At 61.9% G+C, this 922,746-nt stretch carries 773 protein-coding genes, 9 tRNA genes, 3 rRNA genes, 8 pseudogenes and 1 riboswitch (2 of these 794 cut by a window edge); of the genes and pseudogenes, 321 read left to right on the top strand and 472 right to left on the bottom strand.

Features of this window, described 5'->3' with window-relative positions; all coding sequences use genetic code 11:
* The 3 genes in view from PQQ86_RS07935 to ssuD are tightly spaced (at most 56 nt apart) and all read right to left on the bottom strand, a layout consistent with a single transcriptional unit that may run on beyond the window.
* Positions 1-504: the 5' portion of an ATP-binding cassette domain-containing protein gene (locus PQQ86_RS07935; protein WP_408265670.1), read on the bottom strand. It extends 498 nt beyond the left edge of the window; 504 of the gene's 1,002 nt are visible here — the first part of the coding sequence; its start codon is at positions 502-504; the stop codon falls past the left edge of the window.
* Positions 501-1,358 carry an aliphatic sulfonate ABC transporter permease SsuC gene (gene ssuC, locus PQQ86_RS07930; RefSeq protein ID WP_408265669.1) on the bottom strand — a complete coding sequence of 286 codons (858 nt, stop codon included), beginning with the start codon at positions 1,356-1,358 and terminating at the stop codon, positions 501-503. The genes PQQ86_RS07935 and ssuC overlap by 4 nt, the downstream gene beginning before the upstream one ends.
* A 56-nt stretch (positions 1,359-1,414) precedes the next feature.
* Positions 1,415-2,575: an FMNH2-dependent alkanesulfonate monooxygenase gene (ssuD, locus tag PQQ86_RS07925; protein WP_408265668.1), complete on the bottom strand. Its 1,161-nt coding sequence runs from the start codon at positions 2,573-2,575 to the stop codon at positions 1,415-1,417.
* 531 nt (positions 2,576-3,106) lie between these two features.
* Here ssuD and PQQ86_RS07920 point away from each other — a divergent pair.
* On the top strand, positions 3,107-3,532 hold the full coding sequence (locus PQQ86_RS07920; protein WP_097392287.1) for a hypothetical protein: 426 nt from the start codon (positions 3,107-3,109) through the stop codon (positions 3,530-3,532).
* 101 nt (positions 3,533-3,633) lie between these two features.
* On the opposite strand, the gene PQQ86_RS07915 is transcribed toward PQQ86_RS07920, so the two are convergent.
* Positions 3,634-4,770 carry an enoyl-CoA hydratase/isomerase family protein gene (locus PQQ86_RS07915; protein WP_408265667.1) on the bottom strand — a complete coding sequence of 379 codons (1,137 nt, stop codon included), beginning with the start codon at positions 4,768-4,770 and terminating at the stop codon, positions 3,634-3,636.
* A gap of 46 nt (positions 4,771-4,816) precedes the next feature.
* The gene (locus tag PQQ86_RS07910; protein WP_408265666.1) at positions 4,817-5,755 is read right to left on the bottom strand and encodes a TetR/AcrR family transcriptional regulator; all 939 of its coding nucleotides are present in this window, start codon (positions 5,753-5,755) and stop codon (positions 4,817-4,819) included.
* A 135-nt stretch (positions 5,756-5,890) separates the two neighbouring features.
* Between PQQ86_RS07910 and PQQ86_RS07905 the strand changes: the two genes are divergently transcribed.
* The gene (locus PQQ86_RS07905) at positions 5,891-6,901 is read left to right on the top strand and encodes an NAD-dependent epimerase/dehydratase family protein (RefSeq protein ID WP_408265665.1); all 1,011 of its coding nucleotides are present in this window, start codon (positions 5,891-5,893) and stop codon (positions 6,899-6,901) included.
* Between the two features lie 67 nt (positions 6,902-6,968).
* Here the strand turns inward: PQQ86_RS07905 and PQQ86_RS07900 are convergent, their stop codons facing one another.
* Positions 6,969-7,253 (bottom strand): DUF1488 family protein, encoded by a 285-nt coding sequence (locus PQQ86_RS07900; RefSeq protein WP_408265664.1) that lies wholly within the window; start codon positions 7,251-7,253, stop codon positions 6,969-6,971.
* Positions 7,254-7,520: 267 nt separating this feature from the next.
* Here PQQ86_RS07900 and PQQ86_RS07895 point away from each other — a divergent pair, with 267 nt between their 5' ends.
* Together PQQ86_RS07895 and PQQ86_RS07890 are read left to right on the top strand one after the other, a co-directional pair.
* Positions 7,521-7,712 carry a hypothetical protein gene (locus PQQ86_RS07895; protein WP_408265663.1) on the top strand — a complete coding sequence of 64 codons (192 nt, stop codon included), beginning with the start codon at positions 7,521-7,523 and terminating at the stop codon, positions 7,710-7,712.
* Between the two features lie 64 nt (positions 7,713-7,776).
* Positions 7,777-8,160 (top strand): hypothetical protein, encoded by a 384-nt coding sequence (locus PQQ86_RS07890; RefSeq protein ID WP_097393603.1) that lies wholly within the window; start codon positions 7,777-7,779, stop codon positions 8,158-8,160.
* A gap of 36 nt (positions 8,161-8,196) precedes the next feature.
* On the opposite strand, the gene PQQ86_RS07885 is transcribed toward PQQ86_RS07890, so the two are convergent.
* Both PQQ86_RS07885 and PQQ86_RS07880 read right to left on the bottom strand, forming a co-directional pair.
* Positions 8,197-8,529: a DMT family transporter gene (locus tag PQQ86_RS07885; protein WP_407673224.1), complete on the bottom strand. Its 333-nt coding sequence runs from the start codon at positions 8,527-8,529 to the stop codon at positions 8,197-8,199.
* 10 nt (positions 8,530-8,539) lie between these two features.
* Positions 8,540-9,037 (bottom strand): heme-degrading domain-containing protein, encoded by a 498-nt coding sequence (locus PQQ86_RS07880; protein WP_408265662.1) that lies wholly within the window; start codon positions 9,035-9,037, stop codon positions 8,540-8,542.
* A 259-nt stretch (positions 9,038-9,296) separates the two neighbouring features.
* Here PQQ86_RS07880 and PQQ86_RS07875 point away from each other — a divergent pair.
* The 7 genes from PQQ86_RS07875 to PQQ86_RS07845 all read left to right on the top strand — a co-directional run bounded on the left by PQQ86_RS07875 (position 9,297) and on the right by PQQ86_RS07845 (position 14,713).
* Positions 9,297-9,373, top strand: a tRNA-Met gene (locus PQQ86_RS07875).
* A gap of 312 nt (positions 9,374-9,685) precedes the next feature.
* A complete protein-coding gene (locus tag PQQ86_RS07870; RefSeq protein ID WP_408265661.1) occupies positions 9,686-10,231 on the top strand; it encodes an NUDIX hydrolase in 546 nt (181 codons plus the stop codon).
* 9 nt (positions 10,232-10,240) lie between these two features.
* Complete coding sequence (gene aat / locus PQQ86_RS07865) at positions 10,241-10,978, top strand: leucyl/phenylalanyl-tRNA--protein transferase (RefSeq protein ID WP_054034598.1); 738 nt, start codon at positions 10,241-10,243, stop codon at positions 10,976-10,978.
* A 107-nt stretch (positions 10,979-11,085) separates the two neighbouring features.
* Positions 11,086-11,907 carry an arginyltransferase gene (locus PQQ86_RS07860; RefSeq protein ID WP_408265660.1) on the top strand — a complete coding sequence of 274 codons (822 nt, stop codon included), beginning with the start codon at positions 11,086-11,088 and terminating at the stop codon, positions 11,905-11,907.
* Between the two features lie 66 nt (positions 11,908-11,973).
* Positions 11,974-13,035 carry a quinone-dependent dihydroorotate dehydrogenase gene (locus PQQ86_RS07855; protein ID WP_408265659.1) on the top strand — a complete coding sequence of 354 codons (1,062 nt, stop codon included), beginning with the start codon at positions 11,974-11,976 and terminating at the stop codon, positions 13,033-13,035.
* 117 nt (positions 13,036-13,152) lie between these two features.
* Complete coding sequence (locus PQQ86_RS07850; protein ID WP_408265658.1) at positions 13,153-13,947, top strand: cystine ABC transporter substrate-binding protein; 795 nt, start codon at positions 13,153-13,155, stop codon at positions 13,945-13,947.
* Between the two features lie 106 nt (positions 13,948-14,053).
* Positions 14,054-14,713 carry an amino acid ABC transporter permease gene (locus PQQ86_RS07845; RefSeq protein WP_408265657.1) on the top strand — a complete coding sequence of 220 codons (660 nt, stop codon included), beginning with the start codon at positions 14,054-14,056 and terminating at the stop codon, positions 14,711-14,713.
* A gap of 32 nt (positions 14,714-14,745) precedes the next feature.
* Here the strand turns inward: PQQ86_RS07845 and lepB are convergent, their stop codons facing one another.
* From lepB to PQQ86_RS07810, 7 genes are all read right to left on the bottom strand, one after another.
* On the bottom strand, positions 14,746-15,444 hold the full coding sequence (gene lepB / locus PQQ86_RS07840) for a signal peptidase I (RefSeq protein ID WP_408265656.1): 699 nt from the start codon (positions 15,442-15,444) through the stop codon (positions 14,746-14,748).
* A gap of 118 nt (positions 15,445-15,562) precedes the next feature.
* Complete coding sequence (locus tag PQQ86_RS07835; RefSeq protein ID WP_408265655.1) at positions 15,563-16,561, bottom strand: Gfo/Idh/MocA family protein; 999 nt, start codon at positions 16,559-16,561, stop codon at positions 15,563-15,565.
* Between the two features lie 141 nt (positions 16,562-16,702).
* Positions 16,703-17,419, bottom strand: coding sequence for a FadR/GntR family transcriptional regulator (locus PQQ86_RS07830; RefSeq protein ID WP_408265654.1), 717 nt, complete (start codon positions 17,417-17,419; stop codon positions 16,703-16,705).
* Positions 17,420-17,829: 410 nt separating this feature from the next.
* Complete coding sequence (locus tag PQQ86_RS07825) at positions 17,830-18,537, bottom strand: flavin reductase family protein (RefSeq protein ID WP_408265653.1); 708 nt, start codon at positions 18,535-18,537, stop codon at positions 17,830-17,832.
* Positions 18,512-20,122 (bottom strand): mannose-1-phosphate guanylyltransferase/mannose-6-phosphate isomerase, encoded by a 1,611-nt coding sequence (locus PQQ86_RS07820; protein WP_408265652.1) that lies wholly within the window; start codon positions 20,120-20,122, stop codon positions 18,512-18,514. The genes PQQ86_RS07825 and PQQ86_RS07820 overlap by 26 nt, the downstream gene beginning before the upstream one ends.
* A 90-nt stretch (positions 20,123-20,212) precedes the next feature.
* Complete coding sequence (locus PQQ86_RS07815; protein ID WP_408265651.1) at positions 20,213-21,052, bottom strand: class I SAM-dependent methyltransferase; 840 nt, start codon at positions 21,050-21,052, stop codon at positions 20,213-20,215.
* Positions 21,049-22,947: a serine aminopeptidase domain-containing protein gene (locus tag PQQ86_RS07810; RefSeq protein WP_408265650.1), complete on the bottom strand. Its 1,899-nt coding sequence runs from the start codon at positions 22,945-22,947 to the stop codon at positions 21,049-21,051. The genes PQQ86_RS07815 and PQQ86_RS07810 overlap by 4 nt, the downstream gene beginning before the upstream one ends.
* 242 nt (positions 22,948-23,189) lie before the next feature.
* Between PQQ86_RS07810 and PQQ86_RS07805 the strand changes: the two genes are divergently transcribed.
* From PQQ86_RS07805 to PQQ86_RS07790, 4 genes are all read left to right on the top strand, one after another.
* Positions 23,190-24,740, top strand: a complete 1,551-nt coding sequence (locus PQQ86_RS07805; RefSeq protein WP_408265649.1) for an MBOAT family O-acyltransferase — start codon at positions 23,190-23,192, stop codon at positions 24,738-24,740.
* A 4-nt stretch (positions 24,741-24,744) separates the two neighbouring features.
* Positions 24,745-25,680 (top strand): hypothetical protein, encoded by a 936-nt coding sequence (locus tag PQQ86_RS07800; protein ID WP_408265648.1) that lies wholly within the window; start codon positions 24,745-24,747, stop codon positions 25,678-25,680.
* A gap of 21 nt (positions 25,681-25,701) precedes the next feature.
* Complete coding sequence (locus PQQ86_RS07795; RefSeq protein WP_408265647.1) at positions 25,702-26,793, top strand: acyltransferase family protein; 1,092 nt, start codon at positions 25,702-25,704, stop codon at positions 26,791-26,793.
* A gap of 153 nt (positions 26,794-26,946) precedes the next feature.
* Positions 26,947-28,407, top strand: a complete 1,461-nt coding sequence (locus tag PQQ86_RS07790) for a flippase (RefSeq protein ID WP_408265646.1) — start codon at positions 26,947-26,949, stop codon at positions 28,405-28,407.
* Between the two features lie 67 nt (positions 28,408-28,474).
* Here PQQ86_RS07790 and PQQ86_RS07785 read toward each other — a convergent pair whose 3' ends face one another.
* The 8 genes from PQQ86_RS07785 to PQQ86_RS07750 form a co-directional block, all read right to left on the bottom strand.
* Entirely contained in the window at positions 28,475-29,632 is a 1,158-nt protein-coding gene (locus PQQ86_RS07785) for a glycosyltransferase family 4 protein (protein ID WP_408265645.1), read from the bottom strand.
* A gap of 25 nt (positions 29,633-29,657) precedes the next feature.
* Positions 29,658-30,629: a glycosyltransferase family 2 protein gene (locus PQQ86_RS07780; protein WP_408265644.1), complete on the bottom strand. Its 972-nt coding sequence runs from the start codon at positions 30,627-30,629 to the stop codon at positions 29,658-29,660.
* Positions 30,626-31,753 (bottom strand): glycosyltransferase family 4 protein, encoded by a 1,128-nt coding sequence (locus PQQ86_RS07775; RefSeq protein ID WP_408265643.1) that lies wholly within the window; start codon positions 31,751-31,753, stop codon positions 30,626-30,628. Before PQQ86_RS07775 ends, PQQ86_RS07780 begins: the two co-directional genes overlap by 4 nt.
* Positions 31,754-31,765: 12 nt before the next feature.
* Positions 31,766-34,141, bottom strand: coding sequence for an NHL repeat-containing protein (locus PQQ86_RS07770; RefSeq protein WP_408265642.1), 2,376 nt, complete (start codon positions 34,139-34,141; stop codon positions 31,766-31,768).
* A gap of 15 nt (positions 34,142-34,156) precedes the next feature.
* The gene (locus tag PQQ86_RS07765; protein ID WP_408265641.1) at positions 34,157-35,311 is read right to left on the bottom strand and encodes a glycosyltransferase family 4 protein; all 1,155 of its coding nucleotides are present in this window, start codon (positions 35,309-35,311) and stop codon (positions 34,157-34,159) included.
* Positions 35,308-36,486, bottom strand: a complete 1,179-nt coding sequence (locus PQQ86_RS07760) for a glycosyltransferase family 4 protein (RefSeq protein WP_408270166.1) — start codon at positions 36,484-36,486, stop codon at positions 35,308-35,310. The genes PQQ86_RS07765 and PQQ86_RS07760 overlap by 4 nt, the downstream gene beginning before the upstream one ends.
* 11 nt (positions 36,487-36,497) lie before the next feature.
* Entirely contained in the window at positions 36,498-38,015 is a 1,518-nt protein-coding gene (locus tag PQQ86_RS07755; RefSeq protein WP_408265640.1) for an O-antigen ligase family protein, read from the bottom strand.
* 103 nt (positions 38,016-38,118) lie between these two features.
* Positions 38,119-38,652: a GNAT family N-acetyltransferase gene (locus PQQ86_RS07750; protein WP_408265639.1), complete on the bottom strand. Its 534-nt coding sequence runs from the start codon at positions 38,650-38,652 to the stop codon at positions 38,119-38,121.
* A 407-nt stretch (positions 38,653-39,059) separates the two neighbouring features.
* Here PQQ86_RS07750 and PQQ86_RS07745 point away from each other — a divergent pair, with 407 nt between their 5' ends.
* The 10 genes from PQQ86_RS07745 (at position 39,060) to PQQ86_RS07700 (ending at position 52,779) form a co-directional block, all read left to right on the top strand.
* Positions 39,060-39,311 (top strand): acyl carrier protein, encoded by a 252-nt coding sequence (locus PQQ86_RS07745; RefSeq protein WP_097392261.1) that lies wholly within the window; start codon positions 39,060-39,062, stop codon positions 39,309-39,311.
* A complete protein-coding gene (locus tag PQQ86_RS07740; protein WP_408265638.1) occupies positions 39,308-40,606 on the top strand; it encodes an acyl-CoA dehydrogenase family protein in 1,299 nt (432 codons plus the stop codon). Before PQQ86_RS07745 ends, PQQ86_RS07740 begins: the two co-directional genes overlap by 4 nt.
* Position 40,607: 1 nt before the next feature.
* On the top strand, positions 40,608-41,672 hold the full coding sequence (locus PQQ86_RS07735; protein WP_408265637.1) for an amino acid--[acyl-carrier-protein] ligase: 1,065 nt from the start codon (positions 40,608-40,610) through the stop codon (positions 41,670-41,672).
* On the top strand, positions 41,669-42,730 hold the full coding sequence (locus tag PQQ86_RS07730) for a DUF1839 family protein (RefSeq protein WP_408265636.1): 1,062 nt from the start codon (positions 41,669-41,671) through the stop codon (positions 42,728-42,730). The genes PQQ86_RS07735 and PQQ86_RS07730 overlap by 4 nt, the downstream gene beginning before the upstream one ends.
* A 30-nt stretch (positions 42,731-42,760) precedes the next feature.
* Entirely contained in the window at positions 42,761-45,385 is a 2,625-nt protein-coding gene (locus tag PQQ86_RS07725; protein ID WP_408265635.1) for a glycosyl hydrolase 2 galactose-binding domain-containing protein, read from the top strand.
* A 630-nt stretch (positions 45,386-46,015) separates the two neighbouring features.
* Positions 46,016-46,750, top strand: coding sequence for a Crp/Fnr family transcriptional regulator (locus PQQ86_RS07720; RefSeq protein ID WP_097392256.1), 735 nt, complete (start codon positions 46,016-46,018; stop codon positions 46,748-46,750).
* A 45-nt stretch (positions 46,751-46,795) separates the two neighbouring features.
* On the top strand, positions 46,796-48,181 hold the full coding sequence (locus PQQ86_RS07715) for an undecaprenyl-phosphate glucose phosphotransferase (RefSeq protein ID WP_408265634.1): 1,386 nt from the start codon (positions 46,796-46,798) through the stop codon (positions 48,179-48,181).
* Positions 48,182-48,183: 2 nt separating this feature from the next.
* Positions 48,184-49,137: a glycosyltransferase family 2 protein gene (locus PQQ86_RS07710; protein WP_408265633.1), complete on the top strand. Its 954-nt coding sequence runs from the start codon at positions 48,184-48,186 to the stop codon at positions 49,135-49,137.
* Between the two features lie 34 nt (positions 49,138-49,171).
* Entirely contained in the window at positions 49,172-50,368 is a 1,197-nt protein-coding gene (locus PQQ86_RS07705) for a polysaccharide biosynthesis/export family protein (RefSeq protein WP_408265632.1), read from the top strand.
* A gap of 23 nt (positions 50,369-50,391) precedes the next feature.
* Positions 50,392-52,779: a polysaccharide biosynthesis tyrosine autokinase gene (locus PQQ86_RS07700; RefSeq protein WP_408265631.1), complete on the top strand. Its 2,388-nt coding sequence runs from the start codon at positions 50,392-50,394 to the stop codon at positions 52,777-52,779.
* Between the two features lie 98 nt (positions 52,780-52,877).
* On the opposite strand, the gene PQQ86_RS07695 is transcribed toward PQQ86_RS07700, so the two are convergent.
* From PQQ86_RS07695 to PQQ86_RS07685, 3 genes are all read right to left on the bottom strand, one after another.
* Complete coding sequence (locus tag PQQ86_RS07695) at positions 52,878-53,300, bottom strand: helix-turn-helix domain-containing protein (RefSeq protein WP_408265630.1); 423 nt, start codon at positions 53,298-53,300, stop codon at positions 52,878-52,880.
* A complete protein-coding gene (locus tag PQQ86_RS07690) occupies positions 53,297-53,596 on the bottom strand; it encodes a type II toxin-antitoxin system HigB family toxin (RefSeq protein ID WP_408265629.1) in 300 nt (99 codons plus the stop codon). Before PQQ86_RS07690 ends, PQQ86_RS07695 begins: the two co-directional genes overlap by 4 nt.
* 225 nt (positions 53,597-53,821) lie before the next feature.
* Complete coding sequence (locus tag PQQ86_RS07685) at positions 53,822-55,039, bottom strand: glycosyltransferase family 4 protein (RefSeq protein ID WP_408265628.1); 1,218 nt, start codon at positions 55,037-55,039, stop codon at positions 53,822-53,824.
* A gap of 175 nt (positions 55,040-55,214) precedes the next feature.
* On the opposite strand from PQQ86_RS07685, the gene PQQ86_RS07680 reads away from it, so the two are divergent.
* The gene (locus tag PQQ86_RS07680) at positions 55,215-56,498 is read left to right on the top strand and encodes a glycosyltransferase family 4 protein (RefSeq protein WP_408265627.1); all 1,284 of its coding nucleotides are present in this window, start codon (positions 55,215-55,217) and stop codon (positions 56,496-56,498) included.
* 77 nt (positions 56,499-56,575) lie between these two features.
* Here PQQ86_RS07680 and rpiA read toward each other — a convergent pair whose 3' ends face one another.
* Positions 56,576-57,271, bottom strand: a complete 696-nt coding sequence (gene rpiA / locus PQQ86_RS07675) for a ribose-5-phosphate isomerase RpiA (protein ID WP_408265626.1) — start codon at positions 57,269-57,271, stop codon at positions 56,576-56,578.
* Positions 57,272-57,564: 293 nt separating this feature from the next.
* On the opposite strand from rpiA, the gene PQQ86_RS07670 reads away from it, so the two are divergent.
* The gene (locus tag PQQ86_RS07670; RefSeq protein ID WP_408265625.1) at positions 57,565-58,803 is read left to right on the top strand and encodes a glycosyltransferase family 4 protein; all 1,239 of its coding nucleotides are present in this window, start codon (positions 57,565-57,567) and stop codon (positions 58,801-58,803) included.
* Positions 58,804-58,857: 54 nt separating this feature from the next.
* Here the strand turns inward: PQQ86_RS07670 and rlmB are convergent, their stop codons facing one another.
* Positions 58,858-59,601: a 23S rRNA (guanosine(2251)-2'-O)-methyltransferase RlmB gene (gene rlmB / locus PQQ86_RS07665; protein ID WP_408265624.1), complete on the bottom strand. Its 744-nt coding sequence runs from the start codon at positions 59,599-59,601 to the stop codon at positions 58,858-58,860.
* Between the two features lie 184 nt (positions 59,602-59,785).
* On the bottom strand, positions 59,786-62,302 hold the full coding sequence (rnr, locus tag PQQ86_RS07660; RefSeq protein WP_408265623.1) for a ribonuclease R: 2,517 nt from the start codon (positions 62,300-62,302) through the stop codon (positions 59,786-59,788).
* 304 nt (positions 62,303-62,606) lie between these two features.
* On the opposite strand from rnr, the gene PQQ86_RS07655 reads away from it, so the two are divergent.
* The 8 genes from PQQ86_RS07655 (at position 62,607) to PQQ86_RS07620 (ending at position 70,699) form a co-directional block, all read left to right on the top strand.
* Positions 62,607-62,693, top strand: a tRNA-Leu gene (locus PQQ86_RS07655).
* A 250-nt stretch (positions 62,694-62,943) separates the two neighbouring features.
* Positions 62,944-63,030 (top strand) — tRNA-Leu (locus tag PQQ86_RS07650).
* Positions 63,031-63,213: 183 nt separating this feature from the next.
* Positions 63,214-63,804, top strand: coding sequence for a tyrosine-type recombinase/integrase (locus PQQ86_RS07645; RefSeq protein ID WP_408265622.1), 591 nt, complete (start codon positions 63,214-63,216; stop codon positions 63,802-63,804).
* A complete protein-coding gene (locus PQQ86_RS07640) occupies positions 63,752-64,501 on the top strand; it encodes a tyrosine-type recombinase/integrase (RefSeq protein ID WP_408265621.1) in 750 nt (249 codons plus the stop codon). The genes PQQ86_RS07645 and PQQ86_RS07640 overlap by 53 nt, the downstream gene beginning before the upstream one ends.
* Before the next feature lie 210 nt (positions 64,502-64,711).
* Entirely contained in the window at positions 64,712-67,402 is a 2,691-nt protein-coding gene (locus PQQ86_RS07635; RefSeq protein ID WP_408265620.1) for a type VI secretion system Vgr family protein, read from the top strand.
* Positions 67,403-67,412: 10 nt separating this feature from the next.
* Positions 67,413-69,350 (top strand): esterase/lipase family protein, encoded by a 1,938-nt coding sequence (locus PQQ86_RS07630; protein ID WP_408265619.1) that lies wholly within the window; start codon positions 67,413-67,415, stop codon positions 69,348-69,350.
* A 17-nt stretch (positions 69,351-69,367) separates the two neighbouring features.
* Positions 69,368-70,402 carry a T6SS immunity protein Tli4 family protein gene (locus PQQ86_RS07625; protein WP_500862398.1) on the top strand — a complete coding sequence of 345 codons (1,035 nt, stop codon included), beginning with the start codon at positions 69,368-69,370 and terminating at the stop codon, positions 70,400-70,402.
* Between the two features lie 9 nt (positions 70,403-70,411).
* On the top strand, positions 70,412-70,699 hold the full coding sequence (locus PQQ86_RS07620) for a PAAR domain-containing protein (RefSeq protein WP_408265617.1): 288 nt from the start codon (positions 70,412-70,414) through the stop codon (positions 70,697-70,699).
* Positions 70,700-71,080: 381 nt separating this feature from the next.
* Here the strand turns inward: PQQ86_RS07620 and PQQ86_RS07615 are convergent, their stop codons facing one another.
* Positions 71,081-72,238, bottom strand: a complete 1,158-nt coding sequence (locus tag PQQ86_RS07615) for a hypothetical protein (RefSeq protein WP_408265616.1) — start codon at positions 72,236-72,238, stop codon at positions 71,081-71,083.
* Between the two features lie 603 nt (positions 72,239-72,841).
* Between PQQ86_RS07615 and PQQ86_RS07610 the strand changes: the two genes are divergently transcribed.
* Positions 72,842-74,170, top strand: coding sequence for an NAD(P)/FAD-dependent oxidoreductase (locus tag PQQ86_RS07610; protein ID WP_408265615.1), 1,329 nt, complete (start codon positions 72,842-72,844; stop codon positions 74,168-74,170).
* Between the two features lie 372 nt (positions 74,171-74,542).
* Here the strand turns inward: PQQ86_RS07610 and PQQ86_RS07605 are convergent, their stop codons facing one another.
* Positions 74,543-75,121: a GNAT family N-acetyltransferase gene (locus tag PQQ86_RS07605; RefSeq protein WP_408265614.1), complete on the bottom strand. Its 579-nt coding sequence runs from the start codon at positions 75,119-75,121 to the stop codon at positions 74,543-74,545.
* Between the two features lie 1,081 nt (positions 75,122-76,202).
* Positions 76,203-78,347, bottom strand: coding sequence for a hypothetical protein (locus PQQ86_RS07600; RefSeq protein WP_408265613.1), 2,145 nt, complete (start codon positions 78,345-78,347; stop codon positions 76,203-76,205).
* Between the two features lie 494 nt (positions 78,348-78,841).
* Between PQQ86_RS07600 and PQQ86_RS07595 the strand changes: the two genes are divergently transcribed.
* Positions 78,842-80,119: an MFS transporter gene (locus PQQ86_RS07595; RefSeq protein ID WP_408265612.1), complete on the top strand. Its 1,278-nt coding sequence runs from the start codon at positions 78,842-78,844 to the stop codon at positions 80,117-80,119.
* A 14-nt stretch (positions 80,120-80,133) separates the two neighbouring features.
* On the opposite strand, the gene PQQ86_RS07590 is transcribed toward PQQ86_RS07595, so the two are convergent.
* Positions 80,134-81,126, bottom strand: coding sequence for a LacI family DNA-binding transcriptional regulator (locus tag PQQ86_RS07590; protein WP_408265611.1), 993 nt, complete (start codon positions 81,124-81,126; stop codon positions 80,134-80,136).
* Between the two features lie 179 nt (positions 81,127-81,305).
* Between PQQ86_RS07590 and PQQ86_RS07585 the strand changes: the two genes are divergently transcribed.
* Positions 81,306-82,139: an NAD-dependent epimerase/dehydratase family protein gene (locus tag PQQ86_RS07585; RefSeq protein WP_408265610.1), complete on the top strand. Its 834-nt coding sequence runs from the start codon at positions 81,306-81,308 to the stop codon at positions 82,137-82,139.
* 85 nt (positions 82,140-82,224) lie between these two features.
* Here PQQ86_RS07585 and PQQ86_RS07580 read toward each other — a convergent pair whose 3' ends face one another.
* The 22 genes and pseudogenes from PQQ86_RS07580 to PQQ86_RS07475 all read right to left on the bottom strand — a co-directional run bounded on the left by PQQ86_RS07580 (position 82,225) and on the right by PQQ86_RS07475 (position 107,475).
* The gene (locus PQQ86_RS07580; protein ID WP_408265609.1) at positions 82,225-83,028 is read right to left on the bottom strand and encodes a class II aldolase/adducin family protein; all 804 of its coding nucleotides are present in this window, start codon (positions 83,026-83,028) and stop codon (positions 82,225-82,227) included.
* A 29-nt stretch (positions 83,029-83,057) separates the two neighbouring features.
* Positions 83,058-84,812 carry an MFS transporter gene (locus PQQ86_RS07575; RefSeq protein WP_408265608.1) on the bottom strand — a complete coding sequence of 585 codons (1,755 nt, stop codon included), beginning with the start codon at positions 84,810-84,812 and terminating at the stop codon, positions 83,058-83,060.
* An 18-nt stretch (positions 84,813-84,830) separates the two neighbouring features.
* Positions 84,831-85,862: an amidohydrolase family protein gene (locus PQQ86_RS07570; protein WP_408265607.1), complete on the bottom strand. Its 1,032-nt coding sequence runs from the start codon at positions 85,860-85,862 to the stop codon at positions 84,831-84,833.
* Positions 85,863-85,931: 69 nt separating this feature from the next.
* Positions 85,932-86,834 (bottom strand): TauD/TfdA dioxygenase family protein, encoded by a 903-nt coding sequence (locus tag PQQ86_RS07565; RefSeq protein WP_408265606.1) that lies wholly within the window; start codon positions 86,832-86,834, stop codon positions 85,932-85,934.
* A gap of 68 nt (positions 86,835-86,902) precedes the next feature.
* Positions 86,903-87,856: a cupin domain-containing protein gene (locus PQQ86_RS07560; RefSeq protein WP_408265605.1), complete on the bottom strand. Its 954-nt coding sequence runs from the start codon at positions 87,854-87,856 to the stop codon at positions 86,903-86,905.
* Between the two features lie 159 nt (positions 87,857-88,015).
* Positions 88,016-89,650 carry a class I adenylate-forming enzyme family protein gene (locus tag PQQ86_RS07555; protein ID WP_408265604.1) on the bottom strand — a complete coding sequence of 545 codons (1,635 nt, stop codon included), beginning with the start codon at positions 89,648-89,650 and terminating at the stop codon, positions 88,016-88,018.
* Between the two features lie 76 nt (positions 89,651-89,726).
* Positions 89,727-91,121, bottom strand: a complete 1,395-nt coding sequence (locus PQQ86_RS07550; protein ID WP_408199175.1) for an MFS transporter — start codon at positions 91,119-91,121, stop codon at positions 89,727-89,729.
* Positions 91,122-91,198: 77 nt separating this feature from the next.
* A complete protein-coding gene (locus PQQ86_RS07545; RefSeq protein WP_408265603.1) occupies positions 91,199-92,308 on the bottom strand; it encodes a porin in 1,110 nt (369 codons plus the stop codon).
* Between the two features lie 169 nt (positions 92,309-92,477).
* Positions 92,478-92,936: a Zn-ribbon domain-containing OB-fold protein gene (locus tag PQQ86_RS07540; protein WP_408265602.1), complete on the bottom strand. Its 459-nt coding sequence runs from the start codon at positions 92,934-92,936 to the stop codon at positions 92,478-92,480.
* A gap of 14 nt (positions 92,937-92,950) precedes the next feature.
* Positions 92,951-94,129: a thiolase family protein gene (locus PQQ86_RS07535; RefSeq protein ID WP_408265601.1), complete on the bottom strand. Its 1,179-nt coding sequence runs from the start codon at positions 94,127-94,129 to the stop codon at positions 92,951-92,953.
* Positions 94,126-95,265, bottom strand: coding sequence for a thiolase family protein (locus PQQ86_RS07530; RefSeq protein WP_408265600.1), 1,140 nt, complete (start codon positions 95,263-95,265; stop codon positions 94,126-94,128). Before PQQ86_RS07530 ends, PQQ86_RS07535 begins: the two co-directional genes overlap by 4 nt.
* A 16-nt stretch (positions 95,266-95,281) precedes the next feature.
* A complete protein-coding gene (locus PQQ86_RS07525; RefSeq protein WP_408265599.1) occupies positions 95,282-96,415 on the bottom strand; it encodes a CaiB/BaiF CoA transferase family protein in 1,134 nt (377 codons plus the stop codon).
* Between the two features lie 12 nt (positions 96,416-96,427).
* Positions 96,428-97,300 (bottom strand): cyclase family protein, encoded by an 873-nt coding sequence (locus PQQ86_RS07520; protein WP_408265598.1) that lies wholly within the window; start codon positions 97,298-97,300, stop codon positions 96,428-96,430.
* 313 nt (positions 97,301-97,613) lie between these two features.
* Complete coding sequence (locus PQQ86_RS07515; protein WP_408265597.1) at positions 97,614-98,516, bottom strand: LysR family transcriptional regulator; 903 nt, start codon at positions 98,514-98,516, stop codon at positions 97,614-97,616.
* A gap of 273 nt (positions 98,517-98,789) precedes the next feature.
* Positions 98,790-99,264: pseudogene (locus PQQ86_RS07510) on the bottom strand (transposase); the annotation flags it as partial.
* Between the two features lie 361 nt (positions 99,265-99,625).
* The gene (locus PQQ86_RS07505) at positions 99,626-100,153 is read right to left on the bottom strand and encodes a chromate transporter (RefSeq protein WP_408265596.1); all 528 of its coding nucleotides are present in this window, start codon (positions 100,151-100,153) and stop codon (positions 99,626-99,628) included.
* A 5-nt stretch (positions 100,154-100,158) separates the two neighbouring features.
* Positions 100,159-100,788 carry a chromate transporter gene (locus PQQ86_RS07500; protein WP_408265595.1) on the bottom strand — a complete coding sequence of 210 codons (630 nt, stop codon included), beginning with the start codon at positions 100,786-100,788 and terminating at the stop codon, positions 100,159-100,161.
* Between the two features lie 105 nt (positions 100,789-100,893).
* Positions 100,894-101,883 (bottom strand): ABC transporter substrate-binding protein, encoded by a 990-nt coding sequence (locus PQQ86_RS07495; protein WP_408265594.1) that lies wholly within the window; start codon positions 101,881-101,883, stop codon positions 100,894-100,896.
* 83 nt (positions 101,884-101,966) lie between these two features.
* Positions 101,967-102,671 carry a class II aldolase/adducin family protein gene (locus PQQ86_RS07490; protein WP_408265593.1) on the bottom strand — a complete coding sequence of 235 codons (705 nt, stop codon included), beginning with the start codon at positions 102,669-102,671 and terminating at the stop codon, positions 101,967-101,969.
* A 63-nt stretch (positions 102,672-102,734) separates the two neighbouring features.
* Positions 102,735-103,838, bottom strand: coding sequence for a Bug family tripartite tricarboxylate transporter substrate binding protein (locus PQQ86_RS07485; protein WP_408265592.1), 1,104 nt, complete (start codon positions 103,836-103,838; stop codon positions 102,735-102,737).
* A gap of 88 nt (positions 103,839-103,926) precedes the next feature.
* Complete coding sequence (locus PQQ86_RS07480) at positions 103,927-106,098, bottom strand: tripartite tricarboxylate transporter permease (protein ID WP_408265591.1); 2,172 nt, start codon at positions 106,096-106,098, stop codon at positions 103,927-103,929.
* A 192-nt stretch (positions 106,099-106,290) separates the two neighbouring features.
* Complete coding sequence (locus PQQ86_RS07475; RefSeq protein ID WP_408265590.1) at positions 106,291-107,475, bottom strand: Rieske 2Fe-2S domain-containing protein; 1,185 nt, start codon at positions 107,473-107,475, stop codon at positions 106,291-106,293.
* 404 nt (positions 107,476-107,879) lie between these two features.
* Between PQQ86_RS07475 and PQQ86_RS07470 the strand changes: the two genes are divergently transcribed.
* Genes PQQ86_RS07470 through PQQ86_RS07460 form a run of 3 tightly spaced genes read left to right on the top strand, consistent with a single transcriptional unit; the run spans position 107,880 to position 110,770 of the window.
* Positions 107,880-108,455, top strand: coding sequence for a MarR family winged helix-turn-helix transcriptional regulator (locus PQQ86_RS07470; protein WP_408199206.1), 576 nt, complete (start codon positions 107,880-107,882; stop codon positions 108,453-108,455).
* Positions 108,452-109,660 carry a Gfo/Idh/MocA family oxidoreductase gene (locus PQQ86_RS07465; RefSeq protein WP_408265589.1) on the top strand — a complete coding sequence of 403 codons (1,209 nt, stop codon included), beginning with the start codon at positions 108,452-108,454 and terminating at the stop codon, positions 109,658-109,660. The genes PQQ86_RS07470 and PQQ86_RS07465 overlap by 4 nt, the downstream gene beginning before the upstream one ends.
* Positions 109,661-109,714: 54 nt before the next feature.
* The gene (locus tag PQQ86_RS07460; protein ID WP_408265588.1) at positions 109,715-110,770 is read left to right on the top strand and encodes a PDR/VanB family oxidoreductase; all 1,056 of its coding nucleotides are present in this window, start codon (positions 109,715-109,717) and stop codon (positions 110,768-110,770) included.
* A gap of 79 nt (positions 110,771-110,849) precedes the next feature.
* Here the strand turns inward: PQQ86_RS07460 and PQQ86_RS07455 are convergent, their stop codons facing one another.
* Together PQQ86_RS07455 and PQQ86_RS07450 are read right to left on the bottom strand one after the other, a co-directional pair.
* Positions 110,850-111,878: a 2Fe-2S iron-sulfur cluster-binding protein gene (locus tag PQQ86_RS07455; RefSeq protein ID WP_408265587.1), complete on the bottom strand. Its 1,029-nt coding sequence runs from the start codon at positions 111,876-111,878 to the stop codon at positions 110,850-110,852.
* Positions 111,879-111,902: 24 nt separating this feature from the next.
* Positions 111,903-112,715: an IclR family transcriptional regulator gene (locus PQQ86_RS07450; protein WP_408265586.1), complete on the bottom strand. Its 813-nt coding sequence runs from the start codon at positions 112,713-112,715 to the stop codon at positions 111,903-111,905.
* Between the two features lie 146 nt (positions 112,716-112,861).
* Between PQQ86_RS07450 and PQQ86_RS07445 the strand changes: the two genes are divergently transcribed.
* The 7 genes from PQQ86_RS07445 (at position 112,862) to PQQ86_RS07415 (ending at position 118,961) form a co-directional block, all read left to right on the top strand.
* Entirely contained in the window at positions 112,862-112,984 is a 123-nt protein-coding gene (locus PQQ86_RS07445; protein WP_408265585.1) for a hypothetical protein, read from the top strand.
* A 352-nt stretch (positions 112,985-113,336) separates the two neighbouring features.
* The gene (locus PQQ86_RS07440; protein ID WP_408265584.1) at positions 113,337-114,467 is read left to right on the top strand and encodes a porin; all 1,131 of its coding nucleotides are present in this window, start codon (positions 113,337-113,339) and stop codon (positions 114,465-114,467) included.
* A gap of 11 nt (positions 114,468-114,478) precedes the next feature.
* Positions 114,479-115,534, top strand: coding sequence for an ABC transporter substrate-binding protein (locus PQQ86_RS07435; protein ID WP_408265583.1), 1,056 nt, complete (start codon positions 114,479-114,481; stop codon positions 115,532-115,534).
* Positions 115,535-115,549: 15 nt separating this feature from the next.
* A complete protein-coding gene (locus PQQ86_RS07430; protein WP_408265582.1) occupies positions 115,550-116,383 on the top strand; it encodes an ABC transporter ATP-binding protein in 834 nt (277 codons plus the stop codon).
* Positions 116,380-117,222 carry an ABC transporter permease gene (locus PQQ86_RS07425; RefSeq protein ID WP_408265581.1) on the top strand — a complete coding sequence of 281 codons (843 nt, stop codon included), beginning with the start codon at positions 116,380-116,382 and terminating at the stop codon, positions 117,220-117,222. The genes PQQ86_RS07430 and PQQ86_RS07425 overlap by 4 nt, the downstream gene beginning before the upstream one ends.
* 48 nt (positions 117,223-117,270) lie before the next feature.
* A complete protein-coding gene (locus PQQ86_RS07420; RefSeq protein WP_408265580.1) occupies positions 117,271-117,969 on the top strand; it encodes a class II aldolase/adducin family protein in 699 nt (232 codons plus the stop codon).
* Positions 117,966-118,961 carry a CobW family GTP-binding protein gene (locus PQQ86_RS07415; protein WP_408265579.1) on the top strand — a complete coding sequence of 332 codons (996 nt, stop codon included), beginning with the start codon at positions 117,966-117,968 and terminating at the stop codon, positions 118,959-118,961. Before PQQ86_RS07420 ends, PQQ86_RS07415 begins: the two co-directional genes overlap by 4 nt.
* Positions 118,962-119,028: 67 nt before the next feature.
* Here the strand turns inward: PQQ86_RS07415 and PQQ86_RS07410 are convergent, their stop codons facing one another.
* Positions 119,029-119,352 (bottom strand): non-heme iron oxygenase ferredoxin subunit, encoded by a 324-nt coding sequence (locus PQQ86_RS07410; RefSeq protein WP_408265578.1) that lies wholly within the window; start codon positions 119,350-119,352, stop codon positions 119,029-119,031.
* Between the two features lie 139 nt (positions 119,353-119,491).
* On the opposite strand from PQQ86_RS07410, the gene PQQ86_RS07405 reads away from it, so the two are divergent.
* The 4 genes from PQQ86_RS07405 to PQQ86_RS07390 all read left to right on the top strand — a co-directional run bounded on the left by PQQ86_RS07405 (position 119,492) and on the right by PQQ86_RS07390 (position 123,977).
* Positions 119,492-120,778 (top strand): aromatic ring-hydroxylating dioxygenase subunit alpha, encoded by a 1,287-nt coding sequence (locus tag PQQ86_RS07405; protein ID WP_408265577.1) that lies wholly within the window; start codon positions 119,492-119,494, stop codon positions 120,776-120,778.
* A gap of 48 nt (positions 120,779-120,826) precedes the next feature.
* Positions 120,827-121,993, top strand: coding sequence for a zinc-dependent alcohol dehydrogenase (locus tag PQQ86_RS07400; RefSeq protein WP_408265576.1), 1,167 nt, complete (start codon positions 120,827-120,829; stop codon positions 121,991-121,993).
* The gene (locus PQQ86_RS07395; RefSeq protein WP_408265575.1) at positions 121,984-122,553 is read left to right on the top strand and encodes a hypothetical protein; all 570 of its coding nucleotides are present in this window, start codon (positions 121,984-121,986) and stop codon (positions 122,551-122,553) included. Before PQQ86_RS07400 ends, PQQ86_RS07395 begins: the two co-directional genes overlap by 10 nt.
* Positions 122,554-122,681: 128 nt before the next feature.
* Positions 122,682-123,977, top strand: coding sequence for an MFS transporter (locus PQQ86_RS07390; RefSeq protein WP_408265574.1), 1,296 nt, complete (start codon positions 122,682-122,684; stop codon positions 123,975-123,977).
* A gap of 69 nt (positions 123,978-124,046) precedes the next feature.
* On the opposite strand, the gene PQQ86_RS07385 is transcribed toward PQQ86_RS07390, so the two are convergent.
* Positions 124,047-125,036: a PDR/VanB family oxidoreductase gene (locus PQQ86_RS07385; protein ID WP_408265573.1), complete on the bottom strand. Its 990-nt coding sequence runs from the start codon at positions 125,034-125,036 to the stop codon at positions 124,047-124,049.
* 43 nt (positions 125,037-125,079) lie between these two features.
* Positions 125,080-125,835, bottom strand: coding sequence for an IclR family transcriptional regulator (locus tag PQQ86_RS07380; protein WP_408199239.1), 756 nt, complete (start codon positions 125,833-125,835; stop codon positions 125,080-125,082).
* A 173-nt stretch (positions 125,836-126,008) separates the two neighbouring features.
* Between PQQ86_RS07380 and PQQ86_RS07375 the strand changes: the two genes are divergently transcribed.
* The 3 genes from PQQ86_RS07375 (at position 126,009) to PQQ86_RS07365 (ending at position 129,600) form a co-directional block, all read left to right on the top strand.
* Positions 126,009-127,355 (top strand): Rieske 2Fe-2S domain-containing protein, encoded by a 1,347-nt coding sequence (locus PQQ86_RS07375; RefSeq protein ID WP_408265572.1) that lies wholly within the window; start codon positions 126,009-126,011, stop codon positions 127,353-127,355.
* Positions 127,356-127,467: 112 nt separating this feature from the next.
* Positions 127,468-128,493, top strand: a complete 1,026-nt coding sequence (locus PQQ86_RS07370; protein ID WP_408265571.1) for an aldo/keto reductase — start codon at positions 127,468-127,470, stop codon at positions 128,491-128,493.
* Positions 128,494-128,538: 45 nt separating this feature from the next.
* Positions 128,539-129,600, top strand: coding sequence for an ABC transporter substrate-binding protein (locus PQQ86_RS07365; protein ID WP_408265570.1), 1,062 nt, complete (start codon positions 128,539-128,541; stop codon positions 129,598-129,600).
* Positions 129,601-129,687: 87 nt separating this feature from the next.
* On the opposite strand, the gene PQQ86_RS07360 is transcribed toward PQQ86_RS07365, so the two are convergent.
* The 4 genes from PQQ86_RS07360 to PQQ86_RS07345 form a co-directional block, all read right to left on the bottom strand.
* Positions 129,688-130,803, bottom strand: a complete 1,116-nt coding sequence (locus PQQ86_RS07360) for an ABC transporter ATP-binding protein (RefSeq protein WP_408265569.1) — start codon at positions 130,801-130,803, stop codon at positions 129,688-129,690.
* A gap of 49 nt (positions 130,804-130,852) precedes the next feature.
* Positions 130,853-132,592: an ABC transporter permease gene (locus PQQ86_RS07355; RefSeq protein ID WP_408265568.1), complete on the bottom strand. Its 1,740-nt coding sequence runs from the start codon at positions 132,590-132,592 to the stop codon at positions 130,853-130,855.
* Between the two features lie 197 nt (positions 132,593-132,789).
* A complete protein-coding gene (locus tag PQQ86_RS07350; RefSeq protein WP_408265567.1) occupies positions 132,790-133,230 on the bottom strand; it encodes a porin in 441 nt (146 codons plus the stop codon).
* A 246-nt stretch (positions 133,231-133,476) separates the two neighbouring features.
* On the bottom strand, positions 133,477-133,941 hold the full coding sequence (locus tag PQQ86_RS07345) for an MFS transporter (protein ID WP_408265566.1): 465 nt from the start codon (positions 133,939-133,941) through the stop codon (positions 133,477-133,479).
* Between the two features lie 140 nt (positions 133,942-134,081).
* On the opposite strand from PQQ86_RS07345, the gene PQQ86_RS39750 reads away from it, so the two are divergent.
* Positions 134,082-134,252, top strand: a complete 171-nt coding sequence (locus tag PQQ86_RS39750) for an IclR family transcriptional regulator domain-containing protein (RefSeq protein ID WP_459252428.1) — start codon at positions 134,082-134,084, stop codon at positions 134,250-134,252.
* A 393-nt stretch (positions 134,253-134,645) separates the two neighbouring features.
* Here PQQ86_RS39750 and PQQ86_RS07340 read toward each other — a convergent pair whose 3' ends face one another.
* The 5 genes from PQQ86_RS07340 to PQQ86_RS07320 form a co-directional block, all read right to left on the bottom strand.
* Positions 134,646-135,119: a phosphate-starvation-inducible PsiE family protein gene (locus PQQ86_RS07340; protein WP_459252423.1), complete on the bottom strand. Its 474-nt coding sequence runs from the start codon at positions 135,117-135,119 to the stop codon at positions 134,646-134,648.
* 247 nt (positions 135,120-135,366) lie between these two features.
* The gene (locus tag PQQ86_RS07335) at positions 135,367-135,933 is read right to left on the bottom strand and encodes an Hsp20/alpha crystallin family protein (RefSeq protein ID WP_408199253.1); all 567 of its coding nucleotides are present in this window, start codon (positions 135,931-135,933) and stop codon (positions 135,367-135,369) included.
* A 72-nt stretch (positions 135,934-136,005) separates the two neighbouring features.
* Complete coding sequence (locus PQQ86_RS07330; RefSeq protein ID WP_408265565.1) at positions 136,006-136,287, bottom strand: hypothetical protein; 282 nt, start codon at positions 136,285-136,287, stop codon at positions 136,006-136,008.
* A gap of 80 nt (positions 136,288-136,367) precedes the next feature.
* Positions 136,368-136,781 carry an Hsp20/alpha crystallin family protein gene (locus tag PQQ86_RS07325; protein WP_408265564.1) on the bottom strand — a complete coding sequence of 138 codons (414 nt, stop codon included), beginning with the start codon at positions 136,779-136,781 and terminating at the stop codon, positions 136,368-136,370.
* Between the two features lie 15 nt (positions 136,782-136,796).
* The gene (locus PQQ86_RS07320; RefSeq protein WP_408265563.1) at positions 136,797-137,237 is read right to left on the bottom strand and encodes an Hsp20/alpha crystallin family protein; all 441 of its coding nucleotides are present in this window, start codon (positions 137,235-137,237) and stop codon (positions 136,797-136,799) included.
* A gap of 260 nt (positions 137,238-137,497) precedes the next feature.
* On the opposite strand from PQQ86_RS07320, the gene PQQ86_RS07315 reads away from it, so the two are divergent.
* From PQQ86_RS07315 to PQQ86_RS07305, 3 genes and pseudogenes are all read left to right on the top strand, one after another.
* Positions 137,498-137,884, top strand: coding sequence for a hypothetical protein (locus PQQ86_RS07315; RefSeq protein ID WP_408265562.1), 387 nt, complete (start codon positions 137,498-137,500; stop codon positions 137,882-137,884).
* 577 nt (positions 137,885-138,461) lie between these two features.
* Positions 138,462-138,944, top strand: coding sequence for a peptidase associated/transthyretin-like domain-containing protein (locus PQQ86_RS07310; protein ID WP_408265561.1), 483 nt, complete (start codon positions 138,462-138,464; stop codon positions 138,942-138,944).
* A gap of 346 nt (positions 138,945-139,290) precedes the next feature.
* Positions 139,291-139,931, top strand: a pseudogene (locus PQQ86_RS07305) (DsbA family oxidoreductase).
* Between the two features lie 88 nt (positions 139,932-140,019).
* Here the strand turns inward: PQQ86_RS07305 and PQQ86_RS07300 are convergent.
* The 5 genes from PQQ86_RS07300 to PQQ86_RS07280 form a co-directional block, all read right to left on the bottom strand.
* The gene (locus PQQ86_RS07300) at positions 140,020-141,078 is read right to left on the bottom strand and encodes a porin (RefSeq protein ID WP_408265560.1); all 1,059 of its coding nucleotides are present in this window, start codon (positions 141,076-141,078) and stop codon (positions 140,020-140,022) included.
* 140 nt (positions 141,079-141,218) lie between these two features.
* The gene (locus tag PQQ86_RS07295) at positions 141,219-142,457 is read right to left on the bottom strand and encodes an MFS transporter (RefSeq protein WP_408265559.1); all 1,239 of its coding nucleotides are present in this window, start codon (positions 142,455-142,457) and stop codon (positions 141,219-141,221) included.
* Positions 142,458-142,559: 102 nt separating this feature from the next.
* Positions 142,560-143,531 (bottom strand): PDR/VanB family oxidoreductase, encoded by a 972-nt coding sequence (locus PQQ86_RS07290; RefSeq protein WP_408265558.1) that lies wholly within the window; start codon positions 143,529-143,531, stop codon positions 142,560-142,562.
* A gap of 11 nt (positions 143,532-143,542) precedes the next feature.
* Positions 143,543-144,325 (bottom strand): SDR family NAD(P)-dependent oxidoreductase, encoded by a 783-nt coding sequence (locus PQQ86_RS07285; RefSeq protein ID WP_408265557.1) that lies wholly within the window; start codon positions 144,323-144,325, stop codon positions 143,543-143,545.
* A gap of 76 nt (positions 144,326-144,401) precedes the next feature.
* Positions 144,402-145,673, bottom strand: coding sequence for a Rieske 2Fe-2S domain-containing protein (locus PQQ86_RS07280; RefSeq protein ID WP_408265556.1), 1,272 nt, complete (start codon positions 145,671-145,673; stop codon positions 144,402-144,404).
* Positions 145,674-145,824: 151 nt separating this feature from the next.
* On the opposite strand from PQQ86_RS07280, the gene PQQ86_RS07275 reads away from it, so the two are divergent.
* Positions 145,825-146,613 (top strand): IclR family transcriptional regulator, encoded by a 789-nt coding sequence (locus tag PQQ86_RS07275; protein WP_408270159.1) that lies wholly within the window; start codon positions 145,825-145,827, stop codon positions 146,611-146,613.
* A gap of 153 nt (positions 146,614-146,766) precedes the next feature.
* On the opposite strand, the pseudogene PQQ86_RS07270 reads toward PQQ86_RS07275, so the two are convergent.
* The 3 genes and pseudogenes from PQQ86_RS07270 to PQQ86_RS07260 all read right to left on the bottom strand — a co-directional run.
* Positions 146,767-147,072: pseudogene (locus tag PQQ86_RS07270) on the bottom strand (aquaporin); the annotation flags it as partial.
* A gap of 252 nt (positions 147,073-147,324) precedes the next feature.
* The gene (locus PQQ86_RS07265; RefSeq protein ID WP_408265555.1) at positions 147,325-148,656 is read right to left on the bottom strand and encodes a chloride channel protein; all 1,332 of its coding nucleotides are present in this window, start codon (positions 148,654-148,656) and stop codon (positions 147,325-147,327) included.
* 217 nt (positions 148,657-148,873) lie between these two features.
* Complete coding sequence (locus PQQ86_RS07260) at positions 148,874-149,254, bottom strand: MAPEG family protein (protein WP_408265554.1); 381 nt, start codon at positions 149,252-149,254, stop codon at positions 148,874-148,876.
* Between the two features lie 405 nt (positions 149,255-149,659).
* Here PQQ86_RS07260 and PQQ86_RS07255 point away from each other — a divergent pair, with 405 nt between their 5' ends.
* From PQQ86_RS07255 to PQQ86_RS07220, 8 genes are all read left to right on the top strand, one after another.
* Entirely contained in the window at positions 149,660-150,880 is a 1,221-nt protein-coding gene (locus PQQ86_RS07255) for an MFS transporter (RefSeq protein ID WP_408265553.1), read from the top strand.
* A 426-nt stretch (positions 150,881-151,306) separates the two neighbouring features.
* Positions 151,307-152,200 (top strand): TetR/AcrR family transcriptional regulator, encoded by an 894-nt coding sequence (locus PQQ86_RS07250; protein ID WP_408265552.1) that lies wholly within the window; start codon positions 151,307-151,309, stop codon positions 152,198-152,200.
* A 282-nt stretch (positions 152,201-152,482) separates the two neighbouring features.
* On the top strand, positions 152,483-154,981 hold the full coding sequence (locus PQQ86_RS07245) for an acyl-CoA dehydrogenase (RefSeq protein WP_408265551.1): 2,499 nt from the start codon (positions 152,483-152,485) through the stop codon (positions 154,979-154,981).
* 124 nt (positions 154,982-155,105) lie between these two features.
* A complete protein-coding gene (locus tag PQQ86_RS07240; protein WP_408265550.1) occupies positions 155,106-156,518 on the top strand; it encodes a 3-oxoacyl-ACP reductase in 1,413 nt (470 codons plus the stop codon).
* Between the two features lie 2 nt (positions 156,519-156,520).
* Positions 156,521-157,441 carry a MaoC/PaaZ C-terminal domain-containing protein gene (locus tag PQQ86_RS07235; RefSeq protein ID WP_408265549.1) on the top strand — a complete coding sequence of 307 codons (921 nt, stop codon included), beginning with the start codon at positions 156,521-156,523 and terminating at the stop codon, positions 157,439-157,441.
* A 101-nt stretch (positions 157,442-157,542) separates the two neighbouring features.
* On the top strand, positions 157,543-158,844 hold the full coding sequence (locus PQQ86_RS07230; protein ID WP_408265548.1) for an acetyl-CoA C-acetyltransferase: 1,302 nt from the start codon (positions 157,543-157,545) through the stop codon (positions 158,842-158,844).
* Positions 158,845-158,994: 150 nt separating this feature from the next.
* The gene (locus PQQ86_RS07225; RefSeq protein ID WP_408265547.1) at positions 158,995-160,800 is read left to right on the top strand and encodes an AMP-binding protein; all 1,806 of its coding nucleotides are present in this window, start codon (positions 158,995-158,997) and stop codon (positions 160,798-160,800) included.
* A 38-nt stretch (positions 160,801-160,838) separates the two neighbouring features.
* Positions 160,839-161,864 carry a DUF1571 domain-containing protein gene (locus PQQ86_RS07220; RefSeq protein ID WP_408265546.1) on the top strand — a complete coding sequence of 342 codons (1,026 nt, stop codon included), beginning with the start codon at positions 160,839-160,841 and terminating at the stop codon, positions 161,862-161,864.
* Between the two features lie 4 nt (positions 161,865-161,868).
* Here PQQ86_RS07220 and PQQ86_RS07215 read toward each other — a convergent pair whose 3' ends face one another.
* From PQQ86_RS07215 to PQQ86_RS07190, 6 genes are all read right to left on the bottom strand, one after another.
* A complete protein-coding gene (locus PQQ86_RS07215) occupies positions 161,869-162,276 on the bottom strand; it encodes a hypothetical protein (protein WP_408265545.1) in 408 nt (135 codons plus the stop codon).
* Positions 162,277-162,309: 33 nt separating this feature from the next.
* Complete coding sequence (locus tag PQQ86_RS07210) at positions 162,310-163,887, bottom strand: FAD-binding oxidoreductase (RefSeq protein ID WP_408265544.1); 1,578 nt, start codon at positions 163,885-163,887, stop codon at positions 162,310-162,312.
* 39 nt (positions 163,888-163,926) lie between these two features.
* Complete coding sequence (locus PQQ86_RS07205) at positions 163,927-164,415, bottom strand: hypothetical protein (RefSeq protein ID WP_408265543.1); 489 nt, start codon at positions 164,413-164,415, stop codon at positions 163,927-163,929.
* 247 nt (positions 164,416-164,662) lie between these two features.
* Positions 164,663-165,505, bottom strand: coding sequence for an anti-sigma factor (locus PQQ86_RS07200; protein WP_408265542.1), 843 nt, complete (start codon positions 165,503-165,505; stop codon positions 164,663-164,665).
* Positions 165,505-166,047 carry an RNA polymerase sigma factor gene (locus tag PQQ86_RS07195; protein ID WP_408265541.1) on the bottom strand — a complete coding sequence of 181 codons (543 nt, stop codon included), beginning with the start codon at positions 166,045-166,047 and terminating at the stop codon, positions 165,505-165,507. Before PQQ86_RS07195 ends, PQQ86_RS07200 begins: the two co-directional genes overlap by 1 nt.
* Before the next feature lie 15 nt (positions 166,048-166,062).
* Entirely contained in the window at positions 166,063-166,200 is a 138-nt protein-coding gene (locus tag PQQ86_RS07190; protein WP_408265540.1) for a hypothetical protein, read from the bottom strand.
* Positions 166,201-166,526: 326 nt separating this feature from the next.
* Between PQQ86_RS07190 and hfq the strand changes: the two genes are divergently transcribed.
* Entirely contained in the window at positions 166,527-167,051 is a 525-nt protein-coding gene (gene hfq, locus PQQ86_RS07185; protein ID WP_408265539.1) for an RNA chaperone Hfq, read from the top strand.
* Between the two features lie 20 nt (positions 167,052-167,071).
* Here hfq and PQQ86_RS07180 read toward each other — a convergent pair whose 3' ends face one another.
* Complete coding sequence (locus tag PQQ86_RS07180; protein WP_408265538.1) at positions 167,072-167,299, bottom strand: hypothetical protein; 228 nt, start codon at positions 167,297-167,299, stop codon at positions 167,072-167,074.
* A gap of 316 nt (positions 167,300-167,615) precedes the next feature.
* Between PQQ86_RS07180 and PQQ86_RS07175 the strand changes: the two genes are divergently transcribed.
* On the top strand, positions 167,616-167,807 hold the full coding sequence (locus PQQ86_RS07175; RefSeq protein ID WP_408265537.1) for a hypothetical protein: 192 nt from the start codon (positions 167,616-167,618) through the stop codon (positions 167,805-167,807).
* A gap of 500 nt (positions 167,808-168,307) precedes the next feature.
* Here PQQ86_RS07175 and PQQ86_RS07170 read toward each other — a convergent pair whose 3' ends face one another.
* The 14 genes from PQQ86_RS07170 to PQQ86_RS07105 all read right to left on the bottom strand — a co-directional run bounded on the left by PQQ86_RS07170 (position 168,308) and on the right by PQQ86_RS07105 (position 182,161).
* Positions 168,308-169,012 carry a DUF2968 domain-containing protein gene (locus PQQ86_RS07170; RefSeq protein ID WP_408265536.1) on the bottom strand — a complete coding sequence of 235 codons (705 nt, stop codon included), beginning with the start codon at positions 169,010-169,012 and terminating at the stop codon, positions 168,308-168,310.
* 47 nt (positions 169,013-169,059) lie between these two features.
* The gene (locus tag PQQ86_RS07165) at positions 169,060-170,451 is read right to left on the bottom strand and encodes a sigma 54-interacting transcriptional regulator (protein WP_408195847.1); all 1,392 of its coding nucleotides are present in this window, start codon (positions 170,449-170,451) and stop codon (positions 169,060-169,062) included.
* 15 nt (positions 170,452-170,466) lie between these two features.
* Positions 170,467-172,263 (bottom strand): TadG family pilus assembly protein, encoded by a 1,797-nt coding sequence (locus PQQ86_RS07160; RefSeq protein ID WP_408265535.1) that lies wholly within the window; start codon positions 172,261-172,263, stop codon positions 170,467-170,469.
* Position 172,264: 1 nt separating this feature from the next.
* Complete coding sequence (locus PQQ86_RS07155; protein WP_408265534.1) at positions 172,265-172,642, bottom strand: DUF3613 domain-containing protein; 378 nt, start codon at positions 172,640-172,642, stop codon at positions 172,265-172,267.
* A 37-nt stretch (positions 172,643-172,679) separates the two neighbouring features.
* A complete protein-coding gene (locus PQQ86_RS07150) occupies positions 172,680-173,561 on the bottom strand; it encodes a tetratricopeptide repeat protein (protein ID WP_408265533.1) in 882 nt (293 codons plus the stop codon).
* A gap of 10 nt (positions 173,562-173,571) precedes the next feature.
* Complete coding sequence (locus PQQ86_RS07145; protein ID WP_408265532.1) at positions 173,572-174,585, bottom strand: type II secretion system F family protein; 1,014 nt, start codon at positions 174,583-174,585, stop codon at positions 173,572-173,574.
* Positions 174,586-174,587: 2 nt separating this feature from the next.
* Complete coding sequence (locus PQQ86_RS07140) at positions 174,588-175,610, bottom strand: type II secretion system F family protein (protein WP_408265531.1); 1,023 nt, start codon at positions 175,608-175,610, stop codon at positions 174,588-174,590.
* Positions 175,603-176,988: a TadA family conjugal transfer-associated ATPase gene (locus PQQ86_RS07135; RefSeq protein ID WP_408265530.1), complete on the bottom strand. Its 1,386-nt coding sequence runs from the start codon at positions 176,986-176,988 to the stop codon at positions 175,603-175,605. Before PQQ86_RS07135 ends, PQQ86_RS07140 begins: the two co-directional genes overlap by 8 nt.
* Positions 176,989-176,991: 3 nt before the next feature.
* Positions 176,992-178,233, bottom strand: coding sequence for a fimbrial protein (locus tag PQQ86_RS07130; protein ID WP_408265529.1), 1,242 nt, complete (start codon positions 178,231-178,233; stop codon positions 176,992-176,994).
* Between the two features lie 132 nt (positions 178,234-178,365).
* Positions 178,366-179,763 (bottom strand): type II and III secretion system protein family protein, encoded by a 1,398-nt coding sequence (locus tag PQQ86_RS07125; protein ID WP_408265528.1) that lies wholly within the window; start codon positions 179,761-179,763, stop codon positions 178,366-178,368.
* Between the two features lie 41 nt (positions 179,764-179,804).
* Positions 179,805-180,749, bottom strand: coding sequence for a Flp pilus assembly protein CpaB (gene cpaB / locus PQQ86_RS07120; RefSeq protein WP_408265527.1), 945 nt, complete (start codon positions 180,747-180,749; stop codon positions 179,805-179,807).
* A gap of 91 nt (positions 180,750-180,840) precedes the next feature.
* Positions 180,841-181,338 carry a TadE/TadG family type IV pilus assembly protein gene (locus tag PQQ86_RS07115; RefSeq protein ID WP_408265526.1) on the bottom strand — a complete coding sequence of 166 codons (498 nt, stop codon included), beginning with the start codon at positions 181,336-181,338 and terminating at the stop codon, positions 180,841-180,843.
* Positions 181,335-181,835, bottom strand: a complete 501-nt coding sequence (locus PQQ86_RS07110; RefSeq protein ID WP_408270156.1) for an A24 family peptidase — start codon at positions 181,833-181,835, stop codon at positions 181,335-181,337. The genes PQQ86_RS07115 and PQQ86_RS07110 overlap by 4 nt, the downstream gene beginning before the upstream one ends.
* A gap of 143 nt (positions 181,836-181,978) precedes the next feature.
* On the bottom strand, positions 181,979-182,161 hold the full coding sequence (locus tag PQQ86_RS07105) for a Flp family type IVb pilin (protein ID WP_408265525.1): 183 nt from the start codon (positions 182,159-182,161) through the stop codon (positions 181,979-181,981).
* On the opposite strand from PQQ86_RS07105, the gene PQQ86_RS07100 reads away from it, so the two are divergent.
* The 5 genes from PQQ86_RS07100 (at position 182,148) to PQQ86_RS07080 (ending at position 188,644) form a co-directional block, all read left to right on the top strand.
* Positions 182,148-182,360, top strand: coding sequence for a hypothetical protein (locus PQQ86_RS07100; RefSeq protein ID WP_408265524.1), 213 nt, complete (start codon positions 182,148-182,150; stop codon positions 182,358-182,360). The two genes, PQQ86_RS07105 and PQQ86_RS07100, sit on opposite strands and share 14 nt — an antisense overlap.
* Before the next feature lie 459 nt (positions 182,361-182,819).
* Positions 182,820-184,286 (top strand): collagen-like triple helix repeat-containing protein, encoded by a 1,467-nt coding sequence (locus tag PQQ86_RS07095; RefSeq protein ID WP_408265523.1) that lies wholly within the window; start codon positions 182,820-182,822, stop codon positions 184,284-184,286.
* A gap of 167 nt (positions 184,287-184,453) precedes the next feature.
* Positions 184,454-185,875, top strand: coding sequence for a collagen-like triple helix repeat-containing protein (locus PQQ86_RS07090; RefSeq protein WP_408265522.1), 1,422 nt, complete (start codon positions 184,454-184,456; stop codon positions 185,873-185,875).
* A gap of 249 nt (positions 185,876-186,124) precedes the next feature.
* Positions 186,125-187,840, top strand: a complete 1,716-nt coding sequence (locus PQQ86_RS07085) for a ShlB/FhaC/HecB family hemolysin secretion/activation protein (protein WP_408265521.1) — start codon at positions 186,125-186,127, stop codon at positions 187,838-187,840.
* Positions 187,841-188,158: 318 nt separating this feature from the next.
* The gene (locus PQQ86_RS07080; RefSeq protein ID WP_408265520.1) at positions 188,159-188,644 is read left to right on the top strand and encodes a DUF2147 domain-containing protein; all 486 of its coding nucleotides are present in this window, start codon (positions 188,159-188,161) and stop codon (positions 188,642-188,644) included.
* A 148-nt stretch (positions 188,645-188,792) separates the two neighbouring features.
* On the opposite strand, the gene PQQ86_RS07075 is transcribed toward PQQ86_RS07080, so the two are convergent.
* The 6 genes from PQQ86_RS07075 to typA all read right to left on the bottom strand — a co-directional run bounded on the left by PQQ86_RS07075 (position 188,793) and on the right by typA (position 198,652).
* Entirely contained in the window at positions 188,793-189,242 is a 450-nt protein-coding gene (locus PQQ86_RS07075) for a transposase (RefSeq protein ID WP_408265519.1), read from the bottom strand.
* A 162-nt stretch (positions 189,243-189,404) separates the two neighbouring features.
* Positions 189,405-190,502 carry a cell division protein ZapE gene (gene zapE / locus PQQ86_RS07070; protein WP_408265518.1) on the bottom strand — a complete coding sequence of 366 codons (1,098 nt, stop codon included), beginning with the start codon at positions 190,500-190,502 and terminating at the stop codon, positions 189,405-189,407.
* Between the two features lie 90 nt (positions 190,503-190,592).
* A complete protein-coding gene (lpdA, locus tag PQQ86_RS07065; protein WP_408265517.1) occupies positions 190,593-192,023 on the bottom strand; it encodes a dihydrolipoyl dehydrogenase in 1,431 nt (476 codons plus the stop codon).
* A gap of 139 nt (positions 192,024-192,162) precedes the next feature.
* Complete coding sequence (gene odhB / locus PQQ86_RS07060; protein WP_408265516.1) at positions 192,163-193,437, bottom strand: 2-oxoglutarate dehydrogenase complex dihydrolipoyllysine-residue succinyltransferase; 1,275 nt, start codon at positions 193,435-193,437, stop codon at positions 192,163-192,165.
* Between the two features lie 152 nt (positions 193,438-193,589).
* Positions 193,590-196,451 carry a 2-oxoglutarate dehydrogenase E1 component gene (locus PQQ86_RS07055; RefSeq protein ID WP_408265515.1) on the bottom strand — a complete coding sequence of 954 codons (2,862 nt, stop codon included), beginning with the start codon at positions 196,449-196,451 and terminating at the stop codon, positions 193,590-193,592.
* A 374-nt stretch (positions 196,452-196,825) separates the two neighbouring features.
* Positions 196,826-198,652 (bottom strand): translational GTPase TypA, encoded by a 1,827-nt coding sequence (gene typA, locus PQQ86_RS07050; RefSeq protein WP_097392183.1) that lies wholly within the window; start codon positions 198,650-198,652, stop codon positions 196,826-196,828.
* Positions 198,653-198,969: 317 nt separating this feature from the next.
* Between typA and PQQ86_RS07045 the strand changes: the two genes are divergently transcribed.
* The 4 genes from PQQ86_RS07045 (at position 198,970) to PQQ86_RS07030 (ending at position 203,991) form a co-directional block, all read left to right on the top strand.
* Positions 198,970-199,485 (top strand): MarR family winged helix-turn-helix transcriptional regulator, encoded by a 516-nt coding sequence (locus tag PQQ86_RS07045; protein ID WP_093632466.1) that lies wholly within the window; start codon positions 198,970-198,972, stop codon positions 199,483-199,485.
* Between the two features lie 49 nt (positions 199,486-199,534).
* A complete protein-coding gene (locus tag PQQ86_RS07040; protein WP_408265514.1) occupies positions 199,535-201,058 on the top strand; it encodes an efflux transporter outer membrane subunit in 1,524 nt (507 codons plus the stop codon).
* Positions 201,059-201,134: 76 nt separating this feature from the next.
* Complete coding sequence (locus PQQ86_RS07035) at positions 201,135-202,397, top strand: EmrA/EmrK family multidrug efflux transporter periplasmic adaptor subunit (protein WP_408265513.1); 1,263 nt, start codon at positions 201,135-201,137, stop codon at positions 202,395-202,397.
* Positions 202,398-202,428: 31 nt separating this feature from the next.
* The gene (locus PQQ86_RS07030) at positions 202,429-203,991 is read left to right on the top strand and encodes a DHA2 family efflux MFS transporter permease subunit (protein WP_408195889.1); all 1,563 of its coding nucleotides are present in this window, start codon (positions 202,429-202,431) and stop codon (positions 203,989-203,991) included.
* A gap of 99 nt (positions 203,992-204,090) precedes the next feature.
* On the opposite strand, the gene truB is transcribed toward PQQ86_RS07030, so the two are convergent.
* The 5 genes from truB to rimP all read right to left on the bottom strand — a co-directional run bounded on the left by truB (position 204,091) and on the right by rimP (position 210,676).
* On the bottom strand, positions 204,091-205,026 hold the full coding sequence (truB, locus tag PQQ86_RS07025) for a tRNA pseudouridine(55) synthase TruB (RefSeq protein ID WP_408265512.1): 936 nt from the start codon (positions 205,024-205,026) through the stop codon (positions 204,091-204,093).
* Between the two features lie 92 nt (positions 205,027-205,118).
* Positions 205,119-205,484 (bottom strand): 30S ribosome-binding factor RbfA, encoded by a 366-nt coding sequence (rbfA, locus tag PQQ86_RS07020; RefSeq protein WP_120292913.1) that lies wholly within the window; start codon positions 205,482-205,484, stop codon positions 205,119-205,121.
* 203 nt (positions 205,485-205,687) lie between these two features.
* On the bottom strand, positions 205,688-208,651 hold the full coding sequence (gene infB, locus PQQ86_RS07015) for a translation initiation factor IF-2 (protein WP_408265511.1): 2,964 nt from the start codon (positions 208,649-208,651) through the stop codon (positions 205,688-205,690).
* Between the two features lie 94 nt (positions 208,652-208,745).
* Positions 208,746-210,221, bottom strand: coding sequence for a transcription termination factor NusA (gene nusA / locus PQQ86_RS07010; RefSeq protein WP_408265510.1), 1,476 nt, complete (start codon positions 210,219-210,221; stop codon positions 208,746-208,748).
* Entirely contained in the window at positions 210,218-210,676 is a 459-nt protein-coding gene (gene rimP, locus PQQ86_RS07005) for a ribosome maturation factor RimP (RefSeq protein ID WP_028199738.1), read from the bottom strand. The genes nusA and rimP overlap by 4 nt, the downstream gene beginning before the upstream one ends.
* Before the next feature lie 186 nt (positions 210,677-210,862).
* Here rimP and PQQ86_RS07000 point away from each other — a divergent pair, with 186 nt between their 5' ends.
* Complete coding sequence (locus PQQ86_RS07000) at positions 210,863-211,213, top strand: hypothetical protein (RefSeq protein WP_408265509.1); 351 nt, start codon at positions 210,863-210,865, stop codon at positions 211,211-211,213.
* Here the strand turns inward: PQQ86_RS07000 and rluB are convergent.
* From rluB to PQQ86_RS06980, 4 genes are all read right to left on the bottom strand, one after another.
* Positions 211,210-213,090, bottom strand: coding sequence for a 23S rRNA pseudouridine(2605) synthase RluB (gene rluB / locus PQQ86_RS06995; protein WP_408265508.1), 1,881 nt, complete (start codon positions 213,088-213,090; stop codon positions 211,210-211,212). The genes PQQ86_RS07000 and rluB overlap by 4 nt on opposite strands.
* Before the next feature lie 64 nt (positions 213,091-213,154).
* Entirely contained in the window at positions 213,155-214,303 is a 1,149-nt protein-coding gene (gene scpB, locus PQQ86_RS06990) for an SMC-Scp complex subunit ScpB (protein ID WP_408265507.1), read from the bottom strand.
* 372 nt (positions 214,304-214,675) lie between these two features.
* Positions 214,676-215,899 carry a pyridoxal phosphate-dependent aminotransferase gene (locus PQQ86_RS06985; RefSeq protein ID WP_408265506.1) on the bottom strand — a complete coding sequence of 408 codons (1,224 nt, stop codon included), beginning with the start codon at positions 215,897-215,899 and terminating at the stop codon, positions 214,676-214,678.
* A gap of 125 nt (positions 215,900-216,024) precedes the next feature.
* Positions 216,025-216,927, bottom strand: coding sequence for a LysR family transcriptional regulator (locus tag PQQ86_RS06980; RefSeq protein WP_408195902.1), 903 nt, complete (start codon positions 216,925-216,927; stop codon positions 216,025-216,027).
* A gap of 409 nt (positions 216,928-217,336) precedes the next feature.
* On the opposite strand from PQQ86_RS06980, the pseudogene PQQ86_RS06975 reads away from it, so the two are divergent.
* Both PQQ86_RS06975 and PQQ86_RS06970 read left to right on the top strand, forming a co-directional pair.
* Positions 217,337-217,732, top strand: a pseudogene (locus PQQ86_RS06975) (transposase); the annotation flags it as partial.
* A 298-nt stretch (positions 217,733-218,030) separates the two neighbouring features.
* Entirely contained in the window at positions 218,031-218,285 is a 255-nt protein-coding gene (locus PQQ86_RS06970) for a hypothetical protein (RefSeq protein ID WP_408265505.1), read from the top strand.
* A gap of 377 nt (positions 218,286-218,662) precedes the next feature.
* Here PQQ86_RS06970 and PQQ86_RS06965 read toward each other — a convergent pair whose 3' ends face one another.
* Positions 218,663-218,986 carry a hypothetical protein gene (locus PQQ86_RS06965; protein ID WP_054034659.1) on the bottom strand — a complete coding sequence of 108 codons (324 nt, stop codon included), beginning with the start codon at positions 218,984-218,986 and terminating at the stop codon, positions 218,663-218,665.
* Positions 218,987-219,252: 266 nt separating this feature from the next.
* On the opposite strand from PQQ86_RS06965, the gene PQQ86_RS06960 reads away from it, so the two are divergent.
* The 3 genes from PQQ86_RS06960 to PQQ86_RS06950 all read left to right on the top strand — a co-directional run bounded on the left by PQQ86_RS06960 (position 219,253) and on the right by PQQ86_RS06950 (position 220,925).
* A complete protein-coding gene (locus PQQ86_RS06960) occupies positions 219,253-219,972 on the top strand; it encodes a YdcF family protein (protein WP_408265504.1) in 720 nt (239 codons plus the stop codon).
* A gap of 245 nt (positions 219,973-220,217) precedes the next feature.
* Positions 220,218-220,460, top strand: a complete 243-nt coding sequence (locus PQQ86_RS06955) for a hypothetical protein (protein ID WP_408265503.1) — start codon at positions 220,218-220,220, stop codon at positions 220,458-220,460.
* 207 nt (positions 220,461-220,667) lie between these two features.
* Complete coding sequence (locus PQQ86_RS06950; protein ID WP_007182306.1) at positions 220,668-220,925, top strand: hypothetical protein; 258 nt, start codon at positions 220,668-220,670, stop codon at positions 220,923-220,925.
* Positions 220,926-221,052: 127 nt separating this feature from the next.
* On the opposite strand, the gene PQQ86_RS06945 is transcribed toward PQQ86_RS06950, so the two are convergent.
* The gene (locus tag PQQ86_RS06945; RefSeq protein ID WP_408265502.1) at positions 221,053-221,343 is read right to left on the bottom strand and encodes a putative quinol monooxygenase; all 291 of its coding nucleotides are present in this window, start codon (positions 221,341-221,343) and stop codon (positions 221,053-221,055) included.
* A gap of 563 nt (positions 221,344-221,906) precedes the next feature.
* Between PQQ86_RS06945 and PQQ86_RS06940 the strand changes: the two genes are divergently transcribed.
* Complete coding sequence (locus tag PQQ86_RS06940; protein WP_408270152.1) at positions 221,907-223,202, top strand: sensor domain-containing phosphodiesterase; 1,296 nt, start codon at positions 221,907-221,909, stop codon at positions 223,200-223,202.
* 112 nt (positions 223,203-223,314) lie between these two features.
* On the opposite strand, the gene arfB is transcribed toward PQQ86_RS06940, so the two are convergent.
* A complete protein-coding gene (gene arfB, locus PQQ86_RS06935; RefSeq protein ID WP_408265501.1) occupies positions 223,315-223,719 on the bottom strand; it encodes an alternative ribosome rescue aminoacyl-tRNA hydrolase ArfB in 405 nt (134 codons plus the stop codon).
* A gap of 150 nt (positions 223,720-223,869) precedes the next feature.
* Here arfB and PQQ86_RS06930 point away from each other — a divergent pair, with 150 nt between their 5' ends.
* Complete coding sequence (locus PQQ86_RS06930) at positions 223,870-224,511, top strand: VC0807 family protein (protein ID WP_408265500.1); 642 nt, start codon at positions 223,870-223,872, stop codon at positions 224,509-224,511.
* 220 nt (positions 224,512-224,731) lie between these two features.
* Here the strand turns inward: PQQ86_RS06930 and PQQ86_RS06925 are convergent, their stop codons facing one another.
* Genes PQQ86_RS06925 through recC form a run of 3 tightly spaced genes read right to left on the bottom strand, consistent with a single transcriptional unit; the run spans position 224,732 to position 233,978 of the window.
* Positions 224,732-226,912 carry an AAA family ATPase gene (locus tag PQQ86_RS06925; RefSeq protein ID WP_408265499.1) on the bottom strand — a complete coding sequence of 727 codons (2,181 nt, stop codon included), beginning with the start codon at positions 226,910-226,912 and terminating at the stop codon, positions 224,732-224,734.
* Complete coding sequence (recB, locus tag PQQ86_RS06920) at positions 226,909-230,601, bottom strand: exodeoxyribonuclease V subunit beta (protein ID WP_408265498.1); 3,693 nt, start codon at positions 230,599-230,601, stop codon at positions 226,909-226,911. Before recB ends, PQQ86_RS06925 begins: the two co-directional genes overlap by 4 nt.
* A complete protein-coding gene (gene recC / locus PQQ86_RS06915) occupies positions 230,598-233,978 on the bottom strand; it encodes an exodeoxyribonuclease V subunit gamma (RefSeq protein WP_408265497.1) in 3,381 nt (1,126 codons plus the stop codon). The genes recB and recC overlap by 4 nt, the downstream gene beginning before the upstream one ends.
* Before the next feature lie 236 nt (positions 233,979-234,214).
* Between recC and PQQ86_RS06910 the strand changes: the two genes are divergently transcribed.
* The gene (locus PQQ86_RS06910) at positions 234,215-236,641 is read left to right on the top strand and encodes an FUSC family protein (RefSeq protein WP_408265496.1); all 2,427 of its coding nucleotides are present in this window, start codon (positions 234,215-234,217) and stop codon (positions 236,639-236,641) included.
* A 15-nt stretch (positions 236,642-236,656) separates the two neighbouring features.
* On the opposite strand, the gene PQQ86_RS06905 is transcribed toward PQQ86_RS06910, so the two are convergent.
* Both PQQ86_RS06905 and PQQ86_RS06900 read right to left on the bottom strand, forming a co-directional pair.
* Entirely contained in the window at positions 236,657-236,875 is a 219-nt protein-coding gene (locus tag PQQ86_RS06905) for a hypothetical protein (protein ID WP_408265495.1), read from the bottom strand.
* Between the two features lie 86 nt (positions 236,876-236,961).
* Positions 236,962-237,444, bottom strand: coding sequence for an Lrp/AsnC family transcriptional regulator (locus PQQ86_RS06900; protein WP_054034665.1), 483 nt, complete (start codon positions 237,442-237,444; stop codon positions 236,962-236,964).
* A gap of 273 nt (positions 237,445-237,717) precedes the next feature.
* Here PQQ86_RS06900 and PQQ86_RS06895 point away from each other — a divergent pair, with 273 nt between their 5' ends.
* Positions 237,718-238,227, top strand: coding sequence for a cysteine dioxygenase family protein (locus PQQ86_RS06895; protein ID WP_408270149.1), 510 nt, complete (start codon positions 237,718-237,720; stop codon positions 238,225-238,227).
* A gap of 70 nt (positions 238,228-238,297) precedes the next feature.
* Here PQQ86_RS06895 and PQQ86_RS06890 read toward each other — a convergent pair whose 3' ends face one another.
* From PQQ86_RS06890 to PQQ86_RS06875, 4 genes are all read right to left on the bottom strand, one after another.
* A complete protein-coding gene (locus PQQ86_RS06890; RefSeq protein WP_408265494.1) occupies positions 238,298-240,904 on the bottom strand; it encodes a mechanosensitive ion channel family protein in 2,607 nt (868 codons plus the stop codon).
* Between the two features lie 200 nt (positions 240,905-241,104).
* The gene (locus PQQ86_RS06885) at positions 241,105-241,752 is read right to left on the bottom strand and encodes an NAD(P)-dependent oxidoreductase (RefSeq protein WP_408265493.1); all 648 of its coding nucleotides are present in this window, start codon (positions 241,750-241,752) and stop codon (positions 241,105-241,107) included.
* 168 nt (positions 241,753-241,920) lie between these two features.
* Positions 241,921-242,376, bottom strand: coding sequence for an Rrf2 family transcriptional regulator (locus tag PQQ86_RS06880; protein WP_408265492.1), 456 nt, complete (start codon positions 242,374-242,376; stop codon positions 241,921-241,923).
* Between the two features lie 99 nt (positions 242,377-242,475).
* Positions 242,476-242,949: a BCAL1086 family glycoprotein gene (locus PQQ86_RS06875; protein ID WP_179839285.1), complete on the bottom strand. Its 474-nt coding sequence runs from the start codon at positions 242,947-242,949 to the stop codon at positions 242,476-242,478.
* 279 nt (positions 242,950-243,228) lie between these two features.
* Between PQQ86_RS06875 and PQQ86_RS06870 the strand changes: the two genes are divergently transcribed.
* Together PQQ86_RS06870 and PQQ86_RS06865 are read left to right on the top strand one after the other, a co-directional pair.
* Positions 243,229-243,810, top strand: a complete 582-nt coding sequence (locus PQQ86_RS06870) for a DJ-1/PfpI family protein (RefSeq protein ID WP_154560073.1) — start codon at positions 243,229-243,231, stop codon at positions 243,808-243,810.
* A 129-nt stretch (positions 243,811-243,939) separates the two neighbouring features.
* Complete coding sequence (locus PQQ86_RS06865; RefSeq protein WP_408265491.1) at positions 243,940-244,266, top strand: hypothetical protein; 327 nt, start codon at positions 243,940-243,942, stop codon at positions 244,264-244,266.
* On the opposite strand, the gene PQQ86_RS06860 is transcribed toward PQQ86_RS06865, so the two are convergent.
* Together PQQ86_RS06860 and PQQ86_RS06855 are read right to left on the bottom strand one after the other, a co-directional pair.
* Positions 244,253-246,007 carry a sensor histidine kinase gene (locus PQQ86_RS06860; protein WP_408265490.1) on the bottom strand — a complete coding sequence of 585 codons (1,755 nt, stop codon included), beginning with the start codon at positions 246,005-246,007 and terminating at the stop codon, positions 244,253-244,255. The genes PQQ86_RS06865 and PQQ86_RS06860 overlap by 14 nt on opposite strands.
* A gap of 50 nt (positions 246,008-246,057) precedes the next feature.
* Positions 246,058-246,243, bottom strand: coding sequence for a hypothetical protein (locus PQQ86_RS06855; protein WP_408265489.1), 186 nt, complete (start codon positions 246,241-246,243; stop codon positions 246,058-246,060).
* A 173-nt stretch (positions 246,244-246,416) separates the two neighbouring features.
* Between PQQ86_RS06855 and PQQ86_RS06850 the strand changes: the two genes are divergently transcribed.
* Complete coding sequence (locus PQQ86_RS06850; protein ID WP_408265488.1) at positions 246,417-247,619, top strand: ammonium transporter; 1,203 nt, start codon at positions 246,417-246,419, stop codon at positions 247,617-247,619.
* Positions 247,620-247,651: 32 nt separating this feature from the next.
* Here PQQ86_RS06850 and PQQ86_RS06845 read toward each other — a convergent pair whose 3' ends face one another.
* Complete coding sequence (locus PQQ86_RS06845; RefSeq protein ID WP_408265487.1) at positions 247,652-247,999, bottom strand: DUF190 domain-containing protein; 348 nt, start codon at positions 247,997-247,999, stop codon at positions 247,652-247,654.
* Positions 248,000-248,151: 152 nt separating this feature from the next.
* A riboswitch (Fluoride riboswitch) is annotated at positions 248,152-248,214 on the top strand.
* Between the two features lie 80 nt (positions 248,215-248,294).
* Here PQQ86_RS06845 and crcB point away from each other — a divergent pair.
* Positions 248,295-248,675 (top strand): fluoride efflux transporter CrcB, encoded by a 381-nt coding sequence (gene crcB, locus PQQ86_RS06840; RefSeq protein WP_408265486.1) that lies wholly within the window; start codon positions 248,295-248,297, stop codon positions 248,673-248,675.
* Positions 248,676-248,738: 63 nt separating this feature from the next.
* On the opposite strand, the gene PQQ86_RS06835 is transcribed toward crcB, so the two are convergent.
* Entirely contained in the window at positions 248,739-249,158 is a 420-nt protein-coding gene (locus tag PQQ86_RS06835) for a DUF1801 domain-containing protein (protein ID WP_408265485.1), read from the bottom strand.
* A 259-nt stretch (positions 249,159-249,417) separates the two neighbouring features.
* On the opposite strand from PQQ86_RS06835, the gene PQQ86_RS06830 reads away from it, so the two are divergent.
* Complete coding sequence (locus PQQ86_RS06830; RefSeq protein WP_408265484.1) at positions 249,418-250,566, top strand: acyltransferase family protein; 1,149 nt, start codon at positions 249,418-249,420, stop codon at positions 250,564-250,566.
* Positions 250,567-250,657: 91 nt separating this feature from the next.
* Here the strand turns inward: PQQ86_RS06830 and PQQ86_RS06825 are convergent, their stop codons facing one another.
* The 6 genes from PQQ86_RS06825 to PQQ86_RS06800 all read right to left on the bottom strand — a co-directional run bounded on the left by PQQ86_RS06825 (position 250,658) and on the right by PQQ86_RS06800 (position 257,084).
* Complete coding sequence (locus PQQ86_RS06825; RefSeq protein WP_408265483.1) at positions 250,658-251,236, bottom strand: c-type cytochrome; 579 nt, start codon at positions 251,234-251,236, stop codon at positions 250,658-250,660.
* The gene (soxC, locus tag PQQ86_RS06820; RefSeq protein WP_408265482.1) at positions 251,229-252,497 is read right to left on the bottom strand and encodes a sulfite dehydrogenase; all 1,269 of its coding nucleotides are present in this window, start codon (positions 252,495-252,497) and stop codon (positions 251,229-251,231) included. Before soxC ends, PQQ86_RS06825 begins: the two co-directional genes overlap by 8 nt.
* 116 nt (positions 252,498-252,613) lie before the next feature.
* Complete coding sequence (locus PQQ86_RS06815) at positions 252,614-253,651, bottom strand: ABC transporter substrate-binding protein (protein ID WP_408265481.1); 1,038 nt, start codon at positions 253,649-253,651, stop codon at positions 252,614-252,616.
* A 41-nt stretch (positions 253,652-253,692) separates the two neighbouring features.
* Positions 253,693-254,523 carry an ABC transporter ATP-binding protein gene (locus PQQ86_RS06810; RefSeq protein WP_408265480.1) on the bottom strand — a complete coding sequence of 277 codons (831 nt, stop codon included), beginning with the start codon at positions 254,521-254,523 and terminating at the stop codon, positions 253,693-253,695.
* Positions 254,517-255,575, bottom strand: a complete 1,059-nt coding sequence (locus PQQ86_RS06805; RefSeq protein ID WP_408265479.1) for an ABC transporter permease — start codon at positions 255,573-255,575, stop codon at positions 254,517-254,519. Before PQQ86_RS06805 ends, PQQ86_RS06810 begins: the two co-directional genes overlap by 7 nt.
* Before the next feature lie 60 nt (positions 255,576-255,635).
* On the bottom strand, positions 255,636-257,084 hold the full coding sequence (locus tag PQQ86_RS06800) for a SidA/IucD/PvdA family monooxygenase (protein ID WP_408265478.1): 1,449 nt from the start codon (positions 257,082-257,084) through the stop codon (positions 255,636-255,638).
* A 309-nt stretch (positions 257,085-257,393) separates the two neighbouring features.
* Here PQQ86_RS06800 and PQQ86_RS06795 point away from each other — a divergent pair, with 309 nt between their 5' ends.
* The 5 genes from PQQ86_RS06795 (at position 257,394) to dapA (ending at position 263,932) form a co-directional block, all read left to right on the top strand.
* A complete protein-coding gene (locus tag PQQ86_RS06795) occupies positions 257,394-258,821 on the top strand; it encodes an FAD-binding oxidoreductase (RefSeq protein ID WP_408265477.1) in 1,428 nt (475 codons plus the stop codon).
* 96 nt (positions 258,822-258,917) lie between these two features.
* Positions 258,918-260,015 carry an ABC transporter substrate-binding protein gene (locus tag PQQ86_RS06790; protein WP_408265476.1) on the top strand — a complete coding sequence of 366 codons (1,098 nt, stop codon included), beginning with the start codon at positions 258,918-258,920 and terminating at the stop codon, positions 260,013-260,015.
* Between the two features lie 42 nt (positions 260,016-260,057).
* Entirely contained in the window at positions 260,058-261,161 is a 1,104-nt protein-coding gene (locus PQQ86_RS06785) for an ABC transporter ATP-binding protein (RefSeq protein WP_408265475.1), read from the top strand.
* A gap of 18 nt (positions 261,162-261,179) precedes the next feature.
* Positions 261,180-263,000, top strand: coding sequence for an ABC transporter permease subunit (locus tag PQQ86_RS06780; RefSeq protein WP_408270147.1), 1,821 nt, complete (start codon positions 261,180-261,182; stop codon positions 262,998-263,000).
* 26 nt (positions 263,001-263,026) lie between these two features.
* Positions 263,027-263,932 (top strand): 4-hydroxy-tetrahydrodipicolinate synthase, encoded by a 906-nt coding sequence (gene dapA, locus PQQ86_RS06775; protein WP_408265474.1) that lies wholly within the window; start codon positions 263,027-263,029, stop codon positions 263,930-263,932.
* A 37-nt stretch (positions 263,933-263,969) separates the two neighbouring features.
* On the opposite strand, the gene PQQ86_RS06770 is transcribed toward dapA, so the two are convergent.
* Entirely contained in the window at positions 263,970-264,803 is an 834-nt protein-coding gene (locus tag PQQ86_RS06770; RefSeq protein WP_408265473.1) for an IclR family transcriptional regulator, read from the bottom strand.
* Positions 264,804-264,916: 113 nt separating this feature from the next.
* On the opposite strand from PQQ86_RS06770, the gene PQQ86_RS06765 reads away from it, so the two are divergent.
* Positions 264,917-266,056: an alpha-hydroxy acid oxidase gene (locus tag PQQ86_RS06765; RefSeq protein WP_408265472.1), complete on the top strand. Its 1,140-nt coding sequence runs from the start codon at positions 264,917-264,919 to the stop codon at positions 266,054-266,056.
* A 32-nt stretch (positions 266,057-266,088) separates the two neighbouring features.
* On the opposite strand, the gene PQQ86_RS06760 is transcribed toward PQQ86_RS06765, so the two are convergent.
* Positions 266,089-267,588 carry an MFS transporter gene (locus tag PQQ86_RS06760; protein WP_408265471.1) on the bottom strand — a complete coding sequence of 500 codons (1,500 nt, stop codon included), beginning with the start codon at positions 267,586-267,588 and terminating at the stop codon, positions 266,089-266,091.
* 277 nt (positions 267,589-267,865) lie between these two features.
* Between PQQ86_RS06760 and PQQ86_RS06755 the strand changes: the two genes are divergently transcribed.
* The 11 genes from PQQ86_RS06755 (at position 267,866) to PQQ86_RS06705 (ending at position 279,362) form a co-directional block, all read left to right on the top strand.
* Entirely contained in the window at positions 267,866-268,933 is a 1,068-nt protein-coding gene (locus PQQ86_RS06755; RefSeq protein WP_408265470.1) for an ABC transporter substrate-binding protein, read from the top strand.
* 16 nt (positions 268,934-268,949) lie between these two features.
* Positions 268,950-269,804: an ABC transporter permease gene (locus PQQ86_RS06750; RefSeq protein WP_408265469.1), complete on the top strand. Its 855-nt coding sequence runs from the start codon at positions 268,950-268,952 to the stop codon at positions 269,802-269,804.
* Between the two features lie 48 nt (positions 269,805-269,852).
* A complete protein-coding gene (locus tag PQQ86_RS06745; RefSeq protein WP_408265468.1) occupies positions 269,853-270,737 on the top strand; it encodes an ABC transporter permease in 885 nt (294 codons plus the stop codon).
* Positions 270,738-270,808: 71 nt separating this feature from the next.
* A complete protein-coding gene (locus tag PQQ86_RS06740) occupies positions 270,809-271,675 on the top strand; it encodes an ABC transporter ATP-binding protein (RefSeq protein WP_408265467.1) in 867 nt (288 codons plus the stop codon).
* A 46-nt stretch (positions 271,676-271,721) separates the two neighbouring features.
* Positions 271,722-273,098 (top strand): LLM class flavin-dependent oxidoreductase, encoded by a 1,377-nt coding sequence (locus tag PQQ86_RS06735; protein ID WP_408265466.1) that lies wholly within the window; start codon positions 271,722-271,724, stop codon positions 273,096-273,098.
* Positions 273,099-273,129: 31 nt separating this feature from the next.
* Positions 273,130-274,077 (top strand): TauD/TfdA dioxygenase family protein, encoded by a 948-nt coding sequence (locus tag PQQ86_RS06730; RefSeq protein WP_408265465.1) that lies wholly within the window; start codon positions 273,130-273,132, stop codon positions 274,075-274,077.
* A gap of 41 nt (positions 274,078-274,118) precedes the next feature.
* Positions 274,119-275,306, top strand: a complete 1,188-nt coding sequence (locus PQQ86_RS06725; RefSeq protein ID WP_408270144.1) for an LLM class flavin-dependent oxidoreductase — start codon at positions 274,119-274,121, stop codon at positions 275,304-275,306.
* Positions 275,307-275,333: 27 nt separating this feature from the next.
* Entirely contained in the window at positions 275,334-276,392 is a 1,059-nt protein-coding gene (locus PQQ86_RS06720; protein ID WP_408265464.1) for an ABC transporter substrate-binding protein, read from the top strand.
* 41 nt (positions 276,393-276,433) lie between these two features.
* Positions 276,434-278,053, top strand: coding sequence for an ABC transporter substrate-binding protein (locus PQQ86_RS06715; RefSeq protein ID WP_408265463.1), 1,620 nt, complete (start codon positions 276,434-276,436; stop codon positions 278,051-278,053).
* Positions 278,054-278,091: 38 nt separating this feature from the next.
* Positions 278,092-279,141: an aldo/keto reductase gene (locus tag PQQ86_RS06710; RefSeq protein ID WP_408265462.1), complete on the top strand. Its 1,050-nt coding sequence runs from the start codon at positions 278,092-278,094 to the stop codon at positions 279,139-279,141.
* A 2-nt stretch (positions 279,142-279,143) separates the two neighbouring features.
* Positions 279,144-279,362, top strand: coding sequence for a hypothetical protein (locus tag PQQ86_RS06705; RefSeq protein WP_408265461.1), 219 nt, complete (start codon positions 279,144-279,146; stop codon positions 279,360-279,362).
* A gap of 153 nt (positions 279,363-279,515) precedes the next feature.
* Here the strand turns inward: PQQ86_RS06705 and PQQ86_RS06700 are convergent, their stop codons facing one another.
* The 5 genes from PQQ86_RS06700 to PQQ86_RS06680 all read right to left on the bottom strand — a co-directional run bounded on the left by PQQ86_RS06700 (position 279,516) and on the right by PQQ86_RS06680 (position 286,696).
* Positions 279,516-281,231, bottom strand: coding sequence for an ABC transporter ATP-binding protein (locus PQQ86_RS06700; RefSeq protein WP_408265460.1), 1,716 nt, complete (start codon positions 281,229-281,231; stop codon positions 279,516-279,518).
* 32 nt (positions 281,232-281,263) lie between these two features.
* Complete coding sequence (locus tag PQQ86_RS06695; RefSeq protein WP_408265459.1) at positions 281,264-282,235, bottom strand: ABC transporter permease; 972 nt, start codon at positions 282,233-282,235, stop codon at positions 281,264-281,266.
* A gap of 41 nt (positions 282,236-282,276) precedes the next feature.
* Positions 282,277-283,257 (bottom strand): ABC transporter permease, encoded by a 981-nt coding sequence (locus PQQ86_RS06690; protein WP_408270141.1) that lies wholly within the window; start codon positions 283,255-283,257, stop codon positions 282,277-282,279.
* A 13-nt stretch (positions 283,258-283,270) separates the two neighbouring features.
* Complete coding sequence (locus tag PQQ86_RS06685) at positions 283,271-284,875, bottom strand: ABC transporter substrate-binding protein (RefSeq protein WP_408265458.1); 1,605 nt, start codon at positions 284,873-284,875, stop codon at positions 283,271-283,273.
* A 186-nt stretch (positions 284,876-285,061) separates the two neighbouring features.
* Positions 285,062-286,696, bottom strand: coding sequence for an ABC transporter substrate-binding protein (locus tag PQQ86_RS06680; RefSeq protein ID WP_408265457.1), 1,635 nt, complete (start codon positions 286,694-286,696; stop codon positions 285,062-285,064).
* Between the two features lie 312 nt (positions 286,697-287,008).
* Between PQQ86_RS06680 and PQQ86_RS06675 the strand changes: the two genes are divergently transcribed.
* Positions 287,009-288,238 carry a porin gene (locus PQQ86_RS06675; protein ID WP_408265456.1) on the top strand — a complete coding sequence of 410 codons (1,230 nt, stop codon included), beginning with the start codon at positions 287,009-287,011 and terminating at the stop codon, positions 288,236-288,238.
* 105 nt (positions 288,239-288,343) lie between these two features.
* Here the strand turns inward: PQQ86_RS06675 and PQQ86_RS06670 are convergent, their stop codons facing one another.
* Positions 288,344-288,688 carry a DUF3088 domain-containing protein gene (locus PQQ86_RS06670; protein ID WP_408265455.1) on the bottom strand — a complete coding sequence of 115 codons (345 nt, stop codon included), beginning with the start codon at positions 288,686-288,688 and terminating at the stop codon, positions 288,344-288,346.
* A 54-nt stretch (positions 288,689-288,742) separates the two neighbouring features.
* Positions 288,743-289,960: an acyl-CoA dehydrogenase family protein gene (locus tag PQQ86_RS06665; protein WP_408265454.1), complete on the bottom strand. Its 1,218-nt coding sequence runs from the start codon at positions 289,958-289,960 to the stop codon at positions 288,743-288,745.
* A gap of 290 nt (positions 289,961-290,250) precedes the next feature.
* Here PQQ86_RS06665 and PQQ86_RS06660 point away from each other — a divergent pair, with 290 nt between their 5' ends.
* The 6 genes from PQQ86_RS06660 to PQQ86_RS06635 all read left to right on the top strand — a co-directional run bounded on the left by PQQ86_RS06660 (position 290,251) and on the right by PQQ86_RS06635 (position 295,823).
* On the top strand, positions 290,251-290,541 hold the full coding sequence (locus PQQ86_RS06660; RefSeq protein WP_408265453.1) for a co-chaperone GroES: 291 nt from the start codon (positions 290,251-290,253) through the stop codon (positions 290,539-290,541).
* Between the two features lie 18 nt (positions 290,542-290,559).
* Positions 290,560-292,200: a chaperonin GroEL gene (groL, locus tag PQQ86_RS06655; RefSeq protein ID WP_408265452.1), complete on the top strand. Its 1,641-nt coding sequence runs from the start codon at positions 290,560-290,562 to the stop codon at positions 292,198-292,200.
* A 370-nt stretch (positions 292,201-292,570) separates the two neighbouring features.
* The gene (locus tag PQQ86_RS06650; RefSeq protein WP_408265451.1) at positions 292,571-293,416 is read left to right on the top strand and encodes a transporter substrate-binding domain-containing protein; all 846 of its coding nucleotides are present in this window, start codon (positions 292,571-292,573) and stop codon (positions 293,414-293,416) included.
* Complete coding sequence (locus tag PQQ86_RS06645) at positions 293,413-294,174, top strand: amino acid ABC transporter permease (protein ID WP_408265450.1); 762 nt, start codon at positions 293,413-293,415, stop codon at positions 294,172-294,174. The genes PQQ86_RS06650 and PQQ86_RS06645 overlap by 4 nt, the downstream gene beginning before the upstream one ends.
* Entirely contained in the window at positions 294,164-294,970 is an 807-nt protein-coding gene (locus tag PQQ86_RS06640; protein ID WP_408265449.1) for an amino acid ABC transporter permease, read from the top strand. Before PQQ86_RS06645 ends, PQQ86_RS06640 begins: the two co-directional genes overlap by 11 nt.
* The gene (locus tag PQQ86_RS06635) at positions 294,957-295,823 is read left to right on the top strand and encodes an amino acid ABC transporter ATP-binding protein (protein WP_408265448.1); all 867 of its coding nucleotides are present in this window, start codon (positions 294,957-294,959) and stop codon (positions 295,821-295,823) included. The genes PQQ86_RS06640 and PQQ86_RS06635 overlap by 14 nt, the downstream gene beginning before the upstream one ends.
* A 118-nt stretch (positions 295,824-295,941) precedes the next feature.
* On the opposite strand, the gene PQQ86_RS06630 is transcribed toward PQQ86_RS06635, so the two are convergent.
* The 9 genes from PQQ86_RS06630 to PQQ86_RS06590 form a co-directional block, all read right to left on the bottom strand.
* Positions 295,942-297,270, bottom strand: a complete 1,329-nt coding sequence (locus PQQ86_RS06630) for an LLM class flavin-dependent oxidoreductase (protein WP_408265447.1) — start codon at positions 297,268-297,270, stop codon at positions 295,942-295,944.
* Positions 297,267-298,640: an MmgE/PrpD family protein gene (locus PQQ86_RS06625; protein ID WP_408265446.1), complete on the bottom strand. Its 1,374-nt coding sequence runs from the start codon at positions 298,638-298,640 to the stop codon at positions 297,267-297,269. The genes PQQ86_RS06630 and PQQ86_RS06625 overlap by 4 nt, the downstream gene beginning before the upstream one ends.
* Positions 298,641-298,891: 251 nt before the next feature.
* The gene (locus PQQ86_RS06620) at positions 298,892-299,731 is read right to left on the bottom strand and encodes a CmcJ/NvfI family oxidoreductase (protein WP_408265445.1); all 840 of its coding nucleotides are present in this window, start codon (positions 299,729-299,731) and stop codon (positions 298,892-298,894) included.
* Positions 299,732-299,860: 129 nt separating this feature from the next.
* Positions 299,861-301,219, bottom strand: a complete 1,359-nt coding sequence (locus PQQ86_RS06615) for an LLM class flavin-dependent oxidoreductase (RefSeq protein WP_408265444.1) — start codon at positions 301,217-301,219, stop codon at positions 299,861-299,863.
* A gap of 137 nt (positions 301,220-301,356) precedes the next feature.
* Positions 301,357-302,427, bottom strand: a complete 1,071-nt coding sequence (locus PQQ86_RS06610; protein ID WP_408265443.1) for a substrate-binding domain-containing protein — start codon at positions 302,425-302,427, stop codon at positions 301,357-301,359.
* Between the two features lie 47 nt (positions 302,428-302,474).
* Positions 302,475-303,857 (bottom strand): LLM class flavin-dependent oxidoreductase, encoded by a 1,383-nt coding sequence (locus PQQ86_RS06605; RefSeq protein ID WP_408265442.1) that lies wholly within the window; start codon positions 303,855-303,857, stop codon positions 302,475-302,477.
* Between the two features lie 31 nt (positions 303,858-303,888).
* Positions 303,889-305,127: an SfnB family sulfur acquisition oxidoreductase gene (locus PQQ86_RS06600; protein ID WP_408265441.1), complete on the bottom strand. Its 1,239-nt coding sequence runs from the start codon at positions 305,125-305,127 to the stop codon at positions 303,889-303,891.
* Positions 305,128-305,249: 122 nt separating this feature from the next.
* Positions 305,250-306,305, bottom strand: a complete 1,056-nt coding sequence (locus tag PQQ86_RS06595) for an ABC transporter permease (RefSeq protein WP_408265440.1) — start codon at positions 306,303-306,305, stop codon at positions 305,250-305,252.
* Positions 306,302-307,816: a sugar ABC transporter ATP-binding protein gene (locus tag PQQ86_RS06590; protein ID WP_408265439.1), complete on the bottom strand. Its 1,515-nt coding sequence runs from the start codon at positions 307,814-307,816 to the stop codon at positions 306,302-306,304. Before PQQ86_RS06590 ends, PQQ86_RS06595 begins: the two co-directional genes overlap by 4 nt.
* A 406-nt stretch (positions 307,817-308,222) precedes the next feature.
* Between PQQ86_RS06590 and PQQ86_RS06585 the strand changes: the two genes are divergently transcribed.
* Entirely contained in the window at positions 308,223-309,578 is a 1,356-nt protein-coding gene (locus PQQ86_RS06585; protein ID WP_408265438.1) for an LLM class flavin-dependent oxidoreductase, read from the top strand.
* Between the two features lie 5 nt (positions 309,579-309,583).
* On the opposite strand, the gene PQQ86_RS06580 is transcribed toward PQQ86_RS06585, so the two are convergent.
* Both PQQ86_RS06580 and PQQ86_RS06575 read right to left on the bottom strand, forming a co-directional pair.
* Positions 309,584-309,958, bottom strand: a complete 375-nt coding sequence (locus tag PQQ86_RS06580; RefSeq protein WP_408265437.1) for a hypothetical protein — start codon at positions 309,956-309,958, stop codon at positions 309,584-309,586.
* Between the two features lie 94 nt (positions 309,959-310,052).
* Positions 310,053-311,375 (bottom strand): LLM class flavin-dependent oxidoreductase, encoded by a 1,323-nt coding sequence (locus tag PQQ86_RS06575; protein WP_408265436.1) that lies wholly within the window; start codon positions 311,373-311,375, stop codon positions 310,053-310,055.
* Positions 311,376-311,616: 241 nt separating this feature from the next.
* On the opposite strand from PQQ86_RS06575, the gene PQQ86_RS06570 reads away from it, so the two are divergent.
* The 5 genes from PQQ86_RS06570 to PQQ86_RS06550 are packed head-to-tail and all read left to right on the top strand — an operon-like array spanning position 311,617 to position 315,690.
* On the top strand, positions 311,617-312,396 hold the full coding sequence (locus PQQ86_RS06570; RefSeq protein ID WP_408265435.1) for a GntR family transcriptional regulator: 780 nt from the start codon (positions 311,617-311,619) through the stop codon (positions 312,394-312,396).
* Positions 312,393-314,126, top strand: coding sequence for a fumarate reductase/succinate dehydrogenase flavoprotein subunit (locus PQQ86_RS06565; RefSeq protein WP_408265434.1), 1,734 nt, complete (start codon positions 312,393-312,395; stop codon positions 314,124-314,126). The genes PQQ86_RS06570 and PQQ86_RS06565 overlap by 4 nt, the downstream gene beginning before the upstream one ends.
* A 9-nt stretch (positions 314,127-314,135) precedes the next feature.
* Positions 314,136-314,381 carry a 4Fe-4S dicluster domain-containing protein gene (locus PQQ86_RS06560; RefSeq protein ID WP_408265433.1) on the top strand — a complete coding sequence of 82 codons (246 nt, stop codon included), beginning with the start codon at positions 314,136-314,138 and terminating at the stop codon, positions 314,379-314,381.
* Positions 314,382-314,410: 29 nt separating this feature from the next.
* A complete protein-coding gene (locus PQQ86_RS06555) occupies positions 314,411-315,412 on the top strand; it encodes a HEAT repeat domain-containing protein (RefSeq protein ID WP_408265432.1) in 1,002 nt (333 codons plus the stop codon).
* Positions 315,412-315,690, top strand: coding sequence for a DUF971 domain-containing protein (locus tag PQQ86_RS06550; RefSeq protein WP_408265431.1), 279 nt, complete (start codon positions 315,412-315,414; stop codon positions 315,688-315,690). Before PQQ86_RS06555 ends, PQQ86_RS06550 begins: the two co-directional genes overlap by 1 nt.
* Positions 315,691-315,739: 49 nt before the next feature.
* Here PQQ86_RS06550 and PQQ86_RS06545 read toward each other — a convergent pair whose 3' ends face one another.
* From PQQ86_RS06545 to PQQ86_RS06485, 13 genes are all read right to left on the bottom strand, one after another.
* Positions 315,740-317,800 carry a family 2A encapsulin nanocompartment cargo protein cysteine desulfurase gene (locus PQQ86_RS06545; protein WP_408265430.1) on the bottom strand — a complete coding sequence of 687 codons (2,061 nt, stop codon included), beginning with the start codon at positions 317,798-317,800 and terminating at the stop codon, positions 315,740-315,742.
* The gene (locus PQQ86_RS06540) at positions 317,775-318,707 is read right to left on the bottom strand and encodes a family 2A encapsulin nanocompartment shell protein (protein ID WP_054040017.1); all 933 of its coding nucleotides are present in this window, start codon (positions 318,705-318,707) and stop codon (positions 317,775-317,777) included. Before PQQ86_RS06540 ends, PQQ86_RS06545 begins: the two co-directional genes overlap by 26 nt.
* A 118-nt stretch (positions 318,708-318,825) precedes the next feature.
* Positions 318,826-319,101: a helix-turn-helix domain-containing protein gene (locus PQQ86_RS06535; protein WP_408265429.1), complete on the bottom strand. Its 276-nt coding sequence runs from the start codon at positions 319,099-319,101 to the stop codon at positions 318,826-318,828.
* Positions 319,098-320,078, bottom strand: a complete 981-nt coding sequence (gene epsC, locus PQQ86_RS06530) for a serine O-acetyltransferase EpsC (protein WP_408265428.1) — start codon at positions 320,076-320,078, stop codon at positions 319,098-319,100. The genes PQQ86_RS06535 and epsC overlap by 4 nt, the downstream gene beginning before the upstream one ends.
* A 42-nt stretch (positions 320,079-320,120) precedes the next feature.
* A complete protein-coding gene (locus PQQ86_RS06525; RefSeq protein WP_408265427.1) occupies positions 320,121-320,588 on the bottom strand; it encodes a rhodanese-like domain-containing protein in 468 nt (155 codons plus the stop codon).
* A 220-nt stretch (positions 320,589-320,808) separates the two neighbouring features.
* Positions 320,809-321,057 carry a hypothetical protein gene (locus PQQ86_RS06520; RefSeq protein ID WP_408265426.1) on the bottom strand — a complete coding sequence of 83 codons (249 nt, stop codon included), beginning with the start codon at positions 321,055-321,057 and terminating at the stop codon, positions 320,809-320,811.
* A 183-nt stretch (positions 321,058-321,240) separates the two neighbouring features.
* Positions 321,241-322,833, bottom strand: a complete 1,593-nt coding sequence (locus PQQ86_RS06515; RefSeq protein WP_408265425.1) for a carboxylesterase/lipase family protein — start codon at positions 322,831-322,833, stop codon at positions 321,241-321,243.
* A gap of 120 nt (positions 322,834-322,953) precedes the next feature.
* Positions 322,954-324,069: a porin gene (locus PQQ86_RS06510; protein WP_408265424.1), complete on the bottom strand. Its 1,116-nt coding sequence runs from the start codon at positions 324,067-324,069 to the stop codon at positions 322,954-322,956.
* Between the two features lie 122 nt (positions 324,070-324,191).
* Complete coding sequence (locus tag PQQ86_RS06505; protein WP_408265423.1) at positions 324,192-325,298, bottom strand: hypothetical protein; 1,107 nt, start codon at positions 325,296-325,298, stop codon at positions 324,192-324,194.
* Positions 325,285-326,601, bottom strand: a complete 1,317-nt coding sequence (locus tag PQQ86_RS06500; protein WP_408265422.1) for an MFS transporter — start codon at positions 326,599-326,601, stop codon at positions 325,285-325,287. The genes PQQ86_RS06505 and PQQ86_RS06500 overlap by 14 nt, the downstream gene beginning before the upstream one ends.
* A gap of 83 nt (positions 326,602-326,684) precedes the next feature.
* A complete protein-coding gene (locus PQQ86_RS06495; RefSeq protein WP_408265421.1) occupies positions 326,685-327,836 on the bottom strand; it encodes a DUF5624 domain-containing protein in 1,152 nt (383 codons plus the stop codon).
* Between the two features lie 17 nt (positions 327,837-327,853).
* Positions 327,854-328,732, bottom strand: a complete 879-nt coding sequence (locus PQQ86_RS06490; protein WP_408265420.1) for an amidohydrolase family protein — start codon at positions 328,730-328,732, stop codon at positions 327,854-327,856.
* Between the two features lie 22 nt (positions 328,733-328,754).
* On the bottom strand, positions 328,755-329,531 hold the full coding sequence (locus PQQ86_RS06485; RefSeq protein ID WP_093632348.1) for an HpcH/HpaI aldolase family protein: 777 nt from the start codon (positions 329,529-329,531) through the stop codon (positions 328,755-328,757).
* Between the two features lie 98 nt (positions 329,532-329,629).
* Here PQQ86_RS06485 and PQQ86_RS06480 point away from each other — a divergent pair, with 98 nt between their 5' ends.
* The 3 genes and pseudogenes from PQQ86_RS06480 (at position 329,630) to PQQ86_RS06465 (ending at position 332,725) form a co-directional block, all read left to right on the top strand.
* Positions 329,630-330,517 (top strand): LysR family transcriptional regulator, encoded by an 888-nt coding sequence (locus tag PQQ86_RS06480; protein ID WP_408265419.1) that lies wholly within the window; start codon positions 329,630-329,632, stop codon positions 330,515-330,517.
* 252 nt (positions 330,518-330,769) lie between these two features.
* Positions 330,770-331,189 (top strand): annotated as a pseudogene (locus tag PQQ86_RS06475) (GGDEF domain-containing protein); the annotation flags it as partial.
* A gap of 369 nt (positions 331,190-331,558) precedes the next feature.
* Positions 331,559-332,725 (top strand): patatin-like phospholipase family protein, encoded by a 1,167-nt coding sequence (locus PQQ86_RS06465; protein WP_408270135.1) that lies wholly within the window; start codon positions 331,559-331,561, stop codon positions 332,723-332,725.
* A 76-nt stretch (positions 332,726-332,801) separates the two neighbouring features.
* Here the strand turns inward: PQQ86_RS06465 and trpS are convergent, their stop codons facing one another.
* Together trpS and PQQ86_RS06455 are read right to left on the bottom strand one after the other, a co-directional pair.
* Entirely contained in the window at positions 332,802-333,818 is a 1,017-nt protein-coding gene (gene trpS, locus PQQ86_RS06460; RefSeq protein ID WP_408265418.1) for a tryptophan--tRNA ligase, read from the bottom strand.
* Between the two features lie 190 nt (positions 333,819-334,008).
* Complete coding sequence (locus PQQ86_RS06455; RefSeq protein WP_408265417.1) at positions 334,009-334,380, bottom strand: lysozyme inhibitor LprI family protein; 372 nt, start codon at positions 334,378-334,380, stop codon at positions 334,009-334,011.
* A gap of 236 nt (positions 334,381-334,616) precedes the next feature.
* Here PQQ86_RS06455 and PQQ86_RS06450 point away from each other — a divergent pair, with 236 nt between their 5' ends.
* Genes PQQ86_RS06450 through PQQ86_RS06440 form a run of 3 tightly spaced genes read left to right on the top strand, consistent with a single transcriptional unit; the run spans position 334,617 to position 335,493 of the window.
* Positions 334,617-334,931: a hypothetical protein gene (locus tag PQQ86_RS06450; RefSeq protein ID WP_408265416.1), complete on the top strand. Its 315-nt coding sequence runs from the start codon at positions 334,617-334,619 to the stop codon at positions 334,929-334,931.
* Positions 334,928-335,275, top strand: coding sequence for a hypothetical protein (locus PQQ86_RS06445; RefSeq protein ID WP_408265415.1), 348 nt, complete (start codon positions 334,928-334,930; stop codon positions 335,273-335,275). The genes PQQ86_RS06450 and PQQ86_RS06445 overlap by 4 nt, the downstream gene beginning before the upstream one ends.
* Entirely contained in the window at positions 335,275-335,493 is a 219-nt protein-coding gene (locus PQQ86_RS06440) for a hypothetical protein (RefSeq protein WP_408265414.1), read from the top strand. The genes PQQ86_RS06445 and PQQ86_RS06440 overlap by 1 nt, the downstream gene beginning before the upstream one ends.
* A gap of 61 nt (positions 335,494-335,554) precedes the next feature.
* Here PQQ86_RS06440 and PQQ86_RS06435 read toward each other — a convergent pair whose 3' ends face one another.
* The 3 genes from PQQ86_RS06435 to PQQ86_RS06425 all read right to left on the bottom strand — a co-directional run bounded on the left by PQQ86_RS06435 (position 335,555) and on the right by PQQ86_RS06425 (position 337,813).
* Complete coding sequence (locus tag PQQ86_RS06435) at positions 335,555-336,877, bottom strand: TIGR00366 family protein (protein ID WP_408265413.1); 1,323 nt, start codon at positions 336,875-336,877, stop codon at positions 335,555-335,557.
* A 295-nt stretch (positions 336,878-337,172) separates the two neighbouring features.
* Positions 337,173-337,316 carry a DUF2934 domain-containing protein gene (locus tag PQQ86_RS06430; RefSeq protein WP_408270132.1) on the bottom strand — a complete coding sequence of 48 codons (144 nt, stop codon included), beginning with the start codon at positions 337,314-337,316 and terminating at the stop codon, positions 337,173-337,175.
* Between the two features lie 137 nt (positions 337,317-337,453).
* Positions 337,454-337,813, bottom strand: a complete 360-nt coding sequence (locus PQQ86_RS06425; RefSeq protein ID WP_408265412.1) for a superinfection immunity protein — start codon at positions 337,811-337,813, stop codon at positions 337,454-337,456.
* A gap of 233 nt (positions 337,814-338,046) precedes the next feature.
* Here PQQ86_RS06425 and PQQ86_RS06420 point away from each other — a divergent pair, with 233 nt between their 5' ends.
* Both PQQ86_RS06420 and PQQ86_RS06415 read left to right on the top strand, forming a co-directional pair.
* Positions 338,047-338,931, top strand: a complete 885-nt coding sequence (locus PQQ86_RS06420; RefSeq protein WP_408270129.1) for an SDR family oxidoreductase — start codon at positions 338,047-338,049, stop codon at positions 338,929-338,931.
* A gap of 99 nt (positions 338,932-339,030) precedes the next feature.
* Complete coding sequence (locus PQQ86_RS06415) at positions 339,031-339,729, top strand: SDR family NAD(P)-dependent oxidoreductase (protein ID WP_408265411.1); 699 nt, start codon at positions 339,031-339,033, stop codon at positions 339,727-339,729.
* Between the two features lie 118 nt (positions 339,730-339,847).
* On the opposite strand, the gene PQQ86_RS06410 is transcribed toward PQQ86_RS06415, so the two are convergent.
* The 3 genes from PQQ86_RS06410 to PQQ86_RS06400 form a co-directional block, all read right to left on the bottom strand.
* Positions 339,848-341,260 (bottom strand): aspartate ammonia-lyase, encoded by a 1,413-nt coding sequence (locus tag PQQ86_RS06410; protein ID WP_408265410.1) that lies wholly within the window; start codon positions 341,258-341,260, stop codon positions 339,848-339,850.
* The gene (locus tag PQQ86_RS06405) at positions 341,253-342,236 is read right to left on the bottom strand and encodes a LysR family transcriptional regulator (RefSeq protein WP_408265409.1); all 984 of its coding nucleotides are present in this window, start codon (positions 342,234-342,236) and stop codon (positions 341,253-341,255) included. The genes PQQ86_RS06410 and PQQ86_RS06405 overlap by 8 nt, the downstream gene beginning before the upstream one ends.
* 66 nt (positions 342,237-342,302) lie before the next feature.
* Complete coding sequence (locus PQQ86_RS06400; protein WP_408265408.1) at positions 342,303-343,700, bottom strand: MFS transporter; 1,398 nt, start codon at positions 343,698-343,700, stop codon at positions 342,303-342,305.
* Positions 343,701-344,381: 681 nt separating this feature from the next.
* On the opposite strand from PQQ86_RS06400, the gene PQQ86_RS06395 reads away from it, so the two are divergent.
* The 4 genes from PQQ86_RS06395 (at position 344,382) to PQQ86_RS06380 (ending at position 353,461) form a co-directional block, all read left to right on the top strand.
* Entirely contained in the window at positions 344,382-345,206 is an 825-nt protein-coding gene (locus PQQ86_RS06395) for an IclR family transcriptional regulator (RefSeq protein WP_408265407.1), read from the top strand.
* A gap of 368 nt (positions 345,207-345,574) precedes the next feature.
* Entirely contained in the window at positions 345,575-347,002 is a 1,428-nt protein-coding gene (locus PQQ86_RS06390) for an MdtA/MuxA family multidrug efflux RND transporter periplasmic adaptor subunit (protein ID WP_408265406.1), read from the top strand.
* A gap of 18 nt (positions 347,003-347,020) precedes the next feature.
* Positions 347,021-350,143 carry an MdtB/MuxB family multidrug efflux RND transporter permease subunit gene (locus tag PQQ86_RS06385; RefSeq protein ID WP_408265404.1) on the top strand — a complete coding sequence of 1,041 codons (3,123 nt, stop codon included), beginning with the start codon at positions 347,021-347,023 and terminating at the stop codon, positions 350,141-350,143.
* A gap of 3 nt (positions 350,144-350,146) precedes the next feature.
* Positions 350,147-353,461 carry an efflux RND transporter permease subunit gene (locus PQQ86_RS06380; RefSeq protein ID WP_408265403.1) on the top strand — a complete coding sequence of 1,105 codons (3,315 nt, stop codon included), beginning with the start codon at positions 350,147-350,149 and terminating at the stop codon, positions 353,459-353,461.
* An 876-nt stretch (positions 353,462-354,337) separates the two neighbouring features.
* On the opposite strand, the gene PQQ86_RS06375 is transcribed toward PQQ86_RS06380, so the two are convergent.
* From PQQ86_RS06375 to PQQ86_RS06365, 3 genes are all read right to left on the bottom strand, one after another.
* Positions 354,338-354,802 carry a hypothetical protein gene (locus PQQ86_RS06375; RefSeq protein ID WP_408265402.1) on the bottom strand — a complete coding sequence of 155 codons (465 nt, stop codon included), beginning with the start codon at positions 354,800-354,802 and terminating at the stop codon, positions 354,338-354,340.
* Between the two features lie 103 nt (positions 354,803-354,905).
* On the bottom strand, positions 354,906-355,469 hold the full coding sequence (locus PQQ86_RS06370) for a peroxiredoxin (protein WP_408265401.1): 564 nt from the start codon (positions 355,467-355,469) through the stop codon (positions 354,906-354,908).
* 140 nt (positions 355,470-355,609) lie between these two features.
* Positions 355,610-356,944, bottom strand: coding sequence for an EAL and HDOD domain-containing protein (locus PQQ86_RS06365; RefSeq protein ID WP_408265400.1), 1,335 nt, complete (start codon positions 356,942-356,944; stop codon positions 355,610-355,612).
* 298 nt (positions 356,945-357,242) lie between these two features.
* Here PQQ86_RS06365 and PQQ86_RS06360 point away from each other — a divergent pair, with 298 nt between their 5' ends.
* Together PQQ86_RS06360 and PQQ86_RS06355 are read left to right on the top strand one after the other, a co-directional pair.
* Positions 357,243-359,057 carry a putative bifunctional diguanylate cyclase/phosphodiesterase gene (locus tag PQQ86_RS06360; protein WP_408265399.1) on the top strand — a complete coding sequence of 605 codons (1,815 nt, stop codon included), beginning with the start codon at positions 357,243-357,245 and terminating at the stop codon, positions 359,055-359,057.
* A gap of 91 nt (positions 359,058-359,148) precedes the next feature.
* Positions 359,149-360,606 carry an HDOD domain-containing protein gene (locus tag PQQ86_RS06355; RefSeq protein WP_408265397.1) on the top strand — a complete coding sequence of 486 codons (1,458 nt, stop codon included), beginning with the start codon at positions 359,149-359,151 and terminating at the stop codon, positions 360,604-360,606.
* 36 nt (positions 360,607-360,642) lie between these two features.
* Here the strand turns inward: PQQ86_RS06355 and PQQ86_RS06350 are convergent, their stop codons facing one another.
* From PQQ86_RS06350 to PQQ86_RS06320, 7 genes are all read right to left on the bottom strand, one after another.
* The gene (locus PQQ86_RS06350; protein WP_408265396.1) at positions 360,643-362,133 is read right to left on the bottom strand and encodes a TolC family protein; all 1,491 of its coding nucleotides are present in this window, start codon (positions 362,131-362,133) and stop codon (positions 360,643-360,645) included.
* Positions 362,123-363,577 (bottom strand): HlyD family type I secretion periplasmic adaptor subunit, encoded by a 1,455-nt coding sequence (locus tag PQQ86_RS06345; RefSeq protein ID WP_408270126.1) that lies wholly within the window; start codon positions 363,575-363,577, stop codon positions 362,123-362,125. The genes PQQ86_RS06350 and PQQ86_RS06345 overlap by 11 nt, the downstream gene beginning before the upstream one ends.
* Positions 363,574-365,751: a type I secretion system permease/ATPase gene (locus tag PQQ86_RS06340; RefSeq protein ID WP_408265395.1), complete on the bottom strand. Its 2,178-nt coding sequence runs from the start codon at positions 365,749-365,751 to the stop codon at positions 363,574-363,576. The genes PQQ86_RS06345 and PQQ86_RS06340 overlap by 4 nt, the downstream gene beginning before the upstream one ends.
* Before the next feature lie 86 nt (positions 365,752-365,837).
* Entirely contained in the window at positions 365,838-369,347 is a 3,510-nt protein-coding gene (locus tag PQQ86_RS06335; RefSeq protein WP_408265394.1) for an SPM autocatalytic domain-containing protein, read from the bottom strand.
* A gap of 311 nt (positions 369,348-369,658) precedes the next feature.
* On the bottom strand, positions 369,659-370,264 hold the full coding sequence (locus PQQ86_RS06330; RefSeq protein WP_408265393.1) for a hypothetical protein: 606 nt from the start codon (positions 370,262-370,264) through the stop codon (positions 369,659-369,661).
* 384 nt (positions 370,265-370,648) lie between these two features.
* Positions 370,649-370,837, bottom strand: coding sequence for a hypothetical protein (locus PQQ86_RS06325; protein WP_408265392.1), 189 nt, complete (start codon positions 370,835-370,837; stop codon positions 370,649-370,651).
* Between the two features lie 582 nt (positions 370,838-371,419).
* On the bottom strand, positions 371,420-372,790 hold the full coding sequence (locus PQQ86_RS06320; RefSeq protein WP_408265391.1) for an EAL and HDOD domain-containing protein: 1,371 nt from the start codon (positions 372,788-372,790) through the stop codon (positions 371,420-371,422).
* A gap of 278 nt (positions 372,791-373,068) precedes the next feature.
* On the opposite strand from PQQ86_RS06320, the gene PQQ86_RS06315 reads away from it, so the two are divergent.
* Positions 373,069-373,827, top strand: coding sequence for an acetoacetate decarboxylase (locus PQQ86_RS06315; protein ID WP_200654402.1), 759 nt, complete (start codon positions 373,069-373,071; stop codon positions 373,825-373,827).
* A 91-nt stretch (positions 373,828-373,918) separates the two neighbouring features.
* On the opposite strand, the gene PQQ86_RS06310 is transcribed toward PQQ86_RS06315, so the two are convergent.
* The 15 genes from PQQ86_RS06310 to PQQ86_RS06240 all read right to left on the bottom strand — a co-directional run bounded on the left by PQQ86_RS06310 (position 373,919) and on the right by PQQ86_RS06240 (position 391,186).
* Positions 373,919-374,713 carry an ABC transporter substrate-binding protein gene (locus tag PQQ86_RS06310; protein WP_408265390.1) on the bottom strand — a complete coding sequence of 265 codons (795 nt, stop codon included), beginning with the start codon at positions 374,711-374,713 and terminating at the stop codon, positions 373,919-373,921.
* Positions 374,714-374,983: 270 nt separating this feature from the next.
* Complete coding sequence (gene astE / locus PQQ86_RS06305; RefSeq protein ID WP_408265389.1) at positions 374,984-376,048, bottom strand: succinylglutamate desuccinylase; 1,065 nt, start codon at positions 376,046-376,048, stop codon at positions 374,984-374,986.
* Positions 376,032-377,372, bottom strand: coding sequence for an N-succinylarginine dihydrolase (gene astB, locus PQQ86_RS06300; protein WP_408265388.1), 1,341 nt, complete (start codon positions 377,370-377,372; stop codon positions 376,032-376,034). Before astB ends, astE begins: the two co-directional genes overlap by 17 nt.
* A 9-nt stretch (positions 377,373-377,381) precedes the next feature.
* Positions 377,382-378,845, bottom strand: a complete 1,464-nt coding sequence (gene astD / locus PQQ86_RS06295; RefSeq protein ID WP_408265387.1) for a succinylglutamate-semialdehyde dehydrogenase — start codon at positions 378,843-378,845, stop codon at positions 377,382-377,384.
* A 2-nt stretch (positions 378,846-378,847) separates the two neighbouring features.
* A complete protein-coding gene (gene astA, locus PQQ86_RS06290; protein WP_408265386.1) occupies positions 378,848-379,885 on the bottom strand; it encodes an arginine N-succinyltransferase in 1,038 nt (345 codons plus the stop codon).
* Positions 379,882-380,940 carry an arginine/ornithine succinyltransferase subunit alpha gene (aruF, locus tag PQQ86_RS06285; RefSeq protein WP_408270123.1) on the bottom strand — a complete coding sequence of 353 codons (1,059 nt, stop codon included), beginning with the start codon at positions 380,938-380,940 and terminating at the stop codon, positions 379,882-379,884. Before aruF ends, astA begins: the two co-directional genes overlap by 4 nt.
* A gap of 55 nt (positions 380,941-380,995) precedes the next feature.
* Positions 380,996-382,231 (bottom strand): aspartate aminotransferase family protein, encoded by a 1,236-nt coding sequence (locus tag PQQ86_RS06280; RefSeq protein WP_408265385.1) that lies wholly within the window; start codon positions 382,229-382,231, stop codon positions 380,996-380,998.
* Between the two features lie 155 nt (positions 382,232-382,386).
* On the bottom strand, positions 382,387-383,436 hold the full coding sequence (locus tag PQQ86_RS06275; RefSeq protein WP_408203498.1) for a GlxA family transcriptional regulator: 1,050 nt from the start codon (positions 383,434-383,436) through the stop codon (positions 382,387-382,389).
* Between the two features lie 37 nt (positions 383,437-383,473).
* Positions 383,474-384,265 carry an ABC transporter ATP-binding protein gene (locus tag PQQ86_RS06270; protein ID WP_408265384.1) on the bottom strand — a complete coding sequence of 264 codons (792 nt, stop codon included), beginning with the start codon at positions 384,263-384,265 and terminating at the stop codon, positions 383,474-383,476.
* A 79-nt stretch (positions 384,266-384,344) separates the two neighbouring features.
* The gene (locus tag PQQ86_RS06265; RefSeq protein WP_408265383.1) at positions 384,345-385,058 is read right to left on the bottom strand and encodes an ABC transporter permease; all 714 of its coding nucleotides are present in this window, start codon (positions 385,056-385,058) and stop codon (positions 384,345-384,347) included.
* Between the two features lie 4 nt (positions 385,059-385,062).
* Positions 385,063-385,752 carry an ABC transporter permease gene (locus PQQ86_RS06260; protein ID WP_408265382.1) on the bottom strand — a complete coding sequence of 230 codons (690 nt, stop codon included), beginning with the start codon at positions 385,750-385,752 and terminating at the stop codon, positions 385,063-385,065.
* Positions 385,753-386,942: 1,190 nt separating this feature from the next.
* Entirely contained in the window at positions 386,943-387,896 is a 954-nt protein-coding gene (locus PQQ86_RS06255) for a patatin-like phospholipase family protein (RefSeq protein ID WP_408265380.1), read from the bottom strand.
* A gap of 21 nt (positions 387,897-387,917) precedes the next feature.
* Positions 387,918-388,469, bottom strand: coding sequence for an outer membrane protein assembly factor BamE domain-containing protein (bamE, locus tag PQQ86_RS06250; protein ID WP_408265379.1), 552 nt, complete (start codon positions 388,467-388,469; stop codon positions 387,918-387,920).
* A 517-nt stretch (positions 388,470-388,986) separates the two neighbouring features.
* Complete coding sequence (locus PQQ86_RS06245) at positions 388,987-390,177, bottom strand: acyl-CoA dehydrogenase family protein (protein WP_408265378.1); 1,191 nt, start codon at positions 390,175-390,177, stop codon at positions 388,987-388,989.
* Between the two features lie 22 nt (positions 390,178-390,199).
* The gene (locus tag PQQ86_RS06240; protein WP_408265377.1) at positions 390,200-391,186 is read right to left on the bottom strand and encodes an ABC transporter substrate-binding protein; all 987 of its coding nucleotides are present in this window, start codon (positions 391,184-391,186) and stop codon (positions 390,200-390,202) included.
* 197 nt (positions 391,187-391,383) lie between these two features.
* Here PQQ86_RS06240 and PQQ86_RS06235 point away from each other — a divergent pair, with 197 nt between their 5' ends.
* Positions 391,384-392,295 (top strand): LysR family transcriptional regulator, encoded by a 912-nt coding sequence (locus PQQ86_RS06235; RefSeq protein WP_408270120.1) that lies wholly within the window; start codon positions 391,384-391,386, stop codon positions 392,293-392,295.
* Positions 392,296-392,314: 19 nt separating this feature from the next.
* Here the strand turns inward: PQQ86_RS06235 and PQQ86_RS06230 are convergent, their stop codons facing one another.
* From PQQ86_RS06230 to PQQ86_RS06205, 6 genes are all read right to left on the bottom strand, one after another.
* Positions 392,315-393,916 (bottom strand): rhodanese-related sulfurtransferase, encoded by a 1,602-nt coding sequence (locus tag PQQ86_RS06230; protein ID WP_408265376.1) that lies wholly within the window; start codon positions 393,914-393,916, stop codon positions 392,315-392,317.
* Positions 393,913-394,521 carry a cysteine dioxygenase family protein gene (locus PQQ86_RS06225; protein ID WP_408265375.1) on the bottom strand — a complete coding sequence of 203 codons (609 nt, stop codon included), beginning with the start codon at positions 394,519-394,521 and terminating at the stop codon, positions 393,913-393,915. The genes PQQ86_RS06230 and PQQ86_RS06225 overlap by 4 nt, the downstream gene beginning before the upstream one ends.
* A 33-nt stretch (positions 394,522-394,554) precedes the next feature.
* On the bottom strand, positions 394,555-395,628 hold the full coding sequence (locus tag PQQ86_RS06220; protein ID WP_408265374.1) for an ABC transporter substrate-binding protein: 1,074 nt from the start codon (positions 395,626-395,628) through the stop codon (positions 394,555-394,557).
* Positions 395,629-395,640: 12 nt separating this feature from the next.
* Positions 395,641-396,540 (bottom strand): class II aldolase/adducin family protein, encoded by a 900-nt coding sequence (locus tag PQQ86_RS06215; protein WP_408265373.1) that lies wholly within the window; start codon positions 396,538-396,540, stop codon positions 395,641-395,643.
* A gap of 11 nt (positions 396,541-396,551) precedes the next feature.
* Entirely contained in the window at positions 396,552-397,631 is a 1,080-nt protein-coding gene (locus PQQ86_RS06210) for an LLM class flavin-dependent oxidoreductase (RefSeq protein ID WP_408265372.1), read from the bottom strand.
* A gap of 368 nt (positions 397,632-397,999) precedes the next feature.
* Positions 398,000-399,549 (bottom strand): IS3 family transposase gene (locus PQQ86_RS06205; protein ID WP_408265283.1). Its coding sequence is split into 2 segments (ribosomal slippage): positions 398,000-399,075 and positions 399,075-399,549, totalling 1,551 coding nucleotides; the frame shifts between segments, so codons are not numbered across the junction.
* Between the two features lie 987 nt (positions 399,550-400,536).
* Between PQQ86_RS06205 and PQQ86_RS06200 the strand changes: the two genes are divergently transcribed.
* The gene (locus PQQ86_RS06200; RefSeq protein WP_408265371.1) at positions 400,537-401,532 is read left to right on the top strand and encodes an LLM class flavin-dependent oxidoreductase; all 996 of its coding nucleotides are present in this window, start codon (positions 400,537-400,539) and stop codon (positions 401,530-401,532) included.
* Positions 401,533-401,801: 269 nt separating this feature from the next.
* On the opposite strand, the gene PQQ86_RS06195 is transcribed toward PQQ86_RS06200, so the two are convergent.
* A complete protein-coding gene (locus PQQ86_RS06195) occupies positions 401,802-402,956 on the bottom strand; it encodes an alpha/beta fold hydrolase (protein ID WP_408265370.1) in 1,155 nt (384 codons plus the stop codon).
* A 510-nt stretch (positions 402,957-403,466) separates the two neighbouring features.
* On the opposite strand from PQQ86_RS06195, the gene glgC reads away from it, so the two are divergent.
* The 5 genes from glgC to PQQ86_RS06170 all read left to right on the top strand — a co-directional run bounded on the left by glgC (position 403,467) and on the right by PQQ86_RS06170 (position 409,573).
* A complete protein-coding gene (glgC, locus tag PQQ86_RS06190; RefSeq protein WP_408265369.1) occupies positions 403,467-404,732 on the top strand; it encodes a glucose-1-phosphate adenylyltransferase in 1,266 nt (421 codons plus the stop codon).
* 117 nt (positions 404,733-404,849) lie between these two features.
* Positions 404,850-406,310: a glycogen synthase GlgA gene (gene glgA / locus PQQ86_RS06185; RefSeq protein ID WP_408265368.1), complete on the top strand. Its 1,461-nt coding sequence runs from the start codon at positions 404,850-404,852 to the stop codon at positions 406,308-406,310.
* A gap of 203 nt (positions 406,311-406,513) precedes the next feature.
* Entirely contained in the window at positions 406,514-407,380 is an 867-nt protein-coding gene (gene pdxY, locus PQQ86_RS06180) for a pyridoxal kinase PdxY (protein WP_408265367.1), read from the top strand.
* An 88-nt stretch (positions 407,381-407,468) separates the two neighbouring features.
* The gene (locus tag PQQ86_RS06175) at positions 407,469-407,930 is read left to right on the top strand and encodes a hypothetical protein (protein WP_408265366.1); all 462 of its coding nucleotides are present in this window, start codon (positions 407,469-407,471) and stop codon (positions 407,928-407,930) included.
* A gap of 491 nt (positions 407,931-408,421) precedes the next feature.
* Entirely contained in the window at positions 408,422-409,573 is a 1,152-nt protein-coding gene (locus PQQ86_RS06170; protein WP_408265365.1) for a branched-chain amino acid ABC transporter substrate-binding protein, read from the top strand.
* Between the two features lie 96 nt (positions 409,574-409,669).
* On the opposite strand, the gene PQQ86_RS06165 is transcribed toward PQQ86_RS06170, so the two are convergent.
* Together PQQ86_RS06165 and PQQ86_RS06160 are read right to left on the bottom strand one after the other, a co-directional pair.
* On the bottom strand, positions 409,670-411,574 hold the full coding sequence (locus PQQ86_RS06165; protein ID WP_408265364.1) for a DUF3857 domain-containing transglutaminase family protein: 1,905 nt from the start codon (positions 411,572-411,574) through the stop codon (positions 409,670-409,672).
* The gene (locus PQQ86_RS06160; protein WP_408265363.1) at positions 411,571-412,470 is read right to left on the bottom strand and encodes a helix-turn-helix transcriptional regulator; all 900 of its coding nucleotides are present in this window, start codon (positions 412,468-412,470) and stop codon (positions 411,571-411,573) included. Before PQQ86_RS06160 ends, PQQ86_RS06165 begins: the two co-directional genes overlap by 4 nt.
* A 109-nt stretch (positions 412,471-412,579) precedes the next feature.
* On the opposite strand from PQQ86_RS06160, the gene PQQ86_RS06155 reads away from it, so the two are divergent.
* Entirely contained in the window at positions 412,580-413,125 is a 546-nt protein-coding gene (locus PQQ86_RS06155) for a hypothetical protein (RefSeq protein ID WP_408265362.1), read from the top strand.
* A gap of 62 nt (positions 413,126-413,187) precedes the next feature.
* On the opposite strand, the gene PQQ86_RS06150 is transcribed toward PQQ86_RS06155, so the two are convergent.
* Positions 413,188-413,853, bottom strand: coding sequence for a hypothetical protein (locus tag PQQ86_RS06150; protein WP_408270118.1), 666 nt, complete (start codon positions 413,851-413,853; stop codon positions 413,188-413,190).
* A 315-nt stretch (positions 413,854-414,168) separates the two neighbouring features.
* Between PQQ86_RS06150 and PQQ86_RS06145 the strand changes: the two genes are divergently transcribed.
* A complete protein-coding gene (locus tag PQQ86_RS06145) occupies positions 414,169-414,303 on the top strand; it encodes a hypothetical protein (RefSeq protein WP_408265361.1) in 135 nt (44 codons plus the stop codon).
* A 285-nt stretch (positions 414,304-414,588) separates the two neighbouring features.
* Here PQQ86_RS06145 and hutG read toward each other — a convergent pair whose 3' ends face one another.
* The 8 genes from hutG to PQQ86_RS06105 all read right to left on the bottom strand — a co-directional run bounded on the left by hutG (position 414,589) and on the right by PQQ86_RS06105 (position 424,041).
* Positions 414,589-415,407, bottom strand: coding sequence for an N-formylglutamate deformylase (gene hutG, locus PQQ86_RS06140; RefSeq protein ID WP_408265360.1), 819 nt, complete (start codon positions 415,405-415,407; stop codon positions 414,589-414,591).
* A gap of 95 nt (positions 415,408-415,502) precedes the next feature.
* A complete protein-coding gene (locus tag PQQ86_RS06135) occupies positions 415,503-416,888 on the bottom strand; it encodes a formimidoylglutamate deiminase (protein WP_408265359.1) in 1,386 nt (461 codons plus the stop codon).
* A gap of 10 nt (positions 416,889-416,898) precedes the next feature.
* Positions 416,899-418,122, bottom strand: coding sequence for an imidazolonepropionase (hutI, locus tag PQQ86_RS06130; RefSeq protein ID WP_408265358.1), 1,224 nt, complete (start codon positions 418,120-418,122; stop codon positions 416,899-416,901).
* A 120-nt stretch (positions 418,123-418,242) separates the two neighbouring features.
* On the bottom strand, positions 418,243-418,842 hold the full coding sequence (locus PQQ86_RS06125) for a HutD/Ves family protein (RefSeq protein ID WP_408265357.1): 600 nt from the start codon (positions 418,840-418,842) through the stop codon (positions 418,243-418,245).
* A gap of 20 nt (positions 418,843-418,862) precedes the next feature.
* Entirely contained in the window at positions 418,863-420,551 is a 1,689-nt protein-coding gene (gene hutU / locus PQQ86_RS06120; RefSeq protein ID WP_408265356.1) for a urocanate hydratase, read from the bottom strand.
* Positions 420,552-420,630: 79 nt separating this feature from the next.
* Complete coding sequence (hutC, locus tag PQQ86_RS06115; RefSeq protein ID WP_054040559.1) at positions 420,631-421,326, bottom strand: histidine utilization transcriptional repressor HutC; 696 nt, start codon at positions 421,324-421,326, stop codon at positions 420,631-420,633.
* A 37-nt stretch (positions 421,327-421,363) separates the two neighbouring features.
* Positions 421,364-422,887, bottom strand: coding sequence for a histidine ammonia-lyase (gene hutH / locus PQQ86_RS06110; protein WP_408265355.1), 1,524 nt, complete (start codon positions 422,885-422,887; stop codon positions 421,364-421,366).
* A 257-nt stretch (positions 422,888-423,144) separates the two neighbouring features.
* Complete coding sequence (locus tag PQQ86_RS06105) at positions 423,145-424,041, bottom strand: LysR substrate-binding domain-containing protein (RefSeq protein ID WP_408265354.1); 897 nt, start codon at positions 424,039-424,041, stop codon at positions 423,145-423,147.
* A gap of 115 nt (positions 424,042-424,156) precedes the next feature.
* Between PQQ86_RS06105 and PQQ86_RS06100 the strand changes: the two genes are divergently transcribed.
* Both PQQ86_RS06100 and PQQ86_RS06095 read left to right on the top strand, forming a co-directional pair.
* The gene (locus PQQ86_RS06100) at positions 424,157-425,062 is read left to right on the top strand and encodes an NAD-dependent epimerase/dehydratase family protein (protein ID WP_408265353.1); all 906 of its coding nucleotides are present in this window, start codon (positions 424,157-424,159) and stop codon (positions 425,060-425,062) included.
* A 179-nt stretch (positions 425,063-425,241) separates the two neighbouring features.
* A complete protein-coding gene (locus PQQ86_RS06095) occupies positions 425,242-425,424 on the top strand; it encodes a hypothetical protein (RefSeq protein ID WP_093646755.1) in 183 nt (60 codons plus the stop codon).
* 94 nt (positions 425,425-425,518) lie between these two features.
* On the opposite strand, the gene PQQ86_RS06090 is transcribed toward PQQ86_RS06095, so the two are convergent.
* A complete protein-coding gene (locus PQQ86_RS06090; RefSeq protein ID WP_408265352.1) occupies positions 425,519-426,886 on the bottom strand; it encodes an APC family permease in 1,368 nt (455 codons plus the stop codon).
* Between the two features lie 151 nt (positions 426,887-427,037).
* Positions 427,038-427,874 carry a carbon-nitrogen hydrolase family protein gene (locus tag PQQ86_RS06085; protein WP_408265351.1) on the bottom strand — a complete coding sequence of 279 codons (837 nt, stop codon included), beginning with the start codon at positions 427,872-427,874 and terminating at the stop codon, positions 427,038-427,040.
* Between the two features lie 302 nt (positions 427,875-428,176).
* Here PQQ86_RS06085 and PQQ86_RS06080 point away from each other — a divergent pair, with 302 nt between their 5' ends.
* Entirely contained in the window at positions 428,177-429,022 is an 846-nt protein-coding gene (locus tag PQQ86_RS06080) for a response regulator transcription factor (protein WP_408265349.1), read from the top strand.
* 28 nt (positions 429,023-429,050) lie between these two features.
* On the opposite strand, the gene PQQ86_RS06075 is transcribed toward PQQ86_RS06080, so the two are convergent.
* The 3 genes from PQQ86_RS06075 to PQQ86_RS06065 all read right to left on the bottom strand — a co-directional run bounded on the left by PQQ86_RS06075 (position 429,051) and on the right by PQQ86_RS06065 (position 431,953).
* Positions 429,051-429,782: a DUF899 domain-containing protein gene (locus PQQ86_RS06075; RefSeq protein ID WP_408265348.1), complete on the bottom strand. Its 732-nt coding sequence runs from the start codon at positions 429,780-429,782 to the stop codon at positions 429,051-429,053.
* A 114-nt stretch (positions 429,783-429,896) separates the two neighbouring features.
* On the bottom strand, positions 429,897-430,322 hold the full coding sequence (locus PQQ86_RS06070) for an ArsR/SmtB family transcription factor (protein WP_408265347.1): 426 nt from the start codon (positions 430,320-430,322) through the stop codon (positions 429,897-429,899).
* 248 nt (positions 430,323-430,570) lie between these two features.
* Entirely contained in the window at positions 430,571-431,953 is a 1,383-nt protein-coding gene (locus tag PQQ86_RS06065) for an NCS2 family permease (protein WP_408203079.1), read from the bottom strand.
* Positions 431,954-432,472: 519 nt separating this feature from the next.
* Here PQQ86_RS06065 and PQQ86_RS06060 point away from each other — a divergent pair.
* The 3 genes from PQQ86_RS06060 to PQQ86_RS06050 all read left to right on the top strand — a co-directional run bounded on the left by PQQ86_RS06060 (position 432,473) and on the right by PQQ86_RS06050 (position 436,523).
* Positions 432,473-433,441 carry a PRC-barrel domain-containing protein gene (locus tag PQQ86_RS06060; RefSeq protein WP_408270115.1) on the top strand — a complete coding sequence of 323 codons (969 nt, stop codon included), beginning with the start codon at positions 432,473-432,475 and terminating at the stop codon, positions 433,439-433,441.
* Positions 433,438-434,691 carry an MFS transporter gene (locus PQQ86_RS06055; protein WP_408265346.1) on the top strand — a complete coding sequence of 418 codons (1,254 nt, stop codon included), beginning with the start codon at positions 433,438-433,440 and terminating at the stop codon, positions 434,689-434,691. The genes PQQ86_RS06060 and PQQ86_RS06055 overlap by 4 nt, the downstream gene beginning before the upstream one ends.
* 581 nt (positions 434,692-435,272) lie before the next feature.
* Positions 435,273-436,523, top strand: a complete 1,251-nt coding sequence (locus PQQ86_RS06050) for an IS256 family transposase (RefSeq protein ID WP_408265345.1) — start codon at positions 435,273-435,275, stop codon at positions 436,521-436,523.
* A 404-nt stretch (positions 436,524-436,927) separates the two neighbouring features.
* On the opposite strand, the gene PQQ86_RS06045 is transcribed toward PQQ86_RS06050, so the two are convergent.
* Positions 436,928-438,283 carry an MFS transporter gene (locus PQQ86_RS06045; protein WP_408265344.1) on the bottom strand — a complete coding sequence of 452 codons (1,356 nt, stop codon included), beginning with the start codon at positions 438,281-438,283 and terminating at the stop codon, positions 436,928-436,930.
* 164 nt (positions 438,284-438,447) lie between these two features.
* Positions 438,448-439,620, bottom strand: a complete 1,173-nt coding sequence (locus PQQ86_RS06040) for a M20 aminoacylase family protein (RefSeq protein ID WP_266261539.1) — start codon at positions 439,618-439,620, stop codon at positions 438,448-438,450.
* A gap of 118 nt (positions 439,621-439,738) precedes the next feature.
* Here PQQ86_RS06040 and PQQ86_RS06035 point away from each other — a divergent pair, with 118 nt between their 5' ends.
* Positions 439,739-440,689 carry a LysR family transcriptional regulator gene (locus PQQ86_RS06035; RefSeq protein WP_408265343.1) on the top strand — a complete coding sequence of 317 codons (951 nt, stop codon included), beginning with the start codon at positions 439,739-439,741 and terminating at the stop codon, positions 440,687-440,689.
* Between the two features lie 108 nt (positions 440,690-440,797).
* On the top strand, positions 440,798-442,174 hold the full coding sequence (locus PQQ86_RS06030) for an ATP-grasp domain-containing protein (RefSeq protein ID WP_408265342.1): 1,377 nt from the start codon (positions 440,798-440,800) through the stop codon (positions 442,172-442,174).
* A gap of 11 nt (positions 442,175-442,185) precedes the next feature.
* On the opposite strand, the gene PQQ86_RS06025 is transcribed toward PQQ86_RS06030, so the two are convergent.
* The gene (locus PQQ86_RS06025; RefSeq protein WP_408265341.1) at positions 442,186-442,644 is read right to left on the bottom strand and encodes a hypothetical protein; all 459 of its coding nucleotides are present in this window, start codon (positions 442,642-442,644) and stop codon (positions 442,186-442,188) included.
* Positions 442,645-442,773: 129 nt separating this feature from the next.
* Positions 442,774-444,210, bottom strand: coding sequence for an aldehyde dehydrogenase family protein (locus tag PQQ86_RS06020; protein WP_408265340.1), 1,437 nt, complete (start codon positions 444,208-444,210; stop codon positions 442,774-442,776).
* 208 nt (positions 444,211-444,418) lie between these two features.
* On the opposite strand from PQQ86_RS06020, the gene PQQ86_RS06015 reads away from it, so the two are divergent.
* Complete coding sequence (locus PQQ86_RS06015) at positions 444,419-444,790, top strand: cupin domain-containing protein (protein WP_408265339.1); 372 nt, start codon at positions 444,419-444,421, stop codon at positions 444,788-444,790.
* Between the two features lie 150 nt (positions 444,791-444,940).
* Here PQQ86_RS06015 and PQQ86_RS06010 read toward each other — a convergent pair whose 3' ends face one another.
* From PQQ86_RS06010 to PQQ86_RS06000, 3 genes are all read right to left on the bottom strand, one after another.
* On the bottom strand, positions 444,941-446,332 hold the full coding sequence (locus tag PQQ86_RS06010) for an NAD(P)/FAD-dependent oxidoreductase (protein ID WP_408265338.1): 1,392 nt from the start codon (positions 446,330-446,332) through the stop codon (positions 444,941-444,943).
* A 157-nt stretch (positions 446,333-446,489) separates the two neighbouring features.
* Complete coding sequence (locus tag PQQ86_RS06005; protein ID WP_408265337.1) at positions 446,490-448,106, bottom strand: purine-cytosine permease family protein; 1,617 nt, start codon at positions 448,104-448,106, stop codon at positions 446,490-446,492.
* Between the two features lie 267 nt (positions 448,107-448,373).
* Positions 448,374-449,345 carry a LysR family transcriptional regulator gene (locus PQQ86_RS06000; protein ID WP_408265336.1) on the bottom strand — a complete coding sequence of 324 codons (972 nt, stop codon included), beginning with the start codon at positions 449,343-449,345 and terminating at the stop codon, positions 448,374-448,376.
* Between the two features lie 215 nt (positions 449,346-449,560).
* On the opposite strand from PQQ86_RS06000, the gene PQQ86_RS05995 reads away from it, so the two are divergent.
* A complete protein-coding gene (locus PQQ86_RS05995) occupies positions 449,561-450,901 on the top strand; it encodes an NAD(P)/FAD-dependent oxidoreductase (protein WP_408270112.1) in 1,341 nt (446 codons plus the stop codon).
* Positions 450,902-450,965: 64 nt separating this feature from the next.
* Here the strand turns inward: PQQ86_RS05995 and PQQ86_RS05990 are convergent, their stop codons facing one another.
* On the bottom strand, positions 450,966-451,859 hold the full coding sequence (locus PQQ86_RS05990) for a LysR family transcriptional regulator ArgP (protein WP_097391992.1): 894 nt from the start codon (positions 451,857-451,859) through the stop codon (positions 450,966-450,968).
* Between the two features lie 97 nt (positions 451,860-451,956).
* Between PQQ86_RS05990 and PQQ86_RS05985 the strand changes: the two genes are divergently transcribed.
* On the top strand, positions 451,957-452,595 hold the full coding sequence (locus tag PQQ86_RS05985) for a LysE/ArgO family amino acid transporter (RefSeq protein WP_408265335.1): 639 nt from the start codon (positions 451,957-451,959) through the stop codon (positions 452,593-452,595).
* A 15-nt stretch (positions 452,596-452,610) separates the two neighbouring features.
* On the opposite strand, the gene PQQ86_RS05980 is transcribed toward PQQ86_RS05985, so the two are convergent.
* The 5 genes from PQQ86_RS05980 to wecB form a co-directional block, all read right to left on the bottom strand.
* The gene (locus PQQ86_RS05980) at positions 452,611-453,510 is read right to left on the bottom strand and encodes an alpha-amylase family protein (RefSeq protein WP_408265334.1); all 900 of its coding nucleotides are present in this window, start codon (positions 453,508-453,510) and stop codon (positions 452,611-452,613) included.
* An 80-nt stretch (positions 453,511-453,590) separates the two neighbouring features.
* Complete coding sequence (locus tag PQQ86_RS05975; RefSeq protein WP_408265333.1) at positions 453,591-456,305, bottom strand: NfrA family protein; 2,715 nt, start codon at positions 456,303-456,305, stop codon at positions 453,591-453,593.
* Positions 456,302-458,524, bottom strand: a complete 2,223-nt coding sequence (locus tag PQQ86_RS05970) for a glycosyl transferase family protein (RefSeq protein WP_408265332.1) — start codon at positions 458,522-458,524, stop codon at positions 456,302-456,304. Before PQQ86_RS05970 ends, PQQ86_RS05975 begins: the two co-directional genes overlap by 4 nt.
* Positions 458,521-460,725, bottom strand: a complete 2,205-nt coding sequence (locus PQQ86_RS05965) for a cellulose synthase (protein ID WP_408265331.1) — start codon at positions 460,723-460,725, stop codon at positions 458,521-458,523. The genes PQQ86_RS05970 and PQQ86_RS05965 overlap by 4 nt, the downstream gene beginning before the upstream one ends.
* Positions 460,726-460,809: 84 nt before the next feature.
* Positions 460,810-462,006 (bottom strand): non-hydrolyzing UDP-N-acetylglucosamine 2-epimerase, encoded by a 1,197-nt coding sequence (wecB, locus tag PQQ86_RS05960; protein ID WP_408265330.1) that lies wholly within the window; start codon positions 462,004-462,006, stop codon positions 460,810-460,812.
* Between the two features lie 992 nt (positions 462,007-462,998).
* Between wecB and PQQ86_RS05955 the strand changes: the two genes are divergently transcribed.
* On the top strand, positions 462,999-463,160 hold the full coding sequence (locus PQQ86_RS05955; RefSeq protein WP_035551387.1) for a DUF1328 domain-containing protein: 162 nt from the start codon (positions 462,999-463,001) through the stop codon (positions 463,158-463,160).
* 130 nt (positions 463,161-463,290) lie between these two features.
* On the opposite strand, the gene PQQ86_RS05950 is transcribed toward PQQ86_RS05955, so the two are convergent.
* Complete coding sequence (locus tag PQQ86_RS05950) at positions 463,291-463,920, bottom strand: GNAT family N-acetyltransferase (RefSeq protein WP_408265329.1); 630 nt, start codon at positions 463,918-463,920, stop codon at positions 463,291-463,293.
* A gap of 138 nt (positions 463,921-464,058) precedes the next feature.
* Complete coding sequence (locus PQQ86_RS05945; RefSeq protein WP_408265328.1) at positions 464,059-464,982, bottom strand: LysR substrate-binding domain-containing protein; 924 nt, start codon at positions 464,980-464,982, stop codon at positions 464,059-464,061.
* Between the two features lie 81 nt (positions 464,983-465,063).
* On the opposite strand from PQQ86_RS05945, the gene PQQ86_RS05940 reads away from it, so the two are divergent.
* Positions 465,064-465,960, top strand: a complete 897-nt coding sequence (locus tag PQQ86_RS05940) for an EamA family transporter (RefSeq protein ID WP_408265326.1) — start codon at positions 465,064-465,066, stop codon at positions 465,958-465,960.
* 43 nt (positions 465,961-466,003) lie between these two features.
* Here the strand turns inward: PQQ86_RS05940 and rfbC are convergent, their stop codons facing one another.
* Positions 466,004-466,555 carry a dTDP-4-dehydrorhamnose 3,5-epimerase gene (rfbC, locus tag PQQ86_RS05935; RefSeq protein ID WP_408265325.1) on the bottom strand — a complete coding sequence of 184 codons (552 nt, stop codon included), beginning with the start codon at positions 466,553-466,555 and terminating at the stop codon, positions 466,004-466,006.
* Between the two features lie 163 nt (positions 466,556-466,718).
* Entirely contained in the window at positions 466,719-467,714 is a 996-nt protein-coding gene (locus PQQ86_RS05930) for a GlxA family transcriptional regulator (RefSeq protein WP_408265324.1), read from the bottom strand.
* Between the two features lie 764 nt (positions 467,715-468,478).
* Here PQQ86_RS05930 and PQQ86_RS05925 point away from each other — a divergent pair.
* The 6 genes from PQQ86_RS05925 (at position 468,479) to PQQ86_RS05900 (ending at position 477,035) form a co-directional block, all read left to right on the top strand.
* Positions 468,479-468,853: a hypothetical protein gene (locus tag PQQ86_RS05925; protein WP_408265323.1), complete on the top strand. Its 375-nt coding sequence runs from the start codon at positions 468,479-468,481 to the stop codon at positions 468,851-468,853.
* A gap of 355 nt (positions 468,854-469,208) precedes the next feature.
* Positions 469,209-470,132, top strand: coding sequence for a LysR family transcriptional regulator (locus tag PQQ86_RS05920; protein ID WP_408265322.1), 924 nt, complete (start codon positions 469,209-469,211; stop codon positions 470,130-470,132).
* A gap of 16 nt (positions 470,133-470,148) precedes the next feature.
* The gene (locus PQQ86_RS05915) at positions 470,149-470,823 is read left to right on the top strand and encodes a response regulator transcription factor (RefSeq protein WP_408265321.1); all 675 of its coding nucleotides are present in this window, start codon (positions 470,149-470,151) and stop codon (positions 470,821-470,823) included.
* A gap of 249 nt (positions 470,824-471,072) precedes the next feature.
* Entirely contained in the window at positions 471,073-474,354 is a 3,282-nt protein-coding gene (locus PQQ86_RS05910; protein WP_408265320.1) for an efflux RND transporter permease subunit, read from the top strand.
* Positions 474,344-475,558: an efflux RND transporter periplasmic adaptor subunit gene (locus PQQ86_RS05905; protein ID WP_408265319.1), complete on the top strand. Its 1,215-nt coding sequence runs from the start codon at positions 474,344-474,346 to the stop codon at positions 475,556-475,558. The genes PQQ86_RS05910 and PQQ86_RS05905 overlap by 11 nt, the downstream gene beginning before the upstream one ends.
* On the top strand, positions 475,551-477,035 hold the full coding sequence (locus tag PQQ86_RS05900; protein ID WP_408265318.1) for an efflux transporter outer membrane subunit: 1,485 nt from the start codon (positions 475,551-475,553) through the stop codon (positions 477,033-477,035). The genes PQQ86_RS05905 and PQQ86_RS05900 overlap by 8 nt, the downstream gene beginning before the upstream one ends.
* A gap of 121 nt (positions 477,036-477,156) precedes the next feature.
* On the opposite strand, the gene PQQ86_RS05895 is transcribed toward PQQ86_RS05900, so the two are convergent.
* On the bottom strand, positions 477,157-478,335 hold the full coding sequence (locus PQQ86_RS05895; protein WP_408265317.1) for a porin: 1,179 nt from the start codon (positions 478,333-478,335) through the stop codon (positions 477,157-477,159).
* Between the two features lie 326 nt (positions 478,336-478,661).
* Here PQQ86_RS05895 and PQQ86_RS05890 point away from each other — a divergent pair, with 326 nt between their 5' ends.
* Positions 478,662-478,943, top strand: a complete 282-nt coding sequence (locus PQQ86_RS05890; RefSeq protein WP_408265316.1) for a DUF4148 domain-containing protein — start codon at positions 478,662-478,664, stop codon at positions 478,941-478,943.
* Between the two features lie 263 nt (positions 478,944-479,206).
* Here the strand turns inward: PQQ86_RS05890 and PQQ86_RS05885 are convergent, their stop codons facing one another.
* The 4 genes from PQQ86_RS05885 to PQQ86_RS05870 all read right to left on the bottom strand — a co-directional run bounded on the left by PQQ86_RS05885 (position 479,207) and on the right by PQQ86_RS05870 (position 484,098).
* Positions 479,207-480,310: a porin gene (locus PQQ86_RS05885; RefSeq protein ID WP_408265315.1), complete on the bottom strand. Its 1,104-nt coding sequence runs from the start codon at positions 480,308-480,310 to the stop codon at positions 479,207-479,209.
* Positions 480,311-481,260: 950 nt separating this feature from the next.
* On the bottom strand, positions 481,261-481,974 hold the full coding sequence (locus PQQ86_RS05880) for a winged helix-turn-helix transcriptional regulator (RefSeq protein WP_408265314.1): 714 nt from the start codon (positions 481,972-481,974) through the stop codon (positions 481,261-481,263).
* Between the two features lie 35 nt (positions 481,975-482,009).
* The gene (locus PQQ86_RS05875) at positions 482,010-483,407 is read right to left on the bottom strand and encodes a sensor histidine kinase (RefSeq protein WP_408265313.1); all 1,398 of its coding nucleotides are present in this window, start codon (positions 483,405-483,407) and stop codon (positions 482,010-482,012) included.
* A 13-nt stretch (positions 483,408-483,420) separates the two neighbouring features.
* The gene (locus PQQ86_RS05870; protein WP_408265312.1) at positions 483,421-484,098 is read right to left on the bottom strand and encodes a response regulator transcription factor; all 678 of its coding nucleotides are present in this window, start codon (positions 484,096-484,098) and stop codon (positions 483,421-483,423) included.
* Between the two features lie 360 nt (positions 484,099-484,458).
* On the opposite strand from PQQ86_RS05870, the gene PQQ86_RS05865 reads away from it, so the two are divergent.
* Complete coding sequence (locus PQQ86_RS05865) at positions 484,459-484,809, top strand: DUF4148 domain-containing protein (protein ID WP_408265311.1); 351 nt, start codon at positions 484,459-484,461, stop codon at positions 484,807-484,809.
* A 57-nt stretch (positions 484,810-484,866) separates the two neighbouring features.
* On the opposite strand, the gene PQQ86_RS05860 is transcribed toward PQQ86_RS05865, so the two are convergent.
* From PQQ86_RS05860 to PQQ86_RS05760, 21 genes are all read right to left on the bottom strand, one after another.
* On the bottom strand, positions 484,867-488,067 hold the full coding sequence (locus PQQ86_RS05860) for a multidrug efflux RND transporter permease subunit (RefSeq protein WP_408265310.1): 3,201 nt from the start codon (positions 488,065-488,067) through the stop codon (positions 484,867-484,869).
* A 12-nt stretch (positions 488,068-488,079) separates the two neighbouring features.
* Positions 488,080-488,637, bottom strand: a complete 558-nt coding sequence (locus PQQ86_RS05855; protein ID WP_408265309.1) for a GNAT family N-acetyltransferase — start codon at positions 488,635-488,637, stop codon at positions 488,080-488,082.
* A 44-nt stretch (positions 488,638-488,681) separates the two neighbouring features.
* Entirely contained in the window at positions 488,682-489,203 is a 522-nt protein-coding gene (locus tag PQQ86_RS05850) for a GNAT family N-acetyltransferase (RefSeq protein ID WP_408265308.1), read from the bottom strand.
* Between the two features lie 43 nt (positions 489,204-489,246).
* Entirely contained in the window at positions 489,247-490,608 is a 1,362-nt protein-coding gene (locus PQQ86_RS05845) for a TldD/PmbA family protein (protein ID WP_408265307.1), read from the bottom strand.
* The gene (locus PQQ86_RS05840) at positions 490,608-492,044 is read right to left on the bottom strand and encodes a TldD/PmbA family protein (RefSeq protein ID WP_408265306.1); all 1,437 of its coding nucleotides are present in this window, start codon (positions 492,042-492,044) and stop codon (positions 490,608-490,610) included. The genes PQQ86_RS05845 and PQQ86_RS05840 overlap by 1 nt, the downstream gene beginning before the upstream one ends.
* The gene (locus PQQ86_RS05835) at positions 492,037-493,698 is read right to left on the bottom strand and encodes an ABC transporter ATP-binding protein (RefSeq protein ID WP_408265305.1); all 1,662 of its coding nucleotides are present in this window, start codon (positions 493,696-493,698) and stop codon (positions 492,037-492,039) included. The genes PQQ86_RS05840 and PQQ86_RS05835 overlap by 8 nt, the downstream gene beginning before the upstream one ends.
* Positions 493,695-494,810 carry an ABC transporter permease gene (locus tag PQQ86_RS05830; protein ID WP_408265304.1) on the bottom strand — a complete coding sequence of 372 codons (1,116 nt, stop codon included), beginning with the start codon at positions 494,808-494,810 and terminating at the stop codon, positions 493,695-493,697. The genes PQQ86_RS05835 and PQQ86_RS05830 overlap by 4 nt, the downstream gene beginning before the upstream one ends.
* Positions 494,764-495,816 (bottom strand): microcin C ABC transporter permease YejB, encoded by a 1,053-nt coding sequence (locus tag PQQ86_RS05825; protein WP_408265303.1) that lies wholly within the window; start codon positions 495,814-495,816, stop codon positions 494,764-494,766. The genes PQQ86_RS05830 and PQQ86_RS05825 overlap by 47 nt, the downstream gene beginning before the upstream one ends.
* 8 nt (positions 495,817-495,824) lie before the next feature.
* Positions 495,825-497,780: an extracellular solute-binding protein gene (locus tag PQQ86_RS05820; protein ID WP_408270109.1), complete on the bottom strand. Its 1,956-nt coding sequence runs from the start codon at positions 497,778-497,780 to the stop codon at positions 495,825-495,827.
* Between the two features lie 224 nt (positions 497,781-498,004).
* A complete protein-coding gene (locus PQQ86_RS05815) occupies positions 498,005-500,746 on the bottom strand; it encodes a TonB-dependent receptor (RefSeq protein WP_408265302.1) in 2,742 nt (913 codons plus the stop codon).
* 382 nt (positions 500,747-501,128) lie between these two features.
* Positions 501,129-501,704: a helix-turn-helix domain-containing protein gene (locus tag PQQ86_RS05810; protein WP_097391965.1), complete on the bottom strand. Its 576-nt coding sequence runs from the start codon at positions 501,702-501,704 to the stop codon at positions 501,129-501,131.
* A 303-nt stretch (positions 501,705-502,007) separates the two neighbouring features.
* On the bottom strand, positions 502,008-503,213 hold the full coding sequence (locus PQQ86_RS05805) for a tetratricopeptide repeat protein (protein WP_408265301.1): 1,206 nt from the start codon (positions 503,211-503,213) through the stop codon (positions 502,008-502,010).
* Positions 503,214-503,222: 9 nt separating this feature from the next.
* Positions 503,223-503,654: an ExbD/TolR family protein gene (locus PQQ86_RS05800; RefSeq protein ID WP_054043145.1), complete on the bottom strand. Its 432-nt coding sequence runs from the start codon at positions 503,652-503,654 to the stop codon at positions 503,223-503,225.
* A 106-nt stretch (positions 503,655-503,760) separates the two neighbouring features.
* Positions 503,761-504,183 (bottom strand): ExbD/TolR family protein, encoded by a 423-nt coding sequence (locus PQQ86_RS05795; protein WP_097391962.1) that lies wholly within the window; start codon positions 504,181-504,183, stop codon positions 503,761-503,763.
* Positions 504,184-504,195: 12 nt separating this feature from the next.
* Positions 504,196-505,104 (bottom strand): MotA/TolQ/ExbB proton channel family protein, encoded by a 909-nt coding sequence (locus PQQ86_RS05790; protein WP_408265300.1) that lies wholly within the window; start codon positions 505,102-505,104, stop codon positions 504,196-504,198.
* 77 nt (positions 505,105-505,181) lie between these two features.
* Positions 505,182-505,844: an energy transducer TonB gene (locus tag PQQ86_RS05785; protein WP_408270106.1), complete on the bottom strand. Its 663-nt coding sequence runs from the start codon at positions 505,842-505,844 to the stop codon at positions 505,182-505,184.
* A 1,022-nt stretch (positions 505,845-506,866) separates the two neighbouring features.
* Positions 506,867-512,752: an excinuclease ABC subunit UvrA gene (uvrA, locus tag PQQ86_RS05780; RefSeq protein ID WP_408265299.1), complete on the bottom strand. Its 5,886-nt coding sequence runs from the start codon at positions 512,750-512,752 to the stop codon at positions 506,867-506,869.
* Between the two features lie 359 nt (positions 512,753-513,111).
* Positions 513,112-514,623: a cysteate racemase gene (cuyB, locus tag PQQ86_RS05775; RefSeq protein ID WP_408265298.1), complete on the bottom strand. Its 1,512-nt coding sequence runs from the start codon at positions 514,621-514,623 to the stop codon at positions 513,112-513,114.
* A 219-nt stretch (positions 514,624-514,842) separates the two neighbouring features.
* The gene (locus PQQ86_RS05770) at positions 514,843-516,156 is read right to left on the bottom strand and encodes an MFS transporter (protein ID WP_408265297.1); all 1,314 of its coding nucleotides are present in this window, start codon (positions 516,154-516,156) and stop codon (positions 514,843-514,845) included.
* Between the two features lie 75 nt (positions 516,157-516,231).
* Entirely contained in the window at positions 516,232-517,443 is a 1,212-nt protein-coding gene (locus PQQ86_RS05765) for a CaiB/BaiF CoA transferase family protein (protein WP_408265296.1), read from the bottom strand.
* Positions 517,440-519,206, bottom strand: a complete 1,767-nt coding sequence (locus tag PQQ86_RS05760) for an acyl-CoA dehydrogenase family protein (protein WP_408265295.1) — start codon at positions 519,204-519,206, stop codon at positions 517,440-517,442. The genes PQQ86_RS05765 and PQQ86_RS05760 overlap by 4 nt, the downstream gene beginning before the upstream one ends.
* 109 nt (positions 519,207-519,315) lie before the next feature.
* Here PQQ86_RS05760 and PQQ86_RS05755 point away from each other — a divergent pair, with 109 nt between their 5' ends.
* Complete coding sequence (locus PQQ86_RS05755; protein WP_408265294.1) at positions 519,316-520,194, top strand: LysR family transcriptional regulator; 879 nt, start codon at positions 519,316-519,318, stop codon at positions 520,192-520,194.
* 889 nt (positions 520,195-521,083) lie between these two features.
* On the opposite strand, the gene PQQ86_RS05750 is transcribed toward PQQ86_RS05755, so the two are convergent.
* A complete protein-coding gene (locus PQQ86_RS05750; RefSeq protein ID WP_408265293.1) occupies positions 521,084-521,389 on the bottom strand; it encodes a single-stranded DNA-binding protein in 306 nt (101 codons plus the stop codon).
* Positions 521,390-521,539: 150 nt separating this feature from the next.
* Positions 521,540-522,448 carry a LysR family transcriptional regulator gene (locus PQQ86_RS05745; RefSeq protein ID WP_408265292.1) on the bottom strand — a complete coding sequence of 303 codons (909 nt, stop codon included), beginning with the start codon at positions 522,446-522,448 and terminating at the stop codon, positions 521,540-521,542.
* 154 nt (positions 522,449-522,602) lie between these two features.
* On the opposite strand from PQQ86_RS05745, the gene PQQ86_RS05740 reads away from it, so the two are divergent.
* From PQQ86_RS05740 to PQQ86_RS05730, 3 genes are all read left to right on the top strand, one after another.
* Positions 522,603-523,346 carry an SDR family oxidoreductase gene (locus tag PQQ86_RS05740; RefSeq protein ID WP_408265291.1) on the top strand — a complete coding sequence of 248 codons (744 nt, stop codon included), beginning with the start codon at positions 522,603-522,605 and terminating at the stop codon, positions 523,344-523,346.
* 101 nt (positions 523,347-523,447) lie between these two features.
* On the top strand, positions 523,448-524,344 hold the full coding sequence (locus tag PQQ86_RS05735; protein ID WP_408265290.1) for an SDR family oxidoreductase: 897 nt from the start codon (positions 523,448-523,450) through the stop codon (positions 524,342-524,344).
* 203 nt (positions 524,345-524,547) lie between these two features.
* The gene (locus tag PQQ86_RS05730; RefSeq protein WP_408265289.1) at positions 524,548-524,982 is read left to right on the top strand and encodes a cyclic nucleotide-binding domain-containing protein; all 435 of its coding nucleotides are present in this window, start codon (positions 524,548-524,550) and stop codon (positions 524,980-524,982) included.
* A gap of 51 nt (positions 524,983-525,033) precedes the next feature.
* Here the strand turns inward: PQQ86_RS05730 and PQQ86_RS05725 are convergent, their stop codons facing one another.
* The 3 genes from PQQ86_RS05725 to PQQ86_RS05715 form a co-directional block, all read right to left on the bottom strand.
* On the bottom strand, positions 525,034-526,059 hold the full coding sequence (locus PQQ86_RS05725) for an aldo/keto reductase (RefSeq protein ID WP_408265288.1): 1,026 nt from the start codon (positions 526,057-526,059) through the stop codon (positions 525,034-525,036).
* A 39-nt stretch (positions 526,060-526,098) separates the two neighbouring features.
* Positions 526,099-527,829 (bottom strand): tetratricopeptide repeat protein, encoded by a 1,731-nt coding sequence (locus PQQ86_RS05720; protein ID WP_408265287.1) that lies wholly within the window; start codon positions 527,827-527,829, stop codon positions 526,099-526,101.
* A 332-nt stretch (positions 527,830-528,161) separates the two neighbouring features.
* A complete protein-coding gene (locus PQQ86_RS05715) occupies positions 528,162-528,710 on the bottom strand; it encodes a DUF4142 domain-containing protein (protein ID WP_408265286.1) in 549 nt (182 codons plus the stop codon).
* 403 nt (positions 528,711-529,113) lie between these two features.
* On the opposite strand from PQQ86_RS05715, the gene PQQ86_RS05710 reads away from it, so the two are divergent.
* The 3 genes from PQQ86_RS05710 to PQQ86_RS05700 all read left to right on the top strand — a co-directional run bounded on the left by PQQ86_RS05710 (position 529,114) and on the right by PQQ86_RS05700 (position 533,571).
* Positions 529,114-530,094 carry a chemotaxis protein gene (locus PQQ86_RS05710; RefSeq protein WP_408265284.1) on the top strand — a complete coding sequence of 327 codons (981 nt, stop codon included), beginning with the start codon at positions 529,114-529,116 and terminating at the stop codon, positions 530,092-530,094.
* Positions 530,095-530,966: 872 nt separating this feature from the next.
* Positions 530,967-532,516 (top strand): IS3 family transposase gene (locus tag PQQ86_RS05705; protein WP_408265283.1). Its coding sequence is split into 2 segments (ribosomal slippage): positions 530,967-531,441 and positions 531,441-532,516, totalling 1,551 coding nucleotides; the frame shifts between segments, so codons are not numbered across the junction.
* A 275-nt stretch (positions 532,517-532,791) separates the two neighbouring features.
* Entirely contained in the window at positions 532,792-533,571 is a 780-nt protein-coding gene (locus PQQ86_RS05700) for a hypothetical protein (protein WP_408265282.1), read from the top strand.
* Positions 533,572-533,595: 24 nt separating this feature from the next.
* Here the strand turns inward: PQQ86_RS05700 and PQQ86_RS05695 are convergent, their stop codons facing one another.
* The gene (locus PQQ86_RS05695; RefSeq protein ID WP_408265281.1) at positions 533,596-534,705 is read right to left on the bottom strand and encodes an asparaginase; all 1,110 of its coding nucleotides are present in this window, start codon (positions 534,703-534,705) and stop codon (positions 533,596-533,598) included.
* Between the two features lie 148 nt (positions 534,706-534,853).
* Positions 534,854-535,774: a LysR family transcriptional regulator gene (locus PQQ86_RS05690; RefSeq protein ID WP_408265280.1), complete on the bottom strand. Its 921-nt coding sequence runs from the start codon at positions 535,772-535,774 to the stop codon at positions 534,854-534,856.
* A 124-nt stretch (positions 535,775-535,898) separates the two neighbouring features.
* Here PQQ86_RS05690 and PQQ86_RS05685 point away from each other — a divergent pair, with 124 nt between their 5' ends.
* Entirely contained in the window at positions 535,899-536,810 is a 912-nt protein-coding gene (locus PQQ86_RS05685) for a DMT family transporter (protein WP_408265279.1), read from the top strand.
* Between the two features lie 44 nt (positions 536,811-536,854).
* On the opposite strand, the gene PQQ86_RS05680 is transcribed toward PQQ86_RS05685, so the two are convergent.
* The 20 genes from PQQ86_RS05680 to acs all read right to left on the bottom strand — a co-directional run bounded on the left by PQQ86_RS05680 (position 536,855) and on the right by acs (position 565,249).
* Positions 536,855-538,102 carry a metal-dependent hydrolase family protein gene (locus tag PQQ86_RS05680; RefSeq protein ID WP_408265278.1) on the bottom strand — a complete coding sequence of 416 codons (1,248 nt, stop codon included), beginning with the start codon at positions 538,100-538,102 and terminating at the stop codon, positions 536,855-536,857.
* Between the two features lie 62 nt (positions 538,103-538,164).
* Positions 538,165-539,475, bottom strand: a complete 1,311-nt coding sequence (locus tag PQQ86_RS05675) for an MFS transporter (protein ID WP_408202493.1) — start codon at positions 539,473-539,475, stop codon at positions 538,165-538,167.
* A 204-nt stretch (positions 539,476-539,679) separates the two neighbouring features.
* Positions 539,680-540,624 (bottom strand): LysR substrate-binding domain-containing protein, encoded by a 945-nt coding sequence (locus PQQ86_RS05670; protein WP_408265277.1) that lies wholly within the window; start codon positions 540,622-540,624, stop codon positions 539,680-539,682.
* Between the two features lie 110 nt (positions 540,625-540,734).
* The gene (locus tag PQQ86_RS05665; RefSeq protein ID WP_408265276.1) at positions 540,735-541,997 is read right to left on the bottom strand and encodes an MFS transporter; all 1,263 of its coding nucleotides are present in this window, start codon (positions 541,995-541,997) and stop codon (positions 540,735-540,737) included.
* A 75-nt stretch (positions 541,998-542,072) separates the two neighbouring features.
* Entirely contained in the window at positions 542,073-542,267 is a 195-nt protein-coding gene (locus PQQ86_RS05660; RefSeq protein WP_408270376.1) for a hypothetical protein, read from the bottom strand.
* 34 nt (positions 542,268-542,301) lie between these two features.
* A complete protein-coding gene (locus PQQ86_RS05655; RefSeq protein WP_408265275.1) occupies positions 542,302-542,817 on the bottom strand; it encodes a hypothetical protein in 516 nt (171 codons plus the stop codon).
* Positions 542,814-544,028 carry a DUF6402 family protein gene (locus tag PQQ86_RS05650; RefSeq protein ID WP_408265274.1) on the bottom strand — a complete coding sequence of 405 codons (1,215 nt, stop codon included), beginning with the start codon at positions 544,026-544,028 and terminating at the stop codon, positions 542,814-542,816. The genes PQQ86_RS05655 and PQQ86_RS05650 overlap by 4 nt, the downstream gene beginning before the upstream one ends.
* 233 nt (positions 544,029-544,261) lie before the next feature.
* Positions 544,262-544,822 carry a hypothetical protein gene (locus PQQ86_RS05645; RefSeq protein WP_408265273.1) on the bottom strand — a complete coding sequence of 187 codons (561 nt, stop codon included), beginning with the start codon at positions 544,820-544,822 and terminating at the stop codon, positions 544,262-544,264.
* Between the two features lie 183 nt (positions 544,823-545,005).
* On the bottom strand, positions 545,006-546,817 hold the full coding sequence (locus PQQ86_RS05640; protein ID WP_408265272.1) for a ShlB/FhaC/HecB family hemolysin secretion/activation protein: 1,812 nt from the start codon (positions 546,815-546,817) through the stop codon (positions 545,006-545,008).
* Positions 546,817-548,856, bottom strand: coding sequence for a two-partner secretion domain-containing protein (locus PQQ86_RS05635; RefSeq protein ID WP_459252422.1), 2,040 nt, complete (start codon positions 548,854-548,856; stop codon positions 546,817-546,819). The genes PQQ86_RS05640 and PQQ86_RS05635 overlap by 1 nt, the downstream gene beginning before the upstream one ends.
* A gap of 856 nt (positions 548,857-549,712) precedes the next feature.
* Positions 549,713-550,129 carry an Imm63 family immunity protein gene (locus tag PQQ86_RS05630; protein WP_408265270.1) on the bottom strand — a complete coding sequence of 139 codons (417 nt, stop codon included), beginning with the start codon at positions 550,127-550,129 and terminating at the stop codon, positions 549,713-549,715.
* 7 nt (positions 550,130-550,136) lie between these two features.
* On the bottom strand, positions 550,137-550,436 hold the full coding sequence (locus PQQ86_RS05625) for a TNT domain-containing protein (RefSeq protein ID WP_408265269.1): 300 nt from the start codon (positions 550,434-550,436) through the stop codon (positions 550,137-550,139).
* Between the two features lie 143 nt (positions 550,437-550,579).
* Complete coding sequence (locus PQQ86_RS05620; protein WP_408265268.1) at positions 550,580-550,927, bottom strand: immunity protein Imm33 domain-containing protein; 348 nt, start codon at positions 550,925-550,927, stop codon at positions 550,580-550,582.
* Positions 550,928-551,274: 347 nt separating this feature from the next.
* A complete protein-coding gene (locus PQQ86_RS05615; protein ID WP_408265267.1) occupies positions 551,275-551,616 on the bottom strand; it encodes a DUF6966 domain-containing protein in 342 nt (113 codons plus the stop codon).
* A complete protein-coding gene (locus PQQ86_RS05610) occupies positions 551,613-552,635 on the bottom strand; it encodes a DUF637 domain-containing protein (RefSeq protein WP_408265266.1) in 1,023 nt (340 codons plus the stop codon). Before PQQ86_RS05610 ends, PQQ86_RS05615 begins: the two co-directional genes overlap by 4 nt.
* A gap of 6 nt (positions 552,636-552,641) precedes the next feature.
* Positions 552,642-559,937 (bottom strand): two-partner secretion domain-containing protein, encoded by a 7,296-nt coding sequence (locus tag PQQ86_RS05605; protein ID WP_408265265.1) that lies wholly within the window; start codon positions 559,935-559,937, stop codon positions 552,642-552,644.
* A gap of 620 nt (positions 559,938-560,557) precedes the next feature.
* A tRNA-Ser gene (locus PQQ86_RS05600) sits at positions 560,558-560,648 on the bottom strand.
* A gap of 60 nt (positions 560,649-560,708) precedes the next feature.
* The gene (locus PQQ86_RS05595) at positions 560,709-562,727 is read right to left on the bottom strand and encodes a sodium:solute symporter family protein (protein ID WP_408270100.1); all 2,019 of its coding nucleotides are present in this window, start codon (positions 562,725-562,727) and stop codon (positions 560,709-560,711) included.
* Positions 562,728-562,731: 4 nt separating this feature from the next.
* Positions 562,732-563,118: a DUF4212 domain-containing protein gene (locus PQQ86_RS05590; RefSeq protein WP_408265264.1), complete on the bottom strand. Its 387-nt coding sequence runs from the start codon at positions 563,116-563,118 to the stop codon at positions 562,732-562,734.
* Positions 563,119-563,266: 148 nt separating this feature from the next.
* Entirely contained in the window at positions 563,267-565,249 is a 1,983-nt protein-coding gene (acs, locus tag PQQ86_RS05585; protein ID WP_408265263.1) for an acetate--CoA ligase, read from the bottom strand.
* 788 nt (positions 565,250-566,037) lie between these two features.
* Between acs and PQQ86_RS05580 the strand changes: the two genes are divergently transcribed.
* From PQQ86_RS05580 to PQQ86_RS05545, 8 genes are all read left to right on the top strand, one after another.
* On the top strand, positions 566,038-566,646 hold the full coding sequence (locus PQQ86_RS05580; protein WP_408202509.1) for a TIGR00645 family protein: 609 nt from the start codon (positions 566,038-566,040) through the stop codon (positions 566,644-566,646).
* A 57-nt stretch (positions 566,647-566,703) separates the two neighbouring features.
* A complete protein-coding gene (locus tag PQQ86_RS05575; protein ID WP_097391933.1) occupies positions 566,704-568,227 on the top strand; it encodes a fumarate hydratase in 1,524 nt (507 codons plus the stop codon).
* A 189-nt stretch (positions 568,228-568,416) separates the two neighbouring features.
* Positions 568,417-568,896, top strand: coding sequence for a bacterioferritin (gene bfr / locus PQQ86_RS05570; RefSeq protein WP_408202510.1), 480 nt, complete (start codon positions 568,417-568,419; stop codon positions 568,894-568,896).
* Between the two features lie 180 nt (positions 568,897-569,076).
* Positions 569,077-569,964 (top strand): glutamate racemase, encoded by an 888-nt coding sequence (gene murI, locus PQQ86_RS05565; RefSeq protein WP_408265262.1) that lies wholly within the window; start codon positions 569,077-569,079, stop codon positions 569,962-569,964.
* A gap of 216 nt (positions 569,965-570,180) precedes the next feature.
* The gene (locus tag PQQ86_RS05560; RefSeq protein WP_408265261.1) at positions 570,181-570,417 is read left to right on the top strand and encodes a (2Fe-2S)-binding protein; all 237 of its coding nucleotides are present in this window, start codon (positions 570,181-570,183) and stop codon (positions 570,415-570,417) included.
* A gap of 287 nt (positions 570,418-570,704) precedes the next feature.
* A complete protein-coding gene (locus PQQ86_RS05555; protein ID WP_408265260.1) occupies positions 570,705-571,430 on the top strand; it encodes an energy transducer TonB in 726 nt (241 codons plus the stop codon).
* A gap of 27 nt (positions 571,431-571,457) precedes the next feature.
* A complete protein-coding gene (locus PQQ86_RS05550; protein ID WP_256456267.1) occupies positions 571,458-572,186 on the top strand; it encodes a MotA/TolQ/ExbB proton channel family protein in 729 nt (242 codons plus the stop codon).
* 16 nt (positions 572,187-572,202) lie between these two features.
* The gene (locus tag PQQ86_RS05545; RefSeq protein WP_054042130.1) at positions 572,203-572,622 is read left to right on the top strand and encodes an ExbD/TolR family protein; all 420 of its coding nucleotides are present in this window, start codon (positions 572,203-572,205) and stop codon (positions 572,620-572,622) included.
* A gap of 402 nt (positions 572,623-573,024) precedes the next feature.
* Here PQQ86_RS05545 and PQQ86_RS05540 read toward each other — a convergent pair whose 3' ends face one another.
* The gene (locus PQQ86_RS05540; RefSeq protein ID WP_408265259.1) at positions 573,025-574,014 is read right to left on the bottom strand and encodes a LysR family transcriptional regulator; all 990 of its coding nucleotides are present in this window, start codon (positions 574,012-574,014) and stop codon (positions 573,025-573,027) included.
* A gap of 123 nt (positions 574,015-574,137) precedes the next feature.
* Between PQQ86_RS05540 and PQQ86_RS05535 the strand changes: the two genes are divergently transcribed.
* From PQQ86_RS05535 to hemP, 4 genes are all read left to right on the top strand, one after another.
* Complete coding sequence (locus tag PQQ86_RS05535) at positions 574,138-575,016, top strand: pirin family protein (RefSeq protein WP_408265258.1); 879 nt, start codon at positions 574,138-574,140, stop codon at positions 575,014-575,016.
* Positions 575,017-575,209: 193 nt separating this feature from the next.
* Positions 575,210-575,608: an OsmC family protein gene (locus tag PQQ86_RS05530; protein ID WP_408265257.1), complete on the top strand. Its 399-nt coding sequence runs from the start codon at positions 575,210-575,212 to the stop codon at positions 575,606-575,608.
* 114 nt (positions 575,609-575,722) lie between these two features.
* Positions 575,723-576,205: an SRPBCC family protein gene (locus tag PQQ86_RS05525; RefSeq protein ID WP_408265256.1), complete on the top strand. Its 483-nt coding sequence runs from the start codon at positions 575,723-575,725 to the stop codon at positions 576,203-576,205.
* A 130-nt stretch (positions 576,206-576,335) separates the two neighbouring features.
* Complete coding sequence (gene hemP, locus PQQ86_RS05520) at positions 576,336-576,596, top strand: hemin uptake protein HemP (RefSeq protein WP_408265255.1); 261 nt, start codon at positions 576,336-576,338, stop codon at positions 576,594-576,596.
* A gap of 297 nt (positions 576,597-576,893) precedes the next feature.
* Here the strand turns inward: hemP and PQQ86_RS05515 are convergent, their stop codons facing one another.
* From PQQ86_RS05515 to uvrB, 5 genes are all read right to left on the bottom strand, one after another.
* Positions 576,894-578,300, bottom strand: coding sequence for a 4Fe-4S binding protein (locus PQQ86_RS05515; protein WP_408265254.1), 1,407 nt, complete (start codon positions 578,298-578,300; stop codon positions 576,894-576,896).
* Entirely contained in the window at positions 578,297-579,142 is an 846-nt protein-coding gene (locus PQQ86_RS05510; protein ID WP_408265253.1) for an FTR1 family iron permease, read from the bottom strand. The genes PQQ86_RS05515 and PQQ86_RS05510 overlap by 4 nt, the downstream gene beginning before the upstream one ends.
* An 88-nt stretch (positions 579,143-579,230) precedes the next feature.
* On the bottom strand, positions 579,231-579,563 hold the full coding sequence (locus PQQ86_RS05505) for a cupredoxin domain-containing protein (RefSeq protein WP_154565520.1): 333 nt from the start codon (positions 579,561-579,563) through the stop codon (positions 579,231-579,233).
* A 121-nt stretch (positions 579,564-579,684) separates the two neighbouring features.
* Complete coding sequence (locus PQQ86_RS05500) at positions 579,685-580,233, bottom strand: iron transporter (protein WP_054042141.1); 549 nt, start codon at positions 580,231-580,233, stop codon at positions 579,685-579,687.
* Positions 580,234-580,561: 328 nt separating this feature from the next.
* The gene (gene uvrB, locus PQQ86_RS05495) at positions 580,562-582,655 is read right to left on the bottom strand and encodes an excinuclease ABC subunit UvrB (protein ID WP_408265252.1); all 2,094 of its coding nucleotides are present in this window, start codon (positions 582,653-582,655) and stop codon (positions 580,562-580,564) included.
* Between the two features lie 406 nt (positions 582,656-583,061).
* On the opposite strand from uvrB, the gene PQQ86_RS05490 reads away from it, so the two are divergent.
* A complete protein-coding gene (locus PQQ86_RS05490) occupies positions 583,062-584,261 on the top strand; it encodes an amino acid aminotransferase (RefSeq protein ID WP_408265251.1) in 1,200 nt (399 codons plus the stop codon).
* 181 nt (positions 584,262-584,442) lie between these two features.
* On the opposite strand, the gene PQQ86_RS05485 is transcribed toward PQQ86_RS05490, so the two are convergent.
* Both PQQ86_RS05485 and PQQ86_RS05480 read right to left on the bottom strand, forming a co-directional pair.
* Positions 584,443-585,681, bottom strand: coding sequence for a DUF3734 domain-containing protein (locus PQQ86_RS05485; protein ID WP_408265250.1), 1,239 nt, complete (start codon positions 585,679-585,681; stop codon positions 584,443-584,445).
* A 10-nt stretch (positions 585,682-585,691) separates the two neighbouring features.
* Positions 585,692-586,489, bottom strand: a complete 798-nt coding sequence (locus PQQ86_RS05480) for a 3-hydroxybutyrate dehydrogenase (protein ID WP_097391917.1) — start codon at positions 586,487-586,489, stop codon at positions 585,692-585,694.
* Positions 586,490-586,711: 222 nt separating this feature from the next.
* Between PQQ86_RS05480 and PQQ86_RS05475 the strand changes: the two genes are divergently transcribed.
* Complete coding sequence (locus tag PQQ86_RS05475; protein WP_171928110.1) at positions 586,712-587,683, top strand: potassium channel beta subunit family protein; 972 nt, start codon at positions 586,712-586,714, stop codon at positions 587,681-587,683.
* Positions 587,684-587,895: 212 nt separating this feature from the next.
* Positions 587,896-588,741 carry a 23S rRNA (adenine(2030)-N(6))-methyltransferase RlmJ gene (locus PQQ86_RS05470; RefSeq protein WP_097393569.1) on the top strand — a complete coding sequence of 282 codons (846 nt, stop codon included), beginning with the start codon at positions 587,896-587,898 and terminating at the stop codon, positions 588,739-588,741.
* An 84-nt stretch (positions 588,742-588,825) separates the two neighbouring features.
* Here PQQ86_RS05470 and PQQ86_RS05465 read toward each other — a convergent pair whose 3' ends face one another.
* The 4 genes from PQQ86_RS05465 to cueR form a co-directional block, all read right to left on the bottom strand.
* Positions 588,826-589,875 (bottom strand): ABC transporter substrate-binding protein, encoded by a 1,050-nt coding sequence (locus PQQ86_RS05465; RefSeq protein WP_408265249.1) that lies wholly within the window; start codon positions 589,873-589,875, stop codon positions 588,826-588,828.
* 270 nt (positions 589,876-590,145) lie between these two features.
* Positions 590,146-590,493, bottom strand: coding sequence for a hypothetical protein (locus PQQ86_RS05460; protein ID WP_408265248.1), 348 nt, complete (start codon positions 590,491-590,493; stop codon positions 590,146-590,148).
* Positions 590,494-590,722: 229 nt separating this feature from the next.
* Entirely contained in the window at positions 590,723-590,869 is a 147-nt protein-coding gene (locus tag PQQ86_RS05455) for a DUF3563 family protein (protein ID WP_074284875.1), read from the bottom strand.
* Between the two features lie 294 nt (positions 590,870-591,163).
* The gene (gene cueR / locus PQQ86_RS05450) at positions 591,164-591,586 is read right to left on the bottom strand and encodes a Cu(I)-responsive transcriptional regulator (protein WP_054042147.1); all 423 of its coding nucleotides are present in this window, start codon (positions 591,584-591,586) and stop codon (positions 591,164-591,166) included.
* Positions 591,587-591,709: 123 nt separating this feature from the next.
* Here cueR and PQQ86_RS05445 point away from each other — a divergent pair, with 123 nt between their 5' ends.
* Both PQQ86_RS05445 and PQQ86_RS05440 read left to right on the top strand, forming a co-directional pair.
* Positions 591,710-591,928, top strand: coding sequence for a heavy-metal-associated domain-containing protein (locus tag PQQ86_RS05445; protein ID WP_200567737.1), 219 nt, complete (start codon positions 591,710-591,712; stop codon positions 591,926-591,928).
* A 13-nt stretch (positions 591,929-591,941) separates the two neighbouring features.
* Positions 591,942-592,874, top strand: a complete 933-nt coding sequence (locus PQQ86_RS05440; RefSeq protein ID WP_408265247.1) for a dTDP-4-dehydrorhamnose reductase family protein — start codon at positions 591,942-591,944, stop codon at positions 592,872-592,874.
* Here PQQ86_RS05440 and PQQ86_RS05435 read toward each other — a convergent pair.
* From PQQ86_RS05435 to PQQ86_RS05395, 9 genes are all read right to left on the bottom strand, one after another.
* On the bottom strand, positions 592,868-596,482 hold the full coding sequence (locus tag PQQ86_RS05435) for an error-prone DNA polymerase (RefSeq protein ID WP_408265246.1): 3,615 nt from the start codon (positions 596,480-596,482) through the stop codon (positions 592,868-592,870). The two genes, PQQ86_RS05440 and PQQ86_RS05435, sit on opposite strands and share 7 nt — an antisense overlap.
* Before the next feature lie 5 nt (positions 596,483-596,487).
* Positions 596,488-598,290: a Y-family DNA polymerase gene (locus tag PQQ86_RS05430; RefSeq protein WP_408265245.1), complete on the bottom strand. Its 1,803-nt coding sequence runs from the start codon at positions 598,288-598,290 to the stop codon at positions 596,488-596,490.
* Entirely contained in the window at positions 598,190-599,029 is an 840-nt protein-coding gene (imuA, locus tag PQQ86_RS05425; protein WP_408265244.1) for a translesion DNA synthesis-associated protein ImuA, read from the bottom strand. Before imuA ends, PQQ86_RS05430 begins: the two co-directional genes overlap by 101 nt.
* A gap of 472 nt (positions 599,030-599,501) precedes the next feature.
* Positions 599,502-599,614, bottom strand: a 5S ribosomal RNA gene (gene rrf, locus PQQ86_RS05420).
* Positions 599,615-599,822: 208 nt separating this feature from the next.
* A 23S ribosomal RNA gene (locus tag PQQ86_RS05415) occupies positions 599,823-602,703 on the bottom strand.
* Positions 602,704-603,045: 342 nt separating this feature from the next.
* Positions 603,046-603,121, bottom strand: a tRNA-Ala gene (locus PQQ86_RS05410).
* 78 nt (positions 603,122-603,199) lie between these two features.
* Positions 603,200-603,276 (bottom strand) — tRNA-Ile (locus tag PQQ86_RS05405).
* Between the two features lie 63 nt (positions 603,277-603,339).
* Positions 603,340-604,870, bottom strand: a 16S ribosomal RNA gene (locus tag PQQ86_RS05400).
* The 16S, 23S and 5S rRNA genes sit together here with 2 tRNA genes alongside, the layout of an rRNA operon.
* 496 nt (positions 604,871-605,366) lie before the next feature.
* The gene (locus tag PQQ86_RS05395) at positions 605,367-606,482 is read right to left on the bottom strand and encodes an AI-2E family transporter (protein ID WP_408265243.1); all 1,116 of its coding nucleotides are present in this window, start codon (positions 606,480-606,482) and stop codon (positions 605,367-605,369) included.
* Between the two features lie 271 nt (positions 606,483-606,753).
* On the opposite strand from PQQ86_RS05395, the gene PQQ86_RS05390 reads away from it, so the two are divergent.
* From PQQ86_RS05390 to PQQ86_RS05375, 4 genes are all read left to right on the top strand, one after another.
* Positions 606,754-607,968, top strand: a complete 1,215-nt coding sequence (locus PQQ86_RS05390) for a DUF2863 family protein (RefSeq protein WP_408265241.1) — start codon at positions 606,754-606,756, stop codon at positions 607,966-607,968.
* Positions 607,969-608,184: 216 nt separating this feature from the next.
* Positions 608,185-609,060 (top strand): response regulator transcription factor, encoded by an 876-nt coding sequence (locus PQQ86_RS05385; protein WP_408265240.1) that lies wholly within the window; start codon positions 608,185-608,187, stop codon positions 609,058-609,060.
* A 112-nt stretch (positions 609,061-609,172) separates the two neighbouring features.
* Entirely contained in the window at positions 609,173-609,847 is a 675-nt protein-coding gene (locus tag PQQ86_RS05380) for an energy-coupling factor ABC transporter permease (RefSeq protein ID WP_093639753.1), read from the top strand.
* A gap of 166 nt (positions 609,848-610,013) precedes the next feature.
* Complete coding sequence (locus tag PQQ86_RS05375; protein WP_408265238.1) at positions 610,014-610,691, top strand: BspC domain-containing protein; 678 nt, start codon at positions 610,014-610,016, stop codon at positions 610,689-610,691.
* Positions 610,692-610,805: 114 nt separating this feature from the next.
* Here the strand turns inward: PQQ86_RS05375 and PQQ86_RS05370 are convergent, their stop codons facing one another.
* Both PQQ86_RS05370 and yaaA read right to left on the bottom strand, forming a co-directional pair.
* Complete coding sequence (locus PQQ86_RS05370; protein ID WP_408265237.1) at positions 610,806-611,960, bottom strand: M14 family metallopeptidase; 1,155 nt, start codon at positions 611,958-611,960, stop codon at positions 610,806-610,808.
* 34 nt (positions 611,961-611,994) lie between these two features.
* Complete coding sequence (gene yaaA, locus PQQ86_RS05365; protein WP_408265236.1) at positions 611,995-612,777, bottom strand: peroxide stress protein YaaA; 783 nt, start codon at positions 612,775-612,777, stop codon at positions 611,995-611,997.
* 57 nt (positions 612,778-612,834) lie between these two features.
* On the opposite strand from yaaA, the gene PQQ86_RS05360 reads away from it, so the two are divergent.
* Both PQQ86_RS05360 and PQQ86_RS05355 read left to right on the top strand, forming a co-directional pair.
* On the top strand, positions 612,835-613,323 hold the full coding sequence (locus PQQ86_RS05360) for a putative toxin-antitoxin system toxin component, PIN family (protein ID WP_408265235.1): 489 nt from the start codon (positions 612,835-612,837) through the stop codon (positions 613,321-613,323).
* Positions 613,324-613,450: 127 nt separating this feature from the next.
* Complete coding sequence (locus PQQ86_RS05355) at positions 613,451-614,623, top strand: pyridoxal phosphate-dependent aminotransferase (protein ID WP_408265234.1); 1,173 nt, start codon at positions 613,451-613,453, stop codon at positions 614,621-614,623.
* A 109-nt stretch (positions 614,624-614,732) separates the two neighbouring features.
* On the opposite strand, the gene PQQ86_RS05350 is transcribed toward PQQ86_RS05355, so the two are convergent.
* Positions 614,733-615,380 (bottom strand): glutathione S-transferase family protein, encoded by a 648-nt coding sequence (locus PQQ86_RS05350; protein WP_408265233.1) that lies wholly within the window; start codon positions 615,378-615,380, stop codon positions 614,733-614,735.
* Between the two features lie 126 nt (positions 615,381-615,506).
* Here PQQ86_RS05350 and PQQ86_RS05345 point away from each other — a divergent pair, with 126 nt between their 5' ends.
* The 6 genes from PQQ86_RS05345 (at position 615,507) to PQQ86_RS05320 (ending at position 621,865) form a co-directional block, all read left to right on the top strand.
* The gene (locus PQQ86_RS05345) at positions 615,507-617,063 is read left to right on the top strand and encodes a 3-hydroxyacyl-CoA dehydrogenase (protein ID WP_408265232.1); all 1,557 of its coding nucleotides are present in this window, start codon (positions 615,507-615,509) and stop codon (positions 617,061-617,063) included.
* On the top strand, positions 617,060-617,848 hold the full coding sequence (locus PQQ86_RS05340; RefSeq protein ID WP_408265231.1) for an oxepin-CoA hydrolase, alternative type: 789 nt from the start codon (positions 617,060-617,062) through the stop codon (positions 617,846-617,848). Before PQQ86_RS05345 ends, PQQ86_RS05340 begins: the two co-directional genes overlap by 4 nt.
* 21 nt (positions 617,849-617,869) lie before the next feature.
* On the top strand, positions 617,870-618,586 hold the full coding sequence (locus PQQ86_RS05335) for a histidine phosphatase family protein (protein ID WP_408265230.1): 717 nt from the start codon (positions 617,870-617,872) through the stop codon (positions 618,584-618,586).
* Positions 618,587-618,606: 20 nt separating this feature from the next.
* Positions 618,607-619,713: a phosphotransferase gene (locus PQQ86_RS05330; protein ID WP_408265229.1), complete on the top strand. Its 1,107-nt coding sequence runs from the start codon at positions 618,607-618,609 to the stop codon at positions 619,711-619,713.
* A gap of 62 nt (positions 619,714-619,775) precedes the next feature.
* Positions 619,776-621,035 (top strand): acyl-CoA dehydrogenase family protein, encoded by a 1,260-nt coding sequence (locus PQQ86_RS05325; RefSeq protein ID WP_408265228.1) that lies wholly within the window; start codon positions 619,776-619,778, stop codon positions 621,033-621,035.
* A 128-nt stretch (positions 621,036-621,163) separates the two neighbouring features.
* Positions 621,164-621,865 carry a glutathione binding-like protein gene (locus PQQ86_RS05320; RefSeq protein WP_408265226.1) on the top strand — a complete coding sequence of 234 codons (702 nt, stop codon included), beginning with the start codon at positions 621,164-621,166 and terminating at the stop codon, positions 621,863-621,865.
* A gap of 147 nt (positions 621,866-622,012) precedes the next feature.
* Here the strand turns inward: PQQ86_RS05320 and PQQ86_RS05315 are convergent, their stop codons facing one another.
* The 30 genes from PQQ86_RS05315 to PQQ86_RS05170 form a co-directional block, all read right to left on the bottom strand.
* The gene (locus PQQ86_RS05315) at positions 622,013-622,492 is read right to left on the bottom strand and encodes a MaoC family dehydratase (RefSeq protein ID WP_408265225.1); all 480 of its coding nucleotides are present in this window, start codon (positions 622,490-622,492) and stop codon (positions 622,013-622,015) included.
* A complete protein-coding gene (locus tag PQQ86_RS05310) occupies positions 622,489-622,947 on the bottom strand; it encodes a MaoC family dehydratase (RefSeq protein ID WP_408265224.1) in 459 nt (152 codons plus the stop codon). Before PQQ86_RS05310 ends, PQQ86_RS05315 begins: the two co-directional genes overlap by 4 nt.
* 35 nt (positions 622,948-622,982) lie before the next feature.
* Entirely contained in the window at positions 622,983-624,110 is a 1,128-nt protein-coding gene (locus PQQ86_RS05305) for an acyl-CoA dehydrogenase family protein (protein ID WP_408265223.1), read from the bottom strand.
* Between the two features lie 10 nt (positions 624,111-624,120).
* Positions 624,121-625,317, bottom strand: coding sequence for an acyl-CoA dehydrogenase family protein (locus tag PQQ86_RS05300; RefSeq protein WP_408265222.1), 1,197 nt, complete (start codon positions 625,315-625,317; stop codon positions 624,121-624,123).
* Between the two features lie 48 nt (positions 625,318-625,365).
* The gene (locus tag PQQ86_RS05295) at positions 625,366-625,791 is read right to left on the bottom strand and encodes a DUF1178 family protein (protein ID WP_093639658.1); all 426 of its coding nucleotides are present in this window, start codon (positions 625,789-625,791) and stop codon (positions 625,366-625,368) included.
* 251 nt (positions 625,792-626,042) lie between these two features.
* Positions 626,043-626,567: a helix-turn-helix transcriptional regulator gene (locus tag PQQ86_RS05290; protein WP_408265221.1), complete on the bottom strand. Its 525-nt coding sequence runs from the start codon at positions 626,565-626,567 to the stop codon at positions 626,043-626,045.
* 50 nt (positions 626,568-626,617) lie between these two features.
* Positions 626,618-626,866, bottom strand: coding sequence for a hypothetical protein (locus PQQ86_RS05285; protein WP_408265220.1), 249 nt, complete (start codon positions 626,864-626,866; stop codon positions 626,618-626,620).
* Positions 626,867-627,211: 345 nt separating this feature from the next.
* Complete coding sequence (locus PQQ86_RS05280) at positions 627,212-627,796, bottom strand: NUDIX domain-containing protein (protein WP_408265219.1); 585 nt, start codon at positions 627,794-627,796, stop codon at positions 627,212-627,214.
* Between the two features lie 42 nt (positions 627,797-627,838).
* The gene (locus tag PQQ86_RS05275) at positions 627,839-628,135 is read right to left on the bottom strand and encodes a DUF2818 family protein (RefSeq protein ID WP_054034952.1); all 297 of its coding nucleotides are present in this window, start codon (positions 628,133-628,135) and stop codon (positions 627,839-627,841) included.
* Entirely contained in the window at positions 628,135-629,607 is a 1,473-nt protein-coding gene (gene nuoN, locus PQQ86_RS05270; protein ID WP_408265218.1) for an NADH-quinone oxidoreductase subunit NuoN, read from the bottom strand. Before nuoN ends, PQQ86_RS05275 begins: the two co-directional genes overlap by 1 nt.
* Positions 629,608-629,632: 25 nt before the next feature.
* Positions 629,633-631,123 carry an NADH-quinone oxidoreductase subunit M gene (locus PQQ86_RS05265; protein ID WP_408265217.1) on the bottom strand — a complete coding sequence of 497 codons (1,491 nt, stop codon included), beginning with the start codon at positions 631,121-631,123 and terminating at the stop codon, positions 629,633-629,635.
* 14 nt (positions 631,124-631,137) lie between these two features.
* A complete protein-coding gene (gene nuoL / locus PQQ86_RS05260; protein WP_408265216.1) occupies positions 631,138-633,210 on the bottom strand; it encodes an NADH-quinone oxidoreductase subunit L in 2,073 nt (690 codons plus the stop codon).
* Positions 633,211-633,227: 17 nt separating this feature from the next.
* Positions 633,228-633,533 carry an NADH-quinone oxidoreductase subunit NuoK gene (gene nuoK / locus PQQ86_RS05255; protein WP_013339863.1) on the bottom strand — a complete coding sequence of 102 codons (306 nt, stop codon included), beginning with the start codon at positions 633,531-633,533 and terminating at the stop codon, positions 633,228-633,230.
* A gap of 20 nt (positions 633,534-633,553) precedes the next feature.
* Entirely contained in the window at positions 633,554-634,243 is a 690-nt protein-coding gene (locus tag PQQ86_RS05250) for an NADH-quinone oxidoreductase subunit J (RefSeq protein WP_054034956.1), read from the bottom strand.
* Between the two features lie 191 nt (positions 634,244-634,434).
* The gene (gene nuoI, locus PQQ86_RS05245; RefSeq protein ID WP_054034957.1) at positions 634,435-634,923 is read right to left on the bottom strand and encodes an NADH-quinone oxidoreductase subunit NuoI; all 489 of its coding nucleotides are present in this window, start codon (positions 634,921-634,923) and stop codon (positions 634,435-634,437) included.
* A gap of 15 nt (positions 634,924-634,938) precedes the next feature.
* Positions 634,939-636,003 carry an NADH-quinone oxidoreductase subunit NuoH gene (gene nuoH / locus PQQ86_RS05240; RefSeq protein ID WP_408201175.1) on the bottom strand — a complete coding sequence of 355 codons (1,065 nt, stop codon included), beginning with the start codon at positions 636,001-636,003 and terminating at the stop codon, positions 634,939-634,941.
* Positions 636,004-638,337 carry an NADH-quinone oxidoreductase subunit NuoG gene (gene nuoG, locus PQQ86_RS05235; RefSeq protein WP_408265215.1) on the bottom strand — a complete coding sequence of 778 codons (2,334 nt, stop codon included), beginning with the start codon at positions 638,335-638,337 and terminating at the stop codon, positions 636,004-636,006.
* 110 nt (positions 638,338-638,447) lie between these two features.
* A complete protein-coding gene (gene nuoF, locus PQQ86_RS05230) occupies positions 638,448-639,776 on the bottom strand; it encodes an NADH-quinone oxidoreductase subunit NuoF (RefSeq protein ID WP_408265214.1) in 1,329 nt (442 codons plus the stop codon).
* Positions 639,773-640,258: an NADH-quinone oxidoreductase subunit NuoE gene (gene nuoE / locus PQQ86_RS05225; RefSeq protein WP_408265213.1), complete on the bottom strand. Its 486-nt coding sequence runs from the start codon at positions 640,256-640,258 to the stop codon at positions 639,773-639,775. Before nuoE ends, nuoF begins: the two co-directional genes overlap by 4 nt.
* A 131-nt stretch (positions 640,259-640,389) precedes the next feature.
* Positions 640,390-641,643 (bottom strand): NADH-quinone oxidoreductase subunit D, encoded by a 1,254-nt coding sequence (locus PQQ86_RS05220; RefSeq protein WP_097391877.1) that lies wholly within the window; start codon positions 641,641-641,643, stop codon positions 640,390-640,392.
* A 9-nt stretch (positions 641,644-641,652) separates the two neighbouring features.
* The gene (locus tag PQQ86_RS05215) at positions 641,653-642,255 is read right to left on the bottom strand and encodes an NADH-quinone oxidoreductase subunit C (protein WP_408265212.1); all 603 of its coding nucleotides are present in this window, start codon (positions 642,253-642,255) and stop codon (positions 641,653-641,655) included.
* A 21-nt stretch (positions 642,256-642,276) separates the two neighbouring features.
* Positions 642,277-642,756, bottom strand: coding sequence for a NuoB/complex I 20 kDa subunit family protein (locus tag PQQ86_RS05210; RefSeq protein ID WP_006052903.1), 480 nt, complete (start codon positions 642,754-642,756; stop codon positions 642,277-642,279).
* A 63-nt stretch (positions 642,757-642,819) separates the two neighbouring features.
* Complete coding sequence (locus PQQ86_RS05205; protein WP_007175615.1) at positions 642,820-643,179, bottom strand: NADH-quinone oxidoreductase subunit A; 360 nt, start codon at positions 643,177-643,179, stop codon at positions 642,820-642,822.
* Between the two features lie 161 nt (positions 643,180-643,340).
* Positions 643,341-643,425, bottom strand: a tRNA-Leu gene (locus tag PQQ86_RS05200).
* 113 nt (positions 643,426-643,538) lie between these two features.
* Positions 643,539-643,916: a preprotein translocase subunit SecG gene (secG, locus tag PQQ86_RS05195; RefSeq protein WP_408265211.1), complete on the bottom strand. Its 378-nt coding sequence runs from the start codon at positions 643,914-643,916 to the stop codon at positions 643,539-643,541.
* An 82-nt stretch (positions 643,917-643,998) separates the two neighbouring features.
* Complete coding sequence (gene tpiA, locus PQQ86_RS05190) at positions 643,999-644,778, bottom strand: triose-phosphate isomerase (protein ID WP_408265210.1); 780 nt, start codon at positions 644,776-644,778, stop codon at positions 643,999-644,001.
* 126 nt (positions 644,779-644,904) lie between these two features.
* Positions 644,905-645,921 carry an NAD(P)H-quinone oxidoreductase gene (locus PQQ86_RS05185; protein WP_408265209.1) on the bottom strand — a complete coding sequence of 339 codons (1,017 nt, stop codon included), beginning with the start codon at positions 645,919-645,921 and terminating at the stop codon, positions 644,905-644,907.
* 230 nt (positions 645,922-646,151) lie between these two features.
* On the bottom strand, positions 646,152-648,299 hold the full coding sequence (gene pnp, locus PQQ86_RS05180; RefSeq protein ID WP_408265208.1) for a polyribonucleotide nucleotidyltransferase: 2,148 nt from the start codon (positions 648,297-648,299) through the stop codon (positions 646,152-646,154).
* Between the two features lie 339 nt (positions 648,300-648,638).
* Positions 648,639-648,911, bottom strand: coding sequence for a 30S ribosomal protein S15 (gene rpsO, locus PQQ86_RS05175; protein ID WP_011487489.1), 273 nt, complete (start codon positions 648,909-648,911; stop codon positions 648,639-648,641).
* 182 nt (positions 648,912-649,093) lie between these two features.
* Positions 649,094-650,428, bottom strand: coding sequence for a branched-chain amino acid ABC transporter substrate-binding protein (locus PQQ86_RS05170; RefSeq protein ID WP_408265207.1), 1,335 nt, complete (start codon positions 650,426-650,428; stop codon positions 649,094-649,096).
* A gap of 184 nt (positions 650,429-650,612) precedes the next feature.
* Between PQQ86_RS05170 and PQQ86_RS05165 the strand changes: the two genes are divergently transcribed.
* The 3 genes from PQQ86_RS05165 to PQQ86_RS05155 all read left to right on the top strand — a co-directional run bounded on the left by PQQ86_RS05165 (position 650,613) and on the right by PQQ86_RS05155 (position 653,705).
* Positions 650,613-651,176, top strand: coding sequence for a hypothetical protein (locus PQQ86_RS05165; protein WP_408201197.1), 564 nt, complete (start codon positions 650,613-650,615; stop codon positions 651,174-651,176).
* Positions 651,177-651,406: 230 nt separating this feature from the next.
* Positions 651,407-652,042, top strand: a complete 636-nt coding sequence (locus PQQ86_RS05160; protein WP_408265206.1) for a carbonic anhydrase — start codon at positions 651,407-651,409, stop codon at positions 652,040-652,042.
* 82 nt (positions 652,043-652,124) lie between these two features.
* Positions 652,125-653,705, top strand: a complete 1,581-nt coding sequence (locus PQQ86_RS05155; RefSeq protein WP_408265205.1) for a SulP family inorganic anion transporter — start codon at positions 652,125-652,127, stop codon at positions 653,703-653,705.
* Positions 653,706-653,829: 124 nt separating this feature from the next.
* Here PQQ86_RS05155 and PQQ86_RS05150 read toward each other — a convergent pair whose 3' ends face one another.
* From PQQ86_RS05150 to PQQ86_RS05125, 6 genes are all read right to left on the bottom strand, one after another.
* The gene (locus PQQ86_RS05150) at positions 653,830-655,377 is read right to left on the bottom strand and encodes a 2-isopropylmalate synthase (protein ID WP_408265204.1); all 1,548 of its coding nucleotides are present in this window, start codon (positions 655,375-655,377) and stop codon (positions 653,830-653,832) included.
* Positions 655,378-655,744: 367 nt separating this feature from the next.
* Positions 655,745-656,614: a CDP-diacylglycerol--serine O-phosphatidyltransferase gene (gene pssA, locus PQQ86_RS05145; RefSeq protein WP_408265203.1), complete on the bottom strand. Its 870-nt coding sequence runs from the start codon at positions 656,612-656,614 to the stop codon at positions 655,745-655,747.
* Positions 656,615-656,638: 24 nt separating this feature from the next.
* On the bottom strand, positions 656,639-657,277 hold the full coding sequence (locus PQQ86_RS05140) for a phosphatidylserine decarboxylase (protein ID WP_054034968.1): 639 nt from the start codon (positions 657,275-657,277) through the stop codon (positions 656,639-656,641).
* A 134-nt stretch (positions 657,278-657,411) separates the two neighbouring features.
* Positions 657,412-658,428 (bottom strand): ketol-acid reductoisomerase, encoded by a 1,017-nt coding sequence (gene ilvC / locus PQQ86_RS05135; RefSeq protein WP_035551801.1) that lies wholly within the window; start codon positions 658,426-658,428, stop codon positions 657,412-657,414.
* Positions 658,429-658,559: 131 nt separating this feature from the next.
* Positions 658,560-659,051 (bottom strand): acetolactate synthase small subunit, encoded by a 492-nt coding sequence (gene ilvN / locus PQQ86_RS05130; protein ID WP_011487482.1) that lies wholly within the window; start codon positions 659,049-659,051, stop codon positions 658,560-658,562.
* Positions 659,052-659,163: 112 nt separating this feature from the next.
* The gene (locus PQQ86_RS05125) at positions 659,164-660,927 is read right to left on the bottom strand and encodes an acetolactate synthase 3 catalytic subunit (RefSeq protein ID WP_408265202.1); all 1,764 of its coding nucleotides are present in this window, start codon (positions 660,925-660,927) and stop codon (positions 659,164-659,166) included.
* A gap of 363 nt (positions 660,928-661,290) precedes the next feature.
* On the opposite strand from PQQ86_RS05125, the gene PQQ86_RS05120 reads away from it, so the two are divergent.
* The 11 genes from PQQ86_RS05120 to PQQ86_RS05070 all read left to right on the top strand — a co-directional run bounded on the left by PQQ86_RS05120 (position 661,291) and on the right by PQQ86_RS05070 (position 671,018).
* Positions 661,291-661,854 (top strand): RNA polymerase sigma factor, encoded by a 564-nt coding sequence (locus PQQ86_RS05120; protein WP_054034971.1) that lies wholly within the window; start codon positions 661,291-661,293, stop codon positions 661,852-661,854.
* On the top strand, positions 661,851-662,267 hold the full coding sequence (locus PQQ86_RS05115) for a DUF3619 family protein (RefSeq protein WP_408265201.1): 417 nt from the start codon (positions 661,851-661,853) through the stop codon (positions 662,265-662,267). Before PQQ86_RS05120 ends, PQQ86_RS05115 begins: the two co-directional genes overlap by 4 nt.
* Positions 662,268-662,283: 16 nt before the next feature.
* Positions 662,284-663,042, top strand: coding sequence for a DUF3106 domain-containing protein (locus tag PQQ86_RS05110; RefSeq protein ID WP_408270096.1), 759 nt, complete (start codon positions 662,284-662,286; stop codon positions 663,040-663,042).
* Positions 663,043-663,054: 12 nt separating this feature from the next.
* Positions 663,055-663,576: an RDD family protein gene (locus tag PQQ86_RS05105; RefSeq protein WP_408265200.1), complete on the top strand. Its 522-nt coding sequence runs from the start codon at positions 663,055-663,057 to the stop codon at positions 663,574-663,576.
* A 190-nt stretch (positions 663,577-663,766) separates the two neighbouring features.
* Positions 663,767-664,708 carry a UDP-2,3-diacylglucosamine diphosphatase gene (locus tag PQQ86_RS05100; RefSeq protein ID WP_408265199.1) on the top strand — a complete coding sequence of 314 codons (942 nt, stop codon included), beginning with the start codon at positions 663,767-663,769 and terminating at the stop codon, positions 664,706-664,708.
* 30 nt (positions 664,709-664,738) lie between these two features.
* The gene (locus tag PQQ86_RS05095) at positions 664,739-665,770 is read left to right on the top strand and encodes a glycosyltransferase family 4 protein (RefSeq protein WP_408265198.1); all 1,032 of its coding nucleotides are present in this window, start codon (positions 664,739-664,741) and stop codon (positions 665,768-665,770) included.
* 20 nt (positions 665,771-665,790) lie between these two features.
* The gene (locus tag PQQ86_RS05090; RefSeq protein WP_408265197.1) at positions 665,791-666,426 is read left to right on the top strand and encodes a diacylglycerol kinase; all 636 of its coding nucleotides are present in this window, start codon (positions 665,791-665,793) and stop codon (positions 666,424-666,426) included.
* A 232-nt stretch (positions 666,427-666,658) separates the two neighbouring features.
* Positions 666,659-667,384: a TetR/AcrR family transcriptional regulator gene (locus PQQ86_RS05085; protein WP_408265196.1), complete on the top strand. Its 726-nt coding sequence runs from the start codon at positions 666,659-666,661 to the stop codon at positions 667,382-667,384.
* 2 nt (positions 667,385-667,386) lie between these two features.
* Complete coding sequence (locus PQQ86_RS05080) at positions 667,387-667,971, top strand: LOG family protein (protein ID WP_408265195.1); 585 nt, start codon at positions 667,387-667,389, stop codon at positions 667,969-667,971.
* A gap of 95 nt (positions 667,972-668,066) precedes the next feature.
* Positions 668,067-668,813 carry an SDR family oxidoreductase gene (locus PQQ86_RS05075; protein WP_408265194.1) on the top strand — a complete coding sequence of 249 codons (747 nt, stop codon included), beginning with the start codon at positions 668,067-668,069 and terminating at the stop codon, positions 668,811-668,813.
* 252 nt (positions 668,814-669,065) lie between these two features.
* The gene (locus tag PQQ86_RS05070) at positions 669,066-671,018 is read left to right on the top strand and encodes an ArnT family glycosyltransferase (RefSeq protein ID WP_408265193.1); all 1,953 of its coding nucleotides are present in this window, start codon (positions 669,066-669,068) and stop codon (positions 671,016-671,018) included.
* Between the two features lie 46 nt (positions 671,019-671,064).
* On the opposite strand, the gene PQQ86_RS05065 is transcribed toward PQQ86_RS05070, so the two are convergent.
* The 15 genes from PQQ86_RS05065 to PQQ86_RS04995 all read right to left on the bottom strand — a co-directional run bounded on the left by PQQ86_RS05065 (position 671,065) and on the right by PQQ86_RS04995 (position 686,997).
* The gene (locus PQQ86_RS05065) at positions 671,065-671,676 is read right to left on the bottom strand and encodes a DUF924 family protein (protein ID WP_408265192.1); all 612 of its coding nucleotides are present in this window, start codon (positions 671,674-671,676) and stop codon (positions 671,065-671,067) included.
* The gene (locus PQQ86_RS05060) at positions 671,669-672,082 is read right to left on the bottom strand and encodes a group II truncated hemoglobin (protein ID WP_175052842.1); all 414 of its coding nucleotides are present in this window, start codon (positions 672,080-672,082) and stop codon (positions 671,669-671,671) included. The genes PQQ86_RS05065 and PQQ86_RS05060 overlap by 8 nt, the downstream gene beginning before the upstream one ends.
* Positions 672,083-672,110: 28 nt before the next feature.
* Complete coding sequence (locus PQQ86_RS05055) at positions 672,111-674,627, bottom strand: ABC transporter permease (protein ID WP_408270093.1); 2,517 nt, start codon at positions 674,625-674,627, stop codon at positions 672,111-672,113.
* Positions 674,628-674,683: 56 nt separating this feature from the next.
* Entirely contained in the window at positions 674,684-675,295 is a 612-nt protein-coding gene (locus PQQ86_RS05050; RefSeq protein ID WP_054034982.1) for a DUF4126 domain-containing protein, read from the bottom strand.
* A 259-nt stretch (positions 675,296-675,554) separates the two neighbouring features.
* The gene (gene sugE, locus PQQ86_RS05045) at positions 675,555-675,875 is read right to left on the bottom strand and encodes a quaternary ammonium compound efflux SMR transporter SugE (RefSeq protein WP_093639567.1); all 321 of its coding nucleotides are present in this window, start codon (positions 675,873-675,875) and stop codon (positions 675,555-675,557) included.
* Positions 675,876-676,030: 155 nt separating this feature from the next.
* Entirely contained in the window at positions 676,031-676,729 is a 699-nt protein-coding gene (kdpE, locus tag PQQ86_RS05040) for a two-component system response regulator KdpE (RefSeq protein WP_063495267.1), read from the bottom strand.
* Positions 676,722-679,556 (bottom strand): DUF4118 domain-containing protein, encoded by a 2,835-nt coding sequence (locus PQQ86_RS05035; RefSeq protein ID WP_408265191.1) that lies wholly within the window; start codon positions 679,554-679,556, stop codon positions 676,722-676,724. The genes kdpE and PQQ86_RS05035 overlap by 8 nt, the downstream gene beginning before the upstream one ends.
* Before the next feature lie 137 nt (positions 679,557-679,693).
* Positions 679,694-680,272: a potassium-transporting ATPase subunit KdpC gene (kdpC, locus tag PQQ86_RS05030; protein WP_408265190.1), complete on the bottom strand. Its 579-nt coding sequence runs from the start codon at positions 680,270-680,272 to the stop codon at positions 679,694-679,696.
* A gap of 30 nt (positions 680,273-680,302) precedes the next feature.
* Positions 680,303-682,387, bottom strand: a complete 2,085-nt coding sequence (gene kdpB, locus PQQ86_RS05025; protein WP_408265189.1) for a potassium-transporting ATPase subunit KdpB — start codon at positions 682,385-682,387, stop codon at positions 680,303-680,305.
* Positions 682,388-682,455: 68 nt separating this feature from the next.
* Positions 682,456-684,261, bottom strand: a complete 1,806-nt coding sequence (kdpA, locus tag PQQ86_RS05020) for a potassium-transporting ATPase subunit KdpA (protein ID WP_408265188.1) — start codon at positions 684,259-684,261, stop codon at positions 682,456-682,458.
* Positions 684,258-684,350: a K(+)-transporting ATPase subunit F gene (gene kdpF, locus PQQ86_RS05015; protein ID WP_007175651.1), complete on the bottom strand. Its 93-nt coding sequence runs from the start codon at positions 684,348-684,350 to the stop codon at positions 684,258-684,260. The genes kdpA and kdpF overlap by 4 nt, the downstream gene beginning before the upstream one ends.
* The gene (locus tag PQQ86_RS05010; protein ID WP_054035137.1) at positions 684,347-684,460 is read right to left on the bottom strand and encodes a hypothetical protein; all 114 of its coding nucleotides are present in this window, start codon (positions 684,458-684,460) and stop codon (positions 684,347-684,349) included. The genes kdpF and PQQ86_RS05010 overlap by 4 nt, the downstream gene beginning before the upstream one ends.
* A 260-nt stretch (positions 684,461-684,720) precedes the next feature.
* Entirely contained in the window at positions 684,721-685,695 is a 975-nt protein-coding gene (locus PQQ86_RS05005; RefSeq protein ID WP_408270091.1) for a quinone oxidoreductase family protein, read from the bottom strand.
* Positions 685,696-685,748: 53 nt separating this feature from the next.
* On the bottom strand, positions 685,749-686,138 hold the full coding sequence (locus PQQ86_RS05000; protein WP_074284944.1) for a methylglyoxal synthase: 390 nt from the start codon (positions 686,136-686,138) through the stop codon (positions 685,749-685,751).
* A 76-nt stretch (positions 686,139-686,214) separates the two neighbouring features.
* Positions 686,215-686,997, bottom strand: a complete 783-nt coding sequence (locus tag PQQ86_RS04995; protein WP_408265187.1) for an SDR family oxidoreductase — start codon at positions 686,995-686,997, stop codon at positions 686,215-686,217.
* Between the two features lie 236 nt (positions 686,998-687,233).
* On the opposite strand from PQQ86_RS04995, the gene upp reads away from it, so the two are divergent.
* From upp to PQQ86_RS04930, 13 genes are all read left to right on the top strand, one after another.
* Complete coding sequence (upp, locus tag PQQ86_RS04990) at positions 687,234-687,884, top strand: uracil phosphoribosyltransferase (protein ID WP_012432337.1); 651 nt, start codon at positions 687,234-687,236, stop codon at positions 687,882-687,884.
* A gap of 441 nt (positions 687,885-688,325) precedes the next feature.
* A complete protein-coding gene (locus PQQ86_RS04985; RefSeq protein WP_054035139.1) occupies positions 688,326-689,054 on the top strand; it encodes a YebC/PmpR family DNA-binding transcriptional regulator in 729 nt (242 codons plus the stop codon).
* 240 nt (positions 689,055-689,294) lie between these two features.
* A complete protein-coding gene (gene purD, locus PQQ86_RS04980) occupies positions 689,295-690,593 on the top strand; it encodes a phosphoribosylamine--glycine ligase (RefSeq protein WP_408265186.1) in 1,299 nt (432 codons plus the stop codon).
* Positions 690,594-690,822: 229 nt separating this feature from the next.
* The gene (gene hemF, locus PQQ86_RS04975; RefSeq protein ID WP_408265185.1) at positions 690,823-691,746 is read left to right on the top strand and encodes an oxygen-dependent coproporphyrinogen oxidase; all 924 of its coding nucleotides are present in this window, start codon (positions 690,823-690,825) and stop codon (positions 691,744-691,746) included.
* A 26-nt stretch (positions 691,747-691,772) separates the two neighbouring features.
* Positions 691,773-692,513: a nicotinate-nucleotide adenylyltransferase gene (locus PQQ86_RS04970; protein ID WP_408265184.1), complete on the top strand. Its 741-nt coding sequence runs from the start codon at positions 691,773-691,775 to the stop codon at positions 692,511-692,513.
* A 4-nt stretch (positions 692,514-692,517) separates the two neighbouring features.
* Positions 692,518-692,973 (top strand): ribosome silencing factor, encoded by a 456-nt coding sequence (rsfS, locus tag PQQ86_RS04965; RefSeq protein ID WP_408265183.1) that lies wholly within the window; start codon positions 692,518-692,520, stop codon positions 692,971-692,973.
* A 90-nt stretch (positions 692,974-693,063) separates the two neighbouring features.
* Entirely contained in the window at positions 693,064-693,534 is a 471-nt protein-coding gene (gene rlmH, locus PQQ86_RS04960; RefSeq protein ID WP_093639533.1) for a 23S rRNA (pseudouridine(1915)-N(3))-methyltransferase RlmH, read from the top strand.
* Positions 693,535-693,747: 213 nt separating this feature from the next.
* Complete coding sequence (locus PQQ86_RS04955; protein ID WP_408265182.1) at positions 693,748-694,377, top strand: Maf family protein; 630 nt, start codon at positions 693,748-693,750, stop codon at positions 694,375-694,377.
* A gap of 9 nt (positions 694,378-694,386) precedes the next feature.
* On the top strand, positions 694,387-695,856 hold the full coding sequence (gene rng, locus PQQ86_RS04950; protein WP_093639528.1) for a ribonuclease G: 1,470 nt from the start codon (positions 694,387-694,389) through the stop codon (positions 695,854-695,856).
* A gap of 266 nt (positions 695,857-696,122) precedes the next feature.
* Positions 696,123-696,824, top strand: a complete 702-nt coding sequence (locus tag PQQ86_RS04945) for a hypothetical protein (RefSeq protein WP_408265181.1) — start codon at positions 696,123-696,125, stop codon at positions 696,822-696,824.
* Positions 696,825-697,280: 456 nt separating this feature from the next.
* Complete coding sequence (locus PQQ86_RS04940) at positions 697,281-697,706, top strand: ribbon-helix-helix domain-containing protein (RefSeq protein ID WP_171925013.1); 426 nt, start codon at positions 697,281-697,283, stop codon at positions 697,704-697,706.
* A 105-nt stretch (positions 697,707-697,811) separates the two neighbouring features.
* Positions 697,812-698,927: an extracellular catalytic domain type 1 short-chain-length polyhydroxyalkanoate depolymerase gene (locus PQQ86_RS04935; protein WP_408265180.1), complete on the top strand. Its 1,116-nt coding sequence runs from the start codon at positions 697,812-697,814 to the stop codon at positions 698,925-698,927.
* Between the two features lie 179 nt (positions 698,928-699,106).
* Complete coding sequence (locus PQQ86_RS04930; protein ID WP_408265179.1) at positions 699,107-699,616, top strand: phasin family protein; 510 nt, start codon at positions 699,107-699,109, stop codon at positions 699,614-699,616.
* A gap of 163 nt (positions 699,617-699,779) precedes the next feature.
* Here PQQ86_RS04930 and PQQ86_RS04925 read toward each other — a convergent pair whose 3' ends face one another.
* Entirely contained in the window at positions 699,780-701,489 is a 1,710-nt protein-coding gene (locus tag PQQ86_RS04925; RefSeq protein ID WP_408265178.1) for a putative bifunctional diguanylate cyclase/phosphodiesterase, read from the bottom strand.
* Between the two features lie 429 nt (positions 701,490-701,918).
* Between PQQ86_RS04925 and PQQ86_RS04920 the strand changes: the two genes are divergently transcribed.
* Positions 701,919-702,839 (top strand): LysR family transcriptional regulator, encoded by a 921-nt coding sequence (locus tag PQQ86_RS04920; protein ID WP_408265177.1) that lies wholly within the window; start codon positions 701,919-701,921, stop codon positions 702,837-702,839.
* A 165-nt stretch (positions 702,840-703,004) separates the two neighbouring features.
* On the opposite strand, the gene PQQ86_RS04915 is transcribed toward PQQ86_RS04920, so the two are convergent.
* From PQQ86_RS04915 to PQQ86_RS04895, 5 genes are all read right to left on the bottom strand, one after another.
* The gene (locus PQQ86_RS04915) at positions 703,005-704,195 is read right to left on the bottom strand and encodes an NAD(P)/FAD-dependent oxidoreductase (protein WP_408265176.1); all 1,191 of its coding nucleotides are present in this window, start codon (positions 704,193-704,195) and stop codon (positions 703,005-703,007) included.
* Complete coding sequence (locus PQQ86_RS04910; protein ID WP_093639504.1) at positions 704,192-704,359, bottom strand: rubredoxin; 168 nt, start codon at positions 704,357-704,359, stop codon at positions 704,192-704,194. Before PQQ86_RS04910 ends, PQQ86_RS04915 begins: the two co-directional genes overlap by 4 nt.
* Before the next feature lie 57 nt (positions 704,360-704,416).
* Entirely contained in the window at positions 704,417-705,493 is a 1,077-nt protein-coding gene (locus tag PQQ86_RS04905; protein ID WP_408265175.1) for a Rieske 2Fe-2S domain-containing protein, read from the bottom strand.
* Between the two features lie 172 nt (positions 705,494-705,665).
* The gene (gene msrC, locus PQQ86_RS04900; protein ID WP_408265174.1) at positions 705,666-706,166 is read right to left on the bottom strand and encodes a free L-methionine (R)-S-oxide reductase MsrC; all 501 of its coding nucleotides are present in this window, start codon (positions 706,164-706,166) and stop codon (positions 705,666-705,668) included.
* Between the two features lie 177 nt (positions 706,167-706,343).
* Positions 706,344-706,766 carry a TOBE domain-containing protein gene (locus tag PQQ86_RS04895; protein WP_408265173.1) on the bottom strand — a complete coding sequence of 141 codons (423 nt, stop codon included), beginning with the start codon at positions 706,764-706,766 and terminating at the stop codon, positions 706,344-706,346.
* A 249-nt stretch (positions 706,767-707,015) separates the two neighbouring features.
* Here PQQ86_RS04895 and PQQ86_RS04890 point away from each other — a divergent pair, with 249 nt between their 5' ends.
* From PQQ86_RS04890 to PQQ86_RS04860, 7 genes are all read left to right on the top strand, one after another.
* Entirely contained in the window at positions 707,016-708,674 is a 1,659-nt protein-coding gene (locus PQQ86_RS04890; protein ID WP_408265172.1) for an SH3 domain-containing protein, read from the top strand.
* A 155-nt stretch (positions 708,675-708,829) separates the two neighbouring features.
* Positions 708,830-709,315, top strand: a complete 486-nt coding sequence (locus PQQ86_RS04885; RefSeq protein ID WP_408265171.1) for a VOC family protein — start codon at positions 708,830-708,832, stop codon at positions 709,313-709,315.
* Between the two features lie 175 nt (positions 709,316-709,490).
* The gene (locus tag PQQ86_RS04880; RefSeq protein ID WP_408265170.1) at positions 709,491-710,705 is read left to right on the top strand and encodes an MFS transporter; all 1,215 of its coding nucleotides are present in this window, start codon (positions 709,491-709,493) and stop codon (positions 710,703-710,705) included.
* Between the two features lie 519 nt (positions 710,706-711,224).
* On the top strand, positions 711,225-711,707 hold the full coding sequence (locus PQQ86_RS04875) for a Csu type fimbrial protein (protein WP_408270088.1): 483 nt from the start codon (positions 711,225-711,227) through the stop codon (positions 711,705-711,707).
* Between the two features lie 98 nt (positions 711,708-711,805).
* Entirely contained in the window at positions 711,806-712,510 is a 705-nt protein-coding gene (locus PQQ86_RS04870; RefSeq protein WP_408270086.1) for a fimbrial biogenesis chaperone, read from the top strand.
* Positions 712,511-712,625: 115 nt separating this feature from the next.
* Positions 712,626-715,028: a fimbria/pilus outer membrane usher protein gene (locus tag PQQ86_RS04865; RefSeq protein WP_408265169.1), complete on the top strand. Its 2,403-nt coding sequence runs from the start codon at positions 712,626-712,628 to the stop codon at positions 715,026-715,028.
* Positions 715,025-715,981, top strand: coding sequence for a Csu type fimbrial protein (locus PQQ86_RS04860; protein WP_408265168.1), 957 nt, complete (start codon positions 715,025-715,027; stop codon positions 715,979-715,981). The genes PQQ86_RS04865 and PQQ86_RS04860 overlap by 4 nt, the downstream gene beginning before the upstream one ends.
* A 67-nt stretch (positions 715,982-716,048) precedes the next feature.
* On the opposite strand, the gene PQQ86_RS04855 is transcribed toward PQQ86_RS04860, so the two are convergent.
* The 3 genes from PQQ86_RS04855 to PQQ86_RS04845 all read right to left on the bottom strand — a co-directional run bounded on the left by PQQ86_RS04855 (position 716,049) and on the right by PQQ86_RS04845 (position 718,284).
* On the bottom strand, positions 716,049-716,366 hold the full coding sequence (locus tag PQQ86_RS04855) for a hypothetical protein (protein WP_408265167.1): 318 nt from the start codon (positions 716,364-716,366) through the stop codon (positions 716,049-716,051).
* A gap of 91 nt (positions 716,367-716,457) precedes the next feature.
* Entirely contained in the window at positions 716,458-717,261 is an 804-nt protein-coding gene (locus PQQ86_RS04850) for a transglutaminase-like domain-containing protein (RefSeq protein WP_408265166.1), read from the bottom strand.
* 114 nt (positions 717,262-717,375) lie between these two features.
* Positions 717,376-718,284, bottom strand: coding sequence for a transglutaminase family protein (locus PQQ86_RS04845; protein WP_408265165.1), 909 nt, complete (start codon positions 718,282-718,284; stop codon positions 717,376-717,378).
* A gap of 486 nt (positions 718,285-718,770) precedes the next feature.
* Here PQQ86_RS04845 and PQQ86_RS04840 point away from each other — a divergent pair, with 486 nt between their 5' ends.
* Positions 718,771-719,490 (top strand): glycosyltransferase, encoded by a 720-nt coding sequence (locus PQQ86_RS04840; RefSeq protein WP_408265164.1) that lies wholly within the window; start codon positions 718,771-718,773, stop codon positions 719,488-719,490.
* 482 nt (positions 719,491-719,972) lie between these two features.
* Here the strand turns inward: PQQ86_RS04840 and PQQ86_RS04835 are convergent, their stop codons facing one another.
* The 5 genes from PQQ86_RS04835 to PQQ86_RS04815 all read right to left on the bottom strand — a co-directional run bounded on the left by PQQ86_RS04835 (position 719,973) and on the right by PQQ86_RS04815 (position 726,386).
* Positions 719,973-720,248 carry a hypothetical protein gene (locus tag PQQ86_RS04835; protein ID WP_266257485.1) on the bottom strand — a complete coding sequence of 92 codons (276 nt, stop codon included), beginning with the start codon at positions 720,246-720,248 and terminating at the stop codon, positions 719,973-719,975.
* Positions 720,248-722,641, bottom strand: a complete 2,394-nt coding sequence (locus tag PQQ86_RS04830) for a DUF6531 domain-containing protein (protein ID WP_408265163.1) — start codon at positions 722,639-722,641, stop codon at positions 720,248-720,250. Before PQQ86_RS04830 ends, PQQ86_RS04835 begins: the two co-directional genes overlap by 1 nt.
* A 640-nt stretch (positions 722,642-723,281) precedes the next feature.
* Complete coding sequence (locus PQQ86_RS04825) at positions 723,282-724,703, bottom strand: HdeD family acid-resistance protein (protein ID WP_408265162.1); 1,422 nt, start codon at positions 724,701-724,703, stop codon at positions 723,282-723,284.
* 167 nt (positions 724,704-724,870) lie between these two features.
* Positions 724,871-725,224, bottom strand: coding sequence for a superantigen-like protein SSL4 (locus PQQ86_RS04820; protein WP_408265161.1), 354 nt, complete (start codon positions 725,222-725,224; stop codon positions 724,871-724,873).
* Positions 725,225-725,462: 238 nt separating this feature from the next.
* Positions 725,463-726,386: a recombination-associated protein RdgC gene (locus PQQ86_RS04815; RefSeq protein ID WP_408265160.1), complete on the bottom strand. Its 924-nt coding sequence runs from the start codon at positions 726,384-726,386 to the stop codon at positions 725,463-725,465.
* 291 nt (positions 726,387-726,677) lie between these two features.
* Here PQQ86_RS04815 and PQQ86_RS04810 point away from each other — a divergent pair, with 291 nt between their 5' ends.
* Complete coding sequence (locus PQQ86_RS04810; protein ID WP_408265159.1) at positions 726,678-726,998, top strand: hypothetical protein; 321 nt, start codon at positions 726,678-726,680, stop codon at positions 726,996-726,998.
* Between the two features lie 96 nt (positions 726,999-727,094).
* Here the strand turns inward: PQQ86_RS04810 and PQQ86_RS04805 are convergent, their stop codons facing one another.
* The 3 genes from PQQ86_RS04805 to PQQ86_RS04795 all read right to left on the bottom strand — a co-directional run bounded on the left by PQQ86_RS04805 (position 727,095) and on the right by PQQ86_RS04795 (position 730,198).
* A complete protein-coding gene (locus tag PQQ86_RS04805; protein WP_408265158.1) occupies positions 727,095-727,940 on the bottom strand; it encodes a glycosyltransferase family 2 protein in 846 nt (281 codons plus the stop codon).
* Positions 727,941-728,091: 151 nt separating this feature from the next.
* Positions 728,092-729,012, bottom strand: coding sequence for a glycosyltransferase family 2 protein (locus PQQ86_RS04800; RefSeq protein ID WP_408265157.1), 921 nt, complete (start codon positions 729,010-729,012; stop codon positions 728,092-728,094).
* Between the two features lie 16 nt (positions 729,013-729,028).
* A complete protein-coding gene (locus tag PQQ86_RS04795; RefSeq protein ID WP_408270083.1) occupies positions 729,029-730,198 on the bottom strand; it encodes an O-antigen ligase family protein in 1,170 nt (389 codons plus the stop codon).
* 430 nt (positions 730,199-730,628) lie between these two features.
* Here PQQ86_RS04795 and PQQ86_RS04790 point away from each other — a divergent pair, with 430 nt between their 5' ends.
* On the top strand, positions 730,629-731,720 hold the full coding sequence (locus PQQ86_RS04790; protein ID WP_408265156.1) for a glycosyltransferase family 9 protein: 1,092 nt from the start codon (positions 730,629-730,631) through the stop codon (positions 731,718-731,720).
* 51 nt (positions 731,721-731,771) lie between these two features.
* On the opposite strand, the gene msbA is transcribed toward PQQ86_RS04790, so the two are convergent.
* A complete protein-coding gene (gene msbA, locus PQQ86_RS04785; protein ID WP_408265155.1) occupies positions 731,772-733,565 on the bottom strand; it encodes a lipid A export permease/ATP-binding protein MsbA in 1,794 nt (597 codons plus the stop codon).
* 239 nt (positions 733,566-733,804) lie between these two features.
* Between msbA and PQQ86_RS04780 the strand changes: the two genes are divergently transcribed.
* Positions 733,805-734,566 (top strand): glycosyltransferase family 2 protein, encoded by a 762-nt coding sequence (locus PQQ86_RS04780; protein WP_408265154.1) that lies wholly within the window; start codon positions 733,805-733,807, stop codon positions 734,564-734,566.
* 53 nt (positions 734,567-734,619) lie between these two features.
* Here the strand turns inward: PQQ86_RS04780 and dnaE are convergent, their stop codons facing one another.
* Positions 734,620-738,195, bottom strand: a complete 3,576-nt coding sequence (gene dnaE / locus PQQ86_RS04775) for a DNA polymerase III subunit alpha (protein ID WP_408265153.1) — start codon at positions 738,193-738,195, stop codon at positions 734,620-734,622.
* 271 nt (positions 738,196-738,466) lie between these two features.
* Between dnaE and PQQ86_RS04770 the strand changes: the two genes are divergently transcribed.
* Together PQQ86_RS04770 and gluQRS are read left to right on the top strand one after the other, a co-directional pair.
* Positions 738,467-739,330 (top strand): sulfurtransferase, encoded by an 864-nt coding sequence (locus tag PQQ86_RS04770; protein WP_408265152.1) that lies wholly within the window; start codon positions 738,467-738,469, stop codon positions 739,328-739,330.
* Between the two features lie 127 nt (positions 739,331-739,457).
* Complete coding sequence (gluQRS, locus tag PQQ86_RS04765; RefSeq protein ID WP_408265151.1) at positions 739,458-740,342, top strand: tRNA glutamyl-Q(34) synthetase GluQRS; 885 nt, start codon at positions 739,458-739,460, stop codon at positions 740,340-740,342.
* 103 nt (positions 740,343-740,445) lie between these two features.
* On the opposite strand, the gene PQQ86_RS04760 is transcribed toward gluQRS, so the two are convergent.
* The 6 genes from PQQ86_RS04760 to purT all read right to left on the bottom strand — a co-directional run bounded on the left by PQQ86_RS04760 (position 740,446) and on the right by purT (position 747,823).
* The gene (locus tag PQQ86_RS04760) at positions 740,446-741,933 is read right to left on the bottom strand and encodes a DEAD/DEAH box helicase (RefSeq protein ID WP_097393560.1); all 1,488 of its coding nucleotides are present in this window, start codon (positions 741,931-741,933) and stop codon (positions 740,446-740,448) included.
* A gap of 379 nt (positions 741,934-742,312) precedes the next feature.
* Positions 742,313-743,749, bottom strand: a complete 1,437-nt coding sequence (locus PQQ86_RS04755) for an aldehyde dehydrogenase family protein (RefSeq protein WP_408265150.1) — start codon at positions 743,747-743,749, stop codon at positions 742,313-742,315.
* 84 nt (positions 743,750-743,833) lie between these two features.
* On the bottom strand, positions 743,834-745,486 hold the full coding sequence (locus PQQ86_RS04750) for an acetolactate synthase large subunit (RefSeq protein WP_054035013.1): 1,653 nt from the start codon (positions 745,484-745,486) through the stop codon (positions 743,834-743,836).
* A 294-nt stretch (positions 745,487-745,780) separates the two neighbouring features.
* On the bottom strand, positions 745,781-746,149 hold the full coding sequence (locus PQQ86_RS04745) for an MliC family protein (protein WP_408265149.1): 369 nt from the start codon (positions 746,147-746,149) through the stop codon (positions 745,781-745,783).
* Between the two features lie 115 nt (positions 746,150-746,264).
* Positions 746,265-746,477: a DUF6726 family protein gene (locus PQQ86_RS04740; protein ID WP_408265148.1), complete on the bottom strand. Its 213-nt coding sequence runs from the start codon at positions 746,475-746,477 to the stop codon at positions 746,265-746,267.
* 131 nt (positions 746,478-746,608) lie between these two features.
* Positions 746,609-747,823 carry a formate-dependent phosphoribosylglycinamide formyltransferase gene (gene purT / locus PQQ86_RS04735; RefSeq protein WP_408265147.1) on the bottom strand — a complete coding sequence of 405 codons (1,215 nt, stop codon included), beginning with the start codon at positions 747,821-747,823 and terminating at the stop codon, positions 746,609-746,611.
* A gap of 171 nt (positions 747,824-747,994) precedes the next feature.
* Here purT and PQQ86_RS04730 point away from each other — a divergent pair, with 171 nt between their 5' ends.
* Both PQQ86_RS04730 and PQQ86_RS04725 read left to right on the top strand, forming a co-directional pair.
* Entirely contained in the window at positions 747,995-748,534 is a 540-nt protein-coding gene (locus PQQ86_RS04730) for an META domain-containing protein (protein ID WP_408265146.1), read from the top strand.
* Between the two features lie 262 nt (positions 748,535-748,796).
* Positions 748,797-752,732 carry an FtsK/SpoIIIE family DNA translocase gene (locus PQQ86_RS04725; protein ID WP_408265145.1) on the top strand — a complete coding sequence of 1,312 codons (3,936 nt, stop codon included), beginning with the start codon at positions 748,797-748,799 and terminating at the stop codon, positions 752,730-752,732.
* A gap of 106 nt (positions 752,733-752,838) precedes the next feature.
* On the opposite strand, the gene PQQ86_RS04720 is transcribed toward PQQ86_RS04725, so the two are convergent.
* A complete protein-coding gene (locus PQQ86_RS04720; RefSeq protein WP_408265144.1) occupies positions 752,839-754,134 on the bottom strand; it encodes a lactonase family protein in 1,296 nt (431 codons plus the stop codon).
* Positions 754,135-754,377: 243 nt separating this feature from the next.
* Between PQQ86_RS04720 and PQQ86_RS04715 the strand changes: the two genes are divergently transcribed.
* On the top strand, positions 754,378-754,530 hold the full coding sequence (locus PQQ86_RS04715) for a DUF3096 domain-containing protein (RefSeq protein ID WP_007175701.1): 153 nt from the start codon (positions 754,378-754,380) through the stop codon (positions 754,528-754,530).
* 257 nt (positions 754,531-754,787) lie between these two features.
* Here PQQ86_RS04715 and PQQ86_RS04710 read toward each other — a convergent pair whose 3' ends face one another.
* A complete protein-coding gene (locus PQQ86_RS04710; RefSeq protein ID WP_054035019.1) occupies positions 754,788-755,033 on the bottom strand; it encodes a hypothetical protein in 246 nt (81 codons plus the stop codon).
* A 227-nt stretch (positions 755,034-755,260) separates the two neighbouring features.
* On the opposite strand from PQQ86_RS04710, the gene PQQ86_RS04705 reads away from it, so the two are divergent.
* Positions 755,261-757,141 (top strand): glycoside hydrolase family 15 protein, encoded by a 1,881-nt coding sequence (locus tag PQQ86_RS04705; protein WP_408265143.1) that lies wholly within the window; start codon positions 755,261-755,263, stop codon positions 757,139-757,141.
* A gap of 179 nt (positions 757,142-757,320) precedes the next feature.
* Positions 757,321-758,598: a polyhydroxyalkanoate depolymerase gene (locus tag PQQ86_RS04700; protein ID WP_097391798.1), complete on the top strand. Its 1,278-nt coding sequence runs from the start codon at positions 757,321-757,323 to the stop codon at positions 758,596-758,598.
* A 96-nt stretch (positions 758,599-758,694) separates the two neighbouring features.
* On the opposite strand, the gene PQQ86_RS04695 is transcribed toward PQQ86_RS04700, so the two are convergent.
* Positions 758,695-759,327 carry a TetR/AcrR family transcriptional regulator gene (locus PQQ86_RS04695; RefSeq protein ID WP_408265142.1) on the bottom strand — a complete coding sequence of 211 codons (633 nt, stop codon included), beginning with the start codon at positions 759,325-759,327 and terminating at the stop codon, positions 758,695-758,697.
* Positions 759,328-759,712: 385 nt separating this feature from the next.
* Between PQQ86_RS04695 and rsxB the strand changes: the two genes are divergently transcribed.
* The 3 genes from rsxB (at position 759,713) to PQQ86_RS04680 (ending at position 761,859) form a co-directional block, all read left to right on the top strand.
* The gene (gene rsxB, locus PQQ86_RS04690; protein WP_408265141.1) at positions 759,713-760,561 is read left to right on the top strand and encodes an electron transport complex subunit RsxB; all 849 of its coding nucleotides are present in this window, start codon (positions 759,713-759,715) and stop codon (positions 760,559-760,561) included.
* A 20-nt stretch (positions 760,562-760,581) separates the two neighbouring features.
* Complete coding sequence (nth, locus tag PQQ86_RS04685) at positions 760,582-761,226, top strand: endonuclease III (RefSeq protein WP_408265140.1); 645 nt, start codon at positions 760,582-760,584, stop codon at positions 761,224-761,226.
* A 198-nt stretch (positions 761,227-761,424) separates the two neighbouring features.
* Positions 761,425-761,859, top strand: a complete 435-nt coding sequence (locus tag PQQ86_RS04680; RefSeq protein ID WP_054035021.1) for a DUF1841 family protein — start codon at positions 761,425-761,427, stop codon at positions 761,857-761,859.
* Positions 761,860-761,999: 140 nt separating this feature from the next.
* Here the strand turns inward: PQQ86_RS04680 and PQQ86_RS04675 are convergent, their stop codons facing one another.
* Positions 762,000-762,383: a c-type cytochrome gene (locus PQQ86_RS04675; RefSeq protein WP_408265139.1), complete on the bottom strand. Its 384-nt coding sequence runs from the start codon at positions 762,381-762,383 to the stop codon at positions 762,000-762,002.
* Between the two features lie 59 nt (positions 762,384-762,442).
* Positions 762,443-762,811 carry a c-type cytochrome gene (locus PQQ86_RS04670; protein WP_007175710.1) on the bottom strand — a complete coding sequence of 123 codons (369 nt, stop codon included), beginning with the start codon at positions 762,809-762,811 and terminating at the stop codon, positions 762,443-762,445.
* Positions 762,812-763,235: 424 nt separating this feature from the next.
* Between PQQ86_RS04670 and PQQ86_RS04665 the strand changes: the two genes are divergently transcribed.
* The 5 genes from PQQ86_RS04665 to PQQ86_RS04645 all read left to right on the top strand — a co-directional run bounded on the left by PQQ86_RS04665 (position 763,236) and on the right by PQQ86_RS04645 (position 768,485).
* The gene (locus PQQ86_RS04665) at positions 763,236-764,078 is read left to right on the top strand and encodes an AAA family ATPase (RefSeq protein WP_325046466.1); all 843 of its coding nucleotides are present in this window, start codon (positions 763,236-763,238) and stop codon (positions 764,076-764,078) included.
* 75 nt (positions 764,079-764,153) lie between these two features.
* A complete protein-coding gene (locus PQQ86_RS04660; RefSeq protein WP_054035024.1) occupies positions 764,154-765,329 on the top strand; it encodes a vWA domain-containing protein in 1,176 nt (391 codons plus the stop codon).
* 44 nt (positions 765,330-765,373) lie between these two features.
* Positions 765,374-766,594, top strand: coding sequence for a benzoate/H(+) symporter BenE family transporter (locus PQQ86_RS04655; protein ID WP_408265138.1), 1,221 nt, complete (start codon positions 765,374-765,376; stop codon positions 766,592-766,594).
* 246 nt (positions 766,595-766,840) lie between these two features.
* Complete coding sequence (gene tal, locus PQQ86_RS04650) at positions 766,841-767,794, top strand: transaldolase (protein WP_408265137.1); 954 nt, start codon at positions 766,841-766,843, stop codon at positions 767,792-767,794.
* A 271-nt stretch (positions 767,795-768,065) separates the two neighbouring features.
* Positions 768,066-768,485, top strand: a complete 420-nt coding sequence (locus tag PQQ86_RS04645) for a VOC family protein (protein ID WP_097391790.1) — start codon at positions 768,066-768,068, stop codon at positions 768,483-768,485.
* A gap of 141 nt (positions 768,486-768,626) precedes the next feature.
* Here the strand turns inward: PQQ86_RS04645 and PQQ86_RS04640 are convergent, their stop codons facing one another.
* The 6 genes from PQQ86_RS04640 to PQQ86_RS04615 form a co-directional block, all read right to left on the bottom strand.
* Positions 768,627-769,751: an FUSC family protein gene (locus PQQ86_RS04640; RefSeq protein WP_408265136.1), complete on the bottom strand. Its 1,125-nt coding sequence runs from the start codon at positions 769,749-769,751 to the stop codon at positions 768,627-768,629.
* Positions 769,752-769,875: 124 nt separating this feature from the next.
* Positions 769,876-771,426, bottom strand: a complete 1,551-nt coding sequence (gene mctP / locus PQQ86_RS04635) for a monocarboxylate uptake permease MctP (RefSeq protein WP_408265135.1) — start codon at positions 771,424-771,426, stop codon at positions 769,876-769,878.
* Positions 771,426-771,665: a DUF3311 domain-containing protein gene (locus PQQ86_RS04630; protein WP_175052778.1), complete on the bottom strand. Its 240-nt coding sequence runs from the start codon at positions 771,663-771,665 to the stop codon at positions 771,426-771,428. Before PQQ86_RS04630 ends, mctP begins: the two co-directional genes overlap by 1 nt.
* A 406-nt stretch (positions 771,666-772,071) precedes the next feature.
* Complete coding sequence (locus PQQ86_RS04625) at positions 772,072-772,995, bottom strand: class I SAM-dependent methyltransferase (protein WP_408265134.1); 924 nt, start codon at positions 772,993-772,995, stop codon at positions 772,072-772,074.
* Positions 772,992-773,465 (bottom strand): DNA-deoxyinosine glycosylase, encoded by a 474-nt coding sequence (locus PQQ86_RS04620; protein WP_408265133.1) that lies wholly within the window; start codon positions 773,463-773,465, stop codon positions 772,992-772,994. Before PQQ86_RS04620 ends, PQQ86_RS04625 begins: the two co-directional genes overlap by 4 nt.
* Positions 773,465-774,223: a chorismate--pyruvate lyase family protein gene (locus PQQ86_RS04615; RefSeq protein ID WP_408265132.1), complete on the bottom strand. Its 759-nt coding sequence runs from the start codon at positions 774,221-774,223 to the stop codon at positions 773,465-773,467. The genes PQQ86_RS04620 and PQQ86_RS04615 overlap by 1 nt, the downstream gene beginning before the upstream one ends.
* Before the next feature lie 243 nt (positions 774,224-774,466).
* Between PQQ86_RS04615 and PQQ86_RS04610 the strand changes: the two genes are divergently transcribed.
* A complete protein-coding gene (locus PQQ86_RS04610) occupies positions 774,467-774,973 on the top strand; it encodes an OmpA family protein (RefSeq protein WP_408265131.1) in 507 nt (168 codons plus the stop codon).
* A gap of 112 nt (positions 774,974-775,085) precedes the next feature.
* Here the strand turns inward: PQQ86_RS04610 and PQQ86_RS04605 are convergent, their stop codons facing one another.
* Complete coding sequence (locus PQQ86_RS04605; RefSeq protein WP_408265130.1) at positions 775,086-776,894, bottom strand: hypothetical protein; 1,809 nt, start codon at positions 776,892-776,894, stop codon at positions 775,086-775,088.
* 272 nt (positions 776,895-777,166) lie between these two features.
* Here PQQ86_RS04605 and PQQ86_RS04600 point away from each other — a divergent pair, with 272 nt between their 5' ends.
* Positions 777,167-777,436 (top strand): hypothetical protein, encoded by a 270-nt coding sequence (locus PQQ86_RS04600; protein WP_408265129.1) that lies wholly within the window; start codon positions 777,167-777,169, stop codon positions 777,434-777,436.
* Positions 777,437-777,579: 143 nt separating this feature from the next.
* Here the strand turns inward: PQQ86_RS04600 and htpG are convergent, their stop codons facing one another.
* Positions 777,580-779,478, bottom strand: a complete 1,899-nt coding sequence (htpG, locus tag PQQ86_RS04595) for a molecular chaperone HtpG (RefSeq protein ID WP_408265128.1) — start codon at positions 779,476-779,478, stop codon at positions 777,580-777,582.
* Between the two features lie 139 nt (positions 779,479-779,617).
* Complete coding sequence (locus tag PQQ86_RS04590; protein ID WP_408265127.1) at positions 779,618-781,072, bottom strand: aminotransferase-like domain-containing protein; 1,455 nt, start codon at positions 781,070-781,072, stop codon at positions 779,618-779,620.
* Between the two features lie 267 nt (positions 781,073-781,339).
* Here PQQ86_RS04590 and PQQ86_RS04585 point away from each other — a divergent pair, with 267 nt between their 5' ends.
* The 6 genes from PQQ86_RS04585 to PQQ86_RS04560 all read left to right on the top strand — a co-directional run bounded on the left by PQQ86_RS04585 (position 781,340) and on the right by PQQ86_RS04560 (position 789,183).
* Positions 781,340-782,029 carry a VOC family protein gene (locus PQQ86_RS04585; protein ID WP_408265126.1) on the top strand — a complete coding sequence of 230 codons (690 nt, stop codon included), beginning with the start codon at positions 781,340-781,342 and terminating at the stop codon, positions 782,027-782,029.
* Between the two features lie 75 nt (positions 782,030-782,104).
* A complete protein-coding gene (locus PQQ86_RS04580; protein WP_408265125.1) occupies positions 782,105-783,301 on the top strand; it encodes an aminotransferase-like domain-containing protein in 1,197 nt (398 codons plus the stop codon).
* Positions 783,302-783,364: 63 nt separating this feature from the next.
* Positions 783,365-783,829, top strand: coding sequence for a RidA family protein (locus tag PQQ86_RS04575; protein ID WP_154558985.1), 465 nt, complete (start codon positions 783,365-783,367; stop codon positions 783,827-783,829).
* A gap of 182 nt (positions 783,830-784,011) precedes the next feature.
* Positions 784,012-784,923 (top strand): PhzF family phenazine biosynthesis protein, encoded by a 912-nt coding sequence (locus tag PQQ86_RS04570; protein WP_408265124.1) that lies wholly within the window; start codon positions 784,012-784,014, stop codon positions 784,921-784,923.
* Between the two features lie 469 nt (positions 784,924-785,392).
* Positions 785,393-787,753, top strand: a complete 2,361-nt coding sequence (locus tag PQQ86_RS04565; RefSeq protein ID WP_408265123.1) for a bifunctional diguanylate cyclase/phosphodiesterase — start codon at positions 785,393-785,395, stop codon at positions 787,751-787,753.
* 221 nt (positions 787,754-787,974) lie between these two features.
* Entirely contained in the window at positions 787,975-789,183 is a 1,209-nt protein-coding gene (locus PQQ86_RS04560; protein WP_408265122.1) for a chromate transporter, read from the top strand.
* 12 nt (positions 789,184-789,195) lie between these two features.
* Here PQQ86_RS04560 and PQQ86_RS04555 read toward each other — a convergent pair whose 3' ends face one another.
* The 5 genes from PQQ86_RS04555 to PQQ86_RS04535 form a co-directional block, all read right to left on the bottom strand.
* The gene (locus PQQ86_RS04555; RefSeq protein WP_408265121.1) at positions 789,196-789,654 is read right to left on the bottom strand and encodes a CopD family protein; all 459 of its coding nucleotides are present in this window, start codon (positions 789,652-789,654) and stop codon (positions 789,196-789,198) included.
* Positions 789,655-789,960: 306 nt separating this feature from the next.
* Positions 789,961-792,285: a DNA topoisomerase IV subunit A gene (gene parC / locus PQQ86_RS04550; protein ID WP_408265120.1), complete on the bottom strand. Its 2,325-nt coding sequence runs from the start codon at positions 792,283-792,285 to the stop codon at positions 789,961-789,963.
* A 67-nt stretch (positions 792,286-792,352) separates the two neighbouring features.
* On the bottom strand, positions 792,353-794,338 hold the full coding sequence (locus tag PQQ86_RS04545) for a DNA topoisomerase IV subunit B (RefSeq protein WP_408200679.1): 1,986 nt from the start codon (positions 794,336-794,338) through the stop codon (positions 792,353-792,355).
* Positions 794,339-794,788: 450 nt separating this feature from the next.
* Positions 794,789-796,720, bottom strand: a complete 1,932-nt coding sequence (locus PQQ86_RS04540; protein ID WP_408265119.1) for an ATP-binding cassette domain-containing protein — start codon at positions 796,718-796,720, stop codon at positions 794,789-794,791.
* A gap of 237 nt (positions 796,721-796,957) precedes the next feature.
* Positions 796,958-797,359 (bottom strand): DUF4399 domain-containing protein, encoded by a 402-nt coding sequence (locus PQQ86_RS04535; protein ID WP_097391769.1) that lies wholly within the window; start codon positions 797,357-797,359, stop codon positions 796,958-796,960.
* A gap of 325 nt (positions 797,360-797,684) precedes the next feature.
* On the opposite strand from PQQ86_RS04535, the gene PQQ86_RS04530 reads away from it, so the two are divergent.
* The 3 genes from PQQ86_RS04530 to PQQ86_RS04520 all read left to right on the top strand — a co-directional run bounded on the left by PQQ86_RS04530 (position 797,685) and on the right by PQQ86_RS04520 (position 798,618).
* Positions 797,685-797,876, top strand: coding sequence for a rubredoxin (locus PQQ86_RS04530; RefSeq protein ID WP_097391768.1), 192 nt, complete (start codon positions 797,685-797,687; stop codon positions 797,874-797,876).
* A gap of 232 nt (positions 797,877-798,108) precedes the next feature.
* Positions 798,109-798,183: transfer RNA gene (locus PQQ86_RS04525), tRNA-Arg, on the top strand.
* Between the two features lie 225 nt (positions 798,184-798,408).
* Positions 798,409-798,618, top strand: coding sequence for a hypothetical protein (locus PQQ86_RS04520; protein ID WP_093643810.1), 210 nt, complete (start codon positions 798,409-798,411; stop codon positions 798,616-798,618).
* A 58-nt stretch (positions 798,619-798,676) separates the two neighbouring features.
* On the opposite strand, the gene PQQ86_RS04515 is transcribed toward PQQ86_RS04520, so the two are convergent.
* The 3 genes from PQQ86_RS04515 to PQQ86_RS04505 form a co-directional block, all read right to left on the bottom strand.
* A complete protein-coding gene (locus PQQ86_RS04515) occupies positions 798,677-799,384 on the bottom strand; it encodes a glutathione S-transferase N-terminal domain-containing protein (RefSeq protein ID WP_408265118.1) in 708 nt (235 codons plus the stop codon).
* 230 nt (positions 799,385-799,614) lie between these two features.
* A complete protein-coding gene (locus PQQ86_RS04510) occupies positions 799,615-799,836 on the bottom strand; it encodes a hypothetical protein (protein WP_408265117.1) in 222 nt (73 codons plus the stop codon).
* 224 nt (positions 799,837-800,060) lie between these two features.
* The gene (locus PQQ86_RS04505; RefSeq protein WP_035552219.1) at positions 800,061-800,252 is read right to left on the bottom strand and encodes a CsbD family protein; all 192 of its coding nucleotides are present in this window, start codon (positions 800,250-800,252) and stop codon (positions 800,061-800,063) included.
* Positions 800,253-800,429: 177 nt separating this feature from the next.
* Here PQQ86_RS04505 and PQQ86_RS04500 point away from each other — a divergent pair, with 177 nt between their 5' ends.
* Positions 800,430-800,753, top strand: coding sequence for a hypothetical protein (locus tag PQQ86_RS04500; protein ID WP_408265116.1), 324 nt, complete (start codon positions 800,430-800,432; stop codon positions 800,751-800,753).
* A 276-nt stretch (positions 800,754-801,029) separates the two neighbouring features.
* Complete coding sequence (gene dcm / locus PQQ86_RS04495) at positions 801,030-802,298, top strand: DNA (cytosine-5-)-methyltransferase (RefSeq protein ID WP_408265115.1); 1,269 nt, start codon at positions 801,030-801,032, stop codon at positions 802,296-802,298.
* A gap of 224 nt (positions 802,299-802,522) precedes the next feature.
* On the opposite strand, the pseudogene PQQ86_RS04490 reads toward dcm, so the two are convergent.
* The 4 genes and pseudogenes from PQQ86_RS04490 to PQQ86_RS04475 all read right to left on the bottom strand — a co-directional run.
* Positions 802,523-802,780, bottom strand: a pseudogene (locus tag PQQ86_RS04490) (electron transfer flavoprotein subunit beta/FixA family protein); the annotation flags it as partial.
* Positions 802,781-802,806: 26 nt separating this feature from the next.
* Entirely contained in the window at positions 802,807-804,021 is a 1,215-nt protein-coding gene (locus tag PQQ86_RS04485; RefSeq protein WP_408265114.1) for an aminotransferase-like domain-containing protein, read from the bottom strand.
* A 296-nt stretch (positions 804,022-804,317) separates the two neighbouring features.
* Positions 804,318-807,296 (bottom strand): FAD-binding and (Fe-S)-binding domain-containing protein, encoded by a 2,979-nt coding sequence (locus PQQ86_RS04480; RefSeq protein WP_408265113.1) that lies wholly within the window; start codon positions 807,294-807,296, stop codon positions 804,318-804,320.
* A 1-nt stretch (position 807,297) separates the two neighbouring features.
* Positions 807,298-808,326 (bottom strand): DUF1338 domain-containing protein, encoded by a 1,029-nt coding sequence (locus tag PQQ86_RS04475; RefSeq protein WP_408265112.1) that lies wholly within the window; start codon positions 808,324-808,326, stop codon positions 807,298-807,300.
* A gap of 154 nt (positions 808,327-808,480) precedes the next feature.
* On the opposite strand from PQQ86_RS04475, the gene PQQ86_RS04470 reads away from it, so the two are divergent.
* From PQQ86_RS04470 to PQQ86_RS04455, 4 genes are all read left to right on the top strand, one after another.
* Positions 808,481-809,386 carry a LysR substrate-binding domain-containing protein gene (locus tag PQQ86_RS04470; protein ID WP_408265111.1) on the top strand — a complete coding sequence of 302 codons (906 nt, stop codon included), beginning with the start codon at positions 808,481-808,483 and terminating at the stop codon, positions 809,384-809,386.
* A gap of 169 nt (positions 809,387-809,555) precedes the next feature.
* Positions 809,556-810,002: a very short patch repair endonuclease gene (locus PQQ86_RS04465; RefSeq protein WP_408270078.1), complete on the top strand. Its 447-nt coding sequence runs from the start codon at positions 809,556-809,558 to the stop codon at positions 810,000-810,002.
* 196 nt (positions 810,003-810,198) lie between these two features.
* Positions 810,199-810,702 (top strand): YbhB/YbcL family Raf kinase inhibitor-like protein, encoded by a 504-nt coding sequence (locus PQQ86_RS04460; protein WP_054035050.1) that lies wholly within the window; start codon positions 810,199-810,201, stop codon positions 810,700-810,702.
* A 138-nt stretch (positions 810,703-810,840) separates the two neighbouring features.
* Positions 810,841-812,295 carry an MFS transporter gene (locus PQQ86_RS04455; RefSeq protein ID WP_408265110.1) on the top strand — a complete coding sequence of 485 codons (1,455 nt, stop codon included), beginning with the start codon at positions 810,841-810,843 and terminating at the stop codon, positions 812,293-812,295.
* A gap of 181 nt (positions 812,296-812,476) precedes the next feature.
* On the opposite strand, the gene otsA is transcribed toward PQQ86_RS04455, so the two are convergent.
* The 6 genes from otsA to PQQ86_RS04425 form a co-directional block, all read right to left on the bottom strand.
* The gene (otsA, locus tag PQQ86_RS04450) at positions 812,477-813,907 is read right to left on the bottom strand and encodes an alpha,alpha-trehalose-phosphate synthase (UDP-forming) (protein ID WP_408265109.1); all 1,431 of its coding nucleotides are present in this window, start codon (positions 813,905-813,907) and stop codon (positions 812,477-812,479) included.
* A 211-nt stretch (positions 813,908-814,118) separates the two neighbouring features.
* Positions 814,119-814,328 carry a hypothetical protein gene (locus tag PQQ86_RS04445; protein WP_408265108.1) on the bottom strand — a complete coding sequence of 70 codons (210 nt, stop codon included), beginning with the start codon at positions 814,326-814,328 and terminating at the stop codon, positions 814,119-814,121.
* A gap of 168 nt (positions 814,329-814,496) precedes the next feature.
* Positions 814,497-814,706, bottom strand: a complete 210-nt coding sequence (locus PQQ86_RS04440) for a hypothetical protein (protein WP_408270074.1) — start codon at positions 814,704-814,706, stop codon at positions 814,497-814,499.
* Between the two features lie 214 nt (positions 814,707-814,920).
* The gene (locus PQQ86_RS04435; RefSeq protein WP_408265107.1) at positions 814,921-816,321 is read right to left on the bottom strand and encodes a sigma-54-dependent transcriptional regulator; all 1,401 of its coding nucleotides are present in this window, start codon (positions 816,319-816,321) and stop codon (positions 814,921-814,923) included.
* Positions 816,322-816,635: 314 nt separating this feature from the next.
* Entirely contained in the window at positions 816,636-816,917 is a 282-nt protein-coding gene (locus PQQ86_RS04430) for a hypothetical protein (protein ID WP_408265106.1), read from the bottom strand.
* Positions 816,918-816,965: 48 nt separating this feature from the next.
* Positions 816,966-817,283, bottom strand: a complete 318-nt coding sequence (locus PQQ86_RS04425; protein WP_408270071.1) for an ElaB/YgaM/YqjD family protein — start codon at positions 817,281-817,283, stop codon at positions 816,966-816,968.
* A gap of 363 nt (positions 817,284-817,646) precedes the next feature.
* On the opposite strand from PQQ86_RS04425, the gene PQQ86_RS04420 reads away from it, so the two are divergent.
* From PQQ86_RS04420 to PQQ86_RS04410, 3 genes are all read left to right on the top strand, one after another.
* Positions 817,647-818,708: a sigma-54 interaction domain-containing protein gene (locus PQQ86_RS04420; protein WP_408265105.1), complete on the top strand. Its 1,062-nt coding sequence runs from the start codon at positions 817,647-817,649 to the stop codon at positions 818,706-818,708.
* A gap of 390 nt (positions 818,709-819,098) precedes the next feature.
* Positions 819,099-819,695, top strand: a complete 597-nt coding sequence (locus tag PQQ86_RS04415; protein WP_408265104.1) for a hypothetical protein — start codon at positions 819,099-819,101, stop codon at positions 819,693-819,695.
* On the top strand, positions 819,692-820,312 hold the full coding sequence (locus PQQ86_RS04410; protein ID WP_408265103.1) for a hypothetical protein: 621 nt from the start codon (positions 819,692-819,694) through the stop codon (positions 820,310-820,312). Before PQQ86_RS04415 ends, PQQ86_RS04410 begins: the two co-directional genes overlap by 4 nt.
* A 63-nt stretch (positions 820,313-820,375) precedes the next feature.
* Here the strand turns inward: PQQ86_RS04410 and PQQ86_RS04405 are convergent, their stop codons facing one another.
* Entirely contained in the window at positions 820,376-821,722 is a 1,347-nt protein-coding gene (locus PQQ86_RS04405) for an ABC transporter ATP-binding protein (RefSeq protein WP_175052744.1), read from the bottom strand.
* A gap of 18 nt (positions 821,723-821,740) precedes the next feature.
* Positions 821,741-823,492, bottom strand: a complete 1,752-nt coding sequence (locus PQQ86_RS04400; protein ID WP_408265102.1) for an ABC transporter permease — start codon at positions 823,490-823,492, stop codon at positions 821,741-821,743.
* Between the two features lie 718 nt (positions 823,493-824,210).
* Here PQQ86_RS04400 and PQQ86_RS04395 point away from each other — a divergent pair.
* Positions 824,211-825,902, top strand: coding sequence for a sensor domain-containing diguanylate cyclase (locus PQQ86_RS04395; RefSeq protein ID WP_408265101.1), 1,692 nt, complete (start codon positions 824,211-824,213; stop codon positions 825,900-825,902).
* Positions 825,903-826,094: 192 nt separating this feature from the next.
* Positions 826,095-826,361 carry a hypothetical protein gene (locus PQQ86_RS04390; RefSeq protein ID WP_408265100.1) on the top strand — a complete coding sequence of 89 codons (267 nt, stop codon included), beginning with the start codon at positions 826,095-826,097 and terminating at the stop codon, positions 826,359-826,361.
* 96 nt (positions 826,362-826,457) lie between these two features.
* Here PQQ86_RS04390 and PQQ86_RS04385 read toward each other — a convergent pair whose 3' ends face one another.
* Positions 826,458-827,777, bottom strand: coding sequence for an ATP-binding protein (locus PQQ86_RS04385; RefSeq protein WP_408265099.1), 1,320 nt, complete (start codon positions 827,775-827,777; stop codon positions 826,458-826,460).
* Positions 827,761-828,486 (bottom strand): response regulator, encoded by a 726-nt coding sequence (locus PQQ86_RS04380; protein ID WP_408265098.1) that lies wholly within the window; start codon positions 828,484-828,486, stop codon positions 827,761-827,763. The genes PQQ86_RS04385 and PQQ86_RS04380 overlap by 17 nt, the downstream gene beginning before the upstream one ends.
* A 219-nt stretch (positions 828,487-828,705) precedes the next feature.
* Here PQQ86_RS04380 and PQQ86_RS04375 point away from each other — a divergent pair, with 219 nt between their 5' ends.
* A complete protein-coding gene (locus tag PQQ86_RS04375; protein WP_408265097.1) occupies positions 828,706-829,236 on the top strand; it encodes a Spy/CpxP family protein refolding chaperone in 531 nt (176 codons plus the stop codon).
* A 211-nt stretch (positions 829,237-829,447) separates the two neighbouring features.
* Here the strand turns inward: PQQ86_RS04375 and PQQ86_RS04370 are convergent, their stop codons facing one another.
* Entirely contained in the window at positions 829,448-830,158 is a 711-nt protein-coding gene (locus PQQ86_RS04370) for a pirin family protein (RefSeq protein ID WP_097391738.1), read from the bottom strand.
* Between the two features lie 489 nt (positions 830,159-830,647).
* Between PQQ86_RS04370 and PQQ86_RS04365 the strand changes: the two genes are divergently transcribed.
* From PQQ86_RS04365 to PQQ86_RS04345, 5 genes are all read left to right on the top strand, one after another.
* Positions 830,648-831,424 carry an ABC transporter substrate-binding protein gene (locus PQQ86_RS04365; protein WP_408265096.1) on the top strand — a complete coding sequence of 259 codons (777 nt, stop codon included), beginning with the start codon at positions 830,648-830,650 and terminating at the stop codon, positions 831,422-831,424.
* A gap of 280 nt (positions 831,425-831,704) precedes the next feature.
* Entirely contained in the window at positions 831,705-832,394 is a 690-nt protein-coding gene (locus PQQ86_RS04360; protein WP_408265095.1) for an ABC transporter permease, read from the top strand.
* Positions 832,391-833,104: an ABC transporter permease gene (locus tag PQQ86_RS04355; RefSeq protein ID WP_408265094.1), complete on the top strand. Its 714-nt coding sequence runs from the start codon at positions 832,391-832,393 to the stop codon at positions 833,102-833,104. Before PQQ86_RS04360 ends, PQQ86_RS04355 begins: the two co-directional genes overlap by 4 nt.
* 49 nt (positions 833,105-833,153) lie before the next feature.
* Positions 833,154-833,933, top strand: coding sequence for an ABC transporter ATP-binding protein (locus PQQ86_RS04350; RefSeq protein ID WP_408265093.1), 780 nt, complete (start codon positions 833,154-833,156; stop codon positions 833,931-833,933).
* Between the two features lie 591 nt (positions 833,934-834,524).
* On the top strand, positions 834,525-835,652 hold the full coding sequence (locus PQQ86_RS04345; protein ID WP_408265092.1) for a porin: 1,128 nt from the start codon (positions 834,525-834,527) through the stop codon (positions 835,650-835,652).
* A 239-nt stretch (positions 835,653-835,891) separates the two neighbouring features.
* On the opposite strand, the gene glnK is transcribed toward PQQ86_RS04345, so the two are convergent.
* The gene (gene glnK / locus PQQ86_RS04340; protein ID WP_006048444.1) at positions 835,892-836,230 is read right to left on the bottom strand and encodes a P-II family nitrogen regulator; all 339 of its coding nucleotides are present in this window, start codon (positions 836,228-836,230) and stop codon (positions 835,892-835,894) included.
* Positions 836,231-836,376: 146 nt separating this feature from the next.
* Entirely contained in the window at positions 836,377-838,077 is a 1,701-nt protein-coding gene (locus PQQ86_RS04335; RefSeq protein WP_408265091.1) for an NAD+ synthase, read from the bottom strand.
* A gap of 133 nt (positions 838,078-838,210) precedes the next feature.
* On the opposite strand from PQQ86_RS04335, the gene PQQ86_RS04330 reads away from it, so the two are divergent.
* Entirely contained in the window at positions 838,211-839,380 is a 1,170-nt protein-coding gene (locus PQQ86_RS04330; protein WP_408265090.1) for a GNAT family N-acetyltransferase, read from the top strand.
* A gap of 9 nt (positions 839,381-839,389) precedes the next feature.
* Positions 839,390-839,704, top strand: coding sequence for a GIY-YIG nuclease family protein (locus PQQ86_RS04325; protein WP_408265089.1), 315 nt, complete (start codon positions 839,390-839,392; stop codon positions 839,702-839,704).
* Here PQQ86_RS04325 and PQQ86_RS04320 read toward each other — a convergent pair.
* Positions 839,701-841,794: an FUSC family protein gene (locus PQQ86_RS04320; protein ID WP_408265088.1), complete on the bottom strand. Its 2,094-nt coding sequence runs from the start codon at positions 841,792-841,794 to the stop codon at positions 839,701-839,703. The genes PQQ86_RS04325 and PQQ86_RS04320 overlap by 4 nt on opposite strands.
* A gap of 454 nt (positions 841,795-842,248) precedes the next feature.
* Here PQQ86_RS04320 and PQQ86_RS04315 point away from each other — a divergent pair, with 454 nt between their 5' ends.
* Entirely contained in the window at positions 842,249-842,527 is a 279-nt protein-coding gene (locus tag PQQ86_RS04315; protein ID WP_408270069.1) for a hypothetical protein, read from the top strand.
* Positions 842,528-843,500: 973 nt separating this feature from the next.
* Here the strand turns inward: PQQ86_RS04315 and PQQ86_RS04310 are convergent.
* The 6 genes from PQQ86_RS04310 to PQQ86_RS04285 all read right to left on the bottom strand — a co-directional run bounded on the left by PQQ86_RS04310 (position 843,501) and on the right by PQQ86_RS04285 (position 849,847).
* Positions 843,501-844,127, bottom strand: a complete 627-nt coding sequence (locus PQQ86_RS04310) for a nucleoside/nucleotide kinase family protein (protein ID WP_408265087.1) — start codon at positions 844,125-844,127, stop codon at positions 843,501-843,503.
* Between the two features lie 136 nt (positions 844,128-844,263).
* Positions 844,264-845,139: a sugar phosphate isomerase/epimerase family protein gene (locus PQQ86_RS04305; protein ID WP_408265086.1), complete on the bottom strand. Its 876-nt coding sequence runs from the start codon at positions 845,137-845,139 to the stop codon at positions 844,264-844,266.
* Complete coding sequence (locus PQQ86_RS04300) at positions 845,136-846,167, bottom strand: ABC transporter permease (RefSeq protein ID WP_408265085.1); 1,032 nt, start codon at positions 846,165-846,167, stop codon at positions 845,136-845,138. The genes PQQ86_RS04305 and PQQ86_RS04300 overlap by 4 nt, the downstream gene beginning before the upstream one ends.
* On the bottom strand, positions 846,164-847,177 hold the full coding sequence (locus PQQ86_RS04295) for an ABC transporter permease (protein WP_408265084.1): 1,014 nt from the start codon (positions 847,175-847,177) through the stop codon (positions 846,164-846,166). Before PQQ86_RS04295 ends, PQQ86_RS04300 begins: the two co-directional genes overlap by 4 nt.
* A complete protein-coding gene (locus PQQ86_RS04290; protein WP_408270067.1) occupies positions 847,170-848,654 on the bottom strand; it encodes a sugar ABC transporter ATP-binding protein in 1,485 nt (494 codons plus the stop codon). The genes PQQ86_RS04295 and PQQ86_RS04290 overlap by 8 nt, the downstream gene beginning before the upstream one ends.
* Before the next feature lie 200 nt (positions 848,655-848,854).
* The gene (locus PQQ86_RS04285; protein WP_408265083.1) at positions 848,855-849,847 is read right to left on the bottom strand and encodes a substrate-binding domain-containing protein; all 993 of its coding nucleotides are present in this window, start codon (positions 849,845-849,847) and stop codon (positions 848,855-848,857) included.
* Positions 849,848-850,070: 223 nt separating this feature from the next.
* Here PQQ86_RS04285 and PQQ86_RS04280 point away from each other — a divergent pair, with 223 nt between their 5' ends.
* Positions 850,071-851,126: a LacI family DNA-binding transcriptional regulator gene (locus PQQ86_RS04280; protein ID WP_408265082.1), complete on the top strand. Its 1,056-nt coding sequence runs from the start codon at positions 850,071-850,073 to the stop codon at positions 851,124-851,126.
* A 326-nt stretch (positions 851,127-851,452) separates the two neighbouring features.
* Positions 851,453-852,663: pseudogene (locus PQQ86_RS04275) on the top strand (MFS transporter).
* On the opposite strand, the gene PQQ86_RS04270 reads toward PQQ86_RS04275, so the two are convergent.
* Positions 852,660-852,902, bottom strand: coding sequence for a hypothetical protein (locus PQQ86_RS04270; RefSeq protein ID WP_408265081.1), 243 nt, complete (start codon positions 852,900-852,902; stop codon positions 852,660-852,662). The pseudogene PQQ86_RS04275 and the gene PQQ86_RS04270 overlap by 4 nt on opposite strands.
* 310 nt (positions 852,903-853,212) lie before the next feature.
* Positions 853,213-853,740, bottom strand: a complete 528-nt coding sequence (gene ppa, locus PQQ86_RS04265; RefSeq protein ID WP_408265080.1) for an inorganic diphosphatase — start codon at positions 853,738-853,740, stop codon at positions 853,213-853,215.
* Between the two features lie 266 nt (positions 853,741-854,006).
* On the opposite strand from ppa, the gene PQQ86_RS04260 reads away from it, so the two are divergent.
* From PQQ86_RS04260 to PQQ86_RS04250, 3 genes are all read left to right on the top strand, one after another.
* A complete protein-coding gene (locus tag PQQ86_RS04260) occupies positions 854,007-855,446 on the top strand; it encodes an aldehyde dehydrogenase family protein (RefSeq protein WP_408265079.1) in 1,440 nt (479 codons plus the stop codon).
* A gap of 78 nt (positions 855,447-855,524) precedes the next feature.
* Entirely contained in the window at positions 855,525-856,283 is a 759-nt protein-coding gene (locus PQQ86_RS04255; protein WP_408201337.1) for an SDR family oxidoreductase, read from the top strand.
* 84 nt (positions 856,284-856,367) lie between these two features.
* A complete protein-coding gene (locus tag PQQ86_RS04250) occupies positions 856,368-857,687 on the top strand; it encodes an MFS transporter (protein ID WP_408265078.1) in 1,320 nt (439 codons plus the stop codon).
* Positions 857,688-857,864: 177 nt separating this feature from the next.
* Here PQQ86_RS04250 and PQQ86_RS04245 read toward each other — a convergent pair whose 3' ends face one another.
* From PQQ86_RS04245 to hemC, 3 genes are read right to left on the bottom strand one after another with little or no spacing between them, the layout of a single operon-like run.
* A complete protein-coding gene (locus PQQ86_RS04245) occupies positions 857,865-859,055 on the bottom strand; it encodes a heme biosynthesis protein HemY (RefSeq protein WP_408265077.1) in 1,191 nt (396 codons plus the stop codon).
* A 2-nt stretch (positions 859,056-859,057) separates the two neighbouring features.
* The gene (gene hemDX / locus PQQ86_RS04240; protein WP_408265076.1) at positions 859,058-861,079 is read right to left on the bottom strand and encodes a fused uroporphyrinogen-III synthase HemD/membrane protein HemX; all 2,022 of its coding nucleotides are present in this window, start codon (positions 861,077-861,079) and stop codon (positions 859,058-859,060) included.
* The gene (gene hemC, locus PQQ86_RS04235) at positions 861,079-862,083 is read right to left on the bottom strand and encodes a hydroxymethylbilane synthase (RefSeq protein WP_408265075.1); all 1,005 of its coding nucleotides are present in this window, start codon (positions 862,081-862,083) and stop codon (positions 861,079-861,081) included. The genes hemDX and hemC overlap by 1 nt, the downstream gene beginning before the upstream one ends.
* 406 nt (positions 862,084-862,489) lie before the next feature.
* Between hemC and ppc the strand changes: the two genes are divergently transcribed.
* Positions 862,490-865,684: a phosphoenolpyruvate carboxylase gene (gene ppc / locus PQQ86_RS04230; RefSeq protein ID WP_408265074.1), complete on the top strand. Its 3,195-nt coding sequence runs from the start codon at positions 862,490-862,492 to the stop codon at positions 865,682-865,684.
* 60 nt (positions 865,685-865,744) lie between these two features.
* Here ppc and PQQ86_RS04225 read toward each other — a convergent pair whose 3' ends face one another.
* Complete coding sequence (locus PQQ86_RS04225; protein ID WP_408265073.1) at positions 865,745-866,497, bottom strand: class I SAM-dependent methyltransferase; 753 nt, start codon at positions 866,495-866,497, stop codon at positions 865,745-865,747.
* 168 nt (positions 866,498-866,665) lie between these two features.
* On the opposite strand from PQQ86_RS04225, the gene PQQ86_RS04220 reads away from it, so the two are divergent.
* From PQQ86_RS04220 to PQQ86_RS04200, 5 genes are all read left to right on the top strand, one after another.
* Positions 866,666-867,478 carry a helix-turn-helix transcriptional regulator gene (locus tag PQQ86_RS04220; RefSeq protein WP_408265072.1) on the top strand — a complete coding sequence of 271 codons (813 nt, stop codon included), beginning with the start codon at positions 866,666-866,668 and terminating at the stop codon, positions 867,476-867,478.
* Between the two features lie 110 nt (positions 867,479-867,588).
* Entirely contained in the window at positions 867,589-868,995 is a 1,407-nt protein-coding gene (argH, locus tag PQQ86_RS04215; RefSeq protein WP_408265071.1) for an argininosuccinate lyase, read from the top strand.
* 462 nt (positions 868,996-869,457) lie between these two features.
* A complete protein-coding gene (locus PQQ86_RS04210; protein ID WP_408265070.1) occupies positions 869,458-869,907 on the top strand; it encodes an energy transducer TonB family protein in 450 nt (149 codons plus the stop codon).
* A 247-nt stretch (positions 869,908-870,154) separates the two neighbouring features.
* Positions 870,155-871,462 (top strand): MFS transporter, encoded by a 1,308-nt coding sequence (locus PQQ86_RS04205; RefSeq protein WP_408265069.1) that lies wholly within the window; start codon positions 870,155-870,157, stop codon positions 871,460-871,462.
* Positions 871,463-871,559: 97 nt separating this feature from the next.
* Positions 871,560-871,739 carry a hypothetical protein gene (locus PQQ86_RS04200; protein ID WP_074285075.1) on the top strand — a complete coding sequence of 60 codons (180 nt, stop codon included), beginning with the start codon at positions 871,560-871,562 and terminating at the stop codon, positions 871,737-871,739.
* A gap of 167 nt (positions 871,740-871,906) precedes the next feature.
* On the opposite strand, the gene PQQ86_RS04195 is transcribed toward PQQ86_RS04200, so the two are convergent.
* Positions 871,907-872,044 (bottom strand): hypothetical protein, encoded by a 138-nt coding sequence (locus tag PQQ86_RS04195; RefSeq protein ID WP_167363299.1) that lies wholly within the window; start codon positions 872,042-872,044, stop codon positions 871,907-871,909.
* Positions 872,045-872,762: 718 nt separating this feature from the next.
* On the bottom strand, positions 872,763-873,791 hold the full coding sequence (gene waaC, locus PQQ86_RS04190; protein WP_408265068.1) for a lipopolysaccharide heptosyltransferase I: 1,029 nt from the start codon (positions 873,789-873,791) through the stop codon (positions 872,763-872,765).
* Positions 873,792-874,003: 212 nt separating this feature from the next.
* Here waaC and PQQ86_RS04185 point away from each other — a divergent pair, with 212 nt between their 5' ends.
* On the top strand, positions 874,004-875,419 hold the full coding sequence (locus PQQ86_RS04185) for a chloride channel protein (RefSeq protein WP_408265067.1): 1,416 nt from the start codon (positions 874,004-874,006) through the stop codon (positions 875,417-875,419).
* A 233-nt stretch (positions 875,420-875,652) separates the two neighbouring features.
* On the opposite strand, the gene PQQ86_RS04180 is transcribed toward PQQ86_RS04185, so the two are convergent.
* From PQQ86_RS04180 to map, 6 genes are all read right to left on the bottom strand, one after another.
* Positions 875,653-875,964 (bottom strand): hypothetical protein, encoded by a 312-nt coding sequence (locus tag PQQ86_RS04180; RefSeq protein ID WP_408265066.1) that lies wholly within the window; start codon positions 875,962-875,964, stop codon positions 875,653-875,655.
* A 339-nt stretch (positions 875,965-876,303) separates the two neighbouring features.
* The gene (minE, locus tag PQQ86_RS04175) at positions 876,304-876,567 is read right to left on the bottom strand and encodes a cell division topological specificity factor MinE (RefSeq protein ID WP_054035076.1); all 264 of its coding nucleotides are present in this window, start codon (positions 876,565-876,567) and stop codon (positions 876,304-876,306) included.
* A gap of 14 nt (positions 876,568-876,581) precedes the next feature.
* On the bottom strand, positions 876,582-877,397 hold the full coding sequence (gene minD, locus PQQ86_RS04170; protein WP_054035077.1) for a septum site-determining protein MinD: 816 nt from the start codon (positions 877,395-877,397) through the stop codon (positions 876,582-876,584).
* Positions 877,398-877,501: 104 nt separating this feature from the next.
* Positions 877,502-878,335, bottom strand: a complete 834-nt coding sequence (gene minC / locus PQQ86_RS04165; protein ID WP_408265065.1) for a septum site-determining protein MinC — start codon at positions 878,333-878,335, stop codon at positions 877,502-877,504.
* 208 nt (positions 878,336-878,543) lie between these two features.
* A complete protein-coding gene (locus PQQ86_RS04160) occupies positions 878,544-879,077 on the bottom strand; it encodes a GNAT family N-acetyltransferase (RefSeq protein WP_408265064.1) in 534 nt (177 codons plus the stop codon).
* Between the two features lie 185 nt (positions 879,078-879,262).
* Entirely contained in the window at positions 879,263-880,048 is a 786-nt protein-coding gene (gene map, locus PQQ86_RS04155) for a type I methionyl aminopeptidase (RefSeq protein ID WP_408265063.1), read from the bottom strand.
* Positions 880,049-880,449: 401 nt separating this feature from the next.
* Between map and PQQ86_RS04150 the strand changes: the two genes are divergently transcribed.
* The 3 genes and pseudogenes from PQQ86_RS04150 to PQQ86_RS04140 form a co-directional block, all read left to right on the top strand.
* Positions 880,450-881,427 carry a ferritin-like domain-containing protein gene (locus PQQ86_RS04150; RefSeq protein ID WP_408265062.1) on the top strand — a complete coding sequence of 326 codons (978 nt, stop codon included), beginning with the start codon at positions 880,450-880,452 and terminating at the stop codon, positions 881,425-881,427.
* Between the two features lie 121 nt (positions 881,428-881,548).
* The gene (locus PQQ86_RS04145; RefSeq protein ID WP_408265061.1) at positions 881,549-882,874 is read left to right on the top strand and encodes an Nramp family divalent metal transporter; all 1,326 of its coding nucleotides are present in this window, start codon (positions 881,549-881,551) and stop codon (positions 882,872-882,874) included.
* Between the two features lie 79 nt (positions 882,875-882,953).
* A pseudogene (locus tag PQQ86_RS04140) lies at positions 882,954-883,739 on the top strand (alpha/beta hydrolase); the annotation flags it as partial.
* A 152-nt stretch (positions 883,740-883,891) separates the two neighbouring features.
* On the opposite strand, the gene PQQ86_RS04135 reads toward PQQ86_RS04140, so the two are convergent.
* From PQQ86_RS04135 to PQQ86_RS04115, 5 genes are all read right to left on the bottom strand, one after another.
* Positions 883,892-884,404, bottom strand: a complete 513-nt coding sequence (locus tag PQQ86_RS04135) for a chalcone isomerase family protein (RefSeq protein ID WP_408265060.1) — start codon at positions 884,402-884,404, stop codon at positions 883,892-883,894.
* Between the two features lies 1 nt (position 884,405).
* Positions 884,406-885,617 carry a class I SAM-dependent methyltransferase gene (locus PQQ86_RS04130; RefSeq protein WP_408265059.1) on the bottom strand — a complete coding sequence of 404 codons (1,212 nt, stop codon included), beginning with the start codon at positions 885,615-885,617 and terminating at the stop codon, positions 884,406-884,408.
* Between the two features lie 12 nt (positions 885,618-885,629).
* Positions 885,630-886,481 (bottom strand): DUF1365 domain-containing protein, encoded by an 852-nt coding sequence (locus PQQ86_RS04125; RefSeq protein ID WP_408265058.1) that lies wholly within the window; start codon positions 886,479-886,481, stop codon positions 885,630-885,632.
* On the bottom strand, positions 886,478-887,782 hold the full coding sequence (locus tag PQQ86_RS04120; RefSeq protein WP_408265057.1) for an NAD(P)/FAD-dependent oxidoreductase: 1,305 nt from the start codon (positions 887,780-887,782) through the stop codon (positions 886,478-886,480). The genes PQQ86_RS04125 and PQQ86_RS04120 overlap by 4 nt, the downstream gene beginning before the upstream one ends.
* A gap of 244 nt (positions 887,783-888,026) precedes the next feature.
* Positions 888,027-888,986: a transporter substrate-binding and LysM peptidoglycan-binding domain-containing protein gene (locus tag PQQ86_RS04115; RefSeq protein ID WP_408265056.1), complete on the bottom strand. Its 960-nt coding sequence runs from the start codon at positions 888,984-888,986 to the stop codon at positions 888,027-888,029.
* A 663-nt stretch (positions 888,987-889,649) separates the two neighbouring features.
* Between PQQ86_RS04115 and PQQ86_RS04110 the strand changes: the two genes are divergently transcribed.
* The 4 genes from PQQ86_RS04110 to PQQ86_RS04095 all read left to right on the top strand — a co-directional run bounded on the left by PQQ86_RS04110 (position 889,650) and on the right by PQQ86_RS04095 (position 891,773).
* Positions 889,650-890,168 (top strand): hypothetical protein, encoded by a 519-nt coding sequence (locus PQQ86_RS04110; protein WP_408265055.1) that lies wholly within the window; start codon positions 889,650-889,652, stop codon positions 890,166-890,168.
* A 348-nt stretch (positions 890,169-890,516) separates the two neighbouring features.
* Positions 890,517-890,867 (top strand): hypothetical protein, encoded by a 351-nt coding sequence (locus PQQ86_RS04105; protein ID WP_408265054.1) that lies wholly within the window; start codon positions 890,517-890,519, stop codon positions 890,865-890,867.
* A gap of 100 nt (positions 890,868-890,967) precedes the next feature.
* Complete coding sequence (locus tag PQQ86_RS04100) at positions 890,968-891,360, top strand: hypothetical protein (RefSeq protein WP_408265053.1); 393 nt, start codon at positions 890,968-890,970, stop codon at positions 891,358-891,360.
* A gap of 50 nt (positions 891,361-891,410) precedes the next feature.
* Positions 891,411-891,773, top strand: a complete 363-nt coding sequence (locus tag PQQ86_RS04095) for a hypothetical protein (protein ID WP_408265052.1) — start codon at positions 891,411-891,413, stop codon at positions 891,771-891,773.
* Positions 891,774-891,877: 104 nt separating this feature from the next.
* On the opposite strand, the gene PQQ86_RS04090 is transcribed toward PQQ86_RS04095, so the two are convergent.
* From PQQ86_RS04090 to PQQ86_RS04080, 3 genes are all read right to left on the bottom strand, one after another.
* Positions 891,878-891,967: transfer RNA gene (locus tag PQQ86_RS04090), tRNA-Ser, on the bottom strand.
* 157 nt (positions 891,968-892,124) lie between these two features.
* Positions 892,125-893,420: a serine--tRNA ligase gene (gene serS, locus PQQ86_RS04085; RefSeq protein ID WP_408265051.1), complete on the bottom strand. Its 1,296-nt coding sequence runs from the start codon at positions 893,418-893,420 to the stop codon at positions 892,125-892,127.
* Between the two features lie 136 nt (positions 893,421-893,556).
* Complete coding sequence (locus PQQ86_RS04080) at positions 893,557-894,870, bottom strand: replication-associated recombination protein A (RefSeq protein WP_408265050.1); 1,314 nt, start codon at positions 894,868-894,870, stop codon at positions 893,557-893,559.
* A 254-nt stretch (positions 894,871-895,124) separates the two neighbouring features.
* Here PQQ86_RS04080 and cytX point away from each other — a divergent pair, with 254 nt between their 5' ends.
* Positions 895,125-896,441: a putative hydroxymethylpyrimidine transporter CytX gene (gene cytX / locus PQQ86_RS04075; RefSeq protein WP_408265049.1), complete on the top strand. Its 1,317-nt coding sequence runs from the start codon at positions 895,125-895,127 to the stop codon at positions 896,439-896,441.
* Between the two features lie 81 nt (positions 896,442-896,522).
* Here cytX and speB read toward each other — a convergent pair whose 3' ends face one another.
* A complete protein-coding gene (gene speB / locus PQQ86_RS04070; protein WP_054035089.1) occupies positions 896,523-897,512 on the bottom strand; it encodes an agmatinase in 990 nt (329 codons plus the stop codon).
* A gap of 171 nt (positions 897,513-897,683) precedes the next feature.
* Here speB and PQQ86_RS04065 point away from each other — a divergent pair, with 171 nt between their 5' ends.
* On the top strand, positions 897,684-898,604 hold the full coding sequence (locus PQQ86_RS04065; protein ID WP_408265048.1) for a LysR family transcriptional regulator: 921 nt from the start codon (positions 897,684-897,686) through the stop codon (positions 898,602-898,604).
* Between the two features lie 83 nt (positions 898,605-898,687).
* On the opposite strand, the gene lolA is transcribed toward PQQ86_RS04065, so the two are convergent.
* On the bottom strand, positions 898,688-899,425 hold the full coding sequence (lolA, locus tag PQQ86_RS04060; protein ID WP_408265047.1) for an outer membrane lipoprotein chaperone LolA: 738 nt from the start codon (positions 899,423-899,425) through the stop codon (positions 898,688-898,690).
* A 214-nt stretch (positions 899,426-899,639) separates the two neighbouring features.
* Complete coding sequence (locus PQQ86_RS04055; RefSeq protein WP_408265046.1) at positions 899,640-901,955, bottom strand: DNA translocase FtsK; 2,316 nt, start codon at positions 901,953-901,955, stop codon at positions 899,640-899,642.
* A gap of 336 nt (positions 901,956-902,291) precedes the next feature.
* On the opposite strand from PQQ86_RS04055, the gene trxB reads away from it, so the two are divergent.
* From trxB to PQQ86_RS04040, 3 genes are all read left to right on the top strand, one after another.
* Entirely contained in the window at positions 902,292-903,290 is a 999-nt protein-coding gene (trxB, locus tag PQQ86_RS04050; protein ID WP_408265045.1) for a thioredoxin-disulfide reductase, read from the top strand.
* A 152-nt stretch (positions 903,291-903,442) separates the two neighbouring features.
* Complete coding sequence (locus tag PQQ86_RS04045) at positions 903,443-904,201, top strand: Smr/MutS family protein (RefSeq protein WP_408265044.1); 759 nt, start codon at positions 903,443-903,445, stop codon at positions 904,199-904,201.
* A 13-nt stretch (positions 904,202-904,214) separates the two neighbouring features.
* Complete coding sequence (locus PQQ86_RS04040) at positions 904,215-904,835, top strand: trimeric intracellular cation channel family protein (RefSeq protein ID WP_408270065.1); 621 nt, start codon at positions 904,215-904,217, stop codon at positions 904,833-904,835.
* 86 nt (positions 904,836-904,921) lie between these two features.
* Here PQQ86_RS04040 and fliD read toward each other — a convergent pair whose 3' ends face one another.
* Positions 904,922-906,430 carry a flagellar filament capping protein FliD gene (gene fliD / locus PQQ86_RS04035; RefSeq protein ID WP_408265043.1) on the bottom strand — a complete coding sequence of 503 codons (1,509 nt, stop codon included), beginning with the start codon at positions 906,428-906,430 and terminating at the stop codon, positions 904,922-904,924.
* Between the two features lie 355 nt (positions 906,431-906,785).
* On the opposite strand from fliD, the gene PQQ86_RS04030 reads away from it, so the two are divergent.
* Together PQQ86_RS04030 and PQQ86_RS04025 are read left to right on the top strand one after the other, a co-directional pair.
* Positions 906,786-907,445 (top strand): glutathione S-transferase family protein, encoded by a 660-nt coding sequence (locus tag PQQ86_RS04030; RefSeq protein WP_408265042.1) that lies wholly within the window; start codon positions 906,786-906,788, stop codon positions 907,443-907,445.
* A gap of 112 nt (positions 907,446-907,557) precedes the next feature.
* Positions 907,558-908,475, top strand: a complete 918-nt coding sequence (locus PQQ86_RS04025) for a LysR family transcriptional regulator (protein ID WP_408265041.1) — start codon at positions 907,558-907,560, stop codon at positions 908,473-908,475.
* A 138-nt stretch (positions 908,476-908,613) separates the two neighbouring features.
* On the opposite strand, the gene PQQ86_RS04020 is transcribed toward PQQ86_RS04025, so the two are convergent.
* From PQQ86_RS04020 to PQQ86_RS04005, 4 genes are all read right to left on the bottom strand, one after another.
* Entirely contained in the window at positions 908,614-909,729 is a 1,116-nt protein-coding gene (locus tag PQQ86_RS04020) for an ABC transporter ATP-binding protein (RefSeq protein ID WP_408265040.1), read from the bottom strand.
* Between the two features lie 94 nt (positions 909,730-909,823).
* Positions 909,824-910,681: a carbohydrate ABC transporter permease gene (locus PQQ86_RS04015; RefSeq protein WP_093643967.1), complete on the bottom strand. Its 858-nt coding sequence runs from the start codon at positions 910,679-910,681 to the stop codon at positions 909,824-909,826.
* Positions 910,671-911,609, bottom strand: coding sequence for a carbohydrate ABC transporter permease (locus PQQ86_RS04010; protein WP_054035097.1), 939 nt, complete (start codon positions 911,607-911,609; stop codon positions 910,671-910,673). The genes PQQ86_RS04015 and PQQ86_RS04010 overlap by 11 nt, the downstream gene beginning before the upstream one ends.
* A gap of 209 nt (positions 911,610-911,818) precedes the next feature.
* Complete coding sequence (locus PQQ86_RS04005; protein WP_408265039.1) at positions 911,819-913,066, bottom strand: ABC transporter substrate-binding protein; 1,248 nt, start codon at positions 913,064-913,066, stop codon at positions 911,819-911,821.
* Between the two features lie 533 nt (positions 913,067-913,599).
* Here PQQ86_RS04005 and zwf point away from each other — a divergent pair.
* The 4 genes from zwf (at position 913,600) to PQQ86_RS03985 (ending at position 919,725) form a co-directional block, all read left to right on the top strand.
* Positions 913,600-915,063 carry a glucose-6-phosphate dehydrogenase gene (gene zwf, locus PQQ86_RS04000; RefSeq protein WP_408265038.1) on the top strand — a complete coding sequence of 488 codons (1,464 nt, stop codon included), beginning with the start codon at positions 913,600-913,602 and terminating at the stop codon, positions 915,061-915,063.
* A gap of 196 nt (positions 915,064-915,259) precedes the next feature.
* Positions 915,260-915,967, top strand: coding sequence for a 6-phosphogluconolactonase (gene pgl / locus PQQ86_RS03995; protein WP_408265037.1), 708 nt, complete (start codon positions 915,260-915,262; stop codon positions 915,965-915,967).
* Positions 915,945-917,861, top strand: coding sequence for a bifunctional transcriptional regulator/glucokinase (locus PQQ86_RS03990; protein ID WP_097391665.1), 1,917 nt, complete (start codon positions 915,945-915,947; stop codon positions 917,859-917,861). The genes pgl and PQQ86_RS03990 overlap by 23 nt, the downstream gene beginning before the upstream one ends.
* A gap of 937 nt (positions 917,862-918,798) precedes the next feature.
* Positions 918,799-919,725, top strand: coding sequence for a bestrophin family protein (locus PQQ86_RS03985; protein WP_408265036.1), 927 nt, complete (start codon positions 918,799-918,801; stop codon positions 919,723-919,725).
* A gap of 11 nt (positions 919,726-919,736) precedes the next feature.
* Here the strand turns inward: PQQ86_RS03985 and PQQ86_RS03980 are convergent, their stop codons facing one another.
* Positions 919,737-920,480 carry a lysozyme inhibitor LprI family protein gene (locus tag PQQ86_RS03980; RefSeq protein WP_408270062.1) on the bottom strand — a complete coding sequence of 248 codons (744 nt, stop codon included), beginning with the start codon at positions 920,478-920,480 and terminating at the stop codon, positions 919,737-919,739.
* Between the two features lie 2 nt (positions 920,481-920,482).
* Positions 920,483-922,746, bottom strand: partial view of an Orn/Lys/Arg family decarboxylase gene (locus tag PQQ86_RS03975; RefSeq protein WP_408265035.1) — the 3' portion only. Its footprint extends 22 nt past the window's final position; the window shows 2,264 of its 2,286 coding nt (coding positions 23-2,286); the start codon falls outside the window, past its right edge — the gene reads right to left on this strand; the stop codon is at positions 920,483-920,485.

Below are 922,746 nucleotides of genomic sequence, written 5' to 3'. Positions count from 1 at the left end.
AGCGCTGCGGCCGAGGCCGAGCATCACGTTGTGCAACACGCTCTTCCAGGGCAGAAGTCGCGCGTCCTGGAACATGATGCGCGTGTCAAGCGGCTGGCCGTCTTCGGCGCGCTTTTCGAGCACGCCCGACGTGGCCTTCTCCAGACCCGCGACCAGGCGCAGCAAAGTCGATTTCCCGCAGCCGCTGCGGCCGACGATCGCCACGAAACTGCCGCGCTCGATCGACAAATCAAAATCGGACAGCACCGTGCGCTCGCCGTACTGCTTGCCGACGCCACGCAACTCGACCGAAAAATCGGCAGAGCCGCGTGCGTCGTTGCGCGCCGATGCACCGGCCGCCGAGGGCACGACGCCCACGAGCTGGCGATCGTGCGCCGAATCCGCACGGTCGAAGCCGGCGGCCTCGTCCGCGTCGTGATCGACAGTGCGCGGTTGCGCCAGTTCCGCTTCGAGATCGCTGCCCGCGATGCCGCCGAACGAAGCCGACAATGTCGTTGCGCTCATGTTTTCGCTCCTCGTTGATAGGCAGGATGCCAACGCAGCGATACACGCTCGAGACTCTTGGCCAGCACATCGGCAAGCTTGCCGAGCGCCGCGTACAGCAGGATGCCGACCACCACCACATCGGTTTGCAGGAATTCGCGTGCGTTCATCGTCATGTAGCCGATGCCCGACTGCGCGGAAATGGTTTCAGCAACGATCAGCGTGACCCACATCAGCCCAAACGCGAAACGCACGCCGACCAGAATCGAGGGCAACGCCCCCGGCAAAATCACATGCCGGTACAGTGCGAAACCCTTCACGCCATAACTGCGCGCCATCTCGATCAGGTTGGCATCTACCGAACGAATACCGTGAAACGTGTTCACGTAGACCGGGAAAAACACACCCAGCGCGACGAGAAACACCTTCGCCTCTTCCTCGATACCGAACCACAGGATCACTAGCGGGATCATCGCCAGCGCGGGAATGTTGCGGACCATCTGCACCGTCGAATCGAGCGCGATTTCGGCGGGTTTGAAGAGACCCGTCGCGAGGCCGAGCACCAGTCCGATGCCGCCGCCGATCGCAAAGCCCGACACCGCGCGCCACGTGCTGACCTTCACGTCCGCCCACATTTCGCCGGACTGGATCAGCGACCACGCGGCCTTCACGACCGCAAGCGGTTCGGGCAGCACACGCGTCGAGAGAATGCCGCTGCGCGCGGCGAATTCCCACGCCAGCAGAATCGCCAGCGGCACGAGCCACGGCGCCAGAGGCGCGCCGATGCGGCGCAATGCGCCGACGAGGCTCGCGCCGAAAGTCGCGCCCGAGCCTGCCTGTGTGCCGCGTTCCGCACTCACAGTGGATTGAGCCATGATGATTGTCCTCGTTGCTTATCGATGGGCGTCATTGTCGAACCGGGCGCAAGCGCTCAGCTCGAACTTGCCGCCTTCGGCAGATAGTTGTTGCCGACGATCTCGCCGAACGGCCCCGACAGCGGACCGCCCGCGACCTTGCTTTGATGGCCCGGCAGCAGCGGGAACACCAGTTCAGCGAAGCGGTACGATTCTTCGAGATGCGGATAGCCGGACAGGATGAACGTATCGATACCGAGCGCCGCGTATTCGTTCATCAGCGCCGCCACCTGCTCGGGATTGCCGACCAGCGCCGTCCCCGCACCACCGCGCACGAGACCGACACCCGCCCATAGATGCGGATACACCTCGAGTTCCGCGCGGCCGCCACGCTTGCCGCCGTGCAACGCGGCCATGCGGCGCTGACCTTCGGAATCCATCTTCGAGAACGAAGCCTGCGCACGGGAAATGGTTTCGTCGTCGAGCTTGCTGATCAGCTTGTCGGCGGCAGCCCATGCTTCTTCTTCGGTCTCGCGCACGATGACGTGAAAGCGAATGCCGAACTTGATCTTGCGGCCACGCGCTTCAGCGCGGGCGCGAATGTCGGCGATCTTCTTCGCGACGGCCGCGGGCGGCTCGCCCCACGTCAGATACGTGTCGATGTGATCGCCCGCGATGTCGTGCGCAGCCGCCGACGAACCGCCGAACCACAGCGGCGGATGCGGGTTCTGCACCGGCGGATACAACGCCTTGCCACCCTTCGAGGTCAGATGCTTGCCGTTGAAATCGATCGCGTCGTTGGTATGCGCGGCGGTCAGCAGCTTGCGCCAGATATGCAGGAATTCGTCGGTGACTTCATAGCGCGTGTCGTGATCGACGAACACGCCATCACCTTCCAGTTCAGCCGAATCGCCGCCGGTCACGACGTTGATCAGCAGACGCCCATTCGACAGACGGTCGAAGGTCGCCGCCATGCGCGCCGCCAGACCCGGCGATGAAATGCCCGGACGGATCGCCACCAGAAACTTCAGACGTTTGGTCGCGGCGATCAGGCTCGACGCGACGACCCATGCGTCTTCGCACGAACGGCCGGTCGGCAGCAGCACGCCCTCGTAGCCGAGCGTGTCGGCGGCGACGGCGATCTGCTGGAAGTAGTCGTAATCGGCTGCGCGTGCGCCTTGGGACGTACCGAGATAGCGGCTGTCGCCGTGAGTCGGAATGAACCAGAACACATTCATTTGCTGCTCCTGCTTGTTCGAAACTGGATTGAATGGAAACGGTGCGTCGAGTGAACGCGCACACGCCGGCCGCGCGCCGCTGGTCGCGCACATCCATCCGGCACACAGCCAGAGATGCAAGCGCAAAAAGGAACGGAAAACTGCGGCGAAAAGCGGACTAGTTGCGGGACTAGTTCCGACAGCGCATCCGCAAACGCGCGTGCGCCCTGGAGCGGCTGAAGATCGGCATCAGGCAGGACATCGCGACGGCTTCCCTCGACCAGACGTGCGCGTGATGCGCTCGATTAAATGGGCAACGGCGGCAATCACCGTCTGCATGGAGAAACAGTCTATGGACCGGAGCGCGGCTTTTGAACGATTTTTTTTAGCTTAGGTTTTCCACTTTCGTGATTAGCCCGACGCTAAAGCATACGGATGTTGCGCCTTACCTACGCTGGAAGCCGGGTACCCCTATATATAATGGCGCCACGTTTCCAATAATCCGGTGCAGGCCGCGTGAATCACGCCGCCTGATCTCTCGCGGTGCAATGCATGCAAAAACTCATCCTGCCGTTCGTCGCCGGTTTTCTGGCTTCCCTGTTCTTTCACGAATCGACTCTGGCGCTGCTGCACGCAGCCGGTCTGATCGACCCAACCGGTTTTTCGACCGCGCCATTTTTGCCGCTCGGGCTGCCGGAGTTTATTGCGAACGCGATCTGGAGCGCATTCTGGGCTGTGCTGATGGCGTGGCTGTTGCGCGTTGCACCGGGGCGCCGCGCGCCGTGGGTGCCCGCCTTCGTGTTCGGCGGCCTTGCGTTGACGGCGGCGAGCGTGTTTGTGGTCGATCCGTTGCGCGGCATCTGGCCGAGCGGCAACATGCTGCCGCGCCTCGCGGTGGGTTTCGCGGCGAACGCGATGTGGGGCTGGGGCGCGCTGGTGTTCATGCGCGCCTTCATGGCGAGCGAAGACGAAGACTGAGCGTCTTCCTGATGTCTGCTCCTCTGGCCGTGCCGAGGCAAAGCCCGGCGTAGCCCTGCTTTGATTGCTTTAACGTTGCTAACGTTGCGGTCCGATCCCGCTTAACCGCGCAGATCGTGCAACGGGTGTTCGTTTGCCGGCCACGGGCTTTCGAACATCTTCGCCACATCGGCGGCGCTTACGTCTTCGATGCGCGCAAAACGCCAGCACGGCGCGTTGTCCTTGTCGATGATGCGCGCGCGAATCCCTTCAATCGTGTCGCCCTGCGCGAAGCACGTGCGCGTCAGATCGAGATCGCCGCGCAGCACGTCCGCCATCGAACCCTCCGCGCGCGTCACCACTTCCAGCGACACGGCCATCGACAACGGCGAACGTTCGCGCAGCACGGCAATCGTCTGCTCAGCCCAATCGGCAAAATCGCCGCCATGCTCCCGTTCCTGCTCCAGCGACGCGAGAATCTGCGTCATGTCGGGCAACGCAAAATGCCGGTCGATCAACGCGCGTGTGCTTGCGAGCGGTGAAGCGTCGGGTTCCGGTACGACCTGATGCTTAGCGGCCTCACGCTCGATGCTCGCCACCACGTCTGCACCACGTTCGAATGGCTCGCGGCGCAATGTATCGACTAGCGCGGGCAACGCCGCGTCGTCGATATAGGCGTCGGCGAGACCTGCGTAGAGCGCGTCTGCTGCGCCGATCGTCTCGCCCGTGACCGCCAGATAGCGGCCGAGCGCGCCCGGCGTGCGCGCCAGAAACCAGCTCGCGCCGACATCAGGAAAGAGGCCAATGCGGGTCTCAGGCATCGCCATCTTCGTCGAGTTCGTCACCACCCGCAGGCCGCCGGTACGATGCGCGCCCTGCGAAATCCCCATGCCGCCCCCCATCACGACACCGTTCGTTAACGCGATATACGGCTTCGGGTAAGTGAAAATCGCGTGATTGAGCCGGTATTCTTCAGTGAAAAACGTATCGCGCGCATCATGCTCGCCGCGCTGCGCCGACTCGTACAGAAAGCGAACATCGCCGCCCGCGCAGAACGCGCGCGGATGCTGGCTGCGCACCACCACGGCAAGCACGTCGGGATTTTCACGCCACTGCTCGAGCGCCGCGTGCATCGCGCGAATCATGCTGGTCGACAGCGCGTTGAGCGCCTTCGGCCTCTCCAGTTCGATGAAGCCGATGCGGTTGGCTACGTAGGTCGCGACTTCGTCGCTGACGGCGGGCGAGGCGGAAATAGACATGGAGAGCTAAGCGCGATGGCGCGAAATGAATCGGAACTGAACGTTATCACGCACTCGCGGCTTTGGGCTTGGTGGCGGGTTTGACGCCCGTCTCAGCGGGTGATTCTGCGTGCGCTTCTGAGTGCGCTTCTGAGTGCGCTTCTGAGTACGATTCCGCCCGCGCTTCAGTGGACTTTTTCTTGCCGGCACGAGTAGATTTTGCGGCGCCTTGCGGCTGCCCGGCGGGTTGCATACCCAGCCAGGTATCAAGCGCGACGCCCACCACCGTATCCAGCGGCGCGCTCGGAAACACGGGGCATGTGAGGTTGAGCGCGACGATGCCGTGCAGGGTCGCCCAGAACGCCTCAGCCCACACAGCCACGTCCATTGATGCGGACAAGCGCCCCGCTGCTTTCAACTCTTCGAGCGCGCGGAGCATGATGTGTAACGCGGCGTCGCCGGGGTCGTCGTCCGGTTTCGCGGGCGCGAGGTTCGATTTGCCAGACGCGGTGGAAGCCACTGCGGTTGTTCCTGCTGCCGTTGCGCCAGCGGCCGCGGTTTCCACCGTTTCATTCGCGGCATCGGCGACCGCAGCCACCGCCCCATCCGCAGCCTTGCGAGACGCAGCCGCCGCACCGCCCAGCGCCGCGCCCGTATAGCTCGGGTCTTCCATGAAGATCAGCCGGTAGGTTTCCGGATACGCAACACCGAATGCCACATACGCACGCCCGAGCGCCTTCAAACGCTCAGCCGGATCGGCGATCTGCGCGAGCGGCACGAAGGTGGCCAGCAATTGCGCATAACCTTCCGCACACAGGGCCTGCGCAATTTCATCGCGGCTCGCGAAGTGAAGGTACAAGGTGGCGGGTGAATACTCGACGGCGTCGGCAATCTTGCGCATTGACAGCGCGGCGAAACCTTCGCGCATCACGATGCGCCGCGCTGCATCGAGGATGCGCTCGCGCAACGCCTGTTTCTGACGGCTTTTTCGTTCGACGATTCCCATGCCGGGCATTTTCGGCTTGACAAACTGAAAAGTCAAATTAAACTGAACACCGTTTACTGAACAGCGTTCATTAAATTCTCATCGATCAAACAAGCTCACCCAGGCGCGATACGGCGCCGCCGTCAGGAGTCGTTCATGCAAGCTACAGGGAAAGTGGGTTTATTCGGTGCCGCGGGCGCCGCCGGTCAAATCATCGGGGCGGCGCTGAGCGCGGCGGGCCGGGATTACCGGGTAGTCGGCCGTTCGCGCACGCCGCTCGAAGCGGCCTTCGGTCACGACCCGCATGCGGAAATCGTCATGTGGAATCCGGACGACCCGGCTTCGATCAGCGCCGCGGCGGCCGGTTTGCAGACGGTGATCTATCTGGTGGGTGTGCCCTACGATCAGTTCGCCTCGCATCCGCCACTCATGCAAAAAACCCTCGATGGCGTGACAGCGGCAGGCGTCGAACGCTTCATTCTGATCGGCACCGTGTATCCGTACGGCCGCGCGCGCGGCAATCCGATTAGCGAAGATCATCCGCGTGAGCCCCATACGTTCAAAGGCAAGATGCGGCTTGAGCAGGAAAAACTGGTGCTGGCGGCACACGGGCGCGCGAGCGGGTCAACCCATTTGTCGACGCTGGTGCTGCGCCTGCCGGATTTCTACGGTCACTGCATTGAACGCAGTCTGATCAACGGCATATTCGAGGGCGCGGCGCACGGCAAGCGCGCGCAGGTGATCGGGCCGGTCGATGTGCCGCACGAATTCATCTACCTGCCGGATATCGGACCGGTGGTCGAGAAACTCACACGTACGCCCGAAGCGTACGGCCGCTGGTGGCATCTGGCCGGCCCAGGCACGATCACGCAGCGCGAAGTGGCGAGACAGGCCTATGCGCTAGCGGACCGCGAGCCGAAGCTGATGGTGGCCGGCAAGACCATGCTGCGCGTGCTCGGCCTCTTCAATCCGCTGATGCGGGAGCTGGTGGAGATGAACTACCTGATGACCGAGCCGGTTGTGCTTGACGACTCGGCACTGACGCAGTTGATCGGCCCGATCGCCAAAACCTCGTACAAAGACGGTATCCGGCACGCGTTCGACGCTGCGCGCGCGGCGGCAGCGGCGAGTACGGACACGCACGGGGACGCCGCGAAAACCGCCTGATTGTGGAAGGTTTTCGCAAGCGAGCGGATGTTAAGCACGTGATTCATGCGTGTGCGAACGAACCGGATTAGCCCGCCGCGTTGCCGGGCGGAAAGTGGCCGCTCTTGAGCAACACCGGCGTGCCATTGCTGATCTGCAAATGTTCGCGCGCAACCGCCTCGATGCGCTGACGCCCGGCGTCGAACGCGCGCATCCAGCCTTCGAGATCCTCGGTGTACGCGCCGAAGTGATCTTCGAGCGCCTCGACCGAGATCGCGCACGGTACTGGTTCGCCGTCCACGAGCGCGCGAAAGACCACCGTCAGATTGGAGTCGCGGTAAGCGGGCGCGTCCGCGGGAAACCGAATTTCCATGGTCGCCTCATCAGAAGGATCCGGCAGGAAATGGACAACGGGGAGAACCGGCCGCCCCCGGATATGCCCGATATGGTACTCGCGCGACTGGACTGCGGTCCAGCCTCCGGCACCCGCCTGGTCAAGGTCGCGCACCCGATGCCTAAAGGGCTTCGCATGCAAATCGACACGCCGGATTGCACTTGTGCCGACTGCTTCTGTCGAACAGGTTCACCGGCACGATCCGTGCCGACGCAGTGACGCCATTTCGAGGTCAGCGAGCACAGTATGGGAAAATATTTTCTGCAAAGCCACGAACTGCCTGAGCCGGATGCGGCAAACACCTGGTTTGCTTACGCCGAAAGCCACGGCATCGACATTCCGAAAGCCATCAGCATCTGGGAAGACGCGGCGACCGAAAACGGCTCGGAAAGCCGCCAGTTGGTCAGCGCGGCAGGCATCACGATCGAAACGCCTTAACCTTGTGGGCACACGTCCGGTGTGCGTGGCGAGTCTCGATACCTATTTGAAAGGAAACATCACGATGCATTTCATGACGCAACTGCGCCGCTCCGGCCGCTTCCGACCCAGCAGCGCCGCGCTTGCTCTAGTCCGCAGGGCGTCCCTGTCTGCCGCGCTGCCCGCCGCCGTGTTGCTCGGCGCGGGTCTCGCCGGCTGCGCATCATCGAACACCACTTCGTTGATCAATCTGCCGAACGGTCAGACCGGCTTTGCGGTGAACTGCAGCGGCGCCGACGCCGCGTCCAGCTGGGCCTCCTGCTACGTGCAGGCCGGCAAGGCATGTGGAGCAACCGGCTACGACATCGTGTCGAAAGACAACGACGAAGGCGGCGCCGCAGGCGGCAGCGTCACGAACGTCGTCTCGGCTAACGTGAAAAACCGTTCGATGATCGTGCGCTGCAAGTAACACTCAGTGGACGCTCACTGAACACTCAATGAGCGCTCAGTGCGCCTGCATCTTCGAGAACATGTTCAGCACGGCGACCCCGGCAATGATCAGCCCGAGCCCGATGATGGCCGGCACGTCCGGCACTTGCCGGTACATCACAACCGCGACCAGCGTAATCAGCACGATGCCGGCGCCTGACCACACTGCGTAGACGATGCCCACCGGAATAGTCTTCAGCGTGAGCGACAGGCAATAGAACGCGATGCCGTAACCGATCACCACGACCGCTGCGGGCACCAGCCGCGAAAAACCTTCCGAGGCCCGCATGGCGGAGGTCGCAATGACTTCGGCAACGATCGCAATGGCGAGCAATGCATAAGGAGGCATCCGCATCGCCTCAGGCCTTTGCAAGCGCGAGCTTGCTGTAGTCGTGGCCGAGGTGCGCGCACAGCGCTTCCACCACCAGCTCATGATCCGCACGTTGCGGCAAACCGGACACCGTGATCGAGCCGATCACACCGGCGCCCGCCACCGTCAACGGAAACGCGCCGCCATGCGACGCATATTCCGTGACCGGCAAGCCGTGCTTGTCGGTGAGCGTGCTGCCCGCCTGTTGCATCTTCAAACCGATCGCATACGAACTGCGCCGGAAATGCGCGACCGTGTTGCCCTTGCGACGCGCCCAGTCGACGTTGTCCGGCGTCGCGCCCTCGAGCAAACTGAAGAAGAGCGGTTGACCGAATGTGCGCACGTCGATGGCTGCGGCAATGCCGCGTGCTTTCGCAACCTCGTGCAGATAGGCGCCAATCTGCCATGCGCGGTCGGCATCGAATTGCGGGAACACCAGCGCTTGTTCCTGAGCGGCAATCACCTGTAGATCGTGAGCGATATCCATGGAGTTCTGAACAAGGTAAGAAGTGAAGCGCAGGCCGTTGCACATGCATCCCGGCGCGCGAAGAGAACCTGGATTCTAGCGCAGCGCGCTACGCGGGCCTTCCGGCATACGACGCCGGCAATGCACGCCGCGACTTTGGAGACCGCTGCGCTTTGGCGTTCCGCTTTGAAGTTCGCCCGCAGCGGCCCGTATTGAAGCCGCTCCTTAACTAGCTATTGCGTTGGTCGCCGCTTTGTTCTATAATCTTTTCTTCGACGGACGCGGGGTGGAGCAGTCTGGCAGCTCGTCGGGCTCATAACCCGAAGGTCGTAGGTTCAAATCCTACCCCCGCAACCAAGTAGCACTAAATTGGTTCGAAGACGTCGAAAAAACTTCAAAGGCTTGCCCAACCGGCAGGCCTTTTTTGTTTTCTGCTCCCCGTTTTCCGCTTCGCGGTTGCGCACCCTCACTGCCGCTCGCACTCGTTGATCCGGACTCCAAACATATCCGCATTTTTCCTCGACGGTATTCGCAATACCGTCGCGTCGATGGGCGTCGGATCAGCGAAATTTCCCCACCTCGCATTGACTGGCGCGCACCGCCATGGCCCGCTCCCGACAAAGCTCGCCCCAGTGATAAACTCCCATCACCCTTTCTCGTCCCCTTCCTATGAAATTCTGTTCTGACTGCGGCCACGGCGTCAGCCTGAGCATTCCGCCGGGCGACAACCGCGAGCGCTTCGTATGTGGAAGTTGCGGCACGGTGCATTATCAGAATCCGCGCAACGTGGTCGGCACCGTCCCGGTCTGGGACGACAAAGTGCTGCTGTGCCGTCGCGCGATCGAACCGCGCTACGGCTACTGGACGCTGCCGGCAGGCTTCATGGAAATGGGTGAGACCACCGCCGAAGCGGCTTCGCGCGAAACGCTGGAAGAAGCCGGCGCGCGCGTCGAGGTGCAGAGCCTGTTCTCGCTGCTGAACGTGCCGCACGTGCATCAGGTGCATCTGTTCTATATGGCGCGCCTGCTCGATCTCGACATCGCCGCCGGCGAAGAAAGCCTCGAAGTGAAACTCTTCGAGGAACACGAGATTCCGTGGGACGAGATCGCCTTCCCCACCGTCGGCCAGACTTTGCGTTTCTTTTTCGCCGACCGCGCCGCCGGCAGCTTCGGGCTGCATACGGGCGATATCTTCCGCTCGCTGCGCGAAGGTTGAGCGGCGCGCATGGTTCCCTGGCTCGGACCTGACGATCCGTTTCCCTCAGTCGAGCGCGCGCTCGGCGCGGCAAGCGGCGCACCCGGCCTGCTCGCCGCCAGCGGCGACCTGCTGCCGTCGCGGCTGATCGACGCCTATCGGCGCGGCATCTTCCCGTGGTACTCGGACGGCCAGCCGGTGCTGTGGTGGAGTCCTGATCCGCGCATGATCCTGCGCCCCGCCGAGTTCAAGCTGTCGCCGTCGCTGCGTAAAACGCTCAAGCGCGTGCTGCGCGAGGACGCGTGGGAAATTCGCGTCGACCATGATTTTGCCGCCGTGATGCGCGCCTGTGCGCAGGCGCCGCGGCGCGGCCAGCGCGGCACGTGGATCACCGCCGACGTGGTCGAAGCGTATTCGTCGCTGCACCGGGTGGGTGATGCGCACAGCATCGAAACCTGGTTCGAAGGCAAGCGCGTAGGCGGTTTGTACGGGGTGTCGTTCGGCCGGATGTTCTTCGGCGAATCGATGTTCGCGGAGGTCACCGATGCGTCGAAAATGGCGCTGGCCGCGCTTGTCGGACACTTGCGCTGTCACGAAATAGAAATGATAGACTGCCAGCAGAACACATCGCATCTGGCGTCGCTGGGCGGTCGCGAGATAGCGCGCAAAGCGTTCATCGCGCATGTTCGTGCGTCTGTCGACGCACCGCCGATTCCCTGGCGTTTCGACAAGACCGTCTTGCGCGATGTCGTCGCGCCGGCGGCGTAGGAAGAATCAGGCCGAATCCGGATCCGTCGCCAACCGAGCCGCGGGTCACGAGCCGCAAGGCACGCCGGGTTTGCAATACCAGAGACGCTTCGACGAGAGCTGCCAACGTGACTCATCCCAACGAGCTGCCTCTTTCTCCGCTTTCAGCGCTGCAATTTTATGCAACGGCGCCCTATCCCTGCAGTTATCTGGATGGACGCATTGCGCGTTCGCAAGTCGCCACGCCCAGTCACCTGATCAACTCCGACGTCTATACCGACCTCGTCAAAGCCGGCTTCCGTCGTTCGGGCGTATTCACCTACCGCCCGTATTGCGATGGCTGCCGTGCCTGCGTGCCGGTGCGCGTGCCGGTCGACCATTTCGAGGCGAACCGCACGCAACGCCGAGTGTGGAAGAAGCACGGCGAGTTGATCGCAACGGTTGCCCCGTTGCATTACGACGAAGAACACTACGCGCTCTATATGCGCTATCAGTCGGCGCGGCATGCCGGTGGCGGCATGGACCGCGACAGCCGCGACCAGTACGAACAGTTCCTGCTGCAAAGCCGGATCAACTCGCGGCTGGTCGAATTCCGCGAGCCACTGCCGGACCATCCGTCAGCGCCGGGCATTCTGCGCATGATCAGCATGATCGACATCCTCGGCGACGGGCTCTCGTCGGTGTACACCTTCTTCGAGCCGGGTTTGCCGCACACCGGCTTCGGCACCTACAACATCTATTGGCAGATCGAGCAGGCAAGGAGCCTCAAGCTGCCCTACGTGTACCTCGGCTACTGGATTCGCGAGAGTCCGAAGATGGCGTACAAGGCGAATTTCCGGCCGCTCGAAGGTTTAATCGACGGCGCCTGGAAGGTGCTTGATCCAACCAGCATCGATCTGCCGCCGGTCGATCTGGCGATTCAGGGCAGGCGCGGGCCGCTGCGGCCTTAACGTGGCCAGAAGGTGGCCACAACAGTCCCTACCAGTTAGTCTCATTAATGCCCCAAAGCCGGTAAAATGGCGGGTTCCCATTTTCCGGCCGCCCGGCTTCGTCCCGTGTTCAGTTCCCTCTACCCGCTCGTACGCGCCCAACTCTTTCGCATGGACGCGGAAGACGCTCACCACCTGACTTTGCGCATGCTCGGCGCCGCGGGCCGCACCGGCCTCGCGGGCGCGCTCGCGCCACGCGTGCCGGATTCGCCGCGCCCCGTAATGGGGCTGACGTTCCGTAACCCGGTCGGGCTCGCCGCGGGTCTCGATAAGGACGGCGCGTGCATCGACGGTCTGGCGGCGTTGGGCTTCGGCTTCATTGAAGTCGGCACGGTCACGCCGCGCGCGCAGCCGGGTAATCCGCGCCCGCGCATGTTCCGCCTGCCCGAGGCGAATGCCGTGATCAACCGGATGGGCTTCAACAACGCCGGTGTCGACCAGTTCGTCAAGAACGTGCAGGCCGCGCGCTATCGCGGCATTCTCGGGCTGAACATCGGCAAGAACGCCGACACGCCGATCGAGCGCGCCGCCGAAGACTATCTGTACTGCCTCGAACGCGTGTACCCGTTCGCGAGCTACGTGACGGTCAATATCTCGTCGCCGAATACGAAGAACCTGCGCCAGCTGCAAGGCGCGGGCGAACTCGACGCGCTGCTCGCGGCGCTCAAGGACAAGCAGCAGCGTCTCGCCGACATGCACGGCAAGCTCGTGCCGCTCGCTCTGAAAATCGCACCGGACCTCGACGACGAACAGATCAAGTCGATCGCCGATACCCTGTTGCGCCACAAGTTCGAAGGCGTGATCGCCACCAACACCACGCTGTCGCGCACGGCCGTCGCCGGCATGCAATACGGCGATGAAGCCGGCGGCCTGTCGGGCAAGCCGGTGTTCGACGCGTCGAACAAAGTGATCCGCAAGCTGCGCGCCGAAGTCGGCGAAACGGTGCCGATCATTGGCGTGGGCGGGATTTTCTCGGGCGAAGATGCGCGCGCGAAGCTCGCGGCAGGCGCTTCGCTGGTGCAGCTCTATACCGGCTTCATTTATCGCGGACCCGCGCTGGTGGCTGAATGCGCGCAGGCGCTACGCTAGGCCGCCCAACCCGCACCCGTACGTAATATAGACATAAACAAACGGTATTTAGGGTTCGATAGTCTGTTTTGTTATGCTTTTGTCTGTTAAAACGCCAGACGAACAAAAAGGAACTCGATGAAATTTGGCTTGCTGAAAAAGATGCTCGTCGCTGGCCTGATCGGTGCGTCGTTCACTGCTGTCACTGCCCACGCGAACGACCTGCTCGACCAGGTCAAGCAACGCGGCACGCTGCGCATCGGCCTGGAAGGCACCTTCCCCCCGTTCAATTCGAAAGCGCCGTCGGGCGAACTGGTCGGCTATGACGTCGACATCGCCAAGGCCGTTGCAGCCAAACTCGGCGTGAAGCCGGAGTTCGTCACGACCGAGTGGAGCGGCATCATCGCCGGTCTGCAGGCAAACAAGTTCGACGTGATCGTCAACCAGGTCGGCATTACGGACGCACGCAAGCAGGCACTCGACTTCTCGCCGGCATACACGTACTCGGCCGCACAACTGATCCAGCGTAAGGACGACACGCGCCAGTTCAAATCGCTCGACGATCTGAAGGGCAAGAAGCTCGGCGTCGGTCTGGGCACGAACTACATGGACATGGCGAAGTCGGTGCCGGGCATCGACGTGAAGACGTATCCGGGCGCGCCTGAATACCTGCGCGATCTGGCCTCCGGCCGTCTGGATGCGGCGCTGAACGACCGCCTGATGCTCGCGTATCTGATGAAGAACTCGCAGTTGCCGCTGCGCACGGGCGCGACGGTCGGCGCGGGCAACCCGTCGGGCATTCCGTTCAAAAAGGGCAATCCGAAGTTCGCCAAGGCGATCGACGACGCAATGACCCAGCTCGAAGCGGACGGCACGTTCTCGAAGATCTCGGACAAATGGTTCGGCATCGACGTCAGTAAGCCGATCAAGTAACGCACGCCGGATGAAACGAAGGGCGGCATCGTCAACGATGCCGCCCTTCCCTTTTGTCCACGATGTGCCCCATGTGCACTTTGCGCGCCAACCTTACCCACCGTTCATGTCCACCACTTCCCTGCTCGTCCAATCGCTTCCTGTGCTCGCACAGGGCGCCGTCCTGACGGTCAAGTTCGCGATTCTGTCGATGATCTTCGGCCTGATTGCCGGCGCCGTGCTCGCGGTGATGGGCGTCAGCCACAACCGCGCGTTGAACTGGATCGCGCGCGTATATGTCAGCGTGTTCCGCGGCACACCGCTGCTGGTGCAGATCTTCGTGATCTATTACGGCTTGCCGAGTCTCGGTATTTCGCTCGACCCCACGCCCGCGGGCGTGATTGCATTGTCGGCGAACGTGGCGGCGTATCTGTCGGAAAGCATGCGCGGCGCGATTCTCGGCATTCCCAACGGCCAGTGGCTGGCCGCCTATAGCCTTGGACTCTCGCGGCGTCAGACATTACGTTACGTGATCGCGCCGCAGGCCTTGCGCATCGCCGTGCCGAGTCTGTCGAACAGTTTGATCAGCCTGATCAAAGATACGTCGCTGGTGTCGGTGATCACCGTAACTGAGCTGCTGCGCAGCGCTCAGGAGATCATCGCGTCGACCTATCAGCCGCTGCCGCTGTACCTCGCGGCAGCCGCGGTCTACTGGGTGCTGTGCCAGCTGCTCGAGTGGGTGCAGCACTGGTACGAAAAGCGCCTGGCGCTGCCGTCGCGTCACTGAACTCAACTGAACCCATAACGCTGCCGCGCCGCCTACCGGCTGGCGGCTAGCGACGCCGTATCCAGCGGCGCGCCGAAGCGCTCAAAGCGCGGTTTGTAGTAGTGATCCGGGTCGAGCGAATACGCGACATAACGCGTTCGGCCCATCAGTTCCTTGCGCGGAAAGAAGCCGAAGTAACGCGAGTCGGCGCTGTCGTCGCGATTGTCGCCGAGCATCAGATACTCGCCTTGCGGCACGAGCACCGGACCGAACGAATTGCGCGGACTCGGCGCGTCAGGCGCGAGCCGCACCGTGTGCGTCACGCCGTCGAAGCGTTCGGTCAGATAGTCGCCGGGAGATGCCGCATCGCCCGGCAGCGGCTTGAGTTTCAGCGGCCGATAATCAGCCCGTACGCCGTTCACATACAGCACGTTGTCGCGCATGGCGACGCTGTCGCCGGGCAAGCCGATCAGACGCTTGACGATCAATTCATGCGCGGCCGAAGAATCGATCGTGACGATGTCGCCGCGCTGCGGATCGTGCAGATGCGCGATCGTGATATGGGTGAGCGGCACGCGCAGATCGTAAGCCATCTTGTCGACGAGAATCCGATCGCCTTCGCGAATCGTCGGCAACATCGAGCCGCTCGGCACGACGTTCCAGTCGGCCACGGCGCTGCGGAACAGCACCATCAGGAACAGAAAGGCGACGAGGCTCTTGTTGTCGCGCCATAGTTTTCCAAGCATGCGCATCGCAGGCGGCTCCAGTGGAAGGTGATCGAAAGCTGTGGGTACGCGGCCCTTCTTGTTCGAGTCCGCGCGCCCGCGCAAATCGTACCACCGCCGCTGGAAGCAACGCGGCAACGGACTCTCACTCCCCCGCGAACTTAAGCCCCAACGCGGCGCGCGCCGCATCGGCCATCTCGATCATCTGCAACGACTTGCTATGCTGCATCAGCGGGCTCTCGATCTGCCCCGCTCGGATCAGCTCGCAGAAATGTGCGGTCTCGTAGTTCAGACCACCCCCTTCGAACGGCTCGTCGAGCTCGACCACACGACCGTCGGCGTACCGGATCGTCGCGCGCGACGGATTCCACCAGGGTTCATGAATCGTGACATGGCCGCTCGTGGCCATCAGCAACGCGTCACCCTTGCCGTGCAGGTCGAGTCCGCAGAACAGCTGGGAGATACCACGCTCATGCTGGCTGTTCAGGCTCGCGAACGTATCGACGCCGGTCGAGCCGAGCCGCCCGAGCGTCTGCACCTCACGCGGCGCACCGAGCCAGTCGACCGCGAGAAACATCTCGTAGACGCCGATATCGAGCAGCGCACCGCCCGCATGCTCGAACGACAGCGACGGATGATCGTCCGGCACGCCCGGCACCGAACAGCCGGCGCGCACGAGACCCACCTCGCCGATCGGCTCGGCATCCAGATGCGCGCGCAACTTTCTGTAGAGCGGATAAAACGGTGGCTTCATGGCTTCCATGAAAAGCCGTTGCCCGGCGCGCGCGACCTCGAGCACACGCTCGAGCTGCGGCTTATTGATGGTGGCGGGTTTTTCGCACAGCACGTGCAAACCGGCTTTAAGCGCGGCGATCGCGTAATCGGCGTGACTGTCCTGGACCGTGGCGATGTAAAGCGCGTCGATACCGCTCGCGAGCAGCGCATCGAAACTCGCGCACACTTCGCCGCCGAATTCCCCGGCGAAGGCCATGGCCGGTTCGGCGCGGCGTGACCACAGCGCGGTCAGCGACGCCTGCGGTACATGAGTGAGTCCAAGAGCGAAGCGACGGGCAATGCGGCCCGTCCCGACGATCCCCCAGCGAATCGTGCCGCCCGCGGGGGCTTCCTGCGTTGCAATTGTCATCGTTCCTTCGAGTCCGTGCAGTTCAGAACAGGCGCTATTGTGACGCAAGCCGCGCACGCATGCGCAGGCATGCTGTCGCGCCGTTCGTTATGCAAGGTCCCTGCAGGAAGGCACCCCCAGTTGCCGCCGTAGCGGCCATGCTCAGCGCACCGGGGGTTCCGACGTAAAGCTGCTGCCGATCTCTTCCGCGGTGTAGTCGATCATCGCCAGCGAGGCGATTTCCGCTTCCTTCGGATCGCGCCGTTCGATCGCTTCGACCACGCGCTGATGCGTGCTCACGGCCTTCTCCCACATCCCGTCCTTCTGATTGACGATCGGGTTGACGGTCGACAGCGCGCCGCGAATGATGGCGGCCATCTGCTTGAAGAACTGATTGCCGCTCGCCACCACGATGCGTGCATGGAACAGTTCGTCGGCGGACTGATAGCCGGACTCGCCCGGCCGGATCGCGCGGAACGCGTCGAAGGCCTCGCGAATCGCCGCGATGTCGGCCGCACTGCCCCGCGCGGCCGCCTGTGCCGAGGCACGCGGCTCGATCAGGATGCGGAACTCGATCACGTCGCGCAGAAACAGCGGATCGGGTTTCGCGCGAAAACGCCAGTTCACGACGTCCTCGTCGATCATGCGCCAATCGCTCATCGGCCGGATGCGCGTGCCGATTTTCGGCCGCACGTCCAGCATGTCGCGCGCGAGCAGCATCGACAGCGCCTCGCGCATGACGGTGCGGCTGACGTCAAACTCCTTGGACAGCACATCCTGCGGTGGCAGGATGGCGCCGTACTTCTCTTCGACGATGCCGGTCACGAGTCCATCCATGACTTTGCTGACCAGCGATCGATCCTTGTTTGCCTGTTCCATTTTGACACTCTCCCCGAAGCGGTGTTTGCCCCCGCGTAGCCTGTTGATCAAGCAGCCCTCATGTGTCGTTTTATGTATGTGTAGTTGTTCTTTTACGATACGTTGCTAGCTTCGAAACGGTTGCGCCAGTTGGGAAACGTCCTGAGAGGGTTATCCCTCTGAAGAATTGTTTCGTTCATGTAACGCCGCATGTTTTGACGGGCCATAAGCTTGCGTCTCAAGCGTGCCTGCGTTGCAAAATTTGCATAGTGCGAAGACGCACGTAGTGAATCGATTTGTCTGATCCACACGCCCTGGGCGGTTCTGGACAGGCGCGAAAACACTGGCGCAACGACGCGGCGCTTCAGGCGCCGGGCGTCGGCGGCGGTTGAAGGGGGAAAACGCGGGCGAATTGGAAGAAAAACCGGCGCTCACCGCTTCGGCAGCGTGCCTATCGTGACCGGCGTTGCGACCGATGTTGTCACCGGCGCCTCAAACGGCTCGGCCACCGACGCATAGCGCCCGCCAAAAAAGATCAGCGGCGCGTGTTCGTCGAGCGAGAACACCAGCACTTCGCCAACAAAAAGCGTGTGGTCGCCGCACGGATGCCGGTCCACCATGCGCGCCGCGAAACGGGCGGCGGCGTGTTCGAGCAGCACCACGTCCGGCAAACCGTCCACCGTGGCGAAGCGCGGCGCAAGCCGGCCCTGCGGCTCACCGGCGAAGTGGCGGCTATGGGGTTCCTGGGCGTCGGACAACACGCTCACGCCGAACCTCGCGCTGTTCATCAGACGTTCGTGCATGCGCGCGCGGTGCCCGACCGACACGACGATCAGCGGCGGTTTGAGCGAACCGGACATGAAGGCATTGGCGGTCATCGCGTGCATCCCGTCGCCACTGCCGGTCGAAATCACCACGACGCCGGTGGCGAAACGCCCCAGTGCATGGCGGAAACGGCGCTCGTCGAAGCTCGCCACGTTCTGGTCCGCCGCCTTTGAACCCGCCGCGTTCACGGCCGCCGTGCCCGGGCAGGCCGTACCCGAACCGGCCGCGCCGCCTGCGCTGCCGGCCACAGGGTCCTGCAACGTCGTGGCACGCACCGCCTGCTGTGCGTCAGTGTGAAGTACCCGAGCCTGCATGGCCGCTCTCCTGATCACGGCCGTATTGATCGTCGAAGCGCACGATGTCGTCTTCGCCGAGATAGCCGCCTGATTGCACTTCGATCATTTCAAGCGGCGTCTTGCCCGGATTTTCGAGCCGGTGCGTGACGCCGAGCGGAATATACGTCGACTGATTCTCCGAGAGCAGGAAACACTCGTCGCCGCGCGTGACGCGCGCGGTGCCGCGCACCACGATCCAGTGTTCCGCGCGATGATGATGCATCTGCAACGACAGACGCCCGCCCGGCTTGACGACAATGCGCTTCACCTGGAAGCGCTCCCCGCGCTCGAGCGAGTCGTAAAAGCCCCACGGCCGGCCGACCTTGCGATGCTCCTGCGCCTCCGTGCCCTGCTCCGCCTTCAGGCGACTGACGATCGCCTTGACGTCCTGTACGCGATCTTTGGAGGCGACCAGCACCGCGTCGGCCGTCTCGACCACCACCACGCCGCTCACGCCGACACACGCGACAAGGCGCCCCTCGGAATGCGCGAAACTGTCGGTCGAGTCCTCGAACATCACGCGGCCACGTGCAACATTGCCGCACGCGTCCTTATCGGACGCTTCCCAGACCGAATCCCAGGCGCCCACGTCCGACCAGCCCGCGACCAATGGCACCGCGACGCCGACGAGGCGAGCGTCGGTGGCGACGCGCTCCATCACGGCGTAGTCGATCGAATCGGAAGGACACACAGCGAACGCTTCCCGCGCCAGATGCAGGGTGCCGTCGCCATCTACAGCGGCATGCTCGAAAGCCGCCGCGCACGCCGCCGCGATCGCGGGCCGGCATAGCTCGATGGCCGCGAGCCACACCGACGCGCGCACCACGAACATGCCGCTGTTCCACCAATATTCGCCGGAGGCGACATAGCGTTCGGCGAGTTCCGCATCGGGCTTCTCGACGAAGCGTTCGATCGCACGCGCTCCGTGCGCACCGAGCGCCGTACCCGTGCGGATATAGCCGTAACCGGTTTCCGCCCGTTGCGGCGGCACACCGAGCGTCACGATCGCATCTCGCGCGGCGTGAGAGACCGCTTCCACAAGCGCCGCGCCGAACGCCGCATGATCTGCAATCAGATGGTCCGCCGGCAACGCGACGATGATCGGGTCGTCGCCGGCCGCGGCTGCCGCGCGCGCGGCCAACGCCGCGACAGTCAACGCCGGCGCGGTATTGCGCGGCACCGGCTCGAGCACCATCCGCACCGGGCGGGCGCACTGTTCGAGCCGTTCCAGGGTTTGCAGACGCAGATCCTCGCAGCACACCACAAGCGGCGCGGCCATGCTCAGCGTGGCCGCGGTCGGCCTCTCAGTCGGCCTCTCAGCCGCCGCCGCGTCGCGCCCCGCCGTGGCAAACGCGAGGTCGATCCGGCGCAATGTCGCTTCGAGCAGCGATTCGTCGCCCATCAGGCCGATCAGTTGTTTCGGATTGCGTTCGCGCGACAACGGCCATAGCCGCGTGCCGGATCCACCCGCGAGAATCACCGGCTGGACGCATAAACGCGTGGCCTTTCCGGTGACACCCGGAGCCGACACGATCGGATTGCCTGGTTCAACGATGCGATTCATGTGCGATTCCCGTTAGGTTCAATCTGGTCTATTCGTGCTTTTTATACGTGCGATGCGCGTGACGCACCGCCTTCGCCCGATCAAAGGCGGTCAGTCGAAACTGCGTGCGGCAAGCGGTTTGTGCGCGATGAAATGAAACCACCACGCGTTGCTCGTTTCCACGTCGTCGGCGATCAGGTCACCATCGCAACTGCCGAACACCACATCGCGCTGAAAACCCACCTCGGCAAGCTGCCGGCGCTGTTCGGCGAGCGTGGTATAGACGATCACAATGCCGAAGTTGTGCGCCGCAGCTGTCTTCAGCGCGTAGCCGCCGTAGTCGCGATTCAGCCGTATGTTGCGCATATAGTTCAACGTGCCGAGCTGAAAGCGCCGCAACGAGCGCAGCGTGCGCCAGCCGAGCTTGAGCGGGTTGAAGGTAAATTCCGGCAGCAGCTGCCAGATGTTCTCGCCATAGCCAGGACCGCCGCGGTTATGCGATGAGAACAGCACGAAACCGCCGGGCCGCAACACGCGGTACATCTCGTTGAGAATCTTCACGCGGTCGTCGTAGTCGACGCAGTCGATGCCGTTCCAGCTGAACTCCACCAGCCCGTAATGCCCGGACGGCAGCGCGGACATGTCGCGCGCATCCATATGCCGCAAGTCCAGTTCGGGATAGCGAGACTTCGCCATTTCCAGCAGCTTGGGCGTGTAGTCGACGCCGGTGTAGTCGCTCGAAAGCGAGGTCATCAGCGGAATCGTGCGGCCCGTGCCAATGCCGATATCGAGCAACGGCAGACCCGCGCAACGCGGCTTCAGCCAATCGAGCGCTACCTGCTCCCCCGGATCGGAGAAAGTCTTTTCGATGGTGAATTCGCGCGTCGCATCCGGCGAATTCCATGCCGTGCGGTTGATACGGTCCAACTCGGACAGTGACTGTGTATTCACGGACGTACTCCGTCGAGGTATGGGTGTGCCGGGGGCCGGGAACTCGTTGTTCCACCAGTCGGCGAGCTGGCGGACTGACTCTGGAAAAGCTCCGGCGTCGTTGCGCCGGTGGTATCGACTACAGCCCCTGCAGGAACTGCCGCCTGGATCACCTCTGAAAACAGCCACCGTTCGGCATCGGTCATCGCCGCTTCGCGCGCGGGGCGCGTGAAAAGCGCGTGATCGAGCTTCGGCAACGTGACGGCACGCACGCGCGAATAGCGCAGTAATGCGCCTAGCCGTGCGCCGAACTGCACGCGCGCCTCGTCGAGCCCAACGTCGAACTCGCCGTAAGCGAGCCGCAAATGCACCCCTTTGGCGTGAAGCGTGCGCACGATATCGCGCACTTTGTTGGTGGTGAGCGGCCAGCCGGTGAGGTGTTCGATCCAGCGGGTCGCGGCTAGCCAGCAAGAGCGCGCGACCCGCTTTCCGAGCACGCTCGCGATGCGCAACGGATGGCTTTGACCGCGCAGCGCGCGCAACCATTTTTCGCGCTTCAGCGCCGAACGCCAATAGACCTTCGACGACGCGAACTGATGGGCGCCCGGCTCGCGCGCCGCGCCGTCCCAGATGAATTTCTGCAGATTCACACCAAAACCGCCGACGATGTCTGGATGACGCGCGCATGCATGCAGCCCGACAAACGCGCCCCCGCACACGCCGAACGTGACGATGCGCGCGTGACCGTGCTCGACTAGCCAGTCGGCGCCAGCGCCAGCGTCATTGCAGGAGGTGTCGGAATAGATCGTGTCGAGCGTGATGGCGGCGGCAGCCGGCACTGCGTCGCCGAGGCCGCTCAGGTCCATGCGCAGCGACGCGATGCCGAGCGCCGCCAGACGCCTCGCGAACAGCACGAAGATGCGGCCGTCGCCGATGTGATGACTCGCGCCGGTGTTGAAGAACAGCATCGCGGGGGTGTCGGTGCGCGCCGCGATGGGTTCGCAATAGATGCCAAAGCACTTTCCGAACACCACCGGCCGTTCGACGGCGTTGTACGGCGCGAGCGCGAGTTCCGATGGTTCGGGTAGTTCGGGAGCGCCAGGGTTCGACGCGTCCGTGTCCGCACGGGAGCTTGCGTGATCAACCGGCAGCCCTTCAGCCAGCCACGCAGTGACACGCGAAAACGCTTCGGCCGGTTCTTCGCTATACAGCGCTTCGATCATAAAACGGTCGCACTCGTCGAAGCTGTGACGTTCCACCGTCACACCGTTGGCAACATAGTGTTCGGCCAACGCCTGCGCGCGGTTGCGGTCGCTCGAATCGAGCAGTAGTACGCGGCGGGCGGGACTCACCGTATCGCGTCGCAGATCGAGCGCACCGATTTGGGCGATATCGTCGCCGTATAGCCCGAAGCCGAACGCCTCAACATAGGTATCCGGGTCGGCGATCACGTCGGCGTTCATGCCTGCGGGCGTGCTGAGCCAGCTTTGCCGATGCGCGCGAAGCTCACGCAGATAGTTGCGTCCTAGAATCGGCGGCGCCAGCAAGACGAGGTTATCGATGTCGCCAATCCGTTCGGCCGCCAGCGCCGCCAGCGTCGCGCCGAACCGCAGACCGACCAGCGAGACGCGCGTCACGCCAGTCCATTCGCGCAGCCGTCCGGCAGCGGCGACGATGCTATCGAGCCACGCGTTCAACCGCTGCGGATCGTCTTCCAAACCAGCCGAATCGCCCGCGCCCGGATAGTCGAAACGTAATACCGGCATGCCCGCCGCAGCAATTCGCTCGGCGAGCTTACGCCAGCCACGATGCGTACACAGCGCATCGTATCCAAACGGATTGCACAGCACGACGCCGCTCTGGCCAGGCGCAGGATGCAGCCAGCCAAAGCAGTCGTCAAAGACGACAGGTTTCATTGCCTACCCTCGCAGATGGCCAGGCCTGACACCCGCACTCGCCTGAGCACGGACCGGCTTCTTCTTTTTGCGTTGCCGGCGATCACGCAACCCGTGTCGCCGTGCACGAGGCTCATTTAACCCCCACGGGCCGCGCTAATCTGTACGCACGCGCACACATTCAAAGCCTGTCCTGGCGCACCATCTGGGCCATCGTCCACCGCGCTGCGAGCGGTGGCCCAGTCACCGGGTGCGAGTCGAGCATGCTCTTCAACAGCTTCGAATTTCTGTTCGCTTTCCTTCCGATCGTCCTGGTCATTTTCTTTGTGATCGGGCGTTACAGCCGCTTACTCGCCGCTGGCTGGCTTGGGCTCGCGTCGCTGTTCTTCTATGGCTGGTGGAATCCGCATTTCGTCCTGCTCCTGATGCTTTCGATCAGCGGCAACTACCTGGCCGGCCGCGAACTGTCGCGACGCCACCATACGCCGGGCGGCAAGCGGCTGCTCGCGCTGGCGATCGCGTGCAATCTCGGCGTGCTGGCGCTCTACAAGTACAGCAACTTCTTCATCGCCACCGCCGACCAGGCGTTGGGGGCGCATCTCAGCGCGCTGGATATCGTGCTGCCGCTAGGCATCTCGTTCTTCACGTTTACGCAGATTGCGTTTCTCGTCGATGCATACCGCGGCATCGCGACCGAATTCAACTTCGTTCACTACACGCTATTCGTCACGTATTTTCCGCATCTGATCGCCGGACCGGTGCTGCATCACAAGGAAATGATGCCGCAGTTCGCAAATCGCGATTGCTACCGGATCGTGCCCGCCAACGTCGCCACCGGCGTGCTGTTTCTGACGATCGGTCTCGCGAAGAAAATCCTGCTCGCCGATAACCTGAGCCCCTACGTGTCGCCGGTTTTCGATGCGGCCCACCACGGCGTCCCGCTGAATCTGCTGGCCGCCTGGACCGGCGCGCTCGCCTATACGTTTCAGCTTTACTTCGATTTTTCCGGCTACACGGACATGGCGATCGGCATTTCGCGGATGTTTAACATCGTGTTGCCGCTCAACTTCAATTCGCCGTACAAATCGGCCAATATTGTCGAATTCTGGCGGCGCTGGCATATGACGCTATCGCGTTTCCTGCGCGATTACCTGTACATTCCGCTCGGCGGCAACCGCGACGGCGCCACGCACCGCTATCTGAACCTGATGGTCACGATGCTGCTCGGTGGTCTGTGGCACGGCGCGAACTGGACCTTCGTGATCTGGGGCGGTCTGCACGGGTTGTTCCTGTGCGTCAACCACGCGTGGCGCTTCGCCATGGGCAAGACGCTGGTTCAGTGGGAAACGCGCACACGCTATCGCGCGCTAAGCACGGTCCTTACGAGTCTCGCCGTCATGGTTGCGTGGGTATTCTTCCGTGCGCCGTCGTTTCATGCGGCCTTCGGTGTGCTCGCCGGCATGACCGGTTTGCACGGCATCACGTTGCCCGTGCAACTACAACCGTTCGTCGCGAAGCTGAGCGGACACTACGCGTCGCTCCTGCAATTCGATGAACCGTGGCGCGCGCTGAAGCCCTACGGTATCGCCGAAGCAAAGAAATGTGTGCTGTTGCTGGTCGCGAGCGCGGCCATCGTCTGGGGCTGCCCGAACTCGCAGCAGATCGTCGCGCGTCTCGCGCAACCCGGCGGCACGCTGCCGGCCCGTCCGGCGCGCTCGCTCGTGTTGGCAAGCGGGCTCAGTTGCGGGGTGACGTTCGTCTTCTGCCTGCTGTTTCTCGCCCGCAAAGCCGAATTTCTCTACTTCCAATTCTAAAATCATGAACGCCCGTACTTTCTTCACCGGCTTCTGCGTTCCGATCGTGCTCTTCGTGGCAGCAATCGTCGCGTCGTTTGCGGCAGGCGTGCGCATTCCTGCCCCACGCATCTCCGCAAGCGAAGCGTTCAACGAAAAGAGCGCATGGCTGCGCGAGCGGCTCACACCGACGAATTGCGATGTGCTGGTGATCGGTTCGTCGGTCGCCCTGAACGACATGGACGGCCAGCAACTGGCGCGCAGTCTGAAGACCTCGAACATCATCAACGCCGCGTCGTGGGGCTTGAACATCGAGGACCTGCCGACGTTCTACGCGCATCTGTCGCAACACTGTAAATTCCGCACGGTGATTCTCGCGACGACCTATGTCGATTTTGAAGATCACTGGGAAAAAGACATCGACTGGCAGGCGTTCGAACGTTATCTGTCCGGTGCGCAGCTGGAACCCTATATCCAGTCGCCGGATCTGTACTACTACACGCGCCGCATCACGGCGGGATGGCACGACCGGGACCATCCCGGCAACGTCGATTCGCTCGACTTCGATCACGGCGGATCCGTGCTGCTGTCATGTGCCAAACACGATCTCACCGACGAACGCGTCTATGGGTACCGCACCCATCCGATCTCCAACCTGCGTCCGGCCGCGTATGCCGCCCTTGCCCAGCTCGCCGGACAGGTCAGGCAGGACGGCGCGCGCTTCATCATCGTCTCGACACCGGTTCAGGCGGTCGCACGCGCGCAATTCGGCACGACACTGAAGACGTTCTGGCAGCCGATCGAAAAATTCGCGCAGACGCACAGCATTGAATTCGTCTACGGACAGACGGAACTGGCGCTTGCCGACACCTCGTTCGTCGACTACCTGCATCTGAACCGCTGCGGCGCAGAAGCGTTTACGCGCTGGTTCGTCCATTCGCTGCCTGTGACAGCGGCCTGAAGCCCCCCTCGAGGACTTGTGATGAACACACGCAATCTGGTTATGCCGCCTGGCGCATTCCGTCTCGCGCTCGCTTGCACTGTCTTTGTCAGTCACGTATTGCCACTGGCGCTCGGCGCAGCCGCCGTCTACCTGTTCTTCGCGCTGAGCGGCTACTGGATTTATCAGATGTGGCATACCGAGTACGCGTCGCTCGACCGTCCCTACGCGACGTTCCTCGTGTCGCGCGTCTGGCGGCTGTTCCCGGCGTTCTACGCAACACTGGCAGTGCTTGCGCTGTGCGTGCATCCGCTCGGCTGGCTGGCGTTCCAGTTGCCCAACGACTGGTCGCCGGCTTCGCTCAATTTCTACGTATCGCATCTCCTTCTGCTTGGCTATGCTCAGCTCAGCGCGCCTGCCAATGTGGTGCCGACGGTGTGGTCGCTCGATATCGAGTTGCAGTTCTATCTGTTCGCCCCGCTCGCCATCTGGCTGCTCGACCGCACGACGCATCGCTCGACAGGCCGCCTCGCGTTATACGGCTTCGCGGCCGCGGGTCTCGCGGTGCTCTTCACGATCTATGGCCTGCGTCCGACAACCGGCACGCTACCTCTTTATCTCGGGTTCTTCCTGTGCGGTCTGCTGGCGGCCCGTCATGACTGGCGCCCGGCCCGCGGCCAGGCGCAGGCCAGCCTGCTGGGCGCCGCGCTGCTGCTGGTTGGCTGCATCGCGTTCCCGCACGCACGCGAATTCTTCCTGTGGGGCAGCTTTTCCGGTCCGCTTAGCCAGTACAACGCGCAGGCTAACGGCCTGCTCGCGCTACTGCTCGTTCCGTATGCGATGGCGACCGTGCGGCGAGCGGGCACACGCTCCGACCGGATGCTGGGCAATCTGTCCTATGAGGTCTATCTCGTCCATGGCGCGGCCCTGCCGATCTTCCTGCAGCATTGCCTGCATCTGTCGCGCGCCGCGCGGATGCCGTGGATCATGCTGATGATCGTCGCAGTTGCCGCGGTATCCTGGCTGATTTATCGCTACGTCGACGAGCCGTCCGAACGACTGAGGCGCGCCTTCGTCAAGGCGCAGCCGAGGCAGGCCACGTCCGCGCCACCCGTAGCATCCAGCACGGCCTGACATCTCACCGGCAAAAGCCAGCCCGACGGTGTGCGGCTGCGCACCGACAAAGCGCCCTGCGACGGGCACGCTGACCCATCGCGGTCGCCTTGACAGCACAGTCGCATGGGCCGCTTAGCCGTCCAACATCGTCACCTGCTGCAAAGCAAAGCTATGGAAAAAAGCATTCTGAAGAACATCGCGATCAACTTCGCGGGATCGATCGTTCCGACCTTCATCTCGCTCGCGACCGTCCCGGCTTACCTGCACCTGATGGGCGTCGAGCGGTATGGGGTCATCAACCTGGTGTGGGCGCTGATCGGCTATTTCAGCGTGCTCGATCTAGGCACCAGTCTCGCGACCGAAAATCAGATTGCCAAAGTGCGCGATGCCGACGACGGTTCCGTCGAGCGGATTTTCTGGAGCGCGTGCGCGCTGAATCTCGGCACCGGGATAATCGGCGGCCTGATCGTGTACTTCGGCGCGTTTCTGTATATCGAACACGGCGTGAAGATCGAACCGGCGTTCCAGCGCGAAGTAATGGCGAGCCTGCCGTGGATCGCCATCGCGGTGCCGCTCGCGAATGTGTCGTGGGTCTTCGCCGGCGCGATCACGGCGGTCGAGCGCTTCGCCAGCTACAACACCAATCAGACGATCGGCACGATCCTTTTCCAGGTATTACCGCTGGTGGCGATCTACTGTTTTTCGCCGTCGCTGGCGGTGGTGATTCCGGCCGCGGTAGGCGCGCGGCTGATCGCCGCCGTCCTGCTCGGCATCGCGACCTGGCGGGCGTTGAAGCTCAAACGGGTGGGCAAACCGGAATGGCGGGCGGTTGCCGAGCTGTTTCGCTATGGCCGCTGGCTACTGCTGTTTTCCGGCGCCGGCATCATTTCGCAGACGCTGGATCGCGTACTGGTCGGCTCGATGCTCGGCGCGCGCTTCGTCGCGTACTATGCAACGCCGCAAAACCTGGTGAGCCGTTTGAACATCTTGCCGGGCGCCATGTTGCGCACACTGTTTCCGCGTCTGTCGGCGTCGCCGCGGGAAAACGCCGATCAGTTAGCGCGCGGCGCGCTGGCGTTTCTGAACGGGGCGTTCACGCCGTGCGTGATCGTCGCACTGTTCGCGCTGGAGCCATTCCTGACGATCTGGCTCGGCACGTCGATGGCTTCGGCCAGTGCGCCGGTCGGTCGCATTCTCATCATCGGCGTGTGGCTGGCGGGTCAATCGAGCATTCTCGGCATTCTGATTCAGGCCCAGGGGAATCCCGCCGATGTCGCGCGCGTGAGCTGGATTCAGTTGCCGGTGTTCGTCGGCGCGTTATGGCTCGCGATTCACACGTTCGGCATCGTGGGGGCCGCTACTGTCGTCGTGGTCAAAGCGCTGTTCGACTATGCGGCGTTTCTGTATTTCTCGCGGCTGCATGTGGGGGCGATCGTCGGCAATATGCTGGCCCATCTGTCGTTTCTTGTTGTGGCGGGTGTGCTCGCCGCGTCGATCGTCGCACTGCCGGTGCTGATTGCGGCGGCCATCGTGCTGGCAGCCGCGAACCTCGGCTGGTCGTTGCATGTGTCGAGTGAACTGCGCGCGATGGTGCGCAAAGTGTGGACGCGGTTGTCGGTGTCCGCCAGCTAAGGGGCGCCGCGATGGTGGGTCAGTCGTCGCGCGCGCGGCCGATGCCGTAGCGTCGGCGCAGCGCGCGTTATGCCGCGACTGGCGCGGCACGCCGCCGTAGACGCGACGCGTAGAGCAACTCGAAGCGATCCGCGACGTTCGCCCACGAATAGTCGAGCGCCGTTTCCCGCGCGCGCCGCTGCAACACTGCCCAGTACGCGGGGTCGTCGAGGAGCGACTGGATGGCGGCGCCGAGCGCCGATGCGTCGCCTGGTGGCACGATCACGCCGTTATCGCCATTGCGCACATAAGCACGCAGGCCGCCAATATCCGACACCACCGGTACGAGCCCGCACGCCATCGCTTCGAGCGGCGAGAGCGGAAATCCTTCGTAGATCGACGGAAACGCGAGAATGTGACACGGTGCAAGCAGTTCGGGCAGCTTTGCGTTGTCGTAGACCGGCACCACCGTGATCCGTTCGCGCGCGCTTTCTGGAAAGCGCGCGAGCGTCTGCTCAGCGGACTCGCCGGTGCCGAGCAAAGTGAGCGTGACGCGGCGGTTGCGCTCGAACAGCGCAGCAACGGCCGTCGCCAGCGTATCGATGCCTTTCCAGTAGTTGGCGCGGCCGATAAATGCAAGATTTAGCGGGACCGCCGTCTCTGCCCTCGCTTCATTCAGCGCCGTCCGCGCGATCGACGTAAACGTCTCGTCGATCCCGTTGTCGATCTTTACAACCCGCGTTTCGCAAAAGCGCAGCTTGGATACTGCGAACGTGCACTCAGTATCATTGAGCAGCATCGCGACGTCAGCCCACTCGAATGACTTCGTGCATTCCCATAGCCGCAGCCCACCATAGTAGAAGCGGTATTTCCATGATTTTTCCACGTTGCCTGTGCGCCAGCCTTCGAGAAACGCCTCGTGCACCACAGGTTCCATGCCGTGGCTGCGGGTCACCGACAACTGCTGCCGCCGCCATCCGCACGCGCGCCTTGCGAGGTTGATCAGCCAGCCGTCTCCCGACGACATGTCGAGCACGTCGTACTCGGGATGCGCAAGCACATGAGTCAGCACGATCCACGGAAACAGCATCGTGCGCCCGAGGCCGCCGATGCCTGTCACGTCGTCATGCGAAAAAATCCGTACGTCATGGCCGCGCGCACGCAACGCTTCAGCGAGTTTGACGGTCACACCGGGCGCACCCGCGTTGCGGCTCAGGTTATGGTGAATCGTGAACAGGATATTCATCGCGTGGCAGATAAGAAAGTTAGTTTTATTGGACTGAGGTCGCGCGCCATACATTCGACAGCCTGACAATCGGCAGCAGCGACGAAAGTGCGCGGCGCTTCGTGAGATAAACCGTCAGGTGGGCGAAATACAGTGTGACGAACACGAGGTACTTCGGCAGACTCGGATCGATCACGCGGTAGCGCTTCACCCCCACGTAGAGCCGTGCCGCTTCGCAATACAGCTGATAACGCGACATGCCATACCGGCCGGGGGTGCACTCGATTACGCCGCCGCCAGGCAGCGTGTCGCGAGTGTGCAGCGCGGGCAACAGATCGATCGAGTAGCCGTTCTTGAGCGCGCGCAGCGACAGTTCGGCATCTTCGATGCCGAAGAAAATGTTCTCGTCCCAGCCATTACGCTCGAAGAGCGCTAACGGGAACACGGCCGCATGAATGTTGACGCACTGCGGCTCGTCGGCCGCGGTGAAATAGCCCGCAAACGACAGTTTCAACGGATGACATGCAGGATGTTCCTCGCCGCTCGACGAACCACCCGTCAGCATCACCTTGTGACGACGCTCAGGCGGCAACGCGGCGAGATGCGCGCGCGCGACGGCAAAAAAATCAGCGGCGATCTGCACGTCGTCGTCGACGAACGACACGTACTCGCATTGCGGTGCATGCGCGAGGCAATGGCGCACCGCGTTGTTACGGTTCGCGCACACGCCGCGCCGCGGGCCCTCGAGCCAGACCACACCCGGATGCTGCGCGACAACGGCCGCATTGGCCGCGCGCATCGCGAGCTCCGGCGAGTCGTCACTGACGACAATACACGCGGCGGCCGGCACGCAACGCGCGATGGTGTCGAGGCACGCAGCGAGCGTTTCGGTGCGATTCATCGTCGTCACGCAGACGGCGAAGGCGGCGAAGACGTGTTCTGCGCTTCGGGCACCATCTTGCGCGCTGCCGGCTTCGGCGTCGGCAGCCAGCGCTGCGGGTTGCACGATCGTGCTCATCGTACGGCTCCGTCAGGCGACACAACGCGCCGCGCTTGCGTCAGCACGTGGTGATGCGGTCGGCATGCGTCGAGCGTCTGTTCGTAGATCGACAGATACGCATCGCATACGTGCTCCACGTTGAAGGTTTCAAGGTTGCGCCGCGCACGTGCAGCCAACGTGGCGTGTGCAATCTGGTCTGTCAGTAGCAGTTCGATCGCGTCGGCCAGCACCTGCGGGGTCGATGGCGGCACAAGCAGACCGGCCTCGCCGTCGTCGAGCATTTCCGGATTGCCGTCAACGCGGGTCGCCACGATCGCGCAGCCCGCCTCGCGTGCTTCGCACAGCACGAGACCGCCAGGCTCCTTATGCGAGGCCAGCACGAACACATCCGCCTCGGCCAGATACGCGCGCGGATTCGCAACAAAACCCGTGAAGTGCGCGCGATGTGCAATACCCAGTTCCTGCGCCAGGGTCTCCATGACAGCGCGGTCCGGACCGTCGCCGACGAGATACAACGCCGCCGACGGGAACCGTTCGCACAACTGCGCGAATGCGCGCAGCAAATCCTGAATACCCTTGCGTTCGTACATGCCGGCCACGGTCACAATGCTCGGGCGAGTCAGTTGCGGGGAAGCAGGTATCGGCACGCCGGCGAAGCGCGGCGGGCCGATAGTGCCGTTGCGCACCACCGACAGACGTTCCTGCGGCACCCCGCGCAACGCCATCGACGCCGCCACCGACTTGCTAACCGCCACGACGCGATCGCCGAAGCGCATCAGCGAGGCGCTCTTCTGGAATTCGTTATGCACAGTCGTGATCAGCACGTAGCGTCGCCGCACGGCGCCGAAGCGTGCGATCAACGCCCCCGTCATCATGTGCGCGTGCACTACGTCCGGATCGCACTGCGCGAGCAAGCGGTTGAAGCCCGCCAGCATCGCCGGCACCCGCAACGGCTGGCGCGATTGCGGCAGCAACACATGACGCACGCCGTACTGTTCGAGCAAGGCCTCAAAACCGCCGCCCGAGGAAGCGACCGTCACCTCATGGCCTGCCTTCGCCTGCATGCAGGCGAGGTCGACCATCATGTTGACGATGCCGTTGCCGACGTTCTGCGCGTGATTGGCAAGGTGGACGATTTTCATATCGATGCGAGCTCAGTTGTGATTGTTCGAGGCGCTCGTCAGCGCACGGGCCGCCGGCGTGAAGCGGTACATCAGCGCCTTGCCATGCGCGTCCTCTTCGACGAACACGAGGTATTCGCCGCTCGCAAGCCGGTGCGCGGTAATCGGCATCGCCGAATCGATCCAGCCGCTGGCCGCACCGACTTCGGGACCCGGCTTCAGACGTCCCGCTTCGCGCCCGGTGTCGCGCTCGTAGACACGCACGGTGGCGGTCTCGGTTTCGACGCCGAAGATATAGTCGCCAGCGACGGCAAAACCGTTTAGCGATATGGCAGTGGGCGGCCCTTCGTCGGGCAGCTCGATCGCGTAACGCAACGTCGGCTTGCCGCTTGACCAGTGGTCGTAGCGCGCGAGCAACGAGCCGGTACCATTCCAGTTGTATTCGACGAACGGATGCTCGCGGGTAGAACCGGAGATGAACATCGTGTCGTCGGCGGGAAAGTAGTTCAGACGCGCGATCCGGTTAAAAGGCGCGGGCATCGCGTAGCGCTGCATCGCCGCGTATCGGTAGACCGGATTGCCACTGCGGTCGAATCCCTTCAGCGGAAAGCGGCGAATGCCTTGCGATTGGGTGCCCTGCCAGATCGCGCCCGCGCTGTCGACCCACCAGCCCGACATCGGCGGCCCATCGTCTCGCGCCGCATCCTGATCGAAGTCGCTCGCGGCGAAACGGCCCTCGCCCGCCGTATCACGCCAGATCCATCCACCATGGGGCGGCTGGTTGGGCGGCCATGCGCCGTCGACGTGCGATGGCGTGACAAAACCCGACGGAATCGCTGTCTCCCGGTCAGCCGCGAAACGATAGATGCGCAGCCAGGTGCCGTTCATGTCGACGGTGTAGAGCAGGCGCCGTCCGTCGATATCGCGCACGAGCGGCATGCCACGCTGCCCCTGCCGCAGATTGAGGAACGGGTCATACGGATAGCGGAAACGGTCGACGGTATAGCCGGCATACGACCATTCCTGCCCGGGCGGACGAGACAGGTCGAGTGTGAAGCGTTTGGTACCGCTATACACTGTCGGCGGATCGCCGTCGACGAACTGTGCGCCATCGACGAACAGCAGCCCTTGGAGGCTGAAACGCCGCTTGCCGCCGGGTGTATAGCTCTCGATCAGCGCGCCATCGGTGTTGCCCGGACCGGGCACGAAGCCGCGCGGTCCCGCGCCGGTCATCGACACGTACACATTGCCCGCGCGATCGACACCCACACCCGTCAGCCCATTGAAACGCAACGGTCCCGGTGCGCCGGCACGGCCCGCATAGATACCGCCTGCTTCGCCCAGGGTGGCTGACAACTGCATGGAAGCCTCCTCGTGTGTCGCGTTGGCGGCGCTCGCCGCAGCGCCTGCGGGCGCGTGCGGCACGGCGGTGAAGATCAGAATCTGCTGGCGCGGCCCGTTGTCGGCGACCAGCAGCCGGCCGTGCGAATCCAGCGTCAGGTCAGCCGGCGCGGCGCCGGGCGGCAAGGTCAGCATGCCCAGCAGCGCGCCATTGCGTGCATGGTGAGCGACGCGTCGAGCGCCGTCTGTGCGGCTGCGCTCAATGATCCACAGCGTGCCGTCGGGTGCGAGGGCGATCCGCCCCGGCTCGCGCACCGGAAAGTTGCCGACGGGCTGCATCGAGCGCGCATCGAAGATCTCGACGCGGTTATCGTGCTGATTCGACACGAAGAGCCTGGTCGAGTCCGCTGCGAGACCGCGTATGGCGTAGTCCTCGGCACGCGACGACTGGGTGATCACACGGAACGCGAGGGGGCTGCCGGGCCAATCCACCTCGCCTTCGAACGGCGCACCCTCGCGAAAGTCGGCACGGCGCCGACGCGACACGCCGTACCACACGACCCCTTCGGGTGGCAGATGCTTTTGCGCCGCCATGTCGTTGCCCAGACTCACGACCAGTTGTGCGGCAAACACGTAGTCGTCGGTCACGGCGATCGCGTCGCCGCCCAGCATTCCCCAGCCGTGCGATTGCCCACCGTAACCGATCAACTGTCCGTCGCGGTAGTGGCCGATCTCACCGCCGCCTTCATCCCACGGCGCATTCGTGTACACGTCGCCTTCCGGCGTGACGGCGAGCGCCTGCACGTCGATCTGTACCCAACGTCGATTGGCGTAGCCCCACGTGTTGCCGATCCAGGAGGTGCGATAGGACAGCGACTGGGGAGCGGCTACAGAAGCCGGCGCGGGGTTCGTGCTGGCGACGGTGGCGCTCGCCGCCGCTTGCGCAAATACGGCCGGACCGAGCGCAGCCTCACCCGACCCTAGTGCGACATAAAACGCAAGCACCGGCAACAACACCGCACCCGCGCAAGCGATCCGTTCGAACGTTCGTCGGGCAATGCGTCGCATGACCGCCTCGCGCCGTCAGAACGCGTCTATCGCTTCGCGATAGATCCGCGCGACCTGCGCTGCCACCACCGGATGATCGAAGTGCGCCCGGGCATAATCCCGGCAAGCTTTTGCATCGGGCAATACGCGCGTCCCTAACAAGGCCTCGCTTATGCCGCCGCCGAGCGCCTGAAATCCACTCGACGAGAGCACCAGATCGTGCGACAGCGGCTCAACCGCTTCCGGCAAGCCACCTACTGGGGTAACAAGCACTGGCGTGCCGGCAGCGAGCGATTCGATCGTCGTCAGTCCGAAGCCCTCAAGCGCCACGGTCGGCACCACCGTCACGTCCGACGCGCAATACCACAGCGGCAACACAGCGTCGGCCACAAAACCGGCAAGCCGTACATGCCGCTCCAGTCCTCGCGCGACGATGCGGGCCTGCAACTGCGGCTCAAGCGGCCCTTTCCCGGCAATCGTTAGCAGGACGTCAGGCACGACCTGCTTGACCACGAACATCGCGTCGATCAGGTCTTCGAGCCCCATGCGCGACACAAGCCGCCGGACGCAGAACAACAAAGGCCGGTCTTGCGGCAGGCCAAGGCGCTTGCGCGCCTGCTGTCTGGTGAGGCCGGTATCGAAGCGGCCGACGTCGACGCAGCCGGGCACCACGCGGATGTCGTCCTCGCGCACACCGTATCGGGTCCGCAGAATGTCAGCGAACGCATGCGACAGTACGATATGCCGCGTTCCGCCTCGATACACGATGCGCTCGAGCGCATGACGAGTTATGCGTGACAGTCGCCCGCGTCCTTCCATTCCCGACTCCGAGGCCCACGGTCCATGAAAATGCACGACCCTGGGCACACCGCTGAACACGCCCGCAGTCGGTGCGGTATAGAGCGCGAAATGCGTGGCGACAACATCGGGCATGCGCGCGTCCCTGAGCTTGCGCGACTGCGCGCGCGCATGCCACAGACGTCTACCGAGTTGTGCGTTTGCCTGTGCGAAAGCGTGCACGCGGCCGCCCGACGCCTCGAACACGCCGGGTGTGCCGGCAACCAGCCCGCGCACGCTGACGCCTTGCGCCGGCAGAGACTCGATCAAGGCCAGGAACATACGGTCAAGTCCGCCCGGCCGTTCGTCGAACCAATGCATGCCGATCTGCAGTGAATCGATCGATGCGCTCATGATTCCACCGATACCGTGGCACGTGGAGTCGTCATTGCGCTCACCGCACGTCGTGCAGCGAGCCGTTCATAGAGTGACAGGTAGCGGCTCGCCATCGCCTGCCAACTGAGCGTTCTGGCCAGTTCGCGCGCAGCGAGTCCCATCTGCCGCGCATGGGCGCGATCGTCGGCAAGGCGCATGATCGCCGCGGCTAAAGCGACGCTATCGTCCGGATGCTCGAGTACGATGCCGCAATCAGGTGCAATCACTTCGGCCCCGCCCGCCGTCCGTACGGTGACAACCGGCAACGCCGCCGCCAGCGCTTCGAGCAATACCAGCCCCATTGGCTCGTAGCGCGACGGAAACACAAAGGCATCGACCGAGCGCATCAGCGCAGGCATATCCTTGACCAGATCGGTAAAGTGCACACGTTCCTCAAGTCCGAGCGACGCAGCCAGCGCGGGATACGGACTGTTGCGCAGAATCCCGGCGACCACCAGATGCACATGCGCGGGCGTCGCGGTGAGTGCCCGCAATACCGTGTCGAGATTCTTGCGCGACACGCGCAGATCGCCGGCGAACAACAGCATGAACGGCGCTTGCGGTAAGCCGAAACGCTCGCGCTGCGACGCACCGGGCGCAAATTCATCGACATCGACGCCGTTGTAGATAACCTGAAGCCGCGCTGTGTCGATACCGAGCGAGCGCACTTCGGCGCCGACTTTCTCCGACACCGGCACGATAACGTCGGCATGCCGGAACGCCCACTTCTCACACCACGCGTTAAGCCGCGTGTAGACGACCTGATACGCGTGATACGCGCCATGGAAGAAACGGAACGGATAAAACCCGCAGCGGTACCAGCCATCGTGTACGAAGTGAACCGCGTTCACGTCGGCGCGAGCCCATGCAATGAAACCATTCACATGGATCACATCGAACGCTTTTCGGTGCGCGCGGATCCACGCACCGCTGCGCCACGCGAAAACCTGATACTGGATCAGGCGCGTCGGCAGCCGGCTCTCGCCGATCTTCACGAACCGCGCACGCGGATGATTCACCAACTCCGGCGCGGCCCGCGATGCGAGCAGCGTCACCGCATGCCCGGCCGCGAGCGCCGCGCGGGCGATTTCGTAGTTGACGCGCCCCTGGCCGTCATTTTTCGTCACCTGGTGCGTCACAATCAGGATGCGCATTGCGTTGGCGCTCATCGCCCGTCCTCCGCGCGTCGCGGCGACGCAGCCGGCCCGGCAGCGTGTGCCTCGCGCGCGTGACGCAGACCGATGACCGGCAGTATCACGCCGACGAAAAAGAACATCCCCGGCAGCCCGATCAATGTATTGACGAATACCATCATCGCGAACATCGCGATCGCTACGCCAACGCCGGAAATCGCAAAGCGGTCCTTGTCGCGCTGACGGCTTGCCCGGAAGGCCCGCCACAGCAGCATCACAACGCCGGTCGTGTACAGCAGCGTACCTGGCCATCCCATCACGAACGGCACTTCCAGCAGGCCACTATCGAAGACCACGGTCAACTGAAGCGAATCGTCGCTCGACAGTTTGGTGCCGAGCCCGGTCATACCGAGTCCCTGCCCGGCGATGTCGGTCAACGCCACCGACATGAACTGCTTGTAGAGCTCCGCGCGGACCTGGTAGCTATTGTCGTGACCGAGATCCTGGATTGTGTTGAATCGCTGCATGAAGTTTTCGGAGACCTGATCGACCATCGCAAGCGGCGCGCACAGCATCGCAAAACCCAGTACCCCGCCGATCAGCCGCATCCGGCTGCGACCATCCAGCATCGTCAGCGGATACACGAGGCCAATCGCGAGACCGCCCCACGCGCTACGCACCGAGGTAAACATCAACGCCGGGATGCCCACCAGTCCGGTGGCGATGCGAGTCTTGCCACGGGCCGCGAGCGACATCAGCAGCACGGCCATGATCGTCTGCGAAAACGGGCCGGAGGAGTTCATCGTGCTGCTCACGCGCATCCCGAACGGCACCGGGTGCCCTTCGGACTCCATCTGCGATGCAATCAGCCAGAAGATGTCCCACGGCGGCGGCGACAGGTACTCGATCACGCCATAGAGCCCCATCACCAGACCGCCGTAGACAAATGTCTTGAGCAGCACACGGTGATAGTCCGGATAGTCCTGCCAGGTGACGACGAGACGAAACGCCACCAGCACCGGAAACAGCCAGTTCACGAGCGTGAACGTCGCTGCAGCCGGCCCCACCTGCACCATGCCGACCAGGTACGAATAGAACAGCGCGAGCACGATCAGCACGAGCGGCATGGTGCGGCGCTGCCCGAGCGCATGGAAATTCGTGATGAGCGCGCATCCGGACAGCGCGACCGCGAGCATCGGGGCGATCATCACCGGGCTTTTCGGATTGAACGATCCACTTACGAAGTCCGCGAGCCGCCGCACCTCCGGCGAGAGAAAGAACAACCAGCACACGAAACCCAGGTAGTGCGCAGGTGAGCGCCGGTAGAAGCGCACCGCTATCAGGAACGACGCGACCGGGTAGAAAATTTCGACCAGCCGCCCCTGATGCAGGACGATCAGCAGCAGCGTGATGGCGAACAGCGCGATCGGCAGATACGTGGGATGGCGCATGCCGACGCGCACCGTAGCGGCCACGCGCGACGGCGGTGCGGCAGGCGAGTCCGGCCGCGCGGGCGGCGGGCGCACCATCGTAGAAGGTATGCTCATCATGGCCGAGCCTCCGGCCATGACAGCCACGTGACGCGCCCGGCCATCCGTCGTATTGCACGGCTTGCGGTCGTCTCCCGACATCCGTTGCCCGGTGTGCGCATCGTCACAGCAACTCGGACGTGTTCACGAACGCGAGCCCATCGCGTTCACGGCGCAGACTGCCGAACAGCGGCTGGCCGACACGCGGCTGACGTGTGAGCCCGATAAACGGCTCGCCGTGTTCGAGATACGGGCCTTCCGTCTTGCGAAAGCCGAATTGCTCGTAGAAACCGCGCAACCCGATCGGCGCCGTGACGCGCGCGGCACGGCCCGGCCAGTGTTCGGCGATCGCATGCAGCACCCGTTCGATCAGCAATCCGGCGGTGCCGTCGCCGCGCCGCAGCGGGCTGGTCAGCACCTTGTCGATGACAATCTCCGGATCTTCCGCGTCGCCCGGTTGCAGTCGGGCATACGCCAGGATCGGCATCGGCCGCGACATGTCTTCGACCGCGAAGACATGCAATGACGTTTCGTCGCGGCCATCGGCGTCCAGATACACATGCGATTGTTCGACCACGAAGACCGCACTGCGCGCCCGCAATATCAGATACAACTCCCGCGCGGTGAGCTGTTCGAATTCCAGCGTTTTCCAGTTCATCACGTTCCCTAGCGGTGTGTTTAACGAAGCAGGCCTCGATGGGTCAGCCCTCCACGGGCGAACTCAACGGGCAGGCCCCGTTGTCATGCATGGCTACACGGTACGTCCGCAAACCGCATGGTTCCGTGCGGAATCGCACTGACGCTAGCCTTTCGCGATCCTTAAATACGAGGCAACGGAGCGCGGCGGAGCTTGAGCCGGATTGAACCGGCTTGAACTGGCTCAAACCGTCTGCACTCGCAGCACGATTTGCCGTGGTGATCCGTCGCGAGGGGAAGGCCACCATGCCGGCGCGACACATCAGCAAGACGGAGAACGACGGGCCTTTCACCCTTCGAGTACGAGTTAAGCGACAGAGTCAAGCGACAGTTAAGAACTATTTCGACCCACCAAGGGGGCACATCACTATGAAAAGCGCATTGCGACGCATCCTTTCCGAATCGGCACGTCTTGACGTTTCGCCCGATACGCTAGCCGACGACGCCGATTTGTACGCAGCGGGCTTGTCCTCGCTCGCGACGGTGCATCTGATGCTGGCCATCGAAGACGAATTCGGCATCGAGATTCCCGACCGCATGCTGACCCGCCGGCTGTTCTCCAGCATCGATTCGATGGCCGCCGCGGTCGCCGAGTTGCAACAGGCGAAGGCGGCAGCATGAATGCCCCGCTGCTGGACACCGCCGCGGTGGCGACGCCGCTCGCCGACCCCGCTGCGGCACAACCCGCCGGCGCAAGCGTCGTGCTGAGTGCGGTGGAAACCGAACCGGGCTGGCGCGCCGCGGCGCAGCGCTGCGCCGCCGTGGCCGCACAGTTCGCCGATTCGGTGGACCGCGAAGCGCGCTTTCCCCACGAAGCTTTCGAGGCGCTCAAGCGCGAACGGTTGTTGTCGGCGATGGTGCCGGCCACCTTCGGCGGCGCAGGGCTCTCGCTCGCGGATATCGCTGCGATCTGCGAAACGCTCGCGCAAGGCTGTGCTTCCACTGCGATGGTGTACGCGATGCACCAGATCCAGGTGGCCTGCATCGAGGCGTATGGCAGCGAGTCGGCATGGCACCGGCAGTTGCTCGCGCAGCTGGTTGAACACCAATGGCTGCTGGCTTCGGCGACCTCCGAAGAAACCATCGGCGGCAACATGCGCACCAGCGCCTGCTCGGTCGAGCTCGACGGAGAGCCCGGCCAGCAGCGCTTTCGCATCGAAAAGCTCGCGCCGACGATCTCGTACGGCGCGCACGCCGACGGCATTCTGGTCACCGCGCGGCGCACCGCCGAGTCGGCCGCGGCCGACCAGGTGCTGATCGTGGCATTGCGTGAAGAAACGCTGCTGGAAAAGCGCGGTGGCTGGGATTCGATGGGTATGCGCGGCACCTGCAGCGAGGGCTTCCGGCTCGTCGCCACAGGGCTCGCCGAGCAGATCCTGCCGACGCCGTTCGCCGATATCGCCGATCAGACCATGCTGCCGGTGTCGCACACGCTGTGGGCCTCGGTATGGACGGGCGTCGCCAGCGACGCGGTGAATCGCGCGAAAGCCTTCTTTCGCGCGCAGGCCCGCTCGAAACCCGGCTCGATTCCGCCGGCCGGCCTGCGTCTCGCCGAAGCGGTCGGCCTGCTGCAGATGATGCAGGCGCGCCTGTCGGTCGCGCTCGAAGCAGCGCGCACCGCCCACCACGCGAAACACGGCGGCTGCCAGGCTGACGCACCGCTCTCGGCGATGCTCGGCTTCGCTTCCGACATGAATACGCTGAAAACCAGCATCTCGACCACCGCACTGCAAGTCGTGCAGGAAGTGCTGATGATCTGCGGCATGGCGGGCTACAAGAACGGCACGGAATACAGCGTCGGACGCCACCTGCGCGACCTCTACTCCGCGCCGTTGATGATCAATAACGACCGTATTGCGCAGAACACGGCGAGCCTCTTGCTTGCGCAACGTCCTGCCGCCCCGGGGAGAGCCTGACATGAACACGATGACCGATACCGCCGCGCTGGCCACTGCCGCTCCGGAATCCACGGCGCCGACTTTCCGCGACGAACTGCTGGCCGCCGGCCTGCTGATCGATACCGGCGAAAACGGCCTGTATGGCCGCAGCCAGGTTTTCGAAGACGTGGTGGACCGTCTGAATGTGGCGATCACGCATCTCGGCGCGGACCAGCAGCCGGAAGTGCTGCGCTTTCCGCCCGCCATGCGCCGCACCGACTTCGAAGACAGCGAATACCTGAAGAGCTTTCCGAACCTCGCCGGCACGATCCACTCGTTCTGCGGCAACGACATGGGCCACCAGCGCCTGTTGCGCGCACTCGACGACGCGATGACCGAAAGCGACGACGATCGCAGCGAAGAATGGATGGCACAGCAGAAGCCGACCCGCGTCGTGCTGACGCCGGCCGCCTGCTATCCGATCTATCCGGTGATGGCGAGGCGCGGCCCGCTGCCCGCAGACGGCCGCACGATCGACGTGCTGTCGTATTGCTTCCGCCACGAACCTTCGCTCGATCCGGGCCGCATGCAGATGTTCCGGCAGCGCGAATACGTGCGCCTCGGCAGCGCCGAACAGGTGATGGCGTTCCGGCAGATGTGGGTCGAACGCGGCTCGCTGCTGATTACACTGCTGCAACTGCCAGTGGAAGTCGACCTCGCCAACGATCCGTTCTTCGGCCGCGGCGGCAAGATCGTCGCCGATAGCCAGCGTGCCCAGGCGCTCAAGTTCGAGCTGCTGATTCCGGTGGCCGACCCGCGCGGCAAAACGGCGTGCCTCTCGTTCAACTATCACATGGAGCACTTCGGCGCGATCTGGAAGATTGCATGCGAAGACGGCGCGGTGGCGCACACGGGTTGTGTGGGTTTCGGCATGGAGCGCATTACGCTGGCGCTATTCCGTCACCACGGGCTCGACGTCAACGCATGGCCGGACGACGTGCGCGCGCTGCTGTGGGGTGACACCGAGGCGCGCGTGGCGCAGGGCATACAGTCCATGCAAGCGGCGTCCATAGTGGCTGCGCAGGATGCCGGAGACAGCGCATGAATCCATCCATGATCCCCTTGCCGAAGGGCGTGCAATCCGCCTTCCCGCTGTCCCGCCGGCTCGACCTGCCGGCTCAGGGCGGCGTGGTCGCGCCTGCCACGCCGCTGCGCCAGCATGCACCGCACGCGCTGCATCAAGGCGAGCGCGTCTGGCAGGAGACCAACTGCTACGTCGATCTGTGGATCGAACTGCTGCACGGCTTCGGGCTCGATCCCCGCGCGGCGTTCGGCTTTACCGTCACGCAGGACTTCGAAGGCGATCAGTTCACCTTCTTCAAATTCCCACTCGAAGACCTCGAGCGGCTGTACGGCACCCAGGTGCAGGAACTGGCGATCTACGACTCGCTCGAAGCCCGCGTGCTCGCGCAGACTTTGCGCGGCCATACCGTGCTGGTGGAAGTGGACGGCTATTACCTGCCGAATACGCGCGCCACGTCGTATCGGCGCGAGCATCCGAAAACCACGGTGGGGATCGACTTCATCGATCCCCCGGCGCGCCGCCTCGGCTATTTCCACAACACTGGCTATCACTTGCTCGACGGTGAAGACTACGACGGCGTGTTCCGCAAGCTGCCGCAATTCGCGCAGCAGCCGGATCTGCTGTTTCCGTATGTTGAATTCGCCAAGCAGGCGCGGCCGGCGCTGGAAGGCACCGCGCTCGCCGAAGCCTCGGCGGAATTGTTGTGCGCGCATCTGAACCGGCGGCCGCTGATCAATCCGATTTCGCAGTGGCGCGCCGCGTTTCCCGCGCATCTCGATACGCTGCTCGAACGCGGCGAGGCGTTCTTTCACCCCTACTCGTTCAACCTGATGCGGCAGCTCGGCGCGAACTTCGAATTTCTCTCGAAGTATCTGTTGTGGCTCTCCGCACAAGGTTTCGACATGCCGGCGTCGATCCCGGAAGCGGCGCAGCGTATCGCGTCGGAGTCGATGGTGATGCAGTTCAGGCTCGTGCGGGCGATCACGCGCGGACGCCGCGATTCGTGTGAAGACTGCTTCGACGTCCTCGAAAGCGCCTATGAAAAGACGCTGCCGCCACTCGCCGCGCTTGTGCTGTAACGAGCTCGTTTCGAGCTTCAGGAAATCGCCGTGGATGTTCTGACGAATGACCTGGCACCGGATGCTGACGGCTCGCGTCCGGTGACCTTTGCTGAGACGCCGGAGGCGGCCGACGTTGATGACGCTGCCGGCGCTATCACGGCGGTTGCTCCACCCCAGGACCTCTGGCCACAGCCACTCGACACAGGGTGGCAGTGTGTCAGCACGCCGGCCGGCGCATGCGCCTCCCCTGCCGACCTGCCCGCGCAGGGCTGGCTTGCCGCGCAGGTACCCGGCACGGTAGCGAGCGCGCGCCGTGCCGCGGGCCTGCTGGACGCCGCGAATCCGCCGCCGCTTGCCTTCGATGATCACTGGTACCGGTTCACGCTGACAGGCACAGGCAAACGCCGCTTGCGCCTGCACGGCCTCGCCACGCTCGCCGAAGTCTGGCTCGACGGCATCAGGCGCCTCGAGTCGGATTCGATGTTCGTCGCGCACGATCTCGACATCGAACTGCACGGCAGCGCGACACTCGCGCTGTGCTTTCGCTCGCTGACTCCGGCTCTGGCGGCCAAACGCACGCGCGCGCGCTGGCGGCCGCGGCTCGTCACGCCGTCCACCTTGCGCAACGTGCGCACTACTCTGTTAGGCCATATGCCCGGATGGTGTCCATCGGTGCAGGCAGTCGGCCCATGGCGGCCGATTGAAATGTTGAGCGACGCGCCGCACGCATTCGACTCAATTGATCTGACAAGCCGCCTCGAAGACGACGACGGCGTTGTTTCGCTTACGCTACATTTCGTGCATCCGCATGACGTCGACGCCTGCACCGCAACGTTAAATTGCGGCGGTTGTGTTTCGTCTTTGCAATGGAGTGATGCATATACACTGACCGGCAGCGTGCGTGTACCGCATGCCGAACGCTGGTGGCCCCACACGCACGGCGAGCCCACTCTATATCCTCTGACGTTGCAGCTTGATGACGAACGCGCGATATCCCGCTCATTGGGATGCGTCGGCTTTCGCAGCATCGAAGTGGATCGCGGTGCGGACGGTACGGGCTTCGCATTGCGCGTAAATGGCGCGCCGGTGTTCTGCCGTGGCGCCTGCTGGACCAGCGCGGATCTCGTCACGCTGAGCGGCACCGAGGCACAACTGCGCCACACTTTCACGCTCGCTCGCGATGCCGGCATGAACATGCTGCGGGTAGGCGGCACGATGGTGTACGAGTCCGACGCGTTCTACGCACTGGCTGACGAATACGGCCTGCTCATCTGGCAAGACTTCGCGCTGGCGAATTTCGACTACCCGAACGATGCCGCCTTCAGGGCTTCCATCGAGCACGAAGCGACACAATTTCTGACCCGCACAAGGCGCTTCGCATCGCTCGCAGTGTTGTGCGGCGGCAGCGAAGTCGACCAGCAGGCGGCCATGTTCGGCCTGCCCGATTCGATGCGCGCGCAACCACTTTTTACCGAACAGCTGCCCGCCATCGCCACGCGCGAGCGCCCGGATGTACCGTATGTGAGCAACTCACCCTCCGGTGGCGCGTGGCCGTTTTCGACTAACGAGGGCGTCACGCACTACTACGGCGTGGGCGCCTATCAACGCCCGCTCGACGACGTGCGCCGCGCGCAGGTCCGCTTCGCCGCCGAATGCCTCGCCTTCGCCAACGTGCCGGACGACGCCACCTTGCACGACGCGCTCGGTACGATCCATCTGCACGATCCGCGCTGGAAAGCGGCCGTGCCGCGCGACCCCGGCGCCGGCTGGGACTTCGACGACGTGCGCGACCATTATCTTCAGACGCTCTACGGCGTCGCGCCGGCGCAGTTGCGGTACGAAGACCCTGAGCGCTACCTGGATCTGTCGCGCGCGGTGGTCGCCGACCTGATGAGCGACGTGTTCGCCGAATGGCGGCGCGCCGGCTCGACCTGCGGCGGCGCGCTGGTCTGGCAGCTTCAGGATCTGCGCCCCGGCGCGGGCTGGGGCTTGATCGACGCCACAGGACGGCCTAAAAGCGCCCTGCACGGCCTCGCGCGGACACTGCAACCCATCCAGCTGGTCATGACCGACGAAGGCCTCAACGGCCTCGATATTCATCTGCTGAACGAACGTGCCGAGCCGTTGCACGCTCAGCTGGATCTGGTCTGCCTGCGCGACGGCAGCGTCAAGGTCGCGTCGGCCAGCCACGCGGTCGAGCTGGCGCCGCACAGCACGCAGCGTATCGGCGCGGCCGCGCACCTCGGCCAGTTCTTCGATTTCACGCACGCATACCGCTTCGGGCCGCGCGCCCACGACGTCACGATTGCGACACTGCGCGATCCGGCGAGCGGCAAGATCGTGTCAGAAGCGGTTCATCTGCCGGAGCGGCGCGCTCGCGAACGACACGACCTTGGTCTGACAGTGCGCGCCGAGCGTAGCGCCGACGGCTGGCAGTTGATTATCGAAGCGAAGCGCTTTGCACGCTTCGTTCATATCATTGACACGCATTACCGCGCCGCCCAAGACTGGTTCCATCTGCCGCCGAACCGCCCCTGCGTCGTGCCGCTCATCGCCGTTGAGAAACTCGTTGCGCACGCATCTAACGCGGTGTTTAAAGCTGATGCAACATGTGTGGCGCCCGCAGGCGAAATCCGCGCGATCAATGCGATATCCGCCATCCTCTACGGATGAATGTCGCCCCTGAACTAGCTATCCCTTCGCAAGGCGCGCAGAACCTCGCGCTGCGCGAATCCACCTGTCTGGTCTGCGGAATCACTGTTGGTTTTTTTGCGACGTTTCAGTCTCCAAAAAAGGCGTTGCGTACGCCACCGTACGCAACGCATGGAACACATCTGAATCAAATCCGGCACAACCCGGACGGCCCTCGATAACGCACACACAAAGGCTGATTCATCCGTGAGACAGCACCGGCAAAGAGATGCTCATCAACCGCTAACCCAATCCTATCAAGGACTTGACTCGAATAAAAATACCCCTCAGCGGGGTCGCGCGTTAAGCAGGCGTTGTACAGAATTGAAACAAAAAGCCACTTTTGGCTTCCCGTGCTGCTCAGGGTTTCTTCGCTGCGCCGCACCAGCACTCGTTTTCCCTCGGGTTGGCACGCTCCTCGCTAAAGAGAAAGCGCAACACCGCGTCGCCGTGACGAGATCTACAAGAACGGCGGTGGCGCATCAGGCCAATACGGGGCCGTTCCTGTTCATCCCTCGCTGCTCGCCAGGCAGCACGTCGTTCATTCATGGATGCAGGCATCGGATCAAAAACAAGAGGTCGCGCTGCGCGCGGCTTCAGCGAGGACCGATCATGTTGACACTTCAATCAGATCTGCACGGCAACCATTTGCTCGGCGCATTGCCGTCCCACGAATGGCAAGCACTTGCCCCTCATCTCGAACTGGTTCATCTGCGCACCGAGCAGCTGCTGTGCGACTCAGGTCAACGGATCCATCACGTCTACTTCCCGACCACTGCGATCATCTCGATGCTCTCGACGATGGAAGACGGCAGTTCGGTCGAAATCGCCGCGGTCGGCCGCGAAGGCATGACCGGCGTGCCGGTGCTCACGGGCGGCGAAACCATGCCGAACCGCGTGCAGGTGCAATGCGCCGGCTTCGCCTACCGGATGAGCGCACAGGCGCTCAAGCAGCAATTCGCACGCTCCGACTTCCTGCGCCGCCTGATGCTGCTGTACATGCACGCCCTCCTCACGCAGGTCGCACAGACTGCCGCCTGCAATCGCCACCACGCGTTGAACAAGCAACTGTGCCGCTGGCTGCTGATCGAAGTGGACCGCGTGGCATCGAACGATCTGACGGTCACCCAGCAACTGATCGCCGACATGCTCGGCGTGCGCCGCGAAGGCATCACGGAAGCGGCCGGCAAGTTGCACGACGAAGGCCTGATTCATCACAGCCGCGGCCACATCAGGATACTCGACCGCAAAGGTCTCGAAGCGCGTGCCTGCGAATGCTATGGCCTCGTCAAGCGCGAATTCGACCGCCTGCTGCCGCGTCTGCGTCAGGCTGAAACCGTCGAGTAAGCAGTCAACCGAAGGCTGCATCGTTCGATTACGGGGTAGATCATCATGTTCAGGAATACTGCGCGATGTCTCGACGCACTCTTTGTGATTGCGGGCGGGCTGCTCGCTCACGGGATGCGTTTTTCAACGCCGATTGCGTTGTCGGACACCGAGCGCCTCCTGATTGCCTTCAACTGCGTGCTCGTGCTGTTGATGTTTCCCGGCTTCGGCGTCTATGAAACGTGGCGCGGCAAGGCGCTGCCTTCGATGCTGTTGAGAGTCGCCGCCGCGTGGCTGGTGGTGGTCGCCACTGCGCTTGTGCTGGCGTTCACGCTGCACCGCATGGATGCCGTTTCGCGGCTGTGGTTCGCCTACTCGACGTTGATCTCCGGCGCCCTGATCATTCTCACCAAGTGCCTCGTGCATGTGGCCTTGCGCAGCGTGCGCCGGCGCGGCATGAACTTCCGCACGGTCGCGATCGTCGGTGCGCCCGGTTTCTCACGCACCTTGCTCGCGCATCTCGACCATGCGCCGCAAGCCGGCTTCAGGCCGGTCTGCGTCTTCGACACCAGCATCGAAGCGGCCGGCACGTACGGTGCGCGCCTCAATCGCCTGCCGGTGCTGACCGATCTGAATGCGTTCGCCGCCAAGGTGCGCGACGAGCACGTGAACGAAGTGTGGCTCGCGTTGCCGCTTTCGGAAGAACATACGATCTATCGCTTCACGCGTATCTTCAGACATGACTTCGTGAATCTGCGCTTCATGCCCGATGTACGCAGCCTCTCGCTGTTCAACCACGCGCTGGTCGATGTCGTCGGTTTACCGACGCTGAATCTGAGCGCCACGCCCATCTCGTCGCCGCAGATGTGGCCCAAGCTGATCTTCGACCGCCTGTTCGCGGCGGCCGCGCTGCTCGCGCTCGCGCCCGTGTTCATCGCGCTCGCGATCGGTATCAAGCTGAGTTCGCCCGGGCCGGTGTTCTTCCGCCAGACCCGTAAAGGCGTGGATGGCCAGCCGTTCGCGATCTACAAGTTCCGTTCGATGACGGTGCACCACGAAGCGCACGGCCAGGTCACGCAGGCCGCGCGCAACGACGCGCGCATCACGAAACTCGGCGGCTTCATGCGCCGCACCAGTCTCGATGAACTGCCGCAATTCCTGAACGTACTGCTTGGCCAGATGTCGGTGGTCGGCCCGCGTCCCCATGCAGTCGAACACGACGATCTATACAAGGATCAGGTGTACGGCTATATGAACCGCTATCGGATCAAACCGGGCATCACCGGCTGGGCGCAGGTAAATGGGTATCGTGGCGCCACCACCAAGGTCGAAAAGATGGAGACGCGTGTGAAGTTTGATCTCTTCTACATCCATAACTGGTCGTTCTGGTTCGACATGAAAATCGTGTTCATCACGATTTTCAAGGGCTTCGTCGGCCGCAACGCATTCTGATCATGCCACTCCGGAAACCGTCCCTGAAAGTCTCCGTGATCGTGCCGACGTACCGGCGCACCGCCGATCTCGCGCGCTGCCTCGCGGCACTCGATGCGCAGGAGCGCCGCGCCGACGAAGTGATCGTGATCGCCCGCCACGACGATTACGCGACACTCGACTGGCTGCGCACGCGCGAAACGAACCGGCCCGACTCGCGCCGCTGGATCGTGCTGGTGCACAAGCCCGGCGTGGTCGCGGCCTATAACCTCGGCATCGACAGCGCCAGCGGCGACGTGCTGTGCTTTACCGACGACGACGCCGCGCCGCACTCCGACTGGATCGCGCGGATTGCCCGCGCGTTCGGGAACGATCCGGCACTCGGCGGTCTGGGCGGACGCGACATCGTGCATGAACGCAATGGCATCCTGCAGGGGCAGAAGCCGTGCGTGGGCCTCGTGCGCTGGTATGGCCGGACCATCGGGAATCATCATATTGGCCATGGCGCCGCACGCGAAGTGCAGGTGCTCAAGGGTGTCAACATGGCGTTTCGCCGCGAGGCGGTCGGCACCGTGCGTTTTGATGGACGCTTGCGCGGCACCGGCGCGCAGGTGCATTGCGAAATGGGCTTCAGCCTCGACGTAAAACGGCGCGGCTGGACCTTGATCTACGACCCGTCACTACTGGTGGATCACTTCCCAGCCCAGCGCGGCGACGAAGACCAGCGCTTCACATTTAACGACGCCGCTTTCTATAACGCGTCATTCAATCTCCGACTCATCATGTGCGAATACCTGACGCCACCCGGCCGATGGGCGTTCGTCGTTTACTCGACGCTGATCGGCAATCGTGCGGACCCGGGGTTCCTGCGCGCATTGTCGTTGGCATTCGAGCGCGGCGGCGTGGCACTCGCGCTTCGCAAATGGAGAGTGGGTTTACGCGCAATGCGCGGGGCATGGCAGGAGGCGGTGCGCTGATCGATCAGTGCGCGGCTTCACGCGAGGGACCAAAATGACTATCAAAACAATTGCCGCAGGGCTCGCGGCCACAACGCTATGCGCCTGTTCACTGGCGCCGGGCCCCTATCTGGACACCAAACGGCTGGAGCAGCCCGCACCGCCCGAGCAAACCGCCGAGAAGTTTCCGGTGCACACGATCGACGTCGGCTATTTTCGCCAGCAACGCGCGGCTGCCGTACCGGCCGTCTGCCCGTTGTCGTGCCTGACGGCGAAGACGCGCAGCGCTTACGACTACCGGCTCGGCGTCGGCGACCAGTTGAACATCATCGTCTGGGATCACCCGGAACTGACCGGTGGCGGCGCGGGCGTGAGTGTGCCCCCGCTCCCCTCCTCCAGCAGCGGCCCGACGCCGTCGCCTGGCCCCACGCAGACGCAAGGCGCGACACCGATCGCGCCGACGCTGACAGGCGGCGGCGAAGGCGGACTGACCGTGCGCGTCGCCAATAACGGCACGATCTTTTTCCCGCGTGTGGGCCGCATCAAGGTGCTCGGCATGAGCGCGCAGCAGGTCCAGGAGGCGCTGACGAAGGGACTCTCGAGGACGATTCGCAATCCTCAGCTCGACGTGCGCGTGTCGGGCTTTAACAGCCAGTCTGTACAGGTGACAGGCAATCTTCGCACCCCCTCCTCCGAAGCGATTACCGATGCGCCGCTGACCGTGCTCGATGCGATCAATCGCGCGGGCGGCGCGCTGCCCGACGCAGATCTGCAGAACGTCGGCGTGACCCGCGACGGCAAACGCTACACGATCGATGTCGCCGCGCTGCTCGAAACCGGCGATCCGCAACAGAACGTACTGCTGAAAGACGGCGACATCATCGACGTGCCGGACCGCTCGAACAGCCGCGTCTTCGTACTCGGCGAAGTGAACAAGCCGACCTCGCTGCCGATGAACCGCGGCCGCCTGACGCTCGCCGACGCACTCACCGGCGCCGGCAGCCTCGACGTCAGAACCGGCGATCCCCGCTTTGTGTACGTGGTGCGCGGCGCCGACAAGACGCTCACGCCCGATGTCTATCAGCTCGACATGACGCAGGTCGACGCCTTGATGCTGATGACCAAGTTCGAATTACAACCGAAGGATGTGGTGTACGTGCAGGTCTCGAATGCAGCACGCTTTAACCGCGCACTCGAACAGATCACGCCGACCCTGCAGACCTTGTTCTACACGGTGCAGTTGTCCAGATAAAACGCTCGCGACGGAGTATCACTATGAGTACGTATGACATGCTGGACCAAGGGCCGGCGCCAGGCGGCGACGAGGACGCAGTACTGCGCGACCTGTTGCGCACCGTCTTCGATCAGATCTGGTGGGTGATCGGCATCGCAGGCTGCATCATCCTGGCCGCAGTGGTCTATAGCAAGCTTGCTACGCCGATCTATTCCGCCGACGCGCTGCTTCAGGTCGAAGCGCAGACCGGTAACGGCACGCCGAGTCAGGTTGCGCTATCGCTCATGCCGTCTGTGGGCCCCATGCACACCGACGCGGAAATCGAAATCATCAAGAGCCGCGCGGTCGTGGAGCCGGTGGTCGAGCAGTTCAAGCTGAACTTCAGTGCGGCGCCAAAGACCATGGCGGTACTCGGCAAGATCTCGTCGTTCTTCGCGCGTCCGGGCCATCCGCTTGGCGCGGCGTTCGGCATGACTTCGTATGCGTGGGGCGGCGAGCAATTCGCGGTCAGTTCGATCGCGGTGCCGAAGTCGCTCGAAGGAGCGCAACTGACGCTGCGCGCGCTCGACAACGGCCGCTATGAACTGACCGACGCGTTCGGTCAACAGATCCTGACCGGCGTGGCCGGCGAGGAAGCCAGCGGCAACGGCGTTACGCTGCTCGTCAAGACACTGGTGGCGCGTCCGGGCACCGAGTTCTACGTCACGCGCTTCAACCAGCTGGACGCCGTGGCGGGACTCTCTTCCGGTCTGCAAGTCAGCGAGAAAGGCCGTGAAACCGGCGTGGTGCAACTGTCATACATGGGCACCGATCCGCACGCGATCACGGCGATCACCAATGCGGTAGCCGCGTCGTATCTGAAGCAGCGCACCGACCGCGCACAGGAAGAAGCGAGCCGCATGCTGAGCTTCCTGAACAGCGAACTGCCGCATCTGCGCGACGAAGTGAAAAAGGCGGAAACCGCGCTTTCGGAATACCAGTCGCGAGTCGGTTCGTTCCAGCCGACCCAGGAAGCCGGGGTCTACCTGGCCGGTGGTCTGGATTACGAAAAGCAGATTGCGTCGCTGCGTATCATGCGTGCGCAATTGCTGCAACGCTTCACCGGAGAGAGCCCGGAAGTACTGCAGATCGACTCGCAAATAGCGGCAATGACGCGGGAAAAAGCGCGTTTCGAAGATCACTTCACCACGCTGCCGAGTTCCGAGCGAAACGCCCTCGCCTTGCAGCGCGATGCGAAGGTCGCCGAGGAAATCTACGTGGCCTTGCTGAACAAAACCCAGGAGCTATCGATTTCGCGTGCCGGAACGATCGGCAACGTGCATATCATCGATGAGGCGTTGCTCCCGTCATCGCCGGTGCGGCCGAAGTCGGCGTTGATCATTTCTGCCGGCACGGTACTCGGCGTCATCGCCGGCATCCTGTTCGCGTTCTGCCGCCGCACGTTCTTTACCGGCGTGGCCGACCCCGAGTTCGTCGAGCGGCGCTTCCAGTTGCCGATCTTCGGCTCGATCGCCTTCAGCCCGGAACAGGCGCGTAGCGACCGGCAGTTGAGTGCCGCGCGCGCCGCGGCCCTGCCCAGTCCAAAGTCGACGCCGACCGAAGTGTCGGCCCATTCGTCGGGCATGACGCGAATGCTTCGGTCCCGCTCGGCGGCGGGTCGCCAGGACAGGGTTCAAGTCGGCAAGCAAACCGTCGTTGCGGCGGGCAAGGCACCGATGCGGCCTCTACTGGTGAAGACCCACCCGTACGACTCAACGGTGGAGAGCCTGCGCGGATTACGCGCCACGCTGGAATTCGGCTTGATCGACGCGCCCAATCGCATCGTGGCGATAACAAGCCCGGCGCCCTCGGACGGCAAAAGCTTTCTATGCGCGAATCTGGCAGCACTGATTGCGGAATCGGGCAAACGCGTGCTGCTGATCGACGCCGATCTGCGGCGCGGCCGCCTTGCGCAGTATCTCGGCCGCTCGCCCAATGGTGGCCTGACCGAACTGCTGACGGGTCAGGTCGATCTTGAAGTCGCGGCTCGCGCCACGGGCGTAGATGGCTTGCACTTCATCGCGACGGGCGCTTATCCGCCGAATCCATCCGAGATTCTGACGTCGTTGCGCTTCGGCGAAATCCTCGCGCGCTTCGAGCAACAGTTTGATCTGGTGATCGTCGATACGCCGCCACTGCTGGCGGTGGCCGATGCGGCGGTGATTGCGCATATCGCCGGGTCGACGGTGCTGGTCATGCGCTCCGGCGCTCACACAGAGGGCCACGTGGCCGAAGCGCTGAAGAAACTGCGGCGCGCGCGGGCCCGGGTGGTGGGCGGCGTGATGAATGCGGTGCCGCTCAAGAGCCACAACAGGAGCGGCACGTACGACTACGCGTATGCGTACACCTACTCCGCCGGCGATCCGCTCGATACTCATAAATCACGATAGATCGGATTAAAGGCGGTACAAAGAAAAGGGGCTGTGCCTGATCGAGGCACAGCCCTTTTTTATTGGCGCACGGCTGGCGACCTGTGCGCCGCGTTCGTTTACAGAAACGCGCTAACGTCGGTATGAAAACGCACGGCCAGCGCCTTCGCCACCTTTTTGCTGATGGCGCGCCGGCCCGCGAGAATATCGCTCACCACGGTGGGCGATGCGATACCAATCAGGTCCTTTTGCTTGAGCCCGTGCGTTTCCAGCAGATGCCGCAAGACCTCGCGCGGCTCCGCTTTCGGGATCGTCACGTTGTTCACTTCCCAGCTTTCGATCAGGTCGGTGACGATCGCGAACAGATCGGCCAGCGGATCCTCCTCGTTACCGTTCAGATGATCGGCGAGCGCGTTGGCGAGCCGCACCATCTTCTGATAGTCCTGCTCGTTGCGAATGGGCGTGATCGGCAACTGGGACTGCAGGGCAGCCCAGGTTTGAGCGATGTCGGGAAAGGCTCCCGGAAGGCGATCGGCATTCATGAGTTTAGATTCTTCCTCGTCCAAAGGTCGTACTCCGTATGCGTCAATACGTGACGAACGAACAACGACTGCCTGTTGTAGTGAATCGCCGCGATGATCCTGAACCGGTTGCCGCCTACATCGAAAACGGTGTATTGCGGCGGCACGTAGTCCACGCCCGCGAACGTCTGCTTCAGGTCGTTATAGCCATACGCGAGACAAGCCTGCGCCAGTGAGTACCACGTCAACAACGCACTGCGCGCCTCCGGATGGCTTTTTATGAAGTCCAGCAACGCCTTCTTTGAAATGATCCGCATCGTATTTCCTCGCATGTACACGCGTACTGAACAAGCACGCTCTACCTGCGAGGCGAAAGGGACGGGATCGACACCGATAGTCAGCCGGACGGCACAGGCCGAACAGCCGGCTATGGCTTGCTACGGTACGACGAAGTCATTTTATTCGCATACTGCGAACTTCGCAATATGCGAATAAAGAGATAATCTGTCGCGCTTCACGGCCTGCACGCGAGCGCGTCCGCGTCAACGCCCCCAACTGCTTCCTTGCACGCGCTCGCCGGGCCAGGCGAGATCTTCGGTAGCCAGATCGGGTTCGACGCGCTCTTGTGCCGCCACCCGCAAACGCCAACCCGATGCCGCGATCGTGCGCGTCACTTCGGCCATGAAGGCGCGCCGGAAAACCGCTGCGGAAAACCGTTCAGCATTCGCGCGGCACGCCGCCGGCGTGATCTGTTCACTCTGCCGCTCGAAGCGGTCGATCGCGTCGAGCATCGACACGACCGTTTGGCGTGCGAAATACACGCCGGTAGGACGCGCCTCGCCGATCGGCACCACCGTTTCGAGCGCCCCACCCTTGCCGAAGGCAATGACCGGCGTGCCGCACGCCTGCGCTTCGAGCGCGACGATGCCGAAATCTTCCTCGGCGGCGAACACGAAGGCGCGCGCGCGTTGCAGATGATCCTTGAGAACCTTGAAGGGCTGATAGCCGAGGATCGTCACATTCGGACCGGCCTTGGCGCGAATCGCCGCCATCTCCGGCCCGTCGCCGATCACGATCAGCTTGCGGTGCGGTGTTGCGTTGAAGGTTTCGACGATCAGATCAATGCGTTTGTACGGCACCATCCGCGAGGCGGTCAGATAGAAGTCTTCCTTTTGCGTGCACAGTTCGAACTTGTGCACGTCGACGGGCGGCGGAATCACCGCGGCATCGCGCCGGTAAGTTTTCATCACGCGCCGTGCGACGAATTGCGAATTCGCGATCAGACGATCGACGCTGTTCGCCGAGTGCGAATCCCAGCCGCGCAGATAGTGAAGCAACGCACGCACGAGCCATGACTTCGGCCCGCGCGTCAGCTTCGCTTCGCGCAAATACTGGTGCTGCAGATCCCACGCATAGCGCATCGGCGAATGCACGTAGCTCACGTGCGTCTGATCAGGGCCGACCAGCACACCCTTGGCGACCGCATAGGAACTCGTGATGACGAGGTCGTAACCCGAGAGATCGAACTGCTCGATCGCGAGCGGCATCAACGGCAGATACGCGCGATAGTGACGCCGCGCAAACGGTAGCCCCTGAATGAACGACGTGGTGACAGGTTTGCCGCCTACCGGCCTGCGGTCTTCGAGGAAATCGACGAGGCTGAAGAGATCGGCATCGGGAAAGCACTCGATGATCTGTTCGAGCACTTTCTCAGCGCCGCCGGGTGCGACGAGCCAGTCGTGCACGATCGCCACTTTCATGATCTCCCCGCCTATTGATTAACGACCCATGGCCATAGCAACGAGTGTAAGAGCCGCATCATTTGCCGTGCGTGCGTATGCCCACATTCGACGCGCGACAGTCCGCGAATAATGAAGACTCTCTATTCGCCTCTTGCGAACGCGAGTCCAATCACTTCGCCAGACCTTGCACTTTATGCGCCCGACGATCAACGCTACGCCCGTCGCCCATTCCTTGCCGCTGGTTCAGCCGGCTCTGATCGATCCGTCTGCCGCGCCTGCATCGTCGATATCGGCGGCAAGCCCGGCAACGCTCTCGCCGACCATGCCGAGCGTGCTATTCGTCGACCAGAGCGGCCAACTCGGCGGCGCTGAATTCGCGCTCCTGCAACTGGCCGGCAGTTGCACCGCGCGCGGCGAAGTCGTGCTGCTCTCCGACGGCCCATTTCGCGCGCGCCTTGAAACACTCGGCGCACGCGTGCAAGTGTTAAACGACGCGCGCGTGTCGGGCATCGCCCGGCAAGCGTCAGGGTTGAACTGTCTGCGCGTTGTGCCCGGCATCCTGCGCCAGGTCCGCGCAATCGCGGCGCGCGCGCGAACCTTCGACGTGCTGTTTCTCAACACACAAAAAGCACTCGTGCTCGGCGCGCTCGGCAAACCGCTGCATCGCAAACCGGTGATCTGGTATCAGCACGACATCCTCACGCGCGAACATTTCGGACGCGTGCAGTTAAGCGTCATCAAGTGGCTGGTGCGCTTCGCGGTTGACCACGTGGTGGCGAATTCGCAGGCTTCGAAGCGCTCGCTGATTACGCTGACGGGTATCGCGGCCGACTCGGTGCCGGTCATCTACAACGGGATCGACGCCGACGCGTTCAAACGCATCGACGGCAGCGACATGGCCGCGCTGCGCCGGCGACTGGGTTTGCCCGAGCACGCGTGGCTTGCTGGTCTGTTCGGCCGTCTCGCGCGGTGGAAAGGTCAGCACATTGCGCTCGAGGCAATGGCGCGGCTGCCCGGCGTGCACCTGGTGCTGGTCGGTGCACCGCTATTCGGCGAGGACGCGTACGCGCAACGCCTGCACGAGCAGGCCGAGGCACTGGGCGTCGCGGATCGCGTGCATTTCGCGGGCTTTCAGGACGATGTGCCCGCGTGGATGAAAGCGATGGATGCGATCTTGCACACCTCGACCGAGCCGGAGCCGTTCGGGCGTGTGATCGTCGAAGGTATGGCGGCTGCGCGCCCTGTGATCGCAGCGGCTGCGGGCGGCGTGACCGAGATCGTGCGGCATCGTCGCAATGGCTGGCTCGTGAAACCGGGGGACGTGGCCGCGCTGGCCGATGCGATCGGCGCATTGCGCGACGATCCGGTCATGGCGCAGCGCCTCGCGGATCAGGCGCTTGCCGATGCGCAAACCGAGTTTTCAGTGGATCAGTATTTGCAGCGGATGATGCAGGCGATTGGGCACGCCGCGCGCTGATGCGGCTCGGAACTTCGCCAATGCAGCAGAGCGAGCCCGCTAAAGCGGGCTCGCGTCCGGCTGCTTTAGGGCGCTGATCAGCTCTTGCTGTATTCGATCGTCTCGACGCCCGTATCCGTGCCGAGCATGCACAGATTCGCGCCGCGGCCCGCGAACAGGCCTACCGTCACCACACCCGGCCATGCATTGATGTGCATTTCCAGCGTGCGCGGGTCGCTGATGCGCAGACCCTTGACGTCGAGGATCTCGTTGCCGTTATCGGTAATGAACGGCACACCTTCCTTGGTCACGCGCACCACCGGCACGCCGCCGAGCGCCGTCACGCGACGGCCGATTGCCGTACGCGCCATCGGCACGACTTCGATCGGCAGCGGGAAGTTGCCGAGCGTGTCGACCAGCTTGCTCGCATCGGCGATGCAGACGAATACGTCAGACACCGACGCGACGATTTTCTCGCGCGTCAGCGCGCCGCCGCCGCCCTTGATCATCGCGCCGCTGTGGTCGATCTCGTCGGCGCCGTCCACATACACCGGCAGCGAATCGATTTCGTTCAGGTCGAGCACCTTGAAACCGTGCGATTGCAAACGCGCGGTGGTGGCAAGCGAGCTCGACACGGCGCCGCGATAGCGGGTCTTGCTGGCCGCCAGCGCGTCGATGAAACAGTTCGCGGTGGAGCCGGTGCCGACGCCGATCACTGAGCCTTCCGGCACGTTGGCGTTCACATAGTCGGCGGCGGCCTGGCCGACCAGTTGCTTGAGTTCGTCTTGGGTCATGGGGAATGCAGGCGAGCTGTAAAAACCACAAGTTTACCGGAGTGGCGCCGCCAGGCTGGATTTATCGGGCGGATTCGCTGAAAAAACCGCCGCGTTCCCGTTGAGCGGTCCGCGTTCACGACCCCGGAACCTGTCAAACGGCCCACGGCCAGCAAGCCAGTGTAAGGGTCATGTCAGTCACAGTGCGTACGCACGGCCACACTGAACATGTGACAGTCCGCGAATAATGAGGCCACACCGGTCGCACCTTGTTGACCGCACCATAAAACTCATTTCGCTATCCTACACGCCCGATGATGAACGCCCCCGAACTCACCAGTCACTTTCCGCTCGCCCAACCGGCGCACACGGAGACAGCCACGCAGGAAATCCCGGAAGCGCCCTCGGTGCTATTCGTCGACCAGAGCGGTCAGCTCGGCGGCGCCGAATTTTCGTTGCTACCGCTCGCGTCTGCATGTACCGCGCGCGGCAAGGTCGTGCTGCTTTCCGAAGGCCCGTTTCGCGGACGGCTCGAAGCGTTGGGCGTACGCGTGCAGGTGATCAACGAGGCGCGCGTCTCGGGCATCAACCGCGACGCGATGCAGCTCAACTGGCTGCGCGCCCTGCCCGGAATCTGGCGGCAGGTGCGCGCGATCGCCGAGCAGGCCAAGCAATTCGACGTGCTGTTTCTCAACACGCAGAAGGCACTCGTGCTCGGCGCGCTCGGCAAACCGCTGCATCGCAAACGCGTGATCTGGCATTTGCACGACATCATGTCGCGCGAACACTTCGGGCACGTGCAACTGTTTATTGTGAAGTGGCTCGTGCGGCATGCAGTCGATCATGTGGTCGCCAATTCACGGGCGTCGGCGAATTCGCTGATTGCACTCACCGGTCTCTCCGCCGACGCGGTGCCGGTCGTCCACAACGGCATCGATGCCAGTGAATTCAGTCGAATCGACGCCAGCGACATGGCCATGCTGCGCCGTCGCCTCGGTCTCCCGGAGAAGGCCTGGCTCGCCGGGTTGTTTGGGCGTCTCGCGCCGTGGAAAGGACAGCACATTGCACTCGCCGCGCTGGCGCGCATGCCTGACGTACACCTTGTGCTCGTCGGCGCTGCGCTGTTCGGCGAAGACGCCTATGCGCAGAGCCTGCATCGCCAGGCCGAGCAGCTCGGCATAGAGGATCGCGTCCATTTCGCCGGCTTCCGTGACGATATGCCGACGTGGATGAAAGCGATGGATGTGATCCTGCATACGTCGACGGAACCCGAACCGTTCGGGCGCGTGATCATCGAAGGCATGGCGGCCGCGAGGCCCGTCGTCGCGGCATCAGCGGGCGGCGTCACCGAAATCCTGCGGCATCGCAAGAATGGCTGGCTCGTAAAACCCGGCGACGTGCAAGGCTTCGTCGATGCGGTTGAAACGCTGCGCGCCGCGCCGGAGTTTGCCCAGCGTCTCGCCGACCAGGCGTTCACCGATGCGCAGCGCGACTTCTCGCTCGACGGCTATCTGAAGCAGATGACGCTCGCGATCGCCCACACGGCGCGCTGACGGGTCGAGGGATTCAGCGCCCTACTTCCGCTTTACTTCCGCTTTACTTCCGCTTTACTTCTTTACCGAGCGCTGACGTACCGCTTCGAACAGACACACGCCACTCGCCACGGAAACGTTCAGGCTTTCGACCGTACCCGCCATCGGAATCTGCATGATCATGTCGCAGGTTTCGCGCGTGAGGCGCCGCATGCCCTCGCCTTCGGCGCCCATCACCAGCGCGACCGGACCGTCGAGTTCGGTCTCATAGAGGCTCTTGGTTGCCTCTTCGGCGGTACCGACCACCCACACGCCCGCATCCTTCAACTCACGCAGCGCGCGCGCCAGATTCGTGACGGTGATGTACGGCACGGTGTCGGCTGCGCCGCTCGCCACCTTCGCGGCCGTCGCGTTCAAACCCACCGCGCGGTCACGCGGCACGATCACCGCGTGCGCGCCGGCTGCATCGGCCACGCGCAGGCAGGCGCCGAGATTGTGCGGATCGGTCACGCCGTCCAGCACCAGAATCAACGGCGAACCGTTGATGCCGTCGAGCAGTTCGGCCAGATTCTGCGCGAGCGGCATGTCGGTCGCACGCGCGACCACGCCCTGGTGACGCTCGGTATGCGCGAGACCCCACAGACGCGTTTCGTCGGCGGCGATCAGACGCGCGCCGGCTTCTTTCGCCGTGTGCAGGAACTCGGTCATGCGACGGTCTTTGCGCGTGGCGTCGTAATAAACCTCTTCGACCGTCGACGCGTCGTGCCGCAGACGTGCGGTCACTGCGTGGAAACCGTATAGAACCTTGAGACGTGACATGACTGAGAAACCTTTGATTGAACGCGCCTTGAAACGCGCGCTGCTGTGATGAATACGAGCTTGCTTACTGTGTTACTTGAGTAGCCTGTCTCGCTACCTGGCTTGATTGCGATGAAACGAAGACCGCGCGCAACCGGTACGTTTCAACGTACCCGATGCGCGCGGTTCAAGCCGTCAAACGACTTCAGCGCTTCTTGCGAGCCTGCGGTTTCGAGGCCGACTTGGCCGGCGCGCCGCCGTGTTTCTTCGCTGCACCGCGTGCCGCGCGCGCTTCCTTGACAGCCGCGGTTTGCGCCGGCGCAGCCTTCTTGCGCCGACCGCCCGGCGCTGCCGCGCCGCCTGCACCGTTATCCACCGGCGGCAACGAACGCACGCGTGCGCCGCCGCTTTCGCCGGATGCCTTGTCGGCGAGAGCCGGACGATTCGCCGGCGGCTTGATCGGCGTATCGCGCACGAGGCGGAAGTCGATCTTGCGCGCATCGAGATCGACGCGGCTCACCTGCACCCGCACCCGATCCGACAGGCGATAACGAATACCGGTACGCTCGCCGCGCAACTCGTTCTTGATCTCGTCGTACTGGAAGTAATCCGAGCCCAGTTCGGTGACGTGCACGAGGCCTTCGATAAAGAGCGAGTCGAGTTGCACGAAAATGCCGAACGACGTCACGCCGTTCACCATGCCGCCGTACTCTTCGCCGAGCTTGTCGCGCATGAAGTAGCACTTGAGCCAGGCTTCCACGTCGCGCGATGCTTCATCTGCGCGGCGTTCGTTCGCCGAGCAATGCAGACCGAGTTCTTCCCAGATCGCCACGTCTTTCGACTTGTTGCGAGCGCCGTGTTTTTCCTCGTCGGCCTGCTGCATCGCGCGGGCGCGCGGCGACAGCGCCGTGTTCAACTCGACGCCTTGCGGCGGCTCCGGCTGATACTTGCGCCCTTGCAAAATCGCGTAGATCGCGCGATGCGTAAGCAGGTCGGGATAGCGGCGAATCGGGCTCGTGAAGTGCGCATACGCCTCGTACGCGAGACCGAAGTGGCCGATGTTGTCCGGACTATAGACAGCCTGTTGCATCGAGCGCAGCAGCATGGTCTGCAACATCTGCGCGTCCGGCCGCTCGCGGATCTGCGCCATCAGCGCGGCGTAATCACTGGCGTGCGGCTTGTCGCCGCCGGCGAGCGAGAGGCCCATGCCGCGCAGGAAGGTGCGCAGATTCTCGAGCTTCTCGGCGGTCGGCCCGGCGTGCACGCGGAACAGACCCGGGTGCTTGTTGCGCTTGAGGAAATCGGCCGCGCAGACGTTCGCGGCCAGCATGCATTCCTCGATCAGCTTGTGTGCGTCGTTGCGGGTACGCGGAATGATCTGTTCAATCTTGCCCTGCGCATTGCAGACGATGTACGTCTCGGTCGTATCGAAGTCGATCGCACCGCGTTTCTGGCGCGCGGCGAACAGCGACTTGTAAACACCGTACAGATTCTGCAGTTGCGGCAGCAAGGCGGCGCGGCGTGCGGCTTCCGGGCCCTTGGTGTTCTTCAGCACCGCGGCGACTTCGGTGTAAGTCAGGCGCGCGGCGGAATTGATCACGCCGGGATAGAACTGATACGCCTTCACTTCGCCGCGCGCGGTGACGATCATGTCGCACACCAGCACGCAACGGTCGACGTTCGGGTTCAGCGAGCACAAACCGTTCGACAGCTTCTCCGGCAGCATCGGAATCACGCGGCGCGGGAAGTACACCGAGGTGCTGCGTTCCAGCGCGTCGGCGTCGAGACCGCTCTTCGGATGCACGTAATGCGAGACGTCCGCGATCGCGACGATCAGGCGGAAGCCTTCGCCACGGCCGACCTGGACCGGCTCGCAATAGACGGCGTCGTCGAAGTCGCGGGCATCTTCACCGTCGATCGTGACGAGCGGGACGTCGCGCAGATCGATGCGATGACGCGCGTCGACCGGCCGGACTTCGTCGGGCAGCCTCGCGGCTTCGTCGAGCGCGGACTGGCTGAATTCGTGCGGCACGCCGTACTTGCGCACCGCGATTTCGATTTCCATGCCGGGGTCGTCGATATCGCCGAGCACTTCCACCACGCGGCCGAGCGGCTGCGAGTGACGGCTCGGGAAATCGGTGAGCTCGACCACCACCACCTGGCCGACCTTGGCCTTCTTGGTGTTTTGCGCGATCAGGATGTCATGGCCGATGCGCTTGTCTTCAGGCGCGACGATCAGCGCGCCGTTCTCGTTGAGCAGACGGCCGATCACGCGCTTGTTGGCGCGGTCCGTGACTTCGACGACATGCCCTTCCGGCCTGCCACGACGGTCATAGCCGACAATGCGCGCGAGCACGCGATCGTTGTGCATGACCTTCTGCATTTCGCCGGTGGGCAGGAATAGATCGTCCTGACCGTCGTCGCGAATGAGAAAACCGTAGCCGTCACGATGGCCCTGCACACGGCCCGCGACGAAGTTCGACGGATGGGTCAGTTGATAGAGATTGCGCTGATCGAGCCGGATCTGGCCGTCGCGCTCCATGGCGCCTAAGCGCTTGAAAAATCCTTCGCGCTCCTGGCGCTTGATCGACAGGGCTTCGGCGATGTCGTTCGCGGCAAGCGGCGCTTCACTCGTGCGCAGGACGCCCAGGATTTCTTCGCGGCTCGGGATCGGATACGGGAATTTGCTCAAGGGCTTGTCGATGATTTTTTCTCGTTGCATGGACGTCGGTCGGCGATGTGGCTGGGCTTAAGAGGCGCTTGGGTTGCGCTTAAGTTGCACTTGCGATTGCACTGGAATGACTGCTCGGGTCCGGCTCGTTCAAGTCTGAGTCCGACGGGCGTGTGCACCGTGCCAACGAACTACTGCGAGGCATTCTAACACCCGTCTTGCGCGCCACGCGGCCCGTCAATAGTCGCTGTGAGGCGCATGCAGCCTCGCTGCAGCGATGTTTAAGCGACTTTTGAGAAACGCTTGACAGCCCCGAATCTGTCGCTATAATGGCGTTCTTTGCTGTTCATCACCTGCCCAGGTGGCGAAATTGGTAGACGCACTAGGTTCAGGTCCTAGCGGTGGCAACACTGTGGAGGTTCGAGTCCTCTCTTGGGCACCAGATTCAAAAGTAAAGCCGCCTGATGTTTCACATAGGCGGCTTTACTTTTTGTGTGAGGCTATTTGGTCCGATTCCGGATTTTCGATCGGATCATGTGGTTGGCAGGACGGTTGACTCGCGGCAATCATGCAGTGAAGTTTTGCTTCGCTGCATGGCACAACCGGGCGGTCGATGAAGCGATGGTTAGTTTGCATGTAGGGATTGACACGCTGCATCATCACGCTAAAATATTGGTCTAGCTTGAAGACGTGCCCAGGTGGCGGAATTGGTAGACGCACTAGGTTCAGGTCCTAGCGGTGGCAACACCGTGGAGGTTCGAGTCCTCTCCTGGGCACCATTTAAGCTTCCAGAGACTTCCATCAAAGTCCTCTGACCCCCCGGAAAAGCCCGCCACTGCGGGCTTTTTTCTTTTCTGAGCCTCCATCCAGTTCCACCGAAGATTACCTAAAACCAGCAGCAAAGTAGTACATTAGCCAGTACATTGAAAGTTCGAGTTCCTCCAATGTACTAGGTGACGGTCATGCCACTGACAATCAAGCAGGTTGAGTCAGCCAAGCCATCAAGCCGCGACTATACCCTTCGGGACGGCGACGGGCTGTTTCTCTTCGTTGCGAAGAACGGTACCAAGAGTTGGCACTTTCGGTACAGCTTCGGCAAGAAGCAGCAGCCGCGCATTTCATTCGGTATGTTCCCGAAAATCTCACTGGCAAGGGCACGCGAGTTGAGAGCAAAGGCCCAGCTCCAGCTCGCTAGCGGCATCAATCCCAAGGTTCAGCAATCCGACCAGGCTGTCGAGGACGACACATTCAAGACGGCGGCCGAGACTTGGTACCGGCACAAACAGGAAACCGGCCGATCGGCTGCGACACTAGACAAATTCCGGACCTATCTTGACAAGGACATTCTTCCTGAGCTTGGGCTGAAGCGCTTAAAGGACATCACTCGCGCCGACTGCACGCGGGTTCAGGAGCGGATTGAAAAGCGCAACGCACTGAACGTATCGAAAAAGGTACGCGGATGGTTACGCGAGATCTTCAGCCAGGCCATTGCCGAGGCAAATGCGAAAACACCCTGCGTCAGAACTGAAAGTCATTGCCAAGGAAGCGCCTAAGGCCAAGCCCTATCCGTATCTGCTTGAACCTGAACTTCCCGATTTTCTAAAGGCTCTCGACCGATCAACGAGCCGGTTCATACAACGCACTGCCGCATGGATGACTATCTGGACGGCAAGCCGCCCTGGCATGGTCCGTTTTGCCGAATGGACAGAAATTGATTTCGACTCCGCCCTGTGGAAAATTTCTAGAGAAAAGATGAAGATGCGCCGAGACATCGTCATTTCTCTTCCGGCGCAACTCGTGGCACAACTGCGGGAACTGTACAAGCAAACCGGTAAGCAAAGATATCTCTACCCCGGCATTGGCTGGAAGAACGATGTCATCAGCGAGAACACTATCAACGGTGTATTTGCAAGGATCGGATACAAGGGCCGTATGGTCGGTCATGGCACACGACACACCGCGAGCACCTTGCTGCGTGAACATGGCTGGGAAAAGGACCACGTCGAAATGCAGCTCGCTCACATCGAAGAAGGTACAGCGGGTGACTACAATCAAGCCAAGTACCTGGCTCAACGAATCGCGATGATGCAATGGTATGCCGACTATCTGGACGCTTTAAAAACGACAGGGATTACTCCGAAATTGACGGCGCAATTTGCGGCTCGGGTCAATGTCTATTCGAGAACACCGGGCACTCCTCTACGCTCCAAGTCAACCAAGCAGAGTAAAAGCGCTGCAGTTCGGCCCTAGAGGCCGGACAAAGATGATCGAATCGCTAATTTGATGTTGTTCGCGGCCGTCCGCCTGCGGCCCATGCCGCATCATGTTTTGAGATTCGATATTCATCCGAATATCCATTTCGCATTAAATCGATTTCCGCTTTTCAATTTCTGATCATTATCAGATTGCATTCGAAGTAAAATCGCGCGGGAAAGAGGAATAATCAGATCGAGAGGCGGCATGGGCACGCAGGACATAATCGGGGCGATTACGGGTGGACTGTCGCAGCAGGACCGCCTTCTGAAACTGGATACGCCGGCCGGCAATAACGTCTTGCTGCCCCACCGTGTCACCGGGTGCTCGCGGATCGGTCGTGACTTCTCCTTTCTGCTCGACTGCGTGTCGACTCAGGGCGACGTCCAGCTCAAAACGCTGATCGCCCAGACCGTTACGCTCTGGATCCAGCAGGCCGATCGGTCTTACCTGCCCCACCATGGCTATATACATACAGCGCGTCGGCTGGGAGCCGACGGAAATCTCACAAGTTACCAGTTGGGATTTTCCTCGTGGATGCACTTTCTGAAGTTCCGGCGTGACCAGAAACACTGGCAGGACAAGGCAGCAGACGAAATCGTCTCGGACGTATTCAACCAGCATCCGCAGGCAAAAGGGATGTACCGCTTCGCGCTCTCCAAGCCACTGCCGAAGCGCTCCTACTGCCGACAGGACGAGACCGACTGGAATTTCGTGCACCGGCTTCTCGAGTCCGAGGGCCTGTATGGCATCTGGCAGCAGGCGGCGGACGGCAAATCGCACACGCTGGTCATCACCGATCGCCTCCAGACGCTCGAACCGCTCTCGCCTGCAACGGTCGAGTTCTATCGTGCCGGGGTGAGCAGTGAGGCCGATGCGCTCACCCAGTGGTCAGGCACGCGGACGCTGCAATCCGTGCTGCTGTCGACGCGCACCTTCGACTACAAAAGCCCGTCGACGCCCTCCAGTCCCAAAGGTACGTCGGTACCGACAATGGCGAATCAAGGCGCGCTGCCCGCGCAAACCGAAGTCTACGAATACACCGGTGGCTATACGTACCCGGAACAGGACCGGGGTGATCAGTTGTCGAAGATTCGCATGGAGGAATGGGAGTCGCAGGCCAAGCGCTTTCACGGCGTGGGTAGCCTGCGCGCCATGGACGCGGGCCGGCGCTTCACACTGACCGGTCATCCCGAGCATGACCACGACGCCGCCGACCAGAACGAATTCGCGAGCATCGAGGTCGAGTGGGTCATCGAGAACAATCTTCCGCTCGCCGGGCACGAAGCGAACTACCCACACAGCCTGAATCATCAGCTCGCACAGGCCCGCGCCGACGACTCTGGTCAGATTTTCAGTGCGAGCCACGTAGACGGCTCCACGGGGTTCTACCGGGTCGCCATCGAAGCGCAGCGTACGACGGTGCCGTACCGGAGCCCGTTCGAACATCACAAGCCCGAAGCGAAACTGGAATCGGCGATTGTGGCCGGACCGAAGGGACAGGAGTGCTACACCGATGAACTGAACCGGGTGAAGGTGCTCTTCATCTGGGACCGGCTCAATGAAGGTGACGAACGTGCATCGTGCTGGGTGCGCGTGGCGCAGTCCGATACCGGCGATGGATATGGTGGCGTCCACATGCCGCGCGCGGGCGAAGAACTCCTGATCGGCCACATCGGCAATGACATCGACCGCCCGATTGCGCTTCATCGTGTGTACAACGGCGCGGCGAAACCGCAGTGGCATTCGAACGGCCTGCTTTCTGGCTATCAGTCACGGGAGTACGGCGGTGGCGGCGGCTATAACCAGCACGTCATGGATGATTCCACGGGGCAGCCTCGCATGCGGATCATGAGCAGCCACGGCATGAGCGGTCTCCATCTCGGCTACCAGATCGTCCAGAACGGCAATTCGCGTGGCGCGTACACCGGCAGCGGCTTTACCTTGCGCACCGACTATGCAGGTGCGGTCCATGCGGGTGAGGGACTGTATTTCAGCACACATCAAATCAGTGCCGACGGTCAGCCGCTCGATACCACCGCGCCGCGCGAGATCCTGGCGCGTGCGGATCTGCTCGTCGAGTCGTTGTCCTCCGCAAGTTCGACCGCCAAGGCCGAGGATATGAAGCCTGGCCGCGAAGCGCTTTCACAGTTCGCGAAGGCGACCCAGCACAGCAAGGCGGGCGTGGCCAAAGGCGGCAATACGGCAGGCGGTGGGACAGGAAACGCCAATGCCTTTGCCAAACCCGTCATGCTCGGATCGAGTCCAGAGAGCATGGGTTTTACCACGCACGCGTCGGCGCAGATGGTCGCGGACGACCATCTGAATTTCGTCAGCGGCAAGGACACCTACTGGGCCGTGGGCAAATCGCTGGTTGCAAGCGTCGCAGAAAAAATCAGCGTATTCGTCCAACGTGCCGGTATGAAACTGATCGCCGGGAAAGGTGCGATCGACATCCAGGCGCTCACCGATCAGCTGCGATTACTCTCCGAACTCGGCCTGACGCTCAAGAGCAATAACGGCAGCATCGAGATCGACGCGAAGACCGAGTTGATGCTCAAGTGCGGGGGCTCATACATCCGTATTACCCCCCAAGGAATTGAGGACGGCACGCGCGGCGCACGCACGATCAAGTCGGCGTCATTCAGCCGGCAGGGTCCGAGTTCGGTGGCCGAGCATATGAATAGCCTTGAGAAGCCGGCGTTTAACGACAAGTATCTCTTGCGCGACCGGATCACCGGCGACCCACTCAAGAACCACCCTTACGAGATCGTGCGTGGGGATGGCACACGCCTGAGCGGGGTCACGGACGAGCTGGGCCATACGGTCGAGCAGAAAAGCAACGATATCGAAACTGTGGTGATCCGGGCGCTGCGGCCGGGCACGAGCAACGCATAAGCGAGAATCCATGAGCGAAAATCAGCCCGACAATTCGGGTACGCAGGCCCAGACGTCCGGCGACGATGATGCCGAACAGGAAGTCGTCCGCCTCGCGTCGCAGACCGATGAGGACGGCCACTCTTCCGCCCAGGCGCCCTTGACGCCGGCCAACGACACTCGCGCCAAGGAGACCTTGCACGATCTGCGCCCCATCATTCCCGTGATTTTCATACCGGGCGTGATGGGCTCGCCACTGGCCGCCAAGGACAGTGGCGACGCGGCATGGTCCGCACCAAATACAGACACGATAGGTGCATCTCTCGGCGCGTTGTGTTCGCTCATCGCGGGATGGTTTCGCAGCGCGTCGTCGCGCGAAACACTTTTCGATCCCGAGAGCGTCATGGTGACGCCGCTCGGCCCGATCGTCGACCTTGGGGAGAAAGACCCGATTACCGAGAAGGAGGCGCGACGCCGCGGCTGGGGTTCGGTCTATAGGACCGGCTATCAACCTGTCCTGCTTTGGCTCGAGCAACAGTTGAACAACCCGATGCTGCTCGGCAAGCCCGAAGGCGCGTGGATCAACCCCGACCCCGAGGGCGAGAAATGGGCACTCCATCCGGTGCTCGGCACCGACCCAAAGACCTACGGCGCCATTGCTGCAGCAGGTAAAGGCCAGGTGATCGCACCGGACTCCCCGGAATTCAAGAAATTCGCCAAGTTTCGCTATCGCGTCTATGCGATTGGATACAACTGGCTGCAGTCGAATGACCGTTCGGGGCGTGATGTGGTGAATGGTCTGGATGTCCCCGATCCGCAGACAAAGAAGACGACACGGTTGATGGGCGTCACCGAGATCTGCAAGGAAAACGATACGGGCAAGGCGATTATTCTGACGCACTCGATGGGTGGGCTGGTGGCCCGCTTCGCGGTGTTAAACCATGGGCTCGAAGGTCTTGCGCACGGCGTATTTCATGGATGTCAACCGGCCACCGGTGCTCCGCTGGCGGCCAAGCGTTTCAAGACAGGCGGCAGTCCTGAAGGCGGTATGAATGGTTTCATCAATGGCAGTCTGCTGGGGCGCGACGCAGATGAATTCATGGCGGTAATGGCGAACGCGCCGGGACCGATGGAGCTGACACCGATGCCGGATTATCACAATGGCGCGCCGTGGTGGATTTTTGCGCGGCCCGGCGGACAGGTGGTCATGCAGTTCCCGGAGCACGGCGATCCGTATAACGATTTGTATGTGAATCCCAAGTGGTACGGTTTGCAGCCGCCCGACAAACAGCTCGATCCCGCTGGGATCGTCAAGACGCGGCTCAATGCTGGCGGGCTTCAGACAAGCCTATCGGATTATTATCGATCGACGATGGAGACCGTCGTAAAGAACCAGAGCCAATTGAAGAATCGTTACCATGGCAAGACATATGTAGCCTACGGCGAGGGTGGCCTCGACTTTAGGTCTCCACAGTCGAGCACGACGACAGAGGCCAGCGACAAGAGCAAGCCTGGCATCGAAAAAGGAGACCCGACGAAGAGTCTGCTGACGTGGGGCAACGCGATCTGGACCGGAGATGTGCCATCGGACGTGCAGGCGCCTGAACTTCAGGCCGCAACGTTGCTGCACGACTCGGGCAAGGGCGAGATCCGCGTGTTTCTGGAGCAACGCAAACTGAGCGTTACGTTCACCGTCCAGAAGACGAACACGTTGCCGGATGTGAACGCCAAGACGGACTGGTCGCAGGTGGCAACGAAGACAGGAATCATCCGCGGCGACGGTACGGTGCCGGCGTGGTCGGCCGATGCGCAGGCGCGCGGGTTGAAGCCGGATGTGCCTGGCGACCCGGCCAAAGGAGTTCAGATGGCGTTCGTGCAGGGCGGATACCAGCACATGACCAGTTATGCGCACCCATGGACGCACTGGGCGATACTTTACAGTGTGGTCCAGATTGTCAACGACATCTAGGTGCCGGGAACATGTTAATGGTTCGCCTCTTTCGCCCCCTCATTCTGCTGGCAGGTCTTTGCGCCTGCTCTCTTGCGCTTTCCGTGGAACCAATGATGAACAATCCACTGCTGTCCAAAATGCGCCCGTGGTGCATCGGCCGCCTCGTATTCGACCGGCCCGCATCGAGCGAGATTTCGAATCAACATTACGCGTACAGGGGAGACAAACTCGAAACATCTCACAATGTCTCACTTGAGGCCTATCGCACCAAAGTCGAGGCCCGGGAAAACGAGTTGCGTACGAAGCAACGCTATAACCCCGTCAACCTGGATGAGAAAACCGGGAAGGCCTGGCTGGAGAAGGCATTTTCGCCGGTCAACGATTCGCGGTTTTTCATCTACCAGGAAGGAGTGGCGAAAGTCGAGATGCCCTTCAGAACGGATGGCTACCTCTTTGCGGACCACACACTCTTTCATACCGCCGGCCTCATGGGAGCGTCTGCTCTCGGTAACTCCGAGAATATCTACAGCGACACCTACAGGCGAATCAAGGCGCGAGACAACTGGGCCGTGCCGACGGAGTCGGGCTTTTGCTTCGACGGCGGGATCGTCACCGGATCGTCGACCTACACGGAAGAAGTCAGCCAGTCGTTTGCGCTGCTGCCGGGCCGACCTGCCCTGCTCCTGATCAAGATGCGAGATGCGGTCGAGCAGGATCAAGCTCAGCCACTCACCAAGAATCTGTCCGAGCTTCGCGCACAACTCGATCGAATGCCTGGCAGCTATCGCATCCTGCGCAAGGGCAAGCGCGTGGTGGCCGGCATGGACGCCGAAGAGGTCCTGTTTGCGCTTCAGGACGGTCCGATTACGGTCTACCGTTTCTATCTGCTGGCACCGGGCAATCCTGCCACGCTTGCACAACCGCATACCTCGATTGAATTGCTACTGGGCACGTCTTCACGGAGCGACCTGCCGCCTGATCAGGCAACGTCGCCGGTCGATGAGGCCGGCGCGCTGCAAGTATGGGATGCCCTGCTGAATAGCCTCCGGCCGCGGCCGGGTGCAGTGTAGGAGCGTACGATGCGGCGTTACGACATTGTGAAAGGCGACAAAACGACGGTGGGTGGCATCGTGCAGGGTGGCGACGGTAACGACCTGCTCGGCGGGCGCGAGCAGGCCTACGAAACTGACCCCGTCCTGTGCCCGGTCTGCAAGACCGTCGGGTTGATCAAGTGCGAGGGCGCGCGCATTTCCACGACAGGACCGGACGGCCGGCAGGCGGCACTGAGCGATGATTTGTGTGTCTGTCTGTGCACACCGCATCCGCGTCTTGTGCCGTCGCAAACGACGTCGCACGTTGACGTGTAGGCGCAGCTGTATGCTGACGCAGCGAACCGATAACGAATACCAAGGAGGGTGACGTGATGAGGAAGCGAATATTCAGTCTGATGCTGCTGCTGGCGATTGCGGCAACCATGGCGGGTTGTGCGTCGCTGAAATGCATTCCGACGTGTTGACGTTCTGAGGCGCGCAAGCGCCTGTTCTCCTCAGCCCGATCGTTGCAGGCGAAGACGGGCATCGCGATGCGCTTGTACCGCGCGTCCTCCAGACTTTCGTCTGACGTCCACACGAGCTTTCCAAGCTTTGATACAACCTCTTTATCCCTAGTCACGAAGCCAACAGGTACCGATTGTCTTTCCGCTCAACTCAGTCGAAGTAAAAGAAGACTGGGTATAGTCACGCGTATCGCTATTCGTCTTGCTGCTCAAGCAGTGTGATCCGTTCGACGAGGTTTATCACAAGATCGTCGGCCACGTCATTCTTGACGTTATGCCTGGCATGAGGTTGCGGAAGGACAGCGAGCGATATTTCCGAAACAGCCAGGAACTGCGCATAGTTACTCTCTGTGGCGGCTTCGGCGACCAGACACGCCTCCTTTCCAAGATCGGAAGCCAATCGACCACAGTCGCCGCAGACCACGGCTCGCTTGCTGCCGTACCGTTCGCCGGGCGCGTAGAAGGAGCGATCCGATAACAGAAAGGTCCAATCGCCCTTGTTGGATTTACGCACTGTCTCAAGTTTCGTCCGGTGGCAGGCGGGGCATCGCCATGATTCGGTCACGGCGGCCCAATGCCGGCCGAAGGAGACCTTCGCAAGATAGCCAACGTCTTCGGGACGCGGCCCCACGCGCGGACGTTTATGCTTGACGCGTCGCCAGGCGCTCACATCCGGGGATGGTGGTCGCCGCTTGTCGCCCGTCAGCTCATAGAGCGCACCGGGAACACCATATTGTCCCTGCAGGTACTCGGCATGGCGGTAGACCGTCTCCGCGCGTTGTCCATAAGGCAGTTCCTGATACCAATGTGTGTTGGTCGCGGCGATGCCAGCGATGCGTTCAACAATTTTGAGCCGCAACGCGAACGTTTCCTCATTGACTTGCCAGATACCTGCAGCCTCCTCCACATCGATCTCATGCGGAACATTGGGTCGGGGCCGCACGAAACGCCTGATCTCCTGAGGTGAATAGGAGAAGTCCCTGTGGGTACCCACCGCACCCTTGGCCTTCGGATCGGCAGCGTTGCAGTCGTCACAGATGATCGCATTGTCGTACGCTGAAATCATCTGCGAAGCGCGTGTCGCAAAGCGCTTTGCAAACTCATCAGCAACGATGGTCTTCTGCAATTTGCATTGACGCTCGAATTCGTCCTTGACGAGGTCCTTCATGTGATCGTGGTGCTCGACCAGCCGACACATCAGATGGCCGTTCGTGTTCAAGCGCACGATCTCTGGCTTGCCTCTTCCGCAGGCGGGGCAGAGCCAATCCATGGGGGTACATGCCCAACCGAAAGTCATATCGACGCTTTCCGTTCCGAAACGGCCGGCCAGCTCTCGCGTCAGCGGCGACATCACGCCATCCAGCGCAATGGATCCGCTTGACACCCGCTCAAAAAAAACGCTGCCTCGCCTCATCGGGTGAGATGTCGAGATTCTCAAGGTCCATTCGATTCCTTGGTCGCGTCAGTCCACCGTCTTTGCAGCCCTCGAATCAGGCGATCTCATTGAACCCAACACTCGGGGTTCCGGCGTCTGACCTTAAAGTGTTTGTCATCGTATTACGGCGGGACATGAAAGAACTTGAATGGCTTTGACGCTCCGAAGCATTCAGAGACTGTCGGCAAGCAGGTACTGCGAGCATATCGAAACATGCACGGACGCCCGTAGTTAACCCCCCATCCGCCTCTTAACGACGAGCGCCCATGATCGGCTTTGCCGCCGTTCGCATATCTTGGTTTGCGCGTCAGCTAACCAGGAAGCAAGACTGTGAGAATGTGGCTAAGCAGAAACCTGGTCTCGGCAACAGTCGGCAAGATAGCAATTCAAGATTTGCCTCAGCGCTTGGTGGGTCATCGTTGTATCCCTTTTGGATACAACAGGATCGTCCTATCGGCGACGTGGTGGAAGATACCAAAATCGTAGCAACCCTCTGAAGCGACAATCAACGGCTATGACATGCTAACGATCGACGAAGTCACGGATAGCGAAGATTTCCCCGAGCGATGCGATGTCGCGGTAGTAGGCGGCGGCATTATTGGCGTCAGCACCGCGTATGAACTGGCGCGACGCGGCGTCCAGGTGGCTCTGCTCGAAAAGGGCGTCATCGGCTGCGAGCAGTCAGGGCGCAATTGGGGCTGGGTGCGTCAACAGAACCGCGACCTCCATGAGTTGCCGCTCGCGATGCAGAGCCTCAAGCGCTGGAGCGAACTAAGCGAAGAACTGGGCGAGGACATCGGGTTTCGTAAGTCGGGCATCCTGTACGGCACGGAGCATCAATCGGACATCGCACAGTGGGAATCGTGGCTTGCTCGCGCCCGGGAAGTCGGCTTTAACAGCGAGATCCTCAGTGCGCGCGAACTGGCAGCGCGCATTCCGTCCGGACGTGCGAAGTGGGCTGGAGGGCTGTGGTCTGTCACGGATGGCCGCGCCGAGCCGTCGAAAGCCGCGCCTGCGATTGCTCGCGGCGCGCAACGGCTCGGCGCGATGGTGTATCAGAACTGCGCGGTACGAAGTCTCGACACGAGTTCTGGACGTGTCTCTGGCATCTGGACGGAGCGCGGCCGGCTTGCAGCCGACACCGTCGTTCTCGCGGGAGGCGCCTGGAGCGCGTTGTTCTGCCGGCATCACGGCATCGATCTGCCCTCCATCAACGTGATGGGAACGGCGTTGCGAACCGCTGAGGCGCCGGGGGTCATCGAAGGCTGTTTCTCCGGGCCTAACTTCGCGCTGAGGAGAAGGTTGGACGGCGGCTACACCATCGCTGTTCCCGGCTACGGGCGCGTGGAACTCGCGCCGCAAAACCTGCGGCATGCGGTGAAGTTCCGCACCATGTTCCGCAGCAAGATGAAGAAAAAACTGAAGATTCGCGTCGGTGCCAGCTTCTTCCATGGTCCGGAGGCAAGCGCAACCTGGCGCGACGAAGACATCTCGCCGTTCGAAGAAACGCGGGTGCTGGATCCCCGGCCTGATACCGAATGGCTCGAACGTGCCCTGCATAATGTGTCCAGCGTGTTTCCCGAGCTGGCGGGCCTGCGGATCGCTCACGCATGGGCGGGCGCGATCGACACGACGCCGGACCTCGTTCCCGTCATCTCGAAGGTTAATGCGAAACCCGGTCTCGTGATCGCATCCGGCTTCAGCGGACACGGCTTTGGACTAGGGCCTGGCGCAGGCGTTCTCGTGAGCCGGCTGGTAATGGACGAGGCGCCGCAGTTCGACATTAAACCCTACAGACTGGACCGCTTTTCCGACGGAACGAAACTGAGCAGTCCCGAAATGATGTGAGTCGAGGCCGCGGGGCGGCCTACCGCGGCAACCCATTTCGAGAGATTGAAACTTCAGCACGATTCAACTGTATTGATTAACGGCCGATGCAATTCGAAAAGCGGCCGGAGATCTTGATTGACCTCGTATGACGGAGAAGGGGTCGGTTACGGCCCTCCGCGCGATGCGCGGCTGGACAGCTCTGGCGCACCTCGGCAGCGGGCAGAGTTCGGCCAACTTCGGCCCTTCGATGTCAAGATGTGGATCGCTGACAATGTATCTCGGGGGCTTTTCCGGTGGGGATAGCTCGTGTCCGCACTCACGGAAGGCTTCCCATGCTTAAAGTCTTCGAAACGTAAGTCGAGAGCTGGTAATGATGGCTGCAAGTTCGGTTCAATGTTCTGCAATTTCGTTGACCAGCGATGTAAGCACATGGTCGACCCATACTCCATTGATTCTTAGATAGGACCGGGCCAGCCCTTCACGCTCAAACCCTAGCCTTTCCAATAGCTGTGCGCTACGAACATTTTCGGGCCTAAAGTTCGCCATTACCCTGTGCAGTCCGATTTCGTCAAAAATATAGGCAATCGCAGGCGTCAATGCTTCGCGCATCAAACCTCGCCGTTCAAACCGCTTTGCAAGCGAAAAACCAAGATGGCATGCCTGAAAGGGCCCGCGCACGATGTTGGTGAAGTTGCAATCCCCGACCATTTCTCCGGTTTCCTGCGAGATTAAAAGTAGATGCACCGCATGCCCTGACTTGTTGTTATGCGCCATCGCGGATAGCCGTTGCGCAACCGATTCAGTCTCGAAAAAGCTCTCGGATCGGAGCGGTTCCCAAGGCTGCAAATGAGCGCGATTTACAATGGAGTATTCCCGCAGTTCGTGCACGAACTGCTCACATGCCGGCACAAGTTTCAGGCGTGCCGTTGAAATCTCTCGAGGTAGCACACCGATGCGAGCACGCGTCACGTCGTTCTCCGTTGAAAAGGGCGTGCGAGTATGTTCAGTCAGAATTTTTTCGTCAACAGTTTGTCTGGCGACGCATTATTCAATGTCCGCTGTGGGAAAAGTCAGGAGACTGCTTCGGGTCGATCAGGGACGGTCGCGGACGGCCGAGTCCTCACGAGACTGTCCGCCGCCCGGATTTTTGCACTAACTGAGGCAGTGGTCTTTTTACTTACCTGGCACAGTTTTCACTTTCTGTGGCACCCGACAGCATGCGTCGATCGCCTCCCGGGAAACGCACGGCTATGGCTTCGGGACGGGCGCAGTTTTGTGGCGTCGATGACATGCAGAGCTCGCGCCGCCGCGCAAACCGCACGCCGGGCATCTGCCTGCGAACTGAGCAGTTGCTCGCGCGGCAGATTGTCAGGGCCCTCCGCACGGAGCCTCGCCAGCGCGATGATTCCGGAACTGGAGTGGCGTGATCAGGTCGCCCCATGGACTGGACAATTCGATCGTTAACGTCTCCCGACCGCTGCCCTCGCCCTTCCGGTCTTTCCAGTAGGCCGTGAGGAAAATACGGTGCACGGCGCGTGCGCGTTCTGGCTTGACTGCGTCGCGTAGTACGTTGGTCGCGTGACGGAAGTTCTGGAAACCCGCCCTCTGCGCAGCATCGTCCAGAGCCCGAACATGCTGAATGCCCTGCACTCAGTGAGCTCTGTTGTTGTAGTTGAGCCACACCCCGTCGCATTATCCAGTTCCATCAAAGATCCATTGTGCTCCGTAGTCCTTCACTCGGTTCAAAGTGGTACATAAAACGGTACATCCTATTTTTATAGAGCTTCTAATTTCAATAAAAACAGATAGTTATACGATTCCTTCGGAGCCTCTCCTGGGCACCAACAGTTGTTCCGGTTTAGTTCCAACTCAAGCCGAAGTAGTTCGAGAAACCCCGTAAGATCAACGTCTTACGGGGTTTTTTGTTTCTGCGAACTGCTGTCACGTACCGGTGGCACATCACGAGAGTTCGACCATAGGAAGCTTTTCAGCTCATAAACTTCCTTGCGAGCCAACGCCGGCCCTTAAAAGGCCGGCGCACTTCACAGGATCAATTCGAACCGGCGTACTTCAGTGTCCAGGTGAACGTACGATTACTTCCCGCGTTGAGTGCAAAGGGGCGCGTCGTACAGGCGAAGTTCGAATGCAACTGCCCGATCGGAGTGGTCGACAACGGATTGGTTATCCCGGCCGCCATTTCGAAATTGGACAGGACGCAACTGTCAAAACCCGTAGTGCCATAGCTGGTCGCATTACTATTGGCGTACTTAACCGAGAAACCATCGCTATTCGCGGTGGTGTTCTGGAAATCCGCAAAAGACGTGAAGTCCGTCTCAACCGCGACGTTGCCGGTCAGCGTTCCAGAACTCAGCGTATCGGTTCGCGTCAGTGTGCCTTGAGCAAACGTCAGAACTGTGTGAACCTGCAGGTCGATATCCGTGGCATAGGTTGCATTCTTAACGGCCTGCCGGAATTTGGTCGTGTCGAAAGAGACGACGACCTGCCCGTTGTTTTCCTGAACATTCAGGTTCTTATAGTATGTGACCGGAATGTAGGTTTTCCCGTTATATGAAACTTGCGGAATCAGCAACGCATAGCCCAGATCCGTCGTGCCATAAATCAGGTTGTCGGAAAACGGCGTCGGGTAATAGGGCGTGTACGAATTGTAGTCAGGTGCCTGGCTCAGGTTGAGATTAATGACGCGCTTGCCGTCGCGTACCGTAATGAGCGCTGCGCTGTACGGGTGAGCCGTATCGGTGGGCAAGTTGTACCAGGTGAGCGTGTAATGCGGTCTTGCGTCCAGCCAGGCTTGCAGTTCGGAATCAGACATGGGCGCCTCGCCGCCAAAACCGAGTTTGTTCCACCAGGCATTCACGTACATGTATTGGTGCAAAAGGCTGAAATTCTCTCCCATGACTCGAGGTTTGCCGCGATACGCATCGGTTCCGCGCCCTTTGACCCACATATTCACCGACGGCGTGGGTAGCGTCGGGTCGTACCAGAAAGTATCAAAGCGGTAAGCCGCCTTATAGATAAACGAATAGGCTACCTGCATTTCCTGGGCGGACAATACGCCAGCATTTGCTGCGGCAGTCAGGACTTCCATAAAGGCTGAGTCCCCGTACGGCCCGATGGACCTGCCATAGTTGAAACCCTGGCCGCTTGCATTGAGTTGGGGAAGAATGAGATCAACTGACTTGCGCAGATAGGATTTCAATTCGGGCGTTAGATTGGCCTCGTTGCCCATTTCGAACGTTCGCTCAACGACTTCGCCAATGAGCAACGTGCTGTATCGATCGAAGCGCGCCTGATCATAGTAGGTCGTATGGGTATTCGAGGCCTCGTCGGAAAAACCGCCGGACGAGTCTTTTCTAATGTGATTCGTGAGTGTGTACAGAAGCGCGTCGCGCGCGCCCATCGAGGCCACAGCCGGGTCGGTGGCGGAAAAGAAAGTCAGATTGCTCCATCCGAGTTTCTGTCTCAGCCCTGCGATACCGTAAGAGACGGCATAGTAATTCTGCGCGGTATTGAGCGATGCAACGTCGATCGCACCACTGGCGGGGCACGTATTCTTCGTGCCGCTCGCATCCGCGCCGAACATATCGCAGAAGGTCAGGCGATTTTGCAGCGTAGCCAGCATTGCGTCACTGAAGACCTCGTTGAGCATACCGTGCGCTTTGAAATTATTGAGCGCAACGAGGTAGTAGTACTCGCCCCAGGAGGTATTTGCATACGCGTAGCTGGAGCCGCTCGTCTGCGCCATCATCGCGGTCGTTATTTTTTGATACGTCGCGAGGTAATCCGCGTATTTCGGATCCCCTTTCGTCTTCATATCGATCAATATGTACGACAGCCCGAGGGCCAGTTTGCCAGGCAGGAATTTATCGCCCGTATGGGTATCGAGCACGTGCACTGGGCTGCCGTCGCCAAGATCCATCACCACTTGCGTGAAATCAGGCGCCTTCTTGATGAGGTCAAAGAGCGCTCTCATCTGTCCCATCATGGTGATGGACACGCCTGCTCCTGACGGGACGCTCGTATCCGTCGCTCCATAGACAATTCCGTGCAGAGAAACTGTGGGCGAAGAAACTGGATCTTTCGGACCATCGTTCACGCCTCCCCCGCATGCACTGACGAGAAGAAGCGTCAGTGTACTGAACGCAAAACCAACGGATGATTTTCGCGATGAACGCATTTTTGTCTCCTGATTGTAGGTGGATCGATGCTGAAACTAGCAATTTCACAAGCGTGTCTGCTGTTCGCTCTCCTGGGTTTGCAAATAGGCACCCGTTCGACGGCGGTCAAAAAACCCTACGAAAGTCCGCTCACTGCCGTTTCTATCCGTTCGCGCCGACATGAACGCCTCCGTATTCCGCCCGCTGCGCCCGCTTGATGACCGTCGACGTCGCACCATCTCAACCCGACGCAGACCACGGGGGACAGCAAAGAAAACGATTACCTAAACAGCAAGGCAAGATCGTCCCACCAATTACGTACAGTCTCAATACCGGGTAAACTTGGGCCTTTTCAAGACACTACAAATCTTATACTATAGGAAAACGTTTTCCTAACTGGATGCGTTCGTGGTGTAGCACCACCGCAGTGCCATGCATCGCGGGCCTCGGCGCCATTCCCGATCAATGGCATATAGCGCGGCGCGACAAGCGACGCCGCGCAACGGAGACTTAAATGCAAACTGCCGTCATCGGCCTCGCCCGCGTCGCCAGCCGCTATCGCTGGACGGTCTGCGCGTTACTCTTCTTTGCGACCGTGATCAACTACATGGACCGCCAGATTCTCGGTCTGCTCGCGCCGCTTCTGCAGCACGATATCGGCTGGACCCAAGTGCAGTACGGCCGCATCGTGATCGCCTTCTCGGCGTTCTACGCGGTCGGCCTTCTGTGCTTCGGCCGTATCGTCGACTGGCTCGGCACGCGCATTTCGTACGCGCTCGCCATGCTGATCTGGAGCGTGGCGGCGGTGTTGCATGCGGCAGTCGGCTCGGTGACCGGCTTCGCCATGGCGCGTGCGCTGCTCGGCATCGGCGAGGGCGGCAACTTCCCGGCCGCCATCAAGACGACTGCCGAATGGTTCCCGCGCCGCGAACGTGCGCTTGCAACCGGCATCTTCAACTCTGGCGCGAATGTCGGCGCGGTGTTCGCACCCGCAATCATCCCGCCGCTCGCGCTGGCGTTCGGCTGGCGTGCGGCGTTCGTGATCATCGGGGCGCTGGGCATCGTCTGGTTGGCCGTATGGTTCGCGCTCTACCGGTCTGCCGACCCGAGCTCCGTGGAGGAAGCGCAGGACGAAGTCGAGGCGCTCGATGCCGCCAACGTGAACGCCGGCGCGCCGGGCTGGGGCGTGCTGATCAGAAAGCGCCAGACGTGGGCGTTCCTGATCGGTAAGTTCCTGACCGATCCGGTGTGGTGGTTCTATCTGTTCTGGCTGCCGAAGTGGCTTAACGAGTCGCGCGGCATGGACATGCAGCACATCGGTCTGCCGCTCGTCTGCATCTATGCAATGACGACCGTCGGCAGCGTCGACGGCGGCTGGCTCTCCTCGGCGCTCCTGCGCGCCGGATGGAGCGTAAACGCCGCGCGCAAGACAGCGATGCTGATCTGCGCGTGCTGCGTGCTGCCTATCGCGTTCGTCTCACAAGTCGACAACTTCTGGGGTGCCGTCGCGATCGTCGGACTGGCGGCGGCAGCTCATCAGGGCTGGTCCGCAAACCTTTTCACCACCGCGTCCGATCTCTTCCCGAAGCGAGCGCTGGGCGCGGTGGTCGGCATCGGCGGGATGGCGGGCTCGATCGGCGCGGTGCTGTTCTCGGAGGTGATCGGTCAGGTCCTGCAACGCACCGGCCACTACTGGGTGCTGTTCGCGATAGGCGCGCTTGCCTACCTCGTCGCCCTCGCCGTCATGCAGATGCTGACGCCGCGCATGACGCCCGCGAAGTTCGACGCGTGAAAGCGTTAGGCGCGTCAGCCGCGGGCCGCCGTCGATTCACGGACGATGAGCCTCGGCTCGAACGTCGAATGCCCAGCCTCCGCATGGCCCGCGAGCGCGTCGATGAGCTTTTGCATCGCGAGCTCGCCCATTTTCTCGCTCTGGATATCGACGGTGGTGAGGGCGGGCGCTGCGTACTCGCCGTACGGGACGTTGTCGACACCGGTTACCGACAGCTCGTGCGGCACCTTGATGCCGAGCGACGCTGCCTCTTTCATGAAGCCGAGCGCGATCAGGTCGTTATAGCAGATCACAGCCTGCGGCCTGCGCGGACCGAGCATCATGCGCGAGCACGCGTCCTCGCCCGCATGTGCGGTCGGCGCGTGAGCGTCGTAGACATCAAGCGTGAGGCCGGCTTCCTCGAGACACTCGCGCGCACCGCGAATGCGCTCGTCATTGATGCGAGCCTGGCCGAAACCGAGGTAGGCGATGTGACGATGTCCGAGGTTTAGTAGATGCCGCGCGAGCATGTAGGTTGCGAGCCGGTTGTCGATGCCAACACTCGGGATCGGCAGCGCATCACTACGTCTCAAGAGCACAAGTGGCTTGCCGAGATCGAGCAACCACTGCGCCTCGTCGTCGGACATCCGTGAGCTGACGATCAGGCCGTCAACGCGCTGCGCGAGCGCTTCGATCAACGGGCGCTCGCGCGCCTGGTTTTCGTCGGTGTCGACGAGCAGCAGCGTGTAGTCGTGCCGCAGCGCGACGCGGTTGGCGCCTTTCACGACGTTCGTGAAGTGCGGATTGCTGATGTCAAGAACGGTCAGTCCGATGGTGCGAGAGCGGCCGGTGATCATCGATCGCGCAAGCGGATTCGAGCGGTAGCCGAGTTTCTCGATCGCGGACTTCAGGCGCGCCTCGACCGGTGCGGAGAAGCGTTGCGCACCGTTCATGTACTTGGACACCGTGGCGACTGACACGCCAGCCGCTGCGGCGACGTCGCGAATCGTTGGGGAAAGTTTTTTCATGCAAAAGGTAACGTTTTCTGTTTTGTTTACTGATTGTCGCAGAAAGCGCGGTCAGGTGGGCGACTGCTATTTGGCGAAATTGCCGTCTGATAGCCGCGCATCCGGAAATTGACGCTGAATCTCCTCCGTCGTTCTAATTTAGAAAACGTTTTCCAACTGTCATTTTCCAGGAGTTTTTTATGAGCCAAACAGTCGTACCGTCGTCCAAGCCGTTCCGGCGTCTGCTTCTGACCGGCGCCGCCGGCAACCTGGGCCGCCAGCTGCGCGGCGCGCTCGCCAATTGGGCCGATATCGTGCGCGTGAGCGACATCGCGAAACTCAGCGAACCGGCGTCGCACGAGGAAACGAGCGTCGTCGATCTGGCGGACCGGCCGGCGGTGATGCAACTCGTCGAGGGCGTCGATGCGATCGTGCATCTGGGCGGTATCTCCGTCGACGCCCCGTTCGAGGACCTGCTCGGAGCGAACATTGCCGGCACATACAACGTGTATGAGGCAGCGCGCAAGCACGGCGTGAAGCGCGTCGTGTTCGCGAGCTCCAATCATGCGATCGGTTTTCATCCGGTCACAGAAATGCTCGACGCCGACGCGCCGCAGCGCCCGGACAGTCTCTACGGCGTGACGAAGTGCTTCGGCGAGGCGCTTTCGCGCTATTACTACGATCGTTTCGGCATCGAGACGGTGTGCCTGCGAATCGGCTCATCGTTCGAAGAGCCGAAGAACCCGCGCATGCTCGTCACGTATCTGAGCTATCCCGACTTTATTGAACTGGTGCGGTGCTCGCTGTTCACGCACTGCGTCGGGCACGTGGTCGTGTACGGCGCGTCGAACAATCCGGTCAAGTGGTGGGACAACACGAAAGCCAGCTTCCTCGGCTTCAACCCGCGCGACAGCGCTGCACAGTTCGCGGAGCGTTTCCCCGCGACCGCACCTGGCGACTCGCGCGACGATCCCGCACAGCGCTTCCAGGGTGGCCCATTCGTGCTTGGCCAGCCAATGGAGGCGAAGCAGTGAAGTAGCGCGCGGCGCTGCCTTGGCAGACTACCCTCGTGCGTGCACCGGTATGAACGAGTGCGCATAGGCACTCATGGCCGCTGGTCTAGTCCCGATATCCGGGATCCGTCCGGTCGAGCTTGCGCCTGAGTGCCGCGAACTCGATCGTCCCTTCCGGCACATGTTGCATACCCTGGAATTCGCCGAGGTCGTTGCGCGATCTGGTTGCCACCGGCGCGCCGATCAGATTTGGCGTACCGCAGGCAGCGGCATCAACCTGAATCTGGCAGGCCCGCTCCAGCCGGTATAGCCGCAGAAAACATTCTGGTACCGATGCGCCTGTCACCAGCAAGCCGTGATTGCGCAAGATCAGTGCTTTCGCCGAGCCCAAAGAACGAACGATGCGCTCCCGCTCGTCGAGATACAGCGAAGCGCCTTCATAGTCGTGATAGCCGATATTTTCGTAGAACACGGTCGAGAACATCGAGATCGGCAGCAGACCTTCCTTGATCGCGGCGATCGCCATGCCCGCACGCGAATGGATATGCATCACGACCAGATTGCGCTCCTCATGCATCATGTGGATCGCCGAATGGATCACGAAGCCCGCGTAGTTCACCGCGCTGTTCGCGCCCGAAACCACCTTGCCGTCGACATCGATCTTCACGAGGCTCGACGCCTTCACCTCATCGTAATTCTCGCCGAACGCGTTAATCAGGAAATGGTTCTCGGGGCCGGGAAGACGCGCGGTCAGGTGGCCGTAGATCTGCTCGGTCCAGCCGAAGTAATCGACCAGCCGGTACGCGGCCGCCAATTCGACGCGCAGCTCGCGCTCCGCTTCGTCCACGTCGCTCGAGCTCTGCCGTGCCAGTGGCAATTCATCCATCGTCGCAATCGGACTCACAGACATATCCTGTCTCCACTCAAAAGCTTGCTGCGTCACGATCGCGCGCCGCCCTGCACCGCTTCGCACACAACGCGTTGCTCGACGACCTGCTCAACGCCGCGCCCAGCACCGCCCGATTCGCCGTCGCCGAGCGGCGCGTTGAGCTGGCGATTTCTCATATCGGGCAAACCAAAACCCGCTATCAGCACAGCCAGTGCGAGCAGGCCGACCGGATACCACAGCCCGAAGTACACGCCGCCGTTGCCGGCCACCATCGCAAACGCGACGCTCGGCATGAAGCCGCCGAACCACCCGGCGCCGATGTTGTACGGCAGCGAGATCGCCGTATAGCGGATGCGGGTCGGGAACAGTTCGGTCATCCATGCGCCGGCGGGTGTGTAGATCATCGCCAGCAGCGACAGCAGATAGGTCATGATGCAAATCAGCACGCCGCGATGCACGTGGGCCGGATCAGCGAGCGCTGGATAGCCGTTCCCCGTCAGCGCCTTCTGAACGTCCGCCTGGAACTGCTTGTCTCGCGCCGCGAACGCGGCTTTCGGCATGCCGGTGCCGTCGAATGCCTGCAGCATCGTGTTGCCGATTTTCAGCGACGCGATCGAACCGGGCGGCAATGCCTGATTCTCGTAAGACACCATTCGGCTCGCCAGATAACCCTTCGCGATGTCGCATGAAGATGTCAGCGCCGCGGCGCTCACCGGATTGAACTGCACCGAACAATTCGCGGGATCGGCGAACACGACCACCGGCGCGGCGCGTTGCGCGGCTTCGAGCGCCGCGTTGCCGTAATGCGTCATCAGCCGGAACGCGGGTTGCAGCGTCAGTGCCGCGAGCAGCGTGCCGATCAGAAAGACCGGCTTGCGACCGAGCTTATCGGTCAGCCAGCCGCACACGATATACATCGGGACGCTCAACAATAGCGAAGGGAGCATCACCCAGTTGATCGTCACCGGATCGATGCCGAGCGTGCGCGCCATGAAGAATTGTGAATAGAACTCCGACGTGTAGGCAATCACCCCGATCGCCGTATTGACGCCGAACGTCAGCAGGATCGCCGTGCGCAGATAGCGCCATTCGCCGAACGCTTCGCGCACCGGCCGCCGTTTGTCACGCGCAGCCGCTTTCATCTCTTCAAATACCGGCGATTCCTTCAGCTTCAGACGCAGCCACATCGAAATACCGAACAGCACAATCGATGCGAGAAACGGAATGCGCCACGCCCATTCGGCCAACGCGCTTTCGCCGGAAATCGTGCGCGTGACGAGCGTTGCCGACAGCGCGAGAATGATCCCGGCTGGCGTCATCGCACTCAGCCACGAGGTATCCTTGCCGCGCTTGCCCGGTTCGGAATGCTCGGCTACGTAAACGAGCGCGCCGCCGTACTCGCCACCGACGGCAAGACCCTGCAGCACACGCAGCACGATCAACGTGGCGGGCGCATAGATACCCCAGGTCGCGTAACCGGGCAGCAAGCCGACGAGAAACGTGGGCAGCGCCATCAGCATGATCGTTGCGACGAAGGTACGCTTGCGGCCGACCAGATCGCCGATCATCCCGAACACGAGCGAACCGAATGGCCGCGCGACGAAGCCCGCCGAAAAGGTCAGCAACGCGAAAATGAACGCAGCAGTTTCATTGACGCCAGAGAAAAACTGCTTTGCGATGACCGGCGCGAGTGCGCCATAAAGCAGAAAGTCGTACCACTCGAATGCCGTGCCGAGTGACGAACTGATGATGACCTTCCATCTTTCCCTACCGGTGAAATCGGTGCGCGGAGGAACGGTGCCCATATGTCGTCGTCTCCGTATTCAATGCCCGAGCTTATAGACGCGCGTCGCGGTATCGTGAAACAGCGCCGCTTTCTCACTCGCCGAGGCGCCCGACGCGATCCGCTTGTACGCGTTCCAGATCACCGGATAGCCGCACATGCCCTTGTCGACCGGCGAATTGGTCTCGAACATGCAGCGCTCAGCGCCGAAGTGTTCGATACACGCATCCATATACGGCCGCCATGCGTTCGCCAGTTCGCCCGACGAAGGCGGCAACGGCTCGCGATGGAACTCGAAGCCGGCAATCGCCATCGCGAGGCCGCCGAGCTTCACGTACGCATTCGGACACTCCGCGAGTTCGGCAATCGCGTCGCGCCATTCACGGAACACTTCGTCGCGCCGGCCCTGATAGGGCCCAACGCCGAGCGGTCCGCCCAGGTGATTCATCACGATCGGCAGTTCCGGAAACGCCCGCGCGAGGTCCGCCAGTTCCCTGATCTGCGTGTGGTACAGCCATGCGTCGAAGCACAGGTTGAAGGCGCCGAGCCGGCTCACGCCGCGCCGGAACGTCGCGTCGTTCATCAGGTACAGCGGCGGCGGCGTCAGCAGGCTCGCCTGAAACGACGCATGGCGTGCGACGATATGGCGGACGCTGCGAAAACGGCCACCGCCGGCATCGATATGCGCCTGCAGCACGGCATCGACCTCGTCGCCCAAGGTCAGATCCGCATAACCGACGATACCCGCGCAGACGCGCGTCTTCGCACCGCGCCGCGCGGCTTCTTCCGCCACCGACGCGACGAATTCCGTCTCGCCAACCGGCTTGAACGCCTCCGGTCCGTCCGGACGATAGGCATAGCCGCACTGCACGTAGACCGTGGCGGTGATGTTATGGCCCGAACCGGTGTCGGCCAGTAATTCATCGAGCAGATAACCGCCCGAGCGGTCCCACAGATGATGATGCGGATCGACGATCAGCAGATCGGGGTCGATGATGTCTTCGCGCAGGCGGTCCAGCCACGCGGGGTTCAACTCGACATGCTTGAAAACGGGAAGCTCGGCAGTTGGCATGAGTGGTCCTCGAAAGCGTCGTGTGTTTGCAGGGTTCGTCGCGTTGACACAACGAAAAGCAGCAATGCGTCAGCCCGCGATCACCGGTTGATCGCCAACGATCGTCGTGCGGTGCATCACGCGCCGCTCGGTGGGGGCGAACGAGGTCACCTGGTGCATCGTGCAACGGTTATCCCACAGCACCACGTCGTCGGTTTCCCAGCGATGCGAATAGACGAACTGGCGCTGGCCGGCGAACGCCGCCAGTTCCACAATGAGGTGGCGCGCTTCGTCACGCGGCATGCCTTCGACGTCTTCGTTGTAGATCGGGCTGATATACAGCGATTTGTGCCCGGTCACCGGATGTTTGCGCACCATCGGCTGCCATACGGGAGGCATCGCGGCGCGCTCCGCGTCGGTCAGCGGCTTGAGCTTGTTCTGCTTTTGCAGGAACTCGAAGTCGTGCAATGCGCGGCGCCCTTCCACCTGTTTCCTCAGCGTGTCGGGCAGGGCATCGTAGACGGCGTACATGTTGGTGAACTGTGTCTCGCCGCCGGTTCGGCTCACTTCGATCCCATGCAGCAGCGAGCCGTTGCACGGTACCGCGCGATAACTGCTGTCGGTGTGCCAGAACTGTGCGAGCGAAACCTGCCGCGCGGTGGGATGATCGGGCGGCATCAGCGTGCCTTCCTCGTCGACATTCGACACGCGGAAGATTTCGCGCACCCGCTTCGAACGGATGATGTTCTGATGGAAGATCTCCGGCTCGCCGAAGCTGCGCGTGAACTCCACGTGTTGCTGGTCGTCGACGTGCTGTTCGGGAAACACCAGCACGAGATGCTCCATCCAGATGTCGTGCAATTCCTGGTATGCGGCGGGGTCGAGCGGATGGCGCATATCGACGCCCAGCACTTCAGCGCCCAAGGCTTCGCCGAGCTTGCGGACCTTGAAGCCGTTTGCGGTGGCGGCGGAATTGGCGGCTTGAACTGACATGGCTTGTGTCTCCAGAAATGCGTAGATAGTTGGCGTTTGTTCCGGTTCGCGTGCAGGTTGACGGCGCGTCACACGTCGGCGAAGGAAAAGCCCATCGCGCGCGTGTAGTAGTAGATGCCACCGTCCTGCACGATCAGGAACATCGCGCGCCCATCGCCTTCGTTGTGATGCGAATGCACGGCCACGGGGGGCGTGATCGTGGTCGCCCATTGCGACCATTCCTTGCGTTTGCCGTCGATCATCGAGAAGCAACCGTCGCCACGGATGATCAGCGCGACAGCCATCGAGTTGTGCCGGTGTGGACGTTGCGCGACGCCCGGTGGCAGCGAGTTCATCGCCACCGTGAGCGTCGGCAGCACGTTGCGGATCGCCTCCTGACGCTCCGAAGAGAAAATCAGCGCCGAGCCGGCGATATCCTGCCCGCGGCCAATTTCATAGATCAGATCGATCTGACGTTCGATTTCGTCGGCCGGATAGTGCACGACCGGGGTTGGCGCGCCACCGCCGACCGGCGCGCGCAGATGTTCGAAGGCGAGTTGCGGCTCGTTCGTCACGATCCACAGCACGGCATCGGCGGTAGGCGCCGCCCGATAGCGGTGCGGGATGCCGCCGGGCAGCACGAACACGTCGCCCGGATTCCAGTCGATCTGTTCGCCGCCGCAAATTGTCTGGCCGCTGCCCACCATCACATAGACGATCACGCCGCTCGCCGCGAAATCGGTATTCAGCGTTTCGCCGGCGCGGATCCGCGCGTAGCGCACAAGCGAAAGCGGCGTGGTAGCCGGCACCGGAATCTGCAAATGCGCCGACAGATCGCAATCGATCAAACCGGTCGGCGTATCAGGATCCAACGCGCGCGCCGGTTCGGCGGTGAACGCATGGTCCGGGACCGGTGGCAGCTGGATATTGAACGCGTTGCCGGTGTTGAAATAGCGCGCAGTACGCTGCGCGGCGGTTTTGGGCGCGGCGGCGCGCTGCGCCGGCAAATCCGCGATCGACCGCGTGGGAGCGGTTGTCGACATGTCTTCCTCCAGTTCCATCAGCCTTGTCCGGCCGCGCAACGGCGGCTGAGCTTCTATCGTTGTGACTTCACGTTAAGCGCCTGCGGGGTTCGGGTCAAACGGGAAGTTCTTGTCGATACCCATCACTTCCTTTTATCGAAGCCGCAGCAAAACTTACCGTCAGTCGACCACCGTCTCTTTGAGCGCCACCAGCGCAGCCGCCATCGCCTTGAGCTCCTTGCGCAGCACCTTGCCGGTCGGCGTGGCGGGCAGTTCGCTACAGATTTCGATGCGATCGGGGGCCTTGTAGCTCGACGCAAGCGCCCGGCAATGCGCGCGCAACTCTTCGCTCGTCACGGTCGCGCCCGGTGCCTTTACAACGAACGCGACAATCATCTCGCCTCGTTCAGCGTCGGGTACGCCCGCCGCGCCCGCGAGCGCGACGCCCTCGTGCTGGCGCAGAATTTCTTCGACTTCGGCGGGGGCGACGTTGATACCGGCACGCTTGATCATCTCGGTATTTCGTCCTATGAATTGCAGGCTGCCGTCTTCCGCGATGCGGCCTATATCGCCCGTTCGCAGATAGCCATCGGCGGTCCGGCACTCCGCATTCAGCGCTTCGCTCCTGCCCGTGTAGCCGGGCGTGACGCGCCCCGCCACTTCGATCATGCCGGGCTCGCCAGGCGCCACCGGCGCGCCGCTTTCCGCGTCGACGATGCGCAGCCGCACGCCGGGCAGCGGCGGCCCCTGGCAGTGCTTGCGCTCCTCAAGCGGCGTGTGGTGCCACGTCACACAGCAGTTGCCGTAGGTCTCCGTCTGTCCGTACACGTTGCAGATTTCGCGGATGCCGAGCACGTCGGCAGCGGTCGCGACGTCCTGCGCGCTGCCGATCGTCAGGCCGGTGCGCAAACTGCGGGTGCGTTCGCGTGAGAACGACGGATGCGTGACGAGCGCCGTCGTGGCCGCCGGCAGCGTATATAGCGCGGTGCAGCGATGGCGCTCGATCAGATCGAGCGCGCCAGCCGGTTCGAAACGACTTTGCAGTACCAGCGTCGCACCGTGCGTGAAGGTCGCACACATCGCATTCGCCGAACCGTACGACCAGAAGAGCGGCAGACTCAACAGCACGCGATCGTCGCGGGTATACCCCTGCCGTTCGCCAATGTTGAAGCCGTTCTCGATCACGTCACCCTGGCTCAGCCGAACCGCTTTCGGGAACGACGTCGAACCGGACGTGTAGAGAATGAACGCGTCGTCTGCTGCGCTGGCGCCGTCGCCGGGCGGCGGCAACGTGTCGAGCGGTGCGACGTTGCGGCAGACCTCGGCGTACGGCCATGCTCCCGCAAGCGCATCCCCGCCCACGCTGACCAACTGTTGCAGTGCGGGACAAGCCGCGCTGCGTACCACGCCGGGACGGCCGTCGGCGAGGCCCGGAATCAGCGCGGCCAGATCCGCGGCGTAGTCCTGGTCGCCGAAGCGGTCAAGCGTGAACAGCACTTTCAGGCCCGCGTCGCGCAGCAGGAAATCGAGTTCGCCGCGTTTGGACCACGTGCTGACGGGTATCGTGACCGCGCCCAGCAGCGCCACGCCGAAACAGATCTCGATCCACTCGACCCGATTGCTGAGCAGCAGCCCGACACGGTCGCCCCGTACCACGCCGAACGACTTCAGGCATGCCGCGACGCGCCGTGCGCGGGTCTCGAGTTCACGCCAGCTGACGAGCTCGTCGTTAGTGATGACTGCGGGGTGGTCCGGCGCATGGGCCGCCATTTCGCAGAGAAGATCGAACAGGTTCCTGCTTAAAGGTGCTCGCATCATAAAACTCATCTGATGAAGTGATTGCCGTTGTGAACGCATCCTGCTGATGCTCACGCTTCGATGTTGTGGCGACTCAGGCTCCGGAACCGGCGCCCGACGCCGCACCCACCGCGTTCAGATCCTCGCGATAGGTTTCCCGCGACTTCAGGGCGACGATAAAACTGACGACACAGAACAACGTGCCGAACGCGATCACGTACTGCGCATGCGGCACGCCGCCGCCCGCGGCCAGCAACGCACCGGCGATCAACGGTGTGAAGCCGCCCCCCAGCGCGCCCGCCAGCTGATAACCGAGAGAAGCGCCGGTGAACCGCGTGCTGGTCGTAAAGAGTTCTGTGATGAAGGCGCCGAGAGGGCCGAACATGAAACCGTGGGCAAGGCCGGCGAGCGCGAAGCCGAGCACCAGCATGCCGTTGTCGTGCAGCGTCGCGAGATAGAGCAGCGCGGAGATATTGGTTGCCATCAGCACGGCGGCGGCCATGAATACCGGCCGGCGGCCGACCTTGTCGGACAGCCAGCCGCCGCAGAACATACCGATCACCTGGCACAACGCCGCCGCAGTCGCCGCATTGAGCGCAATCACGCGCGGGAAGCCGGCCTGCACCGAATAGGCGATGCTGAACGGGCTGATCAATGCGCTGATCACGAACGGTCCGGACACCATCAACGCGGCCTGCAACACCTGGCGCCATTGCGTCTGCAACACCTGGGCAAGCGGCAGACGCGGCGCTTTGCGCTGCGCCTGGTCCTTGCGTTTCTGTTCAAGGAACACCGGGCTCTCCGAAATGCCGAGGCGCATCCACAAGCCGATGACGATCAGCAGCACGGCACCGAGAAACGGCAGACGCCAGCCCCAGGAGAGTAACTGCGCTTCCGGCAGCCGCGATACGAGCCCGAACGCCGCCGTGCCGAGCAGCAGGCCCGAACATTGGCCCATACCGATCACGCAACTCCACAAGCCGCGCTTGCCGGGCCCCGCGTGTTCGAGCGTCATCAGCAAACCGCCGCCCCATTCGCCCGCCACAGCAAGCCCCTGCAGCATCCGCAGCGCCATCAGCAACAACGGCGCCCACAGGCCGATCTGCGCATAGGTGGGCATGATGCCGACCAGCATCGTCGAGATGCCCATCAGCACGATGCTCGAGATCAGCATCTTCTTGCGGCCGATGCGGTCGCCGAAATGGCCGTAGATCACACCGCCGAGCGGCCGGATCAGATAGCCGATCGCGATCGTCGCGAACGCGACCAGCGTGCCACCGGTCGAGCCCAGCTGCGGAAAGAACAGCACATTGAACACCGACGCGCTGGCGATGCTGTAGATGAAGAAGTCAAACCATTCGACGGTGCTGCCGACATAACTCGACATGACGACCCGGAGGCCCAACCGGCGCTTCGCGTCCGCTGAATATTCATCGCCCGGCGCAGCATACCCTGCCTGCAACGTGTGCTCACTGCTGTTCGCTGACATGACGTTCTCCTCGACACTCTTGCAAAAGCCGCGGCCACCGAACCTTGGGTTCGCACCGCCGCGCGGATGGTTGGCACTCAGAACTTGTGACGGATCGCAACGCGCGCGAGGTACTGGTTGACGCTGCTCGAGGCGGCCATCGGATAGATCCGCGCGACCGTTGCATCGCCTGCCGCGCGTTGATAGACACCCATCAGATACACATCGGTGCGTTTCGACAGGAAGTAGTCGAGCACCAGGTTGAACTGATGCCAGCGCGGTTGCTCATCCGTCAGGTCGACATTGCCGCGCGTGAACGTGTAAGCGCCGCTCAGCCGCAGGAACGGCGTGAAGTAATAGGACCCGTCGAATTCGAAGTTGTCGAAGCGCACATTCGAGGTCGGCATCTCGTACAGCACGTGCGAGTAGACGATCCCGAACATCGCGCCGCCGAGCGTGTAGGTGCCCGCCGCGGATGCGATCCATTCGTTCTGCACGCTGCCGGCAACAAAGGTATTTGCCAGAGAGGCATAGTCGGACGTAGTCCCGCTACCTGACGCGCCGACCGCGCCATTGGTGCCGGAGCCAGGATGATCGAGCTTGATCACACCCGCGCCGAGTGCGATCGCGCCGTTCGCGTAACCGGCACCAACGCTCCATGCATTGTTCTGGCTGAAGCCTCCGGCCGTATTGCTGAACGCGTACATGGCTTCGGCGGACGCGCCGCCAATGGTGGGCGTCTTGTACTTGACGGTGTTGTTGACGCGGTAGGTGTCCTGCAGATTGTCGTTATCGAGCGGATGGCCGCCGTATGCGCCCATGAATGCAACGAGGCTGATCGGCTGAACGTAGTCGACCACCGGATCGTACTGGCGCCCCATCGTCAGCGTGCCGTAGTTCGATGCGAGCCCAACATACGCCTGCCGCCCGAATAAACGACTGCCCTGGCTCATCGTGCCGTTGTTGACGTCGAAACCGCTTTCGAGCCGGAACACCGCTTTCAGGCCACCGCCCAGATCTTCAGTGCCGAACACGCCCCAGCGGCTACCCTGCATCACGCTGCTCGCAGCCGTGTAGTTGCGGCTGCCGCCCTGGTTACTGTTGAACGTCAAGCCCTCGTCGATCAGGCCGTATAGCGTGACGCTGCTTTGCGCGTACACCGTACCCACCGAACTCGCCAGCAGTGCCGCCAGCAGATACTTTTTCATTGCGTCATCTCCGTGATTCTTTTTGTATGGTCAAGGCTTTGCGGGCGTACGAAGCCCTGCCTGCCGCGCAGGACTTGGCGGTGCGGTTCGTACCCGGGTAAATCCAGTGATGCGGATGCGCGGCGAGCCGAACGCCCGCCACCCTATCGCCGCTACCGCGTTGCGGCGATCATTCCGGCTCGAAGCGGAAGTCGAGCACGTCGCCGGTACGCTCTTCCGAGAAGCGCGTCATCACGCGGCGGCCGATTTTCAATTGCTGCGCCGCCGCTTCGCCGTCGCTCAGATCGACGCCGGTAAAGAAGCCGCCGATTGACGTATCGGCACCGTCCAGTTGCACATAGCCGAATGCATACGGCGGATCGGGCAGGTTCTGGAACGGCTCATAGACGATCGTGAAGCCGGTGATCGTGCCGCCGGGGCCGACTTCAACCCAGTCGGTGGTCGGCTTGAGCGTCTGGTCGGAAAACGCGCGCGGCGGCACCAGCACCTTGCCGGTTTCCGCGCAGCGGCGGCCGTAAATCTTCGCGTTGTCGCGAATCTGCACGTAAAACCAGCTGGCGGTTTCGCCGAGCGCGTGGTCGTAGGTGATGTTCCAGTTTTCCTTGCGTCGCAGAAGTTCTGTTGCCATGTTCGTGTCTCCTCTCAAGCCTCAATAACCATCGTTCCGAAAATCTGGTGATCGCCGCCGTTGCCGCTCGCGACGCCGCGCCTGGCGCCCGCTGCCTGGTGGCCGCCGGCCCTGCCCCATACCTGCAATGCAACTTCGGCGGCGCGCACCATCGCCGTCACCGCAATCGCGTTGGTGCACAGCGTGCCGCCCGACGGATTCACCGGCACCTTGCCGCCGAGTTCGAAGTAGCCTTCGCGCATCAGTTGAACCGACTCGCCGCGTTCGCACAGATGCGCCGCGTCGATCGCATGAAACTCCGTGTTGCTGAACGGCGAATACAGTTCGGCGACGTCGATCTGCGTGCGCGGATCGGTGATCCCGGCCATCTGATAGGCCCGGTCGAAGGCGCGGGACAAGGCGAATGCATCGGCATGGTCCGCGACCGGGTTCGACGCCATCCGGTCACCCAGCCAATAAGTTTCGGCGCAATGCGCCAGACCGGTAATCCACACCGCGTCGAGATGGTTCTCGCGGATATAGCGCTCGGACGCGAGCACCATCGCGGCGCCGCCGCTCGATTGCGGGCAGCAGTCCATCAGCTTGATCGGCCACGAGATACAACGCGACGCCATCACGTCTTCGATGCTGACTTCCTTGCGCAGATGCGCATTCGGATTGCGCGCCGCATGCTTGCGGTTTTTCACGGTGACGCGCGCCATGTCTTCCTGGGTCATCCCGTAGCGGTCCATGTAGCGCACCGCCGACATCGCCAGCATGTTGATCGTGCCGAGCGGCAACTGACGTTCGTACGACGGGTCCCAGATCTTGTTGAGCACGGTCTGCGAATCGCCACATTCGCCGACCTTGTCGGCGCCGGCGGTCAGCACGACATCGCAGGCGCCCGAGGCGACGTGGTAATACGCCGAGATCACGCTCGAAATACCCGTGGCGCCGCCCGTGTTGATGCGCAGGAACGGCTTGTTGCGCGCGCCCACCGCGTCGACGCCAAGACGTTCCGCATTGCCGATGCCAACCATTGCATCGGGCGAAAGCGAGTAGACGATCGCTTCGATCTGCTCGAAGTCGAGCTTCGCATCGGCCATCGCGAGCACGACGGCCTCGCGGACCAGATCCGGATAACTGGCATCGTCACGACGCGGCTTGAATGCCGATTGCCCGATGCCGAGGATGCCAACGCGTTCCTGTCTCATGCCGCCACCTCCTGTTCACGGCCGAACACGATCGCCGCCTGGTATTGCATTGCAAAGCCGCTTGCCGCGTGTGCAAGACCGCAACGCACGTTGTCGATCTGATGTTCGCCCGAGCAGCCGCGCACCTGGTTGGCCACTTCGGCGATGCGGATCAGGCCGGTGCAGAAGACCGGGTTGTGCGTCAGCACGCCGCCCGATGGATTGACCGGCAGCGCCCCGCCGCGCAGGAATTTGCCGGCGCGGATCTGCTCGGCCCATTGCTCGCGGCCGCACAGACCGAGCGCTTCATAGGCGAGCAGTTCCGCGTAAGGCGTAGCGTCGGTCACTTCGGCGACGTCGAACGCGGCGGCCGGGTTTGTAATGCCTGCTGCCGTGTACGCCTGTTGAGAAGCACTTTCGAGCGCCGGCGCACGGCCCAGTTCGCGATCGCCGAGGAAGCCGGTTTCAGTGGCCCAGCCCATGCCGCGCACCCATGCAACGTTCGCAATGCCGCGCTCTTCGACGAATTCCGGCGACGCGAGAATCATGGCGACGCTGCCGGTCACCGGCTGCGAGGTCATCGATGCCGCGAGCGGCCAGCGCGCGAACCCTGCTGCCGGCCGCGTCTTCGGATCGGCCTGCTCGCCGTGGTGGCGGTTCTTCGCTGCGACGCGCGCCGCGAGATCCCGCACGCCGGGCACCTGTGCCTCGAGCGTGGCGGCCTGCAATGCATGCGCGGACAGTTCGTCGAGCGGCAGGATGCGGTGAAAGTACGGATCGGCGCCGAGCCGTTCCGCTTCCGACAGCGACGACGCTTCGGTCGGGCTCCACGACACCACCAACTGTGTGCGGTAGTGACCCGAGGCGACGCGCAGCGCGCCCATCACGAAGGCGTGCTCGGAAGCGGAAGGCGTCGACAGGATGTCGCGATCGACCCCGCCCACCGGGCCTGAGGCCATCATCACCGAGATCGCGCGGCCGTCGAATTGATCGTTCGACGCAACCACGATGCCGTCGATGTCGTCGATGGTGAGACCGGCGTCGGCAAGCGCCAGTTGAACCGTGTCGTACATCATCTCTTCCAGCGAACGGTCCTGTCCCCTGATGACCGGGCGTATCGCGCAGCCGATGACGCCGGGCTGAACCTTGTAAGTCATATGAGAGTCCCTCTGGTTAATATGAAACAGTCGACCGGTGCCCGTCGAAGCAAGCCGCGAATGCCGGGTCGGCAGTCGTCTTCGACGGGCCGCGCACGGCGGGTGGAACGCCGTCGATCCACGCGGGAAACAACACCTGCAAGTCGTGATGCGGACCGCGGCGCAGCAGATGGCGTGCGACGTGATGCGGCGTTTTGACCGCCTCGCCGAGATCGAGCACGGGCGTCACGCAGCAATCGGCCGGAGCGAAGCGGTCCATGCATTCGGCCGCGCTCAGCGTTGCGAAGAACGCGTCGAGCTCGCCGATCAATGCCTTTTGCGGCAGAGGATCGCGATGGCGCGCGAGCCATTCCGGTTGATGCGCGGCTTCGCAGAACGCCTGCCAGAACTTCGGCTCGACCGCGCCGAGCACCACGTGGCGCGCATCGCGCGTCCGGTAGATCCGGTAGTAGGCGGCGCCGCCATTCAGATAGGTCTCGTCCGCTTGCGGCGACTCGCCCGACACGCCGAAGCCGGCCAGCGCGAACTGCTGCAACAACATCGGCGTATCGGCGAGCGCGAGGTCGATGAAGCAGCCGGCGCCGTCAACATTGCGACGGTGCAGCGCGCCGAGAATCGCAATCGTCGCGAACAGCGCGCCGCTCACATCGGTAATGGGCGGATCGAAATAGCGCGGCGGGTGGCCGTTGCGATGCAATACGCCGGCAGCCGCCAGATAGTTCGCGTCGTGGCCGGCTTCACGTGCAGCCGGGCCGCTCTGGCCGTAGCCCGTCAGCGCGCAATAGACGAGCCGTGGGTTGCGTTCGGCGAGCACCGCGTAATCGAGGCCGAGCCGCTTCATCACGCCGGGGCGGAAACCTTCGATCACCACGTCGGCCTGATCGGCCAGATGCAGGAATGTCGACACACCTTGCGGCGATTTCAGATCGAGCCGGCAAATCGTCTTGCCCGCATTGATCGCCGCATGGAACACCGGTACGTCCGCAGCATCGCGCGGGCCGAGTTCGCACATGCCGTCGCCGCCGGGCGGCTCGATCTTGATCACTTCCGCGCCCATGTCGGCCAGCAGCAGGGCCGCCATCGGTCCGGGGATATAGGCGGACACGTCCAGCACGCGTACGCCTTGCATGAATGAATTGAAGCGGGACATTGGCGCGCTCCGTTACAGCACAGCCGTAGGCGCGAGCGGACTGCCGGTCGCGCCGACAATCGGCAGCGCGCTCGCCATCAGCAGGAACGTGCTGCGTTTGCGCGATGCGATCTCTTTCAGGCTCAGGCCTTCGAGCAGCGGCACGCCGTAATCGCGGATCAACCGTTGATGCACCGGGAACACCTCGCCGGCGGGAAACGGCAGGACTTCGATTGCGTAGTTGTCCGCACCGATCAGTGCAACGTCGCGCTCGGCGAGCCACAGCGCCGCTTCCACGTCGATGCCAGGTTCGATATCGAACGAGACATCCGTCACGCCCGCCCGGCTTTCGAGCCAGCCTGTGCGGATCAGCACCGCGTCGCCACGGCCTATCTGGACGTCGGCAGCAGCGGCCGCTTCGAGCAGATCGGCGCGACCGATCGAGTAGTCGGCAGCGAGCGGCTTGCCGCGCAACTGCACGAAATCGAGCAATACGGCGCGCGTGACGATCGGCGGCATCTTGTCGACCCCGAGGCGGCTCGCCCCGCTCGTGCTGCGAATCGAGTTGCCGGCAAAGCCGTTGTAGAGTTCGTCGTCGTACCATGCGTGGCACAACGCATCGATGTGCGTGCCGATATGCAAAGGCATCACGACACTATCTTCGGAAAACTGGAAACCGCCAGGACGGCGCCCGCCCGCTGCATAATCGCCGCCATCGCGATTCATGAAATGCTGCAGGCCGCAGCGGTGTTTCGGGCCGGGTGTCTTCGACGAAAGCGGCTGCGCGAGGCTCACCACTTCACCCGATTTCACCAGCGACACGGCGCGCCGGACTTCGTCCGGGCCAATCAGATTAAGTGCGCCGCGCTCATCCTCCGCACCCCAGCGCTTCCATGCTTCCTTCATGTCCCGTCCACCTCTTGATTTGACGTAGTCCGGTAATGACGCTGTGTCGTTGCACAACGTTATCTCCGTGAACACACGTTAAGAGCCGGGGCCTATGAGGGTCAAACGGGAAGTTCTTGTCGATATCGATAAGATTTGGCGTGACTACGCTGGAAGCACGCAGCGGCAGGGCCTGGCGAGTTCCTGCGCCTGGCGTTCAATGGAGGGGGCAGGGACAACCCTGTGATGAAGAAGCGCGCTGTCGCGCCGCAGTATCGGCTGCGCGGGAAGCGCCTGAACGTGCGAACGGACGCAACAGATGCGATGGGTGAAGCTACGCTTCCTGCGAGTCGATAGGCGGCAAACGTGTGACTTCGACGACGATCTGCGCGATGTCGGCCACGGCCGGGTCGATACTTTCGGCGCGTGTGGCCACGAAGAAACGCAGTGGCCGCAGTTGAGGATCCGGCAGGAGCGCCCGCAGCGTGCCCGCTTCGAGGTCGGCGGCGACAAGTTCGAGCGGCATCATGCAGATGCAGATGCCCGCGCGCACCACGTTGAGCATCGTCGACAGGCTGTTGCAGTAGTTGATGGTTGCGGGCGTGACAGCTTCATCGGAGAACCAGCCCTGCATTACAGCGAAGGTACGCGCATCGCGCGACAGCGAAATGATCGGGAGCGTCGCGAGATCGCGGGGCCGCACGCTGTTCAGATCGCCGAGCAGCGCCGGCGCGCCCACCCATACGAAGTTCATCGCACCGATCGGCACCAGCTTCGTATCCGGATCGTCGACCGGGCCGCCGACCACCGCGATATCGATCAAGCCGCGCTCCAGCTTGCTCAGCAGATTCGCGTTCAGATTCACATCGAATTCCACGTCGAGTCCGGGGTAACGCTCCTTCAGCCGGTTGATGATGGTGATCAGCGAGCGCATGGCGATCACCTCGCCGACGCCGATGCGCACCAACCCCTGCCCGACCACGAGCTTGCCCGCCGCGACCCGCAACCGCGCCGCTTCGGCGACGACACGCTCAGCGTGCGCGAGCAACTCGCGACCTTTGAGCGTCAGCGTGACGGTACGGCCAATGCGCTCAAACAGCAACACGTCGAGCTCGCTCTCGAGTTCGCGAATCCGTGACGACACGTTGGCCTGCGAAGTATGAAGATATTCGCCGGCGGCCGCGAAGGTGCCCAAACGGGTGATCCAGTAGAACGTTTCGAGCTGTTGTATGTTCATCGGTCACTGTCTCCTCGTGATCGCCGCCGCGCGCATTCAATAGGACTGGAGCGTCGTCCGCGCCCATCAAGCGGCATGATGCACTAACTGACAGGCGTGGCATGATCGAACGGAGGCAGTGTTTTCCCGTAGGAAGGACGGCGGTTGCGACGAACCGATTGAGGCATTCAGCGCAATGTAGATGAAGTGAGCCCTATCAAATCGACCATGGCATTTCGCGCTTGACGTCGTGGGTTTCGGCGGCATTATCGCGATCCCGGCACCCGCGCACTCCTTGATCTGATCCAGGTTTCGCATCTGTTCGCGTAAGCGCGTGATCTTGTCCTGCAATCGGGTCGTCTTTGCTTCCAGCTCAGCGGGTTGCGTACGATCGGCAGTCTCCAGCGCGTTCAGATACCGCTGGATGCTCTCCTCGATCTGCTTCTGGCGCTTATCGACCTTACCTTCTGTGAAGTTTCGATCGCGAGTGTTGACTGCCTTGAACTTGCTACCGTCGATGGCAACGAGCGCTTGCGAGAACAGCTTCAGCTCACGGCATAAGACGACGAAGCGGCGACATACGTTGCGGATGCCGGTACCGTTGTCACGGCGGAAGTCAGCTACGGTCCTGAAGTCCCGTGCCAAACGGCCGGTGAGCCACAAACGCCTCGATAATCCTGACCGGATTGTCCTCGGCGACGAAGTCATCGAGGCACTCTGGAAGCAGCGTCATCTGCTTGCGATTTTCACTTTCTATGAATCGCTTCATCCGGTCATCCAAGCTGAATGAGTTAATCCAGTTTAGGCGATCGTGGCGTTTTCACAGGCTCAACCCGTTAGAGTCGCTCAGAACGCGTTTCCTGCTGTCCGCTTTCGCGGCGGCATGGGTCCGTTCGCCGGCGACTCATCAGCCCCGCACTACTTCACAGGCTTTATGGGCACGATGTCCACCACCTGGTTAAGGGGCTCCGTTTCGTCTGGTTCGATGATCGCAGTGAGACCAGTCTCCGATCCAGCATGGCGTTCAAATAAGGCTAGAAGTTCAGGGCACATCCCGGTCCGTTTATGGGCACGGCGTCAACCGTGAAGGCCAGTCCTTGGGCGACGGGCAGTTCAGCGCGGAACCCGCATCAATGAACAAATTGCCCCAACCCCAGTCCGGCGCCCGCGGCAACGAGCCATATCGGATTGAAGCGGGTCCGATATGCCACTACTGCCGTCACGATTGTCAGGACGATCCGTCCGACATTCACGTCGATTTCCTGGGCGAATACATACGCGGCGCAAGCAAGCAGGCCGACCGTCACAGGCGCGAGACCCCGCCGGATCGCCGTGATAAGCGGCGAACGGTTGCGCCGCTCGACCCAGTCGCTGACAAAATAAGCGACGAGCGCCGAAGGAATGATTTTGGCGAACGTCGTGACCAGCGCACCGGCCAGGCCCGCCGCCTGAAATCCGATCAACGCCACGGCCATGCCGTTCGGCCCCGGAGCCGCCTGGGTGATCGAAAAGAACGTGACGAACTGCTGATCGGTCACCCAGTGCCGCGTATCCACTGCATAACGCTGAATATCCGCAAGCGTCGCATTCATCCCGCCAACCGCGAGCAGCGACCACAGTGCACTATGAAGGATGAGATCGCCGAGCGTTGTCCACATCGTGCTCATTCCTCGCGGCGTGTCGCAACGCCAGCCCGAATCGCGCGCCACATCAGCCACGTGCCGAACGGACCGAGAACGGCGAGCACGAGCAGCAACGGCAGCTTCAGGATGCCGATCGCGACGAAGGTCGCCAGCACCAGCGCCGCATTGCGCAAATCGCGTGACAAGCTCGCGATCAGCTTGGCGACAGTCGCGATCACGAGACCCGTCGCAACCGGCATCAAGCCTGCAAGCAGATGCGCGGTTACCGGCGCTTGGCCCCACCGTGCGTAAGCGTAGCCGAGGCCGATCGTGAAAATGGTCGGCGCAAGATACAACCCGCCGACCGCCACGACCGCGCCGGGCGCGCCGCGATACTGACGGCCGAGTATCGTTGCGATATTCGACACGTTCGGTCCCGGCAGCAGTTGCGCAAGCGGCAGCATCTCGGCGAACTCGCGATCAGTCAGCCAGCGGCGCCGGTCGACTAGCATGCGCCTTGTCCACGGTAGCACACCGCCAAAACCGGTCAAGCCAATCATGAAAAAAGCACCAAACAGACGGCTGAGCGTCGGCCGCGGCCGCGTGAGCGCCGGGTTGTCGTGCGGCCCGGCAAGCGGGTTGCCGACAGGGTCAAGAATCGGTACTGTCATCAGCGAGTCCGCTCGGGGCAGTTCGTTGGCTGTGCGCCGAAGGATAGCTACAGCGCAAACCGGGAACGCAGCCTCTCGCGTGTCCCGGTCCGCGTCGCCACATCCTCAGATCTTCGCTGTTTCGTAGGTCGCCGGATGGAAGATTTCTTCAATGGACAACAGGCGCTTCGACAGGCCCTGCGAATGGTGATGACGCAGGAACGTCTCGAGCGTGTTGCGGTTGGCAGGTACACCGTACGGCCAGTGGTCGTTGCCGAGCAGTTCTCGTGCGGCCTTCAACTGCTCTTCGACGAACGGCAGTGTCACTTTCGTGGCCGACGTATCGGCCAGCTTGTCGAGCGCAATCTGTTTGGACTGTTCGAACGCTTTCAGCACAGCGGCCGGCAGCCACGGATGCGCCTCAGCAAGCGTCTTGCGAATGCCGACCACGTGCATGATCGGGAACACCTGCGTGCGGCGATAGTAGTCCTTCGCGGCCTCGGTCGGATCGGGGAATAGCCAGCCGACGTTCGGGTTCTTCCCGGCGCACGACGGCGGGCGCGGCGCCATGAACGCGTCGATGTCGCCTCGATCGAGCATCGCCGAAATCGTGTCGTCCTCGGGCGCTGCCTCGAGACGGACGTCGGGCGGCAACTGCAGCTTGATCTTCTCCGGCCGGCCCGGTTCGTCGATGCCGCCGCGTACCCACGTGACGTCTTCCGGCTTCACACCGAAATCGTCTTCGAGGATCGCGCGCGCCCACACGTTCGCGGTCAACTGGTATTCGGGCAGGCCGATACGTTTGCCCTTCAGGTCCTCCGGACGTTTGATGCGATCGGTGCGCACATAGATCGACGTATGACGGAACGCGCGCGACAGGAACACCGGTACCGCGATATACGGGCAGGTGCCTTCCGAAAACTTCACGGTATAGCTGGAGAACGACAGTTCGCTGATGTCGAACTCTTCGTTACGGAACGCACGAAAGAACATTTCTTCGGGCGACAGCGTCATGAAGACAGGATCGACGCCGTCTATCTGGACCTGACCGGAGATGAGCGGTCGGGTGCGATCATAGTCGCCGGTGGCGATGGAGAGATTGAGTTTTCCGTTCATGATGGATTGGCTAACGAGTAAAAAACGCGGTTCGGCGCAGCACGGATTGCCCGCTGCGCCGGAAGGTAAAAGCGCCGCTCAGTTCAATGCACGAGATTGCGATGAACCTTGCGCCGCAGGAATTCGAAGTTGACGGCGAACTGCTCAGGGCGCGTCACGGTCTCGTGCAGCCGCTTGACGTCTTCGTCCGAAAAGCCTTCGCCCACGCCACCCGCCGCTTGCGTCAGCAACTGGATCTGGCAGGCGTTTTCGAGCAGCAACGCGAGCACGACAGACTCCTCGATCGAACGCCCGGTTACGGCGACACCGTGATTGCGCATCAGCACCGCCTTGCATTGGCCGAGCGCACGCGCGACACCGGAGCCCATATCCTGGGTGCGGATCAGATTCATTGTGTCGGTGTAGTAAGGCACGCCGTCGGCGAAATGGCAGCTCGGCTGACTGATCATCCTGAGCGGCTGCCCGGTCGCGGACAGCGCGACCGCATGCGTCGGATGCGAGTGGATCACGCTCATCACGTCGGGGCGCGCCCTGAGAATCTCCGAATGAATGAACACCTCGCTATGACGCCGCCCCGCGCCACCCACCTTCTCACCGTCGAGATTGCACACGACGATGTTTTCCGGCGTGATCTCGTCGAAACCGTAGCTATGCGGTTTCATGAAGAAGTGAGTGGGGTCGCCCGGTACGCGGATCGACACGTGGCCGCGTGTCAGGTCGCCCTGGCCTTCGGCTTCGAGAATGCGGCCAGCGTCGATCAGTTTCTGTTTGGCTTCGTCTGCGTTCATGGTGTGCTTGCGCCTTTTCAAGGAAGGTGGCGACCTCGCCGATTGCCGAGCGCCGCCGGGAGGTCAGAACCGCCCGCCCACAGCGGCCTTGGCTTTCGACAGCAGCGGCGGCGGGGTTTTGTACAGTTCGTCCAGCAACTGGTCGATACGCTCGGGCGGCACGGGCCGCACTTCGAGACCAAGACTCTTCGCTTCGGCGAGGAACGCCGGGTCTTTCATGGTCTGCGCGAACGCGGTGCGCAACGCGGCGGCACGTTCAGGCGGCAGGCCCGGCGGCGCCGCAAACGGGCGTGCAAATGCCTGGCTCGCCACGATCACTTTCAGCACCTGACGCGTTTCGTCGTTCGGCGCGAGGTCGATCAGCAGCGGCACGTTCGGCAGATCAGGATGTTTTTCGAGCGCCACCTGCACAAGGATGTTGATCTTCTTGTCCTTGATCCAGTCCGGATGGCGAACCAGAATTGTGCTCCACGAGGTTCCGCATTCGCCGTCGATTTCACCGCGCTCCATGGCAAGCGCGGTTTCGTTGCTGCCGGGATAGCCCGTGACCAGCTGGATTTTCGCGTTGAACAGCGTCTTGATCGTCGAGGCCACCACGTCGGGATCGGAGCCGGCGCCCTGCCCGCCCATCCTTGAATCCTTCGTGACGAGGTCCTGAAACGTCTTGATCTTCGAGGTCTTCCACGTGAGGCACAGGCTCACGTCGCTATTGATACTGCCAAGCCATGTCAGCTTGCGCGCGTCGAAATTCGCTTCGCCGAGCAGCGGCTCCTCCGGCATCGTGCGGCCGAACGTGCCGAACGTGGATCCATCTTTCGGCGCAACGCTATACAGATAGTTGACCGCTTTCAGACTGCCGGCGCCGGGCATGCTCTGCGGCGTGATCGTCGGTTTTCCCGGCAGATAATTGCCGATGTATTTGGCCAGCAGTCGCGCGTACATGTCGTAGCCGCCGCCGACCGAATAGCCGATCGTCAGATTGACGGTGCGGCCGCTATAGAAGCTCTGCGCGGCTTCCGCCGCATAGCCGCTTGCAGGTAAGTAACATGCCGCCGATAACAGCGCAAAGGCGGCTGCGCCCGCGACGCGCAATAGGGAGCGCGGCCAACGTGACCCTGAGCCGCACTGCAGTGGCGATCGAAAAGACTGTGGCAGAAAGATCCTCATGGTTTGTCTCCGTCGATATCGGCCGATTTCGCTGCGAATTCGCAGCGCCGGTATGGTTGTGTGATGTTCGTTTGAATGGCCAGTCTGCTCATATCAGACCTCCGAGGCTTCGCAGCGCCGGCACGAAATCGCCCAGCAACGATGGCGGCCAGGGCGTCGCAAAGATCAGATCGAACACGAGCCATAACGCGACTGTCATCGCGATCGACAACAGCAGCGCATTGCGCCAGCGCTCGCCAAACTCGAAGCGCGCGAGCAGCAACATCATCAGAAACAGCGCGGGCAACAGGCCGATCAGATACGCGAGGCCCAACGCGCCGCCAATCACCAGGAAGAAGCGGAAGCCTCGCGCGCGAACCGTCGACATCGGCAGGACAGGGCCGCCGAAGGGATCGTCGTCGAGCGCCGCTAAAGGGCCGCGCGCCGCGGCGGACGTTGCCGCAACCGTGCGGTTCAATGCGAGATCCCGGCTCGGCTCGGCAGCCGACTGCAGCGGCAACGGCTGGGCATGCGCTTGCATGGCGGAGGCCGTCGCGGGCACCGCCGTCGGCACGAACTCGCGCGTCGGCACGTCACGCGCACCGACCTGACCGACCAGCACGAGACAGGAGAAGAACAGCGCGGCACACGCTGCGGTCATCGGCATCAGCTTCGCGCCGAAGGCCCAGTCGGACGCCGTCCAGATTGCCGCGACCACCGCAACGATCAGCGCAATCGTGAAGAGCGAATGATGGTCGAGCCGCTTGATCCGGAAATGCAGACCCGATGCGAGCCGGCCCTGCTTTGCCGCGCGCCGTAGTCCCTTGAGCGTCGGACCGAGCACGACCCAGAGCGCCGCGAGCAGCACGCCGATCACGATCGGCCGCGTGAATAGTTTGACGCCGTAGATCTCGCTCGAAATGAAGTAATAGCGCTCGAAGATGCTGCCAAGCACGAGCCCGAGGATCAGCGGCGGCCGAGGCCAGTTCAACCGCTTCATCACCCAGCCGACAAAACCGAACAGCACCATCGAGCACAGATCGCCCCAGCTCTGGCTGGCGTTGAATGCACCGAGAAAGATGATGCCGAGCACGAGTGGAATCAGTACGCCGACGCGCACCGTCGCGAGCTTCGAAAACAGGCCGCTGCCGAAGAGGCAGATCACCGCGCCCATGATGTGCGAGATCGTCAGCGTCCAGATGATTGCGTAGGTCACATCCAGATGCCTGGTCAGCATCTCCGGACCCGGCGTGAAGCCGTGCATGATGAAGGCGCTCAGCAGCAGTGCCATCGACGCGCCCGCCGGCATGCCGAACGCGATCGTCGGAATCAGATGGCCGCCTTCTTTCGCGTTGTTTGAACTCTCCGACGCAATGACGCCACGGATGTCGCCCTTACCGAAGTTCTCGGTGTTCTTCTCGGTGCGAATCGCATGGCCGTACGCCATCCAGTCGATCACCGCCGAGCCGAGCCCCGGCACCGCGCCCAACAGTGCGCCAAGGCCGCTGCAGCGTAAAACCAGCCACCAGTTGCGCCCCGCATCACGAACCCCGTCCCACTGACTGCTCGGCTTGCCGTGCACCGCGCCGTCGGCGCGCGAGATGCCAGTGCGCTCGATCGCCATCTCGGCTAGCTCGGGCAACGCGAAAATGCCGAGCGTGACAGGCACGAGGGGCAAGTGATCCCACAGATAGAGCGATCCAAACGTCCAGCGCAACGTACCGGTCTGCGGGTCCGAGCCGATCAGCGACAGCATCAATCCGAACGACGCCACCGCCAACCCCTTGATCGGCGCCTTGCCGCTCAGCACCGCGACCATTGACAGACCAAAAATGCATAAGGCGAGCAGTTCGGCCGAGCCGATATACAGCACGACAATGCGCAAGACAGGAATCGTCACCGCCAGCAGCAGCGCGCCGAAGATGCCGCCCGCGAGCGACGACGCATAGCCCGCGCCGAACGCGCGCCGCGCTTCCCCGCGTCTCGCAAGCGGATGTCCATCGAGCACGGTCGCGGCCGCCCCGACCGTGCCCGGCACGCCGAACAGCACGGCGGGGATGAAGTCGGAGACCGTCGTCACCGCGGCCATGCCAAGCAGCAGCGCGAACGCGGTATAACCGTCGAGGTGATAGGTAAACGGAATCAGCAGTGCAAGTCCGACGATCCCGCCAAGACCCGGCACGACGCCCAGTGCGAGCCCGAGTACCACACCGCCCAGCATGATCGCGAGGCGCAACGGATCGAGGATCATCGTCAACGCATGAAACGCGGCCGCACCCATCAGCACACCCTTCTGTCAGTCAGATCTCGCGCCACCAAGCCACGTTTCGTATCCATGGGGTTGTCTCCGGTTCGCGTCCGTTTGAGTCATCGGACTGTATTCTGGGGTACTGCGTCCGCGCGCGCCGCCTGCCTGCACGCAGGCAGGCAAAAGCAGACGGTTCACAGCGCGGTGGGCATTCGGTACGCGCAGCTACTCGTAAATCGCCACGAGATCCTGTGCGATCGGCGAGTACTTCGCGTGCGTGCGCAGCATGAAACTCGCGAAGCCGTCGCTGTTGTGATGTTTCTTGCGTTCGTTCGGCAGATCAATGCGTTCGTTACGCGACGCATCACGCACTATCCCCATTGGGTCCTCGCCCTGCTCGACCTTTTTCATTTCCCGGCGCAGCACGCGCCGGTAGAGCGCGACGCCCTGATCGGTCGCGCCAAGATTCTCACGCGTGCGATCGGCCACCTTGCCTTGCGTGATCCACGCCATCATGTCCTGACCATCGACGTTATCGACGATAAATTCGCCGTGCTCGTCCCTGAACGGCACGTCGTACACGTGAACACGCTCCTGGAGATGCTTCGGCACCTCGGCGTCGTTCGGTGGGATATACGCGTTGTACCAAAGGTGCAGCGTCTGCTCGTCGTCGACCGGAACGCGGATCTGGAACGAGTAGTAGCGCGACGCCTCATCGCCATTGCCGACTGCCAGCATGTTCGGAAACACGATCGGGTGGCCAATGCGCCAGTCGTCGGAATCCTCCGAATGCCCGGCAAGCAGCCGATGCTTGGTGATGCCAAACTCGAACTCATTGAACGCGATCTTTTCGTGCTTCGCGCTGATCGCCACCTTGATGCCTTCCTGCTCCTTCTGGAATTCATAGTGATGACCATGCAACCACTCGGTGTGAATCGGATCGAGCGAGTTCTCCATGATCTGCAGCCAGTTGATTGGCAACAGCGCGCGGCCCATCATCCGGATCGCGCCCGGTGCGATGAAGCCGTCGAAACGCGGCAACAATGGGCGCGGTTCCGGGCCCATGTACGCGAACAGCAGGCCGCCCAGTTCTTCGACTGGATACGCATCGGTGGCGACCTTGTCGCGGAACGCGCAGTTGTCCGGCTCGTTCGGCTGGCTCAGGCACTTGCCCTCCACGCTGAACTCCCAGCCGTGATATGGGCAGCGAATCCCCTCTTCGGTTGGAATGCCGTGTGCGAACGACGCGCGCCGATGCGGGCACTGCTCCGCGATCAGCCCGAGTTGCCCCTGACGGTTCCTGAAGAGCACCAGGTCTTCGCCGAGCAGGCGCACGCGTTTGGTCCAGCGATTCTCGAGTTCGGTCGCGGCGCCGATCGGCTGCCAGTAGCGACGCATCAGGTTACCCATTGGCGTTCCCGGTCCAACTCGCGTTAAGGTTTCGTTCTGTTCAGCCGTCAGCATGGTTTTTGCGTCCCCAGGTTTTCAATGACGTCGGTTGATGGTTCGACGGCGCGCGCTGGCCTGGCCCTGATCTGTCCTGAAGCCCGTCGGTCGGCGCATCCGCTTTCCAACTCATATTATACTTAGGCATCTAAGCTTCAATAATGGAAAACACTGATGCTGCTCTGCATGGCCTCCGGTGATTCACCGTAAAGTCCACTGAATAAAGGCTTTACCGCTTAAAATGAGCTTGTTTTCCGGGTCGTTTCACGGCCGCCGTCCGCTCAAAGATCGGGACGTTGTTGACAACACAAACTTAGTTAGCTAATTTAAAAATGCATGTACACACATGCCACGACATAGGTGAATGCATGAGCAAGAGTGAAAAGTCCGCACGCGATACACTGCCGGGCACCCTCCAGCATTGGCGTGAAGCGCTGCCCGAAGAACGAATGGCGCACCTCGTCAAAGACACCACGCGCGGATTCTCGCGTTCGCTCCAGGCGCGGCTGCGCGAGCACGCGGTGCAATACGGTCACTGGACGTTTCTGCGCATCCTCTGGCAAACCGACGGACTCACGCAGCGCCAGCTGAGCGAGCAGGCAGGTGTGGCCGAGCCCACCACTTTCTCCGCGCTAAAGACCATGGAAGCACTCGGATATGTGACGCGCCAGAAACTGCCTGACAACCGCAAGCAGGTGCGCATCTTTCTGACGCCGAAAGGCACGAGTCTGCGCGCGTTGCTGGTCCCCGCCGCCGTGGAGGTGAATCGCATCGCGCTATCAGGCATCTCAGCTGATGACATTGCCGCCACGCGCCGCACCTTGCTCGCAATGATGGAAAACCTTGCGGGCGACCCTTTCTTTCTGAGCCGCGCGAATGCCGAATCGCTGAACGGCGAAAGCGGTCTGGGCGACGGCGACGCCGCCACAAGTGACGCACCATGAAGATGACGGACACTGACGCCGAACGGCCAATCCGTATCGGGATCGTGGGCTTCGGCACTGCCGGCCGTGCGTTCGTGCCCGCCATTGCCGCGCATCCCGGCTTCGAACTCACGGCAATCGTGGATCCCGCGCATGCCGTGCGGCGTGCCGCCGTCGATGAATTCCACTTCGACGCGTATGACACGCTCGAAGCGCTGCTCGAGCATGCCGAGGTCGACGCGATCTACGTCGCGTCGCCGACCACGCTGCATCGCGAGCACGTTCTGCTCGCCTGCGCCGCCCGCAAGCACGTGCTCGTCGAAAAGCCGATGGCCGCCAATCTTGCCGACGCCAAGGCGATGGTCTCCACCGCCAAGGCCGCTGGCGTCGTGCTGCTCGTCGGCCACTCGCACAGCTACGATCTGCCAATTCACGCGATGCGTGAGCTGATCGACGCAGGCGAGCTCGGTCGCGTGCGGATGGTCAACACCTGGTGCTTCACCGACTGGCTGTATCGGCCGCGGCGCGCCGATGAACTTGACACACGCCAGGGCGGTGGCGTCACGCTGCGGCAGGGATCGCATCAGTTCGACATCATCCGGCTGCTGTGTGGCGGCGCCGCGCGCTGCGTGCGCGCGAAAACGTTCGACTGGGATCCGCAGCGCAGCGCAATCGGTGCGCATACGGTGTTCATCGATTTCGCAGACGGCGCCGCGGCCACCGCGATCTACAACGGTTACGGCCGTTTCTCCAGCACTGAACTGTGCGAAGGCGTCGGCGAGTGGGGCTTCATGAACGCTGGACGCCCCGCCGCCGATCGCAGCGCCAGCGCAGCAGGCAAACAGGTCGGCACGCCCGAAGAAGAACTGCTCGCGAAGCAGGCCCGCGCGAAACACGCGATTCCGGGCGACGCGCCATGGCAGCCGTTCTTCGGTCTCACGATCGTCAGTTGCGAGCGCGGCGAAATCCGCCAGTCGCCGCAAGGGCTGATCGTCTACACCGATAGCGGCCGCTCCGATCTGCAACTGCCCACCGGCGGCTCGCCCCGCTCGCGCGTCATGGCCGAGTTCCACGACGCGATCAGCGGACGCCGCGCGGCGCTGCATGACGGCGCATGGGGCCTCGCCAATCTCGAAGTCTGCGAGGCGGCGATTGCGTCATCGGCGAGCGGCCGCGATGTCGAACTCAAACACCAGGTCCCGTTGAACAGAAGCGTCAGCGTGTGACTGCAAACGTGCCAGATTTTCCCAAAGGCGGCAGCACCGACTGCCCGATTGAAGATGACCGCTACCTTGATGCAACCCCTCTTCGCCGATGAGCGTGCGACCAACGACGCTTACGCAGCCTTGAAGCAACCCGCTCGCCACGACCCGGCGAACCGGCTGTCGCTCGATGTCACGGCCAGAACCGAGATCGCCGAAGACATTTTTCTGTTCGAGTTGCGAGCGCCGGATCGCGCGGCGCTGCCCACGTTCACACCCGGCGCGCATCTGCTGGTCCGCACCCCCGCAGGCAGCGAGCGGCGTTATTCGCTGTGCAATGCGCCAGCTGAACACGACCGCTATGTGATCGCGGTCAAGCTCGATGCAAGCGGCCGCGGCGGCTCTGCCAGCATGGTGCGCGACGTGCAAGTCGGCACGCGGCTCGAGGTGGCGCCGCCGGAAAACTACTTCCCGTTGACGGACGGCGCATCCAGTTACCTACTGATCGCGGGCGGCATCGGCATCACACCGTTGCGCGCGATGATCGCCGAACTCGACGCGCGCAACGCCGATTACCGCCTGTTGTATTGCACACGCACGCCGGAATCCACTGCGTTTCTCGATGAACTGGCTACGCCCGAACTTGCCGCCCGCGTGACCGTACATCACGACTACGGCAAGCGCGAGCGCTCCGTTGCGCTGGCGCCGTTCCTCGCAGCACGCGAAGGCGACACGCATCTCTATTGCTGCGGACCGCGTCCGCTGATGCAGGCGGTGCGCGAAGCCGCCTCGCACTGGCCGTCGTCGGCCGTCCACTTTGAAGATTTCGGCACCAGCGAATTCACCGGCTCCCACGGCGAAACCCTCGGCGAAGAAGCGTTCACCGTCCGGCTCGCCCGCAGCGGCGAGTGTGTCAGCGTGCAGCCGGGGCAAACGATTCTCGACGCACTGCGTGCACACGGCGTCGATACGCCGAGTTCGTGTGAAGCGGGCACCTGTGGTTCGTGCCGCACGCGACTGATTGCCGGCGAGGTTGAACACCGGGACTTCGTGCTCGACGAAGACGAGCACGACAGCGCGATCATGATCTGCGTGTCGCGAGCGCGCTCCGATGAGATCGTGCTGGATATCTGAGGTCGAATGACGGCGCGCGCCACGTGGCAGCGCGCCCGCCCGGTCACAGCGGGTTGCCATCGGTTGGGCCGCGAAGCGCTCAATAGAACTGGTCGAAGTGAACCTGTTCGAACGGCACTTTGCGAGCGAGCAGCGTGCGCTGGATCGCCATGCCCATGGCGGGTGGCCCGGCGAAATAGATTTCCATGTCGCGCAGACGGTCGCCGAACAGCGAGTCGGCGAGGTCGTGGACATACCCCACGTGGCCGGTCCACGGCTCGCCGCCGTCTTGCGGCGTGTCGTCCGAGATCGCAGCCTCGAAGTACAGGCGCTCGTCGAAGCCCGGCAGTTGCGCGAGCATGTCGCGGCCGCATACATCGCGCGCCGTTCTGCCGCCGTACAGGAAGTGCAGTTTGATATTCGCGAGTGAAGAGTCCGCGGCCACGCCACGTGCAATCGAGATCATCGGCGCGAGGCCCGAGCCGCCTGCGACGCAGAGTACATCGCGCGGCACGTCGCGCCTGAGATAAGCCATGCCGTACGGTCCGTCGATGTCGACCCGCGCGCCGGATTCGAGCGTATCGAACAGCACAGCGCTGCCCCGCCCGTTCGGCACACGGCGCACCTGGAAATGCAGAACGCGCGGTTCGTCGGCAATGTTGCTCATCGAGTAGGCGCGCACGCCCGCGACGCCCGGTAGCTCGAGCAGCGCGTACTGGCCCGGTTCGAACTGCATGTCGGCGGACAGTTCGAAGCAGAACTCGTCGATGTCGTGCGTGATCGGACGGCGCCCGGTCAGCGTGCCGGTAACGCGGCGCGGCGCGTGAATCGGCGCGTAATGCGCCGCCGGCCGCAGCTTGATTGTGCAGTCGCCGCGCGGTGAGCACTGGCAACCGAGATAGCGGTTGCGCGCGCGGTCTTTATCGGTCCATGCCGGCGCTTGCTGCCATTTAACGTCGACTGCGCCTTCGAGCAGTTCGAACTTGCAGTTGCCGCATGCACCGACGTTGCATTCATAGGGAAACGCGATGCCCGCCCGCAATGCGGAGCGCAACAGCGTGTCCTGCTGGTCGCAGTCGAACGAAAGATCGGAACCCGCGAGAGTGATGCGATGCGCAACGTCGGACATACTGTTCCCTTCATCATATTAGCGTCATATCGGCGGCCGGTACCCCAACGTCGACGAGATACCTTCAGCCGCATTCAACAGGTGCGGTACGCATGCGCGCAGCGCCTTCTTGGTCAACCGCTGCGACGGGCCACCGACACCCACCGCCGCCACCACCGCGCCGGTCAGATCGCGCACCGGCGCCGCGATACCGCGCATGCCCAGCTCCGATTCCTCGTCGTCGATCGAATAGTTCTCGCGACGCACTTTTTCAAGCGTTTTCAGGAACGCTTGCGTATCGGTATTCGTATTCGGCGTGCGCGCGACGAGACCTGCCTTCAGCACCCGCGCGACCACGTCGGGCGTGCGGAACGCGAGCAGCACCTGGCCTTCGGCGGTACAGAACGCCGGCTTGCGCACGCCGATGTACGAACGCATACGGATCGCCTGGTCGCTTTCCAGGTTGAACAGATAAACGATGCTGGTGTCGTCGAGTACCGCGAGGTGAACCGTTTCGCCCGTGTGTTCGCGCAGCACGTGCAGGAAAGGCACGGCCTGCTTCGACACGTCGATCCGGCGGCGCACCAGCGCACCCAGCGTGAACAGCTGGATGCCGAGCCGGTAACGGCCGTTCTCCTCGTTCTGCTCCAGCAGGCCTTCGGAAACCAGCGTGGTGGCAAGACGATGAACCGTGCTCTTTGCAAGGCCCATACGCTTCGCCAGATTGCTGATGCCGATCTCCGGTTCCTGCTCGGAAAATACCTTCAGTACGCGAATCGCCGCCGCCACCGACGACAACCGCCCGTCTCCTGAATCACCTTTCTCTTCCGGTGTTGCCTGCATTTCGACACTTGTCATGGACTATATCCCAGTCTTTTAAATTGGAACAATGTTCCGTATAGGAGAACGATAAAAACTCGATAAAGAGTTAGAGCTTTGATCGTCCACCCGTGAACACGCGTTCCCGCGTTGCACTATCGACATGATATCCGGACCGCTAGCCGATGTACGACAAGGTGTTTAACGATGCAGCGGCAATCGTGACGGAAGCCCTGCTGCAAGCGCGAATTATTGCCATGAGCAGCGCTGGCGTTCCATATGCGACGCTATCGTTCCGTCTGGCGTAACACCGCATACAACATGAGTAGATACCCTGAATGGCTTTTTCTTGACTTAGGTTCCTAAACAAAGTCAAACTGCTTACGTCGATTCTTAGTGGACCAACGTTCCATATAAAAGAACGATATCGGAAATTGAGCCCACGTATCTGTTTCAGTCTCATCGCATCACGGGCCGGGAATTGCAGCGTATTCGTGGATCGGTATGACGAATGCGGATACGAAGCGATCCAGTGCCTGGCCGTCGAGGCCGTGAATTTAGGCATCCAGAACGATCGTTCGACAACGCCTGCTCTCATCGGCTATCAACACAACCCGGCATACGACCGGGACCCCAATCAATCGCTGGGATGGAGACAACATGAAAAAGACAGTCGCGCTACTCGCCTTGCCCATGATGGCGGGAATCGCACACGCGCAAAGTTCGGTGACCCTGTACGGCATGGTTGATGCCGGCCTCGTCTATATCAACAATCAATCGGGCCATTCCAACATCGAATCGGTAACCGGCCAGACGAACGGCAGCCGTTTCGGCTTTCGCGGCGCGGAGGACCTGGGCGGCGGGATGAAGGCCGTCTTCGTGCTCGAAAACGGCTTCGATCCGTCGAACGGCAAATTGCTGCAAGGCGGCCGGCTGTTCGGACGGCAATCCTATGTGGGCTTGCAAAGCCCATACGGCGCGCTGACACTCGGGCGCCAGTACGATCCGATGACCGCCTACGTGGGCGAAATTGCTGCGACTTCGATGTGGGCATGGGTCGCGACCCACCCCGGCGACTTCGACAATCTGAATTCGAACTTTCGCGTCGACAACGCGGTGAAATACACCTCACCCGACATGGCGGGCTTGCAGCTCAGCGGCATTTTCGCGCCGGGCGGCGTGGCAGGCGACTTCGCGAGCAAGCGGATTTATACGCTCGGCGCCAACTATCAGCATGGACCGTTCACTGTCGCCGTGGCCTATGACCATCTGAACAATCCGTCCACTTCCGCGTTCGACGGAACGATTGAACCCGGCTCGACCGGCTATACGTCGCCGGGTAAGAGCCCGGTATTTAGCGGCTATCTGTCCGCCAACACGATGGAAATTTTCGGCGCCGGGCTCGCGTATACCATCGGGCAGGCGAGGATCGGACTGGTCTATACGAATACCCGCTTTCACAACATTCTGCATACTGCGTCGACGCCGAATACCGGTTCCGCGACGTTCAACAGCTACGAAGCAAACGCGCGCTACTACTTCACGCCGGCATTTGTCCTCGGCGCGTCGTTCGATTACACCCAGGCGGAAACCGCGAAATACGAGCAGGTCGACTTCGGCCCGGACTACTTCCTCTCGAAGAGCACCGACATCCTGGCCGTCGGCGTGTGGCAGCACGCGTCGGGAATCGATTCGACCGGCAAGCGCGCGGTCGCCGCAATCGGCTCGCTCGGGCAATCCACCACACCCACGCAGATCGCCGTGAAGTTTTCGTTGCGGCACCGCTTCTAAGGAGAGCACGAGTGAAGAGTTCAGGTCTGTTGCGCATTGCCGCGGTCACATGCGCCGTCGCGGCCGCGCTGCTGGGTTTGCCGGCCGCTCGTGCGGCCGCGCCAATCGTTGTTCATGTCGGCATAGCGAATGCGAGTAGCGATGTCGCGTTCTTCATCGCCGACAAGAAAGGCTATTTCCGCCAGGAAGGCATTGACGCGCGTTTCGTACCGTTCGATTCCGGCGCGAGGATGGTTGCGCCACTCGGCGCCGGTCAACTCGACGTGGCCGGCGGCTCGCCCTCGGCCGGACTGTATAACGCGGTGGCGCGCGGCATCGGCATCAAGGTCGTCGCGGACAAAGGTTCGACGCCTCCCGGCTACGGCTATCAGCCGCTGCTGGTGCGCAAGGACCTGGTCGCGAGCGGACGCTACAAGACGCTGGCCGACCTCAAGGGGATGAAGGTGGCCGGCAGCGCGACCGGTAGCGCGTCGACCTCGACCATGAATGAAGCGCTGAAAAAAGCCGGTCTGAAGACGAGCGACGTCGAGCGCATCTATCTGGGCTTTCCGCAACACGTGATGGCGCTGGAGAACAAGGCCGTCGATGCCGCGCTGACGACCGAACCGTCCGCCACCGAAGCCGTCCGCAGCGGCGCCGCGGTGCGCGTGATGGGCGACGACCAGATCTATCCGAATCATCAACTGGCCGTCGTGCTTTATTCGAGCACCTTCATCCACGATCATCCGGACACGGCCAAGGCCTTCATGCGCGCGTATCTGCGCGCCGTGCGCGACTACAACGACTCGCTCGCGAATGGCAAGATCGCCGGGCCGAATGCCGACGAGGTGGTCGCGATACTCACGCAGTACACGCCGATCAAGGATCCATCGGTCTATCGAACGATCGTTCCGCAAGGCACGAACCCGGACGGCAAGCTCAACATCGCCAGCCTCGAAAACGACCTCGCGTTCTTCAAGCGCGAGGGCGTCGTCAAGGGCAACGTGACGGTCGCGCAAGTGGTGGACACCTCGTTCGTCGATGCCGCCGATGTCGCGCTCGGCCCCTATAAGCCACGCACCAAATAGCCGAGGATTCCCGTTATGGCCACACCGTTACTCTTGCAAGCGCATGAGGACGCGCCCGCCAAGATCCGCCTGCGTCATCTGACCAAGTCGTTCCAGACGCAAAGCGGCCTCGTCACCGCGCTCGATAACGTATCGCTCGACATTCCGTCCGGCTGCTTCTTCATGATCGTCGGCCCGAGCGGCTGCGGCAAGACAACGCTGCTGCGAATCCTCGCGAATCTCGAAACGCCGACTTCGGGCAGCGTCGAAATCACCGCGCCCGCGGAATTCCGGCCCGGCAACTCGATGGTGTTTCAAGGCGACTCGCTGTTCCCGTGGATGACCGTATATGACAATGCCGCTTATGGCCTTGCCCTGCGGCGCGTGCCCAAAGCCGAGATTCGTGACATCGTCGGCCACTATCTGAGCCGTACCGGCCTCACACGCTTTGCGAAAGCGTATCCGCACCAACTGTCGGGCGGCATGCGGCAGCGCGTCTCGATCGTGCGGGCGTTCGCGAACGATCCAGACATCCTGCTGATGGACGAACCGTTCTCCGCACTCGACGAACAGAACAAGCTGCTGCTGCAGGAAGAACTGCTGCGCATCTGGGAAGAGACGCGCAAGACCGTGCTGTTCATCACGCATAGCGTCGACGAAGCCGTCACGCTCGGCGATCGCATCATGGTGATGACCGCGCAGCCCGGCAGTGCGAAGCAGATCGTCGACGTGCCGTTCGAGCGGCCTCGCTCGGTGCTGGAGTTGCGTGCAAGACCTGAATACGGCGAATTCGTTTATTCCATCTGGGGCCAGTTGCGCGATGAAGTCGAACGCGCGCGAGCTCGCGATCTTGGCGGGAAACAATCATGAAAACGGTCGTGAAGACAGCACAGCAATTACCGGCCACGGCTACCCGTTCGGGAAACTGTGGCAAGCGCCTCTCCTTCGTATCGGGCAGACACCGTGACCGCCTGATCAGCATCGCATCGCCAGTCGTGCTGCTGCTTCTGTGGCAGATCGCAGCGCAAACCGGCTTGATCGACGAGCGCTTCTTCCCCGCGCCGACGAAAATCTTCGCGACCTTTATTGCACTCGTCAACGACGGCTCGCTCTGGGACAACACCTGGGCGACCTTGCAGCGGCTTTTCTGGGGCTGTCTGATCGGCGGCATTCCGGCATTGCTGCTCGGTGTCGCGACGGGATTGTCGCGTCCTTTGCGCGCAGTTTTTGACCCCTTGATCGCCGCGACCTATCCGGTGCCGAAAAGCGCCATTTTTCCGTTGCTTCTGTTGATTTGCGGGCTCGGCGAAGCGTCGAAGATCGCCATGGTCGCGATCGGTGTTTTTTATCCGGTGCTGATCAATACCGCGACCGGCGTGCTTGAAATCAACAAGATCTATCTGGACGTGGGACGCAACTTCCGCGCGAGCCGCTGGCAGGTATTCCGAACGATCGCGCTGCCGGGCGCCGTGCCGCACATCATGAGCGGCATCAAGCTCGGGCTCGGCCTCGGTCTGATGCTGATCGCGATTGCAGAGATGATCGGCTCGAAAAGCGGTTTGGGCTACATGATCTGGAACGCGTGGGAACTGCTGTCGGTAGAGTCGATGTACGTCGGCCTGCTCGTGATCGCCTTCCTCGGTTACGGCATTTCGCTGCTATTGACCGAACTCGAGCGCAAGCTGATTCCCTGGAAGGGAAGCCGCTGATCCTCGCCCTCTTTCAATCGACGTTTAACCGTATCCATTCAAACCATCATGGGTAACTATCAGACAGAAAAGCAGTTGCTGGCCGACGCGATCCGGATGCTCGAACGGGCTGAGGTGATCGACTTCAACGGCCATTTCAGCTGGCGCATACCAGGCCGGGATCATATGCTGATCAACTCGGGCAAATCGGTACGTAGCGCCCTGACTGCTCGCGACATCGTCACGATCGATTTCGACGGCAATCTCGTCGAAGGCGATGCAGTGCCGCCCATGGAGTTCCCCATTCACGCCGAGATTTACCAGCGGCGTCCGGACGTCAGCTCGGTCGTCCATTCGCATCCGCTGTGGTCGACGCTCTTCAGCATGACGGGCCGCGCCGTCGAACCGGTCATCATGCAGGCAGCCGTACTCGGTGAAATCCGCCAGTTCGGCAAGACAGCGTCGATCAACCGCAAGCCGCTTGCCGAAGAACTCGCCGAGGCGCTCGGCCCGCACCGAGTCATCATGCTGAAGTCGCACGGCGCGGTGGTCGCCGCCGAGGGCATTCTCGAAACCTTCGTGCTCGCGTTCTACCTGGAAGAGAACGCGCAACGCCAGTATCTGGCGAGCCAGCTTGGCGATCCTATGGTGCTCTCAGCGGAACAGGTCGAGACGATCGGCCGCAATCTGTGGAAACCGAACCTGCTGCAGAAGGTGTGGGACTACCACGCAGGCAAACTGCGCCGCGAATCGCCGGCGAGCCTATGATCGAACGAATTCCGATCTATCTGCTGACGGGCTTTCTCGGCAGCGGCAAAACCACGCTGCTCAAAAGTTGGCTACAGCAGCCGCTAATGCGGAACTCGGCATTGATCGTCAACGAAATCGGCGCGGTCGGTCTCGATCACGCGACGCTCGGCTATGCGAGCGACGCATCGGCGCTGCTCGCCGATGCGTGCGTGTGCTGCACCGGCCTGCCGGGCCTGCATGAAGCACTGGAAAACCTGTTCTGGGCGCGGCTGCATCGCCGTGTTCCGCGTTTTGACGCAGTGGTGGTCGAGACCACTGGACTCGCCGATCCGGCACCGCTGATCGCATCGTTGCAAACTCAGCCGTTTGTCAGCGAGCGCTATTGCCTTGCCGGTGTCGTGACGACGCTAGGCGCGCCCACTGCCCTGCAAACGATGGCGGAATTCGCCGAGGCGCGCAGGCAACTGGACGCGGCTGGCGTGATCGTGGTGACGAAAACGGATCTGCTCGGACTCGCCGAACTCGATACGATTGGACAGGCATTGCAGCGCTCGAACCCGGCCACGCGCGTGCTGCGCTCGACGCATGGCAGCCTGAGCGCGGAAGAAGCCTGGCATGCTGCGCGAACCGCTAGCCCGCCCGAGCGGCCCGATTCGCCCTCCTCAACACCGATGCGCCGCTCATGGCGCGCGGTTGACCAGCACGGCACAGGCTCGCGGTTTGTCGGACGAGGCCGTCCAGTGCATGGCGCTAGCACGCGCTTCGAAGCCCTCCCGCCCGCGGCCGATATCGATTCGCTACGCCGATCACTCGACACGTTAATCCTGCAGCATTGCGCAGCACTGTTGCGGATGAAAGGGATCGTGCGGCTCGTTAACGGCGCGACGGTCGTCGTGCAATTCACCCGAGGTGATCGGGAAGCGCAGTTGAGTGTGGCATCCGAAGCGACGCGCTCCGGCACCAAAAACATGCCAGGCGGTGTGACGTTGATCTTCCGATTGTGCCGATAAGAACAACGTAAAAGACCCCCGCAGAAACGCTGAACGCACATCGCACGTTCAGCGCCGCACGACGGCCTCAGTCCTCGACAGCGATCGTGACCTCATCCCCTTCTACCGACGTCGGATACGTCTTCAGCGGGATCATGCAAGGCGGCGTGACCACTTCCCCAGTGCGGATGTTGAACGCGCCGTTATGGAAATCGCACTCGACGGTATCCCCCTCGATACACCCCTCCGACAGCGACCCTGGGCCGTGCGTGCACGTGTCGTCCGTCACAAAGTATTCGCCTTCGAGATTGAACACCGCCAGCGTGAGGCCGTTCTTTTCGATCCTGATGGCCTGCCCTTCTCCGACATCGCCCTTGTTGCACAACGCTATCCGCGAACACGTCTTCTGCATCTCCATTCTCCATTCTCTGTTTGACAGCCAGTGAGCCGAATGATAACTTTGTTCAAATTGAAAGAACAGCGTTCCTATATACGGAACACATAAATTCAGAATGGTTCACGAACACAACGGACATCAAAGAGGCAACCGAATGCTGAAAAAACAGGACAACGATCTGCTAACCCAAACGAGCCCCGGCACGCCGATGGGCGAACTGTTCCGGCGTTTCTGGCTGCCGGCGCTGTTGTCGGAGGAAGTGGCGGAGGCAGGCGGTGAGCCCGTGCGTCTGCAACTGCTGTCGGAGCGCATGCTGGCGTTCCGCGATTCGGAAGGCAAGCTTGGCCTGATCGATGAGTTCTGTGCCCATCGCGGCGTGTCGCTGTGGTTCGGTCGCAATGAGGAAGGCGGCATTCGTTGCCCGTATCACGGCTGGAAATACGACGTGAACGGCCAATGTGTCGATGTGCCGTCGGAGCCGGCGGAAAGCGGCTATTGCAAGAAGATCAAGTTAAAGTCGTATCCGCTCATCGAGCAAGGCGGTGTGGTCTGGGTCTACATGGGGCCGCCGGAACATCAGCCGCCTCGGCCCGCGTACGAGTTCTCGACCGTGCCCACCAGCCAGTCGTTCATGACCAAACGCCTGCAGGAAAGCAACTGGCTGCAGGCGCTCGAAGGCGGCGTCGATTCGAGCCATGTGTCGTTCCTGCATCGCGGCGCGCTCAATTCCGATCCGCTTTTCAAGGGTGCACGCGGCAACCAGTACAACCTGAGCGATTTCAGCCCGGTGTTCGAGGTAGTCGACGCAACCGGCGGTCTCTACATCGGCGCGCGCCGCAATGCCGAAGACGACAAATACTACTGGCGCATCACGCCATGGGTGATGCCCTGTTTCACCATGGTGCCGCCGCGGGGAGACCACCCGGTACACGGCCATTTCTGGGTTCCGATCGACGACGAGCACTGCTGGGCGTGGAGCTTCGACTACCACCCCACGCGCGATCTGACTACCGCTGAAGTCGATGCGATGAAGGACGGCAAGGGCATTCACGTGCGCTACGTGCCGGGCACCTATCGGCCGTTGCAGAACAAGGAGAACAACTACCTGATGGATCGCGCCGCGCAGAAGGCCGGCACGGCGTATAGCGGTGTCGAGGGCATCGGCATGCAGGACGCGTCGTTGCAGGAAAGCATGGGGCCGATCCAGGACCGCACGCGGGAGAATCTCGTTTCGACCGACAACGGCATCATCATGGTGCGTCACCGCTTGATGAAGGCCGCACGTGCGCTCGCGGAAAAAGGCGTTCAACCGCCCGGACGCGATCCACAATCGCAGCAGGTGCGCTCGGTGGCCATCGTGTTACAGCGCGATCTGCCGTTCAATGAAGGCGCCAAAGACGCGTTGCACGCGGAAGCCGGCAAGGCCCACACCACGATCTAGCGAGGACGCGCGTGCAGCCTTCCCGGAGTGCTGCGGGCGCGATACGGTATGAACCCATTGCAATCGCAAGCCGCTGTGTCTTCACCCTCGCCCTCGCCCTCGCCTTCATCCGCGAGCTTCAGCGCGGCCGTGGCCGTCGAACCCGGGCGCACTGAAATCCGCCGTTTTGAGCGGCCTGCCATTACATCGTCGACGGGACTGCTGCGCGTCGCCATCACCGGCGTGTGCGGCAGCGACGGCCCCTACTATCAGCAATTGCCGCAGAGCCGCGGGCCGCTAATCCTGGGACACGAATCCGTCGGGCACATTGAAGAAGCCGGCGAACTCGCGCGCAAACGCTGGGGCCTGAAGGAAGGCGACTACGTCGCGCTCGAAGAGTATCTTCCGTGCGGCCACTGCGAGTACTGCCTGAGCAATGAATTCCGTCTGTGCGATGCAACCGACTGGCGGCTCGGCGGCATGCGTTATGGCGCAACCGGCTTACGTACCGAGCCCGGTTTCTGGGGCGGCTTCAGCCAGTATCAGTTTCTTGAACTGAATACGGTGTTTCATCGCGTGCCGTCGAAGGTGGCGCCCAAACATGCGGCGCTCGCGCTGCCGCTTGGTAACGGTATCGAATGGGCCTATCTGCAGGGCGGCGCGGGGCCGGGGCAGACGGTCGTGATCCAGGGGCCGGGGCAGCAAGGGCTATCGTGCGTCATCGCGGCCCGTGAAGCGGGTGCGGCGCAAATCATCGTAACGGGACTTTCCACCCCGACCGATCAGCGTCGCCTCGCACTCGCGAAGCAGCTCGGCGCGGATCACACCATTACCGTCGATACTGAAGACGTGCTCGAGCGGGTCGCCGATCTGACCGGCGGCGCAATGGCCGATCTCACCATCGACTGCGCTTCGGGCGGCACCGCCACGGTCACGACCGCGATCCAGCTGGCGCGCAAACGCGGCACCGTGATTCTCGGCGGCCAGAAACGCAAGCCAATCCCCGAGTTCAACAGCGACATGATCATCGCGCGCTTTCTGACCGTGAAAGGCATGCGCGGGCATAGCTATCAGTCAGTCGAACTTGCGCTTCAGTTGATCGCCGCCGATCGCCAACAGGTCACGCGCATGAGCACGCACACGTTTGGTCTCGCGGAAACGGACCTCGCGTTGCGCACGCTGCGTGGCGAAGGTGTCGAGGATGCCATTCATATGACGATCGATCCATGGATGTAATGCGCCCTCACCTCGCCTCGTCGACGCCTGCCGTGTCTGCCGTATCCGTGGCGACACAGGCGCCCGAAGCGCGTTTTCGCATCCGTGCGGCGAATTCGACGCCACGCCTTGTACGGGTCGTCGCGCTCGATGGGCATGACGATGAAACGCGCACGGCTGTCCGCGCATACGGCTCGGACGTGCAGTTCTCGAGCGCAAGCGAACTGGCGGCGCTGCTCAGCACCGACGGCATGCAGGGTCATGACTGGCCGCGCGAAATGAATGCAGCGTCCAGTGCGATCGCGACATGGCTGGGCGCACCGGATCTCGCGATCATCGTCGGACGCGAAGGCGACGATGCAACGGCCGCCGCGCTCGCCGCGCAAACCTGGCGCAGGCTCGGCGTGACGGTATCGGCAGTGCTCCGGCCAGCGTCCGCGCATCCGGCCGACACAAGCAATGCAACAGCCACATCCCGTTCTCATACCGCCGATCTGTTGCGCCCCTGGTGCATGATGGTGGTTCTCGCAAGCAGCAGCGAATATCTCGGAGACTTGCTCGACGCGCTCGGCGCGTCCTGAATACCGGCATTATTCATGAAACGCGCAGGCGGCAGCGGCACAACGCCGGCCGCCTGCGTGGCAACCTCGCACCGCGACCTAACTGCCGCCAAGACGCAGACGCGGATATACGATGTGGAGAGAGACAGTTGAAGCAGGATATCAATCGATGGTGGACCGTCGTCGGCGGCGCCTTGTGCCTTTCGGTCGGCGCGGGCGTCATCTCGGCGTTCATGTTCGGCACCTTCATCAAGGCAATTGCCGCGCAGAACGGCTGGAGCCGCGCTCAAGTATCGCTGGGCCTCACGATTTTCGAATTCGCGATGGGGCCCGGGACGATCGTGCTCGGTTCACTGATCGACCGTTTTGGCGTGCGACGGCCCACGTTGTTCTTTCTGGCGATGTTCGCCTTGTCGATCGCACTGGTCGGCGTCATACCCGTTTCGTTGCCGCTGTTCTGTCTCGTGTTCGTGATGGTCGGCTTTTTTGCGCCCGGCAGTAATGCGCTGCCGTACGCTAAGGTAGTATGCGCGCGTTTCGATCATCGGCGCGGCCTTGCCTTGGGGCTGGCGGTGGGTGGCACCGCGGTCGGCGCGATGCTGATGCCGCAATACGCGGGCTATCTGCTGCGCCACTTCGGCTGGCGCACCGGCTATCTCGGCGTGGCAGCACTGATGGCGGCCGTGTCGATTCCGGCGCTCTATTTCCTCGTCAAAATGCCGCCCGATCTCGATGCGAAACTGATGCGCCGCGCCCACCAGTCGGCGGACAAACTGCCGTCGCTATGGAGCATCTTCAAGCAGGACCGCACATTCCGGCTGCTGGGGATTGCGATTTTCTGCATGTCGGGCGTGTTGCTCGCTCTGCTATCGCAGCTCGTACCGATGATGACCGATCGCGGCGAAACGGTGCGCACTGCCGCGGGCATGCTGTCGATCGCCGGACTCACGTCGGCGTTCGGTCGATTGTTTGCCGGTTACCTGATGGATCGCGTTCACGCGCCCTATGTCGCGGCGATGTCATTCGCGTTGACGCTGTGCGGCGTGATCATGTTCGCGGCGGGCGCTACCGGCGCGGCGGCGATGGTGTCGGCGGCGCTGATCGGCGTGAGCATCGGCGCGGAAGCGGACATCATTACATTTATCGTCAGCCGCTATTTCGACCTGCGGCTGTTCGGCCGCGTATGCGGCGGCATGTGGGCCTGCTGGGGCTGGGGCGCGGGCATCATGATCTTCGCGTCAGGTCTGTGCTACGACCTGCTGCATTCGTATCACGTCGCGCTGTGGGTGTTCGTCGGGCTCGTGCTGGTGTCGGTCGTATCGATCTGCCGGCTGGGTCCGTATGTTTATCCGGAGCAGCGCAGCCCTCGCGATATCGCGCCCGGCACGCGCGACATCGGCGGAGTCGCGGCAGAACACGCGAAATCCGGCTCGACGGCCAGCTGATTTACTTCGATAGCCGAACCCTGTGAAGCATGTCTCTTGCGAGACATGCTTCACTTCAAAGCCACGCGTTCAGAAGTCGATCACGAGCCGCTCGGACTTCGAACCGGAACAGCAGATCAGCATCGTGTCGCCCGCCTGCTTTTCGCGGTCCGACAATACACTGTCGCGGTGATCAGGCGTGCCCGCCACGACCTTCACCTGGCACGCGCCGCAAATCCCCTCTTCGCACGAATACGGCGCTGCGACACCGCCTTCGCGCAACACCTGCAGGATCGTCTTGCCCTCAGGAATCGCGAACGTCTGCCCGGTGCGCTGCAGTTCGACCACATAACCACCTTCGCAGGCGACTGCGGCCCTCGGCATAAAGTATTCGGCGTGTACTTGCGCGGCGTCGAGCGAAGCCGTAGCGGCTTCATACGCGTTCAGCATCGGTAGCGGGCCACAGCAGTAGTAATGCGCGCCTTGCGGTGCGGCTGCCACGATTGCAGGGATCTCCAGCGGCCGTCCGCCGCTTTCCGCGTCGACGTGCAGGTGCACCTGCGGCATCGCGGCCAGTTGCTCGAGAAACGCGGCTTCGCGCCGTTCACGGCACGCATAGTGCAATTCGAACGAGCGGCCGAGTTTCAGCAGGCGTTGCGCCATCGCCCAGATCGGCGTGATGCCGATGCCGCCCGCGACCAGCACCGTATGCTCGACCGTTTCCAGCAACGGAAAATTGTTGCGCGGACCGCCAACCGTCAATGTCTGTCCGACGCGCAGTCTGTCGTGAATGAATATGGAGCCGCCCCGGCTGGCGCGGTCCCGTTTGATACCGATCACGTAAGCGCGCGAATCACCGTCCGCCGTCACGAGCGAGTACTGCCGCATGATGCCGTTCGGAAGGTGCACGTCGATGTGCGCGCCGGGTCCGGCGGCCGGAAGCACCGCGTTATCGGGCCGACGCATTTCATACAGGTTGATGTCGTCCGCCGCGTAGCGGATCGACGTCAGGCGCATCTCGATCGTGCCTGGTGCGCCGGCATCCGCTGTACGGACGGGTTCTGTCGCGGTCGTATCCATTGCAAACCTCAGATTGCTTCGAAGAAACGTGGCGTGCGGAACTTCATGCGCCGTGATCCTGGTTGATGATGGAAAGCGGCGGCAAACGCGGCCGCAGCTCATTCGCTGTGTCGATCAGCAATTTGCGAAACGACTTGATCTGATCCGGCGTGAAGCGCGTAAGCAGACCCGACACGGTCAATGCGCCGAGCAATTCATGGTTCTCGTTGGTCAGGCCAACGGCGATAGCCGCAAGGTCAGGATCGCGCTCGCCCTTCGAGACGACCCAGCCACGTGTACGAATCGCCTCGAACGTTTCGTCGTTTGCGAATTGTGGGTCGTAGGCGCAGAGAATCTTGCCGGCCGCGCCCCCCTTGAGCGGATGACGCGAGCCTTCGTCCAGGTGGTGCCGCGCCGAGCGCTGCGAGTTCACGCGATACAGGCAGATGCGCTCGTCGCCGTCACGCACGTAGAACGATGCGGTTTCGCGCGTGAATGTGGACAGCTTCTGCAACGCCGGCCGCACCAGCGATTCGACGCTCACCGGCGCCGCGCTCAACGCACCGAGCCGACGCAACTCCGAGCCGAGCCGATATTTTCCCGCCGCATCGCGCTCCAGAAACTTCATGTACACGAGCGATGCGGTAAGCCGCAGAATCGTGCTCTTGTATAACGAAGAGCGCTGCGCCAGCACCGCAAGCGATAGCGCCTCGCCTGGCTGCCTGAAACATTGCAGCAGCGACAGCGACCGTTCGACGGCCTCGACGCGCGTGCGGCCTTCGTCCTCTTCGGTTTTGGGTACTGCGAGTTCGGTCTCCACCCTGGGCCTCCATCATCCGTCCATTGACGCGTTTATACGCCGCCTCGCGCGTTCTGTCGAACAGAATTTGTGCCGCTTGACGGACCACCAGACGCAACCTATTCTGAACCTGCAGACACGGTGCGGCAGCTTCACGCCAGCACCGCAATCGCCCCCCAATATCTGGAGACGACATGCTGACCGCAGCGATGAACGAGCGCCTCACGCGCGTGGGTCCGGGCACGCCCGGCGGCGAACTGATGCGCCGCTACTGGATTCCGATTGCCCCTTATTCGCAACTCGACGACAACCCGGTACGCAAGGTCCGCGTGCTGGGCGAAGACCTCGTGCTGTACAAGGACAAGAGCGGCACGCTCGGCCTCGTCGGCGACCGTTGCCTGCATCGCAATGTAGATCTGCAATTCGGCATTCCGGACGAATGCGGCTTGCGCTGCCCGTATCACGGCTGGCTCTTCAACGAAGGGGGAAAGTGTGTCGAGCGGCCGATGGAAGCCACGCCGCGCGGCGAAATCAGGCAGAAGCTGAAGGCGTATCCGGTGCAAGAACTTGGCGGCCTTGTGTTCGCCTACCTCGGCCCAGCCCCTGCACCCGCTCTGCCCCGCTGGGACCTGTTCGTGTGGCCGAATGCGATCCGCCAGATCGGCATCATGCATATCAATTGCAACTGGCTGCAGTGTCATGAAAACACCGGCGACCCGACCCATAGTGCGTGGGCGCATGGCCACATGTTCCAGTACGTTCTCGAACAGCAAGGCCGCTATGAAGAAGCCACGGCGCATGCCGAACATACGCTGCACACGCGCCTGAAGACCGGCATCGGCATCAAGGAACTGTACGCGAGCGAAACGGAAACCGGCATCGCCAAGGGCGTGCGCTATGCGAAGGATCTCGGCGCCGACTCGGACTACACGCGCGAACATTCGGCCGTGATCTTTCCGTTCTTCACACAGACCGGCAAGACCGGCGCGCCGCGCAGCGAGTATCAGATTCGCGTACCGGTCGACGACACCCACACGTATCACATCTGCTATCAGGTTTATGCCGCGCCACCGGGCGTCGAGGCACCGAAGCAGGATTCCGTGCCCTGGTACGAACCGCCGCGCTTCGACGAAAACGGCAAACCCATTCTCGACTACGTGCTCGCGCAGGACGCGCTGGTGTGGGACGCACAAGGCGCCATCACCGATCGCAGCGCCGAATTGCTCGGCCGCACCGACATTCCGATCGTGCTGCTACGCCGTCAACTCGACGAGCAGATTCGCCGTGTGGAAGAAGGACTGGAGCCGATCAACTTCTATCGCGAGTCGCCGGAGATCATCTACGGTTCAGGCAGTGCACCCGATTACAGTCAACCGCTTCTGAAGCACAATTTCCGCAAGCTATATCACCGCGGCTTCTTCAACGACGACGCCGATCGCTATGGTCCCGCGCTCGAACTCGTGAAGGACCTGCATCGGCAGATCGAAGAGTTCGAAACGGCAGGACGCGAAGCATGCGAAGGCGCCGACGCGAACGGCTGAACCAGGCTGCTTTACGTTGACGACAAGCGGGTATCACTTTCCCCACGCGCAGCGCGTGCGATGACGCAATCGTGCGTGCTGCGCGCCGTCCATGGCGGGCGAGGAACGAACGATGCACTACAGAAAGATACGCATGACCGGTCTCGAAGTCTCGGAGATCGGCTTCGGCTGCGGTGGCAACGCGGGCTTGATGGTGCGCGGCAACTTCAGCGAGCAGCGTGCGATCGTCGAACGCGCGCTCGAGCTCGGCATCAATTATTTCGACAATGCGCCGGACTACGCTGACGGCGCTGCTGAAGAAAATCTCGGCGCCGTGCTGAAGGCACTCGGCGTGCGGCCACTGATCAATTCGAAGGTCGAGGTCCGCGTGAACGATCTCGACGATATTGCGGGGCACGTGGTCCGCTCGACCGAGGCGAGCCTGCGGCGCCTCGGCATCGAATGCCTCGACATTCTGCAGATTCACAATGGGCCGCGCGCCGGTCCGACCGCGCTCGAAGGACGCGGCTATAAGACGCTGAGCCTCGACGATTTCCTGCGCCCTAACGGCGCGCTCGACGGCTTGCAGCGCATTCTGCGAGACGGCAAGGCGCGCCACATCGGCTTCATCTGCCGCGGCAACGACGCTACGGAAGTTCAAACGCTACTGGATACCGGCCTTTTCAGCATGATCAACGTGTCCTATACGCTGCTCAATCCGACGGCAGGGATGCCGTGTCCGCCTGGGTTGGCAGTGGACCGGGATGGTGGCGACGTGATCGGAGCCGCAGCGCAGCGCGGCACCGGCGCGGCTATTTTTAGTGCACTGGCAGGCGGCTTTCTGACCGATGAAAGCGTGTCGGGGGCGCAGCGCCATCCGCTCGCGCGCGGTGTCGACCTGGAATCGCTGGCAACATTCGACGCGCAGCACAAGGCGGCGCAATTGCGCTTCCTCGCACAGGAAGCGGGTTTGACGCTCGCGCAGGCCGCGTATCGATTCGTCCTCTCACATCCCGGCGTCACGACCGTGCTCGGTGGTTTTTCCGCGCGCAATCAGCTGGAAGAATTGTGCAGTGTGTCCGGCACCCCGCCGTTCGACGCGGATGCATTCAGCAGACTCGATGCAGTGTGGCGCAGCAACTTCGAAGTCCCGTCGTAGAAGAACCGCGCTGTACCGTCTACTATAAAAACACATGGAGACAACATGACTACCCGACGCTCGGTGATGAAGCTGTGCGCGCTTTGGCCTCTCGCCGGTTCAATGAATCTGGCGTGGGCGGCCGAGAAAATCTCGCCGAATATGGCGCTCACCCAGTACACCGGCGCCGATCGCACCGAGCGCGTCCTGCGCGCGGCGAAAGACGAAGGTGAACTGACGTTCTATACCTCGATCGCGCAGTCGGATATTGCACCGCTGATCGATCCATTCGAAAGCCGCTACGGCATCAAGGTCAACGTGTGGCGCGCCGGCGACGAACAGGTCGTGCAACGATGTGTCGCCGAGGCACAAGGCAGGCGTTATATCGTCGACGCCGTGCACACGGGCTCTTCGTTTCTCGACGCATTGCGCCGTGAAAAGTTATTGCAACCCGTCGCGTCGCCGGTGCTCGACCAACTGATGCCGGAGACGATTCCCGCTCATCGCCAATGGGCCTCGACCATGCTGTCGGTCTGGGTGCAGGCGTACAACACGAGCCTGATTCAGCGGAGCGATCTGCCGAAAACTTTCGACGATCTGCTCGCGCCTCGCTGGAAAGGCAAGCTCGGCATCGAAGCAAAGAGCGCCGACTGGTTTGCAACCGTAGCCACGCAGATGGGCCGTGAGAACGGCATCGAATTTTTCAGAACGCTTGTCGACAGGAACGGAGTATCGGCCCGGGTCGGCAATTCGCTGCTCACCAATCTCGTTGCAGCGGGCGAAGTGCCGCTCGGCCTCGAGGTCTATAACTACATGCCTGCGCAGGCGAAACGCAAAGGCGCGCCGATCGACTGGTTTCTGATGGAGCCTGCCGCCGCGCGAGCGAATGGCATCGCCGTGACGAATCACGCGCCGCATCCCGCGGCAGCGTTGCTGATGTATGACTATCTGCTCTCGGTCGACGCGCAGCGCATTCTTGCGTCGCTCGACTACGTGCCGACCAACAGAACGGTAGCGTCGCCGCTGCAGGGTATGAAGATGACGCTAGTGGATCCGGCGATGCCGCTGAAAGAAAAGATGGCGTGGACGAAAACCTTCAATCAGATTTTCCTGCACGCATCGGCTTGAATTGTTGAAAATAGAACGCTCGCAAATGCCCACTTGATCCGCAGGCATTGCGAGCGAAACATCTCACTGCATCAGAATCAATCGCAATCAAGCGCGTTCGTTGCGCAGCGCAATGCAGCTCGCCGGATCGACCGAAAACCAGATCGGCTGACCGACCGGCGTCTTATGTGAAGGATGCACACGCGCGAGCACGATCTGGCCATTGATGCTGATCTGGAAGTCCAGCGTCTCGCCGAGAAACACCTTCGCATGGACCGTCCCTTCGAAGATGTTGCGCTGCCCTTGCGCGGCTTCACGCGTCTCGTGCACGAGCACGTTTTCCGGACGCAGCGAGATCACCACTTCTTCGCCGTCACGGCATTCGACCGCGTTGGCCACCGCCATCGTACCGATAGCAGAATCAATCACGATGTTGCCGCTATCGTCTTCGCAATGCCGGACGGTGCCGTCAATGAAATTCGTCGAGCCGACAAAGTCCGCCACGAAGCGGCTATTCGGCAAATCGTAGATATCTCGCGGCGCTGCCTTCTGCACGATCTGGCCTTCCTTCATGACCGCGATTTCATGCGACAGCGCCAGTGCCTCCTCCTGATCGTGCGTCACGTAGATCGTCGTGATGCGCAGCTCGCGCTGCATCCGCTTGAGTTCAAAACGCATTTTGTCGCGCAGTTTTGCATCGAGATTCGACAGCGGCTCATCGAGCAGCAACAACTTGGGTTCCATCACCAGCGCGCGCGCCAGCGCGAGCCGTTGCTGCTGACCGCCCGACATCCGTGTCGCATCGCGATCGGCGACATGATCAAGCCCAACTGCCGTCAGCACGCGCATCACCTTCTCTTCTATCTCGCGTTTGGAGTACTTTCTCGCACCGACTTCCAGCGGAAAACTGGCGTTGCGAAACACGCTCATATGCGGCCAGATCGCATACGACTGGAACACCATGCCGAACTGCCGTCGATTCGGCGGCACGAAGGTATCGGTGCGCGACGAATACATCGTCACGCCATTCACTAAAATCGAGCCGCCAACGGGCTTTTCGAGCCCAGCAATCGAGCGCAATGTCGTGGTCTTGCCGCAGCCGCTCGGGCCCAGCAGTGTAAACAGCTTGCCGGCGGGCACATCGAACGATACGTCGCATGCCGCGCGTACCCGCACGTTGTTGCCGTCTACATATTCGGTGTTCAAGGCTTGTACACTCAGCACGTCTTTCTCCGGAAAATGCGTTCCTGCGTCAGACAAAAAGTGAAGCGCTTTAGCGGTGATTGGCCTTCACGCCGAATTTCCCGCCCACGTACTGTGCGAGCGAGACGAGCGCCAGCAATGCGATCACGAGCATCACGCTCAACGCCGACAGCTCGACGTATTGCCCGTTCTGCCACAACTCCCAGATCACGATCGACACCGTCTCGGAGCCCGGGCTATACAGCAGCACCGAACTCGACAACTCGCGAATCGATACGATCATGACGTAGATCCAGCCCGCCAGCAGGCCGGGCTTGAGCAGCGGCAAGACGATCCGGTAAAACGTCGTGGTCCACGTCGCACAACTCATTGCGGCGGACTCTTCCAGTTCCTTGTGAATCTGCGTCATCGAGGTCGACGTATAGCGCATGCCATACGGCATGAATCGCGTGATGTACGCGAGCAGCAGGATCCACAGCGTTCCATAGATGCCGATGTCGACTTTCAACGACACGATCATGAACGACAGCCCGAGTACGAGCCCCGGAAATACGAGCGGCAACGAGGCCAGATGATTGAGCAATGCACGGCCTGGCAGCTTCGTCTTGATCACGATCCAGCTGACCACCGCACTCAGCAGCATGACAGCCGTCGCACAGCCAATCGACAGCACCAGGCTGTTCACGACCGCGCCGCGCAGCACGGACAGATGGAGAATGTAACGATAAGCATCGAACGAGAGATGATGCAGCGCGTCGAGCGACGGCGAACGATAGTACTTTTGCAGCGACGACCAGAGCAGCACGACAAACGGCAACGCAACGAGCAGCAGGAAGTACACAAAGAAGATACCCACCGTGACAAAGCGCCAGCGGCCGATATCGACGACGCGTGGCCGAAAGCCTTTACCGGTCATCGTGGCAAAACGGTCGTTGCGGCCGGTGACACGCGCCTGCAGATACAGGCACGCTGACGTAATCACGACGAGCAGCATCGAGTACGCCGATGCGAGACCGATCTGGCTCGGATACTGTTCGATCGCTTCATAGATCGACGAAGTGAACACCTGGAGCTTGACCGGCAGGCCGATCAGAGCGGGCACCTCGAACGATTCGAGCGCCCGCACGAACAGGATCAGGAGCGTCGACGCGACGGCCGGCAACGCAAGCCGCAAGGTGATGCGCCACATCGTTCGGCCGATGCCCGCACCGCACATCAGCGACGATTCTTCGAGCGAGGGGTCCATGCCGCGAAATGCGGCGGACATCAGCAGGAACGCCATGGTCGAGTAATGCAGCCCGTCAACCCAGATCATGCCGCCGATGCTGTAGATGTTGAACACAGGTTTGGTGATCCCGAACAGCGTCGTGAGCGCGACATTCAGGACACCGATCTTCGGGCTCGCGAGGAAGATCCACGAAATGGTGAAGAGAATGCTGGGAATGATCAGCGGCACGATCGTGATCGCATAAAACAGCTTGCGAAATGGCGTATTCGTGCGCTCGATGATCCACGCAAGCACGGTGCCGATCGCGAACGAGACGAGCGCGGCGCCGAAAGCAAAGCGCAGGGACGTCAGCAATGTGCGCAGCGTTTCCCAACTGGCGAATGCCGTGACGTAGTTGCCGATTGTGGCGACGGCCGGTGAATCCGCGATCTGCGGCGTGAAAAAGCTCTGCCAGAAGAGAAAGGTCAGCGGGATCAGAGCGAGCAACGAAACTACGATAACCGCGCCGCCGATGATGAACCATTTACCGGAAATCCGGCTACGTCGGACGGCACCCGCTGCCACATCGGTTGTCAATTCCACGCACGCCCCTTTCTGGTTGGACACCTCAGTGCGCTCGCCGATGGCGAGGCTCGAGCAGATACCCACAATTTATTCTTAGTAACCTAATAATATCTACTAGAGAAAACACCGAGACACAGTTGGCACGCCATGTTTTAAATGACAAAATTGCCATCTCGACGTTTCTCGTAAGCTAATAATTAAAGCCCTCTGACCGCTCAAAATCGATGTCGCAATGACAGCTTTACCGCAACCTGCGTAGGTGTCGACGACTGGCACAGCGTGCTGATCGCCGCGACCGCTGCGTGGCCCGTGGAATCGACACCTGATGCGTACTGCCACACGCCGGGCGGGTTCAGGTCAGTGCGCTTCGAAAGCGAGTAATTCGGACAGAAATCGATCTGCCGATACTTTGCGCCGCGCATTCTGGTGTAATCGAACGACGCGCCGATCGTCAGCGCGGGCGTGTTGTAGTAACGGCCGTTGATCTCATAGCTATTGAAGGCCGCGTTGCCCGTGTTCGGGGTGGAAGCGGTGCGCCGGATGTCCTGGAAGCGGGCGTTCGTATAAACGAACCCGATACTGCCCTGCCCGACCCTGTACGACACTGCCGCGCCGAAAATCTGCCACACATTCGCCGAAGCGTAGCCGCTGGTCACGGGACCTCGGCTTGGCGTCACGTAACCGGCCTGGCCCAGTGAAAGCGCACTGTCGAGTACCGACACCGACGGGTTGTTGATGTTGTCGTTCTCGCGTCAGAACGAGAAAACGGCAGACGTCGCTGAGGTTTTTAAGTGGCTTTTTTTAAGGTGGTACTTCGCCTGGTCAGCCGGAAAGCGAACGCCCTCCGGCTGAATGCCCATAGCCTGTGTGGGTGTGAGTGCAGGCGCGGGGTTGCTTCTGCTTCAGTGCGTAGCGCTCGTTTCCACTACAACGGGACGGGAGCCGTAGATGCGCCCCATCACGAACACACCGATTCCGGCAACGAGCACGGGCCACGCCGAGAAGCGGAAGATGTCCACGGGCGTCCAGTGCGCGCAGTACAGCATGCCCGCGATTAGAGGCCCCGCGATGCCGCCGAGCCGTCCGATGCCCAGCGCCGCGACGCTCGCGCGCGCTTCGCCCTGATCCTCGAGCCAGAACGTGCTGCCGACCATCAAGCCAACGAGCGCGGCGGAAAAGATCGAGCCGAGAATTTCGCGCGACAAATGCCAGTCGCTGGAAAGCGCGGGGACGATGTAGCTGATCGCCTGCGTGTCGAAACCATCGAGGAACATTAGCAGCGCGCACAACAGCACCACAAGGCACTGACCAGCGCCGACATTCTGACGTTCGATGACCTCGACTACGTCGATGAGGGAGGATGCCACGGTGTTTGTCTCCTGTGATTATTCCAAGAAGGTGTTACGCCGCTTCTAGAGGCGGATATCGGTGTGAACGAAGGCATCGCTGAAGAAATCTTCGTCGAGTAGGCCGGCTTGCAGGAACGTCTCGTGCGCGGCACAACCGCATTCTCGCGAATGCCCGCGACGAATTGCAGGAATCGGTATCGCTGGCGGTGCTGGACGAGGGCTATTCGGTATTCATCGCCCGCGCAGAAGCCGTCAGAATCGTGTCGACAGGCGTGAAGCTCGGCGGGAGACTGCCGGCCTATTGCTCGGCGACAGGAAGGGGCCTGTGATCGGTCAGGTTCGATGCCGTCGCCGCCACGCCAATGCGGGATCAAAGACAGATAAAATAGTCGTAAATTAAACAGAATCTATGCGATGGCGGTCCATTTGTTGCCGCCAACGTCCACAGATGGCCGCGCCCTGCCTCATGCAAAGGACATACGAAATGTGAGCCGCGCAAATCTGCATTCGGCAGGACGCGACCCGTGAGAGACAGCCGGCCCTTACTCGCTGATTCAGCGTTTCCGGGCCTTTCCGCACTCCCGCGGCGAGTAAAGGTCGATCGGCGCCGCGGCGTGGGTGTCCGCTTACGGCAGGCGGCAGGAACACTCCCGACCCCGGCCCGTAACTCCTTCGGTTGAATCTGGCCGGTGCCCCCGCTGTCAGAGCGCCAACAGTCAATGTCATTCCCGGAAGCCTTCCGCTTCAACCGGGTCATCGCGCTGACGCATGAGCCAATAGACCCCACCCAGAGCCAGAAGTGCGCCGGCCAGCGCGCCAATTCGGTAAGGATCGCTGTTCGGATCAAGAATGATGAATTTGCGCGCGATCGCGAGCAAAGCAATCAGCACGACCGTTTTCACCTGCACGATATGATCGCGTCGAAGCATCACGCGAATGATGGAGTGCCTGAACTCCATTGCAATCAGCAAGGTCATGATCATGCCAAAGACCGTCTGGAACACCGCGTGATCCAGCGGGTTCAGCGCTTTCAACAGGAGCAATGCGACTACCGCGCGAATGAGTTGCCACAGTGATATGGCAATGATCACGGAAATGACGACGCTCAGAATATGAGCGACAGCCTGTTCGAAGTGCTCGTAAAAGCCGAGGACGCGCGGCTCTAACCGGAGTCCGTCCATCGCTCTGCGGATCATATTTCTTTTCTCATTCATAGTGCACCTCAGGATTGGTCATGGTTGCTGCCATAGTCGGCTTGTTTCCAGCTACGCCTGTTTGCGTCCAGGTTTTCTTGTTCGTTGGAACACGTTTGCGAGCCTCTGCCGAGCGTCCCGCGTGCACTGCCATTAGCGGCGTTGATCCCACAGTGTCGCCGGGCGGCGTGGCGAGTAAATGCCACGCCGCCCGCGGCACGCTACCGTTCAACCCTACGCGCCGAAGAACTCATCTGATCTCGATCTTCCTGACCGCGGAGCGCGCGGAAGCCGATTTTGGCAAACGAAGCTCCAGGACGCCCTTGTCAAACTTCGCATCCACCTTGTCGACGTCGACCCCATCGGGCAGCGGAATCGTTCGAGTGAACGAGCCATACGACCGCTCCAGCCGGTAGCAGCCGTTTTCCTCGCTCCTCGTGTCCTGCTTCTTCTCGCCACGCAGGACCAGCACGCCCTCTTCAATGGATGTCTGCAAATCCTCGCGATCCATGCCCGGCAGCTCGGCGGTGATGCGCAGCGCGTCGCCATCGTCGACGACATCGATGCGCGGCTGGAACCGCGACGAACTGAAATCGCCGAACCATCGGTCAAGACCACCGACGCCCGCGAACGGATCGTGCAGCATTTCGCCGATCACCCGCCACGGATCCGACGAAAAGAGCCGGGACACGTCGGGCCACTCGGCCAGCCACTGCTTCGACGTTGGCGTGCCGGACGACGATTGTTCGCCGCTTTTTTCGGTTTGCGCTTTGCGCAGGAATTTGAACGGGTTCCATTTACTCAGGTCAGTGTTCATTTCATCCTCCTACAAATTTCATCATGATTGGTGTGAAGTGCCCCTGGAAAAGTTCGACGTCGCTCAAGCGTGCTACGCGGCCAAATCCAACGCTTGCACCGGCTCACCCAACACACCGAGATTGATCAGGTGAACGGCATATTGCATCGCTTCGCGCTCAGCTTCCTGCTGACTGCGCCACCGTTCCCCGTAACGCGGCAGGTGCCAGTCCGCCAGCACGTCGCCGTTCATGCAGATCTGCACGATCGCCACGTAGCCGTCAGGGGCAGATACCGGCGTTTGAATGTGTCGAACCGGCACTGTACGGATATTGATCTGGTGCCCTTTCCAGAACTCTTGTGTGACGCTTTCCATTGCAAACTCCCAGAAGTGCAATGGTGGCGCCCAACGGCGCGCCACCAGGTTTCCTCATTGTCGTGATGGTGTGCTCCGGGTTACCCGGCCCTGACCTCGATGCGACGAGGCCGTGCTTCCTCGCGGCGCGGGATGTACAGCTTCAGCACACCGTCCTGCAGATTCGCCTCGATCCTGGCTGTGTCGAAGTCCGGACTCAGCTTAAAGGCCCGGAAGTAGGCCGGTGCCTGTACTTCGGCGTGCCGCAGCCGCAAGCCGTCGGGTGTCGGCACGCGGGCCTCGGCCTCGATCACGAGGTTGCCGTCCTGCACCTTCACATCGAGCCGTTCCTTCGAAACGCCGGGCAGATCGGCCACAACCGTGATGCCCGTTGGGTCCTCGAAGACGTCGACGGCCGGCACGATGGTCGCCCTGCGTTCCGCGGACTTCGCCTGCGTACGCGGCGTCACGCTGGTTTGCTGTTCGCGTTCGATAACTTGAGTGGTATCGCTCATGGCTCTCTCCTCAAATCATTGGACCGTAATCGGCCGGGGCCTGGACGACTCGCGCTTGCTCACCGTCACGCACAGACAGCCGTCCACATAACGCGCCTGCACCTTGTCAGGGTTAGCGTTCTGCGGGAGTTCGATAACCCGCTTGAAGGTGCCGGCGAAGCGCTCCCCGGCGTAGACCTTCCGGTCGCTATCGTCATCGGACGTTGCTGGCTTGCGCTCGCCGCTGATCATCAACATACCCTTGTCGATCGAAACGTCCAGGTCGTCCGGCTTCATGCCGGGCGCGAACGCGACGATCTCGATGGTGTCGTCGGTGACGCCGAGGTTGACTTGCGGGAAAGCACCGCGTCTGACGGCCCGGATGCTTGACGGGAAGCCCCCGAAAAGCTCATCGATCCGTCGCTGCAAGCGATCGAACTCGCTGAAGAGGTCGCTCCCGAAGCAGAGATCACTCATGGTCGTATCCTCCTTTTCACTCACGAAAGGAAGGCGAACGGGCGTACGCGCTCCAGTTCGCCTGCCTGGCCTTTGGCAAACAAATCGAAACACGCAGCGCGATAACGCGACTGCCTGAGCGAGATCCAGAATAGGAACGCCCGCGCGAAATTTCAAGGGGTTGCTTCGGATGACCGCAGAGTCACGTCGCGCGGGTCTTGAAATCCGCTCTGTCGCCCTTATTCTCGGCGCGCATTGAGTTTTTTCACAAGGAGACAAGTATGGATTTCGACGTGGAATGGCTGACGCTGGGCAAACACCGGGTGAGGCTGCGCTCGACACTAGGTTTTCCGACGGAGACGTTACGCACGGTTGCCGACGTGGCGCGTCTTGCGATCGAAAACAACATGAGCGATCGCGCGCGGCTCGTGGAAGTCGTGTTTCGAGATCGGGACAGGGCGTATGACATCTTTGTCGGAACCACCATGGCGGAAGACCGCCTTTGCGCCGCACAATTAGAGGTGGCGCTGGCTACGGTCCTTGGCTTGCTGCCTGATCAGCTGATTCTGACGGTCAACACGGTTGCGCAGGCCGAGGTCGACCTGAGTTTTGGCGTCTATGAACGCTTGCTCGCACAAAAACTCGGCTCGGTGCCGCCGATTCAGTGAGCGAAACTCGCGGCGTCCCAACAGCCTTCGCGGTCCTGCGACCATCGGGCGCACCCCTTGAAATTTTGCGCGGGCGTTCCTATTCTGGATCTCGCTCAGGCAGTCGCGCCAGCGCGCTGCGTGTTTCGATTTGTTTACCAAAGGCCAGGCAGGCGAACTGGAGCACGTACGCCCGTTCGCCTTCCTTAAAAAGTTCGGCAACGCAACGCGTACCTTCATTAGAGGCGTAAACGACTTGTTATTCAGTACTGCTTTTTGGCAGTTTCGTGGCAGATTCGCGAGTTAAACCTGTGCTCACTATTTGTTTAGGAGGTCGCTATGAAACGGCTGAGCACTTTCATCATATTTATAGCGCCTGCCGTAGCCTGGGTAAGCAGCGCGGCGAAAGCGTACTAGCCGTATGTGAAGGAATGTCCTGGCAGGTGGCATGAAGTGTCGGCCCAGCCGACATCATCCCATTGACGGGCCAGGGGAATGCGGTTTGTAAGAGGAGGACGCAGTCTCGTCGAGTAACGCGGGCGGGACGCGCACTCGTGATTTCAGTGCAATCCAGATGTTCAGGGTAAGGAGGTATGCCATGAAAACACATAGTAACAAGCGTATCGCTGTCGCCTCGGCCCTCGCGGCGGCGTTCACGTTCGGCCTCACCGGCAGCGCGCTTGCGGCGCAGGCCACTGGAGCGGCAGGCGGCATTGTCACTGACAGCAGCAGTACCGGCAGCTTGCCGAAAATCCAGCAACAGGGCGACGTGTCCTACGTATCGGGCGGCGTCGGCCAGGACGAATCGAAGACGCTGGAGCACGTGCGAAGCCACTGGCCGCTGTCGATGCAGTTCATCGGGCCGTCATCGGACTTTCTCGCTGATGTCCATGTCCAGATCGTCGATGTTCACAACAACGAGGTGCTGCGCGCCGATTCGCAAGGCCCGTTCATGCTGGTCAAGCTGCGTCCCGGCCGCTATACGGTGCACGCGAGCTACAAGAACCGCAATCAGACGAAGACCGTCAATGTCGCCAGCAAGGGCAGCACGCAGGCGGCGTTCTACTGGAACGTTGAATAGCGAAACTGGAAGACCGTCCAGGCGGGGCCATATTTCGCTGATAAGCAAACGCCACGAACTCGCTTCGTGGCGTTTGCTTAATGCTTCACTAAACTCTCCGACATCCATCGATGTTAGTCACTTCCGGTTCTCTGGCGAAGCGATCTGGACGGACTACGCGACGACGACTTGATGGACTGTTCGAATTTTCAGCCGTACGGGACCCGAGGCGATGTATCGAGGTAGCGCCTCGAATTGCCTCCGAAACCCGGCCCTGCAAGTATCGAAGATTCCGGCTACTTCGTGTGTGATTGTAACTTCGCACCAATGCGGCCGCGCCGCCGCTTTTATCCCCGTCAGGAAAGCAATGACACAACTTCTAACAATCGATTTCGTCTCAGATATCGCCTGCCCTTGTGTGCGATCGGCCTATCCTCGCTCCAGCTTGCTCTATCGCGCTTGGGCAATGCGGTTGATGCTCAAATCGTCGTGCACCACTTCGAATTAAATCCGCAGATGGGACCGGACGGCGAGACCATTGTCTACTATCTCGGCAAAAATACGGACGCACACCGGAGCAGATCGCCGAAACGCAGGCCATGATCCGCGAGCGTGACGCAAGCGTTGGCTTTACCTTCGGCCCGCGCACGCACATCTATAACACCTTCGATGCGCACCGCCTGCTGCATTGGGCCGGTATCAAAGGAAAGCAGTTACCGCACAAACTGGCATTACTACGGGCCTATCATTGCCGAGGGCAAGCACCCTGGCAACCACGACGTCCTGGTCGAAGCAGCACAATCTGTGGGACTCGAAGCCGCGGAGGCAAGCAAGGGACTGCGAAGCGGACACTATGCCAGGGACGTCCGTGCGCAAGAAGAACAATTCCAGGAGTTGGATATCCACTCGGTGCCGGCGATCATCTTTAACCGTCGCCATCTGGTGACAGGCGAACAACCCGTGGAAGCCTTCGAGCAAGCGATTAAACAGGTACTGGCCGAAGCGTAATCTGGCACCCGTGCCGCCGCAGCGGTTCGCCATCCTGCATCGATGGATCGCTTGTGCCGTCGGCGCAAGCCCTGCCCATACCAGCCACCTAAAACGTGTGCACAATCCCGATTGCGACCGCGAGCTGATTTGCGCCTGTCGCCACGGGCGTAGTGGACCCCGTCGCGCTCAGTGCAGCCTTGGCACTATTTATCACGTACGTCACGTCGGTATACAGCGCTGTCCGTTTGGAGAGCCAGTAGTCAGCATTGACGCCGGAACTTAGCGCGTGGGCCGATACCATGCGATACGAGTGATAGTAGGACGCCGCGGAGAGATGAAGTTGTGGCGTGACCTTATAACGTACCCCACCAAATGCGATATATTGTGGCGGCGATACCTGCAGGGTAGCCGCAACGGCATTGAGCAGGAGTTCGTAGCCGCCATAAAGAGTCGCGTTGCAGATTTGCCAGGATCCTCCAGCCACGTACCGGCGCTCGCTATCATCCGCCGATGCAGCGCTCGTGCCCTGTCGCTGTTCGTAGGCGAACGTCAGGTTGAAAGGTCCTTGCCGATAGCGTGCCCCGATGTCGTACTCCTTGCCAACCCGGAACTCGCCCGGAACCTGCGCCCCATTAGGGACCGTGGCATCGTAGCCGAAGCTGTAGAGCGCATTCACCTCAAACGGTCCAGCATGACCCAGGTACCCAACGGAGTTATCGGCTCGCCCAACAAACTGTGAGTCCTGAGCAGAAAGCCCGTAGCTCGAATAATTCAGCGGGTCGAGTGAAAGGAAATACCGGTACATCGGCGTCATCTGACGGCCAGCCATCACGGAGCCATATCGATCCGACTCGAGACCGACAAATGCCTGGCGACCAAACAGTCGGCCACCCTGCTGCAGCGTGCCGTTATTCATGGCAATACCTGACTCGAGCGTGAAGATCGACCGCAGGCCGTTGCCGAGATCTTCCTTTCCTGTCAGACCCCAGCGCGAATTGATACGGTTGCCCGTGTTCAGCCTGAACAGATCCCCCGATCCGGTTTTGGACGCATGACTCACGTATTCGACGCCGGAATCGACGATGCCATAGAGGGTCACTGAAGATTGTGCATGCGCACCGACGCCCAGGCTCCCTGCAACACCGCAAGTGAGCAGAAGCTTCAACGACTGTTTCCTGTTATTCGATTTCACTGTCTGTCTCTATTAAATATTATGTATTTTTAATTTCGTTATCCGAAATTATTAACGTAGTAAAACCAGAATAAGAAAGCATCTGCGTTGCTCACTCTAGTTTTCCCCCACCCTCATTCCCGGGCGATGTGTTTGCTGACGAAGAACATGGCAACCGCACCCACCAGCGGTCCAACGGCAAGCGTTAGGAGCGCAAGCATGAACGAATGGGTGCCGCCATAGACATGCCCCACCGCGAGAGGAGAAACGGCGCTTCCCATCTGCCAGATAGCATTGGTCCATCCGGCGCTGGCACCGGCCAGGCGCTTGCCCGATGCATCGCTGATCTGAGCCATCAGAACGGGAAGGTAGCCGAACGAGAATGCACCAAGTATCGGGGCAACCAGATAGAACTGTATTGTCGTCGAGCAACTTCCGAAAACCAGCAGTGTGACCGTGAACGCCAGCAGACACAGGATCGAGATCAACTTGCGCGACACACCGGGCAGGTCGGAAATCCAGCCGAGTGTCGGCTTTGCGATGACCGCCCCTATTCCAAACGACGCGATGATCGAGCCCGCCACGACGGGTGAGATACCGTACTGCCTGGTCATTAACGCATTGCCCCAGGCGCCGAAACCCACCGTCGCCCAAAGACCTCCGCATCCCGCAACGGCCAGCACGATCAGGTTACGGTTACGCAGCAGGCCGAGCATCTCTTTCGCGCTGTTTCGCGTAGGCGACTGGTCGTTGGCCGGGCGGTTCTTCAATAGCAACAGCGCGACAATACCCCACACAAACGTCACAATGCCGAGTATCCGGAAAGCGTTCGACCAACCGTGTTGTGCGGAAAATGACGGAACGAAAGCATTGGCGATGACCACGGCCAGCGAGGTGGCGGTCGTGTAAATGCCCATCGCGCGTCCACGGTCTCGTGTGAACCAGGCAGGAATGATCTTCATGCCGGCCGAGTAATCCGCTCCCGCGGCGAAACCCATCGCAAGCTGAATCACGATGCCGGCCAGTAGCGATTGGGTATAGCCGAAACAGAATGTGAAGACACCGAGCGGCAGCAGCGCCAACGTGAGCATTAACCGTCCGCCGAGCAGGTCGGTCAGTATGCCGCCGACCACATTGGCCAGGACGTAGCCCACATAGAAGGCTGTCACGAACGCGCCGAGCATGGCGACCTTGAGCCCAAGCGATGCGCCCACGGGCGCCGCAACCGTACTCCACGCGACCCGGTCGACGTAGCTGAGGAGAAACGCCGCCCAGACGATGAACAGGGCAACCCACCGGTAACTGCTGGCCTCTGTGCCCGCAGAGGACTTCGCAGACCAGACGCTGCTAGATGCGTCTCCAGACGACGTCATATTTTTCTCCATGACTCCTCCAATGCAAGGCGTGCGCGAAGCCGCCCTTTTGTTCTGATTTTTGACCCAGCCTGTCGAGGCAGGCTGGTGTGCGTTCCACTGCTATAGATCGAGCACGAGCATCCGGGATTTCGCGCGCGAGCAACAGGGCAGGAACTGATCGTTGCGAGCCTGCTCGTCAGGCGAGAGGAACAGATCGCGATGATCGGGCTCACCGTCCAGCACACGCGTGAGGCACGTGCCGCAAATGCCCTGCTCACACGACACCGGCACGTCGACACCGGCTGCAACCAATGCCTGCATAACGGTCTGGATCGCCGAAACCCGCACGACCCGACCGGACCGTGCAAGCCGAATGTCGAAAGACGCCTCGTCATTGTTCGCTGCCGGCGCCGGTGCCGCCGCAAAATATTCGTAGTGCAACCGGTCGGCGGCCCAGCCCAGCAAACGTGCCTTGTCGAGCACTGCGCTCATGAAGCCCTGCGGTCCGCATACGTACAGGTGCAAATCGGGTTGCGGGTCGGCCAATAGCGCGTCGAGATCGATACGTTGTGCTTGATCGGCATCATCAAAGTAACACCGTGCGGAGTCTGCCCACCGTGAACCAGCAATGCGCTCCACGAAGGCCGCGCGAGCGGACGATCGGGCGCAGTAGTGAAGACTGAACGCTGCTCCCTCGCGACTCAGTTGCTCGGCCATGCAAAGCAGCGGTGTCAGGCCGATACCTCCTGCGAACAGCAGATGTCGGACACGCCCTTGCGCGAGGGCAAAATGATTGCGTGGCGCACTGATCTGTATCTCGTCATCCTCGTGCACGGCGTCGTGCATGCCTGCCGAGCCGCCACGCGAGGCATCGTCACGCAGAACGGCGATCTGATACCGATGTCGTTCAGACGCCGGATTGCACAACGAGTACTGCCGGACAAGGCCGCCAGGTACATGCACGTCGATATGCGCGCCCGCCTCGAACGCCGGCAACTCGCCTCCGTCGAGACTGACGAGTTCGAAGCCGACAATGCCCTCAGCCTCGGTACGCCGGCGCGCAACGCGCACCGTAAGCTTGGAATGATTCATGACAACCGCCCTTACATGATCGACAAACCGCCATCGACCATCAGCGTCGTGCCGGTGATGAACGATGCTTCGTCGCTTGCGAACCAGAGGATCGGCCACGCGATTTCTTCGGGTGTAGCCCACCGTCCGATCAACGATGTATCCTGCCGCTGCGTCATGAGCACTTCCACGTTGTTACCAGCGGCGCGCGCGCGGTTGACGTGGAAGTCGGTCAAGGTGGAACCCGGACACACCGCATTCACGCGCACCCCTTGTGCGGCTTCTTCAAACGCCAGCGTGCGCGTCATGGCGAGCATGCCGGCTTTGGTTGCGTCGTAAAGGCCCATGCCCTTGCGACCGGTCACGGCATAGCAGGACGACACGTTGACGATGCTGCCCGCCCCCGTTCGACGCATTAGAGGAAGGACCGCCTTGCAGTAATTCGCTGTGCCAATCAGATTGACGGACACCATGGCCTGCCATTCCGCTGGTGTTGCGTTCGCCAACGTGCTGTAGTTGCGCATTGCCGCATTGTTGACCAGCACGTCGAGCCGGTCGAACGAATCAGCCGCAAGCTCGGCCGCGCGGGTCGCATCGTCCGGGCTGGAGACATCGGCCGCAAAAGTCTTGACCCGGGCGGAGGGATTGAATCGAATCAGCTCGTCCGCGGTATGCGCCAGTGCTTCCGGATTCGCATCGACCAGCACGACCGCGGCACCTTCTGCGCAAAATACGCGAGCCGTAGCGGCACCGATGCCACCACCGCCGCCCGTGATCAATGCGACCTTGCCGTGAAGTCTTGTTCCTTGCTGCATCTCATGCCGGCGTTGCGCCGGCCTCCTTGTTGCTGAAACGGTATTCGAGGAAGCCGGACGCATGCCCGGCTCGAGATCAGATCGAGTAGATAGGCTGTCCCTTGCCGTCGGCAAGGTGGATAACAGCCCATTCCTGCGGCTTCTGATCACGTGGCAACAGTGCGCCCGCTGCGCGTACACGTTGCTGATCAGCGGCGATCGCTGGCGGATCGGTTTCGGGAAGCAAGGCCGTTGCCGCTTCGTAGAGCATGCGGCGCGCCATCACGATGGCACGGTCAGTCGGCAGCAGCTTTTCCTTGCTGTGATCCTGTATCGGCCCCATGCTTTCCTGCAGCGAGGCATCCTGCATGGCAAAGCCGAATACCCCCGAATAAGCCCGCTTTTCTTTCTGCGCCTGGCGGTCGATCAGGTAATCGTTGTCCTTGTTGGCCTTCGGACGAAACGTGCCCGGTTCGTATTCGCAGTGGATCCCCTTGCCCGCCTCCAGGTCGCTCAATTCCTGCTCGCTCAACGGGCGGTCAGGACGGAAGTTGATGCTCCAGGACCAGCAGCTCTCGTCGTCGATCGGTACCCACACGTGGCCCGCCAGCGAGTGGTCGCCGAACGGCGGGATGAGCGTATACCACGGAAACAGCCACTGCGTGACACGCCAGTAGTACGAATCCGGTTCGCCGTTGCGGCGGCCGAAGAGGGTCAGGCCAAACTGCGTCTTCTCGATTTCGAAGATCACATTGCCGTCCGCCTTGATGTAGTCGAGGGCCTTGGTGCCCTGGTGCATGGGGTCTGCGTCGACCTCGTAGCGATGCACATACGACACGTGGCTGGTATCAATCCCGCCTTCCATTGCCTGCAGATAGTTCGATTCCTGGAGCCGCTTGGAAACGAACACGTGACTTGCGGGGAGATTGCACCATTCGAGATCCGGCGGAGCCGGTTGACGGTCCTTGGGGCCCATATAGGCCCACACCATCCCTGCGCGCTCGATGCACGGATACGCCGTGATGCTCATGTGCTTGCAGGCCTGAGGCGCAGACGGCACCTCGACACAATTACCGTCGCGATCGAATTTCAGGCCGTGATACGAGCAACGGATGCCGTTTTCTTCGTTACGGCCGAAGTACAGGGACACGCCGCGATGCGAGCAGAACTCGTCGATCAACGCGGGGTTGCCGCTGGAGTCACGAAACGCCAGCAGCTTTTCGCCAAGAATCTGCACGCGCACTGGCGGGCAATCCGGTTCGGCAATTTCGCTCGTTAACAGTACCGGCACCCAGTAGCGCCGCATCAGGTCGCCCATTGCTGTTCCTGGGCCGGTGCGCACCAAGGTTTCTGACATGTTCCTGTCCATGTTTTTTCTCCGAATCAGGTTTTTGCGTTGTCCGCTGTGTGAGAATTGTTTTTCATTCTACGGACAACTTGATTCAAGTCAAGCCGTCGGACCCCAGGACTTTCACTACAATGCGCAATCGGGGAACGGCAGCGCGAATAGGAAATTTCAAATGGAAGAGAAGAAGTCGCACGAAAGTGTGCGAGCAGTGGAAAGAGCGCTGGAAATTCTCCTTGCGTTCCGGCCAGGCGATAAAGAGCTGACGGTCGCGGAGCTGCTCACTCGCGTGGACCTGAGCCGGCCCACGTTGTACCGATTGCTCAACACGCTTGAGCAACAAGGCTTTCTCGTCTCGTCGGGCGAGCCGCAGCGATTTCGCCTCGGTAGTGCCGTCGCACACCTGGCTCATGTCTGGATGACGAGCCACAGCGTCGCGCAGCTTGCCCAGCCGATGCTGCGCAAGCTTTGGGAGGAGACAACGGAAACGGTGGCCCTGTTCGTGCCTGACGGCGTGTACCGGCTGTGTGTAGCGGAGATGGAGAGTCCGCAACCGCTGAGCTTCCGGCGCGGTGTCGGCTATCGTGAAAAGTTGGTGCTCGGCGCGAGTGGCCGGTCAATCCTGTCCCAGATGCAGCTTCCCGGCGAAGAACTGAGCCGCTACCTGGCCGATCCGAGCCAGGATGTCGCACGCCTGCTCAGCGAGTTGGAAACGATCCGCGCGCAAGGTTTTGCAATGAGCCACCATGAACTGATTGAAGGTGCGGTTGCCGTCGCTGCGCCATTCTTCAATGGTGCGGATCAGGTAGCGGGCTCGGTATGCATATTCGGCCCCAGCGTGCGCGTCACCGATCAGCGGGTCGCGCAGTTTGCCGAGCTGGTCAGACATGAGGCCGGAAACCTGTCGCGCGCGCTGGGTCAGAAGCCGAGGCAGGTTCAGGTAACGGCAGGCTCACGCAAATAACGGAGTGTCGCGATGTAAGACGAGCGCTGCAGCCGACGACTTGCCGGTCGCCGCGAAGGACTCGATGGCTCTCACCGAATTCTCAACGGACAGCCATCAGCCGGCCGGAGTCAGGCGTCAAAAGTAGAACAGCGCAAATCAAATGCGTTAATTAACCTGTACAAATACGTACGGAATAACGTCTTTCGCGGGAACGTGTTCGCTCGCGAGCAGACCGACAGTCACTGCCAGATTGAAGTGCCCACCTGAAATATGATCCACTGCGCAGGCCATGGTCAGCACCGTAAGACCAAATGCCGGCGCAACTCCGGCAAAATCAATTCCCAGTCTCGGGTACGCCGCGGCCAGCACGGCACTTCCGCCCCCCCCCCCGAGCACCAGCCAGAACGTCCCGAATAATTCAGCAGCCAATCGTTGTATTTTCCCGTTTCCTTCGAAAGGTGATCTGTTCCGATCCATCTGCCTGTTCGAAATAACTTGACCACTACATCACTCTATATCTCGCGGACCAGAGTATTCGGAGTTTTTGCGTATGCGCGTGCGTATATAATGTTTGAAAAAAGATATTCTATTGTTTAGATTCGTGGTCCTATACAGACCATTCGAGTCCTCTCCTGGCACCCCCCTCTTCAAGCGGAACAAAGCACCCCGTTAAGCCTTCGCGCTTCACGGGTTTTTTGTTTTTGGGCTGTCCGGCATACGCAAAAAAGCCTATCGCACCTTGCCTGCACCACCCCAATTAAAACCAGAACTGAACTGCAGCGCCGGCACCCACTTCGCGCATGCCTGAAAACTCAACGCAGCGCCACCAACGGCAAACAGAACCGGAATCAGAAAGTCGTGGCTCACACGGGTAAATTCAAAAACGAGCACCACGGCTGTAATCGGCATTTGCATCGAGGCAGCCAGAAACGCCGTCGCGCCGACAACGGCAAACGCACCTGAAGAAGCACCCGGCCAGAACAGGCTCCAGGCTCCGCCGAGCACGATCGCCAACAACGCGCCATTCGCAAGGCCCGGCGTCAACAAGCCGCCCTCTGCACCCGCACGCAAACTACTCGCGGTGATCACCACCTTCAGCACCAGCAGCATTGCCGCAAGCGCCATCGTCAGGTTGCCATCGAACGCCAGTCCCGCAGGCCCTTTGCCATTGCCGAGCAACTGCGGGAAGTGTATCGCCAGCACGCCGATGATCGCGAAGTTCAACAACGACAACACGGGCAAACGCCAATCCCTGGGCGCCTCTGCACGCGCGCGTTTCGTGAGCTCTGTAAAGCCCCACGCCGCAGCACCGAAAATCGGACCGCACACCACGGACCAGACGACCAGCGATGTACTCACCGTCAACGACGGCACCAGATACTGATGCTCGTTGCCCAGGCCGAATTGCGCGACCAGCGCCGCGACGGCCGATGTCACCGCAGCAGGCACCAAGGCCTTCCAGCCAAACGTGCCCAACAGAACCTCGAGCACGAACACCGCGCCGCCGAGCGGTACGTTGTAGACAGCGGCCAGACCGGCGCCAGCACCGCACGCGACCATGATCCGGCTCTGCTCGACCGATAAGCCCACGCGATGCGAAAGCCAGCCGGCCAGCACCGAACCGATCTCACGCGGCGCGACTTCGCGTCCGAGCGGCGAGCCGAGCGCCACCGTCACGATCTGCAGCAGCGCATGCACGGTGGTGCTCAACACAGGCATACGCGGATCGTCGGATTTGACAGCCTGACGAATGCTCACGAGCGGCCGCCCGGAGCGATACAGCAACCACCAACCGAGCCCGGCCACCAGTCCGCACATCGCGAGGACGAGCACACGCCGCTCAGGCGTGGCATCTGTGACGCCCTCCAGGAAACTCTCGCTGCCGATTACGTGCGTCACGCTGTAGCCGTAAGCGACGTGCTGAATACTGTGCAGCAGCAAGGCGAGCAGCATGCCGCCGAGACCGGCGCCGATCCCCGTCAGCAACGTGACGACGGCCAGTGCCGCAAGTGGATTGCGCGCGCGGCGCCGTGGCTCCGAAGTGATTGATTTGGCTGACATGATGCGTCGAGAGAGGCGAAATTAATGGGATAGCAATCATCTTATTCCGCGCCGCAACATGAATCAAATTGCTTTTTCTACTCGACTGATGCGTCATGCGCATAGATGCGCAAGCACCCGCTTCCCACGACAGAAACGTAAGCATTTGGGCCCATCTGGATCATGCGAGCCGACGACGCGCTGCATCTGTCGGTCCCGTCCTGCTCCTCGTGCGATCTCAGTTCATCGACACGAAAAACATCGACACCACGCAAGCGACGCCGACGAACCATACCAACGAGCGCAACGACGCCAGGTTCGCCACATACAGAACGCCATGCAGCACACGCGCGACGACAAACGTGATCGCCAGCCAGTTGATCCACGGGCTCGAACCCGAACCGCCTGCCTGCCCCGCGACGACGATCGCGGCGGTGAACATCGCCAATGCTTCCCACGCGTTCTGATGCGCAGCGTGAGCACGCGCGCGCCAGCCTTCGAGGCCCGCGAGATAAGCGCGCGGCACGGCATTGTCGTAGCGCTTGCTGACCTTCGCCAGCATGATCCACGGGAACGGCAGCACCACTACGATGAGCAGGCATAAATGCGGAATCGTCATTGGTCAGTCTCCTTGTATGCGCGGCGCGAATGCCGGAGCCGCTGTTATACCCGCCCGCATCCGCCATCGCCAACCTGAATCCCGCGAGTGTCGCCTCTACAGACGCTCGAAATACGGCAGTCAGATTGACCGGATTACCCCCTGCAAACACAAAAATTACATTACAAATAACAAACAATGCATCAAACGCGATTAATACAATAATTACATTAAGCCGACATTCGCCATGCATTGAGATTCGCACCGGAATTCGCTCCAGGGATTAATACGGATAAACGCGGCATCAACCATGCAAGCGTTTAACGCTCGGCGTACACTCGCTCGAAGCCCGCACTACGGGTCGCACGGGGCTGCAGAGCCGCCCGTCGTCAAACACGGGTTATTGGAGACTCAGGAGAACAATCAATGAGCTGGACACGGGAACAGAGAAACGTCACGATCGCCGCCTATCTGGGCTGGACTCTCGACGCATTCGATTTCTTTCTAATGGTGTTCGTATTGAAAGATATCGCGGCGGAATTCAATACAAAAATCCCGACGGTTGCCTTCGGCATTATGCTGACCCTGATAATGCGTCCAGTCGGCGCATTGATTTTCGGCTGGCTCGCTGACAAGTACGGCCGCCGTCCGACGCTGATGGTCAACATCGCGTGCTTCTCGCTGCTGGAATTGCTGTCCGGCTTTTCGCCCAACCTGACCACCCTGCTCGTGCTGCGCGCCCTGTTCGGTATCGCGATGGGCGGCGAATGGGGCGTGGGCGGCGCACTGACGATGGAAACCGTGCCGCCCAAGTCGCGCGGCATCGTCTCGGGTCTGCTGCAGGCCGGCTATCCGAGCGGCTACCTGCTCGCCTCCGTTGTGTTCGGCGTCTTCTATCAATACATCGGCTGGCGCGGCATGTTCTTCGTCGGCGTGCTGCCGGCGTTGCTCGTGCTGTACGTGCGAGCACACGTGCCGGAGTCGCCGGCCTTCAAGACGCTCGAGAAGAAAGTGCGTCCGGGTCTCGTCGCCACGTTGAAGCAGAACATCGGCCTGTCGCTCTACTCGATCGTGCTGATGACCGCATTCAACTTCTTCTCTCACGGTTCGCAGGATCTGTATCCGACCTTCCTGCGCGTGCAGCATGGATTCGACGCGCATACGGTGTCGTGGATCACGATCACGCTGAACATCGGCGCGATTTGCGGCGGCCTGTTCTTCGGCTGGTTCTCGGAGAAGATCGGCCGCAAGCGCGCAATCTTCATCGCCGCCCTGATCGCGTTGCCGGTGTTGCCGCTGTGGGCCTTCTCCACCACGCCTGTGCTGCTCGCGGCCGGTGCCTTCCTCATGCAGATCTCCGTACAAGGCGCATGGGGAGTGATTCCGGTGCACCTGAACGAAATCTCGCCCGATGAAATTCGCGCGACGTTCCCGGGTCTCGTGTACCAACTCGGCAATCTGATCGCGTCGGTGAACGGCCCGCTACAAGCGAGCGCCGCCGAAGCGCACGGCAACAACTACGCGCTGATCATGGCCATCGTGATCGGTATCGTGGCGGTGGTGATCGCCGCGCTGATTCCGTTCAGCCGCGAACGCCGCGGCATCGACATGACACAATCGGCGAAAGAGGTCGCGGCAAGCACCTAAGGAAGTCGTCTCGCGGCACAGCTTTAAGCGTTCGAACTAAACAGCTATTTCGCCGGCGCGTTATCGGGCACAATAGCTACAAAGGCGGCTCGAACCGCCACAAGCAGTAACACAGGCGCCGGGCAAACGCAAAGCAGGATCACGCGAACCCGGCGCCAGAAAACAAACGCAAGGCCAAACACAGGTAGCAAGCAATACGAGGCCGTTCCGATTTCAATCGGAACGGCCTTTTTTATTTCCGCGCGGTTTGACGCACCCGCGCGCATGGAAAAACGGACCTTCGTCAGGTCTTCTAGAGGAGTTAGTCCACACCGAGCCCTTGATCGCAGTCCCGATCCTTCTTTATCCTGAAAAAAACGGCTGTTTCAAATAGTAATTTGAATCGCTTGTTTGCGGGCCGGATGCCCGGCAACTGGGAGACGCAAAATGGCAGTTCGCACAACAGGCCGGCATGCCGGCGACACGAAGTCCCGCATCCTCGACGCCGCCGAAACACTTTTCATCGAATGCGGTTATGAGGCCATGTCTCTGCGCCAGATTACTTCGCGGGCCGAAGTGAATCTCGCGGCAGTCAACTACCACTTCGGCAGCAAGGAATCGCTGATTCACTCGATGCTGTCGCGCCGGCTCGACCGGCTCAACCAGGAGCGGCTCAAGCTGCTCGACCGCTTCGATCAGATGCTCGGCGCGCGTCTGACCTGCGAGCACGTGCTCGGCGCCATGTTCATTCCGGCGCTGCGGCTGTCGCGCGATCCGCGCGTCGGCGGCAAGGCGTTTCTGCGCTTGCTGGGGCGCGCCTACACCGACCCATCCTCATTCATTCGCGACTTTCTGAATGCGCATTACGAATCCGTGGCAGTGCGCTTTTTCGACGCGTTCCAGCGTGCGCTGCCGCATCTGCCGCGTGAAGAACTCGGCTGGCGTCTGCACTTCGCAATCGGCGCGCTGTCCGGGGTGCTGGCCGGCACCGATACCGACAGCCTGATTTCGGAGTTCTCGCAGGGCAAGTCGATGAACGACCTGCAACTGATCGCACGTCTTGCTTCGCTGATGGTCGCCGCGCTGAAAGCGCCCTTGCCCGACGGCTCGCAACTGGCCACGTTTGCCGCCGTGCTGGGCGACGCCACCGAAGGTGCTCCGGAAGGCCAGACGGAAGGCGCGAATCCTGCTGCAGGTATTGCGGGTACGCAGCCGGCGTCAGGCGGATCGAGTGAATCTGGCGGATTCGATTCGTCGGCGCCGGCGGTCTCGGACGGTGAACGCCGTGGTGGCGACGTTGAGGCGAGCTCATTTCAGCCCGCGTTGCACGGTACGGCCTGATTGGAACCGAAGCTGATGCGGGCGGCGCTGCGATGGGCCGTCCGCATGCAAAAACATGAATGAATACCGCATATCCGAGCAGCACGTCTAAGTCCCGCACCTAAACAACGTCACGCTGTCGAATTGAAAAAACGACACGAAAAATGCAGCAGGGGCGCAACGCAAAAGCGTCCTGAGCACGCGACGTAGCAGCAACATCGCCAGATAGAAGACCAACAGAACGCGAGCCGTCCGCGCCCCGTGGATGCGTTCGCACGCACCATCGAAACAGGAGGAAACGTCATGCCGTGGTTCATCCTAGTGCTAATCATTGCCGCTCTTGCGCTCGTCTACGTTCAGGCGCGCGCCTCATGGTGGCTTGCCTTCATGATTGTCTGGGTGGCGGCCGCGCATGTCAGCGGAGCAGCGGGGCTGGCGGCGACAACGTTGCTCGCGATCATTTTCGTCCTCCCCGCCCTCGTCCTCTCGATCAAACCGCTGCGCCGTACGTGGCTCACAAAACCGGTGCTCGACATTTTCCGCAAGATCCTGCCGGAGATGTCGCCGACCGAGCGCGACGCCATCGAAGCCGGCACCGTCTGGTGGGACGCCCAACTGTTCTCCGGACGTCCGCATTGGGACACGCTGCTCGGCTACGGTCCGGCCACACTCTCCGCCGAAGAACAAGCGTTTCTCGATGTCGAATGCGAGCAACTCTGCGATCTCGCGAACGACTGGGAAACCAGCATGGTGTGGCAGGACCTGTCGCCGGAAACCTGGCAGTACATCAAGGAACGCGGCTTTCTGGGGATGATCATTCCGAAGCAGTACGGCGGCAAGCAGTTCTCCGCTTACGCGCATTCTCAGGTCATCATGAAACTCTCCACGCGCTGCTCGGCCGCCGCCGTTTCGGTGATGGTGCCGAACTCGCTCGGCCCGGCCGAGTTGCTGATGCACTACGGCACCGAAGAGCAGAAGAACCACTATCTGCCGCGCCTCGCTCGCGGCGACGATATCCCCTGCTTCGCGTTGACGAGCCCTTACGCCGGCTCCGATGCAGCGGCGATTCCCGATGTCGGCATCGTCTGCAAGGGTACGTTCGAAGGTCGCGAGACGCTGGGTTTTCGCGTCACCTGGGACAAGCGTTACATCACGCTCGGACCGATCGCTACCGTGCTCGGCCTCGCGTTCCGCGCGCTCGATCCGGACCATCTGCTCGGCTCGGAGGAAGAGCCCGGCATCACCTGCGCACTGATTCCGACCGACCATCCGGGCGTCAACATCGGCCGCCGTCACTGGCCGCTTAATGCCGTGTTCCAGAACGGCCCGAACTCGGGCAAAGACGTCTTCATTCCGCTCGACTGGGTGATCGGCGGCCGCGCGCAAGTCGGCAACGGCTGGCGCATGCTGATGGAGTGTCTCGCAGCAGGCCGCGCGATTTCGTTGCCGTCGTCAAATGTGGGGATGGCGAAGATCGCCGTGCGCGGCACCGGTGCCTATGCCGCGATTCGCCGCCAGTTCCGCACCCCCGTCGGCAAGTTCGAGGGCGTGCAGGAAGCGCTCGGCCGCATGGGCGGCAATCTCTACGTGATGGACGCCGCGCGCCGCCTGTCCGCGCATGCGGTGGACCTCGGCGAAAAACCCTCGGTGATTTCGGCGATCGCGAAGTATCACATCACCGAACGCGCCCGCATGGTCATCAACGACGGCATGGACGTCGCCGCCGGCAAGGGCATCTGCATGGGGCCGTCGAACTTCCTTGCGCGTGCCTATCAGCAGGTGCCGATCGCGATCACCGTGGAAGGCGCGAACATTCTCACGCGTTGCCTGATCATCTTCGGGCAGGGAGCGATTCGCTGTCATCCGTATGTGCTGAAGGAAATGGAAGCCACGCGCGAAACGGATCGCAGCAAGGCGCTGCGCGATTTCGATGCGGCCTTCTTCGGCCACGTCAGCTTCACGCTTTCCAATGTGGTGCGCAGTTTCGTTTATGGCGTCACGGGCGGCGCGTTCATCACCAAACCGCGCACGGCGTACGCACCGCTGCTGTCGTACTACCGTGCGGCCACTCGCATCTCGACGGCTTTCGCCTTGCTCGCCGATATCTCCATGTTCGTTCTCGGCGGCGATCTGAAGCGGCGCGAACGCATCTCCGGGCGCCTCGGCGATGTGCTCTCGCAGCTTTACCTGATCTCCGCGACACTCAAACGTTTCGAGGACGAAGGCCGTCAGGAAGAAGATCTGCCGCTGGTGCGCTGGGGCGTCGAAGATTCGCTGTACAAAGCGCAGCACGCGCTCGACGGCGTTCTCGCGAACTACCCGAACCGCCTCGCCGCGGGTCTCGTGCGCGTGCTGGCATTTCCGTTCGGCCTGCCGCATCGCGAGCCGTCCGATCGCCTCGGCACCGAGATCGCGGAATTGATGCAAACGCCGGGCGCGGCACGCAACCGCCTCGTGTCCGACTCGTATGTGCCGCATCCGGATGTCGACGCGCTCGGCTACGGCGAGCTTGTATTCGAGCTGAACCCGCGCTTCACGGAGATCGACCAGAAACTGCGCGACGCGGTCAAACAAGGCCTGCTCGAACCGATGCCGCAGAGCCTGCCGCAACTGGCCGCATGGACCGAGACGGCCCAGCAGAAAGGCCTGATCGACGCCGACGATCGCCGCGTGCTTGAGGACTATGCGAGGTATGGCGCACAAGTCGTGAAGGTCGACGACTTCCCGCCCGACTTCGACATGCTTGCCAATTTGCAAAAGCGCAAGGACGCGCTCGAAAAAGCGCTGGAGCTCGCGGCCTGAGCGCCTTGAAAAAAACATCCAGGCGGGGCGCCCCCAGATGCCCCAAACTGGGTGCACACTGACACACGTTTGAAGTCCCCGATGGGACTTTCTTCGGAGCGTGGCCAGCGGAGCAACAAATAAAATGAACGACTCTTATCTGAACTTCGTCAATTCGCCGTTCGGCGCGCGCCTCGCACGCTCGTTAGGCTTACCGAAGCCCGAGGTGCTGCGCCGCTATCGTGCCGACCGTCCCGAGTTCGACGGACTGATCGCGATCGGCGCGGGCCGCGAACCGCATCTGCTCGATGCGCTCGCGAATCTCGTGACGAGCATCGGTGTGACCAGCGTGGCGCATGAAAGCGCGGGACTGTGGGTGCCGCTCGCGAATCGCCATGGTCTGATGACGGGCCGCTTCGAACCGGCGGAGTCCGGTTCGCACGGCAAGCTCACCGCCCTGCTGTTCGATGCAAGCGGCATCGAAGACAGCAGCCAGCTCGAACCGCTACACGGATTCTTCCACGACACGTTGCGCTCGCTCGGCAAGTGCGGCCGCATCATCGTACTGGGGCGGCCGCCGGAAACCTGCGCGAGCCCTCGCCAATGGACCGCGCAGCGCGCACTCGAAGGCCTCACGCGTTCGCTCGGCAAGGAGGCGCGGCGCGGCATTACCGCAAATCTCGTCTACGTGGAGCAAGGCGCCGAGAACGGTATCGAAGCAACGTTGCGCTTCTTTCTATCGCCGCGCTCCGCGTATGTGTCGGGCCAGGTGGTGCGCATCGGCGTGCGCCCCGGCGCCGATGCCTTGCCGGCGTTCGACTGGAATCAGCCGCTCGCGGGCCGGCGTGCTGTCGTGACCGGAGCGGCGCGCGGCATCGGCGCATCGATCGCGAGCGTGCTTGCTGCGGAAGGCGCGCACGTGATCGGCATCGACATTCCGTCGGCGCGCGACGCGCTCGACTCGACCATGCGCCAGTTGAACGGCACCGCCCTCGCTTTCGACATCGCCGCGCCCGAAGCGCCCGCGCAGATCGCCGCGGCGCTCGACGAACAGGGCGTGGATATCGTCGTGCACAACGCTGGCATCACGAAAGACAAAACCATCGCGAAGATGACCGACGCCGCGTGGCAAAGCGTAATCGACATCAACCTGTCCGCGCAGGAGCGGATCGACGACGCCCTGCTCGCGGCAGGCATTCTGCGCGACGGTGGCCGCATCGTCGGCGTGTCGTCGATCAGCGGCATTGCCGGCAATCTCGGCCAGACCAATTACGCCGCGTCAAAAGCCGGCGTGATCGGCCGGGTGCAAAGCATGGCGCCGCATCTTCGCGCGCGCGGCATCACGATCAACGCGGTCGCGCCCGGCTTTATCGAAACGCAGATGACCGCGAAGATTCCGCTGGCCATCCGCGAAGCCGGCCGCCGGATGAACTCGATGAGCCAGGGCGGTCAGCCAGTGGATGTCGCGCAGACCATCGCGTGGCTCGCGCATCCGGGATCGGCGGGCGTGAGCGGCCAGATCGTGCGCGTGTGCGGACAAAGCCTGATTGGAGCGTGAGCATGGGTGAACCGGGTGATCCGTTCCGGGGTGGTCACGCAGCGGGCGCGGCCCGTCCGAAGACCGTCGTCATCGAAGAATTACCCGCGCCGGCGAAGCTGTACGGGCGCGCGTTGTCCGGTATCGTCAAACGCGGGCGCGACGCGCACCTGCCGGCGTTGCGCCTCGTGCGCCCTGCCGTGCTGCTCGATCCCGGGTCGATCTGGCGTTATTCGCGGGTCTGCGGCTTCATCCCCGAACACGGCGTGCCGGTCACGTATCCGCATCTGCTCGCTTTCCCGCTGCATCTGCTGATGCTGACCGACCCGGCGTTTCCCTGGCCGGCGCTCGGCCTCGTGCATCTGGCGAACCACGTGCGGCTGCGCCGCCCGCTTAACTATAAGGACATGTTGCGCGTCGAGGTGGAATTCGGCGCGCTGCTGCGTCACGACAAGGGCCAGGCGTTCGTGCTGCATACCCGCATGTACCGCCGCGGCGAAGCGGTTTGGGACGGCGACAGCGTCTATCTGAAACGCGGCGTGACGGCGAGCGGCAGTCCGCTCGATCCGCTGGAACTCGGGCGCGACGCGCTGGAACGCATCTCGCGCTGGCAACTGCCGCCGCAACTGGGCCGCGACTATGCGCGCGTGTCCGGCGACTACAACCCGATTCACCTCACCGCCCTATCCGCGAAGGCATTCGGCTTTCCGCGTGCGATTGCACATGGCATGTGGACGCTGGCGCGCGCCGCCGCCGCGCTGCAACCGCCGAAACCGCTCGCCGAGGCTACGTTGAGTGCCGAATTCAAATTGCCGATGCTGCTGCCGGGCGAAGCGTCGCTCTGGAGCGCATCGCCCTCGCTGATCGAGCGCGACATCGAGGTACGCGACATTGCCGGAGAAAAGCCGCATTTGCGCGGCCGTATGCAGTGGAAGCTGCTATGAGGGACGCACAGGTACGCACATGTTTTCGTCACAGTACGGGACTCACCATTCGTCTCATTCGCACCGTTCAATAACCAGGGAACGACCCAAAGGAGCCAAGCATGTCCAACCCGCTGCCCGCCGTGCGCCGCGTCGCCATCGTCGGCGGCAACCGGATTCCGTTTGCCCGCTCGAACACTGCTTACGCGACCGCGTCGAACCAGGACATGCTGACCTTCACGCTGCAAGGCCTGATCGACCGCTACAACCTGCACGGCGAACGTCTTGGCGAAGTGGCGGCCGGCGCCGTCATCAAGCATTCGCGCGATTTCAACCTGACGCGTGAATCCGTGCTGTCCACCACGCTCGCCAAAGAGACGCCCGCCTACGATGTGCAGCAGGCCTGCGGCACCGGGCTGGAAGCGGCGATTCTTGTCGCCAACAAGATCGCTCTCGGGCAGATCGAAGCGGGCATCGCGGGCGGTGTCGATACGACCTCCGACGCACCGATCGGCGTCAACGAGCGCATGCGCAAGATCCTGCTTGAAGCGAATCGCGGCAAGAGCACCGGCCAACGTGTCAGTGCGCTGAGCAAACTGCGGCCGGGCATGTTTTTCAAGCCGCTTTTGCCGCGTAACGGCGAGCCGCGCACAGGGCTTTCGATGGGCGAGCATTGCGAGTTGATGGCCAAGCGCTGGAACATCTCGCGCGAAGCGCAGGACGTGCTCGCTTACGAAAGTCATCGCAAGCTCACCGAGGCGTACGCACGCGGCTTCGTCAACGATCTTATGACACCGTATCGTGGCCTTGCGCGCGACAACAATCTGCGTTCCGACCTGACGCTCGAAAAACTCTCCGGTCTAAAGCCGGTATTCGATCGCGACGCGGGCACGCTGACCGCCGGCAATTCGACACCGCTGACCGACGGCGCCTCCGTCGTGCTGCTCGCGAGCGAGGAATGGGCGGCCAAACACGGCCTGCCGGTGCTGGCGTATCTGAGCTGGTCCGAAACCGCCGCCGTCGACTTTTTCGACAAGAAGGAAGGCCTGCTGATGGCGCCCGCCTACGCCGTGCCGCGCATGCTGGCGCGCGCCGGGCTCACCTTGCAGGACTTCGATCTATACGAAATTCACGAAGCCTTCGCGGCGCAAGTGTTGTGCACGCTCGCGGCGTGGCAGGATGACGAGTATTGCCGCACGCAGCTCGGTTTGCCTCGCCCGCTCGGCGCGATCGATCGGGCAAAATTGAATGTGAATGGCAGCTCGCTCGCCACCGGCCATCCATTTGCCGCCACGGGCGGTCGTATCGTCGCCGGACTCGCGAAAATGCTCGCGCAACTCGACAAGCCGGCCGGCACCGCGCGCGGACTGATCTCGATCTGTGCGGCGGGCGGCCAGGGCCTGGTGGCAATTCTGGAACGCTGAGCGTCACACTTGCCTCGGCGCGTGTTTCAATGAATGCCTTGTTTCGAAGACTGCAGCAAGGACCGTTTTGATTGCCGCCTTGATGACTTCAATGACTGGCTGCAAGACCAGCATACAAACCGATGAAGCGACTGCTTCAGGAGACGACCGATGACCCAGCCCACGCAAGTCCCGCTCTCGCCCGCCGCCGGGCCCACACCGCTCGCGAATGCAGCGGACCCGGTGCCCAGTCAGACGGCGAATCGCGCGCCCAACACCGACGGCATCTGGTACGCGTCATATCCGGCAGACGTGCCACATGAGATCGACGTCAACCAGTACGAATCGGTCGTGCAGTTCTTCGACGAATGCATCGCGCAGTTTCGCGAGCGCGTCGCGTATGTGAGCGTCGGCGCGAACATGACGTATGGCGAGCTCGGCCGCAAGGCGGCCGCGTTTGCCGCGTATCTGCAAAGCGTCGGCGTGAAACCTGGCGAACGTGTCGCGATCATGCTGCCGAATACGTTCCAGTATCCGGTCTCGCTGTTCGGCGTGCTCAAGGCGGGCGGCGTGGTGGTCAACGTGAATCCGCTCTACACGGTGCGTGAACTCGCGCATCAGTTGAAGGACAGCGGCGCGCAAACCATCATCGTGTTCGAGAACTTCGCGAAGACCGTCGAAGACGCGCTGCCCGGCACCAAAATACAGAACGTTGTCGTGACGGGTCTCGGCGATCTGCTCGCCGACGGCCTGAATCTGAAGGGACGTCTGCTCAATTTCATGTTGCGCCATGTGAAGAAGATGGTGCCGGAATACAAGCTGCCGAAAGCGGTGCCGCTGCTCGAGGCGCTCTCGATCGGTTACACGCGGCCGCTGACGCTCGTGCGTCCCACGCACAACGACATCGCCTTCCTGCAATACACCGGCGGCACCACGGGCGTGGCCAAAGGCGCAATGCTCACGCACAGGAACATTATCGCCAACCTGCTTCAGGCGAAGGTATGGTCCGAGGGTCAGTTGAGCGGCGACATCGAAACGGTGCTCACGCCGCTGCCGCTCTATCACATCTATTCGCTGACGGTGAACGCGCTGATCTTCATGGGTCTCGGCGGACGCAACATCCTGATTGCCAATCCGCGCGACATGAAGCGCGTGATGATGATCATCCGTCACGAGAAATTTACCGGTATCACAGCGGTGAACACGCTCTATAACGCGTTCCTCGACAACGAAGAGTTCTGCAAGCGCGACTTCTCGAACCTGAAACTCGCGATGGCCGGTGGCATGGCCACGCAGAAGTCAGTCGCCGATCGCTTCAAGGCGGTCACCGGCAAGCCGATCATCGAAGGCTATGGGCTGACCGAATGCTCGCCGATCGTGTCGATGAATCCGGTGGACCTGACCAATCTGCGCGACTTCGAAGGCTCGATCGGTTTGCCCGCGCCGTCCACGCAAGTACGTTTCAGGAAAGACGACGGGACGTGGGCAAATATCGGTGAAGCCGGCGAACTGTGCGTGAAGGGTCCGCAGGTGATGAAAGGCTACTGGAATCGCCCGGAAGAAACCGCCAAGGCGATCGACGACGACGGCTGGCTCGCCACCGGCGACATCGGCGTGATGGATTCGCGTGGCTTCATCCGTCTGATCGACCGGAAGAAAGACATGATCCTTGTGTCGGGCTTCAACGTCTATCCGAACGAGGTCGAAGACGTAATCGCGATGCTTCCGGATGTGCGCGAAGTCGCCGCAATCGGCGTGCCCGATGCGGCGCAAGGCGAGCGCGTGAAGGTGTTCATCGTCAAGCGCAATCCGTCGCTGACCGCTGAACAGGTGATCGCCCACTGCCGCAAGAACCTCACCGGGTACAAGGTGCCGAAGCTCGTCGAGTTCCGCGACGAGCTGCCGCAAACCAACGTCGGCAAGATTCTGCGCCGCGCGCTACGCGACGAGGAACTCGCGAAGCAAAAACCTGCCTGACAGGCAAGGCGCCTTGCGCCATCCTTTCGGAGAGATTCATGAAGCACAGCATGTCCGCACGCTCACGCCGCTCGCCGGCCTTCATGCGCCTAGCCCGTTTTTCGTCGGAGACCGCCACATTGGGTGCGTCTCTCGCCGCTTCATTGCGTGCGGTTTCGTCACGGGGACTGCTGATCGGCGCGCTGGTGGCCAGCGTCGCCGGGCTGGCAACGCCGCCGGCGTTCGCGCAGAACGACGACACGCCGCCCGCGCTCGACACCGCCAGCGCCGTCAAGGCGCCCACCACGCCGTCCTCGCAGGTCGGCAAGCTCACGCTCGATCAGCAGGTCAAGTGGCTGCGCGCCGCGCAACAGAGCGGGGCCATGGAGAAGCTCGACGACGCGCAACTGGTCGCCCTGTTCCAGTCACTCGATCCGCTTGCGTTGCCGCGCTACATCAAGGAAGGACCAAACGGTTTTCCGTCATACGAGTTCACGATGTCGCGCTCGGAACGCATTCACGGCCAGTGGCCCGACAAGCCCGATCACATGCTGGTGCGCATTGCCCACGACCCGCTGCGAATCTACGCAAAGTGGCTGCCCGACGGTGCGCACGCCGGGCAGGAAATCATCTACGACGAGTCCAAACGCACCGACGAAATGTATGGCCACCTCGGCGGCATCATGAATGTGATGCCGCTGTGGACCTCGCTGAACGGCGCCCTCGCCCGTGCGCAATCGAACCACCAGGTGCGCGATCTCGGCACCGAGTACATTGCCGGCCAGTACCTCTCTGAAGGCAAGAAATACATCGAGGCCGGCTTGCCGCGCTCGACCCAGGTGGAAGTGAAAACGATCGACGGCGTGCGCGTGGTCGCCTTCACCTTCGAAACGCCGAACGGCCAGCCGCAGTTCTATGCGAAGAAAGAAACGCTCGGGCTGGATCTGCGGCACCCGTATTTCCGCACCGTCGAGTCTTATGACAACGACGGCAAGATCTTCGAGAAAATCGTCTTCGAAAACATCACGCCGAGAACGTTCGACGACTCGGTCTTCGATCCGAAGAACAAGGCTTATAAGTTCTAAGGTTTTAGCGGATAAAGCGTGGGGTCAGCGCGAAAGCGACATGCGCGACGGGCCCCGCGCCCTGCTCGTGACTATGCTCGACCAGGTGGCCTACGCGGGTGGCAAGTTCCCTGAGCACGAAGTAATCGGATGCGCGTGTGAGGCCGATCAGCGACGCAGGCGATTGCGCGGACGTCTGCCTGAAACGCAGGGCAAGTGTCGTGTACCAGAGCGCGCCGATGTCGTCACCGGCTTCGAAGACGGGCAGCTTCATGTGTGCCACGTAGGCGGCGAATGCGGGGCCGCCGGCGAGCGTGGAATCGATCACGGCAAACGTGTCGCGGCGATCGGCTGCATCGGCGAGCCACGGCCACGCGCCCCCTGCCGCGGTCGAAAGCCATGCGCCGGTCATCATGAAAGCGCGTCGGTCCATTTCCTGTTCACCTCGCTCAGTGACTCACGCGCCTCACGTGTAACCCCGCCGGTCGCGCCACGCCGCCGGCCAGATCCCCTGCTTACCCGGCGCGAGAATGCCGTTCGGGTCGAGTGCGTCCTTGATCGTTTCCGAAAGCCGCAGCAACGCACCGTCGTTGAAACTGTACTGCGCCGCCGCGAAATCCATATACGCGAGATGCGCGCGATATTCGCCGTAACCCGCCGCGCGCGCATCGCTCATCAACGAGCGCAATAAAGCACCCGCCTGCTCGACCTGATTCGCGTCGTCGCGGTCGAAGATCGCCGCGAAGATGTGATGCAGATGGCGCACGCCCGCCGTAAAACCGCCGTAGTAATCGAAGCCGTATTCCGCCGCGCGCGTCTTGACCATCGTATATTGACGCAGCGCATCGCGACCGGTTGCTGGGCACACCGGCGCGAAGTCCACATGCGCGCCCGCGCCGCCGCGCCAGTCGAGCATACGAAATGCGCTCATCGCGGGGATACCGGCCAGGTTGCGATCGCCGCCCGCGGTGGGTTGCGCATCGCCCTTATAACGAACCGCCGACAGTTTCGCCTGTGGCACACGAGCGAACGCGCGCTGCACGATCGCATAACGCGCGTCGATCAATTCAGGCGTGCCGTATAGCGCGAAATGAAGATTCCATCGGCCCACGTTCAGCTTGTCGAGCATGGCCGCCACCGCGCTTTCGGGCATCGCGCCTTTGCCTTCGTACCACTGCTGACGGGCCGACAGTCCCGCGGCCCGGCGCAAGCCACCTTCGATCACCGCATTGTTGCGGATCGTTTCATCGAGCCGCAATGGCCGCAAAATATCGACGATCGTTTCGAGATCCTCGTCGTGCCGGAACTGGATTTCGCCGAGCAGATACGCGGGCGGAGCTGGCATCAGCCAGACACCGAGCTTGGTGACGATGCCGTAGTTCGACTGCATGAACATCGCATCGAAGGAAGGCCCAAAGCCCGGTTGATACAGCTGCCACGCGGTGCCGGTTTCGATTCCGCCCATCCCGGTTCGCAACACGTCGCCGTTGGCGAGCACCACTTCCATGCCGCACTGCGTCGCCGCATGATCGCCGTATGCGGTATAGCCGAAGCCGCGCTCGAGCGTATTGCCGACCACGCTGCCCCAACCCGCCGCTGGCGGATCGACCCAGAGCTTGTAGCCTTTTTCGCGCAAATGCGCGTAAAGATCGAAGTAGCTGACGCCCGGTTCGACCAACGCGTAGGCGAGCGTTTCGTTCACTTCGATGATGCGATTCATCCGCTGGAGATCGAGCACGACTGAACCCGCCAGCCGCGGCGCGGCGCCACCGTACGCGAAGTTGCGTCCAGTCGAGACCGTCCACAACGGAATGCGAAATTGATTGGCAATCCGCAACACTGCGCGAATCTCGTCGACCGACGCGGGCAGCAACGCGGCCGACGCGGAGAACGCTTCGCGCTCGCCGGGCGCGAACGGGTCGAGGTATGCGGCGAGCCCGGCAGTCGAGGTCACTACGTGCGACTCGCCGACGATCGCGCGCCAGCCGGCGAGCGCGCGATCGAACCCGGCGGCGGAAACTTTCGGCGGCAAGCTACGCGTCAAAGCATCTCCTTTGCGGCGATACGTGTGTGCGGCGGCAAGCTAGCGGTGCATCCCACCGCCACCACCGCCGTGCGACATGCCGCCCCACATGTGCGTCGACCCGCCGCCGTGCCAGCCACGCCCGCCCATTCCATATGATCCGCGCCCATAACGCACATGATCCATGTGATGAAAATGATGAAAGCGGTCGACGAAAATGACCGACACGCCGCCAAACAACACCGGCGGCCCCCAGTACCACGGATCGTAGTAATACACCGGCGCCGGCGCCATCGCCTGTGCGGCGGCATCGTCTTCGACGATCTGCCAGCTGCCGTCGGGCTGCTGGCACGCGCGGCCGCTGACTTGCTGCATGACGCCGTCGATTTCCGCCTGACCCACCACAAAACGGCAGGTCGACGTGTCAGTCGACGGCGCATTCGCATTCGCATCCGATTGCGCTTCGACCGGCGCCGCGTAAGCGGCGCACAGGCACAGACACGCTACGCCGAAACGCAGCCCCGTGCCGAACTGATGAGAAGTAAGCATGATTTCGCTGCCTCGACGCGCCGGCGTTGCGACTCGCAAAAAGCGTATCGACACCGTAAAGACCCCGTCGGTTTGCCTCGCACGAGACCGTGCCGTACCAGCGCGCTGCAAGGCGGGACAGCATGATCCTGCATCGAGTAAACGTAGCGCCGCTCGGCGCTATTCCGACGGCGCGCGCGAATGCACAGCGTTTCTGTTACCACGTGTTGCAGCGAAATCCGATGGTGTTTTTACCGTGCGCTCAGTGTTACTGCCAGGCCTCCGGTTTGCCGCCTAGCGCGCTGCACACTTCGATAGCAATCGAGCGCAGCTTGTCTTCCGAAATCGGCCCGGACAACGCGTAGCCCATACGGTCGCTGACCCAGTAGAAGGTCCGGCGGTTACCGTCGCGGAACAGGCGGAATGCGGTTTCGTCGCGAGCAATTCCGGTGATGTACAGCGTGAGGCGCGCGCCGCTGGTATTTTCGTACATGAACTGCGCGGCCGGTCCTGCTTCGCCGGGCAACAAACGCCCCCCCACCAGCGAGTAACCGTACTCCTGCAATGACGGCACCGACAGCGGCCGGTTCAGGCGTTTGGACAGCCAGTTGATCAGATGCTCTTCCTCGTTCGCGGCGACTTCGACGGGGTGACGCCGCTCGGGCGTGTACACCGCGTAGGCGATATCGGCGCGCTCGGCAAAGCTCGGCGGCTGGCCGCCTAACCCGTTCCACGCGCCGCCCGTCAGACGCGGGGCGAGCGGCCCCAACGCGAGCGCGAGACCCGCGCCGGCCGCGAGCCAGCATGCCGCGAGGCCGGCGCGTTGCCACCATGGCGTCGGCCGCCGCACCACGATGAAGGCCGGTTCGTCGTCAGCGTCGCTCTGTCCGACGCTCTCGCTACGTTGGCTGTGCTGCGGCGCGCCACACAGCACCTGCAGCGCCGCTTTCTGCGCACGCCACGCGGCCACTCTCGCGGCAGCCTGCGGCTGCTGCGCCAGTTGTGCCTCGATCGCGGCGCGCTCCTCAGGCGGCAATTCGCCGTCGACAAACGCCGACAGCGCTCGCAGATCGGGCCCTTCAGGCAAGCTGGAATCGTGGTCGTTATTCATCACGGATTTCTCACTACTTTCAGCGGCGGGACTTTTCGCGCCAACCCCACAGCGCCCCCTTCAACCGGCCCCTCCGTCATCAGCACGCGCATATGTTCCCGCGCGCGCGACAGCCGCGACATCACCGTGCCGATCGGCACGCCGAGCGCTTTCGACGTTTCCTGATAAGACAGTTCCTCCACACAAACGAGCAGCAGCACTTCCCGCTGCTCGACCGGCAGGCAATACAGCGCGCGTTGCAGATCACGCAACACCAGACCGTCGACCTCGCCATGCGGCGCTTCGAGATTGCGCCACGGCGCGCTTTCATCGTCGACGGCAATCTCGCGGCGGCCGCGCAACTGATCGATGTAAAGATGCCGCAGGATCGTCAGGAGCCACGCACGCAGGTTGCTGTTCGGACGGAACGCCGACCAGCGCGCAAGCGCGCGCTCCGCCGTATCCTGCACGAGGTCGTCGGCCCATGCGCGGTCTCCCGTCAGTGCGCGCGCATAGCGGCGCAACTGCGGGAGCCACGAAATCACTTCCGTTTCGAAACTCACCCGACGTGGCAATGCTCAGTAGCCGCCGCCACTGCCAGTGTTACTGCTGGCGCCCGAGGCGCCGCTGTCGGTGGTGCAGCCGCTCGTTGCGAGCGAGCCTAGCGCGAGCGCCAGCAGCACGAAGGTGGCGGAAAGAATGCGGGATACTTTCATGGTCAGTCTCCTGATGAGCGCCCGGCCGGCGCCTGCGAACCGGGGATCCGATCGGCCACGTGCGAAATGCAACGCTGCCATGCCTGACTTAACGTGGGCAGGCCGTGATTTATTCCATGTGCAGCACCGGCACGAGCTATCTTTTTCCGCCACCGGTGAAAGCGCGATTCGTCGGCAGATTCGTAACTCAACGTTACAGCTAATAGTTATCAGATGCTTATGTCCGCGCAAGCCGTTATAGTGGACGCAGTTCGCCCGCCGACGCGTTCTGCCCCCACACAGGGTAGAATCGCGGCGAACAACCGTCTTTCTAACCTGAATTGTCCATGGCTTCCGCAGAATCGCATCCGCAAAACGACTTCATGAACGCTGCGCGCAAAGAACGAAAGCGCGTCGAGATCTATCTTGTCAACGGCATTCGCCTGACGGGGTGCATCGAGTCGTTCGATCAGTATCTGGTGATGCTGCGCACGCCTGTCGGCCTGCAAGGCATTTACAAGCGCGCGATCTCGACGATCCAGCTCGATACCGGCACGCGTCCGGCGCCGCGCGCCGGGGGGCGGCCTTCGCACGGCGAGCACACCACGCGTGGCCCGCACGGCTCGCGTGAACCGCGCGATCACCGTGAGCCGCGTGAACCGCGCGAGTCGTATGGCGCGCCGTCTTCGGATCGCCCGGCGTCCGATCGTAGCAGCAGCACGTCTGACGGTCCGGTGGTCGTAACGCGCCGCCGGCGTCTGTTCGGCACGGGCGGCGGCGACGGCGGCAACCATGGCGGCGGTAACCATGGCGGCGGCAATCATGGTGGTAATGGTGGCGCCGGCGGTGGCACCAGCGGCGGCAACGAATAAAGCGCTGCCCTAGCGGCCGGCTAATCCGACGGATGGCCGAGCCGCTGCAAGATTTTCTCCAGCCGCATCACTTGCAAGTCCGTCAGCTCGAATCCACATTTGACCGCCAGCACGCGGCGCCGCCAGTACACGGCGTCCAGCATGCGTAGCGCCGGTTGTCGTGTTGCCCAATCCAGATGTTCCAGTTCGGCCTCCACCACGTGTGAGGCGTTGAAGCGCTGCGCGCGCGCAGGGTTTTTTCGGTCCATGTCGTTCGCTGCCTTGTTGTTCGCTGCTTCTGTTTGCTCCCCTCCCGAGCTTGGACGTTGCCCGTTCACGGTATGCCGTGTTTTTTTGCCGGGCTGTGTGGCCGGCGGATGCTATTTGTTGTCAGGCGACACTCGGAGAACGACTTGATGCGGGTTGGTTTTAAGTTTTGTTTTTTGCTTGTTGTTTTCTGGTTTTGTTTTTTTGGGGTTTGAAGGAAATGCTTACGGTGGGGGGGACCTGGGCGTTCGGCTGATGCTCGGCCAAGGGCGCTTTGCGCTATGCTGAGTTGTCGGGTCTCTTCTAATGGAGCTTGTCATGACCAAGCAGAAGCAACATGTATCTCATCCTAAGGAAGCGGCGCAGGCGCCCGCTGAGTCAGCGGATAGTCGGCTCGATGAGGCTCTCGAAGAAAGCTTTCCTGCTAGTGATCCAATCGCAGTCGATATGAGTGAGCCGCGGCACTCGCCTGTGGATGAAGTGCCTTCGGCGGGGAAGAAAGGGCATTAGATGCGGGTTTTTTGCCTCGCCGGGCGTGTGTTTTGGTGGGGCGCCTGGGGTGTTGGCCTTTCCTTGAATTGCTAGTGGTCTATTAGCGTTGCCCCTGTGCAGGGCGGCACTTACTTTCTTTGCCGCCGCAAAGAAAGATAAGCAAAGAAAGCGGCTCAAACCGCTCATGCTAAGCGGGAACCGTGGCCTGCAAGTGGTAGTGGCTCCGTAGAATCCGGGCTCGTGCACCTTCCGGCGCTTGTGACAAAGGTGTCATCAGCTCCCACTCCGCACTGTGGGCGTCGCGGACAGGTATGCATGGGAAACCAGGGGCGCGGGAATGTCTGTTCGTGCGGTAGGGGTGCTTCAGGAACGAGGCTTTTTACTGCGGGGATAGGTGACTTGCGTTACTGAACGGCGTGTACGTCTGGTTTGTATGTTCAGCTTGTACGTTCGATGGGGTGGGCGGCGCTTTCAAAGCCGCCTTGCCCGCCCATCTTCCGGTATTCCGGCCATCGCGGTTAGTGCGACGGCAGGCCGGTTTCCAGTTGACGCTGCAGTTCGCGGACCTGGCGTTGTGCGGCGCGCAGTTGGTCTTGTGCAGCAGCCTTCTGCTGCGCCAGCGCCGTTGCTTCGGCACGGGTCTGCTGTTGCTGATTCGACACAATCGTCTGCTGCTGATGCGCAATGTCGAGGTCGGCCTGCAAGCGGTTGGCACGGTCCTGCGACAACGCGATCATGCGCTCCGTGAACGCCTTCTGCGCTTCCAGCTGCGTGCGGCGAATCTCGACGTCCGACAGTTGCAGCGTCTGACGCACAAAATCCTTGTAGATCATGTCGGCACGCGTGGCGTCCTGCGTCTTGATGACGCGCCAGAAGTTCTTCTGCTGGAATAACGCGACGTAGTACGTCATCTCCTTGCCATAAAACAGCAAGCTCGCTCCATAGCTGCCGTTGTATGTCGTGCGCAATTCGCTCAGATCCGAACCCCGGATCATCTGCTGCAATTCCGCCACATTGCCCGCTGCAGACTGCTTGGCTTCGTCCGGCGTCAAGGCGCTCGTCTGCACCTGGGTGGACGGCAACGCTGTTGTCGTGCCCGGCTGGGAAACGACGCCAGCGCTCGACCCGCTATCCGGCAGAGCCTGCGCATTCACGCCCTGCACGGCCCCCATCGCGATGAATGCTGCCAGGGCAATCTGCCGTAGTTTCGACTTTCGGTCCATGTAAATCCTGCTTGAACAGTTTTTGTTTTAGTACAACCGTCTCATTATTACTCACTTTCGCGTGTTTCGGGCTCTTCATCAAAAATTTGGTATTTGCGCATCTTCTCCCACAAAACCTTGCGGCTGATCCCCAGATATAGGGCCGTGTCCTGCCGGCGCCAACCATTTGCGTCGAGCGCGGCCAGTACGCGATTGCGCTCGGCCATGTCCCATTTACTGCGATCCACCAGCACCTCGGCGGCGCTCTCGGCCGGCACCGGCTGGCTGGTGCGCGCAAGCGCGAGCAGCCGCTGCAGGCGCGCCGCGTCCCACGCGCCGATCTGACGCACCGTCACGCCGATCCGCTCGGCCAGGTTGCGCAGTTCGCGCACATTGCCGGGGAAGTAGGTGTCGGCCACCGCGTCGGCGAGCCAGTACGGCAGGTCCGGCAACGCGGAAAGACGCTCGCTGCCGACGATCTGCGCGATGAAGGCCTTGAAGATCGCAATCTTGTCGACCGCGCCCCGCTCTTCGAGGGACGGAATCTTCAACTCGATCACTGCAAGCCGATAGTAAAGATCGGCGCGGAAAGTGCCGTCCTTGACCAGTTGCGGCAGATGCTTGTTGGTCGCCGCCACCAGCCGGAAGTCGAGTTTCACCGGCGCGGCCGAACCGATTCGCGTGACCGCGCTATCTTCGAGCACGCGCAGGAGCTTGACCTGCTGGTAGAGCGGCAGATCGCCGATTTCGTCGAGGAACAGCGTGCCGCCGTCGGACTGTTCGAAGTAGCCCTTGTGTGCGACCACCGCGCCCGTAAACGAGCCTTTCGAGTGGCCGAAGAACAGCGATTCGAACAGACCGTCCGGAATCGCACCGCAGTTCACCGCGACGAATGGCCCCTGGCCGTAGCGGGTATGTTTTTCGTGCAGCAGTTGCGCGATGCGCTCCTTGCCGACGCCGGTTTCGCCGTGCACCAGCACGCTCGTGTCGCAGTCGGCAAACGTATCGACTTCGTGCAGCAGCGCCTGCATGCACTCCGAGTTGGCGATCATCGCATCCGACTCGTGCGTCTTGGCGCTGTGCGCGCGCAATTGCAACACCAGCTTCATGACCATGCCGCGCAATTCGGCGCAGGTGAAGTCGAGCGGCAGGATGTGCGAATAGTCGGACGGGTAAGTTGCCGGATCATGGTCGCGCGGCGCGGCGCCGACCCACACGACGGGGATGCCGTGCGCGGCCTGCCAGTCGCGCATGAGCAGCGCGCCGCTGTCGATCACTGAAACGCTGATGATCGCGAGCGACGGCCGCAGCGCAGTCCGCTCAGGCGAGATCGCGATATCGTCCGCGCGGATCACTTCGACGTCGAAGCTCGCCATGCAGCGCGCGACCCGGTCGACGATGTCGGCCTTGCCTTCCCAGACGTAGATATCGAGTTCCTCGATTTTGGGGTTGGTTCTCATCTTGTCTTGGTTACGCTAGTTGACCAGTTGCGAGACGCCGCATGTCAGCGACATGTTATGGAGCGTGGCGGTGCCGACTTGTACGCCTAACAGCGAAAGCGTCGGAACAATAAGGGTGTTAAGCAGGCTAAATACGCCTTGAAGCACCGGCGTCAGGGCGGTCGTCACGAGCGAAAGAATCGGGCTAAGGAGACCGTTCAGAATGCTGCTACCCAAAACGCTGACGGACAACGCCATCGGTAGCTGCTGAAACAAGGTCGCGCTCAACGAGGCGAGATCGCTGCCGAGCGCGTTAGAGTTCACCGGGGGCGGGGTGACGTCGAAGCTGCCGGAAGAACCGTTGATCGTCACGGGCGTTGTTCCGGGAAAGATCTTAAACGGCCCGAGGTTGTTCAATGTGATCGCAACGGCGGAGCCTCCCAGCAACGAGACGGACGCGACGTTGACGGTGCCGGAACTGGAACTGGGGCAGGAGGCGTCCGGGCCCACACAAAGCGATGCGATGCCAGGCGTCACCTGGATCGTGGCCTGGGTCGCCGCCTTGGTGCTTTCGCAATTTACCGGATTCAGTGTCGCTGTACCCGGCGCGACCGCCAGTGTTACCACTACCGGTGTACTGAGCACCGAGATTGTAGCGATACCTAGGTACAACGGCGGCAGCGGCGCCAGACTGAGGGCCAGGTTGACCACTGCCGTGCGCGCGATCGTGCGGGAGGTGGTGACGCCATTGACCGTAGTCGTCCCGCCCTCACCCGCCGCCAGCGCCGGTGGATTCAGGATCTGCAGCGAAATATTGGCCAAGCCTGCCAAGCTAGCCGCCACGTTGATCACCGGTGCATTGCCCTGCGAACCATCCGGACTGCGCTGCGCAATCTGCGCGGCGACCAGCAACGCGTCGAAGGCGTTGACGGTCGCGGTCGCCGCCGCATTCGGATTGGCGAGCCCAAGCGCGAGCAAACCCGGCGCGGACTTGCCGCCATCTCCCACGGTGATGTTCTGACCGCCAGGAATCGCGACGGCCAGCGTCTGCAGAATCGCCGCATTGACGGTATCGCCACCGGCCTGCAACGCCTTGACCATCGCAACCATCAGCGTCTGGTAGCTCACCGTCGTGGCAAGCAGGCCCTGCATGTTTGCCGCGCCCAGCGCGACCATCAAATTCCCGAGCGAGACATGCGCCGTGGCGAGGCTCTGCATGTCTCCTACGCTGAGCGACACGCTCGTGTTCAGCAAGCCGCCCAGGATTGCGTTCAACAGCGCCGATTGCTGCGTATTGATCGTCGCGATGCCCGTGCCAAGCGAGAACGCGTCGATGTTCGATGCAAATGCGGTCGAAGTCGCAGTCACAGTGCGCGACGGTCCGAGGAATAAATAAGGTACGACCTGGCTCGTCTGCACCTGCACCGCATTGAGCGGGTTGCCGCTCGTGCCGAAGTAGGTATTGGAACTCGTGTCCCAGCGCCCGCAGGTCGTGTTGAGGATGGTCTTGGTGCCGTCGGCGGTGAAACCGTTGGACACCGCATTCTGCTGCGCGGCCGAAGTCGCCGTTGTGCAGGCGCCCGACGTGCTGATGACCTGGACCGCAGCCATCGCAGCCAGATCCGCCGTGCGTTGCAACTGCCTGCGCACGGCAAACACATTGCCGATGTCGATCGCGCCGAGCGCCGCGATCGCGACGCTTAGCCAGATCACCGCCAGAACCGCGACCGCGCCGTGCTGGCGGCGGGTGCCAGGCATCGGCGCGCCGCCGCGCCGGGCGCATAGCGAGCGCCGATAGCGAGCGGCCACGGTAAAGGTCGAAGAATTGCGCATGTCAGTTCGAACCGATGCCAGGACCGGTTCCGCCGGTTGCGCCCATCGCGCCACCGCCGCTACCGCTGCCCGTACTCAGCGCCGACCCGTACAAGTCGGGAATCTTGCTCTTGAACGATTCCATGTAACGACGGTAGGCAAGCCCGGTTTCCGCGCCAAGCATCGGCAGCGCGGGTGCAGCTTCCGTGTTGCTGCTTTGCAAGTCGAGCCATGTGCGGGTCGAGTGGCCCACTTCGCTTGCCCGGACCGGCGGCTGCGTGGCCTCTACCGGCTGGGCAGCGTCATTTGTCTGCGCAAGCGCTGCAGCCGCCATGCCCATCGCCACACCGAAGCACAGCACCGATGCCTTCCAACCCCGCTTCGTTGTTCTGTCATTCATCTCGATTCCCCTGATTGCCTGATCGGTCACTGCGCGCTCATTGCGCGAACCGCTGCAATAAACGCGGCGCCGGTTCGATACCCTGCGCGCTCGCGACCGTGCCGGTGCCTGCGCTCGCCTGCCCGAACTGTTGTTGTGGTTGCGCCTGCGACCCGTGTGTTTGCGCGCGTCCCGCTGCGGCTACCTTCGCCGCATCGCTGCGAATCGCCGCGCGCACGTCCGGCGTGAACTTCTGCTGGTTCATCACCGCCAGCGCCTGTGCCTGGTCGCCGTTGGCGAGCAGATAAAGCACCATGTTGCTGACGATCTTCGGATTGTTCTGATCGAGCTCGGCCGCCTTCATGAGCGGCACGCGCGCGCCGTTCACATCGCCGTCGCGTAGCTTCGCGTAGCCGAGATCCGACAAGGTCACGGCATCGGTCGGCGCGAGTTGCGCGGCCTGCTGCAGTTCCTGCGCAGCACGCGCAAAGTCACCGGCCGCGCCGGCGATCAGACCAAGCCCGCGATATCCGCGCGTGGCGAGCGGCGTCTTCAGCAACTGGCCGTACGAAGTCGCGGCAGCGTCAGGCTGATCAGTCATCCGCAACGCGTCGGCGCGCAGCAAAATCGTATCGGGGCTTACGCCATACTGCTTTTCGTATGCGTCGATATGCGCGAGCGAGGCGAAGTAAAGCCCCTGCGACTGCATCTGATCGATCAGTCCGAGATACATGCCGGGCGTGTCCGGCGCGGGATCGCGATTGGCTTGCTGGGCCATCGCCGCACGCTCGGCCTGCGGCCCGACGCCGTAACCCACCACGTCTTTGGACGCGCACGCGCCGAGCAGGCAGAACGCTGCCAACGCCACGCTACAACGTGTGACACGGCGCACGCTTTCAGCCGGGCGCGTCAGAAGTTCGAACGATAGACAGTGAGCCATTGCAAAATCCTTACCGGTGCATCGTGCGCAACGAATGCTGGACAGCCAGCACGCCCGGGCCGGCTGTGACGATCATCAGCGCGGGCAATAAAGTGATGATCATCACGCCGGTCATCTTCACGGCGAGACGGCCAATGCGCTCGCGCAACATCGCCCGGCGCGATTCGCGCAGGCGGTCGCCGAACTGCTTGAGCGGTTCCTGAACAGCGCCGCCGTGCCGGTCGACCTGTACCAGCAGGCGCACGACCGCGCGCAAATCTTCGTTGTCGTAACTCGAAGCCAACCGATTCAGCGACTGCTCGCGGGTGCGGCCCGTCGCAAACTGGCGCTGCGCGATTTCCAGCTCGCTCGAGAGCACGGGCAGCATCGTGCGGAAATCGTTGACCATCACTTGCAAGCTCTGATCGAGCGACAAGCCGACGCCCTGCAACAGGCGCAGCAGATCGACCAGCAGCGGCAATTCGTCGACCACCCCGAGTCGGCGCCTGCCGGCCCGCCGCTTCAGGATGATCTTCGGCACCATGAAGCCCGCCATGATCGAAATGATCACCAGCATGACGTAGCGCGGACCGTCCAGAGCGCCGCGGGCCACGGTACCGACCAGCACCGGCAACACCAGTGCGCCGGCCAGCCGCGCCACCAGAAACAGGCCGCGCGTGCGCGTGTCCACGAAGCCGCACTGTTCGAGCAAGCGGCGGTCTTCCTCGGCCACGACCTGGCGGCCGAACGGCGTGTCGAGCCAGCGAATCCCGGTATGCGCAAAGCGCTCGAGTAGTCCTTTGAAACCCTTGGGTGGCACGTTTCGCAAAGCCGCGTTCGAGGCGCCCTGAGCGCCCTCCGCGCCACGTGCAGCCGCCGCGGCCACGAGCGCCGCGGTTTGCAATGCGCGCTCGTCGAGCGCGTGTCTGAGCGTGCGTTCACTGCGCCGCACGGCGGCCACGCGCGCCAACACCAGGCCTGCAATCAGCAGCAGTGCGAGCGCGGCCAGAGCGAGTGCGAGAGCGACGAACTGATGGACTTGCATCGTCATGTCCTCAGATTCGCGAGGCGATACAGCAGATAGGCGCCCACCATCTGCAAAGCGAACGCTAGATAGACGAGTTGCCGCCCAGTCGGATCGAACCACATCGATGCGAAATACTTAGGATTGGAGAGAATCAAAAAACCGCCGATGCCGATTGGCAACATCGCCAGAACCCACGACGACAGCCGCGTTTCCGCCGACATTGCGACGAGTTCGCGCTCGGCCTGTTCGAGATCGCGCATGAACGACGCCATGCGGTCGAGCATCACGTCGGCACGCCCCCCGTACTTGACCGACAGACGCAGCACCGCGCCAACCAGTTCGAGTTCGCGCACGCCGTAGATCAGCGCAACCTGTGACAACGCGCGATCGATTTCGACACCGGTGCGCAGCATCCGCGACACATAGTCCAGACAATCCCGCAGCGGCACCTCGGTGGTTTGCAACGCTGCCTGAAACGCGGCGGGCACGCTGTTGCCAAGCGTAATCAGACGCACGATACCGTCAAGGAACAGCGGCAATTGACGCACGATCTGTTGACGACGCTTGTTCGCGCGCATCGCCAACAGAAAATAGATAAACATCGCGCACGCAATCAGCGTCACACCGGCGGCGAGTACGCCGCCTACCAGCATGGCCCAGGCGCACAGCAGCAGCACCATTGCGCCGGCAACCGCGGTATGCGCCTTGGCGTTGGCAATGCCCGCGCGAACCATCGCGTGTTGGACCATAAAGCGCACGCGCGCTCGCAGGTAGCGCCCTCGCACGAGCCAGCCCGCATCGGCCGGCGGCGCTTGCGGTGCGATCACGGCAGACGCCGTGGCGGCACGCGCTGGCGTGACGCGCGGACCGCTCGCCACCCCACCCGCACCCGCGCCTGCCGGCATGGCCACCGCCATACGGCTATCGATATAGCGCTCAGTGCTCGCCTGGTCTTTGCGTTGCCCGCCGCGTTGCCATAGCAGCAACGCGAGCGCCGCGCATAGCAGCGCGAGCGCCGCGAAGACCAGTACCACGCTAGACATTGAAGCCTCCGCCGAAACCGCCACCACCGCCGCCTCCGAAGCCACCGCCTCCGAAGCCCGCGTTGCCAAACCCGCTCTGCGCCCCGCCACCGCCCAATGCCTGACGGAAACGCGCCAGTTTCGGCGAATGCGGATGAATGCCGAGCGACACCCAGTTATCAAGCTCGTCGCCCTCTGCGGTCGCGACCGGCTCGTAGCGATACAGCTCCTGAGTCGCAATGATGTTGTCCGACAGACCGGTGACTTCAGTAATCGACAGAATCCGCCGACGCCCATTCGAAAGCCGGCCGATCTGCACGATGAAGTCGATCGCATTGGCGATCTGCCGGCGCAAGCTCGATTCCGTGCCCTGGAAGCCCGCGAAGCCGGCCAGCATTTCGAGGCGGTACAGACATTCGCGCGGCGAGCTGGCGTGCACGGTGCCCATCGAGCCGTCGTGGCCAGTGTTCATCGCCTGCAGCATTTCGAGCACCTCACCGCCGCGCACTTCGCCGACGATGATGCGGTCCGGCCGCATCCGCAAGGTGTTGCGCAGCAGGTCGCGAATCGTCACAACGCCCGCGCCGTCGAAGCCGCCCGGACGGCTTTCGAGCCGCACCACGTGCGGGTGGTTCAGCGACAGTTCGGCCGTGTCCTCGATCGTTACGACCCGCTCCGGCTCGGGGATGTGGAACGCCAGCGCATTGAGCAGCGAGGTCTTGCCCGAGCTCGTACCGCCCGACACCAGTACGTTGCAGCGCGTGGCGACCGCCGCTTCGAGCAGCGCGCCGATCTCGGAGTTGTAGGTACCGTTGGCGAGCAGATCCTCGGGACGCATCGGATCTTTGCGGAATTTACGGATCGAGACGATCGGTCCGTCGATCGACAGGGGCTCGATCACCACATTAACCCGCCCACCGTTCGGCAGGCGCGCATCGACCATCGGATTCGATTCGTCCAGACGCCGCCCGATCGGCGCAAGAATGCGCCGCACGATGCGCAGCAGATGCGCGTTGTCGGCAAAGCGAACCTGAATCTTGGTCAGGATGCCGTGACGCGACACGTAGACGTCGTTGTAGCCGTTGATCAGAATATCTTCGACGGCTGGATCGGCGAGCAGGTCCTCGATCGGGCCGAAGCCCGCCAATTCCTTGGTCAGCGCCTCGGCGATCAACCGCACCTCACTCTCGTTGATCGGTATCCGGCGCAGCCGTACAAAGCTGTCCATCTCCAGATCGACGAACTGGTTGATCGCGTTGCGCGACCAGCGGCCGAACTCGGAGCCGAGTTCCTCGATACGCGTCAGCAGATGTTCGTGCGCAGCGTTCTTGATGTCCTGGAACTGCTGGCTATGCGCGAACGAAGGCGCGTCGTCGGCAAATTCGATTTCTTTTGCCATCGTCTATGACCGCTTGTAAGTGGTTGGAATGAAGCGCTTGAGCGCACCGAGTGCCGATTTGCTGCGTGCGTGCGCGGCCGTGCGCGCGGCGCCGCCGAGCCGTTCGATCAAAGGTTCGAGTGCGCGCACGTACGGATCGCGCGCCGCGACATCGGCCAGCAGGTGCCCTTGATTGACCGCCTGGCCGAGCGAGATACGCCGCTCCGGCAACGTGGCGAGCAAAGGAATATCCAGGCGCTGCGCGATCTGCGCGGCGGCGAGACCGAGGTCCGCATCGAACTTGTTGACGATCAGCCGCACATTCGCCGTGTCCACGCCCTCTTCGCGCAACGCGTCGAGCACGCTGACCGCAGAAACGATCGAGGCGACGCCCTGATCGCACAACAGCCAGGTTTCGTCGGCGGCCTGCACGACGTGGGCAATGAACTCACTGTTGGTAAAGCCGCCGAGATCGACGATCTGCTGATCGAAGAACGCGCGCAGCCGGTTCAGCAAACCGATCGACGAGGAATACGACACCTCGCGCATGTCAGCGAGATTCGGCGGCAGCGTGGTAAGCGCGAGACCGCTCGAATGGTGCGACAGTGCGGTGTGTACGAAGGTCTGATCGAAGCGGCGCAGATTGCGCACGGCTTCGACGAAATTGAATTCGCTGCGCGTATTCAGGAGCAAGGAGCCGTCGCCGGCAGGCAGGCCGAGATCGAGCAAGGCGGTTTGGCGTCCTTGCGCGACATCGCGCCGTTGCAGCATCACTGAAAGATTCGCGGCCAGCGTGCTCACGCCCATGCCGATGCGCGCGCCCAGCAGCGCAGTGACGTTGCCATGGCGGCTGACGGGCTCGACGAGGTTGTCCAGAACCTGGCGCGTGATGCGCAACGCGTCTTCGGCGGGCGCGGACAGGTCGATGAAATCACGCACGCCAGCACGCAGCGCGGCCAGGGCGCTTTCGGGCTCGGCGAGCGAACCGAGTGCGACGATCTGCATGCCGGGATAGGCTGTGCGTACCGCGCTCGCCGCGGCACTCGCCGCTGCGGCGCGGCCACCGGAAAAATCGACGAACACCAGCGACGGATTCAGCGCCGCAATGCGCTGCATCAGCATCGAGGGATCGAGTGTGGCCGCTTCGACCACGCCTGCACCCACCAGTGTATCGGCGAGCCAATGCACGTGTTCGTCGGCCAGCGACGCAAACACGAAATAATCGGTGACCGCCCGCTCAGTCAATGAATGCGTTCTCGCGTTCATGTTGGACATCCTTATGCGGCATGGGCTGCGAAGCCCCCGCGTCGTACTGCCTGCCAGCACGCCCGCGAGGTTCGCGTGCATGCTGGCTCACTGCTCCACCGATACGGCGCGCCGTCTGGGCACCCGCCGGCTTCACTTCGAAAATCCCGGCGCTGCATCGCGCGCCGCCACGCCACCAATCAGCGAGCGCCACACCGGCCCGTTACGCTGCTCGGACTGCTCGCCCGGCGTCGACGGCAAGGTGGCACCCTTCGCGAGCGGCGACACCAGATGCGGCGTCACGATGATCACCAGCTCCTTCTCGTTCTGCTGGTAGTTCAGCTGCTTGAAAAAGGTGCCGATGATCGGCAGATCGCCGAGCAAGGGCACCTTCGAGACATTCGATGCGGTCTCGCGGTCGATCAATCCGCCGATCACGAAACTCTCGCCATCGCCGAGTTCGACTGTGGTGTCCGCACGCCGCGTGGTGAATGCAGGCACCGACACGCCGCTAATCGTCACGGCATTGGCAAAATCCAGCTGACTCGCTTCGGGCGCCACCTTCAACGCGATGCGTTGCGGACTCAACACGGTCGGCGTCAGCGTGAGTCCGACGCCGTACGGCTTGAACTCGATCGAGGTCGAACCGAGCGCCTGCGGCACGGGAATCGGCACTTCGCCACCGGCGAGGAAACTCGCGCTCTGCCCGGATAGAGCCACGAGTGTCGGTTCTGCCAACACGCGTGCAAGGTTGTTGCTCTCCAGCAGGCTCAGGTTCGCGAACAGCCCGTGCGTGGCGGAGTTGAAAATCAGGTTGAACGCCGACGATATCGGCGTCGTGCTCGTCATTTGCGGCGCCTGCCCTGCGGTTGCGGAAACGGAGCCCAGCGCGGAGGGGGCAAACGAGCCGAACGTAAAGCCGTTGTTCTGCTTGAAGAAGTTGAAACCGACTTCCTTGAGCACCGAGCGGCTGAACTCAACCACCCGCACATCGACCTGCACCACCGCGCGGCTCGCCACCGTCGACGTATCGAACACCGCACCGTCCTTGCCAAGCGAGCCTTCCGCCGCGACGACGGCGCGCTGGTGCGCCTCCATCGTCGCCGACGAGCCGGAGACCACCGCCGTGCCACCGAGCACCTTGACGGCCGGTGTATCGGGTCCGAGCAGCGACGCCGCTGCCGGCGTGATGACATTGACCGTATAGATCAGCGGCGCCTCGCGATCGCTTGTCCACAGCATCAGGTTGGTCGTGCCCGCCGCCTTGCCAACCAGCAGCACGCCACCGCGCTTGTCGCCCTTGATGATCAGCACATCGGCCACCGCGGGGTCGCCGATCGCGACCCGCTTCAGGGTGTGACCGGTCGCGAGCGGCTGCTGCGCACCGACCTTCAGGTCGATGGTTTGCGAGGGCGTAGCCTGAGCCGCTTGGGGCACTGGTGTGGATTCCCCACGCTGCACCAGACCCGCCGCGTCAGTCGCAGCCGATACGGTGAGCAAGGCCAACCCGAGCCACGTCGCTTTCCCGAAAACAAAAATCCGTTCTGTCATGTAGTTTTGGACGCGTCCGGCCGCCCGCTCCCTGAAACTGCTTACCAGGCGACCGTCTCGGCGCGCCCACCCCGTATCACTTCGATACCGCTCTTTGTACTGTTTGTGTTACCCGCCACGCGCGTAGGTGGCTGCGGTAAATGCGGCAACGGCGGCCGTGTACTGGCGCCTGCCGAATTAGTGCTCCCCGACAAGGCATCGAGCGAGACGCCGGCCGCAGCGCGGGTCGAATCCTGCAGCGGCGCGGCCGCGCCGGCGACGGCAACTGTCTTCAACACGCCCGGATAGGCCGGCAACGCATTTTGATCGACTACTTCGGCATCCTTTGGATTACGTAGCGCGAAGATCAGACGGCCAGAGCTTTCGGCAAGCGTCAGCCGGTCTACATCAGCGACCGGCACTGCCAGCACCGCGGTGCGCACCATGCCGTTCGGGTCGCCGGCGCTGTCGCCGCTGGTAGTGGCATTACCGAACGCGAGCACGCGCACTTTCGACATCAGGAGACGCGCCTGGGTCCGATCGATCTCGCCGCCGTTGCCGATGGTCCCATCGCGCTTGAGCGTGAAAAACACGTCGACGAAATTACCTGGCCGCAGCCGGTTGCCAACCGCATTGCCCTCGTCGACTCGCACGGCCAACGCGCGCTCGCCCGGCTCGATACGCTCGGCGAGTCCTGACGACAACTGGGCTTCGAGCACCGGCGAGTCCGCGCCGATCTCCGCGTTCGGCACGCGACCGGCCAGTTGCGCTGGATCGGTGAAGGCGCCATTCGGATTGATCGGCAGCGACTGCACGCGCAGTTGGTCGACTGTGATTGGTTTGCCCGCCGGCAACGCGTGGGTGGCCACCACCACCAGAAAGCTTGCCTGCGTCGCAGGCATCACGGCCACCGGCGCCGGGCGGCGCGACAGCGTCCACGCGAACAGGCCCAGCAGCAACGCGACGGCGATCAGTACGCCGGCAAGAATTTTGGTCAGATTCGGCATGACGACTCACTGCTTCGGTTAAACGATGCCGTGCCGTGCGAGCGTTCGGACGTGCTTCGACGGATAGAAAGGCTGAGGACCGGCGCATGCATTACTGAATGTTCTCCGGGTTAAGTTGCACCGTGGCACTGCTCGACAGGGCCGTGGGCAATGTGACTTTCATTAGAGGCAAAGCCGGTATGAGCGGGTTGGCCTGGTAGTCGTAAGTCAGCAAGACATTCACGCACTGCATCGCGTTACCGGGGCCGCAGGGCGCGGAAGACGGCGTACATTGCGCGGATTGCACTAGTGTCGCGATCGTCAGTTTGGCCGCCGCGCAGGCGGCGTTGCCGCGATTGACGAGCGCGGTTTGCAACGAGGTGTTGCTCTGCCAGTTCAGCGCGGCGCGCGCGCCTTCTTCCGCTGCGAGCGTCAAGTTCTGCTGCGCTATGAAGATCAAACTGAAGGTGATGATCGCGTACAGGATGGTAAAAAAGAGCGGGAACAGCAGCGCGAATTCAACAGCCGTGGAGCCGCGCTGCGCAGACAAGCAGCGCGTATGAATATGCTTGAGCGGCGAGCGCGCGGGCTGCGCAGCTACCGGCTTCACTGCACACCTCCGGCCAATCCTTGCAGCATGAGCCATGCGGTGGCGGCCACCGTGAGACATGCAGCGTACGGCGTGGAAGCCTTTCCGGCCAGTTCAAAAGTCGCGCCGTGATGACGAGCCAAACCGGCGAGCCGCGTTCGCGTCGCAATCAGCAGCCAGAGCGCATGCACGCCCGCGGCAAGACTAGCCGCCATCCAGAGGCCAAGCAGCGCATGCACGCCGCACCACGCGCCAAGTACCGCAAACACCTTGACGTCCGCAGCACCCATGACGCCGAACGCGAAAAATGGCAACAACGCGGCCAAGCCAACCAGCATTCCAATACCTGCCTGGGTCAACGAAACGCCGAAAGGCCCGCAGTGAAGGAGTGCGCAGCCGAATGCCGTTGCCAATCCGGCAAGGACGATTGAATTGGAAATACGCCGGGCCCGGCAATCGCTTATAGCGACCACGCCGGCCCAGACGATAAATAACAAAATACCGACAGAGACATTCATTTTCGCACTCGACAGGCGAAGCAACGCCATGCGAATTGCAATGCAATTCGCATTAGCCAATATGGCGAAGCGTCAGAAAACGCCAACGAAGCGAGCAGACGTATTAACGCCGGCCGCTTCGCGGGACGTTTGCAGGTTGCCTTTTAGGCGCCTGGTGCAGCAGTCGGGATCGCGGCCGCAATATTGGTAAGCGCGAGCTTGAGATTCGTGCCTATCGTCCCTACCGACGCAGCGATGACGAGTACAACTAACCCCGCGATCAAACCATACTCGATGGCCGTCACGCCCTTGTTATCTCTCAGGAAGCGTTGTGTGAACTTTTTCATTTTTACCCTCGGACTTTCATTTATTTCGTTTGTTTACGTGCTGCTTCAGATGACGGAGTCTTCAGCGCTGCGGACCATTGGTCTCTCATTCCTGGTCCTGCCTGTTGCGCTGCGGAAGCACCGCCTTGCAGCCGGCTTCAATAAAACAGATGTCTATGAACTGTCTGTTCGATTACGCACCTCCCTCGTCAATCCGTGATGCTTTCGGGTTTTATAGCCGAACAATCATATTTAAGCAATTGTCCGCTGCCCTTAGCTCGACACCATATGCGTTTTAGCGTCGTACTCAGGTTAACGGTTGTTCGTGCGTTGCAGCACATAGGAATAACCATGAGTTAGATTCGCTGCACTAATTATTTGTTTGAACAGAACGTTTCAAGCGTCCGGGGACCTCCCGCTGCGCCTGCGTTACGCCATGTTTCGTAACGGCGCGCGCGGCTCGTTACGTTACGCAGCCCTCGCAAACGTTTAGCGAATTCATTTTCTCGCGGTATATCTGAGTTAGCAGACACTCCATCAATTCATCGCAAAGCCATATCACATATGGCTTTAAGCCCCTTTGCAAAAAAATCTTCTGCATTACTCAGTCGAAATGGCACGGCTCATGCAGAGGAAGGCACGCAGCAACACCCAAAAACACATGCGATGCGAGGGCGACATGAACATTCAAACGGCCAACACCACAATTCGAACAACCCTGATTGCCGCCAGCGTGGCAGCAATGCTTTCTCTTGGCGCTTGCGGGGGCTCCGGAACCCTAAGTGCCGGCACCGGCGGCAGCGGTAGCGGCTCCTCCGGCGGCGCACTTTCCACCACCACCGGCAGCGGCAGCGGCTCGATGGGCTCGGGCGGTTCCGGCACGAACACCAGCGGCAGCGGCTCGGGAAGCGGCTCCGGTACGGGCACCGGAACAGGAACGGGAACCGGCACGACGCCGGTCGCGAATGCGCTCGGCACGGTCGTCGGCAACACCGGCGGCGTGGTCAACGATCTCGGCTCAACGGTCTCGAGCATTGGTAGCGTGATCGGTTCGCAAAGCCTGCCCGGCGTCAGCGCGCAAACTACCCAAGCCGCCGGCGGCATCGTGCAACAAGTCGGCTCGGCGGTTTCCACACTCGGCACCGGCGTATCGCAAGGGCTCGGCCAACTCGGCACGGGCGGCGACGCGGTCGGCACGACGGTCTCGAGCCTCGGTGGCGTGGTCGGTCATGTCGGCGGCGCAGTGACGGATGCAGGCAGCCTCGTGACCAGCCTCGGCAGCGGCCCGCTCGCGCCGCTGGCAGCCATCACCACGCCGCTCGGCGGCGTCGTCAATACGCTTGGCAATGCAGTCACCAACGGCGGCAGCACGCTCACCACCGCACTCTCGACCGGCCCGGTCCAGCAAATCACGCAAACGCTCAGCACTGCGATCACGCCGATTACGTCGATGGTTGCGGCGACCACGCAGACGGTCGGCAATACGACCGGCCTCGGCGCGCCGCTGAACGGCCTGCTCGCAACCCTCGGCGGCGGCCTCGGTCAGGCCGGCACGCTGATCAGCGCAACGGGCGGCAATCCGATCACGGCTGCTCTTGGTCACACGGTGACGGACACGGGCACCACGGTCGCGTCGGTGGGTGGCCTGCTCACCGGCAGCACGGGCGGTAACCCGCTTGCTCCGCTCACCAGCGTGCTCGGCGGCCTGACCGGCGGTACCGGCAGCGGGCCGCTTGCTCCGCTCACCAGCGTACTCGGCGGCCTGACGGGTGGCACCAGCAGCGGCCCGCTCGCTCCGCTCACCGGCGTGCTCAGCAGCGTAACAGGCGGTCTGGGCGGCGCATCGAGCGGCAGCAGCCCGTTGGCGCCTGTCACGGGTCTGCTCTCGAGCGTGACGAACGGTCTGAGCAGCGCGACCGGCGGCAGCAGCAGCCCGCTCGCCCCGGTTACCGGCTTGCTGGCGAGCGTCACCGGCGCGCTCGGCGGCGTCACGACAACGGCGGCCGCCACACCGGCCGCGACGACCACTACGTCAAGCCCCGGCCTCTCGCTGTCGAGCACCAGCGGCAAAGGATCGGGCAGCAACCCGCTCGCTCCGGTGACGTCGCTCGTCGGTGGCCTGCTTGGTGGCCTGACGAAGAAGTAAGTAATGCTATCGAAAGAAGCACAGTGACCGGCACCCGGAGTGCGGCCCACCAGCCGTGCCCCGGCTCTGCCTGAACCTCGATGAATTGAGCCGCGCCGCTCAGACACCCGTTGCACAGGCGCACGCAAACCACGCATACGACACCTAGAAGACACTGAGGAGCACATATGTCCAGCCAACGTTTTTTTACTCTCCATGCGGCGTGCGCGACAGTGTCGTCGTTGCGCGCACCGTTGATCGCAGTTGCGGTCGCAGGCTTGCTCGCCGCGTGTGGCGGCAATGGCGTCACTGCGCCACCGAGCGCAGCCGCCGGCGGTAGCTCTAGCGGCGGGGGTTCGACCAGCGGTGGCCCGACCACCAGCACGTCGTCGGGCACCACCGGCCTCGCCACCGCCGCCGCACAGACGACCAAAGACCTCGGCGACACGATCGCCTCGCAGACCATCCCGGGCCTCAGCCCGCAGGTCACGCAAGGTCTCGGCAACGCGGTGTCGAGCACGAGCAGCACGCTGAACTCGCTCGCCAATGCGGTGAGCGGCGGCGTCGGACAGATCGGCACGACCTCCAATCCGGTCGGCACTACGGTCGCCGGTCTCGGCTCGGTGGTCAGTTCGACGAGCGGCGTCGTGCAAGGTCTGAGCACCGCGGTCGGCGGTCTCGGCACCGGCAATCTCGCGCCGCTGTCGCCGCTCACGACCCCGCTGGCAACGGTTCTCTCCACCACCGCCGGCGCACTGAATGCCGGTGGCGTGACGCTCGGCAATTCGCTGGCCTCCGTGCCGGTGCAGCAGGTCACCCAGCCGATCAGCACCGCAATCACGCCGATCGTGCAGACCGTCGGACTCGTGACGCAAACGGTCGGCACGCAGACCGGCCTCGGCGCGCCGGTAGGCGGCCTGCTCGCGCAAATCGGCGGCACGTTGAAATCGACCAGCACACAAGTCGGCGCGGCAACGAACAACCCGCTCGGCGCAGATCTCGGCAACCTGGTCGGCTCGCTCGGCAACACGGTGACGAACGCCGGCGGTCTCGTCAATCCGAACGGCCCGAATGGCGCGAATCCGATTCCTGGCTTGATCACGAGCCTCGTCGGCAGCACGAACGTGGCCGTCGTCAATGGGCCGCCTGCCAACGGCAGCCCGTTCGGCCCGCTGCAAAACGCGCTCGCGAGTCTCGGGCTCGGCAACAACCCGCTCGGCTCGGTGTCGACGCTGCTCGGCGGCACGCCGCTGGCCGGCCTGACATCGGCGTTGAACGGCACGCCCTTGAGCTCGCTGACTTCGGGCGGCTCGCCGCTGAGTTCGCTGACTTCAGTGCTGGGTGGCACGCCTTTGGGTTCGCTCACCTCCGCGCTGGGCGGCTCGGGTAGCGCATCGAATCCGTTGTCGACACTGACCGGCGCGCTCTCCGGCGTCACCAGCGGCGCCTCGGGTAGCAGCGGCAGCAATCCGCTCGCGCCGGTGACAGCCCTCGTCGGCCAGCTAACCGGCACACTCAGCTCGGCGGCAGGTTCGACGAGCGGCTCGGGCAGTGCAACGGGCGGCTTGACGACACTGCTCGGCGGCCTGGTGCCGGTGAGCCATAAGTAGTCCGCATAAGTCGCTCGTTGATGCCGCGCATACAAGGCGTCCCGTTGGACGGCCCGTTATGCAGCGCGCATAAGCAGTCCGCGTTATCACGTGCTCCGCGCTTTTTGCAGCTAATGCTCAAGCACAACGGAGCACGTGACGTAATACATGCAAGCATGGCAGTATGCGTCGAGCCACACATAAGCGATCGCGACCAGCCCGGCCAGGCGGCGCGTCCGCAAGACAAGAACGGCATACGAGGAAAATCCGATGAAACTCGGGTACGGTAGTGGTAGTAAATGGACCCTCCTGCTCGCGGCGATCGCGGCAAGCGGGATGCAAGTAGCAGCACACGCGCAGTCACGCCCAGCCGGCCCGGCCGTCGGTGGCAATCCTCTCGATTCGCTGCCGCAGATCAAGGCGCCCGACAAAGGCCCGAACGTGACCATGCAGGTCACGCCGCAAGCCCCTCAGCTTCAGGAACTGCTCGCCCGCCATCTGACGCCTTCAAAGATTCAGGTCGAGGGCGTAAAGTCCATTCCGTTCGACGAAGTCGCGCAGCGCTTCACGCCGCTCGTCGGCAAAGACACCACCATCGGCGATCTGATTCAGGTCGCCAACGGCGTTACGAAGCTGTATCAGGACCGCGGCTACGCGCTCTCGTTCGCGTTCATTCCCGCGCAGACGTTCGACGACGGCGTGGTGCGCGTGACGGTGGTCGAAGGCTATGTGTCCGCGGTCAAGGTGACGGGCAAGCCGGGCGCAGTCGAAGACAAGATTCGCGCGATCGCCGACCACATCGTCGCCGACCGGCCGTTGCGGCGCGCCACCTTCGAGCGTTACATCAACGTGCTGGGTCTGTTGCCCGGCATAAAAGTCGCGGCCAACGTGGCGCCACCGCAAAATACCGACGGCGCCACCACGCTCGAGTTGAACGTGGACCGCAAACCGTTCGACGTCAGTACGGGTATCGACTTCAATCACCCCGGCGTGCAAGGTTTGTTGACAGCCACCGAAAACGGCCTGACCGCACTTGGCGAACAGCTGAGCGTGTCTGCGTTGCTGCCGAAGGGCCGCGACAACGTCACGTATCTTGCTGCGCACGCCGCGGTGCCGATCGGCAGCAATGGGCTAATTGGGAAAATCGACGCGTCGCACTATCGCGGCAATCCCACCGACAATCCCGGCCTGCCCTCCTATATTGAGCGTACGGTCATCAACGATAAGGTCGGCGGCTCGCTGGCGTATCCGATCCTGTTGAGCAACAAGCAGAGCGTGATCGGCACGGCCTCGGTCTACGCGTCGCACGACGAAGATCGCTACAACAATCACGATACCGGCGCGCAGATCGGCTTTCGCTCACAGGTGCGGGTGCTGCAACTGCAGGCCGACTACACCAACGTGGAAACCGGTCAGGTGCGCCGCGCGAGTATCAATGTGGCGAAGGCTTTCGACATCCTTGGTGCGTCGAAATCCGGCGACTCGAACGTTCCCGGCTCGACGGTCACGAATCCGGCGTCGATCAACTTCGTGCGGACCGGTGCAAGCTTTTCGCAAACCAACGAGTGGCCGCTGAAGATCGGCACCGCGGTTTCGTTGACCGGTCAGTACAGCGCCGCCTCGCTGCCGACGTCGGAACAGATCTCGTTCGGCGCGCAACGTTTTGCGCAGGGCTATGAACCGGGCGAAGCGTCGGGCGATTCGGGCTGGGGCGCGATGTTCGAAGTCAACCGGCCGTTCACACCGGGTTTCACCTATCTGCGCACCTTCACACCGTATGTCTCGTTCGACATGGCGCGCGTGTATCTGCATGCAGGCACGCCCTCGCCGTCGAAGCTTTCGTCGATTGCGTTCGGCTTCCGGATCTCGGACGCGAAGTATTACAGCCTGGATTTGTCGGTGGCCAAACCGATCGGCGATGCGCCGGTGGAGAGCGCGTCGCGCAGCCCACGCATCAACGCGACGTTCTCGTATCAGCTGAACTGAAGTTCGAAAGTGCCGCGTCCTGATTAGAGGTTCCACTATCAAACGACACGCGCACTTTCACGTATTCTGCGCTGACGGTGCTGCCGACTTCGACCGGCTTCGGGGGGGGGGGGGGGGGGGGGGGGGGGGGGGCCCCCCCCCCCCCCCGGGGGGGGGGGCCCCCACACCGCATCGCGCACACCGATGTGGCCGAAGTTGAATCTGAGAGGCTGTACCCGGCACACCAGGCATCACGGCAGCCGGAAACTGAAGACCGCCCGAGATGCCAATAACGCCGCGCGACCATGATCGCGCCGTCTTTAATCAAGGAGGAAGACAATGATGCAATTCACTCAACGCGCGCGCACAATCGCGCTTCGCACAGCCAAACATGCCGCCCTCGCCGGCGTGCTGCTCGTTAGCGCCGTCACGGCCATGGCGCAGGCCGATTCCCCGGTTGGCATGTGGCAAACCATCGACGATCACACCGGCCAGCCCAAGGCACTCGTGCAAATTGCACAGGACAGCAGCGGCTCGCTGAGCGGCAAGGTGGTCAAGGGACTCAGCGCGAACGATCAACCAGATCGCCGCTGCACCGAATGCACGGACGCGCGCAAGGATCAGTTGATCCTCGGCATGACGATCATCAACGATATGAAAAAGGACGGCGACGGCTGGGATCACGGGCAGATTCTCGACCCGGAAAACGGCAAGGTCTACAAGTGCAAGATGCACCTGGAAGATGGTGGGAACAAGCTGGTGGTGCGTGGCTACATCGGCGTTTCGCTGCTGGGCCGCTCGCAGACCTGGATTCGCCAACAGTAACGAGCGCGTCGTTCACGCACCGATGCCTGACGCGCGAAGATAGTGTTCCATCAAGGCCGCGTCTGCTGCCGGGATGGAACCAGAAGAAACGGCCGACGATCGCCATCGTCCGGCCGTTTTTTTGTTTGAGTCTGGCTGGTTGGAGTTGTCATGCAGCGTGCTTGAAGGGCGACGTATACGCGAACGGCGAAGACGGTAACGGCTTGACTGGTGCCGGGCTGTACGCCGGGTGCACTGCAGCGGGCACCTTTTCTGCCTCAGCGCTCTTCGGTTCCGCGCTCACATGCGTGCGCATGCGCGCTTCCATCAGCTTGCAGAGTTCCTCGCTCGCCGCGCCGAACAACTGATCCATGACGCGCTTGAGCACGCCGGATTCATACCACGCCTTGAAGCGGCGATGGCAGGTTTGATACGACGGATATTTGCGCGGCATGGCGGACCAGGTCGCGCCGCTATACATCACCCACAGCACACCATTGAGCACGGAGCGCGTGTTGGCGAGCGGACGGCCACGCAGTTCGGAACGCGGACGCAGTTCAGGGAGCAACGGTGCAACACGTTGCCATTCTTCATCATTGATATCACGGTACGGATTCATGGCTTCTCCTTTGTCAGAACCATGACAAAGAAGATATCCAGTCGTCCGCGGACGGAACATAAGACCAATCCGAATCTTGAAAATACGACTTCGGACTCCGCCTCTTCGACGAGCGGACCGTGATCTATCGCAAAAGCATCCGCGCCCGCGTCACGCGGCGGATTAAGTCAGCGACGTATCGACGATCCGGCGCGGTGTGTCGAGATATTCTTTAGATTGCATTTCGACGATGCGCGAGACCGTGCGCGCGAATTCGTTGGCCATCGGACCGTCGACATACAACTGATCGGGCGGCACCGCTGCCGACATCAGCAGCTTGACCTTGTGGTCGTAGAACACGTCGATCAGCCAGGTGAAGCGGCGCGCCTCCGAAGCCATCCGCACCGACATCTGCGGCACGCCCGACAGGATCACCGCGTGAAAGCGGCTCGCCAGTTCCAGGTAATCGTTCTGCGAGCGCGGACCGCCGCAGAGCGTCGCAAAATCGAACCACACGACGCCGTCAGCGCGCCGCAACGCCTTCAGCTCGCGCTTTTCGATGCGCAGGATAGGGCTCTCATCAGGAACCGCCGCAAGGCGCGAAAACGCGTCGCGCAACGCTTTGTCCGAAGCCGCGCCGAGCGGCGTGTGGTACACCTCGACCTGAGCCAGCGTGCGCTTGCGGTAGTCGATGCCCGCGTCGACATTGATCACGTCGAGCTTCGACTTGATCAGTTCGATTGCCGGCAGCATACGATCGCGATGCAGACCGTCCGGATACAGCGTGTCCGGATCGTAGTTGGACGTCATCACGAATTGCACGCCGTTCTCGAACAGCTTGTCGAGCAGACGGTAGAGGATCATGGCGTCGGCGATATCCGAGACGTGGAATTCGTCGAAACAGATCAGCCGGTAGCGCTTGGCGATACGGCGCGCGAGTTCGTCGAGCGGATCGGCTGTGCCTTTCAGGTCCTCCAGTTCGCGATGCACCTCGCGCATGAACTCGTGGAAATGCAGCCGCGTTTTGCGCTGCACCGGCACGATCATGTAGAAGCTGTCCATCAGGAAGCTCTTGCCCCGCCCTACGCCGCCCCACAGGTACACGCCACGTGGCAGATCCGGGTGGATGATCAGTTTTTTGAACGCGTTCGAGCGGCGTGATTTGTACTCGACCCACTCGTCATAACACCGCTGCAGACGGTCGACCGCCGCGCGTTGCGCCGGGTCCGATTGATAACCCCGCGTCTGCAGTTCTTTTTCGTAGTATTCGGTGACGTTCATTGTGTTGCTGCAAAAAGAAAGGCGGGAGGGAGTGAACCCGCCCGCCTTCGTGGTGATGCCAGAGTTGCGTTCAGTCAGGCGTGCGCGTGATTACATGTTCAGCGCGCGCTTGTCCACGGCCAGAGCCGCTTCGCGCATGACTTCCGACAGCGACGGGTGCGGATGGCAAATGCGGCCGATGTCTTCCGACGCCGCCTTGAATTCCATCGCCACCACGGCTTCCGCGATCAGGTCCGATGCGTTTGCCGAAATGATGTGCACGCCCAGCAGTTCGTCGGTCTTCGCGTCGGCGATCATCTTGACGAAACCATCCGCCTTGTTGATGCCCAGCGCGCGGCCGTTCGCCATGAACGGGAACTGGCCCGTCTTGACTTCGCGGCCTTCAGCCTTCAGTTGCTGCTCGGTCTTGCCGACCCACGCGATTTCCGGTTCGGTGTAGATCACCCACGGAATGCAGTTGTAGTCGATATGCGGCTTCTGACCGTCGATGATTTCGGCCACCAGCACGCCTTCGTCTTCAGCCTTGTGCGCGAGCATCGGGCCACGCACAACGTCACCGATCGCGTACACGTTCGGCACAGCCGTCGCGCAATGGTCGTCGACGTCGATGAAGCCACGCTCGTTGGCCTTCAGGCCGATGGCTTCGAGGCCGAGGTTGTCGGTGTTCGGCACGCGGCCGATCGACACGATCAGGCGGTCGGCTTCGAGCGTTTGCGCGTTGCCGTCCTTGTCCGTGTAATTGATCGTGACGCTCTTGTCAGTGGTCTTGATCTCGCCGACCTTCACGCCGACGTGGATGTCCAGACCCTGCTTCTTGAATTGCTTGGCGGCTTCCTTAGCCAGCGCCTGGTCAGCCGCGCCGAGGAATTCCGGCAGCGCTTCGAGCACGGTCACGTCCGAACCCAGACGGCGCCACACCGAACCGAGTTCCAGACCGATCACACCCGCGCCGATCACGGCGAGCTTCTTCGGCACGGTGTCGAACGTCAGCGCGCCTTCGTTGTCGGCAACGATCTTGTTGTCGACCGGAACGTTCGGCAGGTGACGCGCCTTCGAACCCGTTGCAATGATGACGTTCTTCGCCGTCACGACTTCGGTTTCGCCTTCGCCGCTGACTTCGATCTGCACGCCGGCGTCCGTCTTGCCCGTGAACTTGCCATGGCCCTTGAGCCACGTGATCTTGTTCTTGCGGAACAGGAATTCGATACCCTTGGTCATCTTCTCGACGATGCCTTCCTTGCGGGCCAGCATCTTCGTGATGTCGAGCTTCACGTCCGACACGTTGATACCGTGATCGGCGAGGTGATGCGATGCATTTTCAAATTCTTCCGACGACGCGAGCAGCGCCTTCGACGGAATGCAACCCACGTTCAGGCACGTGCCGCCGAGCTTCAGCGCGCCGGCCGGGTTCTTCCATTTTTCGATACATGCGACCGTCTTGCCGAGCTGCGCTGCGCGGATAGCGGCGATGTAGCCGCCGGGGCCGGCGCCGATCACGACGACGTCAAATTCTTTGGACATGACAATCCTTTTGATGACGGAACGACGCGCGGCCACGCTTCGTGGCGCGCGTCATTCCAGTACTGCGGAATGCTAGAGACGTGCTGCTTATATGGCGCCGACTTGCGCGATGACAAGCCGACGCCCGCCAAACCGGCAATTACAGGTCGAGCAGCAGGCGCGCCGGGTCTTCCAGCGCATCCTTCATCGCGACCAGCGACAGCACCGCTTCGCGACCGTCGATGATCCGGTGGTCGTACGACAGCGCCAGATAGTTCATCGGACGGATCACGATCTGGCCGTTCTCGACCACAGCGCGTTCCTTTGTGGCGTGCACGCCCAGAATGGCGGATTGCGGCGGGTTGATAATCGGGGTCGACAGCATCGAACCGAACACACCACCGTTCGAGATCGAGAACGTACCGCCCGTCATTTCTTCGATCGACAGCTTGCCGTCTTTGGCCTTCTGGCCGAATTCAGCAATCTTCTTTTCGATTTCAGCGAGGCTCAGCTGATCTGCGTTGCGCAGAATCGGCACCACCAGGCCACGCGGCGAACCGACCGCGATACCGATGTCGAAGTAGCCGTGATAGACGATGTCGTTACCGTCGATCGACGCGTTCACGAGCGGGAATTTCTTCAGCGCGTGGACAGCCGCCTTCACGAAGAACGACATGAAGCCCAGCTTCACGCCATGTTCCTTTTCGAACTTGTCTTTGTACTTATTGCGCAGGTCCATCACCGGCGCCATGTTCACTTCGTTGAACGTGGTGAGGATGGCGTTGGTTTGCTGCGACTCGAGCAGACGCTCGGCGATACGCGCGCGCAGACGCGACATCGGCACGCGTTGTTCCGGGCGGTCCTTCAGCCATTGGTCGGCCGATGCCGGTGCCTTGACGTCCGGCAGCGACGGCTTGGCAGCCTTCGGTGCGGCAGCCGGTGCCGGTGCGGCCTTGGCAGCCGGTGCGCCAGCCGTCAGCACGTCACCCTTGGTGATGCGGCCGTCGCGGCCCGTGCCGGCGACGTCGCCCGCGCCCAGACCCTTCTCGGCCATCAGCTTGCCGGCAGCCGGCGAAGCAGCGGTGTTCGCACCCGTTGCGGACGCAGCCTGAGCGGCCGGTGCGGCAGCCGGCGCCGGTGCGGCGACAGGAGCCGGCTTCACTTCGGCTTCGACAGCAGCGGCGCTTGCCGTGCCTTCGGTGTCGATCTTGGCGATCACCTGATCCGCAACGACGATGTCGCCGTCGTTCGAGATCACTTGCGCGAGCACGCCGGCGGAGGGCGCCGGCACTTCGAGCACGACCTTGTCGGTCTCGATTTCGATGAGAATTTCGTCTTGAGCAACAGCCTCGCCGGGCTTCTTCTTCCACTGCAGCATCGTGGCTTCCGAGACCGACTCGGAGAGCTGGGGAACCTTGACTTCAACAATAGCCATTATGAATATCCTGAATACGTATCGGGTGACGGCGCGCGATCTATGTACTCGACGACCGCCTGCGAACCATACCTGCCGGGAACGAACCACCATGGGGTGACTGAACGCGGCACGGGAAAGCGCAGCGCGCTTTCCCGGTTCGTCTGTTTTCCTTATTTAGCGATCGACGCGCTCTTCAGGCGGCCGAAAGCGCCTTCGATCAGCGCCTTCTGCTGCTCGTAGTGCTTCGCGTAGTAGCCGACTGCCGGCGAGGCCGAAGCCGGACGTCCGCTGTATGCCAGCTTCTGCCCTTCCTTCATGCCTTCCTTCAAGTGGTGCTCGATGTAGAACCACGGGCCTTGATTCTGCGGCTCGTCCTGCACCCAGACCACTTCGGTCGCGTTGTCGTACTTCTTCATTTCCGCTTCGAACTGCTTATGCGCGAACGGATAGAGCTGTTCGATACGGATGATCGCGACGTCGTTAGACTTCGATTCACGGCGATGCGCCAGCAGGTCGTAGTACACGCGGCCCGAGCAGGCCACCACGCGCTTGACCTTCTTCGCTTCGATCGCTTCGTCGATTTCGCCAATGATCGGCTGGAACGCACCCTTCGCCAGTTCGGACAGATCCGACACGGCTTCCTTGTGGCGCAGCAGCGACTTCGGCGTAGCGACGATCAGCGGCTTCCTGAACAGGCGGATCATCTGACGGCGCAACAGGTGGAAAATCTGCGCCGGCGTGGTCGGCTGAACGACCTGCATGTTGTGGTCTGCGCACAGTTGCAGGAAACGCTCGATACGTGCCGACGAGTGCTCCGGACCTTGACCTTCATAGCCGTGCGGCAGCAGCATCGTGAGACCCGACACGCGGCCCCACTTCACTTCGCCCGACGAGATGAACTGGTCGATCACGACTTGCGCGCCGTTCACGAAGTCGCCGAACTGCGCTTCCCACGCGACGAACGTATTCGGCTCAGCGGTCGAGTAGCCGTATTCGAAGCCCAGCACCGCTTCTTCCGACAGCACCGAGTCGATCACGTTGAACTTCGCCTGACCTTCCGCGACGTTTTGCAGCGGCACGTAGGTGCCGTCGTTCCAGCGTTCGCGGTTCTGATCGTGCAGCACCGCGTGACGGTGCGTGAACGTGCCACGGCCCGAGTCCTGACCGGTCAGGCGCACTGCGTAGCCCGACGCGACCAGCGACGCGAATGCCAGGTGTTCGCCCATGCCCCAGTCGAGCTTCGCTTCACCACGGCCCATCGCGCGACGGTCGTTGATGACGCGCTCGACCAGCGGGTGAACCTTGAAGTTTTCCGGGATCGTGGTGATGCGCTCAGCGAGGCGCTTCAACTCAGCCAGCGGCACGGCCGTGTCGGCTGCGTCGGTCCACTTGCGGTTCAGGAACGGCACCCAATCCACCGCGTACTTGCTCTTATAGTTCGAGAGCACCGGATCGACCGTGTGGTGGCCTTCGTCCATCGCCTTGCGGTAGGCCTTGACGAATTCGTCGCCTTCTTCCGCGGTGATCACGCCTTGCTGGACCAGCTTTTCAGCGTACAGCGCGCGCGTGCCCGGGTGCTTGGCAATCGTCTTGTACATCAGCGGCTGTGTGACAGCCGGCGTGTCCTGCTCGTTGTGGCCCAACTTGCGGAAGCAGACGATGTCGACGACGACATCCTTGTGGAACTGCATCCGGAAGTCGATGGCCAGCTGCGTAGCCAGCACGACCGCTTCAGGATCGTCACCGTTCACGTGCAGCACCGGCGCCTCGATCATCTTGACGACGTCCGAGCAATACAACGTGGAGCGCGAGTCGCGCGGGTCCGACGTCGTGAAACCGATCTGGTTGTTGATGACGATGTGCAGCGTGCCGTGCGTGCCGTAACCGCGCGTTTGCGCGAGGTTCAGCGTTTCCATCACGACGCCCTGACCTGCGAAGGCCGCGTCGCCGTGGATCTGCACGGGCAATACTTGCAGGCCGCTTTCGTCACCGCGACGGTCCATCCGCGCCTTCGACGACCCTTCCACCACCGGGTTGACGATTTCAAGGTGCGACGGGTTGAACGCGAGCGACAGGTGAACCGGGCCGCCGTCAGTCGAGACGTCCGACGAGAAACCCTTGTGGTACTTCACGTCACCGGCCGGCAGGTCGTCGACGTGCTTGCCTTCGAACTCGGCGAACAGGTCCGCCGGCATCTTGCCGAGTGTGTTCACGAGGACGTTCAGACGACCACGGTGAGCCATGCCGATGATGATTTCCTGGACGCCGTTGGCGCCACCATGACGCACGACTTCGTCCATCGAGGCGATGAAGCTTTCGCCGCCTTCGAGCGAGAAGCGTTTCTGGCCGACGTACTTGGTGTGCAGGAAGCGCTCGAGGCCTTCAGCGGCCGTCAGGCGATTCAGGATGTGCTTTTTCTTTTCGTTGGAGAAGTTCGGCGTCGAACGGATCGACTCGAGCCTCTCTTTCCACCAGCGCTTCTGTTCCGGATCGCTGATGTACATGTACTCGGCGCCGATCGTGCCGCAGTACGTGTCACGCAGGGCCTTGACGATCTCGCGCAGCGAAGCACGCTCGAATCCGAAATACAGATTCGTGGCGCTGAACTCCTGGTCCATGTCGGCTTCGGTGAAGTCGTAGAACGCGGGTTCGAGTTCGGGGATTGCGGGACGTTCGCGGCGCTTCAGGGGATCGAGATTGGCCCATTGCGAGCCGAGGAAGCGATATGCGCCGATGAGGGACTGCACATAGACTTGCTTGCGGGAGGTAGCGAGATCTTCGCCGCCGGCCGCCGTGCGCGGGATGAAGGCGTTAGCCTTGGCCCGTTGCGCAAACGATTCGACGATCGGGCCATGGGCCACGTCGTTGGCATTGCTGCCATCTGATGCAGGGACGTTCTGCAACGCGTCGAAATAGCTGCGCCAGTTCTCGGGCACTGACGCCGGATTATCGAGATACGCTTCGTACATTTCTTCTACGTACGGAGCATTGCCGCCGAACAGATAAGAGTTCGACTGGAATTGCTTCATCATTTTTACGCTCACCTTTCTTCGAGTTTCTCGAGAAATAGCGGGTTACAGAACCTTCCGCGACACGGCCTGACCGTTTAGCGGATTGCGCGAATCAAGTCTTGCTTGGAAGGACCTAAAACTTTGCACCCGGGGAGCATATCACAGAACGGATAGTGCAGATAGCAGACGGACTGGCGCCCAAGCCTTTTACGACGGGCTTTCGGCTGGTTTTGCAGGCCTCGCAACAGACTCCTGCGAAAAACAGGGACAAACACGACAAGCAGACGGCCAATCGCGAGCAATTGCACGCAACGCGAATGGCGCGCCAGAAATGGCAAAAGCCACCCGAAGGTGGCTTTTGCCCGACAGCATGCCCAGTCAAGGCCGATGCTGATTTAGTCCACTGCGCCCTTACGGCTGGCGCTGCGGCGCTCGTGTTCCTTCAGGTAACGCTTGCGCAGACGGATGGATTTCGGCGTGACTTCGACCAGTTCGTCGTCGTCGATGAATTCAACCGCGTATTCCAGCGACATCTGGATCGGCGGCACGAGGCGCACCGCTTCGTCCGTACCCGACGAACGCACGTTGGTCAGTTGCTTGCCCTTGATCGGGTTCACGACCAGGTCGTTGTCACGGCTGTGAATGCCGATGATCATGCCTTCGTACAGCGGCTCGCCCGGCGACACGAACATACGGCCGCGATCCTGCAGCTTCCACAGTGCGTACGCCACTGCCGCGCCGTCGTCCTGCGAAATCAGCACGCCGTTACGACGCTCGCCGACACCACCTTCCCTGACCGGCTGATACGAGTCGAACGTGTGGCTCATCAGGCCTGTGCCACGCGTCAGCGTCAGGAATTCGCCCTGAAAACCGATCAGCCCACGCGCCGAAATACGATACTCGAGACGCGTACGGCCACGGCCGTCCGACGCCATGTCGAGCATTTCGCCCTTGCGGCGGCCCAGCTCTTCCATCACGCCACCCTGGTGGCCGTCTTCCATGTCGACCGTCAGGTTTTCGTACGGCTCGTGCTTGACGCCGTCGACTTCCGTCATCACCACGCGCGGACGCGACACGGCCAGCTCGTAGCCTTCACGGCGCATGTTTTCGACCAGAATGGTCAGGTGCAGCTCGCCGCGGCCTGCCACTTCGAACGTGGTTTCGTCGCCCGTTTCTTTCACGCGCAGCGCCACGTTGTGGTTCAGCTCCTTCATCAGGCGGTCGCGAATCTGACGGCTCGTGACGAACTTGCCTTCGCGGCCGGCCAGCGGCGACGAATTGACGAGGAAGTTCATCGTGAGGGTCGGTTCGTCGACGGTGATCATCGGCAGCGCTTCCGGTTGCTCCGGTGCGCAAATGGTCACGCCGATGCCGATTTCTTCGATACCGTTGATCAGCACGATGTCGCCGGCTTCAGCCGAGTCGACCTGCACGCGCTCGAGACCCTTGAACGACAGGACCTGGTTGATCTTGCGGTTCAGGATCGCACCATCGGGGCCCGAACGCACGGCGACGGACATGCCCGGCTTGATCGTGCCACGCGTAATGCGGCCGACGCCGATACGGCCGACGTACGACGAATAATCCAGCGACGTGATCTGCAGTTGCAGCGGCGCTGCCGGATCGGCCGGGCGGACCGGCACGTGTTGCAGCACGGCTTCGAACAGCGGGCGCATATCGCCTTCGCGCACATCCGACGTCAGGCCGGCGTAGCCGTTCAGACCCGATGCGTAGACGATCGGGAAATCGAGTTGTTCGTCAGTTGCACCCAGCTTGTCGAACAGGTCGAAGGTCTGGTTGATCACCCAGTCGATCCGCGCGCCCGGGCGGTCGACCTTATTGATCACGACGATCGGCTTGAGACCGAGCGCCAGCGCCTTCTTGGTCACGAAGCGCGTTTGCGGCATCGGGCCTTCGACCGCATCGACCAGCAACAGCACCGAGTCGACCATCGACAGCACGCGCTCCACTTCACCGCCGAAGTCGGCGTGGCCCGGGGTGTCGACGATGTTGATGTGCGTGCCTTCGTACTCGACCGCGCAGTTCTTCGAAAGAATCGTGATGCCACGTTCCTTTTCGATGTCGTTCGAGTCCATCACGCGCTCGACAACCGCCTGGTTGTCGCGGAACGTGGCGGTTTGGCGGAGGAGCTGGTCGACGAGCGTGGTCTTGCCGTGGTCGACGTGGGCAATGATGGCGATATTGCGTAGGGCGCGAGTCATAGGAACCTGGAGACAGTTGAGTGCGCCAGCAGCAGCATTGTGTACGAGCCAACAAAGCCCAAAGCGCACTTTTGGGAACCCAATATTGTAGCACGCCCAAATGAAGCTTTCTGGTATTCCCTGATATCTCCATCGTCTTCCGCGCAGCGCTGCGTAAGAAACAGACCCACGCGGCTCCGGCGAAATCCTACGCAAATCCACGCGCATTGTGCCTTGAGGAGGAAAAGTTCCTTACCTAAGCTGTAATAACGCTTGCCGCGTCAATCAACCGCTGTCTATAATCCTGCCTAGTCAACCATTGCATTCGCACGAGAATCATGACGGATCCGTCCTCAACACCCAGCTCAGAGATCAGCGAGTATCAGTTGGGCGAAAGCGTCGGCTATTTGCTCTCGCGGGTGAAATCGACCATGTCGAACCTGGTCACGCAGCGCAGCATGGCCGAGCTGGGCATCACGAGCCAGCAAGGCAGCATCCTGTTCATGGTGGCGAGCGGCAAGTGCCTGCTGGCGGCCGAACTGGCGCGCGAATACGGCATCGATGCCAGCGCCGTTACACGTCTGGTCGACCGGCTGGAAAAACGCGGCCTGCTGACAAGAGTGCGCAGCAACGAAGACCGGCGGGTCGTGCGACTCGCGCTGACCCCGGAAGGCCACGCGATCGCGGCCAAAATGCCAGCCATTTTCAACGGCGTGCTGGACAACCTGCTGGGCGGGTTTACCCCCGAAGAAGTGGGTTTTTTGAAGAGCATGCTGCGCCGCGTACTCATCAATTCCGGCGAACAAACGGGACTAACCCGTGATGCAGCAAGCAATTTTGACAGCAAATCGTAATAAATTGCTTGCAGTGTCCATCATTACATTCCACTCAAAGAGTCGAGCGATGAAATCCCTTTCCCTGTCCGCGCCCGCACTTTCGAGCCGGGCCGCTGTCGCCGCCGCGGTGACGGCGCTCGCCCTCACGGGGTGCGCGAACTACTTCGGCATGAAGAGCGACAAGCAGATCTCGCCGCCGGCTCAGTACGAGTCCACCCAGAGCCTGCCGGGCCAGGGCGGCCAGTGGCCGTCGCTCGACTGGGCCAACCAGTTCGGCGACCCCCAACTGCCAAAGCTGATCGAGGAGGCGCTGGAAGGCAGCCCTTCGATCGCGCAGGCGCAGGCTCGCCTCGCCAAGGCTTCGTCCTATATTGAGAGCTCGCGCTCGGCGCTGTACCCGAAGGTCAACGGCAGCTACTCGTGGACCCGCGAGTTGTTCTCGGCGAACGCGCTCTACCCGCCTCCGTACGGCGGCACCTGGTATAGCGAGAACAACGTGCTGGCGAGCGCGTCGTGGGATCTGGACCTGTGGGGCAAGAACCGCCAGCGCCTGGGCCAGGCCGTATCGCAGGAAAAGGCAGCAGAAGCCGATATGCAGCAGGCGCGCGTAACGCTTGCCTCCTCCGTGGCGAGCACCTATAACCAGCTCGCCCAGTTGTACGCATTCCGCGACATCGCCGCGCGCGAAATCGCCAACCGCCAGGACATCAGCCGCATCACCAACGGCCGCGTCACCGCCGGGCTCGACACCAACGTCGAACGGGAAACCGCGAACGGCAACATCGCGACCAGCCAGGCGAACCTGACCGATCTCGACGGCCAGATCACCGTGGCGCGCTATCAGTTGGGCGCGCTGCTCGGCAAGGGCCCGGATCGTGGCCTGCAGATCGCCAAGCCGGCCCTGACCACCGGCGACACAGTAGCGCTGCCGAACAACCTGCCGGCCGACCTCGTGGCGCGCCGTGCGGATATCGTCGCCGCGCGCTGGCAGGTCGAAGCCGCGATGCACGACGTGAAGGAGGCGAAGGCTGAGTTCTTCCCGGACGTCAACCTCGCCGCCGGTTTCGGTTTCGATGCGTTCGGCTGGGGCCGTTTCCTTAAGTCGGGCAGCCGTCAGATGCAATTCGGGCCGGCCATCCATCTGCCGATCTTCGACGCCGGCGCGCTGCGCTCACAGTTGAAGGGCCGCTACGCAGACTTCGACCTCGATGTGGCGGACTACAACCAGACGCTGATCAATGCGCTCTCGGATGTCGCGACGCAAGTGTCGTCGATCCGTTCGATCGACCAGCAATCGGGCGACGCACAACGCGCGCTCGACGCGTCGACCAAGGCCTATCAGCTGGCGGTGATCCGCTACAAGGCCGGTTTGTCGCCGCAGTTGCAGGTGCTGACCGCCGATCAGAACCGCCTTGCCGCCGAACAGACGGTAACGGGCCTGAAGATGCGCCGCCGCGATCTGCAGATCGGCCTCATCAAGGCGCTCGGTGGCGGTTTCGACGCAACGCAAACCGGCCTCGTGGTGCCGACCGATGCCCCGGCATCGGCCGCCGCGGCATCGGCCTCCGCCTCGACCGCCGCTGCAAACTGAAGCCACATCGACGCGACCCACACTCGCATAAACATCCGAATAAACGACGACGCTTGAGAGAACCCGGAGCACATCAATGAGCACCACCCAACAGCCCGCGGCTACTACACAACCGACTCAGCCGGCCCCGCAGCCGACGCAACCACCGGCTAACAACGGCAAACGCAAGCGCATGATGACGCTGCTCGTCATCGTGATCCTGATCGCCGCGGTTGCCTACGGCCTCTACTACTTCCTCGACGCACGCTTCCATGAGGACACCGACGACGCGTACGTGAACGGCAACGTTGTCCAGATCACGCCGCAGGTCACCGGCACGGTTGTCGCCGTGAACGCGGACGACACGCAAACCGTGAAGGCCGGCGACCCGCTCGTCGTGCTCGATCCGGCCGACGCGCGCGTCGCGCTCGAACAGGCCGAAGCAAATCTCGCGCAGACGGTGCGCCAGGTGCGCGGCCTGTTCGCCGACGACAATCAATACCAGGCGCAAGTTGCCCAGCGCCAGTCCGATCTGTCGCGCGCGCAGGACGACCTGAAGCGCCGCCTGACGGTCGCGCAAACCGGCGCCGTGTCCGCGGAAGAAATCTCGCACGCCCGCGACGCCGTGAAGAGCGCGCAAGCCTCGGTCGACGCCGCCCAGCAACAACTGGCATCGAACCGCGCGCTGACCGCCAACACCACGATCGCCAATCACCCGAACGTTCAGGCCGCCGCCGCGAAAGTCCGCGACGCATACCTGAACAACGCCCGTAACAACCTGCCGGCGCCGGTCACGGGCTACGTCGCGAAGCGCTCGGTGCAGGTCGGCCAACGCGTCTCGCCGGGCACCCCGCTGATGGCCATCGTGCCGCTGGGCGGCGTGTGGGTCGATGCGAACTTCAAGGAAGTGCAGCTGAAGTACATGCATATCGGCCAGCCGGTCGAACTGACCGCCGATGTGTACGGCTCGTCGGTGGTGTACCACGGCAAGGTAGTCGGCTTCTCGGCGGGCACGGGTTCGGCGTTCTCGCTGCTGCCCGCGCAGAACGCGACCGGCAACTGGATCAAGGTGGTGCAGCGTCTGCCGGTGCGGATCGCGCTGGACCCGCAGGAACTTGAAAAGCATCCGCTGCGTATCGGCCTGTCGATGCAAGCCGACGTCAGCATCAAGGATCAAAGCGGCGGCCAACTCGGCCAGGCGCCGAACACGGTCTATCAGACCAACGTGTTCGACAAGTACGGCGACGAAGCTGACGCCGAAATCGCTCGCATCATCTCGGAAAATGCAGGTCCGAACGGCGGCTCGCAGAAATCGGCTCAAGCCGGCGGCGCTGCCAAGTCCGCCGCGAAGCTGATGTAAGCGGCGCGACGATTCATAGAAGGCTTCTTTAATGGCTCAGGCTCAGGCGCAAGTCCCTCATCCGCCGCTCGAGGGCGCGCAACTGGTGATCGGCACCATCGCGGTGTCGCTCGCCGTGTTCATGAACGTGCTCGACACGTCGATTGCGAACGTGTCGATCCCGTCTATTTCGGGCGACCTCGGTGTGTCGTCCGACCAGGGCACATGGGTGATCACGTCGTTCGCGGTGGCGAACGCGATCTCCGTGCCGCTGACCGGCTGGCTCACCGACCGTGTCGGCCAGGTGCGGCTGTTCATGGCGTCGATCATCCTGTTCGTGATCTCGTCGTGGATGTGCGGGCTCGCGCCCACCCTACCGTTTCTGCTGGCCTCGCGCGTGCTGCAAGGCGCGGTGGCCGGCCCGATGATTCCGCTGTCGCAAACGCTCCTGCTCGCCAGCTATCCACGCGCCAAGGCGCCGATGGCTCTATCGATGTGGGCAATGACCACGCTGATCGCGCCGGTGGCCGGCCCGATTCTCGGTGGCTGGATCTCGGACAACATCTCGTGGCCGTGGATTTTCTACGTCAACATTCCGGTCGGCGCAATCGCCGCCGTAGCGACGTGGTCGATCTTCCGCAACCGCGATTCAGTCATCAGAAAGGCGCCGATCGACGGCGTCGGTCTCGGCCTGCTAATCCTCTGGGTCGGCTCGTTGCAGGTGATGCTCGATAAGGGCAAGGACCTCGACTGGTTCTCGTCGACCACCATTGTCGTGCTGGCGCTGGTCGCGGTGATTTCGCTCGCGTTCTTCATCGTGTGGGAATTGACGGCCGAACATCCCGTGGTCGATCTGTCGCTCTTCAGCCGGCGCAATTTCACGAGCGGCACGATTGCGTTGTCGATCGGCTATGGGCTCTACTTCGGCAACCTCGTGTTGTTGCCGTTGTGGCTGCAAACCGATATCGGTTACACGGCCACCGAAGCGGGTCTCGTGATGGCGCCGGTCGGCGTGTTCGCGGTACTGCTGTCGCCGATCACCGGCAAAGTGTTGCCGCGTACCGATCCGCGCTATATCGCGACCTTGTCGTTCCTCGTGTTCGCGCTGTGTTTCTGGATGCGCTCACGTTATACGACCGGCGTCGATACTTATTCGCTGCTCATGCCCACGTTGATTCAGGGGATCGGCATGGCCGGGTTCTTCATCCCGCTGGTGTCGATCACGCTGTCGGGTTTGCCAGGCAACCGGATTCCGGCTGCGTCGGGCTTGTCGAATTTCGTGCGGATCATGTGCGGCGGTATTGGTACGTCGATTTTCCAGACCGCGTGGGATCACCGCACCATCATGCATCATGCGCAACTGGCCGAACAGGCGAGCGCGTACAACCCCGTGTTCGATCAGTCGATCCGGCAGATGGGTGCGGCGGGCTTCAGTCAGCCGCAGGCATATGGCCTGTTCAATTCGATGGCTACGCAGCAGGCCGCACAATTGGGCGTGAATGATCTGTTCTTTGTATCGGCGGGGATCTTTGTCGCGCTGATCGCGCTGATCTGGATGGCAAAGCCGGAACGCGCCGGTGGTGATGCGGGTGCGGCGGCTGCGGCGGCGCATTGAGGTTCTGGTTTTAGTCCGCGAGGGGGGCTGTATATAAAAAAGGCGGGACCGCTGGTGAGCGGTCCCGCCTTTTTTGTTGCTGCCCGCTGAACTTCCGCGCTAGCTCGCTGCAGTGACCACGAGCCGTTCCGGCGCCAGCACACCCTCGCCTTGCTTCGCGACACCAAGCAGACGTCCGTCCGCTGCATATACGCGTACGCGGGGCGCATTCACCGCGTCGCCGGCGATGGTCAACTCGGAGAGCTTCAGCCGCTGCCCATGCAGGAAGCGACGGGTCGCGTCTTCGTCCAGTGTGACAAGCGGGAACGTGGACAGCAATGCATCGACAGGTTGCAGCCACGTATCGCGCTCGCTTTCCGTCGCATCGGACAACGCGTCGAGCGTCACCGAATTCTCCAGCGTCAGCGCGCCGACGCCAGTACGCCGCAGCGCTACCAGATGCGCACCACAACCAAGTGCTTCGCCGATATCCTCGGCGAGCGTGCGCACATACGTGCCCTTGCTGCACGTCACGCGAAACGTCACGTCGGGCAACGCACAGGCCAGCATCTCGAGCGCGTGAATCGTCACCTGACGCCCTTCCCGCTCCACCGTCTGGCCGGCGCGCGCGTATTCGTACAGCGGCTTGCCGTCGCGCTTGAGCGCCGAATACATCGGTGGGACCTGGACGATGTCGCCGAGAAATTTCTGCATGGCCGCCTCTACCGCGGCCTGATCGCACTTCACGTCGCGCGTGTCGATGGCTTCGCCTTCGGCGTCGCCGGTGGTCGTGCGGATACCGAGGCGCATGGTCGCCTCATAGGTCTTGTCGGCTTCGAGCAGGTCTTGCGAAAACTTGGTCGCTTCGCCGAAACACAGCGGCAAAAGACCTGTGGCGAGTGGATCGAGCGTGCCGGTGTGGCCGGCCTTTTTGGCCAGGTAGAGACGCTTCGCGCGAATCAGCGCGTCGTTGCTCGACAGGCCGAGCGGTTTGTCGAGCAGCAGTACGCCGTCGAGTGCGCGACGCGGCACGCGGGGGCGTTGAGGTGCGGTCATGTCAGAAAGACAGGGTCTTCGAAGTGTACGGAAAAAGCGCTAAATGGACTGCAACTGAAGCAGTGCAGCCCGGAATGCGGATAACAGCGCGCTCAGTCTTCTTTCGCGCGATTGGCATTTGCCTCGTCGATCAGGCGGGACATTTCGACGGCCCGTTCAATCGTCTGGTCGTAATGGAAATGCAGCGTCGGCACGGTATGAATGTGCAGGCGCTTGAACAGCTGATTGTGCAGATGGCCGGCCGCGTGCGTGAGCGCTTCGAGCGTCTGTTGCGGGTCGCCTGTCAGCGTCGTGAAGTAGACCTTCGCGTGCGCGTAGTCCGGCGTCAGCTCGACACTTTGAATCGTGACAATGCCGATGCGCGGGTCCTTGACCTCGCGCAGCAGCTCCGACAGGTCGCGCTGGATCTGATCGGCGATCTGCACGTTGCGATTGGGGGAAGAACGTTTTTTAGGCATGGTGTTTGTGTGCTCCGTTCTGACGGATGCAAAAAAGTTGTTCGCGCGAACCGGGGTGGTGATTGCCCGGACGGCAATGAGCGGCTTGATAGCGACTGCAAGCCACCCCGGGGGCACAATACGCGAAAAATGCGCGGGCCCAAAGACAACGGGCGGAGCGGGCGCTTAAGCCCGCTCCGCCCGTTGAGCCAATGCCGCGTGAATTACAGCGTACGCGCGACTTCGGTAACCTCGAAGACTTCGAACTGATCGCCTTCGACGATATCGTTGAAGTTCTTGATCGACATACCGCACTCGAAGCCCTGACGGACTTCCTTGACGTCGTCCTTGAAGCGCTTGAGCGAATCTAGCTCGCCCGTGAAGATGACAACGTTGTTGCGCAGTACGCGCACCGACGACGAGCGCTTGACGAAACCGTCCGTGACCATACAGCCAGCCACCGCGCCGATCTTCGGTACCTTGAAGACCTGACGCACTTCGACCGTACCGGTCACGACTTCGCGCTTCTCCGGTGCCAGCATGCCCGACATCGCAGCCTTCACTTCATCTACTGCGTCATAGATGATGTTGTAGTAGCGAATATCGACGCCGTTGGCTTCCGCCAGCTTGCGCGCCTGTGCATCCGCACGGGTGTTGAAGCCGATGATGACCGCCTTCGAAGCCGTAGCCAGGTTGACGTCCGACTCGCTGATGCCGCCGACTGCGCCGTGCACGATCTGCACGCGGACTTCGTCGGTCGACAGCTTGAGCAGCGACTGCACCAAAGCTTCCTGCGAACCTTGCACGTCGGCCTTGACGATAAGCGGCATGTACGCCACTTCGCCTTCGCCCATCTGTTCCAGCATGTTCTCGAGCTTCGCGGCCTGTTGCTTTGCCAGCTTGACGTCGCGGAACTTGCCTTGACGGAACAACGCGACTTCACGCGCCTTGCGGTCGTCCGGCATGACGATGACTTCTTCGCCAGCTTGCGGGACTTCCGACAGACCTTGAATCTCAACCGGGATCGACGGGCCTGCCGACTTGGTCGGCTTGCCGGTTTCGTCGAGCATGGCTCGCACGCGACCGTAAGCGCTACCTGCCAACACCACGTCGCCGCGGTTCAGCGTACCCGACTGGACCAGGATCGTTGCAACCGGACCCTTACCCTTATCGAGCTTCGCTTCAATAACGAGACCCTTGGCCGGCGCTTCAACCGGTGCCTTCAACTCCAGCACTTCGGCTTGCAGCAGCACGTTTTCCAGCAGTTCGTCGATACCCGCGCCGGTTTTAGCCGACACCGACACGAACGGCGAGTCGCCACCGTATTCTTCCGGCACGACGCCTTCCGCGACGAGTTCCTGCTTCACGCGGTCCGGATTCGCATCCGGCTTGTCGATCTTGTTGATCGCGACGACGAGCGGCACGCCGCCTGCCTTCGCGTGGGCAATTGCTTCCTTCGTTTGCGGCATCACGCCGTCGTCGGCTGCAACCACCAGAATCACGATGTCGGTTGCCTTCGCACCGCGAGCACGCATGGCCGTAAATGCTTCGTGGCCCGGCGTATCGAGGAACGTGATGACACCGCGCGGCGTTTCGACGTGATAGGCGCCGATATGCTGCGTAATCCCGCCCGCTTCACCCGCTGCAACCTTGGCGCGGCGGATGTAGTCGAGCAGCGAGGTCTTGCCGTGGTCGACGTGGCCCATGACCGTGACGACCGGCGGACGCGGCAGTGCTTCTGCGTCCGTGATTTCGCCTTCGACCAGCATCGCTTCCGGATCGTCCAGCTTGGCCGCAACCGCGTGGTGGCCCAGTTCCTCGACGATGATCATCGCCGTTTCCTGGTCCAGCATCTGGTTGATCGTGACCATCTGGCCGAGCTTCATCATCGACTTGATGACTTCCGAGGCCTTCACCGCCATCTTGTGCGCCAGATCGGCGACCGTGATGGTTTCCGGCACGTGCACTTCACGCACGATCGGTTCGGTCGGCGCCTGGAACGTGGTGTTCTGATCCTGATGCTTGCCGCGACCCTTCGGGCCACCGCGCCAGCCGCGATCAACACCGCCGCTCGAATCGCCACGCGTCTTGATACCGCGGCGCTTCGCTGCGTCGTCCTGCCAGCCGCCCTTGCCGCCACCCGGCTTTTTCTTATCGCCAGCCGACGGCGTGGTCGTTGCAGCCGGAGCCGCAGCAGCCGGTTTCTTGGCTGCCGGACGTGCCGGTGCTTCACCCGCCGGACGCGCCGGCTTGTGCAGCGTGCCCTTGGCTTCCACGGGCTTGGCCGGCTCAGCGGGTTTCGGTGCCGGTTCCGGCGCCTTGACCTGCGCCTTGCGCGGCGTGTTCATCATTTCGCGAATCGCACGTGCTTCGGCTTCTGCCGCCGCACGGCGCTTGCTGACTTCTTCCTGCTCGGCGCGCGTTTTCTCGGCGGCCTGACGCGCTGCGTCTTCCGCTTTCTTCGCTGCTTCGCGTTGTGCCGCGCGTTCTGCCGCGGCGCGCTCGTCGTCCTGCTCGCTGTCCTTGGCAACCGCCGGCTCCGCAGCCTTGGCCGCGACCGGTTCAGCCTTCGTCGCCGACTTGGCAGCCTGCGCCGGCTGTGCAGTTTGAACCTGTTCGCGAGCCGCCGCTTCGGCCGCAGCCGCCGCGCGCTTCTTCGCCGCTTCTTCTTCCGCACGACGGCGCTCGGCTTCAGCAGCCTGCTCGCGCGCCTGACGTTCGGCTTCTTCGCGTTCGAGTTGTTCCTGACGCGCCTTCAACTCCTGAGCCTGCTTTTCGAGCAGCTCGGCTTCGTGACGAGCTTCCTCTTCACGGCGCTGGAGTTCCAGATCGTCGACGTCGGCCTCGGCCACATGATTCGATGCATCACCGCCTTCACCGGCGGCTTCGTCGCGGCGGACGAAGGTGCGCTTCTTACGCACCTCGACCTGAATGGTGCGAGCTTTGCCCGTCGCGTCGGATTGCTTGATCTCCGACGTATGCCGTTTCGTCAGCGTGATCTTGCGCTTGTCCGCATCAGTCGAGCCGTGAGACTTGCGCAAGTGGTCGAGCAGACGCGCCTTGTCCGTTTCGGACAAGCTGTCGTCTTCGCTCGCTTTAGTGACGCCTGCTGCCTGAAGCTGCTCAAGGAGCACGCCTGCAGGCATTTTCAGTTCCGCGGCAAATTGGGCTACGTTGTTACTCGCCATTCATTCCTCTTAATGCAAGGACCGATTCCTTGCGGTTAGCATCTTGTCATGCGGCCTAACGGCCGCGGTCAATTTAGTGCGCCATGGTCATTTCTCACTGGAACCAATGTTCACGTGCTTTCATGATCAACGCCTTAGCGGCATCCTCTTCCATTCCGGTCATCTCGACCAGTTCATCCACAGCCAGCTCGGCGAGTTCGTCGCGCGTCTGGATCTGATGTTCGGCAAGCTTGGCGAGCAGGTCGGCATCCATGCCGTCCAGGCTCTTCAGGTCAAGTGCAACATTCTCGACCTTTTCTTCATTCGCGATCGCCAACGTCAACAATGCATCGCGCGAGCGATTACGCAGTTCGTGAACGGTGTCTTCGTCGAATGCTTCGATTTCGAGCATCTCGTTGAGCGGCACATAAGCGATCTCTTCGAGGCTCGTAAAGCCTTCGTCGATCAGGATGTCGGCAACTTCTTCGTCGACATCGAGACGCGCCATGAACAGGTCACGCAGTACGCCGCGCTCCTGATTCTGCTTTTGCGCAGATTCGTCCGGCGTCATGATGTTGATCTGCCAGCCGGTGAGTTCGCTGGCAAGACGCACGTTCTGGCCGCTGCGGCCGATCGCGACCGCCAGTTCGTTTTCGTCTACGACGACGTCCATCGAATGTTTTTCTTCATCGACGACGATCGACTGGACGGCTGCCGGCGCGAGCGCGCCGATCACAAACTGTGCGGGATCTTCTGACCATAGCACGATGTCGACGTTTTCGCCACCAAGCTCGTTACGCACGGCCTGGACACGCGAACCGCGGATTCCGACGCAGGTGCCGATCGGATCAATGCGCTTGTCGTAAGCGATCACGCCGATCTTGGCGCGCACGCCCGGATCGCGGGCCGCCGCCTTGATTTCCAGCAGACCCTGTTCGATTTCCGGCACTTCCATTTCGAACAGCTTCATCAGGAATTCGGGCGCCGTACGCGACAACTCGATCTGCGGACCGCGAGCGGTGCGATCGACCTTGGCGATATAGGCGCGCACGCGGTCACCCACGCGCAGATTTTCCTTCGGAATCAGCTGGTCGCGGCGCAGCAGCGCTTCGACACGGCCGGTTTCGACGATGAAGTTGCCCTTGTCCAGGCGCTTCACCGAGCCGGTCATGATGTGCTCGCCGCGCTCGAGGAAGTCGTTCAGGATCTGCTCGCGTTCCGCGTCGCGCACCTTCTGCAGGATCACCTGCTTGGCAGCCTGAGCGCCGATACGGCCGAATTCGATCGACGGCACCGGTTCTTCGATGAACTCGTCGAGCTGGATTTCCGGCTTCTGTTCACGCGCTTCGAACAGCAGGATTTCCTGATCCGGCTCTTGCAGACCGGCTTCGTCCGGCACCACTTTCCAGCGGCGAAACGTTTCGTGCTCGCCGCTTTCACGGTCGATCTGGACGCGGATGTCCGCGTCTTCTTCGAAGAGTTTCTTGGAGGCCGAAGCGAGGGCCGCCTCGAGCGCGGCAAATACCACGTCTTTATCGACGTTCTTCTCGCGTGCCAGCGCATCCACCAGCATCAACACTTCGCGACTCATTGTTTGCGGCTCCTAAAGTCAACTTTCGGAACGAGGCGTGCCTTATCGATATCCGCGACGGTGAAATCGAGCATCGCGGCGCCTTCCTTCCCTTCAAATTCCAGACCGATCGTCTCGCCTTGCGGAGCATGCAGGATGCCCCGGTACGATTTCCGTCCGTCCAATGGCTTTTTCAATGTGATTACCACTTCGCTGCCTGCGAAGCGTTCAAAATCCGCCAGTTTTTTCAGCGGGCGGTCGAGACCCGGCGACGACACTTCAAGCCGCTCGTAATCGATATTTTCGACGGTCAGAACGTGCTGGAGCTGACGCGTGACTTTCTCGCAGTCTTCGATCGCGATGCCGGCTGGCTGGTCGATATAAATACACAACATGCCGCGCCCGGTGCGCTCGAGATCGACGAGCTCGTAGCCGAGTCCCACGACCGTGGTTTCAATCAGTTCCGTCAGTTGCACAGTGCCCTCTAAGATGTTCGCGCGGCGAGACCTGCCGGGTTTGTCTGCAAACACCAATGCGGGCCGCGCGCCAAGCCGGCGCACGTTCGTGCTACCCGAGATGCCGAACCACTTAGAACTGCGCGGCAAAAAAAAATGGGCTAAACGCCCATCATCTTATTACCGGTGGTCGCACCTGAGCCGCACATGAAAAGCCGCACGCCCAGCGACTCCGCGATTGTAGCCATTTTTCGGGACAAACGCAAACCGCAGAACGCCGTACGAAGCGCATTTCCGCTTGATTTCATGGGAATCTTTCAACGATATGGCGACGCGCCGGGCCTTTTGCAAGGCGGCTTGCGCCGCCTCGAACCTGCGCCGGACAAGCAAGGCCAGCAAACTCTGCCCCTACTTATGCGCACGCCGCGGTTTTATGCGTTACATGAAACCTGCGATGAAACCCGCGGCGCTCGTCGATCGATTCTGACGGTGGCGAGGCGTAAATCGTTGAAGAACGATCAACGGCCAACCGTCATGCTTAAGTTGCTTCCGGCTTAACGGCCACGCGAGCGACCACGCGGCGCGCCGCCGCCACGATTGGCGCCGCCCGCGTTGGCGTTACCGCCGCGATTGCCGGCCGGCCCGCGGCTGCCGCCGCCCGGATTGCCGCCAGGCCCCCCAGGGCCGCCAGCGCGCTTACCGCCGCCAGCCGCACGATTGCCATTGCCCGACGGTGCGCGATTGCCGTCGACGTCGCCACGGCCGCCACGCGGGCCACCCGCGCCGCCGCCACCGCCGCTCATCGGGCCGCTGAAGCCGCCAGCACTGCGGCCGGCGCCGCGGTTTCCGTAGCCGCCACCGAAACCGGACCCAGCGCCGCCACCCGCACCACCGCCGAAGCCGCCACCCGCCGGACCACGACGACCTTGACCGCGCGGCTGCTGCTGGTCGAAACGGCCATGCGACATCAGCACCGGTTCCCGGCCAATAAAGCCCATCGACGTTTGCATCGGATCCGGCTGCTTGCGCTCCGGCGCCTCTCTGCGGCCGCCCTTTTCTTCCGTCGGCGCCTTCAGGCCGACCGACGCCATCAGCGCGCGCACTTGATTGTCTTCGAGTTCTTCCCAGCGACCGCGCTTCAGGCCCTTCGGCAGCGAAATCGGGCCATGGCGCGTGCGGATCAGGCGGCTGACCATCAGGCCGGCTGCCTCGAACATGCGGCGCACTTCCCGATTACGCCCTTCGGCGAGCGCGACGTGATACCAATGATTGGTGCCTTCGCCGCCGCCGTCGCGGATGCGCAGGAAATTCGCCGGGCCGTCTTCAAGTTCGACGCCGTGCAACAGCTTCTGACGCATGCCTTCCGCCAACTCGCCGACCACGCGCACCGCATATTCACGCTCGACGCTATAACGCGGATGCATGAAACGGTTCGCCAGATCGCCCGAGGTGGTCAACATCAGCAGACCTTCTGTATTGAAGTCGAGGCGGCCAACCGCGAGCCACTTGGCGGTTTTCATCGGCGGCAGCTTGTCGAACACCGACGGGCGGCCTTCCGGATCGGCGTGGCTGACGATTTCGCCGGTCGGTTTGTGATACAGCAGCACGCGCGGCGGCTTGTTGGCCAGCTTGCGCTTGACCGGCTTGCCGTTGATGCGGACCTGGTCGGTCGGCATGATGCGCTGGCCGATGTGAGCCGGCTCGCCGTTCACCGACACGCGGCCGGCGACGATCAGTTCTTCCATGTCGCGGCGCGAGCCCATGCCGGCCTCGGCCAGCACTTTGTGCAGCTTCGGCGCGTCGTCGTCCGCAGCGAGGACGCGCTTGGGCGCGGCCGGCTTGCCACGGCGCAGCATCGGGGCGCGTACGCCGCCGGTGGCGCTGTTGTCCGCATCGAATGCGGGCGAGGTCACGTACGAGAACAGGTCGTCCGGGTTCGCTTCGGCTGCGATTGCCACCGGCGCTTCGCCGCCTCGGCGATTCTGACGCTGACCGCCTTCGCGCGGCTGACGCTCGCCGCGCCCGCCTTCGCGGGGACCGCCCTCACGGGGCGCACCTTCACGCTGACCACCCTCGCGCTTCGCGCCGCCGGCATTGCGGCGTGGGCCCTGGCCCTTGGCGCCGCCATCCTTGCGCGGCATGCGCACCTGCGCGACCACCTCGCCGTCCGGCGGCGTTTCAGTGACGACCGGCGCTCCTTGCGCGGGCGCGCCTTCGGCGCCCTTCGTCTTCGCCCCGGCGCGGCGCCGCGCGATCAGGCTGCGCGGTCCGCGACGCAGGCCGCGGCGCGGACGGTCTTCGCCGTCTGCTTCCGTAGCCGGCGCCGGGCGCTCGCCCTCGCCTGCCGACGCTTGCGTGGTACGCGCTTCGTCGGCGCGTGCCGACGGCACGGCGCGCTCGGATTCGGACGAATCGGTGTCGTGGGTATGTGTCAAAACAACCTCAAAATGTCAGGTCGCGCGCGCCCATTGCGGGCACGGCAAAAAAAGTTCGGTTACGTCAGGCGCTGCGCGACTCGGGTTCGTCGTCGGTCAGACTGCCTGCGTCCTGTGCGGCATCGCGGCGATCCTCAGGATCGCCGTGCGCCGCCGTGGTCGGGTTCGGCTCGGCGGCGTGCTCCGTATTGCGGAGTACGCCCGAGTCGTGCGCGGGTATTGCCGGATCGGCCTGGGAGACCGGATCGTGATTCAGTGCGGGCTCGGCAGTGCCGGCCTGCGGTTCAACGTTCGCCGGTTCGGCATGTTCTTGCCCATTCGGCGCTGCTGCAGCGTCCTGATGGGACTCAGGCGCCGGTGCGGCGTCCGCCGGATCATGCCTTGCCTCGGCAAGTTCAACTGCCTCGCCTGCCCTGCTCGCCTCAGCCGGCTCCGCGTGCTGCGTCTGAGCGGCCGACGTTTGATGCTCTTCAGCGTATTCGCCGGCGATTTCCGTTCCGGATGCTTCGCCAACCTCGTCAACGTGGCCGTGATCGGCAGTCTCGTCGAGAGATTCGCCTGCTTCAGCGCCTGCCCCGCCGACGGCAGATTCCGACGGCCCTTCAAGCGTGCCCTCTTCGTCCGAGGCCAATGCCTGTACGGCCCCGGCCTCGGAAAATTCGATCGCATGCTGACCGAGCAAATCCGCGTTCAGTTGCGCCGACGGATCCGCGAGGGGCGGTAATTCGTCGAGCGCCTTCAAACCGAGGTCGTCGAGAAATTGCCTCGTCGTCGCGTACAGCGCGGGACGGCCTGGCACATCACGATGGCCGATCACCTCGATCCAGCCACGATCCTCGAGTTGCTTGACGACCTGCGTATTCACCGTGACGCCGCGAATCTCTTCGATATCGCCGCGCGTGACCGGTTGCCTGTACGCAATGATCGCGAGCGTCTCGAGCACCGCGCGCGAATATTTCGGCGGTTTCTCAGGATGCAAACGATCCAGGTACGAACGCATCGCGGGCTTGCTTTGAAATCGCCAGCCCGACGCCAGCCCGACCAACTCCACACCGCGCCCAGACCAATCCTGCTTCAGGTCTTCGAGCAAATTCCGAACAGTGTCTGCCGACACGCCGTCGGCAAAGAGTTTGCGCAAATCGACGAGCTTCAACGGCTCCTGCGCGCAGATCAAGGCAGTCTCGAGGACGATCTTCGCCTCTTGGGTATTCATGCAGCTAGGTCAGACCCTGTGGTCAAAGAACCGGATCAAACAGACGATGTGGAACTGAAGACGCGCTCGCCCGATTCTGATCGGTCATATTGATGGGAGCACGCACCGGGGGGAGGCGAAACAGGCAATCGAGCCAAACCCAGCCGGACGGAGCAGCGATATTCCTGAAAGGAATCGCGTGACTGAGCGCCATATTACGCAAAAACAACCAGTGCGTAAAGACGAAATCCCCGGCGCATTTTTCAGCGGCGGCCCAAGCCGCGTGCTTTCGCGAAAAACCAGGCGGAAATGCACGAGAATCGGACTGAAATGGGCCCTAAATTGGAACCTTACGGGCCCTTCAGTCACGCTAAGCGCCCTTTCCGCCGCGCCTCAATGTGTGCCGTGCTGCGCGAGGAAACGCTTCAGACGCTCGACACCCGCGTCCAGCCGCGCCGTGTCACAGGCATAGCACCAGCGCACAAAACCCTCGCCTTGCGGACCAAACGCGCTGCCGGGCGCCACGCCCAGCCCCACTTCGCGCACCATGGCCTTGCATAGCTCGAGACTGCGCGACGCCCCTGGCATCGAGAAAAACACATACATCGCCCCGGGCGGCGCCTTCACATCGACGCCCGGCACCGTGGACAACGCCCGCACCAGATGGTCGCGCGATGCCTTCAGGTCGAGCACCAGTTCCTGCGTGAAGCGTTCGCCCTGTTGGACGGCCGCGATGCCCGCCTGCTGGACGAAGGCCGGTGCACATGAGGTGTTGTATTCGACCAGCTTGCCCAGATCGTCCATCAGCGAGGCCGGCGCGACGATCCAGCCGAGCCGCCAGCCGGTCATCAGCCACGCCTTGGAAAACGAATTCACGCAGATCACGCGCTCGTCGCGCGTGGCCAGATCGAGAAACGACGGCGCCGTGCGCGAATGGGTACTCTCGGCGCCAGGTTCGGCGTCCGCGTAATAAAGACGCTCGTAGACTTCGTCGGCGACGATCCAGATGCCGTGGCGACGGCAATGCGCCAGCACGGCGCGCTGCTCTTCGCGGCTCATCACCCAGCCGGTCGGATTGTTCGGCGAGTTGATCAGCAGCATCTTCGTGTCCGGCGTCAGCGCCGCCAGCAACTGCTCGAGATCGAGCTGCCAGCCGCGCTCACCGTAGCCCAGCGCGACGGTTTCCACATGCGCGCCCAGAATCTTGGGAATCTCGACCAGATTCGGCCACAGCGGCGTGACCGCGACGACGCGATCACCCGCGCCCACGACCAGCTGCGCGGCCAGCATCAGCGCGTTGACGCCGGCGCTCGTCACCGCAATGTGATCGGACGACGTCGTCCCGTGCAACTCGCTGACGTAGCTCGCGAGCGACGCGCGCAACGGCGCAATGCCCAGGTTATGCGTATAGAAGGTGGCGCCGGCGGCTAACGCGGCGCTAGCGGCGTCGCGAATGAACGCCGGGGTCACCCGGTCGGACTCGCCGAACCAGAACGGCAACACGTCCGCAACGCCAAAACCGGCGTTCGCGACTTCCCGGATCTGCGAAGGACGCAGTGCGCGCACAGCGTCGCGCGCGTTGGGGACGGAGGGTACGGGCAGATCCGTTTCGCTCATCGAGGCTTCCAGACAGTGATGGACGGGTAATGGGTCGAAGCTGACGCCAAGGGAGGCGACAGTTTAGCGCGGCGCCTGCGTTTGGGACGGCGAAGTCACCGCGTGAAGCGGCGCGGCCAAAGTCATCAGCTCAAATCCTCAGCCCGCGCCGGCAATTGACGAATCAGACTCCACACGGCCTCCGCCGCCGGCGACAGCGAGCGGTCGCGCCGCCGCACCAGTTCGACGGTGCGCTCGGCGCGCGGCACGAGCGGCCGCGCCACTAGCGAGGCACCCGCCGGCAGCGGCAACGCCAGCCAGGGCAGCACGCTCACGCCCACGCCCGCCTCGACCAGCCCAAAAACGGTCGCTGAATGCCCCAGCTCCTGCACCACGGTGGCGCTCACGCCGTACTCCTGCATCACCGCATCGATGATCGGCCGGCTGCCTGACGCGTAATCGAGCATGACGAGCTGCTGGCCTTCGAGGTCCGTCCATGCCACCTGCTTATGCGCCGCCAAGGGGTGGTCGTCGCGCGAAACGACGCAAAACGAATCGGTCATCAGCGATTCGCTCAACAGGTCGTCGGCGGAAAACGGGCCGATGATCACGCCGAAATCAACTTCGCCCGACTTCACCTTGCGCACCACGTCGCTTTGCACGTCGTCGCGCAGACCCAAAGTGATGTAGGGAAACTGGCGTCCGCATGACGCCACCACGCCGGGCATCAACCGGCAGGCGATCGTCGGGCTTGCGGCTACCACCACCCGTCCGCGGCGCTGTTCGCCGATTTCGCGGATCTCGCGCAAGGCGTCGTCCAGATCCGTGAGCAGCCGCGACACGCTCGATACCAGGTTGCCGCCGACATCCGTGAGCTGCACCTCGCGCGTGGTCCGGTCGATCAGCTTCAGACCGATCTCCCCCTCCAGTTCGCGCACGCAGCGGCTGACCGCCGATTGCGTCAGACCGATTTCATCGCCGGCCCGGCTGAAGCTCTGCAAACGGGCGACCTCAATGAAAACCCTTAGCTGACGCAGCGTCACATTCATTTACCAACCTCATCAATAACCCAGTTTGATGCGCATTGTATGCCGAAATACCGCACCACATTCGCATTTAGTGCGAACGCTGCAGCGCAGCAATAAGGCGCAAACGCACGCTGGACGGGCCTGATTGCACAAGATTGGTGATTGTCCCGATTTGCGAGATGGGTTTTTTGGATTCTTATACGCCCCTAGCTAGCGCCCGCGCTGGCCCGCTGTCACAGGGCTTTCAGGTAGTTGGATCAACTTGGCACACTTCCTGCATTTACATGCACACAGGGTCGGCGCCATGACTACTGACTGAATAGCAGATCGTGGCAAGCCCGACCCCCCCTTGGCACTCGCCTATCGAGTGCATGGAGAGTGCGCGGCGCGGGGCAGCGCACCGGAGTTAGCTTCGCTGAGGTGAAACATGATGCTGTTCGACGATTTGAGAGACAACGAGTGGGCGCTGGTCGAGGCGTTGTTCTGTGCGGAGCCAGCACGGAGCGAACGTCGTGGTCGACCACGCGTGGAAGCGCGCGCAGTAGTCAATGCCGTGCTTTGGGTGCTGTCGACGGGAGAAGGCTGGTCCAAACTGCCGGGCCGCTATCCGTCGCCGCCGACTTGCCGCCGTCGCTTCGACGAATGGCAAGCCGATGGTACGCTCGCCGAAATAGTTAAGCGACTCGGCACGAGCGGCCGTGAAATTTCGCTGCGCGGCCGCATTGGGGCGACTGCGGCGAAACCACCGGCACCGCCGAGCCGCGACCGTCTGCGTGGCGCATTCTGGACCAATCCGGAATCGTGGCGCGCGCCGGTCAAGATGGCCTGACGCGAATTGTTTTGTCGCCGGGCGCCTGTCGGCGCCCGGCGTGTATCCGGGCCGCCGTGCGCGTCTGTCGACGCCCGTCCGACCTGCAATGGGCACCGCTCCTCGGCGCGCCCAGCTCAGTCGTCCCTTCCCGTTTCTCCGACTTCATTTTCGACTCGCTTCATACGCCTGAAGCGAGTCGATGATTGCTGGTGAAACATCCATTTACTATTGCTTACAGCGTGCTTTCGCCACTCGGCATACCTTGTGTGTATGCAAACAGGCCTTGAGTCGATCGGCTTGACGGGAGCTCAGCATGAAACCAATGTCACTGCTTCTGTGCGGCATTGTCGTTTCATCAATGGCCGCACCGGCGCTCGCACAGCAGCGCCCACAAGGCTGGAACTGGCGGCCGGATCACTCGGCCACCGCTGAAGCCTGGCAGCAAAGCGAAACACGCAACCGCGATTTCACACCGCCTGCGCCGCGTGGCGACTTGCGCGGCGACATCGCAAGCAATGTACGCCCGCGGCCTGAACCGCCGCGCGAAGACCCTACGCGCCGCCGCTAGGCGTGCGCTAACGCGCCGGTGACCGGCTCGGCGTGTGCGTGCGTCTAATCACGTGGGATCGCCGCTGTTGTTTGCCGTCATTGTTCGCTATGGTCGGCGTCCATCGTCGCTGCAAGACAACGCGTTACATGGCGAATTGAACGATCAGGGAACCACCGGGCACTGCGCCAGTCTGATTCAACGCCATTAGCACAGCGTGGCAGTAGTAATTCCGGTACGCCCGTATCCTTGTGATACGGGCTTTTTTTTGCGTCAACAGGCGGGCGGTGCGCACTGTATCAGGCGCATCAGCCAGGCAATAAAGCGAAGCAATGGAATCACCACCAGCCGCGTGGAGCGGCCGGGAAATACAGCGCCAGCGCCTTTCGCCCGCGCCCTTAAGGCCGAGCTTCGAGAGCGGCTGTGGGCCGCGCTTCGGCTGTCGCGACGACGTAGTCGTTCATTCGCTGTGCGGTCCAGCTCAACAGGCGTTCGTCGTGCGCAAGCCTCGCGAACTCGGCTCTGCCGCGGTCTGTGAGCACGGCAATATCAACCGGTGCGTGAAAGCCCGGTGCCGGTGCGACGGTGCGCTGCCGAACAGTGTCCATCAAGCCTAGCGCGCGAAGATATTGGAAGACACCCGGTCGTCTGGCCCATGGGACCTGGCGATATTGCGCCCGCCGCAGCGCTTCAAGTACCGCTTCGTTGGAATACGTGGTCATCTCACTTCTTTCTTAAAGTGCAGCTATGACACATCTATGCCCAACACGTCACCGCGCCACCAGTGACGCGCATAGCACCCGCCCTTGGCTGGAAACTGGCCGCTTTCATGCGGTCGAATTCCGCCAGGTGCTGCCCTGGTCTCGTTTTCGGAACCCCCGTCTGAACGCCATGTTAGCGTTCTGCCTACGAGCCGACGATGCAACCGCTGCGGCGCGATAGCAGGCCCATAGATTCGTCCCGAAAGTCATACGTTACCCCATTTAAATTGATTCTATTCACTTTATTAGCGCTTTTTTTTGCAGCAATCGTGCTATGGAAACGCGCCCGCCGGCCTCTCGTCATTGGCGCGATCGCCCTGTTCTGGCTGCTCGCCGCCGGCTGGCTCACGGCGCCATTGCTGGAATTGGCGCAGCCGCATCGGCAGACCGACACACCTGCCAAATTCGCGCCGCGCACCGCGATTATCATGCTCGGCGGCGGCACCATTTACGACGATGACGATGTGCTCGTGCCACCGCGTGACGTGCTTGCGCGCATCGCCGTGAGCGCGGAAAACTACGCAGCCTGCAAGCGTACGGCCGCGACGTGTCAGGTTATCGTGAGCGGCGGCAATCCGCAGCGGCATAGCGCAACCGAAGCGGATACCTATCTGCCCTACCTGCTGCGTCGACAGGTGCCGCGTGCGGACATCGTGCTGGAAAACAGCAGCCGCACGACTTACGAAAACGCGCGCAACGTCTCGGCTATTCTCGACCGGTCACGTTACGATTCCCTGATACTCGTCACCTCCGCCTATCAGATGCCGCGCGCGTTGCTCGACTTCCATCGGTTCGGCCTCACGCCACAACCGCTGATCTCGAGCGCGCTGCACTCAGATCCCGGTGTACTGCCGCGCTATGACAATCTGGTGAATGCGGAGACTGCGCTGCACGAACTGATTGGAATCGCGCAATTTCACGTCTATCGTGCAATCGGATGGTTCTAAGCCTCACACTTCCTGACAAAGCAATTTATTTAGAGATGCGAATATTCTTTGTATCGGCAACGCATTGTCGGGTCCGATGCGAGATCGTCATCCACAGGGACTGTGGATCGAACGTAACAAGGTGTAACCAATTGTCACTGCAGTTACAAAACGTCCGCTGGAGCGGATATTGCTGGCTAGAATGCATTGTCTTTCCGATTGGACAGGCAAATACTCGGGTCCATTACCACTCTGCGGAGGTAACAATGAAGAAAGTGTCCCTGGCGATCCTGGTTTCCCTCAGTGCCGTAACAGGCGCGGCCTATGCGCAGGACAACGGCGTCATGATGAGCACCGATCCGGCCAAGGCCGCCGACGTCGAGCAGCGCGCGCAAGATTTGCAAAACCGCCAGCAAGCAATGGAAAGCGCGCCTATGCCGGAGAAACATCACAAGATGGCCCCGCACCATCATAAGAAGGCCGCCAAGGCCGACGCCGCCAGTTCGTGAGCGCAGTTTGACAGTATCACCTGCGGCCTCGCCGCGAAGGTGAAAAGCCGAAGCCGGCACCGCCGGTTTCGGCTTTTTTGTTGTCTAATGGACTTGCTGCAGGCCCGCTGCGGCCGACCGACGTTATGCTAAAGTCGCGCACCGTCCGGCGGCCGTCGCCCGGCCGGAATCCCCCTAACCTGTGCGCACCTTGGTGCGGAGGACAGCATGAGCAACATCCAGCTAGATATCGAATGGACTGAAGCAGCATCTCGCAAAATCGAAAAACTGATGCCGCGCGGCGGTCAGGAAGCGTTCCTTGCGCTGCCGCCCGTCGAGTGCCTGCCGATGGAAGGCGACGTGCTGTTTCTTGGCCCGGACGGCAAGCAGCAGCCGTTCATTGTCGCGGAACGCCAGTACCACCACGACGGCGATGCCGACTGGACCATCATCCTGATCCTCGACGTCCCGCAAGCCACGCACTAAAGATAAACGGCGAGCGCCGCGCAGGCCGTGTCCGGCCTGGCAGCTCACTCGCCGTTGTTCGACTTTCAGGTTCGACCTTGGAAGTTCCCCCCGTTTGTTCGCCCCCTGCTGTTCGTCCTTCAAACGCTTACGCGATCTTCGACAAGACGCGAATTTCCGCGTGCTCGACCCAATCCGCCACCGCCTTCTTGTAAGCCGCAATGTGCGCGGATTTTGCATGCGCCGCGAGCGCTTCCTGGCTTTCCCAACGCTCGACAAACACGAACCGGCGCGGCTCCTGCACGTCACGATGCAGATCGTATTGAAGCGCGCCCTGCTCTTTGCGCGTCGGCCCGACGATGCCTTCGAGCGCTTCGCGCAATTGCTCTTCATAGCCCGGCTTTGCCACCGAGATTGCGACCACCGCGATTTCCGTCATGCCTGTGCTCCGTTTGTTCAGGAAAAGCAGCAGCATACCCGCCGCCCGCCAAACCTGCAGGCGCTCACGCGCACCGGGCAGGCTCCTGTGGCCACGGCTGGACTACCCTGATGCAAAGCCTTCCGCAGACGCGAAATGTCTGAGCACCGTCCTTGCCTGGAGTTTGGCGGGCGGCCACTCACCGCCCTGCTACCCTCGGCTTCATACGCACGATTGATTGCATTCGAACGGTCAATCCTGCGCGCGGCAAATGAGTGCGAAACCCACGCGAAACGCCCACGAGACCGGGGCCGGCCACCGTGCCGCGGCCGGTTTGCCGGGCGCCCGGCCACATCCCGCGTCTGTGATAACCCGCACATTCACGCGAAGTTCGAACTGCTAGACTGGTTTTGACTAATCCCGCCGGAGCCCAGCATGGCTGGCATTGCTCTCCGCGTTCCCGGGCTGTGCCCGCCTTACCCTGCCGGCGCCCGGGCTGTGCATCCGTTGCGCGTTAAATCTGTCTGCGCGCCCCGTCACCCGCTTGCCGCGATGTCACTATGCCCGCACTCATGCCTGCCCTTATGCCGACCGTCAGCGAATTGACCCTTAGCGGCCTGCTTCCGCATCTGGTCCGGGACGAGTCCGGCTGGACCGCGACGTGGCGCGCGCTGACCCTGCACAGCGTGTTCCAGCCGGTGCTGTCCGTCACGCATCAGTGTGTGGTCGGCTACGAAGGCCTGCTGCGCGCGTTCGATCCAGTCGGCTTGCCGGTATCGCCGGAAGTGCTTTTCTCCGGCACGCGCTCGGCCGCCGACGCACGCGAACTCGACCGCATCGCACGCTGCCTGCACGTGGCGAATTTCATGGAACAGGGCATCAGCACCGGCTGGCTGTTTCTGAATACGCGTCCGCAGGTATTCGAAACCGGCTGGCCGCAGCGCACCTTCATTGACGAGCTTTCGGCGCACTTCGGCCTGCCGCAGGAGCGCATCGTCATCGAAGTACTCGAACAACCCGCCGACGATGAATCCGCCGTCGCCAGCATGCTCGCGGCGTCGCAGCCGCGCGACTTCCTGATTGCGATCGACGACTTCGGCACCGGTTTTTCGAACTTCGACCGCGTGTGGCGCTTTCGCCCCGACATCGTGAAACTCGACCGCTCGCTGGTCGCGCGCGCGGGCAAGCGTGAAGGCGACGATTCGATGATCAGCCACCTGATCGCGATGCTCCACCAGTCCGGTACGCTGGTACTGGCCGAAGGCGTGGAAACTGACGAAGAGTTGATGATTCTGATGCAGGCCGACGTCGATTTCGTGCAAGGTTTCTGGCTCGGCCAGCCGAAGGGTTCGGTGCAGGCTGCGTGCGCCAAAGTGCCGGCGCTGATCGAGTCGATGTGGAGCAAGTTCGCCGCCTATGAACAGGCCCATGCCGGCCACCAGCGGCTCGGTTTCGAAGGATTCGCCGAATCCGTACTCGCCGCTGCCGACACCTTCAAAGCCACCGGCGATCTGCGGCAGGCAGCGCAAAAGGTGTGGCATCTGCCCGAAGCGCGCCGCGTGTTCGTCACCGACGGTCAAGGCGAACAGACGCAAGCGTCGGTCTCGGCCGCCTCGCTGCCGCCGCCTCCGCTGCGGCTCGCGCCGCTCTACACCGATACGCACAGCAACTGGTCACGGCGCGCGTATTTCAAGCACGCGCTCGCCGCGCCAGGGCGCGTCGCCATGATGGGGCCGCACTACTCGCTCGCGGACGGCGAGGACTGTTATACCGCGGCAATCGCGTTCGAGCGTGACGGCACGAACGTGCTGTGTGTCGATTTTGTGCCGATGACGTCGCCGACCGATACGCGTTCTGGCCGACGCGAGGGCAAACGCTGAAGCCGAGCGACTGTCGGCGGGCGCGTTATCGTGAAATTCTCGGGGTGCCTCTGAAGGCACTTTTGTCGCTCTGCCGAGATTTAGCACCTCGAGCCCGGCGCCTTCAATCCCGTCAATCCTCCACCCGCCCGCGGCCGGATTTGATCTCACTGCGCTTGGCCTTGCCGTCGAGGCGACGCCGGTTCGATGCGCGCGTCGGCCGGGTCGCGACGCGCGGCTTGCGTGTCACGCTGACGCTTTCGATCAGCTCGGCGAGCCGCGCCAGCGCCGCCGCGCGGTTCATCTCCTGAGTGCGATGCTGCTGCGCCTTGATGATCACCACCCCGTCGCGCGTAAGCCGATGGTCGGATAGCGCAAGCAGGCGCATCTTCAACACTTCCGGCAACGACGAAGCGTGCACGTCGAAGCGCAGATGGATGGCACTCGAGACCTTATTGACGTTCTGGCCGCCTGCTCCTTGCGCGCGCACTGCGGTCAATTCGATTTCGTTCGGCGGGATCGGATAACGGGATGTCATGATGGGATTGAGCTAGAGACGCAAGTGTACACAGGGCACAGTCGATTACCGACTACGGACTATCGACCACCGCCGCCGATGCGAAAAACTATTTGCATCGACACAGCCGGTTCACCGATACTGCCGTTTTCGCTTACAGCGTAAATTAATATGAAACTCCGTCCGGGTTTTGTGTTGGAACTGGCCGTCAACTTTCTGCTGCCATGGCTCGCTTACCGGTTCGCGCTGCCGCACCTGGGCGAGACCGGCGCGCTGATCGCGTCCGCCGTGCCGCCGATCGTCTGGAGCCTGATCGAACTGGTGCGCTTTCGACGCGTCGACGCACTCAGCGTAATGGTCGTGGCGGGCATCGTGCTGTCGGTCGCGGCGATGGCGCTGGGCGGCAGTCCCCGCATGCTGTTGCTGCGGGAGTCGCTCGTGTCCGGCGCGGTGGGCGTGGTGTTTCTGCTGTCGTTGCCGATGCGCCGTCCGCTGATCTTCTATCTCGCGCGCGCCACCGTCGCCCGTGAAATGGAAGGCGGCGCCGAGCGCTTCGAAACCTTGTGGCGCGAGCGGCCTGCTCTCGTCAGTGCAATGCGGCTCATGACGCTCGTATGGGGCGTCGGCCTGACCAGTGAAACAGCGCTGCGCGCCTGGATGGCGCTCACCTGGCCGATCGAGCGCTTTCTGGTGGTCTCGCCGTTGATCGGCTATGGCATTTACGGCGCCTTGACGCTGTGGACACTGTGGTATCGCAAGACCATGCGCAGCCGGGTCGAGGCGCGCGTGCAACTGGGCCGGATCGCGAGCTGAGGGGTTGGCTGCCTTGGTGCCTGACTGTTCGGCTGCTTGGCTGCTCAAGTTGCCTGAGTTGCCTCGCCTGTTTGCGCCACCCGGACTGCCTGAATCGCCCGAACTCCTTGCCGGGCCCGCGAACGAATACTCGCGTTGCTTGCACCACCCGGACTGCCCGAATCGTCCGAATTCCTTGCTGAGTCCGCGGACAAATAAGTGCGTTGCCCACGTCATCCCGCTAGGCGACTCGGGACGCCTCCGCAATTCGCGCGGCTAGACCCGAATCACGCTGCGTCGGCGTCGCGATGGCCTGCGCCAGCACGGCGCGCGCGCCAATCACTTCCACCCGCTCACGCGCGCGGGTAATTGCCGTGTACACGAGTTCACGCGACAGCACGCGGCTGAACACCGACGGCAACATCAACACCGCATGCTGGAACTCCGAGCCTTGGGACTTATGAACCGTGAGCGCGAACGCCGTATCGTGCGGCGGCAGTGCCGCAGGCGACACTGCGCGCAGACCGCCGTCACCGGTACGGAAGTACACGCGCAACGCACCGCCCGCACCCGGCAGCGCAATGCCGATGTCGCCGTTGAACAGACCGAGCGCGTAATCGTTGCGCGTCACCATAACGGGGCGTCCGGCGAACCACTGCGCGCCTACCGCCAGCGTCACGCCCGCCGCGCGCCGCACCTGTGCGGCCATCGCGGCATTCACCTGATCGACGCCGCGCGGCCCCGAGCGGGTCGCGCACAGAATTCGAAAACGGTTCAGTGCGTCGAAGAGCGGCAATGGGTCCGGTGTATCCGCGGCTAGAGCTTCGGCGAGCGCGTCCGCGTACGGTCCAAAACTTGCGGCGAGCCGCACGACGGTACGATCAGCGAGCGTCGCATGCGTATCTTCGTACAGCGCCGCTGCGCAGGGTTCGGCCGGATCGATGCGCAGGACTTCGAGCGCCGCGCCGGCCGCACCGTTTCGAATCGCGAGCGATAAACGGCCGATCGGCGATTCGAGGCCGAATCGATAGTTGCGCTCGAGCCAGACGACGCAGTCGGCGAGCGGGTTTTGGGCGGGCGAAGGTAAGCCTGATCCAGATCCAATCGCTGTGCCTGTGCCTGTGCCTGATGCCGATCGCGAAGACGACGACAATGCTGCTGCAGCAACCGGCGCCGACCCGCTTGCAAAGAGATCGTCGCCGGGCGGTCCACCGAAGGCGCCATGTGCATCAGCATCGACGAACAAATCGTCAGGCGCCGTATCGAAATCGTCCGGCGCACCCGTTTGTGCGAAAAGATCGTCAGGCCCGTCGTCGAAGCCGCTCGACGCATCCGGCAGTGCTTCCGACAACCGCACAGCTTCAATACCCAGCGCCTCAGCAATCCGCTGCAATCCGTTTTGCGTAAAAGCAGGCCGCGCGCTGAGCTCAGCGAACACCGCACCAGCCTCAACAGCAGCGAGCTGGTCCTTGTCACCGAGCATCACGAGACGCGTCTGCGGCGCAATGGCGTCGAGCAAATGCGCCGCCATCGCAACGTCGATCATCGACGCCTCGTCGATCACGACAACGTCGTAAGGCAGCGGATTGTCGCGATGATGCCGGAAGCGCCCACCCGGCCCGGAACCGAGCAGCCGATGCAAGGTGTACGACGTCTGCGGCAGGCGCGCGGCGAGTTCGGGCGGCAAATCGCCGGCACGTGCGAGCAAGGCTTCCTGCATGCGTTGCGCGGCTTTGCCGGTAGGCGCCGCCAATGCAATTCGCAGATCGGCCCGCACATCCAGCAAACAGGCGAGCACACCGACCACCGTCGTCGTCTTGCCGGTACCTGGGCCGCCGCTGACGATGGTCAAGCGCCCGGACAGCGCCATGACTGCCGCGACACGTTGCCAATCGACTTCATCGTCCTGCGGGGGTCCGAAATAACGCAGCAGACGTTCGTGCAACGTTTGAGCGGTAGCTTCCGCGTCTACGCCTGCACTGGCGCCTGCATTTGCGCCCGCATGCGCAACCAGCGAGCGTGCGAGACGCCGCTCATAGTCGTAGTAGCGCGCCAGATACAGCCGCCCTTGCCCATCGATCACGAGCGGCCGCAACGCCGCCGCACTTTGCGAGCCGTCGCTAGCCATGCCGCTTGCAAACAGCGCCGCGCGCACTTCCGCGCTCAATGCATCGAAGCGGCGCGCCAGCACGGCAAGCGGCAGACACACGTGCCCTTCGGCAGTCGCGCGGCTTGCGGCAAAGGCGGCCCGCGCAGCCCACTTCACCGCCTCGCCCGACACACCGCCACGCCGCGCCAACGTGCCAATGCGGCGCGCGAACCCTTCGGCAAGCGCGGTACTGAAATCGGCCGGAGCGGGCAAATTCACCCCGATGTCGTCGAGCTCCGGCGGCGCGGAAGAATTCCGTTCGAACGTGCTCATGCGACACCTCCGATCATCGCCGCGTCGAGCAGCGCCACCAGCTCGAATGCAGGCCGCCGCATATGCACACCCGCCGCTCCATCGACGTCACGCCACTGCGGACGAACACCGCGCACGAACAGATAGAGATAGCCGCCGATGTGCGTGTCGTACGCATAATCGCGCACCCGTGTTTTCAGATAGCGATGCAGCGCCACCGTATAAAGCAGCGCCTGCAGGTGATACGCATGGCTCGCCATGGCCTCTTCGACCGGCGCCGCGGCGTAGTCGGCGGCGGTGTCGCCCAGATGGTTCGACTTCCAGTCGACGATCCAGAAGCGTCCGTCGTGCTCGACGATCATGTCGATAAATCCTTTGACGAATCCGCGCAACACGCCGGGTTCCAGCGCAACGTCGGGGTAGCCGTGTTCGACCAGCAGTTCGCGCAACGCCGGAAAATCGAGCGAAGGCGCGGCAAACAAAAATTCGAGTTCGTTCAAACGGTGCCGCGGATTCAACCTGGCGAGCTCCATGCCGGGCACGAGCTCGGTGCTCACCACGTCCGCGATCAGGTTGTGCATCATGGCGGGCAAGCGTGCCGCGAGTTCGGGCACTGCCGGCGCCGGACGCTCGCGCAACGCGCCCCGGATGGCATCCGGCCATGTCTGCGGATCGGTGAAATCCGCGAGCTCGAACATGCGATGCAGACACTCGCCCGCCGCCGCGCCGCGTGGAAACGCGAGAATGTCGTCCTCAGCGTAGGACGGCGCTTGCGGCACCGGTAACGGCGTTGGTGCGAGCGCGTCGGCGATCTCGTCGTGATCGGGGCGGACCTCTTCCACCGGCGTATGCGCCTCCTCGGCTTTGCTGCCGGCGGCGATCAGGCCGCTGAAGCTCGCCATGCGCCACTGATCGCGCAACGGCCGCCGATTGGCGCGCGCCTGCATCCGCGCGCCGCTGTCCTGCAAGCTTTCCAACGGCGCACGGCGCTCCACTTTCGGCAATGTCCGCAACGTGACCGGGCCGCCCGCCAACGCCTGCCACGATGATGACAAAGCGGCTTCGTCGGGTGGATCGGTGACCCAATCGTCGAAGCTGTGACCGCTGCCACCCACCAGCCAGTTCAGCACGCTGCGCCGCGACTCCTTGGTAGAGCGCGACGAAAGATAGGTGCCTGCAACCAGATAGCAGCGATACACCGCGCGCGTCAACGCCACATAGACGAGCCGTGCCCGTTCCGCGGCCTGTTCGCGCGCCGCGTAACGTGACGCGCGTTCGGCTTCCTCGTCATCGCAACCGTAGTGCAGCACTGCACCGCCCGCTTCATCGTGATACTCGCGTGCATCGGGCAAGCCGGAGGACGGCGGCTCGCGCAGCGCACCGTCGTTCAGAAACGGACAGAACACGACCGCATATTCCAGGCCTTTCGATTTGTGCACAGTGACGATCTGCACAAGATTGCGATCCGACTCGAGCCGCAACTGCGCGTCTTCGCCACCACCTTGCGTGCGTTGCGCGGCGAGCCAGCGCAAGGTCGGCGCGATGCCCGGTTGCGTGGCGGCACGCGCCTGCACGAGTTCGGCCAGATGATTCACATTCGTCAGACGGCGCTCGCCGTCCGGTCCGGCCACCAACCGCTGTGCGACGCGCAGTTCGCGCATCAGCGTGCGCCACATCAAGGCGAAGCCACGCTCGTGCCATAGCGTGCGATAGCGCGAGAAACGTTCGACCCAACCCATCGCGTCCGCGGCATGCGCGGGATCGTCGGCTGGTGCCGGTGCGTCGGCGACCTGCTCCAGGCGCCACAGCGCTGCTGCGTCGAGGCCAAGCCAATCGGTGGCAAGTGCGGCGCGCAACCGGCGCAGGTCGCCAGGCGTATCGACCGCGGCCAGCACACGTTCGATCTGCTCGGCGTCGAGCGTGGCAAACACCGAAGCCTGCGCCAGTTCCACGCTGCCGACACCCCACGACGCCAGCACACGCTTGATCAGACTGCCCTGCTTATGCGTTTGCACAAGCACCGCGATATTGCCTGGCGCAAGCGGCGCGTCGCCGATCATCACCGACCCTTCGCGCGCGCCGCGCAGGAGCCGCACGATTTCGGCGGCGCAGGCTTCGCTCGCCGCGCGCTGCGCTTCGCGTTTGGTCAACGCGGCGTCGCCTTGCGGCAAGGTCCAGATGCGGAAGTCACCCGCGTTTGCATCCGGGCCGGAGAACGGCGGACGACGCCGCTCGCCGGCTCGCACCGGCTGATAGTCGAGACCGTCGAGCACGAACGCCTGTGGATTGGCTTCGAACAGCCGGTTGCAGGCCTCGACGATCGGCGCGGTCGAACGCTGATTGACCGCGAGCGTGTAGCACGCCGAAGCCGCCGCGCGCGCCGCCAGATAGGTATGCAGATCCGCCGCGCGGAAACTGTAGATCGCCTGCTTCGGATCGCCGACCAGAAACAGCGGACCGGCCGGCGCGAAGATGCGGCTGAAGATCGCGAACTGCAACGGATCAGTATCCTGAAACTCGTCGATCAGTGCGGCCGGATAACGCGTGCGCAAAGCATCGGCAAGCCAGGGGTTGGCCGCGAGCGCGCGATACAGGTTGGACAGCAGATCGTCGAACGACACCACCCTGCGCGTGCGTTTGCGCGCTATCAGTTCGGCGGGCGCGTAGTCGAGCCAGGTTTCCACGAGCGAAAGCCACCGCGCGCGTTGCGCGGCTTCGGCTGCAATCACGGCGGCAGACAACGCTTCGGCGTGCTCGAAGAACGGATGCTCAGGCGGTTCGAACTTGACCTTGGTAGCCTTCTTCAACGCCGACGCCGTCAGTTTCAAGGCCGCCTTTGGCGGCGGTGCATGGCAATCGCCCTGAGCGAAGTATTCGGTCCACGCGGCGATCGCGGCGCTGACGAGTTCAGGCTTGTGCGAGGTCTTGCTCAGACGGTCCTGCGCTTGTCCAAGCAGACTGACGATCGCATCGCGCTCCGCCTGCCACATCGCGCCGGCAACATCGAAACCCGCCTGCGGATCGGCATCGTTTCCAACTGAATCGACCTTGCCCCAGCGCAACTGCGCCAATGGCTTCTTCAGGCGCCGCGCGAGTTGCTCATCGAGCGACGCGGGACCGGCGCGTTTGGCCACCAGCCATGCCGCAAACGCAGGATGTGCGTAGGCCACCGGCTCCACCTGCTCGCGCCAGAAGTCGGCCGCCATTTCGAAGCGCAAGGCCGCGTCGTCGGCTTCCATTTCGAAGGCGAACGGCATGGCTGCGGCGAACGGCGCTTCCTGCAGCGCACGCTGACAGAACGCGTGAATGGTGTGAATCGCGGCCTGGTCAAACGTGCGCAGTGCGCGGCGGACGACTTTCAATGCGGTCTCGCGATCGATGCCGCGTTCCGGCGCCAGCGTCGTTTCAAAGAGACGCTGGATGAACGGATCGCCACCGTCGTCGTCCGTATCGATAGCCCGGTCCAGTTCCGCAAGCCGCCCGCGAATCCGCTCGTGCAACTCCGCGGTCGCCGCCTTGGTAAAGGTCACGACGAGAATCTGATCGGCGTTCAGGTTCTTTTCGAGCAGCAGCCGCACGTACAACGCGCAGATATTCCAGGTCTTGCCGGTTCCCGCCGACGCCTCGATCTGATTGACGCCGTCGAGCGAACAGGCGAAGACGTCGAGCTCTTCTGCGACCAGTGCGTGATGGTGAACAGCGCCGCTCATGATGCGCTCCGCAGATGCTGTACGAGCGGTTTGAAGACGATCGAGGCAAGACTGCCGAACGGTTCATCGAGCGAAAGCGGCGTGCCGCGCAGCGCGATGCGCAAGGCAGGGTCATCTGATTCGCCGCGCACCCGATCATTGATCCACACGCCCTGGGCCGCGGAATCGCTCTCGCTGACTTTCACCCATGCACTCTTCGGGAAAAAGCGCAGCGGCAGCATGCGCCCGGCTCTGAACAACGCGGCAAGCGGCGCCAGTTCATCGAGCGGCGCGGCGACCGGCGTGAGCTCGAAGCTCTCGCCACTGCCATGCCAAACCGTACGGCGCGGGCCGTTCGGCTGCGCCGCGCAATACACCAGATGCGCAAGCCACGCCGATAGATAGTCGCGCGCAGTGGGCTTGGCGTAGCGGAAAATCACTTGTCCTGTTTCAGTCAGCAAATTCAAGGTGCCATGCAGTTGCAGCGGTGTTTCGGCCGCTTTGCGGAGCGCCGCGTCATAAGTGCCGAAGAGCGTATCGGTGATGTCGGCACGATCGGGCCAGCGCGGCACGATATCGAGCACGAACGGCAAACGCTCGACACCCGACGCGACTTCGCGGCGCACGCTGTCGGCGAGCTGTCGCAGCGCGCCGAGTTCACGCGAGCGCCATACCGCGCCGGTCGCTCCACCCGGCAGTTCGGGACTGGCCGCGGCGACGCGGCGCACGCGCTCGAACATGCTGTCGTCGTTGGCATCAGTATCACTATCCAGCAGTACCGGCAGGAGTCGCTCCGCCAGCGCGTCTCGCCCGGCCCAATCGAGTTCGAACGGCTCGGTGTCGAGCAATTCGCCCTGCGCATCCGATAACACAATACCAAGACGATCGCGCAACAACGCACGCGCCGGATGCCGCCAGAAGCGCACGAATTCGTCGAATGCGACGGAGGCCGTCTCTTCGGGCGGCAACGGATGATCGAAGAACGGCGCGGCGGCCAGATGCTGCGGCGCGGCCAGCAAACTGGCCAGTTCCGCGCGATCCACGTCGTAAGTGAAGAGACCGCGCTGCGACGAGAAATAGTCCGACGCGAATGCCTGCAACGGGTGATCGATGATGAATGCATGCCGTGCGGCTTCGATTTCGGCGGGACTCGCCCCTTCGCCTGCCGACACCTGCGCGAGGTGGTCGAGCAATTCATCGACCAGCGCGGCCGGCGGCAACGGCGCGTTGTCGCGAATGCTACGGCCCGTATAGGCGATGAACAGCCGGTCACGCGCGGCCAGCAGCAGATCGAGGAACAGATTGCGTTCGTCGTCGCGGCGCTGCCGGTCACCGGCTTTGCCGAACGCGGCCATCAGGTCGAATTCGTCGGCGCGGGCGAGACTCGGCAACACGCCGTCATCCATGCCGAGCAGGCAGACGATGCGATACGGCAAACCGCGCAAGCTGGTCAGCGACGAAAACGTCACGCTGCCCCATGGCACGCCGCCACGCGCCGGGTCGTCGAGCGCCTCGGTGAGCGCGCCGCGCACCACGGCGGCCGGCAGCACGACGTCTTCTGCGCCCGCTTGCATCGCGTCGCCCATCTTGTCGATTGCGTCGCGCACCGCCGCCAAAGAATCGGCAAATTCCACGCCGCCGTCGAAACACTGCGCGAGCGTTTCGAGCAGCAGTTGCGTCCATTCGGCAGGCGTCTGCTCGACCGAGCAGCGCTGAGCGAAGGTTTCGATATCGTCGACGAAACGCGACAGGCGGCCGAGAAGCTCGGCGTCCGAACCATCGGCGCCTTCAACGGGCAGCCAGGCATCGACCGGCTCGCCGCCATCCGGCATCGCGTAACCGAGGTACAGACGTGTCAGCGCATCGGCAAACGTATGACGCGCGACAGGCACATGCTCGCCCGTCGGCTCCCCAGGCACCAGCCCGCGGCGCGCACCGGCTGCCGCGAGCCATTCCTGCGCGGCTTCGAGCGCGCTGGCATCGATCCCGTAACGCGCGGCGATCGCATCGACCCGCAGCCATTCGATCAGATCCGGCGCACCCACGCTACGCTCAGGCAAGGCCAGCCAATCGAGCAGCAAACGCGCGACCGAATTGGCCTGCGAAGGCGGCAAGCCGGTGATCCGATACGGAATGCGGCGAGTATCGCCAGGCGGCGCAGTGCCGAATACCGCGTCGATCAATGGCCCGGCGGCCGCGAGATCGGACACGGCAACCAGCACGTCGGACGGCTGCAGATCGTCGAACTCATCGAACCAGCCGAGCAGGCGATCGTGCAGCACTTCGAGCTGCCGCGACACGCTGTGACACACGTGGACTTCAATGCCGTTTTCGATCGGCAATTCGTCCGTGTCCGTTTCCGCCCGCAGATCGAGGATGCCATTCTGCACGGCGGCGAGCCAGCTCGGTTCCGGATTCTCGGTGAAGTCGCCGGTCTCGCCGGATGCGGCGCTTTCGGTCAGCTCATGCAGCATATGCAGTTGCGCCTGAGTCTGGCGCCCCCACTCGGCCAACAGCGGATGACCCACTTCCTGATAGTCGAGCTGGCCGGCCACATCAAGCGCTTCGACGCGGCCCGCGCTGACGACGTCGAACCAGAATTCGCGGCACGGGTTCATCACATACAAACGCACGTCGACCCAGCGCGACAGCGCGCGCAGCAAGGCGACGTGCAGCGGCGGCATGGTCGGCAGCGCGAACACGCTGACCGCTTCAGGCCACTGCGCGTTCGAGATGGCTTCGAGATCGAGCGTGCCGATTTCCTCGAGAAAGCGATAAGCAGGCGGCAAAGCGGCTGCGGGCGTTTGCGCGTCGCCCGCCACTTCGGCGAGCACGGCGCGCCATAGCGCGGCTTGCCAACGCTCGTCCTCACGCGCCGCTTCACTCGCGCCGACGAGACGCGGACCGTTGTCGTCCGCCGCGCCGCTCGCGAAAATCGAACCACCCTTCCGCCATTGCAGCAGCCATTCAGGGCGATAGGTCAGATAGTGGTCAAGCACCGTGGCCACGCGGCGCGCCAGTTCGTAGCGCATCGACGCATCCGCCGCATCGAGATAAGTACGCAGACGCGGCGACGCATTCCACGGCAGTGCTTCATCCGCCTCTCCCAGCAACCGGTAGCAGCGCCAGACGAGCCGGTCCGGCGCGAACGGCGAATGCTTGGGTACTTCGATCACGCCGCCAATTTGCGCCCACAACCACTGCGCGAGGTAACCAAAATTGACATTCGCGCAGATGCCCTGACGCGCCGCGATGTCGAGCTCGAGCCGGCGCCGCACCGCCGCGCTCGGGACGATCACGGGCTGCGCGGTCCAGGGATCGGACGGCGCTTCTCCCAGGTCGTCGAGCAGCGCGCCGACAAGGGTTTCGTAGCGGTTCGAGTAGAAGAGTTGGAGCATGGATCCTGGGAAAGCAGGCGACGCGAGCGGAACACCCGGGCCGCGACAGACATTGAAGCGACAGCATAACAAACGTGCTCCCAGGAGCAGAACCTGGCCGAACGAACGAGGTCAGATCAGGCTCAAAATCAGTTAGACTCGACGGCAGTTTGGGGCTGCCCCGGGTCGGCTCCCGGGTCGGCCCGGGGTTGACCTGTTCAACCGCGTTTTCTCAGTGAATGGAATCCAGGCAGTCGATGCGCTATTCGGTTGAAATAAAAAAATTCCTCTACAGCCAGTACTTTTATGGCGGCCTGCGCATCGCAGTCGGCGTGTCGTTACCGGCCATATTGTGTTTGATCGTATTTCACGACCGCGAACTCGGCTTCACGATCGCGACCGGCGCACTCGGCGCCTGTGTGGTCGATATGCCGGGCCCGCTCAAGTACAAGCACAACGAGATGCTGGCGTGTACGGTGATCGGCTTCCTGTCCGCGCTCGCCACCGGCATCGCCACGGTCAACCCGGTGGCGCTGTGGTGCACGGTCGTGCCGCTCACGTTCGTGCTCTCGTTGATCGTCGTGTACGGCAACCGCTGGCCGCAGATCAGCTTCGCCACGCTGTTCATGATGATCATGACGCTGGAAGAGCACTTCACGCCGATGCAGGCGCTCGTCAATGCGTCGTGGATTCTCATGGGTGGTCTCTGGTACACGTACTGGTCGACCTTCGTGAGCCGCTGGATGATGCACCGCATCGAACAGCAGGCCCTTGCCGAAAGCGTGTTCGCGTGCGCGGACTATCTGCTCGCGCGTGCCGCCTTCTACGATCTCAATAACGATCTCGACGAGTGCTATCGCAATCTGGTCGACAAGCAGATCACCGCCGTCGAACGTCAGGATGCCGCACGCGATATCGTGCTGCGCAATCTGCCCAAGCTGAAAGCCGGCCGGCTCGAACCGCGCCGGGCCATGCTGTTCAATCTGTTCATCAATACCGTCGACCTGCACGAGCTGTTTGTCGGCACGCACGTGGACTACTCGCTGGTGCGCAGCACGTTTGGCGGCTCCGACCTGCTGGTGTTCTATCGCGATCTGATTCGCAAATCGGCAGCCGATCTCGAAGAAATCGGACTCGCGGTGCTGCAAAACCAGCCGCCACGTACTCGCATCAATGTAAAAGCCGAATTGCGCGCCATCGAGTTCGAGATCGAACTGATGCGCAAGCAGGACCTGGCTGCCAAAAATCCTGAGGCTTATTCGGCGGTATCGTCCACCTTCCGGCGCATCTGGAGCGCCACGCGCCTGATCGACAGGATGCACCAAAGCCTGTCGAGCGATCCGAGCGCGACCGAGACCGAACTGCGGCTCGACAAGGCGCTCTCCCGCTTCGTATCGAGCCGCCGTGTGCCGTTCGGGCAGATCTTCTCGAATCTGACCATGGCCTCGCCGAGCTTCCGCCATGCGCTACGCGTGACGATCGCGGTTGCCGTAGGTTTCTGGCTCGGCCGCCTGCTGCCGCTCACCAACGCATACTGGATCGTGATGACCACCGTCATCATCCTGAAGCCCGGTTATTCGCTGACCAAGCAGCGCAACGGGCAGCGGATAGTCGGCACGCTGATCGGCTGTGCGGCGAGCATCGCGTTGATGATTTTCGTCAAGGAGCCGCACATCCTGCTGGTGGTGATGTTCGCCTCGATGGTGATGAGCTACAGCCTGCTGCTATTCAATTACACGGCGAGCGTAGTGTTCACGTCCTCGTATGTGCTGCTCATGTTCCATCTGCTCGCGCCGGGCAGCATGCGCATTATCGGCGAGCGCGCGATCGATACGGTGGTGGGCTGCGCAATCGCCATTGCGGCAAGCCATCTGTTCCCCTACTGGGAATACCGGTTGATGGGCAAGCTCGTCAACAACATGATCAATGCGACGCGGCAGTATCTGGAAGCGAGCTGGTGGTGGAGCGGCAAGCCGGCCGCCGCGGTGGTCGCCACGGTGACGGAGGCCGGCGCGTTTGCTCCCGTCGCGGCAATGGCGGATCCGGCGATCGAACTCGGCACGCCGGCGCTCGCGGTGGCAAATGCCGGGGCGACCACCAGTGCAAGCGGCGCCGGCACCACCACGGTCAGCAACCCGACCGCCAAGCCGGTCGGCGGGGCATCCCCTGCCGCCGCAGCCGCTGCAACAGCGCTCGATCGCGATTACCGCTACCGGCTCGCGCGCAAGAACGTCCACGTGGCGTTCGCCAATCTGGGCCAGGCATTCCAGCGCATGATGCTCGAACCGAAGTCCGCGCAGAAGTTCGTGCCGGAATTGAACGACCTGCTGGTGCGCAGCCACGTGCTCGCCTCGCAGATCACCGTGGCGGCGCCGTTGCTGCGCACCTCCGCGCAGCGGGCCGACAACGTCTCACTACAGCCGTTGCAACGCGCCCTGAGCGCTATCCGCGACAATCTGACCGAAGCCGAAGCCGGCAGCGCCCCGCCCGCCGATCAAGCCGAGCAGATCAAACAATTGTCGCGTGAGTTGGATACGATGGTGGTCGAGACGGAGAAATCGCCGGACCACTCGGCGGATGCCGTGCATGACATGAAATTGCTCGCCCATCAATGCAAGCAGATGCTGACGGCGTCAGCGCAGATTCGCAAGGATGCGAGCGTCATTCGCCTGCCGGACGAGTGAAACGCTCGGGTCGTCTTATTGTGCGGCGCCGCTTGCGGGCTTCGCTACGGTAGCCGCAGCCGCTGCGGCCGCCGCGTCCGATGAAATCGTCGGCGCCAGCGCGTTCTGGCGATCGAAATCGCGCTTTTCCGTGATGGCGTTATAGAAGAGCGTGGCGATCACCAGCAGTACCGCGACCACGATAAAAACAGCAATGCCAAAGGTCGGGTTCTTCTTGCGCGGCGGTTTGTTCATGAGGCGGGCTCGGTTCGCGAGGCAGTCGCGGATAGTGTCTGGGAAGGCGGCATTCTACGCCCACTGAGCTTGCACACGGCTTGCAGTCAGCGCCCCTCCACCACCGCCGACGGCCGCACCGGCAGCGCCGTCGAATACTTGATCTGCTCCATCGCGAAACTCGAACTCACGTCATACAGCGGCACGGCAGCGATCAACAGTTTGTAGACGCGATCGTAGTCGTCGATATCGGACACCACCACGCGCAGCAGGTAATCAGTTTCGCCGCTCATCCGATACACCTCCACCACCTCCGGGATCTCCCGCACCGCGCGCGTAAAGGTCTGCGCCCACGCCTCGGTATGCTGATTAGTGCGCACCGCGACGAACACGGTCGTACCTACGCCGAGCTTGCGCGCATCGCACAGCGCCACCTGGGCACGAATCACGCCTGTCTCTTTCAAGCGCTGCAGCCGCTTCCAGCACGGCGTTTGCGACAGATTCACGCGCTGCGCCAGTTCGGCGATTGGCATGGTTGCGTCTTCCTGTAGCAGCTCAAGCAGCTTCCGATCGATGATATCCATTCCCATCTTCAAACCCCCATAGGAAATTATTCTACTTTTAAGACTCCAGGGGGAATTATATGGAAACTCTTTCTCCAGGCAAACCGGTATAAATATGTCTATCCAAAAATAGCCGATAAGCAGCCATACCGCTGCGCCGCGATCATGAGCCAAGACCTCCGTTCAACCCCCGTCGCCCGTTCCTCCGCCCACTCCGCACAGTTTGCCGGAGCGAATGCAACGCCCTCGCGCGCGCACCACACCGCGCCGCTCACGAACCTGTGCGACGCACTCGACGCCATGTTCGAAGCCTGCGTGAAATTTCCCGAACCGTCGGATTCGACCTTCTTCGCGCGCAGCATGCGCATCGCGCTAGCCGAAGCCGCGGCGAATCCCGATTTGCTCACGTCGGCGCAACGCGAAGGCTCCACTGAAAATTACCGGCGTCATCTGCTGGCCGCCGATCCGCACGGCCGCTATGCGATCGCCGCGCTGGTATGGCAGCCGCACCAGGCAAGCCCAGTGCACGCGCACCACACTTGGTGCGGCTACGCCGTGGTCGACGGCACGCTGAGCGAAACGGTCTTCGAATGGAATGGCGCACGGCACTGCGCAAGCGCCACCCGCACCCAGGCGCGCAATACCGGAGCGGTGTCGTTTGTGCGCGGCGGCAGGGGCGGCATTCACCGCCTGGGCAATTGCAGCGACGCGCCCGCCGTCTCGCTGCATATCTACGGTGTCGCGGGCGGGCAGATCGCGACGCATGTCAACGACGTCGTGCGCGCAGCCGACGCACCGGCGCTCGCCTGAAACCCGTAGGCCCTGCGTAAAGACGCGGACCGCGTCAAGGTCCGCTAGCCTCGCCTCGCATCCAGCCCAATCAGCTTTTACCGCCCGCTTCTCCGGCCGTCGGAATCTGCGGCGGAATCGGCGCGGTCTGCCCGGTCGGCGGCGGCGCCGGACGCGGTTCGTGCGACACGTCGCGCGCCACCGCCATCGCGGCATGTGCGGTCCGCGTGGAAGCCGCCGCCTCGGTATGCGCCTGCCCATGTCCATGCGGGCCAAGCTCGGGCAGTTCATCGTCCGGCAAAGGCTGTCCTTCGCTATCCTTCGACGACGTGTACACACGCATCTGCGGCACCGGAATCTCGATGCCGGCTTCGTCCATCTTGCGCTTGAGCCTCAGATTGAAGGCGCGCGCCACGCTCCATTGCTGCAACGGCCGTGTCTTGATCTGCCCTTTCACGACCATCCAGTTCGGATCAAAGCGGTCGAGCCCCCACACCTCGATCGGGCCAAGCATTTCACGCCGGTAGCGGAAGTCGGCCATCAGATCGGCGCCGACTTCGCGAATCAGTTGCGTGATCTGATCGACATCGGTCGAGAACGACATACGCACTTCGAACACCGCGTAGGCGAAGTCGCGCGACAGGTTCTTGACGATCTTGATCTGCGAGAACGGAATCGCGTGAATCGCGCCTTGCCCGTCGCGCAAACGGACAGTGCGAATCGACAGATGCTCGACGGTGCCCGCGTGGCCGCCGTCCACGTCGATCCAGTCGCCGACCGAGATCGTATCTTCGATGATGATGAACAGCCCCGTGATCAGGTCGGTCACGAGCGACTGCGCGCCGAAACCGATCGCGAGGCCGATCACCCCGGCGCCGGCCAGGAGCGGCGTCACATTGATACCCAGATTCGCCGCGGTGACGATGCCGGCAATCGTCATGATCGTCACCAGCAGCACGTTGCGCAGCAGCGGCAGCATCGTGCGCGCCCGCATGCTCGGATTGCGCGACTTATTGCGCGGACCACCCGGATTGAGGGCTTCGGTAATCGCCGTGTCGACCAGAATCCACAGCAGCCATGAGATGAACACTGTCGCAATGATCGCGGTCACCGCGTGCGCAATCCCACGCGCCGCAACGTTTTTCTCCACGACTTCCGCGAGCGACACCCCCCATAAACGTGCCGCCAGTTCGAAGAAGAACAGCCAGATAAACAGCGTCAACAGCGTGCCGCAAAAGCGCAGCAAGCGCGACAGATAAGGCGAGCGGCGCCGCGCGCGATGGCTTCGCGGGCGCGTCACACGCAGCACGATGGCTGACAGGAAAAATGCGAACACCAGCAACAGCGCGGTGACCACTGAAATCTGCAGCACGTTTTCGCTGGAGCCCGAGCCGCCGAGCGTAGCCACCACCGACGCGGCGGCGAGCACCAGCACCGGTACGTGCCAGAGCGAGGCGAGCACGTCGAACGCGTCGGTCGCGGCCCTGTGATCGTGGCGCTGCTCGTAAGGCCGGTTGCGAATCAGATGCGCGACCGGCCGGCGGAATGCCAGCGCGAAATAGCCGGTGAGCACGGCGGCCGTCATGTTGGCGGCCGTCGAAATCAGCGCGGCGAGATTCGGTCCGAGCTGATGCTCGACGTCATAGTTGACCGCCGCATCGCCGAGCGCGGCGCATATGCCCACCACGAACAGCACGCGCCGCGCGTGTTCGATCAGCAGGTGCACCGCAACCCGCCGATGTCCTGAGCCGAACAGCGAAAACATGATCAGGCAGATCGCCGAGAACACGGCACCCGCAACGATCGCATAGGCGACCACCAGGCCGAGCGTGCGGCCGAGCGCATCGGGCATCGCGCGCACAAACAGCAACGCGGCGAGAAAGGCGATGATCCACGGACCGACGCGGCGCAGCGCGAAAATCAGCAACTCGCGCGTGGTGGGATTCGGTTTGAGCCCCATCAGGATACCGAAGCGCCGGTATAGCCGGTGCTGCACGTAAATCAGCGCGCCGGCGCACGCGCCCCAGCCGGCCAGCATGGCAATCATCGAGAAGACGATACGCCCCAAGCTCTCTTGCCCCTGACCCGAAATGATCGTGTAGAGCTCGTTGCCGGCCGCGTTGAAGCGGCCGCCCCAATAGCGCACCGGCGTGCGGCCCTGATGCACATTGGATTCGAATGAGGCGATGCCCGATGCGATTGCTCCGAGCAAGCCAGCACTCGTTTGAGCGGACGCGGGCGCGGCCGGCGCAACGTTTTGCGACACGTCACGCAGCTTTTTGAGCTGAGCGACGAGCGCGGTGCGCTGCCGGTCGTTGTCGAGCGTGGCGATCACGCTGTCGAGCGAGCGCGTCAGTTCCGCCTGGCTCGCAGGCGACGGCGCGGAGGCCGCTTCCGCGGCAGACGCGCCCGAGGCGGCAGACGCAGGCGTTGCAGTCGCGCTATTGATCAGGCTCTGCAAGGCCGGAATGACCGGCGTGCCGGTGCCGACAGCCTCGGCCGTGGCGGGCATCCATCCGATGCCGAGGATCAGTGCGAGGCAGACCGTGGCCGCCCACGCGCCAAGCCACGCCGCGACGTGAGCGCGAATGCCGCGCCCGATATGACTGAAATGAAAATGAAAGACGGCGCGAGTCGCCAGTTGCCCGCCGTTAGACGGCGCGGCCCCGGACTCACGCCGCAATGGGCATGACTGCATGGCGATCCGTAAGAAAACGGGAGACGCCAGTGTAGCCGCAGTTTCACCACCAGCGCCCGAACATGCGTAACCGATTGTTAGGACGCTTGCGCAAGTTCGGGGAACGGCGGGCTGCCGTCATCCCCTCGAACCGCCGCCAGAGCGCACACAACGGACCAGGCGCGACACGAGCCGCGCGTGGTCCCGCGCTCCGTCAAAGCTCAATAAGCCACCGTCGCGATCTGACGGACAAAACGGCCCTGCTCCAGTTCGTCGACGAAGGCGATCGCATAGTCTTCCGCGGAAATGCGGCTATTGCCCTCGGCATCGGCCAGCAGCGTGTTCGCGCCCGTGCGGAACGTGCCGGTGCGCTCTCCCGGCGCAATCAGCGCGGCCGGCGCGAAAAACGTCCAGTCGAGGTCGGTGACGCCACGGTAGTAATTGAATGCATCGCGGTGGGCCAGTGCGACCGCTTTGTAGGCGTCCGGAAAACCGTCCGTGTCGACCAGCTGCTTGCCCGGCGCCACTTCGAGCGAACCCGCGCCGCCCACCACCACGAGGCGCTTCAAGCCCGCCGCGCGCACGCCGTCGACGAGCGCATGGGTGGCCTTGGATACCGCCGCGGGATCGTCTTTCGGCGGTGCATAGGCGCTCGCCACCACGTCGTGACCACGCACCGCGGCGCCGGCGCTCGCTGCGTCGAGCAGATCGGCCTGCGCGGCTTTGAGATTCGCCACATCCGTCGGCACGCGTGCCGGATTGCGCGCCAGCGCCGTCACCTGATGCCCGCGGCGAGCAGCTTCCGCGGCGATCCGCGAACCAATCATGCCGGTGGCGCCGAACAACGCGATCTTCAACTGTTTGCTCATTTCAATGCTCCTGTCATTAGCTAATATGTAACTGGATTGATTACATATAAAGTGGAAAAAAGAGGGGCGCAAGCCCCGTCCGTTCTCAGGTGCGCAGGTTCCGTCTACGCCGTGCGCGCCCTTCGATACCGCCTCATTGCTACCTTCTGTGCCACCCTCGTTGCCGCATCACCCATGCGAACGCCGCTTGCGTTCTAGCGCCCGTTCAGCGCGCATCAGGTCGGCGGTGGCGTCAGCCAGCGTGCGTGCACCGAGCGACGCTTCCATGGCCTGCTGCGCTTCGTCGATAATGCCGCGCAGCACAACCTGGATATGCCGCCCCACCATGCACGCCGGATTCGGCTCCTCGCGATGCATGGCGAACAATTGCGCGTCGTCTACCGCACGATACACCTGAAGCAGAGTGATCTCGTCAGGTGCCCGGGCGAGCAGCGCACCGCCACCCGCGCCGAGTTGCGAGGCCGTGAGGCCCGCATCGGCCAGCATGCTCAGCAAACGCCGGATCAACGCGGGATTCGTATTCACGCTGCCCGCGATCATCTCCGACGAGAGCGGCACGCCCTCCTGCAACGACAGCAGCGCGAGCACATGCACTGCAAATGCAAACCGGCTACTGGTATTCACAGCAAACCTGCCCGGCAACGACAATGTGTAACCATAGTAATTACATTTAATCCGGCTGTCAAACGGACGAACGTGCGACCGGATGCACCGGCTGCCATCTCACTTGTCCATCTGCTTTTGCGCATCGCTGGAATCGCTGGATGTCGACGCCGAAGCCGAAACGCCCGCCGCCGACGCCGAACTTTGCGCCGACCACTCCTGCAGCTTGCGTCCCGCCGTCTCGAGTCCCTGGCCGGTCAGCGCCGCCGCCTTGCCGAGTTGCACATTGGTCGCGCTTGCCGCGCCTTGCAAATTGGCTTGCGCGCTCGACGCCAGCGAGGCCGGATCGATCGTGATCGACGGCGCGGACGCCGATGAGAGGTTCTGCTGCGCGGCGGCCTTGGTCGCATCGACCTGCTGGCCGACGTAGCTGGCCGCCTGATCGAGCTTCTGACCGGCGGCTTGCGCCGCATCGTTGAGCTTGCCGGCGACCTGTGCCGACGCGTCGTTCTTCTGACAAGCCGTCAGGCCGCCGAACACGAGGGCGACAACCGCGACGCGGCGCAACAACGGCGAACGAATGGATAAAGTCATATTTAAGTGTGAGCCGCATCGAGCGGCTTCCGCATGCGAAAACGGCCCAATGATACGCCGTTGCGCAGCGCGGTCTCCTCGGCAAGCACCTGGAAGCCCGCGGACTCGACGCTGCCCGGCCGAGGCTCGAAACAATTGCGCCAGCGCCGCCGTGTCGTCAGCGTGCAGCGCGCGCCATTCGAAATGCTTCATTGCATCCTCCGTCGCGGTTCTGTCAAACGTGTTGGAGTAGACTGCCAGAGCGTTCGATGTGTTCCGTTGATCAATAGGAGGCATGCGATGGCAGCAAAGAAGATTCTGTTCCTGACCGGCGACTTCGCCGAGGATTACGAAACGATGGTGCCGTTTCAGGCACTGCAGGCGGTCGGCCACGTAGTCGACGCGGTCTGTCCAAACAAGAAAGCGGGAGACAAGATCAAGACCGCGATTCATGATTTCGAAGGCGACCAGACCTACACCGAAAAACCCGGCCATCAATTCACGCTCAACGCAACGTTCGAGGACGCCGATCCGCGTCAATATGACGCGCTGGCGATTGCAGGCGGCCGCGCGCCGGAATACCTGCGACTCAACCACAAGGTGATCGAGCTCGTGCGGCAGTTCGCCGAAGCAGGCAAGCCGATCGCCGCGATCTGCCACGCCGCGCAACTGCTGGCCGCCGCCGACGTGATCCGCGGCAAGCGCATTTCCGCCTACCCGGCCTGCGCACCCGAAGTGAAGCTGGCCGGCGGCGAGTACGTCGACATCCCGGTCGATGCCGCGATCACCGACGCCAATTTCGTCACCGCCCCCGCATGGCCCGCTCACCCTGAGTGGCTGCGTCAGTTCCTCGTGCTGCTCGGCACCCGGATCGAACTCTGATCCTCAGGCGAGCGCCTTGCCCTCGCGGCACTGTGCACTCGCCAAAACACACCTGCATTTGAGACTCGTCCGATAGTTCGCAACGCAAGGTTTTCCTATAGTCGCCGGTTGACTTGGGAGCCCCTTTCGATGGAACTGACTGACTGGATCGTCATTCTCGCCGTCACGTTGATGGCAATTGCTTTTTTCTGCGCGCGTACACCGGCCAACTGGTCGCGAGAAAACCGCGCGCGGCGTCTGGCTGGCACACGCATGCTGGTGCAAGCGGCGTGTTCGCTGTGGGCGGCGCTGTTGATCGTCGCGCGCGGCCTGTTCGCCCTGGACGGCCTGCCCGGACTGCACCCGGCGCCGCTCGAGGCACTGACCGGCGTCGCGATCCTGATCGTCTGCGGCTGCTACTGGTCGATTCGCGGCAGCAAACTCCTCAAGCCGCGTCGGCTCTTTACCGCGTACTGATACCGGACGCGGCATCGGCGGCATGTGCCGCCGCGCCGCCGCTCAGGCCAGGGCCATCACGATCGCCGAGGCCCACGCGTGCTTCGCGCGCACCACGAACCGCGTGAGCACCGTCCGCCAGCGTGGCCTGCGTTTCGACCGCCAGTTGCGCCGTCCGCACCTCGGCTTCGGGCAGCGACAGATAAAACGTCGTGCCTATACCCTCTTTCGACTCCGCCCACACGCGCCCGCCGTGCCGTTCCACCACGCGCCGCACGAGCGCGAGGCCGATGCCCTCACCCGCCGCCACATTGCCGTGCAGCCGCTGAAAGGCGTTGAAAAGCCGCGGCAGCGCGACCGCCGGAATGCCCAGGCCATTGTCCCGTACGTAGAAAATCCGTAGTGAATGCACGCCGGGCGGCGCCGGCGTCGTACCAATTTCGACCCGGCCTTCGCGCGCGGGGTCCAGATAATTGACCGCATTGCCGATCAGGTTCGCGAACACCTGTTCGAGCGCGGTCGGGTCGCCCCACACCGCCGGCAAATCCTCGACGACGACACGCGCCCGGCGCGCCCGGATCGACCCTTGCATCGCATCGACCACGCGCGGCACGATGTCGCGCACTTCGACCTTTTGCTGCCGGTACTCCACACGGCCGACCCGCGATAGCCGCAATAGCGCGTCGATGATATGAGATGCCCGCAGCACGGCCGTCTGCAGGAAATGCAGTGCCTCGCCGATATCCTCGTCCACCACCCGTTCGATGCGCTGCCGCGCTTCTGCCGCGAGCGACGACTGGCGCAGCACCACGCGCAGTTCGTCACACGCGCGAATCAGTTCTTTCGAGAAGCCTTGCAGATTCACCAGCGGCGCACGCAGGTCGTGCGACACGCTGTAGATGAACATTTCGTTTTCCTGAGTCTGTTGCCGCAAGGTCTCGTTGATGCGCGCCAGTTCGGTAGTGCGCCGCGCCAGATCGGACTGGAAACGCGCCTGGATGCGCTCGGCTTCGAGCAGGCGCCGGCTGGTTTCATGCAAGGTCAGATCGAGCCGGGCAATTTCATCGCGCCCCGGGCCGATCGGCGCCAGCGGCTCGTTGCCTGCGAGGCGCCCGGCGTTATCGGAGAGCAGCGCAAGCCGGCCGCGCACGCCGCGCGTGAACAACCACACGGCCAGCGCGACGAATAGCAAGGAGCCGAACACGGCCGCGACGACCAGCGCCTGTTGCCGTTCACGCGCGGCCTCAGCGGCATTCGAGCGCAACGTGTCGAGGCGCCGCTCTTCGGCCTGGAAAGCCACCACCTGTTGACGGAAGCGATCGAGCACGTCGGCCGAGGCCAGGTCGCGGAAGCGATCGAGCAGATCGCGCCGCCGCCCCGAATGCAGCATGTCCTGAACGCGGTCCGACCATTGGCGATACCCCTGCACGGCCTGGCGCACCTGCACCACGCGCTCGACTTGCGCCGGGTTGTCGGCAACCAGCTCGGCCAGTTGATCGATACGACGGTCGACGTCCATCCACAAGGCGACCGGTGTCGTAAAGCGGGTGTCGTTGGCGAGCACCGCGCCGCGCAGCGCCACGGACTCACCCAGCACCGGATCGAGAATCGCGGTGGTCTGGCGCAGCACGTCCTCGCTATGAATGGCCCACCGTTCGGCTTGCGTCGCGTCGGCCTGCGCCATGACGAGTCCAGACAGCAACGCCAGTTCGAAGACGGCCGGAATTGCGATCAGCAACAGGCCTTTAGTGGTCAGTCTCATGCGTGCGCATTGGAAGTCGATGGCCGGCAGATCGTGCGCGGGACGGCACATTATGTCGGCGTTTGCGCAGGAAGACAAAGAAGACGCGCCACTAACCAGGCTTCTGCCGCCAAATATGAACGCGGGCGCAATGAATCCGCATAAAACGTCAGGCTTTTGAATGAAACGTAAATAAAATCGAAAGCCGCGCCCCGATTTGGATCGCGACGACCGATATGAAACTGTTGTGCACTCATATTGTGCTTTTGTCGTTATCCGAGGTGCAGAAGGCGGTGCACTACCGGATCTCGCTCGATTAGCATAAATCCCATGGCGGTGCGCCTTTGCACCTGTTCGACGCTTATTGGCACAAGTTTGGCCCGCTTCTTGCATACCATGCCCGCTTTTTTGGCATAAGCGGGACACATCGATGGAAAGTCTGAAAACCGGCACCGACACCCTCTTCCTTTTGCTGGGTGCCGCGATGGTGCTGGCCATGCATGCGGGGTTCGCGTTTCTCGAACTCGGCACGGTCCGCAAAAAGAATCAGGTCAATGCGCTGGTCAAGATTCTGGTGGACTTCTCGGTCTCCACGATCGCGTATTTCTTCATCGGCTACACGATCGCCTATGGCGTGCAGTTCTTCGGCAGCGCCGAGTCGCTGGCCGCGCACAACGGCTATGCGTTGGTGCGCTTCTTCTTCCTGCTGACCTTTGCGGCGGCGATTCCCGCGATCGTGTCGGGCGGTATCGCCGAGCGCTCGAAATTCAATCCGCAACTGTTCGCCACCTTCGTGCTGGTCGGCTTCGTCTATCCGTTCTTCGAAGGGATCGCGTGGAACGGCCGCTTCGGTATTCAGGGCTGGCTCACCCAGGTGTTCGGCGTGCCGTTTCACGACTTCGCCGGTTCGGTGGTAGTACATGCGTTCGGCGGCTGGGTCGCGTTGCCGGCCGTGCTGCTGCTCGGCGCGCGCCACGGCCGCTATCACCGCGACGGCGGCATCGCCGCGCATCCGCCGTCGAATATTCCGTTCCTTGCGCTGGGCGCATGGGTGCTCGCGGTCGGCTGGTTCGGCTTTAACGTGATGAGCGCGCAGACCATCGACAAGATCAGCGGCCTCGTGGCGGTCAATTCGTTGATGGCGATGGTCGGCGGCACACTGAGCGCGTGGCTCGCGGGCCGCAACGACCCCGGCTTCACGTACAACGGCCCGCTCGCCGGGCTGGTCGCGGTGTGCGCCGGCTCCGACGTGATGCATCCGCTCGGCGCGCTGGTGACGGGCGGCATCGCGGGCATGCTGTTCGTGTACATGTTCACCTGCGTGCAGAACCGCTGGCGCATCGACGACGTGCTCGGCGTGTGGCCGTTGCACGGCCTGTGTGGCGCGTGGGGCGGCCTCGCGGCCGGCATCTTCGGCTTGCATGCGCTCGGTGGCCTCGGCGGCGTATCGTTCGGCGCGCAACTGATCGGCACGCTGGGCGGCATCGTGGTGGCAACGCTCGGCGGCACGCTCGTGTATGGGGCGATTCGCCTGACCGTGGGCTTGCGGCTCGACCAGGAAGACGAATATATCGGCGCGGACCTGTCGATCCACAGGATTTCGGCGACGCCGGAGCGCGAAAGCGTCGGCTGACCGGCTAACTGCAAACTAACCGCAAACCAGGGTTAGCGGCGCGCCGGATGTTTCGCGTCCCCATGCTCGCCGATCAGGCCGAATTCGATCGGGCAACGCGTGTAGAACACCGGGAGGCAGCCCGCGCGCACCGCCTCGAGCAAGGCGTCCGCCTCCCCTTCAGTGACCGCGAAGATCACCAGTTGCGGTTGATCCGCCAGTTCGAAGAAGCGCGCTGCGTGCCGCGCGCCCGCGTGGCCGACGCCTTCGGCCGCCGCCACGACGGTCGCGCCATGAATGCCGACGAGCTTCGCGATCGACAACAGACATTCCACGACCGATTGATGGCCGTGGCGCCGGTTCTTCTCGGTATAGAACGTGAGCTGGTAGCCCTTCGTCATGTCGGCCTCCCGCGCAGTTGCGGCGTTGCAGTGGACCACGGCAGACGCTCGCAGGCCCTCTATTCATTCTAGATCACGCCCCAAACCACGCAGACTGCACGCGCGCGCCGCGCTGGCGCCCACCTGTCCCCAATGCCGTGCCAATGCTAGACTGGCGTGCTGGAGATGGCATTCTCCATTAACCGCCCTCGATGGCTGATGATGCCTGCTTCGCCCGGACGACTGCGGACGCGGCATCACGCCTTCCGCTCAAGCCCGGTTTGTCGACCTTTCGGCTTCGCCAGAGTACTTCTTCATGTATTTGTCCATTCTCGCGGTCGGTATCGGCGGCGCGCTCGGCTCGCTGTTCCGCTGGTTTCTCGGTATCCGTCTGAACGGCCTGTTCACGGGTATGCCGCTCGGCACCTTCGCCGCTAACGTGATCGCGGGTTACGTCATCGGCGTCGCGGTCGCGGGGTTCGCACGGGCGCCGCAGATCGCGCCCGAATGGCGGCTCTTCATCATCACGGGCTTGATGGGCGGCCTGTCGACCTTCTCGACGTTCTCGGCGGAAGTCGTGCAGCGCTTGCAGGATGGACGGCTCGGCTGGGCGGCGGGCGAGATCGTCATTCACGTGGCGGCTTCGCTCATCATGACCATCCTCGGCATCGCGACCGTTTCGTTGCTGTCGCGCTGAAAACCGTACGGATTTCAATCACCTGAATCGCACTAAGCGCTTCCCCCAGATAGCGCTATCGCTTTACGTCTCTTTACTTTTAAGTGCTTTCGATCGAGTACTTGCAGGCGCATTTTTCTTCAATTTGGTCTGGTTGTACTCGATAGCGGCGCGCACGAGTTTCTTTAAAGCGGGGCCATTCAGCTTATCGCCCTCGAAAAAGTCGATCGCCCGTCTCGCGTTGCCGTCGAGGCCCGCGTTGAAAAGCTTGTCAGGGTCCGCGAGATTCGCCCCGTGGGCAAAGGTCAGCTTCACCTTCCCTTTATGAGCGTTGGCGACCGCGATCATTCCGTCGCGGGACCACACTGGGCTTCCCATCCACTTCCATTCCTCGACGATCTCCGGATCGGCTTCAAGGATGGTCTTGCGGACGCTGGCGAACGTTTTGCCACGCCAGTCCGTGATGCCTGCGATCAGCTGGTCAATGTTTTCCGATGGAGTCATTGGATCCTTGCGCCTCGATTTATTGTTCGGTTTCGACAGAGCCTAGCTTTGAATTGTGCCCGCATCAATCTATTCGAGCTAAAACCTGTGCCAATGCCGCAAAGTACTGCTGTCACCCCGTGACGCCGACAAAAACGACCGTTCAACATCGCATTCTGTTGCGGCTAGGAGGGACATTTATTTCCCCATTTTTTTCGATTTTTGTTGTTCATGACAGACGTAAGATCGCCGCAGCCTGAATAGAAGAAGGGGCAAGAAAATGGCGATCACCTTGAATCTGTCAGCGTCCGCGAATCTGAACAAGTCGCTAAAGATCGACGCGATTCGATTCCTCGCGGCTGTCTGGGTCCTGATGTACCACTTCAAGCCGCCCGCGTTTAAAGAACTTCTGCCTCATCAACTCGCCTTCCTCGGCGGCGCATTGTGGTCAGGCTCGACAGCGCTGTTCGCGGGCCCTGCCGCCGTCATCGTCTTCTTTGTCATTTCCGGCTACTGCATCCACAACGCATATCAAAAGGATGTAACGCTCAAGCCGATCAACTACTACGCGTCCAGATTCATCCGCATCGGCTTGCCGTTGGTCATCTTGCTGTGCCTCGTTCAACCGTTGCCGACCGGACAGAACTATCTGGAATCCGTACTGTGGTCGCTCTACTGCGAGATGGTGTATTACGCCGCTTATCCGCTCCTGCGCGCCCGCTTTCGCTACATCGGCGAAATGATCGTTGGCTGCGCGGTTGCGGCAGGCGTGATGGTGGCCGTGGTTCGTCTGATCGGGCATCCGGTTTGCCACGGCTGCGTCATCGAGACTTATGGCGTTCCGGGCACGGCTTTACTGTATGCGGCCGGTTGGATTTTCGGCTGCCTGATCGCGGAGACTCAGCGCAACGCGGAGCAGTTCCACGTCCGTGGCGCGTATTCGCCGCTTACCCTGATGATCAAGCGTGGCCTTGATCGAAGCACCCGTTTTCTCGCGAATCACCTGGTTGCGCTGAGAGTGGTGATTGTCGCGGCCGGCGCGGCCATTATGATTCTGCTGTCCGAATCGAATCTCAAACCGGCCGTTGTGCCGCTGGTTACGCCCGATATCACGCTTCCGCTCTTTCAGTTCCTGGCGGCAGTCTGGATCGCGGCGGAGACCGCCACGCCTTCCAGAAGCGGCGTCTGGTCCAGACTGGCTACTTTTGGCGCGTGGTCCTATAGCCTCTATCTTTGCCACAAGATGGCGCTCGCCCTGCTGGAAATGACCCGATTCGACGAGACGTCCCGATTCGCATGGTTCGTACAGGTGGCGTTGGCGTTCGCCATCAGCTACGCGTTTTACCGGATGATCGAAAAGCCTTCGCATCTGATTTCCCAGCGACTGCGAAAATACACGCCGAATGCGCCTGCTGCGCCGGCTGCCTGAAGCCACTGCATGAGACGACTGCCTGAGCCGGCAAATGCCGGCTAGCGTCGCTTTAACCTCGATCCTGAACCATCAGATCAGCGCGAGCGCCTCATAGCTGCCCCGGACGCGGATCAGCCACAAAGCCGCCGCGATTGGGCATCGCCACACGCGGCAGCGAGGCCGCGTCGAGCCGCGTATTCGCCGGCACGATGCCGTTCTGGTTGAGCAGGAATGCGCTGAGCGCGTACACCTCGTCGGCGGAAAGCGATTCGGGCGCGTTGTAGGGCATCGCGCGACGGATATAGTCGAAGAGCGTCGTCGCATAGGGCCAGTAGCTGCCCACGGTGCGCTTTGGCTTCGCGCTGGTCAGCGTGCCCTGCCCGCCTATCAGTTGATCGCCGAGACCGCCCTCGCCCTGCGCGCCGTGGCACGCCGCGCATTTCGCGGCGAATATGTGCGCGCCGGTGGCGACGTCGCCGCTGCCCGCAGGCAGGCCACGGCCATCCGGCGCGACGTCGATGTTCCAGGCGGCGAGATCCTGATCCGTGAGCGGCGTGCCGATATCGTGGATCGACCTGGCGCTCTGGTCACCAGGTGCAATCGATGAGCACGATGCCAGCGCCGTGAGCGACAACAGCGCGGCCAGCGCCACACGCGACGGCCTACGTAACGACCGACCATCACGCATTACGCACCTCGCCGCTTGCATCCACTCGCCATTGCTGGATCGCGTTGTAGTGATACTGCGAATTCAGGCCGCGCGCGGCGACGAGTTCGGCACGCGTCGGTTGCACATAGCCAGTCGAATCGGTGGCGCGCGAGAGAATCGCGGCAGCGCCGCCGTCCCAGCGCCAGTCCGCCTGAAAACGCGTGAGCGCACGATCCAGGATCGCACCGTCCAGACGCGCGGGACGCCAGGTCGCACCGCCGTCGGTCGACACCTCCACCTTGCGGATCGTCCCGCGTCCGGACCAGGCCAGACCGGTGATCGGGTAATAACCGTGCGTGGTGAGGCGATGTCCCGGCGACGGCCGCGTGATCACCGACTTCACGTCCATCTCGAACGCAAACTGACGCGCGGTGCCGTTCGCGAGCAGGCTCGTGTACTTCGAGGTTTCCTCGCGCGTTTGCAACGGCGCATCGACCACCTTCAACCGGCGCAGCCACTTGACGTTCGTATTGCCCTCGAAGCCGGGAACGATCAGACGCAACGGATAACCGTTCTCGGGACGCAAGCGTTCGCCGTTTTGCGCATAGACCACGAGAGCCCGGTCGAGTATCCGATCGAGTGGCAAGCTGCGTGTCATCGCAGCTGCATCCGCGCCTTCCGCCAGCAACCAGCCGCCGCCGCTTGTATTGCCGGATGCAGTCACACCACCCACCTCTTCCAGCAAAGTCGACAAACGCACACCGGTCCATTCGCAGCACGACAACAAACCATGCGTAAGTTGCACCGGCATGCCGCTCGGGCCATTCCATTCATTGCCGGTATTGCCGGAGCATTCGAGAAAATGAATCCGCGATTCGGACGGCAGGCGCAGCAGGTCATCCATCGTGAACAGTTTCGGCGTGCGTACAAGGCCGTGAATGGCCAGCCGATGCTGATCGGGATCGATGTCCGGCACACCGCCGTGATGACGTTCGTAGACCAGACCGTTGGGTGTGAGCGTGCCGTGCAGATCGGCTAGCGGGGTCATCGACGAAGCCGCACCGGGTAGTGGCCACGCGCGCGCACTCCGCCGCACGACATTTGCCTCATACGGCGACGGCATGCCGTATGGATGTTCGAGAACGGGCGCACCGGGCACGCGGCTCGATTGCGCGACCGCGAGCGGCTTGAGCAATTCACTTGCGGAAGCAGCTTGAGAAGCAACCAGACCGCCGGCCGCCAGACGACCCAGCAGTCGACGGCGGCCGCGCGACGGCGGGGAGTTGTGCGGATTCATCATGGCGTCGGCGCATCATAGGCAAGCCGATTAGCGTAACGATGCAGACGGTCATGGCCAAACGATAAATTCGACTATCGATCGACGCAGACCGCATATCAGACGCACACGGCTCGCCGTTAAGCCAGCACGTTCGAGAACACCCGATCCGCGAGACGATTGGAATCAGTCCCGCTGTTGAGCACACCCACCGCCTTCAGATCGTCGGCATAGAGCGATATCTCCTTCTTGAACGCATCCCCAACCGGATGATGGCGGTCGGTATGGCTCTTGAGCATCGCCGCCAACTGGCCCACATCGGCGGACGGCGTATAGACCGAGAAAATCGCGGCGGCATCCGCAGGATGATTCGCAGTCCACTCGGTCGCTTCGAGGAGCGCCTGCGTCAACGCCTGCGCGGTGGCGCGATCCTTTCGCACCAGCGTGCCGCGCACGCCGAGCACACAGCACGAACGCGTCAGATATTCACCGCACAGATTGTTCGACACTTCAACCAGGTGGTCGGATTCGCGGATCGACCAGATCGTCGGGTCGCCATCCGCGATCGCCTGCACTTCGCCCTTCTTCAGCGCTTCGCCCAGCAGGTTCGCCGGATACTGGCGCCAGTTCACATCGCGCTCCGGATCGACGCCGATCTTCTTCAACACGATGGCGAAGAAATTCCTGGTCGGACTCGCCATATCGCTCACGCCGATCGTGCGGCCCTTCAGTCCCGCCACATCGACGATGCCCGACGCGCGCGTGGCCAGCAAACGCATGCACCCGCCGTGAATTCCGGCGGTCAGTTTCACATCGAAGCCCTGCTCCAGCGGCTTGATCCAACGCAGCGCCATGCCGACACCCGCATCGGACTTGCCCGTCGCAATTGCCTCGAGCAACTGATCGGTCGACCCAGAAAAATTCACGAGCTCCACCTGCAAACCGTGCCGCTCGAAAAAGCCCTGCTTCACCGCAACGGCCACAGGCGCGGTACAGATCGCGCCAGCGTTCCAGGAAAGCTTGAGGGGCTTGAGCGGAGCCTGCGGCGTTTGAGCAAACGCGAGCGTTCCAGGCATCAGCGACGCACCGCCGAGCGCCGCCGCGCCCGCGGTCCAGGCCGTCTTGCGCAACCATGCGCGGCGGCCCGGACTCAGCGGAGATTCATCGTAAGGATTCATGGTTGACTATTCCTCTGGTCGTTATCGATTGTTTTATTCGTTCAGGTGTCGAGTCCGAGCTGGGCGAGTACCTCGCGGCGCAGCGCCACCAGTTTCGGATCGTCGCGATGGCGCGGATACGGCGCGTCGTTGCGCACTTCGGCAACCACACGCGCCGGCCGCTCGCTGAAAACGATCACACGGTCGGCGAGCAGCAGTGCCTCTTCCACGTCATGCGTCACCAGCAGCACGGAAAAGCGCGCGTCCAGCCAGAGCCGCGCGAGTTCACCCTGCATGCGGATACGTGTGAGCGAGTCGAGCTTGCCGAACGGTTCGTCCAGCACCAGCAGCGCGGGATCGTTGACGAGCGCGCGGGCCAGCGCCACACGCTGCGCCATGCCACCCGACAATTGATGCGGAAACGCTTCGGCGAATTCGCTAAGGCCGACCAGCTCCAATGCGGCATCGATCCGCTGCTGCGCCTGCTTCTCTTGCGGACCACTGCGTCGCGCGAAGCGTTTGCGCTGCGCCTGCGGACCGACCCCAACATTGCCGCGCACCGTGCGCCATGGGTACAAGGTCGGATCCTGAAACACCACCACACGCGACGGATCAGGACCGGCGATTGCAGCTCCATCTGCCTGCACGCTGCCCTGCGTCGGCGCATCGAGTCCAGCGACCAACCGCAGCAAGGTGGACTTGCCGCAACCGCTCGGGCCGAGCAGCGCAACGAACTCGCCCGGCTCGACCGTGAAGCTGACATCCTGGAGCACCGGCAACGCGGCGCCACGCAGCGCGAATTGATGACTGACGTGGCGCACGTCAATGCGCGCGCCGTCGCGGACCGGCCGAGCAGCGGCCGACTGATTCAACACTTCGGGTACGGCTACCATTTGAGCAATCCCTTTTGCCAGGCCAGCAAGCGGTCACGCACACGAAACAGCAAGGTGATCAGACCCGAGCACATCAGCGCCATCACGAGCAGCGCGGCATACATATTCGAGTAGGCCGCCCAACCCTGGGCCCATTGCAGATACCAGCCGAGTCCGGCTTTCACGCCCATCATCTCCGCGACGATCAACACCGAAAACGATGCGCCAAGACCCATGAACAGGCCGACGAAGACCGACGGCAGCGCCGCCGGAATCGCCACGCGCAGAATCAGAAAACCGGGCCGCGCGCCGAGCGTGCGTGCGATGTCGTAATAGGCCGAGTTGACGCCGGCTACACCCGACCACGTCAGCACCGCAACCGGGAAGGCGGTCGCGAGCGCGATCAGGAACACACTTGCGCTAAAGCTCGACGGAAAGAAGAAGAACGCCAGCGGCAACCACGCGGTGGCCGGTAGCGGCCCGATCAGGCGCAGGACCGGATGGACCCAGTAGCTCACGGCCTGCGACCAGCCGATGCTCACTCCAGTAACAAAACCCGCAGCCGCGCCCAGCACGTAGCCATAGGCGAGTAGTCCAAACGAATGCACAACGCTCGAACCCAGTCGCGGGTAGTCTTCGGCATAGACGCCGATCAGCGCCTGTGGTGGGGCGAAAAAAGGCCGCGGCAGCCATTCGAGTTGCGCCGTGACGACTTCCCACGCGCTCACGCCAAGCGCCAGCGCGAGCAACCATGGCATCGCCCCAAGCCATGCGCTGCTGCGCGTGGGCGTCGTCGGCTGAGTGGACGGATTGCGCCATCCCGCGACGGCCGTCGCAACAGCAAATGCCGCGAGCACCAGCTTCAACGCGATGAATTCTTTCGTGTACGGCCAGTCGTCGGCACTCGGCCACCATTCGGTCAGCGCCGCGCTGCCGAACCACGCTATGGCAGCGAGGCCCGCGATCAGAACGCCGCGTGAAGGCCCACGCCGTGTTAAGGCGCGGTTGATGTTACCGACGTCCGTGCCGATAACCGGCGTTCCTGTCGTGATCGATTCGAACTGCGTGGACATAGCGGCTCCTGCCTCTCGCCTTGTTGAACTATCGTTACCGTGCGCTTGCTCGGGTCCACCTCACGCGACGTCGACCCTGTCGCGCTGCCAGACGCTCTGTGCGTAGACTGAATCGTCGAAATCGGCGGCGATGTCGCCGTGAATACGTGCTTCATGCGCGTCCAGATCGGCGAGAAACAGATCGCGGCTGATTCGCTGCACCACGGCGGGAATGTCGCGCTTCATGCTCGGCACGTCGCCGACCGGCAATCCGAAACTCACGAAGGCCGCCGGGTTATAGACGTGGATGTTCTTCAAATAGGGCGCTTCGCCCTCGACCTTCTCGAGGTATTCGAGCGCGGCGCCGAGATACGGATGCGCGCCCAGCGCGTCGTCGCTATCGCTTGCGGCGGCCACGTATTGATCGCGCCACAGGCGGATATGCCCGGCGATCTGCGCCAACTCCGGCCGCAACGCCGGATCGATCACGTAGCCCGTGCCGGCAATGACGAAATCGAAAGCGAACGACTCACCCGCCGCTTCGGTCTCCACGCGCTCGCCTCTGACGCTTGCCTGTGTCCACGGGGCGCCGAGATGCAGATGGAAGTTCGGAAAGCGTGTGACGCGCTCCACGGCGTCGACTGGCGGCGTCGAACCGGCAACGCGGAAGCGCCGCGCCTGCGACCAGCGAATCGCGTCTGGCAAATGGAAATAGTTGTCGTACGCGCCGGGATAGGCGCGTGTTCGGGTCACCGGCACCGACGCAATCCGCTCACGTCGCACGAACAGATGCACCTGCCCTGCGCCGGCTTCGAGCGCCGTGCCCGCCGCATCGAACGCGGATGCCGCGCCGCCGATCACTGCCACGGATTTGCCGCGCAGCGCTGGGAAATCGATCGCCTCGGAAGTGTGGGCACGAAGTGTCGGCGGAATGTTTTTCAGCACTGCAGGAATGTTCGGCCCCCCGTTACCCGCAACACCATTACCGAGGACGATCTTGCGTGCCGTCTCCACGATGTTGCGCACCGTGGCGCCATCGCGTACTTCCAGATGCAAACGAAAATGCTCACCCGTAGGTTCAATTCGCGTGAGCCGCGTACCGTAGCGAATCGGAATCTCGAGGAAATGCCGATACCACGCGAGATACTCCGCCCAACGCGTGCGAGGAATCCGGTCGATCTCCGCATACGAAGCGGCGCCGAAGCGCGCTTCATACCATGCCTGAAAACTCAGCCCCGGCAGACCCACCTCGGGGCCCACCAATGATTTAGGGGTGCGCAGCTTGTTCATGCGGGCGCGATTCAACCAGACGCCCGATTGGCCTTCATCGGCAGCGGCGTCGATCACGCTGACCTGACCGATGCCGGCGCGCCGCAGGGCGAAAGCGAACGCCGCGCCGGTCTGTCCACCGCCGACGACCACCACGTTATGGTCGATGCCATCGCGCGGCGGGACCCAGTTCTCGGGTGCTGGACCAATCAGCCGCAGTGTGTCGAGCGCAGGCTGATCGGGGTGATTGGATTGCGTCATGGTGTCGGGTTCGGTCTGGGAGTTGAACAGCAGACGGATGCGTCCAAATCGAATGGCGCGGCCATCGGACGATCAAGTATCGCGGCGCCGCAGGCTTACCCAAACCAACAAATTTCGCTTTGCTTATTTGTTTCATGGCCGTCAGCGCCCTCGACTCACGCCAGGAAAAACGAGCACTTTAATCGCATTTCGATTAATTGCATTTCAATGCGATTTTTTTACTTCTATGCTTTTTCTCAGGCAACGCAGGTCCCGTCCCATTTGGGTCGCAGCCGACCGCATCGAAGCCGCCCGATCAAGGAACCAGAAATGAACCCTGTCGCGCCCCTGTTAGCTAGCCTGCAAACCGAACTCGGAGTGGACGCGGTCCTGAGCGCCGAAGCCGACCTCGATGGTTTCACCGAGGATTGGCGCGGCCGCTACAAGGCGCCGGCGCTCTGTGTCGCGCTGCCGTCGACCGCAGCGCAGGTATCCGCGGTGGTTCGCCTGTGCGCGGCGCACGGCGTACCGGTCCTGCCGCAAGGCGGCAACACCAGCCTGTGCGGCGGCGCCGTACCCGCGAGCGAAGGCGTTCGGCCAGTCATCGTCAACCTGTCTCGGATGCGGCGGATTCGTTCGATCGACGCGGCCAACGGTTCAATGGAAGTCGAAGCCGGCTGCGTGCTGAAGACCGTGCAGGACGCCGCAGCAGCCGAACAACGACTCTTTCCGGTGAGTCTCGGCGCCGAAGGCTCATGCCAGATCGGCGGCAATCTGTCGACGAATGCGGGCGGCACCGGCGTGCTGCGCTATGGCAATGCGCGCGACAACGTGCTCGGCCTCGAAGTCGTGCTCGCCGACGGCACGATCTGGAACGGCCTGCGTGCACTGCGCAAAGACAACACCGGTCTCGATCTGAAGCATCTGTTCATCGGCACGGAAGGCACGCTCGGCATCATCACGGCGGCCACGTTGAAGCTGCATCCGCTGCCGACGCATCACGCACTCGCATGGTTCGCGCCCGTCGACCCGGCGGCCGCGCTGCGTATTCTCGGCATGTTTCAGGCCGCCTGCGGTTCGCGGCTCAACGCCTTCGAGATGATCAACCGCCGCCAGCTCGAACTGGTGATCGAACATGTACCCGAGCGCCGCAATCCGCTTGGCGAACTGCACGACTGGCACGTGCTGGTCGAGCTCGCGGACACGCGCGGGGGCGAAGATATGGCAGAGCTGCTGCAACACACGCTCGAACAGGCAGCCGATGCCGGCCTCATCGTCGATGCTGTGTTCGCCAGCAACGACACGCAGCGCGCCGCTCTCTGGGAAATTCGCCACAGCGTATCCGAAGCGAACAAGAAAGCCGGCGTGGGCTTAACGACCGATTGCGCGGTGCCGGTGTCGGCGGTGCCTGCTTTCATCGAGCAGTCCACGCGCGCGGTCCATGCACTCATTCCCGGCCTCGACATTCTGATCGTTGCCCATCTCGGCGACGGCAACGCGCACTTCATCCCGTTCTTCACCTTCGACGCATGGCGCGAATTCGCGGACCCCGTTGCGATCGCCACCGCGATGCGCCGCTGCGTCAACGACGTCGCGCACGAGTTGCACGGCACCTTCAGCGCCGAACATGGCGTCGGCCAGACCGGCCTCGGCGAAATGGCGCACTACAAATCCGCTATCGAACTCACATTGATGCGCGCGGTGAAGCAGGCACTCGATCCGCACCAGTTATTCAACCCCGGCCGCCTGCTGCCTTGACGCGCCGCTCCGCGCCCCATCGCGCCGCTCGCGCGGCCTGAATTTTCGTCATACCGGTCTTTCGCTTTCCACGCTTGCCACTTCCCTGGAGTCGTCATGAAAAAGCAGCCCACACGCGATCAGATTCAACAACCCGGCCGCCGCACGGCCATCAAGGCGGCGCTGGCAGGCACGGCGGCGGTCGCGTTCCCGTTCGTCTGGACGCCGTCGCGCGCGGCCGGCAAACGGATCGTGATTCGTGACGACGGCGGCATCTACACGAAGGCCTACGGCGCGGTGTTCTACCGGCCGTTCACGGAGAAGACCGGCATCGAAGTGGTCGGCGTGCAGGCGAACGCCGAACCGACCGCGCTGATCAAGAGCATGGTCGACACCGGCAGCTACACCTGGGACATGGCGAAGATCAGCCAGCCGGCGATTCTTCTGCTGACCGGCGGCGGCAAGGAATACCTCGAAAAACACGGGCTGGAATCCGATCCGGTGATCGCGAAGATTCCGAAGCAATACATGTCGCCGTACGGCGTGGGCACCAACATCTACACGACCGTTCTCGCCTATCGCACGGACGCGTTCAAAGGCCGCAAGGCGCCGAACTCATGGGCCGACATGTGGAACGTGAAGGACTTCCCGGGCCGCCGCGGCCTGCGCAAGTATCCGTTCGACACGATGGAACAAGCCTTGATGGCCGACGGCGTAGCGACCGGCCAGGTCTATCCCTGCAACATGGACCGCGGCTTCGCAAGCCTCTCCAGGATTGCGAAGCACGTCGACGTCTGGTGGACCACCGGTGCACAGGTCGAACAGATGCTGGGGTCAGGCGAGGTGGACATGATCAGCACGTGGATCTCGCGCGCGCAAGCGGCGATTGCCAGCGGCGCACCGGTCGGCATCGTCTGGAACCAGAACATCTGGGGGGTCGACAACTGGTCGATCCTGAAGGGCTCGCCGAACGCCGACGCCTGCCGCGAATTCATCAAATTCGCCGCCGATCCGAAACGCCAGGCCGCGCTGGTCGACTATTTCCCGGCGGGTCTGACGCAGCCCGAAGCATTCAACTTCATCAAGCCCGAGATCGCGAAAAACTGCCCGACCTATCCGCAGAACATGGCCAACGGCCTGCATATCGATGCGAAGTACTGGCAGGAAAACCAGAGCGTCGCGCTCGAGCGCTTCAATCGCTGGATCCTGACGTAAGCGCGCCGCCACTCCCTGTCACCTTTCACGGAGGCCGATTCCATGTCTGCTTCGAATCTTCAGATCGCGGGACTCAGCAAACGCTACGGCGATTTCGTCGCGCTCGCGCCGACCAGTCTCGACGTCGCCGAGGGCGAGTTCCTGACTTTGCTCGGGCCGAGCGGCTCCGGCAAGACTACCCTGCTCAGCCTGATCGCCGGCCTCGCCCTGCCGGATGAAGGACAGATTCGCATCAACGGCGTGGACGTGACGTACGGCGCACCGTACGAACGCGACATCGGCATGGTGTTTCAGAACTACGCCCTGTTTCCGCACATGACGGTCGCGCAGAACATCGCGTTTCCGCTGCAAATGCGCAAGACGGACGCAAAGGCCACGCAAGAAAAGGTGATGCAAGCACTGGAGATGGTGCATCTGCCGCACGTGGCGCAACGCTATCCACGCGAACTATCCGGCGGCCAGCAGCAACGGATCGCACTCGCGCGCTGCATGGTCTACCGGCCGTCAATCATTCTGATGGACGAACCGCTCGGCGCGCTCGACAAGAAACTGCGTGATCACATGCAACTCGAGATCAAGCGCATCCATCGCGAACTCGGCACGACGATCGTCTACGTGACGCACGATCAGGAAGAGGCGATGACGATGTCGGACCGCATCTGCCTGATGAACGCAGGTTCGATCGCCCAACTCGGCACGCCGGCCGATCTGTATTTCCGGCCCAACAGCGTGTTCGTCGCGGACTTTCTCGGCGAGTCGAATCTGCTCGACGCAGTCGTCACGGGCCGTGCCGGCGATCAGGTGCAGATCAGCGTGCAAGGCGTCGCGAAAGGCGAGGCGATGGCCTACGACCCGGTAATCGGCAACGGCAAGCCGGTCAAGCTGATGCTGCGTCCGCAAAACCTGCGCGTGCACCACGACGTCAGCGCGAACTCAGACTCCGGCAACGGCGGCAGCCTGTCCGCGAAACTCACCGACATCATGGTGACCGGCAGCATGACCAAGCTCTATCTCGAGCCGCACATCGCCAATGCCGCGCCGCTCATCGCCGCCTTCCCCACCAACCGTTTCGGCAGCCAGTACGAAGTCGGGCAAACGCTCGGCCTGTCGTGGCTCGCCGCCGACGCCGTCGCGATCGCGGGGTAAGCGATGAATCATTCCGCTATGAGCGCGCGCCCTTCCCAGCCCGCGGGGCCGGCACAACCCATTCAACCCGCGCCGCGCCGGCCCGCCTGGCGCGCCTGGCTGCGGCCCGGCGCGAAAGGCGCGCCGCTCGTCGTGCTGCTGCTAGTGATGCTGGTCTATCCGGTCGGCCAGTTACTGCTGCTCAGCATTCACAACGACGCCGGCTTCACGCTGATCGAATACAAGCGGCTCTTCGCATCGTCCGTGTATGTGGATGTACTGCTGATCACGCTGAAAGTGTCGCTATGGACCACGTTCTTCTCGGTGTTGACCGGCTATCCGATCGCCTATCTGATTTCCTCGGCGACGCGTGCACGCAAGAACCGCCTGCTGTTCTGGGTGCTGCTGTCGTTCTGGACCAGCTTTCTCGTGCGCACGTTCGCGTGGGTCGTACTGCTCGGGCGCAACGGCGTCATCAATCAGCTGCTGCTCAAGCTCGGTATCATCGACGAGCCGCTGAGCCTGCTCTATCACTTTTCCAGCGTGATCCTCGGCATGGTGCATGCGCTGATGCCGCTCGCGGTGCTGACCATGCTGTCGGTCATGGAGAACATCGACCGCCGCCTGCCGAGCGCCGCAGCCACGCTGGGCGCGCGTCCCGGCACCGTGTTCTGGAAGGTGTATTTCCCGCTGTCATTGCCGGGCGTCGCGGCCGGCGCCCTGATGGTGTTCGTCACCGCGATCGGCTTCTTCATCACGCCGACGCTGCTGGGCGGCCGTCATCAAACGATGATCACGCAACTGATCATCGATCAGGTCATGCAGGCGCTGAACTGGGGTTTTGCGGGCGCGATTTCGGTGCTGTTGCTCGCGGTGGTGCTGATCGTCTTCCTGGTGTACGACCGCATGGTGGGCCTCTCGACCATGGCGGGTGAAAGCGCGGGCGTAAAAGGCTCACGTGCGGGCGGCTGGAGTCGCAAGCTCGGCGACCTGATTCTGAGCTCGCTCGGCAATACAACCGATGCGTTGCTCTCCGTCATGCCCCGCTCGCGCAAAGGCCGCAAACGTAGCATGTCCGGCAGCGGCGAAAGTCTGACGCTGCGCGTGATCGTGTTCCTGCTGCTGGTGTTTCTCAGCGCGCCGGCCTTCCTGATGATTCCGCTGTCGTTCGATTCGGCTTCCGGGCTGGCGTGGCCGCCGCACGGATTTTCGCTGCAATGGTATCGGCAGATCGTCGATTCGCCGCTATGGATGCAGGCAATCACGCGCTCGATGCTGGTGGGTATCGGCACCGGCTTATTGTCGATGCTGATCGGCACGCCCGCGGCGTTCCTGCTGGTGCGCGGCGGCATGCGCGGCAAGGCGGCCATGCTGGCGTTCGTGCTGTCGCCGATCGTCGTGCCGCGCATGATCATCGCGGTCGGCATCTTCTATTTCTTCGCGAAGATTGGTCTGGTCGGGTCATCACTCGGCCTGGTGCTGGCCCATACGACGGTCGCCGTGCCCTACGTCGTGATCACGATGATGGCCGTGCTGCGCAACTACGACACCCGTCTCGATCTCGCCGCGCAGAGCATGGGCGCGCGTCCGTGGGCCACCCTGCGCCGCGTCACGTTTCCGATTCTCGGCGCGGGCTTGATGTCGTCGTTCCTGTTCGCGTTCGCGACCTCGTTCGATGAACTGACCATCGCCCTCTTCACCTCGGGCGGCCTGAGCACGACCTTGCCCAAGCAGTTCTGGGACGAAATCACGATGCAGATCTCGCCGGTGATCGCGGCGGTATCGACGTGCCTCTTCATCTTTATCGCCGCGCTCATCTGGATCGCGGACCGTTTGCGCCGGCGCAGCCTCACCGCCTGAACCCCATTCATTCACCGAGACTCTTTATGCTTTCAGCACAACAATTGCGCGGCGTCCTGCCGGCTATTCCGACACCGGTCAACGCCGACGACACGATTGACAGCGGCGCGGCCCGCACCTTGATGCGTTATCTGCTCAAGCAAGGCGTGGACGGCGTCGTGCCGCTCGGCGGTACGGGCGAATACGGCGCGCTGGCGCGTGCCGAACGCATCCGCATGGCCGGTATCGCCGCCGAGGAAGCGGCGGGCAGCATCCCGGTGATCGCGGGCGTGCTCGATCCGGGCTATCACGACGCCATGCAGGCAGGCAAGGAATTCGCTGCAGCGGGTGCGGACGGCTTGCTGGTGCTGACGCCCTACTACACGAATCCGACCCAGGCAGGCATTCGCGACTACTTCCTGCGTTACGCCGACGAATCGCCACTGCCGATCCTGATCTATGAGATTCCGTATCGCACGCGCATTTCGATCGCGCCCGAAGTGCTGCACGAACTCTCGAGGCACGAGCGGATCATCGGCATGAAGGCGTGCAATACCGACATGTGGCACTTCCTGCGCACCGTCGCCGGCGTCGACGAGTCGTTCTCCGTGTTGAGCGGCGAGGACACGTTGTTTCCGTTGCACGTCGCGGCGGGCGCGCGTGGCGGCATCGTGGTGACGGCAAGCCTGTTGCCGAGCGCCTGGCGCAAGATCTATCAGCTCGCGGCCGACGGAAAAACGCAGGAAGCGCTCGCTCTGCACCGCTCGCTGATCCCGTTGATGAACCTTGCGTTTGCCGAAACCAATCCGGGTCCGATGAAATCGGTGATGGATCTGATCGGCGTGCATGCGCCGACGATGCTCGCGCCGCTGGTCCAGGCGGCACCGGAGTTGTCGGCGAATTTGCGGGTCGAACTGGAAAAGCAACTCGATACTTTCGAGCGCCCGCTGTGACCGCTTAGTGACCGCTTAGTGACCACTTAATGACGGCTCAGCGCTGATAGCCCGTGAGCCGCGACTTCGAAATCGACGTTGCGGCCACCTGCACGTGTTGCGCGAGTTCGGCTTCCACTTTCTCACGCGACCAGCGCGAGGTCGGCACCGAGATATTGATCGCGGCGACGCCCATGCCACCGTGATCCGTCACCGGCGCGGCAACGGAAATATCGCCGAGCACGGTTTCGTTCTCGATCACCGCGTAGCCGCGCCGGGCGACTTTGCGCACTCGCTCGAGCAGTTTGTCGGGATTGGTTTCGGTGTAGTGCGTGAGCGGTTCGAGGCGCGTTTGCGCGAGGATCTCGCGCACGCGATCGTCGGACAGACGCGAGAGGATCGCGATGCCGGCGGCGGTGAACATGGCCGGCAAACGGGCGCCGACCACGATGTCGATATTCACCAGATGCTGGCCCGGAAACCGCGCGACGAACACGATCTCGTGACCGTCGAGCTCCAGCAGGTTGGTGGTCTCACCAAGGCGCCGGCTGATGTCGAGCAGATACGGCGAAGCCTTGTCGATGAGCTCGTTGGCGCGCACGTAGTTGTAGGAGAACTGCAGCACTTTCGTCGTGAGGCCGTAGTTGCGCGTGTCGGGAACACGGTACAGATAACCGAGCGCTTCCAGCGTATGCACGAGACGCTGCGTAGCGCTGCGGTCGAGGCCGGAGGTTTTCGCGATATCGACGAGCGTCATGTGACGGTTCGGACCGTCGAACGCATGCAAGACCTGAAACGCTTTCGCGGTCGAGCCGACGAACAGCGACGAGCGCGTCGGCTCCGGTTCAGCCGCCTTGATCTTGCGGGCTGTGCCTCTGGCGTGTTCTGACATGGTGATAGCGCGGCCTTAAGACAGATCGTTACGAAAGATCGAATAGCAGTTATCTCGATTGTAATGCGATTGAATCGGACAGCCGTAGCAAATTTGAAGTCTGTGGAGCATTCATGCTTTCATGCGTAGCTGATTACCGGATCGCCGCCCAGAAACGTCTGCCGCGCCTTGCCTTCGACTATCTCGACGGCGGCGCCGAGGACGGCGACGCCTTGCGCCGCAATGCCGAGGCTTACCGCCAGTGGCTCTTCAAACCGCGCGTGCTGACCGACGTGTCGCGCTGCTCGAGCGCCACGCAGTTTTTCGGACGGGAGGCGGCCGCGCCGTTGATCGTCGGGCCAACCGGTCTGAACGGCCTGTTCTGGCCGCGTGCCGACGAACTGCTCGCCCACGCCGCGAGCGAAGCGGGCTTGCCCTTCGTTCTGTCGACAGCCTCCACCTCCCTGCTCGAAGACGTGCGCGCCGCCGCGCCGCGCGGCGACCTGTGGATGCAGCTCTATGTGCAGCAGGACCGCGGTATTGCCGAGGACCTGATGCGGCGCGCGAGCGCGGCCGGCTTTTCCACGCTCGTCCTGACGGTCGATGTGCCGGTCCACGGCAAACGCGATCACGACACGCGCAACGGCTTCACGCTGCCCTTGCGGTTGTCGCCGCGGCTCATTGCCGATTGCATCCGCCATCCGCACTGGTGCTGGCAGATGGCGCGCCATGGTTCACCGCAATTGAAGAACATCGCACAGAGCGTCGGCGAACGGGCGGACCTGGCACGTCACGCCGCCATGCTCAGCCGGCAGATGGACTTGACGCTCGGATGGACGGATCTCGAATGGGTCCGGCGTCACTGGAGCGGCAAGCTGATCGTAAAAGGCATCCAGGGGCGCGACGACGCATTGCTGGCGCTCGCACGCGGAACGGATGGGATCGTGCTGTCGAACCACGGCGGACGCCAATTGGACAGCACGTTCGCGCCGCTCGAACTATTGCCGGAAATCGCCGACGCCGTGGGGCACCGTCTCGATGTTTTCGTCGACGGCGGCGTGCGGCGCGGCAGCGATGCATTGAAAGCCGTCTCGCTGGGCGCACGTGGCGTATTGCTCGGGCGTGCGCCGCTTTACGGTCTCGCGTCGCGCGGCGGCGCCGGCGTCAAGGAGGTGCTGGCCCTGATGATGCAGGAGATGCATATCGCCATGCGCCTGCTGGGATGTAGCGCGCTCACTCAACTGCGACCGGGCCTGGTCGAGCGCGCCGCGTGATTGTTGAAGGACGTTGAAGGACGTTGAATACGCTACGCCAGCGCCGCGTTTGCTTTGGTCGGCGGGTCCGCGTAGTCCTCAGCATCGATGTCATAACCCGACGGCTCCCAACGGATCGCCAGCAGCACGAGCAACGAAGTCAGCGGCGCAATCGCGATGAGCCAGAAAACCTTCGTACCGAACGCAGCAGCCAGAACCGGGAATAGGAACAACGAAACCGTCGAGGCGGAACGCACCAAGGTCTGATTGAAACCCACGCCGATTCCGCGCAGCGAGGTCGGATAGCTCAGCGATGCGTAGGTCATCGAATGGGAACCCGGTCCGAAACCTTGCCCGAACAGATAGCCGCCGAGCAACAGGATCGCAACCACCACGAGCGCGCCGCTGCCCGGTTTGCCGATCAACGCGAGCCCGATCAGCGAGGCGAACTGCAGCGAGTGCCCGAGCACGGTCATCTTCCAGGCGCCGACGGTCGGCGCGGTGCGCACGCCGATCAACCCACCCACGAACGCAAATACCAGGTTCAGCGCGAGTGCCGCGATGATCGTCGTCAGCGGCCCCTGATGAAAGAAGCTGGTGATGATTACCGGCAAGCCGAAGATGATCGCGTTGTAGCCGAACGAAGAAGCACTGCCGATCACCGCGGCAAGAATCGTGCGGCGCCGATAAGTCGCGTTGAACAGGACCCCATAGTTACGCCAGGACGCCGCGCGCGGCGCCTTGACCGGCGTCGTGCTGCGTTCAACCACCGCGTCGACGCCGTACGAGCGCTTCAGAATGCGTGCGGCCTCTTCGAGATCGCCCTGATTCGCTGCCCAAACAGGCGATTCGCTGATATAGCGGCTGCGCACGAGAATAATCACGATGGCCGGTACCGCACCGAACGCGAGCGTCAGACGCCATAACCAGCCAAGCTGATGCTCGGGCAGAATCGCGTACAGCCCGAGAATCAGCAGATAGCAGGTGCTCGTGGCCGCGTACCATGCGGGGCACCACGCGGCGACGCTGGCCGCCTTGTTGCCCTTGCCCGCCACCCGCGAGAACTCGGCGAGAAACGCCATCGCCACCGGCAGATCGAGCCCTACCCCGAAGCCCATCAGAAAGCGCGCCCCGCCGAGCACCCAAGCATTCGGCGCAAGACCGGCTGCGATCGCCGCCACCACGAAGAACAGCATATCGGCCATGAACACGCGATAGCGGCCGATGCGATCGGTCAGATACCCACCGAACAGTGCACCGAGGATCGCGCCGAACGTGATCGCCGACGAAACAAATCCCACCTGAACCGGTGATAAGGAAAACTGGCGCGCGATGTCCTTGATTCCGTAAGCAAGCGACGTCAGATCGTAAGCATCGAGAAAGACGCCACCCAAGGCGATCGCAATCACGATACGTGCGTTACTGCCCTTTGCGGCGCCTGCATTGACGATGCGCGAAACATCCTGCGCACTACGGATAACCGTGGGAGACGCTGTGTTACCGGCCGGCGCGTGCGGGTCGGCGACGGTAGATGGAAAAGCAACAGTGGACATGATCTCGCGTTCGCATGAATGGCTGAAGCGTCGCATGGTAGCCATGCAATCCATGCCGGCAAAACGACGAATTTAACTATGCAAATCGGGAATCGCGCACTTGCACCGCCCCAGTGCCGCACGGACCCTTGCAGGCAACGTGGTTCGAACTACTGCAGATTTTCTTATCAGCAATGATTGGTTGGATTCGAGCGCGCGCGAATCTAACGTGTATTGCCAGCTCTCTGCCCACCTGAGCATTTGCACTCCATTCCCTTCCATTGATCGGTATCGCCGCATGCGCTATTTTCGTCTGCTGAAATCTCTTGTTGCCGTGGCGACCCTGTCGCTTGCCGCGGTTCACGCCTATGCTGACAAACCCGCCGTGATCCGGATCGGCGTTGCGCAGCAGGGCACGGGCGATCCGCCTACCTTCGGCGGTTCACCCGCGGCGACGGTGCAATTGCAGCAGTCGCTCGAAAAAGAATTCGCCGCTGACGGCATCAAGGTCGAATGGCTGTTCTTCAAAGGCGCCGGCCCGGCCGTGAATGAAGCGATTGCCGACAAGTCACTCGACTTCGCCTTTCAGGGCGATCTGCCTGCAGTACTGGCCCGCGCCAATGGCCTGAAGACTCACCTCCTGATCGCCTCGGGCGTGCGTACCGGCATCAAGATCGCCGTGCCCACGGATTCGGATGTGCGTTCGATCAAGGACCTCAAAGGCCGCCGCGTCTCCATTTTTCGCGGCACCAATCTGCAACTGGTCGCCGACAACGCGCTCGCCGCCAATCAACTCGAAGAGCGCGACCTGCGCGTGATCAATCTCGACACCGCCAGCTCGCTCGCCGCTCTTGCGTCCAAGGGGATCGACGCGTCGGTCAACGACTACCACCTGTACAAACTGCGCGACCAGGGCCTCGCGAAAATCGTCTATGAGTCGCAGAACGATGGGCCGCAATTCACGCGTCAATCGCATCTGCTGGTACTCGACGATTTCGATAACGCGCATCCGGATGTCGTGCAGCGCGTCGTCAACGTGTTCGTCCAGGGCGCGCGATGGTCGTCGGATGAGGCGAACCGCGATGCGCTCTTCAAGCTGTGGGCGAAAAGCGGCGTGCCCTACTCCTCATGGCAGGCCGAGTTCGCTAATCAAAGTCTGAAAGATCGCAATTCGCCGCTGATCGACCCGTTCGTCGTCGCGCGTTATAAAGCGGTCGCGGCGGGTGCCCTGAAACTCAAACTGATCCGGCAACCCGTCCAGGTCGACGGCTGGTTCGAGACGAAGTATCTCGACAACGCGCTTCGCGCACAAAAACTCGACCACTACTGGACGCGCTACGACGCTGCCGGCAAGCCGCTCAGCTAAAACGGGAGCGATCACAATGAGCGAAACCGCACTCCAGGTCGATAGCGAACGGCTCGGCCACGCTGACGCGGCGCCGCGCGCGCCGCTCTATCGCAATGCGCGCTTGCGTGCCCTCGCCTGGCATCTCGCGCCATGGGTACTGCCAGTCGTCCTGCTCGCCTTATGGGCGACCGGTTGCGAGCGCGGCTGGATCGCGCCGCAGATTTTGCCGCCGCCCGAGCGGGTGTTCCACACCTTTGTCGAGTTGGCGCGCAACGGCGATCTCGCAAGTAACACGCTCATCAGTCTCCAGCGCGTGCTGCTCGGTTTCGTTGCGGGCACCCTGGTCGGTTTTGTGGTCGGCGCGGCGCTCGGTCTGTCGCGTACCTTCGAAGCCTATGTGCTGCCGAGCTTCAATGCGTTGGTGCAAATTCCGGTGCTCGGCTGGCTGCCGTTTCTGCTGCTGCTCGTCGGTGTCGGCGAGCCGCTCAAATACATCCTGATCGCGCATGCCGCGCTTGTTCCCGTGACCTTGAGCACGCTGCAAGGATTTCGCCAGACACCCGCATCGCTCGATGAAGTCGCACGCGTCTTCGAATACAACCGCTGGCAACGGATCATCTATCTCGTCCTGCCTGCTGCAGTACCGACGCTCGCCACCGGGGTGCGGCTCGCGTTCACCAAAGCGTGGCTCGCACTGGTTGTCGTCGAGCTGGTGGCGTCGTCCGAAGGGCTCGGCTATCTGATCGTCTACGGGCGGCAACTGTTCCAGCTCGACCTGGTGATGGCCTCGGTGGTCGTGGTCGGCGCCATCGGTTACGCGATGAATCGTTCGCTCGACGCGCTCGAAGCGCGTTTGCGACGCGGTCAACCATCGGCGTTTCGCGAGTAATGGTAGTGGCGCCGATTGCTGCCACGCATCGCATATGAGGTATCCACGATGAATCTTGCTCTCTTTAAGCGGCCTGCCGGATCGAAACAGCCGGCCGATGCTTCCTGCGACTGCGGCAGTAACGTGCCCGCCTCCTTCCAGCGCGCGGCGCGTGCGCGCCGGTCCCTGCTCACACGCGTCGACTTGCGCGGCGCCGTCCTGCCCATCGTCGCCATTGCGATCTGGTGGGCGATCTCGGAAGCGCACGTCGTCAAGAGCGGCTTGCTGGTCAGCCCCGCGCAGGTGTTGGCCACTGCCTCGCAGCAAATCGTCAGCGGCGCGCTTTTCAAGGCCCTTTCCGCATCGCTCGTGCGTGAAGCGAGCGGCTTCGTGATCGGCACGCTAGGCGGCCTGCTGCTTGGCAGCGCGCTGGGCTTCTCGCGACTCGCCACGCGCATGATTGGCCCGAGCTTCGACACGTTCAAGCAGATCTCCCTGTTTGCATGGATTCCGCTGATTTCTGTGTGGTTCGGTCTCGGCGACGCAGCGAAAGTCGTGTTCCTCTCGCTCGCGGCGTTGCTGCCGGTTGCCGCGCATACATGTGACGGCATTCATGCCGTGCCGCGTGCCTACATCGAAGTCGCGCGCGCTTTTCGCTATTCGCGCTGGCAATTGATCCGCGCTGTCATTCTGCCGGCCGCATTGCCGTCGATTTTCACCGGACTCTATCTTGCGCTGATCTATTCGTGGCTCGCCACGCTTGGCGCGGAATATCTGCTGGTGGCAGGCAGCGGGATCGGCAATACGCTGATCGACGGCAGCGAGCAGTTTCGCATGGATCTGGTGCTGTTCGGCGTGATCGTGGTCGGCGTGACCGGTTGGGCGTTGAACGCGCTGGCGCGCGCAGTGGAACGGGTGATCTTTGCGCGCCGTTCGCAGGCGGCCGCTCGATAAGCACGCAGCCGATATTCACCAGCTATGCGCTGAATTTGCACTGAACACAGATTACAGATCAAGGTCCGCACATGACTTCTTCCACACTGTCCGACAGCATCGACATTCTTCACGTCAGCAAGCGCTATACGCAACAAGGCGGCACATCGCTCGCGGTGCTCGACGACATCAGCCTGCGGGTTCGCCCCGGCGAATTCGTCAGCGTGCTTGGTTCGAGCGGTTGCGGCAAATCGACCTTGCTGCGGCTGATCGCGGGACTGGACACCGATTACAGCGGCGATATCGTCGTTGCCGGAGACAAGGTGCGCGATACGTCGCTCGAGCGCGGCATCGTGTTTCAGGATCACCGTCTGTTTCCATGGCTCACGGCGTCGCAAAACATTCTTGCCGCGTTGCGTAACGCGCCGCTGTCGGCACGGGAAAAGCGCGATGCGGTTGCGCAGCACATTGCGCTCGTCGGCCTGAACGGCTTCGAGAATGCGTATCCCCATCAGCTATCGGGCGGCATGGCGCAGCGTGTTGCGATCGCACGCGGCCTCGTGAACCGCCCGCGCGTGCTTCTGCTCGACGAACCGTTCGGTGCGCTCGATGCGCTCACGCGTGGCCGCTTGCAAAACGAGTTGCAACGCATCTGGGAACACGAACGCATCACGATGATTCTCGTCACGCACGACGTCGACGAAGCGCTCTATCTCGGCGACCGCGTCGTCACCATGGCGCCACGGCCGGGCCGCATCAAACGGATCGTCGATGTCGCTCTGCCGCGTCCACGCGAGCGTAACGATCCCCGCTTCATTCGTTTGCGCGACGAAGTGCTGGCCGACTTCGCCGAGCACGACGCCGCGCGCCATGAGCCTCACGACGACGATACGCCACACGGCGGCACGCGCATCCCGGTGGCGAATCCCCCGATCACCGAATGGCGGCTCGCCTGGTGACACCCGCGGTACCCCCCATACACACAAACCCTTCGCGGAGACAACGATGAGCGGTGAAAATCGCCAGAAGCGACAGATCAAACTGGGCGCCTTCCTGATGGAGACAGGCCACCATATCGCCGCATGGCGGCATCCGGATGCACTCGCAAGTGGCGGACTCGACTTTGCACACTACGCGGAACTGGCGCAGATCGCCGAACGCGCCAAATTCGACACGATATTTTTCGCCGACAGCGTAAGCGTACGCGACACGAATTTACCCTCGCTATCCCGCACCGCGCGCGCCGATCATTTCGAACCGTTGACGCTACTGTCCGCGCTTTCGGTCGTAACGAAACACGTCGGCCTGATCGCCACGGTCTCCACCACGTTCAACGAACCGTACAACCTCGCGCGCAAATTCGCTTCGCTCGATCATCTGAGCGGCGGGCGCTCGGGCTGGAATCTCGTCACATCGAGCACCGAATCCGAAGCGCTCAATTTCAATTTCGAACGCCATCCGGAGCACGCGGTCCGCTATGAACGCGCGCGCGAGTTCTACGATGTGGTGGCCGGCCTATGGGATAGCTGGGAAGACGACGCGTTTATCCGCGACAAGGAAAGCGGCGTGTATTTCGACCCGGACAAATTGCACGTGCTCGGTCACAAAGGCAAGCATTTCAAGGTGCGCGGACCGTTGAACGTCGCGCGTTCGCCGCAGGGTTGGCCAGTCGTCGTGCAGGCCGGCGCATCGGAAGCGGGACGTGAGCTCGCGGCGCAAACCGCGGAGGTGATCTTCGTCGCACATCAGACGCTCGACGAAGCGCAGTCGTTCTATCGCGACGTCAAAGGCCGCCTCGCGAAGTACGGCCGCTCGCCGGATCATCTGAAGATCATGCCGGGCATATTTCCGATTGTCGGCCGCACGCAGGAAGAAGCCGACGCGAAGTTCGCCGCGCTGCAGGACCTGATTCATCCGACCGTCGGTCTTTCGCTGCTATCGAACATGTCGGGCGGCATGGACCTTTCCCAGTATCCCGTCGACGGGCCCCTGCCCGAGTTGCCGGAAACCAACGGTGGCAAGAGCCGTCAACGCCTGCTGTTCGATCTCGCGCGGCGCGAAAACCTGACGATCCGCGATCTGTATCTGCGCATTGCCGGCGCGCGCGGCCATCAGCAGGTGGTCGGCACGCCGCAGAGCATCGCGGACCAGTTGCAACAGTGGTTCGAAGAAGAAGGCGCCGATGGCTTCAACATCATGTCGCCGTGGTTGCCGGGCGGGTTGACGGAATTCGCCGAACTGGTGGTGCCGGAGTTGCAGCGGCGCGGACTTTTCCGCACCGAATACGACGGCCGCACGCTACGCGAGAATCTCGGGCTGCCGCGACCTGCAAACCGCTATACCGCCGAGACAAAACAGGTGCCCGCCGTAGCGGGATATTGACGCAACACGTTCTCTTCGCCAGGAGCCTCCCATGAGCGCAGCCGCATTGCAGGAAGTACAGTCGATTCAGGTCAACCCGCTTTCCGCGCATATTGGCGCTGAAATTCACGGTGTCGATCTCACGCAGAAACTGGATGCACGTCAGATCGCGGACATTCGCGCGGCGCTTCTTAAATGGCGCGTCGTGTTCTTTCGCGAGCAGTTTTTGACGCACGAGCAGCACATCGCTTTCTCCGCGCAGTTCGGCGAGCTGACTCTGGGGCATCCCGTGTTCGGCCATGTCGACGGTCATCCGGAAATCTATTCGATCTCCAAGTACCGCAAAGCAACGCGTTTCGAGGGGCAAACGCTGCAGCGGCCCTGGACCGGCTGGCACACGGACGTGACGGCCGCGATCAATCCGCCCTGGGCGTCGATCCTGCGCGGCGTGACGATTCCTCCGTACGGTGGCGATACGCAGTGGACCAATCTGGTGGCCGCGTATCAGAAGCTTTCCGCGCCGTTGCGCACGTTCGTCGATGGCCTGCGCGGGCTGCATCGCTTTACGCCGCCAGCTGGCGCAAGTGGAACGGAAGCATTCGTCAAAGCCGTCGAACAACGCATTCTCGTTACGGAGCATCCGCTCGTCAGAGTGCATCCGGAAACGGGTGAGCGGGCGCTCTATGTCAGCCCGAGCTTCCTGAAGTCGATCGTCGGCGTGACGCCGCGCGAAAGCCAGGTGCTGCTCGAACTGCTCTGGGAGCACGTGACGCGCCCCGAGTTCACCGTGCGCTTCAAATGGGAGGCCGGCAGCATCGCCTTCTGGGACAACCGCGCGACGGCTCACCTCGCCCCTACGGATATTTTCGATCTCGACTTCGATCGGCAGTTGTATCGCACGACGCTGGTGGGCGATGTGCCGCTTGGCCCGGACGGTGCGCAGTCGGTCGCGATCGAAGGCTCGCCGGCGAGCGCCGCTGCTGCGGTCGCGTTGAACTGAGATTCACTGTGACTCACTCAACTCTGGCTGCGTCCTCGCCCGTGCCGACGGCTTCCGCCGAAGCGACGCGTGACGCCTCATCCTTCGTTCCGGTTCGGTCGCCTACTGCATTCGCGGATAGCCCGGTATCGCGCGCATTGGAACAGCCGCTGCTGCTCGGACTGTTCCTGCCGATTCAAGCGGGCGGCTGGAGCGCTTCGACACTTGCTCGCACCACCGACTGGTCATTCGACTACAACCTTGCACTCGTGCAAAAAGCCGAGGCATTCGGTTTCGACCTCGTCTTCGCGTTGTCGCAATGGTTGCCAAAAGGCGGCTACGGTGGCGTATTCAACGGCGAAGCGCTCGATTCATTCATGTCACTCGCCGCGATGACCGCGCGTACCGAACGCATCATTCTGGTGGCGACCAGCCACGTGCTTTACGGTCCGTGGCATCCGTTGCATTTCGCCAAATTCACCGCGACGCTCGATCACATTTCGAAGGGCCGCTGGGGTATCAATGTCGTCACCGGTCATCGGGCCATCGAACATGAGATGTTCGGTTGGCACCGTATCGAACATGACCGCCGCTATGAACTGGCTGCCGAGTTTCTCGACGCCGTTCAGCAACTATGGGCGCAACCGGAGAACTTCAGCTTCGCGCCCGAGCTTTCCTCGTGGAAGCTGGACAAGGCGTTTGTCACGCCGAAGCCGCGTTATGGGCGTCCGTTACTCGTGAATGCGACCGGCTCCGACGCCGGCATCGATTTCGCCGCCCGTTACTCGGACATCGTGTTCATCACGAGCCCGGCCGGCTCCGAGATCGAAGGCGCGCTAGCCGCATTGCCGGCTCACACGGCGCGCGTCAAGGCCGCGGCGGCCAAACACGGCCGCAAGATCCGCACGCTGATCAACCCGATGGTTATCTGCCGCGAGACAGCGGCCGAAGCGCGCGCCTATCACGACGCGATCGTCGCACACGGCGACGAAGGCAGTTTTCATCGCTTCGACAGCGACGCCCACGCATGGCGCGGCAATGCGGAACAGCGCAGTCAGGCCGCCGCGCGCGCGGTGGGCGGCAACATCTCGATCGTCGGCTCGCCGCAGCAGATCGCCGATTACATCGTGCGTTTGCAGCAGGCCGGCGTGGACGGCGTGCAGTTGAGCTTCTTCGATTTTAAGCCCGACCTCGATTTCTTTGGTGAGCGCGTGTTGCCACTGCTGCGCGAAGCCGGTCTGCGGTACTGATGGAACTCAAAACAACAAGGTGATCGTATGAGCCGACTCTGGTACACGCGCTGCCCTGCCCCCACCCCTTTCGGCATCACCGTGCAAAAGGGCTGGCTGGAAGAGGAATTCGCTGCCGATGGAATCGACGTCAAGGCGCTGCAGGATGCCGACGACGTGCAGATTCGCCGCTCGCATTTCACTCACACGCAGCCGTGGTCGTTCCGTCAGGGCGGCAATATTCCCGCGCTTTGGGCACGCGCCCAGGGCAGCAACACCCGCTTGATCGGCCTGAGCTGGGTAGATGAATTCCAGGCGCTGATCACGCTCGACAAACAACTCGACACGAGCCCCGAATCGCTTGCCGGACGCCGCTTCGGATTTCCGCTCAACACCCGTGCGAGCGTGGTCGATTTTCATCGCGCGACCGCGCTGCGCGGCTTCTCGTCCCTGCTCGGCGCGCTGGGGGTGCAACTCGAAGACATCGATCTGATCGATCTGCCGCACACGCCGCGCAGCCTCGAAGACGCCAAACCTGCCGCCGATGCGCCGCTCGCCGATTGGCTCGACGCGCAACGTTCGCACGAATTCGCGCGTGAAGCCGAAGCGCTGCTGCGCGGCGAAGCCGACGTCGTGTTCGTCAAAGGGGCGACGGGACTCGATATTACGAACCTGCTCAATGCAAGGATTCTCGTCGACATCAACGCCCAGCCCAATCGAACATTGCACGCGAATAACGGCACACCGCGCCCGCTGACCGTGGATGCGCAACTGCTGCGCGAGCGCCCGGATCTGGTCGAGCGCGTTCTCGCCCGTACGCTGGACACCGGCGACTGGGCCAGCCATCACGCGACCGAAGTGACTCAGTACGTTGCACGCGAAACGCGCAGCGCCGAGCATTGGGTTGAGCGCGCGTACCCAGGTGGCCTGCATCGGCAACTGACGATCGGACTCGATCCCCACGCGCTCGCTGCCCTCGCCGATTTCAAACGTTTCCTCTTCACGTGGGGCTTCATTCCATCGGACTTCGATTTCGATGCATGGGTAGACCCCGCGCCCCTTCGCGCAGCGCTCGGCCGGAGACAGGCACTGACGCCTTCGGTCTGAACCGGTTTCGCGCCACTCTCTTTTTCTCACACAACCCAACGATGGCACATGTCACATCGCGGCCGACGCTACGCCGCCGCGGCAAACACCTGTTCAGCGCCGCACTCGGCTGGGCGCTCACACTCGCCATCGCACTACCGGGCCTGCCGTCACAGGCGCAGACCCGCGGCGGCACGCTTAACTTCATCGTCACGCCGGAGCCAACTGCCCTCGTCGATCTAGCCACCACCGCAACCAACGTGCTGAAGGTCAGTCCAAAAGTTGTCGAGGGGCTGCTCGAATACGACTTCAAATTTCAACCCAAGCCGTCGCTCGCCACCTCGTGGGAAGTCAGCGACGACAGCCGCAAATATGTTTTCCATCTGCGCCGCGGCGTGAAATGGCACGACGGTAAGCCCTTCACCTCCGACGACGTTGCGTATTCAATCCAGACGCTCAGGCAGGTCCACCCGCGTGCGAAGACCACCTTCGCCAATGTCATCGACATCGCGACGCCGGACCCTTATACCGTCGTCATTACGCTGTCGAAGCCGGCACCCTATCTGATCAAGGCGTTTTCCTCGTCGGAAACGCCCATCGTGCCAAAGCACATCTACGAAGGCACCGACGTGTTGAGCAATCCCGCCAATAACGCGCCGATCGGCACCGGTCCATTTCGCTTCGTCAAATGGGTACGTGGCAGCTACATCGAATACGTGCGTAACGACGACTACTGGGAAAAAGGCAAGCCCTGGCTCGATCGCATTGTCGTCAAAGTGATCAACGACCCCGCCGCCCGCACTGTCGCATTCGAAGACGGCTCCGCGGATCTGAGCGGCGATTCCCCCGTACCGCTGTCCGATCTCGAACGCCTGAAAGGCAATCCGAAGCTCGGGCTCGAGACACGCGGCTACGAGTTCCAGGCGGGGGTGTCGCGCATCGAGTTCAATCTCGACAACCCGGTGCTGAAGAATCCGAAAGTGCGTCAGGCGATTGCGTCGGCGCTGGATCGCGAAGTGATCCGCAAGGTCATCTACTACGGTTATGCAACGCCGCTCGCGAGCCCGATCATTCCGTCGAATCCCTACTACGATCCGGCGCCTACGCCCTATCCGTTCAACGTGGAGCGCGCCAACGCGTTGTTCGACGAAGCTGGCTATCCGCGCAAGGCCGACGGCACACGCTTCGCCTTGACGGTCGATCCGTTGCCAATCGGCGATCTGCCCGCGCGCACCGCTGCTTACGTGAAATCGGCGTTGGCACGCGTGGGCATCGCCGTCACCGTACGCAGCCAGGATCTGCCTGCGTATCTGAAGCGCATCTACACCGACCGCGATTTCGATTTCAGCATCAACGGGATGAGCAATCTGTTCGATCCGGTGGTCGGCGTGGCACGTCTATACACGACCAATAACTTCCGACGCGGCGTGCCCTTTACCAATGGCTCGCATTACAGCAATCCGGAGATCGATCAGCTGTTCGCGCAGGTGGCGGAGGAAACCGATGAAGCCAAACGCAAGCAGTTGTTCTCACAGATCCAGCGCATTCTCGAACGCGATCTGCCGGACGTCAACCTCGTGGCGCCGCAGTACCTGACGCTCTATTCACGCGCCGTGCACAACCATACGACCTCGCCTGACGGTCTCTCGGCCAGCTTCGCCGACGTGTGGCTGCAACGCTAAGCCTCTTTCGATTCACATTCTTACGGAACCCGACTCACATGGAATACAGACAACTCGGCCGCAGCGGTATCAAGGTCTCGACGCTCACGCTCGGCACGATGATGTTCGGCGGCCCGACCGACGAAGCGACCTCGGCGCGCATCATCGATCAGGCTCTCGAACAAGGTGTTAATTCGATCGATACCGCGGACGCCTACGGCAAAGGCGAATCCGAGCGCGTGGTTGGTCGCAGCATCGCCGCGCAGCGCGAACGCTGGGTGCTCGCCACCAAGTTCGCCAATTCGCTCGACAGTAACGACGTCAATGCACGCGGCGCATCACGCAAACATATCGTGCGGGCTGTCGACGCGAGCCTGAAACGCCTGAATACTGACTACATCGACCTCCTCTACATTCATCGCGAAGACCATGAGACACCGGTCGAAGAGACTGTGCGTGCGCTCAACGATCTGATCCAGGCAGGCAAACTACGCTATTACGGGTTGTCGAATCATCGCGCGTGGAAGATTGCCGAGTTCAGTCATACCGCGGAGGCGCTCGGACTCGATGCGCCAGTGGCAAGCCAGCCGCTCTACAACATTGCCAATCGCCAGGCCGAAGCTGAGCATCTAACGGCCGCGCATCGCTACGGGCTCGGCGTCATTTCGTATAGTCCGCTGGCGCGCGGCGTGCTGACCGGCAAGTATGAACCGGGCGCGACACCCGCTTCCGACACGCGCGCGGGCCGCAGCGACCGGCGCCTGCAGCAGACCGAATGGCGTCCCGAATCGCTCGAACTCGCGCGGCGCGTGCGCGAGCACGCCGAAGCGCGGGGGCTTTCCGCGGGGCAATTCGCGCTCGCCTGGGTGCTCAATAGCCGCTACATCAGTTCGACGATCGGCGGCCCACGTACTGAAGCGCAATGGCAGGACTATCTGCCGGCGCTGCGTTACCACCTGACGTCTGAAGACGAAGCATTCGTCGACTCGCTCGTCACGAGCGGCCATCCGTCAACACCGGGTTTCAACGATCCGGGGCATCCGTTCTTTGGGCGAATTGCGCGGCATGGGGCTTCCCACGACGCTCACGCGGCCGTTCAGCAGGGATAGCCATGACATTCGACTGGCGCAATTTCCTGCAGACCTCGCTGGCGTTTCTATCCGCCGGCACGTTCGCTACGTTCCCCGCCTGCGCCGCTGATAGCGGCGGCACCGCACAGGAACTACGTGTCGGTTTCGTACCCGGCCCTTACGCTGACGAGTTCAAGGCAGGCGTCGAACCGCAATGCACGTCCGACGCAGGACATCGTCGAGGCGTATCAGTCGTCTGATTTCCAGCGTGCGATTCGCAGCAATCGTTTCTATGACGGCTTTCGCTTGCCGGCGTACTTAGGCAAAGAATGAAAGGGGTTTGAGGAATGGCGAGGGCGGCATCAGCCGCCCTGCTTGATAGCGCTTGAGCGTTGTTGTGCGCGCTCTGTTGGTTACGCGGCCTGCGCGTCGAAAGTCTTGCCCGGAATCGCGTCAAGCAGCGTGCGCGTGTACGGATGCTGCGGCGCGCGCCAGATGTCGCGATGGTGGCCGCTCTCGACGATCCGTCCGGCCTGCATCACATGCACGCGATCGGCGATATAGCGCACCACCGAGAGGTCGTGCGAGATGAACAGATACGCGAGCCCCAGATCGCGCTTCAGATCGACCAGCAGATTGAGAATCTGCGCCTGAATCGACACGTCGAGCGCGGACACCGGCTCATCGCAGATCAGCAGATCCGGCTCCAGCACCAGCGCCCGCGCAATCCCAATGCGTTGCCGTTGCCCGCCCGAAAATTCATGGGGAAAGCGGCCGAGCGCCGAACTCGGCAGTCCCACCCGATCGAGCATAGTCGCGATGCGCGAGCGGCGCTGTTGCGCGTTGCCAATGCCGTTCACCACCAGCACCGTATCGAGAATCTGCGCCACCGTGCGGCGCGGATTAAGCGACGCATACGGGTCCTGGAACACCATCTGCACATGACGCCGTAGCGGCCTCACCTCGCGTTCGCCCAGCGGCACGAGATCGGTGCCGCGCAACCGGATTTCGCCGCTCGTTGTCGGCACCAGGCGCAGGATCGCTTTGGACAGCGTCGATTTCCCGCAACCGGATTCGCCGACAAGCCCAACCGTCTCGCCCCGCGCAATCTGCAGCGAGACGCCGTCGACGGCACGCAGTACGGTTTTGCCATGACGCTGCTGATAGTCGATCCGCACGTCCCGCAATTCGAGCAACGGGGCGTTGCTGAGCGCCGCAACACGCTGCGCGGGATCCGCATCCGCAACATACTGCCCGGTACGCGCAGTACGCGGCACCACGGCGAACGTCGGCTTGCCGTCTTCGCCAATGCCGTGGCGAATTTCTGGGAGCTTCCAGCCGCGATAATGCAGATCGTCCGCAAGATTCAACGACGCGCCAAGCAGACCACGCGTGTAAGGATGTTGTGGTTGCGTGAAGAGTCGCGCAACCGGCGCTTCTTCCACCTTTTCGCCCGCGAGCATGACCGCCACGCGATCCGCGTGCTTGGCAACGATGCCGAGGTCGTGCGTGATCAGCAGCAAGGACATCGACAACTCGCGCCGCAAGCCGTCGAGCAATTCGAGAATATGCGCCTGAATCGTGACGTCGAGCGCCGTGGTCGGCTCATCGGCGATCAACAGACGCGGCCGGCAGGCCACCGCCATCGCGATCATCACCCGCTGCCGCTGACCGCCGGACAGCTCGTGGGGATAGTCGAACACGCGTCGCTGCGGATCGGGAATCTGTACCAGGTCCAGCAGTTCGATTGCACGCTTCCATGCCGCGGCTTTGGACAGACGCTCATGCTGCCGCAACGTCTCGACAATCTGCGCGCCGATCGGGAGCACGGGATTGAGCGACGTCATCGGCTCCTGAAAGATCATCGAAATCTGCCGGCCGCGAATCTCCCGAATCTCGCGCGCCGGCAGATCGAGCAGTTCGCGACCGTCGAAACGCAGGCTCCCCGTCACCCGTCCCGGCGTGGACACGAGACGCATCAATGAAAGCGCTGTCGCCGATTTGCCGCAACCCGATTCGCCAACCAACGCGAGGGTCTCGCCTTGCGCGATATCGAAACTCAGGCCGCGCACGGCTTCATGCGCGCCGAAACTGACGCGCAAGTCGCGTACTTCAAGCAGGTTTGCCACGGTGCATCCTCTGTACGTTGTCAGCAGGGTCGTCAAACCCGTTCGCGCAGGCGTGGGTTGAGCGCGTCGTTCAAGCCGTCGCCGAGCAGGTTCAGTGCGAGCACTGCCAGCACAATCGCGGCACCGGGAACGGCGGTCAGATACCACGCGGTGCGCAGCGAATCGCGGCCGGCGCCGATCATGCCGCCCCAACTCACCACGTTCGGATCGCCCATGCCGAGAAACGACAACGACGACTCGATCAGAATCGCGCTCGCCACCATGACCGATGCGGTCACGATCACCGGCGGCAACGCGTTCGGCAAAATCTCGCCGAAGATGATGCGCGCGTTGCTGAAGCCCTGGCTGCGCGCGGCGAGCACGAAATCCGATTGGCGCAGCGTGCGGAATTCAGCGCGCACGATCCGTGCAACCGTGGGCCACGAAGCGATGCCGATCGCCAGCGCGATGATCGTCACACTCGGCCGGCCGATCGCCACAATCACGATGACCAGCAGAAACGACGGCACCGTTTGGAAGAGTTCGGTCACGCGCACTAGCAGATCGTCGATCACGCCTCCGAAGAAGCCCCCTATCGCACCGACCAGGGTGCCGATCACCAGACCGATACCGGCCGATGCCGCACCGATCAGCAATGACACACGCGTGCCATGCGCGATGCCTGCAGCCACATCGCGTCCCAGCGAATCGGTGCCGAGCCGGTATTGCGGGTCGACGCCCGGCCATTCGAAGGGCGCCGCCACCATGTCGAGCGGATCGCCTGGAAACAGGTGCCCTGCGCTGATTGCCAGTGCGATAAAAGCCGCGAGCAATAGAAGCCCGGCAAGTGCCGACGGGTTGCGCAACAGCGCTCGCCATACACCTCGACCCGCGCCGCGCGATTCCGAAGCATGCGATGAGCCGGCACGTCGCTGACCGAACAACGTGCCGGCAAGTTGACGCCGCCACGGCGACGTCGTGGGCTCAGGCGGCGTGGCAATCAGATTGGAAGAGTCGGAAGCCATTTCATCCCTCTAAAGTCAGCATGAGTGTCGAAGCCGTCACGTCACGCCACACGCGGATCGAGCCACGCCTGCAGCAGATCGACCAGAACATTGGCGACGATCACGAGCAACGACGACAGCAGCAGAACGCCGAGCAGCACACTGAAATCGCGCGCCATCACAGCGTCGAGCGCGAGACGCCCGAGACCCGGCCAGCTGAACACCGTCTCGGTCACAGCAGCGCCGCCCAGCAGCGTGCCAAAATGAATCCCGATGATCGTCGTGAGCGGCATCAGGGCGTTGCGCAACACATGCCGCACCGTCACGCGCCATGGATGCAAACCTTTGGCCTGTGCAGTGCGCACGAAGTCCTGGCGTTGCACCTCGAGCATCGCAGCCCGTGTGAGCCGCGCATAGATCGCGACAAAGAATGTCGCCAGCGTCGCGGCTGGCAGAAGTACATGTCTGGCTGCATCGGCGAAATAGGCGAAGCCGTGCAGTTGCACGCCGAGCGTAATGTTGCCTCCGCTCGGCAGCCAGCCCAGGTGCACCGAGAACAACACGATCGCCAGCAAGCCGATCCAGAAACCCGGTGTCGAATAGAACAGCAAGGCCAGCACGGACAGCACCCGGTCGGGCCACTTGCCGGCCCAATGCGCCATCACCACGCCCAGCACCACGCCCGCCACGATCGCGAACGACAACGCGACACCCATCAGCAGCAGCGTATTCGGCAGGCGCGACAGGATCAGTTGCATCACCGGCATGTCGTATCGCGGCGAATAACCCAGGCTGAAATGCGAGAGATGCGCGAGGTACGACCACAACTGATGCAGCACCGGCTGATCGAGCCCAAACTTCGCGCGCAGCACCTGCATCGTCTCCACCGTCGCGGAGCCGGATTCGCCGGCCAGCACGTCGGCGGCGTCGCCCGGCATCAGCTTCAGCAGGAAGAAATTCAGGATCACGATGCCGATCACCGTCGGCAGCGCCTGCCACGCCGTACGCCGTGCAATTGCTGCGAAACGCAAACGTCGACTAATCGTGTCTCTCCTGTCACGCGCTCAGATAGACATCCGCGAGATTGCCTTCCAGGCCCTGCGCGGAAACCGTATGGTTGTGAACGCGACGGTTCGCGAGCGTGACCATGCGTGGCGCGACCAGGTTGAGAATCGGCAGCTCGCGATAGACGATCTGCTGGAACTGCTGGTACAGCACGACGCGTTTGCTTTCGTCGGTTTCGATCGACGCGCTTTCCAGCAGCCGGTCAACTTCGGGGTTGCTGTAGTGCGGCGCGTTCGAAAACGGCACACCCGGGCGGATATTCTTCGACCAGTAGAGGCGCTGAACCCCCACGCTCGGATCGAACAGCGTGTTGACGCCGATACTGGTGAAGTCGAACTGACGATCCGCATACACACGCTTCAGGAACGCCGGCAAATCCTGTGAACGAACCGTGATGTCGATGCCGACCTTCGCCAGCGCCGACTTCACGTAGTCCGCCTGGCGGCGGTACATGTCGCCATACGGCAGAAAATCGTGCGTCAAACCGAAGCGCACACCGCCATCCTTGCGCGGATAACCCGCTGCATCGAGCAATTTCTCCGCGTTGCCGATATCGAATGCATACGGCGTGAGTTTGGGATCGTGATACGGAGACCCCGGCGTGATCGGCGTGGGTGACAGATCGGCATAGCCGTATGCCACGGTGCGCTGTACAACCTGTGGATTGATGGCGTGGGCGATCGCCTGGCGCACGCGGAGGTCTTTGAGAATCGGGTGATCGAGATTGAAGTCGATCTCGGCGAGCGGTTCCAGAAAGCGATAACCGCGCGTTTCGACGCCCAGTTGCGGCAATTGCGTAAGCCGCGGCAGATCGGTGAGCGGCACCGGATTCTCACCACCCAGGTCCAGCGCGCCTGTTTCGAATGCGGCGGAACGGGCGGCAGCGTCGGGAATGACCTTGAACACCAGACTGTCGATATATGGTTTGCCCGCGTCCCAATAGTCCGGATTGCGCTCGTAGACGATATTCGCACCGCGCGTCCACGATTTGAAGCGGAACGGCCCGGTGCCGATCGGTGCATTGTTGTGCGGATTGGACAGCGGATCGCCCGATGCGTAAAGGTGCTTGGGAACGATCGGCGATTCGCCCGCGGACAACGCCTTCAGCAGATACGGCGCCGGCTTCGCCAGCTCGATCACCGCCGTACGCGCGTCCGGCGTGGCCACACGCGTCACATTGGCAAAAGTACTCCTGCCACGCGGATGCACCGTCTTGAGCAAATCAATCGAGAAAGCGACATCGGCTGAAGTAAACGGCTGCCCGTCGTGCCATTTGACGTTCTGCCGCAATGTGAAGGTGTATTTCAAGCCGTCCGGGCTCACGGTCCATGCCGTGGCCAACTGCGGCTTAGGCTGCAAATTGAAGTCGTAGGCGAGTAGGCCTTCGAGCACCTTGGAACTCGCAACGAGCGCGGGCCCCGTTGTCTGAAAGATCGACACGAGCACCGGTGGCTCCGGATTGATCAGCATGTTTAGCGTACCGCCCCGCTTCGGTGCGGCAGCCTCGCCCTGGGCGAACGCCAGTGCCGGCATACCGGCCGCCGCGAGCGCTGCGCCCGATGAAATCAGAAAATCGCGTCGATTCAGCCCTGCCATGTGATCCCGATCCTTTTGCCGATGATTCGGCCAGTCACGGCCGAGTGAAATGTCGTCATGTTTTTTCGGCAATGCTGCTGCCGCAGCGCTCACGATAAAGCCGCTGCGGCAGCAAACGAACCAATCGTTAGGCATATGCAAAGCACGGTGCGGAGGAAAGGCGATGCACCCTTTCGGATCGTTAGCTCATGCAAGAAACACATCGGCCAGATTTCCGCCCAGACCGTCCGCGGTCACCGTATGGTTATGCACACGTTTGTTGTAGAGGGTCACTTGCTTAAGCGTGATCAGATCGACGATCGGCAGATCACGCGCCACCACCTGCTGGAATTTCCTGAAATAGTCGACCCGCGTGCGCGGATCGTTCTCCACCGCGGCTGCTTCGAGCAGGCGGTCGACCTCGGGGCTGTCGTAGTGCGACGCATTGGAAAACGCCACCCCTTTCTTGAAGTTACGCGACCAGTAAAGGCGCTGCACACCCACGGTCGGATCGAAGGTATTGCCGAGAAAGTTGGCGTCCAGATCGAAATCGCGATCGGTGTAGATCCGCCTCACATAGGCGGCGAAATCCTGCGAGCGCACGGTCGACTCGATCCCCACGCGCCGCAACGTCTGCCGTAAATATTCGGCAAGGCGCGCGAAAGTCGAATCGTAGGGGTTGAAATCGATCGTCAGCGGAAAGCGGAAGCCATTGGACTGCCGCGGCAAACCCACCTCATCGAGCAATTGCTCCGCTTTGGCGAGATCGTACGGCAAGGTCGGCACGCTCGGATCGTAGAACTGGGTCAACAGTGGGCTGATCGGTGAAGGCGCAACGATCCCGTAGCCGTACCAGACCGACTTCAGGATTGTCTGCCGATCGATGCTGTGCGCAATCGCCTCGCGAACTTTTTGCTTCGCCAGATAGCGATTGTCGAGATTGAACTGCAGCTGTGTTTGCGCAGCGTTGTAGCTATACCCACGCGTTTCCAGTGCTAGATGAGGCAGTGCCTGCAAGCGCTGGATGTCGAGAAGCGGCACCGGATTCTCACCGGCCAGGTCCAGCTCGCCGGTTTCGAGTGCGACGGCACGCGCCGCGGGATCGTTGATGAAACGCACGATCAGTTCGTCGATATACGGCTTGGGCGCGTCCCAGTAGTCAGGATTGCGCACGAACACCACATGACTACCCCGCTCCCAACGCTTGAACCGGTACGGTCCCGTGCCGATCGGGTCGATGTTATGGGGATTCTCCAGCGGATTGCCGCTGCCGTAAATGTGCGCGGGCACGATCGGCGATTCCGACGCGGCAAGCGCATAGATCAGATACGGTGCAGGCTTCGATAACTTCAGCAACGCCGTGTGCGAGTCCGGCGTCTGCACTTCAAGCACGTTGGCGAAGGTCGAGCGGCCACGCGAATGATACTGCTTCAGCAGCCCGATCGACACCGCCACGTCCTTCGACGTGAACGGCTGACCGTCGTGCCAGCGCACGCCCTCTCGCAGCCTGAACGTGTACTGCAAACCGTCGGGACTGATCGCCCAGGTGGTTGCAAGCTGCGCGCGCGGTTGCACGTTGAAGTCATAGGCCAGCAAACCTTCAGTGACCTTCGGGCTGATCCTCTGTTCCGCGCCCGCCGTGGTCGCGAAGTTGACCAGTGCGTTCGGCTCCGGATTCACCAGTACCGTCAGCCGGCCACCGTGTCGAGGCGACACCGTGCTGGCCTGAACCGCCGCCTGCGCCAACGGTGTGAATGGGCCGAGCGCGATGCCGGCCGCACTGCCCGCGAGCCCAAGCAAAGCGTGACGTCGTCCGGAATGAAATCCTCTGTGTTGGCTCATGGTTACTCTCTTCGAATGCGAAGCGTCATGCCACCGGCAGAGCTCCGCAATATCTATCGGATGCGCCGCAAGATATCAACCGCCACACGACAAAAGAACGAATTAATTCAGGATTGCATATCTAATGCAGACGGTTGTCGTTATTGCTTAAAGATCGCCGTTTAAGCGCATTTTTGAGGAAAGCAACCGATATCCATATCGAATTTTCTTGTTTGTTCAATAAGTTCGTTTTGCTTATCGTGACTCGTCGCTTCACCGTGACCCTCGACGCATCACTTCTCTCGCGCTCTTTCAATATTGATTCGAACAACCATGAAAAAACTGCTTTTCGCATTTGGCGTTTCATCTTTAATGGCCGGCACAGCAAGTGCCCAAAGCAGCGTCACGCTGTATGGGATCGTCACGGGCAACCTCACGTATACGAACAACGTACAAACCGCTGCCACGTCCGCTTCCGGCAAACCTGGAGGCGGCACACAGGTGTCGCAGTTCGATAGCGGCACATCAGGCCTGTCGTCGAGCCGCTGGGGCCTGAAAGGCGTGGAAGATCTGGGCGGTGGATTGAAGGCGGTGTTCCAGCTTGAAAGCGGGCTCAGCGTGAATAACGGCACACTGGGACAAGGGGGCACCGAGTTCGGCCGCCAGGCATGGGTGGGTGTCAATGCCGACCGCTACGGCACGTTCACGTTGGGACGTCAGGGCGATACGTCGGTGGATTTCGTATCCCCATTGCTCTACGTCTGGTTTGGGGGCAACCTTTCGATCCATCCGGCCGACTATGACAATCTGAACTTCACGCACCGCATTAACAATTCGATCAAGTACCAGTCGGATTCTTTCAATGGGTTCCGTTTCGGCGCGCTGTACAGCGTCGGCGGTGTGGCCGGCAATGTCACGCAGAACCAGCTATGGTCCACAGGCGCCAGCTACACCGGCGGCGCATTCGCGTTCGCTGCGGCGATCGTCAATGCACGCAATCCGAATACCTCCCTCTACGGCTCCAACGCCAATGCGAGCACCACGGGCAATAACCTGGGTTCCGCCGGGTCGGCTACCGCCCCCGAGTCCAATCCGGCCATCGCCGGCTTTGCCTCGGCACACACACAGCAGACCGTTTCGGTTGCGGCAACCTATACGAGCGGCGGTGCGATCTTCGGCGCGGCCTACTCGAATACGCAGTTCCGCGGACTGGGCTCGAACGCGTCGCTCAATTCGCTCAACTACAGCGGCTCGACAACGCTCAGTACCGTTAGTGCAAGCCTGCGTTATCAGGCCACACCGTTCCTGCGCTTCGGCACATCGTTCGACTATACGGAAGGAGGAAGCGTCGGCGGCAAGGGCAGCGCGAAATACGAGCAGTTGAATCTCACGAGTGCGTACTCGCTATCGAAAGCCACCGATCTGTACCTGACCGGCGCCTATCAGCACGCCAGCGGTACGGACTCGCTGGGCCGGTCCGCGGTCGCTGCGATCGGCTATCTCACGCCGTCCGCCACCGACAAACAGGTGGCTGTCTCGGCAGGTATCAAGCATCAGTTCTGATGCAGGTCCGGTGGCACCCAGTGAGAATCGGGTGCCACCGTTGTTTCTGAACCGTGTGACGAGGCGCCCTCAGGATCGACGGCCGGCCTCCGCGCAGTCACCGCGTCAATGCACCTTCGGAAAACCGTGACGCTGCGCGAGCAGGTCGAGTATCCGGCGCGTATCCGTCACGAAGCGCTTCTCGCCCAGCGTCTGGGCATCAGCCGGCGCAGGCTGTTCGTCGCCGAAAATCAACACCGGCAAACTCTGGTGCTCAGCATCGAGTGCCTCCACCACCACGGCGCGCGGACGCGGGAACGGCAAGCGGCGAATGTCCAGGCGTGCGTTGAGCGCCGGGTCGCTCGCGAGCAATCCTTCGATAGGCGCGCCATCCGGACAGATAAAACGCTCACCGGGGTGGTTCGGATCGGTGAAGCCCGGTTCCAACAGCAATAGTAGATCTCGGCTCATGGCATTCAATGATTGGATGAGGGGTGAATGGATCGTGGCGTTTTTCCCGGCGTTTCAGAAAACGCGCCCTTCAGTCAGATGCGTGATTACGCCGTTCAACTCGTAATCGCCGATCACGCGTGCTTTATGCAGCAATGGGTTGTGGCTGAAGATCGTCCGCAGATTGCGCCAGTGACGGTCGAAATTGTGCGCTCGCCCAGTGGCCGATGCCCCGCCGATTTCAAACAGACGCTCGCCCGCATAGAGCGCCAGCTTGCTGACCACCAGTTGCGTTTTGGCGGTAGCCAAGGACCCTTCCAGCACGAGGTCTTCCGCATTGGCTGCGCCGCTGCGGATTGCATTTGCGGAGCGATCCAGGGTGCGTGCGTTTTGCGCAACCAGCGCGTCGATCGACAGGCTGTGCGCTGCGAGATCACCCACCACCTGCTGCACGAAGCCGTCCTCGCGTGCCGAGGGAGCCGGGCTATGCAACACCGGGCGCCCGTATTGCGTCACATAGCGCCGCGCGTCCGCAAGAATGTTGCGCACGATACCTGCCGCGACCGTTACCAGATGCAATTGCCTCACCGCGCTGCCATGTCGGCCTGCAAGACTCGTATAGCCGCGTGTTGCAATTTCATGGGCAAATACCTGCACGTTGTCGAGCACGAGACTGCCACTCGCCGTCATGCGTTGACCCATCCCGTCCCAATCGTCGAGCACCTGCAGGCCTTCACGCGAGACCGGGATGACAATCGACACCTTCTCGTCGTTCTCGTCCTGCACGTTGATACGCGCGTAGTCGGAGAACGCCGTGCCCGTTGAATAATATTTTTTGCCCGTTACGCGAAAGTGCTCACCATCGCGCACCAGCCTGGTGACGATTTCACCGGGCCTCGCTGTGCCGAGCTCCGTCGACGCACCGCCGAAGATTGCCCCTTCCCGTACACGCTCGATCTGCGTGTCGTTGAAGGCGGAACGCGGCGACAGCACCAACTGCTCGGTCAGGTCGAAATGAATCCGCAACGCATGCGCGACATTCGACTCTTCCGCAGCCAGCGTGGCGATCACATGAAAGAGATCTTCCAGCGAACCGCCGAGGCCGCCCCACTCGACCGGAAAACGGAGCACGCCGAGCCCCGATTCGCGAAACAATGCGAAACGGTCGAACGGCAACTCGCGCCGCACCTCGCGTTGCGCGGCATCTTCGCCGATCGCTTTAGCGAGCGCCGGCAACGCGCTGAGCGCCGCCCGAAGTCGCGCACGTGCCGTGCTTTCCTGAGAGACCTGCATGCCGTCATTCCTTGTATAAGCGCGCGGATCAGGCTTGATCCGGCTGATTGCCCTGGGAGCGTGTATCGGCATCCCGATGGGACGTGCCGATTCGACGGATCAGTATAGGGACGCGCCCCACCTTGCAAAACCAGCGAATCAAGCTATGGATATGCGCGTTTCTGAAATGCCAATCGCCGATAAGGATCGATGAATCCGTTATTGGAGCGTCGCGCGGCATCTTTCTATACTCGATTCCGGTCAGCACTCACCAACGACGAGTGCCAAATTTCAATCGCGGAAGTCGAACCATGAGCCTACGTCCCTTGCATGACCGCTTGATCGTCAAGCGTCTCGACCAGGAAACCAAAACTGCTTCAGGCATCGTCATTCCCGAAAGCGCAGCAGAAAAGCCGGACCAGGGCGAAGTGATCGCCATTGGACCGGGCAAGCGCGATAGCGATGGCAGACGTATCGAGCCCGACCTGAAAGTCGGCGAGCGCGTGTTGTTCGGCAAGTACGCCGGCCAGTCGGTCAAAGTCGACGGCAACGAATTGCTCGTGCTGCGCGAAGAGGATGTCGTCGCAGTCGTCACGCAATAACGAACGGAGCATCAAACCATGGCAGCAAAAGAGATTATTTTTAGCGACGTCGCCCGCTCGAAACTGGTCGAGGGCGTCAACATTCTGGCCAACGCGGTCAAGGTCACGCTCGGTCCGAAGGGCCACAACGTGGTGCTGGAGCGTAGCTTCGGCTCGCCGGTGGTGACGAAAGACGGCGTCTCGGTCGCCAAGGAAATCGAATTGGCGGACCGCGTGCAGAACATCGGCGCGCAACTCGTGAAGGAAGTCGCCTCGCGCACCAGCGACGCCGCCGGCGACGGCACCACCACCGCGACCGTGCTTGCGCAAGCCATCGTGCGTGAGGGCCAGAAATACGTCGCGGCAGGCCTCAACCCGCTGGACCTGAAGCGCGGCATCGACAAGGCCGTGATCGCCGCGATCGACGAACTGAAGAAGATCAGCAAGCCGACCACGACCAGCAAGGAAATCGCCCAGGTCGCAACGATCTCGGCCAACGGCGAAGAGTCGATCGGCCAACGTATCGCCGAAGCGATCGACCGGGTCGGCAAGGAAGGCGTTATTACCGTCGAAGACGGCAAGTCGCTCGACGATGAACTTGACGTGGTGGAAGGTCTGCAATTCGATCGCGGCTACCTGTCGCCCTATTTCATCAACGATCAGGACAAACAGGTTGCCGTGCTCGACAACCCGTTCGTGCTGCTGCACGACAAGAAGGTGTCGAATATCCGCGATCTGCTGCCGATTCTGGAACAGGTCGCCAAAGCCGGCCGCCCGCTGCTGATCATCGCGGAAGATGTGGAAGGCGAAGCGCTGGCTACGCTCGTGGTCAACAACATTCGCGGCATTCTGAAGACCGTCGCGGTCAAGGCGCCGGGCTTCGGCGACCGCCGCAAGGCGCTGCTCGAAGACATCGCGATCCTGACCGGCGGCAAGGTGATCGCTGAAGAAACCGGCCTGACGCTCGAAAAGGCAACGCTGGCTGAACTGGGCCAAGCCAAGCGCATCGAGGTGGGCAAGGAGAACACCACGGTCATCGACGGCGCCGGCGACAGCAAGAACATCGAAGCGCGTGTGAAGCAGATCCGCACGCAGATCGAGGAAGCGAGCTCCGACTATGACCGCGAAAAACTGCAGGAGCGTGTGGCGAAGTTGGCGGGCGGCGTGGCGGTCATCAAGGTGGGCGGCGCGACCGAGATCGAAGTCAAGGAAAAGAAAGACCGTGTAGACGACGCGCTGCACGCCACGCGCGCTGCGGTCGAAGAAGGCATCGTGCCGGGCGGCGGCGTCGCGCTGATCCGCGTGAAGCAGGCCATCAGCGGACTTAGAGGTGTGAACGCCGATCAGGATGCGGGCATCAAGATCGTGCTGCGCGCACTCGAAGAACCGCTGCGCCAGATCGTGACGAACGCCGGTGAAGAAGCCAGCGTCGTGGTCGCGAAAGTGGCGGAGGGTACGGGCAACTTCGGCTACAACGCACAGACCGGCCAATACGGTGACCTCGTGGAATCGGGCGTGCTCGATCCGACCAAGGTCACGCGTACGGCGCTGCAAAACGCGGCTTCGGTTGCGGGTCTGCTGTTGACCACCGATGCCACCGTTCATGAAGCACCGAAGGATGCGCCGGCAGCCGGCCAGCCGGGCGGTCCGGGCGCAGGTGGGCCGGGGCTGGATTTCTGATTCTGAGCGTCAACCCGCTAGCCGCACAAGCACGCCGGTGTGCTTTTCACAGCATGCCGGCGTGCTGCCACAGGAGCAAACGTGTCAGCCGGATATAGCGCGGCACACACAGCCGGTGCACAGCCGACCAAATCCGCCGCAGCATCCATTTCTCCGTTTCAACGACGCTCGCGTCTGCATAAATGCGCGAATCAGATAACGGTATGAAAAATCCTTGGTTCTTTCCGGCGTCACACATGCCGAAAATAGGCAGTCCCGAATCGCGTCCTGTATTTCTCTTCCGGCGAGTCCTGGTGGCCTCATAGCAACGAAGTCACGCCGATCGGCCGGAGCGATATCAGGATCCAACCTGACTTCCGCCTACTCTTTCATGTTCAGCCGACCGACCCGCCCCACCCTCCAGCGCGCATTGCGCGCCGTGACGCTTTTCGCAGCATTGGGCGCCAGTGCCGCCCACGCCGATACGACACTCGATCGGATTCATCAGCGGCACAAGATCGTCATCGGCGTGATCCTGTCAGGGCCACCGTTCGGCTCGCTGGACCCGGCCACGCAGAAGCCGCTCGGCTTTAATATCGATCTCGCGAACGACGTCGCGAAACGCCTCGGCGTCGACGTGGAACTGACGCCGGTCCAGCCGTCGAACCGTGTGCAGTTCCTGCAGCAAGGCAAGGTCGATGCCCTGATCGCCAACATGGAAGTCATCAAGGAACGCGCGGAGCTTTTCTCCTACCCGCCCACGCCGTTTGAGGAAATCGGCGGTGCGCTGATTACGCGCAAGGACAGCGGCATCAAGACCTGGAGCGACGTACGCGGCAAGCCCGTCTGCGTCTCGCAGGGCAGCAACTATACGAAGCCGCTCGCCGAAGAATATGGCGCACAGGTGAAGGCATTTCGTGGCCAGCCGGAATCGCTGCTCGCGCTGCGCGGCAATAACTGCGTCGCCGCGGTTCACGTTGCCCCTACGCTACGCCTGCTTGTCGCACGCAATCCGGACTGGAAGGATTACACGATCCCCGTATCGAACGAGCTGATTCCGTCGCCGTCTGTGATCTGGGTTCGCAAGGGTGAAACGGATACGCAAAGCGCGCTCGAGAAAATCGTGCAGGACTGGCATCGCAGCGGCTGGCTGATCGACGTCGAACACAAGAACGGCATGCAGCCCTCGCAAGCCGTGCTCGATCTGCATGCGAAGTACAAGGCGCAAGGTGCATGAGCGAGTCGACGCAAGTGCTCTCGCACGCCGCCACTAGCGTGGTCGACACGATCAGCAAGGTCGGGCTGAACTACAGTTTCGTGCTCGCGCCTGACGAACTCGCGTCGTTTCTGCACGGCATGCTGGTCACACTGGAACTCTCGCTCGTGACGGCGCTCGGTAGTCTGGGCGCCGGTGTGGCGTTGGCGGCGCTGCTCACTTCACAGCGTCCGGCGCTTGCGCGCCCCGCTCGCGTGTTCGTCGAGATCACGCGTAATACGCCGACGCTCGTGCAGCTCTTCTGCGCCTTTCTGGTGATCAATATGCTGATCAGCGAGGCACTGCGCAATCTGGGCGGCAATCCGCTGACGCCGTTCATCTGGAGCGCGATCGTCATCTCGCTGCACAAGGGCGCGTTTCATGCCGAAGCCCTGCGCGCCGGTATCGAAGCGGTGCCGCGCACCACGCTCGAAGCGGCCCAGTCGCTCGGTTTCAGCCGCCGCCAGCGCCTTTGGAGCGTTCAGTTGCCGCTCGCGCTGCGCTTTGCCCTGCCCGCGCTCGTCAACAATATGGTCGACCTGGTGAAGATGACCACCGTCGCTTCCGCGATCGCCGTCGGCGACATCACGTATGCATCGATCATGATCTGGACGCAGCGCGACAACGTGCTCGAGTTGATGATCCTGATCCTGCTGTTCTTCGGTGCACTGACCTTTGCGATCAATCGCGCAGGACGCTGGCTCGAAGTCCGTCTGAGGATGCCAGGCTATGGCCACTGAATCCATTACCGTGCCCGAGCGGGACGGCCGGTACCGCTCCCTCTTTGCGCTTGCCAGCGTGGTCGGCGTCGCCGCCATGCTGGCGCTCGCCGAGCACGAGATCGCACATGGCCCAAGCTATCCCGCACTCGCCGCACTCATTACGTGGGTGCCGGCGCTCGGCAAATCCCTATGGGTCAACATCGAAATCAGCCTGCTTGCCATCGCGCTCGGCACACTTGCCGGTCTCGCGCTCGGCCCCTTGCTGCTGTCGCCGATACGGGGCGTCCGGCTGATTGTTCGCAGCTATGTGCAGGTGTTTCGAAACGCCCCATTGCTCGTGCTGATCTATTTTTCGACCTACGTGTTCCCATTCGAAATCGCGCTCGGTCAACACATCGTGCCGTTTCCCGACTGGTTCAAGGTCACGCTCGGTCTCGCGCTGCCTGCCAGCGCCAACTTCGCCGAGATCTTCCGTGGCGCGATCCAGTCAATCCCTCACGCGCAGTGGGACGCGGCACGTTCGCTTGCGTTCAGCCGGACCCAGGTGTTCCGTTGGATCATCCTGCCGCAATGTGTGAAGCGGATGCTGCCGCCGTGGATGAACCTGTACGCCAGCATCACCATGGCGACCGCGCTCGCGTCGCTGGTAGGCGTGCACGATCTGCTGGACACCGCGCAGGTGGCGAGCAATACCGTGGCGCGCGCGGATTTCACAGTCCTCGTCTATTTCACCGTGCTCGGCTTGTTCTTCGCTTACTGCTACCCGATCGCGCGCTTCACCCGCCTTCTTGAGAAACGCTATGCTTTCAGCTGATGTCTCGCTCGCTCCCGCCGCATCCGCAGCCGCTGCCGCGGCCGTGCGCCCTCTGGTCCGGTTACGCGACGTGCATCTGTCATTCGGCTCGACGCCCGTGCTCAAGGGTATCGACCTCGACGTGTTCCGCGGGCAGGCCGTGTCGATCATCGGACCATCCGGGTCGGGCAAGTCGACGATTCTGCGCTGCATTACCGGGCTATTGCGTCCCCAGCACGGCGAGATCGAAGTGGACGGTACCCGTGTCGACCAGCTTGCCTCTGAACGCGACGAGATCGAACTACGCAAGCGCGTCGGTTTCGTGTTCCAGCAATACAACCTGTTTCCGCATCTGAGCGTATTGGACAATCTGGTTGTCGCGCCCGTGCGCATCCTGGGGCGCGACAAAGCCGACGCCACCCGCACCGCTTACGATCTGCTGAAGAAAGTGCGCCTTGCGGACAAGGCCCATGCGTACCCGGGTGAGCTGTCGGGCGGCCAGCAACAGCGCGTGGCGATTGCACGCGCGCTCGCGATGCAGCCGGATCTGATCCTCTTCGACGAGGTGACCTCGGCGCTGGACCCGGAGACCGTGGGCGAAGTGCTGACCGTCATCCGCGATCTGGTGAGGGACGGCATGACCTGCGTGCTCGTCACGCACGAGATGCGCTTTGCCGAAGAAGTGAGCGATGCAGTATATTTCACCGAGGCCGGTGTGATTGTCGAACACGGTCCGGCTAACGCGCTGTTCCGCGCGCCGGTCAGTCCGCGTACACGTGAGTTTCTGGCGCATACGCCGTCCGCGCCGGAGACGGCACACGCGGCGCCGCCCCGCACACCGCTGGCACTGAATCTGCGCCACTTCGCGATCTAGACGATCTGGACGATCTGGACCTGCGAGTACGGCGCGGCTTAGGATGCAAGCTTGAAAAAAACGCGGCGTCTGCCCAGCAGACGCCGCGTTTTGTTTTCCGCGTTTTACTTCTCGAGCCTCACTGCCCCGCATAGCGGCTCACGGGCCGCTGCAAACCGAGGTGATCGCGCAAGGTAGTGCCGCTATATTCGGTGCGGAACAACCCACGCCGCTGCAACTCCGGCACGACGAGTTCGACAAAATCGTCGAGACCACCCGGAAAATACGGGGGCATGATATTGAAGCCGTCGGCTGCTTCGCCCGTAAACCACTCTTCCAGCGCATCCGCCACCTGCACAGGCGTGCCCCAAACGATGCGGTGCCCACGCGCGCCGGCCACCAGGTAATACAGCTCGCGCAAAGTCAGACTCTCGCGGCGTGCGAGATCGGTCAGCAGCTTGGCACGGCTTTTCAATTGATCGGATTCCGGCAGCTCCGGCAGCGGACCATCGAGCGGATACTTCGACACGTCGTGCCCGAGCCGATCGGACAACAGTGACAATGCGCCAGACGTATCGGTCCATTCCTGCAACTGCGCGTATTTGTCTTTCGCTTCCTGCTCCGTCCTGCCGATGACAGGAAACACGCCCGGCATCACGTGCAACTGCTGGCCCTCACGGCGAAATTTCGGCAACCGGCCTTTCAGGTCGCGATAGAAAACCTGCGCTTCTTCAATCGTCTGCTGCGCGGTGAACACCACCTCCGCCGTGCGCGCCGCCAGGTCCTGTCCCGGTCCGGACGAGCCGGCCTGAATCACCACGGGATGCCCCTGGGGCGGCCGCGACGCATTCAACGGGCCTTTGACGGCGAAGAACTGGCCCTTGTGATCCAGCGTATGCACCTTGGCGGGATCGAAGTAGACGCCACGCGCCTTGTCCTTGAGCACCGCGTCGTCATCCCAGCTGTCCCACAGTCCCTTGACGACATCGACGAACTCACCCGCCATTTCATAGCGCAGCGCGTGATCCGGATGATTGCCACGCGTGAAGTTCGCGGCCGTGCGGTCGTACGAAGTCGTCACGACGTTCCAGGCCGCGCGTCCGCTGCTCAGATGATCCAGCGACGCAAACGCGCGCGCGACGTGATACGGCTCGCTATACGTGGTCGACGCGGTAGCCGCGAGACCGATATGACGCGTGCCCATGGCGAGCGCCGACAGCAGGCACAGCGGCTCAAGCCTCATCGCCATCGACGGATGCGCATCGGGTCCGCTGGTGAGGCCGTCGGCGAGAAAGACCATGTCGAACTTGGCGCGTTCAGCAGTCTGCGTGATGCGCTGCATCAGCGCGAGATTCTCGCTGCCCGCCTGCGCGTCAGGATGCCGCCAGCCGGCGACGTGGTGTCCCGCACCCTGAATGAAGAGCCCAAGACGCATCTGCCTGCGGGTACTGCTGTTATTCGTGCTCATACGTGGATCTGTGCGAAGACATTGAAAAGGGAAGCGAGGTCGGCGGCGCTCTGCATCGTGTCGATATGCGCTGGGATAAACGCGAGACGTTCGTCGTGACCGGTGGCGTCCGCGAATTTCGCGGCCAGATCCGTCGCGCTGTAGAGGCGATCGGTCTTATGGCTCAGTACCGTCCCGTTGCGCAATACGATCTCGACGGTCGAGAAGCGCGTGGCCGGATCGGTCGACGCGCGCGCGGCGGTTTCATCATGACGGCTTGCCACGCGTCGCGCGAGCGCGATCAGGTCGTCGCGCACGGGCACATCGGCGAATGTGGCCACGCTGGGAGAACCATCCGTCAGTGCGGCCGCGACTGCGTAGGCAACACTAAAGCGCGCTTCGAGACCGGTTGAAGGCAAATGTCTGGAAAGCGGTGTGTCGCCGCCGGGCGGAAATATCACCGTCACCTCGGCAATGTCCTCCGGCGTGAGACGGTGTGTGTCGCGCAATGTCAATGCGGCATGCACGGCGTAGTGCGTCGCCGTGCAGCACGCCCACGGCTTGAAGTACAGGCCCGGGACGGCGATTTGCCAGGGTGCGCCCCAACCGTCGAGCACGCGTTCGGGTTGCGCGGCGCCGCCGCTGAAGACTGCGAAAAAGCCGACCGGTCCGTCCAGTGCTTCCGGCGAGCCCTGCAGTCCCGCCGCTGCGAGTTCAGCGGCGAATAAACCAGCGCGCGCGGCGAGCCCGGCATGCAAGGGTTTCGCTTCGCTGCCGAACTGCAGGCGTAGGCCGGCGGACTGCGTGGCGGCAAGACCCAGCGCGTTCTCAATGGCACCGGCATCGAGCCTCAGCAGATGAGACACTGCGGCTGCCGCGCCAAGCGCGCCCAATGTCGCGGTGTTATGAAAGCCCTGCTCGTAGTGCCGGCTGCCGAGTGCAAGACCGACGCGCGCCATCGTTTCGACGCCGACGACGTAGGCGTCGAGCACGTCGAGCGCACTGCTGCCGCGTGTTTGCGCCAGCGCGAACAGCGCAGGCAGCAATACCGTCGCGGGATGGCCTCTTACGCTGCTATGCACGTCGTCGTAATCGAGTGCGTGCCCGGCGTAACCGTTGAGCAACGCAGCCTGCTGCGCCGATGCACGGGCGCTGCTACCGATTACCGATGCTTCGCCGCGCGAGTCGTTGGCGCTGACTGCCAGGAGTTTTTGATAGCCGCTGTCGCTCGCGCCGGCAAAGGCGGCAGCGAGAAAGTCGAGGATGCCGCGTCTTGCGGCGGCAATGGCGTCGGCGTCGCGGGACGGCGACGCCTGAGCGATCGCGGCGGCCAGCCGTCGTGTCACGCCGGTGGCCTGCTGGCCGGCGCTGGATGCATGGAGGCTTGACATGTCGAAGGCGTGAGAGCTGTGAAAACGCACCGGGCAAGCGTTACGCTCACCTCGTCCGACGAAAAACAAAAGCTGCGTCGACCAAAGAAGTAAGGCAACGACCCGAACGCCGCATGCTAACCAAACGCTGCGTCACAAACAAACAAGAATTCACGCTTTCGATATTGCAGATTCTGCGATGCTGCAGCAGACGCGTCCCACTATCGGCTGCCCTGCATTTCACGGCGTGCCGGCGCGCTCAACGCCGGCACTCAAAAGAACAACAACGTGCGCAATTCGATGCTCCGGCGCGGCGGCGCATCGGCCGGCGACGTGGGGTCGTCGAAAGCCGTATTGGCCGTGAGACGCGCGATGCCGTCGCCCGCCGAATCGTAAATCTTCAGCAGCAGGAATTCATCGGGCGACATCTGCGGGAAGTAGTACCAACGGTGCCGCGGATTGAAGACCAACGCATACGTCTCGCCGACTTTGTCGGGATAAACCAGATCTGATGCGACCAGATCGTTGAGCGTGATACTGCGCGAATCGCATAGCGCGAGCGGCGACGATTGCACCGTTTCTCCGATTGGACGCCACAGATTGACGATTGCCACACGGCCTTGCAGCAACCGCTCCGCTTCACCTGTCGGCAGATGATCGCGCACCCGGCGCGGCCCCGACACAAAAGTCTGGTCGTTATGGATGTACTTGACCGGCTCCCTCACACCATTGCTGCGCTCAGGATTGCCGTCACGCAGCGTGTGATCGAACACGACCACCCGGCGAGCGCCGGTGGCCTGTTTCAGCAACTGCTCCGCTTCGCGATAGTAGACAGATTCAATCGTTGCCGGATCGGAGAAATCGTTCAGCGCGCTAGCGTGCCGATGCAGTTCGAAGCCGTTACGATCGAGCGACAACGCGCCAGGCGGCGGCGCGACGCGGGCATTTGAAATGTTCACCCGATGCGGCCGGTACACGCCACTACGTTTCGGAACGCCCGGCGGCGGTTCGTATTGGTACGACACCGGCTTCTCGCCGGTGAACTCGAGGTAGTTCAAGTTTGCCTCGACCGTCGCGGCAGACACCGGTGCATCGATGACGATATCGCTCATGTTCGCATCCTCATCACGTTAAAACGACTATGGCCGCGGTACGCAACGCGCGGCGGCAGTAGACGCATGCATCTATCGTTTCAGCGTAGGCGACGGCTGCGCCGGGAGGAAATAACGAATCGTGGAAAGTTATGCGCCGGATTGAAGTACAGGAGCATGGCGGCTTTTCGGCCGCCGCAATCCGAGATTCTCGCGCAGCGTGCGCCCTTCATAGTCCTCGCGGAACAACCCGCGTCGCCGCAACTCCGGCAATACCAATTCGACGAAATCGGTCAAACCATCCGGCAGCACCGGCGGCATCACGTTGAAACCGTCGGCGGCATGATTCACAAAGCGCTCTTCGAGTTGATCGACGATCTGCGCCGGCGTGCCGACGAGCTGCCAATGACCGCGCGCACCCGCGACCCGTAAATAGAGTTGGCGGATCGTGAGGTTCTCGCGGCGAGCCAGTTCGATCGTCAACACCTGACGGCTCTTGCTCGCATTCGTTTCGGGCAGCTCAGGGATCGGCCCGTCGAGCGGATAGTCCGAGAGATCGAACCCACCGGTCAGTCCGGATACGAGCGCAAGTCCGACTTTCGGATCGACGAGCGACTGCAACTGCTCGAACTTCTCTTTCGCCTCGCTTTCAGTGCGGCCAACAATCGGAAATACGCCCGGCATGATCTTCAGATCGTCCGGATGACGGCCGTAAGCCGCCATGCGTCCCTTCACATCCGCGTAAAAGTCCGCCGCGTCCTGCAACGTTTGCTGCGCTGTGAAAATCACCTCGGCCGTCTTCGCTGCGAGGTCCCGGCCGGCTTCAGACGACCCGGCCTGCACGACGACCGGATGCCCCTGCGGAGAGCGCGCGACATTCAACGGGCCCTTGACCTGAAAGAAACGTCCCTTGTGATCCAGCACGTGCCGTTTGGCGGGGTCGAAGAAACGCCCTTCGGCTTTGTTGCGGACGAACGCGTCGTCCTCCCAGCTGTCCCATAGGCCCCCTGTGACTTCCGCGAACTCAGCGGCGCGCGCATAGCGCTCGGCGTGGTCGAAATGCTTGTCACGGTTGAAGTTCTTTGCTTCATGCTCGCTCGACGAGGTGACCAGATTCCAACCCGCACGCCCCCCGCTGATGTGATCGAGCGAGGCAAACTTGCGGGCAATGTGGTACGGCTCGTTGAAGCTTGTCGAGGCTGTGCCGACCAGACCGATGCGCTCGGTCACAGCCGCCAACGCCGACAGCAACGTGATCGGCTCGAACTGCGCCACGTAGCTGTGCGCCGTGCGGCTCAGAAAGTCGACGTTGTCGCCGCGTGTTCCCACGCCGTCGGCGAGAAAGATCAGATCGAATTTCGCGGCCTCGGCTGCTTGCGCGAGCCGGACGTAGTGACGGAAGTTAACGCCGGCGTCCGCCTGTGCCTCGGGATGCCGCCACGCTGCAATGTGGTGTCCGGCAGGGTAAAGGAAAGCGCCGAGGCGCAAGTGTCCGCTACGTTTGCTCATGGAAGTCCAAAGGAAATGATTGACAGCGGGGTTCCGCACAGTGCTGGCCGGGCGGCCGTACTACGACGCCCCGCCCCGCATTTGACGTGTTCCCGACGCGGTTACGCACGACAACTCCGTGCGGCCCTTAACGAGGCTCAATCCGCTGCCGGAATCCACGCTGCCGTGGCAGCATCGCTCGAACGGAATGCCGGGAATTTATCGCCGAGCTCGGCAATCGTCTTGATGTTGTTCTTCACCAGATCGTCGCGCGTAATCAGCGTTGGCTTGACGACAATCCGGTGCTCGAGCGTCTGCCCCGCGAGAAGCAAGGCCGCGGCCCGTACGGACACCGCGCCGACCACCGCCGGATTGGTCGCCGCGGTCGCCACCCACGCGCTATTCGGCGCGCGAATCGCCTCGATATCGGAGGTCGAAATATCAGCGCTGTAAATGCGCAGTTTCGACGACAGGTTCGCCTCGTCCGCCGCGAGCTTCGCGCCACGTGCGAATTCGTCGTAAGGCGCGAACACCACACGAATCTCAGGATGCGCGCGATAGGCCGCAGCAGCCTGGTTGGCCACCGACTGCGCGATCGGATTGTCCACCGTGCCCCAGCGCGCCTTCTCCTGAACCTTCGGATGAGCGGCCTTGAAGTCACGCCATACCGCATCGCGCCGGTCGAGCGGTGCGAATCCGGCTACGTACACGTAGCCGGCGGCAAAGGTATCGCCGTTATCTTTCACCGCCTGATCGAGCAACAGCGCTGCCAGATCGCGATCGCTCTGCTCGATCTGCGGCACCTTCGGATTGCCCAGATCGACATCGAACGCGACGACCTTGATGCCTTTATCCAACGCGCGCTGCACGACGTCCTTGAGCGATTCAGGCAAACCGTGATTCACGATAATTGCGGACACACCGAGGCTGATCGCCTGCTGGATCTGTTCACGTTGCTCGGCCGCATCCTGACGGCCTTCATAGATGCGCAGATCGATGCCAAGCGCTTTGGCCTGCTTTTGTGCACCGGCTTCATAGGCCTGAAAAAAATCGCCCGTCGACAGATAGTTGACGAGCGCGATCTTCACGCCGCCCTTGTCGAACGGTGCGGGCGCACCCTTGAGCGGAGCCGCGTGCGCTGCGGCCCCGGCCAGCATCGTGGCCGCAGCCAGGGCGAGTGTGCGGAACGTAAGGCTCACATCCAGCTTGCGACGAAGAAACGATTTCATCAATGATCTCCAACCTGTTAGTCGATGTTTTATGAGCAAGCGCGGCGCTATCCGGCATGGGCCGGCGTGTGCGTGCGGTAGGCCGCGCCGGGATGCGGTTCAGCCAGTCGCGGACCACCGCCATGCAACTTTTCGCGCAGCGTGCCGTTGATGTAATCGGTCTTGTAGACGCCTCGTCGTTGCAATTCGGGCACGACCAGGTCGACGAAATCCGCGAAGCTCTCGTGAGTCAATGCATAAGCGAGATTGAATCCGTCGACGTCGGTCTCCTCGACCCATGACTGCAACTCGTCGGCGATCTCCTGCGGGTTTCCCACTGAAAGCGGTCCGAGTCCGCCAATACCGCCCCACTTCGCAATCTCGCGCACGGTCCACACGCGTGTCGGATCCGCGCTCGATAAAGCCTCCACGGCCGACTGCACCGCATTGCTCTCGATATAGCGGAGCGGTTCGTCAAGGTCGTACCTCGACAGATCGATGCCGGTCCACCCCGACATCAGCGCGAGCGCGCCCTCGTCGCTTGTATAGCGGCGATAGTCGGCGTGCTTCGCGTGCGCATCCGCTGATGTCTTGCCGGTGATCACCGTGTGCAGGTTGAAAATCAGCACGTCGTGCGGATCACGGCCGAATGACTTCACGCGTGCCCGGACATCGGCGACGAAATTCTTCAGAATCGTGCGCGACGGCGCAGCGATGAAGATGCACTCGGCGTGCTGCGCGGCGAAATCCTTGCCGCGCTTCGAAGCGCCCGCCTGGTAGAGCACCGGTGTGCGCTGGGGCGACGGCTCGCAAAGATGAATGCCCGGCACGTCGAAATACTGCCCACGGTGGTTGATCGGATGGACCTTCGACGGTTCGGTGAAGACCTTTCGCGCGGCATCGCGCACCACGGCGTCGTCTTCCCAGGAGGCTTCCCACAACTTGTAGCAGACCTCGAGATATTCCTCGGCAAGCGAATAGCGCTCGTCGTGATTGGCCTGCGCCGGCAAGCCGACATTGCGTGCGGCGCTGTCCAGATACGACGTGACAATGTTCCAGCCAACCCGGCCGTTGGTCAGGTGGTCGAGTGTCGACATGCGCCGCGCGAACGGATACGGGTGCTCGTACGAGAGCGAGCAGGTCACGCCGAAGCCGAGATGCTCAGTCACGTTCGCCATCGCCGAGACGAGCAGCACGGGATCGTTGACCGGGACTTGCGCGGCCTGGCGAATCGCGGCCTCCCCATTGCCGTTAAAGACGTCGTAAATACCCAGCACGTCGGCGATGAAGAGACCGTCGAACTTGCCGCGCTCGAGCAGTTTCGCGAGGTCGGTCCAGTAATCGATTTGCTTGTAACGCCACGACGTGTCGCGTGGATGCGGCCATAAGCCTGGCGACTGGTGCCCAACGCAGTTCATGTCGAATGCGTTGAGGCGGATTTCTCTGGCCATGATCGGGTTCGGTTAAGGAGTGCGCCTGGCGTCAATTCCAGGGATGACGAGCCGGCTTGATGCCATTCAGATAGTAGTTACCGACCAGGTGATACTTCCAGCGCACCGGATCGTGCAGCGTATGTACACGCGCATTGCGCCAATGCCTGTCGAGATTGTGTTCACCGAGCGTAGACTGCGTACCGGCAAGCTCGAACAGTTTTTCGCCTGCCAGCAAAGCGATTTCTGTCGTCAACACTTTCGCTTCGCCTACGGCAACCGATGCGCGCGCCACGTCGTCTTCGGTCGTTTCCGGCGCCGCAGCGATCTCGTCGATCACACGCGCGGCGCGTTCGAGCAAGGCTTCGGCGGCATGCAGCTGGATATGCAAATGACCGATCTCCCGCACGGTCAGCGGATCGTCACTCGCGCGCTCGACCCCGCTGTCGATCCACGGCCGCGAGCGCGAGCGCACGAACGTCAGCGTGTCGTCGAGCGCAGCCTTCGCGATGCCGGCGTCGATGGCGGCCTGGATAATCTGCGAAATCGGGCCGTTGAGCGTTGGAAAATCGGACACGCGATGCGCCGGCAACACATGCGAGGCCGGAACGCGTACGCTTTCCAACACGACTGTGCCACTTGCCGTCGTACGTTGACCGAAGCCCGACCAGTCGTCGATCACGGTCAGCCCCGGCGTGCCCTTCGGAATATAGGCGAGCCAGCCCTTACGTTCGCTATCGAGCCCCAGCACGGGAACGAAGTCGGCGAATAGCGCGCCGGTCGAATAGAATTTGGTGCCCTGTACGACGTAATCGCCGCCGTCCTGCTTCACGCTCGTCTTCAGATCGAGCACGTTTTTTGTGCCCTTCTCCGAAAAGCCGTTACCGAAACGCTTGCCTCCCAGCACCTGGGCGAAGAAATATTTCTTCTGCTCCTCCGAGCCGGTTAGCGCGATCACGTCGACCAGGCCGAAGTGATTCTGCGGCAGCTGCCCAAGCGACGGATCCGCTGCTGCAATGATCTTGATGACTTCCGTCAACGTGACGAACGACACGCCCGCTCCACCGTAAGCCTTCGGCACCGTGATGGCCCATAGCCCGGATTGCGAGAACCACTCGATCTCCTCGTGAGGCAAGCGGCGTTCGGTATCGCGCTCGGCAGCGCCTTGCGCAAGGCGGCCTGCAAGCTCGTGCGCCACCGCGATGGCCTGCGCGTCATCAGCGATCACGCGGACCGCATGCCTACTCCCGTCGCGGATATTCGATGAAGCCGTTTCGCCAATCTCTGCCATGGGAATCTCCGCTTGAATGACTGTTCGCTCAATCTATCAGCGGACACCGCATGCGCAAACTGAACGATTCGGCAATCGATATTCCTTCGGATGGCAAACGACATTCCGGCGACTCGGTGGCCTCAGCCGCGCGAGTCCGCGGGCCGTCCGACACTGAACGTAAACGCCAGCGCAAGAACCAGCAGCACACCCTTGATGAAATCCTGCATGTAGTACGGCGCGTTCAGCATGGTCAGGCCGTTCAGGAGGACGCCGACAAACACCGCGCCCACTACGGTGCCGAACACATTGGGCCGCTTCGCGCCCCACACTGCATAGCCCATCAGCGCAGCCGCCACGGCGTCGAGCAGCAGGGAGTGTCCGGCGCTGACGTCGCCTCGCCCAACGCGCGCGGCGATCAGCACGCCGCCCAACGACGCGATTGCCCCTGAGGCAACGTAGGCCGCGATCCGGTAGCGTGCCGTGGGCGCGCCCGCCAGCCGCGCGGCGGTCTCATTGCCGCCGATCGCGTAGATCACGCGGCCCCAGCGCGTCGTCTCCATCACGATGCAGGCGAGCATCGTCAACGCAATGAGAATCAGGACCGGCAGCGGCACGACATCGAAAAGACGCAGACGTCCCAACGCCAGAAACGCATCGGAGAATATCCCGCTCGCCTCCGTGCCATCGGGCAGCACGGTACCGGTTGCGAGCGACCGGCCGCCAGTCGGGATCAGTTGCAGACCGGCCAGCAGGAACAGTGTGCCGAGCGTCGCCAGTTGGTCCGGCACGCGCAGCCGCGTGATCAACAAGCCGTTGAACAGGCCGGCCGCGATGCCGAGTGCGACGCATGCGGCCACGGCCGCAAGCGCGCTGCCATGCCAGACGATCAGCACGTAGCTCGCTGCCATCTGAGCTGAAGCAGCCACGCTGCCCACCGAGAGATCGAAGCCACCCGCCGCCAACGTGATCGTTACGCCAATGCCGAGCAACGCCACGATCGATACCGCCTGAAGGATGCTGAACAGATTGTCGATGTTCAGAAAGGCCGGTTCCCTGATGGCGAACACGGCAATCAGAATCGCCAGCACGAGCAGGATGCCGGTCCGCTCCAGGTGATCGCGCAAACTACGCCATGCTGACAGCGCCCGTTGGTCGGAGGCCACGTCGCCGGGAATAGAAGGGGTAAGGTGTTTCATGAATGAAGTTCAGAGCTCGCGTCATGGAATGGTTGAACAGTTGGGCGCTCGAGCGTGGCACGATCGAACCGTACGACGCGATCGGCAATCTCCAGAGCCTCTTCGAGATCGCTGACGAACACGATCGTCGCGCGTTCATGGGCATGCCGCCGTAAGGTATCGACGATGTCGGCGCGCGCGCCGGCGTCGACGCCCTGAAACGGTTCGTCGAGCAGCAACAAGCGCGCGCGTTCGACATGCCAGCGCGCGAGGACGACTTTCTGCTGATTGCCGCCGGACAGGCGTGTCAGGCGATCGTCGGGGCCGGTGCAGCGAATGCCGAAGGTTCTGATCGCGTCGATCGCGGCATCGCGCTCTGCGGCCTCGCGTACCACGCCACGCCTGAACCAGTTCGACAGAAACGGAAAGCTGAGCGTCCCTGCAATCGATGCGAACGGCACGCTGTCGGGAAACAACGAGGTGCGCCAGCGATCCTCGCCGGCGAGGAACACGCCGGCGCGAATCGAATCGGCCGGTGAACGAGGACGCCATGGCTTGCCGTCGAGCACCATCCGACCACTGCTCGCATGTGCCGCACCGAAGATCGCTCTTGCGAAGCGCGATTTGCCACCACCCACCGGCCCCGCTATCGCCACGATCTCGCCACGCTGGACGTCGAGGTCGAATGAGCGACTGGTCGACGTCAATTGGAAATCACGCACGCTGAAACAGGGTTCGAGCGCGGCCGCGTCTTTCGCATCCTGAGTTCGGCCTTGCGGCAGAGGCCGTCCAATCATCGTCTCGACGGCAGCGTCGAAATCGATCGGCGGGTGCAGATCGGCGACGAGATGTCCGTCGCGCACGATCGCTACCCGATCCGCCATGCGCCGCAGATCACCCAGCCGATGTGAGACCAGCAGGATCGCGACACCCTCCTCACGCAATGGCTCGAGCCGCAGGAACAGCCGTTCCGCTTCTGCGGCGGACAGACTGGCGGTGGGCTCATCGAGAATCAGCAGCTTGGGACGCGAAGCCAGTGCGCGCGCCAGCGTCACGAGCTGCTGACTCGCGAGCGAGAGCGACCCGAGCGGCGCCGACAGATCGACATCCAGCCCGACCCGCTCGGCAAGCGGCCTCGCCGCCTCACGGCGCGCCGCCGGTGGTGCGCGCCAGGGCGACGCCGGATCGCACAAGCGGTCGAGCAGCAGGTTGTCCGCAATCGAGAGCGCCGGTACGACAGCGTCGGCAATCGACTGATGCACCGTGGCAATGCCGAGTTGTTTGGCTGCTTGGGGCGAAGCGGGTCGATACGGCTTGCCCAGCAGCGTCAAGGTCCCGCCATCGGGCGCATACACGCCGCTTAGGATCTTGACGAGCGTCGACTTGCCTGCGCCGTTGGCGCCCATCAACGCGACGACTTCACCCGGATGGATCGAGAAATCGAGGTTCGACAGCGCGACGGTTGCATCAAAGCGCTTCGTGAGCGCAGAGGCAGTCAGGATCGGCTCGCTCGAACGCGGAAGCTTTTCCATACGATCCGGAAGCGGTGAACGGGTTAAGTTAATGGGGGCCTTCATATACGCGAATTGAGCAAGGGCAGACGTTTCATTGTTTCTGCGGTGGACCCGGTCAAGCGGACCCACTGCAGCAGCGGCATGCTCCGGCAAAGGCAACAAAGGCAGCGTATTGTGCGTACCGTCATCCAGAAACGATTGTCTGCCTGGGCGGGACTCGCGGAAAACCAATTTGTTCTGATATGCAAAGCGTCGCGCATGGCGAACCGCCACCAGATAGCGACGTTGCCCTGCGCTTAGTCTTCGCCGGCATATCGATGCCAGAATTCATTCGTGGTCTCGAACGATCCGCTATTCGACAATGGGCGAATCGGTCAGAGCGTTCGTCCGTTCGTTGCTGGCTGCTTCCGCATTCGAAAAGACCATGAGAACCGACCCGCCGCGCCAGCTTCATCTGAACGTCAATATCCTCCACTCCGGCTTTGTCCCTTCCGCATGGCGTACGCCCGAAGCTGATCCGCGCGCCTTCGTCGATATCGCCCACTACGTTCGTGTCGCGCAGATTGCCGAGGCGGCGAAATTCGACGCCGTGTTTCTCGCGGATAACGCCTCGATTGCCGATCAGATCGACTTCCGCCCGATCACGGCGCTGGAGCCGACCGTATTGCTCGCCGGTATTGCTGCGGCCACGACGCATATCGGCGTAATCGGCACGGCATCGACGAGTTATAACGAGCCGTATAACATCGCGCGCCGCTTTGCCACGCTCGATCAGCTCAGTGCGGGCCGGGCCGGCTGGAACATCGTGACGACCGCGGATCTCGGCTCAGCCCGCAATTTCGGCCGCGAGGCGGTGCCGGATCACGCGCAACGCTACGAGCGCGCAGCCGAGTTCACCGAGGTGGTGAAGGCGCTGTGGGATAGCTGGGAAGACGATGCCTTTATCGGCGACAAGGCGAGCGGCCGTTTCATCGACACCACGAAGGTGCATCGCATCGACCATCGCGGCAAATACTTCAGTGTCGATGGTCCGTTCAACCTGCCGCGCAGTGCACAGGGTCATCCCGTGCTGATCCAGGCCGGCGGCTCAACTGACGGACGCGAACTCGCGGCCCGCCACGCGGAAGCCGTGTTCTCGGCATCGCAGTCGTTCGACGAGGCCGCCGCCTATGCGCGCGAACTGAAATCTCGCGCCGCGACGTGGGGACGTGGCAACAACGCAATTCGCGTGCTACCCGGACTCACCACGATCATCGGCGCAACCGAAGCCGAGGCCCTGCGCCGTCGCGATGAGCTGGTCGACCTGATTCCATGGACCTATAGCCTCAGCCGACTGGCCGGCATATTGGGCATTAGCGTCGAGCGGTTGAAACTCGACGAACGCCTGCCGGACGATCTCTCATTGCCCGGCAACGGCAATGGCAATCACACGTTCTTCAACGCCACGCTCACACAGGCGCGGACCCATGGATACACAGCGCGTCAATTGATCCGCGCGCTTGCGGGCGGTGGCGGACATCGTGTCGTCGTCGGCACGCCGGAACAGATCGCCGACGATATCGAACACTGGTTCAAAGGCGGCGCTGCCGACGGCTTCAATCTGATGCCGGACGTTCTGCCGGGCGGCTTGCAGGATTTCGCCGATGGCGTGGTTCCGCTTCTGCAGCAACGTGGCCTTTTCCGCACTGACTACGAGGGCAGCACCCTGCGCGAACACTTCAGGTTGCGACGGCCTGTCAGCCGCCACCTGCATCCACGCGAAGCGGCCGCAACCGCGTAAGCGCACTACCTATCGAACGTGATGAACTGCGCCGAGCTCCACACTTTGCTGTCGTCGCGCTGACGGCCGAACACGTACACCGGGCGAAAGCCGAAGCCGGCGTTCTGCGGTGCAACTTCGAACCGTCCTGCCAAATCCACCGGCAACGGCTGATCCGTCAAACGTTCGACAGCCAGGAATAGTTCGGTGCCGCCGAGTTCATGCCGCGCCGTGCCGCTGGCGAGCAATTCCGCGCCGCTGATTTCCCAGTGAAAGGTCGGCGCGTGCGCAAACGGATTGCCCTGCAGCGGATCGCGTGTGCGAGTCGACGCTATTTCATATCCGACCGGAACGGTATGAGTTTGTCGTGAGCAGCGCGATGAATGGCGAGCTGACCGCACGCACGGGCGAATAGTCGAACGTGGTTCCCGGCGTCACGTCGACTCGCGAACGTGCCGTGAAATAGACCGATTAGTAGTTCAGTAGTCGGTCATTTCATCGGGCAAAAAAACGGTTCTCAGGCCGTGGCAATCCCAGATTCTCGCGCAGTGTCGCGCCTTCGTATTCGCGCCGGAACAAGCCGCGCTTCTGCAACTCGGGAATGACTTTGTCGACGAAGTCGTCAAGACCGCCCGGCAGATACGGGAACATGACGTTGAATCCGTCTGAGCCCTCTTCCACCAGCCATTGCTCCATCTGATCGGCAATCATTTTCGCCGTGCCCACCATCTCGAGCCCTGAGTATCCGCCGATGCGTTGAGCGAGTTGCCGAATCGTCAGCCCGTCGCGCTGCGCCCATTCGACCACTCGCTGACGCGCTGTCCGGCTCGCATTGGTCTCCGGAATCTCTGGCAGCGGACCGTCCGGATCAAAACCGGATACGTCATGCCCCAAAGCAATCGACAACGAAGCTATGCCGCTCTCGTAGTGCACGAACGTGTCGAGCCGCGCCCGGGTTTCCAGCGCCTCTTCCAACGTGTCACCTACGACCACGAAGGCGGCCGGAAGGATCTTCATATGATCGCGTGCACGGCCGAGTTTTTCCATCCGGCCTTTCACATCGGCATAGAAGCGCTTGCCTTCCGCCAGCAGGGTTTGCGCGGTGAACACCACCTCGGCGGTTTCGGCAGCAATCTGACGCCCTGCTTCCGATGAACCGGCTTGCACGATGACGGGCCACCCCTGAACGGGGCGCGCAATATTCAACGGGCCGCGCACCGAGAAGTTCTCGCTCTTGTAGTTCAGCACATGCAGTTTCTCCGGATCGAAGAATGTGCCGGTTTCCGTATCGCGGATAAAGGCATCGTCGGCCCAACTGTCCCAGAGTCCGGTGACCACGTCGAAGAACTCGCGGGCACGCCGATACCGCTCGTCGTGTTCGACATGCTCGTCGAGACCGAAATTGAGCGCGGCATCGGGGTTCGACGTCGTCACGAGATTCCATCCAGCACGGCCGCCGCTGATATGGTCGAGCGAGGCAAACCGCCTCGCGACGTGATAAGGCGCGTCGAACGTAGTGGACGCCGTGGCGATAAGCCCCAGCCGTTCCGTGACCGCCGCCAGCGCGGGCAGCAGCGTCAACGGTTCGAACGACGTGACCGTGTGGCTATGCTTGAGCGCGTCGAGCGGCATGTTGAGCACCGCGAGGTGATCAGCCATGAAGAACGCGTCGAAACGGCCACGCTCGAGCGTCTGGGCGAAGCGCTTCAGGTGCGCAAAATTGAAGTTGGCGTCGGGATAGGCGCCCGGATAGCGCCATGCGCCGGTGTGAATTGTCGTGGGGCGCATGAAAGCGCCGAGGCGAAGCTGACGTGACATGTAGCAAGCTCCATCGCAAACAGGTCGGGCCAGTTTAATCGTCCTTCGCCGACGCTGCTTGCCACCGCCCGCCACCCGGTAGTTGCCCGTCGAACGCGGTGTGCCGGGGCTCCGACACTAACGGGCACGCCGAAAGCTGTTCCGCAGAAATACAAAGCACAAAATCTTCGTTCGCCGCTCCGGGCTCCCTCACTAGACTGTGACTCAACTTGTCATAACAAGTACAGACAACCCACAGATCATGCAGAAACCCGACCCGGCCAACGTGCTGCCTCTCTCCGCCCCGCCGCTCTACGAGCAGATAAAGACTGCTTTGCGCTCGCGCATTCTCGACGGCACATACGCGGCCCATTCGCAGATGCCGTCTGAAAACGACCTCTGCGCGATGTTCAACGTCAGCCGCATCACCGTGCGGCAGGCGCTCGGCGATCTGCAAAAAGAAGGCCTCGTCTTCAAACTGCACGGCAAGGGCACCTTTGTCTCCAAGCCGAAAGCCTTCCAGAACGTCAGTGCGTTGCAGGGCTTCGCCGAAGCGATGTCGTCGATGGGCTATGAGATCGTCAACCAGCTCAAACATATCCGCTTCATTCCCGCCACCGCGCACGTCGCGAGCCGGCTTCAACTGCCCGAAGGCACGAAGATCGCCGAAATCCGTCGCGTGCGGATGCTCAATCGCGAGCCGGTGTCGCTCGAAATCACATGGGTGCCGGAGGCATTGGGCAAACGTCTGGCTGGCGCGGACCTCGTCACGCGCGACATCTTCCTCATTCTCGAGAACGACTGCGCGGTGCCGCTCGGCCACGCCGACGTCTCCATCGACGCAATTCTCGCCGACGATGAAATCGTCGAAGCCTTGAACGTCGAAGAAGGCAGCCCGGTGCTGCGCATCGAGCGTCTGACCCATAGCGCGGACGGCACACCGATCGATTACGAATACCTCTATTTCCGCGGCGACGCGTTTCAGTATCGCTTTCGCATCGACCGCCAGAAAGAGAAGAAGACCACAAGGAAGACGAAATGAATACGCACGTGATCGAGTACGACCTGGTCGTCGTGGGAGGTGGCACCGCCGGTCCAATGGCTGCCGTCAAAGCAAAAGAACAGAATCCGAATCTGAAGGTCCTGCTGCTGGAAAAGGCCAACGTCAAACGCAGCGGCGCGATTTCGATGGGCATGGACGGGCTGAATAACGCCATCATCCCAGGCCACGCCACGCCCGAGCAGTACACGAAGGAAATCACCATCGCCAACGACGGCATCGTCGATCAGGCCGCCGTCTACGCCTACGCCCGGCACAGTTTCAAGACCATCGAAGAGCTCGACCGCTGGGGTGTGAAGTTCGAAAAGGACGGCACAGGCGACTACGCGGTGAAGAAAGTGCATCACATGGGCTCCTATGTTCTGCCGATGCCGGAAGGCCATGACATTAAGAAAGTGCTCTACCGGCAGCTCAAACGCGCGCGCATTGCGATCACCAATCGCATCGTCGTCACGCGTGTTCTGACCGATGCGCAAGGGCGCGCCTGCGGCGTGCTGGGCTTCGATTGCCGTACGGCGGATTTCTATGTGGTGCGCGCGAAGGCTGTCATTCTCAGCTGCGGGGCTGCAGGACGGCTCGGTTTGCCGTCCTCGGGCTACCTGATGGGCACCTATGAGAACCCCACCAACGCCGGCGACGGCTACGCGATGGCCTATCACGCGGGCGCAGCGCTGGCGAACCTCGAGTGCTTCCAGATCAACCCGCTGATCAAGGACTACAACGGCCCCGCATGCGCATACGTGACGGGCCCCCTTGGCGGCTTCACCGCCAACGGCAAGGGTGAACGTTTCATCGAATGCGATTATTGGAGCGGCCAGATGATGTGGGAGTTCTATCAGGAACTCCAAAGCGGCAATGGGCCGGTATTTCTGAAGCTCGACCATCTCGCCGAAGAAACCATTCAAACCATCGAGCAGATTCTGCACACGAATGAGCGCCCGAGCCGGGGCCGATTTCACGCAGGACGCGGCACCGATTACCGGCAGCAGATGATCGAGATGCACATCTCGGAGATCGGCTTTTGCAGCGGCCATAGCGCGTCCGGCGTCTACGTGAACGAGCGCGCGGAGACCACGGTCGCCGGTCTCTACGCTGCCGGCGATATGGCTGCGGTACCGCACAACTACATGCTCGGCGCGTTCACCTACGGCTGGTTCGCCGGGCAAAACGCGGCGCAATACGTCGACGGTCGTGAGCATGCGGCGCTCGATAACGAGCAGATCGAAGCCGAACGGGCGCGAATCTATGCGCCGCTCGAACGGGAGACAGGGCTTGCGCCGGCGCAAGTCGAATACAAGCTGCGCCGCATGGTGAACGACTATCTTCAGCCGCCGAAGGTCACGCGCAAGATGGAAATCGGCCTGCAACGTTTCGCGGAAATCGCCACCGACATCGACCAGATCAAAGCCGACAATCCGCACGAACTGATGCGCGCCGCGGAAGTGCGAGCGATTCGCGACTGCGCCGAAATGGCGGCGCATGCGTCGCTGTATCGCACGGAAAGCCGCTGGGGGCTGTACCACCATCGCGTCGATTATCCGCAGCGCAACGACGCGGAGTGGTTCTGCCACACGCATCTGAAGAAAGATGCAGCGGGTCGCATGGTCAGCGAAAAACGCGCTGTGGAGCCGTACGTGGTGCCGCTCGACAACCAGGAGAGTCATGCCTATCAGAACCTGCGCATCGGCGAGCCCGCGCTGGCCGACGCTTGAGGAGCCACCATGTCTACGACACCGCACAACATTTTCCAGCGCAGCGCAGCGCCGGTCACGATCGACGAAGACAAATGCATCGCGGACAAAGGCTGCACGGTCTGCGTGGATGTATGCCCGCTCGACCTGCTCGCGATCGACCTGACCAAAGGCAAGGCGTACATGAAGTTCGACGAATGCTGGTACTGCATGCCGTGCGAGAAGGATTGCCCGACCGATGCGGTCAAGGTCGACATTCCTTATCTGCTGCGCTAGTCGCGAATCCTCCAGACACCATTCAACTCATGACCGATATTTCGCTTCCGCTGACGTTCGACCCCGATTCTCTCGATCCGGAAGCCGCCGCACTCCTCCCGCGCCTCGCGTCCGCGGACGCCGCGGTGCGCCGCATCGCCCTCCTTGCGCTCGCCGACCTCGAAGACGAAGCCGTGCTCGGACCGATTGTCGCCGCGTTACGCACCGACCCATCATCGGACGTTCGCGCTCAGGCCGCCGAGGTGCTCGGTGCATGGGAGCGCATCGACGCGGTTGAGGCGTTATGCGAAGCGCTGGCAGATCGTGCGGAAGATGTCCGCGACGCAGCCGCGCAGAGTCTGTCCAATCTGAAGGATCAGGAATCCGGACCACTGCTTGCGCCGTGGACCACACATGACGATCCGTTCGTGCGCCAGGCTGCGCTTCGCGGTCTGCGCGAATTACGTTATGCGGGTGCGTTGGAACCCGCGCTGGCCGCGCTAAGCGCGAGCGAGGATGGTGTGCGGCTCGAAGCCGTGAGCGTGCTCGGCTGGTTGAAGAGCGAACGCGCGCTTGGCCCTCTTACCGCCACAGCCGCACAGGACCCGAGCGCCGCTGTACGGCGTGCGGCAATCGGCGCGTTGGGCATCGGCGCAGCGGCGACGGACGAAACCATCGCCGCGTTGCTGAGCGCATTGCGCGATACCGCGTGGCAGGTCCGTGAAGAAGCGGCGGCTACGCTCGGCAAACTGCGCGCGTCGAGCGCACAGGATGCGCTGATCGCGGCGCTTGACGACGACTACTGGCAAGTCCGTCTGCAGGCGGTCCGCGCGTTAGGCAAACTCGGCGATGCAAACGCAAGCGCAAGCACGGCAGTGGCCGCGTTGCTCACACATGCGATTAGCAATCTGCGCAAGGAAGCGGCGTTGTCGCTTGGCGAACTGGGCGACGCAGCGTCGTTGCCCGCCTTGCACGCAGCCGCAACCGATCCCGATCCGGAAGTACGCAAGGCCGCGCGTATAGCGCTGGCACAGATTGAAAAGGCGCACTGATGGACGCGCCCGAACACGTGACGATTCATGCCGCGACGGGGCGACTGTCCCTGACGTGGCGCGATGGCCAAACGCAGTGGATCGACAATGCCACGCTGCGAGAACGATGCCCTTGTTCAACATGCCGTCGCTTGGCGCATTTGGGCGAGGCGCCGCGAATCGAGCCGCAACTCGTGATTGTCGACATGCAGCCGATGGGCTACGGCGTGCAGATCGTCTTCAGCGATGGACACGCGCAGGGGATCTATCCGTGGCGTTATCTGGCGGGGTTTGCCTGAATGCAGGCGTGAGAAAACGGCGGCCATAATAAACGGCCGCCGTTTTTCTTTAGCGTCGCGAAGACAACCGACGCACAACCGACACCAGCGCATCGACTTCATCGCAGGTGTTGTAGAACGCAAGCGACGGCCTCACCGTGGCTTCCACGCCAAAGCGCCGCAAGATCGGCTGCGCACAGTGATGTCCCGAGCGCACGGCGATGCCCCCTTCGTTCAGCGCCTGCCCTACTTCCTCGGTTTCGTAGCCCTTCAACACAAAGGACAACACGCTGGCCTTGTCGCGCGCCGTGCCAATCAGACGCACGCCCGGCACAGGCTGCAGCACGCTTGTCGCATACGCCAACAGATCGTGTTCATAGCGCGCGATATTCTCGATACCCACGCGCTGAACATAGTCGATCGCAGCACCCAGACCTACCGCATCGGCGATATTGCCCGTGCCCGCTTCGAAACGACTCGGCGGAGGCTGGAATACGGTGCGCTCGAAGGTGACGTCCGCGATCATGTTGCCGCCACCCTGCCAGGGCGGCATATCTTCCAGAATCGCGCGCTTGCCGTAGACCACGCCGATGCCGGTCGGACCGAACACCTTGTGACCCGAGAACACGAAGAAATCCGCGTCAAGCGCCTGCACGTCTACCCGCATGTGCGACACAGACTGAGCACCGTCGACCAACACCTTCGCACCCGCACGATGCGCCAGCTCGACGATCTCCTTGACCGGCACCACGGTGCCCAACGCGTTCGACACCTGCGTGACCGACACAATCTTCGTTCGGTCATTGAGCAGCCGACGATATTCGTCGAGCAGAACCTGGCCACTGTCGTCGACCGGAATCACACGCAGCTTGGCACCGGTTTGCGCTGCAAGCTGCTGCCACGGCACGATGTTGGCATGATGCTCCAGGTGCGAGACGATGATCTCGTCACCCTCGCCGACATGCTTCACGCCCCACGTCTTCGCGATCAGGTTGATCGCTTCAGTGGTGCCGCGCACGAAGATGATTTCCTCCGGCGATGCCGCGCCGATGAAACGCTGCACCTTGCTGCGTGCGGCTTCGTACGCATCCGTGGCGCGGCCGGCCAGCGCATGGGCGGCCCGATGGATGTTCGAGTTTTCATGCGCGTAGAAATACGCGAGCCGATCGATCACCGCCTGCGGCTTGTGCGTAGTCGCGGCATTGTCGAACCACACCAGCTGACGGCCGTTCACACGTTCCTGCAGAATCGGAAAGTCCCGGCGAATCGCATTCACATCGAATGGCGGATGCGCTGACGGCCCGGCATGCGGCACGCCATCCGTCCTGGCGGAAGTGTGCCCGGGAAACTGCGATCCCTCATTCAGATTCAGGAAATAGTGCGAGTTGCTGGTGTGCTCTGCCGGCCCGACGCTCGGCGCCGCTGGCGATGCTGCCGGCCTGTCGTACGGGAAGCGCTGCTCGGCGAGCGGCTGATCGACACCAGGGAGTCCGAGCGATTGCGCGCTGACTTCGTTCCAACCCGGCACGACGATATCCGGCGACGCAACCGTCGATGTCCGGGCTTGCGCCGTTTCGCCCAGGAAATAATAAGGCGACGCTGAGACGGGCGACGCAGGCGCTGCACCACCAGCGGACGGACGCTGCGCACCGTGTGCTTCAGGCACGCCCAGCGCCGCGCCGCCAAAGCGCGGATCGAGTGCCGGCGCAACAGTCACTGCGCTATCAGGCAGGCCGTTCTGCCCAGCCGCATGAGGTGCGAGCGCAGGCGCGCGATTACCCAACGACAGAACATGCGTAGGTGCTGACGGCAGCAGGTTGCCTCCCGGCACATGCCCCTGCGGCAACGCCGCACCAGGCACACCTGTGCCCGCGCCGCCGGGACCCGCGAGCGGCGAACCGGCCGGGGCCGGATTGCTGATCTCGCTGGTCACAGGCGCCGTGAACGGCAGCGTGGCGGCCACGTCGGGCGCACCGCCTACCTGCGGTGCGTTGCCCGGAAGCGCCGAGAAGAACGCATTGGCCAGCGACGCCAACGTCGCCGGATCAGGCAAGCCCGCGGGCGGACCCGTCGGCACATCGTGCGGCAGGACGCTATCCATGGGCTTACTTGTAGGTGTCTGGGTAGTCATGGTACTTGCCGATCTCCACGTCATCGAGAACTGCCAGCGCGTCCGGCGAATGCACCGCGAGCGAGCAATAGAGCGAGATCAGATACGACGCGATCGCATGATTGTTGATGCCCATGAAGCGGACCGACAAACCCGGACCCTGTTCGCCGGCCACGCCCGGCTGGAACAGGCCGACCACGCCCTGGCGCTTGTCGCCCACGCGCAGCAGCAGAATCTTGGTCTTGCCATCGGCAACCGGCACCTTGTCCGACGGAATCAGCGGAATGCCACGCCACGTCAGGAACTGCGAGCCGAACAGGCTGACCGTCGGCGGCGGCACGCCACGGCGTGTGCATTCACGACCGAAGGCGGCAATCGCGAGCGGATGCGTCAGGAAGAACGCCGGCTCTTTCCATACCTTGGTCAGCAATTCGTCGAGATCGTCGGGGGTCGGTGCACCGGTCAGCGGAAACACGCGCTGCTCTTCGGCCACGTTCGCGAGCAGGCCGTAGTCCGGATTGTTGATCAGCTGGCTTTCCTGCAACTCCTTGATCGTTTCGATCGTGAGCCGCAACTGTTCCTTGATCTGGTCGTGCGGGCTGCTGTACAGATCCGAGATCCGCGTGTGCACGTCGAGCACGGTGCTGACCGCATTCAGGAAGTACTCGCGCGGTTGCTCTTCGTACGGCACGAAAGTGCGCGGCAGAATGCTTTCATCTTCGCGCGCGGTGCAGGCCGCCTTGACGGCTTCGGGATTCTTCACCTGGTTCAGACGATAAATGCCCGCTTCGACCGGCAGCCATTGAAGCAGATGCGTGAGCCAGCGGGGCGTGATCGTGGCGAGTTGCGGAACGGTTTTGGTGGCATTGGCTAGTTGCCGTGCTGCGGTATCGCCGAGCGCCGTCAGGCCGCCGACTGTTGCTGTCATCTGAAGCTCCAGGATTGATAGAAGAAAAACGGGAAAGCTTATGAACGAAAGTGATTATGGGAAGACGCCCCTGGCCGTTCAACATGCTATAGACGGCAAAGCAGCGGTCTAACGGGTTCTAACGGGCGGACGCAGGATCGACGAGTGTGGAATGCGGGCGTGCGGCAACGCTCACGCCATCGGACGAATGGCTGAGCAGGCGTTCGACCGGCACGTTGAAAGCACGGGCGAGTTTGTCGAGCGTGACAATCGACGCGATCGCAGAACCGCGCTCGATCTCGCCGACATACGACCGGTTGAGTCCGGCGTGCTCGGCCAATTGCTCCTGCGACCAGCCGGACGCCTCACGAAAGCGCCGCACCGCGGCGCCGAAGTCCCTGACGAGCACGCTCATCGAGCCGCCCCGGCCGTGGCGGGCTCCGCGACTGCCTCCTGATCGCGCGGCGGCCGCTCGCGGACCGCGGCGGCGCCGGTGCCTTCGTTGCGCGACACGGCCTGCGTCACGTGTGAACCGGGCGCGACATCCTGCGTGACCCACACATTGCCGCCGATCACCGCGCCCTGCCCGAGCGTGACGCGTCCAAGAATGGTGGCCCCCGCGTAAATGACGACGTCGTCCTCGACGATCGGATGACGCGCATGGCCCTTTTCCAGATGACCCTGCGCGTCGCGCGGAAAACGCTTCGCGCCCAGCGTGACGGCCTGATAGACCCGCACGCGTTCGCCGATGATGGCCGTTTCGCCGATCACCACACCCGTCCCATGATCGATGAAGAACCCCGCCCCAATCCGCGCGCCAGGATGAATGTCGATACCGGTCTGCGCATGCGCGAGCTCGGCGATGATGCGCGCCAGCAGCGGCAGCCCGAGCCCATACAACTCGTGGGCGAGCCGATGGTGGATCATCGCCAGCACGCCGGGATAGCACAGCAGGACTTCGTCCACACTGCCGGCCGCGGGGTCGCCGTGAAACGCCGCTAATACGTCGCTATCGAGCAAGCTGCGAATCGCCGGCAAGCGCGCCGCGAACGCGCGCACCGCGATACCGGCTTGCGCCTCGATCGTGGCGGCGGGCGGCGGTTGATGGCGGCTGCGGTAGTGAAACTCCAGACGCGCCTGACTCAGCAAGGCATGCAGCGCGGCGTCGAGCGCATGGCCGACGTAGAAGTTTTCGCTTTCCTGGCGCAGATCGGGCGGCCCGAGCCGCATTGGGAAAAGCACGCCCTTCAGCGTTTCAATGATCTCCGAGAGCGCTTCGCGCCCCGGCAATTCGCGCCCGCCCGGCTCAAGCGAGCGCTTCTGCACTTCGCGCCATTGCTGGCGGACCGTCTGAAGCGCGTGAACAATCTCATCGACATCAAACACAGCCACAGCGGTTACTCCCCGTAAAGTGCAGCATGAACGATCAGACTGTCAGTCCTGAATCCACGGCAGGCCATGAAAGCGCCAACCATTGCTGGCGCCGCGCCGTTGCGCGCCGTCCAGCTCCCCTTCAAAGCCTTCCAGAACATTGAATACCTGCGTGAAGCCGGCTTTCGCCGCGGCCTCGGCCGCCAGTGCCGAGCGGTTGCCGCTGCGGCACAGCAGCAGCACGACGGCGTCCTTGCCGGTTTTCGCTTCCAGTTCGCGCACGAAGCGCGGATTGCGCGTCAGGCTCGTACCCGTCGCCCATGCGACATGGAGGCTGTTCGGTACGAGTCCGACGAATTTGCGTTCTTCAGCAGTACGCACGTCCACCAGCACGGCATCGCCGGCCTGGACGAGCGCCCACGCATCCTGTGGCGACAGGCCGCCGGCATAGGGCAAACCGGCTTCGGCGGCCTTCGCACGGGCGGCTTCGAGCAGTGCAAGAGTGGGGCGTTCTGCGAGTTCAAGCGTCATGATGTCTCCGTCGATATCGCGCGAATCAGTACGCGCGGGTCTAAGCCATCTGCGAATGCAACCGCCTATAGCCATCAGAAGACACTATGAAAGAGAGTTAGCCGAAGCCGAACCAATTAATTGTCATTTCTAAAGAAGCATCGGTTCGGATGCTCCGGCTTGCAGCCACCAGGCAATGCCCGTTCGCTGCGGATTTGCCGCGCCACCTCCGCCATGCGCGTTATTCCCGTGGGATCTCGAGCGGCACGACAAACATGCCAGCGGTGTATTCCATATGGAAATAGCCGCAGCGCGCGTAAGCCGCAATGCGCTCGAGCCGTTCAGGTGATTGAGAGGTATAGGTCGCGGCGGCCGTCTCGTCTGAGGATTGCTCAGGCGTGAGGGGTGCGCGTTTTGACAATTGCTTCTGCAGGGTTCGCACAGGATGCCGAAGTCCGCCCCAGATAAGCGTCGCTGAAAGTGCGGCCATACGGCCTCCGTCGATTCATTGCGATACGAATGAATCTAGCGACCTGGATACGGAATCGCAAACAAGCTTTTGTGGAATGGTTTTCGGAGAACGGATCAAACCGTAAGCAGTGTTGGCGCTGCCCGTGGTGCATCCGCGTAGTGCACTCATGGGCAGCGTCTTTCCTGCCGAGTCCTGAAGATGCTACAGGCCGTGCGACGGCGCCTCGCCGTACCAGTAGCTGCACTGATGCGCGGTGTACGCATCGTAAGTGTTCGAAACCGGATAGCCGAAGTCGAGCGTTTGCCGGGTCGCCGACGTGTACAACGGCCAGTTCGCCACCGTACTGCCTGAATTCGGATTGCCGGTATGCGCGAAACCTGCAAGCGCGGTTGTCATCGCCGTGGACAGGCTTGCCTGGTTTGCCGTCGGGCTCGTGATCAGTTGCCACCAGTAGTCGAGATCCGACGAGTGAAAGGCGCCGTAATTCATGGTGGTGGGCGGCAGCAATGAAATCAGGCTGTGTACGCTGTAGGGCGCGGGATCCGAAAAGCGGTACACGTAAGCCGCTGGCGAATACTTCGCGAGGTTGTCGGCGTCCTGCATTTCGCTGCAGGTGAACAGGTAGTCGCCGGCGGCTTTGGCCAACGCCTCGCTCGGCGACGTGAACTGGCTCGCCGGATAGAGCGCCGCGGTGGCGGCGCCGGGCACGTCGAGGAAATTCTGGATCGCCGCTTCGTAGCCCGCGGATGTGACGGGATTGCCCTGCGCGTCGAATGCAGCCGCGACGAAGTACGTTCCTTCGTCCTCGGTGAAACCGGATATCACCGGCACCCGGTTGTACTGGCCACTGGCAAATGCCACGCTCGTCGAACTCGGCAGTACCTTGCCGTCGATCGTCGCATACCAGGCCACAGGGTTGCCTTGCAGCAAAGCAGACGCCGGTAAATTACGCAGGCAAGCGGCGCTGGTGGTGTCCGTGCAGCCCCAGGTTTTGGCGTAGCCAATGCCGTCTGTTTCGGCCTGCTGCAATGTTTCCTGCTGCCGGCTGAAGCCACCGCTCATGGCGACCGCCTTCGCAAACAGACCCGCCGCACCCGGCGAAGCAAGTTGCACGTACACCGAATGGCCGCCCGCCGAATCGCCGAAGATCGTCACGTTGCCGGGATCGCCGCCGAACGCCGCGATATTTTTCTGCACCCAGGCAAGCGCGGTGGTCTGGTCCATGATGCCGTAGTCGCCCGAGGCGCCGTTGGGATCTTCCGCAGCTAGTGCCGGATGAGCCAGAAAGCCCAGTGCATTGAGACGGTAGTTGATCGTCACCACTATCGCGTTCGCCTTCTGGGCAAGCGCGCTGCCATCCGTCGCGGAACCGGAGCCGACGATGAAACCGCCACCGTGAATCCAGAACAGCACAGGCAACGCCGTGGTGCTTGCGGTGGTGCCGGGAACGTAGACGTTGATGAAGAGACAGTCCTCGCTGCCAGTCGGGGCCGTCGCCGTTCCCTGTACACATGACGAGCCGACGTGCGACGCGTCGTACATGCTCGTCGTGTAGGCCGCGGAAGCTACAGGAGGTTTCCAACGCAGCGCGCCGGTCGGTGGCGCTGCATACCGCAAGCCGAGAAACTCACGCACGCCATTGACGGTGACACCTTTTACCTGTCCTTGCTGGGTCTTGACGACGGTAGGGTCGGCGGGCGCTGTGTCGTGAACACTCCCGCCGCACCCGAGAATGACCAGTGGAATCGCTATTGCAATGAGCCATCGAATGACGCGCGGGTGATAGGTATCCATCCTTGTCTCCTGATCTCCGGAAAGCGCCACCGCCTGACGCTCACTCCGGATCGGGTCCAACTGGCGGTTTGAAATGAACCGCGGGCAATACGCCGCGCCTTCACTGCTGACGCGTGAGGTCTAGAACAGTGTGCGCAGCCCCACCCGCACAGCGGTCGACGATTGACCTGTGCCGACATACACGCCATTGGCAAACACCGGCGCTGCACCGCCGCCGAGGAACACCGGTGCCGCACCACCCGATGCGCGCAGATAAGTCGCGCTCGTATAGACGTCGGTGCGCTTCGACAGCGCGTAGTCGAGCAGGAGCGTGCCGTTCTGCCACTTCTGCGAGCCGAGCTTGCTGTACCAGTAGCCGCCCATCAGCGTCGTGGCGGGGGTGAGTTGGAACACCTCGTTCACTTCATAGGTCGGCATCGAGCCGTTGTCGTGTCCGATGCGGAAGTGCGTATCGGTGAACAGTAGCCGCGTCAGGCTCCTGCCGAAGCGATAGCTGCCGCCCACACCAAAGCTGCTGACGCTGCTCGCCAGCACAGGCGTAGCAGGCAGATCGGGGAAGAACGTGGTACCGGCCTGGCTCGGCCCATTCAGGCCGAGATCATGCGTATCGGTGTACGCAGCGCCAAGGTTTAACGGACCGTTCGAATAACGCAGTCCAAACGCGATCACGCGCCCGGTTCCCGCTGATACGGATTGCGAAGGAAATGCATACAGCGCACCTGCCTGCAATCCCAGGTAGTTCGGCGACGTGTACTTGATAGCATTATTGATGTGCAACGTGCCCGCAAGGTGATCGAAGTCGCCCGGGTGCCACGAGTACTGACCGGCGACCTGCCCCATGGCGAACTGCGTAAGGTTGTCCCAGAAGAAATCGTACTGCTTGCCGAGCGTGAACCGGCCGTACGTCTGATTCTCGATACCCAACCACGCCTGTCGGCTAAACAGCACGCCCGATTGCACCATCGTGCCCGAGTAGAGATTGAAGCCGTTCTCCAGCACGAAGACGACCCGCGTGCCGCCGCCGATATCTTCCACTCCGCGCAGACCCCATCGATTCGACTGGATCGAGCCGTCGTTGGCGACGAAGTTCGAATGGCCGTTCACGTTGCTGAAGTAGGTAATGCCCGCATCGATAATGCCGTACAGCGTCACGCTGCTTTGTGCGTGCGCAACCTGGCTGCTCATGCTCAACGCCAGTACAGCGGATGCGCTTAAGCTCAAGGCAAACTTTTTCATTGCTCGTCTCCAGTGGTTTTATTTTTAAAAGGCAAAACGGTGCCCTCCCTCGCAGGAGGGATATCTGTTCCCTGTCGGGAATGCCCGGCGGGCGGCCGGGCGCTGGGGATGTCAGTTAGGCGCTAACCGTTGAACCGGTATAACGTCGAATCGGTGCGAAAGCGGATCTCTTCACTCAGGCTGTTGCTGACTACCAGATAGCGTTGACCGTCATCGACGAAGCTGGCGGCATCCGTCGCAGCGGACGTCGCGAAGTCGCCCACCAGTTCGAAGCACCCATCGCGCCAGCGGAAAATCTCCGATTGCGGCACGACAACCGGTGCTTTCGGCGTGCCGGTGATAAAGCACACGCGCACCAGATAGCGCCCCTCCTTGCCGTCGATCAGGCACAGTTCGCGCCCGCCCGGGCCACCCAACACTTGCGTCTCGACGAATTGCGCGCCGTCGAATCGATACAGCGTGGTGTGTTTGAGCAGGTTCGCGTGCACCATCCAGAGCGCGCCCTCTGCTTCGAAGAAACGGAACGCGCGGCCGCCGTTTTCCTCGAACGTTTGCAGTGGGACAAACTTCTCGCCGTTCCAGCGATTCACCGACGACCCGCTAACGTGGTCCGCATACGCGAGATAGTGCTCGCCACCGAACGACACGAACGCGAAGTTGTAACCCCACTGTCCGTTGAAAGTCTGGAACGGCACGAAGCGCTCGCCATTCCACTCGAACAGGCGCGATTCGCGAGGATGTTTCGGCTCGACGCCGTCGACCACCACGCCTTGCGACAAGCCGAGGAAATGACGCGAGTCGAACGAAAAAGCCGTCCACTGCTTCGCCCCGAATACCGGAAAGCTTTGCAACGGCACCCATGTGCCGGCGATGCGTTCATACAGCACGGCATCGGTATCGAGATCGTACGGCCCCTTGCCGGTTCGAATGCCCGCTACCGCGAGGAAGCGTCGGCCATCGATTTCGAAGTACTCGAGGTCTTCGCCGCCGGGCAATGGCAACGCTTCGTGCTCGACGAAACGGCCGTCCTGCCAGCGGTAGATCGGTGCTTCGATGTCGCTGTCGCCACCGTTCATGTAAGGCGCCTCACCCGGCACATCGCGTGCGAGTTGCGGTACGCCGAGAAAGGTGCCCTCGTCCGTCGTAAAGACTTCGACTGCGCGCGCGCCGCTGGTCGGCAGCTCCTGCAGCCTGGTGAGCAGACCCGCGCCTAATTCAGTTCTTGCCATGACCCGCCTCTCCCAACTCCGAACCCGTGATCGCAAAAGACGCAGCCGGCGTGACCGCGCCACTCTCTGTTTCACGCGGCCGCAGCACATTGGCGAGACCAATGCCGAGCGCCGCGCCTACGGCGAGGATCGCCGCCAGCATGAAAAGTGCTTCGAATGACAGATGCTGCGACAGCAGGATGCCGCCGACCACCGGCCCGACAATCGAACCGATGCGTCCGATCGCCAGCGTCCAGCCGACACCGGCCGCCCGCACGTTAGCGGGAAAGAGATAGCTGGCAATCGCCGGAAACGTCAATTGCCCGCCGACCAGAAACCCGCCGACGGCAAACAGCATCGCAAGCGCGACATTGCCCGCACCGATGATCTGGCCTAACGCCACCGTCAACACCGCACCGCCCAGAAACGAAATCGCCACTGGCACGAACGGCCCGCGCTTGCTGACCAGGGTCGAAATCACCAGCGCTCCGCCGATCGCGCCGAAATTGAGTACGACCGAACCGAGCGCCGCGCGTCCCGGTTCGACACCATTCATGTTGAGAATGGTCGGCATGAAGCTGACCAGGAAGCCCGACAGGATCATGCTCGACAACACGCCGAACCACAGCGCCAGCGTCGCCGGGAGCCGGCCACCGGCGAACACGCCGCCGATCACGTTCAGACCGCGCGCCGCATGCAACCGCGCAGCCACCCGTTCGGCGCGGCTGACGGTTTGCGCCGGAATCACGAGAAGCACCGGAATCATCGCGAGCAAGGCGAATGTGCCGCCCATCAGGAACACGAACGACCAGCCGAAGCGCACCATCAACGCCGCAGTGATCGCGCCGCCCACCACCGCGCCGAGCGGAAAACCGATGAACATCAGAATCACCAGCGAAGAGCGGCGTTGTGGCGAACTGCTCTCAGCGGTGATCGCCGCCACCGGCGGAATGGCGCCGCCCATGCCGAGGCCGCCGATAAACCGGAGCGCGGCCAGCATCGTTGCCGACGTGGAAAAGGCACAGCCCAGCGTGAAAATTCCGGTTACGGCGAGCGCCAGCAGCAGCATCGGCCGTCGACCGAAGCGGTCCGCCAGCGGACCGACGATCAGCGAGCCAAGCACCGTGCCGATGAAGCCGGCGCCGAACACGCGGCCCAATGTGGCGTGATCGATCTGCAACGACTTCGCCAGCAAGGGCGCGACAAACGACAACATCAGTGTGTCGAAGCCGTCGATCATCGACACCGCGAAGCACACCAGCGTGATGCGCAGCACGTTGCTGAGCGGCGGACCCGCCGGCGGCTCTTGTGCAAGTGAATTCATGAAGCCTGTCTCCTTCGTCAAGGGCATTTTGTTATGGCCCGCGCGGCTGCCCTTACGCGCGGGTATGGGTCCGGCGTCCGTCGTTACGACTGCACGGCGCTCGGAAAAGTCACATTCGTAAAACCAGGAATCGCAACCTTTTGCGGCTGATTGCCGTTGCTGTACAACTGATCGACGATGTAATCGGCGACGCAGTTCGACAACAGTTGCGTCGGATCCTCCATGATGCGGCGCAGGCGCGCCGTGGTCGCATCGCGGTCGTCGATCGAGGTGATGGGTGGCATGCCGCCTGCTGGCACCGGATCGAAGTGAAACGGCCGCTGCCCGGGAAACAATGCGCGCGCGACATCGATACTCGAGCGAGTGTTGAGCCACAACGCCCGATAGGTGCGCTCCAGTTCCGCCATGCCCGCGGCGTCCGGCAATTCGGCGACCGAGAACGACGGCGCATGCGGTGCGATGAGCACGCGTTCCGGCAACAGCACGCGATCCGACGCGCACCACACCAGATAGCATATGTTGTTCGACGCCCAGCTCACACCGGCGGTCGGCCTGCCCGACTGTCCGCTGACGAGGAACATCAGACGGTTCCAGTCGATTGCCTGCGCGCGAAACCAGTTGCCGATGCGGTAGACGATGTCGAGAAACGCCAGCCCGAAGGTCGCGAACATCACGTCGTTCATCGGCACGGGGAACGCACTCGTTGACGGCGCGGCGAAGTACTCTTCGTTCAGACGTGCGAAGCTCAGCAACGAGTGGTCTTTCTCGATCCGATCGAGCAGATCGATCGTCACGCTGCAGGTGTAGTCGACCAGATCGGCGATCTTCTGCTCGTGGCCCGCAAAGCTGGCGACCGCGACTTGATCGCGCCACAATTCCAACGAGTTAGCCGCGCGGGTTGCCTCGGCATGACTACGCAGGTTCGACGCGTCGCGCTGCCACGCGTTGTCGTGCGGCGACAGTTCACGCATTCGCGCCAGGTAAGCGAGCGCCAGCGGCAAATGCGATACCGCCGTCAACTCGATGAAGCCACGCGTCGATTTACGAAAACTCTCGATCGACGGTGCGCGCCCTGCGCCGGGAAACAGCACGATATCGCTGCCGGTCGACACCAGCATCGGATCGTCCGCCTGCTGCTGCGCCATCTGCTGCGTCAGATGTATGCCAATGCTCTGCGGGTCCGACGTGAACGCGCGAAAGAGACCGGCAAACGCTGCGTTGGGTTGGTAGGACATAGTGGGTGTGGATTGCCTCAGTAGTCGAACAAGCGTGCGGGATTGTCAGACAGAATCATCTTGTGCACCGCCGGATCGTCGGTCCATGCGCCGAGCAGATTCAGCAATTCGCCGGTGTCGCGCGTCGAATCGGGAATGTGCGGCCAGTCCGAACCCCAGATCACTTTTTGCGGTGCCGCCTTGATAATCGCTTCGGCCATCGGCGCCACGGCTTCATAGCCGCGATGTTTGGCGATCCGATACGGCGCACTGAGTTTAAGCCAGCAGTTGCCGTCTTTCAGCAAACTGAGGAGACGGTCGAAATCCGCTTGCGTAAGGCCGTCTTCCTCGAGCATGTAGCCCATATGATCGATGACGAAATCGGTTTGAACGTCAGCGAGAAACGGAATCAGATTGCGCACGACCCAGCCCGGCGCATAGAACTGCACGTGCCAGCCGAGACTTGCGCACAAGCGCGCCATGCGCGTGATGTACTGCTGGATCTCGACGGTCGGCAGGCCGGAACGTGCAAACAGATCAAGACGCACCGCGCGAACGCCGGACTGACGAAAGCTGTCCAGCGTGGCCGCGTCCGTGTTCTCGTCGATCATTACGACGCCGCGTGCGATCGAGCCCGCCACGTGCAGCGCGTCGATCAGACAGCGGTTGTCCGTGCCGTAGAAACTCGGCTGCACGATCACGAAACGCTTCAGGTGCAGCACGCTCATCATCTGCAGATAGTGCGAGAGCTTGCCGTCCGGCAGCGTGTAGTGCGGATGCTCGATCTTCGGATATTTGTCTTCGGAGCCGAATACGTGCATGTGCGCGTCGCAGGCGAGCGGCGGCATCGTGAACGACGGGCGCGACAGGGTTTCATAGTCACGCATCGGCGTGGAAATCAGCGGGGTTTCTGCCATGATCTGAAAGTGGAAGTTCGAATTAAAGTTGACGTGCCTGTTCGACGCGCTCGCGCAGCGCCGCCAGATAAACATCGCTGTCGATGCCGGCAAAGACAAAGGGCGCGGCGCCCTCGCGACGCAATTCATTGAGCGCCTCGCACTCCGGCATGCCGCCTACGATCACCACCTTGCCGTGCCGCTGCGCCGCCGCGATCACCTTGCGGCATGCGGCCACGACTTCGGGATGCGCCGATTCGCCGGTGTGGCCCAGATCGGCGGAGAGATCGTTGCAGCCGAGCGCGAGCACGTCGACGCCTTCGATCGCCGCGATCGCATCGGCCGCTTCGACGCCGGCGCGGCTTTCGATCAGCACCTTGAGCACAGTCGCGTCATTCAGACGCCGGTTGAGTTCGCGAGCGGGAAGTTTTTCGAAGTTGACGTAGGGCAGCGTCGCCAGTTGCGAGCGCTGGCCGAGCGGCGGAAAGCGCGTGGCAATCACCGCATCGCGCGCCTGTTCGGCGGTCTCCACACGCGGCACGATGATGCCGAGCGCGCCGCCGTCCAGCACGCGGTTGATCGTGCCGTAATCGCGTTCCGGCACGCGCACCCAGGGCATCAGGCCGAGGTCGACCGCGCATGAGCACAGTTGCGACACGGTATCGACCGGCAGCGAGCTGTGCTCCATATCCACCCAGATCGTGTCGTAGCCGGCCGCTTTGGCCCAGCGGACCGCATCCGTTGTGCGCGAGGCGCGAATTCCCAGCGCAATGATCTTGTGTCGCGCTCGCAGGCGTTCGACCAGTTCCGCACCGTTCATGCTGTCTCCGTCGTTTGAGTAAGTGGAAAACAGTATCGCCCGGGAAACAGTTTTGATTTATTCTCCAAATCAAGCTTATTGATTTACAGAGCAAATCAATGAATATCCGTCATCTGGAATTTTTCGTGGTGCTGGCGCAGGAGCTGCACTTTCGGCGCAGCGCCGAGCGGCTGGGCATCACGCAGGCGCCGTTGAGTCTTGCGATCCAGTCGCTGGAGACAGAACTGGGCGCGCGGCTCTTTCACCGCACGCGCCGCTCGGTCGCGCTGACCGAGGCGGGCCTGGCGTTGCTGGACGACGCACGGGCGATCCTCGCGCGGATCGAACATGCGAAGGAAAGCGTCTGGGAGACCGTCAGCGGCGACGTCGGGCGTTTGCGAGTGGGCTTTACCAACGCTTCGACGCTGTCACCGTTTTTCCCCAAGCTGATTCACGCGTACCGGACGCAGCGTCCGAAGGTCAACATCACGCTGCTGGAGTTGTCGTCGTCGCGGCAGATCGAGGCGATCGAGCAGCGCGAAATCGACGTCGGATTGTTGCGGATGCCCGAAAGCGTGCCCCCTACCGATCTGGTGTTCACGCCGCTGATGGAAGAGCCGCTCGTGCTCGCCATGCATGCGCGGCATCGGCTCGCCAAAGCCTCGTCGATCAAGGTGAAGGATCTGCGCGACGAACCGTTCATCGCCTATCCGCGGCAAGCGGGGGTCGCGGTCCACGAAAAGATTATCGCGTTGTGTGCGAAGCGCGGCTTCGAACCTCAGGTGGTGCAGGAGGCCCAGCAGGCTTCCACCCTGATCGGGCTGACCGCAACCGGGCTCGGCATTGCGCTCGTGCCCTCGACGCTGCAGACCATCGCGGTGCCGGGGGTTGTGTTCCGAGAGCTGGACGAGACGGACACTATCACCACGCTGTACATCGCTCACCGCCATGGCGACGCGAACGCCCGCGCGATGCAGTTTGTGGAGTTGGCGCTGGGGCTTCGGTAGGTTGGCGACAGAGTTCACCTGACTTCACCTGACGCGTGACAACAGATTGTGCGCATCATTCTGGCAGGCCGTGCGGTGGTCGGGGCCATCGTATCCGGGCACTGCCGGCTTACCACCCGATTATCGGGGCCGATCTGTAGGACAATAGGTTCCGACCGGCTGCGACGCTCCACCGGGCGTTACCGGGCAAGCATCGACGCGGTCCGTGGCAAGCTCGCCTCCCTTGCCGACGCCAGTCTGAATCTGTTGAGCATGGTTCAGTTCACTCTTGGCTGGTATGTCGCACGGGTTTTCAGCATGCTGGTGCCCGGCGTGCTGGTATGCGTGCTGGTCTGGGAAGTGACCGTGCTCTACCGCGAATTGTCGGAGGCGCACGCTTCCCTGCTGCATACGTCCACACGCGACGCCCTGACGCGCGTTTATAACCGTAGCTATTTTGACGATCAGTTTCGCAGGGAATTCGACCGTGCGACGCGCAACGGTCAGCCGCTCTCGCCCGTCATGGTCGATGTCGACAATTTCAAGGATTACAACGACGCCTTTGGTCATCTACGCGGCGACGCCTGCCTTGGTGCAATTGCGAAGGCGCTGGCAGGAACAGCACGTCGGTCGAGCGATTTCGTCGCCCGTTACGGCGGCGAAGAGTTTGCGGTGGTGTTACCTGACACCGGATCGGAAGAAGCATCGGTTATTGCCGAGCAGGCCCGGCTAGCCGTCATGCAGCTGGGCCTGACGGCGCCGATACCTGGCGGCCAGGTCCACCATCAGTGCCGGGTGCGCGACGAACGAGCAGAACACGCTGAGCACGCCCAATGCACTCGTTCAGGCGGCGGACGCGGCGCTCTACGACGCGAAACGCGCAGGGCGCAATCGGGTCCAGTCCGTCACGCCCAGACAATAAAGCTTGATGCCTTTCAGGCAACAGAATTCTTAAGCCGCCCGCAAACTCCCACTACAGTAACAAGGGAAAACCGCAGCGCCAGGCCAACCCCACCCGTGGCAAAATCAGCGGCACCGCGGGATTTGTCCGGGAGACCTGCAATGGGCGACAAGACGCACGGCAAACGCAAGGCTAACGCGGCAAGCCAATCGGAGGCCGCACCGGATATTCCCGGACAGGTTGTGCTTGTCTTTCAGGGAGGCGGTGCTCTCGGCGCGTACCAGGCTGGTGTCTATCAGGCGATGCATGACCGCAAGGTCAAACCCGACTGGGTGATCGGCACGTCGATCGGGGCGATAAACGGCGCGATCATCGCGGGCAATCTGCCGGAGAACCGCATTGCGCGATTAACCCAGTTCTGGAACGGTGTGGCGCGCCGTGGTGCAGATGCGGCAAGCTGGCTGTTGCCAGGACTCGCCAACTGGTCGCGCGATCTGGCAATCGTCACGCAAGGTGTGCCGTCGTTCTTCACGCCGCAACCCGGGTCATGGGCGAATATTCAGGCGCGCGTTGGACCGGAGCGGGCGGCATTCTATTCGACAGAACCGCTGCGTGAAACCCTGTCTTCGCTGATCGACTTCGACTACCTGAATCGCAAGGCGACGCGGCTGACGGTTGGCACGGTCAATGTCTGCAGCGGACGGATGCGGTATTTCACCAATCGCGACGCGCCGATGGATGTCGAGCACGTGATGGCATCCGCCGCTTTTCCACCCGGCTTCCCTTCGGTGCGACTGGAAGGCGAATCGTACTGGGATGGCGGCATCTATTCGAACACGCCGCTAGAAGCCGTGCTCGATGATCGGCCGCGCTGCAGCTCGGTGATTTTTTCGGTGCAGCTGTGGCCGTCAAGCGGTCCGGAGCCCGAGTCCATCTTGCAGGTCATGAGCCGGCAGCGCGATATTCAGTATTCGAGTCGCGCCGAAAGCCATCTCGATCGACAGAAGCAGATTCACCGGCTGCGGCACGTGATTCGCGAACTCAGTCAGTACGTGCCTGAAGAGAAACGCGATACGCCGGAGGTGCAGGCGCTCCTCGGCTGGGGCTGCGGCACGACGATGCAAGTATTGGAACTCGACGCGCCGGCCTTCGATAACGACGATTTGAACAGGGATATCGATTTTTCGTCGAGTGGCATCGAGCGACGCTGGGCCGTGGGTTATGAAGACACGATCCGCTTGCTGGAGCGTGCCCCCTGGCGCGAAACACTGGACCCTATGGAGGGTATCTCAGTGTTTCGGATGGGGTCGGTGGATGGTCAGAAATAACGTGCGACATCCGTTGTTACGGACATTCGGATAGAGCAATGAAATTTGCGGTCAGCACAATGGTGTCGGGTAGCGCTCAGTTCTGAAAGTAATTCAAACCGAGCGCACCCTTCACCTCTGACACCGTCGCACCCGCCACTTCCCGCGCGCGCATGGTCCCGCGACGCAGAACGTTCAGCACCTCCGCGCGGTCGGTCGCCAACTCGCGGCGGCGTTCCCGAATGGGTGCGAGCATCGCCTGCAGCCGATCGTTGAGTGCGCGCTTGACCACACTGTCGCCCAGACCGCCACGGCGGTAATGCGCTTTGAGTTCGTCGACCATCGGTACGTCCGGCTCGAACGCATCCAGAAACGCGAACACAACATTGCCTTCAACCTGGCCCGGGTCGTTGACGCGCAGATGGTTAGGGTCGGTGTACATGTTGTTCACGGCCTTGGTGATTTCGTCCGGGCTCGCGCCCAGCGTAATGGCGTTGCCCAGGGACTTGCTCATCTTGGTTTTTCCATCGATACCCGGCAGCCGCGCGACGTGCGAGAGCACCGCTTCGCATTCGACCAGCACCTGCCTGTCGACCGTGCTGTTGAAACGGCGCACCAGTTCGTTGGTTTGTTCAATCATCGGCAACTGGTCGTCACCGACAGGCACGCGCGTCGCCTTGAACGCTGTGATGTCGGCGGCCTGGCTGACCGGATACGTCAGGAAGCCGGCGGGGATATCCCGCTCGAAACCGCGGAGCACGATTTCCGCCTTGATGGTCGGATTGCGTTCGAGGCGCGCAACGGTCACGAGATTGAGCAGATACTGAGTCAGTTCCGCAAGCTCCGGCACCTGCGACTGGATGACGATAGTTGATTTGGCAGGGTCGATACCGACGGCCAGATAGTCCAGCGCGACTTCGATTACGTTGTCGGTCACCTTCTGGTGCCGGCCGACGTTGTCCGTCATCGCCTGCGCATCGGCGAGAAGCAAAAACTGCTGCGCTTCGTTTTGAAGCTGCACGCGGGTGCGCAGCGAGCCGATGTAGTGACCGAGGTGCAAGGGACCGGTTGTGCGGTCACCGGTAAGGATAACGGGTTGTTTCGCGTGTGACATGGTGAGCTCAGTGTTTTGGGGACACCACCAGTCATGCGCGCAAAAAAGATAATGCCGCCAGGACTGGCGGCATCACGTTATAGATGTACGTGTGAAAACGGGCCGCCTGGGTCAGGCGTGCCACCAACAATACAGGTTCAGCGAGGTCGGATTCGTTTTCATAAAGTGAGTATAGCGCAGCACGCTGCTTCTAGAATGGCCCACGGCTAGCCAGGTGGGCGTACTCGTCCTTTAGCGTCTGAATCCGCGACCGATATGCGGTAAGCAGGCAAGCCTGGTTCGCACCGCACTTCTTCCTCGCGCTCAACCAGGACTGTTGCTCGTCCCCCATGTCGCCGCGAGTACCCATGGCAACAAGACCCGTCAGCATCTGGTAGCGCACAGACATCTCGACGTCCAGTTCGCTCAATTGCCGGGATGCGCATATCGCCTTTTCGTCCGGCAGACGCGCGCGATTGCAGTCGAAGCTCGCCGCTGAAGCGGAGACTGAGCCGGCAGTAATCGCTACCAGCAGCGTTAGGCGCAAGTGATGACCAATGCTGTGATTAGGTTGTTTATTCATCGTCGTTCATGACATGACTGAACACATTGCTCAGTTCGGTTGGTTGAACTCAAACTCGCGAGCCAATCCCGGGCTCTCAGGCTTTTGCAGCAGCACATGTGAAGGTAACCCAATTTGCACAGATGCCACAGAGCGGTAGCGGTGGACACGGCGCACGAAAAACCTGTATATTTGTACAGTACTGCGCAAGCGCAATTTCACAGCAACGAACTGGCACTTTTAATCGGGGGTGGCTCATGGATGCACGCGTTCGCAGGCCCGTCCATCCCATGCCTGAGATGGCCGCCTTCATCGCTGAATTGCGCTCAGCCTTTGGTGACAAGGCGATTGACGATGCAGTCAGCCGCGGAAAATCTGGGGAGCCGGCCTTCTATGCCTGCGAAAACGGCAACGCTGTGGGTACAGCAAGTCCAGTGAACGACAATGTCTGGCGCGTCAACACTGACATACGGGACCGGCATTATTGTCCCGGCTGCGATGGCGGCTGCGTCGGGCAGGAGGTTGGTTGCAAAGAGTGGCTGCAACGGAAAGCAGGCAAGGAGAAAGCGTGAAAAGTATTGGATTGGCCGTACTGTTGGCGACGCTCACGCCGGCCGTGTACGCGGTTGGCTACACTGAAGTCTGGAATCCGCCGGAGGCCCGTGCAACCGCTCCCCATAGGGTCGGCGCTGCACGCAAGCTCGCGGTTCATCGACCCGTCGTTGCTCACGCGGTGAATGTGCATGCGCGGCGCACGCCGACATCCGCACCCAGGCTCCTGGCGAAGCAAAGCCACGTGCAGAAGACCGCGCCGACAGACGAGCCCGATATGTCGGAGATTCCGCGCCAGTTCACGCCTGAGGGAAACGTGCTTCGGGTTGATTCTCGTGGCATGTCGGCTGAGGTCATTCGCTGATGGAATTGGAGAGCTACAACGGCTACAGCGTGTGGGGGCACGCCATCCTGCAGCAGGAAGGCATTCTCCAGCCGGAACGGTACGCAGCAAGCGGCACCATCACTCGAAACAACAAGCTCGTTGAAGCATCCGGCGTCCTTGGCCATTTCGATACCGAAGAGCAAGCCCAGCACGCCGGACTTGACTGGGCCCGAGCGTGGGTCGATAGCCACGGGTAGACGTACGGTGGGCGGTGTGGCGGTGCGCCTCACGTCGAGGCGGACCGCCTTTTGTTAGAAGTTAGAACAGGTACATGCCGGCCACAAAAATAACGCCTGAGAACAGAAGTGCCGTCACGCAGTAGCCCATGATGTCACGAACGCCTAACCCTGCAATAGCGAGCGCCGGAAGAGCCCAGAACGGTTGCGCCATATTTGTCCAGGCCTCGCCGTAAGCAATCGCCATCGCAGATTTGCCAAGGTCCGCGCCGAGCGCTTGCGCGGCCGGCATAACAAATGGGCCCTGCACGACCCAATGACCACCACCGGATGGCACGGCAAAGTTGATCAGTGCCGAGCTGAGGAATGCGAGCAACGGGAACGTGTGGACGTTGGCGATATCAACGAACCACTTCGTGATGACGCCCGCCAGGCCCGAGTGGTCCATCAGCGCCTGGATACCGGCATAAAACGGAAACTGGATCATGATGCCGGACGCGCCCTTCGCTGCCGCCGCTACCGCGCGTGCATACGCCATGGGGGTCTTGTGAAGAACGATGCCCGCTGCGAGGAACACCAGGTTAACGGTGTCGATATCCAGTACGAACCCTTTGTTGATGAACCGGATGACCAGAAAGACGGCGCAGAGTGCTGCCACGAGGATGGCCAGTACACGGCTTTCTTCCATTCGCTCAGCGAACGTCGCGTCGGGCGCAAGCTTGCGCTCTACACTCGGCGGATCCTGCAATAAGGCCGGGTCTACGGTGACCACGTCTTCGGGTTTCGGCATCATGAGTCTTGCCAGAATTGGCAAAAGAATAATGAGGCCGATGGTGATAAACGCGTTGTAGCCCGTAAAGATGGTGTGCGAAACCGGAATCAGACCGACTGTCTTCTCCATCGGATTGCCCTTGGTGGCAGCGACGAGCGGCACAGAGCCAGACAAGCCACCATGCCAGGTCAGGAAACCCATGTAGGCGCTCGCCACGAGCAGCCGGTAGTCGGTTCCCTTGACACGTCGGGCGACCTCTCGTGCAAGCATCGCGCCCAGAACGAGACCGAATCCCCAATTGATGGCGCAGGCAACAGCGCCGACAAACGCCACCAACATCACGCCTTGGCCGGGCGTCCGGGCAGAGCTCGCTAGCGCGACAAGCACTCGCTTGACGGGTCCCGAGCTAGCCAGTGCATGTCCCGTCACAAGAATCATCGCCATCTGCATCGAAAATGCGAGCAGGTTCCAGAATCCGGAGCCCCACAGCATCACGAGGTCGGCAGGTGCTTTCGGCGTCAAACCAAGCGCGAGCGCGAAGGTAACGCCGGTAAGCAAAATGGCAAAAATCAGGGGATCGGGCAATACCCGATGCACCACCTGAGTGAAAAAAGCGGAGATACGCTGAATCAATTGTCTACTCCTCGTCACCTTTATAGATGCGGCCAACTGTCCTTGTTATGGGCGGCAAACCGTATGGACCTTAAGTCGCGCGCGCCGATTTTTGCACACAACGAAAAATCCTGCGTCGAGGAACGCAATTGCTTTTGCAGTCGTTGAGAAGGCGGACGCGGAGAGTGACTATGCGTTAGCACTCAAGCCCAATCGCAGCGCTAAACGCAGTGCAGACAAATGTCAGTGAGACTAGCCCGTCGGCTATTTACGCGGGACCTCCGCTTAGGAGCGCTAGTCACACCGAACTAACATCTCAATCCGATTCTGCCAGCGCGCTATCTGCGCCTAGCTGTTGTCGTGCCTTTGCCCAATATTCCTGGGACCGCCCTTCGGGACTTCCCTCTTTCTCCCACAGATAGAACGCAAGCGTACGAACTTGCTCCTCGGTAACAGGCATATTCATTTCAATCTCCAGAAAAATTTCCTCAATTGACTCGAGCGTTGACGCCCCGGTCAATCAACAAGCCGGACGCAATACAGCGCCCAGCTCTCGAATGTCAGAACCGTCCATTCACGCCCGGCCCACGACGCCGACTAACCTCTGTGCTGGTAACGGCTGCTCGCTGCAATGCGCGCCACTACCGGCACCAAACGCGGGTTGAATAAGGGAATAGAGCCAGCACGACCTTCAGCGCGAGCAACTATTGCATCAATAGTGACCCGTGCAACCGCGCGTTGTGCCCGCCTCGCGAACTGCTTCAGACGACGATCGCTGACCGGATGCCGCGCCCATATCAACGCTGCGAACCAACCGATAACGGTCCATCCGAGCAGGATGTTCACCATGGTCACCGCAAAGGCGTCTTCGCGGTCTCTAGCGTCTGCAATCATTGCGGGCACCAGATACAGCATCAGCGCACCCAGAAACACCGCACCTTCGATAACCTTCATCATTTCTTCACCTCGCTACAGTCTCGATAGGAGTTTAGATCTGGCCTATCTTTTTTCTAGACCGATAGCGTGAAATCACAATTGCAAAATGCCAGACAATGCCGCTCGCTCCCGCCCTTCGCGGGTTCGCGGGAATCCCTATGCTGAAGGAGGTTTGCGACGCGTAGGCTGCAGTGCCCCTCTACGCGCCAAAGACTGCAGAAGCGTATGCTGCTGTAAATCATCAGGAGACGACCATGAGCCTTGCTGGCAAGACACTATTCATGTCCGGTGGCAGTCGCGGTATCGGACTCGCGATTGCACTCAGAGCCGCACGCGACGGCGCGAATATCGTGATTTGCGCCAAGACCGCGGAGCCAGACCCACGTCTCGAGGGTACGATTCACACGGCGGCGGCGGCTGTTGAAGCTGCCGGCGGCAAGGCGCTCCCGCTGGTTGTGGATATTCGCGACGAAGAACGCGTGAAAGCGGCAGTCGCCGAGGCCGTTGCTTTGTTCGGCGGCATCGATATCCTCGTGAACAATGCCAGCGCCATTCGATTGACTGGCACGCTGGACACACCCGTCAAACGGTACGACCTGATGCATGGAGTCAATGGCAGAGGCACGTTCGTATGCGCGCAAGCGTGCCTGCCGCACCTTCTCAATGCGTCGAACCCGCACATCCTCACGCTGTCACCCCCATTGGTCCAGGACGCAAAATGGTTCAGCGACTTTCCGGCATACACCATTGCCAAATACACGATGAGCCTGTTCACATTAGCGCTTGCCGGAGAGTTCAAAGATCGGGGTGTCGCCGTCAATTCGCTATGGCCTCGAACAGCTATCGCGACCGCGGCTGTGCAAAATGAGATCGGCGGCAAGGACATGATTGCTGCATGTCGCACGCCTGAAATAGTCGCCGACGCGGCCCACTACATCCTCACGCGCCCGGCCAAAGAGTGCACAGGAAACTTCTTCCTCGACGACGAAGTTCTGCTGGCCGCCGGTGTGCGCGACTTTGCCCAGTACGACGTGCAGGCCGGGGCTGCATTGCAAGCGGATTTCTTCGTTGAGGCGTTGCCGGGCATGTTGCCGGCAGACAATATGACGAAGCGTGCATCCCGCAAACCACCCCGCTAAAAAGTCGGGGTGGGCGGATACGGATGCAGTCACACACGCTGGAATTGCTAACTTCGTTCATACGTAGCAGCGCCAGTCCCTGTTGAATCTGGAGGAACCGTGAGTCGAACTGAGACAGCTTTGATTGTGGGCGCAGGAAAGGGATTGAGTGCTTCGCTCGCGCGACTGTTTGCGGCAGAGGGCATGCAGGTCGCGCTCGCGGCCCGCGATACCAGCAAGCTGACGGAACTCGTCAGGGAAACGGGCGCTCTCCCCTTACGTTGCGACGCCAGTCAACCGGACGATGTCACCGCACTTTTTGACCGCGTAGAGGACGCATTCGGCGCACCCGACCTCGTTGTGTACAACGCGAGCGGCCGCTACCGCGCGGCAATCGAAGACATCGATCCAGAGAAACTTGAGGAAGCGCTTAAAGTGACCGCCGTCGGTGGCCTTCTTGTAGCCCAGGCCGCAGCCATTCGAATGCTGGCGCGTGGCAGCGGCACCATCCTTCTGACCGGCGCTACTGCGAGCGTGAAGGGGCTACCTGGTTCGACGCCATTTGCGATGGGTAAATTTGCGTTGCGAGGGATGGCCCAGTGTATGGCGCGAGAACTCGCTCCGAAAAATATCCATGTCGCGCATTTCGTCATCGACGGCGGCATCGCGAGCAGCCGTCCTCAAGCGGACGATGCCGGCAAAGACGACAAATGGTTGGACCCTGACGCCATCGCCGCAGAATACCTCCATATCCATCGCCAGCATCGTAGTGCGTGGACGTGGGAGGTTGAGCTGCGACCCTGGGTAGAGAAGTTTTAGCGCGTCTTGTCTTTCGACCGCAGTTCAGTGGCTCGTCATGTGCTGGCATACTGTCGTTCATACAGAGGCAGATCCGGAACGGCTCCAGATCTGCTCGCGCCTTGCTCTCAGCGAACGCTTACGCGTCGAACACGGGATACGACGCGTTGCGGATTGCCGCGATGGTGTCGTCCTTGGAAAGCACTCCGGACTCGTCCAGAATCGAGATCAAAGAGCGGCCTTCGGCCACGGATTGACGCGCAAGTTTGCTTACTCGGGTGTAGCCAATCTTCGGAACCAGTGCCGTGGCAACGGCCATAGATTCCATCAAATGTTGCTCGTTGCGCGCAACATCTGCCTTGATGCCCTGGACGCACTTCTGCGAGAAACGCTGAATGCCGTTTGTGAGTAGCGCAATGCTGTCGAAAACGCGCGACGCGACCACGGGCTCAAAATGGTTGATTTCCAGTTCGCCGTACTGCACTGCCTGCGCAACGGCAACGTCATTTCCAACAACCGCAAAACTCAGCTGAATCATCGCCATCGGCAGGACAGGGTTGACCTTACCCGGCATGATGGACGACCCGGCTTGCGCTTCCGGCAGTCTCAGCTCTCCGAGGCCGCCGACAGGACCCGAGGACAGGACCGTCAGGTCAGATGCGATCTTGGCGAGGGATACAGCACAGGTACGAAGCTCAGCTGAAACGCGCGAGAACACATCCATGTTCTGCATTGCATCGAACGAATTCGCCGGCGCCTCGTATTCCACACCGGTGATGCTGCAAAGGTGCATATACACGGCGGCACGATAACCCGCGGGAGCACCAAAGCCGGTGCCAATCGCCGTGCCTCCCAGAGGAAGTGTTCGGAGCTTGTCGCGGACCGCCACGAGTTCCTCTGCCAAACGGGCTGTCAGAGATGCGTAGCCTCCGAATAGTTGACCCAGGCGCATCGGCTGGGCGTCCTGCAGGCAGGTGCGGCCCAGATGCAGCACGTCAGCGAACTCGGTGGCTTTGCTATCAAAGAGCGCTGCAAGCTGCGTGACCTCTTTGATCAACGGTTCGAGCATGGCGTATGTCGCAATTTTCAACGCTGCCGGATAGGCGTCGTTGGTGGATTGAGACTGATTGACGTGGTCATTCGGATGAATCACTGCATAGTTTCCGGCAGCGTGACCCAATAACTGCTGGGCGCGATTGGCGATGACCTCGTTGAAGTTCATATTGGTGGACGTCCCGCCCGACCCTTCCATCAGGTCGACCACGAACGAAGAATCGAAGTGCCCCTCAATGACTTCCTGGCACGCTTTGACGATAGCCTCACATTGCTCCTGGGTGAGTCCCTCGTTGTCGCGGTTGGCCAAAGCTGCCGCCCACTTGACCTGGGCGAAAGCGTCTCGGAACTGCGGGAAGTAAGCGATATTCAGGGATGAAACCGTGAGGTTCTCAACGCCGCGAACCGTGTTGACGCCATACAGCCTGTCAGCTGGAATGGTGACCTCGCCGACATAGTCACGTTCAACTCGCTGTTCACCTTGAGTAAGCTTATTCATAAGAATTCCTTTCGCCAACGGTAATAAGTTTCTCTATTTCTCCGCCGAGGGCTTTCAGCCTCGGCATGAAGGAGGTTTCAATTACTTCGCGCGCTGTCTCGCACGCGTCATCAAAAAAAGCGTTGTATTCGTCCCGGCGCGCTACCAGATAAAGAGAGCGCTCGAGACCCAACTTTTCAACCACATGGGTTGCAACGTTGCCCGCATGCGTGACACCCTGAAGAAAACACATCGGCGACGTGATGGCCCATCCGATTCCTTCCGCAACCATCGAGGTCAAAGCATCGGCATTGTCCAGTTCAAGCCGGTTCGGAAGCCGTACTTCAATCCGCCGCAAATACCGCTCAATTTGCATTCCAACCTGTGATGTGCGATTGAACCGGACGATGGGTAAGCTGCTGCCAAGCGCTCGTACATCCTCGATGGTTCGCACAGGCTTTCTTAGCTCCTTCGGCGTGATGACAAAGTAGCGTTCCGAAAAAAGTCGGTGCCGAACCACATCATTGGCGTCAGCCAACGGGTCGCTCGTGACGATCAGGTCCAGGTCACGGCGCAGCAGCGCTTCACCCTGCTGGGGACTCAAGCCGGTACGTATCGACAACTGCGAAACTTTCCCCAGCAGGTTCTTGGTGAAAACTGAACCGCAAGTCGACGCAAACGAATCGACCAGTCCGATGCGCAAATCCGGTTTGATGCCTCGTCCGGCTTCGACAACCTGTGCCTTCAGATTGGCAATCTCTTCGCTTAACACGGCGCCCCGATTCCGAAGTGCGATGCCAAAGGGTGTTAGCGCCAGCGGCCGGGTCGTGCGGTTCACCAGCACGACGCCCAGGTCTTCTTCGAGTTGCCGAATGATTTGCGACACGCCTGATTGCGATATGCCCAGCCTGGTTGCCGCCGAAGACATGCTCCCCGCTTCCGCGACGGCAACAAAAACTTGTACCGCATGCATATCAATTGGTTTGTTCGGCGACATGGCGTGTCCTGATGAAAGCGTACTGGCTTATGTTCACGCGTCCGGGCCACTGCCTTCCAAAGGGCATCAGATGCGTGGCTTGCTGCTACCCAACGCTGAGGCAGCAATGGATGCGTCATGTCGGTCGTCAGCTATCGGTTGGTCATCGGCTGCGGCATCGGGCTTTACGTCCGAGAGGCTTTCGCCACCTGTTTCGGGCGCCAGCATATGACAGAAGCCTCCGCCGAAAAGCAGCACCGCAACACAGACACCCAATGAAGCGTGAATGCCGGCGTGCTGAACGGCGAGCGGCAGCAGAAACGTGCTGATGGCTGAACCGAAGCGGCTTGAGGCGACCGCCAGACCGACGCCAGATGCGCGAAGGTGCGTCGGGAAGAGTTCGGGCGGGTAGACGAATTCGAGGTTCGCGGCAGCGGAGAGAATGCATGCGAACAGGCCGAACGCCAGCATCGTGCCGATGGGTCCAAAGCTGGCATAGGCGAGCACAGCCAAAGCAAGGGCCGCAAGGTAGAAGGTCCCGATGAGGAACGTGCGACGGGAGAGCTTGTCGATGAGCAACAGGCCAATCACTGCGCCGGCAAAGAGCAGGATGTTGTAGACGAGGCCGCCCACGAACTTGTCTTTTACTTGCAGCGCCTCAAGAACCTTCGGCGAAAACGTGCCCAACGCAAAGTAAGGAATGACCTGGCACGTGTAGAAGACGCAACCAACGATGGTGTTCTTACGCCAACGCGGCGAGAACAGCTCCGACCAGGCGCCGCGATGCTGTTGGGACGCGCCAGTCGGCTTCGAAAGCATGACGTCAGGGCCGAACTTGCGATGGATGATCGCAAGCGCTTCGTCGCCACGTCCACGTTTCATGAGCCACATCGGCGATTCCGGCACGATGAGGCGGAACGGAAGAATCAGCAGGGCCGGAATTCCGCTCGCGGCAAGCATGAGCCGCCATGCGTCAGGGCCGATGTCCCGCATGGCGAAGCCCGCAAGATAGGCACCGACATACCCCGCTGCCCACGCCGCAGCGAGCACGCTAAGCAGACGTCCACGATAGCGGCGCGGCGAGTACTCCGTGACAAGCGATTTGCTGACCACATAGTCGGCGCCGAGGATGAACCCGAGCACGAGGCGCAAAACCAGCAACTGTTCGGGTGACGTCACGAAATACTGAGCGGCGGAGACAACCGCGAAGAGCAGCATGTCGAACGCAAAAATCGTCCGGCGGCCGTACTTGTCCGCAATCGGGCCTGCCAGCATGCTGCCGAAGAAGAGCCCCGCCAGCGACGCCGCCCCAAGCAGCCCCATCCAGACGGCATTGAGATGTAACGGACCGGCAGCCATGCTGACGGCAATGCCGATAATCCCCAGCACGAAACCATCGCTGAACTGCCCGCCTGTTCCGCTGAAAGCCACCCCTATGTGAAAGGGGCGGAGCGGTAAATCCTCCAGCAACACCTGTTTGTTCACAATCGTCTCCTGTCTCTCGTTCTGGTGCTCAGTCCGGCTGCACCTTGGAAACCAGTTTACGGCGACGACTTCAAGAAATCAGCAGGTCACAAGTCAGTATCACTAACTCTAATACTATGCCGTAATGGAACTGAATCTGCGACTTGCAGATAGCTCGAGCGCCTGGCGCGCATAACCTGGCAACTTCTCGCCTGACACGAAGCAGGGACGAAAAACAGGGACGAAAAAAAAGGCGTCACGTTTCCGTGACGCCTTAAAAAGTTCTAGCCATTCCGAGGGCCGTGCTAGAACCTGAGAGACGGTATTCGAAAGTTGGACGGGCGCGCGATGTTGAACGCCGGACTCGAGACAAACACTGCGTGGACTGCGACGGGAGACTGTTAGAGGTACTCGACCAGACACTCCGCGGACCACGGCTGGTTCAGAATTTCAAAATGCAGAACCTGAAACCGTCTTTCGAAATGAGATTCCATTTTTTATGGTTATGCTGACTAAGTCAAGCAAAATCTAAAGAGGTCTCATTCGTCTCGGCAAAATATTCCGATACAATGAATCTTCTGATGAAAAATGGAATTCATGCCCCATCTTGGGGCTTCTGCCGCATCTTTGCGGAAGGGTTGCTGACAGGCAAGCGAACATAAAACTGAAATATAGTTCCAGAAAAACGATATGACCCGACCCATGTCCTCCCGAACTGACGCAGGCCCAGCCAAAGACAAAGACGGCTCGGGCGAGGAAGTCACCGCGCTGGCACGTGGCTTGACCGTGCTGCGCTCGATCGCCGCAGCCGATGCGCCGCTCAGCAACCGCGAATTGGCCGAGCTTACCGGCATTCCGAAACCCACCGTCTCGCGCATTACCGCTACGCTCGTCGGCGCAGGCTTCCTGTTCCGCTTGCCGGACAGCGAGCGATTCGTGCTGACCTCGTCGGTGCTGGAGTTGAGCAACGGCTTTCTGCGCAACTTCGACATCCGGGCCCGGGCGCGCCCCTTCCTCATCGAACTCGCCGAACGCACCGCATTGTCCGTACATCTGGCCGTACGCGATCGACTCGACATGGTGGTCATCGACGCGATCCGGCCACGCTCGGCGGTGCTGGTATCGCGCCTCGAAATCGGCTCGCGCATGAACCTCAGCCGCACAGCGGTCGGCCGCGCCTATCTGTCGGCGCTTGCCGAACCGGACCGGGAAAAATTGCTGATCGGCCTGCAGGCCGCCGAAGGCGACGACTGGGGACACGTCAGCAGCCGCCTGACAAGCGCATTACGGGAAACCGCGGAACAAGGCTTCGCGATCGCCACGGGCGAATGGTACGACGGTCTGAACGCAATTGCGTCAGGATTCATCGGCCCTTCGGGCGAGCGCTATGCCGTCAATTGCGGCGGCTCCGCGGACCAGTGCCCACGCGATTGGCTGATCTCGCGCGCGGCGCCGGCCCTGCTCGAATGCATCAGCAAGATCGTTCTCGAGATCGGCGGCACACCCGGGCGCCGCCTCGACAACTGAAACGCGCAGGCGCTCGCCGGCCTCTGCATTTCCCTGCCGCCCTCTGCTCGTACTGTAACCTTCGTAATCAAAAGAAAAATACACGGGTGGACTGTTACAGAGCCCGCGACGTAGGATCACGCATTCCCGTCGCGGGCGCTCGCCCGGCTTACCGCTATCGCCCTTCGATAACGTCCCGCCGGCCTGTCATGATGGCGCAATGCGTTAACATCTTTGTCCCGCGCCTCGGGTAGCATCGCGCTGAACATTTGCGGCGCGTCCGCTGTCGAAACCGCCTGTCATGCCGCCTGCGTGCCGGTCCGCTGAACTCTTGAAGCGGCACAAGCGCACGAGCGGCTCACATCAAAGCCAGCCACCAGACCGAACCGATGGACGAACAACAAAAGCATTCGGAAACTTCACGCCCTGCCGCCCCGGCTTCTCAACCCGGTTCGCAACCGTCCACCACCGGGAAGCCTGTCGGCGGTCCCGGCAACACACCGGTCGCAGCAAAAAACCATCGCGGGCGCCACATCGCGCTGATCGTTGCGGCGCTGGTCATCCTCGGGATCGTGTTGTGGCGCTGGCATCCGTGGGGCGGCCCCGGCGGTGGCGCGAGCGGAGCTGCCAGTGCAAGCGGCGCGAGCGGCGGCCGCGCGGGCCGTGGCGGCGCTGGCGGCCTCGCCAACATGCCGCAGCCTGTTCACGTGGCGACCGCCACACAAGGTGAGATGCCGGTCGTGCTGACCGCGCTCGGCACGGTCACGCCGCTCGCCAACGTCACCGTGCTGCCGCAGTTGAGCGGCGTGCTGCAGGACGTGTATTTCAAGGAAGGCCAGATGGTCAGGAAGGGCGACGTGCTCGCCCAGATCGACCCGCGCCCCTATCAGATCTCGCTGGAAAACGCGCAAGGCACCCTCGCGCGCGACCAGGCGCTGCTGCAAACCGCCCGCCTCGACCTGAAGCGCTATCAGACGCTGCTCTCGCAAGATTCGATCGCCAGCCAGCAGGTCGATACGCAGGCCTCGCTCGTGCGGCAGTATGAAGGCACGGTGAAGTCCGATCAGGCAAACATCGATACCTTCAAGCTCGACCTCGTCTATGCGCGCATCACCGCGCCGGTGTCGGGGCGCGTCGGTTTGCGCCAGGTCGATCCGGGCAACTACGTGACGCCGAGCCTGACCAACGGCATCGTCGTGATTACGCAGTTGCAGCCGATCAGCGTGATCTTCACGACCTCCGAAGACAACCTGCAGCAGATCCTCCAGCAAACCCAGACGGGCGCGAAGCTCTCGGTCACCGCATACGACCGCAGCAACACCACCTCGCTCGAAGGCGGCTCGCTCGAAACCCTGGATAACCAGATCGACACCACAACCGGCACGGTCAAACTGCGCGCGGTCTTCCAGAACGAGAAGAACGTGCTGTTCCCGAATCAGTTCGTGAATACGCGCCTGCTCGTGGACACGATCAAGGACGCGGTGATCGTGCCGACGCCGGCCGTGTTGAACGGCTCGATGGGTCAGTTCGTATATGTCGTGAAGCCGGACAACACGGTGACGGTGCGTCCGGTCAAGATCGGTCCGGTGGACGGCGAACGCACCAGCATCAAATCCGGCCTGCAGGTCGGCGAGCGCGTCGTGATCGACGGTTCGGACCGGCTGAAGGAGGGCGCAAAGATCACGATTCCGGCCGACAAGCCACGCGGCGCTTCGGGCGCTCGTGGTGCAAGCGGCGCAAGCGGCGCGGCTGCCGCTTCGGGCGCATCCGGCGCGCATGGACATCATCGCAAACACGCGGCGCAAGCCTCGGAATAAAGGCACGGCAACTATCGCATGAATCCATCCCGCGCCTTTATTCTGCGCCCCGTCGGCACCGCGCTGCTGATGGCGGCGATCATGCTGGTCGGTCTCGTCGCGCTGCGCTTTCTGCCGCTCTCCGCGCTGCCCGAGGTCGACTATCCGACGATCCAGGTGCAGACCTTCTATCCGGGCGCGAGCCCGGACGTGATGACCTCGTCGGTTACCGCGCCGCTCGAACGTCAGTTCGGGCAGATGCCGTCGTTGAATCAGATGTCGTCGCAAAGCTCGGCCGGCTCGTCGATCATCACGCTGCAGTTCAGCCTCGATCTGCCGCTCGACATCGCCGAGCAGGAAGTCCAGGCAGCAATTAACGCCGCCGGCAACCTGCTGCCCTCCGACCTGCCCGCGCCGCCGATCTACGCGAAGGTCAATCCTGCCGACGCGCCGATCATCACGCTCGCGATCACGTCGAAGACGATGCCGCTGACCCAGGTGCAGGATCTGGCCGACACGCGTCTCGCGCAGAAAATCTCGCAGGTGGCGGGTGTGGGTCTGGTGAGCCTGTCAGGTGGCCAACGCCCGGCCGTGCGGATTCAGGCAAACCCACGCGCGCTCGCCGCATACGGTCTGAATCTGGACGACTTGCGCACCACGATTTCAAACCTGAACGTCAACACGCCGAAGGGTAACTTCGACGGCCCGACGCGCAACTACACGATCAACGCGAACGATCAGCTGACCGACGCCGACGCCTACAAGAGCGCCGTGGTCGCGTACAAGGGCGGCCGCCCAGTCATGCTGACGGACGTCGCCACCATCGTGCAGGGCGCGGAGAACACCAAGCTCGGCGCGTGGGTCAACAACACGCCGGCGATCATCCTGAACGTGCAGCGTCAGCCGGGCGCGAACGTGATCCAGGTGGTCGACAGCATCAAGGCGCTGCTGCCGCAACTGCAACAGTCACTGCCCGCCGCGCTCAACGTGGAGATCGTCACCGACCGCACCACCACGATCCGCGCTTCCGTGCGCGACGTGCAGTTCGAATTGCTGATGTCGGTCGTGCTGGTGGTGCTGGTGATGTATCTTTTCCTCGCCAACGTCTACGCGACCATCATTCCGAGTCTGTCGGTGCCGCTCTCGCTGATCGGCACGCTCGCGGTAATGTACCTATGCGGGTTCTCGCTGGATAACCTGTCGCTGATGGCGTTGACCATCGCGACCGGCTTCGTGGTAGACGATGCGATCGTGATGATCGAGAACATCGCACGCTATGTCGAAGAAGGCGAATCGCCACTGGAAGCCGCGCTGAAGGGCTCGAAACAGATCGGCTTCACGATCATTTCGCTGACGGTTTCGCTGATCGCCGTGCTGATTCCGCTGCTCTTCATGGGCGACGTGGTTGGACGCCTGTTCCACGAATTCGCGATTACGCTGGCCGTGACAATCGTGATTTCGGCGATCGTCTCCCTCACGCTCGTGCCGATGATGTGCGCGAAGCTCCTGCGCCACTCGCCGCCGCATGAAAGCCACCGTTTCGAAGCAAAGGCCCACAACGCGATTGACTGGGTGATCGCCCGCTACGCGGTCGCGCTTACCTGGGTGCTGAACCGGCAACGTTCCACCCTGTTCGTCGCGGTGCTCACGCTGGTGCTAACCGGTGTGCTGTACGTGTTCATTCCGAAGGGCTTCTTCCCGGTGCAGGACACCGGCGTGATCCAGGCGATCACGCAGGCGCCGCAGTCCGTGTCGTATGCGTCGATGGCCGAGCGTCAGCAGGAACTCGCGGCGCAGATCCTGAAGAACCCGGACGTGGAAAGCCTCACTTCGTTCATCGGCGTGGACGGCAGCAACATCACGTTGAACAGCGGGCGCATGCTGATCAACCTGAAGCCGCGCGACGACCGCAGCAACACCGCGAGCGACGTGATCCGCCAGTTGCAACAGGACGTCGCGCATATTCCGGGCGCCTCGCTGTACATGCAGCCGGTGCAGGATCTGACGATCGATTCCACGGTCAGCCCGACGCAGTATCAGTTCATGCTGACCGACCCGAACATCAGCGAATTCACCACGTGGGTGCCGAAGCTGGTCGAGCGGCTGAAGCAGTCGCCGGAACTGGCGGACGTGGCCACCGACCTGCAGGACAACGGCCAGTCGGTCTACATCGAAATCGACCGCGCCACGGCGTCGCGTTACGGCATCACGCCGGCTACCGTGGATAGTGCGCTGTATGACGCATTCGGCCAGCGCATCATCTCGACCATCTTCACGCAATCGAACCAGTACCGCGTGATTCTGGAAGCGCAGCCGCAGATGCAGCATTACACCGAGTCGCTGAACTCGATCTATCTGCCCTCTTCCACCTCGTCGGGCGGCCAGGTGCCGCTCTCGTCGATCGCGAAGTTCATCGAGAAACCCGCGCCGCTGCTCGTCACGCACCTGAGCCAGTTTCCGGCCACCACCGTTTCGTTCAACCTCGCGCCCGGCTCGTCGCTCGGCGCGGCAGTGAAAGCGATCGATCAGGCGGAGAAGGATATCGGGCTGCCCGCGTCGTTCCAGACGCGCTTCCAGGGCGCAGCGCTGGCGTTCCAGGCGTCGCTGTCGAACGAACTGTTCCTGATTCTGGCGGCAATCGTCACGATGTATATCGTGCTCGGCGTACTGTACGAGAGCTTCATCCACCCGATCACGATTCTTTCGACGCTGCCGTCGGCCGGTGTCGGCGCGCTGCTCGCGCTGCTAATCACCGGGCACGATCTCGACATCATCGGCATCATCGGTATCGTGCTGCTGATCGGTATCGTGAAGAAGAACGCCATCATGATGATCGACTTCGCGCTCTACGCCGAGCGCGAGGAAGGCAAGCCGCCGCGCGAAGCCATCTACCAGGCGTGTCTGCTGCGTTTCCGGCCGATCCTGATGACGACGCTCGCCGCCCTGCTCGGCGCCCTGCCGCTGATGCTCGGCACCGGCGCCGGCTCGGAATTGCGCCGCCCGCTCGGTATCGCGATTGCCGGCGGTTTGATCGTCAGCCAGTTGCTCACGCTATTTACGACGCCGGTGATCTATCTCGCCTTCGACTCACTCGCCCGCCGCACGCGTGAGCGCTTCAATCGCGGCAAGCCTGTGCCACCCGCCACCGATGCAGGGACCTGAGCGATGAACCTGTCGCGTCCGTTTATTTCCCGCCCGGTCGCCACCACGCTGCTGGCGATCGGCATCGCGCTGGCCGGCATTTTCGCGTTCACCAAGCTGCCGGTCGCGCCGCTGCCACAGGTCGATTTCCCGACCATTTCGGTGCAGGCGACGCTGCCGGGCGCAAGCCCGGACACGGTCGCGACCAGCGTCGCGAGTCCGCTCGAGCGGCATCTCGGCTCGATCGCCGACGTCACCGAAATGACCTCGCAGAGTTCGGTCGGCTCGACGCGCATTACGCTGCAGTTCGGTCTGAATCGCGACATTGACGGCGCCGCGCGCGACGTGCAAGCAGCCATCAACGCCGCGCGCGCCGATCTGCCGGCTAGCCTGCGCAGCAACCCGACGTACCACAAGGTGAATCCGGCCGACGCGCCGATCCTGATTCTCGCGCTCACGTCGAAGACGCTGACCGCCGGCCAGTTGTACGACTCCGCGGCCACCGTGTTGCAGCAGTCGCTCTCCCAGGTGGATGGCGTCGGCGAAGTCGATGTGAGCGGTTCAGCGAATCCGGCTGTGCGTGTCGAACTGGAACCGAATGCCCTGTCCCACTACGGCATCGGTCTCGAAGACGTGCGCGCGGCGCTCGCCGCGGCCAATGCGAACAGCCCGAAAGGCTCGATCGAATTCGGCCCGAACCGTGTGCAGATCTATACCAACGATCAGGCGAGCAAGGCGTCGCAGTATAAGGACCTGGTCATCGCGTACCGTAATGGCGCGGCGGTGAAGCTGTCCGACGTCGCGGAAGTGGTCGATTCGGTCGAAGACCTGCGCAACCTGGGCCTCTTCAACGGCAAGCGTTCGGTGCTGGTGATCCTGTACCGCCAACCCGGCGCGAACATCATCGACACCATCGACCGCGTGATGGGGATGTTACCGCAGTTGCACGCGTCGCTGCCCGCCGACGTCGACATCGCGCCGGCCGCCGACCGCTCTACGACGATCCGCGCGTCGCTGAAAGACACCGAGCGCACGCTGATGATCGCAGTGGCGCTGGTGGTGATGGTGGTGTTCCTGTTCCTGCGCAACTGGCGCGCCACGCTGATTCCGAGCGTGGCGGTACCGATCTCGATTATCGGCACGTTCGGCGCGATGTATATGCTGGGCTTTTCGATCGACAACCTGTCGCTGATGGCGTTGACGATCGCGACCGGCTTCGTGGTCGACGACGCGATCGTGGTGCTGGAGAACATCTCCCGGCATATCGAGAATGGCGTGCCGCGCATGAAGGCCGCGTTCCTCGGCGCGCGCGAAGTCGGCTTCACGGTGCTGTCGATCAGTATCTCGCTGGTCGCCGTGTTCCTGCCGATTCTGCTGATGGGCGGCATTGTCGGCCGGCTGTTCCGCGAGTTCGCGTTGACGCTGTCGCTCGCGATCGGCGTGTCGCTGATCGTCTCGCTCACCTTGACGCCGATGATGTGTTCGCGCCTCCTGCGCGAGCCGCATGAGAAAAAGGAAGAAGGACGTTTCGGCCTCTGGCTCGAACGCGGCTTCATGTCGATGCATCGCGGCTATGAGCGCACTCTTGGCTGGGCGCTACGGCATCCGCGTCTGATCGTGATGATTCTGCTCGCGACCATTGGACTGAACATCTGGCTGTACATCATCGTGCCGAAGGGCTTCTTTCCGCAGCAGGACACGGGCCGGCTGATCGGCGGCATCCAGGCCGACCAGAGCACCTCGTTCCAGGCGATGAAGGGCAAGTTCGCGGAGATGATGGAAATCGTCGGCAAGAACCCCGCGGTGGACAGCGTGGCGGGTTTCACCGGCGGCCGGCAGACCAACTCCGGGTTCATGTTCGTTTCGCTGAAGCCGAAGAGCGAGCGCAAGCTCTCCGCCGACCAGGTGATCCAGCAACTGCGCGCCCCGCTCGGCGACGTGGCCGGCGCGCGGACTTTCCTGCAAGCGGTGCAGGACATTCGCGTAGGCGGCCGGCAATCGAACGCGCAGTATCAGTTCACGCTGCTGGCCGATTCGACGCCCGATCTGTATCTGTGGGGACCGAAGCTCACTGAGGCGTTGCAGGCGCGCCCCGAACTCGCGGACGTGAATTCCGACCAGCAGCAAGGTGGTCTCGAGGCGATGGTGACGATCGACCGCGCAACGGCCTCGCGCCTCGGCATCAAGCCGGCGCAGATCGATAACACCTTGTACGACGCGTTCGGTCAGCGCCAGGTCTCGACGATTTACAACCCGCTGAACCAGTATCACGTCGTGATGGAAGTGGCGCCGAAGTACTGGCAAAGCCCGGACATGCTGAAGCAGATTTACGTCAGCACCTCGGGCGGCAGCGCGAGCGGCGCGCAGACCACCAACGCGCCGGCCGGCACGGTGACCACGCAGGCAACGACTACGGCGAGCACGAGCGCGACGACTGGCGGCACGGCGGGCACGACTGCGTCGAGTGTGGCGAGCATCGCTGCCGACTCCGCACGCAACCAGGCGATCAATTCGATCGCGGCGAGCGGCAAATCGAGTGCTTCGTCGGGCGCGGCTGTGTCGACGTCGAAGGAAACGATGGTGCCGTTGTCGGCGATCGCGAGCTTCGGACCGGGGAGCACGCCGTTGTCGGTGAATCACCAGAGCCAGTTCGTGGCCTCGACGATTTCGTTCAATCTGCCGCCGGGCGTGTCGTTATCGACGGCGACGCAGGCGATCTACGACACGATGGCGCAGATCGGCATGCCGGGGACGATCCACGGCAGCTTCCAGGGGACGGCCCAGGCGTTTCAGCAATCGATGTCCGACCAGCCGATCCTGATTCTGGCCGCGTTGGCGGCGGTGTATATCGTGCTTGGGATGTTGTATGAGAGCTATATCCACCCGCTGACGATTTTGTCCACCCTGCCCTCCGCGGGCGTGGGGGCGTTGCTGGCTTTGCTGCTGTTCAAGACAGAGTTCAGCATCATTGCGTTGATCGGGGTGATCTTGCTGATCGGCATCGTGAAGAAAAACGCGATCATGATGGTGGACTTTGCTATTGAGGCCTCCCGGCAGGGGTTGTCGTCGCAGGATGCGATTTTTCAGGCTTGTATGTTGCGGTTTCGGCCGATCATGATGACTACTTGTGCTGCGCTGCTTGGGGCGTTGCCGCTGGCCTTTGGAAGTGGTGAAGGGGCGGAGCTTCGGGCTCCGCTGGGGATTGCTATTGTGGGTGGGTTGATTGTTAGTCAGATGCTGACGCTGTATACCACTCCCGTGGTTTATCTCTATATGGATCGGATTCGGGTGCGGTGGGAGTCCAGGAAAGGTCGTAGAGCGGGGATAGCGCCTTCTTGAGGTTTTTGCCTTTTGCGGCGGCATTGTCCGTGTTCTTAGGGCGTTGGCCTTTCCTTGTTTTGCTAGTGGTCTATTAGCGTTCCCCCTGTGCGGGGGGCACCTACTTTTCTTTGCATGCCGCAAAGAAAAGTAGGCAAAAGAAAGCGGCTCAAACCGCTAATGCTAAGCGGGCACCGTGGCCTGCAGCGGGTAGTGGTGCATCTGGAATCCGTGTTCTCCCACATTCCGCGCTAGTGACAAAGGATTCATCAGCTCCCACTCCGCACTACGTGCGTCGCGGACGGGTCTGCATGGGAAACCACGGGCTTCGGTTGCGCGCCGTGGGGGCCGTCGGCTTCGCCTCGGCGACGCGCCTCTGCTCCCACCCGGGAACCCCCACTTCAAAATGGTATATCGGTGTGCTGCAATCACCGTCCCGGTCCCGATCACAGTTGCGGCGGTAGGCGGCTGCGGTACTCGGTAGGCCGTTGCCGTTCCAATCACGACCGCGGCGGTGACGGTGCAACGACGAGCCACGGTCCGGCGGCGAGGCATGGGCGCCAAAACATAGCGGGTGGTTTTATGAACTGCTCTTCGGCGCGCGCAGCGCCGCCGGAAGTATGACTCCCTTGTCACTGGCGTATGCAGGGGCACGAACCCAGATTCCAGATGCACCACTACCCGCAGTAGACCACGGTGCCCACTTAGCAGTAGCGGTTTGAGCCGCTTTCTTTTGCCTACTTTTCTTTGCGGCATGCAAAGAAAAGTAGGTGCCGCCCCGCACAGGGGCAACGCTAATAGACCACTAACAATTCAAGGAAAGGCACCAAAGCCAGATCAAGGAAAGCCCAACGCCATAAGAACCCTGCCAATGCCGCCGCAAAAGGCAAAAAAAATTCAAAGCCTCTGCCCAACAGCAAGCAAAAAAATCCGCCGCCACTGTTTAGCCTGCCGCTCGCCCGCCATGGGCAAAACCCAAACCTGATGCTTAGCGTCTTTGACCATCAAAGCGACCTGCCATTGAGCATCATGGCGTTGCACCTCAGCCCCAAGCAGATCAGCAAAAATATAAGCTCCCATCTCGCCGCCAAGGCGAACCTCACAGAACCGCTTACCAGCAGCAAGCCGTACCGAACCCCAGGTACCCGTAAGCTCATGAGTCCAATCGCCATCGCGAATATTAGGAGCGACTTCCTTCCGGCGGCGCCACCAATAAACAACCGCAGCAATCAAAAGCAAACCAACAAGAACAGCAACCCCAACCGCAACGGCCAATCCAAAAGCCGCCTGCAAGGCATAAAACCCCCGCACAGCGCCATACACCACAGCGACCAGCGCAATCAACGCAACAATAATCGGCATCGCAAGCCCACCCGGCAAAAAATCTCAGGCTAGCACGGCCAACGCCCAATCCTCATGGCAAAAAACCATTGCGAAAAACGCGCCGCCGCGCGAAGCCCAACTGTTACGGCTGCTTATGCGCCGCCGCCCAATCCTTCACCGCCTTCAGCGTATTCTCGACGTGCTTCTCCGGCGACAGGCTCGTGTACTCGTAAATAATCTTGCCGTCCGGCGCAATCACGTACGACACACGATTGGCCATCGAGCTATGCATCGGCAGGCCGGCGTCGTAGGCGCCGATCACCTTCGAATCGGCATCGGCCGCCACCGGGAATTTGCTGCGGCATTCGCTCACCGAAAACTTCGTCAAGGTGTCGATATTGTCGTGCGATACGCCAATCACCGTCGCGCCATATTTCTTGTACTCGTCGACCGCTTCGGCAAACTCGTGGGCTTCGATCGTGCAGCCCCTCGTGAAGGCCGCCGGATAGAAATACAGCACCACCGGCCCTTTCTTCAATTCGTCGGCAAGCGAATACGTGTAGGTCTTGCCGCCCAGCGAAGCATCTGCGGTAAACGCCGGCGCGACATCGCCCGGCTTGAGCGTGGCTGAAGCCGTCAGCGAATGCATCGCGAATCCCACCGACAAGACAGCCGCCAGCGTCATCGGAATGAGTTTTCTCTTCATCTGCAGTCCCCTCGAAACGTTAATGCACGCAGTCAGTGCAATAAGCCGAAGGTCACGGCGTTCAGCCGAACCTCGGCAACCTCAATACGCTATTGGAACACGTACAGACAAGGTACGTCAGAACCTGCTCGACGGATGCATCAGGCAGCTTCTTCGATATGCGCGCCGAACCACGCCGCAGCGGACAGGTTCAGCTCCGCCAGCACTTCGGGCGTAAACGCCGCGAAGCCGGGCGGCGCATCGGGTCCGGCTGCGATCAGCGCGGCATCGGCGCCCTCGCCGGCCGCCTCGGCAATCCGCAACAAGGTGCCGAGCGCACCGCCGCGCGTGATGATCGCTTCGCGAATCTGCGGGGCAAGGCCGAGCTTCTCGAGGACAGCCGCGGGGGAACTGCCAAGCACCACGTGGACCAGAGAGAAAATGCCGGTCATGAAAGCAGCGTCGGCAAAATCGTCATCGGACGGGCGCAGCCAGCCCGCAGCCAATTCCATGAAGCGTGAGCGCGTGCCGGCCAGTTGCACCAGCGGATCGGCGCGCCACGGCAGATCGCCGCTGTCCGCGTACAGCAGCAGCTGCGCCCAGCGCGCAATCTGCCGCGTGCCGGTGGCGATGATGGCCTCGCGCAGCGAGGCAATATTGCGCCCCAGCCCGAATGCGCTCGAATTGACGAGGCGCAGCAGTTGCACCACCACGCTCGGGTTCTGCTTGAGCTCCGCTTCGAGCTCGACAATCCCGGCATCGCGCGACAACAGCGCCAGCAAGCGCAGCAGGCCGGGGCGCGGCGAGCGGTTGCGCGGCGCGGCCAGCACCTGCGGCCGCGCGAAGAAGTATCCCTGGAACAGATCGAAGCCGAGGTCGCGAGCCAGCAAAAAGTCTTCGCGCGTCTCGACCTTCTCGGCGATCAGTGTCTTGCCGTGGCTGCGGACCGTCGACGCCAGTTTGGCCAGCGCGGACCGCTCGGTCAGCAGGAAGTCGATCTTGACAATGTCGGCGTGCGGCAGCGCGGCGAGCAGCTCATCCGACAGTTCGCTGACGTCGTCGAGCGCCACCTGGAAGCCGGCGCGGCGCAATTCGGTCAGCCGGCGGGCCAGGTGCGCATCGAACTTGACGGTTTCGAGGATCTCGAGCACGAAGCGCTCGGGCGGCATCAGATGGACGATGTCGTTAAAGAGCAGCGCGCGGTCGATATTGACGAAGCCGCGGTGTTGCCCCAACACGGCCGCCACGCCGATCCCGCCGATCGCGCGAGCCACGACCTGCGCCGTCGCCTGGGCGTCGTCGCTGACCTCGGCATAGTTATGCGCGCTGGATCGAAACAATAATTCGTAAGCATTGAGCGCGCCGCCACGATCGAGAATCGGCTGGCGTCCCAGATAAACGAACTGTGCCGAGGACGCTGGGTCGGCGTCCTCGGCACCATGTTCAAGCACCTCGATGTGCCGGGGGGTGGCCCTGACAAAGTGACGTTCAGACATGGATCATCGGTGCAAGTGTTCGGAAAGCTACGTAGCGACGTCATCGCCGGCGCTGCGCAGCAGGTTTGACGTATTAACGGAAACGAAGCCAGTCCACTTTAACTGAATCGTCCTCGCGACGCCGCCGGGCCCCGCCACCACTTCCTTACCATTTGTTTTTTGCAGCAGGCGCTAAAGATTTCCCGCCGGGGGTCGTTATCTTGTTCTGATGGGGCGGCCTGATACCTCTCAACCGCCCGAATACGGCGGGCAGTATGCCGCCCCGCCTGCAGACGAACACAGGTTGCCAGCGACAAACATGGAAGCGAACAGGATCACCGCGCCCCGCCGGGGCTCCTTGCGCACGGTCATCGACCGGTTTCGTGCGTTCGGCCGGCACGCCCCCGGCAAACCGCAGGCCGGCGCCAGCCGCACTGCGCAACTGGAACAGGTGGTCGGCGCCGTCGACCTGCTGGCGCACATCGACGAGGGCCTGCGCTTCCTCTATGTTTCCGACGCGAGCCTGCGCTTCATTGGTTATCACCGTGAGTATCTCGAGACCATCACGCTGCACGATCTCGTGGCGCCTGCCGACGTGCCGCGCCTCGATGCGCTGCTGACGCGCGCCACCGCCACGGGTAACGTCGAAAAGGCCACACTCGGCCTCATCAAGTCACTGACCTACCCGATCACCGTCGAACTGCGCGTAGTACGCAGCATGCATGACGGTGTCGAAGGCTATGCGATCGCCGGCTTCGACGTGTCGGCCTGGCGCGCCACCGAGGAACGCCTGACCCAGGCGCTGCACCTGGACCGCCTGACCAACCTGGCCAATCAGCCGGCGCTGATCCCCGCGCTGCTCGACGCGCAGCAGCAGGCCGACGCCCACGGCACGCCAGCCGCGCTACTGCTGCTCGACCTCGACGACTATCAGCGCGTGAACCGCGCGCTCGGCTACGATGCCGGCGACGAGATGTTGCGCGACACGGCGCGGCGTCTATTGAACATGACGAGCCCGAACGAGACGGTGGCGCGTGTCGCCAGCGACGAATTCGCGATCCTCGTGAAGCCCGCCGCGAGCCGCACCGACGCGGCCGCCGCGGCCGAAGCGCTGGCGCGCCGCCTGCTGACCGCGATCCAGCAACCGTACGTCTTCAACGGCCAGCAGGTGCACTTGTCGGCGAGCATCGGCATTGCGCTCTACCCCGACGTGCGTCACGCGAACGACGACGCCGCCCACGACACTCACCTGCTTCGCTGGGCCGACCACGCCTTGCTGCAGGCGAAGGCGGCCGGCGGCAACACGCTCGCCTTCTACGTACCGGACGACAACCCCGCCGACGCCGAGCGCCTGAAGCTGGAGGCCGATCTTTACGACGGCGTGCGCAACGGCGAGTTCTCGCTGCACTTCCAGCCGATCACGAGCAGCCGCACGCACGGCGTGGTCGGCGTCGAAGCCTTGATCCGCTGGTCGCACCCCGTGCACGGCCTCGTTCCTCCTTCGATGTTCATTCCGCTCGCGGAATCGATCGGCCTGATCAACTTCCTCGGCAACTGGGTGTTGAAGGTCGCCTGCATGCAGTTGATCCAATGGGACGCGCGGGGCATCTCGTTGCAATACGTCGCCGTCAACGTGTCGCCGCAGCAGTTCCGCGATCCGCGTTTCAAGGACAGTGTGCGCGAAGCGATCGAGTTGACGGGCATCGATCCGCGCCGCCTCGTGTTCGAGATCACCGAAAGCCTGCTGATGCACGACCCGGCGCATGCCAAGGGTCTGCTCGAAGAACTGACGGCGATGGGCATCCGCTTTGCCGTCGACGATTTCGGCACGGGCTATTCGAGTCTGGCTTACCTGCAACGATTCCCCCTGGCCAAGCTCAAGATCGACCGGAGTTTTGTCGAGAATCTGCTAACCTCCCGGAACGATCAGGCAATCGTTAGCGCAGTCGTCGGGCTTGCACAAACGCTCGATCTCGAGCTCGTTGCCGAGGGCGTCGAAACGGAAGCACAGCGCAGCCTGCTCACCGAGATGGGATGCGACCATATTCAGGGATGGCTCGTCTGCAAGGCGTTGCCGTCCGACGAACTTGCACAACGTTTCGAAGCGCGCACGCTTCATCTGCACACCGCATAATGACGCGGGTAAACTTCGTGCGCTGCGGAAGATGCCGGCCTCGTGCCGGTGTGGCACTCATTGGAACATGTATGGCTTTGGCGGGACTCACATGGTAAAGGCGGCGGTGCTCGACCGGCTCTGGACGCGAATGAGCGAGCGCGGCGATTTCCCCATGCTGTCGCAGTCGTTGCGCACCACCATGGCGGCGATGAATAACGACGACCTCGACTTCACCGGCCTCGTGCAGGTCGTGTTGTCGGATTTCGCGTTGACGCAAAAAGTGCTGCGTCTGGCCAACTCGGCCATGTACATGGCGTTTGGCGGCAACATCACCACCGTGTCGCGCGCGCTGATGGTGCTCGGCATGGACGCGGTCGGCCATCTGGTGGTCGGCCTGAAAATCGTCGATCACTTTCATCACAGCGCGCCGCGCCGCATCGACGCGAAACTCGAATTGAACCGCACACTGCTGTCGGGCTGCGTCGCGCGCAAGCTGACCGAGCGCGGCGATCTGCGTGCCGGCGAAGAAGCCGTGGTCTGCACGCTGATGCGGCAGATCGGCAAGCTGCTGGTGGTGTTTTATCTCGACGCCGAATGGGATCAGATCCGCCGGCATATCGAAGACGGCACCCTCGAAGCCGATGCCTGCGTGCTGGTGCTCGGCGTCACGTTCGACGAAATCGGCGCCGAAGCCGCAGTGCGCTGGCGCCTGCCGGACATGATCCGCTCCGGCATGGGCGAATTCGATCCGCTGGACGTCGAACAGCCGCGCCAGGTGCAGTGGCTGCGCGCCATCACCAACTATTCGACGGCGGTCGCCGACGTGCTGACCCAGCAGAACATGCCGGACTGGGAGCGCGAAGAACGCATCGCCGAACTGGCGCAGGAATACAGCCACGCACTGAATACCGATCCGGACGTGCTGCATGGAATGAGCATCGCGCTCGCCCGTGAAGAAGGTGGCGACGGCGTGATGCGCGAGATCGTCGAGTTGCGCGCCAATGCGGACGCGATCGCGCGCGAGGCACTCGATCCGGAAGCGCGCATCGCGGCTGGAGTTGGCGATCTGCGCGGCCTGCCCGATGGCAGCGCGCTCGCGCCGGCCCTCGCGCTGGCCGCGGAAACCGTGCTGGCGGCGCTCGGTTTTGCGCGCACGGTGGTGTTCGTCAAACACAGCAACGGCACCTTCAAGGCGCGCCTCGGACTCGGTCCGAAGATCGATGCGGCGCTGCCGAAGCTATCGTTCAACACCGCCTTCGAGCCCGACGTGTTTCATCTCGCGATCGCGAACTCGGTCGGTATTTTCATCGAGAACGCACGTGACCCAAAGATGGTCGCGCGGCTTCCGGAGTGGTTCCGCCGTTCGTTCGACGACGCCCGTGCTTTCGTGCTGCTGCCGGTAGTCGACGACACCGATCAGACGGTGGCGCTGCTATATGGCGACTGGTCTCATACGCAGGAGCCACGCCGAATATCCCAGAAGGAAATGAGCGCGTTGAATGAGTTAGCCAAGGAGTTAGGACGTTTTTTTGGCCTGGGGCAGATGCAGGCAATGGAGATGATGTGAAGACGTGGCGTGATCGTTGATCACGGTGCTTCACTCTCACCTGTTTTGTGTTTGCCCTAAGTCAAGTTTGCCGAGACTCGCCGCCAGACTCAGGCGAGCAACGAACCAGTCGGATTGGGTTGCGATGCGTTGGTGGTTAGCGGCGATCAGCGCGTCTTGGGCGTGCAGCAGTTCGATAATGCCTGCCACGCCGGCTTTGTAGCGCGCCTGCGCCGCATCGAAAGCCAGGCCCGCGTTTTCCTGCAAGGCTTGCGTCTGGAGCATGGACTGCGCACCCGCCCGCACCGCCTCGTAGCTTTTCCAGACATTCAATGCAACCTGCTGCTCGGTTTCGGCGACGTTCGCCTCCTGAAGTTCAGCTTGCGCCCTTGCCTCGCGAATCCGGTAAGTCGATCCGAAACCCTCGAAGAATGGGATCGTGACCCGGATACCGACGTAACTGCTGCGCGACGTCGAAGATCCTCCGCCTGCATTGCCGATCGTAGCCGCGGGCCGGTTACTGCCAGACAACCCGGCCTGGAGACGAACGCTCGGCAACGCTTGCGAACGCGAGCTATCGATTGAGGCCTCGGTGGCGTGCAACTCGGCACGAGCCGCCAGCAAACGCGGATGATCTTCGAGCGCCTGATCCAGCAGCGTTTTTATGGCGTCCAATTGCGGCTCGGCCCGCTGCATGGTAGTCGGCACCGTTGCCAGTTCAATCGGTACGTCCGGACTCAGGCCCATGTCGATCGCCAGCGTGCCAATTGCTTCGTGCAATCCGCTATTCGCCTTAACAACACTCAACATTGCCTGGCCATGTGCCGTGCGTGCCTGCAACTCGTCAGCGATCGACGCGACCCCTGAACGCATCCGGGCACGTGCAGCCGCAAGACTTTGCGCGGCGTTGGATTCCGCTTCTCGCGCTGCTTCGGCTTGCGCCCGCGCGGTTACGGCAGCGAAATAATCCCGGGCGCTCGTATACAGCACATCGAGCACGACGGCATTGAACGACTGGTTTGCCGCGATCATCAATTCACGCGCTTTCCTGACCTCCGCCGAACGCGCCCCAAAATCGAACACCACCCATTCGAGCGCCAATTCGGCCGCCCGGGTGGGACCGTTGTACGTCTCCTGCGATGCCCACGCGTTCGCCGAAGCCGTACTGCCACGGTTGAGCGAACCGCTCACAACGCCTGACAAGGTCGGCCATTGCGCAGCCTTCGCCTCGCCCAGGCGCGCAGCCTGTACCTGCGCGCTCGCCCACGCCCGGCGAGTAAGCGGATTGCGGCACAATGCGCGCGTCGCCACATCGTCCAGCCGCAACGCCGAGCCCGGCAAATCGAACTCGCAAGGTGCCACGCCGACCGCTTCCGGCACGCGCGCCGTGACTGGCGCAATAATTTCGCGCTGCGTGCGCAGCGGATCAAAATCGTTTGTGACAGATTGCGCAAACGAGCAAGTTGACGAGAGCGCGGCGACAATGGCAAAGACGTTGCGCACGGCAAATCTCTTGCCGAGTGCGAGGCAAGCGAAATCAGCGCTCATGCAAACTCTCGTCAACCCGCGTCAGTAGCGGGCTCAAAAAATACTCGATCAATCGGCGCTTACCCGTTTTGATCTCAACACTCGCCGCCATGCCCGGACTAAGCGCTACACGCTGACCATCGATCATCATGCTCGACTGACTCAGTTTGAGCCGTACAGCATAGATCAAGCCGCGCTTTTCGTCCTCAATCGCGTCGTGCGACACGCTAACCACCTCGGCTGGCAGCGTGCCGTAGCGGGTATAGAGAAAGGTCTCGATCTTCGCGGCGGCAGGTTGTCCTACAGCAACAAAGCCGATGTCCTTGTTCTCCAGAAACGCTTCAATTTCGGCAGGGCGTTCGCCTGGAACAATGACCATCAAAGGTTGAGCGGCCGTCACGACACCACCGACCGTATGCACCGCGAGTTGCTGCACGGCGCCGTCCACCGGCGCTTTGAGTGTCATAAGGCGATCGTGCGCATCCGCCTTGATGTATTCCTGGCGAAGCTCGGCCGCCTTTTGCGTCGCGGTGCCCAGATTTTCGAGCGTCGCACGGCGCGTCGAAGCGACTAGTTCTTCGCGCTGGCGCCGCGCACTCAAGATCGCCGCCCCAATTTCGCCGATACGGCTTTTTTGTGCCGCCAACTCCCCTTCCTGCTCGATACGGACTTGCTGCTTGTCGAGATATTCGTGACGGGACACGTAATTCTTAGCCGCCAGTTCGTCGAAATCGGCCTCTCTGCTTCGCGCGATTGGCAGCGTGCTTTGCAACCTGCGGATTGCCGAACCCACTGTTTGAAGCTCGGCGGCATTGCGCGCGATTTCCGCATCGAGACGCGCAAGCCTGGAACGAAACTCGGCCAGTTCAACATCGAGGAAACGCTGCTCCTGCTCGACCCGCGCCGCTGTTGGCATCATGCCGGCCGGCACATCCATGCTGGCTGAAATATCGATGCGCTGAGCTATGCCGCTATCGATACCGTTGAGCAACGCGCGCGCTCGCGCCGCGCCAAGCCAACTTTCAGCCCAGTCATCGCGCAAACGCAATCGATCCGCCGACGATGCCGTCGAGTCCAGTTCGAGCAGCACATCACCGGCTTTTACGAGCTTGCCATCGCTGGCATATATCGCGGTAACTTTCGCGGTTTCTATCGACTGGATGATCTTCGCGTGGCCATCCGGCACGATCTTTCCCTGTGCGGTTGCGACAATATCGATCTTGCCGAAGACCGCCCAAAGCAAGGCAATCAACAGTAGAGAGACGATTGCCGCCATCGCAACGCGCGGCAACGGCGAAACGGGCCGACGTTGCAATTCCAGTGCGGCAGGGAGAAATTCAGATTCGTCGGCTGACCACTGCGGGGCGTTCCGCTCGCGGGCCTGCCATGCCGCACGCCACACTTTCTGATAGTGGCGCGCCAGATCCCGGGTTGCCCCTAGCCAGAGCAGAGCACGGACTGTCATACGCCCGCCTGCAGATTCCAAAGCTTCGCGTAGGCGCCTTTTGCCGCGACCAGCACGTCGTGTGGACCTTGCTCGATGATCGCGCCGCGCTCCATCACGATGATCCGATCTGCCCGCCGCACAGCCGACAAGCGGTGTGCAATCACCAGCACCGTCCGTCCCCGGCAAATTGCCCGCATGTTGTCCTGTACGATGCGCTCCGACTCGTAATCGAGCGCGCTGGTCGCTTCGTCGAAGATCAGAATGCGCGGCTCATGCATCAGCGCCCGGGCAATGGCGATGCGCTGCCGCTGGCCGCCCGAGAGCGTCGAGCCATGTTCACCGACCGGTGTGTCATATCCTTCCGGCAAGCCAACAATAAACTCATGCGCGCCGGCCAGCTTTGCGGCATGTATCACCGCATCGAGCGGCGCACCTGGATCGGTCAGCGCGATGTTGTCGCGAATGCTTCTGCTGAATAGTATGTTCTCCTGGGATACAACGCCGACCTGGCGCCTCAACGAAGTCGTGTCGATCAACGCGAGGTCTTGCCCGTCGATCGTGATACGACCACCCTCCGGCGTATAGAGCCGCTGCACCAGCCTGGTCAGCGTGCTCTTGCCCGACCCCGACTGCCCGACGATACCGATCACCTCGCCCGCTGCGATCGACAGGTTCACACCGCTGAGAATAGCCGGGCCGTCTGCCCGATAGCGAAACACGACATCCTCCAGTTCGATACGACCTTTGACGGCAGGCAGCGCACTTTTCGCACCGGCCGCTTCCGTGCGGCTGTTCAAAATGTCGCCCAGACGCGCAACTGAAATCCCCGTTTGCTGGAAATCGGCCCACAACTGGGCGAGCCGCATGATCGGCCCCGCCACCTGACCGGCCAGCATGTTGAATGCGATCAACTCACCGACCGTGAGTTTGCTGTCGATCACAAGCCGCGCCCCGACCCACATTAGTGCGACAGTGACGAGCTTGTTCACGAGGCTGACACCACCGCTCGCCCAAATGCCGACAGTCGACGCGCGAAAAGTCGCACCGATATAGGCTGCAAGCTGGTTGTCCCATTGACGCGTCCACTGCGGCTCAACCGCCATCGATTTGACTGTGTCGATACCGCTGATCGTTTCGACGAGAAACGACTGATTTTCCGCACTGCGAGCAAATTTCTCATTCAATCGCCGGCGGAGCACTGGCGTGCAAACTACCGAGAGCAGGACATAGCACGGTAGTGAGACAAGCACGATCAGCGTGAGCCAACCACTGTAAAACAGCATCACTGCGATGAAGACGAATGAGAACAACAGATCCATCACAAGCGTGATTGCGTTACCGGTCAGAAACGCGCGAATGTTCTCCAACTCGCGAACGCGCGCGACTGAATCGCCGACGCGTCGTGCCTGGAAATACGCCAACGGCAATTTGAGCAGATGGCGGAACAGGCTCGCACCAAGTTCGACGTCGATCCGGCTCGTGGTGTGCGCGAACACGTAGCTGCGCAGCGCATTGAGCGCCACATCGAATAGCACGACGATCGTGAGTCCGACGGCGATCACGTCAAGTGTGGTCAACCCGCGATGGACCAGTACCTTGTCCATCACGACCTGAAAGAACAGCGGCGTGATCAGAGCCAGGACCTGGATAAAGAACGAGACAACAAGCACCTCGCACAGAAGACGCCTGTACTTGATTAACGCCGGAATAAACCAGGTGAAGTCGAACTTCGTCATCTCGCCGAGCATCGACGCGCGTGAGGCAAACAGGATCACTTCCCCGGGCCAATCCTGTTTCAATCGTTCAATCTCGATAGAGGCCGGTTGTGCAGCATCGGGGCGCTGGATCACCGCCTTGTTCTTTTCTATGCGACCGATAACGAAAAAGTTGCCTGCCCGGTCGATGGCGACAGCAGGCAGTGCGAGCCGATCCAAACGATCCCAGCGGACTTTTGTGTGTTTCGCGTTAAGTCCGAGCGATTTTGCGGCAAGCAGGAGTTGTGTTGTATTGAAAGGCGCTACCCCGGGCTTGAATTCGTGCGCCAGTTGATCCGGATCCGCCGCGATGCCGTGAAAGCGGGCCAACATGACGAGGCAGAAGATGCCGGGGTCGATAGAGAGAGCGTCGGAATTGAGCGGAGACTGCTGCGTATATTCGCTATGCGGGGTAGTCGGGACGGCATCGGGTTGCATTGGGGTATTGCTTTCTGCGTGCTGCGGCTACGGATAAGCAGGTCGCACGACATAAGCGTCGCGCGACCTAACGATGGCGAAACGAACTAGAAACAGTTCACTGCTACCGGCGGTGTCAGCACTTGCGTTGCGCCTTGCTGCCATGCCGGGTCGGATAACGACGGCGGCGCGATGCTCGCCATTGTCTGGATTAGCAGATCCAGTTTGCTTTCGATGTACGCCGATGCTTCCGACGAGACGGATGCTTCGGGCTCGAAAACTCGCATCGCCGACATGAGCTTGGGCTGCGCCGCGATCGCTTTCGCGTTGATCGTAGCCTTGTCCCATGTCGTGCCGTCGGCGAAGCGGAATTGTTCTATTCCGTATGGCAACGTCGAACCGCTCTCGTAGAACTGCATCTTGATTCGCAGTACATTGTCAGAACCCGACAGCGTGACCAGAAGGTCCGAACTGTTACCGTCGCGACGCACGGTGACGTCGCCGGGCTTGATATCCGCGTCGAACAGCACGACGTCGGTATCCTTGCCGTTCGGGTCGTACGCTTCTTCGATCGTATCGTTGCCGGAGTGGCGGCCGAACAGATACGTGTCGCTGCCTGCGCCGCCGATCAGCAAATCGTTGCCTGCGCCGCCATCGAGCACGTCGTCGCCGTTGTAGCCAACCAGAACGTCGTTGCCCGGCGTGCCCTGCAATGCCATCAGAGCGACGTCCTGCTTGGTCCAGATCGTGCCGTCCGCGAATTTGAACTGTTCGATGCCGTAGCCGAAAACCGAACTGCCGCCAGACTGGAAGAACTGACTCTTGACGCGTAGCACGTTGTTTGAACCCGAGATGGTCAGCAACAGGTCATAACCCTGACCGTCGCGACGCGCGGTGACGTCTTCCGGACGGATGTCGGCGTCAAACAGCACGACGTCAGTGTCCTTGCCGTTCGGGTCATACGCTTCCTCGATCGTATCGTTGCCGGAGTGCCGGCCGAACAGATACGTGTCGCTGCCTGCGCCGCCGATCAGCAAATCGTTGCCTGCGCCGCCATCGAGCACGTCGTCGCCGTTGTAGCCAACCAGAACGTCGTTGCCCGGCGTGCCCTGCAATGCCATCAGAGCGACGTCCTGCTTGGTCCAGATCGTGCCGTCCGCGAATTTGAACTGTTCGATGCCGTAGCCGAAAACCGAACTGCCGCCAGACTGGAAGAACTGACTCTTGACGCGTAGCACGTTGTTTGAACCCGAGATGGTCAGCAACAGGTCATAACCCTGACCGTCGCGACGCGCGGTGACGTCTTCCGGACGGATGTCGGCGTCAAACAGCACGACGTCAGTGTCCTTGCCGTTCGGGTCATACGCTTCCTCGATCGTATCGTTGCCGGAGTGCCGGCCGAACAGATACGTGTCACTGCCTGCGCCGCCGATCAGCAAGTCGTTGCCTGCGCCGCCATCGAGCACGTCGTCGCCGTTGTAGCCAACCAGAACGTCGTTGCCCGGCGTGCCCTGCAATGCCATCAGAGCGACGTCCTGCTTGGTCCAGATCGTGCCATCCGCAAATTTGAACTGTTCGATGCCGTAGCCGAAAACCGAACTGCCGCCAGACTGGAAGAACTGACTCTTGACGCGCAGCACGTTGTTCGAACCCGAGATAGTCAGCAGCAAGTCATAACCCTGACCGTCGCGGCGCACCGTGACATCCTGCGGGCGGATATCCGCATCGAATAGAACTACATCGGTATCGTTGCCGTACAGGTCATACACCTCCTCGATCGTGTCGTTACCCGAGCGCCGTCCAAACAGATAGGTGTCGCTACCCGTGCCGCCGACCAAAAGGTCATCACCTGCGCCACCATCAAGCACGTCATCGCCAGCGCCGCCGTAGAGCGTATCGTTGCCGTCGCCGCCCAGCAGGATGTCGTCGCCGTCGCCGCCGTTTAGTACGTCCTTGCCGGTGAACCCGATGAGGATGCTGCCCGACGAGCCGGTGGACTTACCGTTCAGTGTGCCATCGCCGAACACGACGCCTAGTTGACCAAGCACTTCGCGCATTGCGTCGCTCTGGTGCGCTTCGACGTAGCTGCGAAGTTCCGCGCCAATGTCGAACCCTTGCTGCAACCAGTTCACACCAAATGCTCTCGTCAGCCCGGTCAGTATGAACGCGACATCCGTTGCGCCGATCACGCTTTCCACTGCCTTCAGCTTCGACATCATGCCGTTGAAATTTGCTTGCACTTGCCCCGCGTCGTTCACTTCGTAGACGATGGCATCGAGATACGGCTTCCAGACCGTCTGCATTGCGACGGCCCTATAGACTGACTCAACCAGTGTCGACCATGCTCTCGACACGTACTGGCCGCGTGTGCCCGATAGGATCACCGCTCCGTTGCCATTGGCGCCCAGCATCGTGCCCGACATTTTTTCCAGTACGGTAAGGCGACCGATCCAGTCGGCGTCGCTGGCATAGCCGGTAATAGTCCGTTTACCTGCATCCTTCAGCAATTGCGACGTCGTCATACTCGACGTTGTCGCCCAGGCCTTCAGCAACGGCTCGATCAGCGCCTGTTGCGTGGCTGCCGATTTTGCCTGCGTGATCTGGTCGAGCAGTGTGCGTAATGCGGTGCCTTCGGGTGTATCCAGGCTGGCGGCCTGCCACAGATCTCGCACATTACCGGCGCCTTGTACGTATGGCATTGCGATGACGTCGTCACGCAGCGGGATGGCCGTGTCGAACCGCTGGTGCAGCGTGTCCTGGCCGAACCAGATTTCCTGCATGTCCCGCTCGACGGGAACACCATCTACCATTTGCACGAACGAGCCGGAACCTCGCACCATGTTGCCGTTTTCAAGCGTGCGAATGGTGGCGTCTTTACTCAGATTGATCGAGACAATGCCGAGTTCGTCGAGGCTGAGCAGTTCACCAGATTGTGAAGTGCCGTCGCCGTTGGCATCGCGCCAGATTCTCAGCGACGACCAGATGGCGTCGTTGCGGTCGATGACACCGTCTCTGTTCAGGTCGAACTCGCGGAGTGCGTCGAAGCCGTTCGCGGCAAGCGTGCCGTTTGCGAGCGGGGTGAAATTACTGAACAGTTCTGCGCCAGAGTCAATCGTTCCGTTGTGGTTACGGTCGAGGACGAGGAAACCGTCACCCGTGCTGATCCAGCCGGTATGAGTACGGCTGCCGCTGCCATCGAAATCGAAGTAGGCGTTGGAATTGTCTGGGTTAGTCGTGTGGATACCGTCGCCGTCGATGTCCAGGATGAGGGGATCGACAAGATTCAATGACTGCGAGAGCCATTTAAAAAAATCGTGAATATTGCGGCCAAGATCGAACGGGAGACCCCCGCCCGGGCTTCCATTACTCTTCGAAGGATCGTACGCACCCGTGGGGTCGTATGTCTTTAGCTTGCCATCTTCCGCGGAATCATCACCGTCACCGTCACCGTCACCGTCACCGTCACCGAAAATAGCATCGTTGATCTTCTGAGCAAGTTCACCCGCCTCCTGCATGGCTGCGTCATAGTTATTTTTATAGTACTGGTCCGCGTAGTACCCAACTAATATGCCTGCCCCTGCACCGGCCAGCACTGCCCATCCGGCGGGATTTGTCACCAGCGCGCCACCAGCCAATCCACCAAGTACAACATTCACCGCTGCCTGAGTTGCAGCGCCCGTCGCGACTCCGAATGCGAATCCTCCCACCGACTTAATACTGTTGCTTACGTCGCCACCCATTAGGCCAGCAGTAACCGAATTTACCATGTCATACAATGATGTCGCGTCACTCGCCTTTCCCAGAGCCTGGCCGTACAGGTTCGCCCCTGCGTCGGTGTTGCGGATAAGATTGTCGAGTAAACGCCGCCCTAGGGAGGGCGCGACTTCAATTACAACAATCCCTGTATTAGTTACGATCGTGAACACACTCATTCTTCACCCCGAATTAAACAAGTGATTTTCGAAAACATCCAATATAAAATAAGCGTTGTGCACATAAATAGCGCCAACTGCAGACTCCCAACCACAAACCAGACTAACGGCCAACTTGTTGCCAGTTCACCTTTGACTGTTAAGGCTCCGCTCTGAATAACTGGCGACGCAATAATTTTTATAACAACGAATACAACTACCGCAGCAATCAGCACCTTTCCAATTTTTATAGTTTTTGACATCACAACTGCCGAAATACCGCTGCACGACAAGTTGTACAACGATTCATACTTATAATTTTCAGATGAGGTTGTCACTGTCCCAAACTTTCTGTTCTGCCCGCAAATTCCTCGGATGACAAAGTACTGATCACTCCATTTTTTCTCCAAAATCGGCGAAACTGGGATTCCATCTTTCCAAAAAGCACTCCGAAACGACTTCTCCACGAATATTCCGCACTGTGCAAATACAGGGATTGCAACAAGATAGAATACCCAGGCCATCTCTCCCGGAAATATCTGTCCTGGACTACGAGCGAATATCACAGCCCAGCCGGCAGCAACAACTGCGAAAAGAAGCCCTGCATATGTAATCTTTTTCACCACCGCATACTCTCCTATTCGCCTCACTAAAATCCGGACGTGACTCAGCCTGCCAATGCAAAAAATCTGGCACAAAAGTCATGTCGCCACCATTGCCCTTCCGCTTGGAAAGGAACTAACCTACCGAGCGAATGTACCGGTCTGACCCCGAGTCGCACCATGAGATTTTTCTCGATGGAGCGAGGAAAATTCCCAAATCAAAAACAGTATCGTCGACTCTCTGACGGGAATTTGCGACATCCTTCATCATTTATCGACAACCGCACGTTCTCTAAATTTGCCTTAGAAAGGATAGAGCAGATTAAGATTTTTATTACCAGATTTGATCGCTCAAGACATCCGCGCTGCTCTACCCGACATTTGACGCGACTTGCGATTCGCAGATCAAAGCCCCTTTTTGATCATGTAAATCATCAAAGCAAACGTAACAGTTATAGCGACAGCTCCAAATCCGGCAACCCATTCCGGCTCCAACTTCGAAACTCTTAGTCTTCCAAAAGATAAAACCTTCAACCCGAAGGCCCCGACACCCCAACAGAGTACGTCGAGGAAGAACCAAACAATAAAATCCATTACGCCTCCTTCGCCTGGCGATAGTTCTGGAGAAGCCCTATCCGCCGCTGGATATTTTCTAAACCTTGCAATACGAGACGGTACGAGAGCTATACCTAGGAGAAACTCGTCTACCGTGGCTCACATCACACCAGTTCTCTGCCCGACATTCAAAGTCCGCACGACCGACGAGAATCGCAGCGGGTCGGTCTCTGAATTGCAAATGCTGAAAGCCCCGGCGAACTTTGCCAGAACGATCGACGATGATCGGTGGTGCCGTTAGACCAGCAACCAATCCTTTCACACCGAAAGAATCGGCAGCGAATCTATCCCACCTAGCCAAAATGCGCTATCGGCCCCTTCTGACCGCGTCGTCAGAATTCAAGGAAAGTGATTGGCTCAACCTTCAGCCTGGTGCTCGTTCAAGGCATGGCACGCCGTAAACGCAAAACGGCGAAGCCGTGCTTCGCCGTTTTGCAATGCAATGAATTGCCTGCACCTATCAATCGACATTCAGGGAAGACCACATCAATCCGCGCCGCCACATTCCCACCCGGAGTTCAACGCACATCAGCCAGCAACTCGCCAACCGACGCCTCCCCCTCAATCCTCAATCCGCTCCAACCCCTCCGCACTCCGATCCGCAACGCCGGCCCACGCCCCCGCCGCCAACCCCAGCAGCGCGATCTCTTCCACCGTCAACGGCTGCAAGCGCGCGCACAAGGCATCGAGTTCATCCCACGCCCCGCGCTCGAGCTCTTCGACCGCGGTCAGCAACAATCCCAGCACGCCCTGCCGATGCAGAATGCCCGCCTGAATCGGCCGCGATAGCGTCAGCACATTCAGCGTGCTTTCGAGCGAGCCGCCGAACACCGCATCGACAAACGAAAACACGCCGGTCAGAAACGCCGCGTCAGCTTCGTCACGCCCCGCTTCGGGCAAGCGCTCGATCGCCAGCTCCATGAAGCGCGCCCGGGTCGCCGCGAGTTGCAGCAGAGGATCATCCTCTAGCGCAACCTTGCGGCCGTCCGCGTACAACAGCAATTGCGTCCAGCGTGCGATCCGGTTCGTGCCGGTCGCATTGATCGCTTCGCGCAGCGTCGTGACCTTGTGGCCGACGGCGAGGCCGCTCGAATTCGCGAGCTTCATCAGGTGCATGACCAGCACCGGATTCAGCTTGAGTTCGGCTTCGAGTTGCGCGACGGTCGGGTCGCCCGACAGCAGTTGCAGCAGGTTCAGCAATGCATGCCGCGGCGCGCTGACACGCCGCGTCGTCGAGGTCTGCGCACGCGCGAAGAAGTAGCCCTGGAAGCGGTCGAAACCGAGACCATGCGCCTCTTCGAAATCGCTCTGTGCATCGACACCCAGCGCGATCAGCAGCTTGCCCGCGGACTTGAGCACGCTCGTCAATTTGGGCAACAGCGCTTTCGACGCCCGTGTGAAATCGATCTTGACGACTTCCGCGTAGGGCAGCAGCTTCGCAAACTTTTCATCGGGCTGCGTCACTTCGTCGAGTACGAAGCGATAGCGCCGGCCGTGCAATTGAACGATGCGCTCAATCAGCGCATCGTCGACCAGGATCGACGGCGACAATTCGAACATGAAGCGGTCAGTGGGCAGATGCTGGATCGAATCGTCGAACAGCATCTCGCGGCTTACGTCGACGTAAGCGGGATGCCCGGTGAGCGCACCGCGCACATTGCCCTGCATCAAACCGCGAATCACGGCTCGCGCGACGAGCTGCGCCGGCTCGGGCGCACGGCCCGGCAAAGCGTCGGCAGCCGGATCGGCAGGCGATGCCGCGCCCGCGTCGGATTCGGCGCCCGCAGGCAATTCCGGTGCGCGCACCTTGATCTCATAGCCGCATAGCATGCCGTCCCGATTCAGAATCGGCTGGCGCGCGAAGCTGGCATTCAGTTGCGCATCGTCCGCAGCCCCCGTATGGCTGGGATTCTCGATTGCGATGGTGGTCATTCTGGTCCCCCGCTAAGCGCCGCCCGGGCGCTTCCTGCTGTATTTTGGTTTTTGCTGCACCAATCGTGCACATCCAGGTCCCGAGGCCCTGTGCGCGTGCGGTGTGCCCGCCGATTTTAGCGCAGGCCGATGCGCCCGGACATGTCAACGCCGCAATATCTCGAAATAATTGGCAACCAGTCTCGCTGAAGACAAAGAAAGAATCGACGATACTCTTGTGCAGTGCAAAAGCGTTCCGCCACTGGCGCTACCCCCGTCTTTAACCACCAAGGAAAATCATGGACGTCAAAAGCGTGCTGTCAAATGCCTTCGCGATGCCGATCACGAGCCCGGCGTTTCCGATGGGTCCGTATCGTTTCGTCGACCGGGAATTCCTGATCATCACTTACCGCACCGATCCGGACAAACTGCGCGCCGTGGTGCCCGAGCCGCTGCAGATCGGCGAGCCGCTCGTCCATTACGAGTTCATTCGCATGCCGGATTCGACCGGCTTCGGTGACTACACGGAAAGCGGTCAGGTGATCCCGGTGTCGTACAACGGCGTGGCAGGCGGTTACACGCTGGCGATGTATCTGGACGACCATCCGCCGATCGCAGGCGGCCGCGAGTTGTGGGGCTTTCCAAAGAAGCTCGCCTCGCCGGTGCTGGAAGTCCATACCGACACACTCCTCGGCACGCTCGACTACGGCCCCGTGCGCATCGCCACCGGCACGATGGGCTACAAGCATCGGCAACTGGATCTCGCGCAGCAACAGAAGCGTCTGGAGACGCCGAACTTCCTGCTTAAAGTCATTCCGCACGTGGACGGCACGCCGCGCATTTGCGAACTGGTGCGCTACTACCTCCAGGACATCACCCTTAAAGGTGCATGGACGGGTCCCGCCTCGCTCGAACTGGCACACCATGCGCTGGCGCCGGTCGCGGAATTGCCGGTGCTCGAAATCGTCGAGGCGCGGCATCTGATTGCCGATCTGACGCTAGGACTCGGTGAAGTGGTGTTCGACTATCTCGATCAGCCTGAAGCAAACGTTCGCTGACAGCCTCAAAAGACAACCGGCCGCATCAAGCGGCCGGCTGTTTCAAGTAAAACCATTCAAGCAAAACCATTCAGGCAAAACACCCAACGCCTTACTTCAACACGACCTTCACGTCGAAGTACTTCGCGGCGAAGCGATCGATCGTGCCGTCGGCCTTCAGTTCCTTGAGCGCCTGGTTGACCGCGTCCTTCAACGCCTTGTCGCTCTTGCGCAGGCCGAAGCCCACGCCCGCGCCGAGCAGCTTCTCGTCGCTGACGGCCGGACCGGCGAAGTCGAAGCCTGCGCCTTGCGGCTTCTTCAGAAAGCCCTTCGAAGCCGCTTCCGCGTCCTGGAATGCAGCGTCCAGACGGCCCGAGGCGAGGTCGGCGTAGATCTGGTCCTGCGTCTGATACGGCACGACGTCAACGCCGGCCGGCGCCCAGCGCGCCTTCGCATACGTTTCCTGAATCGTGCCTTGCAGCACGCCGACGTGCTTACCCTTGAGCGAGGCCGGCGTAGGCAGCAGACCGCTGCCCTTCTTCGCGATCATCTGATTCGGGATCGTGTAGATCGGATCGGTGAAGTCGATGGCCTGCCGGCGCTGTTCCGTGATCGTCATGTCCGAGTTGATCGCGTTGAACTTGCGCGCTTCCAACGCTGGAATCAGGCCGTCGAACGAGTTCTCGACCCACACGCATTTCGCTTTCAGCTTTGCACACACGGCATTGCCGATGTCGATATCGAAACCTTGCAGCTCGCCCGACGGCGACTTCGATTCGAACGGCGCATACGACGCCTCGACGCCGAAGCGCACTTCCTTGATATCCGCTGCCGACGCGGACCCTGCCGCTACCGTTGCCGTCGCGAACAGCGCGAGCGCAGCCATGTTTCGCCAATTCATCTTCATTACGGGTGTTCCTCTACGGTATTGAATAAGACGGAGCCGAATCCGGGCGAGCATGATTGCCGCGCCAAAAATGTGATTCAAACTCGTGCGGCCAGTGTGGTGCAGCGCAACAGCCGCGAGGGCGGGATTGTACAGGCTTCGCAAAGCACGCCTGGCGGGCACGGGAAAGCGCGCCCTTCACGCGACACCGCGCAGATGCACAGCGAAGGTGCAAATTCGTGTCGCGTTCAGGCAAGAGGCGATGTGTGAAGGCAGTGAAGCGGCGTGCGGCTAAACCAGCTTCGAGAGCGTGTCCTGCGTCGTCTCGACCACCAGCAATCCCGCGCGCAAACCGGGCTTGACTGTTGCGTTCGGAAACACGAGACGTTCCTCATCGTGACGCACGGTGTAGCGATACTCGCCGTCGCGTGCCAGCACGGAGTCTTTCACGAAGGGCGTGAAATTCGGCACATCCGCGGCCACCAGCAATTCGAATGCGTCGCTCTGCTTGGTCAACTGGTCGATCACGGTGAACACGCGCGGCATTGCAGCGGGCACGTTGCCGTTCTTTGTACCGGCCAGCAGATGACGCAGCGCTTCGTCCGCGCCGGCAAAACGCGTCAGATCGTTCTGACCGAACGGGCGCACCTTGCCGAGTTCGAGCGTGCACGCTTCGGCGCCACATGCGTGCGCGGTGAAGTGCGAGTACGTGTTGCCCTTGGTGGTGTGCAGCAGCACCGCGCTGATGCGCGCTTCACCGAGCCACTCGAACATGGCGCGTGAAAACGGCTTGCCGGTGTGCGGCAACAAGGCGAATTGCTCGAAAGCCGAGGGGCGGATCGCCGTATGCATGTCGACGTGCCAACGGGCGCCCTGCTCTTGCGACGCCGCGCCAAAGAACTGCGTTGCCGCACGCTCCAACACCGCAGCACGCGGCGCTTCGTGGCTGTGCGGCACCTGCGTGTGACGTCCGCTGAAGAGACGATTCAAATCGTCGTCCCGGTAACGGCACGCGTCGCGCATTGCGTCGACGTTGCCGAGAATCACCAGCAAGCGGCACGACAAGGCGGCATCACCTCGCGCGATATCGCGCACGAGATACGACAGCAATTCAATTGGCGCGGTTTCATCGCCATGCACGCCGGCAGAGACGAGCACGCTGCGGGTGCCTTCATCCCGCACCGCGGGCTCCATGAGCAGCACACCATCGTCGAGCCATGACCAGCGCACGGCGTTGTCGGCGTTGGCGCACGCACCCTGCGTTTCCTGGGCGCCAGGCCGCGTCCCCGCCAACGTGTAGGCAAGGAAATCGTCGAGCATCGGAACCGGCATGCCGTGCTCAGCGCTGGAAGTCATACAGCGAACCCAGGCCGAGAATCTGCGTCAGTTCATCGAGCGCGGTGCGCGACTCGGCGAGCAATTGCGGATCGGTCAGATCGGACGGTGCAAGACGATCGCGATAGTGCTTCTCGATCCACGTATCGAGGCGACCGAACAGGTTGTCGTTGATCCACACGCCAGGCGTCACTGCCGCGCGCTCCGCATCGTTCAGCACCACGCGCAGACGCAAACATGCCGGACCGCCGCCGTTCTTCATACTTTCGCGCAGATCGAAAACGAGCACGTCGTCGATCGGACCAGTGTGCGAGGTCAGATCGTCGAGATAGGCGCCCACGCGCTCGTTCTCCCGGCATTCTTGCGGCACCACCAGCACCTGCTTGCCGTCCGGGCGCGTCAGCAACTGGCTGTTGAACAGGTACGACGTGACCGCGTCGGACACGCTCACTTGCGCGTCGGGCACTTCGATCACGTTGAACTCGGCCTTCAGCCCCGAGAGCTTCGTGCGCAGCTCGTCGTACACCGCGTTCTGTTCGACGAACGCGAGTTGATGGCAGAACAGCGTATTGCGGTTGCCGACCGCGATCACGTCGTTATGGAACACGCCCGCGTCGATCACGTCGGGGTTTTGCTGTGCGTACACCGTGGCCGCTTCTGCCAGACCGTGACGATGCGCGACCGCGCGGCTCGCCTCAAAGGTCTGACGCGCGGGAAAACGCTTCGGCTCCGGTCCACGGCGATATTCGCTGCGCCCGTACACGAAGAATTCGACGCCACGTGTGCCGTATTCCGAGCAGAAACGCGTGTGGTTCGCCGCGCCTTCGTCGCCTAGAGCCGGCGTGCCGGGCAGCGCTTCATGCACCGCGAAACGATCCGCGTCGCTGAAAATCGCACGCAAGGTGCGGCGCGTCGATTCATGCTCGATCGCGCGATGCAGCTTGCTGCACAGATTGGCCGGCGTGAAATGCACGCGGCCGTCGTGCGTGTCGGCTGACGGACTCACCGTCGCCGCATTCGCGGTCCACATCGCCGAAGCCGAACTCGCCGCGGCCAGTAACTCGGGCGCGTCTTTGGCGACGCGTGCGATCACCGTCGCGTCGTCACCCGAAAAGCCGAGTTCGCGCAGCAGGCGCATCGAAGGACGCTCCTGCGGCGGCAACACGCCTTGATGAAAGCCGAGGTCGGCCAACTGCTTCATCTTGCGCAGGCCTTGCTTGGCAGCGGCCTTCGGATTTGCGACCGACTTCTCGTTGTTCTGCGACGCAACGTTGCCGAACGAGAGCCCGGCGTAATTGTGGGTCGGGCCGACGAGACCGTCGAAATTGGCTTCAGTGGCTTGCATCGTCGATCCTTAGAATTGAAGGCCCGGCGAAACGCTCGCGGGCATTTGCAGTTGCGTGCTTTCGACAGACGCCATCGGATACGCGCAGTAGTCGGCAGCATAGAACGCGCTCGGCCGGTGGTTTCCCGAACGCCCCGGACCACCGAATGGCGCGCCCGACGAGGCACCGTTAGTCGGCCTGTTCCAGTTGACGATGCCCGCGCGAATGGTACGCTGGAAATGCGTCCATAGTGCTTCGTCGTCGGCGAGCAGGCCGGCGGAGAGGCCGAACTCGGTATCGTTGGCTTTCTCGAGCGCCTCGTCGAACGTGCCGTAGCGAATGATCTGCGCCAGCGGTCCGAAATGCTCTTCGTCCGGCAGCTCCTTCACAGCGGTCACGTCGAGAATCGCGGGCGTGACGAAGCCGAGTTTCGGATCGCGCTGCTCCATTTTCAGCAGCGCCTTCGCGCCGTCCGCAAGCAGGCGCTCTTGCGCCGCGACCAGACGCGAAGCTGCACGCGCGGAAATGACCGCGCCCATGAACGGCTGCGGATCGGCGTTGTATTCGCCAACGCTGATGCGCGACGTCACTTCGGTCAGGCGTTCTACAAAGCGGTCACCAAACGCGTCGTTCGGCACGAAAATGCGGCGCGCGCACGTACAACGTTGCCCCGCCGACAGAAACGCCGACTGAATCGTGTGATGCACAGCGGCGTCGACATCCGCCACCGGTCCGATCACGAGCGGATTGTTGCCGCCCATCTCCAGCGCGAGGACGATCTCCGGACGGCCGCCGAATTGCTTGTGCAGCAATGTTCCGGTATCCGAACTACCCGTGAAGAACAAGCCGTCGATCTGCCGATGGTTGGCGAGTGCAATGCCGGTCTCTTTCTCGCCTTGCACGAGATTCAGCACGCCGGCGGGCAGCCCCGCATCGCGCCAGATCTGCACAGTAAGTGCAGCCACGCCTGGCGCGAGTTCCGACGGCTTGAAGACCACTGCGTTACCCGCGATCAGCGCCGGCACGATATGCCCGTTCGGCAAATGCCCCGGGAAGTTATACGGCCCGAACACCGCCACCACACCATGCGGACGATGCCGAAGCACGGCAGTGCCGTCGGCCATCGGCGAACGCTTTTCACCAGTGCGCTCGTTGTACGACTGAATCGAAATCTCGACCTTCGCTGCCATCGAAGCCGCTTCTGTACGCGCTTCCCACAGCGGTTTGCCAGTCTCGCGGCCGATCGCTTCGGCGAGCGCTTCCTTGCGTTCCGTTACGAGCGCGGCGAAGCGGCGCACCACGCCGCAACGTTCGTCGAGGCTCAAGGCCGACCACGCCGAAAACGCACGGCGCGCGCTGCGCACTGCACGATCGACGTCGTCCGCCGAGGCGCTGTTGCCTTCCCACACCGTCGCGCCCGTACCCGGGTTGCGCGATGCGAATGCGGGTCCTGTGCCGGCGGCCCATTCGCCGTCGATGAAAAGCTCGCTCATGATCATCCTTGTTTGTGTTTCAGCGGCAGCACCCGAACCGGGTCGCCTGCCTTGACGTCGAGTGCGGCCGCCTCGGCGGCGCTCATGCGGAACACGCCGTCTTGCGGCACGCCCGCGGCCACGCCCACGCGAAAATCGCCCAGCGACGTATTCGATATCATCGAACGCGGTGCATCCTGCGGCGCGCCCGCCGGCACGTTAGCGATCTCGACCGGCACCACCACGCTTTCGCGCACCGTGCGCAAGTCGGCGATATGGCATTCGAGCACCGGGCCCGCATCGAAGATATCGACGTGATTCTCGTAGCGCAGCCCTTCCGATTCGAGCATGCGGCGCGCCGGAATCGTGTCGTTATGCGTGAGGCCGACGCATTCCTGCGCCTCTTCCGGCAGCAGTTCGACATACACCGGATAGCGCGGCATCAGCTCGGCGAGAAACGCTTTGCGGCCGTGCGAACTCAGATAGTCCGCCGCATTGAAATCGATCTGGTAGAAATGCGAGCCGACCGCACGCCAGAACGGCGAGGTGCCTTCCGCGTCGAAATGGCCGCGCAATTCCGCGCACAAACGCTGTGGAAAGCGCTCACGAAACTGCGCGAGAAACATGAAGCGCGAACGCGACAGCAAACCGCCGACGCCGCTCGTGCGGTAACGCGGGCTCAGGAACAGCGAACACACTTCGGCGTAACCCGTCAGGTCATGCGAAATGTTCAGCGCACGCATGCGCGTCCAGATCCCGAGGTCCTGGCTCGCGTGCACCACCGTGCTCACGCGATAGTTGTAGAACGGTTGCTGCAGACCCACTGAAGTTTCGATGCCGCATACGCCGGCCACGTCGCCGGTATCGGTGTCTTCCATCACGAAGAAGTAACCGGCTTCGTGCGGCTCGGCCTTGTCTTCCATCGTGCGGCGGGCACGCTCAACGCGCGCCGCCAATGCATCGCGATCCGGCTTGAAGGTGGTGAGGCCGGGACCGGTCTCCTGCGCGAGCCGCATGAGCGCGTCCACATCGCCTCGTTGCACAACACGAACGACGATCATCGTGCGTCTCCCGTCAATTCTTCCTGATGCGGCTGATGCAGCGGCACGCAGCGTACCGCGTCGCCCTCCTGCACGCCGAGTGCGGCGCGCGCCGTATGCGACAACGACGCGCCGGTCGCTTTATCGCCCGACAATGTATCGAGCACGCAGCGAAACTCACCGTCCGCACCGTTATGCGCGATCAAATATGTCGAGCCCTCGGCCGCCGCGCCGGCTTCGCGCACCACACGTGTTTCATTACGCGTCACGCAGGCGCTGCGATCCACCTGCGCCGTCAACACCGGGCCTGCGTCGAAAATGTCGATAAAGCGGTCCGTCTCGAAGCCTTCTTCGAGGTGAATGTCATACGCGAGCAGCGCCTTCGAATCCGGCTCGCCGAGCACCCGCTGCGCCGCTTCCGGCAGCAAGGGCACATAGATCGGATAGGTCGGCATCACTTCGGCGATAAAGGTGCGGCTGCGACCACCCGATTCGATTTCGATGTCGGCGAAATTGCGACCGAAGAACTTGCGCCCCACTGCTTCCCAGAACGGCGACACGCCTGCGTCGTCGGTGACGCCAAGCAGCAGCGAGAACACTTCCGGCGTGAAGCGCTTGCGATTCGCGGCGATATACATCATGCGCGCCCGCGACATCAGATGCGCGGCCGCATCGCCACGCAGCGACGGGTCGATGTAGAAGCCCGCCAGCCTGCTCTTGCCCGTCAATTCATGCGACATGGTCAGCGCATGAATCTTGCGGTTCACGTGCAATTCACGCGACGCATGAATCAGCGCGTCATTGCGAAACGCGTAGAACGGGTCCGAGTAACCGGCTGCGGCGACGATGCTCGCCGTGCCCATCAGCTTGCCGCTCTGTGCATCCTCGAGCACGAACAGATAGAACTCCTCGCCCGGAAAATCGACATCCGCGCGAAACGAGTCTTCCGACAACGCGACGCGCGCTTCGAGCGCGCCCCGGTCGTGCGGCAGCGAATGCAGCACCGGTTGCGCGGTGCGCGCCATATGTTCGAGCGCATCGAGATCGGCGAGGCGGCCGGGGCGTACGAAGAGCATCATCGTTCCTATTGAATGTGACGCATGATTCAGCGCTTCAGCGCGGTGGCGCGGTTCACTTCGACGCCGCTTCGGTCTTTGCGCCGACGATCTCTTCGATCGCCTTCGCGAGACGCGCGAAGCCTTCATACATATCGTCGAGCGGCATGATCAGCGACGGTACGAAACGCAGCACGTCCGGACCCGCCATCAGCATGATCACGCCGTGCTGACCCGCAGCCGTGACGAAATCTTTTGCGCGGCCCTTGAACGCATCGGTCAATTCAGCACCGATCAACAGACCCTTGCCACGCACTTCCTTGAACAGGCCAAAGCGTTCGTTGAGCTTCGCGAGTTGGCCCTTCAATGCTTCGCTGCGCGCACGCACGCCTTCGAGCAGCTTCGGATCGCTGACCAACTCGACCACCTTTTCGGCGATTGCTGAGCCGAGCGGATTGCCGCCGTACGTCGTGCCATGCACGCCGACCTTGAAGTGTGCGGCCAGTTCGTTGGTGGTCAGCATCGCGCCGATCGGGAAACCGTTGCCGAGCGCCTTCGCGGTGGTCAGAATGTCCGGCGTCACGCCGGTGTCCTGATAGGCATAGAAATAGCCGCTGCGGCCCACACCCGTTTGTACCTCGTCAAAAATCAGCAGTGCGCCGTGCTCATCGCAGGCTTCGCGCAGCGCCTTCAAGAACGCCGGATCGGCCGGGATCACGCCGCCCTCGCCCTGGATCGGCTCGACGATCACCGCGCAAGTCTTCGCGCCGATCGCTTTCTTTGCGGCTTCGATATCGTTGTACGGCAGATGGATGATGCCGGCTGGCACCGGGCCAAAGCCTTCCGAATACTTCGGCTGGCCACCGACGCTCACGGTAAAGAACGTGCGGCCATGGAACGACTGCGTGAACGAGATGATTTCGACCTTATCGGCGCCGTGACGCTCGAACGCGACGCGGCGTGCCAGCTTCAGCGCGGCCTCGTTCGCTTCCGCGCCCGAGTTGGCGAAGAACGCACGGTCGGCGAAGGTCAGTTCTTCGAGACGTTTGGCGAGGCGCAGCACCGGTTCATTGGTGTAGCCGTTACCGATGTGCCACAGCTTGCCACCCTGGTCGTGCAGAACTTTCAGCAGTTCAGGATGGGCATGACCGAGCGCGGTGACGGCGATACCGCCGGCGAAGTCGATATAGTCGCGGCCTTGCGTATCCCAGACGCGTGAGCCGAGACCGCGATCCGGCACGAAGGCGGCGGGCGAAAACACCGGCACCATCACTTCGTCGAAGGTCTGGCGTGTCACAGTCAGGTCGTTCATGGCGAATCCTCGTTACAGGTGAGAGGTAATACACGTAGTGTAGGAAACCGCACGCGATACGTCTTGCGCATACGCGACGCTTTCTATGAGCTTCCGGCGGATATGTCGCGTGCAGTTCGCAGACTGCGCGCTTTCCGGCCGCTTATTCCGCCGGGTTATTCCGCCTGGTCGGGCCGTTCGATCAACGCGGCCGGGCGCGGCTCACTGGCCGCGGCGCCGGTCGCGCCGGTCTGCTTGTCGATCCAGTTACGACGATCCTCGCGTGGTGTGACACCAAAGCGTTCGCGGTAAGCATTCGAAAAATGCGCCGCCGACGAAAACCCGCAAGCAAGGCTGATCTGCACCACCGATTTGCTGGTGCGCTGCAATTGCGTGCGCGCTTTCGACAACCGCAACCCCAGATAGTATTTGGACGGCATCGAGCCGAGGTACTGACGAAACAGGCGCTCCAACTGACGCCTCGAGACACCGACGAGGCCCGCAATTTCATCGGTGGTCAACGGGTCTTCGATATTCGCTTCCATCAGCATCAGTGCATCGTTCAGACGCGGATGACGCTCGCCCGGTGCGGTCACGTACGGAATGCGCTGACGCTCTTCGCCCGCGCGCAATACGCCGACGCCGAGCGTATCGGCAATCCGGTCCGCCAATTCGGGCCCGTGATCGCGGCCGATCATCGCCAGCATGAAGTCGACGGTCGCTTGACCGCCCGCGCAGGTGGCGCGATCTCGGTCGATTTCGAAAATCTGTTGGGTGACGATCGAGCGCTCGAACTGCTCGGAGAACTGCTGATAAGTTTCCCAGTTGACGCTCACGCGATAGCCGGACAACTGCCCCGCCATCGCGAGCCACCAGACGCCGTGATGGATTCCGGTGACGAGCGGCGTGCGCTGCCCAACGCGCGACAAACTGGCGAGAAACAGCCGATAGTCGGCGAATTGCTGGAACCGTTCGCTGACGATGATCAGCCAGTCACACGAAATCGCATCGCCGAAGGCGGCATCGGCCGGCCATTGCGCGCCGCCCGACAAAGGCACCGCGCGGCCGTCCCACGAACACACCTGCACGCGGTACAGCGCCCGGCCATCGATTTCGTTGGCGAGATTGAGCGCGTCGACGATCGGCCCGACGCCCGACATCGACACCGGCGGCAAGGCGACGATGGCGACCTGCGTAGTGCGAGCCGGGTTGGACGTGCGAGCCATCACTTGTCAGTAAAACGCGGAATGCGCGAGCCGTGCGTTACTTCAGGCTGCCGGACAGGAACTGCTTGAGCCGTTCGCTGCGCGGCGTAGTCAGCACTTCAGCGGGCAAGCCCTCTTCTTCGGTGCGGCCCTGATGCAGGAACATCACGTGATTAGACACGTTGCGCGCGAAGCCCATTTCGTGCGTCACGACGATCATCGTGCGGCCTTCTTCGGCGAGCTTCTGCATCACTTTCAGCACTTCGCCGACCAGTTCGGGATCGAGCGCGGAAGTGGGTTCGTCGAACAGCATCACGTCAGGGTTCATCGCGAGCGCACGCGCAATCGCGACCCGTTGCTGCTGACCACCCGACAGATGTGACGGATACTGCTTTTCCAGACGCGGCGCGAGACCGACCTTCTCGAGATATTCGCGCGCCCGTTCTTCGGCTTCGCGACGCGACATGCCGAGCACATGAATCGGTGCTTCGACGATGTTCTCGATCACATTCATGTGCGCCCACAAGTTGAAGTGCTGGAACACCATCGCCAGTTTCGTGCGGATGCGTTGCAGCTGCTTGTGATCGGCCACTTCGAGATTGCCGGCGCGGTCGGCTTTGGTCTTGACCATTTCACCGTCGACGACGATCTGCCCCGCGTTCGGCCGCTCCAGAAAATTGATGCAGCGCAGGAAGGTACTCTTGCCCGACCCGCTCGCGCCGATGATGCTGATCACGTCACCCTTGTTGGCGTTCAGCGACACGCCTTTGAGCACTTCGTTGTCGCCGTAGCGCTTGTGGATGTTCTGGACGGCGAGCTTGCAAGCTTCGGTTTGAGTCGTGTGGAGCAAGATGCTCTCCCTTTGAAAATACGGATCAATCTACGTGACGGCGCGAACCCGCCGCGCCGCTCAATCGAAACATGCCTGCTCAGTGCGTGCGCACCGCCAGGTAACCCAGCCAGTGACGCTCCGCGCGGCGGAACAAGGCCACCAGCGCGAACGACACCGCCAGGTAAATCAGCGCCGCGAGGCCAAACGCGTCGAACGACTGATAGGTGGCGGAATTCGCATCGCGCGCCACCTTCAGGATGTCCGGCACCGTGGCGGTAAACGCAACCGTGGTGGCGTGCAGCATCAGGATCACTTCGTTACTGTACAACGGCAGCGCCCGGCGCAGCGCGGACGGTATCACAATGCGACGGTACATCGTGAACCAGCTCATCCCGTAGGCGCGGGCCGCTTCCACTTCACCGTGCGACGTCGAACGGATCGCGCCGGCGAAAATTTCGGTGGTGTACGCGCAGGTATTCAGTGCGAAGGCGAGAATCGCGCAGTGGAAGCCGCTGCGGAAAAATGCGTCGAGCAACTGATGCGAGCGCACGAATTCGAGGCTGTACATGCCGGTGTAGATCAAGAGCAGTTGCACGTACAACGGCGTGCCGCGAAACACGTAAGTGTAGAGACGCACCGGCGTCGACAGCCAGCGCTTCTTCGATACGCGCGCCACCGCGAGCGGAATAGCCATGAAAAAGCCGATCCCGATCGACGCCACCAGCAGCCACAGCGTGACCGCCAGACCGGACATGCGCTGACCGTCCCAGTACAGGAACGCGCGCCAGAATTGATTGAGAATGTCGATCATGGTCTTAGAGCTCCGCGTGGCGTACGCCGATGGAATAGCGCTTTTCCAGCCAGATCAGCACGAGATTCGACGCGGTGGTGATCGCCAGATAGATAGCCGCGGCGACCAGAATGAAGAAAAACATGTTGAAGGTGCTCTTGCCGGCGTCCTGGGCGGCTTTGACGACATCGGCGAGACCGATGATCGACACCAGCGCCGTGGCCTTGACCAGCACCTGCCAGTTGTTGCCGATGCCGGGTAGCGCGAAGCGCATCATCTGCGGAAACAGGATGCGCGTGAATACCCGTGCGCCGCTCATGCCGTAGGCACTGCCCGCTTCGAGCTGGCCACGCGGCACAGCGAGAAACGCGCCGCGGAAGGTTTCGGTGAAATACGCTCCGTAGATGAAGCCGAGCGTCAGCACGCCGGCCACGAACGGATCGATATCGAACTGCGGCAGATTGAGCGCATCGGTGAGATTGTTGACTGCGATCTGGATGCTGTAGAACAGCAGCAGCATGAGCACGAGGTCGGGCACCGAGCGGATCAGCGTCGTATAGCCGGTTGCGATTGCCCTGAGCGGGCGGTTGAAGGAGAGTTTCGCCGCCGCGCCCGCGAGGCCGAGCAGCACGGAGGCTGCCAGCGACAGGACGGACAGCTCGATCGTCTGGATCGTGCCGGCCAGCAACACCGGACCAAAGCCGTAAAGGAACACGCGTGTCTCCATCCAGGTTTTATTGAGGATGTCATGGATGGGGTCGGGTTATGCCTGCCCGACTCATCCGGTATGGCGCGGAGTCTCGCAAGCGGAAATTAATTTCTCAAAGAGGTGGTGAGGGGGTGCTGCGGTGCAGCAATTGGGGTATTTGCCGCGGCTGGGCGCTGGCAGGGCCTAGTTTTGCGGGGGATATGGGTTTGTAAGGTGCGTGACTCGCTGTCAGCGCTGCCTCGATTTAGCAAGTTTCGGGTCGCTTTTTCGATATAGGTTGGGGCCTGCGGCGCGTCTTGTTTGTCCGTGTTCTTCGGGCTTTGGGCTTTCCTTGTTCTGGCTTTGGTGCCTTTCCTTGTTCTGGGTTTGGTGCCTTTCCTTGCATTGTTAGTGGTCTATTAGTGTTGCCCCTGTGCGGGGCGGCACTTACTTTCTTTGCCGCCGCAAAGAAAGATAAGCAAAGAAAGCGGCTCAAACCGCGAATGCTAAGTGGGGCCCGCGGTCTGCTACGGGTAGTGGTGCATCTGGAATCCGTGTTCTCGCACATTCCTCGCTAGTGACAAAGGTGTCATCAGCTCCCACTCCGCACTACGTGCGTCGCGGACGGGTCTGCATAGGAAACCACGGGCTTCGGTTGGCGTAGCGGGGCCGTCGGCTTCGCCTCGGCGACGCGTCTCTGCATCCACGCGGGAACCCCCACTTCAAATGATTTGTCGGTGTACTGAAACACGATCACGATCACGATCACGATCACGATCACAGCCGCAGTGGCAATGGCAATGGCCGTTCCAATCGCAATCGCGGTGGCGACGGCAGTGCAATGACAAGCACGGTCCGGTGGCGAGCCGTGAGCGCCAAAACGCAGCGATCGGTTTTTGAACTGCTCTTCGGCGCGCGCAGCGCCGCCGGAAGTATGACGCCCTTGTCACTAGCGCATGCCGGTGCACGAACCCAGATTCCAGATGCACCACTACCCGCAGCAAACCACGGGACCCACTTAGCATTGGCGGTTTGAGCCGCTTTCTTTTGCCTACTTTTCTTTGCGGCATGCAAAGAAAAGTAGGTGCCGCCCCGCACAGGGGCAACGCTAATAGACCACTAACAATGCAAGGAAAGGCACCAAAGCCAGAACAAGGAAAGCCCAACGCCCCAAGAACACTGACAATGCCGCCGCAAAAGGCAAAAAAACCAACCCCTCATTCAATCCCCAGCCGAGCCCGAATCGCCGGCAACATATACTCAACCGCCGCGCGCCCTTCTTCTATAGCCGGCCCGGCCCGGTGAAAATCAAAAATCCCCATCCCGCCCAGCCGTGGCTGAATCAGAATATCCGCCGGCTCACCCGCCAGCCGGCTCCGCGAAATCCGCACCTGCATGATGTCGATGCTCTGCGCAATCGAACTCAGCATCGACGGCACCCGCGCACTCGGCGCCGGCGCCACACGCACATCATCGGAAGCGCGCCCCTCGGTGGGTGCCAGCCAGCGTGGCCAGGGCTTTCCATTGCGCCGCAGCGCGACCGGCGGAGGTGCATCGGGATCCAGCGCCGGCGTCTCGACCGCCGCGCCACCAAAATCGCGCCCATTCAGAATGTCGTTGTTCAGATCGACCGCGATCACGCAGTCCGCCCGCATGCCGCGCGCCACCGAAACCGGCACCGGATTGCTCAGGCCGCCATCCACCAGCCACACACCGTTGTGAAACACCGGCGTGAAAATCCCCGGAATCGCAATTGAGGCGCGCACCGCATCGACCACGCTGCCGTCCTGCAACCAGCTCTCGCGCCCCGAATCGAGTTCGGTGGCCACCGCCGCGAACGGTACATTCAACTGCGCGATCGAGCGGCCGTCGAATTTGTCCGCGAATATCTGGATCACCTTGCGCCCGCCAAGCAAGCCGCCCGAAAAACGCAGATCGAGTAGCCGCACCACTGTTTGCCAGGTGAGCCGCGAAACCCATTCTTCGAGCCAGTCGAGATCGCCGTTTGCATACACGGCGCCGACCAGCGCGCCGATCGACGTGCCGCACACCACATCTGGCTTGATGCCCGCATCGAGCAACGCGCGAATCGCGCCGATATGCGCCCAGCCACGTGCGGCACCGCCTCCCAACACCAGCCCGATCCGGCTGTATCGACGTCGATGTATCATGTGTTTCCCGCTTTCTATCGACTATCGCCCACGTATTACGTCCGAGCGCGATGTCGTGTACACCTTCTGAAATTGATCGAAGTGCACGTTGAAAATGCCTTCCTCGGTCACGCCGCCCTCGCGCCATTTCCAGCTCCATACGGTCTCCGGCTTGAGCGGAAACACGGCGGTCTGGCCAGGCTTGCCGAGCAAGCGGCGTACCTCTTCTTCGGTCATGCCGATGCGAACCTTCCCGAAGTTGTCGGCGGTCAGCACCTGCGTGATTGCTTGCAATTTGCCGTCACGGTCGATGTCGACCATGTACGTGTTCAATCCTTGCGGGCCGCGCGGATATTCGAAGCGCTTCGAACCGTCGGTAAACGTGCGCTCGGTTTCCGGCTTGCCCATCTGATCGCGGATCTGCGCCTCGGTGGTAATGCCCGGCGTCATATTCTTGAGTAGCAACGCATCCGGCTTGACTGCGTTGAAGAATTCCTTGAGTTTTTGCACGGCGCGGTCGCTCTGTTGGTCGTCGCAACCGGTCAGTGCAACGCACGCGGCCAGTATCGCGACAGTAAGCAGTTTGAGGCTCACAGCGAATTTCCTGTACGGACACGAAGCGGCAATTCGCCCGCATCCCGTTGTGTAGGGTGTACTACAGGATAACCGCGTGCGAGAAAAACCGCGAGTGAGGCAGGCAATGCGCTCAAGGGCCGCCGTGCGGCGTGGTTTGCGGTGGAATGCGAGAAACCGTCTCCACAAACAAAAAGGCGACGCTGTGCAAAGCGTCGCCAAGTCGGTCGATACGGTCAAACCGGAAACCAAACAGCGGCTGAACAGCCGCTTGAAACGCAGCATCGCGGACGACGCGCAGCGGTCCGGTCCCGGGCGAAGCGGTGAGAGACCTTGGCCTCCGACCTTGCGCCGTCGCCGGAATGGCGGACCGCTGCTTGTTTGGCCGCCCTGGTCCCTCGATAAGCCCTTCAAGTGCAGCTAATCTAAACGGATCGGCGAATTTAAACGAGAGCGCGTTTACACCGAATCGGCAGAGGATTTGCAGTGAGTTGCGCAGGCGCTGCGCCCGGCGTGCACGGCGGTCGCGCAGTTCCCCCTACGCGCGGACAAACGCAGCAAAACCCGCGCGCCCTGCCCCCTGCAGCACCGAATCGTTCTGCGGCGTATGAATCCGCGCGCACAGCACGTCGCGATAGTGACGCTCGAGCGCATTGTCACGACTCAGGCCGGGATTGCCGCTCGCCTCGACGGCCAGTTGCACCGCCTCGATGGCCTGATTCGTCACCGTGTATTTGACGAGCGGCGCTTCATCGAGTGTCACGCGTTCAGTGTGTGCGCTTGCGTCGAGCAGCACGCGATTGCTGAACAGCAGCGCGTCGATGCGACCGAGCGTCTGCTGAAACGCGGGCAGGCTCGCGAGCGGCGCGCCGAGATTGCCGGGCGTGCGTTCAGCGGCCCATTGTGCGAACCAGTCGCGCGCCGCCCGCGCGACGCCGTCATACACCGCCGACAACAGCACGCTCATCCACGCGAAGCCAAGTGCATCGAGCCCGGCACCCGGCTCGCCGGGAAGAAGGACGTCAACCGCGTGAGCATCCGGTACGAACACGTTGTCGAACACGAGCTCGTGACTGCCCGTGGCTCGCATGCCGAGATGATTCCACTCGCCGCCGACCCGCACGCCCGGGGCGTTCCGATGCACCAGCCACACGCCGACGCGCGGCGGCGTCTCGTCGCTGCGCGCCCATACCGCAAGCCAGGTGAGACCTGGGCTGCCGGTCGAGTACAGCTTGCTGCCGTCGATGATCCAGCCATCGGCGCTGCGCTTCGCGATCGTCGATGGCAAACCGCCGCGTGCCGGCGTGCCCAACTCGGGCTCGACACGCAGCGAATTGATCAACGCGCCATCGCGTACCGCTTCACGCGCCACACGTTCACGCAGTTCGACAGGCCAATGCGGATTGCCCTGCAAGCGATGATGAAACAGGTATTGCATCACCAGCACCAGTGCCGTGGACGGGTCGCCGCGCGCCACTGCGCGCACCACCCTCAAGGCCTGCGGCAAGCTCGCACCCGCGCCGCCAAGCGACGCGGGCACCGTCAACGAGAGCAGATCGAATTCGTGCAAGCGCGCCAGATTGGCGTGCGGAAATTCAGCTGTGCGGTCGTAGTGAGCCGCACTGGCCGCGAACTCGCTTGTGAGCCGCGCAAGCAGTGCGTCGAACGCATCGCTATCGAGTGGTGGGTGACGGCGTGTCACCGCGCTATCGGCAATCGGGGCGTTCATATGAGGACTCCGGCAGGCCGCATCAAGGCAGTGGGAAGCTGCGATCGAAGCTCGTACGCACGTCGAGATGCGCACGAATCACGTTGGCGGCTTCGTAGGTATCGGCGGTGCGCTGCTGCGCGGTGACGACGCTGTCGTCGATCGCCACCGGATGCACCTGGCCGCGCTGATAGACGGTTTTCAGCACATCGGTCGGCAGACCGGTGACTTTTGATTGCATCGCCGCCACCTCGTCGGGATGCGAAAGCGCCCAACGCTGGCCGATCGCCACGCGTCGCAGGAAGTCGGCGAGTTGCACGCGCTTGTCCGCGATCGCGCGTTCGGTCGCGACCTGATAGCTGAGTCCTTCGGACAGGCCGACGCCGTTGGCGATGATGCGATCGTGATCGCGCGCTTCGCCGAGTGCCGTGTACGGATCCCACACCGACCATGCATCGACGCTGCCCGACGCAAGCGCCGCCTTCGCATCGGCGGGTGCGAGAAACACGAACGTGACGTCGCTGACCGGCACGTTGGCCTTCTTCAACGCGACGAGCGCGAGATAGTGGCCGATCGAACCGCGCGTCGTGGCGATGCGTTTGCCCTTCAGGCTCGCTGCATCGTTCAACGGCGATTGCGCGCCGACGACGATCGCCAGATCCAGCGGATTCGACCGGGTCGCCGCGACCGCGCGTACCCGGGCGCCGGCTGCGAGCGCGAACACGAGCGGCGCATCGCCGAGTCCGCCGACGTCCACCGCGCCGGCGTTCAGCGCTTCGCCAAGCGGTTGCGCGGCAGGAAAGTTGAACCACTCGATCTTGTACGGCAAGTCTTTGAGTTGTCCGGATGCTTCGAGAATACCGCGTGTTTGCAAGGCCTGATCGCCGACTTTGAGCACGGGTAGATCCGCTGCATAAGACGGCGTTGCGCAAAGCGTCGCGCACAGTGCGAGCACTGCCGCGCCGAGTGGTTTGAGCAACGCGCGTTGCAAGACGGATAAGGTGGAGAACGAAGAACTAGAAGTCGTCATGGCGGCGATTACGTCGTGGCATCCAGATAATGTGCTATCGACGATAAGGCACACATCTGTATAAGACAAACGCATTATTCTGCTAAGCAAATATGCGAATTTTCTTGACCGGCGAGGCTTGCGCGCACATCGATACGGGTATCATCGAACGCACGAATCTTGCGCCTCGCAGCGCACTCATCAAGTCACCGCTCATCATGAAGATCGACGAAATCGACGCATACGTCACCGTCATTCGCTGTCAGTCGTTGCAACAGGCAGCGCTCTCACTCGGCCTCACGCAACCGGCGATCACGCGCCGCCTGCAGAATTTCGAAGAGGCGCTCGGCGTCGAATTGCTCGATCGCAATACACGTCCGCTCAAAGCGACGGCAACGGGCCGCATCGTCTACGAACAATGCCGCGTGATTCAGCGTGAACTCGACGTGCTGCGCGAGATCGTCGCCACCGACACTCCGCCGGTGGGCACGCTGCGCCTCGGCGTCGCACAGACCATCGCCGATATCGCGCTGACCGATGCGATGCGCGGCCTCAAGTCGGCCTATCCGGATCTGCAGGCGCGCGCGTCGACGGGTTGGGGCAGCCAGCTTCTGCAACGCGTCGAACAGGGCGAACTCGACGCCGCCGCGATCCTGCTGCCGAGCAACAAGACCTTCGACGAGATCTTGTCGGCCCGCTCGCTTGGCCGCATCAAACTGGCGGTGGTCGCGCAGAAAGGCATACTGAAAAAGCGCACGCATACGTTGGCGGAATGCCAGTCGATCGGGTGGGTGTTGAATCCGGATGGATGCGGCTTTCGCGACGGCCTGCAACGCACGCTGACGGGTCTCGGGCTCGCACTCAAACTCAATCTGGAAACGCTCGGCACCGAATTGCAGTTGCAACTGGTCGCCGACGGCAACGGTCTCGGCCTCGTGCCCTTACCGCTGCTGCACGCCAGCGCTCACGCGAACGCACTCGATATCGTGTCGATCAGCGACTTCAAGCCGCTCATCGATATCTGGCTCGTGCATCCGCGCGTGCTGGGTAAATTACAACAGCCGGTCGAGCGCTTCGGCGCGGCGATCGAGCGGCAATTCAAGGAAGCGCGGGCGCAGCGCGCGGCTTGAGCCACGCGCCGAGTGCCCATCAGATCACGCGAAAACCGTGCGTACCATCGCGCCCAAGCTGGGCAACGAGGCCATACTCCCACTCCAGATACGCGTTCATCGCTTCGCGCGCGTTATCGGTTCCCTCATACGGACGACGATACCGATCGATACGCGGCGACGCCAGCCGCGTCTCACCGCTCTCCACGGCAAAGCCCGCTTCGATCCACGCGTTCGTGCCGCCGGCCAGCACCTGAACCGGCTTGCCCGTCAGCGCCGCCAACTCCGGCGCGGCAAAGCGCGCGAGCAGACTGCTGCCGCAGGTCACCACATAACGTTGCGCATCCGGCAGCTTGCGCAAGGCTTCGGCGAGTTGCCCACGAATCGCGAACCAAGCGCCCGGAATATGGCGCTTCACATAGTTCGCGCTGGTCGTGAAATCCAGCACGACGGTGCCCGGCGATTGCAGCAGCGTCACCAGTCCGGCCGCCGTGATCTCTTCGACAGCAGGCGGCGTGGGCGCAAGGCGCGCAGCGGGCGCGGCGCCCTTTTCGCTGAAGTCCGCGTTGCCCAGGCCGTCCACCACATACACCTCGACGTTCATCTGCGCGAGCCACGACGCGCTCATGTTCGCGCGCACGCCGTCGTTATCAGCGAGGATCACTCGCGCGCCGCGCACCGGCGCGAACATATCGGTCTCCTGCACGAGTTGGCCGCCCGGCGCATTGCGAAAACCGGGCACGTGGCCCGTTTCGTATTCTTCCGGCGTACGCACGTCGAAACGATAGACGGTGCGTACCGCTTCATCCGCCCAGCGACGCGCTTCGTCGCGCGACGTGCGGCCTACCCTGGCGTGATCCGCCACCCCGCGCGCGGAATCGGCGGCGGCGAGGCGAAGGGTGTCGTCGACAATCGGCTCGAAGCGGCGCGAGCTGCCGTGCGCGAGCGCCTGACCGGCAAGCGTCCAGCCGATGGTGCCATTGCGCAGCGCCGCAACCGGATTCGGCACGCCCGCATTGATCAGCGACTGCGCACCGATGATGCTGCGCGTGCGCCCCGCGCAATTGACGATGATCCGCGTGGCGGGATTCGGCGCGAGCTGGCGTGCACGCAGCACCAGTTCAGCGCCCGGCACGCTGATGCTGCCGGGAATATTCATGGTCTGGTATTCGTCGAAACGGCGTGCGTCGAGCACCACCACATCGGCTTCGTGATCGAGCAGCGCGAGTACTTGCGGCGCGCCGAGCGACGGCGTATGGCGCTCGCTTTCGACCAGTTCGCCGAACGCCTTGCTCGGCACGTTGACGTCCTGGAACAGCTCACCGCCCGCTTCGCGCCAGCCTTGCAAACCGCCATCGAGCAGCGCGACATCGGTATAGCCCAGCTCGCTCAACCGGCGTGCGGCACGTTCGGCGAGCCCTTCGCCGTCGTCGAACACGACGACCGGCACGTCGCGGCGCGGCAAGCGCGCCGGCGCTTCCAGTTCGAGCCGCGAGAGCGGCAGGTTGGCAGCGAACAGCGGATGACTGCGCGCGTGCGGATCCTCCTCACGCACGTCGACGAGCGCGATTTCCTCGCGCTCGAGCAGTGCGCGGCGCACGTCTTTAAATGATCGGATACGGAATTCTGTAGCGAAACTCATGAGATCAGGGACTCCTTCGAAACATTCCAGATATTCGGCAACACATCGTTCGAGTAGCCGGAGATAAAGGTTTTACGGCCTCCGCCGGCTGGATAGACGGAACGCGTCACCGCGCCAATATTTCCACCGTACACGTGAATGCTGATCGACGTACGATCGTGAAAAGCATTACTCACACGATGGATATCGCCGATGCGCGGCGAGACGGCATCCACCGCGCCGGCATCGAGGCGCTTTGCCTCCCCTTCTTCTTCCAGCGCGCCGCGTGACGTGATGCGATAGTCCTGAGCAATTTCCGCACCACGCAACACGCCGATCAAACCCCAGACGGTGTGGTCGTGGACCGGCGTCGACTGGCCCGGTCCCCATACAAAACTTACGATCGAAAAACGCTGCTGCGAATCCGCGTGCAACAGGAATTGTTGATAGCGCTCGGGATCGGGCTGCGCAAAGGCGTCGGGCAACCAGTCGTCGTGGGCGATCAGCTCGCGCAGCGCGGCACCGCCGGCTTCGAGCAGATGCGCTTCGGGCGCGCCCTCGTCGACGAGCGATGCAATCCGGCCGACGAACGCGCGCAGCCGGTCCAGTCTCAAAGCTTGAGTCATCGAATGTTCAGAATGTGGGTTGACTTGAATCGGTCACGCACCGCGGGCGAGCGCGGCGTTGAAGGTGTCGGTCCATAACGGTGCGACGTCGACATGCCGGTCGATGACCGCGGCGCGCGCGAACGTATCGGCAACCTGCTGCTCGCTGGCGATGTCCGCCGCCGTGACGCCGGTCACGCGGCGCGCCTGGCTCTGGTTGCGATACAACGAACGGATCGCCTCTTCGGGCACCCGCAACTCCGCGGACAGCACCTTGGCGTAGGCGTCCTGATGCTGGCCGAACCACGTGCAGGCGCGTTGCAGCCGCACCAGCAGATCCGCGGACGCGGCCCGCCGTTGCGGGTCGGCGAGCACCGACGGATGCCCGTAGTACAGGTAATTGCCGGACAAATAGCCGTTGGCGTTTTTCAGCACGCGCGCCCCCGCTTGAGAGATCGCAAGCGGCACGTTGTAGCCGTAGATCGCCCAGGCATCGAGCGAACCGGCGTTGAAAGCGGCAAAACCATCGCGCGGCGCGAGCGAGGTGGCCTGAATATCGTTGAACGACAGCCCCACCTCTTCGAGCATGCGCAGCAGGTAGTAATGTGTCGTGGTGGCGCGCAGATAGCCGACGCGTTTGCCCTTCAGATCGGCGATCGAGCGGATCGTCGAGCCCTTCGGGACCAGCACCACCTGATTGTTGACGTCGTCCTTGTAGACGGCGATCACGCGCACCTGAGCGTTCTGCAGCCGCGCGAAGATCGGTGGGATTTCGCTGCCGGAGGCGATATCGAGCGAGCCGCCGTTCATCGCCTCGACCATCGCGTTGCCGGACTGGAATTCTGACCAGTCGATGGTATATGGCGTATCGGCGAGGCCTGCGGTTTTCAGCAGCGTAGCGTCGCCGCCTTTATAGGTTGCGACGCGCAAACGGACTTTGCTGAGATCGACAGGCGGATCGGTTTTCTCGCTTGCTGCCGGCGTGGCTGCTGCTGCGGTTGTCGAAATCAAACCTGTGCCTGCTGCGCCGAGGAATGAGGCTGACAGCGCGACTGACAGCGCGCCCGGCAGCGCGGAAACGAGCCGGCGGCGCCGGAGCGACATCGGCGAATCGAAACGTTGGGTCATCTTATGGAGTGCTCAGGTAAGGACGTCAGGCTCGGCTTCGACCAGCCCTTCCAGCAGGCTCTGGAACGCAAACAGCGCACCACCCGGGCGGCCGACCTGCTCGTGCGTGAGCGTGGCGACGTCGTGCGGGATGGCTTGCGGCGAGCCGGCGGCTTCGGCGAGCAATTGCGCATGGCAAGCGTTATCGAGCGCGATATACCACCAGGCAGCCGCCTCGACGCTCGGACCCGCCGTCAGGATGCCGTGATTTCTCAGGATCACCGCCTTGCGTTCGCCCAGCGCCGCGGCGATGCGCGCACCTTCATCGGTATCGAGCACCACGCCACGGAAGTCGTCGAACAGGGCGTGGTCCTGATAGAACGCGCACGAGTCCTGCGTCAACGGATCGAGCGTGCGGCCGAGCGTCGACCATGCCTTGCCGTAGAGCGAATGCGTGTGCGCGGCGGCGATCACATCCGGACGCGCCTCGTGAATCGCCGCGTGAATCGCGAAGGCCGCCTGATTCACCGGCCCCTCGCCGACCACGATCTCCCCTTCTGCATTCACCAGAAGCAAATCGGACACGCGAATGCGGCTGAAATGCTTGCCGAAAGGATTGACCCAGAAGTGATCGGGCCACTCCGGATCGCGCGCGGTGATGTGGCCGGCGAGACCCTGATCGAAGCCATAACGGGCGAACAGGCGAAACGCCACGGCGAGCCGTTCCTGCCGATAGCGCCGTTCCGCCGCGATGCTGGCGCGCGGCGGGATGTCATCGAACCAGAATTTGCGGAGCGGCGCGTGACGTTGGAGCGGAGGCGTAGCCGCGGTGTTTTGCAGCGTGGGGGCACTTTGCGGCGCCGGGGTGTCTTGCAGCGCGCCGGTACTTTGCGACTCCGGGGTGTTTTGCAACGCGGCGGACAGATCGGTCATCGTGGCTCCGTTCAGGCGGCCACGCGCTCGACGCGCGCGATCCGTTCGCGGGTGGCCGGAATCAGTTCGCGGCCATAGTCGACGGCGTCTTCGAGCGGATCGAAGCCGCGCACGAGGAACGTCGACACGCCGAGCGCGTAATACTCCGCGAGTGTTTCGGCGACCTGTTCCGGGGTGCCGACCAGCGCGGTCGAATTCGAGCGTCCGCCGATTTCCTTGGCGACGCCGGTCCACAAACGTTCATCGACGCGATCCGATTCACCCGATGCCGCGAGCAGCCGCCGCGCGCCTTCGCTTTGCGCCGGGCCGCCGACGCCGAGTCCTTGCGCCGCGCGCAGTCGCCGGGTTTCTTCGAGGATGTGCTCAGCGCGCTCCCACGCGGCTGCTTCGGTAGCCGCGAGGATGGGCCGGAACGACACGGAAAAGCGCACGTTACGGCCATGTTTAGCGGCTTCGGCGCGCACGCGGGTGACCTGTTCGCGCACTTGCGCCTTCGACTCGCCCCAAAGCGCGTAGACATCTGCATGACGTCCGGCGATTTCGAGCGCGGGCGCGGATGCGCCGCCGAAGTAGACGGGAATATGGGGTTGCTGCACCGGCTTCACTTCAGAGAAGCCTTGTTCGAAACGATAGTACTGACCGTTGTGATCGAAGGGTTTCGCTTCGGTCCAGATGCGGCGCAGGATGTGCAGGTATTCGTCGGTGCGGGCATAGCGTTCGTCGTGCGACAGGTAATCGCCGTCGCGGCGTTGTTCGGCGTCGTCGCCACCGGAGATGATGTGGACGGCGAGACGGCCGCCGGAATAGTGATCGAGGGTTGCCAATTGGCGCGCGGCGAGCGTGGGCGAGACGAAGCCCGGGCGATGGGCGAGCATGAAATGCACTTTGCTCGTGACGCTGGCCGCGTGGGCGACGGTGAGGAGCGCATCAGGACTCGTCGAATGATGCGGCACGAGGATGCGGTCGAAGCCCGCCGCTTCGTGAGCGCGGGCGAATTGCTCCACGTAGTCGATGTCGATGATGGGTCTTTGCGGGGCGTGGGTCTCGGACACCTTGCGGGTCTGGATCATGCCGATGAATTCGATGGACACGGTGGTGTCTCCCAGGGTGGTTTTTTTTGCCCGGCGGGGCGGTGGCTTTCTTGAATGGATGCGGTGCTCTGTTCGAGGGGATTAAGGTAGCAGCGCTACATGCGGTTGTTAAATATTGATCGGACATATCTATATCGGAATTGCATGTAAAGGTGGGGGGTTGGCTACGCCGGGATTTTTTTGTGTGTGCTTGTGGTTTTGGGGTTTTCTTGAGTTGTTTGTCTGCTGGGCGCTTGTTTGTCAGTGTTCTTAGGGTGTTGGCCTTTCCTTGAATTGTTAGTGGTCTATTAGCGTTGCCCCTGTGCGGGGCGGCACCTACTTTTCTTTGCCGGCCGCGGTGTGTGTCAAGGTAGTTGTCGCCTGAACCGTCACGCTGCCTGCTTATACATTTGGGCTGAGGCCGAGGCCCGCTCCGGATTCAGATAGACCGCGTCTGCCAGATGCCAGTTGCGGATGGCCCCTGACCAGCGCGCCGGGTTTTGCATGCGTGCGCTCCGGTACAGCGCACGCCGGCGGGCCAGCAGGTCGCTGGCTTCGCCGCGATGCCGTTGCGCCGGGCTGACATACTTCAGGCCGCTGTGGCAGTGCTCTTCGTTGTACCACTGCACGAAGCGCTGCACCCATTCCCGGGCTGCCTCCAGCGTGTCGAACGGCTGCTCGGGCCATAACGGACAGTACTTCGCCGTGCGGAACAGCGACTCGGCAAAGGCGTTGTCGTTACTGACGCGCGGCCGGCTGAACGAAGGCTGCACACCCAGATCAATCATGGCCGCGCGCATCGTGGCGCCTTTCATCGCACTGCCGTTATCCGAATGCAGCACCAGCGGACGCCCGGCGATGCCTTCGCGCAGACATCCCTTGGCTAGCAGCACGCTCGCGTGCTCGGCCGACTCCTGCTCCCACACTTCGTTCATCACCAGCTTGCGGCTGTAGATGTCCTTCATCATGTACCAGTAAAAGTACCGGCCCCTGACCGTGGTCGGCATCCACGTAATATCCCAGCACCACACCTGGTTCGGACCATCGGCACAATGCGTCGTGAGTGTGCGTCGTTGCGGGGCCTTCGCGCGTCCTCGACGCTGGCCCTGTCCTGCCGCTTTCAGTACCCGGTAAAACGTCGATTCGGAGGCCAGATACACGCCCTCATCAGCCAGTTTCGGCACGATCTGGTGTGGCGTCAGGCTGGCGTATGCGGGCCGGTTCGCCGCATCAAGCACGGCCTGGCGCTCGGCCTGACTCAGTTTGTTGGCCGGAGCCTGGCGGGTGGCTAGCGTACGGCCGTCCTGCGGCGCCTCGCGCCAGCGCTGGACACTGCGCACGCTAATGCCCAACTGCTCGCACGCACACGCACGGCGGGCTCCCTGCTGCACCGCTTCATCGATCAACTGCATGGCTTCATCGCGATCCGGGCTGCTGATCAGTCGTCCTCTTCCTTGCCCCAGATCGCTTCGGCTTTTTTTCGCAGGTTCAGCAACGCCGCCGCCTCCGCACGCGCAGCGTCGCTGCGCTTGAGCTGGCGTTCCAGTTCACGGATGCGCTTGTGGGCAACCTTGGCTTCATTGCGCTGCGCAGCTGTGGGTTTCGTTTCAGGCGCGCTGTTGGCCTGTTCGCACGCCTCGCGCCACTGCCGGATCTGCTCCGGGTAAATGCCCTTGCTGCGGCAGTACTGTGAGGTCTCGATCTCGTTCAGCGACGCCGTCTCCAGCACCACCCTGAACTTGTCGGCGCTCGACCACCGATCACCCGTTTTGCCATTGCCCGGCATGAATTCTCCTGCCTGTCTTGCACTTTGCCGCCAGGCGCGCAGCGTCACTGTCGTGATGCCCGTCGCCCCAGCCAGCTCGATTACCGCACGATTGAACGGTGGCATCATCTGTTTGATTACCCACTCCCGGGTTTCCGCTGAGTAGCGCTTCATCTTCCATTCGCTGTCCGCCCCCCATCTTTACACCAATCGGTTCGGATGAGGCGACAACTAGCCTGACATGGAGGGCATGCCGCAAAGAAAAGTAGGCAAAAGAAAGCGGCTTAAACCGCTCATGCTAAGTGGGCACCGTGGTCTGCTGCGGGTAGTGGTGCATCTGGAATCCGTGTTCTCGCACATTCCACGCTAGTGACAAAGGTGTCATCAGCTCCCACTCCGCACTGCGTGCGTCGCGGACGGGTCCGCGGGGGAAACCACGGGTTCGGTTGAGGTTTGTGGGGCCGTCGGCTTCGCCTCGGCGACGCGCCTCTGCATTCACCCGGGACCCCCTGCTTTAAATGATATGTCGGTGCGCTGAATCACCGCCCCTCTCAGTCGCAGTCACATCTGCCGATGCCGATGCCGTTCCAATCGGAATGGGATGGTAATGACGGTGCAATGACAAGCCACGGTCCGGTGGCGGGGCGTGGGCGCCAAAACGTAGCGGGTGGTTCTATGAAGTACGCTTCGGCGCGCGCAGCGTCGCCGGAAGTATGACGCCCTTGTCACAAGCGCAAGCAGGTGCACGACCCCAGATTCCAGATGCACCACTACCCTACGCGAACTACGGTCCCCACTTAGCAGGAGTGGTTTGAGCCGCTTTCTTTTGCCTACTTTTCTTTGCGGCAGGCAAAGAAAAGTAGGTGCCGCCCCGCACAGGGGCAACGCTAATAGACCACTAACAATGCAAGGAAAGGCACCAAAGCCAGAACAAGGAAAGCCCAACGCCCCAAGAACACTGACAACAAACGCCGCGAGGGCAAACAAGATCAAGAAAAAGCCAACACCGTAGGTAAACAGACAAACAGAGCGCCACCGGAGGCACCCACCGATAACCCCCTTCCACGAACGTGGACATCCCCGGACGATCAGCAGAAAACCAAAACCTTTGCCACAATGCCCCATCGCGCGAAAGCGCCCGAAACAGCAAACGAACAGAAAATGATCCCCTTCTCGGTCCTTGACCTATCGCCAGTCATCGCAGGCGCCACCCCCGCGGACGCGTTCAAAAACACTCTGGACCTCGCCCAGCACGCGGAAAACTGGAACTACCGCCGCTTCTGGCTAGCAGAACACCACAACATGACCGGCATCGCCAGCGCAGCCACCGCTGTCGTGATCGGCCATGTCGCCGGTGGGACGAAGAAAATCCGTGTCGGCTCCGGCGGCGTCATGCTGCCCAACCACGCACCGCTCGTCATCGCGGAACAGTTCGGCACCCTCGCCTCGCTCTATCCGGATCGCATCGATCTGGGCCTCGGCCGCGCACCCGGTACCGATCAAAGCACCGCCCGCGCGCTGCGCCGCGATCTGCAAAATAGCGCGGAGTCGTTCCCCGACGACGTCGTCGAGTTGCAACGCTATTTTGCCGATCCCGTGCCAGGTCAGCGTATTCGCGCAGTCCCAGGCGCAGGCCTCCATGTGCCGCTGTGGCTGCTCGGCTCGTCGCTGTACAGCGCACAACTGGCGGCGGCACTCGGTCTGCCGTTCGCGTTCGCGTCGCACTTCGCGCCCGATCACATGTTCACCGCGCTGAAGGTCTATCGCGAGCAATTCCGTCCGTCGGCGACGCTCGACAAGCCGTACGCCATGGTCGGCGTCAATCTGTTCGCCGCCGATAGCAACGAGGAAGCGCGACGTCTGTTCACCTCGCTGCAACAGCAGTTCGTCAACCTGCGGCGCGGCACGCCCGGTCAGTTGCAGCCGCCGGTCGAGCGGATCGAAGCGTCGGAGACGGAGTTGAACGGCGTCGCGCATTCGCTCGCCTGCTCCGTAATCGGCGATCGCGATACGGTCCGCGAAGGACTGCGGTCTGTCATTGATCAGACCGGTGCGGATGAATTGATGCTGACCGCCCAGATCTACGATCACACAGCACGGCTGCGCTCGTTTGAGATCGGCTCGCAAGTGCGTGAAGAGTTGGGTGCCGGTAAGTAACAACACCTGCAAGTAACAAAAAAAGGCGGCCTGTATCAGCACAGACCGCCCTTCTTTTTTCGTCGATCGGCTAGCTGCCCTGAGTACACGAGCATCAGGTTGCCCAGCCGCAATGCTCACCGCGCCCAGTCAGCGCCGTGCGAGTTCGAACTCAGTTCCGAACTTCAAATCAAGCTCATACGTTGAGTTCTGGCCTCGGCTAAAGCGCTTCAACTCAATCTCATGCCATAGCTCCGGTTTAGGCCCAAGCTCAAACGCGCGCCAAAAACTCACCGATTAGCCGGCACCGCAGCCAAGCCATCAAGCAGCGCCTTATGAAACGCCTGCGGGTCCTGCATCTGCGGCGCGTGCCCCAAATCGGCGAATTCGACGAGCGTCGCGCGCGGGATCGCCTTCGCGGCGGCCTTGCCTAGTTCGGGGTAGTGGCCGATCTTCGCGCGCACGTCCGGCGGCGCCGCATCCTTGCCGATCGCGGTCGTGTCCTTCTGGCCAATCAGCAGCAGCGTCGGCATGCTCAGATGGCCGAGCTCGTACACCACTGGCTGCGTGTAAATCATGTCGTACAGCAACGCGGAATTCCACGCCACGATCTGTTTGCCGGGGCCGCGGTACATCCCCGCCAGCATCTGTACCCACGGCTCATAGTCGGCGCGCCACTGGCCGGCGTAATAGGTCGCCTGCTCGTAACGGCGAATGCCGTCCGCAGTCGTTTTCAGCTCGCGCTCGTACCATTGGTCGACCGATAGCGACGGCACACCCTTCGCCTTCCAGTCCTCGAGGCCGATCGGATTGACCAGCACCAGTTGCTGCGTTTCATGCGGATACATCAGCGCATAGCGGATCGCGAGCATGCCGCCGGTCGAATGGCCGATCACGGTCGCGTCGGTCACGCCGAGCGATTCGAGCAGCGCATGCGTATTGCGCGCCAGTTGCTGAAAGCTGTACTGATAGTGCTCGGGCTTGCTCGATTTACAAAAACCGATCTGATCCGGTGCAATCACCCGATAGCCGGCGTCGCTCAGGCGATGAATGGTCGCGTCCCACGTCGCCGCACAAAAGTTCTTGCCGTGCAGCAATACAGCTGTGCGGCCGTTTGCGTGCTCCGGTTTGATATCCATGTACGCCATGTGCAGCGCCACGCCTTGCGAGGTGAAGTCGTATTGCTCGACCGGCGCCGGATAGTTGAAGCCCTGCAACTCAGGGCCGTACGCCGGACCGCTGTTATCGACGGCAGCAGCCGGAGTGGCGCTGCTAGCCGCGGGACCGGGCTGGGCGTGAGATCCACCTGAACCGCCCGAATGCCCCGAACTGGCCGCACTACCCGCAACGGCTCCACTGACCGGCGTGGCGGCGAAAGCACCAGGCGCAGCGGTTAGCGCGCAGGCGCTCAAGATGGCGAACAAAGACTGACGGCGAAAATTCATCGATCGTTTCTTGCAAAGGGAAATTGGCGGGAAGCATGCAGGCTCCGGGCGCTGGAAAGCAACGCCCGCACCCCGTTCGGAGCGGACGATTCTACGACGCGCCGTCGGACTCTGCTGCCGCGCGGGCAGACTCATGGCAGCGCCGACCGGTGTGGCACGCATATTGCCGCGCTTCGCCTTACGCCCTATGTGTCGTGCCGCACGGATGCGTCCCGCGCAAGGGTTGATCGTTCGCAAGGCGGCCGCGCGAGTTGCATCCGCACAATTCAGACTATTCGCCGGCGGCAAATCGGTGCTAGAACTAGCAGACGGGCCCGCGAAGACGAAAGCCGCCTGGCAGCACGAATCAATAACGCAGAGCGAGATAACAAGACCACCCGGGGCATACCAATCAGCAACTATCTTGCAAGGGACCGGAGTAAGCGCTTTGTATGGGACCAGAGTAAGCGTTAAAGCGCCAACTCCGGCCGACAGCTAAAGCGCCAACTCCAGTCAACAAAGGAGACAGACATGGAAACTCCGGCACGGCTGAACGATCTGCAACGCACCACCCTCGCCATCGTCCTCGCGGGCGGACGGGGCACGCGGCTCGGGCCGCTCACGAACAAGCGCGTCAAACCAGCAGTGCACTTCGGCGGCAAGTACAGGATCATCGACTTCGCGCTCTCCAATTGCCTGAACTCCGGCATCCGCCGCATCGCGGTGGTCACGCAATACAAGGCGCACTCGCTACTGCGCCACCTGCAGCGCGGCTGGGGCTTCCTGCGTGGCGAGTTCGGCGAATTCATCGACCTCTGGCCGGCGCAGCAACGGGTGGAAGGCGCCCACTGGTACCGCGGTACGGCGGATGCCGTGTTCCAGAATCTCGACATCATCCGCTCGATCCGGCCGAAATACGTGGTGGTGCTGGCGGGCGACCACATCTACAAGATGGATTACACGCGCATGATCGCGGATCACGCGGAAAGCGGCGCGGATTGCACGGTCGGCTGCATCGAAGTGCCGCGCATGGACGCTGTGGCCTTCGGCGTGATGCATGTGGATGAAAACCGCCGCGTGACCGGCTTCGTCGAGAAACCCGCCGATCCGCCCGCCATGCCGGGCCGCCCGGATTCGGCGCTCGCCAGCATGGGCATCTACGTGTTCAGTGCCGATTACCTGTATTCGCTGCTCGAAGAGAACATTTCGAGCGTCGATACCGATCATGACTTCGGCAAGGACATCCTGCCGCGCGTCGTCACGCAAGGCACGGCGATCGCGCATCCGTTCAGCATGTCGTGCGTGTCGTCAGATCCGACCGTCGAGCCGTACTGGCGCGACGTCGGCACGATCGACGCCTACTGGGCCGCCAACCTCGATCTTGCCTCCACCATCCCGACGCTCGACCTGTACGACCGCAACTGGCCGATCTGGACGTATCAGGAACAGTTGCCGCCCGCCAAGTTCGTACGCGATCTGAAAGGTCTGCAAGGCACCGGCAACAATCTGATCGTGTGCGGCGGCTGTGTGATTTCCGGCTCGCAGATTTCTCGTTCGGTGTTGTCGTCGAACGTCAAAGTCAGTTCGTTCTGTAATATCAATGAGGCAGTCTTGTTGCCGCAGGTCACCGTCGGCGCGAGCTGCCGGCTGCAGAAAGTCGTGATTGACCGCGGCTGCACCATTCCGGACGGTACGGTGATCGGTGAAGATCCGGCGGCGGACGCCGAACGCTTCTATCGCACCGACGACGGCGTCGTGCTGGTCACGCCCGACGCACTGCGGCAGAAGGGGACGTGATCGTCGCCAGGGCGGCAAACCGAACGGGCTGGCGGAGCCGGCCGCCCGTCTTGCCGCCCGCGCAAAACTGCCGCAGCGCTGACGCAAACCCGCACTAACAGGAACGAGACTGAGCCTATGACGATTCGCGCCCTGCACGTCGCAAGCGAGCTGTATCCCCTCCTCAAAACGGGCGGTCTCGCCGACGTCGCGGGCGCGTTGCCGCCCGCGCTGATCGAGCGCGGCGCCGACGTGCGGGTGCTGCTGCCCGGCTTTCCGGCGGTGGTCGCCGGCTTGACGGACTTGCGGCCGGTGGCGCAGCTGGGCCGCCGTTTCGACTCGCCGGGCGTCACGCTCGAACAGGGCACACTGCCGTCAAACGGCCTGATCGTCTACGTGATCCGCGCCGGCTCGCTGTACGACCGGCCCGGCAACCCCTATCTGAACGACGAACACGTACCGTACGGCGACAATGCGCAACGCTTCGCCCTGCTCGGCTGGGTCGCGGCGCAACTGGCGCAGCATCTCGACCCGGCGTGGGCGCCGCAGATCGTCCATGCGCACGACTGGCATGCCGGACTCGCGCCCGCCTATCTGAAGGCGGCTGAACGGCAGCACGGCCGCTCGTTCGCGCGCAGCGTCTTCACGGTGCACAACCTCGCGTATCAGGGCGTTTTTCCGGCGCATCAGTTCGGCCAGCTGGCGCTGCCTGACGACTTCTTCAGCATGCGCGGCATCGAATTCTATGGGCAGTTGTCGTTTCTCAAGGCAGGCCTCTATTACAGCGACCGCATCACCACCGTCAGCCCGACCTACGCCCGCGAAATCCAGACACTGGCCCAGGGCGGCGGCCTAGATGGGTTGCTGCGCCATCGCTCGCACGATCTGAGCGGCATCCTGAACGGCGTCGACTACTCGGTGTGGAATCCCGCCACCGACGCGCTGCTCGAAGATCACTACACGGCTACCCGCCTGGCCGGCAAACTGGCCTGCAAGGAGGCGCTGCAGAAGCGCTTTGGCCTCGCGCAGAAAAGCGATGCGCTGCTATTCGGCGTGGTAAGCCGGCTGACCGAGCAGAAAGGCCTTGACCTGCTGCTCGAGGCGGTGCCGGAAATTGTCAAACGCGGCGGGCAGCTGGTGGTGTTCGGTACCGGCGACCCGGCGCTCGAAAACGGTTTGAAACGTGCCGCGCATGCACATCCGGAATCGGTGGCGGTCGAACTGGGTTTCGACGAAACACTCGCGCATACGATCGTCGCGGGCAGCGACGTGATTGCGGTGCCGTCGCGCTTCGAGCCCTGCGGGCTCACGCAGCTGTATGCGCTGGCCTATGGGTCGCTGCCGCTCGTGCATTGCGTCGGCGGCCTCGCGGACACCGTTGTGGACGCGTCGCTCGAAAATCTCGCCGAGGACCTCGCTACAGGCTTCGTTTTCGAACGATTCGAGCCGAAGGGTCTTGCGGCGGCAATCCGGCGCGCGTTTGCGCTCTATGACCGCCGCACCGAATGGAAAGCCACGCAACGTCGCGCGATGCATCAGGATTTCGGCTGGGGCGCCTCGGCCGAGCGCTATCTGGCGCTGTATCGGGAACTATCCTGATGGTTCGACGCAACAACACGGGGACGGATCGACTCGCGCGTGACAAACTCATGTATTGTTTCCTGACTATGCAGATCGCGCATTTTTCTTGCACCATCTGAAACACAGTCACGCCGCTTCAGGCGCCCGGCCAAGGCCGGTTCGTTACCGCGGCCATCCTTCCGTTCTCATTGATCGCGCACCACGCTTGCGCGGGCCACACCATGACGAAAAACGTTCTGAGCATCCAGTCACATGTCGTCTTCGGGCACGCCGGCAATAGCGCAGCCGAATTCCCGATGCGCCGGCTCGGCGTCAATGTCTGGCCGCTCAATACCGTGCAGTTCTCGAACCACACGCAATACGGTCATTGGACCGGCGGCGCGATCGAGGCCTCGCAGATGGAAGATCTCGTCGAAGGGATCGGCGCGATCGGCATGCTGCCGCGTTGCGACGCCGTGCTGTCCGGCTATCTGGGCACGCCCGAGCAGGCGCAAGCGGTGCTGGAGATCGTCAAGGCCGTGAAGGCCGCCAATCCGCGCGCGTGGTACTTCTGCGATCCGGTGATGGGCGCCGCGAGCGGCTGCAAGGTCGAACCGGGCATCCAGGAATTTCTCGTGCGCACCATGCCCGAGGTCGCCGACGCGATGGCGCCGAACCATACCGAGTTGCAGCGCCTCGTGGGCCGCGAGATCGAGACGCTCGAAGAAGCCGTGACCGCGTGCCGCGAGGTCATCGCCCGTGGGCCGAAACTCATGCTGGTGAAACACCTGCTCGATCGCAACAGCCCCGCCGACCGTTTCAACATGCTGGTCGTCACCGAGCGCGAGGCCTGGATGGGCCAGCGTCCGCTCTACCCGTTCGCGCGGCAGCCGGTGGGCGTTGGCGATCTGACGAGCGCGGTGTTTGTCGCACGCACGCTGCTCGGCGATTCGATCCGCGCGGCCTTCGAGCACACGCTGGCCGCCGTGAACGCCGTCGTGAAAGCGACATGGCAGGCCGGGCGCTATGAACTGGAACTGGTGGCCGCGCAGAACGAAATCGCGCAACCGCGTGAATGGTTCGACGCGTGGGTGGCGGATACGGCTTAGGTCCTATAATGCGTGCCGCGCAGGCTTGGGCAGCCAGCCGCCCGCGCCGCATTTTTCAGGCATTCAGCATTCAGCAGACGAGGCATCGATGGACGGTTATATCCGCAGCGAGCGGGAAGAGTTTTTTGAGCAGTTGTGCATCAGTGTCGACGCGGACGAAGCGCACGAGCAGGAAGCAATCGAGTACTTCGAGAATCAGTTCGACCAGGCCGACTTCGATCCCGCACAGTGGCTCGACATCGCGCTTTTCTATTCGCCGGCGGTGGCGCGCGGCATCGTCGAAATGGTGACGTCCGACGACAAGGCGCGCAGCAACATCGCCGAAGTCATCGCCGACAACCTCGACATTTCGTACGGCGAGGACGAGTGCCAGCAGTTCGCCGAGACCATCGAATTCGCGCTGAACAACGGCGTGCCGGTGGACCTCGATCTGGTGCTCGACGGCTGCCAACGCGCAATCGACGATCTCGACACCTGGGCCGACGAAGAAACCAAGGCGCCCCTTCTGCGCCTGCGCGAAGAGTTGCTGCGCCAGCAAGGCGAGCAGTGAGAACGTAGTTTCAGGCCGGCGCGCTCGCGCCGGTTTCTCAAGCACCATCCCCAAGCCGTAACCAGGTCTTAACCAGGCCGTCTCCCCACCACTTGTCCGCCCGCGCATCGGCTCCCTGCTTCTTAAGCATATGCCGTAATCCGCACCCATGCGCCGCCGCTGACAGGCCGCCAGCCCAAGCGCTGTGCGGGCTATGCCGAAATGCTCATTCAAAGCGCCGCGAACTGCCAAGACGGTCGCAAATTGGCTTTCTATATTCGCGCCAGATTGATCGGCATGTGAACGCCATTGCGCGTCCCCCAAGAGGAAGTCCTTTGGGGTGCCACCCAAGGGTTCTTCCTACCGGGCGTATTCCAGCATTGTTGATGGTGACCGATCGTCCGTACTCTTGATGACGCGCACCATGCGAAGTCGAACCCATGCTTGCGCGTCGATCCAACGTTACCGCCTTACCGCTTTCACACCTGAAACTGTCGATGGAGAGAAAGACCATGAGTCTTCGCAACACGTTGAAACCGCTTGCACTGTTCGTTGGCGCTGCCTTCGCGATCGCGCCGCTGTCCAGTTTCGCCGACGACCTGCCGGTGAAGATCGGCTTCGCCGCGCCGCTGACAGGCGCCAACGCCGGCTACGGGAAGGATCTGGAAAACGGTGTCCGGCTCGCAATCGAGGAAGCCAACGCCCAGAAGATCAAGATCGGCGACAAGGTCGCACAATTCCAGCTCGTCTCCGAAGATGACCAGGCCGATCCGCGCGTCGGCGTGCAAGCCGCACAGAAGCTGGTCGACGCGGGTGTATCGGTAGTCGTGGGCCACTTCAATTCGGGCACGACGATTCCTGCCTCTCAGGTGTACGAGCAGGCCGGCATTCCGGTGATCGACCCGGCCGCCACCAATCCGATCATTACCGGGCGTGGCTTCGCGAACACCTTCATGGTGATTTCCACCGATGCGCAGAACGCCGGCAACGCGGGCGTCTACGCCGTCGAGGTGACGAAGGCCAAACGCATCGCGATCATCGACGACCGCACCGCATTCGGCCAGGGCGAGGCCGACGAGTTCGAGAAGGCGGTGAAGGCGCACGGCGGCACCATCGTGACGCGCGAATATACCGACAATCACGCGGTGGACTTCAGCACGCAGATCACCAAGATCAAGGCGACCAATGCCGATCTGATTTTCTTCGGCGGCCTGGATACGCAGGCGGCCGGCTTCGCGAAGCGGATGAAGCAATTGGGGATGAACGCGCAACTGGTGGGTGGTGGCGGCGTGATGGACCAGGACTTCATCAAGCTCGCCGGCGACCCGGCCGAAGGCGCGATGGCCTGGGAATACGGCAGACCGTTGGCTCAGTTGCCGGGCGGCAAGGACTTCTCCGCGAAGTTCAAGAAGCGCTTCGGGGTGGATATCCTGTCGTACGCGCCGTTTGGGTATGACGGGGCATGGGCCGCGATCAAGGCGATGCAGCAAGCAAAATCCAGTTCACCGGCGGTCTACCGGCCGGTGCTCAAGGCACTCGATTACGACGGCGTGACCGGGAAGATTTCGTTCGATAGCACCGGGGCGTTGAAAAGCGGCGCTTCCACGCTGTATCAGGTCAAGAACGGGGCCTGGGTGCCTATCGTGACCAAGAGCGGAAGTTAAGCGTCGCTTTTTGCCCATGACGGCGTTGTTGTTCATGCGGCAGTGGCGGTACTTCTGTACCACCACTGCCGTGAGCACTGCCGATGCCGTACCTGCCTACCTGACTGCCTTCAACACCACCTCTGCGTCGAGATCCCGCTCGATCCGGATCAGATCATCCTTCACGCCGGCAAAGTCATCGGCAGAGCACATCTGGTGGCCAAACGCGGCTCGCAGGTGTCGCCTGACCTGCAAGACCCGCGCGGCAGGATCGAACACGTAGCGAGAAGAAAACTCAAGGAAACGATCCTTCACTGTGGCATCCGGCGGCACATCCGTCACGCGGGCGAACCCCGGGAGTGTCATTGCCAGCGTTTCATCGAATTCCCCGCCGATGCACGCCCAGGGCTGCGTCCTCGCAGGCTCCGCCAGCCACGCCTGCACCTGCCCGGCCATTCCACCGGATAAGCTCGTCAGGGCCGGCACAGCGGTCGTCCCATCGGTCCAGACAAAATGTGCCACCCGTCCTTGCATCGACGTGGAAAAAGGTCCATCGGTCGATGTCAGATCACCCGTGCGCAACTGCGCTGTACCATGCAAACCCGTCAGCAATAGACGATTTGCCGCAATCTGTTGCGTGCGCTGCCGGGTTGCCCGTCGAAACATATTGCGTTCGAGCTCCGCGGTATAGCCGACGTCTTCCACGCGATAGGCGTAGTTCGCCGCCCCTCTCTCATCGACGTCGATCTGCAGGCGCGCCGTGCGCTCGCGCGACTGGGTGGCCGGCGTGCGCACCAACACGCCCTCGTCGACCAGCAAAACAGGCCGGTCCATCACGCTCGGCGGCAAATAGCCAAAACTCATACCGCCTGCCGTAGTGTCTGCAAATAGCGATAGATCAGGAATCCAGACGATTGCATGATTGATCGCGCTCTCGCCGTAGCCGGGCACCTCCGGCAAACTATAGTACGGCCCGAGATTGAGCAGCACGGCCTCGCTGCGGATGCCGACCGCGGCGAGAAGCGCGCTGTACAACGCGACGTGGTCCTTGCAGTCGCCATAGCGGTTGTGCAGGATGTCGATCGCCTTATGCGGGATCGCCGCCGTCTCGCCGAGAAACAGCGCAACGTAGCGAATATTCAGGCGTATCCAGTCGTACAGGATCTGTGCCTTCGCACGCGGGTCGCTCACCTCTCCGGTCAGACTACGCGCGAGTTGAACGATGGCCGGGTCGCCCATCGTCGCGTCGGCGGCAGGGCCGCGATAACGCGCGGCGAAATTCGCGAAGTCCGGCACGGTCGACACCATCAGGCGGTCGCCCCAGTTCGCATAGCCCACAGCGCCCGCTTCGAGTGGCGCATACGGGCCATGCTGGTAATCGAACTCGTAGCGAGTGCGGCCGTTTGCCGTGACCGGTGGCAGCGCCACGTAGCCGCGCGCATCGGCATAAAGCGGCACGTCGGCGGGCAGGTCGAAGATCAGGCGCTGCATCTCGACAGGCTCGCGCGTCGGTTCGACCAGGTACGCGAACGTGCCGACCTGCAGGGGCTTCGTGCGCGTCTTGCGAAACGCCAGATGCACGCGTGAGCCGGGTTCGACGCCCGGAAAGATCACCGTGCGCAACACGCCGTCTTCGAAACTCGGCGCGCCCGCCGAGCGGGGTTCCTGCACGTCGCGGATCGCTTCAGGCCCGACCGGATGCGCGACGCCGTTCGGGTCGATCGTTTCCGCGGTCAACAGTTGCACCTGCTCGATGTCCTTGTTGAACCATACGTAGCGTTGCGCGATATCGTCGACGCCGCTCGTCGTGTTGGCCCGCAGGACTGTGTCGTCATGTTCTTCGACGGAGCCGTCTTTCTGGATCACGAAGAGGTGGACGTCGCGCTCCGTCGTCGAGGGGGAGAGCTCGTTGTTGGAGATGCTGGAGGTGTTTGCAACACTGCCCTCAGCAAGCGCGCTGGTTGCACACGCAACCAGCGCCAACGCGGCGCTCAGTTCCACGAACGCGAACCACCGCGTCATGCGCGACGCGCCCTGCCTCGCGCGCGCCACGCACGCGGACTCGACGCAAATTCCGCGCGAAACGCGTGATTGAAATTCGACAGATCGTTGAAGCCGCAATCGAGCGCGATATCGACGACCTTCGCGCTGTCGTCGTGAAGGCGCAGCGCCGCCGCTCGCAAGCGCGCGCGCAGCACATATTGATGCGGTGTCACGCCGGTCACACGCTGGAACGTGCGCAGGAAGTAGAACTCGCTCAGGCCCGCCGCGGCAGCGAGGGTCGTGAGCGTATGCGGTGCGCCAGGCGTGTCGTCGATCAGGCGCACCGTCTGCGCCACGCGCGACCAGGCCGCGGCGCTTGCGGGCGGTTCCGCGCGCTTCAATGCACCCGCAGCCTTGAGCGTCGAGACGGCCACTTCGACCGCGAGTTCGTCCCACACCGCGCCGTTCGTGTCCAGGGCGCCGGCACAGGCCCGCGCGATCAGCGGCGACAACGCAGGTAGCGACGGAATGCGCGCGCGCCTGAAGTTCAGATCGCCGCTCGCGATGCCCGCATCCGCGGCAAGCCGCTCGAAGTACGCCGGCGCATAGCGGAAGGCGATGCAGCGATCGCCGGGCGCATGCCGATGGCCGCATTCGAAGCAGTCACCCGTATTGCCGAGCAACAGCGCGCCGGGGGTGAGCAACTCACGTCCTGTCGCGGTCCGGTAGCCGAACGAACCGGCGACCACCATCGCGATGCACACGCCCGCGTGCCGTTCCTCGAACGGCTGGTCGCGCGGGCCGAAGGTGCAGAGGATGTCCGCGACATCCCAGCTCGCGCCCTGCGCCAGCGGACGCGCGCTTGTGCTGCCACGCGTGCCTTCCCGCACGCGCCGCGCGAGCGCCTGCTGCAAAGTGACGGCAATTTTCCCCAAGATGCACCTCGGCTGAGTCCGTATCGTCGTTTTAGCACATCGGCGGCCGGCGCGGTTTTGCCTGTTACGGCGATGGCGCTTTCACTGAACGCCCGAAGGAGCACATACGATGAACATGCTGGACGATACTGTCGATTGCGGCTTTCACACCGCCTTGAGCGCCCCGGCGCGGGCCGCCGACATCAATGCCGCCGACGACCTCTACGGCTGGCTGATTGGCAGTTGGGACATGGAGGTGTTGCATTACCGCGTCGACCTCGGCAACGCGCGCCGCCGCGGCGAGATTCATTTTGGCTGGGTCCTGCAGGGCCGCGCCGTGCAGGACGTGTGGATCATGCCGCCACGCAGCGAACATCATGCGGGACTCCCTGCCGTCGACATCATGTACGGCACCACGCTGCGGGTGTGGGACCCGGCGCTGCGGGCCTGGCGCGTGATTTATATGAATCCGCTGACCGGCCAGCGCGACGAGCTGATCGGCCGGCGCGTCGGCAATGATCTCGTGCAGATCGGCACGCACGCCGACGGCACGCCGATTCGATGGAATTTCACCGATATCACGAGGGATTCGTTCCGCTGGACCGGCGTCGCACTGGCGCAGGATGGCGTGACGTGGACGCTCGAGGCGGAATTTCACGCGCGACGCAGACGTTAGGTCGCGGCCGGACAATCGGGAGGTTCAAGCCTGCCTGCAACAAGGACGCCCGGCTGCAAGTATCAATCCCCTCCCCCAATCTGCGCGAGCAAGGCCTGCAAGCGCTCCACATGCCTGAGCAGCAAATGCCGGTGCTTCTCGATCTGCTCCAGCCGGCCAGCCAGGTCGGCCTGAATCGGATCGTCGAGATCGGCGGCGGCAATCACGTCCTCCACTTTCGATCGCATTGACGCGAGGTCCACCGGCGCATGACTCAAATGCCGCTCGAAACGCCGCACGTCCTGCATCGCCAGATCACGAACTTTGCGGATATGGGCCTGGCGCCGATGTGCTTCGGCGTCGAGCGTCTCTTCTTCCACGCGTTTGGCCGGCCCCGCTTGGCCAAAAATCGGCTCGGGCGGCCGTAGCACCGTCTTCTTGCGCACCGGGTGCGCCGTGCCGCGAAAACGCGCAAGCGGCTGCTCGTTGTCGATCGCTTCGCGCGCGTTGGCCGGTATGTCCTGCTCGGTATGCGACGCATTCATCCAGCCACCCGGCAAGCCCGTGACCGCCTCGATCCCGCGCACGAACTCCTCGCTGAATTCGCGCTGGCCGGACAGTATCAATTTGAGGTAGCTGGCGGAAAAGGTCATCATGCGCGCAAGACGCGTCGCAGCGCCGACCTCGCGGGTCAGCAGCACCAGGTTCGCTCGCCAGACCGGGAGTAGCAATTCGTCGGAATCTTCCATCGCTGGGTCTTCCATCTTTTTGCCCGATGTATGGATGACGCGCTCGCACACGTCATCGTTCTGAAAGGGTAGTCGCTTCAGCGCATGGCGCGCAATCCCCGTGCACATCCCACGACTGTCGAGGTATCGAAATGACACGCTACGGCGCACCGCTGCCCGGGGATAAAACGCCACGAAGCCCGGCGTTTTGAGTTGACCCATGCATTCGGTCAGCGTTCCTTCGCTACGCGCGCGATGTGTGGCATCCTTTCGAACCGTTGTGGCACGCCACGTGCTGCAGCGTTAGCACCACCACCATGATTTAAGGATTTTGTAATGAAGAAAATTGTCCTCACCATTGCAGCAACGATCGTCGCCTTGAGCGCGATCGCTCCCGCTCAAGCTTACGAGCACCACCGCGAATGCCACAAGGTGCGCGTCCACCATCACTGGGAACGTCACTGCCACTGATCGTTATGCGGCGCCCCATACGGCGCGCATCGAAAAGCCCCGCCGCGAGCGGGGCTTTTTTGTGGCCGCTCCGCTTCGACGGGGCGTGGGTCAAATCTTCAGCGAAACCTGCGACGCTCTATACGTTCGGCGCGAACGCCGCAGCATGCAATCACGGACACATGCTGTTACACCTTTGCGGTGTGAGCCGACGCGGTCGCGGCCTCGCGGAATGCGAAGCGCGGCGAACCGCATGGAAAAGATGAAATGGATACCGCGGACAGCGGCGACGTCGGGCTTCCGCCGTCAAGCCGCTTTAACGCGCTCCAACGCCGTCATCACAAGTTCTTCCAGCAAGGGCTCGATCTTCACAGCCAGCGTTTCGTCATACGCATACGGCATCTGCTCTTCCATATACGTAATCTGCGACAACTCGAGCTGGACCGCGTGCACACCCTGCGACGGCTGCCCGTACTGCCGCGTGATATACCCGCCCTTGAAGCGCCCATTGGCGACAGCGGAATATCCGCCATGCCGCCCGACCACAGCGGCCAATTCCTCGCCCAATCCGGCCACCGCGCTGGCGCCGTTCGACGTGCCGAAGTTGAAATCCGGCAGACGTCCTTCGAAAAACCGCGGCACGTGTGAGCGAATCGAATGCGCTTCCCACAGCAGCACCTTGCCGTGCTTCGCCTTTAGCGCGGCCAGTTCGCCCGTCAGCGCGTCGTGATAGGGCTTCCAGTAAGCATCGCGGCGACGCGCGACTTCGGCGTCGCCCGGCAGATGGCCGTCGAGGTACAAGGGTTCCTTGTCGAAGGTGTCGACCGGCAGCAAGCCGGTAGTATCCTGGCCCGGATACAGATTCGCGCCGTCGGGCGGACGGTTCAGGTCGATCACATAACGCGCGTAGGTCGGCGCCAGGATCGATGCGCCCATGCGTTTCGCAAACGCGTAGAGACGGTCGAGATGCCAGTCGCAGTCGTCGGTGCGCTGCGCAACCGGCGTCATTGTTGCGGCGATATCGGCGGGGATTTGCGTGCCCAGATGCGGGATCGAAATCAACAACGGCAAGCTGCCCTGATGCAGCGATAGAACCGGCGGAGTAGTAGTAGACGAAGCAGTCATGTCAGTCCGGAATCGATGGGATCGATAAAAATCGAAGGCTCAGCGTGTTCAGCCATTCATGCGAGCCTTTCGCTTCAGCAAGCAGCGTCGGCAGTTTACTTGAGCAAATCGGCGAGCGCCCCGCGATAGCGCGCGTAAGCACCCTCTTCATCACGATGGCGGCGGTTGTCGACAACCTTGTCGCCGCCCGCGTAGACGTCGCGAATCGGCGTCTCGCCATGTTCGCAGAATACAACGCCCGAGAGCCACGCGTTCGGCGCGTGCTCGGCAATGCTCGAATGATCCGGATCGAGCACCAGCCAGTCGGCACGGCGGCCGGCTTGCAATGCACCCACTGCACGACCGGTGGCACGTGCGCCGCCTTCGAGCGCCGCGTCGAACAGACGATCGGCCACGTGCGTGGCCTGCGCCGACGCCAGGACATTGCGCTGACGGCGTGTCAGGCGCTGGCCGTATTCGAGCAAACGCAATTCCGCCCGCCAGTCGACGCCGATATGGCTATCCGATCCGACCCCGATGCGCCCTTGCGCGTCGAGATACTCCTGGGCCGGAAAAATGCCGTCGCCGAGATTCGCTTCGGTAGTCAGACACAAACCCGCGACCGCGCCGCTTTTCGCGAGCGCCAGTGTTTCGTTCGCATCGACATGCGTGGCGTGCACAAGGCACCAGCGGCTGTCGACGTCGAAACGATCGAGCAGCCACTGCACTGGCCGCGCACCTTCAGTTTCGAGGCAGGCGTCGACTTCGGCGGTTTGCTCGGCGATATGGATGTGAACCGGCGCGCTTCGATCGATGCCATTCAGCAATGCATGCAGCGAATCGGCGGATACCGCACGCAGCGAATGCGGCGCGACGCCATAACGCAACACCGCGCTCTCGGGACGTGCCGCGCGCACCGTGCCGAGCAGTTCGAGCAGACTCTCCGGCGTGTTGATGAAGCGCTGCTGATCTTCGCGCGGAGCGCGCGAGCCGAAACCGCTGTACTGATACAGCACGGGCAGCATCGTCATACCGATGCCACTTGCCGACGCGGCATCCACCACACGCTGCGCCAACTCCGCCTGATTCGAATAGCGGCTGCCGTCCGGTGTGTGGTGCACGTAATGGAACTCGCAGACCGACGTATAGCCCGCCTTCAACATCTCGATGTACAGCCACTGCGCGACGGCAGCAAGCCCTTCCGGCGTGATCCGTGCAGCGAAGCGGTACATCAGATCGCGCCAGCTCCAGAAGTTGTCCGTAGCGTTCGCACGATACTCGGTGAGGCCAGCCATCGCGCGCTGAAACGCATGCGAGTGAAGATTCGGCATGCCAGGCAACACGGGGCCAGCAGCTTTTTGCACACCGGCAGGAACCGCCGCCATATCGGGCGTCACCGATGTCAGCGTGCCGTTAGCGTCCCATTCCAGCAGCACATTGCGGCGCCAGCCGTCGGGTAGATAGGCGTGATCGGCGAATAGTGATTGTTTTGATTGCATCATCTCTCAGGCCCTAGCTCAAATCACGCCGCGTATAAACAGTCTCGCCTGCGCGCACGACTCGCGCGCACAACGGACGCCCAATCCAGTAAGCCAGCTCGGCAAGCGAATCCACCGACCACACCGCGAAATCCGCCGCGCGTCCGGCTTGCAGCGACCCATGTTGATCCGCCTTGCCGAGCGCACGCGCCGCATGCGAGGTCACGCCTTGCAGCACTTCGGGCACGGTCATGCGGAACAGCGTGGTCGCCATGTTCATCATCAGCAACAGCGACGTGGTGGGCGACGTGCCGGGATTGCTGTCGGTGGAAATCGCGATTGGCACTTGGTAGCGCCGCAGCAAATCCAAAGGCGGCAATTGCGTCTCGCGGATGAAGTAGTACGCGCCAGGCAGCAGCACGGCAACCGTGCCGGACGCTTTCATCGCGGCAACACCGGCTTCGTCGAGGAATTCGAGGTGATCCGCGGACAGCGCGTGGTGACGCGCGGCCAATGCCGTGCCGCCGCCGTTCGACAACTGCTCGGCGTGCATTTTCACCGGCAATTTATGGCGCTCTGCGGCCTGGAATACACGCTCGCTTTGTTCCAGAGAAAAACCGATGCGCTCGCAGAACACGTCGACGGCGTCGACCAGTCCTTCGTCGGCGAGCACGGGCAGCATCGCGTTGCAGACTTCGTCGATATAGGCATCGGCTTTTCCCGCGAATTCAGGCGGCAAGGCGTGCGCACCGAGAAACGTCGTATAGACCGTCACCGGATAGCGCTCGCCCAACCGGCGCGCGACGCGCAGCATCTTGCGTTCGCTGGCGAGATCGAGGCCATAGCCGGATTTGATTTCGACGGCCGTCACGCCTTCGGCGAGCAGCGGTTCGAGGCGCGCGGCCGATTGGCGGAACAGCGAGTCTTCGTCAGCGGCACGCGTGGCGCGCACCGTCGAGACGATGCCCCCGCCCTGCCGCGCGATTTCTTCATAACTAACGCCCGCGAGACGCTGTGCGAATTCATCCGCGCGCTGGCCACCGTACACCAGGTGGGTATGGCAATCGACCAGACCCGGCGTCACCCACGCGCCGTGCAGATCTTCGCGCGGCCATGCGGCGTAGTGGGCGGGTAAGTCGGAAGCCGCGCCGAGCCACGCGATCTTGCCGTTTTCAACGGCAATCGCGGCATCGGGCAGCGTGTGCTGGGGATCGCCCTCAGGGCAGAGTTTCAGGTGATGCCAGACGGTTTGCTTCATCGCGTGCTCTTTGCAGCTCGTTGCGTGTCTGTGGTGGTTCGCGGCGCGCTTTGCCGGGCCTTTGCCAGGCGTTCGGCAAGAACTAAGCGCGCACGCGAATCGTCGTCATCGTTGCGGTGATCACGTATAGCGGATGCTGATCGCGAGCAATGCGCCCGCGCCCTCGACCACGCATGTCAGCGCACTCGGCGTGTCGATGCGCAGTGTGTCGTCGGCTTCAAGCACTTGCGGTTGGGCTTCGCCACCGAGCGTGACCGAAACCGAACCGCTTGCGCAGAACAACAACACCACGTCGGCGGACAAGGTGCGTTGCATAGCGCCGCGCCATACCTCGGTTTCGCCTACCGCCGTACCACGGCGGACCATCAGGTTGAAGTCGCGCGTGGCGCCGTCGACGAGGCGTGCATCGATTCGCGCTTCGCCCGCAAACTGCGCGATATCGAGCGGCTGAGTCAACGCGTACGTCTTAGCGGCATGAGCACCGGGGTCGTCGGTTTCATCGAGCAGCATGCCCGCGCCCGACAACAACACCAGCGTGCGATCGATGCCCGCGAAACGCGAGAACGGCCCCGCTTGCGCCACGTCGGCGATGCTGACGCGCCACGTGAATGCATCGAGCCCCGCGCCTACGGGAAACGCCCCCACTTCGCGCGTGACGCCGCCGCCGTTCTTCCACGGCGCCGCCACGAGGTCGGCGCCGCGGATGAGCGTGGTTGCCACATTAGAGACAACCGCCACGATCAACGGCCCAGCATCGGCAGATTGAGGCCCGCCTCGCGCGCCGTTTCCTGCGCGAGTTCATAACCCGCATCCGCGTGACGCATCACGCCCGTCGCCGGATCGTTGAACAGCACGCGGCCGAGGCGCTCCTTCGCTGCATCGGTACCGTCAGCGACGATCACGACGCCCGAGTGCTGGCTGAAGCCCATGCCAACGCCGCCACCATGATGCAGCGAGACCCACGAAGCGCCGCCTGCCGTGTTCAGCAGTGCGTTGAGCAACGGCCAGTCGCTGACCGCGTCCGAGCCGTCCTTCATCGATTCGGTTTCGCGATTCGGGCTTGCCACCGAACCGGTGTCGAGGTGGTCGCGGCCGATCACGATCGGTGCCTTCAGCTCGCCGTTCCGGACCATTTCGTTGAACGCCTGGCCCAGACGATAACGATCCTTCACGCCGACCCAGCAGATCCGCGCCGGCAGGCCCTGGAACGCAATGCGTTCGCGCGCCATGTCGAGCCAGTTGTGCAGATGCGGATCGTCGGGGATCAGTTCCTTGACCTTCGCATCGGTCTTGTAGATGTCTTCCGGATCGCCCGACAGCGCGACCCAGCGGAACGGGCCCTTGCCTTCGCAGAACAACGGGCGGATGTACGCCGGCACGAAGCCCGGGAAATCGAACGCGTTTTCAACACCCATTTCCAGTGCCATCTGACGAATGTTGTTGCCGTAGTCGAGCGTGGCCGCGCCACGTTCCTGCAGCGTCAACATCGCTTGAACCTGCTTGGCCATCGACTGCTTGGCGGGCAGCACGATGCTGTCCGGCACCGTCTTCTGACGCTCGCGCCAGTCTTCGACATTCCAGCCTTGCGGCAGGTAGCCATGAATCGGATCGTGCGCGCTGGTCTGATCGGTCACGCAATCCGGCGTGATGCCACGCGTCACGCATTCAGCGAACACATCTGCTGCGTTGCCGAGCAGGCCGATCGACACCGGCTTGCCCGCTTTCTTCGCTTCTTCAAGCATGGCGAGCGCTTCGTCGAGCGTCGCCGCTTTCCTGTCGACATAACGGGTCTTGAGGCGGAAATCGATACGCGTCTCGTCGCATTCCACCGCGATCATCGAGAAGCCGGCCATGGTTGCCGCCAGCGGCTGCGCTCCGCCCATGCCACCCAAGCCACCCGTCAGAATCCAGCGGCCCGAAGGGTCCCCGTTGAAATGCTGGTTCGCCACCGAGAAGAACGTCTCATAGGTGCCTTGCACGATGCCCTGGCTGCCGATGTAGATCCAGCTGCCCGCAGTCATCTGCCCGTACATCATCAGACCCTTGCGATCGAGTTCGTGGAAGTGTTCCCACGTCGCCCAATGCGGCACCAGATTCGAATTCGCCAGCAGCACGCGCGGTGCGTCCGCATGCGTCTTGAACACGCCGACCGGCTTACCCGATTGAATCAGCAGCGTCTCGTTCTCTTCGAGGTCTTTCAGCGACGTGAGAATCTGATCGAAGCAATCCCAGTTACGCGCGGCACGGCCGATGCCGCCGTACACGACCAGTGCGTGCGGATGCTCGGCGACTTCCGGGTCCAGATTGTTCTGGATCATCCGGTACGCGGCTTCCGCGATCCAGGTCTTGCAGGTCTTTTCCGCGCCGCGCGGTGCGCGGATCGTGCGGGTCGGGTCCAGACGCGGGTCGATGTGTTTCGGGTTGTTCATGGTGGCCCTCGGGATGCTTGAAAATGTGCGGGAGAAGTTCAGGGAAATGAGTCGGAAACGGTCTTTAAAAGCAGCAGAATCAGAAATGTCCGGTGAAGCGATAGCGGCTGCCGGGATGCCAGAGATTGGCGATCGAGGCGACCTGGCTCTGCGACCACGTGCGTCGATGCAGCACGAGGCACGGTTCGAGTTCATCCATCGTCAGCAGCTCGCGGGTATCCGCATCCGCAGCCAAAGCTTCGATGCGGTACTCGACGCGCTGCAACGGCGCCACCCGCACCAGATACTGATTCGGCGTGGTGTTCGTGAAGTCCTGCAATGCGTACTCGGGCGCGACCGCCGGATTGACCCAGCGCTCTTCGAGTTGCACCGGCTCGTCGTTTTCGAAATGCAACACGCGTGAATGAAACACCGGGCTGCCCGCGCTCACCTGCATTTCTTCGGCAAGCGCTTCATCAGCGATGCTTGCGCCGATGTGCAGCACGTTCGCCTGATGGCGATGACCGCGCGCGACGATTTCGTCGGAAATGCTGCGGATCGCCACCAGGGTCGATTCGTACTTGGGCCGGGCCACAAACGTGCCCGAGCCCTGCACGCGCGTCAGCACCTGCTCCGAAGTCAGCTCGCGCAACGCACGGTTGACCGTCATGCGCGCCACATTGAATTCACGGGCGAGCTCGTTTTCGGAGGGCACCTGGTCGCCTTCAGCCCATTCGCCCGCATGGATGCGGCCGAGGATGAAGTCCTTGATGCCCTGATAGGCCGGTGCGTTCATTGGCTTGATTGGCGTGCTTGAAACGTGATGTTCGAGCTTACTGCTCGGATGCGAACGAGAACGGGCTCAGCTTCGCGATCGTGCCGTTCTGCACGAGACGCGTGACGGCCGCGATATCCGGTGCGAAATAGTGATCGAGCTCGTAATGCGCGACGTCCTTGCGCACTACGTCCATCACTTTCTGCAGGCTCGGGCTGGTCTTGTGCGGCGCGCGCAGATCGACGCCTTGCGCAGCGGCGAGCAACTCGATCGACAGGATGTTCGCGACATTTTCGGCAATGTCGCCGAGCTTGCGCGCAGCGAACGTCGCCATCGAAACGTGATCTTCCTGGTTCGCGGACGTCGGCAGCGAATCGACCGAGGCCGGATGCGCGAGCGTCTTGTTCTCCGACGCGAGTGCCGCGGCCGTCACGTGAGCGATCATGAAACCCGAGTTCACCCCACCGTCGCGCACGAGGAACGGCGGCAGGCCCGACAGCGTCGCGTCGATCAGCAGCGCGATGCGGCGTTCGGCCAACGCACCGATTTCCGCGACGGCGAGCGCGAGGTTGTCAGCCGCAAATGCGACCGGCTCGGCGTGGAAATTGCCACCCGATAGCACTTCACCCGTGTCCGGGAAAATCAGCGGATTGTCGGAGACGGCGTTCGCTTCGATCAGCAGCACGTCGGCTGAATGACGCATCTGGTCCAGACACGCACCCATCACTTGCGGCTGGCAGCGCAGGCTGTACGGGTCCTGAACCTTGTCGCAATCGGCGTGCGAGACATTGATGCCCGAGCCTTGCAACAGCGAACGATAAGCAGCTGCCGCGTCCGTCTGGCCCTGGTGACCACGCAGTTCGTGAATGCGCGCGTCGAACGGCTTGACCGAACCTTCTGCTGCGTCCACCGACAACGCGCCCGCCACCAGTGCGGTGCGGAACAGGTCTTCGATGGCGAACATGTTGTAGAGCGCCAGCGCGGTCGAGGCTTGCGTGCCGTTCAGCAGCGCCAGACCTTCCTTCGCTTGCAGCGTGAGCGGCTTGAGGCCAACCAGCGCGAGGCCTTCGGTAGCCGGCATGCGTTCGCCCTTCGCGAACACTTCGCCGACACCCAGCAAAGCTGCCGACATATGCGCGAGCGGCGCGAGGTCGCCCGATGCGCCGACCGAACCCTTGACCGGAATCACCGGCAGCACGTCGGCGTTATACAGCGTGATCAGCGCTTCCATCACTTCGCGGCGAATGCCCGAGTGGCCACGGCCGAGGCTCGACAGCTTCAGCGCGATCAACAGACGCACGACCGGACGCGACATCGGCTCACCCACGCCGACCGCGTGCGACAGCACCAGATTGCGCTGCAGCAGCTCGAGCTGGTCATGCGGAATGTGCGTGCTGGCGAGGCGCCCGAAACCCGTGTTGATGCCATACGCCGGCTCGCCCTTCGCGGCGATATCGGCGACGGCTTTGGCGCAGGCGTCGATGGCGGCGTGGCTGGCAGGATCGAGTTGCAGCGCGACGTGTTCGCGTGCGATCTGGCGCAGTTGCGGGAGGGTCAGGTAGCCGGGCTTCAGAATCATCATGGTGTTGTGTCCTGTCTTGTCTATACAATTCAAGAGTAAGTCTAGCGACGTCGGCTTGTATATACAACTTGTTTTTGCAGCTTCGGGCCTGGGAGTTTCCATTAGAGCTAGAAGCTTACGTGGCACGCATATCGCTTGCGCCGGGGGGTTGCGGGTGTCGGCGCGCGCCGCATCGCGTTCGTTCGTCGCGACAACCAACTTGTATATACACGTTCAAAATACAGGGCGGCAAGCGGACAAAAACTCAACGCGATTCACTACAACCTCACCCGCGCCGCAATGAAATCCAGGAAACACTGCACGCGCCCCGCCAGCGAGGCGCTCTGGTAATACACCGCGCTGACCGGCTGCCGCTCATCCACCAGTACATTGCCGAGAATCGCCACCAGCCGCTCTTCGCGCACGTCGGCCGCGGTCATGAAGTCGGCGAGACAGGCGATGCCCCATCCTGACAGCGCCAGTTGCCGCAAGGTCTCGCCGCTCGATGCGGTGATCGCCGGCTCGATCTTCAGCGTCTCGGACTTGCCCTTTCCAGCCGCCCGCAACGGCCATCGATTCAGATGCTCCGGCGCCGTGAAGCCGATCAGACGGTGCGAGCGCAATGCGTCCACCGAACGCGGCTCGCCGTATTCGGCCAGATACGCCGGACTCGCGAGCACCCTCAGCTTGCTACTGCCCAGCGCACGCGCATGCAAGGTCGAATCCTGCAACGCGCCGATGCGGATCGCGATATCCACCTTCTGCTCGAGCAGATCGACGATCCGCTCGTTGCTCGTCAACTCCAGACGAATCTCCGGATACAGCGCCGAAAACGCCTTCATATGGGGCGCCACGCAATGAAGCATGAACGGCGACGCCGCATCGACACGCAAACGTCCCGAGGGCCGCTCGCGTCCACGTGTGACGGATTCCTCGGCCTCTTCCATGGCGTCGAGAATCGCCCGCGCCCGCCGCAGGAACGCCTCGCCCTCTTCGGTCAGTTGCAAACGGCGCGTAGTGCGCCTCACCAGCGCGGTGTCGAGTTTCTTTTCGAGGCGCGTTAGCGCACGGCTCACGCCGGAGACGGTCTGCTGCAATTTCTCGGCCGCTGCGGTGATCGAACCGCAGTCGATCACCGTCGCAAACACCAGTAATTCGTCGGTGGAAGTTTTCATTGTTGATTTCAAATCAAGATTGATTTGAGACTAACACGCTTTTTGCGAGAATCAAGACAGCGGATACTGCGTCCATGTCATCGTATTTCCGGTGTTTCCACCCTAGGAGAACGTCTTGAAGATTTTCATTACTGGCGCAAGCGGCTTTATCGGCGGTTCGATTGCGGCGCACCTCGCGCGCGCCGGCCATCATGTGCGCGGTTTAATCCGCAAACCCGAACACAGCGCTGAGTTGCAACGCCTCGGTATCGAACCCGTGATCGGCACGCTCGACGACCGCGAACTGCTGATCGCCGAAGCCAAAGCCGCTGACGCGGTCATCAACGCCGCGAGCAGCGACCATGAAGGCGCTGTGAAAGCGCTGATCGACGGCCTCGCCGGCTCCGGCAAGCCGTTTCTGCATACGAGCGGCTCGAGCATCGTCGGCGACGCATCTGGCGGTGAAGCGGGCGAAGCACGCATCTATCGCGAAGACGCCCTGCCCGAACCGACCGCGGACAAAGCGGCACGCGTTGCCATCGATCAACTCGTACTCGATGCGGCGCAGCAGAACATCCGCTCGGCGGTGCTGTGCAACACGCTGATCTATGGCCACGGCGACGTGCCGGGCAGCGCAAGCGTGCAGTTGCCGCGACTCGTGCGTCAGGCGCAAAAGAGCGGCGTGGTGCGGCATGTGGGTCGCGGCGGCAACATCTGGTCGAACGTGCATATCGGCGACGTCGCCGAACTCTATCGCCTTGCGTTGGAGAAGACGCCGGCGGGCACCTTCTACTTTGTCGAAAGCGGCGAGGCGTCGTTTCGCGACATGAGCGCCGCGATCGCCCGCGTGATGAAACTGCGCGAGCCGCAAGACTGGCCGCTCGCAGAAGCGCAGAAGGAATGGGGTTACGAAATGGCTTCGTACGGGCTCGGTTCGAACAGCCGCGTGCGCGGTGAGCGCGCGCGCAAACTGCTCGGCTGGCAGCCCAAACGCACGTCGGTGATCGACTGGATCGAGCACGACATGATGGCCGCCAGGTGAGTTCATTCGGGGTTTAACCCAGGGGGTGTCCTTCAAAGCGGAAGCCGAGGGGACTTCCTCCCGGGCGTAATCCATGTAAGCCCAGGCGTAGCAAATCCGTAAGCTCAACTCGCTAGAATCCGGCTCACGTAATAGCGCGATTCGACGATACGAGTCGCGCGTAAGCCCGGATTTGATCGATGACCTTGGCGTTGAATTTCGACTGGCTGACCAACCTGCTAGCGATTATTTTCGTCGTAGCGTGCCTGTACGATGCACGCTACGACGAGTACGGCACGTTGACGCTGTCCGCGGCCGTGATGAGCCTTATCGTGATGGCGATCGAACTGTTCCTCAAACCCGCCTTCGACATGGCGTTGTGAGTTCGACGCTGCGCGATGCAGCGCCATCAGTTTTGAACCGCGTCTCACCTCGCCGCTGACGGAACAACCACGCGCACAGGTGCGAGCGGTTGCGTCAGACCGCGACTTCCGGCGGCGCCCGGCGGAAACAGCGCGTGATCCAGCCGAGATAGCACAACCCCAGCACGAACCACACCGCGCCAAGCACCAGTGCGGTTTTCTCCAGACTCACCAGCAGCCAGATATCCGCAATCGCACCAGCCAGCGGGAACAGCAGGCCGCCGATCGCACCCATCGCATTGGCACCGCCCTTCGCGTTGAAGAACTGGCGGATCACACACAGATTGACCGCGGTGAACGCGAGAAATGCGCCGAAGTTAATGAACGACGTCGAGGTCGCCACATCGAGCTTCAACGCAACAAGACCGATTGCACCCGCGATCGCGATGTTCAGCGCCGGCGTCTTGAACTTCGGATGCACGAAACCGAAGATGCGCTTGGGCAAGACTTCGTCGCGTCCCATTGCATACAGCAGACGCCCCACGCTTGCCTGCGCCGAGATGCCCGAAGCAAACTGCGCGAGAATCAGGCCGGCCAGAAACACCGTCACGAAGATATCGCCGCCGACTTTGCGCGCGACTTCGAACGCAGCCGAATCCGGGTCCTTGAACACCGCACCCGGGTGCGCGAGTTGTACCGTGTACGCGGCGATCACGAAGATCGCGCCGCCGATCAGCGCAATCAGCACAATCGCACGCGGCATGGTCTTTTCAGGTGCGATGGTTTCTTCAGTCAACGTCGACACCGCGTCGAAGCCGAGATACGAATAGGCGGCAATCGCGGCGCCCGCCATCGTCGCCGAGAACGGCACGTGGGGTTTGAAGAACGGCTCGGCCGAAATCAGACCGCCAGGGCCGACCGCCGCGGTCACATAGTGGCAGCACAACACGACGAACAACGCGACGATCGCGAGTTGCACCACCATCAGCACGATGTTGAAACGGTTCGCGAGTTCGAGGCCGAGAATATTCAGCGCGCTCGTCAACACAATGAACGCCACGATCCAGATCCAGCTCGGAATGTGCGGAAAAGCGGCGCTGAGGTACGCGGCGCCGATCAGCCAGATCACCATTGGCAGGAAAAAGTAATCGAGCAAGGTGGCCCAGCCGATCATGAAGCCCAGATGCGGATTGAAGGTTTTGCGCGTGTACGTATACGCTGAACCCGCTACCGGGAAAAGCCGTGCGAGCTTGCCGTAACTGAGCGCGGTGAACACGATCGCGACCAGGGCAATCAGATACGCGAGCGCGGCGGTGTCGTTACTGGCGGTCGCCAGCACACCGTAGGTGCCATAGACGATCAGCGGCGCCATATAGGCGAGGCCGAACAGCAAAACCGAAGGCAGGCCGAGTGTGCGTTTCAGATGCGCGCTTTGGGGCGCGGCAGGTGCGCCGGCGCGCTCCGTGGGGGATGCTGGGGTCATGCGGTGTCTCCTCTTGCGAATGGGCGAACGTCGTCGAGGGCGACGTTGCACGCGCCCCGGTCGGGTTTTGTCGATCAGTATTGCTGGGTGCGCGGACGTCGCGCCGATGATGCTTTGCCTGACGTGGTGCGCGAAGGTGCGCGCACGCGCCTTAGCGCGCTCGGATCACACGCGCACGTTGCCCTTGCTCGCCGTCCAGCGTCGCGAGGTCGAGCGAAATGCGCGCGTCATGCAGATAACGATAGTGTTCGCGCGCGCCTTCGAGACGTGCGGGATCGAGCGTGGCGCGCAGGACCGTTTCTTCGTGACCGGCGTCGTACACCACGTCGCCCAACGGATCGACCAGCGCCGATTCACCGGGGAACGTGAGGTTGTCGTCACCCGAACCGATACGATTCACGAGCGCCGCGAACATCTGATTCTCCATCGCACGCGCCACGATTGCGCGGCGATGCACCGGCCCGAACGGATCCATATTGCCGTTCGTCACGATCAGCAGATCGGCGCCGAGCGAGGCAACCGCGCGCGCCGTTTCGGGAAATTCGATGTCGTAGCAGACCAGGAGGCCCACGGTCAGGCCCTTGAAGCTGCACACTTCGTAACGGTCGCCGGGTTCGAATACACCGACGTCCGACGCCCACAGATGCGTCTTGCGATAGCGCAGCGCAATCTCGCCGCGTTCGTCGACCAGCACCGTGGTGTTGAAAAAGCGGCTGCCGTCACGCTCGGCGAGACCTACCGCCACGGCGACCCGGGCTTCGCGCGCCGCGTTGCGGACGGCGGTAAGCGACGGCCCGTCAATCGTTTCGGCCACGTCGCCGATGGTGTCCCGCGTCGGAAAGCCCGACAGCGTGGTCTCCGGAAACACGATCAGATCGGTTCCGGCCGCGCGTTGGCCGATGGTTTGCAGCACGCGTTGCACATTTGCACCGCCCACGCCCGCCGCGCCATCCACGATCGGGATCTGTGCCAATTCGAGTTGAAGCATTTTGTCTCCTGTGTCGACTAGAGTTGGCGCTTTAGCGCTTACTCTAGTCCCATGCAATCTGCGGTCGACTAGAGTTGGCGCTTTAGCGCTTACTCTAGTCCCATGCAATCTGCGGTCGACTAGAGTTGGCGCTTTAGCGCTTACTCTAGTCCCATGCAAAGCATCTACTCTGGTCCCATACCGGTCTGCTTCGCGTTAAATAGCGGCTGTTGTCAGGCGCCCGCGGTTCAGGTTGGGCCTATTATTACCAGACATATTTTTGTTCGTAATCACCCGGCTGGGTTACCCTCAACGGAGCACGCATGGAACTCGAATGGCGCGATCTGGCCTTTCATCGCGAGATCGGCGCGGTTATCGAAGCACTCGACAGCGCGCAATTCTGGACTCGCCTCACACGCGCGCTCGAACGCTATGTCGTGTTCGACAACTGGGTCGCCCTGCGCTTCACGCCTGGCATGGCGCCGCTCGTCTGCGCCGAATCACCCACACCCGACGGCACGGTGGACGCGATGTTCCAGGACTATCTCGCCGCGCTCTATCAACTCGACCCGTTTTATATCGCCGCGACCGAGAAGCCCGCATCGGGCTTCGTCACGCTAGCGGACGTCGCGCCCGACAACTTCTCGATGACCGACTACTATCAGCGGTACTTCAGGAAAAACATCGTCGGCGATGAAGTGCATTTCAACTACATGATAGACGCGAGGCATACGCTGGCGTTCTCGCTGGGCGCAACGCAGCGCTATGGCGAGCGCGACCTGGCGGTGCTCGCGCTCTGTGCGCCATGGGTGATCGCGCTGCTGCGGCAGCGCTTGCCTTATGAGACATTCGACGCGCCGGAGCCGGCCTCGAGCGAGGCAGTGACGCAAGCAGCGATCAACACGGACACCCCTGCGGACACGCCCACCTATGCCGCGCGTTTCGAGCAGGTATCGTCGGTGGGCGGCCGCTCGTCCCTCACCACGCGAGAAGTGGAGGTGGCGATGCTGACCCTGAGCGGATTTTCAACACGCGCCATCGCGGAGAAACTGACGATCTCGTTCGAGACGGTGCGCGCGCACAAGAAGCACATCTATACGAAGCTCAACGTCAACTCGCAATCGGAGTTGTTCGCGCTGTTCTATGAAGCGGGACGCCAAGGGGCATGACGTCCCGCTGATTCCTTGCCGGCGCGCGTCATGAGCCGCACGCGGCGCAACCGATCGCCTTCTCATAGCGATCGTGATGCTTGAGCCACTCGCCCATATTCTTCTTCTCCTCGCGGCCTTTTGGCGTGACGTCGAGATGCGCGTACGCGCTGAGAAACTGCTCGCCGCCGCGTCCGTAGGTTGAATACGTGTGATAGACGTCGCCCGCTGCGTCCTTGTAGAACACGCTGTGACCGGGTAGCTCGTCGATGCCGACATCCTGCTCGGTGAAGTTGTAGAACCCGTTCTTGCTGGCGATCTCCTCCGGCGTGAACGACACGTGATAGTCGAAATTGAAGTCGCTCTCATTCGACGACACCCACGGAAACTTCCAGCCCATCCGTTTTTTGAAAGCCTCGATCTTCGCGAGCGGCCCACGCGAGACCGCCACGTAGGATACGTCGTGATGTTCAAGATGCGTCAGGATGCCGTCCATGTGATCCGACACGAACGAGCAGCCGAAACAGCCCTCTTCCCAGTCCGGGCCGAACATGAAGTGATAAATGATCAATTGGCTACGGTCGCCGAACAGATCCGCGAGCGTCTTGGGGCCGTGCGGCGTTTCGAATACATAGGTTTTGTCGACCTTCACCCAGGGCAACGCCCGGCGTTTGCGGGCGAGTTCATCGCCTGCGCGTGTGTACGCTTTCTCTTCGACCAGAAGCGCCTTGCTGGCGGCCAGCCATTCTTCCCTCGTGCCGATACGGTGTTGCGGGTCCATGTGCGTCTCCTTCTCTGCGTCATACAGGTTAGATAGAGCAAGTCAGGCGAATTCAGGCGAGCTAGCGTTCCAGCGCATCGCGACCATGGCTCCAACCGGTCGAATGCATCCATGTCACGACTTGCGCCGCTTCCGTAGAGGTGCGGAAGACTTTCGCGGGCGCGACGTCGAAGCGACGCTGGAGGGTAAGGCTGAGTTTGGCGGACATGGCGGTTCCTCTTCGACGAAAGCAGCAAGACGATCGAGTGATTCGGACCAGAAGCGCTGATAGCGAGTGAGCCATTCCATGGCTTCCTCCATCGGTCCGGCGGACAGGCGGCACGCCACCGTGCGGCCGGTTTTGCTACGCGTGATGAGACCGGCCTCGGACAACACGTCGAGGTGTTTCATCACCGCGGGCAAGGACATCGCAAACGGCTCGGCGAGCTCACTGACCGACAGATCGTTCAGTTGAGACAGACGCGCGAGCAACGCACGCCGCGTCGGATCGGACAGCGCGGCAAAGGTGCGATCGAGTAACGTTTCATTAAACTTAACCATGAGGTTAAGTATAGAAACACGCGTGAGGATGTCAAGGGCAGGTGCGTGTCTTTCTCAAAGCACGCAGGGATAGGTGAATGAAGCGAAGGGGATGCTGAAAAAAAGATACGCGGCGCATCGCAGTTCAAACTCTGCAATACGCCGCGTCAAGGTGGAGAACAACCGACTACACGTTCGAGCGAAGCAGCATGGAAAGCCCGCCCCACTCTCGCGTTACAGCAAACCGCGCAAAACGCAATGCGGCAGAATCAGATCGCCCAACCGCCGAGATAGAAGCCGACCAGCACGACAGCGATGACAACCGTGCCCACGTTCAGCTTGCGATACTCGCCGCTCACCACGCGGCCGATCACCAGTGTTGCGAAGCCGAGCATGATGCCCGTCACGATGTTGGCGGTCAGCACGATGAATACGGCGCACATCAGGCCCGACATCGCGTCGACCATATCGTCCATGTGCAGCTTGCTCACGTTCGAGAGCATCAGCAGACCGACGTACATCAGCGCCGGGGCAGTTGCATACGAAGGCACGAGACTGGCCAGCGGCGAGAAGAACATCACCACGAGGAACAGCAGGCCGACCACCGCTGCCGCCATGCCCGTCTTCGCGCCGGCTGCCACGCCGACCGTCGATTCGATGTAGGCAGCCGCCGGTGCGCCACCGAGCAGGCCCGAGAAAATCGAACTCAGCGAATCCGCCGTCAGCGCACGGCCGCCGTTGATGATGCGGCCGTTTTCGTCGAGTTGGCCGGCTTGTCCGGCGACCGCGCGAATCGTGCCGGTTGCGTCGAACACGGCCGTCATCACGAGTGCCAGCACGCTAGGCAGGACCGCCATCGACAGCGCGCCCTTGATGTCCATCGCGCCGATCAGCGAACTGTGACCCGGTGCGCTCAGCGACGGCACGGCGAACACACCGTGGAACGCCACCGCCGGATCGATCATCAGCGCAATCGCCGAGATCGCGACGATCACGATCAGGATCGAACCCGGCACGCGACGGCGCACCAGACCGAAGATCGCTGCCAGACCCGCCACCGACATAATTGCCGGCAACGCCGTAATATTGCCGAGCGACACCGGCAGGCCGGCGCCCGGATTCTTCACGACCAGACCCACGTCATTGGCGGCGATCAGCAGCAGGAACAGGCCGATGCCGATGCCCGTGCCGTGCGCGATGCCCGTCGGCAGATTGCGCAGAATCCACGAACGCACGCCCGTCACCGAGATGCCGGTGAAGACAACGCCCATCAGGAACACCGCGCCGAGCGCGACGTTCGGATGCAGACCTTTACCGAGTACGAGGCCGAACGCGGTGAACGCAGTCAACGAAATCGCGCAGCCGATCGCGATCGGCAGACGCGCCCAGACCCCCATAAGCAGCGAACCGAAGGCGGTGGTCAGGCACACGGCGACGAACACCGCGCTGGTGTCGAAGCCCGCTTTGCCGAACATGCCCGGCACGACGAACACGGAATAGACCATCGCGAGGAAGGTCGTGATGCCCGCGACGATTTCCGTACGCTGCGAACTACCGCGTGACGAGATTTCGAAGTAGCGGTCGAGAAAGCCCTTTCCGTCGAATGATTCGGCGCCGACTTCAGAAATCGGTTGGGCGTGGGGTTCCATCATGATGAGTGCCTCCTTTATCAGCGTGCTGAAACGGCCCGGTTTCCGGCCGCCATCAGGTTCGTCTCGTTGCGTTGATCTAATGTGGTGTGGCAAGGTTTGAACGTCGGCTTGCGATGCGTCCGGACAACCCGCATGCTCCGTTCTTCTTTTGCTGTCCCGAAATGTAGGGCAACACAAATATGTCTCCCATCGCATGAATGGCATGCTCGACATGTCGCGATGCTTATATCGTTTAAGGGACGGCAAATCATGGGGACGCTCCGCGCGTTTACACCTACGGTTTGTCATCGAGTTGTGAAAGGGTTTTGAGGGGTTCAGCGCGCAAAAAAGGGCGTACGTCGCGGCCGGAAGCGCGCAACGCGGCATGAATCGTGCGCCGGGGACACCTGTCAGAAAGCCTGCAAAATCGGGCCGCCCCGGCGCCGCGGGTTACACTCTGGCCCTTACCTGACGTAACTGAGTGTCTTAACGGCGGCGGCCCACAGCGCCCGTCCGCACTGGCCCATGGAGTCCTTCTTGATGAGCGGCGGTTTTTCGCGTCCTGCCTGGCGTCTTCTGCTTCTTGCTGTGTTCGCGCTGTTCGCGCTGTCCGGTTGCAGCCTGCTGTGGGGCCCGCAGCAGGCGCCGATTGTCGATGCCACCGTGATGCCCGTCGAACCCGCGAGCGCGCCCGTAGCCGCCTCCGCGCCGGAACCGGCCGAGACTGAAGCGGCCGAGCCCGGACAGCCGAAGAAGCCCAGGAAGCCGGTCGTCAAGCCACGCAAGGTCGAACCTCCGCCGCCGGTCGCCACACCGGCGCCGCCTCCGCCCGCCCCCCCGCCGCTGATTGTGCTGCGCACGATCGAGCGCAGCGAGGCGCGCGCCTTGCTCGATAGTGAAGTGCAGAAGCCCGACGGCAAGGTGGTGGGCCGCGCAGTCGATCTGATCGCCGATGCGAGCGGCAAGCCGCGCGAAATCGTGGTCAATCTGCAGGGTTTCCTCGGCGTCGGCGATCGCAAGGTCAATTTCCCTTGGAACGCGTTCCGCTTCACACCCACCGCGAAGACCGCGCCGATCACACTCAACGCGACGGCCACGCCGACGCCCGCGGCGAAGTCCGCCGCCGTGCAATTGCCGCTGATCGACGCCGATGTCGAGCGCTCGAACGGCGCCAAGGTCGGCCGCGTGATCGACGTGCTGATCGACGCCAACGCGCAGCCGCAAGCGGTCGTGCTCGACGTCAACGGCATGGTCAGCACCGAGCGGCGCACGATTGCCGCCAACTGGTCGGCGCTGCGTTTCATCACGAAAGACAAGGAGCTGCATCCGCTGATCGATCTGAGCGATGCGCAGATCAACGCGACGCCGCCATACGCCAGCGACAAGCCGATCCGCGCGGTATCGCCCGCGCCGCCACCCGCTCCCGCTTCCGCGCCTGCTCCCGCCGCTGCGGCTTCTGCCGCGCCGGCCACAGTCACGGCGGGTTCCAACACACGGGCGGCCCGATGACAGGCCGCACTTTGGTCACCGCGCGCAGTCTGCGCGCACTCGATTGGCTGAATTTTTTCGTCGCCAACGTGCAGACGGGTTTCGGGCCGTTCATTGCGTCGTACCTCGCCTCGCACAAATGGACCCAGGGCGAGATCGGCATGGCGCTGTCCGTCGGCACGATAAGTGCGATGGTGAGCCAGGTGCCGGGCGGCGCTGCCGTTGATGCTTTGCGCAACAAGAAAGGCGCTGCCGCATGGGCGATCTTCGCGATCATCTTCAGTGCGGTGCTGCTGGCCGCGAGCCCGACGGTGCTGCCGGTGATTGCCGCCGAGGTGTTCCACGGCTTTGCCAGTTGCATGCTGACGCCGGCGTTGGCCGCGATCTCGTTCGCTCTCGTGGGGCGCGCGAATCTGGGCGACCGGTTGGGACGCAATGCGCGCTGGGCGTCCATCGGCAGCGCCGTCGCGGCCGGGTTGATGGGCGTATTCGGCGAATACTATTCGCCCCGCGCGGTGTTCTGGCTGACCGCGGCGCTGGCGGTCCCGGCGCTGTTTGCGCTGACGATGATTCAGCGTACCGATACGATCGAGCTCCCGAAAACCGGGCCGACACCGGCGCAGATCGAACGGCGCGAGAGTTTGCGCGAGTTGTTGCGTGACAAGCGGATGCTGTTGTTTGCGGCTTGTATCGTGCTGTTCCACTTGTCGAATGCGGCGATGTTGAATCTCGCCGCTGGCGAAGTGACGGCCGGCATGGGCGACAACGTGCAGCTCGTGATTGCCGCGTGCATTATCGTGCCGCAGGCGATTGTGGCGATGATGTCGCCATGGGTTGGGCGCTCTGCCGAGCGGTGGGGACGCAGGCCGATTCTGCTGCTTGGATTTTCGGCGTTGCCGATACGGGCGTTGTTGTTTGCCGGGATCAGCAGCCCTTATTTGCTGGTGCCGGTGCAGATGCTCGACGGCCTGAGCGCGGCCGTGTTCGGTGTGATGCTGCCGTTGATTGCCGCCGATGTTGCTGGCGGGAAGGGGCGGTACAACCTTTGTATTGGGTTGTTTGGGTTGGCTGCGGGGATTGGGGCTACTTTGAGCACGACTGCTGCCGGGTTTGTGGCGGATCATTTTGGCAATGCTGTCAGCTTTTTTGGACTTGCTGCGGCGGGCGCGCTTGCTGTGCTGCTGGTGTGGGCCGCGATGCCCGAGACGCGGGATGCAGGTGCGGGGGATGAGGCGGCGCCTTTGGGGGATGGGAAGTCGGCTGTTAGATAAGGGAAGGTGCCTGCGGCGGTGGGAATGGGTTGGGGTTTTGCCTTCGCGGCGCTTCTTATCTATGTTCTTGTGGCTTTGGCCTTTCCTTGATTTGTTAGTGGTCTATTAGCGTTGCCCCTGTGCGGGGCGGCACCTACTTTTCTTTGCCTGCCGCAAAGAAAAGTAGGCAAAAGAAAGCGGCTCAAACCGCTCATGCTAAGCGGGGCCCGCGGTCTGCTACGGGTAGTGGTGCATCTGGAATCTGGGTTCGTGCACCGGCATAGGCTTGTGACAAGGGCATCATACTTCCGGCGGCGCTGCGCGCGCCGAAGAGCAGTTCAAAAACCGATCGCTGCGTTTTGGCGCCCACGCCTCGCCACCGAAGCGTGCTTGTCATTGCGCTGCCGTCGCCACCACGATTGCGATTGGAACGGCCATTGCCACTGCGGCTGTGATCGTGATTGCGGGGCACCGACAAATCATTTGAAGTGGGGGTTCCCGCGTGGATGCAGAGACGCGTCGCCGAGGCGAAGCCGAGAGGGTGTAATTAGTTTTGTGTAAACGGTCATTTGGCAGGAGACTGCCAGTAATCAGGAGCGACGATGACCGTAGCGAAACGCAACAAACGCGTGAAACCCGACCCTGAGCTCGTCAAGCTGGCCGACAGCCTGCTGGCGAACTACCAGAAACCAGAGGACCTGATTGGCGAGAACGGCCTGCTCAAGCAGCTCACGAAGATGCTGGTTGAACGGGCGCTAGAGACGGAGATGTCCGAACACCTGGGCCACGGCAAGAGCGAAGCGGTCACCAATGCCACGGGCAACACCCGCAACGGCCATAGCGCCAAGACGTTGCAGGGGGAGTTTGGCGAGTTGCCGCTCGATATCCCGCGTGACCGTCAGGGTGCGTTCGAGCCGAAGCTGGTGAGTCGTCATCAGACGCGCTGGTCGGGCTTTGACGACAAGATCATCTCGCTATATGCCCGCGGCCTGAGCGTGCGGGAGATTCAGGGGCATCTGGAAGAAATGTACGGTACCGAGGTGTCGCCCACGCTCATCTCGGCCGTAACAGACGCGGTGAGCGAGGATGTGAAGGCCTGGCAAGCCCGCCCGCTCGACGCGCTTTACCCCATCGTTTATCTCGACTGCATCCACGTCAAGGTGCGCGACAGCGGTGCTGTACGGACCAAGGCGGTCTACCTCGCCATCGGCGTGAACATGGACGGCCACAAGGAAGTCCTGGGGCTGTGGATCGCCCAGACCGAGGGCGCGAAGTTCTGGCTGCAGGTGGTGACCGAGCTGAAAACGCGCGGCGTGCAGGACATTTTTATTGCCTGTGTCGATGGGCTCAAGGGCTTCCCCGAAGCCATCGAAGCAGTCTATCCGAAGGCAGCAGTTCAACTGTGCATCGTGCATATGGTGCGCAACAGTCTGAACTTCGTGTCCTGGAAGGTGCAGCGCGAGGTCGCCGCCGACCTGAAGACGATCTACACTTCATCGACGGTCGAGCTGGCCGAGCAGAAGCTGAGTGCCTTCGAAGCCACGTGGGACAAGGACTATCCGTCCATCGGGCAGAGCTGGCGGCGCAACTGGGCACGCGTCATTCCGTTCTTCGACTATCCGCCGGAAATCCGGAAGGTGATCTACACCACCAACGCCATCGAATCGATCAACATGAGCCTGCGCAAGGTGATCAAAACCCGCAGTTCGTTCCCGACCGACGAGGCCGTGACCAAGCTGTTTTACCTGGCACTTAACAACATCAGCAAGAAGTGGTCGATGCCGATCCGGGACTGGAAGGCAGCCCTGAACCGCTTCACTATCCAGTTCGAAGACCGCCTGTTACCGGGTTAAATCAATACCCGTTTACACAAAATTCCGGACACCCTCGAAGCCGATGACTCCCACGGACCTCAAGCGAAGCCCCTGGTTTCCCATGCACACCCGTCCGCGACGCACGTAGTGCGAAGTGGGAGCTGATGAGTCCTTTGTCACTAACGCCGAATGTGCGAGAACACGGATTCCAGATGCACCACTACCCGTAGCAGACCGCGGGCCCCGCTTAGCATGAGCGGTTTGAGCCGCTTTCTTTTGCCTACTTTTCTTTGCGGCATGCAAAGAAAAGTAGGTGCCGCCCCGCACAGGGGCAACGCTAATAGACCACTAACAATGCAAGGAAAGGCACCAAAGCCAGATCAAGGAAAGCCCAACGCCACAAGAACACTGACAATGCCGCCGCCAAAGGCAAAAAAACACCTTCAATCTATAGCCTTCCCAGCAGTCTCCCTCATAAACGGCAACGGCAACAACGACACAACCCCACACCCAATCAAATACCACGCAGGAGCCAGATTACTCCCCGAAATCTGAATCAACCAGGTAGCAAAAAACTGCGCAAACCCACCAAAAATCGAAACCCCTAAACAATAAACAATCGACATCCCGGTAGCGCGAATCTCGCGCGGAAACATCTCGGGCAACATGACGATATTAGGCACCGCGGTAAACGCGACAAACACAGCCAGCACAGCAACAACAGACAACAAAACCGGCACCGTAGGCAAAGCATTAATAATCATAAAAGCCGGATACACGGCAACAATCAACATCACCCGCGAAATCCACAAAACACGTTTACGCCCCACGCGATCGGATAACGTCCCCGCAAACGGCGAGCAAATCACCGTCACGATCGCCGCGGTCCAAGCGGCCCACAACGCCGACGACATCGGGAAATGCAAAATCCGAATCGCGTAGGTCGACAGATAAAACAGCACGATGTAGTTCGCGGCCGTGCCGCCAATCGTCGTCAACACACCCGTCGTGATCACGCGCGAATGTTCGCGGAACAACTTGCGAACCGGCTGTGCATCAGGCGCCTGGGCCGCCGAAACCGTACCGTCTTCTACGCCCGGCAACGTTTCGTCCAGATGCCGCCGGATGTAAATACCAATCGGCCCCATCGCCATGCCGATCACAAACGGCACACGCCAGCCCCAACTCTCCAGGGCGGCAGTGGACAGCGCCGCCGCCAACGCCACACCCAGCAGCGAGCCACATACGGTGTTCAATCCCTGGCTCACGAACTGCCAGCTTCCGTAGAACCCACGCGTCTTGTCGCTACCGTATTCAAGCAGCAACGATGTCGATGCACCAATCTCACCGCCCAGCGCGAAGCCCTGAATCAATCGCGCAAGGATCACCAGCAGCGGCGCGGCGACGCCGATCGCTGCATACGTCGGCGCGAACGCGATGATCGCCGAGCCGAGTGTCATCAGCCACAGTGTGAGACTCATCGCGGCCTTGCGGCCGGCGCGGTCGGCATAGGCACCAAGCACGATGCCGCCCACCGGACGCATGATGAATCCCACGCCGAACGTGCCGACCGCCAGCATCAGTTGCGCAAGCTGCCCCTCCACTGGGAAATACAGCTTGCCGATGATCGTCGCGAAGAAACTGTAGATCGTGAAATCGAAAAACTCGAGGCCGTTGCCGAGCGTGATCGCAGCAATCGCTTTGGCGTGGCTCGTGCGTTTGGCCGGCGGCATGGCCGACGCGCCGCCGAGATTCAACGCGTCGGTGCCTGCGGGTTGCGGTGTAGCGGAATAGTCCATCTGTGTCTCCATGGTGTCCTTCCTGCCAATGCGCAGACCTGCGGCCTTGTGCGCCTGAAAGCAATGGACGGTCTGACTGGCCCCAACACGGCCTTGATGGCCCCGCTGGTCTTCGTGACCCTCGGAGCCTTGCACGGCCTCAGTTCAACGCAATGCCACCTGCCTCAGACGAGGAACGTCTGCGCGAGCCGCACCCAATAGGCGGCGCCGGTAGCGAGGCAGTCGTCGTTGAAGTCATAGCCCGGGTTGTGGACCATGCAACCGCCCTCGCCGTCGCCATTGCCGATGATCAGGTAACTGCCCGGGCAACGCTCCAGCAGAAACGCGAAGTCTTCACTGCCGGTCAACGGTTGCATGTCGGCGATCAAACCGTCTTCGCCGAGCCAGTCGAGCGCGACCTGCCGTGCGAGACCGGTCATCTGCGCATCGTTGACGAGCACCGGATAACGTCGCTGATAGTCAACGTGCGCGCGTGCGCCGAACACTGCCGCCTGTCCGCAGGCGACCGCCGTGATGCGCTCCTGCAAATAGTTACGAACCTCGGGCTTCAACGCGCGCACCGACAGGCGCATCTCCGCGGTTTCAGGAATCACGTTCGGCGCTTCACCGGCATGGATCGCGCCGACGGTGATGATCGCCATGTCGAGCGGCGCAATGTTGCGCGACACGATCGACTGCAAGGCCAGCACGATCTGCGCGCACACCACCACCGGATCGACCGCCTTGTGCGGCACCGCGCCATGACCGCCACGGCCGGTCACCTTGATGATCACCGTATCGGACGACGCCATGAACGAGCCCGGCAGGAAGCCGAACTTGCCAGTCGGAAAACCCGGCATGTTGTGCATCGCGAAGACCGCGTCGCACGGAAACTTGTCGAACAGGCCGTCTTCGAGCATTTTCTTCGCGCCGGCCTGACCTTCTTCAGCGGGCTGGAAAATCAGGTTCAACGTGCCGTCGAAACTCTTTTCCTGCGCCAGATGCTTGGCGGCCGCCAGCAGGATCGCCGTGTGGCCGTCGTGGCCGCATGCGTGCATCTTGCCAGGGACGGTGCTCGCGTACGGCAGACCGGTAGTTTCGTGGATCGGCAGTGCGTCCATGTCGGCGCGCAGGCCGAGTTTGCGCGTGCCGCCGCCTACTTTCAGTTGCCCTACAACGCCAGTCTGACCCAGCCCGCGATGCACGGTGTAGCCCCACTCCTGCAAGCGTTCCGCGACCAGGTCGCCGGTGGCGAACTCTTCGTAAGCCAGTTCAGGCTGCGCGTGGATACGGCGGCGCAGCGCGATCATTTCGTCTTCGAGTTCGGCGATGCCCGCCGGGATGGCCATGGTGTTCACGATGTTGTCTCCGTCGATGAAAGCGTGAACCGAGCATAACCACGCCGATTTTCCAGCGGCAGGCGTAGAATCGTTGCGCCAGCAACCAGTGGTTGCCACCCATGTACGGGTTTTCCAGATGAAACTGCATCAACTCAGCACCTTAGCGGCCATTGCGGATACCGGCAGTATCCGGGCCGCCGCCCGTTCGCTCGACCTTTCGCCGGCCGCTGTAACCAAGGCCATGCGCGAACTGGAGGCCGATCTGCACGCGCCGCTGCTGGTGCGCGGCGCGAGCGGCGTCGCGTTCACGGAGTTCGGCCGCGCGCTGGTCGTGCATGCGCGGCTGGTGCTCGGTCAGTTGCAGCGCGCGGAAGCGGAGATCGAGGCGATGCGCGGCGCGGCGGCCGGCAAACTGTCGATCGGCGTCACGCCGTGGGTGGCGCTGACTTTTCTGCCGCCCACCGTGCAGCGGTTCCGGCAGCGCATGCCGGAAGTCCAACTGGAATTTTTTGAGGGGCTGCTGGGCGTCGTGCAACCGCGTCTGCGCGACGGCAGCCTCGACTTCTCGATCGGCCGTCCGCCGCCCGCATCCCCGCAATCGGAGTTTCACAACGTACCGCTGTTTTCAACGCATTCGGCGGTGTGCGCGCGGCGCGATCATCCGAAGGCGGGCTGCCGCACGCTGCTCGAGCTGGAAAACGCCGAATGGGTGCTGAACTGGGACCCGGCAAGCCGCGAGTCGATCTCGGACAATCTGTTTCGCAAGCGCGGCATGAAGGTGCCGCACACGATCCACCTCGCGCACTCGCTCTCGGTCGTGCTTGGTCTGCTCGCACGAACGGACATGGTCAGCATTTTTCCGTGGCCGCTCGTCGAGGTGCTCATCGCGAAGGAGAACCTGTGGGCGCTCCCCTTGCGCGAGACGGTGGATGAAACCATCGTCAGCATCACGTCACGCCGCGGCGCGCCGACGAGTCCGGCCGCCACGTGTTTTCTGGAATGTTTGCGTGAAGTCATCGACGAAGGCGCGCGCTCGCAAGACCCTGAACTGCGCCGGCTGTTTCATTCGATCGAACTGCTGCTGTAGTGATGTGGTGGGGTGACGAACACGCGGCGCTGTAAGCTGAATCGCATGCACGCCCGCTATGCTTCGAGTGCGCAGCGGCGCGTCGCCCTGCCGCTATCCCGAGCGACCGTGACCCAGAATCCCCACAACGATGCCGACCGCAAGGCACAGCCTCCGAGCGCGTCGGCGGGGTATGCCGACGACAGCCCCTCGCTCGATCCGTCCCATCACCGCGCGCTCGCTGAAACGCGACGTGCCGAAGGCGACGAACTGGCCGCCGTCGCGCATCTGATCGCCGCCCACACGCTGGACGCCTACGCCACTGCGGCGCCCAATGCCAGCACCGCGAACCTCTGCGATGTCGCGACCGGATACTTCATGAAAAGCGATCATGCGATCGCCGAATACTGGTACCGCCTCGTTCTGACGCTCGATCCGCATGTCGCGGTGGCCTGCCAGAATCTGGCTGCCATCCTCGCAGGCGGCGAACGCGCGAGCGAAGCCGCCGCGTATCGGGAACGTGCCTATCGGATCCAACGTGTCTTTATCGAAGGAAGCGGCGCCGGGCAGCGCCGCGTGCTGATCCTCTGCGCGGCACACACTGCCGGCAATGTGCCATTCGATGCTCTGCTGCCCAGCACGATCTGCTGCCGCATCAAATACGCAATCGACTACGCCGCCGACGCAGAAGACCAGCAGCTGCCGCCCTATGACCTCGTGTTCAACGCGATTGGCGATGCGGATATCGCCGCTCCGCTCTCCGGGCGACTCGCACGCTTCGTCTCGCACTGTGCGCGACCCGTGCTTAATCCGCCCGACGCTATCGCCCGAACTCAACGGCACCATACCGCTAGCCTGTTCAACGGATTGCCGGACGTGCAGGTGGCGCCTTGCGTACGCAGCGAAGTCGTGCCGGCTTCACGCAGCGCGCTTGACGCGCTGCTAGCGGCGGATGGCATCGACTTTCCGGTCCTCGCACGTCCCGCCGCCACGCACGGCGGCGAGGGGCTGACCTTATGCGAGAGCCTCACAGCGCTCGAATCATGGCGCTCGGCACAAACCGAGGTTTGCTATCTCACGGCGTTTCGCGACTATCGCAGCGCTGACGGCTTCTACCGCAAATACCGGATCATTTTTGTCGACCGGGAGCCGTTTCCCTACCATCTGGCAATTTCACCGCACTGGATGGTGCACTACTACTCCGCCGACATGGAACAGCATGCGTGGAAGCTGGAGGAAGAGCGGCGCTTCCTCGACAATCCGCACGCCGTGCTCGGCGAGCGTGTCATAAGTGCGATCGCGGCGATCGGCAGACGGCTCGATCTCGACTACGGTGGAATCGACTTCACGGTGCTGCCTGACGGACAGGTACTGATCTTCGAAGCGAACGCGACCATGCTGGCGCACTTCGAGCGCGCAACCGGCGCTCTCGCCCACAAGAATCCGTACGTGCAGCGTATCGTCGATGCATTCGAACGGATGATGTCGCGTCACTCCGCGACCTGAAGGTTCGTCCGTTACTGGCTGGACAGATGCTGCTGCAGATAAGGCACGAAGCCGTTTTGCGTCGGACCGATCTGCTTGACGCAATCATCGTAGTCGGAGCCCATGGCGCGATCCGGGCCATACATGCCACGGCACTGCGCGTACAGCGTGATTGTCGCCCCGCTACCCTTGGCCACGCGCGTGGCCGAATAGACCGCGTGCCCCGAGCGGCTCGGAACATCGGTCTCGATCGCTACCGCGTCAGCGCGGACGATCGACGTGTAAGAATGCGCCGCCACGTAGTCCTTGGTAAGCGACCAGGCCTTGTCGCACTGCGCCTGATCCGCGCACCCGACCGCGGCATTACGCTGGGCGCTATCGAGCAGGCTCTCTGAGCGGGTAAAGTCGCGCGCCTGCGCCTCTTCTTTTTCGGCGGACATGCAGCCGCTCAGGGCAAGCGCAGCAAGCGCAATAGCGATAGTCGTTTTCACAGGTTCAAGGTCCGAAGGCGAATTCCGGCAAAGATTATAGACGCCCGCAAACGGCGTCCGCAGATTGGAACCGCCATCGGAAAACTGCCGGCGCGGTGATGTCCCTCACCGACCGGCCGTCACGCAGCTTCAGTTCGCGTAGCCCACCACGCCCTTGATCTCCAGAAAGTCCTCGAGACCGAACTCGCCGTACTCGCGGCCATTGCCCGATTGCTTGAAGCCGCCGAACGGCGCATCGGGATTGTAGTCTGCGTAGTTCAGATAGATCGTGCCGGTACGCAGGCGCTTCGCCACGGCATGCGCATGCTCGATCGAGGCGGATTGCACATAGCCTGCGAGACCGTAGAGGCTGTCGTTGGCCATCGCGATCGCGTCATCTTCCGAGTCGTAGCCGAGGATTGAAAGCACAGGTCCGAAAATCTCTTCGCGCGCGATCGTCATGGTCGGCGTGACGTTGCCGAACACCGTCGGGCGCACGAAGTAGCCGTCCTTCAGTCCCTCGGGACGGCCCGGGCCGCCGGCCACCAGCGTGGCGCCCTCTTCGATGCCCACGCCGATCAGCCGCTGGATCTTGTCGAACTGCTGCTCGCTGATGACGGGCCCAAGATCGATGCCCTTCGCATTCGCGGGACCGACGACCAGGGCTTCAGCCGCTTCCTTCGCATACGCTAGTGCCTCGGCGAGGCGTGCGCGCGGCACGAACATGCGCGTCGGCGCATCGCACGACTGGCCGCTGTTGTCGAAACACGCACGGGCGCCGCGCGTCACAGCGTGCTTCAGATCGGCATCTTCGAGAATAAGGTTGGCCGATTTGCCGCCCAGTTCCTGGTGCACGCGCTTGACCGTATCCGCCGCAGCCTTGGCGACCTGCACGCCCGCACGCGTCGAACCGGTGAACGACATCATGTCGATGTCCGGATGACGCGACATCGCCTCGCCCACCGTTGCGCCTTCGCCGTTGACGAGGTTGAACACGCCGGCCGGCACGCCCGCTTCGTCGAGGATCTCGGCGAAGATGATGCCGGAGAGCGGCGCCAGTTCCGAAGGCTTGAGCACCATCGTGCATCCGGCCGCGAGCGCGGGCACGACCTTGGTGGCGATCTGCAAGGCCGGCCAGTTCCACGGCGTAATCAGCCCACACACGCCAACCGCTTCCTTGCGGATCAGAATGCTGCTCTTCACGTACTCGAATTCGAACGTGTCGAGCGTGCGGATCATCGTCTCCAGATGCGCGACGCCGGTCCATGCCTGCGCGTCGTTCGCGTATTGCAGCGGTGCGCCCATCTCGCGGCTGATCGCATGCACCATGTCGTCGTAGCGCTTGCGGTAGACGTCGAGGATCGCTTGCAGCAGATCGATTCGCTGCGCGATCGTGGTCTCGCTGTAAGCAGGAAAAGCACGCTTCGCCGCGGCCACGGCGCGGTCGACGTCGGCCGCGCTGCCGAGCGAAATCTGCGCGAACGCGGTAGCCGTGGACGGATCGATCACGTCGAGCGTGGCAGCGCCGGCCGGGTTTTGCGGATCGACCCATTGTCCGTCGATATAAAACTGTTTGGCGTGTTGCATGGGCTTGTCCTTTACATGAATGGTTGGGTCAGACCTTGGGCCGGCAAAGCGCCCAAGAGCAGTATCGAATGCTTTACATCGACGCCGCTCAATCTGAATGTCTTCAAATCGAAATTCATCGCTACGCAGCTTTGGCTCAGACTCCGGTTCTGCTTCGATTCCGTTTTCGAATCCCTCGTCTTTGAATCACATTAACCAGGAGAGACACATGAGCACCATCACTTTCACCCGCATCGACGCTAAAGGCCCCGGCGCTTCCGGCCTGAACCCTGCCCTGCACGATCCCGCCGACGTCATTCTCGAAGGCGCCAAGGCGCCGCACGCCCTCAATGCCTTCTCCGATGCGGCCAACATGCTGTCCGCCGGCGTGTGGCAATGCGATGCGGGCACGCTTAAGCTGGCCGACCTGCCGATCCACGAAGTCTGCGTGCTGATCGAAGGCGAAGTTGTCATCACCAGCGACGACGGCCGCAGCGAACGCTATGCCGCCGGCGACGCCTTCATCCTGCACAAGGGCTTCTCGGGCACGTGGCACATGCCGGTGGCGACCAAGAAGTACAGCATCGTGTACTGCGGTTGATTCATACTGCATCGCAGCGTTGCTTCAACTAGAACCGCACCCCCGCACCTTAAGGTGCGGTACCCCTAAGGTGCGGTTTTTTTATTCTGGCGGCAATGAATAAAAAACCGCCGGACACATCGACAACTACAGTAGCAACCGCAGCAGCAACTACATCGGGAAGCCCAGCGCCTTGATCGAATTGATCCAGAGACGCCGCCAGCCGCCGCGATCGTCGGCGCCGTCGAATGCGTTGAAGGTAATCTTCGCAGCGATCCAGCGCAGCGGTTCCGGCGGAATGTACGACGGCCCCTTGCGCGAAATATCCAGCGACGTAATCAGCGTCTCGCGATTCCACAGCATGTCGAGGCCCATCTTCGCACCGAAGCGGCTGCCCGCCACACCGAACCCCGTATAGCCCGCGACGAACACGCTCTTGCCGCCGTGATAGCGGCGCGCGAACACGGCGCCGCGTGAGCAGTAGTCGATCGGGCCACCCCATGCATGGGTGAAGCGCACGTCGTCCAGTTGCGGGAACGTGCGGTAGAACGCTTCGGCGAGTTTGTAGTATGTGCTCTCATCACGATCGGCGGCCGGATTTGGATCGCCGCCGAAGTGATAGCTCACACGGCCGCCGAAGATGATCCGGTTGTCTTTGGTGAGGCGGAAATAATTGAGCTGCGTACGCGTATCGTAAATGCCCTGGCGATTGTTCCAGCCGATGCGCGTCATCTGCTCGTCGCTCAAAGGCGCTGTTGCGATGATGTGATCGCGCACCTGCATCACGCGGCGCTTGATGTCGGTCACGCCCACATCCGCCGTGCCGGTGCCAAGCAGCACTCGTGGCGTTTCGATGCTGCCCGCCTGGGTGTGCACCATCATCGTTGCGCCGAGATCTTCCATGCGCGTGATCGGTGAGTGTTCATGCAAACGCACACCGAGTTTCAGCGCGGCGGCCTTCAGGCCCCACGCGAGTTTCGCCGGATGAATCGTGCCGCTGCGATTGCGCGACCACATCGCGCCCGCGAACAGCGGTGAATCGAGTTGTTCGCGCGCGCCCTTGCTGTCGAGCAACACGACATCATGCCCGTGGGCCACGTGCAGCTCGTAGTCGCCTTTCAGATGATCCAGGTGACCCGGATCGATGGCAACCGTCATCTCGCCATTCCATTCGACGTCCGCTTCAATGCCGTAACGCGTCAACGATTCCTTGAAGCCGTCGAGATTCTCCTGGCCCAGCTTTTCCAGCACGTCGAGGTCCTGCGGAAAGACCCGCGTCGCATTCGGCAGGCCATGCATCACCGACGTGGAAATGATCCCGCCCGGACGGCCCGATGCGCCGTAGGCCACCTTTCCTGCTTCGACCAGCACGACGTCGAGCGACGGATCCGCTTCTTTCGCCTGAATCGCGGCCCACAAACCGGTGAACCCACCGCCAACGATCACCAGATCCGCGGAAGTCGGTCCGATCAATTCCCGTTCGACAGCCGGTGCACGCGGATTGTCCAGCCAGAACGGAAACAGCTTTACACCTTCAAACGCGCGCTTTACTGACTCGCTCATCTTGTTTGCCTACTCAACTTGAATACCATTGCATTTACTGCGCGACTGCTGCTTCGGTGCGGCCTTGGTGTCGCTTCGACGCAGCTTCTAATGCCACCTCGATTGCCCTTGGCGAAGTCTCACTGCGCCTCGCACTGAGCACCTCGAACCGCACGATTCAACCCGCGTCCTGCGTATCCAGCACTTCTTCGCGTTCACGTCGCACGGCGCGCTGCCGCGATTGCGTCTTCATTTGCGTCTTCGTTTGCGCGCCGCCAGCCTTAAGCTTAGTCGCCGGCACCACCGGATGCACGATCACATTGCGCTGCAAACCGCTACGCAACCAACGTCGGCCAAGCGGTCCATACACGCCATCCGGTTCAGGAAAGCACTGCAGCAACGCGATATACAGCGCACAGGCCAGCGTCAGCGAAACCGGCATGCTGATGTCGAGACCACCGGCGAGCTGCCCGAGCGGACCGACGAACTGATCCGGCAGATTGACGAAGCACAGGCCGACCACCGCGCTCGGAATCCACGCGCCCATCGCGCGCCAGTTCCAGCCGTGCTTGAACCAGTAGTGACCGCCGCGGCCGCCGCGATTGAACACCTGCAGATCGTCGGACAGATAGAAACCGCGCCGCGTCACGAAGCCGATGATCATGATCACCATCCACGGGCAACTGCAGACGTTGATCAGCACCGAGAACGTCGACACGCTTTCGACCAGATTGAACGCGAAGCGGCCAAGAAAGATGAAGCCGATAGCGAGGCTGCCGATCAGCAACGTGGCGCGCACGCGGTTCAGAAACTTGGGAAACATGCTCGACATATCGAGCCCGGTGCCGTACAGCGCGGTGGTGCCCGTCGACATCCCGCCGATGATCGCGATCAGGCACACCGGGAGAAAGAACCAGTTCGGCGAAATCGCCAACAGACCGCCCACGTAGTTATTCGATGCGATGAAATCCGGCGCTTTGCTGGCGATGATCGTCGCTGTGGCGAGACCGAAGAAGAACGGCACGAAGGTGGCCAGTTGTGCAAGCATCACCGCGAGGATCGTGCGATTCTTCGGCGTGTTCTGCGGAATATAGCGAGCCCAGTCGCCGAGCGTGCAGGCGAACGACACCGGATTGCTCATCGCAACCAGCACGGCGCTCACGAACGCCGGCCAGAAACCCACCGAGCCGAGCGCCACCTTGCCGGCGTACGCGCTATTGAACGGCCCGGCGAACGCCACAATGCCGACCACGAACAGCAGACTCGCGGCCCACACGGCGATCTTGTTGACCCACAACATGAAGCGGAAACCGTAGACGCAGACGGTCAGCACCAGCACCGCAAAGAGACCGTACGCGAAGCTCAGCGTCATCCAGTTGACCGGCAGGCCGAGCAGATGATTCGCGCCGCCCACGAGCGCGTCGCCCGAACTCCACACCGCCAGCGAGAAGAACGCGACGGCGGTCAATACCGCCAGAAAAGAGCCGACGATCCGGCCATGAATGCCGAAATGCGCACCCGACGAAACCGGATCGCTCGTGCCGTTGCGCGGACCGAACAGGCCCATCGGCGCAAGAATGCACGAACCGATCACCACGCCAAGCACGATCGAATAAACACCGGCCTTGAACGACAGACCGAGCAGCACCGGAAAACTGCCGAGCACCGAGGTAGAAAAGGTATTGCAACCGCCGAACAACAAGCGGAACAGATCGATCGGCCGCGCATAACGCGAGCGATCCGGAATGCGTTCAAAACCGAATGTTTCGACTTGGGTGATGCTGTTGCTGCTCATTGTCTCCAACTCCTGTAACGGCCAGGTCAATCACAATGGCTCGCCACAAGGATGCGGCGTCCACTTTTCTCGGATGTCTGGACGTCACTGTAAAGACAATCGGTGCGGGCAAAAATATCGCCCGCCCAACCTTTACTTCGATCGCGGGCGATGTAAGCGGAAATGCCCATCCTATAAGGCTCTACGGATGTAGCCAGAGGCCGCGTGGGGACCTCCTTCGGGCCTTGTGAAACGCAAACGTCGAAGCGAATAGCGAGAATCCGCGCCTCAAACCGGGCTTGCCTCACGCGCCTGACGGCGCCGTCTCGCGGCGGCAACAGTCGGCAGCGGGACCGGCACCGCGCCGGACATGCCATGCTCGATCAGAAAATCGCGGAACAGGCCGGCGACATGCGGCAGGCGTTTATCGGACACATGCATCACGTACCAGTCGCGCTCGATTGGATTAGCGGGCAAGGGCAGCAACGCCAGCAAGCCCGCCTGAAATTCCAGCGAGCATGCATGCAGCGACAGAAACGCGATACCCAACCCCGCCTCGACCAGTTGCTTGATCGCCTCGTTACTCGATAGCTCTGAGCCGATATGCAGTTTGTGCCCAGCGAGCCGAAACAGATTCTCGACCGTCGAGCGCGTGCCCGAGCCCCGCTCCCGCACGAACAGATTCGCGGTTTGCAGATCGTCTAATGACAAGCGCTTTTTCTTCATCAACGCATGGGCGGGCGAGGCGACGAACGCCATCGGATGCTTGGCGAACGCCGTGGCCACTGTGCGCAATTCACGCGGCGCGCTGCCCATTACCGCAAGATCGATCTCGTGCGTGGCCAGCATGCGGATGATGTCGGCGCGATTGCCGACCTTGAATTGCACCTTCACTTGTGGGCGCGATTCCGTGAAGCGCACCAGAAAAGGCGGGATCAGATATTCGGCGGTCGTGATCGCACCAATGCGCAGTGTGCCGCCCTGCTCGCCATGCAAGGCGGCGAGATCATCTGCCGCGCCGTTCCATAGATCGAGGATTTCCAGCGCATAGCGCGCGAGGATTTCGCCCGCCGCGGTCAACTGCACGCCACGGCCCACCCGCTGCAACAGCGGTGCGCCCGCGGCCTCTTCGAGCAGGCGCACCTGAAGCGACACCGCCGGCTGCGTGAGCTTCAATTCTTCGGCCGCGCGCGACACGCTGCCGAGCTTCGCGACCGTATGCAAGGCTTTCAATTGACGAAACGTGGCGGCTTTTAACATAAGTGAAAACCTATATGTTGTGCAGAAACATTAAATTGTGCTGCGGTTTCAGCCGATTCTATACTGGCCCTGACAGATGAGGCCGGTGAATACCCGGTATAGCCCCGGAACGCCTTCACCGGCTCAGCACAGATAACTTCAGGAGGATACGGATCATGGCCGCAATCGATCAGCAGGGAGCCTCTACCGCGCAACGCAGACAGCAACGGCAGCAAATGGCACAAGTGACGCAAGCGGCGGCGCATCGCGTCGTGATCGTCGGCGGCGGAGTCGGCGGCCTTGGGCTCGCTACACGGCTGTCGGAAACGCTCGGACGCGCCGGTCTCGCGCAGATCGTGCTGGTGGATCGCTGGCCGACGCATTTCTGGAAGCCCTTGCTGCATGAAGCTGCGTCGGGCCAGCTCGATCCGGCCACGCATCAACTGCAGTACGCGGTGCAGGCGCAACGGCACGGCTTCGAATTCGAACAGGGCGAACTCGCCGCGCTCGATCGTACGAACCGGCACATCACGCTGAATGCGCTCCACGACGCGGACGGCCGCGAAATCCTGCCATCGCGGCAGCTTGCATTCGATACGCTGGTGCTGGCCATGGGCAGCGTCACCCAATATTTCGGCGTGCCCGGCGCGGCCGAACACGCGCTGCCGCTCGAATCGGTCGCGCATGCGGAAGCGTTTCGCCGCAAGCTGCTCGACGCCTGTCTGCGTGCCAACCATGCGCGCCGCGCACGGACGGCGCAGGCGGACACGCCGGTGTCGATCAACATCATCGGCGCTGGAGCGACAGGCGTTGAACTTGCTGCTGCGTTGCGCGATACGGTGCGTCTGCTGAACCGCTATAGCCCGTTTTCACTCGACCCCGTGCGCGACTTCCGCATCCGTCTGATCGAAAGCAGCGAGCGCGTGCTGCCCGCCCTATCCGAAACGATCTCGGCGCGTGCGCAAAAGATGCTCGGCAGTCTCGGTGTCGAAGTGTTGAACGCCACGCGTGTCACCGAAGTGCGCGCCGACGCCGTGTTGACGAATGAAGGCGCACCGCTCGCCAGCGACATCGCGATCTGGACTGCCGGCATCGCGGGGCCGCCGGTGTTGCGCACGCTGGACGGCATCGCGGTGAATCGCAACGCACAAGTGCAGGTGAACCGCACGCTGCAATGCACGAACGACGCGAACATATTCGGACTGGGCGACTGCGCGGCCTGCCCTTCTTCTGAAAACGCGGACGCGTTTCTGGCGCCGCGCGCGCAGGTCGCGCATCAGCAAGCGCTGTTTCTGGCGCGTGCGCTGAAGTGCAGAATAGCGGGAGAGTCCTTGCCGGAGTTCGTCTATCGCGATGCCGGTACCTTGGTCGGCTTTGGCCGCGAAGGCACGATCGGCAGCCTGAGCAACAGCTTGCTGACGCAGCCGGTGTTCGTCGACGGCTGGCTGGCCACTGCCGTCTACAAGCTCATCTATCGCCGTCACGTGATGACATTGACCGGCTTCGCACGCATGGCGCTCGATTCGGCGAGCCACTGGTTGCGCCGACGCGTGCATCCGGTGATCCGGCTGCATTGAAATTGGCAAGCGCGGGCGGCGTCTTTCAAATTCTCAGATTCAGAAAACACTACCCGCGCGACGCTCAATCGAGAAACTCCGTCGCCCGCTTGCGTAGCACCGCGCCGAAATCGTCGAGCCAGCCGATCGACAGGCGCCAGCTCTGCCAGTACAGATCCACATCGATATGCTTGCCGGGCGCCACGTCGACCAACTCGCCGCTGGCCAGATGCGGCGCGATCATCCGTTCGGGACACATGCCCCAGCCCATTCCCGTCACGCAGGCACGCAAAAAACCGGCGACGTGCGGAATCCAGTGCAACGGCGGATCCAGGTCCGCCCGCGTGATGCGGCGCATGAAGCGCTTCTGCAACTGATCCTTCGGGTTGAAATCGACGCACGGCGCGCGCCGTAACGACTCGCGCGTAACGCCGTCGGCAAAATGGCGCTCGCGAAACGCCGGCGTGCAGACCGCCAGATAGCGCATCCGCCCGAGCCGTGTCGAGCGGCAGCCCTGCACCGGCTCGGCCTGCGTGGTGACCGCGCCTTGCACGCTGCCGTCGCGGATCCGCTGCGCGGTGTGGTCCTGATCGTCGATCACCAGATCGAGCAGCATCTCCCGTTCCACACAGAACTGGGCCACCGCGTCGATGAACCAGGTGCCCACACTGTCGTCGTTGACAGCCACGCGCAGCGCCGGCCACGGTTCGACCAGCGCGCCGGGCAGCGCCGGCAGCCGGCCGGTCAGCTCCGCTTCCAGCAACAGCACGCGTTCGGTATGGCGGCACAGCAGCGCCCCCGAGGTGGTCGCGACACACGGCTGGCCGCGCTTCACGAGCACGCTGCCCACCCGCTCCTCCAGCAGCTTGACCCGCTGGGAGACGGCTGAGGGCGTCACATTCAGTTCGCTGGCCGCACGGTCGAACGAGCCGTGCCGCACCACGGCGGCCAGCGCGTCGAGCAACGCATAGTCGAGCATTAGCGTTCCTTAATCTGCATTACGTAAATTAGCTTCTCTTATGAGCAGCAAAGCCGCAGACTAGCCTCGTTCGCTTTCCCCGTCTACTGGATCGATTATGAATTGGCTGTCTTTTTCCCACGGTGCCGCCCTGTGCGCGTCGCTGATCGTGACGATCGGCGCCCAGAATGCCTTTGTGCTTCGTCAGGGCATCATGCGCTCGCACGTCGGCAAGATCGTCGCACTGTGCGCGCTGTCGGATTGCATCCTGATCGGCGCGGGCGTCGGCGGCGCGTCGGTCCTGGTGGAACGCTATCCGGTGTTCGTCCACACGATGCTGTATGTCGGGCTCGCTTATCTGGCGTGGTTCGGCATCAACGCGCTGCGCCGTGCGGTGCGCCCGGGACATGCGGTACTGGACGCCAATGCGGGTGGCACGGCGCCGGGCACGAGCGCGGCAGCACCCGTGCAACGTGCAATGCCGATCATCCTGATGACGCTGGCCTTCACGTGGCTCAATCCGCACGTGTATCTCGACACCTTCCTGCTGATCGGCACGGCCGGCGCGCGTGAACCGGACGGCGCACGGGTAGCGTTCGCGCTCGGCGCGATGGCGGTGAGCGGGATCTGGTTTATCGGTCTGGGGTACGGCGCCCGTGCGCTGGCGCCGCTGTTTCGCCGCGCGACGGCGTGGCGCGTGCTGGATGGCGCGATCGGCAGCATGGTGTTGCTGCTGGCGGTGACGCAGTTGCGGTGATCGCCGGCAGGCGCCCTACTTCTGCACCTGCTGCATGCCGAGCAGATCCTGCACGAGTTGCGCCGATACATAGTGCGGCCCGTCGAACAGATAGGTCCGGTAGCCGCGATATGCGAGCAATTGCGGCGACAGTTCAGCAGCCGTCGCCGCGCGGAACGCACCGCCCTGGGTGGGACGGAATGCCTCGGCGATGATCCGCACACGATCCTTGCCGAGCCGCGCCGACAATGCATCCGCATATTCGCGCGCAGCGGCCGGGCCGCGCGCATAGACACCGCAGCCATCCTGCAGAAACACGCCGACATCGTGTGGCAGCCAGCCGTCCAGCCACGCCGCCAGCGCCGCGCCGCCGATATTCGAGGTGTCGTAGACACTGATCCACAGCGGCCGCGGCAGCTTGTCGAGCAAGGGTGCGAGCGCGGCGGCATCCTTCCAGGTCGGGTCGACTTCCACCGGAAAGTAATAGCCGTCGATGTGAACGGCGGGCCGCACGGCCGCCAGCTGCTTCGATTGCTCGACCAGTTGCGCCACGTGCGCACGGGCCGTGGTTTCATCGAAACGTCCGGCGAGACCGACGATCACATTGCGCGCCCACGGTTCGCCGGCAATCCGTGTCCAGTCCGGCAGACGTCGAGCCGTTTGCATGGCGGTGCCGGGCAGAAACGACATGCCGTCCACCGCCGTCCATTGCACCAGCAGATCCGTCACGCCCAGGCGATTCCAGTCGCCGTGCGGGTCGACATGATCATCGTCGAGCTGCCACACCACGCCTTGCGCCAGCGCGCCGGCGTCGCCCGAACCAGGCGCCGAGCAGCCGTACACGAGCGCGGCGCACGCGCTCGCCGCCAGCAGCGCGCGGCGGCGCGGCGAGACCGGCTCGCCCTCCCGGGTCTGAACCTCGTGTGAATTACGCATTGTGCTGGCGCTGTGCATTGAGATGAACGTCACGATAATCCTGAGCAAGTTGCGCGCGATCGAATTTGATTCGTCCGGAGTCAATACGAGTAGATCGCGCCGAAGAACACGCCGCGCGCACGTTCGTCACCCGTGATCTTCAGGCGGTATTGCACCGACAGATCGACATACGAGCGCGGTGCGTCGTATTTGCTGTCGCGGAACCAGTAACGCGTCGAAATCCCCACGCCGGCGCCGAGCGGAATGCTGTGATTGACGCTCGAGTCGTAGTCCGCGCCGATCACCGCATACGGGAACACGGTCCACTTCGGGCTGTAACGGTCCATGCGGAAGGTGCGGCCCAGTTCGAGATTCGTGGTCGCGTAGACCGATCCCGCGGTCAGATAGGCGCCCGTTTCGGCGTAGACCTGCGCTGTCCACCACGACGGCACATCCACCCGTCGCTCGATGCCGTAGCCACCCGAATACGCGAGCCGCGCGAGCCAGTCGGGATTGACCCGCGAGCCGATCGGAATGATCCGTTCGAAGGCGACGATCGCGTCGATCTGAGAGAACGGCTTGGCGCGCGCGCCGACGGTGGCCTGCAAGGTATCGATGCCGCTCGCGCCGCCGTTCTTCACGCCGAAACTTTCATAGCCGCGCGCGTAGAGTTCGAACATCCGGTCGCCGAGACTGCCGAACGGACGCCAGTAGGCTTCCACGCCGGCCTGCCAGTTGTTCGACGTGCCCGGCGTCGGCGACGACGCATAGCCCGGCTGCATGCCCGCGCCGCGATAGTTGAGCGATGCGTCGAAGCCCCAGTTGCGGGTGGCCTCGGCGTGCGCGCTGCGCATCTCGTTCAGTTGCGCCGGCGTGGCCGGTGGCGTGTCGTCCGTTGGCGTGGCGCTTGCGTCGATCGCGCGCTCGAAGTACTGCGCGGCTTCGCGATTGCGGTGCGCCTGGACGGCCGCATAGCCCGCGTCGGCATACGCTCTGGCCGGCATGGTGCCGGCCTTGTCGGCCATGGTGAAGCGTTGGTACGCGACGCGGTTGTTGCCGGCACGTTGCGCGATATAGGCGGCGGTCATGTCGGGCATCGCGTCGAGCATGCCGGCATCGACGATGTGCTGCGCTTCGCTCGCCGCGGCGCGGTCGTCGCCGGCGGCGCTCAGCGCATTGATCAGTTCAACGCGATGCTGTGGATCGTCAGGCGCGGCCTTCACGGCTTCGCGCGCATAACCGACCGCACCGGGTTTGTCGTTCGCGGCTGCGGCCATCGCCGCGGCACGCGCCGCCGCGAAGCCGGGATCGGCGGCGTACACGTCGCAGCTCGCGCCGAACTGATCGACTACACAGTCGATGACCGGACGGCGTGCGGGATCAATCGGCGAGGTGGGGGCGGGCGAAGTGGCCGAAGTGATCTTTGCGGCCGTCGTGCTCGCGGCACTGCTTGCATCAGACGCGCTCGCAGCATTCACGCCAACCGTTTGTGCTGGCGTCAACAACCGCTGTGCCTGCGCACGGCGCAGCGCGATCGGCGGATCGGTGTCATCGCGATTCATCTTCAGCGGCGCGAGCAGATCGAGTGCGCGCTGCGGCTGCCCTTCGGCGATCCACACATCGGCGATGATCACCCGCGCCACGCGCTGGTTGCGCTGGGTCGCGTTGTTGGCATGCAGCGCTTTGGCGAAGTCCGCCTCGGCGTCCGCCGTCTTGCCCTGCGCGGCCAGCGTGTAGCCACGCAGCGTGAGCGGCATGATTTCCGTATCGTCGGCGGCAATGGCCGCACTCGCCGCCGCTTGCACACCTGGCAGATCGTTCGCGGCGAACAGCGCGTCGATCAGCTGGATGCGATAGCCGACCAGATCCGGCGCATAGGCGACCGCCTCGCGCGCGAGTGCGGCGGCCTCCGTGTAGTCGCCCTTCTTGCGCGCCGCGACTGACGCACCCGACGACTTCGGCGCCAGACGGCTGCCGATGAAGCTGCGCCTCACGCGCAGTTCGTCGTTGTCGCCGAAGCGTTTGCTTGCATCGAGATCGGCGTTCCACGCATCGGGGTCCTGACCGGCCGCGCTTGCCGCGTCGATCAGCAGCAAGCGCAGGCGCAGCAGATCCGGACGCAATGCGATCGCCTCGTTCGCGTACCTGACCGTGCCCGAAAAATTCTTCACTGCATACGCCTTGTAGGCCTGCTGCGCGGCCTCCAACGCGGCGCCGGTCAGCGCGTCCGGGTCGCCCGGTTGCTGGCGGCCGGCGCGTGCGACCGCGCGGGTCGACACGTTCAGCGCGTCGATCTGCTTGCGACGCGAGACCAGCGCCGGATCGCGGCCGATCTGCGCGATCGCGTCGCCGAGCGCGCGGCTTGCTTCTCTATAACGGCGTTGCGCGGCAAGCGCATTGGCGAGCAGCACCCGTAGCGACACGACATCAGGGCGCTGGCGAATCGCCTCGCGCGCCCGAGTGATCGCGCCACTGTAGTCGCCGCGCCCATAGGCGGCATACGCGTCCTGCGCCACCCGATACGCGGCGCCGCTCAACGGCAGCGCATTGTGTTCGGATGGGGTCGACTGAGGCGCGGCGGCTGCACTCTGCGCAAACGCCGCCGCGCTGCTCAAGCACAACGCGCCGGCCACCATTGCAGCAGTGACGCCACGCAACCTGAATGCGGAAGCCGCAATCGGAGCCGCCGTTGAAGCTGCAGTTGAAGCCTTCGATGCGGTGCACACGAAAGCGGACGCCGCCGTTGAGGCAGAAGCCGAAGCCGCCAAGAAAGCGCGCGCCGTCCACGCACGCCGGGTGGAAAAAGAATCGCTCATTCGGATGCCGCCAGAGCGCCCTGAAGGCGGCGCTGTTGCTCAATTACGTTCTCAAGTGCGGCACGCGAGATCACGCCGCGCGCCACCATGTAGTCGCCGATGCGGCCATGGCGATCCGGGCGGTAGTCCTGCATCGCCGCTTCGAAGGCCTCGCGGCGCACGTGGCCATGCTCGATCAACAGATCGCCGATCAGCGGCACGCTGCGTGCCGGCACAGGCTCGGCACCGCCGGCCGACGATGCGCGCACTGACGCGCCTTCCACCGCGCTCGCCGTACCCGCCTGCCCGCCCTCACCCGCCGGCGCCGCGATCTCGACGCCGCGCAACACGCGCAGCCCCGCGGCGATCTCGCCCTCACGAACGATCTCCTGCACGACCGCTCCACCGACCAGCGCGCTCAGTTCCGCGAGCACCGGTTCGGCGAGCGGACTCGCGGTCAGCAGAATCGTGCGGCCGCCCGCGGCGTCGGCCTGCGGCAATACTCGATGGCGCACGACCGCTTCGAGCGGCAAGCGCTTCGCATCGTCCTTGATGCGTTCGAGCGCCACGCGGCCACGCGGCAAGTCAGCCTGGAACGCAATGGCTTCCGCGAGGGTTTCCTCGTCGAGCCAGCCCTTGGCCATCAGCACGCGGCCGAGCGGCGCCTCACGCGCATGACTTTCGCCGAGCGCCTGTTCGAGCTTGTCCGGATCGATGGCCTGCCACGACAGCAACAGTTCCCCCAGACGCTGACGGCGATTGTTAAAGCCGTCGGCGGATGGGAAGTCATGCATGGTTTTGTCCCATGCCAGCCGCTTGCCGGTCACGAGGTGCGCGAGGAACATCTTCCACGCACGCGAGACAGCCATGAAGTTGATGAAGTTGCCCACTACCATGCGCGGCACGGACAGCACCCCGTGCTCCCAGCCGTACAGACGGGTCACGAAATAGATCCGCTGCACCACGCGCAACAGCAACGCACAACCGTTGGCCCACAACAGCGCTTGCAGCCACGGCGAATCGGCGAACGGTGAAGCGATCAGCTCCGGCATCAAGCCGAGCAGATCGGCACCGGCGAAGAGCAGAAACTGGATCACCAGCGCATACGCGATGATGCCGACGAACGCGGTAACGATGCCTTTGCGGTCACGGAACAGCAGATAGCGATTGGCGAGCGAGCCGCTCCAGCCGGTCTGCTTCCACCCTTGCAAGCCGATGCCGAGCGTCCAGCGCGCGCGCTGCCGGTAGGCGGTGCGAAATGTATCGGGGAAGAATTCGCGCACGCAGAGCGGCATCGTCACGGTGATGTCGCGCTCCTTGCCGAGGCCGAACCACGCTTTGCGGCGCGTGGCGAATTGCACCGGAAAGCGCGCGAAGATCGACTGCATGCCCATCTTGCCGAGGCGCGCGCCGACGTCGTAGTCCTCGGTGAGGCTCTCGGTGTTAAACGGCTGGTTGTCGGTTTCGGCGTTCAGGGCGAGTAGCGCGCGCCGTGAAAAACACGTGCCGACGCCCGCCGAAGGCACCGAGCCGACCAGGCTCTCGCGCACCACCAGATCCTTCGCGTGCCATTCGGCGAACTCGTCCATATAGGTGCCGGCCACGAGTTCAAACCAGTTGCGCTCGAGCGAGGCCACCGGCAACTGGATCATGTCCTTGCGCGGCAGCAGATAATTGAAAAAGCGCAACTCGACCGGATGCAGCACATCCTCGCTATCGTGCAGCACCACGCCGGCGAATTCGACGCCCGCCTCTGCCTCATACCTGAAGATCGCCTGGATCACCCAGTTCAGACAGTCGGCCTTGCAGGTCGGACCGTCGTGCGGCACTTCCACGCGGCGCAGCTGTTTATAGCGGCGGCGCATCCGTTCGACCTCGGCGATGGTCTGCGGGTCGTTCTGATAGGTGCCGACGAACACCACATAGTTGCGGTAGTCCATCACCCGCACCAGGTCTTCGATCATTGCCGCGACCACGTCGTACTCGTGCCATGCGGGCACCATGATCGCGATCGGCTGCTCGGCGCGCTGATACAGCTGCGCGCTGGTGAGCGGCTTGTAGGCGCGCTGCACCGTGAAGTGGCGATAGAGCGTACGGGTCCAGTACCAGAGGTCGATGAACAGATCGTCGAGGCTGGACAGCAGGATGATGAACGCCACCAGCGCCGCGACGTATTCGAGCCCCTGGTAATAGTGGGCTACCGCGTAGCCCGCATACCATTTGATTAGCGCGAAGCTCACGACTTGTCCCGATTCCTGCGGCGCGCCACGCTGGCCACCAGCAGCAACACGATCAGCAAGCCGACGAGGCCGGCCGGGATTCCCCAGCGCACCCAGCTCTGCATGAACCACGGGCCTTCCACGTCGTCGGCGCCAACCACTTCGCCTGGATGACGCGTATCGAACTGGCGCAACGTACCGCTGCCGTCGACGATCGCGACGTCGCCACGCGACAGTTGCAACGACGCCGGCAGGATCGCCGCCGTATCGCCCACCGTGCGATACACGATGCCCGATACGCTGCCCGACTTAGCCGCTTCGATCACGCCGACGCGGTTCAAACCCGAGATATCCGCGAGCATCTTGCCGGATGCATCGGTGAGCGACAGACGGTCTTTCGACAGATGGGCGAGGCTCTTTTCATCGGCAAGCGTAACGTCGGCCGCGAGAAAAGCGCCCTTCGGGCTCGCCGCTTCGCCGTCACGCGCGACGCTGAAGGTCGCACGGGTCGGCGCGATGCCGCTCGCGTTCGCCAGTCGCGCGACGCGCGGCAGTACTTGTGTGGCGTCGTTCAGATACAAGGCCGGCACGATCACATTCGCTTCCGACGCGAAGCGCGCCACCATGCCGGTGAAGTCGTCGCCGACTTTCGCATCGGTGAGCGTCAGATGGCTGCTCGGCAGCACGGCAATCGGATGACCCTGGCCGCGCGCCTGGCAGCCGCCTTCCGGTTGACGCTGGAACACCACGCTCAGCAGGTTGTTCGGGGCGAGCGCGTAATGCGGCACGCGCGCGGTGATGCGCTGCGGTTTGCCGTTGGCGGTCAGCAGTTGCGAGCCGATCAGCACGTCGTTGAAATAGATCGAGGCGGTTTGCGCGGTGTTGTTCAGCGTCGGCGACGCGGCCACGTCGAGCACCACGGTGCCCGGCAACTTGCCGTTGCCCGATGCCGCGCCCAGATCGAAACTCGCGTCCCAGCTGGCGCGGCCCTGCACATCGAGCGTGCGCGGCTGGCCGCCCAGCAACGACAGTGCGATTTCGTCGCCGCGCGTGTTCGGCACGGTGTCGATCTGATGGACCACGAGACGGCTCGTCACGTCGATCGGCCGCCAGGAGCGCGCGAGGACCGCCACGCCGTCGTTATCGCCGACCACGATCGCGGTCTGGCCGCCGAGGTGAGCAAGGCGCACTTCGCCCGAGGCGAGTGGCTTGGCGACCGGATCGATCGCGCGGGCGCGCCATGCGTCGAATGCCTCGCTTGCACCCGGCGCGGCGCTGACGACCTGTTCGCGCAAGGCATCGAGGGAAGTCTTCAGTGCGTTGCGCACCGTGTCGTCGGCGACGATCACGTCCGGCGCGAACGCCGAGCGCGGCGTGAGTGCGATCAAGGCGCCCGCTTCCGCCGGGTTCGCCAGCTTGTGCGAACCGCCCGCGGCCAGCGCCGCAAAGGCGGGAACCGCGCGCAGCGGCGCCGGAACCTCGGTGTCGCCCAGATCGACCATGTCGCCCACCGCTGGCCACGTCCGCGTTGCCGGCGTGCGGCCTTCGCGTTGCAGCAGCGCTTCGACGCGCCAGCCTGCATCGAACGCCGGTGCCTCGAGCGTGTTCGCGCCGAGCATCACTACCGGCTTTTGCGGCAAGGCGCTCCACGCGCTGCGCAGGTCGACGATCGCATCCGGATCGTAGCGATAGGTCAGGCGCGAAGTCGGCGCGATGCGCCAGACGTTGCCGATCGCGGTCTGATCGGTACAGACGTTATCGCTGAGTACCGACGACCAGTCGAGGCCCACGCGCACGAAGCCGCCCGGCCGGGCCGCGCCATCCACGCCGAGACTCGCCGACGCATCGCCCTGGTCCTGTGTCGGGCTGCGCGAGAGCACCGGTGCGCCGTCGAGCGACACCAGCATGGTCGTGCGGCCGCCGTTGCCGCGCAGATAGTTGCCGTCGATCTGCAAGGTCGCGTCGCTCAACGGCACGCCGGCCGGCACGGGCAGATACAGATCCTGACGGCCGTCCGGCGCGCGCAACACGACCGGATCGCGCATTCCCAGTTCGGCCAGCGACACCGTGCGCGTCGCGAGACGGCCGCTGCCGAGTTGCGCGAAGCTGCCGGCGACATCGGCCGGCTGTTGAGCATGGGCCGTCGCGGCGAGCAATAGCAGCACGGCAAGTGCATTCAGGCGGGGGCGCGCGAGGCGGCGCATTGGCGTATGGGGGGTCACGTTGTCTTTTCTCTTAATTAGAGCGCAAACAGTGAAGCTGATTCGCACTGCATGGATTGTCTGGAACTGCGATCCCGCGCCGTGCTATTGCACAGCTCCTGCGCGTTGCACGTTCGGAACCTGCCCCGTCCCACCGATGCCGTCGTTGACGAACTCGTCGAACGGACGCCCGGTCAACGCCGCGACGATCCGTCGTGATGCATGGCCGTCGCCGTATGGATTCACGCGATGCGCGAAATCGTCGCGCTCGCCCGCGTCGTCGAGCAAACCCGTCACCGCGCGTACGATCGCTTCGCGCGCCGTGCCGACGAGGCGCACCGTGCCGGCCGCCACCGCTTCCGGACGCTCGGTCACGTCACGCATCACCAGCACCGGTTTGCCGAGCGCGGGGGCTTCTTCCTGCACGCCGCCGGAGTCGGTGAGAATGATCGAGGCGCGCTGCATCAGACGCACAAAACCCAGGTAGTCCAGCGGATCGATCAGATGCACGTTGCGCGCCGTGCCGAGGGCTTCCTGCACCGGGCCGCGCACATTCGGATTCAAATGCACCGGATAGACGATCTGGACCCTGTTGGTCATGGCCAGAGCCGCGAGGGCCGCGCAGATATTCGCGAAGCCCGCACCGAAGCTCTCGCGGCGATGGCCCGTGACGAGCAACACCGGCAGCGTGCCGCCGAGGAACGGCAAGCGGGCGTCGAGCTCGGCGCGCAGTGCAGCGTCGTTGTCGATGCGCGCGGTGGTGAGGTTCAGTGCGTCGATCACCGTATTGCCGGTCACGATGATCCTGCCGTGCAGCGCTTCGTGCGCGAGGTTCGCTTTCGAGCTCGCGGTCGGCGCGAACATCAGATCGCTCATGACGTCGACCACGCGGCGGTTCATTTCTTCCGGCCACGGCTGCATCAGGTTGCCGGTACGCAGGCCCGCTTCCACATGACCGATCGGAATCCGCCGATGAAACGAGGCCAGCGCCGCCACGGACGCGGTGGTCGTATCGCCGTGCACCAGCACACGATCCGGTTGAACGGTTGCGAGCACGTCGTCGAGCGACGCGATGAGGCGCGAAGCCAGACCGTTGAGCGTCTGGTTGCCGGTCATCAGGGCGAGATTGTGATGCGGCTTGATCTGGAACAGATCGAGTACCTGATCGAGCATCTGCTGATGCTGTCCTGTCACGCAGACCACCGACTCGATGCCGGCGTCAGCTTCCAGTTGTTTGACCAGCGGCGCCATTTTGATGGCTTCCGGCCGCGTGCCGAAAATCGACAGAACTCTCGTTGGCATATGTCCTCGATCTTTATTCGAATGTTTTATTGGCGGCAGGCTATGCGGAGCACACGTTAACATCGTACCCCGATATTTACCGATCTGACTTGCCCGGCGCCGATAATTACTGGCAGTTCCCGTATACGCCATGAACGATTCGACCGGATGCAATAACTGCCGGCTGGATTCAGGTGAGCGTCGTTTGAACGAGCGGCCGTTGATGGTGAATCGACGCGCATTCTAACGCGTATTTCACCTTATCTCACAATGGATTTCCCCTATGTGGCGCGCCCGCGGCGGTACGGCGCAGCCGTGAAGCGGGCTCTTTGCCGACGAAGCCAGGGGATTAAACCGGCGCAAACGTTTTCCGAATGTTTATGAAATCGTTAATTTTTAGCTAATTATTTTTAAAATCGGTGAATGTTAAATTCTAGTTAACAGCTTCTTTGCTTCATTCACTCAAGTGGAATAGCCCGTAGATTAAGGCTGCGCAAACGTTATCGGTGGATTCGACGTGACACGGGCAATATCGTGGACTACACGTTTAAATTGACTGCGTGTCTCACTTGCTGGATTGGTGTTTCGATTTCCGTAGCCAGTTCGGCAACCTGCTACTCCGCGGATACGCGGATGCCGTGCTGTTGCAGCAACGCGACAGTGACGCCGGCGGACAGATGGGTTTTGTTGTGGAGCGCGCCTCGTTCAGCACACGCTGAATTCCCCAAGATCAAGCCAATCACGAGCCGAACGAATCGGCATCGATCAATCGCTTCATAAGGGTTCCGAATTATATGAGGTGGCGGCACGACGAAGCACGTTTCCAGCACACGTTCGAAGATCATCAGCTGATTGAGTTTCAGCTCGCGGAACAGGAGCGCCCTGTTCGTCCTGCTGCTGGGCACACCTATTGCTGTATATCGCTCGCCGGCAACAACCCGTCAAAGCACGCAGTGCCCACAACGAGTAGCCGTTTTCAACTTCGATCCAGCAATCCATCGGTGGGAGGCCCCATGCTTCGATACGCTGTAATCTTCTTCATCATCGCGATCATCGCCGCGGTATTCGGCTTCGGCGGCATTGCCGCAGGCGCGACGGAAATCGCCAAGGTCCTGTTCTTCATCTTCGTGGTGATCTTCCTTGTCACCTTGCTGATGGGCGTGATGCGACGCTGACCTCCGCATCGAACAGGTAAGAAGAAACACCCGCCCCGGTGCGAGGATCAGCAGCGCGTTGCAATACTTGCCACACGGTATTGCAATAGTTGCTGCCCGCATCGGGGTTTTTATCGCCAGCGCACCCACCTCACGCCGCGCGCGCGATCCTCGTCGGCACAGTCAACCTGTGCGACCAGCTTGCGAGCGTACGCGTCGCCACAGGCGGCTTGCTCAAGATCGCGCTGTCGTAGTGCTTGCCGTCAAAACGTACGAAATCGACAATGCGAAACCCCTGCCCTCTGTAAAACGCAATCAGGTGTGCCGCCGGTTGCGGCGTATCGAGCGCGAGCTCCGCATAGCCGCGCGTCGCGGCCCAGTGGTCAGCGAAAGCGATCAACAGCGTACCGATGCCACGCGCCTGCCACACCGGCTCCACGCCGAACTGACGGAGGCTGGCAATATCGTCGCGCCGGTAGAGTTCGCACGACGACTCACGGTCAGGTGCATATAGTGTCATCGTGCCGACAATGCGTCCTTCGCAGACCGCCACGTAGCAATCGCCGCGCGTTGCGCGTGAACGAGTCGTCTCCACCGTTTGATCCACACAGGTGCAATTCAGCCCCATCGCACCGAGTCGTGTGAAAGCGCGATGCAGCAGCGCGGTCAACGCGACATACGAATCGCGCGATGGATCGAAGCGGCGCAGTTCGACACGGCCCACGCCGTGACACACGTAATCGATACGGACGGATTGCTGCGTCGTTGCACGTCGCTTCACGTTGAGCACCTCGCGCTATCAAGATGCACGAAGTGTAGATTTCGCGCGTAGGCGTCTCAAGAAAAAATGTCGTAAAAACTCACATGGGATGGGCGTGCCGACGTGCGTGCCGGCATGCTGCCGGCACAGCTTGCCCTACTAGCCCGCCGGCACCACAAGCGGCTCGCTCTCCCGCAAACCAAGATGCAATTCCTCGCACAGGAACGTCTGCAATGTCTGCACGGCGGCCGCCTGCGCACCCGAGACCGGGCGCATGAAGAGCCCGAAATCGGCGCTCGGCGCATCGGGCAATCCATCGGCCTGACCGAGCACGCGCATCGACTCAGAGCGGATATTGCCGTCGAGCAGCACCGACACACCGAGCCCCGCTTCCACGGCCGACTGCACCGCCGGCAAACTGGTGCTGGTGCACACAATGCGCCACGCAATCCCCGCGCGCCGCAGCGCCGTCAACACCTGTTGCTGCCACAGGCACGCGCCGCCGAACGCCACCACCGGCAGCACGGCGTCACCGTCACGACTAAACCCGCGCGCGCCGACCCAGAAGAGCGGCTGCGTCCACGTCAACAGCGGCACCGAGTCGACCAGCGCGGGGTCTCCCACCACCACGTCGAGGCCGCCATCCGCAAGCCGGTTCGACAAAGCCGAGCTGGTATCGACAACAATCTCCAGCGCCACCTGCGGATAAGCGACAGAAAAGCGCCGCAGCGCGCGCGGCAAGCGACCGACCGCGATGTCTTCGAGCATGCCGAGCCGCACCGTGCCGGACACCTGCCCCGCGCTGAGCGCCCGCCGCGCATCGGCGCCCGCCCCGAGGATCGTATGCGCGAACGGCAGCAGCAGATGTCCTGCTTCGGTGAGTTGTACGCCACGCGACGAGCGGTCGAGCAACCGCTGTCCCAACTCTTCTTCGAGCCGGCGCAATTGCATGCTCACCGCCGCCTGAGTGCGCGCAAGGCGGGTCGCCGCCACACCCACGGCCCCGGTTTCCGCCACGGTGACGAACGCGCGCAGGAGCGTGCTGTCGAGATCTCGGGTCATCACGTTTCTTGAAGTGGTCATAAGAAATATCAACTTATCTTAATACCGCCTGCACCGATAAGATAGCTTCCACTCCATCCAAAGAGCGGTAACGAGGCCAAGATGCAGGACACCACCATCAAATCCGCGCTGAATTCTGTGCCAACACCAGCTTCCGTGAAGCCCGTCAGTGCCGCAGCCGGGGCAGCGCTCCTGTGCGTGCTGTCGATGTCGAGCGTGCAGTTCGGCGCCGCGCTCTCCGCACCGACGATGGCTGAGTACGGCTCGCTCAGCACCACCTGGTTGCGTCTTTGCTGGGCAGCCGTCGTGCTTGCGTTGCTGGTGCGCCCGCGTTTCTTCACCTACTCGCGTTCGCATTGGCTCGCGGCCGGTGCGTTGGGCGCCGCGATGGCCGGCATGACGCTGTGCTTTTTCGCGGCGCTTCAGCGAATTCCATTGGGGCTCGCCGTCGCGATCGATTTTCTTGGGCCGCTCGCAGTAGCGACTTTCGCGGTGCGCCGCGCGCGAGCAATAGTGTGGCCGGCACTGGCGATTGCCGGCGTGCTGCTGCTCTCGCGTGATCGCGCGGGCTGGATCGGCGAACCGCTCGGCGTATTGCTAGCGTTCGGGGCCGCGCTCGGCTGGGGCAGCTATATCGTGCTCATGAAAAAGACCGGCACGGTGTTCGCCGGCCTCGAAGGATTGTCGGTGTCGCTGATCGCCGCGGCGCTGGTTGCCACGCCGTTTGGCTTCGCGCAAAGTGGCATACACATCGCCGCAGGACAGATCGCTGCAACCGCGGGCCTCGCGTTGCTGGTCCCACTGTTACCCTATGCGCTGGAGATGGTGGCGTTACGCCACATGCCAGCCTCATCATTCGGTATCCTGATGAGTGTCGAACCGGCAATCGGTGCGCTGGCTGGTTTCATGGTGCTGCATCAACCGATGGGCGCCCTACAGATCGCAGGCACGCTGCTGGTGGTTGCGGCGAGCGTGGGCGCCGTGGTGGCGACACGCTGAACCAACGCCGTTGAACCGCTGCGTGTGTGTGCATGCGCAGTGTTCAGGCGATATTTTCCGCTTCGTAAAGACGCCGACCCGCTGCGTCCTTCGCGCCGAGGATCGGCTCGATTTCGATCGGCCAGTCGATGCCGATGTCAGGATCGCTCCACAAGATGCAGCGCTCGAGTTCGGGGAACCAGTATTCGGTGGTCTTCCACAGGCATTCGGCGACGTCGGACAGCACGACGAAACCGTGTGCGAAGCCAGGCGGCACCCACACCTGCCGATGATTGGCCGCGCTCAGGTATGCGCCGGTCCACTTGCCGAACGTCGGCGAATTGAGCCGCACGTCCACGGCGACGTCGAACACCTCTCCCACCACCACGCGCACGAGCCGACCTTGCGGCCGATGCACCTGATAGTGCAAGCCGCGCAACACGCCACGCACTGCCCGCAGATGACGGTCTTGCACGAAATTGAAACCTTGCGAGACGTCGTCGGTAAACTCATCCGCGCTGAAGCTCTCGAAACAGAAGCCAAATTCGTCGCAAAACACCTCGGGCTCGATGAGTTTCACCTCCGGCAATGCTGTCGCCATTACCTTGTTGCCCATGGCCACTATGCTCGTAAGAAGCCCGCCAGCAGAAAACACGACCGCCGACGCACGCACCGGTGCACGCACGGTTACACACGCCGTTGCGCACCCCGTTGCACACGCGCCCGTCCGCTCCAAGTTGCACCCTGAGTTGCACCGTCTGCACGGCGCCTGCCCAAGCTTACGCCTCTGTCGCCACCCGGCTGCGCGCGCGATATTCGGTGGGCGACAGCGCCATACGCTTGCGGAATATCTTCGCGAGGCGATCGCCGTTGCCGGTGCCGCTGCGGCGCGCGATCTTGTCGACCGGCAATTCAGTTTCGGTCAGGAAGTTGCAGGCAATACGCAGCCTCACCTGCAGCAGATAGTCAGAAGGCGTGACCTGCATTTCATGCTTGAAGCGCCGCAGAAAATTGCGCTCGCTCATCGCCGCCACTTGCGCCGCGTCGGCAACCGACACCGGCCGATCGCAATTCGCCTCCATCCAGCGCGCGGCGGCACGGATTTTCTCGGCGACGCTGAGTGTGCCGCCCTCAGCCGGTAGTGGCACCCAGGTCGCGGCCATACCTGGCATCACGCGATCGGCGACGCTGCGCGCGAGCTCTGCGCCGAGATCGCGCTTGATGAACATCAGCGCGCTGCGTGCGCAGTCGTTACGATCGTTGGCGGCGCTGCGCACAGCATCGGCCGTGGCGCTGCCCAGATAGCGATTCACCTGCAGACCGTCATGCTCAGCGGGCCCCGCTGCTTCCAGCACGAGACGGCCCTCCCCGATCGTCTCGATCGCACGGGTTCGCGTTTGCACCGAGCGCAACCAGCCCAGCAAGCGTTCGTCGAGCGCGGCCTCATGTGCGCCGTAGCCACCTGCGATGAACAGCACGTCGAAACCGCTGCCATAACGTGTGTCGATTCGATCAGTCCAGATCCGCGCCGACGAGGAACTCGCGACGCTGCCCCCGTCCATCGACAGAAACTGCACTTCGTAAGGCGGCTCTTCGCCAGCCCGCGAGCCCGAGAGTTCGTTGGCGGTCTGGAACATCTCGACCACCGTGCCTGGCCCCAGCAGCCAGAAGCCGTCGAACAGCAGCACGCCGATTCGCCGCGCTGCACTACGCACGTTGAGCGTCGGCGTATGTAACCAGGTAATCCTCGCAGTATCCAGATGCAAGTGCGGCATGATCTTTCCCCAAGCTGTCGTACATTGTGGACCCCGCTGCCCCGTCGGCCGGACTATATGGACGAATTGAATTACGGTGGATGAAAACCACCGGCAACGCCGCTTAACGGATTATGCGTGATGTTAGCCGAATGCCGAGCTATAGTAAATTTGAAAAACAAATCCGTATTGAGAAATTCGATGTATGACGTAAAACATTATTGTGCGTTTCATATGACTGTCGGCATATGAGCCGGCATAGCGACGGTTCGGAGCGGCCTGTCGACCACCAGAAGGTCGAAGAACCTTGTACAGGGCCGCGTTCAAGCTCCAACGCCGGCGCGCCAACGCGGCACGGATCATCGGATTCGCGACGGTCATTCATCGAAATCACATACAGAAATGTTTCAAACGTGAAATCAAAACCTCGCAAATAATGAACGTTAAACCAGGCTTTTATTCGCAAATTGGGAATTTATCGACAGTGCCAATGTGGCTAACCGCACATTTATCGAGACCTTCACGATTAAGCATTTCGACACCAATTTCCTACGTGACTAAAAATGTTTCTATATTGAAACATCCGGCCTCTTTTACATATGACCAATGCGCCGGTCATTGGCCTGCACGCAAGAAAAAACATCAGACAATTGTGCGCTGCGGCGGAAATCGTGCCAGGCGGTTTCCTTAAACAAAGTTTCATCCCCTGATCGTGCTCTTTAAGACCTGGTTAAGAGAGGCAGCGCCATAATTTGCTCACCGTGAGAGCAGGAAGGAGCAAAGATATGTCGCGCCCCATGAGCATCGAAAGAGTCAACGAATACGGACAGAACGCGGTTCGCATCACCATCGAGGACCGTGCGGTACTGCTCGAAGCGGCCGATCTGGACGCCGTGATCGAGCATCTCAGTGCGCTGCGCGCTACGATGCGCCCGGAAGTGCCGAAGGAACCCGTGCGCACCCATCAGTACGTGATTGAAATCGATCCGTGCTGGCACGCCGAAAAACATCCGCTGCACGACGGCGCCGTGCTGTTTCTGCGGCATTCCGGCCTGGGGTGGGCTGGTTTTGCACTCCCCACCGAGAGCCTTGCCAGGCTGCATCACGCGTTGACACAGCAACTGGAAGCCTCGCTCGAAGTACACGGCATGCTCAATTGAAGCAGCTGGATCAGCTGGATCAACCGGCTCGAGAACGGCCACCGCTTGTTGCGTTTCGCGCAGCACTGCATTTCAGAGAGCGCATGCACCTCGCGGGGCTCCGCATCTATACTTCCGTCGCCGCCTCATAGCGGTTACTTTCATTCAGGTCTCTTTCCGAAGCGCGGCTCTGGCCGCGCTCTTTTTTTGCGCGTCGCTTAGTCTTGCTGATCGTTCACGAACGGATCGGGATGCAGGGTCGCCCGAGCAGTTCATGAACATTGCACAAAATTAAAAAAGACTTAATCCACCTAGCAGTGCCGTTTTATCTGCGATCGCCGATGATGCAGCCATCGTCCTTCTCTACTGTTCCAACATGAACCAGCTACAAGCGATGCGTGTCTTCACACGGGTGGTCGATCTCGCCAGCTTCAATCTTGCGGCGAGACAATTAGGCATGTCGGCGGCGGCGGTCACGCGCAGCGTCGGCACGCTGGAAGCGCATCTGAATATGCGTTTGCTGAACCGCACCACGCGCAGTCTTTCGCTGACCGATGTCGGCCGCGAGTATCTCGACGGCTGCCGCACGATCATCGAGAAGCTCGACGAGATGGAATCGAACCTGCTGGAGACCACGCGCGATCCGCAGGGCACGTTGCGCATCGCCACACCGATGACGTTCGCGACCGCCGGCCTGGGCACATTGCTGGCCGCGTATCGCACGCTGCATCCACGCGTGGACTTCGACGTGACGACGTTCGATACCCATATCGATCTCGTGGAAGGTGGTTTCGATGTGTGTTTCTCCGACGACCGCCGGCTCGCCAACTCCTCGCTGGTAAGTCGCACACTGACAAGCGTCGATGAAATGACGGTCGCCTCCCCCGCGTATCTGGCGCGTCACGGTGCTCCTCGCGATCCGGCGGCATTGAACCGCCATGGCTTGTTGATGGTTTCCGACGGTTCGTCGCGCGCCTGGGAGTTCGCGGACGCCGACGGCATCTATCGCGTCAACACCGGCAGCGCACTCACCGCCACCAGCAGCGCGATGGTGCGCGTGGCCGCACTTAACCATATGGGTATCGCCTTGCTGCCGCTGCCGATCATCGCCGACGATCTCGTGCAAGGCTCGCTCGTCCCCTTGCTTGAACAGTTCGAAATCAACGGCGGCCCACGCCAGGTGTCGATCCTCTACTCCGGCCGCAATTACCTGTCGATGCGTGTGCGCAGTTTCATCGACTTCGCGGTCAGCCAGTATCGTGCGCCGGACCGCCCGGTTGCCTTGCGGGCGGTGGCCTGAACCGGGCTCGCGCATCATGCCCAAAATACTGACGATCGAAGACGACGAGTTGATCGCCCACGACATCGTACGCACGCTCAGCGCGAGCGGTTTTTCCGTCGACGTGGCGCGCACCGGCCGCGAAGGCATGGCAAAGGTGATGGCGGGCGATTACGACGTCGTCACACTCGACCGCATGCTGCCCGATCTCGACGGCCTGACCATCGTGGCGACGATGCGTGGCGTCGGCATGGAAACGCCGGTGCTCGTGATGAGCGCGCTGTCCGATGTCGATCAGCGCATTCAAGGTCTGCGCGCCGGCGGGGACGACTATCTGACCAAGCCGTTCTCGCCCGAAGAAATGTTCGCGCGCGTGGAGGTGCTGTTGCGCCGTCGCCCACGTCACGCCAAAGCTGAGACGCTGCTGCGCAACGGCGCGCTGGAACTCGACCTGGTGCGCCGCAAAGTCACCTACCGGCAGCGCGAGCTCGATCTGCAACCCACCGAATTCCGCGTGCTCGAATTCATGATGCGCCACGCCGGCCAGGTGCTCACACGCACGATGATTTTCGAAGCCGTCTGGGGCTGCCGCTTCGATCCGGGCACTAACCTGATCGACGTACACGTAGGCCGTTTGCGCAAGAAAGTCGAGACGCCCGGCGAGCGTCCGTTGATTCGCACCATTCGAGGGTCAGGCTATCTGTTCGGCTGACACCGCCCCATTCGCAGGTTTTATGACGGAGCTTTAGCGCTGCATGCAGCGCTAAAGCCGTTGCAACGCGGCTTTCGACGCAATCGCGCGCACCCTCTTCGCTTCCTAAAACTAGTTTCATTTGTTTAGTCCGCGGCTGTTAGGGCCCGCTCTCCAGAATGCCGTTTACCGGGCCGCGCCATTGGTGCGAGCCCTAACCGCCACACGCCCGCGCAGATTCAATCGCGCCTCTGAACGGAGCAGCCTTCGATGTTAAAAATAGTCCGGTTAGCTTTGACCCGGCCCTACACGTTCATCGTGCTTGCGATGCTGATCCTGTTGATCGGCCCGCTTGCCGCGTTGCGCACGCCGACGGATATCTTTCCCGACATCCGCATTCCCGTGATCAGCGTGGTCTGGAACTACGCCGGCCTGCAACCGGACGACATGTCCGGACGCGTCGTCACCTACTACGAACGCACGCTCGGCACGACCGTCAACGACATCGCGCATATCGAGTCACAATCGTTTCGCGGCTATGGCATCGTCAAGATCTTCTTTCAGCCGACCGTGGATATCCGCACCGCCACCGCGCAGGTGACCTCGGTGTCGCAAACGGTGCTCAAGCAGATGCCGCCCGGCACCACGCCTCCCCAGATTCTCAACTACAACGCGTCCACGGTGCCGGTGCTGCAACTGGCGCTAACTAGCAACACACTCGACGAACAGAAACTCGCCGACTACGCGACCAACTTCATTCGCCCGCAATTGCTGAGCGTGCCTGGCGTGGCGATTCCGACCCCGTATGGCGGCAAGACCCGTGAAGTGCAGATCGATCTCGATCCGCAAGCCTTGCAGGCGAAAAAACTCTCGGCCAACGACGTCGCCACCGCGCTCGCCCAGCAGAATCAGATCATTCCGGCGGGCACGGAGAAGATCGGCCGCTTCGAATACAACATCAAGCTGAACAACAGCCCGCTCGCGCTTGACGAACTGAACGCGCTGCCGATCAAGACGGTGGACGGCGCGACGATCTATATCCGCGATGTGGCTCACGTGCGCGACGGCTATCCGCCGCAAGGCAACGTGGTGCGCGTGGACGGTCATCGCGCGGTGCTGATGAGTATTCTGAAGAACGGCTCCGCGTCGACGCTCGACATCATTTCCGGCGTCAAGGCGCAATTGCCGCGCATCGAGGCGACGCTGCCGCCCGGACTGAAGCTCGTGACAATGGGCGATCAATCGACCTTCGTGAAAGGCGCGGTGAGTGGCGTGGCGCGTGAAGGCGTGATCGCAGCCGCGCTCACTTCACTGATGATTCTGCTGTTCCTCGGCAGCTGGCGCTCGACGCTGATCATCGCGGCGTCGATTCCGCTTGCGGTGCTGGCTGCGATTGCGGGCCTGGCCGCCATGGGCGAAACGCTCAACGTGATGACGCTCGGCGGTCTCGCGCTTGCGGTGGGGATTCTGGTCGACGACGCCACCGTCACGATCGAAAACATCAACTGGCATCTCGAACAGGGCAAGGACGTACGCAGCGCGATCATGGACGGCGCCGCGCAAATCGTTGCGCCCGCCTTCGTTTCGCTGCTTTGCATCTGCATCGTGTTCGTACCGATGCTGCTGCTCGACGGCATCGCGCGTTTCCTGTTCGTGCCGATGGCCGAAGCGGTGATCTTCGCGATGATCGCGTCGTTCATCCTCTCGCGCACCTTCGTGCCGATGCTGGCGCAATACCTGTTGCGTCCGCACGCATCGGGCGGTCACGCCTCCGGCGAACTGGCCGCGGTGATGGGCACGCATGGCGGCAACTCTCATCCGGCACCGTCGCGCAATCCGCTGGTGCGCTTTCAACGCGGCTTCGAGCATCGTTTCGAGCGCGTGCGCAGCGTGTACCGGATCGTACTCGGCCTTGCGCTCACGCATCGCAAGCGTTTCGTCACGGGATTCCTGATCGTGGTCGGCGCGTCCTTCCTGCTCGCGCCATGGCTCGGCCGCAATTTCTTCCCGGATATCGACTCCGGGGCAATCTCGATCCACGTGCGCGCCCCGATCGGCACGCGGGTCGAGGATACCGCCGCGCAATTCGATCTGATCGAGAACGCGGTGCGCCGCGCGATTCCGCCTGACCAGTTGCGCAGTATCGTCGACAACATCGGCCTGCCCAATAGCGGCATCAACCTGACCTATAACAACAGCGGCACGATCGGACCGCAGGACGGCGACATTCTGATCTCGCTGAACGAAAATCACGAACCCACCGCGGGATTCGTGCGCACACTGCGCGAAACGCTGCCGCGCCAGTTCCCGGGAACGGCCTTCGCGTTCCTGCCGGCCGATATCGTCAGTCAGATTCTGAATTTCGGTGCTCCCGCGCCAATCGATCTGCAGGTGGCGGGGCCGAACCAGGCGGCCAATCATCGCTATGCCAGCGAAGTGATGCGGCGCATGCGCATGATTCCCGGCATTGCCGATACGCGTATCCAGCAGGCGTCGACGTATCCGCAGTTCACCGTGTCGGTGGACCGCTCGCGTGCCGATCAACTCGGCATCACCGAACAGGACGTGACCAATTCCGTGGTGGCGAGCCTTTCCGGCACGAGCCAGGTTTCGCCGACGTATTGGCTGAATCCGAAGAACGGCGTATCGTATCCGATCGTCGCGCAAACCCCGCAATACCGCATGACGTCCCTGTCGAATCTGAGCAACCTACCCGTAACCGGCAAGAGCGGCCAGGCGCAGATTCTCGGCGGCATTGCGACCATTGCGCGCGGCGTCGGCAATGCGGTGGTGTCGCACTACAACATCGAGCCGCTCTACGACGTGTTCGCGACCACTCAAGGTCAGGATCTCGGCGCCGTCGCAGCGAAGATTCAGGACATCGTCCATGCAACCGCCAAGGACGTGCCGAAGGGCTCGATCGTCACGCTGCGCGGCCAGGTACAGACGATGAACAGCGCGTTCCTCGGTTTGTCGCTAGGTCTGGTCGGCGCGATTCTGCTGATCTATCTGCTGATCGTCGTGAACTTCCATTCGTGGAGCGACGCATTCGTGATCGTCACGGCGTTGCCCGCGGCGTTGGCCGGCATCGTATGGATGCTGTTCACCACGCATACACCGCTCTCGGTGCCCGCGCTGACCGGTGCGATTCTCTGCATGGGCGTTGCGACCGCCAACAGCATTCTGGTGGTGAGCTTCGCCCGCGAGCGGCTGGCGGTGACCGGCAATGCGCTGGTCGCGGCGATGGAAGCCGGCTTCACGCGCTTTCGCCCGGTGTTGATGACGGCGCTCGCGATGATCATCGGCATGGCGCCGATGGCGCTCGGCCTCGGCGATGGTGGCGAGCAGAACGCACCGCTCGGCCGCGCCGTGATCGGCGGCCTGATTTGCGCGACGTTCGCCACACTGCTGTTCGTGCCGGTCGTGTTCAGCCTCGTGCATCGGCGCAATGCCGCGGGTCACGGTCCATCGCACGGCCCGTCGCAAAACTCATCCAACGATCCCTCGCACGATCACTCATCATCCGAACCCGGAGTCCATCATGTCCACTGAGATCGAGATCAATTCGCCGAAGCGGTTGCGTCATCTGAAGCTAGTCGGCATCGTCGCGCTGCTGGCGGCAGCGGGCATCGTGACGAGCGGCATTGCCAGCCGCGTGCATGCGAAGCAGGAACTCACCACCTGGTCAGCCCAGCAAGCCGTGCCGACGGTGGTTGCGTACACACCCAAACACGACCTCGACGCGCAGGCGCTGGTGTTGCCCGGGCGACTGTCCGCCTTCGTCAACGCGCCGATCTACGCGCGCGTGTCCGGGTATCTGCATGCGTGGTACGCCGATATCGGCACGCACGTCAAAGCCGGCCAGTTGCTCGGGGTGATCGATACGCCCGACCTCGATCAGCAATTGCAGCAGGCTCGCGCCGATTTGCAGAATTCGGTGGCCAACGAGAAACTCGCCGCCTCCACGGCAACGCGCTGGACCAAGATGCTGCAACAGGACTCAGTTTCACAGCAGGATGCCGACGAAAAGACCAGCGATCTCGTTGCCAAGCAGGCGACGGTAGCGGCGGCAGAAGCCAATGTACGGCGTCTCGAAGCACTCGAATCGTTCAAGCGCATCACCGCCCCATTCGACGGCATCGTCACCGCACGCACCACCGATATCGGCGCGCTCATCAATGCGGGCGGCGGCAATGGACCCGAACTGTTTTCCGTGTCGGACGCACGTCAATTGCGCGTCTATGTGAGCGTGCCGCAGGACGAAGCCGCCGCCATCAAACCCGGCATGACCGCCACGCTCACCGTGCCCGAACGCCCCGGCGTGAAGTTCAATGCCAAACTCGTCGACACCGACGATGCGATCACGCCCTCCTCCGGCACGTTGCTGGTGCAACTCGCGGTCGACAATCAAAACGGCCTGCTGATTCCCGGCGAATACACCGAGGTGCATTTCGCCCTGCCGACCAACTCGCATGCCTTGTCGATTCCGGCCAGCTCGCTCATCTTCCGGCAGAACGGTTTGCAGGTCGCCGTGGTCGGCAACGACAACCGTGCGGTGCTCAAATCGGTGTTGATCGCCACCGATCTCGGCACGCACGTCGAGATCGCCTCAGGTCTCAATCCAACCGACCGCGTAATCGACAATCCGCCCGACTCGCTCGCCTCGGGCGATGCAGTGCGGCTCGAGGGCAATCCGGCCGGTACGACGGACACCTCGCTAGCCGCGCGTCGGCCGGCGGAGAGCGCTCATGGCTAAGCGCCGCATCTGCATCGCGTTGACAGCCGCGGCGCTGATGAGCGGCTGCTCATTCGCGCCGACCTATCAGGCGCCGGCCACCAGCATCCCAACGACCTTCAAGGAAGGTGGCGCGTGGCAGCTCGCCCGACCCGCCGACCGCGTGCCGCGCGACGCGTGGTGGACTGCGTATCGCGATCCAGTACTCGACCGTCTCGAAGTTCAGGTGGCCGCCGCCAATCCGGACGTGGCCGCGGCGATGGCGCGCCACGACGAAGCCACCGCCTATCTGTCGCAAGCCCGCTCGGGCTTGTTTCCGACCATCGGCGCAGAAGCGTCGGGCGAACGCCAAAGGCAATCGGACAACCGCCCGCTGCGTGGCGTGGGTCAGCCCGCGGTGTATGGCACGAATACGGTCGACGTCGGCATCGGCTATGACCTCGACCTATGGGGCAAGATCCGCAATGAGGTGTCGGCAGGGCGCTCGGCGCTGCAGGCGAGCGAGGCCGATCTCGAGTCAGTACGCTTGAGCTTGCAGGCGAATCTGGCAAGCGCGTACTTCAATCTGCGCGGGCTGGACGAACAACAGCAATTGCTCAACGACACGATCGACACCTACCAGCACGCGCTCAAGCTTACGTTAAGCCGTCACGCGGGTGGCATTGCATCCGACCTCGACGTCTCGCGTGCGCAGACGCAACTCGACACCGCGCGCGCTTCCGCCGACGACATCACCGCGCGCCGCGCGCTGTACGAGCACGCGATCGCCAGCCTGACCGGCGCGCCCGCATCGACATTCACCCTTGCGCCGGCAATCGAAACGGCATACCTGCCGTCGATTCCAACCGGCGTGCCCGCGGCGCTGCTTCAACGGCGCCCCGACATCGCGGCGGCCGAACGGCGCGTTGCCGAGGCCAATGCGCAAATCGGCGTGGCCAAGGCCGCATTCTTCCCGGACATTTCGCTCGGACTCGACGGTGGCTATCAGAGCGACACGCTTTCTCCCTGGCTGATGGCGCCGAACGAAATCTGGTCGGTCGGACCGAGCCTCGTGCTCACGCTATTCGACGGCGGCCGCCGTGAAGCGATCACGCAACAGGCGCGCGCCAAGCTCGCCGAGAACGGTGCGAAGTACAAGGCCGCCGTGCTGCTCGCCTTCCAGCAGGTCGAAGACAACCTGGCCCAGTTGCATCATCTCGGCGACGAAGCCACGCAGCAGAACGAGGCGCTGGTCGCCGCGCAACGCACGCTGACGCTTTCGATGTCGCGCTATCGTGACGGCGTGGTCAGCTATCTGGATGTCGTGACCGCGCAAACCACCGAACTCACTACCCAGATCGACGCATTGAACCTCAATACGCGGCGTCTGCTGGCCTCAGTGGGGTTGATTGAGGCCTTGGGCGGTGGTTGGTCGGCGGACCGCGCTACGGACTCGCCTGCCGTTCAGGTGGCGAACGCGCAAGCGGCGCATCCAAAGGTGCTCGCGTCTGCTGATTGAAACTGCGGGTTGAATCTGTCAGTTGAATCCAACGATGCCGTAAAAAACGTCGCCGGTTCTTCAACGGCGACGTTTGCCTTTCAAACACGCTTACGATGCCTTGCAATGCGGTGTACGGCGATCAGAACTTATGCCGCATCCCCACTGCCACAACCGCCTGCCGATCGCTCGACGAAGCCGCCAGCGAATAGATCGACGCATTGCCGAGCACCGCAATACCGTCCGCCCCCGACACATGTTGATAGACGCCTTCCAGATACAGATCGGTTCGGCGTGACAATGCGTAGTCCACCTGCAGCATGAACTGATTCCACTTCGGTGCGACGCTCCTGCCGTCGTCGCTGAAATGTCCGTCTGTGAACGTGTACGAGCCGCCCAGCGAGAATGCCGGGGTAATTGCATAGCGCGCGTTCAGTTCGTAGTTATTGAAGGTCAGCATATCGCCGTTGAGCGTGGAGTACGCGCCGCCCTGCGTGATCTGATGCGGATCGTCGAGCATGGTCCGCGTGAAGACGAGACCGACGGTCGCCGCACCGAACGTATAGCGCCCCGCCGCGCCCAAGATGCGCTGGCGTGCGCCGGTGAAGGTCGCGTCGCCATCGCTGCTACTGACCGCGCCGCCGGTATTGGCGGGTTGATTGACGCCGCCCGGCTGGTTCACCTGCAGATACGCGAGCGCCAGATTGAACGGACCGTCTGCCCATTGCGCACCGAGGCTATAGGCGTTGTTATTGCTGAAGCCACCGGCCGCATTGCTGAACGCGTAAGCGCCACCGACCGTGAAGCCGCCATAAGTCGCGCTGCGGAATTTCAGCGCGTTGTTCATGCGCAGATCGTTGTTGAGATTGTCGTTATCGAACGGATGGTCGGCAATATTGCCGCCGAAGCCCGAGCCCGTCACCGAAAGCGGCGCGACGAAATCGACCAGGAAGTCGTATTGCCGGCCCATGGTCACGGTGCCCCACTGTTTGCTCGCAATGCCGACCCATGCCTGCCGGCCGAATTCATCGCCGCCATTGGAGAATTTTCCGCCGTCGATATTAAAGCCGTTCTCCAGATCGAAGACCGCGCTCAGGCCGCCGCCCAGGTCCTCGTTACCGCGCAGGCCCCAGCGGTCGGTACTGATATTGCCGCTTTCCATCATCCAGTTGCTTTTCCCGCCTGAAGCCGTTTTCTGATTGCTGACGTAGTCGATGCCGGTATCGAGTGTGCCGTAGAGCGTGACGCTGCTTTGTGCGTGCGCCGCCGCGCTGAAGGTGCCGGCCAGCGCGACGAGTGTGGTTGCCAATGCCTTGTTCATGTTTGATTCCGGGTAAGAGAAGGCCCCGATCCGCGCATTGACGGACCGATCCCGCACACCGTGCGGGTAGCCGCAATGTAGATTTTCGTAGTGACATACCCGTGATCAAAACCGGTCGTTTCATGAAACGTTTTTTATGTTCATGACATGCACCGGACAAGCCCATGAATCATCGGATTGCCAGCGCGCCAGCGGATAAATATCTTTTCATGCGTACACCACCGATCCGCTAACGCCAGGTAACTATCCTTCTCATCAACCGATCCACGAATGCATTGAGGTTCGCGCATCGGTTCCATCCAATTTTATTTGTGAGGATTACGAACATGAAATCTATGACGCTCGCCATCGCTTTCATCGGCGCAACCGCAACGGCCTCCGCTTTCGCTCAATCGACCACGACGCCTTCGCAGGCGCAACAGAACGCCGCGCCGGCCATGCAGGTAGCGGCGACCAGCACCGCCGCGGTCAACGCGGCTGGGTCGTGGGTGCCGCCCTACGGTCAGGCGACTGGAGAGAAGACGCGTGCGCAGGTGTATCAGGAACTGGTGCATGCGGAGAAGGACGGACAGCTCGCCTATCTGAACTCGACGCTTTACGCACACTGAGATCTATCACTAAACGCAACACGCTGCATTTCTCGCCCTGACATCAATGACTCTTCGCACCGCGATCAAACGAACTGCCACGTTTGCCGTTGCCGCTGCCGCAGCCGGACTACTGTTATCCGGATGCGCGACAACGTCGCCCTCCACCAGCGCCGACAACTGTGTCGGCCCACCGAGTTACTGCAATATCTATTTTGGTTCGTGAACAAAAAAGAGCGCGCTACCCCTTCGGGCAGCGCGCTCTTTGACCTGATGCCGATGCTTTAGAACGAGTGTCGAATGCCCACGCGTCCGACCACCTGCTTGCCGTCAGACGACGGATCGAAGCCGGCGATCTGCGCAACGGCACCGCCACTGGCTTTCTGTAGCGCGGCGAGAGCATAGACCGCAGTGCGCTTCGACAGTTCGTACTCTGCGCTCAGGTTGAGCTGCTGATACTTAGGTTCCTGATTGGTCGCGTGATCGCGGCCATCCGTGTAGGTGTAGCCTGCGGCGAGATTCAGCTGACTGGTTGCCGCGAAGGTACCGGCAATTTCGTAGTTCTGGAATTTGACGTCCTGTCCCGCATCGCCCTGCTGGAAATTCACGTTCGTGAAGTTGCCCATCACCTTGAACTTGCCGATCTGATATGACGCACCCGCGGCAAAGATGCCTTGACTGCGGGCATTGGCCAGATAGTTGCCGTACACCGCATTGGTAAAGCCCGAGCCGTTCTGATAGCTCTGGATTGCCTGTTCCGGATCATTGACGCGCAGATAGCCCGCCCCCATCGAGAACTGTCCGTTCGTGTACGACGCTGCCGCGCTATAGGCGGAGTTATTCGAGAACTGCCCGGCCTGCCCGCCGAACGAATAAAGGGCTTCGCCGGTAAAGCCCCCGATGGTGGGGCTCGTGTACTTCACCGAATTGCTGATGGCGAAGCCGTTATCGAGGTTATCCATGTCATTGGGGTGGGAGAAATACCAGCCGCCATAGCTATCGTTGAGCGAGAACGGCTCGATGAGATCGACGATCGGATCCCACTGCCGCCCGAGCGTGACCGTACCGGCCGTCTGACTGGCGAGACCAACATACGCATTACGGGAAAAAGCCAGACCACTCCCCAAGCTACCGTTAGTCGAATTGAAGCCGCTTTCCAGGTCGAACACGGCAGAGAGCCCGGCACCGAGATCTTCCTTGCCTCTGAGGCCCCAGCGGCTACCCGCACTGACGCCGCTGGCCATTTGATAGAGATGGTTGCCGTTCACATTACTGGCGAAGTCGATACCCGTATCGAGCAGCCCATAGAGCGTGACGCTGCTTTGCGCATGTGCGGTGGAAACGACGCCGATACATAGCAGTGCCCCGACCAAGTGGGTCAGCTTCATCTTCTGATTCATGAATCACCTTTTATTTAATTAAGGATGCCTGATAGCCGTGGAGACTTCGATACTGTGTGACCACCGGACGAATATATCGAGATCAGAAATCACCGCATCTGCAATACAGACTTTCAGTTTTTCCGTTGGGTTTTCATGAGCGGATCGTTGACTCGATTCGCAGAAGGGAGGTTGTTGTCTGTTTGCCTACGGCGTTGGGGTTTGCTTGAACTGTTCGCCTGTGCGGCGCTTGTTTGTCAGTGTTCTTATGGTTTTGGCCTTTCCTTGTTTTGTTAGTGGTCTATTAGCGTTGCCCCTGTGCGGGGCGGCACCTACTTTTCTTTGCTTGCCGCAAAGAAAAGTAGGCAAAAGAAAGCGGCTCAAACCGCTCATGCTAAGTGGGCACCGTGGTCTGCTGCGGGTAGTGGTGCATCTGGAATCCGTGTTCTCGCACATTCCGCGTTAGTGACAAAGGATTCATCAGCTCCCACTCCGCACTGCGTGCGTCGCGGACGGGTCTGCGTGGGAAACCACGGGCTTCGTTTTTACGCAGCGGGAGCCGTCGGCTTCGCCTCGGCGAGGCGCCCCTGCACTCACCCCGGAAACCCGGTGGCGAGATGCGAGCATCAAAACTAGCGGGTGGTTTTAAGAAGTACGCTTCGGCGCGCGCAGCGCCGCCGGAAGTATGACGCCCTTGTCACTGGCGTAAGCAAGGGCACGAACACTGATTCCAGATGCACCACTACCCCAAGCAAACCACGGTGCCCACTTAGTATTAGCGGTTTGAGCTGCTTTCTCTTGCTTACTTCTCTTTGCAGCCGGCAAAGAGAAGTAAGTGCCGCCCCGCACAGGGGCAACGCTAATAGACCACTAACAATGCAAGGAAAGGCACCAAAGCCAGATCAAGGAAAGCCCAAAGCCCCAAGAACACAGAAAAAACCGCCAAGCAGGCAAACAAATCAGGAAGACAAAACAGAAACCTGATACCCAAACCGGCTAACGGTTTCAATCCGAACCTCCGGCACATCATCCGAAAGCTTGCGTCGCAGCCGGGACACGACAAGATTGACACTGGAAGGATCGACATCCTCCTTCTCAGGCCAGGCATAGCGGATCAGCTGATCCCTGGCCACAGGCGCATTAACCTGCCTCAGCAAACACTCAAGCAGAAGAAACTCCCGCCGTGTCACGCCAACCCGCCGGGCGCCGCAAACGAGCTCCCGGGTAGCGGCATCCAAAGATGGCCCACCCATGGCGGGCAAAACAGACGCGGCAGCAGAAGCAAAACCACCAACCCCTCCCCGAGCACCCCCAACCCGCTGCAAAGCGGCCATCCGCTCATGCATTTCAATAAACGAATAGGGCTGGCAAAAGCAAGCATCCGCGCCGGCGCGCAGAATCTTCGTGCGATCCTGCGCGGTAGCCGCACCGAGTACAGCAACAATCGCCGCTCCACTCCCAGCAGTGGCAAACTCCCCAATGAACCCTTGCAAGGCAAAATAAGACCCCACCTCGAGCACCATCAAAACAATCGCATCGAACGGCTCCTGCGAGGCAAGAAAAACGCCATCCCGCAGATCATCGGCCCGTTGCAGACTATGGGCGCTCTCCTGCAGCGCCTTGAACAGCCACGCAGCTTCCGGATGAGAAGGTCCAACGAACAGGACGCGCATTCACCACCCTGCCGGAACGAAAAAATAAAGCACCCTCATGCGAGCGTCCTCGACCAGCATTCAATGGAAATCCTGGTGCCGGGCTGCGCATTGCCTATTTTCATCGTGAAGTCATGCACCCGCATCACCGCTGACACGATGCTCAATCCCAGCCCCGATCCGGCCAGATGCCGCGTACTCTCCCCGCGATAAAACCGCTGCAGAACCGCATCGCGCTCATCCGCGGCGATGCCGGGCCCGTTATCGACAATGTCCACCTGAGGCCCCGCCGACGTCTGTCGAAGTTCCATGCGCACCGCTCCACCTTCGGGGGTGAACTTGATCGCGTTATCCACCAGATTGCTCAACGCCTCGAACAGCAACGCGCGATCACCATGAATCGCATCGACCGGTTGTACATGCACAGATAGTTGAATCGAGCGGCTTTCGGCGAGCGGCTCGTATAGTTCACCGACTTCCTGCATCAGCGTCTCCAATTGCATCTCTCCGAACCCACCGCGCCGCTGCAGCGTACCGATCTCGGAGATACGCAACATCGCGCGAAACCGGTCGAGCAATGCATCGGTCTCGATGCGCGCGCGCTCCACCAACTGCGACAGCGCGGCGTCGTCGAGCGTATCGGTGCGCTCCGCCACGTGCGCCAGCAAGGTCCGAACGTGCGCGAGCGGCGTGCGCAGATCGTGTGCGATGCCGTCGCACGCACCCTTCACTTCATTCATGAGGCGTTCGACTTCCGCGAGCATATGGTTCACCAGATGCGCGAGCATATCCACTTCATCGCGTCCGCCGATCGGCAAGCGCTGCGCAAGATCGCCCTGCGCAATACGCTGCGTGACGCGCCGGATCGCTTTCAGCCGGCGCATCTGCCGTACGCTCAGCGCCAGTCCGCCTGCCACGCCTGCAAGCAGGCACACGATCCCGCCGCCCACCAGCGCGTTGATGATGGTCTCGCGAATCCGCAGGATGTGCGTCAGATCACGCGCGATGACGAGCGTGGAGCCGTCCTTGCGCCGCTCGGCCATGGCGCGGACCACCGGCGCCTGATCGTTGCGCGCCATCGAGAGCACGAGATCGAGCGTCTTGCCAGTGCGATTGGTGGATAGTTGCGACGGATACACCAGCACGTCCCCAGCCAGCAGACTGCCGTCGGCAGCGAACAGGCCGTAGTAATTGGTGTGCATGCGCTCATGCTCGATACGCCGATGAATCGCGTCGGCAAGGCCCGAGTCAGGCAACGAATCGAAGTAGACCAGTTGCCAGTCCATCACCACATCGGTCTCGCGCTCCATGTCGCCGGTCACGGCCCAGCCGATGTAGCCCAGCAGCAACATCACCGAAAGCGAAAAGATGACCGCGTAAACCGATAGCAGGCGAAAGGTCGTGGAATGCCAGCGCCGCCCGAGCGCAGATTGAGCCGGGAAGGTTGTGTCCATCAGAATGGTCTGCTCATGCGAGGATATAACCCGAGCCCCGCACGGTCTGGATCATCGGCGTGACGCCGGGCGGGTCGATTTTTTTGCGCAGCCGGCCCATGTGCACGTCGATCAGATTGGTGCCTGGGTCGAAGTGATAACCCCACACCGCCTCGAACAACATGGTGCGCGTGATGGTTTGCCCCGCATGGCGCATCATGAATTCGAGCACGCGATATTCGGTGGGCAGCAAGACGATCTCTTCGCCGTCACGCTGAACCTTGCGGGAAATCAGATCGAGTTCGAGCGGGCCGACTCGCAGATGCGTTTCGAGCGGTGCTGCCGGCGTTTGACTGCGGCGCAACAGCACCTCGAGACGCGCGGTCATTTCTTCGGGGTCGAACGGCTTGGTCAGATAGTCGTCGCCACCGGCGCGCAAGCCTCGCACTCGGTCATCCACGTCACCCAACGCGCTTAACATCAGCACGGGCGTTTGAATGCCGATACTGCGCATGGTGGTGAGGATCGTGAGGCCATCCACGCCCGGCAGCATGCGGTCGAGCGTGATCACGTCGTAGTCTTCGCTGATCGCGCGCGCCATGCCGTCGCGGCCGTTGGCCACCCAATCGACGGTGAAGCCACGGCTTTTCAGCTCACCGACAATTTCATTCGCGGTAATTTCATCGTCTTCGATCGTCAGTACTCGCGACATGATCATTGCATGCGCCACCGCCAGCTCTACCGATGCAAGCGGCGGGCGCGACCGGTTATCAGTAGGAGGACATGATGCCATATTCGGCTTGCGCGTTCAGAGCACGGGCGTGCGTTTCGACGGGTGTCGCCGCTTTGCCTAAGTGCCTGCCAGCAGGCTACGCGCAGTTGTATAGCGGATGAATATCCGCTTCATGAAGAAAAATTTAAGTTCGCCGCAGGGCCGCTAAAACTGACGACGGAACGATAAAACAAATTTCATTTTCCCGACGCCGCTCCGGTAGGTCGCCTCCACTAGCCTACTGCCATCCCGCTGTTTTCTTTGCGGTCCGACTCGAACCTTATCGTGGATGGTATGAAAATGAAGCTCGCAACCAAAACCCTCGTCACCACCCTTCTGCTGATCGGCAGTGCATCGGCGATGGCTTCGCCGGCTCTCACGCAGCAGCAATGCAATGACTACCCGTTCAGGCAGCTCAAGGGCGAAGTGACGCACAAGCAGCTGATGAACGAGCTCGGCGAACTGGAAGCGGTCGGCTACAGCCCCAGCAACGACGACGACGAATACCCCAGCGATCTGCAGCAGGCAGAGCGAAAACTGCAAGCAGAATATCGCGCGGACTGTATGCCGGCCGCGCATGCGTCGACAACCGCTACGCAAACGCCGGCCGGTGTAGCACCCGCGCAAGCGGTGAATCAGCCGGCCGGCTGAACGCCGCGCTCAACTCAGACGGCGGCTGCGCCGAGGCGCAATGGAGCCGCCGTCATGTCATCGGCCATTCGTCAACTGGCCGCTTTCGCTCGCCTGCCGCCGTGCGCGCCGCTCGTCGCGCTTACGGCGCAACTCGGCAAGCCGTCGTTTGCTATACGTTAGCGAGGCGACCGCATGAAACGCGACCGGCGCGAACACGAGGCCAAACAGCGTGGCCGCCAGCACCCCGCCGAACACACCGGTGCCGATCGAGCGACGGCTTTCCGCGCCGGCACCGCTCGACACCACCAGCGGCACGACGCCCAGCAGGAATGCGGCCGAGGTCATCACGATCGGCCGGAAGCGCGCGGCGGCGGCTTCGGTCACGGCGCGCGTCAACGGCAGGCCGCGGCGATACAGATCGCGTGCGAACTGCACGATCAGAATCGCGTTTTTCGCCGCGAGGCCGATCACGGTAATCATGCCGACCTTGAAGTACACGTCGTTTGGCATGCCCCGCAGCAGCATCGCAGCGATTGCGCCGATCACGCCGAGCGGTACCACCATCAGCACGGCAAGCGGGATCGTCCAGCTTTCGTACAAGGCGGCCAGCGCCATGAACACGGCCAGCAGCGACAGGCCGATCAGCAAGGGCGTGAGCTGTGCCGCCGCGGTTTCTTCGCGCGCCGCGTCGACCCAATCATACGAGACCCCGACCGGCAACGAAGCGGCGAGCCGCTCCATCTCGGCCATCGCCGCGCCCGAACTGTAGCCGGGCGCCGCGTGGCCGCTCACGTCGAGTGACGGATAGCCGTTATAGCGCGTCAGCATCACCGGACCGATGCTCCAATGACGCGACGCAATCGCGGATAAGGGCACCATGCCGCCGGACGAGTTCGGCACGGCGAGCGCCATCAGATCGTCCTCGGTCATCCGCGTGGCGGCGTCGGCGGAAATCATCACGCGGCGCATCCGGCCACCGGCAGGAAAGTCGTCGATATAGGTCGAGCCGAAGGTGCTGCCCAGCACATCGGTGATGCGGTCGAACGGCACGCCGAGTGCATACGCTTTCGCACGATCGATGACGAGTTCGACGCGCGGCGCATCCGGCAAATCCTCCGAATGCACCGAAGCCAGCACCGGGCTCGCCTTGGCCTGCGCGAACAGTTGCTCGCGCGCGGCCTTCAGCGCATCCAGCCCGACTCCGCCGCGATCTTCGAGCCGGAACACGAAACCGTCCGAATGCCCGAGTCCCGGCACGGAAGGCGGTAATTGCGCCTCCACATTGCCGTCGAGAATCTTGTCGAACTTCTCGTTGAGCCGTTCGCGCAAGGCCATCGCATCGATGTCGCGCTTGCCCCAGTCTTTCAGCTCGACAAAGCCCATCGCCACGTTCTGACCGCTGCCGGTAAAACTCCAGCCGACCACACTGGTGACGTGCGCGACCGCAGGTTCGGCGTGCAGGATTGTTTCCATGCGCTGGACCACCGCAAGCGTACGCGCCTGCGTCGCACCGGCCGGCAATTGCACCATCACCTGCAGCTGGCCTTCATCTTCGCTCGGCAAAAAGCCACCAGGCATCTGCCAATAGAGCGCGGCGCACGCGCCGACCAGCACGGCATAGATCGCCAGCATCGGTCCAATACGGCGCAGCGTACGCGCGGTCAGCCCGCGATAGCCGCTCGCGGCCCGGTCGAAACCGGACGTGAAGCGGCTCGCCGCTCGCGCCGCGAAGCCGAGCAGGCCACGGCGGGCGTCGCGTTGACTCACCGGGTTCTTGTGCGCCTTCAGCAGATTCGCGCATAGCGCGGGCGTCAACGACAAGGCCATGAACGACGACACCAGCATCGACGCGATCATCGACACCGCGAATTGCCGGTAAATACCGCCGACACCACCCGGAAAGAACGCCATCGGCACGAACACGGCCGTCAGCACCGCGGTCACGCCGACGATCGCGCCGCCGATCTGCGTCATCGCCTTACGGGTGGCCTCGCGCGGCGGCAGCCCCTCCTCTTCCATCACGCGATGCACGCTCTCCACCACCACGATCGCATCGTCGACGAGAATCCCGATTGCCAGCACCAGACCGAACATCGTGAACACATTGATCGACAGGCCGCAGGCGTACATCGCGAGAAACGCGCCCATCAGCGTGACCGGAATCACCACCGTCGGCACCAGCGTGTAGCGCAGATCACGCAGGAACAGCCACATCACGAAGAACACCAGCACTACCGCCTCGGCCAGTGTGACGAGCACCTCGCGAATCGCGATTTTCACGAAATGCGCGTTGTCGAAAGGAATTTCGACGGCAACGCCCGGCGGCAAGCCTTTCGATAGTTCGGCAAGCCGCGCGCGGATCGCGTTGGACGTCTCAAGCGCATTGCCGCGCGGCCCGAGCTGAATACCGACGGTGGCCGCGGCCTTGCCGTTCAGGCGGGAGTAGTACGAGTAATTGTCGCGTCCAAGTTCGACTCGCGCGACGTCCCGCAAGCGCACCGCCGAGCCGTCGGGCAGCGCCTTCAGCACGATCTGCCCGAATTCGGCGGGCGAGATCAGTTGCCCCTTCACGCTCACCGAGGCCGTCAATTGCTGGCCCGGAACGAACGGCGCATCGCCCAGCGTACCGGCCGTTACCGTGGCGTTCTGTGCGGCGATCGCGGCGTTCACTTCCGCGGCGCCGAGGCCGTACTCGCGCAGCTTCATCGGATCGAGCCAGATGCGCAACGCTTCGTCGGCGTCCCACAACTCTGCCGCGCCCACGCCTGGCGCGCGCTTCAGTTCGCGCAACACGTAGCGGCTCAGGTAGTCGCTCAATTGCACGGAATCGCGCGAGCCATCCGTGGAGGTCAGCGCGACCAGCATCAGAAACGTATTGGCCGCCTTGAAAACGCTGATGCCCTGCTGCACGACCTGTTGCGGCAAGCGCGGCTCGACCTGCTTGAGTCGGTTCTGGATGTCGACCAGTGCGAGATCAGGATTGGTGCCCGGCGCAAAGGTCGCGTCGATCTCGAGATTGCCGAGGTTGTCGCTGGTCGTTTCGTAGTACAGCATATTGTCGGCGCCATCGAGACTCTCCTCGATGATACTGCCGAGATTGGCATCGACCACTTCAGTGGCGGCCCCCGGATAGGTGGCGCTGATCACGATGCGCGGCGGCGCAAGGCGCGGATACTGCGCTACCGGCAGCTGCGGAATGGCAAGCGCGCCCGCCACGACAATGGCGAGCGCAACAATCCATGCGAAGACCGGGCGGTCGATGAAGAAAAATGGCACGCAGAAATCCGTTCAGATTGGCTGGAGACGCGGCGCGTCAACGAGGCGGGCCATATGCAGCACGTCGGCCAGTATGCCGTCGCGCAGTGCAAAACCGCGCGAGCGGCCTTCTTCGACAAAGCCGAACTTGCGGTACAGCACGATTGCCGGCGCGTTGTCGCAGAACACCGTGAGGTCGATACGGCGCAAACCGAGCGACGCGTCCGCGCAGTCGATCAGCGCTTGCAGAAGCGCTGAGCCGACACCGCGCCCATGATACGCGTCATGAACGGCCAATCCTAAATGCGCGCAATGCGCGCGGCTGGGTCGATGAACCTCCAGCCCGGCGTGGCCGACCATGCGCCCGCCGATGGTCGCGCATACGTTCACGCCGTTTTTGAGGCGCCGGTCGAACCACCCCTGGAGCTGTTCAGGGCTGCGATAGCCGACCGACAGCGTGCCGCGCCGCACGCCGGGCAGGGTCATGATATCGGCGAAGCCGTCCGCGTCGGACGATTCGAGCGCTCGAACCGTAATGCGATCATCGAGATTGTCGAGCGCGGCGTCGCTCTGCGACGTTTCTTCTTTCATGGTCTGGTTCCGCTGCGAGGTTGGCCGATAGCGGCCGATGTTGGCTACTCAGGCGTCGACATCCACGGCGCCGCCTCACGCAGGCGCGCCATGAAATAACAGTCGATCAGCACGCCACGGCGCAACACGGCGCCACGCTGATGCACTTCGATCTCGAAGCCGAACTTGCGATAGAGCGCGAGAGCCGCATGGTTATCGGCGAAGACGAGCAGCTCGAGGCGGCGCAGACCGAGCCAGTTATCGGCCAGATCGATCACCTCGGTCATCAGCGCATTGCCGATGCCGCGCCGGTGCCATGCGTCGTGTACACCAATGCCCAGCGACGCGGCATGCGCGCGGCGCCCTTTAAAAGGCGAGAGCTCCGTTTCACCGACTAGTGTGTCGCCGATCATCGCCGCGATTGCGATTTCGGGGGCCGCGAGTTCCTCCAGATATTCGCGCGTACTGGCAATTGTCTGAAACGGTACGTGTGGATTGCCATTCACCACCGCCGGCAACTGCAGCAATGCGTGGTACTGCTCCACGTCGGCCACGCGCAACGCGCGCAGCGTCAGGCCCTCGGGCAAGCTCCCAGAATTAGATTTTGTTCTTATGTCTTGATTCATAGGCTCATAACGTCAATTCGAATGACCTCGTCAGAATGCCGGGTAGTTGCATGCCGCCCGTGGCGCGCTCACCCCATGTTGAGTCGCTCAACAGCAATTCCGCCTGCGCGCCGAGTTGCTCGAGTTCACTGCCGAGCACGCGATACAGGCTGTCGTCGAAACGCATGGCTTCGAGCGGCGCGACGATCTGCCCGTTCTCGACCCAGAAGGTTGCGAAGCGCGTCATGCCGGTCAGGCGGCAATTCATCCGGTCCGAAAAATTCACGTACCAGAGATTGCCGATGTAGAGACCGGTATCGAGCTTCGCCAGCACGTCCTCTTCCAGCAGATCGCCCGCTTCCATCGAGAGCGCCGCCGGCGACTCGTTCGCCAGCGCACCGTTGGGCGTCAACCCGTACTCGCGCGCGCTGCGTGCATTGGTCAGGCGTTCTGCACTGCGGCCGGCCTGGATCAGCGGGACGCTTTCGCGCAAATAGCCGTCGTCGTTGAAGCCGGGTGTAATGCCGAGATTCAGATCTTCGCTGATCGTGACGCGCGGGTCGACTACGATTTCTCCCACATGCAACTTGTACAACTCGCTGCGCGACGTGGCCTGGGCACGTGCGGAAAAGCCAGACCATGCCGTCACGCTGAGCAATTCCGCAAGCGCTTCAGGCGCCAGATACGAGCGATACCGCCCCGGCGCCAAGGTGCGCGGCGTGCGCGCAAGCACGGACAGGCGCGCGGCGGCCTGCTCGACCTTGCGCGCGAAAACAGCATCGCTCCAGTCGTCGCCCGCGTATGTGGTTTTGATCGCGCGGCCGCTCGGGTCGTATAGCGACCAGCTGAAATTGAAGTTATCGACTTCGTACCAGCCGCGACTGCCCCCCGTGGACGCGAAACCGCGCACGATCGTGCCACCCGCGTAAAAGCCCACGAAGTCCAGCCCTTGCGCGCATTCGGCAACGGTGCGCAACAGGCCGCCCGGCTCCGGCAGCTTGCCCGAACGCTGCGTGGCGCGCTGCCATTGCGACGTGTCGAACAGCAGATGCGGATCGTCCGCCGCACCGCGCAGGCTTTCACGCAAGGTGGCGAGCGCCGCGCTCACGTCGTCCAGATCCTGTTGCAGATCGCCGCAGACGGTCAGCGTCGAATAGGCCTGGCGCGCACCGTCGATCAAACGCAAGGTCAGCTTGCCTTGCGACACGCTGCCGATCTGCCGCACCTTGCCCGAGTTGAAGCGGATAAAGTCGGACTGCTCGCCGGCAAAGGAGCTAAGCGTGGTTTCAGCGCCTTGCTGCAAGCGTTCGATGGCATCGGCCAGCGACGTGAAATGCTGCTGCCAGTCGATCGACGGAGCGGAGCGCGAGGAGATGAATTGGCTCATCAAGCGCCTCCAAACACGTCGATGTCGCTGAACACGCAAGCCGGCGAGGCATGGCCGACGCGAATGATCTGTGCCGGTTCGCCCTTGCCGCACATGGACGTGCCATACACCTCGCGCGTCTGCGCGTTCCCCACCGCGCTCAGGCTGCGCCAGAAATTCGCCGAAATGCCGCGGTAATTCGGCTGTTTGACGATCTGGGTGAGCTTGCCGTTTTCGATCAGTTGACCGAACTCGCAGCCGAACTGGAATTTGTTGCGATGGTCGTCGATCGACCAGGACGTATTGGTGCGCATCAGAATGCCGTGTTCGATATTGCCGATCATCTGCTCCAGCGAACTCTCGCCGGGTTCAATGTTCAGATTCGCCATCCGGTCGATCGGCGGGCGGTTCCAGTTCGACGCACGCGAATTCGCCACGCCCGCCATATGCGCGCGCTGCTGCGAAAGCGCGCCGCCAAGCGGACGTTCGAGCACGCCGTCGCGGATCAGATATTGTTTCTTCGCTTCGGTGCCGTCGTCGTCGAATGCGTACGCGGCGGCTTCCTCGTGCAGTTCCGGGTCGAAGGTCACGTTCAGCAGTTCCGAACCGTAGCGGTACGAGCCGAACATTTCTTTCTTGACGAAGCTCCAGCCGGCGAAGTTGCGCTCGTCACCGAGAATGCGATCGAGTTCGAGCGGATGGCCGATCGATTCGTGAATCTGCAGCATCATCTGATCGGGCATCAGCAGCAAATCGCGCTTGCCTGACGGGCAATTCGGCGCGGCCAGCAATTGCAGCGCTTCATTGGCGACACGCGCACCCGAGCCGTCAAAGCCGAAGCGTGTCAGCACTTCCATACCGCCCTGTCCCAGGGTGCCGTAGTTGCCGCCGAGGGTACGCACCTGCGTATCGCCGTCCGCGTGGGCGGCCACGCTCAGTTGCGGCATCACGAACTGGAACTGCTGATCGATGCGAACGCCGTCGCTGGTGATGTAGAGCTGATCGGTAAGTGTGATCTGCACGGCCGCGACGCGCTCGACAATGCGTGCATCGAGATTCGCGCCCGCGCACTCCACGCTCAAGCGGTCCAACCATTCGGCGCGACTCGGCAACGCAAGCTGCGCATTCGGCGACACATAGTGGCCGCTCACCGCGGGACGCACCACCTCGCGATGATCGATCAGCGACAAGGCTGCGCTCGCTTCAGCGCGGGCCGTGGCGAGATCCAGCGCTTCCTGCAGACCCGCTGCACTCAGATTCGCGGTAGCCGCATAGCCTGCACCCGCGCCCACCCATGCGATCAGCATTGCGCCACGATCGCGCACGGTGCGCATGGGTTGCGCGATGTCGTTGCGGATCTCGTGATCGTCGATCTGTTCATCGACAATGCGCAGCGACCAGAACGCCGCGCGGCTCGTAAGCGACTGGGCGGCTTGCGCCCAACGTTCGTCAATCATTAACGGTTCCCGTATGAGTCTTTGCCCCACCCGCCGGCGACACGATCAGCGACGACGCGAGCAGCGACTGGGTATAAGGATGCGACGGCGCGTGCAACACATCGAGTGTGTCGCCGGCTTCGACGATGCGCCCTGACTTCATCACGATCACGCGATGCGCCATGGCTCGCATCACCGCCAGATCGTGCGTAATGAACAAATAGCTTAGCTTGTACTTTTTCTGCAGATTTGTCAGCAGATTCAGCACCTGTTTCTGGATGGATACATCGAGCGCACTGGTCGGTTCATCGAGCACCAGCAATTCCGGCTCGACCGCGAGCGCACGCGCAATCGCTATACGCTGGCGCTGGCCGCCGGAAAACTCATGCGGATAGCGCAACATGGCGTCCGCGGGCATCCCCACTTCTTCCAGCAGGCTACCCACGCGTGCGCGCCGTGCCTTTGCGTCCATGTCGGGCTGATGCATGGTCAGGCCTTCACCGATGATCTGCTCCACCGTCATACGTGGCGACAACGAGCCGAACGGGTCCTGAAACACGACTTGCATGCGCGAATACAACTCGCGGCGGGAGCGCGCGGTTTTCAGCGAAGCAAGCGGCAAACCGTCGATATGGATATGGCCGGCGGCCGGTCGCTGCAGGCCGAGCACGGTGGCCGCCAGCGTCGATTTGCCCGACCCCGATTCGCCGACGATGCCGAGCGTTTCGCCGCGCCGCACGCTCAGGTCGACGTCGTGCACTGCACGGAACGTGGAGCGGCCGAACATGGAGCGCCAGCCTTTCGCGGAGGTGCTGTAGTCGACGGCGAGCCCCTGCACTTCGAGCAAGCGCCGCGCATCCGGCTCGACCGGCTCCACTGCACGTTGCGGCTCGCTGTCCAGCAGACGCTTCGTGTAGGGATGCTGTGGGTTGGAGAACAACGCTTCAGTCGTATTGGTTTCGACCAGCACGCCCTTTTCCATCACCGCGACGCGCTGCGCGAAACGCTTCACCAGATTCAGGTCATGCGTGATCAGCAGCACGGCCATGCCACGTTCAGCCGCTTCCTGCTCCTGCAACGCGATCAACAGATCGACGATCTGCTGACGCACGGTGACGTCGAGCGCGGTGGTCGGTTCGTCGGCAAGCAGCAGACGTGGCCGGCACGCCAGCGCCATGGCGATCATCGCGCGTTGCCGCTGGCCGCCGGACAGTTGATGCGGAAAACTGTCGATGCGCCGCTCCGGCTCGGGAATGCCGGTGCGCCTGAGCAACTCGATGCCGCGCTGACGCGCCGCGTTCGGCCGCAAACCCTCATGCAGGCGCAAACTTTCGGCGATCTGCTTGCCGATCGTGAAGAGCGGATTGAGTGCCGTCATCGGTTCCTGAAACACCATCGCCACGTCGGCGCCACGCAGACCGCGCATCTGCTGCTCGGTCTTCTGCAGCAGATCTTCACCGTCGAGCAGCATGCGGCCACTCAGATCAGCGTGCTCGACGAGACGCAGAATTGACAACGCAGTGACGCTCTTGCCGGAGCCCGATTCGCCGACCAGGGCGACGCGCTCACCGCGCGCGATCGAGAGGCTGAGTTCATGCACCGCGATCTTGTCGCCGAAACGCACGGAGAAACGATCGATTTCCAGCAACGGCCGGTTTGGTTTGGCTTCGCTCATCGCGGACCTCCGCCGAACGCCGAACCGCGTTTGCGCGTATCGAGCGCATTACGTAATGCATCGCCCATGAAGGTCAACAGCAGCAGCGTGATCACCAGGGCGGCGAAAGCCGAAATCGAAATCCACCAGGCGTCGAGATTGTTCTTGCCTTCCTGAAGCAATTCGCCGAGGCTCGGCGTGGGCGGCGGCACGCCCAGCCCCAGGAAGTCGAGACTGGTCAGCGACAGAATCGCCGCGCTCATCCGAAACGGAAGAAACGTGATCACCGGCGTCAAGCTATTCGGCAGCACATGGCGCCACATGATCTGCCAGTTCGAGAGCCCCATGGTGCGTGCCGCCCTCACGTAGTCCAGTGAACGGTTACGCAGAAACTCAGCGCGCACGTAGTCGGAGAGCACGAGCCAACCGAACATCGAGAGAAGAATAAAGAGCAACCATAGCGTGGGCTCGAAGATCGACGCAAAGATGATTAGCAGGTACAGGTCAGGCATCGAGCTCCATATTTCGATCAGACGCTGACCGATCAGATCTGTGCGTCCGCCGTAGAAGCCCTGCACCGCACCGGTCAATACGCCGATCAGAACGCCGGAAACCGTGAGCGCGAGCGCCATCAGCACCGAGAGCCGGAAACCGTACAGCAGCCGCGCAAGCACGTCGCGCCCGTACTGATCCGTGCCGAGCCAGTTGCTTCGGGTGGGCGGAGCCGGGTACGGATGGGCGGCGAAGTAGTCGATCGTGTCGTAATGGAAATGATTCGGCGGATAGATCGCGAAGTTGCCATTCGATTCAAGCCGCGAACGGATATACGGATCGAGGTAATTCGCGCGCGCCGGAAAATCTCCCCCGAAAATCTTCTCCGAATAGTCTTTGGCAATCGGAAAGTAATAGTGCCCGTCATAGCGGACAATCAACGGACGATCGTTGGACAGCACCTCGCCGAACAGGCTGATGACGAACAGCGACACGAAGATCACGAGGCTCCAGTAACCGAGCCGTTGCCGCTTGAAGCGCAGCCATGTACGCCGCCAGGGAGACGGCGACGCCACGTGCGCGGCGCCGGACTGATCAGCGGTCCAGGCGGTTGAATTGGATGCGGGGGTCGACGAGGACATAGCAGACGTCAGCAATGAGTTTGGTTACGAGGGCGATCAGCGTGAACAGGAACAGCGAACCGAGCACAACCGGATAGTCACGACGAATCACCGAGTCATACGAAAGTTGGCCCATGCCGTCGAGCGAGAACAGGGTTTCAATCAACAGATTGCCGTTCAGGAAAGCACCGACGAAGGCCGCCGGCAAACCGGTCAGCAACGGAATCGCGGCATTGCGCAGCACGTGTTTCCACAGCACGTCGCGCTCCGGTGCCCCTTTGGCGCGTGCAGTCAATACGTATTGACGTCCTATCTCCTCGAGGAAGGTGTTCTTCGTCAGGATCGTGACGATCGCGAAGTTGCCCACCACCGAAGCGGTGACCGGCAGCACGATGTGCCACAAATAGTCGAGCAGCTTGCCGAACGCACTGAGGTCGTTGAAGTTATCCGAGGTCAGGCCGCGCATCGGAAACACCTGCCAGAAGGTGCCGCCGCCGAACAGCATCAGCAACAGCACGCCCAGCACGAAACCAGGAATCGCGTAGCCGGCGAGCACCAGCACACTGGTGACAGTATCGAAGCGCGAGCCGTTGCGCACCGCTTTCGCGATGCCCAACGGCACCGATATCAGATACGTGAGCATCACCGTCCATAAGCCGAGCGTGATCGACACCGGCAGCTTCGATTTGATGACCTCCCACACGCTGTCATGCTGATAGTAGGACTGGCCGAGATCGAAGGTCGCATAACGCTTGAGCATCAGAACGTAGCGCTCGAGTGGCGGCTTGTCGAAGCCGAACTGCTTCTTGATCTGCTCGAGTTGCTGCGGATCGACACCCTGGCTGCCGTGATAGCCTCCGCCACCCGCCCCCGCCTCTCCGCCACGGCCAGCGCCGTGGCGGAGTTGCGTCATCACCTGCTCGACCGGCCCACCCGGCACGAACTGCGTGACGACAAAGGTCAGCGTGACCACGCCGAGCAGCGTCGGCACCATCAACAGCAATCGTCTGAGAATGTAGGCAAGCATGGCGTTCCTCAGTGGGCCGTGGCCGTGGTTGAACTCGCGGATTGCGCGGCCTGGAGCTTCTGTGTCGCTTGCGTGCCAGGCGCTTTCACGTACCAGTAGTCGATGACCCAGTCTTCGTACTGGTAGGAATTCGGCACGGTCTTCGGAAAGCCGAACGTGGTCTTGTAGCCGATGCGCGCGCCCGGTGCGTAGTACTCGGGCACAAGATAAAACGAATAGATCAGCACGCGATCCAGCGCACGGGTCGCCGCTTCCAGATCATCGAGATTGGTGGCGGTAAGTGCGGAGTGAATCAGCGAGTCGACCGCCTTCGAACGGATGCCCGTATAGTTCTCGGAGCCGACTTCGGACGCAGCCGCACTGCCGAAGCGGCGCGTCAGTTCGGCGCCCGGAATCGTGACCGGCGGATAGATGAAGGTGGTCATGTCGTACTCGAAATTATCCAGACGCTTCTCGTACAACGCGCTGTCGATTTCGCGCATATGGGCCTGAATGCCCAGCATGTCGAGCGCCTGCATATACGGCAGGATCAGACGATCCATGCCGGGCTGATCGTCCATGATCTCGATCGTCATCGGCGTACCGTTGGCGTCGCGCAATGCACCATCGCGATAGTGCCACCCGGCTTGCGCCAGCAGATCGCGCGCCACCCGCAAATTGCCGCGCAAGGAATTCGGCGCAATCGTGTCGGGTTGCTTGAGCATCGGACCGAACACTTCAGGTGGCACGCTGCCGCGCAATGGTTCGAGCAGCGCCAGTTCCTTCTCGCCCGGCATGCCGGTCGCGCCGAACGGACTGGCCTCGAAATAGCTGTTCGTACGCCTGTATTGACCGTAGAACATCATCCGGTTCATCCAGTCATAGTCGAGTGCCAGCGTCAGGGCGTGGCGCACGCGCGGGTCCTGGAACATCGGCTTGCGCATATTCATCAACATACCCTGCATCTGCGCGGGACCGTCGGCGAATTCGCCTTTCTTCAACAGTCCGTTGTCGAAGTTCTTGCCGACATATTTGCGCGCCCACTGCGTCGCGCTGTATTCGACGATGACGTCCGCATCGCCCGCCTTGAAGGCTTCGAGTTGCGTGTAGTGGTCGCGGTACAGGTTGAAGGTGATGCGCTCGAAACGGAACATGCCACGGCGCGACGGCAGATTCGCCGCCCAGTAGTCGGGGTTGCGGCGATACGTGATCTGCTTGTCGTTCTTGCGGCTCTCGATCAGGTAGGCGCCGCTGCTGATCGGCGGCGTGGAAGAAATCTGGTCGAATGGCAGACGCTTGCCGTTCGGCTGCATCCCCCACTTCGGTGAGAAGATCGGCAGATCGCCGGCGATCAATGGTGCATCGCGTTCGGCATGCTTGAAATCGAAGCGGATCGTGCTCTTGTCGATCACCGTCGCGCTTTTGATGATCGAGAACTGCGCGTTGAAAAGCGGCGAGGCCTGCGGACTTGTCAACGTGTCGTACGAATATTTGACGTCGGCGGCCGTGATCGGGTCGCCGTTCGAAAAGCGTGCGGCAGGATTGATATGGAATGTCGCTGACGTCAGATCCGGTGTGACTTCGACATCGTCGGCGATCAGAGGATATTCGGAGGCCAGTTCGTCCCAGCTACGCTGCATCAGCGTATCGAACATCAGATTGAGGACGTCGGGCGCGGGCGCGCCACGCACCAGGAAAGGGTTCAGCGAATCGTAAGTCTGCAGTTCGCTATAGTTTTCGAAACTGAGCGAACCGTTAGCGGGCGCGTCGGGATTCGCGTAGTCGAAGTGCGCGAAGTCGGCGGGATACTTCGGCTGATCGTACTGTGAAATCGACGACTTTGCCTGCGCCGCCATCGGCATCGCTCCGCATATCGCTAGTAGGCCAGGCGCAGCGGCAATGACGAACGAGATGCTCGCGGCTCGGCGCACTGCGCCGAGCAAACATCCAATCGCGTCGTGCAGGCGCAACAGTCCGGAATTCATCATTCTTTTCATCAGCCCATACAGTGCGCACCGGCTCGTGACCTGCGCGCGATTCGTCCTGCGGCACAGGTACAACCTGTTGGCTTTACCGGTGCACGCTGGTCCATTGCGACGACAGGCAGCCTGCGCCGCCTTACGATGAGTCGCCGCTTAAAGCACACCGCTCCGGTTCCTTGCACGAACGGAACCGGAGCGGTGCTTCCACCAGATCAACTACAGCGACCTCAGAACTTGTACGTTGCGCCGATTTGCGCGAAACGGCCAATGTAGGTATAGATCGACTGATCGTACCCGTTCTGATCCAACGTGCCATTCGCAAAGATCGGATCGTACGGCGGCGTACGGTTGAAGATGTTGTCGATACCGCCGTAGATCGTCCAGTGCTTGAAGCCCGTGTACGTCATCATCAGGTTGAACTGGCTGTACGATCCCACCCTGCTCGACGCGGCCGGATTCAGATTCTGCGCGTACGGACCCGTGAACTGCCACGTCAATGCTGCGTCGAACTTGTGGTATGTCCAGTCCAGGGTGGTGTTGCCCTTCCAGCGCGGGAAGCTGCCGCCGAACGGTTGCGTGAGGGTGAAGTTATTACCCGCGCCGTTCACCGGTGCTCCGCCCAGGAAGCCGATCTTGAAACTGTTCACATAAGCCCAGTCAGTCGACAAGGTGAACGTACCGGCGGTCGTCGTCGGCAGCGCCTGACGGAACGTGCCTTCGAAGCCGTTCGTGTCGAGGTAGCCGAGGTTCTGATACGGAATGACCTTGTACAGCACGTCGCCCGTAGTCGGATCGGTAGCAACTTGCGAAGGCGCGCCCTGGCCGATCACGTTATCGACGCGAATCTTGTACCAGTCAAGGCCAACATCGGTTGTACGGGTCGGTGACAACTGGAAGCCGATGTTGAAGTTCCGCGTACGCTCCGGCGCCAGGTTCGGATTACCCTCTGTGATCGAGGTGTAGTTCAGACCAGTGTTCGGATCCACCTGGATCCCGAGCGTTTGCGATTTGCTGTTTTCGACGAACGTCGGCGCACGGAAACCGCGGTCGTACGACGTGTACAACGTGAGCGCCTGAACCGGCTGATAGCGCAGCGCGAAGCGCGGCGAGAACGCACCGCCCACATCGCTGTAATGGTCGTAACGACCCGACTGGCTGAAGGTCAGGTTGTGCACAATCGGAATGTCCACCTGGTAATACACGGCCGCCACATTGCGCTGGCCGTTCACCGTCTGGAGATTCGGATTGATCACCAGGCCCTGCAGGAATTCTGCACCCGGCGTGAGCACTTCGCTCTGGTGCGTGAACTGCGCACCGAACCCGAGACCCACGTCGCCGGCCGGCAGATGGAACAGCTCAGGCGTCGACAACGTCGCGTCGACGGTATCGAGCTTCGAGACACCCAGGTTGTTCGCATCCATGTACAGCCCGTTGAACGCATTGGGCGTAGCCGACGGATTCGCGAAATTCAGCGTCCCGTTCTGGTAAATGTTCGTCAGTGCGGCGGTGTTCAGCTGGTTCGTGTAGGTGTTCGCCACCGTGCTTTGCGAGTGGCTGACCGACGTCGCCCAATCCCATTCACCGTTCGGCAGGTTGAACGAACCCTTGATACCCGTGGATGCGCGCCAGTAGGTGGCATCCGTCTTTTCCGATACCGTGTTCGGGAAAGCATACGTGAGCGGCGTGCCAACCCCGAACGGGTTGTACGGGTTGGTCGCCGGCACAACCGTGCTAAACGGGGTGAGCAGCTTCGTCTGCGGGTTCAACACCAGCGTGGGATTCTGCGGATTGCCGACCACATTGCCCCACAGACCGTCGTTGGTCGTGGTCGTGTTTCTGCTGATCAGGAAGTCGCCGAACGCCGTGGTCGTATCGTTGATCTTGAAATCAGCGTGAAGCTTCGCATTGAGACGCTCGGTCATCGGCGCGATGGACGTGCCTTCCGCGGTATTGAATGCGCAGACCGTGCCAGCCTTGCCGGCAGTCAGCGAATTGGTGGCTGCAGGGTGCACCGAACCGCCGGACGGACAGCCGCTCAACGCCTGCACGCTACCGTCGGGCATATTCCAGTACGACGGCGCGAGCAACGAAAGGCCGCCCGGTTGATTGGTGAAATCCTGGTTGCGCGTCGAGTCGCGGTCTGCGAGCGTGAAGCCGTTCGACTTGTAGTAGCTCGCGGCAGCCGTCACGTTGAAGCGATCGGAGTTGAGATCGCCGAAGCCCCCGAGCGCGCCGAATTTGGTCGTGCCGGCACCGCCGCCACCGTTGATGGCGCTGCCGTAGCTGCCGTCGAGTTGCAGGCCCTGGAAGTCGTGCTTCGTGATGATGTTGACCACGCCTGCGATAGCGTCCGAGCCGTATTGCGACACGGCGCCCGTCTTCACGATTTCGATGCGGTCGATGGAATTCAACGGCAGCGTGTTCAGGTCGAAGAAGGAGTCGACGCTGTTCGAGAAAAACGCGAACGGCGCCACGCGCTGTCCATCCACCAGCACCAGCGTGTACTTTTCGCTAAGGCCGCGCAGAGCGATACCCGCAGCGCCTGCAGCGAAGTTGCCGGACTGGCCTTCGCTCCAGCTATTCGCCGAGTTAGCCGAGGTGTCGCGCAGAAAATCGGAGACAGTCGTTGCACCGCTATTCTGAATGTCTTTCTGCGTAACCGTCTGAACCTGGTTGAAGCCGACCTTGTCCGAGCTGCGGATCAGCGACCCGGTCACTTCGAATTTCTTCAGTTGCTGAACGCCTTTGCCAGCCGGCGTCGCGGTCGTGTTGTCCGCGGACGGTGTCGCGGCGGTGCCCGATGCCGGAGTTGCAGCCGCTGCCGGCGTGCTCTCCGTCGTCGCGCCTGCCGCGGTTCCGGTGGTGGCCGGCTGGCTTTGTGCAAACGCCGGTACGGCGATTACGGCCGACAATGCCAGTTCAGCCCAGATTATTCTTTTGATGGCCAACGCCAATGCCCTTTGTTTCATTTTCCCCTTCCCGCTCGTCAATTAAGGCCACAGCTGTGTGTGTGAAGAGAGGTCTTGTGAACCTCCCCACTCGATATACGGCGATCTTGCGCCGCGCTCCGTCAAAGCTGACCCGTCCTTCCATGGCCTGGCAAACCGGTCAACAGCTCACCAGTTTGCAAATACAGACAGAAAGACGGGACACTTCAGATACTTCAATATCGGACTACTTATTTATTACAAACGAAATGCGCAGCGCTTTCTAATTGTTTTCACTTCTACTACCTCGGGCTCTGACTATTGGGGCAATGCGCCCCTAACCAGATTCATTCCCGACTCAACCTTAAGTAATGCTTACAAATATGGCTTGACCGCTTTCGACGAAAGCATGGAGCAAAGGCATCTAAAACAATCTTGGCGTGCCGACCCAGACGACCACCGCTTCTTCGCGGGCGGTATTGCACCAGGCGTGAGGCACAGTGGACTCGTAGTGCGCGGTGTCACCGGCCTGCAATACGAACGTTGTACCTTCTAACGTGAGCGATATCTGGCCGCTCATCACATACAAGAACTCTTCCCCTGCATGCGTCGTGACTTCCGACGGGTTCTGTCCCACCGGCATCCTGACGAGAATCACTTCCAGCTTGCTGCCAACCGACAGGTTCGTCAGCCGTCCAAAAAGATTCGCGGTTCCGTCGAACCCGAAGTACTTCAGCTCTTTTCCTCTTTGCACCGACTTGTCTTCAGTTGGCGTATCGACGAAGTACTGCACCGTCACACCTAAAGCCCGAGCAATGCCAACGAGCGAGGTAATCGAAGGTGTTGCGTGACCTCGTTCCACCTGCGACAAAAAGGGCTTGGAAATTCCCGCCGTGGTTGCCACTTCATCCAGCGTGCGCTTGAGCCGTTGGCGAAGCGCGCGAATTTTGCTTCCTATCGAAACTGCGACCTGTGCCTTGTTATCGAGTGGCAAAACCATAGCAAGACAGAATCCCGTAGTCAAAATTAGTTTGATAAAACGAAACTATGTTTCGTTGAGTGCAACATCCTCCCTAAGACATGCGCGATATGCCTGGTTAGTGGCCGCGGAAAGTGACTCCATCAAGGCGATCGCCGGGACACTTCCGTACTTGCCGTGAACCGGGCGATAGCTGTGCACGCAACCACACCCGTCTATTCGCGACTGCCTGTGTCCCATACTGCGAGAATGTGCCACCCGGTTCGATGCACGGATACCTCGGAGGCACTTCGCAGGAAGAAACATATCGGGACCAGGGTGCCGCTACTTCGACGCCACCAGCACCCACAAACGGGCGAGGTCGGCCGAACCATCGGTGCCCTTCACTGCGCGGAAGGTTTGCACTGCACGCGCTTTATCGCCCGCCATGTAGTACGCCTCGCCGAGATGCAGTTGTGCCTGGTCCAGGTGATCGATTCCGCCCTTCGCGATCGCAGCGTCCATTGCCGTCAACCCCTGCTTCGCCTGCCCCGCGAAGACCTCGTTGAAGGCGACGTCGACCGGCGCGACAGGGTTCGCGGGATCCGCTGGCGCTTGCGCCCGTTTCGCGGCAAGTGCCTGCAGCCGCTTCTCGCGATCGGCCTGTGCATCGTGGCCCAGAACGCCTGACGCAAAACCTTGATCGATAACCTGCTTGCCTTCGGCCGTGGTGCCGGCCACGATCGCGAGCTGCGTCATTTCCATGTAATCGTCGGCGGTACTGAGCGAGCCAGTCGCACGGCGCAGACGGAAGGTGTCGATATCCAGCGCCGACGAATAGCCGGGTTTGCTGCGAATCGCGTTGAACAGATCGTCCCAGTAAGACTGCTTCGGATGATAGGCAACCAGCTTTTCGAGCGTGCTGCGGTACGTCGCATCATCTTTTACTCGTTGCGCGCACGTGCCGAGCAATTGCAGTTGCGACTCATCGGGCGCGTGACCGGCGCGCACTTGCGCATCGATGCCCGGTTTGAGCAGGCTCACCACGCTGCCGCAATCGTTTGACAGGTAGTAAGACTGAACTAGCAATGTGCGCATGTCGGGATCGCTGCCGCCCGACTTCAGATAGCGTTGCGCGACCTTCGCAGACTGTGCGTAGTTTTTCTGCTGGAAGTAGATGCCTGCAAGCGCCGCGGTGGTGCGCTGCTCATCAGCGCCGGTCAGGCGCCCTGAACCCAGCAAGGTTTCGTAGGCCTGGGCGGCCACACCGGATTCACCGGCTGCCGCTGCCGCGGCGCCGCGCATCTCCTGAATCATATAGCTTTCATAGGGCGTTTTGCCCGGCACGGCGTCGGCCTGATCGATCTTCGTCAACGCATCCTTGTACTTGTGCGCGCGATACAGATCCTGCGCGGCATTCAGCGGCTTCGCCACATCCGGCCGCAAGGTGTCCGCAGCATGAGACGTGGCCGGCAGCACGACGAGCGCGGACAGCCCTCCGATAGCGGCCGCGATGACGGCGCGCTTGAACCGTTGATGGATCGTTAGCATTCCACTTCCCTATTGCATGTACTGCTCGTTACCGATCAGGCCGATTTTCGTCGCGCCCAGTCGTTGCGCGGACGCCATCACCGCGGCGACATCCTTGTACGGCACCAGCTTGTTAGGCCGCAGGTGGATTTCCGCCTGGACCGGTTCGGCAGCCACCTGTGCAAGCCTGGATTCCAGCGCCGCGCGGTTAGGTACCGGCTGACCGTTCCAGGTCGTGGTGCCGTCGAAGTCGATATCGATCTGGACCACTTCCGGCTGCGTGATCGGCGGCGGCGGATTGCCGACCGGCAAGTTCATCTTGATGGCATGCGTCTGGATCGGAATCGTGATGATCAACATGATCAGCAACACCAGCATCACGTCGATCAACGGCGTGGTGTTGATATCGACCATCACATCCGGTTCGGAACTGCCGCCGCCCGAAGATACGTTCATTCCCATGATCACCTCCTGTCGATTGGACTTGGCGCTTTAGCGCTTAGTCCAATCCCATGCAAAGCTGTCGACCAGAGTTGGTGCAAAGCTCTTACTCTGGTCCCATGCAAAGCTAGCCGCCGCGTGCGGGCGGCTCAGTAATAAACGAAACCTTGGCGATACCGGCGCGCTCGCACGCGGTAATGACCCGGCCGATGAACTCATAACGCGCGCTCTGGTCGCCGCGAACGTGCACTTCCGGTTGCGGCGTCATGACCGACACGGTTTTCAGGCGTGTCAGCAGCGTAGGCCCATCCACCTGCTTCTCGTTCCAGAAGAAATCGCCGTCGTGGTTGACCGCAATGACGATACTTTTTGGCGTGGTCTGCAGCGGCTGGATCGTCTCCTTCGGCAGTTGCACCGGCACCGTATGCGTCACCACCGGAATCGTGATCAGAAAGATGATCAGCAGAACCAGCATCACATCGACAAGCGGCGTGGTGTTGATACTGGAGATGACCTCGTCGTTATCATCCTGCCCAACGCTCATAGCCATGACAGACTCCGCTTATTGGGCCAGCGATGCTTCACGAGCCGAAGCGCGTGCCGAGCGCCGGCTGCCTGCGAGCAAGACAGTGTGCAGTTGTGCGCCGAACGCACGAACACGCTCCATCACCGACTTGTTGCGGCGAACCAGGAAGTTGTAGCCAAGCACAGCCGGCACGGCGACGGCGAGACCGATCGCGGTCATGATCAGCGCCTCGCCCACCGGGCCCGCGACCTTGTCGATCGAAGCCTGGCCGGCGATACCGATTGCCGTCAGCGCGTGATAAATCCCCCACACCGTACCGAACAGACCGACGAACGGCGCTGTTGAGCCAACCGTACCGAGGAACGCCAGGCCGTCTTGCAGACGGTTCGACACATTGGTGATCGCACGCTCGACCGACGTATCAATCCACGTGTTGCGGTCGACGGCTTCGAGCAGGGCTTCGTCATGATGCTCGCCTGCCTCGATGGCCGTTTCGGCGATGAAGCGGAACGGTGATGCTTCGTCGAGCAGCTTCGCACCTTCGACCAGCGACGGCGCGGTCCACAGCTGTTCGTCGGCACTCTTCGCACGGCGGTTCGCACGGAACTGCTCGAAGAACTTGGTGATCATGATGTACCAGCTGCCCATCGACATGAGCACCAGCAGAATCAGCACGAAGCGTGCAACGAAGTCACCGTTCTTCCAGAGCGCGCCGAGACCGTACGGGTTGTTGACCGTTTCGGACGTAGCCGGCGCCGGCGGCGGCGTCGCTTCGTCTGCGGCCGGGGCGGCCGTTTGCGGTGCGGCGGTGGTGGCAGTGGTGGCAGCCGACGCGCTCGCGTCGCTCGCTTGCGCGTGAGCCATTTGCGGTGCCACAAAGGTATCCACCGTGGTTACGGCGAACAACATGGTTGCCGCCAATGCGGCGAGAGTACGCTTCTTCATGCCTGCTCCAAGTTCATTAGTACAACTTCTAAACCAAGACTGATAAATCGCTACCGGTACCGAACAGCCCGTGGGTTTCAGTTCAGATTAAACGAGAACGGAACTTGCACACGGACAGCCTGGCCTTGGGAAACGCACGTGAACTGCTTGACCGCGTTGAAGGCCGCGCGATCCAGTGAGGAATCGTCCGCCGATTTGGCAACACGTTCATTCGTAATATGGCCCTGCGGGTCGACTACAAATTCAATCAGCACATCACCCGTCACGTTGTTCTCCTGCGCTTCCTTCGGGTAGCGAATCGACGAACGAATCTGATCCGAGTTCGGGCACACGACCCCTACTTCAGCGCTCACGGGCTTGCTCGGCGCGGGAGGCGCCGGCGGTGCGGGCGCGACGGCGGGCGCCGATACCACCGGTGCGGCCTGGTGCGTGATGGTCGGCTGGGGCGGCGTTTGCACCTGCACTTCCGGCGGCGGCACGAACGGCGGCGGCGGCGGTGCGAACTTCGGCGGCGGCAATTGCACGGTGGGCAACGGCGGCGGCGGAGGCGGTTTCACCGGCTCGATGATCTTGGTTTCGATTGGATGCTGGATGACCTGCACGACCTTGGTGGCAAGGCCGTTGATGAGTGCATAGATCAGCACGATGTGCAGGAGCAGAACAACTGCGATACCGCCGAAACGGCGTACTGGGTTTTGCTGCTTGCGCCCAAACTCACGCGGGCGTCCTGGCCTCTCCATACGGGCCGTTGCTGCCGGAAATTGCCCTTCGACTTTCGTACCCACCTTTACTCCTCCGGCGTGAACCGTCCATTTCTGTAACTGCAGTGCGCTTACGTACGGCAAACAACGTTCACTTCAGACAATCGCATCCACTGCTCGGGGCCTTTGATTTGTAGTCCAAAATTTATGCCGCAGGGCCCAACCCTGATGCAATGGCATGGGTATGGCTTTGAGACGCCGCGACGGCACTTCAGCGCAGCCGAACGATCATCTAGGTAGAAGTACTAATAGATTAATTTCGACCGGCTCATTTCCGTCTGGCATGAATATGCTGAAGACAATTTGATCGAAGCGCGCTGCAGCTCCTGAACTTTTTGCGCGTTTGTCACCTGCATTTCATGGGAGGCAACAATAGCAGGACAAAAAATGCGGGGTCAAACTTTTTTTGATGGGAGCATACTAAGTTTAGAGAGAACACTCTAACTAATGCCGTATTCGCGTCGCTTCAAAAGAATAAGCGTGTGTCGAACAGATGCAAGCGCGCCATGCGCGGCTCGCTAATTGGGATGAAGCCGCTATTGCGGGCTTCCGTGACACGCCATGAACTGCTGACGGGTCGCTGGCGATACGTGGCGCAAAGGCCTGCTGGGTGGGCGTTACGCGAGGATTGCGCAGCAACCTCGACGAATCTCGAACAGGTCATCCAACGTACGTTTCAAGCGCCGACCAGCGGCCTGCGTTAAGGCCAGGAAGATAGCAGAAGAAAAACACCGTTTCCAAATTTTTTTAGCGGTATTTACGACACTCTAAATACACATTTCAATTACGCCATTTATATAATTACAAAATCATTCCAAAAATTACATATAGCCGACGATAACAATAATGCCCGACTCGGACATACCAAGCGTATCGACAATACTCGTTCATGGAACGCCAGTGGCCAATTGGTTTATGCGTGAGCCGCCATGTATGTGCGGCTCTCCAGACCGGACGAGCAAACCGGAACGACGCAAAGCCGATTGCGCCGCTCCGCTGCCTCAACCGTTGGTTCCCTCGCTCGCGACGATTGCTGCGTCGTTCCGCGTGCGCGCAAGCACGGGACGCAAGGCCGCACCGGTGTGACTCGCCGCAACACGCGACAATCCTTCGGGATCCGTAGCAGCGACAATCGTGCCGCCGCCCACACCACCTTCCGGACCGAGGTCAATGATCCAGTCCGCCTCGGCAATTACGTCGAGATCGTGCTCGATGACGACGACGCTATGACCGCCATCCGCGAGACGATGCAACACGCGGATCAGCTTCGCGACGTCGGCCATATGCAAGCCGACAGTCGGTTCGTCCAGCACATACAGCGTGTGCGGCGGCTTCTGACCACGACGCGTGATGTCGTCACGCACCTTGCTTAGCTCGGTGACGAGCTTGATACGCTGCGCTTCACCGCCCGACAAGGTAGGCGACGGCTGGCCAAGCGTCAGATAACCGAGCCCGACATCTTTCATCAATTGCAATGGATGCGCGATGTTCGAAATCGGCGCGAAGAACTCGACGGCTTCATCGATTTCCATGGTCAGTACGTCGCCGATATTCTTGCCGCGCCACGTGACCGCCAGTGTCTCGGGGTTGAAACGCTGCCCGTGACAAACGTCGCATGGCACTTTCACGTCGGGCAGGAAGCTCATGCCGATGGTGCGCACGCCCTGCCCTTCGCAGGCGGGGCAACGTCCTTCGCCGGTGTTGAACGAGAAACGCGATGCCGTATAGCCACGCGCGCGCGCTTCGAGCGTGCCGGCGAACAGCTTGCGGATCGCATCCCACACGCCGATGTAGGTCGCCGGACACGAGCGCGGTGTTTTGCCGATCGGTGTCTGATCGACTTCGAGCACACGGTCGATGGTTTCCCAGCCTGTGATCGCATCGCACCCTTGCCAGGCATGTGTGACGTTCAGCGGCGCGCGCGGCGCCGTGCGCGCCAACACGCTCGAACGCCGATTCGCCGCCGGCTGGGTCTCGGCCGCCGCGCGTGCACGCCGCGTGGCCGGCGACGACAGCACCGAGCGCCCCACCGCGTCCAGCAGATTGGCCATCAACACGTCGCGCGCGAGCGTCGATTTGCCCGAACCGCTCACGCCCGTCACCGCTACCAGCCGTGAAAGCGGGATGCCGACGGTGACGTTCTGCAGGTTGTGCAGCTTGCCGCCATGCACCGTAAGCCAGTTCTCCGGCACCGCGGCGGCGCGCTTTGTCGGCGCGACCACCTCGCGGCGCGGCTGCAGCGGATGCACGATCGGATTGGCGAGAAACTGCCCGGTCAGTGAATCGGGCTGAGCCGACAGATCGGCCACGCTGCCTTGCGCGACCAACATGCCGCCGCGTTTGCCCGCGCCCGGCCCGATATCGATGATGTGATCGGCGCGCCGAATCGTGTCCTCGTCATGCTCGACCACCACCAACGTATTGCCCTTTTCGCCCAGCTTGCGCAAGGCATTGAGCAGAATCTGGTTGTCGCGCGGATGCAAGCCGATGGTCGGCTCGTCGAGCACGTAGCACACGCCTTGCAGGTTGCTGCCCAGTTGCGCGGCAAGCCGGATGCGCTGCGCTTCGCCGCCCGACAGACTCGGTGCCGCGCGATCGAGACTCAGATAACCGAGCCCGACTTCTTCCAGAAACTGCAGGCGGCTGCCGATTTCACTGACCACGTCGCGCGCGATTTCCGCGTCCCGACCGCTCATCTCCAGCGTGTCGATCCACGCGCGCGTATCGGACACCGTCCATTGCGCGACGTCGACGATGGCCTGCTCGCCGAACGTGACCGCGCGCGCAATGGGGTTCAGACGCGTACCGGCGCAGTCCGCACACGGCTCGTCGACGAGACCTTCCGGTTCCTGCTCCTCGGAAGGCAAGCTCTGCTCGCGGCCGCGGTTGTCGTCGACGATCACGGTGTCGTCGTAGGCCGCGCGCTGTTCGCGCGTCAGCGCGAGACCCGTGCCGACGCATGTCGTACACCAGCCATGCTTGCTGTTATACGAGAACATGCGCGGATCGAGTTCGGGATAGCTAGTACCGCATACCGGACAGGCGCGCTTGGTGGACAGTACCTTCACCGAGCCGAGTTTCGCCGTAGGACGGCCCCCGCTGATCGCGTCGTGCAAACCGTCGAGTGGCGCCAGCAGATGCATGACACCCTTGCCGATTTCCAGCGTCTGATCGAGCGCCTGGCGCAATTCCACTTCCTGATCGGGCGATACGACAAGATCGGTCACCGGCAACTCGATGGTGTGTTCGCGGAAACGATCGAGCTTCGGCCACGGGTCCACCGGCACGAACTCGCCGTCTACACGCAGATGCGTATTACCGCGCGCTTTCGCCCACTTCGCGAGATCGGTATAGACGCCCTTGCGGTTCACGACCAGCGGTGCGAGGAAACCGACGTGCTGCCCTTTGTGATCACGCAGCAATTGCGCCGCAATCGATTCGACGCTTTGCGATGTAACAGGCGTGCCGTCGTGGATGCAGTGCTGCAGACCGAGCTTCACGTACAGCAGGCGCAGGAAGTGCCACACTTCGGATGTGGTCGCCACGGTACTCTTGCGGCCGCCGCGCGACAAACGCTGCTCGATCGCAACGGTGGGCGGAATGCCATACACCGCGTCGACCTCGGGCCGACCGGCCGGCTGCACGATGGACCGTGCGTACGCGTTCAGCGATTCGAGGTAACGGCGTTGCCCTTCGTGGAACAGAATGTCGAAGGCCAGCGTGGACTTGCCCGAACCGGAGACACCCGTAATCACGTTGAATTTGCCGTGCGGAATATCCACATCCAGCGATTTCAGATTGTGCTCGCGCGCATTGACGATACGCACCACGTCCTCGCCTTCGATCGCCCGCCGCGCACGCGCCGCGCTCAACGCCTTTTGCAACGGCACACCTTGCGATTCCGGTTCGCTCGCCGCGTTCATGGCGCGGTCGTATTGCAGCAATGCCTCGCCGGTATGCGATTCCGGACAAAGCTTGACGTCTTCCGGCGTGCCCGCGCACAGCACCCGGCCACCGCCGTCGCCGCCCTCAGGGCCGAGGTCGATCAACCAATCGGCCGCACGGATCACGTCGAGATTGTGTTCAATCACGATCAGCGAATGACCGCTCGCCAGCAGCTTGCCGAACGCCTGCATCAGCTTGGCGATGTCGTCGAAATGCAGACCGGTGGTCGGCTCGTCAAACATGAACAGGCGTTTTGCGACCGGCTGCTTCGCGCTACGCGCGGTGCGCGCCTGTGCCGATTCCGCGAGGAAGCCGGCAAGCTTGAGCCGCTGCGCTTCACCACCGGATAACGTGGGCACCGGCTGGCCGAGCTTCACGTATTCGAGACCCACGTCGACGATTGGCTGCAGCACGCGCAATACTTCGGCATCCTTGGCGAAGTAGGCGGTGGCCTCGCTCACCGTCAATTCCAGTACGTCGGCAATGCTCAAAGCACGCGCCGGCTCGCCGCGCTCGATTTTGACTTCGAGCAGTTCTGCGCGATAACGGCGCCCATCGCAATCCGGGCAGCGCAGGTAGACGTCGCTCAGGAACTGCATTTCAATGTGCTCGAAGCCCGAGCCGCCGCAGGTCGGGCAGCGCCCGTCTCCGGAGTTGAAGCTGAACATACCGGGGCCGTAACCGCGTTGCTGCGCGAGCGGCGCCTTGGCGAAGAGCTTGCGGATTTCGTCGAAAGCACCCACGTAGCTGGCCGGATTCGAGCGTGCGGTCTTGCCGATCGGCGATTGGTCGACAAATACCACGTCAGTAACCTGGTCAGCGCCGCTCAGGCTCATGAATGAGCCGGGCGATTCGGTGGCGAGACCGAAGTGCCGCGCCATGGCCGGATACAAAACGTCCTGCAGCAAGGTGGACTTGCCGGAGCCCGATACACCCGTCACGCAGACAAGCCGCTGCAGCGGAATCTCGACAGTTACGTCGCGCAAGTTGTGCTCGGTCGCGCCTTCGAGGACGATGCGCGGCGTGCTGTCATCCACGGGACGTTGCGACCAGTGCGCCGCGTCCGCTACATGCCGGCGACCGCCCAGGTACTCACCTGTCAGCGTGCCGGATGAGCGAATCGCTTCAGGCGCGCCGTCGTAAATGATCGAGCCGCCCCGTTCGCCTGGCCCGGGACCCATGTCGATCAGACGATCCGCCGCGAGCATCACCGAGGGATCGTGTTCGACCACCACCAGCGTATTGCCCGCATCGCGCAGCCTATGCATCGCCTCGACGATCCGGTTCAGATCGCGCGGATGCAGGCCGATGCTCGGTTCGTCGAGCACGAACAGGGTTTTGGTCAGCGAGGTGCCGAGCGCTGTGGTCAGGTTGATCCGCTGCACCTCGCCGCCCGACAGCGTGCGGCTTTGCCGGTCGAGCGTCAGATAGCCGAGGCCGACGTCGCACAGATATTTGAGGCGCGTGCGCACTTCGGCGAGCAACAGCTTGAGTGCGTCGTCGAGCAAAGCGCTAGGCAGGCTGATCTCGTCGAAGAAACGCCGGATGCGCTCGATCGGCATCAGCATCAGATCGTGCACGGTCAGACCCGGCAAGGCTTCGAGTTGTGCACGCTTCCACTCGACGCCCCGTGGCATGAAGCGCTTTTCGGGTGCCAGCACCTCGTCGGCATTCCGCTTGCTGCCCAAGCGCCACAACAGCGATTCCGTTTTCAGACGCGCGCCGCCACAGGTCTCGCACGGCGTATAGCTACGGTACTTCGACAGCAACACGCGGATGTGCATCTTGTACGCTTTCGATTCGAGATACTCGAAGAAGCGTTTGACGCCGTACCAATGGCTTTGCCACTTGCCGTTCCAGTCCGGCGAGCCGTTGATGACCCAGTCGCGTTCGGCGTCCGTCAGCTCGCCCCAAGGCGTGCCGCGGCGGATATCGGCTTTCGCCGCGTAGCGCATCAGGTCGTCCTGACATTCTTTCCAGGCGGGCGTTTGCATCGGCTTGATCGCACCGTCGCGCAGCGTCTTGCGCGCGTCGGGAATCACCAGGCCGAGGTCGACGCCGATCACGCGGCCGAACCCGCGGCAGACTTCGCACGCGCCGTAAGCCGAGTTGAACGAGAACAACGCCGGCTGCGGATCCGCGTAGCGCAGGTCGCTCTCGGGGCTGTGCAGGCCGGTGGAGAAGCGCCAGATTTGCGGCTCGGCTTCTTTGGCTTCCGGCGACTCTGGCGCGGCCGGCAGCACGTAAATATTGACGCGGCCGCCACCACGCTTGAGCGATGCCTCGATCGCTTCGACCACCCGTTGCTTGTCGACCGAGCTCAAACGGAAGCGGTCAGCCACCACGTCGAGCAGCTTGCGCTTGCCGGTGGGCGAATCGACTTCGCGCTGCGCCTGCACACGCGTGTAACCGCTTGCTGAGAGCCATTGCTCCACTTCCTGCTCGGACGCTGTCTCCGGCAACTCGACCGGGAACGTAACGACCAGCCGCGAATCATTCGCCGCGGTCCGCTCGAGCAGCTCGGCGTAGATCGTTTCGGGCGTGTCGTGGCGCACCTGCAGCGAGGTCTTGCGATCGAACAGTTCGGCCGCGCGCGCGTAGAGCAGTTTCAGGTGATCGTTGAGCTCCGTCATGGTGCCGACGGTGGAGCGCGAACTGCGCACCGGGTTGGTCTGGTCAATCGCGATAGCGGGCGGTACGCCGTCGACCCGGTCGACTTGCGGCCGGTCCATACGGTCGAGAAACTGCCGGGCGTAGGCGCTGAAGGTTTCGACGTAGCGCCGCTGCCCTTCCGCGTACAACGTGTCGAACACGAGGCTCGACTTGCCGGAACCGGACGGCCCGGTGACGACCGTCATTTCCCCGGTTCGTACATCAAGATCGACGTTTTTCAGGTTGTGCTGGCGTGCGCCGCGAATGCGGATAATTCCGTTAGATGCCAATTTTTCCGACCGTCAGAATGAGTGGACCACCTCTCACGGACGCCTCGCGACCGCGCAAGTTCGGGATACCCAGCTGGCGGAACGACACGCCAAAGGCCAGGTTGTAGGGGGATACTATACTGTATATTTATACAGTTTTCCATGACACGGCGCGGCTGCGCTGTCGCGGCGCCTCGGGCCAGGAATGGCGACGCCGAGCGCCCCCCGATCATCCGGCCAGCAAGCGATGTGCCGTTTCAAAGGGAACCATGCAGCCGTCAGGAAATGGCGGCGGAGGGAGGGAAATACAAGGTTTTCCGGCGCGGCGCGGGGCCGAGCACAAGCCGGAACCAGCCGGAACCAGCCGGATCTGGCCGACCCTAGCCGAAGACGCTTTCCACGTTAAACCGGCCCATCACCGGCGCCGCCGGTTCCGAAGTGGCCTGCGACACTCCGCTTCCTCCCAACGCGTAAGCCACGCAGCGTTTTGCCAGCACCTCGGTCGGATCGACAAGCCGCACCACCAACCCGTCCGGCCGCGTCAGCGTCGAACCGCGCAGCAGCAGCGGCAACTCGGTGCAACCCAGCACGATGACCTGCACGCCTTGCGCGACCAGGTCATCCACCGCAGCGGCGACGTCGTCACAGCACTCACCCGACGTGTAGCCCGCCTTGGCGCCACTCGGCCCATAAACCGCGTTCATGAGCCGGGCCTGGGCGGCCGCGGCCGGCGCGATCTGGACGAAGCCGCATGCTTCGAGCACCTTCTCGTAGACCCGGCTCGCCAGTGTGCCCGAGGTGGCCAGCACGCCGACTTCGCGCAGGCTCGGGAAAGCCTCGCGCAGATAATCGGCGGTACAGGTCAGCATATTGACGATCGGAATGGTCAACGCCGGCTGAATCCGTTCCACGAACGCATGCGCCGTATTGCACGGAATCGCGATGAGATCGGCGCCGCCCTCTTCGAGCGTCTTGCAGGCGGCATAGAGCGCGAGCGTCGGATCGTCGCCGTTGCCGAGCAGCGCTTCAGTGCGATCCGGAATCTGCGGATTCTGCTCGACCATCACCTTGATATGGTCCTGATCGCAGGCGGCCGGCGTGTTGCGCACCAGTTTCGCCATGAAATCGACAGTCGCCGCCGGGCCGACACCGCCCAGCACCCCCACCTTGAAACGCCGCTCCGGCTGCGCATATTGCGCCGCTGCAACGTAGCGCGCGTAGACGAGATTGGTATCGATAAACGGTACTTCCAGCGTGCCAAGTGCGCGCGCCACCAAGGGGATTTCAGCGAGCCCGGGAACGATGATCTCCGCACCTTGCGCAATGAGGTCCGCGCAAGCCGCGCGCAGCAATTCAACCGGCCGGCCGTACAGATACCCGCATTTGATGCCCTCGTCGCCGTACACAGCGCTCGTTACCCAATCAACGCCCGCTTCGTCACGCGGATGCAGAACGTCGAACCGCGCACTGTCGAAATAGCGTTCGAAAAGGCCGTGGTGGCGGATCGTGCCGGAAGTCAGCACGCCGATACGGCGAACCGACGGAAAAGCCTGCCGTACATGCGCCGAAAGCGCAGCCATGATGTTGGCGATCGGCGGCGCGACGTTCGCCGAGAGTTCGTCGATGAAAGTGTGGCTCAGGAAGCACGGCAAGACGATCGCGTCGACACCGCGTTTCTCGAAGGCGCGAATCGTGTCGAACACGTGAATCTTGAATGGCGCGCTCGCGGCGCCTGGCATTACCGGTCCTTGCCACGAATGCTGCTCGAGGACGAAGTCGAACGGCTTGGCCGCGCCGGGCCGGCGCCAGGCCGCGGTCATCCTGCTCAACACGTCGACGCTTGCGAGCGGCGACGCGCCCGTCACCACACCCAGCGAACGATGACGATACATGATGGCTTTCCCCTGTCGTTTTTCAGTTCGCCTTGATATTAGGATGCTTTCGGGGATTCAGGATGTTGTTAATCACGAAATAGCGGGTTTATGCCTGGCTGAGTGCTTACTGAATGTTTTCCCAGAGCGACGCCTGTCCGCGTTTTGTAATGGATCGATTGGCGTTGCCCTTGTTCGGGGCATACGGACAAACAGGCGCCACACACAACGCACCTGAACCTAGGCCACTTCGACAACACCTCGCGCCGCGCCTCGCTTGCGGCGCTCCAGCGTGCCGATGCAAATCAGCGAAACCCCGGCGAGGCAACTATAAAACACGGCCAACGGCCACCATGCGCCAGGATATCGATGCGCGAGCAACGTCCCGATCAACGGCGTCAAGCCGCCGGCCAATGCGGCGCACACCTGATAGGACAAAGAAATAGCCGAATATCGAACTCTCACCGGGAATGCAGTCGACATAAAGCCGGCCATCACCGCATAAGAACTCGACATGCACATCACCGCCAGCGCGATGCCGCACACAATCGCCACCGGCTGCCCGGTCGATACCAGCGCGAACATCGGATAAGGGGAAAGCATCGCCAACGCCGCTGCGCCCTTCAAAAACCTTCCGGTACCGATCCGTTGCGCGAACCATCCCGAGCCCAGTTGCGTGAACAACTGAATGAACGCCACCACGAACAGACAATCGAGAATCAGCGAACGATCGAGTCCAAGCGTCTGCGTCGTGTAATTCAGCATGAACGTATTGACGAACCAGGCACCGGCCACGCCGATAACATTCGCACCGAGACACAACAAGACCGTGCGCCACGCATCGCGCACAACCTCGGCGACCGGCAACGTCGCCACGCGCCGTTGTGCTTTCAGTGCCTTGAATTCAGGCGATTCGCCGACCCCCGCGCGGATCAGCAAACCCACCACCAGCAACACCGCGCTAGCGAGAAACGGCAGACGCCATCCCCAACTGAGAAACGCCTCCTTATCCATCGACGCCACCGCGCGAAACGCGAGCAGCGACAGGATCAATCCCGCCGGACTGCCGAGCTGCGCAAACGAAGCGAAGAAAGTACGCCTGCCCTGTGGCGCATGTTCGCTTGCCATCAGTACCGCGCCGCCCCACTCGCCACCGATCGCGATGCCTTGCGCGACGCGCAGCAGCACTAGCAACGCAGGCGCCCATATGCCGGCGCTCGCATAAGTTGGCAGGAAACCGATGCCGACCGTGCCGACACCCATGATCGCCAGCGTCGCGACGAGCGCCTTCTTGCGGCCGATGCGGTCGCCCAGGTGGCCGAACACGAGGCCGCCGAACGGTCGCGCGAAAAATCCCACCGCGAAGGTGCCGAACGAAGCCAGCGTGGCGAAGAACGGGTCGCTGCCAGGAAAGAACAGCTTGCCGAAAATCAGCGCGGATGCGGTGGCGTAGATGTAAAAGTCGTACCACTCGATTGTGGTGCCTACAAATGCCGCTGCTGCGGCACGGGTGGGTTGCCGGCCTGCGGCGAGGTCGTCTGGCTCGCGATTCATGTGTTTCGTCTCCAAGGTCGTTCTTCTGGATGGCGCGGCTTCTGCGTGCCGTCGCCGGAAAACTGCTTGCTGCGGTCAGGCTTTGAGTACACCCGCTTCGAGCAAACGCTGCTGGGTTGCAGCGTCGATGCCGAGTGCGTCGAGTACATCGCGTGTGTCGCCGCCGAGCGTTGGCGGCGCACTGCGATACGTGGCCGGCGTGCGCGACAGCTTGATCGGCGACGCCGTGCCGCGATACTCGCCCATCTCGATCACCATGCCGCGATGCAGCGTATGCGGATGGCGCGCGACGACGTCGACGGTTTGCACCGGTCCGCACGGCACGCCTGCATTGATCAATGCCTGAGCAAGCGGCTCGCAATCGTGCGAGGCGAGCAAGTCTTCGAGCGCGGCCTTCAGCGGCTCGCGATGCGCGCAGCGGCTGCGGTTGTCCACGTAGCGAGGATCGTCCGCGAGTTCCGGCGCGCCGAGATGCGCGCACAGCCGCGCGAACTGCCGGTCATTGCCGACAGCGAGAAAGATTGGCGCAGTCGCGGTCCGATAGCTGTCGTACGGCGTGATGTTCGGATGCGCATTACCGCTGCGCTCTGGCGTGCGGCCCGAGCCGAAATAGTTCGGTAGATGCGGATGCAGGAGCGACACGCCGCAGTCGTACAGCGCGATATCGATCGATTGACCATGCCCGCTTTTCGTGCGCTCGGCGAGCGCCAGCAGAATGCCGGCCAGCGCGTTTAAACCGGTGACCATATCGACGACCGGCAAGCCGACGCGCGTCGCTGGTCCGTCGCGTTCGCCGTTCACGCTCATCAGGCCGGTCATCGCCTGAATCGCGGCGTCGTAGCCCGGCAAGCCGCCGAGCGGACCGTCGGGGCCGAAGCCCGATACCGCGCAATGAATCAGCTTCGGGAAGCGTTCGCGCAAATCGCGCTCGTAGTCCATGCCCCAGCGCGCGAGCGTGCCGGGCTTGAAGTTTTCGACCAGCACGTCAGCGTCTTCGAGGAGTTTCCACAGAATGTCGCGGCCCTGGTCGCACGATAGATCGACCGCGATGCCCTGCTTGTTGCGGTTCACGCCGGCGAAGTACCACGCGGTGTCGCCGTAAAACGGCGGCCCCCAGCCGCGCGTTTCATCGCCGCCAGGGGGCTCCAGTTTGATGACCTGAGCACCGTGATCGGCCAGCGCTTGCGTGCAGTATGGGCCGCCGAGTACACGGCTGAGGTCGATGACTTTGATGCCTTGCAAGGCGCCTTGCGTTGCTTGCTTGCCGTTGTTCACATGTTCAGTCATTGCTCGCTCCCGGCCGGCAGCAGTTGCAATGCCTGGTCGAGCGTCACGCTGCGGCCATTGACCAGTGCATCAATGACACCGCTTTCATCGGAAGACGTCTGCACGGCGAGCGGGTCGAACGGCAGCAGCTTGTGCCGCAACACCAGATGGCTCAGCGCGAGACGGCGAACATCCGGCGCGAGACGCACGCCTTCGCAGGCCATGAGTACAGCTGTGCTCGCGTGATACAGGGCCGTGCCGGCCTGCCGGACCGACTCATCACGTCCGCACTCGGCGACGCTCGCAAGAGCATCACAAGCGCGCGTCAAAGTAGAACGAAGCACCTTGAGACTCGCAGCAGGCAACCCTGCCGCGCCAAGCATGTCCTGCAGATACGTGCGCAGCGGTTCGAGCGCGCCATCCCGTTTCGCCGCACGCGCGATGTCGAGCGCGACGATGTTGCTAGTGCCCTCCCAGATCGAACCGAGATGCGCGTCGCGCACGAGCCGCGCGTCACTCCACTCTTCGATGTAGCCCGTGCCACCGCGTACTTCCATCGCGTCACCGGTCACGCGGCGAGCATCGCGGCACGCGCGGAATTTGATCAGCGGCGTGAGAATGCGCACGCATTTCGCAGCCTGCCGATCGCCGGCGTCTGCTCTCTCCAGCAGCAAGGCGACCTGCATGAACATCGAGCGAGCCTGCTCCGCGGGCAGCATCATCTTGAGCAATTGCCGCTGCATCAGCGGCATATCGATCAGCTTGCGGCCGAACGCTTCGCGATTGCGCGCGATATGCAGTGCCTCGGTTAGCGCGCGGCGCATCAAGCCCGCCGCACGCACGCCGTTCGACAGACGCGACATGTTGATCATGTCGGCCATCTGGTGGAAGCCGCGCCCCACTTCGCCGATCAGATATGCCACGGCCCCTTCCAGCACGATCTCGCCGCTCGCCATCGAACGGCTGCCGAGCTTGTCCTTCAGACGCACGATCCGATAGCTGTTGCGCGAAGCGTCCGACAGGGTCTTCGGCAGCAGAAAAAGTCCAAGCCCGTTGATGCCTGCAGGTGCGTTGTCCACGTGCGCGAGCACCATCGCGAGATCGGCGTCGGCGTTCGAGCAGAACCATTTGTCGCCATAGAGACGCCAGGCTTCTTCGCCGTTCGCGCCGGATTCGAGCACTGCACGCGTCGCGATACGGGCAACGTCCGAGCCCGCTGCCTGTTCGGTCATGAACATCGCGCCCTGAAACAGTGTGTCGAAATCGCGCGACGCCAGCATCGGCAGAAACCGCGCGACCAGTTCGGGCGCGCCGAATTTGCGCAGCGTACGCGTGAGCGAATCGGTCATGCTGACGGGGCAACACAGGCCGAATTCCGCCTGCACGAACAGGAAGGTCAGTGCGTATTTGACCAGCGGCGGCGGTGCCTTTTTGCCTTCGCGGGTGTCGTGGCTCATCGACGCCAGCCCCAATTCGGCGTAGGCCACGCGTTCGAGCGCGACGTAATCGGGATGCTTGTCGATGCTTTGCAGCGCTTCGCCGCGCCGCGTGCGATACCGCAATCGCGGCGGATTCTTGTCGGCGGACAACGCCCAGACGTCGAGTTCGTCGGACGCTCGCTGGCCTAGCGAAACGAGTTGGCTTTCGAGTTCCTGATACAGCGCGTCGCCGAGATGCAGTTTGAGCAGACCGGCGAAGTCGGGATCGCTGCTGAAGAAGTTGATGCCCAAGCTGTCGGGAATATTGGACGAGCCGTGTGCCGGCTGCGCGGTGATTTCGCTCATGCTTGTCTCCTTTGTGGAAGGAGCATAGAAGCGGCTTCGATAATCGTCTAATACAACTTATATCCGGTACGATAGACGTAGCTTATCGTTCAAAGAACCGGAGACTGCCGTGGACCTGAAGCAATTGCGCTATTTCGTGGCTGTCGCCGAGGAATTGCATTTCGGCCGTGCGGCCAAGCGGCTGTTCATTTCGCAGCCGGCGCTCAGTTTCGATATCCGCAAGTTCGAGGAACAGTTGGGGGTGCAACTGCTCGCGCGCACCAACAAGACGGTCGCGCTGACAAACGCGGGGCAGGTGCTGCTTGGCGAAGCGCGCCGCTTGCTGCTGCAGGCGGGCGAAGCCGAACGCATCACGGTTCGATCGGCGCACGGGTTAGCCGGCCGCTTGCGGATCGGCTTTGTGAATTCGATGTTGTACCGCGGGATGCCGCAAGCGGTGAGTCGCTTCGAAGCTGACTATCCGGGCGTCGAAATCGTTTTGAAGGAGATGAATACCAGTGAACAGGTGCATGCGATCCAGCGGATGCAGATCGACATGGGCTGCGCGCATTGGGGCAATTTTCCGTCGGATGTGGTTTCGACGCCGATTTTTTCCGAGCCGTTTTTGTGCTGCTTGCCGGTTGATCATCCGCTGGCGCGAAAGCGCAAGGTCGATCTGCGGGCGTTGGCGCAGGAGCCGTTTATTCTTTTTCCGCGCACGGTGTCGCCGCATTATCACGATCTGATCATTGCGCAGTGTGTCGGGGCTGGGTTTAGTCCGTTAATTCGCCATGAGGCGCGGTTGTGGCAGACCGTTGTGACGATGGTTGGGTTTGGGATGGGGGTGGCGTTGGTGCCTTTTACCTTGCGGCAGGTGCAGGATCCGCGAGTTTGCTTTTTGCCCTTGCAGGGGGAGACGCTGCTGTCGCAGGTTTTGCTTTTGCGGAGGGGCGGCGATTCGGAGCCTGTCGCGGAGCGGTTTGTTGAGTATCTTACGGTGGGGACGTGACGTTTTTTTGCCTTCGGCGGCGCTTGTTTGTCAGTGTTCTTAGGGCGTTGGCCTTTCCTTGATTTGCTAGTGGTCTATTAGCGTTGCCCCTGTGCGGGGCGGCACCTACTTTTCTTTGCTTGCCGCAAAGAAAAGTAGGCAAAAGAAAGCGGCTCAAACCACTCCTGCTAAGTGGGCACCGTGGTTTGCACAGGGTAGTGGTGCATCTGGAATCCGCGTTCTCGCACATTCCACGCTAGTGACAAAGATGTCATCAACTCCCACTCCGCACTGCGTGCGTCGCGGACGGGTCTGCAGGGGAAACCACGGGTTCGGTTGAGGTTTGTGGGAGCCGTCGGCTTCGCCTCGGCGAGGCGCCTCTGCTCCCACCCGGGAACCCCCACTTCAAATGATATGTCGGTGCGCGGCAATCATCGTTCTGGTCCCGATCATGATCGCGGACCCAGTTGCGGATGCCGTTGCCCTTGCCGTTCCAATCGGAATCGGGATGATAATGGCGGGGCAATGACAAGCCACGGTCCGGTAGCGGTAGCGGTAGCGGTAGCGCCAAAACGTAGCGATTGGTTCTATGAAGTACTCTTCGGCGCGCGCAGCGCCGCCGGAAGTATGACGCCCTTGTCACTAGCGCATGCAGGGGCACGAACCCAGATTCCAGATGCACCACTACCCGCAGCAGACCACGGTGCCCACTTAGCATGAGCGGTTTGAGCCGCTTTCTTTTGCCTACTTTTCTTTGCGGCATGCAAAGAAAAGTAGGTGCCGCCCCGTACAGGGGCAACGCTAATAGACCACTAACAATGCAAGGAAAGGCACCAAAGCCAGATCAAGGAAAGGCCAACGCCCCAAGAACACTGACAAACAAGCGCCGCCAAAGGCAAAACCCCAACCTTTACCCTTCCCGCAAATACCCCACAAGAACCTTATGCGCAACCATATCCACAGCAGGCTTAATCAACCCATTCTTGTCAGTCCAAACCTTAGGCGTCAACGCGCCACTCAACGCGACGCTATCTGCGTCAGACAGAGCGAGCAGCGCCGTCTGCACATCATCATCAAACGCAATCACGTTGACGAAAATCGTATCGCCGTCATTGGTGGTCGCCCGGACCTTGCAAGTCACAAAGCGCTTACCATTCTGCCCCTTGCGGATCTGCGCCTCGCCGTATAAGCGCCCGCCCACCAGTCCATCGATCATCGCCCTACTCCTGTTATTCCATCCCGTGCAAAAGACAATATCGCTCAGCACGGCCCGTATGATCCCACGATACGCAGCGCGGCTTACGCAAAAGCGCGGACTGCTCGCGCCATATGACAATCACCGCGCGCCTGCGCTGAACTCACACGTTTAACGTGAACCCGTCTGCGCGCCCGCCGCCTCGAAAATATCCCGCAGCCATTGTGCAAACACCCGCACCCGCGACGACAACTGGCGATTCTGCGGATACAGCACCGAAACCGGCATCGGCGGCGGCGGGAAGTCCGCGAGAATGATCTTCAGCCGCCCCGACGCCAGTTCACTCGCCACGCGGTATTGCGGCACCTGCACGATGCCGAGCCCGGCCACCGCCGAGCCTGTGTAGAGATCGGCGCCGGTCACCGATACCGTCGACGGCAGGTAGGTGGCCGTTTCGCGGCCGTCGATTCTGAATTCGAGCGGCACCGGCTTGCCGGTCGCGCTGGACAGGTAATTGACCGCACGATGCGTGGACAAAGCCGCCGGATCGGCCGGCTCGCCATACGCCTCCAAATAGGCCGGACTCGCCACCGTCACTTGCGGCAGCTGCGCAACGCGCCGCCCCACCATCGACGAATCCTGCAGATTGCCCGCCCGCAACACGCAATCGATCCCCTCCCGCACCAGATCGACCAGCCGGTCATCCTCGCCGATCGTCAGCTCGATGTCGGGAAACCGCGCGAGAAACGCCGGCAGCGCCGGGACGACGAAGTGCCGCGCCAGAGTGCCCTGCAAATTCACGCGCAACAGGCCCTTCGGCGCGATGTTGGAAAACGAGCCCTCCGCCTCCTCCATGTCGGCGATTAGCCGCACGCAGCGGCGGTAATACGCCTCGCCGTCGTGTGTGAGACGTACCGAGCGCGTGGTGCGCTCGAGAAGCCGCGCACCGAGCCGCTGCTCCATGCGCTTCATCAGGTTGGTGACGGTGGCGCGCGGAATCTGCAGGTCATCCGAAGCGCGCGTGAAGCTTTGCCGCTCGGCGATCCGGATGAACACCCGCATTTCCTCGAAACGATCCATGGTTGATGCCTTTGTGCCGGGCCGGCGATCCGGCCGCTCGCCGGCCAATTGTTAAAGTGAATGGAATTATGATGGCAAGTCTAACCCGATTATCTCAGCGACGAAAGCGACCATGATTCGTTTCACCAACTCACCACACAGAAGGAAACGAATCATGAACACGATCAAAAACGCTCAAGTCGCCATCGTTACCGGCGCATCCCGCGGCATCGGCGCAGCGGTTGCGCAACGCCTCGCCAAGGACGGCTTTGCGGTTGCCGTCAACTACGCATCGAGCTCAACGGAAGCCGATGCGCTGGTTGCGGAACTCACGGCGGCAGGCACCAAGGCCATCGCAGTGAAGGCCGACGTTTCGAATGCCGACGACGTGCGTCGCATGTTCGAAACCACCGAACAGCGACTCGGCAAAGTGGACGTGCTGGTCAACAACGCCGGCGTGCTGAAGACGCTGCCGCTCGCCGACACCAGCGACGCGCTGTACGACCAGACCTTCGACATCAACGTGCGCGGCACCTTCAACACGCTGCGCGAAGCGGCCGCACGGATGAACGACGGCGGACGCATCGTCAACTTCTCGAGCACGACGCTGGCGCTGAACATGCCGGGCTACGCGATCTACAACGGCACCAAGGCCGCTGTCGAAGCCTTCACGCATGTGTTCGCCAAGGAACTGCGCGGCCGCAACATCACCGTCAACGCGGTGGCGCCGGGCCCGATCGCGACCTCGCTGTTCCTCGACGGCAAGACCGAAGAACAGATCCAGACCTTCGCCAAAATGCCGCCGCTGCAACGCCTCGGCCAACCGGACGACATCGCCTCGGTCGTGTCCTTCCTCGCCGGCCCGGATGCAGGCTGGGTCAATGGCCAGATCCTGCGCGCCAACGGTGGCGTGGCTTAAGCCACTTGGTTAGCGCACTTAATCCGGCTTGAAAACACGCAAAGCGCCTCTCTCACGGCGCCTTTAAACGTCGTATCACTTTCACGAATCGGAGCAGAAAAATGCAGAAGAACGTCATTCTGGTTACGGGCGCGGGTACGGGCATCGGCAAGCTCACCGCGCAATCGTTGGCCGAAGCCGGCCATATCGTCTACGCGACGATGCGCGATGTCGAAGGACGCAACAAGCCGCGCGCCGATGAAATGCGGGCGCTCGCCCAAGCGAAGGACATCCAGTTGCATCCGCTCGAACTCGACGTGTTGTCGCAAGAATCCGCCGATGCCGCCGCCGCGACGATCATCCGCGAGCAAGGACGGCTCGACGTGGTGATGCAGAACGCGGGCCATCTGGTGGTCGGCCCGAGCGAAGCGTTCACGCCTGAAGAAATGGTGAAGGTATTCGACACCAACCTGTTCGGCGCGCAGCGTGTGAACCGTGCGGTGCTGCCGTATCTGCGCCAGCAGGAAGCGGGCTTGATGTTGTGGATCAGCAGCACGACGACCAAGGGCGGCTTTCCCCCGTTCCTCGGGCCTTACGGTGCTGCAAAGGCCGCGATGGATTCTTTGGCCGTCACCCTCGCCTACGAAATCGCGCGCTTCGGTATCGAAACCTCGATCGTGGTGCCGGGCGCGTTCACGCGCGGCACCGCACACTTTCCGAGCGCCGGCAAACCAGCCGATGCGGAGCGCGCCGCCGCGTATGCACGCTATGACGGCGTGATGGATCAGATCGGCGAGCGCCTGTCCGAACTCACGCCGGACGACGCCGATCCGCAAGCGGTGGCCGATGAAATCGTACGGATCGTCGCGTTACCTTCGGGCGAGCGACCCATGCGCTCGGTGATCGATTTCGTCGGTGACGGCGCGCGTGAAGTGCTCGAAGTCTCGGAACGCGTGCGCATCGAGTTCGCCAAACGCATCGGTATGGGCGATCTGCTCGAAGCGAAGATCAAGCGGTAATCAAGGCATGACCGTGGGGAACGCCGAGGGCAATTGATAGACCCTTGCGTCCCGCCGTCCCCTTTCCGCTTTGAACCTACACGCTCATGAAACCCTCAATCCTGATCGCCTGCGCCGCACTGCTGTCGTTTCTGATCGCCGCTTGCGATGCGCGACAACAACCTCAGTCGCCGGACGCATCCGTCACCACGCGGAGTACAGCCATGAAACCTTCAGTGACTTACCTTCATCTGTTGAAGCACACGCCCTTCTTCACGAGCCTGACAACGGAACAATTGCGTTGGGTAATCGGCCATTCGCATGAATGGGAAGCGCAGCCCGGCACCGTGGTCGCGCAATGCGACAGCAGCGCTGCGAACGATCAAGGCATGTGGATTCTTCTGGACGGCGGCTGGCAAATCGAATACGGCCAACAGTCGTATCCGGCGGGCCATGCGAGCGCGGGGAAATGGTTTAGCGCGACTGTGACCGATCGGCCGTGCAGCCTTGTCACCACCGAACACAGCTATGTGATGAAAATCGAACGCGCTGACTTTGACGCGATGCTCGAACAGGGTTTCGCATTCGATCAACATCTCGATGCGGGCCGCCGCTATTACAGTGAACTGTTCGCCGCTCCGGCAGAACTCGTCAAATAGCAGTCGAGCCGGAGCGCGTGGTTACGTCGTGACAAAGCCAAGAAAGCGTGCTTAAACCGCCTTCGGATTACGCTCGGCAAATCCTTCCTGATGCCAATACGGATACGCGGGACGTACAGCGCTGGCCGCGTCGAGTTTCGCCACCTGTTCGGGCGTCAGATTCCAACCCACCGCGCCGAGGTTCTGCCGCAGCTGCTCTTCGTTACGCGCACCGATCAGTACCGTAGATACGGTAGGCCGTTGCAGCAACCAGTTCAGCGCGATCTGCGGTACGGTCTTGCCGGTTTCGGCAGCGACCTCGTCGATTGCATCCAGCACGCGGAACAGATACTCGTCCGGCACCGGCGGCCCCATGTCAGAGGTTTTATGCAGACGGCTCGTTTCCGGCAATGGCTGACCGCGCTTGATCTTGCCGGTGAGACGCCCCCAACCGAGCGGACTCCACACCACCGCACCCACGCCTTGATCGACGCCGAGCGGCATCAACTCCCACTCGTAGTCGCGACCGATCAGCGAGTAGTAAGTCTGATTCGCGACATAGCGCGGATAACCATAACGATCCGCGGTGTCCTGCGATTTCATCAGATGCCAGCCGGAGAAATTCGACACGCCGGTGTAGCGGATCTTGCCGGCGCGCACGAGATCGTCGAGCGTCGACATGACTTCGGTAATAGGCGTCTTCGCGTCGAAACCGTGTAACTGGAACAGGTCGATGTAATCGGTTTGCAGACGTTTGAGCGCTGAGTCCACCGCCTGAATCAGATGAAAGCGCGACGAGCCGACATTGTTCGGACCGTCGTCGAAACGGAAAGTGGCTTTGGTTGAGATGATCGCTTTGTCGCGCTTGCCCTTGAGCGCTTCGCCGAGCACCGACTCGGAAGCGCCGCTCGAATAGATGTCGGCACTGTCGAACATCGTGACACCCGCATCGAAACAGATGTCGATCAGGCGACGCGCTTCGGCAACGTCGGTGGCGCCCCACGCCTGGAAAAACTCACCCTTACCGCCGAATGTGCCCGTGCCGAAACTCAGTACCGGCACCTTGAAACCAGATGCACCCAGATGTCTGTATTCCATTGATGATTCTCCGTGTCCTAGCCGTCGATAAACGGACGTTCAGTCTACGCGCGTCTCGGCAAACGTGCCGGCGAGCGCGGCCAGTGCATCACGCGTGTTTCGAATCACGCTGTCCCAATCGCCCAATGCCGGCTGCCGGAACAATTTCGCTTGCGCATACCAGGGCGTATCGGTGCGTTCCAGCATCCAGCGCCAGCAGGTGTCGAAGCGATTCAGAATCCATACCGGCTTGTCCAGCGCGCCGGCCAGATGCACGGTGGATGTGTCCACCGATATCACCAGGTCGAGGTTTGCCACCAGCGCGGCAGTGTCGGCGAAGTCATCGAGTTCTTCGGTGTAGTCAGTGACGTTAGGGGTCGAATCGTTGCGCGGTAACTGAAGCGCAGACGGTCCCTTCTGCAGACTGAAGAACTGCACGTTCGGCACATCGAGAATCGGCGCGAGCCGCTCGAAAGTAATCGAACGGCGCGCGTCGTTCTTGCGGAGCTCGGCGACATGCGGCCGATTTCCGCCAGCCCAGACGAGTCCTACCTTCAGGCGCCCTTCTGCTTGCGAAGCGATACGCTCGTGCCATTCACGCGTTGCCTGCACGTCGGCGAACAGATAAGGCGTCTTTGACGGAATGCTCGCGAGATCGGTCTTGAATGCGAGCGGCAGACTCAGTAATGGGCAGTGGCAATCGAACGGCGGCAGTGCCTGGCCCGCTTCGATCAATTGATCCACACCGTCGAGCGTGGACATGAGCCGCATCAACTCACCCGGCACTTCCAGCACGACTTTCGCGCCGAGCTTCGACACCATCCCGGCGTACCGGGAAAACTGCAGCGTGTCGCCGAGACCCTGCTCAGCGTGCAGCAGAATTGTTTTGCTGTCGATGGAAAAATCGCCCAGCCAAAGCGGTTGCGCAAAGGTGCGCCTGCCTGCTTTGATCCGGCTACGCTCCCAGCGCCATTCGTACTCTTTCCATCCCGCTTCTAGCTGCCCCAGTTGCAGCAAACACAACGACTGGTTCCAATGCGTCTCGGCAGCGGAGGGATTGACGGTCAGTGCGCGTTCATAGCTCTGCAACGCTTGCGCGTGCTCACCGAGATCGACCTGGGTCAGGCCAAGGTTGTTCCAGGCATCGGCAAATGCAGGTGCGAGTTCGAGCGCGCGCTGATAGCTTTGCCGCGCGTCGTCCGCCTGATTCAGATCGCTGAGCGCATTACCGCGATTGCTCCACGCGTCGGGGTAGGTCGGCTGCAATGCGAGCGCGTGATCGCAGCTTGCCAAGGCATCGGCGGGACGGCCCAGATCGCGCAGCACGCAGGCGCGATTGTTCCAGGCTTGCGCGAAATCCGGCGTCAAGGCGATCGCGCGATCAAAGCTGCTGAGCGCTTCGAGCGGCAAGTTCAGGCCGGCTTGCGCGTTGCCGCGATTGTTCAGTGCGTCCGGGAATTTCGATTGCAATGCGAGCGCGCGATTGGCGCTCGCGAGGGCTTCGTCGAAACGTTGCAAGGCATTGAGCGCATAGGCGAGATTCGAATGGATTGGCGCCTGTTTCGCATTGATGGCGAGCGCCTTTCTGAGGAACTCTATGCCCTCCTGAACACGACCCACCTGCAGCGCGAGCGAGCCCAGCAATTGCAGCGCCTCGAAATGGCGTGGCTTGAGTTCGAGAATCTCACGGTAGAGTTCTTCGGCCTCGGCGAATGCGCCGTTCTGCTGAAGCGCGACGGCTTGCCGAAGCATATGGTCCAACTGTTGCGGGAGATGGGCAGGCTTGCTCATGAGGTGAGCTTTGATTGAATGCGTGTGGAATCGGGAAACCGCTTTCAGGCTTCCTGAGTCGCGGTGGAAGCCACGCGGGTCAGGCCTGAAAGAACGAAGCCGATTATCGCCGAAAAGAACGCGGTTGGTCTGCTGTGTGCAAGCGGCTTTGAATGTGCGCGAGCGAGAGGGAGGGCTGCTGGTTTTGGGGGCGGATTTCAGGCGCCTTTTTTAGACGTGCTTTTAAGCGTCTTTCTGAGGCGTCTTTCTATGCCGCCTGGTGGTGCGCGTCACGTCGCAACGCGACGCGCACCTTGATGCATGGACTGTGGCTGGTGTGCCTGATGTCCGGCTTACTGGGCGGTCAGATGCTTACGCTTGGCGAGATCCTGAGCCATCGCGTAGTGTTCCTGGATGGTCGGCAGTGCCTTTTTCGCCGCGTCCTTCAACTGTTCGTCGCGGCCCGAAGCGATTTCCGCCTGGAAGGCCGACAGCGCTTTCTGTTCGCCGGCGAGCGCGACTTGCTCGATGTAGGTCTTGTCGAAGTCGGCGCCGCGCAGGTTATTGATGCTCGCGAGCACTGCCGGGTCCGGATCGTTCTTCGGCACGTCGACGCCGCGCGGGCTGGCAGCGCGCAGCGCGTCGGAGATTTTCGCGTTGTCGTTCGACACGCGCTCTGCGAATGCCTTCACGTCCCGGTCGGTGGAGCGCGACGTGGCGATGCGTGCGGCATCGCGTTGCGTGGCGACGGCCTTGGTGGCGTCGGCGATGAAGGCCTGGTCGGCGGCATGAATGCGAGCTGCATCCGGCGCGGCCGCGGTCTGGGCACTGGCTGCGGTAGCGACAACCATAAGGCTGGCCATGCAGGCACTGGTGATGGCGGCGAGAGGCAAGCGGATCATACGTTCTCCTTGGAGTGGAAGCGAAACGACGGCGATGCGAGTGCGCCTTGGCCATTGCATGCGACTGCACTGATACCTTGCAAATCGCTTGCAACCGGCTAACGACGCCGCGCTCTTATCGCTGTGCATTCTAGGAGGCGCATTACCCAGCATGTGAAACCATGCTGTCGCTTCTGTAACGTTAGGTAACCTTCATATGAATTACCTGCTTTTGCTGTATGCCCGCCGGCCTCTTCCTGCCCCGAATAGCGGATGGGTGTTAACCAGAAAGCATCAGCAAACCGCCTGAATTCACTGAACTTTCCGGTTGCTGCGCCGATAACAGAAAGGTAGGGCACACGCCAGAGCCGAACGAACGGTATGCATGGCGCACCACTCGCACCGCAATCCCTGGAGAGATTCGATGGCAGTAGATCACCGCGCGAACGACGAACGCAGCAATCTGACGAGTTCCAACAAATTCGAGTTGTTGCTGTATCGGCTGGGTTCGGTTCCCGGCAGCGACGCGCATGAGCTTTACGGCATCAACGTTTTCAAGGTGCGTGAAATCTCGACGATGCCGCCGGTGACGCCGATTGCGGGTTCTTCGCCGTTCGTGATGGGCGCGGTGGACATTCGCGGCCAGATTATTCCCGTGATCGACTTGCCGCGCCTGATGGGCTGCGAGCCGACGCGCGGCCTGAACATTTTGCTGGTGACGGAATTTGCGCGTTCGACGCAGGCTTTTGCGGTCGAGGAAGTGGACGACATCGTGCGGCTTGAGTGGAACCAGGTGCTCTCCGCCGAAGGCGCGGCCGGTGGCAATCTGGTGACGAGCATTGCGCGTATCGACGGCAACACGGGCGACTCGCGGCTCGCCCAGGTGATCGACGTCGAGCAGGTATTGCGCGACGTGTTTCCGTCACAGCATCCGAGCGTCGACCCGACCTCGGTGGGTGAAGCGCTTGGCATCCGCCCTGGCGCGAAGATTCTCGCCGCCGACGATTCCGGTTTTGCACGCAAGCTGATCGAGCAGGCGTTGAGCGCGATCGGTGCGGACTACGTGATGACCAAGACCGGCGAAGAGGCATGGAATACGTTGCAGCAGGTCGCGCGTGAAGCGCAGGCTAACGGCACGCGGGTGAAGGACAGTATTGCGCTGGTGTTGACCGATCTCGAGATGCCGGAGATGGACGGGTTCATGTTGACCCGTCAGATCAAGGCTGATGAGCGGACTCGGGATATTCCGGTGATTATTCATTCTTCTTTGACTGGTGCGGCGAATGAGGCGCATGTGAAGAATGCCGGGGCGAATGGGTATGTGGCTAAGTTTGCAGCCGCTGAGCTGGCTGATGCTATTCGTAATGCGCTTGGGGGGGTGCCTGCGGCGGAGGGGGTTGTTTGAAGGTTTGCAGGTTTTTTTGCCTTCGCGGCGCTTGTTGTCAGTGTTCTTGGGTGTTGGCCTTTCGTTGTTCTGGCTTTGGTGCCTTTCCTTGTTCTGGCTTTGGTGCCTTTCCTTGTTCTGGCTTTGGTGCCTTTCCTTGCATTGTTAGTGGTCTATTAGCGTTGCCCCTGTGCGGGGCGGCACCTACTTTTCTTTGCTTGCCGCAAAGAAAAGTAGGCAAAAGAAAGCGGCTCAAACCACTCCTGCTAAGTGGGGACCGTAGTTCGCGTAGGGTAGTGGTGCATCTGGAATCTGGGGTCGTGCACCTGCTTGCGCTTGTGACAAGGGCGTCATTCTTCCGGCGACGCTGCGCGCGCCGAAGCGTACTTCATAGAACCACCCGCTACGTTTTGGCGCCCACGCCCCGCCACCGGACCGTGGCTTGTCATTGCACCGTCATTACCATCCCATTCCGATTGGAACGGCATCGGCATCGGCAGATGTGACTGCGACTGAGAGGGGCGGTGATTCAGCGCACCGACATATCATTTAAAGCAGGGGGTCCCGGGTGAATGCAGAGGCGCGTCGCCGAGGCGAAGCCGACGGCCCCACAAACCTCAACCGAACCCGTGGTTTCCCCCGCGGACCCGTCCGCGACGCACGCAGTGCGGAGTGGGAGCTGATGACACCTTTGTCACTAGCGTGGAATGTGCGAGAACACGGATTCCAGATGCACCACTACCCGCAGCAGACCACGGTGCCCACTTAGCATGAGCGGTTTAAGCCGCTTTCTTTTGCCTACTTTTCTTTGCGGCATGCCCTCCATGTCAGGCTAGTTGTCGCCTCATCCGAACCGATTGGTGTAAAGATGGGGGGCGGACAGCGAATGGAAGATGAAGCGCTACTCAGCGGAAACCCGGGAGTGGGTAATCAAACAGATGATGCCACCGTTCAATCGTGCGGTAATCGAGCTGGCTGGGGCGACGGGCATCACGACAGTGACGCTGCGCGCCTGGCGGCAAAGTGCAAGACAGGCAGGAGAATTCATGCCGGGCAATGGCAAAACGGGTGATCGGTGGTCGAGCGCCGACAAGTTCAGGGTGGTGCTGGAGACGGCGTCGCTGAACGAGATCGAGACCTCACAGTACTGCCGCAGCAAGGGCATTTACCCGGAGCAGATCCGGCAGTGGCGCGAGGCGTGCGAACAGGCCAACAGCGCGCCTGAAACGAAACCCACAGCTGCGCAGCGCAATGAAGCCAAGGTTGCCCACAAGCGCATCCGTGAACTGGAACGCCAGCTCAAGCGCAGCGACGCTGCGCGTGCGGAGGCGGCGGCGTTGCTGAACCTGCGAAAAAAAGCCGAAGCGATCTGGGGCAAGGAAGAGGACGACTGATCAGCAGCCCGGATCGCGATGAAGCCATGCAGTTGATCGATGAAGCGGTGCAGCAGGGAGCCCGCCGTGCGTGTGCGTGCGAGCAGTTGGGCATTAGCGTGCGCAGTGTCCAGCGCTGGCGCGAGGCGCCGCAGGACGGCCGTACGCTAGCCACCCGCCAGGCTCCGGCCAACAAACTGAGTCAGGCCGAGCGCCAGGCCGTGCTTGATGCGGCGAACCGGCCCGCATACGCCAGCCTGACGCCACACCAGATCGTGCCGAAACTGGCTGATGAGGGCGTGTATCTGGCCTCCGAATCGACGTTTTACCGGGTACTGAAAGCGGCAGGACAGGGCCAGCGTCGAGGACGCGCGAAGGCCCCGCAACGACGCACACTCACGACGCATTGTGCCGATGGTCCGAACCAGGTGTGGTGCTGGGATATTACGTGGATGCCGACCACGGTCAGGGGCCGGTACTTTTACTGGTACATGATGAAGGACATCTACAGCCGCAAGCTGGTGATGAACGAAGTGTGGGAGCAGGAGTCGGCCGAGCACGCGAGCGTGCTGCTAGCCAAGGGATGTCTGCGCGAAGGCATCGCCGGGCGTCCGCTGGTGCTGCATTCGGATAACGGCAGTGCGATGAAAGGCGCCACGATGCGCGCGGCCATGATTGATCTGGGTGTGCAGCCTTCGTTCAGCCGGCCGCGCGTCAGTAACGACAACGCCTTTGCCGAGTCGCTGTTCCGCACGGCGAAGTACTGTCCGTTATGGCCCGAGCAGCCGTTCGACACGCTGGAGGCAGCCCGGGAATGGGTGCAGCGCTTCGTGCAGTGGTACAACGAAGAGCACTGCCACAGCGGCCTGAAGTATGTCAGCCCGGCGCAACGGCATCGCGGCGAAGCCAGCGACCTGCTGGCCCGCCGGCGTGCGCTGTACCGGAGCGCACGCATGCAAAACCCGGCGCGCTGGTCAGGGGCCATCCGCAACTGGCATCTGGCAGACGCGGTCTATCTGAATCCGGAGCGGGCCTCGGCCTCAGCCCAAATGTATAAGCAGGCAGCGTGACGGTTCAGGCGACAACTACCTTGACACACACCGCATGCAAAGAAAAGTAGGTGCCGCCCCGCACAGGGGCAACACTAATAGACCACTAACAATTCAGGGAAAGGCCAACGCCCCAAGAACACTGACAAACAAGCGCCGCCGAAGGCAATCAAAATCAAGCAAACCCCACCGCCGCAGGCAAACAACCAAACCGCCCCGCAGGGGAAAAAAACCATAAACCTCAATTTCTATGTGACCATACCCAAACCCCAACCCGCACGGAGTGCATCAAAAAAATGCTACAACCCGACCCACTCCACCCCCTGCGCCCCTTCCTGAAAAACTTCGTGTGGGAACACGGCCACATCGGCACTCGGTACATCAACTGCGCCACCGGCGAAATCAGCTTCGATGACGGCAAAAAATCCCGCTTCGCAGCAGAAAAATACCTCTACGTCCCGCTCGACAAAGACGTCACCGACGACCCACTGGCCACCGGCCCCGCAACCCAGGACGCCGCCCTCGCCCGCTTCCTCCGCGCCGCGCAACTCGGCAAACCCGAAGAAGCCGGCTCCGCCGCCGAAGTCCAACGCGCAGTTCACGATTGCCTCGACCTGGCAATCTTCAGCGCCTATCAGCACGACGCGCTGCAAGCAGTCGACCACTACACCCAGGAAGCAATGTTCGACGACGAAATCCGTGCGGCGCTCGTCGACGATATTCGCCGGGTCTACACACCCATGCGCGAACAACTGGCGCTCTATGACTTCACCGTGCTGCACGGTCTGCCCACGCCGCTTCTCTTCAGCGATTCACCCTTCATCGACTGGCGCGTACGCGTCAAACCCGCCATGCCGTTCGTCTCGCTGCCCCTCGGCCCCTACGCATTGCTGGTCGGCACACCATCAGGAAGAACCAGTCGCGCCGCACCCGTCGCGTGGAAAACGGCCGTGTCGATGGGCGTGCTAAAAGATCACAATCGCCTGATGGCCGAACGCGCCCGTCTGTGGATCGTAGCAACCACCGACGATCAACTAGTGGCCATACAAGATCGCTTCAAGAAAGACGACGCATAACCGGCCACAGCGCCCCGCATAGCTTCACGCCTCGCGGTGTGAATGCGCTTCGAGCGCAAGCGAAAAGGCCAAACGACCGATTTCGATGCCCATGGTGTTGATCATCCGCGGCGCATGAAACGCGCCCAGTTGCGCACGTTGCTCAGGGCTGCCGATATCAAGCCGCGCGAGCAGTTCAGCAACGGTCGCATATAGCACGCCGATGTTGCCGTCCTCCACCTTCACCGCAATGCCGAGTGCACCGTTGGCGCCAAGTCGCGCAGTTTGCCGCGAAGCCCGCACGCCGATTGCATAGCTGCCGTCTGCGCCGACCTTGCCAATCAGCGCGCCATCAAACGCCCGCATCAACGCAGTACAGAAACGCCCCTCGCCTGCTACCCACTCCGGATGCGCGGCCATCGCACGATAGATGCGTGCGAGCGCAACTGTGCGCGGTGAAATGGAAGAAGGAATGGATGAAGAAGCCGCAGAGGAAGCCGAAACTTCGTCCTCCGCGGCAGCGAGCTTCGCGAACAGTCGGGCGAGTCGGTCGAGGGCGAACGCCGGCGTCGGCAGATTACAACCGTCGATCGACCATTGCACCGCGTCGTCCGGCAAGTCGCATACCTCGGCGACGGTATGCTTCACGCGTACCTGTAGCGGATGCTCCGGCAGTTCGTAACCCCGTATTGCCGCGCCGATCGAACGCGCCCCGGCCAGCATGCCGGCGTGCTTGCCCGAACAATTGCTGCACACCGCGTCCGGCTTGAAATCGCGCTTCAGCCAGTCGACATAGACGGCGTCGGACAGCGGGGGATGGCCGCCGCAACGCAGATCGGCTTCGCTGACCCGCGCCTTGGCCAGCATCTGTCTCGTGCGTTCGATGTGGCGCGGCTCGCTGCTGTGCGAGGCGCACATGAGCGCGAGATCCGTTTCGTCGAAACCGAAACGCTCGAGCGCGCCAGTCTCGACTACCGCCAGGGCCTGTGCCGGTTTTGCCGCGGAGCGTGCCAGCGTGATACGCGACGGATCGCCGAATGAATACAGCAGGCGGCCGTCGGCCTGAACCACCGCGACATGGGCGATATGTGTGTTCTCGATCGCTTCGCCGCGATAGACAGTCGCCGCAATCGGCCCGGTTTCGCGCAAGGTCATGGTCGTTCTCCTCCTGATCGCGTCAGTCGTCGCGATCGCTATCAATCATGGTGACGTGAGCGATTCTACGTTCGTCTTTCGCGCAATCCAAATCTCCACTGGTCGGCCACGGCATGCAAACGATTTGCACGACGCGGCGGACCCGTGCTTAAGCCGCTTCGTGAATATGCTCGACGATGTAATCGATCAACGCCCTCACCTTCGGCGGCAAGAAGCGGTTCGGCGGATACAACAGCCACACCGACCCCACGTAAGCGCGCGCTTCGAGATTCCAGTCGGGCAGTACCTGCACGAGTTCGCCGCTGAGCAATGCATCGGTGGCGGCAAACTCAGGCAGGTTCGCGATGCCGAAATCCTGCTGCGCCGCTTCGAGTCGCGCGCCCGCATGATTGGCGATGTAACGCCCTTTCACGTCGACGGTTTGCGTTTCCGTGCCACGGCGAAAGCGCCAGCGGTTGTCGTCGGCGGTTTCGCCGAGGTAGATGCAATCGTGCTTGAGGAGATCGCGCGGTTGCGCCGGCGTGCCGTGCTCTCGCAAATAAGCCGGCGATGCACCCAGCAGCCAGCGCACGGCCCCCAGCCTGCGTCCCGCGAGCCCTTGCGGGGGATGCTCGGTCAGACGGATCACCAGATCGACATCGTCGGCGAGCGGGTCGACGTCGTGATCAGTGAACAGCAGTTGCAGGTCGACTTCATCGTAGGCGCGCAGAAAGCCGGGAATCAGCGGATGAATCACGGTCTTCGCGAACGCGGTGGGCGCGCTCACGCGCACTTTGCCTTGCGGCCGCGCCGCCAGTTGCCCGGCCGCATCTACCGCGCCCGATGCGGCGCTCAGCATGTCGCGGCAGAACCGCGCCACCTGGGCACCGGATTCCGTGACCCGCACCGTGCGCGTGGACCGTTCGAGCAGGCGTGTCGCCAATGCGTCCTCGAGCCGCTTGATCTGACGGCTGACCGTGGACGGCGTACTGCCGAGCTGACGTGCGGCGACCGAAAAATTGCCGGCATCGACGACGCGCGCGAAAACCGCCATGTCCGGCAGCAACGCAAAAAGGTCGGTTGGGTTCATCGTCGGGCGCTTGTGGGGTTTGAGCCGATTAATGCATCTGAAACATAAATACTATGCACAGCAACCCGATTATCGCCTTGCAAGCAAAGTTCGACAATACGCGCTCATCTGCCCGAGGTCCGCCATGTCGAAACAAGAACGCCTGCTTCTGCTCTCCGATCTGATGCTGCTCGCGGTCGCCGTGGTGTGGGGCACCAGTTACGGCGTCGTCAAAAGCGCCCTGGTGTTCTATCCGGTTCTAGGGTTGCTGGCGCTCCGCTTCGGCATCACCTTCGTGATCCTGTCGCCCACCTTGCGTCACTTGCGCGCCGCCGATGCGCGCACGCTGCGCGGCGTGCTGATCGCGGGGGCGTTGCTCCTCGGTATCTTTCTCTGTGAAACGTTCGGCATTCTGCTAACGCGCGCGGCCAATGCGGCGTTTCTGATCAGCCTGTGCGTGGTGATGACGCCGCTCGTCGAATGGTGGCTACTCAAGCGCAAGCCGACTCGCGTCGAATGGGCGGCGGTCGCGCTTTCGCTATTCGGCGCCTGGCTGCTGGCGGGGGATGGCGCGCTGAGTTTCAATCCTGGCGATGCGCTGATTCTGCTCGCCGCGCTGCTGCGCGCGCTGAACGTGTGCGTGACTAAACGTGTGATGCGCGACTCTGCGTTGCCGCCTTTGTCGGTGACAGCAGTTCAGTCGGGCGTGGTGGCATTCGGCAGCGCGGCGGTGGCGGTACTGTTTGTCCCGCAACAGTGGCAACCGGTGCCGTCGCTTGCCGGACACGCCATGTTCTGGGGCTACATCGGCTATCTGGTGATCGCGTGTACGTTGTTCGCTTTCTTCGCGCAGAACTTCGCGATCAAACGCAGCAGCCCGACGCGCGTGTCGCTGCTGATGGGCAGCGAGCCCGCCTTCGGTGCGCTGTTCGCCTGCATCTGGTTAGGTGAACGGATTTCAACGGCCGCATGGATTGGCGGTGCGTTGATCGTTGCGGCATCGGTTCTCGCGACGGTGCGATGGAGCGCGTTGCGAGTGAGTACGGCGGGGGCTTAGAGAATTTCCGAGACCCGCGCCGATCGCTGCACACGCACTTCCGATCAGCGCGATGCGACTGTGCCCCGCTCGCTCACTACCTCACCACGCTGTAGCACATACTCGAGGCGCTCGCCCTGCCCGGTCAACACGCCGATATCCTTGAGCGGATTGCCGTCGACCACTAGCACGTCGGCGATTGCCCCGGCTTTGATGACGCCGAGCTTGCCACTGCGGTCGACGATATCGGCCGCAATCGTGGTGGCCGAACGCAATGCTTCCAGATTGCCGAGCACTTCGGCGCGAATGCGCAATTCGTCGCTCTGGAACGTGTGCATTTCGCCAAGCAGGTCCGATCCGAATCCCATCGGCACACCTGCATTTGCATAGATCTGCAGCGAGTCCCGCCCCGCTTGCCGCACGGTCTCGACCTTGGCAATCGAATCGGCGGGCAAGCCGTAGTCGGCGCCGTGTTTGGCCAACGCGTCGTAGGTGACCAGCGTGGGCACGACGAATGCGCCGTGCTCGCGCATCAGTTTTGCGGCGGCTTCGTCGACCAGATTGCCGTGCTCGATTGTGCGCACGCCACAGCGAATCGCACGCGAAATCGCGCGGCCTGTGTAGGCATGCGCCATCACGTATGTGTTGGCTGCCTCTGCTTCCGCGACGATCGCGCGGATTTCGTCCTCAGAGTATTGCGTGTTGCTGATCGGATCGGTCGGCGAGGCGACACCACCGGATGCCATGATCTTGATCTGCGTAGCGCCCTTCTGAATCTCTTCACGTACTGCAAGCCGCACCGCATCGACACCGTCAACCACTCGCGCAATTGCCCCGGCACGAAAAGCGCATGAACAGGGTTCCAGCACGTCACCGCGCGGACGGAAATCGCCGTGACCGCCGGTTTGCGACAACGCCTTCCCCGACGGGAAAATACGCGGCCCCGGAATCAATCCGCTCTCCAGCGCCTGCGTCAATCCCCAATCCGCGCCGCCCGCGTCACGCACCGTCGTAAAGCCGCGACCGAGCATCGCCTTCAGAATCGGCAGTGCGCGAATCGCGGTGAGGATATTCGGCTGCGTCGCATTCACACCGAGGTTCGCGCGCGAAGCCAGCACGTGCACGTGACAATCGATCAGGCCGGGCATCACCGTCTTGCCGCGTGCGTCGATCACACGTGCATTCGGCAGATCGACAGGACGATCGGTGACTTCGACGATATGGCCGTTTTCGATCACGACGTGATGATGTTCGAGCAACACACCCTGGGCCAGATCGAGTACGTTGCCGCCGCTGATTACCGTAATGCTCATTGATATCTTCCTGACTGGATGAAGGAATCCGTCCGGCTTTTGTTAGCCGGACGCGCTGCCTCTCAGGCGTGGCTACGGCGCGGATCGCGCACATAGAACGTGCCGACGAGGCTGATGGTCGCGGCGATCATCACGTAAATTGCCGGCGCCATATTGCTGCCCGTCGAAGCAATCAGCCACGTGATGAAGAACGGTGCGAAGCCACCGAAAATCGTCACCGCGAAGTTGTACGCGACGGAGAGGCCGGTCGACAACACCTTGGTCGGGAACAGTTCGGAGAAGGCCGCGAGAATCGGACCGGTGTAGGTGGCGATCAGCAGGCCGAACACGCCCTGAAACACCATCAGCGAAACCAGCCCAGGCGCGCGGTTGATGTAAGCGAACATCGGCCATGCGAGCACCAGGATCAATGCCGCGGCGCCGGAGAGGAAGCGGCGGCGGCCGAAGCGGTCAGCGAGCTTGCCGACCATCGGCGAGAAACACATGATCATCAGGCCACCGAACATGCCGGCACGAAAGCCCATCGATTGCGGCAGATGCAGCGTGCGCACCGAATACGTCGGCATATAGAACAGCAGCACGTAGGTGCACACCGTCCACAAAATCACCATCGAAAAGCTCGCAAACGTCTCGCGCGGAAAGCGGCGGAACACTTCCGCGAGCGGTGAATCGCTTTTGGCCTCTTCCGCTACGGCGCTGAACGCCGGCGTTTCGTCCATGCGGCTACGAATGAAATAGCCGACTGGTCCGATCAAAATGCCGATCAGGAACGGCATTCTCCAGCCCCACGAATGCAGCGCATCGGCGCTCAGGCTCGACGTTACGAAAGTGCCGACCCCAGCGCCCAGCAGCACGGCAAAGCCGATGCTCGACTGAATCCAGCTCGAATAGAATGCGCGCTTGCCTGCCGGCGCATATTCGGTAAGAAACGCGGTGGCGGTGCCCATTTCGCCGCCGGCCGAAAAACCTTGCAGCAAGCGGGCGACCACGATCAGCACCGGCGCCCACAGACCGATCTGGTCATAGGTCGGCGCGAGGCCGATGAGTGCGGTGCCACCCGCCATCAGCAGAATGGTCAGCGAGAGTGCCGCTTTTCGTCCGACTTTATCCGCGTACACGCCGAGCACGATGCCGCCCACCGGCCGCATGAAAAAGCCCACGCCGAACGTCGCGACGGCAAGCAGCAGCGAAGTCAGTTCATTGCCGGTCGGAAAGAACAGCTTGGCGATGATCACCGCGAAAAAACTATAGACGGTGAAGTCGAACCACTCGAGGCCGTTGCCGAGCACAGTGGCGATAATGGCGCGGCGCCGCTGCTGTGCGAGCGAATCCACGGATATCGTCGCGACGTTGGATGAAAGCGTTCCTTGCATGGTCTCTTTCCTTGTCAGGCTGCTTGCGCGGCTATTCATGCGGCCGCTGCGTGGCTACGGGTTCGGCGAGCGTCTGCCAGCAAGGCGGCGTGTCGGAATCGAGCGGCGCCTTTGCATGCATGAAGCCGATCGTAGAGAGACCTGATTTGTTTTCGAAACGAAAGATTCGCATGCACGCATGCGCGTGGCGCATGCGAAAGGCAGTCAGGTTGCGGGTGTGTTGCTCGTCTCAGCGAGTGTTTGCCCACTTGTCTGCGCCTCTGCCTGCTCGAAAAGCCAACGCGTAAAGAGGCGCGCCGCCTGGTTCTCCGCGCGGTCGTTCGGCGATACGACGTAGTACCCGCCACCGTGGCTCGCCGATGCTCGCGTGGCGCGCACCAGCAGCCCTTCGTTCAGACACGCGTCGATCATGTGACGCCAGCCGAGCACGACGCCCTGGCCGAGAATCGCCATCTGCACGAGTTGCGGATAATGATTGACGACGACCGACTGTGGGGAACCGGGCATCTGCACATTGTTGAGACGGAACCATTCGGGCCACGACATCCATTGCCGCTGACCGTCTTCCTGCATCAGCAATGTTTCATGGGCGAGATCGGCGGGTTCCAGCACGCGGCCAGCGAGATATCCGGGCGAACATACCGGGTACACGTCTTCGTCGAAAATGCGGCGCGCGGTGAAATGCGGCTCGGCGCGCTGGCGGATGTAGTACAGGCCCACGTCGAATTCCGCGGGCGACAACGATGCGAGCCCGTCGCGCACGATCATCCGGATCTTCACGTTCGGATGGGCGGCGCGAAACGCACCCAGGCGCGGCGTAAGCCACAACACCGCCACGCCCGACGAACACGCGATCGTCAACTCAAGATCGCCATATCGCTTCATCACATCGAGCGTGGCTTCCGAGCAATTGGCAAGCAGCCACTGCACATGCTTGGCGTAACGTTCGCCGGCGATCGTCAACCGTAGGGCGCGGTGCTCCCGCACGAAGAGCGAGCGGCCGAGGAAGTCTTCGAGTTGCGCGATCTGGCGACTGATCGCGCTTTGCGTCAGATGCAGTTCTACGGCCGCTTTAGTGAAGCTGGCATGGCGCACGGCCGATTCGAATGCGATCAGGCATTGAAGCGGGGGTAAAGGGGCGATCCGCATGATGAAGGTGGCCGAGTGAGGTTGCCACCATCATAGCGGGTCGAAGAGCGCGTCAAATCATGCGTGCTATGTAGCGCGTAACTGCGGGATTTCGGCCTCCAGCGCTGCGATCAATGACTTGGCGCCAACGCCTCTTCGCGCTCCAGCGAGCGTGTGTGCTTGAGTTCCGGGAAAAATCGCATCCACAGCAAAGCGACGGCAATCGTTGCGATGCCGCCCACCAGTACGGCCGGTTGTGCGCCCCACCACCCTGCCGTGACACCGGATTCGAATTCGCCCAGTTGATTCGACGTCCCGATGAAAAGCGAATTGACCGCGCTGACGCGACCCAGCATTTCGTCCGGCGTACGCAGTTGCACGAGGGACAGACGCACCACTACGCTGATTGTGTCGGACGCGCCCAGCACCATGAGCGCGAAGAGCGACAGGAAGAATTGATGCGATAAACCGAAGACCACAGTCGCTGCGCCAAACGCAATCACGCCGCCGAACATCGCAGCGCCGGGCCGGTTGCGCAGCGGAAAATGCGCGAGCCAGATGGTGCCCGCGAGCGCGCCGATGGCGGTGCCTGAGCGCAGCAGGCCGAGACCGAGCGGCCCCGTGTGCAGGATATCGCGCGCAAAAACCGGCAGCAGCGCTGTCGCCCCACCGAACAGCACGGCGAACAGATCGAGCGATAGTGCACCGAGTATCACGGGCTCCTTGCGGATGAAAGCGATGCCCGAGAACACCGACTCGAGCGTTACCGGCGCGCGGCGCGCCAGCTTGGCCTGCAACGGGATGGCCCACACAGTGGCAGCGGCGGCCGCGAAGGACAGCGTGCACGCGAGGTAGGCCACGCCCGGACCGATGCCGTACAACAGCCCGCCCAATGCCGGGCCTGCGATCTGGGCGGTTTGATTCGCGGAGGTGGCCCATGCCGTCGCTTTGGGCAATTGCCCGCGTGGCACGACGCCAGGCAACAACGATGCAACCGCAGGCGATTCGAAGGCGCGCGCCGCACCCACGCATGCGGCCAGCACATAGATGACCGGCGCGCTGATCCAGCCACCGAAGGTGCCGAAGGCGAACAACAATGAAGCGACGCTTTCGAGGCTTTGACAGATGGCCGCGATCCGCCGACGGTCGTAACGGTCGGCGACGTGGCCGACCACGAGCGTCAGCACGAACATCGGCAGAAATTGGGCGAGGCCGACGAGGCCCAGTGCGAAGGCGCTATGCGTGAGTGCGTAGATGTGCCAGCCCATGGCCACGGCGAGCATCTGGAACGACAGCGATGAGAGGATACGGGTACACCAGAAACGCTGGAATGCGGGGTGTTTTGGCAAACTGAAGTTTGGGTCGCCGGCGGGGGCGGCTGGGGGTATGGGCATTGGTGTCTTGCTCTCTACTAGGCTGGCTGGGGCGGCAGGTAGTTTAGAGCAAGTTTGTTTATATTATTTTTACATCTACGCGGCGCTTTCTTTTTTGTAAGGCTTCCATCCCACCTCACGAAACGCAGAAAGCAGGCGTTCAGACCCGATCGCCTCCACTCGAGCGCCGTGTGCGCTCATATCGGTAGCGGCCAGCAGGGCATTGACGATGGCTTCTTCAACAGCCTGGGTGCTTTCGTGTCGATTTTCCGCATCGCCGTGGCCGGTCATCGAGTTGGTGGCAAGTTGCCGTAGGTTGCAATGGTTAGGGTAGTTTGGCCAGCAGGCGGTCATATACGGATGGCGGCAAGGTGATCGTCCCGAGCTCGTCGCCGTCCTCATACCGCAGCGCACCTTCTTCCCAATAAAGTCGTACAGGATCGTGAGAGTAATCGCTATATGTTCTCTCTGCTATCAGTCTCTGGCTGCCGCCCTCATACAACCGCAAAATGATTTTCGATCCAAGGTAGCAAGAGCGTGCCGTATAGCGGCCATCGGCTGACTGCACGCTGTCACAGTCCGTAGGACGTACGAGCGAACGTGGTCGTGCGCGGTCCCAATAACTCCAGGCGGAGACGAGCACAGCCGCAGTGGCGGCGCCGACGACAGTTCGTTTGAGCGACACTTTAATCATTTGTTGCGCTCGCTGGCTTCGTCCATCGCGGCTGGAAAGGATAAAGCATCGTGCCCGTACCATCGAAATCATTGCAATACAAACCATGATGAGCGCGGCGACTGCGATCAGCATAGCAATGCCAGCACCTTCTGCCGCTGTGCTCATAGAAATTCAATCTCGACAGGTTTGAGAAGGGTCACAAAGCGGTAGTCGGAGAAAATGATGAAATCGCCCCCTTGCTGGTGGATTTTTTGCCACTCGCGGAAAGAGCTATTTCGCACCGGGTAGTACACGTTGCCACGCACGCGCATATCGCCCACTGCAACCGGATAGTCTGGCCACGAGACCCCAGCCAGTCCGGCCGCGCCGGTCGCAGGAACAATAACTACGCCATCACGACTCCAGTGCCCAAGGTATTGGGATGGTTCTCCCGCCTCGTCGGTGAAAGTATAGTTATCCTTGACATAGAGAATGATGCTCGTGATCGTGGCTCGGTTTGCGTCGCGGTTAAATGTAGCGCTGCCAACGGCCGCATAGAAATTAAACGAACCGAGCGAACCCGTGAGATCATCGGGCACCCCGCCGTTGCTTTTCTCCCTCGAGACTAACTGATCTAGCTTCTGACTGAAAGTGCTCTCGACGCCTGCCAGCTGGAACTCAAAATTCTTATGCAGGATCTTGAGATCTTGATCGCTTAACTTCCAAGCATCCACTTTTCCATATGGCGAGCGTAGCGGGCGCAATGCACTACCTAAAGCTTCAATGGCCCTTGGTGTGGTGAGACGCTCGTACGTCTGGAGAAAATCGTATACCACCTTGGCTCTTGTATGTTTTAGCACCCAATCGAGCTTGATCGTGGTCTTGTCGATCATGCTCGGTGGATAGGGCTGTCCATTTTGATTTAAGCCCTTTACTTCGTCCCGCGGAGTTGGTGAATAGTTGAGATCGCCGGCAAACCATCGCTCCATGAGTTTCGCTGAGACAGGCATAATCTCTTTACGCATCGCGCCCGGAATTTCCTGAAGATCAAACGGGAGAGTCGTCGCACGTTCTTCCCGCCTGGCTGGTGTAGTCTTGGGTGGCTTGGGAGGGTCAGGCGTATCAAGCCATTTTTTGACGCGTGATACGCCGTGCGCGATCGACAGCAGTCCATCAAGGGAGTTGTTCACGCGATCTGCATGCGTCAACGGTTGCGCAGGCGAGGTTGAAGACGGTGCGGCGCCAGGCTGGGTGAGCAGCGTCGGTGGCGGTTTGGTCATCGAAATCGCCAGATCAGGAACTGGGTAACAGCCTCGATCAGCGTCGCAGCGAGTCCAGCGCCATAGCACTTTATTGATCTTGTAATACGGGATTTTCTCGCGATAAGCGGTCGACATATTGGTTGTTATTAGCTAGCAGTTTTTCGAGTACCGATCGCTGGCGGTTCCTTGTTACCGCCAGGTCGGAAAACCATGCTAGGCGGTAAACACGTCTCGAAAAACTGCTTTATGTCGGCCGATCACTCCACCCTGTACCTTGGGTGACTCTAGGGCCCTGCGCCGAGGCGGTCTGCTGCGCCTGATTTCGCGCCTGAGTTCGACGCAGTGTGCACTCGCTGACGGACGACCGTTTACTCGGCCTTCGCGGAACTCGCCGGATCGGTTTGAGCCGTCGGTGCGGAAGCCTCTTTCGGCGGCGCACCTTCCTTGATCTCATAGGACGGATCGCGCACCCAACGGCTCAGGTCCTTGCTGATCACAATGGTCGTGCGATCCAGAATCGAACAGCTTCCTTTGAACGCACCCCACATGCCACCGACCGACCAGCGGTTTATCCTGGTGTGACGGATGACCTTGCCGTCTTCAATCAGATCTGCACTCACGGTCGTAGCCTTGGGTCCGCTCCATGCGCCACCGCCCACGCCCAGTACATGGGTGATCTGCAATCTGAGAATCTTTGCATCGCCCGCGTCGGTTTGCGATGCGATGGTGCCGTCGCCAGTTCTGTTGATCTTGCGGAGCGCCTCGCCGACGTGGCGCGTCAGCATGTCTTCGATGTGGCATTCGTTTTTGATCTGGTCGACGACGCTGGCGTCCGGTGCATAGGTGACTGGGGTTTCCAGCAAGACCTGACCGGCGGCGAAGGCGGAGGTCGTTGAGAGGCAGAGAGCGGTGAGGAGGAGTTTTTTCATAGTACGAGATCTTCTAGCGTTGTGGTTTGGTATGAAATTTCGGTTTGTGTGGTTGGATCGAATGCATCAAGCGCTGCAAGCGACATCGAGACTATCGCTCCACGACGCCCTCTTCAGCTTCCCGCTTTTGCTCGGTAATCGGAAGATGCGCCGCTCTCGTAGGCGTCCTTGCTGTATATCTGCCTAGTAATTCCAGTTGAGTGTCGCAAGGACAAGCGTCGCCTTGGGGCCAAGTGCAGCCGGTTGCGTGAGTGCCCGTCCAACCAGCGCCTCAGCCGACAGCATCTGCCGATGCCACAACCACTGTCCGCGCAACCCAGCCCCCGCACCGGCCAACGTCGGGAATCCCGGCAGCGCAATGAGGCTCGCTTTTCCGGCATCAACAAAAATGTACGGTTCGATTCGACCGTCTTGCCATGCCGGCGTATTCACCCACGCAACCTCGTTACGCGAGTAGAGACCTCGGTCGCCCGAGATCTCACCCGAGCGGAAACCGCGAACCGTATCCATGCCACCGAGATACAACTGCTCGGAACCATAGAGCGCGACGTTCGTGAACTGACCGCTCAAGGTGCCGCGATAGACGAGTGCCACCCGGCCTAACTTAGGAAGAGGAAGAGTGAACGATGCGGTCGCATCCAACTTGGTGAACTGGCTATGGGCATCGTCACGGCCTATCCCATGTGCGTCGTGGTCCGCTTCTAGCCACGGTAACCCTTCTGAGACACCAGCATCTAGCGTGACATTGCCGGGGGCATCGTTCAGCACGAATTTGCGCAACCAGTTGCCGCCGATGCGAAGTACCGCAATGTGCTGCGGATTCAATTCAATATCGTTGATTTCGCGGTCGGTACGCCGCCATGACAACGTGGCGTCGAGATTCGCAATGCCGGCCTGCGTGCGATCCAGCGTGTAGTTCCAGCCGAGAATATGGCTCAGCGTGCGTCCGTACATTAGCGCACTCGTGCCGATTAGCTGCTGATATTCAGAATCCGAGAACGTATAGCTGAATGTGTGACGGCCATACGGCATCGCAAACGAACCGACGAACGCATTGCTGTCCTCGCTGTCGAGGAAATTCAGACTGATCGACTCCTGCAAGCCGATCAGGTTGTCCGCTTCCACACCCGCCCGGTAGCGGGTTATTCCAGTCGCAGCGCTGCCGTAATTGTCGACACCCAAGGTGTAGTAAAGGCGGTCGCCGGGCCGGTTGTTGATCGCGACAATGGAATCTCCCGGCGATTGACCCGGCAGAATCTGGATTTCGGCCTGATTGCGCCGCAGCCGGTTGATCTGGGACACCCCCTGATCGATGTCGCCAAGATTGAGTGCGTCGCCAGGCGCCGCCGGAAATGCCCACTCCGATCCCGCGTCCGTCAGGAGTCCACCACCGGCCGACTGTTCGTCCTTTTTGAGCCGCTGGCCTAACGGCTTGCCGTTCAACGTATAGCCCGCGATGCGGCCTACCTGAACTCTAATGTTCAATACGCCCGACTCGAGATTCTGCGGGCCGAGGAACGCACGCGTCGTGATATAGCCGGACAATACGAACGCATCAGTCAATCGCTTGAGCAGTACGTTCAGACGATGCGAACCGAGCGCGTGACCGACGAACGGCGTCACGATTGCGTCGATACGCTTTTGCGCAAGCACGGTATTGCCGTCCACCGTGATGCGGTTGATCGCAAAAGCGGGTCCCGTCTCTACGATCTGATCGACCGGTGTGTCGGGAGGAACGTCGAGCGAACCCTGCGAAGTCGGTTCCGGCAGCGCGATGGATGCAGGCGGCTGATTCAGTTGCCGCTGCGTCGCCTGCTCGCGCTGTTGGTCGATGATCAACTGCGCGGGGTCCTGAATCGGACGTGCTAACGGCAGAGGTGGAGCGGGCGGCGGTGGCGTCTGCGCGTGGACGGCGACGCTATGCACGAAGACGAGTGCAACTGCGCGCACTATCCCCGCGCACTTCAGGCGCGGTCGGGTCGATACGGACTGCATCAATGCCACCACCACGTCGTCATGCCGAGATGCTGGCCGATCTGAACAGGTGTCGTCGCGGGCGCGCGCACTGTCGTTATGCCACCGCTTGCCGAGACGCCGTTGCTACCGGTGATGTAGCCCCCATCGATAACGGCGCTACCGCCTAACGAAACTGAGCCGTTAGCCGTGAAGCCTCCGCCAACGTCGCTCGCGATAATCTGCGCCCACGTACTGCCGAAAAATGCCTTGAAGCCACGGCCCTGATTGATCGCCGAGTAACCTGTTACGCCTTGTGCGTATGTCACCGGCGCCGTCACATTGAGATTGCCGCCTGCAAAAACATTACCCCCGATGTTGCGCGCAACGGTCCCCGCGGAAATTGCAATGTCCGCACCGGACTGGATCGTGCCGCCATTTGGCATCACATTGCTCGATGCGCTTGCATGGCAGAATATCCAGCAACTGCGCGAATAGCTGGCCTGTCCCGAGAACACCGCGGCGTTGGTAAAGGCCTGCTGCGCGGTAATCGATATGTTTCCCTTGTTCGATTGGATCAGGCCACCGGAGTTGGTGACGTTTCTTCCAGAGACCGTCACCGAGCCATCAGTCGATGCGATATAGGCCAGTTGGCCCGGTTGCGCGACGGTGCCGTAATCGATGTCGAAGCCGCTGGTGTTATGTGTGAAGAACACAAAACTACCGCCCGTACGCGAGTACGCGACCGGCTGACCGCCGTTCGTACCGTCGGTGTGATCGATGATGTTCGAAACGTCGCCTTGAGCGGTCACGCTCGTTTTGTCGTTCGCGAGGATGCGAGCGTTCTCGTTGGTGATGTTGCCTTGCGCGCTTAGCGACGTTTGTCCATTCGCCGCGAAGACGACGCCCAGATTCGCTGCGCTCGAACGATTCAGGATGTTGCCTGTGGCGCTCAAGGTCACATCACCGCCGACCGCTGCGCCGCTCGCGTTGATCGCGCCGGCCTGGATCAGGCTGCCGGTGCTGGAGATGTCGCCGGTACTGGTCAGCTTGACCGCGCCGTTTTGCGCGCTGAGCGTCGAGCCGCCAGTAGCATCGTCGACTAACGTGATACCGTTCGCGCTGAGCGTCGCGCCGTTTGCGGCGGACATCTGCGCGCCCTGCAACGAGAACGCACCAGGCGTGGTGATCTGAATATTGTTTTCGGCCTTGATCGATCCGTCGATTACGCCGATGTCGCCAAGCGACGACACGATGACGTCGCCCGCGCTTGCGTAGATCGCGCCGAGATTGCGAACGCCCGCGCCTTTGTCGGTGACGATGAGTTGGACACGGCCACCGGTCAGTCCGCCAAGTGCGGTGATATCGACAGCCAATGCTGAGTTCGTCGTGCTCGGTGAAGTCGTGCTGACGAGCCAGTCGTGGTTGTTATCGCCGGGGGATAGGCTCGTATCGTAGGTATTTGTGCTATCGCCGATGATCGCTCGCACGCCGCCTGTGGAGGTCGTGAAGTCATTCGTCACTGGACCGTTCACAGAGAGCTGTTTGGCGATCAGGTCGAGATTGACGAGTGTGCCGCTCAGGCCGCCAGGGCCGATCGTAATTGCGCCACGGTTAGTGGTCAGCACAACGTTGCGTTGGGTCACGCCGGGAGCCGGCACAAGATCGTCGAAACTCACCTGACCAGTCGAGAGCACGACGTGGCCCGCGTTGACGAAGCTGCCGCCGTCGATCGTGATTCCGTTCGGGTTCGCGAGAATCACGTTGGCGCGTGGGCCCAGTACGTTGATGTCACCCTGGATCAGCGAGGGGTTCGTGCTGGTTACCTGATTGACGATCGTGCGTGCGTTGATACCGACGTTGTTCAGATCAGCGCCTGCCTTCGATACGTTGAATGACGTGTAGGTGTTGTTCGAGACGCCGCCGATTGTGGGGGCGAGGTTGACGGTTTGGCGACCGGCTGAAGACGTGGTGACGGCCGTGGCTGTGCCGCCGTCGGGGATGATGCCGGCGGCATGAGCTGCGGACGCTGCGATAGCGAAGGTTGCGTCCACGGCAATGGCGAACAGTAGGCAGGACAAGCGCGGTGATCGCGTTGTCCTTCGAATGCTGGTGTTCAAGTGTTTCCCCGAGTTCTAGTTTTTTCTGACATCCGTTGCGATGCGTTCGGCAATGGCGTTCACCCCGGTCACCAGTCCAGCTGAAGCACGGAGGGCATCTAGTTCGCGCTGGAACTCAGAGTAGTAATAATGCACACCTATCATTTTCCTGTCCGTGCAGGAAGAGTCCCAGGTTCTTCCCAGACCCCTCTGAACGGGGCTTGGGGAGCAACTAATCGCCATACCTCTCCAGAGGCTTTGCAACGATACCAAAGCTCTTCCAAGCCAAATATAAGATCATCGCTCGGTTTGCTCACGGGAACGTGCTCGACCAACCCGGCATCAACCTGCGCCGAAAGCCACAAACAAAAGCGCCTGTATTCGCCCGGCGACTCAAATCCGTGAATAGCCTCCCAGTTACATGAGTTCATGGCGTTTTTATCCACGACGGATTTACTCTAAAACCTGCAGGGAAAACCACTTGATTGCCTCCGCCCACCAATCCACCCTGCGGAGCAGCCGCACCTGTAAAGTAGTTGGTCCCTGCAGGAATCTCGATTTTCAGGACGTTGGTAGCGCCCGATCAAGGTAATCATGCAGCAAGCACATTCGGGCCTTTAAATCAGCTGGAACAACAGCATCTCGGGCCATGTTTGCCAAACGCCGGCGCAAGATCATGTAGATTTCTGTCCCGGTTGCGCCTTCAACAAGCGCACCCCGAAGTTGCTCCGCGTACTCGCGCAGACCTGCCCCGTCGAGCAAATCGGCTAAAGCCCGAGTCTCTTGATATGGATCGTTCATTGCATTGACCGCCCAAGCCTGTCTAGTTGCTGTAACACTACGTTCTCAACGGCGATTTCGCCAAGACGCGGTCATAGTGTTCCTTTTGCCGTTTTTCCCAATTCTTATCCAGCGCCCCCAATATTGAAAGTGCCCTATCGAACGCGATCCTTCGTGGATCGACGTCACGTCTCGCCTGCTGCATCTCGAATTCAAAGCCCATCGAAGACGCCACGCCTCGGAATATTTCGAACAAGAGATCGTCGCGGGACTTCGCTGTCGTCCTGTACTGCTCGACACCTTTCTCAACAACAATTAAGTGATACTCGCAACCATCAATTTCCACATGCGGCCGCCCCATATCTTCCGATGAACCATACGTCGGAAGCAGGCTAGACGGAGCCGATATGCGGGCCGCCATACTGGCAACAATCGCCTTTATTTTGTCAAGCTCGACTTGGTCCTGATTAGTCATGGAGGATCTACTTCAAGGGGGGGTTGGGTAAAGTGACCGGTGCAAGAACACCCTGCTCCAGTAAGCTGTTGACGCTCTGGGGCAACTGGAATTGAATGCCTGTCGTAGAGCCAAACCACGGCATCACGTAACTCTGCTGAACCGTGACGGGAGAGGCCACCTGATAGGCGTTATAGGGAGTGTCATAGGCTCCAGTGGGCAACCCTCGGGTATTGAACGGTGCTCCTGCAGGTGCAGTATAGGTGCCCGTCGGGTTCCCGAATCGATCAATCAGAGTTCCCGGTTCCAACGTAGTCGATTCGGCCACGCCCCAGATCCCGCCGTTCGGCGGCCACTGTAACGTAGCAAGGGCGGTCGACTGGCTAGTCCCACCTGCGCTATTTGTGGCAACAAACCCTTAAAGCAAGAAAATGCCGCCATTGCAGTAATTGGCGGAAGCGCAGTCGCCACTCAGTCAACCAGCTGCGGGTCCTTCCAAACGTCTTCGTAATTCTCGGTGACGAGAAAGCGCCAGCCAGGAGGCAACCCAAGGTAAGGAACAACGAGCGGAGCCCATTCCGAGAGATGCGACGCATGCAATGGCACAAAGAAGTCAGGTGCTTCTGAATATTCCTCACCTGCCCAAATGTACCAACCGCAAGTATCCGCTTCGGGCTTGATTCGTAGACCGTTCAGAGGACGGACACCGTCCTTCACGTTTTTCGAAACGCCAACTTTGAGACTGAAGTCGCACCCAAAGTACGGCGCATCGAACCGTAAGCAAACTGCCTTTTGCTTCTCTGTTATTTCCGCGCTCATCGTCAAAATCCAAAGAAATTTCTCATTGCCTTGCCGAAAGCCCCCAACTGACCTCCTTGGCTCGCAGAACACGTCGGGCAATGCGGTTGAACAGCGTTCACCGAGCTTTGTGCTGGGACGTCGACTGCCCCGTCCCGATAGTATTGCACCACTAATGGATCGATGTGGTCCGCAACTTGGTTACCCGTTACCGCTCCGCAATCGACGCATGGCTGACCTTGAACCGAAGCTCGCTGCGCGGCGTTTGGCCCAGCACCCGATGGTCGCGAGTATGGTGCAGTAATATCCGGGCTCGGCGTAAAATCACTTCCTGGAACACCCGACTTGACGCTGTTTGTGGCATCTCGTTAAGGGGCGACAACAATTAAGGCTAGCGCCAGGTCAAATACTCGCCCTCTTATACTGTCGAAATCTTCCGTGCCTGGTATGGGCGCGTAACGTCGCGTCGCGGCATCATAGATGACTGGCGCATAGTCGTTAAAAGAACCCATTCCTCCGTATACATGCCGAACGGACGCAGACAGAGCGGCAAGGTCCACCGTCCCAACGGCGCCGTCCTTTAAATGGCGGCCTATCGCAAGATCGGACTCAAATTTTCTTCGCCATTGACATCCTGGGTCTAGGGCAAGCAATGCAACTAGGCTGGCCAAGGCATCAATCAACTGATCAAGTATGCTAAGTTTGTTCATTTCAATGGTGCGATAGGAGTGAACGTTCCGATCGATCTAGCGTTCGGAACGTATATCTGTATGTTGCTTTGACCGCCGAGATAGACGCCACCTTGCGTGCCGACTGGACCGTAATAATAAGTCGTTCCTTTGGGAAACTGTGCGGCGATCGCACTATTGATCGGTGAAGATCCCGTCATTGCACCGGTCGTAGGATCAATCCAGTAAGGTTTCACGGCATTATCGATGCGCGTCTGAGCGATGCTCTGTGGCATATCGAAACTAAAATACGATCCGCCTGGATTGTTCGCGTCCCCTGCCTTAAAAAAAACCTGGTTAGCAGAATCAACCGTTCCGACGCTATAGCGCCCGCCCGCAAAATTTCCGGCAACATAGTCCGGCAGGGGGCCTGGATTCGTAGCGTCGTATGTGTAACCGGAGCTGTTTGTGGCCTGTCCGAGCGCACCTATGAGCGACGATGCGGAAACAGTCGTAACTTCCGTGCCACTGCCGTTGACGGTCGTGGTGCCACCGGTCTGCTCACCGAGCATGACCCGTTCTTTTGTCTGCTGAGCCCGGATTGCGTCCGCCTCCAACTGGGCTTCCGACTTGATATGGCCGTCGGCACCCGAATTGTTCAACGCCTCATTCTGGGCTGCGGTAGTCGCACCTTGCACATTCGCACCGGCCAGCGCCGCAAGTCCGCCGCCTGCGATCGTTGCAAAGGCTGCCAATGCCGCCCTCTGACCGGCGTCGAGTGATGCCCCCGACGGGTCAATCCCCTGGGCAAAGGACGGCGATAGCGCAGCGCTCGCCGCTCCGCCAATGGCACCACCCGCGCATCCGGATCCTTCCGCCGCGCTGGCCGCACAGCCTAGAGCCGCGTGCGCCAGCCAGTAACCCGGCGTGCCTTGTGCCAGAATCGACGTACTGTCCATCCCGGCATTGCCGATCGCGTATGCGCCTGCAGCGGCCACATCACTGACCGCATCGTTTTTCAAATTGGTCAGGAAGCTGCCGCCACCGATCGCAGTCTGCACCCCAGCCTATACGGTCGCTTCGGCCGCGATCGCCGCTCCCTGCTCAAGCACTGTACTGGCGGTGGTGGAACCCGCCAGCGGTACCAGCGCGCCACCAACATTCTGTACACCTGCCAGGGACGCCAAACTCTCACCACCTACCGTGATGCCGTTCGTGAGACCGGCGGTGAGCATCGCGGTAGCGCCAGCCCTGAACATCGAGGCCGTGCTGAACGACCCATTTGCAGCCTGGCCGAGCGCGCTGCTCACCATTCCCGCCATACCCGCCGACAGCGCCATATTCCCCAGACCGGCCGCCACCGCAGGCATCGCAACGCCTTCAGCCGTCGTCGTGGCAACGGCACCCGCCGCGAATGTGCTGCCTGCGTCAGCGCCCGCCCCAATCGCGGCCGACGCAGCCCCTGCCGTCATGACCGACGCGACCACCATCACCGCCAGCATCCCAATCGTCTGAAACGCCCCCTCGCTCTCCGCAAGCGACGTCACACTCGTATGCAGATCGTTCTGCACCGTCGACTGCGTAAAGCTGCTGCCCAACTGCGCCTTCAGCGCCGCCAGTTGCTGCTGCGTACCCGCCGTGTCGACCGTTCCATCCGCATTGAGCTTCTGCAGCGCGCCACCAATCTGGTTCACCGCATCGACATTCAACTGGTAGTTCCCAGCCGACATGAACCCGCCCTGTTGCGCGACGGTGCCCGTAGTCGTAATCAACTCGTAGAGAACGGGAATGTAGGTGCTCTGCGTCCCAATGTCCGTCGACCGCTGCTGGTTCGTCAGTGAACCCGCGTTGACCGTCAACGTATCCGTCGCCGCAATCGAGCCGGTGTTTGTAATCGATCCACCATTCGACGCGGTGAGCGTGACGTTCTGCCCGCTGATCGTGCCGTCGTGCTGAACCACTGCATAGTTCTGCGGCAGATACACCTGCGGCATCAGCGCATCAACCGTCGGGCAAGTCGCCGTTCCGGTTGCGGTACATCCCGGCTCAGGCACGGTCTCTTCGACATACCAGAGTATGGGCTTGTCGAGTGCGGCGATCTGGTCCTGCGTTAGTGCCGTGCCAAGTGCAACGTTGTTGGCCTCCGCATACTGGATCGCGTTACCGTACAGCGCTTGCTTTTCCTGGTCCGTGACAGACGACTGTTTCGTGTTGTCGTAAGACAGCCCGCTCACGAAACTCGCCTGCCCTGTCTGCGCCAACGCAGCCTGCTGCAGCAGTTGATTTTCCGTGAACGGGTCGTAGTAAAACTGCGTGGTGTTCGGCTGCAGGCTCGCCGGCAGATTGGCCAGCAACTGGCTCGGCCCGATGTTGCCAATCACCAGCGATGCCGGACTGTTGACCAGATAGCTGACGTTGGATGCGCCGCTCGAGGCAGACGCGCCGGTCGCTACCGCAACGCCCGGCGATACCGGCGTCGACGGAGAATTCAAACTCAAGGCCGGGGCGGAAATCGTCCCCGCCGCATTGCCCGGAGCGGTGACGCCTGCTGACGTGCTACCCGCCGTGCCAAGCGAGCCGCTGGAGCCAGCCGCGATGCCACCTGCGACACCTGAAGCGCCCGCCAGACCGCTGCCGATGGTCACGATACTGCCGGCCTGAATTGCTGCGTTTGACGCAACGACCGGTGTGCCCACAGGACCCAGCGAGATGACCTGCTGCGAACCCGTCGGCTGCGGCGTATAAACAGCCGGCGACGTCAGACCGTTGACCAGCGTTGCGCCCGTCAAAGCAACCTGCTGTCCCAACACGTTGCCGGAGTTCTGCAACTGGCCACCAGCAGTCACCGATAACGACGGTGCCTGGATCGTGCCCGACAGGCTCTTGTACGGCGTCGGCGGCTGAACGCTGTCGCTACCGTGATACGCGCTGCCGAACAGCGTTGAGCAGTTTGCTGCGGTTCCGCAACCAAAGTTGTCCGGTGGCTTCGAGCCTCCGATCACGACGCCATAGAAGGCATCGTGCCAGTACGCATTTAGTGTCTGGTCCTGGTTGGTCACAGTCGATGCAGCAGAGATCGATGCCTGGCTGCCCGCCGTAATCAGACTGCCCGTGCTGACCAGCGTGCCCACGCTAAACGACAGGTTGCGATTCGCCGTGATCGTCGAGGCATCCCCCGACTGTTGGTCGACAAAGGCATCGCAGTAATGCGTTGACGCGCCGCTGCAACCGAACTGTGCGGTCGTGCCAAAGTTCTGGTACACCTGCACCGGCGCCGACATCGTGCTGATAAGCGCCGCCGTGCTGATTGCGATGTCGCGTCCGGCCTGGATATTGCCCGACGTGTTCGTGACGGCCGACGCCTGCGTGAGGTTCGTCTGCGGGTTGTTCGGATCGGTGTTGCTGCGCGTCGTCCCTGCGCCGCCGATTACGACATCCCGGCCGGCAAGCAGGTTGCCGTAGGTATTGTTCAGCGTAGGCGTCGCGATGATCAGGTCCCGCCCTGCGAAGACCGTGTTGTTTGTCTGCGTGTAGCTGTAGGTTTGCGTGACCGTCTGGTCACCGTAGATATTGGCCGAGTCGTTCTGCGGCCCAAACGTCGCGTAGAAGTGCAGAAGCCCCTGGGCGATTGCGGCATTCGTCTGCGCATCCGTGAAATCTTGACCCGGGCGCTGATAGAAGACCATCGAATCCGGGTAGTTAACAACCGTCCCGAAATAACCGCAGTTCGCCGCGGAGACGCCGGCAGCGCACCCTGCCTTGGATGTGGTGCTGTCCGAGTGATAGCCCTGATTGGTGAAGCTGTTCGCCGTAATGCGTACATCCTGTCCGGCATACAGATTCCCCGCGTTCGTGATGCTCGCGCCCGTGCCGGTAAGCGACAGGTCGTTACCTGCAACAATCTGCCCCGCGTTCTGGCTCGTATAGGTCGTAAGCGTCGACGTCTGCTGAACTGACGCGGCCGTACCCGGAATGACGTTGGCGACGGCGGGAAACGGGTCCGTAAAGCTCGAGCCGGCACCTGGCGTGCCACTGGCTAGCATCGGCGTTAAAGTGCCAGCCGCATAGGCTGCCTTCAATTGCGTCAGAAAACTCGCATAAGAACCTGAGTCGATACTGTCCGTAATGGTCGTCAGGCCCGCATCGCCGCCGTCATCCAGCGAGGCGACGGTCAATGAGACGTTGTTGCCTGCCGACAGGTTGCCGCCATGGTTGTTCAGCGCGCCTGTGGTGATCGACAGATCGTGGCCAGCGGCAATCACACCACGCTGCCCCGTAGACTGGGTGGTGGTGGTCGTTTCGTTCACGGTTGGCAACGCAATGCCGTAAAACGTGCCGCCGCTCAAATCCGGAGCAACAGGTGTTGTCGCGGTGGCTTGCTGCATATCGCCAACGCGACCGGTGATGCTTGTAGTGAATGTCTGGGAGCCCGTAACGCTGCCGTCTGCGTATGACAGCTCAGTCATGCTCAAGGTGAGCGATCCGATTGGCGCGGACAGGAACGCCGACTCCAAACCTGCCGCAGCAATGGTAGTTGTCGACGTCGTCGTAGTCGTCGTGCTCGCACCGGCCCTACTGTTGTTCACATCCGCGGCATTGATCGTAATGTCGTTCTGCGCGGTGATCGTGCCACCGATATTCGTCAAATCGCCCGACAGATTCGCCGTCAGATTGCGCCCTGCCGCTGTCGACGCCCCGCTATTGTCGTAACTGCTGCCGTTGAGGTTGACGTCGCGCACGGCGCTGACCGTCCCCTGGTTGGTCGTCGTGCCGTTGAGATTGACGTCCTCGTTGGCATGGATCGTCGCGCCCGCCTGATTGACGATCGTGCCGGACAGATTGACGTCGTTGCCTGCGCTAATCGTGCCGCTATTGATCAACGTGCCGTTGGTCGACAGCGTGATGTCGCCTGACTTGCTGATCGTGCCGCTATTGTTGAAACCCTGCGTCGCACTAATCGACACGCTATTGCCGGGCATGGCCCACGTGCCGGAATTGTTGAGTTGCAGCGTGTTGATCGTCAGCACGTTGCCGAGATTGAACGTACCGCTCGATGCCGCCGAAGGGTCGAACGCCTGGTTCAGCAGGTTCAGCGTCAGATTGTGCTGAGCGAGAATCTGGCCGCCGGCATTGTTGAATGTGCCGTTGCCGCCGGTCACGGTGACCGTCGCGTCACCCGGCGTGCCAGGACTCGCAGCACTGGTGCTGCCTGCAAAGATCACACCGTTATTGTTGCCTGCCAGATTGCCGGTCGTGACGTTCAGCGAATTCGTGCCGAGGATCGCGCCGCCATTGTTCGTGAGCGAGCCGTTCGCCGTAACAGTTGTCGTTAAGCCAGCAATTGATCCCTGGTTGTTCAGGTTCGTCGAGTTGACGGTCGTCGCTGCAGTAGAAATCAGGCTGGCGTTGGCCGTATTCGTTACGTTCGCACCGGCAACCGTCAGTGCGCCGCCCGTAAGCACGCTGCCCGTGTTCACGACCACGTTCACACCCGACAATGTGGCCGAGCCTTGAACGAGCGTCTGGGCACCAGCTGTCGTCAACTGGTTCGACGCATTCGCGCTCAGATTCCCGCCGATCAGCGCGTTGCCCGTCGTCACGTTGACACCGGATAACGTAGCGTTTTTCATGACGTTCAGTTGCCCGGCGGACAGGTCGAGACCGTTCTGTGCGGTCGCCACGAGATTGCCGGAAACGGTGGTCGTTCCGCCCGTGCTGATGTTTGCACCGGTCAGGGTCGCGTCGCCGCCAACCTGCGTCGTGCCTGTCACCGCGAGATTGTGGGCTGCCGCTAATGTAGCGTCGCCCGCTGCGTTCAACCCACCCTGTGCGGCGAGATTGCCGTCTTGGGCCGTCAAAGCGGTCTTCCCGAGACTGGTCACACTCCCCGTCACAGTGAGGTTGCCCGTGGCCTGCGCATTGAGATCACCACCGCTCAGGACCGCGCCGTTGATCGCGGCATCGCCGCCGTTGGCTTTGAGCGTCGCATTGCCCACTGCGGTTGCGGCACCCACCGTCAGGCTGGTACCAGCAGTCGCACTCAGATTGCCGCCCGTTTGCAACGACCCGGACAGGCTGATCGCCTGCCCTGCGCTCAAGGTTGTCTCCAACCCGAAGCCAGCCGTGCCGCCACCCGACAGATTGCGTCCCGCGCTCAGATTTCCTGTGCCGTTGCCGGTAATCGCGCCGGAGACGATTGCGTCCGTGGCAGCGCTCACTATCGTGTTGCCACCGGTAGCGAGCGCTCCGTCAACCGTCACACCACCGCTTGTTGCAATCAGCGTCGTGTTGCCCACCACATCCGCGCCGCCCACAGTCGTATTATTGCCAGCAGTCACGGAGAAGTTGCCGCCGGCTTTTACCGTTGCGGCAAGATCAGCGTTGCGTCCCGCCGTAACGATCGCGTCCTGCCCAAACGTCACGGTCCCGCTCGATGACACATCGCGACCACCGCTCAGGGTGCCCGTCTTGTTACCCGTAATGCTGCCGGCAACGGCCACATCCGTTGCAGCACTAACAGCAGTGTTTCCACCGCTTAGGATTGCACCGTTGATCGTTGCAGCGCCACCGCTGGCTGCCAGCGTTGTATTGCCTGCTGCAGTTGCGGAACCCACGGTCAAGTTATTGCCGGCGGTCACGTTCAAGTTTCCGCCTGCCGTCACAGCGCCTGGCAGGCTGACGTTCTGACCCGCAGTAAGCGTCGCATTCTGGCCGAAGGTCACGGCGCCGTTTGCAGTGAGATTTCCACCCGCACCCAACACGCCAGTGCCGTTGCCTGCCAAGGTGCCGGAGACACCAAGATCGGCACCCGCGTTCAGTGTCGTGTTGCCGTTTGCCGCGACGTTGCCGCCCAGCGCCATCGTCTGGCCTGCAGTAGCGCTGAGGTTTCCAGTCGTCTGCACGTCTCCTGTGGTCGTTACGTTGCCCGTTTGACCAACCAGCGTGAGATCATCCGACGACGCCACGCGACCATTAACCGTGGCGCTGCGTTGTGCGCGAACCTGCACGGTGCTGCCACCGGCGACCGCGCCATTCACCGTCGCATCACGCGCCGCGTTCAGCGCGATCACGCCGGGTGCAGACACGGCGCCACCGATCGTTATGTCGCCATTGCCTGTGCTGCCCGTCGTCGTCATCGACAAGTTATTACCTGTCTGCACCGATCCGACCGACATGTCGGCACCGGCCCGAAGATTGACGCTGCCATTGGACTGCGCGGTGCCGACGTTCAGGCCGTCGCCCGCAGTCATGTTCAGGTCCTGGACCGATTGCACGGACGCTGTTGCCGCAGCAATATCCCCGGTCGCGCTAACGGTGTATTGATTCGCAAGATTGCTGCCGGACATGGACACTTTGCCGGCGCCGGCCAGACTTGCCGCCTGTTGCGCGTAAGTCGAATTCACGGCGATGTCACCGTTCGACGTGACGGTGAGATTGCCTGCTGTCGCCGTCAACGCGCCCTGTGTGTTCACCCCCATGCCAGCGGCCGTCGAGACGATATAGATCTGCCCGCTCGTCACCGATCCGTACTGGTTTGCGTCAATTGCTACCGCGTTGTTTCCGATCGCGGCTGCCGTATTGGCCGTGCCGTTGGACGCTGTGCCATAGTTCGTGCCCGATGCGTCTGACGTAGTCGGGCTCACGAGCTGATTGCCCGTGACCAGGTTGATCCGCTGGTCTGCGCGCAACGGCGCGTTCAGGCTGATCGTCTGCGCGATCACATCGATATTGCCGACCGTGCCCTCGATGCCGGCCCCTGGTCCATTGACACCGGCAGGACCGCTGATCGACACATTGCCCGACGTCACGTTATAGGCAAGCGAGCCCGCGTGGGCGAAGTCCGTCGATGCACCGCCGACACCGGTCAGGAATTGCGGCGTGCCGGTGGTTAACACAAGGCCCGTCGCGTTCGTCAACGAAAGCCCGTTGACGGATACACCATTTGGATTACTGATGATGATCGAAGCCGGACTGCCGAAAACTTCCAGCGGACCGACCAGTGTTGAAGCAGGCCCTGTTGTGGTGACCTGGTTGACGATCACGCTCGCGGCGCGGCCGGCGAGATTCGGGTTGGCGCCAAGCGTGCCGCCCAGCAAAGGTGTACCCGGCGTGAGGCTGTTGTTCAGCACCAGCCCGTTGCTGTCGATATTGAATGACTGGTAGCTATTGACGCTAATACCGTTGGCGTTCGGCGCGGCGATATTGACGGCCGGCACACCGGTGCTCGTCTGCGTGATGGTCGGCTGAAACGGAATAGGTGCGCGCGGGTCGACGATCGGTGCAGCATGCGCGACCTCGTCCAGCGAGAGCACGCCGGGAAGCAGATAAGTCACCACCGCCGTGACACATGCAGTCGCCTTCATCCATAGCGGTCGCGACTGCGCCGCCACGCCGTTTGACGCCGCATTAAAAATTTTTGCCTGCCGCGCCGCCTCTATTTGGGCGAGTCGCTGCCTGCTCTCACGAGCACCCCGTAGCATTATTTTTTATCCGAATTTTATTTTTTCGGGTCGAATATTACCGAATCTTCCGACGAATGAATGTCATATATGCATGCCTGTCTTTTTCAAGACACAGATTTACGATGCATTAATTCCGGATGCATAACATTACATTTTCATTTCAAAATCGGATTGAAATCTGGACACGTATGCGGTCGCATGTCGCGAGCAAAAACCGGCAATGACTCCGGGCTTCGTTGCCGTAGCTTGGTCGATCGATCCCATGAAGCGTTCTCGGAATTCCTGCTCGGAAACAAAGTTCTTTTGAGGCGTGATCTCCAACCGGATTTGATCCAGACTCGGACTCGCGCTTGTCGACGCGAACGAAGGGATTGACACGATCGCTCAGAAAAACCAGGGAGCTTTTTTGAAGTGCCGGCATGCGGCGAGCAGACGCGCGGCCAGTCGATAGTCAAATCGCGAACCACAAAAACAAAAAAGCCGCTGAACCTTTTAGATTCAACGGCTTCTCATTCAATTCGTGGCGGAGAGACGGGGATTCGAACCCCGGATAGGTTATTAACCTATACACGCTTTCCAGGCGTGCGACTTAAACCGCTCATCCATCTCTCCGGCGGGGAGCCGAATTATAGCAAACTTCGGGCCTTGCGCCAGACCCATGCGCAAACCGGCCTAAGGATGCCGGATGTAGTCCACCAACGCCCTCGTATAGGCATCCGGTTTCCGGTCCACGAGGCTCACCCCGATCGCCACCAGAAACCCCGCCGGCACGCCGAACACGCCCGAACTGATCGGCTCGATCCCGAACCATCTTGCGCCAGCAAAGCCCGTCATCTGAGTGAAGAACGGATACGTCGACACGATGTAGTAGATGCACACCACCAGCCCCGCCACCATACCCGCCACTGCTCCAAGCCGGGTCGTCCGCTTCCAGAACACCCCCAGCACCAGCACAGGAAACAGACTCGAAGCCGCCAGCGAAAACGCCGCGCCCACCAGAAACAGAATATTCCCCGTATTCAGCGACGCCACATACGAGGCGAACAACGCCACCCCCAACAACAAAATCTTTGAGATCGTCACGCGCCGCTGACTCGATGCCGTCGGATCGACCATGTGGTAGTAGACGTCGTGCGATAACGCGTTGGCGATGGTCAGCAGCAAACCGTCCGCAGTCGAGAGCGCCGCGGCCAACGCACCCGCCGCGATCAGCCCGGACATCACATACGGCAGCCCCGCGATCTCGGGCGCGGCGAGCACCACCATATCCGGCTGCATCTGGATCTCGCTCCAGCGCACTATACCGTCGCCGTTCGTGTCAGCAAGACTGATCAGACTCGGCTCGACTTTGCGCCACTGTGTGAGCCACTGCGGTAAATCGGAAAAGTGATGACCCACCAGGTTGGTCAGCATCTCGTACTTGATCAGCACTGCCAGCACAGGCACCGTCAGATAGAACAGCGCGACGAAGAACAGCGTCCAGCCGACCGAGCGTCGTGCGGACGCCACCGAGGTTGTCGTGTTGTAGCGCGTCAGGATATGCGGCAGGCTCGCGGTACCCAGCGAGAGACACAGCAGCAGCGACAGAAAATTGCGCTCGTGTGTTCGCCTGTCTTCTTCGCTCGTCACGGGAAACGGCTCGTGCATCGGCACCGGCGCGGCCGCGCGCATCAGCATCTCATCACGGCGTTGGGTCCAGACGATCTGTGCGGCAGCGGCATCGCGTGGAAATTGTTCGAGCGCCCGCTCGCGTTCCTTGATCTCGCGCAGCGGGCCGTTGTGGCGCCGCAAGTCCGCGACTTCCTGCGTGAGGCGCAGCTTCTCGTCGACGAACGATTGCGGCAAAGTGTCGAGCCGCATCTGCATCAACTCGGCGCGCCGCCGATAATCGTCGCGTACGGTCTGCTCGAGCGGCGCGTCGCGCACCTGCTTCTCCAGGCCCTCGACGCGCTCCATCAAGCGCCCGTAGTTGAATTGCGGCACCCAGCCGAGACCATCCTTATGCGCGATCATCGACACGGGAATCAGAATCGCTGCGATCAGGATGATGTATTGCGCGACCTGGGTCCACGTCACCGCGCGCATGCCGCCCAGAAACGAGCACACCAGAATGCCCGCGAGTCCACAGAAAATGCCGACCGCGAAATCCACGCCGATAAAACGCGTCGCAATCAAGCCGACGCCCTGAATCTGCGCGACCAGATAGACGAACGAGCACAGGATCGCCGCTAATGCAGCGAGTCCCCGCACCGCATTGCTCGAAAAGCGCGTGCCGAGAAAGTCGGGAATCGTGTAGCGCGCGAGCTTGCGTACGTATGGCGCGAGCAGAAACGCGACGAGGCAATAGCCGCCGGTCCAGCCCATCAGATACGCGAGACCGTCATATCCGGTCGCATAGATCGACCCGGCGAGACCGATGAACGATGCGGCGGACAACCAGTCGGCCGCAGTCGCCATGCCGTTGAAGACGGACGGCACGCGCCGCCCCGCTACGTAGTATTCGACGAGGTCGGACGTGCGCGACAGCAACCCGATCACCGCATACACCGCGATCGGCACGAACAGGAACACATAGCCGATCCACACACCGGGGCCAGTGGTCCGCTCGATGCGCCACATCACATAGATGAAAAGCAGGAAGCCGAGCGTATAGAGCGCATATGAGCGGATCAGCCGGTTCGTGAGCTTCATCGGCTCAGCTTCCGCGCGCAGCAGGCGCGGTGGAATCGGCACTGGCACTGGCATCAGCATCTACATCCGCATCGAAAGCGCGTTGCAGACGGCGGTCGGCGCGCTGCATCAGCAGGATATAAACGACAATCAGAGCCACGTAGATCAGAATCGCCCCTTGCGCACCGAAGTAGAACGGCAACCTGAAGCCGTTGAAGCGCACCTGATCCAACGCCGGCGCCACCAGCGGCAAAACGAACGACACCACGAAGCCCAAGGTCATCAACGTCGCGATCAACGCGAGATTGAAGCGCCAGTATTTCTGATGCGCGCGCGCCATCGCTGCCGAAACCGGAGGGGGTTCGGGCGCGGGATTGAGCGTAGCGTGAGAGGTGTGGTGCGGCGCGGCCATGCGCCTATGTATCAAAAAGCCACCGGGCAGGCAATCGGGATTGTCCGCGCGGTGGCTTTAACTGCCTGACCTAAGTGATCGATACCTGGGTCCGGCCAAGGGCATATCGTTCGACACACCCTTGCTAAAAAACCAGGCAAACCTAAGCTCAGAGCGACTCGCCAAGCTGATCGAGAATCGCCGGGTTCTCCAGCGTCGACACGTCCTGGGTAATTTCCTCTCCCTTAGCGAGCGAGCGCAACAGGCGGCGCATGATCTTGCCCGAACGCGTCTTCGGCAGGTTCTCACCGAAGCGGATGTCCTTCGGCTTGGCGATCGGACCGATCTCCTTGGCGACCCAGGCGCGCAGTTCGTTGGCGAGCTTCACCGCTTCTTCGCCTTCAGGACGCGAGCGCTTGAGCACCACGAACGCGCACACGGCTTCGCCGGTGGTCGCATCAGGACGACCCACCACGGCCGCTTCAGCTACGATCGGGTTCGAAACCAGCGCCGACTCGATCTCCATCGTGCCGAGGCGGTGGCCGGACACATTGAGCACATCGTCGATGCGGCCCATGATCGTGAAGTAGCCGGTTTCCTTGTCGCGCACCGCGCCGTCGCCGGCGAGATACAGCGTGCCGCCGAGTTCTTCGGGGAAGTAACTCTTCTTGTAGCGGTCCGGATCGCCCCACACGTTGCGCAGCATCGACGGCCATGGACGCTTCACCACCAGAATGCCGCCCTGCCCGTTCGGCACGTCCTGACCGGTTTCATCGACCACGGCCGCCATGATGCCCGGCAGCGGCAGCGTGCACGAACCCGGCACCAATGGCGTGGCGCCCGGCAGCGGCGTGATCATGTGGCCGCCGGTTTCGGTTTGCCACCACGTATCCACGATCGGGCAGCGGCTGCCGCCGACGTTCTCGTGATACCACACCCACGCTTCCGGATTGATCGGCTCGCCGACCGTGCCGATGATGCGCAGCGTCGACAGGTCGTAGCTCTTCGGATGCACTTTCTCGTCCGCCTCGGCGGCCTTGATCAGCGAGCGGATCGCGGTCGGCGCGGTATAGAACAGCGTGACCTTGTGCTTGGCGATCATGTCCCAGAAGCGGCCGGCGTTCGGATAGGTCGGCACGCCTTCGAACACGACCTGGGTGCCGCCGATCGTCAACGGGCCATACGTGATGTAGCTATGGCCAGTGATCCAGCCGATGTCGGCGGTACACCAGAATACATCCGTGGGCTTCCAGTCGAACGTCCACTTCATGGTCTGCGCGGCCCACAGCAGATAGCCGCCGGTGCTGTGCTGCACGCCCTTCGGCTTGCCGGTGGAACCTGACGTGTAGAGGATGAAAAGCGGATGCTCGGCGCCGACCCACTCGGGCGCGCATTGATCCGATTCAGCCTGCGTGAGTTCGTGCATCCACAGATCGCGGCTTTCGTTCCATGCGATCTTGCCGCCGGTACGCTTGTAGACGATCACGCTCTTCACTGCGTCGCAGCCACCCATGGCGATGGCTTCGTCTGCGATGTTCTTCAGTGGCAATGCTTTGCCGCCGCGCATCTGTTCGTCGGAGGTGACGAGCGCGACGGCGCCCACATCGACCAGCCGCTCATTGAGCGACTTCGACGAAAAGCCGCCGAACACTACCGAATGCGTTGCGCCGATCCGTGCACATGCTTGCATCGCGACAATGCCTTCGATCGACATCGGCATGTAGATCACGACGCGATCGCCCTTCTTCACGCCACGTTTTTTCAGCGCGTTTGCAAAGCGCGACACACGTTGCAGCAGATCCTGATAGGTGACGTTGGTGACAGTGCCGTCGTCGGCTTCGAAGATGATCGCGACGCGCCCGCCGTTGCCGGCTTCGACGTGACGGTCGATGCTGTTATACGAGGCGTTCAGTTGGCCGTCTTCGAACCAGGTGTAGAAAGGCGCTTTCGATTCGTCGAGCACCTTGGTGAAGGGCGTGTTCCAGCTGAGCGTCTCGCGAGCGAGGCGCCCCCAGAAACCTTCGTAATCGCGCTCCGCTTCGGCGGCAAGCGCCCGGTACGCATCCATACCGGAGATCGTTGCACCAGCCGCTGCTTCAGCGGAGGGCGGGAAAACACGGCGTTCCTGAAGAACCGATTCAATCGCAGACATCGACAACCCCTTGGTGAAGATGAAACGTAAAACCTGTGCCGGCGCGCCTATGGCTCGCCATGTCATGATGGCGCCGGCCATTCGTGATCGATAGGCCGCGCGCTGTCTCCAACCCTCGCACAGCGATCGCCGATCGCTGTGCCACGGCCCGTTCGCCTTTCACTTTCACCCATGCCGCGCTGCAACATAAATGAATGGCTGACGTTCCGCTCTCATGCTTAAACATAAACTTTCCAACTTACCGGCCACTTACGCGAGGTGCATCGTGTGGCGGGCGAAAACCCTTACGCGGTTCAGACTAGTCACGCACGGCATGCTACGCGTTACGGTCCGCTCATGCGTGCTGATCGACATACCGATACAACCGATCCATGCCGAAATCGGATACAGGGGAAGCATCACTGGCGCCTCACTGGCACCGGGCCTTCAAGCTGACTCGCACGCGCTCTTACAATGCTAACTGAACTAGCCGTCTGGATTCCAGCTTGAATCGTTACTCCCTGCTTCTCGTTACCTCGCCTGCGTGGTGGCAGGGACCGGGCTGGCGACCCTGAAGGTCAAGCGACGCCGCCGGTGACCTCGTAAGCGCCGCACTGCCCACCGCGGCGCAGCAAATTCAGCCGACGCTGTACAATAGCGCGCCTGACGCGAGCTTTTCCGGCCTCCTCTCGCCGCGTACCGCGCCGTCTGCGCCTCGTTTGCGTGTTTGATCCGCGCGTCTGGTTTGCGCTTCGGGTCAGCGCATTTAGTCCGTGTTCCGTCACCTGCGTTTCATCTGACTCTTGCCTATGTCCGCTTCGCGCCCCGACTCAGCCCGTCAGCGCCGCCCGCTGCGCCCGCTCCCCGCTCTCATCTTCATGAGCCGCTGGCTGCAAGTGCCGCTCTACCTCGGCCTGATCGTCGCGCAAGGCGTGTACGTCGTCCTCTTCCTGAAAGAAGTCTGGCATCTGGTCAGCGCCTCCATGACGCTCGACGAAACCAACATCATGCTGGTGGTACTCGGCCTGATCGACGTGGTGATGATCTCGAACCTGCTGATCATGGTGATCATCGGCGGGTATGAAACCTTCGTGTCGCGCCTCGGTGTGGAGGGTCATCCGGACGAACCGGAATGGCTCGACCACGTGAACGCCGGCGTGCTGAAGGTCAAATTGTCGATGGCGCTGATCAGCATCTCGTCGATCCATCTGCTGAAGACCTTCATCAGCCCCGACCAGAATTCGACGCACACCATCATGTGGCAGGTCATCATCCACGTCGCGTTCCTCCTCTCGGCGGTGGTGATGGCGTTAGTCGACCGCCTCACCACGCATACGCATCCGAAACATTTTCAGGAACCCACGGCGCTGCACGTCGTGAGTTCACACGATTCCACTCCCCTGAAGGCGCACGACTGACCGCACTGCCCTGCGAGTCTGATAACAAGCGCCATTGTCCCCACTGAGCTAGCCATCATGACCGTCATCAAACAGGAAGATCTGATTCAGAGCATTGCTGATTCGCTTCAGTACATCAGCTATTACCACCCGCTCGATTACATCCAGGCCTTGGGCCGCGCTTACGAGCTCGAAGAGAGCCCGGCCGCGAAGGATGCGATCGCGCAGATCCTCACCAACAGCCGCATGTGCGCCGAAGGCAAGCGCCCGATCTGCCAGGACACCGGCATCGTCACGGTGTTCGTGAAGGTCGGCATGGACGTGCGTTGGGACGGTGCGACGATGGGCGTCACCGAGATGATCAACGAAGGCGTGCGCCGCGGTTATCTGAACCCGGACAACGTGCTGCGCGCATCGATCGTGAGCCCGCCGGAAGGCGCGCGCAAGAACACGAAAGACAACACGCCGGCCGTGATCCACTACGAGATCGTGCCGGGCGACAAGGTCGACGTGCAGGTTGCAGCGAAGGGCGGCGGCTCGGAAAACAAGTCGAAGTTCGCGATGCTGAACCCGTCGGACTCGATCGTCGACTGGATTCTGAAGACCGTGCCGACCATGGGCGCAGGCTGGTGCCCGCCGGGCATGCTCGGCATCGGCATCGGCGGCACCGCTGAAAAAGCGATGGTGATGGCGAAGGAATCGTTGATGGATCCGATCGACATTCAGGACGTGATCGCACGCGGCCCGAAAGACTGGATCGAAGAACTGCGCGTCGAACTGCACGAGAAGGTCAACGCGCTCGGCATCGGCGCACAAGGTCTCGGCGGTCTCGCTACCGTGCTCGACGTGAAGATCATGGCTGCACCGACGCACGCAGCGAGCAAGCCGATCGCCATCATCCCGAACTGCGCAGCAACGCGTCACGCACACTTCACGCTGGATGGCTCGGGCGTGGCGAAGCTCGAAGCACCGTCGCTCGACGCATGGCCGAAGGTGCAGTGGGAACCGGACACGGAAAAGAGCCAACGCGTCGACCTGAACACGCTGACGCCGGAGCAGGTCGCCGCATGGACGCCGGGCCAGACGCTGCTGCTGTCGGGCAAGATGTTGACGGGCCGTGACGCGGCACACAAGCGCATCGCCGACATGCTGGCGAAGGGCGAAAAGCTGCCGGTCGACTTCACGAATCGCGTGATCTATTACGTCGGTCCGGTCGATCCGGTGCGCGACGAAGCCGTCGGCCCGGCAGGCCCGACCACCGCCACGCGCATGGACAAGTTCACCGAGACAATGTTGTCGCAGACCGGTCTCATTTCGATGATCGGCAAAGCCGAGCGTGGCCCGGTTGCGATCGAGGCGATCAAGAAGCACAAGGCCGCGTATCTGATGGCTGTGGGCGGCGCCGCTTACCTCGTGTCGAAAGCCATTCGCAGCGCGAAGGTTCTTGCGTTCGAAGACCTCGGCATGGAAGCGATCTACGAGTTCGACGTGCAGGACATGCCGGTGACGGTTGCCGTCGATTCGAACGGCACCTCGGTGCACCAGACTGGCCCGAAGGAATGGCAAGCCAAGATCGGCAAGATTCCGGTCGCAACGGTTTGATCGGCAACAACAGCTGAAAAAGTAGAAGCCGGGGCCTCGAACCCCGGCTTTTTTTATGATGAAATGAGAACGGTACGCATCACGCACAAAACCTTGCAAATCAAGGCAAAAAACTGTGTCTTTGCCTTGGCTTTTTGTCCCTCGGCGTTTATTGTTCTGGGAAATTCAAGTCTCTAATAAGGAAACCCCATGCAAGGCGACAAGAAAGTTATCGAGTATCTGAACTCCCAGCTCAAGAACGAGCTCACCGCCATTAACCAGTACTTTCTGCACGCGCGGATGTACAAGCACTGGGGACTCGAGAAACTCGGCAAGCATGAATACGACGAATCGATCGGCGAAATGAAGCACGCCGACTGGCTGATCGAACGCATTTTCATGCTCGACGGCCTGCCGAACCTGCAAGACCTGCACAAGCTGCTGATCGGCGAAGAAACCAAAGAAATCCTCGAATGCGATCTGAAGCTCGAACAGATTTCGCAAAGCACCTGCAAAGAAGCGATTGCATATTGCGAATCGGTTCGCGATTTCATCTCACGCGAAATCTTCGTGAAGATTCTCGACGACACCGAAGAACACATTGACTGGCTTGAAACGCAACTGGACCTGATCGGCAAGGTCGGCATCCAGAACTACCAGCAAACCGCAATGGGTTCGATCGAGTCCTGATCGGACCAGGTTGGAACAGCCCGCGCGCCGGCTGATGGGCCTGCTCATACGCCATCTCGGCTGGCAGCTTGTTTGCCAGCTCATTTGCCAGGACCGGCGCCGCGCGGGCGATATACTTGCGCACTTCCCCGTTTTCGTGAGTTTTCCGTGACCGCTGTGCCGCGCGTGTCCTCATCGTCTATGACCGCAGAATCGCCGTCCTCAAGTGCCCGGATTGCCGCCTCAGGCGGCGGTTCACGAGCGCCGGTCGGCATATTCGACTCGGGTCTGGGCGGTTTGTCGGTGCTGCGGGCGGTCCGGGCGCAACTGCCCGGCGAAGCGCTCATCTACGTCGCCGACTCGCTCTACGCTCCCTACGGCGAACGCGACGACGACTTCATCCCCGATCGCACCCTCGCAATCGGGCAATGGCTTGCGAGCCAAGGCGCGAAGGCGTTGGTAGTTGCATGCAACACGGCGACTGCGCAGTCGATCGCGCTGGTCCGCGAAAAGCTGGCGATTCCGCTGGTGGGGGTTGAGCCCGGCATCAAACCGGCCGCGCTGCAGTCGAAAACGCGTGTCGCCGGCGTGCTCGCCACACAAGTGACCTTGCGCAGCGCCCGCTTTCAGGGGCTACTGGAGCGCTACGCCGCCGATTGCCGTTTTCTTTGCCAGCCGGGCCACGGGCTCGTACAGGCGGTGGAACGCTGCGACGTAGGCTCCGCCGAACTGCGCGCGCTGCTGCGCAGCTACCTGCAGCCCATGCTTGATGCGGGCGCCGACACTCTGGTGCTCGGCTGCACCCACTACCCGTTTCTCGATGCGGCGATCCGCGACATCGTCGGCGACCGGCTAATGCTGATCGACACGAGCGTGGCCATTGCGCGTCAGCTGGAGCGGGTACTCGATCAGCACGGCTTGCGCGCCGCCGCAGAAAACGCCGGCGCTGTTCTGCCCCGCTTTTATTCGACCGGCAACGGCACCCATCAGCAACAGCTCGCCGCGACCCTGCTGCAAATCGACGCCGCAGTCGACCAGGTCGTGATCCCGTCGCGCCGCACGGCAGCGCCGGATTCCCAAGCCGCATAAAACCCCTCGCCGCCGCGTTTTTGCGCCGCCGCATGGCCTTTTTGCGCACTTTTTAGGCGTTTTCGCCCCTTCTCCTCCGCTTGCCCAAGATCCGGCTCCTTAGGCGAAACCCTTCTAAGAGTCTGGTTTTGTTACAAAAAATCATGCAGGACGCTTGCCAAACGGGCCAATCAAAATGATAATAGTTCGCATTAACGTTAGCTATGACGCCCTGCCATGATTGTCTGTGTCTGCAAGTCTGTTTCTGACCGAAAGATCCGTGCCTCGATCGCGGATGGCGTCGATTCGTTCGACGAGCTCCAGTTCGAACTCGGCGTCGCTTCCTGCTGTGGCAAGTGCGCGGATTCCGTGCGCGGCGTCATGATGGAAAGCGGCGTGTGCGCGAGCCGCTGCGGCTTCGATCCCCACTCGCAGGCTATCCCGCTGACGTTTTACGAACGCAAGGCCGCCTGAATCACGGCTTGAGGGCGCGGCCCATGCGGCGCGCCCCGAATGTTCAACGCCTCACTGCTTCATGCTCTGATTTTAAGCGCGGTTTCACGCGCTGCTTCACGCGTTATCCCACTGCCGTCAGCAAGCCAGTATCCGTACCAGCCAGCTACCCGCTCACCCGTTAAAAGGAGTTCGAGATGGAATTGCTGATTGGTTTCGTGACTACTTTGTTCATTTCGCTGCTGATCTTTCGAACATGACGATGTCTTGTCTGACGTGCCGCATCGACGGCACGCCGCCACGCTAACATGCAGGCCTCGCATACCATTTCAGCCGGCGCCACGTCGGCTTCGTCCCCCCGAATGAATTCCCGTGCGCTGACCGCGACTGCCGCGGTCGCGGCAATTCACATCGCGTTGCTTGCAGTGATCCTGACGCTGCGTCATGAACCGCTGCAACCCGTGATCGAAGCGAAGGTGATGACCGCGCAATTGCTGGCGCCGGCGCCGGTCGCCGCGCCGGTCGCGCTGCAATCGATCGCCCCGCCGCCGCCCAAGCCGACACCGGTTCACACCAAGCCGAAGGTCCAGCCCAAACCGACTCCTACGCCGACACCCACGCCGTTGCCGGTCGCCGCGGCTCCGTCGCCGACACCTGTCGCCGCGCCCGAGCCGACGCCCGCGGCTGCCGAACCGGCGGCGCCTGCCGCTCAGGCCGCGCCGGCGATCGGCCGTCCGACCATGGACATCACCGCGCCGAAAAACGTCTCGCACATCGAGTGCAGCATGATCACGCCGGACTACCCCGCGCTGTCGAAGCGCCGCGGCGAAACCGGTACGGCCTATGTGACATTCGTCATCGGACCGACAGGAAAGGTTGAAAGCATCTCGCTCAAAAAGAGCAGCGGCTTCAGCCGCCTGGACGACGCCGCCATCGCCGCCGCGCATGCGAGCTCGTGCAAGCCCTATCTCGAGAACGGCCAGGCCATTCGGGCCACGGCCACCCAGCCTTACAACTTCAATCTGAACGATTGAGGCAGATTTTAAAAACAAGGAATTGCAATGCAAAACTACGGATTGGCGCACGTGTGGGCGCAAGGGGATTTCGTGACGCGCGGTATCGCGCTCGCGCTGTTGATCATGTCGGTTATGTCGTGGAGCGTGATCGTCATCAAAGGCTGGAATGTGATGCGCCTGAAGCGTCTCACGAAGAATGCCGAGCAGCAGTTCTGGCATTCGGACGATCTCGCCGACGGCGTGAAGAAACTCGGCGCCGGAGCGTCGACGCCGCAAGACAATCCGTTCCTGGCACTCGCGTTGTCCGGTCAGGAAGCCGCCGATCACCATCATCAGACGCAGCCGCATCTGCATGATCGCATGGACGTGTCGGACTGGGTGACGCGCTGCCTGAAGGACACGATGGACGAAAGCGTCGCGCGCATGCAAAGCGGTCTGGCGATTCTCGCCTCGATCGGCAGCACGGCGCCGTTCGTCGGCCTGTTCGGCACGGTGTGGGGCATCTATCACGCACTGCTGGCGATCGGCGCGAGCGGCCAGTCGTCGATCGATCAGGTCGCGGGCCCGGTGGGTGAAGCACTGATCATGACCGCGTTCGGCCTGTTCGTCGCGATTCCGGCCGTGCTCGGCTACAACGCATTGACGCGCGCCAACAAGGCGATCGTCGCCAAGCTGAGCCGCTTTGCACACGGTCTGCATGCATTCTTCGTGACGGGCGCCCGTCTGTCGTCATCCAAGCGCGGCGACGGTTTGCGCCTCGCGCGCGCCAACTGATCGACGAGGTACTCCGATGGCAATGAGCCCCTTCGCCGGCGACGATGACGACGGCCTGATGAACGAAATCAACATGACGCCGCTCGTCGACGTGATGTTGGTTCTCCTGATCGTCTTCATGGTGACGATTCCGGTGATTCGTCACGCGGTCAAAATCGATCTGCCGCATGCGAGCAGTCAGAAGGAAGACACCAAGCCCGCGCAAGTCACGGTCTCCGTCGATGCTGATGGCAACGTCTTGTGGGACGACAAGAAAGTCGACGACGCGGCGCTGCGCGCGAAGATCGCAGAGGCTGCGCAAGCGAATCCGCAACCGGAGCTGCATCTGGATGCGGACCGCAAGGTCGCGTACGAGAAAGTGGCGGAAGTGATGTCGGCGGCGCAAGCCGGTGGTCTTACGAAGATCGGCTTCGTCACGCAGCCTAAAGGCAAATAGGCGCAAGTGCTCTGTGCGCAGCAATGCGCCCTTGTTAAGCAGCGCCTGCCGAAGAAACAGAAAAGCCCTTGTTTCAAGGGCTAAAAGTAAAAGGCCTTCATCGTCAGATGAAGGCCTTTTTTGTGCGCACTCGGCGCCTTCGGGCGGCGGGATCATTTACCATCAGAAGATGACTGATAGCTCGAGTCACCGCATGCGACAGCCGTGATCGACACGGACAGCGCGGTCAGCCCTATCAGGCCCACTATCATAGAGGCCATGAGTTTTCGCATAAGAGACTCCTTAGCGAAGGGATTTCACTATAGGCCCGCAAGCGCGCGCATTCAAGCAAACTGCCATTGAAAGTACTCATGACAGGCGGCGCTTAAATGCTAAAAGCGATGTTGGCGTGTCTAATAAGTGCTATGACGCGACTGCGAGAGCGGGCTGCGCTGCGTCTTGCGCCGCCGCGCGCGTCGGGCACTCGCCCGTGATGTGCTTACCTTCGTCCGGATCGAGCATTTCGACCAGATAATCGACGAACGCGCGCACAGCCGGCACCATTCCCTGCCGCGACACGAATACGGCGTACAACTGCGGCGTCGGAAGGGTCCAACCGGGCATCACCGGCGACAATTGCCCCGCGCGCAGCGCGCTGCCGTACATCATCTCCGGCAATGCCGCGATACCCACGCCGGACAGCACGGCTTCCCGAATCGTCATCAGATCGGCGGTGACGAGGCGCGGCTCGTGTTCGTGCGCGTGGCGCGTGCCGTCGGGGGCGATCAGATCGAAGACGTGGCGTCCGTCGCCGGTCGGTACGTCGAGCGTTTCGAAGCGGCTCAAATCGGCAGGCAATAGCGGCGGCGCATTCTGCTGCAACAGGCTCGGCGCGCCGACCAGCATCTGCTGCGTGCGCCACAACGGACGCACGACGATATTGGCGTTTTCCGGCGGAGCGGAACGCACACGCAACGCGATATCGATCGAATCCTCGAACAGATCAACCACACGGTTCGTCACGCGCATGACCACGCGCACTTCCGGGTAGCGATGCATGAATTCCGGCAGGATCTGCGACAGGATGGTCTGCGAAATCGTCACCGGCACGCTCACGCGCACCGTGCCACGCGGCGACGAACGCAGTTGCTGCACAACATTGACCGCCGCCTGGGCCTCGCTCAGCATCGCCTGACAGTGCTGATAGAAAAGCTGGCCGGCTTCAGTGAGCGCCAGCTTGCGGGTGGAACGCTGCAATAAACGTACGCCTAGCGACGCTTCCAGCTCGGTAAGCCGGCGCGATAGGCGCGACTTGGAAATGCCCAGCACGCGCTCGGCGGCGGAAAAACCGCCATGTTCGACGACCTGCGAAAAATACATCAGGTCATTCAGATTGTGTGAATCGATCTTCATCTCATCGTTCCAGTAATAGAACAATCCATTGCGTGAGGGTGGCTGGCACCTAGGAAAACGGTCCCTATAATAGCTCTATGTTTCAAAAATAACGCTATTCCCCATTTTTAAAGGTGACTTTTGATGAGCACGACACGCACGATCGAACGCACGTTTCCCGCCGTTCGCACGACGGAAGGCGGCGGCTTTATCGTCCACCGTCCGTTTCCCACCCGTTTGCTGATGGATTTCGATCCGTTCCTGCTGCTCGATGAAATGGGGCCGATCGACTACGCGCCGGGCGAGGCCAAAGGCGCGCCGGATCATCCGCATCGCGGCTTCGAAACGGTCACGTACGCGCTTGAGGGCCAGTTCGGTCACAAGGATTCGGCGGGCCATTCGGGCACGCTGCGTGCCGGCGACGTGCAATGGATGACAGCGGGCGCAGGCGTCGTGCACAGTGAGATGCCGGACCCGTCGTTCATGCGCACGGGTGGGCGCGTGCATGGCGTGCAGTTGTGGGTGAATCTGCCGCGCCGCGACAAGATGATCGCACCGCGCTATCAGGAGATACCGTCGGCCAGCATTCCGGTTGCGACGTCCGCGGACGGCAAGGTCCGCGTCAAGGTAATCGCGGGCGAAGCGCTCGGCGTGAGGGCCGCGATCGAAACGCGCACGCCGATTCTGTACCAGCATTTCTCGCTGCAACCGGGCGCGACGATCCAGCAACCGGTGCCGGCCGACTATCGCGTGTTTGCTTACAGCCTGTCCGGCAAGGGCTTCTACGGCGAAGGCGAGGCGCGCCAGGAAATCGACGCACAGAAGATGGTGGTGTTTGGGAACGACGGCGACTCGATCACGCTGACGGCCGGCGCCGAGCCGCTCGAAGTGTTGCTGCTCGGTGGCGTGCCGCTGAAAGAACCGGTGGTGCGCTACGGTCCGTTCGTGATGAACACGGAAGACGAAATCCGTCAGGCCGTGACCGATTACCAGGCCGGGCGCATGGGCGCAATCACCCACTGATCTGCCACGTCGGCACGCGCCGCCGCTCACGATTGCGGTGGCGCGGCGCTCACCAGCCCGTCCGCGCCGCCGCTGCGCATGGGCGCGAAGGCCGGTGAATTCGTTCACAATAGCAATTCATGCCGCGCACCACACCGTCCAGGCGTGACGGCTCGTGGCACGCGGCGATTTCCGTCCCTGTTCAGGAGCGCGCATGGCAGAGTCCACCGTCACCGCCCACATCGGTTCGACGAATTTCCAGGTCCTTTTCGACGACGGCAAGCACACGTGGCTCGCCGACGAACCCGAGTCGCTTGGCGGCGGCGATCGCGGGCCGACGCCCGTCGCGCTGTTGCTGTCCAGCCTCGGCGCCTGTACGTCGATCACGCTGAAGATGTACGCTCAGCGCAAGGGCTGGCCGCTCGCCGACGTGCGCGTGGCGCTGTCGCTTGAAACCGGCGAGGCGGGCTCGACCATCGACCGCAAGATCATGCTGGAAGGCGATCTGTCCGACGAGCAGCGGGAACGGCTCTTGCAAATTGCCAATGCGTGCCCGGTTCACAAGATCCTCACGCATTCGATCACGATTCGCTCGGGTCTTGCCGTCGTCTGAAGCCATGCGCGCCTCGCGCCGGCACATTGGCGCGATAGCTCGCTGAGCGCGACAATGTGTGATTGGCTCAACCGGGCTGAACGTTATGCAACGCTTTCATAGGAAGCCGCCGTTTTGAATTTCGAACACCTTATCCAGATCAACGATCCGTTGAATCCGTTTGTTGACTCGATGACCCGCGAGCAGTTGTGGGAGGGTCTCGTGCTGCGCGCCGAACAGCCGCAACTGTTCGTAATCGGACTCGACAGTTGCACCATCCTTTCGCGTGAAGGCGACACGCTCGAACGGGAACTGCACTATGGCAAGGCCACCGTGCGCGACCGTGTCACGCTGCAGGATCGCCAAAGCGTGCGCTACGACATTCTGCCGACCGCGGACTATGTCGGCGGCTCGCTGACAATGACGATCGAGCAGCCTGACGAACTGCAGTTGTTCCTGCGCTTCGAATACACGACCACCCTGCCCGTGTCCGACGACCAGGACGCCGTGCAGACGCAGGAAATCGTGAAGTCGGCGTATCGCGAGAACGATATCGACACCGTGCGGTTGATCCGCCAGTACGTGCAGACCAAACAGGAACCCGGTTCATTGCATTGATGCGTGTGCGGGCGACTCCGCCCGCACCGTTCAACTATCGAAAGTCGAATCCGATGAATTTCTCTTCCTTGTAAATGGGAATAGTTATCATTTAGAATTAATCCATCGAATCGACCAACAGCAAAAACGAATGACCGATCTCAACCGCTCTTCCACACTCAGCCTGCGCCGCCCGGCGGCCGCGCTGACCAGCCGTCCGAAAGCATCGACGGCGACGGCAACCGCAGCGAAGTCCGCAGCGGATCAAGCCAGCGGTACGAGCGAGAAGTCGGATCGGATTGTGCGCAGCGACGCGCTGCTGCAAGGACATAGCCACGTCAGCATCCTGCATAACGGCGAGACCTATCAGCTGCGTGCAACGCGCTTAGGCAAGCTGATCCTGACGAAGTAACAGGCAACAACGAATAGCAGTACGTACCGGGTATTGTGGGGACCACCTCCTCGAGAGGTGTTAGGCATTAGCCAGCCACGACGGCTTGCACGTGAGAACTAGACCCCTTCGTGCAGACACCAAGCCAGTCGTCGCAGCCAGCCAGGCCGCTTTTTTGGTTCTCACCCAATGCGGACACACGAAACGACGTGTGTCGCACATGCAGAAAATGAAAAAGCCGCGGGATGCTGTCATCTCCACGGCTTTTGTTTTACAGGGCGCCGATCCGGTCCCGGCTGCGCATTGAAGCGTTAAGACTTACTTCGAGGCCCAGCCCCAGAACATCAGCCACCATGCGCTGTCGACCACCGCCAGCGCCGCGGCGAACCACACCATCGCGAGGCTGCGTTGAACGAAGCGCTCGCTATAGCGACGTGTGACGAGCCAGGCGAGCCACGCGCTCCACAGGTTGGCGATCGCCAGAATCGCGATACGCATGTCCGACGCCCACCACAACGACAGATGCTCCGCACGCAGCAGCGACAGCGTGGTCGCCGACAAGCCGAGGAACACACCTGCGCCGGCAATCGGAATCAGGCCTTGCGTCAAATGATGCAGACGCACGAAGCTGAAGCGCCCCAGCATGCGCGTCGCGCCCATCAGCAGCACCAGCAGCACCGTGCCGTACACCAGCGCTGTGGCGAGGATGTAGCCGATCACCATCGTGCCGTCGAGCCACGAGAACACGTCGTTCTGCTCAGGGTAATGCGTGAACAGGAACCACGGCGCGTTGGTGTCGAGCGGCCACGTGATGTCGTGATCGACGAGCCATGTTGCAAAGAACATCTTCAGGTCGACGAACCAGCGCGAAGCGGTCCAGTGGAATGCGCCGATCGCGATGCCGAGCAGGCCATACAGGATCAACGCGGTGTCCCACGGGTTCGCCTGTTTGTCGCCGAGCTGCACGACTTCCGACGACGGCGCACGCCACGTCAGCGCAATCGCGTCGCGATGCCCGCTGCAACGGCCGCACATATGACAGTCCGACGCGCCCTTCATATTGCGCAGCGGCACCAGCGGCGCGCAATTGATCGGAATCACGCGATGCCCATATTCGCCGTTCTTGTACGAACGGCGCCACGCGTCTTCATCGACTTTGTAGTGGAACGGCGCGAGACGCGCCAGTAGCGAAAAAACCCCGTTGACGGGGCACAGGTACTTGCACCAGACGCGCTTCTCGCGTCCGTACAGCAGGCCGATGATCATCGCCGCGAAGGTCGAGCCGCCGAGCACCAGCAGCACCGCTTTCGGATACTGGTAGACGCTGACCATCTGCCCGTAGATCGTGGTGATGCCGAACGCGACGAACGGCCAGCCGCCCCAGCGCATCCAGCGCGGAATCGCCCAGCCGCGGCCATATTTGCTAGCGAATTCGGCGAGCGCGCCTTCCGGACACAGCACGCCGCACCAGACACGGCCAAGCATCACCATCGACAGCAACACGAACGGCCACCAGATGCCCCAGAACACGAACTGCGCGGCAAGCGTCAGGTTGTTCCACAAATGCGCGGCGTCGCCCGGCAGCGGCATCACCGCCGGCACGAGAATCAGGAACGCGTACACCGCCACCACAACCCACTGAATGCCGCGGATCAAACCGCCGTGACGCTGCATCCACTGCCCGGCCGCGGCAAGGCGGCCCGGGCGGGTCATGATGGTACTCATGCCGCGCGCCCTGCGGCCTGCTGCGCCGGCTTGCGATTCGCGCGACGCACCAGCAGATAGACGACCGCCCAGTACGCGCCGTAGGCGACCAGATTCATCAGCGCCGGGTGGGCGCGATAACCGGTAAGCGTCGCGACTAGCGAGCCGAAGGTACTCGAGTCGTCGAGGATCGCCGACGAGTTCCACATCTGGTCGACGATCGTCGGCAGGATTTCCTTGTCGATCAGCTTGTCAACGCCGGTCTGGAACAGACCTGCGCCAAGGAACAGCAGCATGATTTCAGTGACGCGGAAGAAGAGTCGCCACGAGAAGTACTTGCCGCCCAGTTGCAAGACATAGAAGGTCAGGAATGCGAGACTGAGGCCGATCACTACAGCGAGCATCTGGCTGCCATCCACGTGGCCCGATTGGCCAAAGCCGAGACCGTACAGGAAGATCACCGTTTCACTGCCTTCGCGCGCGATCGCCAATGCGACCAGCAACGCGACGCCCCACCAGTTCGAATCGCGCTGACTCTTTTGCAGCGACTGTTCCATGTCGCGCTTGAGCGACCGGCCGTGCTGCTTCATCCACAGCACCATCTGCACGATCAGCACACACGCGACCAGCACCATGGCGGTCTGGAAATAATCCTGCGCATCACCGGAGAGCACTTCGGTGAAACCGACCAGCGCCGCGCCGAGCGCGAGCGCCGCGATCACACCGGCCGCGACGCCGCCCCAAAGGTACGGCAAACCGCGGCGCGCATCGTCGTCGCCATTTTTCAACCACGCGTACAGGATGCCGACGACCAGCAAGGCCTCAACGCTTTCCCGCCACACGATGAACAGAATCTGACCCATCCAAGCTCTCCCCTCTACCCGTCTACTGCTTTGGCGAACGCGTAACCCGGTTGTCCAAGGCATGCGCTCGCACCCCAAGCCACTACTATTACTTCGCGACGATCACGCCCTGCGCCTGCTGATGGAAATCGTCGAAGAACTTGTACTCGCCCGGCGAGAGCGGTGCGATGACGACGAACGAATCTCCGCCCGGCGCCAACACTTTTTCTTTACGCAATTGCACGCTTTCGAATTCGGCCGCGCCCTTGCCGGTGTTGCGTATCGCGATCTTGATGCGCTGCCCTGCCGGCACTTCGATACGCGCCGGATTGAGCTTGCCGTCGTTCATTTCCAGGTTGAAGGTCGGCAGATCCGCTGCGTGCGCGGCTCCCACCGTCAAAGCGGTCATGGCGAGGATCGCGATCTTTCGGTTAATTCTCATTAGCCTTTCCGGAAAACGCGGCGCCGGGGTTCATGCCTGGCGCCGTCTGCTGCATTCATTCATGCGGTTCGCCCCGCGTTTGGCGCGGCGAACCGTGATGATTCGCGGCGATCCGCGTTGATCAGTAACCGCCCTTCTTGCCGATGCCCGCATACGTGAAGTCGTATTCGAGCGTGATCGGCTTGAACCACGGACCTACGCCGGTTTCCTTGTCGACATGACGGCCGAACGCCATGTGGCCGGTTTGCATCGGCGCTTCGACGACCAGCTTCAGATGGTATTTGCCTGGCCCCTGCAGCTTGACGTTGTCGCCGTAATGCGGGCCGTCGTTGGCGACCATCGCCATCATGTCGCCCTTCTGGGTCTGATTCGAACCGGCTTTGGTCAATTCATAGCGAACTTGCAGATACGGCATCCAGTCGCCTTCGGCGAAACCGGTCGGATTGTTCTTGACCGCGTGGATGTCGGCTTCCAGGTGGACGTCCGAATCCGACGCCTTGCGCATCATGCCTTCGGGTTCCATCGTGATCGGCTGCAGATAGACCGCGCCGATTTCCATGCCGCCCTGAATCTGGTGCTTGCCGATCGGGTATTCCGCTGCCGTTGCGGAAAGCGCCGCTACTGCGGCCACCGCTGCTGCGCCACCGCGCACAAATGAAGAAATCCGCATTGAAACTCCTTGTTTTTATCAGACTGGAATCGAACTCATTGGAACAGTGCGGTGCGCGTGCGTTTTAAGCCGCGGTCCCCACATTCACTGACAGGGGCGACAGACCACAGACAATCGCATTACGAACGTTAATGCGAACCATTCTCAATATTGGTCGAGTTTATCATTGATCGGCAGGGAGAACAAACGAGGACGCTCGCAAAGCCTTACGGCAACAGGGACTTAAGGCAGTGTTAAGAAAAGTGCGGGCGAAGGTGTCGGCGGGGTGTAGTAATGCGAGGGGAGCCAAGGCGCGGCACGTTGCCGCGCCCTGACAGGCAGGAAGATGTTATTCGACGCCGGGCACGTGGTCGCCGACGTTCGCGCCAAATACGCGCTGCCGCAGCAGCGCCAGCTGGTCGCGGGTCTGTGCGGCCTTTTCGAACTCGAGATTCTTGGCGTGCTCCATCATCTGCTTTTCGAGGCGCTTGAGTTCCTTGGCAAGCTGCTTCTCGGACATGTCCTCGAATTTCGCCCGAGTCTGCTGTTCCTTCAGCTCGGCGCGTGCGTCGTCGACGTTGTACACCCCGTCGATGATGTCGCGAATCCGTTTGACCACGCCGCGCGGCGTAATGCCGTGCTCCAGGTTGTAGGCGACCTGCTTGGCGCGCCGCCGCTCGGTTTCGTCGATGGCGCGGCGCATCGAGTCGGTCACCCGGTCCGCATAGAGAATCGCCTTACCGTTCACGTTACGCGCCGCCCGGCCGATGGTCTGGATCAGCGAGCGCTCGGCGCGCAGGAAACCTTCCTTGTCCGCGTCGAGAATCGCAACCAGCGAGACTTCCGGAATATCCAGTCCCTCGCGCAGCAGGTTGATCCCGACCAGCACGTCGAAGGTGCCCAGCCGCAGATCGCGGATGATTTCGACCCGCTCCACCGTATCGATGTCGCTATGCAGGTAGCGCACCTTGACGCCGTGGTCGGCCAGAAACTCGGTGAGCTGCTCGGCCATCCGCTTGGTCAGCACCGTGACCAGTACACGGTCGCCCACTTTGACGCGCTCGTTGATCTCGGCCAGCACATCGTCGACCTGGGTACGCGCTGGGCGCACCTCGATTTCCGGATCGACGAGGCCGGTAGGACGCACCAGTTGCTCGGCCACCTGCCCTGCCGTTTTCTTTTCGTAATCAGCCGGCGTGGCCGACACGAACACCACCTGGCGCATCTTGCGCTCGAACTCGTTGAACTTGAGCGGGCGATTGTCGAGTGCCGACGGCAAGCGAAAACCGTAGTCGACCAGATTCTCTTTACGCGCCCGGTCGCCGTTGTACATGCCGTTCAGCTGCCCGATCAGCACGTGCGACTCGTCGAGCAGCATCAGCGCGTCGGACGGCAGATAGTCGACCAGCGTCGGTGGCGGCTCGCCGGGTGCGGCGCCCGAGAAGTGCCGCGAGTAGTTCTCGATGCCCTTGCAGAAGCCCAACTCCTGCAGCATTTCCAGATCGAAGCGGGTGCGCTGCTCGAGGCGCTGCGCTTCGACGAGCTTGCCGTTGCTATAGAAGAACTCGAGCCGGTCGCGCAGTTCGGTCTTGATCGTTTCGACCGCGCGCACCACGGTGTCGCGCGGCGTCACATAGTGCGACGACGGATAAACGGTGAAGCGCGAAATCTTCTGGCGCACGCGGCCGGTGAGCGGATCAAATAGCTGCAGCGTCTCGACCTCGTCATCGAACAACTCGATGCGCACCGCCATTTCGGCGTGCTCGGCCGGAAAAATATCGATCGTGTCGCCACGCACGCGGAACGAACCGCGCTGGAAGTCAGCTTCATTGCGGTTGTACTGCATCGCGATCAGCCGGGCGATGATGTCGCGCTGGCCGAGCTTGTCGCCGGTACGCAGCGTCAGAATCATCTTGTGATATTCCGACGGGTTGCCGATACCGTAAATCGCCGACACCGTGCCCACGATGATCACGTCGCGCCGCTCCATCAGGCTTTTAGTAGCCGACAGCCGCATCTGCTCGATGTGCTCGTTGATCGACGAATCTTTCTCGATGAACAGGTCGCGCTGCGGCACGTACGCTTCCGGCTGGTAGTAGTCGTAATACGAGACGAAGTACTCGACCGCATTACGCGGAAAAAACTCGCGAAACTCCGAATAAAGCTGCGCGGCGAGCGTCTTGTTTGGCGCGAACACGATCGCTGGCCGGCCGAGCCGCGCGATGGTGTTGGCCATCGTGAAGGTTTTGCCGGAACCGGTCACGCCGAGCAGCGTCTGGAACGACAAACCGTCCTCGATGCCTTCTACGAGCGTGTCGATTGCCGTCGGCTGGTCGCCGGCGGGCGGATACGGCTGGTAAAGCTGGAACGGCGAGCCTTCGAACGTGACGAATTTGGATTCGTCGAGCGTCTCGTCGACTTCAGTCAGATGTTGTTCGGACATGGGGGCGGCACCGGGCCTTGGGCAAAGAACTATTCTAACGGGTTGCGGGAACCCGGGCTGAGCGGGTCTGCGTAGGGATTGCGGGGGCGGAGGGATGCACGCCAGGCGGCCGAAGCAGGGGGGATTTCCTGTCGGCTCGAGGTCGCTGTTCGGCCTTCACCAGCTTCGCCCCAGGCAAATCCGCTATGACGACATGACGCCGGAGTGCCTGTTTTTCAAGCAAATAATTCAGTCCAGCAGGCTTTGTCGCCCGAAAACCGCCCGTGAATTCGCTACAATGGCAAGTTGCGCTCGCCCGTCGATGCCCGCCCGCCGTCTGAATTGTCCGTTGTTGTCCGTCAGACACCGTTGGCCGGGCCGCCCGCGCTTGAAGCCGCCCTCTTTTCACAACTGCTGCCCATCCATCATGTCTCTGTTCTCCGCCGTCGAACTTGCTCCCCGCGACCCGATTCTGGGCCTGAACGAAGCCTTCAACGCCGATGCGCGCGCCACCAAGGTCAACCTTGGCGTTGGTGTGTACTTCAATGAAGAAGGCAAGATTCCGCTGCTGCGCGCCGTGCGCGACGCGGAAAAGGCACGCGTCGAAGCCGCGCTGCCGCGTGGCTATCTGCCGATCGAAGGCATCGCTGCCTACGACGCTGCTGTGCAAACGCTGCTGCTCGGCAACGACTCGCCGCTGATCGCTGCGGGCCGCGTCGTGACGGCGCAAGCACTGGGCGGCACGGGTGCGTTGAAAATCGGCGCTGATTTCCTGAAGCGTGTGAACCCGAACGCCAAGGTCGCGATCAGCGATCCGAGCTGGGAAAACCACCGCGCGCTGTTCGAAAGCGCCGGCTTCGAAGTCGTGAACTATCCGTACTACGACGCGCACACGCACGGCGTGAACTTCGAAGGCATGCTGAGCGCGCTGAACAGCTATGCCGCAGGCACGGTTGTCGTGCTGCACGCGTGCTGCCACAACCCGACCGGCGTCGACCTGACTGTCGACCAATGGAAGCAGATCGTCGAAGTCGTCAAGGTGCGCAATCTGGTGCCGTTCCTCGACATCGCTTACCAGGGTTTCGGCGACAACATCGAATCCGACGCTGCAGCAGTTCGTCTGTTCGCGGCATCGGAACTGAACGTGTTCGTGTCGTCGTCGTTCTCGAAGTCGTTCTCGCTGTACGGTGAGCGCATCGGCGCGCTGTCGATCATCACGGCAAGCAAGGAAGAATCGGCTCGCGTGCTGTCGCAACTGAAGCGCGTGATCCGCACGAACTACTCGAACCCGCCGACGCACGGCGGCTCGGTGGTCGCTGCGGTGCTCGCATCGGCTGAACTGCGCGCCACGTGGGAAAGCGAACTCGCCGAAATGCGTGACCGTATCCGCGCAATGCGCAACGGCCTGGTTGAACGTCTGAAGGCCAGCGGCGTGGATCGCGATTTCAGCTTCGTGAACGCACAACGCGGCATGTTCTCGTACTCGGGTCTTACGGCCCCGCAAGTGGACCGTCTGCGTGAAGAGTTCGGCATCTATGCCGTGGGTACGGGCCGCATCTGCGTGGCTGCGCTGAATACGCGCAACCTCGACGTGGTGGCTGGCGCGATCGCTCACGTGCTGAAGTAAGGCAATTCGGAGCGCGGGTGTTCGTCGCGCGCGCTTTGCTTGGCGGTTGCTGCTTAAGCTACATGTAGAAAACGGCGCCCTTTCGGGCGCCGTTTTTTATTGGCCGGCTGTTGCTGGACGTGTGAGTGTCACCCGCCGATGCGCCCCGCTGTCGGCACTGCTTCTGTCACCTACGGCCGTCTTAGCGCGAATCCCGATGGATATCGTGCGTGACAAAACCTGCGTCGTTATCAGGCATGTCGAGCCAGTGCGGTTGCGCGAGCGACTGGCGGATATCATCCAGACCACTGCTCCAATGTTCACGCATTGTAGAAAGGCCGAACTGGAAGTCCTTGAAGTGCCCTTCGTATTCCTTCTGCCGATAGATAAGGTGGAACACGTTGTAGCGCTTCGAACACGACAGGTCATCCGCCAGCTTGCACCACGGATCGTCGAGCTGGTCAGGCGGAACGCGATCGAGCACCTCGCGCAGCACATGCCGGAAACGCTGCGAACGTTGCAGCATATCGGTCACGAGACGCGTGCGGCTCGAGTACTGGATGTCTTTCATGCGCCCCTGAACATCGGTGATGTTGTCCGGAACCGGCCCGATCGCGCTCCAGAGATCAACCTGGAACGCTAGCGTATCGCGACGCGGCGTGGTCTGAATCACCTCATAGAGCGGCGTGTTCGACATCAAGCCGCCGTCCCAGTAGTACTGGCCGTCGATTTCGACCGCCGCGAAACCCGGCGGCAACGCACCTGACGCCATGAAATGCTCAGGCCTCAGTTTCGTATGCTTGTTATCGAAGTAGGCGAAATTGCCGGTACCACAATTCACCGCCCCCACCGACACACGCATCTCACCGGAATTGATCCGATCGAAATCGCAGAGTGCTTCCAGCGTAGCCTTGAGCGGCGTGGTGTCGTAGTAGCTCGCCAGTTGCGGCGGCCCGGAAACGGTGGGCAACGGCGGCGGGAAACGCGGCACGAAGAAGCCCTTTTGCCCTTCCAAGATCGCGCCCATCGCCTGGGTCGCCGTAAAAGCCTTACGCACGGCTTCACTGGAATTGAACAGCGCGTGCTCGATAAAGGCCGGCAACGGCGGTCCGAACGCCGGTTGGCAGATCGTCTCCCAGAATTGCAGCAGCCGCTCGACGCGTTTCTCCGGCGGATTGCCGGCAATGACGGCCGTATTCAGCGCACCGATCGAAATGCCGGCGAGCCAGTTCGGTTCGATACCGGCTTCGTAAAGCCCCTGAAAGACACCGGCCTGATAGGCGCCCAGCGCGCCGCCGCCTTGCAGCATCAACGCGACGGTTTCGTAGTTCGGCAATTGGAGATTCTTGCCGGGATGCGCGGCGGGCGCCGGACCGGCGCCCTCGCCTTCCCCGCTGCCGGGTGCGCCGACGCGCGCCCGCTTGAGATTGCGTTGCGCCATGGGCGCCTCCTTATTGCATGTACCAGCCGTGGCTCACAATGAAGGACTGGCCGGTCAGCGCCGCAGTCGGGAACGTGGACAGGAACAGCACCGTCTGCGCGACGTCTTCCACCGTGGTGAAGATGCCGTCGACCGTGCCGCCCAGCATCACGCGCTTGATCACGTCCTCTTCGCTGATGCCGAGCTCCTTGGCCTGCTCGGGAATCTGCTTGTCGACCAGCGGCGTACGCACGAAACCCGGACACACCACGTGCGAGCGCACATTGTGTTTCGCGCCTTCCTTGGCCAGTACGCGTGAGAGCCCCAGCAGCGCATGCTTGGCCGTCACATAGGCGGACTTCAACGGCGACGCTTCGTGCGAATGGACCGAGCCCATGTAGATCACGATGCCGCCGCGATCGTCTTTGTACATGTGCTTGAGTGCGGCCTTGGTGGTGAGGAAGGCGCCGTCCACGTGGATGGCCTGCATCTTCTTCCAGTCGGAAAACGAATAGTTTTCGATCGGATTGACGATCTGGATGCCGGCGTTGGAAATCAGAATGTCGATCGAGCCGAACTCGGCCGCGACTTTATCTATGCCCTGGTTGACGGCGTCTTCGTTCGTGACGTCCATTGCCACGCCGATTGCCTTGCCGCCGCCCTGTTTGATTTCTTCAGCGACGGCGTTCGCACCGTCCTGGTTCAGGTCGGCGATCGCGACCGCCGCGCCCGCAGCGGAAAGCGTGAGCGCAATCTGCTTGCCGATGCCGCTCGCGGCGCCGGTAACCACCGCAACCTTGCCATTCAGATTCGTGTTCAGTGACGACATCCAGAACCTCCATGCAGTTGATGAGCAATGAGACCACGGACCGCAGGCGGCGTGAAGTCAGCCAAACGGCATAGGCCGTTCGGCCGAATGCTGCACTGCGGCCAACGCTGCTATTGTGCATGAACCGTGTGAACTGCATCCGTAAACTGCACATCGCGCTTTATCTCTTTAAACTGGACGTTTCAGCGGGATTCCGGCGGCATCACTACCAAGGAGGAATGCATGAATTATCGACGTCTAGGCCGTTCGGGCCTGCAAGTCAGTGAACTGTCCATCGGCTCATGGGTCACCTACGGCAATCAGGTGGATCATCGTGCAGCGCGCGAGTCGCTCGCAGCCGCGCGCGATGCGGGAGTCAACTTCTTCGACAATGCCGAGGTGTACGCCGCCGGCCAATCCGAAGAAATCATGGGTCAGGCGCTCAAGGAACTGGCATGGCCGCGTGTGAGCTATGTGGTATCGACGAAATTTTTCTGGGGCCTCAACGAAGCGCCGAACCAGTACCACACGCTGAACCGCAAATATTTGCTGAACGCCATCGACACGTCGCTCAAACGCCTGCAACTCGATTACGTCGATCTGGTGTTCTGTCATCGTCCTGACCCAAACACGCCGGTCGAAGAAACCGTCTGGGCCATGAGTGACATGATCACGCGCGGCAAAGCCCTGTACTGGGGCACGTCTGAATGGAGCGCCGACGAAATCCGCGCCGCTTACGAGATTGCTGAACGGCATCACCTGCACAAACCGGTCATGGAGCAGCCGCAGTACAACCTGTTCCACCGCAAGCGCGTCGAGCAGGAATACAAACGGCTTTACGAGGATATCGGCCTTGGGCTGACCACGTGGAGCCCGCTCGCGTCCGGCCTGCTCACCGGCAAGTACCGCGACGGCGTGCCTGCCGATAGCCGCGCGCAACTGCAAGGCTACGACTGGCTGCGCAAGCAGGTCACCGACGCCGGCAAAAACAACGTGGTCGGCAAGCTGGGCGAAGTGGCCGACGAGCTGGGTTGCACGATCGGCCAGTTGGCGATTGCATGGATTCTGAAGAATCCGAATGTGAGCACCGTGATCACCGGCGCGTCGCGTGTCGAACAGATCGGTGAGAACATGAAATCCGCCGAGGTGGCGGAACGGATCACGCCGGAGATCAAAGAGCGGATCGAAGCGGTCATCGGCGACGCCTACGACTGATCGGCCGCGGACCAGTCCAGCCCCGATCGGTCCGGTCCGCGGAGCATGGCCCGCGCACCATCGGGGCTGTGTCGCGCGCAACGCACTGCGGAGCGCGGCGCGGCGTCGCGTACAATACGCGACCGCGCTGCACTTCAGTTGTGCTGCCGCATTGCACTCGCAGCGCCGAATCCGCCGTGGACCGGCACGCCCTCTTTCAGTGTCTCCTCATCATGCTCAGCTACCGCCACGCCTTTCATGCAGGCAATCACGCCGACGTTCTGAAACACGCCGTCGTGTTGCAGCTACTGCGCTACCTCGGCCAGAAGGACAAAGCCTACTGGTATATCGACACGCACGCGGGCGCCGGCGTCTATTCGCTGAAGGAAGGCTACGCGACGAAAACCGGCGAGTTCCAGACCGGCATCGCCAAACTATGGGAGCGTAACGACCTGCCGTCGGTCTTCGCAGAGTACGTCGACGAAGTGAGCGCGCTGAATCCGGACGGCCAGTTGCGCTTCTACCCGGGCTCGCCGTATATCGCGTGGCGGCAAATGCGCGAGCAGGACCGCATGCGCCTGTTCGAACTGCACACCACTGAAATCGACGTGCTGCGCCATAACTTCCGCGACGCAGGCCGGCGCGCAATGCTTTATGCGGGCGACGGCTTCGAAGGCATCCTCGCGTTGCTGCCGCCGGCGCCGCGCCGCGCACTGGTGCTGCTCGATCCGTCGTATGAGGACAAGCGCGACTACACGCGCACGCTGCGCTGCGTCGAAGAAAGCCTGAAGCGCTTTCCGACCGGCACCTACGCGGTCTGGTATCCGCAGGTAAGACGCCTTGAATCGCAGCGCTTCCCCGATCAGTTGAAGAAGCTGCAGGAGCGCAACTGGCTGCATGTGAGCCTGACCGTCAGCAATCCGCCGACCGACGGCTTCGGGTTGTTCGGCAGTGGCATGTTCATCCTGAATCCGCCGTATACGTTGGCAAAAACGCTGAAAGACCAGATGCCCTGGCTGGTCGAGGCGCTCGGCGAAGACAAGGCCGCGCAGTTCAAGGTCGAATATCGCGGCGATTGAACAGCGCCCCGGGCCGCACATGGGCGCCTTGGCCAGCGGCATGACACGTGCGCGCCCGGGTAAATCATCCCGCCACCAGTCCGCTTACTTGAGTTGCGCCGCTGCCTTGCGGGCGAAGTCATTGGTATAGGTCGCGTTCAGATCGATCTTTTTCGGATCGAGGCGGTTATCAAACGACGACAAGGCACGCAATGAGGTCGCCGGACCATCCGCGGGCATCAAGCCATCCGGCGAATACGCGTCACGCACGTTGTGGAAGGCCTCCACGTAGAGTGCCGAATCGTTGAGCAAATAGGCCGGCGGCACCATCTTCAGCAAGTCGGCGTCGCTCGCGGTCTGCAACCAGTGGTCCGCGCGCACGATCGCATTGGCGAGCGCCTGTGTCGTCTTCGGATACTTCTGGATGAATGTCTCCGATGCGTAGAGCGTCGCCGCCGGCATCGTCCCACCGAATACCTCCTGCGTGCCCTGCACAGTACGTGTATCGACCAGCACTTTGATCGCGCCGCTACGAGCCAGCTTGGTCATCATCGGATCTACATTGGACAGCGCGTCGAGCTGACCGCCGCTCACCGCGGCCAGTACCGTGGCGCCACTGCCGACGCCGATCGCCGAAATCTCGTTGCGCTGCACGCCTGCCTTGCGCAAAGCCACGGTGAGCACCAGATCCGTCGACGAACCCGGCGCGCTCACGCCGACTTTGGCCCCCTTGAAGTCCGCCAATGTCTTGATCTGATCCGCCTTCGACTTCAGCACCGCGACAACGATCTGCGGTGCGCGGCCCATCAGCACAAACGCCCGGTAGTGTTGTCCCTTTGCCTGCATGAACAGGGTGTGCTCGAATGCGCCGGCTCCCACGTCGGCACTCCCCCCCACGACCGCTTCCAACGCCTTCGAGCCGCCCGCGAAATCTTCGAGCGTGACGTCGAGCCCTTCGTCCTTGAAATAGCCCAACTGCTGGGCTGCGAGTACCGGCAAATAGTAAAGGCCCGGCAAACCGCCGACGGCCATCGTTAATGTGGGCTTTTCCGGTGTGTCTTTGGCAAGCGCGACGCCGGGCAGCGTCGCGGGTACGATCAGCGCAAGCAGCGTGGCGCAGGTGCCGGCGGCACGCCGTATCCAGTGGGTAGGCATGTGATGTCTCCTTGTTCTGTTTTCATTCGATGCGATGGCGCTGCGCACGATGCATGATGCACATCGTTGACGAGAGAGCGCGCAACGATTGTCGTCGGACAGTGTCGCGCACGCCATGCATCGAAACCCGAATGGCGTATGCAGTGTCTCGTGCGTTAGCTGAAGACACTCGTGCACATGCGACAGCACCGCAGAGGACCCGCCGCTCGAAGCGTCAACGGATGGAAAAGAACTACCAGGAGATAGCGCGGCGGAGGCGCTTATTGCGGCTTATTGCGCGCGAGGTACAGAACGAGGCTGCGGTTGTTTCGACGGCGTACCGCCACCAACAGGCACCGGGATATAAGGCGCGACAACGAACGGTATCGACGAATTCGGCGCCAGCTCCGTGGGCGTTGCGATAGGCTGCGCCTCTACGATCGGCTGCCGCGAGAGCGGCGCGGTCTGCAGCACGGTGCCGCTCTGGCCGTCGCTGATGCCGCTCTGCGAGTCGAGTATCACCGGCTTGCGGGCAGTACTGCTCGACGCGGCGAACGTCGCCGATACGGCAAAAACCGTTGCCAGCGAGGCTGCGGCGGTCATGGCCAGGACAGATTTGAGCAAGCGGACAGGACGCATGGACGGACCGGTTGAGTTTGAGAATGCCGGATTGCGCAGAAAACGCTTTACCTTACCGCGGCAGCACCCTTCAGGCTAGTCGTTATTGGCCATGAGTCGCTATGAAACGCCAGTTGCTGTGGAATTCTCGCGCTCCAGATGTGACAAAGCCCCGTCTATACGGGGCTCAACGCTTTACTGCAATGGCCGCGCACGAGCGCTGCCGGGTCAAACTTGATGCAGTTGAAACTTACAGCGAGTAGCCGTTAGTTTCGAGCGAGCGGATGCGCTGTTCGAGCTGAACGATATCCGACGACGATGCCAGATAGGCTTCACGACGGCTGCGTTCTGCAGTTTCAAACCAGGTGCTCAGCTTTTCAAGTACGTATGCAAACATGATGTTCTCCAAGGATCAGATTGAATCCCCGGTGAGTTTTGCATCAGGGATTTCCCGTAAAAGGGTTAACCCGGATTATAGCCCTATGGTGCAACCTTGCTAGTGAAATGCCCGCATGACGTGCATTCCGTTTTGGAATGGTGCACGCCCGTGGTGCGCCTAAGTCGTTGATTTATCTAAATTCAAGACGACTTTTTTGCAGCGTATGATACAGCCCCACATTAATTTGCACCATTTAGGTGCTTTTTGACGCCCGGTTGCGCTAACGTCTTCGACGGGTTGCACTCCGCGCTTTCAAATCGGATGACAACCCTTCCCCGACACCAGATCGGTATCGGCGAGCCGCTCGATAATCGGGCAATCCGGGCGTTCGTCGCCGTGGCAATGATCGGCCAGATGCGCCAGTGTGTCGCGCATGTCGGTCAGTTCGTTGATACGGCGATCGAGCTCCGCAACGTGCTCCAACGCAATCGCCTTCACTTCGGCGCTGGCGCGCGACCGGTCGTGCCACAGCGCCAGCAGGCGGCGAATGTCTTCGACCAGAAAACCAAGACGGCGCGCCTGCCGGATAAAACGCAGCGAATGAACCTCTTGCGGCCCGTAAACGCGATAGCCGGCGCTCGTGCGCGCCTTCGCCGCCAGCAGGCCCACGCTTTCGTAGTAGCGAATCATCTTCGCCGTGACGCCCGACGCGCGGGCCGCTTCACCGATGTTCATGACTGTTTCCCCAGTGTGTGCGTCGATCGTACACCTTCCCATAGTAGGAAGGTCAGCCACTCAATTGCGCATCGGCAGGCATAATTCAAGCATCGCAATATTCATTTTTTCAAGGCAATCCCGATGACGATCGAATTCCAGGTAGAAGGCATGAGCTGCCAGCATTGCGTGGCTGCGGTCACGAACGCGATCCGTGAACACGATGGCGCCGCGCAGGTCCAGGTCGATCTGGCATCCGGCCGCGTGGCGGTCGAATCGGCACAACCGGTTGACACGCTCAAAGCCGCAATCGACGAGGCCGGTTACACGGTGACCGGCGTGACCAGCGGACCAGCCCGCTAAGCGAGCGACCGTCATGTTCAAAGTTGCCGTCATTGGTGCTTCCGGACTGCTCGGCCGATCTATCGTCGACGAACTGGCACAGCAGGCCAGTTGGCAAGTTGTCGCCACGGCGTTCAGCCGGCCGAGGCCGAACACGGTCACGCTGGATATTCGCGATGCGCTAGCGGTCGAGCAATTTGTCGAGCGCGAAGCACCGGACGCGCTCGTGATTGCCGCGGCGGAGCGTCGGCCGGATGTGTGTGAGCACGATCCTCAGCTCGCCCGTGCTTTGAACGTCGATGCGGTGCGCACCCTGGCCGCAGCGGCAAAGCGACGCGGCGCATGGGCGCTCTCGATCTCAACCGATTACGTGTTCGACGGCACCCACCCGCCCTATCAGTACGATTCCGCGCCCGCGCCACTCAATGCCTATGGGCGCAGCAAACTCGAAGGTGAGCATGCGCTGACGGAATCCACCGATCTCGGCTGCGTGCTGCGTTTGCCGCTGCTCTATGGGCCGATCGTCGATTGGGCAGAATCGGCGGTGACGAGTCTCGTGCCGTCGATTGCAGCGTCGGCTTCACGCGAGGGCAACGCCGCCGTCATGGACGCATGGGCGATTCGCTATCCGACCTTTACGCCGGACGTCGCGTTCGTCATCCGGCAGATGCTCGAACGGCATGCGCGTGGCGATGCGATCGGCGGCATCGTGCAATGGTCGGGGGATGAGCCGATGAACAAGTATGAAATCGCCGTGCGGTTGGCCGAAGCGCTGCAACTCGATGCGCAACTGACGCCACAACATACGCCCACCGACGCGACGCCGCGTCCACATAACTGCCACCTGGCGTCGGACCGGCTCGAGGCGCTCGGCATTGGCCGTCGCACGCCGTTCGACGTTGCGATCCGGCAAGTGCTGGCCGCATTTCCATGGCGGGGCGAGACGGCGGCAGATCAGCCTCAATGAAAATCGCGGCTCGCCGTGGCCAGTTCGCCGAGCCAGTCGCTGTGATCCTCGAGACGATGCGCGACGAGATGGATCACCTCGCCCTTCTGTTTCCGTTTCGCGTTGCCCGCTTTATTTACGTTCACTACATTGCCGGCGCTGTCACCGCCGGTAGAAACGCCATCGTCACGCTGCAAGACGCCATACACCGCCAGCAACGATGAACCCAGCAGCACCTTGCGCTGTTTTTCCACCAGCGCTGGCCAGACGATCACATTGATCGAACCGGTTTCGTCTTCGATGGAAACGAACACGGTGCCGTTTGCGGTGCCCGGCCGCTGCCGCACTGTGACGATGCCGCAGGCGCGCGCCAGCGTGCCGTGCCCGCACGCGGCAAGTTCTGCCGCCGTGCGAAAACGCTGCCTGGCAAGACGCTCGCGCAATAGCGCGAGCGGATGACGATTGAGCGTGAGGCCGATGCTCGCGTAGTCGTCGACGATCTCGCGACTTTCGGCTGCCTGTGGCAATGCCAGCGGCGCTTCGGCGATCGGCGCATCGCGCAGCAGTTTGGGCACCGTGTGCTGCGCGGTCACCTGCCACCACGCTTCGCGCCGATGACCCGCAATGCTGACCAGCGCGTTCGCCGCAGCGAGCGCTTCGAGATCGCGCCGCGTCAATGCCGCGCGACGCGCCAGATCATCGACGTCGGTAAACTGCGCGTCGCTGCGAGCCGCCATGATGCGTTCGGCAGCTACCTGTGAAAGACCTTTGATCAGATGCATGCCGATGCGTACTGCCGGACCGCGTGCACCATAGGTTTTCGACGATTGAAATACGCGGGCGGTCAGCTGTTTTGCCGCACGCCGGATCGTCTGGGCCAATGTGAAGCGCCGCAACGACAGATCACGGAATTGCTGTGCGGACAATGCGCCCTGCTGACGACGCAAACAGGTCTCGCTCGATGAAATCCGCTGCCCTTCATGGTCGCGTCGTTCGAAGGTCGACTCCCAATCGCTCAAGGTCACGTCGGGCGGCAATACCTGGACGCCGTGACGCCTGGCATCCTGCACGAGTTGCGACGGCGAATAAAACCCCAACGGCTGGCTGTTCAGCAACCCCGCCAGAAAAGCGGCCGGTTCATAACGTTTCAGCCACGCGCTGAGATAGACGAGCAAGGCGAAGCTTGCCGCGTGGCTTTCAGGAAAACCATATTCACCGAAACCTTCGATCTGTTTGCAGATGCGCTCGATAAACGCTTTTTCGTAGCCGCGCGCCGACATGCGGTCGGTCAGATCCTGCTGATACTTCGCCAGATTGCCGGTGCGCCGCCATGCGGCCATCGCGCGCCGCAACTGATCGGCCTGCTCACCGGTGTATTTCGCCGCAACCATCGCGAGGTGCATCACCTGCTCCTGGAAAATCGGCACGCCAAGCGTGCGCTTGAGCACGGGGCGCAACTCATCCTTCGCGTAGTCCACCACCTCCAGACCCTGCTTGCGGCGCAGATACGGATGCACCATGCCGCCCTGGATCGGCCCGGGCCGCACGATCGCGACTTCGATCACGAGATCGTAGTATTCGGTCGGCTTCAGTCGCGGCAACATGCTTTGCTGCGCACGCGATTCGATCTGGAATACGCCGATCGTATCGGCATGACCGCACATTTCGTAGACGGCCCGATCCTCGCGCGGAATATCCTGCATCCTGAATTTTGGCAAACCGCGCCGCAATGCGACGAATTCCAGCGCGCGCCGGATAGCCGACAACATGCCGAGTGCCAGCACGTCGACTTTCAATAGATCGAGCGCATCGATGTCGTCCTTATCCCACTCGATTACGCTGCGGTCTTTCATCGTCGCGTTCTCAATCGGCACGAGCCGTGACAACTTGTCTTTCGCGATCACAAAGCCGCCGACATGCTGCGACAGATGGCGCGGAAAGTTGCGCAACTCTTTGGTGAGGCGAATCAGATTCCGTGTGATATGCGAGTTGGCAGCGAAGCCCGCTTCGGCCAGATATTTGGCGACCGCATCCGTGCCGTCCCACCACTGCTGCGATTTACTGATCCGCTCGATCAACGACGCTTCGAGCCCCAACGCCTTGCCGACGTCCTTCAGCGCACTGCGTGCGTGATAGGTGATCAGCGTTGCAGTGAGCGCAGCACGATGACGGCCGTACTTCCCATAGATATATTGAATCACCTCTTCCCGACGCTGATGTTCGAAATCGATGTCAATATCAGGTGGTTCGTTACGCGCGCGCGAGATGAACCGTTCGATCAGCATGTTCATCTGCACCGGATCAATTTCCGTCACATGCAAGCAGTAACATACAATCGAATTGGCCGCCGAACCGCGGCCTTGGCACAGTATGTTTCTGGAGCGCGCGAAGCTCACGATATCCTGTACCGTCAGGAAGTACTTCTCGTATTTCAGGTCGGCGATCAGTTTCAGCTCTTTTTCGATCTGATCAATTCGTTTGAGATCCATCCCTTTCGGCCAGCGCTCCATCGCGCCGGCCATGACCAGTTTGCGCAGATAGCTTGATGGTGACTCACCGGCGGGCACCAGTTCTTCCGGATACTCGTACTTGAGTTCGTCGAGCGAGAAGCGACACAGGGCGGCTATACGCAGCGTTTCTTCGAGCGTGTCGCGTGGATACAGTTTGCCGAGCCGCACGCGAGTGCGCATATGCCGTTCGGCATTGGCCTCGAGCGCGTGACCACACGCCGATAGCGGTGTGACGAGGCCAATCGCGGTCAGGGTGTCCTGCAACGGCTTGCGCGATCGCACATGCATCAGGACGCCTCCTGCTGCTACCAAAGGCAAACCACTCGCTTTTGAAATCATTCGCAATGCGTCGATCTGAAGATCGTCGCTGCCGGTTTGCCAGAGTTCGAGTGCGATCCATGAGCGTTGCGGCGCGAACGATGCCAGCCAGTGCGCACAACGCAATGTGTGCGAGAGCGTCGCTGTGCGCTGCGGCACGAGGATCAGGACGCAATCGGGCAAGGCTTTGAGATGCTCGAGATGCGGTAGCGAGTCGGTGAAGTCCGATGGACTGAGGCGATAGCTGCCTTTGTCCGCACGCGAACGGGCCAGCGTGATCAGTTCGGAAAGATTGCCATAGCCATTGCGATTGGTTGCGAGCGCAACCAATGTGCAAAACGGTTCGCCTGCATCGTCGGTCAGATTGAGTTCGCTGCCGATGATGAGGTGAGGGATTGGTTTTAGCGTCTCCTGGTCAGGGGTTTCTGGCTCTGCGGGTTCTTGTTGGGTGGGTTCTTGTTGGGTGCACGCTGGCTTCGCGGCCGCCGGCTCTACTGTTTCTTCTAAAGACGTTCCTGCCTGCGCGGCTTTCGCCTTGTCTTCGCGCCCCTTCTGTTGGCGGTCCCGCTCCTGCCTGATTTCTCTCACTGCCGTGTGTGCGCGTACGACGCCCGCCAGTGAGCATTCATCGGTGATCGCGAGTGCGCTATAACCGCACGACATCGCCTGTTCGACCAGTTCATGCGGGTGCGAAGCGCCGCGCAGAAACGAGAAATTAGTCAGGCAATGTAACTCCGCATACGGCGGCAATTGGGCCGCAAGCGCCTGCTCTAACAAGAATGAGGGCCGGAAATTCTCCATGATGCTCAGCCGAATAAACCCTGCAGATACCACTCGCCACCAAGACGTTCTCGGTACACCCAGAACATATGGCCACGATCATCTGCCGCAACGTAGTAATCCCGCTCGACGAGATTACCGTCCCACCACCCTGCTTCAATCCGTTCGGTACGCGTGAGCATTTTCAGTGGCCGACGATAGATCGGCCGCTGGTCGCGCATCATCAGGCGCAGCGGTTTGTCGAGCATCCAGACGGGGCGAGGCTGCGATGGCAATGCACTGTCGGGCAGATCGAGTGAGGCGTGAGCATTGGTCGGTTGTGTTACGAATAGGCGGCTGCTTTTAGCGTCACTCGCTTTTTCGGGCTGCCGGGATAGGTGCTCTGGGTGTGCTGTGCGTTCTGCCTGTTCTGCTTGTTCTGCTTGTCTCGCCGCATCGTCGTCTGCGCGCATGCTCTCTAATGCAGCGTGCTGCAACTCATCGGTCAGCCAGGTTTTATCCGCTTTGATTTTTGTCTTAGTTTTCGCAGACGAACGCTTCTTGCGCGAAAACGCTTGCGCCTGGTAGGCCTCGACGCGCATTGCCCGCTCGGGCCGATGATCGGCCTGCACCGACATCTGCAACACGTTCTCCGGCCCCAAACGCGCGCTCAAGCGTTCGAGCAGACGTGCAATCGAATCGCCGTCTGATTCGGGCATTGGAAACAAAGTGTCCGACCGCCCTGCATACTCACCGATCTGATCCGCGACCAGCTTCAACTCGATCACGGGCGCCACCAGAACCGTCTGATTCAACTTCTCACGCAACAGCCAGATCAGATGCTCGGCATCGCGCGACGGTATGGCCCAAGCGACCTTCAGACTCGACGTCTTCGGCGCATGACGGGATGCCAACTCATGTTCGAGCAACAACGTATAACTACTGAGCGCAGCATGATGCGCGCTCAACCATCCGGCCAGTTGCACAATCAGCCGACGCGCGGCGAACAGTAATGCATCGGCATTATCGACCCGCGACGGCAACTCCAACTGAGCATGAAACGATGCTGGCGCGCGGAACGATTCGCGCGGATCCGGGCGCGCGCCATACGCCTGCGCCAGCAGATCCAGAATGCCGCTGCCGAAACGCCTCACGACACCCGACCTTGGCAATTGCCGCAAATCGGCCAGCGTCATGCAACCGACATGCGTAAACGCATCGCGATTCGCCTGCGAAACCGGCAACAACAACACGGATAAGCGGTCGAGGACCCGAGCAAGCGACGTTTCCTTTATCACATGCCAACGATGCCCCTGCCGATCGGCGTGCGCCTGAGCCAACAACCACGCGCCCCAAGCCGTCGGTGCACACGCGATGCGCGCCGTATAGCCGAATTCAGCCACCGTCGCGGACACCCGCGACAACAACACGCGCAAGCCACCAAACAACCGCAAGCCGGAGCCGACTTCCAGCAACAAGGTGTGCGCGTGCCCGAGCGACACCTTCGGTGTGTACGTCAGCAAAGCGAGCGCCATTGCTTCGAACGCCTGAGTTTCGCGGGCTGTGTCTGCAGCAAGCATCTTGAGACCAGGCGCCAAAGCCAATGCGTACGAGCGCGACTGACCCGCATGCACCCCAGCACGCAATGCGTCGAAATCCGGCATCAGGATGTGCGCGTGATCGGCCAGCGCATAGCAGCGCGCATCGGTGACGCTGTCGGCACCCGGAGGTTGGCTTCTCTCTCCGGCCTCACACCGGTTCGGCTTCGCGGGCGAACCATCCGGAAGCGGTTCGAGAGGCTTCACCGCTTCCAGCGACAAGAGTGGCAATGTGACTGCGATCCACAACATGTTTGATCTCTCGTCCTTGATTGCTACCGACTCCGCTTTCCGGCAACAAGACGCTTTGTAACGGCAAAATGAGACGCAGAGGCTCCGCTAGCGGCGGCCCGCGGCGCTTGAAGATGTCGATCGAAATACCAATCTCCTGCAACCATTGACGACGGTTGATCGTCTGCGCATTGGCCGGCAAGAGCGGCTCGCAGATCATTCGTAATGGCGCCGGCGAAGATTGCGTGGCTGCCTCGACAGGCCTGATCAAAAATGCCAGCGATGCCGACTCCTGAGCCGCCACCTGCAGACGCCGAACCTTATCGGCGCGCGCATTCGGCAGCCATACCAGCACTGCGCCGATGCCACTCTGCTTCAATGCCTGAGTAGCGGCCCACAAAGACTGGTCTTCACTCGAGCGCACCCATAAGACGCGCTCGACATCGATACCCCAGGCCCTCAATGCTGAAGCACAGGGCTGGTAAGGAGGCGCCACAAGCATGACGTGCCGTTCGGCTTGTGCCGTAAGATGCCGAAGCGCGCGGGCCAGCAGGCGCAGTTCGCCGACTCCTTCGTGCTCGATTAATAACTCTGTCAAGCCGCCGGCCGACCAGCCCTGTCCAGGCAGCAGTTGATCCAGCGCAGCATAGCCGCTGGAAATCACCCGCGAGTGCGCCTCGGCAAGCTCATTGCCCTGCCACACCTGACGTCGCAATTGCGACGACAACGCTGTCGTCGCCAGATGAATCGCTGCTGCCATAGACACGCTCGTTCAATAGGGAATACTCCACCATGCCCGGCATCGGGCACGCATGGGGCGACGAGTTTTCACTGTATATTTATACAGTATTTTGGGGCGGATGTTAAGGCAAGACGATGCGACGAAGCACGCGCAGGAAGAAAATGAAAAGGGGATGAAGCTGTTTTTGTTGCAGATTTTTCGTCTACGGGAGAGCTATTTTTTTGGCGCTGCCGCTAAGCAAACAGGGCCTGATTTCACGTGCTCTGAGAGGGATGAGAAGAGCAGAGAGCCCACGCATGCATGCCGCGGATATGGACAAGAATTCACGGGTTACGCGAACGCACTGCGGGTCGGGAAGGAGTGACACCGGCAGCCCCGGAGCGCTTCGGTCAAAGTCTTGCGGTGGCGATGTTTTCGGATGCCCGCTTTTTGCGCCGGTAAACGCAGAAACCCCACCGTTGCGGGGTGGGGTTTCTGGTGCTGCTGGGGAGCCTGACGATTACCTACTTTCACACGGGAATCCGCACTATCATCGGCGTGGAGTCGTTTCACGGTCCTGTTCGGGATGGGAAGGGGTGGGACCGACTCGCTATGGTCATCAGGCATGACTTGTTGCCGTACTGCTCGTGGAGCAATACAACCAATCTGGAAGAAGTAGCTGAGAGGATGCCTCTCGGTATTACTTTGGGTTGTGCGTATCGTGCACAACATCGATCTCAACCTGTGTGTTCTGCTCCCCCATCCGGGGGTTCACACGTATCCCCTTCGGGGATCGGACCAGCGTAAGCGCTGGTCGAGACACACCTGTTATAGGATCAAGCCTTACGGGCAATTAGTATCAGTTAGCTTAACGCATTACTGCGCTTCCACACCTGACCTATCAACGTCCTGGTCTTGAACGACCCTTCAAGGGGCTCGAAGCCCCGGGGATATCTCATCTTAAGGCGAGTTTCCCGCTTAGATGCTTTCAGCGGTTATCTCTTCCGAACATAGCTACCCGGCGATGCCACTGGCGTGACAACCGGTACACCAGAGGTTCGTCCACTCCGGTCCTCTCGTACTAGGAGCAGCCCCCTTCAAATATCCAGCGCCCACGGCAGATAGGGACCAAACTGTCTCACGACGTTTTAAACCCAGCTCACGTACCTCTTTAAATGGCGAACAGCCATACCCTTGGGACCGGCTACAGCCCCAGGATGAGATGAGCCGACATCGAGGTGCCAAACACCGCCGTCGATATGAACTCTTGGGCGGTATCAGCCTGTTATCCCCAGAGTACCTTTTATCCGTTGAGCGATGGCCCTTCCATACAGAACCACCGGATCACTATGACCTGCTTTCGCACCTGCTCGACTTGTCGGTCTCGCAGTTAAGCACGCTTATGCCATTGCACTATCAGCACGATTTCCGACCGTACCTAGCGTACCTTCGTACTCCTCCGTTACACTTTGGGAGGAGACCGCCCCAGTCAAACTGCCTACCATGCACTGTCCCCAGTCCGGATAACGGACCAAGGTTAGAACCTCAAACAAACCAGGGTGGTATTTCAAGGGCGGCTCCACGCAGACTGGCGTCCACGCTTCATAGCCTCCCACCTATCCTACACAGATCGGTTCAAAGTCCAATGCAAAGCTACAGTAAAGGTTCATGGGGTCTTTCCGTCTAGCCGCGGGGAGATTGCATCATCACAAACACTTCAACTTCGCTGAGTCTCGGGAGGAGACAGTGTGGCCATCGTTACGCCATTCGTGCAGGTCGGAACTTACCCGACAAGGAATTTCGCTACCTTAGGACCGTTATAGTTACGGCCGCCGTTTACCGGGACTTCAATCAAGAGCTTGCACCCCATCATTTAATCTTCCGGCACCGGGCAGGCGTCACACCCTATACGTCCACTTTCGTGTTTGCAGAGTGCTGTGTTTTTATTAAACAGTCGCAGCCACCAGTTTATTGCAACCCCTTCACCCTTTGCGCGCAGGCGCATCAAGCTACAGGGGCGTACCTTATCCCGAAGTTACGGTACCAATTTGCCGAGTTCCTTCTCCCGAGTTCTCTCAAGCGCCTTAGAATACTCATCTCGCCCACCTGTGTCGGTTTGCGGTACGGTCTTGTTAAACTGAAGCTTAGAGGCTTTTCTTGGAACCACTTCCAGTTGCTTCTTCACCGAAGTGAATGGCCTCGCACCCTTGAATTCCGCGCCCGGATTTGCCTAAGCGCCTTCTCCAATGCAAGGACCGGGACTTCCAACACCCGGACAACCTTCCGCGATCCGTCCCCCCATCGCATTTAACAATGGTGCAGGAATATTAACCTGCTTCCCATCAGCTACGCATTTCTGCCTCGCCTTAGGGGCCGACTCACCCTACGCCGATGAACGTTGCGTAGGAAACCTTGGGCTTACGGCGAGGGGGCCTTTCACCCCCTTTATCGCTACTCATGTCAGCATTCGCACTTCCGATACCTCCAGCGCACTTTTCAATGCACCTTCGCAGGCTTACGGAACGCTCTCCTACCATGCACATAAATGTGCATCCGCAGCTTCGGTATATTGCTTAGCCCCGTTACATCTTCCGCGCAGGACGACTCGATCAGTGAGCTATTACGCTTTCTTTAAAGGATGGCTGCTTCTAAGCCAACCTCCTGACTGTTTTAGCCTTCCCACTTCGTTTCCCACTTAGCAATATTTGGGGACCTTAGCTGGCGGTCTGGGTTGTTTCCCTCTTGACACCGGACGTTAGCACCCGATGTCTGTCTCCCGTGATTGCACTCTTCGGTATTCGGAGTTTGCTATGGCGTAGTAATCCGCAATGGACCCCACAACCATGACAGTGCTCTACCCCCGAAGGTGATACACGAGGCACTACCTAAATAGTTTTCGGAGAGAACCAGCTATTTCCAGGTTTGTTTAGCCTTTCACCCCTATCCACAGCTCATCCCCTAACTTTTCAACGTTAGTGGGTTCGGACCTCCAGTACGTGTTACCGCACCTTCATCCTGGCCATGGATAGATCACCTGGTTTCGGGTCTACACCCAGCGACTGAATCGCCCTGTTCGGACTCGCTTTCGCTACGCCTGCCCTAATCGGTTAAGCTTGCCACTGAATGTAAGTCGCTGACCCATTATACAAAAGGTACGCAGTCACCCCACAAGGAGGCTCCTACTGTTTGTATGCATGCGGTTTCAGGATCTATTTCACTCCCCTCCCGGGGTTCTTTTCGCCTTTCCCTCACGGTACTGGTTCACTATCGGTCGATCACGAGTATTTAGCCTTGGAGGATGGTCCCCCCATCTTCAGACAGGATTTCACGTGTCCCGCCCTACTTGTCGTACACCCAGTTCTTCCTCGCTGTTTTCGTCTACAGGGCTATCACCTGCTATGGCGGCACTTTCCAGAGCCTTCGACTAACAATGAAGATAAAGAGTACAGGCTGGTCCCATTTCGCTCGCCACTACTCTGGGAATCTCGGTTGATTTCTTTTCCTGCGGTTACTTAGATGTTTCAGTTCACCGCGTTCGCTTCACGTAGCCTATGTATTCAGCTACGGATACCTCAAAAGAGGTGGGTTTCCCCATTCGGACATCGGGGGATCAAAGCTCGTTTGCCAGCTCCCCCCCGCTTTTCGCAGGCTACCGCGTCCTTCATCGCCTGTGATCGCCAAGGCATCCACCACATGCACTTGTTCGCTTGACCCTATAACGGGTGTGTCTCGCACTGCATCCACGGGGAATGAAGTGTTTCGTCACAGTCGCTACAGGTTGAGTATTCGTGTTGCGCCGTATTCCAAGAGCAATCTTTCGATTCCCCTTTTCATACATTGATACAATCACAACCCTGATTCACCTACTCACACACCCATCTCTAGATGTCCTTTCGTGAATCTCTTTACTACTTCTTCCTGATTGTTAAAGAACGACAGCCGATAGCGCGGTTGCTATAACCGCGTATCACTCTGACTGGCTCAATCGCCAATGCCTGTTTCACTACACCGCAAATCCCTTTCAGGGCCGCTGCAGTAAAACCGGCATTGAAGATTGGTGGAGGATGACGGGATCGAACCGACGACCCCCTGCTTGCAAAGCAGGTGCTCTCCCAGCTGAGCTAATCCCCCAGTCATACACGGATACTGCTATCCGTATATTGATAGCCCCAGGGGGTTCAGTGATCAGCGCAGCCACCGCAGAAACAGTGGTGGGTCTGGATGGATTCGAACCATCGACCCCCGCCTTATCAAGACGGTGCTCTAACCAACTGAGCTACAGACCCCTGAGTCTGTCCTGTTCACAGCCGATAAGCGTGAGCGCTCAACGTTCGACACGTTAGCTCGAGAAAGGAGGTGATCCAGCCGCACCTTCCGATACGGCTACCTTGTTACGACTTCACCCCAGTCATGAATCCTACCGTGGTGACCGTCCTCCTTGCGGTTAGACTAGCCACTTCTGGTAAAACCCACTCCCATGGTGTGACGGGCGGTGTGTACAAGACCCGGGAACGTATTCACCGCGGCATGCTGATCCGCGATTACTAGCGATTCCAGCTTCACGCACTCGAGTTGCAGAGTGCGATCCGGACTACGATCGGTTTTCTGGGATTGGCTCCCCCTCGCGGGTTGGCGACCCTCTGTTCCGACCATTGTATGACGTGTGAAGCCCTACCCATAAGGGCCATGAGGACTTGACGTCATCCCCACCTTCCTCCGGTTTGTCACCGGCAGTCTCCCTAGAGTGCTCTTGCGTAGCAACTAGGGACAAGGGTTGCGCTCGTTGCGGGACTTAACCCAACATCTCACGACACGAGCTGACGACAGCCATGCAGCACCTGTGTTATGGCTCCCTTTCGGGCACCCCGACCTCTCAGCCAGGTTCCATACATGTCAAGGGTAGGTAAGGTTTTTCGCGTTGCATCGAATTAATCCACATCATCCACCGCTTGTGCGGGTCCCCGTCAATTCCTTTGAGTTTTAATCTTGCGACCGTACTCCCCAGGCGGTCAACTTCACGCGTTAGCTTCGTTACTAAGGAAATGAATCCCCAACAACTAGTTGACATCGTTTAGGGCGTGGACTACCAGGGTATCTAATCCTGTTTGCTCCCCACGCTTTCGTGCATGAGCGTCAGTATTGGCCCAGGGGGCTGCCTTCGCCATCGGTATTCCTCCACATCTCTACGCATTTCACTGCTACACGTGGAATTCTACCCCCCTCTGCCATACTCTAGCCCGCCAGTCACAAATGCAGTTCCCAGGTTAAGCCCGGGGATTTCACATCTGTCTTAGCGGACCGCCTGCGCACGCTTTACGCCCAGTAATTCCGATTAACGCTTGCACCCTACGTATTACCGCGGCTGCTGGCACGTAGTTAGCCGGTGCTTATTCTTCCGGTACCGTCATCCCCCCACCATATTAGGGCAGAGGTTTTCTTTCCGGACAAAAGTGCTTTACAACCCGAAGGCCTTCTTCACACACGCGGCATTGCTGGATCAGGGTTTCCCCCATTGTCCAAAATTCCCCACTGCTGCCTCCCGTAGGAGTCTGGGCCGTGTCTCAGTCCCAGTGTGGCTGGTCGTCCTCTCAGACCAGCTACAGATCGTCGCCTTGGTAGGCCTTTACCCCACCAACTAGCTAATCTGCCATCGGCCGCCCCTGTAGCGGGAGGTCCTAAGATCCCCCCCTTTCCTCCGTAGAGCGTATGCGGTATTAATCCGGCTTTCGCCGGGCTATCCCCCACTACAGGACACGTTCCGATGTATTACTCACCCGTTCGCCACTCGCCACCAGGATTGCTCCCGTGCTGCCGTTCGACTTGCATGTGTAAGGCATGCCGCCAGCGTTCAATCTGAGCCAGGATCAAACTCTTCAGTTCAAACCTGTTACTGTTTTTCGGTCTCTTCCGAGACCGGTCGCTCACTCAACGTACTGACGAATGATCCTCCTGCCGGCGTGAATCCACCCCGACAGGAAAACCTTCCTTTAATACTCGTGTGAGACTTGATACTTTCGCTTGTCGCCAGACCCCGAAGAGTCCGGCTCGCGTCGCGCATCAAGCGCCCACACTTATCGGCTGTTAATTTTTAAAGATCGAGTCCGCATTCACCACCGAACCAGCACCGCGAGGCATCAACCCCAACCACCCGGCACCGCTTCGTTCTGCGTCGCTGCATCAGCAGCAGAGAAACGAGATTATGAAGAACTTTCGCTACGCCGTCAACAGGTTTTTCCAACTTCCTGAACCCGCCCACTTCGCGCAAAGCCTTGCCACTGCTGGCTCTCCCGCTCCCCGTGCCCCGGTGTCCGAAGCACGAAAGAGCGAGATTCTAGCGAGCCGCACCGCCCCTTGCAAGCGTTATCTGGAATTTATTTCAAGGCGCCTTTTCTATGCGCCCGTGCTCATCGACAAGCGGCACTTTCACGTCGGGCGCCAGAGCGTCCGCTGCCGGGGCGCCGATAGTCCAATCGTGCAGCACGGTATAGGCAACCGCCAACAACGTCGGGCCGATGAATACACCCAGGAAGCCAAAAGCAAACGCACCGCCCAGGATACCCAGCATCACCAGGATCAGTGGCATATCACTACTCTTGCCGATCAGGATCGGCTTGATGACGTTGTCGGACATGCCGACGACCAACACACCCCACACAACCAGAAAGATCGCCCAGCCAGTTGCACCGCCGTGGTACAGCCAGATCGCCGCGGGCAACCAGACGACCACCGGGCCGCCCGGTATCACCGACAGGAAGAACGTCGCCAGCCCAAGCAGCGCCGGTGCCGGGACTCCCGCAATCCAGCAACCAAAGCCGGCAAGAATGCCTTGCACAAGCGCCGTGCCGAGAATCCCGTAGACCACGCCCTTCACCGTGCTGCCCGCCAGCGCCAGCAAGTAATCGGCACGTTCGCCGGCGATGCGGCGCATGCCCGCTCTCAGCCAGGCCGCCGCGCCCTCCCCTCCGGTATAGAAGAAGAACGCGAGCACGATACTCAGCGCCAACAAACCCAAACCGTGCGTAACTGCAATCGCTGCCGCCAGAATCCACTTGCCGGCCGGCGCCGCAAGCGCACGCATTTGCGCGATCAGTTCAGAGTTGCTGCTCGTTACATTCGCCCAGAACGTCTCGATGTTCGAGCCAACCAGCGGGATTCGTCCAACCCACGGCGGCAAATCCGGCAAGCCGGCCTCGAAGAGCCTCTGTACCAACGCGACGATGTCGTGAACGTGCGCACCAAAGGCAAAGCCCGCATAAACGAACGGGCCAAGCACCACAATCAGAATGATGAGCACGATCAACGTCGCGGCGAGCTTTCGCCGCCCACCGACTGCCGTAGTGAGCCGCCGGTACAGGCCCCACGAGCTATAACTGAGAATGGCGCCCCACAAAAGCGCGGTCGTAAAAGGCGCAAGCACCAGCAGGGAGCCACCTACCAATATGATCAACGCGAACACTGCGGCGAGACGTTCAATCAGTTGGTCCGATTTCACTATGAATCTCCTGTTGTGCCAGACCACAGCGACGAATAGACATACGCTTGCCAGGCGCCTACCGACGGTGGTCAGTATAGGAGCGGGTCACGCCCCTGGGCATGTCTTATATCATCCGGCCAGGACGCCACGCAACGCATCTGTCGCCTCCCGCAGCAGGCTTATTTTTAATGTGGAAACGTCCCAATCCATCCGGCATAGCCAGCCAAATAATATGGCGGCATAGAAAAGACTAGAATATAAGGTTCTGTGCCTCCCAATTTCCGGATTTATGCGCTCGCGAATCGCCAAACGTCTCCCCCCCGATGCCGACAAGCTTGTCGGTCTCTCGCTCGCGCTTTTCGCGTCGGGCAGCCGCACCGAAGACCGCTTCTGGGAAGCGAAGCTCGATGCGCTGCTGACCAAGATCGTCCGTAACGCCAACCAGACTACGCTGGACGCCGCACTCGACCATCTGCAGCAGAATCATCCCGATGCTTACGGCGCACTCGCCGACATGGCGGAAACGCACAGCGAGTCGTTCATCGTCGACCATGAAGGCGCTCCTTATGAAGCGCTGCTGATCGCCGCGCCCGTGCTGGCGTGGACTCGCTACATGATTCCTTCCGGCCCGCTCAAAGTGGACGCAGCCGACGCGCTGCGCGCGCACCTGCAAGCGCACGTGCTCGCAGCCAATACGCGTGTGGCCATGGTGCCGTTCCTGTACAGCATCGACCAGCTGCCGCGTCACCACGTCGAAACCTGGCGCATTGCCCAGCAACTCGCTCAAGCAGCCATGGCGGGTGGCAACGTCAAACTCAATTTTGGCGAACTGCCGGAAACCTCACCCATCCTGGCCGACCCGCGCTTTCTGCTGGCTGTGGTCGCGGCGCCGGTGGGCGAACCGGCGTTTCGCTGGCAGGAAGAAGAAAACGGCAGCCGGATCGAGCGTGGTCAATGCCTCGAACAATGGGCGACGCAAGGCGGCGCCAATCTGTCGCTGGTGCTGCCCGGATGTGAGTTCGAGTGTCTGCTGCCGGATGCCTATTATTCGGCCTGCCGCGACGCCGACGAACGGGTGCGCCCTCACACCGTCCGTACCGCCGTGCGCTATCTGTTCGACACAATCGCTGCGGCGCCACAGGAATTGCGCGCGGTTGTCGCAGGCTTCGGCGAGCGCCGTATCGACGAATACCGCGTCGGCTTCACGCGCCGGGGCAGCAATGATGTGATCTACGGCGTCGTATGGCCACTTTACGGCCGCGAGAACGGCGAACCCGGCATCGATGAAGAACCGCAAGAGACTGCTGCGTCGGACGACCCGCTCGAAGAAATCGTCGCATTGCTCAAGGAAACCGGCGTGACAGACGTGCGCCGCCACTCGGGCCGCTTCGAGCCGGAATATTGCGATGACTGCGGCGTGCCGCTTTATGCGGACCCGCTCGGCGAAATCGTCCACGCGGAAATGCCGGAGGACGCGGAGCCCGCGCAACCGCATTTCCACTGACCCGCCGGCGACGGCGTCATTGCGCCGCCGTCGACTTCAGGAAGCCCCGCCGCGCGCGGGGCTTTTTTTATGTCATTCCTCCTATGCCTTTTGGACAGGGGGTCAAACCGAAGGGAATTTGTCATCATAGTGCCAGTGGTGCATCGCCATGCGTCCGGCACCTTCGCCGGCACGCGCGCATCGCGCTACCTCGCCCGATTCATCTGGAGACACGGCATGCGATTCTCAATACTCAACTCAGACGCGGAACGACGCGATGGACTCAAAGCACTGCTGCGGCAAATCGACCGGCTAGCGCGCTTCAACGAAGCACAGGATTGGCGTCAGGTTGAGCGTACGCTCAAGCGTCTGCAGCCCGACCTGCTCGTGATCGACTGGCAGGACTGGATGTCAGTTGACGACACCCGTCATCTGCTCAGCCACTACCCGAACCTGCGCATTGCAGTGTTGACCGACAAGGTCTCTCCAACTGCCGTACGGGACCTCATGGACGAAGGTGTGCTCGGCGTGATTCCGCGCGAAACCGACCCGTGCCTGATCGTGCGCGCTTTCGAGATGGTCCTGCTTGGCGGTCACTATGTGCCGCCCGGTGCGTTGGCGCTCAATCCTCCGCTACCGCCGGATGCCACCATCCGGCCGTTCGATGAAAAGAGTCCACCACCGCGCCGGGCCAAACTTTCCAACGGCCTGTCGCCCCGCCAGGAGCAGATCATGCGCTGCGTCCACATGGGCAGCACCAACAAAATGATCGCGCGCACGCTCGGCATCAGCGAAGGCACGGTCAAGATCCATCTGACCAGCATATTTCAGCAACTCGGAGCGCCTAACCGCGCCGCCGCGGTCGCGTTGTACAACGGCTGGCTGTCGGCTCATTTGCAAGTACTGCGCAACGATGGCGAAGGTCAGGTTCGTCCGGTGATGGGGCAAGCCGGGGTGGTGCCATTGCGGCGCCGCGCACTGCGGCGCTTCCAGTATCCGTTGCCCGCGAACGACACGGCCGACACGCTGCCAATGGCGGCCGAACCGAGCACGCCATACGGCGATGCGCCCGCCGGGTCAACGGCGGAACAGGTCACGCAAGATTCGGCATAACGTCAGCCGGCGCGCGCGCCAGAATCGAAACGCGCGTTTTCTGGCAGCGTTCGCGCCGGCTGGCATGGAATCCGCTCACACCTTTTCTCGTCCAACGAGTAATATTAGATACATGGGTTTCCTCTACACACCGCTTCCATTCTGGGTCGCTGTCGGTGGCTGGATCGCCACTGCGATAGTGGTCGCGCTCGCGCTGTGGAAAAATCCTTTCAAACGACTTCAAGACGGCACACTCCAGCATGTCTGGCTCGCGATCATCGTTGCGGTGTCCGTGCTGTGGGCAAGCAACGCGTGGCTCGACGACGGTACTGTCATGCATCTGCTCGGCGCCACGCTAGTCGTCACTTTATTCGATTGGGCGCTTGCACTGATCGCCATGGCGATCGTCACCGGTCTCGCCGCTGTCGTCTTCGACGCGCCCTGGCAGGGCATTGCACTGACTTTCCTCGTGTTCGGTGCGTTGCCTGTCGGTATCTCGACCCTGATCCAGCGCGCCAGCATCGCCTGGCTGCCGCGTAACCTCTTCATGTTCATCTTCGGTCAGGGGTTTGTCTCACCCGCCATTGCCGTGTCGCTTACGGCGGCCGCGGCGCTCGGCGTTCACATCACGCTCGCCGACGGTTCGATGACTGTGGTGCCGGTCGGCTACGCGTTCAGCGTGCTTCTGCTCGCCACTGGCGAAGCCTGGTTCACGGGCATGTCGACGGCATTGATCGCGGTCTACCGCCCGGCATGGGTTACCACTTATGATGTGCGTCGATATCGATTGGGCGGCCCACGCACCTGACACGGTCGCGGCATCGAGCACGTATCAACGGCAATCTGCCATCCCGGCACATAAAGCGCCTGAGTCCACGCACCACGACAGGACAAAATATTTGTGTCAGGATTGAACTCATCCCTCTCGCGAGGCATCTTACGTGCCTCATGTCTTTTAGCGTCTAACGAACTAGATGGATCGCACCAACGTACCGCGCCGATTGCTGCGGTTGGTCGGCCGGTTAGCAACATTTGCAGCGAGTCTCTCGCTCATTTGCTCTGCTCCCGCATACGCCGATCAACTCGAACAGCACAACGATCTCGTCAACAAATTTGTCAATGACATGCATGCTGACCCGCTAGTCGCGGACTGCGCTGCCCATGGCAATTTTGTTGCGAGTACATCGACCGCCTTCGACCATGTCGAATTTCCACCCAGCTCCTTCGACAGCGCGCATGCGGCGGTCACACCCTGGAACGATTCGTTCGACGAGGGCAAGCAGCGCGTCAAGGTGGACAACATCGTTACCGTCGAGGGCCTCGGTATCCGCCAGAGCGGTGGCGGAGATCCAGCCGATCTCAAATTCCGTTGCGGCTATGTGGGCGCTCAGATGCTGGCGTTCAGCTGGAACGATCCGGTACCGCCGGCCCGTGCGCACAGCGCCGGGTCAACGGGGTCGCGAGCATCCTCGGGCAAGCATAAGAGTGTGAAGGGCAAGCACTCCGCCAGTGGTAAAACTACGAAGAAAGCGACCGGCAAGTCCTCGAAGGCAAGCTCGGGGAAATCTTCGCGAGCAACTTCCAGCAAGTCTTCGGGTAAGTCTTCGAGCAAATCGACCGCGAAGAAGTCCCCGGCGAAAAAGACTCAATAGCGGACAAGAGCGAAGGCCGCGTCAGCGGCCCGCACCACAGGCCAAGCTCGCACCCAACAAAAAAGGGGCTCACACTTCCAGAGTGTGTGCCCCGTTTCTTTATGCAGCGTCCGGTTAGGCGAACGTTTCCACGTGTCGCAAAATAGCCTGCAGCATGGCGGCGCCCAGCGACGCGCTACGTTCGCCGTTCCAACCCACCCGCTCGTCCGGCAGATTGGCGTTGTCCTTGAACGGCATCTCCAGCGTCAACGACAGACAGCCGAATTCGTTGCCGATGTACTTCGAAGCCAGCTTAAGCGCGTCCTCACGATACTTGCTCGCGGCGTAGCCGTACTTGTCCTGGAAATCCGGGCTCGCATGCTTCAACGCTTCGATGAACGCTTTCTGCTCCTCTCCCTGCCGCTCGGTGAAACCCGGCAGCATTTCGGAGCCGGCCACGAACACGTACGGCAGCGCCTCATCGCCGTGGATATCGAAAAAGAGGTCACAACCGGTCGCGTGAATCGCATCACGCACCACGAGCACCTCGGGACTGCGCGCGGCGTCCGGCTCCATCCATTCGCGGTTCAGGTTCGCGCCCGTCGCGTTGGTGCGCAGATTGCCGTGCACGCTGCCATCCGGATTCATGTTCGGCACGATGTAGAACACCGCGTGATCGTAAAGCTTGCGCGCCACCGGATCGCCCGCCCAATCACCCCAGCCCGCGAGACGCTTGACGAGACCTTCGATGAACCATTCGGCCATCGTCTCGCCAGGATGCTGACGCGCGATCAGCCAGATCTTCTTCTTGGGCGTGTCGCCGGTTTGCGGCGTGCCAAGCGTCAGCAGCGACATCGGCCGGTCTTCGACGGTCTTGCCCAACTCCGTAAGCGTGGCCTGCGGCATCTGCTGGATCGCACCAAGAAACTCCGAGTGACGTTCCTCGCTATACGGCTCAAAATACGCGTAGTAGATACGGTCGAAATCCGGCGTGTGGTCGATCGTCAACACGCGGCCGTCGTAGGAAGTCGGCACGCGGAACCAGTTCACGCGGTCATAGCTTGCTACTGCCTGGTAGTCGCGCCAGCCTTCGGCAAAAGCGCACGCCGCAGCATTTTCGAAGGTCATTACGCAGCGCTCGCCGGCCGCCCCGGACAACCGGAAATAAAACCACTGCGCGAACTCGGCGTGACTGTCGGGCCGCACGCGCAAACGGATATTGCCAGCGTCTTCGCTGGCCAGCACTTCGATCGCACCCGCGTCGAAGTTGCTCGTAATCGATAATGTCATGATGTTCTTCCCTGCTTGTGTGCGCGGTAATCGCTCAGTCAGCGATGCGGCGGCGGAATACGTAGGTGGAATCGTTTGAGGCTTCGGCGTCGAACGCATAGCCTTCGGTGTTGAAGGCCTTCAGTTGTTCGGGCTTGTCGAGACGGTTTTCGACCGCGTAGCGCGCCATCAGACCGCGCGCGCGCTTTGCATGGAAACTGATGATCTTGTAGCGGCCGCCCTTCCAATCCTCGAACACAGGCGTGATGATCGGTGCTTCGAGCACCTTGGGCTTGACCGACTTGAAATACTCACCCGACGCGCAGTTGACCAGCACCCGCGAGGCGGTAGCGCGCTTCTTCAATTGCGCATTCAAAGCCTGCGTGATCCGTTCACCCCAGAACGCGTACAGATCCTTGCCGCGCGTATTGGCAAAGCGCGTCCCCATTTCGAGGCGATACGGTTGCAGCAGATCGAGTGGGCGCAGCAATCCGTACAGGCCGGAAAGCACGCGCACGTGGTTCTGCGCGTAATCCAGATCGGCCGACGACAACGTTCTGGCATTGAAGCCTTCGTACACATCGCCGTTGAACGCGAGCACGGCCTGCTTGGCGTTGTGCGTGCCGAAACTGGGCGACCAATCCGCGTAACGCTGGAAATTGAGGTGCGCAAGTTGGTCGGAAATGCTCATCAACGAACCGATCTGCTGCGGCGACAAAAGGCGCAATCCGCCGATCAATTCGGCCGCATCGTCGACGAAATCGGGGATCGTGTGCTTTTTGACGTGCGGAGGGGTTTCGTAGTCGAGCGATTTCGCCGGCGACAGAACGATTATCATAGAGGCTTGCAGGCACGCCGTGCCTGGCGGTGAAAGACGAAAGCCAGATTGTAACGAATGCCCGGTTCCCATGCCTCACACGGCGCTTTGCGCGTCGTCCTCGATTCCAATGTGTGGATCGATATTCTCGTGTTCGACGATCCGCACACGCGGCCGATCCGCGCCGCGCTCGAAAGTGGCGCGCTCGCCGCACTGATCGACGCGCGCTGCCTCGCCGAACTCACCTATGTGCTCGACTACCCGCAATTCTTGCATCGCAATGTGGACAAGGCGGCGGCGCTTGCCGTCGTTGCACGCCTGGCACAGTTGGTCGAATCCGCTGCACCCGCGGAAGATGCCAGGCCGTTGCCGAAATGCAAAGACCGCGACGACCAGAAATTCCTCGAACTCGCGCACGCCGCACAGGCTGACTGGCTGGTGTCGAAAGACCGCGCGGTGTTGAAACTGGCCAAACGGATTGCGCGTGACTTCGGTTTCCAGATTGCGCAGCCGGCGCCGTTCGTCAGCGCCTGCGTGAGCGTGGCAGACGAGCCCGCATCGGTATGACCCCTGGCCGGATGGCCAACGTCGGGCCGACTGCGCGCACGCAGGGCCGCGATTCCCTACAATCAGGCTTCGTCCTTTTCGAACGACGTCTTTCACCAACTCACTCGACCACGCTCCGGACAGCGCCATGAATGCACCGCACGACACGCCCATGAGTCCCTCGTTTCCGTCCCGCCTGCCGGACGTCGGCACGACGATTTTCACCGTGATGAGCGCGCTCGCCGCCGAAAAAGGCGCGGTGAACCTCGGCCAGGGCTTTCCTGACTTCGGTTGCGATCCCCGCATTGTCGACGCGGTCGCAAATGCCATGCGCGACGGCCACAATCAATACCCGCCGATGGCGGGCGCCGCGCCGCTGCGTCAGGCGATTTCGGACAAGATCGCCAACCTGTACGGCCGCCGCTACGACGCTACCAGCGAAATCACCGTGACGGCAGGCGCCACGCAGGCGCTGCTGACGGCGATTCTCTGCACCGTGCATCCGGGCGACGAAGTGATCGTGGTCGAGCCGACCTATGACAGTTACCTGCCGTCGATCGAGCTGGCCGGCGGCAAGCCGGTATTCGTCACGCTCGACGCGCCCGACTACGCGATCCCGTTCGACAAGCTCGCCGCCGCGATCACGCCGAAAACGCGGCTCCTGCTGATCAACACCCCGCACAACCCAACCGGTACGGTCTGGCGCGCGGAAGACATGCGCAAGCTCGAAGAAATCGTGCGTGGCACCAACGTGCTGATTCTGTCGGACGAAGTGTATGAACACATGGTGTACGACGGCGCGCCGCACGAAAGCGTCGTGCGTTATCCGGAACTGGCGCAGCGCAGTTTCGTGGTGTCGAGCTTCGGCAAGACCTACCACGTCACCGGCTGGAAGATCGGTTACGTGGCCGCGCCCGCCGCGCTCACAGCTGAATTCCGCAAAGTGCACCAGTTCAACGTGTTTACGGTCAACACGCCGATGCAGGTCGGCCTCGCGGAATATATGAAGGATCCAGCACCGTATCTGGATCTCCCTGCGTTTTATCAGAAGAAACGCGACTTCTTCCGTGCCGGCCTCGCGAATTCACGCTTCAAGCTGCTGCCTTGCACGGGCACCTACTTTCAGTGCGTCGACTATTCGGCGATCAGCGATTTGCCCGAAGCCGAATTTGCGCAATGGCTGACCGGCGAGATCGGTGTCGCGGCGATTCCGGTGTCGGCGTTCTATCACGAGGCACACGAATCGGGCGTGGTGCGCTTCTGCTTTGCCAAGCAGGAAACCACCCTCGCCACCGCGCTCGACCGGCTGGCGCGGCTCTAGGACGCCCCGCGCGATGCTGCGAACGAACCTACGTTCCTCGCCATCGCGCGCAGCGGCCCACGCGTGCGTTGCACGCCCGATTTCATCTCACCCTCAACGCGGCCGCGCGTCAGGCCGGACGCGAAGCCGCGATATACGCCTTGCGATCGTCGGTCACGCGCTGCGCGGCCGGCCGGGCGTTGATTGCCTTCACATAGCTTTTCCAGTCCACGCCGGCGTCGAGCAGAAAATCGCGGCCGTAGATAGTCTGCGTCGCCATGCCCACCAGCGGCAAGCTCACAAAACCCGCTGCGTCGGCGACACTGAAGCGCTCGCCGCGCAGATACGGCCCGAACTTCGCGATCCGCTTGAAGCCGGCAATGTGATGCGCGAGCAGCTTCTCGATGCGCCCCTTGGTCGCGTCAGTCACGGTGCCACCGAAGAATGCTTCCTTGTAGAGATTGCGCGCGGTCAGTTCGAGATGCACATCCACGAACATGATCAGTTCGCGCTCTTTGGCCGCTTCCCATGGGTCCGCGGAGAAAATTGCCTTGTCGGGAAAACGCGCAGCCAGATACTCGACGATGCCTTGCGATTCGCACAGATCGCCTTGTTCGGTCTGGATATAGGGCACTTTGCCGAGCGGAGAATGCTCGAGCATGGTTTCTTCCTGGCTCGGCAGCACGAACACTTCCTCGAACGGAATACCGTGTTCGAGAAGCACGAACTTCACCTTGTTGTAATAGTTAGAGAGCGCGAAACCGCACAGCTTGATCATCGGGTGTCTCCTTTCCTCGGGTTGTTTGAGACCGCCCGTCAAAATCGACGCGGCGGCCTTCGATCAATCATCCAGTAAATTGCACGATCGTGCTATTCTAAAATAACCATGGAGTCGAGCATCACAATGACCTCTCGCAATTTCAGCATTGAGACTATCGGCATTGTCGGAACCGGAGCAATGGGTCGTGGCATCGCCCAGATTGCCGCGCTGGCGGGCCTCACCGTGCGTCTGTACGACACGAACCCTGCCGCGATTGGCGCCGCGCGCGACTACCTTGCCGAGACTTTCGCCAAATTGACCGCTAAAGGCAAGCTCGACCAAGCCCGCTCGCTCGCCGCATTGGCGAACGTGAGCGGCGCGCAGGTCGTCGGCAATCTGGCCGATTGCGATCTGGTCGTCGAGGCGATCGTCGAAAAGCTCGATGTGAAGCAAGCGCTCTTTCGCGAACTCGAAACGGTGGTGAGCGGCCGTTGCGTGCTGGCGTCGAACACGTCATCGTTGTCGATTACCGCGATTGCGGCGGGCTGCACGAATCCGTCACGCGTAGCCGGTTATCACTTCTTCAATCCGGTTCCGTTGATGAAGGTCGTCGAAGTGATCGACGGCCTGCGCAGCGATCCCGCCGTCGGCGACGCGCTGATGGAACTCGCACGCCGCATGGGCCACACGCCGGTGCGTGCGAAAGACATGCCCGGGTTCATCGTCAATCATGCCGGTCGCGGCATGAATACCGAGGGCCTGCGCGTAGCGGGCGAAGGCGTGGCGAGTTTTGCCGACATCGACCGCATCATGCGTGAACAGGCAGGCTTTCGCCTCGGGCCGTTTGAACTGCTCGACCTGACCGCGCTCGACGTATCGCATCCAGTGATGGAATCGATCTATCACCAGTTCTATGAAGAACCGCGTTTCACGCCCTCGCCAATCACGGGCACGCGGCTCGCGGGCGGACTGATCGGCCGCAAGACGGGCGAAGGTTTCTATCGCTATGAAGACGGCAAGCAGCAAGTGCCCGCCGAAGCGCCCGCGCCGACCGAACTGCCGCACAGCGTGTGGGTCAGCAAGCGCTATCCGGAGGCGCATGAAGCCGTCGTGCAGCTCATTACCAAGGCAGGCGTAAAGCTCGACGAAGGCGCCACGCCCGCAGCGGACTCACTGATCGTCGTGACACCGTTCGGTCACGACGCGACTACCGCCGCCGTCGACGAAGCACTCGATGCAACCCGCGTTGTCGCTATCGACGCCCTCTTCCCGCTGGCCACCGCGCAGCGCCGCACACTGATGACAACACCCGCCACCAGCCGGCCCGCACGCGAAACCGCGCACGCACTGTTTGCCGCGGATGGCGTTCCCGTCACCATGATTCGTGACTCGACCGGCTTCGTCGCGCAACGCGTGGTGACGACCATCGTCAACATTGGCTGCGATATCGCACAAAAACAGATCGCAACGCCGGACGATATCGACCTCGCCGTGACGCTCGGTCTCGGCTACCCGCGCGGGCCGCTCGCACTCGGCGATGCGCTCGGTGCGAAAACGATCCTCACCATCTTGCGCAATATTTTCAGCGTGCTCGGCGATCCACGCTATCGTCCGTCGCCCTGGCTTGCACGGCGCGCGCAACTTGGCCTGTCGCTGACGCAACGCGACGCTGCCGACACTCAAACGGAGACCCAACAATGAGCGCCGAACTGCTGACCTCCCGCCCGACCGAAAGCGAATCGACGCTGGTCCTCACGCTGTCGAACCCCGGCGCACGCAATGCGCTGCATCCGGACATGTATGCCGCGGGCATCGAGGCGCTCGAATCGGTGGAGCGCGATCCGTCGATCCGCGCCGTCGTGATTACCGGCGCGGACAATTTCTTTTGTGCCGGCGGCAATCTGAACCGCTTGCTGGAAAACCGTGCGAAAGATCCGTCGGTGCAGGCGGAGAGCATCGATCTACTCGGCGAATGGATTTCTGCGCTGCGACTTTCGTCGAAGCCGGTGATCGCTGCCGTTGACGGCGCCGCCGCCGGCGCGGGGTTTTCGCTCGCGCTCGCGTGCGATCTGATCGTCGCAGCGGAAGACGCCAAATTCGTGATGTCGTATGCCCGCGTTGGTCTCACGCCTGACGGCGGCGGCTCGTGGTTTCTCGCGCAAGCCTTGCCGCGGCAATTGGCGACCGAAGTGCTGATCGAAGGCAAGCCGATCGGCGCCTCGCGTCTCTATGATCTCGGTGTCGTCAACAAACTGGCGAAGACCGGCGCCGTGCGCGACACCGCTGTCGCCTGGGCCGACGAGCTCGGCAAGATTTCGCCAAATTCGGTCGCGCGTATCAAGGGGCTCATCGGTGCGGCCGGCGCACAGCCGCTCGCTGAACATCTGGTCGCTGAACGCGACAGCTTCGTCACCTCATTGCACCATCGCGACGGTCTCGAAGGAATTTCCGCGTTCCTCGAAAAACGCGCCCCGGTCTACAAGTAAACATAAGCGAACGAAGGGACGATGCCTGAATATCAACTCCCCAAGCGCCGCCGCATCTTCCTGATGCGTCACGGCGACGTAACCTACTTCGACGACAGCGGCCGCGCGATCGATCCGGAAACGGTGCCGTTGAATGCGAATGGCCGCGAACAGGCCAGCGCGGCAGGCCGCGTATTCGCCGAGCAGCAGGTCCGGTTCGATCGGGTGATCGTGAGCGGTTTGCCGCGCACGGTCGAAACCGCGCAGCGCGTATTGGCCGAGACCGGTCAGCAGATAGCGCTCGATATCGAGCCCGCATGGCAGGAAATTCGCGGCGGCAAGCTCAGCAACATTCCGCCGCATGATATCGAAGCGGCATTTCTCGGCGTGTTCGACGGCATCGTGCCGGAAAACACACGCTTTCTCGACGGCGAAACCATCGGCGCGTTGTTCGACCGCGTGTTGCCCGCGGTGGAGGCGTTGCGCGAGGACCTCTCGTGGGACACCGTGCTGCTAGTGCTGCACGGCGGCGTGAATCGCGCGATTCTGTCGCACGCGCTCACCGCCGGCGGCCGCACTTTCTTCGGCCATCTGGCGCAGGCCACCGGCTGCATCAACGCGCTCGACGTCGGCGCCAAGCCGCGCGACTGGGTGCTGCGCGAGATCAACTATTCACCGCCGTCGCCGCTCCATCGCGACGTTCGCAACACCACGATGGAAATGCTCTACGCACAATTCATTCAATACAAGCGTAGCTGAACCCGAACTGGAGGAGACACATGGTGCAAGCCACACAGACCGGCGAACCAGAACAGAAACCGGATTACTCGGCCTTCGAAGGCACGCGTCCGGTCAACGAGCGGCAACGCTTCGACAGCGACGCGCTCGCCGCGTGGCTGACCCAGCATGTCGATGGATTTTCCGGACCGCTCACGTTGGAGCAATTCGCCGGCGGCCAGTCGAACCCCACCTTCAAACTCGTTACGCCGTCGCGCTCGTACGTGATGCGCGCGAAGCCCGGGCCGGCCGCGAAGTTACTGCCCTCGGCGCACGCGGTCGAACGCGAATACCGCGTGATGCGTGCGCTCGCCGACACCGACGTGCCGGTCGCGAACATGCTCGCCTTGTGCGAAGACGAAAGTGTGATCGGCCGGGCGTTCTACGTGATGGAGTTCGTCGAGGGCCGCGTGCTGTGGGACCAGTCTCTGCCCGGCATGACGCCTGCGGAGCGCGCGGCGATTTACGACGAAATGAATCGCGTGATCGCCGCGCTGCATAGCGTCGACGTCACGGCAATCGGTCTTGCCGACTACGGCAAACCGGGCAACTACTTCGCACGCCAGATCGGCCGCTGGAGCAAGCAATACGTCGCGTCCGAAACCGAACCGATCGACGCGATGCAGCGTCTGATCGAATGGCTGCCGCAGCATATGCCGGCGGAAACGAGTGAGCGCGCCTCGGTCGTGCATGGCGACTACCGGCTCGACAACCTGATCTTCCATCCCACCGAGCCGCGCGTACTGGCCGTACTCGACTGGGAACTATCGACGCTCGGTGACCCGCTCGCCGACTTCGCGTATCACTGCATGGCATGGCACGTCGACCCGGCGCAATTCCGCGGCATCGCGGGTCTAGACTGGACGGCCCTCGGCATTCCCGACGAAGCGCAGTACGTCGAGCGCTATTGCAAGCGCACCGGCCTCGAGATCCACGGCGACTGGAATTTCTATCTCGCATACAACATGTTTCGCATCGCAGCGATCCTGCAAGGGATCATGAAGCGTGTGGTCGACGGCACGGCGGCCAGCGCTCAGGCGCTCGATGCCGGCGGTCGTGCGAAGCCAATGGCCGAACTCGCCTGGCGCTACGCACAGAAGGTACGTTAATCAAATCGGCGCACCAAGTTGCGTTCCTGAACAAACGTCATTCGTCATCCGCGAGGTCATACATGAATTTCGATTACACCCCGAAGGTGCAGGCGCTGCGCGAGAAACTGCTCGCCTTCTTCGACGAGCACATCTATCCGAACGAGCAGGCGTTCTATGCCGAGATCGCCCGCAATCGTCAGAACGGCAACGCTTGGCTGCCGACCGAACTGATCGAACAACTGAAACAGAAAGCGCGCGACGCGGGTTTATGGAACCTGTTCCTGCCTGAATCGGTACGCGGCGCCGGTCTGACGAATCTTGAATACGCACCGCTCTGCGAGATCATGGGTCGTGTGCCCTGGGCGCCGGAAGTGTTCAACTGCAATGCGCCAGACACTGGCAACATGGAAACGATCGAGCGCTATGGCAGCGAAGACAACAAGCGCGAATGGCTCGAACCGCTGCTGCAAGGGCACATCCGCTCGGCGTTTCTGATGACCGAGCCTGAGGTGGCGTCGTCGGACGCGACCAATATCCAGACGAGCATCGTGCGCGATGGCGACACCTACGTGATCAACGGCCACAAGTGGTGGTCGTCCGGGGCGGGGGACCCGCGCTGCAAGGTCTACATTGTGATGGGCAAGACCGATGCTGAGGCGCCACGTCATGCGCAGCAGTCGATGATCCTGGTTCCCGCCGACGCGACCGGCATCACCGTGCACCGCCCGCTCACCGTATTTGGCTACGACGACGCGCCGCACGGCCACATGGAAATCACGCTCGAAAACGTGCGTGTGCCGGCTACCAACATGCTGCTCGGCGAAGGGCGCGGCTTCGAAATCGCACAAGGGCGCCTCGGACCGGGACGCATCCACCACTGCATGCGCTTGATCGGTCTCGCCGAGCGCGCGCTCGAACTCATGGCCAAACGCTCCATGCAGCGCGTCGCTTTCGGCAAGCCGGTTTCCGCACAGGGTGTCACGCAGGAACGCATGGCCGAAGCGCGGTGCATGATCGAACAGGCGCGTCTGCTGACGCTGAAGACCGCGTACATGATGGACACGGTCGGCAACAAGGGTGCGCGTGGCGAGATCGCCATGATCAAGGTGGTCGCGCCAAATATGGCATGCCAGGTAATCGACTGGGCGATCCAGGCGCACGGCGGCGGCGGCGTCAGCGACGACTTCCCGTTGGCGTATGCGTACGCCAACGCCCGAACGTTGCGCTTCGCCGATGGCCCCGACGAAGTGCACCGCAACGCGATCGCAAAGCTCGAACTGGCGCGTTATATGGATGCGGGTGCTGCGGCCCGAGTGGAAACGCCGATTACGCGGGTTTGACGTCGGGGTCGGGGCGGTAGCCGACGGCGCCCGGGTCCGCGGCCAGCAGCATTGGCCGATCTATGCTCTAATTTTCGTCAACAGCGGCGCCCTTTGTGGCGCCGCTTTCACGAAACGAAGGAGCCAGGATGATCGACGTCTATAGCTGGGCAACCCCGAACGGCCACAAGGTTCACATCATGCTCGAGGAAACGGGCCTCGCGTACACGGCGCACGGCGTCGATATCGGCGCGGGCGACCAGTTCAAACCCGAGTTCCTCGCGATTAGCCCGAACAACAAGATTCCGGCGATCGTCGATTCCGAAGGTCCTAAAGACGCCGACGGCAAGCCGTTCGCGCTGTTCGAATCAGGCGCGATTCTGATTTACCTCGCGGAGAAAGCCGGCAAGTTCCTGCCGACTGATCCGGCCGCACGCTATGCCACCCTGCAGTGGCTGATGTTCCAGATGGGCGGCCTCGGCCCGATGCTCGGGCAAACGCATCATTTCCGTATCTACGCACCGGAGCCAATCGAATACGCAATCAATCGCTACACGAACGAAACGCGGCGTCTCTATGGCGTGATGGATGCGCAGCTCGGCAAGACACGATATCTGGCCGGCAACGACTACACGATCGCTGACATCGCCGCATTTCCGTGGACGCGCTCGTGGCAAAACCAGGGCATCGAGCTGGATACGCTCCCGAATGTGAAGCGGTGGCACGAAGAAATTGCAGCGCGTCCGGCGGTGGTACGTGGTGTTGACGTGCTGGCGTCGGCCCGCAAGCCGCTCATGGACGACAAGGCTAAGGAAATGCTGTTCGGCGCGACGCAGTACGCGAAGCGGTAGGCATGCCTTCGTCCCTTGGCATCGGCGCTCTCGTTCGCCCTGACAACGACCGCGGCATTGCCATCTGTTGAGGCGTCAACATAAAAAAGCGCGAGATGGCATCACTGCCACTCGCGCTTTTTTTGCCAACCAGTCGGCTATGAACGGTCAGAAATAATGCCGTGTGATGAACTCCGCGACGCAGACCGGCCGCTCACTGCCCTGCCTCTCCAGCGTCACATTCCACTCAACCTGCACACCGGCGTTGTCAACGTCGGTGACGGATTCCACCGCAAACCGGGCGCGCAACTGTGAGCCGACCAGCACCGGCGACGTGAACCGCACACGATTCAATCCGTAGTTGACGCCCATACGCTGCTTAAGCGCCACCGTCTTGCCGAGCAGCGCCGGAATCAACGATAGCGTCATGAACCCATGCGCGACCGGACCACCAAACGGTGACTCACGCCGCGCCCGCTCGGGGTCGACGTGAATCCACTGATGATCGCCGGTAGCCTCAGCGAAACGATCGACGCTAGCCTGATCGACCGTCAGCCAGTCGCTAACGAGCGGCTCAGCGTCAATCAGCGCACGCAACGCCGCTGCGTCGCCAAACGTTACGGCGGCTACCGCGCTGCTGCCCGTCATGACGTGGCACCTGGATTGCGCAGTCCGAACAAGCCCTTCGAACGCACCGTAATCACGGTTTCGCCGTGCTGGTTGATGCCTTCCCACTGCGTCGAAACGATGCCGCGATCCGGCTTGCTCTCCGAAACACGTTTGTCGAGCACCGCGTTCATCATCGTGATCGTGTCACCGACACGCACCGGCTTCAGCCAGCGAATCTCGTCGATACCGGGCGAGCCCATCGACGTGGAACCCGCGATCGCGTTGCGCACCAGCATGCCCATCATGACCGAACAGGTATGCCAACCGCTTGCGACCAGTCCGCGAAACGGCGACGCTGCGGCTGCAGCCTCGTCCAGGTGAAACGGCTGCGGATCGAACTTCTCCGCGAACTCGACGATCTCTTCACGCGTGAAAGTATGCTTGCCGATTTCCGTAGTCGTGCCGACTACCATGTCCTCGTAACTCAGACCCATCGCACACCTCTTTCTTATCCGATTCGACCGGCTGATCAGGCTTCGGTCGAGACAAAACCGGGCAGCGCGGCGAAACGCGCGAGATGGTGATCGACATCGCCCAATGTGGTTTCGATGATAGCAAGACGTTTGAACAGATGCGCCGCGGCGACCTCGTTCGTGACGCCCATGCCGCCGTGCAACTGCACCGCCTGCTGACCGACGAAACGGGCGGCCTGGCCGACCCGCGCCTTCGCTGCGGAGACGGCACGGCGACGTTCGTCGGCGTCTGCGCTGCTGTAACGCACGGCCGCCAGATAAGTGATCGAACGTGCCTGCTCGGTGTGAATCAACATCTCGACCATACGATGCTGTAGCGCCTGGAAACGCGCGATCGGCTGGCCGAACTGCTGGCGCGTCCTGGTGTACTCGCCCGTTGCGTGGTTCAGTGCGTCGAGCGCGCCAACCGCTTCCGCGCACAGCAATACCGTGCCGTAGTCTGCAATGTGCTCAAGCGCCGCGGCACCCGAGTGTTTGCCGGTGAGCTGGCGTGCAGGCGTGCCATCGAACTCGAGTGTCGCGGCGCGCTGGCCGTCGATTGTGCGATAGTCAGTGACCTTGACGCCGGCCGCATCGCGGGCGGCCACAAAAAGCGCGATCTCGCCATTCAGCCGAGCCGGCACAATCCAGCAGTCCGCTTGCGCGCCGTGCAATACAACCGATTTCGTTCCGGTCAACGTCTGCCGATTACCCTGACCGTTCGCAACCGTGTCGACCTCGAACAGATCGTAGCGAGCGTGCGGCTCGTGAAATGCCACTGCCAGCTTAATCTCGCCCTGGGCCGCACGTTCGAGCAGCGACGCGTCTTCGCCCTGCCCGGTGCCCGCCAGCCGCAGCGCCTCGATACCCACAGCAGTCGCCCAGTACGGCTCGACCACCAGAGCACGGCCGAGCTCCTGCATGACCACCAGCATGTCGATCGGGCTGCCGTTGAAGCCACCTTGCGCTTCCGGCACCGGCAAGGCAGTCAGGCCCAGTTCGGTAAAAGCTGTCCAGTGCGCGTCCGACACACCGGCTTCCGATTGCACGATCGCCTGGCGCGATTCGAACCCGTAGCTCTTGTCAAGGTAGCGGCGCAGCGCGTCAGCGAATTGCTGTTGTTCGTCGTTGAAAGTGAAGTCCATGCGCCGCTCCTCAGAGTCCGAGAATCATCTGCGCGATGATGTTCTTTTGAATTTCGTTCGAGCCGCCGTAAATTGACGTCTTGCGGAAGTTGAAGTAGTACGCGGCCAGCGGCGCGGCGTCATCGTCACCGGCGAGGCTATGCTCGCGTTCGCCTTCGAGGAACGGCACGTCGAATGGCGCGGCGAGCGGTCCGACCGCTTCGAACATCAGTTCGGTCAGCGCCTGTTGCACTTCTGTGCCCTTGATCTTGAGCATCGAAGCTTCCGGACCCGGCCCACGCCCGCCCGTTTCATTGGCGACCACGCGCTGTACGGTGACTTCGAGCGCCATCAGTTCGATCTCGAGGCTCGCGACTTTCGCGGCGAACACAGGATCTTGCAGCAACGGCTTGCCGTTCTTCTTCTGATCCAGTGCGAGGCGCTTCAGGAATACGAGTTCGCGCTTCGATTGCCCGACGCGCGCAATGCCCGTGCGTTCGTGCCCGAGCAGGTACTTCGCATAGGTCCAGCCACGATTCTCTTCGCCGACCAGATTCTCGACCGGCACCTTCACGTCTTCGAAAAAGACTTCGTTGACTTCGTGGTCTTCGTCCAGCGTGATGATCGGGCGCACGGTAATACCGGGCGTTTTCATGTCGATCAGCAAGAACGAGATGCCCTCCTGCTTTTTCGCGCCGCTATCGGTGCGCACGAGGCAGAACATCATGTCGGCGTACTGGCCGAGCGTAGTCCAGGTTTTCTGACCGTTGACCACGTAGTGATCGCCAACGCGCTCGGCGCGCGTACGCAGCGAGGCCAGGTCGGAACCGGATCCCGGTTCGGAATAGCCCTGACACCACCAGTCCGTGCCGTCGAGAATGCGCGGCAGATGGTGGCGTTTCTGTGCCTCATTGCCGTACTTCATCAGCACGGGCGCCACCATCGAGACGCCGAACGGCAGCACGGACGGCGCGCCAATACGCGCGCACTCTTCGTCCCAGATATGCCGTTGGGTCGCGTCCCAGCCCGGGCCGCCGTATTCTTTCGGCCATGCGATGACCGACCAGCCGCGCTTGCCGAGCAGCTTGTGCCAACCCGCGAAGTCTTCGCGGTTCAGACGCTTGTGGTTTAGTACCTTGTCGCTCAGCTCGCGAGGCAGATTCGCTTCGAGCCAGGCGCGGATATCGGCGCGGAACGCGTCGTCAGCGGGGGAATAGTCCAGATTCATGCGTCGTGTCTCCTGGCCGCGACCGCCCGCTGCCAGTGAGCCACTGCGCTATTGCAGCGGTTCCTTCAAGGCAGCCGGGACCGGCAGCGGCATCACTTCGATGCCTTCTTCGACCAAAGCTTTCGCGTCTTCCGGTGTCGTAACACCGCGAATATTGCGTGCAGGCGCTTCGTTGTAGTGGATGCGCCGTGCTTCCTCGGCGAAGCGGTCGCCCACGTTCTCAGTCTTTTCCAGTACCTCGCGCAAGGCACGCATGACGCGCGCCTGCATTTCTCCCGTATCCGCAGGGACTTTCGCTTCGGTCGCCCCCGACAGATTCAGTCGCGGCGCCGACGGCAGACGGCTCACTTCATTCGCTCCGCAGATCGGACATTCGACGAGCTTGCGGGACTGCTGCGACTCGAAGTCATCAGCCGAAGCAAACCAACCTTCGAACCGATGGCCATGCGGACACTGTAAATCGAGGACCTTCATGTGGAATCAGGGCTTGCGTGCCAGTTTAGCGCAAAATGGAAATTTGTGAACGGTCGTTCGTAAATTTTTACGAGCGGCGCGTTGACGCCAGGCGTCGCTGACAAATCGAACGCGGTGCGCGATTTTAACGCTTTGCGCAGTGGGCTGCCGAAGGTAGCTCAATCGGTGAACGGCACACCGAACCTGTCAACAGAAAGGCACGCTGGCCGTGTGGAGCTCATGGGTTCGCGCAGCTGGCCGCGGCGCACCTTTTAAGCCACCAGAAATTCGAGTCGGCGGTTAAGCTGCGGTTCGAGTTCGCGCGCCTCTTTGGCAAGGTTGATCTGTTTGGCCGATTTCGCGACATCGAATACGTCCGCCTTGATGTCATACCCGCCACGCGTGGTCAGCCAGCCAAGGATGTCCGACAGATGCCACACCGACGCACTACCTTCGTGAACCGGCGGCGGAAAGTCGATTGCATGGCTCAGCATCAGCTTACGCATGTTTTGCCGTGACACGCCCGCGACCTCAGCGACATCCGTCAGGCCGACGAAATCCGGCCCCGCCTCGACAAGGCGCGCAGACGGCACTGCGCGTTTGATATCTTTGAGTGCACTGACGAGCGCTTCCAACGCCGACGCGCCTTCGCGAACAAAAACCAGCGCCATGCGCCCCGGTTGCCCCACGCCGATCGTAGCGTCGTCGCATCCGGCTTCGCCCAGCCGCTCGACGATCTCGTCAAGATCGCAGTCTTCAGCCGCAAGCCGGTACTTCAAGGTGAACACATATTCCATAAACTACCCCTGCCTTCATTCAACTGCGGGCTTATGCCCTTCGAACACTTTTACTGCCGGCGGGTCGTACAGTTGTCGACAATGCGCCTGAGGTGCTTTGCGTGATTGCCGGGATTCTTCGGCGTACTCCACACACTCGAGATGCAGAACTCGCCGCAACGGCATTCCGCGTCGTTGTAAGGACAGTAAATCTTTCCCCATGCGTGACCTTTGCTGCCGCCTTGCACACGCCAGCCGTTTCTTTCCGCGTAAGCCAGCGCGGCCTCGACCTCTTTCTTTGAATGGACTCCACGAACCATCTATACCCTCCAATTTAGTCCGTGCACGCATGGTTGTCAAGTGACAACCATGCGTGCGCGGCCGTGACCGAATACATCCCCACGCTTCGTTATCCAAAAGAAGTGCGATAACAAAACCCGCTGCCAGACGCCGATACTAGAGTGACAATGGCCACGGGGCGAGACTGTCAGATGGCATAGGACTGGAACCCGTTTTTCAGACACGGGTTACGCATTGAGTCAATATCGCGCGCACAATTACAAAGCCCCTGCCGGTCGTGGACCAACAGGGGCTTTTTTTGCGGATTTTCTAACCGGCGTGTGAGTCGCGCCCGTTCAGCGTTCTTGCGTTCTGAACCGTGCGCGCTATTGCGGCTCGGCCATTGCCCAGGTACCCGCCAAAACCTTCTCCAGCCAGAACGTGCCAATGATGGTTTTCACGTCCGTCACCTTGCCCGTCCGTACCCACTCCAACATATCGGTAACGCTGGCTGTGAACAGTTCGAGGAATTCGCCGTCGTCGAGTTTGCGTTCGCCGGCAGTCAGCCCACGCGCAAGGTAAATATCGATGAACTCAGTCGAGTAGGAAATGATCGGATGAATGCGCGTCAGATAAACATACTCGCGCGCCGTATAGCCGGTCTCTTCCTGCAACTCGCGTTTCGCGCAGGCCAGCGCGCCTTCGTTCGGATCAAGCTTGCCCGCCGGATACTCGACCATGACCTTGCCCATCGGATAGCGGTACTGGCTTTCCAGCAACACGCGGCCGTCGTCGAATAGCGGAATCACCATCACGGCGCCCGGATGCTGAACGTACTCGCGAGTGGCCTGTTTACCGTCGGGCAAGCGGACCTTATCGCACTTGAGCGTCAGGAATGGCCCTTGATGGATCGTTTTGCTCTCGAGACAGGTCTCGGTGAGCGCGGCGTCGTGATCGGGAAGTTCAGCCATGTGCGACCTCAGGACAGCGTGGTGCGCGACGGCGAGACGCCGTCAACGACGTTTGACGAGATACTGGAAGGTAAAGCCGGGGAATGCGAATACGACGAACAGCGCGAACGTAATCGCGTAGAACTGCCACCCCTGCTCGAAGCGGTTACCCGCGCGCGCTTCCAGCAGGAAACCGAGCGCGCCGACCACAAAGTACAGCACGATCAACTCGGCAATCCGGATCCAGGCGCTCTTCTTCACCGCTTTCAACGGCACGGCGGCGAAGAGGCGCTGATTCAGGAACGGCAGGTTGGCGCCGACCAGCGCCAACAACACGATAAACCAACCCGCAGCCGACATCAGAGCAGCAGCGTGTGCTGGATAGCCTGCAGGCAGGCCTTCAACAGCGGATCCGGCACGATGCCGAGAACCAGCACGGCAACACCATTGAGCGCCAGCAAAGCGCGCGTGCTCGTGTCGGCGAGGATCGGCGATTTGTCTTGCGGTTCGTCAAAGTACATCAACTTGACGATACGCAGGTAGTAGAAGGCACCGAACAGCGAGGTGATCACGGCCAACACGGTCAGCCAGGTCAACCCGGCATTCATGGTCGCCTGCAGCACCGCGAGCTTGGCGTAGAAGCCGACCGCGGGCGGGATGCCGGCGAGCGAGAACATCATCACCATCATGACGAACGCGAACACCGGGCTGCGTTGATTCAGGCCCTTGAAGTCTTCGAGCGTATCCGCTTCGAAATCGCGGCGTGCCAGCAGCATGATGATGCCGAAGGTGCCCATCGTCGTAATCAGGTAGACGATGCTGTAGTACATCGCCGAGCCGTACGCGTTGGCAGCGCCCGTGGTCTTGTGGTCGACCACACCGGCCAGCAGTCCCAGCAGCACGAAGCCCATGTTCGAGATCGCCGAATACGCGAGCATCCGCTTGACGTTGCGTTGCACGATACCGGTGATGTTGCCGACGATCAGCGACAGCGCCGCCAGGATCACCAGCATTTCCTGCCATTCAACCGCCAGCGGCAGCAGACCCATCACGAGAAAGCGCAGGCCCCACGCGAATGCCGCCACCTTCGGACCGCCGCCGACCATCAGCGTCATGGCCGTCGGAGCGCCCTGATACACATCAGGCACCCACATGTGGAACGGCACCGCGCCCATCTTGAATGCCACACCTGCCACGATGAAGATCACGCCGAACAGCAGCACGCTCGGATCGTAGTGGCTCGTGCCGATCGCCTTGAACACTTCGTTCAGGTCGAGCGAACCGGTTGCACCGTACAACATGGAAATGCCGTACAGCAGGAAGCCGGAAGCCAGCGCGCCGAGCACGTAGTACTTCATGGCGGCTTCGTTCGACGGCGCCGCGTCACGACGCAGTGCGATCGCAGCGTACAGCGACAGCGACATCAGTTCCAGACCGAGATACAGCGTCAGGAAGTTGTTGCCGGAGATCATCACGAGCTGACCGAGCAACGAGAACATGCCCAACAGGAAGAATTCGCCGCGGAACAGCCCGCGATCCTCGAGGTACCGGCGCGAATAAACGATCGACACTGCGTAGCCGAGCGTCACCACCGCCTTCATCACGCTGGCGAACGAATCCACCACATACATGTGACCGAAGAAGTAGTGAATCTGCGGGTCGAACGCGTTCACCGCGAACCAGATGCCGGCAATCAGCGTCGAGAAGAACGCGATGAAATACGTGGTACGGCGACCGGCCTGGCCGACGAACGTGTCGTTGAGCCACGCGACCACAACGGCGAGCATCACCAGTGCGTCGGGCAACAGGGCAGTCATAGGGGCGTTTTGCATGATCTTTAAATTCCTCCGCTCTGCATTACTGTGGCAACGGCAGTTTGGACTGCGCGACGTGGGAGAGGAGGTTTTCCACGGATACGTGCATCACATCGGTAAAGGGCTTCGGATACAGGCCCATGAACAGCGTCAGTGCAGCGAGCACTGCCAGCATGAAAAATTCGCGACGGTTGATGTCAACGAGACCCTTCACGTGATCGTTGGCGATCGCGCCGAAGTACACCCGTTTGTACATCCACAGCGTATAGGCCGCGCCGAGAATCAGCGTGACAGCCGCACCGCCTGCAATCCAGAAGTTGTACTGGACAGCAGCCAGAATCACCATGAACTCGCCGACGAAACCGGAGGTACCCGGCAAGCCGCAATTGGCCATGGAGAACAGCATCACGAACGCCGCGAACTTCGGCATCACGTTGACGACGCCGCCGTAATCGGCAATCTGACGCGAGTGCATACGGTCGTACAGCACGCCAATGCTCAGGAACATCGCGCCCGACACGAAGCCGTGCGAGATCATCTGCACGATCGCGCCTTCCACGCCGAGCTGATTGAAGATGAAGAAACCAAGCGTCACGAAACCCATGTGCGCGATCGACGAATACGCGACCAGCTTCTTCATGTCGGTCTGCACCATCGCGACCAGACCGATGTAGATCACTGCGATCAGCGACAACGTAATAACGACTGGAGCAAGGAAGTGGCTTGCGTCCGGTGCGATCGGCAGCGAGAAGCGCACGAAACCGTAGGCGCCCAGCTTCAGCATGATCGCGGCCAGCACGACCGAACCGCCGGTCGGCGCTTCCACGTGGGCGTCAGGCAACCACGTGTGAACCGGCCACATCGGCACCTTCACCGCGAAGGCCATGAAGAACGCTATAAATATCAATATCTGCGGGGTCATGCCGATCTGCGCGTTCTGCCACGTAGCCAGATCGAACGTGCCGGTCTGGATGTACAGGTACAGCAACGCAACCAGCATCAACAGCGAGCCCATCAGCGTGTACAGGAAGAACTTGAACGCCGCATACACGCGGTTCGCCCCACCCCACACGCCGATGATGATGTACATCGGGATCAGCGTCGCCTCGAAGAACACGTAGAACAGCATGCCGTCCGCTGAGCTGAACACGCCGACCATGATGCCGGAGAGGATCAGGAACGCAGCGAGGTACTGCGCCACATTCTTCGTGATGACTTCCCACGCGGCGATCACGACGATCACCGTAATCAATGCGGTCAACACGACAAACCACATCGAGATGCCGTCGACACCCAAGTGGTACGTGATATTGAAGCGCTCGATCCAGTTCGCCTTTTCGACGAACTGCAGATCGGCGGTACTCGAATCAAAACCCGTAATCAGCGGGATCGTCACGATGAAGCTGACGACCGAGCCGATCAGCGCAATCCAGCGCGCCGGAGCCGGGTTCCGGTCGGAACCAATAGCCAAGACCAACAGACCTACGAGGATCGGTAACCAGATCGCGATACTGAGAATCGGATAAGCGTGCATTAGTGTCCCTCGCCTTATTTGCCGCCGAGCGTTACAAACAGGGTCAGGAGCCCCAACATGCCGATAATCATGGCAAACGCGTAGTGGTAGATGTAGCCGGATTGGAGGAAGCGGATCACGCCGGCAAACCAGCCGATAAAGCGTGCGCTGCCGTTGACGATACCGTCGATAACCACGACGTCGCCTTCCTTCCAGAGACCACGGCCAATCGCCACGGCGCCCCGCGCAAACACGACGTCATTGATCTTGTCCATGTAGTACTTGTTGTCGAGCAGTGTGTAGATCGGACCGAACGCACGCTTGATGACAGCCGGCAGATCAGGACGAACCAGGTACAGGAACCACGCGACCACGACACCCGCGAGTGCCAGCCACACCGGCAGACCCGAAGCCGAGTGCAGACCCATCGACGCCCAACCCTGGAATTCTTCCGCCATCTCATGCAGCGCCGGATGGTTTTCGCCGATGAAGATGACCTTGTCGAACGCCACGCCGTGCTGGAAGAAGTCGCCGAACAGCATCGGACCGACACCGATCGCACCGATCACCACCGACGGAATCGCCAGCAGCACCAGCGGCAACCACACCACCCACGGCGTTTCATGCGGCTCGTGCGCATGGTCGTCGTGACCATGGCCATGGCCGTGTGCGTCATGGCCGTGACCGTCATGCGCATGCGCTGCTGCTTCGATGCCCATCGGCGATTCCGGATGCTTTGGATCGCGGAAGCGCTCCTTGCCATGGAACACCAGGAAGTACATACGGAACGAATACAGCGCAGTAACGAACACGCTCGCCACCACCGCGAAATACGCGAAACCCGAACCCGGCAGATGCGACAGCTTCACTGCGTCGATGATCGAGTCTTTCGAGTAGAAGCCGGAGAAGAACGGCGTGCCGATCAGCGCGAGCGAACCAACCAGCGACGTGATCCACGTGATCGGCATGTACTTGCGCAGGCCGCCCATGTTGCGGATGTCCTGATCGTGGTGCATGCCGATAATCACGGAACCCGCGCCGAGGAACAGCAGCGCCTTGAAGAACGCGTGCGTCATCAGGTGGAACACGGCGACCGAGTAAGCCGATGCGCCGAGGGCGACCGTCATGTAACCGAGCTGCGACAGCGTCGAGTAAGCCACCACGCGCTTGATGTCGTTCTGGACGATCCCGAGGAAGCCCATGAACAGCGCCGTGATCGCTCCGATCACCATCACGAACGACAGCGCCGTATCCGACAGTTCGAACAGCGGCGACATGCGCGTGACCATGAAGATACCGGCCGTCACCATGGTTGCCGCGTGAATCAGTGCGGAGATCGGCGTCGGGCCTTCCATCGAATCCGGCAGCCAGACGTGCAGCGGGAACTGCGCCGACTTACCCATCGCGCCGATGAAGAGGCAAATACAGGCGACCGTCAGCAGACCCCAGTCCGTACCCGGGAAGCTCAATGCTGCAAGTTCGGTGCGCTTCGCGAAGACGTCGCCGTAGTTCATCGAGCCGGCGAATGCGAACAGCAGGCCGATACCGAGCAGGAACCCGAAGTCGCCGATGCGGTTCACGATGAACGCCTTCATGTTCGCGTAGATCGCCGTCGGACGGGTGAAGTAGAAGCCGATCAGCAGGTACGACACCAGACCCACCGCTTCCCAGCCGAAGAACAGCTGCAGGAAGTTGTTGCTCATCACGAGCATCAACATCGAGAACGTGAACAGCGAGATGTACGAGAAGAAACGCTGGTAGCCGTCGTCGTCGGCCATGTAGCCGATCGTGTAGATGTGCACCATGAGCGACACGAAGGTCACCACACACATCATCATTGCCGTCAGCGAGTCGACCAGGAAGCCGATCTCGAACTTCGTCTGGCCGATCTGCATCCAGTCATAGACCGTCGCGTTGAAACTCGCGCCGTCCATTACCTGGAAGAATACGATGGCCGAGAGGATGAAGGAGATCGCGACGCCGAGGATCGTGACCGAATGCGCGCCGGCTCGCCCTACCGCTTTCCCAAACAGCCCCGCAATCAGGGAGCCGGCCAGCGGTGCCAGCGGGATCGCCAGCAGCAGGTTTTCATTGAGTGTCGTTGACATAACCGCTTTACCTGAAATTAACCTTTGAGCTGATCGAGGTCCTCGACATTGATCGTGTCGAGGCTACGGAACAGGGTCACCAGAATTGCGAGTCCGATCGCCGCTTCAGCTGCTGCAACCGTCAGCACGAAGAAGACGAAGATCTGACCATGCACGTCGCCGAGGTAATGCGAGAACGCGACGAAATTGGTGTTCACCGCCAGCAGCATCAGTTCGATCGCCATCAGGATGATGATGACGTTGCGGCGGTTAAGGAAAATGCCCACGACGCTGATCGCAAACAGGATCGCACCGAGGACAAGGTAATGAGCAAGGGTCAACATGATTTCTATCTCCTGTCCGCTCAGCTGTTTTTAGCAGGTGCCGAGTCGGCCGCTGCGGCTGCCGCTGCGGCGGCTTCTTCCGCCGCGACAGTTGCCGCGGTCTTTTCAGATGCCATCTTCACGATACGCACACGGTCCTGAGCACGCACTTTGACCTGCTCGCTGACGTTCTGGCGCTTGCTGTCTTTCTTGTGACTCGTAGTCAGCGCAATCGCCGCGATGATCGCCACCAGCAGCACGAGGCCGGCGACTTCGAACGCGAAGATGTAGTCGGTGTAGATGACCTTGCCGATCAGGCGCGTGTTCGACCAGTCGGCCATACCGTTCGCGGCAGCCGTGGTGTCGCGCAGCGCCGTGGCGGTCGCGCCGTAGCCGTGCCACAGGATCAGCGCTGTCTCGATCACGATGATTGCGCCCACCAGCGTGGCCATTGGCACGAAGCGTTTGAAGTCTTTGCGCAGCACGTCGATGTTGATGTCCAGCATCATCACGACGAACAGGAACAGCACCATCACCGCGCCGACATACACCAGCACCAGCAGGATCGCGAGGAACTCGGCCTGCAGCAGCATCCAGATCGCAGCTGCGTTGAAGAACGCCAGCACCAGAAACAGTGCGGACGAAACCGGGTTGCGCGAGGTGATCACCTTCAGCCCTGAAACCACCAGGAGCAGCGCGAAGATGTAGAACAGTACGGTCGTGAATTCCATGATTACCGGTTCATCGTTAGGCCATCGTCAGGCATTGTTCTTTGGCACGTGGCGGGCAAAAGCGGCCGAAACCGCCAGAACATCCGCACAGGTGCGCCGTGCCGCGGCGGTCAGGCCGCGGCGCTCGGCCCGACAACAGGCCGTGTTACTGCTGCATTTACTGCCGTGTTTACCGCTTCAACTGAAGTGCTTCAACGATACGGTGCGTCGGCTGCCTTGCTCGCAGCGATCTCTGCTTCGTAGCGATCGCCCACGGCCAGCAACATGTCTTTCGTGAAATACAGGTCGCCACGCTTCTCGCCGTGATATTCGAGAATGTGCGTCTCGACGATCGAATCGACCGGGCAGCTCTCTTCGCAGAAACCGCAGAAGATGCATTTGGTCAGATCGATGTCGTAACGCGTCGTGCGGCGCGTGTTATCCGCACGGGTTTCCGATTCGATCGTGATGGCGAGTGCCGGGCACACCGCTTCGCACAGCTTGCAGGCGATGCAGCGTTCTTCGCCGTTTTCATAGCGGCGCAGCGCATGCAGGCCGCGAAAACGCGGCGAAATCGGGGTCTTCTCTTCCGGGAACTGCACCGTCACCTTGCGCTGGAACGTGTAACGTCCGGTCAGCGCGAGGCCTTTGAGCAGCTCCGTCAGGAAGAAGGTTTTGAAAAAGTTTTGGATTGCGGTCATAGGTTCATCCGCCCTTTATTTCCAGATATTCAACGGCGACATGATCCAGAAGCCGACCACGATGAGCCACACCACGCAAACCGGAATGAAAATCTTCCAGCCCAGACGCATGATCTGGTCATAGCGATAGCGCGGGAACGTGGCACGCGCCCAGATGAATATCGACAGCAGGAAGAAAACCTTGGCGACGAGCCATACGATGCCCGGGACAAACGACAGGAAGCCGAACGGTGCGCTCCAGCCGCCGAGGAACAGTGTTGCAGCCAATGCCGAGATCACGATCATGTTGATGTACTCGGCGAGGAAGAACAGCGCAAACGCCATCCCCGAGTAATCGATCATGTGGCCCGCGACGATTTCCGACTCACCTTCCACCACGTCGAACGGGTGACGGTTCGTTTCGGCGATGCCCGAGATGAAGTACACGACGAACATCGGCAAGAGCGGCAGCCAGTTCCACGACAGGAAGTTCAGGCCGTAGCTGGCGAAAATGCCGCGCTCCTGCGAACCGACGATCTCCGACAGATTCAGACTGCCCGCAGTCATCAGCACGACGACGAGCGCAAAGCCCATCGAAATTTCGTACGAGACCATTTGGGCGGCCGCGCGCATGGCACCGAGGAACGCGTATTTCGAGTTCGACGCCCAGCCCGCCAGAATCACGCCATACACGCCGACGGACGAGATCGCCATTGCGTAAAGCAGACCCGCGTTGATGTCACCGAGAACCGCGCCCGCCTGGAACGGAATCACCGCCCAGACCGCGAAGGCCGGCACCACCACCATGATCGGCGCGATCATGTAGATCCAGCGGCTCGCCTGAGCCGGCTGAATCACTTCTTTCAGCAACAGCTTCAGCACGTCGGCGATCGGCTGCAGCAAACCTGCCGGGCCCACGCGGTTCGGCCCGAGACGCACGTGCATCCAGCCGATCAGCTTACGCTCCCACAGAATCAGGTAAGCCACGCACAGCAGGATCACGACGGCCACCACCAGGATGCGCACCAGTGCCCACACCGTGGGCCATGCCACACCGAGAAGCTGGGTGCCGCCCGAGTTGATCGTATCGAACAAGCTCATTTACGCCTTCTCCACCACCAGTTCACCGAACAGGCTGCCCAGCGCTGCACCGGCAGGCGTAGCCGCCGATACGCGGACGACCGTCTCCGCAAGATTTGCGTCGCGCACGGCCGGCAACTGCACCGATTGCTCGCCCTGGCGCACGCGCACTGCGTCGCCTTCCTTCAAACCCAGTTTGTCGAACAGCGCAGCCGGCAGACCGACCGAATTCGCTGCGCGCGCCGCTGCCGTCAGATGCAGAGATTCAGCACGACGCACCAGCGCGTCGGCGTGGTAAATCGGCACGTCGGCGATACGCTCGAACTTGCCTTCCGCTGCCTTCGCTGCCTTGCCGCGTGCAACCGTGGCGCCCGTCTTGTTCGACAGACGCGACTTGATCTCGCCATCGCCGAGGGCTGCCGTGCGCACTTCTTCCGAGGTGTCGAATTCGAAACCCGGCACGCCGAGCAGGCTGCCCAGGACGCGCAGAACCTTCCATGCAGGACGCGTGTCGCCGAGCGGGCGCACGACGCCGTTAAACGTCTGCACGGTACCTTCGGCGTTGACGAACGTGCCGGCCGTTTCCGTAAACGGTGCGATCGGCAGCAGAACGTCAGCGTATTCAGCGCCCATCTGGAACGGCGACATCACGACGACCATTTCAGCCTGCTTCAGCGCGGCCAAAGCCTGCGCCGGATTGGCCGTGTCGAATTCCGGTTCGACGTTCAGCAACACATAACCCTTGCGCGGTTGCTCGAACACTTCGCGAGCGTTCAAACCACCCTCGCCCGGCAATGCGTTCGCGAGATGCGCGCCGACCGTGTTGGCGGCTTCCGTGAGGAACCCCAGCGTCGCGCCGGTCGCGTCTGCGATCCATTGCGCCGCGGCGTGAATCGCGGCGAAGTCCGGATGACGGACTGCGCCGTTGCCGAGCAACACCACGCGCTGCTCGCCAGTGGCGAGCGACTTCGCGACCTGTTTGTTGGCGTCCGTCGGCTGCGTGCCGGCGAAGGCTTCCGGCAGTGCAACGCCGTTTGCTTCCGAGACCGCACCAGCGATGCCGGCCAATGCGTCGAGCCATGCCGACGGTGCGGCAACCACGCGCTGTGCTTGCGGAATCAATGCGTCGTCGTTGGTGGCTTGCACCAAAGTCAGCTTCGTGCCGCTCTTGGCGGCTTGACGCAGACGCGCGGCAAACAGCGGATGATCGCGGCGCAGATCCGAACCGATCACCAAAGCGGCGTCGAGGTTCGAGAGGTCGGCGATCGCCGTACCGAGCCACGGCGCACCGTTGGCAGGTGCGGAGAAATCCGACTGACGCAGACGGAAGTCGACGTTAGGCGTGCCGACCGCCTGGGCCAGTTGCTTCAACAGGAACAGTTCTTCGACAGTGCTGTGGGCGCTACCGAGCGCGGCCAGCGCGTTCGCGCCGTGGTCGCCCTTGATGCCTTTCAGACCCTTGACCACGTATTCAAGCGCGGATTGCCAGTCGGTCTCGACCCACTTGCCGCCTTGCTTGAGCATCGGCTGCGTGAGACGTTCAGGGCTGTTCAGACCTTCGTACGAGAAACGGTCCTTGTCCGAAATCCAGCATTCGTTGATGGATTCGTTTTCGAACGGTAGAACACGCATCACGCGATTGTTCTTCACTTGCACCACGAGGTTTGCGCCGACGGAATCGTGCGGGCTCACCGACTTGCGGCGCGACAATTCCCACGTGCGGGCGCTGTAACGGAACGGCTTGCTGGTCAGCGCGCCCACCGGGCACAGGTCGATCATGTTGCCCGACAGTTCGGAGTCGACCGTCTTGCCGACGAACGATGTGATTTCCGAATGCTCGCCGCGGCCCAGCATGCCGAGTTCCATCACGCCGGCGACTTCCTGGCCGAAGCGGACGCAACGTGTGCAGTGAATGCAACGCGACATTTCTTCCATCGAGATCAGCGGGCCGACGTTCTTGTGGAACACGACGCGCTTTTCTTCGCTATAGCGCGACGACGACTTGCCGTAACCCACCGCCAGATCCTGCAACTGACACTCACCACCCTGATCGCAGATCGGGCAATCCAGCGGGTGGTTGATCAGCAGGAATTCCATCACGGCTTGCTGGCCCTTCACGGCCTTGTCCGACTTGGTGCGCACGATCATGCCCGCCGACACCGGCGTGGCGCATGCGGGCACGGCCTTCGGCATCTTTTCGACATCGACCAGACACATCCGGCAGTTGGCCGCAATCGACAGCTTCTTGTGATAGCAGAAGTGAGGAATGTACGTGTCAACCTTATGCGCAGCCTGGATCACCATGCTGCCTTCAGGCACCTCTACTTTCTTGCCGTCTATTTCAAGTTCAACCATGATGGTCAATCTTCCTTAACCTGTTACCGCTCAATCGTTCGCCCTGTTCATCGCCCGTTTCAGACGATGAATCCCGCGGATGACGTGTTCTGATGCGTTACCTGGCGTACTTAGGCAGCCACTGTTTCCGACGCCGTCGCCGCACCGGCGTGACCGCCGACGAGGCAATGCTTGTGGGCGACGTGATATTCGAATTCGTCCCAGTAGTGCTTGAGCATGCCGCGAACCGGCATGGCCGCTGCATCGCCGAGCGCGCAAATCGTGCGGCCCATGATGTTCTCAGCGACCGAGTTCAGCAGATCCAGATCTTCCGGACGGCCGAGCCCGTGTTCGATACGATGCACGACGCGATACAGCCAGCCGGTGCCTTCGCGGCACGGCGTGCACTGACCGCACGACTCTTCGTAATAGAAATACGACAGACGCAGCAGCGAACGGACCATGCAGCGCGTTTCGTCCATCACGATGACCGCGCCGGAGCCGAGCATCGAGCCAGCCTTGGCGATCGAGTCGTAGTCCATGTCGGTCTGCATCATCATTTCGCCTGGAATCACCGGCGCCGACGAGCCGCCTGGAATCACGGCCTTGATCTTCTTGCCGCCGCGCATGCCGCCGGCCAGTTCCATCAGCGTGGCGAACGGAGTGCCGAGCGGAATTTCATAGTTGCCCGGACGCTCGACGTCACCGGCAACCGAGAAGATCTTCGTGCCACCGTTATTCGGCTTGCCGATTTCGAGGTAATTCTGCGGACCGATCGCAAGCAGGAACGGCACCGCGGCGAACGTCTCGGTGTTGTTAATCGTGGTCGGCTTGCCGTACACGCCGAAGCTCGCCGGAAACGGCGGCTTGAAGCGCGGCTGGCCTTTCTTGCCTTCGAGCGATTCGAGCAGCGCGGTCTCTTCGCCGCAAATGTAGGCGCCGTAACCGTGGTGCGCATGCAACTCGAACGAGAAGCCCGAACCCATGATGTTGTCGCCAAGGAATCCGGCGCGACGGGCTTCTTCCAACGCTTCTTCGAAGCGTTTGTAGACTTCCCAGATTTCGCCGTGGATATAGTTGTAGCCGACCGTGATGCCCATCGCGTACGCGCCGATGGCCATGCCTTCAATCAGCGAGTGCGGATTGAAACGCAGGATGTCGCGGTCTTTGAACGTGCCCGGTTCGCCTTCGTCCGAATTGCAGACGAGGTACTTTTGCCCCGGGAACTGACGCGGCATGAAGCTCCACTTCAGACCGGTCGGGAAGCCAGCGCCGCCACGGCCGCGCAGACCCGACGCCTTGACGTCGGCGATCACCTGCTCGGGCGGAATCTTTTCTTCCAGAATGCGGCGCAGCTGGGCGTAACCGCCGCGCGCCACATAGTCTTCGAGATGCCAGTTGTCGCCGTTCAGGCCGGCGAGAATCAGCGGTTTGATGTGACGATCGTGTAAAGACGTCATTTCGAAAGTTCCTCGAGCAGCTGGTCGATCTTCGCGCGGCTCATGAAGCTGCACATGCGATGGTTGTTCACCAGCATCACCGGCGCATCGCCGCACGAGCCCATGCATTCACCTTCTTTCAAGGTGAACTTGCCGTCAGCCGTGGTTTCGCCGAAGTCGATGCCGAGCTTCTGCTTCAGATAATCAGCGGCACTGTCGGAGCCGCCATCAGGGCCGAGCTGGCACGGCAGGTTCGTGCAAAGCGTGATCTTGTATTTGCCGACCGGCGAGGTCTCATACATCGTGTAGAAGGTGGCCACCTCCTGCACGGCGACCGCCGGCATGCCGAGATAGTCCGCGACGAACTGCATGAGTTCGGGCGACAGCCAGCCATGCTCTTCCTGAGCAGTAGCCAGCGCCGACATCACGGCGGACTGTTTCTGATCGGCGGGATACTTCGCGATCGCACGATCGATTTCTTTCAGGCCTTCAGCTGAGATCATTTTCAGACACGACTCTTTCAATTCCTACCGAACGAAAACCCGTCGCGCGTTGCATGTTGCGACAGACCCGGCGTTCCTTTGCTTGACGCGCGCTTCGGTGCAATCTGAAGACGCGCGCCGATGAATACGTCCTAGCGATCTACTTCGCCGAACACGATGTCCTGCGTACCGATGATCGTCACAGCGTCGGCGATCATGTGGCCGCGCGCCATTTCATCGAGCGTGGACAGGTGCGCGTAGCCCGGCGCCCGAATCTTCAGGCGATACGGCTTGTTCGCGCCGTCCGAGATCAGGTAGATACCGAACTCGCCCTTTGGATGTTCCACCGCGGCATATGCCTCGCCTTCCGGCACATGGAAGCCTTCCGTGAAAAGCTTGAAGTGGTGAATCAGATCTTCCATGTTCGACTTCATGCCGACCCGCGACGGCGGCGCAACCTTGTGATTGTCGACCATCACCGGACCCGGATTCTTACGCAACCACTCAATGCACTGTTTCACAATCCGCGTGGACTGGCGCATTTCTTCGACGCGAACCAGATATCGGTCATAGCAGTCGCCATTCACACCGACCGGAATGTCGAAATCCATCTTGTCGTAAACTTCGTACGGCTGCTTCTTACGCAGATCCCACTCGATACCCGAGCCGCGCAACATCGCGCCGGTCATACCGAGGTTCAGCGCACGTTCCGGGCTGACCACGCCGATACCGACCAGACGCTGCTTCCAGATCCGATTGTCGGTGAGCAGCGTTTCGTATTCGTCGACACACTTTGGGAAACGCGTGAAGAAATCATCGATGAAGTCGAGCAGCGAACCTTGACGGTTCTCGTTCATCCTCGACAATGCCTTCGCATTGCGGATCTTCGACGCTTTGTATTGCGGCATTGCGTCAGGCAGATCGCGGTACACGCCACCCGGACGGTAATAAGCCGCGTGCATCCGTGCGCCGGACACCGCTTCGTATACGTCCATCAGGTCTTCGCGTTCGCGGAACGCGTACAGGAATACTGCCATCGCGCCGACGTCGAGTGCGTGTGCGCCAATCCACATCAGGTGGTTCAGCACTCGCGTGACTTCGTCGAACATCACGCGGATGTACTGCGCGCGAATCGGCACTTCGATGCCGAGCAGCTTTTCGATCGCCATCACGTAGCCGTGCTCGTTGACCATCATCGACACGTAGTCGAGGCGGTCCATGTACGGCACGGACTGGATGAAAGTTTTGGTTTCCGCGAGCTTTTCAGTCGCGCGATGCAGGAGGCCGATGTGCGGATCGGCGCGCTGGATGACTTCGCCGTCGAGTTCGAGCACGAGGCGCAGCACACCGTGCGCGGCCGGGTGCTGAGGACCGAAGTTGAGCGTGTAGTTCTTGATCTCTGCCATGGCGTTCTCTTAGTGTTTCAGACCGCCATAGCGATCCTCGCGGATCACGCGCGGCGTGATTTCCCGCGGCTCGATCGTCACAGGCTGATAGACGACGCGCTTCTCTTCCGGGTCGTAACGCATTTCGACGTAGCCGGAGACAGGGAAATCTTTACGGAACGGGTGACCAATGAAACCGTAGTCGGTCAGGATACGGCGCAAGTCCGGATGACCTTCGAAGACGATACCGTACAGGTCGAATGCTTCGCGTTCGTACCAGTTGGCCGAACTCCAGATATCGACGACTGACGCAACGATCGGCACTTCGTCGTCTGGTGCGAACACACGCAGTCGCAGACGCCAGTTGTTCTGCACCGACAACAAATGCAGAACGGCCGCAAAACGCGGACCGTCATATGCGCCATCGGCGTAGGTCTGATAGTCGACGCCACACAGATCGACCAATTGCTCGAAACCGAGCGAGCGGTCGTCGCGCAGACGCGTTGCCACATCGATGTAGTCGCTCGCCTTCACGACGATCGTCAACTCACCGATTGCCTCGGTGGTACTCAACAGGAGGCCGCCGAAGGCCGCCTCGAGGTTCGCTTTCAGGGTCTCGAGTTTGCTTGCCATATTGTGGGGGAGGCGTTGGCCTTATTGACGGGCGATTGTGTTGGTGCGACGGATCTTGGCCTGCAACTGGATCACGCCATACACCAGCGCTTCCGCCGTAGGCGGACAACCTGGCACGTAGACGTCGACCGGCACGATCCGATCGCAGCCGCGCACCACCGAATAGGAATAGTGATAGTAGCCGCCGCCGTTCGCGCACGAGCCCATCGAAATCACCCAGCGCGGCTCGGCCATCTGATCGTAGACCTTGCGCAAAGCCGGCGCCATCTTGTTGCACAGCGTGCCGGCGACGATCATCACGTCCGACTGACGCGGACTCGGACGAAACACCACGCCGAAACGGTCAAGGTCATAACGGGCAGCGCCCGCATGCATCATCTCGACCGCGCAGCACGCGAGACCGAACGTCATCGGCCACAACGAACCGGTGCGCGTCCAGTTGATCAGTTTGTCAGCCGTCGTGGTGACAAACCCTTCCTTCAAGACCCCTTCGATACTCATTTGCTTTCCACTCCAGACGGGGCGGCAAGCCTTGGCCACCCACGCAAACCGGCGATTAATCCATCATTCCCAGTCGAGGCCGCCCTTCTTCCAGATATAGGCAAAGCCCAACAGGAATTCGAGCAGGAAAATCATCATCGCCATGAAGCCAGGCCAGCCGATGTCGCGCAGGGCTACACCCCACGGGAACAGGAACGCGGTTTCAAGATCGAAAATGATGAAGAGAATGGCGACGAGGTAGTAACGCACATCGAACTTCATGCGCGCATCTTCGAATGCTTCGAAGCCGCACTCGTATGGTGCGTTTTTCTCGGTATCAGGCTTGTTGGGACCGAGGATCTTGCCAATGCTGACCAGTGCTACGCCTAAACCGGTGCCCACAATGAGGAACAACAAGACGGGGAAATAGGCTGCGAGGTTCAAGACTATCCTCTATCGGTTGGTTCTGAATGCCGCCAAGAGCATAGCACTCCTGACGCGAAATCACTTCGGCAACGCACATGCCGCAAACCCAACGCAAGCCGCGCGTCAGAAGTGAAAATGCCAGCCGAAGCGAAGCAAGCGGCTGGCATTTAGATAACATTTGGTGCCGACGGCGAGACTCGAACTCGCACAGCTTTCGCCACTACCCCCTCAAGATAGCGTGTCTACCAATTTCACCACGTCGGCACTAACTGCAATCCGGGAAAACAACTTATAAAACCCGCGAATCGCTTCAAGACTAAGATTGTAACTGGTCTAAACAGTTTGTTCAACGCACAAAAGCACTTTGAACGAAAAATTTATTTCGGCACATCCGTACCCGGGACGGTCGCAGCCGACGCCGGCAATACTGCAGAACCGCCAGCCGGCGCGGCCGCAGCGGAAGCAGCGACCGGCGCGGTCACAGCCGCGCCCAGCAAGCCTGCGGACGGTTTCGCACGATACGCGCCGAGGTACGTAAGCGTCAATGTCGTTACAAAAAACACGGCTGCGAGCACGGCCGTGGTACGCGACAAAAAGTTTGCCGAACCGGTCGCGCCGAACAGGCTGCCCGATGCGCCGCTACCAAAAGCAGCGCCCATATCGGCGCCTTTGCCGTGTTGCAGCAAGACAAGGCCAATGACCCCGAGTGCCGACAACAGCTGAACGACGATAATCAATGTTTTCAAATACAGCATCACACTCACCTGAGTCTTTATTTAACCGCACCACACAAAGTGTGCCGCACGGGATTGGGTCATCCTCGCCAAGGCGCCCTGCTTAACCGGCGACGCTCGCCGCAGCCGCCGCTTTGCAGATCGCCAGGAAATCCTGGTCTTTCAACGACGCGCCGCCGATCAGGCCACCGTCGATATCCAGCTCGCGGAACAATTCTTCCGCGTTCTCCGGCTTCACACTGCCGCCGTACAACACCGGCACATCCGCCACCGCCGCGCCCTTTGCTGCCAGACGCGAACGCAGGAAAGCATGCACTGCCTGCGCCTGATCCGACGTAGCGCTCTTGCCGGTGCCGATCGCCCAGACCGGCTCATACGCGACGACGATGCGTGCCGCATCGTCTACCGACAGCTTCGCCAGCACCTCATCCAGCTGCGCGCCAACCACCTGCTCCGTCGAACCAGCCTCACGCTCTTCAAGCGTTTCGCCAACACACACGATCGGGGTCAAACCTGCTTCCAATGCACGTTGCGTCTTCACCGCAACCAGCTCTGCGCTTTCGCGATGGTAAGCACGGCGCTCCGAGTGCCCGACGATCGTAAGCGTGGCGCCGAAATCCACCACCATCTGCGCCGCCACTTCGCCGGTATAGGCGCCATGCGTGAACGCGGAGACATCCTGCACGCCCCACACGACCTTGCTGCCTTCCAGCAACGATTGAGTCTGCGCGAGATAAGGGCACGGCACACAAACACCGACGCGCACATCAGCCGGCAATTCTCCCGCGCCTTGCGCCACAGCCTGTAACAGCGTTGCGTTCTCGGCGAGGCGCCCGTGCATCTTCCAGTTACCGACTACCAGCTTGACTCGTTGTTTCGACATCGTCTCGTCGTCTCGTGTATTGGCGGCGGACTTGGTTTGCGCTTACAGCCCGCCTTTCGGATTCATGCGGCGTGCGCAAAACGCGCAATTTTACTGCGTGGGGTGGATCGGGTCAAACCGACCGTGTCAAGCGTCCTGACCCCAAGTCAGCACGATCTTGCCGACGTGCGTGCTGCTTTCCATCAGCGCATGCGCTTCAGCCGCTTGCGCTGCCGGAAAGACACGATGCACCACCGGCTTGATGCGGCCGTCTTCGAGGTGCGGCCACACGCGTTCTTTCAACTGCGCGGCGATCTTCGCCTTGAACTCGATCGGCCGCGGGCGCAACGTCGAACCCGTCACCGTCAGACGGCGGCGCAGCACCTCGTTCAGATTCAGCTCGGCCTTCGCGCCGCCCAGCAAGGCGATCAGCACGATGCGGCCGCCATCGGCCAGCGCGGTCAGCTCGCGCGGCACATAACTGCCCGCCACCATATCGAGGACCACGTCTACGCCACGATCGTTCGTCAGCGACTTGATGACTTCGACGAAGTCCTCAGTCTTGTAGTTGATCGCCCGTTCGGCGCCGAGCGCTTCGCAGGCGCGGCACTTTTCGTCCGACCCGGCGGTGGCGAACACCCGAAAACCCAGCGCATGCGCAATCTGGATCGCCGTCACGCCGATGCCGCTCGAGCCGCCCTGCACCAGCAGCGTCTCGTTCGGGGCGCCTTCGCCTTTGCCGAGCCGCGCACGGTCGAACACATTGCTCCACACCGTGAAGAATGTTTCCGGCAGCGAAGCCGCCTCGACATCCGACAGGCCAGCGGGCACCGGCAAGCACTGCAACAGAGGCGCGGTCGCATATTCCGCATAGCCACCGCCCGCAAGCAACGCGCACACGCGATCGCCGACTTTCAGACCGAACGGATTGCTCTTCTCGTCGATGGTGCCGCCGACGATCTCACCCGCCACTTCCAGCCCCGGCAGATCCGACGCACCCGGCGGCGGCGCATAGCCACCTTTGCGCTGGAACACATCCGGACGGTTGATGCCTGATGCCGCCACCTTGATCAGCACCTCGCCCGCTTTCGGCTGCGGCGTGGGCCGCTCCGCCAGCTTGAGGACTTCCGGCGCGCCAAATTCGGTGATTTCGATCGCTTTCATCTGCGTCAACTCCAAGATTGGATTGCGTTGCCTACTGACACGAATTGGCGAAAACCGCCTGAACCGCGACGAAGCGCTTCATGCAAACAGAGTACCCGCTTATACCGGTTTGCACCTGCCTGCATCTGCTCGTGGCTGTTTGTGCCTGTTTGCAACGCAATCCACCCTGCACCCTTCATGAAAAACGGCCGGCGCGCATTCGCGCTGCCGGCCGTCGCCCTGCTACCGCATTACTGCGGCGTCGGTTCGCCTTGCGGCGCGCCGTTTGCTGCGTCGTTCAGCAACGCCTTGGCCGACAAACGCACGCGGCCCTTTTCGTCCGTCTGGATGACCTTGACCTTCACCTGCTGGCCGTCCTTCAGGTAGTCGTTGATGTCCTTGATGCGCTCGTTAGCGATTTCGGAGATGTGCAGCAGACCGTCCTTGCCCGGCAGGATGTTCACGATCGCGCCGAAGTCCAGCAACTTGAGCACAGTCCCTTCGTAGACCTGACCCACTTCGACTTCCAGCGTGATGTTCTCGATACGCTTCTTCGCTTCGGCCATCCCTTCGCTGCTGGTGCTGGCGATGGTGACGACGCCGTCGTCCGAAATATCGATCGTCGTGCCGGTTTCTTCGGTCAGCGCGCGGATCACCGAACCACCCTTGCCGATCACGTCGCGGATCTTTTCCGGATTGATCTTGATGGTGATCATGCGCGGCGCGTAGTCCGACAGCACCGTGTTCGCGCCCGACACAGCCGAGGTCATCTTGCCGAGGATGTGCATACGGCCTTCCTTCGCTTGCGCGAGGGCGACCTGCATGATTTCCTTGGTGATGCCCTGGATCTTGATGTCCATCTGCAGCGCGGTCACGCCTTGCTCGGTACCTGCCACCTTGAAGTCCATGTCGCCGAGGTGATCTTCGTCGCCGAGGATGTCAGTCAGGACGGCAAACTTGTTGTCTTCCAGAATCAGGCCCATCGCGATACCGGCGACGTGCGCCTTCATCGGCACGCCGGCGTCCATCAGTGCGAGGCAGCCGCCGCACACCGAAGCCATCGACGACGAACCGTTCGATTCGGTGATTTCCGACACGACGCGAATCGAGTAGCCGAATTCGTCGGCGCTCGGCAGACACGCAGCCAGCGCGCGCTTGGCCAGACGGCCGTGACCGATTTCACGGCGCTTCGGCGAACCGACGCGACCCGTTTCGCCGGTCGCGAACGGAGGCATGTTGTAGTGGAGCATGAAGCGCTCGCGGTACTCGCCTTCGAGCGCGTCGATGTTCTGCTCGTCGCCCTTGGTGCCCAGCGTTGCGACCACCATAGCCTGCGTTTCGCCACGCGTGAACAGTGCCGAACCGTGCGTACGCGGCAGCACGCCGGTACGGATTTCGATCGGTCGCACAGTGCGCGTGTCGCGGCCGTCGATACGCGGCTCGCCGTTCAGGATCTGGGTACGGACGATCTTCGCTTCGATGTCGAACAGCACATTGCCGACGCTAGCCTTGTCCGCTGCAACCGTACCGGCTGCCGCTGCTTCTTCTTCCAGCCTGGCTGACGTCGCTGCGTAGACTTCCTTCAGCTTGGCCGAACGGGCCTGCTTGTCGCGGATCTGATAAGCGGCGAGCAGATCGGCTTGCGCCAGTTCCGACACGCGTGCGATCAGCGGCTCATTCTTGGCAGCCGGCTTCCAATCCCATTCCGGCTTGCCACCTTCGCGAACCAGCTCGTGGATTACGTCGATCGCGACCTGCATTTGTTCGTGGCCGAACACCACTGCGCCGAGCATCACTTCTTCGGTCAGTTGTTGTGCTTCCGATTCCACCATCAGCACCGCGCGTTCCGTACCGGCGACGATCAGGTCGAGTGCCGATTCCTTCATCTGCGGACGCGTCGGGTTCAACACGTATTCGTTGTTGATGTAGGCCACGCGTGCTGCGCCGACCGGGCCGTTGAACGGCAGACCGGAAATAGCGAGCGCCGCCGACGCGCCGATCAGCGCCGGGATGTCAGCAGGAATTTCGGGGTTCAGCGACAGGACGTGGATCACGACCTGGACTTCGTTGTAGAAGCCTTCCGGGAACAGCGGACGCAGCGGGCGGTCGATGAGGCGCGAGGTCAGCGTTTCGCCTTCCGACGGGCGGCCTTCACGGCGGAAGAAACCACCGGGGATCTTGCCTGCAGCGTAGGTCTTTTCGAGGTAATCGACAGTCAGCGGGAAGAAGTCCTGGCCCGGCTTGGCGGTCTTGGCGCCCACCACAGTAGCCAGCACAACGGTGTCTTCGATGTCGACGATCACCGCGCCACTTGCCTGACGGGCGACTTCGCCCGTTTCGAGGCGAACCTTATGTTGGCCCCACTGAAATTCTTTGACGATCTTATTGAACATAGTCATTGCTTTTCCTCTTCGTTATGCCGCGCGGACCAGAAGCGGCGCGGCAACGCCAGGACCGGCGCCACAGGGAAAGAGTAGTGTTATGCCATTCCAGAGAACCACGCCCTACATGATGTACGCGCGCGAACCGCTGGAATGACACAAAGCTCTGCCCTGAAGCCCAGCCGTATTTCTGCTTTTTTGCTGCTTTTTTTACTGCCGTTTTCCTGCTAGCCGCCGCATGAATCGTCACGCTACCGCGACCGGCAGGCGGCGCGCATCACATGAAGCGCACCGTGCAAAAACAAAATGCCTGTATCAGTGGAACTGACACAGGCATCTTGCTGAACGACTGGCCGATTACTTACGCAGACCCAGCTTCTCGATCAGTGCGCGGTAACGATCCGCGTCCTTACCCTTCAGGTAGTCGAGCAGCTTACGACGGCGGCTCACCATGCGCAGCAGACCGCGGCGGCTGTGGTGATCCTTCGTGTGTGCCTTGAAGTGAACGGTCAGTTCGTTGATGCGGGTCGTGAGCAGCGCGACCTGAACTTCGGGGGAGCCGGTGTCGTTAGCTGCGCGTGCGAATTGCGCAACGACTTCGGACTTCTTGCTTGTTTCAACTGCGGACATGTCGATTTCCTTGAGAACTAGACAGGCGGTCACGGAAGAAAGGCCGTGCCGTGGGTTACCCGTGCGCGCACATTTGCAATCAATTACAGCCATGCCTCACAACGGGACGCGTATTGTAGCACAGCCCAATCCGGCCGCGAACCCCGCTGTGCCGGGCGGGATCGTGGCCGGCCTGGGTTTGTTCAGGGGCCGTTTGGCGGCCGTTTCATCTTGCATACGATCGGCGGCACAGTCCGCTCAGACGGCAAAGCCAGCACCGTGCGGAAACCATAACCTGAACCTTCGTTGTCGAACTTGACGCCCGGCGTACCGGCCTTGTCCATTTCCATCACGTAAAGGGGCTGGATCAGTTGATGGTCGTCGGCCCGCATCCACGATGCGTGGAAGCCGTTGTCGAACTTGATGCCCTCAAGCGCTCGGGCGACGGCCGTCGGGTCGGCACTGCCGGCGCGCTTCATCGCCGCGGCGAGGGTTTCGATCATCAGCGGCATGCGCAGCACCGGGTAGTCATCCTGGGCAGCCGGAAAACGGGCGCGAAACGCCGCGTACCAGGCGTCGGAGGCCGCGCCGCCCGCGTTCGGGTGCCAGTCGGCTACCGCGATCACGTGTTTGACGCCAGCATCACCCAACGCGGCAGGCGCTCCGAGGCTGTTGCCGTAGAAGGTGTAAAACCGGGTGTCCAGGCCCTGCTCCCGCGCCGCCTTGACCAGAAGCGTCAGGTCGTTGCCCCAGTTGCCGGTGATCACCGCGTCCGCGCCGCTCGCGTGGATCTTCGCGATGTACGGCGCAAAGTCCTTCACGCGGCCGATCGGATGAAATTCGTCGCCGACCACCACAATATCCGGGCGCTTTGTCGCCAACGTCGAACGCGCGAGGCTGCTGACGTCGTGGCCGAAGCTGTAGTCCTGGTTCAGCAGATAGACCTTCTTCACCGCTTTGTCGCGCTGGATCACATCAGCCAGCGCATCCATGCGCATGCCCGCGTGCGCATCGAAACGGAAGTGCCAGAAACTGCAATTGGCGTTGGTCAGGGCGGGATCGTCGGCGGAATAATTGAGGAACAGTTCGCGGTTACCCGGCTCGCGGCTGTTCTGCTTGTCGATCGCGCCGATCAGCGCCGCGGCGACCGCCGAGCTGTTGCCCTGCATGACGTAGCCGATATGGCGGTCAGCGGCCGCGCGCAGTTGCACGAGCGCCTCCTCTGCGCTGCCCTTGCTGTCGAGCACGACCAGTTCAAGCGGATGCGCGCCGTTGGCGAGCTGCACGCCGCCTTCTGCATTCACCTGTTCGACGCCGAAGCGCACATTGCGCTCCACCGCCGCGCCCGCATTCGCGAATGGGCCGGACACGCCTTCGATCAGCGCCAACTGGATCGGTGTACCCGTCGGCTTATTGACTGGCTTGCTTGCCGGACCCGACACCGTTTCTCCCGCGGCGAGCGCCGCCGCGGCCATCGAAATCGCTGCCAGCGCCACGACTGCCGCTGCTGCCGCCCGTTGCCACTTCGCCATCGTCATTGCCCCGCTGGATTCGTCGAAGCGCGGATCATAGGGCGTTCCAGATGGAATAAGCAAGCCGGCGAAGCCGTTATCGTAATTACAGCGAGGGCTTGTACGAAGCGCAAATCTTTTGCTGCCGCCCGTGTCAAAATAATGCGTCTCGATGATAAAAACCGCTACACAAATGCCATCGGAGGAATTCATGTTCAACCGCCACCCACCCACGGCGGCCTCGATCGAAGCGCCGCCCGCAGCACGCCTGCGCCGCGCCGCGCTCGTCTGCCTGAGCGCGCTCGCGCTCACGGTGACGCTCGCCGGCTGCGTGCAGCCATGGCAGCAATATCAACAAGGCGCGGACGAATCGACCATCGTCGCCCGCCTTGGCGCGCCGCGTGAAAGCTACGACCTGCCCAACGGCGGCAAGCGGCTGATGTGGCCAACTCAGCCAATGGGCGAAACCACCACCGCCGCCGACATCGACGCATCCGGCAAGATCGTCACCGTGCGTCAAGTGCTTCAGCCCAACGAGTTCTACCGGGCGGAAATCGGCAAGTGGACGAAGAGCGACGTGCTGGTGAACTTCGGGCGCCCAGTCGAAACGTCATATTTCCCATTGATGAAGCGCGAGGTCTGGACCTATCGCTATCTGGAAGACAACGTCTGGTACATGATGTACAGCTTCTATTTCGACGATCAGGGCATTGTGCGACTCACGCAAAAAACACCTGACCCGTTGCACGATCCGGATCGCCGCAGCCTGTTCTGAGCGCTCGCTCGAACCCATTGCGCATCGATCTGCAAAGCCGCCTCTTCAGGCGGCTTTTTTTATTTATTGCGCATGCCCGCGAATTTTATTTCGCGCACAGCAGATTTATTTTTTGATAGAAAGGTTTTCGTAATAATTGATTCAGTGCCGATCACACTCGCTGTGCCGTCCGAGCACCGCCGTGGGTCTCGGCGACGAGTCTGTGCGCCCTACTTACGGAACCACTATCGATGAACCGTCCGAAACGCCTGCTGGTCGCCAACGTCGCATGGGCGCATGAAACCGCCACGCGCAACCCCGAATTTTTCCGTGATCTGGTGCAAGGCCAGAATCCACACGTGCTGTGGGTCGGCTGCTCGGACAGCCGCGTGCCCGCGGAAACCATCACGCATTGCGAGCCCGGCGATCTGTTCGTTCACCGCAACATCGCCAACCTTTTTCATCCCGACGACGACAACTCCGCGAGCGTCCTCGAATATGCGGTGCGAGTGCTGAAGGTGGGGCACGTGATCGTCTGCGGCCACTATGGCTGCGGCGGCGTGCGTGCGGCCCTGCTGCCGCCGGAACCGACGTTGCCGCATGTGAATCGACGGATCGCGCCCTTATGTGCGTTGGCCAAGGCGCATGGCGACGAGCTGCGGAGCCACGCAAGCGAGCGTGCGCGTATCGACCGCCTCGCAGAGTTGAATGTGCTCGAGCAGGTGCGCCAGTTACGCGCGAGTGCGATCGTGCAGGACGCTGATCCGGCGCCGCTCGTTCACGGTTGGATCTTCGCGCTCGAGGACGGGCGCATCAAGGTACTCACGTCCGGCTACGAAGCCGATGACGCGATGACCTGCACAACAGCCGCCCATAGCGCCGCCTAGTGCGCAGTTCTTATCAAACCGGCCTCAGCATGGCCTTCGCCTTCGCCATACGCAAGGCTCCAACCATTACTGCACCGACCCCATGAACCTACGAGCTTTCTTTTCCACGTTTCAGCGCGATCTGCTGGCAGGCACGGTCGTTTTTCTGGTGGCACTACCGCTATGTCTGGGCATCGCCAACGCGTCGGGCGTCGAGCCATTTGCCGGGCTTGTATCGGGCATCGTCGGCGGACTGGTGGTGGCCGTGCTGAGCGGTTCGCGGCTGAGCGTCAGCGGCCCGGCAGCGGGCCTCGTCGTGATCGTCGTCGACGGAATCGCGCAACTCGGCAGCTTCTCCGCGTTCCTGCTGGCCGTGCTGCTGTCCGGTGCGATTCAATTCGGCTTCGGCATGCTGAAGGCCGGCAGATTTGCGGCCTATGTGCCGTCGCCCGTGATCAAGGGCATGCTTGCGGCGATCGGCGTGCTGCTGATCGTCAAGCAATTTCCGCTTGCGCTTGGGCTATCCGGCGCGAATGCGTCGGCCGGGTCGCAAGCTGCCGCCCAGATGGCCGGCAGCGTAACGACGCCGTTCGGCTCGATATCGCTCGCGGCCTGCGTGATCACCTCGCTGTCGCTGGCGATTCTGGTGGGCTGGGAAACGCGCGCGTTACGCCGCTTTGCGCTGGTGCGCCTCGTCCCCGCGCCGCTCGCGGTGGTGCTGCTGGGCATCGGCGCGACGCTGCTGCTCAGTTTGCTCGCCCCGTCGTTCGCGCCGCCTGCCGAGCATCGGGTCGCGCTGCCGTCGCTCGAATCGTTTGCCGCGTTGCAGGTCGCCCTCCAATGGGCCGACTTCGGGCCGCACTTCGCGCAACTGGTCAATCCTGATGTCTGGCGCGTCGCCATTACCCTGGCGATCGTCGCGAGTCTCGAAACGCTGCTGAGCCTAGAAGCGGTCGAGCAGATCGATCCCGCCCGACGCGCCGCGCCGCCGGATCGCGAATTGAAGGCACAGGGCGTGGGCAACCTGATTGCCGGCGCGATCGGCGGCCTGCCGATCACCTCGGTCATCGTGCGCAGTTCCGCCAATGTGAATGCGGGCGCACAAAGCCGGCTGTCCGCGATCATTCATGGCGTATTGCTGCTGGTCAGCGTGTTCGCGCTCACCAGCGTCATCAACCTGATTCCGCTTGCATGCCTCGCGGCGATTCTTATCTTCACGGGCGTGAAGCTCGCCAAGCCGTCGTTGTTCGTCACCGTCGCCAAGCAGGGTTTCGCGCCGTTTGCGCCGTTCATCGTCACGCTGGTCGGCGTGCTCGCCACCGATCTGCTGATCGGCATCGTGCTCGGTATTCTGTGCAGCGTGCTGCTCGCGCTGTATGCGAACCTGCGCAGCCCGATCGTGCTTGCGCAGCATGGCGATCACTATCTGCTGTCGTTTCGCAAGGACGTGTCGTTTCTCGGCAAGGTGCCGCTCAAGCACTATCTGCAGCAGATTCCCGACGGCGCGACCTTGATCGTGGACGCAACGCGTGCCGATTTCGTCGATCACGACGTGCGCGAACTGCTGGATACATTTGTCGCCGATGCGCCGCGCCGCGAGATTGCAGTCGAAGTGCGACATCAGGTCCAGGCGCAGGCACGCGCGGCGCGCGGGTGGTCAATGCGGCGCGCGGCTGCGGAGTAGTTTCAGCGCGCGATACTCATGAGAAGGAGACGCCACAAAAACAAGAAGCCCCGTGCTTTTAAGATCACGGGGGCTTCTTGTTACTCTGGTTCAGCGGGCACACAGCCGGCGCGCCCTGTTCCCATCACTCTGAACGTTGCGGATTCAACTTGTCAAAGTTCGAATGCAGCTTGTTGAGCGCCGAGATATACGCCTTCGCGGAAGCCGCGACGATATCCGGATCGGTGCCCACGCCGTTGACGATACGTCCGCTCTTCGACAACCGCACGGTTACTTCGCCCTGCGCCTGCGTGCCGGTGGTGATGGCGTTCACCGAGTACAGCAGCAATTCCGAACCGCTACCCACTTCCGTTTCGATCGCATTGAGCGTGGCATCCACCGGACCGTTGCCGCGTGCTTCCCCGGTCACTTCCTTGCCTTCGACCGAGAACACGATCTTCGCGTGCGGCTGCTCGCCGGTTTCCGAATGTTGCGACAGCGACAGGAACTTGTAGTGCTCTCTCTCCTGCGCTTCAGCCGATTCCTCGGTGACGATCGCGATGATGTCTTCGTCGAAGATTTCCGACTTGCGGTCGGCCAATTCCTTGAAACGTGCGAATGCGGTATTCAGTTCGCCTTCGCTATCGAGCGAGATACCCAATTCCTGCAGACGCTGCTTGAACGCATTGCGGCCCGACAACTTGCCGAGCACGATCTTGTTCGCGCTCCAGCCCACATCTTCGGCACGCATGATTTCGTACGTGTCGCGCGCTTTCAGCACGCCATCCTGGTGAATGCCGGATGCGTGCGCAAATGCGTTCGCACCGACCACCGCCTTGTTCGGCTGCACGACGAAACCGGTGATCTGAGACACCAGCTTCGAAGCCGGCACGATCTGGGTCGTATCGAGACCGATTTCGAGGCCGAAGTAATCCTTGCGAGTCTTCACCGCCATCACGATTTCTTCGAGCGACGTATTACCCGCACGCTCGCCGAGACCGTTGATCGTGCACTCGACCTGACGCGCGCCGCCGATCTGCACACCGGCCAGCGAGTTCGCCACCGCCATGCCGAGGTCGTTATGGCAATGCACCGAGAACACCGCCTTATGCGAGTTCGGAATACGCTCGCGCAGCGTCTTCACGAGCTGGCCGTACAACTCCGGCACGCCATAGCCGACGGTATCCGCGATGTTGATCGTGGTCGCGCCTTCGGCGATGACCGCTTCCAGCACGCGGCACAGGAAATCCATGTCAGAACGGCTGCCGTCTTCCGGCGAGAACTCGACGTCGTCCGTAAACTTGCGGGCGAAACGCACCGCCAGCTTTGCCTGTTCGAACACCTGATCCGGCGTCATGCGCAGCTTCTTTTCCATGTGCAGCGGCGACGTTGCGATGAACGTGTGGATGCGGAAATGATCGGCCGGCTTGAGTGCGTCAGCAGCGCGTTGAATGTCTTTATCGTTCGCACGGGCCAGCGAGCAGATCGTGCTGTCCTTGATCAGGCCCGCGATCGTATGGATCGAATCGAAGTCGCCGTTCGAACTGGCCGCGAAGCCCGCCTCGATGATGTCGACTTTCATCCGTTCGAGCTGCTTCGCGATACGGATTTTTTCTTCCTTCGTCATCGACGCGCCGGGCGATTGCTCGCCGTCACGCAACGTGGTGTCGAATATGATCAGTTTGTCGGCCATGTCGGGTCTCCTGGGGAGTCGTTCAATTGTGGGGATCGGATATTGGAATTCGGGCGTTTTGCGCCACCGTTGGCGACGCTATAAACCGCAGACGAGGCAGACGGAGGGCAGAAAACGATAAGCGATCAGCGCGCTTGATGCGCCAGCACTAGCGCACCCGCGGCGCACCAGCTTGTTGAGGCTCGTGCCGCAGATCAAATGGGAACTTGAACGCATTTATCCAACGACTATAGCGGCATTCCCGTCGCCGTGCAATTGGCGTCGGACCTGCCTGCCGCGCGTCGCCGGACGGGCTCGACAACGAAAAACGGCAGCCTGCACAGGCTGCCGTTTTCTCATGTCACGTTCATGCAACGAAGCTGCGCCGTTACCTGTCCCGCGCCACGGACCGAGCCGGATTCGCCCTGCCCCGCATCGCCTGGTAGCCCCAGAACACATAGCCCGACAGGCCGTACAGCACGAACAGGCCGAACAGCATCAGCGGCGGATCGGACGACACCAGCACGAACGCCATCACCACCAGCAGAATCACGCCGAACGGCACGCGATGCCGCACGTCGAGCGCCTTGCCGCTGTAGAACGGCGCGTTCGACACCATCGTCACACCGGCGTAGATGGTCAGCACGAAAGCGACCCACGGCAGCCATACGAGCTTGAGCGGCACGCGGTTATCGGTGGCGAGCCACACGAAACCGGCAATCAGCGCCGCAGCCGCCGGGCTCGGCATACCCTGGAAGAAGCGCTTGTCGACCACGCCGATGTTCGTGTTGAAGCGCGCGAGACGCAACGCCGCTCCCGAACAGTAGACGAACGCCGCGAGCCAGCCCCAGCGGCCGAGATCCTTCAGAATCCACTCGTACATCACAAGCGCCGGCGCCACGCCGAACGACACCATGTCCGAGAGGCTGTCGAACTGTTCGCCGAACGCACTTTGCGTATGTGTCATACGGGCGACCCGGCCGTCCATGCCGTCCAGCACCATCGCCACGAAAATCGCGATCGCCGCGATTTCGAAGCGCACGTTCATCGCCTGCACCACGGCGAAGAAACCGCAGAAGAGCGCGGCGGTGGTAAACGCGTTCGGCAGCAGGTAAATGCCACGTTTCCTCAGGAACTGCTGACGCTGAGCGCGCCGGCTCTCGACTGCCCCTGTTTCCGCCACGATCGGCTTGTTACGGCGGAACGGACGCGGGAGCTGCCCGCTGTTGCGGGGTCGACGCGGTTTGAATGCGGCCATTCGGAAAACCTCCTTGGTGCCGCTTTATAGTTCAGCGAGGATCGTGGACGACGCGGAAACCTTCTCACCGATCGACACACGCGGCCGGCTGCCAACCGGCAGGTACACGTCGACACGCGAGCCAAAACGGATAAATCCATAACGCTGGCCACGCGTGAGCGGCTCCCCCGAGCGTACGTAGCAAAGAATGCGCCGCGCAATCAGACCGGCGATCTGCACCGACGTCACCGTCTGGCCGCCGGCCATTTCGATCACTACCGCATTGCGCTCGTTTTCGAGCGAAGCCTTATCCACAGCGGCATTCAGGTACGCACCCGGGAAATATTCGACCTTGGAGATCGCACCGTCCACCGGTGAACGCTGCGAATGGACATTGAAAACGTTCATGAATACGCTGATCTTCAGCGCTTCACGGTTGGCATACGGATCATGCGCTGTCTCGACGGCGACGATACGGCCGTCGGCCGGGCACAGTACGGCGTTCGCCTGAGTCGGAATCGGGCGTGCCGGATCGCGGAAAAACTGCACGACGAAGATCAGGATCAGCCAGAACAGCCATGCAAAGCCGAATCCCGCGAAGGCATGAACCAGTAATGCAACGACGGCCGCGATGGCGATGAACGGCCAGCCTTCTCGCGCGATGATCGGATGAGGGTAATTCATGGATGGCTTCTGTATTTTTGTAAAACCGTAGGATAGCAAAAGCCGCCCAGGGTTCAGCACCCTTGGACGGCTTTTTGCATTACCGGCTGCTGCGACGAGGCGCCGCGCCGGTCAGATGCGATAAAACTGGCTTCTTAGTTCTTCGACTGGTCGACCAGCTTGTTCGCGGCGATCCACGGCATCATCGAACGCAGCTTGGCACCAACCGTTTCGATCTGGTGCTCGGCCGTCAGACGGCGGCGCGATTGCAGCGTCGGTGCGCCAGCCTTGTTTTCGATGATGAAGCTCTTTGCGTACTCGCCGGTCTGAATGTCCGTCAGCACTGCCTTCATCGCCTTCTTCGTTTCAGCCGTCACGATACGCGGACCCGTCACGTACTCGCCGTATTCGGCGTTGTTCGAGATCGAGTAGTTCATGTTCGCGATGCCGCCTTCGTAGATCAGGTCGACGATCAGCTTCAGTTCGTGCAGGCACTCGAAGTACGCCATTTCCGGCGCGTAACCCGCTTCCACCAGCGTTTCGAAGCCGGCCTTGATCAGGTCGACCGTACCGCCGCACAGCACGGCTTGTTCGCCGAACAGGTCGGTTTCCGTTTCTTCGCGGAAGTTCGTTTCGATGATACCGGCACGGCCGCCGCCGTTCGCTGCCGCGTACGACAGAGCGATGTCACGTGCTGCGCCCGACTTGTCTTGCGCAACGGCGATCAGGTGGGGCACGCCGCCACCTTGTGAGTACGTACCGCGAACCGTGTGGCCCGGCGCCTTCGGCGCGATCATGATCACGTCGAGGTCGGCACGCGGGATCACTTGACCGTAGTGGACGTTGAAGCCGTGCGCGAAGGCCAGCGCTGCGCCTTGCTTGGCGTTACCGTGCACTTCCTTTGCGTAGACTTCAGCGATCTGCTCGTCCGGCAGCAGCATCATGACGACGTCTGCGCCCTTCACGGCTTCCGCCACTTCCTTGACTTGCAGGCCCGCGTTCTCAGCCTTGCTCCACGATGCGCCGCCCTTGCGCAGACCGACCGTGATGTTCACGCCGCTTTCCTTCAGGTTCAGCGCGTGAGCATGGCCTTGCGAGCCATAGCCGATGATGGTGACTTGCTTGCCCTTGATGAGGGAGAGGTCGGCGTCCTTGTCGTAGAAAACTTTCATGTCGGTTCCTTGGCTAAATTCGGTGAAATCAGTGAAATACAAATACTGCGAATGGTGTATTGCTTGGCCGGGTTCTTGAAGGCACTGCCCGGCCCCGATCGAGACGTTAGCGAATCGTCGATAAGCTCGCGTCAAACCTTCAGAATGCGCTCGCCGCGGCCGATGCCCGAACTGCCCGTACGGACGGTTTCGAGAATCGCAGTCGCGTCGATCCCTTCGATGAAGGCATCGAGCTTGTCGCTCGCGCCCGTCAGTTCGATCGTGTAGGTCTTTTCGGTGACGTCGATGATGCGGCCGCGGAAAATATCCGACATCCGTTTCATCTCCTCACGTTCCTTGCCGACCGCCCTCACCTTGATCAACATCAGCTCACGCTCGATATGGGCGCCCTCGGTAAGGTCGACCACTTTCACCACCTCGATCAGGCGGTTCAGATGCTTCGTGATCTGTTCGATCACGTCGTCCGAGCCAATGGAGACGATGGTCATGCGCGACAGCGAACGGTCTTCGGTCGGAGCCACCGTCAAGGTTTCAATGTTGTAGCCGCGTGCCGAGAACAGCCCCACCACGCGTGATAACGCGCCCGGTTCGTTTTCCAGCAGGACAGAAATAATGTGTCTCATGTTTCGCTTCTTCCAGATGTTTTGTCGATGTATGCGAGCGGTTTCGCGCCGCTTCGTCCGCCTTCGCCCTTTGTGGAGGCGCGCACGACGAAGCCAACGCTAAAAACCGTCGTTATAGATCTTCCGAACCCATGAGCATCTCAGTGATGCCCTTGCCGGCCTGAACCATCGGCCAGACGTTTTCGGTCGGATCGGTCTGGAAATCGAGAAACACCGTGCGATCTTTCAGGCGCAGCGCTTCCTTCAGCGCCGGCTCGACATCGGCCGTGCGTTCGATACGCATGCCCACATGGCCGTACGCTTCGGCGAGCTTCACGAAATCCGGCAGCGCATCCATGTACGAATGCGAATAGCGCTTGCTGTATTCGATCTGCTGCCACTGGCGCACCATGCCCAGATAGCGGTTGTTCAGCGAAATGATCTTGATGGGCGTCTCGTACTGCTTGCAGGTCGAGAGTTCCTGGATACACATCTGGATCGAGCCTTCGCCCGTGATACAGAGCACGTCGTCGTCCGGGTGCGCCATCTTCACGCCCATCGCCGCCGGCAGGCCGAAGCCCATCGTGCCGAGGCCACCGGAATTGATCCAGCGGCGCGGCTTGTTGAAGCGATAGAACTGCGCGGCCCACATCTGGTGCTGGCCGACGTCGGAACACACGAAGGCATTGCCGTCGGTCAGCTCCCACGCCTTTTCCACCACGTACTGCGGCTTGATGATGTCGCTCTTGCGGTCGAACTTCAGGCAGTCTTTGGCGCGCCAGGCTTCGATGTCCTTCCACCAGTCGGCGAGCGCCGCAGTGTCCGGGCCATGCTCGGCCGTTTGCAACTGCTCGATCAACTCCTTCAGCACTTCCTTCACGTCGCCGACGATCGGAATGTCGACCTTGACGCGCTTGGAGATGGAAGAAGGATCGATGTCGATATGGATGATCTTGCGCGGGCGCGATGCGAAGTGCGCCGGGTCGCCGATCACACGGTCGTCGAAGCGCGCGCCGATCGCGATCAGCACGTCGCAGTGCTGCATCGCCATGTTGGCTTCGTACGTGCCGTGCATGCCGAGCATGCCGAGGAATTTCTTGTCGCTCGCGCGGTAGCCGCCCAGACCCATCAACGTATTCGTGATCGGGTAACCGAGCAGATCGGCGAATTGATTCAGCTCACGCGACGCATCCGCGAGGATGATGCCGCCGCCGGTGTAGATATACGGACGCTTGGCCGACAGCAACAAGGCCACGGCCTTGCGAATCTGGCCGGAGTGACCTTTCGTGACCGGGTTATACGAGCGCAGCGAAACGGTCTTGAGCGGTTCGTACTGGCACGGCATCTTCGACACGTCTTTCGGAATATCGATCAGCACCGGGCCGGGACGGCCGGTACGGGCGATATAGAAAGCTTTCTTGACGGTGGCTGCGAGGTCGCGCACGTCTTTCACGAGGTAGTTGTGCTTCACGCAGGGACGCGTGATGCCGACCGTATCGCACTCCTGGAACGCATCCTGACCGATCGCAGCAGTCGGCACCTGGCCGCTGATGATCACCATCGGGATCGAATCCATGTAGGCCGTGGCGATGCCGGTCACCGCATTGGTAACGCCGGGGCCGGAGGTCACGAGGCACACACCCACTTTGCCGGTGGAACGCGCATAGGCGTCGGCGGCGTGGACTGCGGCTTGTTCGTGGCGCACGAGGATGTGCTGGAATTTGTCCTGCTTGTACAGCTCGTCGTAAATGTAGAGTACCGAGCCGCCGGGATAGCCCCACACAAACTCGACGTCTTCGTCGGCCAATGCGCGCATGAGCACGGTGGCGCCGATAGAGTCAGCTTCAGGATGGGGGGTCGTATCCGACGTGGAGAATTCCGCGCTGGGCATATTCATTTATTCACCTTTCGAATTTTCGGCAAAAAATTGATCGGGTGCTCTCTGCCGGGCTTGTGGCTCGGGTTCAAGCGGCGCGTCCAGTTGACAGGTGAGCTTCTTGGGCCACACCTCAATTGAGACAAGTCACTTATGTTGCGAACCAGCGAAGATATCTGCAGATGTTCGCGCGGTCAAGCAAATATTGCCCTGGCGCCCTGCCCCTGAATCTCGTCACGGGTCAAAAACGACCGATACCGTGTTATAGAGATGCAAGGTAGGACAGGTTTCGCCCCAGCGGAGCGAAAGTTTGTTAGCATCCGCGAGTTTTACGACATTTTTCGACCGATTACGCGCACGCACGCTGCGCCGACCCCCAAACGGATGGCATCAGACAAGGAACTCGCCGATTTTCTGGCGGGCGTCGAAAGGCGCGCATTCAAGCAGACGGTCTACGCCGTGCGGGACGACGACGCCTCGCTCGATATCGTGCAGGACGCGATGATCAAGCTCGCCGAAAAATACGGCGACCGTCCAGCCGCCGAACTTCCGCTCCTGTTTCAGCGTATTCTCCAGAATGCGATGCACGACTATTTCCGTCGTGCCAAAGTGCGCAATACTTGGGTTAGTCTGTTCTCCTCGCTCGGCAACGCCGACGACGACGAATTCGACCCACTCGAAACATTCGAGGCGCAGCAAGGTTCAGCGGGCTCAGAAAGCAACGAACAGAAACTCGAACGCGAACAGGTCTTGCAGTTAATCGACGACGAGATCCAAAAGTTACCGGCACGTCAACGGGAGGCGTTTCTCATGCGTTATTGGGAAGATATGGATGTCGCCGAGACTGCCGCCGCGATGGGCTGCTCCGAAGGCAGTGTGAAAACACACTGTTCGCGGGCCACCCACACGCTGGCGCAAGCGCTCAAGGCTAAAGGAATCACGCTATGAGCTCCCTAGAAACCAAAGAACTCGAGTTCGCCCGCCAGGTGCGCCGCGCGCTCGACGAAACCGCCGCCAGTATTCCGTCCGCCACCGTCGACCGGCTCGCCGTGGCGCGCCGGGCCGCGCTCGCGCGCAAGAAGCCCGAGACCGTGAGCGCGCCGGTGTTTGTGCCCGCCTTCGCAGGTGCCGGCATGCCGCAGGTGGAGATGCCGCAGCGCCGCCGCTCGCCGCTGCGCCGCTTTGCGCTCGCCTGGCCGCTCGTCGCGCTGGTCGTCAGTCTCGTGGGCATCGCCTACTGGGAAGACCAGCAACGCACCGCCGAACTCGCCGATATCGATGCAGCCATGCTAAGCGACGACTTGCCGCTCAATGCCTATCTCGATCACGGTTTCAACGCGTACCTATCACGCGCCCACTGAGCGGGAGATTCTTCGGGTGAGTTACAAGCGCGGCTTGGCCGTTGTTTTCGGATGCGCGATCGCGGCCCTGGTGTCGTTTGCCGCGACGTATCCGCGCTTCTATCCGAGTCCGTCGACCGCCAGTGCGCCCGCCGCAGGCGGCAACGCAACCGCCAAGGCGCCCGCGCCTACGCTCGCCGTCGAACTGCCCGGCCTGTCCGGCAACAATGGCCCAATGGCGTGGTCGCGCCTGAGCTCGGCCGAGCACCTTGCGCTCGCGCCGTTCGCCGGCGCCTGGGATTCCTTTAGCGACGAACGCAAGCGAAAATGGATCAAGATCGCAGCACGTTATCCGAAGTTATCCCCTGATGCGCAAAAACGCTTGCATGACCGAATGACCGAATGGGTACGCATGACACCCGATCAGCGGCGCGTCGCCCGCGAAAACTACCAGGTGTCGAAGGAGCTGCCGCGCGAAACCCGCCAGAACGCATGGAAGACTTATCAGCAATTGCCGGAAGAGCAGAAAGAGCGGCTCGCCGCGAGCGAGCGTAAGCGGCGGCCGAGCGTCGTGAGCGCGCCGCCGTCCGGCAAGTCCGAGATCAAGGGCCTCGACCGTCTGGTCAATGCCCGGGAGCACGGCGCGAGCGGTGCAGCAGCAGCGAGTGCCGCGGCGGCGGCTCCGTTGCCGAGCCCGGTCGTCACGCCGGCGATTCCGGCTGCGGGCAGTTTCGTGCCCGCCACGCCGGTGCCGGTTTCGCCGGCAGAGGCGCCGTCGATTTTCAACGGCTCCTGATCCGCGTTCACTGTGTCCCAGCCGCTCGCCACCTCGACACTGCCCGCCGAATCATCCGGCGCTGCGCCCACCGTTCGCCGGCGCCTCGCCGCCCTGCTCTACGAAGCGGTGATCCTGTTCGGCGTCGTGTTCATCGCCGGCTACCTGTTCAGCACGTTGACGCAGCAGCGCAACGGTCTCACCCATCACAACCTGCTCGCAGCGTGGATCGGCCTCGTGGTCGGTCTGTATTTCGTCTGGTTCTGGACCCACAGCGGCCAGACGCTGCCGATGAAAACCTGGCGCCTGCGCGTCGTCGCCGCTAACGGCGCATCGCTGTCCATGGGCCGGGCGATCGCCCGTTACGTGCTCGCGTGGCTGTGGTTTTTGCCGCCGCTCGCGCTGCATCCGTTGCTGGGCCTTGCCGTGCCGCAGACGCTGCTGATCGCCGCAATCTGGTTCGTGCTGTGGGCTGCCACCGGCCGGTTCGATTCACAGCGTCAATTCCTGCACGACCGCCTCGCCGGTACACGCGTCATTAGCGTCGCGCACTGAGCAAACTGGCCGCCTCGCAATTCACGCCGCCACGCCCGCGGTTCGCGTTCGCTTGACCGCGATTGGCGCTCGCCGCAGACCTTGTCTGCACCGTCCTCTCCCGCCACAGTAATAAGAACTTCTCGTGACTGTCACGGCACGGTCACGCGCGACTGGCGCAATACGGGCACCGCAACTCGACGCGTGAGCCATGGACCCCAAAACGTCCGCGACTTCCCTGTTCCGCCAGACCGGCCCGAGCGTCGACCCTGTCGCGTTCCGCCCGGAACCCAACCCTAGCCACGGCTTGCCGTTGCCTGTACCGTCGCTGCCGCTCGACGCGCACGCCGGCCATCACGACGACGACCACGCCGAACCACACCGCTATCGCACCATCTGGCTGTCGGACATCCACCTCGGCTCGAGCGGTTGCCAGGCGCCGTATCTGCTCGACTTCCTGCGTCACAACGAGTCGGAATACCTGTACCTCGTGGGCGACATCATCGATGGCTGGCAGTTGAAAAAAGGCTGGTACTGGCCGCAGGCGCACAACGACGTCGTGCAGAAGGTGCTGCGCAAAGCACGCAAAGGCACCCAGGTGATCTACGTGCCGGGCAATCACGACGAAGCCGCGCGTCAGTTCTGCGACCTCGCGTTCGGCGACATCCACGTGCGCGGCGAAGCGTTCCACACGACGCTCGCCGGCAAGCGCCTGTGGATCGTGCACGGCGATCTGTTCGACGGCGTGATCCAGCATGCGAAGTGGCTCGCCTATCTCGGCGACACGCTCTACACGATGATCCTGATCCTGAACCGCTGGTTCAACCGGATCCGCAGCCGGCTCGGCTTTCCGTACTGGTCGCTGTCGCAATACCTGAAGCATCAGGTGAAGAACGCGGTGAATTTCATTTCGTCGTTCGAGCGCGTGATGACCGACGAAGCACGCCGCCGCGGTTGCGACGGCGTGGTCTGCGGGCACATTCACAAAGCCGAAATCCGCGACATCGACGGCGTGCTGTATTGCAACGACGGTGATTGGGTCGAAAGCCTGTCGGCACTCGTCGAGACGTATGAAGGCGAACTCAAGGTGATCTACTGGACCGTGATGCGCGCACCGGAAGTCGGCGTGCAAAAGGCCCAGGCGACCGCGTAGTCCCTCTCCACTTCTATTGGGCCTAAACCGATGAAGATCATGATCGTCACCGATGCATGGGAACCGCAGGTCAATGGCGTCGTGCGCACGCTGAAAAACACCACGCGCGAACTCACCGCGCTCGGCCACCAGGTCGATCTGCTGACGCCGCTCGAATTCAAGACGATTCCGTGCCCGACCTATCCGGAGATTCGCCTGTCGCTGCTACCGCGTCGCAAGCTCCATCAGCGCATTGACGAATTCACGCCCGACGCGCTGCACATCGCCACCGAAGGCCCACTCGGCATGGCCGCACGCTCCTATGCGATCAAGCACAAGCTGCCGTTCACAACCGCTTATCACACGCGCTTTCCCGAATACGTGCAGGCGCGTTTCGGCATTCCGATCGCGGCCACCTACAAGTTTCTGCACTGGTTCCACAAGCCGTCTCTGGCAGTGATGGCGCCCACGCCCGTGGTCAAGGCTGACCTCGAAAAATTCGGCTTCACCAACGTGGTGTTGTGGACTCGCGGCGTCGACCTCGACATCTTTCACCAGATGGAGTCGAAAGTTCTCAACACCGCACGGCCGATCTTTCTGTATGTGGGGCGTGTAGCAGTCGAGAAGAACGTCGAGGCGTTTCTCAAGCTCGATCTGCCCGGCTCCAAGTGGGTTGCCGGCGAAGGTCCGGCGCTCGCCGAACTGAAATCGCGCTATCCGCAAGCGAACTACCTGGGCGTGCTGACGCAAGCCGAACTAGCCAAGGTCTACGCGGCCGCCGACGTATTCGTGTTCCCGAGCCGCACCGATACCTTCGGACTCGTGCTGCTCGAAGCGCTGGCCTGCGGCACGCCGGTCGCGGCGTATCCGGTGACCGGTCCGATCGACGTGCTCGGCGACGGCGGCGCGGGCGCCATGCATGAAGACTTGCGCGAGGCTTGCCTCGAAGCGCTGAAGATTGAGCGCAGCCATGCGCGCGCGTGGGCCGAACGCTTCTCGTGGGCAGCCGCGTCCGAGCAATTCGCTGCACATTTGAAGCCGCTGCCGCGCACCTCATATAGCGAGGAAAGCGCCGCCGCGTGAAGCGACGCGCCGAGCCGTTTATGCGAACCCGAAACTCCACCGCCGCACGCGCGTCGAAAGGCGCGCTGCGCGCTGTCGACACCGAGGCCGCCGGCATCGAGCCGTTCGACGACGTGAGCGAGCATGGCACGCCGAATCATGTCGATCACTCGAATGGTTTTCACGGCATGAACGGTGCAAACCTCGAAGGCCTCGCGAACCCCGGGAGCGAGCCGCACAACGAACCACTCAGTCCCGACGATCCATTCGCACCGCTCCCCTTCAATCCATACAAGGGCAATCGCGGCGTGACTCGCGCGTGGCACGCGATGAAAAATTCACTGGCCGGGTTTCGCGTGGCGATCCGCGAGGAAAGCGCGTTTCGCCAGGAACTCACGCTCGCCGCGATTCTGATTCCGTGCGGCGTGCTGGTGCCGGTCGATTCCGTGTCGCGCGTGTTGCTGCTCGGCTCGGTACTGCTGGTGCTGATCGTCGAATTGCTGAATTCGAGCGTCGAGGCGGCTATCGACCGAATTTCGCTCGAGCGCCACGAGTTGTCGCGCCGTGCGAAGGATCTCGGCAGCGCGGCGGTCATGGTCGCGCTCGGCATGTGCGTGATGACGTGGGGACTGATCGTCGGGCCGCTCGTCGTGCATTGGGTCAAAGCGTGGCTCTGAGCGTGGCTATGGAATTCACCCCGAAGCACCGCCTGACGCCCTTTCCCGGCGCCCCAAAGAATGAAAACCCTGAGTATCCGTTTGGTATAAGAACGGTCGGTTTATAATCGTCCGATAGTCTTATCGGGAAACCGTTGAGGCGCTCAATCAAAATACCAACCACGTCCGGGTGGATCACGCTAGAGCGGCAAGCCGCCACGCGCCCAGCCCGGCGTAACCAGGGCCGGACGACATGGAAGCCAAACCTCCCCGCCGCACCCGCGAACGGATACTCGAGCTATCGTTGAAGCTGTTCAACGAGATCGGCGAGCCGAACGTCACGACGACGACGATCGCCGAGGAAATGGAAATCAGTCCAGGCAACCTGTACTACCACTTCCGCAATAAAGACGACATCATCAACAGCATCTTCGGCCAGTTCGAGCAGGAGATCGAAAAGCGTCTGCGCTTTCCCGACGACCACCGCGCGACGATCGACGAGATGTGGTCGTACCTGCAGTACATGGTCGATTTCACCTGGCGCTATCGTTTCCTGTATCGCGATCTGAACGATCTGCTCGCCCGCAACCGCACGCTCGAGACACACTTCAAGCAGATCATCAGCCACAAGGTGCGCTTTGCAAGCCAGTTCTGCGAGCAACTCGTGGCCGACGGAGAAATGGTCGCCACGCCCGAAGAACTGCAAGTGATCGCGACCAACATCGGCGTGATCGCCACGTACTGGCTGTCGTATCAGTTCGTGATGAACCCGCGCAAGTACAACGAGCAGGAAACGATTCGCGCTGAGCTGCATCAGGTTAGCGTGCAGATCGTCTCGCTGATGGCGCCTTATCTGCGCGGCCGCTCGCGGCAGATTTTCGACGATCTCGTCTCGGGCAAGCTGCCCAAACGCGAGTTCTACGACTACCTGCCGCCGAAGGAAGGTGCCGCGCCCCGTAACGAACCGAAGGACGTTTGAGTATGAAGTCGGTGTGTGTGTATTGCGGCTCCTCCGACGGAGCCAGACCCTTGTATGCCGAAGCCGCGCGCGCCTTCGGCCGTGCGCTGGTGCGGGCCGATCTCGCGCTGGTCTACGGCGGCGGCAAGGTTGGCCTGATGGGCGTGATCGCCGATACGGTGATGGCCGAAGGTGGCCGCGCAATCGGCGTGATTCCGGAGTTGCTGGTCAACAAGGAAGTCGGCCATAACGGACTGACCGAACTGCATGTGGTGCCCGACATGCATCATCGCAAGAAGATGATGGCCGACCTGTCCGATGCGTTCGTTGCGATGCCGGGCGGCGTGGGTACGCTCGAAGAACTGTTCGAGGTCTATACGTGGGCGCAGCTCGGCTATCACCAGAAGCCGGTGGCACTGCTGAATATCGACGGTTTCTACGATCCGCTGATCGCGCTCCTCAAGCACACGGTAGACGAAGGTTTCATGCGGCAGACCTATTTCGACATCCTGCAAAGGGAGGCCGATCCGGTCGTGCTGATCGACAGGCTACAACGCTACAAGCCGCCTGCCAGCGACAAATGGGCTGTCAAACGCGACGCCGTTTGATCGTAGCTTGATCGCCGCCTGCCGCGCTTCTTCGACCGCCTGAACGAACACCCGCCGTACGCTCCCGCGGCCCCCGCCCGAACGATGAGGTTGCAATGACGAAAGCCGTTCTGATCACCGGCGGCAGCCGCGGAATTGGCCGCGCGACCGCGCGTTTGCTGGGCGCGCGCGGCTGGTCTGTCGGCGTGAATTACGTACGGAACCTCGCGGCCGCGCAGGACACCGCTGCTGAAGTGGAACGCGCCGGCGGCCAGGCGTTGCCGATTGCCGGCGACGTCGCCAGTGAAGCCGATGTGATCGCGATGTTCGACGCGCTCCAGCAAAAATTCGGCCGGCTCGACGCGCTCGTCAACAATGCCGGGATCGTCGCGCCCTCGAGCCAGCTCGCGGATATGGACCTCGCGCGCCTGAAGCGCATGTTCGACGTCAATGTGCTCGGCGCGTATCTGTGCGCACGCGAAGCCGCGCGCCGGATGTCGACCGCTCGCGGCGGCGCGGGTGGCGTGATCGTGAACATCTCGTCGGCGGCCTCGCGTTTGGGTTCGCCGAACGAATACGTCGACTATGCCGGCTCGAAAGGCGCCGTCGACACTATGACGATCGGCCTCGCCAAGGAACTCGGCCAAGAGGGTGTGCGCGTGAACGCGGTGCGCCCCGGTCTGATCGATACCGAAATCCACGCCAGCGGCGGCAAGCCCGAACGCGCCGCCCAACTCGGCGCGACCACGCCGCTGGGCCGCCCCGGCCGCGCCGACGAAGTCGCCGAGTCGATCGTCTGGTTGCTGAGCGACGCCGCCTCGTACGTGACGGGCGCACTGCTCGACGTCGCCGGCGGACGCTGAATACCGCTCTTCTGTTCCCGCGGCCGGCGGCTCCGCACGGCCGCATTCTTCTTTCCCCACATTCCATTCCCGTCAATTTGACGAGGAATCGGCTCAATTCGTTCGGCTGAACACCATATTCCACGCTTTTTCTGTAATCGGCCGTAATAAACTGGGACTACAATCGCAGCGTTCGTATGCAACCGCATGCGACGCATAGGCAAAGCATAAGTCCGCGGCCCACGTCGCCGCGTACCGCGATCAGAGATTCCAATGTTCGAAAAGCCATCCGCGCCCTGGCGCGCGGGGAAGGTCGCGGTTGCGACGCCAGCGCCGGCCGGCCCTGCCGACGGCGCACCGGACACGCGTCCCGCTTCGGGACACGCAGCCGAAGCCGCAGCGCCCGCAAGGCCCGCCCCTGCCGGTCCCACGGAGCCCATCGCTCCGGCTCCCGCTTCGCGCGGCGCCCGGCGCTTGCGCGCGCTCACGGCAGCCCGTCCGCTGATGTGGCTGGTCGCGCTGGCGATCCTGTGCGCGTGGCTCCTGCCTGGCACCTTGGGCCACGAGCCCTGGAAGCAGGACGAGACCTACACGTTCGGGATCATCCAGCACATGCTCGACACCGGCGATCTGGTCGTGCCGACCAACGCCGGCCAACCCTTCGTCGAAAAGCCGCCGATCTACGACTGGGTCGCCGCCGGCCTCGTGTGGATGTTCGGCCGCTACCTGCCCTTGCATGACGCCGCCCGCCTCGCGAGCGCGCTCTTCGCCGGACTGACCGTCTACTACACGGCACGCGTCGCCCGCCGTGCGGTGGCTGCCTCGAGCTGGCTCGATATCCGTGTGATCGGCACGCTGGCCTTGTTCGGGAGCACGCTCGTCGTCATCAAGCACGTGCACGACATGATGACCGACGTCGCGCTGATGGCCGGCGCCGCGATCGGCTTCTGCGGACTATTCGAACTCGTCCTCGTGCATCTGCGCGACGAAGCACGCCTGCTAAGGGGCGATGCACGCCGCCGGCGTCACGCGATTCTGAGCGGCGCGGCGATGTTCGGTGCGGGCGTGGGCGTGTCGTTGCTGGCCAAGGGCCTGTTCGTGCCGCTCGTGTTCGGCGCCACCACCGTCGCAGTGCTAGTGCTGTATCCCGCCTGCCGCACCCGCAGCTTTGCAGGCGCGCTCGGCGTCGCCGCGCTGGTCTGCGCACCCTTCGCGCTGATCTGGCCGGTCTGTTTCTATCTGCGCTCCGAAGCGCTCTTCAAGGTCTGGCTGTGGGACAACAACGTCGGCCGCTTCTTCGGTTTTTCGGTGGCGGAACTCGGCTCTGAGAACGAGAGCCGTCTATTCGTGCTGCGCACTGTACTGAGCGTCGGCTTTCCGGTCGTGCCGCTTGCATTGGCCGCGCTCGCCGGCGGCGGATGGCGCCGCTGGCGCGATCCGCGTATCGCTCTGCCGGTGATTTTCGCGGGCACCGGTTTCGCCGTACTGCAAAGCTCGGCAACGGTGCGCGAACTGTACATCCTGCCGTTCATCGCCCCGCTCGCCCTGGTGGCGGTGCAATGCATCGAAAAGCTACCGCGGCGTCTGCACGCAAGCTGGGACATGGCAAGCCGCGTGCTGTTCGGCAGCACGGCCGCGCTCGCGTGGATCGTCTGGTCGATCATGAGCGATCCGGCCAACACGCACGCGTCGCTGCACCGGCTCGGCCGCTGGTTGCCGCTCGACTGGGTGCTGCCGGTCAAGCCCGGGCTGATCGCGGCCGCGCTGCTGATGACGCTCGGCTGGCTGTGGCTGCTGCCGGTCTTCAAATACACCGGCAAATGGCGCGGTGTGTTGAGCTGGTGTGCAGGTGCGATCCTCGCGTGGGGATTGGTGAGCACGCTGTTGCTGCCGTGGCTCGACCACGCGAAGAGCTACCGCTCCGTGTTCGAAAATCTCGGTGCCAGGATGAATATCGAGTGGAACGATGGGGATTGCATGGCCAGTATGGACCTCGGCGAATCCGAAGCGCCGATGCTGTACTACTACACCGGCATCGAACATCAACCGACCGCGAATACCGCGACGACCGAGTGCACGTGGCTGATCCAGCAGGGCCGCCGTGACAATCCGCGCGCGCCGGCAGGTGATTGGCGGCTGTTCTGGTCCGGTGCGCGTCCAGGCGACACCGACGAGCTGCTGCGGGTATTCGTGCGGACGCCGGCAATGCCCACGCGCGGCGAGTAGCACGTGGCAGCGCATGGCGCGCCCGAACTGCGCCTCCACGTTGCCGTTACGCCTGGAACGACGAGCCGGGCTCTTTCAGGAAGGCCCTTTCTTCATCCGTCGACTGGCGCTCAAGTACCGCATTGCGATGGGGAAAGCGTCCGAAACGTTCGATGATTCTGGCGTGCCTGACCGCGGAGGAATAGTAGGACGCACCGCCCGGCTCGGCCTTCAGCAGTTTGAACAGGCGCAGCGATTCGTGCTGGCTGGCAAGCGTTTCGTCGTGTTCAAAAGGTAGATATGCGAACGCGCGGTGATGTGCGGTCGGCAATAAAAGATCGGCGCCGCTAGCGATCATCTGTTGCGCGATGCGCAGCGCTTGATGATCGGCAGCGAAAGCGCGCGGTGTATTGCGGTGACAATTACGGGAAAACTGATCCAGCACGATAACCAGTGCTAACGCGCCGAGCGGAGTCTCCGTCCAGTTGTCGAGGGACTCTGCGCGCGCCGCGTCGATGAGTGCCCCGAAACGTTCCAGCAGCATCGCATCGAAGGCCGCGTCGCGGGAGAACCAGAGCTTGCGCGCCTCACCGAAGTTGGGCGTATTGGGAGTGCCGAACCAGCAGTCGAGGACTGCGCGCGCCTCTGCTGCTTCCGGCTCCGCTACCCGCTCAACCATTGCGATTGCGCATCCAGTCCGCAGTCTCGAAGAACGACGCCAGCAAGCGCTCCCTCAACGGCTCCGAAAGCCCAACGTCTTCCATCGCCCACGCCATGCAGCGAAGCCACTGATCCCGCTCGCTTGACGCGATCGGAAACGGCATATGTCTGGCGCGCAACCGCGGGTGGCCGAAGCGGCTGATGTAATGATCGGGGCCGCCCATCCATCCGCACAGGAACCAGAAGAACTTGTCGCGCGAGCCGTCGAGCGACTCGGGATGCAAGGCGCGAATCCCGGCGAATTCCGCTTCGAGATCCATCAAGTCATAAAACCGGTCGACCAGTTCGCGCACGCGCGCTTCACCGCCCACCAGTTCGAAGGCCGTTGGCTGTGCCGCGGACACTTCGTCGTTAAGATCGCTCATACCCAATCACAAAAACAGGAAAGAAAAATCACGCGTCTCGCAGCGATTGCAACGCGGGCCGCGCCAGCACATGCCGCAAGCTGAGCCAGCCACCCACGCCCGCGCAGGCGATTCCGGCTGCGATACCCGCCGGCAACAACCACGGATCGAACGTCAGATAAAACTCGAACACACGCGTCGCCAGTTGCCAGCCGATCACCTGCGCACCGAGCGCCGCCATTAAACCGGCGAGCGCGCCAACCGCCACGAACTCGGCGACCTGCACCGCCCGCACCTGGCGATGCGAGGCCCCCAGCGCGCGCAGCAGCGCGGATTCTCGCATACGCTCATCGCGGGTGCCGGCAAGCGCCGCGTAGAGCACCAGCACGCCGGCCGCGAGCGTGAACGCGAACAGGAACTGCACCGCGCCAACCACCTGCTGCAGGACACGCTGCACCTGCGCCAGAATCGGACCAGTGTCGATTGCCGTGAGGTTCGGATAGGCGGCGATCAACCCGTCGATAGTCGATTGCTTGTCGGACGGTAAATGGAAGCTCGTGATGAACGTCGCCGGGAAATCCTGCAAGGCGGCCGGCGGCATCAGCACGAAAAAGTTGACCTTGAACGAGCCCCAGTCGAGCTTGCGCACACTCGTCACCGGCGCATCGATCTGCAGACCCGTCACGTCGAAGCGCAGCGTATCGCCGGGCTTAACGTTGATCAGCTTCGCGAGCCCCTGCTCGATCGAAATCTGCGGTGTCTTCGTGTCGCCATACCACGTGCCGGCAGAGAGACGGTTGTCGTCGGGCAGCTCGGTGGTGTATGACAGATTGAATTCGCGGTCGACGAGACGCCTCGCATCGTCGCCCTTGAACGAATCCGGATTGACCGGCTTGCCGTTGATCGCGATCAACCGGCCGCGCACCATCGGCGCGAGCACCGTGCCGGGCACGCCGTGCGTGCCCAGATACTGCGTGACGGCGTCGCGCTGGTCGGGCTGGATATCGATAATGAATTCATTCGGCGCATCGGGCGGCGTCGATTTGCGCCAGCCGGCCACAAGATCGTTGCGTGTCATCGCGATCAGCAACAGGCACATCAGGCCGATGCCGAGCGCGGTGATCTGCAGCGCGCTCGCGCCACTGCGCCGCTCGAGCGACGCCAACGCGTAGCGCCAGCCGATGCCCGCATTCACGCGCTCACTGCGCACGACACGCGAAGCGCCCCACAACGCCAGCCGCGCGATGCACGCGAACACCAGCAGGCCGCCGGCGAAGCCGCCCGCGACGATGCCACCGAGCTTCAACTCGCCCGCGGCAACGATCAGGAGCGCGGCGAACAGCACGATGCCGAGCGCGTAGGCGGCCCAGGCGGTGCGCCCCGCTTCGCCCCATTCGCGGCGCAGCACGCGCACTGGCGGCACGCGTGTCAGCGGCAACAGCGGCGGCAACGCAAACCCGAGCAACAACACGAGACCGGCTGCGATACCTTCGAGCGCTGGCCATGCGGTTGGATACGGCAGCACGACGTCGATCAGACTGCCGAGCCACGTCAACAACGCCATGTGCCCCAGATAACCGAGCGCCACGCCGAGCGCGCCACCGATCAAACCCAGCCCCACGAATTCAAGCGTGAACAGCGTGCGTAGCGTGGCTTGACTGACACCCAAACAGCGCATCGCCGCGCAGCCGTCCAGATGCCGGCGCATATACCGGTGCGCGGCCATAGCGATCGCCACCGCCGCGAGCAATGCAGTGAGCAGCGAGACCAGCGTGAGAAAGTGGCTCGCGCGGTCGAGCGTCTGACGCACTTGCGGCTGCCCGTCCTGCAACGACTCGAGCGCAACGCCGCGCATCTTGCCGCCGTCCACCTTGTCATGCGCGAATTGCGCGAAGCGCGCCACCGATGCATCCGAACCCGCCACCAGCAAGCGATAAGTCACTCGGCTGCCGAAGGTGATGAGACCGGTCGACTGGACATCGTCGGCACGCAGCATCAAACGCGGCGAAAAATTGACGAACGAGAAACCACGGTCGAGTTCGCGCGTAATCACACCGCCGATCGTGAAGCTGCGGGACCCAACCTTCACGGCGTCGCCGACATGCAGCTTCAGTGCGTCGAGCAGTGCCTGATCGACCCATACCGTGCCAGGTGCCGGAATCGATTGGGTGGGATGGTCCGCCGCGCCCGGCGCTGAAGCAATCCGCAACGCGCCGCGCAACGGATAACCGGGCGACACCGCCTTGATAGCGGCCAGCCGCGAGACCGGCTGCGTGCCGGTCGAGTTGATCATGCTGGGAAAGATCGCCGTACTGGCGGTATTCAGACCGAGCGCGCTGGCTTGCTGCGCGAACTGTGGATCGACCGGATGATCGGCGCGGACGATGAAATCAGCGGCGATCATGCGCCGTGCATCGCGCTCGAGCCCCTGATGCAAACGGTCAGCCAGAAAACCGACACTCGACAGCGCCGCAACGGCCAGCACCAACGCCAGCAACAGCATTGTCAGTTCGCCGGCGCGCCAGTCGCGCGCCGTCATGCGGATAGCCTGGCGCAACAGATCCATACTGCCCAACCGGCTCGCTGCCTTGGCGCGCGCCGTTACCCCGCGTCCCGTATCGCTCAATCGTGCCGACTCCTGGCAAAGCGCGACACCATGTGCGTCGCCATCCCGCGAAAACCGCCCTGCACCCCGCGCCACAGACGCGGCAACGCCCAGGCGGCGAGCATCAGAAAGCCCACCATCAAGACCAGGAACAGAAGCGGCACGAACAGTGCGAGCAACATGCCGCCGAACACCAGGCCGTCTTCAGCGGTCGAGGTCACGACATTCGACACCGGTTCCGGCGACAGATTGATCAGCGCGCGCGTGCCCGCTTTGGCCAGATGCGCAGTGCCCGCCAACGTGCCGCCTGCCAGTGCAGCGACCGTCAGCAGCGCAGGATCGGCATGGCCGAGCGCGCCGGCCGCCAGCACGGCGCCGGCGGGAATGCGGATAAAGGTATGGATCGCGTCCCATAAGGAATCGAACGCGGGGATCTTGTCGGCGAGAAATTCCGTGACCGTCAGCACGCCGGCGACACCGATTACCCACGGCGAAGACAGCGCGGACAGCGTATCGGGGAGATGGATGAAGCCAAGACGTGCGAACACGCCGGCCAGCAGGACTGTCAGATAGAGGCGCAGACCGCTGCCCCATGAGAGGCCCGCAGCGAGCGAAAGTGATTCAAGCATGGCCGCCTCCAGGCGCGCTGTGCGTGCCGGGCGCTTCGACGGGCATTGGAAAGGGAGCCGCCGCACCGAAGTCGTCAGACCCGCGCCAAGCCGGCCGCGCCAAATAGGCCGCGGGCAAATTCAGGTTGGATTCGATCTCATTATAGCCACGTTAATTCGCAGAACGCAGAGCGACTAACAAATGGCGGACTCTAATGGCAGGGTATTGGCGCACGGTTTGAGCGCATGCGGACACGATATTCGGACCCGCCAACAGGGCTTAATGCCCCGACGACAGCTTCAAACCGATCAATCCGATCACAATCAGCGCCGCACTCGCCACCCGCGCGACCGTCAGGGCCTCGCCCATCATGACGATGCCGAAGATGAACGCGCCGACCGCGCCGATCCCCGTCCACACGGCGTAGGCCGTGCCGAGCGGCAACTGGCGCATCGCCATGGCGAGCAGAACGAAACTGCCGAGGGCAGTCACGATCGTGAACACGGACGGCCAGAGCCGGGTGAAACCGTCGGAGGTTTTGAGACCGGCCGCCCATGCGACTTCAAGCAAACCGGCAATCAGCAGAAGAATCCAGGACATGAGACAGCTCCATAGTCAGATGGGGCCGTCCCCGTTTGTAGCAGTGCGCAAGGTCGTCCTTACGAACTGTAATTATATCAAAATAGTGCGCCGCCTTGCTGCGGCGACAAGCCGCAAGGGCGCGCAAGAGGGCGCGGCGGACGGCTCGGACAGGCTCAAACCGCGCCCACCAGCCGGTATCCCACGCCCGTTTCCGTGACGATATGCTCCGGCTGCGCCGGGTCGCGCTCCAGTTTCCCGCGCAGATGCGCCATGTAAATACGCAGATAGTGGTGGCTCTCGACATGCGACGGCCCCCACACGTCACGCAGCAATTGCCGGTGCGTCAGCACGCGCCCGGCGTGGCGCACCAGTGTCGCGAGCAGGCGATATTCGATCGGCGTGAGATGGACGGCCACGCCGTCGCGGCTCACCTGACGCAAGGCCAGATCGACCGTCACCGCGCCGAAGCGCACCAGCGGCGATTCATTCGCGCCGCCCTGATTGCGGCGCCGCATATGTGCGCGGATCCGCGCCAGCAGCTCGGAGACGCCGAACGGTTTGGTGAGGTAGTCATCCGCGCCAGCGTCGAGCGCGGCGACTTTCTCGGTTTCCTGAGTGCGCGCCGATAGCACGATGACCGGCAGCTCGCTCCAGCCACGCAGCTCGCGAATCACGTCGAGACCGTCGGTATCGGGCAGGCCGAGATCGACGATGACCAGATCGGGCTTGCGCGTCGCGGCTTCGACGAGACCTTGCTTGCCAGTCTCGGCGTCGTGCACAACGATGCCCTCGCCTTCCAGCGCGGTTCGCACGAAGCGGCGAATCTGCTTTTCGTCTTCAATCAGGACGACTGTGATGCTCGGGTCACTCATGGCTAGGCTTGGAACGCTGGTTAAGAGTTAAATCGTGGTCCGGCAACGCATCGGCGCCTTCGTCTTCCAGCGCATCCGGTGCTTCAGGCGGCGTTTCCACCGGCAGCGTGAACCAGAAACGCGCGCCTTCGACGCGGCCGTCCGCAGACATCCGATTGAGCGCGCCGATTGTACCGCCGTGCGCTTCCACGATTGCGCGGCAGATCGCGAGGCCGAGGCCAATGCCTGGCTTAGCCGACTCTTTCTCGCCGCGCGTGAATTTTTCGAACACACGCGCTTCCATGCCGGCCGGCAAACCCGGTCCGTTATCGTCGACCGCGACGCGTACGAACGACTTGCCGTCCGCGTCGAGACGTTGCGCGCCGATCGTCAGGGGCGTGTCCGGCGGCGTGTACTTGGCCGCGTTCTCGAACAGGTTCGAGAAGAGCCGCTCCATCAGCACCGCATCGAGGTGCAGCAGCGGCAAATCCGCAGGCAGCTTCACCTGTACGGGATGATTCGCCAGCACACGCTTGCAGGCCCGCAGCGCGGCGCCCACCGTTTCTTCGAGGAGCGTCCACTGCTGGTTCAATTGCAGGCTGCCCGCCTGCAAGCGCGCCATGTCGAGCAGATTGGTGACGATGCCGGTCATGCGCAGCGCTTCTTCGTGAATCGCTTCGACGAGATCGTCGCCAGGCTGCGCACCGGGATGCGCCTCGCGCGATTGCGCCAGCATCGACGAGAAGCCGACGATCGTCGTCAACGGCGTACGCAGGTCGTGCGAAATCGCCGAGAGGAGCGAATTGCGCAAGCGCTCGGATTCCATATTGACGAGCGCATCGCGTGCGATGTCGACGTAGTGCACACGTTCGAGGGCCAGCGCGATCTGGGCGGCGAACGCGTCGAGCATGCGTTGCTGCTCGGGCACGTCGAGCTCACGCTCATCGCGCATCACGACCGCGAGCACGCCGCGCGTGCGCATCGGCGCTTTCAGCGGCAGGTACAGCGCGGCGGCGGCCGGCAGTGTATCGGTGCCTTGCCCGGCAGGCTTCTGCTGGTCGTAGACCCATTGGCCGACGTCGATATCAAGCGTCTCGCCTTCGAGCGTGATCGTCGCGTCGGGATCTTCGATCTTCTGCTTGACCTGATCGGCGCTGTCCGGCAACAGAATCGCGACGCGCGCGCCGAACACTTCGCTCACATGCCGGCTGCCGATGCCGACGATCTGCTCGGTGGTGAGTGCCGCCGCCAGCTCACGCGCCATCGCATACATCGCACCGGTGCGTTGCTCCCGACGCCGCGCAACACTCGCCTCGCGGCGCAAGCTCGACGTGAGATGGCTGATGACAAGCGAGGTCAGCAGCATGCCGAAGAAGGTCAGCAAATACTGCGTATCGGACACCGACAACGACATGCGCGGCGGCACGAAGAAGAAATCGAATGCCGCCACGCTCATGAACGACAGCACGACGCCCGGCCCGCGCCCCAGCTTCACGGCGGTGAAGATCACGCCGAGCAGGTACAGCATGACGAGGTTGGTCAGATCGATATGGTCGATCAACTGGCTCGACAGCAGCGTAATGGCCGCACAGATCGCCAGCGCGATGCCGTAGGCGCGCGGCGGCGAACGGCGTTCGCGCGCCGTGCTCAATGCCTCGCGCCACGCGTTGGCGGTGGTGTTCAGTAAGCGGCGATGCTCAGCGCCATCGCGTTCCGACGACGCGCGAATCAGCGTGAGATCGAGATCGCCCGCGCGTTCGGCGATGCGCTCACCGAGCGGCCGGCGCAGCCAGCGCTTGAGACCGGTGCGCGCCGACGCGCCGGCCACCAGCTTCGAGACGTTGCGAGCCTGCGCGTAACCGATCAGCGCGGCGACCGCATCGGTACCGGCAAGCGTCGCGGTTTCGGCGCCGAGTTCGGCGGCGAGCTTCAAGGCATTCAGCGTGCGTTCGCGGCGCGCGTCGGGCAAGCGCTGCAGTGCGGGCGTTTCCACATAGACGGCGATCCAGTCTGCCTTCAGGCTGGCGGCGAGACGCGCCGCCGCGCGCACCAGCATCGGTGCTTCCGGGCCAGGGCCGACGCACACCAGCAAGCGCTCACGCGCCTGCCAGATCCGCTGGATCGAACGATCAGCGCGATATTCGCGCATCTGCGCATCGACTCGGTCGGCGGTACGGCGCAATGCCAGCTCGCGCAGCGCGATCAGATTGCCCTTGCGAAAGAAGTTGCGCACCGCACGCTCGGCCTGCTGCGGCAAATACACTTTGCCGTCGCGCATCCGGTCGAGCAGTTCTTCGGCGGGCAGGTCGACCAGCGTGACTTCGTCGGCGCGATCGAACACGCGGTCGGGCACCGTCTCCCAGACACGAATGCCGGTGATCTGGCCGACCACGTCGTTCAGGCTTTCGAGGTGCTGGACGTTGACCGTGGTGTAGACGTCGATGCCCGCGTCGAGCAGTTCGTAGACATCCTGCCAGCGCTTCAGATGCCGGGCGCCCTGCACGTTCGAATGCGCAAGCTCGTCGACGAGAATCAGTTGCGGCTTGCGAGCGAGCGCGGCGTCGAGATCGAACTCGCCGAGCTTACGGCCGCGATACTCGATATGCGCGAGCGGCAGCACGTCGAGGCCTTCGAGCAGCGCAGCGGTTTCGCTGCGGCCATGCGTTTCGGCGATGCCGACCACCACGTCCGCACCTTCATCGGCACGGCGCCGCGCGGCCTGCAACATCGCATAGGTCTTGCCCACGCCCGCCGACGCGCCGAAGAAAATCTTCAGCCTGCCCCGCTGACGTTTTTCTTCGTCGCGTTGCAGCTTGTCGAGCAGTTCATCAGGATCGGGGCGGTTCATGCTCAATGGTTTTCATAGTAAGGCGAGCGATAGTGCACGCATGGTGGCACGGCAGCAGCCGCGCCGCAAATGGCGAAGGCGGCCCCGCATGGACGCCGCCTCCTCGAATCATAGCCATCAACAGCGCTTGCTAGCGCTCAACCTTGTTTCATCTCATCGAGCGCCAGATTCAGTTGCAGCACGTTCACCCGCGATTCACCGAAAATGCCGAACTGGCGGCCGCTCGTATAACGATCGACCAGTGCCTGCACGTCGTTCGTGGCGAGCTTACGCGCTTTGGCGACGCGTTCGATCTGATACGCGGCCGCCGCCGGGCTGATCTCGGGATCGAGACCGCTGCCCGAGGACGTCACCAGATCGACCGGCACCGGCTGCGACATATCCGTGCCGGCAGCCTTCAACGCGTCGATACGGCCTTTGACCTCATCGAGCAGCGCCGGGTTGGTCGGTCCGAGATTCGAACCGCTCGAGCCCTGCGAGTTGTACGGCATCGGGCTGGTGGCCGACAGACGGCCCCAGAAGTACTGCGGCGCATCGAACTGCTGGCCGATCAGCTTCGAGCCGACCACCTTGCCGTCCTTCTCGAGCATGCTGCCGTTGGCCTGATTGTTGAAGGCCGCCTGACCAACCGCGGTCATCACGGCGGGATAAGCGAGGCCGGTGACCGCGGTCAGCACCGCGAAGATCACGATTAACGGACGGAACAGATTTTTCATGATGAGTAATTCCTCTTAAACAGCCGCTGCTCAAACCCAGCCGAACGCGGCCAGCACCATATCGATCAGCTTGATACCGATGAACGGCACGATGATCCCGCCCAGACCGTAGACCAGCAGATTGCGACGCAACAGAATCGCCGCGCCCAGCGCCCGGTACTTCACGCCTTTGAGCGCCAGCGGAATCAGCAGCACGATAATCAGCGCATTGAAAATCACCGCCGACATGATCGCCGAGGCCGGCGTGGCCAGATGCATCACGTTCAGCGCGTTCAGTGCCGGATACGTGGTCGCAAACGCAGCCGGGATGATCGCGAAGTACTTGGCCACGTCGTTCGCAATCGAGAACGTGGTGAGCGAACCGCGCGTCATCAGCATCTGCTTGCCGATCTCGACAATCTCGATCAGCTTGGTCGGATTCGAATCTAGGTCGACCATGTTGCCGGCTTCTTTCGCCGCCTGCGTGCCGGTGTTCATCGCCACCGCGACGTCGGCCTGTGCGAGCGCCGGGGCGTCGTTGGTGCCGTCGCCGGTCATCGCGACGAGCCGGCCTTCGGCCTGGTGCGCGCGGATCGTGGCGAGTTTGGCTTCCGGCGTAGCTTCGGCGAGGAAATCGTCGACGCCTGCTTCGGCCGCGATCGCTGCTGCCGTCAGCCGGTTGTCACCCGTCACCATGATGGTCTTGATACCCATCTTGCGCAGTTCGGCGAAGCGCTCCTTGATGCCGCCCTTCACCACGTCCTTCAGCTCGATCACGCCGAGCACGCGTGCGCCCTGCTCGCCTTTCTCGGCGACTACCAGCGGCGTGCTGCCACGACGTGCGACTTCAGCGACCGCAGTACTGACTTCGTTCGGGAAACGGCCGCCGTTCGCTTCGACGTAGTTCTTCACCGCATCGGACGCGCCCTTGCGGATTTCGCGGCCCGGCAGATCGACACCGCTCATCCGCGTTTGCGCGGTGAAGGCGAGGAATTCCGCCTTCAGCGAAGCCATATCGCGCTGACGGATATTGAAGCGCTGCTTCGCCAGCACAACAATGCTGCGGCCTTCCGGCGTTTCGTCGGCGAGCGACGAAAGCTGGGCCGCGTCGGCGAGTGCTTCTTCGGTCAAGCCGGGCGCCGGCACGAACTGCGATGCCTGGCGGTTACCGAGAGTGATCGTGCCGGTCTTGTCGAGCAACAGCACGTCGACGTCACCTGCGGCTTCAACAGCACGGCCCGAGGTGGCGATCACGTTGGCCTGCATCATGCGGCTCATACCGGCCACACCGATCGCCGACAACAGCCCGCCGATGGTGGTCGGAATCAGACACACCAGCAGCGCGACCAGCGCGGTAATCGTGACCACGTGACCGGCTTTTGCGGCTTCGACGGAGAACATCGAGAACGGCAGCAGCGTGGCGGTCGCCAGCAACATCACGATGGTCAGCGCGACCAGCAGAATCGTCAGTGCGATTTCGTTCGGCGTCTTCTGACGCTTGGCGCCCTCGACCATCGCGATCATGCGGTCGAGGAAGGCCTCGCCCGGATTCGCCGTGACACGCACGACGATCCAGTCCGACAGCACGCGCGTGCCACCTGTCACCGACGAAAAGTCGCCGCCCGACTCGCGGATCACCGGTGCCGATTCGCCCGTGATCGCCGATTCGTCGACCGACGCAACACCGTCGATCACTTCGCCGTCAGCCGGAATCACGTCGCCGGTTTCGACCAGCACAACGTCGCCTTTGCGCAGATCGGACGCCGTCAGAATGCGGATCGGCGACTTCGGATGCGGCTCGTTGAGCTTCTTGGCCATCACGTCTTTCTTCGCGCTGCGCAGCGACGCTGCCTGGGCCTTGGAACGGCCTTCGGCGAGCGCTTCCGCGAAGTTCGCGAACAGCACCGTGAACCACAGCCACAAGGTGACCGCGAGAATGAAGCCCGCGGGCGCCTCGGCCTGACCGCCGAGCGCGGCGATCCACAGAATGGTCGTCAGAATACTGCCGACGTACACGCAGAACATCACCGGGTTACGGAACTGCGTGCGCGGCGTGAGCTTTTTGAAGGAGTCCACGATCGCCGGGCGCAGCAGCGCCGGGTCGAACATGGACCTGGTTGCATTATGTTCAGTCATTGAATCCTCGAATTTCCCGTTTGCGCCTGTTCACTCGTTGGTCGCTGGTGTCATGTCAATGGGCCGCCTCAATGGGCGCCCATCATCATCAGATGTTCGACACCAGGTCCGAGCGCAAGCGCAGGCACATAAGTCAGCGCGCCGACCAGCAGCACCGTGCCGAGCAGCAGCACAACGAACAGCGGGCCATGAGTCGGCAACGTGCCGCCGGTCACACCGATGCGCTTCTTCGAAGCCAGCGAACCGGCGATCGCCAGCACCGGAACGATCGTGCCGAAGCGGCCGAACCACATCGCAATCGCCGTGAGCCAGTTGTAGAACGGCGTGCCCACAGTCAGGCCGGCAAACGCACTGCCGTTGTTATTCGCGGCCGAGCTGAACGCGTAAAGAATTTCGGAGAAGCCGTGCGCACCGGGGTTGGCGATACCTGCCTTACCCGCATCGGACAGCACCGCGATCGACGTGCCCACCAGCACCAGCAGCGGCGTAAGCAGCACCACGATCGACACCATCTTCATCTCGTACGCTTCGATCTTCTTGCCGACGTATTCAGGCGTGCGGCCAATCATCAGGCCCGCCACGAACACGGCCAGCAGTGCGAACACGAGCATGCCGTACATACCGGAACCCACGCCGCCGAAGATCACTTCGCCGAGTTGCATCAGCAGCATCGGATAGAGGCCGCCGATCGGCGTCAGCGAGTCGTGCGTATTCGCTACAGCGCCGCACGAAGCCGCCGTGGTCGCCACCGTGAAGATGCCCGACTGCGCGATACCGAAGCGCGTTTCCTTGCCTTCCGCATTACCGCCCGACTGCATCGCATTCGCCGATTGATCGACGTGCAACGCGGTCAACGCCGGATTACCTGATTGCTCGGCGCTGATCTCGCCGAACACGCATACGCCGAAAGCGATCGTCATCGCCGCGAGCACGGCCACGCCCTGCTTGCGGTCCATGATCATCCGGCCGAATACGAGTGCCAATGCCGCAGGAATGATCAGGATCGAGAAGATCTGCAGGAAGTTTGAGAACGGCGTCGGGTTTTCGTACGGATGCGCCGAGTTGCCGTTAAAGAAGCCGCCACCGTTGGTGCCGAGCATCTTGATCGCTTCCTGTGATGCGACCGGACCCATCGCGATGGTCTGCGTTTTCACCGGCGTGTCGACGGTTACCGCATTGCCCTTCGCATCCTTCACGGGGTTGCCTTGCGCATCGAGCTTCGGTGCAGCGTAGGTCGTGGTTTGCAGCGTCGGCACGTCCTGATACGACTTGAAGTTCTGGATCACGCCCTGGCTCATCAGCACCGCAGCGATGATCGCTGCCATCGGCAGCAACACATAAAGCGTCACACGCGTCAGATCGACCCAGAAGTTGCCGATGGTTTGCGCAGTGTGACGCGCAAAGCCGCGAATCAACGCGATCACCACCACAATGCCGGTGGCGGCCGAGAAGAAGTTCTGCACGGTGAAGCCGAGCATCTGCGCGAGATAGCCAACGGTCTGCTCAGGCGTGTAATCCTGCCAGTTCGTGTTGGTCACGAAGCTGACCGCTGTATTGAACGCGCCGTCGACCGTCATCGGGCCGAACTGCTGCGGGTTGCCCGGCAACCAGCCTTGCACGCGCAGCAACACGTAAAGAAACAGCGTGCCGAGCGCGTTGAACGCGATCGTGGCGATGGCGTAGTGCTTCCAGCCCATTTCCGCCGACGGATCGACGCCCGCGATGCGATACAGCAAACGTTCGATAGGACCGCCGAAACGGACCACGCGCGAGCTGCCGTCCATCACATTGCTCAGATAACGGGACATCGGCACCGCGGCAGCCAGCAGCACGACGATGAAGAGACCCGCCTGCAGGACATTGTTCGAGTTCATTCAATGTCCTCCGCGCGCAACAGCGCATAGACCAGGTACACAAACAGCAGCGCGGTCGCCGCACCAGACAACCAGAGAATCCAGGTCATGAGCGAGCTCCCTGGCCACGCCGGAACTGCATCAACTTCTCGCAGCCGGCAATCAACGCAAAGGTCAGCGCGAAAAACAGCACCATCCCCCCGACATACAGCACATCCATTTTTATTCCCCATTCACGGACTTTGGATAGGTGCAACGTTATGCCGATCCGCGTAAAGGGCCGGTCAAAGATCTGAGATGGGATGTAAAAATCGCGTAAACGGAAAAGGCCGTTCCATCGTGGGATGGAACGGCCTTGTGACGATGGAGTATGGGTCTGCGGTCTTTCGCGCCGGCCCGATTGCCACGCTCCGCAAGCGTCACCGCACTGTGGTTTTTACACCCACGCGTTGCTCCGCTCTAAGCTCGTGGCATCAGAGTTTATGGCAGCAGAATCGTCGAGCCCGTGGTGCGGCGGCCTTCGAGATCCGCGTGCGCCTTCCCGACATCAGCCAGCGCATAGCGCTGATTGATGCTCGTCTTGACCTTGCCCGATACCAGCATGTCGAACAGCTCCGAGGACATTGCTTCGTAGTCGCTGCGTTTGGCGATATAGGTAAAGAGCGTCGGGCGCGTAAAGAACAGCGAACCGCGTCCGGCGAATTCCGACGAATCGATCGGCGGCAACGGGCCCGAAGCATTGCCGAAGCTCACGAACATGCCGAGCGGCGCAAGGCAATCGAGCGAACCGGTAAACGTGTCGTTACCGATCGAGTCGTACACCACCGGTACCCCCGCGCCGTTGGTGATCTCGCGCACGCGCTTGGTAAAGTTTTCGCGCGTGTAGACGATCGCATGGTCGCAGCCGTGTGCTTTGGCGATCTCGGCTTTCTCATCGGAGCCGACCGTGCCGATCACCGTTGCGCCGAGCGCCTTCGCCCACTGGCAAACCAGCAGACCGACGCCGCCGGCCGCGGCCTGAATCAGGATCGTGTCGCCGGCCTTCACGGGATACGTGCGGCGCAGCAGATATTGCGCGGTCAGCCCTTGCAGCATGACGGAGGCCGCCTGCTCGTCGCTCAACGCGTCCGGCACCTTGACGGCTAGCGCCGCCGGCAGCACACGCGTCTGGGCGTATGCGCCAGGCGGACGCGCCACGTAGGCCACGCGATCGCCCGCTTTGAAGCCGGTCACGCCAGGGCCAATCGCCGTGACTTCACCCGCCGCTTCCATACCGAGTCCACCCGGCAACGGCAGTGGGTACAGGCCCTTGCGGAAATACACGTCGATATAGTTCAGCCCAACCGCGCTCTGTTTGATACGAATCTCGCCCGCACCCGGCTCGCCCACTTCGACGTCGATCCATTTCATGACCTCCGGGCCACCGGTTTTGTCGAATCGGATTGCTTTGACCATCATGTCTCCCTGGTTTGTGATTTCGTTCGATCTTGAAACACCACCGCGTCGGCCTAGACCTGCTGTGTGAGGCGCAAGGTCAGCACGTCGAGAATCATTCGCGCGGTCGAAATATTGGTGGCGCATGGAATGTTGTGAACGTCGCAGGCACGTACCAGCGCGTTGATATCCGGTTCGTGCGGCTGCGGCGTCATCGGGTCGCGCAGGAAGATCACCATGTCCACCCGCCCTTCCGCAAGCTGCGCGCCGATCTGCAGGTCGCCGCCGTGCGGGCCGGACAACATGCGCTCGACCGTGAGGCCATGCGCGTCACCAATGCGCGTGCCGGTCGTGCCGGTCGCGACGATCTCGCAGCGCCTGAGCGTATCGACGTATTCGCCGGCCAGTTTGACGATGTCGTCTTTCTTGTGATCGTGCGCGATCAGCGCAATGCGGGTGCTCATGACGTAAGACTCCTGAAACCGTTGTGATTGTCGTTGTTGTAGTGAGGGCGATGCTGGTGCGTCAGAACGTCCACGCTCAGAACGTACCGGGGTAAGCGCCGCCGTCCATCAGCCAGTTCTGCCCGGTGATGTAGCCAGCATGCACGCTGCACAGGAACGCACAGGCGCGGCCAAATTCATCGCGCGTGCCGAAACGGCCGGCGGGAATGGTCTTCATGCGCTGCTTGCGCGCATCGTCGACGGAAATGTGCTGCGCGTTGGCTTGCGCTGTGAAGGTGGTGGCAATGCGATCGGTGTCGAACAGGCCCGGCAGCAGGCTGTTGATCGTCACGCCCGAGGCGGCTATCTTGCTGCGCGCCAGTCCCGCGATGAAACCGGTCAGCCCTGAGCGCGCACCGTTGGACAGTCCGAGCACGTCGATCGGCGCCTTGACCGCCGAGCTCGTGATGTTGACGATGCGCCCAAAGCCGCGCTCGCTCATCCCGTCGATGGTCGCGCGGATCAGCTCGATCGGCGTCAGCATGTTGCTCTCCAGCGCGCGAATCCAGTCTTCGTGCGTGAAGTTGCGGAAGTCGCCCGGCGGCGGGCCGCCCGCGTTGTTGACCAGAATGTCCGGCTGCGGACAGGCGGCGAGCGCCGCGGCACGTCCTTCGGGCGTGGTGATGTCGCACGCCACCGTTTTCACCTCGACGCCGCTCTGTTTGCGAATCCCGGCGGCGGTCGCCTCCAGCGTCTCTGCCGTGCGCGCGACGATCGTCAGGTTGACGCCTTCAGCTGCCAGCGCTTCCGCGCAGCCGCGCCCCAGACCCTTGCTGGCCGCGCAAACCAGCGCGGTGCGTCCTGCGATTCCCATGTCCATGTGCCTATCCTCATGACGTAGTCGTGGCGCGGGGATGGTCCCGCGGTTGCCCGATCGTGGCAAAGTTTCCCCCGATTCTAGAAGAATCGGTGCCGGACTGTGCCGGGCCACTGCAATCTCCGGTATCTTCCGGCGCCACTCTTTCGGTAAACTTGCGCCGTGGCGCGCCCGCCTGCCGGTTTCAGGCCGTGCGGAGCGCCAAACCGATCCCTCTAGCCGCCGCTTGCGCCCCCGCCATGACCCAGGACAGCCGTTTTCCCAATCTTTTCATCCTCGATCACCCGCTGATCCAGCACAAGCTGTCGCATATGCGCGACCGGGACACCTCGACCCGCACGTTCCGCGAACTGCTGCGCGAGATCACGCTGCTGATGGGCTACGAAATCACCCGCAACCTGCCGATGACCACGCGCCGCCTCACCACGCCGCTGGTCGAAATCGACGCGCCGGTGATCGCCGGCAAGAAACTGGCGATCGTGCCGGTGCTGCGGGCCGGCATCGGCATGTCGGACGGCCTGCTGGAGCTGGTGCCGTCGGCGCGCGTGGGCCACATCGGCGTGTATCGCGCCGAGGACCATCGCCCGGTCGAGTATCTGGTGCGGCTGCCGGATCTGGAAGACCGCGTGTTCATTCTGTGCGATCCGATGGTCGCGACCGGTTACTCGGCCGTGCACGCGGTGGACGTGCTCAAGCGCCGCAACGTGGCTGGCGAGAACATCATGTTCCTCGCGCTGGTGGCCGCGCCGGAAGGCGTGCAGGTGTTCCAGGACGCGCATCCGGACGTCAAGCTGTACGTGGCGTCGCTCGATTCGCACCTGAACGAACACGCGTACATCGTGCCGGGTCTCGGCGACGCTGGCGACCGCCTGTTCGGCACGAAAAACTGACCACGGGCTAAGGAAACTGGCGGCGGCGCGCGCAAAACGCCGCCACCGCTTAATTTCCGTGCAGTTTCCGGCTACGCCCTTCTCTGCCACGCCCTCGCGCCGTGATAAAATTCGAATCCGCTCAAAGAGCGGCTCGACTTGCACTGCCACGCGGTGCATCACGCCTCTACGCCGGGTCTGCCGGGACCGGTGCACCTGAGGGCGCCGCTGAGCCGCCCGCTGACCGTCCTGCCCCGCCCCCACCGCGCTGCCGGCCTTCGGTCCCGCTAGCCGGACCTGGCCGGGCGCGATCAAGCTGAGGAAGGTCCGACACCTGGCGGCCCGGCGTCGAGCGGTTTGACATCGAGGGGCAAGGTCGCAATCAGCAGCGCCGCGCGCCCGACATCGCAACGACAATTGCACTATGCGTGCGCCCCATTGGCGCGCGCGACGGAGAAAAGTATGGCGGGTCATTCGAAATGGGCCAACATCAAGCATAAGAAAGCAGCGGCAGACGCCAAGCGCGGCAAGGTCTGGACGCGGCTCATCAAGGAAATTCAGGTGGCAGCCCGCATGGGTGGCGGCGACATCGACTCGAACCCGCGTCTGCGGCTCGCCGTCGAAAAGGCGTACGACGCCAACATGCCGAAAGATAACGTCAATCGCGCGATCCAACGCGGTGTGGGCGGTGTCGATGGCGCAAACTACGAAGAAATCCGCTACGAAGGCTACGGCATCGGCGGCGCGGCGGTGATCGTCGACACGATGACCGACAACCGCACCCGTACCGTGGCGGACGTGCGACACGCGTTCTCGAAGAACGGCGGCAACATGGGCACGGACGGCTCGGTGTCGTTCATGTTCGATCACGTCGGCCAGTTCCTGTTCGCGCCCGGCACGCCGGAAGACAAGCTGATGGAAGCCGCGCTCGAAGCCGGCGCTGAAGACGTCGTCACGAACGAAGACGGCAGTATCGAAGTGCTGTGCCCGCCGAACGATTTCCCGAAGGTGAAGACCGCGCTTGAAGCCGCGGGCTTCAAGGCCGAGCTGGCCGAGGTCACGATGAAACCTCAGACGGAAGTCGAATTCACGGGCGACGACGCGGTGAAAATGCAGAAGCTGCTGGACGCGCTGGAGAGTCTGGACGACGTGCAGGAAGTCTATACAAACGCCGCGATCGCCGACGAATGAGCGTACCCCGGCGGCACATGGCGCGTGGATCTGCATCGAACCACACGCCCGCGCCGCCGATTAGCACTCGCGTTGCTGCAGAGCGGGCGTTGGTTTGGGCTCCTGCTCACCGCCACCATTCGGGTTCGCTATGTGCCCTGCGCCGCTACCTTGCTGCGGGCCCATTGCAAACCTCGCTGTTATTCCACGGCTGGGCGTGATGCTTCAGCCGTTTATGGTTTTTAAGTCTCGGGGATTCACATGAAGTTACTCGTCGTCGGTTCCGGCGGTCGCGAACATGCGCTGGCATGGAAGCTCGCGCAATCGCCGCGGGTTCAGCTCGTCTACGTCGCTCCCGGCAATGGCGGCACCGCCCAGGACGAGCGTCTGCGCAACGTCGACATCACCGATCCGGCCGAACTCGCCGATTTCGTCGAGAAAGAACAGATCGCTTTCACACTGGTCGGGCCGGAAGGGCCGCTCGCCGCGGGCATCGTCAATCTGTTCCGCTCGCGCGGTCTGAAGATTTTCGGGCCGAGCAAGGAAGCCGCGCAGCTCGAAAGCTCGAAAGATTTTGCCAAGGCGTTCATGAAGCGTCACGCGATCCCGACCGCCGAGTACGAAACCTTCGCTGACGTCGCCGCCGCGCACGCGTATCTGGACGCCAAGGGCGCGCCGATCGTGATCAAGGCCGACGGCCTCGCTGCCGGCAAGGGCGTCGTGGTTGCGCAAACGCTGGAAGAAGCGCACGCGGCCGTCGACATGATGCTGTCGGACAACAAGCTGGGCGATGCCGGCGCGCGCGTCGTGATCGAGGAATTCCTCGCCGGCGAAGAAGCCAGCTTCATCGTGATGGTGGACGGCAAGCATGTGCTGGCGCTCGCTTCGAGCCAGGATCACAAGCGCCTGCTCGACGCCGACCAGGGTCCGAACACCGGCGGCATGGGCGCCTATTCGCCCGCGCCGATCGTCACGCCGCAACTGCATGCGCGCGTGATGCGCGAAATCATCCAGCCGACCGTGCGTGGCATGGAGAAGGAAGGCATCCGCTTCACGGGCTTTCTGTACGCCGGCCTGATGATCGACGCGCAAGGCAACCCGAAGACGCTCGAATTCAACTGCCGGATGGGCGACCCGGAAACGCAGCCGATCATGGCGCGCCTGAAGGGCGATTTCTCGAAGGTGGTCGAGCAGGCGATTGCCGGCACGCTCAACACGATCGAACTGGAATGGGACCGCCGCACCGCGCTGGGTGTCGTGCTCGCGGCGCACAACTATCCAGACACGCCGCGCAAGGGCGACCGGATCAGCGATATCCCGGCTGAGACCGATGACGCGGTAACGTTCCACGCCGGCACCACGCTGGCGGACGGCAAGCTGAGCACCTCGGGCGGCCGCGTTTTGTGTGTGGTCGGTCTGGCGGATTCGGTGCGCAGCGCGCAATCGGTCGCGTACGAGACGATCAACCAGATCTCGTTCGACGGCATGCAATATCGCCGCGACATCGGCTACCGCGCATTGAACCGCAAGCACGACGCCAAGACCGAAGGCAAGCACTAAGCCCGCCCCACTCGCCCGCGTGCGGCGCCAACGGCGCTACACTGCGGGTTTTCGCGGCCGTCGCGGCGCCCACCGCTCCATGTGGGCTCACCCCGGTTGATCGGCATTTCACCTGCGCGAATAACCGTAGCGCTGCGCCCTCGCGGGAATATCCTGACGAAGGCCCGGCGCTCGCCCTTCAAGAAGAACCCGCGGCACGACAGGCGTGCCGCCCTCTGCATCTGCATTCATGACCGATTCGAGCTATGACGCACAGGCCGTGCGCAGCTGGCTGCAAGGCCTGCAAACGCAAATCGCGGACACGCTCGGCGCGTTCGACGGTAAGCTGTTCGCGACCGACGCATGGCAGCGCGCCCCCGGCGAAAAGCTGCGCGGCGGCGGCTACACACGGATTCTGGAAGGCGGCAACTTCTTCGAGCGGGCCGGCATCGGCTTTTCGGACGTAGCAGGCGACGCGTTGCCCGCTTCGGCGAGCGCCGCGCGACCGCAACTGGCCGGCCGTGGTTTTGAAGCAATGGGCGTTTCGCTCGTGCTGCACCCGCACAATCCGCACTGCCCGACCGTGCATATGAACGTGCGTCTGCTGATCGCGACCAAGGCGGGCGAAGAGCCGGTGTTCTGGTTCGGCGGTGGCATGGATCTGACGCCGTACTACGGCTACGAGGAAGACGCGCGGCATTTCCATCGGGTGTGCCGCGATGCGCTGCAGCCTTATGGCGCCGACCTCTACCCGAGTTTCAAGCGCTGGTGCGACGAATACTTCTTTCTCAAGCACCGCAATGAACCGCGTGGCATCGGCGGGATTTTCTTCGACGATTTCTCGGCGCCGGGCTTCGATCAATCGTTCGCGATGCTGAAAAGCGTCGGCGAAGGATTCCTCAAAGCGTATATGCCGATCATCGAAAAGCGCCGCAGCATTCCGTACGGCGAAGCCGAGCGGGACTTCCAGGCATACCGGCGTGGCCGCTACGTCGAGTTCAATCTGGTCTTCGACCGTGGCACACTGTTTGGGCTGCAGAGCGGCGGACGCACCGAATCGATTCTGATGTCGATGCCGCCTGTGGCGAACTGGCGCTACAACTGGCAGCCCGAACCGGGCACACCGGAAGCGCGTCTTTACAGCGATTTTCTCGTGCCGCGCGAGTGGGTGTGAGGCTTTAAGCCCGCACCGTACTCCACGTGACCACGACAAAGGATCTTCACCTGAAGCCGAACGCTCATCCTGTCGCCCTGCCTCGCCGGATTGGACTGCTCGGCGGCACTTTCGATCCGATCCACGACGGCCACCTCGCGCTCGCGCGACGTTTCGCCGACGTGCTGAACCTGACCGAGCTGGTGCTGCTGCCGGCCGGCCAGCCGTGGCAGAAAGCGGACGTGTCACCCGCCGTGCACCGGCTGGCCATGACTCGCGCCGCGGCCAGCGCGCTGGTGCTGCCGGGCGTCAAGGTGAGCGTCGCGACCGACGAAATCGAACACGACGGTCCGACATACACGATCAACACGCTGCAGTTATGGCGTGAACGCGAAGGTCCGAATGCGTCGATTGCGCTTCTGATCGGCGCGGATCAACTGGTGCATCTCGACACATGGCGCGACTGGCGGCGCCTGTTCGACTTCGCTCACATCTGCGCGGCCACGCGCCCCGGTTTCGACCTTGCGTCGATTCCATCCGTGGTGGCCCGAGAAATCGACGCGCGCCGTGCCCGCGCCGACGTTCTGCAAGCCACCCCCTGCGGCCACTTGCTGATCGATACGACGCTTGCGTTCAACGTTTCGGCCACCGACATTCGCACGTATCTGCGCGAACAGGTAAGTCAGCGACTCGCCCACGTGGGCGAGGAACAGCAAGACCAGGCCGCGAGCCATGTCCCCACTGCAGTGTGGGACTATATTCTTCAACATCATCTGTACCACCGGTAACCCCATGGATATTCGCAAACTGCAACGCGTGATCGTCGACGCTCTCGAAGACGTCAAAGCGCAAGACATCAAGGTGTTCAACACCAGCCACCTGACCGCACTGTTCGATCGCGTGATCGTCGCCTCCGGCACCTCGAACCGCCAGACCAAGGCGCTCGCTTCGAGCGTGCGCGAGAGCGTCAAGGAAAACGGCGGCGACGTCATCAGCACCGAGGGTGACGACGTCGGCGAATGGGTGCTGGTCGATTGCGGCGACGCGATCGTGCACATCCTGCAACCGGCGCTGCGCCAGTACTACAACCTCGAAGAAATCTGGGGTGACAAGCCGGTGCGCATCAAGCTGTCCACGCCGAATCCGTTCGGCGGCGCCAGCGCGAGCGAACCCGACGACGAGGACGAAGAGGAAGAAGCGCCGGCTGCCAGGAAGACTGCACGCAAGACGCCGGTACGTCGCAAGTAAGTACGTGGCTGGCAAACCGCTGAAGTCCGCGACGCATGGCCAGCGCTTGCGTCCGCGATCGCAGCGATCGCGCCCCCGATTACATCCGTCATGAAACTGCACATCCTCGCCGTCGGCCACAAGATGCCGGACTGGATCGCTACCGGCTTCGACGAATACGCGAAACGCATGCCACCCGAGCTGCGCATCGAGCTGCGCGAAATCAAGCCCGAGCAGCGTTCGTCGGGGCGGCCGGCCGAAAGTGTGATGGCGGCCGAGCGGCAGAAAATCGAAGCCGCGTTACCGAAGAACGCGCGCATCGTCGCGCTCGATGAGCGCGGCAAGGATTGGACCACAATGCAGCTCGCCGGCGCCCTGCCCGGCTGGCAGCAGGACGGCCGCGACGTCGCGTTTCTGATCGGCGGCGCCGATGGGCTCGATCCCGATCTGAAAGCACGTGCCGACATGCTGCTGCGTGTCTCCAGCCTGACGCTGCCGCACGCAATGGTGCGCGTGCTGCTCGCCGAACAGCTTTACCGCGCGTGGACCATCACGCAAAATCACCCCTATCACCGCGTGTAAGCGAACGAGGCGGCTGACGGATCACGTGTTTGCGGGTCCTGTTGGTTGCGCTGATTGACGCGTTTGTGTGCGCATTTGTAGGCGCATTTATCGATACGTTGATCGACGCGCTTTTCATCGAGTCCTTCGGCACACTGCTGAGCGTCGCCTGGCTGACAAGCTCATCGCGCGCGCCTCGCGCGTTGCCGCAACCCGCCTCATCGAGACCTGTTCATGCCAACGTCTGCCGCTTCGCTGCATCCATTCGTTTACCTCGCCTCCCAAAGTCCGCGCCGTCAGGAGTTGTTGCAACAACTCGGCGTGCGTTTCGAATTGCTCCTGCCGCGTCCCGATGAAGATGCCGAAGCGCTCGAAGTCGAGCTACCCGGCGAGCGGGCGCGTGACTACGTGCAGCGCGTGTGCATCGCGAAAGCGCACGCAGCGCGCGCGCGTCTCGTGGCAGGCGGGCATGCCGCACGGCCGATCCTGGTTGCCGACACAACCGTCACGATCGACGACGCGATTCTCGGCAAGCCCGTCGACGCCGACGATGCCGTCGCGATGCTCACGCGTCTCGCGGGCCGCGATCACGAAGTGCTGACGGCCATCGCGGTGGTCGACGCGGAAGGCACTTTGCTCCCGGTTGCGCTGTCGGTATCGAAGGTACGTTTTGCTGCACTGCAAGCGGACGCCGTGCGCCGCTATGCCGCAAGCGGCGAGCCGCTCGGCAAGGCAGGCGCGTATGGGGTGCAGGGACGCGCCGCGGAGTTTATCGAGCATATCGACGGGTCCTATTCAGGTATCATGGGTTTGCCGCTTTTTGAAACCGCTGCCCTCCTGCGTGCAGCGCGCATCGACTTCTAAAATAACACCATGAATGAAGAAATCCTGATCAATGTCACGCCGCAGGAAACGCGCGTCGCGCTCGTCCAGCAAGGCGCCGTCCAGGAGCTTCACGTCGAACGAACGCTGTCGCGGGGACGCGTCGGCAATGTCTATCTCGGCAAAGTCGTCCGCGTGTTGCCGGGCATGCAATCCGCCTTCATCGACATCGGTCTGGAACGCGCCGCGTTCCTCCACGTAGCGGATATCTGGCATCCGCGCATTGCGGGCGAACCGCAGCATCAAACGCCGCATCAGCCCATCGAGAAAATCGTCTTCGAAGGTCAGACGCTGATGGTGCAGGTCGTGAAGGATCCGATCGGCACCAAGGGCGCAAGGCTGTCCACGCAAGTGAGTATCGCCGGGCGCACCCTCGTGTATCTGCCGCAGGAGCCGCACATCGGCATCTCGCAGAAGATCGAGAGCGAAGCCGAACGTGAAGCCGTGCGCGCGCGTTTGACCGCCGTGCTGCCTGCCGATGAAAAAGGCGGCTACATCGTACGCACCATCGCTGAAGATGCAACCAGCGAAGAGTTGGCCGGAGACGTCGCGTATCTGCGCAAGACGTGGGCGACGATCATCTCGCAAGGTCAGCGCATGCCGCCGACCAGCCTGCTGTATCAGGATCTGAATCTCGCGCAACGTGTGCTGCGCGATTTCGTCAACGACGAGACCTCGCGTATTCAGGTCGATTCGCGCGAAACCTATCAGATGCTCGCCGACTTCGCGGCGGAGTTCACGCCGGCGGTGTCGTCGAAGCTGCATCACTACACCGGCGAGCGGCCGCTCTTCGATCTGTACAACATCGAGGCGGAAATCCAGCGCGCATTGTCGCGCCGGGTCGACCTGAAGTCGGGCGGCTATCTGGTGATCGATCAGACCGAAGCGATGACCACCATCGACGTGAACACCGGCGGCTACGTCGGCGCGCGCAACTTCGACGATACGATCTTCAAGACCAACCTCGAAGCCGCGCACACTATCGCGCGGCAGTTGCGGCTGCGCAATCTCGGCGGCGTGATCATCATCGACTTCATCGATATGGAGAACATCGAGCATCGCGATCAGGTGCTCGGTGAGTTGAAGAAGGCTTTGTCGCGCGATCGCACGCGTGTGACCGTGAACGGTTTCTCGCAGCTTGGACTCGTGGAGATGACGCGCAAGCGCACGCGTGAATCGTTGGCGCATGTGCTGTGCGAGCCCTGCCCGGTTTGCCAGGGCAAGGGACAGGTCAAGACGTCGCGCACGGTGTGCTACGACGTGCTGCGCGAGATTCTGCGCGAGTCCCGGCAGTTCAATCCGCGCGAGTTTCGCGTGGTGGCGTCGCAGCAGGTGATCGATCTTTTCCTTGAGGAAGAGTCGCAGCATCTGGCGATGCTGATCGATTTCATCGGCAAGCCGGTGTCGTTGCAGGTGGAGTCGAATTTGAGCCAGGAACAGTACGATATCGTATTGATGTAACGTCGCTCGATACGCTCTGTGGCGTCTCATCGCCCGCCTGATCGAAGCCTCCCAGTTCGATTGATTTACCCCCTCCACTCGCGAGACTTCTTGAAGGAGTCTCGCGACGTTCGTCCAGCTTCCGCGCAGATACTCAACGTCTGGCGCGGCGCTTTCTCCGGGTTTGGTTGATTCAAAACGGAAAACCCCTCACTACAATGAACGTTGCAATGCTGCTTGGTCGTCTGGAAAGAACGTCATAACTCGCCGGATTTAGGGAGCGCAGCATGTTGAACGCGGAAGATCTCTACGAAAGCCAGCACTGGCGCGAACTCGACTTACGCGACAAGATCGACTCACGACTGCAGTCATCACTCACGCTTGTTACCGCGATTATCGGAGCGCTTAGTTTTCTGCTGACTAACGTCGATATCGGGCACAAGCATGGTCTCGTGGACTATTTGTTTTTCGCGCTTCTGGCGATCACCTTTGCGCTACTGTTTTTATCCGGGTTTTACTTTTTCAGATCCTCAGTGGGTTCGCTCTTCCACAGAAACACGTACAAAACCCTTCCTGTGTCGACGGAGCTGGATAGATACAAGCGTGGATGGGACGCTACGATAGCCAAATCGCCCCAGACGGCACTCGCGCAAGGAATAACATCGACAGACGAGCTTAAAAAGCTATTAATAGAAAATTATCTTGAGCGCCAGGAAACTAACGCAAAAATCAACGATGAACGCGCGAAGAATATTTCCAACATCAATATCCTGGTCGTAGTTGAAGCCCTGCTAACCGCAGCCGCTTTCTCGATCTTCTATTTAGGCGGTCTGAATAAAGCGGACCTCCCGAAAACCCAGGATATAAAAATAACGGCACCGATCGATATACGTAGCATGCCTTCTACCCAGCAAAACCAATGTTTCTTCTGGTTTCCACCCACGGAATACTTGCACGGGTCCCGGACCAGCAAGGGGCATAGTCGATAGGCGCCTTTGAGCGCCCTGAACGTTCCGGTACACATGGAGGTTGCCATGCAAGTCAGGTTCAATCCGGCCAAGGACGATTCGCCTGTCGGGCCCGTCTCAAGCACGCCTCCAGAGCCGCCGCTGGAGCCGCCGGCCAAGCCGCTTCCCCGAGATTTGCCGTTCAGAGGTCCACCCGATCCACAAAAGCAGCCACTCGTTGACGTTGCTTGAGTAAGCGAAATAGTCTGCGCGTCACTTCGAAGCCAGCAGTCACCGCGGGTCGTTGGGTACTGAGGTTTTGCTCACGCCCTTCTACATAAGGTGCCTGCCGCTCACACAGCTTCGATTTCTGATCGTCAATCTCTCCCGGCCCTCAATTTCCTCGTTGACGCCGTTCGAACCAGACGCGTATAACCATCCCATTGGATGTTGTTTGGATGGCGTACGGATGCCAAACTGACGCCGAACGGAATAGAAATGGCCAACCTCAAACTCATCGACACCTCCCGCCCCAAAGGCGGCGAAACCGAAAAGATCACCATCAATCTCGGCCCAATCGACCTGGGCCAGATCGACTTACTCGTCGAAGAAGGCTTTTACTCGAACCGCACCGACCTGATCCGTACGGCGATTCGCAACCAGCTCGCCGTACATGCGCAGGTCGTCACGGAAACGGTGACCCGGCGCGCGCTGGTGCTTGGCCTGCAACACTTCTCGAAGCAGGACCTCGAAGCCGCTCAAGCCGCGAACGAACGACTGGACATTCATGTGCTCGGCCTCGCCAGCATCGCAGCCGATGTGCCGCCGGAACTTGCGGCGGCCACGATCGCATCGGTGGTGGTGCTCGGCGCGTTTCACGCGTCGCCCGCAGTCAAGGCGGCGCTTGCCGGACGCATCAGGTAGGCGTGCCCGGCCTGGCTGATTTTTGGTTGAAGCCATGCTGAGGCCGTGAAGCTCATCGCCCGACTCCGTCACGCGCAATGTAAGTCAACGCAGTAACTGCCGATCATGAAAATGAATGAAGATTTCCTGAAGTCGATGAAAGAAGCCTTCGACCTGCTGCGCACAAAGGGGCCGAAGGAAGCGACCGCTGCGGTCCAGCGCGCACTCGCAGGCAACAAGGCCAACGCAGGCAATGCGCAAACCCCGCCCATGCCGCAGAGTGTCAACGAATGGGCACAAGCGTGGACGCAAGCGCTGGCGCAATCCCACACCAACACCACGCCGCACGCCCCTGCCGAGCGCGTTTTTGATGCCGATATCCCCGGTACCTTCAGCACCCACACCTTCAGCAATAGCGCGGGCCAACGCCAATACAAGCTCTACGTGCCCGCCGTCTACAACAGCGAACCGTTGCCGCTCATCGTGATGCTGCACGGCTGCACGCAAAACGCCGACGACTTCGCGGCCGGCACGCGCATGAACGAAATGGCCGAGCGTCATGGCTTCATCGTCGTGTATCCGAATCAGTCGCAAGCCGCCAATCCTTCGACCTGCTGGAACTGGTTCAAGCCTGCCGACCAGCAGCGCGATCAGGGCGAACCGTCGTTGATTGCCGGCATCACGCGCGAGGTGATGGCGCGTTATCGCGTCGATCCGGCGCGGGTGTATGTGGCGGGTCTGTCGGCAGGTGGCGCCATGGCGGACGTCATGCTGAAAACATCGCCCGATCTGTACGCCGCGGCCTGCGTGCATTCCGGCCTCGCCTACGGAAGCGCGAAGGATCTGCCCTCGGCGCTCGCCGCAATGAAGGGCGGCAAAGCGCATCGCAGCCACTCACACGTCGAACCGCAACGCCCGCTCATCGTGTTTCATGGCGACGCGGACACGACGGTGCATCCGTCGAACGCCACCGCGCTCGTAGCGGGTTTCGATGGCGGCGTCACGACACTCGGCGCGCCGCCGCACACCGCAGGCACGGCGAGCGGCCTGCGTGGTTGCACGGTGCAACGGTTCGTCGCGGCGAATGGTGTCGAAGCGGAGTACTGGTCGATCCATGGCGCGGGTCACGCATGGGCAGGCGGCAGCCAACGCGGCACGTACACAGACCCATCCGGCCCCGACGCGACGGCCGAAATGCTGCGCTTCTTCCTCGCCCATCCGCGCGCATCAGGCGCACATTGAGCGCCATTCGACTGACGAATCATTTTGACGAAAACGCTGTACATCCTGCCGCAAAGGTATAAAGTGGCTTATGTTGCAGCGCAGCAAAATCACTGCGCCGCGTCGACCTGCCGTCTCGCGTGAGACCTGGCCTCCGAAATCCTTTGGGCGCCTGCCCCGGGTCACTTTGGAGATCATTTATGCACAGCCCCGCGATCGAACATAGCGCCGCCTTCGGCCAACGTACTTTCAACATCTTCACCAACCTGCAGCTCGATGGGCTGGCGTGTCTGCAAAAGCTCGGCGAGCTCAATCTCGCGGCACTGAAGGCAAGCGTCACCGAAAGCAAGAGCGCATTGTCGACCGGCCAGTTCAACACCGCGCCGTTCGCCGGCGTGTCCGATTTGCAGCAGCAACTGGTTCAACGCACCTTGTCGTATGCGCAGCACGTCAAGGAAATTGACGCGCAGTTCACCGCGGCGTTGACCAAGGCAGGCGAATCACTGCGCGAAGAGTTCGGCGCTAACGTGGCGCAACTCGGTTCGGGTTTCGGCCAAACCACGCCGTTCAGCTCGGATAGCGCATTCGGGGCAATGCAATCCGTGATGGCTTCGATGATTCATTCGAGCAATGTGGTGCAGGACAGCATCAAGCGTGCATCCGCTATGGCCGGCACAGCGGTCACCGCCGCGGACGACGCAGCAAAATAAGTCTCGTGTCGTAACGCGAGCAGATGAAAAGGGGCCTATCGGCCCCTTTTTCTTTTTCGCGTAGCTTTGGCGACATGCATCTTGCGCGAAGTACGATGCACTGAGGCGACTGAAAGATGACGACTTCAAGTCGGCAGCGGGATTGCCGACGCCAACCGAATCGTCACCCCGTGCCCAACGGCTTCAACAAATTGCGCAACGCCGCGATAGTGATGGGTCGCGAGAACCAGAATCCTTGCGCCTCGTCGCAGCCGAGCGCTTCCAGTTGCGCGGCCTGTTCGGCTGTCTCCACACCTTCAGCCGTTACCCGCAGTTTCAACGCATGGGCCATGGCGATAATGGCGCCGACGAGCGCCGCGCACTGCGGATCGGTGCTCATGCGCATCACAAACGAGCGATCGATTTTCAGGCGATTCAGCGGAAAGCGCGTGAGATAAGCGAGACTCGAATAGCCGGTGCCGAAGTCATCCACCGCGACTTCAACGCCCAATTCGCGCAACGCGTGCAGCGTTTGCAATGCCAGCTCGGTGTCGCCCAGCAGCACACCCTCGGTGATTTCCACTTCAAGGTACGAAGGGTCGAGCGCGGCATCTTCGAGCGCCTCGCGGATCGTCTCGAACAGATTGTGCCGCTGGAACTGCTGCGGGGACACGTTCACCGCGACTCGCGGCAAGGTGCCGGTGAGCCGCAGCAATTTGCCGGCGTCGCGGCACGCGGTACGGATCACCCACTCGCCGATCTGCTCGATCAGGCCCGACTCTTCGGCGACCGGCACGAACTCGACCGGACTGATCAACCCACGCTGCGGATGATTCCAGCGCAGCAGCGTCTCCACTTGCGCGATGCGGCCATTGGAAAGCGTCACCTGCGGCTGATACACGAGATGCAGTTGCTGACGCTCGAGCGCTTCGCGCAGCATCGTCTCCAGTTCGAAGCGACGCGCCGCCTGGCCTTCGAGCGCGGTGGAAAAGCGCCGCACCGCATTGCCGTTGACCGCCGATGCCGCCGACAACGCCACACCCGCGCGACGCATCAGCGTCGGCGCATCGGCGCCGTCGGCGGGATAGGCGACGACGCCGATACTCGCCGTAATGTTCAGCGCGGTGCCCGCGTAGTCGATCGATTCGGCGATGCGACCCAGTGCCTCAGCCGCGAACGCATCGGCCGCCGCGCCGGTTTCATTGATCAGCAGCGCGAATTGCGTGCCACCGATCGAGGCGATCGTACCGTCGTTGGGGAACAGACCACGCAGCCGTTCGCCGACGATCTGCAGCACCAGTTCGGCCGCATGCAGACCGAGCGCATCGCGCAGTTTGCGCAAATGGTCGAGTTCGGCGATCAGCACGGTAAAGCCATTGCCGCTGCGCTGACAGCGCGCGATCGTCAACTCGAGGCGTTCGGTGAAAAGCGTCTGATTGGGCAGGCGGGTCACGCCGTCGTGATGCGAGACGTACCACAGGCGTGCCTCGGACTGCGCGTAGCGCGTCATGTCGATGGCGATGCCGACGTAACGGGCAGACCCCGTGGCTACACCCCCCGGATGTGCCGGCTCGGCGGCGAGCGGCGCCAGCGCGAACACCACGCGAATCGGCGTACCGTTGCGCCGCACATAGGACCATTCGCCTTCATAGCGCGAGCCTACCGCCGACAGCGGCGGCAATTCGGCGCGCCGCCTCGCAAGTTCGGCCGGGTCGAGCAAGGACTCAAAAGTGCGCCGGCCGATCAATTCTTCGGCGGTAAAGCCGGTCAGCTTCTCGAAAGCCGCGTTGACGGAGTCGAACGTGCCGTCGGTTGTGCAAATGAACATGCCGTAGGGCGCAGCCGCAAGCGCGGCGTCGCGTGTGCGCGCTTCGGCGTAGGGGTGAGCTTGCATCGCGCCGGCCTTTGAATTTCCTGGGTATTAAAAGCGAATGAGGAAAGCGGGTGAGCGTTTTTCTGACGCGCACGGCGCAACCGGCAAACCCGGCGGTTTCGGTCCGATCCGCCGGGTAACGTTCGTATGATAACGGCTTTCCTGGCCGGATCCACCGCACCGGCCGCACGTTCCCCGCGGCAATCGTTTCCCTCGGTGTATTCCCCGATTCCGGCAGCGGCACGCCCGTCGTCGCGCACATCATAAAGCGTCCGCTATTACCGGAATACTCCGTACCTCATGACTCAACGTGCACCGGCCTTCGACGCCTTCGCACAGGGCTTCGCCGGATTGACGATCGTTATATCCGTCGATATATTTCGCTCGCGATCCTTCGACAAAAACACTGCCCCACTGCATGGATCCGCACGAAACAGGGTCCCGTTTTTCATGTCCAAGGAAGTCATCGATTCGCACCTTCTCAAGGTGCTGCACACGCTACTGACCGAATCGAGCGTCTCGCGCACCGCAACGTTGCTCGGACAATCGCAGCCGACCGTCAGCGTGGCGCTGCGCAAACTGCGTGACATGACCGGCGATCCGCTGCTGGTGCGTAGCGGCAGCCGGATGGTTCTCACCGCACACGCGCTCACGCTGATCGAGCCCACGGCGCAAGCGCTGAACAGTATCGCAGCCATTCTGCATCCCACTACGTCATTCAATCCGGCTACCACCAGCCAGACCTTTCGGATCGGCTCGCCGGATTATCTCGATGCGTTCTTCGTCCCCGCTGTGGTCGATGCGTTTCATCGCGAAGCGCCCGGTGCGAAGCTCGAGTTCAGGCATCTGATGATGGTGGACGGCGGCTACGAACACGGCCTGGAAAGCGGCTTTCTCGATCTGGTGATCGGCAACTGGCGCACGCCACCGGAGCACCTGCATTTACAGCCGCTGTGCAAGGACGAACTGGTGTGTCTGATGCGCAACGGCCACCCCATCAAGCCGGGGCGGCTCAGCAAGCCCGTCTACGAAGAGGCGGAGCATCTGGCGGTGATGACGTACAACACGACGTCGTGGGGCACGGTCGACGTCGAACTCGCGCGCAATGGCCTGGCGCGCACCGTCACTACGACGTTGCCCTACTTCGGCATGGCGCCCTACGTTTTAGCGCGTTCCAATCTGCTGTTCACCACCACACGTGCGCTCGCCACGCACTACACCAGGATGCTCCCGCTGCGTATCGAGCCGATTCCCGGCGAGCCGCAGGCGCTCACCTACTATCAACTCTGGCATGACCGCACGCATCGCAGCGTCGCCGCGATCTGGTTGCGCAGGTTGATCGCCAACGTCGCGAAAGATCTGGCTTCCTAAGCGTTCGCCACCGCCACCGCCACACACTTTCTTCTCGCAGATAAAAAAACGCCGCAAGCAGAGCTTGCGGCGCGAATGCGATCATCGGATGTGTTGCAGGTGACAGGCCCTTAAAACACCGAGCGATCACAAAGTGAGGTCGGTCAGACGGAACATTGTTATGGGTTAGCTAGTCGCTAATGGCCCTTCTGTCATGGCCTTGATCAGGGCGGCCTTGCCCTCGATCGCCGCGCCGAGCAAGGCGAAGCCCAACGGACGCTCGCTCGCGGCATGACGGCACACGGCGCGCGCCGCGTGTTTCGCCGCGTCGCCGGCGGTTTCGATCGACCAGGCACCCTCGCCCTCGGGTGTCACGACGACGGCGGGACTCGCGGGCGTCTTCACGGTAATCGGCATCACCGGGAAGGCGACGCGTGTTGGCTGCCCGGCCAGGGTGCGCGCGAGTGCTCGCGCGGCATGCATGATCGGCAGGACATACGGCTGCACCTTGCCGTCGATCGCGGCACAGTCGCCGAGTGCGTAGATATCCGGCGCACTGGTGCGGCACCAAGCATCGGTTCGAATGCCCTGATCGATCTCAAGACCCGCAGCAGCCGCCAACGCCGTACGCGGCACGAGGCCGACCGCCGACACGACCAGATCCGCGACGATCGGCTCATCTTCGGCGAACGTCAGCCGGTAACCGTCCGACAAGCGGTCGATACGATCCACACTGCGGCCAGGATGAAAACGGATGCCGCCATCGTCAAGCGCACGGGCGAAAATCTCGCCCACGTCTTGCGGAAGCAAGCGGGCCAGCGGTGTAGAAGCCGGATCGATCAGACTGACCGCATAACCGGCGGCCGCCAGATCGTTGGCGAACTCGCAGCCGATCAGACCCGCGCCCAGAATCGCCACCGAACGGCAACGCGTGAGCGCCAACCTGAAGCGCGCGTAATCGCCGAGGTCGTTGATCGACATCATGTCGGCCGCGCCATCACCCGCTACCTTCAGGCGCCGAGGGTCCGCGCCCGTGGCCAGTACCAGCTTGCTGTAGCCGAGCAACGCATTGTCGACCACCAGTGTGTGCTCCGCCGGCAAAATGCGCTCCACACGCTGATTGACACGAATCCATGCGCCCAGTTGCGCCGCCATCGCCATGGCGTCGAAACTCGCCAACGCCTGCGGCTCCTTCTTCATCGCCAGTGCATTCGACAGCATCGGCTTCGAATAAAAGCTGCCGTCGTCGCGACTGATCATTACGATCGGCACGGTGCTGTCGAGCTTGCGCAATTCGCGCGCAACCGTATAGCCCGCCATGCCCGTGCCGACGATCACCACCGGCTGTCCCTCGTCCTCATGCTGAGTGGCAGTCATGCGATCACCTGCATTTCAAAATCGTGTTTGCCGGTCGCGCAGTCCGGGCACAACCAGTCGTCCGGTACATCTTCCCAACGCGTGCCCGGCGCAATGCCTGCTTCCGGCAGACCCAGTGCTTCGTCATAGCGAAAGCCGCAGATCACGCATTCCCATACTTTCATGGCTTCTCTCCTGAATCACCCATCACCCCATCACCCATCGCGAACCCGCACCGCGAACTAGCGCACATAGGCCTGGCCAAGGCCGATCTCGGCCAACGCCCGACGGTAGGCACCCGACGAACGGTCGGCGAGAATCGGCGCTTCCGCCGCGCGGTCGATCGGCAGATCTTCCGGGCGCTGCTGTTCGACGATCGCACGATCTTCTTCGAACACCTGACGGTTGAACGCGTAGACGTCCTCGAGCGGCAAATCCTTATCGAAGTTGCGCACGATCGGCACGAACAGACGCGTCTTGCGCGCGGACACCGGGCTCGCGGCATTCAGGATCGACAGCCGGCCGTTTTCCGGAAAGTGCACGGTCAGGCGCGCAAAGAACGGCACGTCCACGTCGAAGAAGCGGTGCCACAGATAACCCTCAGGCGCGCGATGCTGCATCGACTTCGGGAAGTTGCTGACCGTGCTCACGTACTCCGCGTGCATGCCGCGTTCGCGCCGCTCGACCGAATACTGCGGCACCACCGGGTTATGCCGGTCGGCAAAGCTGTCGTGGTGAATCCACGCGAAATGCGCGACGTCGATGAAGCCTTCGGTCTGACGTCCTGCCGAAGCGTTGATGTCGATCGAGGGCGGCAGGATCTGCTGGAAGTCGGGATCGTCCCAGTGGGGAAACGCGGGCAACGCTTCGGTGCCGCCACCCAGCGAGACCCACACGAGACCGTACGCTTCCTGCGTCGCATACGTGACGAGATGCAAGCGATCAGGAATCGGGCCGTCCGTTTGCGACGGAATGTGTTTGCACTTGCCGTCGTTGCCGTACGCGAGGCCGTGATACGGGCACACGATGTTGCCGTTATCAACCCATCCCTGGCTGAGCGGCGCGCCGCGATGCGGACAGATATCGCGCGCGCTCACCAGTTGACCGTTCGAGCGGAACACAACCAGAGGCTCGTCGAGCAGCGTCACGCTGATGGGTTTATCGGTCACGTCGGCGGCGAACGCCACCGGATGCCAGTAGCGGCTGAGAATCTCCCAGTCGTGGCTATCGAAGGTGCAATTGCGCGGTAAAGCGGGGGAACGTTGGAATGTCAGCGGCTTGGTGGTAGCGGCGGTGGCAGTAGCGGTGGCGGAACTCATGCATGTCTCCAAAACCTGGTGGGGGTTCGTCGCGCTCATGTGTTTTCTTGAGCGCGTGGAGAGAACGATAGCGGGATGAGGTCCGCCGACCCATCCCCTGAAATGCATCTAGTCTATGTATGAAAAAGCATAGGGTGCCACCGCACCGCTGGATCAGCTCTGCGTGAAACGCCTAGGCTGCACGCGGCAGCGCGGCTTCGATAAACACCGCGCACAGCACTTCCATGCCCTTTGCGTCTTCTTCATCGAAGCGCGCGACGACCGGGCTATCCACATCCCACACGCCGATCAGCGTGCCGTCCGGTGCGACGAGCGGCACAACGATTTCCGATTGCGACGCCGAATCGCAGGCGATATGACCGGGGAACTCATGCACGTCGCGCACCACTTGCGTCTGACGGGTTTGAGCAGCCGTGCCGCACACGCCCTTGCCGAGCGCAATGCGCACGCAGGCGGGCTTGCCCTGGAAGGGCCCGACCACCAGTTCGCGGCCGTCGTGGAAGTAGAAACCGGCCCAGTTCAAATCGCTCAGGGAATGGAACACGAACGCGGAGAAATTCGCGGCGTTGGCGATCCAGTCGGTTTCGCCGGCAAGCAGCGAACGGGCCTGGGCGACCAGTTCTTCGTATTGCGCGGCTTTGGGAAGATGCGAGGCGGAGGAGACTTCGAACATGACGGCGTCCGTAATGAAAGCGGAAAGAGGAACAGCGAGGCGTGCAGTTTAAATCAAGCCGCCGTTTCCTTCACGGCACGCCACGCGGCGCATGCCGCCCTCTTTCCGTTCGATCTACGTGCGCCCTGATGGCGTTGTCCAGACGTTAAGCCTGCGAACAACGCCATGCGTCGATCGTTATTCGACGCCGATGATCACGCTCGATGCCTTGAAGATCGCCGTCGCCGCCTTGCCGCTCGCGAGCCCGAGGCGGTCGACGCTTTCATTGGTGATGATCGCGGCGATCTGCGCGCCGCCGGCGCTGATGGTCACTTCCGAATTCACCGCGCCCTTGGTGACCGCCGACACGGTACCGGCGATGCAATTGCGTGCCGACACCTGGCTCTTCGCCACGTCGACCATGACGATCACCGACGAGGCCTTGACCAGCGCGAAGGCCTTCTTGCCGGCAGCGAGGCCAAGCGACGTCGCACTGCCGTGCGTGATGATCGCGACGATCTCGAGACCGTCCTGAGTGCGCAACGTGACTTCGTCGTTCACGGCACCGTGTTTGACTTCGGCGATTTCGCCGGCGAATTGATTGCGTGCGCTGGTTTGCATGTTGTTCTCCTGGTTGTGAAGCCTCGTGAAAGACGCTTCGAGGCGATGTGTCGAGTGTAAAGAAACGCCCGGCCTGTGCGGTCGCTTGCACGTGAAGTGCGGTATGGCATAGCCGCTATTGACGATTCGAACCCCAATGAAACCACATAAGCGTTGTGCAAATACACTCATAACGACGCAAACGCATAACGCCTCGCCCGTCGCGCGACACCGTATCATCGTGCCCTTGGACCATCACCGTCGAACTCCATGCCTGTCGCCGTCCTGCCCCGCTTTGCCGCACGCCTGGTCACTCGCCTGGCCGCCCGATTGCCGCACGCCCGCCGTGCCGCCAAGCTATGCGCCGCGCTCGCGGCCATCGCTACCTTCTCCGCCTGCAGCAATCCGTCGCCGACCCGCGATGCCCATACGAGCGTCGACACGGTCGCGTTGTTTCCGATCGCCAATTACGACCAGAATGTCGACCATTGGCTCGAGCCGGACAGCCCCGGCTATGACCGGCCGTTCCTGAGCCCAGCGGATCAGCAGGCGCACTTCAGCGCCCTCTACGCGCACTATTTCGGCACCGGCACGACCGCGCCGTCGCCATGGAATCCCGCTTACGTGGCGATGCGCGTCTATCGCCAGCAAGGCGCGGACATTGTCGCACTGCAGCAGCGCCGCATCGACAAGTTCGACAACACCGGCAAGAGCGGCGCGGCGCTCGGCTACGGCGAGAATTTCCGGCCGCACGACAAGGCGTGGATCGACGCCATTGCGCGAAACATGGAGCTCGGCCAGTTCACACAGGCTGCAGCCTACCAGCCCGAGCGCCGCGCGATCGCCACCAGCAACCTGATGGTGCGCGAACTGCCGACCACGGACCCGTCGTTCTACGATCACCACCTCGCTGGCGAAGGCTATCCGTTCGACAACCTGCAGATCTCGGCAGTACGTCCAGGCACGCCGCTGTATGTGCTGGGCAGCAGCGTCGATGGCGCGTGGCGCTACGTGCAGACGCCCGACGTGCAAGGCTGGGTACGCAGCGAAGGCGTCGGCCTGACCGACGGGATCTTCGTCGATACGTGGCGCGCCGCCGCGAAGTCGCTGGGCGCCGTGATAGTCGCCTCGGCACCGGTGCGCGACAGCCGCGGGGTGTTCCGCTTCGACGCGCCCGCCGGCACGCTGCTGCCGCTCGCTCCGGACAACGCGACGCGGCCCGCACCACACGCAAATCAACCCGCGAGCGAAGCCGCCGACTCCCCCGCCGCCCGCAAACTCTTCGTCCCGGCCCGCGATGTGGACGGCCACGCGATCATCCGCACCGCCCAGCTAAGCGATGCGCAGATCGCCCCGATGCCGCTCGCCGCCACTCCGCGGCATCTGGCGATGCTGATGAAAACGCTGATCGGTCGGCCGTACGGTTGGGGCAATAGCGGCCTGTACAACGACTGTTCGTCGGAACTGCAAAGCATCTTCGCGGCGTTCGGCGTGTGGCTGCCTCGCCATTCGTCGACGCAGATGAGCGCCGGACGCATGATCGATCTGTCCGCGTCGACGCCGGCGCAACGGCTCGACTACCTCGCCCAGCACGGTGAACCGTTGCGCACGCTGATCTACATTGGCGGCCATGTGATGCTGTACATCGGCAACACGAGCCGCAACGGCATTGCCGTACCGGTGGTCTACCAGGACGTGTGGGGCTTGCGTCCGGCCGACAACAGCCGGCGCGCGGTGATCGGCGGCTCGGTGATCCTGCCGCTATTCGAACACATCCCGGAAGACGCTACCTTACAATCGCTCGCGGCGACGCCGACGTTCCAGATCAGCATCCTCGGCGCGCCGGGCGGTGGCGCGGCGACGCCTTCGCCCCCTTCCACACCTTCCACACCCGCCGCGCCGCCAGACGACGACAATCCGGCCGGCTGACGCATCGTATCGCACCACACCGCACGGGCGTGCTTAAAAAAGTATTTTTCCCGGAGTGTCGATTCAACGGTGACCCACTCGTCGTAACGTTGGAGGCCTGGCTTACGCAGCCGGTCTTTCAACTCACGAACCTGTTACTTCAAGGAGTCGCCGTCATGTCCAGCCCCGCTGTCAAACCGATCCCGGACGGGATGCACTCGCTTACCCCGTATCTGATTTGCGCCAACGCCGCGGAAGCCATTGCGTTCTACACCAGGGCTTTCAACGCCGTCGAGCAATACCGCCTGCCCGGGCCGGGTGGCAAAGTGATGCACGCCTGTCTGAAGATCGGCGACTCCATGCTGATGCTGACCGACGAATGGCCCGACCACAACGCACTGGGCCCGAACGCGCTGAAAGGCACGCCGGTTACGATTCATCACTACGTTGAAGACGTCGACGCCAGTTTCAAGCAGGCCGTCGATGCCGGCGCGACCGTCGCCATGCCGCTTGCCGATATGTTCTGGGGCGACCGCTACGGCCAGTTGAAGGACCCGTTCGGCCACAGCTGGTCGCTCGCCACGCACAAGCGCGACTTGACCCCGGAACAGATTCAGGAAGGCATGCAGGGGATGCAAGGCGCGGAGTGCGGCGCGCAATAAACCGCCTACGCCGTCCATGACGAGAAGGTCGCCTGCTGACGATCGCGCCACGACTGTGGTTCGACGATAAGGCGGAAGAATGCTGCCCACCTTGATGCGGGCGTCTTCCGCCGGACCGCAGCCCTTCGATCTTTGATAGGATCGGTCTCGACCCATAAACGGCGGGACATGAACGGTGCGCGTCAACCATCAGGCTTTTTTCTGCTCGCTGTTTGTCGCGCGTCTCGCCGATCAGGTCCTGCTGTTCCTCGTCCCACTCGTCGTGTTCCAGACGACGCACCAGGTCTCGTGGTCAGGTCTCGCGTTTTTTATCGAAACCCTGCCGCGCTACCTGGTCTTCCCTTTCTTCGGCGCCTTGTGCGACCGTATCTCGCCGCTCAAGCTGATGCGTGTGAGCCAGACCGTGCGGGCACTGGTGTGTTTCGGCGGCGTGCTGGCGTATGTGCTGTTTGGCGGCATCGGCTGGTTGATCGCGCTGTCGGCATTGTGCGGTGTACTCACGAGTCAGGGATTGGTCGCACGCGAAGTGATGCTGCCGCAAATCTTCAACACGCAGCAATTCCAGCGTGTCCTCGCCTACTCGCAGTTGGCCGACCAACTGGGTTTCGTACTCGGCCCGATGCTGGCCGCACTGCTGCTCGGCTTGTGGCGCTGGGAGTGGGTGGTCGGTGCAACCGGCGTGCTGTTTCTGTTTGCCGACGCAGCGCTGCTGCTGTGGCAACGCACCAGCGGTTTCCGCGCCGGCGATCCACCTCCCCCTCCCACCGCACCAGGTCACTGGACGATGCCCCTGCGCATCGCGCTGCGTCATGTGCTGGTGCTACCTGGCCTGAAAAAAGTCGTCCTGCTCGCCGCCGCCGAAAACCTGGTAATCGGCGTGACGCTCGCAACATCCGCCGCGATGGTGACCGGCTTGCACGCGCAATCGAACCGTTACTACGCCGGCCTGCAAACCGCCGGCGCCGTGGCGACGGTGCTGATTCTCCTGACGATCGCACGCAACGCCTGGCCTGCGCAGACGCTCGGCCGGGTCGCGTTCATTTCAATCTGTGCCGGCGGCGTGATCGCCGGCGCGAGTACGGCGCCCTGGGGCTATGCACTCGGCTTCCTGCTGATTGTCGGCTTCGACAAAATGTTCAATGTCTACATCCGCAGCGCACGGCAGAAAATCATTCCGCCCGAGGACTATGGCAAGACAACCGGCGTGGTGATCCTGTTGAACAACATGACGCAGCCACTCGCCGGTTTGCTGGTCGGCGTGTTTTCGGCACGCGCACAAACCGGCTTGCTGATCGTGGCTCTTTCGGTGGCGATGGGCTGCATCGGCGTGGCGGTGTCGATCGGCTCGGCGCTGTTGCGGCGCAAGCGCACGCTCGCGCTTGGTGAATGACGCCGCGCATGCCCTGACTGAAAGCAATAATTAACATTGCGCGTGCGTGAAATTCACATCGGCTTGAGATTTAATCGCGCGAATTTCAAATAAGTCGATTGGCATTAAATAGACCACTCACCGCGCACAATCATGCACAACCCGTACTTCAAAAATATTCATATTTATTAGAAAAAACTACCTGAATTAGGTATTTTCCCGAACTTCCACATAGAAACAATTTCCTGGTTCCTCAACGTCATCGCCCCACGCCACACTGTCCGCGCCAGATATTTCGAATATATTTCTCAGCGCAACAATTTGTATTACGAAGAAAGTCTGGTGTAGACTTAATTTCATCAATTGCGACGGCCATTGCATAACACAATTACGCCCCACTGAAATATCCGGCTAATAGACCGACGATCTAGCCAGTGCAATTTCAAACTGCCCGCTCAATTGGAAAATCCGCGTCCTGTCGGTTTGCGAGGTCTTATGATGAAACAAAAACTGCTGTCGTGCAGTCTCGTCGTCGCTTTGATGTTCGGTTTGCCTCTGCAACTCGCGCGCGCCGCCACCTATTCGAACGGCACCGCCGTCACCACCTTCACCGTCACGCTCGCGTTGAACGCCAACTGCTCGATCAGCGCCAACCCGCTGAACTTCGGCAGCAACGGGGTGCTCGGCACCGCGATCAACCAGCAGACCACGGTCGCCGTGACCTGCACCAACACCACGCCGTACAACGTCGGGCTCGACGCCGGCACGGTCACCGGCTCCACCGTAACGAGCCGTTTGATGGCCGGCACGGCCACCGGCAATACCGCCACCACCGTCGGGTTCCAGCTGTATCAGGACGCAGGCCACACGACCCTATGGGGCAACACGCAGGGCACCAACACGGCCAGCGGCACCGGCACTGGCTCGGCGCAATCGATTGTCGTGTATGGCCAGGTGCCGGCGCAGACCACCCCGAAACCTGACACCTATCAGACCACCATCACCGCTACGGTCTACTTTTGATACGGTCGGTAAGGACACGGTGTGTAAGGACGCGGTGTGCAAAGACGCAATCTGCAAGCACGCGCGTCTCGAGCACCATGGCCACGCCTCGTCGCCTGCTGACGGCAAGCGCATTCGCATGGTGTCTATCGGCGCCGCTCGCGCAAGCCGCGACGCTGCAAATTTCGCCGGTGATGGTCGACATGTCGGCGGATGCCAACGCAACCGGCATCACGCTGAAGAACCCCGGCGAGAAGCCGCTGTTCGGCCAGGTTCGCGTGTTCCGCTGGGATCAGGCAAGCGGCGAAGACACGCTCACGCCCACTCAGGATCTGGTCGCGAGTCCGCCGCTGATCCAGGTCGGCGCACATGCCGATCAGCTGGTGCGGCTGGTGCGTACGACCCCGCAGCCATCGAGTGCGGAACAGGGCTACCGCGTGCTGATCGACGAGTTGCCCGAACCCGATGCCGCGCCCACCAGCGGTGTGACGATCCGTCTGCGCTACTCGGTGCCGGTGTTCATCGAGCCGCCCGTCGACATCGGTCAGCCGAAGCTGTCCTGGCATCTGTCACGCAGCGCGCAAGGCTGGATGCTGCGCGTCGACAACGCGGGCAAAAAGCGCGCGCAGATAGCCGCCGTGCAATTGATCGACAACACAGGAAACGCCTACGTAATCAACAAAGGATTGCTTGGCTACGCGCTGGCCGGCCGCGAACGCCACTGGCCGGTCACGCTGCCGGACAACGCCGCCCAGAACGGTCCGCTGAAGGTACGCGCCGCGGTCAATTCGCTGCCGGCCGAAGCGACGGTGAATGTCGAATGAACACACGAGGCATCAAGGGCCGACGCACGTGCTGACGACAGGCACGCAAGGCCGGTCATGATCGCGCCGGGGTCGCCAGGAACGCACATGATGCACCGCCACGCAATCAATGAGAATGACACGACGGCGAATACGCCATGGATGGAGACTGCATGCCGTCACGCTCGCGGCAACGCTGAACTTGCTGAGCGTGAATCGGGCGGGCGCGCAGGCGCCACCGCCGGCCCCGGGCCAGCCCCCCGCCGAACGCATCGCGACGAACACCGCGCCGGACGCCGCGGCAGGCCGTGATCTGTATCTGGAAGTCATGCTCAACGGCCAGCGCACCTCGTTGATCGCGCACTTTCGCGACGTCGGCGGCCGGCTCAGCGCCACGGGGAAGGACCTGAGCGAAGTCGGCATTGCCACCGACAAGCTCGGCGCCGCCGACACCGCTTCGATCGAACTCGACCAGATCCCGGGCCTGCACTACAAATACGACGCGTCGCTCCAGGCCATCGACCTGCAGGTGCCCGACGCAATCCGCAAGCCGTACACGTTCGACACCCGCGAGTTAGCGCAAACGCCGAACGCCGCCGCATCGCGCGGCTTTCTGATCAACTACGACGCGTTCGCGCAAACGGACACCAACGCGCAGTTTGCCCTGTGGAGCGAGGGGCGCTACTTCGACCCGTCCGGTGTGCTGAGCAATACCGGTATCGCGTATCTATACCGCGATCTGCATCGTTACGTCCGCTACGACACCGCGTGGAGCACCTCGAATCCGGCCACGCTCAGCACCACGCAGTTCGGCGACACCATTTCGTCCTCGCTCGACTGGAGCCGTTCGATTCGCATCGGCGGCTTCCAGTGGCGCAGCAACTTTGCGCTGCGCCCCGATCTCGTGACGTTTCCGGTGCCGGCGCTCTCGGGCACGGCAGTCGTGCCGTCGGCGGTGGATCTGTACATCAACAACGTACGGCAATTCAGCGGCAATGTGCCGAGCGGGCCGTTCATCGTCAACAACGTGCCGGGCATCACCGGCGCGGGCGTGGCAACGGTCATTACGCACGACGCGCTCGGCCGCACCATTTCGACTTCGCTGCCGCTGTACGTCGATACACGCATGCTGGCGGCCGGCCTGTCGAGCTATTCGTTCGAAGCCGGGTTTCTGCGCCGCGCGTATGGCATCGATTCGTTTTCCTATGATCCGCGCCCGGCGGTCAGCGCCACCGCGCGGCGCGGCATGAGCGACACGCTGACACTCGAAGGCCATGCGGAAGCCACTGGCGGCCTCGTCAATGCGGGTGCCGGTGCGCTGGTGCGCATGGGCATGGCCGGCGTGATCAACGGCTCATTGTCCGCGAGCGCCGGCAAGCTGACCGGCACCCAGCTCGGTCTCGGCTATCAGCTGATCGAACCGCACTTCTCGATCGATGCGCAGACGCTGCGCGCCTATGGCAACTACGGCGATCTGGCCGCGCGCGACGGTACACCGGTGCCCACCGCCACCGACCGCGTGACCCTGGCGCTGCCCTTCTTCAGCCGCCAGACCGTGTCGGTCAGCTATATCGGCTACCGTTTTCCGGGCATTCCCGCCTCGCGGATCGGCTCGCTCTCGTACACGCTGAACTTCGGCAATCTGGCCTCGCTCACGCTCAGCACGTACAAGGACTTTCTGCAGCACAACGCGCAAGGCGTATTTCTGACCGCGAGCTTCGGCCTCGGAAACAACACGGCGGTCAATGCCAGTGTCGGCCGTCAGAACGGCCAGTCGACCTACAACCTCAATGCGCAGCGCCCGCCCGACTATGCCGGCGGCTGGGGTTGGGGCGTGCAGGCTGGCGGCTCGGGCGCGGTGCCGTACCGTCAGGCTCAGGCGCAGTATCTCGGCAACTACGGCGAGGTGACGGCGCTCGCGCAGGACGTCGACCGGCATGCGAACGCTTCGCTCGATGTGACCGGCGCGATCGTGCTGATGGACCACAGCATCCAGCCGGCGCGGCGTATCGACGACGGCTTCGCGCTGGTGTCCACCGACGGCGTCGCGGGCGTGCCGGTGCTGCACGAAAACCGCGTGATCGGCACGACCGACCGCAACGGCCATTTGCTGATACCCGATCTGAACGCGTACCAGCACAACCAGGTCGCGATCGACAGCATGAATCTTCCCGCCGATGCGCGTATCGCCACGACCTCCATGGATCTCGTGCCGAAGTCGCTGACGGGCGTGCTGGCGAATTTTCGCGTGACGCGCTACAGCGCTGCTTCGGTGATTCTGCACGGCGCCGATGGCAAGCTGCTGCCGCCGGGCACGCGCGTGCATCACGTCGAAAGCGGCGGCGATACGATCGTCGGCTACGACGGCCTGACCTTCATCGAGAATCTGCAGCGCGACAATCATCTTGAGATCGACACCGGCGGCGCCCATTGCAGTGTCGAGTTCGCCTACCAGCGTCCGGCCGACGGCTCGCTGCCGACGCTCGGACCGTTGACCTGCGGCAGCACAGCCGCGGCCGGCGCGGCGGCGACGCGATGAGACGGCTCGTCCTGCTCCTCGCCCTATGCGCGCTGCTCGGCGTGTTACCGCAGCGCGTGAGCGCGCAAACCTGTACGGCGAGCCCATCGGCGTTGAGCTTCGGCAACGTCAGTCCGATTGGCCTGAGCGCCGTGGCGGCGACCGGCACCGTCAGCATTTCGTGCACGTGGCCCGCGATTACGCTGACGCCGAGCGTGCAGGTGTGTCTCAACATGGGCGGCACGACGCCGCGTACGCTGACGATCGGCGCCAACCAGTTGCAATACAACCTGTATCAGGACGCCGCGCATTCGCTCCCGTGGGGCTCGACCACGCTCGGCACCACGCCGATATCGGTGATTCTCAACAAACCAGTAACCGGCAATACCGCGACGACATCGGTGAATTTCTACGGCCAGATCACCGGCAATCAGCCGACTGTGCCCACCACCGGCAACGCCAGCACCACGTACTCCCAGACCTTGAGCCAGACTTCACTCACCTATGGCTTCTTCCTGCTGCTCGCGCCTGGCTGCGCCGCGCTGACGACGAGCGCCGGCAGCTTCGGCTTCACGGCGAGCGCGACGGTGGTGAATAACTGCCTGATCAGCGCGACCAACGTTGCGTTCACATCGACGGGCGTGCTGAGTTCGGCGTTAAGCGCGAGCGGCGCGATCACGGCGCGCTGCACGAACGGCGACGCGTATCAGATCGCGCTTAGCAGCGGGTTGAGCGGCAATGTCGCGGCACGTCAGATGCAGCGTGCGGGCGGTGGCGGCACGGTGAACTACCAGCTTTACACGGATGCCGCCCACACGAGTGCATGGGGTGACGGTACGGCGGGCACGACGATGGCAACGGGCACAGGCAGCGGCAATGCAGTGCCGATCACGGTGTACGGCCGTGTGCCGGCGCAAACAACGCCGATGCCCGGCAATTACAGCGACACGATTACCGCGACGATCAGCTTTTGATTTTTGGGCACTGGCTCTGCCGGCCGACGGACCGCATGCGTAACGGGCGAAGGGCGAAGGGCGATTTCTAGAAGTTAATCGTCCAGATCGTTTGCCGGGCGCCGCGGGTGGCGACGAATTGCACCGGCTGCGCCTTATTTCGCGCCGTTTCGTCCGGTGCGGCGGGGTCGAATGCGACCTGGGATATCTGGAACGGCGCCCCATGCAGGCAGGAAACCGCCGGTTGATTCGCAACGGTGATAGCCGCGTCCACCGACTGGATGACGCAGGTTTCCTGCACGGTCAGACTGACCGGGATCGAAGCCAGCTCCGTTGGCCATGCTTTTGACGCTGGCGCTGCCAGCAGAATTGCCACTAATGTTGTGGCTGTGTTGCGGGGCATCATATCGGTCCGGAATCGGCTCGCGGCGCGAGTAGCGATTCCGGTCTTTCGGCATTTCACGCGAAAAACTTTAGGCCTTTATCGGCAGCAGAATCTATATCGCCTCACAGACAACATCGAACTTCATTAACTGCGTCGCCCCGAACGCATTGCTGATCGCGACGTCAGCCGCATCTCTTCCCCGCGCCATCAAAACACGCCCCGTACGCGGCACATTATTCCGCGGATCGAAAGTCTGCCAGCAGCCTCCCACATACGCTTCGAACCACGCGGCGAAATCCATCGTCGCGTATGGCGGTGGCGTGCCGACATCGCTGATATAGCCCGTACAATACCGCGCCGGAATATTCATCGCCCGGCATAGCGCCACGGCCAGATGGGCGAAATCCCGGCACACCCCCTTCCTCTCCTGCCATGCCTGCCACGCGGTCTTGGTCGGCCGCGCGAAATCGTAGCCAAACACAATGTGCTCGTGCACGTAGTTGCAGATCGCATCCACGCGCCCGCGCCCGAGCGGCATCTTGCCGAACGTCTGCCACGCAAATTCGGACAGCAAATCAGTTTCGCAATATCGGCTGCCCAGCAGAAACACCAGCGTATCGTCAGGCAACGCCTCCACCGAATGCTGCTCGGTCAGCGGCGGCCGCCGCTCAGGCTCGGACGACACCTCGAGCACCGCGCTCGTCGAAAACGCAATCAGTCCCTGTGGCGCCACGATCCGGCTGCACAGATTACCGAAGCCGTCGCGATACTGGCTGATCGGCACCGGCGGATTGACCGCCAGTAAATCCGGACTCAGCACTTCCTTCGCGTGCGAATAGTGCGTGTTCAACATCAGCATCATCGGCGTCGGTTGCACGCACTCATAGACCAGCTCGTAGCCAACGCGCAATTTCATCGCAACGCCCTCTTCCAGTTGAAACATTCAGTTGACGCGCCCGGTGAGCAACCTGAGTTGACACTCCCAGCTAACACGTTTGATTTGTACGAGCCCAGTCATCCGGTTCGTCCCTCACTTACCTTCGGTCACGCTCACATCGACCTGCAAACCGCGAAACGAATGCGGCGCGCCATGCCATGTGCCCCACAACGGCAACGCCTGGTAGTAATTCCACGCCACCGCCACCCGAATCAGATGGCGATTGCCGACGATGCTATTGGTCGGATCAAAATCGACCCAGCCGGCGCCAGGCAGATAGATTTGCAGCCATGCATGCGTCGCACCGCCGCCTTGCACCGCGTCGGACCCGGGCACGTCGGGCACGAACAGATAACCGCTCACAAAGCGCGCCGCGAGGCCGAGCGAACGCACCGCGTCCATCATCAGCACGGCGAAATCGCGGCAACTGCCGCTGCGGTTGCGCAAGGTGTCGCCAGGACGGTGCACACCCTTCTCCGTACGGCGCACATAGAGAAACGTGCTTTTTATGTCGAGCGTCATCGCGCGCAGCAACGCCATCGTGCCGCCGGTGCCGTTCTTGCCGCTCACACCGCCGCTGCCCGGCACGGGAACGAAGCGCCGTGCCCATTCGTCGACGTCGCGGTCGGGATACTGGCGGCTGCGCGCGTTCACGAGATCGGACGCTTCTTCGTTGGTGTACGCGAACGGCCAGTTCACCGCGTACGGCTCGAGCGCGTAGTCAGGCATGGGCGTTTCGAAGTGTTCGAGCGTCGCCTCGCTGTCGAAGCGCAATTCGCTCGCCTTGCCCGTGAAACTCGCGACCGCCACGGAGTTGTCGAACACGTCGTGCAGCCAGTGCAGCCGCGACGGCGTCGGCGTAATCACCAACCGGTTCGTGACGAGGCGCAAGTCGTGACTGGCGCGCGGGCGGAACATCATCCGGTGTTCGCCGAACCGCACGGGTTCCGAGTAACGGTAGACGCTGACATGACGCACCGTGAAACGCTGTGGCTCAGTCATCTGACAGGCCGATGGATGCAACTGGATTCGTCCTGAGCATCACGTTCACGCTGGTAAAACCCGCTGCCGCAGCAGGCGCTGGGCGCCCGGCACGGTGTGATCCTGAAAGAGCCACGGCCAAAGTTCGGCGTGATGAGGTGCTGTCATCGACAAGCTTACGCTTTGAGCATACACCCGCCATATTGGTTGAAATCACTCATTTGGGCGGAGGTGGCGCTGCATGCGGAAGTTATCAACAGAATCTGTTCGCAAGTTTGGGCGAAAACCGTACCCGAACGGGGGCGATGCCACACCATACAAGGCTTTGCGGGCGGCACGCGGAGGAAATTCCGTCCCCAGCACTCCCGCAATGATCCATTCCTCACACGCTGCGGCGTGAAGAAACCACCGTTCCCCAGAGAAGAACTGACTACATAATTGAGATAGTTTGATGTGGGTTGCCGATAGATATAATCCGCCGTTCGACCAATCCGACAAACAGCCTTCATGCGAGTCGCCGTCATTAGCGCCTACTATAAAGAGCCGCGTCACGTCTTACGACGATGTCACGAAAGCGTTCTTGCGCAAGCAGGTAACGTGACCCACTTTATGGTCGCCGATGGATTCCCTGACTCCGACGTTGATAGCTGGAAAGATGTGATCCACATCAAGATTCCCAATCACGCCGACTATGGAGACACGCCTCGCGGTGTAGGTGCCGCTTGCGCGGCCGCGAGTGGATTTGATGCGATCTGTTTTCTTGACGCTGACAACTGGTATGAGCCAAACCATGTCGAAACCATGCGCATGATAGTCGAGGAAACGGGTGCACAGGTAGTCACGGCGACTCGAACGATTTTCACCGCCGATGGCCGTATGCTCGGCATCTGCAAAGAATCCAACGGCGTCGATTTCAACGACACCAACTGTTATTTCCTTGCGCGCTCCGCCTTTCCTGCATGTGCGGCATGGCTATTCAAGGACGCGCGCGAAAGCATCAGCGGCGACAGGGTATTCTGGAACGCCGTGCAAACCGGTGGCTACCTGCATTTCCACTCAACCGCGCCAACCGTCAACTACGTGAGCACGTTCGCATCTCACTACGAGATGTTCGGAGAAATCCCACCCGACGACTCAAAGGTCATTGCAAAACTTCCGGGTCGCCAGCATTTCCAGATGTTTAGTTACGCGCAATATAAGGCGATGGGTGGAGCAACCGGCAGGTAGTGGCCGTCGTGTGCACACAAACACAGTTGCAGCGTGCGCACCGCGGCCGTCCGCTTCGCCTCGGCGATAGCGCACAAGACGCGATCGGCAGAACGGCCGTCTGATACCGTCGTTGCGCGTGCGCCGTAAGAGCATCGGCTCTGCCACGGCGTCGCGCCGAAGAAAACGAGAATCAGTGAAGCACAGCGGCCCCAAGCTCACTGACTGTTTCTGAACGACCCCGACGGCGCGCGAAACGCCACCGAAAGAATGACTGCTGTGTCAAAAGCGCCGAATGCGCGTGGCACGGATTCCAGATACGCCGCCGTTTCCTCCACGCCAAGGCACCCGCCTCAAAACTAGCGATGTGAGCACGCTTTCCTTGCGCCTGTTTCGCAAGAGGACTTGTGATAGGGGATAGTCATGAAGCCTCAGCCCCGTTCGATCCCCTTCAATGCAATGACCAAACGTCAGCCAGTAACGCTGCACAATACTCTGGCCAATTACTCTTCTGACGGCCTGTCGATTGGGTGCTGCGTGAGATTCAGGCATTTTTTGACATCAGGTCGGCCTGCTGCGATCACATTGAGCATTGCCACTCCAAGCTGTCGTGCCAATTCGTCGTCAAACTCGAATTCTTCTTCGTCCAAAAAAAACGGCACTGCCATTTTTCCGGCGACGAGCGGGGCCAAACTCGCCGAATCCACGGCTTGCATTATCAATTGGCGAGGATCGTCGGTGTAGGTCAGAACTACGGAATACGGCGGATGATTAACCATTAATACCCCCTGCACTGTTGATATCTGTCAAACGCGTTCTCTTTACACAGCGCATAACTTCGCAGGCCTCTCGGTTTAGCAACCAAGATGCAAAAATCCAAGTCGGCCTCATACGCTGCATGACATTTAGCCTCATGGCCTTCACGGCCACTACACTTTACCATTCCACCATCACCACTTCCGGCTCCGAAGAGAGCGCTGTATAGCGTCGACCTCTTCGCAGAGCTGGTCAGATCCGGCACAAGATTAGGATAAGGAACCTGCGACTGATCGCTCAGCATCAGTTCCGTTGTCTCGCCCCAATTCGGCAGTGAATCGCTCAGCTCACTACCATACAGCGTCGCCGTCAACTTGGCTTTCCACGCCACATAACATTCAACGCACATGTCCGGAACGAAGGCTTCAGCATCAGACTTGATTCCTGTGAGCATAGGAGGTGGCGCAACCGGGTCATTGCCCAACTCCCAGTTGGTCAGCCACACACCTAGTTCAGCGTCGCTGATCGGCTGCCACCACGCGCCGTTAGTTGAGACCTTCGCTGAATGTGACGACACCGTGCCATTCGCACCATACTGATAGTCGACTGCCAGTACGCGGGAGAGTCCGCCATTTATGGAACTTGCCGGTTCGTTATACTGAAAAGACTTCACGCGACCGCGCTCATCGTAAGCGATGCTCGCCTGACCGCTGTTACCCGCTATCTGTGTTGCACGGTTCGCGGCGTTACGCTCGAGCGTTCGCATCGTCCACCCCGACACGGCGTCCTTTGTCGTCGCTATGTTGGCCTTTGCGTCGTAGGTATAAGTCCAGTCCTCAAGCTTCAGGCCGTCCTGGATGACAGTGGCTGACAGAAGGCGGCCCGCATCGTCGTAGCGCGCGCCGACTGTCATTTGATTACCCGTCCCGACCGCTTGCAGTCCCTGTTCGCCCGTCAGGTCAGTAGTCGCGCGCTCCGCATAGCCCGTGACGTTGCCTCGCGAGTCATAGACGAATGCACGGACTTTGCCCGGTGTAGCGACCAGATGCGGACGCAGTGAGCTGTCATCGTTGTACTCAATCGTCGTTACTGTCTTCTTCCCCGCAACTGTCGCAACCGCCTTCGTTGGCCGGTTGGCGCTGTCCCACGTGTACTGGGTATTCCCATCAGGGGTCTCTCTCTGTTTCAGATTCCCCGCTGCATCCCACGTGCGCGATACCGTGCCGCCTGGTGTAGCAATTGAACGAGGGCGTCGCGTATCCAGAACATCAAAGGTGTACGTGCTCCTGCCAGTCATGTCGCTGAGCGTCGTAAAGCCTGGACCGTAGCTGAACGACACATTACGCGTCGTGTCGGGATGAGTGACCGAGATTGCACGTCCGCTGGAATCGTAGGTCCACGTTGCAACCCGAGAACCGGATTCGTCCTTTACACCGGTCAACGCGTTTGGAAAGCGGGCGTCCTCGTACAGATACTGACGAACGTGGCCATAGGGTGCAGTTACCGAAACAAGGTTGCCCTTTCCGTCGTAACCATAGTCCGTGGGCATTCCCAAAGGATCAACGAAGGTAACGATACGGTCGTTACTGTCGTATTCCACACGAATTGACGTCGAGGTTTCCGGTACTGCGTTATCGGCTGGCCACTGGGCGATAACTGACAGCCGCTGCCTGCCGTCATAGAAAACCTTGCGGATCACACCCGTACGGGTTGTTTCGGAATAGAACTTGCCGGTGGTATCCGAGTAGGCTTCCGTCGTCCCAAGCAGTTCGTCCTTCAGGTAGAAGTATCCGTCGCCAGCTTTCGTCAGCTTGAGCCAGCGATTTCCTGGCACGACCCACGCTCCGCCAATCCATTTGAACATCAGAGCTTGCTGGTCACCCCGATAAGCAACAACGTGCGGCACGCTCGCGTTGGCCCCAAGCAGATCAAGCCTACGCTGCCAGTTGTTGACCCAGTTGCGGCCCATTGCTGCCTGCGTGGTGTCATAGGGTGTCGAGAGATACGTGCGTTTAAAGACGAGTGGAAGCGTGTCGCCGCTCGCAAAGTCAGCCTCGGAAAGCATGACAATGCCCTTCGCCGGCAACACCGGGTCCGCTACCGGGCAGGAGTCGTCGGACTGAGGCGGAACCTGTACGCCGCCGCAATAGTCCGCTATCCAATTCGAGGCATTCGGACAGTTGTAGTAATTCATTGCGTTATATGGATCGTCCGGGCCCGTCGACATAGGCGAAGTTCCCGCGACCTGGATAGCACAGGTCGGGGTGCCGGGAATTCCAAGGGATTTCTGATACGTCTGCATGCATTGCATGTAATCGGCCGCGTTTGCATCAAACGCGACCAAAAGCAGCATGAATGCGGCAAACAGGCGTGCGGCCGCGCCTGCTAGATTCTCAGTGGCTCCTTTGTTTTTCATAGTCATCCTTATTGGTTTTACTGGGTTGACGCCCAAGCACCCTATAAGGAGGATTCCACCCTCGCTATCCGACAATTCCTAAAATTAGGCCTCCCTTATGCCCGTACAAACGTCGCCTTCAAACCTCCTACGCAATTCGTAGGGAGTCACGCAAGAGCCCGTCGGCCATCAACGCGTCGCCGAGAAAAAACCAGAACGTCAGACGCGGAATATCCTTACGTCAAAGTGAAGTGATTAATCGCCGGCACTCAAACTCGGGGCGACCGAAAGTGAAGAGACGGGGCGCGTAGCACGCGCCCGTAAGGAAGATAGGTAGCGCAAGAAAGCAAAGAAACTAATCGCGGTACAAACTGCGATTCAAAAATCAGATCCGCGAAAAAACGGGCTAAACCTAATTGGCTAACCGTCCGAACGGCGGCCTCAAAGTTATCCCCAGTTTTCGTTCATAAATCTGTGCATAACTATCCGGAAAAATCGACAAGCTCTTGATACGTCTGCTGTTTTTACCGCTACGCCGAAGTTGGGCAGGCCAGGCGCCTAGCCGTGTCGTGCGACGGTTGTGGCTGAGTTGCGGCTCAATCGCGGTTGAGACCTCACGTCGCCGTCGAATCGCCCACGCCGCACGTCGGCACCAAGCGCGTCAATCACGCACCGCGCCCGCGGCATGCCCGCGCCCGGCTTCCTGTGCAGCCGGCGCACTGCGCTCTTCTTCACGCCATTCCTGCCGCGAACGCACCATGCGGCGCACGGCGAGGCGCGCCATCTTCACCCAACCCGACGGACGCGGGTCGGCGAGCATGCTGAGCGCGCGGGCATAGTCGAGCGTGAGGCCTGGTGTCCACGCCATCGTCGCGGCGCGTTTGCGCAGTTGCGCGGCCACCCACAACTCCGGCGTCGTCATCACCCACAGAAATGGCCGCCAGCCGCCGAGGTCACCCCACACGCGCGCCGACGCGCCTTCGATCGCCGCTTCCAGTGCGCGCGATACGCTGCTCGAGCAATTGCGGTGTGTCAGGTTGTAGGTCGTGTCCTGACGATAGGTGTCCCAGAAGCGGCGCAGCCGCGCGGGATCGTAATTGCGTATGCGCACTTGAACCGTGGACGGACACCACGCTTTCGATTCGGTCGGGTAATCGGGCTGGAATACGCCGGGCACGTCGTTCTCGCGCGTCGCGCGCAGGAGCCGCGCGAAATCGTCGGGTGAGCGATCGATTTCGACGCCCGGATACAAGCTGATGTAGATGCCTTCAGGCGATTCGAGCGCGGCATGCCCGGTCGATATCACGCCGTTACGATCCACCGCCGCAATATAGCGATCGACGATCAACTGCCGCCGCGCCTCGCCCTTGGCCGAGCCGACTGGCGTCCACACGTGCACGGTCAACGCGTCTTCATCGGCGCTGGGCGGGCCGTCCCATTCGACCGCGCTCAACCGCCCGGGGGCGACCGCACTCGCGGCGGAGTTGGCTGCATCGGCGCTTGCATCATCTGACGCCACTGCGGGATTCGACGCGAGACGCCGAACGCGCGTACTCAGCAAAATCATGTTCCAGCCGCCGAATATCAGACCGAGGCCGAGACAGTACGGTACTGTGCCCACATAGTGGGTCGGATAAGGCTGGTAGAAAAAAACCGCCAGCGCGATTTCAACGCCGCCACCGATGATCGCGAGCCGCCAGGTGCGATAACGAACGACCTTCGCGGAAACGATCTGCAGCAGACCGTCGGCGAGAAAGAGCGTGCCGAAGATCATCGACAGAATGAAGTTGCCGTGATGATGGCCGGCGAGAATCAGCGCCGCCGCAAAGCAGAATGCGATGCCCTTCACATAGCGCAGCGTGCGTTGCCCGCCCATGCCGGTCCAGGCGACGGTCAGCGTGGCGAGTCCTTCGAGCAGCAACAACAACGCGAACGGCGTGATCGGGAAATAGAGCGCGCTATCGAGTGCGTCGATGAACACCACCACGCCGAGCACCAGGCTCACCCAGCCGATCAACTGCAACGAACGCCAGCGTGTGCGCAGGTAATCGACACCCAGCAGGATCATAACCAGCCGAACCATCGCAAGCCCTCCGTGATCGACGCCTTAATGATCGCAATCTTAACCATATTCACGGCGCTGGCGCGGACGGGTCTGATGTAGCGGTGGTCTGCGCGTGTTGACGCTTTCACGCAGTGCCGTGTCGCGAATGCATCGCGCATCGACACTGCACGCTCGCAGCAAGATCCTCAGACGTACTTGTGACGCTCATGCCGATGCGCCTTCGACGGACGTGCGCCGCGCTTGCTCGTCCTTGCGGCCGCATGCGGGTCATCATCGTGCGGCGCGACGCGCGGGGTGGCATAAGGACCGTTCGGCAACACGCCGGGGCTTTGCGAGGTTGCCGCGCTTTGTGGCTCAGCCAGCGGAGTCTGTGCAGCGGGCAACGGCCCCGTTGCGGCGTCGATTACCTTCTGCAACTCGTCCTGCGCATACGCGGGCAGCGGCGCGGATGGATACGTCGCGTTGGCAGCCATGGCAGTGGATGTGATGGAGGCGGCACAGGCAAGGCCGAGGGCGATCATCAAGTGGGCGATTTTCACGTCGAGTCCTGGTCAGGATGACGCGACCCGCATGATGGAAAGCGTGGCGCGCGTCAGTGGTTCGGAAGGCTCCTGACGGCTTGCACCGTCAGCACAAGCAGTGTGACGGCCGGGACATGAAGGGTAAATTTTATTAAGCCGGATTCAGATAGCCATAATCTGGCTTAATAAGTGCCGGCACGCAGCGTTCTCGACGCGCCGGCCTGCAGCGGATAGACGTAGCTCAGGTGAATGTCACTCAGGCAGCCGCGGCTTGCGGCATTTCTACGCCCTGCTCTCCACCCAACGCGTCGAGCAGATCGCACAGCATGCGGTCGAGTTCGGCGGTCATCAGCGTGACGTCGGAATCGAAACGCTCGTCGTCGTTCTGCGCGGTGGGGTCGCTCGCTTCCTTGAGAACGTCGAGCGGCGCAATGCGCTTGATTATCAACGAAGGCGTCAGCACGAACGACACGCGATCGTTCCACGTCATCGCGAGACGCATGCATTGCTTGCCGGCTTCGATATGACGGCGCATATCTTCGGCATCCAAAGTATGTCCGACGTAGCGCACCGTCGCGTTGCCTTCCGTCGGCGAGCGCAACTCAGTGTCCTGGTCGAGCGTGAAACCCGCGGGACCTTCGCCGGAAAGCAGCCACTCGGTCATCGCTGCAACCGGCGATTGCGTGACACGCACGGTGCCAAGCGGCAGTTGATCGATCGATTTCACCAGCAGGCCGCGTACTTCGTCGGCGACCGCTTGCGAGCCCGCGTCGATCACGAGCCAGCCGTTCCTGGTATCGATCCACACGCGCGTATCGCGGCGGATGCTGAAGGCGCGCGGCAGCAGTTCATCGGTCACCTGCTCCTTGAGTTCGCGCATCTGCTTGCGGCCAGGTTTGAAGCCCTGCTTCTCTTCGAGTTCGAGCGCACGCGCCTTGGTCACCTGCGTGACGACCGAAGCCGGCAGCAGTTTCTTTTCGGCGCGAAACGTCAGCAACATCTGGCCATTGAGCGAATACACCAGCGAGTCGTTGTCGCGTGGCGATGCCCAGCCGTGGCTTTGCATCTCGACGCTGTTGCCGGGCGCGAACGCGTGCGGCGCGAGCCATTTCTCCATTTGTTCAGGGGTGACGGACCACGGAGCGGGAAGACGGTGCAACTGAAGGTTTTTGAACCACATTGGCGGGGGTCTTGTATGGGCAAAGCGCGTCATTCTATATGACGCGGAGAAGATGGCGCGGTCGGGTGCGTACCCATGCGCCCCGCGCCGATACGGTGCCATCGCACGGCCATTTTCAAATAAAAACGGAAAAACTATTAAGTGCCGGATCGATTATCAACACGGCTCTAACAGTGCGAACAATGCAATGTGTGCAAACCATAGTGGTTTAGCCCCATCAGTCTTGAGGCACGCTTTACGTTCAAATCACCTAGACTTTTTGAGAAGCGCACGACAAAGACGGAGGCGGCCATGGCCGATGAAACCGCACCTTGGCAGATGGTGGAGTACGAGGGTTTCGAAATTCACGTGGCGCCCTTCCCGAAAAACCCGCCCGACGAAACGAAGCCGTCGGCCGCGCCGGATAACCGCTGCACCTATGTCGGTTACGTGTGCCACCCGGGCGCCGACCCGGCCATCCCTGGTCATGCGGTGCCGTTCCATCCGGATGGCGAAGAGAGCTTCGCCAGCGTGGAAGAAGCGCTCTACGAAGGGGTGCATGTGGGTCGCAGCATCGTCGACGGCACGCACCCGGATTTAACGGTGCTGCCGCTGGTGACGGGCGGCGTCTAATGCCCCCGCTTTGGCACGCGCGAGGCCGCCGCCGCATTTCCGCCACCACACGCTGGAAACGACCGTGCGGATGCGCGCGCAAGCACGCCCCCCGCTTCAGCTAAACGCACGCTTGATGCGCGACTTGAGCAGCGCGCGCCGCAAGCGGCCGGTGCGTTCTGGTTCGCTGACCGCCTGAGCGCCTTCCACCGCCGTGCCACGTCGCAGAAAATAACGATCGAAAGTGGCTTGCGTCATGCCCCACTTGTTCAGGAACTGACGGCGCCCATCGTTCTTGACGACCTTGCCCGTACTCTTCTGCTGGAAGTGATAAACCAGACTGTCGCCGACGCCGAGAAACACCCGGCAACCGGCATCCCATAGCTTCATCGAGAAGTCGTTGTCGCTGCTCATGCCGGGACTCAATTCGCTGCTATAGCCGCCGAGCTTGTACCACCAGTCGCGATGCACGAGCGTCGGCGGCCATGTGGCGCCACGCCAGTCGGCGCGCACGAGTTTCGGCGTGGCGGCTACCAGATCATCGGCGCGGAAATTTTCGACGTCGCGGCCGAAATTCTGCACGACGACGCACGGATTGCCAGAGTCGACCGGTTCGATCATCGTGCCGGACAGCATGAACAGGTTGTCGGCCGGCATCTGCGCGAGACGCTTGACGAGCGCATCGTCCCAACCGGGGCAGCAGTACATGTCATCGTTCATATAGACGATGTAGTCCTGCGTGGCGCGCGCCGCCGCGATATTGACCGCGTGACAGATGCCGATATTGCCAGGCGACGCAGTGTGTTCGATCCCCTCGTTCCGCACCCAGGCCAGCGTGCCGTCCGAGCCGTCATTCACGTGCACGATGATCTGATGCGTGTGCGTGGAATGACGCCGCAGGCTCTCGATTACGAGCCGCAGATAAGGCAGATTGTTCCAGGTCGGGATGATGATTGAGAACATCGAATGTGATTTCCGTGGTATTTGTCCGCGCGAGCGGTTCGCGCCTGTCGGCGGCTACGCCGATCGATTGCCTCGGGTTGCGATCTGCGGCCTGCTTTCTGGTCAACTTCCCGGTCAACTTGTCCGTCAGCTTATCGGCCAGGTTTTTAGCCTAGTCGTCGCTTCTGCTGCCGAACGGCTTCTTGAACGTCAGCTTCGCGGGTAAGTCCGGCTCCCAGCCTTCCAGATCCTCGAACGGATAGCGGCCGAGCGCATACAGTACCCGCTTGAAACGGCTTTTGAACGGCGCGCGTGGAATATTCGGCAGCGTGCCGGGCGCGGCGCTAGCCGTCTGGCGAATATAGCCGCGCGTGAAGTCGCGCTGCGAAATCCCCCACTTCATCAGGAATTCGCGGCCGCCGCGGTTGCGGCGGATCCGTCCGGTGGACTTGCAGCCGAAATGATAAATGCGGCTCGCGCCCACCGAGCGGAACACCCGGCAGCCGACAAGCCACAGCTTCATCAGGAAGTCGTCGTCGCTGCTCATGCCGGGGCCGAACTCGATGCTGTAGCCGCCCACCGCGTGCCACAGCTGGCGGCTGATCAGCATCGGCTGCAACGCGACGCCGTCGCGATCAACCTGCTGCATACCGGCGGCATAGCGGAGCAGGCCGATTTCGTCGAAATTGTTGGGACCGGTGCCGAAGTTGGCAGTGGTCACGTTCGCATTGCCGGTGTCGGTCGGCTCGATCAGCACCGACGACAGATAGGCCGACGAGTGGCCGAGCGTGCGCAGGTTCGCCTCGAAGGCGAGGTCCCAGCCCGGGGTGCAGAACATGTCGTCGTTCAGGAACAGAATCCAGTCGAGCGTGGCGAGGCGCGCTGCGTCGTTCAATGCGAGGCACACGCCGACGTTACCCTGGCTCCTCGTGTGGCGGATGCCTTCCGAGCGGACCCATTCGAGCGTGCCGTCGCTGCCTTCGTTGACATGCACGATGATCTCGTGATCGAACGCCGAATGACGCCGGATGCTGTCGATGCACAGCTTCAGATACGGCAGGTTGTTCCAGCTCGGAATCAGGATACTGAACATGGGATGACGGCAGGTTTCATTGAAGAGGTTCGCCCGGAACGTCGTGGTGGTGCCCGCGACGGTCCGCATAGGCGGAAGCCGCCGCCAGGATCGCAATGACCGATGCGTAAAACGACACGGTCACCTTCAGATCGAAAGTTTCGACTGTCAGCCCAAAAATCCAGAACGCGACGACGAAAGTCAGCCCCATCAGGGCCGCGCGCCGCGCCGGCACGGTTGGCGCGTTCAGGCGCCGCCAGAAGATCGCGCCGGGCACGACGTAGATCGACAGCAGCGCAAGGCCGCCGACAATGCCGTAATCGGTCATGTAAGCGAACAGCTGATTGTGCGTCTCGCCCCGACCCAATTGGGCGGCGGCGGGCGTCAGCAGGCCCGACTTGGCGAACGACTCCATGCTGTCACGGAAGCCGTCACCGCCGAGGCCCAGCAGCGGATGGCTCTCCACGATACGCGCTGCCGCCTCGTAAAGCTGCAGGCGAATCCCGAGCGGCGTGTCCTTGTTGCCGTGCGTGTACTGTACGATATCCGACGAGACGTCACCGACGCGGTCCCGGGCAGTTGGCGAGAACGCGTACACGCCGACGAGGATCGCGACGATCGCGAGCGGCAGCAACACCTTCCACCTGCGCGATTTGCCGCGGCTGCGCGCATACAGGATCATCGCCGCGACCACCGGAATCGCGACCCATCCGCCGCGCGAGCCGGTGATCAGCGACGCGGCCAGTCCCGCGAACAACCCCGCCATCTTGACGACGCGCACCGCCAGCCGGTCCTTGCGCCACCAGTTCAGCGAAAGCACGGACAGCGCGCCCATGACCAGGGCGATGTCGCCGAAGTGAATCGGGTTCAGGAACTGGCTGCTGAGCCGGCCGAAACCCCAGTCGCGCGGCGCGATCAGCAGAATGCCGAGTGCGACCAGCCCCGCCAGCGCGAACGACAGGTCGGCCCAGGCGAGCGTGCGCGGCAAGGCGCGCCGCAACACGAGAAAGAGCGGCGCGGCAGCAAAGAATCGGGAAGGCGAATCGAGCGTACTGGCAACGACCGCGCCGTGCCAGGCGCCGCCGAGCAGCACCGCGAGAAACGGGGACGCGGTGGCGATGCAGAGCGCGACGTCGACACGATCCCACTGCAGCGGCGGCAGGCCGCCCCAGTTTTTGGGCAACGCGAGCAATACGAGCGAGACCATCACTGCCGCGATCGATAGTGCGCTCCCACCACCGTGTATCAGCAGGGTGGCCGATGGATACGTGAGGAGGAATAACGCTGGCAGCAGGCTTCGTAAGTTGACGCTCAGGGAAGATTGTTTGGCGGGCGTCGACATGTCTTATGAATTTAACCGGCCGCGCGACAAGGGGCGTGCGACCGGGATGTTGGCCCCAGTATTGTACCGGGTTCGCGTGCCTATCCGATTAATCCGACGGCTTGTGCGCGCCCCGCCGGGATATTGGTAAGATACCGGTCGGTCGCTACGACCGGCCACTAATGCCCCCACACGGGCCAGGTCTTCAAGTCGCCCCACATTCTGGCCATACCTCGCCATCTCAGCAATGAATCGATTGATGCGCGCGCTCCATCGCAGCGCACCCGGCGCCCTGAAAAGAATCGTAGAGACGGCCGTGACCCGCTCCACCCGCATTCCGTATGCGGGCGTTGCCCACGAGCCTGAGGCATTTCTGCAAAAGACGCCGCGCGCGAAAATCGTCAAGAAGTACCTGCACAAGCATTGGCTGCTGAAATGGCATGGACAGACGCGCCTTGAACTGGCCAGCGCCGCAACGGTGAAGCGGCTGCTCTGGATCTACACCGGCAAGCGCAATTTCGGCGACGCGACCATGGACATGTCCGGACGCGCGCTGCTGAAGGGGCGCGGCTTCGAGATCGACCTGTTTACGCTGCCGAACCTGCACACGCTATTCGAGGAGGACGACGTCTTCGGGAACGTGTTTTCCGACCTGGACGCCCTCGAGGGCCGGCAGTACGACGCGATCCTGATGTCGGAGTACAACCTGCCGTCGATCAAGCTGAAAAGCCGGCACTTCAAGCACTTGCCGTACGCCTGTCTGTTCCAGTATTTCTTCGGGCCGGATCGCAATCAGACCTGCTTCAGCCACGCCGCGGTCAACGACGTGTTTGCGCTCGGCCATTCGCCAGAGGAAATCGTCGCGACGAGCAAGCCGTATCTCGCGGCGAAGCCCCACACCCGCGAGTCCGTACGCCCTTTCCTGCCGGGCGGGCAGTTCCTCGTGCTGGCGATCGGCGGGCTGGATGCGAATCGCACCTATCGGCACTGGGGCGCGCTGCTCGAACTGATCGACCAATCCACGAACGACGACATGCCGAAGCACGTCATGCTGGTCGGCTCGGACAACGGGCTGGCAATGGCGCGCGCGCTGCTCGAACAGCGCTTCAGCCGGCTCAACGTCAGTTCGTGCGTCGGGCAGTTGACGCTGCTGCAGTCGCGTGAGGTGGTGTCGAAGGCCGCCTTGTTCGTGGGCGCGGATGGCGGGTTGATGCATGTCGCGCATTCGACACCAACGCCAAGCGTTTCGCTCTTTTCCGATCGTGAGCCGCCCTATCTGCGGCTCACCGGGCAATGCCATTCGATCGGCATCCAGAGCAGCGGCGGCGTCGATGAGATCGCGCCGGCGGAGGTGATGGGCGCGATCGACAAACAGTTGTCGCAGCCGTTCAAGCGCGAATTCGCCTGACACTGCCGGGTCGGTCGGGCTCGGGCATAGGCCCGCGCCCGACCGACCCGCCTACGCTGCGTCCTGCTGGAACTGGATGCGATGCAAATGCGCGTACAGCCCGCCTTGCGCCAGCAACTCGCGATGGCTGCCGCGTTCGACGATATGCCCTGCATCCATCACCAGAATCCGGTCGGCGCGTTCGATGGTCGACAAACGGTGCGCGATCACGAGCGTGGTCCGCCCCTTCATCAAGGTTTCCAGCGCCGCCTGCACGTGGCGCTCGGATTCCGAATCCAGCGCCGAGGTGGCTTCGTCGAGAATCAGGATCGGCGCGTCCTTGTAGATCGCGCGCGCAATCGCCAGACGCTGGCGTTGACCGCCCGAGAGCATCATGCCGTTGTCGCCGACCAGCGTATCGATGCCATTGGGCATCGCCTCGACGGTGTCCCACAGGTTCGCCGCGCGCAGCGCCGCCTTGACCTTGTCCGGGTCGGCCGGCTGGCCATAAGCGACATTGTTCGCCACCGTATCGTTGAACAGCACCACGTCCTGGCTCACCATCGCGATCTGGCTGCGCAGCGCGTGCAGGCCGTATTCAGGCAGCGCGACGCCGTCAACCAGAATCTCGCCACCGGTCGGATCAAAGAAGCGCGGCAGCAAATTCACCAGCGTGGTCTTGCCGCTGCCCGACGGGCCCGCAAGCGCCACCATTTCGCCCGGCGCCACCTTGAACGACACCTGGTCGAGCGTGTGGCGGCCATGCGTGGCGTTGCTGCCGTAGGTGAACGACACGTCGCGGAATTCCACTTCGCCGCGGGCCCGCTCGAGCGGCTTGCCGCCGCCTTCCGGTTCGGAGGGCTCGTCGATCAGGCCGAAAATCAGCTCGCACGCCGTCATGCCGCGTTGCAGCGGCTGGTTCACGTCCATCAGGTGCTTCAGCGGCGAGATGATCAGCAGCATCGACGTGACGAACGCCACAAAGCCGCCCACAGTAGTCTGATCCGACGACGACTGCACCACGGCAATCGTAATCACCACGGCGAGCGCAATCGACGCGAGGAACTGCGTCAACGGTTGCGCGAGGCCCCCGGAGACGGTCATTCGCATGGCGTAGCCGCGCAGACGCTTGCTCATCGCCGTGAAGCGGTCCGTCTCGTACTGCTCGCCGTTGTGCACCTTGACGACCTTGTAGCCGCCCACCGTCTCTTCGACGATGTACGACAGTTCGTTGGTCAGCAGTTGATGCTCGCGGTTCAGACGCCGCAAACGGCGGTTGATCTTGCCCACCAGCCAGCCGATCCCCGGCAACAGCACGGCGACGATCAGCGTCAGGCGCCAGTTCAGATAAAACAGGTAGCCGAGCAGGAAGACGACTGTCAGCGAATCGCGCACCAGGGTGACCAGCACGCTCAACAACACGTTGAGAATCTGGTTGACCTCGAAGACGATCGCGTTGATCACCGTGCTCGCGGTTTCGCGCTGGAAGAACGCCACGCTCGTGTGGATCATGCGGTCGAACATCTTCAGGCGCAGATCGAGCAGGATCTTGTTCGACACGTAGGCAAGCAGATAACCCGAAGCATATTGCGACACGCCGCGAATCAGCGCGAGGCCGATCACTGCTGCCGGTACGAACCACTTGGCGTTGTCGTTGGCATGCGCGCCGAAACCCTTGTCCAGCAGCGGTTTGAGCAAGGCGGGGATCGCCGCGTCGGTGCCGGCGCTCACGGCCATTGCGGCGATCGCGCCGACCACCACCCACAACAGCGGCTTGATATATGGCCACAAGCGCCGGAAGACGACGGCAGGCGACGATGCCTCACCTGAACCGATGGGTTTGCTTAACGTAGGCTTCGCGCTCAAGGAATCCTCTGGGAATGCGGGACAGCATCCGTGCGGCGGGCGGAATGCCCGCCGCACGTAAAATTAAATACGGCATTGTAAACGGTTGCGGATTGCGCGGCCGGTAGTGATGAATTGGCCAGATTCGCCGGATTCACAGGCCGACAGCGGCCGGTGGGCGTGTCCGGCCACGGCCACCGCGCGCTGTGTATACTTGCGCGACCCATTTCGCCACCCTGCACCCTCCACGCAATTCAGGTATGCAAGAAACCACCCTCGGCGTCGCCATCATCACCAAAAACGCGGCGGCGCGACTGGCCGAATGCCTGCAGGCCGTGGCCTTCGCCGATCAGATCGTCGTGATCGACGGCGGCAGCACCGACGGTACCGCCGAGATCGCCCGGGCACACGGCGCGCGCGTGCTGGAGCAAACCGACTGGCCGGGCTTCGGTCCGCAAAAAAACCGCGCCGTGGACGCGCTGACCACCAGCTGGATTCTCTCGCTCGACGCCGACGAAATCGTCACGCCGGAACTGGCTGCGGCGATCCGCGCGGCGCTAGCCGCGCCCGCCGCCGATGTCTACGCGGTTGACCGGTTGTCGAGCTTTTGCGGCCACTGGATTCACCACAGCGGCTGGTACCCGGACTGGATTCCGCGCCTGTTCAAACGTGGCGCCGCGCGTTTCTCCGACGACCTCGTGCACGAGCGCCTGGTGTTCGACACGCCGTCGCAGCGTCTGACCGGCAAGCTGATGCACTACTCCTATGAGGACTTCGAAGGCGTATTGCGCAAGCTCGACGCGTATTCGACAGCGGGTGCGCAGCAACGTCACGCAGCCGGCAAGCGCGGCAACTTTGGCAAGGCGCTCGGACGCGGCGCGTGGGCGTTCGTGCGGACCTATGTGCTTCGGCGTGGATTTCTCGACGGCCGCGCGGGTTTTATGATCGCGGTGTTCAACGCCGAAACGGTGTACTACCGGTTTCTGAAGCTGGCGCGGATGGGGGAGCAGACGCGGCGCTAGCGGCCACGGCTCGCCAACGGTAGGCCCACGCGACCGCGCGGGCCACCCAGACGTCAATAAACGATTTCGATCGAGCTTCCGGCAAACTCACCACGCAATGCCGCGAGCAGTTCGTCGGTCGGCTTCACGCGCCACGCGTCGCCCAGACGCATTTCGCCTTGCGCGTTTTCGCTGCGATAGACCACCTGCACAGCAAGGCCGTTCGGAATCTGCACAGCCTGACGCTGGCCACCGCCGCCATAACCGCCACCGTTGCGGCCGCCACCGCCTCCGTTGCCGCCACGCGATGACGCCACCGGTGCCGGCGTAGCTTGCGGCTCGTCCTTACCCGCGCTATGCGCTTCGAGCACACGCCGCAATGCCAGCGCGTCCGCATTGCCGTTCATCTGGACCTTCACGGCTTCCGCATAACGGCAACGCGCGCGGCCGAGGTCCATCACCGTGTCGACCGTGAAGCGGATGCCGCCGGTGAATGCGTCGTTACGCGCCTGGCCCTGCACAACCAGCAATTCGTCTTCCTTGAATAGCTGTTTGTGCGCTTCAAAGGTCTCGTTAAAGACGGTCACTTCGCATTGGCCGGTGCCGTCGTCAAGCAGCGCGATCAACATCTTGCCACGCTGGGTCATCTGCGTGCGCAGCGATGCAATCACACCCGCGACCAGCTTGTCGCGCCCTTCCTTCAATTCGCCGATCTTCTGGCGCACGAAGCGGCGCACTTCATCCTTGTAGGCATCGAACAGATGGCCCGACAGGTAAAAGCCGAGCGCGGCTTTCTCTTCCTGCAGCTTCTTCTTTTCTGGCCATTCCGGTTCGTCGACCAGCTCGTGACCTTGCGACGGCGCGTCGCCCATATCAAACAGGCCCGCCTGCATCGCATTGGCGCTCGCCTGCTCGGCGGCTTCCATGGCCAGCGAGACAGAGGCGATCAACTGTGCACGATTCGCATGCAGCGTGTCGAACGCACCGGCACGAATCAATGCTTCCACCGTGCGGCGATTGACGATCCGGCGGTCGACCCGGTTGCAGAAGTCGAAGATGTCGATGAACGGACCTTCTTCGCGCGCGCGGATGATTTCTTCAATCGCGTTCTGGCCGCTGCCCTTGATCGCGCCGAGACCGTAACGTATCGTTTTCGAGCGCTTGCCGTCCGCTTCCGCGACCGGCTCGAAACGGTACGCCGACAGATTGACGTCCGGCGGCAGCACGGCCATCTTGTTCGTGAGGCAGTCCTCGAACAGGATCTTGACCTTGTCCGTGTCGTCCATGGCGAGCGACATATTCGCCGCCATGAATTCAGCCGGATGGTGCGCCTTCAGCCACGCGGTGTAGTACGCAAGCAGCGCATACGCCGCCGCGTGCGACTTGTTGAAGCCGTAGCCCGCGAACTTCTCCATCAAGTCGAAGATTTCGTCCGCTTTCTCGCCGGTCAGCCCGTTTTTCGAAGCACCCTGGCGGAACAACTCGCGGTGCTCGGCCATTTCCTCGGCCTTCTTCTTACCCATCGCGCGACGCAGCAAGTCGGCGCCACCGAGCGAGTAGCCGCCAATGATCTGCGCCATCTGCATCACCTGCTCCTGATAGACCATGATGCCGTAGGTCTCTTTCAGAACAGGTTCGACGCGCGGATCCGGATACTCCACCACCTCGCGGCCGTGCTTACGCGCACAGAAGCTCGGGATCAGGTCCATCGGGCCCGGACGGTACAACGCGACCAGCGCGATGATGTCCTCGAAGCGGTCAGGCTGCGCGTCTTTCAGCATGCCTTGCATGCCGCGGCTTTCCAGCTGGAATACAGCGACCGTGTTCGCTTTCTTCAGGATCGAGAACGACGCCGCGTCGTCGAGCGGCACCTGCGCGAGCGACCAGTCTTTCTTCGACGGATCGAGACGGCGGATATAGCGCTCGGCCCAATCCAGAATGGTCAGCGTGGTGAGGCCCAAAAAGTCGAACTTCACGAGGCCGACGGCTTCGACGTCGTCCTTGTCGTACTGGCTCACGACGCCGCTTTCGTCGCCCTGCGTATAGAGCGGGCAGAAATCGGTCAGCTTGCCGGGCGCGATCAACACGCCGCCGGCGTGCATACCGACGTTACGCGTCAGGCCTTCCACGCGCTGCGCAAGTTCGAGCAGCTGATGCACTTCGTCTTCGTTGTCGAAGCGCTCCTGCAAGAGCGGCTCTTCCTTCATCGCGTCGGCGATGGTGACGTGCTTGCCCGGCTTGAACGGAATCAGCTTGGCGATGCCGTCCGTGAACATATAGCCGAGATCGAGCACGCGTCCGATGTCGCGCACCGCCGCTTTCGCCGCCATCGTGCCGAAGGTGGCAATCTGCGACACGGCGTCCGCGCCGTACTTCTCTTTCACGTACTGAATCACACGGTCGCGGCCGTGCTGGCAGAAGTCGATGTCGAAGTCGGGCATCGAGACCCGTTCCGGATTCAGGAAACGTTCGAACAGCAGGTTGTAGCGCAGCGGATCGAGGTCGGTCACGCCGAGCGCATACGCGACCAGCGAACCTGCGCCCGAGCCCCGGCCCGGACCGACCGGCACGCCGTTGTTCTTCGCCCAATTGATAAAGTCCGCAACGATCAGGAAGTAGCCCGGAAAGCCCATCTTGATGATCGTGCCGCACTCGAATTCGAGGCGCTGGTAGTACGTTTCGCGCTGTGCCTCGCGCTCGGCCGCGTCCGGGTACAGCTGTTCGAGACGCTTTTCGAGGCCTTCTTTCGACAATTGCACAAGGTAGTCGTCGAGCGACATGCCGTCGGGCGTCGGGAAGAGCGGCAGCTTCGGTTTGCCGAGTTCGAGCGTCAGGTTGCAGCGTTTGGCGATTTCGACACTATTGGCGAGCGCCGACGGAAGGTCCGCGAACAGCCCCGCCATTTCTTCCTGCGTGCGGAAATACTGCTCGGACGTAAAGCGCTTCGAGCGGCGCGGATTCGCCAGGATGTCGCCTTCGGAAATACACACGCGCGCTTCGTGCGCGGTGAAATCGTCCGGCGTCATGAACTGCATGGGGTGGGTGGCCACCACCGGCAATTTCAGCGATGCCGCGAGCGCAACCGCCTGCTGCACGTACTGCTCGCCGCCCGGCTGACCGCACCGTTGCAGTTCGATATAAAAGCCACCGGGGAACACCTTCGCCCAATGCAGTGCATTGCGTTTGGCCGCTTCTTCGTTGCCGGCGGCGAGCGCGAGGGCAATGTCGCCCTGTTGTGCGCCCGACAACGCTAGCAGGCCTTCGCCCAGACCGGATTCGAGCCAGCCGGCTTCGATTTCCGCACGGCCGCGATACTGGTTGGTGAGCGATGCCTTGCTGAGCAGCTCGCACAGATTCAGATAGCCGCGCCGGTTCTTGACCAGCAGCAACAACCGGGAAGGCTTCTCGCGGTCGTCCGGATTGGTGATCCAGACGTCGCAGCCGGCAATGGGTTTGACCCCTTTGCCACGGGCTTCCTTGTAGAAACGGACGAGGCCGAACGCGTTGCCGAGGTCGGTGAGGGCGAGCGCACCCTGACCGTCTTTGGCAGCGGCCTTGACGACGTCGTCAAGGCGCACGATGCCATCGGCAATCGAGAATTCGGAGTGGACGCGAAGATGAACGAAGCGGGGATCTGACATGGGCGACATTGTAACTCCACCCTTCCGGAGTTTTCAGGCCAAAACCGCGCGTTAGCCGTTCGGCTTAGGACGGAAACGCGAGCGCACCGTACACCGGCGTTGTGCAGGCGATTTGCGCTGCCGCAAAGGGTTGGCCATTCGGCTGAGTCGGCCAAAGCGTCAGCTTGAGGGATAATACGGGTTTCGCCCTTTTCGACGTGGCGGCGCCGCATGGAGTTTGAATGCGGGCGTTTCAATGCGCCCCGTTTCCCGCGCCGCCACTTCTTACCGCTGGACACACATGAGTATCGTCAATCTCGCCGCGTATCATTTCGCGACCATCGAAGACACCGCTGCATGGCGCCCGTTCGTTACGGAGCGCTGTAATACGCTCGGCCTGCGCGGCACCATTCTGCTGGCGCCGGAAGGCATCAACCTGTTCGTCGCCGGCACGCGCGAGGCCACGGACGCGTTCATCGACTACATCCGTCACGACGCGCTGTTCGAAGGCAAGTTCGTCAATCTGCAGTTCAAGGAAAGCCTGTCGGACAAGCAGCCGTTCACCCGCATGCTGGTCAAGCTCAAGCGCGAAATCATCACGATGAAAAAGCCGGCCATCCAGCCGGAGCTTGGCCGCGCGCCGTTCGTCGACGCCCCCACGCTGAAAAACTGGCTCGACCGCGGCCATGACGACGAAGGCCGCCCCGTCGTCATGCTGGACACACGCAATGCGTTCGAAGTGGACGTCGGCACGTTCGACGACGCGCTCGACTACCGCATTACGAAATTCAGCGAATTCCCCGAAGTCATCGAACAAAACCGCGCCGATCTCGAAGGCAAGACGGTCGTGTCGTTCTGCACAGGCGGGATTCGCTGCGAGAAGGCGGCGATCCACATGAAAGAAGTCGGCATCGAGAACGTGTACCAGCTCGAAGGCGGCATCCTGAAGTATTTCGAGGAAGTCGGCGGCGCGCACTATCACGGTGACTGCTTCGTATTCGACTACCGCACCGCGCTGAATCCACAACTGGAGCCGACCGCGACCGTGCAATGCTTCGGCTGCCGCGCGGTGGTGACGCCCGAGGCGCAACAATCGCCGATGTACGTGGCGGGCAAGACGTGTCCGGAATGCCATCCGGACAGCAAGGCGGCGCACGCCGCGTGATGCGGGCGGTTGCAGCGGGCAGGCGCCTCCACGTTGCGGCCCACCGCCCCTATACGGATTCATGGCTGAGCGGCATGGGTCCCTCAGTTGTTCATCGTATTTGCGCATCAGCACACCGATTGAACCCATGACCTATCGTGGACGCTTCGCGCCGTCGCCTACCGGGCCCTTGCATTTCGGCTCACTGGTGAGCGCGCTCGCAAGCTGGCTGGACGCGCGCGCGCATGGCGGTGCGTGGCTTGTGCGCGTCGAAGACATCGACGGGCCTCGCACCGTCCCTGGCGCAGCTGAAGACATTCTGTCGACCCTCGAGCATTTCGGCATGCATGCCGACGAGCCGCCGGTCTGGCAAAGCGATCGTATTGCGCGCTATCAGGAAGCGCTGGAGCAATTGAAGGCCGCCGGCCTGGTCTATCCATGCGGCTGCACGCGCAAGGAGATTGCCGACTCGCTGCTCCATACGCACGCACGCAACACCACGCTCGCCTACCCCGGCACCTGCCGCAGCGGCCTGCATGGCAAACCGGCGCGCGCATGGCGCCTGCGCGTCCCTGACGGCGACGCGGCGGTGATCACATTCGAGGACCGCTGGCAGGGCAGACAGACGCAGAACCTGGCCACCGAGGTCGGCGACTTCGTCCTGAGACGCGCTGACGATCAGTGGGCGTACCAACTGGCGGTGGTGGTCGACGATGCGGACGCGGGGATTACGCACATCGTGCGCGGCGCGGACTTGATGGATTCAACAGCGCGGCAGATCTACCTGCAGCGTTGCCTCGGCGTGCCGACCCCGGAGTACCTGCACGTCCCGGTAGTCACGAACGATCAGGGCGAAAAGCTCAGCAAGCAAAACGGGGCAACGGCGCTGGACAATGACAAACCGCTTGAAGCGCTGAGCGCAGCCGCGCGTCATCTGGATCTTGAGCTAGACGGGGCAGTGCATACGACGCTAGAGGGTTTTTATGCTGCCGCGACGGCAGCATGGGCGCAGCGCACGGGCGTGCGAGTGTGATGGCGGCGGGGGCCGTAGCGGCCGCCCCGAACAGAGGCAGCGCCAGTGAACCGTGCAGAAAAGAAGCGCTAAAAACAACAAGACCAAGGCAAAAAGCCAGGAATCAGGTAGACGACGGCGACTTCCTCGGCATCCCAAACCCACCCAGCAACGCAGCCAACGGCTGCTTGGAAGTCGACTTCTGCGGAGCAGCAGCAGACGATGCAGCCGCCTCCTCAACCTTCCTCACGGAAGCCGCCGAAGGCTCATAAGGCTTGAGGAAGAAATCATCCACAGGCTGCGCACGATGATGATGCGGCCGGTCAAACGAACCTGAAGACGAAGCCCCCGAACGCCGGCGACCACCCCGCTCGTCACGGCCCTCTGCACGGCCATCCACGCGCTCGCGCCGCGGCGGACGCTCTTCATGGTGATGCCGCACCGGCGTATCGACAGTCAGGTGTTGCACTTCCAAAGGCCGCTTGATCAGCTTCTCGATATCGGCAAGCTGCTTGCGCTCGTTCGGGCTGCACAGCGACAACGCATCGCCGGAAGCGCCAGCACGCCCGGTGCGGCCAATCCGGTGCACATAATCTTCCGCATTGAACGGCAGATCGAAATTGATCACGGCGGGCAGTTCGGCAATATCCAAACCCCGTGCAGCAACGTCAGTCGCCACCAAAGCCTCGATCTCGCCACGCTTGAACGCGTCCAGAGCCTGCATCCGTTCATTCTGGGTCCGGTCACCGTGGATCGCCGTGGCGATCACACCATCGCGCTCCAGACTCCGCGCCAGCCGGCTCGCGCCGATCTTGCTGTTGCAGAACACGATTACCTGCTTGAGGCCACGGTCGCGAATCAGTTTGACGACCGCGCCGGTCTTGTCGCCCTCGGCAACTTCATAAACGATCTGCGTCACATTGGTCGCAGTCGAATTGCTGCGCGCGACTTCGATCGTCTGCGGGTCGCGCAGATAGGTAGCGGCGAGCTTCTTGATTTCGCCCGAGAATGTGGCCGAAAACAGCAGCGTCTGACGTTCCTTCGGCAGCAGGTTCAGGATGCGCTGCAAATCCGGCAGGAAGCCCATGTCGAGCATCCGGTCGGCTTCGTCGAGCACGAGGATCTGCACTTGGCCGAGATTGGCGGTTTTCTGTTGCACGTGGTCGAGCAGACGGCCCGGCGTGGCGATCAGAATTTCGACGCCGCGGCGCAGTTGCTCGGACTGCGGATTCATATCGACACCGCCGAACACCACGGCGCTACGCAGCGCCGTGTGCTTCGCATACGACTGCACGTTCGCCGCCACCTGGTCGGCCAGTTCGCGGGTCGGCGTAAGGATCAGCGCGCGCACCGGATGGCGGGCGGGCGAAGCGCTCGTGCTGGCCTGCGGCAGCAAGCGCTGGATGATCGGCAGCGAGAAGCTCGCGGTCTTGCCGGTGCCGGTTTGCGCGGCGCCCATCATGTCCCGGCCGGCCAGCACGACGGGAATCGCCTGCTCCTGGATCGGCGTAGGGATGGTGTAGCCCGATTCTTTGACGGCTTTCAGGATGTCGGGCGCGAGACCGAATTGATCAAAAGTCGCAGTACTGGGCGTGACGGCTGTGTCGGACATGGTGGCTTTCGCTAAAAATGCACTTGGCGCGGTGCGCGCGGCAGCGGTCGGAACCGCAGAGGGCATCAGGATGAAGGCGGAGCCACGGCGTTCCGCACGGGACCCGTCAGTATTACGGGAAAAATGCGGCCGGCTCCGGCCGGCGGAAACACCCGCCGGAAAGGCCGGTATTGTAGCACTTCAGCAAAAACACTCATGGCGCATCTGCCGGCTTTCTGCTTACGTAGGCGAAAGCCGGATGGCGAGCGTCCCGCCAGACCGCCCGCGCCGACCCCGAAAAGCGGCCTGCGAGGGTCGGAACGCTTCGCAGGCAGCGTAGTGCGCGCGTGCGACAGATGCATGACAGTCCGGCTCGACCCGACCCGGCCGCACCGCCCCGTCACCACGTCTCGCGCATCACCATCAGGCGCATCTCGGTCATATCCTCGATCGCGTAGCGCACGCCCTCGCGCCCGAGCCCGGAGTCTTTCACGCCGCCATACGGCATGTTGTCGACCCGGAACGAGGGCACGTCGTTGATCACCACGCCGCCCACGTCGAGCAGATCCCACGCGCGGTGCGCATGGGCGAGCGAATCGGTGAACACGCCGGCTTGCAGGCCGAAGTCGCTGTCGTTGACGGTGGCCAGCGCAGCGTCGAAATCATCGAAACGCTCCAGAATCGCCACCGGGCCGAAGGCTTCCTTGCGATAGAGGTCCGTGTCGCGCTTCACGCCTTCGAGCAGCGTGGCCTCGAACATCGCGCCCTCCACCTTACCGCCGGCGACGATTTTCGCGCCCGCCTGCACTGCGCTTTCCATCCAGCCGGCGAGACGGTTGGTCTCGGATTCGGAGATCATGGGCCCAACAAAGGTCTTTTCGTCCTTCGGATCGCCCATGATCAGCGACTTCGTCTTCGCGATCAGCTTCTCGCGCAGGGCATCGTAAATCTTCGCGTGCACCAGAATCCGCTGCACGCCGATGCAACTCTGTCCCGACTGATAGAACGCGCCGAACGCCAGCCGCTCGACCACGTAGTCGAGCTTGCCGCCCTGATCGCCGTCGACGATCGCTGCCGCGTTGCCGCCCAACTCCAGAATCACCTTCTTCTTGCCGGCCTTTTTCTTCAGTTCCCAGCCCACCGCGGGCGAGCCGGTGAAGGACAGCAGCTTAAAACGTTCATCGGTGGTGAACAGATCGGCGCCATCGCGATGCGCCGGAAGAATCGAGAAGGCGCCTTTGGGCAAGTCGGTTTCAGCCAGAATCTCGCCCATGATGAGCGCGCCGACCGGCGTGCGGCTCGCCGGCTTCAACACGAACGGCACGCCTGCCGCGATCGCCGGCGCGACCTTGTGCGCGGTCAGGTTCAGCGGAAAATTGAACGGCGAGATGAATGAGCACGGACCGATCGGCACGCGCTTCACATAGCCGTGATAGCCCTTGGCCCGCGGCGAGATCTCCAGATTGATGATCTCACCGTCGATGCGCACCGACTCTTCCGCCGCCACCTTGAACGTGTCGATCAGACGCGTGACCTCGCCTTTCGAGTCGTTGATCGGCTTGCCGGCTTCGATACACAGCGCAAGCGCCAACTCGTCGTAACGCTCGCGAAACCGCTTCACGCAATGTTCGAGCACGGCCTGGCGCTTGAACGGCGGGAACGCGCGCATTGCCGGCATCGCTTCGACGGCATAGCCGATTGCTTTGTCGATCGCCGCTGCGTCCGCCATCGCCACGCGGGTCGCCACTTCGCCGCTGAATTTGTCCGTGACTTCGAGATCCGTGTTGGCCGCCACCGCAACGTTGGCGAGATAGTACGGGTAAGTCTTGTTCAACATGACGCGTTCTCCTTGATCCAATGCCTGACGTCAGCCACGCAGCCGGCAAGGGCTATGCCCCGTTTCCGCACATGGCCGCACCATTCATAATTGGGCGCTCAGCCGCTTGATCTCGCGATTCAGCACACGCTCGTTGTCCGAGTAGTCGATCGGCAGATCGATCACATGCACACCCGGCGTCGCGAAACATTCGCGCAGCAGCGGCGCGAATTCCGCGGCCGATTCAATGCGATGCCCCTTCGCGCCGTAGCTCTCTGCATACGCGACGAAATCCGGGTTGCGCAGCGTCATGCCGTAGTCCGGGAAGTTCATGTTTTCCTGCTTCCAGCGGATCATGCCGAACGCGTCGTCGCGCAAAATCAGGACCACCAGATCGAGCTTCAGACGCACCGCCGTTTCCAGCTCCTGCGAATTCATCATGAAGCCGCCGTCGCCGCACACCGCCATGACCTTGCGGTCCGGGTGCACGATTTTGGTCGCGATCGCCGACGGCAACCCAGCGCCCATCGACGCCAACGCGTTATCGAGCAGCAGCGAATTCGGTTCGTGCGCGCGGTAGTAGCGCGCGAACCAGATCTTGTACATGCCGTTGTCCAGACACACGATGCCGTCAACCGGCGTGGTCTCGTAGACGTCGTTGACGATCCGTACCGGGTACATCGGGAAACGGTCGTCGTGCTGGCCTTTGACCAGATGCTCCTCGAAGTGCTGCTTGATCTCCTTGAAGCGCGTGAAATCCCAGTGTTCCTGACGCTCCTTGAGGCTTTCCTTGAGCTGCCACACCGCGTTGGCGATATCGCCGACCACCTCGATCTGCGGGAAATACACCGTGTCGACTTCCGCGCCGAGAAAGTTGACGTGAATTACCGTCTTCTCGCCGGCGTCGCCGCTGCGCATGAAAAACGGCGGCTTCTCGATCACGTCGTGGCCGACATTGATGATGCAATCCGCGTGGTCGATCGCGCGGTGCACGAAATCACCGTCGGACAAAGTGGCGTTGCCGAGCCACATCGGGTGCGATTCGTCGATCACGCCCTTGCCCATCTGCGTCGTAAAAAACGGAATGCCGATCTGGTCGACGAATTCGCGCAACATCTTGGTGGTGGTCTTGCGGTTGCCGCCCGCGCCGATCATCAGCAAGGGATGCTTCGCTTTCGTGATCGCCTCCACCGCGCGCGCCACGGCCTTTTCCTCGGCGACGGGACGGCGGCTGAAGCTCTTCGGAATCGGATGGCCGTCGCCCTCTTCGTGCGCGACGTCTTCCGGCAATTCGAGGTGCGTGGCGCCAGGCCGTTCTTCCTCTGCCTGACGGACCGCTTCGCGCACCGCGGCCGGAATGTTGGCGATCGACACGATCTGCCGCGTGTACTTGGTGAGCGGCTCCATCATCCGCACTACGTCGACGATCTGAAAATGCCCCTGCTTGCTGGATTTGATCGGCTTCTGCCCGGTCACCATCAGCATCGGCATGCCGCCTAACTGCGCGTACGCGGCAGCGGTCACGAAGTTGGTCGCGCCCGGCCCGAGGGTGGCCAGACACACGCCGGTGCGTCCGGTGAGGCGCCCGTACGTGGCGGCCATGAAACCGGCCGCTTGTTCATGACGAGTGAGAATCAGACGAATTTTCGAGCGGCGCAGCGATTCGAGCAGATCGAGATTTTCTTCACCCGGGATGCCGAACACGTACTCGACACCTTCGGCTTCCAGCGATTTGACGAACAGGTCCGATGCTTTCATGGAGGGTCTCGCTTGATGAAACGGACGCGGGCCATAAGCCCGCCCGTTGAAGTCCAATATCGGACGATCGAAGACGACGACAACCGCGCGAGCCTTGCGCGGCCTGACATAACGGCGATAGCGGCGACACAGGCGACAGCAGTGGCAACGGACACAGCGGATGCCACGCCGGACAGCTTACTACTCGAACGGAAAGGATGCGCGCAGACGGGCAGCGCCGCAAGCAAGAGGCAAAGGCAAAGCAAACGTCAGGCGAGGCAGGCGGCGTGTCTGAAGAAAGACGCCGCGTCATGATCAGCGATTGATGGTGACGCAGTCGGACAGCATCGGCGGGGCGTTTTCGCCGTCCGTCGCGTCATACAGATCGGCGCGCGGGCCCTTGGTCCACCAGGTGTAGCTGCCGGCCTGATACTTCGCGCCGGAAGCCGAGATCGTGTTGACGAACAGCAGTTGTTGGCCCTTGACAGGCACGAGCGCGAAGCTCTGGCCGTTCGCCGTGTTCCAGTAGGTCACTTGCAGAATCTTGCCGGTCGCGCAGGTGTATTTGTGCGTCTGGCGATTCTTCGCCTGAATGTCGGCGAGATTCAACGGCGCGGCCCATGCATTGCCGTACTGCGCCGCAAGACCCGCTGCCGCGGTGACTGCAACAAGCCATTTCTTCATTCGATGCCTCGATTGTTGTTGCACACCACGCATGGGCGGCACGCCTTGCGCTGCGGCTGGGTTGCGCGCCCGGGACGAACGCTCATGAGCCTACCGCGAACCGGTCGTGGATTACTTATGGGTCGATTACCTCGGCGCAAGCGTCGGTCGGCGCGGCGGCGACGTGTCCGACCAGCGGCACGATCTTCAGTCCAGCCGACGCCACCCGGCACGGCGCAGCGGCGAGGCCGCACCCTGTCATCCCCGCACACAGCGCGAGTATCACACCCAGTGCGCCGAGACGGCCGAACCTTCCAGACCGCATGTTCCTGCGGGATTTCAGGGGCATACGTACCTCTACTTCAACGAACTTCAATGAGCCGGGTTTCGCGCGCGACGGGTTTGCGCGGCGCGCGAGTACTTCACACTTCACTGCACATCGACACGCTGCAGCGCCGCAAGGCAGCGCTTTAACGCGCCTTACTTCGTGGAAACCGGCCGCACCGCCGCCGCGGCCTGCTTCGCGCGCGAGCGTGCTTCGTCGGTCGTCTCGCCAGTGGCGAGCGCCACGCCCATGCGGCGCTTGACGAAGCTCTCCGGCTTGCCAAAGAGCCGCAGATCCGCATTCGGCACGGCCAACGCCGCCGCGACGCCTTCGAAAGCGATCGCCGTTTCGTCCAGCCCGCCGTAAATCACCGCCGACGCGCCCGGCGCCCGCAGCGACGTATCCACCGGCAAACCGAGAATCGCGCGCGCATGCAGTTCGAACTCCGAGAAGCGTTGCGAGCACAGCGTGACCAGACCGGTATCGTGCGGCCGCGGACTCACTTCCGAGAACCATACGTCATCGCCACGCACGAAAAGTTCCACGCCGAACAGACCCCGGCCGCCCAATGCCGCAGTGACTTTGCGCGCCACTTCGCGCGAACGTTCCAGCGCGAGCGGGCTCATCGGCTGCGGCTGCCACGATTCGACGTAGTCGCCCGCCACCTGCACGTGCCCGATCGGATCGCAGAAATACGTGCTGACTTCGCCGCTTGCCGGATCGATCGCGCGCACGGTGAGTTGTGTGATTTCGTATTCGAAGTCGATAAAACCTTCGACGATCACCCGGCCGTGATTCACGCGGCCGCCCGCCATCGCATATTGCCAGGCGGGTTCGACGTCCGCGTCGCTCTTCAGCACCGACTGTCCTTTGCCCGACGACGACATCACCGGCTTCACGACGCACGGATAGCCGACCTTGGCGATGCCCGCGCGCAGTTCCTCGAGCGAATCGGCGAACGCGTACGGCGAGGTCGGCAGGCTGAGTTCTTCAGCGGCCAGACGGCGGATGCCTTCGCGGTTCATCGTGAGTTGCGTGGCGCGCGCGGTGGGAATCACTTCGGCGAGGCCGTCGGTTTCGATGGCGGCGAGCGCGTCGGTCGCGATGGCTTCGATCTCGGGGACGATCAGGTGCGGACGCTCCTGTTCGACCAGCGCGCGCAAGGCGGCGCGGTCGGTCATGTCGATTACGTGCGAGCGATGTGCGACTTGATGACCCGGCGCGTTCGGATAACGGTCGACGGCGATCACTTCGACGCCCAGCCGTTGCAGCGCGATGATCACTTCCTTGCCGAGCTCGCCGGCGCCGAGCAGCATGACGCGCGTGGCGGATTCAGAAAGGGGCGTGCCGATCCGTTGGCCGATCTGCATGGGGTCTCCAGATAAAAGTCGGATGAGGGTGGGATTGAGTAGAACACGATGTTAACATGCGTCCCCCGATGCGCACCCCGCACCGCACCCGATGCGTCGACGTCGCGCTCGCGTGCGGCGTGCCGAGTGCGTTACCCTTACGCCTTCGCCAGTTTGAAGAGGAACGACGCCATGCTCCAAAGCTCCTCCGCGCGAGGTGTTGCGCGCTTGATCCCTTATGCGCGCACGGCCATCGCCGCGTTGAGCGTCGCCGCGCTATGCAGCGCGTGCGCCATCCCGAAGCATCCCGACTCGGAAGCGGCACCGCCCGATCCGTTCAACCCGGCCGCCACCCAGTTGCTCGACGACACCAGTTGGGTACTCAGTGGCTGGAAACAGGCCGACGGCACGGCTCGCGCGATTCCGTCCGCGGATCAGGGCGCGCCGATCACGCTCGTGCTCTCCACCGACAAAGGCCAGCGCCACGCCAGCGGCTTTTCCGGCTGCAATCGCTACATGGGCTCATACGCGCTGAAAGACGGCAAGCTCAGCTTCGGCACCCTGGGCGGCACGCGCATGGCGTGCGCGACGCCGGGCGGGCAGATCGAAGGTCCGTATCTCGACGCGCTGAACCACATCGACCGTACCGGCGTGCAGATGCGCGCGCCGCAGCAGATGCAACTGGTGCTCGATAACGGCGACACGCTCACGTTCGACCGCAGCGCCAAGTGACCGGTACGCTTACCATTAAGCGGTTCGGCCGGTGGACCGCAGGGCGGACCGGCAAGCGGATTTGCGGTTGCGGTCGACACGGTCCGCATGGCGCGCACACGTTGCCGTAGCAGTCGTTGTTTTTCACCGACGGCGGGCCGCACGCCGGCCTGCTTTCCCATTTGACGCAAGCATACTTGCGTCTGCCTTCGAAGCATCGGGCTTCGCCGGTTAAACTCGACGGATTGCGTTCTTGCGCGTCCGTCATTCGTTGATGTCTAGTATGCACACGGTAGTTTTCGGCTGGTTCGGCGGGTCGGCCGTCTGGTTCATTCCTCTTTTCTGGCGCCTCGTGAAGTCGGTGCTGCCGGGCGGCGCAGGTTTGCGCGGCCCCGGCACGATCCGACTTTGGCTCGGCTTCGTCTGCGTCATGGTGGCAAGCTGCACGCTGGAGGCGTCGCTGATCGGCCTGGCCGGCGTGAATGGCTTCGGCCGTGCGCTGGCGGCGGGCTTCGGCCATCTGCTCGGCCATATCGGCACGCCGCTCGCGGCGCTTGCCCTGCTCCTGATCAGCCTGCCCTGGCTGATCGACTTCCGCTGGCGCGACGTCGCCGTATGGGCCGACGGTGCATTCGGCCTCGGCCTGTCCCGCGGACTCGCCAAACGCGACGAGGAAGCGCGCCGCCACCGCAGCGTCGATGACGGTTTGCCGGCGCACATGTCGACGTCGACCAATACGATGGCGCCCAAAAGCAATGGACGTTATGCGCGCCCGACCGTCTGGCGGCCGCCGGCGAACGGCCGCAGCGCGGCTGCCGGTGCTGCCGGTGCTGCTGGTGCGGCCGCGGCCAGGGACGCAGCGGCGCGTGGCGCCGGGGCGAACTGGCGCGCCGGCGCAGTGAAGCCGCGTAGCCAACCCACGCAGGCGGAGCCGGTGCTACGCACGTCCGCCGCGACACCATCGCGCCAGGTGCCCCGGCAAGTGCCGGCGCAGACGACGCCGGCACACTTGCAGAACGCGGACAGGACTGCATGGATGCCGGCTGAACCGGTCGCGCCGGCCGGATGGTTGCGGGAGTCGGCAACGGCGCCGCGTGCGCCCGCATCTGCAGCCGGGTCGACAGCGGGATCAGGGATGACAACGACTCCGGTTCGCGATGGCGCATCGCAGGTTGGTCGGCGTTCCGCTGGCGAGCAACGTCCGGTGGGATCGTCGGGGGCTGGCGTGGGTGTGGCGGGTTTCGCGGGTGCGGTCGCTGCGTCGGCTGCTGCAGCGCAAACGGCACCCACCATGGCGGCAGCACGGATGGTGTCGGGTTCGGCAGCGAGCGCCTCGGCTGGCGAAGACCGTCCGTCGAAGGTGCCGGGTTCAGCTGCCAATGCAGGATCTTCGGGAAGTCGCCCGACAGCTGCCCAGCAGTCGTTCTCGCCCGCTCCGCGCGCGGACACCAACACCGCGCCGGCGCAGACAACGCGGAGTCCGGCTGCGTTCAGCAAGCCGACCCCGAGCTATACCCGGCCGATGGCGACAGCGCAGAAGGTCACGCCGCCCGCCAGCGTCCAGGAGACGCTTCGCAGCATCGCGGAAAACGCTGCGCGCTGGACCGACATCGCCGGCGTCAGCCTCGCGCGCAGCAGCAGCGCGGAAAATGCCATTGTCACGACGACTCCGGAGACGCCGAGGGGTACCGAGCCTCCCGTCGAGGCTTGGCAATCGGACGTGGCTTCGTCGTCACATGCGAACGAAGTTGAAATGGCCGCGGTGGATGTAAGCGCGCCTTTGCAGGACGTAGCCGAGGCCGCGCCGGACCACCGTACAGCGACGCAATCGCGCGTCGAAACGCCGCGAATCGAAGCCGCTTCGGAAGTGCCGGTCGAGGAAGATACTGAGCCTGTCGTGCAATGGCCGATTGAGCCGCCGGTTATCCCTGCGCCGTTGGTTGCGGCACACACGTTGGCATCCGCATTGGCACCGGCGGAGGCATCGGCATCAGTACGAGTGGAGGCACCAGCCAAAACCGTGGCTTCGGCAGAAGCACCAGCCACGCAGTATGCTGCGCCGGTACCCACGCCCACGCCGTTTCAAATCTTCGCAGCCGAGTTGGAAGCCAGTGACGCGCAAACAGACGTGCCGCCGTTCGTCGAAGACGAACCGACGCAAGCGCACACTGCGACGCCCGAGCCGATTGCCGAAGTCGTCGTCGATAAACCGCTCGCGCCCTGGGAAACCAGAATCGGTGCTGTCGCGTCAGTCGACGCGGAAATGACGGATGCCCCTGCCCTATCGGATATACCGGACGTATTGGACGTATTGGAAACATTGGATGTAGCCGACGATTTGAACTCGTCAGCCGCCTCGGACGCTTCGACCATCGTCGCCGCAGTAGAGCCACAAAGCACCACGTCGCACGCGTCGAACGTAGTTCGTTTCCCGAGTTTCGCAGTTCAGGCCGCCCCGGTGGCCTCTGCCGCAATCGTCGAAGAAGCCGCCAACGGGATGGCTTACGCGCCGAGCGTACCGGGAGCATCGCCAGCACATGCAGCACTAGGGGCAACAGCCACGCCGGGCATTCCCACCAACCAAACCGAACTATCTGCAGCTCACCTCGCAATCGAACCCTCGACCGAGCGCACCGACCCTGCGGAGCCCGCAGAACCCACCGAACCCGCAACCCAGCGCACACCGCTGCGCGGCCACACCCCCGCCAACGGCTTCGAATTCCGCGCGCCCGCGGCATCGATGGTCGAGTTGCCGACGCTCGATCTGCTCGCGCGTGCCGACACCGACGTCGAACCGGTTTCAGAAGAAAAGCTCATCGAAACCGGCCTGCTGATCGAGCAGCGTCTGCAGGAGTTCAAGGTACCGGTCACTGTGGTCGGCCATTCGGCCGGCCCGGTCATCACGCGCTTCGAAGTCGAGCCGGCGCTCGGCGTGCGCGGCAGTCAGATCGTCGGCCTGATGAAGGACTTGTCGCGCGGCCTCGGTCTGACATCGATTCGCGTGGTCGAGACGATTCCCGGCAAGACCTGCATGGGTCTCGAGTTGCCGAATGCCAAGCGGCAGACGATCCGCCTGTCCGAAATCCTCGAAGCAAGCGTCTACCAGAACTCGCATTCGCAATTGACGCTGGCGATGGGCAAGGACATTACCGGCCATCCGGTGGTCGCCGACCTGGCGAAGGCGCCGCACATGCTGGTTGCGGGCACAACGGGTTCGGGCAAATCGGTGGCGATCAACGCGATGATCTGCTCGCTGCTCTACAAGGCGACGCCCGAAGAAGTCCGGCTCATCATGATCGACCCGAAGATGCTCGAACTGTCGGTGTACGAAGGCATTCCGCATCTGCTCGCGCCGGTCGTGACCGATATGAAGCTGGCGGCCAACGCGCTGAACTGGTGTGTCGGCGAAATGGAGAAGCGCTACCGCCTGATGTCCGCGGTCGGCGTGCGCAACTTGCCCGGCTTCAACCAGAAGATCCGCGATACGGAAGCCAAGGGCAAGAAGCTCGGCAACCCGTTCTCGCTGACGCCGGAAGCGCCCGAACCGCTCGCGCCGCTGCCGTTGATTGTGGTGGTGATCGACGAGCTGGCCGACCTGATGATGGTCGCCGGCAAGAAGATCGAAGAACTGATCGCGCGCCTCGCGCAGAAGGCGCGCGCCGCCGGCATTCACCTGATTCTGGCGACGCAGCGTCCGTCGGTGGACGTGATCACCGGCCTCATCAAGGCGAACATTCCGACGCGCGTGGCGTTCCAGGTGTCGTCGAAGATCGACTCGCGCACGATTCTCGATCAGATGGGCGCCGAGTCGCTGCTCGGCCAGGGCGACATGCTGTTCCTGCCGCCGGGCACGGGCTACCCGCAGCGCGTGCACGGCGCGTTCGTCGCCGACGAGGAAGTGCACCGGATCGTCGAGTATCTGAAGCAGTTCGGCGAACCGCAATACGAGGAAGGCATTCTCGACGGCCCGGCCACTGAAGGTGCCTCGCCCGACCTGTTCGGCGACACGCCGGATGCCGAAGCCGATCCGCTTTACGACGAAGCCGTTGCCTTCGTGGTACGGACGCGGCGCGCGTCGATCTCGTCGGTGCAGCGTCAATTGCGCATTGGCTATAACCGCGCGGCGCGCCTCGTCGAGCAGATGGAGACGGCGGGCCTGGTGTCTGCGATGGGCATCAACGGCAGTCGTGAAGTGCTCGCGCCGGGACCAGCAGAATAAGCGGGACGGGCCGGTCGCCGCCAACAAAAGCCGGAAAAAAACGGGTCGCCCGAAGCGACCCGTTTTTTTATGCAACGCGCGGATTCAGATCACCAGCAACCCCACCTCACGACGGCGACACCAGCTTGAAGTCCACCGGCGAATCGATCTCGATACGCTTCGGATTCGCTTCGAGCAATCCGCTCTGCTGATCGCGCTTGAACACATACACCGTGCCGCTGTTCTGATTACCGACGATCAACCAGTTGCCGGTCGGGTCGATCGCGAATTCGCGCGGCGACTTGCCGAGGCTCGACTGGTGCCCGATCTTCTTCAGATGACCGTTGGCCGGATCGACCGAGAAGATCACGATCTCGTTCGCATCGCCGCGATTGGTGGCGTACAGGAAACGTCCGTCCGGCGACAAGTGGATGGCCGCAGCGCCTACCGCGCCCTTGAAGCCGGGCTCGACCAGCGAACTCGTTTGCACCTGCGTGAGCTTGCCGTCGGCGTAGTTGAAGGTGCTGACCGTAGCGGCCAGTTCGCTCGTCAGATAGGCATGCTTGCCGTCCGCGCCGAACACCAGGTGACGCGGGCCCGTGCCTGCTTTTTCCTGGGTGTAGCGCCAATCGGTCGGGCCGAACAGGCCGCGGCTGCCGTCCGGCGTGTAGCGGTACGAGTACAGCTTGTCAGCGCCCAGGTCCTGAGCGAACAGGTAGTGACCGTCCGGCGAGAACACGGTGGAGTGAACGTGCGAATTGTCCTGACGTCCCTTCACAGGACCGCCGCCTTCATGATGCACCGTGAGCACCGACGCCCCCACCTGGCCATCCGCCTGCAACGGGAACACAGCGAAGCTGCCGCCCGGATCGGCCGCCACCGAGTAGTTCGCGGTCAGCAGATATTTGCCGTCCGGCGACAGGCTCAGATAGCACGGGTCATTGCCGTCCGACGAGACCTTGTTGAGAAAGCTCAGCTGGCCGCTCGCGGCATCGAAGCGAAACGCGCTGATGCCGCCGCGCTGCGTGGCCGGGCCGTTGTCGCCGGGCAATTCGTTGACCGCATAGACAAAGCGCCGGTCACGGCTCACCACCAGATACGACGGATTGACCGTCTGCGCGACCGACACGCGGGTCGCTTCGCCCGTCTTCGTGTCGAAGCGATAAACGTATAGCCCTTCGCTCTTGCCACCCGTGTAAGTGCCGACCAGCATGTCATAGACGCCATCGGCGGGAGCCGGGCCGGAATCTTGCGCAAACGCATGCGAAGCAACAATCGAGACCATGAGCACGAAACCTTTTATTATCGAGCGGGCGGAGCGCAGAGGAGCTGGCCGCCCGCCGCGCCATGAAGTGGATTGAGCAGCAGAAGGCAAAGAAGAGCTTGAGACGGCACGCACTGCGGCACGGTGACTACGAAGCATATGACCTCCTGGACATCGGTTATCCGGTTGTAATGGTGTCTCTGGTCTGCCGCGCCATCGGTCGAATTGTTTTATCGAGGCAAGTATAAAAGCGTTGCGCCGGATCATGCAGCGAATCCGGCGGGCCGCGCAGGCTGGGCCGCGTTCAGCTGACTGGCCTGCGCGGCGTATGTGTAGCAATTGTCCCGCCTGACGGGGCGTTTTTTCAACCGCGTCTCACCCATCCCACACTACGGAGTTTTCATGAACGTCACACTCAGCCTGGGCCCGCTGGTTTCGTTGATCGCCGGTATTCTGATTCTTGTCATGCCGCGCCTGTTGAACTACATCGTCGCGCTCTATCTGATTATCATCGGCATCATTGGGATCTTCGGCGTGGGGTCGTCGCACTTCTAGGCGACAACAGTCAGCCACGGAAGCTGCAAGAAGGGACGCACGACCGGGCGCAGTGCCGGCCCGGAAATGTCTCGCACGAAAGGAAGACCGGTGCGGGATGGGGCGCGCGTATTGATGGCGGCCGCGGCAACACAACACGTCGCACAGCGAAGCGGTACGGGCGCGACAGATTCGCATCGGACGCCATGCGCCAGATGCAACACGACGGCGGACAGCCGCATGGCGCGCGCCGGCGCAATGGAGAAACGCAGAAACGGTCAGCCGTTCGAAAGCTGGTCCAGTCGCAAACGCCCCTGCAACGACAATCCGCCGACGGCATAATGGCCGTCACCTTCCTGATGACGGCGGAAGCAGGCCCGTTCGATCAGAAAGGCCGCCGCAGCCAGCATTCCGTTGCGGCTCAGGCCCAGCCGGCCATGTTCGAGCGGCAACATCGAATCGTCAGCAAGTTCGCTGGCGGCGGAGAGAATTGTGATGCAATCGGATTTCGACGGGTTCAGCATCGCTTGGATCCTCGAAAACGGCGTCTGCATTCGCCGGGGCAAGGCCGCTGCATGATCCGGAGGGCTCCGCGCATCGGCTTGAAATCCGATTGTAGGCAGTGATTTGACAATTACCAACTCGCGTTTTGCCGCATTGCGCGCTGAACCAAAACGCATCGCGCGAGTCCGGTAACACAATGACCCCAGCGCGGCGGCCTTCGCCTCGCATAAAACAGACACGCTCCTCCATGCCCGCACTCATCGAAGACTATGCGCTTATCGGCGACGGCCACACGGCCGCGCTCGTCTCCCGCGAGGGTTCGATCGACTGGCTCTGCTGGCCGCGCTTCGACTCCGGCGCGTGCTTCGCCGCCCTGCTCGGCACACCCGACAACGGCCGCTGGCTGATTTCGCCAGTCTCCGACACACCGCCCACGATCACGCGCCGTTATCGCGGCGAGACGCTGGTTCTGGAAACCGATTTCGAAACGCCCGAAGGCGCGGTCACGCTGATCGACTTCATGCCGCCGGGCAACGGCTGGTCGGAGATGGTGCGGATCGTCGTCGGCAAACGCGGCACGGTGCGCATGCAGATGGAACTGGTGCTGCGCTTCGACTACGGTTTTTCGATTCCGTGGGTGGATCGCCTGAAGCACGACAGCGGCATCAAGGCGATCGTCGGCCCGGACACTGCGGTGCTGCGTACGCCGGTCGAGTTGCGCGGCGAAAACATGAAGACTGTCGCGGAGTTCACCGTGAGCGAAGGCGAGCGCGTGCCGTTTTCGCTGGCCTATGCGGCTTCGCATCTGCGCATTCCGCCAGGCCGCGATCCGCACACGTCGCTCGCCCGCACCGAGAATCATTGGCTCGAATGGTCGGCGCGCAGCACGGTCGAAGGCAAATGGGCCGCGCAGATCCGCCGCTCGCTGATTACGCTGAAGGCACTTGCGTACGAGCCGACCGGCGGCATCGTCGCCGCGCCCACCACGTCGCTGCCGGAACAGTTGGGCGGCACGCGCAACTGGGACTACCGCTACTGCTGGTTGCGCGACGCCACCATCACGCTGCTCGCCATGATGCGCGGCGGCTATTACGACGAAGCGCGCGCGTGGCGCACCTGGCTCGGCCGCGTGATGGCCGGCGCGCCGGATCAGTTGCAGATCATGTACGGGATCGCCGGCGAGCGGCGCCTTCCCGAATTCGAGATCGACTGGCTGCCGGGCTATCAGGATGCCAAACCCGTGCGGATCGGCAACAACGCGGTCGGACAGCGCCAGCTCGACGTCTACGGCGAAGTCATGAACGCGCTGCATCTCGCGCGCGTCGGCGGCCTGCAGGCGGACGACACCGCATGGAACGTGCAGCGCGCGTTGCTCAGCCATCTCGACACGATCTGGGAAGAGCCGGACGAAGGCATCTGGGAAACGCGCGGCGGCCGCCAGCACTTCACCTTCTCCAAGGTGATGGCATGGGTCGCCTACGACCGCGCTATCCGGTCCGCCGAAATGTTCAAGCTGGAAGGCCCACTCGATGAATGGCGGGCAACCCGAGCGACAATCCACGCGGAAGTCTGCGCGAAGGCATGGAATCCGGCGCTCAACGCGTTCTCGCAGTGCTACGGCAGCGATCAGCTCGATGCGAGCGTGCTGCTGATGCCGCTGGTCGGCTTCCTCCCGCCGACGGATCCGCGCGTCAAGGGCACGGTGGCGGCGATCGAAAGGGACTTGATGCGCGACGGCTTCGTGATGCGCTACCGCACCACTGAATACGACGACGGTCTGCCGCCAGGCGAAGGCACCTTCCTCGCGTGCTCGTTCTGGATGGTGGACAACCTGGCGCTGCAAGGCCGCATCGACGAAGCCGTCGCGATGTACGAACGGCTGCTCGGCCTCTGCAATGACGTCGGTTTGCTGGCGGAAGAGTACGATCCGGCCGCGAAACGCCTGGTCGGTAATTTTCCGCAAGCATTTTCCCATGTGGCGCTGGTGCACACCGGCCTGAACCTGATGAAGCACGAACAGGCCATGGCTCAGGCGACCGGGCAGCCACCCCATATCGGCACGCTGGCTGAGGAACTTGAGGCTGCGGCAACCCCCGATAGCGGCGCGGCAGCATCGTCAGTACCATGATTTAATGACAGTTTGCGCGCAGCCCGCGCGCAAATTGCTGCATTGCACAAGTACGCTTTGTTCAGTATGATCCGGCAGACTGTTGGCCGAAAATCAATGCGCCTACAACCAATACGGCCTGCCGCAACGCCACACGCGTGTTTGCCAAGCCCCATGCGAACCGCTTAAACGGAGCACCCATGCTCTACCAATTGCACGAATTCCAGCGGGCGATGTTGAGCCCCCTCACTGCCTGGGCCCAGGCCGCGTCGAAATCGTTCGCGAATCCCGCCAGCCCGTTGGCCTATGTGCCCGGTGCCACACGCCTCTCAGCCGGTTACGAACTGCTCTACCGGCTTGGCAAAGATTACGAAAAGCCTGAGTTCAATCTTCATCAGATTGTCAAAGACGGTCATAACATTCCGATCATCGAACAAACGATCATCGAAAAGCCGTTTTGCCGCCTGATGCGCTTCAAGCGTTTCGCGGACGACAGCGACGCTGTTACCCAATTGAAAGATGAGCCGGTCGTGCTGGTGTGCGCACCGTTGTCCGGCCACCACGCTACGCTGCTGCGCGATACCGTGCGCACGTTGCTGCAAGACCACAAGGTCTACCTGACCGACTGGATCGATGCACGCATGGTGCCGCTCGAAGAAGGCGAGTTTCATCTCGACGATTACATCGCCTACATCCAGGAATTCATCCGCCACATCGGCGCGAAGAATCTGCATGTGATCTCGGTATGCCAGCCCACCGTCCCGGTGCTCGCCGCCATTTCGCTGATGGCGAGCCGCGGCGAAGACACACCGCGCACCATGACCATGATGGGCGGCCCGATCGACGCGCGTAAGAGCCCGACCTCGGTCAACTCGCTCGCCACGCAGCACTCGTACGAATGGTTCGAAAACAACGTGATCTTCACGGTGCCGCCGAACTATCCGGGCGTGGGCCGCAAGGTTTACCCGGGCTTCTTGCAGCACACCGGTTTCGTGGCAATGAATCCTGAGCGCCACGCAGCCTCGCACTGGGACTTCTACCAGAGCCTGCTGCGCGGTGACGAAGACGACGCGGAAGCGCATCGCCGCTTCTACGACGAGTACAACGCCGTACTCGACATGGACGCGGACTATTACCTCGACACGATCCGCGTGGTGTTCCAGGAATTCAGTCTGGCCGAAGGCACGTGGGACGTCGCCGGCGAGCGCGTACGCCCGCAGGACATCACGAAGACCGCGCTCTTCACGATCGAAGGCGAGCTGGACGATATCTCCGGCGACGGTCAGACATTCGCCGCGCAAGAGTTGTGCAGCGGCATTCCGGAGAAGAACAAGCGTCACTTCACCGCGGAAAAATGCGGCCACTACGGCATTTTCTCGGGCCGCCGCTGGCGCACCATCATCTATCCGCAGTTGCGCGACTTCATCCTCGAGCACAACAAGGCGCCGAAGGTAGCGAAGGAAAAAGTCGAAGCCTGAGCACCCCGCACGCAGAGATAAGCAACGGCCTCTTCTTCAGAGGCCGTTGTCGCTTCTGGCGCTTCTTATACCGTCGATGCGCGGTCGCGCTGCGGCTTACTTCCGCAACAGATACGCAAGCAGCAACTCAGTGTTCATCTGGACGACTTCGCTGCGTTCGCTCGCACTGCTGAAATCGCGACCGAGAGTTGCTTCAAGCGTGAAGCGGTTCGACACGATGTAGTAGCCCATGCCGGACAACGTCACGTAAAAGCGCAATGGATCGACGTTGGTGCGAAACAACCCCGCGCGTTGACCCCGCTCAAGAATGCCGCCGAGCGTAGCGACGATCGGTGAGATCATTTCGCGGATGCGCGTCGACTTCTGCATGTAGCGTGCCTCATGCAGATTCTCGTTGTTGACGAGACGCAGCAACTCGGGATGATCGCGGTAGTAATCCCAAACAAAATGCGCGAGACGTGTGACGGCCTCGACCGGTGCGATACCGTTCAGTTCGAGCGTTCGCTCCGCTTCATTGAGCGCGCTGAATGCATGCTCGAGTACCGCAGTGAAAAGCTGCTCCTTGCTACCGAAGTAGTAATAGAGCATGCGCTCATTAGTTTCCGCGCGGCGGGCGATCTGATCGACGCGCGCGCCGAACAACCCTCCATTTGCAAACTCTTCGGCCGCCGCAAGCAGAATGCGGCGCCGCGTGCCTTCAGGATCTCTTTTGATTTTCGGCTGATTCATGGTGGCATCGTCTTCGTGAGCCGCGTTATCCGGATCGCGCCGCCGGCCTCTCCTCGGGCCTTGCACCGACAGCACTGAACGGGCTGGTTGGGGGAATACCCTTCTGCGGTCTTTCGAAAAAGCGCTTCGATTATGGCACATGGATTGCGGATGGCAATTGGGGAAATCGGCGATAATGTGCTATTTAGTTCAAGCCCAGCGCTTGGGCTTAGTTGCAACCTCAGTTGCACAAATTCGCGCCTCTATTCGTGTCTGTATTTGCCTATATTGGCGCGTGTTTGCGCGCTTTCGCAGTGCTTTTGTGTTGCCCCGGTCTGCCGCGTGTTTTCCCTAATCCGCGCTCGGCAAGCTGTGCGGCCGCGAGGCAAGCCCCAACGTCGTGACCGTGACCGATTCCAGAACACTCGCAGATCGCATCGAATATCTGCTACCCCAAACGCAATGCACGAAGTGCGGCTATCCCGCATGCCGCCCGTATGCCGAAGCCGTCGCCCACGGCGAAGCTAACTACAACCAGTGCCCGCCGGGTGGCGCCGAAGGCATCGCTCGCCTCGCCGCACTGCTTGGCAAGCCGGTGATTCCGCTCAATTCCGCCAACGGCGTCGAACGGCCACGCCCGTTGGCGGTTATCGACGAACAAGTTTGCATCGGCTGCACGCTGTGCATGCAGGCCTGTCCGGTCGATGCAATAGTTGGTGCACCGAAGCAGATGCACACAGTGATCACCGAACTCTGTACCGGTTGCGACCTGTGTGTCCCCCCCTGCCCGGTCGACTGCATTGCGATGCCACCGGTCACGGGTGAAGCAACTGGTTGGGACGCTTGGAGCCGAGCCCAAGCCAACGCCGCGCGCGAGCGCCACGACCGGCGTGAAGCCCGTCTCGCACGCGAACGCGAAGCGGCCGAGGCGCGTGCTGCAGCGCGGCGAGCGGTCAGCAGCGCGCCCGCTCAGGTGATGGAAACCGGTGCCGCGGCAACACCTGCCGCGCCCGCAGCGGACTCCGCCGAAGCGAAGAAACGCGCGATCATCCAGGCCGCGCTCGAACGTGCACGCCAGAAGAAAGAAGAGTTGGCCGCCAAGGGCCAAGGTCCGCAGAACACCGAGCGCGTCAGCGCCGACGTGCAGGCGCAGATCGACGCCGCCGAAGCACGCCGCCGCCGTCTCGGACTCGCTGCGGACAATACCGCGGGTAACACCGGGGGTAACACTGAAATTCCGCCAACGAAACGCTAACCACTAACTCTACGCTGCGCATGAACGCGAACAAACGCCGCGCCATCTACGAGACGCTTCAGAGTCTCAACCCGCACCCCACGACAGAGCTCGAGTACACCACACCGTTCGAACTGCTGATTGCCGTGCTGCTGTCGGCGCAAGCCACCGACGTGTCGGTAAACAAGGCAATGCGCAAGATGTTCCCGGTCGCGAACACACCGCAGAAGGTCTTCGACCTCGGCGAAGAAGGGGTTGCCGGCTACATCAGGACGATTGGACTTTATCGGACCAAAGCGAAGAATGTGATCGCAACCTGCCGCATTCTGCTCGACCAGTACGGTGGCGAAGTACCGGAAGATCGTGAAGCGCTCGAAAGCTTGCCGGGGGTCGGCCGCAAAACGGCGAACGTGATCCTGAACACCGCGTTCGGTCATCCGACCATCGCTGTCGATACACATATCTTTCGGGTTGCGAATCGAACCGGACTCGCACCTGGCAAAGACGTGCGCGCGGTCGAAGTGGCGCTGGAGAAATTCACACCCGCCGAATTCAAGCAGGATGCCCACCATTGGCTGATTCTGCATGGCCGCTATGTATGCAAAGCACGCCGTCCGGAATGCTGGCACTGCGTGATCGAGCCGCTCTGCGAATTCCGGCCCAAGACGCCGCCGCCGGATCTTTGAGGGCGGTACCGTTCGGCGCACGCCCGAGCGGATGCCGCATCACGGTAGCGCGTTTGTCCGGCGCGTACGCGGCACGCACTCAGTGCGCCCGCGGCCTCCGCTGCGCTCAGGTCCACTGCCGCGCCGCCAGCAAGCCACCCTGCCTCGGCGTAAAATCCCCCTTCCAACCCGCCTCACACCCAATACACTGTTCCCACGATGTTCAATCCCAGCCGCGACGAAGTCCGCCAATTTTTCACCGACACCTGGCGCAAGCAGCGTCAAGGCGAGATTCTGACGCCGCTCGAAGCGATCGCCGCCGACTGGATCGTCGAGCATCCGGAATATCACGCCGATCTCACCAGCACGGAAGCCGCCCAGGCTCAGGACTACTCGCCCGAACGCGGCCAGACCAACCCGTTCCTGCATCTGTCGATGCATCTGGCGATCACCGAACAGCTGTCGATCGACCAGCCGCCGGGCATCCGCGCGGCGCACGAGCGGCTTGCCGCCCGGCTCGGCTCGACCCACGAGGCGCAGCACGCGATCATGGATTGCCTCGGCGAAACCATCTGGGAAGCGCAGCGCACCGGCACCCCGCCGGACACGGACGCGTATTTGCAGCGCATCGAACAGCGCGCGACGCGGGACTGAGGCAACCCGGGCGACTCAGCGACCGTTAGCACGCTAACCGAATCCGCCCCCCGCACAAACCCCAACCCCAAAAGCACAACACCCCGCCGAAGCGAGGTGTTGTTTCAATCTGAAAACCGTGCAAAAGCAGCGCAGCGCGATTACTTCTTCTGCACCAGCGCGCCGTCGAGCGATTCGATGTAGGCCGCGATGTCTTTCATGTCGCTTGGCGACAGGCTTTGCACCTGCGCCTGCATGATTGCGTTGTTGCGACCGAGGTGCGGGTTGCCGTTGCCCATCTGGTACTGGCGCAGCGCCCAGTAGACGTAGTCGGAATGCTGACCGGCGAGCTTCGGATATTCCGGGCTCACCGGATTGTTCAGGTTGACGCCGTGGCAGGCCGCACAGTTGTGGTTGTTGGCCAGCACCTTGCCGTTGCCGGCGTCAGCGGCGTGCGCGACGTTCGCAGCAATCAGACCGATGACTGCCGCCGACGCGCATGCAGCCTTGAACACCGTGTGGAGTGCCTGTTGGGGCTTATTCATGAATTCTCCTATCCCGCGAATATAAATAGCCGAGTGACCGCCTGGATGACCGAAGCCGATCACTTGTCGGGATTGCTCTTCGAAGAGGAATTTTGCGCTGCGTAGTAGGCAGCGATGTCGGCGATGTCCTGATCCGACAGCGACGCGGTGATCGCGCGCATCGTTTCGAAGTGGCGGTCGCCCTTCTTGTAGCCATGCAGGGCGTTCTCGAGGTACGCCTGATTCTGGCCGCCGAGCATGGGCACGCGGTAGACCTCAGGGTAAGCCGTGCGGTATTCAGGGATGCCGTGGCAGCCAATACACATCGCGACCTTGCCTTGGCCCGCCTTCGCGTTGCCGACGACATCCGCTGCCTGCGCACTGGCCGCATAGCCCGCGAGCACCGACAGCGCTGCGATCACGACGTGTTTGCCAACGAATTTATTCATAGCATGTAACCTGGCTTGAGGGGAAACGGGCGCCCGAAAAGGCAACGGCCCGCGCCGTTATTCTTATGGGTAGCCACGTAGGCCAAAAAAATCGGGCTAATTGTACCGCGACGCCGCGCCGAACGTCCACCGCGCGGGGTCAGAGGCTTATCCGGCCGCCGCAAAGCCGCGGCTGGCGCCATTTTGCTCCGCCGGGCCCGCTCCGCATGGCCTCGTGCCGTCCGCCGCGCGCCGCCCGCCCGGCCCACGACGCCCGGCGCGCCCGCCCACCGGGCACGCCGGGCGAGCACGGACTGCTCGCGAACGCCGCGTACGGACGTGAACCGGCGTCCAACACCGCGGGTGACACCTTACGCCAGGCTGATTCAGCCCAACAGGCCTTCTGACTTATACTGGGTTTTTTCCCAAAAAAGAGCATCTCGCCATGCGTTTTGAAGGCTCATCGCAATACGTCGCCACCGACGACCTCAAGCTCGCGGTCAACGCCGCGATGACGCTGAAGCGCCCGTTGCTGATCAAGGGCGAACCCGGCACCGGCAAAACCATGCTCGCCGAAGAGGTCGCCGCCGCGCTCGGCATGCCGCTGTTGCAATGGCATATCAAGTCCACCACCAAGGCCCAACAAGGCCTGTACGAGTACGACGCGGTGTCGCGCCTGCGCGATTCGCAGCTCGGCGACGAGCGGGTCAAGGACATCCGCAACTACATCGTCAAGGGTGTGTTGTGGCAGGCGTTCGAGTCGGAGGAGCAAACGGTGCTCCTGATCGACGAGATCGACAAGGCCGACATCGAATTCCCGAACGACCTGCTGCGCGAACTCGACCGCATGGAGTTCTACGTGTACGAGACCCACGAGCTGATCCGCGCGAAACAGCGCCCGCTCGTGATCATCACGTCGAACAACGAGAAGGAGCTGCCCGACGCGTTCCTGCGCCGCTGCTTTTTCCACTACATCAAGTTCCCCGAACCGGTGACGATGCAGCAGATCGTCGAGGTGCACTACCCCGGCATCAAGAAGGAACTGCTCGCCGCGGCGATGCAGAGCTTCTTCGAGTTGCGCAACGTCGCCGGTCTGAAGAAGAAACCATCCACGTCGGAACTGCTCGACTGGCTGAAGCTGCTGCTTGCCGAGGACATTCCGCCCGAAGCGCTGCGCTCGTCCGACCAGAAGCAGATCATCCCGCCGCTGCACGGCGCGCTCCTGAAGAACGAGCAGGACGTGAGCCTGTTCGAGCGGCTGATCTTCATGAACCGCAACAACCGCTGATTAACCGTTGATTGATCGCGAATACCCGTTGATGAGCGCGGCGCACCGACCATCCGCCGCCGCCGAGGACACAGCATGCTGATCGACTTCTTCTACTCGCTGCGCGCCGCCAAACTGCCGGTGTCGGTAAAGGAATACCTGACGCTGCTCGAGGCGCTCAAAGCCAATGTGATCGCGCCGTCGCTCGACGAGTTCTACTATCTCGCACGCATCACGCTGGTCAAGGACGAGCAGTATTTCGACAAGTTCGACCAGGCGTTCGGCGCGTATTTCAACGGCGTCGCGCAAGCCTCGGAACTCGCCTTCGACGTCCCGCTCGACTGGCTGAAGAAGAAGCTGCAACGCGACTTGTCGCCCGAAGAAAAAGCGCAGATCGAAGCGATGGGCGGCCTCGACAAGCTGATGGAGCGCCTGAAGGAACTGTTCGACGAACAGAAAGAGCGCCACGAAGGCGGCAACAAATGGATAGGCACGGGCGGCACCTCGCCGTTCGGCAACGGCGGCTACAACCCTGAGGGCGTGCGCATCGGCGGCGACGCGGCGGGTCAACGCACGGCAGTGAAGGTGTGGGAAGCGCGCGCCTATCGCGATTACGACGACCAGGTTGAAATCGGCACGCGCAACATCAAGGTCGCGCTGCGCCGCCTGCGCCGTTTCGCCCGCGAGGGCGCGGCAGAAGAGCTCGATCTGCCCGACACGATCCGCAGCACCGCGGCGAACGCCGGCTGGCTCGACCTGAAGATGGTGCCGGAGCGGCACAACAAGGTCAAAGTGCTGATGCTGCTCGACGTGGGCGGCTCGATGGACGATCACATCAAGCGCACCGAAGAGCTCTTTTCCGCCGCCAAGGCCGAATTCAAGCATCTCGAGTTCTATTACTTCCACAACTGTGTGTACGACTTCCTGTGGAAGAACAATCGCCGCCGTCACGCCGAGCGCATGCCGACGTGGGACCTGCTGCACAAGTTCACGCCCGACTACAAGCTGATCTTCGTCGGCGACGCGACCATGAGCCCGTACGAAGTGCTGCAGCCGGGCGGCTCGGTCGAATACAACAACGCTGAAGCCGGCGCCGTGTGGCTGCGCCGCCTCGCCGATCATTTCCCGCATTACGCCTGGCTCAATCCGGAACCGGAAGGTTTGTGGGCGTACCGGCAGTCGGTCAGCGCGATCCGGGAAGTGCTCGGTCATCGCATGTATCCGCTCACCCTCGCCGGACTCGAATCGGCGATGCGCATGTTGAGCAAGTAATCAGATCAGATCACGTTTTTCTCCAACTATAAGAAAGCTTCTGCATGAGTCCGTCTTCATCGCCCGATTTGTCCCCTGCCGACGTACACCCCGGGCCGCTCAGACCGTTTGCCGATACGTCTTTGTCCACCCTTGTCGCCGGCTTCGTCGCGATGATGACGGGCTACACCAGTTCGCTCGTGCTGATGTTCCAGGCCGGCCAGGCCGCCCATCTCACCGATGCGCAGATTTCGTCGTGGATCTGGGCGTTGTCGATCGGCATGGCCGTCTGCACGATCGGCCTTTCACTGCGCTTTCGCGCGCCGATCGTGATTGCCTGGTCGACGCCCGGCGCGGCGCTGCTGGTGTCGTCGCTGCCGCATGTGACCTACCCTGAGGCGATCGGCGCGTTTATCGTCTGCGCGGTGTTGCTGACGGTGGTCGGCCTGACCGGCTGGTTCGATACGCTGATGAAGAAAATCCCGGCAGGCATCGCTTCCGCTTTGCTGGCGGGCATTCTGTTCGAGATCGGCATCGAGATTTTCCGCGCCGCGCAGTTCCAGACTGCGCTCGTATTGACAATGTTCTTCACCTACCTGATCGTCAAACGCCTCGCGCCGCGCTATGCGATCGTGACGACGCTGATCGTCGGCACAATCGCCGCCGGTGCGCTCGGGTTGCTCGACTTCAGCCGCTTTCACATCGCGCTCGCGCACCCGGTGTTCACGATGCCGGCGTTTTCGGTCGCAGCGGCCATCAGCATCGGCATTCCGCTGTTCGTTGTCGCGATGGCCTCGCAGAATGTACCGGGCATCGCCGTGCTGCGCGCGGACGGCTACACCACGCCTTCCGCGCCACTGATCTCGACGACGGGCATCGCCTCGCTGCTGCTCGCGCCGTTCGGGTCGCACGGCATCAATCTTGCGGCGATCACGGCGGCGATCTGTACCGGCCCCGAAGCGCACGAAAACCGCGACAAGCGTTACACCGCGGCAGTCTGGTGCGGTATTTTCTATCTGATCGCCGGGATTTTCGGCGCAACCATCGCCGCACTGTTTGCCGCCTTGCCGAAGGCGCTGGTGGTCTCCGTTGCGGCGCTGGCGCTGTTCGGCTCGATCATGAGCGGCCTTGCCAACGCCATGCAGGATCTGAAGCAACGCGAAGCGGCGCTGGTGACGTTCATGGTGACGGCCTCCGGCCTCACCCTGCTGTCGATCGGCTCGGCGTTCTGGGGGCTGGTGGCGGGCATACTGACGCAACTGGTGCTGAACGCCCGGCGCACCTGAATCGTCCGCGGAAATCGACGCCCAAAATCCCTGTGAACGGATCGCCGGGGGCAAGTGTCAATACTGCATCAGACGATCCGCCATAGAATAGAAGCATCCGGCAGCGCTTTCCGTCAAAATTCCCGGCAACATGACGGGCAAACGCTGCAGCGTGACCCGCGACCGCCGGAACGGTTTGTCTTTTCCGTCCGGTGGCGATCTCATTTCTCCTGAACCACGGCGCACGCGCGCCATGAAGGCTCGAACATGACAACCGCACTCGACCAACTCAAGCAATACACCACCGTCGTGGCCGATACCGGCGACTTCCAGCAGCTTGCCCAGTACAAGCCGCAGGACGCGACCACCAATCCGTCGCTGATTCTGAAGGCCGTCCAGAAAGACGACTACAAGCCGCTGCTCGAAAAGACCGTGAAGGCGCATGCGTCGAAGCCGATCGGCGCCATCATCGACCAGTTGCTGATCGCGTTCGGCACCGAAATTCTCAAGATCATCCCGGGTCGCGTGTCGACCGAAGTGGATGCTCGCCTGTCGTTCGACACCGAAGCGTCGATCGCCAAGGGCCGCGAGCTGATCGCCCTGTACAAAGACCACGGCATCGGCCGCGAACGCGTGCTGATCAAGCTGGCCTCCACCTGGGAAGGCATCCGCGCCGCCGAAGTGCTGCAAAAAGAAGGCATCCACTGCAACATGACGCTGCTGTTCTCGCTCGCGCAGGCCGCTGCCTGTGCCGAAGCAGGCGCGCAACTGATCTCGCCGTTCGTCGGCCGCATCTACGACTGGTACAAGAAGAACGCCGGCAGCGCGTGGGACGAAGCGAAAGACGGCGGCGCCAACGATCCGGGCGTCAAATCGGTACGCCGAATTTACGCGTACTACAAGAAGTTCGGCTACAAGACCGAGGTGATGGGCGCGAGCTTCCGCACCCCGGGTCAAGTTCTGGAACTGGCCGGCTGCGATCTGCTGACCATCAGCCCGGATCTGCTGCAAAAGCTGCAGGAGAGCACCGAGAAGGTCGAGCGCAAGCTGTCGCCTGAAATGGGCAAGGGCGTGGACATCGAACGCGTGCCGGTCGACGAATCGTCGTTCCGCTTCCTCGTCAACGACGAAGCGATGGCGACCGAAAAGCTCGCTGAAGGCATCCGCGCGTTCGCAGCAGACGCCGTCAAGCTGGAAAAATTGATCGAAGCGCTGCGTTAAGCCGAGCCTTCGCGGCTTGAATACGCGGTCGCACATGTGGCCGAGCAGGTAGTCCCGCGCAAGTCGTCCAATACGCGGCCCTGAGCCTTCCGGTTCAGGGCTGCGTGCCGTTTACCGGCGCACGTCAGACACCTGCCCGCCCCTCAACGCCTTACGAGATAAAGTCACAGTCGCGACTCCAACGGACGACTACAATCGTCTGCACGCTGCTCCCTCGCCGTCATTTGCCGAAGGAACGCGGCGCCGCTGACCCATATCCCGGGAGACGATCATGTACGTTCAGCCTTACGTATTTTTCAACGGACGCTGTGAAGAAGCGCTCAAGTATTACACCGAGAAGCTCGGCGCCGAAGTGTTGCTCCTGATGCGCTACAAGGACGCACCGCCCAACCCCGACCCGGAGAACCAACCGCGGCCCGGTCTGGAAGAAAAGATCATGCACGCCACGATCAAGCTCGGCTCGACTAACTGGATGGCGTCCGACGGCCACTGCGACCCTGCGGCCACGTTCAGCGGCTTCAGCCTCTCTCTGACGGCTGACAACGCCGAGTTGGGCGAAAAATATTTCAACGCGCTGGCCGACGGCGGTTCGGTGACGATGCCGTGGCAAGCCACCTTCTGGAGCAAGGGCTTCGGGATGGTGGTAGACCGCTTCGGTCTCGCATGGATGGTGACGCTGCCGGATGCCTGAGCGCGTCATGCGCGGCTGCTTCGTCGGTTGCGGCTGCGGTGTGGTGTGCGGACGCGATCGCCCTAACCATGCAGCAGCCGTGCAGTATGTAGCCGCAGCCTGTCAGGCCGCCACACCGGCTCACCCGATCAAGGTGTAAAGCTAAACATTCAACAAACTGCGCGAATGCCGTTCGATGTTCCAGTTCGGCTCGGTCTCCAGCAGCAAAGCGCGCAACCGGTCCACCTGTTCGGCAAGCCGCTGCCCGAGCCAATACGGCCCTTGCAAATCGGGCGGCAAGTCAAGCGCCGCGCCGCCGCACACCTCGGTGAGCGGCGTTGCAGCCGGAATGCCGAAGTGCGTCGCGCGGCCAAAGCGCAGCCCGCGCGCGATCGCCAACAGCATGCCGCGCACGGCGTGCACCTCGACGCCGCACTCCCGCGCATACGCAGCGCGCGCCGCGGCGTCGGCACGCATCAGCGGTCCGGTCGCCAGCAACTCCAGCGAACTGAGCACCGAACGATGCAAGCGCTGGATCTCTTCGAGCCTGGCCTGCGGCACGTCGATCTCCTTCGCCACCGAAGGCATCAGCGAGCGCAACTGCACCAGCCGCTTGTTGATCGCGAGGAAGCGTTTGACCTGTTCGTCTTCGCTGATCGTTTCGCCTTCCAGCAAACGGGTGTAGATCCGCGCACAGTCGCGCAGATTGTCGGCGATCCCATAGCGCCACGAATAGGTCGCGTGAAGCGGCAAGGCGAACGAAAATGCCAGCGCGATCACAATGCCGATCAGCACGTTCAGCGTGCGCCATAGACCGACGTCGATCAGATTGTCGCCATGACCTGCGACGATGCACATCGTGATCGCCGTCAGCAGGCCGATGTACCCCGACGATCCAATCGCGAACCACGCGCAGATCCCCGCGACGATCGACATCAGCACATAGGTGAGCGGCAGCGACCCGGTCAGATTCTGCGTCAGGATGAGCAAAAGCCCAATCACCGCGCCGAGCAGCGTTCCCGCCGCCCGGTCGGCGGCCTTCTTGCGGATGTTGCCGTGATGCTGCAAGCCGCCGATCACCACCAGCAGGGTTACCGACGACCAGATGCCGTGGGGAATGTCGATCCCGGTAGTTGCGAGAATCGACACCAGCATCGCAACGCCGACCCTCAGGCTATGCAGCACCTTCGCGTGGCGATAGCGGTAGTACGGCGACGTGATCGTTCGCACCATGCGGCTGATGGCCGAGCGGCGGACAACGACACGGGGGGAATCGGCAGAAGCCATGGCTCGCGCGACGGACGCTTTGAAGGACGGTTCCGCTATCGTGCCCTGGAGTGCCCCGGAAAGACAAACGCCCGCAAACTTTTGTCTGCGGGCGTTGCTTTTCCGGCGAGATGGAACGGCCGACTTAGCCTTCGACCACGTCCAGATAATCTTCCGGACGGGTACGGTCCTCGGCGCGCTGCATGCCGAACACACGCACCAGCAGGCTCACCACCACCGACACCACCAGGTTGACGATCAGCGACCACACGGCCGCGTAGCCCGGAATCGCCATGCCGAACAGGTGAATCGTGAAGATCGAGCCCGCCAGCTTCAGCGAAATCGCCATCCACGTGCCGGTTGCGATACCGACCGCCCAGCCAATCAGCAGGCCGCGGTAGTCGAGGACACGCGTATAGAGACCCAGCACGATGGCCGGCAGCGTCTGGATGATCCAGATGCCGCCCAGCAGTTGCAGCTGGATCGCGTACGTGAGCGGCAGACCGAGAATGAACGCGACCGCGCCGACCTTGACGATCAGCGAGACCAGCTTCGCGACGTTGGTCTCCTGCTCATGCGACATGTTGCGGTTCACAAACTCCTTGTGGATGTTGCGCGTGTACAGATTCGCTGCCGCAATCGACATGATCGCCGCCGGCACCAGCGCGCCAATACCGATCGCCGCGAAGGCTACGCCGACGAACCACGACGGGAAGAAGTGCAGGAATAGCGCCGGCACCGCGAAGTTCGGGCCGAACGCCTTGAAGTACGGCGCGAATTCCGGCATGTCCTTCACGCCGGAAGCCAGAGCCATGAAGCCCAGCAGCGCGAGCAGGCCCAGCACCAGCGAGTAGGCCGGCAGCATCGCCATGTTGCGGCGGATCGTGTTACCCGACTTCGACGACAGTACGGCGGTGATCGAGTGCGGATACAGGAACAGCGCGAGCGCCGAACCCACCGCAAGCGTCGCGTACGCGCTGTAGCCGTTCAGGCTCGACACGTCCGGTGCCTTCAGCAGCAGCTTGGCTGCCGGCACCACGCTGAAGATATGGCCGAAGCCGCCCAGTTGCGGCGGAATCACGATGATCGCGGCAAAGATCACGATATAGATCAGCACGTCCTTGACGACCGCGATCATGGCCGGCGCGCGCAGGCCCGACGTGTACGTGTATGCCGCCAGAATCGCGAACGCGATGATCAGCGGCAGATCGCCGACGAAGCCCTTGGTGTCGAAACCCAGCGCGCCGATCACCACTTCGATACCGACCAGTTGCAGCGCGATGTACGGCATCGTCGCGACAATGCCGGTCACGGCGATCGCCAGCGCCAGCATGCGGCTGCCATAGCGAGCAGAGACGAAGTCGGCCGATGTCACGTAACCCTGACGTTTGGCGATGCTCCACAGTTTCGGGAACACGACGAACGCGAACGGATAGATCAGGATCGTGTACGGCAGCGCGAAGAAACCCGTTGCACCCGCACCGAACACCAGCGCCGGCACAGCGATGAAGGTGTAAGCGGTGTACAGGTCGCCGCCCAGCAGGAACCACGTGACGACGGTGCCGAAGCGCCGGCCGCCGAGGCCCCACTCTTCCAGATGGGCCAGGTCGCCCTTGCGCCAGTGCGCCGCGACAAAGCCGAGAATGGTGACGCCGATGAAAAACAGGACGAAGACGAAAGTTGCGGTGGCGTTCATTATTGTGCGCCCCCTTGCGAGCTGCCCGTCGAGCGGGTCTTGGTCTTGAAGTACACGAGCGCCGTGATGATCGCGCTGATCAACACCCAGAGGAGCTGATACCAGTAGAAGAACGGAAAATCGAACAGCTGCGGTTCGACCTTGTTATATGACGGCACCCAGATCATTGCGATCCAGGGCAACAGCAGCAACCAGAGCCAGTGCTTGCTGGCCTTGTTCGCGTCGGCGTCGTGAGCCATGACGTCTCCTCTTCCCTATTATTGAAATGTTGGCCCGCGTGTGGACGGGTGGTGGATGTCCCGTCGCAGGTAGGCCACGGGCACCCCGAAAGCTTCGAAAGAGTATAGGAGCCGAGAACGTCCGGTCAAGCAGGGACGACCCGAGGCGCAAATGTGCCGCTGGGGCGCGCGGGGAGGCGGTTTAGCAGAGATGAGGGGCGGCCGCGAGGCGGCTGGACGCGGGGGCTGGGCCGCCGATGGGCGACATGCGTGCTGGGTAGTCCGGGGAATCGAACCGGACGTGGAATGCACTGGAAAAGCGGTTGGGAAACCGTCGCATGAGCGCAACGGGGAAGCTTGGGTCGGACAGCCTCAACCAGCCTTAAGCGGCCTCAAGCGGCCTCAAGCGGCCCGACCCATTTTCACATCAGACCGAGAACGAACTGCCGTTCTGTCCGGTCGATTCCTGCAGCCCCTTGATCCATTTGCGCGCCGGCAAGCCGAGTTCCGCTTCGATCAGCTTCGCACGCGCTTGCAGCGTCGTGAACGGCACGTCGAGCGCCGGGCCCGAGAACGCGATGGCGATGCGGTTGCCGTCATGCACTTCCGGCAGCGCGACCACGCGGCCGTCGAAGGCTTCGTTCAGGCGCTTCATGTTGCGCACGAAGCTCGGATGATCGCCGAACAGGTTCACCGTCACCACGCCCGCGTCGGTCAGGCACGCGCGCACCGCGCGGTAGAAGCCGACGCTGTCGAGCACCGGACCACGCGCGGTGGCATCGTAGACGTCGATCTGCAACGCGCCGATCGTGCCGTGGTTGGCGCGGTCGTTGACGAAGTCCCATGCGTCCATTTCGTGCACAGTCAGACGGGCGTCGTCGTGCGACAGTTCGAACATCGTGCGCGCGGCTACGACCACGGCCGGGTTCACTTCGACCGCTTCGACTTTTGCGCGCTTCAGGAAACGGTATGCAAACTTGGTCAGTGCTGCTGCGCCGAGACCAAGCTGGACGATACGCTTAGGCGTTTCGATGAACAGCAGCCAGGCCATCATCTGCTGCGCGTATTCGAGTTCGATGTGATCCGGCTTGCGCAGACGCATTGCGCCTTGCACCCATTCCGTGCCGAAGTGCAGAAAACGCACGCCGCCCTCTTCCGAGAACGTAACCGGTGCGAAACGCGGCTTGCGCGGCGCTTCGATTTGCGGCGCGTCGTGGAGATCGTCGTCGTGCAGCGCACGCTTTTTATTGCGCACTGCTTTCTGTTTGTTCAGCGTGGTGTCGTGGGCGTCAACGTCTTTGCTGCGGAAAGCACGGGCTTCAGCCGAGGCGCGCTTGATCAGTTTCGTCATGTAAGGATGTCGCGCCAGAGACGCAATTTTTGGTCGAACGAGAGCATAGCATTCGCCGGACTCGACGAAGGCAATACGAGGGTGGCGTAGCCCGCTTCGCCGATCACCGGCGCAAAGCGGCCCGCCGTCTTGCCGTTGAAGCAGACTTTCTTCAACAGCGGCGCGTGTGCGCGCAGAGAAGCAAAATCGTTGGGGCTGGCGTTGCGGATCGCGGCGTCCAGACTGCCTTCGCGTTCGCAGGCGGCGAGCACGTCCCACACGCCGATGCCGTGCGAAAGCAGACTCCGTAGCCGTTCTTCATAAGCGAGGTCGTGAAGCGGTTCGTCGAGCACCGTGCCGAGCAAACGCCAGAACTGGTTACGCGGATGCGCGTAATACTGCGTCGCGGCCAGCGATGCCTCGCCGGGAAAGCTGCCCAGAATCAGCGTGTGCGTATCCGCCGCGACGACGGGAGGAAAGCCGCGCAGCATCAGCGTTTTTCCTTACGGTCCGATGCCGGCGCGTGCCCGGATTCACGTTCGTCCCGTTCGGAAAGGTGTCCCGATTCCGCACGCGGCGCGCCATGGGAACGCGATGCCGTGTGCTCAAGCGGCCGGCCGTGTTCCCGCACATGAGTGCGCGGCGGTGCATAGACGTGGGGGGACGCTGAATACGCAGACGGTGTTTGGGCCGAAGACGCCAGATGCGCCCACAGCGCCGGCAAGATACACTCGGTGACCATCAAGGGCGCACCGTGACGCTCGAACACCGAGCGACGCGCGACCAGCGCATGCGGCGGCATGCCACCAATCTCAACCGCAGCCAACCGGTACAACGGATGACGTGCCGTTAGCCTGCGGCTCACCAGCGACGATCGCGCGACGCTGCTATCGCTATAGAGCAACTCGGCGAGCGGCCGCGTGCGCAACCTTCGCGTGGCCTGCCATACGCCGACGCTCGCGGCCAGCGGCGCGACACTATGCGCCGCGACAAACGGCACGCCGTCGACCGACAACACCACCTCCCGAACCCATACCGGCGCACGCGACACGAGGCCGAGCGCGGCGTATTCGTCGGCCCACGGCAGCGCGACGGCTTCGCGCGTCACGCGCACCGCAACCGCGCCGAGCGTGCGCAGATGCGCGGTCAGCGATCCACCGCGGGTCAACCAGTCTTTCTGGGCGGCGCTAAAACCGGGTAAGGGCGCGACACGCCAGTGGGCGTCGGCGGCATCGAAACGGATAGGCATGGTGTCGGATTATAACGGCGCAGTTGTCAGAGGATCGTGAGCCCCCCTCCTGCCGTCCTGTCAGGAACGTCAGTCGATCGCCATACCAGACGGAACCGCCTCAATCAGCGTATCGATTTCAGACAGTTCCGATTCTCCTCATCCAGCGACGCGCGATACAACCTTCGTGCTTTAACAAGTCGACGGTCCGCCCGCGATCGAAGGGCGTGCCATGTGATCGGATATTGAAGGAGATAAAGAACCATGAAAACGTTCCTGAGCGCTTCGGCGTGCGCAATGTCTGTGGTGCTGATGGCGGGTTGCGCGGCGCCACTGAACCGCGACAAAGAAACATCGTTGAACAGGGCTGTTGGCATCGAGGTGACGCCGGTTGCCAATGGCGTTTCCGTCAAGCTGCCCGAAGCCGCGCTATTCGAGTTCGGTAAATCCGAAGTGCGTGGCGATGCAGCGGCGGTGATCAATCGTTCGGCCGTTCTGCTCAAGCGCAGCAAGAAGCCCGTGCTGGTCGAAGGTTACACCGACAATGTCGGCACGCTCGACTATAACCAGCAGCTTTCCGAATCACGCGCCACTGCGGTAGGTTATGCGCTCGTGGCGCGCGGCGTGGCGATGGACCGGATCCGGACGAAGGGGTATGCGTACAACAACCCCGTCGCCAGTAACGATACGACCGAAGGGCGCGCGCTGAACCGGCGCACCGAGATCGTGGTGCGCGGCGAAACGATGGATACGCTGATGGGGGAGAAGTAGGCGTTTGCCGCCTGATGTGAGGTTCGAAAAAACGCCCGCGTCATGCGGGCGTTTCTACGTGTGCGGTCTTTTTGATGCGACTTTGCAGTTTCAGTGCAACTCTCGCGAACATCTATCGAGCGGCTGACATCGTCCGCAGACGAGCCGCCACGCGCTCGACCACCGGCTCCCATGCACCCGGCCGCGGTTGCCGGAACAGGTCAACCGAGTCGTACCACGGTTGCGTCTCCTCATTGCCCCACGCCCAATGCGACACGTGATCGAGCATCGCCAGCACCGGGCGCCCTAGCGCGCCGCCCAGATGCAACGGCGCACTGTCGATGGTGAGCACCGCATCGAGCGCGCTCACGTACGCGGCCACGTCGTCGAAACCGGCCTGATAGTGCTCAGTCAAATCGCAAACGCGATACCCCTCTCTGCTCAGCGCCGCCACATCGGCGTCACGGCCCGGCGTCAGCGGATGGAACACAATATGGGGAAGCGTGAGCACCGGAGCCAGCGCAACAAGTGGAATCGATCGCTTCGCGTCACGACGATGCGTCGGGCTGCCCGACCAGACGAGGCCGACATGCAATCCCGTCGCCTCCCCACCCCGTGCGCTGATCCGCTCGCGCCATGTCGCCACGCGGCTTGCATCGGCAGACAGATAGGCACCGCCGCGCACCTGGTCAGGGCGCAAGTCAAGCACCGACGGCACGCTCATGATCGGCAGCCCGAAGTGGGGCTTGCCGAGCGGTCCATCCTCGATGGACACGCAATCCGCGTAAAAGCGCGTAAACAGCGGCTGTAACGCCCGGCGCACTGCGAGCACCAGTCGACCGCCTTCGTCGCTTACGCGCGCCGCCAGTTCGTGCACGAAACGCACCATCTGGATATCGTCGCCGTTGCCCTGTTCGCTGTGCACGATCAAGGTCTTGCCAGCCAGCGGTTGACCCTGCCAGCGCGGACACAGCCGTTCCATCACCGTCACAACGTTGTTGGGCTCGCGATCGTCGCGCGTCAGACGCGCCGCGAAGTGCGGCCATGCGCTCGACCAGTCGCCACGCCTCAGCTTCAGATCGGCCAGATCGACGGCCGCCTGCGATGCGGACGGGTCGAGCGTGAGCGCTGCGTGCAGCGCTGCTTCGCTTTCTGCAAAACGCGCCTGCTCGGCCAGATACATGCCGATCGCTCCCAGCGCCTGGGCATTGCCGGGCGCTGCGGCATCGACAGCGCGCATGGTTGCCTCGGCCGCGGCGGCGTCGTTGCACTGCCATTGCGCATGGCTCAGTTGCCAGGCGATTTCTGCATCGGCGGGATTGCGTGTCAGCACCTCACGGCAAACGCGTTCGACCGTGGGCCAATCGCGAATCTCACGGAAAGCCAGCACGAGTTGCAACGGCAGCGCGGGGTGGATCGCCGGATCGAGCACATAGGCCTGTAACAGCGCCGCGCGACGCTCGGCTCGCGCACTCGCATCCGCCGACGCCGCAAGCGCAATCGCCAACCACCAGGGGGCGCGGGCATCCTGTGGCTCGCGTTGCTCATACGCGCGCAACATGTGTGCCGCCGCCGAATGCGCACCGCAGCGATCGATCAACCAGACGATCCATTCGAGCGTCGCTGCCGACGGTTGGGCGGTTACCGCCGACTCGCTGTTGCGCTGCGCGGCGTCAGCGCGGCCGAGTGCGTCGGCGAACAGGGCTAACCGGGCATAACGCGCGCCGTTCGCTGCCGCCTGCGCCTGCGCCTGCGATGCACTGTGATACGCCGCTTCGAACCGCCCCGCACTCGCGCACAGATCTGCGTGCAATTGCGGCGTGAGACCCTCTGCGACGAGTTCAAGGGCTCGTCGCTCAGCGGCATCAAAATTTTGCTCGCGCAAGATTGACCACAGAATGAACACGGGATCGGCGGGTTTCACCAAGGTGGAATCGGACATAGGAATACAGAGAGTTGTCGCGACGCGGGAACGCGCAATCGCAGAAATAAGACTCGGTGCATAAATGGCTTAGAGATTGCAAACAATCCCCCTACGCATCCGAATTTTGATCGCACGAGCATAAGACAAATGCGCGCCATCACATCTCACAAATCAATCTCAATATAGTGTTGTTGAATATATTTGATTAGTTAACCATAATTATTTTCCGGCCGATTTTTAATGGCTCACAAAATCGTCCGGATCGACAACAAACACACAGGAGCAAAGGTTTGACCACTACGAACTCAAAAGAAACTTCTGACCGCATTGCTCATCTGGCGGCGGTCGTCCTACGGCGCCCGGGCGCCTTGTATCTGGAAAAGGAACTCGCCGGTTCGGCGCTCGCGCAGCATCACACATCGAAACAGACCAGCGCGGCGATCGGCAGTCTCGCGGCGAAAGTACTGGCCGATCACCTCGCGTGCCCGGAAGCAAAGGAACTCGCTGGCTCCGTGCTATCGCAAATGCGGCATTCGCATGGTCAGGCGCCCGCGCATTAAGACGTCACCGTTACCCACTTAAGTCCCGGCGCAAAACCTGCGCCGGGAAAGTAGACAAAAAAAATGCGCTGCCAAGGCAGCGCATTTTTTCAATCACAAGCGTCAGAACAACGCCGGTCCAGGCTCAATTCAAACTCGAAAGCTCAACCCGCACGCACCAGCAACAACGCGTTGGTACGCTTCACAAAGCTTGCCGGATCTTCCAGCGCGCCGCCTTCAGCAAGCAAAGCCTGATCGAACAACAGATGACACCAGTCATCGAAATTCGCGCTGTCCGCATGCAAGCCCTTCACCAGCGCATGCTCCGGATTCACTTCGAGAATCGGGTGGAACGACGGTGCTTCCTGGCCTGCCGCCTTCAGCATACGTTGTAGATAGCCGCTCATTTCGCCATCGTCGGCCACGAGGCAGGACGGCGAATCGGTCAGACGGAACGTCAAGCGCACGTCCTTGGCCTTGTCCTTCAGCGCTTCTTTCATCTTGTCGACAAGCGGCTTGAACTCTTCGCCGACCTTCTCCTGCGCCTGCTTTTCTTCGTCATTCAGCGCGCCCAGATCGAGATCGCCGCGCGCGACGCTTTGCAGCGGCTTGCCGTCGAATTCGTTCAGGAACGACAGCATCCACTCATCGACGCGATCGGTCAGCAGCAGGACTTCCACGCCCTTCTTGCGGAACACCTCAAGATGCGGGCTGTGGGTCGCGGCCTGCCAGGTGTCGGCCGTCACGTAGTAGATCTTCGTTTGCTCGGGCTTCATCCGCGCAACGTAATCGGCGAGCGAGACTGTTTGCTCCGGCGATTCCGTATGCGTCGACGCGAAACGCACCAGCTTCGCAATACGCTCGCGATTGGCGAAGTCTTCGCCGATGCCCTCCTTCAGCACCTGACCGAATTCCTTCCAGAAGCCGGCGTACTTTTCCTTATCGGCGTCGTTCTCAGCGTTCGCCAATTCTTCGAGCATTGACAGCGAACGCTTGGTTACGCCTTCGCGAATCGCCTTCACGTCGCGGCTTTCCTGCAGGATTTCGCGCGACACGTTCAACGGCAGATCCGCCGAATCGACCACGCCCCTCACGAAACGCAGATAGCCCGGCAGCAGTTGCTCGGCGTCGTCCATGATGAACACGCGCTTCACGTACAGCTTCAGGCCGGCGCGATGATCGCGGTTGAACATGTCGAACGGCGCATGCGTCGGCACGTACAGCAGTTGCGTGTATTCGCTGCGGCCTTCAACGCGGTTATGCGTCCACGTCAGCGGATCCTGGTGATCATGCGAGAGGTGCTGGTAGAACTGCTTATACTGCTCTTCGGTAATGTCGTTCTTCGAACGGGTCCACAGCGCGCTCGCCTGGTTGACGGTCTCGTCCTCGTCCTTCGTGACCATCTCGCTCTTTTCAGCGTCCCACTCTTCCTTCGCCATCAGGATGGGCAACGCGACGTGGTCCGAATACTTCTGGATGATCGACTTCAGACGATGCGACGACAGCAGCTCGTCTTCATCGGCGCGCAGATGCAGCGTGATGGTCGTACCGCGCGCGGCGCGCTCGATCTGCTCGACCGCAAAATCACCCTCGCCTGCGCTTTCCCAGCGCACGCCTTCCGAGGCCGGCAAACCGGCACGGCGGGTTTCGACCGTGATCCTGTCCGCGACGATGAAGCCCGAGTAAAAGCCTACGCCAAACTGACCGATCAGCGCCGCATCTTTCTGCTGGTCGCCGGAGAGCTTGCCGAAGAATTCCTTGGTGCCCGAGCGCGCAATCGTGCCGAGGTTGGCGATCGCTTCGTCACGGCTCATGCCGATGCCGTTGTCGTCGAGCGTGATGGTGCGTGCGGCCTTGTCGTACGACACGCGAATCCGCAGATTCGGATCGTTTTCGTACAGCGCGCTGTTTTCGATCGCTTCGAAGCGCAGCTTGTCGGCCGCGTCGGACGCGTTCGAAATCAGCTCGCGCAGAAAGATCTCTTTGTTGCTGTACAGCGAATGGATCATCAGGTGCAGAAGTTGTTTAACTTCTGCCTGAAAGCTCATGGTTTCTTGTGCCATGGTCGGACTTCCTCTCTGTTACGAATGGGGTTCTAGTCAGGCGTGGCGCACGGCCGCGGGCCGCCTGGGCCGCTGGGGCCGTGCCGCCGCATGGCCGGATTGCCGTGTCGTCGCTAAGTTGGGGCGGCCCGGCACGGTTTCAAGAGGCGCGTCGCGCGACGCTGTCGAGATAGCGGCACAGGAACGTCGACAGCTCAGGATCGCCGCAGTTGGCGATGTTGAAGCGCATCCACGTGGTGGGCGATTGCAACGGAGAAAACAGACTGCCAGGCGTCAGCAGAAAACCTTCTTCGTGGCCGGCGGCCGCGAGCGCGCTCGCATCGACGCCCGTATCCGCCCACAGGAACATGCCCGCCGCGGGCGTCAGAAACAGCTTCATGCCGGTCTTTTCGAGCATCCGCACCGATTTTTCGCGCACGCCGTCGAGCCGCGCGCGCAGCCGCTCGACGTGCCGGCGGTAATGGCCCTCAGTGAGAATCTTGTAGAGCACGCGCTCGTTCAGTTCGGGACTCGTCATGCCGACCAGCATTTTCTGATCGCTGACGGCCGTGGCCACTTCAGGCGCGCAAGCGATAAAACCCACGCGGAGATTGGGCGCGAGCGTCTTCGAAAAGCTGCTCAGGTAGATCACGCGCTTCAACTGGTCGAGGCTCGCGAGTCGCGTGCCTGGATAGCTCGGCGGGCACAGATCGCCGTAAATATCGTCTTCGACGACGATGAAATCGTAGGCCTCGGCGAGACGCAGAATGCGGAACGCTTGAGCGGGCGTGAGCGAGGTGCCGGTGGGATTCTGCAACACCGAATTGATCACCAGCATTTTCGGCCGCCAGGTCTCGACGAGCGACTCAAGCGCGTCGAGATCCGGTCCATCCGGCGTGTACGGCATACCGACCAGCCGTGCGCCTTGCGACGCGAAGCGCCCGAACATCTGAAACCAGGCCGGATCGCCGACGATCACCGCATCGCCCGGCTTCACGTAAATCCGCGAAATCAGATCGATCGCCTGGGTGATGCCGGAGACCATCACGATCTGATCCGGCGAAGCACCGATTTCCAGCTCCTCCAGCCGCGTCTGCAACTGTTGGCGCAGCGGCAAAAAACCTTGCGGCGTGCCGATGCCGAGCATCTGCGCACCGCTTTGCCGGCCCAGCGTGCGCAGCGCGTTGGTGATCAGATCGCCGTCGAGCCAGCGGCCCGGCAAGTAGCCGAGGCCCGGACTGCGCTCGGGGCGCGCGCCCGTATGCAACATGTTGCGCAGTAGCCAGACGACATCGATCGTGGCGGGCGCAGGCGCCGCTGCGGCGATCGTGCGGATCTCGGCCGTAGGCGTAGCGCCCAATCGTTCGCGCACATAGAAGCCAGAACCGCGCCGCGACTCCAGGTAGCCCTGCGCCACCAGCCGCTCATACGCCTCGACCACAGTGAAGCGCGATACGCCCTTGTCCAGCGCCAGCTTGCGGATCGACGGCATGCGCATGCCGGGACGGAACACGCGCTCCTCGATGCGGCGGCGCGCCCACTGGACGAGCTGTTCGACCAGCGTCAGCGAAGTCGTATCGTGAGGCGTGGGAATCTGGGTAAGCGGGACGGACATAACGGGCTCCAACTGTACCGAACGGTATCGAGTCGATTGTACCGTTACTGTGCCGGTCGCCGCCGCTACATTTAAGATAAGCAACGGATGATGAAGCGGCCCGGGTTGCATCCCGCCGCTCACGAGCGACCTCGGGCAAGACCCGCCCAAACGCCATCCGCCTGGCCCGCCGACCCGGCAAACGGTTATGCTTACGACCCCGGCAACGCTGCTGCCGCACCCGGCGCGCGTTCCGGCTTACCGCAGAAACCGATTTCCTGATCCGCCATGACTGCCCATTCGCTCCGTCTCGATCACCTCGTGATTTCCGCCCGTACCCTCGACGAGGGCACGCAGTACGTTGCCGACACGCTCGGCATCGCACCGGCCGGCGGCGGCGCGCATCCGCTGATGCGCACGCACAATCGTCTGCTGAATCTGTGGGGCGGCGTGTATCTGGAAGTCATCGCGGTCGACCCGCAGGCAGCAGAACCCGCGGATGGCGCCGCGTCCCGTGCCCGCCTGTTCGCCCTCGACGACCCTGCAACGCAAACGCGGCTCGAAAAAGGGCCGTACCTGTCGCACTGGGTCGCCCGAGTCGACCGGCCGAAGCAGCTTGCGGCGTGGCAGACGCAGTATCCGCTGCGCATCGCACCGATCGTGCCGATGACGCGCGGCGATTTCAGGTGGAGCCTGTCGGTGCCTGACGATGGCGCCTTCCCCGCGTGGCAAGGCGCCGGCGACGGTGTACTGCCGACGCTGATCCAGTGGGACACGCCGCGGCACCCGTCGGCGATCCTGCCGGAAACGGATATCGCGCTGAAAGCCTTGAAAGCAGCACATCCGCAGGCCGACACGATCGCTGCGCAATTGCACTGGCTGGGCGCGGCGCACCTGATCGCGCTCGAGTCCACGGAAGGCGCAGCGGCGCTCGTCGCCGAGTTTGAAACACCCGAGGGTCTACGGACCCTTAAATAGGCAGCGCGCGTGGGCCGTCAACTCGCGCGATAATTGAAGTTTTGACCGGTTCCAGAGATACCAGCAGAGGAGACCATGGACCAAAGCGACTTGAAAGCCCCCACGTGGCAACTGTCCGAACGCGCACGCAAGCTCACGAGCTCGGCGATCCGCGAGATCCTGAAGGTCACGGAACGGCCCGAAGTCATCTCGTTCGCGGGCGGGCTGCCCTCGCCGGCGACCTTCCCGGCCGAGCGCATGCGTGAAGCATCCGACCGCATTCTGCGCGACGCGCCCGCCGCGGCGTTGCAATACAGCGCGACCGAAGGCTATCTGCCGCTGCGTGAATGGATCGCGCAACGCTATTCGGTGAACGGCGCGCAGATTCGTCCTTCGCAGGTACTGATCACGACCGGCTCGCAGCAAGCGCTCGATCTGCTCGGCAAAGTACTGGTGTGCCCGGACAGCCCCGTGCTGGTCGAAACGCCGACTTACCTCGGCGCGCTGCAATCGTTCTCGATGTACGAGCCACGCTACGTGCAAGTGCCGACCGACGAGCAAGGCCTGATTCCCGAAGCGCTCGCCCCCGAGCTGACGGCCGGCGCACGCCTCCTTTACGCGCAACCGAATTTCCAGAATCCGACGGGCCGCCGCCTGCCGATCGAACGCCGCCGCGCGTTGGCCGCGTTTGCAAAGACCGCGCCGTTCCCGGTGATCGAAGACGATCCCTACGGCGCGCTCGACTACGCGGGTGAACCGCTGCCCACCATGCTGTCGATGGCGCCGGATCACATCGTCCATCTCGGTTCGTTCTCGAAAGTGCTGGCGCCTGGCCTGCGGGTCGGCTACATCATTGCGCCCGAAGAGTTGATCTTCAAGCTCGTGCAGGCCAAGCAAGCCACCGATCTGCACACGCCGAGCTTCACGCAACGCATCGTGTACGAAGTGATCAAGGACGGCTTCCTCGACACGCACGTGCCGACCATTCGCGAGCTGTACCGCGATCAATGCGCGGCGATGCTGGCCTCGCTCGAACGCTACATGCCGGAAGGCGTAAGCTGGAACCGTCCGGAAGGCGGCATGTTCGTGTGGGTGAATCTGCCCCCCCAGATCGACAGCATGAAGCTGCTCGAAGAAGCCGTCGCGCAGAATGTCGCGTTCGTGCCGGGCGGTCCGTTCTTCGCGAGCGAAGCCCAGCACAATACGCTGCGCCTGTCGTTCGTCACGGTGCCGCCGGCCAAGATCGACGAAGGCGTATCGCGTCTCGCGGCGCTGATCCGCGCGAAGGTCTAAGCTGTCCCGACCAACCCGCGCCACCGAATTTCATTACTGTTCACTACCGACCAAGGACACACCATGGCTCAATCAAATGTGTACGACAAGCTTAAGGAACTGGGCATCGAACTGCCGAGCGCAGGCGCGCCGGCAGCCGCCTATGTGATGAGCGCGCAAAGCGGCAACACGGTGTACCTGTCGGGCCACATCGCGAAGAAAGACGGCAAGGTGTGGGCCGGCAAGCTCGGCGCCACCCTAACCACCGAAGAAGGCAAGGCCGCCGCGCGCTCCATCGCGATCGACCTGCTCGCCACGCTGCATACGCATGTGGGCGACCTGAACCGCGTCACGCGCATCGTCAAGCTGATGAGCCTCGTCAACTCGACGCTCGAGTTCACCGAGCAGCATCTGGTGACCAACGGCGCCTCCGAACTGATCGCGGACGTGTTCGGCGAGCGTGGCAAACATGCGCGCTCGGCGTTCGGCGTGGCGCAGATTCCGCTCGGCGCGTGCGTCGAGATCGAGATGATCGCCGAAGTCGAATAACAACCGCCAACAGGTTCGGCTGCCGGTTCGCCCGGCCGGTCGTCCCGAGCGTACTGAACGCGTCGCGAGGTGTCTGTCACCTGCGGCGCGTTTTTGCATTTGTGGCGAGGTAGATCGTTCCTTTGTCACCAGATAGAATCCGCGAACCCTATCAATCTGCTGGATTCGCCGGACTGCGCCTGATGACCGCTCACACCGCTCGTTTTAAACAAGTCGACGTGTTCACGTCGGTGCCGTTCAAAGGCAATCCGCTTGCAGTCGTGTTCGATGCCGATGCACTTGATGCGGACCAGATGCAGGCCATCGCGCACTGGACCAATCTTTCCGAAACGACCTTCCTGCTGAAGCCGACCGACCCGGCCGCCGACTATCGCGTGCGTATCTTCACGACGCATGGCGAATTGCCGTTCGCCGGTCATCCGACGCTCGGCACCGCCCATGCGCTGCTCGAAAGCGGCTACAAGCCGAAACAGGCCGGCAAGCTGGTGCAGCAATGCGGCGTGGGTCTCGTCGAATTGAAGGCGCTGAAGGCTACGGCTGAATCGACCGGTGAAGCACAGGACACGTGGGCATTCGCGGCACCGCCCGCACGCGTCACAGCGCTTCCCCAGGATCGGTACGCGGCGCTCACTACGGCTTTGCGTAGCGACGCGATCGACTTCAGCGCGACGCCCTGCGCGGTCGACAACGGTGCGCCATGGCTCGTGGTACGGGTCAATTCAGCGCGCGACTGCCTCGCGCTCGAACCCGATGCCGCCGCGCTCGCTGACCTCGTCCATGCAATGGACACCCACGGCCTCGCCGTCTATGGACCGCACGGCGCTGACGGCCCGGCCACCTTCGAGGTGCGCTGCCTGATGGCAGGCGGCCGCTTCGGCGTCGGCGAAGATCCGGTAACGGGCAGCGCGAACGCCGCGCTCGCGGGCCTGCTGAGCGCCCAGCAGTTGCGCCCTGGCGCACACTACACGGCCCGCCAGGGCACCGTGTTGGGCCGTGCCGGCAACGTTTCGGTGCACTACGACGATGCAGCCGGCAAAACGTGGATCGGTGGGCCGTCGGTGACGATCGTCGACGGCACGTTCCGCTTGCCATGAACGGCGCGGTGCTCGATTGCAGGTTTGCGCACGCCGGCCTGCCGCTGAACGCCAGCCGTGTTTTGCCGCTTCAGGCCACGCTTAACAACAAAATGCCGCACCTTTTGCGCGATTAATGCGCCATGCATGACGCGAGGCCTGGCACACCTGAATTCCATATCCCGATGAAATATTCGAAAACGAGTGCCAGGCCGCAGCCCCATGGCTGGCTGCGCCGGCTGCGAATCCAGCCGGCCGGGACGGCCTGTCGCGCCCGCGTATACCCGATGCGAGGACTCTTCCTTAATCCAGTGGCATTAAGTAATATCGAAACGTACCCGATGACCTGCGGATGGTCAGGCACGACGCCACGCTCCCTTCCCCTGCGCAGCAGTCCCGGCACCTTGGTCACCATGCAGCCACCCATGAAATTAGCGCAGTCAATGCTCGCGCAGTTGCAACTGGCCGGCACCAGGGAACGGGCCGCCCGATGAGCCAGTTCCGCTTCTCCGACCAGCGCGAAGCCAAACCCCGCCGCGACCCTGCCGTGTCGCGCCGCCGTGCCTTGCTCGCCATTCCGGCGCTCGGTGTGCTGGTGCTGATCCTGCTTTGGACTGTGATCTTCGCGCGCCTTTCGGTTGAAAAAGAAGCCACGAATCGCGAGGCGATGGCCTCTGCCGCGATTCTCTCCGCGGCACTGGAACAGCACACCGTCAAGGCGATTCACCAGGTCGACCAGATCACCCGCTTCGTCAAATACGAGTTCGAAAAAACGCCGGATCATTTCGATCTCGCCAGCACGGTGGAAAAAGGTGTGGTGCAAAGCGAGACACTGGTGCAGGTTTCGCTGATCGACGAGCACGGCACGCTGATCGCCAACACGGCTGAACTCAATCCCAAACACATCGATCTGTCGGACCGCGAACACTTCAAGGTCCACGAACACGAAAACGACGACCAGTTGTATATCAGCAAGCCGGTGCTCGGCCGCGTATCAGGCCATTGGACCTTGCAGATGACGCGGCGTCTGAATCATCCCGACGGCTCGTTCGCCGGCGTCGTGGTGGTCTCCGAGGACCCGAGCTATTTCACCAGCGACTTCTACAACAACGCGGCCATTGGTCGTGAGGGCGTGATCGCTGTGATCTCGGACAACGGTACGGTGCTGGCGCGCCGCACGGGTAGCGCCGACAGCGCTAACGGTTCGTTCTCGGCAAGCGGCTCGTATCCGACCTCGGAGCATGTGTCGGGCACCTACGTCGATTCGATCGACAACGTCACGCGTATCGTCTCGTACCGGCATATCGACGGCTACCCGCTTGGCGTGCTAGTCGGTCTGTCGCAAGCCGAAGAATTCGCCGACTACAACCACACGCGCAACGTCTACCTGCTGATGGCGGGCTTCATCTCGCTCGCCATGCTGAGTTTCTTCGCGGTGGCCACCGGCTTGATCGGCAAGCTGCTCGGACGCGAGCGCGAGATGACGCATCTGGTCGAGTACGATCTGCTGACCGGTCTGCGCAATCGCTATGCGACGCTGCAAACACTGCGGCACGACGTCGCGCAGCATTCCAATCTCGGGCGCCTCGCAATCCTCTTCATCGACCTGGACAACTTCAAGACCGTCAACGACACGTTAGGCCACAACGCAGGCGACATCGTGTTGCAAATGACGGCCTCGCGCCTCGCCACCGCGGTCGGCGACGGCGGCGCCTTGAGCCGCATCGGCGGCGACGAGTTCGTCGTAGTGATCAAGGGCGACGACGTCGAGAAGCGCGCCGTCACCCTCGCCGAAGCGGCAGCCGAGGCGTTCTCCAAGCCTTTCGAAGTGCGCGGCAGTTCGTTCGTGCTGCACGCGAGCATCGGCATCGCGCTCTACTCGGTCGCCAACGAGAGCGAGATCGACCTGCTGAAAAAAGCCGACCTCGCGATGTACAGCGCGAAAGACGCGGGCAAGAACTGCTACCAGTTCTATTCGCCGCAGTTGTCGCACCGCGCGGACCATTTGATGAAGTGGGAGCAGCAACTGCGCGTCGCGCTCGCCGAAGGCCAGCTGTTCCTCGCCTATCAGCCGAAGATCGATCTGACGCGCCGCTGCATCACCGGTTTCGAAGCGCTGGTGCGCTGGAATCATCCGCAACACGGTTTGATTCCGGCCAACGAATTCATTCCGGTCGCCGAATCGACCGGCTTGATCGTGCCCATCGGCGACTTCGTGATCGAGACCGCGTGCCGCCAACTGGCGTTGTGGCAGCAACAGGGCTACGACACGCTCTCGCTCGCGGTGAACATCTCCGCGGTGCAATTCTGGCGCGGCGATCTGTACGAAACCATCTCGCACGCGATCGAGGAAAGCGGCATCTCCGCGCGCCGCCTCGAACTCGAAATCACCGAGACGGCGATGATGGAATATCCCGAACTCGTGTCGGAGAAAATCTTCGCGTTGAAGCGCCTCGGCGTGCGCATCGCGCTCGACGACTTCGGCACAGGCTATTCGTCGCTGTCCTACCTGAACCGCTTCTCGGTCGACACGCTGAAGGTGGACCGTTCGTTCGTCCAGGCGATTCCCGGCGACCGCAGCGTCTGCGTGATGGTCACCGCGATCGTCAACCTGGCGCGTTCGCTCGGACTCACGGTGGTGGTCGAAGGCACCGAGACCGAAGAGCAGATCGCGTGGCTCGCCGCGCTCGGCCATATCGAGGCGCAGGGTTTCCTGTTCTCGCGTCCGGTGCCGGTCGAAGCAATTCCGGCGTTGCTCGAACGCTTTGGCGTGTGCGGCATGAAGGGTCACCGCCCCGTGCATGATGTCGACAGTACCAGCAGCGTGTCCAGCACGAGCACCAATAGCTGAATGCGCCCGGCGGTGGCGCCTGTCACGCACAAGCGCGCCACCGCCTTCAGCCTATAAGAGTAGGTGCGGCACCCCCGCGCTTATCCAACCGCTGCATCGCAAAACCGGCTACATTCACGCTGTACTGCGTCACAGCGCGATGCCGTCTGCGGGCCGCGCCCATACACACACAACAATGATCTCAGAGGGCGGGCCGCCCGCGTGCGGGGGCCCGCGTCGCCATGCAGTCGATCACGAGCCAGAATGCCGTTAGGCGAGGAAAACGGGAACCGCTATGGACGCTGTTCCGGGTCGTGTTCGGCCTGTCGGCGCTGTCGTGGGGCGGTCTCGCGCTGATGGCGCAACTCGAAAACCACTACGTAGAGCGCGAGGGACGGCTCTCGCGCGTGGCGTTTTCCGATCTGATCGCGCTTGCCTGGATGGTGCCTGGACCGGTGGGCTGCAATGTCGCCGTGCAACTGGGACATGCGCTGCGTGGACGCGCCGGCGCCTGGGTGGCGGGCGTCGCCAGCGTGCTGCCCTTTTTCATGCTGATGACGCTATTCGCGATCTTCTATCGCACGCCGCTCGTGCGCGCCGCCGCTTCCCAGACCCTGCTCAATCACTTCAGCGTGGTGCTGGCCACGCTGATCGCGATCACCTGGTACAAACAGACGCGCGCGCTGGTGCGCGGCAAGCTCGAATGGATCGCGGCGGGGATCGGTTGCGTGGCGCTCTTCTATGCACGCAGTCCCGCGGCCTATGTGGTAATGCTCGGCGCAGCCTTCGGCACCGGTTGGTTCGTTAGTCCGGTTCGCAATACTCGCATCGTGGTGTCGATTGGTCGCGGCGACTGGCAGATGCTGGCCGCATTGAGCGTGTTGCTGGTGTTGTTCGCCCTGCCGTTGCCGCATCGCTATGAACTGGCGCTGCTATGGCCACGGCTGGCCGGTGCGGGCATGACCTTGTTCGGTGGCGGCTTCTCAGCGTTGCCGGTACTTAAGACATTGTTCGTCACGCCGGCGATCGGCGTGTCGGATAACGACTTCACCTTGGCGTTTTCGCTCTCCCCGTTGTCGCCGGGACCGCTGTTGAATGTGGTGCCGTTCTTCGGCTATCTGGTGGATGGCTGGGCAGGCGCGCTGATTGCTACGCTCGCGCTTTTTGTGCCGTCGGGCTGCCTCGTCGTGCTCGCGCAGCGGCATCTGCATCAGTTGAAGGCCAATCCGCGTTTCGAGCACGGTATGCGGATCCTGCGCGCGGTCACCACCGCGTTTCTGGCGGTGGCCGTGCTGCGCATCGCGGTGCATGTGCCGTTTAAACCTGTGTATCTGGTGACAGCGCTGTTCTCCGGCATGTGCTTCGCAAAGCTCAAGGTGCCGGTGTATGTGGTGTACGGGACCGTGGCGGTCGTATGTGGGTTGTGGCTTGCCTACGGCTCCATGCAGTAGGCCGGCCGGGCGTCAGAACCCGCGCGACAACACCGCCACACCGATCGTCACCACGCCCAGCACGATATTCACCAGCACCAGACGCCGGATCGTACCGACTGCCTGCGCGCCATCCGGCCACTTCTGCGCCTGCACCGCACGGCGAATGCGCGGGAACACGGCGAAACGAATGTGCCCGAAGATCAGCATCATCACGATGCCGAGGCCGGCCATGGCATGCAACGGCCACGTGGCATGACCGCCGCCGAATTGCGTCAGCAGGAAACCCCCGGTGAGGAGAATCACCAGCACGGCTGCGGCGACCCAGTTGAAGAAGCGGCCGAACACCGATTCCCACAATGGCAAACGCAGTTGCGGCGAAAGATCGGCAATGGCCGGGCGCAGACAGAAATGCGCGAACACCATCCCACCCACCCACACGGCGACTGCGAGCAGATGCAAAAAGAGTGCGAGTTCGATAGCTTTGTTCATGTTGTTTTCCTCTCCCTATGACGCCACACCGCTTATGACGAGTGATATTTGTAGCGGCTATTGAGCGCATTCGACCGCGCGCTATGCGTGCAGTTCCATGTACTGACAGCGTCTTAACATTCTTTGTAGTTGTTATTGCAGCGCGTCTGATACCGCGACGCTGCTGCACCCCGGATTTTTACTGCGCGCGGCGTGTGCTTCAAGGTGCGCGTTGCTGCTGTTTGCGCTTTAAAGCACATGCCGCGTTCATGCCTGGCTCTACCTACTTCTATCTACCACCTACTAACTACTAAATACTACCTACGATTACGCGGCGAGTACCGGACGCATACCGTCGAGCTTCATCTTGCTCTCAGGCGCACGCCCCTTGCGCGCCCGCTTGCCAATATGCGGCGTGAGCGTGGCGCCGCTCAGCTTCTCTTCGTCGACACGGCCACCGCGACGCGTGCCGATCAGCACCACGCCCGCCTTGTTGATGGACAGCGCCTGCACCAGCGTTTCGTTGTCGTCGAGCGCCATCAGCGTGACACCGCGTCCGCCGCCCGAGAGCGTCTTCATTTCGTCGAGGCCGAACACCAGCAGGCGTCCACCTGAAGACAGACACGCGATGTGCGTCGCATCCGGCAGCATCGGCATCGGCGCGAGCGGCGCGGCGCCCGCGTCGATCGTCATGAACGACTTGCCGGCCTTCACGCGGCTCACCATATCGCCAACCTTGGCGACAAAGCCGAAGCCGTTACTCGACGCAAGCAGCAATGCCTGATCCGCGGACGCCGCGTAGTAATGCATCAGGTGGCTGCCCGATTCGAGTTCGATCAGCGACGTGACCGGCACGCCATCGCCCCGCCCGCCCGGCAGCATCGCCACCGCCACGGAATAGACGCGGCCATTACTGCCCCATGCGACCAGCGTATCCGGCGTGCGGCACTGGAACGCCGCGTAGAGGCCGTCGCCGGCCTTGAACGTGAAGCCTGCCACATCCAGGCCGTGGCCCTTCAGCGCGCGGACCCAGCCCTTCTGCGACACCACCACTGTCACTGGCTCGTCGACCACCCGCGCTTCGAACGTGGCGCGCTTTTCCTGCTGGATCAGCGTGCGGCGCTCGTCGCCGTATTGCTTCGCGTCGCCTTCGATTTCCTTGATGAGCAAACGCTTCATCGCGGATTCGCTGCCCAGCAGTTCTTCGAGCTTGGCCTTCTCGTCGCGCAGTTCGGACAGTTCCTTCTCGATCTTGATCTTCTCGAGACGAGCCAACTGACGCAGGCGGATTTCGAGAATGTCTTCAGTCTGACGGTCCGACAAACCGAATGCGGCCATCAACGCGACCTTCGGCTCGTCCGATTCGCGGATGATGCGAATGACTTCGTCGATATTCAAAAAGACGATCATCCGGCCTTCGAGAATATGAATCCGGTCGTCGACCTTGCTCAACCGATGACGCGTGCGTCGCGTGACCGTCGCGAAGCGGAACGCGATCCACTCATGGATGATCTCGCTCAAGCCCTTCTGACGCGGCCGGCCGTCGCCGCCCACCATCACCATATTGAGCGACGCGTTCGATTCGAGGCTCGTATGCGCGAGCAACGTGTTGACGAAATCGGTTTGGTCGATGCGGCTCGACTTCGGCTCGAACACCAGACGAACCGGCGCATCCCGGCCCGACTCGTCGCGCACCGCGTCGAGCAGCGCGAGCATGGTCTGCTTGGTCTGCAACTGTTCGGGCGTGAGCGCCTTCTTGCCGAGTTTGATCTTCGGGTTGGTCTGCTCTTCGATTTCTTCGAGGACCTTCTGCGCGGCCGTGTTCGGTGGCAGTTCGGTGATCACGAGTTGCCACTGGCCGCGCGCGAGCTCTTCGATCTTCCAGCGGGCGCGAACCTTCAGGCTACCGCGGCCGGTTTCGTAGGCTGTGGAAATCTCGGCGTCGCTCGAAATGATCTGGCCGCCGCCCGGGAAGTCCGGCCCGGCGATGTGTTGCATCAACTCGGCGTGCTCGATCTTCGGATTACGGATCATCGCTACCGCCGCCGCGGCGACTTCGCGCAGATTGTGCGACGGAATTTCCGTGGCCAGCCCCACCGCAATGCCGGATGCGCCGTTCAGCAACACGAACGGCAAGCGCGCGGGCAACAGCCTCGGCTCTTCGAATTCGCCGTCGTAGTTCTTCATGAAGTCGACCGTACCCTGGTCGATCTCATCGAGCAGCAGCTTCGCGATCGGCGTCAGGCGCGCTTCGGTGTACCGCATGGCCGCTGCGCCGTCGCCGTCGCGCGAACCGAAGTTGCCCTGGCCGTCGATCAGCGGATAGCGCATCGAAAAATCTTGCGCGAGACGCACCAGTGCGTCGTACGCCGACTGGTCGCCGTGCGGGTGGTACTTACCGAGCACGTCGCCGACCACGCGCGCCGACTTGACGGGCTTGGCGTTGTCGCCGAGACCCATGTCGTTCATGGCGAACAGGATGCGGCGCTGCACCGGCTTCTGGCCGTCGCATACGTCAGGCAGCGCGCGCCCCTTGACCACGCTCACTGCGTAGTCGAGGTACTGGCGTTCCGCGTAGTTGCCGAGCGTCAGGAAGTCGCCTTCCGGGGGCGGCGGCTCGGTGAAAAGGTCGAGAGTGTTATCGTCGTCCATCTAGATTCCGTATCCGTGTTTGGCGTGAAGTTTCGTGCGAAGGCAGAGCGCTGTTAAGAACGCCCGCTCAGATATCCGCTTCCACTTCGTTGCCCTTTTCTTCCAGCCAGCTGCGCCGCGACGCCGCTTCACCCTTGCCCATCAGCATCGTCATACGCGCCACCGTGGCGTCATAGTCGAGTTCGCCGAGTGCCACCGGCGTCAGTCGCCGCGTGTCGGGGTTCATCGTGGTGTCCCACAACTGCTCCGCGCTCATTTCGCCCAAGCCTTTGAAGCGGCTGATGGACCATTGCGTGTCGCGTACGCCATCCTTGCGCAGCTTGTCGAGGATCGCTTCGAGTTCGCCTTCGTCAAGCGCGTAGAGCTTCTGCGCCGGCTTCTTGCCGCGCGCGGGCGCATCGACCCGGAACAGCGGCGGACGCGCCACGCACACGTGCCCACGCTCGATCAGCTGCGGGAAATGCTTGAAGAAGAGGGTGAGCAGCAGCACCTGGATGTGCGAACCGTCGACGTCAGCGTCCGACAAGATACAGATCTTGCCGTAGCGTAGATTCGACAGATCGACCTTGTCGTCCGGGCTATGCGGATCGACGCCGATCGCCACCGAAATGTCGTGCACTTCGTTGTTGGCGAACAGGCGGTCGCGCTCGGTTTCCCATGTGTTCAGCACCTTGCCGCGCAGCGGCAGGATCGCCTGGTATTCCTTGTCGCGGCCCATTTTCGCCGAGCCACCCGCCGAGTCACCCTCGACGAGGAACAGTTCGTTGCGGCCGATTTCCGTCGATTCGCAATCGGTCAGCTTGCCCGGCAGAACGGCCACGCCCGAGCTCTTGCGCTTCTCGACCTTCTGGCCAGCACGCGTACGCGCCTGGGCCTGCTTGATGACGAGGTCCGCGAGTTTCTTGCCAAGCTCGACGTGCTGATTCAGCCACAACTCCAAAGCCGGCCGCGAGAACGACGACACCAGCTTCACCGCATCTCGGCTATTCAGGCGCTCCTTGATCTGCCCTTGGAATTGCGGATCGAGCACCTTTGCCGACAACACGAACGACACGCGCGCGAACACGTCTTCCGCCAGCAGCTTCACGCCCTTCGGTTGCAGGTTATGCAACTCGACAAAGCTCTTCACCGCCTGAAACAGACCGTCGCGCAAACCGGATTCATGCGTGCCGCCCGCGGGCGTCGGAATCAGATTGACGTACGACTCGCGCATGAGCGTGCCTTCCTCGCTCCACGCGACGACCCACGTGGCGCCCTCACCTTCAGCAAACGTCTCTTCGCTGGCGCGCGAGTTTTCAACAAAGCGCTCGCCTTCGAACAGCGGGATCAGCAGATCGCTGCCGTTCATGCCCTCGAGCAGATAACCGCGCAAACCGTCTTCGTATTTCCAGGTTTGCGTTTCGCCGGTCTTCTCGTTGATGAGCGTGACTTCGACGCCCGGCAACAGCACCGCTTTCGAGCGCAGCAGACGTTGCAATTCGCCGAGCGGCAGGTTCGGCGAATCGAAGTACTTCGGATTGGCCCACGCGGTGACACGCGTGCCGGACTTCTTGTCGCCTTTTGTCGCGGGACGTACTTCAAGCTGCCTGGCGACGTCGCCGTTGGCAAAACTCAGCTCGGCGATTTTGCCGTCGCGCCATACGGTGACGTCGAGACGAGTAGACAGCGCATTGGTGACCGACACGCCGACGCCGTGCAGGCCGCCCGAGAACGTGTACGCGCCACCGGCGGCTTTATCGAACTTGCCGCCCGCGTGGAGGCGCGTGAAAACGATCTCGACGACCGGCACGCCTTCTTCCGGATGCAGGCCGAACGGAATGCCACGGCCGTCGTCTTCGACCGAGACCGAATGGTCCGTGTGCAGCGTGACCGTGATTTGCCGGCCGTGGCCGCCAAGGGCCTCGTCCGACGCGTTGTCGATGACTTCCTGAATGATGTGCAGCGGATTTTCGGTGCGGGTGTACATCCCGGGCCGTTGCTTGACCGGCTCCAGGCCCTTCAACACCTTGATCGACGCTTCGCTATACGCGGCGTTTGGCTTTTTCGTAGACATGGTTGACTCGGGTGCGTCGGTTCATCGTTGTCCACAGGTCCTGTGGACAGGTCCGTGGACAATGCGTTGAGTTTTCAAAAAAAGCGAAACGAAACAACGGGGTTAGGTAGGTTGCCCGCAGTGCGGGCAACGTGTTTTATCGCCTGGCTTCCCATGGGCGCGCTCGACGGCGGCTCGATGCGGGCTCTACAGCCCGGCAACGGCCAGCCGGTGCGAACGCCGGGGGAAGCCTGTTCGCGGGGTATTTTACTGATTTCGATACAGGGGGCAATTCACGACCTGCAGGATTGGCCGTTTGGATAAGGGCCGGCGCTCGGGCGCGGCCAATTATGTGACCGCGATAAGACCGCTACGGGACCGTGAAAAAACTGCGACGGGACCACTGCACAGCTGCGGCCCCCCACCGCGGCATGAGATCGGCGCAACCTCGGATCGCGCCGCCCCCGCGTATTACTTGCGCTTGTTTTCCAACTCGTCCCAGCGTTCCAGCGCGATCAGCAATTCCTCGTCGATCGCGGCGTAGCGCGCGGTCAGACGCGTGCCCTCCTGAGCGTCTTTCGCGAAGACCGAGCCGTCTTCGAGTTGAGCGCCAATGGTTTTCTGCTCCGCTTCGAGCGCGGCAATTTTGGCCGGCAACGCCTCGAGTTCGCGCTGATCCTTGAACGACAGCTTGGCCGCGCGCTGCGTATTGCGGCTCGCGCCGCTTGCGCCGCCGTCTTTCGCCGCCACTTCTTTGGCTGCTTCCTTCTGCGCTTCCTGCGCCATCCGCTGCGAGCGGTCGCGCTGAATCTGCCAATCGGTAAAACCGCCGACGTATTCGCGCCACTTCCCGCCGCCCTCCGACGCGATCACCGAGGTCGCGACGTTATCCAGAAACGCGCGATCGTGGCTGACCAGCAGCACGGTGCCGTCGTATTCGGTAAGCAGCTCTTCGAGCAGTTCGAGCGTCGGAATGTCGAGGTCGTTGGTCGGTTCGTCGAGCACCAGCACGTTGGCCGGCCGCGCGAACAGACGCGCCAGCAGCAGGCGATTACGCTCGCCGCCCGACAGCGACTTGACCGGCGATCGCGCGCGTTCCGGCGCGAACAGGAAGTCGCCGAGATAGCTCATCACGTGCTTCTTCTGGCCGTTGACTTCGACCCACTCGCTACCCGGGCTGATCGTGTCGGCCAGGCTCTTGTCCAGATCGAGCTGCGCGCGCATCTGGTCGAAGTACGCGACCTGCAGATTGGTGCCGACACGCACCGTGCCTTCGTCCGGCGGCAATTCGCCGAGGATCATCTTCAGCAACGTGGTCTTGCCCGCACCGTTCGGACCGACAAAGCCGATCTTGTCGCCGCGCATCACCGTGGCCGTGAAGTTGTCGACCACCGTGCGCGAACCGTAGCGCTTGGTGACGTCAGTCAGTTCGGCGACGATCTTGCCGGACTTCTCACCTTGGCCCACATCGAGCTTCACGTTGCCCAGCACGTTGCGGCGTTCGGCGCGTTCGTTGCGCATCTCCACGAGCCGCGCAATACGGCCGACGCTGCGCGTGCGGCGCGCTTCCACGCCCTTGCGAATCCACACTTCTTCCTGGGCGAGCAGCTTGTCGAACTTGGCCGCTTCCACTTGCTCGACTTCAAGCTGCTGTGCCTTCCTGGTCTGGTAGGCGCTGAAATTGCCCGGATACGACAGCAGACGCCCGCGATCCAGTTCGACGATGCGCGTGGCGACACGGTCGAGAAACGCGCGATCGTGAGTAATGAAGAGCAGACCCGCGCGCAGCGAGACCAGCAGTTCCTCGAGCCAGCGGATGCCGTCGAAGTCCAGGTGGTTGGTCGGCTCGTCGAGCAGCAGCACGTCCGGTTGCACGACCAGCGCGCGCGCCAGCGCAACGCGCTTTTGCATCCCGCCCGACAGCGAGCCGACCCGCGCCTCGCCATTCAGACCGATCTGCTGCAGCGTGGTGGCCACGCGCGTGCTCCAGTTCCAGGCGTCCGAATGGTCGAGCTCCGATTGCAGCGTGTTCATGCGCGACATCAGCGCGTCGTGCTCCGGGCCTTCCGGCTCGTCGGCGAGCTGATTGGCGACCGCGTCGTATTGATCCAGCAGCTCGCGGGCGTGGGTCAGGCCGGCGGCGACCGCTTCGAACACCGTGTCGTCCGTATCGAATTCCGGCTCTTGCGGCACGTAGACCGAAGTCAGGCCCTGTTGGCGCGTGACGAGGCCGTCGTCCGGCTTGGTCAGATCGGCGACGATCTTCAGCAGCGACGACTTGCCCGCGCCGTTACGGCCGATCAGCCCAACGCGCTCGCCCGCTTCGAGAGAGAAATCCGCGTGATCGAGCAACGCGACGTGACCGAACGCCAGTTGGGCTCCGGTAATGGTGTAAAGCGACATGGAGAATTGGAGAAGACAGCGATGAGTCGGAACTGCTCATTGTACCGGGCGCGCGGGCGGGTGCCTGTATGCCGGAAGAGATAGGCCGAATGGCCCGCTTGCAAAACGGGGACGAACCGGACGCAAGCCCGATGCAGACCGGATCCGACTGCGTTCAAGCCCTGCGCAAGCCAGGATATAAAACGGAAAACGCGGCCGGACGGCGCTCGCGCACGTCCAGCCGCCTCACCCGTCGCGTTACTTCACGTGCACAGTGATGGTTTTGCTCATTTCGGGGCCATACGAACGATGTGCGCCGTCGCCGAATTGCAGCGTCAGCGTATGGTCGCCCGGCGGCAGCGTCAGATCGGTTTCGGTCTGGCCTTTGCCGAAGTGGAGCGATTTGTCGGTGGCGGGAATCACTTCACCCTTGGGAAGCGGCTTGCCGTCGATCAACAGATGATGATGGCCCGTGCCGTCCGTCATCGTGCCGGCCGGCGCGATCTTCATGCCGTCGACACCGAACACCACGTGCACCGGATTGGTGACGGTCGCGCCGTCCGCCGGCTGCACGAAAGACACGCCTGCGGCCTGCGCCGCGCCCGATACCGCGAGCAACCCGGCCAATACAGTTCCGGCCAACCATTTGTTTTTAAACATCGTTTTTCTCCTTTTTGGGAAACAAGAGTCATGCGCGGGCCACGCAGGCGTTGATCGTGGCGCGAGTCGCCTGAGGCCAATCGTCGCAATGCATGCCAGGCGCCCGGCGCACCTGTCCAAACAACTAGCTGCGGATCAAAGCATACACGCTGTGTATGACGGGTCCGTCGCGCGGGCCCGGACATGTCTCAGGCGCTTTGCGGCGATGCCGCATGGGTAAATAGCGGTCCGATTGACAAATTCCGGTAATATTGCGGGTCGCCGCCATGCCCAAAAAAGGGGCAGACTGGGCGGATCAATGCACTGAACCAAAGAAGAGTACGTCGTGAGCGAAGTAATTGAACTGATTGAATATAAGAGCTGGGTCTGCCTGATTTGCGGCTGGATCTACAACGAAGAAGAAGGCCTTCCCGAAGAAGGTATCGCCCCGGGCACGCGCTTCGCCGCGATTCCGGACGACTGGCGCTGCCCGCTGTGCGATGTAGGCAAGGCGGAGTTTGCGGTGGTGGAATTCTGAATGAGATCGATTGAGCCGGGGGTGCGCTGCTTGATGTAGTGCGCCGGGCGGTTCACGCGGCCCAGTGGGTGATGCCCGCTGGGCCGTTTGCTTTGTGGGGCGGGCTTTGCAGCCCTCCTCGTGGAAAGGCGTGTTTGATATACTCTGCGCTCGCTGGCGAATTTGGACTCGCCTGGTCCCTGCCTGGAGTTGTTTGTCGGCGGGATTGCAGCGGTTGTTTTGGTTTGGTCCTCTCCCCGTAGTTCAATGGATAGAACAAGTGCCTCCTAAGCGCTAGATACAGGTTCGATTCCTGTCGGGGGGACCAATCAGCAACATCAGAACACTTCAAAAAAAGCCCCGCCCGGCATTGCCTGGCGGGGCTTTTTTGCCTCCGTCATTACCCACACGGCTACCGAGTACGGAACGGCAGAAGCCAAGTCCCCCGCCGCCTTTCGTGCCGCCCGATCCCACCCACGGAATCCATGCAGCATATAAACCCGCACCTCCCACCAACACCTAAAGTATTCCCCGCGCCCGCCGAAAATCAGGCATGGAAAACGACGACCGCCTCCGCCCTGGCCACCCTCTATATGAAGAAGCGATGGCCCTCGAATTGACCGTGCGCACGCTGCGTCACGCACGGGGCAAGAAGAATCCGGAAGACGTCCTCTATGCTTCACCCGAGTGGAACGTTGTCAGCGAGGAGTTTGTGCGCGACCTTTACCGAGCAATGGGCGGCAACCCGGCCGAGCTGCCCTGACCGCCGCAACGGGTCTCGCCATCACACCGCAGTCGCAGCACAAACCACCCTCACCCCTTCACGCAGGCCGCTTCGGAATATCCAATCCCCTAGCCACCGCCGGACGCGCAACGAACGCCGCCAGCACCCGTTTCACATTCGAAAAGTCGTCAATCCCGACCAGATCCCCTGCTTCGTAGAAGCCAACCAGATTACGCACCCACGGGAAAGTCGCGATATCGGCGATCGAGTACTGATCACCCAGGATCCAGTCGCGTCCTTCAAGCTGCCGATCCAGCACCGCAAGCAACCGCTTCGACTCACCGATATAACGATCGCGCGGGCGTTTGTCTTCGTATTCCTTGCCGGCGAACTTGTGGAAGAAGCCCACCTGGCCAAACATCGGGCCGATGCCGCCCATCTGGAACATCACCCACTGAATCGCTTCATAACGGCCAGCGGCATCCTGCGGAATGAATTTGCCTGCCTTGTCCGCCAGATAGATCAGAATCGCGCCGGATTCGAACAGGGGCAGCGGCTTGCCATCCGGACCGTTCGGATCGATGATTGCCGGAATCTTGTTGTTCGGATTCAGCGACAGAAACTCCGCCGACATCTGGTCGTTCGTATCGAAGCGCACAAGGTGCGGCTCATACGGCAACCCGGTCTCTTCGAGCATGATCGACACCTTCACGCCATTGGGCGTCGGCAGCGAATACAGCTGAATCCGGTCCGGATGCTCGGCAGGCCATTTCTTCGTGATCGGGAAGGCGGAGAGATCGGTCATGGTGATGGTGTAACCCTTGTGCGAAAGCTGCGGCTGAAAATGGGAATCGGGAACCAGCGATCGGCCGGAAGACCGAAAGGAAAGACCCGAACACGCGACCGCCAAATATAAACCGACTCGGCAGAACGCGTGCGTGAGCGCCGCAGTGCGGGTCGCCTCGAATCACCCCAACGCGAACATTGCCACGCGACGCTTTTCCCCACCGCCTAACCACACAAAGGCGCTCAGGCTCACCACAAATCCTTGGTGGCCGTACCGGCGCGCAGGTTATACCCTTCGCGCCACAATGCTGCGCCGATCGTCAGCAGCAGCGTCTTCTGCTCGCCATCATGCTGGTCCCACGTCGCTGCCAGCCAGGTGGCGAAACTCGCGCAGATGGATTCGAGGTCGACGGGCGTCTTGCCCTCGAGGTACTGCCGTTCGAACATCGAAAGCACTTTTTCGGGTGTCATAGGCGCCTCCTACGTGTTGGATGCGCCAAGTCTAAAGGCGGCGCACGGCGTGCGGAGCGTCCGCGGCGCCGAAACCCGGGTTACTCCCAGGCCAAAACGGCGCCACACCCTGCGCCCGGCGGCTAGGCACTAACTCCCAACAGCCAGAGCACGGCACCCAGGCCCGATAAAAACAAAAAAAGGCGCCGAAGCGCCTTTTCCGTCAAACAACACCGCGAGCCGAATTACGGTGCGTTGCGCTTTGCATTGTCCTTGGCGTCTTCCTTAGCGTCGCCATAGGCCTTTTGCACCTTGCCGGCGCCTTGCTGAAGGTCGCCTTTAAGCTCCTTACCCGGGTTGTTGGTGGCCTTGCCGACGGCTTCGTTGACCTTCCCCTTGATCTGCTCGCCTACGCCCTTTACCTGGTCCTTGTTCATGTTCGGCTCCGATATCTGGAATGCCGGCGCATCATTACGCCAGTATCCCGATTCAGCAACAGGTGTGCCCGCGCCGGCCGCCGGCCCGTTTTGCCCAATGAAGCCAGTCGCGAAAAATATTTCAAAAAAGCCCTAAAGTCCCGCCGCGACTTGCCGTAAAGGTGCCATGGAGGGGCTATGGAACGGACACTCATTACGCTAACGGGGTCATCCCAGGCGGCGCTGGTCGACCAGGATATCGCGCATATTGGGCGCGTGATGCGACCGTCTTTACAAGGCGATCTGGGTGGACCGATTCTGCCGGTTGTCTACTGGCGCAAGCGTCTGTACCAATTGCTCGACACCGGCAATCTGTCCCACGCACAGCTGTGCGCGGTCGACAGCCTCCTGCTGCAGTTGGACCAGTTCGAAGCCGAACCCCCGCCAGTCTGGAACGGGTCGGCCGCGGCAACCGCCGCCCCGTTCCAGACGCGGCATCTCGCCGCCAGCCGTCATCTCTGATCTGACGCGCTGCAAGTCTTGACGGCCGGTCTTCCGCACCGGTCAGCCCTACTCTCCCCAGCTAAAAAAAGGCCGCGAACCCTGTCGCGGCCTGAACACGTCGCAACGCGGGGATTTCGCGTCACGCTGTAAGCCTACATGTCCAACTGTGACACTCGCATTTAGGCGAAAACGGTATTCGTGCAACCGGAAATTTTCTGCTCACACTCAGTGAAAATAGGAAAAAGGGACGACCTTAGGTCATAATGTCCGCAAAAATTCCCAGCAAGGACATCCGTGACCCTCGCCGCACCGCTCGACCTGCTCAGACAGGCGCGCGCCCGCTTCACTCAACGCGAAATCGCCGCGCACGTCGGTAAGGACATCAAGACGGTACGTCGCTGGGAAAAAGGCGAGACACCGTGTCCGTCGATGCTCGAACCGGCCTTGCGCGATCTGCTGCATACCAGCGGCCGGACGAAGGCCGGCTCGGTCACCGGCGACGCCCAGTTCCGCTTCATCGATCTGTTTGCCGGCATCGGTGGCATTCGCATGGGTTTCGAGGCGCACGGCGGCGACTGCGTCTTCACGAGCGAGTGGAATGATTTCTCCACCAAGACCTATCGCGAGAACTACCCTGCCGGCGGCGACCATGCGCTGATCGGCGACATCGTCTCCTTTCCCGCCGAAGAAGTGCCGAGCCACGACGTGCTGCTCGGCGGCTTTCCGTGCCAGCCGTTCTCGATTGCCGGCGTCAGCAAGAAAAACGCGCTGGGCCGGCCGCACGGTTTCGAGTGCACCACGCAGGGCACGCTGTTTTTCGACGTCGCGCGGATCATCGCGGCAAAGCGCCCTGCCGCGTTCCTGCTGGAGAACGTGAAGAATCTGCTCTCGCACGACAAAGGCCGCACCTTCGACGTGATCCTGCAGACCCTGCGCGACGAGCTCGGCTACGAAGTGCACTACCGCGTGGTCGACGGCCAGCATTTCACGCCGCAGCATCGGGAGCGCATCATCATCGTCGGCTTTCGCGGCAAGACGTCGTTTTCCTGGGACGATCTGCGTGTGCCGGAAAACGGCCCGCGCCTTGGTTCGATCCTGCATCGCACGGACGGCAGCGAACCGGTGGTGCCGTGGGACCACGATCGCTTCTTTGACCACGCGGGCAAACGCGTGCAACCGAAGTACACGCTCACCCCGAATCTCTGGACCTATCTGCAAAACTATGCGGCAAAGCATCGCGCGGCGGGCAATGGTTTTGGCTTCGGCATGGCTTATCCCGACAGCGTCACGCGCACACTCTCCGCGCGTTATCACAAGGACGGCTCGGAGATCCTGGTCTATCAAGGCGAGCAGTTGCGGCCGCGACGCCTCACGCCGCGTGAATGTGCACGGCTGATGGGCTTTCCCGATACCTTCAGAATTCCAGTCAGCGACACGCAGGCTTACCGGCAGTTCGGCAACAGCGTCGTCATGCCGGTGATGCGGGAAGTGGCGCGCATCATGCTGCCGCATGTAAAAGGACTGCTCGCTCTGGAGCGATACGGCGAGCATGAAGGGCAATAATGATCGAAGTCAGGGAGTCAAGGAGCGATCCACTTTCCACGCCACCTCTCCCCGTCAAGTTCCAGACTCACGCGGACATGGCCAGTTGGATGCAAGTTGAGGTAGTCGATCTTCGAAGCCCTGACATCATGAAGAAAATTCCAGATCTGATCAACAATCTCGTCCAAAGCCAAATCCTCACTTCGTGTCGTACATCAGCACGCGGATGCGTCGCTCATAACGCACACGTGTATACCTCGGTCAGCACCGATCGCCAGTGCCGTCCGAAGCGTCTCCTGACACTGCATGGACCCGGCAGAAACCGCAATGACTTCCGTGACGTGCTCCGCCTCTTTCAGGCGCACCGCTTCTTCAACGGCAATCTCGTCAAAGGGATTCATCGACATCTTCACGTTGGCGAACTCAACGCCTGACTGGTCGGCTTTCACACGAACCTTCACGTTGAGGTCCACCGCCCGTTTGACTGCAACCAATACCTTCATTTCCGGTTCCTTTTCAACGCGTACGATTAAACCCGCAACGTATTTGCTGACAGCGCTTCTTCGTACGCGTCATTCAGCCGCCTTGCACCTTCCTGAATCTCATCGACGCCAGGTGCAGCAAATGACAGACGAAGTGATGCAACGTCCAGCTTGTCTGCGAAGAAGGCCTTACCCGGGACAAAGAGGACCTTGTTGTCGATTGCGGCCTGCAGAAGTATCGAGGAATCCATACCTTCGATTCGAGCCCACACGAACATACCGCCTTCAGGTTGATGGAACCGGATGGCGTCGCCTAGTTGGGAACGCAGTGCGTCGCACAGGGCGTCGCACTTTCGTCGATACATCCCGGTGATACGCGGCAAATGACGCTCCAGCGCACCATCTGCCAGGTACTCGGCTGCCGTAGCCTGAGTCCACGGCGCGCTGCAAAGGTCCACCGTCTGTTTGGCGATGACACACCGGCGGGCAATTTCTGGTGGCGCGACCGTCCAGCCCACTCGCAACCCGGGCGCAACAATCTTGGAGAGGCTTGCAAAATGCACCACCCAGTCGCGCGAACCCGGCACTTCTGTTGACAAGGCGAGAATTGATGGAACCGCCGCACCTGAGAAGCGCAGGTCACCGTAAGGGTCGTCTTCGACGATGAGGAATTTGTACTCGACCGCGAGTTTGAGCAGGGCAAGGCGACGTTCCCGTGAAAGGGTCGCACCTGTCGGATTCGCGAACGTCGGCACCGTGTACAGGAGCCGTGGGCGATTGAAAGTCCCGCTGGAAAGAAGCGCGGACAAAGCGTCGACATCAAGGCCATGTCCATCCACCGGCACCGTGACGACTTCCGCCTGCTGCAGCTTCAATGCCTGCAAGGTCGCGGGATATGCAGGCTGCTCGGTGAGAACAACATCGCCGGGCGCCACCAGGATGCGCAGCAACAAATCCAATCCTTGCTGCGAACCTGTTGTCACAAGCAGTTCTTCTGACGCACACGTCACGCCCCGGCGAGCCATCAGCTTCACTAACTCGGCCTTCAGTTCAGGCAATCCATCCGTCGGGCCATACTGCAGACAACGATTTGACGCCTGGTAAGCTCGCGCCTGAGCTGACTGCAAACCCTCGACGTCAAAAAGGTCGCTGGCTGGATAACCGCCCGCGAATGAAATCATCCCAGGTTCGCTGAGATACTTGAACAGCTCCCGTATCGGTGAACCGGACGGGCTTTGAAAAGGAGCGGTGAACTCGTACATGTCGTGGTTGGCTGGTGAGCGGGCAATAGCAGCAGTTGCTTGCCGCAAGCGCTAAACCGAATGGTCTGTCCGCTAGCGTCATTGCCACCGCCCGTCGATACACAAAGCATCGAATGAAATTTGATGCTTTGATTGTGGTCAGCCGAAGTACAGCCAGCAAACGATATCTATTCACCACCTGATGCCTATTTCTCATCAAGACAGACGTGACAGGCGTTCTCGGGAAATGGACTTCGTTCGATCCAGCCACCAGGCGATTCCTGAGGTTCAACGAAGACGGCGCCTAAGCCCGTGGCTCACGATATCGGCGTCAAGTCGCCGGTGATGCCCGGCACTGGCTTCGCCCGAGGAACGTGTTCGCGCTTCAGCGCCTTCAGCGCCAGTTGTGCGATGTGAATCGACTGCCTGCCCGCGCCCTGTTCGATCTGCTCCCGGCAACTAAACCCATTGGTCACGACTATTGCGGTTGCAGGAGCGCTGCGCACAAGCGGTAACAACTTTTCTTCGGCGATTTTCATCGACAGGTCGTAATGGTCGGCATTGAACCCGAACGATCCGGCCATCCCGCAACACCCCGTATCAAGCAGGGTCCATCGCACGCGGAGCTTGTCGAGCAGTGCAGTCTCACCCTTCATGCCGAAGATCGACTTCTGATGGCAGTGCCCGTGCACGATAACATCCGCGTCGAGCTCCGGCCAGTCGTAGTCTGCACGGCCAACGAAGTCGGAAAACAGGAAGGTCTGCTCTGAAAGTCTTTTCGCCATCGTGTCGTCAGGGAGTTGCTTGAGCAACTCATCCTTGAAGACGGACAAACATCCGGGCTCGAGCCCGATAACGGGCACTCCCGACTGAATGTCATCAGCCAGCTCGTCGACGGCGCTTCGGAGCAACGCGCGCGCCTCATCAAGCAGACCGTAGTCGTACAAAGGCCGACCACAGCACAGTCGCTTGCGCGGCAAAACGACTTCGTAGCCAATCGCAGTCAGCACATCAAGTGCGGCCGTTGCGACCTCGGGCGAAAAGTGGTCGTTGAAAGTATCAACCCAGAGAATCACCTTCTGCGTGGGTGCGGTTATAGCCAGGCTGCCCACGGTCTGCCGCTGCCTGGCCATCGCCCTGAACGTCCGCGGCGCAAATACCGGCAGATGCCGTTGCGGCGCGACGCCCGCGACCCACTTGCTGATACGAGCCAACGGTCGAGCTGAAGTCATGAAATTCGTCAACCACGGAAAACGACTCGCAAGCGGTGCCCATTGACCAATCCTCCCCATGAACATCGCCTGCCGCGGTCGACGATGAGTCTCGTAGTAGTGAGACAGAAACTCAGCCTTGTACGACGCCATGTCGGTATGCGTCGGACAGTCTGATTTGCAACCCTTACATGCAAGGCATGTGTCCAAAGCTTCTTTCACCTCAGGGCTGTTCCAGCCGTCGGTGATGATTTCGCCCTGGAGCATTTCCCAGAAGAGATGAGCTCGGCCCCGGGTGGAGAACTTCTCTTCCCGTGTTGCACGAAAGCTCGGACACATCGTCCCGCCATCGAGGGAACGACACTTGCCCATGCCAATACAGCGCTCAACCGCTCGCTGCATGCCATCGCCTTCCGGGCTTGAGAACGTGAGCCTGGTCGTAAGCGTCACGGGCTTATATGAAGGCCCCATCCGCAGATTCTCATCCGCGCGATACGCATGGACGACCTTGCCCGGATTCAGACGATTAGCCGGGTCCCAGATAGCCTTGAAATCTTCCATCGCCTGCATGATTTCCGGGCCATACATAATGGGTAGAAACTCAGCTTTGGCTTGACCATCGCCGTGCTCCCCAGACAGCGAGCCACCGAAGTCAACGACCAGTTGTGCGGCCTCGCGCAAAAAGCCGCGCCACTTCAGCACACCCTCGCCGGTGCGGATATCGAAGGTGATGCGCGCATGGACACAACCATCGCCGAAGTGACCATACAGGCAGGTTTCATATCCAAATCGGTCCACGAGCGCCTGAAACCTGCGCAGGTAATCCCCGAGTCGCAACGGGTCAACGGCCGCATCCTCCCAGCCCACAATCGGGTCAGGCTTTGACGGGTCCACCGAGAGTGCAACGGCAGATGCGCCCGTCTCTCGAATCGACCAGATTTTCTGCTGCTTCTGTTTATCTTCGACGACAAAACCGCTGACCTCGGCACCGCCGTGGCCGGCCATGAAGTAAGCATGGGCTGCGTTTGCCTGTTCTACGGCATCAGCAACCGTGTCTGCTCCGAACTCCAGAACGACCCAGGCGTCGCCCTCCGGCAACAGCGCAATCTCCTCTTTCTTCAGTCCGCGCGCTTGCAGACCACGAATGATGGCCCGGTCGAGGCCTTCGATTGCGATTGGCGAAAAGCGATTGAAGTGAGGAACGCCATCTGCCGCGGTGTAGATGTCCTGGAAGCCAAGCACGAGCAAAACGCGACACGATGGGCTGTAAACGAGGCGTACCATTGCCTGCAAAGTAACGGCGCAGGTCCCTTCGGTTCCGACGAGCGCTCGAGCAACGTTAAATCCATTTTCCGGCAACAACTGGTCGAGGTTGAATCCAGACACGCGCCGCTTGATTTGTGGGAACTCCTCACGGATTCTTCGCGCATAACGGTCGCGCAGCGCTCGCAATTTTGCGTAAATCTCTCCCTGCCGGCCGCCGCGCGCAATGATTTCCTCAAGCTCGAGCTCCGTGGTCGGACCCACCCAGAATCGCGCGCCATCGTACGTCACGATTTCCAGCGCTTCGATGTTCTCTACGGTCTTGCCACCCATCACCGAGTGCGCACCGCAAGAGTTGTTGGCAATCATTCCGCCAAGCGTGCATCGGCTGTGCGTCGCAGGATCCGGTGCGAAGGTTAAGCCATGCTCTTCTGCCGCGTCGCGCAGGGTATCGCATACAACGCCCGGTTCGACCAGCGCGGTCCGGCTTTCCGCGTCCACAGAGACGATCCGATTGACATACTTGCTCACGTCAGCCACAACCGCCACGTTCACGCACTGGCCATTCTGCGAAGTGCCTCCGCCTCGTGTGAGAAACGGAACATCATTGCGCCGGCACACATCAAGCGCTGCGACGAGGTCGTCCACATCAGCAGGGACCACGGCACCTAGTGGTATCTGCCGGTAGTTCGAAGCATCAGAGGCATACAACGCTTTCGACCCAGCATCGAAACGAACTTCACCACGAAGGGTTTTCCGAAGCTCAGCTTCAATGTCTTGCAGCAGGGCTTTGCTCGCCTGGAACGCGGTAGCGGGCTTCACTTTACTTCGCCGCGTTCGCGGTCATCTTGAAAATCCCTTGGGCATTTCCCGCGTCGAAGCGCAGGTCAGTTGCCCAACTACGCGACGCCTGGTCGAAGTTGCGCTTGCGAGTGATGAACTCATAGAACGAACCCGGGACGTCGCGCGTCACGATTTTTCCGTCATGCGATTTAAACTCGCGCTTGACCGTGTCGGCACGGTAAGCAGTCTGGAATACGCGACCTGAGCGCGACCGCTCAACTTCGGGCTTCATCGGCCGCCCCTTCGCCTTCTCTTCGCCGGACAACTTGAACACATCTTCGACACGGTCCGTGGCGTGGTTGAACGCATTGCCTTCCGTCGCAATCCAGGCCATTTCGGCCGACTCAAGCAGGAGTGCCTCGTAGTCCGCTTCTTGCGGTACTTCATGATGCCGTGCAAAGGCACCGACGATGACAGGCAGCAGTTCGTATGCTGCCTCGATCGGCAGCGAGCCGTCGCGTTCCAGCTCCCATAGTTGCGAGACTGCCGCCGGCGTCAGCGGGTCCTTCGATGTGTTCACGACGTTCGTCACGGCTTGCTGAAACTCACTGGAGAAACGTTCCGGGTGAAGTTCGCTGACGAAAAACTGGGCAATCTCGTCAGGCGCGTCTTCGTGTACATAAGCGCGTCCGGTCATGCCCAGCTTGTCCAACGGGTAGCGGCCGTTCAGCTTGAAACCAAGCGGGCGCAGAATTCGGGTAAATGCGGCTTCGCCCGGCGGCAGTGCGCCATTCTTCGACCAGCGAACAGTGCGCAGCGCACCGTGGTCGAAGTAGACTGAGCCGCCTTTAGCGATTGCATCGTTCGTGTAGATCCGGCCATTCGGCGAGCGGTCCAGCAGGTCTTCGAACAAGGCCATGTTCATCGCATGCGCCAGTTCGGCGCGCGTAACAATCCCGGCCTCCCAGTCCTGAAGCACGGTCGGGAAATTCAGGGTGGCAAAGAGGGAGTCCGTCTTTGCGGGGCCAAGCAGCTTCAGTAACAGATGTTCAACGTTCGAATTACGCATCGCTTATCTCACAGGACACAGCACCGGAAGGCGGAAATTGTTCTTCTGCTGGCTTCCCGAAGGAAGGTCAGCCGTACGTGATTGCATTATTCAAACGGTTGCATATCGCGTAAAGCGAGATTAAATTGTTACTTGATGAGATTTAGGAACTAACATGCGCAAGTTCAAGATTCCCAACATGGGCACGTTGCTCGCATTTGAAGCTTCTGCGCGGCACGAGAGCTTCACGCATGCGGCGAAGGAACTGTTCCTGACGGAAAGCGCCATCTCGCGTCAAATTGCAACGCTCGAATCCAATCTTGGTGTCCGCCTGTTTGTTCGCGCAAAGCAGCGCGTGGTGCTGACTCGTGCCGGGCGGCTATACAGCACACAAGTTCGCCGGGCTCTCGAAAATCTCGACCGCGATACCCTGTCAATCATCGCTCATGGTAGCGGCGGCGGCTATCTCGAACTCGCAGTACTTCCCACGTTTGCGTCTCAGTGGTTGATTCCGCGCCTGAAAGATTTCAACGACCGAACACCCGACGTACGGATAAATATGGGCGTGCGTACTGACACGTTTTCGTTCGAGGAATCACATTTCGAAGCGGCAATTCACTACGGAAAGCCGACGTGGCCGGGCACCTCTTCCGACTATCTGTTCGGGGAAGAGGTGGTGCCCATCTGCTCGCCGTCGCTTTTATCCAAACCCATCAAGAAGCCCCACGAGCTGCTTGGCTACCCGCTGTTGCACTCGACCACTCGTCCCGACGCGTGGACAAGATGGTTATCGGAGCTCGGCGTGGAGGACAACTCCACGATGCAAGGGGTACGCTACGAACTCCATACGATGCTGATCAGTGCTGCCGCCGCAGGGCTAGGCGTGGCACTTGTACCAAAGTTTTTCGTCGACGGGCAGTTGAAGCAACTTGGCCTCATCATTCCCTTTGAGGCCGCAACTGTCGCAGACTCCGCCTACTACCTCGTTTATCCAACGGAACTGAGCCACGGCAAACCGCTCGATCTCTTCAGGACATGGCTTCTGGAACAAGCCGGCGCATATAAGGCGCCGAAGCCGTAATTTCGTGCTTCGCGTTACGGGGAAGAGCCCGGTGGATAATGCTGCTGGAAACGTACATTAATAGAAGCCGCATGTGCAAACCCTGCTCGCCGAGACGATGCATAATGGTTCGAAGCAAGCCCTTTCGCCCTATTCCGGAGCGGCCCGATCCGCCGCCCAACCTCTAACGATGGTCGATATCGTCGACAGCGCAACGCGTAGCCGGATGATGTCCGGCATTCGTGGCCGCAATACGAAGCCGGAAATCCTGATCCGCAGCCTGCTGCATGGTCGGGGTTTTCGCTTCCGTTTGGACGCGCGCGATCTGCCAGGCCGGCCGGATATCGTGCTGCCGCGCTATCGCGCCGTCGTGCTGGTGCACGGCTGTTTCTGGCACGGTCACGATTGCCATCTGTTCAAATGGCCGCAAACCCGGCCCGAGTTCTGGCGCGACAAGATCGGCCGCAATCGCAGCAATGACGGCAAGGTTCGCGCGGCGCTGCTCGCCAGCGGCTGGCGCGTCGGGGTGGTATGGGAATGCGCATTGCGTGGTGCGAATCGCGATATCGAGGGCGTATTGCAGCGACTCGTCGAGTGGTTGAAGAGCGACGTGCCGAGCTTCGAGGAGCGCGACTGAAAGCTGCTTGTAGCCTGCCCGGCTGGAGGGAACTCCGGAGCCGCTGGTGATACACTCGATTGGCTAGCTCGGGGCAGTTTTTGCGTGCCGATGCTGCAGCAATCAGGCAGCAGCTGGCCGGCAGCTCAATGGCGAGCCGGTAGCAAAAAGAACACGCTCCGACCATCCCAGAACCACTCAAGAAGGGAGGCACATGATGGCTGATTTCCGTCTCTGGTCCGACGATTTCCCCACCAACGGCTTTATGCCGAAAGCCCACGAATACCACGACAAGGCCTTCGGTGTAGACGGCGAGAACATTTCGCCCGCGTTGCAGTGGGATGCGCCGCCGGCCGATACCCAAAGCTTCGCACTCACCGTTCACGATCCAGACGCGCCTACCGGCAGCGGCTTCTGGCATTGGGTCGTCGTCAACATTCCGGCTGATGCCCGATCGCTGCCGCGCAACGCCGGCAAAACCGATGGCTCGCTGCTGCCGCAAGGCGCACTGCAGTTGCGCAACGACTACGGCACAGTCGGCTTCGGCGGTGCGGCGCCGCCGCGCGGCGACAAGACGCATCGCTACATCTTCCGCCTGCACGCGCTGAAGGTGCCGCATCTGCCGATCAATGCGGAGACCACGAACGCGGTCGCACGCTTCATGACGCATCTGAACGAACTCGACTCGACCACCCACACCGGTCTGTACGAACTCAAATAACGCGTGAGACGCGATGCCGGTGCGCTGACGCAGCGCCGGCATCGTCGCTGCGTGCCATCCTGCCTTTCCAGGGCGGCACGCAGCGCGCGTGGCTCATCGTAGGATCGATGCGCCGCCACATTCCAAATCAAAAGAACGATGCAACCACAACCATCGCGCAAGGACGGTTCGATGCCAGCCGATGCCGCCCCCGCCGCCCCTCTCTCCGCCGGTACACCGTTTGCGGACAGCACCGAACAAGGCTTGCCGATTCCGCAACGCTATTGGGCGATGCTGGTTATCGCCCTCGCCCTCACACTGGCGGTGCTCGACAGCGCAATCGCGAACGTGGCGCTGCCGACCATCGCGCGCAATCTGCATGCAAGCGCGGCCGGCTCGATCTGGGTCGTCAACGCTTACCAGCTCGCCATCACCATTTCACTGCTGCCGCTTGCGTCGCTCGGCGATCGCATCGGCTACCGGCGTATCTATCTGGCCGGGCTGATCCTGTTCACGGTGGCGTCGTTCGGTTGCGCGTTGTCCACCTCGCTGCCGACGCTCGCGCTCGCCCGGGTGGTCCAGGGCTTCGGCGCGGCGGGCGTCATGAGCGTGAACACGGCGCTCGTGCGCATGATCTATCCGCCCTCGCAGCTTGGACGCGGCGTTGCGATCAACGCGATGGTCGTTGCGGTATCGTCCGCGGTCGGGCCGACGGTCGCCTCCGGCGTGCTCGCTGTCGCCTCGTGGCCGTGGCTGTTCGCAATCAATGTGCCGATCGGGATCGCGGCGATTGTCGGCGGCTTCAAGGCGCTGCCGATGAATCCCGGCCACGAGTCGCCGTACGACTATCTGAGCGCGGTGATGAACGCGTTCGTGTTCGGCCTGCTGATCTTTGCAATCGACGGTCTCGGTCACGGCGAGCACATCGGCTGGGTCGTCGCTGAGGCGATAGTTGCGGTTGTGATCGGCTACTTCTTCGTGCGCCGCCAGTTGACTCAACCTGCGCCCCTGCTGCCGATCGATTTGCTGAGGATTCCGGTGTTCGCCCTGTCGATCGGCACCTCGGTGTGTTCGTTCTGCGCGCAGATGCTGGCGTTCGTGTCGTTGCCCTTTCTGTTGCAGGACACACTGGGTTTGTCGCAGGTAGAAACCGGTTTGCTGATGACGCCGTGGCCGGCGGTGATCATCATCGCCGCGCCGATTGCCGGCGTGCTGTCGGACAAGGTGTCGTCCGGCTGGCTGGGCGGCGTCGGACTCGTTGCGATGACGGTGGGCCTGCTGCTGCTCGCCACCCTCGGCGCGCATCCCGAGCCCATGCAGATCGCGTGGCGCATGGCGCTGTGTGGCGCGGGCTTCGGGATCTTCCAGTCGCCGAACAATCGGACCATGCTGTCCGCCGCGCCACGCGAGCGCAGCGGCGGTGCGAGCGGGATGCTCGGCACCGCACGCCTGACCGGTCAGACGCTTGGTGCGGCGCTGGTCGCGCTGATCTTCGGCATCGCACCGCAAAATGGGCCGACTATCGTGCTGTATGTGGCAGCCTGCTTTTCAGCGGTCGCCGCCGTGGTCAGCATGATGCGCGTGAGGCAGCGCGTGAACGTGCAAGCGGCGTGAGTGCGTTGCAGGCCTAGGCGCATGACCGGCCTGAACCGGCTATCCGCCTGCCCCGGATACAACAAGGGCGCGAATCGCATATTGCGGTCCGCGCCCTTTTTCAATGCTTCACCCTTGTCCAAACAGTTCGACGTGACCAGCACGCGCGGGTCCTGAAGGCCTCGCGCCGTCGTTGATACGACTACGACGACGATGCCGTCACGTCAGCGAGCTTTACCGCTTTGGCCGTCACCGAAGAGGCGGTCGCAACGTTGCGCAGATCGCCGAGGAACGTATCGCGCCAGACCGACAGATTGTTCTCGCGCATCGGCGCCATCATGTCCGCGTGACGCGCCTGACGCTCGGCGAGCGGCATCGACAGCGCACGCTCCAGCGCCTCGGCCATCTGCGACAGATCGAACGGATTGACGACCAGCGCCCCCGGCAGTTGCTCGGCCGCACCGGCAAACTGCGACAGAACGAGCACGCCCGGATCGGCGGGATCCTGCGATGCGACGTACTCCTTCGCGACCAGGTTCATCCCGTCACGCAGCGGCGTCACATAACCGACCTGCGATTGACGGAAAAGCGCCATCAGCAGATTGCGCTCGTACTTGCGGTTCAGGTACAGAATCGGCGTCCAGTCGAGTTGCGCGAAACGGCCGTTGATGCGGCCGGCCTCGCCCTCCAGCGTCTGACGAATGCGCTGATACGTCTGCACATCCGCGCGTGTCGGCGGCGCGATCTGCACGAGCGACACGCGTCCGTGCCAGCCCGGTGCATTCAGCAGCAGCCGTTCGAATGCCTGGAAGCGCTCCACCAGACCCTTCGAATAATCGAGGCGGTCGACGCTCATGATCAGCTTGCGCCCGCGCATGCCGTCACGCAGGCTGCGCACCGGCTTGCGGTCGGTGAACTGCTCGGCGGCCTTGGCGATCGCGTCCGGATAGATGCCGATCGGGTACGCAGCCACCTTCAGGAAGCGGTTGTAGGCGTGCACCATGCCGTCTTCACTCGACGTGCCATGCTGGCCGCGCTCGATAAAGTCGACGAACGACTGGCGGTCCGCTTCGGTCTGGAAACCGACCACGTCGTAGCTGCACATCGCCTTGACCAATTCCTCGTGCGGCGGAATGGTACGAAGTACTTCTGGAACCGGAAACGGAATATGCAGGAAGAAGCCGATGGGATTCTTCACGCCGAGCTCACGCAGGCAGCGCGCGAACGGCAGCAGGTGATAGTCGTGCACCCAGATGATGTCATCGGGTTTGAGCAGATCCTTTAGCTGCTTCGCGAGCGTTGCGTTGACGCGCTGATAGCCCGCGTATTCCTGCCGGTCGTAGCGCGACAGGTCGTTGCGATAGTGGAACGTCGGCCACAGTGTCGCGTTGGAAAAGCCGCGATAGTACTGGTCATAGTCGCGCTTGGTGAGGCCCACCGTCGCGTACGTCACATTGCCCTGCTTTTCGATCACCGGTGCGGACGGCTCGCTTACCGTTTCACCGCTCCAGCCGAACCAGACTCCGCCGGTTTCCTTCAACGCGTCCAGCACGCCAATCGCGAGGCCACCTGCTGCGGGACGGCCTTCCTGGGTCGGCGCCACACGATTCGATACCACGATCAGTCTGCTCATTGGTGCTCCACCTAGTCAGTTGTTTCGTTGCATACGGATATGTGCCAAAGAGGTGCACGCAAGTCGTGTGCCGTTTTATGAGATGCTGAAAATAAAAATGTATGTAAATGTGACAAACGAGCAGAAACGCGCGGTATCAGAGCGCCGCGAGGGAGTTTTTTCTGCTTTGTGCGACGAAACCGGAACCCTTCTTACCGGCCGTCAGACGGGCTCAGGCGTCCTGTTCCGAACCGAGATCGCGTTGGTACTCCAGCCCTTCCTGACGCACGCCGCCCTGGTTGTGCTCGCCGTCTGGCGGCGTATCGGGCGCGACGCGGTTCTGCGCGGCCGGGTCAGGCGACTCCGGCGGGGCGTCCTTGCTGCCGGGCCGGGAGTCGCGCTTCGAGTGGCGCGCGGAACGTCGCAGTGCTGGGTGTCTCATGATTGATGCCTCCGGGGGAAGCCCGCCGCCATCGGGAGCGGCGTCAATTCAGTGTAGGGTTCACGACGGTAAATTGCCGGTAAAAGATGCGCCGGCTTTGTAACAAGTACATAAATTCACTGCGTCGGACTGCGGTCCAGCGCACAGAACATGTCAGAGTTGCATGCTTTAGGCTCGCGACGGCGGACACCGACTGGCTTGTGGCGTTTGCGTGGGCTGCGCGGGCGGATCACCGATCGGCGGCGCAACCGGTTCGATGGGGTCCGGAGTCGGACTTGGAACGGTATCGGGCTCACCAGGATTCGGCGGCTCGTTGGGCTCAGGACGATGAGCGCGCTGCGGGAGGGGAAGCGGAGAAGCGGCGGCGTATTCCGGCATATCGGTTACCTCGTTTTGCATTCAAAAGAATCGCAGCAAGGCGCATGCCGAATAAAAGGAAGGAGAAAAAGACCAACAAATGGTTCGAAGACCTACGCTTCGGTGCGCGCAGCGCCGCCCCGCACAGGGGCAACGCTAATAGACCACTAACAATTCAAGGAAAGGCACTAAGGCCAGAACCACAGACAACAAGCACCGCCAAAGGCAAAAAACCTCAAGCGCCAGCGCCCCCAACTACTCGAGACTCTTCGGCAACATCCCCCTCATCCCGCGCATCATTCCCATACTCAACAAGCCGGTTATAAAGCGTCTTCAAACTAATCCCAAGAATCTCAGCAGCCCGCGTCTTAACGCCACCGCATTGCTCAAGCGTAGCCAGAATCAACTGCCGGTCGGCCTCAGCAAGCGAAGTCCCAAACGGAATCGTAATCGCCGTACCAGCCGCAGGCTTCGACAACGTAATCTGCAACGGCACCGTAGCCGTACTATCCGAATCAGAACCCGACATAATGTGCGCCCGCTGCACATAATTCTTCAACTCGCGCACATTGCCCGGCCACGGATACGACATCAATATATCCTTCACGGCGGCCGGAAAATGCTTCTTCGTGCTGTGCCGTTCGTTGAGTTCATCAAGGAACGCCTGCGCAAGCAAATCAACGTCCTTACCCCGGTCCCGCAGTGGCGGCAGGCTGATCGGAAACACGTTCAGACGGTGATACAAATCGAGCCGCAACTTGCCTTCCAGCACCGCCTGCTCAGGGTCCCGATTAGTAGCCGCAATCAGGCGCACATCCGTTTCGATTTCCTTGGTCGTACCAACCCGCATGAACATGCCGGTTTCCAGCACGCGCAGCAGCTTCACCTGCAACTCGATCGGCATTTCAGTGATTTCGTCGAGGAACAGCGTGCCGCCGTTCGCACGTTCGAAATAGCCCTTGTGCTGACGGTCCGCACCGGTGAACGAGCCGCGCTCGTGGCCGAACATTTCCGATTCGATCAGGTTCGGCGAGATCGCGCCGCAGTTCACCGCGAGGAACGCATGCTTACGGCGCAGGCTGAGCTGGTGCAGCGTCTGGGCGGCGACTTCCTTGCCGGTGCCTGACTCGCCCACCAGCATGACGGAGGCCGCCGTCGGCGCAACGCGGCCGATCTGGTCGTAAACCTCCTGCATGGCCGGCGAGTTGCCGAGCATCAAACCAAAGCGGCCCATGCGGCGCAACTCGCCGCGCAACGTGCCGATTTCCGCCTTCAGGTCGCCGGCGCGCGGCAAGCGCGACAGGATCGCCTTCACGCGCTGCATGTTGATCGGCTTCACCAGGTAGTCGGTGGCGCCCATCTTCAGCGCGTTGACCGCCGACTCCACCGTGGCGTGGCCGGTAATCACGATCACCTCCACACCGGAGCGCGGATCGAGATCTTCAAACAGATCGACTCCACTGCCGTCGGGCAGCTTCAGGTCAGTAAAGACGACGTCCGGCATCTGCCGGACCAGTTGAATGCGCGCTTCGCGCAAATCGCCCGCAGTGGCGGTAGTCAAACCGTCTTCCCCGATGATGGCGGAAAGCGCCTCGCGGGTACCGGCATCGTCATCGACAATCAGTACGTGTGGCATCGCGTCTCGAAAGCCTGAAAGCGTGAATGGGGGGACATGCAAAACCGCATGGTGGGAAGCCGGCCGGCAGCTTTCTGTCGCACTGCAGGTGCGCCCGGATGTGAGCACACACCAACGTTTCGCAGCAGCGCCGGATCTCTGACTTAACTCAATATCGCAACAATCAATAGGAAAAACGCCTAGATAGGTGCCGTATTGTTGTCTATAGACCTATTATACGGCTTTATCGAGGCAAGTTTGTAATGTATGCCAAGTGCCGCTTGCGGAAGCTGCACGCCGATGCCGCCGCATCCGCAAGGCCCTGTTTTTGACCCTCAACTGCGCGGAAACGGCCATGCCCCGCCTTTGCCGTTCGGATGCGCCGAGCCATTTGCTTCATGCGCCGTGTCTGGCGCAGACGGACCGGTATTCGCCGCCGTCACGCTGCCGGGGGGCGGCGCCGAGGGCGTCGCCACCGTGCCGCCCTCGCCTTCCCAGCGGCTCAGTTCACGCGCCGCAGGAACCTGCGCGGCGCGGTTTCGCTGCACGTAGCGCACAGCCAGAAACCCGCCGAGGGCCATCAGCGCGCCGAAGATACCAATTTTGGGTCGTCCCATCGTGAACTCCTTGTTATCGTCAAGCGGACCGGCGTCGGGCACTGCGCATTAGCGCGTGCTGAGGACGCCGAGCAGGAAGCCGGCGCCCGCGGCAATGCCGACCGAGCGCCACGGGTTGCGCCGCACGTAGCGTTCCGCATTGACGGTCGCGACCCGGTAGCGCCGCTGGGCGCTCTCCTGCGCATCGCCGAGCGCCGATTGCAGCGTTTCGACATGCGCGCCTAGCCGCTCGCGGAGCGCATCGACGCCTTCGCCCGGCACGGTGGCGGCAAGCCGCAGCATCTCTTCCGAGTCCGTCAGCAGCACCCTCAGATCGTCGACAATTTTCTGCCTGCCGAGTGCAAGCTGTTGCGTGGTGTCAGTCATCATTCACTCCTATGTCTGAGTTCGGCGTTTGCATCTCGTGTCCGGCACGTCGCGGACAATCGGAGAGCCGCATCCGCCGCCGGCGCGCTTCGAACAGAATCGCTCAAAAGCACACGCATATCGAATTGACGGCGCAAACGTCGTGCCCGGTAAATTTGCCGCCTCCATTCGGCAACGGCATGGGCTCAGGCACTTTCGACTGGGCCTGCGCCCGCCTATTTCGCCGACCGTCACATGGATTGCCGGAAGCGGCGTCAAAGTGGTTAAATCGAATTTCTGTGAGATAGTGGCCGCACGGGTCCGTCTTGCCCAAGGCCTGCGCGCCGCAACACCGAACCCCAATTTGCACAGGACTTCCCGTTTATGGCGTCAATCGAGCTGGACTCGCCCACCGTCTCCCCCGGCGGCAATGCTTCGGCACAGGCGAAGCAGCGCGTCGCGGACGGCATCGCGGGACTGAAATCGTACGGGCTGCTGTATGGCTCGTCGCCGGTGATGCTCGATCTGTACGAACAGATCGAACGCGTCGCCAGCACAGACGCGACCGCGCTGATCATCGGCGAATCCGGCACGGGCAAGGAACTGATCGCCCGCACGATTCACGATCAAAGCAGCCGCAAGGACGCACCGTTCGTCGCCGTGAACTGCGGCGCGATTCCGGACGAACTCATCGAGGCCGAATTGTTCGGCCACGAAAAAGGCAGCTTCACCGGCGCGGTCCAGGGCCGCGTCGGCTACTTCGAACATGCGAACGGCGGCACGCTGTTTCTCGACGAAATCACCGAAATGGCGCCGGTGCGCCAGGTCAAGCTCTTGCGCGCGCTTGAGACCGGTACGTTTTTTCGGGTAGGCGGCAACGAGCTGATCAGTGGTGACGTACGCGTGATCGCGGCGACGAATCGCGACCCCACGGTAGCGGTGAAGGAAAACGGTCTGCGTGAAGACCTGATGTACCGGCTCGCGGTTTTCCCCTTGCGCGCGCCGCCGTTGCGCGAGCGTGAAAACGATCGCGAACTGCTCGCGCAACACTTCCTTGCCTTGCTGAATCAGCAGGAAAACGCGAGCAAGAGTTTCAGCAAACGGTCAATCGAAACGCTGCGGACCTGGTCCTGGCCGGGCAACGTGCGCGAGTTGAAGAACGCGGTGTATCGCGCGTTCATTCTCGCGGAGAAGACGGTTGAGCTGCCGCATCCGCATCTCGCATCGCGCGTGAAAAAACCCGTGACGCAGGGCGATGCGATGAGCGTGTGGATCGGCACACCGCTCGCCGATGCGCAAAAGCAGATCATTCTCGGCACGCTCAAGTATTGCGGCGGCGACAAACGGCGTGCGGCCAAAGCGCTCGGTGTAAGTCTGAAAACGCTGTACAACCGCCTGAGCGCATACGGCGGTGACGAAGGCTCAGACGAAGAAACCGAGCAATAAGCCGTGCCAGGTGCTCGCGCGATTCGTTCGCGTGAGCAGGTGTTTTCTGTGTGCTTGCCGTCTGCTTTTGCGCGCTCCTTGTGCGTTTGCTTTGCATTCCCCGCTCTGCTGAAACGGCCATTTTTGCGGGCCTTTCATCTCATAATTAATCCCTTCGCACCACCAATCAAATCGACCGCTTCCCACCAGAAACCGATCTGACTCGCACCATCTTTTGCAATTGCTTGCACTTTCCCACTGCCAATTACAAATGGCATCCTGCAAAATGCGGCAGCGTACGGCGCAACGATAAGGAAGATGTGCCTTTCGCTCACGCATCATGGACACACGCGAAACATATGTGTGAACGGTGCGTAAGCGAAAGGCACTTGCAGGAGCAGAGACAGGGAAATGCAAAAAAGTATGGTGTGGGTCGAATGGGCGAAACGAACCGCCAACGCGTCCAACGCAGCTAAACGCGGACGTCCGAATACAACGGCACTCGTCGCGTTAGCCGTGGCGATCACGTCGGCGTTGAGCGGCTGTAGTTCGCTCTACTCGGAAGGCGCCACCGCCGGCGCCGGTATCGCAGGCGCAGCGCTCGCGGCCAAGGTCACCAGCAATGCAGCAGTCGCTACTGGCATCGGTCTCGGCGCACTAGCCGCGGCCCGAGCCGGCGTGCAGTACTCGGAACGCGTGGTCCACAAGAACACGCAGGACGGCATCGCCAAAATCGCCGGACCGCTCGACGTCGGCGCAATCGCACCGTGGAGCGTGACCCACTCGGTGCCGATCGAAGACGACGAACACGGCCGCGTCACCGTTAGCCGCACGATCAGCGCCGGCGCGCTCGACTGCAAGGAAATCGTCTTCTCGGTCGATCAGACCGCCACCAAGAATGTGCCGGCGAGCAGCGCGTTCTACGTCGCGTCGATCTGCCGCGACGGCGACAACTGGAAATGGGCGTCGGCCGAACCCGCTACCGAACGCTGGGGCGCGCTGCAATGAAGGCGCTGACGCTTCCACGTTCCTGGAAAGAACACGCGCTGCCTGAGCGGCGGCTCATTGATGGCGCGCGTGCCGCGCTAGTTCCACGTACGCGTGCAGCGGCGCTCTCCGGCAACCGCCTGCGGGTCGTGCTGGCTGGCGCGCTCTGCGTCGGCGTCAGCCTGTTGACGAGCGGCTGCTCGTCGGTCGGCGCGGCGAGCGGTGCCGCGGCCGGCGTCGCGTCAGGCCTCGTGACCTCCAATCCGGCAGTCGGCATCGGCGTCGGCATCGCCGTGCAGGCCGCGACCGACGAAGCCGTCGGCCGCTACATGCGCACCATGCACACCGATCAGCAGAACTTGATCGCCGCGCTGGCGGGTGCCATGCCGGTCGGCGAGACGCGGCCCTGGGCGGTCAAGCACACGCTGCCGATCGAGAACGGCCATGGCCAGGTGCGCGTGACGCGCGCCTTCAGCTCGGCGCTCGCGCTGTGCAAGGATTTCGTGTTCTCGGTTCAGGACGGCGACGGCCCGAACGCCCACGAAGACTGGTACACGGCGAGCGCGTGCCGTCAGGACAAGGGCTGGAAGTGGGCGTCGGCGGAACCGGCAGTCGAGCGCTGGGGCGCTCTGCAATAAAAAAAGCGGCAGGATCTCCCCTGCCGCTTTTTGCCTGAAACGTCTTAATCGACTCAACCGGGTTTAAGACTCTACGTCTTCCAGACTGAAAATTTCCGTCTGGTCGTTGTACGAGAAGATCTCGCCATAACGGCCCCAGTTGATCACTGCGTCGAGCGTCTCTTCCGCGGCGCTGTCCGACAGAAAATCCTCCAACTCCTGCTCGAAACGCACGCGCGGCGCACGATGCCCCGGCCGTTCGTTCAACACCTTCTTGATTCGCGCAGCCAGCGGCACGTGGCGCAGCAAATGTTCCGCGAACATCATCTTGCGCTCCTGGGTGCCGAATTCAGAGAACACGCGCGCCGGCGGCGTCAGGAAAATATCCCCTTCGCGCACGTCGGCAAAACCCAGGTGCTGCAGCACTTCGGCGACCGGGAACAGATCGTCCACCTCCAGATGCAGCGAGCGGGCAATTTCCGGCATGTCGGCACGGCCGTGGTACGGCGCGGCGGCCAGCGTTTCGATCAGACCGGCCATCAGGTTGGTCGACACATGCGGCAGCCAGCTGTGCAGCTCGAGGCCCTTCTTGGTCTTTTCGTCGGTCTGACGCGCGGTCATCTTCGCGTAAATGTCGTCGACCAGCCGGCGGAACGCCGGGTCCAGACGGTTACGCGGATGCTTGAACGGCACCTTGATCTCGGCGATCACGCGGCCCGGATTGGACGACAGCACCAGAATCCGATCGCACATGAACACCGCTTCCTCGATGTTGTGCGTGACGATCAGCACCGCCTTGATCGGCATGCGGCCTTGCGTCCACAGGTCGAGCAGGTCGGTACGCAGCGTTTCGGCGGTCAGCACGTCGAGCGCGGAGAACGGTTCGTCCATCAGAAGCAGCGTGGGGTCGACTACCAGCGCGCGTGCAAAGCCGACGCGCTGACGCATGCCGCCCGACAACTCGCGCGGATACGCGTTTTCGAAACCGTCGAGACCGATCAGGTCGATCGCGGCCAGCGCGCGCGTGCGGCGCTCGCTCGCTGCGACACCCTGCGCTTCAAGACCCGCTTCCACGTTTTGCAGCACGGTCAGCCACGGGAACAGCGCGAAGGTTTGGAACACCATCGCCACGCCCTTGGCCGGGCCGTCCAGCGGCTTGCCCATGTACGTGACTTCGCCGCCGGTCGGCTCGATCAGACCGGCAATGATACGCAACAGCGTCGACTTGCCCGAGCCCGACCGGCCCAGCAAACCGACGATCTCGCCTTCGCGCAACGACAGATTCGCGTCGTCGAGGACGAGCAGCTCGCCCTGCGACTTGTTGAACCCGCGGCACACGTCCTTAACGCGCAGAATCTCCTCACCGAGGCGCGGCGGCATCGGCGGAGTCTGAATCGGCGCAGCGGTCATAGCAGCTTTGGGATTTTGCATCGCGTTTAGCCTTTATTCTCAATCTAGCCGGAGCTTCGCTTCGGCGTAGGCGTACATCGGACGCCACAGCAGGCGGTTGAACAGGGTCACGAACAGGGACATCACAGCGATGCCCACAATGATCTTCGGATAGTCGCCTGCTGCGGTGGTCTGCGCGATGTAAGCACCCAAACCATGCGCGGCAACCTTGGTGTCGCCCCACTGGACAAATTCCGCGACGATGCTGGCGTTCCACGCGCCGCCCGAGGCGGTGATCGCGCCAGTCACGTAATAAGGGAAAATGCCCGGCAGCATGATCTGGCGCCACCATTGCCAGCCGCGAATATGGAAGTTCTTGGCCGCTTCCCGGTAGTCGTTCGGATAAGAACTCGCGCCGGCAATCACGTTGAAGAGGATATACCACTGCGTGCCGAGCACGATCAGCGGCGACAGCCAGATGTCCGGGTTCAGATGAAAGCGCACGATGGCGATCACGAACACCGGAAACAGCAGGTTCGCCGGGAACGCGGCGAGGAACTGCGCAATCGGCTGCATCTTCTCGGCCAGCGCCGGCCGCAGGCCGATCAGCACACCGATCGGCACCCAGATCACCGAGGCGATCGCGATCAGCACCACCACCCGCAGCAGCGTGATGAGCCCCAGTACGAGCACGTGCCAGACTTCATCGAGCGACACGCCGGTTCGCACATACGTGATCACGCGGTACACCACAAAGACCGTGGCAACCAGCACCACCGCCGCCCAGACAATGTCGCCGATACGCGAAGTCTTCTCGCGCTGCGGAATATGGAAACGCGGGCCGCCAAACGCAGGCAACCTGAAGTTGACGCGCGCGGCCTTGGCGAACATCCAGCCGAGCGGCACCAGCAGACGGTGAATCAGATGCGTGCGGCGGATCAGGTCGAGCAGCCACGATTCCGGCGCATTGCCTGAACTGGTGGTTTCCATGCGGAATTTATCGGCCCACGCGACGAGCGGGCGGAACATGAACTGGTCGTACGCAAGAATCACGACCGTCATGGCAAGAATCACCCAGCCGATTGCGTGCAGATTCTTGTCGGAAATCGCCTGTGCGAGATAGGCGCCGATCCCCGGCAAGGTGATTGTATTGTTGCCGACCGTGATGGCTTCGGAAGCGACCACGAAGAACCAGCCGCCCGACATCGACATCATCATGTTCCAGATGAGGCCCGGCATCGAGAACGGCACTTCGAGTTTCCAGAAGCGCTGCCATGAAGTCAGATGAAAGCCGCGCGAAACTTCGTCCAGATCGCGCGGCACCGTGCGCAGCGACTGATAGAAGCTGAACGTCATATTCCACGCCTGGCTCGTGAAGATCGCGAAGATCGCCGCCAGTTCAGCGCCGAGCACACGGCCCGGGAACAGCGCGAGGAAGAACGTGACCGTAAACGAAATGTAGCCAAGCACCGGCACCGATTGCAGGATGTCGAGAATCGGCACCAGCACCATGCCGGCGCGGCGGCTCTTTGCAGCCAGGGTGCCGTACACCAGCGTGAAGGTCAGCGAGGCGACCATTGCCGCCAGCATGCGCAGTGTGGTGCGCATGGCGTACTCGGGCAGATTCATCGGGTCGAGCGAGATCGCCTGAGTCTTGAGCGTCGACATCGGCGCCAGCGTCTCGTGAAAGCCGATCGCCGCCATCGCGATGATGCAGATGATCAGCGGAAAGGCGACAAAGTCCCAGCGATTGGGCAACACCCGCCATGCCGAAGCATTGGCGGTGCGTTTCAGATTGAAGCTGAAATCCATCAGACGCTCTCCCTATTCATACAGGTATTCAAACGCACGCAGGGGGCCGCGGCTTCGACGCGGCAGTCTGTAGATCGGTCCAGACAGCGGAAATCAGGCATGGCAAAACGCATGTGCGCGGTAAATCGTTAGCGTTGGAGACACGTGGACCGGTGGCGGACGGGCCCGTGGGCACGCCGCCCGGGACCGCAACCGTCAAGTCGGGCCCTGTCGCCGCAGGCGCCGCCCGAAGGCTGGCGGGCTTTCCTTGTTTTGGACGGCACGACACTACACCATCCTATGTTTCAGGCACAACCTTTCACGGCAAATAGCAATAAATAGCGTCGAACGCCCCGGCAACCGGCTTCGGCCAGCGACAGTGAAGCATGTAGAGCGAGCCATCTACTGTCGGCCAGCCACTTTCCCGGCAATCTCGATTGCTGCGCGGATCGGGTTTCAAACACCTGGAAAACCCGCGCAGCCATTCAGAAAGCTGATGCACTGCCGTTAAGAACCTGATGGGCAAAGCGGATGTACTTCGCATTCCCGCAATAACGGTGGCGTCAGGCCCCATGACGGTTAAAATCAAGAGACGGCACACCTCTTTGCGGTTTTGCCGGTCCAAACGCGGCCCGCACCGAGGGCGTATCGCCAGCAGCTTCCACAGGCGCGAAACAGCGCCGCGGCGCTGCCACGAATGAGCTAGTTGCATGTCACAGCCAGACGAATCAGAGGGTCGATGAACAGGACAACCTTGCGCCAGGCAACCGGACCGATCAGCTTCGCGCTGATCGTGCTCGTTTGCTGGTTCGTGGCCGGCATGGTCGCGGACCGGATGGTACAGCAAGAGCTGGACGCGGCTTTGCGCACGCAACGCCAGATGTCCACGTCGATCGTCGACAACATGGCGGAGGTGATCGCCAGCGACCTCGCGATGTCTCGGGCCATCCCCGCAACCATGGCCGAAATGGACGTGGTCCAGCACGCGCTGGTGCAATCCCAGAATTATGCCGCGAACGGCGAAGCGGCGGAACCCGCCCTGCGCGCCGCGTTGTTAAAAGACCCGCAGATGCTCACCGTGAGCAATTTCCTGCATGACGCGCAAGGCTTCTCCGGGCTCGACCAGATCTGGCTCGTCAATACCAACGGCATCTGCGTCGCTTCGAGCAACTCCGTCAATAGACCGCTTGCAGCGGAGCACACTTTCGTCGGCGCGGATATGCGCATGCGCGGCTACCTGACGAATGCCCTGCTCGGCGCGTTTTCGGAAGCTTATGGCGTTGGCCGCCAGAGCGGCGAGCCGGGCATCTTCATCGCGGCGCCGGTGTACGCCGACGGTCTGCTGGTGGGGGTCGTAGTGGCCAAGGTGGGGATCGCGCGGCTGCGCCACTGGGTCGCGCATGCCGGCACCTTCGTCGCCGATGAAAACGGCGTCATCATCATGGCGCACAACAGCGCACTCGAAGGCCACGCGCTGCCGAGCTCGCAGGTCACGCAGATGAGCGCCGCCGAGCGCCTGACCATCTATCGCCGCGAAATCCTCCCCGACATCCAGATTCAGGTCGATACGCGGGTGCGCGAACAGGCGCCCTGGGTGCCCGCAGGTGTCGCCGAACAGTTGTTCGGCATGAGCGAGCAGCCGGCGCCATCGCTGTACCAGGCACGCAGCGGCCTGAACTCTGGGCTCTCGGCGCATCTGGTCGATCCGCTCGCGGCCTGGCCCGAACTGCTGCGCAATCATAAGCGCGACCATCTGCTGGTGTTTCTGACGCTGGCCGGCACCGTCGCGCTCGCGTGGGTCATCACCGTGTCCTACGTGCGCGAGCGGCGCCACCATCGCGCCACGCGCGACCTTGCAGAACAATTGCAATCGGCCAACACGCTGCTCTCGGCTGAGGCGCGTCACGATGCGCTGACCGGCGCGCTGTCGCGGCGCTACTTCCTCGACCTGCTGCGCCACGAGATCGAACGCGCGCATGCGGGCAATGAGCCGCTGTGCATGGCGATCGCCGACCTCGACCACTTCAAGCAGATCAACGACCGCTTCGGCCACGCCGCCGGCGACCGCGCGCTCGAACATTTCGTCGACACCTGCCGGGCCGAGTTGCGCGGCACCGATGCGATCGGCCGGTTGGGCGGCGAAGAGTTCGGCTTGCTGCTGCCGGCCACGGATCTGGCGGGGGGCCGCGAAGTCGTCGAACGCTTGCGCCTGCGTCTGAAGGCGATTCCTTCGCCGAAGTTGCCGGTCTCAGTGGGCTTGAGCGTGAGCATCGGCATCACCGAACTCTCGTCCGACGATCTGCCCGAGCGCATCATGAGCCGCGCCGACACGGCGCTTTACGCAGCAAAGACGGGCGGCCGCGACCGCACCGAAGCCCTCCCGCCCGACGACACCGCGCCGCCCGCGCGGACGGTGGTCAACGCCTGGTGACACCTGGCGACGCCTGCTAACGCCAGGTAATGCGCCGGTCGTCTCCGAATTAAATTCGCACCTCGTGCCGCGCGCCCCGATGGGTGCGGTTGCTGATGCAAAGCAATTCCCGGCCTAGGGCGTCCCGTAACGAAGCAGGTATCATCAACCCTCATATTGAGGTTGCCGCTACCGCTCTAACGGGAGATTCGCATGAAGGGAAATTTGGTCATCGTCTGTCGCGATCAGGATGCTGACGCATTCGACCATCTGCTGGCCGAATATGGTGCGTTCCAGACGCGCTTGTCTTCGACAACGTGGTATCTGAAGCTGGCGGTCGCACCGGAACTGATTCAGGAAGAGATACTCACGCGTCTTGGCAAGTACACCACGCACTACATCTTCGAGGCCGAAACGGTAACGTGGAATACGGTGGATGGTGACGCGGCAAATGCGTTGAACACGCTGTTTTCAGACTAGCGCAAAGTTTGTCGGGCGCGCATTCCGAACATCGCGTTCGGACATCGCATTGCGACATATATATAGCGGGGCAGGCGCATGCCGCCCTTGCCCCGCTCAACCCCAGGCGCTTTCCGATGCCGCCACGACACGCGGCACCACGTCGAACGGAAAGCTCATCAAGACCCGCAAGCCACGACCGTCGTGGTTGCCAATCTCCCACTCCCCACCCGCACGCCGCACCAGACGCTCGACAATCGCGAGCCCCAGCCCGCTATGACCGTTGCCGCCACGTGCCGGGTCGAGCCGGACGAACGGCCTGCTCGCATTGATCAGGTCCTGCGCGGCAATACCGCTGCCGTTGTCGCTTACCGAAAGCGTGAAGCCTTGCGCCGTGCGCGCCGTGGCGACGACGATCGGCGGCGCGCCATAGGCATGTGCATTGTCCAGCAGGTTCGACAGGATCCGGTCGAGCGTCGCCGCGGGCAGCAGGAAACCCGGCCCTGCGTTGAGTTCGGTCCGCACCGTGGGCGCACCGGCCGCGACGGCACGATAACTACGGACCACGCGCTCGCACTGCCCGTCCACTTCGACCGCTTCGCTGCGATCGGCGCCGTCGTGTGCGAACACCAGAAACTGTTCGACGATATGCGTCATCGAATCGACGTCGCGCACGACGCCGTCGCGCATCTTCACTTCTTCCATCATTTCGGCGCGCAGCCGCAAGCGTGCCAGCGGCGTTTTCAGATCGTGCGCAACGCCGGCCAGCATGACGGCCCGGTCGTTTTCGGTGCGCGCCACTTCCTGAACCATCTGATTGAAGCCGTGCGTCAACTGCCGCAACTCGCGCGGACCGCGTTCAGGCACCGGCGGCACCGGCAGGCCGCGGCCAAAGCGCGCCACCGCCTGGGCAAGCGAGCGCAACGGCTGCTGCAGCGCCCATGCGGCAAAGAGCGCCGCCATCACTGCGAACGAAAAGATAATCGCGAGCCATAGCACCGTGCGATCGAGGGAACGAGGCGTGCGCAGTGGCTGCACCGGCACGACGATCCAACTTCGATCCGTGGTGGCGCGCACCCACAGCGTGGGCGGACGACCAGGCTGGCCGATCCGCACCAGCGTACCGGTGGGCATGCGATCGCGCACGTCCTCGATGAAACGTTCGAGCGGTGGCGGCAGATCGGTGCTATCCGGCGGCACGTCGGAGCTCGCCGGATCGACCAGCCTGACGCGCGACGGCAAGGGCTGGTCCGGCGTACGGGCGACGTGCTGGCGCACCGCGTCGACGAGGAAGGTGGCCTCCTCGACTGCGTAGCGCGTTTGCAACTGGCTGCGCTCGAGCCGCATGAGCGCGTACCACGCGAAATGCGACAGCAGGAGTACCGCAATAACTAGCAGCGCCAGGCGCCCGAACAGCGAATCAATGGGTCGGCGCATGCTGTTCGCCATCCGGCACGAACACGTAGCCGCGTCCGCGCACCGTTTGAATGAAGCGCGGCGTGGACGGGTCGGTTTCGAGAATACGACGCAGACGCCACACCTGCACGTCGATGCCGCGGTCAGTGCCGTCGTATTCCGGGCCATGCAGCAGTTCGAGCAGGCGCTCGCGTGTGAGCGTGCGCATGGGGTGATTGACGAAAATCTTCAGAAGCGCGAATTCACTGCCCGACAGTGTGAGCGGCTTGTCTTCGAGATGCAGCGTGCGCGACTGGAAATCCAGCGTGAAGCGGCCGAAATTGAACGGCTCGCGCTGCTCCGGCGCCGCCGCCGACGGCAGCGTGCGACGCCGCCGCAGCACCGCCTGCACGCGCGCCAACAGCTCGCGCGGGTTGAACGGCTTGCCGAGATAGTCGTCCGCACCGAGCTCCAGCCCGACGATGCGGTCCACGTCGTCAGCACGTGCGGTCAGCATGATCACCGGGATGTCGTCGCCCGACGCGCGCAGCTTGCGCAGCGCGGTCAGCCCGTCTACGCCCGGCATCATCAGATCGAGCACGATCAGATCCGGACGCTCGCGTTCGAGCCTGCGCTCGAGCGTGCCCGCGTCGTGCAGCACCGAAACTTCGATGCCCTGACGGGCCAGATAGTCGCGCAGCAGATCGCGCAATTCGACGTCGTCGTCGACAACCAGTATTTGAGTAGCCATGGGATGAAGTTTAACGCGCAGCAGGAAGGGTTTTCGATTTCAGACGGCCCGCAAGGGTTACCGGGTGTTACGGTGAAAGCCGTACGTAATGACCCGTAACAGCCGCATCAAGCCACGTAACACAGCGCCGGGCGCAGTTCTCTACGCTGTGACTTACCGAATGCAGGCCGTCCATATTATCGGTTGCATCGTCGGCTATTCCATTACAGGGAGTCTTACATGTCCACCAAAAAAATGTCGCGCGTTCTCGCCGTTGCTGCCACTGCCCTCGCCATCGGCGCAGGCGCTGCCTATGCCGCCCAACCCGCCGGTCACGGCGGCCCCGGTGGCTGGCATGGCCACTTCATGAAGGAACTGACGCAACTGCACGACCAGTTGAAGCTGAACGCGGATCAGGAAAAGCAATGGCAGGCCGCGCTCGACACCATGAAACAGAACCATGAGGCCATGCGCGCCAACCATGAACAGATCAAGAACCAGATGAAGGCCGCGCAGCAACAGCCGATTCTGGATCTGAACGCCATGGCTGCCGCGCACCAGCAGGTCGAGCAGAAAGACGCGCAACTGCGTCAGCAAACCTCGGATGCGTGGCTCAAGTTCTATAACGGCTTGAACGACCAGCAGAAGACCACAGTCAGCACGGCGCTGAAGCAGCGTTTTGCGAAGATGGAAGCGCGTCACGAAAAGATGCGCGAGCGCTGGGAACATCATAATAAGGGTGCAGCGTCGGCGCCGGCTGCTAATCAGTAAGCGAGTCGACGCAGACGGAAGGCGGCTCGCGCGGCCGTCGTCCAAATGCAAAAACGCCACGGAAAAACTTCCGTGGCGTTTTTGTTTGTGTGCGACGCACGCTTCTAGCCAGGGCACTCGTTGCGCTCGCAACCAGCAACCCTCAACCATCGGGCGATGAATGAACGTCCGGTGATCGGCGCTTACCGCACCTATTCGCGCCTATCCGCCCTTACCCGTTGAGCGGACCCAGATCGAACAGCAACACTTCGGCGTTGTCGCCCTTTTCGAGCGTCACCGTATCGGTCTCGCTGAGCTTGGCGGCGTCGCCGGCCTGAAGCGCTTCGCCATTCACGGTCAGCGCGCCCCGCGCCACGTGCACATACGCCAGCCGGCCTTTCGGCAACGCAAACGTGGCCTGTTCCGCGCCATCGATCAGCGCCGCGTAAATCGATGCATCCGCGTGAATCGTCACGGAGCCGTCGCGGCCGTCGGGCGAGGCGACCACGCGCAGACGCCCACGCTTGTCGGCATCGTCGAAGCGCTTTTCCTCGTAGCCGGGCTGGTCACCCGCACGTTGCGGGATCACCCAGATCTGCAGGAGGTGCGCCGATTCGTCCTGCGACGCATTGAACTCGCTGTGCTGCACGCCCGTGCCGGCGCTCATGCGTTGCACGTCACCGGGACGGATGGTCGAGCCGTTGCCCATGCTGTCGCGGTGCGCGAGCGCACCTTCGAGCACATACGTGACGATTTCCATATCCCGATGGCCGTGCGTGCCGAAGCCCTGGCCGCCGGCGATGCGGTCTTCGTTAATCACCCGCAGCGGTCCGAAATGCACATGTTGCGGGTCGCGGTAGTCGGCAAACGAGAAGCTGTGATACGAATCGAGCCAGCCGTGATTGGCGTGGCCACGTTCGTCGGAACGGCGAATCTCGATCATGGGGGATCTCCCGGTGAGTAAATAACGATGCCCAGAATGTATGGGCGCGAAGCGCACTAAACAATCGGCAACGACGCACTGGATCGTTCCATAAATCCGTGCAATCGCGCCCCGATGGGATGCGGCACGACCCAACCGGCTGCTGGCAGCCCTCCTCGCCCTACCGGCCGCCGGCTCGTCGATCACTGACGCGAATTCACGCGCGCAAAAAAACAGCCAGGCTGCCGACCCGGTACCGTCGCGCATGCACAACGCATGCACCCGCCCACCGGCGGCCGCCGGCGTCCCGCACTGGCGCGCTGCCCCCGATCGGGTAAAATACCGCCCTTTTCAAGACGCGTGGGCGCCGACGGCGCGCCGGGCGGGCCCGAGAAGCGGCACTCGCACGCGGCGCGACAATTTTGACCGCCTAGAATAGCGACGGCCGGCCACGAGCCGGCGGTCGTCGAGATCGGCACACCACGACGATCAGTTTGATCCAGGAGAAACATGAAGAAGGCCGCACTGTGCGTGGCGCTTGCCGTCATGGCCACCGGCGCCATGGCGAAAGAGTGGAAAACCGTCCGCATCGGGGTGGACGCCAGCTACCCGCCGTTCGAATCGAAGGCGGCCAGCGGCCAGGTCGTCGGCTTCGACGTCGATTTGACGAAAGCGCTGTGCGCAAGAATGAACGTCAGGTGCGTGTGGGTCGAGCAGGACCTGGATGGGATCATCCCGGCGTTGAAGGGCAAGAAGTTCGACGCGATCGTGTCATCGCTGACCGTCACGGACAAGCGCCGCGAACAGATCGATTTCTCCGACACGCTGTTCGACGCGCCGGCCCGCATGATCGCCAAAGCCGGCTCGCCCCTGCTGCCCACGGCCGAATCGCTGAAGGGCAAGCATGTCGGCGTCGAGCAGGGCTCGACTCAGGAAGCCTACGCCAAGGCCTACTGGGAGCCCAAAGGCGTGACCGTGGTGTCCTACCAGAATCAGGATCAGGTGTACGCCGACATCGCATCGGGGCGTCTTGACGCCGCGCTGCAGGACGAATTGCAAGCCGACGCCGGTTTCCTGAAGACGCCGCGCGGCAAAGGCTTCGCCTGGGCCGGCCCGGAAGTGAAAGACCCAAAGACGATCGGCGAAGGCACGGCCATCGGCCTGCGCAAGGATGACGTCGCGCTGAAAGCGATGTTCAACCAGGCGTTGGCGCAAGTGCGCGAGGACGGTACGTTCAGGAAGCTGGAAAAGCAGTACTTCGACGTCGATATCTATCCTGGTCGTTGAGTGGCTCATTAACTCGGGGCTCGCCCGCATGGGCTTTCCCGAGGCTTCGTAATACAGTCGCTGATAGCCTCAAAAAACAGTTTCGGAAGCAGCTTCAACCCCGATTCACAACAAGAATCGAAAAGCGCGCTGCAAGACCGGCAACGGCCATGCAGTCATGATTTGCACAGCGGTGCGCTGTGCGCCGCAGGAAACGGCGAGCCCAGGCTCGCGGCAAACGCGGTGCAGAGCTGGCCGCGTCTTTCGCGGTGCGTCACAAGCGCATCGTCAAGGACCCCATATGTTCCTTCAAGGCTACGGCCCGCTGCTTCTTAACGGCACCTGGCAAACCGTCAAACTGGCGGTGTTGTCGCTGGCGTTCGCTTTCGTGCTGGGCCTGCTCGGCGCGGCGGCGAAGCTGTCGAAAAACCGCTTCTCCCACGGTGCCGGCACCGTCTACACGACACTCGTGCGCGGCGTGCCCGACCTGGTGCTAATGCTGCTGCTGTTCTACAGCATCCAGATCTGGCTGAATAACCTGACCGACCTGCTCGGCTGGGACCAGATCGACATCGACCCATTCGTGGCCGGCGTCGCGGTGTTGGGCTTCATCTACGGGGCGTACTTCACAGAGACTTTCCGCGGCGCGTTCCTCGCGGTGCCGCGCGGCCAGCTCGAAGCGGGCGCGGCCTACGGCATGACCGGCTGGCAGGTGTTCTCGCGGATCATGTTCCCCCAGATGATGCGCTTCGCGCTCCCCGGCATCGGCAACAACTGGCAGGTGATGGTGAAAGCCACGGCGCTGGTGTCGATCATCGGTCTCGCCGATGTAGTCAAGGCCTCACAGGATGCGGGCAAGGGCACATTGCGGTTCTTCTTCTTCACCCTGTTCGCAGGGGCGATCTATCTCGTCATCACCACAGTGTCCAACTTCGTGCTGATGTACCTCGAAAAGCGTTACTCGACTGGCGTGCGAAAGGCGGATCTATGATCGAGATCATTCAGGAATACTGGCGCAACTATCTGTATACGGACGGCTACCGCCTCACCGGTGTTGTGATCACGCTGTGGCTGCTGGTGGTGTCGATCGGACTCGGTTTCTGCCTGTCGATTCCGCTTGCAGTCGCGCGCGTGTCGAAGAAGAAATGGCTCGCCGGCCTGGTCTGGCTGTATACATATGTCTTCCGCGGCACGCCGCTCTATGTGCAGTTGCTGCTCTGCTACACCGGCCTGTACAGCCTCGAAATCATCCGCAATCACGAGCTGACCAACGCGTTCTTCCGCGACGGCATGCATTGCACGCTGCTCGCGTTCACGCTGAACACCTGCGCGTACACCACCGAGATTTTCGCGGGCGCGATCAAGGCCACGCCGTATGGCGAGATCGAAGCGGCGCGCGCGTATGGCATGTCGTCGTTCACGCTGTATCGGCGGGTCATTCTGCCGTCGGCGCTGCGCCGCGCGTTGCCGTACTACAGCAATGAAGTGATCCTGATGCTGCACGCCACCACCGTCGCGTTCACCGCGACCGTGCCGGACATTCTCAAGATCGCCCGTGACGTGAACTCGGCCACGTACCAGTCGTTCAATGCGTTCGGTATCGCCGCCCTGCTCTATCTGTTGATTTCTTTTGCGCTCGTGTGGCTGTTCCGCCACGCCGAGCACCGCTGGCTCGCTTACCTGCGGCCGCAAGGCAAGTAAACAAGAAGGGCGCTACGCCCCCAGGCAAATAAGCCCGCCAAGGATCCCGATGAACACCAAGAAGCAAAAGCTCTTCGTCGACGAGCTTCACAAACAGTACGGCGACAACGAAGTCCTCAGGGGCGTGTCGCTGAGGGCCAACGCCGGCGACGTGATCAGCGTGATCGGCTCATCCGGTTCGGGTAAGAGCACGATGCTTCGCTGCATCAACTTCCTCGAGCAGCCGAACTCCGGACGCATCTTCGTCGATGGCGAAGAAGTCCGCACGCAGCTCGCCAGGAACGGCGCGTTGCGCGTGTCCGATCCGAAGCAGTTGCAGCGCGTGCGCACCAGGCTGTCGATGGTGTTCCAGCACTTCAATCTGTGGGCACACATGAATGTGCTCGAGAACATCATCGAGGCGCCGGTCAACGTGCTGGGTCTGAAGCGCAAGGAAGCCGAAGAGCGCGCGCGTGAGTATCTCGAGAAAGTAGGCCTCGCACCTCGTCTTGAGAAGCAGTACCCGTCACATCTGTCGGGCGGTCAGCAGCAACGCGTCGCGATCGCGCGCGCACTGGCCATGCACCCTGATGTGATGCTATTCGATGAACCGACTTCGGCGCTCGATCCCGAACTGGTCGGTGAAGTGCTCAAAGTCATGCAGACGCTCGCCGAAGAAGGCCGCACGATGATCGTCGTCACCCACGAAATGGCGTTCGCGCGCAACGTGTCGAATCACGTGATGTTCCTGCATCAAGGCCGGGTCGAAGAAGAAGGCCATCCGGACGAAGTCTTCAGAAACACGAAGAGCGAACGGCTCAAGCAGTTCCTCTCCGGCAGTCTCAAATAAGACTGCCGTAAAGCCTGGTATTTGGGCTGCAGTCAAAGTAACATTACAAGGCGCTTACGAGCGCCTTTTTTACTTCGCTCACCTGTGCATTCCGGCCGTTCTGGCCTCGAAAATGGCACGAACGTGCCCGGAACCATCCTCTTTCCGCCTTACTCTGCCGCATTTGAAGCGTCAATAGTGGCAATCCTTAACGCTGCCCGTCCCAATCCGTGATTCCCTTGCGGCATAAGGGTTTCCCGCCTTTTTTGGGACATCGCAACGATTCCTTGCACACATTCGTATTGCAATTTGGAGACACCGGCCCAAGCCGGTACTAATTTCTTCTCCCACCCCAGGGTATTTTTGATAAATTAGTAACCAAAGTAGCAAAACAAAGTTCATTAAAAGTAGTTTCACTTCAAAGCAACAGAGGAGAACCGGTCGGCGAGGGATCGGCATGGCGCGAAGAATAGCCCGCTGAGGCTATCCGTCACGGCAGGAGACCCAATCCACCCGCTAATCTCCCTGGTACCGATTTCTGTTCGGCGCGCTTGCGTCCGAACACCATTCGCAGTACTAGGTTTCACTTTTTGACAGGGTATGGAGGAGAAGATGAAGAAAGCTTTGCTCGCCGCTGCGTTGATGACAGCCGGTGTAGTTGCGCACGCCCAAAGCAGCGTAACGCTGTACGGCCGCCTTGACGCCGGCCTGGAATACATCAGCGGCCTTCCGAACAATAGCTATACCGGTTCCACGTCGCGTTTCCGTGCGGAAAGCGGTGACTGGGGTACGAGCTTGTGGGGCATGAAGGGTGTCGAAGACATCGGCGGCGGCAACAAGGTCCTGTTCCAGTTGGAAGGTTCGTTCAACACCATGAACGGTCAGGGTCCTGGCGGCGGCGGTCTCTTCAATCGTTGGGCAACGGTCGGTATGTCGAACGACGCATACGGTACGTTGCTGTTGGGTCGCGAACTGTTCATCTCGAACGGCGTGTGGGACTTCGACCCGTTCGGTCAATCGAACTGGTCGTCGGCTTCGCTGGTGCGTGGCCGCAACTGGCCGCAATCGAGCAACAACATTTCGTATCAGTCGCCGAAACTCTACGGCTTTGACGTGTACGGCCAGTACGCACTGTCGAACGCCACGAACTGGAACGGTAACGGCACAACGCCGCAAGGCCGCGAAGCCGGTCTGCAACTCACGTACACCTCGTCGCTGTTCCAGTTGCGCGGTATGTACGACGAAATCCGCAACAGCGCGAATGGTCAATTCACCGACCCGTTCACGGCATCGCGTGAATACACCGGCGCGGTCAACGTGTTCCTCGGTCAGTTCAAGATCCAGGGCGCGTACCAGGCGATCCGTACGTCGGCTGCGGCTAGCGCAGCAGGCACGGCACCGACCTCGCTCGATCACGAATGGGGTGGTGTGACGTGGCAAGCCACGCCGGCTGCTGCACTGATCGCGGCGGTTTATCACGTGAATGCGAACAAGGGCGCGGGTAACGCAACGATCTACACGATCGGCGGTTCGTACAACCTGTCCAAGCGCACGCTGCTGGACATCCAGGTTGCAACGGCGCGTAACAGCAAGACGGCTAACTTCGGCCTCGACGCGAACACCGCAGGTGTTGGTGGTACGGGCAACCCGAATGTGTCGCCCGCAGGCTCGTACGACGAGAACCCGCTGCCGGGTCATAGCCAGACCGGCGTGTACGCAGGTATTCAACACTCGTTCTAATCGAACAGTGTGCCCCGAGGGGATTTCCTTCGGGGTGTAGTCAGAAGTTCTTCAAGAGAATCTTTTTCACGCTGCTGCGAGAGGCGCGTATCGGTGCGATGTCCGAAAGGGTATCGCACCGTTTTTTATTAGCGCGCACGGTTTTGCCAATGCCCCGGCGCACCTGATCGGTGCGTGCGTGCCGAAGATGTCAATGCCGGCGCTTTAACCCGGCGTTTCAACAGTGCGAGTCGAACCGCTCAAACTGCCGCTTCGTTCTCCTCACCCGTGCGAATCCGGATCACACGCTCCACGTCCGCGACGAAAATCTTGCCGTCGCCGATCTTGCCGGTGCGCGCCGCGCCGATGATCGCGTCGATCACCTGATCGCACTGGTTGTCCGCGACCACCACTTCGATCTTCACTTTCGGCAGAAAGTCGACCACATACTCTGCACCACGATAGAGCTCAGTGTGGCCTTTTTGCCGACCGAAGCCTTTGACTTCCGTCACGGTCAACCCCGTGAGGCCGACTTCAGCAAGCGCCTCGCGCACTTCGTCGAGTTTGAACGGTTTGATGACTGCAGTGATGCGCTTCATGGCGGACCTCATCTCGTGACTGGAAGGTTGAAAGGGAAATGGATGATTTTTATTCTACGCCGCGCCGGATGCGTTGCGGCAATCCGGCGCGCGCTTCTGGTCTGCTATGGGGTAAGTCAGTAAGTCCGCAGCCGTTCGCCTGAAGCTCACTCCACCGGTTCGGTATAGCGCGACGTAATCGGATAACGCCAGTCGCGGCCGAACGCGCGATGCGTGACGCGAATGCCGATCGGCGCCTGACGGCGTTTGTATTCGTTGATCTTGATGAGGCGCGTGACGCGTTTCACGTCGTCAACCGCGTAGCCCGCCGCGATGATTTCGGCAAGCGAGCGATCCTCTTCCATGTACATGCGCATGATCGCGTCGAGCACTTCGTACGGCGGCAAGCTGTCCTGATCGGTCTGGTTGTCGCGCAGTTCGGCCGACGGCGCGCGTGTCAGAATCCGCTCGGGGATCACGTTCTGCTTGCCGAACGTAGTGGCCTGATTGCGGTAATGGCACAGCTTGTAGACCAGCGTCTTGGCGATGTCCTTGATCACCGCAAAGCCGCCGGCCATGTCGCCGTACAACGTGCAGTAGCCCACTGCCATCTCGCTCTTGTTGCCGGTGGTCAGCACGATCGAGCCGAACTTGTTCGACAGCGCCATCAGCAAGGTGCCGCGGATGCGAGCCTGAATATTTTCTTCGGTGGCGTCTTCGGCGCGGCCGGCGAACTCTTCGGCGAGCGAGCCACGGAACGCGTCGAACATCGGCGCGATCGCGATTTCGTCGTAACGCACGCCAACGCGGCGCGCCATCTCGGCTGCGTCGGTGGTTGAAATGTCCGCGGTATAGCGCGAGGGCATCATTACCGCGCGCACGCGGTCGGCGCCCAGCGCGTCGCACGCGACGACCAGCACCAGCGCCGAATCCACGCCGCCCGACAGGCCGATCAGCGCGCCGGGGAAGCCGTTCTTGTTAATGTAGTCGCGCACGCCCATCACGAGCGCGGCATACACCTGTGCTTCGAGCGAGAGCTCCGGTGCGATCGCCGTGGGCACCGGCTTGCCGCCGTCGAACTCGACAATCGCGTTGCCTTCCTCGAACTGCGCCATCTTCGCGACCAGCTCGCCCTTTTCGTCGAGTACGAATGAGCCGCCGTCGAACACCAGTTCGTCCTGCGCGCCGACCATGTTCACGTAGACCATGGGCAAGCCGGTCTCACGAATCCGCGCGCGCAGAATGTCGAAGCGCACCGCTTCCTTGTTCAGGTGATACGGCGAACCGTTCGGAATCAGCAGCACTTGCGCGCCCGCCGCCTTCGCCATTTGCGCGGCCGACGCATGCCATGCGTCCTCGCAAATCACCACGCCGTACTTCACGCCGTCCAGTTCGAACACGAACGGCTGCGGGTCGGAAGCGAAGTAGCGCTTCTCGTCGAACACCTCGGTATTGGGCAAATCCTGCTTGCGATAGGTGCCGATCACTTCCCCATCGACGATCAGCGAGGCCGCGTTGAAGGTATCGACCGGCGGGACGCCGCGCTCGATCGGCGCGTTTGCATTACCATGGCCGTGCGCCACGCTGTGCGCCAGGTCACGCAGCGGATGGCCGACGATCACATGCAAGCCGGCGAAGGGCTTCAGTTGCGCGGCCAGATCGGCGAGCGCCGCCGCACTCGCGGTGTAGAACGCGGGACGCAGCAACAGATCTTCGGGCGGGTAGCCGGAGAGCGCGAGTTCAGGCGCAATCAGCAGCTTCGCACCATCGTTGTGCGCGGCGCGCGCGGCAGCGACAATCTTCGCGACATTGCCGGCGAAGTCGCCGACGGTGACATTGATTTGAGCAAGAGCGATTCGGGTCTTCATGGCAGGATCGGCAGGCAAGCCAGACGGCTTGCGAGTACCGCGGCTGGTTAGCTCGACGGCAACGGACAAATCGGATAAACGAACGACGCATCGCTAAACGCCTGGCGTCGCTCATTGGGAACAGTCACACAGATTGAACCAGGAACGCTTTGATTATCGCACGGGCATTCTGGCGTCGCCCTCCGAGGTGGACGCCGCGGAATGGAATGCCCTCCTCGCCCAGCAAGCGCAGCCCACGCCGTTTCTGCGGCACGAGTTCTTGAGCGCATTGCACGCGACTCGTTGCGCGGTCGCGGATACCGGCTGGGCGCCGCAATTCGTCACGCTCACCGACCCGCGCACGAACAGGCTCGCGGCCGCCGCGCCCGTGTATCTGAAGGGGCACTCGTACGGCGAATATGTCTTCGATTGGGCGTGGGCCGACGCGTACAAACGCAACGGTCTGCCGTATTACCCGAAGCTGCTGTGCGCGGTGCCGTTCACACCGGTGCAGGGCAACCGGCTGTTGTCGGCGGATACGCATGCGCTCAGGCATCTGGCCGCGACGCTGATGGCGTTCGCCGAGCAGGCCGACGTGTCGTCGCTGCACGTGCTGTTTCCGACCGAAACGGAGGCGAGCGCGTTGACCGATATGGGCATGATGCAGCGCGAAGGCGTGCAGTTCCACTGGCTGAACGACGGCTATCGCGACTTCGACGATTTCCTCTCCACGCTCGAACAGAAGAAGCGCAAGAACATCCGCGCGGAGCGTCGCAAGGTTCAGGAGGCAGGCGTGACGATGCGCCGGATTCGCGGCGAGGATATCCAGGACGCCGACTGGCGATTCTTCAGCAAGTGTTATCGGCAAACCTACCGCGAGCACTTTTCGAGTCCGTATCTGAACCTCGATTTCTTCCGGATGATCGGCGCGTCGATGCCGGAAAATCTGCTGCTGGTGATCGCCGAATACGAAGGCAAGCCGATCGCCAGCTCGCTCGTGGTCTATCAGCGCGACGAGAAAACCGGCGGCACGCTCTATGGCCGTTACTGGGGCGCGTTGGAACACGTGCCCTGCCTGCACTTCGAGACCGCCTACTATCAGCCGCTCGAATTCTGCATCGAGGAAAAGCTCGGTGCGTTCGAAGGTGGCGCCCAGGGCGAGCACAAGATGGCGCGCGGTTTTTTGCCGACTGTGACGCGCTCGGCGCATTGGCTCGCCCATCCGGCCTTCGCCGATGCGGTCGGTCACTTCCTCGACAACGAAAAGAACAGCATCCACGCGTATGTGGACGAGCTGCGCGAACACAATCCGTTCAAAGGTTGAAGCGTACCCATGGCGTGGTTTCTGTATCTGCTCGAATGCTCGGACGGCAGCGTCTATACCGGCATTGCCACCGATGTGCAGGCTCGCTTCGACAAGCATGTGAGCGGTGAAGGCGCGCGCTATACGCGTTCGCGCAAACCGGTGCAGGTGCTGGTGTCGTTTGAGTTGGCCGACCGGTCAAGCGCTTCGCGCGCCGAGTATTGGGTCAAGCGTTTGCCCGCTGCCGAAAAGCGGGCGCTAGGAGCGGGACTGCGCACGCTCGAATCGGTGTTGCCTGTGCCCGAACCAGAGCCGGTTGGCACCGACGAGCTCCCCCCGGCCTAACCTCTCGCCTCGCGCATCCGCTCAGTTAGCAGCCGATGCATCAGCGCGATTTCACCCACCGCGTCCGCCTCCAGCGACGTCAACCGCTCCCGCGGGGGAAGGTCGTGCCGGATCGGCCGCAACGTCCTGTTCAATGCCGCGTCGATGTCGGCACTCGTGGTGTCGATCCACGCGCCGAGTTCATCGTGCATGCTGCGCCGGTTCGTACTCAAGCGCAGTTGGGTCGCCGTTCCCGCCATCTTTCGCAACACGCTCAGCACCGTCAGCGTCACCGTGTCGACCATCGAGTCCTCGAGCTTTTCGAGTCGAATGCGGCCGATGGCTTCCTCGGCGTTATTGCTGCCCAAACCCGCGGCTCGGCGCAGGCGTTCCATGTCCTTCTCGCTTCGGTCCGGCGACTCCAGTGCCGCTCTCAGATACGCAAGATTGGCCCGCACCGCCTCGCTCAGATAGGCGCGATAGTCGACCTTTTCCCGCGTCGGCCACAGATAGAACGTTGCCAGCAGCGCCAATACACAACCGAGCACATTGTTGCCGAGCCGCGTGAGCGCGTAGGCGAATTCGCTGGCGCCGGGCGTCGCGAAGTCGGCCACGAGCACGAAGGTCGGCGTCAGGAAAAGTACGAAGAGGCTGTAGCTGACGGGACGCAGCGCCATGGTGGCCACCACCAGCGGAAACACCGCCAGTGAAATGCCGAGAGGCGAATGAATCGCATAGCCGATCGCGGCCGCCAGCACGCCCCCGACGATGCTCCCGGCAGCGCGCTCGATACTCCGTGGCCAAGTCGCGGCGATGGACGGTTGCAGGATCAGCAGCGTCGCCATGGTTGCCCAGTAACCGAAGGGAAGTCCGAGCGCCCGAATGACCAGAAAACCCGCCGTGGTCGTGACGCCGACGCGAGCGGCGTGGCGCAAGCCGACCGACTGAACGGAAAAGTTTGCCTTGAGGGTCGACCACGTCCGCGTCAGCAGCCTGGCGGCACTGTCCGACCACCCGAGCGGCTGGGCAGTCGTCGGCGTGAAATCGACCAGTTCGAAGTCGAACTTCAATGTCACCGGTTCCATCAGCGCGGATTCGAGTCGCCGCGCAAGGCGTCGCAAACGGAGTTGCAGATTAGCGAGACGGTTCCATTGCGCGTCGTTGCTGGCCGTGCCGATTCTTCGCAGCACCTCGCCCAGCCCGGTCAGCAGCCGAGCCGCACGTCTGGCGCGAGGTGCGTCTTCGGGGGTTTTTTCGCAGGCGCCGGTGACCGCAATCAGGTACGCAAAGAGCGCTTCACTCTCGGTCAGCAGGGCGAGCAGGTTGTCGTAGGCTTCCCGGCCGGCCGTTCTCGAACCAGGCACGTTCGCCAGTGCCTTGCGCGAGCGTTCCAGCGCAGCGCGTGCATCGGCGCGAAATTTCGCGGCATGCGTCGCCCACTCGCCCGGCGCTGCGCGCGCTTCGAGCAGGCGCGCGCTGTCGAAGGCGATGTCAGCCAGACGCAGATACACCGCACGCAGCGAAGCGCGGCTCGTGCCGAACGGATGAATACGCCAGACGGTCAAGCTCAGCACAACGGCGAACAGGCATCCGGCCAGATAGATGCCGAGAAACGCCACGCCCTCGCGAAGGTGGTGCATCGGCCGGTCGACCATCACCACGCATGCGGTCGCCGCGAGAATCGTCACCTGTGACGTCGCTGCTCCCCAGATCCTGCCGAACGCGCCGAGCGTCGTGAATACCAGAATAGCGAGCGCAGCGAACACCGGTCCCTCACCTGACGCGAAGGCGGTCACGCCACCGCACACGGTGGACAGAAGCGCAAAGCCCACCATCGAGGCGAAGCGCGCGCGATTCGAACCGGCCGCGTCCGCGAGACAGGTCCAGAAAGCGCCGATCGCGGCCCACGCAAATACCGGGTCGTGCAGCAGATTGCCGAGCACCAGCATGGCGGTGGACGCGCAGGCGGCTCTCAGCCCTTCCGACAGATTGGCCTCGCTCGTCGAAAACGACACCATCCATACCGGCCGTCTGCGGTAGATCGCGGTGACGAGCGCGTACAGGCGGCTCGGCCAGCGCAGCGACGAAGGGTTGGACTTGCGATTCAGCATCCGGGCAGTGGGCTTCCAAAAAACGCACGTTGGCGCTACCTCAGCGCATTAATACGCCGACGGCGGAAAACCTGCCACGGCCGCCGAATGATAAGGGTTAACACTGATATTTAAAAATGCCTTCGGTTCATCCATTCGATGCGTTGTATCTATGCGCTGCAACGCCTGGCCAGAAAGGCGCACTGACGACAAGACACGCTGGGCAGGGAGTGGAATCCCTGAAAACGCCGCCCATGGAAAAACCCGCGTGGCTCTTGCAGGCTCACGCGGTTTTTTCGTCAGCTTACTGAATTCATCCGGCGTTCCGACGGAGGCTCAAGTTCCAGCCTTCGCCTTGTCGTAAGCCTCCCTGATGCTGGGCTTTGCTGCAAGAGCCGGCCGGGTAAATCCGGTCCTCCTCTCAAGTTGAGACCAGACCAAGGGTGTCCCCGGCAACCGGGTCGACCATTCCTCTATTAGCTTGACCGCAGCATCAGCGGCAGCATCGGCACACGTCGACGTCGCCATAGGACTGGGCATCCCCGGGGCCGTGTATGCGCCTGCAGAACCGGTGTACGCACCGCCACCTCCCGTCGTGTATGCTCCCGCACCTGTCGCCGTCGCGTACGGCGATGGTGACGACTGGCGAGCCCGCGAATGGCGTGAACGTCGCGAGTGGCGTGAACGTGAATGGCGCCGCCAGGAATGGCGCGAGCACGAGTGGCGCGAGCATCGGGATTGGCGCGGGTATTGAAACGACGCCGGAAGGCGCCACATCCGAAAAATCCGATCTCAGAGTACTTTCGAATGAAAGTCACCCAAATCACAACGCGGCGTCGCTTCGCTCCATGCCCTTCGATGGGGCTCACTCAAGGCTTGTCCTTTCGTCGAACATCACCTGGTGGTTCGCCGGTGCTTCCACCGTTCCTCTTTCGGCGTTGGAAGAGAACGCCGAATCCAACCGCGACAAGCAAGGCCGTCATCAGGCCGGCGCTCATGCCGGTCGTGCTACGGGACTCACTTGCGCTAGAAGAAGCAGACGCGACCATAGGCGAAGATGCTTGCGTCTCCACAGGTTTCGGAAGCGCCACCCCTGCGGCACTCCCTTGACGCACAAGAGATGCTTCCGATGTCGGCAAAGCTTGGGATGCGGGAAGCGCGTTTGCATCCGCAGTGGGTCCGACAGGGGCCAGAGCCGTGGCCGAAGCCATAACCGGAGCCGGTACAGTCGCAGTAGCGGCTTCGACCGACTTGGCCATCGCCTTCCACTTCGCGAATACCGTATCAATACAATGGACGTCAGTGCAGGCGTTCCGTGACTGCCTCCAGTGGGCCAGTTGTTGGGGTGAGAGCTTCCCACTGCTCAGCAGAGCCTGCTGCTGCGCAACGATATCGTCGTATTCGTTGTCCAGAATTGCGTGGTCACATATCACGCGCTCGGCCGGCTGACGAGTTGTAGAACATTGAATGTCGCTCGCCCGTGCAGCGGTTGAACCAACTGCTGCAAAGCACAGCAGCCATGCAAAGAAACGCTTTAGACGCACCAGTCCTCCGTTTAGCCCGATGGGCGTGCAGTGATGGCAGAACATCGCCCCCCGCAGAGGGCAGCCAATGGGCCACGGCTCTTGGACCGTGCGACCCCGACCAAGTTGCCACGACGACGATTCGACGTGCCCGCACGACGTCGCGTCACCCGCGACTCGCCAGCCCAAACCCCTCAATGTGACTTATGACGACCAATGAAATTGAAAATCGGCACGCTCTCTGGTTAAATCAATCAAGGTCGCGTTCACTTCGTCGGTTTTCTGAACCCACTGTTCTGCTGCAGCCTGGTCCCGGCCGAAGCCAATATGCCGGGTAACAAGACGCTGCCGTCGCAGGTCTGGGTCGACGTTGACATACCAAACTTCGTCGAGCAACGGTCGCGCAGCTTTCCAATGGCCATGCTCGAGAAGCAGGTAATTCCCTTCAGTGACTACAAGCGGCGTATCAGGCTCCACAGGGATTGCGCCGGCGATGGGTTCTTCAATTTCCCGGCGAAATGTGGGAGCGTAGATTGTTTCGTCGTGACGCTGGTCACGCAGGCGCCTCAGGAGTGCGACATACCCCGCACTGTCAAACGTATCTTCCGCACCTTTGCGGGATGCGCGACCGAGCCGTGCGAGTTCGACATTCGCAAGATGAAACCCATCCATCGGCACAACCACTGCCTTTCCGGGAAAAGCATCAAGGATTGCTTGCGCCAGTGTTGATTTGCCTGCACCCGGCGCACCAACCAAACCGAGGATTTGGCGCCGCCCGTCAGAAATTAACTGGTGGAGGCGACCGAGGTAGCGATCTTCAATCGTCGACATAATCCGAGGTATTCCAAAAAAATGGCGGTCGGCGAGAACTATTCTTAGCCTCGCCGAGGCCCGATTGCCGAACCGCTCGCGTCAACATTTCTCAACGCTTTGTGCTGTCGCGACACGTACTTCACCCGGTGGATGTCTAGTGGTGCGATTTTGCTCGCGCGGCGGCGTTGATGCCACCCGCGATGAACTCCCGCGCATGTTTCGCCAGGTCCATACCGTCGTCCCACAAGTTGCGCCAGATTGCCAACGCATTGGACAACTGCTCGTTGACGACCGTCGACGAGAAGCTCTCAAAAGTCACGACGCCCTTGTAGTCAATCATGGCGAGTGCATGGAAGAACTGAGAGAAGTCGATAGTCCCCGACCCGAGGTACCCGCGATTGCTTTCCCCGATATGAACATAGCCAAGACGCTTGCCACATTGCAGAACCGGTTGCATGAAATCGGACTCCTCAATGTTCATGTGATACGTATCGAGATGAACGACAACATTGGGCGCATCGACTTCGTCAATCATGGCAAGCGCCTGCGATGCAGTGTTCAGCAAATTGGTCTCGTAGCGATTTACCACTTCAAGCCCAAGCGTCACGTTCTTCTTCAACGCGAAATCAGCAATACGTTTGAGTGAATCAATCGCGTTGCGGCGGCCTTGTTTGGTAACCGGTGCGTTGTATTTTCCCATCGCGCCGTAAAGAATCCCGCCGAAGTAGCCTCCACCCAGCTCTGCCGTGACGCTGATACCCTCCTCCAACATCGAAACCCCGCGCGCGACCGTGGCAGAATCCTCGCTGGACACGTCCGCATCAAAGGTGAGACCGCGCGAGCAACCGATATCCAGCTCATGCTCTTGCAGCAAATCCCGCGTGAGCGCCAGGTCCATGACCTTCGGACCATGCAAGGATAGTTCAGCCAGGTCGAACCCAGCGGCTTTGGTCTGGCTCAAAACCTTGCGAGTCGATTCGGGGGTGAGGTCGCCAGCCCATACCAGTGCGTGTACGCCAAGCTTATTCATTGTGTAACTCCTTCAGATGCGGTCACGCGCCTGCGGACCAAAGTTTTCGAAATACCGTTAGCCCATGCCCAACGGAAGAGCATCACGGCAAGCAGGAAGACACCCCACAACGCAGTCGCCAGGTGTTGGTTGGCACCGAGCAAATTGAGGCCTGAAGCGATAACCTGCAGAATCACAAGTGCAATCACGACCGGAACCACGCGGCCAAAGCCGCCGAATGGATCGACGCGACCCAGGAAGCACGCAAGCACGGAGATGAGCAGAAAGGCCTCGCCATGGCCAACGCGAACCGAGTTGAACTGGGCTGCCATCACCACGCCCGCGATGCCGCACATCAGCCCCGACAGCATGTAGATTCGGGTAACGGCGCGTGTCGTCGCGATGCCGGAATATCGCGTTGCTTCCAGATTTGAACCAATCATGCGTGTGGCGAAGCCTAGCCGCGACCGTGTCATGACAACGTGCCAAAGTAATGCGCAGCCGAGAAAAATCAGGAGGGGAATCGGTACGCCGAGGAAGACGCCGTTGCCCATTTCGCGCACAAACGGCGGAAACCCGGAGATGTCGCCCCCACGTGTGAGGAACTCCCCTAATCCGCGCAAGAAAATCATCATCGATAAAGACACGAGGATCGGGCTTGCTCCGGTGCGGGCAATGACGGCACCCATCACCCAACCGGCTGCGGAGCCGGTGGCCAATGCGGCAGCAATGCCGAGGATGATGGCTACCGCGCCGGCGTCCGCGCCGCCGTACGTATGAAGCACCCACGCCATCGCCAACCCCGATATGTTCGCAGTGAAAGTCACCGCGAGATTGAAGCCGCCGGAAATCAGGGGCATCAACATCGCCAGCGTAAAGAACCCGAGTTCCGGCAACTGGAACGCTACCGAAACGAATGTGCTCGCCGAGAAAAATCGGTCAGACGCGAAACTCAGGACCGCGATGACCAGGAGCAGAAAGCCAAGCAACCCGGCGACGTCTGCCGGTACGAGTGGCGCGGCCGCGCGTTGAGATGAGGACATTTTCATGACGAGGCCTTTACGCTTTGTGACGTGAATCGCGTTCCGACGAGCTTGGCGAAACCGCCGCTCGACAACGTAATAGCGATAAGAATGATGGCCCCGATAATCATCTTGAACGCATACGGCGAGATACCGAGCAAGTTCAGGCCGTTGGCGGTGATAGCGGTCAGGAGGATGCCAAGGATGGCGCCGAGGATTGTGCCGCGCCCGCCGCCTAACCTTGCACCACCGAGCACCACAGCAGCGAGCACATCCAGTTCACGGCCGTAAAACGCGTTCGGAACGACTTCCTGCACGTAGTGGGCTTGCATGAGTCCGGCAATTCCAGCCATCATGCCGAGCCAGCCAAAGGCGATGTAATGCATCGCACCTATATTGACTCCCACGCGTCGCGCCGCCTCGGGGTTGTCGCCCATGGCGTAGAGCTGTCGACCGGTTGTCGTGCGCCGTAGCAGAAACCATGTTGCTATGACCATGACGACCATCACAGCCACAGGCAGTGCGAGATTCGCATTACCACTCGCGGTGTTGAAATTGATGATAGAGACTCTATTGGTCCACCAGTCCGGCAGGTCGTAGATGGACACCCCGCCCGTGAGAAACATCAATCCACCGAAAAACACGTTAAACGTGGCAATCGTCACAACAATCGAGACGATGCGAAATCTGTAGATAATCGTGGCGTTGATGGAGCCAAGCACGAACCCGAAGCAGGCAGACACAATGAAGCCGAGCGCCCAGTTGCCACCGCCGAGCCGCATCACTGTCAACGCGGTCAGGTACTGGACCACCGATGCGCCGACGGCGAATGAGATATCAATGCCACCAGCAATCAGCACGACCAGTAGCCCGACTGCGAAAATGATGTTGACGGAACTCTGGTTAAGCAGGTCGAACAGGTTTGGAAGAGTAAGAAATGTCGAGGTTGAAAGGCTGAGGCCAATCACCATGATGGCGATAACGAGAATCAGCAGAGCCTCAATCGAACCGATTCCGAGTTTGCGAAAATCAGGCATGGACGTCTCGCTCGATTTGTTCCATCGTTGTTGTTCCCGGCACGTACTCTTTAACAACGCGGCCGTCGCGCATATGCAGAATTCGGTCGGAATTGAAGTAGACCTCCGGAATCTCGTCCGATATCAGCAAGATGGCCATACCCTCAGCAGCGAGCTTGTGGATGATGGCGAAGATGCCAGCACGGGCGCCGACGTCGACGCCGACGGTGGGCGAATCCAGAATTAGAAGCTTCGGGTTTGTTGCCAACCACTTGGCGAGCACGATGCGCTGCTGATTCCCGCCGGACAGTGTTGAGACCGCGTCGTCCGGTTTCCCGATTTTCACGGCCAGCTGCTGAATCCAGTCTTGAATCAGCACGTTGCGCTTTTTGGAAGCAATGAGATGGGTGCTGTCCAGAAGCTTGTCCAACACTGCCGCGACCGTGTTGTCTCCGATTGATTGCGGCTGTACAAGGCCGAGTTGAAGTCGGTCTTCGGACACGTAAGCTATCCCTGCCTGGATAGCGTCACGATTTGTTCGCAGCGAAATCTCTTCTCCGTCGAGCCGGATGGAACCCGCACCTGGGCGCGTCATTCCGAAAAGCGACAATGCGACTTCCGTTCTTCCTGCGCCAAGGCGTCCCGTGACGCCAAGAATCTCGCCTCGTCGCACCTTGAACGACACGTCATGGTATTGACGAGCTCGTGACAACCCCTGTACCTCTAGCACAACCGGCGCTTTCGTCAGGTCTGTCGTGCGTACTTCGTAGTCGAAAGTGCGGCCCGTCATCAATTCCGTGAGGCGGGTTTGCGTCATCCCTTCGGTGGGAAAGGTGCCGACGTATTGTCCATCGCGGAAAACGGTCACGCGAGTGCAGACGTCTAGCACTTCAGCGAGGCGATGGCTGACGAACACCACGGCAATTCCGTCCGCAGAAAGTCGCCGGACAATTTTCAGCAGAGCTTCGGTCTCAGCATGACTGAGCGAGGCAGTCGGCTCGTCCATGAAGACAAGACGTGCGTCGCGAACAAGCGCTCTGGCGATTGCCACGACCTGGCGCTGGGCAATTGATAGCGAGCGAACAGAACGGTTGAGGTCGATGGAGACTCCGAGCCGCTCAAGAATCCGGCGTGCCGCCTCCTTCATCTTTCCATAGCTAACGATGCGCGGACGAGACCCCAGGTTTTGCTCGAAAGCGATGTTTTCCGCGACGGTCATTTCGGGGAAAAGCGCCAGGTCTTGCCAGATGACCTGAATACCGAGGTCACGGGCCCTGGCCGGGTCGAGGCCTTCGATTGACTCACCTTCCATGAGCATCACTGCGCCAGGTTCCGGCTGATAGACCCCACTGATAATCTTGATGATGGTGCTCTTGCCGCAGCCATTCTCACCCGCAAGGCAGAGAACTTCTCCGGGCATGACGTCGAACTTCACTGCCCGCAGCGCCTTAACGCCGCCGAAGATTTTGGAAATGTTCTCGAGCTTGAGCAGGGGCATACGGTCGGTGTCGAGCGCGCCCGATGCCGTGTGCGCATCACCTCGTTGAGAAAGGAGGACGTTGATGGAAGCTGGTTGACTCATGGAAACGCTCCGATGGTACTTGCACGTGACTGGCTGGCGACCAGATGTGTCGTACCGTTAACTTCCGGGTGAGCAGCGCTACAACTGCGCTCACCCGTTCGGCAAAAAGATTGCTGTCAGAGGCCCATCTTCGCGAGGTCGTCAACGGTTTTGGCGTTGAGGTCCACCAGGTTGTCGACAATCAGGTTGTGACCGTCGGGGTGAACAACGCCCAGACCCGGGATATTTGTGCCATCTTTAATCGGCTGTCCCTTCGCCAGCATCGTGCCCAAGGTCACAAACACTTCGCCAGCGACTTCCGGATTCCACATGTATCCGCCGCTCAGCACGCCATCATGGACGAGCTTTCGGCCCTGTCCGGGCGAGAACGGTCCAAGAACCTGGACCTTTCCTTTGGCCTGCTGCTCCGCGACCGCGCGAGCTGCCCCAATGGGGCCCTGGCTGCCGAACGCAAGGATGCCCCTCAAGTTGGGATGAGCTCGCATCAGGTCAAGCGCAGTTTTGCGGGATGCGTCGACGTCTTCAGCGACGCCGTAGCGGTCCCCGACGAGCGTCATCCCGGGATAGTTGGCCTTGATATAGGCGATCGCCGCATCCGCCCAGGCGTTATGGAGTGGTACGGTCAAGGACCCGACGAACACGGCATATTCACCTTTCCCGCCCAGCGCCTCGCCGAGGCGTTTTCCGTAAGCATCGCCAAACCCCTTGACCGAGGCCAGTTCAAAGTCCCAGTCCACGTTCTGCTGCTTCGGGGACTCGTGGGTAATGACCTTGATACCGGCTGCTCTGGCGCGCTGAAGAACGGGTTCCAAAACCTGTGCGTCGTTCGGCACGACGCCGATGACGTCTACGTGTTGCGCAATCAAGTCCTCGATTGCTCGTACCTGGAGCGCCGGGTCAGCGCTCGTTGGCCCGACCATGAATGCCTTGACGCCGAGCTGGTCAGCGCGCTTCTTGATTCCCGCTTCCATGGCGTTGAACCATGGAATGCCCCCAATCTTCACAACAATACCGATTACGGGCTTGTCAGGCGAGGCCGATGCAAAACTCGTCGTCAAAGCTAGCGCGACTGCGCCGGCACCCAAAGTGCGGATGATGTTCTTGAACATGTCTCCTCCGGTAGACGCCTGGGCACGCAGACGCCCTGAATGACTGATAAAGGGCCCGACTTCGTATTTTGCTAAAGTTGCTAAATCCATTTAGCAATTCGGGTCGGTGTATGCTGAATCTATTTAGCAGATCGGTCGAGCCGGAAAAACCCTGGTGTTGGGTACTGTCGCGAAACGGCTACCTTTTCGGGACATAACGGCGCAATGCTCTCGGAGCAAGTTGATGGCAAGCAGCAACCCCGGACGCAAGTCCACGATTTATGACGTCGCAAAGGCGACAGGTTCCTCGACGGCTACGGTCAGCATGGTGCTGAACGGCAGTTGGGTCCGCTATCGAATCAAGGAGGAAACTGCGAACCGAGTACTCGAAAGCGCCCGCCAGCTTGGGTATAACGTCAACATGAAAGCTCGAGGACTCCGGTTATCGCGCTCGGGTCTAGTGGGTATGGTTCTTCCCCATTATCGGAACCGTTTTTTTGCGGGGCTCGCCGAAACCTTCGAAGAGCAGGCTCGTAGCCGTGGCCTTTGTCCGATCGTTGTGGGCACTCAGCGCGACCCTGCAGTCGAGGTGAGCGTTACTGAAACGCTTCTATCGCAGCGGGTTGAGCTGCTATTTATCGCCGGCGTGCGTAACCCGACACCACTGAACGCGCTCTGTTCGGCTGCAGGCGTCCCTTCCATCAATCTGGACCTGCCAGGAGACGGTGCGCCGTCGGTCGTTACCGATAACCGCAAAGGCGCTCAGGCTATTACGGATGTGCTGATTGAAAAGCTGCTAGCACGGGGCGCGGCGCCAGACGAGTTGGTCTTGCTAGGAGGTGTAGCGGATGAATATGCGACCGAGATGCGTATCGCAGGATTCAGAGACGCTTTCGAAGCTCGTCAAATGACGCCTGCTGCAGATGCAATCGACTGTTGTGGATATAACGCCGCTGCTGCCAAACGCGTACTCTCAACTCGCTATGAAAAACTCGGACGACTTCCAGCCGGTTTGCTGATGAATTCGATTACCGCGTTTGAAGGGGTGGTTCAGTTCACGTCGACGTTGTCGCCCGACGCGTGGAAGTCTGCAGTTGTTGGCTGCTTCGACTGGGACCCATTCGCGGCAAATCTACCTTTCGACGTGACCATGTTGCGGCAGGACGTGCAAGCAATCATTTCCGAAGCGTTCAAGTTGGCCGAAAACTATGACCCGACGGACCGGTCTCTGATTCTCGTGCCAACAGGTCTGGGCAAGAAGTTTGAAGAAGCCGAGCAAACGAAGGAGTTTGACCGATAACTTCGGCTTAAAAATGGTTGCGGTCACAATCATCCGTCATCGTTTCCGAAACGAGACCGCGGTCGTCGCCAGGCCGTGTGAACACGGACCGGCCCAACGGAGTGACCTGCCTGCCGAGCAGGCTTGGGCTTTCGTAGCGGTGGATTTGAACGACCTGGTTACGAAATTCGGTTGCGCTACTTAGGTAGCCGAGCGTACGTCGCGTTATTAGCAAGCGCTGAGTTCCTATGGAACATCGCCCTGACATTGGCACGCCTCTATGATGGCGTTGCCCCCGCGCACGGCTATACCGCTGTTGTACCCGGCAACTCCGGAATCGAGACGAGATGCAGACCAATTCCACGCCGCGCGCCGGCACGCTTAGCCAAATCCCACGTGGTATCTGGATGCTCGGCTTCGTCAGCATGTTCATGGACATCTCTTCGGAAATCATTCACAGCCTTTTGCCGATGTTCCTGGTGACGAGTCTGGGCGCGAGCGCGACGATGGTGGGCCTGATTGAAGGCGTCGCGGAAGCGACTGCGCCGTCGTGAAAATGTTCTCCGGCGCGCTCAGCGACTACCTTGGCAACCGGAAATGGCTCGCGGTCATCGGATACGGCATGGGGGCGTTGAGCAAACCGTTGTTTGCGCTCGCGCCGACAGCTGGCATCGTTTTAACGGCGCGCGTCGCAGACAGAATCGGGAAAGGCGTGCGAGGTGCGCCGCGCGACGCGCTCGTAGCTGATATCACGCCCGCTCACCTGCGTGGCGCCGCCTATGGCTTGCGACAATCGCTCGACACAGTCGGCGCGTTTCTCGGACCGTTGCTCGCCGTCGTGTTGATGCTGCTGTGGGCAGACAACTTTCGTCTCGTATTCTGGGTGGCTGTGATTCCGGGGCTCATCGCGGTGGCGTTGCTGGTGTTTGGCATCAAGGAACCCGCACACCATTCGGACGCGAAACGCGTCAACCCGATGAAGCTCGAAAGCCTGAAGAAGCTGAGCCGGCCGTACTGGTGGGTTGTGTTCATTGGGGCGGTGTTCACGCTCGCACGATTCAGCGAGGCATTCCTTGTATTGCGCGCGATGCAGGGTGGTGTACCGGTGGCGCTGGTGCCACTCGTCATGGTTGCGATGAACCTGGTGTATTCCGCGTCAGCTTATCCATTTGGCAGACTGGCCGATTCGATGAGCCACACCAAACTGCTGGCCATCGGGCTAATGGTACTCATTGCATCGGATGTCGTACTTGCGCATGGAAACCACTGGCCGGTCGTACTGCTGGGTGTCGCGCTGTGGGGCCTGCATATGGGGCTCACGCAGGGCTTGCTGGCGACCATGGTCGCGCATGCAGCACCACCGGACCTGAAAGGCACCGCGTTCGGTTTCTTCAATTTGATGAGCGGTCTGGCGATGCTTGTGGCGAGCGTCGTCGCAGGCGAATTGTGGGACCGTCTGGGGGCAGGCGCGACATTCTATGCGGGAGCGGGGTTCTGTTTGCTGACCCTGTGCGCTCTGGCTATCGGTGGAGGATTGTGTCGAAAGCGCGCCTTCTAGCTGAATACGGTGCCGAGCAACCCGATTTCTCCCTTTCGCTTCGAGTAGACGCGATAGGATGACATTCCGCGTGAACGGCGCAACGCCTGATTTTTCATTGGAGATTTATGTACAAAAGCATATTGGCGCCCGCGCAGGACAGCTTCGGCACCGCAGACAGTGCGCAGATACTCTAGCGCGCGACGGTCGCGTTCGGACTCGACGATGATGCCAACTGCCGCAAATCCCGAGTTGTCCACTGCCAATCTCCGGTCGAAAGCCGCTTTTCCCCGGTGAACTCTATCCGGAAAAACACAAAATTCAACAGATTCAAAGAACTACGCAATCTTGCGCGAAAACTTCCACAGCACGTGCAATTGGTCTCAGCGACCTGCCGGGCGCCTCGGAAAACCTTTAAGAAATTTTCTCTATCTTTAAACCAGCGGTGCGCAGGTCTCACCACCAAAATTCAGCGAACAAATGCAAAGGGGCAAACCATTGTGGCTTGCCCCTTAAAGTCCTACCAAGTGTTCGCAAAGCGAAATCAATCTTTCACTTCGCGATTACCCTCTACTTCTTGTAGCTCGCCACGCCTTCGGTGATTTCCTTGTGAGCGGCTTCGATGCCCGCCCAACCCTCGACCTTCACCCACTTGCCCTTTTCCAGCGCCTTGTATTGCTCGAAGAAGTGCTTGATCTGGTCCTTCAGGTATGCCGGAACGTCGTCGATCGACTTGAGATCAGCGGTCATCGGGCAGACCTTGTCATGCGCGACAGCGACCAGCTTGGCGTCGACGCCCGATTCGTCGGTCATTTGCAGCATGCCGAGCGCGCGGGCGCGGACCACCGACCCAGCCAGCAGCGGAAACGGCGTGATCACCAGCACGTCGACCGGATCGCCATCGCCCGACAGCGTTTGCGGAATATAGCCGTAATTCGCCGGATAACGCATGCCCGTGCTGATGAAACGGTCGACGTGGAGCAGGCCCGTTTCCTTGTCTGCTTCGTACTTCACCGGATCGCTTTGCGCCGGGATTTCGATGATGACGTTGAAATCTTGCGGAAGGTCTTTGCCTGCGGGGACGTGATTGAAGCTCATGAGCGCTCTCTGATCAGATGGAATTCGGAACACGGCGTGCGGCGCGTGAACTCGAGCGGCGTGAAACTCGCCAGCCCGAGGCGCTACGGCCGGACAGTGCGGAATACGCCATTATAGCCAATCGGCCGATGGCACCTCTGGTTGGATCGGCGCGATAATCATCTGGCGTTTCCCGATTGTGCCTCTCGTTTGTGAAACACCGCGTATCTGACCTCGGCCTGAATCACGGCTTGAATCATGGCTGGGTGACACCTCAAGGAGCATGCATGGAAGAAGCCCGGCATTTCATCGGCGGAGAATGGTCCGCTGCGTCAGGCGGCGAAACGATCGCCGTGCTCGATCCCTCGGACGGCCAGCCGTTCACCCGGCTGGCTCGCGGCACCGCGGCGGATATCGAGGCCGCCGTCCACGCCGCCCGCCGCGCCTTCGAAGGCGCATGGGGCGAAGCGAGCGCCGCCGAACGCGGCCGCGTGCTGTACCGGCTGTCGATGCTGGTGGCCGCCCATCAGGAGGAACTCGCCCAACTCGAAGCCCGCGACACCGGCAAGCCGCTCAAACAGGCGCGTGCCGATTCGGCTGCGCTCACGCGCTATTTCGAGTTTTACGCCGGCGCAGCGGACAAGCTGCACGGCGAAACGCTGCCCTATCAGGCCGGCTACACGGTGCTGACGATCCGCGAGCCGCACGGTGTGACCGGCCACATTGTGCCGTGGAACTACCCGATGCAGATCTTCGGCCGCAGCGTCGGCGCGGCACTCGCCACCGGCAATGCCTGCGTCGTCAAACCGGCGGAAGACGCGTGCCTCTCAGTACTGCGCGTCGGCGAACTGGCGGCCGAGGCGGGGTTGCCGGCGGGCGCGCTGAATATCGTCACCGGTTACGGGCACGAAGCGGGCGCGGCGCTCGCGCGTCATCCTGGCATCGATCACATCTCCTTCACCGGCTCGCCCGAAACCGGCAAGCTCGTCACGCAAATGGCCGCGGAGAACCACGTGCCGGTCACGCTGGAACTGGGCGGCAAATCACCTCAAATCGTGTTCGCCGACGCGGATCTCGACGCAGCGTTGCCCGTGCTGGTGTCGGCGATCGTGCAGAACGCCGGGCAAACCTGCTCGGCGGGCAGCCGCGTGCTGATCGACCGGGCGATTTACGAGCCCTTGCTCGACCGGCTCAGCAGCGCGTTCCACGCGCTGCGGGTCGGACCGTCGCACGCCGATCTCGATTGCGGTCCGCTGATCAATGCGAAGCAGCAACAGCGCGTGTGGGACTTCCTCTCCGACGCCCAACACGACGGCATCCCGATGGCGGCGCACGGCGAAGTCATCCCCGAAGCGCCCGAAAGCGGCTTCTATCAGGCGCCCACATTGCTGCGCGACGTGCCCGCAAGCCACCGTCTCGCGCGCGACGAAGTGTTCGGCCCTGTCCTCGCCGCGATGCCGTTCATCGACGAAGACGAAGCACTCTCGCTCGCCAACGGCACGCAGTACGGCCTGGTCGCGGGTATCTGGACGCGCGACGGCGCCCGGCAGATGCGCCTCGCGCGGCGCCTGCGCTCCGGCCAGGTGTTCATCAACAACTATGGCGCGGGCGGCGGCGTCGAATTACCGTTCGGCGGCGTGAAGCATTCCGGCCATGGACGTGAAAAGGGTTTCGAAGCGCTGTATGGCTTCACGGTGTTGAAAACCATCGCCATTCGTCACGGATAGGCAGGCTGAGTTAGTGCGGTTGAGTTCGCTGCGAAGTTAGTCAAAGCATCATCATCCACAACAAGCAAAGGAGACATCATGCGGTTGACAGGTAAAACAGCCATCGTCACGGGTGGCGGCTCGGGTTTCGGCGAAGGCATCGCGAAGACCTACGCGCGCGAAGGCGCGAACGTGGTGGTCAACGATCTGAACGGCGCCGCGGCCGAGCGCGTGGCGAGCGAAATCGCCCTTGCCGGCGGCAAGGCGATCGCGGTAGCCGGCAACGTCACGCAACGAGAGGACTGGCAAAAACTGCGCGAGGCCGCGCTCGAAGACTTCGGCAGCGTGCAGATCGTCGTCAACAATGCCGGCACCACGCATCGCAACAAACCGGTGCTCGACGTGACGGAAGCCGAGTTCGATCGCGTCTATGCGGTGAACGTCAAAAGCCTCTACTGGAGCGTGCAGGAATTCGTGCCGTATTTCCGCCAGCAAGGCGGCGGCGTTTTCATCAATATCGCGTCGACGGCCGGTGTGCGGCCAAGGCCAGGCCTCATCTGGTACAACGGCAGCAAGGGCGCGGTGATCATCGCCAGCAAATCGCTCGCTGTCGAACTGGGCCCGGACCGCATTCGGGTGAACTGTGTGAATCCCGTGATGGGCGAGACGGCGCTGCTGACCGAATTCATGGGTGTCGAAGATACACCGGAGAATCGCAAGCGCTTTCTCGCCGGCATTCCGCTCGGGCGTTTCTCGACGCCGCAGGATATCGCCAACGCGGCGCTCTATCTCGCCTCGGACGAAGCCGAGTTCATCACCGGCGTGTGCCTCGAAGTGGACGGCGGGCGCTGCGTGTAAACGCCAAGCAAGCCAAACCATCCAGCACAGCTAGAATCGCGATCGACGGCGGTACTTCATTTCCACAAGAAAAAAGGAGACACCATGGCTAGTCCCGCAAATCCGCTCCACCATCCCGGCGCGGGGGCGCCACCTTCCACGTTTGAAGAGGCGACCTACCGCAAGGTCAGCTGGCGGCTCGCGCCGCTTCTGATGCTCTGCTACGTGGTCGCGTATCTCGACCGCGTCAACGTCGGCTTCGCCAAGCTGCAGATGACCACCGACCTGGGCTTGAGCGACGCGGTCTACGGTTTCGGCGCGGGGATTTTCTTCATCGGCTATTTCATCTTCGAAATTCCGAGCAACGTGATCCTGCACAAAGTAGGCGCACGCGTGTGGATCGCGCGGATCATGGTGTCGTGGGGCGTGATCTCGATGCTGACCATGTTCGTCACCACGCCGGCGATGTTCTACGTGATGCGCTTCCTGCTCGGTCTCGCCGAAGCCGGCTTCTTCCCCGGCATCATCCTGTACCTCACGTACTGGTATCCGTCGCATCGTCGAGGCCGCATGACCACCTGGTTCATGACCGCAATCGCGCTGTCCGGCGTGATCGGCGGCCCGGTGTCGGGCTATATCCTGAAGAGCTTTAACGGCATGAACGGCTGGCACGGCTGGCAATGGCTGTTTCTGCTCGAAGGGATCCCATCGGTGATCGTCGGGATCCTGGTGTTCGTGGTGCTGGACGACCGCATCTCGAAAGCGAAGTGGCTCACCGAGGAAGAAAAGCAGATGCTCGCGAGTCACATTTCCGCCGAAGATGCCACCAAGCACGACATGCCGATCCGTCAGGTGCTAACGAGTGGGCGCGTGCTGATGCTGAGCCTCACGTACTTCTCGTTCGTGATGGGTCTGTACGGAGTGAGTTTCTGGCTACCGACCATCATCAAGGCGACGGGCGTGACGGACGCGCTCATGATCGGCCTGCTCTCAGCGATTCCATTTGCGGGAGCGGTGGTCGCGATGGTGTTCGTGTCGCGCAGCGCGGACCGCAAACGCGAGCGGCGCTGGCATATCGCATTGCCGGCCTTCGCCGGGGCGATCGGCCTCGCGCTCTCCGTGGTGTGGGCGCACAACACGGTGCTGGCGATGGCCTCGCTCACGCTCGCGACCATGGGCATCCTCACCACCCTGCCGCTGTTCTGGAGTTTGCCGACGGCGATCCTCGCCGGCACAGGCGCGGCCGCCGGTATCGCGATGATCAATTCGATCGGCAATCTCGCGGGTTTTCTCAGCCCGTACGCGGTCGGCTGGCTGAAGCAGGCGACTGCGGCGAACGACTCCGGCATGTATATGCTGGCGGCGTTCATGATCCTCGGCGGTCTGCTGGCGATCAGTGTGCCGGCAAAGATGGTCAATAAGTAAGCGCGGCTGACCGACGATCTCGCGGACGACGTAACGCAGCAATCACCGCCAAAAGTCCTGAGTTACGCGTAACGCGCCACGTTTCAAAAAAAAAGCCCCGGCATCTTCCAACGCCGGGGCTTTTTCATTTGCGTGTACTGCGGTGCGTCTTAACCGCTCGCCGCAGCGCTCAACGCATCAAACGATATTCATCGCCAGCGCACTCTCGCGATAATGCTCGCTCGCCTTGGCGGAATCGCCGATCTGTTCATGCAACCGCGCCAATGCGCGATGCGAACGAATTTTCAGCGTCTCGTTGTCGGCCAGTTTCAGCGCGCGCTCGAGGAACGATTGCGCCTTGCCCCACAACTGCTGATGCAGGCACAAACGGCCCAACGCGAACATCAGGTCCGCATCTTCCGGGCGATCCTTCTGCCAGCCTTCGGCCTTCTGGATCAGCGGCAACGCGTCGCCCCCAGTCGTGTCCGGATAACGGCGCAGCAGACGCGCGTCCCAGTTCTGCGCCAGTGCCTCTTCGACAATCTTGCGCGCTTCCTGCGGACGATTCAGCGACACCAGCAATTCCGCGGCGAGGTCGGCGAGACGCGGCGAATGACGTTCAGTCGCCGACAGCGAATTCCACAACTCCAGCAGCGCATCAACGTTATGACGCCGGTCGCGCAGCAGGTTTTCCGCCGCGAGCTGGCGCAAACGCACCGCCACCGCCGGATGGATCGCTTCGCGTTTTTCCAGCGTCTTGACGAGCTTGAGCACTTCGCCCCAGTTCTTCAATTGCTGTTGCGCGCGCAACGTGATTTGCTGCGCATGAATCCGCCGTGCTCCCTGCGACTGCATTTCGGTCAGCGCGGCGAGTGCACCGTCTGCGTCGCGGCCGTCGGCACGCATGTCAGCGGTGGCCATCAGGCGAGCGTCCTGCCAGTCGGCTTCGTCGATCTGGGCGAGCCATTCGTCGCGCCGCGCATATTCATGCATGCGGTGCGCCGCGGTGGCCGCGATCAAACCGGCCGCGCCCTTGTTGTCGCCATTCGTGAGCGAATCTTTCGCGGCTTTTTCAGCGCGCGAGAAACGCCCGGCGTACAGATTGCCGATCGCGTCACGCAATGCAGCGTGCGCTTTCGCGACACGCGAGCGCGCCCGGTAGGCCGCCACGCGCTGCGGCATGCGCCAGATGTTGCGCACGATGCGCAGCAGCGCGTACAGCAGGATGAACAGCACTACCAGCCCGACCACGAACAGATTCAGCGAGATGTCGACGCGGTACGGCGGATAGATCAGCAGCACCTGCCCCATGTCGAAGCGTCCGACCACCGCCAGCACCACCGCGATGGCGAACAACAGCGCGAGCCATAGAAGTCCCCGGATTGCCATGATTAACCTCGGCTCCGGTATTGATTAACGGCCTGCAGGCTGGTGTTCAGAGTCGGCAGTTCAACCGCGGCCGAGCCCGCATCCACCTGCTTGACCAGATCGACCACGGTCTGCGTTTTCTTCGAGGTGTTGTCGAAGTAGCGCGTGAGCGCAGCCTGCGCCGCCTGCAGGTCGGACTTCAGCGTGGTCTGGTTGCGCGAAAGCAACGCAAGCCGCGCCGACAGCAAACGCAGCTTCAGATTCTCGCGTACGAAGTAGCCTTGATCGGGCGTGACCAGCATGGCGTCGGCGTTATCGATGCGGCGCACCTGCACGAGGCTGGTGAGCTGCTGGCCAATGCCGGTCGTGACTTCACGCCACCACACTTTCCAGCGCGGCTCGCCGGTCGCCGCGGCCACCTTCGCCGTGTCGGCCCAGGTGGCGGCCTTTGGCGTGGCATGGGCAATCGGGGCTTCGCCGGAAAGCGGCAGACTGTCGACCTGGTCGATCGCGTTGTCGAGCTTGATCGCCATGCCGGTCAGATCAGTGGACGGCGCGGCTTTCAGCTTGTCGATGTCTTGCGCGATCGCCTTGCGCACGGTCACGGCCTGCGGACTATCCGACGCGGCGAGACGCGTGTCCGCGCTTTGCAGCGCGAACAGAGCGAGCTGCGTATTGCCGGTGAGCTGCAATTGCTGGCTCGCGGCCGACAGCATCTGGCCCACTTCGGCCATCGTCCAGTCGTCGCGATTGCGGGCGAGATCGGTGTATTGCTGTTGCAGCGCCTGCTGCGCGGTTTGCGCATCAGCGAGCTTGCCCTCGAGTTGCGCCACCTGCGAGTCGGACTGATGCACCGTGGCCAGCGCCTGATCCGTCTTGACGCGCAAGTCGTTGGTCTGCGTGTCATTGGCCTGCTGGCGTTGCGCGATCTGCTGCGCGGTGCGCTCCACCTTGCGATTGAGCGCATAGCCGCCCACCCCCGCCGCACAAGCGATGATCACGACGACAAACCACAGCAGCGGTCCGCTCGCGCTGCGGCGCTTTTGCTGCGCTTCGTAGGGCGTGAAGGGTGAATTCGGCGGCAACGCAGTGGTTGCGGCCGGCTGGGGTGAAGCGTTCGTGGATGCGTTCGTTTCAGTCATGCGTGATTTAGCCGGTGAATGAGCCGGGTTGGACGGTACCGGTTGAACAACGGTCGGGACGGCGGCAAGCAAGGCGCGGGCAATGCGCTCATCGCCCGCACCGGACACCGTAATGCTATCAAAACCCAATGCCCGCGCGGTCTGCGCGATGCGGGGATGCGGCGTGACCAGATTGGCATGCCTCAGCTGCGTGATTTCGTCGGCGGTCAGATGCTCCTGAGCGAGTTCATGCAGGTTGCGCACGCCCTCCGAACTGGTGAGCAGCCAGGCGTGCGGCGCACCAGCCAGAAGCGCGTGCACGCGCGCCCAGCCGCCTATCGACGGTTCCGGCACGAGGCGGCGATAGGCCGCGACCGTTTCGACTTCGGCGCCCGCTTCGCGCAAGCGGTCGGCGAGCCATTCGCGGCCGCCGTCGCCGCGCACGATCAGTACGCGCTTGCCTTCGAGGCTCGTCGCGCCGAGCGCGGTATCGATCGCCGCGAACAGGCCTTCGGAATCGAAGCGCGCCGTATCGTCATCGGGTGCGGACGGCGGGCTGATGACGGTGTACGCCGGCGCCGCGACGCCGTGGCCCGCCAGCGCCTGCACGCTGCCTGGCCCAACTACGCCGATCGGCAGCGCGTGCGGCCAGATCGCATCGCTCCTGGCCAACGCGTGATCGACCGCGTTGGGCGAGACGAACACCACCAGTGCATAACGTTCCAGAGAGGCCAGCGCTGCGCGCAACGACGCCTCGTCTGTGACAGGCGCGATGTCGATCAGCGGAAAGTCGAGCACGGCAACGCCCGCTGCCGCGAGTTGCGCGATTAATTCGTTCGACTGACCGGCCGGTCGCGTAATCACGACCGTGAACGCCGCCTTGTCGACGGATGAGGATGCGTTGCCCGGGATATCGGCCGCCATCACTCGCCGGTCGCCGCGCTGTCCGCCGACCCTGCGGCGGGGCCGCTGGCCGTGCTCAATGCGCGGACGATTTCCATCGCACCTTGCTGCTCGAGCGCGTCCGCCACTTCCTTGCCGAGCGCGATAGCGCGTTCGACGGTGGGCGCCGGCGCCGATGCCTGCGCGCTCAACACACGCTGGCCGTCAGGCGTAGCGACGATGCCGCGCAGATGCAGCGCGCCGTCGTGCCAGTGTGCATAGGCCGCGAGCGGCACTTCGCAACTGCCGCCGAGGGCGCGCGAGACCATCCGCTCCGCTTCGACGGCCGCTGCCGTATGTTCGTGATGCAAGGGTGCGAGCCATGCCGCGAGGTCCGCGCGATCGGCGCGAATTTCGATGCCGAGCGCGCCCTGACCGGCCGCGGGCAAGCTGTCTTCGGGATCGAGATTCGCGCGGATGCGCTCGCCCAGACCCAAACGCTTCAAACCAGCCGCCGCCAGAATGATCGCCGCATAGTCGCCGCGATCGAGTTTCGACAGACGGGTGTCCAGATTGCCGCGCAACGGCCGCACCACGAGGTGCGGATAACGCATGCGCAGCATAGCCTCACGGCGCAGGCTGGAGGTGCCGACCACGGCGCCGGCCGGCAGCGCGGCAAGCGAATCGTACTCGTTCGACACCAGCGCGTCGCGCGGATCTTCGCGCTCCATGATGGTGGAGAGCACAAAGCCCGCGGGCAGCTCCATGGGCACGTCTTTGAGCGAGTGCACGGCCAGGTCGGCGCGGCCGTCGGCCAGCGCCGCTTCCAGTTCCTTGACGAAGAGGCCCTTACCACCAACCTTCGACAAAGTGCGATCAAGAATTTGATCGCCACGTGTCGTCATTCCGAGGATTTTTACGTCACAAGATGGATATAATTTGTGCAGCGCACATCGCACATGCTCCGCCTGCCACATGGCAAGGCGGCTTTCTCGCGACGCAATCACAAGCGTGTGGGGTGGCGTAGAAAACGTCTCGGTGTTCATTAGCTTGCTGATCGAATGACGGAATGTAATAACAATCAATGTTAGCACGCGCCCTTGTGTCTCAAGGCACAGCGGAGCGCCGTGCCGGCGCGGTATCGATGGAGGAGACGGGCCTCGTAGAGCGCGCGCCTGCCTCATCCCAGCCTGTTCAAGCACGGTCGTTCGCGCACCGGGGCGCGGCATGCGGGATGATGCAATGCGGCGCAACGTGGCTGTCGTGCATGCAATGCACCTCACACCTCGTGCGCTTCATGCAAATGCGCACGCGGCTACCCTCTCCGGCGTATTGCCATCGGCGCATACCGTTTTGTCCAGGTTTCGCGCAGTTCCCGTTGCAACTCTTAGTGCAGTTCCGCAGTAGCAGTTCATCACTCAACAGACCCTGGCTTCCCTGAGGAAACCCATCGTGACGTCTTCCGGATCGGCGCGCCCTGCCCGCCGCAACACTGCATCGCCCAACGCTCAAGCGGCTGACGCCGCAACGGCTGCCCAGTCCACACCGGCCAAACGCGCCGGCAAAGCGGCCAAAGCAAGCCAGGCCGCTAACGTCGCCAAAGCCTCCAAATCCGCCAAAACCTCCACGCCCGCCAAGGCGGACAAGACAGTGAAGGCCATCAGGACAGGTAAGGCAACGCAAGCCACGAACGCCGCCCAGACGCTGAAACCGGCCAAAGCGAAGTCCCCGAAGATCAAGGCCGTCGCAAGCGTTGCCGCGCCGGAAGCCACTCAGGCGCCCAAGCTGCAAGCCGTTTCACCGGATACGGTCGTGCCGGCGTCGAAAAGCAGCGGCCGCACGCGTGAGGACAAGGACCATCCGCTGTTCCAGGACATCCGCTATCTGGGGCGCCTGCTCGGCGACGTGCTGCGCGAACAGGAAGGCGACGCAGTGTTCGACGTCGTGGAGACGATCCGCCAGACCGCCGTGCGTTTTCGCCGCGAAGATGACAGTGCCGCCGCGCAAACGCTCGACAAGAAACTGCGTTCGCTGAGCCCGGAGCAAACGGTCAGCGTGGTGCGTGCGTTCAGCTACTTTTCGCATCTTGCGAACATCGCTGAAGACCGCCACCGCAATCGCCGTCACCGGATTCACGCGCTAGCCGGCTCGACCTCGCAACCGGGCACCATGTCGCACGCGCTCGAACGGCTCGTCGAGGCGGGCGCCGCCGCGACGCCGGTCCTGCAGCAGTTCTTCAACGATGCGTTGATCGTGCCGGTCCTGACCGCACACCCTACCGAGGTGCAGCGCAAGAGCATTCTCGACGCTCAGCACGACGTCGCGCGCCTCCTGGCCGAACGCGATCAGCAGTTGACCAACCGCGAACGCGCGCATAACGAGGCGATGCTGCGTGCGAGCGTCACGTCGCTCTGGCAAACGCGGATGCTGCGCGATTCGCGCCTGACGGTAGCCGACGAAATCGAAAACGCGCTGTCGTATTACCGCGCGACCTTCCTCGAAGAAATTCCGGCGCTCTACGCCGACATCGAGGAAGCGCTCGCCGAGCACGGCCTCGATGCGCGCCTGCCACCGTTCCTCCAGATGGGCAGCTGGATCGGCGGCGATCGTGACGGCAATCCGAACGTCACGGCCGAAACGCTCGAACACGCGATCACGCGCCAGGCCGCGGTGATCTTCGAACACTATATGGAGCAGGTGCACAAGTTGGGCGCCGAGTTGTCGGTGTCGAACCTGCTCGCGGGCGCAAGCGACGCGTTGAAAGAACTCGCGGCCATCTCGCCCGACCAGTCGCCGCACCGCACCGACGAACCGTATCGCCGCGCCTTGATCGGCATGTACACGCGACTCGCGGCAAGCGCGCGCGTCCGCCTCGGTGAAGGCAGCGTGCCGGTGCGCAGCGCAGGCCGCGGCGCGGCGCCGATACGCGCCAAGCCGTACGACGACTCCGCCGAATTCGTGCGCGATCTGCACGTGCTGATCGATTCGCTCGCCGAGCATCATGGCGCGCCGCTCGCGGCACCCCGTCTGTCGCCGCTCGCGCGCGCCGCCGAAGTGTTCGGCTTCCATCTGGCGAGCATCGACTTGCGTCAAAGCTCCGACATCCATGAAGCAGTGATCGCCGAGTTGCTGAAGCGCGCGGGCGTCGAAGACGACTACGCGTCGCTCTCCGAGGAAGACAAGCTCAAGGTGCTGCTCGCCGAACTTTCGCAGCCGCGCCCGTTGCGCCTGCCCTACGCCGAGTACTCCGATCTCGTGAAAAGCGAACTCGGCGTGCTCGAAGAGGCCCGCGTCACACGCGAGAAGTTTGGCGCGCGCGCGGTGCGCAACTACATCATTTCGCACACTGAGACCGTCAGCGATCTGGTCGAAGTGATGTTGCTGCAGAAGGAAACCGGCCTGCTGCACGGCCGCCTGGGCGACGCGCACGATCCGGCGCGCGCGGGCTTGATGGTGATCCCGCTGTTCGAAACGATCCCCGACTTGCGCAACGCACCGCACATCATGCGCGATCTGATCGCGCTGCCGGGTGTCGACGCACTGATCGAACATCAGGGCAACGAGCAGGAAGTGATGCTCGGCTATTCGGACAGCAACAAGGACGGCGGCTTCCTGACGTCGAACTGGGAGCTGTACCGCGCCGAGCTGGCGCTGGTGTCGCTGTTCAATGAACGTGGCGTGACCCTGCGCCTGTTCCATGGACGCGGAGGCACGGTAGGCCGTGGCGGTGGTCCGACGTATCAGGCGATTCTGTCGCAGCCGCCGGGCACCGTGGACGGCCAGATTCGCTTGACCGAGCAAGGCGAAGTGATCGCCAGCAAGTTCGGCAATCCGGAAATCGGCCGGCGCAATCTGGAAACGGTGGTGGCCGCAACGCTCGAAGCGTCGTTGTTGCCGCACGGTATTGCGCCCGCGCAATTGCCCGCCTTCGAAGAGACGATGCAGCAGTTGTCCGACGCGGCGATGGCGTCGTATCGCGCGCTGGTCTACGAAACGCCGGGCTTCAAGGAGTATTTCTTCGAGTCGACGCCGATCTCGGAGATCGCCGAGTTGAACATCGGCAGCCGTCCGGCGTCGCGCAAATTGCAGGACCCGAAGCAGCGCAAGATCGAAGATCTGCGCGCGATTCCGTGGGGCTTCTCATGGGGCCAATGCCGTTTGCTGCTGACCGGCTGGTACGGTTTCGGCAGCGCGGTGGCCGCGCATCTGGACAGCGCACCGAGCGATGCCGAGCGCACCCGTCGTCTTGCGCTGCTCAAGAAAATGCACAAGACGTGGCCGTTCTTCGCGAACCTGCTCTCCAACATGGACATGGTGCTGGCGAAGACCGACCTCGCGGTGGCCTCGCGCTACGCACAGCTCGTGTCCGACAAGAAGCTGCGCAAGCATGTGTTCGAGCGGATCGTCGCGGAATGGGAGCGGACGTCGAAGGTGTTGTCGGAGATCACCGGCAAGAGCGAACGGCTCGCGGAGAACCCACTGCTCGCGCGTTCGATCAAGAACCGCTTCCCGTATCTCGATCCGTTGAATCACTTGCAGGTCGAGTTGCTCAAGCGTCACCGCGCGGGCGATACCAACGCACGCGTGCGGCGCGGGATTCATTTGAGTATCAACGGGATTGCAGCGGGGCTGCGTAATACGGGCTGATCAAAGCCACACTGACCGGGTGGGCCATACCACCCGGTTAATTCGACTTACTGCGTGGATTTACTGAGCCGCGATCATCAGCGCGTCGAGCTCGAACGAGCCGTCTTCCTGTACGTCGAAATACTGGCGCACTTCATCGGGCGAGTTGCTCCACAGCGAGCGAATCGCCACCACGCGCGGTTCCGGCGTGCGCATGCGCGCCACCCACGAACTGAACTCAATCTCGATGCGCCAACGCTCGCGAATCGATGCCTTGAAACCGGCCGCTTCGAACAATGCAATCCATTCATCCGCGCGGTAGTCGCGGATGTGCGAGCCGTCGCGCAACACTTCAATTGCCTGAATATGCGTGTCGAGCAGTGGATGATCGGCGCCGGCGATGTCGATGAACAGTACCTTGCCGCCCGGCTTCAACACGCGCCGCACTTCGGCCAATGCAAGCGGCACGTCGTGCCAATGATGCGCGCTCATCCGGCTGATGATCCAGTCGAACGAATGATCGTCGAACGGCAGCGTTTCGGCCGCGCCCTGTTGCGTGCGGATGTTGGTCAGGCCGCGATCTTTGGCCGCGCCGTCGACAGTCGCCAGCATTTGCGGCGCGATGTCGTACGCGATCACTTCTTTTGCGTGCGGCGCGACCGCGAAACTCGCGTGACCTGCGCCGCAGCCCATATCGAGCACCTTCGCGTCCGGAGTTGCGGCGATCGATTCCGCCAGCGTCTGCAGATCGGCGCCGGTGGCATGCGTCTGACTCGTCAAATACGCGGCGGCGGTCGAGCCGAAGGCGTCGGCGACCTGATCGTGATGCTTCATGGGAGGCTCCGGTTATTTACGTGGGGTTGCGCCGGGCTTGGGCCCGGGTCTCTCTGGACGGCACTGCGTCGTTCCAGTCGTTACAATAGAGCCCGCTGTGTACCAGTACAAGTTAAGCAATTATTCTGGTATCAATAACACCACCCCGCCAAGCGCCGCCCGATCAGAATGACCACGCCGTCCTCCGCCGACAATCCGCCGCCGCTCGAAGCCACGCCCGCCCGTGCACTTGGCGATTTCATCCGTGCGCATCGCGAACGGCTCTCGCCGCAAGCGCTCGGCCTGCCGCCCGGTCCGCGCCGGCGCACGCCCGGTTTGCGGCGCGAGGAAGTCGCGCAGCTGTGCGGCGTCAGCCCGACCTGGTACACGTGGATCGAGCAGGGCCGCCCCGTCTCCGCCTCCGCCGACGCGCTGGCGCGGATCGCCGTCGCACTGCAACTGTCGCGCGCCGAGCGGGCCTACCTGTTCGAACTGGCCGCGCAGCGCGACCCGGCCGAGCCTGATCCGGCCGCCGCCGACGCCCCCGCCACCCTGCTCGAAACCGTACAGCTCGTGAACGCACCGGCTTACGTGCTCGACCGGCAGTGGAATGCGCTCGCCTGGAATGAACGCGCCGCCGACCTCTTCGTCGGCTGGCTGGACGGCACGCACGACCGCAATCTGCTGCGCTACACCTTCACCGAGCCGGCCGCACGCGAGCTGATCGTCGACTGGGAAACGCGCGCGCGGCGCCTCGCCGCCGAATTCCGCGCCGACTCGATCCGCCATTTGAGCGACGCCCCCACCCGCGGGCTGATCGACTCGCTCACCGCCGCCAGCGACGCTTTCGCACGCTTCTGGGCGTCGCAGGACGTCGGCGGCCGCGAAGGCGGCAGGCGAGAATTCAATCATCCGCGCGACGGCCGCCTCGTCTACGACCAGATCACCTTCAAGCCCGCGCATCGCGAGGATCTGAAGCTGGTGGTGCTGGTGCGGGAATAGCCCAGTGTTAAAATCCTTCTCTTTCGCTCGTTTCGATGGCGCCTGCACCGTACGTAAACGTCGTCAGCCTCTTCACTGCTCGCTCAACTGCCGCTTAACTGCCCAACACCATGACGTCCCAACTGCACAAAAAAGGCGAAGCCTGGTCGGCTCGCTTCTCGGAGCCGATGTCGGAGCTTGTCAAACGCTACACGTCGTCGGTTTTCTTCGACAAGCGTCTGGCGCTCGTCGATATCGAAGGGTCGCTTGCGCACGCCTCGATGCTGGCCGCGCAGAAGATCATCGCCGCCGACGACCTCGCCTCGATCCAACGCGGCATGGCGCAGATCAAGGGTGAAATCGAGCGCGGCGAGTTCGAGTGGCAACTCGATCTGGAAGACGTCCACCTGAACATCGAAGCGCGCCTGACCGCGCTGATCGGCGACGCCGGCAAGCGCCTGCACACGGGCCGCTCGCGTAACGACCAGGTGGCGACGGATATCCGTCTGTGGTTGCGCAGCGAAATCGACCGCATCGGCGGCCTGCTGACGGAATTGCGCACGGCCCTGCTCGACATGGCGGAGAAGAACGCGTCGACCATCATGCCGGGCTTCACGCACCTGCAAGTCGCGCAGCCGGTCACGTTCGGCCATCACCTGCTCGCCTACGTCGAAATGTTTTCGCGCGACGCCGAACGCATGGTCGATTGCCGCAAGCGCGTGAATCGCCTGCCGCTGGGTGCAGCCGCTCTGGCCGGCACCAGCTATCCGATCGACCGTCATGCCGTAGCGAAAACGCTGGGCTTCGACGGCATCTGCGCGAACTCGCTGGACGCGGTGTCCGATCGTGACTTCGCGATCGAGTTCACGGCAGCGTCGGCATTGATCATGACGCACGTGTCGCGCTTCTCCGAAGAGCTCGTGCTGTGGATGAGCCCGCGCGTCGGCTTCATCGATCTGGCCGACCGTTTCTGCACCGGTTCGTCGATCATGCCGCAGAAGAAGAACCCGGACGTGCCTGAACTCGCGCGTGGCAAGACGGGCCGCGTGAACGGCCACCTGATCGCGCTGCTGACCTTGATGAAAGGCCAGCCGCTCGCGTACAACAAAGACAATCAGGAAGACAAGGAACCGCTGTTCGACACTGTCGATACGGTCGCGGACACGCTGCGCATCTTCGCTGAAATGGTCGCCGGCATCTCGGTGAAGCCGCAAGCGATGCGCGACGCCGCGTTGCAAGGTTTCTCCACGGCAACCGATCTCGCCGACTACCTCGTCAAGCGCGGCCTGCCGTTCCGCGACGCGCACGAAGCGGTGGCGCTGGCAGTTCGCGTATGTGCCGATCGCGGCTGCGATCTGGCGGACCTGACGCTGGAAGAAATGCGTAAGGAACTGCCGAACGTCGCGCATCTGATCGGTGAGGACGTGTTCTCGTATCTGACGCTCGAAGGTTCGGTGGCGAGCCGCAACCATCCGGGCGGCACGGCGCCCGAGCAGGTGCTCGCGGCGGTCAAGGCTGCACGGGAAGCGTTGAAGTAAGGTAAGGCGCGGCGCACGGGCGCGTCGGGCAATGCATGCATCACCGCAGGCGCGAGGCAGCATGAAAACAAAGGCGAACTCATCGACAGGTTCGCCTTTTTTATTTTCGCGGCTGGATGGATTGCGCAAAGCGTCGCGCAAAAAGAAAGCCCGCGCGAAGCGGGCTAAATGAAAGACTTCCACCGATGCCTCTCGAAAGAGGCAATCGAAGTGTAGGCGTGTTTTGGTCGAAGAGAAATCCGGCCATATTTCAGCCTATTACAAGCGTTCGAATCGCAAAGGAGCGGGTGAACGACAATTGCATCCTGGCGTTTTTTGACTACCATCAAGTTAGATCCTGTCACAGTGCTTACCTCGACGATGTCCACCTGCACACGTCACCTTCGCCGCTTGACTGGACGCTTCGCTTCACGCGTTAGCGCATCCTTTTCGCATGCCCATAGCGCGACTTCCGCGTTCACGATGGCTTCGGTTTTGGCGCTCACAGCTCTCGCAGGCTGCACGATCACGCCACCTGATCGCCCGCTTGTCATCACGCCGGCGGCGGCCGTCAACAGTGCAACGCTCGACCAGTACCGCAGCGCGGTCGCGCAACGCATCATCGAACGCAGCCCTTCCTTTGTGTTGCGCGGCACGCCGCAAGCGATGCTGCGCTCGCTGGTGGTGGTGTCATTCACAGTAGATCGCGATGGCCGGGTGCTGCAGTCGTCGGTGTATCGCACCAATGGCGACGACGAAGCCGAAAGCACCGCGCTCGCCTCCTTGCGGCGCGCCTCGCCGCTGCCGCAACCGCCCGGCAAATTGCTGAACGGCCATGGCCAGCTCGAACTGTTCGAAGACTGGCTGTTCAACGACAACGGCAAATTCCAGCTGCGCGAGTTCGCCTCGCCGCAAGCGCAGACCATCGACTGAACGAAACGCCTCACACACCCCACGCGGTTGTTCCTCTGGTATGTCCGCTTTTGCGCGCGAGCATTGACGGCTGACGGCTGACGTCCGCCGTTGTAAGCTGTCGCTTCATCGTCCGCGCCGAGCCAGGCTTCAACCGCCAGCGAGACGCGCGATGCGCACGAACTTAAACATAGATGCCGCCTGACCACGCGCCGCCCGCCCATCGAAGTACGGCGCCCGACGGCATCACGACATTAGGAGACCCTGCATGTCCACTTCGCCGATTTCCGCGGCCCAGCCCAATGCGTCCGGGCAGACCAGCAGCGCGCGGATCATCTTCGCGAGCTTCATCGGCACCGCGATCGAGTTCTACGATTTCTACGTCTATGCGACCGCCGCGGCGCTCGTCATCGGACCGGTGTTTTTCCCGCACGGCTCGGCGACCGCCCAGGCTTTGTCGGCTTTCGTCACGTTCGGTATTGCATTCGTCGCGCGGCCGATCGGTTCGTTCATCTTTGGTCACTTCGGCGACCGGATTGGCCGTAAGTCGACGCTGGTGGCTTCGCTGCTGGTGATGGGTGTGTCGACCACGCTGATCGGCTTCGTGCCCGGCTACGACTCGATCGGCAGCCTCGCGCCGATCTTGCTGTGCGTGCTGCGCTTCGGCCAGGGTATCGGCCTTGGCGGCGAATGGGGCGGCGCGGCGCTGCTCGCCACCGAGAACGCACCGGCCGGCAAACGCGGCTGGTTCGGAATGTTCCCGCAACTGGGGCCGTCGATCGGCTTTCTGGCATCTAACGGTCTGTTTTTCGCCCTGGCGTTGTCTTTGAGCGACGAACAATTCCGCAGCTGGGGCTGGCGCGTGCCGTTCCTCGTCAGCGCGGTGCTGGTCGCGCTCGGCTTGTATGTGCGCTTGAAGATCGCCGAGACGCCGGCCTTCCAGGCGGCCATCGAACGCAAGGAACGCGTGAAGGTGCCGATCGCCACGCTGTTCTCGCAGCACGGGCTGCCGACGCTCCTCGGCGCGCTGGCGATGGTGGTCTGCTACACGCTGTTCTACAACGCCACGACGTTTTCGCTGTCGTACGGCGTGTCGGTCCTGCATATTCCCCGGCCGACTTTCCTCGGCATGCTGTGCATCGCGGTCGTATTCATGGCGCTCGCCACCCCGCTGTCGGCCTGGGCAAGCGATCGTTATGGCCGCAAGCCAGTGCTGATCGTCGGCATCATCGCAGCGATCCTGTCGGGCTTCACGATGGCGCCGTTGCTCGGCAGCGGCCAGACGCCGCTGGTGCTGCTGTTCCTCGTGATCGAACTGTTCCTGATGGGTGTGACCTTCGCGCCGATGGGCGCGCTGCTGCCGGAACTGTTTCCGACCAACGTGCGCTATACCGGTGCAGGCGTGTCGTATAACCTCGGTGGGATTCTCGGTGCGTCAGTCGCGCCGTATATCGCGCAGGTGCTGGCCGCGCACGGCGGGCTGCCGTGGGTGGGCGCTTATGTGTCGATTGCGGCAGCCGTCAGCATGATCGGTGTGCTGTGCATGCGCGAAACCCGCGATGCCCAACTGATGTGATCAGGGTAAAGGCGCGCTGGTAAATCCCTGCCTTGCGCGTCTTTTTGACTTGCCTATACTCGATTCCAGTAACCCTAAGGCAAGCAGGGAGGCTCTGATGAATATTCATCTTCACAACGCGGACATCGTGATGATCATCGCGCTGGCATTGCTATGTTCGCTGCTGCTGGCTTTGCGCTTTCGTCCCGCGACGTGGAAAGGCATTGTCGTGGAGGCACTGGCCGCGAACGTGGCTGCCATCACTGCCGTGATCGCTTTCGAAATGCTGCTCGCCTGAGCGGGCGAACGCCGCGATACCCGGTTGGGCGCGGCGGACGAAAGCGGTCTGACTTGATCCGAAGAAGCGCTTGAGCGGCTGCCCGCGCCTATGCAGGCAAGAGGCAGCCGTCAGCGTGGCGCTGCATCCAGGCCGGACCGTCCAGGCCTCTCGCGCGCCGCAAGCCCTTACCGGTAGTAGTACCCGCCGTGGTGGTAATAACCGCCGCCACCGTAGTAATAGCCAGGCGCCGGTGCAACGATGCAGCCGCCGAGCGCCGTTGCGAGTAGTGTGCCGGCGATCAGGGTCAGGATTAAGCGTTTCATATTGTTCTCCTTCGAGTCAGATTCATTCGAGCCGAAACCCCGAATGACTCGATTGAACACGACCCGGCCTCGCGCGAACGTTGCGATTTGTAAGGGAAAATCACTGAGGTGTTACACCTTCGGACCCCGAAACCCGCTGCACCCGAAGCGCGACGACGACAGACTCACGTCAGACAAAAACACCGCCTATACTGCTTTGAACATGCACGATCCGCGCAAGTCCTGCCCGTGGCGGGTGCGCGAATCGGGGCGCTGATTATGGGTGTTGGGCAGGCGTTTCCATGCGCCATGGCTGAGCCAATAGCCATGCAAAAGCGCACACGTATAGCCAATTAGGCACTCAACGAAAAGCGACAGATTTAACAGGTGTGTAATGCGCGGCGCTTATCCAAACGCTGGGAGCGGCCACGAGTAGCCGCCCGCGAGACGCCAATGAGCGGCGCACGAATCTGCCGGCGCGCGCGGCATCTCTTGATGAATGCGCTATTGAACTCGACCGCCGGTCGGCGGTCTCTTTAGAACTGAGTCGGCTACTCGACGTGGCCGCTCAGTGCGTGAGTCAGTTTGTTCATTGTAGTGATTCCTCTCCGCCCGTAGTTCCCCGACGCGGGCGTTTTTCGGAGGCGTTCCGTGGCAGCGCTCGTTTGATTGGGCGACTGCGCGTCGCGCCTCTTTTCTTTTAGCCAAACGATTGCGCGAAAGCGCTGCAAAGCTGCGCTCAGGCTGCGGCCGATCCGTGCTGCATAACGACGGCGCGTGGCTCGGTATGCGCGTCGCTGGACGCATTGCTGTGCACGTAATCGATCGCCTCGAGTGCTTGCGCAATGGACGGCACTGAACGGCCGTCGCCGATCGAGATCGAGCGGAACGGTGCGTCAATGCCGCAATGGTCCGGCGAGGTCGCCACGAAAATCATGACCGTGCGCTTCAGCAATGCATGCGCCATATGAACAAAACCCGTGTCGGTGCCGACCACCAGCGCGCAGGCGTCGATCATTTGCGCGATTTCGGTCACGCTCAGCTTCGGCAGGACGGTCGAACCCGGCACCTGCGACGCGATTTGCTCCGCCTCGGCGCGCTCGCCTTCCGAGCCCCATGGCAACACCACATGGAAACCGCGCTGCGCCAACTCCTGACCGACCGCGACCCAATGAGGCAGTGGCCACTTCTTGTCGTCTTTGGAGGTGGCGTGAAACAGCGCCGCGACCGGTGCGCTATCAGCCGCGAACGGCGCGGTGGCCGGTTCGGGCAGGCGCAGATTGTAGACGGCCGGGCCTTCGACCTCGTAACCCAGCGCCTCGCTCGCGCTGATGCGCATGCCATGCCACGCATCGCACTGCGGACGCGGGCCGAAACGCCCCGTGTAGGCAAAGGCAGCGCCCCGCTCGCCCAGATCCTGGGACTGGTAGCCAATACGCTTCGACGAACGCGCCAGAAAGGCGATGATCGCGCTCTTGTACACGCCGTGAATATCGATGATGTAGTCGTAGCGATAGGCGCGCAATTCGGCGATCGACGCCCAGATTGCCTTGAAATCGCCCCAGCGGCGCGCCTTCTTGAAACGGCGCAGCGGCGCGCAAAGCACCCGGTCGACGCTCGTGCTCCAATGCACCACTTCGGCGAATGCCTCGTCGGCCGCCCAGTCCACTTCGACGCCGGGAAACGCGCGTTTGATGTCAGCGGCGACTGGCAATGCCTGCACGATATCGCCGAGCGAAGTGACCTTGACGATCAGGACTCGCTTCATTGAGGACCTATTAATTGTTCGAACATCAGAATATTTTAGCCGACGATTGGATTAATCATCGCCGAACGCTCCAGTGCGCCGTACCGGCATTAATACAGGGCGTTACACCGCGCGCCTTACGAATAGCCCTTTTACTATATTTCAAAAAACTTTCATACGGTTGAAGCGATCGGGCGCGCTTTATAATTCACCTTTTGCGCCAGCACATCCTCATGTCCCGGGCACTTCTTCCCCTCTCTTCCGGCATCGTGCGTCGCGCGAGACGCCTGTGGCGTCAATACGGCATCTTCTGGCTCGGCGCGATCGCGGTCGGCCTGGTGGCGGTGCTGTATGCCAGGCTGATCGATTGGGGCTACGGCGAATTCCGCACCATGCAGCAGCGGTACGTCTGGGCGCCGTTGATCGTCACGCCCGCCGTCGCGGCGCTCGCCGTCTGGCTCACGCGCACGTTCTTCCGCGGCGCCGAAGGCAGCGGCATTCCACAAGTCATCGCCACCCTGCATGCCAAGCCCGGCGAATACGGCGCACGGCTGTTGTCGTTCCGGATTCTGTTCGGCAAGATCGCCGTGTCGTTTCTGGCGATTCTCGGCGGCTTTACGATCGGGCGCGAAGGGCCGACCGTGCAGGTTGGCGCGGCGCTGATGTTCAATCTGCGGCGGCTGTATCCACGCTCGAACGCGCAGATCGAACGGCAACTGGTGCTGGCGGGCGCGGCAGCGGGTTTGTCCGCGGCGTTCAATACGCCGTTGGCGGGGATCGTGTTCGCGATCGAGGAACTCACGCGCAGCTTCGAGGCCCGCGCGAGCGGCGTGCTGATTACGGCGATCATCATCGCCGGTGTGATCGCGCTGGGGCTGAACGGCAACTACACCTATTTCGGCACCATCCAGATCGGCGCGCACTTCCCCGATCTGCTGGCGGTGGCCGTCGTGCTCACGGCAATCGTCACCGGTATTGCGGGCGGCGTGTTCGGCTGGCTGCTGCTGAACACCGCGCGCTGGATTCCGGCGCCGCTGCGACAGTTGCACGGCGAGCGGCCGGTCGCGTTCGCCGCGCTGTGCGGTTTCGTGATTGCGGTGGTCGGTCTCATCTCCGGCGGCACGACCTTCGGCAGCGGCTATGCGGAAGCGCGTGGCCTGCTCGACGGGCACGAGCACCTGTCTGTGTTCTATCCGTTTCTGAAGATGATCTCGATGGTCGGCTCGTACCTGCCGGGCATTCCGGGCGGCATCTTCGCACCGTCGCTGTCGATCGGTGCGGGCTTCGGCAATCTGCTGCACATGGTGTTCGGCTCGATGCAATTATCGATGCTGATCGCCCTCGCGATGGTCGGCTATCTGGCTGCCGTCACACAGTCGCCGATTACGTCGTTCGTGATCGTGATGGAGATGATCGACGGCCATGCGCTGGTGATTTCGCTGATGGCCACCGCGTTGATTGCGAGCCGTGTGGCGCGTCTCTTCGCGCCGCCGTTGTATGAGTCGCTGGCCCAGCGCTATATGGCGCCGCTGCCGCAGCCAGCACCCGCACCGGTGCCGGAAGTGCCCGAAGTCGACGCGCCCGAACCAACGGCCGTCGATGAGATCACGGGCGATGCGCCTGCTGAAGACGGCGCCCCACGTCAGTAAATGACAACCGCCGGTGCACGCATATAAACCGGCCGCGCCGGCACCACTACGCAACCGGCTAGCATGACCGCCAGTACGGCGATCAGAAGCAGATTCTTTTTCATCACGTGTTCCTCTGAAACACAGGCGAGCGCTACGCCGGACGCACGAGCGGCGCCTGTGTCGTCAAACTGGGGGGAGCGGCACGGGCGGTGTCGATTCCGCCGTACCGCACGCTGTTGAAGCGGGTGGACTTAAGCCCAGTGGCCTTCGACCCAGCGATAGTTCGGACCGTGTTCGACCCAGTGGCCCGGCACCCAGTGGTAGCCGACGCGCTCGGCCTGCCAGTGGCCCGCGTCCCACACATAGCGGCCGTGATCCCAACGCCAATGACCGTGATCCCACACGTAGCCGACACGCGGTGCCGGCACGGCTTCGTAACGCACGGCCGGCGGTGCGGACGGCGCGATCACGACGACTTCCCCGGCCGAAGCGGAGGCCACAACGGATGCACCAGCAGCGATCAGAACAGCGTTGGCGATCAGCAAGCGAAAGGTCTTGTTCATGTTTTCCCTCTTTGGATGGACACCGAATGCGGCGTTATCCGTTTAATGCGCGAGAGGACGAAACCGCTGACTGTGGGCGTGTAACGGCCCACCCCGAAGTGCAACGGATTATTTCTCCGCGCGAAAAGCACGCGTGAGAAGACCTGTGCGAGCGCACATGAACACAGAAGCAACGGGGACGACGACGAGGATAACGACGGAGGGGAACGGCGGGAGGACACAACGAAACCGCACAACGATACAAAGAACGCATAACAACAACGACAACAGCGACAACAGCGCTTACGCGCCCCACCTCGTCACGTCACATCGACGGAACGAAACAGAGCGCGCATCACATTACGCGGAACCCACCTGCGGTATTTCGATCTTGACTTCGAGCACTTCGAGATCGTCCTGACGTTCCAGGCTCACACGAATATCGTCATCGGAGATTTTCACGTACTTTGAAATTACGGCCACCAGTTCGCGTTGCAACGCAGGCAGATAATCGGCAGGCGCATGGCCGCCGGCGCGCTCGTGCGCGATGATCAACTGCAGGCGTTCCTTCGCTACCGACGCGGATTTCTTCTTCTCGCCCAGCAAAAACGAAAGAATCGACATTACGTGCGCTCCCCTTACTTGGTGCCGAAGAGGCGCTGCAGCAGCCCTGGCTTCTGGTAATCGGTAAAGCGAAGCGACTTCTGCTCGCCGAGGAAACGCGACACGACATCTTTATAGGCTTCGGCGACGTCGGTACCGTCGAGGTGCACAGCCGGCAGCCCCTGGTTCGACGCATGCAGCACCGCTTCCGATTCCGGAATCACGCCGATCAGATCGATGCGCAGGATTTCCTGGATGTCGGTCAGCGACAGCATTTCACCTTCGCTCACGCGCTTCGGGTTGTAGCGGGTGATCAGCAGGTGTTCCTTGATCGGCTCCTTGCTTTCGATTGCGCGCTTGGTCTTCGACGACAGGATGCCGAGAATACGGTCCGAGTCGCGCACCGAGGACACTTCCGGATTCGTCACGATCAGCGCTTCGTCGGCGAAGTGCATGGCGAGCAGCGCGCCCGATTCGATACCCGCCGGCGAATCGCAGACGATATATTCGAAGTCCATCGCGATCAGGTCGTTGATGATCTTCTCGACGCCTTCCAGCGTCAGCGCGTCCTTGTCACGCGTCTGCGACGCCGGGAGAATAAAGAGGTTCTCACACTTCTTGTCCTTGATCAGCGCCTGGTTCAGGTTGGCTTCGCCCTGGATCACGTTGATCAGGTCGTACACCACACGGCGCTCGCAGCCCATGATGAGGTCGAGGTTACGCAGGCCGACGTCGAAGTCGATCACGGCGGTTTTGCTGCCACGCAATGCGAGGGCCGATGCAAAACTCGCGCTCGTGGTCGTCTTGCCCACGCCACCCTTGCCCGAAGTCACCACAATGATTTTTGCCATTACCCTTACCTTGTGTTCGTCAAATTCGTCAATTATGTGCGGCCATATTTGCCGTGGAACCCCGCGTGCCTTGTACGTTCAGGGCAGCGCGCGCTTCACGTCGATCAGGTGAGCCGCAACGGTTCGATCATCAGTTTTTCTTCTTCAAGCCAGATCTGCACCGGCTTGCCGAGCACGTCGGCCGGCAGCGGGTTCTCGGTCGTACGATAGATGCCCGCGATCGAGATGAGTTCCGGCTCGAGACACGTACAGAAAATGCGCGCGTCGTGATTGCCCTGCACGCCGGCCAACGCCCGGCCGCGCAGCGGCGCGTAAATATGGATGTTGCCTTCCGCGATCACTTCCGCGCCGTAGCTCACCAGACCGAGCACGACCAGATCGCCCTTTGCGTAGATGCGCTGGCCCGAGCGCAACGGCTTGTCGACCACCATGGTTTGCGACGACGTGGCGAGGCGCACGGGCTCGGCGGCCGGTGCAGGTTCGACCGCGGCGGCCGTGGCCGGTGTGCCTTCTACTGCCGAAAACAGATCGGCCGGCGGCGTGGCCGTCGCTGCGGTGGTAGCCGGTGCCGTAGCGGCCGCATTGGCGGCTTCTTCGTCAGCGGATTTAGCGGACGCGCCGCGACGGTCACGCGCTTCGAGCAAGGGCAGCGCGGACTCCGCCGCCCACGCTTGCTGCGCATTGGCCACCACGCCGACCGGGCGCATGCGCACGCTGTCGAGCAGTTGCGCGATGTCGGCGAGCGGCACGCGTTCGTTCTCGGCGAGCCGGCGCACGTCGATCGCGACGACGTCGTTAGCGAAAAATTCGGGGGTCGCCTCGAAGCGCCGGGTCAGTTCGGCACGCATCGCGTCGAGGTCGGTTGTCTTGACCACAAACAGGAGCGTGTCGACAGAGCCGCTGCGGAGTTCGAAAAAGGGCGATTTCTTGGGCGACATAGCGTTCGGCAAAAAATTTTGCGTATTTTACAGGCGTCCAGGCGGGGAGCGAGTTTTTTTGCCGACAGAACGCACCACGGCGGCCTGAATACCCATGACGTGGCCACGCCTCGGCCATTCAGGCCGCGTTCTGGCCGGTCATTCGGCCATGAGCGCTGTAGCGACGCGGATGGGAAGTGAGCGGCAGGCTGACGCGCCGCTCGCGGGATCACTGCTGAAATACCTGTGATGTGGTCGGCACGTGCCGCACCAGCAGGCTTTCTGCCTGCTCGGGCGCACGCACGACGCGCCGATGTTCGCCGGTGGGACCGAAGCCGAGCGCCTCGTAAAAGCGCATCGCATTGCGGTTGGCGTCGGCGACCCACGCGTAGATTTCCATGGCGCCTTCGCCGGCAAGCCAGGCGCTGGCGGTGTCGACCAGCAACTCCCCGCCTCGCAGATGACGCACGGCCGGCGCCACCCACAACTCGCAGACGAACGCGCGGCGCGCCGCGGTGTCGTCGAAATAAGCTTCGATTAGCCCTGCCGGATGGCCCTCGGTATAGAGGATGAAACTGGTGAAGATAAACGAAACGGCGTGTTCGGCAGCGGTGGCGTCGAACGTGGCGGCATCCGCCGACAACGCGTCCTCTAGCGTCTCGCCGAAGGCATAGGGTGCCTCCCGCAGCGACGCAGTACGGAGTTCGCGGAAAACAGCGCCCTGATCAGCGGCGATACGGCGAACGGTCAATGACGGACTCATGCAGACGAAAACCCCTTGAAACCCTAAGGCATAGCTTTAACCGAACCGGCGCGCGAGTCAAATCCTTATTTGCCGGATCGAACTGTAGCGGCGGTTCCTGGTGCAGGCGCCGCGCGCCCGCTGGGCAGCAATTCGCGCGCCCACCGTCCGGATAGCCGGTTCGTCAGACGCGCTGGTCACTGCGTTCAAGGTGCTTCGTAATTGCCGGTGCCGTCCGGCCACGGCGTCAGCAGCTCGTAGCCCTCTTCGGTCACGGCGATCATGTGCTCCCATTGCGCCGACAGCGAACGGTCTTTGGTGACCACAGTCCAGCCGTCACGCTGCACCGCAGTGCCGGCGCGGCCCGCGTTGATCATCGGTTCGATCGTGAAGACCATGCCCGGCTTCAAACGCACGCCCTGCCCCGGCTGACCGTAGTGCAGCACTTGCGGGTCTTCGTGATAAACCTTGCCGATGCCGTGCCCGCAATAGTCGCGCACGATCGAGAAACCGTCGCGCTGCGCGATCTTCTGGATCGCGTAGCCGACGTCGCCAAGCGTGGCGCCCGGCTTGACCTCGCGAATGCCGGCCAGCATCGCTTCGTAGGTCGTGTCGATCAGCTGGCGCGCCACTGTGCTCGGCTGGCCGACGCAATACATGCGGCTGGTGTCGCCGAAATAGCCGTCTTTGATGATCGCAACGTCGATATTGATGATGTCGCCGTCTTTCAGGATTTCGCTGCGGTTGGGAATGCCGTGGCACACCACCTGGTTGACGGACGTGCAAACCGTCTTTGGAAAGCCCAAATAGCCAACATTTGCCGGAACCGACTTTTGCGTATTGACAATGTAGTCGTTGCACAGCGCGTCGAGTTCGTCGGTGGAGACACCGGCCTTGACGTGCTCGCCGATCATCGCCAGCACGTCGGCCGCGAGGCGGCCGGAAATGCGCAGCTTGGCGATGTCGTCAGGAGTCTTGTAGGTAATGGCCATGAATTCGGTGGGGGTGAAACGATGTTGACGATCGGCCAATTGTACAGAGGATGTACAGAGGATCGCCGGATGGCCTCCGCGAGCCGGGCGGGGCCTGGTCGCCGGGCGCTTTTTCCGCACGACGCCGATAGGCTTTCTCGAGCCGGAAAAACCGTGTCAGCCAGTCTCATGCTGCGAGCGCACAGAGAAATGTTTTGTGAGGCTTGCATCTGGCAGCGCACTCGCGCCGTAAAGAAGTTGAGGACTCGATTTCTTCCCCCTACATCGTTTAGTTCTTCTCAGAAGAACGGGGCCTCTTTGCGTCCGCGATTTGCGTTTGAGCATCGCGTGGATAGCAGTTGTCCGCGCGTATGCGTCGCGAGTCCGCGGCATTGGCGTCGAACCATCTGAGGAGCATAGCCATGTCGGAATCCAGCAATAAATCAGCAGAGCTTATCGACATATTTGACCGCCGGGTTGAACGGCGCCTGCAGCGCAGACAGTTCTTTCGCAACGCTGGCGGCCTGGGCCTGGGTCTGGTCGGCGGCACGCTGATCAGTGCGTGCGGCGGTGGTTCCGGCGCGAGCGCGTCGGCCGCCAGCGCACCGACCGATCCGGAGATTCTCAACTTCGCACTGAATCTGGAATACCTGGAATCGCAGTTCTATACGTATGCGACGACGGGTGCGGGCCTCGCGGCCAGCATGACGGCCGGCGTAGGTACGCTGGGCACGGTAATTCCAGGGCAGCAGGTACCGTTCCAGGATCCGGTCGTTCAGGCCTATGCGAACGAAATCGCCAACGACGAACGCGAGCACGTCACCTTCCTGCGCAGCGCGTTGGGCTCGGCGGCAGTCGCGATGCCCTCGATCGACATCGGCGGCACCAATCCGAACGGAGCGTTCTCGAACGCGGCGCGCGCTGCGGGTCTGGTCGGCGCGGGCGTCGCCTTCAATCCGTATGCGAACGACAACAACTTCCTGCTCGGTGCGTTCATCTTCGAAGACGTCGGCGTGACGGCCTATAAGGGCGCCTCCCCGCTCATCTCCAACAAGACCTTCCTCGAAGCGGCTGCCGGCATCCTCGCAGCCGAGGCGTATCACGCAGGGCTCGTGCGTACGGTGCTATTTGCAAAAGGCGTCGACACCGCGAGTATCTACACCGCCGCCAACGCAATCTCCGCCGCGCGCGCCAGTCTCGACCAGAACGGCCACGACGATCAGGGCATCACGGGCGCGACGTCCGGCTCGTCGAACATCGTGCCGCTCGACAGCAACGGGCTCGCCTTCAGCCGCGGCTATGGCAACGTGCTCAACATCGTCTATCTGACGAGTTCGATGGCGACCAAGGGGGGCTTCTTCCCGAATGGCGTGAACGGCACGCTCAACATGAGCGCCTGAAGCACGCGACGTGCTGTGCCGGATGCACCGGCAACGGGTCGCCGCGATGCTGATCGCGCTCACCCGTTAGCCGGCCTTCATCTGGATTGCCTTGAACGCTTGAAGACGGACAGGAGCAGTCATGAACGAAGCGATCAGTCACGCCCCCGTGCCTCAAACCCTCACCGAGCAGACCTGTTTCGATATCCGCGAAACGCTGGCGGGGCGGCGTCGCGGCCTGCGGACGATGCTGCCGTTCGTTGGACCGGCGGTCGTAGCCTCGATCGCGTATATGGACCCGGGCAACTTCGCTACCAATATTCAGGCGGGCGCCGGTTACGGCTATACGCTGCTCTGGGTGGTGGCGTTGGCGAACATCGTGGCGATGCTATTTCAGGCTTTGTCCGCCAAGCTTGGGCTCGTGACCGGCAGTAATCTCGCCGAATTGTGCCGCTCGGCACTGCCGCGCCGTTGTGTGCTCGCGATGTGGGGCATCAGCGAAATCGCGGCGATGGCGACCGATCTGGCGGAATTCGTCGGCGGTGCGATTGGCGTTTCGTTGCTCACGCATCTACCGATGATGCCGAGCATGCTGATCACGGCCGCCGTCACCTACGGTTTGCTGCAGTTCGAGAAGCGCGGCTTCCGCCCGCTAGAACTGGCGATCGCGGCGCTCGTCGGTGTGATCGGGCTGTCGTATCTCGCCGAGTTGCTGATCGCGCCGGTGCATTGGCCATCGGTCGTCAAACATACGTTCACGCCGGGCATGCCCGATAGCAACGCGCTGACGATTTCCGTCGGAATCATCGGGGCAACGGTCATGCCGCATGTGCTGTTCCTGCATTCGGGACTCACGCAGAATCGCGTCAAGCCGCGTAATGAAGGTGAGCGCGCCAAGCTGCTTCGTTTTTCGAATATCGAGGTGGTGGTTGCGCTCGGCGTCGCCGGACTCATCAACATGGCGATGGTGATCATGGCGTCGAGCGCATTTCATGCGGGGCACGCCGATATGGCCAGCATCGAAACGGCATGGCGCACGCTCACGCCGCTGCTTGGTGGCGCCGCGGCGGGTCTCTTTCTTGCGGCGCTCATCGCGTCCGGTGTGTCGAGCTCGGTCGTCGGCACAATGGCCGGGCAGATGATCATGCAGGGCTTTGTCGGCTTTCATATCCCCGTGTGGACGCGGCGGCTCATTACGATGGTGCCGGCCTTCGTGGTGGTTGCCTGCGGCGTGGATGCGACACGCGCGCTGGTGCTGAGCCAGGTGGTGCTGAGCATCGCGCTACCGGTGCCGATGATCGCGCTGGTGTGGTTCACTTCACGTGGCGACTTGATGGGCCGCTACCGGAATCGCCGTTCGACCACGATCGCCGCGGTTGCGGGCACGGCCGCCGTGCTGGCGCTCAATCTCATTCTGCTGCTGCAAGTCGCCGGCATTTCGCCCTGGCCGCCGTTTCACGCGGGGTAACGTGGCGAGGCAACTTTCTGCATCCGGTTATCGGGTTGGCGCGTACATTGTTCGAACGCTTTTTATCGAACGATTTTCGATGGACCCGACTCTCATGCCTCGACGCCTGCTTACCTTGACCGCCGCGCTGGCGCTCGCCGCTCTGGGCGGCTGTAGCGCCGCGGGTGTGCTCAACGCCACCGTATCGCACAAGAATTTCCGGGCTGAGCACGGCCTCGCGTACGGCAGCTCGCCGCGCCAGACGCTAGATGTCTACATGCCCGCCGCCAGTTCACCGCAAAGCGGTTCGCACGGCCGGCCGATCGTCGTGTTCTTTTACGGCGGCAGCTGGCAGAGCGGTTCGCGCGACAGCTATCTATTCGTCGGTGCGGCGCTGGCTTCACGTGGCTTTGTGGCCATGGTGCCCGACTATCGGACGTGGCCGGAAACCGCCTTCCCTGGCTTTGTCGACGACGCGGCAGCGGCCGTGCGCTGGGCACGCGATCACGCCGCCGAGTTCGGCGGCGACCCGTCACGGATCTTTCTGATGGGTCATTCGGCCGGCGCGCATATCGTGATGCTGCTGGCCACCGACGGTCGCTATCTGGCAGCGCAACAGATGAACAAACGCGACTTGAGCGGCGTGATCGGCCTTGCCGGCCCGTATGATTTTCTGCCGCTGCACGACGCGACGCTTGAAGAAATTTTCCCGCCCGCGTTGCGCACGGCGAGCCAGCCGATCAACTTCGTCGAAGGCGACGAACCACCGGTGTTCCTCGCGGCGGGCGAGCGCGATACGACAGTCGATCCGGGCAACACCGACCGGTTCGCGGCCAGGCTGCGCGCCGCCGGCGATACCGTTGAAGTGAAACACTATCCGCGGATTGGGCACGCGCTGCTGGTCGGCGCCATCGCCGGGCCGTTGCGTGGCTTTGCGCCAGTACTCGACGATACCAGCGCTTTTATCGACGCACAGGTCAGTGGCAAGGCGCAGCGTGATGGCGGTGCGCAATCGTTGCCATGCGCATCATGCACGCCTCACTGCGTCGTACCGAGCAACTGCTTGCGCAAGGTCGGCGCGCGCGTCGACGGATCGAGCCAGATGCCGAAGAAGGCCCGCGCGAATGCAGGATCGTCGAACTCGCCGGTCATACGGTCACCCGCATAAAAACGCACGCCCTTGTCCGGCAGATAGACCGCGCTTAACTGGTCGCCGGGGCCGACATCGACAAATGCCTGCATCATATCCGCACGCCAGCGCTCCAACGTATCCGCTGGAATCGGCGCGCCCGCAAGACGCTCGATCTCGCTGATGCCCGCATCGACGAACCGCTCACGCTTGATGCCACGAGCGTAAATGATGTGCAGCGCGAAGCGTTCCTCATAGTCGACGGGCACGCGTTCGCTCCACATCTGCGCCCGATAAAGCTTGAATCCAAACACGCTGAAATCGCCTTCGCCCACGAGTTTTGCGGACTGCACGTCGCCGCGCCAATCGGCGCAGGCGGTCGTCGCCCACAACATCAGCGCGATCGCCGCGAGCGCACGCATGTCAGTCCGCCGACGTGAGCACGAATTGCATCACGTCCGTGCGTCCTTCGTCAAAGCCGGCTTCGCAGTAGGCCAGATACAGCCGCCACGTCCGCACGAAAATCTCATCGAAGCCTTGCGTGTGGATCGTATCGAGTTGCGCTTCGAACGCGCTGCGCCAGCGGCGCAGGGTCTCGGCATAATCGCGCCCGAATGCCAACGACGTGCGCGCCACGAGCTTGCCACGCCGTGCCGCTTCGATGAAACGCTGCGGACTCGGCAACATGCCGCCCGGGAAAATGAATTCACGGATGAAGTCACTGGTCGCGCGATAGGCGGCAAAGTGCGAATCGTCGATCGTGATGGTTTGCACGAGCGCATGTGCGCCAGGCAGGAGACGTTCGCGCAAGATGCGGAAATACGTCGGCCAGAATTTTTCGCCGACGGCTTCGAACATTTCGATCGATACGACGCTGTCGTATTGGCCAGTTAGCGTGCGGTAGTCGCGCAGTTCAAGATGCACGCGGTCGCTCAGGCCTGCTTCGCTCACACGCTGCTGGGCGAATTCCAGTTGCGCCGGCGAGATCGTTATGCCGTGCACGTGGATACCCTGGCGCGCCGCGTGCATCGCAAAACCGCCCCACCCGCAGCCGATTTCCAGAATGTGCATGCCTGCGCGCAAACCAAGCGTGTCGAGGATGCGTTGATACTTCGCGTGCTGTGCGGCTTCGAGCGATTGATAGAAATTGCCGTCGAACACCGCGCTCGAATAGGTGAACGTCGAATCCAGCCACTGCGCGTAGAACGCATTGCCGATGTCGTAGTGCGCGTGAATATTGCGCCGGCTGCCCGAGTGCGTATTGGGCCTTAGCTTATGACGCAGACCGTACCACAGTTGTGCGAGCCAGCCGCCGTAGACCGTGCGTTGCAGCGCGCGTTCGTTGCGGATTGCGACGCGCAGCAAGGCAGCCAGATCAGACGTGTCGACCCAGAACGCGCGCCATGCGTCGGCGAAACCGATATCGCCTTTGCGCAGAATCGCGCCGCACGCACGCCAGTCGCGCAGCTCCAGACGCGCGCCCGGCACCGCGTGCGGATCGCCGAACACGCGCTGCTGACCGTCGGGCGTGATCAACACCAGATGCCCAACCTGAATCCGTTCGAGCAGAGAGAGAAACAGACGGCCCGACGCAGGGACGGTTCGGTGTTCGCTCAGGGTTCTTGAAAGCGCCATGGCTGAATCTCCTCAATCGGACGATATGGGGCGCGCAACGGCGGACGGTTGGCCGGCTGCGGCTTGGTCGGTGGATGCGTCAGCGGTACGGCTCGGCGCAGGATGTTTGCCGTAGAACGGCGCTTTCTTGATGGCGAGACGCAACGCCTGCCAATGAATTCGCGCGACGACACCGACGGTCAGCAACGGTTGGCGGAGCAGCGCGGCGAGCGCTGTCGAGCGTGTTAAGGGTTTTAAACGACCACCCAGTGCCGTGCGGATCAGCAAACCGTCAACGTCCTTGTAATCGATAGAGGCCAATGCGCTGTGCGGCGTCTCTCTGATGCGAAATTCGTAGGTCCCCTCGATGCGGCAAAACGGCGACACGTGCAGCACTTTGCGGCAATTGAGTTCCGTTTCAGCCGTAATCGGCGCGTTGCCCGCAGCGCTCAGCAGATAGCTGTGGCGATCGCCGAAGGTGTTGCGCACCTCTGCCAGCAGCGCGCGCAGATGCCCGTCGCGATCGTGGCAAAACCAGAAACTGACCGGATTGAACGCATAGCCGAACACACGTGGGAACGCTTGCAGCCAGATCTTGCCGTCTGCTGCTTCAAGACCCGCCGCCGATAGTTGCGCGCGCATCCATGTAGCGAGATCACTGCCGTCGCGCGGACCGTGATCGCGCGGGTACAGGCTGAGCGGGCGCCAGCGATCGACGCCGAACCAGCCGCTATTGAGCGACGCAAGACGATCCAGATCGCAGCGCACGCAAAACACCGGGTACGTGAAAAGATGATGCTTCGGCCGCAGACGCTCGTGCATCACCTGGCCCGTCAAAAGCCAGGCAGCAGGATCAACGTTAGCTTCGACGCTTGCGGGATTCATAGCTTGGCCCACGCCGGCGACGCGTCGAAATCGGCGGCCACGCGCAGTGCCGATTTCAGACCATCCTCGTGAAAACCATAACCCGTCCACGCGCCCGCGAACCAGGTGCGGCGCTTGCCTTGCAGCGACGGCAGACGGTATTGCGCATCGATGGCGGCCAGATCGAACAACGGATGGTCGTAGACGAAGCGGCGCAGTTCGGTACCCGGCGCCGGCTGAGCAACCGGATTGAGCGTGACGACGAGTGGTGTCCTGAACGGCAGCGGCTGCAGTTGATTGACCAGATAGCTGACGCACACCGGATGCGTGCCGTCGACCGCGCGGCTCCCCAGATAATTCCACGCCGACCACACACGCTGACGACGCGGCAGCAGATTCATATCCGTATGCAGTACGGCGACGTTCGGCTGGTAGCGCACGGCGCTCAGCACGCTGCGCTCGTCCTGATCAGCGTCGTTGTCCAGCAGGCGCAGCGAGGTCGGAGCGTGGGTGGCAAGCACCAGCGCGTCGAAGCGCTCCGTGCCCTTGTCCGTGAATACATCGACGCCGTCTGCATCGCGTCGCACGCCTTTGACTGCAGTACCGACGCGGACGTCGTCGAGCGTCCCGACGATACGCCGCACATACTCGCGACCTCCTCCAACCACCGTTTTCCACTGCGGCCGCCGATTCACCTGAAGCAGCGCATGGTTCAGACAGAAGCGCAGGAACGTGGTGGCCGGAAAGGCAAGAATGTCGGCGGTAGCGCTCGACCAGATCGCCGCGGCCATCGGCAGCAGGTAGTGGCGCTGGAACGCGCCGCCATAGCCACCGGCCGTCAGCAGTTCGCCCATCGACGCGCGCGTTTCGATCGCGAGATCGAGATTGCTTTGCGCACTGCTGTTGAATCGCATGATGTCGCGCAGCATGCCGATGAAGGTCGGCGAGAACAGGTTGCGACGTTGCGCGAACACGGTGTTCAGGCTAGTGCCGGCCCATTCGAGGCGGCCTTCGTCGAGCGAGACCGAGAAGGTCATTTCACTCGGGTGCGACTCAACGCCCAGTTCGGCGAACAGCGCGATCAGGTTCGGATAGGTGCGGTCGTTGAAAACCAGGAAGCCTGTGTCAACGGGATGCGTATGACCCTCGAGCGTGACGTCCACCGTGTTGGTGTGGCCGCCCACGTAGCCTGCCGACTCAAACAGCGTGACCTGATGGTTGCGCGCCAGCAGATAGGCGCAGGCCAAACCCGCGATACCGGCGCCGATAACCGCGACCCGCGAGCCGCGCGGTAGTGGTGAGGTCGGTGGGGAATGGCTCATGGGCGCGTCTCCTGGTCTCAGGGGCGCGCGGTCGGTTAGTTGGGCATGGCGGGGGTTGCGCGTCCTTGAGGGGATTTACGCAGCGAGGGTCGAAACGGATGCAAATCTGGAGGATTTTGAGCGGCAAACACGGGCACACGACCCGGCGAGACAGAGCTAGCCGGCATGCGGCGTACTCACATTGCCTATCAGGGAGCGTTGTTCATGCCGGGCCGCGAGGGCCCGGCATGAACAATCTACCGCCTCAGCGCACCGGAATGATCAGGTGCTGACCGATCAGGATGAGGTTGGGGTTCGGCAGGTTATTGCGCTTTTGCACATCAACAAATCGCGCACCGCTTCCCAGCTGGCTCGCGGCAATGGCATTCAGCGTGTCGCCGGAGCGGACCACGTAGGTCTTCTCGCCGCCGGTCGCAGCAGTGGTGAGCACCTGGTCGCTGATGAAGTATTTACGCAGCAGGTCCAGATAGGCCGGCGACTGCTTGACCTTCGCGATCGCGGAGTTCAGGTAAATCAGGAGCGCGCTGTCTTCCTTGCGTACGCCGATTTTGTACGCGAGGTTGGAACCGTCCAGCTTCGTGACCGCGAACGTCAGGTCGGTGCCCTTGATCTCCGACACGCCGAACGGATAATCGTAGACGATGGCGTCGACCTGATGCTCGTCCAGGAAGTGCGACATCCACGACCGTTGGCCTTCGATGCTCGCATCTGATAGCTCGACGATTTTGCTATTCGGGAACGCTTTCTGGACATACGCCTTCACGTCCGGATCGCCCTGCAGCACGCCGACCGTTTTGCCTGCCAGATCGGCTGCGGAGCGGACCGACGCCCCCTTGGCGACGATCAACGAATAGCCGAAATCCTCGACATAGGGAATCGAATAGACGACGCCGCTCGGGGTGTTGTCGGGGAACGTCAGGCCGTCCATGGCGACGTCGACGACTGCGTTACCCTCCTTGTCGGTCTTCGTCAGCTGATCGGGGACTGCCGGATACGTGTCGACGCCGTGACGCGTGTCGACCACGATGGTCGGATGGTCGCCTGAGGTGAACTCTTTCTGTGCGAACAGGAGATTGGCGAAGTCGACATTGAAGCCTTGCGGCTTGCCGTTGTCTTCCGAGTAAAACGGCCGCGATGGATTTTCGACGCTGACGCGCACGACACCGTTGCTCAGGATCGACTTCAGCGTGTCCTTGTTGGGCACGAAACCGTCCGGATTGCTCGGGGCTGGCGTTTTGGTGTCGGCGCTGCTGGGGAAGTGCGACTTATTTTTCACCATAATTCAGTGGGTCACGAACTCGAATCGATCTAGTGGGCAATGGCTGCGCGTGTCGAATTCAGGCGGAAGTTTTTATGACAAACAAGCATCAGATTATTTTCTAATTGCTTTCAATTCGCGCGTCCGCGGTAAGTGAATTCGTTCTTGCGACCCGAGAAATCAAATGTCGATTATGTGAATCGCATAAATTCGGTGATGTGCTCGCTTTTTTGCATCGATTGGGATGAAGCCGGGTTGAGTGTGAAGAAGGCCACGCAGCGCAATCAAACGGGCGATGCGGGGGGCGCAATGATCAAATGATCCCCTGGCCAGCGACAGCAGGGATAAAGAGAACGAATGACGATCGATTCAAATTAACGTTTCATATCCAATGTGTTCAAGGTGCCGGCCTGGCTCGCTCGCGCGCCAGGCCGTACCGTGTCCCACATCAATCTCCGGAGCACGGTGATGCTGCATACATTGCTAGCCAGACGCGAAGGGCTGACTACAATGTATTGATAAAAGCGAAATTGCAGGGGCGGTCGGCGGTCCATTCAGCCATAGCGGTCAGTAGCGTGACGTTTCAATTCCTTCATTGGAGGCACGGCCATGACCTGCCTGAACGAAAGGATTGTCGGCGCAATATTCCTTGTTCTGAACGGATATGCGTTCGCGGGTGGCCTTACCACCGACCTGCCCGAAGCGATGACCGTTGCGAACATCGTGCCTCTGCCCGAGACGGTTGTTCCACCCATTCCGGAACCGCAACGGTATCTGCACCGCTATGAAATGGAATATCAGGCGGATCAGGGAAAGCCGTTTTACGCACAGGTCGATAATTTCTATAGCACGCAGGCGACCCGCGATTTTCGATTCGGCGCAGGGAGCGTCACGCCAACACCTGAGGCGGTACCGCAGCAGGCATCGAGTTATCTCAATCTGGGTCCGTCGATGGCGCCGCAACTCTCAATAGTCCAGTTGCCGAACGCGACTTTGACGCTCGGCGCGCAACCGCAGCGAAGGCTGTCGTTGACCGTCAACGACTGGGTCTTTTCTGGAACAGCACGTGTGGCAGTTCTACATTCACACGATACGGGAGCGACGCTTTCTGTTTGGCACGGCTTCTGATCCGCGGTTTGCGGATTAACTCGATGTCATTCGATGGCCAATGTCGGGGCGTGCGAAACGCTGTCTCGTCCAGTCGTGACACACGCGGCCTCACTTGCGTGTCTATTAGTCGCAACGGATTGTCGGCGCTCAGATGCGGGGAGCGCGGTGCTCAAATGATCATTGAGAGAATTTGCTCAGCGGGCGAGAGGAAATTACTGATTTGCCTGGGTGGTTGGTCTCCAGTTGCATTCGCTGATTTATACTTTTTGGTGCCACCTAGACAAGGGCGGCCGGGTTTGACAGCCCGAATCACCTGCCCGCACATGGCCGCGCGATAGCGGCTCAATCATGTAACGGGAGCGTCTTATGACTTCTTCAAATACCCCTTCGTCTTTTTCCAAACCCCGCACGCGCGATGAGTTCATCGAAGGTCTGCTCGATGCAGCGGCTAGCGCGGGGGAATTTTATGTACAGCAGTTTGGACGGTTGGCGGCGATTGCGCAGTCGGTCCGGATCGGCAGTTGGTCGGCAGATGACAATGAGCAGTTGATCGTCGCGCTGGAAGGGATTGCTTGTCAGTCGGAGCGGCGAGCGAAGATTGATGTCGATCTGTATCGAGGGATGCTGGCTGGAAATTTGGTGGCGCGACGGTTGAGGAGACAAGTTACTGGAGTTGCCGATCACACCCTCGAGCCATCTAACGACACAAAACACTAAGCGCGACCATGGCGGCTTGCCCCGCCATTTCGAACGGCCGACATCGACGTACGAACGCCCCCAGCGAACAACTTAATTCCAGATCACCCGTAGGAAGCCGATGGAACCGACTTTCCCGATGCCAATAGGAATTAAAAACGAGGCGCGCTGGCGAAAGGATTGCCGAAAGATTCACGCCCGAGCAAAGGATTTGCTTAGTGGCCGATTGGGCGTGATCGAAACAGCTCGTGCGATGTCTCCCCTCGCTTCCTGGACGAGGGCCGAAAACGAGCCTGAGTTTCAGTTGTTCCGCGCCATTACGTCGGAAACCAACCATTTGCCCGTCGGCGAAGTTCGAGCCTATTGGGCTCCTTACGCGCTGGCGCGAGAGGATATCCACATTCAAGCCGCCGAGGATCGCTGGCGGGAGCAGGTTATGGCCGCTGCTGCGCGACTGGTTGAACGCTACAAATGGGCTGTCAAACGAGAAATTTCCCGCGCCCCTCTTCTATGACCCACGCGAAGAACGACTTTCACCGCGCCGCCGCCTGGATTGCATTTATCTTGGAGCGTTGCCAATTTCCGAACCGCGACGCGCTCGCGGCACAGTTCGAGAACGCGGGTATCGTCGAAGTGTGTGAATGCGGTTGCAACAGTTTCGGGCTATCAATGGCTACGCCCGAACTCGCGCCAGGAATAGTCACAAGTGGGCACGGCTACGGTCTGGTCTTCGAAGCCGACTTTCGCAACCGGGCCGAGGAAGGGAAAACCGGCTCACTCGAAATACTTTTGTTCGCCAATGATTCGGGGCATCTGAGCTACGTCGAAATCGACTATCGCGGAAACGCGTTTCCGATCCCGACGCAAATGGATCTTGAGTTAATGCCGTATCACGTATTCGAAAGCAGCAGGTTGATCCGCACGTAACACCGAAGCTTTTCCGCCTGGTACTAACGAAGCGTCTAAACGCCATCGATCACCCCAAAAGCAAAACCCCCGCTGAACTTTCGTTCAGCGGGGGTTTTTAAATTTGGCGGAAAGGGTGAGATTCGAACTCACGGTACCCCTAAAGGTACACTGGATTTCGAGTCCAGCGCATTCGACCACTCTGCCACCTTTCCGGGTCTTCCAACTCACAGCAACAAGGCTACTTAGTTGCCATCTCGTCAGATCCAAGCGGGTCGTTGCTTGGGAGAGAAAGATTATAGAACAGCTGTATCCGATTTCCAAGCCCCTCGGCCAAAAAATTTCAAGGAGACTTGGCAATCGGTAGCGACATCAAGCCGCCGGCACTGCCAGCCGTTCCACCCCACCGAGGTAAGGACGCAGCGCCGCCGGCACCGTCACCGAGCCATCCGCGTTCTGGAAATTCTCCAGCACAGCCACGAGCGTGCGGCCAACCGCCAGACCCGAACCGTTCAGCGTATGCACCAGCTCCGGCTTGCCGTGCGCATTGCGGAAGCGCGCCTGCATCCGGCGGGCCTGGAACGACTCCGTGTTCGAACAGCTTGAGATCTCGCGATACGTATTCTGCGCAGGCACCCACACTTCCAGGTCATACGTCTTGGCAGCCGAGAAACCCATATCGCCCGTGCACAGCGTAATCACGCGGTACGGCAGTTCAAGCTTCTGCAGAACCGCCTCAGCGTGGCCGACCATTTGTTCCAGCGCGTCATACGAAGTTTCCGGCGCGACGATCTGCACCATCTCGACCTTGTCGAACTGATGCTGCCGAATCAGACCGCGCGTGTCGCGGCCATACGAACCCGCTTCCGAGCGGAAGCACGGCGAATGCGCGGTCAGCTTGATCGGCAACGTGTCCGCTTCGACGATGCTGTCGCGCACCGTGTTCGTCAGCGAAATCTCCGACGTCGAAATCAGATACTGCGTGATCGTGTTCTCCTCACCGCCCTTCTCGACGCGGAACATGTCGTCGGCGAATTTCGGCAGTTGGCCGGTGCCGTACAAAATCTCCGGATTCACGATATACGGCGTGTACACCTCGGTATAACCGTGGTGCAGCGTGTGCGTGTCGATCATGAACTGCGCCAGCGCGCGATGCAACCGCGCAATCTGTCCACGCAGCAACGTGAAACGCGCGCCCGACAGTTTCGCGCCGGTCTCGAAATCGAGGCCGAGCGGCGTGCCGACGTCGACGTGATCCTTCACCTCGAAATCGAACTGGCGCGGCGTGCCCCAACGGCGCACTTCGACGTTCTCAGCCTCGTCCTTACCCATCGGCACGCTATCGTGCGGCAGGTTCGGCACGCCGAGCAGCAGGTCGGACAGACGCTTCTGGATATCTTCGAGCTTGGCCGCCGACGCCTTCATCCCGTCGCCGATACCGCCCACTTCCGCCATCAGCGCCGACGTATCTTCGCCCCGCCCTTTCATCCCGCCGATCTGCTTCGACAGGGTGTTGCGGCGCGCCTGCATCTCTTCGGTACGGGTCTGGGTGTCGCGGCGTTCCGCTTCGAGGGCGGTAAAGGCCGCCACGTCGAGGGTATAGCCGCGGTCGGCGAGGCGTTTGGCGACGCCGTCGAGGTCTTTGCGCAGCAGCTGGATGTCGAGCATGGGATGGGGCGGGTGTTCGTTGTATGAAGCAGCGATTTTAGCGCACCGGCGCGGGCGGCCGGCGCGTTAGATGGTCAAGGCGTGCGGAATGGCGACACGGCATCTGAAACCGCCGCGGAAGCCCAGGCGAAAAGGCTCAGCCCTTCTTCGGCTTGTTCTCGCTGCGCCACTGCGCGTCGAGCTCGGCCAGACGCGCCATCTTGTCGCCGATCTTGCCTTCAAGACCGCGCGGCGTCGGCTCGTACCAATGCGGGTCGCGCATGTTGTCCGGCAGATAGGTCTCGCCGGCGGCATAGGCATCGGGTTCGTCGTGCGCATAGCGGTATTCGTGACCGTAGCCGAGTTCCTTCATCAGCTTGGTGGGCGCGTTACGCAGATGCACCGGCACGCCACGCGACTGGTCTTTGCTCACGAATCGCCGCGCCTCGTTGTACGCGTTGTAACCCGCGTTCGACTTCGGTGCGACCGCCAGATAGATAATCGCCTGCGCCAGCGCCAGTTCGCCTTCGGGCGTGCCAAGGCGTTCGTAGGTTTCGGAGGCGTCGAGCGCAATGCGCGCCGCGCGTGGATCGGCGAGGCCGATGTCTTCCCAAGCCATCCGCACGATGCGCCGCGCGAGATAACGCGGGTCCGCGCCGCCGTCGAGCATGCGGCAGAACCAGTACAGCGCGCCGTCCGGGCTGCTGCCGCGCACCGATTTATGCAACGCGCTGATCTGGTCGTAGAATGCGTCGCCGCCTTTGTCAAAGCGGCGCAGATTCTCGGCAAGCGCGCTGCCGAGCAAGGCGCTGTCGATTTCGGTGGACTTCTGCTGGGCCGCCGCGCGCGCGACGATTTCGAGGTTGTTCAGCAGCTTGCGGCCGTCGCCGTCAGCGGAACCAATCAGGGCGTCGCGGGCTTCGTCGGTGAACGTGAGGCCGCCGAGTTCTTTCTGCGCGCGGTCGAGCAGCTCGCGTTGTTCTTCGTCGGTGAGGCTTTTCAGCACGTAGACGGCGGCTCGCGACAGCAACGCGCTATTCACCTCGAACGACGGATTCTCGGTTGTCGCGCCGACGAACACGAACAGCCCCGACTCGACGTGCGGCAAGAATGCGTCCTGCTGGCTCTTGTTGAAGCGATGCACTTCGTCGACAAACACCAGCGTCTGGTGTCCATTCGCGCGATGAATCTGCGCGGTCTCGACGGCTTCGCGGATATCCTTCACGCCCGAGAGCACCGCGGACAAAGCGATGAACTCGGCGTGAAACGCGTCGGCCATGAGCCGCGCGAGCGTGGTTTTGCCGACGCCGGGCGGGCCCCAGAGGATCATCGAGTGGGCTTCGCCGGATTCGAAAGCGACCCGCAACGGCTTGTTCGGGCCGAGCAGGTGCTTCTGGCCGATCACTTCGTCGATGTTGCGGGGCCGCAGGCGTTCGGCGAGCGGAACATTGGCACGGGTTTCTTCAAACATGACGTTTTGGGGATAATCTCGGCTTTTCCGGACGCGGTCCGTGTGAAGGCGGCGTGCTGCCGGATGAGCAAAGCTGGCACGCAAGAGTGCGGGCAACGTCCCGCATTATGACAGTGACGGCGCTCGGGCGATGGCCGCGCCGATTGGCCAGTAATCTCGCCGACAGCCTGACAGGCTAACATCGCGCGCGGATTGGGCGGCAACACCGGCATCGCACGCGAACATCCAAGCAACACCAACAGGGACAAGATTAGATGGCACAAGATCCACTCGTCGGCGACGCCGGCTCCACCTACGCACCGCTCACGCCGGTGCCCGACGCACGCCGCGCGTTCCGCACCGGCGACGCTTTCGCGCTTTGGTTCTCGCTCGGCATCGGTCTGCTGGTCGCGCAGGCGGGCGCGCTGCTGGTGCCGGGGCTGTCGCTGCCACATGCATTGCTGGCGATCGTGATCGGCAGCGTGATCGGCGTCGTATTGCTGGCGCTGGCCGGCGTGATCGGCACGGATACGGGGCTCGCGGCGATGTCGTCCCTGCGGCCGACGCTCGGTGTGCGCGGCGCCTCGGTGCCTGCTGTGTTGAACGCGGTGCAACTGGTCGGCTGGGGCTCGTTCGAGGTGATCGTGATGCGCGATTCCGCCGATGCGCTCGCCAAGCAGGCTTTCGGTTTCTCGATGCCGCTGATCTGGACCGTGATCTTCGGCTTGCTCGCGACGCTGCTGGCCATTAGCGGACCGCTGTCGTTCGTGCGGCGGTTTCTGCGCACGTGGGGCATCTGGCTGTTGCTGGCGGGCGCCGCGTGGCTCTCGTGGAATCTGCTTGCCAAGCATGATCTGGCCGAATTGATGCGCCGCCCGGGCACCGGCGAGATGTCGTTCGGCGGCGCGATCGATCTGGTGGTCGCGATGCCGCTCTCGTGGCTGCCGCTGATCGCCGACTACACGCGTTTCGGCCGACGCCCCGGCGAAACCTTCCGCGGCACGCTGCTCGGCTATGGCATTGCGAACATCTGGTTTTACGCGCTCGGCGCGATCTACGGCCTCGCGGCCGGCGGTGGCGATGCGCTGCTGACCGGCGCACTGGCTCAAGCAGGCGGCGGCCTCGCCCTGCTGCTCATCCTGATCGACGAAGTGGACAACGCGTTCGCCGATATCCACTCGGCAGCGGTCTCGACCGGCACGTTCTGGACACGCGGCAGCGTACCGTTGTTGTCGGCAGCGTTCGGCGCGCTTTGCACGGCGATCGCCTTGCTCGTGCCGATGGCGAAGTATCAGAACTTCCTGCTGCTGATCGGCTCGGTGTTCGCGCCGCTGTTCGGCGTGGTGCTGGTGGATCACTTCATCGTGCGCAAGCGTCGCATTGAAGCCGCCGTGCTCGGCGACGTGCGCGGCCGTTACGGCTTCTCGGGCGGCTGGCATCTGAGCGCGTTCGCGTCGTGGGCAATCGGGATCGTCGCGTATCAGGCGATCAATCAATGGCTGCCGAATCTGGGCGCTACGCTGCCTGCGTTGGTGATCGGCGCGGTGTGTTATCTGGCGCTGGTGTCGGCTCGGAAGACTGCATACGCTTGAGTCGTGTAAGCATCCTCGCAATACAGAAAAGGCCTGCATTTGCAGGCCTTTTCTCTTCGTGCGTCATCAACCTTCGTTGATTCAACGCTTCGACGCCCGATACTCGACACCCGGCAACACACACAGCAGTTCGAACGCGAGATTTGCACCAAGCAGCGCGGTCGTACCGAACGGATCGTACGGCGGCGCGACCTCAACCAGATCGCAGCCGACGATGTTCAAGCCATGCGAGCCGCGAATGATTTCCAGCGCCTGCGGCACCGTCAAACCGGCGATTTCCGGTGTACCCGTACCCGGTGCAAAAGCCGGATCGATACCGTCGATGTCGAAGGTGATGTACACCGGACCGTCGCCCATGCGTTCCCGCACACGTGCCATCAGCGGCGCCAGCGACTGGTTCCAGCATGCCTCTGCCTGCACGACTTCGAAGCCCTGATCGCGGCACCAGTCGAAGTCTTCAGCCGCGTAACCCGTGCCACGCAGGCCGATCTGCACGACGCGGTCGCAATCCAGCAGACCCTCCTCCACCGCGCGGCGGAATGGCGTGCCGTGCGCGATCTTCTCGCCCATCATCGTGTCATTGACGTCGGCGTGGGCGTCGACGTGAATCAGGCCGACCTTGCCGTGCTTGCGATGAATCGCGCGCAGGATCGGCAGCGCGATCGTGTGATCGCCGCCGAGCGTGATCGGCTTGCAGTTGTGCTGGAGGATTTCGTCGTAGGCGGTTTCGATGCGCTTGATCGAATCGTGCAGGTTGTACGGATTGATCGCGACGTCGCCGAGGTCGGCCACGCGCAGCGAATCGAACGGCGCGGCGCGGGTGGCCATGTTGTACGGGCGCAGCAGCACCGATTCGCTGCGGATCTGGCGCGGCCCGAAGCGCGCGCCGGTGCGGTTCGAGGTGCCGAGATCGAACGGCACGCCGACGAAGCAAGCGTCGAACCCTTCGGCCGAGCCGACGTTCGGCAAGCGCATCATCGTCGCAATGCCGCCGCAGCGGGGCATGGCGTTGCCGGACAGCGGCTGCGGCCGTTCACCGGCGTCAGGGGAAATGAAGGAGGAAGTATTCATCGTGTCTCGGCAATGAAAAGAGGGGCAGTAAGCAAATACGTGCAACCGGCCGAGGGATCAATAGAAAAAGCGCACCTTGCCGGGCGAATCTCGATTCTTGAGCAGTTTCCCGCAAGTTAAAATACAAACAGAATAAACTTCACATTGATTCGCAGCGATGTATCCTGCCGTATGTTCTCCCAACTCACCGATCTCGACCTGCGGTTAATCCGCGTCTTCCTCGCCATCGTCGACGCCGGCGGCGTCTCGCCGGCCCAGGCCACGCTCAACGTCGGCCAGTCAACCATCAGCACGCAACTCGCCACGCTGGAAACACGCCTCGGCTACCGGCTGTGTGAGCGTGGCCGCGGCGGCTTCAGCCTGACCGCGCGCGGCGAGCAATTCATCGACGCAGCCCGCGCCCTATTATCCGCCGTCGATACTTTCGGCATGCAGGCGCGCAATGTCGGCCGCAAACTTGTCGGCACGCTCGATATTGGCATGATCGGCCACACACCGGTGTCGGCGAGCGCGCGCATCAGCGACGCGATCGGCCGGTTTCGGGCGCGCGATCAGTCGGTGCGATTTTCGATTCTGGTGCGCTCGCCGGGCGAACTGGAAGAACTGCTGCTGAACGGCCGCATTCAGATCGGCATTGGCTATTTCTGGCATCGCGTGCCGTCGCTCGAATACACCGAAGTGTTCGCGGAAGATCAGTTCGCGTATTGCGCGAAGGGGCATCCGCTGTTCGCTTCTGCCGGAGAGGTGCCACCCGCCGAAGCTGCGGCTCACGAATGGGCGTGGCGCAGCTATCCGTTGCCCGAAGCCGAAAGTTCGACCACGCCGCAGAACGTCACCGCCCTCGCGGACAACATGGAGGCGGTCGCAATGTTGGTGCTGTCTGGGCATCATCTCGGCTATTTACCGGGGCATTTCGCGGCGCCGTTCGTGAAGCAAGGCTTGTTGGCCGCGTTGAATCCCGCACAGATGAAGTACCGCGTGGCGTTTCATATGGTCACGCGGGCGCGGCAACATCGAACGGATATCGTTGAAGCGTTCATCGACGACATGAAGGCTGCGCATCCGTTGCAGGTGTTGGAAGTGGATGAGTAGCGGTTCGGCGTTGCACGCGCCGCCAAAAGAAAAGCCGTGCAATCGATGCGCGGCTTTTTCATTGCAAAGGCAAGCTGGGCAGCTTAACCGTTGATTACATCCGCGCCCTTCGGCACCGTGAACTTGAACGCATCGGCCGGCAGCGGCGGGTTCTTCTGAATGTTCGAGAACGTCAGCAACGTCACGTTACCGAACACATCGTGCAGTTCCATCGCTTCAAGATTGCCGTCCTTGAAACCGATGCCAACGCGCTGAAACTGCGTGTCTTTCGCTTTGGGCGTCAGTTCGAGCCAGTCGATGCCGGCCTTCACGCCTGCATCATGCAGCGTGAAGTTCTTGTCCAGATCGTTGCTGCCGAACAGAATCGCCGCTGGGCTCGCGCCGAGCGCGCCGCCGAGACTGCGTACCGTCACCTGGTTCAGATCCTTGTCGTACACGTACAGCTTGTCGCCGTCGGCTTGCAGCAGTTGTGCGTAAGGCTTCTCGTATTGCCAGATGAACTTGCCGGGGCGCGCGAACGTGAACGTGCCGCTCGAAGTACCGGTCTTGCCAGTCGTGGACAGCACACCGCTTGCGCCGCTTGCACCCTGCGCCTTGCTCGGCGCGCGCACTTCCTGCTGCACAAAGGTACCGCGCGCGGAATGCACTTGGGCGACGAACGCCTTCAGTTGCTCGGTACCGCTCGCGAATGCCTGCGACGCGACGAGCATCGACGCACCGATCGCCACACTGCCGACGCCACGCACGATCGTGCGAGCGAGTTGGCCAAAACGGCTGGGGTGAGCACTCTGTCGAGCGTGCTGCTGCGCGATTAGCTGCATGGTGTTTTCTCCCTTGATTGAATTTGTTGAGCAGTCACGGGGCGGGCTTGGGGGCTGCAGCCACGTGACCGTAGCGGTTAGCTTGAACCGCGCAGTCGAGGGACGAGCCCTCAACCTTCGGTCACAGCTTAAGCAAGAAGCCTTAAGCGGGGCTTATACGGGGTTCACGCGCCGCGCTTTGCGGCTGGTTCGGTGAACTAGCCGTGTAGATCGCCTATTCCGCTTCCCGCGCCGGTGCAAGAATCTCGCGATTGCCGTTCGACGACATCGCCGACACCACGCCCGAGTTCTCCATCTGCTCGAGCAGGCGCGCCGCGCGGTTATAGCCGATGCGCAAATGCCGCTGCACCAGTGAAATCGACGCACGGCGGTTCTTCAGCACCACGTCGACCGCCTGGTCGTACAACGGGTCGGCCTCGCCGTCACCCGAGCCGGATCCACCGGCGCCCGCGGAGCCTTCGTCGCCCTCGCCCGTCACGCCGCCTTCGAGAATGCCCTCGATATAGTTCGGCTCACCCTGCTCCTTGAGCTTGTCGACGACGCGATGCACTTCTTCGTCCGACACGAATGCACCGTGCACACGCACCGGCAAGCCGCTGCCCGGCGGCAGGTACAGCATGTCGCCCATGCCGAGCAGCGATTCCGCACCCTGCTGGTCGAGAATCGTGCGCGAGTCGATCTTCGACGACACCTGGAAAGCCATGCGTGTCGGCACGTTGGCCTTGATCAGGCCGGTAATCACATCGACCGACGGACGCTGCGTGGCCAGAATCAAGTGGATGCCTGCCGCGCGCGCCTTCTGCGCGATCCGCGCGATCAGCTCTTCGACCTTCTTGCCGACCACCATCATCAGGTCGGCCAGTTCGTCGATCACGACGACGATGTTCGGCAAACGCGACAGCGGTTCCGGATCATCCGGCGTCAGACTGAACGGATTCGGCAGCTTCTCTTCGCGCTTGGCAGCTTCGTCGATCTTGTTGTTGTAGCCAGCGAGGTTACGCACGCCGAGCTTGCTCATCAGCTTGTAGCGGCGCTCCATTTCGGCCACAGCCCAATTGAGCGCGTGACCCGCCTGGCGCATGTCGGTGACCACCGGACACAGCAGATGCGGAATGCCTTCGTAGACGCTCATTTCGAGCATCTTCGGATCGATCAGGATCATGCGGACCTGGTCGGCGCTCGCCTTGTAGAGCAGCGACAGGATCATCGCGTTGATACCCACCGACTTGCCCGAACCGGTGGTACCGGCCACCAGCAAGTGCGGCATTTTCGCGAGGTCGGCGCACACCGGCTTGCCGCCGATATCCTTGCCGAGGCCCATGGTGAGCGGCGAAGCCGCGTCCGCATAAACCGCCGAGCCGAGAATCTCCGAGAGACTGACGGTCTGACGGCGCTGGTTCGGCAACTCCAGCGCCATGAAATTCTTGCCCGGAATCGTTTCAACCACTCGGATCGACACCAGCGACAGCGAACGCGCCAGGTCCTTCGCCAGACCGACGATCTGGCTGCCCTTCACGCCAGTAGCCGGCTCGATTTCATAACGCGTGACAACCGGGCCCGGATACGCGGCGACCACGCTCACTTCGACGCCGAAGTCCTTGAGCTTCTTCTCGATCAGGCGCGAGGTGAATTCGAGCGTGTCGGCGGAAATGGTTTCCTGTGCGGCCGGCGCCGCGTCGAGCAGCGAGATTGGCGGCAAGGTGGAGTCGCCCGGCAGATCCGTGAACAGCGGCACTTGCCGCTCTTTCTCGACGCGCTCCGATTTGGCGGGCGTGACGATCGGCGGCACGATCATGACCGGCTCGTGTTCCTCGATCCGCACGCGGCCCTTTTCGACCTTGCCTTCACGCTTCACGGCGGCAGCTTCGCCTAATTTACGGTCGCGGCCGGCTTCGCGCCGCAGCTTGGCGAACGTGACCGCCGAAATGATCGACTCGCCGACCTTTTCCGACACCGACAGCCACGAAAAACGGAAATACAGCGACAAACCGATGCCGAGCACGATAAGTAGGGCCAGCGTGCCGCCCGTGAAGCCGAGCGCATGCGATATGCCGCGCGCGACCGCCTCGCCGATCACGCCGCCCGGCGCCCGCGGCAACTGAACTTTCAACGACCACATGCGCAACGCTTCGATACCGTCGCAGGCAAGCAACACCAGCATGAACGCGAACGCGTCCGCGAGCCAGCCGGCATCGCGCGGCGCGTCTTCCTGCAGTTCCTCGTGACGGGTGATACGGCGGTAATTGGCGGAGATATGGCGGCCGAGCAGCACGATCCACCAGTAGGCGGACAGCCCGAACAGCAGCAGCAGGATGTCAGACGTCCACGCACCGACGCGGCCCGCCCAGTTGGCGATGTGGTCGACCTGCGCGGCATGCGTCCAGCTCGGATCGTGCCGGCTGTAGCTGACGAGCGCCATGAGCAGGAACACGCCGAGCGCGACCTGCAAGATCCAGCGGATTTCGGTGAAAAGGCGCGACATGCGGTGCGGCAATGCCTGCGCGCTCGCGGAATAGGGAGCTTTTGCCATTGATCCTGTTGCTTGTGTGGCCGATTTGCCGCCGGAGTCGCGGCCCGAAGCGGCGCTTAAGGCGGCTCCAGACCCGGTCCCGGCTACCGGGTCCATCGATGCGGCCTATTGTAAACGCAGTGCATCACGCGAGGCTGTAAATGACGGTAACTTAGCCGATCGACCACTCGAAAGGTCGCCGAAGCCCGCGACAACGCTATCGCCACGATCGGAAAGCTTGATGGAGCAGGCCGGCGTGCCGCCCTTTATAATGCCGCTCTGATACCCATCTATAGTTTCAGCTCAAGTCGCGCGGCCTCGCATGGGCGAGCCGGGCGCCGTAAAAGGATTTCGATCATGCCCGCTACTTCCACGAAACACGCCAAAGTTCTGATTCTCGGTTCCGGTCCCGCCGGCTACACGGCAGCGGTCTACGCGGCACGCGCCAACCTGTCGCCGGTACTCGTCACGGGTCTCGCCCAAGGCGGCCAGCTGATGACCACGACCGACGTCGAAAACTGGCCGGCGGACGGTAACGGTGTGCAAGGCCCGGAGTTGATGCAGCGCTTCCTGGAGCACGCCGAGCGCTTCAACACCGAAATCATTTTCGACCACATCCACACGGCCAAGCTGGATGAGAAGCCGATCCGCCTGATCGGCGATTCGGGCGAATACACCTGCGACTCGCTGATCATCTCGACCGGCGCATCGGCGCAGTATCTCGGCCTGCCGTCTGAAGAATTGTTCATGGGCAAAGGCGTGTCGGCTTGCGCCACCTGCGACGGGTTCTTCTACAAGCAACAACATGTGGCGGTGATTGGCGGCGGCAATACCGCAGTCGAGGAAGCCCTCTACCTGTCCGGCATTGCCAAAAAGGTGACGGTTATCCATCGCCGCGACAAGTTCCGCGCCGAACCGATTCTGATCGACCGTCTGCTGGCGAAGGAAAAGGAAGGTCTGGTCGAGATCAAGTGGAACAGCACGCTCGACGAAGTGACCGGCGACCAGTCCGGCGTGACCGGCCTGCGTATCAAGAACACGCAAACCGGCGACACCACGGATATCGCGCTGCAAGGCATCTTCGTCGCGATTGGCCACAAGCCGAACACAGACATTTTCGCAGGCCAACTGGAGATGAAGAACGGCTACATCATCACCAAGGGCGGTCTGAACGGTTTTGCAACGGCGACCAGCATGCCGGGCGTGTTCGCGGCGGGCGACGTGCAGGATCACGTGTATCGTCAGGCGATCACCAGTGCGGGCACGGGCTGTATGGCCGCGCTCGACGCGCAACGTTATCTGGAAACGCTCGACGAGATCGGCGAGCACGTGATGAGCGCCGAAGCCGACCGCTGATCTGAAACACCAGGTGCAACGGTAAAATGGCGGCTGGGCATGCCCCGGCCGCCTGCTTTGAAGAAGGCCGCGGCTGAGAAGCCGGCGGCTTTTTTTGCATCCTGTTCGCGTCGGATTCGCGCGATCGATCTACTTTTCTGTGTATTACCGATATGCCGAAGAATCAGCCCCATCCTGGCGAACCGAAGCGCGCCCGAGCCGTTGCCAGGCCTGCGCCCGAGGTATCCGCACCCGCCGTCAAACCGAAGGTCGAGCCGGCTGCGGGTCTGGCCGGCCTCGGCGCGTTGCGCGATGCGTTAAAGGGCGACACGCAACGGCGTGAACGCGAACGCGCGGTCGCAGCGGCGGCGCAACGCGAAGCGTCGGCGGACGCCGATCTGTTTCGTCGCGAGATCGGCGCGGTTGCGCCGCTGGCGGTCCCGCCGCGCGCCAGCTTGCCGCGCAATCCTCCGCCGCCGCTGCCAGTGCAAACCAAACTCGACGAAGAAGCCGTGCTGCACGAAGCGATCTCCGACGAGTTCGATCCCGAGATCCTCCTCGAAACCGACGAAACGCTGTCCTATTGCCGTCCCGGCGTGAGCCAGGAAGTCGTCCGCAAACTGCGGCGTGGCGATTGGATCGTGCAGGCACAAATCGATCTGCACGGCATGCGCCGCGAGGAAGCGCGCGAGGCGCTGGCCGAATTCATTCGTGAGTCGGTGAAGCGTGGCCTGCGATGTTTGCGCGTGATTCACGGCAAGGGCCTCGGGTCGATCGGTAAAGAACCCGTATTGAAGGGCAAGGTGCGCGCGTGGCTCGTGCAGAAATCAGAGGTGATCGCCTTCTGCCAGGCGCGTCCGCATGACGGCGGCGCGGGTGCGGTGGTCGTGCTGTTGCAGCCGGGCGCATTGCCCGCTTCCCCCAAGTCCTGATGGAGTCCCGGTGATCCATCCGAGGCTGACGCTGGCGCTGACCATCATGGAAGCGCTGGCTATTTTCGCGTACGCGATTTCCGGTTTTATCGAAGCGAGAACCCGCCGGCTCGACGCGGTGGGCACCTTCCTCGTGGCCGTCGCGACGGCCTTCGGCGGCGGCACCTTGCGCGACGTGCTGCTGGAGCGGCGGCCCTTTTACTGGGTCGAGCATCAGACCTATCTGGTCGCGATCTTCGTGATGTCGTTGTTTGCGCCAACGCTCCTGAAGATGACGTCGCGGCTGCTCTCCGAGCGGGTCCTACTGGTGGCCGATGCGATCGGGCTGGGCTTGTTCAGCATTTCAGGCACGTCGATCGCGCATGACGCGCAGATGCCATGGTTCACGTCGGTGATGATGGGGGTGTTGGCCGGCGTATTCGGCGGCGTGATTCGCGATGTGCTGTGCAACGAAGTGCCGCTGATTTTGCGTGATTCCAGGCCGTACGCGACATGCGCTTTTGTCGGATGTTGGCTTTACGTGCTGCTGGACTATATGAACGTCGATACGGTTTATAGCGTGTTGATCGCCACCGCCTTCATCCTGCTCGCGAGGCTCGCGACTTTCAGATTCAACGTCCGGCTGCCTCACTAAGTTTGCTTCACTGCGCCTGCTTCACCAAACTACCCTCATTAAAAGCGCGCCGCCCGGAACCAGGCGGCGCGCGCTTTAAAGCAGCCTTACTTGTTGGTCGCCAACGCCCCCGCACTCTTCGAGCCGCCAAACAGCGCCGTCAGGTACTGGGAATTGTTGTTCATCGTCGCCATCAACGTGTTGAGCGCGGTGAACTGATTCTGGTACTGCTTCGTCAACTGCGCGCTGTAATTGGCGAGCGTGGTCTGCTGTGTCGTAATGCTCTTCAGGTCGGCATTCAACGCCGTGCTGCGGGTGTCGATGATGCCGCCCGTCTTCACGAAGTCGGTAATGCTCTTGTTCAGCTTGGCGCCAATGCCGTTGGTCGAGTTGAACAACGCGGCAACCTGCACCGGGCTGCTGGTGAGCGACGCACTCAGCTTCTTGCTGTCGATAACCAGCGTGCCATCCGCCGGATCGCCCTTCAGCGTGATGCCGATCGAAGCGAGCCCCACCGCTGATGACCCCGTACCGACGCCCCCGCCGACGATCGACGCCAACGTATTCTTGATCGTCGTCAGCGTCGAATCGCCGAGCAGCGCGCCGCCGGTCTTCGACGACTTGTCGTACGAGGACAGCGAGTTGATGGTCGTGACGACGGTGTTGTAGAGATTGGCGAAGTTGGTGATGGCCGTGTTCTGCGCGGTCGTATCCGGCGCGATCGTCAGTGTCTGCGTGGTGCCGACCGCGGCGCTCGACAGGTTCAGCGTGACACCGGAAATCGCCGACGTAACCGCGTTCGTGGAGCTGCTCGCCTCAATCCCGCCGATGGTGAACTGCGCGTCCTGAGCGGCTTCGCTTTGCTGCCAGGCCTTGCTGGTATCCGAGGATACGATTGTGGACGCCGCGCCGTTCGCACCCGGCGTGGAGGTTACGCCGAGGCTCGACAGACCCGCGTCGTTCTGGACGTCGCTGGTGGACACGTTGATCGTGCTGGCCGCGCCGGTGGTGGTCGAGCGCAACACCAGGTGGGCGCCGCCCGTGCCGGTCACGATGGTGGCCGTGACGCCCGGATTATTGCCCGCCTTGTTGATCGCATTGGCGATACCGCTCAGCGTGTTGTTGGTGCTGTCGATCGTGACATCCATCGACTTGCCGCCGACGGCGATGGTCAGCTTGCCGGTGCCCAACCTGGCGGTGGAATCGAACGCCGACGACGACAGACTCTGCGACGCAGCGATTTGCTTGACGTCGATCGAATAGCTGCCGGCGACCGCGCCGGGACCAGCCTTGGGGTCCATGCCTTTGCCGCTCGCGGTGGCCCCGAAGGTCGACAGGGTGGTTCCGTCAGAGAGATTCTTGATCGCTGCCTGCAAGGCGTTCAACGCGGAGCTCAGGGCGCCGTACGCGGATAAGGTCGTGGTATCGCTCGTCTGTTTGGCCTTCAGCGCCGCCGTCTGGCCGGCCGTCTTCGCATTCACGAGGGCCGACACCAGCGTCGCCACGTCCATCGTCGAGTTGCCGGTGGAGCCGCTGATAATCGATTGCGCCGCTTGCTGCACCTGGTTCTGCGCGTTAGCAGTCGCGCTGTTCACAGACGTGGTGATCGTTGACATGCAAAGGCTCCGTGCGTCGAGTTATTCGTTATTTATTACGTGACGCCCCGGTGATCTTTCTAAGTACGGCGGCAAACCGGCTACGTCACGGTCACGTCGAATTCTTACAATTTTTTCAAATATTACACGATCTTTCTTGAAAGTTTGTGACGTTTTGTCGTAACAAATCACGGCGCATAAGCTTTTCTAGCGTTCGGTCTTTGCCGGATGCGGATGAACATTCGTCTTCCGCTAAAATTTTCTGGGTCGTCGCGAGGTTGTCGATTCCCACCGCTCCCGTTCGTCGTCAGGTAAACGGCCACTCCGGCCGTCATCGCGCCACAGCGCTCCTCGCAAACCGCCCTAGGTGACCCCGATGACTCTGAAGCTCTATGCCCACCCCTTCTCCTCCTACTGCCAGAAGGCGCTGACCGCGCTTTACGAAAACGGCACGCCGTTCGAACTGCGCCTCCTCGCGCACGACGACCCGCAGGTCATGGCTGAATTCGCCGCGGTCTGGCCGATCAAACGCTTTCCCGTGCTGGTCGACGGCAGCCGGACCGTGATGGAGGCGAGCATCATCATCGAGTATCTCGGCCTGTATCACCCGGGTCCGGTGGCGCTTTTGCCGGCCGACGCCCGCGCCGCGCTGGAAGTGCGCAGCATGGATCGCTTCTTCGACAACTACATTTCCACCCCGCAGCAAAAGATCGTGTACGACAGCATGCGCGCCGAGCCGGAGCGTGATCCGCGCGCCGTCGCCGAAGCCCGCAGCATGCTCGACACCGCCTACGGCTGGCTAGACAAGGTGATGGCCGGGCGCGAATGGGCGGCCGGCGATACCTTCAGCCTCGCCGATTGCGGCGCCGCGCCGTTCCTCTTCTACGCCGACTGGACGCATCGCATCGGGCCGGCTTTTGAGCACGTGCTCGCCTATCGGAAGCGGCTGCTGGCCCGGCCCTCGTTCGCTCGCGCAGTCGACGAAGCACGCCCGTATCGCCCACTGTTCCCGCTTGGTGCGCCTGACCGGGATTGATCGGACGGACCCGGCACGGGTCCGACATCAACACAAGAGCGCGCCAACACTATTTCCAAGCGATACACTTCATTTCGAAAGCCACTTCCGCCCATCACTCATAAGGCAAAACATGGACCGTTTCGAAGCGATGGAGATATTTACGCGTGTGGTCGAGGCGAACAGCTTCACCAAAGTATCTGAATCGCTCGACCTGCCCCGCGCCAAAGTCAGCCGCACCATTCAGGCTCTGGAAGAACACGTCGGCGTGCGGCTTCTGAATCGTTCGACGCGGCAGGTCAGCGTCACTGAAGACGGCGCGCTGTTCTACGACCGCTGCGTGCGAATCCTCGCCGAAGTCGCCGATGCCGAATCGTCGCTGTCGAACAAGCGCGAACATCCGAGCGGCACGATTCGCGTCGATACGTCCGGCACGCTCGCCCGTGCGCTGCTGCTGCCCGCGCTCGACGACTTCTACCGGCAGTACCCCGAGATCGACGTACGGCTTGGGCTGGCGGATCGCAATATCGATCTGATTCAGGACGGGGTGGATTGCGTGATCCGCATGGGCACGCCGGAAGAGTCGAGTCTCGTCGCGCGGCGCATCGGCGAGGCGCGGATCGTCACCTGCGCGTCGCCCGCCTATCTGGAGCAATACGGCACGCCGACGACGCTCGAGGAGCTCAGCGAGCATCGCGCGGTCAACTACGTTTCCGCACGCAGCGGCAAGACCTTTCCATTCGAGTACGAGGTGGACGGCGAGATCGTCAAGGTCACGCTGAAGAGCGTGCTCGCGGTGAATGACGGCAGCGTCTACATCAGCGCGAGCGCGCTCGGCCACGGCATCATCCAGCCGTCGCGCTTCATGGTCGCGGATCTGATTGCGCAAGGCGCGCTCAAGGAAATCCTCACGAGCTACACGAGCCCCGGCACGCCGCTGTCGATCCTGTACGCACATCGCCGCAATCTGAGTTCACGGCTGCGCGCCTTCACCGAGTGGGTCACCGAGCTGGCGCGGAACAATCCGGATCTGCGCATCAAGGACGTTTGACATCGTGCCGCAGGGGCGCCATGTTGCGGTCCCGCTGCAACCCGATGCAAACAGCACCTGGCAAATGAAGAAAAGCCCCATGCGTCTCACAACGCATGGGGCTTTTTTCAGCGCGAATCGTCTAGCGAATCACCCGCCTCAGGCAATCCGCTCTTCATTGGTCGGATCGAACAGCACTGCCTTCGACGCATCGAACAACAATGTCGTAGTCGACAAGGGCTGCGGATTCGAAGCCGGGTGCACGCGGCTCACAATGCGCTTACCGTTCACCTGCGCGAACACCAACGTGTCCGGTCCGGTCGGCTCGATCACGTCGACATTCACGTCGATTGCCTGCAGGTTTGCGTGGTCGCCATGCGCACCGCGTGCGTCGGTGATCCGCTCAGGGCGCAAGCCGAGAATCACTTCGCGCCCAATGTGCGACTTCACCTTCGCTGAATCGAACGGCAGATTCAACACATTGCGCGCCGTGCCCGTATCCAGTTCGATGCCGACGCCCGAACCCTGCTCCACCAGCTTGCCCTGGATGAAGTTCATCGGCGGCGCGCCGATGAAGCCGGCCACGAACAGATTCGCCGGCGAGTCGTAGATCTCTTGCGGTGCGCCGAACTGCTGGACGACGCCGTCCTTCATCACCGCGATGCGGTCGCCGAGCGTCATCGCTTCGATCTGATCGTGCGTCACGTAGACGATCGTCGTGCCAAGGCGCTGATGCAACAGCTTGATTTCCGAGCGCATTTCGATGCGCAGCTTCGCGTCGAGGTTCGACAGCGGTTCGTCGAACAGGAACATCACCGGATCGCGCGCGAGCGCACGGCCCATGGCCACGCGCTGACGCTGACCACCGGAGAGCTGGCCCGGCTTGCGGTCCAGCAGGTGCGTGATCTGCAGCGTGTTCGACACGCGGTCGACAATCTGCGCCTGCTCCTGCTTCGGCACCTTGCGGATGCCCAGGCCGAACGAGATGTTCTCGCGCACCGTCATCGACGGATACAGCGCGTACGACTGGAACACCATCGCGATGTCGCGATCTTTCGGCGAGAGGTTGTTCACCGTCTTGCCGTCGATCTGGATCTCACCCTTGGTCACGGTTTCGAGGCCGGCGATCATGTTGAGCAGCGTCGATTTCCCGCAGCCCGAGCCGCCGACGAGAATCAGGAACTGGCCGTCTTCGATGTCGATGTTGACACCCTTCAGAACCGGCACCCCGTTGGGGTAAGTCTTGTACACGTCACGGATGGAAAGGCTTGCCATGCTGTGATTCCTCTTGTCTCTGGTACTGCTTGAAAACGTCTGATCGGATGACAGCGGCGCACTATCAAAGAAGCGCCGCCGCGATGCGTATGGTTTAGCCCTTCACTGCGCCTGCCGTCAGACCGCGCACGAAATAGCGGCCGGCGACGATATAGACGAGCAGCGTCGGCAAAGCGGCGATGATCGCGCCGGCCATGTCCACGTTGTATTCCTTCACGCCGGTCGAAGTGTTCACGAGGTTGTTCAGCGCCACCGTGATCGGCATCGAATCGACACCGGAGAACACAATCCCGAACAGGAAGTCATTCCATATCTGCGTGAATTGCCAGATCAGGCACACCATGAAAATCGGCAGCGACACCGGCATCAGGATCTTCGTGAAGATCGTGAAGAAACCCGCACCGTCGATCCGCGCGGCCTTCACGAGTTCAGCCGGAATGCTCACGTAGAAGTTGCGGAAGAACATCGTGGTGAAGGCGATACCGTAGATCACGTGCACCACCACCAGACCGGTTATCGAATTCGACAAGCCGAGCAAGCCTTCGAAACGCGCCATCGGCAGCAGGATCGCCTGGAACGGAATAAAGCAGCCGACCAGGATCATCGTGAAGATCGGATCCGCGCCACGGAAGCGCCAGTGCGTGAGCACATAACCGTTGAACGCGCCGATGATCGACGAGATCAGCACGGCCGGAATCACCATGCGCACGGAGTTCATGAAGAACGGCTGCATGCCGTCGCAACGCACACCCGTACACGCACCGCTCCATGCCTTGATCCAGGGATCTATGGTCCAGTGAGTAGGCGGCGTGAGCAGGTTGCCGGTGCGCAGCTGGTCGACGTCTTTGAACGACGTGGATAGCATCACGTACAGCGGGAACAGGAAATACAGGGCGAACAGAATCAAGGCCGCATAAATGACGGCACGGCTGATCGTCATCTTAGGCTGCATTGCGGGTGCTCCTCGATTCCAGATACATCAGCGGCACGAGCACGGCCACAACGGTAGCGAGCATCATCATCGACGATGCCGCGCCGACGCCCAGCTGCCCGCGATTGAACGAAAACGTGTACATGAAAATGGCCGGCAGCGATGAAGACGTACCCGGACCGCCCGCCGTCAACGCGACGACCAGGTCGAAGGTCTTGATCGTGATGTGGCAGAGAATCAGCAGCACGGAGAAGAACACCGGGCGCATGCTCGGAATCACGATCTTGCGATAGATGGTGGGCAAGCCCGCGCCGTCCATTTGCGCCGCCTTGAAGATTTCACCGTCGACGCCGCGCAGACCCGCGAGGAACAGCGCCATCACAAAGCCGGTGGACTGCCACACGGCCGCGATCACGACGCAGAAAATCGCCTTGTCGGGGTCTCCGAGCCAGCTGAATGAGAAGCTCGTCCAGCCCCAGTCGTGGAACACTTTCTCGAGCCCGACGCTCGGCGTCATGATCCATTGCCACGCCGTACCTGTCACGATGAACGACAGCGCCATCGGATACAGGAACACGGCGCGCAGCGCGCCTTCATTGCGGATCTGCTGATCGAGCAGGATCGCGAGGAACAAACCCAGGCCGATACAGATACCAATAAACGGAATGCCGAACCAGCCGAGGTTGGCAGCCGAGGTCCAGAACACATCGTTATCGAACAGTTCGCGATAACGATCGAGACCGACAAATTCATAACGTGGCATCAGTCGCGAATTGGACAGCGACAGAAAACCGGTAATAGCGATGAACCCATACACGAAGATCAGGCTGATCACGACGCTGGGTGCGAGCACCAGCTTCGGAATCCAGCGATCGGCAAGGGCCGCCATCGGCGACGTGCGGCGGGTCACGGTGGCCGTTTTCCCGTTTCCGCTGATAGAAGCAGTCACTACTCGACTCCTGCTGAAACTGTACCGCCGGGGCGCTCACTCACCAAAGACGCGAGACCGGAACGGCATAGGTGTGACTCGATGAAACCAGGGTGAAGTGTCTCGCCCTAAGTAACGCAACGGCATAACGCAACCGCAGCAAGCAATCCGAAGAACGCGCCCGGCGCCCACGATGGGAACCGCCAGACGCGCCACTTCGCTTACGTCACTTACTTGGTCTTCGCTGCCTTCGCGAGCGCGGCAACCGCGGTCTTCGAATCTTGCTGCGAGTTCATGAACTTCGTGACCACGTCCGAGATCGCACCGGCTGCTGCATCCGGTTGCGCCATGCCGTGTGCCAGCGAAGGCACATAGCCGCCCGACTTGATCGCCACCTGTTCATCCGCATACGACTTCTTCGCGCAGTCGTCGAACTTGGCCATCGACACGCCCAGACGAACCGGAATCGAGCCCTTGTTCAGGCTGAACTGTTCCTGGAAGTCCGGCGACATGATCGTCTTGGCCAGCGCCAGTTGACCCGGCGTTGCGGCCTTCTCGCCCTTCTGCTGGAAGAACACGAACGAGTCGACGTTGAACGTGTACGACTTCTCCGTGCCCGGCACAGCAGCGCAGATGTAGTCCGAACCCGCCTTCTTGTTGGCGTTGGCGAACTCGCCCTTCGCCCAGTCGCCCATGAACTGCATGCCGGCCTTGCCGTTGATGACCATGGCCGTTGCCAGGTTCCAGTCACGGCCCGTGCGGCCCGCGTCGAAGTAACCCTGGATCTTGCGAACCGTATCGAACACGCCGACCATCTGATCCGACGTCAGCGTCTTCTCGTCGAGATCAACCAGCGCCTTCTTGTAGAAGCCCGCGCCTTGCGACAACACCACGTCTTCCCACAGCGTCAGGTCTTGCCACGGCTGACCGCCCATCGCGATCGGCTGGATGCCCGCGGCCTTCATCTTGTCGGCCACCGCGAAGAACTCAGGCCACGTGGTCGGCACCTTGCCGCCTGCCTTGTCTAGCGCTGCCTTGTTGATGTACAGCCAGTTGACGCGGTGCACCGAGAACGGTGCTGCCACGTAGTGACCGTCCGCGTGCATGATCTTGTCGATTTCCGGCGGCAGGTTCTTCTTCCAGTCGGCCGCGGCCGAGTCGATCGGCACCAGCACGCCTTGCGAAGCCCAGTCCTGGATCAGCGGACCCTTGATCTGCGCAGCGCTCGGCGCGTTGCCCGAGATCACCTGCGTCTTCAGTGCCGTCATGGCAGCCGCACCCGCGCCGCCAGCAACCGCGAAGTCCTTCCACGTGTAACCCTGCTTCGTCATGTCGTCCTTGAGGACGCCGACGGCTTTTGATTCGCCGCCCGAAGTCCACCAGTGCAACACTTCGATCGACTCGGCAGCTTGCACAGCCGAGACGCCACACATCAGACCTGCGGCGCACAAAGCGCCCATGATCGCGCGAAATTTCATTGCTTATCTCCTCCAGACACCTGAACAAAAAACAAATGGCCCCTGATGTCGCCAGGGTGCTGTGGTTGGTTCAAACAGGCAAAACACTGGGCGATCGAGCACGGTCGGGCGCATGCGTTAAGGCATGTGCCGGCGGACCGATATCCGGCCGCTGGAAGCTCAAGAGATGAGTGGTTCGGGATGCAACTGACTGTCTCCTCTTTTGATTTTTGCCTGCCCGCGTCGCGCGCGGCAGACTCGAGGTGCCTTGCACGTTAACCCTGACGCCAGATCAGCTTTCCGGCCTTCCGTAAGGGCCGCCGGGGGCATGCTGGCACGTGCTCGCACGCAATGTCCGTTAACATGCAGGGGACGCCTGCCGATTCGGGAAAACGCGCATCTAGCCTCACAGCGCACGCTTTTTTCATCGAATTAGCGCTACCTCTTGATTTGGATTGTAGTTAAACTACAATTCAGTGTCAAAAAATATTTTATCGGACTACGGTCGCCCTTTTTCGGTCCTCACGGCGACCCCAGGATATCGACGGAGACACATGCAAACCGATTCAAGCTTCACCTTCGTTCTCTTCGGCGGAACCGGCGACCTGTCGATGCGCAAGATCCTGCCGGCACTGTATGAAGCGCACCGTGCGGGCGGCATGCTGGCCGACAGTGGCAAGATCGTCGCGGTAGCACGGCATGTGGCTGATCGTGCGGCCTACATTGACTGGGTCAATGAGCACGTCAAACCGCACGTGTCGAAGAACGGTGTGGATGAAACAGCATGGGCGAGCTTCCTCGACCGTATCGAGTTCGTGAAGATCGATCTCGGCAACCCCGAAGACTTCACGCTGCTGCGCGACGCCTTGAGCGGCCGGCCAGGCATTCGGGTGTTCTATCTGGCCACGGGTCCGTCGCTGTTCGTGCCGATCTGCCGCGCGCTGGCTTCGGTGGGGCTCAACGAAAATTCGCGCATCGTGCTGGAAAAGCCGCTCGGCTACGACCTCAAGTCGTCCAACGCAATTAATGATGCGGTCGGTGAAATCTTCGCTGAAGAACAGATCTACCGGATCGACCACTACCTCGGTAAGGAGCCGGTGCAGAACCTGCTCGCGCTGCGCTTTGGCAATGTGCTGTTCGAACCGTTGTGGCGCCGCGAATGGGTGGAAAGCATTCAGATCACGATTGCGGAAGAACTCGGCGTGGAAGCGCGCGGCGACTTCTACGACAACACTGGCGCCTTGCGCGACATGGTGCAGAACCATTTGCTGCAACTGCTTTCCATCGTCGCGATGGAACCGCCGCATTCAATGGATTCCGACTCGGTCCGTGACGAAAAGCTGCGCGTACTGCGCGCGTTGAAGCCGATCGATCCGCGCGACATCGGCAAGGTCGCCGTGCGTGGCCAGTATCATGCGGGCGTGATCCGCGGCAGCGCGGTGCCGGCATATGCAACCGAGCCTGGCGTGAAGCCGGACAGTACGACCGAAACCTTCGTTGCAGTGAAGGTGGAAATCGAAAACTGGCGCTGGGCCGGTGTGCCGTTTTTCCTGCGAACGGGCAAGCGTCTCGCAGATCGCGTCGCTGAGATCGTGGTGAATTTTCGTGCGGTGCCGCATTCGGCGCTGGGCGCGTCCGCATTGCGCGGCGGTGCGAACCGTCTCGTGATCCGTTTGCAGCCGAACGAAACCATTCGCCTCTACTGTCTCGCGAAGCAGCCAGGCGAAGGCATGAACCTCGCCAGCGTCCACCTCGACCTCGCGTTTGACCGCTTCTTCCGCGAAGGGCAAATGGAGGCGTATCAACGTCTGCTGCTCGACGTCATCAACGGCCGCCTCGCGCTGTTTGTGCGGCGCGACGAGCAGGAAGCGGCATGGCGTTGGGTCGAACCGATCCTCAACGAATGGGCTACTGCCAACAAGCCGCCCAAGCCGTATGCAGCAGGTACGTGGGGGCCGGCAGCGGCGAGCGCGATGTTGGCGCAGCACGGCACCTGCTGGCTCGAAGAAGAGAATTGAATCAACTGAATTACGGCGTCGTACCATGCGCGATCCTGATCGAAGCACGGCACGGCGCCTGCAAGACCCACCGACGAACTGAACGGAATGGCGCCGGTATCACGAAGGCGTCTGCAAGTCATCCCGCTTGCAGGCATCGCGTGAGAGCAGCATGGCACGTTCCGCAGATCTAACAAGAAAGCAGCACGGAGGAGAAGTGATCGAGCTTCACGCTTTCGACGATCAACGCGCCCAATCCGACGCGTTGGCGAAGGCGGTTGGCGACGCGTTACATGCGTCGCTCGCCGCACAGACGGCTGCGTCAACCAACGACGCGCGCCCGGCAATGCTTGCAGTGTCCGGCGGCAGCAGCCCGCGTCCGTTCCTGCAGATGTTGTCCACGCAATCCTTCGACTGGGCGCGCATTGCCGTGACGCTGGTCGACGACCGCTGGGTGCCGGAAACGGACAGCGCGAGCAATTCGCAACTCGTGCACGACACGCTGTTGCAGAACGCCGCAAAAAATGCCGCTTTCTGGCCGCTGGTCGATGCCACGCAAGACCTGAACGCGCACGTTGCCGCGCTGAACGCCGACCCGCGCTTTAGCGCCGTGCCGGACGTCGCGATTCTCGGCATGGGCGAAGACGGCCACACCGCGTCGATTTTCGCGGATGCGCCCGAATGGGACTACGCGATCACCACCCCCGAGCGCTTCGTTGCCGTGCATCCCGGCAGCGCGCCGCACGCGCGCGTGAGCTGGTCGCTCTCTGCCTTAAAAGAAGTGAAGCACCTGTTTTTGCTGATCGCAGGACCGCGCAAGATGGACGTGCTGAATGCCGCCGCCGCTGCGCTACAAAAAAATGCCATCTCGCAGTTGGCAAACGACAAGGGAGTGAGACTCGATGTCTACTGGTGTGCAAACTAAGGCTGTTCCGGGCGCGGGCCAGCACGCCGATGGACCGAGGCTGCTCGCCGACATCGGCGGCACCAATGCGCGTTTCGCGCTCGAATACAGCCCGGGCGAAATCGGCTCGGTGCAGGTCTATCCGTGCGCCGACTATCCGGGCGTTGCCGAAGTCATCAAGAAGTATCTGAAGGACACCAAGATCGGCCGTGTGAATCACGCGGCGATTGCGATTGCGAACCCGGTCGACGGCGATCAGGTCAGCATGACCAATCACGACTGGAGCTTTTCGATCGAAGCCACGCGCCGCGCGCTCGGCTTCGACACGTTGCTGGTGGTGAACGACTTTACCGCGCTGGCCATGGCGCTGCCCGGCCTGACCGACGCGCAGCGCGTGCAGGTGGGCGGCGGCTCGCGCCGCCCGAACAGTGTGATCGGTTTGCTCGGCCCGGGCACCGGCATGGGCGTGTCTGGCCTGATTCCCGCCGACGACCGCTGGATCGCGCTCGGCAGCGAGGGCGGCCACGCCACCTTCGCGCCAGCCGACGAACGCGAAGACATCGTGCTGCAGTACGCGCGCAAGAAGTGGTCGCACGTCTCGTTCGAACGGGTGGCGGCGGGCCCGGGCCTCGAAGTGATTTACCGCGCGCTGGCGGGCCGCGACAAGAAGCGTGTGGCGGCAAACGTCGACACGATCGACATCGTCAAACGCGCGATGGAAGGCGAGCCGCTCGCGGCCGAATCCGTCGATGTGTTCTGCGGAATTCTTGGCACCTTCGCCGGCAATATCGCGGTGACGCTCGGCGCATTGGGCGGCATCTACATTGGCGGCGGCGTCGTGCCGCGGCTCGGCGAGTTCTTCTCGCGTTCGTCGTTTCGCAAACGGTTCGAGGCGAAGGGCCGCTTCGAGGCGTATTTGCAGAACGTGCCGACCTACGTGATTACCGCTGAATACCCGGCGTTTCTGGGTGTTTCGGCGATTCTCGCGGAGCAGTTGTCGAACCGCGCGGGCGGCAGTTCATCGGCCGTGTTCGAGCGGATTCGCCAGATGCGCGATGCGTTGACGCCGGCCGAACGCCGCGTGGCAGATCTCGCGTTGAATCATCCGCGTTCGATCATCAACGATCCGATTGTTGATATCGCGCGCAAGGCCGACGTGAGCCAGCCGACGGTGATCCGCTTTTGCCGCTCGCTCGGCTGCCAGGGCTTGTCGGATTTCAAGCTGAAGCTGGCGACTGGTTTGACCGGCACGATTCCGGTGAGTCATAGCCAGGTGCATCTCGGCGATACCGCGACGGACTTTGGCGCGAAGGTGCTGGACAATACCGTGTCGGCGATTTTGCAGCTGCGCGAGCATTTGAATTTCGACCAGGTCGAGCGGGCCATTGATCTGTTGAACGGTGCGCGGCGGATCGAGTTTTACGGGCTCGGCAATTCGAACATCGTCGCGCAGGACGCGCATTACAAGTTCTTCCGGTTTGGAATTCCGACAATTGCCTACGGCGATCTGTATATGCAGGCGGCGTCTGCTGCGTTGCTTGGCAAGGGCGATGTGATTGTGGCCGTGTCGAAGTCGGGACGTGCACCTGAGTTACTGCGCGTGCTCGACGTCGCCATGCAGGCGGGGGCTAAGGTGATTGCCATTACGTCCAGCAATACGGCGCTGGCCAAGCGGGCCACCGTCGCTTTGGAGACCGATCACATTGAGATTCGCGAGTCGCAATTGTCGATGATTTCGCGGATTTTGCATCTCGTCATGATTGATATTCTTGCCGTTGGTGTGGCGATTCGGCGCGCTGTGCCTAGCGCGGATGTGGCTGAGACGGTCGCTAAGGCGCGACAGGGCGCGGATGATGATGCTACTGCTGTGCTCGATTGGTTAAGTCATGGGGCGGCTTCTTCGCCGCGGGATTAAGGGTTGTTTTGCGCCTTCGCTGCGGGGTTGGTTGTTTGCCTGCGGCGTTGGCCTTTTGATTGGTTTTTTGCCTGCGCGGCGCTTGTTGTCTGTGCTCCTGGGGCTTTGGCCTTTCCTTGTTTTGTTAGTGGTCTATTAGCGTTGCCCCTGTGCGGGGCGGCACCTACTTTCTTTGCCGCCGCAAAGAAAAGTAGGCAAAAGAAAGCGGCTCTAACCGCTCATGCTAAGCGGGCGCCGAGGTCTGCTGCGGGGTAGTGGTGCATCTGGAATCTGTGTTCGTGCCGCTGCATACGCTTGTGACAAGGGCGTCATACTTCCGGCGGCGCTCCGCGCGCCGAAGAGCACTTCTTAAAACCACCCGCTACGTTTTGACAGTCACGCCTCGCCAACAGGTCGTGGCCCGTCATTGCACCGCCATTACCATTGCAATTCTGATTGGAACAGCAACTGCTGTCTGCGATCATGATCGGGACCAGAACGATGATTGCCGCGCACCGACATATCATTTGAAGTGAGGGGTTCCCGGATGAGTGCAGAGGCGCATCGCCGAGGCGAAGCCGATGGCCCTCACGGACCATGGTTTCCCATGCAGACCCGTCCGCGACGCGCGCAGTGCGGAGTGGGAGCTGACGACTCCTTTGTCACTAACGCCGAATGTGCGAGAACACGGATTCCAGATGCACCACTACCTGCAGCAGACCACGGTGCCCGCTTAGCATGATCGGTTTGAGCCGCTTTCTTTGCTTATCTTTCTTTGCGGCGGCAAAGAAAGTAAGTGCCGCCCCGCACAGGGGCAACGCCAATAGACCACTAACAAAACAAGGAAAGGCCAACGCCCCAAGAACACGGACAATGCCGCCGCAAAAGGCAAAAAACCATGGTCCAACACCTTTAGCGATAATAGAACCCCACCCGCCGAAGGCAAAAATCCGCTGCGATGATCATCCGCCCACACCTCCATTGGTTCCGCATGCTGCTTGCCTGGCGAGGCTCCGTCCTCCCGCAACTGCTGCCCAGGCTATTCCTCATTTTCTGCATCGCGATCGTCGCGGTGGCCGCTCACGACCACCTGCTGCCGGTCTCGCTTAATCTCAACACCACCACCCCATTCTCGTTGCTAGGCATAGCGTTGGCAGTCTTTCTAGGCTTCCGGAACAACGCCAGCTACGACCGCTGGTGGGAAGCCCGCAAGCTGTGGGGCCAGTTGCTGAACGACACACGCTCGCTCACCCGCCAGGCCCTGACGCTGCAAAATAAACAGCTGCCAAAGGAAGACATCAAGGAGTTTGTCGCCGCCCTCAGCGCCCTCCCCCATGCCCTGCGTCACCAACTCCGCAATAGCGACCCGCAGGAAGATCTCGCGACACGCCTGCCCAAAGCGCTTTTTGACCGCGTCATAGCGTCGCGCTACAAACCGGCGACACTCCTGCTGTTTCTCGGCGAATGGGTGCAGCGCCACGCACAAGCAGGCACGATCGATCCGATGGCGGTGCTCGCCTTCGATCGGAATCTGAATGGTCTGTCGGATGTGATCGGCGGTTGCGAGCGCATCGTGTCGACGCCGCTGCCCTTCGCCTACTCGGTGATGATTCACCGCACGGTGTATTTCTTCTGCGCGTCCCTGCCGTTCGGACTGGTCGACAGCATCGGCATCTTCACGCCGGTCTTCGCGGTGTTCGTCGCGTACACCTTCATGGCGCATGAGGCGATCGCCGCGCAGATCGAAGAGCCCTTCGGCACCGACGACAACGACCTCGCGCTCGAAGCGATGTCGCTCGGCATCGAAGACGCCATGCGCGACCTGCTAGGGGAACCGGCACCTGCGCGGCCCGCGTCGCAAGCTGAAGCCCACGTGCTCACGTAAGTCGTGAGCACTCAGTCGTTGCCGACTGTCTCCGACAAGCGCTTGAGCGTCGCCACCCGCGCACCGATGATATCGATACGGCTGCCTTCATCGATCACCGGCGTGGCGGCGTTGAGATACGCGGTCCAGGCCTTTTGGGCGCGCGCGAGCGTCGGACGCGAGCGTGCCGGCATCTTCGCTTGTAAGCGGCGGTAGTAGCGGTTCAGATCGAACATCGCGTGTTCGCATTGCGCGTCCGCCGTACAGGCGCGCGGACGGCGCGGCGGGTCCCCGCCGCCGGCGCTGACCCTGACCAAGGCACTGCGCAGCGCAAGCGCGCGGTCACGCACCGGCTGCAATTGCATATCGGCTTCGGCCAGCACATACATCGAGCCGTGCGTCGTCGCGAATACGGCCGCCAGCAACTGCTTCTCGACATCGCGCGAGGCCAGCCAGCTTGCCTGGCTCTTTTCCCATGGTTTGCGCTGCGCCTGCGGCAACTTCGCCTGAAGCTGCTGCCACGCGCCGTCCAACGCGGCCTTCCAGCCGATTCGCGCGTTCTCCATGCACTGTACCTGCCCCGCCGTCGACGACATGTCGCTGCGCGCCAGACAGGTGCGCATCGACGCGTCGATCGGGTCGGCAGCGGCGACTTCGGCATGCGCCTGAAGCGGCGCGACACCGAGCACGGCCACCGACAGCGCCGACGTCAGGGCCAGCGAGCCAAACGCGCGCCGCCACCCGTCAGCACCCAGCAGGGACTTCACCACCCACATCGTCAGGCGCGCACGCAATCGACGAAGTATTCGATGCGCCCGTTGATGGTTTCGCCGACAAGCCCGTGGATATCCGTGTGGAAACCCGGGAACCGCTCGTTGAACTCGCGCGCGAAACGCAGATAGTTGACGATGGTCTTGTTGAAGCGCTCGCCCGGAATCAGCAGCGGAATGCCCGGCGGATACGGCGTCAACAGGATCGACGTGACGCGGCCTTCGAGTTCGTCGATCGGTACCCGGTCGATCTCGCGGTGCGCAAGCTTGGCGAACGCGTCCGATGGCTTCATTGCCGGCTCCATGCTCGACAGGTACATCTCGGTCGTCAGGCGCGCAATGTCGTTCGCGCGATACACGCTGTGGATCTGCTCGCACAGATCGCGCAGACCGACACGCTCGTACATCGGATGATGCGAGACAAATTCGGGCAGCACGCGCCACAGCGGCTGGTTGTTGTCGTAGTCGTCCTTGAACTGCTGCAACTCAGTCACCATCGAGTTCCAGCGGCCCTTGGTAATGCCGATCGTGAACATGATGAAGAACGAGTACAACCCGGTCTTCTCGACGATGATGCCGTGCTCGGCCAGATACTTCGTGACGATCGCAGCCGGAATGCCGGACTCGCCGAAGCCGCCGTCCATATCCAGACCCGGCGTGACGATTGTCGCCTTGATCGGGTCGAGCATGTTGAAGCCTTCAGCGAGCGGGCCGAAACCGTGCCACGCGTCGTTCGGGCGCAGCATCCAGTCTTCGCGCGAACCGATGCCCTCTTCCGCGAACGTCTCCGGGCCCCACACCTTGAAGAACCAGTCGTCGCCGTATTCGGCGTCGACCTTGCTCATCGCGCGGCGGAAATCCAAAGCTTCGGCAATCGACTCTTCAACCAGAGCCGTACCGCCCGGCGCTTCCATCATCGCCGCGGCCACGTCGCACGAAGCGATGATCGCGTACTGCGGGCTGGTCGACGTGTGCATCAGATACGCTTCGTTGAAGCGATGCTTGTCGAAACGGCTGTTCTTCGAATCCTGTACGACGATCTGCGAAGCCTGCGAAATACCGGCCAGCAACTTGTGCGTGGAGTGCGTGGCGAACACCAGTGCGCCGATGCGCGGACGGCCGGCGCCGATCGCGTGCATGTCCTGATAGAACTCGTGGAATTCGGCATGCGGCAGCCACGCTTCGTCGAAGTGCAGCGTGTCGAGCCAATCGCCGAGCATTTCCTTGATCATCTCGACGTTGTAAATCACGCCGTCGTAGGTGCTCTGCGTGATGGTCAGGATGCGCGGCTTCAGGTCCGGATTTTTCGCCAACGCTTCGCGGGCGAACGGATTCGCCAGGATCTTCTTCTTGATGTTTTCCGGCTCGAATTCGCTGCGCGGAATCGGGCCGATGATGCCGAAGTTATTGCGCGTCGGCGTGAGGAACACCGGAATCGCGCCGGTCATCGTGATCGCGTGCAGGATCGACTTGTGGCAATTGCGGTCCACCAGCACGATATCGCCTGGCGCCACTGTGCCATGCCAGACGATCTTGTTCGAGGTCGACGTGCCGTTGGTCACGAAGAACACGTGGTCTGCGCTGAAGATGCGCGCTGCATTGCGCTCGGACGCGGCAATCGGGCCGGTGTGATCGAGCAGCTGACCGAGTTCGTCGACGGCATTACACACGTCGGCGCGCAGCATGTTCTCGCCAAAGAACTGGTGGAACATCTGGCCGAGCGGGCTCTTCAGGAACGCGACGCCACCCGAGTGCCCCGGGCAATGCCATGAGTACGAGCCTTCGTCCGCGTACTGCACCAGTTCCTTGAAGAACGGCGGCGCGAGCGAATCCAGGTACACCTTGGTCTCGCGAATGATGTGGCGCGCGACGAACTCCGGTGTGTCCTCGAACATGTGGATGAAGCCGTGCAGTTCGCGCAGGATGTCGTTCGGCAGGTGGCGCGAGGTGCGCGTTTCGCCGTACAGGAAGATCGGAATATCGGCGTTGCGGCGGCGCACTTCAGTCACGAACGCGCGCAGCGCGACGATCGCGGCAGCCAGTTCCGGCGTCTCGCCTTCCACCACCACGTTGTCGACGTACGGCAGCAGTTCGTCGTCGTCGATCGACAGGATGAAACACGATGCGCGGCTCGACTGCTGCGCGAACGAAGTCAGATCGCCGTAGCTCGTCAACCCGAGCACTTCCGCGCCTTCTCTCTCGATAGCTTCGGCCAAAGCCCGGATGCCGGAACCCGAGATGTTCTCGGAGCGAAAATCTTCGTCGATGATGA

The organism is Paraburkholderia sediminicola (assembly GCF_046026675.1).
Taxonomy (GTDB): Bacteria; Pseudomonadota; Gammaproteobacteria; order Burkholderiales; family Burkholderiaceae; genus Paraburkholderia; species Paraburkholderia sediminicola_F.
Note: the sequence above shows the minus strand (reverse complement) of the source record. Positions and strands in the feature narration are given on the sequence as shown.

Excerpts from the sequence above, each read along its gene's own strand:
- ssuC (WP_408265669.1), bottom strand. The coding sequence starts at position 1,358 with ATGGCTCAATCCACTGTGAGTGCGGAACGCGGCACACAGGCAGGCTCG.
- ssuD (WP_408265668.1), bottom strand. The coding sequence starts at position 2,575 with ATGAATGTGTTCTGGTTCATTCCGACTCACGGCGACAGCCGCTATCTC.
- PQQ86_RS07920 (WP_097392287.1), top strand. The coding sequence starts at position 3,107 with ATGCAAAAACTCATCCTGCCGTTCGTCGCCGGTTTTCTGGCTTCCCTG.
- PQQ86_RS07915 (WP_408265667.1), bottom strand. The coding sequence starts at position 4,770 with ATGTCTATTTCCGCCTCGCCCGCCGTCAGCGACGAAGTCGCGACCTAC.
- PQQ86_RS07910 (WP_408265666.1), bottom strand. The coding sequence starts at position 5,755 with ATGGGAATCGTCGAACGAAAAAGCCGTCAGAAACAGGCGTTGCGCGAG.
- PQQ86_RS07905 (WP_408265665.1), top strand. The coding sequence starts at position 5,891 with ATGCAAGCTACAGGGAAAGTGGGTTTATTCGGTGCCGCGGGCGCCGCC.
- PQQ86_RS07900 (WP_408265664.1), bottom strand. The coding sequence starts at position 7,253 with ATGGAAATTCGGTTTCCCGCGGACGCGCCCGCTTACCGCGACTCCAAT.
- PQQ86_RS07895 (WP_408265663.1), top strand. The coding sequence starts at position 7,521 with ATGGGAAAATATTTTCTGCAAAGCCACGAACTGCCTGAGCCGGATGCG.
- PQQ86_RS07890 (WP_097393603.1), top strand. The coding sequence starts at position 7,777 with ATGCATTTCATGACGCAACTGCGCCGCTCCGGCCGCTTCCGACCCAGC.
- PQQ86_RS07885 (WP_407673224.1), bottom strand. The coding sequence starts at position 8,529 with ATGCCTCCTTATGCATTGCTCGCCATTGCGATCGTTGCCGAAGTCATT.
- PQQ86_RS07880 (WP_408265662.1), bottom strand. The coding sequence starts at position 9,037 with ATGGATATCGCTCACGATCTACAGGTGATTGCCGCTCAGGAACAAGCG.
- PQQ86_RS07870 (WP_408265661.1), top strand. The coding sequence starts at position 9,686 with ATGAAATTCTGTTCTGACTGCGGCCACGGCGTCAGCCTGAGCATTCCG.
- aat (WP_054034598.1), top strand. The coding sequence starts at position 10,241 with ATGGTTCCCTGGCTCGGACCTGACGATCCGTTTCCCTCAGTCGAGCGC.
- PQQ86_RS07855 (WP_408265659.1), top strand. The coding sequence starts at position 11,974 with ATGGCGGGTTCCCATTTTCCGGCCGCCCGGCTTCGTCCCGTGTTCAGT.
- PQQ86_RS07850 (WP_408265658.1), top strand. The coding sequence starts at position 13,153 with ATGAAATTTGGCTTGCTGAAAAAGATGCTCGTCGCTGGCCTGATCGGT.
- PQQ86_RS07845 (WP_408265657.1), top strand. The coding sequence starts at position 14,054 with ATGTCCACCACTTCCCTGCTCGTCCAATCGCTTCCTGTGCTCGCACAG.
- lepB (WP_408265656.1), bottom strand. The coding sequence starts at position 15,444 with ATGCGCATGCTTGGAAAACTATGGCGCGACAACAAGAGCCTCGTCGCC.
- PQQ86_RS07835 (WP_408265655.1), bottom strand. The coding sequence starts at position 16,561 with ATGACAATTGCAACGCAGGAAGCCCCCGCGGGCGGCACGATTCGCTGG.
- PQQ86_RS07830 (WP_408265654.1), bottom strand. The coding sequence starts at position 17,419 with ATGGAACAGGCAAACAAGGATCGATCGCTGGTCAGCAAAGTCATGGAT.
- PQQ86_RS07825 (WP_408265653.1), bottom strand. The coding sequence starts at position 18,537 with ATGCAGGCTCGGGTACTTCACACTGACGCACAGCAGGCGGTGCGTGCC.
- PQQ86_RS07820 (WP_408265652.1), bottom strand. The coding sequence starts at position 20,122 with ATGAATCGCATCGTTGAACCAGGCAATCCGATCGTGTCGGCTCCGGGT.
- PQQ86_RS07810 (WP_408265650.1), bottom strand. The coding sequence starts at position 22,947 with ATGAAACCTGTCGTCTTTGACGACTGCTTTGGCTGGCTGCATCCTGCG.
- PQQ86_RS07805 (WP_408265649.1), top strand. The coding sequence starts at position 23,190 with ATGCTCTTCAACAGCTTCGAATTTCTGTTCGCTTTCCTTCCGATCGTC.
- PQQ86_RS07800 (WP_408265648.1), top strand. The coding sequence starts at position 24,745 with ATGAACGCCCGTACTTTCTTCACCGGCTTCTGCGTTCCGATCGTGCTC.
- PQQ86_RS07795 (WP_408265647.1), top strand. The coding sequence starts at position 25,702 with ATGAACACACGCAATCTGGTTATGCCGCCTGGCGCATTCCGTCTCGCG.
- PQQ86_RS07790 (WP_408265646.1), top strand. The coding sequence starts at position 26,947 with ATGGAAAAAAGCATTCTGAAGAACATCGCGATCAACTTCGCGGGATCG.
- PQQ86_RS07785 (WP_408265645.1), bottom strand. The coding sequence starts at position 29,632 with ATGAATATCCTGTTCACGATTCACCATAACCTGAGCCGCAACGCGGGT.
- PQQ86_RS07780 (WP_408265644.1), bottom strand. The coding sequence starts at position 30,629 with ATGAGCACGATCGTGCAACCCGCAGCGCTGGCTGCCGACGCCGAAGCC.
- PQQ86_RS07775 (WP_408265643.1), bottom strand. The coding sequence starts at position 31,753 with ATGAAAATCGTCCACCTTGCCAATCACGCGCAGAACGTCGGCAACGGC.
- PQQ86_RS07770 (WP_408265642.1), bottom strand. The coding sequence starts at position 34,141 with ATGCGACGCATTGCCCGACGAACGTTCGAACGGATCGCTTGCGCGGGT.
- PQQ86_RS07765 (WP_408265641.1), bottom strand. The coding sequence starts at position 35,311 with ATGAGCGCATCGATCGATTCACTGCAGATCGGCATGCATTGGTTCGAC.
- PQQ86_RS07760 (WP_408270166.1), bottom strand. The coding sequence starts at position 36,486 with ATGCGCATCCTGATTGTGACGCACCAGGTGACGAAAAATGACGGCCAG.
- PQQ86_RS07755 (WP_408265640.1), bottom strand. The coding sequence starts at position 38,015 with ATGATGAGCATACCTTCTACGATGGTGCGCCCGCCGCCCGCGCGGCCG.
- PQQ86_RS07750 (WP_408265639.1), bottom strand. The coding sequence starts at position 38,652 with ATGAACTGGAAAACGCTGGAATTCGAACAGCTCACCGCGCGGGAGTTG.
- PQQ86_RS07745 (WP_097392261.1), top strand. The coding sequence starts at position 39,060 with ATGAAAAGCGCATTGCGACGCATCCTTTCCGAATCGGCACGTCTTGAC.
- PQQ86_RS07740 (WP_408265638.1), top strand. The coding sequence starts at position 39,308 with ATGAATGCCCCGCTGCTGGACACCGCCGCGGTGGCGACGCCGCTCGCC.
- PQQ86_RS07735 (WP_408265637.1), top strand. The coding sequence starts at position 40,608 with ATGAACACGATGACCGATACCGCCGCGCTGGCCACTGCCGCTCCGGAA.
- PQQ86_RS07730 (WP_408265636.1), top strand. The coding sequence starts at position 41,669 with ATGAATCCATCCATGATCCCCTTGCCGAAGGGCGTGCAATCCGCCTTC.
- PQQ86_RS07720 (WP_097392256.1), top strand. The coding sequence starts at position 46,016 with ATGTTGACACTTCAATCAGATCTGCACGGCAACCATTTGCTCGGCGCA.
- PQQ86_RS07715 (WP_408265634.1), top strand. The coding sequence starts at position 46,796 with ATGTTCAGGAATACTGCGCGATGTCTCGACGCACTCTTTGTGATTGCG.
- PQQ86_RS07710 (WP_408265633.1), top strand. The coding sequence starts at position 48,184 with ATGCCACTCCGGAAACCGTCCCTGAAAGTCTCCGTGATCGTGCCGACG.
- PQQ86_RS07705 (WP_408265632.1), top strand. The coding sequence starts at position 49,172 with ATGACTATCAAAACAATTGCCGCAGGGCTCGCGGCCACAACGCTATGC.
- PQQ86_RS07700 (WP_408265631.1), top strand. The coding sequence starts at position 50,392 with ATGAGTACGTATGACATGCTGGACCAAGGGCCGGCGCCAGGCGGCGAC.
- PQQ86_RS07695 (WP_408265630.1), bottom strand. The coding sequence starts at position 53,300 with ATGAATGCCGATCGCCTTCCGGGAGCCTTTCCCGACATCGCTCAAACC.
- PQQ86_RS07690 (WP_408265629.1), bottom strand. The coding sequence starts at position 53,596 with ATGCGGATCATTTCAAAGAAGGCGTTGCTGGACTTCATAAAAAGCCAT.
- PQQ86_RS07685 (WP_408265628.1), bottom strand. The coding sequence starts at position 55,039 with ATGAAAGTGGCGATCGTGCACGACTGGCTCGTCGCACCCGGCGGCGCT.
- PQQ86_RS07680 (WP_408265627.1), top strand. The coding sequence starts at position 55,215 with ATGCGCCCGACGATCAACGCTACGCCCGTCGCCCATTCCTTGCCGCTG.
- rpiA (WP_408265626.1), bottom strand. The coding sequence starts at position 57,271 with ATGACCCAAGACGAACTCAAGCAACTGGTCGGCCAGGCCGCCGCCGAC.
- PQQ86_RS07670 (WP_408265625.1), top strand. The coding sequence starts at position 57,565 with ATGATGAACGCCCCCGAACTCACCAGTCACTTTCCGCTCGCCCAACCG.
- rlmB (WP_408265624.1), bottom strand. The coding sequence starts at position 59,601 with ATGTCACGTCTCAAGGTTCTATACGGTTTCCACGCAGTGACCGCACGT.
- rnr (WP_408265623.1), bottom strand. The coding sequence starts at position 62,302 with ATGCAACGAGAAAAAATCATCGACAAGCCCTTGAGCAAATTCCCGTAT.
- PQQ86_RS07645 (WP_408265622.1), top strand. The coding sequence starts at position 63,214 with ATGCCACTGACAATCAAGCAGGTTGAGTCAGCCAAGCCATCAAGCCGC.
- PQQ86_RS07640 (WP_408265621.1), top strand. The coding sequence starts at position 63,752 with ATGCGAAAACACCCTGCGTCAGAACTGAAAGTCATTGCCAAGGAAGCG.
- PQQ86_RS07635 (WP_408265620.1), top strand. The coding sequence starts at position 64,712 with ATGGGCACGCAGGACATAATCGGGGCGATTACGGGTGGACTGTCGCAG.
- PQQ86_RS07630 (WP_408265619.1), top strand. The coding sequence starts at position 67,413 with ATGAGCGAAAATCAGCCCGACAATTCGGGTACGCAGGCCCAGACGTCC.
- PQQ86_RS07625 (WP_500862398.1), top strand. The coding sequence starts at position 69,368 with ATGGTTCGCCTCTTTCGCCCCCTCATTCTGCTGGCAGGTCTTTGCGCC.
- PQQ86_RS07620 (WP_408265617.1), top strand. The coding sequence starts at position 70,412 with ATGCGGCGTTACGACATTGTGAAAGGCGACAAAACGACGGTGGGTGGC.
- PQQ86_RS07615 (WP_408265616.1), bottom strand. The coding sequence starts at position 72,238 with ATGTCGCCGCTGACGCGAGAGCTGGCCGGCCGTTTCGGAACGGAAAGC.
- PQQ86_RS07610 (WP_408265615.1), top strand. The coding sequence starts at position 72,842 with ATGCTAACGATCGACGAAGTCACGGATAGCGAAGATTTCCCCGAGCGA.
- PQQ86_RS07600 (WP_408265613.1), bottom strand. The coding sequence starts at position 78,347 with ATGCGTTCATCGCGAAAATCATCCGTTGGTTTTGCGTTCAGTACACTG.
- PQQ86_RS07595 (WP_408265612.1), top strand. The coding sequence starts at position 78,842 with ATGCAAACTGCCGTCATCGGCCTCGCCCGCGTCGCCAGCCGCTATCGC.
- PQQ86_RS07590 (WP_408265611.1), bottom strand. The coding sequence starts at position 81,126 with ATGAAAAAACTTTCCCCAACGATTCGCGACGTCGCCGCAGCGGCTGGC.
- PQQ86_RS07585 (WP_408265610.1), top strand. The coding sequence starts at position 81,306 with ATGAGCCAAACAGTCGTACCGTCGTCCAAGCCGTTCCGGCGTCTGCTT.
- PQQ86_RS07580 (WP_408265609.1), bottom strand. The coding sequence starts at position 83,028 with ATGTCTGTGAGTCCGATTGCGACGATGGATGAATTGCCACTGGCACGG.
- PQQ86_RS07575 (WP_408265608.1), bottom strand. The coding sequence starts at position 84,812 with ATGGGCACCGTTCCTCCGCGCACCGATTTCACCGGTAGGGAAAGATGG.
- PQQ86_RS07570 (WP_408265607.1), bottom strand. The coding sequence starts at position 85,862 with ATGCCAACTGCCGAGCTTCCCGTTTTCAAGCATGTCGAGTTGAACCCC.
- PQQ86_RS07565 (WP_408265606.1), bottom strand. The coding sequence starts at position 86,834 with ATGTCAGTTCAAGCCGCCAATTCCGCCGCCACCGCAAACGGCTTCAAG.
- PQQ86_RS07560 (WP_408265605.1), bottom strand. The coding sequence starts at position 87,856 with ATGTCGACAACCGCTCCCACGCGGTCGATCGCGGATTTGCCGGCGCAG.
- PQQ86_RS07555 (WP_408265604.1), bottom strand. The coding sequence starts at position 89,650 with ATGCGAGCACCTTTAAGCAGGAACCTGTTCGATCTTCTCTGCGAAATG.
- PQQ86_RS07550 (WP_408199175.1), bottom strand. The coding sequence starts at position 91,121 with ATGTCAGCGAACAGCAGTGAGCACACGTTGCAGGCAGGGTATGCTGCG.
- PQQ86_RS07545 (WP_408265603.1), bottom strand. The coding sequence starts at position 92,308 with ATGAAAAAGTATCTGCTGGCGGCACTGCTGGCGAGTTCGGTGGGTACG.
- PQQ86_RS07540 (WP_408265602.1), bottom strand. The coding sequence starts at position 92,936 with ATGGCAACAGAACTTCTGCGACGCAAGGAAAACTGGAACATCACCTAC.
- PQQ86_RS07535 (WP_408265601.1), bottom strand. The coding sequence starts at position 94,129 with ATGAGACAGGAACGCGTTGGCATCCTCGGCATCGGGCAATCGGCATTC.
- PQQ86_RS07530 (WP_408265600.1), bottom strand. The coding sequence starts at position 95,265 with ATGACTTACAAGGTTCAGCCCGGCGTCATCGGCTGCGCGATACGCCCG.
- PQQ86_RS07525 (WP_408265599.1), bottom strand. The coding sequence starts at position 96,415 with ATGTCCCGCTTCAATTCATTCATGCAAGGCGTACGCGTGCTGGACGTG.
- PQQ86_RS07520 (WP_408265598.1), bottom strand. The coding sequence starts at position 97,300 with ATGAAGGAAGCATGGAAGCGCTGGGGTGCGGAGGATGAGCGCGGCGCA.
- PQQ86_RS07515 (WP_408265597.1), bottom strand. The coding sequence starts at position 98,516 with ATGAACATACAACAGCTCGAAACGTTCTACTGGATCACCCGTTTGGGC.
- PQQ86_RS07505 (WP_408265596.1), bottom strand. The coding sequence starts at position 100,153 with ATGTGGACAACGCTCGGCGATCTCATCCTTCATAGTGCACTGTGGTCG.
- PQQ86_RS07500 (WP_408265595.1), bottom strand. The coding sequence starts at position 100,788 with ATGACAGTACCGATTCTTGACCCTGTCGGCAACCCGCTTGCCGGGCCG.
- PQQ86_RS07495 (WP_408265594.1), bottom strand. The coding sequence starts at position 101,883 with ATGAACGGAAAACTCAATCTCTCCATCGCCACCGGCGACTATGATCGC.
- PQQ86_RS07490 (WP_408265593.1), bottom strand. The coding sequence starts at position 102,671 with ATGAACGCAGACGAAGCCAAACAGAAACTGATCGACGCTGGCCGCATT.
- PQQ86_RS07485 (WP_408265592.1), bottom strand. The coding sequence starts at position 103,838 with ATGAGGATCTTTCTGCCACAGTCTTTTCGATCGCCACTGCAGTGCGGC.
- PQQ86_RS07480 (WP_408265591.1), bottom strand. The coding sequence starts at position 106,098 with ATGGGTGCGGCCGCGTTTCATGCGTTGACGATGATCCTCGATCCGTTG.
- PQQ86_RS07475 (WP_408265590.1), bottom strand. The coding sequence starts at position 107,475 with ATGGGTAACCTGATGCGTCGCTACTGGCAGCCGATCGGCGCCGCGACC.
- PQQ86_RS07470 (WP_408199206.1), top strand. The coding sequence starts at position 107,880 with ATGAGCAAGAGTGAAAAGTCCGCACGCGATACACTGCCGGGCACCCTC.
- PQQ86_RS07465 (WP_408265589.1), top strand. The coding sequence starts at position 108,452 with ATGAAGATGACGGACACTGACGCCGAACGGCCAATCCGTATCGGGATC.
- PQQ86_RS07460 (WP_408265588.1), top strand. The coding sequence starts at position 109,715 with ATGACCGCTACCTTGATGCAACCCCTCTTCGCCGATGAGCGTGCGACC.
- PQQ86_RS07455 (WP_408265587.1), bottom strand. The coding sequence starts at position 111,878 with ATGTCCGACGTTGCGCATCGCATCACTCTCGCGGGTTCCGATCTTTCG.
- PQQ86_RS07450 (WP_408265586.1), bottom strand. The coding sequence starts at position 112,715 with ATGACAAGTGTCGAAATGCAGGCAACACCGGAAGAGAAAGGTGATTCA.
- PQQ86_RS07445 (WP_408265585.1), top strand. The coding sequence starts at position 112,862 with ATGTACGACAAGGTGTTTAACGATGCAGCGGCAATCGTGACGGAAGCC.
- PQQ86_RS07440 (WP_408265584.1), top strand. The coding sequence starts at position 113,337 with ATGAAAAAGACAGTCGCGCTACTCGCCTTGCCCATGATGGCGGGAATC.
- PQQ86_RS07430 (WP_408265582.1), top strand. The coding sequence starts at position 115,550 with ATGGCCACACCGTTACTCTTGCAAGCGCATGAGGACGCGCCCGCCAAG.
- PQQ86_RS07425 (WP_408265581.1), top strand. The coding sequence starts at position 116,380 with ATGAAAACGGTCGTGAAGACAGCACAGCAATTACCGGCCACGGCTACC.
- PQQ86_RS07420 (WP_408265580.1), top strand. The coding sequence starts at position 117,271 with ATGGGTAACTATCAGACAGAAAAGCAGTTGCTGGCCGACGCGATCCGG.
- PQQ86_RS07415 (WP_408265579.1), top strand. The coding sequence starts at position 117,966 with ATGATCGAACGAATTCCGATCTATCTGCTGACGGGCTTTCTCGGCAGC.
- PQQ86_RS07410 (WP_408265578.1), bottom strand. The coding sequence starts at position 119,352 with ATGCAGAAGACGTGTTCGCGGATAGCGTTGTGCAACAAGGGCGATGTC.
- PQQ86_RS07405 (WP_408265577.1), top strand. The coding sequence starts at position 119,492 with ATGCTGAAAAAACAGGACAACGATCTGCTAACCCAAACGAGCCCCGGC.
- PQQ86_RS07400 (WP_408265576.1), top strand. The coding sequence starts at position 120,827 with ATGAACCCATTGCAATCGCAAGCCGCTGTGTCTTCACCCTCGCCCTCG.
- PQQ86_RS07395 (WP_408265575.1), top strand. The coding sequence starts at position 121,984 with ATGGATGTAATGCGCCCTCACCTCGCCTCGTCGACGCCTGCCGTGTCT.
- PQQ86_RS07385 (WP_408265573.1), bottom strand. The coding sequence starts at position 125,036 with ATGGATACGACCGCGACAGAACCCGTCCGTACAGCGGATGCCGGCGCA.
- PQQ86_RS07375 (WP_408265572.1), top strand. The coding sequence starts at position 126,009 with ATGCTGACCGCAGCGATGAACGAGCGCCTCACGCGCGTGGGTCCGGGC.
- PQQ86_RS07370 (WP_408265571.1), top strand. The coding sequence starts at position 127,468 with ATGCACTACAGAAAGATACGCATGACCGGTCTCGAAGTCTCGGAGATC.
- PQQ86_RS07365 (WP_408265570.1), top strand. The coding sequence starts at position 128,539 with ATGACTACCCGACGCTCGGTGATGAAGCTGTGCGCGCTTTGGCCTCTC.
- PQQ86_RS07340 (WP_459252423.1), bottom strand. The coding sequence starts at position 135,119 with ATGATCCGCAGAGCGATGGACGGACTCCGGTTAGAGCCGCGCGTCCTC.
- PQQ86_RS07335 (WP_408199253.1), bottom strand. The coding sequence starts at position 135,933 with ATGAACACTGACCTGAGTAAATGGAACCCGTTCAAATTCCTGCGCAAA.
- PQQ86_RS07330 (WP_408265565.1), bottom strand. The coding sequence starts at position 136,287 with ATGGAAAGCGTCACACAAGAGTTCTGGAAAGGGCACCAGATCAATATC.
- PQQ86_RS07325 (WP_408265564.1), bottom strand. The coding sequence starts at position 136,781 with ATGAGCGATACCACTCAAGTTATCGAACGCGAACAGCAAACCAGCGTG.
- PQQ86_RS07320 (WP_408265563.1), bottom strand. The coding sequence starts at position 137,237 with ATGAGTGATCTCTGCTTCGGGAGCGACCTCTTCAGCGAGTTCGATCGC.
- PQQ86_RS07315 (WP_408265562.1), top strand. The coding sequence starts at position 137,498 with ATGGATTTCGACGTGGAATGGCTGACGCTGGGCAAACACCGGGTGAGG.
- PQQ86_RS07310 (WP_408265561.1), top strand. The coding sequence starts at position 138,462 with ATGAAAACACATAGTAACAAGCGTATCGCTGTCGCCTCGGCCCTCGCG.
- PQQ86_RS07295 (WP_408265559.1), bottom strand. The coding sequence starts at position 142,457 with ATGACGTCGTCTGGAGACGCATCTAGCAGCGTCTGGTCTGCGAAGTCC.
- PQQ86_RS07290 (WP_408265558.1), bottom strand. The coding sequence starts at position 143,531 with ATGAATCATTCCAAGCTTACGGTGCGCGTTGCGCGCCGGCGTACCGAG.
- PQQ86_RS07285 (WP_408265557.1), bottom strand. The coding sequence starts at position 144,325 with ATGCAGCAAGGAACAAGACTTCACGGCAAGGTCGCATTGATCACGGGC.
- PQQ86_RS07280 (WP_408265556.1), bottom strand. The coding sequence starts at position 145,673 with ATGGACAGGAACATGTCAGAAACCTTGGTGCGCACCGGCCCAGGAACA.
- PQQ86_RS07275 (WP_408270159.1), top strand. The coding sequence starts at position 145,825 with ATGGAAGAGAAGAAGTCGCACGAAAGTGTGCGAGCAGTGGAAAGAGCG.
- PQQ86_RS07265 (WP_408265555.1), bottom strand. The coding sequence starts at position 148,656 with ATGTCAGCCAAATCAATCACTTCGGAGCCACGGCGCCGCGCGCGCAAT.
- PQQ86_RS07260 (WP_408265554.1), bottom strand. The coding sequence starts at position 149,254 with ATGACGATTCCGCATTTATGCCTGCTCATCGTAGTGGTGCTGCCGTTC.
- PQQ86_RS07255 (WP_408265553.1), top strand. The coding sequence starts at position 149,660 with ATGAGCTGGACACGGGAACAGAGAAACGTCACGATCGCCGCCTATCTG.
- PQQ86_RS07250 (WP_408265552.1), top strand. The coding sequence starts at position 151,307 with ATGGCAGTTCGCACAACAGGCCGGCATGCCGGCGACACGAAGTCCCGC.
- PQQ86_RS07245 (WP_408265551.1), top strand. The coding sequence starts at position 152,483 with ATGCCGTGGTTCATCCTAGTGCTAATCATTGCCGCTCTTGCGCTCGTC.
- PQQ86_RS07240 (WP_408265550.1), top strand. The coding sequence starts at position 155,106 with ATGAACGACTCTTATCTGAACTTCGTCAATTCGCCGTTCGGCGCGCGC.
- PQQ86_RS07235 (WP_408265549.1), top strand. The coding sequence starts at position 156,521 with ATGGGTGAACCGGGTGATCCGTTCCGGGGTGGTCACGCAGCGGGCGCG.
- PQQ86_RS07230 (WP_408265548.1), top strand. The coding sequence starts at position 157,543 with ATGTCCAACCCGCTGCCCGCCGTGCGCCGCGTCGCCATCGTCGGCGGC.
- PQQ86_RS07225 (WP_408265547.1), top strand. The coding sequence starts at position 158,995 with ATGACCCAGCCCACGCAAGTCCCGCTCTCGCCCGCCGCCGGGCCCACA.
- PQQ86_RS07220 (WP_408265546.1), top strand. The coding sequence starts at position 160,839 with ATGAAGCACAGCATGTCCGCACGCTCACGCCGCTCGCCGGCCTTCATG.
- PQQ86_RS07215 (WP_408265545.1), bottom strand. The coding sequence starts at position 162,276 with ATGGACCGACGCGCTTTCATGATGACCGGCGCATGGCTTTCGACCGCG.
- PQQ86_RS07205 (WP_408265543.1), bottom strand. The coding sequence starts at position 164,415 with ATGCTTACTTCTCATCAGTTCGGCACGGGGCTGCGTTTCGGCGTAGCG.
- PQQ86_RS07200 (WP_408265542.1), bottom strand. The coding sequence starts at position 165,505 with ATGAATAACGACCACGATTCCAGCTTGCCTGAAGGGCCCGATCTGCGA.
- PQQ86_RS07190 (WP_408265540.1), bottom strand. The coding sequence starts at position 166,200 with ATGAAAGTATCCCGCATTCTTTCCGCCACCTTCGTGCTGCTGGCGCTC.
- hfq (WP_408265539.1), top strand. The coding sequence starts at position 166,527 with ATGGCTTCCGCAGAATCGCATCCGCAAAACGACTTCATGAACGCTGCG.
- PQQ86_RS07180 (WP_408265538.1), bottom strand. The coding sequence starts at position 167,299 with ATGGACCGAAAAAACCCTGCGCGCGCGCAGCGCTTCAACGCCTCACAC.
- PQQ86_RS07175 (WP_408265537.1), top strand. The coding sequence starts at position 167,616 with ATGACCAAGCAGAAGCAACATGTATCTCATCCTAAGGAAGCGGCGCAG.
- PQQ86_RS07170 (WP_408265536.1), bottom strand. The coding sequence starts at position 169,012 with ATGGACCGAAAGTCGAAACTACGGCAGATTGCCCTGGCAGCATTCATC.
- PQQ86_RS07165 (WP_408195847.1), bottom strand. The coding sequence starts at position 170,451 with ATGAGAACCAACCCCAAAATCGAGGAACTCGATATCTACGTCTGGGAA.
- PQQ86_RS07160 (WP_408265535.1), bottom strand. The coding sequence starts at position 172,263 with ATGCGCAATTCTTCGACCTTTACCGTGGCCGCTCGCTATCGGCGCTCG.
- PQQ86_RS07155 (WP_408265534.1), bottom strand. The coding sequence starts at position 172,642 with ATGAATGACAGAACAACGAAGCGGGGTTGGAAGGCATCGGTGCTGTGC.
- PQQ86_RS07150 (WP_408265533.1), bottom strand. The coding sequence starts at position 173,561 with ATGGCTCACTGTCTATCGTTCGAACTTCTGACGCGCCCGGCTGAAAGC.
- PQQ86_RS07145 (WP_408265532.1), bottom strand. The coding sequence starts at position 174,585 with ATGCAAGTCCATCAGTTCGTCGCTCTCGCACTCGCTCTGGCCGCGCTC.
- PQQ86_RS07140 (WP_408265531.1), bottom strand. The coding sequence starts at position 175,610 with ATGTCTAGCGTGGTACTGGTCTTCGCGGCGCTCGCGCTGCTATGCGCG.
- PQQ86_RS07135 (WP_408265530.1), bottom strand. The coding sequence starts at position 176,988 with ATGGCAAAAGAAATCGAATTTGCCGACGACGCGCCTTCGTTCGCGCAT.
- PQQ86_RS07130 (WP_408265529.1), bottom strand. The coding sequence starts at position 178,233 with ATGAACGCGAGAACGCATTCATTGACTGAGCGGGCGGTCACCGATTAT.
- PQQ86_RS07125 (WP_408265528.1), bottom strand. The coding sequence starts at position 179,763 with ATGACAGAACGGATTTTTGTTTTCGGGAAAGCGACGTGGCTCGGGTTG.
- cpaB (WP_408265527.1), bottom strand. The coding sequence starts at position 180,749 with ATGCCGAATCTGACCAAAATTCTTGCCGGCGTACTGATCGCCGTCGCG.
- PQQ86_RS07110 (WP_408270156.1), bottom strand. The coding sequence starts at position 181,835 with ATGAATGTCTCTGTCGGTATTTTGTTATTTATCGTCTGGGCCGGCGTG.
- PQQ86_RS07105 (WP_408265525.1), bottom strand. The coding sequence starts at position 182,161 with ATGAAAAAGTTCACACAACGCTTCCTGAGAGATAACAAGGGCGTGACG.
- PQQ86_RS07095 (WP_408265523.1), top strand. The coding sequence starts at position 182,820 with ATGAACATTCAAACGGCCAACACCACAATTCGAACAACCCTGATTGCC.
- PQQ86_RS07090 (WP_408265522.1), top strand. The coding sequence starts at position 184,454 with ATGTCCAGCCAACGTTTTTTTACTCTCCATGCGGCGTGCGCGACAGTG.
- PQQ86_RS07085 (WP_408265521.1), top strand. The coding sequence starts at position 186,125 with ATGAAACTCGGGTACGGTAGTGGTAGTAAATGGACCCTCCTGCTCGCG.
- PQQ86_RS07080 (WP_408265520.1), top strand. The coding sequence starts at position 188,159 with ATGATGCAATTCACTCAACGCGCGCGCACAATCGCGCTTCGCACAGCC.
- PQQ86_RS07075 (WP_408265519.1), bottom strand. The coding sequence starts at position 189,242 with ATGAATCCGTACCGTGATATCAATGATGAAGAATGGCAACGTGTTGCA.
- zapE (WP_408265518.1), bottom strand. The coding sequence starts at position 190,502 with ATGAACGTCACCGAATACTACGAAAAAGAACTGCAGACGCGGGGTTAT.
- lpdA (WP_408265517.1), bottom strand. The coding sequence starts at position 192,023 with ATGTCCAAAGAATTTGACGTCGTCGTGATCGGCGCCGGCCCCGGCGGC.
- odhB (WP_408265516.1), bottom strand. The coding sequence starts at position 193,437 with ATGGCTATTGTTGAAGTCAAGGTTCCCCAGCTCTCCGAGTCGGTCTCG.
- PQQ86_RS07055 (WP_408265515.1), bottom strand. The coding sequence starts at position 196,451 with ATGATGAAGCAATTCCAGTCGAACTCTTATCTGTTCGGCGGCAATGCT.
- typA (WP_097392183.1), bottom strand. The coding sequence starts at position 198,652 with ATGACTCGCGCCCTACGCAATATCGCCATCATTGCCCACGTCGACCAC.
- PQQ86_RS07045 (WP_093632466.1), top strand. The coding sequence starts at position 198,970 with ATGACGGATCCGTCCTCAACACCCAGCTCAGAGATCAGCGAGTATCAG.
- PQQ86_RS07040 (WP_408265514.1), top strand. The coding sequence starts at position 199,535 with ATGAAATCCCTTTCCCTGTCCGCGCCCGCACTTTCGAGCCGGGCCGCT.
- PQQ86_RS07035 (WP_408265513.1), top strand. The coding sequence starts at position 201,135 with ATGAGCACCACCCAACAGCCCGCGGCTACTACACAACCGACTCAGCCG.
- PQQ86_RS07030 (WP_408195889.1), top strand. The coding sequence starts at position 202,429 with ATGGCTCAGGCTCAGGCGCAAGTCCCTCATCCGCCGCTCGAGGGCGCG.
- truB (WP_408265512.1), bottom strand. The coding sequence starts at position 205,026 with ATGACCGCACCTCAACGCCCCCGCGTGCCGCGTCGCGCACTCGACGGC.
- rbfA (WP_120292913.1), bottom strand. The coding sequence starts at position 205,484 with ATGCCTAAAAAACGTTCTTCCCCCAATCGCAACGTGCAGATCGCCGAT.
- infB (WP_408265511.1), bottom strand. The coding sequence starts at position 208,651 with ATGGCGAGTAACAACGTAGCCCAATTTGCCGCGGAACTGAAAATGCCT.
- nusA (WP_408265510.1), bottom strand. The coding sequence starts at position 210,221 with ATGAGTCGCGAAGTGTTGATGCTGGTGGATGCGCTGGCACGCGAGAAG.
- PQQ86_RS07000 (WP_408265509.1), top strand. The coding sequence starts at position 210,863 with ATGAAAAGCCGCACGCCCAGCGACTCCGCGATTGTAGCCATTTTTCGG.
- scpB (WP_408265507.1), bottom strand. The coding sequence starts at position 214,303 with ATGAATACCCAAGAGGCGAAGATCGTCCTCGAGACTGCCTTGATCTGC.
- PQQ86_RS06985 (WP_408265506.1), bottom strand. The coding sequence starts at position 215,899 with ATGAGCGAAACGGATCTGCCCGTACCCTCCGTCCCCAACGCGCGCGAC.
- PQQ86_RS06980 (WP_408195902.1), bottom strand. The coding sequence starts at position 216,927 with ATGAATGTGACGCTGCGTCAGCTAAGGGTTTTCATTGAGGTCGCCCGT.
- PQQ86_RS06970 (WP_408265505.1), top strand. The coding sequence starts at position 218,031 with ATGAAACCAATGTCACTGCTTCTGTGCGGCATTGTCGTTTCATCAATG.
- PQQ86_RS06965 (WP_054034659.1), bottom strand. The coding sequence starts at position 218,986 with ATGACCACGTATTCCAACGAAGCGGTACTTGAAGCGCTGCGGCGGGCG.
- PQQ86_RS06955 (WP_408265503.1), top strand. The coding sequence starts at position 220,218 with ATGAAGAAAGTGTCCCTGGCGATCCTGGTTTCCCTCAGTGCCGTAACA.
- PQQ86_RS06950 (WP_007182306.1), top strand. The coding sequence starts at position 220,668 with ATGAGCAACATCCAGCTAGATATCGAATGGACTGAAGCAGCATCTCGC.
- PQQ86_RS06945 (WP_408265502.1), bottom strand. The coding sequence starts at position 221,343 with ATGACGGAAATCGCGGTGGTCGCAATCTCGGTGGCAAAGCCGGGCTAT.
- PQQ86_RS06940 (WP_408270152.1), top strand. The coding sequence starts at position 221,907 with ATGCCGACCGTCAGCGAATTGACCCTTAGCGGCCTGCTTCCGCATCTG.
- arfB (WP_408265501.1), bottom strand. The coding sequence starts at position 223,719 with ATGACATCCCGTTATCCGATCCCGCCGAACGAAATCGAATTGACCGCA.
- PQQ86_RS06930 (WP_408265500.1), top strand. The coding sequence starts at position 223,870 with ATGAAACTCCGTCCGGGTTTTGTGTTGGAACTGGCCGTCAACTTTCTG.
- PQQ86_RS06925 (WP_408265499.1), bottom strand. The coding sequence starts at position 226,912 with ATGAGCACGTTCGAACGGAATTCTTCCGCGCCGCCGGAGCTCGACGAC.
- recB (WP_408265498.1), bottom strand. The coding sequence starts at position 230,601 with ATGAGCGGCGCTGTTCACCATCACGCACTGGTCGCAGAAGAGCTCGAC.
- recC (WP_408265497.1), bottom strand. The coding sequence starts at position 233,978 with ATGCTCCAACTCTTCTACTCGAACCGCTACGAAACCCTTGTCGGCGCG.
- PQQ86_RS06910 (WP_408265496.1), top strand. The coding sequence starts at position 234,215 with ATGCGCTATTCGGTTGAAATAAAAAAATTCCTCTACAGCCAGTACTTT.
- PQQ86_RS06905 (WP_408265495.1), bottom strand. The coding sequence starts at position 236,875 with ATGAACAAACCGCCGCGCAAGAAGAACCCGACCTTTGGCATTGCTGTT.
- PQQ86_RS06900 (WP_054034665.1), bottom strand. The coding sequence starts at position 237,444 with ATGGGAATGGATATCATCGATCGGAAGCTGCTTGAGCTGCTACAGGAA.
- PQQ86_RS06895 (WP_408270149.1), top strand. The coding sequence starts at position 237,718 with ATGTTCGAAGCCTGCGTGAAATTTCCCGAACCGTCGGATTCGACCTTC.
- PQQ86_RS06890 (WP_408265494.1), bottom strand. The coding sequence starts at position 240,904 with ATGCAGTCATGCCCATTGCGGCGTGAGTCCGGGGCCGCGCCGTCTAAC.
- PQQ86_RS06885 (WP_408265493.1), bottom strand. The coding sequence starts at position 241,752 with ATGAGCAAACAGTTGAAGATCGCGTTGTTCGGCGCCACCGGCATGATT.
- PQQ86_RS06875 (WP_179839285.1), bottom strand. The coding sequence starts at position 242,949 with ATGACTTTATCCATTCGTTCGCCGTTGTTGCGCCGCGTCGCGGTTGTC.
- PQQ86_RS06870 (WP_154560073.1), top strand. The coding sequence starts at position 243,229 with ATGGCAGCAAAGAAGATTCTGTTCCTGACCGGCGACTTCGCCGAGGAT.
- PQQ86_RS06865 (WP_408265491.1), top strand. The coding sequence starts at position 243,940 with ATGGAACTGACTGACTGGATCGTCATTCTCGCCGTCACGTTGATGGCA.
- PQQ86_RS06860 (WP_408265490.1), bottom strand. The coding sequence starts at position 246,007 with ATGAGACTGACCACTAAAGGCCTGTTGCTGATCGCAATTCCGGCCGTC.
- PQQ86_RS06855 (WP_408265489.1), bottom strand. The coding sequence starts at position 246,243 with ATGAGTGCACAACAGTTTCATATCGGTCGTCGCGATCCAAATCGGGGC.
- PQQ86_RS06850 (WP_408265488.1), top strand. The coding sequence starts at position 246,417 with ATGGAAAGTCTGAAAACCGGCACCGACACCCTCTTCCTTTTGCTGGGT.
- PQQ86_RS06845 (WP_408265487.1), bottom strand. The coding sequence starts at position 247,999 with ATGACGAAGGGCTACCAGCTCACGTTCTATACCGAGAAGAACCGGCGC.
- crcB (WP_408265486.1), top strand. The coding sequence starts at position 248,295 with ATGTATTTGTCCATTCTCGCGGTCGGTATCGGCGGCGCGCTCGGCTCG.
- PQQ86_RS06835 (WP_408265485.1), bottom strand. The coding sequence starts at position 249,158 with ATGACTCCATCGGAAAACATTGACCAGCTGATCGCAGGCATCACGGAC.
- PQQ86_RS06830 (WP_408265484.1), top strand. The coding sequence starts at position 249,418 with ATGGCGATCACCTTGAATCTGTCAGCGTCCGCGAATCTGAACAAGTCG.
- PQQ86_RS06825 (WP_408265483.1), bottom strand. The coding sequence starts at position 251,236 with ATGCGTGATGGTCGGTCGTTACGTAGGCCGTCGCGTGTGGCGCTGGCC.
- soxC (WP_408265482.1), bottom strand. The coding sequence starts at position 252,497 with ATGATGAATCCGCACAACTCCCCGCCGTCGCGCGGCCGCCGTCGACTG.
- PQQ86_RS06815 (WP_408265481.1), bottom strand. The coding sequence starts at position 253,651 with ATGAATCCTTACGATGAATCTCCGCTGAGTCCGGGCCGCCGCGCATGG.
- PQQ86_RS06810 (WP_408265480.1), bottom strand. The coding sequence starts at position 254,523 with ATGGTAGCCGTACCCGAAGTGTTGAATCAGTCGGCCGCTGCTCGGCCG.
- PQQ86_RS06805 (WP_408265479.1), bottom strand. The coding sequence starts at position 255,575 with ATGTCCACGCAGTTCGAATCGATCACGACAGGAACGCCGGTTATCGGC.
- PQQ86_RS06800 (WP_408265478.1), bottom strand. The coding sequence starts at position 257,084 with ATGACGCAATCCAATCACCCCGATCAGCCTGCGCTCGACACACTGCGG.
- PQQ86_RS06795 (WP_408265477.1), top strand. The coding sequence starts at position 257,394 with ATGAACCCTGTCGCGCCCCTGTTAGCTAGCCTGCAAACCGAACTCGGA.
- PQQ86_RS06790 (WP_408265476.1), top strand. The coding sequence starts at position 258,918 with ATGAAAAAGCAGCCCACACGCGATCAGATTCAACAACCCGGCCGCCGC.
- PQQ86_RS06785 (WP_408265475.1), top strand. The coding sequence starts at position 260,058 with ATGTCTGCTTCGAATCTTCAGATCGCGGGACTCAGCAAACGCTACGGC.
- PQQ86_RS06780 (WP_408270147.1), top strand. The coding sequence starts at position 261,180 with ATGAGCGCGCGCCCTTCCCAGCCCGCGGGGCCGGCACAACCCATTCAA.
- dapA (WP_408265474.1), top strand. The coding sequence starts at position 263,027 with ATGCTTTCAGCACAACAATTGCGCGGCGTCCTGCCGGCTATTCCGACA.
- PQQ86_RS06770 (WP_408265473.1), bottom strand. The coding sequence starts at position 264,803 with ATGTCAGAACACGCCAGAGGCACAGCCCGCAAGATCAAGGCGGCTGAA.
- PQQ86_RS06765 (WP_408265472.1), top strand. The coding sequence starts at position 264,917 with ATGCTTTCATGCGTAGCTGATTACCGGATCGCCGCCCAGAAACGTCTG.
- PQQ86_RS06760 (WP_408265471.1), bottom strand. The coding sequence starts at position 267,588 with ATGTCCACTGTTGCTTTTCCATCTACCGTCGCCGACCCGCACGCGCCG.
- PQQ86_RS06755 (WP_408265470.1), top strand. The coding sequence starts at position 267,866 with ATGCGCTATTTTCGTCTGCTGAAATCTCTTGTTGCCGTGGCGACCCTG.
- PQQ86_RS06750 (WP_408265469.1), top strand. The coding sequence starts at position 268,950 with ATGAGCGAAACCGCACTCCAGGTCGATAGCGAACGGCTCGGCCACGCT.
- PQQ86_RS06745 (WP_408265468.1), top strand. The coding sequence starts at position 269,853 with ATGAATCTTGCTCTCTTTAAGCGGCCTGCCGGATCGAAACAGCCGGCC.
- PQQ86_RS06740 (WP_408265467.1), top strand. The coding sequence starts at position 270,809 with ATGACTTCTTCCACACTGTCCGACAGCATCGACATTCTTCACGTCAGC.
- PQQ86_RS06735 (WP_408265466.1), top strand. The coding sequence starts at position 271,722 with ATGAGCGGTGAAAATCGCCAGAAGCGACAGATCAAACTGGGCGCCTTC.
- PQQ86_RS06730 (WP_408265465.1), top strand. The coding sequence starts at position 273,130 with ATGAGCGCAGCCGCATTGCAGGAAGTACAGTCGATTCAGGTCAACCCG.
- PQQ86_RS06720 (WP_408265464.1), top strand. The coding sequence starts at position 275,334 with ATGAGCCGACTCTGGTACACGCGCTGCCCTGCCCCCACCCCTTTCGGC.
- PQQ86_RS06715 (WP_408265463.1), top strand. The coding sequence starts at position 276,434 with ATGGCACATGTCACATCGCGGCCGACGCTACGCCGCCGCGGCAAACAC.
- PQQ86_RS06710 (WP_408265462.1), top strand. The coding sequence starts at position 278,092 with ATGGAATACAGACAACTCGGCCGCAGCGGTATCAAGGTCTCGACGCTC.
- PQQ86_RS06705 (WP_408265461.1), top strand. The coding sequence starts at position 279,144 with ATGACATTCGACTGGCGCAATTTCCTGCAGACCTCGCTGGCGTTTCTA.
- PQQ86_RS06695 (WP_408265459.1), bottom strand. The coding sequence starts at position 282,235 with ATGGCTTCCGACTCTTCCAATCTGATTGCCACGCCGCCTGAGCCCACG.
- PQQ86_RS06685 (WP_408265458.1), bottom strand. The coding sequence starts at position 284,875 with ATGGCAGGGCTGAATCGACGCGATTTTCTGATTTCATCGGGCGCAGCG.
- PQQ86_RS06680 (WP_408265457.1), bottom strand. The coding sequence starts at position 286,696 with ATGAGCCAACACAGAGGATTTCATTCCGGACGACGTCACGCTTTGCTT.
- PQQ86_RS06675 (WP_408265456.1), top strand. The coding sequence starts at position 287,009 with ATGAAAAAACTGCTTTTCGCATTTGGCGTTTCATCTTTAATGGCCGGC.
- PQQ86_RS06670 (WP_408265455.1), bottom strand. The coding sequence starts at position 288,688 with ATGAGCCGAGATCTACTATTGCTGTTGGAACCGGGCTTCACCGATCCG.
- PQQ86_RS06665 (WP_408265454.1), bottom strand. The coding sequence starts at position 289,960 with ATGCAGGTCTCTCAGGAAAGCACGGCACGTGCGCGACTTCGGGCGGCG.
- PQQ86_RS06660 (WP_408265453.1), top strand. The coding sequence starts at position 290,251 with ATGAGCCTACGTCCCTTGCATGACCGCTTGATCGTCAAGCGTCTCGAC.
- groL (WP_408265452.1), top strand. The coding sequence starts at position 290,560 with ATGGCAGCAAAAGAGATTATTTTTAGCGACGTCGCCCGCTCGAAACTG.
- PQQ86_RS06650 (WP_408265451.1), top strand. The coding sequence starts at position 292,571 with ATGTTCAGCCGACCGACCCGCCCCACCCTCCAGCGCGCATTGCGCGCC.
- PQQ86_RS06645 (WP_408265450.1), top strand. The coding sequence starts at position 293,413 with ATGAGCGAGTCGACGCAAGTGCTCTCGCACGCCGCCACTAGCGTGGTC.
- PQQ86_RS06640 (WP_408265449.1), top strand. The coding sequence starts at position 294,164 with ATGGCCACTGAATCCATTACCGTGCCCGAGCGGGACGGCCGGTACCGC.
- PQQ86_RS06635 (WP_408265448.1), top strand. The coding sequence starts at position 294,957 with ATGCTTTCAGCTGATGTCTCGCTCGCTCCCGCCGCATCCGCAGCCGCT.
- PQQ86_RS06630 (WP_408265447.1), bottom strand. The coding sequence starts at position 297,270 with ATGAGCACGAATAACAGCAGTACCCGCAGGCAGATGCGTCTTGGGCTC.
- PQQ86_RS06625 (WP_408265446.1), bottom strand. The coding sequence starts at position 298,640 with ATGTCAAGCCTCCATGCATCCAGCGCCGGCCAGCAGGCCACCGGCGTG.
- PQQ86_RS06620 (WP_408265445.1), bottom strand. The coding sequence starts at position 299,731 with ATGAGCGATATCGTCATCGATGCACCGGTGTCTGCCGCGACGGTCGAG.
- PQQ86_RS06615 (WP_408265444.1), bottom strand. The coding sequence starts at position 301,219 with ATGAGCAAACGTAGCGGACACTTGCGCCTCGGCGCTTTCCTTTACCCT.
- PQQ86_RS06610 (WP_408265443.1), bottom strand. The coding sequence starts at position 302,427 with ATGAAATCGTTTCTTCGTCGCAAGCTGGATGTGAGCCTTACGTTCCGC.
- PQQ86_RS06605 (WP_408265442.1), bottom strand. The coding sequence starts at position 303,857 with ATGGCCAGAGAAATCCGCCTCAACGCATTCGACATGAACTGCGTTGGG.
- PQQ86_RS06600 (WP_408265441.1), bottom strand. The coding sequence starts at position 305,127 with ATGGCAGAGATTGGCGAAACGGCTTCATCGAATATCCGCGACGGGAGT.
- PQQ86_RS06595 (WP_408265440.1), bottom strand. The coding sequence starts at position 306,305 with ATGAAACACCTTACCCCTTCTATTCCCGGCGACGTGGCCTCCGACCAA.
- PQQ86_RS06590 (WP_408265439.1), bottom strand. The coding sequence starts at position 307,816 with ATGGAAAAGCTTCCGCGTTCGAGCGAGCCGATCCTGACTGCCTCTGCG.
- PQQ86_RS06585 (WP_408265438.1), top strand. The coding sequence starts at position 308,223 with ATGAGAACCGACCCGCCGCGCCAGCTTCATCTGAACGTCAATATCCTC.
- PQQ86_RS06575 (WP_408265436.1), bottom strand. The coding sequence starts at position 311,375 with ATGTCACGTCAGCTTCGCCTCGGCGCTTTCATGCGCCCCACGACAATT.
- PQQ86_RS06570 (WP_408265435.1), top strand. The coding sequence starts at position 311,617 with ATGCAGAAACCCGACCCGGCCAACGTGCTGCCTCTCTCCGCCCCGCCG.
- PQQ86_RS06565 (WP_408265434.1), top strand. The coding sequence starts at position 312,393 with ATGAATACGCACGTGATCGAGTACGACCTGGTCGTCGTGGGAGGTGGC.
- PQQ86_RS06560 (WP_408265433.1), top strand. The coding sequence starts at position 314,136 with ATGTCTACGACACCGCACAACATTTTCCAGCGCAGCGCAGCGCCGGTC.
- PQQ86_RS06555 (WP_408265432.1), top strand. The coding sequence starts at position 314,411 with ATGACCGATATTTCGCTTCCGCTGACGTTCGACCCCGATTCTCTCGAT.
- PQQ86_RS06550 (WP_408265431.1), top strand. The coding sequence starts at position 315,412 with ATGGACGCGCCCGAACACGTGACGATTCATGCCGCGACGGGGCGACTG.
- PQQ86_RS06545 (WP_408265430.1), bottom strand. The coding sequence starts at position 317,800 with ATGACTACCCAGACACCTACAAGTAAGCCCATGGATAGCGTCCTGCCG.
- PQQ86_RS06540 (WP_054040017.1), bottom strand. The coding sequence starts at position 318,707 with ATGACAGCAACAGTCGGCGGCCTGACGGCGCTCGGCGATACCGCAGCA.
- PQQ86_RS06535 (WP_408265429.1), bottom strand. The coding sequence starts at position 319,101 with ATGAGCGTGCTCGTCAGGGACTTCGGCGCCGCGGTGCGGCGCTTTCGT.
- PQQ86_RS06525 (WP_408265427.1), bottom strand. The coding sequence starts at position 320,588 with ATGACGCTTGAACTCGCAGAACGCCCCACTCTTGCACTGCTCGAAGCC.
- PQQ86_RS06520 (WP_408265426.1), bottom strand. The coding sequence starts at position 321,057 with ATGGCCGCACTTTCAGCGACGCTTATCTGGGGCGGACTTCGGCATCCT.
- PQQ86_RS06515 (WP_408265425.1), bottom strand. The coding sequence starts at position 322,833 with ATGGATACCTATCACCCGCGCGTCATTCGATGGCTCATTGCAATAGCG.
- PQQ86_RS06510 (WP_408265424.1), bottom strand. The coding sequence starts at position 324,069 with ATGAAAAAGTTTGCCTTGAGCTTAAGCGCATCCGCTGTACTGGCGTTG.
- PQQ86_RS06505 (WP_408265423.1), bottom strand. The coding sequence starts at position 325,298 with ATGGCAAGAACTGAATTAGGCGCGGGTCTGCTCACCAGGCTGCAGGAG.
- PQQ86_RS06500 (WP_408265422.1), bottom strand. The coding sequence starts at position 326,601 with ATGAATTCACTTGCACAAGAGCCGCCGGCGGGTCCGCCGCTCAGCAAC.
- PQQ86_RS06495 (WP_408265421.1), bottom strand. The coding sequence starts at position 327,836 with ATGTCCTACCAACCCAACGCAGCGTTTGCCGGTCTCTTTCGCGCGTTC.
- PQQ86_RS06490 (WP_408265420.1), bottom strand. The coding sequence starts at position 328,732 with ATGGCAGAAACCCCGCTGATTTCCACGCCGATGCGTGACTATGAAACC.
- PQQ86_RS06485 (WP_093632348.1), bottom strand. The coding sequence starts at position 329,531 with ATGAACGGTGCGGAACTGGTCGAACGCCTGCGAGCGCGACACAAGATC.
- PQQ86_RS06480 (WP_408265419.1), top strand. The coding sequence starts at position 329,630 with ATGAATATCCGTCATCTGGAATTTTTCGTGGTGCTGGCGCAGGAGCTG.
- PQQ86_RS06465 (WP_408270135.1), top strand. The coding sequence starts at position 331,559 with ATGGGCGACAAGACGCACGGCAAACGCAAGGCTAACGCGGCAAGCCAA.
- trpS (WP_408265418.1), bottom strand. The coding sequence starts at position 333,818 with ATGTCACACGCGAAACAACCCGTTATCCTTACCGGTGACCGCACAACC.
- PQQ86_RS06455 (WP_408265417.1), bottom strand. The coding sequence starts at position 334,380 with ATGAATAAACAACCTAATCACAGCATTGGTCATCACTTGCGCCTAACG.
- PQQ86_RS06450 (WP_408265416.1), top strand. The coding sequence starts at position 334,617 with ATGGATGCACGCGTTCGCAGGCCCGTCCATCCCATGCCTGAGATGGCC.
- PQQ86_RS06440 (WP_408265414.1), top strand. The coding sequence starts at position 335,275 with ATGGAATTGGAGAGCTACAACGGCTACAGCGTGTGGGGGCACGCCATC.
- PQQ86_RS06430 (WP_408270132.1), bottom strand. The coding sequence starts at position 337,316 with ATGCCTGTTACCGAGGAGCAAGTTCGTACGCTTGCGTTCTATCTGTGG.
- PQQ86_RS06425 (WP_408265412.1), bottom strand. The coding sequence starts at position 337,813 with ATGATGAAGGTTATCGAAGGTGCGGTGTTTCTGGGTGCGCTGATGCTG.
- PQQ86_RS06420 (WP_408270129.1), top strand. The coding sequence starts at position 338,047 with ATGAGCCTTGCTGGCAAGACACTATTCATGTCCGGTGGCAGTCGCGGT.
- PQQ86_RS06410 (WP_408265410.1), bottom strand. The coding sequence starts at position 341,260 with ATGAATAAGCTTACTCAAGGTGAACAGCGAGTTGAACGTGACTATGTC.
- PQQ86_RS06405 (WP_408265409.1), bottom strand. The coding sequence starts at position 342,236 with ATGTCGCCGAACAAACCAATTGATATGCATGCGGTACAAGTTTTTGTT.
- PQQ86_RS06395 (WP_408265407.1), top strand. The coding sequence starts at position 344,382 with ATGTCCTCCCGAACTGACGCAGGCCCAGCCAAAGACAAAGACGGCTCG.
- PQQ86_RS06390 (WP_408265406.1), top strand. The coding sequence starts at position 345,575 with ATGGACGAACAACAAAAGCATTCGGAAACTTCACGCCCTGCCGCCCCG.
- PQQ86_RS06385 (WP_408265404.1), top strand. The coding sequence starts at position 347,021 with ATGAATCCATCCCGCGCCTTTATTCTGCGCCCCGTCGGCACCGCGCTG.
- PQQ86_RS06380 (WP_408265403.1), top strand. The coding sequence starts at position 350,147 with ATGAACCTGTCGCGTCCGTTTATTTCCCGCCCGGTCGCCACCACGCTG.
- PQQ86_RS06375 (WP_408265402.1), bottom strand. The coding sequence starts at position 354,802 with ATGCCGATTATTGTTGCGTTGATTGCGCTGGTCGCTGTGGTGTATGGC.
- PQQ86_RS06370 (WP_408265401.1), bottom strand. The coding sequence starts at position 355,469 with ATGAAGAGAAAACTCATTCCGATGACGCTGGCGGCTGTCTTGTCGGTG.
- PQQ86_RS06365 (WP_408265400.1), bottom strand. The coding sequence starts at position 356,944 with ATGTCTGAACGTCACTTTGTCAGGGCCACCCCCCGGCACATCGAGGTG.
- PQQ86_RS06360 (WP_408265399.1), top strand. The coding sequence starts at position 357,243 with ATGGAAGCGAACAGGATCACCGCGCCCCGCCGGGGCTCCTTGCGCACG.
- PQQ86_RS06355 (WP_408265397.1), top strand. The coding sequence starts at position 359,149 with ATGGTAAAGGCGGCGGTGCTCGACCGGCTCTGGACGCGAATGAGCGAG.
- PQQ86_RS06350 (WP_408265396.1), bottom strand. The coding sequence starts at position 362,133 with ATGAGCGCTGATTTCGCTTGCCTCGCACTCGGCAAGAGATTTGCCGTG.
- PQQ86_RS06345 (WP_408270126.1), bottom strand. The coding sequence starts at position 363,577 with ATGACAGTCCGTGCTCTGCTCTGGCTAGGGGCAACCCGGGATCTGGCG.
- PQQ86_RS06340 (WP_408265395.1), bottom strand. The coding sequence starts at position 365,751 with ATGCAACCCGATGCCGTCCCGACTACCCCGCATAGCGAATATACGCAG.
- PQQ86_RS06325 (WP_408265392.1), bottom strand. The coding sequence starts at position 370,837 with ATGGATTTTATTGTTTGGTTCTTCCTCGACGTACTCTGTTGGGGTGTC.
- PQQ86_RS06320 (WP_408265391.1), bottom strand. The coding sequence starts at position 372,790 with ATGACCACCATCGCAATCGAGAATCCCAGCCATACGGGGGCTGCGGAC.
- PQQ86_RS06315 (WP_200654402.1), top strand. The coding sequence starts at position 373,069 with ATGGACGTCAAAAGCGTGCTGTCAAATGCCTTCGCGATGCCGATCACG.
- PQQ86_RS06310 (WP_408265390.1), bottom strand. The coding sequence starts at position 374,713 with ATGAAGATGAATTGGCGAAACATGGCTGCGCTCGCGCTGTTCGCGACG.
- astE (WP_408265389.1), bottom strand. The coding sequence starts at position 376,048 with ATGACTTCCAGCGCTGAGCACGGCATGCCGGTTCCGATGCTCGACGAT.
- astB (WP_408265388.1), bottom strand. The coding sequence starts at position 377,372 with ATGCAAGCCACTGAAGCCAATTTCGACGGTCTCGTCGGCCCGACCCAC.
- astD (WP_408265387.1), bottom strand. The coding sequence starts at position 378,845 with ATGAGCGAGCTTTTCATCGACGGCGAATGGGCCGCCGGCACAGGACCC.
- astA (WP_408265386.1), bottom strand. The coding sequence starts at position 379,885 with ATGATCGTCGTTCGTGTTGTGCAACGAGGCGATGTGGACGCGCTCATG.
- aruF (WP_408270123.1), bottom strand. The coding sequence starts at position 380,940 with ATGCTCTTCGTACGCCCCGGCCGCCTCGCCGATCTCGATGCGCTCGAA.
- PQQ86_RS06280 (WP_408265385.1), bottom strand. The coding sequence starts at position 382,231 with ATGAACGACCTGACTGTGACACGCCAGACCTTCGACGAAGTGATGGTG.
- PQQ86_RS06275 (WP_408203498.1), bottom strand. The coding sequence starts at position 383,436 with ATGGCTCGCACGTCCAACCCGGCTCGCACTACGCAGGTCGCCATCGTC.
- PQQ86_RS06265 (WP_408265383.1), bottom strand. The coding sequence starts at position 385,058 with ATGATCGACATTCTCAATCAATTCTGGCGCGCGTTCCTGTACTGGGAC.
- PQQ86_RS06255 (WP_408265380.1), bottom strand. The coding sequence starts at position 387,896 with ATGATACATCGACGTCGATACAGCCGGATCGGGCTGGTGTTGGGAGGC.
- PQQ86_RS06245 (WP_408265378.1), bottom strand. The coding sequence starts at position 390,177 with ATGAACGCCCCGATTGCCGATAGCGCGGTGACACGCCGTCACCCACCA.
- PQQ86_RS06240 (WP_408265377.1), bottom strand. The coding sequence starts at position 391,186 with ATGACGACTTCTAGTTCTTCGTTCTCCACCTTATCCGTCTTGCAACGC.
- PQQ86_RS06235 (WP_408270120.1), top strand. The coding sequence starts at position 391,384 with ATGAAGATCGACGAAATCGACGCATACGTCACCGTCATTCGCTGTCAG.
- PQQ86_RS06230 (WP_408265376.1), bottom strand. The coding sequence starts at position 393,916 with ATGAGTTTCGCTACAGAATTCCGTATCCGATCATTTAAAGACGTGCGC.
- PQQ86_RS06225 (WP_408265375.1), bottom strand. The coding sequence starts at position 394,521 with ATGACTCAAGCTTTGAGACTGGACCGGCTGCGCGCGTTCGTCGGCCGG.
- PQQ86_RS06220 (WP_408265374.1), bottom strand. The coding sequence starts at position 395,628 with ATGACCCAACGTTTCGATTCGCCGATGTCGCTCCGGCGCCGCCGGCTC.
- PQQ86_RS06215 (WP_408265373.1), bottom strand. The coding sequence starts at position 396,540 with ATGACCGATCTGTCCGCCGCGTTGCAAAACACCCCGGAGTCGCAAAGT.
- PQQ86_RS06200 (WP_408265371.1), top strand. The coding sequence starts at position 400,537 with ATGATCCCCTTCTCGGTCCTTGACCTATCGCCAGTCATCGCAGGCGCC.
- PQQ86_RS06195 (WP_408265370.1), bottom strand. The coding sequence starts at position 402,956 with ATGAATTTTCGCCGTCAGTCTTTGTTCGCCATCTTGAGCGCCTGCGCG.
- glgC (WP_408265369.1), top strand. The coding sequence starts at position 403,467 with ATGGAAACTCCGGCACGGCTGAACGATCTGCAACGCACCACCCTCGCC.
- glgA (WP_408265368.1), top strand. The coding sequence starts at position 404,850 with ATGACGATTCGCGCCCTGCACGTCGCAAGCGAGCTGTATCCCCTCCTC.
- pdxY (WP_408265367.1), top strand. The coding sequence starts at position 406,514 with ATGACGAAAAACGTTCTGAGCATCCAGTCACATGTCGTCTTCGGGCAC.
- PQQ86_RS06175 (WP_408265366.1), top strand. The coding sequence starts at position 407,469 with ATGGACGGTTATATCCGCAGCGAGCGGGAAGAGTTTTTTGAGCAGTTG.
- PQQ86_RS06170 (WP_408265365.1), top strand. The coding sequence starts at position 408,422 with ATGAGTCTTCGCAACACGTTGAAACCGCTTGCACTGTTCGTTGGCGCT.
- PQQ86_RS06165 (WP_408265364.1), bottom strand. The coding sequence starts at position 411,574 with ATGACGCGGTGGTTCGCGTTCGTGGAACTGAGCGCCGCGTTGGCGCTG.
- PQQ86_RS06155 (WP_408265362.1), top strand. The coding sequence starts at position 412,580 with ATGAACATGCTGGACGATACTGTCGATTGCGGCTTTCACACCGCCTTG.
- PQQ86_RS06150 (WP_408270118.1), bottom strand. The coding sequence starts at position 413,853 with ATGGAAGATTCCGACGAATTGCTACTCCCGGTCTGGCGAGCGAACCTG.
- PQQ86_RS06145 (WP_408265361.1), top strand. The coding sequence starts at position 414,169 with ATGAAGAAAATTGTCCTCACCATTGCAGCAACGATCGTCGCCTTGAGC.
- hutG (WP_408265360.1), bottom strand. The coding sequence starts at position 415,407 with ATGACTGCTTCGTCTACTACTACTCCGCCGGTTCTATCGCTGCATCAG.
- PQQ86_RS06135 (WP_408265359.1), bottom strand. The coding sequence starts at position 416,888 with ATGATGCAATCAAAACAATCACTATTCGCCGATCACGCCTATCTACCC.
- hutI (WP_408265358.1), bottom strand. The coding sequence starts at position 418,122 with ATGAAGCAAACCGTCTGGCATCACCTGAAACTCTGCCCTGAGGGCGAT.
- hutU (WP_408265356.1), bottom strand. The coding sequence starts at position 420,551 with ATGAACAACCCGAAACACATCGACCCGCGTCTGGACCCGACCCGCACG.
- hutC (WP_054040559.1), bottom strand. The coding sequence starts at position 421,326 with ATGAACGCACCGGCCTATCAGGGCATCAAGGACTTCATCCTCGGCCGC.
- hutH (WP_408265355.1), bottom strand. The coding sequence starts at position 422,887 with ATGATGATTCTGAAGCCCGGCTACCTGACCCTCCCGCAACTGCGCCAG.
- PQQ86_RS06105 (WP_408265354.1), bottom strand. The coding sequence starts at position 424,041 with ATGAAAACTTCCACCGACGAATTACTGGTGTTTGCGACGGTGATCGAC.
- PQQ86_RS06095 (WP_093646755.1), top strand. The coding sequence starts at position 425,242 with ATGACCTTGGCGTTGAATTTCGACTGGCTGACCAACCTGCTAGCGATT.
- PQQ86_RS06090 (WP_408265352.1), bottom strand. The coding sequence starts at position 426,886 with ATGACCCCAGCATCCCCCACGGAGCGCGCCGGCGCACCTGCCGCGCCC.
- PQQ86_RS06085 (WP_408265351.1), bottom strand. The coding sequence starts at position 427,874 with ATGCTTCAACTCGAATTGGCACAGATCCCGATCGTGGATGGCGCGGCG.
- PQQ86_RS06080 (WP_408265349.1), top strand. The coding sequence starts at position 428,177 with ATGGAACTCGAATGGCGCGATCTGGCCTTTCATCGCGAGATCGGCGCG.
- PQQ86_RS06075 (WP_408265348.1), bottom strand. The coding sequence starts at position 429,782 with ATGGACCCGCAACACCGTATCGGCACGAGGGAAGAATGGCTGGCCGCC.
- PQQ86_RS06070 (WP_408265347.1), bottom strand. The coding sequence starts at position 430,322 with ATGGTTAAGTTTAATGAAACGTTACTCGATCGCACCTTTGCCGCGCTG.
- PQQ86_RS06065 (WP_408203079.1), bottom strand. The coding sequence starts at position 431,953 with ATGATGGAACCCCACGCCCAACCGATTTCTGAAGTCGGCGCCGAATCA.
- PQQ86_RS06060 (WP_408270115.1), top strand. The coding sequence starts at position 432,473 with ATGAGCGGCGGTTTTTCGCGTCCTGCCTGGCGTCTTCTGCTTCTTGCT.
- PQQ86_RS06055 (WP_408265346.1), top strand. The coding sequence starts at position 433,438 with ATGACAGGCCGCACTTTGGTCACCGCGCGCAGTCTGCGCGCACTCGAT.
- PQQ86_RS06050 (WP_408265345.1), top strand. The coding sequence starts at position 435,273 with ATGACCGTAGCGAAACGCAACAAACGCGTGAAACCCGACCCTGAGCTC.
- PQQ86_RS06045 (WP_408265344.1), bottom strand. The coding sequence starts at position 438,283 with ATGGACTATTCCGCTACACCGCAACCCGCAGGCACCGACGCGTTGAAT.
- PQQ86_RS06035 (WP_408265343.1), top strand. The coding sequence starts at position 439,739 with ATGAAACTGCATCAACTCAGCACCTTAGCGGCCATTGCGGATACCGGC.
- PQQ86_RS06020 (WP_408265340.1), bottom strand. The coding sequence starts at position 444,210 with ATGCAACACGCCAAACAGTTTTATATCGACGGACAATGGGTCGATCCG.
- PQQ86_RS06015 (WP_408265339.1), top strand. The coding sequence starts at position 444,419 with ATGAGCACCATCACTTTCACCCGCATCGACGCTAAAGGCCCCGGCGCT.
- PQQ86_RS06010 (WP_408265338.1), bottom strand. The coding sequence starts at position 446,332 with ATGAGCGAGTCAGTAAAGCGCGCGTTTGAAGGTGTAAAGCTGTTTCCG.
- PQQ86_RS06005 (WP_408265337.1), bottom strand. The coding sequence starts at position 448,106 with ATGAGCAGCAACAGCATCACCCAAGTCGAAACATTCGGTTTTGAACGC.
- PQQ86_RS06000 (WP_408265336.1), bottom strand. The coding sequence starts at position 449,345 with ATGTTAAAAGCCGCCACGTTTCGTCAATTGAAAGCCTTGCATACGGTC.
- PQQ86_RS05995 (WP_408270112.1), top strand. The coding sequence starts at position 449,561 with ATGGCACAAGTGACGCAAGCGGCGGCGCATCGCGTCGTGATCGTCGGC.
- PQQ86_RS05990 (WP_097391992.1), bottom strand. The coding sequence starts at position 451,859 with ATGCTCGACTATGCGTTGCTCGACGCGCTGGCCGCCGTGGTGCGGCAC.
- PQQ86_RS05985 (WP_408265335.1), top strand. The coding sequence starts at position 451,957 with ATGAATTGGCTGTCTTTTTCCCACGGTGCCGCCCTGTGCGCGTCGCTG.
- PQQ86_RS05980 (WP_408265334.1), bottom strand. The coding sequence starts at position 453,510 with ATGCGTAATTCACACGAGGTTCAGACCCGGGAGGGCGAGCCGGTCTCG.
- PQQ86_RS05975 (WP_408265333.1), bottom strand. The coding sequence starts at position 456,305 with ATGAGCGATTCTTTTTCCACCCGGCGTGCGTGGACGGCGCGCGCTTTC.
- wecB (WP_408265330.1), bottom strand. The coding sequence starts at position 462,006 with ATGCCAACGAGAGTTCTGTCGATTTTCGGCACGCGGCCGGAAGCCATC.
- PQQ86_RS05955 (WP_035551387.1), top strand. The coding sequence starts at position 462,999 with ATGCTTCGATACGCTGTAATCTTCTTCATCATCGCGATCATCGCCGCG.
- PQQ86_RS05945 (WP_408265328.1), bottom strand. The coding sequence starts at position 464,982 with ATGACCACTTCAAGAAACGTGATGACCCGAGATCTCGACAGCACGCTC.
- PQQ86_RS05940 (WP_408265326.1), top strand. The coding sequence starts at position 465,064 with ATGCAGGACACCACCATCAAATCCGCGCTGAATTCTGTGCCAACACCA.
- rfbC (WP_408265325.1), bottom strand. The coding sequence starts at position 466,555 with ATGGGCAACAAGGTAATGGCGACAGCATTGCCGGAGGTGAAACTCATC.
- PQQ86_RS05930 (WP_408265324.1), bottom strand. The coding sequence starts at position 467,714 with ATGCCGCACTTGCATCTGGATACTGCGAGGATTACCTGGTTACATACG.
- PQQ86_RS05925 (WP_408265323.1), top strand. The coding sequence starts at position 468,479 with ATGTCGCGCCCCATGAGCATCGAAAGAGTCAACGAATACGGACAGAAC.
- PQQ86_RS05920 (WP_408265322.1), top strand. The coding sequence starts at position 469,209 with ATGAACCAGCTACAAGCGATGCGTGTCTTCACACGGGTGGTCGATCTC.
- PQQ86_RS05915 (WP_408265321.1), top strand. The coding sequence starts at position 470,149 with ATGCCCAAAATACTGACGATCGAAGACGACGAGTTGATCGCCCACGAC.
- PQQ86_RS05910 (WP_408265320.1), top strand. The coding sequence starts at position 471,073 with ATGTTAAAAATAGTCCGGTTAGCTTTGACCCGGCCCTACACGTTCATC.
- PQQ86_RS05905 (WP_408265319.1), top strand. The coding sequence starts at position 474,344 with ATGTCCACTGAGATCGAGATCAATTCGCCGAAGCGGTTGCGTCATCTG.
- PQQ86_RS05900 (WP_408265318.1), top strand. The coding sequence starts at position 475,551 with ATGGCTAAGCGCCGCATCTGCATCGCGTTGACAGCCGCGGCGCTGATG.
- PQQ86_RS05895 (WP_408265317.1), bottom strand. The coding sequence starts at position 478,335 with ATGAACAAGGCATTGGCAACCACACTCGTCGCGCTGGCCGGCACCTTC.
- PQQ86_RS05890 (WP_408265316.1), top strand. The coding sequence starts at position 478,662 with ATGAAATCTATGACGCTCGCCATCGCTTTCATCGGCGCAACCGCAACG.
- PQQ86_RS05885 (WP_408265315.1), bottom strand. The coding sequence starts at position 480,310 with ATGAAGCTGACCCACTTGGTCGGGGCACTGCTATGTATCGGCGTCGTT.
- PQQ86_RS05880 (WP_408265314.1), bottom strand. The coding sequence starts at position 481,974 with ATGCGCGTCCTGTTCGTTGGACCTTCTCATCCGGAAGCTGCGTGGCTG.
- PQQ86_RS05875 (WP_408265313.1), bottom strand. The coding sequence starts at position 483,407 with ATGGACACAACCTTCCCGGCTCAATCTGCGCTCGGGCGGCGCTGGCAT.
- PQQ86_RS05870 (WP_408265312.1), bottom strand. The coding sequence starts at position 484,098 with ATGTCGCGAGTACTGACGATCGAAGACGATGAAATTACCGCGAATGAA.
- PQQ86_RS05865 (WP_408265311.1), top strand. The coding sequence starts at position 484,459 with ATGAAGCTCGCAACCAAAACCCTCGTCACCACCCTTCTGCTGATCGGC.
- PQQ86_RS05855 (WP_408265309.1), bottom strand. The coding sequence starts at position 488,637 with ATGAAAGAAGAAACGTCGCAGAGCGACGCCGCGCTCGACAATCTCGAT.
- PQQ86_RS05845 (WP_408265307.1), bottom strand. The coding sequence starts at position 490,608 with ATGAGCCAATTCATCTCCTCGCGCTCCGCTCCGTCGATCGACTGGCAG.
- PQQ86_RS05840 (WP_408265306.1), bottom strand. The coding sequence starts at position 492,044 with ATGATTGACGAACGTTGGGCGCAAGCCGCCCAGTCGCTTACGAGCCGC.
- PQQ86_RS05835 (WP_408265305.1), bottom strand. The coding sequence starts at position 493,698 with ATGAGCGAAGCCAAACCAAACCGGCCGTTGCTGGAAATCGATCGTTTC.
- PQQ86_RS05830 (WP_408265304.1), bottom strand. The coding sequence starts at position 494,810 with ATGTCCTCGTCGACCCCCGCATCCAATTCAACCGCCTGGACCGCTGAT.
- PQQ86_RS05825 (WP_408265303.1), bottom strand. The coding sequence starts at position 495,816 with ATGCTTGCCTACATTCTCAGACGATTGCTGTTGATGGTGCCGACGCTG.
- PQQ86_RS05820 (WP_408270109.1), bottom strand. The coding sequence starts at position 497,780 with ATGAATTCCGGACTGTTGCGCCTGCACGACGCGATTGGATGTTTGCTC.
- PQQ86_RS05815 (WP_408265302.1), bottom strand. The coding sequence starts at position 500,746 with ATGAAACAAAGGGCATTGGCGTTGGCCATCAAAAGAATAATCTGGGCT.
- PQQ86_RS05810 (WP_097391965.1), bottom strand. The coding sequence starts at position 501,704 with ATGGTTTTGCCACTCGATAACAAGGCACAGGTCGCAGTTTCGATAGGA.
- PQQ86_RS05805 (WP_408265301.1), bottom strand. The coding sequence starts at position 503,213 with ATGCTAACGATCCATCAACGGTTCAAGCGCGCCGTCATCGCGGCCGCT.
- PQQ86_RS05800 (WP_054043145.1), bottom strand. The coding sequence starts at position 503,654 with ATGGGAATGAACGTATCTTCGGGCGGCGGCAGTTCCGAACCGGATGTG.
- PQQ86_RS05795 (WP_097391962.1), bottom strand. The coding sequence starts at position 504,183 with ATGGCTATGAGCGTTGGGCAGGATGATAACGACGAGGTCATCTCCAGT.
- PQQ86_RS05790 (WP_408265300.1), bottom strand. The coding sequence starts at position 505,104 with ATGAAGAAGCGTACTCTCGCCGCATTGGCGGCAACCATGTTGTTCGCC.
- PQQ86_RS05785 (WP_408270106.1), bottom strand. The coding sequence starts at position 505,844 with ATGGAGAGGCCAGGACGCCCGCGTGAGTTTGGGCGCAAGCAGCAAAAC.
- cuyB (WP_408265298.1), bottom strand. The coding sequence starts at position 514,623 with ATGTATCGTCATCGTTCGCTGGGTGTGGTGACGGGCGCGTCGCCGCTC.
- PQQ86_RS05770 (WP_408265297.1), bottom strand. The coding sequence starts at position 516,156 with ATGAATCGCGAGCCAGACGACCTCGCCGCAGGCCGGCAACCCACCCGT.
- PQQ86_RS05765 (WP_408265296.1), bottom strand. The coding sequence starts at position 517,443 with ATGACTGAACATGTGAACAACGGCAAGCAAGCAACGCAAGGCGCCTTG.
- PQQ86_RS05760 (WP_408265295.1), bottom strand. The coding sequence starts at position 519,206 with ATGAGCGAAATCACCGCGCAGCCGGCACACGGCTCGTCCAATATTCCC.
- PQQ86_RS05750 (WP_408265293.1), bottom strand. The coding sequence starts at position 521,389 with ATGATCGATGGACTGGTGGGCGGGCGCTTATACGGCGAGGCGCAGATC.
- PQQ86_RS05745 (WP_408265292.1), bottom strand. The coding sequence starts at position 522,448 with ATGGATCGTTTCGAGGAAATGCGGGTGTTCATCCGGATCGCCGAGCGG.
- PQQ86_RS05740 (WP_408265291.1), top strand. The coding sequence starts at position 522,603 with ATGAACACGATCAAAAACGCTCAAGTCGCCATCGTTACCGGCGCATCC.
- PQQ86_RS05735 (WP_408265290.1), top strand. The coding sequence starts at position 523,448 with ATGCAGAAGAACGTCATTCTGGTTACGGGCGCGGGTACGGGCATCGGC.
- PQQ86_RS05730 (WP_408265289.1), top strand. The coding sequence starts at position 524,548 with ATGAAACCTTCAGTGACTTACCTTCATCTGTTGAAGCACACGCCCTTC.
- PQQ86_RS05725 (WP_408265288.1), bottom strand. The coding sequence starts at position 526,059 with ATGGAATACAGACATCTGGGTGCATCTGGTTTCAAGGTGCCGGTACTG.
- PQQ86_RS05720 (WP_408265287.1), bottom strand. The coding sequence starts at position 527,829 with ATGAGCAAGCCTGCCCATCTCCCGCAACAGTTGGACCATATGCTTCGG.
- PQQ86_RS05715 (WP_408265286.1), bottom strand. The coding sequence starts at position 528,710 with ATGATCCGCTTGCCTCTCGCCGCCATCACCAGTGCCTGCATGGCCAGC.
- PQQ86_RS05710 (WP_408265284.1), top strand. The coding sequence starts at position 529,114 with ATGGCAGTAGATCACCGCGCGAACGACGAACGCAGCAATCTGACGAGT.
- PQQ86_RS05700 (WP_408265282.1), top strand. The coding sequence starts at position 532,792 with ATGCTACAACCCGACCCACTCCACCCCCTGCGCCCCTTCCTGAAAAAC.
- PQQ86_RS05695 (WP_408265281.1), bottom strand. The coding sequence starts at position 534,705 with ATGACCTTGCGCGAAACCGGGCCGATTGCGGCGACTGTCTATCGCGGC.
- PQQ86_RS05690 (WP_408265280.1), bottom strand. The coding sequence starts at position 535,774 with ATGAACCCAACCGACCTTTTTGCGTTGCTGCCGGACATGGCGGTTTTC.
- PQQ86_RS05685 (WP_408265279.1), top strand. The coding sequence starts at position 535,899 with ATGTCGAAACAAGAACGCCTGCTTCTGCTCTCCGATCTGATGCTGCTC.
- PQQ86_RS05680 (WP_408265278.1), bottom strand. The coding sequence starts at position 538,102 with ATGAGCATTACGGTAATCAGCGGCGGCAACGTACTCGATCTGGCCCAG.
- PQQ86_RS05675 (WP_408202493.1), bottom strand. The coding sequence starts at position 539,475 with ATGCAAGGAACGCTTTCATCCAACGTCGCGACGATATCCGTGGATTCG.
- PQQ86_RS05670 (WP_408265277.1), bottom strand. The coding sequence starts at position 540,624 with ATGCGGATCGCCCCTTTACCCCCGCTTCAATGCCTGATCGCATTCGAA.
- PQQ86_RS05665 (WP_408265276.1), bottom strand. The coding sequence starts at position 541,997 with ATGCCCATACCCCCAGCCGCCCCCGCCGGCGACCCAAACTTCAGTTTG.
- PQQ86_RS05660 (WP_408270376.1), bottom strand. The coding sequence starts at position 542,267 with ATGACCGGCCACGGCGATGCGGAAAATCGACACGAAAGCACCCAGGCT.
- PQQ86_RS05655 (WP_408265275.1), bottom strand. The coding sequence starts at position 542,817 with ATGAGCACAGCGGCAGAAGGTGCTGGCATTGCTATGCTGATCGCAGTC.
- PQQ86_RS05650 (WP_408265274.1), bottom strand. The coding sequence starts at position 544,028 with ATGTCGACCGCTTATCGCGAGAAAATCCCGTATTACAAGATCAATAAA.
- PQQ86_RS05645 (WP_408265273.1), bottom strand. The coding sequence starts at position 544,822 with ATGAAAAAACTCCTCCTCACCGCTCTCTGCCTCTCAACGACCTCCGCC.
- PQQ86_RS05640 (WP_408265272.1), bottom strand. The coding sequence starts at position 546,817 with ATGCAGTCCGTATCGACCCGACCGCGCCTGAAGTGCGCGGGGATAGTG.
- PQQ86_RS05630 (WP_408265270.1), bottom strand. The coding sequence starts at position 550,129 with ATGACTAATCAGGACCAAGTCGAGCTTGACAAAATAAAGGCGATTGTT.
- PQQ86_RS05620 (WP_408265268.1), bottom strand. The coding sequence starts at position 550,927 with ATGAGCGCGGAAATAACAGAGAAGCAAAAGGCAGTTTGCTTACGGTTC.
- PQQ86_RS05615 (WP_408265267.1), bottom strand. The coding sequence starts at position 551,616 with ATGAACAAACTTAGCATACTTGATCAGTTGATTGATGCCTTGGCCAGC.
- PQQ86_RS05605 (WP_408265265.1), bottom strand. The coding sequence starts at position 559,937 with ATGAAGGCGACTGCATGTGTCACGGCGGTGGTGACTTATCTGCTTCCC.
- PQQ86_RS05595 (WP_408270100.1), bottom strand. The coding sequence starts at position 562,727 with ATGAAGCTCACGAACCGGCTGATCCGCTCATATGCGCTCTATACGCTC.
- PQQ86_RS05590 (WP_408265264.1), bottom strand. The coding sequence starts at position 563,118 with ATGGCCGCGCCGCACCACACCTCTCACGCTACGCTCAATCCCGCGCCC.
- acs (WP_408265263.1), bottom strand. The coding sequence starts at position 565,249 with ATGTCTGCGATTGAATCGGTTCTTCAGGAACGCCGTGTTTTCCCGCCC.
- PQQ86_RS05580 (WP_408202509.1), top strand. The coding sequence starts at position 566,038 with ATGTCCGCTTCGCGCCCCGACTCAGCCCGTCAGCGCCGCCCGCTGCGC.
- PQQ86_RS05575 (WP_097391933.1), top strand. The coding sequence starts at position 566,704 with ATGACCGTCATCAAACAGGAAGATCTGATTCAGAGCATTGCTGATTCG.
- bfr (WP_408202510.1), top strand. The coding sequence starts at position 568,417 with ATGCAAGGCGACAAGAAAGTTATCGAGTATCTGAACTCCCAGCTCAAG.
- murI (WP_408265262.1), top strand. The coding sequence starts at position 569,077 with ATGACCGCAGAATCGCCGTCCTCAAGTGCCCGGATTGCCGCCTCAGGC.
- PQQ86_RS05560 (WP_408265261.1), top strand. The coding sequence starts at position 570,181 with ATGATTGTCTGTGTCTGCAAGTCTGTTTCTGACCGAAAGATCCGTGCC.
- PQQ86_RS05555 (WP_408265260.1), top strand. The coding sequence starts at position 570,705 with ATGCAGGCCTCGCATACCATTTCAGCCGGCGCCACGTCGGCTTCGTCC.
- PQQ86_RS05550 (WP_256456267.1), top strand. The coding sequence starts at position 571,458 with ATGCAAAACTACGGATTGGCGCACGTGTGGGCGCAAGGGGATTTCGTG.
- PQQ86_RS05545 (WP_054042130.1), top strand. The coding sequence starts at position 572,203 with ATGGCAATGAGCCCCTTCGCCGGCGACGATGACGACGGCCTGATGAAC.
- PQQ86_RS05540 (WP_408265259.1), bottom strand. The coding sequence starts at position 574,014 with ATGAAGATCGATTCACACAATCTGAATGACCTGATGTATTTTTCGCAG.
- PQQ86_RS05535 (WP_408265258.1), top strand. The coding sequence starts at position 574,138 with ATGAGCACGACACGCACGATCGAACGCACGTTTCCCGCCGTTCGCACG.
- PQQ86_RS05530 (WP_408265257.1), top strand. The coding sequence starts at position 575,210 with ATGGCAGAGTCCACCGTCACCGCCCACATCGGTTCGACGAATTTCCAG.
- hemP (WP_408265255.1), top strand. The coding sequence starts at position 576,336 with ATGACCGATCTCAACCGCTCTTCCACACTCAGCCTGCGCCGCCCGGCG.
- PQQ86_RS05515 (WP_408265254.1), bottom strand. The coding sequence starts at position 578,300 with ATGAGTACCATCATGACCCGCCCGGGCCGCCTTGCCGCGGCCGGGCAG.
- PQQ86_RS05510 (WP_408265253.1), bottom strand. The coding sequence starts at position 579,142 with ATGGGTCAGATTCTGTTCATCGTGTGGCGGGAAAGCGTTGAGGCCTTG.
- PQQ86_RS05505 (WP_154565520.1), bottom strand. The coding sequence starts at position 579,563 with ATGAGAATTAACCGAAAGATCGCGATCCTCGCCATGACCGCTTTGACG.
- PQQ86_RS05500 (WP_054042141.1), bottom strand. The coding sequence starts at position 580,233 with ATGCGGATTTCTTCATTTGTGCGCGGTGGCGCAGCAGCGGTGGCCGCA.
- uvrB (WP_408265252.1), bottom strand. The coding sequence starts at position 582,655 with ATGTCCGAACAACATCTGACTGAAGTCGACGAGACGCTCGACGAATCC.
- PQQ86_RS05490 (WP_408265251.1), top strand. The coding sequence starts at position 583,062 with ATGTCTCTGTTCTCCGCCGTCGAACTTGCTCCCCGCGACCCGATTCTG.
- PQQ86_RS05485 (WP_408265250.1), bottom strand. The coding sequence starts at position 585,681 with ATGGCGCAACGCAATCTCAAGCGGGCGCGCGTCGGCGCACCCGGCAGC.
- PQQ86_RS05480 (WP_097391917.1), bottom strand. The coding sequence starts at position 586,489 with ATGTCGTCACTGAACACGAATCTGAATGGCAAGGTTGCGGTGGTTACC.
- PQQ86_RS05475 (WP_171928110.1), top strand. The coding sequence starts at position 586,712 with ATGAATTATCGACGTCTAGGCCGTTCGGGCCTGCAAGTCAGTGAACTG.
- PQQ86_RS05470 (WP_097393569.1), top strand. The coding sequence starts at position 587,896 with ATGCTCAGCTACCGCCACGCCTTTCATGCAGGCAATCACGCCGACGTT.
- PQQ86_RS05465 (WP_408265249.1), bottom strand. The coding sequence starts at position 589,875 with ATGCCTACCCACTGGATACGGCGTGCCGCCGGCACCTGCGCCACGCTG.
- PQQ86_RS05460 (WP_408265248.1), bottom strand. The coding sequence starts at position 590,493 with ATGCGTCCTGTCCGCTTGCTCAAATCTGTCCTGGCCATGACCGCCGCA.
- PQQ86_RS05455 (WP_074284875.1), bottom strand. The coding sequence starts at position 590,869 with ATGTTTGCATACGTACTTGAAAAGCTGAGCACCTGGTTTGAAACTGCA.
- cueR (WP_054042147.1), bottom strand. The coding sequence starts at position 591,586 with ATGAACATCGGTGAAGCGGCCCGCGCGTCGGGCGTCACGGCGAAGATG.
- PQQ86_RS05445 (WP_200567737.1), top strand. The coding sequence starts at position 591,710 with ATGACGATCGAATTCCAGGTAGAAGGCATGAGCTGCCAGCATTGCGTG.
- PQQ86_RS05440 (WP_408265247.1), top strand. The coding sequence starts at position 591,942 with ATGTTCAAAGTTGCCGTCATTGGTGCTTCCGGACTGCTCGGCCGATCT.
- PQQ86_RS05435 (WP_408265246.1), bottom strand. The coding sequence starts at position 596,482 with ATGGAGAATTTCCGGCCCTCATTCTTGTTAGAGCAGGCGCTTGCGGCC.
- PQQ86_RS05430 (WP_408265245.1), bottom strand. The coding sequence starts at position 598,290 with ATGTTGTGGATCGCAGTCACATTGCCACTCTTGTCGCTGGAAGCGGTG.
- imuA (WP_408265244.1), bottom strand. The coding sequence starts at position 599,029 with ATGGCAGCAGCGATTCATCTGGCGACGACAGCGTTGTCGTCGCAATTG.
- PQQ86_RS05390 (WP_408265241.1), top strand. The coding sequence starts at position 606,754 with ATGCGCTCGCGAATCGCCAAACGTCTCCCCCCCGATGCCGACAAGCTT.
- PQQ86_RS05385 (WP_408265240.1), top strand. The coding sequence starts at position 608,185 with ATGCGATTCTCAATACTCAACTCAGACGCGGAACGACGCGATGGACTC.
- PQQ86_RS05380 (WP_093639753.1), top strand. The coding sequence starts at position 609,173 with ATGGGTTTCCTCTACACACCGCTTCCATTCTGGGTCGCTGTCGGTGGC.
- PQQ86_RS05375 (WP_408265238.1), top strand. The coding sequence starts at position 610,014 with ATGGATCGCACCAACGTACCGCGCCGATTGCTGCGGTTGGTCGGCCGG.
- PQQ86_RS05370 (WP_408265237.1), bottom strand. The coding sequence starts at position 611,960 with ATGACATTATCGATTACGAGCAACTTCGACGCGGGTGCGATCGAAGTG.
- yaaA (WP_408265236.1), bottom strand. The coding sequence starts at position 612,777 with ATGATAATCGTTCTGTCGCCGGCGAAATCGCTCGACTACGAAACCCCT.
- PQQ86_RS05360 (WP_408265235.1), top strand. The coding sequence starts at position 612,835 with ATGCCCGGTTCCCATGCCTCACACGGCGCTTTGCGCGTCGTCCTCGAT.
- PQQ86_RS05355 (WP_408265234.1), top strand. The coding sequence starts at position 613,451 with ATGAATGCACCGCACGACACGCCCATGAGTCCCTCGTTTCCGTCCCGC.
- PQQ86_RS05350 (WP_408265233.1), bottom strand. The coding sequence starts at position 615,380 with ATGATCAAGCTGTGCGGTTTCGCGCTCTCTAACTATTACAACAAGGTG.
- PQQ86_RS05345 (WP_408265232.1), top strand. The coding sequence starts at position 615,507 with ATGACCTCTCGCAATTTCAGCATTGAGACTATCGGCATTGTCGGAACC.
- PQQ86_RS05340 (WP_408265231.1), top strand. The coding sequence starts at position 617,060 with ATGAGCGCCGAACTGCTGACCTCCCGCCCGACCGAAAGCGAATCGACG.
- PQQ86_RS05335 (WP_408265230.1), top strand. The coding sequence starts at position 617,870 with ATGCCTGAATATCAACTCCCCAAGCGCCGCCGCATCTTCCTGATGCGT.
- PQQ86_RS05330 (WP_408265229.1), top strand. The coding sequence starts at position 618,607 with ATGGTGCAAGCCACACAGACCGGCGAACCAGAACAGAAACCGGATTAC.
- PQQ86_RS05325 (WP_408265228.1), top strand. The coding sequence starts at position 619,776 with ATGAATTTCGATTACACCCCGAAGGTGCAGGCGCTGCGCGAGAAACTG.
- PQQ86_RS05320 (WP_408265226.1), top strand. The coding sequence starts at position 621,164 with ATGATCGACGTCTATAGCTGGGCAACCCCGAACGGCCACAAGGTTCAC.
- PQQ86_RS05315 (WP_408265225.1), bottom strand. The coding sequence starts at position 622,492 with ATGACGGGCAGCAGCGCGGTAGCCGCCGTAACGTTTGGCGACGCAGCG.
- PQQ86_RS05310 (WP_408265224.1), bottom strand. The coding sequence starts at position 622,947 with ATGGGTCTGAGTTACGAGGACATGGTAGTCGGCACGACTACGGAAATC.
- PQQ86_RS05305 (WP_408265223.1), bottom strand. The coding sequence starts at position 624,110 with ATGGACTTCACTTTCAACGACGAACAACAGCAATTCGCTGACGCGCTG.
- PQQ86_RS05300 (WP_408265222.1), bottom strand. The coding sequence starts at position 625,317 with ATGAATCTGGACTATTCCCCCGCTGACGACGCGTTCCGCGCCGATATC.
- PQQ86_RS05295 (WP_093639658.1), bottom strand. The coding sequence starts at position 625,791 with ATGAAGGTCCTCGATTTACAGTGTCCGCATGGCCATCGGTTCGAAGGT.
- PQQ86_RS05290 (WP_408265221.1), bottom strand. The coding sequence starts at position 626,567 with ATGGAATATGTGTTCACCTTGAAGTACCGGCTTGCGGCTGAAGACTGC.
- PQQ86_RS05285 (WP_408265220.1), bottom strand. The coding sequence starts at position 626,866 with ATGGTTCGTGGAGTCCATTCAAAGAAAGAGGTCGAGGCCGCGCTGGCT.
- PQQ86_RS05280 (WP_408265219.1), bottom strand. The coding sequence starts at position 627,796 with ATGGCTGAACTTCCCGATCACGACGCCGCGCTCACCGAGACCTGTCTC.
- PQQ86_RS05275 (WP_054034952.1), bottom strand. The coding sequence starts at position 628,135 with ATGTCGGCTGCGGGTTGGTTTATCGTGTTGTTGGCGCTGGTCGGCGCC.
- nuoN (WP_408265218.1), bottom strand. The coding sequence starts at position 629,607 with ATGCAAAACGCCCCTATGACTGCCCTGTTGCCCGACGCACTGGTGATG.
- PQQ86_RS05265 (WP_408265217.1), bottom strand. The coding sequence starts at position 631,123 with ATGCACGCTTATCCGATTCTCAGTATCGCGATCTGGTTACCGATCCTC.
- nuoL (WP_408265216.1), bottom strand. The coding sequence starts at position 633,210 with ATGTCAACGACACTCAATGAAAACCTGCTGCTGGCGATCCCGCTGGCA.
- nuoK (WP_013339863.1), bottom strand. The coding sequence starts at position 633,533 with ATGTTGACCCTTGCTCATTACCTTGTCCTCGGTGCGATCCTGTTTGCG.
- PQQ86_RS05250 (WP_054034956.1), bottom strand. The coding sequence starts at position 634,243 with ATGGAATTCACGACCGTACTGTTCTACATCTTCGCGCTGCTCCTGGTG.
- nuoI (WP_054034957.1), bottom strand. The coding sequence starts at position 634,923 with ATGACCGCAATCCAAAACTTTTTCAAAACCTTCTTCCTGACGGAGCTG.
- nuoH (WP_408201175.1), bottom strand. The coding sequence starts at position 636,003 with ATGAGCTTGTTCGATACGATCAACTCGGGCGGCACCCAGCTTCTCGGT.
- nuoG (WP_408265215.1), bottom strand. The coding sequence starts at position 638,337 with ATGGTTGAACTTGAAATAGACGGCAAGAAAGTAGAGGTGCCTGAAGGC.
- nuoF (WP_408265214.1), bottom strand. The coding sequence starts at position 639,776 with ATGACGTCTTTACACGATCGTCACATCAAACCGCTGATTCTCGCCGGC.
- nuoE (WP_408265213.1), bottom strand. The coding sequence starts at position 640,258 with ATGATCTCAGCTGAAGGCCTGAAAGAAATCGATCGTGCGATCGCGAAG.
- PQQ86_RS05220 (WP_097391877.1), bottom strand. The coding sequence starts at position 641,643 with ATGGCAGAGATCAAGAACTACACGCTCAACTTCGGTCCTCAGCACCCG.
- PQQ86_RS05215 (WP_408265212.1), bottom strand. The coding sequence starts at position 642,255 with ATGGCAAGCAAACTCGAGACCCTGAAAGCGAACCTCGAGGCGGCCTTC.
- PQQ86_RS05210 (WP_006052903.1), bottom strand. The coding sequence starts at position 642,756 with ATGAGTATCGAAGGGGTCTTGAAGGAAGGGTTTGTCACCACGACGGCT.
- secG (WP_408265211.1), bottom strand. The coding sequence starts at position 643,916 with ATGCTGTATTTGAAAACATTGATTATCGTCGTTCAGCTGTTGTCGGCA.
- tpiA (WP_408265210.1), bottom strand. The coding sequence starts at position 644,778 with ATGTCGAAACAACGAGTCAAGCTGGTAGTCGGTAACTGGAAGATGCAC.
- PQQ86_RS05185 (WP_408265209.1), bottom strand. The coding sequence starts at position 645,921 with ATGAAAGCGATCGAAATCACCGAATTTGGCGCGCCGGAAGTCCTCAAG.
- pnp (WP_408265208.1), bottom strand. The coding sequence starts at position 648,299 with ATGACTATGTTCAATAAGATCGTCAAAGAATTTCAGTGGGGCCAACAT.
- rpsO (WP_011487489.1), bottom strand. The coding sequence starts at position 648,911 with ATGTCCGCAGTTGAAACAAGCAAGAAGTCCGAAGTCGTTGCGCAATTC.
- PQQ86_RS05170 (WP_408265207.1), bottom strand. The coding sequence starts at position 650,428 with ATGACGATGGCGAAGTGGCAACGGGCGGCAGCAGCGGCAGTCGTGGCG.
- PQQ86_RS05165 (WP_408201197.1), top strand. The coding sequence starts at position 650,613 with ATGTTCAACCGCCACCCACCCACGGCGGCCTCGATCGAAGCGCCGCCC.
- PQQ86_RS05160 (WP_408265206.1), top strand. The coding sequence starts at position 651,407 with ATGAACCGTCCGAAACGCCTGCTGGTCGCCAACGTCGCATGGGCGCAT.
- PQQ86_RS05155 (WP_408265205.1), top strand. The coding sequence starts at position 652,125 with ATGAACCTACGAGCTTTCTTTTCCACGTTTCAGCGCGATCTGCTGGCA.
- PQQ86_RS05150 (WP_408265204.1), bottom strand. The coding sequence starts at position 655,377 with ATGGCCGACAAACTGATCATATTCGACACCACGTTGCGTGACGGCGAG.
- pssA (WP_408265203.1), bottom strand. The coding sequence starts at position 656,614 with ATGGCCGCATTCAAACCGCGTCGACCCCGCAACAGCGGGCAGCTCCCG.
- PQQ86_RS05140 (WP_054034968.1), bottom strand. The coding sequence starts at position 657,277 with ATGAATTACCCTCATCCGATCATCGCGCGAGAAGGCTGGCCGTTCATC.
- ilvC (WP_035551801.1), bottom strand. The coding sequence starts at position 658,428 with ATGAAAGTTTTCTACGACAAGGACGCCGACCTCTCCCTCATCAAGGGC.
- ilvN (WP_011487482.1), bottom strand. The coding sequence starts at position 659,051 with ATGAGACACATTATTTCTGTCCTGCTGGAAAACGAACCGGGCGCGTTA.
- PQQ86_RS05125 (WP_408265202.1), bottom strand. The coding sequence starts at position 660,927 with ATGAATATGCCCAGCGCGGAATTCTCCACGTCGGATACGACCCCCCAT.
- PQQ86_RS05120 (WP_054034971.1), top strand. The coding sequence starts at position 661,291 with ATGGCATCAGACAAGGAACTCGCCGATTTTCTGGCGGGCGTCGAAAGG.
- PQQ86_RS05115 (WP_408265201.1), top strand. The coding sequence starts at position 661,851 with ATGAGCTCCCTAGAAACCAAAGAACTCGAGTTCGCCCGCCAGGTGCGC.
- PQQ86_RS05100 (WP_408265199.1), top strand. The coding sequence starts at position 663,767 with ATGGACCCCAAAACGTCCGCGACTTCCCTGTTCCGCCAGACCGGCCCG.
- PQQ86_RS05095 (WP_408265198.1), top strand. The coding sequence starts at position 664,739 with ATGAAGATCATGATCGTCACCGATGCATGGGAACCGCAGGTCAATGGC.
- PQQ86_RS05090 (WP_408265197.1), top strand. The coding sequence starts at position 665,791 with ATGCGAACCCGAAACTCCACCGCCGCACGCGCGTCGAAAGGCGCGCTG.
- PQQ86_RS05085 (WP_408265196.1), top strand. The coding sequence starts at position 666,659 with ATGGAAGCCAAACCTCCCCGCCGCACCCGCGAACGGATACTCGAGCTA.
- PQQ86_RS05080 (WP_408265195.1), top strand. The coding sequence starts at position 667,387 with ATGAAGTCGGTGTGTGTGTATTGCGGCTCCTCCGACGGAGCCAGACCC.
- PQQ86_RS05075 (WP_408265194.1), top strand. The coding sequence starts at position 668,067 with ATGACGAAAGCCGTTCTGATCACCGGCGGCAGCCGCGGAATTGGCCGC.
- PQQ86_RS05070 (WP_408265193.1), top strand. The coding sequence starts at position 669,066 with ATGTTCGAAAAGCCATCCGCGCCCTGGCGCGCGGGGAAGGTCGCGGTT.
- PQQ86_RS05065 (WP_408265192.1), bottom strand. The coding sequence starts at position 671,676 with ATGGTTGAGCGGGTAGCGGAGCCGGAAGCAGCAGAGGCGCGCGCAGTC.
- PQQ86_RS05060 (WP_175052842.1), bottom strand. The coding sequence starts at position 672,082 with ATGAGCGATCTTAACGACGAAGTGTCCGCGGCACAGCCAACGGCCTTC.
- PQQ86_RS05055 (WP_408270093.1), bottom strand. The coding sequence starts at position 674,627 with ATGGATCTGTTGCGCCAGGCTATCCGCATGACGGCGCGCGACTGGCGC.
- PQQ86_RS05050 (WP_054034982.1), bottom strand. The coding sequence starts at position 675,295 with ATGCTTGAATCACTTTCGCTCGCTGCGGGCCTCTCATGGGGCAGCGGT.
- sugE (WP_093639567.1), bottom strand. The coding sequence starts at position 675,875 with ATGTCCTGGATTCTTCTGCTGATTGCCGGTTTGCTTGAAGTCGCATGG.
- kdpE (WP_063495267.1), bottom strand. The coding sequence starts at position 676,729 with ATGAGTGACCCGAGCATCACAGTCGTCCTGATTGAAGACGAAAAGCAG.
- PQQ86_RS05035 (WP_408265191.1), bottom strand. The coding sequence starts at position 679,556 with ATGAACCGCCCCGATCCTGATGAACTGCTCGACAAGCTGCAACGCGAC.
- kdpC (WP_408265190.1), bottom strand. The coding sequence starts at position 680,272 with ATGAAAAATCTGTTCCGTCCGTTAATCGTGATCTTCGCGGTGCTGACC.
- kdpB (WP_408265189.1), bottom strand. The coding sequence starts at position 682,387 with ATGACTGAACATAATGCAACCAGGTCCATGTTCGACCCGGCGCTGCTG.
- kdpA (WP_408265188.1), bottom strand. The coding sequence starts at position 684,261 with ATGAACTCGAACAATGTCCTGCAGGCGGGTCTCTTCATCGTCGTGCTG.
- kdpF (WP_007175651.1), bottom strand. The coding sequence starts at position 684,350 with ATGACCTGGATTCTCTGGTTGTCTGGTGCGGCGACCGCGCTGCTGTTT.
- PQQ86_RS05010 (WP_054035137.1), bottom strand. The coding sequence starts at position 684,460 with ATGGATGTGCTGTATGTCGGGGGGATGGTGCTGTTTTTCGCGCTGACC.
- PQQ86_RS05005 (WP_408270091.1), bottom strand. The coding sequence starts at position 685,695 with ATGGTCAAAGCAATCCGATTCGACAAAACCGGTGGCCCGGAGGTCATG.
- PQQ86_RS05000 (WP_074284944.1), bottom strand. The coding sequence starts at position 686,138 with ATGAGCACCCGCATTGCGCTGATCGCGCACGATCACAAGAAAGACGAC.
- PQQ86_RS04995 (WP_408265187.1), bottom strand. The coding sequence starts at position 686,997 with ATGGACATGGGAATCGCAGGACGCACCGCGCTGGTTTGCGCGGCCAGC.
- upp (WP_012432337.1), top strand. The coding sequence starts at position 687,234 with ATGACCCAGGACAGCCGTTTTCCCAATCTTTTCATCCTCGATCACCCG.
- PQQ86_RS04985 (WP_054035139.1), top strand. The coding sequence starts at position 688,326 with ATGGCGGGTCATTCGAAATGGGCCAACATCAAGCATAAGAAAGCAGCG.
- purD (WP_408265186.1), top strand. The coding sequence starts at position 689,295 with ATGAAGTTACTCGTCGTCGGTTCCGGCGGTCGCGAACATGCGCTGGCA.
- hemF (WP_408265185.1), top strand. The coding sequence starts at position 690,823 with ATGACCGATTCGAGCTATGACGCACAGGCCGTGCGCAGCTGGCTGCAA.
- rsfS (WP_408265183.1), top strand. The coding sequence starts at position 692,518 with ATGGATATTCGCAAACTGCAACGCGTGATCGTCGACGCTCTCGAAGAC.
- rlmH (WP_093639533.1), top strand. The coding sequence starts at position 693,064 with ATGAAACTGCACATCCTCGCCGTCGGCCACAAGATGCCGGACTGGATC.
- PQQ86_RS04955 (WP_408265182.1), top strand. The coding sequence starts at position 693,748 with ATGCCAACGTCTGCCGCTTCGCTGCATCCATTCGTTTACCTCGCCTCC.
- rng (WP_093639528.1), top strand. The coding sequence starts at position 694,387 with ATGAATGAAGAAATCCTGATCAATGTCACGCCGCAGGAAACGCGCGTC.
- PQQ86_RS04945 (WP_408265181.1), top strand. The coding sequence starts at position 696,123 with ATGTTGAACGCGGAAGATCTCTACGAAAGCCAGCACTGGCGCGAACTC.
- PQQ86_RS04940 (WP_171925013.1), top strand. The coding sequence starts at position 697,281 with ATGGCCAACCTCAAACTCATCGACACCTCCCGCCCCAAAGGCGGCGAA.
- PQQ86_RS04935 (WP_408265180.1), top strand. The coding sequence starts at position 697,812 with ATGAAAATGAATGAAGATTTCCTGAAGTCGATGAAAGAAGCCTTCGAC.
- PQQ86_RS04930 (WP_408265179.1), top strand. The coding sequence starts at position 699,107 with ATGCACAGCCCCGCGATCGAACATAGCGCCGCCTTCGGCCAACGTACT.
- PQQ86_RS04925 (WP_408265178.1), bottom strand. The coding sequence starts at position 701,489 with ATGCAAGCTCACCCCTACGCCGAAGCGCGCACACGCGACGCCGCGCTT.
- PQQ86_RS04920 (WP_408265177.1), top strand. The coding sequence starts at position 701,919 with ATGTCCAAGGAAGTCATCGATTCGCACCTTCTCAAGGTGCTGCACACG.
- PQQ86_RS04915 (WP_408265176.1), bottom strand. The coding sequence starts at position 704,195 with ATGACTGCCACTCAGCATGAGGACGAGGGACAGCCGGTGGTGATCGTC.
- PQQ86_RS04910 (WP_093639504.1), bottom strand. The coding sequence starts at position 704,359 with ATGAAAGTATGGGAATGCGTGATCTGCGGCTTTCGCTATGACGAAGCA.
- PQQ86_RS04905 (WP_408265175.1), bottom strand. The coding sequence starts at position 705,493 with ATGAGTTCCGCCACCGCTACTGCCACCGCCGCTACCACCAAGCCGCTG.
- msrC (WP_408265174.1), bottom strand. The coding sequence starts at position 706,166 with ATGTTCGAAGTCTCCTCCGCCTCGCATCTTCCCAAAGCCGCGCAATAC.
- PQQ86_RS04895 (WP_408265173.1), bottom strand. The coding sequence starts at position 706,766 with ATGCAAACCAGCGCACGCAATCAATTCGCCGGCGAAATCGCCGAAGTC.
- PQQ86_RS04890 (WP_408265172.1), top strand. The coding sequence starts at position 707,016 with ATGCCTGTCGCCGTCCTGCCCCGCTTTGCCGCACGCCTGGTCACTCGC.
- PQQ86_RS04885 (WP_408265171.1), top strand. The coding sequence starts at position 708,830 with ATGTCCAGCCCCGCTGTCAAACCGATCCCGGACGGGATGCACTCGCTT.
- PQQ86_RS04875 (WP_408270088.1), top strand. The coding sequence starts at position 711,225 with ATGTTCGGTTTGCCTCTGCAACTCGCGCGCGCCGCCACCTATTCGAAC.
- PQQ86_RS04865 (WP_408265169.1), top strand. The coding sequence starts at position 712,626 with ATGACACGACGGCGAATACGCCATGGATGGAGACTGCATGCCGTCACG.
- PQQ86_RS04860 (WP_408265168.1), top strand. The coding sequence starts at position 715,025 with ATGAGACGGCTCGTCCTGCTCCTCGCCCTATGCGCGCTGCTCGGCGTG.
- PQQ86_RS04855 (WP_408265167.1), bottom strand. The coding sequence starts at position 716,366 with ATGATGCCCCGCAACACAGCCACAACATTAGTGGCAATTCTGCTGGCA.
- PQQ86_RS04850 (WP_408265166.1), bottom strand. The coding sequence starts at position 717,261 with ATGAAATTGCGCGTTGGCTACGAGCTGGTCTATGAGTGCGTGCAACCG.
- PQQ86_RS04845 (WP_408265165.1), bottom strand. The coding sequence starts at position 718,284 with ATGACTGAGCCACAGCGTTTCACGGTGCGTCATGTCAGCGTCTACCGT.
- PQQ86_RS04840 (WP_408265164.1), top strand. The coding sequence starts at position 718,771 with ATGCGAGTCGCCGTCATTAGCGCCTACTATAAAGAGCCGCGTCACGTC.
- PQQ86_RS04835 (WP_266257485.1), bottom strand. The coding sequence starts at position 720,248 with ATGGTTAATCATCCGCCGTATTCCGTAGTTCTGACCTACACCGACGAT.
- PQQ86_RS04830 (WP_408265163.1), bottom strand. The coding sequence starts at position 722,641 with ATGAAAAACAAAGGAGCCACTGAGAATCTAGCAGGCGCGGCCGCACGC.
- PQQ86_RS04825 (WP_408265162.1), bottom strand. The coding sequence starts at position 724,703 with ATGGTTCGGCTGGTTATGATCCTGCTGGGTGTCGATTACCTGCGCACA.
- PQQ86_RS04815 (WP_408265160.1), bottom strand. The coding sequence starts at position 726,386 with ATGTGGTTCAAAAACCTTCAGTTGCACCGTCTTCCCGCTCCGTGGTCC.
- PQQ86_RS04810 (WP_408265159.1), top strand. The coding sequence starts at position 726,678 with ATGGCCGATGAAACCGCACCTTGGCAGATGGTGGAGTACGAGGGTTTC.
- PQQ86_RS04805 (WP_408265158.1), bottom strand. The coding sequence starts at position 727,940 with ATGTTCTCAATCATCATCCCGACCTGGAACAATCTGCCTTATCTGCGG.
- PQQ86_RS04800 (WP_408265157.1), bottom strand. The coding sequence starts at position 729,012 with ATGTTCAGTATCCTGATTCCGAGCTGGAACAACCTGCCGTATCTGAAG.
- PQQ86_RS04795 (WP_408270083.1), bottom strand. The coding sequence starts at position 730,198 with ATGGTCTCGCTCGTATTGCTCGCGTTGCCCAAAAACTGGGGCGGCCTG.
- PQQ86_RS04780 (WP_408265154.1), top strand. The coding sequence starts at position 733,805 with ATGCAAGAAACCACCCTCGGCGTCGCCATCATCACCAAAAACGCGGCG.
- dnaE (WP_408265153.1), bottom strand. The coding sequence starts at position 738,195 with ATGTCGCCCATGTCAGATCCCCGCTTCGTTCATCTTCGCGTCCACTCC.
- PQQ86_RS04770 (WP_408265152.1), top strand. The coding sequence starts at position 738,467 with ATGAGTATCGTCAATCTCGCCGCGTATCATTTCGCGACCATCGAAGAC.
- gluQRS (WP_408265151.1), top strand. The coding sequence starts at position 739,458 with ATGACCTATCGTGGACGCTTCGCGCCGTCGCCTACCGGGCCCTTGCAT.
- PQQ86_RS04760 (WP_097393560.1), bottom strand. The coding sequence starts at position 741,933 with ATGTCCGACACAGCCGTCACGCCCAGTACTGCGACTTTTGATCAATTC.
- PQQ86_RS04755 (WP_408265150.1), bottom strand. The coding sequence starts at position 743,749 with ATGTTGAACAAGACTTACCCGTACTATCTCGCCAACGTTGCGGTGGCG.
- PQQ86_RS04750 (WP_054035013.1), bottom strand. The coding sequence starts at position 745,486 with ATGAAAGCATCGGACCTGTTCGTCAAATCGCTGGAAGCCGAAGGTGTC.
- PQQ86_RS04745 (WP_408265149.1), bottom strand. The coding sequence starts at position 746,149 with ATGAAGAAATGGCTTGTTGCAGTCACCGCGGCAGCGGGTCTTGCGGCG.
- PQQ86_RS04740 (WP_408265148.1), bottom strand. The coding sequence starts at position 746,477 with ATGCCCCTGAAATCCCGCAGGAACATGCGGTCTGGAAGGTTCGGCCGT.
- purT (WP_408265147.1), bottom strand. The coding sequence starts at position 747,823 with ATGCAGATCGGCCAACGGATCGGCACGCCCCTTTCTGAATCCGCCACG.
- PQQ86_RS04730 (WP_408265146.1), top strand. The coding sequence starts at position 747,995 with ATGCTCCAAAGCTCCTCCGCGCGAGGTGTTGCGCGCTTGATCCCTTAT.
- PQQ86_RS04725 (WP_408265145.1), top strand. The coding sequence starts at position 748,797 with ATGCACACGGTAGTTTTCGGCTGGTTCGGCGGGTCGGCCGTCTGGTTC.
- PQQ86_RS04720 (WP_408265144.1), bottom strand. The coding sequence starts at position 754,134 with ATGCTTCGTAGTCACCGTGCCGCAGTGCGTGCCGTCTCAAGCTCTTCT.
- PQQ86_RS04715 (WP_007175701.1), top strand. The coding sequence starts at position 754,378 with ATGAACGTCACACTCAGCCTGGGCCCGCTGGTTTCGTTGATCGCCGGT.
- PQQ86_RS04710 (WP_054035019.1), bottom strand. The coding sequence starts at position 755,033 with ATGCTGAACCCGTCGAAATCCGATTGCATCACAATTCTCTCCGCCGCC.
- PQQ86_RS04705 (WP_408265143.1), top strand. The coding sequence starts at position 755,261 with ATGCCCGCACTCATCGAAGACTATGCGCTTATCGGCGACGGCCACACG.
- PQQ86_RS04700 (WP_097391798.1), top strand. The coding sequence starts at position 757,321 with ATGCTCTACCAATTGCACGAATTCCAGCGGGCGATGTTGAGCCCCCTC.
- PQQ86_RS04695 (WP_408265142.1), bottom strand. The coding sequence starts at position 759,327 with ATGAATCAGCCGAAAATCAAAAGAGATCCTGAAGGCACGCGGCGCCGC.
- nth (WP_408265140.1), top strand. The coding sequence starts at position 760,582 with ATGAACGCGAACAAACGCCGCGCCATCTACGAGACGCTTCAGAGTCTC.
- PQQ86_RS04680 (WP_054035021.1), top strand. The coding sequence starts at position 761,425 with ATGTTCAATCCCAGCCGCGACGAAGTCCGCCAATTTTTCACCGACACC.
- PQQ86_RS04675 (WP_408265139.1), bottom strand. The coding sequence starts at position 762,383 with ATGAATAAGCCCCAACAGGCACTCCACACGGTGTTCAAGGCTGCATGC.
- PQQ86_RS04670 (WP_007175710.1), bottom strand. The coding sequence starts at position 762,811 with ATGAATAAATTCGTTGGCAAACACGTCGTGATCGCAGCGCTGTCGGTG.
- PQQ86_RS04665 (WP_325046466.1), top strand. The coding sequence starts at position 763,236 with ATGCGTTTTGAAGGCTCATCGCAATACGTCGCCACCGACGACCTCAAG.
- PQQ86_RS04660 (WP_054035024.1), top strand. The coding sequence starts at position 764,154 with ATGCTGATCGACTTCTTCTACTCGCTGCGCGCCGCCAAACTGCCGGTG.
- PQQ86_RS04655 (WP_408265138.1), top strand. The coding sequence starts at position 765,374 with ATGAGTCCGTCTTCATCGCCCGATTTGTCCCCTGCCGACGTACACCCC.
- tal (WP_408265137.1), top strand. The coding sequence starts at position 766,841 with ATGACAACCGCACTCGACCAACTCAAGCAATACACCACCGTCGTGGCC.
- PQQ86_RS04645 (WP_097391790.1), top strand. The coding sequence starts at position 768,066 with ATGTACGTTCAGCCTTACGTATTTTTCAACGGACGCTGTGAAGAAGCG.
- PQQ86_RS04640 (WP_408265136.1), bottom strand. The coding sequence starts at position 769,751 with ATGGCTTCTGCCGATTCCCCCCGTGTCGTTGTCCGCCGCTCGGCCATC.
- mctP (WP_408265135.1), bottom strand. The coding sequence starts at position 771,426 with ATGAACGCCACCGCAACTTTCGTCTTCGTCCTGTTTTTCATCGGCGTC.
- PQQ86_RS04630 (WP_175052778.1), bottom strand. The coding sequence starts at position 771,665 with ATGGCTCACGACGCCGACGCGAACAAGGCCAGCAAGCACTGGCTCTGG.
- PQQ86_RS04625 (WP_408265134.1), bottom strand. The coding sequence starts at position 772,995 with ATGACGAAACTGATCAAGCGCGCCTCGGCTGAAGCCCGTGCTTTCCGC.
- PQQ86_RS04620 (WP_408265133.1), bottom strand. The coding sequence starts at position 773,465 with ATGCTGCGCGGCTTTCCTCCCGTCGTCGCGGCGGATACGCACACGCTG.
- PQQ86_RS04615 (WP_408265132.1), bottom strand. The coding sequence starts at position 774,223 with ATGCCTATCCGTTTCGATGCCGCCGACGCCCACTGGCGTGTCGCGCCC.
- PQQ86_RS04610 (WP_408265131.1), top strand. The coding sequence starts at position 774,467 with ATGAAAACGTTCCTGAGCGCTTCGGCGTGCGCAATGTCTGTGGTGCTG.
- PQQ86_RS04605 (WP_408265130.1), bottom strand. The coding sequence starts at position 776,894 with ATGTCCGATTCCACCTTGGTGAAACCCGCCGATCCCGTGTTCATTCTG.
- htpG (WP_408265128.1), bottom strand. The coding sequence starts at position 779,478 with ATGGCACAAGAAACCATGAGCTTTCAGGCAGAAGTTAAACAACTTCTG.
- PQQ86_RS04590 (WP_408265127.1), bottom strand. The coding sequence starts at position 781,072 with ATGTCCGTCCCGCTTACCCAGATTCCCACGCCTCACGATACGACTTCG.
- PQQ86_RS04585 (WP_408265126.1), top strand. The coding sequence starts at position 781,340 with ATGACTGCCCATTCGCTCCGTCTCGATCACCTCGTGATTTCCGCCCGT.
- PQQ86_RS04580 (WP_408265125.1), top strand. The coding sequence starts at position 782,105 with ATGGACCAAAGCGACTTGAAAGCCCCCACGTGGCAACTGTCCGAACGC.
- PQQ86_RS04575 (WP_154558985.1), top strand. The coding sequence starts at position 783,365 with ATGGCTCAATCAAATGTGTACGACAAGCTTAAGGAACTGGGCATCGAA.
- PQQ86_RS04570 (WP_408265124.1), top strand. The coding sequence starts at position 784,012 with ATGACCGCTCACACCGCTCGTTTTAAACAAGTCGACGTGTTCACGTCG.
- PQQ86_RS04565 (WP_408265123.1), top strand. The coding sequence starts at position 785,393 with ATGAGCCAGTTCCGCTTCTCCGACCAGCGCGAAGCCAAACCCCGCCGC.
- PQQ86_RS04560 (WP_408265122.1), top strand. The coding sequence starts at position 787,975 with ATGCAGTCGATCACGAGCCAGAATGCCGTTAGGCGAGGAAAACGGGAA.
- PQQ86_RS04555 (WP_408265121.1), bottom strand. The coding sequence starts at position 789,654 with ATGAACAAAGCTATCGAACTCGCACTCTTTTTGCATCTGCTCGCAGTC.
- parC (WP_408265120.1), bottom strand. The coding sequence starts at position 792,285 with ATGGACGACGATAACACTCTCGACCTTTTCACCGAGCCGCCGCCCCCG.
- PQQ86_RS04545 (WP_408200679.1), bottom strand. The coding sequence starts at position 794,338 with ATGTCTACGAAAAAGCCAAACGCCGCGTATAGCGAAGCGTCGATCAAG.
- PQQ86_RS04540 (WP_408265119.1), bottom strand. The coding sequence starts at position 796,720 with ATGTCGCTTTACACCATTACCGGAGCCCAACTGGCGTTCGGTCACGTC.
- PQQ86_RS04535 (WP_097391769.1), bottom strand. The coding sequence starts at position 797,359 with ATGTTTAAAAACAAATGGTTGGCCGGAACTGTATTGGCCGGGTTGCTC.
- PQQ86_RS04520 (WP_093643810.1), top strand. The coding sequence starts at position 798,409 with ATGGAAAACGACGACCGCCTCCGCCCTGGCCACCCTCTATATGAAGAA.
- PQQ86_RS04515 (WP_408265118.1), bottom strand. The coding sequence starts at position 799,384 with ATGACCGATCTCTCCGCCTTCCCGATCACGAAGAAATGGCCTGCCGAG.
- PQQ86_RS04510 (WP_408265117.1), bottom strand. The coding sequence starts at position 799,836 with ATGACACCCGAAAAAGTGCTTTCGATGTTCGAACGGCAGTACCTCGAG.
- PQQ86_RS04505 (WP_035552219.1), bottom strand. The coding sequence starts at position 800,252 with ATGAACAAGGACCAGGTAAAGGGCGTAGGCGAGCAGATCAAGGGGAAG.
- PQQ86_RS04500 (WP_408265116.1), top strand. The coding sequence starts at position 800,430 with ATGGAACGGACACTCATTACGCTAACGGGGTCATCCCAGGCGGCGCTG.
- PQQ86_RS04485 (WP_408265114.1), bottom strand. The coding sequence starts at position 804,021 with ATGTACGAGTTCACCGCTCCTTTTCAAAGCCCGTCCGGTTCACCGATA.
- PQQ86_RS04475 (WP_408265112.1), bottom strand. The coding sequence starts at position 808,326 with ATGCGTAATTCGAACGTTGAACATCTGTTACTGAAGCTGCTTGGCCCC.
- PQQ86_RS04470 (WP_408265111.1), top strand. The coding sequence starts at position 808,481 with ATGCGCAAGTTCAAGATTCCCAACATGGGCACGTTGCTCGCATTTGAA.
- PQQ86_RS04465 (WP_408270078.1), top strand. The coding sequence starts at position 809,556 with ATGGTCGATATCGTCGACAGCGCAACGCGTAGCCGGATGATGTCCGGC.
- PQQ86_RS04460 (WP_054035050.1), top strand. The coding sequence starts at position 810,199 with ATGGCTGATTTCCGTCTCTGGTCCGACGATTTCCCCACCAACGGCTTT.
- PQQ86_RS04455 (WP_408265110.1), top strand. The coding sequence starts at position 810,841 with ATGCAACCACAACCATCGCGCAAGGACGGTTCGATGCCAGCCGATGCC.
- otsA (WP_408265109.1), bottom strand. The coding sequence starts at position 813,907 with ATGAGCAGACTGATCGTGGTATCGAATCGTGTGGCGCCGACCCAGGAA.
- PQQ86_RS04445 (WP_408265108.1), bottom strand. The coding sequence starts at position 814,328 with ATGAGACACCCAGCACTGCGACGTTCCGCGCGCCACTCGAAGCGCGAC.
- PQQ86_RS04440 (WP_408270074.1), bottom strand. The coding sequence starts at position 814,706 with ATGCCGGAATACGCCGCCGCTTCTCCGCTTCCCCTCCCGCAGCGCGCT.
- PQQ86_RS04435 (WP_408265107.1), bottom strand. The coding sequence starts at position 816,321 with ATGCCACACGTACTGATTGTCGATGACGATGCCGGTACCCGCGAGGCG.
- PQQ86_RS04430 (WP_408265106.1), bottom strand. The coding sequence starts at position 816,917 with ATGGGACGACCCAAAATTGGTATCTTCGGCGCGCTGATGGCCCTCGGC.
- PQQ86_RS04425 (WP_408270071.1), bottom strand. The coding sequence starts at position 817,283 with ATGACTGACACCACGCAACAGCTTGCACTCGGCAGGCAGAAAATTGTC.
- PQQ86_RS04420 (WP_408265105.1), top strand. The coding sequence starts at position 817,647 with ATGGCGTCAATCGAGCTGGACTCGCCCACCGTCTCCCCCGGCGGCAAT.
- PQQ86_RS04415 (WP_408265104.1), top strand. The coding sequence starts at position 819,099 with ATGCAAAAAAGTATGGTGTGGGTCGAATGGGCGAAACGAACCGCCAAC.
- PQQ86_RS04410 (WP_408265103.1), top strand. The coding sequence starts at position 819,692 with ATGAAGGCGCTGACGCTTCCACGTTCCTGGAAAGAACACGCGCTGCCT.
- PQQ86_RS04405 (WP_175052744.1), bottom strand. The coding sequence starts at position 821,722 with ATGCAAAATCCCAAAGCTGCTATGACCGCTGCGCCGATTCAGACTCCG.
- PQQ86_RS04400 (WP_408265102.1), bottom strand. The coding sequence starts at position 823,492 with ATGGATTTCAGCTTCAATCTGAAACGCACCGCCAATGCTTCGGCATGG.
- PQQ86_RS04395 (WP_408265101.1), top strand. The coding sequence starts at position 824,211 with ATGAACAGGACAACCTTGCGCCAGGCAACCGGACCGATCAGCTTCGCG.
- PQQ86_RS04390 (WP_408265100.1), top strand. The coding sequence starts at position 826,095 with ATGAAGGGAAATTTGGTCATCGTCTGTCGCGATCAGGATGCTGACGCA.
- PQQ86_RS04385 (WP_408265099.1), bottom strand. The coding sequence starts at position 827,777 with ATGCGCCGACCCATTGATTCGCTGTTCGGGCGCCTGGCGCTGCTAGTT.
- PQQ86_RS04380 (WP_408265098.1), bottom strand. The coding sequence starts at position 828,486 with ATGGCTACTCAAATACTGGTTGTCGACGACGACGTCGAATTGCGCGAT.
- PQQ86_RS04375 (WP_408265097.1), top strand. The coding sequence starts at position 828,706 with ATGTCCACCAAAAAAATGTCGCGCGTTCTCGCCGTTGCTGCCACTGCC.
- PQQ86_RS04370 (WP_097391738.1), bottom strand. The coding sequence starts at position 830,158 with ATGATCGAGATTCGCCGTTCCGACGAACGTGGCCACGCCAATCACGGC.
- PQQ86_RS04365 (WP_408265096.1), top strand. The coding sequence starts at position 830,648 with ATGAAGAAGGCCGCACTGTGCGTGGCGCTTGCCGTCATGGCCACCGGC.
- PQQ86_RS04360 (WP_408265095.1), top strand. The coding sequence starts at position 831,705 with ATGTTCCTTCAAGGCTACGGCCCGCTGCTTCTTAACGGCACCTGGCAA.
- PQQ86_RS04355 (WP_408265094.1), top strand. The coding sequence starts at position 832,391 with ATGATCGAGATCATTCAGGAATACTGGCGCAACTATCTGTATACGGAC.
- PQQ86_RS04350 (WP_408265093.1), top strand. The coding sequence starts at position 833,154 with ATGAACACCAAGAAGCAAAAGCTCTTCGTCGACGAGCTTCACAAACAG.
- PQQ86_RS04345 (WP_408265092.1), top strand. The coding sequence starts at position 834,525 with ATGAAGAAAGCTTTGCTCGCCGCTGCGTTGATGACAGCCGGTGTAGTT.
- glnK (WP_006048444.1), bottom strand. The coding sequence starts at position 836,230 with ATGAAGCGCATCACTGCAGTCATCAAACCGTTCAAACTCGACGAAGTG.
- PQQ86_RS04335 (WP_408265091.1), bottom strand. The coding sequence starts at position 838,077 with ATGAAGACCCGAATCGCTCTTGCTCAAATCAATGTCACCGTCGGCGAC.
- PQQ86_RS04325 (WP_408265089.1), top strand. The coding sequence starts at position 839,390 with ATGGCGTGGTTTCTGTATCTGCTCGAATGCTCGGACGGCAGCGTCTAT.
- PQQ86_RS04320 (WP_408265088.1), bottom strand. The coding sequence starts at position 841,794 with ATGCTGAATCGCAAGTCCAACCCTTCGTCGCTGCGCTGGCCGAGCCGC.
- PQQ86_RS04310 (WP_408265087.1), bottom strand. The coding sequence starts at position 844,127 with ATGTCGACGATTGAAGATCGCTACCTCGGTCGCCTCCACCAGTTAATT.
- PQQ86_RS04305 (WP_408265086.1), bottom strand. The coding sequence starts at position 845,139 with ATGAATAAGCTTGGCGTACACGCACTGGTATGGGCTGGCGACCTCACC.
- PQQ86_RS04300 (WP_408265085.1), bottom strand. The coding sequence starts at position 846,167 with ATGAAAATGTCCTCATCTCAACGCGCGGCCGCGCCACTCGTACCGGCA.
- PQQ86_RS04295 (WP_408265084.1), bottom strand. The coding sequence starts at position 847,177 with ATGCCTGATTTTCGCAAACTCGGAATCGGTTCGATTGAGGCTCTGCTG.
- PQQ86_RS04290 (WP_408270067.1), bottom strand. The coding sequence starts at position 848,654 with ATGCCCCTGCTCAAGCTCGAGAACATTTCCAAAATCTTCGGCGGCGTT.
- PQQ86_RS04285 (WP_408265083.1), bottom strand. The coding sequence starts at position 849,847 with ATGTTCAAGAACATCATCCGCACTTTGGGTGCCGGCGCAGTCGCGCTA.
- PQQ86_RS04280 (WP_408265082.1), top strand. The coding sequence starts at position 850,071 with ATGGCAAGCAGCAACCCCGGACGCAAGTCCACGATTTATGACGTCGCA.
- ppa (WP_408265080.1), bottom strand. The coding sequence starts at position 853,740 with ATGAGCTTCAATCACGTCCCCGCAGGCAAAGACCTTCCGCAAGATTTC.
- PQQ86_RS04260 (WP_408265079.1), top strand. The coding sequence starts at position 854,007 with ATGGAAGAAGCCCGGCATTTCATCGGCGGAGAATGGTCCGCTGCGTCA.
- PQQ86_RS04255 (WP_408201337.1), top strand. The coding sequence starts at position 855,525 with ATGCGGTTGACAGGTAAAACAGCCATCGTCACGGGTGGCGGCTCGGGT.
- PQQ86_RS04250 (WP_408265078.1), top strand. The coding sequence starts at position 856,368 with ATGGCTAGTCCCGCAAATCCGCTCCACCATCCCGGCGCGGGGGCGCCA.
- PQQ86_RS04245 (WP_408265077.1), bottom strand. The coding sequence starts at position 859,055 with ATGGCAATCCGGGGACTTCTATGGCTCGCGCTGTTGTTCGCCATCGCG.
- hemDX (WP_408265076.1), bottom strand. The coding sequence starts at position 861,079 with ATGGCGGCCGATATCCCGGGCAACGCATCCTCATCCGTCGACAAGGCG.
- hemC (WP_408265075.1), bottom strand. The coding sequence starts at position 862,083 with ATGAACACCGAGACGTTTTCTACGCCACCCCACACGCTTGTGATTGCG.
- PQQ86_RS04225 (WP_408265073.1), bottom strand. The coding sequence starts at position 866,497 with ATGAAGCATCACGATCAGGTCGCCGACGCCTTCGGCTCGACCGCCGCC.
- PQQ86_RS04220 (WP_408265072.1), top strand. The coding sequence starts at position 866,666 with ATGACCACGCCGTCCTCCGCCGACAATCCGCCGCCGCTCGAAGCCACG.
- argH (WP_408265071.1), top strand. The coding sequence starts at position 867,589 with ATGACGTCCCAACTGCACAAAAAAGGCGAAGCCTGGTCGGCTCGCTTC.
- PQQ86_RS04210 (WP_408265070.1), top strand. The coding sequence starts at position 869,458 with ATGGCTTCGGTTTTGGCGCTCACAGCTCTCGCAGGCTGCACGATCACG.
- PQQ86_RS04205 (WP_408265069.1), top strand. The coding sequence starts at position 870,155 with ATGTCCACTTCGCCGATTTCCGCGGCCCAGCCCAATGCGTCCGGGCAG.
- PQQ86_RS04200 (WP_074285075.1), top strand. The coding sequence starts at position 871,560 with ATGAATATTCATCTTCACAACGCGGACATCGTGATGATCATCGCGCTG.
- PQQ86_RS04195 (WP_167363299.1), bottom strand. The coding sequence starts at position 872,044 with ATGAAACGCTTAATCCTGACCCTGATCGCCGGCACACTACTCGCAACG.
- waaC (WP_408265068.1), bottom strand. The coding sequence starts at position 873,791 with ATGAAGCGAGTCCTGATCGTCAAGGTCACTTCGCTCGGCGATATCGTG.
- PQQ86_RS04185 (WP_408265067.1), top strand. The coding sequence starts at position 874,004 with ATGTCCCGGGCACTTCTTCCCCTCTCTTCCGGCATCGTGCGTCGCGCG.
- PQQ86_RS04180 (WP_408265066.1), bottom strand. The coding sequence starts at position 875,964 with ATGAACAAGACCTTTCGCTTGCTGATCGCCAACGCTGTTCTGATCGCT.
- minE (WP_054035076.1), bottom strand. The coding sequence starts at position 876,567 with ATGTCGATTCTTTCGTTTTTGCTGGGCGAGAAGAAGAAATCCGCGTCG.
- minD (WP_054035077.1), bottom strand. The coding sequence starts at position 877,397 with ATGGCAAAAATCATTGTGGTGACTTCGGGCAAGGGTGGCGTGGGCAAG.
- minC (WP_408265065.1), bottom strand. The coding sequence starts at position 878,335 with ATGTCGCCCAAGAAATCGCCCTTTTTCGAACTCCGCAGCGGCTCTGTC.
- PQQ86_RS04160 (WP_408265064.1), bottom strand. The coding sequence starts at position 879,077 with ATGAGTCCGTCATTGACCGTTCGCCGTATCGCCGCTGATCAGGGCGCT.
- map (WP_408265063.1), bottom strand. The coding sequence starts at position 880,048 with ATGGCCATTACCTACAAGACTCCTGACGACATCGCCAAGCTGCGCATT.
- PQQ86_RS04150 (WP_408265062.1), top strand. The coding sequence starts at position 880,450 with ATGTCGGAATCCAGCAATAAATCAGCAGAGCTTATCGACATATTTGAC.
- PQQ86_RS04145 (WP_408265061.1), top strand. The coding sequence starts at position 881,549 with ATGAACGAAGCGATCAGTCACGCCCCCGTGCCTCAAACCCTCACCGAG.
- PQQ86_RS04135 (WP_408265060.1), bottom strand. The coding sequence starts at position 884,404 with ATGCGTGCGCTCGCGGCGATCGCGCTGATGTTGTGGGCGACGACCGCC.
- PQQ86_RS04130 (WP_408265059.1), bottom strand. The coding sequence starts at position 885,617 with ATGGCGCTTTCAAGAACCCTGAGCGAACACCGAACCGTCCCTGCGTCG.
- PQQ86_RS04125 (WP_408265058.1), bottom strand. The coding sequence starts at position 886,481 with ATGAATCCCGCAAGCGTCGAAGCTAACGTTGATCCTGCTGCCTGGCTT.
- PQQ86_RS04120 (WP_408265057.1), bottom strand. The coding sequence starts at position 887,782 with ATGAGCCATTCCCCACCGACCTCACCACTACCGCGCGGCTCGCGGGTC.
- PQQ86_RS04110 (WP_408265055.1), top strand. The coding sequence starts at position 889,650 with ATGACCTGCCTGAACGAAAGGATTGTCGGCGCAATATTCCTTGTTCTG.
- PQQ86_RS04105 (WP_408265054.1), top strand. The coding sequence starts at position 890,517 with ATGACTTCTTCAAATACCCCTTCGTCTTTTTCCAAACCCCGCACGCGC.
- PQQ86_RS04100 (WP_408265053.1), top strand. The coding sequence starts at position 890,968 with ATGGAACCGACTTTCCCGATGCCAATAGGAATTAAAAACGAGGCGCGC.
- serS (WP_408265051.1), bottom strand. The coding sequence starts at position 893,420 with ATGCTCGACATCCAGCTGCTGCGCAAAGACCTCGACGGCGTCGCCAAA.
- PQQ86_RS04080 (WP_408265050.1), bottom strand. The coding sequence starts at position 894,870 with ATGTTTGAAGAAACCCGTGCCAATGTTCCGCTCGCCGAACGCCTGCGG.
- cytX (WP_408265049.1), top strand. The coding sequence starts at position 895,125 with ATGGCACAAGATCCACTCGTCGGCGACGCCGGCTCCACCTACGCACCG.
- speB (WP_054035089.1), bottom strand. The coding sequence starts at position 897,512 with ATGAATACTTCCTCCTTCATTTCCCCTGACGCCGGTGAACGGCCGCAG.
- PQQ86_RS04065 (WP_408265048.1), top strand. The coding sequence starts at position 897,684 with ATGTTCTCCCAACTCACCGATCTCGACCTGCGGTTAATCCGCGTCTTC.
- lolA (WP_408265047.1), bottom strand. The coding sequence starts at position 899,425 with ATGCAGCTAATCGCGCAGCAGCACGCTCGACAGAGTGCTCACCCCAGC.
- PQQ86_RS04055 (WP_408265046.1), bottom strand. The coding sequence starts at position 901,955 with ATGGCAAAAGCTCCCTATTCCGCGAGCGCGCAGGCATTGCCGCACCGC.
- trxB (WP_408265045.1), top strand. The coding sequence starts at position 902,292 with ATGCCCGCTACTTCCACGAAACACGCCAAAGTTCTGATTCTCGGTTCC.
- PQQ86_RS04045 (WP_408265044.1), top strand. The coding sequence starts at position 903,443 with ATGCCGAAGAATCAGCCCCATCCTGGCGAACCGAAGCGCGCCCGAGCC.
- fliD (WP_408265043.1), bottom strand. The coding sequence starts at position 906,430 with ATGTCAACGATCACCACGTCTGTGAACAGCGCGACTGCTAACGCGCAG.
- PQQ86_RS04030 (WP_408265042.1), top strand. The coding sequence starts at position 906,786 with ATGACTCTGAAGCTCTATGCCCACCCCTTCTCCTCCTACTGCCAGAAG.
- PQQ86_RS04025 (WP_408265041.1), top strand. The coding sequence starts at position 907,558 with ATGGACCGTTTCGAAGCGATGGAGATATTTACGCGTGTGGTCGAGGCG.
- PQQ86_RS04020 (WP_408265040.1), bottom strand. The coding sequence starts at position 909,729 with ATGGCAAGCCTTTCCATCCGTGACGTGTACAAGACTTACCCCAACGGG.
- PQQ86_RS04015 (WP_093643967.1), bottom strand. The coding sequence starts at position 910,681 with ATGCAGCCTAAGATGACGATCAGCCGTGCCGTCATTTATGCGGCCTTG.
- PQQ86_RS04005 (WP_408265039.1), bottom strand. The coding sequence starts at position 913,066 with ATGAAATTTCGCGCGATCATGGGCGCTTTGTGCGCCGCAGGTCTGATG.
- zwf (WP_408265038.1), top strand. The coding sequence starts at position 913,600 with ATGCAAACCGATTCAAGCTTCACCTTCGTTCTCTTCGGCGGAACCGGC.
- PQQ86_RS03990 (WP_097391665.1), top strand. The coding sequence starts at position 915,945 with ATGTCTACTGGTGTGCAAACTAAGGCTGTTCCGGGCGCGGGCCAGCAC.
- PQQ86_RS03985 (WP_408265036.1), top strand. The coding sequence starts at position 918,799 with ATGATCATCCGCCCACACCTCCATTGGTTCCGCATGCTGCTTGCCTGG.
- PQQ86_RS03980 (WP_408270062.1), bottom strand. The coding sequence starts at position 920,480 with ATGTGGGTGGTGAAGTCCCTGCTGGGTGCTGACGGGTGGCGGCGCGCG.